General features: G+C 49.6%; 761 protein-coding genes, 21 tRNA genes, 12 rRNA genes, 2 other RNA genes, 28 pseudogenes and 2 riboswitches (1 of these 826 only partly in view). Of the genes and pseudogenes, 425 read left to right on the plus strand and 399 right to left on the minus strand.

Features of this window, described 5'->3' with window-relative positions; translation table 11 throughout:
- The 18 genes and pseudogenes from yedE to rlmE all read right to left on the minus strand — a co-directional run.
- Positions 1-966: the 5' portion of a selenium metabolism membrane protein YedE/FdhT gene (gene yedE / locus ACX9GV_RS15695; RefSeq protein ID WP_473196146.1), read on the minus strand. Its footprint begins 249 nt before the window's first position; only the first 966 of its 1,215 coding nucleotides appear in the window; it begins with the start codon at positions 964-966; its stop codon lies beyond the left edge, outside the window.
- Positions 967-1,096: 130 nt separating this feature from the next.
- A complete protein-coding gene (locus ACX9GV_RS15700) occupies positions 1,097-3,007 on the minus strand; it encodes a DEAD/DEAH family ATP-dependent RNA helicase (protein WP_473196147.1) in 1,911 nt (636 codons plus the stop codon).
- Positions 2,997-3,077, minus strand: coding sequence for a protein YrbN (gene yrbN, locus ACX9GV_RS15705; RefSeq protein ID WP_152554907.1), 81 nt, complete (start codon positions 3,075-3,077; stop codon positions 2,997-2,999). The genes ACX9GV_RS15700 and yrbN overlap by 11 nt, the downstream gene beginning before the upstream one ends.
- A 168-nt stretch (positions 3,078-3,245) precedes the next feature.
- On the minus strand, positions 3,246-4,130 hold the full coding sequence (gene nlpI / locus ACX9GV_RS15710; RefSeq protein WP_023489012.1) for a lipoprotein NlpI: 885 nt from the start codon (positions 4,128-4,130) through the stop codon (positions 3,246-3,248).
- 126 nt (positions 4,131-4,256) lie between these two features.
- Positions 4,257-6,377, minus strand: coding sequence for a polyribonucleotide nucleotidyltransferase (gene pnp, locus ACX9GV_RS15715; protein ID WP_473196148.1), 2,121 nt, complete (start codon positions 6,375-6,377; stop codon positions 4,257-4,259).
- A gap of 366 nt (positions 6,378-6,743) precedes the next feature.
- The gene (rpsO, locus tag ACX9GV_RS15720) at positions 6,744-7,013 is read right to left on the minus strand and encodes a 30S ribosomal protein S15 (RefSeq protein ID WP_023489014.1); all 270 of its coding nucleotides are present in this window, start codon (positions 7,011-7,013) and stop codon (positions 6,744-6,746) included.
- A gap of 148 nt (positions 7,014-7,161) precedes the next feature.
- On the minus strand, positions 7,162-8,148 hold the full coding sequence (truB, locus tag ACX9GV_RS15725) for a tRNA pseudouridine(55) synthase TruB (protein ID WP_473196149.1): 987 nt from the start codon (positions 8,146-8,148) through the stop codon (positions 7,162-7,164).
- Positions 8,148-8,558 carry a 30S ribosome-binding factor RbfA gene (rbfA, locus tag ACX9GV_RS15730; protein ID WP_473196150.1) on the minus strand — a complete coding sequence of 137 codons (411 nt, stop codon included), beginning with the start codon at positions 8,556-8,558 and terminating at the stop codon, positions 8,148-8,150. The genes truB and rbfA overlap by 1 nt, the downstream gene beginning before the upstream one ends.
- Positions 8,559-8,626: 68 nt before the next feature.
- Positions 8,627-11,320, minus strand: a complete 2,694-nt coding sequence (gene infB / locus ACX9GV_RS15735; protein WP_023489017.1) for a translation initiation factor IF-2 — start codon at positions 11,318-11,320, stop codon at positions 8,627-8,629.
- A 27-nt stretch (positions 11,321-11,347) separates the two neighbouring features.
- Entirely contained in the window at positions 11,348-12,856 is a 1,509-nt protein-coding gene (nusA, locus tag ACX9GV_RS15740; protein WP_473196151.1) for a transcription termination factor NusA, read from the minus strand.
- Positions 12,857-12,877: 21 nt separating this feature from the next.
- On the minus strand, positions 12,878-13,330 hold the full coding sequence (gene rimP, locus ACX9GV_RS15745; RefSeq protein WP_072011652.1) for a ribosome maturation factor RimP: 453 nt from the start codon (positions 13,328-13,330) through the stop codon (positions 12,878-12,880).
- A gap of 217 nt (positions 13,331-13,547) precedes the next feature.
- Positions 13,548-13,624: transfer RNA gene (locus ACX9GV_RS15750), tRNA-Met, on the minus strand.
- 60 nt (positions 13,625-13,684) lie between these two features.
- A tRNA-Leu gene (locus ACX9GV_RS15755) sits at positions 13,685-13,771 on the minus strand.
- Positions 13,772-13,838: 67 nt separating this feature from the next.
- Positions 13,839-14,174: a preprotein translocase subunit SecG gene (secG, locus tag ACX9GV_RS15760; RefSeq protein WP_023489020.1), complete on the minus strand. Its 336-nt coding sequence runs from the start codon at positions 14,172-14,174 to the stop codon at positions 13,839-13,841.
- Positions 14,175-14,448: 274 nt separating this feature from the next.
- Positions 14,449-15,786: a phosphoglucosamine mutase gene (gene glmM, locus ACX9GV_RS15765; RefSeq protein ID WP_023489021.1), complete on the minus strand. Its 1,338-nt coding sequence runs from the start codon at positions 15,784-15,786 to the stop codon at positions 14,449-14,451.
- Positions 15,787-15,793: 7 nt separating this feature from the next.
- Positions 15,794-16,626: pseudogene (folP, locus tag ACX9GV_RS15770) on the minus strand (dihydropteroate synthase).
- Between the two features lie 318 nt (positions 16,627-16,944).
- Positions 16,945-18,876, minus strand: coding sequence for an ATP-dependent zinc metalloprotease FtsH (ftsH, locus tag ACX9GV_RS15775; RefSeq protein ID WP_473196152.1), 1,932 nt, complete (start codon positions 18,874-18,876; stop codon positions 16,945-16,947).
- 56 nt (positions 18,877-18,932) lie between these two features.
- Positions 18,933-19,562, minus strand: a complete 630-nt coding sequence (rlmE, locus tag ACX9GV_RS15780) for a 23S rRNA (uridine(2552)-2'-O)-methyltransferase RlmE (protein WP_473196153.1) — start codon at positions 19,560-19,562, stop codon at positions 18,933-18,935.
- A gap of 178 nt (positions 19,563-19,740) precedes the next feature.
- Here rlmE and yhbY point away from each other — a divergent pair, with 178 nt between their 5' ends.
- Complete coding sequence (yhbY, locus tag ACX9GV_RS15785) at positions 19,741-20,034, plus strand: ribosome assembly RNA-binding protein YhbY (protein ID WP_037384475.1); 294 nt, start codon at positions 19,741-19,743, stop codon at positions 20,032-20,034.
- A gap of 192 nt (positions 20,035-20,226) precedes the next feature.
- On the opposite strand, the gene greA is transcribed toward yhbY, so the two are convergent.
- Positions 20,227-20,703, minus strand: a complete 477-nt coding sequence (gene greA / locus ACX9GV_RS15790) for a transcription elongation factor GreA (protein WP_023489026.1) — start codon at positions 20,701-20,703, stop codon at positions 20,227-20,229.
- 262 nt (positions 20,704-20,965) lie between these two features.
- Between greA and dacB the strand changes: the two genes are divergently transcribed.
- Entirely contained in the window at positions 20,966-22,399 is a 1,434-nt protein-coding gene (gene dacB / locus ACX9GV_RS15795) for a serine-type D-Ala-D-Ala carboxypeptidase (protein WP_473196154.1), read from the plus strand.
- A gap of 71 nt (positions 22,400-22,470) precedes the next feature.
- Here the strand turns inward: dacB and cgtA are convergent, their stop codons facing one another.
- The 4 genes from cgtA to rplU form a co-directional block, all read right to left on the minus strand.
- Entirely contained in the window at positions 22,471-23,643 is a 1,173-nt protein-coding gene (gene cgtA / locus ACX9GV_RS15800) for an Obg family GTPase CgtA (protein WP_473196155.1), read from the minus strand.
- A 28-nt stretch (positions 23,644-23,671) separates the two neighbouring features.
- Positions 23,672-24,631 carry a DMT family transporter gene (locus ACX9GV_RS15805; protein ID WP_473196156.1) on the minus strand — a complete coding sequence of 320 codons (960 nt, stop codon included), beginning with the start codon at positions 24,629-24,631 and terminating at the stop codon, positions 23,672-23,674.
- A gap of 212 nt (positions 24,632-24,843) precedes the next feature.
- Positions 24,844-25,101 (minus strand): 50S ribosomal protein L27, encoded by a 258-nt coding sequence (gene rpmA / locus ACX9GV_RS15810; RefSeq protein ID WP_004933559.1) that lies wholly within the window; start codon positions 25,099-25,101, stop codon positions 24,844-24,846.
- Positions 25,102-25,118: 17 nt separating this feature from the next.
- Positions 25,119-25,430 carry a 50S ribosomal protein L21 gene (gene rplU, locus ACX9GV_RS15815; protein WP_004955927.1) on the minus strand — a complete coding sequence of 104 codons (312 nt, stop codon included), beginning with the start codon at positions 25,428-25,430 and terminating at the stop codon, positions 25,119-25,121.
- Between the two features lie 121 nt (positions 25,431-25,551).
- Here rplU and ACX9GV_RS15820 point away from each other — a divergent pair, with 121 nt between their 5' ends.
- Complete coding sequence (locus ACX9GV_RS15820) at positions 25,552-25,689, plus strand: hypothetical protein (protein ID WP_160165611.1); 138 nt, start codon at positions 25,552-25,554, stop codon at positions 25,687-25,689.
- Positions 25,690-25,698: 9 nt separating this feature from the next.
- Complete coding sequence (ispB, locus tag ACX9GV_RS15825) at positions 25,699-26,670, plus strand: octaprenyl diphosphate synthase (RefSeq protein WP_023489030.1); 972 nt, start codon at positions 25,699-25,701, stop codon at positions 26,668-26,670.
- A gap of 187 nt (positions 26,671-26,857) precedes the next feature.
- Here ispB and ACX9GV_RS15830 read toward each other — a convergent pair whose 3' ends face one another.
- Positions 26,858-27,211 (minus strand): DNA-binding protein, encoded by a 354-nt coding sequence (locus tag ACX9GV_RS15830; RefSeq protein ID WP_037384469.1) that lies wholly within the window; start codon positions 27,209-27,211, stop codon positions 26,858-26,860.
- A gap of 182 nt (positions 27,212-27,393) precedes the next feature.
- Here ACX9GV_RS15830 and ACX9GV_RS15835 point away from each other — a divergent pair, with 182 nt between their 5' ends.
- Positions 27,394-27,660 (plus strand): helix-turn-helix domain-containing protein, encoded by a 267-nt coding sequence (locus tag ACX9GV_RS15835; protein ID WP_023489032.1) that lies wholly within the window; start codon positions 27,394-27,396, stop codon positions 27,658-27,660.
- Between the two features lie 67 nt (positions 27,661-27,727).
- Here the strand turns inward: ACX9GV_RS15835 and mdh are convergent, their stop codons facing one another.
- Positions 27,728-28,666 (minus strand): malate dehydrogenase, encoded by a 939-nt coding sequence (mdh, locus tag ACX9GV_RS15840; protein WP_473196157.1) that lies wholly within the window; start codon positions 28,664-28,666, stop codon positions 27,728-27,730.
- A gap of 462 nt (positions 28,667-29,128) precedes the next feature.
- Between mdh and argR the strand changes: the two genes are divergently transcribed.
- Complete coding sequence (gene argR / locus ACX9GV_RS15845; protein ID WP_023490216.1) at positions 29,129-29,599, plus strand: transcriptional regulator ArgR; 471 nt, start codon at positions 29,129-29,131, stop codon at positions 29,597-29,599.
- A 145-nt stretch (positions 29,600-29,744) separates the two neighbouring features.
- On the opposite strand, the gene mpl is transcribed toward argR, so the two are convergent.
- Complete coding sequence (gene mpl, locus ACX9GV_RS15850; RefSeq protein WP_473196158.1) at positions 29,745-31,124, minus strand: UDP-N-acetylmuramate:L-alanyl-gamma-D-glutamyl-meso-diaminopimelate ligase; 1,380 nt, start codon at positions 31,122-31,124, stop codon at positions 29,745-29,747.
- A gap of 170 nt (positions 31,125-31,294) precedes the next feature.
- Here mpl and fbp point away from each other — a divergent pair, with 170 nt between their 5' ends.
- Both fbp and ppa read left to right on the plus strand, forming a co-directional pair.
- Positions 31,295-32,299 carry a class 1 fructose-bisphosphatase gene (gene fbp, locus ACX9GV_RS15855; protein WP_473196159.1) on the plus strand — a complete coding sequence of 335 codons (1,005 nt, stop codon included), beginning with the start codon at positions 31,295-31,297 and terminating at the stop codon, positions 32,297-32,299.
- A 212-nt stretch (positions 32,300-32,511) separates the two neighbouring features.
- On the plus strand, positions 32,512-33,039 hold the full coding sequence (gene ppa, locus ACX9GV_RS15860) for an inorganic diphosphatase (protein WP_023490219.1): 528 nt from the start codon (positions 32,512-32,514) through the stop codon (positions 33,037-33,039).
- Positions 33,040-33,092: 53 nt separating this feature from the next.
- On the opposite strand, the gene ACX9GV_RS15865 is transcribed toward ppa, so the two are convergent.
- The 3 genes from ACX9GV_RS15865 to tamA are packed head-to-tail and all read right to left on the minus strand — an operon-like array spanning position 33,093 to position 38,992.
- Positions 33,093-33,437: a gamma-glutamylcyclotransferase family protein gene (locus ACX9GV_RS15865; protein ID WP_473196160.1), complete on the minus strand. Its 345-nt coding sequence runs from the start codon at positions 33,435-33,437 to the stop codon at positions 33,093-33,095.
- Between the two features lie 3 nt (positions 33,438-33,440).
- Entirely contained in the window at positions 33,441-37,259 is a 3,819-nt protein-coding gene (tamB, locus tag ACX9GV_RS15870; protein WP_473196161.1) for an autotransporter assembly complex protein TamB, read from the minus strand.
- Positions 37,256-38,992 (minus strand): autotransporter assembly complex protein TamA, encoded by a 1,737-nt coding sequence (gene tamA, locus ACX9GV_RS15875; RefSeq protein WP_473196162.1) that lies wholly within the window; start codon positions 38,990-38,992, stop codon positions 37,256-37,258. Before tamA ends, tamB begins: the two co-directional genes overlap by 4 nt.
- 323 nt (positions 38,993-39,315) lie before the next feature.
- Here tamA and msrA point away from each other — a divergent pair, with 323 nt between their 5' ends.
- Together msrA and paeA are read left to right on the plus strand one after the other, a co-directional pair.
- Positions 39,316-39,954: a peptide-methionine (S)-S-oxide reductase MsrA gene (gene msrA, locus ACX9GV_RS15880; RefSeq protein WP_473198050.1), complete on the plus strand. Its 639-nt coding sequence runs from the start codon at positions 39,316-39,318 to the stop codon at positions 39,952-39,954.
- Positions 39,955-40,134: 180 nt separating this feature from the next.
- Positions 40,135-41,466, plus strand: coding sequence for a polyamine export protein PaeA (paeA, locus tag ACX9GV_RS15885; protein ID WP_473196163.1), 1,332 nt, complete (start codon positions 40,135-40,137; stop codon positions 41,464-41,466).
- 256 nt (positions 41,467-41,722) lie between these two features.
- Here paeA and ACX9GV_RS15890 read toward each other — a convergent pair whose 3' ends face one another.
- The gene (locus tag ACX9GV_RS15890; RefSeq protein WP_037384464.1) at positions 41,723-41,929 is read right to left on the minus strand and encodes a DUF1107 domain-containing protein; all 207 of its coding nucleotides are present in this window, start codon (positions 41,927-41,929) and stop codon (positions 41,723-41,725) included.
- A gap of 384 nt (positions 41,930-42,313) precedes the next feature.
- On the opposite strand from ACX9GV_RS15890, the gene ACX9GV_RS15895 reads away from it, so the two are divergent.
- The gene (locus ACX9GV_RS15895) at positions 42,314-42,868 is read left to right on the plus strand and encodes a YtfJ family protein (RefSeq protein ID WP_023491390.1); all 555 of its coding nucleotides are present in this window, start codon (positions 42,314-42,316) and stop codon (positions 42,866-42,868) included.
- A gap of 82 nt (positions 42,869-42,950) precedes the next feature.
- Here ACX9GV_RS15895 and cysQ read toward each other — a convergent pair whose 3' ends face one another.
- Complete coding sequence (gene cysQ / locus ACX9GV_RS15900; RefSeq protein ID WP_473196164.1) at positions 42,951-43,691, minus strand: 3'(2'),5'-bisphosphate nucleotidase CysQ; 741 nt, start codon at positions 43,689-43,691, stop codon at positions 42,951-42,953.
- Positions 43,692-44,105: 414 nt separating this feature from the next.
- Here cysQ and ACX9GV_RS15905 point away from each other — a divergent pair, with 414 nt between their 5' ends.
- From ACX9GV_RS15905 to ytfE, 11 genes are all read left to right on the plus strand, one after another.
- Complete coding sequence (locus ACX9GV_RS15905; protein ID WP_473196165.1) at positions 44,106-46,058, plus strand: bifunctional 2',3'-cyclic-nucleotide 2'-phosphodiesterase/3'-nucleotidase; 1,953 nt, start codon at positions 44,106-44,108, stop codon at positions 46,056-46,058.
- 289 nt (positions 46,059-46,347) lie between these two features.
- On the plus strand, positions 46,348-46,788 hold the full coding sequence (locus ACX9GV_RS15910) for a nuclear transport factor 2 family protein (RefSeq protein ID WP_473196166.1): 441 nt from the start codon (positions 46,348-46,350) through the stop codon (positions 46,786-46,788).
- The gene (locus tag ACX9GV_RS15915; protein ID WP_023491395.1) at positions 46,785-47,504 is read left to right on the plus strand and encodes an SDR family NAD(P)-dependent oxidoreductase; all 720 of its coding nucleotides are present in this window, start codon (positions 46,785-46,787) and stop codon (positions 47,502-47,504) included. Before ACX9GV_RS15910 ends, ACX9GV_RS15915 begins: the two co-directional genes overlap by 4 nt.
- Positions 47,501-48,781 (plus strand): NAD(P)/FAD-dependent oxidoreductase, encoded by a 1,281-nt coding sequence (locus tag ACX9GV_RS15920; protein ID WP_473196167.1) that lies wholly within the window; start codon positions 47,501-47,503, stop codon positions 48,779-48,781. Before ACX9GV_RS15915 ends, ACX9GV_RS15920 begins: the two co-directional genes overlap by 4 nt.
- Positions 48,781-49,497, plus strand: coding sequence for a DUF1365 domain-containing protein (locus ACX9GV_RS15925; protein ID WP_473196168.1), 717 nt, complete (start codon positions 48,781-48,783; stop codon positions 49,495-49,497). The genes ACX9GV_RS15920 and ACX9GV_RS15925 overlap by 1 nt, the downstream gene beginning before the upstream one ends.
- A gap of 2 nt (positions 49,498-49,499) precedes the next feature.
- Entirely contained in the window at positions 49,500-50,720 is a 1,221-nt protein-coding gene (locus ACX9GV_RS15930) for a class I SAM-dependent methyltransferase (protein ID WP_473196169.1), read from the plus strand.
- Positions 50,717-51,214: a DUF2878 domain-containing protein gene (locus ACX9GV_RS15935; RefSeq protein ID WP_473196170.1), complete on the plus strand. Its 498-nt coding sequence runs from the start codon at positions 50,717-50,719 to the stop codon at positions 51,212-51,214. The genes ACX9GV_RS15930 and ACX9GV_RS15935 overlap by 4 nt, the downstream gene beginning before the upstream one ends.
- Positions 51,215-51,367: 153 nt before the next feature.
- Positions 51,368-51,931, plus strand: coding sequence for a hypothetical protein (locus ACX9GV_RS15940; protein ID WP_473196171.1), 564 nt, complete (start codon positions 51,368-51,370; stop codon positions 51,929-51,931).
- Positions 51,928-52,461, plus strand: coding sequence for a DUF3833 domain-containing protein (locus ACX9GV_RS15945; RefSeq protein WP_037384454.1), 534 nt, complete (start codon positions 51,928-51,930; stop codon positions 52,459-52,461). Before ACX9GV_RS15940 ends, ACX9GV_RS15945 begins: the two co-directional genes overlap by 4 nt.
- Positions 52,462-52,464: 3 nt before the next feature.
- Complete coding sequence (locus tag ACX9GV_RS15950) at positions 52,465-53,202, plus strand: MerR family transcriptional regulator (RefSeq protein ID WP_473196172.1); 738 nt, start codon at positions 52,465-52,467, stop codon at positions 53,200-53,202.
- 180 nt (positions 53,203-53,382) lie between these two features.
- Positions 53,383-54,048, plus strand: a complete 666-nt coding sequence (ytfE, locus tag ACX9GV_RS15955; protein ID WP_473196173.1) for an iron-sulfur cluster repair protein YtfE — start codon at positions 53,383-53,385, stop codon at positions 54,046-54,048.
- Positions 54,049-54,093: 45 nt separating this feature from the next.
- Here ytfE and ACX9GV_RS15960 read toward each other — a convergent pair whose 3' ends face one another.
- Positions 54,094-54,714: a peptidylprolyl isomerase gene (locus tag ACX9GV_RS15960; RefSeq protein ID WP_473196174.1), complete on the minus strand. Its 621-nt coding sequence runs from the start codon at positions 54,712-54,714 to the stop codon at positions 54,094-54,096.
- Between the two features lie 227 nt (positions 54,715-54,941).
- On the opposite strand from ACX9GV_RS15960, the gene ACX9GV_RS15965 reads away from it, so the two are divergent.
- Positions 54,942-55,610 carry a LysM-like peptidoglycan-binding domain-containing protein gene (locus ACX9GV_RS15965; RefSeq protein WP_473196175.1) on the plus strand — a complete coding sequence of 223 codons (669 nt, stop codon included), beginning with the start codon at positions 54,942-54,944 and terminating at the stop codon, positions 55,608-55,610.
- 185 nt (positions 55,611-55,795) lie between these two features.
- On the opposite strand, the gene rplI is transcribed toward ACX9GV_RS15965, so the two are convergent.
- From rplI to nnr, 18 genes are all read right to left on the minus strand, one after another.
- Positions 55,796-56,248, minus strand: a complete 453-nt coding sequence (gene rplI, locus ACX9GV_RS15970; protein WP_023489464.1) for a 50S ribosomal protein L9 — start codon at positions 56,246-56,248, stop codon at positions 55,796-55,798.
- A gap of 39 nt (positions 56,249-56,287) precedes the next feature.
- Entirely contained in the window at positions 56,288-56,515 is a 228-nt protein-coding gene (gene rpsR, locus ACX9GV_RS15975; protein ID WP_023489463.1) for a 30S ribosomal protein S18, read from the minus strand.
- Positions 56,516-56,519: 4 nt separating this feature from the next.
- Positions 56,520-56,837 carry a primosomal replication protein N gene (gene priB, locus ACX9GV_RS15980; RefSeq protein WP_473196176.1) on the minus strand — a complete coding sequence of 106 codons (318 nt, stop codon included), beginning with the start codon at positions 56,835-56,837 and terminating at the stop codon, positions 56,520-56,522.
- 8 nt (positions 56,838-56,845) lie between these two features.
- Positions 56,846-57,241 (minus strand): 30S ribosomal protein S6, encoded by a 396-nt coding sequence (rpsF, locus tag ACX9GV_RS15985; RefSeq protein WP_023489462.1) that lies wholly within the window; start codon positions 57,239-57,241, stop codon positions 56,846-56,848.
- Between the two features lie 217 nt (positions 57,242-57,458).
- Positions 57,459-58,190 carry a 23S rRNA (guanosine(2251)-2'-O)-methyltransferase RlmB gene (gene rlmB / locus ACX9GV_RS15990; RefSeq protein WP_473196177.1) on the minus strand — a complete coding sequence of 244 codons (732 nt, stop codon included), beginning with the start codon at positions 58,188-58,190 and terminating at the stop codon, positions 57,459-57,461.
- Between the two features lie 59 nt (positions 58,191-58,249).
- A complete protein-coding gene (gene rnr, locus ACX9GV_RS15995) occupies positions 58,250-60,754 on the minus strand; it encodes a ribonuclease R (protein ID WP_473196178.1) in 2,505 nt (834 codons plus the stop codon).
- 59 nt (positions 60,755-60,813) lie between these two features.
- The gene (gene nsrR / locus ACX9GV_RS16000) at positions 60,814-61,239 is read right to left on the minus strand and encodes a nitric oxide-sensing transcriptional repressor NsrR (RefSeq protein ID WP_473196179.1); all 426 of its coding nucleotides are present in this window, start codon (positions 61,237-61,239) and stop codon (positions 60,814-60,816) included.
- 345 nt (positions 61,240-61,584) lie between these two features.
- Positions 61,585-62,883: an adenylosuccinate synthase gene (locus ACX9GV_RS16005; RefSeq protein ID WP_473198051.1), complete on the minus strand. Its 1,299-nt coding sequence runs from the start codon at positions 62,881-62,883 to the stop codon at positions 61,585-61,587.
- Positions 62,884-62,980: 97 nt separating this feature from the next.
- The gene (locus tag ACX9GV_RS16010; RefSeq protein WP_023489457.1) at positions 62,981-63,181 is read right to left on the minus strand and encodes a DUF2065 domain-containing protein; all 201 of its coding nucleotides are present in this window, start codon (positions 63,179-63,181) and stop codon (positions 62,981-62,983) included.
- A gap of 108 nt (positions 63,182-63,289) precedes the next feature.
- Positions 63,290-64,300: a protease modulator HflC gene (hflC, locus tag ACX9GV_RS16015; RefSeq protein ID WP_023489456.1), complete on the minus strand. Its 1,011-nt coding sequence runs from the start codon at positions 64,298-64,300 to the stop codon at positions 63,290-63,292.
- Between the two features lie 3 nt (positions 64,301-64,303).
- Positions 64,304-65,569 carry an FtsH protease activity modulator HflK gene (gene hflK / locus ACX9GV_RS16020; protein ID WP_023489455.1) on the minus strand — a complete coding sequence of 422 codons (1,266 nt, stop codon included), beginning with the start codon at positions 65,567-65,569 and terminating at the stop codon, positions 64,304-64,306.
- A gap of 234 nt (positions 65,570-65,803) precedes the next feature.
- Positions 65,804-67,084, minus strand: coding sequence for a ribosome rescue GTPase HflX (gene hflX / locus ACX9GV_RS16025; protein WP_023489454.1), 1,281 nt, complete (start codon positions 67,082-67,084; stop codon positions 65,804-65,806).
- 98 nt (positions 67,085-67,182) lie between these two features.
- Positions 67,183-67,485 carry an RNA chaperone Hfq gene (hfq, locus tag ACX9GV_RS16030; RefSeq protein ID WP_023489452.1) on the minus strand — a complete coding sequence of 101 codons (303 nt, stop codon included), beginning with the start codon at positions 67,483-67,485 and terminating at the stop codon, positions 67,183-67,185.
- 114 nt (positions 67,486-67,599) lie between these two features.
- Complete coding sequence (gene miaA, locus ACX9GV_RS16035; protein WP_473196180.1) at positions 67,600-68,541, minus strand: tRNA (adenosine(37)-N6)-dimethylallyltransferase MiaA; 942 nt, start codon at positions 68,539-68,541, stop codon at positions 67,600-67,602.
- Complete coding sequence (gene mutL, locus ACX9GV_RS16040; RefSeq protein WP_473196181.1) at positions 68,534-70,402, minus strand: DNA mismatch repair endonuclease MutL; 1,869 nt, start codon at positions 70,400-70,402, stop codon at positions 68,534-68,536. The genes miaA and mutL overlap by 8 nt, the downstream gene beginning before the upstream one ends.
- Before the next feature lie 22 nt (positions 70,403-70,424).
- Positions 70,425-72,197 (minus strand): N-acetylmuramoyl-L-alanine amidase AmiB, encoded by a 1,773-nt coding sequence (gene amiB / locus ACX9GV_RS16045; protein WP_473196182.1) that lies wholly within the window; start codon positions 72,195-72,197, stop codon positions 70,425-70,427.
- Positions 72,198-72,204: 7 nt separating this feature from the next.
- Positions 72,205-72,675: a tRNA (adenosine(37)-N6)-threonylcarbamoyltransferase complex ATPase subunit type 1 TsaE gene (tsaE, locus tag ACX9GV_RS16050; protein WP_473196183.1), complete on the minus strand. Its 471-nt coding sequence runs from the start codon at positions 72,673-72,675 to the stop codon at positions 72,205-72,207.
- A gap of 11 nt (positions 72,676-72,686) precedes the next feature.
- Positions 72,687-74,201 (minus strand): bifunctional ADP-dependent NAD(P)H-hydrate dehydratase/NAD(P)H-hydrate epimerase, encoded by a 1,515-nt coding sequence (nnr, locus tag ACX9GV_RS16055; protein ID WP_473196184.1) that lies wholly within the window; start codon positions 74,199-74,201, stop codon positions 72,687-72,689.
- Between nnr and queG the strand changes: the two genes are divergently transcribed.
- Positions 74,200-75,339 carry a tRNA epoxyqueuosine(34) reductase QueG gene (gene queG, locus ACX9GV_RS16060; RefSeq protein ID WP_473196185.1) on the plus strand — a complete coding sequence of 380 codons (1,140 nt, stop codon included), beginning with the start codon at positions 74,200-74,202 and terminating at the stop codon, positions 75,337-75,339. The two genes, nnr and queG, sit on opposite strands and share 2 nt — an antisense overlap.
- Before the next feature lie 368 nt (positions 75,340-75,707).
- Positions 75,708-76,019 (plus strand): DUF2798 domain-containing protein, encoded by a 312-nt coding sequence (locus ACX9GV_RS16065; protein ID WP_473196186.1) that lies wholly within the window; start codon positions 75,708-75,710, stop codon positions 76,017-76,019.
- Positions 76,020-76,249: 230 nt separating this feature from the next.
- Here the strand turns inward: ACX9GV_RS16065 and ACX9GV_RS16070 are convergent.
- Together ACX9GV_RS16070 and orn are read right to left on the minus strand one after the other, a co-directional pair.
- Positions 76,250-76,325: transfer RNA gene (locus ACX9GV_RS16070), tRNA-Gly, on the minus strand.
- 184 nt (positions 76,326-76,509) lie between these two features.
- Positions 76,510-77,055: an oligoribonuclease gene (gene orn / locus ACX9GV_RS16075; protein ID WP_023489444.1), complete on the minus strand. Its 546-nt coding sequence runs from the start codon at positions 77,053-77,055 to the stop codon at positions 76,510-76,512.
- A 306-nt stretch (positions 77,056-77,361) separates the two neighbouring features.
- Here orn and rsgA point away from each other — a divergent pair, with 306 nt between their 5' ends.
- The 3 genes from rsgA (at position 77,362) to mscM (ending at position 82,792) form a co-directional block, all read left to right on the plus strand.
- Positions 77,362-78,408: a small ribosomal subunit biogenesis GTPase RsgA gene (rsgA, locus tag ACX9GV_RS16080; RefSeq protein WP_473196187.1), complete on the plus strand. Its 1,047-nt coding sequence runs from the start codon at positions 77,362-77,364 to the stop codon at positions 78,406-78,408.
- Positions 78,409-78,541: 133 nt separating this feature from the next.
- A complete protein-coding gene (gene asd / locus ACX9GV_RS16085) occupies positions 78,542-79,438 on the plus strand; it encodes an archaetidylserine decarboxylase (protein WP_473196188.1) in 897 nt (298 codons plus the stop codon).
- Positions 79,439-79,450: 12 nt separating this feature from the next.
- Positions 79,451-82,792 carry a miniconductance mechanosensitive channel MscM gene (gene mscM, locus ACX9GV_RS16090; protein ID WP_473196189.1) on the plus strand — a complete coding sequence of 1,114 codons (3,342 nt, stop codon included), beginning with the start codon at positions 79,451-79,453 and terminating at the stop codon, positions 82,790-82,792.
- A gap of 59 nt (positions 82,793-82,851) precedes the next feature.
- Here the strand turns inward: mscM and epmA are convergent, their stop codons facing one another.
- Positions 82,852-83,829 carry an elongation factor P--(R)-beta-lysine ligase gene (epmA, locus tag ACX9GV_RS16095; protein ID WP_023489440.1) on the minus strand — a complete coding sequence of 326 codons (978 nt, stop codon included), beginning with the start codon at positions 83,827-83,829 and terminating at the stop codon, positions 82,852-82,854.
- Between the two features lie 408 nt (positions 83,830-84,237).
- On the opposite strand from epmA, the gene frdA reads away from it, so the two are divergent.
- From frdA to blc, 5 genes are all read left to right on the plus strand, one after another.
- Positions 84,238-86,034, plus strand: a complete 1,797-nt coding sequence (gene frdA, locus ACX9GV_RS16100; protein ID WP_473196190.1) for a fumarate reductase (quinol) flavoprotein subunit — start codon at positions 84,238-84,240, stop codon at positions 86,032-86,034.
- Complete coding sequence (locus ACX9GV_RS16105; protein ID WP_023489438.1) at positions 86,027-86,761, plus strand: succinate dehydrogenase/fumarate reductase iron-sulfur subunit; 735 nt, start codon at positions 86,027-86,029, stop codon at positions 86,759-86,761. The genes frdA and ACX9GV_RS16105 overlap by 8 nt, the downstream gene beginning before the upstream one ends.
- A 16-nt stretch (positions 86,762-86,777) precedes the next feature.
- Positions 86,778-87,170, plus strand: coding sequence for a fumarate reductase subunit FrdC (gene frdC / locus ACX9GV_RS16110; protein ID WP_023489437.1), 393 nt, complete (start codon positions 86,778-86,780; stop codon positions 87,168-87,170).
- 12 nt (positions 87,171-87,182) lie between these two features.
- Positions 87,183-87,542, plus strand: coding sequence for a fumarate reductase subunit FrdD (gene frdD, locus ACX9GV_RS16115; RefSeq protein ID WP_023489436.1), 360 nt, complete (start codon positions 87,183-87,185; stop codon positions 87,540-87,542).
- A gap of 127 nt (positions 87,543-87,669) precedes the next feature.
- Entirely contained in the window at positions 87,670-88,203 is a 534-nt protein-coding gene (gene blc, locus ACX9GV_RS16120) for an outer membrane lipoprotein Blc (RefSeq protein ID WP_473196191.1), read from the plus strand.
- Between the two features lie 11 nt (positions 88,204-88,214).
- On the opposite strand, the gene sugE is transcribed toward blc, so the two are convergent.
- Both sugE and efp read right to left on the minus strand, forming a co-directional pair.
- Positions 88,215-88,529 (minus strand): quaternary ammonium compound efflux SMR transporter SugE, encoded by a 315-nt coding sequence (gene sugE / locus ACX9GV_RS16125; protein WP_473196192.1) that lies wholly within the window; start codon positions 88,527-88,529, stop codon positions 88,215-88,217.
- Between the two features lie 153 nt (positions 88,530-88,682).
- On the minus strand, positions 88,683-89,249 hold the full coding sequence (gene efp, locus ACX9GV_RS16130) for an elongation factor P (protein WP_037384432.1): 567 nt from the start codon (positions 89,247-89,249) through the stop codon (positions 88,683-88,685).
- A 42-nt stretch (positions 89,250-89,291) separates the two neighbouring features.
- Here efp and epmB point away from each other — a divergent pair, with 42 nt between their 5' ends.
- Positions 89,292-90,320, plus strand: a complete 1,029-nt coding sequence (gene epmB / locus ACX9GV_RS16135; protein ID WP_473196193.1) for an EF-P beta-lysylation protein EpmB — start codon at positions 89,292-89,294, stop codon at positions 90,318-90,320.
- Between the two features lie 79 nt (positions 90,321-90,399).
- Here the strand turns inward: epmB and ACX9GV_RS16140 are convergent, their stop codons facing one another.
- The 4 genes from ACX9GV_RS16140 to ACX9GV_RS16155 form a co-directional block, all read right to left on the minus strand.
- Entirely contained in the window at positions 90,400-90,744 is a 345-nt protein-coding gene (locus ACX9GV_RS16140) for a DUF4156 domain-containing protein (protein WP_023489037.1), read from the minus strand.
- A 288-nt stretch (positions 90,745-91,032) separates the two neighbouring features.
- On the minus strand, positions 91,033-92,685 hold the full coding sequence (gene groL, locus ACX9GV_RS16145; protein WP_023489036.1) for a chaperonin GroEL: 1,653 nt from the start codon (positions 92,683-92,685) through the stop codon (positions 91,033-91,035).
- Between the two features lie 49 nt (positions 92,686-92,734).
- Positions 92,735-93,028, minus strand: a complete 294-nt coding sequence (locus ACX9GV_RS16150) for a co-chaperone GroES (RefSeq protein ID WP_023489035.1) — start codon at positions 93,026-93,028, stop codon at positions 92,735-92,737.
- Positions 93,029-93,276: 248 nt separating this feature from the next.
- Complete coding sequence (locus ACX9GV_RS16155) at positions 93,277-93,768, minus strand: FxsA family protein (RefSeq protein ID WP_023489034.1); 492 nt, start codon at positions 93,766-93,768, stop codon at positions 93,277-93,279.
- Between the two features lie 348 nt (positions 93,769-94,116).
- Here ACX9GV_RS16155 and aspA point away from each other — a divergent pair, with 348 nt between their 5' ends.
- From aspA to ACX9GV_RS16200, 9 genes are all read left to right on the plus strand, one after another.
- On the plus strand, positions 94,117-95,553 hold the full coding sequence (gene aspA / locus ACX9GV_RS16160; RefSeq protein WP_473196194.1) for an aspartate ammonia-lyase: 1,437 nt from the start codon (positions 94,117-94,119) through the stop codon (positions 95,551-95,553).
- 124 nt (positions 95,554-95,677) lie between these two features.
- On the plus strand, positions 95,678-96,979 hold the full coding sequence (locus tag ACX9GV_RS16165; RefSeq protein WP_023491061.1) for an anaerobic C4-dicarboxylate transporter: 1,302 nt from the start codon (positions 95,678-95,680) through the stop codon (positions 96,977-96,979).
- Between the two features lie 4 nt (positions 96,980-96,983).
- Positions 96,984-97,337 (plus strand): hypothetical protein, encoded by a 354-nt coding sequence (locus ACX9GV_RS16170; protein WP_473196195.1) that lies wholly within the window; start codon positions 96,984-96,986, stop codon positions 97,335-97,337.
- A gap of 84 nt (positions 97,338-97,421) precedes the next feature.
- A complete protein-coding gene (locus tag ACX9GV_RS16175) occupies positions 97,422-99,608 on the plus strand; it encodes a metallophosphoesterase (protein ID WP_473196196.1) in 2,187 nt (728 codons plus the stop codon).
- A gap of 213 nt (positions 99,609-99,821) precedes the next feature.
- Positions 99,822-100,145 (plus strand): divalent cation tolerance protein CutA, encoded by a 324-nt coding sequence (gene cutA, locus ACX9GV_RS16180; protein WP_473196197.1) that lies wholly within the window; start codon positions 99,822-99,824, stop codon positions 100,143-100,145.
- Positions 100,121-101,839, plus strand: coding sequence for a protein-disulfide reductase DsbD (locus tag ACX9GV_RS16185; RefSeq protein ID WP_473196198.1), 1,719 nt, complete (start codon positions 100,121-100,123; stop codon positions 101,837-101,839). Before cutA ends, ACX9GV_RS16185 begins: the two co-directional genes overlap by 25 nt.
- Before the next feature lie 40 nt (positions 101,840-101,879).
- Positions 101,880-102,455 carry a transcriptional regulator gene (locus tag ACX9GV_RS16190; RefSeq protein ID WP_023491065.1) on the plus strand — a complete coding sequence of 192 codons (576 nt, stop codon included), beginning with the start codon at positions 101,880-101,882 and terminating at the stop codon, positions 102,453-102,455.
- A gap of 195 nt (positions 102,456-102,650) precedes the next feature.
- Positions 102,651-102,726 (plus strand) — tRNA-Phe (locus tag ACX9GV_RS16195).
- A 266-nt stretch (positions 102,727-102,992) separates the two neighbouring features.
- Positions 102,993-103,595, plus strand: a complete 603-nt coding sequence (locus ACX9GV_RS16200; RefSeq protein ID WP_473196199.1) for a fibrobacter succinogenes major paralogous domain-containing protein — start codon at positions 102,993-102,995, stop codon at positions 103,593-103,595.
- Positions 103,596-103,706: 111 nt separating this feature from the next.
- On the opposite strand, the pseudogene ACX9GV_RS16205 reads toward ACX9GV_RS16200, so the two are convergent.
- Positions 103,707-103,889: pseudogene (locus ACX9GV_RS16205) on the minus strand (transposase); the annotation flags it as partial.
- 364 nt (positions 103,890-104,253) lie between these two features.
- On the opposite strand from ACX9GV_RS16205, the gene relB reads away from it, so the two are divergent.
- A complete protein-coding gene (gene relB / locus ACX9GV_RS16210; RefSeq protein WP_037384417.1) occupies positions 104,254-104,445 on the plus strand; it encodes a type II toxin-antitoxin system RelB family antitoxin in 192 nt (63 codons plus the stop codon).
- Complete coding sequence (locus tag ACX9GV_RS16215) at positions 104,445-104,720, plus strand: type II toxin-antitoxin system RelE/ParE family toxin (protein WP_473196200.1); 276 nt, start codon at positions 104,445-104,447, stop codon at positions 104,718-104,720. Before relB ends, ACX9GV_RS16215 begins: the two co-directional genes overlap by 1 nt.
- A 137-nt stretch (positions 104,721-104,857) precedes the next feature.
- Here ACX9GV_RS16215 and ACX9GV_RS16220 read toward each other — a convergent pair.
- Positions 104,858-105,013, minus strand: a pseudogene (locus ACX9GV_RS16220) (IncC plasmid conjugative DNA transfer DtrJ family protein); the annotation flags it as partial.
- A gap of 904 nt (positions 105,014-105,917) precedes the next feature.
- On the opposite strand from ACX9GV_RS16220, the gene ACX9GV_RS16225 reads away from it, so the two are divergent.
- The 5 genes from ACX9GV_RS16225 to ACX9GV_RS16245 all read left to right on the plus strand — a co-directional run bounded on the left by ACX9GV_RS16225 (position 105,918) and on the right by ACX9GV_RS16245 (position 117,532).
- On the plus strand, positions 105,918-106,472 hold the full coding sequence (locus ACX9GV_RS16225; protein ID WP_473196201.1) for a condensation domain-containing protein: 555 nt from the start codon (positions 105,918-105,920) through the stop codon (positions 106,470-106,472).
- A 126-nt stretch (positions 106,473-106,598) separates the two neighbouring features.
- Positions 106,599-112,121, plus strand: coding sequence for an amino acid adenylation domain-containing protein (locus ACX9GV_RS16230; protein WP_473196202.1), 5,523 nt, complete (start codon positions 106,599-106,601; stop codon positions 112,119-112,121).
- An 80-nt stretch (positions 112,122-112,201) separates the two neighbouring features.
- The gene (locus tag ACX9GV_RS16235) at positions 112,202-115,972 is read left to right on the plus strand and encodes a non-ribosomal peptide synthetase (RefSeq protein WP_473196203.1); all 3,771 of its coding nucleotides are present in this window, start codon (positions 112,202-112,204) and stop codon (positions 115,970-115,972) included.
- Between the two features lie 183 nt (positions 115,973-116,155).
- The gene (locus ACX9GV_RS16240; RefSeq protein WP_473196204.1) at positions 116,156-116,737 is read left to right on the plus strand and encodes a 4'-phosphopantetheinyl transferase family protein; all 582 of its coding nucleotides are present in this window, start codon (positions 116,156-116,158) and stop codon (positions 116,735-116,737) included.
- A 132-nt stretch (positions 116,738-116,869) separates the two neighbouring features.
- On the plus strand, positions 116,870-117,532 hold the full coding sequence (locus ACX9GV_RS16245) for a hypothetical protein (RefSeq protein WP_023489886.1): 663 nt from the start codon (positions 116,870-116,872) through the stop codon (positions 117,530-117,532).
- A 271-nt stretch (positions 117,533-117,803) separates the two neighbouring features.
- Here ACX9GV_RS16245 and ACX9GV_RS16250 read toward each other — a convergent pair whose 3' ends face one another.
- The 3 genes from ACX9GV_RS16250 to ACX9GV_RS16260 all read right to left on the minus strand — a co-directional run bounded on the left by ACX9GV_RS16250 (position 117,804) and on the right by ACX9GV_RS16260 (position 121,512).
- Positions 117,804-118,964: a glycerate kinase gene (locus ACX9GV_RS16250; RefSeq protein WP_473196205.1), complete on the minus strand. Its 1,161-nt coding sequence runs from the start codon at positions 118,962-118,964 to the stop codon at positions 117,804-117,806.
- Between the two features lie 11 nt (positions 118,965-118,975).
- Positions 118,976-120,247, minus strand: coding sequence for a GntP family permease (locus ACX9GV_RS16255; RefSeq protein WP_473196206.1), 1,272 nt, complete (start codon positions 120,245-120,247; stop codon positions 118,976-118,978).
- 137 nt (positions 120,248-120,384) lie between these two features.
- Positions 120,385-121,512 (minus strand): sugar diacid recognition domain-containing protein, encoded by a 1,128-nt coding sequence (locus ACX9GV_RS16260; RefSeq protein WP_473196207.1) that lies wholly within the window; start codon positions 121,510-121,512, stop codon positions 120,385-120,387.
- A gap of 217 nt (positions 121,513-121,729) precedes the next feature.
- Here ACX9GV_RS16260 and ACX9GV_RS16265 point away from each other — a divergent pair, with 217 nt between their 5' ends.
- From ACX9GV_RS16265 to actP, 4 genes are all read left to right on the plus strand, one after another.
- Positions 121,730-122,308, plus strand: coding sequence for an NTP transferase domain-containing protein (locus ACX9GV_RS16265; protein WP_023489882.1), 579 nt, complete (start codon positions 121,730-121,732; stop codon positions 122,306-122,308).
- 213 nt (positions 122,309-122,521) lie between these two features.
- A complete protein-coding gene (acs, locus tag ACX9GV_RS16270) occupies positions 122,522-124,480 on the plus strand; it encodes an acetate--CoA ligase (RefSeq protein ID WP_037387139.1) in 1,959 nt (652 codons plus the stop codon).
- A 270-nt stretch (positions 124,481-124,750) separates the two neighbouring features.
- On the plus strand, positions 124,751-125,062 hold the full coding sequence (locus tag ACX9GV_RS16275) for a DUF485 domain-containing protein (RefSeq protein WP_023489798.1): 312 nt from the start codon (positions 124,751-124,753) through the stop codon (positions 125,060-125,062).
- On the plus strand, positions 125,059-126,711 hold the full coding sequence (actP, locus tag ACX9GV_RS16280; protein WP_473196208.1) for a cation/acetate symporter ActP: 1,653 nt from the start codon (positions 125,059-125,061) through the stop codon (positions 126,709-126,711). Before ACX9GV_RS16275 ends, actP begins: the two co-directional genes overlap by 4 nt.
- A 435-nt stretch (positions 126,712-127,146) precedes the next feature.
- Here the strand turns inward: actP and rrf (ACX9GV_RS16285) are convergent.
- The 8 genes from rrf (ACX9GV_RS16285) to pepQ form a co-directional block, all read right to left on the minus strand.
- Positions 127,147-127,262: ribosomal RNA gene (rrf, locus tag ACX9GV_RS16285) — 5S ribosomal RNA — on the minus strand.
- Positions 127,263-127,426: 164 nt separating this feature from the next.
- Positions 127,427-130,333, minus strand: a 23S ribosomal RNA gene (locus ACX9GV_RS16290).
- Between the two features lie 228 nt (positions 130,334-130,561).
- Positions 130,562-130,637, minus strand: a tRNA-Glu gene (locus tag ACX9GV_RS16295).
- Between the two features lie 87 nt (positions 130,638-130,724).
- Positions 130,725-132,266, minus strand: a 16S ribosomal RNA gene (locus tag ACX9GV_RS16300).
- Between the two features lie 412 nt (positions 132,267-132,678).
- Positions 132,679-133,212 carry a menaquinone-dependent protoporphyrinogen IX dehydrogenase gene (gene hemG / locus ACX9GV_RS16305; protein WP_023491992.1) on the minus strand — a complete coding sequence of 178 codons (534 nt, stop codon included), beginning with the start codon at positions 133,210-133,212 and terminating at the stop codon, positions 132,679-132,681.
- A gap of 21 nt (positions 133,213-133,233) precedes the next feature.
- A complete protein-coding gene (gene trkH / locus ACX9GV_RS16310; RefSeq protein WP_473196209.1) occupies positions 133,234-134,685 on the minus strand; it encodes a Trk system potassium transporter TrkH in 1,452 nt (483 codons plus the stop codon).
- Positions 134,686-134,720: 35 nt separating this feature from the next.
- The gene (locus ACX9GV_RS16315) at positions 134,721-135,335 is read right to left on the minus strand and encodes an IMPACT family protein (protein WP_473198052.1); all 615 of its coding nucleotides are present in this window, start codon (positions 135,333-135,335) and stop codon (positions 134,721-134,723) included.
- Positions 135,335-136,666, minus strand: a complete 1,332-nt coding sequence (gene pepQ / locus ACX9GV_RS16320; RefSeq protein WP_473196210.1) for a Xaa-Pro dipeptidase — start codon at positions 136,664-136,666, stop codon at positions 135,335-135,337. Before pepQ ends, ACX9GV_RS16315 begins: the two co-directional genes overlap by 1 nt.
- Positions 136,667-136,994: 328 nt before the next feature.
- Between pepQ and fadB the strand changes: the two genes are divergently transcribed.
- Together fadB and fadA are read left to right on the plus strand one after the other, a co-directional pair.
- Positions 136,995-139,187: a fatty acid oxidation complex subunit alpha FadB gene (gene fadB / locus ACX9GV_RS16325; protein ID WP_473196211.1), complete on the plus strand. Its 2,193-nt coding sequence runs from the start codon at positions 136,995-136,997 to the stop codon at positions 139,185-139,187.
- A gap of 10 nt (positions 139,188-139,197) precedes the next feature.
- Entirely contained in the window at positions 139,198-140,361 is a 1,164-nt protein-coding gene (gene fadA / locus ACX9GV_RS16330; protein WP_473196212.1) for an acetyl-CoA C-acyltransferase FadA, read from the plus strand.
- 219 nt (positions 140,362-140,580) lie between these two features.
- On the opposite strand, the gene fre is transcribed toward fadA, so the two are convergent.
- Genes fre through pepE form a run of 3 tightly spaced genes read right to left on the minus strand, consistent with a single transcriptional unit; the run spans position 140,581 to position 143,632 of the window.
- The gene (gene fre, locus ACX9GV_RS16335; protein WP_473196213.1) at positions 140,581-141,282 is read right to left on the minus strand and encodes an NAD(P)H-flavin reductase; all 702 of its coding nucleotides are present in this window, start codon (positions 141,280-141,282) and stop codon (positions 140,581-140,583) included.
- Between the two features lie 49 nt (positions 141,283-141,331).
- The gene (ubiD, locus tag ACX9GV_RS16340) at positions 141,332-142,852 is read right to left on the minus strand and encodes a 4-hydroxy-3-polyprenylbenzoate decarboxylase (RefSeq protein ID WP_473196214.1); all 1,521 of its coding nucleotides are present in this window, start codon (positions 142,850-142,852) and stop codon (positions 141,332-141,334) included.
- Between the two features lie 54 nt (positions 142,853-142,906).
- Positions 142,907-143,632 (minus strand): dipeptidase PepE, encoded by a 726-nt coding sequence (gene pepE / locus ACX9GV_RS16345; RefSeq protein ID WP_473196215.1) that lies wholly within the window; start codon positions 143,630-143,632, stop codon positions 142,907-142,909.
- A gap of 396 nt (positions 143,633-144,028) precedes the next feature.
- On the opposite strand from pepE, the gene rfaH reads away from it, so the two are divergent.
- On the plus strand, positions 144,029-144,517 hold the full coding sequence (rfaH, locus tag ACX9GV_RS16350) for a transcription/translation regulatory transformer protein RfaH (protein WP_023490759.1): 489 nt from the start codon (positions 144,029-144,031) through the stop codon (positions 144,515-144,517).
- A 121-nt stretch (positions 144,518-144,638) separates the two neighbouring features.
- Here the strand turns inward: rfaH and hemB are convergent, their stop codons facing one another.
- The 20 genes from hemB to ltnD all read right to left on the minus strand — a co-directional run bounded on the left by hemB (position 144,639) and on the right by ltnD (position 163,290).
- On the minus strand, positions 144,639-145,661 hold the full coding sequence (gene hemB / locus ACX9GV_RS16355) for a porphobilinogen synthase (RefSeq protein WP_473196216.1): 1,023 nt from the start codon (positions 145,659-145,661) through the stop codon (positions 144,639-144,641).
- Positions 145,662-145,675: 14 nt separating this feature from the next.
- Entirely contained in the window at positions 145,676-146,458 is a 783-nt protein-coding gene (tatD, locus tag ACX9GV_RS16360; protein WP_473196217.1) for a 3'-5' ssDNA/RNA exonuclease TatD, read from the minus strand.
- A gap of 42 nt (positions 146,459-146,500) precedes the next feature.
- The gene (tatC, locus tag ACX9GV_RS16365; RefSeq protein WP_473196218.1) at positions 146,501-147,268 is read right to left on the minus strand and encodes a Sec-independent protein translocase subunit TatC; all 768 of its coding nucleotides are present in this window, start codon (positions 147,266-147,268) and stop codon (positions 146,501-146,503) included.
- 3 nt (positions 147,269-147,271) lie between these two features.
- Complete coding sequence (tatB, locus tag ACX9GV_RS16370) at positions 147,272-147,808, minus strand: Sec-independent protein translocase protein TatB (RefSeq protein WP_473196219.1); 537 nt, start codon at positions 147,806-147,808, stop codon at positions 147,272-147,274.
- A gap of 3 nt (positions 147,809-147,811) precedes the next feature.
- Complete coding sequence (tatA, locus tag ACX9GV_RS16375; protein WP_473198053.1) at positions 147,812-148,072, minus strand: Sec-independent protein translocase subunit TatA; 261 nt, start codon at positions 148,070-148,072, stop codon at positions 147,812-147,814.
- 230 nt (positions 148,073-148,302) lie between these two features.
- Positions 148,303-149,934 (minus strand): ubiquinone biosynthesis regulatory protein kinase UbiB, encoded by a 1,632-nt coding sequence (ubiB, locus tag ACX9GV_RS16380; protein WP_023490765.1) that lies wholly within the window; start codon positions 149,932-149,934, stop codon positions 148,303-148,305.
- Positions 149,931-150,539 carry a ubiquinone biosynthesis protein UbiJ gene (ubiJ, locus tag ACX9GV_RS16385; RefSeq protein WP_473196220.1) on the minus strand — a complete coding sequence of 203 codons (609 nt, stop codon included), beginning with the start codon at positions 150,537-150,539 and terminating at the stop codon, positions 149,931-149,933. Before ubiJ ends, ubiB begins: the two co-directional genes overlap by 4 nt.
- A 13-nt stretch (positions 150,540-150,552) precedes the next feature.
- Entirely contained in the window at positions 150,553-151,308 is a 756-nt protein-coding gene (gene ubiE, locus ACX9GV_RS16390) for a bifunctional demethylmenaquinone methyltransferase/2-methoxy-6-polyprenyl-1,4-benzoquinol methylase UbiE (protein ID WP_023490767.1), read from the minus strand.
- A 77-nt stretch (positions 151,309-151,385) separates the two neighbouring features.
- Positions 151,386-152,930 carry a DNA recombination protein RmuC gene (gene rmuC, locus ACX9GV_RS16395; RefSeq protein WP_037385065.1) on the minus strand — a complete coding sequence of 515 codons (1,545 nt, stop codon included), beginning with the start codon at positions 152,928-152,930 and terminating at the stop codon, positions 151,386-151,388.
- Positions 152,931-153,196: 266 nt separating this feature from the next.
- The gene (locus ACX9GV_RS16400; protein WP_473196221.1) at positions 153,197-153,535 is read right to left on the minus strand and encodes a hypothetical protein; all 339 of its coding nucleotides are present in this window, start codon (positions 153,533-153,535) and stop codon (positions 153,197-153,199) included.
- 29 nt (positions 153,536-153,564) lie between these two features.
- The gene (locus ACX9GV_RS16405; RefSeq protein WP_473196222.1) at positions 153,565-154,389 is read right to left on the minus strand and encodes an OprD family outer membrane porin; all 825 of its coding nucleotides are present in this window, start codon (positions 154,387-154,389) and stop codon (positions 153,565-153,567) included.
- 362 nt (positions 154,390-154,751) lie between these two features.
- A complete protein-coding gene (locus ACX9GV_RS16410; protein ID WP_473196223.1) occupies positions 154,752-155,000 on the minus strand; it encodes a hypothetical protein in 249 nt (82 codons plus the stop codon).
- 8 nt (positions 155,001-155,008) lie between these two features.
- On the minus strand, positions 155,009-155,536 hold the full coding sequence (locus ACX9GV_RS16415; RefSeq protein ID WP_473196224.1) for a histidine phosphatase family protein: 528 nt from the start codon (positions 155,534-155,536) through the stop codon (positions 155,009-155,011).
- Between the two features lie 593 nt (positions 155,537-156,129).
- Positions 156,130-157,161 (minus strand): IS630 family transposase, encoded by a 1,032-nt coding sequence (locus tag ACX9GV_RS16420; RefSeq protein ID WP_473196225.1) that lies wholly within the window; start codon positions 157,159-157,161, stop codon positions 156,130-156,132.
- Positions 157,162-157,260: 99 nt separating this feature from the next.
- Positions 157,261-158,763, minus strand: a complete 1,503-nt coding sequence (locus tag ACX9GV_RS16425; RefSeq protein WP_473196226.1) for a GntP family permease — start codon at positions 158,761-158,763, stop codon at positions 157,261-157,263.
- The gene (gene denD / locus ACX9GV_RS16430; protein WP_023491154.1) at positions 158,760-159,704 is read right to left on the minus strand and encodes a D-erythronate dehydrogenase; all 945 of its coding nucleotides are present in this window, start codon (positions 159,702-159,704) and stop codon (positions 158,760-158,762) included. Before denD ends, ACX9GV_RS16425 begins: the two co-directional genes overlap by 4 nt.
- A gap of 35 nt (positions 159,705-159,739) precedes the next feature.
- Entirely contained in the window at positions 159,740-160,513 is a 774-nt protein-coding gene (otnI, locus tag ACX9GV_RS16435) for a 2-oxo-tetronate isomerase (protein WP_473196227.1), read from the minus strand.
- Positions 160,510-161,142 carry a 3-oxo-tetronate 4-phosphate decarboxylase gene (gene otnC, locus ACX9GV_RS16440; RefSeq protein WP_023491157.1) on the minus strand — a complete coding sequence of 211 codons (633 nt, stop codon included), beginning with the start codon at positions 161,140-161,142 and terminating at the stop codon, positions 160,510-160,512. Before otnC ends, otnI begins: the two co-directional genes overlap by 4 nt.
- Positions 161,135-162,385 (minus strand): 3-oxo-tetronate kinase, encoded by a 1,251-nt coding sequence (otnK, locus tag ACX9GV_RS16445; RefSeq protein WP_473196228.1) that lies wholly within the window; start codon positions 162,383-162,385, stop codon positions 161,135-161,137. Before otnK ends, otnC begins: the two co-directional genes overlap by 8 nt.
- Positions 162,382-163,290 carry an L-threonate dehydrogenase gene (gene ltnD, locus ACX9GV_RS16450; protein ID WP_473196229.1) on the minus strand — a complete coding sequence of 303 codons (909 nt, stop codon included), beginning with the start codon at positions 163,288-163,290 and terminating at the stop codon, positions 162,382-162,384. The genes otnK and ltnD overlap by 4 nt, the downstream gene beginning before the upstream one ends.
- Before the next feature lie 254 nt (positions 163,291-163,544).
- On the opposite strand from ltnD, the gene ACX9GV_RS16455 reads away from it, so the two are divergent.
- Complete coding sequence (locus tag ACX9GV_RS16455; protein WP_473196230.1) at positions 163,545-164,306, plus strand: DeoR family transcriptional regulator; 762 nt, start codon at positions 163,545-163,547, stop codon at positions 164,304-164,306.
- Between the two features lie 194 nt (positions 164,307-164,500).
- Here the strand turns inward: ACX9GV_RS16455 and ACX9GV_RS16460 are convergent, their stop codons facing one another.
- The 3 genes from ACX9GV_RS16460 to udp all read right to left on the minus strand — a co-directional run bounded on the left by ACX9GV_RS16460 (position 164,501) and on the right by udp (position 166,901).
- A complete protein-coding gene (locus ACX9GV_RS16460; RefSeq protein WP_473196231.1) occupies positions 164,501-165,031 on the minus strand; it encodes a DedA family protein in 531 nt (176 codons plus the stop codon).
- A gap of 59 nt (positions 165,032-165,090) precedes the next feature.
- Positions 165,091-165,873, minus strand: coding sequence for a tyrosine-protein phosphatase (locus ACX9GV_RS16465; protein WP_473196232.1), 783 nt, complete (start codon positions 165,871-165,873; stop codon positions 165,091-165,093).
- Between the two features lie 266 nt (positions 165,874-166,139).
- Entirely contained in the window at positions 166,140-166,901 is a 762-nt protein-coding gene (udp, locus tag ACX9GV_RS16470) for a uridine phosphorylase (protein WP_023491164.1), read from the minus strand.
- Positions 166,902-167,243: 342 nt separating this feature from the next.
- Between udp and ACX9GV_RS16475 the strand changes: the two genes are divergently transcribed.
- A complete protein-coding gene (locus ACX9GV_RS16475) occupies positions 167,244-168,080 on the plus strand; it encodes a dienelactone hydrolase family protein (RefSeq protein WP_473196233.1) in 837 nt (278 codons plus the stop codon).
- 197 nt (positions 168,081-168,277) lie between these two features.
- Here the strand turns inward: ACX9GV_RS16475 and ACX9GV_RS16480 are convergent, their stop codons facing one another.
- Both ACX9GV_RS16480 and metE read right to left on the minus strand, forming a co-directional pair.
- Positions 168,278-168,736 (minus strand): DUF6097 family protein, encoded by a 459-nt coding sequence (locus ACX9GV_RS16480; RefSeq protein WP_473196234.1) that lies wholly within the window; start codon positions 168,734-168,736, stop codon positions 168,278-168,280.
- Between the two features lie 212 nt (positions 168,737-168,948).
- Complete coding sequence (gene metE / locus ACX9GV_RS16485) at positions 168,949-171,225, minus strand: 5-methyltetrahydropteroyltriglutamate--homocysteine S-methyltransferase (RefSeq protein ID WP_023490483.1); 2,277 nt, start codon at positions 171,223-171,225, stop codon at positions 168,949-168,951.
- Between the two features lie 104 nt (positions 171,226-171,329).
- Between metE and metR the strand changes: the two genes are divergently transcribed.
- A complete protein-coding gene (metR, locus tag ACX9GV_RS16490) occupies positions 171,330-172,262 on the plus strand; it encodes an HTH-type transcriptional regulator MetR (RefSeq protein ID WP_473196235.1) in 933 nt (310 codons plus the stop codon).
- A 9-nt stretch (positions 172,263-172,271) separates the two neighbouring features.
- Here the strand turns inward: metR and ACX9GV_RS16495 are convergent, their stop codons facing one another.
- From ACX9GV_RS16495 to ACX9GV_RS16535, 9 genes and pseudogenes are all read right to left on the minus strand, one after another.
- The gene (locus ACX9GV_RS16495; protein ID WP_473196236.1) at positions 172,272-173,129 is read right to left on the minus strand and encodes a carboxylate/amino acid/amine transporter; all 858 of its coding nucleotides are present in this window, start codon (positions 173,127-173,129) and stop codon (positions 172,272-172,274) included.
- A 345-nt stretch (positions 173,130-173,474) separates the two neighbouring features.
- Positions 173,475-173,987: a 4Fe-4S binding protein gene (locus tag ACX9GV_RS16500; protein WP_473196237.1), complete on the minus strand. Its 513-nt coding sequence runs from the start codon at positions 173,985-173,987 to the stop codon at positions 173,475-173,477.
- The gene (locus ACX9GV_RS16505) at positions 173,984-174,538 is read right to left on the minus strand and encodes a molecular chaperone TorD family protein (RefSeq protein WP_473196238.1); all 555 of its coding nucleotides are present in this window, start codon (positions 174,536-174,538) and stop codon (positions 173,984-173,986) included. Before ACX9GV_RS16505 ends, ACX9GV_RS16500 begins: the two co-directional genes overlap by 4 nt.
- Positions 174,539-174,652: 114 nt before the next feature.
- Positions 174,653-175,465: a dimethyl sulfoxide reductase anchor subunit family protein gene (locus tag ACX9GV_RS16510; RefSeq protein WP_473196239.1), complete on the minus strand. Its 813-nt coding sequence runs from the start codon at positions 175,463-175,465 to the stop codon at positions 174,653-174,655.
- Between the two features lie 3 nt (positions 175,466-175,468).
- Positions 175,469-176,086, minus strand: a complete 618-nt coding sequence (locus tag ACX9GV_RS16515; RefSeq protein ID WP_473196240.1) for a DMSO/selenate family reductase complex B subunit — start codon at positions 176,084-176,086, stop codon at positions 175,469-175,471.
- Between the two features lie 11 nt (positions 176,087-176,097).
- Positions 176,098-178,059: pseudogene (locus tag ACX9GV_RS16520) on the minus strand (DMSO/selenate family reductase complex A subunit); the annotation flags it as partial.
- A gap of 21 nt (positions 178,060-178,080) precedes the next feature.
- On the minus strand, positions 178,081-179,364 hold the full coding sequence (locus tag ACX9GV_RS16525) for an IS4 family transposase (RefSeq protein WP_473195461.1): 1,284 nt from the start codon (positions 179,362-179,364) through the stop codon (positions 178,081-178,083).
- Between the two features lie 115 nt (positions 179,365-179,479).
- A pseudogene (locus ACX9GV_RS16530) lies at positions 179,480-179,965 on the minus strand (molybdopterin-dependent oxidoreductase); the annotation flags it as partial.
- A 172-nt stretch (positions 179,966-180,137) separates the two neighbouring features.
- Positions 180,138-180,755, minus strand: coding sequence for a LysE family translocator (locus ACX9GV_RS16535; protein WP_473198054.1), 618 nt, complete (start codon positions 180,753-180,755; stop codon positions 180,138-180,140).
- 115 nt (positions 180,756-180,870) lie between these two features.
- Between ACX9GV_RS16535 and ACX9GV_RS16540 the strand changes: the two genes are divergently transcribed.
- Positions 180,871-181,335 (plus strand): Lrp/AsnC family transcriptional regulator, encoded by a 465-nt coding sequence (locus tag ACX9GV_RS16540; RefSeq protein WP_116728753.1) that lies wholly within the window; start codon positions 180,871-180,873, stop codon positions 181,333-181,335.
- Positions 181,336-181,609: 274 nt separating this feature from the next.
- Here the strand turns inward: ACX9GV_RS16540 and ACX9GV_RS16545 are convergent, their stop codons facing one another.
- Positions 181,610-182,524: a LysR family transcriptional regulator gene (locus tag ACX9GV_RS16545; protein WP_473196241.1), complete on the minus strand. Its 915-nt coding sequence runs from the start codon at positions 182,522-182,524 to the stop codon at positions 181,610-181,612.
- Between the two features lie 345 nt (positions 182,525-182,869).
- On the opposite strand from ACX9GV_RS16545, the gene ACX9GV_RS16550 reads away from it, so the two are divergent.
- Positions 182,870-184,243, plus strand: a complete 1,374-nt coding sequence (locus ACX9GV_RS16550; RefSeq protein ID WP_473196242.1) for a formylglycine-generating enzyme family protein — start codon at positions 182,870-182,872, stop codon at positions 184,241-184,243.
- 318 nt (positions 184,244-184,561) lie between these two features.
- Here the strand turns inward: ACX9GV_RS16550 and ugpQ are convergent, their stop codons facing one another.
- The 11 genes from ugpQ to ACX9GV_RS16605 form a co-directional block, all read right to left on the minus strand.
- Entirely contained in the window at positions 184,562-185,302 is a 741-nt protein-coding gene (gene ugpQ, locus ACX9GV_RS16555) for a glycerophosphodiester phosphodiesterase (RefSeq protein WP_473196243.1), read from the minus strand.
- A complete protein-coding gene (locus ACX9GV_RS16560) occupies positions 185,299-186,372 on the minus strand; it encodes a sn-glycerol-3-phosphate import ATP-binding protein UgpC (RefSeq protein ID WP_473196244.1) in 1,074 nt (357 codons plus the stop codon). The genes ugpQ and ACX9GV_RS16560 overlap by 4 nt, the downstream gene beginning before the upstream one ends.
- A gap of 14 nt (positions 186,373-186,386) precedes the next feature.
- A complete protein-coding gene (ugpE, locus tag ACX9GV_RS16565) occupies positions 186,387-187,232 on the minus strand; it encodes a sn-glycerol-3-phosphate ABC transporter permease UgpE (RefSeq protein ID WP_473196245.1) in 846 nt (281 codons plus the stop codon).
- A complete protein-coding gene (gene ugpA / locus ACX9GV_RS16570; protein WP_473198055.1) occupies positions 187,229-188,116 on the minus strand; it encodes a sn-glycerol-3-phosphate ABC transporter permease UgpA in 888 nt (295 codons plus the stop codon). Before ugpA ends, ugpE begins: the two co-directional genes overlap by 4 nt.
- Before the next feature lie 75 nt (positions 188,117-188,191).
- Positions 188,192-189,511: a sn-glycerol-3-phosphate ABC transporter substrate-binding protein UgpB gene (ugpB, locus tag ACX9GV_RS16575; RefSeq protein WP_473196246.1), complete on the minus strand. Its 1,320-nt coding sequence runs from the start codon at positions 189,509-189,511 to the stop codon at positions 188,192-188,194.
- Between the two features lie 174 nt (positions 189,512-189,685).
- Entirely contained in the window at positions 189,686-190,873 is a 1,188-nt protein-coding gene (locus ACX9GV_RS16580) for an aminotransferase-like domain-containing protein (RefSeq protein WP_473196247.1), read from the minus strand.
- Between the two features lie 82 nt (positions 190,874-190,955).
- Positions 190,956-191,657: a high-affinity branched-chain amino acid ABC transporter ATP-binding protein LivF gene (gene livF / locus ACX9GV_RS16585; RefSeq protein ID WP_023489785.1), complete on the minus strand. Its 702-nt coding sequence runs from the start codon at positions 191,655-191,657 to the stop codon at positions 190,956-190,958.
- Between the two features lie 12 nt (positions 191,658-191,669).
- Positions 191,670-192,437 (minus strand): high-affinity branched-chain amino acid ABC transporter ATP-binding protein LivG, encoded by a 768-nt coding sequence (gene livG, locus ACX9GV_RS16590; RefSeq protein ID WP_023489786.1) that lies wholly within the window; start codon positions 192,435-192,437, stop codon positions 191,670-191,672.
- Positions 192,434-193,717, minus strand: a complete 1,284-nt coding sequence (locus tag ACX9GV_RS16595; RefSeq protein WP_473196248.1) for a high-affinity branched-chain amino acid ABC transporter permease LivM — start codon at positions 193,715-193,717, stop codon at positions 192,434-192,436. Before ACX9GV_RS16595 ends, livG begins: the two co-directional genes overlap by 4 nt.
- Entirely contained in the window at positions 193,714-194,640 is a 927-nt protein-coding gene (livH, locus tag ACX9GV_RS16600; RefSeq protein WP_037385041.1) for a high-affinity branched-chain amino acid ABC transporter permease LivH, read from the minus strand. Before livH ends, ACX9GV_RS16595 begins: the two co-directional genes overlap by 4 nt.
- Before the next feature lie 516 nt (positions 194,641-195,156).
- Positions 195,157-196,272: a branched-chain amino acid ABC transporter substrate-binding protein gene (locus ACX9GV_RS16605; RefSeq protein ID WP_473196249.1), complete on the minus strand. Its 1,116-nt coding sequence runs from the start codon at positions 196,270-196,272 to the stop codon at positions 195,157-195,159.
- A 460-nt stretch (positions 196,273-196,732) separates the two neighbouring features.
- On the opposite strand from ACX9GV_RS16605, the gene panM reads away from it, so the two are divergent.
- From panM to ACX9GV_RS16620, 3 genes are read left to right on the plus strand one after another with little or no spacing between them, the layout of a single operon-like run.
- On the plus strand, positions 196,733-197,125 hold the full coding sequence (gene panM / locus ACX9GV_RS16610; protein WP_023489692.1) for an aspartate 1-decarboxylase autocleavage activator PanM: 393 nt from the start codon (positions 196,733-196,735) through the stop codon (positions 197,123-197,125).
- Positions 197,122-198,339 (plus strand): DUF3142 domain-containing protein, encoded by a 1,218-nt coding sequence (locus ACX9GV_RS16615; protein ID WP_473196250.1) that lies wholly within the window; start codon positions 197,122-197,124, stop codon positions 198,337-198,339. The genes panM and ACX9GV_RS16615 overlap by 4 nt, the downstream gene beginning before the upstream one ends.
- Positions 198,326-200,437, plus strand: a complete 2,112-nt coding sequence (locus ACX9GV_RS16620) for a hypothetical protein (protein WP_473196251.1) — start codon at positions 198,326-198,328, stop codon at positions 200,435-200,437. Before ACX9GV_RS16615 ends, ACX9GV_RS16620 begins: the two co-directional genes overlap by 14 nt.
- Positions 200,438-200,578: 141 nt before the next feature.
- On the opposite strand, the gene rpoH is transcribed toward ACX9GV_RS16620, so the two are convergent.
- The 4 genes from rpoH to ftsY all read right to left on the minus strand — a co-directional run bounded on the left by rpoH (position 200,579) and on the right by ftsY (position 204,710).
- Positions 200,579-201,436, minus strand: coding sequence for an RNA polymerase sigma factor RpoH (gene rpoH, locus ACX9GV_RS16625; protein WP_473196252.1), 858 nt, complete (start codon positions 201,434-201,436; stop codon positions 200,579-200,581).
- A gap of 265 nt (positions 201,437-201,701) precedes the next feature.
- Complete coding sequence (ftsX, locus tag ACX9GV_RS16630; RefSeq protein ID WP_473196253.1) at positions 201,702-202,655, minus strand: permease-like cell division protein FtsX; 954 nt, start codon at positions 202,653-202,655, stop codon at positions 201,702-201,704.
- Entirely contained in the window at positions 202,645-203,316 is a 672-nt protein-coding gene (ftsE, locus tag ACX9GV_RS16635) for a cell division ATP-binding protein FtsE (RefSeq protein WP_023489687.1), read from the minus strand. The genes ftsX and ftsE overlap by 11 nt, the downstream gene beginning before the upstream one ends.
- A gap of 5 nt (positions 203,317-203,321) precedes the next feature.
- Positions 203,322-204,710, minus strand: a complete 1,389-nt coding sequence (ftsY, locus tag ACX9GV_RS16640) for a signal recognition particle-docking protein FtsY (protein ID WP_473196254.1) — start codon at positions 204,708-204,710, stop codon at positions 203,322-203,324.
- Positions 204,711-205,088: 378 nt separating this feature from the next.
- Between ftsY and ACX9GV_RS16645 the strand changes: the two genes are divergently transcribed.
- From ACX9GV_RS16645 to ACX9GV_RS16665, 5 genes and pseudogenes are all read left to right on the plus strand, one after another.
- Positions 205,089-205,550 (plus strand): helix-turn-helix domain-containing protein, encoded by a 462-nt coding sequence (locus ACX9GV_RS16645; RefSeq protein ID WP_023489685.1) that lies wholly within the window; start codon positions 205,089-205,091, stop codon positions 205,548-205,550.
- Positions 205,550-206,041 carry a PIN domain-containing protein gene (locus tag ACX9GV_RS16650; protein WP_473196255.1) on the plus strand — a complete coding sequence of 164 codons (492 nt, stop codon included), beginning with the start codon at positions 205,550-205,552 and terminating at the stop codon, positions 206,039-206,041. Before ACX9GV_RS16645 ends, ACX9GV_RS16650 begins: the two co-directional genes overlap by 1 nt.
- Positions 206,042-206,339: 298 nt before the next feature.
- Positions 206,340-206,962, plus strand: a pseudogene (gene rsmD / locus ACX9GV_RS16655) (16S rRNA (guanine(966)-N(2))-methyltransferase).
- Positions 206,952-207,224: a DUF1145 family protein gene (locus ACX9GV_RS16660; RefSeq protein WP_473196256.1), complete on the plus strand. Its 273-nt coding sequence runs from the start codon at positions 206,952-206,954 to the stop codon at positions 207,222-207,224. The pseudogene rsmD and the gene ACX9GV_RS16660 overlap by 11 nt, the downstream one beginning before the upstream one ends.
- A 205-nt stretch (positions 207,225-207,429) precedes the next feature.
- Positions 207,430-208,056 carry a lysoplasmalogenase gene (locus ACX9GV_RS16665; RefSeq protein WP_023492107.1) on the plus strand — a complete coding sequence of 209 codons (627 nt, stop codon included), beginning with the start codon at positions 207,430-207,432 and terminating at the stop codon, positions 208,054-208,056.
- A 239-nt stretch (positions 208,057-208,295) separates the two neighbouring features.
- On the opposite strand, the gene ACX9GV_RS16670 is transcribed toward ACX9GV_RS16665, so the two are convergent.
- The 4 genes from ACX9GV_RS16670 to ACX9GV_RS16685 form a co-directional block, all read right to left on the minus strand.
- Complete coding sequence (locus ACX9GV_RS16670) at positions 208,296-209,525, minus strand: SGNH/GDSL hydrolase family protein (protein WP_473196257.1); 1,230 nt, start codon at positions 209,523-209,525, stop codon at positions 208,296-208,298.
- Complete coding sequence (locus tag ACX9GV_RS16675) at positions 209,491-210,831, minus strand: SGNH/GDSL hydrolase family protein (protein ID WP_473196258.1); 1,341 nt, start codon at positions 210,829-210,831, stop codon at positions 209,491-209,493. The genes ACX9GV_RS16670 and ACX9GV_RS16675 overlap by 35 nt, the downstream gene beginning before the upstream one ends.
- Positions 210,818-212,236, minus strand: a complete 1,419-nt coding sequence (locus ACX9GV_RS16680; protein ID WP_473196259.1) for an MBOAT family O-acyltransferase — start codon at positions 212,234-212,236, stop codon at positions 210,818-210,820. The genes ACX9GV_RS16675 and ACX9GV_RS16680 overlap by 14 nt, the downstream gene beginning before the upstream one ends.
- A gap of 222 nt (positions 212,237-212,458) precedes the next feature.
- Positions 212,459-213,247, minus strand: a complete 789-nt coding sequence (locus ACX9GV_RS16685; RefSeq protein ID WP_473196260.1) for a protein bax — start codon at positions 213,245-213,247, stop codon at positions 212,459-212,461.
- 287 nt (positions 213,248-213,534) lie between these two features.
- Here ACX9GV_RS16685 and ACX9GV_RS16690 point away from each other — a divergent pair, with 287 nt between their 5' ends.
- Complete coding sequence (locus ACX9GV_RS16690; RefSeq protein WP_473196261.1) at positions 213,535-215,853, plus strand: zinc/cadmium/mercury/lead-transporting ATPase; 2,319 nt, start codon at positions 213,535-213,537, stop codon at positions 215,851-215,853.
- A gap of 64 nt (positions 215,854-215,917) precedes the next feature.
- On the opposite strand, the gene tusA is transcribed toward ACX9GV_RS16690, so the two are convergent.
- Positions 215,918-216,169 carry a sulfurtransferase TusA gene (gene tusA / locus ACX9GV_RS16695; protein WP_023489555.1) on the minus strand — a complete coding sequence of 84 codons (252 nt, stop codon included), beginning with the start codon at positions 216,167-216,169 and terminating at the stop codon, positions 215,918-215,920.
- Positions 216,170-216,375: 206 nt separating this feature from the next.
- Here tusA and ACX9GV_RS16700 point away from each other — a divergent pair, with 206 nt between their 5' ends.
- Together ACX9GV_RS16700 and ACX9GV_RS16705 are read left to right on the plus strand one after the other, a co-directional pair.
- On the plus strand, positions 216,376-217,047 hold the full coding sequence (locus ACX9GV_RS16700) for a 7-cyano-7-deazaguanine/7-aminomethyl-7-deazaguanine transporter (protein WP_473196262.1): 672 nt from the start codon (positions 216,376-216,378) through the stop codon (positions 217,045-217,047).
- A 98-nt stretch (positions 217,048-217,145) separates the two neighbouring features.
- Positions 217,146-217,709, plus strand: a complete 564-nt coding sequence (locus ACX9GV_RS16705) for a DcrB family lipoprotein (protein WP_473196263.1) — start codon at positions 217,146-217,148, stop codon at positions 217,707-217,709.
- Between the two features lie 80 nt (positions 217,710-217,789).
- On the opposite strand, the gene glpC is transcribed toward ACX9GV_RS16705, so the two are convergent.
- The 3 genes from glpC to glpA are packed head-to-tail and all read right to left on the minus strand — an operon-like array spanning position 217,790 to position 221,896.
- Positions 217,790-218,989: an anaerobic glycerol-3-phosphate dehydrogenase subunit GlpC gene (gene glpC, locus ACX9GV_RS16710; RefSeq protein WP_473196264.1), complete on the minus strand. Its 1,200-nt coding sequence runs from the start codon at positions 218,987-218,989 to the stop codon at positions 217,790-217,792.
- Positions 218,986-220,257: a glycerol-3-phosphate dehydrogenase subunit GlpB gene (gene glpB, locus ACX9GV_RS16715; RefSeq protein ID WP_473198056.1), complete on the minus strand. Its 1,272-nt coding sequence runs from the start codon at positions 220,255-220,257 to the stop codon at positions 218,986-218,988. Before glpB ends, glpC begins: the two co-directional genes overlap by 4 nt.
- The gene (glpA, locus tag ACX9GV_RS16720) at positions 220,247-221,896 is read right to left on the minus strand and encodes an anaerobic glycerol-3-phosphate dehydrogenase subunit A (RefSeq protein WP_473196265.1); all 1,650 of its coding nucleotides are present in this window, start codon (positions 221,894-221,896) and stop codon (positions 220,247-220,249) included. Before glpA ends, glpB begins: the two co-directional genes overlap by 11 nt.
- 333 nt (positions 221,897-222,229) lie before the next feature.
- Between glpA and glpT the strand changes: the two genes are divergently transcribed.
- Entirely contained in the window at positions 222,230-223,582 is a 1,353-nt protein-coding gene (gene glpT / locus ACX9GV_RS16725) for a glycerol-3-phosphate transporter (protein ID WP_023489561.1), read from the plus strand.
- 79 nt (positions 223,583-223,661) lie between these two features.
- Positions 223,662-224,753, plus strand: a complete 1,092-nt coding sequence (gene glpQ / locus ACX9GV_RS16730; protein WP_473196266.1) for a glycerophosphodiester phosphodiesterase — start codon at positions 223,662-223,664, stop codon at positions 224,751-224,753.
- A gap of 66 nt (positions 224,754-224,819) precedes the next feature.
- Here glpQ and ACX9GV_RS16735 read toward each other — a convergent pair whose 3' ends face one another.
- From ACX9GV_RS16735 to ACX9GV_RS16745, 3 genes are all read right to left on the minus strand, one after another.
- Positions 224,820-225,884 carry an LLM class flavin-dependent oxidoreductase gene (locus ACX9GV_RS16735; RefSeq protein WP_473196267.1) on the minus strand — a complete coding sequence of 355 codons (1,065 nt, stop codon included), beginning with the start codon at positions 225,882-225,884 and terminating at the stop codon, positions 224,820-224,822.
- A gap of 73 nt (positions 225,885-225,957) precedes the next feature.
- The gene (locus tag ACX9GV_RS16740; RefSeq protein ID WP_473196268.1) at positions 225,958-226,554 is read right to left on the minus strand and encodes an ester cyclase; all 597 of its coding nucleotides are present in this window, start codon (positions 226,552-226,554) and stop codon (positions 225,958-225,960) included.
- Between the two features lie 117 nt (positions 226,555-226,671).
- On the minus strand, positions 226,672-226,881 hold the full coding sequence (locus ACX9GV_RS16745; RefSeq protein ID WP_473196269.1) for a DUF1471 domain-containing protein: 210 nt from the start codon (positions 226,879-226,881) through the stop codon (positions 226,672-226,674).
- A 299-nt stretch (positions 226,882-227,180) separates the two neighbouring features.
- On the opposite strand from ACX9GV_RS16745, the gene ACX9GV_RS16750 reads away from it, so the two are divergent.
- A complete protein-coding gene (locus ACX9GV_RS16750; RefSeq protein ID WP_473196270.1) occupies positions 227,181-227,891 on the plus strand; it encodes a hypothetical protein in 711 nt (236 codons plus the stop codon).
- An 85-nt stretch (positions 227,892-227,976) separates the two neighbouring features.
- Here the strand turns inward: ACX9GV_RS16750 and ACX9GV_RS16755 are convergent, their stop codons facing one another.
- From ACX9GV_RS16755 to pldB, 10 genes are all read right to left on the minus strand, one after another.
- Positions 227,977-228,879 carry a LysR substrate-binding domain-containing protein gene (locus ACX9GV_RS16755; RefSeq protein WP_023489856.1) on the minus strand — a complete coding sequence of 301 codons (903 nt, stop codon included), beginning with the start codon at positions 228,877-228,879 and terminating at the stop codon, positions 227,977-227,979.
- Between the two features lie 88 nt (positions 228,880-228,967).
- Entirely contained in the window at positions 228,968-230,554 is a 1,587-nt protein-coding gene (locus ACX9GV_RS16760) for a hypothetical protein (RefSeq protein WP_037385059.1), read from the minus strand.
- 191 nt (positions 230,555-230,745) lie between these two features.
- Positions 230,746-231,969, minus strand: coding sequence for a cytosine permease (locus ACX9GV_RS16765; RefSeq protein ID WP_473196271.1), 1,224 nt, complete (start codon positions 231,967-231,969; stop codon positions 230,746-230,748).
- A gap of 117 nt (positions 231,970-232,086) precedes the next feature.
- Positions 232,087-232,479 carry an allophanate hydrolase-related protein gene (locus ACX9GV_RS16770; RefSeq protein ID WP_116728792.1) on the minus strand — a complete coding sequence of 131 codons (393 nt, stop codon included), beginning with the start codon at positions 232,477-232,479 and terminating at the stop codon, positions 232,087-232,089.
- A 17-nt stretch (positions 232,480-232,496) separates the two neighbouring features.
- Positions 232,497-233,456 carry a carbamate kinase gene (gene arcC, locus ACX9GV_RS16775; protein WP_473196272.1) on the minus strand — a complete coding sequence of 320 codons (960 nt, stop codon included), beginning with the start codon at positions 233,454-233,456 and terminating at the stop codon, positions 232,497-232,499.
- Positions 233,453-234,874: a YlbE family protein gene (locus ACX9GV_RS16780; protein WP_023492003.1), complete on the minus strand. Its 1,422-nt coding sequence runs from the start codon at positions 234,872-234,874 to the stop codon at positions 233,453-233,455. The genes arcC and ACX9GV_RS16780 overlap by 4 nt, the downstream gene beginning before the upstream one ends.
- Positions 234,871-236,430: an acyl-CoA synthetase FdrA gene (fdrA, locus tag ACX9GV_RS16785; protein WP_473196273.1), complete on the minus strand. Its 1,560-nt coding sequence runs from the start codon at positions 236,428-236,430 to the stop codon at positions 234,871-234,873. Before fdrA ends, ACX9GV_RS16780 begins: the two co-directional genes overlap by 4 nt.
- 519 nt (positions 236,431-236,949) lie before the next feature.
- Positions 236,950-237,618, minus strand: a complete 669-nt coding sequence (locus ACX9GV_RS16790; RefSeq protein WP_023492001.1) for a cysteine hydrolase family protein — start codon at positions 237,616-237,618, stop codon at positions 236,950-236,952.
- A 380-nt stretch (positions 237,619-237,998) separates the two neighbouring features.
- Positions 237,999-238,799, minus strand: coding sequence for a sugar/pyridoxal phosphate phosphatase YigL (yigL, locus tag ACX9GV_RS16795; protein WP_023492000.1), 801 nt, complete (start codon positions 238,797-238,799; stop codon positions 237,999-238,001).
- A 48-nt stretch (positions 238,800-238,847) separates the two neighbouring features.
- Complete coding sequence (gene pldB, locus ACX9GV_RS16800; protein ID WP_473196274.1) at positions 238,848-239,846, minus strand: lysophospholipase L2; 999 nt, start codon at positions 239,844-239,846, stop codon at positions 238,848-238,850.
- Between the two features lie 463 nt (positions 239,847-240,309).
- On the opposite strand from pldB, the gene rhtB reads away from it, so the two are divergent.
- Positions 240,310-240,930: a homoserine/homoserine lactone efflux protein gene (gene rhtB, locus ACX9GV_RS16805; RefSeq protein WP_473196275.1), complete on the plus strand. Its 621-nt coding sequence runs from the start codon at positions 240,310-240,312 to the stop codon at positions 240,928-240,930.
- 24 nt (positions 240,931-240,954) lie between these two features.
- On the opposite strand, the gene rhtC is transcribed toward rhtB, so the two are convergent.
- The 3 genes from rhtC to pldA form a co-directional block, all read right to left on the minus strand.
- Positions 240,955-241,581, minus strand: coding sequence for a threonine export protein RhtC (rhtC, locus tag ACX9GV_RS16810; RefSeq protein WP_473196276.1), 627 nt, complete (start codon positions 241,579-241,581; stop codon positions 240,955-240,957).
- 12 nt (positions 241,582-241,593) lie between these two features.
- On the minus strand, positions 241,594-243,426 hold the full coding sequence (gene recQ / locus ACX9GV_RS16815) for an ATP-dependent DNA helicase RecQ (RefSeq protein ID WP_473196277.1): 1,833 nt from the start codon (positions 243,424-243,426) through the stop codon (positions 241,594-241,596).
- A 62-nt stretch (positions 243,427-243,488) separates the two neighbouring features.
- A complete protein-coding gene (gene pldA, locus ACX9GV_RS16820; RefSeq protein WP_023490754.1) occupies positions 243,489-244,367 on the minus strand; it encodes a phospholipase A in 879 nt (292 codons plus the stop codon).
- A gap of 330 nt (positions 244,368-244,697) precedes the next feature.
- Between pldA and ACX9GV_RS16825 the strand changes: the two genes are divergently transcribed.
- The gene (locus ACX9GV_RS16825) at positions 244,698-245,168 is read left to right on the plus strand and encodes a thioesterase family protein (protein ID WP_473196278.1); all 471 of its coding nucleotides are present in this window, start codon (positions 244,698-244,700) and stop codon (positions 245,166-245,168) included.
- A gap of 183 nt (positions 245,169-245,351) precedes the next feature.
- On the plus strand, positions 245,352-246,233 hold the full coding sequence (rarD, locus tag ACX9GV_RS16830) for an EamA family transporter RarD (protein WP_473196279.1): 882 nt from the start codon (positions 245,352-245,354) through the stop codon (positions 246,231-246,233).
- Between the two features lie 122 nt (positions 246,234-246,355).
- On the opposite strand, the gene ACX9GV_RS16835 is transcribed toward rarD, so the two are convergent.
- Positions 246,356-247,417 (minus strand): AbrB family transcriptional regulator, encoded by a 1,062-nt coding sequence (locus tag ACX9GV_RS16835; protein ID WP_473196280.1) that lies wholly within the window; start codon positions 247,415-247,417, stop codon positions 246,356-246,358.
- Between the two features lie 199 nt (positions 247,418-247,616).
- Here ACX9GV_RS16835 and ACX9GV_RS16840 point away from each other — a divergent pair, with 199 nt between their 5' ends.
- Entirely contained in the window at positions 247,617-251,453 is a 3,837-nt protein-coding gene (locus ACX9GV_RS16840; protein WP_473196281.1) for a DEAD/DEAH box helicase, read from the plus strand.
- Positions 251,454-251,810: 357 nt separating this feature from the next.
- On the opposite strand, the gene ACX9GV_RS16845 is transcribed toward ACX9GV_RS16840, so the two are convergent.
- From ACX9GV_RS16845 to corA, 12 genes and pseudogenes are all read right to left on the minus strand, one after another.
- A complete protein-coding gene (locus ACX9GV_RS16845; RefSeq protein ID WP_473198057.1) occupies positions 251,811-252,812 on the minus strand; it encodes an SEC-C domain-containing protein in 1,002 nt (333 codons plus the stop codon).
- A 381-nt stretch (positions 252,813-253,193) separates the two neighbouring features.
- Positions 253,194-254,540, minus strand: a complete 1,347-nt coding sequence (locus ACX9GV_RS16850) for a VasL domain-containing protein (RefSeq protein WP_473196282.1) — start codon at positions 254,538-254,540, stop codon at positions 253,194-253,196.
- A gap of 228 nt (positions 254,541-254,768) precedes the next feature.
- On the minus strand, positions 254,769-255,101 hold the full coding sequence (locus ACX9GV_RS16855; RefSeq protein ID WP_473196283.1) for a hypothetical protein: 333 nt from the start codon (positions 255,099-255,101) through the stop codon (positions 254,769-254,771).
- A gap of 537 nt (positions 255,102-255,638) precedes the next feature.
- The gene (gene tssA, locus ACX9GV_RS16860; protein ID WP_473196284.1) at positions 255,639-257,234 is read right to left on the minus strand and encodes a type VI secretion system protein TssA; all 1,596 of its coding nucleotides are present in this window, start codon (positions 257,232-257,234) and stop codon (positions 255,639-255,641) included.
- A 123-nt stretch (positions 257,235-257,357) separates the two neighbouring features.
- A complete protein-coding gene (locus ACX9GV_RS16865; RefSeq protein ID WP_473196285.1) occupies positions 257,358-257,993 on the minus strand; it encodes a hypothetical protein in 636 nt (211 codons plus the stop codon).
- 61 nt (positions 257,994-258,054) lie between these two features.
- Positions 258,055-258,648: a hypothetical protein gene (locus ACX9GV_RS16870; RefSeq protein WP_473196286.1), complete on the minus strand. Its 594-nt coding sequence runs from the start codon at positions 258,646-258,648 to the stop codon at positions 258,055-258,057.
- A gap of 659 nt (positions 258,649-259,307) precedes the next feature.
- Complete coding sequence (locus tag ACX9GV_RS16875; RefSeq protein WP_473196287.1) at positions 259,308-260,081, minus strand: hypothetical protein; 774 nt, start codon at positions 260,079-260,081, stop codon at positions 259,308-259,310.
- 341 nt (positions 260,082-260,422) lie between these two features.
- Positions 260,423-260,914 carry a type VI secretion system effector Hcp gene (gene hcp, locus ACX9GV_RS16880; RefSeq protein ID WP_037383727.1) on the minus strand — a complete coding sequence of 164 codons (492 nt, stop codon included), beginning with the start codon at positions 260,912-260,914 and terminating at the stop codon, positions 260,423-260,425.
- A 68-nt stretch (positions 260,915-260,982) separates the two neighbouring features.
- Complete coding sequence (locus ACX9GV_RS16885; protein ID WP_473196288.1) at positions 260,983-261,225, minus strand: hypothetical protein; 243 nt, start codon at positions 261,223-261,225, stop codon at positions 260,983-260,985.
- Between the two features lie 107 nt (positions 261,226-261,332).
- A complete protein-coding gene (tssC, locus tag ACX9GV_RS16890; protein WP_473196289.1) occupies positions 261,333-262,880 on the minus strand; it encodes a type VI secretion system contractile sheath large subunit in 1,548 nt (515 codons plus the stop codon).
- A gap of 36 nt (positions 262,881-262,916) precedes the next feature.
- On the minus strand, positions 262,917-263,414 hold the full coding sequence (tssB, locus tag ACX9GV_RS16895) for a type VI secretion system contractile sheath small subunit (RefSeq protein WP_473196290.1): 498 nt from the start codon (positions 263,412-263,414) through the stop codon (positions 262,917-262,919).
- Between the two features lie 630 nt (positions 263,415-264,044).
- A pseudogene (gene corA / locus ACX9GV_RS16900) lies at positions 264,045-264,994 on the minus strand (magnesium/cobalt transporter CorA).
- 397 nt (positions 264,995-265,391) lie between these two features.
- On the opposite strand from corA, the gene ACX9GV_RS16905 reads away from it, so the two are divergent.
- Positions 265,392-265,865, plus strand: coding sequence for a WbuC family cupin fold metalloprotein (locus ACX9GV_RS16905; RefSeq protein ID WP_473198058.1), 474 nt, complete (start codon positions 265,392-265,394; stop codon positions 265,863-265,865).
- A gap of 61 nt (positions 265,866-265,926) precedes the next feature.
- Here ACX9GV_RS16905 and uvrD read toward each other — a convergent pair whose 3' ends face one another.
- The 6 genes from uvrD to lptM form a co-directional block, all read right to left on the minus strand.
- Complete coding sequence (gene uvrD / locus ACX9GV_RS16910) at positions 265,927-268,089, minus strand: DNA helicase II (protein ID WP_473196291.1); 2,163 nt, start codon at positions 268,087-268,089, stop codon at positions 265,927-265,929.
- A 162-nt stretch (positions 268,090-268,251) separates the two neighbouring features.
- Positions 268,252-268,971 (minus strand): 5-amino-6-(5-phospho-D-ribitylamino)uracil phosphatase YigB, encoded by a 720-nt coding sequence (gene yigB / locus ACX9GV_RS16915; RefSeq protein ID WP_473196292.1) that lies wholly within the window; start codon positions 268,969-268,971, stop codon positions 268,252-268,254.
- Positions 268,971-269,882 (minus strand): tyrosine recombinase XerC, encoded by a 912-nt coding sequence (gene xerC / locus ACX9GV_RS16920; protein ID WP_473196293.1) that lies wholly within the window; start codon positions 269,880-269,882, stop codon positions 268,971-268,973. Before xerC ends, yigB begins: the two co-directional genes overlap by 1 nt.
- A complete protein-coding gene (locus ACX9GV_RS16925) occupies positions 269,879-270,583 on the minus strand; it encodes a DUF484 domain-containing protein (RefSeq protein WP_473196294.1) in 705 nt (234 codons plus the stop codon). The genes xerC and ACX9GV_RS16925 overlap by 4 nt, the downstream gene beginning before the upstream one ends.
- Before the next feature lie 13 nt (positions 270,584-270,596).
- Positions 270,597-271,421 (minus strand): diaminopimelate epimerase, encoded by an 825-nt coding sequence (gene dapF, locus ACX9GV_RS16930; RefSeq protein ID WP_023489771.1) that lies wholly within the window; start codon positions 271,419-271,421, stop codon positions 270,597-270,599.
- Positions 271,422-271,528: 107 nt separating this feature from the next.
- Positions 271,529-271,726 (minus strand): LPS translocon maturation chaperone LptM, encoded by a 198-nt coding sequence (lptM, locus tag ACX9GV_RS16935; RefSeq protein ID WP_037383741.1) that lies wholly within the window; start codon positions 271,724-271,726, stop codon positions 271,529-271,531.
- Positions 271,727-271,804: 78 nt separating this feature from the next.
- On the opposite strand from lptM, the gene cyaY reads away from it, so the two are divergent.
- The gene (cyaY, locus tag ACX9GV_RS16940; protein ID WP_473196295.1) at positions 271,805-272,125 is read left to right on the plus strand and encodes an iron donor protein CyaY; all 321 of its coding nucleotides are present in this window, start codon (positions 271,805-271,807) and stop codon (positions 272,123-272,125) included.
- A 278-nt stretch (positions 272,126-272,403) separates the two neighbouring features.
- Here the strand turns inward: cyaY and ACX9GV_RS16945 are convergent, their stop codons facing one another.
- Positions 272,404-274,962: a class I adenylate cyclase gene (locus tag ACX9GV_RS16945; RefSeq protein WP_473196296.1), complete on the minus strand. Its 2,559-nt coding sequence runs from the start codon at positions 274,960-274,962 to the stop codon at positions 272,404-272,406.
- Positions 274,963-275,238: 276 nt separating this feature from the next.
- On the opposite strand from ACX9GV_RS16945, the gene hemC reads away from it, so the two are divergent.
- Genes hemC through hemY form a run of 4 tightly spaced genes read left to right on the plus strand, consistent with a single transcriptional unit; the run spans position 275,239 to position 279,262 of the window.
- Entirely contained in the window at positions 275,239-276,180 is a 942-nt protein-coding gene (hemC, locus tag ACX9GV_RS16950) for a hydroxymethylbilane synthase (RefSeq protein WP_473196297.1), read from the plus strand.
- Complete coding sequence (hemD, locus tag ACX9GV_RS16955; RefSeq protein WP_473196298.1) at positions 276,177-276,920, plus strand: uroporphyrinogen-III synthase; 744 nt, start codon at positions 276,177-276,179, stop codon at positions 276,918-276,920. The genes hemC and hemD overlap by 4 nt, the downstream gene beginning before the upstream one ends.
- A gap of 17 nt (positions 276,921-276,937) precedes the next feature.
- Positions 276,938-278,065: a uroporphyrinogen-III C-methyltransferase gene (gene hemX, locus ACX9GV_RS16960; protein WP_473196299.1), complete on the plus strand. Its 1,128-nt coding sequence runs from the start codon at positions 276,938-276,940 to the stop codon at positions 278,063-278,065.
- A gap of 3 nt (positions 278,066-278,068) precedes the next feature.
- Positions 278,069-279,262: a protoheme IX biogenesis protein HemY gene (hemY, locus tag ACX9GV_RS16965; RefSeq protein ID WP_473196300.1), complete on the plus strand. Its 1,194-nt coding sequence runs from the start codon at positions 278,069-278,071 to the stop codon at positions 279,260-279,262.
- 372 nt (positions 279,263-279,634) lie between these two features.
- Here the strand turns inward: hemY and ACX9GV_RS16970 are convergent, their stop codons facing one another.
- Genes ACX9GV_RS16970 through ACX9GV_RS16980 form a run of 3 tightly spaced genes read right to left on the minus strand, consistent with a single transcriptional unit; the run spans position 279,635 to position 280,595 of the window.
- Positions 279,635-279,886: a hypothetical protein gene (locus ACX9GV_RS16970; RefSeq protein WP_473196301.1), complete on the minus strand. Its 252-nt coding sequence runs from the start codon at positions 279,884-279,886 to the stop codon at positions 279,635-279,637.
- A 43-nt stretch (positions 279,887-279,929) separates the two neighbouring features.
- A complete protein-coding gene (locus ACX9GV_RS16975; RefSeq protein WP_473196302.1) occupies positions 279,930-280,289 on the minus strand; it encodes a helix-turn-helix domain-containing protein in 360 nt (119 codons plus the stop codon).
- A 3-nt stretch (positions 280,290-280,292) separates the two neighbouring features.
- A complete protein-coding gene (locus ACX9GV_RS16980) occupies positions 280,293-280,595 on the minus strand; it encodes a type II toxin-antitoxin system HigB family toxin (RefSeq protein ID WP_473196303.1) in 303 nt (100 codons plus the stop codon).
- 49 nt (positions 280,596-280,644) lie between these two features.
- On the opposite strand from ACX9GV_RS16980, the gene ACX9GV_RS16985 reads away from it, so the two are divergent.
- Positions 280,645-280,929, plus strand: coding sequence for a type II toxin-antitoxin system RelE family toxin (locus ACX9GV_RS16985; protein WP_473198059.1), 285 nt, complete (start codon positions 280,645-280,647; stop codon positions 280,927-280,929).
- Between the two features lie 188 nt (positions 280,930-281,117).
- Here ACX9GV_RS16985 and ACX9GV_RS16990 read toward each other — a convergent pair.
- From ACX9GV_RS16990 to trxA, 18 genes are all read right to left on the minus strand, one after another.
- Positions 281,118-281,194 (minus strand) — tRNA-Pro (locus ACX9GV_RS16990).
- A 75-nt stretch (positions 281,195-281,269) separates the two neighbouring features.
- Positions 281,270-281,356 (minus strand) — tRNA-Leu (locus ACX9GV_RS16995).
- 55 nt (positions 281,357-281,411) lie between these two features.
- Positions 281,412-281,487, minus strand: a tRNA-His gene (locus ACX9GV_RS17000).
- A gap of 59 nt (positions 281,488-281,546) precedes the next feature.
- A tRNA-Arg gene (locus ACX9GV_RS17005) sits at positions 281,547-281,623 on the minus strand.
- 204 nt (positions 281,624-281,827) lie between these two features.
- Positions 281,828-282,568, minus strand: a complete 741-nt coding sequence (wecG, locus tag ACX9GV_RS17010; protein WP_473196304.1) for a lipopolysaccharide N-acetylmannosaminouronosyltransferase — start codon at positions 282,566-282,568, stop codon at positions 281,828-281,830.
- Between the two features lie 2 nt (positions 282,569-282,570).
- A complete protein-coding gene (gene wzyE, locus ACX9GV_RS17015; protein WP_023489398.1) occupies positions 282,571-283,947 on the minus strand; it encodes an ECA oligosaccharide polymerase in 1,377 nt (458 codons plus the stop codon).
- Positions 283,944-285,029: a TDP-N-acetylfucosamine:lipid II N-acetylfucosaminyltransferase gene (locus ACX9GV_RS17020; protein WP_473196305.1), complete on the minus strand. Its 1,086-nt coding sequence runs from the start codon at positions 285,027-285,029 to the stop codon at positions 283,944-283,946. Before ACX9GV_RS17020 ends, wzyE begins: the two co-directional genes overlap by 4 nt.
- Complete coding sequence (wzxE, locus tag ACX9GV_RS17025) at positions 285,026-286,276, minus strand: lipid III flippase WzxE (RefSeq protein WP_473196306.1); 1,251 nt, start codon at positions 286,274-286,276, stop codon at positions 285,026-285,028. Before wzxE ends, ACX9GV_RS17020 begins: the two co-directional genes overlap by 4 nt.
- A 1-nt stretch (position 286,277) precedes the next feature.
- Positions 286,278-287,408, minus strand: coding sequence for a dTDP-4-amino-4,6-dideoxygalactose transaminase (gene rffA, locus ACX9GV_RS17030; RefSeq protein WP_023489395.1), 1,131 nt, complete (start codon positions 287,406-287,408; stop codon positions 286,278-286,280).
- Positions 287,395-288,114, minus strand: coding sequence for a dTDP-4-amino-4,6-dideoxy-D-galactose acyltransferase (rffC, locus tag ACX9GV_RS17035; protein WP_473196307.1), 720 nt, complete (start codon positions 288,112-288,114; stop codon positions 287,395-287,397). The genes rffA and rffC overlap by 14 nt, the downstream gene beginning before the upstream one ends.
- Complete coding sequence (gene rfbA / locus ACX9GV_RS17040) at positions 288,092-288,973, minus strand: glucose-1-phosphate thymidylyltransferase RfbA (protein WP_023489393.1); 882 nt, start codon at positions 288,971-288,973, stop codon at positions 288,092-288,094. Before rfbA ends, rffC begins: the two co-directional genes overlap by 23 nt.
- 141 nt (positions 288,974-289,114) lie before the next feature.
- Positions 289,115-290,182: a dTDP-glucose 4,6-dehydratase gene (rffG, locus tag ACX9GV_RS17045; protein ID WP_473196308.1), complete on the minus strand. Its 1,068-nt coding sequence runs from the start codon at positions 290,180-290,182 to the stop codon at positions 289,115-289,117.
- Positions 290,179-291,441 carry a UDP-N-acetyl-D-mannosamine dehydrogenase gene (gene wecC / locus ACX9GV_RS17050; protein WP_473196309.1) on the minus strand — a complete coding sequence of 421 codons (1,263 nt, stop codon included), beginning with the start codon at positions 291,439-291,441 and terminating at the stop codon, positions 290,179-290,181. The genes rffG and wecC overlap by 4 nt, the downstream gene beginning before the upstream one ends.
- Positions 291,438-292,568 carry a non-hydrolyzing UDP-N-acetylglucosamine 2-epimerase gene (gene wecB, locus ACX9GV_RS17055; RefSeq protein ID WP_473196310.1) on the minus strand — a complete coding sequence of 377 codons (1,131 nt, stop codon included), beginning with the start codon at positions 292,566-292,568 and terminating at the stop codon, positions 291,438-291,440. The genes wecC and wecB overlap by 4 nt, the downstream gene beginning before the upstream one ends.
- A 365-nt stretch (positions 292,569-292,933) precedes the next feature.
- Positions 292,934-293,986, minus strand: coding sequence for an ECA polysaccharide chain length modulation protein (gene wzzE / locus ACX9GV_RS17060; protein WP_023489389.1), 1,053 nt, complete (start codon positions 293,984-293,986; stop codon positions 292,934-292,936).
- Positions 293,987-294,006: 20 nt separating this feature from the next.
- On the minus strand, positions 294,007-295,104 hold the full coding sequence (gene wecA / locus ACX9GV_RS17065) for a UDP-N-acetylglucosamine--undecaprenyl-phosphate N-acetylglucosaminephosphotransferase (protein WP_152554885.1): 1,098 nt from the start codon (positions 295,102-295,104) through the stop codon (positions 294,007-294,009).
- Positions 295,105-295,380: 276 nt separating this feature from the next.
- Positions 295,381-296,640 (minus strand): transcription termination factor Rho, encoded by a 1,260-nt coding sequence (gene rho, locus ACX9GV_RS17070; RefSeq protein ID WP_021181558.1) that lies wholly within the window; start codon positions 296,638-296,640, stop codon positions 295,381-295,383.
- Between the two features lie 544 nt (positions 296,641-297,184).
- Positions 297,185-297,511 (minus strand): thioredoxin TrxA, encoded by a 327-nt coding sequence (gene trxA / locus ACX9GV_RS17075; protein ID WP_023492843.1) that lies wholly within the window; start codon positions 297,509-297,511, stop codon positions 297,185-297,187.
- Positions 297,512-297,765: 254 nt separating this feature from the next.
- Here trxA and rhlB point away from each other — a divergent pair, with 254 nt between their 5' ends.
- Both rhlB and ppx read left to right on the plus strand, forming a co-directional pair.
- Positions 297,766-299,052: an ATP-dependent RNA helicase RhlB gene (rhlB, locus tag ACX9GV_RS17080; protein WP_023490484.1), complete on the plus strand. Its 1,287-nt coding sequence runs from the start codon at positions 297,766-297,768 to the stop codon at positions 299,050-299,052.
- 9 nt (positions 299,053-299,061) lie between these two features.
- A complete protein-coding gene (gene ppx, locus ACX9GV_RS17085; RefSeq protein WP_473196311.1) occupies positions 299,062-300,555 on the plus strand; it encodes an exopolyphosphatase in 1,494 nt (497 codons plus the stop codon).
- Between the two features lie 46 nt (positions 300,556-300,601).
- On the opposite strand, the gene rep is transcribed toward ppx, so the two are convergent.
- The 11 genes and pseudogenes from rep to bcsR all read right to left on the minus strand — a co-directional run bounded on the left by rep (position 300,602) and on the right by bcsR (position 319,794).
- Positions 300,602-302,623 (minus strand): DNA helicase Rep, encoded by a 2,022-nt coding sequence (gene rep / locus ACX9GV_RS17090; RefSeq protein ID WP_473196312.1) that lies wholly within the window; start codon positions 302,621-302,623, stop codon positions 300,602-300,604.
- 116 nt (positions 302,624-302,739) lie between these two features.
- A complete protein-coding gene (locus ACX9GV_RS17095) occupies positions 302,740-304,236 on the minus strand; it encodes a M16 family metallopeptidase (protein WP_473196313.1) in 1,497 nt (498 codons plus the stop codon).
- Positions 304,237-304,461: 225 nt separating this feature from the next.
- On the minus strand, positions 304,462-305,748 hold the full coding sequence (locus ACX9GV_RS17100; protein WP_473196314.1) for a dicarboxylate/amino acid:cation symporter: 1,287 nt from the start codon (positions 305,746-305,748) through the stop codon (positions 304,462-304,464).
- Positions 305,749-306,071: 323 nt separating this feature from the next.
- Positions 306,072-307,451, minus strand: coding sequence for an SLC13 family permease (locus ACX9GV_RS17105; RefSeq protein ID WP_023490489.1), 1,380 nt, complete (start codon positions 307,449-307,451; stop codon positions 306,072-306,074).
- 185 nt (positions 307,452-307,636) lie between these two features.
- Positions 307,637-309,124 (minus strand): EAL domain-containing protein, encoded by a 1,488-nt coding sequence (locus ACX9GV_RS17110; protein WP_473196315.1) that lies wholly within the window; start codon positions 309,122-309,124, stop codon positions 307,637-307,639.
- A 149-nt stretch (positions 309,125-309,273) separates the two neighbouring features.
- Positions 309,274-312,740: pseudogene (bcsC, locus tag ACX9GV_RS17115) on the minus strand (cellulose synthase complex outer membrane protein BcsC).
- Positions 312,722-313,834 carry a cellulose synthase complex periplasmic endoglucanase BcsZ gene (gene bcsZ / locus ACX9GV_RS17120; RefSeq protein ID WP_473196316.1) on the minus strand — a complete coding sequence of 371 codons (1,113 nt, stop codon included), beginning with the start codon at positions 313,832-313,834 and terminating at the stop codon, positions 312,722-312,724. Before bcsZ ends, bcsC begins: the two are co-directional and overlap by 19 nt.
- A 5-nt stretch (positions 313,835-313,839) precedes the next feature.
- Positions 313,840-316,149 (minus strand): cellulose biosynthesis cyclic di-GMP-binding regulatory protein BcsB, encoded by a 2,310-nt coding sequence (gene bcsB, locus ACX9GV_RS17125; RefSeq protein WP_473196317.1) that lies wholly within the window; start codon positions 316,147-316,149, stop codon positions 313,840-313,842.
- 67 nt (positions 316,150-316,216) lie between these two features.
- Positions 316,217-318,829 (minus strand): UDP-forming cellulose synthase catalytic subunit, encoded by a 2,613-nt coding sequence (gene bcsA / locus ACX9GV_RS17130; RefSeq protein ID WP_473196318.1) that lies wholly within the window; start codon positions 318,827-318,829, stop codon positions 316,217-316,219.
- Positions 318,826-319,569, minus strand: coding sequence for a cellulose biosynthesis protein BcsQ (gene bcsQ / locus ACX9GV_RS17135; protein ID WP_473196319.1), 744 nt, complete (start codon positions 319,567-319,569; stop codon positions 318,826-318,828). Before bcsQ ends, bcsA begins: the two co-directional genes overlap by 4 nt.
- Before the next feature lie 3 nt (positions 319,570-319,572).
- Positions 319,573-319,794 carry a cellulose biosynthesis protein BcsR gene (gene bcsR / locus ACX9GV_RS17140; RefSeq protein WP_051791083.1) on the minus strand — a complete coding sequence of 74 codons (222 nt, stop codon included), beginning with the start codon at positions 319,792-319,794 and terminating at the stop codon, positions 319,573-319,575.
- Positions 319,795-320,118: 324 nt separating this feature from the next.
- Here bcsR and bcsE point away from each other — a divergent pair, with 324 nt between their 5' ends.
- The 3 genes from bcsE to bcsG are packed head-to-tail and all read left to right on the plus strand — an operon-like array spanning position 320,119 to position 323,542.
- On the plus strand, positions 320,119-321,687 hold the full coding sequence (gene bcsE / locus ACX9GV_RS17145; protein ID WP_473196320.1) for a cellulose biosynthesis protein BcsE: 1,569 nt from the start codon (positions 320,119-320,121) through the stop codon (positions 321,685-321,687).
- Complete coding sequence (gene bcsF / locus ACX9GV_RS17150; protein ID WP_023489108.1) at positions 321,684-321,881, plus strand: cellulose biosynthesis protein BcsF; 198 nt, start codon at positions 321,684-321,686, stop codon at positions 321,879-321,881. The genes bcsE and bcsF overlap by 4 nt, the downstream gene beginning before the upstream one ends.
- 2 nt (positions 321,882-321,883) lie before the next feature.
- On the plus strand, positions 321,884-323,542 hold the full coding sequence (gene bcsG, locus ACX9GV_RS17155; RefSeq protein ID WP_473196321.1) for a cellulose biosynthesis protein BcsG: 1,659 nt from the start codon (positions 321,884-321,886) through the stop codon (positions 323,540-323,542).
- A gap of 68 nt (positions 323,543-323,610) precedes the next feature.
- On the opposite strand, the pseudogene dppF reads toward bcsG, so the two are convergent.
- The 9 genes and pseudogenes from dppF to bglF form a co-directional block, all read right to left on the minus strand.
- Positions 323,611-324,601: pseudogene (gene dppF / locus ACX9GV_RS17160) on the minus strand (dipeptide ABC transporter ATP-binding subunit DppF).
- Positions 324,598-325,578, minus strand: a complete 981-nt coding sequence (gene dppD, locus ACX9GV_RS17165) for a dipeptide ABC transporter ATP-binding protein (protein ID WP_473196322.1) — start codon at positions 325,576-325,578, stop codon at positions 324,598-324,600. The pseudogene dppF and the gene dppD overlap by 4 nt, the downstream one beginning before the upstream one ends.
- Before the next feature lie 13 nt (positions 325,579-325,591).
- Positions 325,592-326,494, minus strand: a complete 903-nt coding sequence (dppC, locus tag ACX9GV_RS17170) for a dipeptide ABC transporter permease DppC (protein WP_473196323.1) — start codon at positions 326,492-326,494, stop codon at positions 325,592-325,594.
- Between the two features lie 11 nt (positions 326,495-326,505).
- Entirely contained in the window at positions 326,506-327,525 is a 1,020-nt protein-coding gene (gene dppB / locus ACX9GV_RS17175; RefSeq protein WP_023489113.1) for a dipeptide ABC transporter permease DppB, read from the minus strand.
- A 195-nt stretch (positions 327,526-327,720) separates the two neighbouring features.
- A complete protein-coding gene (gene dppA, locus ACX9GV_RS17180; RefSeq protein WP_473196324.1) occupies positions 327,721-329,328 on the minus strand; it encodes a dipeptide ABC transporter periplasmic-binding protein DppA in 1,608 nt (535 codons plus the stop codon).
- Between the two features lie 709 nt (positions 329,329-330,037).
- Positions 330,038-330,167: non-coding RNA, RtT sRNA (locus ACX9GV_RS17185), on the minus strand.
- A gap of 32 nt (positions 330,168-330,199) precedes the next feature.
- Positions 330,200-330,276, minus strand: a tRNA-Pro gene (locus tag ACX9GV_RS17190).
- Between the two features lie 93 nt (positions 330,277-330,369).
- On the minus strand, positions 330,370-331,770 hold the full coding sequence (locus tag ACX9GV_RS17195; protein ID WP_473196325.1) for a glycoside hydrolase family 1 protein: 1,401 nt from the start codon (positions 331,768-331,770) through the stop codon (positions 330,370-330,372).
- 93 nt (positions 331,771-331,863) lie between these two features.
- Entirely contained in the window at positions 331,864-333,738 is a 1,875-nt protein-coding gene (bglF, locus tag ACX9GV_RS17200; RefSeq protein WP_473196326.1) for a PTS beta-glucoside transporter subunit IIABC, read from the minus strand.
- Positions 333,739-334,388: 650 nt separating this feature from the next.
- Between bglF and ACX9GV_RS17205 the strand changes: the two genes are divergently transcribed.
- Complete coding sequence (locus ACX9GV_RS17205; RefSeq protein WP_473196327.1) at positions 334,389-335,138, plus strand: NAD-dependent epimerase/dehydratase family protein; 750 nt, start codon at positions 334,389-334,391, stop codon at positions 335,136-335,138.
- Positions 335,139-335,260: 122 nt separating this feature from the next.
- On the opposite strand, the gene ACX9GV_RS17210 is transcribed toward ACX9GV_RS17205, so the two are convergent.
- Complete coding sequence (locus ACX9GV_RS17210; RefSeq protein WP_473196328.1) at positions 335,261-335,497, minus strand: DUF4282 domain-containing protein; 237 nt, start codon at positions 335,495-335,497, stop codon at positions 335,261-335,263.
- A gap of 1,215 nt (positions 335,498-336,712) precedes the next feature.
- Between ACX9GV_RS17210 and ACX9GV_RS17215 the strand changes: the two genes are divergently transcribed.
- Positions 336,713-337,429, plus strand: coding sequence for a LuxR C-terminal-related transcriptional regulator (locus ACX9GV_RS17215; protein WP_473196329.1), 717 nt, complete (start codon positions 336,713-336,715; stop codon positions 337,427-337,429).
- A gap of 255 nt (positions 337,430-337,684) precedes the next feature.
- Here the strand turns inward: ACX9GV_RS17215 and ACX9GV_RS17220 are convergent, their stop codons facing one another.
- Positions 337,685-338,065, minus strand: coding sequence for a winged helix-turn-helix domain-containing protein (locus ACX9GV_RS17220; RefSeq protein ID WP_473196330.1), 381 nt, complete (start codon positions 338,063-338,065; stop codon positions 337,685-337,687).
- 752 nt (positions 338,066-338,817) lie between these two features.
- Here ACX9GV_RS17220 and ACX9GV_RS17225 point away from each other — a divergent pair.
- A complete protein-coding gene (locus tag ACX9GV_RS17225; RefSeq protein ID WP_473196331.1) occupies positions 338,818-339,693 on the plus strand; it encodes a winged helix-turn-helix domain-containing protein in 876 nt (291 codons plus the stop codon).
- A gap of 147 nt (positions 339,694-339,840) precedes the next feature.
- Here ACX9GV_RS17225 and ACX9GV_RS17230 read toward each other — a convergent pair whose 3' ends face one another.
- The 5 genes from ACX9GV_RS17230 to ACX9GV_RS17250 all read right to left on the minus strand — a co-directional run bounded on the left by ACX9GV_RS17230 (position 339,841) and on the right by ACX9GV_RS17250 (position 346,646).
- Positions 339,841-340,974 (minus strand): Gfo/Idh/MocA family protein, encoded by a 1,134-nt coding sequence (locus ACX9GV_RS17230; RefSeq protein WP_473198060.1) that lies wholly within the window; start codon positions 340,972-340,974, stop codon positions 339,841-339,843.
- A 9-nt stretch (positions 340,975-340,983) separates the two neighbouring features.
- Complete coding sequence (locus tag ACX9GV_RS17235) at positions 340,984-342,012, minus strand: ABC transporter permease (protein ID WP_023491092.1); 1,029 nt, start codon at positions 342,010-342,012, stop codon at positions 340,984-340,986.
- 11 nt (positions 342,013-342,023) lie between these two features.
- Complete coding sequence (locus tag ACX9GV_RS17240) at positions 342,024-343,571, minus strand: sugar ABC transporter ATP-binding protein (protein ID WP_473196332.1); 1,548 nt, start codon at positions 343,569-343,571, stop codon at positions 342,024-342,026.
- A 54-nt stretch (positions 343,572-343,625) separates the two neighbouring features.
- Positions 343,626-344,555 carry a substrate-binding domain-containing protein gene (locus ACX9GV_RS17245; protein ID WP_473198061.1) on the minus strand — a complete coding sequence of 310 codons (930 nt, stop codon included), beginning with the start codon at positions 344,553-344,555 and terminating at the stop codon, positions 343,626-343,628.
- A gap of 585 nt (positions 344,556-345,140) precedes the next feature.
- Complete coding sequence (locus ACX9GV_RS17250; RefSeq protein ID WP_473196333.1) at positions 345,141-346,646, minus strand: CoA-acylating methylmalonate-semialdehyde dehydrogenase; 1,506 nt, start codon at positions 346,644-346,646, stop codon at positions 345,141-345,143.
- A 391-nt stretch (positions 346,647-347,037) separates the two neighbouring features.
- Here ACX9GV_RS17250 and ACX9GV_RS17255 point away from each other — a divergent pair, with 391 nt between their 5' ends.
- Both ACX9GV_RS17255 and gspS read left to right on the plus strand, forming a co-directional pair.
- Positions 347,038-347,490 (plus strand): GNAT family N-acetyltransferase, encoded by a 453-nt coding sequence (locus tag ACX9GV_RS17255; RefSeq protein WP_473196334.1) that lies wholly within the window; start codon positions 347,038-347,040, stop codon positions 347,488-347,490.
- A 231-nt stretch (positions 347,491-347,721) separates the two neighbouring features.
- On the plus strand, positions 347,722-348,114 hold the full coding sequence (gene gspS, locus ACX9GV_RS17260; RefSeq protein ID WP_037385249.1) for a type II secretion system pilot lipoprotein GspS: 393 nt from the start codon (positions 347,722-347,724) through the stop codon (positions 348,112-348,114).
- Between the two features lie 46 nt (positions 348,115-348,160).
- Here gspS and gspB read toward each other — a convergent pair whose 3' ends face one another.
- Positions 348,161-348,736 (minus strand): type II secretion system assembly factor GspB, encoded by a 576-nt coding sequence (gene gspB, locus ACX9GV_RS17265; protein ID WP_473196335.1) that lies wholly within the window; start codon positions 348,734-348,736, stop codon positions 348,161-348,163.
- Between the two features lie 309 nt (positions 348,737-349,045).
- A pseudogene (locus ACX9GV_RS17270) lies at positions 349,046-349,312 on the minus strand (IS1 family transposase); the annotation flags it as partial.
- A 358-nt stretch (positions 349,313-349,670) separates the two neighbouring features.
- Here ACX9GV_RS17270 and ACX9GV_RS17275 point away from each other — a divergent pair.
- From ACX9GV_RS17275 to ACX9GV_RS17345, 15 genes are all read left to right on the plus strand, one after another.
- Complete coding sequence (locus ACX9GV_RS17275; RefSeq protein WP_473196336.1) at positions 349,671-350,786, plus strand: GDSL-type esterase/lipase family protein; 1,116 nt, start codon at positions 349,671-349,673, stop codon at positions 350,784-350,786.
- Positions 350,787-350,921: 135 nt separating this feature from the next.
- Positions 350,922-351,779 (plus strand): type II secretion system protein GspC, encoded by an 858-nt coding sequence (gene gspC / locus ACX9GV_RS17280; protein ID WP_473196337.1) that lies wholly within the window; start codon positions 350,922-350,924, stop codon positions 351,777-351,779.
- Between the two features lie 33 nt (positions 351,780-351,812).
- A complete protein-coding gene (gene gspD, locus ACX9GV_RS17285) occupies positions 351,813-353,762 on the plus strand; it encodes a type II secretion system secretin GspD (RefSeq protein WP_473198062.1) in 1,950 nt (649 codons plus the stop codon).
- Complete coding sequence (gene gspE, locus ACX9GV_RS17290) at positions 353,759-355,264, plus strand: type II secretion system ATPase GspE (protein WP_473196338.1); 1,506 nt, start codon at positions 353,759-353,761, stop codon at positions 355,262-355,264. The genes gspD and gspE overlap by 4 nt, the downstream gene beginning before the upstream one ends.
- Position 355,265: 1 nt before the next feature.
- Complete coding sequence (gene gspF / locus ACX9GV_RS17295; protein ID WP_473196339.1) at positions 355,266-356,489, plus strand: type II secretion system inner membrane protein GspF; 1,224 nt, start codon at positions 355,266-355,268, stop codon at positions 356,487-356,489.
- A 28-nt stretch (positions 356,490-356,517) separates the two neighbouring features.
- Positions 356,518-356,946: a type II secretion system major pseudopilin GspG gene (gene gspG / locus ACX9GV_RS17300; RefSeq protein ID WP_023489899.1), complete on the plus strand. Its 429-nt coding sequence runs from the start codon at positions 356,518-356,520 to the stop codon at positions 356,944-356,946.
- Positions 356,946-357,497 carry a type II secretion system minor pseudopilin GspH gene (gene gspH / locus ACX9GV_RS17305; RefSeq protein ID WP_473196340.1) on the plus strand — a complete coding sequence of 184 codons (552 nt, stop codon included), beginning with the start codon at positions 356,946-356,948 and terminating at the stop codon, positions 357,495-357,497. Before gspG ends, gspH begins: the two co-directional genes overlap by 1 nt.
- Entirely contained in the window at positions 357,494-357,859 is a 366-nt protein-coding gene (gene gspI, locus ACX9GV_RS17310) for a type II secretion system minor pseudopilin GspI (RefSeq protein WP_473196341.1), read from the plus strand. Before gspH ends, gspI begins: the two co-directional genes overlap by 4 nt.
- Positions 357,856-358,455: a type II secretion system minor pseudopilin GspJ gene (gene gspJ, locus ACX9GV_RS17315; protein WP_473196342.1), complete on the plus strand. Its 600-nt coding sequence runs from the start codon at positions 357,856-357,858 to the stop codon at positions 358,453-358,455. The genes gspI and gspJ overlap by 4 nt, the downstream gene beginning before the upstream one ends.
- A complete protein-coding gene (gene gspK / locus ACX9GV_RS17320) occupies positions 358,452-359,438 on the plus strand; it encodes a type II secretion system minor pseudopilin GspK (RefSeq protein ID WP_473196343.1) in 987 nt (328 codons plus the stop codon). Before gspJ ends, gspK begins: the two co-directional genes overlap by 4 nt.
- Positions 359,438-360,649: a type II secretion system protein GspL gene (gene gspL, locus ACX9GV_RS17325; RefSeq protein WP_473196344.1), complete on the plus strand. Its 1,212-nt coding sequence runs from the start codon at positions 359,438-359,440 to the stop codon at positions 360,647-360,649. Before gspK ends, gspL begins: the two co-directional genes overlap by 1 nt.
- Positions 360,646-361,134: a type II secretion system protein GspM gene (gene gspM / locus ACX9GV_RS17330; RefSeq protein WP_473196345.1), complete on the plus strand. Its 489-nt coding sequence runs from the start codon at positions 360,646-360,648 to the stop codon at positions 361,132-361,134. The genes gspL and gspM overlap by 4 nt, the downstream gene beginning before the upstream one ends.
- Positions 361,124-361,867: a type II secretion system protein N gene (locus ACX9GV_RS17335; RefSeq protein WP_473196346.1), complete on the plus strand. Its 744-nt coding sequence runs from the start codon at positions 361,124-361,126 to the stop codon at positions 361,865-361,867. Before gspM ends, ACX9GV_RS17335 begins: the two co-directional genes overlap by 11 nt.
- Positions 361,868-361,883: 16 nt before the next feature.
- Positions 361,884-362,726, plus strand: a complete 843-nt coding sequence (locus ACX9GV_RS17340; RefSeq protein ID WP_473196347.1) for a prepilin peptidase — start codon at positions 361,884-361,886, stop codon at positions 362,724-362,726.
- An 85-nt stretch (positions 362,727-362,811) separates the two neighbouring features.
- Positions 362,812-364,011, plus strand: coding sequence for an MFS transporter (locus ACX9GV_RS17345; protein WP_473196348.1), 1,200 nt, complete (start codon positions 362,812-362,814; stop codon positions 364,009-364,011).
- Between the two features lie 106 nt (positions 364,012-364,117).
- On the opposite strand, the gene ACX9GV_RS17350 is transcribed toward ACX9GV_RS17345, so the two are convergent.
- Complete coding sequence (locus ACX9GV_RS17350; RefSeq protein WP_473198063.1) at positions 364,118-364,351, minus strand: SymE family type I addiction module toxin; 234 nt, start codon at positions 364,349-364,351, stop codon at positions 364,118-364,120.
- A gap of 125 nt (positions 364,352-364,476) precedes the next feature.
- Here ACX9GV_RS17350 and ACX9GV_RS17355 point away from each other — a divergent pair, with 125 nt between their 5' ends.
- Together ACX9GV_RS17355 and ACX9GV_RS17360 are read left to right on the plus strand one after the other, a co-directional pair.
- Positions 364,477-365,295: a hypothetical protein gene (locus tag ACX9GV_RS17355; RefSeq protein WP_473196349.1), complete on the plus strand. Its 819-nt coding sequence runs from the start codon at positions 364,477-364,479 to the stop codon at positions 365,293-365,295.
- 2 nt (positions 365,296-365,297) lie between these two features.
- Entirely contained in the window at positions 365,298-365,900 is a 603-nt protein-coding gene (locus tag ACX9GV_RS17360; RefSeq protein ID WP_473196350.1) for an immunity 42 family protein, read from the plus strand.
- Here ACX9GV_RS17360 and ACX9GV_RS17365 read toward each other — a convergent pair.
- Together ACX9GV_RS17365 and ACX9GV_RS17370 are read right to left on the minus strand one after the other, a co-directional pair.
- Positions 365,890-366,310 (minus strand): annotated as a pseudogene (locus ACX9GV_RS17365) (SymE family type I addiction module toxin). The gene ACX9GV_RS17360 and the pseudogene ACX9GV_RS17365 overlap by 11 nt on opposite strands.
- Complete coding sequence (locus ACX9GV_RS17370) at positions 366,307-366,531, minus strand: SymE family type I addiction module toxin (RefSeq protein WP_473196351.1); 225 nt, start codon at positions 366,529-366,531, stop codon at positions 366,307-366,309. Before ACX9GV_RS17370 ends, ACX9GV_RS17365 begins: the two are co-directional and overlap by 4 nt.
- A gap of 354 nt (positions 366,532-366,885) precedes the next feature.
- Between ACX9GV_RS17370 and ACX9GV_RS17375 the strand changes: the two are divergent.
- The 18 genes and pseudogenes from ACX9GV_RS17375 to pfkA form a co-directional block, all read left to right on the plus strand.
- Positions 366,886-367,523: pseudogene (locus ACX9GV_RS17375) on the plus strand (tyrosine-type recombinase/integrase); the annotation flags it as partial.
- Positions 367,524-367,575: 52 nt separating this feature from the next.
- A complete protein-coding gene (locus ACX9GV_RS17380; RefSeq protein ID WP_023492668.1) occupies positions 367,576-367,839 on the plus strand; it encodes a type II toxin-antitoxin system ParD family antitoxin in 264 nt (87 codons plus the stop codon).
- Positions 367,836-368,147 carry a type II toxin-antitoxin system RelE/ParE family toxin gene (locus ACX9GV_RS17385; RefSeq protein WP_473196352.1) on the plus strand — a complete coding sequence of 104 codons (312 nt, stop codon included), beginning with the start codon at positions 367,836-367,838 and terminating at the stop codon, positions 368,145-368,147. Before ACX9GV_RS17380 ends, ACX9GV_RS17385 begins: the two co-directional genes overlap by 4 nt.
- A gap of 401 nt (positions 368,148-368,548) precedes the next feature.
- Positions 368,549-369,289: an SDR family oxidoreductase gene (locus ACX9GV_RS17390; protein ID WP_473196353.1), complete on the plus strand. Its 741-nt coding sequence runs from the start codon at positions 368,549-368,551 to the stop codon at positions 369,287-369,289.
- A gap of 19 nt (positions 369,290-369,308) precedes the next feature.
- The gene (locus tag ACX9GV_RS17395; protein ID WP_473196354.1) at positions 369,309-370,178 is read left to right on the plus strand and encodes a fumarylacetoacetate hydrolase family protein; all 870 of its coding nucleotides are present in this window, start codon (positions 369,309-369,311) and stop codon (positions 370,176-370,178) included.
- A gap of 144 nt (positions 370,179-370,322) precedes the next feature.
- Positions 370,323-371,309, plus strand: coding sequence for a C-terminal binding protein (locus ACX9GV_RS17400; protein ID WP_473196355.1), 987 nt, complete (start codon positions 370,323-370,325; stop codon positions 371,307-371,309).
- A 200-nt stretch (positions 371,310-371,509) separates the two neighbouring features.
- Positions 371,510-372,841: a gluconate:H+ symporter gene (locus ACX9GV_RS17405; RefSeq protein ID WP_473196356.1), complete on the plus strand. Its 1,332-nt coding sequence runs from the start codon at positions 371,510-371,512 to the stop codon at positions 372,839-372,841.
- Between the two features lie 245 nt (positions 372,842-373,086).
- Complete coding sequence (locus tag ACX9GV_RS17410; protein WP_473196357.1) at positions 373,087-373,371, plus strand: damage-inducible protein J; 285 nt, start codon at positions 373,087-373,089, stop codon at positions 373,369-373,371.
- Positions 373,368-373,673 carry a type II toxin-antitoxin system RelE/ParE family toxin gene (locus ACX9GV_RS17415; protein WP_473196358.1) on the plus strand — a complete coding sequence of 102 codons (306 nt, stop codon included), beginning with the start codon at positions 373,368-373,370 and terminating at the stop codon, positions 373,671-373,673. The genes ACX9GV_RS17410 and ACX9GV_RS17415 overlap by 4 nt, the downstream gene beginning before the upstream one ends.
- Positions 373,674-373,865: 192 nt before the next feature.
- Complete coding sequence (locus ACX9GV_RS17420; RefSeq protein WP_473196359.1) at positions 373,866-374,243, plus strand: barstar family protein; 378 nt, start codon at positions 373,866-373,868, stop codon at positions 374,241-374,243.
- A 276-nt stretch (positions 374,244-374,519) separates the two neighbouring features.
- Entirely contained in the window at positions 374,520-374,804 is a 285-nt protein-coding gene (locus ACX9GV_RS17425; RefSeq protein ID WP_473198064.1) for a type II toxin-antitoxin system ParD family antitoxin, read from the plus strand.
- Positions 374,801-374,932 (plus strand): annotated as a pseudogene (locus ACX9GV_RS17430) (type II toxin-antitoxin system RelE/ParE family toxin); the annotation flags it as partial. The gene ACX9GV_RS17425 and the pseudogene ACX9GV_RS17430, both read left to right, overlap by 4 nt.
- 90 nt (positions 374,933-375,022) lie before the next feature.
- The gene (locus ACX9GV_RS17435; RefSeq protein WP_473198065.1) at positions 375,023-375,502 is read left to right on the plus strand and encodes a hypothetical protein; all 480 of its coding nucleotides are present in this window, start codon (positions 375,023-375,025) and stop codon (positions 375,500-375,502) included.
- A 313-nt stretch (positions 375,503-375,815) separates the two neighbouring features.
- The gene (locus ACX9GV_RS17440) at positions 375,816-376,127 is read left to right on the plus strand and encodes a helix-turn-helix domain-containing protein (RefSeq protein ID WP_473196360.1); all 312 of its coding nucleotides are present in this window, start codon (positions 375,816-375,818) and stop codon (positions 376,125-376,127) included.
- Positions 376,128-376,531: 404 nt separating this feature from the next.
- Positions 376,532-377,209, plus strand: a complete 678-nt coding sequence (locus tag ACX9GV_RS17445) for a LuxR C-terminal-related transcriptional regulator (RefSeq protein WP_473196361.1) — start codon at positions 376,532-376,534, stop codon at positions 377,207-377,209.
- Positions 377,210-377,219: 10 nt separating this feature from the next.
- Positions 377,220-378,529: pseudogene (locus ACX9GV_RS17450) on the plus strand (purine-cytosine permease family protein).
- A 641-nt stretch (positions 378,530-379,170) separates the two neighbouring features.
- Positions 379,171-380,073 carry a CDF family cation-efflux transporter FieF gene (fieF, locus tag ACX9GV_RS17455; protein ID WP_473196362.1) on the plus strand — a complete coding sequence of 301 codons (903 nt, stop codon included), beginning with the start codon at positions 379,171-379,173 and terminating at the stop codon, positions 380,071-380,073.
- A 275-nt stretch (positions 380,074-380,348) separates the two neighbouring features.
- On the plus strand, positions 380,349-381,311 hold the full coding sequence (pfkA, locus tag ACX9GV_RS17460; protein WP_023490686.1) for a 6-phosphofructokinase: 963 nt from the start codon (positions 380,349-380,351) through the stop codon (positions 381,309-381,311).
- Between the two features lie 454 nt (positions 381,312-381,765).
- Here the strand turns inward: pfkA and narI are convergent, their stop codons facing one another.
- The 5 genes and pseudogenes from narI to ACX9GV_RS17485 form a co-directional block, all read right to left on the minus strand.
- Positions 381,766-382,443 carry a respiratory nitrate reductase subunit gamma gene (gene narI / locus ACX9GV_RS17465; RefSeq protein WP_473196363.1) on the minus strand — a complete coding sequence of 226 codons (678 nt, stop codon included), beginning with the start codon at positions 382,441-382,443 and terminating at the stop codon, positions 381,766-381,768.
- Positions 382,440-383,201: a nitrate reductase molybdenum cofactor assembly chaperone gene (gene narJ / locus ACX9GV_RS17470; RefSeq protein ID WP_473196364.1), complete on the minus strand. Its 762-nt coding sequence runs from the start codon at positions 383,199-383,201 to the stop codon at positions 382,440-382,442. The genes narI and narJ overlap by 4 nt, the downstream gene beginning before the upstream one ends.
- Positions 383,198-384,738, minus strand: a pseudogene (gene narH / locus ACX9GV_RS17475) (nitrate reductase subunit beta). Before narH ends, narJ begins: the two are co-directional and overlap by 4 nt.
- A gap of 98 nt (positions 384,739-384,836) precedes the next feature.
- Positions 384,837-388,486: pseudogene (locus ACX9GV_RS17480) on the minus strand (nitrate reductase subunit alpha); the annotation flags it as partial.
- Positions 388,487-388,588: 102 nt separating this feature from the next.
- On the minus strand, positions 388,589-390,031 hold the full coding sequence (locus ACX9GV_RS17485; protein WP_473196365.1) for a NarK family nitrate/nitrite MFS transporter: 1,443 nt from the start codon (positions 390,029-390,031) through the stop codon (positions 388,589-388,591).
- Between the two features lie 332 nt (positions 390,032-390,363).
- Between ACX9GV_RS17485 and narL the strand changes: the two genes are divergently transcribed.
- A complete protein-coding gene (gene narL / locus ACX9GV_RS17490) occupies positions 390,364-391,011 on the plus strand; it encodes a two-component system response regulator NarL (protein WP_473196366.1) in 648 nt (215 codons plus the stop codon).
- Between the two features lie 287 nt (positions 391,012-391,298).
- Positions 391,299-392,282, plus strand: a complete 984-nt coding sequence (locus tag ACX9GV_RS17495; protein ID WP_473196367.1) for a sulfate ABC transporter substrate-binding protein — start codon at positions 391,299-391,301, stop codon at positions 392,280-392,282.
- A gap of 54 nt (positions 392,283-392,336) precedes the next feature.
- On the opposite strand, the gene tpiA is transcribed toward ACX9GV_RS17495, so the two are convergent.
- Together tpiA and ACX9GV_RS17505 are read right to left on the minus strand one after the other, a co-directional pair.
- Positions 392,337-393,104, minus strand: a complete 768-nt coding sequence (tpiA, locus tag ACX9GV_RS17500) for a triose-phosphate isomerase (RefSeq protein WP_023490688.1) — start codon at positions 393,102-393,104, stop codon at positions 392,337-392,339.
- A 143-nt stretch (positions 393,105-393,247) separates the two neighbouring features.
- Positions 393,248-393,844, minus strand: a complete 597-nt coding sequence (locus ACX9GV_RS17505) for a DUF1454 family protein (protein ID WP_473196368.1) — start codon at positions 393,842-393,844, stop codon at positions 393,248-393,250.
- A gap of 179 nt (positions 393,845-394,023) precedes the next feature.
- Here ACX9GV_RS17505 and ACX9GV_RS17510 point away from each other — a divergent pair, with 179 nt between their 5' ends.
- Entirely contained in the window at positions 394,024-394,443 is a 420-nt protein-coding gene (locus ACX9GV_RS17510) for a DUF805 domain-containing protein (protein ID WP_473196369.1), read from the plus strand.
- A 126-nt stretch (positions 394,444-394,569) separates the two neighbouring features.
- Here the strand turns inward: ACX9GV_RS17510 and fpr are convergent, their stop codons facing one another.
- The 3 genes and pseudogenes from fpr to glpK form a co-directional block, all read right to left on the minus strand.
- Positions 394,570-395,316 (minus strand): ferredoxin--NADP(+) reductase, encoded by a 747-nt coding sequence (gene fpr, locus ACX9GV_RS17515; protein ID WP_023490691.1) that lies wholly within the window; start codon positions 395,314-395,316, stop codon positions 394,570-394,572.
- A 235-nt stretch (positions 395,317-395,551) separates the two neighbouring features.
- The gene (gene glpX, locus ACX9GV_RS17520; RefSeq protein WP_023490692.1) at positions 395,552-396,562 is read right to left on the minus strand and encodes a class II fructose-bisphosphatase; all 1,011 of its coding nucleotides are present in this window, start codon (positions 396,560-396,562) and stop codon (positions 395,552-395,554) included.
- A gap of 145 nt (positions 396,563-396,707) precedes the next feature.
- Positions 396,708-398,215: pseudogene (gene glpK / locus ACX9GV_RS17525) on the minus strand (glycerol kinase GlpK).
- A 411-nt stretch (positions 398,216-398,626) separates the two neighbouring features.
- Here glpK and zapB point away from each other — a divergent pair.
- Positions 398,627-398,866 (plus strand): cell division protein ZapB, encoded by a 240-nt coding sequence (zapB, locus tag ACX9GV_RS17530; protein WP_023490694.1) that lies wholly within the window; start codon positions 398,627-398,629, stop codon positions 398,864-398,866.
- Positions 398,867-399,077: 211 nt separating this feature from the next.
- Here zapB and ACX9GV_RS17535 read toward each other — a convergent pair whose 3' ends face one another.
- Positions 399,078-399,662 carry a DJ-1/PfpI family protein gene (locus tag ACX9GV_RS17535; protein ID WP_473196370.1) on the minus strand — a complete coding sequence of 195 codons (585 nt, stop codon included), beginning with the start codon at positions 399,660-399,662 and terminating at the stop codon, positions 399,078-399,080.
- A gap of 173 nt (positions 399,663-399,835) precedes the next feature.
- Between ACX9GV_RS17535 and ACX9GV_RS17540 the strand changes: the two genes are divergently transcribed.
- The 7 genes and pseudogenes from ACX9GV_RS17540 (at position 399,836) to ACX9GV_RS17570 (ending at position 407,672) form a co-directional block, all read left to right on the plus strand.
- Positions 399,836-399,930 (plus strand) — tRNA-Sec (locus tag ACX9GV_RS17540).
- A 196-nt stretch (positions 399,931-400,126) separates the two neighbouring features.
- Positions 400,127-400,285: pseudogene (locus ACX9GV_RS17545) on the plus strand (integrase); the annotation flags it as partial.
- Between the two features lie 335 nt (positions 400,286-400,620).
- Positions 400,621-400,881 carry a type I restriction-modification enzyme R subunit C-terminal domain-containing protein gene (locus tag ACX9GV_RS17550; RefSeq protein ID WP_473196371.1) on the plus strand — a complete coding sequence of 87 codons (261 nt, stop codon included), beginning with the start codon at positions 400,621-400,623 and terminating at the stop codon, positions 400,879-400,881.
- A gap of 141 nt (positions 400,882-401,022) precedes the next feature.
- Positions 401,023-402,942 carry a class I SAM-dependent DNA methyltransferase gene (locus ACX9GV_RS17555; RefSeq protein ID WP_473196372.1) on the plus strand — a complete coding sequence of 640 codons (1,920 nt, stop codon included), beginning with the start codon at positions 401,023-401,025 and terminating at the stop codon, positions 402,940-402,942.
- On the plus strand, positions 402,942-404,921 hold the full coding sequence (locus ACX9GV_RS17560; RefSeq protein ID WP_473196373.1) for a restriction endonuclease subunit S: 1,980 nt from the start codon (positions 402,942-402,944) through the stop codon (positions 404,919-404,921). The genes ACX9GV_RS17555 and ACX9GV_RS17560 overlap by 1 nt, the downstream gene beginning before the upstream one ends.
- Position 404,922: 1 nt before the next feature.
- Positions 404,923-406,818, plus strand: coding sequence for an AAA family ATPase (locus ACX9GV_RS17565; RefSeq protein WP_473196374.1), 1,896 nt, complete (start codon positions 404,923-404,925; stop codon positions 406,816-406,818).
- Positions 406,815-407,672, plus strand: a complete 858-nt coding sequence (locus ACX9GV_RS17570) for an HNH endonuclease family protein (protein WP_473196375.1) — start codon at positions 406,815-406,817, stop codon at positions 407,670-407,672. The genes ACX9GV_RS17565 and ACX9GV_RS17570 overlap by 4 nt, the downstream gene beginning before the upstream one ends.
- Positions 407,673-407,853: 181 nt before the next feature.
- Here the strand turns inward: ACX9GV_RS17570 and ACX9GV_RS17575 are convergent, their stop codons facing one another.
- Positions 407,854-408,228, minus strand: a complete 375-nt coding sequence (locus ACX9GV_RS17575; RefSeq protein WP_473196376.1) for a hypothetical protein — start codon at positions 408,226-408,228, stop codon at positions 407,854-407,856.
- 94 nt (positions 408,229-408,322) lie between these two features.
- Here ACX9GV_RS17575 and ACX9GV_RS17580 point away from each other — a divergent pair, with 94 nt between their 5' ends.
- The 6 genes and pseudogenes from ACX9GV_RS17580 to ACX9GV_RS17605 all read left to right on the plus strand — a co-directional run bounded on the left by ACX9GV_RS17580 (position 408,323) and on the right by ACX9GV_RS17605 (position 413,655).
- A complete protein-coding gene (locus ACX9GV_RS17580; protein ID WP_473196377.1) occupies positions 408,323-408,499 on the plus strand; it encodes a TA system toxin CbtA family protein in 177 nt (58 codons plus the stop codon).
- Positions 408,496-408,861 carry a DUF5983 family protein gene (locus tag ACX9GV_RS17585; protein WP_473196378.1) on the plus strand — a complete coding sequence of 122 codons (366 nt, stop codon included), beginning with the start codon at positions 408,496-408,498 and terminating at the stop codon, positions 408,859-408,861. The genes ACX9GV_RS17580 and ACX9GV_RS17585 overlap by 4 nt, the downstream gene beginning before the upstream one ends.
- A 96-nt stretch (positions 408,862-408,957) precedes the next feature.
- A pseudogene (locus ACX9GV_RS17590) lies at positions 408,958-409,806 on the plus strand (DUF4942 domain-containing protein).
- Positions 409,807-410,299: 493 nt separating this feature from the next.
- Positions 410,300-411,628, plus strand: a complete 1,329-nt coding sequence (locus ACX9GV_RS17595) for a KAP family P-loop NTPase fold protein (protein ID WP_473196379.1) — start codon at positions 410,300-410,302, stop codon at positions 411,626-411,628.
- 20 nt (positions 411,629-411,648) lie between these two features.
- A complete protein-coding gene (locus tag ACX9GV_RS17600; RefSeq protein WP_473196380.1) occupies positions 411,649-412,458 on the plus strand; it encodes a hypothetical protein in 810 nt (269 codons plus the stop codon).
- Positions 412,459-412,617: 159 nt separating this feature from the next.
- On the plus strand, positions 412,618-413,655 hold the full coding sequence (locus ACX9GV_RS17605) for a virulence RhuM family protein (protein ID WP_473196381.1): 1,038 nt from the start codon (positions 412,618-412,620) through the stop codon (positions 413,653-413,655).
- A gap of 266 nt (positions 413,656-413,921) precedes the next feature.
- Here ACX9GV_RS17605 and ACX9GV_RS17610 read toward each other — a convergent pair whose 3' ends face one another.
- A complete protein-coding gene (locus ACX9GV_RS17610) occupies positions 413,922-414,389 on the minus strand; it encodes a DUF6795 domain-containing protein (RefSeq protein WP_473196382.1) in 468 nt (155 codons plus the stop codon).
- A gap of 398 nt (positions 414,390-414,787) precedes the next feature.
- Here ACX9GV_RS17610 and ACX9GV_RS17615 point away from each other — a divergent pair.
- The 8 genes and pseudogenes from ACX9GV_RS17615 to ACX9GV_RS17650 form a co-directional block, all read left to right on the plus strand.
- Positions 414,788-414,892 (plus strand): annotated as a pseudogene (locus tag ACX9GV_RS17615) (ESPR domain-containing protein); the annotation flags it as partial.
- Between the two features lie 528 nt (positions 414,893-415,420).
- Positions 415,421-417,172: a beta strand repeat-containing protein gene (locus ACX9GV_RS17620; protein WP_473198079.1), complete on the plus strand. Its 1,752-nt coding sequence runs from the start codon at positions 415,421-415,423 to the stop codon at positions 417,170-417,172.
- Between the two features lie 52 nt (positions 417,173-417,224).
- Entirely contained in the window at positions 417,225-418,322 is a 1,098-nt protein-coding gene (locus ACX9GV_RS17625) for an ISAs1 family transposase (RefSeq protein WP_473195483.1), read from the plus strand.
- 149 nt (positions 418,323-418,471) lie between these two features.
- Positions 418,472-425,365 carry an autotransporter outer membrane beta-barrel domain-containing protein gene (locus ACX9GV_RS17630; protein ID WP_473196383.1) on the plus strand — a complete coding sequence of 2,298 codons (6,894 nt, stop codon included), beginning with the start codon at positions 418,472-418,474 and terminating at the stop codon, positions 425,363-425,365.
- Between the two features lie 491 nt (positions 425,366-425,856).
- Positions 425,857-426,789: a glycine betaine ABC transporter substrate-binding protein OsmF gene (gene osmF, locus ACX9GV_RS17635; protein ID WP_473196384.1), complete on the plus strand. Its 933-nt coding sequence runs from the start codon at positions 425,857-425,859 to the stop codon at positions 426,787-426,789.
- Positions 426,790-426,835: 46 nt separating this feature from the next.
- Positions 426,836-427,996, plus strand: a complete 1,161-nt coding sequence (locus ACX9GV_RS17640; protein WP_473196385.1) for an ABC transporter permease — start codon at positions 426,836-426,838, stop codon at positions 427,994-427,996.
- On the plus strand, positions 427,993-428,928 hold the full coding sequence (locus tag ACX9GV_RS17645; RefSeq protein ID WP_037384803.1) for an ABC transporter ATP-binding protein: 936 nt from the start codon (positions 427,993-427,995) through the stop codon (positions 428,926-428,928). Before ACX9GV_RS17640 ends, ACX9GV_RS17645 begins: the two co-directional genes overlap by 4 nt.
- Positions 428,925-429,701 (plus strand): ABC transporter permease, encoded by a 777-nt coding sequence (locus ACX9GV_RS17650; protein ID WP_473196386.1) that lies wholly within the window; start codon positions 428,925-428,927, stop codon positions 429,699-429,701. Before ACX9GV_RS17645 ends, ACX9GV_RS17650 begins: the two co-directional genes overlap by 4 nt.
- Before the next feature lie 118 nt (positions 429,702-429,819).
- Here the strand turns inward: ACX9GV_RS17650 and ACX9GV_RS17655 are convergent, their stop codons facing one another.
- Positions 429,820-431,265, minus strand: a complete 1,446-nt coding sequence (locus tag ACX9GV_RS17655) for a DASS family sodium-coupled anion symporter (protein ID WP_473196387.1) — start codon at positions 431,263-431,265, stop codon at positions 429,820-429,822.
- Between the two features lie 574 nt (positions 431,266-431,839).
- Between ACX9GV_RS17655 and ACX9GV_RS17660 the strand changes: the two genes are divergently transcribed.
- On the plus strand, positions 431,840-432,379 hold the full coding sequence (locus ACX9GV_RS17660; RefSeq protein WP_023492844.1) for a DUF2058 domain-containing protein: 540 nt from the start codon (positions 431,840-431,842) through the stop codon (positions 432,377-432,379).
- Between the two features lie 87 nt (positions 432,380-432,466).
- Here the strand turns inward: ACX9GV_RS17660 and ACX9GV_RS17665 are convergent, their stop codons facing one another.
- Positions 432,467-433,033, minus strand: coding sequence for a hypothetical protein (locus ACX9GV_RS17665; RefSeq protein ID WP_473196388.1), 567 nt, complete (start codon positions 433,031-433,033; stop codon positions 432,467-432,469).
- 360 nt (positions 433,034-433,393) lie between these two features.
- Here ACX9GV_RS17665 and ACX9GV_RS17670 point away from each other — a divergent pair, with 360 nt between their 5' ends.
- On the plus strand, positions 433,394-433,648 hold the full coding sequence (locus ACX9GV_RS17670; protein WP_473196389.1) for a type II toxin-antitoxin system RelB/DinJ family antitoxin: 255 nt from the start codon (positions 433,394-433,396) through the stop codon (positions 433,646-433,648).
- The gene (locus ACX9GV_RS17675) at positions 433,638-433,928 is read left to right on the plus strand and encodes a type II toxin-antitoxin system RelE family toxin (protein ID WP_473196390.1); all 291 of its coding nucleotides are present in this window, start codon (positions 433,638-433,640) and stop codon (positions 433,926-433,928) included. Before ACX9GV_RS17670 ends, ACX9GV_RS17675 begins: the two co-directional genes overlap by 11 nt.
- A 435-nt stretch (positions 433,929-434,363) precedes the next feature.
- On the opposite strand, the gene phnX is transcribed toward ACX9GV_RS17675, so the two are convergent.
- Genes phnX through phnW form a run of 3 tightly spaced genes read right to left on the minus strand, consistent with a single transcriptional unit; the run spans position 434,364 to position 437,702 of the window.
- On the minus strand, positions 434,364-435,173 hold the full coding sequence (phnX, locus tag ACX9GV_RS17680) for a phosphonoacetaldehyde hydrolase (protein ID WP_473196391.1): 810 nt from the start codon (positions 435,171-435,173) through the stop codon (positions 434,364-434,366).
- The gene (locus ACX9GV_RS17685; RefSeq protein ID WP_473196392.1) at positions 435,166-436,560 is read right to left on the minus strand and encodes an aspartate aminotransferase family protein; all 1,395 of its coding nucleotides are present in this window, start codon (positions 436,558-436,560) and stop codon (positions 435,166-435,168) included. The genes phnX and ACX9GV_RS17685 overlap by 8 nt, the downstream gene beginning before the upstream one ends.
- Positions 436,557-437,702 carry a 2-aminoethylphosphonate--pyruvate transaminase gene (gene phnW, locus ACX9GV_RS17690; protein WP_473196393.1) on the minus strand — a complete coding sequence of 382 codons (1,146 nt, stop codon included), beginning with the start codon at positions 437,700-437,702 and terminating at the stop codon, positions 436,557-436,559. Before phnW ends, ACX9GV_RS17685 begins: the two co-directional genes overlap by 4 nt.
- 175 nt (positions 437,703-437,877) lie before the next feature.
- Here phnW and phnR point away from each other — a divergent pair, with 175 nt between their 5' ends.
- From phnR to ACX9GV_RS17715, 5 genes are all read left to right on the plus strand, one after another.
- Positions 437,878-438,585, plus strand: a complete 708-nt coding sequence (gene phnR / locus ACX9GV_RS17695; protein WP_023492344.1) for a phosphonate utilization transcriptional regulator PhnR — start codon at positions 437,878-437,880, stop codon at positions 438,583-438,585.
- 99 nt (positions 438,586-438,684) lie between these two features.
- Positions 438,685-439,704 (plus strand): putative 2-aminoethylphosphonate ABC transporter substrate-binding protein, encoded by a 1,020-nt coding sequence (locus tag ACX9GV_RS17700; RefSeq protein WP_473196394.1) that lies wholly within the window; start codon positions 438,685-438,687, stop codon positions 439,702-439,704.
- 156 nt (positions 439,705-439,860) lie between these two features.
- The gene (locus ACX9GV_RS17705; protein ID WP_473196395.1) at positions 439,861-440,925 is read left to right on the plus strand and encodes a putative 2-aminoethylphosphonate ABC transporter ATP-binding protein; all 1,065 of its coding nucleotides are present in this window, start codon (positions 439,861-439,863) and stop codon (positions 440,923-440,925) included.
- Positions 440,922-442,640 carry a putative 2-aminoethylphosphonate ABC transporter permease subunit gene (locus tag ACX9GV_RS17710; RefSeq protein ID WP_473196396.1) on the plus strand — a complete coding sequence of 573 codons (1,719 nt, stop codon included), beginning with the start codon at positions 440,922-440,924 and terminating at the stop codon, positions 442,638-442,640. The genes ACX9GV_RS17705 and ACX9GV_RS17710 overlap by 4 nt, the downstream gene beginning before the upstream one ends.
- Positions 442,641-442,906: 266 nt before the next feature.
- The gene (locus tag ACX9GV_RS17715) at positions 442,907-443,737 is read left to right on the plus strand and encodes an alpha/beta hydrolase (RefSeq protein WP_473196397.1); all 831 of its coding nucleotides are present in this window, start codon (positions 442,907-442,909) and stop codon (positions 443,735-443,737) included.
- Between the two features lie 124 nt (positions 443,738-443,861).
- Here the strand turns inward: ACX9GV_RS17715 and cpxP are convergent, their stop codons facing one another.
- Positions 443,862-444,323, minus strand: coding sequence for a cell-envelope stress modulator CpxP (gene cpxP / locus ACX9GV_RS17720; RefSeq protein ID WP_023491255.1), 462 nt, complete (start codon positions 444,321-444,323; stop codon positions 443,862-443,864).
- A 148-nt stretch (positions 444,324-444,471) separates the two neighbouring features.
- Here cpxP and cpxR point away from each other — a divergent pair, with 148 nt between their 5' ends.
- From cpxR to trmL, 3 genes are read left to right on the plus strand one after another with little or no spacing between them, the layout of a single operon-like run.
- A complete protein-coding gene (cpxR, locus tag ACX9GV_RS17725) occupies positions 444,472-445,170 on the plus strand; it encodes an envelope stress response regulator transcription factor CpxR (protein ID WP_023491254.1) in 699 nt (232 codons plus the stop codon).
- Complete coding sequence (gene cpxA, locus ACX9GV_RS17730) at positions 445,167-446,537, plus strand: envelope stress sensor histidine kinase CpxA (RefSeq protein ID WP_473196398.1); 1,371 nt, start codon at positions 445,167-445,169, stop codon at positions 446,535-446,537. Before cpxR ends, cpxA begins: the two co-directional genes overlap by 4 nt.
- A gap of 57 nt (positions 446,538-446,594) precedes the next feature.
- Complete coding sequence (gene trmL, locus ACX9GV_RS17735; protein WP_473196399.1) at positions 446,595-447,068, plus strand: tRNA (uridine(34)/cytosine(34)/5-carboxymethylaminomethyluridine(34)-2'-O)-methyltransferase TrmL; 474 nt, start codon at positions 446,595-446,597, stop codon at positions 447,066-447,068.
- Between the two features lie 252 nt (positions 447,069-447,320).
- Here the strand turns inward: trmL and cysE are convergent, their stop codons facing one another.
- From cysE to ACX9GV_RS17755, 4 genes are all read right to left on the minus strand, one after another.
- Positions 447,321-448,142 (minus strand): serine O-acetyltransferase, encoded by an 822-nt coding sequence (cysE, locus tag ACX9GV_RS17740; RefSeq protein WP_473196400.1) that lies wholly within the window; start codon positions 448,140-448,142, stop codon positions 447,321-447,323.
- 83 nt (positions 448,143-448,225) lie between these two features.
- Positions 448,226-449,245 (minus strand): NAD(P)H-dependent glycerol-3-phosphate dehydrogenase, encoded by a 1,020-nt coding sequence (gpsA, locus tag ACX9GV_RS17745; RefSeq protein ID WP_473196401.1) that lies wholly within the window; start codon positions 449,243-449,245, stop codon positions 448,226-448,228.
- Positions 449,245-449,727, minus strand: a complete 483-nt coding sequence (gene secB / locus ACX9GV_RS17750; RefSeq protein ID WP_473196402.1) for a protein-export chaperone SecB — start codon at positions 449,725-449,727, stop codon at positions 449,245-449,247. The genes gpsA and secB overlap by 1 nt, the downstream gene beginning before the upstream one ends.
- 100 nt (positions 449,728-449,827) lie before the next feature.
- Positions 449,828-450,262, minus strand: a complete 435-nt coding sequence (locus ACX9GV_RS17755; RefSeq protein WP_473196403.1) for a rhodanese-like domain-containing protein — start codon at positions 450,260-450,262, stop codon at positions 449,828-449,830.
- Positions 450,263-450,618: 356 nt separating this feature from the next.
- On the opposite strand from ACX9GV_RS17755, the gene gpmM reads away from it, so the two are divergent.
- The 3 genes from gpmM (at position 450,619) to ACX9GV_RS17770 (ending at position 454,595) form a co-directional block, all read left to right on the plus strand.
- A complete protein-coding gene (gene gpmM / locus ACX9GV_RS17760; protein ID WP_023490538.1) occupies positions 450,619-452,163 on the plus strand; it encodes a 2,3-bisphosphoglycerate-independent phosphoglycerate mutase in 1,545 nt (514 codons plus the stop codon).
- A 9-nt stretch (positions 452,164-452,172) separates the two neighbouring features.
- Positions 452,173-453,504 carry a murein hydrolase activator EnvC gene (envC, locus tag ACX9GV_RS17765; RefSeq protein ID WP_473196404.1) on the plus strand — a complete coding sequence of 444 codons (1,332 nt, stop codon included), beginning with the start codon at positions 452,173-452,175 and terminating at the stop codon, positions 453,502-453,504.
- Between the two features lie 149 nt (positions 453,505-453,653).
- A complete protein-coding gene (locus ACX9GV_RS17770) occupies positions 453,654-454,595 on the plus strand; it encodes a divergent polysaccharide deacetylase family protein (RefSeq protein WP_473198066.1) in 942 nt (313 codons plus the stop codon).
- A 33-nt stretch (positions 454,596-454,628) separates the two neighbouring features.
- On the opposite strand, the gene tdh is transcribed toward ACX9GV_RS17770, so the two are convergent.
- Both tdh and ACX9GV_RS17780 read right to left on the minus strand, forming a co-directional pair.
- On the minus strand, positions 454,629-455,654 hold the full coding sequence (tdh, locus tag ACX9GV_RS17775; RefSeq protein ID WP_023490541.1) for an L-threonine 3-dehydrogenase: 1,026 nt from the start codon (positions 455,652-455,654) through the stop codon (positions 454,629-454,631).
- A gap of 9 nt (positions 455,655-455,663) precedes the next feature.
- Positions 455,664-456,860: a glycine C-acetyltransferase gene (locus ACX9GV_RS17780; protein WP_473196405.1), complete on the minus strand. Its 1,197-nt coding sequence runs from the start codon at positions 456,858-456,860 to the stop codon at positions 455,664-455,666.
- 239 nt (positions 456,861-457,099) lie between these two features.
- Here ACX9GV_RS17780 and rfaD point away from each other — a divergent pair, with 239 nt between their 5' ends.
- The 6 genes from rfaD to ACX9GV_RS17810 are packed head-to-tail and all read left to right on the plus strand — an operon-like array spanning position 457,100 to position 463,484.
- The gene (rfaD, locus tag ACX9GV_RS17785) at positions 457,100-458,032 is read left to right on the plus strand and encodes an ADP-glyceromanno-heptose 6-epimerase (RefSeq protein ID WP_473196406.1); all 933 of its coding nucleotides are present in this window, start codon (positions 457,100-457,102) and stop codon (positions 458,030-458,032) included.
- Positions 458,033-458,054: 22 nt separating this feature from the next.
- Entirely contained in the window at positions 458,055-459,101 is a 1,047-nt protein-coding gene (gene rfaF / locus ACX9GV_RS17790) for an ADP-heptose--LPS heptosyltransferase RfaF (protein ID WP_473196407.1), read from the plus strand.
- A 2-nt stretch (positions 459,102-459,103) separates the two neighbouring features.
- The gene (gene rfaC / locus ACX9GV_RS17795) at positions 459,104-460,066 is read left to right on the plus strand and encodes a lipopolysaccharide heptosyltransferase RfaC (RefSeq protein WP_473196408.1); all 963 of its coding nucleotides are present in this window, start codon (positions 459,104-459,106) and stop codon (positions 460,064-460,066) included.
- Positions 460,066-461,235: a glycosyltransferase gene (locus tag ACX9GV_RS17800; protein WP_473196409.1), complete on the plus strand. Its 1,170-nt coding sequence runs from the start codon at positions 460,066-460,068 to the stop codon at positions 461,233-461,235. Before rfaC ends, ACX9GV_RS17800 begins: the two co-directional genes overlap by 1 nt.
- A 21-nt stretch (positions 461,236-461,256) precedes the next feature.
- Complete coding sequence (locus tag ACX9GV_RS17805; protein WP_473196410.1) at positions 461,257-462,489, plus strand: O-antigen ligase family protein; 1,233 nt, start codon at positions 461,257-461,259, stop codon at positions 462,487-462,489.
- Positions 462,486-463,484, plus strand: coding sequence for a glycosyltransferase family 2 protein (locus tag ACX9GV_RS17810; protein ID WP_473196411.1), 999 nt, complete (start codon positions 462,486-462,488; stop codon positions 463,482-463,484). The genes ACX9GV_RS17805 and ACX9GV_RS17810 overlap by 4 nt, the downstream gene beginning before the upstream one ends.
- A 7-nt stretch (positions 463,485-463,491) precedes the next feature.
- Here ACX9GV_RS17810 and ACX9GV_RS17815 read toward each other — a convergent pair whose 3' ends face one another.
- Together ACX9GV_RS17815 and ACX9GV_RS17820 are read right to left on the minus strand one after the other, a co-directional pair.
- Positions 463,492-464,589 (minus strand): glycosyltransferase family 9 protein, encoded by a 1,098-nt coding sequence (locus ACX9GV_RS17815; protein WP_473196412.1) that lies wholly within the window; start codon positions 464,587-464,589, stop codon positions 463,492-463,494.
- A 1-nt stretch (position 464,590) separates the two neighbouring features.
- The gene (locus ACX9GV_RS17820; protein WP_037384831.1) at positions 464,591-465,547 is read right to left on the minus strand and encodes a polysaccharide deacetylase family protein; all 957 of its coding nucleotides are present in this window, start codon (positions 465,545-465,547) and stop codon (positions 464,591-464,593) included.
- A gap of 214 nt (positions 465,548-465,761) precedes the next feature.
- On the opposite strand from ACX9GV_RS17820, the gene rfaQ reads away from it, so the two are divergent.
- Genes rfaQ through ACX9GV_RS17835 form a run of 3 tightly spaced genes read left to right on the plus strand, consistent with a single transcriptional unit; the run spans position 465,762 to position 469,068 of the window.
- Positions 465,762-466,844 (plus strand): putative lipopolysaccharide heptosyltransferase III, encoded by a 1,083-nt coding sequence (gene rfaQ, locus ACX9GV_RS17825; RefSeq protein WP_023492585.1) that lies wholly within the window; start codon positions 465,762-465,764, stop codon positions 466,842-466,844.
- Positions 466,841-467,968 carry a glycosyltransferase family 4 protein gene (locus ACX9GV_RS17830; RefSeq protein WP_473196413.1) on the plus strand — a complete coding sequence of 376 codons (1,128 nt, stop codon included), beginning with the start codon at positions 466,841-466,843 and terminating at the stop codon, positions 467,966-467,968. Before rfaQ ends, ACX9GV_RS17830 begins: the two co-directional genes overlap by 4 nt.
- Before the next feature lie 2 nt (positions 467,969-467,970).
- The gene (locus tag ACX9GV_RS17835) at positions 467,971-469,068 is read left to right on the plus strand and encodes a glycosyltransferase (protein ID WP_473196414.1); all 1,098 of its coding nucleotides are present in this window, start codon (positions 467,971-467,973) and stop codon (positions 469,066-469,068) included.
- Between the two features lie 33 nt (positions 469,069-469,101).
- On the opposite strand, the gene ACX9GV_RS17840 is transcribed toward ACX9GV_RS17835, so the two are convergent.
- Positions 469,102-470,118, minus strand: coding sequence for a glycosyltransferase family 9 protein (locus ACX9GV_RS17840; protein WP_473196415.1), 1,017 nt, complete (start codon positions 470,116-470,118; stop codon positions 469,102-469,104).
- Positions 470,119-470,241: 123 nt separating this feature from the next.
- On the opposite strand from ACX9GV_RS17840, the gene waaA reads away from it, so the two are divergent.
- The 3 genes from waaA to coaD all read left to right on the plus strand — a co-directional run bounded on the left by waaA (position 470,242) and on the right by coaD (position 472,838).
- Positions 470,242-471,519, plus strand: coding sequence for a lipid IV(A) 3-deoxy-D-manno-octulosonic acid transferase (gene waaA, locus ACX9GV_RS17845; protein WP_023490035.1), 1,278 nt, complete (start codon positions 470,242-470,244; stop codon positions 471,517-471,519).
- Entirely contained in the window at positions 471,520-472,290 is a 771-nt protein-coding gene (locus tag ACX9GV_RS17850) for a glycosyltransferase family 2 protein (protein ID WP_473196416.1), read from the plus strand.
- 62 nt (positions 472,291-472,352) lie between these two features.
- Positions 472,353-472,838 carry a pantetheine-phosphate adenylyltransferase gene (coaD, locus tag ACX9GV_RS17855; RefSeq protein WP_473196417.1) on the plus strand — a complete coding sequence of 162 codons (486 nt, stop codon included), beginning with the start codon at positions 472,353-472,355 and terminating at the stop codon, positions 472,836-472,838.
- On the opposite strand, the gene mutM is transcribed toward coaD, so the two are convergent.
- The 4 genes from mutM to radC form a co-directional block, all read right to left on the minus strand.
- Positions 472,839-473,648: a bifunctional DNA-formamidopyrimidine glycosylase/DNA-(apurinic or apyrimidinic site) lyase gene (mutM, locus tag ACX9GV_RS17860; RefSeq protein ID WP_023490032.1), complete on the minus strand. Its 810-nt coding sequence runs from the start codon at positions 473,646-473,648 to the stop codon at positions 472,839-472,841.
- Between the two features lie 127 nt (positions 473,649-473,775).
- On the minus strand, positions 473,776-473,943 hold the full coding sequence (rpmG, locus tag ACX9GV_RS17865; protein WP_002208990.1) for a 50S ribosomal protein L33: 168 nt from the start codon (positions 473,941-473,943) through the stop codon (positions 473,776-473,778).
- Positions 473,944-473,954: 11 nt separating this feature from the next.
- Complete coding sequence (gene rpmB, locus ACX9GV_RS17870; protein ID WP_004931195.1) at positions 473,955-474,191, minus strand: 50S ribosomal protein L28; 237 nt, start codon at positions 474,189-474,191, stop codon at positions 473,955-473,957.
- Positions 474,192-474,453: 262 nt separating this feature from the next.
- Complete coding sequence (gene radC / locus ACX9GV_RS17875; protein ID WP_200874164.1) at positions 474,454-475,122, minus strand: RadC family protein; 669 nt, start codon at positions 475,120-475,122, stop codon at positions 474,454-474,456.
- Between the two features lie 196 nt (positions 475,123-475,318).
- Here radC and coaBC point away from each other — a divergent pair, with 196 nt between their 5' ends.
- From coaBC to slmA, 3 genes are all read left to right on the plus strand, one after another.
- On the plus strand, positions 475,319-476,536 hold the full coding sequence (coaBC, locus tag ACX9GV_RS17880) for a bifunctional phosphopantothenoylcysteine decarboxylase/phosphopantothenate--cysteine ligase CoaBC (RefSeq protein ID WP_473196418.1): 1,218 nt from the start codon (positions 475,319-475,321) through the stop codon (positions 476,534-476,536).
- Entirely contained in the window at positions 476,514-476,972 is a 459-nt protein-coding gene (gene dut, locus ACX9GV_RS17885) for a dUTP diphosphatase (protein WP_023490029.1), read from the plus strand. Before coaBC ends, dut begins: the two co-directional genes overlap by 23 nt.
- Before the next feature lie 219 nt (positions 476,973-477,191).
- The gene (slmA, locus tag ACX9GV_RS17890) at positions 477,192-477,788 is read left to right on the plus strand and encodes a nucleoid occlusion factor SlmA (RefSeq protein ID WP_023490028.1); all 597 of its coding nucleotides are present in this window, start codon (positions 477,192-477,194) and stop codon (positions 477,786-477,788) included.
- A 65-nt stretch (positions 477,789-477,853) separates the two neighbouring features.
- Here the strand turns inward: slmA and pyrE are convergent, their stop codons facing one another.
- Together pyrE and rph are read right to left on the minus strand one after the other, a co-directional pair.
- Entirely contained in the window at positions 477,854-478,495 is a 642-nt protein-coding gene (gene pyrE / locus ACX9GV_RS17895; protein WP_023490027.1) for an orotate phosphoribosyltransferase, read from the minus strand.
- Between the two features lie 88 nt (positions 478,496-478,583).
- Entirely contained in the window at positions 478,584-479,300 is a 717-nt protein-coding gene (gene rph / locus ACX9GV_RS17900; protein ID WP_023490026.1) for a ribonuclease PH, read from the minus strand.
- Between the two features lie 130 nt (positions 479,301-479,430).
- On the opposite strand from rph, the gene ACX9GV_RS17905 reads away from it, so the two are divergent.
- The gene (locus ACX9GV_RS17905; RefSeq protein ID WP_023490025.1) at positions 479,431-480,294 is read left to right on the plus strand and encodes a YicC/YloC family endoribonuclease; all 864 of its coding nucleotides are present in this window, start codon (positions 479,431-479,433) and stop codon (positions 480,292-480,294) included.
- Positions 480,295-481,111: 817 nt separating this feature from the next.
- Positions 481,112-483,079 carry an RNA-binding domain-containing protein gene (locus tag ACX9GV_RS17910; RefSeq protein WP_473196419.1) on the plus strand — a complete coding sequence of 656 codons (1,968 nt, stop codon included), beginning with the start codon at positions 481,112-481,114 and terminating at the stop codon, positions 483,077-483,079.
- Between the two features lie 743 nt (positions 483,080-483,822).
- Here ACX9GV_RS17910 and ACX9GV_RS17915 read toward each other — a convergent pair.
- The 7 genes from ACX9GV_RS17915 to glyQ all read right to left on the minus strand — a co-directional run bounded on the left by ACX9GV_RS17915 (position 483,823) and on the right by glyQ (position 493,201).
- Positions 483,823-484,380: an MltR family transcriptional regulator gene (locus ACX9GV_RS17915; protein WP_473196420.1), complete on the minus strand. Its 558-nt coding sequence runs from the start codon at positions 484,378-484,380 to the stop codon at positions 483,823-483,825.
- Between the two features lie 142 nt (positions 484,381-484,522).
- The gene (locus ACX9GV_RS17920; protein WP_473196421.1) at positions 484,523-485,677 is read right to left on the minus strand and encodes a mannitol-1-phosphate 5-dehydrogenase; all 1,155 of its coding nucleotides are present in this window, start codon (positions 485,675-485,677) and stop codon (positions 484,523-484,525) included.
- 63 nt (positions 485,678-485,740) lie between these two features.
- On the minus strand, positions 485,741-487,657 hold the full coding sequence (locus ACX9GV_RS17925) for a PTS mannitol transporter subunit IICBA (RefSeq protein WP_473196422.1): 1,917 nt from the start codon (positions 487,655-487,657) through the stop codon (positions 485,741-485,743).
- A 424-nt stretch (positions 487,658-488,081) separates the two neighbouring features.
- Positions 488,082-488,993, minus strand: coding sequence for a cation diffusion facilitator family transporter (locus ACX9GV_RS17930; protein ID WP_037384984.1), 912 nt, complete (start codon positions 488,991-488,993; stop codon positions 488,082-488,084).
- Positions 488,994-489,304: 311 nt separating this feature from the next.
- Positions 489,305-490,024 carry a DUF3053 domain-containing protein gene (locus ACX9GV_RS17935; protein ID WP_473196423.1) on the minus strand — a complete coding sequence of 240 codons (720 nt, stop codon included), beginning with the start codon at positions 490,022-490,024 and terminating at the stop codon, positions 489,305-489,307.
- Positions 490,025-490,213: 189 nt separating this feature from the next.
- The gene (gene glyS, locus ACX9GV_RS17940; RefSeq protein ID WP_473196424.1) at positions 490,214-492,283 is read right to left on the minus strand and encodes a glycine--tRNA ligase subunit beta; all 2,070 of its coding nucleotides are present in this window, start codon (positions 492,281-492,283) and stop codon (positions 490,214-490,216) included.
- 9 nt (positions 492,284-492,292) lie between these two features.
- Positions 492,293-493,201, minus strand: a complete 909-nt coding sequence (gene glyQ, locus ACX9GV_RS17945) for a glycine--tRNA ligase subunit alpha (RefSeq protein WP_473196425.1) — start codon at positions 493,199-493,201, stop codon at positions 492,293-492,295.
- Positions 493,202-493,567: 366 nt separating this feature from the next.
- Here glyQ and ACX9GV_RS17950 point away from each other — a divergent pair, with 366 nt between their 5' ends.
- From ACX9GV_RS17950 to ACX9GV_RS17970, 5 genes are all read left to right on the plus strand, one after another.
- On the plus strand, positions 493,568-494,329 hold the full coding sequence (locus ACX9GV_RS17950) for a helix-turn-helix transcriptional regulator (protein WP_473196426.1): 762 nt from the start codon (positions 493,568-493,570) through the stop codon (positions 494,327-494,329).
- A 498-nt stretch (positions 494,330-494,827) separates the two neighbouring features.
- Positions 494,828-495,427 (plus strand): DNA-3-methyladenine glycosylase I, encoded by a 600-nt coding sequence (locus ACX9GV_RS17955; protein ID WP_473196427.1) that lies wholly within the window; start codon positions 494,828-494,830, stop codon positions 495,425-495,427.
- A complete protein-coding gene (locus ACX9GV_RS17960; protein WP_473196428.1) occupies positions 495,396-495,827 on the plus strand; it encodes an N-acetyltransferase in 432 nt (143 codons plus the stop codon). The genes ACX9GV_RS17955 and ACX9GV_RS17960 overlap by 32 nt, the downstream gene beginning before the upstream one ends.
- 490 nt (positions 495,828-496,317) lie before the next feature.
- Positions 496,318-497,301, plus strand: a complete 984-nt coding sequence (gene ghrB / locus ACX9GV_RS17965; RefSeq protein ID WP_473196429.1) for a glyoxylate/hydroxypyruvate reductase GhrB — start codon at positions 496,318-496,320, stop codon at positions 497,299-497,301.
- Between the two features lie 200 nt (positions 497,302-497,501).
- Positions 497,502-498,755: a valine--pyruvate transaminase gene (locus tag ACX9GV_RS17970; RefSeq protein ID WP_473196430.1), complete on the plus strand. Its 1,254-nt coding sequence runs from the start codon at positions 497,502-497,504 to the stop codon at positions 498,753-498,755.
- Between the two features lie 75 nt (positions 498,756-498,830).
- Here ACX9GV_RS17970 and ACX9GV_RS17975 read toward each other — a convergent pair whose 3' ends face one another.
- From ACX9GV_RS17975 to ibpA, 3 genes are all read right to left on the minus strand, one after another.
- On the minus strand, positions 498,831-500,489 hold the full coding sequence (locus ACX9GV_RS17975; protein ID WP_473198067.1) for a putative transporter: 1,659 nt from the start codon (positions 500,487-500,489) through the stop codon (positions 498,831-498,833).
- Positions 500,490-500,675: 186 nt separating this feature from the next.
- Positions 500,676-501,104: a small heat shock chaperone IbpB gene (ibpB, locus tag ACX9GV_RS17980; protein ID WP_473196431.1), complete on the minus strand. Its 429-nt coding sequence runs from the start codon at positions 501,102-501,104 to the stop codon at positions 500,676-500,678.
- 92 nt (positions 501,105-501,196) lie between these two features.
- Positions 501,197-501,610 carry a small heat shock chaperone IbpA gene (ibpA, locus tag ACX9GV_RS17985; RefSeq protein WP_023489190.1) on the minus strand — a complete coding sequence of 138 codons (414 nt, stop codon included), beginning with the start codon at positions 501,608-501,610 and terminating at the stop codon, positions 501,197-501,199.
- A gap of 338 nt (positions 501,611-501,948) precedes the next feature.
- Here ibpA and ACX9GV_RS17990 point away from each other — a divergent pair, with 338 nt between their 5' ends.
- The 3 genes from ACX9GV_RS17990 to ACX9GV_RS18000 are packed head-to-tail and all read left to right on the plus strand — an operon-like array spanning position 501,949 to position 504,235.
- On the plus strand, positions 501,949-502,308 hold the full coding sequence (locus ACX9GV_RS17990; protein WP_473196432.1) for a YceK/YidQ family lipoprotein: 360 nt from the start codon (positions 501,949-501,951) through the stop codon (positions 502,306-502,308).
- Between the two features lie 33 nt (positions 502,309-502,341).
- On the plus strand, positions 502,342-503,307 hold the full coding sequence (locus ACX9GV_RS17995) for a threonine/serine dehydratase (RefSeq protein ID WP_473196433.1): 966 nt from the start codon (positions 502,342-502,344) through the stop codon (positions 503,305-503,307).
- On the plus strand, positions 503,294-504,235 hold the full coding sequence (locus ACX9GV_RS18000) for an ornithine cyclodeaminase family protein (protein ID WP_473196434.1): 942 nt from the start codon (positions 503,294-503,296) through the stop codon (positions 504,233-504,235). The genes ACX9GV_RS17995 and ACX9GV_RS18000 overlap by 14 nt, the downstream gene beginning before the upstream one ends.
- Here ACX9GV_RS18000 and yidA read toward each other — a convergent pair.
- The 5 genes from yidA to dnaA all read right to left on the minus strand — a co-directional run bounded on the left by yidA (position 504,230) and on the right by dnaA (position 511,374).
- On the minus strand, positions 504,230-505,039 hold the full coding sequence (gene yidA / locus ACX9GV_RS18005) for a sugar-phosphatase (RefSeq protein WP_023489194.1): 810 nt from the start codon (positions 505,037-505,039) through the stop codon (positions 504,230-504,232). The two genes, ACX9GV_RS18000 and yidA, sit on opposite strands and share 6 nt — an antisense overlap.
- A gap of 159 nt (positions 505,040-505,198) precedes the next feature.
- On the minus strand, positions 505,199-507,613 hold the full coding sequence (gene gyrB, locus ACX9GV_RS18010) for a DNA topoisomerase (ATP-hydrolyzing) subunit B (RefSeq protein ID WP_473196435.1): 2,415 nt from the start codon (positions 507,611-507,613) through the stop codon (positions 505,199-505,201).
- 18 nt (positions 507,614-507,631) lie between these two features.
- Complete coding sequence (gene recF, locus ACX9GV_RS18015; RefSeq protein WP_473196436.1) at positions 507,632-508,717, minus strand: DNA replication/repair protein RecF; 1,086 nt, start codon at positions 508,715-508,717, stop codon at positions 507,632-507,634.
- Positions 508,718-508,873: 156 nt separating this feature from the next.
- Positions 508,874-509,974 (minus strand): DNA polymerase III subunit beta, encoded by a 1,101-nt coding sequence (dnaN, locus tag ACX9GV_RS18020; protein ID WP_023489197.1) that lies wholly within the window; start codon positions 509,972-509,974, stop codon positions 508,874-508,876.
- 5 nt (positions 509,975-509,979) lie between these two features.
- Positions 509,980-511,374, minus strand: coding sequence for a chromosomal replication initiator protein DnaA (gene dnaA, locus ACX9GV_RS18025; protein ID WP_473196437.1), 1,395 nt, complete (start codon positions 511,372-511,374; stop codon positions 509,980-509,982).
- An 853-nt stretch (positions 511,375-512,227) separates the two neighbouring features.
- On the opposite strand from dnaA, the gene rpmH reads away from it, so the two are divergent.
- From rpmH to ACX9GV_RS18070, 9 genes are all read left to right on the plus strand, one after another.
- Positions 512,228-512,368 carry a 50S ribosomal protein L34 gene (rpmH, locus tag ACX9GV_RS18030; RefSeq protein ID WP_004093983.1) on the plus strand — a complete coding sequence of 47 codons (141 nt, stop codon included), beginning with the start codon at positions 512,228-512,230 and terminating at the stop codon, positions 512,366-512,368.
- Positions 512,369-512,386: 18 nt separating this feature from the next.
- Positions 512,387-512,746 carry a ribonuclease P protein component gene (rnpA, locus tag ACX9GV_RS18035; RefSeq protein ID WP_072011659.1) on the plus strand — a complete coding sequence of 120 codons (360 nt, stop codon included), beginning with the start codon at positions 512,387-512,389 and terminating at the stop codon, positions 512,744-512,746.
- Positions 512,710-512,967, plus strand: a complete 258-nt coding sequence (gene yidD / locus ACX9GV_RS18040) for a membrane protein insertion efficiency factor YidD (RefSeq protein ID WP_023492504.1) — start codon at positions 512,710-512,712, stop codon at positions 512,965-512,967. The genes rnpA and yidD overlap by 37 nt, the downstream gene beginning before the upstream one ends.
- A gap of 2 nt (positions 512,968-512,969) precedes the next feature.
- Positions 512,970-514,607, plus strand: coding sequence for a membrane protein insertase YidC (gene yidC / locus ACX9GV_RS18045; RefSeq protein WP_473196438.1), 1,638 nt, complete (start codon positions 512,970-512,972; stop codon positions 514,605-514,607).
- A 139-nt stretch (positions 514,608-514,746) separates the two neighbouring features.
- Entirely contained in the window at positions 514,747-516,111 is a 1,365-nt protein-coding gene (gene mnmE, locus ACX9GV_RS18050; protein ID WP_023492506.1) for a tRNA uridine-5-carboxymethylaminomethyl(34) synthesis GTPase MnmE, read from the plus strand.
- Positions 516,112-516,517: 406 nt separating this feature from the next.
- On the plus strand, positions 516,518-517,516 hold the full coding sequence (locus ACX9GV_RS18055; protein ID WP_473196439.1) for a type IV toxin-antitoxin system AbiEi family antitoxin: 999 nt from the start codon (positions 516,518-516,520) through the stop codon (positions 517,514-517,516).
- A gap of 135 nt (positions 517,517-517,651) precedes the next feature.
- Positions 517,652-518,011 carry a hypothetical protein gene (locus tag ACX9GV_RS18060; RefSeq protein WP_473196440.1) on the plus strand — a complete coding sequence of 120 codons (360 nt, stop codon included), beginning with the start codon at positions 517,652-517,654 and terminating at the stop codon, positions 518,009-518,011.
- 285 nt (positions 518,012-518,296) lie between these two features.
- Positions 518,297-518,548, plus strand: a complete 252-nt coding sequence (locus ACX9GV_RS18065) for an antitoxin (protein WP_473196441.1) — start codon at positions 518,297-518,299, stop codon at positions 518,546-518,548.
- Positions 518,545-518,862: a type II toxin-antitoxin system RelE/ParE family toxin gene (locus ACX9GV_RS18070; RefSeq protein WP_116730791.1), complete on the plus strand. Its 318-nt coding sequence runs from the start codon at positions 518,545-518,547 to the stop codon at positions 518,860-518,862. The genes ACX9GV_RS18065 and ACX9GV_RS18070 overlap by 4 nt, the downstream gene beginning before the upstream one ends.
- Positions 518,863-519,374: 512 nt before the next feature.
- On the opposite strand, the gene ACX9GV_RS18075 is transcribed toward ACX9GV_RS18070, so the two are convergent.
- Positions 519,375-519,923 carry a GNAT family N-acetyltransferase gene (locus tag ACX9GV_RS18075; RefSeq protein ID WP_023491416.1) on the minus strand — a complete coding sequence of 183 codons (549 nt, stop codon included), beginning with the start codon at positions 519,921-519,923 and terminating at the stop codon, positions 519,375-519,377.
- A 558-nt stretch (positions 519,924-520,481) separates the two neighbouring features.
- Between ACX9GV_RS18075 and ACX9GV_RS18080 the strand changes: the two genes are divergently transcribed.
- Together ACX9GV_RS18080 and ACX9GV_RS18085 are read left to right on the plus strand one after the other, a co-directional pair.
- On the plus strand, positions 520,482-521,516 hold the full coding sequence (locus ACX9GV_RS18080; RefSeq protein WP_023489080.1) for a virulence RhuM family protein: 1,035 nt from the start codon (positions 520,482-520,484) through the stop codon (positions 521,514-521,516).
- A 460-nt stretch (positions 521,517-521,976) separates the two neighbouring features.
- Positions 521,977-523,029: an alpha/beta hydrolase gene (locus ACX9GV_RS18085; protein WP_473196442.1), complete on the plus strand. Its 1,053-nt coding sequence runs from the start codon at positions 521,977-521,979 to the stop codon at positions 523,027-523,029.
- 79 nt (positions 523,030-523,108) lie between these two features.
- On the opposite strand, the gene ACX9GV_RS18090 is transcribed toward ACX9GV_RS18085, so the two are convergent.
- Positions 523,109-524,446: an NCS2 family permease gene (locus tag ACX9GV_RS18090; RefSeq protein ID WP_023489082.1), complete on the minus strand. Its 1,338-nt coding sequence runs from the start codon at positions 524,444-524,446 to the stop codon at positions 523,109-523,111.
- Positions 524,447-524,719: 273 nt separating this feature from the next.
- Here ACX9GV_RS18090 and yieH point away from each other — a divergent pair, with 273 nt between their 5' ends.
- On the plus strand, positions 524,720-525,385 hold the full coding sequence (yieH, locus tag ACX9GV_RS18095; protein WP_473196443.1) for a 6-phosphogluconate phosphatase: 666 nt from the start codon (positions 524,720-524,722) through the stop codon (positions 525,383-525,385).
- Here yieH and ACX9GV_RS18100 read toward each other — a convergent pair.
- On the minus strand, positions 525,375-526,277 hold the full coding sequence (locus tag ACX9GV_RS18100; protein ID WP_023489084.1) for a LysR substrate-binding domain-containing protein: 903 nt from the start codon (positions 526,275-526,277) through the stop codon (positions 525,375-525,377). The genes yieH and ACX9GV_RS18100 overlap by 11 nt on opposite strands.
- 347 nt (positions 526,278-526,624) lie before the next feature.
- Here ACX9GV_RS18100 and ACX9GV_RS18105 point away from each other — a divergent pair, with 347 nt between their 5' ends.
- Genes ACX9GV_RS18105 through ACX9GV_RS18120 form a run of 4 tightly spaced genes read left to right on the plus strand, consistent with a single transcriptional unit; the run spans position 526,625 to position 531,017 of the window.
- The gene (locus tag ACX9GV_RS18105; RefSeq protein WP_473196444.1) at positions 526,625-527,986 is read left to right on the plus strand and encodes an MFS transporter; all 1,362 of its coding nucleotides are present in this window, start codon (positions 526,625-526,627) and stop codon (positions 527,984-527,986) included.
- Between the two features lie 28 nt (positions 527,987-528,014).
- Positions 528,015-528,518, plus strand: a complete 504-nt coding sequence (gene fae / locus ACX9GV_RS18110; protein WP_473196445.1) for a formaldehyde-activating enzyme — start codon at positions 528,015-528,017, stop codon at positions 528,516-528,518.
- A gap of 10 nt (positions 528,519-528,528) precedes the next feature.
- Entirely contained in the window at positions 528,529-529,575 is a 1,047-nt protein-coding gene (locus ACX9GV_RS18115; RefSeq protein WP_473196446.1) for an aldo/keto reductase, read from the plus strand.
- On the plus strand, positions 529,572-531,017 hold the full coding sequence (locus ACX9GV_RS18120; protein WP_473196447.1) for an NAD-dependent succinate-semialdehyde dehydrogenase: 1,446 nt from the start codon (positions 529,572-529,574) through the stop codon (positions 531,015-531,017). Before ACX9GV_RS18115 ends, ACX9GV_RS18120 begins: the two co-directional genes overlap by 4 nt.
- Positions 531,018-531,096: 79 nt before the next feature.
- Here the strand turns inward: ACX9GV_RS18120 and phoU are convergent, their stop codons facing one another.
- The 7 genes from phoU to ACX9GV_RS18155 all read right to left on the minus strand — a co-directional run bounded on the left by phoU (position 531,097) and on the right by ACX9GV_RS18155 (position 538,085).
- Positions 531,097-531,828, minus strand: a complete 732-nt coding sequence (gene phoU, locus ACX9GV_RS18125) for a phosphate signaling complex protein PhoU (RefSeq protein WP_473196448.1) — start codon at positions 531,826-531,828, stop codon at positions 531,097-531,099.
- Between the two features lie 12 nt (positions 531,829-531,840).
- Positions 531,841-532,611: a phosphate ABC transporter ATP-binding protein PstB gene (pstB, locus tag ACX9GV_RS18130; RefSeq protein ID WP_473198068.1), complete on the minus strand. Its 771-nt coding sequence runs from the start codon at positions 532,609-532,611 to the stop codon at positions 531,841-531,843.
- Between the two features lie 53 nt (positions 532,612-532,664).
- A complete protein-coding gene (gene pstA, locus ACX9GV_RS18135; protein WP_473196449.1) occupies positions 532,665-533,540 on the minus strand; it encodes a phosphate ABC transporter permease PstA in 876 nt (291 codons plus the stop codon).
- Positions 533,541-533,547: 7 nt separating this feature from the next.
- The gene (gene pstC / locus ACX9GV_RS18140; protein ID WP_473196450.1) at positions 533,548-534,504 is read right to left on the minus strand and encodes a phosphate ABC transporter permease PstC; all 957 of its coding nucleotides are present in this window, start codon (positions 534,502-534,504) and stop codon (positions 533,548-533,550) included.
- Between the two features lie 104 nt (positions 534,505-534,608).
- Positions 534,609-535,649, minus strand: coding sequence for a phosphate ABC transporter substrate-binding protein PstS (gene pstS, locus ACX9GV_RS18145; protein WP_473196451.1), 1,041 nt, complete (start codon positions 535,647-535,649; stop codon positions 534,609-534,611).
- 367 nt (positions 535,650-536,016) lie between these two features.
- Entirely contained in the window at positions 536,017-537,711 is a 1,695-nt protein-coding gene (gene dld, locus ACX9GV_RS18150) for a D-lactate dehydrogenase (protein WP_037384866.1), read from the minus strand.
- 200 nt (positions 537,712-537,911) lie between these two features.
- Positions 537,912-538,085 (minus strand): hypothetical protein, encoded by a 174-nt coding sequence (locus ACX9GV_RS18155; RefSeq protein WP_473196452.1) that lies wholly within the window; start codon positions 538,083-538,085, stop codon positions 537,912-537,914.
- 351 nt (positions 538,086-538,436) lie between these two features.
- Between ACX9GV_RS18155 and ACX9GV_RS18160 the strand changes: the two genes are divergently transcribed.
- The 8 genes from ACX9GV_RS18160 to ACX9GV_RS18195 all read left to right on the plus strand — a co-directional run bounded on the left by ACX9GV_RS18160 (position 538,437) and on the right by ACX9GV_RS18195 (position 546,576).
- Positions 538,437-539,198: an IS5 family transposase gene (locus tag ACX9GV_RS18160; protein ID WP_473196453.1), complete on the plus strand. Its 762-nt coding sequence runs from the start codon at positions 538,437-538,439 to the stop codon at positions 539,196-539,198.
- 240 nt (positions 539,199-539,438) lie between these two features.
- Entirely contained in the window at positions 539,439-540,041 is a 603-nt protein-coding gene (locus ACX9GV_RS18165) for a CDP-alcohol phosphatidyltransferase family protein (protein ID WP_473196454.1), read from the plus strand.
- Complete coding sequence (locus ACX9GV_RS18170) at positions 540,041-540,955, plus strand: phosphatidate cytidylyltransferase (RefSeq protein WP_473196455.1); 915 nt, start codon at positions 540,041-540,043, stop codon at positions 540,953-540,955. Before ACX9GV_RS18165 ends, ACX9GV_RS18170 begins: the two co-directional genes overlap by 1 nt.
- Positions 540,956-540,959: 4 nt before the next feature.
- Positions 540,960-541,601, plus strand: coding sequence for a lysophospholipid acyltransferase family protein (locus ACX9GV_RS18175; protein ID WP_023491146.1), 642 nt, complete (start codon positions 540,960-540,962; stop codon positions 541,599-541,601).
- Complete coding sequence (locus ACX9GV_RS18180) at positions 541,594-543,348, plus strand: bifunctional alpha/beta hydrolase/class I SAM-dependent methyltransferase (RefSeq protein ID WP_473198069.1); 1,755 nt, start codon at positions 541,594-541,596, stop codon at positions 543,346-543,348. The genes ACX9GV_RS18175 and ACX9GV_RS18180 overlap by 8 nt, the downstream gene beginning before the upstream one ends.
- Before the next feature lie 2 nt (positions 543,349-543,350).
- Positions 543,351-544,646 carry a phosphatase PAP2/dual specificity phosphatase family protein gene (locus ACX9GV_RS18185; protein WP_473196456.1) on the plus strand — a complete coding sequence of 432 codons (1,296 nt, stop codon included), beginning with the start codon at positions 543,351-543,353 and terminating at the stop codon, positions 544,644-544,646.
- Positions 544,636-545,043, plus strand: a complete 408-nt coding sequence (locus tag ACX9GV_RS18190) for a hypothetical protein (RefSeq protein ID WP_473196457.1) — start codon at positions 544,636-544,638, stop codon at positions 545,041-545,043. The genes ACX9GV_RS18185 and ACX9GV_RS18190 overlap by 11 nt, the downstream gene beginning before the upstream one ends.
- A gap of 210 nt (positions 545,044-545,253) precedes the next feature.
- The gene (locus ACX9GV_RS18195) at positions 545,254-546,576 is read left to right on the plus strand and encodes an FKBP-type peptidyl-prolyl cis-trans isomerase N-terminal domain-containing protein (RefSeq protein ID WP_473196458.1); all 1,323 of its coding nucleotides are present in this window, start codon (positions 545,254-545,256) and stop codon (positions 546,574-546,576) included.
- Between the two features lie 99 nt (positions 546,577-546,675).
- On the opposite strand, the gene ACX9GV_RS18200 is transcribed toward ACX9GV_RS18195, so the two are convergent.
- Positions 546,676-546,978: a monooxygenase gene (locus ACX9GV_RS18200; RefSeq protein WP_473196459.1), complete on the minus strand. Its 303-nt coding sequence runs from the start codon at positions 546,976-546,978 to the stop codon at positions 546,676-546,678.
- A gap of 368 nt (positions 546,979-547,346) precedes the next feature.
- On the opposite strand from ACX9GV_RS18200, the gene ACX9GV_RS18205 reads away from it, so the two are divergent.
- The 3 genes from ACX9GV_RS18205 to ACX9GV_RS18215 all read left to right on the plus strand — a co-directional run bounded on the left by ACX9GV_RS18205 (position 547,347) and on the right by ACX9GV_RS18215 (position 550,466).
- Complete coding sequence (locus ACX9GV_RS18205) at positions 547,347-547,916, plus strand: PadR family transcriptional regulator (protein ID WP_473196460.1); 570 nt, start codon at positions 547,347-547,349, stop codon at positions 547,914-547,916.
- Positions 547,913-549,454 (plus strand): MFS transporter, encoded by a 1,542-nt coding sequence (locus ACX9GV_RS18210; RefSeq protein WP_473196461.1) that lies wholly within the window; start codon positions 547,913-547,915, stop codon positions 549,452-549,454. The genes ACX9GV_RS18205 and ACX9GV_RS18210 overlap by 4 nt, the downstream gene beginning before the upstream one ends.
- Before the next feature lie 154 nt (positions 549,455-549,608).
- A complete protein-coding gene (locus ACX9GV_RS18215) occupies positions 549,609-550,466 on the plus strand; it encodes an MBL fold metallo-hydrolase (RefSeq protein WP_473196462.1) in 858 nt (285 codons plus the stop codon).
- Between the two features lie 138 nt (positions 550,467-550,604).
- On the opposite strand, the gene glmS is transcribed toward ACX9GV_RS18215, so the two are convergent.
- The 16 genes from glmS to asnC form a co-directional block, all read right to left on the minus strand.
- A complete protein-coding gene (gene glmS / locus ACX9GV_RS18220) occupies positions 550,605-552,434 on the minus strand; it encodes a glutamine--fructose-6-phosphate transaminase (isomerizing) (protein ID WP_473196463.1) in 1,830 nt (609 codons plus the stop codon).
- A 252-nt stretch (positions 552,435-552,686) separates the two neighbouring features.
- Positions 552,687-554,057 (minus strand): bifunctional UDP-N-acetylglucosamine diphosphorylase/glucosamine-1-phosphate N-acetyltransferase GlmU, encoded by a 1,371-nt coding sequence (gene glmU, locus ACX9GV_RS18225; protein ID WP_473196464.1) that lies wholly within the window; start codon positions 554,055-554,057, stop codon positions 552,687-552,689.
- A 287-nt stretch (positions 554,058-554,344) separates the two neighbouring features.
- The gene (locus ACX9GV_RS18230) at positions 554,345-554,764 is read right to left on the minus strand and encodes a F0F1 ATP synthase subunit epsilon (protein ID WP_023488961.1); all 420 of its coding nucleotides are present in this window, start codon (positions 554,762-554,764) and stop codon (positions 554,345-554,347) included.
- A gap of 20 nt (positions 554,765-554,784) precedes the next feature.
- Positions 554,785-556,167 carry a F0F1 ATP synthase subunit beta gene (gene atpD, locus ACX9GV_RS18235; RefSeq protein WP_023488960.1) on the minus strand — a complete coding sequence of 461 codons (1,383 nt, stop codon included), beginning with the start codon at positions 556,165-556,167 and terminating at the stop codon, positions 554,785-554,787.
- A 31-nt stretch (positions 556,168-556,198) separates the two neighbouring features.
- Positions 556,199-557,062 (minus strand): F0F1 ATP synthase subunit gamma, encoded by an 864-nt coding sequence (atpG, locus tag ACX9GV_RS18240; protein WP_023488959.1) that lies wholly within the window; start codon positions 557,060-557,062, stop codon positions 556,199-556,201.
- 57 nt (positions 557,063-557,119) lie between these two features.
- A complete protein-coding gene (gene atpA, locus ACX9GV_RS18245; RefSeq protein WP_023488958.1) occupies positions 557,120-558,661 on the minus strand; it encodes a F0F1 ATP synthase subunit alpha in 1,542 nt (513 codons plus the stop codon).
- Between the two features lie 12 nt (positions 558,662-558,673).
- Positions 558,674-559,207, minus strand: coding sequence for a F0F1 ATP synthase subunit delta (gene atpH, locus ACX9GV_RS18250; RefSeq protein WP_023488957.1), 534 nt, complete (start codon positions 559,205-559,207; stop codon positions 558,674-558,676).
- Positions 559,208-559,221: 14 nt separating this feature from the next.
- Positions 559,222-559,692, minus strand: coding sequence for a F0F1 ATP synthase subunit B (gene atpF / locus ACX9GV_RS18255; RefSeq protein WP_023488956.1), 471 nt, complete (start codon positions 559,690-559,692; stop codon positions 559,222-559,224).
- Between the two features lie 58 nt (positions 559,693-559,750).
- On the minus strand, positions 559,751-559,990 hold the full coding sequence (atpE, locus tag ACX9GV_RS18260) for a F0F1 ATP synthase subunit C (protein WP_000429386.1): 240 nt from the start codon (positions 559,988-559,990) through the stop codon (positions 559,751-559,753).
- A gap of 51 nt (positions 559,991-560,041) precedes the next feature.
- Entirely contained in the window at positions 560,042-560,818 is a 777-nt protein-coding gene (atpB, locus tag ACX9GV_RS18265; protein WP_473196465.1) for a F0F1 ATP synthase subunit A, read from the minus strand.
- A 22-nt stretch (positions 560,819-560,840) separates the two neighbouring features.
- The gene (gene atpI / locus ACX9GV_RS18270) at positions 560,841-561,224 is read right to left on the minus strand and encodes a F0F1 ATP synthase subunit I (protein ID WP_037384896.1); all 384 of its coding nucleotides are present in this window, start codon (positions 561,222-561,224) and stop codon (positions 560,841-560,843) included.
- Positions 561,225-561,858: 634 nt separating this feature from the next.
- A complete protein-coding gene (locus tag ACX9GV_RS18275; protein WP_473196466.1) occupies positions 561,859-562,872 on the minus strand; it encodes a glycosyltransferase family 9 protein in 1,014 nt (337 codons plus the stop codon).
- A gap of 58 nt (positions 562,873-562,930) precedes the next feature.
- Positions 562,931-563,551 (minus strand): 16S rRNA (guanine(527)-N(7))-methyltransferase RsmG, encoded by a 621-nt coding sequence (gene rsmG, locus ACX9GV_RS18280; RefSeq protein ID WP_473196467.1) that lies wholly within the window; start codon positions 563,549-563,551, stop codon positions 562,931-562,933.
- Positions 563,552-563,685: 134 nt separating this feature from the next.
- Positions 563,686-565,575, minus strand: a complete 1,890-nt coding sequence (gene mnmG, locus ACX9GV_RS18285; RefSeq protein ID WP_473196468.1) for a tRNA uridine-5-carboxymethylaminomethyl(34) synthesis enzyme MnmG — start codon at positions 565,573-565,575, stop codon at positions 563,686-563,688.
- Positions 565,576-565,956: 381 nt separating this feature from the next.
- Positions 565,957-566,397, minus strand: a complete 441-nt coding sequence (gene mioC, locus ACX9GV_RS18290) for an FMN-binding protein MioC (RefSeq protein WP_037384903.1) — start codon at positions 566,395-566,397, stop codon at positions 565,957-565,959.
- Between the two features lie 146 nt (positions 566,398-566,543).
- Positions 566,544-567,005, minus strand: a complete 462-nt coding sequence (gene asnC, locus ACX9GV_RS18295) for a transcriptional regulator AsnC (protein ID WP_037384906.1) — start codon at positions 567,003-567,005, stop codon at positions 566,544-566,546.
- Positions 567,006-567,160: 155 nt separating this feature from the next.
- Between asnC and asnA the strand changes: the two genes are divergently transcribed.
- The 10 genes and pseudogenes from asnA to rbsR all read left to right on the plus strand — a co-directional run bounded on the left by asnA (position 567,161) and on the right by rbsR (position 577,615).
- Positions 567,161-568,153 carry an aspartate--ammonia ligase gene (asnA, locus tag ACX9GV_RS18300; protein WP_473196469.1) on the plus strand — a complete coding sequence of 331 codons (993 nt, stop codon included), beginning with the start codon at positions 567,161-567,163 and terminating at the stop codon, positions 568,151-568,153.
- A gap of 4 nt (positions 568,154-568,157) precedes the next feature.
- Positions 568,158-568,448 (plus strand): annotated as a pseudogene (locus ACX9GV_RS18305) (zinc ribbon domain-containing protein); the annotation flags it as partial.
- Between the two features lie 59 nt (positions 568,449-568,507).
- Positions 568,508-569,533, plus strand: coding sequence for an ATP-binding protein (locus ACX9GV_RS18310; RefSeq protein WP_473196470.1), 1,026 nt, complete (start codon positions 568,508-568,510; stop codon positions 569,531-569,533).
- Positions 569,534-569,721: 188 nt separating this feature from the next.
- Entirely contained in the window at positions 569,722-571,590 is a 1,869-nt protein-coding gene (gene kup / locus ACX9GV_RS18315) for a low affinity potassium transporter Kup (protein ID WP_037384911.1), read from the plus strand.
- A gap of 208 nt (positions 571,591-571,798) precedes the next feature.
- Positions 571,799-572,218, plus strand: coding sequence for a D-ribose pyranase (rbsD, locus tag ACX9GV_RS18320; RefSeq protein WP_023490699.1), 420 nt, complete (start codon positions 571,799-571,801; stop codon positions 572,216-572,218).
- 7 nt (positions 572,219-572,225) lie between these two features.
- On the plus strand, positions 572,226-573,731 hold the full coding sequence (rbsA, locus tag ACX9GV_RS18325; protein WP_473196471.1) for a ribose ABC transporter ATP-binding protein RbsA: 1,506 nt from the start codon (positions 572,226-572,228) through the stop codon (positions 573,729-573,731).
- A gap of 6 nt (positions 573,732-573,737) precedes the next feature.
- The gene (rbsC, locus tag ACX9GV_RS18330) at positions 573,738-574,706 is read left to right on the plus strand and encodes a ribose ABC transporter permease (RefSeq protein ID WP_023490701.1); all 969 of its coding nucleotides are present in this window, start codon (positions 573,738-573,740) and stop codon (positions 574,704-574,706) included.
- Between the two features lie 25 nt (positions 574,707-574,731).
- Entirely contained in the window at positions 574,732-575,619 is an 888-nt protein-coding gene (rbsB, locus tag ACX9GV_RS18335; RefSeq protein WP_037384913.1) for a ribose ABC transporter substrate-binding protein RbsB, read from the plus strand.
- A 61-nt stretch (positions 575,620-575,680) separates the two neighbouring features.
- Positions 575,681-576,610 carry a ribokinase gene (rbsK, locus tag ACX9GV_RS18340; protein ID WP_473196472.1) on the plus strand — a complete coding sequence of 310 codons (930 nt, stop codon included), beginning with the start codon at positions 575,681-575,683 and terminating at the stop codon, positions 576,608-576,610.
- Positions 576,611-576,613: 3 nt separating this feature from the next.
- Positions 576,614-577,615, plus strand: coding sequence for a ribose operon transcriptional repressor RbsR (rbsR, locus tag ACX9GV_RS18345; RefSeq protein ID WP_473196473.1), 1,002 nt, complete (start codon positions 576,614-576,616; stop codon positions 577,613-577,615).
- An 83-nt stretch (positions 577,616-577,698) separates the two neighbouring features.
- Here the strand turns inward: rbsR and ACX9GV_RS18350 are convergent, their stop codons facing one another.
- Entirely contained in the window at positions 577,699-578,388 is a 690-nt protein-coding gene (locus ACX9GV_RS18350; RefSeq protein WP_023489581.1) for a FadR/GntR family transcriptional regulator, read from the minus strand.
- A 499-nt stretch (positions 578,389-578,887) separates the two neighbouring features.
- On the opposite strand from ACX9GV_RS18350, the gene ACX9GV_RS18355 reads away from it, so the two are divergent.
- The 5 genes from ACX9GV_RS18355 (at position 578,888) to rrf (ACX9GV_RS18375) (ending at position 584,175) form a co-directional block, all read left to right on the plus strand.
- Positions 578,888-580,429, plus strand: a 16S ribosomal RNA gene (locus ACX9GV_RS18355).
- 74 nt (positions 580,430-580,503) lie between these two features.
- Positions 580,504-580,580 (plus strand) — tRNA-Ile (locus ACX9GV_RS18360).
- Between the two features lie 129 nt (positions 580,581-580,709).
- Positions 580,710-580,785, plus strand: a tRNA-Ala gene (locus ACX9GV_RS18365).
- 202 nt (positions 580,786-580,987) lie between these two features.
- Positions 580,988-583,894 (plus strand): 23S ribosomal RNA (locus ACX9GV_RS18370).
- Positions 583,895-584,059: 165 nt separating this feature from the next.
- A 5S ribosomal RNA gene (gene rrf, locus ACX9GV_RS18375) occupies positions 584,060-584,175 on the plus strand.
- A 63-nt stretch (positions 584,176-584,238) separates the two neighbouring features.
- Here the strand turns inward: rrf (ACX9GV_RS18375) and mobB are convergent.
- A complete protein-coding gene (mobB, locus tag ACX9GV_RS18380; RefSeq protein ID WP_037384391.1) occupies positions 584,239-584,757 on the minus strand; it encodes a molybdopterin-guanine dinucleotide biosynthesis protein MobB in 519 nt (172 codons plus the stop codon).
- Positions 584,757-585,347, minus strand: coding sequence for a molybdenum cofactor guanylyltransferase MobA (mobA, locus tag ACX9GV_RS18385; protein ID WP_473196474.1), 591 nt, complete (start codon positions 585,345-585,347; stop codon positions 584,757-584,759). Before mobA ends, mobB begins: the two co-directional genes overlap by 1 nt.
- A 154-nt stretch (positions 585,348-585,501) precedes the next feature.
- Here mobA and ACX9GV_RS18390 point away from each other — a divergent pair, with 154 nt between their 5' ends.
- From ACX9GV_RS18390 to ltrA, 6 genes are all read left to right on the plus strand, one after another.
- Positions 585,502-585,771, plus strand: coding sequence for a YihD family protein (locus ACX9GV_RS18390; protein WP_037384405.1), 270 nt, complete (start codon positions 585,502-585,504; stop codon positions 585,769-585,771).
- A gap of 193 nt (positions 585,772-585,964) precedes the next feature.
- A complete protein-coding gene (locus tag ACX9GV_RS18395) occupies positions 585,965-586,951 on the plus strand; it encodes a serine/threonine protein kinase (RefSeq protein WP_037384397.1) in 987 nt (328 codons plus the stop codon).
- A gap of 29 nt (positions 586,952-586,980) precedes the next feature.
- Positions 586,981-587,604, plus strand: coding sequence for a thiol:disulfide interchange protein DsbA (gene dsbA, locus ACX9GV_RS18400; RefSeq protein ID WP_473196475.1), 624 nt, complete (start codon positions 586,981-586,983; stop codon positions 587,602-587,604).
- A 611-nt stretch (positions 587,605-588,215) separates the two neighbouring features.
- Entirely contained in the window at positions 588,216-591,008 is a 2,793-nt protein-coding gene (gene polA, locus ACX9GV_RS18405) for a DNA polymerase I (RefSeq protein ID WP_473196476.1), read from the plus strand.
- A gap of 298 nt (positions 591,009-591,306) precedes the next feature.
- The gene (spfP, locus tag ACX9GV_RS18410) at positions 591,307-591,354 is read left to right on the plus strand and encodes a small protein SpfP (protein ID WP_071892919.1); all 48 of its coding nucleotides are present in this window, start codon (positions 591,307-591,309) and stop codon (positions 591,352-591,354) included.
- Positions 591,355-591,840: 486 nt separating this feature from the next.
- Positions 591,841-593,229, plus strand: coding sequence for a group II intron reverse transcriptase/maturase (gene ltrA, locus ACX9GV_RS18415; protein WP_473196477.1), 1,389 nt, complete (start codon positions 591,841-591,843; stop codon positions 593,227-593,229).
- Positions 593,230-593,419: 190 nt separating this feature from the next.
- On the opposite strand, the gene yihA is transcribed toward ltrA, so the two are convergent.
- Positions 593,420-594,067 carry a ribosome biogenesis GTP-binding protein YihA/YsxC gene (gene yihA / locus ACX9GV_RS18420; RefSeq protein WP_023492840.1) on the minus strand — a complete coding sequence of 216 codons (648 nt, stop codon included), beginning with the start codon at positions 594,065-594,067 and terminating at the stop codon, positions 593,420-593,422.
- Positions 594,068-595,309: 1,242 nt separating this feature from the next.
- Between yihA and yihI the strand changes: the two genes are divergently transcribed.
- Both yihI and hemN read left to right on the plus strand, forming a co-directional pair.
- On the plus strand, positions 595,310-595,834 hold the full coding sequence (gene yihI / locus ACX9GV_RS18425) for a Der GTPase-activating protein YihI (protein ID WP_037386756.1): 525 nt from the start codon (positions 595,310-595,312) through the stop codon (positions 595,832-595,834).
- Between the two features lie 182 nt (positions 595,835-596,016).
- Positions 596,017-597,390: an oxygen-independent coproporphyrinogen III oxidase gene (hemN, locus tag ACX9GV_RS18430; RefSeq protein ID WP_473196478.1), complete on the plus strand. Its 1,374-nt coding sequence runs from the start codon at positions 596,017-596,019 to the stop codon at positions 597,388-597,390.
- A gap of 93 nt (positions 597,391-597,483) precedes the next feature.
- Here the strand turns inward: hemN and ACX9GV_RS18435 are convergent, their stop codons facing one another.
- The 4 genes from ACX9GV_RS18435 to glnA form a co-directional block, all read right to left on the minus strand.
- Positions 597,484-597,606 carry a YshB family small membrane protein gene (locus ACX9GV_RS18435; RefSeq protein ID WP_023489863.1) on the minus strand — a complete coding sequence of 41 codons (123 nt, stop codon included), beginning with the start codon at positions 597,604-597,606 and terminating at the stop codon, positions 597,484-597,486.
- Positions 597,607-597,739: 133 nt separating this feature from the next.
- Positions 597,740-599,152, minus strand: a complete 1,413-nt coding sequence (gene glnG / locus ACX9GV_RS18440) for a nitrogen regulation protein NR(I) (protein WP_473196479.1) — start codon at positions 599,150-599,152, stop codon at positions 597,740-597,742.
- An 8-nt stretch (positions 599,153-599,160) separates the two neighbouring features.
- Entirely contained in the window at positions 599,161-600,210 is a 1,050-nt protein-coding gene (glnL, locus tag ACX9GV_RS18445) for a nitrogen regulation protein NR(II) (protein WP_473196480.1), read from the minus strand.
- A 352-nt stretch (positions 600,211-600,562) separates the two neighbouring features.
- Positions 600,563-601,972, minus strand: a complete 1,410-nt coding sequence (glnA, locus tag ACX9GV_RS18450) for a glutamate--ammonia ligase (protein WP_037386753.1) — start codon at positions 601,970-601,972, stop codon at positions 600,563-600,565.
- Between the two features lie 370 nt (positions 601,973-602,342).
- On the opposite strand from glnA, the gene typA reads away from it, so the two are divergent.
- From typA to fabY, 5 genes are all read left to right on the plus strand, one after another.
- The gene (gene typA, locus ACX9GV_RS18455; protein ID WP_023492695.1) at positions 602,343-604,166 is read left to right on the plus strand and encodes a ribosome-dependent GTPase TypA; all 1,824 of its coding nucleotides are present in this window, start codon (positions 602,343-602,345) and stop codon (positions 604,164-604,166) included.
- 142 nt (positions 604,167-604,308) lie between these two features.
- Positions 604,309-604,899, plus strand: a complete 591-nt coding sequence (gene yihX / locus ACX9GV_RS18460; protein ID WP_023490399.1) for a glucose-1-phosphatase — start codon at positions 604,309-604,311, stop codon at positions 604,897-604,899.
- Positions 604,900-605,089: 190 nt separating this feature from the next.
- Positions 605,090-605,962, plus strand: coding sequence for a virulence factor BrkB family protein (locus ACX9GV_RS18465; RefSeq protein WP_023490397.1), 873 nt, complete (start codon positions 605,090-605,092; stop codon positions 605,960-605,962).
- A gap of 17 nt (positions 605,963-605,979) precedes the next feature.
- On the plus strand, positions 605,980-606,417 hold the full coding sequence (dtd, locus tag ACX9GV_RS18470) for a D-aminoacyl-tRNA deacylase (RefSeq protein WP_473196481.1): 438 nt from the start codon (positions 605,980-605,982) through the stop codon (positions 606,415-606,417).
- A gap of 23 nt (positions 606,418-606,440) precedes the next feature.
- The gene (fabY, locus tag ACX9GV_RS18475) at positions 606,441-607,382 is read left to right on the plus strand and encodes a fatty acid biosynthesis protein FabY (RefSeq protein ID WP_473198070.1); all 942 of its coding nucleotides are present in this window, start codon (positions 606,441-606,443) and stop codon (positions 607,380-607,382) included.
- Between the two features lie 80 nt (positions 607,383-607,462).
- Here fabY and gltS read toward each other — a convergent pair whose 3' ends face one another.
- A complete protein-coding gene (gltS, locus tag ACX9GV_RS18480; RefSeq protein WP_023490394.1) occupies positions 607,463-608,674 on the minus strand; it encodes a sodium/glutamate symporter in 1,212 nt (403 codons plus the stop codon).
- A 237-nt stretch (positions 608,675-608,911) separates the two neighbouring features.
- Between gltS and ACX9GV_RS18485 the strand changes: the two genes are divergently transcribed.
- Entirely contained in the window at positions 608,912-610,306 is a 1,395-nt protein-coding gene (locus tag ACX9GV_RS18485) for a uracil-xanthine permease family protein (RefSeq protein WP_023490393.1), read from the plus strand.
- A 140-nt stretch (positions 610,307-610,446) separates the two neighbouring features.
- A pseudogene (locus tag ACX9GV_RS18490) lies at positions 610,447-612,108 on the plus strand (AsmA family protein); the annotation flags it as partial.
- 293 nt (positions 612,109-612,401) lie between these two features.
- Here the strand turns inward: ACX9GV_RS18490 and recG are convergent.
- The 5 genes from recG to gmk are packed head-to-tail and all read right to left on the minus strand — an operon-like array spanning position 612,402 to position 618,267.
- The gene (gene recG / locus ACX9GV_RS18495; RefSeq protein ID WP_473198071.1) at positions 612,402-614,483 is read right to left on the minus strand and encodes an ATP-dependent DNA helicase RecG; all 2,082 of its coding nucleotides are present in this window, start codon (positions 614,481-614,483) and stop codon (positions 612,402-612,404) included.
- On the minus strand, positions 614,480-615,178 hold the full coding sequence (gene trmH / locus ACX9GV_RS18500; protein WP_473196482.1) for a tRNA (guanosine(18)-2'-O)-methyltransferase TrmH: 699 nt from the start codon (positions 615,176-615,178) through the stop codon (positions 614,480-614,482). The genes recG and trmH overlap by 4 nt, the downstream gene beginning before the upstream one ends.
- A 5-nt stretch (positions 615,179-615,183) precedes the next feature.
- Complete coding sequence (gene spoT / locus ACX9GV_RS18505) at positions 615,184-617,295, minus strand: bifunctional GTP diphosphokinase/guanosine-3',5'-bis pyrophosphate 3'-pyrophosphohydrolase (RefSeq protein WP_023490389.1); 2,112 nt, start codon at positions 617,293-617,295, stop codon at positions 615,184-615,186.
- A gap of 18 nt (positions 617,296-617,313) precedes the next feature.
- The gene (rpoZ, locus tag ACX9GV_RS18510) at positions 617,314-617,589 is read right to left on the minus strand and encodes a DNA-directed RNA polymerase subunit omega (protein WP_023490388.1); all 276 of its coding nucleotides are present in this window, start codon (positions 617,587-617,589) and stop codon (positions 617,314-617,316) included.
- A 54-nt stretch (positions 617,590-617,643) separates the two neighbouring features.
- Entirely contained in the window at positions 617,644-618,267 is a 624-nt protein-coding gene (gene gmk, locus ACX9GV_RS18515; protein WP_473196483.1) for a guanylate kinase, read from the minus strand.
- A gap of 358 nt (positions 618,268-618,625) precedes the next feature.
- On the opposite strand from gmk, the gene ligB reads away from it, so the two are divergent.
- Together ligB and ACX9GV_RS18525 are read left to right on the plus strand one after the other, a co-directional pair.
- A complete protein-coding gene (gene ligB, locus ACX9GV_RS18520; protein ID WP_473196484.1) occupies positions 618,626-620,353 on the plus strand; it encodes an NAD-dependent DNA ligase LigB in 1,728 nt (575 codons plus the stop codon).
- Positions 620,354-620,407: 54 nt separating this feature from the next.
- Positions 620,408-620,770, plus strand: coding sequence for a YibL family ribosome-associated protein (locus ACX9GV_RS18525; protein ID WP_473198072.1), 363 nt, complete (start codon positions 620,408-620,410; stop codon positions 620,768-620,770).
- Between the two features lie 37 nt (positions 620,771-620,807).
- On the opposite strand, the gene yiiM is transcribed toward ACX9GV_RS18525, so the two are convergent.
- Together yiiM and fdhD are read right to left on the minus strand one after the other, a co-directional pair.
- Complete coding sequence (yiiM, locus tag ACX9GV_RS18530; RefSeq protein ID WP_473196485.1) at positions 620,808-621,500, minus strand: 6-hydroxyaminopurine reductase; 693 nt, start codon at positions 621,498-621,500, stop codon at positions 620,808-620,810.
- Between the two features lie 35 nt (positions 621,501-621,535).
- Positions 621,536-622,312 carry a formate dehydrogenase accessory sulfurtransferase FdhD gene (gene fdhD / locus ACX9GV_RS18535; RefSeq protein ID WP_473198073.1) on the minus strand — a complete coding sequence of 259 codons (777 nt, stop codon included), beginning with the start codon at positions 622,310-622,312 and terminating at the stop codon, positions 621,536-621,538.
- A 211-nt stretch (positions 622,313-622,523) separates the two neighbouring features.
- On the opposite strand from fdhD, the gene fdnG reads away from it, so the two are divergent.
- From fdnG to exaC, 7 genes are all read left to right on the plus strand, one after another.
- Positions 622,524-625,571 carry a formate dehydrogenase-N subunit alpha gene (gene fdnG / locus ACX9GV_RS18540; protein WP_473196486.1) on the plus strand — a complete coding sequence of 1,016 codons (3,048 nt, stop codon included), beginning with the start codon at positions 622,524-622,526 and terminating at the stop codon, positions 625,569-625,571.
- Between the two features lie 12 nt (positions 625,572-625,583).
- The gene (fdxH, locus tag ACX9GV_RS18545; RefSeq protein WP_023489573.1) at positions 625,584-626,483 is read left to right on the plus strand and encodes a formate dehydrogenase subunit beta; all 900 of its coding nucleotides are present in this window, start codon (positions 625,584-625,586) and stop codon (positions 626,481-626,483) included.
- Positions 626,480-627,118 (plus strand): formate dehydrogenase cytochrome b556 subunit, encoded by a 639-nt coding sequence (fdoI, locus tag ACX9GV_RS18550; protein ID WP_023489572.1) that lies wholly within the window; start codon positions 626,480-626,482, stop codon positions 627,116-627,118. Before fdxH ends, fdoI begins: the two co-directional genes overlap by 4 nt.
- Positions 627,115-628,044 (plus strand): formate dehydrogenase accessory protein FdhE, encoded by a 930-nt coding sequence (gene fdhE / locus ACX9GV_RS18555; protein WP_473196487.1) that lies wholly within the window; start codon positions 627,115-627,117, stop codon positions 628,042-628,044. Before fdoI ends, fdhE begins: the two co-directional genes overlap by 4 nt.
- A gap of 84 nt (positions 628,045-628,128) precedes the next feature.
- Positions 628,129-629,520, plus strand: a complete 1,392-nt coding sequence (gene selA / locus ACX9GV_RS18560) for an L-seryl-tRNA(Sec) selenium transferase (protein WP_473196488.1) — start codon at positions 628,129-628,131, stop codon at positions 629,518-629,520.
- On the plus strand, positions 629,517-631,358 hold the full coding sequence (selB, locus tag ACX9GV_RS18565; protein ID WP_473196489.1) for a selenocysteine-specific translation elongation factor: 1,842 nt from the start codon (positions 629,517-629,519) through the stop codon (positions 631,356-631,358). Before selA ends, selB begins: the two co-directional genes overlap by 4 nt.
- Positions 631,359-631,636: 278 nt before the next feature.
- Complete coding sequence (gene exaC / locus ACX9GV_RS18570) at positions 631,637-633,175, plus strand: acetaldehyde dehydrogenase ExaC (protein WP_473196490.1); 1,539 nt, start codon at positions 631,637-631,639, stop codon at positions 633,173-633,175.
- 33 nt (positions 633,176-633,208) lie between these two features.
- On the opposite strand, the gene ACX9GV_RS18575 is transcribed toward exaC, so the two are convergent.
- The 3 genes and pseudogenes from ACX9GV_RS18575 to xylA all read right to left on the minus strand — a co-directional run bounded on the left by ACX9GV_RS18575 (position 633,209) and on the right by xylA (position 637,421).
- Positions 633,209-634,441 (minus strand): MdfA family multidrug efflux MFS transporter, encoded by a 1,233-nt coding sequence (locus ACX9GV_RS18575; protein ID WP_473196491.1) that lies wholly within the window; start codon positions 634,439-634,441, stop codon positions 633,209-633,211.
- Positions 634,442-634,599: 158 nt separating this feature from the next.
- Positions 634,600-636,051, minus strand: a complete 1,452-nt coding sequence (xylB, locus tag ACX9GV_RS18580) for a xylulokinase (protein ID WP_473196492.1) — start codon at positions 636,049-636,051, stop codon at positions 634,600-634,602.
- A gap of 51 nt (positions 636,052-636,102) precedes the next feature.
- Positions 636,103-637,421, minus strand: a pseudogene (gene xylA, locus ACX9GV_RS18585) (xylose isomerase).
- Positions 637,422-637,976: 555 nt separating this feature from the next.
- Here xylA and xylF point away from each other — a divergent pair.
- The 4 genes from xylF (at position 637,977) to xylR (ending at position 642,989) form a co-directional block, all read left to right on the plus strand.
- The gene (xylF, locus tag ACX9GV_RS18590) at positions 637,977-638,972 is read left to right on the plus strand and encodes a D-xylose ABC transporter substrate-binding protein (RefSeq protein WP_473196493.1); all 996 of its coding nucleotides are present in this window, start codon (positions 637,977-637,979) and stop codon (positions 638,970-638,972) included.
- 33 nt (positions 638,973-639,005) lie between these two features.
- Positions 639,006-640,547: a xylose ABC transporter ATP-binding protein gene (locus tag ACX9GV_RS18595; protein ID WP_473196494.1), complete on the plus strand. Its 1,542-nt coding sequence runs from the start codon at positions 639,006-639,008 to the stop codon at positions 640,545-640,547.
- A complete protein-coding gene (gene xylH / locus ACX9GV_RS18600) occupies positions 640,525-641,724 on the plus strand; it encodes a xylose ABC transporter permease XylH (protein WP_023490840.1) in 1,200 nt (399 codons plus the stop codon). Before ACX9GV_RS18595 ends, xylH begins: the two co-directional genes overlap by 23 nt.
- Positions 641,725-641,810: 86 nt before the next feature.
- On the plus strand, positions 641,811-642,989 hold the full coding sequence (gene xylR / locus ACX9GV_RS18605) for a D-xylose utilization transcriptional activator XylR (RefSeq protein ID WP_473196495.1): 1,179 nt from the start codon (positions 641,811-641,813) through the stop codon (positions 642,987-642,989).
- 137 nt (positions 642,990-643,126) lie between these two features.
- On the opposite strand, the gene rraA is transcribed toward xylR, so the two are convergent.
- From rraA to priA, 7 genes are all read right to left on the minus strand, one after another.
- On the minus strand, positions 643,127-643,612 hold the full coding sequence (gene rraA / locus ACX9GV_RS18610) for a ribonuclease E activity regulator RraA (RefSeq protein ID WP_023490842.1): 486 nt from the start codon (positions 643,610-643,612) through the stop codon (positions 643,127-643,129).
- 92 nt (positions 643,613-643,704) lie between these two features.
- Positions 643,705-644,619, minus strand: coding sequence for a 1,4-dihydroxy-2-naphthoate polyprenyltransferase (locus ACX9GV_RS18615; RefSeq protein WP_023490843.1), 915 nt, complete (start codon positions 644,617-644,619; stop codon positions 643,705-643,707).
- A gap of 102 nt (positions 644,620-644,721) precedes the next feature.
- Positions 644,722-646,056 (minus strand): HslU--HslV peptidase ATPase subunit, encoded by a 1,335-nt coding sequence (gene hslU / locus ACX9GV_RS18620; protein ID WP_473196496.1) that lies wholly within the window; start codon positions 646,054-646,056, stop codon positions 644,722-644,724.
- Positions 646,057-646,068: 12 nt separating this feature from the next.
- Entirely contained in the window at positions 646,069-646,599 is a 531-nt protein-coding gene (gene hslV / locus ACX9GV_RS18625) for an ATP-dependent protease subunit HslV (protein WP_023490845.1), read from the minus strand.
- A gap of 274 nt (positions 646,600-646,873) precedes the next feature.
- On the minus strand, positions 646,874-647,794 hold the full coding sequence (ftsN, locus tag ACX9GV_RS18630) for a cell division protein FtsN (protein WP_473196497.1): 921 nt from the start codon (positions 647,792-647,794) through the stop codon (positions 646,874-646,876).
- 358 nt (positions 647,795-648,152) lie between these two features.
- Positions 648,153-649,181: a DNA-binding transcriptional regulator CytR gene (gene cytR, locus ACX9GV_RS18635; RefSeq protein WP_473196498.1), complete on the minus strand. Its 1,029-nt coding sequence runs from the start codon at positions 649,179-649,181 to the stop codon at positions 648,153-648,155.
- A gap of 299 nt (positions 649,182-649,480) precedes the next feature.
- A complete protein-coding gene (gene priA / locus ACX9GV_RS18640; RefSeq protein WP_473196499.1) occupies positions 649,481-651,676 on the minus strand; it encodes a primosomal protein N' in 2,196 nt (731 codons plus the stop codon).
- A 199-nt stretch (positions 651,677-651,875) separates the two neighbouring features.
- Here priA and rpmE point away from each other — a divergent pair, with 199 nt between their 5' ends.
- Positions 651,876-652,091, plus strand: coding sequence for a 50S ribosomal protein L31 (gene rpmE / locus ACX9GV_RS18645; protein ID WP_023490849.1), 216 nt, complete (start codon positions 651,876-651,878; stop codon positions 652,089-652,091).
- Positions 652,092-652,157: 66 nt separating this feature from the next.
- Here rpmE and metJ read toward each other — a convergent pair whose 3' ends face one another.
- Complete coding sequence (gene metJ, locus ACX9GV_RS18650; protein ID WP_023490850.1) at positions 652,158-652,475, minus strand: met regulon transcriptional regulator MetJ; 318 nt, start codon at positions 652,473-652,475, stop codon at positions 652,158-652,160.
- A gap of 429 nt (positions 652,476-652,904) precedes the next feature.
- Here metJ and metB point away from each other — a divergent pair, with 429 nt between their 5' ends.
- From metB to metF, 3 genes are all read left to right on the plus strand, one after another.
- On the plus strand, positions 652,905-654,065 hold the full coding sequence (gene metB, locus ACX9GV_RS18655) for a cystathionine gamma-synthase (protein ID WP_023490851.1): 1,161 nt from the start codon (positions 652,905-652,907) through the stop codon (positions 654,063-654,065).
- 2 nt (positions 654,066-654,067) lie between these two features.
- A complete protein-coding gene (locus ACX9GV_RS18660) occupies positions 654,068-656,503 on the plus strand; it encodes a bifunctional aspartate kinase/homoserine dehydrogenase II (protein WP_473196500.1) in 2,436 nt (811 codons plus the stop codon).
- Positions 656,504-656,727: 224 nt separating this feature from the next.
- Entirely contained in the window at positions 656,728-657,618 is an 891-nt protein-coding gene (metF, locus tag ACX9GV_RS18665) for a methylenetetrahydrofolate reductase (protein WP_023490853.1), read from the plus strand.
- 74 nt (positions 657,619-657,692) lie between these two features.
- On the opposite strand, the gene ppc is transcribed toward metF, so the two are convergent.
- On the minus strand, positions 657,693-660,329 hold the full coding sequence (gene ppc, locus ACX9GV_RS18670; RefSeq protein WP_023490854.1) for a phosphoenolpyruvate carboxylase: 2,637 nt from the start codon (positions 660,327-660,329) through the stop codon (positions 657,693-657,695).
- Positions 660,330-660,640: 311 nt separating this feature from the next.
- Positions 660,641-661,786 (minus strand): acetylornithine deacetylase, encoded by a 1,146-nt coding sequence (gene argE / locus ACX9GV_RS18675; protein ID WP_473196501.1) that lies wholly within the window; start codon positions 661,784-661,786, stop codon positions 660,641-660,643.
- 217 nt (positions 661,787-662,003) lie between these two features.
- Here argE and argC point away from each other — a divergent pair, with 217 nt between their 5' ends.
- From argC to argH, 4 genes are all read left to right on the plus strand, one after another.
- Positions 662,004-663,008, plus strand: a complete 1,005-nt coding sequence (gene argC, locus ACX9GV_RS18680) for an N-acetyl-gamma-glutamyl-phosphate reductase (RefSeq protein WP_473196502.1) — start codon at positions 662,004-662,006, stop codon at positions 663,006-663,008.
- Positions 663,009-663,130: 122 nt separating this feature from the next.
- Positions 663,131-663,904, plus strand: a complete 774-nt coding sequence (gene argB, locus ACX9GV_RS18685; RefSeq protein WP_473196503.1) for an acetylglutamate kinase — start codon at positions 663,131-663,133, stop codon at positions 663,902-663,904.
- A 26-nt stretch (positions 663,905-663,930) separates the two neighbouring features.
- Positions 663,931-665,148, plus strand: a complete 1,218-nt coding sequence (locus ACX9GV_RS18690) for an argininosuccinate synthase (RefSeq protein WP_473196504.1) — start codon at positions 663,931-663,933, stop codon at positions 665,146-665,148.
- Between the two features lie 131 nt (positions 665,149-665,279).
- A complete protein-coding gene (argH, locus tag ACX9GV_RS18695) occupies positions 665,280-666,653 on the plus strand; it encodes an argininosuccinate lyase (protein ID WP_473196505.1) in 1,374 nt (457 codons plus the stop codon).
- A 36-nt stretch (positions 666,654-666,689) separates the two neighbouring features.
- Here the strand turns inward: argH and ACX9GV_RS18700 are convergent, their stop codons facing one another.
- On the minus strand, positions 666,690-667,016 hold the full coding sequence (locus ACX9GV_RS18700; protein ID WP_023490860.1) for a type II toxin-antitoxin system HicB family antitoxin: 327 nt from the start codon (positions 667,014-667,016) through the stop codon (positions 666,690-666,692).
- Between the two features lie 507 nt (positions 667,017-667,523).
- Between ACX9GV_RS18700 and oxyR the strand changes: the two genes are divergently transcribed.
- The gene (gene oxyR / locus ACX9GV_RS18705; protein ID WP_473196506.1) at positions 667,524-668,441 is read left to right on the plus strand and encodes a DNA-binding transcriptional regulator OxyR; all 918 of its coding nucleotides are present in this window, start codon (positions 667,524-667,526) and stop codon (positions 668,439-668,441) included.
- Here oxyR and sthA read toward each other — a convergent pair.
- Positions 668,424-669,821 carry a Si-specific NAD(P)(+) transhydrogenase gene (gene sthA / locus ACX9GV_RS18710; protein WP_473196507.1) on the minus strand — a complete coding sequence of 466 codons (1,398 nt, stop codon included), beginning with the start codon at positions 669,819-669,821 and terminating at the stop codon, positions 668,424-668,426. The two genes, oxyR and sthA, sit on opposite strands and share 18 nt — an antisense overlap.
- 204 nt (positions 669,822-670,025) lie before the next feature.
- Here sthA and fabR point away from each other — a divergent pair, with 204 nt between their 5' ends.
- Positions 670,026-670,658: an HTH-type transcriptional repressor FabR gene (gene fabR, locus ACX9GV_RS18715; protein WP_037386761.1), complete on the plus strand. Its 633-nt coding sequence runs from the start codon at positions 670,026-670,028 to the stop codon at positions 670,656-670,658.
- Positions 670,659-670,671: 13 nt separating this feature from the next.
- On the plus strand, positions 670,672-671,031 hold the full coding sequence (locus ACX9GV_RS18720; RefSeq protein WP_473196508.1) for a YijD family membrane protein: 360 nt from the start codon (positions 670,672-670,674) through the stop codon (positions 671,029-671,031).
- A gap of 401 nt (positions 671,032-671,432) precedes the next feature.
- Here the strand turns inward: ACX9GV_RS18720 and ACX9GV_RS18725 are convergent, their stop codons facing one another.
- Positions 671,433-672,209 carry an SDR family NAD(P)-dependent oxidoreductase gene (locus ACX9GV_RS18725; protein WP_473196509.1) on the minus strand — a complete coding sequence of 259 codons (777 nt, stop codon included), beginning with the start codon at positions 672,207-672,209 and terminating at the stop codon, positions 671,433-671,435.
- Positions 672,210-673,032: 823 nt separating this feature from the next.
- Between ACX9GV_RS18725 and ACX9GV_RS18730 the strand changes: the two genes are divergently transcribed.
- Positions 673,033-673,728: a FadR/GntR family transcriptional regulator gene (locus ACX9GV_RS18730; RefSeq protein ID WP_473196510.1), complete on the plus strand. Its 696-nt coding sequence runs from the start codon at positions 673,033-673,035 to the stop codon at positions 673,726-673,728.
- Here the strand turns inward: ACX9GV_RS18730 and ACX9GV_RS18735 are convergent, their stop codons facing one another.
- From ACX9GV_RS18735 to ACX9GV_RS18745, 3 genes are all read right to left on the minus strand, one after another.
- Entirely contained in the window at positions 673,729-675,816 is a 2,088-nt protein-coding gene (locus ACX9GV_RS18735; RefSeq protein ID WP_473196511.1) for a heparinase II/III domain-containing protein, read from the minus strand.
- Between the two features lie 966 nt (positions 675,817-676,782).
- Positions 676,783-677,085: a hypothetical protein gene (locus ACX9GV_RS18740; RefSeq protein WP_473196512.1), complete on the minus strand. Its 303-nt coding sequence runs from the start codon at positions 677,083-677,085 to the stop codon at positions 676,783-676,785.
- Positions 677,086-677,243: 158 nt separating this feature from the next.
- On the minus strand, positions 677,244-677,405 hold the full coding sequence (locus ACX9GV_RS18745) for a hypothetical protein (protein WP_473196513.1): 162 nt from the start codon (positions 677,403-677,405) through the stop codon (positions 677,244-677,246).
- 232 nt (positions 677,406-677,637) lie between these two features.
- Here ACX9GV_RS18745 and ACX9GV_RS18750 point away from each other — a divergent pair, with 232 nt between their 5' ends.
- Positions 677,638-677,976, plus strand: a complete 339-nt coding sequence (locus tag ACX9GV_RS18750) for a hypothetical protein (RefSeq protein WP_473196514.1) — start codon at positions 677,638-677,640, stop codon at positions 677,974-677,976.
- A gap of 16 nt (positions 677,977-677,992) precedes the next feature.
- Here the strand turns inward: ACX9GV_RS18750 and ACX9GV_RS18755 are convergent.
- Positions 677,993-678,487 (minus strand): annotated as a pseudogene (locus ACX9GV_RS18755) (ATP-binding protein); the annotation flags it as partial.
- Between the two features lie 304 nt (positions 678,488-678,791).
- Here ACX9GV_RS18755 and ACX9GV_RS18760 point away from each other — a divergent pair.
- Positions 678,792-679,055, plus strand: coding sequence for a type II toxin-antitoxin system ParD family antitoxin (locus tag ACX9GV_RS18760; protein ID WP_473196515.1), 264 nt, complete (start codon positions 678,792-678,794; stop codon positions 679,053-679,055).
- Complete coding sequence (locus ACX9GV_RS18765; protein ID WP_473196516.1) at positions 679,042-679,338, plus strand: type II toxin-antitoxin system RelE/ParE family toxin; 297 nt, start codon at positions 679,042-679,044, stop codon at positions 679,336-679,338. The genes ACX9GV_RS18760 and ACX9GV_RS18765 overlap by 14 nt, the downstream gene beginning before the upstream one ends.
- Before the next feature lie 507 nt (positions 679,339-679,845).
- Here the strand turns inward: ACX9GV_RS18765 and trmA are convergent.
- A complete protein-coding gene (gene trmA, locus ACX9GV_RS18770; protein ID WP_473196517.1) occupies positions 679,846-680,955 on the minus strand; it encodes a tRNA (uridine(54)-C5)-methyltransferase TrmA in 1,110 nt (369 codons plus the stop codon).
- 122 nt (positions 680,956-681,077) lie between these two features.
- Positions 681,078-681,402, plus strand: a riboswitch (cobalamin riboswitch).
- Between the two features lie 70 nt (positions 681,403-681,472).
- On the opposite strand from trmA, the gene btuB reads away from it, so the two are divergent.
- The 8 genes from btuB (at position 681,473) to ACX9GV_RS18810 (ending at position 689,995) form a co-directional block, all read left to right on the plus strand.
- A complete protein-coding gene (gene btuB, locus ACX9GV_RS18775; RefSeq protein ID WP_473196518.1) occupies positions 681,473-683,365 on the plus strand; it encodes a TonB-dependent vitamin B12 receptor BtuB in 1,893 nt (630 codons plus the stop codon).
- Positions 683,310-684,173 carry a glutamate racemase gene (murI, locus tag ACX9GV_RS18780; protein WP_473196519.1) on the plus strand — a complete coding sequence of 288 codons (864 nt, stop codon included), beginning with the start codon at positions 683,310-683,312 and terminating at the stop codon, positions 684,171-684,173. Before btuB ends, murI begins: the two co-directional genes overlap by 56 nt.
- Before the next feature lie 394 nt (positions 684,174-684,567).
- Positions 684,568-686,109 (plus strand): 16S ribosomal RNA (locus tag ACX9GV_RS18785).
- A gap of 87 nt (positions 686,110-686,196) precedes the next feature.
- A tRNA-Glu gene (locus ACX9GV_RS18790) sits at positions 686,197-686,272 on the plus strand.
- Between the two features lie 242 nt (positions 686,273-686,514).
- Positions 686,515-689,421 (plus strand): 23S ribosomal RNA (locus ACX9GV_RS18795).
- Between the two features lie 193 nt (positions 689,422-689,614).
- Positions 689,615-689,730: ribosomal RNA gene (gene rrf / locus ACX9GV_RS18800) — 5S ribosomal RNA — on the plus strand.
- Positions 689,731-689,833: 103 nt separating this feature from the next.
- A tRNA-Asp gene (locus ACX9GV_RS18805) sits at positions 689,834-689,910 on the plus strand.
- A gap of 9 nt (positions 689,911-689,919) precedes the next feature.
- A tRNA-Trp gene (locus tag ACX9GV_RS18810) sits at positions 689,920-689,995 on the plus strand.
- A 400-nt stretch (positions 689,996-690,395) separates the two neighbouring features.
- Here the strand turns inward: ACX9GV_RS18810 and hdfR are convergent.
- Complete coding sequence (hdfR, locus tag ACX9GV_RS18815) at positions 690,396-691,250, minus strand: HTH-type transcriptional regulator HdfR (RefSeq protein ID WP_473196520.1); 855 nt, start codon at positions 691,248-691,250, stop codon at positions 690,396-690,398.
- Positions 691,251-691,369: 119 nt separating this feature from the next.
- Here hdfR and ACX9GV_RS18820 point away from each other — a divergent pair, with 119 nt between their 5' ends.
- On the plus strand, positions 691,370-691,708 hold the full coding sequence (locus ACX9GV_RS18820) for a MaoP family protein (RefSeq protein ID WP_023489250.1): 339 nt from the start codon (positions 691,370-691,372) through the stop codon (positions 691,706-691,708).
- Positions 691,709-691,734: 26 nt separating this feature from the next.
- Here the strand turns inward: ACX9GV_RS18820 and ACX9GV_RS18825 are convergent, their stop codons facing one another.
- Positions 691,735-693,258, minus strand: coding sequence for a YifB family Mg chelatase-like AAA ATPase (locus tag ACX9GV_RS18825; RefSeq protein ID WP_473196521.1), 1,524 nt, complete (start codon positions 693,256-693,258; stop codon positions 691,735-691,737).
- 381 nt (positions 693,259-693,639) lie between these two features.
- Here ACX9GV_RS18825 and ilvL point away from each other — a divergent pair, with 381 nt between their 5' ends.
- The 7 genes and pseudogenes from ilvL (at position 693,640) to ACX9GV_RS18860 (ending at position 701,093) form a co-directional block, all read left to right on the plus strand.
- Positions 693,640-693,738 carry an ilv operon leader peptide gene (gene ilvL / locus ACX9GV_RS18830; RefSeq protein ID WP_071681478.1) on the plus strand — a complete coding sequence of 33 codons (99 nt, stop codon included), beginning with the start codon at positions 693,640-693,642 and terminating at the stop codon, positions 693,736-693,738.
- A gap of 138 nt (positions 693,739-693,876) precedes the next feature.
- On the plus strand, positions 693,877-695,523 hold the full coding sequence (ilvG, locus tag ACX9GV_RS18835; protein ID WP_473196522.1) for an acetolactate synthase 2 catalytic subunit: 1,647 nt from the start codon (positions 693,877-693,879) through the stop codon (positions 695,521-695,523).
- Positions 695,520-695,777, plus strand: a complete 258-nt coding sequence (ilvM, locus tag ACX9GV_RS18840) for an acetolactate synthase 2 small subunit (RefSeq protein WP_023489247.1) — start codon at positions 695,520-695,522, stop codon at positions 695,775-695,777. Before ilvG ends, ilvM begins: the two co-directional genes overlap by 4 nt.
- Positions 695,778-695,798: 21 nt before the next feature.
- On the plus strand, positions 695,799-696,725 hold the full coding sequence (locus tag ACX9GV_RS18845) for a branched-chain amino acid transaminase (protein ID WP_473196523.1): 927 nt from the start codon (positions 695,799-695,801) through the stop codon (positions 696,723-696,725).
- Between the two features lie 119 nt (positions 696,726-696,844).
- Positions 696,845-698,695, plus strand: a complete 1,851-nt coding sequence (gene ilvD, locus ACX9GV_RS18850) for a dihydroxy-acid dehydratase (RefSeq protein WP_473196524.1) — start codon at positions 696,845-696,847, stop codon at positions 698,693-698,695.
- A gap of 5 nt (positions 698,696-698,700) precedes the next feature.
- Positions 698,701-700,244, plus strand: a pseudogene (gene ilvA / locus ACX9GV_RS18855) (threonine ammonia-lyase, biosynthetic).
- A 147-nt stretch (positions 700,245-700,391) separates the two neighbouring features.
- Entirely contained in the window at positions 700,392-701,093 is a 702-nt protein-coding gene (locus ACX9GV_RS18860; protein WP_473196525.1) for a DUF2461 domain-containing protein, read from the plus strand.
- Positions 701,094-701,107: 14 nt separating this feature from the next.
- Here the strand turns inward: ACX9GV_RS18860 and ilvY are convergent, their stop codons facing one another.
- On the minus strand, positions 701,108-701,989 hold the full coding sequence (gene ilvY, locus ACX9GV_RS18865; protein ID WP_473196526.1) for an HTH-type transcriptional activator IlvY: 882 nt from the start codon (positions 701,987-701,989) through the stop codon (positions 701,108-701,110).
- A gap of 223 nt (positions 701,990-702,212) precedes the next feature.
- On the opposite strand from ilvY, the gene ilvC reads away from it, so the two are divergent.
- The gene (gene ilvC, locus ACX9GV_RS18870) at positions 702,213-703,688 is read left to right on the plus strand and encodes a ketol-acid reductoisomerase (protein WP_023489241.1); all 1,476 of its coding nucleotides are present in this window, start codon (positions 702,213-702,215) and stop codon (positions 703,686-703,688) included.
- A gap of 111 nt (positions 703,689-703,799) precedes the next feature.
- Here the strand turns inward: ilvC and kdgK are convergent, their stop codons facing one another.
- From kdgK to yhjD, 3 genes are all read right to left on the minus strand, one after another.
- Positions 703,800-704,732, minus strand: a complete 933-nt coding sequence (kdgK, locus tag ACX9GV_RS18875) for a 2-dehydro-3-deoxygluconokinase (RefSeq protein WP_473196527.1) — start codon at positions 704,730-704,732, stop codon at positions 703,800-703,802.
- A 387-nt stretch (positions 704,733-705,119) separates the two neighbouring features.
- Positions 705,120-706,442 (minus strand): MFS transporter, encoded by a 1,323-nt coding sequence (locus ACX9GV_RS18880; RefSeq protein WP_473196528.1) that lies wholly within the window; start codon positions 706,440-706,442, stop codon positions 705,120-705,122.
- A 297-nt stretch (positions 706,443-706,739) separates the two neighbouring features.
- Positions 706,740-707,738, minus strand: a complete 999-nt coding sequence (gene yhjD, locus ACX9GV_RS18885) for an inner membrane protein YhjD (protein WP_473196529.1) — start codon at positions 707,736-707,738, stop codon at positions 706,740-706,742.
- A gap of 292 nt (positions 707,739-708,030) precedes the next feature.
- Between yhjD and ACX9GV_RS18890 the strand changes: the two genes are divergently transcribed.
- A complete protein-coding gene (locus ACX9GV_RS18890; RefSeq protein ID WP_023489237.1) occupies positions 708,031-708,897 on the plus strand; it encodes a crotonase/enoyl-CoA hydratase family protein in 867 nt (288 codons plus the stop codon).
- Between the two features lie 88 nt (positions 708,898-708,985).
- On the opposite strand, the gene pdeR is transcribed toward ACX9GV_RS18890, so the two are convergent.
- Entirely contained in the window at positions 708,986-710,980 is a 1,995-nt protein-coding gene (gene pdeR / locus ACX9GV_RS18895) for a cyclic di-GMP phosphodiesterase (protein ID WP_473196530.1), read from the minus strand.
- Between the two features lie 594 nt (positions 710,981-711,574).
- On the opposite strand from pdeR, the gene spy reads away from it, so the two are divergent.
- Positions 711,575-712,117, plus strand: a complete 543-nt coding sequence (spy, locus tag ACX9GV_RS18900) for an ATP-independent periplasmic protein-refolding chaperone Spy (protein ID WP_473196531.1) — start codon at positions 711,575-711,577, stop codon at positions 712,115-712,117.
- A 285-nt stretch (positions 712,118-712,402) separates the two neighbouring features.
- On the opposite strand, the gene gorA is transcribed toward spy, so the two are convergent.
- Positions 712,403-713,755: a glutathione-disulfide reductase gene (gene gorA / locus ACX9GV_RS18905; protein WP_473196532.1), complete on the minus strand. Its 1,353-nt coding sequence runs from the start codon at positions 713,753-713,755 to the stop codon at positions 712,403-712,405.
- 158 nt (positions 713,756-713,913) lie between these two features.
- Positions 713,914-714,756, minus strand: coding sequence for a 23S rRNA (adenine(2030)-N(6))-methyltransferase RlmJ (locus tag ACX9GV_RS18910; RefSeq protein WP_473196533.1), 843 nt, complete (start codon positions 714,754-714,756; stop codon positions 713,914-713,916).
- Positions 714,757-715,020: 264 nt separating this feature from the next.
- Between ACX9GV_RS18910 and prlC the strand changes: the two genes are divergently transcribed.
- From prlC to ACX9GV_RS18925, 3 genes are all read left to right on the plus strand, one after another.
- Positions 715,021-717,063, plus strand: coding sequence for an oligopeptidase A (gene prlC, locus ACX9GV_RS18915; protein WP_473196534.1), 2,043 nt, complete (start codon positions 715,021-715,023; stop codon positions 717,061-717,063).
- Positions 717,064-717,071: 8 nt separating this feature from the next.
- Entirely contained in the window at positions 717,072-717,818 is a 747-nt protein-coding gene (gene rsmJ, locus ACX9GV_RS18920) for a 16S rRNA (guanine(1516)-N(2))-methyltransferase RsmJ (RefSeq protein ID WP_473196535.1), read from the plus strand.
- Between the two features lie 137 nt (positions 717,819-717,955).
- On the plus strand, positions 717,956-719,848 hold the full coding sequence (locus tag ACX9GV_RS18925; protein ID WP_473196536.1) for a bifunctional metallophosphatase/5'-nucleotidase: 1,893 nt from the start codon (positions 717,956-717,958) through the stop codon (positions 719,846-719,848).
- Between the two features lie 187 nt (positions 719,849-720,035).
- On the opposite strand, the gene gdhA is transcribed toward ACX9GV_RS18925, so the two are convergent.
- Together gdhA and uspA are read right to left on the minus strand one after the other, a co-directional pair.
- A complete protein-coding gene (gdhA, locus tag ACX9GV_RS18930; protein WP_473196537.1) occupies positions 720,036-721,379 on the minus strand; it encodes an NADP-specific glutamate dehydrogenase in 1,344 nt (447 codons plus the stop codon).
- A gap of 193 nt (positions 721,380-721,572) precedes the next feature.
- A complete protein-coding gene (uspA, locus tag ACX9GV_RS18935; RefSeq protein WP_037385422.1) occupies positions 721,573-722,004 on the minus strand; it encodes a universal stress protein UspA in 432 nt (143 codons plus the stop codon).
- A gap of 565 nt (positions 722,005-722,569) precedes the next feature.
- On the opposite strand from uspA, the gene uspB reads away from it, so the two are divergent.
- On the plus strand, positions 722,570-722,905 hold the full coding sequence (gene uspB, locus ACX9GV_RS18940) for a universal stress protein UspB (protein ID WP_037385425.1): 336 nt from the start codon (positions 722,570-722,572) through the stop codon (positions 722,903-722,905).
- Between the two features lie 55 nt (positions 722,906-722,960).
- On the opposite strand, the gene pitA is transcribed toward uspB, so the two are convergent.
- Positions 722,961-724,466, minus strand: a complete 1,506-nt coding sequence (gene pitA / locus ACX9GV_RS18945; RefSeq protein WP_473196538.1) for an inorganic phosphate transporter PitA — start codon at positions 724,464-724,466, stop codon at positions 722,961-722,963.
- A 269-nt stretch (positions 724,467-724,735) separates the two neighbouring features.
- On the opposite strand from pitA, the gene ACX9GV_RS18950 reads away from it, so the two are divergent.
- The 3 genes from ACX9GV_RS18950 (at position 724,736) to ACX9GV_RS18960 (ending at position 729,450) form a co-directional block, all read left to right on the plus strand.
- Positions 724,736-725,935, plus strand: a complete 1,200-nt coding sequence (locus ACX9GV_RS18950; RefSeq protein ID WP_473196539.1) for a BaiN/RdsA family NAD(P)/FAD-dependent oxidoreductase — start codon at positions 724,736-724,738, stop codon at positions 725,933-725,935.
- 830 nt (positions 725,936-726,765) lie between these two features.
- On the plus strand, positions 726,766-728,730 hold the full coding sequence (locus ACX9GV_RS18955; RefSeq protein ID WP_473196540.1) for a UvrD-helicase domain-containing protein: 1,965 nt from the start codon (positions 726,766-726,768) through the stop codon (positions 728,728-728,730).
- A 417-nt stretch (positions 728,731-729,147) separates the two neighbouring features.
- Positions 729,148-729,450, plus strand: coding sequence for a hypothetical protein (locus ACX9GV_RS18960; RefSeq protein ID WP_473196541.1), 303 nt, complete (start codon positions 729,148-729,150; stop codon positions 729,448-729,450).
- A 138-nt stretch (positions 729,451-729,588) separates the two neighbouring features.
- Here the strand turns inward: ACX9GV_RS18960 and ACX9GV_RS18965 are convergent, their stop codons facing one another.
- From ACX9GV_RS18965 to ACX9GV_RS18975, 3 genes are all read right to left on the minus strand, one after another.
- Positions 729,589-730,788 (minus strand): M20 metallopeptidase family protein, encoded by a 1,200-nt coding sequence (locus ACX9GV_RS18965; RefSeq protein ID WP_473196542.1) that lies wholly within the window; start codon positions 730,786-730,788, stop codon positions 729,589-729,591.
- Positions 730,789-731,033: 245 nt separating this feature from the next.
- Complete coding sequence (locus ACX9GV_RS18970; RefSeq protein ID WP_037385471.1) at positions 731,034-731,471, minus strand: type II toxin-antitoxin system HicB family antitoxin; 438 nt, start codon at positions 731,469-731,471, stop codon at positions 731,034-731,036.
- Positions 731,472-731,495: 24 nt separating this feature from the next.
- On the minus strand, positions 731,496-731,678 hold the full coding sequence (locus ACX9GV_RS18975; RefSeq protein WP_037385474.1) for a type II toxin-antitoxin system HicA family toxin: 183 nt from the start codon (positions 731,676-731,678) through the stop codon (positions 731,496-731,498).
- A 263-nt stretch (positions 731,679-731,941) separates the two neighbouring features.
- On the opposite strand from ACX9GV_RS18975, the gene ACX9GV_RS18980 reads away from it, so the two are divergent.
- A complete protein-coding gene (locus ACX9GV_RS18980) occupies positions 731,942-732,637 on the plus strand; it encodes a pirin family protein (protein WP_473196543.1) in 696 nt (231 codons plus the stop codon).
- Between the two features lie 44 nt (positions 732,638-732,681).
- Here ACX9GV_RS18980 and gntR read toward each other — a convergent pair whose 3' ends face one another.
- A complete protein-coding gene (gene gntR, locus ACX9GV_RS18985; protein WP_473196544.1) occupies positions 732,682-733,677 on the minus strand; it encodes a gluconate operon transcriptional repressor GntR in 996 nt (331 codons plus the stop codon).
- 385 nt (positions 733,678-734,062) lie between these two features.
- Between gntR and asd (ACX9GV_RS18990) the strand changes: the two genes are divergently transcribed.
- The 6 genes from asd (ACX9GV_RS18990) to glgP all read left to right on the plus strand — a co-directional run bounded on the left by asd (ACX9GV_RS18990) (position 734,063) and on the right by glgP (position 745,096).
- Positions 734,063-735,166 (plus strand): aspartate-semialdehyde dehydrogenase, encoded by a 1,104-nt coding sequence (asd, locus tag ACX9GV_RS18990; RefSeq protein WP_473196545.1) that lies wholly within the window; start codon positions 734,063-734,065, stop codon positions 735,164-735,166.
- Positions 735,167-735,589: 423 nt separating this feature from the next.
- On the plus strand, positions 735,590-737,773 hold the full coding sequence (gene glgB / locus ACX9GV_RS18995) for a 1,4-alpha-glucan branching protein GlgB (protein ID WP_023489088.1): 2,184 nt from the start codon (positions 735,590-735,592) through the stop codon (positions 737,771-737,773).
- Positions 737,773-739,776 carry a glycogen debranching protein GlgX gene (glgX, locus tag ACX9GV_RS19000; RefSeq protein ID WP_473196546.1) on the plus strand — a complete coding sequence of 668 codons (2,004 nt, stop codon included), beginning with the start codon at positions 737,773-737,775 and terminating at the stop codon, positions 739,774-739,776. Before glgB ends, glgX begins: the two co-directional genes overlap by 1 nt.
- A 12-nt stretch (positions 739,777-739,788) precedes the next feature.
- Entirely contained in the window at positions 739,789-741,066 is a 1,278-nt protein-coding gene (gene glgC / locus ACX9GV_RS19005; protein WP_473196547.1) for a glucose-1-phosphate adenylyltransferase, read from the plus strand.
- Positions 741,067-741,190: 124 nt separating this feature from the next.
- Positions 741,191-742,624, plus strand: a complete 1,434-nt coding sequence (glgA, locus tag ACX9GV_RS19010; protein ID WP_473196548.1) for a glycogen synthase GlgA — start codon at positions 741,191-741,193, stop codon at positions 742,622-742,624.
- A gap of 24 nt (positions 742,625-742,648) precedes the next feature.
- Positions 742,649-745,096: a glycogen phosphorylase gene (glgP, locus tag ACX9GV_RS19015; RefSeq protein ID WP_473196549.1), complete on the plus strand. Its 2,448-nt coding sequence runs from the start codon at positions 742,649-742,651 to the stop codon at positions 745,094-745,096.
- 57 nt (positions 745,097-745,153) lie between these two features.
- On the opposite strand, the gene glpD is transcribed toward glgP, so the two are convergent.
- The 4 genes from glpD to glpE form a co-directional block, all read right to left on the minus strand.
- Positions 745,154-746,662, minus strand: coding sequence for a glycerol-3-phosphate dehydrogenase (gene glpD / locus ACX9GV_RS19020; protein WP_473196550.1), 1,509 nt, complete (start codon positions 746,660-746,662; stop codon positions 745,154-745,156).
- 197 nt (positions 746,663-746,859) lie between these two features.
- Positions 746,860-747,618, minus strand: a complete 759-nt coding sequence (locus ACX9GV_RS19025) for a DeoR/GlpR family transcriptional regulator (RefSeq protein ID WP_037385481.1) — start codon at positions 747,616-747,618, stop codon at positions 746,860-746,862.
- Between the two features lie 27 nt (positions 747,619-747,645).
- Positions 747,646-748,482: a rhomboid family intramembrane serine protease GlpG gene (gene glpG, locus ACX9GV_RS19030; protein ID WP_023489095.1), complete on the minus strand. Its 837-nt coding sequence runs from the start codon at positions 748,480-748,482 to the stop codon at positions 747,646-747,648.
- Positions 748,483-748,626: 144 nt separating this feature from the next.
- Positions 748,627-748,953 carry a thiosulfate sulfurtransferase GlpE gene (gene glpE / locus ACX9GV_RS19035; protein WP_473196551.1) on the minus strand — a complete coding sequence of 109 codons (327 nt, stop codon included), beginning with the start codon at positions 748,951-748,953 and terminating at the stop codon, positions 748,627-748,629.
- Between the two features lie 277 nt (positions 748,954-749,230).
- Between glpE and araD the strand changes: the two are divergent.
- A pseudogene (araD, locus tag ACX9GV_RS19040) lies at positions 749,231-749,353 on the plus strand (L-ribulose-5-phosphate 4-epimerase); the annotation flags it as partial.
- Here araD and ACX9GV_RS19045 read toward each other — a convergent pair.
- The 4 genes and pseudogenes from ACX9GV_RS19045 to ACX9GV_RS19060 form a co-directional block, all read right to left on the minus strand.
- Entirely contained in the window at positions 749,353-750,642 is a 1,290-nt protein-coding gene (locus ACX9GV_RS19045) for an FAD-dependent oxidoreductase (protein WP_473196552.1), read from the minus strand. The pseudogene araD and the gene ACX9GV_RS19045 sit on opposite strands and share 1 nt — an antisense overlap.
- Positions 750,639-750,887 carry a 2Fe-2S iron-sulfur cluster-binding protein gene (locus ACX9GV_RS19050; RefSeq protein ID WP_473198074.1) on the minus strand — a complete coding sequence of 83 codons (249 nt, stop codon included), beginning with the start codon at positions 750,885-750,887 and terminating at the stop codon, positions 750,639-750,641. Before ACX9GV_RS19050 ends, ACX9GV_RS19045 begins: the two co-directional genes overlap by 4 nt.
- Positions 750,888-750,892: 5 nt before the next feature.
- Positions 750,893-752,041, minus strand: a complete 1,149-nt coding sequence (locus tag ACX9GV_RS19055) for an NAD(P)/FAD-dependent oxidoreductase (RefSeq protein ID WP_473196553.1) — start codon at positions 752,039-752,041, stop codon at positions 750,893-750,895.
- Positions 752,038-752,987, minus strand: a pseudogene (locus ACX9GV_RS19060) (4-hydroxyproline epimerase). The gene ACX9GV_RS19055 and the pseudogene ACX9GV_RS19060 overlap by 4 nt, the downstream one beginning before the upstream one ends.
- 177 nt (positions 752,988-753,164) lie before the next feature.
- Between ACX9GV_RS19060 and ACX9GV_RS19065 the strand changes: the two are divergent.
- The 5 genes from ACX9GV_RS19065 (at position 753,165) to ACX9GV_RS19085 (ending at position 759,661) form a co-directional block, all read left to right on the plus strand.
- On the plus strand, positions 753,165-754,016 hold the full coding sequence (locus ACX9GV_RS19065) for an AraC family transcriptional regulator (protein ID WP_473196554.1): 852 nt from the start codon (positions 753,165-753,167) through the stop codon (positions 754,014-754,016).
- A 398-nt stretch (positions 754,017-754,414) separates the two neighbouring features.
- The gene (locus ACX9GV_RS19070; RefSeq protein ID WP_023489102.1) at positions 754,415-755,338 is read left to right on the plus strand and encodes a dihydrodipicolinate synthase family protein; all 924 of its coding nucleotides are present in this window, start codon (positions 754,415-754,417) and stop codon (positions 755,336-755,338) included.
- Between the two features lie 38 nt (positions 755,339-755,376).
- Entirely contained in the window at positions 755,377-756,972 is a 1,596-nt protein-coding gene (locus tag ACX9GV_RS19075; protein ID WP_473196555.1) for an aldehyde dehydrogenase (NADP(+)), read from the plus strand.
- A gap of 25 nt (positions 756,973-756,997) precedes the next feature.
- Positions 756,998-758,602, plus strand: a complete 1,605-nt coding sequence (locus tag ACX9GV_RS19080) for an APC family permease (RefSeq protein WP_473196556.1) — start codon at positions 756,998-757,000, stop codon at positions 758,600-758,602.
- Between the two features lie 21 nt (positions 758,603-758,623).
- Positions 758,624-759,661 carry an Ldh family oxidoreductase gene (locus ACX9GV_RS19085; protein ID WP_473196557.1) on the plus strand — a complete coding sequence of 346 codons (1,038 nt, stop codon included), beginning with the start codon at positions 758,624-758,626 and terminating at the stop codon, positions 759,659-759,661.
- 117 nt (positions 759,662-759,778) lie between these two features.
- Here the strand turns inward: ACX9GV_RS19085 and malT are convergent, their stop codons facing one another.
- Positions 759,779-762,493, minus strand: coding sequence for an HTH-type transcriptional regulator MalT (gene malT / locus ACX9GV_RS19090; protein WP_473196558.1), 2,715 nt, complete (start codon positions 762,491-762,493; stop codon positions 759,779-759,781).
- 501 nt (positions 762,494-762,994) lie between these two features.
- Between malT and malP the strand changes: the two genes are divergently transcribed.
- Together malP and malQ are read left to right on the plus strand one after the other, a co-directional pair.
- The gene (malP, locus tag ACX9GV_RS19095; RefSeq protein WP_023490078.1) at positions 762,995-765,400 is read left to right on the plus strand and encodes a maltodextrin phosphorylase; all 2,406 of its coding nucleotides are present in this window, start codon (positions 762,995-762,997) and stop codon (positions 765,398-765,400) included.
- Between the two features lie 9 nt (positions 765,401-765,409).
- On the plus strand, positions 765,410-767,491 hold the full coding sequence (gene malQ, locus ACX9GV_RS19100) for a 4-alpha-glucanotransferase (protein WP_473196559.1): 2,082 nt from the start codon (positions 765,410-765,412) through the stop codon (positions 767,489-767,491).
- 56 nt (positions 767,492-767,547) lie between these two features.
- Here malQ and nfuA read toward each other — a convergent pair whose 3' ends face one another.
- The gene (gene nfuA, locus ACX9GV_RS19105; RefSeq protein WP_473196560.1) at positions 767,548-768,123 is read right to left on the minus strand and encodes a Fe-S biogenesis protein NfuA; all 576 of its coding nucleotides are present in this window, start codon (positions 768,121-768,123) and stop codon (positions 767,548-767,550) included.
- Positions 768,124-768,181: 58 nt separating this feature from the next.
- The gene (gene gntX, locus ACX9GV_RS19110; RefSeq protein WP_473196561.1) at positions 768,182-768,865 is read right to left on the minus strand and encodes a DNA utilization protein GntX; all 684 of its coding nucleotides are present in this window, start codon (positions 768,863-768,865) and stop codon (positions 768,182-768,184) included.
- A gap of 68 nt (positions 768,866-768,933) precedes the next feature.
- Between gntX and bioH the strand changes: the two genes are divergently transcribed.
- Positions 768,934-769,731, plus strand: a complete 798-nt coding sequence (gene bioH / locus ACX9GV_RS19115; protein ID WP_473196562.1) for a pimeloyl-ACP methyl ester esterase BioH — start codon at positions 768,934-768,936, stop codon at positions 769,729-769,731.
- Positions 769,732-769,775: 44 nt separating this feature from the next.
- On the opposite strand, the gene ACX9GV_RS19120 is transcribed toward bioH, so the two are convergent.
- The 3 genes from ACX9GV_RS19120 to feoA form a co-directional block, all read right to left on the minus strand.
- Entirely contained in the window at positions 769,776-770,012 is a 237-nt protein-coding gene (locus ACX9GV_RS19120; RefSeq protein WP_023490083.1) for a FeoC-like transcriptional regulator, read from the minus strand.
- Entirely contained in the window at positions 770,012-772,324 is a 2,313-nt protein-coding gene (gene feoB, locus ACX9GV_RS19125; RefSeq protein ID WP_473198075.1) for a Fe(2+) transporter permease subunit FeoB, read from the minus strand. The genes ACX9GV_RS19120 and feoB overlap by 1 nt, the downstream gene beginning before the upstream one ends.
- A 63-nt stretch (positions 772,325-772,387) precedes the next feature.
- The gene (gene feoA / locus ACX9GV_RS19130) at positions 772,388-772,612 is read right to left on the minus strand and encodes a ferrous iron transporter A (RefSeq protein WP_023490085.1); all 225 of its coding nucleotides are present in this window, start codon (positions 772,610-772,612) and stop codon (positions 772,388-772,390) included.
- Positions 772,613-772,922: 310 nt separating this feature from the next.
- Between feoA and ACX9GV_RS19135 the strand changes: the two genes are divergently transcribed.
- Positions 772,923-773,546: a glutathione S-transferase family protein gene (locus ACX9GV_RS19135; protein WP_473196563.1), complete on the plus strand. Its 624-nt coding sequence runs from the start codon at positions 772,923-772,925 to the stop codon at positions 773,544-773,546.
- 165 nt (positions 773,547-773,711) lie between these two features.
- Here the strand turns inward: ACX9GV_RS19135 and ACX9GV_RS19140 are convergent, their stop codons facing one another.
- Both ACX9GV_RS19140 and greB read right to left on the minus strand, forming a co-directional pair.
- Positions 773,712-776,045, minus strand: a complete 2,334-nt coding sequence (locus ACX9GV_RS19140; protein WP_473196564.1) for a Tex family protein — start codon at positions 776,043-776,045, stop codon at positions 773,712-773,714.
- 152 nt (positions 776,046-776,197) lie between these two features.
- Positions 776,198-776,692: a transcription elongation factor GreB gene (gene greB, locus ACX9GV_RS19145; RefSeq protein WP_473196565.1), complete on the minus strand. Its 495-nt coding sequence runs from the start codon at positions 776,690-776,692 to the stop codon at positions 776,198-776,200.
- Positions 776,693-777,151: 459 nt separating this feature from the next.
- Between greB and ompR the strand changes: the two genes are divergently transcribed.
- Positions 777,152-777,871 (plus strand): osmolarity response regulator transcription factor OmpR, encoded by a 720-nt coding sequence (gene ompR, locus ACX9GV_RS19150; protein WP_023490569.1) that lies wholly within the window; start codon positions 777,152-777,154, stop codon positions 777,869-777,871.
- Positions 777,868-779,238 carry a two-component system sensor histidine kinase EnvZ gene (gene envZ, locus ACX9GV_RS19155; protein ID WP_473196566.1) on the plus strand — a complete coding sequence of 457 codons (1,371 nt, stop codon included), beginning with the start codon at positions 777,868-777,870 and terminating at the stop codon, positions 779,236-779,238. The genes ompR and envZ overlap by 4 nt, the downstream gene beginning before the upstream one ends.
- A gap of 83 nt (positions 779,239-779,321) precedes the next feature.
- Here envZ and pckA read toward each other — a convergent pair whose 3' ends face one another.
- The 5 genes from pckA to ACX9GV_RS19180 all read right to left on the minus strand — a co-directional run bounded on the left by pckA (position 779,322) and on the right by ACX9GV_RS19180 (position 785,365).
- Positions 779,322-780,941: a phosphoenolpyruvate carboxykinase (ATP) gene (gene pckA, locus ACX9GV_RS19160; RefSeq protein WP_473196567.1), complete on the minus strand. Its 1,620-nt coding sequence runs from the start codon at positions 780,939-780,941 to the stop codon at positions 779,322-779,324.
- A gap of 196 nt (positions 780,942-781,137) precedes the next feature.
- Positions 781,138-782,016 carry an Hsp33 family molecular chaperone HslO gene (hslO, locus tag ACX9GV_RS19165; RefSeq protein ID WP_473196568.1) on the minus strand — a complete coding sequence of 293 codons (879 nt, stop codon included), beginning with the start codon at positions 782,014-782,016 and terminating at the stop codon, positions 781,138-781,140.
- Between the two features lie 26 nt (positions 782,017-782,042).
- Entirely contained in the window at positions 782,043-782,453 is a 411-nt protein-coding gene (gene hslR, locus ACX9GV_RS19170) for a ribosome-associated heat shock protein Hsp15 (protein WP_473196569.1), read from the minus strand.
- On the minus strand, positions 782,450-783,130 hold the full coding sequence (gene yrfG, locus ACX9GV_RS19175; protein WP_473196570.1) for a GMP/IMP nucleotidase: 681 nt from the start codon (positions 783,128-783,130) through the stop codon (positions 782,450-782,452). Before yrfG ends, hslR begins: the two co-directional genes overlap by 4 nt.
- 102 nt (positions 783,131-783,232) lie before the next feature.
- A complete protein-coding gene (locus tag ACX9GV_RS19180) occupies positions 783,233-785,365 on the minus strand; it encodes an IgaA/UmoB family intracellular growth attenuator (RefSeq protein WP_473196571.1) in 2,133 nt (710 codons plus the stop codon).
- A 646-nt stretch (positions 785,366-786,011) separates the two neighbouring features.
- On the opposite strand from ACX9GV_RS19180, the gene nudE reads away from it, so the two are divergent.
- Positions 786,012-786,587: an ADP compounds hydrolase NudE gene (gene nudE / locus ACX9GV_RS19185; RefSeq protein ID WP_023489039.1), complete on the plus strand. Its 576-nt coding sequence runs from the start codon at positions 786,012-786,014 to the stop codon at positions 786,585-786,587.
- A 58-nt stretch (positions 786,588-786,645) separates the two neighbouring features.
- On the opposite strand, the gene mrcA is transcribed toward nudE, so the two are convergent.
- The gene (mrcA, locus tag ACX9GV_RS19190) at positions 786,646-789,204 is read right to left on the minus strand and encodes a peptidoglycan glycosyltransferase/peptidoglycan DD-transpeptidase MrcA (protein WP_473196572.1); all 2,559 of its coding nucleotides are present in this window, start codon (positions 789,202-789,204) and stop codon (positions 786,646-786,648) included.
- 121 nt (positions 789,205-789,325) lie between these two features.
- Between mrcA and pilM the strand changes: the two genes are divergently transcribed.
- From pilM to ACX9GV_RS19275, 17 genes are all read left to right on the plus strand, one after another.
- Positions 789,326-790,168 (plus strand): type IV pilus biogenesis protein PilM, encoded by an 843-nt coding sequence (gene pilM, locus ACX9GV_RS19195; protein ID WP_473198076.1) that lies wholly within the window; start codon positions 789,326-789,328, stop codon positions 790,166-790,168.
- On the plus strand, positions 790,168-790,704 hold the full coding sequence (locus ACX9GV_RS19200; protein WP_473196573.1) for a PilN domain-containing protein: 537 nt from the start codon (positions 790,168-790,170) through the stop codon (positions 790,702-790,704). The genes pilM and ACX9GV_RS19200 overlap by 1 nt, the downstream gene beginning before the upstream one ends.
- Entirely contained in the window at positions 790,697-791,611 is a 915-nt protein-coding gene (locus ACX9GV_RS19205) for a hypothetical protein (protein WP_473196574.1), read from the plus strand. The genes ACX9GV_RS19200 and ACX9GV_RS19205 overlap by 8 nt, the downstream gene beginning before the upstream one ends.
- Positions 791,612-791,621: 10 nt before the next feature.
- Positions 791,622-792,869: a DNA uptake porin HofQ gene (gene hofQ, locus ACX9GV_RS19210; RefSeq protein WP_023489044.1), complete on the plus strand. Its 1,248-nt coding sequence runs from the start codon at positions 791,622-791,624 to the stop codon at positions 792,867-792,869.
- A gap of 639 nt (positions 792,870-793,508) precedes the next feature.
- On the plus strand, positions 793,509-794,030 hold the full coding sequence (aroK, locus tag ACX9GV_RS19215; protein ID WP_023489045.1) for a shikimate kinase AroK: 522 nt from the start codon (positions 793,509-793,511) through the stop codon (positions 794,028-794,030).
- 291 nt (positions 794,031-794,321) lie between these two features.
- Complete coding sequence (aroB, locus tag ACX9GV_RS19220) at positions 794,322-795,434, plus strand: 3-dehydroquinate synthase (protein ID WP_473196575.1); 1,113 nt, start codon at positions 794,322-794,324, stop codon at positions 795,432-795,434.
- A gap of 258 nt (positions 795,435-795,692) precedes the next feature.
- Positions 795,693-796,664 (plus strand): SPOR domain-containing protein, encoded by a 972-nt coding sequence (locus ACX9GV_RS19225; RefSeq protein ID WP_473196576.1) that lies wholly within the window; start codon positions 795,693-795,695, stop codon positions 796,662-796,664.
- Positions 796,665-796,747: 83 nt separating this feature from the next.
- A complete protein-coding gene (gene dam / locus ACX9GV_RS19230) occupies positions 796,748-797,560 on the plus strand; it encodes an adenine-specific DNA-methyltransferase (protein WP_023489048.1) in 813 nt (270 codons plus the stop codon).
- A gap of 35 nt (positions 797,561-797,595) precedes the next feature.
- The gene (rpe, locus tag ACX9GV_RS19235; protein WP_473196577.1) at positions 797,596-798,273 is read left to right on the plus strand and encodes a ribulose-phosphate 3-epimerase; all 678 of its coding nucleotides are present in this window, start codon (positions 797,596-797,598) and stop codon (positions 798,271-798,273) included.
- Positions 798,266-798,964 (plus strand): phosphoglycolate phosphatase, encoded by a 699-nt coding sequence (locus tag ACX9GV_RS19240; RefSeq protein WP_473196578.1) that lies wholly within the window; start codon positions 798,266-798,268, stop codon positions 798,962-798,964. Before rpe ends, ACX9GV_RS19240 begins: the two co-directional genes overlap by 8 nt.
- Before the next feature lie 2 nt (positions 798,965-798,966).
- Positions 798,967-799,971 (plus strand): tryptophan--tRNA ligase, encoded by a 1,005-nt coding sequence (trpS, locus tag ACX9GV_RS19245; RefSeq protein ID WP_473196579.1) that lies wholly within the window; start codon positions 798,967-798,969, stop codon positions 799,969-799,971.
- Positions 799,972-800,358: 387 nt separating this feature from the next.
- Positions 800,359-800,928 carry a peptidylprolyl isomerase A gene (gene ppiA, locus ACX9GV_RS19250; protein WP_023489052.1) on the plus strand — a complete coding sequence of 190 codons (570 nt, stop codon included), beginning with the start codon at positions 800,359-800,361 and terminating at the stop codon, positions 800,926-800,928.
- A gap of 220 nt (positions 800,929-801,148) precedes the next feature.
- A complete protein-coding gene (locus tag ACX9GV_RS19255) occupies positions 801,149-802,834 on the plus strand; it encodes a LytS/YhcK type 5TM receptor domain-containing protein (protein ID WP_473196580.1) in 1,686 nt (561 codons plus the stop codon).
- Positions 802,834-803,568 carry a two-component system response regulator BtsR gene (gene btsR, locus ACX9GV_RS19260; RefSeq protein WP_023489054.1) on the plus strand — a complete coding sequence of 245 codons (735 nt, stop codon included), beginning with the start codon at positions 802,834-802,836 and terminating at the stop codon, positions 803,566-803,568. Before ACX9GV_RS19255 ends, btsR begins: the two co-directional genes overlap by 1 nt.
- Positions 803,569-803,570: 2 nt before the next feature.
- Positions 803,571-804,146, plus strand: coding sequence for an aminodeoxychorismate synthase component II (locus ACX9GV_RS19265; protein WP_023489055.1), 576 nt, complete (start codon positions 803,571-803,573; stop codon positions 804,144-804,146).
- Between the two features lie 76 nt (positions 804,147-804,222).
- Positions 804,223-805,449, plus strand: a complete 1,227-nt coding sequence (gene argD, locus ACX9GV_RS19270) for a bifunctional acetylornithine/succinyldiaminopimelate transaminase (protein WP_473196581.1) — start codon at positions 804,223-804,225, stop codon at positions 805,447-805,449.
- A gap of 194 nt (positions 805,450-805,643) precedes the next feature.
- Entirely contained in the window at positions 805,644-806,030 is a 387-nt protein-coding gene (locus ACX9GV_RS19275; protein WP_473196582.1) for a VOC family protein, read from the plus strand.
- Positions 806,031-806,085: 55 nt separating this feature from the next.
- Here ACX9GV_RS19275 and ACX9GV_RS19280 read toward each other — a convergent pair whose 3' ends face one another.
- Positions 806,086-808,158: a YccS/YhfK family putative transporter gene (locus ACX9GV_RS19280; protein ID WP_473198077.1), complete on the minus strand. Its 2,073-nt coding sequence runs from the start codon at positions 808,156-808,158 to the stop codon at positions 806,086-806,088.
- A gap of 55 nt (positions 808,159-808,213) precedes the next feature.
- Positions 808,214-808,846 (minus strand): cAMP-activated global transcriptional regulator CRP, encoded by a 633-nt coding sequence (gene crp / locus ACX9GV_RS19285; protein WP_023489059.1) that lies wholly within the window; start codon positions 808,844-808,846, stop codon positions 808,214-808,216.
- Positions 808,847-809,289: 443 nt separating this feature from the next.
- Between crp and ACX9GV_RS19290 the strand changes: the two genes are divergently transcribed.
- Positions 809,290-809,697 carry an OsmC family protein gene (locus ACX9GV_RS19290; protein WP_473196583.1) on the plus strand — a complete coding sequence of 136 codons (408 nt, stop codon included), beginning with the start codon at positions 809,290-809,292 and terminating at the stop codon, positions 809,695-809,697.
- A gap of 190 nt (positions 809,698-809,887) precedes the next feature.
- Here the strand turns inward: ACX9GV_RS19290 and ACX9GV_RS19295 are convergent, their stop codons facing one another.
- From ACX9GV_RS19295 to ACX9GV_RS19305, 3 genes are all read right to left on the minus strand, one after another.
- A complete protein-coding gene (locus ACX9GV_RS19295; protein WP_023491067.1) occupies positions 809,888-810,757 on the minus strand; it encodes a phosphoribulokinase in 870 nt (289 codons plus the stop codon).
- Positions 810,758-810,848: 91 nt separating this feature from the next.
- A complete protein-coding gene (locus tag ACX9GV_RS19300) occupies positions 810,849-811,082 on the minus strand; it encodes a YheU family protein (RefSeq protein WP_473196584.1) in 234 nt (77 codons plus the stop codon).
- Positions 811,083-811,086: 4 nt separating this feature from the next.
- Positions 811,087-812,058, minus strand: coding sequence for a hydrolase (locus ACX9GV_RS19305; protein ID WP_473196585.1), 972 nt, complete (start codon positions 812,056-812,058; stop codon positions 811,087-811,089).
- 147 nt (positions 812,059-812,205) lie between these two features.
- Here ACX9GV_RS19305 and ACX9GV_RS19310 point away from each other — a divergent pair, with 147 nt between their 5' ends.
- On the plus strand, positions 812,206-812,808 hold the full coding sequence (locus ACX9GV_RS19310) for a LysE family translocator (protein WP_473196586.1): 603 nt from the start codon (positions 812,206-812,208) through the stop codon (positions 812,806-812,808).
- Between the two features lie 10 nt (positions 812,809-812,818).
- Entirely contained in the window at positions 812,819-813,601 is a 783-nt protein-coding gene (locus ACX9GV_RS19315) for a PhzF family phenazine biosynthesis protein (RefSeq protein WP_473196587.1), read from the plus strand.
- Positions 813,602-813,684: 83 nt separating this feature from the next.
- Here the strand turns inward: ACX9GV_RS19315 and ACX9GV_RS19320 are convergent, their stop codons facing one another.
- Positions 813,685-814,419 (minus strand): NUDIX hydrolase, encoded by a 735-nt coding sequence (locus ACX9GV_RS19320; protein WP_023490142.1) that lies wholly within the window; start codon positions 814,417-814,419, stop codon positions 813,685-813,687.
- A gap of 196 nt (positions 814,420-814,615) precedes the next feature.
- Here ACX9GV_RS19320 and prs point away from each other — a divergent pair, with 196 nt between their 5' ends.
- Both prs and ACX9GV_RS19330 read left to right on the plus strand, forming a co-directional pair.
- Positions 814,616-815,476: a ribose-phosphate diphosphokinase gene (gene prs / locus ACX9GV_RS19325; protein ID WP_473196588.1), complete on the plus strand. Its 861-nt coding sequence runs from the start codon at positions 814,616-814,618 to the stop codon at positions 815,474-815,476.
- A 10-nt stretch (positions 815,477-815,486) separates the two neighbouring features.
- Positions 815,487-816,983 (plus strand): nicotinate phosphoribosyltransferase, encoded by a 1,497-nt coding sequence (locus ACX9GV_RS19330; protein ID WP_037385498.1) that lies wholly within the window; start codon positions 815,487-815,489, stop codon positions 816,981-816,983.
- A 42-nt stretch (positions 816,984-817,025) separates the two neighbouring features.
- Here ACX9GV_RS19330 and ACX9GV_RS19335 read toward each other — a convergent pair whose 3' ends face one another.
- Both ACX9GV_RS19335 and ACX9GV_RS19340 read right to left on the minus strand, forming a co-directional pair.
- Positions 817,026-817,754, minus strand: a complete 729-nt coding sequence (locus ACX9GV_RS19335) for an ankyrin repeat domain-containing protein (RefSeq protein WP_473196589.1) — start codon at positions 817,752-817,754, stop codon at positions 817,026-817,028.
- A gap of 204 nt (positions 817,755-817,958) precedes the next feature.
- Positions 817,959-819,878 (minus strand): ABC transporter ATP-binding protein, encoded by a 1,920-nt coding sequence (locus ACX9GV_RS19340; protein WP_473196590.1) that lies wholly within the window; start codon positions 819,876-819,878, stop codon positions 817,959-817,961.
- Positions 819,879-820,051: 173 nt separating this feature from the next.
- Between ACX9GV_RS19340 and kefG the strand changes: the two genes are divergently transcribed.
- The 4 genes from kefG to slyD all read left to right on the plus strand — a co-directional run bounded on the left by kefG (position 820,052) and on the right by slyD (position 823,497).
- Entirely contained in the window at positions 820,052-820,603 is a 552-nt protein-coding gene (kefG, locus tag ACX9GV_RS19345) for a glutathione-regulated potassium-efflux system ancillary protein KefG (RefSeq protein ID WP_473196591.1), read from the plus strand.
- Between the two features lie 2 nt (positions 820,604-820,605).
- Positions 820,606-822,414 (plus strand): glutathione-regulated potassium-efflux system protein KefB, encoded by a 1,809-nt coding sequence (kefB, locus tag ACX9GV_RS19350; protein WP_473196592.1) that lies wholly within the window; start codon positions 820,606-820,608, stop codon positions 822,412-822,414.
- 75 nt (positions 822,415-822,489) lie between these two features.
- On the plus strand, positions 822,490-822,693 hold the full coding sequence (locus ACX9GV_RS19355; protein ID WP_473196593.1) for a YheV family putative zinc ribbon protein: 204 nt from the start codon (positions 822,490-822,492) through the stop codon (positions 822,691-822,693).
- Positions 822,694-822,909: 216 nt separating this feature from the next.
- Positions 822,910-823,497, plus strand: a complete 588-nt coding sequence (gene slyD, locus ACX9GV_RS19360) for a peptidylprolyl isomerase (RefSeq protein ID WP_473196594.1) — start codon at positions 822,910-822,912, stop codon at positions 823,495-823,497.
- A gap of 48 nt (positions 823,498-823,545) precedes the next feature.
- Here slyD and ACX9GV_RS19365 read toward each other — a convergent pair whose 3' ends face one another.
- Positions 823,546-823,773 carry a protein SlyX gene (locus tag ACX9GV_RS19365; protein WP_023491347.1) on the minus strand — a complete coding sequence of 76 codons (228 nt, stop codon included), beginning with the start codon at positions 823,771-823,773 and terminating at the stop codon, positions 823,546-823,548.
- Between the two features lie 384 nt (positions 823,774-824,157).
- Between ACX9GV_RS19365 and fkpA the strand changes: the two genes are divergently transcribed.
- The 39 genes from fkpA (at position 824,158) to ACX9GV_RS19560 (ending at position 846,788) form a co-directional block, all read left to right on the plus strand.
- Positions 824,158-825,015 carry an FKBP-type peptidyl-prolyl cis-trans isomerase gene (gene fkpA, locus ACX9GV_RS19370; RefSeq protein ID WP_023491349.1) on the plus strand — a complete coding sequence of 286 codons (858 nt, stop codon included), beginning with the start codon at positions 824,158-824,160 and terminating at the stop codon, positions 825,013-825,015.
- Positions 825,016-825,469: 454 nt separating this feature from the next.
- On the plus strand, positions 825,470-826,192 hold the full coding sequence (locus tag ACX9GV_RS19375; RefSeq protein WP_023491351.1) for a helix-turn-helix transcriptional regulator: 723 nt from the start codon (positions 825,470-825,472) through the stop codon (positions 826,190-826,192).
- A complete protein-coding gene (tusD, locus tag ACX9GV_RS19380) occupies positions 826,192-826,581 on the plus strand; it encodes a sulfurtransferase complex subunit TusD (RefSeq protein ID WP_023491352.1) in 390 nt (129 codons plus the stop codon). Before ACX9GV_RS19375 ends, tusD begins: the two co-directional genes overlap by 1 nt.
- 9 nt (positions 826,582-826,590) lie before the next feature.
- Positions 826,591-826,950, plus strand: a complete 360-nt coding sequence (gene tusC, locus ACX9GV_RS19385; RefSeq protein WP_023491353.1) for a sulfurtransferase complex subunit TusC — start codon at positions 826,591-826,593, stop codon at positions 826,948-826,950.
- A gap of 9 nt (positions 826,951-826,959) precedes the next feature.
- On the plus strand, positions 826,960-827,247 hold the full coding sequence (gene tusB, locus ACX9GV_RS19390; protein ID WP_473196595.1) for a sulfurtransferase complex subunit TusB: 288 nt from the start codon (positions 826,960-826,962) through the stop codon (positions 827,245-827,247).
- Between the two features lie 143 nt (positions 827,248-827,390).
- Positions 827,391-827,765, plus strand: a complete 375-nt coding sequence (rpsL, locus tag ACX9GV_RS19395) for a 30S ribosomal protein S12 (RefSeq protein WP_004930426.1) — start codon at positions 827,391-827,393, stop codon at positions 827,763-827,765.
- A gap of 97 nt (positions 827,766-827,862) precedes the next feature.
- Positions 827,863-828,333, plus strand: a complete 471-nt coding sequence (gene rpsG / locus ACX9GV_RS19400; protein WP_023490241.1) for a 30S ribosomal protein S7 — start codon at positions 827,863-827,865, stop codon at positions 828,331-828,333.
- A 96-nt stretch (positions 828,334-828,429) separates the two neighbouring features.
- Positions 828,430-830,544, plus strand: a complete 2,115-nt coding sequence (gene fusA, locus ACX9GV_RS19405) for an elongation factor G (RefSeq protein ID WP_473196596.1) — start codon at positions 828,430-828,432, stop codon at positions 830,542-830,544.
- 67 nt (positions 830,545-830,611) lie between these two features.
- Positions 830,612-831,796 (plus strand): elongation factor Tu, encoded by a 1,185-nt coding sequence (gene tuf, locus ACX9GV_RS19410; protein ID WP_473196597.1) that lies wholly within the window; start codon positions 830,612-830,614, stop codon positions 831,794-831,796.
- 462 nt (positions 831,797-832,258) lie between these two features.
- Positions 832,259-832,570 carry a 30S ribosomal protein S10 gene (gene rpsJ, locus ACX9GV_RS19415; RefSeq protein WP_001181005.1) on the plus strand — a complete coding sequence of 104 codons (312 nt, stop codon included), beginning with the start codon at positions 832,259-832,261 and terminating at the stop codon, positions 832,568-832,570.
- 32 nt (positions 832,571-832,602) lie between these two features.
- Complete coding sequence (gene rplC, locus ACX9GV_RS19420) at positions 832,603-833,232, plus strand: 50S ribosomal protein L3 (RefSeq protein ID WP_023489866.1); 630 nt, start codon at positions 832,603-832,605, stop codon at positions 833,230-833,232.
- A 10-nt stretch (positions 833,233-833,242) separates the two neighbouring features.
- Positions 833,243-833,848, plus strand: coding sequence for a 50S ribosomal protein L4 (gene rplD / locus ACX9GV_RS19425; protein WP_023489867.1), 606 nt, complete (start codon positions 833,243-833,245; stop codon positions 833,846-833,848).
- Entirely contained in the window at positions 833,845-834,147 is a 303-nt protein-coding gene (gene rplW, locus ACX9GV_RS19430; RefSeq protein ID WP_023489868.1) for a 50S ribosomal protein L23, read from the plus strand. Before rplD ends, rplW begins: the two co-directional genes overlap by 4 nt.
- A gap of 18 nt (positions 834,148-834,165) precedes the next feature.
- On the plus strand, positions 834,166-834,990 hold the full coding sequence (rplB, locus tag ACX9GV_RS19435; protein ID WP_023489869.1) for a 50S ribosomal protein L2: 825 nt from the start codon (positions 834,166-834,168) through the stop codon (positions 834,988-834,990).
- A 14-nt stretch (positions 834,991-835,004) separates the two neighbouring features.
- A complete protein-coding gene (gene rpsS / locus ACX9GV_RS19440; RefSeq protein ID WP_004929772.1) occupies positions 835,005-835,283 on the plus strand; it encodes a 30S ribosomal protein S19 in 279 nt (92 codons plus the stop codon).
- A gap of 14 nt (positions 835,284-835,297) precedes the next feature.
- A complete protein-coding gene (rplV, locus tag ACX9GV_RS19445; RefSeq protein ID WP_023489870.1) occupies positions 835,298-835,630 on the plus strand; it encodes a 50S ribosomal protein L22 in 333 nt (110 codons plus the stop codon).
- Positions 835,631-835,647: 17 nt separating this feature from the next.
- Positions 835,648-836,346: a 30S ribosomal protein S3 gene (gene rpsC / locus ACX9GV_RS19450; RefSeq protein ID WP_004956187.1), complete on the plus strand. Its 699-nt coding sequence runs from the start codon at positions 835,648-835,650 to the stop codon at positions 836,344-836,346.
- Positions 836,347-836,359: 13 nt separating this feature from the next.
- Positions 836,360-836,770, plus strand: a complete 411-nt coding sequence (rplP, locus tag ACX9GV_RS19455) for a 50S ribosomal protein L16 (protein ID WP_023489871.1) — start codon at positions 836,360-836,362, stop codon at positions 836,768-836,770.
- The gene (gene rpmC / locus ACX9GV_RS19460; RefSeq protein ID WP_002218942.1) at positions 836,770-836,961 is read left to right on the plus strand and encodes a 50S ribosomal protein L29; all 192 of its coding nucleotides are present in this window, start codon (positions 836,770-836,772) and stop codon (positions 836,959-836,961) included. The genes rplP and rpmC overlap by 1 nt, the downstream gene beginning before the upstream one ends.
- Positions 836,962-837,216: a 30S ribosomal protein S17 gene (gene rpsQ / locus ACX9GV_RS19465; protein ID WP_023489872.1), complete on the plus strand. Its 255-nt coding sequence runs from the start codon at positions 836,962-836,964 to the stop codon at positions 837,214-837,216.
- Between the two features lie 166 nt (positions 837,217-837,382).
- Entirely contained in the window at positions 837,383-837,754 is a 372-nt protein-coding gene (gene rplN / locus ACX9GV_RS19470; protein WP_000613954.1) for a 50S ribosomal protein L14, read from the plus strand.
- 10 nt (positions 837,755-837,764) lie between these two features.
- Positions 837,765-838,079 carry a 50S ribosomal protein L24 gene (rplX, locus tag ACX9GV_RS19475; protein ID WP_023489873.1) on the plus strand — a complete coding sequence of 105 codons (315 nt, stop codon included), beginning with the start codon at positions 837,765-837,767 and terminating at the stop codon, positions 838,077-838,079.
- Positions 838,080-838,093: 14 nt separating this feature from the next.
- Positions 838,094-838,633: a 50S ribosomal protein L5 gene (rplE, locus tag ACX9GV_RS19480; protein ID WP_473196598.1), complete on the plus strand. Its 540-nt coding sequence runs from the start codon at positions 838,094-838,096 to the stop codon at positions 838,631-838,633.
- 14 nt (positions 838,634-838,647) lie between these two features.
- Positions 838,648-838,953 (plus strand): 30S ribosomal protein S14, encoded by a 306-nt coding sequence (rpsN, locus tag ACX9GV_RS19485; RefSeq protein ID WP_023489875.1) that lies wholly within the window; start codon positions 838,648-838,650, stop codon positions 838,951-838,953.
- Between the two features lie 30 nt (positions 838,954-838,983).
- Positions 838,984-839,376, plus strand: coding sequence for a 30S ribosomal protein S8 (gene rpsH, locus ACX9GV_RS19490; protein WP_023489876.1), 393 nt, complete (start codon positions 838,984-838,986; stop codon positions 839,374-839,376).
- Between the two features lie 14 nt (positions 839,377-839,390).
- On the plus strand, positions 839,391-839,924 hold the full coding sequence (gene rplF / locus ACX9GV_RS19495) for a 50S ribosomal protein L6 (RefSeq protein WP_023489877.1): 534 nt from the start codon (positions 839,391-839,393) through the stop codon (positions 839,922-839,924).
- 9 nt (positions 839,925-839,933) lie between these two features.
- Entirely contained in the window at positions 839,934-840,287 is a 354-nt protein-coding gene (gene rplR, locus ACX9GV_RS19500) for a 50S ribosomal protein L18 (protein WP_023489878.1), read from the plus strand.
- A gap of 14 nt (positions 840,288-840,301) precedes the next feature.
- A complete protein-coding gene (gene rpsE, locus ACX9GV_RS19505; RefSeq protein WP_023489879.1) occupies positions 840,302-840,802 on the plus strand; it encodes a 30S ribosomal protein S5 in 501 nt (166 codons plus the stop codon).
- A gap of 6 nt (positions 840,803-840,808) precedes the next feature.
- The gene (rpmD, locus tag ACX9GV_RS19510) at positions 840,809-840,988 is read left to right on the plus strand and encodes a 50S ribosomal protein L30 (protein ID WP_004956161.1); all 180 of its coding nucleotides are present in this window, start codon (positions 840,809-840,811) and stop codon (positions 840,986-840,988) included.
- A 3-nt stretch (positions 840,989-840,991) separates the two neighbouring features.
- The gene (gene rplO, locus ACX9GV_RS19515; RefSeq protein WP_023489880.1) at positions 840,992-841,426 is read left to right on the plus strand and encodes a 50S ribosomal protein L15; all 435 of its coding nucleotides are present in this window, start codon (positions 840,992-840,994) and stop codon (positions 841,424-841,426) included.
- Between the two features lie 8 nt (positions 841,427-841,434).
- Positions 841,435-842,766, plus strand: a complete 1,332-nt coding sequence (secY, locus tag ACX9GV_RS19520; protein WP_023489881.1) for a preprotein translocase subunit SecY — start codon at positions 841,435-841,437, stop codon at positions 842,764-842,766.
- Between the two features lie 33 nt (positions 842,767-842,799).
- Complete coding sequence (gene rpmJ, locus ACX9GV_RS19525) at positions 842,800-842,916, plus strand: 50S ribosomal protein L36 (RefSeq protein WP_002227352.1); 117 nt, start codon at positions 842,800-842,802, stop codon at positions 842,914-842,916.
- A 146-nt stretch (positions 842,917-843,062) separates the two neighbouring features.
- Entirely contained in the window at positions 843,063-843,419 is a 357-nt protein-coding gene (gene rpsM / locus ACX9GV_RS19530) for a 30S ribosomal protein S13 (RefSeq protein WP_012147213.1), read from the plus strand.
- Positions 843,420-843,435: 16 nt separating this feature from the next.
- On the plus strand, positions 843,436-843,825 hold the full coding sequence (gene rpsK / locus ACX9GV_RS19535; protein WP_004929731.1) for a 30S ribosomal protein S11: 390 nt from the start codon (positions 843,436-843,438) through the stop codon (positions 843,823-843,825).
- A gap of 33 nt (positions 843,826-843,858) precedes the next feature.
- Positions 843,859-844,479 (plus strand): 30S ribosomal protein S4, encoded by a 621-nt coding sequence (gene rpsD / locus ACX9GV_RS19540; RefSeq protein ID WP_023491837.1) that lies wholly within the window; start codon positions 843,859-843,861, stop codon positions 844,477-844,479.
- Between the two features lie 26 nt (positions 844,480-844,505).
- Complete coding sequence (locus ACX9GV_RS19545; RefSeq protein ID WP_023491836.1) at positions 844,506-845,495, plus strand: DNA-directed RNA polymerase subunit alpha; 990 nt, start codon at positions 844,506-844,508, stop codon at positions 845,493-845,495.
- Positions 845,496-845,535: 40 nt separating this feature from the next.
- A complete protein-coding gene (rplQ, locus tag ACX9GV_RS19550; protein ID WP_023491834.1) occupies positions 845,536-845,925 on the plus strand; it encodes a 50S ribosomal protein L17 in 390 nt (129 codons plus the stop codon).
- 175 nt (positions 845,926-846,100) lie between these two features.
- Positions 846,101-846,532, plus strand: a complete 432-nt coding sequence (zntR, locus tag ACX9GV_RS19555) for a Zn(2+)-responsive transcriptional regulator (RefSeq protein ID WP_473196599.1) — start codon at positions 846,101-846,103, stop codon at positions 846,530-846,532.
- 49 nt (positions 846,533-846,581) lie between these two features.
- Positions 846,582-846,788, plus strand: a complete 207-nt coding sequence (locus tag ACX9GV_RS19560; RefSeq protein WP_473196600.1) for an alternative ribosome-rescue factor A — start codon at positions 846,582-846,584, stop codon at positions 846,786-846,788.
- Positions 846,789-846,810: 22 nt separating this feature from the next.
- Here ACX9GV_RS19560 and mscL read toward each other — a convergent pair whose 3' ends face one another.
- The 5 genes from mscL to def all read right to left on the minus strand — a co-directional run bounded on the left by mscL (position 846,811) and on the right by def (position 851,747).
- Positions 846,811-847,221 (minus strand): large-conductance mechanosensitive channel protein MscL, encoded by a 411-nt coding sequence (gene mscL / locus ACX9GV_RS19565; protein ID WP_473196601.1) that lies wholly within the window; start codon positions 847,219-847,221, stop codon positions 846,811-846,813.
- 126 nt (positions 847,222-847,347) lie between these two features.
- Positions 847,348-848,724: a Trk system potassium transporter TrkA gene (gene trkA, locus ACX9GV_RS19570; protein ID WP_023491762.1), complete on the minus strand. Its 1,377-nt coding sequence runs from the start codon at positions 848,722-848,724 to the stop codon at positions 847,348-847,350.
- Positions 848,725-848,793: 69 nt separating this feature from the next.
- On the minus strand, positions 848,794-850,083 hold the full coding sequence (rsmB, locus tag ACX9GV_RS19575; RefSeq protein ID WP_473196602.1) for a 16S rRNA (cytosine(967)-C(5))-methyltransferase RsmB: 1,290 nt from the start codon (positions 850,081-850,083) through the stop codon (positions 848,794-848,796).
- Positions 850,084-850,269: 186 nt separating this feature from the next.
- Positions 850,270-851,223, minus strand: coding sequence for a methionyl-tRNA formyltransferase (gene fmt, locus ACX9GV_RS19580; protein WP_473196603.1), 954 nt, complete (start codon positions 851,221-851,223; stop codon positions 850,270-850,272).
- Between the two features lie 17 nt (positions 851,224-851,240).
- Positions 851,241-851,747, minus strand: coding sequence for a peptide deformylase (gene def / locus ACX9GV_RS19585; RefSeq protein WP_473196604.1), 507 nt, complete (start codon positions 851,745-851,747; stop codon positions 851,241-851,243).
- Positions 851,748-851,879: 132 nt separating this feature from the next.
- Here def and dprA point away from each other — a divergent pair, with 132 nt between their 5' ends.
- From dprA to aroE, 5 genes are read left to right on the plus strand one after another with little or no spacing between them, the layout of a single operon-like run.
- Positions 851,880-852,995 carry a DNA-protecting protein DprA gene (gene dprA, locus ACX9GV_RS19590; RefSeq protein WP_473196605.1) on the plus strand — a complete coding sequence of 372 codons (1,116 nt, stop codon included), beginning with the start codon at positions 851,880-851,882 and terminating at the stop codon, positions 852,993-852,995.
- Positions 852,967-853,440, plus strand: coding sequence for a DUF494 family protein Smg (smg, locus tag ACX9GV_RS19595; RefSeq protein ID WP_037385535.1), 474 nt, complete (start codon positions 852,967-852,969; stop codon positions 853,438-853,440). Before dprA ends, smg begins: the two co-directional genes overlap by 29 nt.
- Positions 853,441-853,465: 25 nt before the next feature.
- A complete protein-coding gene (locus tag ACX9GV_RS19600) occupies positions 853,466-854,011 on the plus strand; it encodes a DNA topoisomerase family protein (protein ID WP_473196606.1) in 546 nt (181 codons plus the stop codon).
- 7 nt (positions 854,012-854,018) lie between these two features.
- Complete coding sequence (gene tsaC, locus ACX9GV_RS19605; RefSeq protein WP_473196607.1) at positions 854,019-854,588, plus strand: L-threonylcarbamoyladenylate synthase type 1 TsaC; 570 nt, start codon at positions 854,019-854,021, stop codon at positions 854,586-854,588.
- Positions 854,589-854,599: 11 nt separating this feature from the next.
- Positions 854,600-855,418, plus strand: a complete 819-nt coding sequence (aroE, locus tag ACX9GV_RS19610; RefSeq protein WP_473196608.1) for a shikimate dehydrogenase — start codon at positions 854,600-854,602, stop codon at positions 855,416-855,418.
- Between the two features lie 35 nt (positions 855,419-855,453).
- On the opposite strand, the gene ACX9GV_RS19615 is transcribed toward aroE, so the two are convergent.
- Positions 855,454-855,996, minus strand: coding sequence for a gamma carbonic anhydrase family protein (locus ACX9GV_RS19615; RefSeq protein WP_473196609.1), 543 nt, complete (start codon positions 855,994-855,996; stop codon positions 855,454-855,456).
- A 497-nt stretch (positions 855,997-856,493) separates the two neighbouring features.
- On the opposite strand from ACX9GV_RS19615, the gene ACX9GV_RS19620 reads away from it, so the two are divergent.
- From ACX9GV_RS19620 to birA, 6 genes are all read left to right on the plus strand, one after another.
- Positions 856,494-858,035 (plus strand): 16S ribosomal RNA (locus ACX9GV_RS19620).
- 87 nt (positions 858,036-858,122) lie between these two features.
- Positions 858,123-858,198, plus strand: a tRNA-Glu gene (locus ACX9GV_RS19625).
- A 242-nt stretch (positions 858,199-858,440) separates the two neighbouring features.
- Positions 858,441-861,347 (plus strand): 23S ribosomal RNA (locus tag ACX9GV_RS19630).
- A gap of 115 nt (positions 861,348-861,462) precedes the next feature.
- Positions 861,463-861,578 (plus strand): 5S ribosomal RNA (gene rrf / locus ACX9GV_RS19635).
- Between the two features lie 536 nt (positions 861,579-862,114).
- On the plus strand, positions 862,115-863,152 hold the full coding sequence (murB, locus tag ACX9GV_RS19640; protein WP_473196610.1) for a UDP-N-acetylmuramate dehydrogenase: 1,038 nt from the start codon (positions 862,115-862,117) through the stop codon (positions 863,150-863,152).
- Positions 863,149-864,111: a bifunctional biotin--[acetyl-CoA-carboxylase] ligase/biotin operon repressor BirA gene (gene birA / locus ACX9GV_RS19645; protein ID WP_023491904.1), complete on the plus strand. Its 963-nt coding sequence runs from the start codon at positions 863,149-863,151 to the stop codon at positions 864,109-864,111. The genes murB and birA overlap by 4 nt, the downstream gene beginning before the upstream one ends.
- A gap of 151 nt (positions 864,112-864,262) precedes the next feature.
- Here the strand turns inward: birA and coaA are convergent, their stop codons facing one another.
- Entirely contained in the window at positions 864,263-865,213 is a 951-nt protein-coding gene (coaA, locus tag ACX9GV_RS19650) for a type I pantothenate kinase (RefSeq protein ID WP_037386471.1), read from the minus strand.
- A 225-nt stretch (positions 865,214-865,438) separates the two neighbouring features.
- Positions 865,439-865,987, minus strand: coding sequence for a GNAT family N-acetyltransferase (locus ACX9GV_RS19655; RefSeq protein WP_473196611.1), 549 nt, complete (start codon positions 865,985-865,987; stop codon positions 865,439-865,441).
- Positions 865,988-866,434: 447 nt separating this feature from the next.
- Between ACX9GV_RS19655 and ACX9GV_RS19660 the strand changes: the two genes are divergently transcribed.
- The 16 genes from ACX9GV_RS19660 (at position 866,435) to shiA (ending at position 883,290) form a co-directional block, all read left to right on the plus strand.
- Positions 866,435-866,510: transfer RNA gene (locus ACX9GV_RS19660), tRNA-Thr, on the plus strand.
- A 22-nt stretch (positions 866,511-866,532) separates the two neighbouring features.
- A tRNA-Tyr gene (locus ACX9GV_RS19665) sits at positions 866,533-866,617 on the plus strand.
- Between the two features lie 45 nt (positions 866,618-866,662).
- Positions 866,663-866,786: non-coding RNA, RtT sRNA (locus ACX9GV_RS19670), on the plus strand.
- 43 nt (positions 866,787-866,829) lie between these two features.
- Positions 866,830-866,904 (plus strand) — tRNA-Gly (locus ACX9GV_RS19675).
- A gap of 6 nt (positions 866,905-866,910) precedes the next feature.
- Positions 866,911-866,986 (plus strand) — tRNA-Thr (locus ACX9GV_RS19680).
- A gap of 107 nt (positions 866,987-867,093) precedes the next feature.
- Positions 867,094-868,278: an elongation factor Tu gene (gene tuf / locus ACX9GV_RS19685; protein WP_473196612.1), complete on the plus strand. Its 1,185-nt coding sequence runs from the start codon at positions 867,094-867,096 to the stop codon at positions 868,276-868,278.
- A 255-nt stretch (positions 868,279-868,533) separates the two neighbouring features.
- Positions 868,534-868,917, plus strand: coding sequence for a preprotein translocase subunit SecE (gene secE / locus ACX9GV_RS19690; protein ID WP_023490702.1), 384 nt, complete (start codon positions 868,534-868,536; stop codon positions 868,915-868,917).
- 1 nt (position 868,918) lies between these two features.
- Entirely contained in the window at positions 868,919-869,464 is a 546-nt protein-coding gene (nusG, locus tag ACX9GV_RS19695) for a transcription termination/antitermination protein NusG (RefSeq protein WP_004929914.1), read from the plus strand.
- A 282-nt stretch (positions 869,465-869,746) separates the two neighbouring features.
- A complete protein-coding gene (gene rplK, locus ACX9GV_RS19700; protein WP_023490703.1) occupies positions 869,747-870,175 on the plus strand; it encodes a 50S ribosomal protein L11 in 429 nt (142 codons plus the stop codon).
- Between the two features lie 3 nt (positions 870,176-870,178).
- Positions 870,179-870,883, plus strand: a complete 705-nt coding sequence (rplA, locus tag ACX9GV_RS19705) for a 50S ribosomal protein L1 (protein WP_023490704.1) — start codon at positions 870,179-870,181, stop codon at positions 870,881-870,883.
- Between the two features lie 322 nt (positions 870,884-871,205).
- The gene (gene rplJ, locus ACX9GV_RS19710) at positions 871,206-871,703 is read left to right on the plus strand and encodes a 50S ribosomal protein L10 (protein WP_023490705.1); all 498 of its coding nucleotides are present in this window, start codon (positions 871,206-871,208) and stop codon (positions 871,701-871,703) included.
- Positions 871,704-871,766: 63 nt separating this feature from the next.
- Complete coding sequence (rplL, locus tag ACX9GV_RS19715) at positions 871,767-872,132, plus strand: 50S ribosomal protein L7/L12 (protein WP_023490706.1); 366 nt, start codon at positions 871,767-871,769, stop codon at positions 872,130-872,132.
- A 330-nt stretch (positions 872,133-872,462) separates the two neighbouring features.
- Positions 872,463-876,491 (plus strand): DNA-directed RNA polymerase subunit beta, encoded by a 4,029-nt coding sequence (gene rpoB / locus ACX9GV_RS19720; protein WP_473196613.1) that lies wholly within the window; start codon positions 872,463-872,465, stop codon positions 876,489-876,491.
- Between the two features lie 118 nt (positions 876,492-876,609).
- Positions 876,610-880,836 carry a DNA-directed RNA polymerase subunit beta' gene (gene rpoC / locus ACX9GV_RS19725; protein ID WP_023490708.1) on the plus strand — a complete coding sequence of 1,409 codons (4,227 nt, stop codon included), beginning with the start codon at positions 876,610-876,612 and terminating at the stop codon, positions 880,834-880,836.
- Between the two features lie 259 nt (positions 880,837-881,095).
- Positions 881,096-881,506: a hydroxyisourate hydrolase gene (gene hiuH, locus ACX9GV_RS19730; protein WP_473198078.1), complete on the plus strand. Its 411-nt coding sequence runs from the start codon at positions 881,096-881,098 to the stop codon at positions 881,504-881,506.
- Positions 881,507-881,934: 428 nt separating this feature from the next.
- Entirely contained in the window at positions 881,935-883,290 is a 1,356-nt protein-coding gene (gene shiA, locus ACX9GV_RS19735; RefSeq protein WP_023490710.1) for a shikimate transporter, read from the plus strand.
- A gap of 222 nt (positions 883,291-883,512) precedes the next feature.
- Here the strand turns inward: shiA and thiH are convergent, their stop codons facing one another.
- From thiH to ACX9GV_RS19770, 7 genes are all read right to left on the minus strand, one after another.
- Positions 883,513-884,646, minus strand: a complete 1,134-nt coding sequence (gene thiH, locus ACX9GV_RS19740; protein ID WP_473196614.1) for a 2-iminoacetate synthase ThiH — start codon at positions 884,644-884,646, stop codon at positions 883,513-883,515.
- The gene (locus ACX9GV_RS19745) at positions 884,646-885,428 is read right to left on the minus strand and encodes a thiazole synthase (RefSeq protein WP_023490712.1); all 783 of its coding nucleotides are present in this window, start codon (positions 885,426-885,428) and stop codon (positions 884,646-884,648) included. Before ACX9GV_RS19745 ends, thiH begins: the two co-directional genes overlap by 1 nt.
- A 1-nt stretch (position 885,429) precedes the next feature.
- Positions 885,430-885,630: a sulfur carrier protein ThiS gene (gene thiS, locus ACX9GV_RS19750; RefSeq protein WP_473196615.1), complete on the minus strand. Its 201-nt coding sequence runs from the start codon at positions 885,628-885,630 to the stop codon at positions 885,430-885,432.
- Positions 885,627-886,376, minus strand: a complete 750-nt coding sequence (locus tag ACX9GV_RS19755; protein WP_473196616.1) for a HesA/MoeB/ThiF family protein — start codon at positions 886,374-886,376, stop codon at positions 885,627-885,629. The genes thiS and ACX9GV_RS19755 overlap by 4 nt, the downstream gene beginning before the upstream one ends.
- Complete coding sequence (gene thiE, locus ACX9GV_RS19760; RefSeq protein WP_023490715.1) at positions 886,366-887,019, minus strand: thiamine phosphate synthase; 654 nt, start codon at positions 887,017-887,019, stop codon at positions 886,366-886,368. The genes ACX9GV_RS19755 and thiE overlap by 11 nt, the downstream gene beginning before the upstream one ends.
- The gene (gene thiC, locus ACX9GV_RS19765; protein WP_473196617.1) at positions 887,012-888,970 is read right to left on the minus strand and encodes a phosphomethylpyrimidine synthase ThiC; all 1,959 of its coding nucleotides are present in this window, start codon (positions 888,968-888,970) and stop codon (positions 887,012-887,014) included. Before thiC ends, thiE begins: the two co-directional genes overlap by 8 nt.
- A gap of 110 nt (positions 888,971-889,080) precedes the next feature.
- A riboswitch (TPP riboswitch) is annotated at positions 889,081-889,204 on the minus strand.
- A gap of 77 nt (positions 889,205-889,281) precedes the next feature.
- Entirely contained in the window at positions 889,282-889,761 is a 480-nt protein-coding gene (locus tag ACX9GV_RS19770; protein ID WP_023490717.1) for an Rsd/AlgQ family anti-sigma factor, read from the minus strand.
- 155 nt (positions 889,762-889,916) lie between these two features.
- Here ACX9GV_RS19770 and nudC point away from each other — a divergent pair, with 155 nt between their 5' ends.
- The 6 genes and pseudogenes from nudC to ACX9GV_RS19800 all read left to right on the plus strand — a co-directional run bounded on the left by nudC (position 889,917) and on the right by ACX9GV_RS19800 (position 894,361).
- Positions 889,917-890,684 carry an NAD(+) diphosphatase gene (gene nudC, locus ACX9GV_RS19775; RefSeq protein WP_023490718.1) on the plus strand — a complete coding sequence of 256 codons (768 nt, stop codon included), beginning with the start codon at positions 889,917-889,919 and terminating at the stop codon, positions 890,682-890,684.
- An 86-nt stretch (positions 890,685-890,770) separates the two neighbouring features.
- Positions 890,771-891,835 (plus strand): uroporphyrinogen decarboxylase, encoded by a 1,065-nt coding sequence (gene hemE / locus ACX9GV_RS19780; RefSeq protein WP_473196618.1) that lies wholly within the window; start codon positions 890,771-890,773, stop codon positions 891,833-891,835.
- 19 nt (positions 891,836-891,854) lie between these two features.
- A pseudogene (gene nfi, locus ACX9GV_RS19785) lies at positions 891,855-892,582 on the plus strand (deoxyribonuclease V).
- An 18-nt stretch (positions 892,583-892,600) separates the two neighbouring features.
- Positions 892,601-893,191 carry a YjaG family protein gene (locus ACX9GV_RS19790; RefSeq protein ID WP_473196619.1) on the plus strand — a complete coding sequence of 197 codons (591 nt, stop codon included), beginning with the start codon at positions 892,601-892,603 and terminating at the stop codon, positions 893,189-893,191.
- Positions 893,192-893,380: 189 nt separating this feature from the next.
- Complete coding sequence (gene hupA, locus ACX9GV_RS19795; RefSeq protein WP_023488896.1) at positions 893,381-893,656, plus strand: nucleoid-associated protein HU-alpha; 276 nt, start codon at positions 893,381-893,383, stop codon at positions 893,654-893,656.
- A 33-nt stretch (positions 893,657-893,689) separates the two neighbouring features.
- Positions 893,690-894,361, plus strand: coding sequence for a DUF1481 domain-containing protein (locus ACX9GV_RS19800; protein ID WP_473196620.1), 672 nt, complete (start codon positions 893,690-893,692; stop codon positions 894,359-894,361).
- A 68-nt stretch (positions 894,362-894,429) separates the two neighbouring features.
- Here the strand turns inward: ACX9GV_RS19800 and purD are convergent, their stop codons facing one another.
- Positions 894,430-895,713 carry a phosphoribosylamine--glycine ligase gene (gene purD, locus ACX9GV_RS19805; protein ID WP_473196621.1) on the minus strand — a complete coding sequence of 428 codons (1,284 nt, stop codon included), beginning with the start codon at positions 895,711-895,713 and terminating at the stop codon, positions 894,430-894,432.
- A gap of 52 nt (positions 895,714-895,765) precedes the next feature.
- On the minus strand, positions 895,766-897,355 hold the full coding sequence (gene purH, locus ACX9GV_RS19810; RefSeq protein ID WP_473196622.1) for a bifunctional phosphoribosylaminoimidazolecarboxamide formyltransferase/IMP cyclohydrolase: 1,590 nt from the start codon (positions 897,353-897,355) through the stop codon (positions 895,766-895,768).
- Positions 897,356-897,775 lie beyond the last annotated feature (420 nt).

An 897,775-nucleotide genomic window follows, 5' to 3' on the forward strand; every position in this document is an offset into this window, starting at 1 on the left:
ATGAACTTGCCCTTCAACCGCACGATACATCCAGCCAGTTTCACAGCCACCCGCCAGGACAATACCGAAGCCAAACAGCAGGCCACCTAACACGGCATTTGGCCCTGCCCACATGATTTTGGGCGCAACCCCCAACTGCACGTAACTGAAGATACCAATGGCACTCACCACCATCCCCAGAATTATCGCCTTGGCCATATGGGTGCGCCCTGTGATCCACAGGTCACGAAATGCCGAAGTAAAGCAGATCTGGGCCCGTTCAATCAACAAACCGAACCCTATGCCAAACAGCATAGCGATACCCAACTTGGGTGCATCAAACAGTGTCCATAATGACCAGGCCAGCGCGAGGAAAAAAATCGCCATCCCCAAGCGAAAGCGGTAGCGAGCCTGCTGAGGTTTTTGCGTCAGTGGAGAGGCAGTATTCACTTTTTGCAATTTGAGCGGAATACGAAACATCGGCAGCAGGGTGAATTTAGCGCCAAAATAAGAGCCTGCTGCGGTTGCCAGTGCAAAGAACCAGGCATGTAGTGAGAACTGCGGAATACCGGTAAAAAAGGCGGCCAGATTACACCCCATGGCCAGGCGTGCACCAAACCCCGCTATGATGCCCCCCAGCAACGCTTGCGCAATGCGAATACGGTGCTGCGGCATACGTAATTTAACATTGTTGGCCCATAATGCCGCTGCGATACAACCGGCAAACATGCCAATAATCATCCGCCCATCAATGCGTTCCAGTGGCGTCCCTTGCAAGCCGATGACCTTGAAGTAGCCCCACTGTTCAGGATGGAAACCCAACCCCTGCAATAGATGCCCGCCCCAACGCGTGAATTCGCCCGTCACGGCCCAGAAAGTACCAGTCAGACCGAAATAATAAGTCGAGAGCAGCCCTGCGGCGATCACCGCCGGCAACGGTGCCCAAAATCGTACCAGGTACTGAGATTTGAATTGCTGCCAGTGCATGGCATCTCCTACGCATATCAGACGACAAAAACCCGGCAATAATACGCCACTTTGTTTTATTCGCGGTTGTTCAGGCGAAAAAAAACCAGCTAGAAAGCTGGTTTTCTGAGGATAATCACCAAATCAATGATTATGCATCACCAAAACGGCGACGTGGTGTGCTAGGTGCGGCATCGCTACGGCGTGGCGCCGGCTTGCCATCGCGGTTGAAATTACCACCACGACGTTCACCACCTGCATTACCACCTGCATTGCCACCTTCACGGCGCTCACCAAAAGAGCGGCGTGGAGCAGCAGGAGCACCATCACGACGCTCACGGCGTTCATGAGGTTGTGCATCACCAAGCAGTTGCATGTTCATCGGTTTATTCAGAATGCGGGTACGAGTGAAGTGATTCAGGATCTCGCCCGGCATACCTTTTGGCAACTCAATGGTTGAGTGAGAAGCAAACAACTTGATGTTACCGATGTAACGGCTGCTGATGTCGCCTTCGTTAGCAATCGCGCCAACGATATGACGAACTTCCACACCGTCATCACGGCCCACTTCAATGCGATACAACTGCATTTCACCCACGTCACGGCGCTCACGACGTGGACGATCGCCACCTTCGCGGCTATCTGGACGAGCATCACGACGACCACGGTCAGCACGGTCACCACGACCACGATCATCACGGTCATTGAACTCACGACGCTGACGCGGTTTGAATACCGGATCAGGTGGCAGGATCAACGGACGCTCACCCTGTGCCATTTTCAGCAAAGCGGCGGCCAAGGTTTCCATCTCCAGCTCTTCAGCCGGTTGCAGCTTAGCCAACAGCGCACGGTACATATCCAGATCACTGCTTTCCAGTTGTTGCTGTACTTTGGCTGCGAACTTAGCCAGACGGCGTTCACCCAAAAGCGCTGCATTCGGCAGTTCCACTTCAGGGATGGTCAGCTTCATGGTGTGTTCAATGTTACGCAGCAAGCGGCGCTCACGGTTTTCCACGAACAACAATGCGCGGCCAGCACGGCCTGCACGGCCAGTACGACCAATACGGTGAACGTAAGACTCTGAATCCATAGGGATATCATAGTTTACTACCAGGCTGATACGCTCAACATCCAAGCCACGAGCAGCAACGTCGGTGGCGATCAGAATATTCAAGCGACCATCTTTCAAACGCTCCAGTGTCTGCTCACGCAGTGCCTGGTTCATGTCGCCGTTGAGTGCTGCACTGTTGTAGCCGCTGCGCTCCAAGGCTTCCGCCACTTCCAGCGTGGCATTTTTGGTACGCACGAAGATGATCGCTGCGTCAAAATCTTCAGATTCCAGGAAACGCACCAGCGCTTCGTTCTTACGCATACCTTGCACCGTCCAGTAACTCTGGCTGATGTCCGGGCGAGTGGTCACGTTAGATTGGATGCGAACTTCCTGCGGATCTTTCATAAAACGGCGTGTAATACGGCGGATCGCTTCCGGCATGGTGGCAGAAAACAGAGCGGTCTGATGTTCCGCTGGGATCTGCGCCATAATGGTTTCTACGTCTTCAATAAAGCCCATGCGTAGCATTTCATCGGCTTCATCCAGCACCAGACCTTTCAAGCTGGAAAGGTTCAAGGTACCACGCTTGAGGTGATCCAACAGGCGGCCAGGCGTACCGACCACAATTTGTGGCCCTTGGCGCAAAGCGCGCAATTGTACGTCATAACGCTGGCCACCGTACAAGGCGACAACATTGACGCCATGCATATGTTTGGCGAAATCAGCCATGGCTTCAGAAACCTGAACGGCCAGTTCGCGTGTCGGTGCCAACACCAGAATTTGTGGTGCTTTTAACGCCGCATCCAAGTTATGCAGCAGGGGCAGCGAGAACGCTGCAGTTTTGCCGCTACCAGTCTGGGCCATACCCAGCACATCGCGGCCATTTAACAGGTGAGGAATACACTCAGCCTGAATCGGTGATGGTTTTTCATAGCCCAAATCAGTCAGGGCAGCAATGATCGGTGCAGATAGGCCCAGATCAGCAAAAGAAGTTTCAAACTCAGTAGTCATGTAAACGTGTCTCATTAATGATGGCAGCCAGTTTACATAACTCGTCGAGAAAACTTTCAGTCGTTTTCATTTAAAAGTGTGAACCGGCTCAAATTTGTTTATAAAACAGACAAAAAGCCCTCGCCCGCCAAGGCGATAATTTTTGGTCAAAAACCAATGTATCTCAGGCTGAGATCCTCTATTTTCCAGGCTGTGCGTTAGCGGCAACTCGAAATTTATTGGATATAGTGTCTGTCAGCTATTGTTGGTCGGATTCCGATAGGTCGTCTTGTTCTTGGCCCAGTAGAGCCAATTCCAACAATGCATAGCGGTGCTCAACAAAGTTATGAACGTTGTTAGCTACCGTCAGTTTGAACAACGCTGTAGCGCTGTCCTTATCCCCCAGACTTAGGTAATACTTACCTAAATAGAAGTTTGTTTCACTGAGATGTTCAGCGAGCGAAGTGTTATCCGTTGTATCTGCCTTGAGTCTTTCCATCAGCGTGCTTTCACTGATTTTACCCAGGTAGAATTCGACAATATTCCATCCCCATTGCCCTCTGTCCGCTTTATCATAACGCTGCTGGAGCGAAACGCTGGCTGCCTTGGGATCAACACTTCTTTCCACCAGGTAAAGCCATAACGAACGGAAGGGATCGTTTGGGTCGTCTTGATAAAACGCCTGCAGATCATCCTGCGCCAACAGGAAGCGGCCACCATAATACAGTGCAATGCCCCGGTTTAAACGCGCGTAGTTGTAAGTTGGATCAAGCTCTAGTACAGAATCAAACGCTTCATACGCGGCATCAAAATTGCCTGCCTGCGTGAAGTAAATGCCAAGATAGTTAAAAACTTCCGGCATATCAGGACGTATCGCCAGCGCTTGCGAAAAATCGTTGCGCGCTAGAGCACGTAGCCCGAGGCTATCATACAGCACTCCGCGCTCATATAAAAGCTGTGCGCGTTCATCATTAGTCAGTGCTTGGCTGGCAAGTATCTGTTCCATGCGCGCCAAGATCACTTCCTGCTGCAATGTGGGCTGCAACGGAATAGCCAGAACGTCATCTTTACGCCAATCATTGTTGCTGCATCCTGCCAGCCAAAGTGCTGTCGCAACGTAACACCAGCGCAAGAAAGGCTTCATTTCTTACTCCCAAAAACAAACATTGGCTGAACGTCCTGTCCTCCGCTTGCTAAAACGCGAGCATCCTACCCGCACGATGATAACAGCCCCGCCGCGAAGGCGGGGGCTGTAAAGTTATTGATACACTTATTCTGCTTCTGGCGCAGGAGCTGCAGACGCTTCTGGCGCTGTGGCTTCTTTGATGCTCAGGCGTACACGGCCCTGGCGATCAACTTCCAGTACCTTGACCGGAACTTCTTGGCCCATCTGCAGATAGTCAGTCACTTTCTCAACACGCTTGTCGGCGATTTGAGAAATATGCACCAGACCTTCTTTGCCGCCGCCGATGGCCACGAAAGCACCAAAATCAACGATACGGGTCACTTTACCCTGGTACACACGGCCAACTTCGATCTCAGCAGTGATCTCTTCGATGCGACGAATAGCATACTTCGCTTTATCGCCATCGGTAGCAGCAATTTTCACTGTACCATCATCTTCAATTTCAATGGTGGTGCCGGTTTCTTCAGTCAACGCACGGATAACCGAACCACCTTTACCAATCACGTCTTTAATCTTGTCTGGATTGATCTTGATGGTATGGATACGCGGTGCAAACTCAGAAATATCACCACGAGGCGTGCTGATAGCCTGTTCCATCACACCCAGAATGTGCAAACGTGCACCCTTGGCCTGATTCAGCGCCACCTGCATGATCTCACGGGTGATGCCTTCAATTTTAATGTCCATCTGCAGTGCGGTGATACCTTCACGGCTACCGGCAACTTTGAAGTCCATGTCACCCAGGTGGTCTTCGTCACCCAGAATATCAGACAGAACCACAAAATTATCCTGCTCTTTCACCAAGCCCATGGCGATACCCGCAACCGCAGACTTGATTGGCACACCAGCATCCATCAGTGCTAGAGAAGCACCGCAGACCGAAGCCATAGAAGAAGAACCATTGGATTCAGTGATTTCAGACACTACACGTACTGTGTACGGAAAATCTTCCGGCTTAGGCATCATAGCCAATACGCCGCGTTTTGCCAGGCGACCATGGCCAATTTCACGACGTTTAGGCGAACCGACCATGCCGGTTTCACCCACCGAGTACGGAGGGAAATTGTAGTGGAACAGGAAGCTGTCGGTTTTTTCGCCCATCAGCTCATCGATGATCTGTGCGTCACGCGCGGTGCCCAGCGTGGCGGTAACCAGAGCCTGGGTTTCACCACGGGTAAACAGTGCAGAACCGTGGGTACGAGGCAGAACACCGGTACGTACGTCCAGACCACGGATCATGTCTTTTTCGCGACCATCGATACGTGGTTCGCCACGCAGTACGCGACTACGCACCACTTGTTTCTCAACATCACCCAGAATGTCCTGGATTTCACCGGCATCCAGTGTTTCATCTTGTGCCAGCAGTGTTTCCACTACGCTGTCTTTAACCGCATCAACTTGAGCATAACGCGCTTGCTTCTCAGTAATGTGGTAAGCATCGCCCAAGCGGCTTTCAGCCAGTTCGGCTACACGAGCATGCAGCGCTTCGTTGATTGGCGCAGGCTGCCAATCCCACTTCGGTTTGCCCGCTTCACGCACTAAGTCATTAATGTTTTCGATAACGACTTGTTGTTGCTCATGGCCAAACACCACGGCACCCAACATCTGCTCTTCACTCAGTACTTCGGCTTCAGATTCCACCATCAGCACCGCACCAGCGGTACCAGCAACCACTAGGTCGAGGCGAGATTCTTTCAGCTCATCAGCAGTTGGGTTCAGCACATATTGGTCGTTAATGTAACCCACACGGGCAGCGCCAATTGGGCCATTGAACGGGATACCCGACAGGCTCAGAGCAGCAGAAGCACCGATCATGGCGACAATGTCCGGGTTAACCTGTGGGTTAAGAGATACAACGGTGGCAATCACCTGGACTTCATTGAGGAAGCTATCTGGAAACAGCGGACGAATTGGGCGGTCAATCAGACGGGAAGTCAGGGTTTCACCTTCACTTGGGCGACCTTCACGGCGGAAGAAACTCCCCGGGATACGACCAACTGCATAGGTACGTTCCTGATAGTTAACCGTCAACGGGAAGAAGGACTGCCCTGGTTTGGCTTTCTTTTGGCCCACAACGGTAACGAATACCGCTGTATCATCCATATTCACCATCACGGCGGCTGTGGCTTGACGAGCCATCATTCCCGTCTCAATAGTGACTGTATGTTGACCATACTGGAATTTGCGAATAATTGGTGTCAGCAAAATTTAATCCTTCGTTGAGGGTACGTCAGTATTGGTTACGCGACACACCCGGGAATCGACTTGCCTTCACATTACATCCTCGCGACTAATGACAATCTTTATCTCATACCCATCGCCAATCAAACTGCAGGGGTGTTGACTACACTCGTTCACCCTAGTCACATAGTTATCTATGCTCCTAGGGACTCACTCTCTTGTCGCCTACCTGCAACTCGATTGAACTTGGGTATACAAACCAAGATAAAGCCTCTCATTAGCCGCGCGAACCGCTGTAACGGAAGAACCTGGTAATACATTAACCTTATTTGTCTATGCTTCCTAGAAGAAAGGGGCCAATTTGGCCCCTTTCTACTGAAACTTGTTCGATTAGCGACGCAGACCCAGACGTTCAATCAGGCTGGCATAACGTGCTACATCTTTACGCTTCAGGTAGTCCAGCAGCTTACGACGCTGAGAAACCATACGCAGCAGACCACGACGGCTGTGGTGATCTTTTTTGTGTTCTGAGAAGTGGCCTTGCAGATGGTTAATCTGCGCAGTTAACAGGGCAACCTGAACTTCGGTAGAACCGCTGTCGTTAGTACCACGACCGAAATCAGCTACGATTTTAGCTTTAGCTTCAACACTTAGAGACATTGTCATACTCCAAATTATAAATAACAGACACGGGCGCCGATCTCTAATTCAGCAACCCAATAATTAACTGCGCTATTCTACTCTTAGCCTTGTATGATCGCAAGGCAAGGCAGCGATAACCATTCAAGTTATAGATATATCGATAATATTATTCAGCCGTTTTATGGGGGGCTTTTAGCTGAACGGGGGTATCGTCTGTATATTCAACCACTAAGCGACGCGGTGCCACCCGGCCATCGTCAGCAATCTCGCCAATACCGATAAATTTCCCTGTTTCGCCTTCAGTCATACGCACCAGACCGGCGGATGGCGCATGGCTAACTTGTACCGGTTGCCCCTGTTTAACGTAATAGGCGACAGCAGACGACAAGTTCACAACCGGAAAATCTGCCGCCGGGCTATCCATCGGCATCAACAGCGGATCAAGCAACTCGCTGGCAACCTGACCTTGTTGATTGGCCTGTTCCAGTAAAGCGTTGAGTTGATCCAGAGTAACCATACGGGCCAGTGGGTATTTCGCCACTTGCAGACGCCGCAGATATATCACATGCGCCCCACACCCCAGCAGTTCACCCAAATCATCGATAATGGTGCGAATATAGGTCCCTTTCGAACAGTGGACCTCCAGTTCCAGTTCATCCCCTTCCCAGCGGATAAATTGGAGCTCGTAGACGGTGATAGCACGCGCCTCACGTGGCACTTCAATACCCTGCCGAGCGTACTCATACAGCTTTTTGCCCTGATATTTCAGCGCTGAATACATGGAAGGAACTTGCTGGATATTCCCCCGGAAGGTCTGCAACGCTGCATCCAGTTGTGCCTGCGTGAAACTGACCGGACGCTGTTGCACGATCTGCCCATCCGCATCCGAAGTATCCGTACGTTGCCCCAAACGGGCAATCACGCGGTAGCGTTTATCGGAATCGAGCAGATACTGGGAGAATTTAGTCGCTTCACCCAAGCAAATCGGCAGCATACCGGTCGCTAATGGGTCGAGTGCCCCGGTATGACCTGCACGGTTGGCATTGTAGATACGCTTTACTTTCTGTAGAGCATCATTGGACGACAGGTTTTGTGGCTTATCCAGCAGCAGTACACCGTGGATATCACGGCCGCGGCGGCGAGGACGACTCATTAAGCCTCCTCGTTGTCGCCTGATGCGCTACGACGCTCTTCGTCGTGCTTCACCACATTGGTCACCAGGTTAGACATACGCATCCCTTCAACCAGCGAATTGTCGTAAGCAAACGTCAACTCCGGTACTACCCGCAGGCGCATGGCTTTACCCAACAGGGTACGGATATACCCCGCAGCGTCCTGCAACGCTTTAGTACCGTTAGTCACCAGCGCTGGGTCGTGGTTTTCAGTGAGAACATTCAAGAAGGTCACATAGACTTTGGCATAGGCCAGGTCACGAGAGACCTCTACACCTGAAACGGTCGCCATACCGATGCGCGGATCTTTGACTTCACGCTGCAGAATAATGGCAATCTCTTTTTGCATTTCTTGTGCCACGCGTTGACCGCGGCTGAATTCTTTTGGCATGTGGCTATCCTCCAGACAAAACAGGGGGCACATGGCCCCCACAACACTATTTTTGCATTATTCGAACATTAAGCGATTGTGCGCTGAATCTCGATAATTTCAAACACTTCGATCATGTCGCCAACGCGCACGTCGTTGTAGTTCTTAACGCCAATACCACATTCCATGCCGTTACGGACTTCGTTAACGTCATCCTTGAAGCGGCGCAGGGATTCCAGCTCACCTTCATAGATAACCACGTTGTCACGCAGCACACGAATTGGATTATGACGCTTAATGTTACCTTCGGTAACCATACAACCAGCAATAGCACCGAACTTAGGTGATTTGAATACGTCACGCACTTCGGCCAGGCCGATGATCTGTTGCTTGTATTCAGGTGATAGCATGCCACTCATTGCCTGCTTCACTTCGTCGATCAGGTTATAGATGACCGAGTAGTAACGCAGATCCAGGCTTTCTGCTTCAATAACGCGGCGAGCAGATGCATCAGCACGCACGTTGAAGCCCAGAATAATCGCATTAGATGCGGCGGCTAACGTTGCATCGGTTTCAGTGATCCCACCGACACCGGAACCGACAATCTTCACTTTCACTTCATCGGTAGAGAGTTTCTGCAGTGAATCAGAAATAGCTTCACAGGTTCCCTGTACGTCAGTTTTCAGCACGATGTTCAGTTCAGATACTTCACCTTCGGTCATGTTGGAGAACATGTTTTCCAGTTTAGACTTCTGCTGACGTGCCAATTTGACTTCACGGAATTTGCCTTGACGATAGAGCGCCACTTCACGAGCTTTCTTCTCGTCACGGACAACTGTCGCTTCATCACCAGCTGCAGGTACACTGGACAAACCGAGGATCTCGACAGGAATAGAAGGACCCGCAGAGAGGATTTCACGCCCCAGCTCATCACGCATCGCACGCACACGGCCATACTCAAAGCCGCACAGGACGATATCACCCTTGTTCAATGTCCCTTCCTGAACCAGCACCGTCGCTACCGGGCCACGGCCTTTATCCAGGAAAGATTCGATGACGACACCACTTGCCATGCCAGTGCGTACCGCTTTCAGCTCAAGTACTTCGGCTTGCAGCAAGATAGCATCCAACAGTTCGTCGATACCGGTACCGGCTTTGGCGGAGACATGAACGAATTGTGCTTCACCGCCCCAATCCTCTGACATCACACCATACTGCGACAATTCTTGCTTAACACGGTCTGGATCCGCTTCATGCTTATCGATTTTGTTAACCGCAACCACCAGTGGCACTTTCGCCGCTTGAGCATGCTGAATAGCTTCAATCGTCTGTGGCATCACACCGTCGTCCGCTGCCACCACCAGTACCACGATATCCGTCGCTTGCGCACCACGTGCACGCATTGAGGTAAAGGCGGCGTGTCCTGGTGTATCCAGGAAGGTGATCATGCCGTTCTCGGTTTCCACATGGTAAGCACCGATGTGTTGAGTAATACCACCGGCTTCGCCAACAGCGACTTTTGTCGAGCGGATATAGTCAAGCAGAGAGGTTTTACCGTGGTCAACGTGACCCATGATGGTTACAACCGGTGCACGAGGTTCAGCACCAGCCGCAGCACCCGTATCACGGTCACTCATCAGCGCTTCTTCCAGTTCGTTCTCACGACGCAGGATAACCTTGTGGCCCATCTCTTCAGCAACCAGTTGTGCTGTTTCCTGATCAATCACCTGATTGATGGTGGCCATGGCGCCCAGTTTCATCATTGCTTTGATAACCTGAGAACCTTTTACCGCCATCTTGTTAGCCAGTTCGGCAACCGTAATGGTTTCACCGATAATGACATCGCGGTTCACTGCCTGAACAGGTTTGTTAAAGCCCTGCTGCAGCGTACTCGGTTTACGCTTACCTTTACCGCCACGAGTGACTGCACGCGCTTCTTCACGATCCGCTTTCGACTCAGAAAGTTTGTTGCCTTTTTTCTGTTTAGTCGCTTTACCACCACGGCTACGACTACGACGATCCCCTTCAACTTTGGCATCGTTTTCATCTTCCGCAGCACGGGCGTGCTGAGAGGTTGTCACATGGTAGTCAGCGGACTCAATTGCAGCACTAGCTGCCTCGGCTTGCGCCCACTGTTCACCGTTCTCTTCAGCCATACGACGCGCTTCTTCCGCTACACGTTTGGCATTTTCTTCAACCTTACGGCGTACTTCTTCTTCCGCTTTACGCTTAAGTTCAGCGGCTTCGGCTTCACGACGTGCTTTTTCTGCCTGAGCTGGCTTGGTCATTTCATCGGTATGTTGATTGGTCACTTTTTCTTTTTCCGCTGAATTACTCTTGGTAATCGCTGCGGCCTCACGTTTGGCTTGCTCTTCGGCGGCACGTTTAGCGTCGGCTTCACGTTTCGCTAGCTCTTCCGCTTCGCGCTGTGCCTGCTCTTCCGCTTCACGCTTTGCCTGCTCTGCCGCTTCAGCCTGCTGGGCTTCTTGCGTATCGCGATTTACATAAGTGCGCTTCTTGCGGACCTCAATTTGCACCGATTTACTTTTACCGCCGGTGCTCGGAATATTCAATGTGCTGCGTGTTTTACGTTGCAGCGTGAGTTTATCTGGCGCAACACCATGATCATGGTTCAGGTGCGCCAGCAATTTTTCTTTCTCTTGTTGGGTTACAGAGTCATTCTCGGACTTTTCGATCCCTGCGTCAGCAAACTGCTGTACCAGGCGATCAACCGAAGTCTGAATCTCTGCAGCCAGGGATTTTACGGTTACATCTGTCGTCATGCTGTTCCTTCCTGCTACAGTAGTTTATTACGCGTTATCGCCAAACCAGCAGATATTACGTGCGGCCATAATCAATTCGCCAGCTTGTTCAGCGTCAAGACCTTCGATATCAGTCAGGTCGTCAACTCCCTGCTCGGCGAGATCTTCCAGCGTACAAACCCCATGCGCAGCCAGTTTAAAGGCCATACTACGCTCAAGCCCCGCAAGTTCGAGCAAATCATCTGCTGGTTTCTGACCACCCAGGATCTCTTCTTGCGCCAGAGCCAATGTGGTCAACGCCGCTTTGGCACGATCCCGCAAGGCCTCAACGGTATCTTCATCCAGCCCATCAATCGCCAGTAACTCTTTGATTGGGACATAGGCCAGCTCTTCCAGCGTTGCGAAGCCTTCTTCCACCAGGACGGTAGCGAAATCTTCGTCAATATCAAGATACTTGGTGAAAGTATCGATAGCGGCATGAGTCTCAGCCTGATGTTTGGCCTGGAGATCATCGGCAGTCATCACGTTGAGTTCCCAGCGGTCATCATCGCGATGCTGCTTCAGCAACTGAGAGGCCAGACGCACGTTTTGACCATTACGGCCAATCGCCTGAGCCAGGTTGCTGGCTTCAACAGCGATGTCCATGGTGCATTTGTCTTCATCCACCACGATAGAGGCAACATCTGCCGGCGCCATGGCGTTAATGACGAATTGTGCAGGGTTATCATCCCACAGGATAATATCAATGCGTTCCCCACCCAGCTCGCTGGAAACGGCCTGAACACGGGCACCACGCATACCAACACAAGCACCCACTGGGTCGATACGCTTATCGTTGGTTTTTACTGCAATTTTTGCACGGGAGCCGGGGTCACGGGCAGCCGCTTTAATTTCAATCACCTCTTCACCGATTTCCGGCACTTCAATGCGGAACAGCTCTTTGAGCATGTCAGGGCTCGAACGGCTGACGAACAGTTGCGCACCACGCGCTTCTGGACGTACCGCATACAGAACACCACGAATACGGTCACCAGGGCGGAAGTTTTCACGTGGCAGCATATCTTCACGGCCAATAACCGCTTCGGCGTTGTTGCCTAAATCCAACGCAATACTGTCGCGGTTAACCTTTTTCACCACGCCGGTGACAATCTCACCTTCCTGTTCACGGAAAGCGTCAACCACCATCGCACGTTCAGCTTCACGAACTTTTTGTACGATAACCTGTTTTGCCGTCTGGGTCGTGATACGGTCAAACGTCACTGATTCGATCTGATCTTCAATGTAACCGCCCAGTTCAATGGACGGATCTTCAAATTGTGCAGCTTCCAGTGTAATTTCACGTGTCGGCTGAGTGACTTCATCAACAGCGACCCAGCGGCGGAAAGTGTCAAAATCGCCGGTTTTACGGTCAATGGCGACACGCACGTCGATTTCCTGCTCATATTTTTTCTTGGTCGCCGTTGCCAAGGCGCTTTCCAACGCTTCAAAAATCTTCTCACGCGGAAGGGATTTTTCATTGGAAACAGCTTCAACAACAGCCAGAATCTCTTTGTTCATCCTAGTTGCCTCATCCAAATTTTAAAAATGGGGTATCAGGTTCGCTTTCTGAATATTACTCAGCGCAAACACTTCATCTTTCCCTTCCACAGCCACCGTGATCATCTCGCCTTCAACAGACTTGATGATACCCTGCCATTTACGACGATTCTGTATGGCCATCCGTAAAACAACGCTGACCTCTTCACCGATAAAACGCTGATAGTGTTGTGCGGTGAACATTGGTCGATCAAGGCCGGGAGAGGAGACTTCCAGGTTATAAGCGACCGAAATCGGATCTTCGACATCCAACACCGCGCTGACCTGGTGGCTGACATCAGCACAATCATCAACATTGATTCCGTTATCACTATCAATATAGATACGTAGTGTCGATTGTCGCGACCGAATAAATTCGATACCTACAAGCTCAAAGCCCAACGCCTCTACTGGTGCGGAAAGCATCTCTGTTAATTTTTGCTCTAATGTGGACAAGCCCACCCCCAAGACATAAAAAAAGGGCTTAATAGCCCAGTGATTCTATTGCCAAATAACAAAAAACCCCGAAAATTCGGGGCATTATGCAACTGGACCCTGTTTGCCGCAAAGCGGCTTCGGTACAACTTTCTGATAAGTATCATTTTCAAATGTTGTTCGAGAAAAGTTGATTTCAATCGAAAAGTGTATTTGAAAATAAACACTTAAAGGAAAGTGGTTGCGGGGGCCGGATTTGAACCGACGACCTTCGGGTTATGAGCCCGACGAGCTACCAGGCTGCTCCACCCCGCGTCCGAAAACGTGGCAAATACTACGCCGATAATTGCAAAAAAGCAAGTTATCTCTGGGATTTGGTACCGAGGATGGGACTCGAACCCACAAGCCCGTTAGGGCACTACCACCTCAAGGTAGCGTGTCTACCAATTCCACCACCTCGGTACTGATTCTTACTTAGCTGGCTGCTTTCAGTAGACTTAAAGCAACCAGGATAAAACCTTTCAACGCATTACTGCGGGATATCGCTAACTGGCTTAGCGGGTGCTGCCGGTACAGTGGTCTGCTCAGTTTTCACTGGCTGCCCCAGGTTTTCCCACTCGCTTTGCTTCTTGCCCTGGTTGCTGCTCATATTGCCCAGAACCAAGCTGGCAACAAAAAACAACGTCGCTAGAACAGCCGTCATGCGAGTCATAAAGTTGCCTGAGCCAGTCGATCCGAACAACGTGCCAGATGCACCTGCTCCGAATGAGGCCCCCATATCAGCGCCTTTACCTTGCTGCAGCATAATCAAGCCAACAAGCCCGATAGAGACCAGCAAGAAAATTACCAAAAGAGCTTCGTACATAGTTGTACCTGTATCCTTGCGGGTTCACCGCGTGCCAAATGCTTCTCGCCTCAAAACTTGCCCAACTAAAAATAAGGCATGGCGTGTTACTCAACAGGCCACTGAAGCGGGTGTGAATACTAACCAAAGCCGTTACAGCACGCAAGGGCAATTTGCGCCCACCGATGCGTTTGCAGAAAAAAAAACCAATACACGCTAATTCGGTGACTTACGCAAGCACAGACTACGGCTGGAAAAGCAGCCTAATAACCCGTGCCTGCGCAAAAACGGTAACTTACCCTGCCAGTTTCACGGCATCAGCAATACGGTGCGCCAGATCTTTAACCTGCTGCTCATCTTCACCTTCCACCATCACACGGATCAATGGCTCAGTACCTGATTTACGCAGCAATACGCGGCCACGCCCCGCCAGTTCAGCTTCCACCTGTTCAGTCACTTTCACCACAGCCTCTGACTGCAGCGGGTTATGCTCACCAACAAAACGGACATTGACCAGGATCTGTGGCAATAATTTCATACCACTGCACAAGTCGTGCAAGCTCATCTGGTTACGCACCATCGCCGTCAGCACCTGCAAGCCGGCCACAATGCCATCACCGGTGGTGGTCTTATCCAGCAAAATCACATGACCCGAGTTTTCCGCCCCAATACGCCAGCCCAACTCCTGCAGTTTTTCCAACACGTAACGGTCGCCCACTTTCGCACGTGCAAATGGAATGCCGAGTTGCTTCAGTGCCAGCTCCAGGCCCATGTTACTCATCAATGTGCCAACCGCACCACCGCGCAGTTGCCCTTGGCGCAAACCTTCACGGGCAATAATGTAGAGGATCTGGTCACCGTCCACCTTCTGCCCCAAATGGTCAACCATGATTACGCGGTCACCGTCACCATCAAATGCCAAGCCAACATCTGCCTTCTCTTCCAGCACTCGGGCCTGTAATTGACGAGCATCCGTGGCACCACACTCTTCATTGATGTTCATCCCATCAGGATCACAACCGATAGCAATTACAGTCGCCCCTAGTTCACGCAACACACTGGGGGCAATGTGGTAGGTCGCCCCATTGGCGCAGTCCACCACAATTTTCAAGCCATTCAGGTTGAGCTCACTCGGGAAGGTCCCTTTGCAGAATTCGATATAGCGCCCGGCGGCATCGACGATACGCGTAGCTTTACCCAGTTCCGCTGATTCAACGCAGGTCAATGGCTTTTCCATCTCTGCTTCGATGGCCTCTTCCACATCGTCTGGCAACTTGGCCCCATCGATAGAGAAGAATTTGATGCCGTTATCATAAAATGGGTTATGCGAGGCAGAAATAACGATTCCGGCTTCTGCACGGAAAGTACGCGTCAGGTAAGCCACCGCGGGGGTTGGCATCGGGCCTGTGAACGAAGCGGAAAGCCCCGCCGCTGCCAGCCCGGCTTCTAATGCAGACTCAAGCATATACCCAGAAATGCGGGTATCTTTACCAATAATAATTTTACGAGAGCCATGGCGCGCCAATACCTTACCCGCAGCCCAGCCTAACTTGAGAACAAATTCCGGAGTTATTGGGCTGTCACCCACTTTGCCACGGATACCATCAGTACCAAAGTATTTGCGCTCACTCATATCTCTACTATCCCTTTGCTGAAAGTGTTGCCTCGACGACACGCATCGCCTCGACGGTTTCTTTTACATCGTGCACTCTGACTATCTGCGCTCCCTGCATGGCGGCAATCACCGCGCAGGCAACACTACCAATAACCCGTTGGTCCGGCGGCACATTCAACAATTGGCCGATCATCGACTTACGTGACATCCCCACCAACAGTGGCAAACCAAAGTGATGAAACTCCGAGAGCCTGGCCAGAAGCTGATAATTATGTGCTAAATTCTTACCGAAACCGAAGCCTGGGTCGAGCAACAATTTCTGTTTTTCGATACCCGCGGCGACGCAGCGGTCAATATGGTGCTGAAAAAAGGCATTCACCTCCCCCATCAAGTCATCATAATGCGGTGCCTGTTGCATGGTACGCGGCTCACCTTGCATATGCATCAGGCAAACAGGTAGACCGCTTTCAGCAGCCGCTTGCAGTGCTCCAGGCTCCTGTAACGCTCGAATATCATTAATCAGGTGAGCCCCGGCTTTAGCAGATTCGCGGATCACTGCCGCTTTTGACGTATCCACCGAGATAAAGATCTCAAAGCGCTGTACCAATGCTTCCACAACCGGGACGACACGCGCTATTTCCTCCTCTTCACTGACCGCTGCCGCACCAGGGCGAGTCGATTCCCCCCCACGTCAATCATCGTGGCTCCGGCCGAGATTAGCGCATGAGCATGCAATAGCGCATCGTTAAGTGCGTTATGCCGCCCACCATCAGAGAATGAGTCTGGAGTGACATTGAGGATGCCCATCACCTGGGGATGATTAAGATTAAGGTTTTGGTCACCAACAATTAACTGCATGATTATTACACCTTAGCGTTAAAACTGATTGGGCTGAAGCTCATCGTTCACCAAGCTCTGCACATTTGATCCCATGATATTCCCAGCCAACGATCTATACAAAGAAAAACACCCTGTCAGCATAGTGCTCACAGGGTGTAAGTAAGTCGCCACATCATTAAGCGGGCAGTAACCTATATCCTTCATCAATGAAATCTACAGGGTTGTTGGCTGCTTTCGTTCACCCTGGTCACATAGTCATCTATGCTCCCAGGGACTCGCTCAATTGCCGCCTACCTGCAACTTGATTGGACTCGGATATACAACACCATGCCCAGATTACTTATCTTGCTGCTCAGACGCCGTGTCACCTGAATTTGGTGCCTGAGGTTCATCTGCTGATGTTGGCGAGTTTGGCGCACCGCCACCGTCAGAATGGTTGTTGCTCGGCGAATCATCCCAACCAGCTGGTGGTCGCACCTCTTGGCGCTTCATCAGGTCATCTATCTGTGGCGCATCAATGGTTTCATATTTCATCAATGCATCTTTCATCGAATGCAGGATGTCCATGTTTTCCATCAGCAACGCACGCGCACGGGTATAATTACGCTCCACCAAGGATTTTACTTCCTGGTCGATGATACGTGCGGTTTCATCAGACATGTGTTTTGCCTTGGCAACTGAACGGCCCAAGAACACTTCACCCTCTTCGTCCGCATACAACAATGGCCCCAACTTCTCAGAAAAACCCCACTGAGTCACCATGTTACGTGCGATAGAAGTCGCCACCTTGATATCGTTTGATGCGCCAGTAGAGACTTTCTCTGGCCCATAAATGATTTCTTCTGCCAGACGACCACCATAAAGCGTGGATATCTGACTTTCCAGCTTCTGGCGGCTGGCACTGATCTGATCCCCTTCAGGTAAGAAGAAGGTAACACCCAGTGCACGCCCACGAGGAATGATAGTGACTTTATGCACCGGATCATGTTCAGGTACCAGACGACCAATAATGGCGTGGCCTGCTTCGTGATACGCCGTCGACTCTTTCTGCGCTTCTGTCATCACCATAGAGCGGCGTTCCGCACCCATCATGATTTTGTCTTTGGCTTTTTCGAACTCAACCATCGACACCACTCGTTTGTTGCCGCGAGCAGCAAACAGAGCCGCTTCGTTCACCAGGTTAGCCAAATCAGCCCCTGAGAAACCAGGCGTACCACGAGCGATAACTGATGCGTCAACATCCGCTGCCAATGGCACACGGCGCATATGCACTTTCAGAATTTGCTCACGACCACGGACATCCGGCAGGCCAACCACCACCTGACGGTCAAAACGGCCTGGACGCAATAAAGCAGGGTCAAGAACATCAGGACGGTTGGTTGCCGCAATGACGATAATGCCTTCATTGCCTTCAAAACCATCCATCTCAACCAGCATCTGGTTCAGGGTCTGTTCGCGTTCGTCATGCCCACCGCCCAAACCGGCACCACGCTGGCGACCTACTGCGTCAATTTCATCGATGAAAATGATACACGGAGCTGCTTTCTTGGCCTGTTCGAACATGTCACGGACACGGGAAGCCCCCACACCCACAAACATTTCAACAAAATCAGAACCTGAAATGGTAAAGAACGGCACCTTGGCCTCACCTGCAATGGCTTTCGCCAGCAAGGTTTTACCGGTACCAGGAGGCCCCACCATCAGCACGCCTTTCGGGATCTTGCCACCCAATTTCTGGAAACGGCTCGGCTCACGCAGATAGTCGACCAACTCGCTCACTTCTTCTTTTGCTTCATCACAACCGGCAACATCAGCAAAAGTGGTTTTAATCTGGTCTTCTGTCAGCATGCGGGCCTTGCTTTTACCGAAGGACATCGCCCCCTTGCCACCACCGCCCTGCATTTGCCGCATGAAGAAGATCCAGACACCAATCAACAACAGCATCGGGAACCAGGAAATGAAAATAGAAGCCAACAAACTTGGCTGTTCCGGTGGCTCACCAACAACGGTCACATTCTTGGTCAATAACGTATCCAGTAACTTTGGATCGTCAACAGGGATGAAAGTTGAGTATTTGTTACTGTCTTTACGAGTAACGTTGATTTCACGCCCACTAATGCGCGCTTCGCGAATCTGATCTTGAGTCAGTTCGGACATAAAAGTAGTGTAATCTACTCTACGACCATTAGACTCGCTGGGCCCGAAGCTCTGAAATACAGACATCAGCACTACCGCGATGACTAACCAGAGAATCAGGTTTTTCGCCATGTCACTCAAGGGATTAACCTCATATTACAACTGTGTTAACAAACAGCGTTAGGGTACTACAGTTTCCGCCCTGTCGCTACAATGTATACTTCACGCGAACGAGCGCGAGAAGCATCTGGCTTACGAATCTTAACCTTCGTAAACAGGGAGCGAATTTCCCGTAGGTACTCGTCAAAACCGTCTCCCTGAAATACCTTCACCAAGAAGCTACCCCCTGGTGCGAGGACATCACGACACATTTCTAGCGCTAATTCTACCAGATACATCGACCTTGGGATATCGACCGCCGGGGTGCCACTCATATTGGGTGCCATGTCAGACATGACCACCTGAACCTTACGTTCACCTACACGTTCCAGCAATGCCTTAAGAACCAGTTCATCACGAAAATCCCCCTGAAGGAAATCGACACCGACGATAGGATCCATTGGCAAAATATCACAGGCGATAATCCGCCCGTTACCGCCAATCTGGGTAACGACATATTGCGACCAACCGCCGGGTGCAGCCCCCAGATCCACCACAGTCATACCCGGCTTAAACAGTTTGTCACTTTGCTGTATTTCATCCAGTTTAAACCAGGCGCGGGAACGTAGCCCTTTTTTCTGCGCTTGTTGCACATATTTATCGCTAAAGTGTTCTTGTAGCCAGCGGCTGGAACTGGCTGAACGCTTTTTACTTGTCATCTGGTTTCCAATTATCCTGCATTAATCTTATACCCGTCACCATCCAAGCTGCAGGGTATGGGTTGCAACTTGAATGAATCAGAAGATAGATTTCATTCCATGCAGACCGATTTGGTGATACACATGAGATGGCGGTAGAATGTCCCGTTTTCAATCTCAACTTATAGCAAAAAAGACAATGAATCTGAATAATAAACAAAAACAGCACCTCAAGGCCCTGGCGCATCCATTAAAACCGGTAGTCATGCTAGGTAATAACGGTCTCACCGAAGGCGTGCTGGCTGAAATTGACCAAGCTCTAGGGCATCATGAGCTGATCAAGGTAAAAATTGCCGCAGAAGATCGTGAAACCAAAGCCTTGATCGCGGCGGCTATTGTTCGCGAAACAGGTGCCTGTAATGTCCAAGTTATTGGCAGCACGCTTATTCTTTACCGGCCATCGCAAGATCGCAAGATCACCTTACCACGCTAGTGAGTGTTGCGGAGCGTTGCCGATTGCATTCTAACAACATACAGTTTTAATGCATGCAGGCATCCCCGTCACCATTAAAATGTACTGATAGGGCGAAAAGGTGCCATGCTCTGAGCTCTGATAAAAGGCCGCTTGCGGCCTTTTTCTTTTCTTTACAAAACACTGAGTGCTATCTGACCGATTTGGTCGGAATTACAGATATTCCACTTTCAGAATTTCATATTCTACATCACCACCCGGGGTTTTGATGACCACGATGTCATCCTGCTCTTTACCAATCAGACCACGGGCCATCGGCGAATTTACCGAAATGAGGTTTTTCTTAAAATCTGCCTCATCGTCGCCCACAATGCGATAGGTGACCTCATCTTCGGTATCCAAATTCATCACCGAAACTGTCGCCCCAAAGATCACCCGCCCGGTGTAAGGCATCTTAGTGATATCAATCACCTGTGCATTAGAGAGTTTAGCTTCAATTTCCTGGATCCGCCCTTCACAAAAACCCTGCTGTTCACGTGCAGCATGATATTCAGCATTCTCTTTAAGGTCACCATGTGCTCGCGCTTCAGCAATATCAGCAATGATTTTTGGGCGACGCACGTTTTTCAAATATTCAAGCTCTTCACGCAGTTGTTCTGCACCGAGCAAAGTCATTGGAATCTGTTTCATCGTTTTAATACCTCTAAATCTTTCCTGTACAAATAGCCGTCATTCTGACGTATTCGTATGAAAATACGGTTGGTGTGGAACCTCCCGTCTCTAGGCGATAAACAAAAAAAACCAGGCTCGGAAACGGGTTCCAAGTCAGCATCAATTTTGCAATGTGAGAGCTATTTTAGCGTAGAGTTCCTTAAGGATCATCGTTTACTTTATCCCTTCACGCCGCGTAGTGTAGTATGAGTGTATGTCCTCCAGCTGTTATCCCGAGATTATGCGTTTTTCACGAATTGTCAGTGCGTTGGCCGGTGCATTGGTTCTCAATGCCAATGCCGCCCCGGTTGAAGATTACACACAGTATTTGCCTGATGGGGCCAATCTTGCCTTGATAGTTCAAAAAGTGGGAGCGACGACACCTCTTATTGACTATCACTCCCAGCAAATGGCATTACCGGCCAGTACTCAGAAAGTGCTTACCGCATTGGCAGCCTTGTTACAGCTTGGGCCGGATTATCGCTTTTCTACCACGCTGGAAAGCCAGGGTAACATCACTAATGGGGTGTTACGTGGTAATCTTATTGCCCGCTTCAGCGGAGATCCGACCTTCAAACGCCAACACCTGCGCAATATGGTGGCAGAGTTGAAAAAACAAGGCGTGCAGGAGATCAGTGGCGATGTGCTGATTGATACTTCGGTCTTTGCCAGCCACGATAAAGCCCCAGGTTGGCCATGGAACGATCTGACACAATGTTTTAGCGCCCCGCCATCCGCAGCGATTATTGATCGCAATTGCTTCTCGGTTTCCCTCTATAGTGCACCCAACCCTGGCGAAATGGCGTTTATCCGCGTGGCCTCTTTTTATCCGGTCAATATGTTCAGTCAGGTGAGAACCCTGGCCAAAGGTTCTCCACAAGCACAATACTGTGAATTGGATGTAGTCCCTGGTGAGCTGAACCGCTTTACCTTAACCGGTTGCCTGACTCAACGCAGCGAACCCTTACCCTTGGCTTTCGCCATTCAAGACGGGGCAAGTTATGCCGGTGCGATTGTGAAAGATGAGTTGGTCAAGGCTGGTATCAAGATAAGTGGCCATCTTAAGCGGCAAACCGTGCCAGGCATAACAGGGGAGGTGATTAGCCAGACACAATCCCCCCCTTTAAATGATTTACTGAAAATCATGCTGAAAAAATCAGATAACATGATTGCCGATGTGGTCTTTCGCACCATCGGTCACGAGCGTTTCGGCATCCCGGGTACCTGGCGCGCAGGTGCCGATGCGGTACGTCAGGTACTGCGTCAGCAAGCTGGGGTGGATTTAGGCAATAGCATTGTGGTGGATGGTTCCGGTCTATCGCGCCATAACCTGCTGACTCCCGCCACCATGATGCAGGCGTTGCAATATATCGCCCAACACGACAACGAGCTCAATATTATCTCAATGCTACCGCTAGCGGGGTATGATGGCACACTGCGTTACCGTGGTGGTCTGCACGAAGCGGGGGTTAATGGCAAAGTTTCCGCCAAAACCGGTGCATTGCAGGGCGTCTATAATCTGGCGGGTTTTATCACCGTAGCCAGTGGGCAGCGTTATGCTTTCGTTCAATATCTATCAGGCTATGCCGTTCCGCCTGAAGATCAAAAACAAAGACGCATACCGCTGGTCCGTTTTGAGAGCCGACTCTATCGCGATATTTATCAAAACAATTAAAATCATGGCGTTCATTCAAGCTGCAGCCTGCCTGCAGCTTGAATAATCAACCGTGAATTTACTGAAGCCCATTACTTCTGATAGATGATCTCAACACCCTCGTCATCATCTTCGTCCCAGTCATCATCCCAATCGTCTTCGGCTTCTGCTTCCACTTCAGCGATTTGTTCACGATGATAGTCATCCCACATAAATTCGACTTTTTCTGGCGCACTCTCTTCAATCGCCATGCTTTTTGGCTGAGCATTGATAAAGTTCATCACATCCCAGCACAGAGCATTGACCCCCTCGCGATTCGCCGCGGAGATCATGTAATACTGACCTTCCCAACTCATACTTGCGACAATTGCCTTGGCACGCTCAGCGGCCTCCTGTTCATCCAGCAGGTCAATTTTATTGAACACCAACCAACGTGGCTTCTGCGATAGATTTTCACTGTATTGGTTAAGCTCGTTGATAATCACCTTGGCATTTTCTACCGGATCTGAACCATCGATCGGGTCGATGTCCACCAGGTGCAGCAATACACGGCAGCGTTCCAGATGCTTCAGGAAACGGATCCCCAATCCTGCCCCTTCATGAGCGCCTTCAATCAAACCTGGAATATCCGCCACCACAAAGCTCTGTTCATGGTCCATACGGACCACGCCGAGACTAGGCACCAGTGTGGTAAAGGGATAGTCAGCCACTTTCGGCTTAGCCGCAGAGACCGCGCGGATAAAGGTTGATTTCCCGGCATTGGGTAAACCCAACATACCGACATCAGCCAACAGCAATAGCTCCAGCAGAATGTCACGCATCTCGCCCTTGGTCCCCAAGGTTTTCTGACGTGGCGCACGGTTTACTGACGATTTGAAACGGGTATTTCCCAAACCATGCCAACCCCCTTTCGCGACCATCAGGCGCTGCTGATGACGAATCATATCGCCAAGGATCTCGCCGGTACCCTGATCTTTTATTCGGGTCCCTACCGGCACTTTAATCACCACATCTTTGCCACGTTTACCGGTGCAATCACGGCTCTGACCATTCTGTCCACGCTCGGCACGGAAAGACTTTTCGAAGCGGTAATCGATCAGGGTATTGAGGTTTTCATCTGCCAGCAGGTAGACGTCACCACCGTCACCACCATCACCGCCATCCGGTCCACCATTGGGGATGTATTTTTCACGGCGGAAGCTCACACAGCCATTACCACCATCACCTGCAACCACCAGGATCGTCGCTTCATCTACAAACTTCATTTACCGTCTCCGTAAATCATTCACCGGGCTACTTCAAGGAAGCAACCAGATGGGGTTTTGCCCGCCTCGGCCACCAATAGTGACCAATTGCGGAAAACATGGCACCGGCTACCACCACAATTGCGCCGACATAGCCGACAATATTCAATGTCGGTGTCACAAATGCCTGTGGCCAGGCCAATGCTAATAAATCTGAAAATAACAGGGTAAATAGCGGGGTCAGCGTCACTAACGCACTCACCTGAGCCGCCTGCCAGCGCGCCATCGCTTCTGCTAGTGCCCCATACCCCACTAGCGTATTGACTCCACAGAAAAATAAGCAGGCCAATTGCCAACTATTCAGTTGAAAAATCACTGCAGGCTTGGCCAGCGGAATTAACATTATTGCACACAAAGTATACAACATTAGCAAGATCTGCGACGAAGCCAAGCGACGCAACAACACTTTCTGCGCCACGCCATAACTCACCCATACCAGTGCTGCACACACCCCCAGTAAAACACCGAGCGTGTAATCTGTCAGCCGGGTGAAGATCTCAACCAAACTAGCGTTGAAAAACAGTATCAGTCCACAGATTAACATCATTGCGCCAATCACCTGAGTCACGCGCATTCTTTCCTTGAGGATCAGTACGCTGGCGAACATCATGCCAACCGGTGACAGTTGACCAATCACCTGTGACGCTGTCGGACTCAGATAGCGCAGCGAAGAACTGAATAATGTGGCGTTACCCAGTAACCCAGCTGTTGCAATGAGCAGTAACCATAACCAGCGTGACTGACGGAACATGTTTACCGGTGGTAAACGCCCACGCAATGCAAGGACCAGCCCTAATCCCACGCCGGCTATCATAAAGCGGTACCAAATAATGGTAAACGGGTCCATCACGGCCAATACTTCTTTCATCGCTATCGGCAATGCGCCCCAGCAAACCGCTGTGGTGAGTGCGAGAAAAATACCAACACCGACCTGCTGTTTTGTTTCCATATGGCTTGTGCCTATGTGCTATCCCCAAGTTCATTCAAGTTATGTGGGGTAGAGGCTGCATCTTGGATGAATTTAGGTCTATACCCGTCACCATTTTAGCTGTAGCGGTAGCCGTGTAGGCAGCAACTTGAAAAATTGGGTATAGCTATAAATGTAAAAAGCCCCGCAACGAATTGCAGGGCTTACATCTCTTTTTTATAAGGCTCGAAAAATTATTCAGCTTCGATGCTGATAAATTTACGATTGCTCGGGCCTTTAACTTCGAATTTGACTTTACCGTCTTTCAAAGCAAACAGAGTGTGGTCTTTACCGCAACCAACGTTGGTGCCTGCGTGGAACTTAGTGCCACGTTGACGAACGATGATGCTGCCTGCTAATACTGCCTCGCCGCCAAAGCGCTTTACGCCCAGACGTTTAGCTTCTGAATCGCGCCCGTTACGAGTCGAGCCGCCAGCTTTTTTGTGTGCCATTAATCCGCTCTCCTAACTTAAGCGCTGATGCCGGTGATTTTAACGTCAGTGAACCACTGACGGTGGCCCTGCTGCTTACGGTAATGCTTACGACGACGAAACTTAACAATCTTGATCTTTTCGCCACGACCATGAGCAACGACTTCTGCCTTGATCTTGCCACCGTCGACGAAAGGAACGCCGATCTTGATATCTTCGCCATTAGCGATCATCAGAATCTGGTCAAACTCAACCGCTTCACCAGTTGCGATGTCCAGCTTTTCCAAGCGAACGGTCTGACCTTCGCTTACTCGGTGTTGTTTACCACCACTTTGGAAAACCGCGTACATATAAAACTCCGCTTTCCGCGTGCCTAACTGTTTAATAGAGGGCGCGCTATAAATATTCACAATAGGGCGCGAATTCTACGCAATAATCCCTCACATGACAAGAGCAGAATAGAGTAGCGCAGTGAAAAAAGAAGAAAAAAAACACAGTTTCGTTCCCGGCGTTTATCTGGAGCATTTTTCTAGTACAATCGGGATGACAGTTACCGCCATGTGCCGATATGAGCAGCGTTCTCATCGCGGTGAAGAGCAACACAACTGAAAAAATATTATGAATCTAGAACAAATTACTGAGTTAACCACGCAAGATATGGCCGCCGTGAACGCCACCATTCTGGAACAATTAAATTCCGATGTTGCGCTCATTAACCAACTTGGCCACTACATTATCAGTAGTGGTGGCAAACGCATTCGCCCGATGATCGCCATTCTGGCGGCGCAGGCGCTGCATTACCAGGGAGATAAGCATATTACCGTCGCTGCTCTGATTGAATTCATTCACACAGCGACCCTACTCCATGATGATGTGGTGGATGAATCCGATATGCGCCGCGGCAAAGCCACCGCGAATGCGGCGTTTGGTAATGCCGCCAGTGTGCTGGTAGGCGATTTTATTTACACCCGTGCTTTCCAGATGATGACCAGCCTGGGGTCATTACCGGTGCTGGCAGTCATGTCCGAAGCGGTCAACGTGATTGCCGAAGGCGAAGTACTGCAATTGATGAATGTCAACGATCCCGACATCAGTGAAGAAAGCTATATGCGGGTCATTTATAGTAAGACGGCCCGTCTGTTTGAAGCAGCGGCGCAATCTTCCGCCATCCTCGCCAATGCCACAAAAGTCGAAGAACAGGCCTTACAGGACTATGGACGTTATCTTGGTACTGCGTTCCAATTAATTGATGACTTGCTCGATTACAGTGCGGATGGAACGACGCTAGGAAAAAATACCGGTGATGACCTGAGTGAAGGTAAACCTACCTTGCCTTTGTTGCACGCTATGCATCATGGCAATGCAGAGCAATCAGCCATGATCCGCCAAGCCATTGAACAGGGGAATGGCCGTCATCTGCTGGAACCGGTTCTGGCAACCATGAGGATGTGCGGTTCTCTCACCTACACACGTCAACGAGCAGAAGAAGAAGCCGATAAAGCGATTACTGCACTGCAAGTATTGCCTGAATCACCATACCGAGACGCCTTGGAAGGATTAGCGCACCTTGCGGTGCAACGTGATTTTTAAGAAATCAGCATTTCCAAATACGCGAAGTCTATGTTGCAGGAAAAAGACGCCGTCTGTTTTGAACAGCGTGGCTCTCTTCGGGGCGGATCCGAATGAGGGCCGCGTAACATAGCCGATAACACCGCTGTTTGAATGGCGACGGATAGAGGCTCGCTTAGCGAGCTTGCTCGGCAAGTTGCAACTGTGGCTATTTATGTTTTTCCGCAATCCATGCCAGCAAGCTGTTCACTCCTTCACGCATCAAAAATGCCATGACCTCTCCCCGCTCCTTTTCTGAAAGGTGGTAATAGTATTCGATCCATACTGCCAGTGGGTCTTGGCGCTCTACGTCATAGATAGCGGGATCCTCACGTAATATCAGCAGGTTTCTGATGTCGGCAGGTAAACTGTCAACATGGTACTCCAGCGCTTTCCCCTGTACTCCTCTGCGGCGACGGCTAACCCAGCCTTCGCGCCTGGCCATTAGGTTGATTCCCTGTGTTGAGGAAGGTAATCCTGCAATGCCGACGAGTTCCTTGGCAGCAAACCACTCGTTTTTCATAACCATGACCCCAGATTTTCATGTAGTTACATTCAACTTTTAGAAACCAATAAGATATTTTTTAGAAACTTAATGGTATTCTGATTTCCGAATAAGCAATTCATGTTGCTTAAACAATTTATCCTGAACTGTTAGTTATACCACTAACAGAACTTTCTCTAATCAAAAAAAGGAATGTAAACATGAATTCACGGAATCTAGATTGGCATCCAGCAGACGTTATCGCGGCGCTGAAGAAAAGAGGTACCACATTGGCAGCAGTTTCACGCGAGGCTGGGCTGAGCTCGTCAACGTTAGCGAATGCACTTTCCCGCCCATGGCCAAAAGGAGAGTGGCTCATTGCCGAGGCCTTGAAGGTGCATCCGGCAGAGATTTGGCCCAGTCGCTATTTTGATCCGCACACCCATCATCTGCTGGATCGGAAAAGTCGCATCAAATCATCCGGGTAATCATGAGAAGCAAAAAGCCGCCGGAACCTATTCCGGCGGCTTATATATTGTGAGCTGAACCAAGCAATCAGTTATTAATAAATTTTTCACCCAGCTCAATATCTTGGTGCAGGACGTCCAGCATGTCATTCAGCGCTTTTTGTTCAAAATCGCTCAGCAGTCCAATGTCTTTCCGTTCTGCAATGCCGTTGACGCCAAGCACTAGGGGTTGTGCAAAGAAACGTGCGTATTTGCCATCACCTTCAACATAGGCACATTCTACGATCCCCTTTTCACCACTCAAGGCGCGCACCAGCGAGAGGCCAAAACGTGCCGCAGCCTGCCCCATGGAGAGCGTAGCGGAGCCACCACCAGCCTTGGCTTCAACCACTTCGGTTCCCGCATTCTGAATGCGTTTGGTTAAATCTGCCACTTCCTGAGAACTAAAGCTGACGCCAGGGATCTGTGACAGTAGAGGCAGAATGGTGACACCAGAGTGGCCGCCAATCACTGCCACATTCAACTCTTCCGGCTGCTTACCTTTCAACTCTGCCACAAACGTATCAGAACGGATAACATCGAGCAAAGTTACCCCAAACAGCTTGTTTTTATCGTAAACACCGGCTTTTTTCATCACTTCAGCAGCAATAGCCACTGTGGTGTTGACCGGGTTGGTAATAATACCAATACAGGCTTTCGGGCAAGTTTTAGCCACTTGTTCCATCAGGTTACGTACTATCCCTGCATTAACATTGAACAGATCGGAACGATCCATTCCAGGTTTACGCGCGACACCCGCTGATATCAACACCACATCGGCTCCCTGTAACGCAGGGGTGGCATCTTCACCACTGAAACCTTTAATTTTAACTGCCGTTGGGATATGGCTTAAGTCAACAGCAACGCCTGGTGTAACGGGTGCTATGTCGTAAAGAGAGAGTTCAGAACCTGAAGGAAGTTGGGTCTTGAGTAGAAGGGCGAGGGCTTGGCCAATACCACCAGCAGCACCGAGAACTGCAACTTTCATCCTATACTCCTTTTATTATCTTAAATATATAAACGCCGTGAATTCTTTGGCCCGGGACCTTAATTTATTACTCCTTTTAAAACAACCCATTAACAGCCTGTTTTAGATCTGGCGCAATAAAATGGTCTGCAGCGAGGCTATTTTAGATTAAATGCCCGATGCATTGAGGGCATAGCGCACAATAATCAAAAATAACATGCATTATTTTACAATTAAGTTAACCGCTGTTCACATTACACCCTTACGTAACATAATAACAACATCATTTTAATCATATTACTGCGCCCCCCAGACGTGTTGCTTCTCATTGGAACAGCCTATTCATGAGATAAATATCTTACTAAGGTTGCCTCCTTTCTTCGTCCTCGGTGTATTACTGTTGGTCACCACTACATCAAGTTTGCATAAAAATTCATTTATATGCATAATCAAAACGTCTCCCTCCACATTTCACGGTGTAAAATGCGTAATCCTGCAAAACAGGAAGACCTGACCAAAGCGTTTAAAGCGTTATTGAAAGAAGAAAAGTTCAGTTCACAAGGTGAAATCGTTTTAGCGCTGCAGGAAGAAGGCTTCGAGAATATTAACCAGTCAAAAGTGTCCCGTATGTTAACCAAGTTCGGGGCGGTGCGTACACGTAATGCAAAAATGGAAATGGTGTACTGCCTACCTGCTGAACTCGGTGTCCCCACCACCACCAGTCCGCTAAAAAACCTGGTGCTGGATATCGACCATAATGATGCCATGGTAGTGATTCGTACCAGTCCAGGCGCGGCACAATTGATTGCTCGTTTGTTAGATTCACTGGGGAAAGCAGAAGGGATTCTGGGAACCATTGCAGGTGACGACACTATTTTCATCACTCCTGCCAGCACCTTTACAGCACTTCAGCTCCATGAGGCCATTTTGATGCTGTTCGAGCAGGAGCTTTAGTGCACCCGTCGCCATTCAAACTGCAGGGTTGTTGGTTTCATGACGCGCCCCATCCTTGGGGCTAGACCGAACCCGATCAGCACAAGTGTTTTATTAAACCTGTTTTGTCAAACCACCGGGCTATTTTGAGTGTCCATCGATGAAATCAGTCGTTCTCTTGTGACTCTGCTTTATTAGCCAGCGCCGATAACAGTTTGTCATGAATACCGCCAAAGCCGCCATTGCTCATCACCAAAACATGGTCACCTGGCAGCGCCGTTTTGATGATCATCTCCAGCAACGTATCAAGGTCAGCACTCCAATGCGCTGGCTGCACACAGGCCTCTGCCACCTCTGCGATTTGCCATGGAATATGATGAGGCTGAAACAGGAACACTTCATCAGCACGCCCTAAAGAAGGTGCCAAGTCATTTTTGCTGATCCCCATCTTCATGGTGTTTGAACGGGGTTCCAGTACAGCAAGAATACGTGCCGTTCCGCCCACTTTGCCACGCAAAGCCGCCAACGTGGCCAGAATAGCCGTTGGATGATGAGCAAAGTCATCATAAACCGTGACACCAGCCGCCTCTCCACGCAACTCCAAACGACGGCGGGCATTAATAAAATCACCCAACGCCTGGCAAGCATCAGCCGGTTGCACACCAATATGGCGCGTAGCAGCAATCGCCATCAGACCATTATGCATGTTGTGCTCACCCACCAACGACCAGTTAACCTCTCCCACTTTCTCACCATCGAGGTATACCGCGTAGTGGCTAGCATCCGCTGTCAGCTTCTGCGCACGCCAACTTCCTTCATCGCCGACCCACTCCTGTTCACTCCAACAGCCCATCGCCATCACTTGTTTCAGCTGTATGTCGTTCTCCGGCAGAATAATTTTGCCCTTGCCCGGCACCAAGCGCACCAGATGGTGGAACTGTTTCTGGATCGCTTTCAGATCATCAAAGATATCCGCATGGTCGAACTCAAGGTTGTTCATGATCAGCGTTCGTGGGCTGTAGTGGACAAACTTGGAACGCTTATCGAAGAAGGCACAATCGTATTCATCAGCTTCAATAACAAAGAACGGGCTACCACCGAGGCGCGCAGAAACATCAAAATTACCCGGCACACCCCCAATCACAAAACCCGGCTGGTAACCACAAGCTTCCAGGATCCAGGTTGCCATCCCTGCAGTGGTGGTTTTACCGTGTGTACCTGCCACGGCCAACACCCAGCGATCACGCAATACATGATCATGTAACCACTGAGGACCCGACACATAAGGGATACCCTGTTCCAATACCGCTTCCACGCAAGGATTACCTCGACTCATCGCATTGCCGATGATCACCAAATCGGGTACTGGTATCAATTGAGCGGGGTCATACCCTTGTATCAGGTCAATTCCCTGGTTTTCCAGCAAGGTGCTCATTGGCGGATAAACGTTCGCATCTGAACCTGTCACGTCATGTCCAAGGGAACGAGCCAACATCGCCAGCCCGCCCATAAAGGTGCCACAGATCCCAAGAATATGTATGCGCATTAGCTTTCTCATTTAAGTGCATCGATTTAGTACTTATTCTAACCTTCAAAATCTCACAGAAGAAACGGATTTGCCTATGAATAATGGGTCACTTTGGACTACACTGCTAGCGAAAATGTTAGCAGTGAGCTAACAGGCCGCTATCCATCCGTAACCTCTGGGATTGTGTTATGAAAACGTTAGGCGAATTTATCGTCGAGAAACAACACGACTTCTCTCACGCTACTGGCGAACTATCTGCATTACTTTCCGCCATTAAGCTGGGTGCAAAAATCATTCACCGTGATATCAACAAAGCCGGTTTAGTTGATATTCTGGGAACCAATGGTATTTCAAACGTACAGGGTGAAGCTCAGATGAAGCTGGACCTGTTCGCCAATGAAAAACTCAAAGCCGCATTGAAGGCTCGCGGCGAAGTTGCGGGTATCGCTTCAGAAGAAGAGGACGAGATTGTTATTTTCGAAGGCGAACGCGCTGAGAATGCCAAATACGTCGTGTTGATGGATCCATTGGATGGCTCATCCAATATTGATGTCAACGTCTCAGTCGGAACCATATTCTCCATCTATCGCCGTATCACGCCATTGGGTATTCCTGTCACTGAAGCTGATTTCCTGCAACCGGGTAGCGCACAGGTTGCTGCTGGTTACGTGGTGTATGGTTCATCCACCATGTTGGTTTATACCACTGGCTGTGGCGTACATGCCTTTACCTATGATCCCTCTCTGGGGGTGTTCTGCCTCTCTCACGAGAAAGTCCACTTCCCAGAAACCGCCTGTATGTACTCCATCAACGAAGGTAATTACATCAAATTCCCTCTTGGAGTAAAAAAATACATTAAATACTGCCAGGAACAGGATGAGGCCACTCGGCGTCCTTATACCTCGCGCTATATCGGCTCATTAGTGGCTGACTTCCACCGCAACCTGCTGAAAGGCGGCATCTACATTTATCCAAGCACCGCCAGTCACCCAACCGGCAAACTCCGCTTGCTGTATGAATGCAACCCGATGGCCTTTCTGGCAGAACAGGCGGGCGGAAAAGCCACTGATGGTAAAAAACGCATTCTGGACATTGTGCCGGAACAATTACACCAGCGTGTGCCGTTCTTCGTCGGCACCAAGTCAATGGTGGAAGAAGCAGAGCGTTTTATTGCTGAGTTTCCTGACGAATAACCCCTACCGCCATCCATATTGCCCCCCTCAGCTGCAGGGGGAAGGTCTAGGGACGGACCTAGTACCCAGTTCGATCCCCCTAGAGCTTGATTAACTAAGACGATGCTTTATCACTGAATCCCTAGGTTCAGTGATGAAAAGGGCAGGAAATCATAAAAGAGTCCGCTATAATAGCGCGCACTCCCTTTCTGGTTTGATTAAAGGAAACCGACATGAGCTTGAATCTGGTCCCCGCTGGCAAAGACCTGCCAGAAGATATTTATGTAGTTATCGAAATCCCGGCTAACGCTGACCCGATCAAATATGAAATCGACAAGGAAACTGGCGCGCTGTTTGTTGACCGTTTCATGTCCACCGCCATGTTCTATCCCTGCAACTATGGCTATATCAACCATACTTTGTCACTGGATGGTGACCCAGTTGATGTGTTGGTACCGACACCTTACCCACTGCAACCCGGTTCTGTGATCCGTTGCCGTCCGGTCGGGGTGTTAAAAATGACCGATGAAGCCGGTGAAGATGCGAAGCTGGTTGCTGTACCACACAGCAAACTGACCAAAGAGTACGATCATGTGAAAGACGTGAACGACCTGCCAGAACTGCTGAAAGCACAGATTACCCACTTCTTTGAGCATTACAAAGATCTGGAAAAAGGCAAATGGGTGAAAGTAGAAGGTTGGGACGACGCCACTGCCGCTAAAGCTGAAATCATCGCCTCTTTCGAACGCGCCAAGAAATAATTCACCGCGCTTTGAAGATCACGACACCGCTCATCGAGCGGTGTCTTTTTTTGCTACTCATCAAGACGCGTTAACCAGTCACCGCTGTCAATCCGCGGAAACCCCTCAACACTGTGTTTATACAGGTAGATCCATGCACTACCATAAGGTGTTTGAATCAGTTCGCGCTGATAATCCTTGGTATTGCTTTTCAACTCATCCAACTCAGCCAAAATTGACGAGTTAATACGATACACCTCACAGTGTATTGTCCCCTCTCCAGGGATCGCCGCCGGGTAGTGGCCCAGATTATAAATCTGATAGCCCTCTAACTCATGTTCACCCAGCCATTGGGCATTGGTCATCCAATGGCTGTTTCCCTGCTTGCGTCGTAAACTGCCATAAACAATTATTCGCATAGCTCAAAACTCAAACTGATAAAGCACATCCAGTGCTTGGGCAAGACCAGATACCGCCTCCAGATACAATCTGGGCATCAAACGGTATCGCAACGTTAGCGTGGCCAATGAATCAAATATCCCCACCCCATATTTTACTTGTAGGCCAGGGAGAATATAGCCACTGACAACCACCTTGGAGCTGTCACCCACTCCCTCGGTATCAAGGGCTAAATTACTTACGCCAAACGCTTCTCCGATTTTACCCACAAGTTGACCACTTTGTGCAACCCCCATACCAATTAACATTGATGTCATGGCATTGCCATCAGCCCCACTACTGCTCAACCCCTGGCCGCGCAGCAGGTAAGACAAGGCTTCCTGTTGGGATAAAGTCGGGTCGGAAAAGACTTCCAGCCTTGGAGCATCCGCCATTCCCGTCACCCGCACCCCAGCGGTGACACCATCTTGCGTCGCATCTGGGTTACGGATTGCTTCAATATTCAGCATCGGTTGATCCGCTGGGCCAGAAAACAATAGTAGCCCTTTACGCACAAGGAGATCCTGGCCATAAGCGTGAAAACGACCTGACGGAATATTAATTTGACCATGCAGACCTAACCCGCGCGGATCCTGAACGACACGCAGATCACCACGCAAGCTGGCCTGCAGACCAAAGGCGTCCAGAGTAACATCGTTACCGACATGGATCATCAGATGGCTACTGATAGGGATCAACGCCGAAGCAGGTTGGATCGGTTGGAGCTGGTTATCAAGCATCACTTCATCAGATGAAATGCCTACCGCACTCTCCGGCAACTCCTGTACTGTAATCCTCGCCCATGGGATACCCACTGAACCATTAAGGGAGAGCAGTTGTGGCGTTGCTTCAAACTGTAAATCCGGTGAGACATCAATACGCACCATCGGTGGTATCGTCACACGTAGACGGTTGCCTTTGGCGGCAATACGCGCACGCCAGGCGGTGATATCCCGCCAGTCAGCATCCCCCGTCAGGTTCAGTTGGCCGTTGGTCGTCGCGAGCAGCCCTTCCAGGGTCGATGTCATGCCATTGAAGTTCAGCACCAGACGCCCTTCGGTCATATCAAACGGCATCCAGTGGCCGACAATAACCGCTTTCTCCAGTGCCAAGCGACCAAATACTAATGGATGCTGCGCACTACCGCCTAATTGCAGATTGGCGTTCAGCCTTCCCGTGGCTTTCTCACCCTGCACCAGAATTGGATTGAGCAGCGCCAGCGAGATATCGCTAATATTCACATTACCGCTGATCGCACGACGCACTTGTGGGTCAGTGACCTGAATGTTGCCATTTAACTGGCCATTATTGGTCAGCTTAATCAACCAGTCAGCTTGCGCCCGCCCCTGGTTCAAAGCGGCATTGAGGTTGATGGTGTCAAAAGCAATCGGCAACGCACTGCCTTGCAGTTGTTGCACCACTTTCACCCCGTTACCCACCAGTGAGACTCTCGCCTGGGGTAATGCCCCACCGGGTTGCCAACTCACCTCAGCCCGGCCACTAAACAGGCCGCTGAGTGCAGTGTCTGGCCCCAGGAAGGGTTTAAGCATCACCAAGTCAAAACGGTTAAGCACCACGCTGGCTTGGCCACTGGCACCCGCGTCAATGGTTCTTGGCACACAAAGCTCAGCATTCGGGTTAAGCCAACAATGTGGCCCGATGCTGATTCTCTGCTGCGTATGCAGGTAATCCAACGCGATAGCACGAGTCAGACGCCATTCCCCCACCGGGGTATCAAAATAGGTGTTATTCAGGTTACCGCGCCAGCGTTGCAGTTGACGGTCAAAACTCCCCTCCAGGGCCAATTGCCCAGAAACCGGCTTACCATCAATACTTAGCTGCAACCGATGCTGGCGTTCGCTTCCTCTGGCATCCAAGGTCAACTGGTTGATCTGCAGAGCATCTTGTTTCAGTTGTGTTACCCGGAGTGTCAATTGCCCCTGAACCTGTTCACCAGAGCGAATATCACTGTCCAGTTTCACCCGTTGAATATGCAGAGCCTGCCATTGCAAACCCTGTGCGGTCAGGTCTGTCAGCAGTTGCGGAGCCTGTAGATTGCCGCGTAGTCTCAACTGCCCAGTGATATTCCCCGCCAGCCCCGGCAAGGTACCATCAAGATGTTGTGCATCAAGTTTGCTATCCAGCAACCAGTTTTTTTCATCCAACTGGCCTTTGATGCTGAGGGTATTGCGCCCCAGAGCCAGGTCGATACTGGGGATAGACCACTGACCCGCCGCATTACCACGCAACGAACCCTGCGCCGATAGACGGTGTTGTTTCACATTGCCGTCCAGTTGCAACTCCGGCACCTGGAGTTGCCAACTACCACCGTGAACGCTACCACGGGTGGTTATTTTCCCTTCTAGACGAGCAGGCCAGTCAGGCCATTGCCTGGCGGTATTAATGCCTGTTAGCGTTAATTGTGAGGTCCAACTGATAGCCTGACGCCAGTCAACCAGAGCAGTAAGGTCAGCATGTCCCTCCAGTGCGGCCAAACGCAAACGATCCAGGTTGAATTGCTCAAGATTACCCTTGCCATCAAGCTGTAGCACTGCCGCAGGTAAATCCTGGCCGTTAATATTGGCCCGGGCGGAGAGAGCATAATCGGCCACCTTGCCGTTAACACGCACGCGAAGATCATTCACCTGATATTGCATCTCCCCTGTTAGTGGCCACTGTAGCTGTTTGCTTTGCAGCGTCAGCGTCAAGGGTAACCCCACCTCTGCCAATCGAGTTTGCACATCCAGTTGCGCACTGACTGGCCCAGAAAGGTTCAAGGCGACCTTCAGTTCTTCACGTAACCCACCGCTTATGTTCAGCTTTAGCTTTTCCCCTTTCAGCGGTTCGATATTCAATGTGCTGTTCAGCGCCATCTCAAGCGGCCAAGTCTCCGCCAGCGTAACCTGACCTTTAACAGATGCTTGGCCTTGAGGAGACCTTACCGTCAATTGGTCTAACTGAATATGCTGCTCTAGGGTGCGCCCCTGCAGTAATAGACTGGTGATGGTCACATCAGTGTCACCCGTCAACTGCAGTTGATCAGCGTTAAGTTGCTGAACCGTAATATCCAGCGGCAAACGGATCATCGGTAGCTCAGGTAACAACGGTTTGGCAAACAATGCGTTCAGCATCTCCCCCAATGGTTGCTCTGGTACCGCCGCCGGTAATGGCGTTGCCGGGGTTTTATCTGTCGCGGCCTTCGATACTGAATCTGCCGCGGGTTGATGCTCTGGGGGCAACGCATTGGCGGGGGTTTTTGGCAATGCAACCTGTAAGGCATGAACCGTGGTGGGCATCAGGGTCAGCTCACGCCCTTGCCACTGAGCCCCGGAACTAAATTCCCCTAGAGAGATAACCGTGTCGTCCACCCTGACGTTGACATTATTCAATGCCAGCTTGCGCAAGGTCAGCGGATAAGGCGTACGAATATCGGAAATAGGCTGCGGTTGCTCTTCTACTGATGTGGATGGTGGCATTTCAGCCGTTTTCACCACCACCTCCACATCCTGCGTGGTCAAGGCATTGATGCACAAGGTGCTGTTTTTCAGGCAAGAGAAATCAAGTGAGAGATGAAATTGCCCCGCGTTGACTGACACGCCAGGCATCTGATATTTGATGCCTTTCAGCGTCAAATCACGCCAGCCACCGCTGACTGTTGCAATCTCCAGCCCCGGCACCCAGCGAACAGCCCCATTGATGGCCAGATGCAAACCCGTGGTGGTCCCCAACAGAAATGCCAGCGAACCAATCAGTAGTAGCAGCAGGATCAAAAATCCCAGGCAAATCTTTTTCAACCAGCTCATAGTTCAGGCCCCAAACCGATATAGAACTGCACACCATGAGTGTCTTTATCCCCAATGGGTGTGGCGATATCGAGCTTCACTGGCCCAACAGGTGATTGCCAACGCACACCGACCCCCGCACCCGTTTTAAGATCGCTTTCTTTGATACTGTTAATCGCCTGACCCGAGTCAACAAACATCGCACCCCACCAGCGACCAGAGACATTGTATTGATACTCCAGCGAACCGGTCATCAGCTTGGAAGCCCCTGTTAGTGCGCCATTGCTGTCGCGGGGAGAGACCGCCTGAAATTTGTAACCGCGAATACTGCGATCACCACCAGCAAAAAAACGTAAATCAGGCGGGACCTTGTCAAAATCATTGGTTTCAATCCAACCAACTTGACCACGAGCCACAAAACGGTGTTTTTCCGCCAAGCTGCGGATCCAAACGTTCTGTGCCTGGATCAACGCAAAATCGACGCCAGACCCCCAGGTCGTGTCAGAAACATCAAAAGAATAGCGTTGGCTATCCCCCCATACCGGCATCATCCCCCCCCGAGCTCGAACGCGGGAAAATCTCACCCCGGGATACAGCAACGTGGTGGTATTCGTCACATCCCCTTGGGTAAAATGGTCCAGACGCAAACTCAGGTTCAGCGCTCGCTGCCAGCCGCTGGAAAGATCCCAGTTACGTGAAACCACTAACTTACTACTATCGGATTGGGTATCGTTCAGATCGGTGCGTTTGAACCCCCCTTGCAGTAGATAATATTGTTCAAGGGGACTGCGCAACAGCGGTATTCTATAACTGAGATCCAACTGTTGTTCCGGTGCGGAAATATTAGCGCTGGTGGTCAAGCTATGGCCACGATCATTCAGCCAGGGCTTGCGCCAACTGCCGAGTACACGCGGCCCAATGTCGGTAGAAAAACCGCCCCCCATCTCGACAATATTGCTACTACGTGGGGTGACCAGCGCATCTAACGGCAAAATCTTGTTCTCTTTAGCATCAGCGAAGTCTGGAGATACCACCACCGAATTAAACCAGTTGGTGGCGGATAAACGCCGGTTCAACTCAGCCAGGTCATTTGACGTGTAATAATCTCCCTGATGAAAGGGCACCAGATTTTGCAGGTAGTCCTCACGAATTTGTGAGCCTTTAAACCTGATTTTTCCGAAGTGATATCGCTCACCACTATCAAAATCAATGTCCCAAAAAGCCTTGTGCAACTCTTTGGCCACACCAAGTTGGCTCTTTGGCATATTGGCGTCAAAATAGCCTTTACGCAGTGCCAACCCCGTCAATCCACTTTTGAAACCGTCATACTGACCATGGTTGAGGATCTCACCGATGGCGGGCCTGCTGGTTCGTACCAGATCCAGATAATCTTGATCCGTGCTCGCCTCCCCTTGCAGGGCAATATTCACCCCAGCAATGCGTACCGGCTCACCAGGATCAACCTTAGCGCGCAATACAGGTCGAGAAAGTGTTGGGTTATCATCAAAAGTGAAATCAATAATTGGCTCATAATACCCCAACGGACGCAACCCCTGGCGGATGGCTGCATCAACTCGAGCACGGAAACGCCCTTCAGCATTCACCTCTTCCGGTGTGATCGCTGAAAGACGCACGCGGACGTTCCTTTCCAATTCACCACTCAGACCTTCGACCTGAAGACGCACATTTGCTGCCAATGCCGGCGGCATAATCAATAGCGCGCATAAAACACAAAGGACGGGGTATCTTGGCACAACGTCTCCTTAATTTATTTTACTGTCAGTCACTTTGCTGTAGGGCTGAAATTACTCAAACGATCAAAACCACCTCTTTACAGACTAACAACAGACACCGCATATTATCCGCAACGCCATTCAAGTTGAAGTCCCTACCGTTTGAATGGTGACCAATATATACCAGTGCGACACAAGACTGATTGTGAGCAAAGAAACGGACGGTGATAACTGACTCGCTGCTTTATGGTCAGATTCAGGCAAATGGCAGCCAAAACACCCGCAGCTTGAGTAACCCTCAGTGATTAAGGCAATTATTAATAGGGCAACAGGAGTCTATCGTGATTCAATCTTTTGATAAATCTGAAAACGTCGATAAAGCAAGTGCACTTCCGGGGCGTGCTACCCCCCTGGTAGTAGCAAGCACGCATGCCGTGACTGGCCACGACATGACCAGCGTACCAGAAGGCATGGAGGTTGCCATCTTTGCCATGGGCTGTTTCTGGGGCGTTGAGCGCTTGTTTTGGCAGCAACCAGGGGTTTACAGCACCGCCGCAGGCTATAGTGGTGGATACACACCGAACCCAACTTATCGTGAAGTGTGTAGCGGACAGACTGGCCATGCTGAAGTGGTACGCATCCTGTTCGATCCCAACATCACCGATTATCGCCATTTGCTACAGGTGTTTTGGGAAAACCATGATCCGGCCCAGGGTATGCGCCAAGGGGGCGATATCGGCACCCAGTACCGTTCTGCCATTTATTATACTAATACCGAGCAACAAGCAGAAGCAGCGTTGAGTTTGCAGCGTTTCCAGCAAGCCATGAGCAAGGCGGGTGATCAACGTACCATTACCACCGAAATCTTGCCCGCTCTACCTTTCTACTATGCCGAAGATTACCATCAGCAGTATCTGCATAAAAACCCTGATGGCTATTGTGGCTTGGGAGGGATTGGCGTCTGCCTGCCACCTCAAGGATAACCTGTTAATTTTTAACCACTGGCTACCCTGATGGGGCAACTGCTATACTGTAGCGGGCTGCATGGGTGGCCCCATTTTTAACAGCACGGCACATCGTGCACTATGATTCATTTTTTACACGGTATTACCCCCTCCAAAAGAGCGCTGACATTCCGTCGCGTCGGCACGAATGGATAGATTATGTTAAACAGTATTTTGCTGATTCTTTTTCTAATCACGGTGAGCGCATTTTTTTCGCTCGCAGAAATTTCTCTGGCTGCTTCCCGTAAGATAAAACTTAAATTGATGGCTGATGAAGGCAACATCAATGCCCTCAAAGTCCTTAAACTCCAGGAAACACCGGGGCTGTTCTTTACGGTAGTGCAAATCGGGCTCAACGCAGTGGCCATCCTTGGTGGTATTGTCGGTGATGCGGCCTTCTCACCCAGTTTCAAACTATTTTTCGAGCGTTTTCTGTCACCAGAGATCGCTGAACAAGTCAGTTTTATCTGTTCGTTTGTACTGGTGACCAGTATGTTCATTCTGTTCGCCGATTTAACGCCGAAGCGCATCGGTATGATTGCACCGGAGACCGTTGCGGTGCGGATCATCAACCCAATGCGTTTCTCAATCATGATTTGCCGCCCACTGGTCTGGTTCTTCAATGGAATGGCCAACCTGATCTTCCGCCTGTTTAAACTGCCAATGGCGCGTAACGACGATATCACCTCTGACGATATCTATGCGGTAGTGGAAGCCGGTGCACTGGCTGGGGTACTGCGCAAACAAGAACATGAACTGATTGAAAACGTCTTTGAGCTGGAATCACGTACCGTACCCTCTTCGATGACTTCCCGTGAAAGCGTTATCTACTTCGACCTGCGTGAAAGTGAAGAGAGTATCAAAGAAAAAATCTCTACCCATCCTCACTCCAAATTCCTGGTCTGTGATGGGCATATCGATCAGGTTGTCGGGTATGTGGACTCTAAAGACCTGCTAAACCGCGTTTTGGGGAACCAGAGTCTGGCATTAAGCAATGGCGTACAAATCCGTTCTGCGTTAATCGTACCGGATACACTTACACTGTCAGAAGCATTGGAGAGCTTTAAAACTGCGGGTGAAGACTTTGCGGTGATCCTCAATGAATATGCACTGGTAGTTGGTATTATCACTCTGAACGACGTCATGACCACATTGATGGGTGACTTGGTGGGGCAAGGCCAAGAAGAGCAAATTGTTGCCCGTGATGAAAACTCATGGCTGATTGAAGGGGGAACCCCCATTGATGACGTGATGCGTGTACTGGATATTGATGAATTCCCACAGTCAGGCAATTACGAAACCATCGGTGGTTTTATGATGTATATGCTGCGCAAGATCCCAAAACGTACAGATTTTGTAAAGTATGCTGGCTACAAGTTTGAAGTTGTTGATATCGATAGCTATAAAATCGACCAACTGTTGGTTACCAGACTGAGCGATAAGCCAGCGTTGGTTCACCCCAAAGCAGAAGATACTCTGCCTCCGGTATAAATATCCTCGTCGTCACTCAAGCGGCCAGAGTTCTATACCGAAGTTCAATGGAATTGCAGGACAAAACGCAACGCGTTTTGAACAGCGCTTGCGCTGGCTCCGCAGGAGCAAGGCCCTAATGGGCCGAGTAACGCGCCGCTGGCGGCGGCCCAGAAAGGGGCGAGGTCCACGGACGGACCTCGTAACGCAGCCAACACCGCTGCAGCTTCATTGACGACGGGTATGTGCTACTTGAATGACGATGGCAATACCACCTTTAGCCTATTTCTGCCTGTAACAACGACACCTGCTGATTGACCTCAGACATCACACTAAAGTGGCGTAAATCACGTACCTTTGGCAGCAGAATTTTGCCTTTGTCGAACTCAAACGCCCCCACATCCTTGATATACAGCCTACCTCGGAACAAAATCTTGACATACTTAGCCACTCTTTGTGGATTATAACGCTGGAAAATTTTCATACTTTTCGCTTTCCTTCCATTATACCCGTTGCCATTCAAGCAGGGTTCAACACACGCTGCGTTTTGCCCGGCAACTTGAAGAACTCGGGCAGAGCTCCCTGCATTCAGTCAGTGGCCAAAGTGGCAACTTCAACATCCGAATGCAATCAATCACATTTTAATAAACTATATTATACAACAAAAATAGATGAATTAACTACACCTACGGTTATATGCCGATCTTCTCATGGAGTTAATTAACTTTATTAGCATATAAGTTCAAAATTAACGTCTCTTCAGAGCAAGGGAAAACTGCAACCCGCTAACAGGACAGACCTCTGATGGTTACCTATGCTTTAAGCATCTAATGTTGGTCAACACGTATTCCTTGATGCCGGAGCACACATGAAAAAAAGTATCCTATTAGTGATCTCGTTACTGTTAGTGCCCATGTTAGCCAGCGCCCACAACTTCCAGCTCCAACAGCGTGTGCCCCCCACTGGGGTCAGTGACAAAGGGGAACTGTTGTACCTTAATAACCAGTTTAGCTACAAAACCTGGAGTAGTGCTCAGCTCAATGGAAAAGTGCGCGTGGTACAGCATATTGCTGGTCGCACCTCAGCCAAAGAGATAAACACCCCGCTGATTGATGCCATCAAGGCAGCCAAACTACCTCATGATTATTACCAAACGACGACAATCATTAATACCGATGATGCCATTATCGGTACCGCCATGTTTGTCCGTAACAGTATAGAGGACAGCAAGAAGGAGTTTCCTTGGTCACAATTTATTGTCGACAGTAATGGCATCGTCCTGAAGGCTTGGGAGCTACAGCCCAAAGGCTCGGCGATGGTAGTGCTGGATAAAGAAGGCAAGATCCAGTTTGCCAAAGAGGGCGCACTGACTCCGCAAGAGGTAATACAGGTGATGGCGTTACTGCATCAACTGCTAAAATAGCCTTGATACCTCTCATTCTTCAAGTTGCAGCAATATCAGCTGCAACTTGAATCAATCCAGGCAACGGCAGGACAGTGCCAGACTAAAACAGAGATACCCGAAAACCCGGGTTCAAAAAAGACTCACGGGGGGTATAGCATAATGGTTTACCGTGCCAATCATGGATTTGAGCACCCGCTGCCACCGCCACAGCATGCCCTGCGGCGGTATCCCAAATATTGGTTGGTCCAAAACGTGGGTAGAGTTGAGCTTTTCCTTCCGCCACCAGGCAAAATTTCAGTGATGAACCGACCGGAATCGTTTGATGTTCACCTAATTGTTGTAAATATTCACGTAACTCATCATCAACATGAGAGCGGCTAACCACCACCACGGGTAGTTGAGCAGGAATGACATTGATCTCTTGCCGACAACCCGCTTCCTCTTTCCAGGCTTTACCGCGCTCAGCCAGATACAACACATCCAATGCCGGGGCGTAAACCACCCCCATCACCGCTTCCCCCTCTTCAATCAAGGCAATGTTGACGGTGAATTCACCGTTGCGCTGCAAAAACTCTTTGGTGCCATCAAGTGGGTCCACTAACCAGTAACGTCGCCAGTTGCGGCGGATTTCCCAGGCAGGCGGATCCTCTTCTGACAGTAGGGGAATATCAGGTGTCAGCGCCGCCAACCCCTGTTTGATAATATGATGTGCCGCCAGATCCGCAGCGGTGACGGGGGAGTCGTCTGGTTTCTTTTCTACGCCAAGGGGTTGTTCACCGTGATATACCGCCATGATTGCCATACCGGCTTCCCGCGACAATTGGCAAATCTGTTCTAACATAGTGCGCCTCTCACATTCAGCTTTATGGGGGAACCCTCTTCCCAGCAACTCACAGTATTTGATCAACAACGCTTCGCTATCACAACTTTATGCATCTGCAGGTTACATGGATAAATTTTCTGCCAAACTTCACATTTTGGCGAGGTATCAAATGATAGTTACATAAATATTTGAGATACATACCTAAGTTCATTCAAGTTGCCAGACAGAACCCGCTGCATGTTCAACAACGCTTGCTGCTTTGCCAATGGGGGCGAGGAACCGTAGCCAACACCCTTGTAGCTTGAGTGATAAAGGGTATCACTCATTCCTCAATGCTTATCGAACAACAGCCAGACGGTAGGATAAGTCCCTTCTGCCAGACGCGCTACCGTTAGAAACCGCACAGGAATCATTACAATATGGAGATAGCCAATGATTAAACGTTCTCTGGGATTATCCACTTTAGCCTTATTGGTTTGTGCCGCAACGCAGGCCGCCACCGTTGACCTGCGTGTGCTGGAAACCACTGATCTGCATAGTAATATGATGGACTTCGATTACTATAAAGATAAGCCCACTGACAAATTCGGCCTGGTTCGCACCGCCAGCCTTATCCACCAGGCTCGCCAGCAGGTGACCAACAGTGTACTGGTGGATAATGGTGACCTTATTCAGGGTAGCCCATTAGCGGACTATATGGCCGCCAAAGGGTTAAAAACAGGGGATATTCACCCTGTCTACAAGGCGATGAACAGCCTGGATTATGTGGTGGGCAACATCGGCAACCACGAATTCAACTATGGGCTAGACTACCTGAAAAACGCACTGGCTGGTGCCAAATTCCCCTACATTAATGCCAACGTCATTGATGTAACCACGAAAAAGCCGTTGTTCACACCTTATATTATTGTCGATACCCCGGTAAAAGATCGCGATGGAAAAACACATACATTGCGGATTGGCTACATCGGCTTTGTACCGCCACAGATCCTGAGCTGGGACAAAGCCAACCTGCAAGGAAAAGTCACGGTTAACGATATTACCGCAACCGCCAAGCACTATGTGCCAGAGATGCGTAAGCAAGGGGCGGACCTGGTAGTGGCCATCCCGCACTCTGGCCTCTCCAGTGAGCCTTACAAAGCCATGGCTGAAAATTCGGTGTACTACCTCAGCCAAGTGCCGGGTATTGATGCCATCATGTTCGGCCACGCTCACGCGATATTCCCCAGCGCGGATTTTGCCAAAATTCAGGGGGCGGATATCAACCAGGGGTTACTCAACGGTGTACCCGCAGTGATGCCAGGCCAGTGGGGTGATCATCTCGGGGTCATCGATCTCCAGTTAAATAACGACAGTGGCCGTTGGCAGGTCACCGCAGCAAAAGCAGAAGCCCGACCAATCTATGACAAAGAGAACAAGAAATCGCTGGCAGATGAAGATGCCGCATTACTGAAGATCCTGGCGGAAGATCACCTGGCAACACGTGATTTTGTCGGTAAACCTATCGGCAAATCTGATAGTAACATATACAGCTATTTGGCTTTGGTGCAGGATGATCCTAGCGTCCAGATCGTTAATAATGCACAAAGAGCTTACGTTAAACACTATATCCAAGGTGATCCGGATTTGGCCGACCTGCCGGTACTCGCCGCCGCCGCACCCTTTAAAGTCGGTGGACGCAAGAATGATCCCGCCAGCTTTGTCGAAGTTGAAAAAGGCCAACTCACCTTCCGCAATGCAGCTGATCTCTATCTCTACCCCAATACGCTGGTGGTAGTCAAAGCCAGCGGCAAGGAGGTAAAAGAGTGGCTGGAATGTTCCGCTGGGCAGTTCAATCAAATCGATGTCAACAGCAGCAAACCACAAGCGTTAATCAACTGGGATGGCTTCCGCACCTATAATTTTGATGTAATCGATGGTGTCAATTACCAGATTGATGTCACTCAACCCGCACGTTATAACGGTGAATGCGAGCTAATTAATAACCAGGCCGAGCGCATCAAGCAGCTGACATTCAATGGCAAACCGATCGATCCTAACGACACTTTCCTGGTGGCAACCAATAACTACCGCGCCTACGGTGGTAAGTTTGCAGGAACAGGTGACAAGCATATCGCCTTCGCCTCACCCGATGAAAATCGCTCAGTACTGGCAGCCTATATCAGTGCAGAAACCCAGCAACAAGGTGCGGTACGCCCTCAGGCTGACAATAACTGGCGTTTAGCCGACATCAAAAGTCAACAACCGCTGGATATCCGTTTTGAGACCGCAGCCAGCGAAAAAGCCGCTGCATTTATTCAACAGAACGCCCAGTACCCAATGAAACCCGTGGGTACTGACAGTATTGGATTTTCACTCTATCAAATTGATATACAATCAAAATAATTAAATAACCGGGCGCATTCCCATGCGCCCTTTCCATCGCCCGCTTGCCGTTAATTAAATAGAGAAAAATGCCACTCTGCGGTTCAATGTTTTGCAAACAATTGCAAATAATCTATCGACAAAGTTGTACAAAAAAATACAATCGTGTAACTTTGCTCACTCAAATTCAGAAGGTCTGTTAATGTTCAGCAACGTACATAACAACGACAGCACAAGGTTAGTTGCTCAAAATTCGCTCTAGCGGTTAGTATCACCTATCTGCAATTTAACGCTTAGCTCGAAGGAATGAATGGCGATGACTACCACCCCGTCAGTAATCAGCAAATGTCTTGATTTTTACTCAGAGCTGAACAGTGAAAAAATCACATTACTCCCGTTAATTTATCATCCACAGATCGAGTTGGTTGATCCCTTAGGTCAGCACTCTGGGATCGCTGCAGTTGAAGCCTATTTTCGCAGCTTATTGACTCGCACCGCTCACTGTCGATTTTCCATCGACACTTATTTCTCTCAAGATCAGCAGACCTGTCTAAACTGGATCATGTCCTACTCACATCCTAAATTGGAGAAAGGGCGCACTCTTGAATTGGAGGGCTGTTCCATATTACGCGTTCAGGACGATAAAATTATCTGGCAACGCGATTACTACGATATAGGAGCCATGCTTTATGAGCATATTCCATTACTAGGTCCGGTGATTAAGCAGTTGAAAAAGAGGGTCAACCAGTGAAATCAATTTTAGTCACGGGGGCAAGCTCAGGTATTGGTGAGGAATTGGTCAAGGCTTGGGCCAAGCAGGGATATAAACTGATTGCCTGCGGGCGCGATCAGCAACGCTTGGCTGCGCTACAACAATATGATGCCAACATCATTACACGATCCTTTGATATGACTGATGCCGAGGCTTGTCGAGCAGCATTGCAAGATTGTCAGGTCGACTTGGTGGTGTTGTGTGCCGGTACCTGCGAATACATCGATAACGGCAAGGTAGATGCCGCTTTAGTCAAAAGAGTAATGGAAACCAATGTGTTAGGGCCAGTTAACTGTCTAGATGCCTTGCAGGAACAACTCCAGTCGGGTAGCCGAGTTGCCTTCGTCAGTTCAGCGGCTCAGTGGCTACCCTTCCCGCGGGCAGAAGCCTATGGCGCTTCCAAGGCCGCATTGACTTACCTGGCAAATAGTTTGCGCCTTGACTGGGAAGCTAAAGGCATTGCTATTTCGGTCATTTTCCCGGGTTTTGTCGATACTCCCCTTACACGGAAAAATACATTTCCGATGCCAGGCCGGATCAGTGTTGAAATGGCAGCAAAAGCCATTATCAAGGGGCTGGATCAAGGCCACAATGAGATCCGATTCCCGTATGTTTTTTGTCTGGTTTTGCGTTTATTAGCCTTGTTACCACTATCTCTTCAAAACAGATTACTCCGCCGGATGGTTACCCGATGAAAATAGCAATTATTGGTAGTGGGATCTCAGGTTTAACCTGTGCGTGGCGTTTGGCTGGTCATCATGATGTCACTCTGTTTGAAGCCAATGCAGTCGCGGGTGGTCACACAGCAACAGTGGATGTTAAAACTGAACAAGGTGAGATGGCCATAGACACCGGGTTTATCGTTTATAACGATCGAACCTATCCGCGTTTTATCGGCTTGCTCAGTGAATTGGGTATACAAGGACAAAAGACGGAAATGAGCTTTTCCGTTCAAAATCCACAAACAGGGATTGAATATAATGGACATACGCTGACCACATTATTCGCTCAATACCGTAATGCGCTTAATCCAAAATTTTGGCGACTGTTAAAAGAGATTATCAGATTTAACCGTTGCGCCAAGCAAGAACTCAACAATGGCATCAACGAAGGCCACACCTTAGAGACATTCCTTACCGTTAACAAGTTTGATGCTTTTTTCTCTCAGCATTATATCTTGCCTATGGGAGCTGCCATCTGGTCCTCTTCTTTAAAGGATATGCGCCAATTTCCATTAGTGCTTTTTTTGCGTTTTTTTGATAATCACGGCTTACTGGATATTCTACATCGCCCCCAATGGTATGTAGTGCCTGGTGGTTCTCGCGAATATGTTCGTCAGATTATAGAAAAGTTATCTCCTCGGATGCAGTTTCGTTTTTCAACCCCGGTATTGAGTGTGACACGCACCGATAGCGGCGGCCTGGTTGGTACTGAAAGTGGAGAGGAACATTTCGACAACATTATTTTTGCCTGCCATGCTGATCAAGCTCTTGGGTTACTAAATGACCCGAGTGAACAGGAAAGAGAGATCCTCAGTGCGATATCTTGGCAACGCAATGATGTGGTGCTGCACAAAGATAAATCCTGGTTGCCTGTAGAGCGTCGAGCCTGGGCAAGTTGGAACTATCTGCTTAACCCAGACCCCACTAAGCAGGAAGATACTCCGGCTTGCGTCACTTATAATATGAATATTTTGCAAGGCTTGCCTGCTAGCAGCCCGTTATTCTGCGTCACTCTTAATCCAGACAAGCCTATTGATGAGCGCCATGTTTATCAACGTTTTGTTTATCACCACCCTATTTTCAATGCGCAAACCTGGCAAGCTCAAACACGCCGTCATGATATCAATGGACAACGTCATACTTGGTTCTGTGGTGCCTATTGGTATAACGGTTTTCATGAAGATGGGGTGCACAGTGCCTTGGATGTGGTAGAGGGTATTGCACTCAGCCAGGTAAGAGGTCTGGTGTAATGAATAGCTGTTTGTACCAAGGCGTTTTGCGCCATCGGCGCTATCATCCTAAACACCATTTTTTTACCTACCGTATTTTTATGGCATTACTGGATTTGGATGAACTGCCTTTGCTCGATAAAGTTGGCATTGCGTATAACCGCATGGGGATAACCGCATTTTTTGATCGCGATTATCCGCTCGGTCAGCCGCTCAAACAGGCAGTGCAAGATAAACTGCGGCAGCTCACTGGCGAGATCATCGATGGGAAAATTTTACTACTGACCCAACTGCGTTATTTCGGTTTCCATTTTAATCCAGTTAATTTTTATTATTGCTATGACCATGCTGGAAACTTCCGCTACTTACTGGCAGAAGTCAGAAATACACCTTGGAACGAACGTCACTATTACGTCGTTGATGCTTATCATCCACAGCCGACAGCAAAAGCCTTCCATGTTTCACCTTTTAACCCCATGGATATGACCTACCATTGGCGTTTTAAGGTACCGGGCAAGACCTTACAAGTACATATTGAAAATCATCAACATAACAAGGTATTCGATGCAACCCTGTTGCTAAAGCGGCAAGCACTAACTCGCGCTAATATGATAAATTTGTCGATTAAATTACCTTTTATGACAATAAAAACAGTGCTGACTATTTATTGGCAAGCATTGCGTTTATGGCTTAAACGCGTGCCCGTTTATTCCCACCCTGGCAATAGAAAACTTTAATCATGACTGACCCTACCTATCCACTCACTCAGACTCTCTCCCGTCGTGCTCGTATAACCCGACAGGTTTTATTTCGTCTGCTATCACAGATCAAAGGCGGGGGGTTAACCCTGCATGAGGGGAACCAGCAATTTTGCTTTGGTGAGATGGCTGCGGCTCGTCAGGCGGTGGTGGTGATCCATTCGCCTTCAGTATATCGTCGTTTGTTCTCCGGGGGCAGCATTGCCGCAGCGGAAACATGGATGGACGGCGAATGGGATTCACCAGATTTAACCTCAGTGCTTGAAATTCTTGCCCAGAACAGCACAGTGATGGATCAATTGGAAAATGGCTTCAAATGGTTGAATAAGCCTTTCGCACGATTACAACACTGGTTTAACCGTAATAACCGTGATCAGGCCAAGCAGAATATTGCCGCACATTATGATCTCGGCAATGACTTTTATCGTTCGTTTCTCGATGAAAGTTTACTTTATTCTAGTGCGTTATTTAGCACGGGCATCAATGATTTACCTTCAGCGCAAGTCGCCAAAATGGCCCGTTTGTGTGAGCAGTTAGCTTTAACTGCTGACGATCATCTGTTGGAAATCGGCACCGGTTGGGGGGCCTTGGCAGAATACGCAGCGCGACATTTCGGTTGCCGAGTGACCACCACCACCTTATCTCAAGCACAATATGATTACAGTACCAAACGTATTGCACAGGCTGGCCTGACTGAGCAGGTCACCGTATTACTGAAAGATTATCGCGATCTCGATGGTGAGTTTGACAAGATTGTGTCAGTTGAAATGATAGAGGCAGTCGGTGAAGCCTTTTTACCGGTATTTTTCCGTAGCTGTCAGCAACGGCTACGACCTGGAGGGAAAATGGTGTTACAAGCGATCACTATCCAGGATCAGCGCTATAAACAATATAGCCAAAGTGTAGATTTTATACAGCGCTATATTTTCCCTGGCGGTTTTTTGCCTTCAATCTCAGCCTTGAGTAACGTCATGACCCATCACACGGATTTTGTGATCCGTAACCTGTTTGATATGGGTATTGATTATGCGCAAACCTTGAACCACTGGCGTCATCGTTTTCTTCATGCTTGGCCTCAGATCAGCAAGCAGGGGTTTGATGACCATTTTCATCGAATGTGGTTATTTTATCTGTGTTACTGCGAAGCGGGATTTCAAGCTCGTACCATTAGCGCGGTACAAATGACTGTTGAAAGAACATGAGTCGATCTCAGCAGCTCGTATTAACCACTATTGCTTTTGATATCTATTGGTTTTTGGTGGTTTTTTTCCGTGACAGATTCGTTCTGTTATGGCTTGCCATGGCGATCCTGGTCTGGTGTTTATTGCCGCCACTGCAGCGCCGAGCGGCCTTATTACTGGCGATAGTGGGTAGTGGAATAGATGCCCTATGGGTAGCAACAGGTATCGTGTCATTTGATGGTTCGGGGTTAATCCCCTTGTGGATGCTAGCATTATGGCTGATGTTTGCTTGTCTCTGGGCACCGCTGACATGGCAATCGGCGTTACCCAGCTGGATTTGGCTGGTGATGGGGGCAGTTGGTGGGCCATTTGCCTATTTTATTGGCAAAAATATGGGCGCAATGACTTTTCATCAGCCTCTGTTTATCACTCTCGGCTTGCTAGCCATCGGCTGGGCAGGCTTGATCTTGTTATTCAACGTTCTCTATGTTCAGTTTTATGCACGTCGTAACTAGGCAACAAAACCAGGAAGCGATTTGAACCAGGCTTGTGCTGAACTGTAGGATAAGATTCATCATCTCACTGGGTGTAGAGAAACGGGATGACGGTACCCATCCCACGCCCCCCAATGACAAGCATGGTGACGGGTATATTAACGGAGGAAAGATGTGAAACACTCTCTAGGCGTATTGCTGTTATTTGTCTCGCTCACAACATATGCAAATGAGTGGTTGCAATGGCCAATGAGCGGTGTTGCAACCTTAAATTGGGGACCGTTCAAGATCTATGATTCCCAGTTACGTCTTCCTGAAGGTCATTATGCGGGGCCATTGACCGATCAGGCATTAATCATTACTTACCGGCGTAATATTGATAGCGACGATTTAATTGATGCCACACGTGAGCAGTGGCAGGCCCTAGGCGTATTGAGTCAGGAGCCGCAAAGTGAAGCCTGGTTAGCCCTGTTACGCAAACTCTGGCCTGATGTTCAAGACGGCAGCCAGTTGGCGTTTGTACTGCAAAATAAACAGGGACAATTCTGGTATCGTCCGGCGGGCAGCACCGCTGCTTTTTCCCCATTGGGCGGCCCCCTCTCTGCCGACTTAAGTCGTTGGTTTCTAGCTATTTGGTTAGATGCTCGTACCTCGTATCCTGAATTACGCCAACAGTTATTGGGAAGAGCCAAAATGATAACCAGAGAATCTAGAATAGAAACAGGAGATGTTAAATGAAAAAAATACTCAAGATTGGTAGTTTACTGGTCATGATGTTGACCGGATGCAGTGCTGATATCAACGACTATCGAGCATCAACACCCACACTGGATATCTTCGATTATTTTAACGGTAAAACAGAAGCCTGGGGGATGGTACAAGACTTCAGCCAGAAACAGGTTCGTCGTTTCCATGTAGAAATTGTCGGTAGCGTTATCGATAATACGCTGACACTACATGAAAATTTTGTTTACGACGATGGAGAGAAACAACAGCGTACATGGCATATACGTCGTCTTGAAAATGGTCGTTACGAAGGAACTGCCAATGATATAGAAGGTGTCGCCAGCGGGCAGGCGGTAGGAAACACCTTTAATTGGCAGTACAAAATGAATGTCACCACTGGGGGAAAAACCTGGTTACTCAGTTTTGACGACTGGATGTACCTGCAGGATAATAACCATCTGTTTAATCTTACCAAGCTTAAAAAGTTTGGTGTCACTGTGGGTACCGTGACCTTGTTTTTTGATAAACCAGCAAAGCTGTAGGCCATGCTTACACTTTATACCATCAGCGAATTTGCCAACCTCTGTGGTGTTAGCCCGACCACATTACGGGCTTGGCAACGCCGTTATGGTTTACTTAAGCCTGAACGTACAGAAGGGGGGCACCGGCTCTATAGCCAATCGGATCTTGAACGAGTACTTAGCGTCTTAGATTGGATAAAAAAGGGTGTCCCTGTCAGCCAGATAAAACCGCTACTTGAAAGTGACCACAACCAAACCAATAATAACTGGCAGCAGTTGCAGGAAAAAATACTGTTACTACTACAACAAGGAAAGATCGATGCCTTGCGTCAGTTACTCTTTGCTTGTGGACGAGATTACCCTCGCAGTTATTTGGTTGATCATGTATTGCGCCCTTTACGTGTGTTAATAGCAGCAAATACTGCACCGATGCTCACATTACGCACCATCCTTGATTCGCTGATTATCGGCTATACCTCTTTTTGTCTGGATGCAGATAAACGTTCTCAGGGAGAAAAATATATTTTAGTAGGGTGGAAGCTTAGTGATCCGGCAGAGATTTGGCTGGAAGCCTTAAAATTGTCAGGCGCAGGCAAGAGGATAGAAGTGCTGGCATGGCCATGTACCCTATTGGCTCCTGAATTATTTCCTGATTATCATTGGATCCTACTCACCTCTACCAAACTCACCGCACTAGAAGAAAAACAGTGCGAGGTATGGCGTAATTACGTTTTATCACTGCAGGTCGCCCTGTTACGTTAATCATGGGTTGTACAGACAGCATTGGATTTTCACTCTATCATATTGATATACAAAAAATAATTACATAACCGGGTACATTTCCATGCGCCCTTACGATTTAACCTCTTTTATTGATGGCATACCCTTTAAATTGCATTTAAAATGCATGTTATAAGTTTATTCACTTTAAGAGGCACTAACATGGATTATCGTAGCCAATCCCTCGGCGCACTCGCCATCGCTATCCCGCAAGCCAGTAAACTATTCCGCGACTATGGCTTGGACTTCTGCTGCGGAGGAAAACAAACCTTGGAGCGAGCTGCCAGCCGCAAAGATTTGGATCTGGAGAGATTGGAAAGTGAACTGGCTGCACTGGCAGCAGACTCCGTAGATAACCGCGACTGGCATCAGGCCCCGCTGTCGGAGATCATCGATTACATTCTGCCACGCTTCCACCAACGTCACCGCGAACAGTTGCCAGAGCTGGTATTAATGGCAGAAAAGGTCGAACGTGTTCATGGCGACAAGCCCACTTGCCCACGCGGGCTGGCGAAACAGTTAAATCTGATCAATCTCAGCCTTGAAAACCATATGATGAAGGAAGAGCAGATCCTGTTCCCGCTGATCAAACAAGGTATGGGGCAACAGGCGGCGGGGCCAATTTCGGTAATGGAGTATGAACATAATGAAGTGGACGAACAGTTGGAGGTTGTGAAATTCCTCACCAATAACGTGACGCCACCGGCAGGTGCCTGCAATACCTGGCAGGCATTATATAATGGGCTCAATACGTTTATTGCCGACCTGATGGAGCACATCCATCTGGAGAACAATTTGTTGTTCCCGCGTGCCCTTAATGGTCAATAAAGTCAGGGCGTCACTAAGGCGCCCATGCTTCAAGGCCGTAACCTATTACAAAATTTCCAGCAATTCAACGTCAAAAATTAATGCGCTGAAAGGTGGGATTGATGCGCCGGCGCCACGTTCACCATAGGCCAGGTTATGTGGAATATATAACTGCCATTTTGATCCCACAGGCATCAGTGTCAACGCTTCGATCCAGCCGGGGATCACTCCACTAACCGGGAACTCTGCTGGCTGACCACGCTCAACAGAACTGTCGAACACATCACCATTGATCAGGCGGCCAGTATAATGCACCCGTACCCGATCCTGACGGGATGGGATAGGGCCATTACCCTGCTCCAATACGCTGAACTGTAAACCCGACTCAGTCTGCGTCACGTCGTCACGTTTGGCATTATCCTGCAAGAACTTCTGACCTTCTACGGCCATTGCCTTTTGACGTTCAAGACGTACCGCATCTGCACGCTCATGGATTTCACGTAGTGCGCGGTGAACCACATCGACCGGTACAGCCGGTGCGTTCCCTTCCAACGCATCACGCAAGCCAGCCAACAAAGCTTCTGGTTGTAAACCTTCCAGACCAGACTCTTGCAGTTGCTGACCGACCTGTAAACCAATCCCGTAACTTGCTTGCGCTTCAACGCTATCAAAAGAAGGGGTTGTCATGGGTTTTTCCTTTAATCTGTAAAAAGTCGAAGATGCAGCATAACAGTGCCTGAAAGCCGGGTAAAATCTTGTGTAGATAATGATGACTTTTGTCGTAGAAAAAGAAACAATAAGTTATTGTTAACACTTGGGGCCATTCCCCTCGCCAACACCCAAATGGGTGAGACAAGTAACGCAGCCAATGATCGGCAGCTTACATATTCTGATGTAGTCGAAGAGAGGTCACCATGGGCAGAATCGCGCCCAGGAAAAGGAAAACCCCCTGGGTCTATCAGACGCTATCGCGCCTCTGGCTGAATCTGAACCAGCGTTTCAAGCCTAGGCTGACACCCACAGAGCAAGAAACGATCCAGACACCAAGCTTTAAAAATAGACTAAAAGCCTTGTTGTTGAGAATATGGCACCTGCCAGACAGCTTCCAATGGATGGAACCTTTACCCAATTTTCACCGCCGTTGGGTGATTATTTTTGGTACCACCTTGCTGCTTTCATTACTGTGGCCCTACTCCGACGATAGCACACCACATCCATTCCCGGTGACCAACCAGGAAAATAGTGCCCTTATGCAGGCTCAATTACTGAATAATGGCGCGCAACAGCCACAACAACAGCAACCCACCACGACGGGTAGCCCTAACTGGCAAGGCTATGAGATCAAGGCAGGACAGACTCTGGCGCAACTATTCCGCGACAATGGCTTACCGGTTAATGATGTTTTTGCCATGGCGCAGGTAGAGGGTCGCGATAAACCGCTCAGTAATCTTAAGGCGGGACAAAAAGTACGTATCGAGCGTAATGCCAATGGGGTGATTACCACTCTCGCTATCACTACGGCGGATAATAGCGAAGCACTGTTTCGGCGCCAGACTGATGGCAGCTACCTTCGCCTACGTTAGGTTTTACTTTGTTCCTGCAGAAAATCACGCAGTACAATTCATAGGTGCAGTTCAATCCTTTGGTTGCGCTGTGTGTCTTTGCTGCAATTTACTTATGCAAACAGACGAAATAATACTTTTTAGCGGTGATTAAAAAGCAAAACGCCAGCACAAGGCTGGCGTTTTAACTTGGCTAACAGCAGCGATTAAGCTTCTGCAACCACAACTACATTCAGCTGTGCAAACACGTCGCTGTGTACTTGGAAATGCACTTCGTGCTCACCAGTGGTACGCAGAACGCCATTTGGCAGACGAACTTCGCTCTTGGCAACTTCAACACCAGCCGCAGTTACTGCGTCAGCGATGTCACGGGTACCGATAGAGCCGAACAGTTTACCTTCGTCGCCTGCTTTAGACGCGATGGTTACCGTGGCCAGTTCGTTGATCTTGGTTGCGCGAACTTGGGCTGCAGCCAGAACTTCTGACAGTTTGGCTTCCAGTTCAGCACGGCGTGCTTCAAAGAACTCTACGTTTTTCTTGGTAGCAGGAACAGCTTTGCCCTGTGGTACCAAGAAGTTACGGGCATAACCCGCTTTAACGTTAACCTGATCACCCAGGCTGCCCAGGTTTGCTACTTTATCAAGCAGAATAACTTGCATTACCTTATCCTCTCAAAGTCGTTAATGGACAGTGGCCGATTACTGATGACTATCAGTGTACGGCAACAAAGACAGGTAGCGCGCGCGCTTGATAGCACGGGCCAGTTGGCGCTGATACTTTGCACGAGTACCGGTAATACGGCTCGGGACAATTTTACCACTTTCAGTGATGTAGTTTTTCAGCGTAGCGATGTCTTTATAGTCAATCTCTTGAACGCCTTCCGCAGTGAAACGGCAGAACTTGCGACGACGGAAATAACGTGCCATTTGGCTAGTCTCCAGAATCTATCAATTCAATCTGCTCGGCATGCAGGACCAATTTATTCAACCCGTTGCGCCCTTGATGGCAACTAACAAAGCCTTGAATAGTGACCTGACTGCCGACCGTTAATCTTTGAGTTAAAGCTTGTGACTGTTGTCCACTGGCAACCACGGGCATTCGGCACCATGCTTGCCTGCTGAATCCGGCTTCCTGCTGCGTTGATCGGTGCTCAAGCACAAATTGGCAGTGGGGTATCCCGGAAGGACTTACTTTTCGTACCGGCGTCTTGCACACTGTGCCAGACAACACCAGACGATTAGCCGTCACGGCGGCAATTACTCTTCAGAATCCCCAACATCATCATCAGCGATTTCATTAGCGAAGTCTTCGCGGCGATCGCCACGACGTTCATCTTTCGCTTTAACCATCGGAGATGCTTCAGTTACCGCGTGCTTAACGCGCATAACCATGCTACGGATAACGGCGTCGTTGAAGCGGAAGTTAGTTTCCAGCTCATCGATCGCTTCCTGCGGAGCTTCAACGTTCAGCAGAACATAGTGAGCTTTATGCAGTTTGTTGATCGGATAAGCCAGTTGACGGCGGCCCCAGTCTTCCAGACGATGGATCTGACCTTGCGCGTTAGTGATAGTAGCACTATAACGCTCGATCATGCCCGGAACCTGTTCGCTTTGGTCAGGATGGACCATAAAAACGATTTCGTAATGACGCATCGAATTGCTCCTTACGGATTATTCAGCCTCCTGTCAGGGTCAACCGCGGCCCATGGAAGCAAGGAACGTGTGTATGTGTGCGGCTGAAAAATGACGCGTAATCATACTGGCGGAGCGCTGGAAACTCAAGGGATGAATGGAATTTATTACAGTTTTCTACCCGTCGCCATGCCAATTGCCGTGGGCTTGGCATGACGACGAGTCTCAACTTAGCTTATCAACTGCGCTGACGTACCGCTTCAAACAAGCAGATACCAGTTGCGACGGAAACGTTAAGCGAAGAAACCGTCCCTGCCATCGGAATACTGATCAGCTCATCACAATGTTCACGGGTCAAACGCCGCATACCATCCCCTTCAGCCCCCATCACCAGGGCCATCGGGCCGGTCATTTTGCTTTGGTATAAAGTATGGTCTGCTTCACCTGCGGTGCCTACCACCCAAATATTCATCTCTTGCAATAACCGTAAGGTACGCGCCAGGTTGGTGACCTGGATCAATGGCACGTTTTCTGCCGCCCCACAGGCGACTTTCTTTGCCGTTGCATTCAATTGGGCAGAACGATCACGGGGGACAATCACTGCATGCACCCCTGCTGCATCGGCACTACGCAGACAGGCCCCCAGATTATGTGGGTCCGTAATGCCATCCAATACCAACAAAAATGGGGTATCGATATTTTCTAACAGGCCCGGTAAGTCGTTTTCCTGAAACTTCCGCCCTTCACGTACCCGCGCAATTATCCCTTGATGGACCGCCCCTTCCACCTTCTCATCCAGCCATTGGCGGTTTGCCACCTGGATAACAATACCGCTGGCTTCCAGCTCAGCAATCAATGGTTGCAAGCGACGATCGTCACGCCCCTTGAGAATAAATACTTCCAGGAAACGTTGTGGATCTCGTTCTAATAGGGCTTTGACGGCGTGAATACCGTAAATAATTTCGCTCATGATGATCTTTTAACTGTGTGGCCAGGGTCTTCCTGGCCGGTGATAACAAATGCGGCAGATTATTTCTGCTCTGCAGCTTTCTTCTTGCTGGCACGTTTAGCTTTGGTTGCCGCCGCTATCTTTTGGGTTTTATCAGACACTTTTTTGGCTTTCGCCTTTTTGTCCTTTTTCACCTTATCAGCAGGCTTAGCCTCTTTATCAGGCTTAGCCTCTTTCTTACGAAAAACGCTATCTGCCTCAAAATTCGCCGGGGCTTTACCACTGCGGGATTTACGTGGCTTCTGGCCTGGCTCTGCCCCCTTGCCATCACGTAATCTACGAGGGTTACCGCTTTTGCTGCGTTGTCGTTCAGTTTTACCCTCACCCCTTGGCTTGCGCGTGCTCGATACCAAAGCAAAATCAATCTTGCGCTCATCCAGATGCACTGCATCAACACGAATTTCCACCGCATCACCCAGACGATAAACCATACCGGTGGATTCACCGATCAGGCGCTGACCAATATTATCGTAGCGGTAGTAATCGTTATCCAAGGTTGAGACATGCACTAAACCATCAATAAACAGATCGTTTAAGCGCACAAAAAAGCCAAATGAAGTGACACTGGCAATAATCCCGCTGAACACTTCACCGACGTGATCCTGCATGAAATCACACTTCAACCAGTCCGCGACATTACGCGTAGCTTCATCCGCACGGCGCTCCGTCATCGAACAGTGTTCGCCCAGTTGCAGCATCTCTTCGAATTCACTGTGCCAACCACCGGTGGGTGTCCAGCGCTCCTTCGGCTGACCATGCTCTTTAGCCAGCAGATATTTGATAGCCCGGTGTAACGACAAATCTGGGTAACGGCGAATTGGCGAAGTAAAGTGAGCATAAGCCGCCAATGCCAAACCGAAGTGACCACGATTCTCGGGATCATAAACCGCCTGTTTCATCGAACGCAGCAGCATGGTTTGCAGCATTTCCCGATCCGGACGCTCAGAGACCTCGTCCATCAAAGTGGCGTAATCTTTCGGTTGCGGTTTCATTCCCCCACCCAAAGTCAGACCAAGCTCACTCAGCACACTACGCAATGCCGTAATATGATCGTCACTGGGGCGATCATGCACACGGAACAGTGCAGGCTCATTATTCTTTTCAACAAAACGTGCTGCCGCAACGTTTGCCATGATCATGCACTCTTCAATTAGCTTATGCGCATCATTGCGTACCGTTGGCTCAACACGTTCAATACGGCGTTCAGCATTGAAGATAAACTTGGCTTCTTCTGTTTCGAAGGCAATACCGCCACGCTCAGCACGAGCCTGGTCCAACACTTTATACAGCGCGTGTAACTCCTGCAGGTGTTTAACCAAAGGATGGTACTGTTCACGCAGTTCCTGATCCCCCTGAAGGATATGCCACACCTTGGTATAGGTTAAACGTGCATGAGAACTCATCACTGCTTCATAAAATTTAAATGAAGAGAGACGGCCCTGTGCAGAGATGGTCATCTCACAAACCATACACAGACGATCTACCTGCGGGTTGAGAGAACACAGGCCATTGGAGAGCACTTCCGGCAGCATCGGCACCACTTCTGAAGGGAAGTAGACCGATGTACCTCGGCTACGGGCTTCATCATCCAGCGCGGTGCGTGGACGCACGTAATAGCTGACATCAGCAATGGCGACCCACAAACGCCAACCGCCACCACGTTTCTTCTCACAGTACACCGCATCATCAAAGTCGCGGGCATCTTCACCATCAATGGTCACCAGTGGCAGTTCACGCAGGTCCACACGCCCTTTTTTAGCGGCCTCTGGCACTTGCTCGCTGAGGTCGGCAACCTGTTTTTCCACCTGCGGCGGCCAGGTATGCGGGATCTCGTGGGTACGCAGAGCGATGTCTACCGCCATGCTCGTGCCCATTTTATCCCCCAGTACCTCGACTATCTTACCCACGGCTTTGGTACGACGCGTTGGGCGTTGAGTCAACTCGACGACGACCATATACCCCATACGCGCACCACAAATGGCGTCAGCCGGTATCAGGATGTCAAAATTGAGGCGGCCATCATCAGGCACCACAAAGCCGGTACCGGCATCAGTGAAATAACGCCCGACAATCTGACTGGTTTTAGGCACCAACACACGCACAATCCGCGCTTCGCGGCGCCCCTTGCGGTCTTCACCCAATGGCTGCGCCAATACCACATCACCATGGATCGCCATTTTCATTTGTTCGGCGGAAAGATACAGATCGTCTTTACGCCCTTCAACACGCAAAAAGCCGTAGCCATCGCGATGACCGATCACGGTGCCACGCAGCAAGTCCAGTCGCTCTGGCAAGGCATAGCACTGGCGGCGAGTAAACACTAACTGGCCATCACGCTCCATCGCCCGTAGACGACGGCGCAAAGCTTCCAGTTGTTCTTCTCCAGATAAATTCAGTTCATTACCCAACTCTTCGCGGCTGGCTGGCGTTTCACGTTTCGCCAAATGAGCCAGAATAAATTCGCGACTCGGAATTGGGGATTCATATTTTTCTGCTTCTCGTTCCAAAAATGGATCTTGTGACATTAGGATTCCTCGGTTGTCATCAGCAGGATGTCATTGAGCCTGATTGGCTCAGCAACGCTTTATTTGACAAGCAAAAGCCTGTAGAGCTGTGAGTTGTCTTCAACCATATCGGCCAAAGTATAATCGTCCAGCTCCTTAAGGAAATTCTGTACCGCCTGTTGAAGTACCGACTTCAAGCGACAGGCTGGCGTTATGTGGCAAAAATTACTGGTACAATTCACCAGTGAAAGTGGCTCCAGGGCGCGTACTACATCGCCCAAACGAATAGTGCTGGCAGGTTTACCCAGGCGAATACCGCCGTTTTTACCCCGCACGGTAGTGACAAAGCCTGTATGGCTTAACTGATTGATAATTTTTACCATATGGTTGCGTGAAAGACCGTACACTTCCGTCACCTCAGAGATACTGGTCATTCTCTCTGCCGGTAATGATGCCATATAGATCAATGCCCGCAGGCCATAATCCGTAAAACTGGTTAACTGCACGTCTACCTCTGGGTAACTGTTTACCCATTTAATATGCCGATTCTCGGCGATTTCTTAATATTTCATCATCATGCAGGCCGCTGAGACACAACCTGGAATTGATATCTGATTGGATAATAAACCAGCCAGAGAGTCCGTTGCTAATTATTTCTACCGGTTATCATCCAAGCGACAGAGAGCCAGATGATTTTAGGTATAAAGAATTTTCAATACGAAGGGGTCATCGAGGAACGGTGATCAGACAAACCGGGACAGAACCCGGTTTGCTTTATCGCTAGTATCATTCAAGTTACAGAAATACCTTCTGCAACCTGAACGACAGGTACATCCAAACATAACAACAGATTATGCATCAAACGGGTCACGTAATATCATGGTTTCGCTACGGTCTGGCCCGGTAGAAATAATATCTACTGGCACGCCCGTCAGCTCTTCGATACGTTTGATATAATTTAGCGCCGCCTGTGGCAATTGGCTGTAGTCTTTCACCCCAAAGGTGGTTTCACTCCAGCCAGGCATGCTCTCATAAATCGGTTCAATACCTTCCCAACCTTCTGCCGCCAGCGGCGTAGTGGTGATTTCAGAACCATCTGGCATGCGGTAACCCACACAGATCTTCACTTCTTTCAGACCATCGAGAACATCCAGTTTGGTCAAACAGAAGCCCGATAACGAGTTCAGTTGCACAGCACGGCGTACTGCTACTGCATCCAACCAACCGGTACGACGACGGCGACCAGTGGTAGCACCAAACTCATTGCCTTGCTTACACAGATATTCACCTGTTTCATCGAACAGTTCAGTTGGGAATGGGCCAGCCCCCACGCGGGTAGAATAGGCTTTCACGATGCCCAGCACATAATTCACATAACGTGGGCCAATGCCAGAACCGGTTGCGACACCACCAGCGGTGGTATTAGACGAGGTAACATAGGGATAAGTACCGTGGTCAATATCCAGCAAGGTACCCTGTGCGCCTTCGAACATCACGCGTTCACCGCGTTTACGCGCACCGTCCAGCAATTCGGAAACATCCACCACCATTGAGGTCAGGACATCTGCGATAGACATCACGTAATCAAACGTTGCCTGGTAATCAACCGCATCGACCTTGTAGTAGTTAACCAACTGGAAGTTGTGGTAATCGATGACCTCTTTCAGCTTAACCGCGAAGGTCTCTTTATCAAACAGATCACCCACACGCAGACCACGACGAGCCACTTTATCTTCATAAGCCGGGCCGATACCACGACCCGTGGTCCCGATCGCTTTAGCACCACGCGCTTTCTCACGCGCATTATCCAAGGCGACGTGGTAAGGCAGGATCAGCGGACAGGCTTCAGACAATAACAGCCGCTCACGCACCGGGATACCACGCGCTTCGAGTTCCCCCATTTCTTTCATCAATGCATCTGGAGCCAAAACCACACCATTGCCAATGATACTGGTCACGTTTTCACGCAAGATACCTGAGGGAATTAAATGAAGAACGGTTTTTTCACCGTCGATAACGAGAGTATGGCCTGCATTATGGCCACCTTGGTAGCGCACAACATATTTAGCCCGTTCGGTCAGCAGGTCTACGACCTTACCCTTACCTTCGTCACCCCATTGGGTGCCCAGTACGACGACGTTGTTACCCATTTTTACCATCACCGGTTGCTTAAAAATGGATTCTAACACCGTAATTTGTGAGTTTCAGCACTTTTAACCGACAACTGCCTACTTTTTCGACTCCCGTTTATCCCCCGGCACGGCTACTCAACATGTAGTAGATCACGCAGCCAGCAACCACTAGTCCACCACCAAAACGCCGTAAAGTTGAATCTGGCAACTGGGTCATCGCCAGGATCATTTTACGCCAAGCCTGTGGAAACAGCATTGGCCCCAACCCTTCGAGTACCAAAACCAATCCGAGTGCCAGCCAGATCGTTAAATTCATCATGTTCCCTCAAAAAAATCAGGGCTCGCATTTAACGAGCCCCGATACCTACCCTTCTCTTTCAAAACCGTTCTCTTTCAATACATGGTCAGAAAGACATTAGGTATTTTATCTATTTCGTGTTGCTTCCGGCGACTTCATATAGCGGAAGAAATCGCTGTCCGGACTCAATACCAGCACATCCTGGTTACCTGAACCAAAACTGGTTTCATAAGCACGCAGGCTACGGATAAAGGAGTAAAAATCAGGATCCTGGCTAAATGCATCCGCAAACAATCTGGCGGCTTGTGCATCACCAGCACCACGAGTAATACGTGCCTGACGCTCAGCTTCTGCAATAGTGCGGGTCACCTCATAGTCGGCAGTCGCTTTCAGCTTCTCCGCAGCTTCTTTACCCTGAGAACGATGACGACGTGCTACTGCTTCACGTTCTGCACGCATACGCTGGAATATTGCATCAGACACTTCCGCTGGCAGGTTGATCTGTTTGATACGCACATCAACCACCTCAATACCCAATGCAGCCATGCTGTTCGGGTTAATCTGTGGCTGCTTACCGGTGGTTTCTCGATCAACGCGGGCTGCAGCAGAAGCGATAGCATCATCAGCTTCAGTGGTAGCCACCACCTCACCATCACCCACAGTACCAGTATTCAATGCGTCACGGACATCGGCCATCAAGCGGCCACGGGAGTCAGTAACAATATCACGCACATCCAGACGACCAATCTCCGAACGTAGACGGTCACTAAATTTACGCTTCAACAGAACCTCGGCCTGAGAAACATCACCACCACCCGTTGCCAGGTAGTAACGGCTAAAATCACTGATGCGCCACTTCAGGAAGGAGTCAACGATCAGATCTTTCTTCTCGCTAGTGACAAAGCGATCCGCCTGGTTATCCATGGTCTGAATACGTGCATCCAAGGTTTTCACAGTTTCAATAAAAGGAATCTTGAAATGTAACCCTGGCGCATACACCTGTGGTTTATTTTCGTTGTCACGCAGTACTTTGCCAAAACGCAACACAATGCCACGCTCACCTTCCTGTACCACAAACAAGGAGGTATACAGCGCTACCAGCACCACGGCAACGATAACTATAAATGACTTACGCATTGATTATTCTCTCCCTACGCGAGTATTGTCGCTACGCTGCGTATTGACACGGCGTTGGTCCATAGTTGAACCACTCGTGGTATTGTTGGGACTGGCATCCGAAACACTGTCAGTGGATGGAGCAGGGTTGAGACGAATCAGGCTGGTATCACTATTACCTTGGCTTACTGTCGGACCGGCCTGGTTACGCAACATTTGATCCAGTGGTAATACCATCAGATTATTGTTGCCTTTGTCATTCACCAGCACCTTACGGGTATGGCTAAAGACTTTTTCCATGGTCTCGATATACAGACGTTCACGCGTAAGTTCTGGTGCAGACTTATACTCCGGCAGCAGCTTGGTAAACTTCGCTACTTCACCCTGAGCTTCCAGAACAGTACGTGCTTCATAAGCTCTGGCGTCTTCCAACAAACGCTGTGCCGCACCATTGGCGCGCGGCTGAACTTCGTTGGCGTAAGCCTCTGCTTCACGGATGAATTGCTGTTCATTTTCACGTGCGGCAATAGCATCATCAAACGCCGCTTTCACCTCTTCCGGTGGACGAGCAGCCTGGAAGTTGACGTCAAGCAAAGTGATCCCCATTTTGTACGGACGAATGGTTTCTTCCAGTACACGCTGCGTATCGCTACGTACAATGGTACGGCCTTCGGTGAGGATCTTGTCCATGGTGTATTTACCAATAACACCACGCAATGCGCTATCTGTCGCTTGTCTTAAGCTATCATTGGGATCTGTAACGCTGAACAGATAAGCCGCCGGATCCGTGACACGATACTGAACGTTCATTTCCACGCGCACCACGTTCTCATCCGACGTGAGCATCACGCCTGATGCCGCCAGTTCACGCACGGACTCCACGTTGACCGCGATCACCTGATCAATAAATGTCGGTTTCCAGTTCAAACCCGGTTGTACCAGATGACTCAATTTACCGAATCGAGTGACGACACCACGTTCAGCTTCTCTAATGGTATAGAAGCCACTTGCGGCCCAAACCACCACAGCGGCAACCACGGCAATAACGATGATTCTGCCACTGAAATTCTTGGCTGAACCAGTACCACCACTGTTATTGCTGTTGGAGCCCTTATTCCCACCCAGGCTGCTCAATTTCTTGCTCAGCTTACGGAAAATATCATCTAAATCCGGGGGCCCTTGGTCGCGCCCACCTTTATTATTGTTACCGCCAGAGTTGCCGCCATTATTATTGCCGCTCCCCCACGGGTCGCGGTCTTGTCCGTTATTACCGGGCTGATTCCACGCCATGTTTTAGCTCCATTATTCTGTGATTAGGTACTTCAGGCTAACGCTTTGCCCTTCGTCTTTGAAAATGCAAGGGTTATCCCCATTGTCATGCCAACGGCAGGAAGAGAGATCCTCATTCCCCTGTTACCGGATTTACCGAGAGCCAGGGGCCTCACTCTGCCAATGACATGTTGAAAACTATGGGTATAGCCTAGTCAATTGTTAAAACGAGCGGCTAAATGTAACAGGATACAATCATACGATAAAGTTAATCAGGTCCTGTTCCTGTTTACAGAGGCGACGCCACTCCACGATCGGCATACGTATTATCACACCGATACTACCGTCCTCTTCATTCCATTCTTTCTCGATTGCCTGAAGCTGATAAAAACGACTACGCAGACGACCGGCCTGTGGTGGCAATCGCAGTTGGTGATGCACGATTTGCCCCGATAAGCGTTCTGTCAACGCCTGAAATAGCAACGGAATACCTTCACCACTGGCGGCGGATAACCACACTCGGATGGGTAAATTTTCATCGTTGCGATCGATACGCGGGACAAAATCATCCAGCATATCTATTTTGTTCATCACTAACAGTGTCGGGATCTCATCCGACTCAATCTCTGCCAACACGCTATTCACTGCCTCAATGTTCTCATCCACCCGGTTATCCGCTGCGTCGATCACATGTAACAATAAAGAGGCTTGGCGCGTTTCCTGTAAAGTGGCCTTAAAAGCAGCAACAAGATCATGCGGCAAATGCCGGATAAAACCTACTGTATCCGCCAACACGGTATCACCCACATCCGCTACTTCAATACGTCGTAAGGTGGGATCCAAGGTGGCAAATAGCTGGTCCGCCGCATAAACATCGGCAGAGGTAATTCGGTTAAACAAGGTTGACTTACCGGCGTTGGTATAACCTACCAATGAGACTGTCGGTACATCAGCACGGGTGCGAGCTCGCCGGCCCTGTTCACGTTGCTTCTCTACGCGTTCCAGACGGCGCAGAATCAAACTGATACGGTCTCTCAACAGACGGCGGTCAGTTTCTAACTGGGTTTCTCCCGGCCCCCGCAAGCCTATGCCACCTTTCTGACGTTCCAGATGGGTCCAACCACGCACCAAACGCGTAGCAATATGGCGTAACTGCGCCAGCTCTACCTGCAGCTTACCTTCGTGGGTACGAGCACGCTGAGCAAAAATATCTAAAATCAAACCCGTACGGTCAATAACCCGACATTCACATAAGCGCTCAAGATTTCTCTCCTGCGCAGCGGAAAGGGCATGATCAAACAAAACAACAGACGCACCAGCAGCTTTCACCGCCTCGGCGATTTCTTGGGCCTTTCCTTCACCGACAAAGTATTTAGGATGCGGCGCTTTGCGACTACCTGTCACCACCTGCAAAGCTTCGACACCAGCAGAAGAGACCAGTGATTCAAACTCACTGAGATCTTCACTATCTTTATCTTGCGAGAAATAAATATGAACCAGTACGGCCTGTTCACCAGTTTCATAGCGGTCAAACAAACGTGCGACCTCTCAAACGGAAAAAAACCGCGGGTTCGGGGGGCATAAACCGCATATTGCAGCCTAGGCTCCCCGTCATGGTTAATTCGCGATAAGCTTTATTCAGCGTCATCGCTTTCCTGCTGCGGTGCAGATGGATTATTACCATGGTGATAACCACCTGTCGTACCGCCACTCGGATTGTTACTGTGATGCGACACCGGGCGCGATGGAACAACGGTAGAGATCGCATGCTTATAAACCATCTGGCTTACCGTGTTCTTCAACAGAATGACAAACTGGTCAAAAGACTCAATCTGGCCTTGCAGCTTAATACCATTCACCAAATAAATAGAAACCGGAACTCGTTCACGACGCAATGCGTTCAGGAACGGATCTTGCAAAGATTGCCCCTTAGCCATTCTATCTTTTCCTTATTTGCTTGTTGTTTGTAACAAAGAACCTATTGGCTCTAAAATAAACGACCTAAAAAATTTGCGCGCCGAATATCTGTCAATTGTACACAATCGCCCAACCTATGCACTAACAACCTGTATTACTGTGTTCAAAGCCTCTCCCTGTTTATCACTGTCTAGCCAATAAACCGACTCCCAACCCCGTAACCAGGTCATTTGGCGTTTAGCCAATTGACGTGTTGCACAAATACCACGAAAAACCATCTCATCATAACTAATATCGCCCGATAAATATGACCACATCTGGCGATAACCAACACAGCGAATAGCGGGCAAATCCTGATGCAAATCACCCCGAGAGAACAGAGCACGCGCTTCCGCTTCAAACCCTGCAGCCAACATTTGCTTGAACCGCAGTTCGATACGTTGATGTAACAACTCCCGACTGGCTGGCGCTATTGCAAATTGGTGAACTTGATACGGCAACGATTCACCTGCAATTTTAGTCAGTTCCGTTAAAGTTTTACCCGAAATACAAAAAACTTCCAGTGCTCTGGTCAGTCTCTGCGGATCATTTGGATGAATACGCTCTGCCGCCACTGGGTCAATTTGCTGCAATTGACGATGCATCGCTTGCCAACCCTGCTCCGCAGCTTGCTGTTCAATCTGTTCACGCACCGCCGGATCCGCCGAGGGCAACGGCGATAATCCTTCTAATAGTGCTTTGAAATAAAGCATGGTCCCCCCCACCAACAGGGGAATACGACCAGCAGCAGTGATGTCGTGCATCTGTTGCAGCGCATCGCGACGAAAATCTGCCGCTGAATAGGCTTGTGCCGGATCACGAATATCTATCAACCGGTGTGGTGCTCGAGCCAACTCTTCTGCCGAGGGCTTGGCGGTACCCACATCCATACCACGATAAATCAATGCAGAATCTACACTGATCAGCTCCACTGGCAAGTGCTCACGTAATGCCATTGCCAACGCAGTCTTGCCGGATGCGGTCGGGCCCATAATAAAAATAGCCGATGGACGAGAGTTCATTTCAATTTCAGTCATGTTTCAGTGCCGCCAAAGCAACGTGTAAATCTACAGGCTGTAAAAGGTTACCTGGCGGAGACTTTACTAATTGTGGGCACAACCGCTCAAGGTCAGTCAACAATTGTATCGCTTGCGAGTTGTTCCACTGCTCATGCTCACTGCTGAGTTGCCCCGCAACCCAGCGAGCCAATGTGGCAGGTGATACCTCCTGACATTCGGCGAGGTAGCCTAACAGCTCAGGTATCAACTTTTGTAAATTTTGTTGGCGTAATGGTAAAGGGACTGCGCGCAACATCACATACCCATGTTCAGGTTGTAGTTCCAACCCCATGCTGACCAGTAAAGCCTGATGCTGTACACACGCAGCCACTTCATTTTTATTCAACGTCAGCTTAATCGGGATCAGTAATGGTTGTGGTCGTAATCCCTCTTCCGGGGGGCATAACTGCACCTGGCGTAACCCCTGCTCAGCAATCGTCAAATTGAGTAGCACCAACTGCTGGCGTTGCTCCAACAACGCATAACTGGGGGGATAAATCATCAATACCCGACCAAAACTATGTTGGTTACCCGCCAGCGGTATTTGTTGTTCGGTCTTGGCAGCTGGAAATAGCGGTTTTTTTGCCTCACCTATTGGTGTGGCCTGCAATAACTTACCGTACAATTCACCTTCACGCTTTTGATAACCAGGACCTGCCTGATAGCTCGGTTGCGGCGCACGCTCACGCGCCTCTGTCGTTGCTGTCGTTTCCGTCGCTGGCGATGGCTCTCGCTGTAGCGCTGGCTGTGCAAAATGGTTACCACCAGCAGCAATGCGGTTTTCCGGTTGCCAGGCTGGCGTGGGTTGTCCGTTGGGTTCGGCAAGTGGCAATGGCATATGGGCCGCCTGCTGAAGCACCGTGGTTACCGCCTGGTAAATAAAATCATGCACCAACCGTGCTTGGTGAAAGCGCACTTCATGCTTGGCTGGATGAACATTGACATCCACCTGGTGAGGGTCCACCTCCAGATAGAGTACATAGGCAGGTTGCTGCTCGTCTTTCAACTGGTCCTGATACGCCTGACGAATGGCATGATTGATCAGTCGATCACGCATCATTCGGCTATTAACATAGCAATACTGCATTTCACCCAGTTGGGCCGACCCTTGTGGATCGGCAACCCAACCACGGATACTGAGCTCACCATGCTGCCAGGACACCGCTAACGCATGTTGTAAAAAAGCCGGGCCACAAATGCTTGCCAAACGTCGCTCATGCTGGCTCTGATCTTTGGCAGCTCGATATTGGCGTATCAGTTTGCCGTTGTGACTCAAATTGAGGGTCACATCCAAACGAGCCAGAGCGATACGCCGCACCACTTCATCGATATGACCAAATTCGGTTTTTTCCGTGCGCATAAACTTACGCCTGGCGGGTGTGTTGTAAAACAGGTCCAGCACTTCAACCGTACAACCCACTGGGTGTGCGGCCGGTTTGACGGTCACTTGCTGATCTCGCCCTTCCGCATACGCCTGCCAGGCTTCCCCTTGCTCGGCGGTCCGTGAAGTTAATACCAAACGTGATACTGAACTGATACTGGCGAGCGCCTCACCACGAAAACCCAGGCTGATGATCGCTTCAAGGTCATCCAACGTGCTGATTTTGCTGGTTGCATGACGGGCCAGCGCCAAAGCCAAATCCGTTTTACCAATTCCACAGCCATTATCACGGATACGAATCAGCTTGGCACCACCACGTTCAATATCGATATCAATACGCGTCGCCCCTGCATCCAGGCTGTTCTCGACCAGTTCTTTCACTACCGATGCCGGGCGTTCAACCACTTCCCCGGCAGCAATCTGGTTGGCTAATTGTGGCGGTAATACCTGGATAGGCATACGGACCCCTCTGTTTTTGGCATCAATCCTGCGGAATAATGAGCGTGCGATCGAGCGGCGCTACGTCCGATTTTAATTTGTTAACCCGTTTAAGCTCACTCACACTAACACCATAGCGCGTCGCGATGGACGATAACGTATCGCCACGCGTCACTTTGTGTTTAGTCGCCTTGGTACTTTTTGCCTTGGTTTGCGCTGGTGCGGCTGTTTTATTCCCAGCGGGCACTTTCAAACGTTGGCCGACCCAGACTCCCTCTTTCTTCAATTTATTCAGCTCGCGTAGCGTCGCCATGCTAGTACCGTAACTTTCGGCAATACCAGAAAGTGTCTCTGCAGGTTTTACCACATGGATTTGCGTTTTCCCGACACTCACTTTCGCACTGCTGGCGCGGCCCACAGGCTGAGGTTGTCTTAAATCTTGCGTCCTTGGATTAACCGCCGCTGTGACGCCCAGCGGACGGTCTTCCACCTTTGGGTCGGCTTGTAGCGGATGCGCCAGGAAATAATTGCGCAAACCGTTATGGATTGCCCGCGCAATTTTATCCTGATAAGCGCCACTGCCCAGCAGTCGCTCCTCTCTGCTATTACTGATAAAACCGGTTTCTACCAACAGCGATGGAATATCTGGTGAACGCAGCACCCCCAGACTGGCATGCTCCGGGCGGCGTTTGTGTATTGCACCCACAGTTTGCAATTGGTTCAGCACCCTCACTGCGACGTCGTAACCGACGCGTTGTGAATGACCAAATTGCAGGTCGAGCACCGCCTGGCTAAGATAAGGGTCTGCTTTGCTATTTGCCAGCAAATCACCCGCTCCCCCCAATAGCTCAGATTGTTTCTCGTGTTGTTCCAACCAACCCGCCATTTCACTGTTCGCCCGGCGATTAGAGAGAACCCAAACCGAAGCACCACTGGCACTACGATTAGGTGCCGCATCGGCATGGATGGACACCAAGACATTAGCCGCCTGCTGGCGCGCCACATCGGAGCGCCCCATCACCGAGATAAAATAATCGCCATTACGTGTCATTACCGGTTTGAACACCGGATCTGCCTCCAGCAGGGCTCGTAGACGCTGGGCAATAGCGATGGTCACGTTTTTCTCTTTGAGACCATTAGGCCCGATGGCGCCTGGGTCTTGCCCACCATGACCCGCGTCAATAGCTACCACCACACGATCGCCAGAGCCGCCAGAAGAGCGGCTACTGCGCGCTGTCGGTTGCGTTGCCGTGGTAGTCGATGTGGACGTGGATGTTACTGCTGGCTTATTGGTAAAGGGGTTAACCCCTGCAGGTGCTTTACGCCCAGCATCGCTGACTGTCGAAGTTGACGTCGGCACTCGACGTACAATGTCCTTACCAACTGTTTCCTTACCAGCTATGTCCTGCTTCGGGCTCTCTTCGGCAGTAATGGTGAAGACCACAATATAGGTGTTCCCCTCCTGACGCATAACCGCCTGGGTTTTCGCCCGTTGGGTGAGATCAAACACCAAGCGTACCTTCTGAGCATCCGGCGCCTTAGCGCTACGAATGCCTTTGACCAGATTCTTACCACTAAAATTTAAGGGTAGGCCACCCACTTTCCCACTCTGTTTCACATCCAGCAGGACGCGCTCCGGGCTATGCGCCGAAGAAAACGTATACTCTGGTGGGCCGGTAAAGCTTACCGATACGACGGCCTCGCGTTGTGCATTGGTCACTTTGATATCAGCTAAAGAAGACTCTGCCCAGGCCCCCATTGGCCAACACAGTGCAAGCAAGGCGATGACAGCAAATGTTCTTAATCTATGCATCATTGCCCTGTCATCCTTGCTGTCGGTGAATTCGTTCTAGCAACTGCCCACCATAGGAGGAAACAGCCTGGATCTGCGCTTGTCGACCTTGGTCATGATAAGCAAGATGTAACTCCAGGTCTGGAGTAGGGAGTACACCAGCCCCCTGCTGCGGCCATTCAACCAAACAAATGGCATCTTGGGCGAAATAATCACGAACCCCCATAAATTCAAGCTCTTCTGGTGAGGCCAGACGATACAAATCAAAGTGATAGACGGGTAGCGGCTGCAAGGTATAAGGCTCAACTAAGGTATAAGTGGGGCTCTTCACCTTACCTTGGTGCCCCAATGCCTGCAGAAAACCCCGGCTAAAGGTGGTTTTACCGGCACCTAAGTCGCCATAAAGATAAATAACACTGGCACGATCACATGCCTTGGCCAAAGTGGCCCCTAATGCCACTGTCGCTGCCTCATCCGGCAGAGGTAAAACAAGCTCTTTCATTCGATTAATGTCTATTTTACCCATTCAGGGTTAACGTAATGGGGAATCATCGGCAACAAATCGGTTGCCAATAATCCTCTTGTTCCTTGCTTCGCCGCAATGTTGTCTGCCACTGCGCCATGAACCACACAACCTGCACAGGCGGCATCATACAGTGAGAGCTTTTGTGCCAGCAAACCACCGATAATACCCGACAGCACATCGCCCATACCACCGGACGCCATACCTGCATTGCCCACATCGGCAATCGCCATTTCCCCTTGCGGCCCGGCAATCAATGTACCCGCCCCTTTCAGCACGGCCACACCGCCATATTGCACAGCCAGTTTGCGTACTGCTAGTAAGCGGTCACTCTCAATATCAGCGGTGCTACAGCCTAATAAACGCGCGGCTTCACCTGGGTGTGGGGTAATAACACGATTCTGACGCTTCTCTGGCGCTAATGCCAGCATGTTAAGTGCATCGGCATCCCATAACGCTGGTTTATCACTGGATTGCAACCGCTGTAACGCATTCCTGCCCCAATCACCTTGGCCTAGCCCTGGCCCCACCACGATCACATCCGCCCACTCGATAGCCTGGTGCAAGCTATCATCCGTTAACGGCTGCACCATCAGTTCTGGGCGAGCGGTTAATAACGGCGCGACATGTTCATGGTGAGTAAGTACTCGCACTAAACCTGCACCGCTACGCAGTGCGGCTTCGGCGGCCATGCGTATCGCACCACCCAAACCATGATCGCCCCCCACCAGCAGCAAGCGCCCATGATCCCCTTTATGGGAACATGGACGACGCGGTTTCAGCCACTGCCCCAGGTTGTCCGCGGTAATCCGCTGAATTTGTAGCGGTTGTGTTACCAACCAGTCTGCTAATCCTAGCGTATTACAGTGCAATTGCCCCACCCAATCGCGGGCTTGCCCGGTAAGTAACCCCGGTTTGAGCGCAATAAACGTTAATGTCTGTGTCGCGCGAACCACGGCTCCTGGTGTGGCACCACTTTCAGCCAGCAAGCCAGAAGGGATATCCAATGAAATAATCGGTACACCCACTTTATTAGCCGTTTCGATCAACCCATCATAAGGTGCTCTTGGCGCAGCCGCTAATCCGGTCCCTAACAAACCATCAATAATCAGGTCAATATTCTCTGGCCAGTGGCTATTGGCCGACTGAATTTCGCCACCGCACTCAAGCCAGGCTTGCCGTGCAGCCGCAGCTTCCGGCGGTAGGGGGTGAGCGCTTTGTACCGCAATAACCGTGACCTGAGTACCTACTGCTGCAGCCAAACGAGCGACAACATAGCCATCACCCCCATTGTTACCGTGCCCACACAAAACCAACCAATGGTTACTATGCGGGTAGCGCTCATGGGCCAGCGCATAAGCCGCAGCACCTGCTCGCTGCATCAATGAATAGAGTGAAATACCCTGTGCTGCCGCCGCTAGCGGCTCCGCCTGCCTGATCCAATCTGCAGACCAGACAGAGTGTGGTAAACTGGAGCTGTACTGTTCCTTACTATGGCTCGTCATGACACACCCCTTCGATCTCAATCAACTTGCCCAACATATCAAGCAATGGGGGCAATCGCTAGGATTCCAACAAGTCGGGATCTGCGATACCGATCTGACTGCTGAAGAACCTAAATTGCAGGCCTGGCTGGATCAGCAGTACCACGGTGAAATGGCCTGGATGGCACGGCATGGCATGTTACGTGCGCGACCACACGAGTTATTACCCGGTACACTGCGGGTTATCACAGTACGTATGAATTACCTGCCTGCCAACGCACGATTCGCCAGTACGTTGAAAAACAGCGAGTTGGGTTATATCAGCCGCTATGCCCTGGGGCGCGATTACCACAAGCTATTACGCCAACGACTAAAAAAGCTGGGAGAGCAGATCCAGGCCTATTGCGGTGAATTAAATTTCCGCCCGTTTGTTGATTCGGCCCCCATCATGGAGCGCCCTCTGGCCGCCAAGGCCGGTATTGGCTGGGTGGGTAAACACTCACTACTCCTCAACCGTGAGGTGGGTTCATGGTTCTTTCTCGGGGAATTGCTGATTGATCTGCCCTTGCCAGTGGATAAGCCAGTGGAAGATCACTGTGGCCGTTGTGTCGCCTGTATCACCACTTGCCCCACAGGGGCGATTGTCGCACCTTACACTGTTGATGCCCGCCGCTGTATTTCTTACCTGACCATCGAGCTGGAAGGCACAATCCCTGAAAAATTCCGTCCATTGATAGGTAACCGTATCTATGGCTGCGACGATTGCCAGCTGATTTGCCCATGGAATCGCTTTTCACCACTCAGCGATGAAGCGGATTTTAGCCCACGGGCGGCGTTACATGCCCCACCTCTCATCGAGTTATTCAGTTGGAACGAAGAAAAATTCCTGCGCATCACCGAAGGTTCCGCCATCCGCCGTATCGGACATCTGCGCTGGCTACGTAATATCGCAGTGGCTCTCGGTAACGCCCCTTATCAGGATATTATTGTCATCGCATTACGCTCCCGACTGGGTGAAAATCCGATGTTGGATGAACACATCACCTGGGCAGTGACACAACAACTGACGCGACGTGAAACATTAGGGATTGAGGTACAAACCACACAGCAAAAACGTTTAGTTCGCACCATAGAAAAAGGATTACCAAGGGATGCTTAAGGCCAATGGCAGGCCTATCATTCCCACCTCGCAATGCCCTTTGTGGATTTGTGCATAAAAATAAAAATGTGTTGTCTTTCAACCGTCACAAAAAGAACAAGTGATCTGGATAACATTTTTTGATAAATAAAACTAAATATTTATCAATGAGATATAGAATTCACTTAGATTGCGTTGTATTTTTTAGCGACAGACGGAATGTACACAAGTTGTGGATAACTCTGTTCACAACATTTTATCTGGATATGTTTCAAGTTGCAGTTAATCCCTCTGTCACTTGCGTGGTGATCGGTATCTGCTCACCATTAATCAAGTCAACAATAACATTCTTATTCAGGCTGACGAATGACGTCTTACAGGAGAAAAAAATGTCTGAAGCATTACGGTACCGTTTGCTGTTTTCATTATTAATGTCAGGTTTAATGACTTTTTTAATCCCTGCCTGGGTGACTTTTATCAACCTCGGTTATCACCCCGGTTTTTTTCCGGCAATGGATGCACGCTTTTCTGCTGGCATGGCCAGTCGGTTTCACTGTCGTTGCTTTATTTGCCCCGACAGTGCAAAAAATCACTCGCCGACTATTACAATCCGAGTCTTGACCCTTCCTCACAGAGTAAGGTCTTCGTTAACCGCGAAGATCTTGCTGTTGTTATTCTTTGAGGCTCAAGGGGTGAGTTGAGGTTTGGCACCGCGTATTTTGACGTTGGTTACAGTAAACCACAGGGCGACATTCTGTGCTTAGACTGGCAATAGAGAAAAGTACAGACGATGTTATTGCAACAGGCCGATGTACTTGAATAGTGACTTCTTGCACATGGCTTTTAGGGGATAACCCTGAATTTAAAAATGACTCATCACTTTAATTTTCAAACGGTTTTAGACATCAATGGAAGTCTAAAACCGGAAAATTGGAGCGGGAAACGAGACTCGAACTCGCGACCCCGACCTTGGCAAGGTCGTGCTCTACCAACTGAGCTATTCCCGCCCGGCGTATCGATGGTGGCAATGTCATAATTGTTCATCGGTACGGGGTGCGCATTATACGAGAAATCTTTTTCGCCGCAAGCCCCCGAAAGCAAAAAAATCGCGAATTTTGTTTAATCGCTGTTTTAAGCGCCAAAGTGAATAATTAATCTCCACGGCAAGGCATTGCAGGGGGATTTGACGCATTACAACTGAATAAAATGTTCGCGATAATAAGCCAGTTCTGCCACTGACTCACGGATATCATCCAGTGCCTGGTGAGTCCCCTGTTTCTGAAAACCGGGCAATATTTGCGGTTTCCAGCGGCGGGCCAGTTCTTTCAAGGTACTGACGTCAAGATAACGGTAGTGGAAATAGGCTTCTAATAGCGGCATATAACGGAAAAGGAAACGGCGATCCTGGCCAACGCTGTTACCACAAATGGGGGATTTACCCGCAGGAACCCACTCTTGCAAGAAAGCAATCGTCGCCAGTTCAGCGGCACGATCATCAAACTGGCTGGCTTTGACCCGTTCCACTAACCCACTCCCGGTATGAGTGCGAACATTCCAATCATCCATCAACGCCAGTTGCTCATCAGATTGGTGTACGGCGATCACCGGGCCTTCAGCCAAGATATTCAAATCTGCATCCGTCACGAGGGTTGCAATCTCGATAATACGGTCACGTTCAGGATCCAGCCCTGTCATCTCCAGATCGATCCAAATCAGGTTATTCTCTTTTCCTGCCATGATGCTTCCCCACTTACAAGTAAATCGGATTATTTTGAGTATATACCCGTCGCCATTCAAGCTGCAGGGTTGTTGGCTACTCTCATTCGCCCTAGTCACATAGTTATCTATGCTCCTAGGGACTCACTCTTTTGCCGTCTACCTGCAACGTGATTGAACTTGGGTATAGATTGTCCTTTCAAGCTCATCGGGACAGGTAATTTACCCTCTGACTGCAACTTGAGTGAACTTGGGTATAAAATAGTGTGTATCATAGCCTTTTTGCTCACCCCGAGCGATAAAAGCCCAAGACTCAAGTGAGGCGTAGTGACTAAGAACAAACTGTCCAAAGGCCAACAGCGTCGAGTGCAGGCGAATCATCAGCGCCGCCTCCGCAGTGACAATAAACCTGAGCTGGATGACAACCAACTCGGTGAAGCGCAGGATGGTATCGTCATCAGCCGTTTCGGCATGCATGCCGACGTGGAAGCAGCCGATGGCAAACAACATCGTTGTAATATCCGCCGTACCATTCGTTCACTGGTCACCGGTGATCGTGTAGTATGGCGCCCTGGGGTGGGGCCGCTCGAAGGTGTCAAAGGCATCGTCGAAGCGGTACATGAACGCACTTCAGTGCTCAATCGCCCAGATTTCTACGATGGTGTCAAACCCATCGCCGCCAACATTGATCAGATCGTCATCGTCTCAGCGATTCTACCGGAACTTTCACTCAACATGATTGATCGTTACTTGGTTGCCTGTGAAACACTGGCTGTGGAACCATTGATTGTGCTGAACAAAATCGATCTGTTGGATGATGGTGGGCGCAAGCGGGTCAATAACATGATGGGTATCTACCGTCATCTCGGTTATCGCGTTCTGGAAGTCTCCAGCCAGACCCGTGAAGGTATGGACGTTTTTGAGCAGGCACTGGTTGAGCGTATAAGCATCTTCGCCGGGCAATCCGGCGTTGGAAAATCCAGTTTACTGAATGCCTTGCTACCATCAACAGAAAAGCAAATTCTGGTAAATGAGGTTTCTGAGGTATCCGGTCTGGGGCAACATACCACCACAGCGGCACGACTGTATCACTTTCAACATGGCGGGGATGTTATCGACTCCCCTGGCGTGCGTGAGTTTGGTCTGTGGCATCTGGAACCTGAACAAATCACGCGTGCCTATGTGGAATTCCGCGACTATTTAGGCGGGTGCAAATTCCGCGATTGCCGCCACGATACCGATCCGGGCTGCGCTATTCGCCAAGCCGTCGAGAATGGAGCCATAGCGCAAGAACGTTTTGATAATTATCACCGTATTCTGGAAAGCATGGAGCAAGTTAAAACTCGCAAACACTTCCCAGATAGCGATAACTGATCGGCTGGTATAGAACACAGGTTCACGCAAACGACCACTAAAAGGCAATTCGCTGGTAAAACCAGCAACACACTGGTGTTGTATTTTCGACATCATGATTATGTGCATTTTTATACGTTTTCACGAGGTTAACGTGCTAGATAGTCTCAAGATTAAATTACAGTATTGGCTGCCAAAACTGGCACTGACCCGTCTTGCTGGTTGGGGAGCAGAAAAAGAAGCCGGTTGGTTGACGCAACAGGTGGTGAAACTCTTCGCCCGCTATTATCGTGTGGACATGCAGGAAGCACAGAACCCTGACCTAAATTCCTACGCCACCTTCAATGACTTTTTCGTGCGTCCATTGCGCGATGGTGCGCGCCCAATCGTCGCAGAACCTGATGTGCTAACCCTGCCTGCCGATGGCGCTATCAGCCAATTAGGCCCGATCCTTGATGATCAGATTTTCCAGGCTAAAGGCCACCACTACGGGCTAGAAGCCTTATTGGCAGGCAACTACTTGCTCGCGGAATCATTCCGCAATGGCCTGTTTGCTACCACCTATCTCGCCCCCCGTGACTATCACCGTGTTCATATGCCTTGTGATGGCACATTGCGTGAAATGATTTACGTGCCAGGGGATCTGTTCTCCGTGAACCCGTTAACAGCCGCCAACGTGCCAAACCTGTTTGCCCGTAATGAACGCGTGGTCTGCGTGTTTGATACCGTCGTTGGCCCAATGGTGCAGATCCTGGTAGGTGCAACCATTGTTGGCAGTATCGAAACCGTCTGGGCAGGTACTGTCACGCCACCACGTGAAGGCATTATCAAACGCTGGACCTATCCTGCGGAAGGGATGGAAGGTGCCATCTCGTTGGTTAAAGGTGACGAGATGGGCCGTTTCAAACTGGGGTCTACTGTGATCAATCTGTTCACTGCCGGCAGCGTGGAGTTCGCCCCTCATCTGAACAATGGCACCGTGACCCGTATGGGCCAGGCTTTCGCACAAATCGTGTCCATGCCAGACGCTAACATCACTTCGCCAAGCTAAGGAGCTGACGCTGTGCGCCTGATTATTTCATTACTGTTCAGCCTGTTATTCGTTCAACCGGTTCTGGGGGCGACGGTCCCCAACGAATCACAATTACAGCAGGAATTAAAACAGGTTGAGAGTAACAAAAATGCCCCTAATCAGGCGGAAACCATTGAAGCGTTGCAAAGTGCGCTAAACTGGCTTAATGAGCGTAAAGAGTCACAAAGCGACGCTGAACAGTTCCAGCGGGTGATCGACGGCTTTCCGAAGATGATACAAGAGTTGCATAAGCAACTCGCCGAAGAAGAAAGCAAAACCCCGTCCAATGGCGACAATCTGCCAACCAGCGAACTGGAACAACTGATCCTGCAAACCAGCAGTCAGTTATTAGAACAGGCACGTCTGTTACAACAAGAGCAGGAACGCTCACGGGATATCAGCGACTCTCTCAACCAATTGCCACACCAGCAAAGTGAGGCGAGACGCTTATTAGCAGAAGTACAACAGCGGCTACAATCCCAAGGGAAAAACCAAACTACGCCACTGGCACTGGCGCAGTTGGCACAATCACAAGCTGAATTGGCAGCCAGAAAAGCGAGAGTCGATGAACTGGAACTGGCTCAACTTTCCGCTAATAACCGTCAGGAATTGGCACGTGTCCGTGCCGAAATCCATAAAAAACGCCATGAAAAAACAGATATACAACTGCAGGCCTTGCGCAATAGCCTTAATAGCCAACGCCAGCGTGAAGCTGAGCTCGCACTAGAGAAAACCGAGCAATTAGCAGAGCAGAATAACGATCTGCCCAAAAGCATCAGCCAGCAGTTACAAATCAACCGCGAGCTGTCTACCGCCCTGAACAATCAGGCTCAGCAGATGGAGTTGATCTCTTCCCAACAACGCCAAGCCGCGGCTCAGACACTGCAGGTCCGTCAGGCGCTCACCTCAATCAGGGAGCAAGCACAATGGCTTGGAGCCTCTACGGCCTTGGGCGAGACACTGCGTGCACAAGTAGCTACGTTGCCAGATGCGCCCAAACCACAGCAGTTGGATCGCACTATGGCCAATCTGCGGGTACAACGTTTACAGTTCGAAAGTCAGTTGGAAAAGTTACCCCAGCAGGCGAGAAATCTGAAACAGGATGATGGTTCTCCACTGACCGATGCCCAACAACGCATTGTTGATGCCCAGATACGAACACAACGTGAACTGCTGAATTCACTCCTGTCTGGCTGTGATACCCAAATTCTTGAGCTGACCAAGCTAAAAGTTGCCAACACTCAGTTGGTGGATGCACTTAATGACATCCGTGATGCGACGCATCGCTACCTGTTTTGGGTCGCGGATGTCAGCCCGATAACACTCGCTTACCCACTTAATGTCGCCTCTGACCTGACCCGACTGCTGTCACTGGATACCCTCACCCAGCTCAGCGGCGCCTTTATGATGATGGTGACCAGCCGGGAAACAATAATCCCCCTTTTTGGGGCCGTCTTGTTGGTGATCTTGAGCATCAGTTCACGCAGGCACTACCACGCATTTCTCGCGCGGGCCAGCAGCAAAGTGGGTAAGGTGACACAAGACGAATTTTCGCTGACGTTACGTACTGTCTTCTGGTCAATTCTGGTGGCCTTACCCCTACCGGTATTATGGGCGGCAATGGGTTTTGGCCTGCAAAATGCTTGGCCGTATCCCGTCGCTGTCGCAATAGGGGATGGCGTCACCGCGACACTGCCCGTGTTATGGGTGTGTATGATCAGCGCAGCCTTTGCCCATCCGCAGGGGCTGTTTATCGCTCATTTCGGTTGGCCAGTGAAACAGATCTCCCTCGCCATGCGTTATTACAAGATGTCGATCTGGCTGATTGTGCCGCTGATTATGGCATTGATTACTTTTGACAATTTTAATGATCGTGAATTTGCCAGCACCCTCGGACGCCTGTGTTTTATCTTGTTATGCCTGGCGCTGGCACTACTTACTAACAGCCTGAAACGCGCCGGTATTCCGTTGTACCTGGATAAAAAAGGGAGTGGTGAGAATATCGTCAATAGCGCATTGTGGGGATTATTACTCTCAGCCCCACTGATTGCCGCATTTGCTTCGGCCATCGGCTACCTGACTACCGCCCAGAAACTACTGGCACGTTTAGAAACCTCGGTGGCCATCTGGTTCCTGCTATTAGTGGTTTATCATATTATCCGCCGTTGGATGTTGATCCAGCGGCGCCGCATTGCATTTGAACGAGCCAAGCAGCGCCGTGCTGATATTCTGGCCCAACGAGCCAAAGGTGAGGGTGAGTCAACACAGGCGCCCAGCAGCACAGAGGGGGCAATTGAGGTTGATGAGACAGAAATTGATCTTGATACCATCAGTGCACAGTCACTGCAGTTGGTACGCTCAATCCTGACCATGATTGCCCTGGTTTCAGTGATTGTTTTATGGTCCGAAATACATTCCGCATTCGCTTTTCTGGAAAATATTAAGCTCTGGGATGTGATGTCTACCGTCAATGGAGTCGAGACCGCCCTACCCATCACCATGGGTGCCGTGTTGATCGCCATTCTGGTCATCACCGTTACCATGCAACTGGTGCGTAACTTGCCTGCACTGCTGGAATTGGTGGTGTTGCAGCATTTGGATCTGACCCCTGGCACTGGCTACGCCATCACCACCATCACAAAATATTTGCTGCTGCTATTTGGCGCAATTCTCAGTTTCTCTTGGATTGGTATTGAATGGTCAAAGTTGCAATGGGTAGTTACCGCACTCAGTGTGGGCTTGGGCTTTGGTATGCAAGAGATCTTCTCCAACTTTATCTCGGGCCTGATTATTTTGTTTGAAAAGCCGATTCGTATCGGCGATACAGTCACCATCCGCAACCTGACGGGGAATATCACTAAAATCAACACCCGGGCGACCACCATTTCAGATTGGGACCGCAAAGAGATCATCGTGCCCAACAAGGCATTTATCACCGAGCAGTTTATCAACTGGTCGCTGTCTGACTCCATCTCTCGTGTGGTGTTGACCGTCCCGGCCCCCCCAGAGGCTGACAGTGAAGAGGTCACCAGGATCCTGATGACGGCAGCAGAACGCTGCGCGCTGGTGCTGGATAACCCGGCACCGGAAGCCTATCTGGTGGATCTGCAACAGGGTATTCAAATCTTCGAGCTGCGTATTTATGCCGCCGAAATGGTGCATCGTATGCCGCTGCGTCACGAGCTCCACCAGTTGATCCTCAGCGGTTACCGTGAGCACGGTATCACCTTGCCGTACCCGCCCTTCCAGGTTCGTCGCGAAACCCTCTCACGCCTGAACAATAATGGCCGCCCCGCGCAAGGAAACCCTGGCCGCGAACCTGGTGAGCTATAAAACAATCAGGGTTCAGTCAACTGAACCCTGATAACACAAGTGACAATACCCACTCACGCTTATGCTCGATCAACCGGAAACGCGATCACATCACTTAACTTTTCCGCCCCTAAGGCCAACATCACCAGGCGGTCAACACCCACCGCGACCCCAGCACACTCAGGCATGCCCTTTTGCAACGCGTCCAGCAAGTTATTATCAATCGGCTGAGCCGTCAAACCGCGCGCCACGCGCTTACGGTTTTCCTGCTCAAATCGCTGACGCTGTTCATTACCATCCGTCAGTTCACGAAAACCATTCGCCAGTTCAATGCCTTTGAAATAGACCTCAAATCGTTCCGCTACGCGGTGATCCTCGGTACTGATCTCGGCCAAAGCCGCCTGAGAAGCAGGAAAATGATAAACGAATGCCGGTTTATCCTGGCCAATGTAGGGCTCTACCCCCACGGTGAACAGCAGTTGCAATAACGTATCGCGATCCTCTTCCGTGTCAGCGATATTACTCAAATCAAGCTTCGCGGCAGCCTCACGCAATTGCGCTTTCTCGGCCGACAAGGGGTCTATCGCCAAATGGCGCTGGAAAGCCTGCTGATAAGAGAGTGTTTCTGCACTGCTGCAGTCCAATACCTGCTGTAACAGATCATCCACCTCATTCATCAGACGGTACATATCGAAATGCGGACGATACCATTCCAACATAGTGAATTCAGGATTGTGATACCGACCCGCTTCTTCATTACGGAAACTGCGGCACAACTGATAAATCGGCCCGCTCCCGGCAGCCAGCAGGCGTTTCATGTGATATTCCGGACTGGTCATCATGTATAACGTCAGGCCATCTGGCACACCTGGGCCAACGAAACGTGTTTGGAAGGGGACCAGATGGAGGTCAGTCACTGTCGCTTGACTCATTGTCGGTGTTTCCACTTCTAACACGCCACGATCAGCAAAAAAACGCCGGATTTCTGCCAATATCGCCGCACGCTTCAACAAATTGGCAATTGGGGCACTGGGTTGCCAGCTTGCCGTTTCGCTCATGATTATTACTCCGAAATAAAACAGGGGTGCAGTCTACTCGTATCCAGCCAAGCAAACAAATCATAAGAAAGCGAGCGTTGGGCGCCTAATTAAAATCATAAAGAACATATTAACTATACAAATCACAGGTAATAACCTCGCTCGAAAGCAACGCCAAGATATCTTATTATTTTTTGCCCAAATGCCTTTCGTTTTATGGTTAAAAGGCAAAATAATCGATCACATCAAATTTATCCTACTTAAGATTAGTTATAATTACGTCCTCATATCCGGTAGGGGTTATCTATCCTTAGTTTTTAAGTTGTCAGATTAATATATCGCCGAAATAAATTAGCAGGCGAATTATGTTGTAAATATTAAGTATAGATATGAAATTGATAGTATTAACAAGAACTTTGGAGGAGTGCAGTGCAAACCTTTAACGCCGACCTAGCCATTATTGGCGCAGGGGGAGCAGGTTTACGGGCAGCAATCGCCGCCGCAGAAGCCAACCCCCAGCTAAAAATTGCCCTTATATCAAAAGTTTACCCAATGCGCAGCCACACTGTGGCCGCCGAAGGAGGCTCTGCAGCAGTCACTCAGCCCCACGACAGCTTTGACTATCACTTCCAGGACACCGTTGCTGGTGGTGACTGGTTGTGTGAACAAGATGTTGTTGATCATTTTGTCCATAGTTGCCCACAGGAAATGACCCAGCTTGAGCTGTGGGGCTGCCCTTGGAGCCGTAAGCCGGATGGTTCCATTAACGTTCGGCGTTTTGGTGGCATGAAGATCGAACGCACCTGGTTTGCCGCCGATAAAACCGGCTTCCATATGCTGCATACCCTGTTCCAGACTTCACTGAAATACCCACAAATCCAACGCTTTGATGAGCACTTTGTACTGGATGTGCTGGTGGATGATGGTCAAGCTCGTGGCTTAGTCGCCCTGAACATGATGGAAGGTACCCGCGTACAGATCCGTGCCAATGCGGTCATTCTAGCGACCGGGGGTGCTGGCCGTGTTTATCGTTATAACACCAACGGCGGCATCGTCACCGGTGACGGTATGGGGATGGCATTCCACCACGGTGTTCCTTTGCGTGATATGGAGTTCGTTCAGTATCACCCAACAGGTCTACCGGGTTCCGGCATTCTGATGACCGAAGGCTGCCGTGGTGAAGGCGGTATTCTGGTCAACAAAGATGGCTACCGTTACCTGCAAGACTACGGTATGGGCCCAGAAACCCCATTGGGCGAGCCAAAGAACAAATATATGGAACTGGGCCCGCGTGACAAAGTTTCGCAGGCTTTCTGGCACGAATGGCGTGCTGGTCGCACCATCCCTACGCCACGCGGCGATGTGGTCTACCTGGATCTCCGTCATCTGGGTGAGAAAAAGCTGCTGGAACGTTTGCCATTTATCTGTGAATTGGCAAAAGCTTATGTTGGCGTTGACCCGGTTAAAGAGCCGATCCCGGTTCGTCCAACCGCGCACTACACCATGGGTGGGATCGAAACTGATCAAAACTGTGAAACCCGTATCAAAGGGTTGTTCGCTGTCGGTGAATGTTCTTCCGTCGGCCTGCACGGTGCCAACCGCCTGGGCTCCAACTCACTGGCTGAACTGGTGGTCTTTGGCCGTGTAGCGGGTGAAAATGCAGCTCGTCGCGCACTGGAAGCCACCCCTGCTAACGACAGTGCTCTCGACGCACAAGGTCGCGATGTTGAAACACGTCTCAGCAACCTGATGAAGCAAGAAGGTAATGAGAACTGGGCTAAAATCCGCGATGAAATGGGTCTGTCAATGGAAGAAGGTTGCGGGATCTACCGTACACCTGAACTGATGCAAAAGACCGTCGATAAGTTGGCTGAATTGAAAGAGCGCTTCAAGCGCGTCAAGATCACTGACTCCACCAATGTGTTCAACACCGATTTGCTGTATACCATCGAATTGGGTTACGGCTTGGATGTTGCCGAATGTATGGCCCACTCCGCGTTGAACCGTAGAGAATCACGCGGTGCACACCAGCGTCTTGATGAAGGCTGTACCGAACGAGACGATGTGAACTTCCTGAAGCATACGCTGACGTTCCATAACCCGGATGGCGCACCACGCCTGGAGTATAGCGACGTGAAAATTACCAAATTGCCACCAGCGAAGCGTGTTTATGGCGCAGAAGCTGAAGCACAGGAGAAAAAGGATAAGGAGCAAGCGAATGGCTGAGATGAAAACCATAAAAATCGAAGTCATGCGCTATAACCCGGAAAGCGACGCTGAGCCGCATTTCGAAACGTTTAGCGTACCTTACGATGAGCAGACTTCGCTGCTGGATGCACTGGGCTATATCAAAGATAACCTGGCACCCGACCTGTCCTACCGCTGGTCATGCCGTATGGCTATCTGCGGCTCCTGCGGCATGATGGTCAATAGCGTGCCGAAACTGGCATGTAAAACCTTCCTGCGTGAATACACTGCGGGCATGAAGGTAGAAGCGTTAGGCAATTTCCCGATTGAGCGCGATCTAGTGGTCGATATGACCCACTTTATCGAAAGCCTGGAAGCGATTAAACCCTACATCATCGGCAATGATCGCAAACCAGCAGAAGGGACCAACCTGCAAACGCCTGCGCAAATGGCCAAGTATCACCAGTTCTCCGGTTGTATCAACTGTGGCTTATGCTATGCCGCCTGCCCACAGTTTGGACTCAATCCGGAATTTATCGGACCAGCCGCCATTACCCTGGCACACCGTTATAATCTTGACAGCCGTGACCACGGCAAGAAAGAACGTATGCCGCAACTCAATGGGCAAAACGGTGTTTGGGCCTGTACGTTTGTTGGCTACTGCTCTGAAGTCTGTCCGAAGCATGTCGACCCCGCCGCTGCCGTACAGCAGGGCAAGGTGGATAGTGCCAAAGACTTCATGATAGCAATGCTGAAACCGCAATAAGGGAGGGGAGACAGCAATGACAACACAACGTAAACCCTATGTACGTACCATGACGCCGACCTGGTGGAAACAGTTGGGTTTCTACCGTTTCTATATGCTGCGTGAAAGCACATCATTCATGGCCGTGTGGTTCAGTATCGTGCTGCTCTACGGAGTATTTGCGCTTAAAGGTGGCCCTGAAGGCTGGGCTGGGTTTGTCGGTTTTCTGCAAAACCCAATCGTGCTATTGATTAATATCGTGGCTCTGTTGGCTGCAGCGCTGCACACTAAAACCTGGTTCGATTTGGCACCCAAGGCAGCTAATATCATCGTAAAAGACGAGAAAATGGGGCCGGAGCCAATTGTTAAAGCCCTGTGGGCGGTGACAATTGTCGTTACGGTAGTCATTCTCGCCGTAGCGTTACTGTAATCCGGAGGAAACATGATAAATCAATCACCTAAACGCTCTGATGAGCCGGTTTTCTGGGGATTATTTGGCGCAGGTGGTATGTGGGGAGCGATTGTTGCCCCTGCAATCGTGCTGCTTGTCGGGATCTTGCTACCGCTAGGCCTGTTCCCTGGCGATGCCTTGAGCTATGACCGCGTATTGGCGTTTTGCCAAAGCTGGATTGGCCGCCTGTTCCTGTTGCTGATGATTATTCTGCCACTATGGTGTGGGCTGCACCGCATCCACCACGCCATGCATGACCTGAAAATCCATGTGCCTGCTGGCAAGTGGGTCTTTTATGGTCTGGCAGCCATCCTGAGTGTGGTTACCCTGATCGGGGTTGCTACTCTGTAACCTCTCTGGCGGTCAACTTTCGTTGGCCGCCAATTCTCCCTACAGCTCTACCTGAATTTTTCTCTTCTGCTGTTTAGTTGATTGCAGATCTATACTGTTTATCTGTACCGATAAATAGGAATAAGCCATGAACTTCTGGTCAAAGCTTTCTGTCATATTATCTGCCCTGCTTGCGGTGGCCTGTAGCGTCAGTCCGCCAAAAGATGTCAAGGTTGTCGATAACTTCGACAGCACACGTTATCTTGGTACTTGGTATGAAATCGCTCGCCTGGACCATCGGTTTGAACGGGGTTTACAGCAAGTCAGCGCCAATTACAGCCCACGAGAAGATGGGGGTATAAAGGTGATTAACCGCGGTTTTGACGTTAAAAAACAACAATGGAAAGCCAGCGAAGGTAAAGCTTATTTCATTGGCCCACCACAGACCGCCTCATTAAAGGTCTCTTTCTTCGGCCCTTTTTACGGTGGCTACCATGTGATCGAACTGGATCCTGAATACCGTTACGCTCTGGTTTCTGGGCCAAGTAAAGATTACCTGTGGATCCTGGCGCGTACACCGACACTCGATAGCGCTACGCGGGAAAGATTGGTTCATATCGCCAAAGGATATGGTTTTAACACTGAAGCCCTGCTCTGGGTCGAGCAGCGCCCCGGCCAATAACCACTGACCCACTAACTGCTAAGTTTCAGCCCTAAAATGCCGGCGATAATTAAGCACAGGCTAAGAATACGCATCATACTGGCAGATTCGCCAAGTAGTATCATGCCCATTATCGCCGCCCCCACCGCCCCAATACCGGTCCACACGGCATAAGCGGTACCTGCTGGTAATGTTTTCATCGCATTGGCCAGCAATATCATACTGGCAGCCATAGCGGCAAGCGTAATCAAACTGGGCATTAAGCGGCTAAAACCGTGGGTGTACTTCAAGCCAATAGCCCAAACGACCTCTAACAGCCCGGCAAAAATGAGGATAATCCACGCCATGAAACGGCTCCCAAACAAATAGGGTCGTCCCCGGATAAAAGAAGCGCAGGTGGGTCGTCCCATCTGGCTGAGTAGATAATTATCCCCTAGGGTTTGAATGACCATGGGGATAATTTGCAGAGGCCACAGGGGGTGACCTCTTTCAACAACGGCTTATTTAACGCGAGAAACGTATTCGCCAGAGCGGGTGTCAACCTTGATCACTTCGCCAATCTGCACGAATAGTGGGACCTTAACAACAGCACCGGTGCTCAGCGTAGCGGGTTTGCCACCTGTACCCGCTGTATCACCTTTCAAACCAGGATCAGTATCAACGATTTCCAGTTCAACAAAGTTTGGTGGTGTCACCGCAATTGGCTGACCATTCCATAACGTCACAATACACTCTGCTTGATCCAGCATCCACTTGGCACTATCACCAATCGCTTTTTCATCCGCAGCCAACTGTTCAAAAGTTTCGTTGTTCATGAAGTGGTAGAACTCACCATCGTTGTACAAGTAGGTGAGGTTCATATCAACAACATCGGCACCTTCGGCAGAGTCGGTAGATTTAAACGTTTTCTCAACACGGGTACCGGTCAATAAACGGCGCATTTTAACACGTGCAAACGCCTGACCTTTGCCGGGCTTGACGAACTCGCTGGATTCGACAGCGTAAGGTTCGCCTTCGAACATGATTTTAAGACCCGGACGGAAATCGTTGCTAGAATAAGTCGCCATGATGGCCCTCTGAATAATTAAACTGGTAGCTTAGCCAAAAAAATGGCACACATTATAACCCGAAATACACCGCATAGAGAAGATTGGTTACATCAACTTGCCGATGTTATTACCGATCCCAATGAATTGCTGCAGCTTTTATCACTGAATAATCACCCCGAACTACTGCAGGGGGGTGACGCTCGCCGCCTATTTGCCCTGCGCGTACCCCGTACCTTTGCCGCCCGTATGCGCCATGGCGATGCCAACGACCCATTACTGCGACAAGTTTTAACCAGCAGTGCTGAGTTTATCAACACCCCCGGCTTTACTGTCGACCCGTTAGATGAACAACGCAGCGTAGTACCGGGTTTACTCCATAAATATCGTAATCGCGCCCTTCTGTTGGTCAAAGGGGGTTGTGCCGTCAACTGCCGCTACTGCTTCCGCCGCCATTTCCCTTATCAGGATAATCAGGGTAACAAAGCAAACTGGCTACAAGCGTTGGATTATATCCGCCAACACCCGGAACTGGATGAAATTATTTTCTCCGGTGGCGATCCATTGATGGCCAAAGACCAGGAGCTTGATTGGCTGATAGGTGAACTGGAGAACATTGCGCATCTCAAGCGGCTACGTATCCATACCCGTTTACCAGTGGTGATCCCCGCCCGCATCACCACCACGCTTTGCCAGCGTCTATCAGCATCGCGCTTGCAAGTATTGATGGTGACCCATATCAATCATGCCAATGAAATTGACCAGGAACTGTGCGCCAAGATGACGCAGTTACGCCACGCTGGTGTGACATTACTCAATCAAAGCGTATTACTGCGAGGCATCAATGATTGTCCCGATACGCTAGCTGCGCTCAGCCACGCCCTGTTCGATGCAGGTATCTTGCCCTACTACCTTCATCTGCTCGATAAAGTACAAGGTGCTGCGCATTTTATGGTCAGTGATGATAAAGCTAGAGTGATTATGAAAGGTTTGTTAAGCCAGGTTTCAGGTTACCTGGTACCACGCTTAACCCGCGAAGTCGGTGGGGAAGCCAGCAAAACACCGCTGGATCTGCATCTGATGGAAAAATAATGGCTTGTTATACGAAAGAGGAATGCCAGCGCACTCCTCTTTGAACCTACCTAAGTAGTACTAAGTAGTCATTCTGGTGTTAGGGACACTTATACACTTGGCCAATCATTTTGCTTTCTCCGGGCACAAAGCTGGAGAGAAACGTCTGGCTTGGGCTGCTCACGCCATAAAGGACATTGCCCCCCATTGCGGCGGCCTTGTTACGCAAATCATTGGCTGCACCCCGCATGGAACCACTTTCACCGTCATTGCCTGCCAACCAGTTACTTTGAGAACCGGTTACTTCACCGATAAATTGGCATTCTGCGGTAGGTTTGGTCTCAGTAAATTTAACTTGCTCCCCTGCAGTACTCAGTTCGTTGCTAGTGCTACAACCCGCCAGCAACAATGCTGCCGATAGACCCAGTAAGGTTTTAATCCGCATTTTTTCCCCCATCTAATATTGAGAATGACGCAAAACTTATCAAAGAACGCTGCTATGTTTCTAGCATCCATTGCCAGCGGCCACTGGAGCCTGATCAACACCTTGAGCGACAGTTGATGAGCTATCAGTTTACACGCTAAATCAACATGATCTGCAAAAATATGTGCAACAGAGGTATTTATCCCCCATCGCGAAGCAATTTCTGCTCACCCGTCACACTATTGGGACATAGCCATAAAAAAACCCGGCACGAAGCCGGGTCTCAATACACATCGGTGCTTGGGGGGATTACATCATACCGCCCATACCACCCATACCGCCCATGCCACCCATACCACCAGCACCCATATCAGCTTTATCGTCTTTCGGCAGATCAGTCACCATACATTCGGTGGTGATCATCAGACCAGCGACAGAAGCCGCATACTGCAGTGCAGAACGGGTCACTTTGGTTGGATCCAGAATACCCATAGCGATCATATCGCCGTATTCTTCGGTGTAAGCGTTATAGCCGAAGCTGCCTTCACCTGCTTTCACTTTATTGGCAATCACAGAGGCTTCTTCACCCGCATTGATCACGATTTGACGCAGTGGAGACTCCATGGCACGCAGAGCCACTTTGATACCCACATTCTGGTCTTCGTTATCGCCTTTCAGGCCAGCAATCTTGCCTGCTACACGAATCAAGGCCACACCACCACCAGCAACCACGCCTTCTTCTACCGCTGCACGGGTCGCATGCAAGGCATCTTCAACACGGGCTTTCTTCTCTTTCATTTCAATTTCAGTTGCGGCACCGACTTTGATAACTGCCACACCACCGCCCAGTTTAGCGGCGCGTTCCTGCAGTTTTTCGCGATCATAGTCAGAAGTCGCTTCTTCAATTTGCTGACGGATCTGAGTAACACGGCCTTTAATGGCAACCTCATCACCCACACCATCAATAATCGTGGTGGTGTCTTTGTTGATAACCACGCGTTTTGCCTGACCCAGATCTTCCAGAGTCGCTTTTTCCAGCTCCAGACCAATCTCTTCAGAAATGACGGTACCGGCTGTCAGGATAGCAATATCTTGCAGCATGGCTTTACGGCGATCACCAAAGCCCGGTGCTTTAACCGCTGCCACTTTGACGATACCACGCATGGTGTTAACCACCAGGGTCGCCAGCGCTTCACCTTCAACATCTTCTGCGATGATCAACAGTGGCTTACCTGCTTTGGCAACCGCTTCCAGTACTGGCAGCATTTCACGGATGTTGGAAATTTTCTTATCAGCCAGCAGGATATAAGGGCTTTCCAGTTCAATAGAACCGGTTTCTGGCTTGTTGATGAAGTAAGGAGACAGGTAGCCACGGTCGAACTGCATACCTTCTACTACATCCAGCTCATCTTGCAGACCAGTGCCTTCTTCAACGGTGATAACACCTTCTTGAGTCACTTTTTCCATCGCTTCTGCAATCAATTTACCCACGGTGTCATCGGAGTTTGCAGAGATGGTGCCTACTTGAGCGATAGCTTTAGAATCAGAGCAAGGTACAGACTGCTTTTTCAGCTCTTCAACCGCCGCAATAACGGCCTTGTCGATACCACGCTTCAGGTCCATCGGGTTCATACCTGCAGCTACAGCTTTCAGGCCTTCGGTGATGATGGATTGAGCCAGAACAGTGGCAGTGGTGGTGCCGTCACCTGCAGCATCATTGGCTTTAGAGGCAACCTCTTTCACCATTTGAGCACCCATGTTCTCAAACTTGTCTTCCAGTTCGATTTCACGAGCAACAGATACGCCATCTTTAGTGATGGAAGGTGCGCCGAAAGATTTATCCAGTATGACGTTGCGCCCTTTAGGGCCCAAGGTCACTTTCACTGCATCAGCGAGTACATTCACGCCACGGAGCATCTTCACGCGAGCGTCATTACCAAATTTTACGTCTTTAGCTGCCATTAGTATTTCCCTTCAACTTGTTCAGGTTATTAGAAGATATAAAGCGTAATTAGGCTTCAACAATCGCCAAAATGTCGCTTTCAGACATGATCAACACTTCTTCACTGTCGATCTTCTCTGCTTTCACGCCGTAACCGTCGTTGAAAATTACGATGTCACCCACCTTCACATCCAGCGGCTGGACGTGACCACTTTCCAGAACGCGTCCTTTACCAACGGCTACAACTTCACCACGCGTGGATTTACCCGCTGCAGAGCCAGTCAGAACGATGCCGCCAGCAGATTTTGATTCAACTTCTTTGCGCTTGACGATAACGCGGTCATGTAATGGACGAATACTCATTGAACGCTCTCCTGTAAGAAAGTTTCTATCAGATTTAGGGTTGTTCACCGGATTATTGATACCGGCTCCGTGGGATTTGAAATGGGGGCGTTCCATTTCCCTTCAAGGGGCAAAATCAAAAAAAATTTTAATTACTGCCAATTATCGGCTCTCTATCCAGGTTTGTTAGTCCTGCAATGCTCCTAAGGTTGACATTATGATGGGGATAGAGACAAAAATGCGGCCTGTTAGCCGCATTCGAGAAAAAATCATCGATCTTTAGGTTTATCATGATCATCCGGTTGATGATCCAGCGTGTAACGCTCATCATTTTTACGCTGGAACTCCCCGTCGAAGGTATTGCCACTGGCCGCCCCCCCATTCTGGCTCCCCCCACCTGTGCGATAAATGGAAAGGTGTGGCATTAATTTTAATGTCAGCAATTTCTGCACGGGTGGCAACAACAGCAGCAGGCCAAGAAAATCGGTAAAAAAACCTGGGATCAATAGCAGGAACCCCGCCAACACCAAGGAAACACTTTTTACCATCTCTGCTGCAGGACTTTCCCCCACAGCCAGTTTCTGTTGCATCTGCACAAAGGTTTTCACCCCCTGATTACGCACCAGGGAGACGCCAACACAAGAGGTAAAAAGCACCAACAAGAGCGTTGTTAGTACGCCTAATACCGCAGCCACTTTGATAAATAAGGATATTTCTATATAAACCAACAGAAATATCAGAAATAACGGTAACCAGCGCACCGGCTTCTCCTCTCGATAGAGTCGGCGTATCCGCACAATAGCGCATACACCACGAATAAGTTCTATAACAGACCTATTTTACTACAATGGGGACATCATAGAGTCATTTCAATCTGACGGATATTTTTATTACCCCGTTAAAAAATGTGAAGTGAACCACAGAAACAACACGCCGCCATTTTTGAAACATCAGATAGTGATCTGCGCCCACTCATTTATTACCAAGCAGCATATGATCTGGGCAGCAACAATCAGTGTGGTTAATACTTCCATACTTGATGCTATCGGCAACATTATTTTGTTATCACACATATAATTATTCGGCAGCGATATTTAGAGAAGGTTCTCATGTCAAACAACATTCGTATCGAAGAAGACCTGTTAGGAACACGTGAAGTACCCGCAGAAGCCTATTATGGTATTCATACTTTGCGTGCGATTGAAAATTTCTATATCAGCAACAGTAAAATCAGCGATGTTCCTGAGTTTATTCGCGGCATGGTTATGGTGAAGAAAGCCGCAGCAATGGCCAACAAAGAGCTGAAAACCATTCCTCGTCAAATTGCTGACACCATCATCCAAGCCTGTGACCAAATGCTGGATAAAGGCAAGTGCATGGACCAATTCCCCGTGGATGTGTTTCAAGGGGGAGCAGGCACCTCACTGAACATGAATACCAACGAAGTGTTGGCTAACATCGGTCTGGAGTTGATGGGACACCAGAAGGGGGAATATCAGTACCTGAACCCTAACGACCATCTCAACAAGTGCCAGTCCACCAACGATGCCTACCCAACTGGCTTCCGTATCGCGGTCTACGCCTCCAACCAGAAATTGATCGATGCCATTAACCAACTGCGAGAAGGCTTCGACCGTAAGGCCCAGGAGTTCGCCACCATTTTGAAAATGGGCCGCACCCAGTTGCAGGATGCCGTACCGATGACGCTGGGTCAGGAGTTCCGTGCTTTCAGCATCCTGCTGCAAGAAGAGACGCGCAACCTGCACCGTACTGCCGAGTTGTTGCTGGAAGTCAACCTGGGTGCTACCGCCATCGGTACCGCACTGAACACCCCAGAGGGCTACCAGCATCTGGCAGTGCAAAAATTGGCAGAAGTCAGTAACCTGCCCGTCGTTCCAGCGGAAGACCTGATCGAAGCCACCTCAGACTGCGGTGCCTACGTGATGGTACACAGCGCGCTGAAGCGCCTGGCGGTGAAACTTTCCAAAATTTGTAACGATCTACGGTTACTTTCTTCCGGCCCACGCGCTGGTCTGAACGAAATCAACCTACCAGAATTACAGGCGGGTTCTTCTATTATGCCAGCCAAAGTGAATCCGGTAGTCCCAGAAGTCGTCAACCAAGTGTGTTTTAAAGTGATCGGCAACGACACTTGCGTTACTATGGCAGCCGAAGCAGGACAGTTACAACTCAACGTAATGGAGCCAGTCATTGGTCAAGCGATGTTTGAGTCCATACACATTCTGACCAACGCCTGTTATAACCTGCTGGAAAAATGCATTAATGGCATTACTGCCAATAAGGAAGTATGCGAGCACTATGTCTTCAACTCTATCGGCATCGTCACTTATCTGAACCCATTCATTGGCCACCACAATGGTGACATTGTTGGCAAGATCTGCGCCGAAACTGGTAAGAGTGTGCGTGAAGTCGTGCTGGAACGCGGGTTACTGAGCGAAGCTGAGCTGGATGATATCTTCTCTGTGGAGAACTTGATGCACCCGGCCTATAAAGCGAAACGCTATACTGATGAAAATGACCAATAATAGACTCATCCGGTAGCCCGAAAGGCACGCAAATCCATTGGATCGCGTGCCTTTTTTCTTTCTTGCGTCACAGTTTTTTAACCTTTTATTTTCATAAAAAATCATTTTGAATGGGGTAAATATTATGTTAGTCGTGGAATTAATCATCGTTCTACTGGCCATATTCCTAGGGGCTAGGCTGGGCGGTATTGGAATAGGTTTTGCTGGGGGTCTTGGGGTGTTGGTGCTGGCAATGATTGGCGTAAAGCCAGGCAGCATACCGTTCGATGTTATTTCAATCATCATGGCCGTTATTGCCGCTATCGCCGCCATGCAAGTCGCTGGTGGGATGGATTATCTGGTACAGCAAACGGAAAAACTGCTACGTAAGAACCCGAAATACATCACCATTCTGGCCCCGATCGTTACCTATTTTCTGACCATCTTCGCCGGTACTGGTAATATCTCACTTTCTGCGCTGCCAGTGATTGCCGAAGTAGCCAAAGAGCAAGGCATCAAACCTTGCCGCCCACTGTCTACCGCCGTTGTTTCCGCCCAGATTGCTATTACCGCATCCCCCATCTCTGCTGCCGTGGTGTATATGTCTTCGGTGATGGAAGGGCACGGTGTCAGCTATTTGCATTTGCTGATGGTGGTAATCCCATCCACTTTCCTCGCGGTGTTGTTGATGTCGCTGTTGGTCACCTGGCTGTTTGACTCCAAATTGTCTGACGATCCAGTCTACCAAAAACGCTTTGAAGAGGGCCTGATTGCCCTGCGCGGTGACCGCGTTCTGGAGATCAAACCCAAAGCAAAAATGTCGGTACTGATGTTCCTGGCTGGCGTGCTATGTGTGGTGGCTTATGCCATTATCAACAGCCCAAGCATGGGTTTGGTGGCAACACCACTAATGAATACCACTAATGCCATTTTGATCATCATGTTGAGTGTGGCCACCCTAACCACTATTCTGTGCCGCGTTGATACCGACCTGATATTGAATTCCAGCACTTTCAAAGCCGGCATGAGTGCCTGTGTTTGTATTCTGGGTGTTGCCTGGCTGGGTGATACCTTTGTGCAGGCTAACCTTGATTGGATCAAAGCCACTGCAGGTACCGTGATCCAATCACACCCTTGGTTGCTGGCAGTCATTTTCTTCTTCTGTTCTGCACTGCTCTATTCTCAGGCTGCTACCGCTAGAGCTCTGATGCCAATGGCTCTGGCACTCAACGTTACCCCACTGACGGCTATCGCTTCCTTTGCTGCGGTTTCCGGCCTGTTCATTCTGCCAACTTACCCAACACTGGTGGCGGCAGTACAAATGGACGATACCGGCACCACACGCATTGGGCGTTTCGTATTTAACCACCCATTCTTTATCCCTGGCACCATGGGTGTGGTATTTGCGGTAATCTTTGGCTTCCTGATAGGTGGCATGATTTTGTAATTGATTGGCGGGGTTTCGGCCCCGCTTTTCTGCAATCCCCCCAATTACTGCCTATACCGCCTATCTGGCGCTGAGTCTGTCCCTGATTGAAGCCAATATTCGTTCTGCTGCGATGCTGTTTTTGTCGGTGCCAGAGGTTTATGCCAAAAATATGCGGTTGTGGCACTGGAAGGTGGTGATATTTATCACCCTGTTCCTTGTGGTTGCGGTGATGATCATGGGCAAAATATATTCGACCCTGCGCAATAAATTCATCTTGGTGGAAGGGGCTCTCTCTTTACCAAAAAATAAGTGCCCATCCTCAATAACGCTATCCGGTTTGTTGCCGGAGAGCGCTTTAACTTACTGCTTTTTTTAACCTCGACGCTGTATCCATCATATTTATGACACAAGGAGAATCTACTATTGCTCAAAAAATTTTTTATTGTAAATGGAGTTTCTTATGAAAACAGTTTGGCCAATTGGCGCTCTCTTTATCTCAGCCGCTTTTCTGGTGGGATGTGGCGATACCGACAGCAAGCAGGTACTGTCACCTACTCCGACGGAAGAAAAACCAATAACAGAACCTCCAATAGATAAAAGCCCGGTAACCGTGGCGTTTATGCCAGACGTCCATTTTCATGATGTTTATGGTTCCTTCGAAGGCAACGCCTTCGCTGGCCTGATGAACAGTAAAAGCGGCCAGTCAGCTATGATCCGCACCATGTATGCGCAACTGACATCGACCCGGTTATTCAATGAGAACTATTTCGCTTTTCTGGCGGCGTTGGACGATGCGGCACAGCGTGGGATCAAGTTGGTCGCGCTACCCGGCGATTTCAGTGATGATGGCCAGCCAATCCATATGCGGGGGCTGAAAAAAATTCTGGATGAATACTCCCAGCGCTATGGTATTCAGTTTTTCGCCGCTCCCGGCAATCATGATCCTAATGTGCCGTTTGAACGCCCCGGTGGGAAAAGCGATTTTCTCGGTGAGGAGGGGAAAGAACAGCGTATCTATAGCAAGGGCGCTGCTGAATGCAATGGTTACAGCGATGCCTGGACGATTATTGACGCAGGATATGAATTACCCACCGTCTGTACGGAAGATATCCGTGAGTTGGGCTATGAAGGGGTGACCACGGCTCTTGCCGAACACGGTTTTATGCCCAAAGCCTCCTATCTTTATTGGGAAACCCCATACAGCACCTATTCAACCACCAGCTACACATTTGATACCGCGCGCCAGCAGGCCGATTGGCAGTATCGCCATTATGAGATTTGTGCCGAAGGAACCGGTGGCCGCTACAAGCAAAGTGATTACACCCACTGCTTGCAGGTGCCGGACGCCAGCTATCTGGTCGAGCCCATTTCTGGGGTCTGGTTGCTGGCGATTGATGCCAATGTCTATATCCCCAAGTCTTCCGCCGATGACGCAAACCCTGCCAACCCTAAAAACTTTAATGGCTCAGGCAATGCGGGATATAACCGTATGCTGACGCATAAAACTCACGTGATTGAATGGATCAAAACCGTGGCGCAGCGTGCCAAAGAGCAGAATAAACAGTTGATCACCTTCAGCCATTTCCCGATGACCGAATTTTATAACGGGGCATCTGACGATATTGAAGCGCTGTTTGGCACCGGCAGTTTCCAAATGGCTCGTCGGCCTGCAGAAGATACTGTACACGCATTGGCTAAAGCAGGGATCGAGATCCACGTCGGGGGCCATATGCACTTTAATGACACCGGTATTCGCAAGTACGACGATGGTTTTCTGGTCAACATTCAGGCACCTTCGATGGCGGCTTACGTCCCTGCCTATAAATTGCTCACTCTCAATAACAAAAGTACCATCGAGGTGGAAACCGTTCGATTGAATCAGGTTCCGCGTTTCGACGAACTGTTTGAACATTATCAGATGGAACACCAACATCTAGCGGCTCAGGGTTCGGCAAAATTATGGAATGCCGATATCCTCGCCAGTAAGGATTACCATGAGTTCAATAACCTGTATCTCTCGGAGCTGACCCGCCTGCGGTTTTTACCCAGCGAATGGCCCTGTGAAATGCGCGAGATGCTGTTCAGCATGAGTGGGCGCGATATGCTGATCCTCTCGCAGTTGGACACCGCTGTGACGTTGGCCCAGTTACAGGCTAATCCGTCTTTGTCGCCGCTAACCACGCTAGCCAAGTGCACTGCGGCTTCGCCTCAGGTACCTGTAAGCGTAACGCCAGAGACAATAACCGCAGACTGGGAGCGTGCCCAAGCTAAGGCAGCATCACTGGCGCAGGCAAATAACCTCAAGCTAGATGATTTTGCTGCATGGAGCGGGTTTGATCTGGCCACCGATTTTTATCGCTTGGCTAACGCTGGCGATCTGGCGCTGGATGACATCACTCCTGAACGGATTGGTCAATACAGCGTGCTGGCTGATGCCTTGGCGAATACCCAAGCCACCGTTCATTTCTCTGATAAGAAAGTGCTGGATGACAATAGTGTCAGCCAAGTATTTCAGAACCGCTTTGGCGCCCTATTTGCCATTTTGCGTAAATTAGGAACTTCATTGCCACCCAGTGACCACTTTATGATTAATCTCGAGCAGCGTGAGGTTATCAATCTGAGTGATAAAAAGGGATTTGCGGAATAATCGTATTAACACCCAATGCTGGCTGATTGGTGTTGGGTGTTACACTTTTTGGTAATGAAACCAACTAATTGAATTTTATCTGCAATACACAGTTTTGAACGCTACTCATGGACAGCGTTAATGTTCATTGTCCTCATTTTGGCAACCTGAAGATTAAAGAGTATAGCCTCAGGGTATGCTATCCTGCAGATAACCTGGCTAAGAGGGCTGAATATGTCTGATTGCGAAGCTATTGTCATACTTTGTACCGTACCCGATGAAGCGACAGCGCAAGAGTTGGCCGCGAGAGTACTGGCTGAAAAACTGGCCGCCTGTGCCACACTGTTGCCCGGTGCCTCCTCGTTATATTACTGGGAAGGCAAATTAGAGCAGGAATACGAAGTACAAATGCTGTTCAAGAGTGACCAACATCATCAGCAAGCGCTGCTTACCTACCTGAAACAACATCACCCATATCAAACACCCGAACTATTGGTGCTACCGGTGTTAGCTGGAGATAAAGATTACCTGTCATGGATCAACGCCTCATTAAACTGATATTACTGCTTTGCAGCCTGTTTTTCTTGCCGCAAGCCGTTCAGGCCTCGCTGTTTAACCAAAACAGCGGTAACCAGTTTATGCCTGTCGATCAAGCCTTTGCTTTTGATTTTAAACAGCAGGACCACCAACTGACACTGAGTTGGGAAATTCGCCCGGGCTATTACCTGTATCGCCATCAAATCAAACTGGTGCCACAGCATGCAACTCTGGGCCAATTTGAGTTACCGGCGGGGTTGAATCATAAAGATGAGTTCTTTGGTGATGTGGCCATTTTCAAGCAGCCGTTGACCCTGACCATTCCGCTGTTGCAAGCCGACAGTAACGCCAGCCTGAGCGTCACCTATCAAGGGTGTGCCGAAGCGGGGTTCTGTTATCCACCCGAGACACGGATCATTCCTTTGCGTGCCGTCGCTGCAGCCGCAGCCACAGAGCCGCCGGCTACAGCACCTGCCGCCGCAGAACCAACCGGACTGCCCTTTTCCCCACTCTGGGCACTATTGGTTGGTATCGGCATTGCATTCACACCTTGCGTGCTACCGATGTACCCGTTGATTTCCGGCATTATTCTTGGCCGAGAACGACCACAGAGTAATAGACGCATCCTGGTGTTGGCCTTGGTTTATGTACAAGGTATGGCATTAACCTATACCTTGCTTGGTCTGGTAGTTGCCGCTCTCGGGCTACAATTTCAGGCTGCACTGCAACACCCTTATGTGTTGATCGGGTTGTCTGTACTGTTTATTGCCTTGGCCTTATCCATGTTTGGTTGCTTCTCCTTGCAACTGCCCGCCGGCCTACAAACCCGGCTGGCGAACTGGAGCAATACTCAACAGGGGGGCTCACTGCTCGGCGTATTTGTTATGGGTGCGTTGGCTGGGTTGATCTGTTCCCCCTGCACCACCGCCCCTCTCAGTGCCATCCTGCTCTACATTGCTCAAAGCGGCAATATGTGGGTAGGTGGTGGTACGTTATATCTGTATGCACTGGGGATGGGGATCCCACTGGTGATAGTCACCCTGTTCGGTAACCGCCTGCTGCCACGCAGTGGCCCTTGGATGCAATATGTTAAAGAAGCTTTCGGTTTTGTTATCCTGGCACTACCGGTATTTCTCCTTGAGCGAGTAATAGGTGACGTTTGGGGGCTACGTCTTTGGAGTCTACTGGGGCTGGCATTCTTGAGTTGGGCATTCGTTCTCAGCTTGAAATCATCCCATGGTTGGGTGCGACTTGTGCAGGTTATATTATTGGTGATGTTGGTGATCGCCGGGCGCCCCTTGCAAGACTGGGCATTTGGCCACAGCAGCGCCCCCCAAAAACAAGCGCAAAACCAGCTAGGTTTCACCCAGGTTAATAACCTCGAACAACTGAATTTGGCACTACAACAGGCACAGGGTAAATCGGTGATGTTGGATCTGTATGCTGATTGGTGCGTCGCCTGCAAAGAATTTGAAAAATACACGTTCAGTGATCCAGCAGTACAACGCCAACTAACGAATTCAGTGCTATTGCAGGTTGATGTTACTGCCAATAGCGCCGAACAGGTGGCCTTGCTAAAACACTTGCAGGTGCTTGGGCTACCCACCATTCTTTTTTTTGACTCTGCGGGACAAGAGTTACCCGCCGCTCGTGTCACCGGGTTTATGGATGCAGCGGCATTCAACGCACATTTGCAGAAACACATTAATCAATAACAGGTGCAGTGGTTCAACATTCTTCTGAGAGGAAGCACAAGTGCAACGTGAACAAGTTTTAAATACCGCGCTGAAGCTGTTGGAAAAGCAGGGGCTGGCGATCACCACACTCGATATGCTGGCCACCAAGTTGGGTGTTTCAATCCATGATATACAGCCATTCTGGCCAGATCGCGAAGCTTTGCTGTATGACTGCTTACGCTATCATGGTCAACAAATTGATACTTGGCGCCGCCAGTTGCAACTTGATGAAGCTTTGAGCGTACAGCAAAAGCTGTTGGCACGTTATGATGTGTTGACCGCACATGTGCTCAATGAGCGTTATCCTGGTTGTCTGTTTATTGCCGCCTGTAGTTTGTTCCCCGCCAGCGACCACCCTATTCACCAGTTAGCTGAGCAACAGAAATTAGCTTCTTTCCATTTCACCCGTGAGCTATTGCGAGAGATGGATGTCGATGATGCCGATTTGGTTGCCCAACAAATGGAACTGGTGCAAGAGGGATGTCTCAGTAAATTGCTAGTCAACCGGCAGTTGCAGGATGTCGCTGTCGCTAAACGTCTAGCTGCAGATATTCTACAGATTGCTCAGTGCCGTAAATTCGGTGCATTAAGTTAAGCAACAGCAAACACCCCGTTAGGTGGAAAACCGTGCCTGATATTCCCGGACTGCAAGCCGAGGTTTTATGGCATGCAGGATAAAGATAGCATTTTGAACACCTTGACTGAAAAGCCAGCAATCAGCTCTGTTTTCAGTTTTTTTTCCATAAACCCGTTGACGCCACATCAGCAATACGGTTTAATGCGCCCCGTTGCCCGGATAGCTCAGTCGGTAGAGCAGGGGATTGAAAATCCCCGTGTCCTTGGTTCGATTCCGAGTCCGGGCACCACTTATTCAGAAGCGCTCGTCATTCTTTCAGGATGAAAAAATGACGGGTACGAAATAAGACCTTGTTAACACACTGTAACCTATCAGGCAGCTCAACTACTTGTATAGCGGTTATTAAAACTCGGTTCTTGAAAAGCCCACCTGTTAGCGCAGGTGGGCTTTTTCGTGTACGTGCTGATAATACGATAAAATTAAAAAACCTGAATATGTGCAAAAATTTCAACAAGGGGCAGATAAGATTCACTGTTTTTTAGAAGGAATGACACCATGAAAAAAGTAATAACCTTTTTAACCATATGCTTTATAACGATTATTACTGGATTCGCGTCAGCAGATGACCGCGTAGTCATTAATGGTGTTACGTGGGCAACCCGAAATGTAGACGAAGTAGGTACTTTTGCCCAATCCCCAGAAAATGCAGGAAAATTTTACCAATGGAACAGAAAAAAGGCATGGAATACCACTGATAATAAAGTGACCGATTGGAATGATACTGACCCCGAAGGTACCGAATGGGAAAAGGATAACGACCCTAGCCCTCCAGGTTGGCGAGTACCTACGATGAATGAAATGATGTCTTTATTTGATAAAGAAAAAGTCAGTTACCAGCAAGCGACCCAAAACGGAATAGACGGCACAAAATTTACCGACAAAGAGAATGGTAATAGCATTTTCCTACCAGCGGTAGGTTTACGTGACAGTTCATTTAGCACACTCCACAAGGTGGGCTCAATCGGTTATTATTGGAGCAATACCAACAATAGTCTTGCATCAAAAGCTGCCGTCTGCTTGATGATTGCTGGCAATCATTCAACTCTACATGCTCTTGCATCCAGTAATGCGTTGTCTATTCGCCCGGTAGTGGAATAACATATTGTTAAAACATGAAACAGATTTTTCTTCGGTAATAGCTCGATGAGCTTTGTACCCACATCTTGATGAGTTCCCCTTATGGAAAGCGATGACCGCTGGTTGCGTGTCACGCAGGAGTCTGGCAAGTTTATTCTGGTTGGATTTAAAACTGTTTACAGGCTCAAAAATGGTGTCATTTGATAGCGTAACGAGCTTTGCCACACCCGCATCAAGACCCACCATCGACGTTGAGGTATGAGCTGGTTCAGTGACGTCGTATTCCGTCTGGATACTGACGTACCATTTACCGCATTACTGGCTGACAGCTTATTCAGAGAACCCAGCCTATGGCTGGGTTTTTGCTTTGTGGCGCTCCGCTAGATTGCTGGTCGTTGTTACCACCTATACCACAGCTTTACCCCTGAACCCCACCTCTCGACTGCTCCAGGCTCCGCTCAAATACTTTAAGGGCCAGCGCCAACTCGTCTTTCTCGCTGTCCTGAACTGGCTTCGACGAGAGCTGGCAACCCACTCCACTAGGTACCAGCAAACAACGAGAAGGGAGATTTTGAAAATTTTGGTAAGGAACAACAGCAGGCCTTTGTCATCCACTTGGTCCGAACAGCGTAACAGGCTATACTGGTCAAAAGAGCAGCAAAGAAAGGAGTAAGTCAATATGGTAACCAAACTGTCCCCCATCGTATCCGAGTTTGAAACTCAGGAGCAGGCCGACAGCTATGACCGCTGGTTCCGTGCCAGAGTAGAAGCAGCGATGAACAGTACCAAGCCCCGTATACCTCACGATGAAGTGATGGCTGGCGCTTGGAAGATTATTGAAGAAGCTAAAATGAAAAGGAAACCAGCTTGATGTTACCAGTCAAGTGGACTGACGATGCCAGAACTGCACTTTACACACTAATCGGTTTTATTGCTGAACAAAACCCTTTCGCTGCCGAGTCTTTGTTACATCGTATTCAAGACTCAACGCTTCCAGCAACGGAGCACCCTTATATTTTTCGCCCTGGTCGAGTTCCTGGCACACGAGAAATCGTCGCTCACCCCAACTATATCGTTGTGTATCGGGTACTGTTCGATTGTATTGAAGTACTTGATGTTCTACACGCCCGTCAGGAATACCCATAATGCCTGACCTGTTGGTCGCACAATAGGTCAATATCCATTCTGACAACGAATTTTTGACAGAAATTGGTGAAATTTTCAATTTATTCAAATTCAAATAACACATTGTTTTTAATATATAATTAACACTCGTATTGCTCTCAAAAATATTTCTTAAGCCCCATCGTCACCGATATTGCCAGCCCCACCAGCCGGGCAGCGGGCAGCAACAATAAATTTGGGTAGACGGCGAACGGTGCTGGCAGGTCTAGCACACAAGGGATATACACTACCGATTTCACAAACTGCTCAAAATGCCACCATCTTACTCAACTTGATCTTGACCCGCCAACTGTTCTTGCCCCACTAACTGTTCTTGACCCACTAACTGCAGCCCACGAATAATCCAATACAAAAAACGAATAAAAAAAAGAAAAGCCCATGGAATTAATCACTGAAACAAAAAACAGAATATTAGATTAAAAATTAACTTAAATAAAAATTAAATCTCATTTAACCACAATCAGACTAATGGCAGATGAAATGTTCCCTTTTTATTTAAATAAGAATAAATAACTGGCCCAAATCACCAAAAAAAGGCATGCCTGGACCTTGTATCTCGCTTTTTCACCTAATAGGACACAATAAAATGAAGATAGATTTAATAATTAACTTTAAATTACAAAACAAGGCGCCTAACTCTTTATTTTTCTAAATAAAATCAAACTATTACGATAATGCATTACACGAACTAATAATGATTTGCATTTTATAATCTTATGATTACACTACTAGGCAAACAAGAATGCGCAGACCTCATATAGGCTTATAGCCAAAATAATTCGAGTTGCCTGACAAAACGCTGAGCGTTTTGAACAACACTTGTGCCGGGCTGAAGGGTATAGCAGAGAGAAAAGAGTGATGGTCTGCTGTTCTGGGCAGTATGTGAATAATGTTCCAACAATAATAGTTTGCCTATCATGGTTATCTTGAAGCATTAAACACAGATTCCAGGCTTAACCAAGTGAACGCGAGTTAAGTATTAGTGCAGGTGATTAAATATCGTCCACTCATGTGAACATCCTGATTCGTTTTTGTACACCTACATTTCAACAATTTGTGCCCATTCCTTAGAGATAAATTGCCTATACACACTGTTGAGAGGCAATGGCTTTTATCTTTAAAAGCACAAAGAAATCATTATATAAGAGGATTAACTCAATGGAGCTGATTGCCATCTCGCCCTATACCAAGATGTTCTGGAATGAATATATTCTTAACCCGCAATCATTCGAATATAATATGGTATCCATCCAAACCATTGATGGTGATTTTGATATCAATAGACTACGTCATGCAATACAAGGTGTAGTACGTGATTATATCTTATTTCACCATGTTTTAAGTGAAAAGGATGGGCAACTCCACTGGGTAAAAACAGAAAAAAGCATAACGCTTGAATTGCTTGATTCCTCTTGCGATCTTGCCTCTCTGATCTGCACACCATTTGATCTCACCGAAGGGCCGCTTTGCCGTTTTTATTTAATTGAGATGGGAGCACAGAGATATGATTTTATTGTTGTATTACATCATGTTCTAATCGATGGCCTTTCTGGGCAAGAATTTTATGATGTTCTGTCTTATTACTACAATCAGGGCCAGCAGGCACTACCCAATACGCCTAACCTGGCACAGATGCAGCAACTTTATAAACAGTATGATCATGATGTATCACGCTTAAAACAAGACTTTAATTCTTTGGCTTTTTGGCGCTAGTTACTGGCAGACTGCCCTCCCCGTGTTGATTTACCTTATATTCGTACTGAGTCCTCAGGTTCGGACTCATCTGGGGGAGTCAGGTTTAGCTTATCACTTTCAGAATGGCATCGTCTGAAAGACGGCGTGAAGTATGCGAACCCTTTTCTGATTTTCAAAACACTCTGGGCACTATTAATCGCCTGCCAATCTGAACAGAAAACGGTACATATTGGTTATCCCGTGGCTGCCGAAGGGGGAAAAGAGCTTTATTATGGCGCGCAAGTAAACACTGCTATTTTCCCACTACGATTATTGCCTCAGGCCACTTTCGCCAGCTTGTATCGGGATACGTTAGATTATACAAAAAAGCTCAAGGCATCTGGCAAGCTGCGACACACAAAATTACCTACTTACGACATACTAAGCCAAAGCCAGATCCAGCAACTGAATGTGAATTTTACCCAAGCCTATCTGAAAGACTCACCGCTGGTGTTTAACGGTTGCCAGATCAGTGTGGATCACCGTTTTAATGTTGATCTGGCCGGTTCTGAACTTCTGCTCGAATATCAGCAATCCGAAAACGCTTTTAATTTCAGGCTGAGATACAAATCGGATCTATTCGATGAGACCCAAATGCTCGAACTGGCGGAGCAATATCTCTATTTGTTGCGTTCAGTATTAAATGAACCCGAACGATTGATATCCACCTTCTCCTATCTGACTCCGCAGCAGGAGCAGCGTCTGCAGGATCACTATCATAGCGCTGCCCCTCTATCCCCCACGCAGACGACCTTGCTTAGCGGGTTTGAGAAACATAGCCACCTTTACCCTGAGCGTATGGCGCTCAAGGATGAGAGGGAGGGGCTCAGTTACCGTGAGCTTGAACAACGTAGCACCCGGTTGGCGCAGCATATACGTGCAGAATATCTGCGTATTTGCGGTCAGGAAATGCCCACCGATTCGCTGATCCCGCTCTACCTTCAACGGAGCGTTGACGCAGTGGTGGGTATATTAGCGATCATGAAGGCAGGGGCGGCCTATGTGCCGTTGGATCCTCACGCTCCCGCACAGCGGCTGGCCTATATTTTACAGGATGTGAACAGTCCGTTGGTACTGACGCAAGCAAAACTGCAAGATACCATTTTACAAAACGCACCTGACAGCCACTGCTTGCTGATTGATCAGCAGGAACACACGTCGTTAATTGACAATATACCGTTGCCTGAGCTTGATAGCCGACAACTGGTTTATGTCATTTATACTTCTGGTACCACAGGGCGACCCAAAGGGACGCTGTGTGAACACCGTGGTGCCGTCAATATGATCCAGGGCCATACCCAGCGGCTATTAGCCAATCAGCATCATGTACTGAACTGTATGCAATTTGCTACATTCGCCTTCGATGCGCATGTGTTTGAAGTTTTTATCGCCCTTGATAATGGCCATTGTCTGTGTATTGCCAATGAAGCTCAGCGCTTGGATCTGCCATTACTCACCAAGCAAATGGCCGAATGGCAGATCAACTTCTGTTTCCTTCCCCCTGCACTGCTCAGCACCAAACCCACATTTCCAGACTCGGTACGTTATCTGGGCGTTGGCGGTGAAGCAACGTCGCAGGATGTGCTTGATCACTATCTGGCTTGTGGTTTACAGGTTGCCAATATGTATGGTCCTACCGAGGCATCGGTCAGCGCTAGTGTTAATCTGTATCGCAACAACGGCGCCCGCAATATTGGTCACATGATCACCAATATGCGGGGCTATGTGGTGGATGAAAACTTCCACCTGTTGCCACTGGGTGTCGAAGGTGAACTGTACCTTGCGGGTGCTGGTTTGGCTCGTGGCTATCTTGGCCAGCCTGAACTGACGGCCAGCCTATTTATTGATAATCCGTTTCACCAAGAAATGGACTATCGCCGTCTTTATCGCACCGGCGATCGGGTTCGTCGTTTGCCGGATGGCAGTCTGGAATATTGTGGCCGTAAAGACCAACAGGTGAAAATCAACGGTTACCGCATTGAGTTGGGTGAAATCGAATCGGTAATGCGCAATCTGCCTGGCATCGCGGAAGCGGTAGTCATTGCCCGTAAACAACCTTCGCCGCAGCTTTTGGCCTGGTTCGTTTTAGCCCCCGGCAGCAACCTGACGCTGGAAGAGGTCAATCAGCAACTGGCTGAACAACTGCCACATTATATGGTGCCTGGCGCAATGATGGCGATTCCTGCGATCCCGCTGACGGTAAGCCGAAAGGTAGATTATCGTGCGTTACCCGAACCCGCACTTATTGAGCAGAACACCCCTTTCCGCACACCGAGCACCCCGTTAGAAAGTCAATTACTGGTGCTGTTTAACCGGTTGTTAAACAGCAATGCAGGTATAGACGACCATTTTTACCGCCTGGGGGGTAACTCTATTCTGGCGATTAAACTTTGCCATGAAATCAATAAACAACTTGGGGTCAACGTTTCCGCACTCACTCTGCATCAATATCCAACGGTAGCAACGCTCAGCAGCTATATTGCTCAACAAGAGCCGACCGTACAGGAAGAGACAATCCTGGCAACCGGGTGCCAAACCGCCCCCTTGTCTTTCCAACAATCGCGCCTGTGGTTTATGCAACAACTGTCAACTGAGGCCACACATTACCTGTCGCCAGTTTTGCTACAGCTTTCTGCCGATGTGGATTGTGCGGCTTTTATCAAAAGTCTGCAGGCGATAGTGACACGACATCAGGTATTGCGCAGCCTGATAAAGCAGGATAAGGCGGGGGAAGCTTGCCAAGTGGTTACCGATCAGGTGTTGGCGGTACCAGTACATGTTGTGACGGCAGAAGGCTATGCCACCTGCCTGCAACAGGCCTTACAGCAGCCCATCGATTTAACGCGCGAACTGCCGCTACGCGCGGCCATCTATCAGTATCAGGATGCAACGGGGAACGCGAATACCGCAAGCCTATTAGTCTTCCACCACATCGTCTTTGATGGCTGGTCAATGGATGTCCTGATGAAAGAGCTGGCGATATTTTATCATCATTTCATGCAGCCCACCGCACCGCCACCAGCCGCGCTTCCCCTGCAATACCTCGATTATGCCCTCTGGCAGCATCAACAAAGGGAGGTAGAAATCAAGGCGGAAGATTTGGCATTCTGGCACCGAACCCTGGCGGATTGTCAGCAATTGGACATACCACCGGACTACGTTCGTCCTGCTGCGTTTGATACTCGTGGTGATAACTGTGATGTCATGCTGCCAGCCGACCTGTTGGCATCACTCAACCAGTTGGCCCGTGAAGAAAGAGTCAGTCTGCATGGGGTGATGTTAAGTGCATTCACATTGCTGTTGGCAAGGTATACCGGCCAAGATGATGTCATGGTGGGGACGCCGCTGGCGAACCGTGGCCAGCCGGAGCTGGAAGACCTGATCGGTTTCTTTGTAAATACCTTACCATTGCGCAATCGGGTGAATAACGAGATTTCAGTCTCAGCATTTATCCATCAGGTCGCCACTAACACGTTGCAGGTACAACAGCATCAGAGCCTATCGTTGGAGCAATTGGTTGATAGCCTGGCACTGCCCCGTGACTTTTCGCGCCATCCGTTGTTTCAGGTGATGTTCGCGCTAGAGGACGATGTCAATAACACCGATTACCCGTCCTGGCTCTCGGTGGAAGATTTAAGTCGCTATGAGCAGACGGCTAAATTCGACTTAACCCTGACGCTAACGCCAACTGAAAATCAGATGTCCGCGCGTTTCAACTTTGCAACAGCGTTATTTAAAAAATCATCAATCCGTCAACTCGCCAGTTACTTTGTTTCTATCCTGCAGCAGATGGTGCAATACCGCGATGAACCGCTGAAAACACTCAGCCTGTTCCCAGCCGAGAAAATACCACAATGGCTATCCACCCATCGTGAACAGCGGTTTGGATATTCATTCGAGCGTACTTTACACCATGATTTTATGCGCAATGCTCAACAATATCCTCAAGCGGTCGCCGTGATCGACACGTTCGGGGAGATGACCTACAGCGCGTTGTATCAAGCGGCATCAACCTTGTCGACCCAATTGCGTTTACAGGGAGAAATACAGGGGGATGCCATCGCCATATTAGCGGATAAGGGGCGTCAGCAGCCGGTTGCCATGTTGGCTGCACTGATGTGTGGCAAAGCCTTTCTCCCGATGGATAAAGGGTGGCCACTGCAACGGCGTTTAGGCGTGATGGCACAAGCCGGCATCAATACTCTGTTGAGCAATGAAGCTTGGGTAACGCCAGACATTAACGTAGTGGTGTTGGACAGTGCGGGTCATGCACCAACCCTGCCGCAACCTGAATGGCTTTTGCCCCCTATTGATGCCACTCCAGACAACCTTGCCTATATCATTTTCACCTCCGGTTCTACCGGGACGCCAAAGGGAGTGGCGATTGAGCACCGCAGCGTCGTCAATATGATCGAAGGAACCAACCGCTACTTTGCCATTGACCAGAACGATCGCAGTATTGCACTCAGTGCGCTGAGTTTTGACCTGGCCATTCATGACATTTTTAGCGTACTTTCAGCCGGGGGAGCCGTAGTTATGCCCGCCGAAAGCGATCGGACTAACCCGGAAGCCTGGTATCAACTGATGATTGCTCATCGCGTCACCACTTGGCTCAGCGCCCCAGCTTTGCTGGAACTGTTGTTGGATTATGTTAACAGTATCGGCGGAGTTTCAGGGCCGGAGCCCGCTTTACGTGCAGTGATGGTCGGCGGGGATTGGATTGCAACTTCACTGCCGGAACGTTGCCGCCAATGGGCACCCCATAGCCAGTTCTGTAGCGTTGGTGGAGCCACCGAGGCCGCCGTCTTCTCCATACTTTACGAAGTGCCACACCAACCAGTGTTATCAGTCAGTATTCCTTATGGCAAGCCACTGCCGCATCAACGTTTCTACATTCTGGATGCCTGGCTGCGCCCGGTGCCAGAAGGCGTGAAAGGGGAGATTTACATCGCCGGTGTTGGCTTGGCCCGTGGCTATTATGGTGATAACCAGCGGACCGCCGACAGTTTCTTCTGGCATGAGTTACTGCAAGAACGGGTTTACCGCACCGGCGATGCTGGTCGTTTTCTGCATGACGGAAATATTGAGTTTATGGGGCGGATTGACCAACAGGTCAAAATCAACGGTTACCGCATCGAGTTAGGGGAAATTGAAAATATTGCCCTGTCGTATCCCATCCTGACAGCCTGCTGTGTCATGCTGATCCCGCATCCACAGCCCTATCTGGCGGCCTATATCGTGGCCAATGAACCGGTAGATATCCCGGCACTGAGCCAATACCTGCGTAGTCAATTGCCACAATACATGATGCCCAAGGCGTTTGTTCAGATCGAGAGTATGCCACTGACGGAGAACGGTAAAATTGCCAGGAAGGCCTTGCCGGTGCCGCAGTATGAGCAGCGTGATTTTGTTGTGGCTGACAGTGACTGGGAACGTGAGTGCTGCGAGATTTGGTGCGAATTGTTAAAACGCCAGCGAGTGAGCGTGGAAGATAACTTCTTCTCACTCGGGGGAACTCGATTCTGGCGATCCAGGCATGTTATCAAATCAGCCACCGGCTGCAACGGGATGTCACCCTCAGCGATCTGGGGCAACACCCGACGATCCGTAATCTCTGCAATTACCTGAAAAAACCCGGTGATGATGAAGCGCAACCCTTAGTCATACCCGCGTTGCAGCTTGATACTTACCCGCTGTCATCCTCGCAAATGCAGCTCTGGTTTATCGAGAACCTCAATGGTGGCAGTCATCTTTACCATGTGCCGATGTTGTTCCGTCTCAATGAAGACCTTGACCCGATAGCATACTGCCAGAGTCTACGGGCTATCGTTGCCCGCCATCACGTATTACGTAGCGTTATTTGCCAACAACAGGCGCTAACCGCCCTCTCTCGGTTAGTGGATAGCGAACTGGAAATTGCGCGTTTGGTGCTGGATGCCGACACTTGGCAGCAACAGTTGCTTCAGGATATCGACCAACCATTCAGGCTTGAAGCAGAAATTCCGATTAGAGCCCGTATTTACCAGGTCAAACAACCGGATAACACCCACCAGCATTACTGCCTGATCGTCGTGCATCATCTGGCTTTCGATGGCTGGTCGCAAACTATTTTCCTGCAAGAGTGGGCGGCATTATATCAAGCCTATCGAACCGGGCTGCACCCAGCGTTGCCTGAACCAAGCCTGCAGTATGGTGATTATGCCAGTTGGCAACAGACGTATCTGAGTTCGGCAAACGCCGACCGATTGAAAGCCTTCTGGCAACAACATCTTCAGGGCTGGCAAATGCTTGAAATGCCGCTCGACTATGTGCGGCCCGCGCAGTTTGATCATCGTGGTGCCAACCATTGTGTCACCTTGCCTGATGACTTGGTCGCGCAAACGGAACGCTTTGTACAGCGCGAAGGGGTGACCCCGTTTGCCCTTTTCCTGTCGGCGTTCAATCTATTGCTAAACGCCTTCAGTGGCCAGCAGGATATTCTGGTGGGCACCCCAGTCGCCAACCGCCCGACGGCAGAAACCCGTGCGGTTATCGGCTTTTTTGTCAATACGCTACCGTTGCGTACACAAATTGATGACAACATGGCGTTATCTGACTATGTCCATGAGGTTTTCAACACGTCACTAGAGGCACAAAAATACCAAAGCTTACCGCTGGAACAGTTGATTGATCACCTCCAGGTGCCACGCGATCTCTCACGTCATCCGTTGTTCCAGGTGCTGTTTGTTCTGGAAGATGCGACGCAAAATACGGCGTTACCCGCGTGGCTAGTACCACAAAGCCTGGTAGAACAGTATCAGGCGGCCAAGTTTGATCTGATGCTGAGTATCCAAAAAGACGTTGGGTGTACCCAAGCGGTCTTCAACTATGCCACGGCACTGTTTACACCAGAAACCCTCACCTGCCTGTCTCAGTATTATCTGACTATCCTGGAACAGATTGTCGAGCAGGGAAGCTGGCGAATTAACCAATTGACGCTTGTTCCTCCGGCAGAGGTAACCTCAATGCGTGCAAGTTGGCAAACCAGCCCACCAGCCTATGATTTTGAGCGTGCAATCCACCATGATTTTATCCAGCAAGCACGGCTGCAACCGCAGGCAGTGGCCATTATCGACAGCTTGGGTGAACTGAGTTATGGCGAGCTTTATCAGGCGGCATTGACGCTGTCATTGCAACTGCGCCAGTACACGGATAGGCAGAGCGAAACCATTGCGGTGATGGTGGACAAAGGGCGGGCACAGATTATCGCTGTGTTGGCGATCGTCATGGCTGGCAAGGCTTATCTACCGCTGGATGGATCCTGGCCGGAACGCCGACGCTTGGAGGTTATCGCGCAATCACAAACCCCGGTGATCCTCAGCAGCCAGCCTTGGCAGAACATCGAACAGGCCAGGCTATTGCTGATCGACCCCCATGGCATCGTGGCCGAGCTACCACCACCACAGCCTGGGGAGCCGCTATTATCCGCGCCCCATGATCTCGCCTATGTCATCTTCACATCGGGATCGACAGGCATCCCCAAAGGCGTTGCAGTTGAACATCGCGGCGCGGTGAACAGTATCGTTGATACCATTCAACAACTGGGCCTTGATAAGCAAGATCGTGGCTTAGCCCTCAGTGCGCTAAGTTTTGATATCTCGGCGTTCGATATTTTCGGCATTCTATCGGTAGGGGGCACCATGGTGATGCCATCCGAGATAGAACGTTATCAACCGGATGCCTGGCATCGGCTGATGGTCAATCACGGCGTCACCTTCTGGAACTCTGCGCCTTCGGTAATCACATTGCTGGTGGAGTACCTTGAGTCAAGGGAAACCGCTGGCGAAGGCTGGCCGATGTTGCGTACCGTGGTACTGGTTGGGGAAGTGATCGCCAAGCAGTTACCGGCACGTATCCGGCAGTGGCGTAAAGGTTGCCGCGTGGTCAGCACCGGTGGTGCCACAGAAAGTTCCATCTGGTCAATCCTCTACGACATCCCAGATGCACCGATCCTGACCCCCAGTGTGCCTTATGGCAAAGCGATGGCGCATCAGCGGTTTTATGTTCTGGACAGCCATCTGCGCGTGTTGCCACCCTGCCTGCCCGGTGAACAGTATATCGGGGGGGCTGGGGTGGCCCGGGGTTACTTCCGCAATGAAGCGGTCACTCAGGAGCGGTTTATCTACCATCCTGAACTGGGTGAACGGCTTTACCGCACCGGTGACGCAGGCCGTTATCTGCCAGACGGCAATCTCGAGTTTATGGGGCGGATGGATTTTCAGGTCAAGATCAATGGTTATCGCGTTGAACTGGGGGAAGTTGAAAGCAGCGTCCTGGCCTTCGGCACCATCAAATCTTGCTGCGCTATCGTTTGGAAAGATCAGCAACAGGAGCGTTTGGCGCTCTACTATGTGTGTGATGAACCCCTAATCGAAGCTGAATTACTCGAGTTTCTCAGCCAGCGGTTACCGCTGTATATGATCCCGACGGCGTTAATCCAACTACAGGCACTACCTTATAATTCTAGCGGTAAGCTGGATCGTAAGGCACTGCCTGCACCGCAAATAGTCGAGCAGAATGTCTATGTTGCGCCGGGTAATCCACTCGAACAACAACTGTGTGCGCTGTGGCAGAAAACACTGAAACGTGAGCGAATCGGCATGACGGATGATTTCTTCCGCTCAGGGGGAACATCGCTGATGGCGATTTCGGTATGTATGAAATTATCCGAGTTGCTGAAAACGGCGGTCCCTGTTGTCAGGCTGTTCCAATGCCGTACTTTGAAAAACCTGCTTGCCACCTGTGAAAACCATCTGGTGCTGCCACTGACTCAGATAACCCAGGGTTTGCCTGCTTTGTGGATGATTCACCCGGCGCTGGTCGGTGCGGAAGCCTTCTATCCCTTCGCCCAGACTTTGCAGGGCAAAATGAATGGTTATGGTGTCGATAATTACAATCTTTATCACCGCCCTACCATTTCTTCACTGGCTACACTGGCGGATCGTTATCTGGAGGAGATGATAACGCACGGTTTGCTGGCCGGACCCGTACAGATCCTGGGGTGGTCGCTGGGGGGGCTAATCGCACTGGAAATTGCAGCCCAGTTGGAAGCTCGCGGCATACAGGAGATTTCACTCTATCTGTTAGACAGTTTTTATCAGCAGACAACGGAAAAAACCTCACTTGACACCCTACTAGCTACGCTGGGGCTCACAGGAGAGACCGCCGAACGTGCTCAGGCGGTGGCAGAGGTAGAGGATCGGCTTTCTCAGGCGAAACTCAGCCACAAACTGCAAACCACTCAGGTTACGCTGTTCAAAGCAATGCGAGCAAACCCTGATTTGCCGGATGACGTGATGAAACCGCTGATTGCCGTGCCAGACAACGGGCTGAAAACGGTCTGTGAACATCTGCGAGTGATCCCGCTGGCCTGCCACCACCACGATATCCTGGAATATGGTGATGAGATCAGCAAGGTGATCTGCCCGCAGAAAAGGTAAGGGCAACAGATGGGCAGCGGAGAAAATCCGCTGCCTTTTTACTTATCATGACGATGGAGTTGTGGTGTGAATGGGCTCACCCGTCTTGAGTTTGCTAGACATTTCACTGTAGACGCGATCAGCATCTGATATTACCTGTTAGATAAACCGTCTATTGATGTGCGGCAACTGTTGCCTTATTGCATGACGTTACCTAAAGAGATCCAACTCAGCATTGAATCGCGGCGCATTGAATATCTGGCGGGCCGTTATTGTGCCGTCCAAGCTCTCTGCGGGTTGGGAATGGCGGCACCACGGGTGGGGCGGAATGCCGACCGTTCACCTCGTTGGCCTGCGGGCACTTACGGTAGCCTGTCGCACACAGATAACCGAGTCATTGCCTGTGCAGTTTGGCAGTCAGAATACGCTGGCGTCGGGATCGATATCGAAAAAACGGTACCGCAAGAAATGCTGCCATCGCTGGAACATCTGGTCTTCACCGTACCAGAGCGAGAGTGGGTTAAAACCTCGCCGGGATTAAGCGTATGCCAGGCGGCAACATTGCTATTCTCGGCCAAAGAGGCTTTTTATAAGTTTATCTATCCACAAGTCCATACCCATTTGGATTTCACCGCCCTGTCTTTGGTGGCCCTGAAAGAGGGCGAGTTTGCCATTGAATTGCAAAAAGAACTGGGCCGTGGTTGGCGGAAGGGGAAAGTAGTGCAGGGGAAATATTTTTTTGATGATGAACAGGTAATAACGTTAATTGCCGCGAAACAGCCCTAAATGGCATAAGCGTTATCCCCACCCTTTAGGCTGACAGGAACAGTCACTTTTACCGAAATCTCTTGCGATGGTTTACCGGTAACGAGAAAAATCCTAAAATTGCTACCGTATGTCTAATACGGAGAAATTCCAATGATACGCAACGACAGTTCACACTGTCCAAACCACCGGCAACCCTGGCTATTGTCTGAAATGCGTTATGTAGAAGCGCATTATGGCAAAACCCCTACCAGCAAAATTGCCGAGCACCTTGGCAGAACCGCCACTGCCGTCAGAATGTGTGCCAACAAGTTGGGCTGCAGCAAAGCTGCCTCCACCCTCTGGAGTGAAGCAGAAAAAGACATCATACGCACACATTATGCCAACGGTGAAGGTATCACCCGTGTTATGCAACTGCTGCCAGGGCGAACCCGTAAAACTATTTTTATGATGGCGTACACCATCGGGGTGGTTAGTGCACGCAACTGGAGTGCTCAAGAGTGTAAAATATTGAAAAAATATTACCCACTTCTTGGCACCGCGACGGTAGATAAGCTCGTGGGGCGCACCATCGACGCGGTGAAAATCAAAGCCAATGATATGGGGCTACGTTTCTTTGGTTGCAGTGGGCCGGGCAAGCAGCGAATGTGGCAACCGGAAGAGTTAAAAAAACTGGAAAAACACCTCCATCTGCCCCTAACAGAGTTAGCTGCTTATTTCCCAGACCGTACACTCATCTCGGTAAAAAAGGCCAAGCAACGCCTGGTGAATAAGCGAAAGGGCCGCGTACAACCATCCTCAAAGGGAAAAGGATAATCTGCACACTTGCCTGAATACTCTTCTACTGTAATAAGTCCAGGCATCAGCGCAATCATGCTCGCCAAGATAACGGCAAGTAGACACTCGAACTCAGTAAGATGGCAGGTCAGTCGCCATAAGATTTGTACCAGAGGTAGACTGGCTTTGATGGATGAATCTTAGGGATAAGATTAAAGATTACCCGGCCACAAATTAACATTGTGACCGGGCACATGGGTATCACTGCTACAACTTGGACGAACTCTTGGCGCTAGCCCCAAACAACGTATTAAGCGGTCTGTTTTGCCGCTTTATTACGCTCAGCCATTTGCCATACGGCGGCAACATTGCGCGCAGTGACACGCAAATTCTCATCCGCTTCACCCATCGCTTCCGGCAACGTAACAATGCGGTTTACCACAGAGAATACGGCATCCAGACCATGCTCATGAACTACCGCATAATCTTTGGTCATGCCCCCCGCCAAGGCGATAGTCGGTACCGCAAAACGTTGTGCCACTTTTGCCACACCCATTGGGGTTTTACCCCGCACGGTCTGGCTATCGATACGCCCTTCACCCGTAATAACCAGATCAGCCCCTTGTACAGCTGCAGCCAGATTCAAGGCATCAGTGACGATACTGATACCCGGCTCCAGACGACCCATTAATAATCCAGATAGTGCAGAACCCATTCCACCTGCAGCCCCAGCACCAGGAAGATCAATCACCTGTCGTCCCGTTGTCTGCTCAATATGCTCTCCCCATACCTTTAAGGCAGCATCAAGCTGAGCAACCCTGTCAGGCGTCGCACCTTTTTGTGGGCCAAACACCGCAGAAGCGCCCTTAGGACCGCATAACGGGTTATCAACATCACAAGCTACCCGTAAATCGACACCCGCTAAACGCGGGTCAAGGTGCGACAAATCAATCTTGGCGATCTGAGACAGAGCGGCGCCGCCACGCGCCAATTCGTTACCCTGTTTGTCGAGTAGACGTGCACCGAGGGCTTGCATCATGCCTGCGCCACCATCATTGGTCGCGCTGCCGCCAATACCGAGAATAATATTACGCGCACCCTGATCCAGGGCTGCCAGTATCAATTCACCGGTACCAAATGTCGTCGTCAGGCAGGGATTCCGCTGTTCATTTGCCACCAAATGCAGGCCTGAAGCGGCTGCCATTTCAATGACCGCAGTTTTTCCATCCCCTAGCCAGCCGTAAAAAGCCTCCACGGGCTGACCTAATGGACCGGTAACCGACAGTTCGACACGTTTACCGCCAGTAGCAGCAACCATTGACTCAACAGTACCTTCGCCACCATCCGCCATCGGTAGTTTGATGTATTCCGCCTGCGGGTATATTTCTCTAAATCCTTGTTCAATTGCGTTTGCTACATCCATCGCACTCAAACTTTCTTTAAATGAGTCAGGGGCAATAACAATTTTCATTTTTCACTCCATTAACCAGCAAGATTAAATACACCAAACATCAGCGTAGAAACGAAGGCAATGGTCAGGCCGACCAACGTTTCATAAGGCAGCAATTTCAGGCGCTCATGTACTGGCATGTAGACACAACCACCCGTAGCATGGAAAAAACTACCGTGAGGCATATGATCAAAGACCGTCGCACCCGCATGGATCATGGCGGCTCCTGCCAGGGCAGTGATACCCATATCCATCAGGGTTGAACTGAATACCGCGGAAGCGACAGCAGTACCCGCCGTGGTTGAGGCGGTAGCCATCGACATTAATGCCCCGGAGAACGGTGCCAATAGATAAGATGGCATGCCCGAAGCCGTCAGGCCGCTGATTAAGACATCTTTCAAACCGGAATTGGCGATAATACCTGCCAGCGTCCCGGTACCTAACAGCATAATCGCCACCGGGGCCATACGTGCCAGGCCGGAAGTAATGTACTGATTAGTATTACGTAGCCGCCCCATCACCAATACACCCGCCAGTCCGCCTACTGGCAGCGCAATCAGCGGGTCAATGGCAATACCGGTGATCGGACGCAGAGCCAACAACACAATGGCGACAAAAGGGGCCGTAATGGAGGCCAAGAATCCCGGCATTTCACCCTGCTTGTGTTCAACCAGTTCTGCGGCTGTCACTTTGCTGCCGCGAGTCACCAGACGACGAGCCAATAGATAGGCAATCACCAGGCCACACAGACCAGGGATAATCCCCGCCGCCATAACGGATGTTAGTGGAACGTGGAAGTTGTCTGCAGCGGCAATGGTGTTTGGATTCGGTGACATCACGTTACCGGCTTTGCCCCCACCAATCATCGCCAACAGGATAGCTGTTTTGGATAAGTCAGCACGGTGGGCTATCGCTAACGCAATGGGGGAAACGGTAATAACAGCCACGTCCACAAATACACCTACCGCAGTCAGTAGCATGGTAGCCACTGCCAGCGCCAGCAGTGCCCGATGCTCACCCACTTTACGCACAATGGTTTCGGCGATGGTATTGGCTGCACCAGATTCAATCAGTACGCCAGCCAGCACCCCCGCGGCCAAAATGCGTAATACGGCGTTGGTAATACCTTGCGCACCTGTCACCATGAGTTTGATGGTTTCTATCAGGTCTGCGCCGCCAATCAGTCCCCCGACCAGAGCACCGGCCATCATGCCGTAAACAGGGGGCACTTTTCGCAAAATTAATATAATAGCGACAATAAGTGCTATCAATGCGCCTGTTGCAGACACGGGAACAGTCACCATCTTGGTCTCCTGGAAGTGTTGTTTTGATTAAAAGTTGATTACCTTGCGCCATTATTCAAAGAAATGACGAAAAATCTTGAGAGAAACCACCAAAAAAGAGGGGTTATGGCAGGGCGTAATTTGGAGTAAAGAACAATTTATGGGTGCATTTTCATGCCGATAAACAATTGAACAATGCTATTTAACTCATTGATATTTAAATTGGTAATCTGGCCTATTTTTTGCAGTCGGTAACGCAAGGTGTTGACATGAATTTTGAGGTGTTCAGCGGTATGCGTAACATCACAGTTTTGATCAAAATAACTGCGCAATGTCGAACATAATACCGATTTACGGTCAGCGGCTTTGAGTATCAACCATGATCGACTTAACTCTTCAGCCTGCCAACTTTGGGAAAAATGATTAAAAAGCACGGGGAACCAGTGTTCCTGATAACTGGTAATACTTTTGCGTGACTGAATTAGCGTCGCCGTTTCAAACATGGCCTTGGCACTTAAATAGGAGCGATAAAGGCCATCCTCACTGGGGAAATAGCCACCCACCGCAATACGTACTGCGAATTCATCACTAATATTCTGTTTTATCCGCCGCATTACCCGGTCAATCGCCTTGTTCACCTCGGTATTGTGGGAGAGTTTGAGCGGTTGCAACAACACGAAACGATGTAACTCATTCATGGCAACCAGGCTTTCTTTACCTAAACTCGTCAGACGATTAATCAGAGCCGGTGACTGATCATGAGCCCGTTCATCTAACGAAATAATCACCGCAATACGGGGGAGTGTCATATCCAACCCGAGATAGGTCGCAATTGAACTGACCATCACCGGATCACTCGCGGGCTGGATCAAGAGTTGGACTAAATCCTCGCGATAACGTTTCTCCCACTGCGACTGCTCTAACATTTCAGCCTGTTCGATAACCAATTCTGCCGCCATTCCCACCAATTCAGCATAAGCTCTGACTTCATCCGGTGGGCCTGATATCCCAATCACCCCTACCAGCTCCTGGCGAAACAAGATGGGGACATTGATTCCCGGACGAACCCCTTTTAATAGCAATGCCGAGGCTTCGTTAATTTCCACCACGCGATTCTCGGCCAGCGCCAGTAATGCGCCTTCGTGAAGCTGGTGCAAACGTGAGGCATCCCCAGATGCAACGATGACGCCACGGTTGTTCATCACATTGACGGAGTGTTTCAAGATGCTCATCGCACGCTGAACTATTTGGCGAGCGGTGCTTTCCTTCAACTCAGGGGAGGGCATAGTGTTCCTTAATGTTAATGGCCAATGAGCAAAAGTATGAATTATACCTATCAGCAGGGCAAAGACGCATCTGGCTGTGCCACATAATGCGAACTCTGTGCTCGGCTTCAACAGAATCGAAGAAAGCGCCCCTGCTGCTTGAATGACAACGGGTATCAGTCAATAATTCCGATTCCTTACATTCAGTAATGAATGGGTACCAGCAGGTAGGTAAACGATGACCCATATTGATTGCGTAATGCTAGCCGCCGGGATGTCAACACGCATGGGGCAGTGGAAAATGATGCTGCCTTACGGTAACGGGACTATTCTTGATACCGCAATCGCCAATGCGTTGGCGTTTTGCCAACGAGTCATTGTCGTCAGCGGCTTTCGTGGTGAGGAGTTAGCAGCTTACTATCACCAACATCCACAGATTGAGGTGGTGCATAACGCCAATTACCAGCAGGGAATGTTATCTTCCATTCGTACTGGTGTCCAACAGGTACGTAGCCCCTACTTCTTTCTGACTTTAGGCGATCTACCTTGCATCAGACATGGGATTTACGCCGCATTATGGCAAGAAAAAGGGCCCTTTGCGCTAGTCCCCCGCTATCATAAAGAGAGAGGGCACCCAGTACTGCTGCCAGCTTCCATCATTGAGCGCATTAATATGGCTGACCCTAAATTATCAATGAAGCAGGTCATTGAGCTGGGGGATTATCGATTTCTTGAGGTGCAGGAAAACGGCATTCATTATGACATTGATACTCAAGAAGAATATCAAAAATTACTGCAGCATCCTCTCCATCAATAACCACTGTCAAAACTCGCGGATTGACAAACTGGCAACCGATACTTAAATCGATTCAAACTTCAGATAGAGAGTAGCTGAACGAATTTAGGTATCGCTACTGCAAATCAGCTCATTCATTACGTGATATGCCACACAAAAAAGAAACAAAACATCATGGTAGAAGATCAATTAACCATTTGTTGACATATTATTAACACACATAAGGAGAAAAACATGAGCCAAGTGCATAAACACCCCATTCCGTCTGCAATTGCAGAGCGTGCCCTGATTAATCCAGCACGATATCAACAATATTATCAACAATCAGTACAAGACCCGGCAGCATTTTGGGGTGAGCAAGGGAAGATCCTGGATTGGATCAAACCCTATACGGTGGTTAAGAACACCTCCTTCGACCCTGGTCATATCAGTATCCGCTGGTTTGAAGATGGTACTCTGAACCTCTCTGCCAACTGTTTGGATCGTCATTTGGCTGAGCGTGGCGATCAGACCGCCATTATTTGGGAAGGGGATGATCCCACTCAGTCGAAAAAAGTGAGTTATAAACAACTGCATCATGATGTCTGCCAGTTCGCTAATGTATTAAAAAAACTGGGTGTAAAAAAAGGCGATGTGGTCGCTATCTATATGCCAATGGTGCCAGAAGCGGCAGTTGCCATGTTGGCTTGTGCTCGCATTGGTGCCATACATTCCGTGATCTTTGGCGGTTTCTCCCCTGAAGCCATCGCAGGCCGTATCATTGATTGCAACGCAAAACTGGTGATCACCGCTGATGAAGGTCTGCGTGCTGGTCGCACTGTGCCCCTGAAAAAAAATGTCGATGATGCACTAAAAAATCCTGGGGTGAAAAGTATCAACAATGTGGTGGTTTTCCAACGCACGGGTAAAGCAGGTCCCTGGCAAGCAGGCCGCGACCTTTGGTGGCACGAACTGATTAAAGATGTCACTGCTGATTGCCCAGCGGAAGAGATTAATGCGGAAGATCCGCTGTTTATCCTGTATACCTCAGGTTCCACCGGTAAACCCAAAGGCGTCTTGCATACCACTGGGGGCTATCTGGTCTATGCTGCTCTGACCTTTAAATATGTCTTCGATTATCATGAAGGGGATATTTATTGGTGCACCGCAGATGTAGGCTGGGTGACGGGTCACAGCTACCTGTTATATGGCCCATTGGCTTGTGGTGCCACCACGCTGATGTTCGAAGGGGTGCCGAACTACCCTGGCGTCAACCGCTTATCACAAGTCGTCGATAAACATCAGGTTAATATCCTGTATACCGCCCCCACCGCTATACGTGCCTTGATGGCTGAAGGGGATAAGGCGATTGAAAATACCAAGCGGGATTCACTGCGCATCATGGGCTCGGTGGGTGAACCCATCAACCCGGAAGCCTGGGAGTGGTACTACAACAAGATTGGTAACGCCAAGTGCCCTATCGTCGATACTTGGTGGCAAACTGAAACGGGTGGTTTCCTGATCACCCCGCTGCCAGGTGCTACCGAGTTAAAAGCTGGCTCGGCAACGCGCCCGTTCTTTGGGGTACAGCCCGCCCTGGTGGACAATATGGGAACACCGCAAGAGGGGATTTGTGAAGGGAATCTGGTCATTACCGACTCCTGGCCAGGACAAGCTCGTACTCTATTTGGTGATCATGACCGTTTCGAGCAAACCTACTTTTCCACCTTTAAAGGGATGTATTTCAGTGGTGACGGTGCCCGCCGTGACGAAGATGGCTATTATTGGATTACTGGCCGTGTTGATGATGTATTGAACGTTTCCGGACACCGTTTGGGAACCGCCGAAATTGAATCCGCCCTGGTTGCCCATCCTAAAATTGCCGAAGCCGCTGTGGTGGGCATCCCCCATAGCATCAAAGGTCAGGCCATTTACGCCTACATTACGCTGAATCATGGGGAAGAGCCGACGCCAGAACTGTATGCTGAGGTGCGTGATTGGGTACGTAAAGAAATTGGAGCCATTGCCACACCTGACGTGCTTCATTGGACTGACTCTTTGCCGAAAACACGTTCCGGTAAAATCATGCGCCGCATTCTACGCAAAATTGCCACTGGTGATACCAGTAACTTGGGGGATACCTCAACACTGGCGGATCCGGCTGTCGTAGACAAGCTGCTAGAAGAGAAACAATCCATGAGCGTTCCATCCTGATTTTGCCGTAGCAGGCTGTTCATTGGTCTTTATCCGCTGAACAGCCTGCATATAAACTAGCGCTTACCAGACACAAACGGAATAACGACACGTAGTAACATTTGTCGCTTAAAAAACGCCAAGTGTAGCTAATCGTTTCCTAAAGTAGCCATCATCCATCCCAGAGAATTCTGCTGGGGTAGGTAATGGCTGCCTACAATTCAACAAATGAGGCAATAGAAAAAAAGTAATTAGCGATGCCATTATTTAATACCCAGAGGAGAACATCTGATGAATGAAGAGCTTTATCAAAAAATCGAAGATAATCCGCGCTTTAAATTATTGGTGAAAAAACGTAGCCACTTTGCCTGGTTATTATCAGTCATAACACTGACTATCTATGTCAGTTTTATCTTTTTGATTGCTTTCGACCCTCAATGGCTTGGAACGCCCCTTTATGCTGGCTTAACCATTACCCGAGGTATTCCCATCGGGATGGGTTTAATTGTGCTCTCTTTTATATTAACCGGCATTTACACTTACCGTGCTAACACCGAATTTGATCGCCTCAATGCTGAGATTTTAAACGAGGTGCAGCAATGAAAAAATTGTTATCACTCAGCACGCTGCTCATGTTGCCCACGCTAACCTATGCCGATGCCATTGGTGGGGCTGTCCAGCGCCAGCCACTGAATGTTCAAGCCATCATCATGTTTGTCCTGTTCGTAGGAGCCACGCTTTACATTACTTATTGGGCTTCCAAACGTACACGTTCCCGTGGCGATTACTATACGGCAGGTGGGCGTATTACTGGGTTACAAAATGGTTTGGCTATTGCTGGTGACTTTATGTCTGCGGCTTCATTCCTCGGTATCTCCGCATTGGTCTATACCTCGGGTTATGACGGTCTGATTTACTCTATTGGCTTCCTGATCGGCTGGCCAATCATCCTTTTTCTTATTGCCGAACGGTTACGTAACCTCGGGCGCTATACTTTCGCTGACGTAGCCTCTTACCGATTAAAACAAAAACCCATTCGTATCCTTTCCGCCTGTGGCTCCTTAGTGGTGGTCGCTCTCTATCTCATCGCCCAGATGGTCGGGGCTGGTAAACTGATTCAGTTGCTTTTTGGCCTCAATTACCATGTCGCCGTAATATTGGTTGGTATATTGATGGTTCTATATGTGTTATTCGGGGGCATGCTGGCGACCACTTGGGTACAAATCATTAAAGCCGTCCTATTGTTGTCAGGTGCCAGCTTTATGGCGTTTATGGTCATGAAAACGGTGAATTTCGATTTTAACACTCTATTCGCTGAAGCCGTAAAGGTACATCCAAAAGGGATTGCCATCATTAGCCCGGGGGGCTTGGTATCCGACCCGATATCCGCACTCTCTTTAGGTCTGGCGTTAATGTTTGGTACCGCTGGATTGCCGCATATCCTGATGCGATTCTTTACCGTTAGTGATGCCAAAGAGGCACGCAAGAGCGTGTTTTATGCCACTGGATTTATTGGTTATTTCTATATTCTGACGTTTATTATCGGATTTGGTGCCATCCTACTCGTCAGTGTAAATCCTACATTCAAGGATGCGGCAGGAGCGTTACTTGGTGGAAATAATATGGCAGCCGTGCATCTGGCTGATGCCGTCGGCGGAAGTTTCTTCCTCGGCTTTATCTCAGCGGTGGCATTTGCCACTATTCTGGCGGTAGTCGCTGGCTTAACGTTGGCAGGGGCTTCAGCGGTCTCTCATGATCTGTATGCCTGCGTGATTAAAGACGGTAAAGCAACCGAGCGTAATGAGCTTAAAGTATCCAAAATCACGGTCCTCCTACTTGGGATCATTGCCATTATGCTAGGGATCCTATTTGAGAAACAGAATATTGCCTTCATGGTAGGACTCGCTTTCTCTATTGCTGCTAGCTGTAATTTCCCTATCATCATTCTTTCCATGTATTGGTCACGCCTGACTACTCGAGGGGCAATGATTGGTGGGTGGCTAGGTTTGTTAACGGCAGTTATCCTGATGATTTTAGGCCCGACGATTTGGGTGCAAATCCTCGGTCATGCTAAGCCAATCTATCCTTATGAATATCCTGCACTATTCTCTATCTTCATTGCATTTATTGGCACTTGGTTGTTCTCTGTCACTGATAATTCGGTCACCGGCAAGCAAGAGCGCGAGCGTTTCCGTTCTCAGTTTGTACGATCACAAACCGGAGTAGGCATTTTACAGGGCAGGCCTCACTAACATTGTTGTGCATAACTGTTGTTCATAACAAAAAGCCCCATGCTTATGCACGGGGCTTTCTACTTGATTGAATGCCTGACTGTGTCCTACACAGTATTCGTCTCACCCTGAGACTCCCTGTGGGGCCACCGTCAACGGCGTTCCCCTCGGTTCCCTATTCCGCAATGGCTTGAATCAGAGAAGCGATAACTGTTTATCGTACACAGCAAAAAGCCCCATGCTTACGCACGGGGCTTTCTACTTGATTGAATGCCTGGCAGTGCCTACACCGTATTCGTCTCATCCTGATACTCCCTGTGGGGCCACCGTCAACGACGTTTCCCTCAGTTCCCTATTCCGCTATGGCTTGAATCAGAGAAGAGATAACTGTTTTATAAAAAATCACAAAAGCAAAAAGCCCCATGCTTGCGCACGGGGCTTTCTACTTATTTGGATGCCTGGCAGTGTCCTACTCTCACATGGGGAGACCCCACACTACCATCGGCGCTACGGCGTTTCACTTCTGAGTTCGGCATGGGATCAGGTGGGACCACCGCGCTAAGGCCGCCAGGCAAATCAGGTTTCAGGTCACAGGAAACAGGTTTCAGTTAATCCACCTTGCCCCTATATACCTCAAAATCTTTGTTGCTCTCATCTTCAATCTGTAGAACAAGCTGATTATCGCTATCTCTCTACCCGATATCCTGGTATCAGGTCAAAACACCTTCGGTGTTGTAAGGTTAAGCCTCACGGTTCATTAGTACTGGTTAGCTCAATACATCGCTGCACTTACACACCCAGCCTATCAACGTCTTAGTCTTAAACGTTCCTTCAGGGGCCTTAAAGGCCCAGGGAAGACTCATCTCGAGGCAAGTTTCGCGCTTAGATGCTTTCAGCGCTTATCTTTTCCGCACTTAGCTACCGGGCAGTGCCATTGGCATGACAACCCGAACACCAGGGGTGCGTTCACTCCGGTCCTCTCGTACTAGGAGCAAACCCTCTCAATCTTCCAACGCCCACGGCAGATAGGGACCGAACTGTCTCACGACGTTCTAAACCCAGCTCGCGTACCACTTTAAATGGCGAACAGCCATACCCTTGGGACCTACTTCAGCCCCAGGATGTGATGAGCCGACATCGAGGTGCCAAACACCGCCGTCGATATGAACTCTTGGGCGGTATCAGCCTGTTATCCCCGGAGTACCTTTTATCCGTTGAGCGATGGCCCTTCCATTCAGAACCACCGGATCACTAAGACCTACTTTCGTACCTGCTCGAGCCGTCACTCTCACAGTCAAGCTGGCTTATGCCTTTGCACTAACCTCACGATGTCCGACCGTGATTAGCCAACCTTCGTGCTCCTCCGTTACTCTTTGGGAGGAGACCGCCCCAGTCAAACTACCCACCAGACACTGTCCTCACCCCAGATTATGGGGCCGAGTTAGAACATCAAACATTAAAGGGTGGTATTTCAAGGTTGGCTCCATGCAGACTGGCGTCCACACTTCAAAGCCTCCCACCTATCCTACACATCAAGGCTCAATGTTCAGTGTCAAGCTATAGTAAAGGTTCACGGGGTCTTTCCGTCTTGCCGCGGGTACACTGCATCTTCACAGCGAGTTCAATTTCACTGAGTCTCGGGTGGAGACAGCCTGGCCATCATTACGCCATTCGTGCAGGTCGGAACTTACCCGACAAGGAATTTCGCTACCTTAGGACCGTTATAGTTACGGCCGCCGTTTACTGGGGCTTCGATCAAGAGCTTCGCGTTGCCGCTAACCCCATCAATTAACCTTCCAGCACCGGGCAGGCGTCACACCGTATACGTCCACTTTCGTGTTTGCACAGTGCTGTGTTTTTATTAAACAGTTGCAGCCAGCTGGTATCTGCGACTGGCTTCAGCTCCAGGAGTAAATCCCTTCACCTAACGCCAGCGTGCCTTCTCCCGAAGTTACGGCACCATTTTGCCTAGTTCCTTCACCCGAGTTCTCTCAAGCGCCTGAGTATTCTCTACCTGACCACCTGTGTCGGTTTGGGGTACGATTAAATGTTACCTGATGCTTAGAGGCTTTTCCTGGAAGCAGGGCATCAACTACTTCATCTCCGTAGAGACTCGTCATCGTGCCTCAGGGTTGATAGTAAACCGGATTTGCCTGGTCTACCCCCCTACACACTTGAACCGGGACAACCGTCGCCCGGATAGCCTAGCCTTCTCCGTCCCCCCTTCGCAGTAACACCCAGTACAGGAATATTAACCTGTTTCCCATCGACTACGCTTTTCAGCCTCGCCTTAGGGGTCGACTCACCCTGCCCCGATTAACGTTGGACAGGAACCCTTGGTCTTCCGGCGAGCGGGCTTTTCACCCGCTTTATCGTTACTTATGTCAGCATTCGCACTTCTGATACCTCCAGCAACCCTCACAGGTCACCTTCGCAGGCTTACAGAACGCTCCCCTACCCAACAACGCCTAAGCGTCGCTGCCGCAGCTTCGGTGCATGGTTTAGCCCCGTTACATCTTCCGCGCAGGCCGACTCGACCAGTGAGCTATTACGCTTTCTTTAAATGATGGCTGCTTCTAAGCCAACATCCTGGCTGTCTGTGCCTTCCCACATCGTTTCCCACTTAACCATGACTTTGGGACCTTAGCTGGCGGTCTGGGTTGTTTCCCTCTTCACGACGGACGTTAGCACCCGCCGTGTGTCTCCCGTGATAACATTCTTCGGTATTCGCAGTTTGCATCGGGTTGGTAAGCCGGGATGGCCCCCTAGCCGAAACAGTGCTCTACCCCCGAAGATGAATTCACGAGGCGCTACCTAAATAGCTTTCGGGGAGAACCAGCTATCTCCCGGTTTGATTGGCCTTTCACCCCCAGCCACAAGTCATCCGCTAATTTTTCAACATTAGTCGGTTCGGTCCTCCAGTTAGTGTTACCCAACCTTCAACCTGCCCATGGCTAGATCACCGGGTTTCGGGTCTATACCTTGCAACTATTCGCCCAGTTAAGACTCGGTTTCCCTACGGCTCCCCTATTCGGTTAACCTTGCTACAAAATATAAGTCGCTGACCCATTATACAAAAGGTACGCAGTCACCTAACAAGTAGGCTCCCACTGCTTGTACGTACACGGTTTCAGGTTCTATTTCACTCCCCTCGCCGGGGTTCTTTTCGCCTTTCCCTCACGGTACTGGTTCACTATCGGTCAGTCAGGAGTATTTAGCCTTGGAGGATGGTCCCCCCATATTCAGACAGGATAACACGTGTCCCGCCCTACTCATCGAACTCACAATCTGTGCATCTTCGTGTACGGGACTATCACCCTTTACTGTGCGACTTTCCAGACGCTTCCACTGACACACAAACTGATTCAGGTTCTGGGCTCTTCCCCGTTCGCTCGCCGCTACTAGGGGAATCTCGGTTGATTTCTTTTCCTCGGGGTACTGAGATGTTTCAGTTCCCCCGGTTCGCCTCCTGCCACTATGTATTCATGACAGGATAGTGCAACGAATTGCACTGGGTTTCCCCATTCGGGTATTGTCGGTTGTAACGGTTCATATCACCTTACCGACACTTTTCGCAGATTAGCACGCCCTTCATCGCCTCTGACTGCCTAGGCATCCACCGTGTACGCTTAGTCGCTTAACCTCACAACCCGAAGATGTCTACACACCTTATGGCTGTGATTATTTGAGAGACTCTTTCAACGCCATCAATGTCAGTTAACTCATTGATGCGCTGAAGTTTCAATTTTCAGCTTGTTCCAGATTGTTAAAGAGCAATATCTTAAACATGACTCCACAGAATCATCTTTAAGATAAAAAGTATCGTCAGATACTGAAGACCGCCGCTTTCACCGGGAAGGTCGGAAGCAGTTGGCGTCCCCTAGGGGATTCGAACCCCTGTTACCGCCGTGAAAGGGCGGTGTCCTAGGCCTCTAGACGAAGGGGACACGACACCGTACTTTTATGACGCTTTTGCTCATTACTGTTCATCAGACAATCTGTGTGAGCACTTCACGCGAAGCAATATCTTTAGGTAAGGAGGTGATCCAACCGCAGGTTCCCCTACGGTTACCTTGTTACGACTTCACCCCAGTCATGAATCACAAAGTGGTAAGCGCCCTCCCGAAGGTTAAGCTACCTACTTCTTTTGCAACCCACTCCCATGGTGTGACGGGCGGTGTGTACAAGGCCCGGGAACGTATTCACCGTAGCATTCTGATCTACGATTACTAGCGATTCCGACTTCATGGAGTCGAGTTGCAGACTCCAATCCGGACTACGACGTACTTTATGAGGTCCGCTTGCTCTCGCGAGGTCGCTTCTCTTTGTATACGCCATTGTAGCACGTGTGTAGCCCTACTCGTAAGGGCCATGATGACTTGACGTCATCCCCACCTTCCTCCGGTTTATCACCGGCAGTCTCCTTTGAGTTCCCGACCGAATCGCTGGCAACAAAGGATAAGGGTTGCGCTCGTTGCGGGACTTAACCCAACATTTCACAACACGAGCTGACGACAGCCATGCAGCACCTGTCTCAGAGTTCCCGAAGGCACCAATCCATCTCTGGAAAGTTCTCTGGATGTCAAGAGTAGGTAAGGTTCTTCGCGTTGCATCGAATTAAACCACATGCTCCACCGCTTGTGCGGGCCCCCGTCAATTCATTTGAGTTTTAACCTTGCGGCCGTACTCCCCAGGCGGTCGATTTAACGCGTTAGCTCCGGAAGCCACGCCTCAAGGGCACAACCTCCAAATCGACATCGTTTACAGCGTGGACTACCAGGGTATCTAATCCTGTTTGCTCCCCACGCTTTCGCACCTGAGCGTCAGTCTTTGTCCAGGGGGCCGCCTTCGCCACCGGTATTCCTCCAGATCTCTACGCATTTCACCGCTACACCTGGAATTCTACCCCCCTCTACAAGACTCTAGCTTGCCAGTTTCAAATGCAGTTCCCAAGTTAAGCTCGGGGATTTCACATCTGACTTAACAAACCGCCTGCGTGCGCTTTACGCCCAGTAATTCCGATTAACGCTTGCACCCTCCGTATTACCGCGGCTGCTGGCACGGAGTTAGCCGGTGCTTCTTCTGCGAGTAACGTCAATGTGATGTGCTATTAACACACCACCCTTCCTCCTCGCTGAAAGTGCTTTACAACCCTAAGGCCTTCTTCACACACGCGGCATGGCTGCATCAGGCTTGCGCCCATTGTGCAATATTCCCCACTGCTGCCTCCCGTAGGAGTCTGGACCGTGTCTCAGTTCCAGTGTGGCTGGTCATCCTCTCAGACCAGCTAGGGATCGTCGCCTAGGTGAGCCATTACCCCACCTACTAGCTAATCCCATCTGGGCACATCCGATGGTGTGAGGCCCGAAGGTCCCCCACTTTGGTCTTGCGACATTATGCGGTATTAGCTACCGTTTCCAGTAGTTATCCCCCTCCATCAGGCAGTTTCCCAGACATTACTCACCCGTCCGCCGCTCGTCACCCAGGGAGCAAGCTCCCCTGTGCTACCGCTCGACTTGCATGTGTTAAGCCTGCCGCCAGCGTTCAATCTGAGCCATGATCAAACTCTTCAATTAAAAGCTTGATTTGCTAAGTTAATAGCGATGCTCAAAGATTACTGCATGAATTTTACTTACATGAGTCACTCTTTAAGACTTGATATTTTTTTGTTGCTGAAGCAACTGGATATCGTCTTTGTGAGTGCCCACACAGATTGTCTGATAAATTGTTAAAGAGCGTGGTTACCAAAACTTCCTGGTAACGCGGGAGGCAGATAATACTTCTTCCCGCTGAAGAGTCAACCTTTTTCTCTACAAGAGACGGTGTTTTCACCGGGTTGCTTCTTCCTGCCTGGGCGACTTGTCAGCCGTTGTTCCCGAGCAGTGGAGGCGCATTATAGGGAGTTCTCAGTTCACCGCAACCCCTAAATTCAAAAAACATTTCAACCGCGTCTTTTTTCGGCAAAGCGCGCTTTTATTCAGCTTTCTATCACTTTTCATGCTGAATATGGCTGAATTCCTGGGTAAAACGATCAACTTGCTGCCAGTCGGTATATTCTACTTCTTTACTGGTATCCGTTTCCCCACCCGTGATTTTCATAATAAGACGAATCATCACTCGATCTAACCAGCGGTAACGCGGATAACGCAAAGCACCGGCAAACACAGCACACTGCTTAGGTTGCCATGGTGAGGAGAGCAAAAACTTGCGTGTATAGGCATTCGTTTGTGGTGACCGTTTTTCTGGCTTACGTGCTGTCAGATTAGTAGCAAAGAATGCACTGGGTATGTGATTCAACTGCGTTGCATTGCGCTTAACAAACTTTTTCAGTGCCGGATGGAAACGCCCATAACGCACCGAGGCACCGATCAATATCTGTTGGTACTGCGTCAAATCAATATCGTCGGCCTGTTGCAGCGAGATAACGTCACAATTCAGCGTGTCCTGCAGTTTGTTAGCAATATAGAAAGCAATCGCTTGTGTTTGTCCATCACGGCTCGAATAAAGAATCAGTGCCTTCATGGCGCTCCCCTTTGAGTAATGTTAGTCACGCCAAAATGTCGGTGTGAAAAGAACCAGCAACGTAAAAACCTCTAAGCGGCCAAACAACATATTCAAAATCAAAATCCACTTTGAGGCTGGCGGCATAGTGGTAAAATTGTCAGCAACGACACCCAGTCCAGGCCCTAGGTTGTTAAGGGTAGCAGTAACAGCAGCAAAAGCTGAGAACTCATCCACCCCCGTTGCAATAATAGCCAACATGCTAACGATAAACACCAGCGCATAGGCCGAAAAGAACCCCCATATTGCTTCGAGGATACGTTCCGGCAACGCACGGTTACCTAACTTGATGGTATACACGGCATTCGGATGCACTAGCCGCTTCAGTTCGCGCGAGCCTTGTAGATATAACAATAAGATGCGGATCACTTTCAGTCCGCCCCCGGTTGACCCCGCACAACCCCCAATAAATGAGGCACACAATAGCAATATTGGCAAAAACAGCGGCCATTGTGAAAAGCTATCGGTGGTGAAGCCTGCTGTACCTGCCATGGAAACCACTTGAAAGAATGCCTGATTAATAGTTTCCATGCCGGTTTTATAGACGCCATGCCACCACAATATAACAATGCACAGAAAAATCAGCGTGAACTGCACCGCAATATACATGCGGAACTCCAAATCTCGCCAATAGATTTTCAAGCTACGTCCAGTTAACAGCGCAAAATGCAGGCCGAAGTTGCAGCCAGATATTAATAGGAAGATACCAATAATGGTATTAATGGTTGGGCTGTCGAAGTAGCCAATACTAGCATCGTGGGTAGAGAAACCACCAATTGCAATCGTCGAAAAGCTATGGCCGATGGCATCAAACGCTGACATGCCTGCCGCCCACAATGCAAGGGCACAAACAACGGTCAGTAATAGATAGATAAGCCATAAGGTTTTAGCGGTTTCAGCAATCCGCGGCCGCATCTTGTTGTCTTTCAGTGGGCCCGGCATTTCAGCACGATACAGTTGCATACCGCCAACCCCCAGAATAGGCAGTATGGCTACAGCCAATACAATAATCCCCATCCCCCCCAGCCACTGCAGCATTTGGCGATAAAACAGAATCGCCTTAGGCAAGGAATCCAACCCGACCAACGTTGTCGCTCCCGTGGTGGTTAAACCAGAGAAAGATTCAAAAAACGCATCAGTCAACGTTAAATTGGGATATTCAGAAAATAGAAATGGCAATGCTCCAACGCTACCTAGCACGGTCCAGAACAACACCACTATCAGAAAGCCTTCACGCTGCTTGAGTTCGTGTTTCTGTTTACGATTTGGCCACCAGAGAACCAAGCCAATCGTCACTGCAACCACAAAGGTCTGGCTGAAAGCACGCCCAGCACCATCTCGGTATATCAATGACACCAAGCCCGGAATAAACATCGTCCCGGAAAACAGAATAACCAAGAGTCCCACGATACGGGTTATAGAGCGAAAATGCATTCCAGCACGATCCTTAACCATTTAGTTGACGGTAACTATTGCGAGATAGGGATTAAGTGCAAACTTCCTCGGCTAAGATCACGCAATTTATTCCCGAATATCTCAGTGACTGTGGCTGGTAATGCTATGTGTAGCACAACAGCAACACCATATTCCCCATGAATAATGTGTCCTTCACTGTGCTGGATCAGATTTTCAACCAATGCCAACTGGGCATAATCGCACTGCAAAGTATAGGCAATCTGTGGGATCTTGTAGCTGACAACCAGTTGTTTCAGTGCCTGTTGTACTCCACTGCCATAAGCTCTCACCAAGCCCCCGGTACCTAATTTAACCCCACCATAGTAGCGCACGACGACGGCAGTAATTTCACCAATACCGCTCCCCATCAATTGAGCCAAGATAGGTTTACCCGCCGTACCAGAAGGTTCACCATCATCCGAAAAACCCAATTGCTGCGAATCATTGGGGGCACCAGCAACAAAAGCCCAGCAGTGATGCCGGGCGGTGGGGTGTTCTGCACGAACCTGCTGGATGAAAGCTTTCGCTGCGTCTACCCCACAGGTTGGTGCCAGCAAGGTGATAAAGCGGCTCTTTTTTATCTCTTCACTGACGCTGATAGCCGCATCAGGGATCAAGTAAGGTTCCATCAAGACAAATGAAGGTCTCGTGTCATATTCTCGATACGCTTGTCATGAATCACAATATTGTCCTCAATACGAATGCCACCAAAAGGTTTCAGGGCATCAATACGATCCCAAGCAAAATGTTTGCTAAATGCACCGTTACGCCATGGTGCCAACAGTGATTCAATAAAGTACAACCCGGGTTCGATAGTCAACACCATACCTGGCTGTAATACGCGCGTACAACGCAAGAAAGGATGTTTAGCTGGTGCTGCGAGTTGAGTACCCTCCTCATCTTGCATAAATCCCGCCACATCATGTACCTGCAACCCAAGCGGATGGCCTAAGCCATGTGGCAGGAATGGGCTGGTAATCCCTTGCTCTACCATGGCCTCTTCACTAAGACCATTCACCAGCTTATGGTTTTTCAGGAGTTTGGCAATCCGCTGATGCATCTGCAGATGATAGTCGGTATAGCGTACCCCGGCTTTTATGGTATCAATTAAAGCCAATTGTTCACTATTAAGGTCTTTCACCAATCTGGCGAAAGCATTATCACTCTGCCCAGCATAAGTACGAGTCAGATCGGCAGCATAGCCGTTATATTCAGCACCCGCATCAATCAAAAAGCTGCGTAACTCAGCAGGTGGCTGTTGCTCCAGTTTGGTGTAATGCAACACGGCGGCATGCTCATTGAGAGCCACTATATTATCGTAGGGTACGTCGGTATCACGGTGCCCTGTTGCCGTCAGATAAGCCTGATTTATATCAAACTCACTCAGACCAAATTGAAATGCCTCATAAGCCGCACGATGGCCTATGACCGCCATCTTCTGCGCTTCACGCATACAGGCCAACTCATAAGCCGTTTTGCACGAACGATGAAAATCAAGGTAATTCAACACTGCTTGTGGATTGATATTTTCCTCGGCAATACCCAGGGAAAGTGCGCGCTGTGGTGCATAACCGATATAGCCTACACGCCCGCGCTGTGGTGGCAGTTGGCTGCCGATGTCATCCGCCTTAACCAGCGGCAGTAATTCAACGGATTGGGTCCAGAAACTGTTCGGTAATGGCTCAACGCTATGCCAATAATCCACTGGGGAATAAAACCAAAGCTTGGGTTTGTTAACACCATCAACCCATAACCAACAATTCGGTACGGAAGTCACTGGCACCCAGGCTTTAAAGTGGGCGTTCACTTTAAACGGATAGTATTGGTCATCCAGAAATACCCGTTGTAGTTCCCCGGAATGAATCAGCAACGCATCCAGCTTGTTACGTGCTAATACCTCACAAGCCCGTTTTTGCAGTGCTACCAGGTGGTCGTTATACAAAGCAGCCAGTGTTTCCATCGCAATACCTTTATCCCCTCAGAACGGAAGAGAGCATCTTAACATACTGATCCTGTGCGCCAACCCCATCACCTTGTGCCTATGGTATGTTCACCAAACCACCATCACCCCGTGACATAAGGCAATGAAAACCGCTCCGAAACCAACACAATTTCCAATGGCATTGCTTGCACAACCATAAAAAACACCATATATCAGTAAATTATACATTTTTCCTGTGATCAGGTTTGCAAATATCCACTCTGTAATTTGCATATTTTTAACATAAAAACCACACTTCTTATCATCTGGTCGTACCAGATAACACCTGCAGACTCAGGAGATAGACATGCTCTACCAAGGCGAAACATTGCAAGTACAGTGGCTCGACAACGGCATTGCCGAGTTAGTATTCAACGCGCCAGGCTTGGTCAACAAGCTCGATACCGGCACGGTGGCCAGTCTCGGGGCTGCACTTGATGTGCTGGAACAACAGACCGAGCTGAAAGGGTTACTGCTGCGCTCCTCCAAAGCCGCCTTTATTGTTGGGGCTGATATCAACGAATTTCTCTCACTGTTTGCGGCTCCAGCTGAACAACTTCATCAGTGGCTGCGGTTTGCCAATGCCATCTTTAATCGCCTGGAAGACTTGCCGGTACCGACTATCGCCGCCATTAACGGCTACGCCTTGGGGGGCGGCTGTGAATGTGTTCTGGCGACTGATTTTCGTATCGCTTCGCCAGATGTGCGTATCGGTCTTCCGGAAACCAAGCTGGGTATTATGCCGGGATTTGGCGGTTCCGTGCGTTTACCTCGTCTGTTAGGCAATGACAGCGCACTGGAAATTATTACCGCCGGCAAAGATATTGATGCTCAAGAAGCCCTTAAAGTCGGTCTGATCGATGCGGTGGTCGCTAACGAGAAATTGCCTGAAGCGGCGCTAAAAATGCTACAACTGGCGATTAATGGTCAGCTTGACTGGCGTGCGCGCCGCCAACCGAAACTGGAACCGCTAAAACTTAATGCGACCGAAGCGGCAATGAGCTTCACCACAGCCAAAGGGCTAGTGTTGCAGCATGCGGGGACGCATTACCCAGCCCCCATGGTAGCCGTAAAAACGATTGAAGCCGCCGCCAAGCTGGGCCGTAATGAAGCACTAGAATTGGAAACCGCCAGCTTTGTGCCTTTAGCCGGCTCTAGCGAAGCCCGTGCTTTAGTGGGCATTTTCCTCAATGAGCAGTTCGTCAAAGGCAAAGCCAAGAAACTGGCGAAAAACATTGAAGCACCACAGCAAGCGGCGGTATTAGGGGCCGGGATTATGGGGGGCGGAATCGCCTATCAATCGGCACTGAAAGGTGTGCCGGTCATAATGAAAGACATCAATGACAAATCCTTGGCGCTTGGCATGAGTGAAGCCGCCAAGCTCCTGAACAAGCAACTGGCTCGTAGCAAATTGGATGGTCTGAAGATGGCGCAAGTGTTATCAACCATTCAGCCCCGTCTTGATTACGCCGGTATTGAACGTGCACAACTGATTGTTGAAGCTGTAGTCGAAAACCCGAAAGTGAAAGCCGCCGTGCTGTCAGAAGTAGAAGCGTTGGTTGGCGAAGAGACTATTCTGGCTTCTAACACCTCAACCATCCCGATTAGTCAGTTGGCAAAATCATTGCAGCGGCCACAGAATTTCTGCGGTATGCACTTTTTTAATCCCGTGCCTCGCATGCCTTTAGTAGAAATTATTCGTGGTGAACAGAGCAGTGACCACACGATTGCCGCCGTTGTCGCTTATGCCATCCGCATGGGCAAAACACCGATAGTGGTCAACGATTGCCCAGGGTTCTTCGTTAACCGCGTGTTGTTCCCCTATTTTTCCGGTTTTAGCCTGCTACTGCGCGATGGGGGGAATTTCCGCCAGATCGACAACGTGATGGAAAAACAGTTTGGCTGGCCAATGGGCCCGGCTTACCTGTTAGACGTTGTCGGCATTGATACCGCCCACCATGCGCAGGCGGTCATGGCCAGCGGTTTCCCTGAGCGTATGAGCAAAAATTGCCGTGATGCCATCGACGTTATGTTTGATCACCAACGTTACGGTCAAAAAAACCAGTTGGGCTTCTACCGCTACAGCCAGGACAGCAAAGGAGCACCACGTAAAGAGTACGACCAGCAAACCGATACGCTGTTGGCTGCAACCAGCCAATCCGCTCAGGACTTCAGCAGTGACGAGATCATCGCTCGGATGATGATCCCCATGATTAACGAAGTGGTTCGTTGCCTGGAGGAAGGTATCGTCGCCAGCCCGGCTGAGGCAGATATGGCACTGGTTTATGGCATTGGGTTCCCTCCGTTTCATGGTGGTGCATTCCGCTATCTGGATACGCTCGGTACCGCTAATTATGTCAAAATGGCACAGCATTACGCTTATCTGGGGCCTCAGTACCAGGTTCCAGCCGGTCTGCTCGCCAAAGCAGAACGTAACGAAAGCTACTACCCGGTGGTGACAGCGGCGCTGTCTGACTTTTCCACTGGCCAACCGGCATAAGGTCATAACGATGGAAAATGTAGTCATTATTGATGCAGTGCGGACCCCAATGGGCCGCTCAAAAGGGGGGGCTTTCCGTCAGGTCCGTGCTGAAGCGCTTTCTGCTCACCTGATGCGTGCCCTGTTGAGCCGTAATCCTGCGGTTAACGCCGCTGAAATTGATGATATTTACTGGGGCTGTGTACAACAAACGTTGGAGCAGGGCTTTAATATCGCCCGTAACGCCTCGCTGTTAGCGGAGATCCCGCATAGTGTCCCGGCTGTGACGGTGAACCGTTTATGCGGTTCCTCCATGCAAGCTTTACATGACGCGGCTCGCATGATCATGGTCGGTGACGCGCATATCAGTCTGATTGGCGGTGTAGAGCATATGGGCCATGTCCCCATGAACCATGGTGTGGATTTCAACCCAAATTTAAGCCGCAGCGTAGCGAAAGCCGCCGGAATGATGGGCCTAACCGCAGAACTATTGGCCAAAATGCACCACATCAGCCGAGAGATGCAGGATCAATTTGCCGCTCGCTCCCACCAACGGGCTTATGCCGCAACGCAATCAGGCTATTTTAAACATGAAATTGTGCCCACCCTCGGCCACGATGCTAGCGGTGTCATGATAGCTTATGACTATGATGAAGTTATCCGCCCGGAAACCACGGTTGCCAATCTAGCCGCGCTCCCCACTGTGTTCGATCCAGTAAACGGTACGGTAACGGCGGGGAGCTCTTCAGCCCTGTCTGATGGGGCGTCAGCCATGCTTATCATGAGTGAGTCGCGCGCTAAAATGCTCGGTTTGAAAGCCCGTGCGCGCATCCGCTCAATGGCGGTCGTTGGCTGCGATCCGTCAATGATGGGTTATGGCCCGGTCCCCGCCAGTAAGCTGGCATTAAAACGCGCGGGGCTGAATGTTCAGGATATTGATCTGTTTGAATTGAATGAAGCTTTTGCTGCCCAGTCACTGCCCTGTATTAAAGATCTTGGGCTGCTGGAATGCCTAGACGACAAGGTCAACCTGAACGGCGGTGCCATTGCACTTGGCCATCCATTAGGCTGTTCTGGGGCTCGCATCTCGACCACCTTGCTGAACAATATGGAACGATGTGATGCACAGTTCGGGCTGGCCACGATGTGTATTGGTCTAGGTCAGGGCATTACCACGATATTTGAACGCATCTGAGAGGAGCCCCAAGCGGGCATCTTGACGGTTTGCTTACGTTCCCCGCTAGTCAGCGGGGATTTTTCAGCCTGCCGTTTGAATGGCACCGGGTATATACCCAAGTTCATTCAAGTTGCAGGTAGGCGGCAACTGAGTGAGTCCCCAGGAGCTTACTCAAGTAAGTGACTGGGGTGAGTGAAAGCAGCCAACAACCCTGCAGTTTGAATGGTGCCGGGTATATTAGATAAACGAAAAAGCATCACCATACATATGCGCTTCCAATGCACCACGTTCAGCGCAAAAAAGCTCACGGGCGATTTTCGCCATCTCAAAACGACCTGCGATATAGATGTCATGCTCCGCCAATGAACCGAAATCCTGCATGACAGCACTTAATACGGTACCACTGCGACCATGCCAGCCAGCATCTGACTGCTCGACCACCGGAATCACCTTTAGGTTCGGGTACTGTTGTGAGAGCGCTTCCAACTCACTCAGATCATAAAGATGCTTCAGCTCACGCCCTCCCCAATAAATGGAGATATCACGGTCAGGTTGCTGTTCAAGGGCGGTCAGTAGAATGGAGCGCACATAAGAGAATCCAGTGCCACCAGCAATCAGCACCAACGGGCGTTGACTCTCTTCACGCAACCAGGCATCACCATGGGGCATATCAACCGTAATCGCTTGCTCTTTCAGCACCCGGTCCATGACCGCCATCGCATACAAATTAAGCTCTGAAGCACCAATGTGCAGCTCAATATACTCTTGTTGCTGCGGAGTAGAGGCCACAGAGAACGGACGTTTGTCACGCTCGTCCATCACAACCATCAAGTATTGCCCGGCTTTGAACGAAAACGGGGTTTCTGGTACTAAACGTACCCGGTACACGGTATCAGTAATGGCCTCGACGGAGGTCACTTTGCAGTTCAATATTGTCATGAGTTCCCTCTGTGGGTCATCAATACCAGACAGCGAACAGAGCCTAATGCTAAAGCGTCGGTTCGTTGTCACTGAATATGGCAAGCTCATCCCAGATTTCATCAATGCGCGCACGCACTTTATCATCCATCTGAATCGGACGGCCCCACTCACGCTGAGTTTCTCCCGGCCATTTATTGGTGGCATCCAGGCCCATTTTCGACCCCAGGCCGGAAACCGGCGAGGCAAAATCCAGATAATCGATCGGTGTATTCTCTAGCAATACCGTATCTCTTGCAGGATCCATCCTCGTGGTGATCGCCCAAATCACATCATTCCAATCACGAGCATTCACGTCATCGTCACATACAATAACAAACTTGGTGTACATAAACTGACGCAGGAACGACCATACTCCCATCATGACGCGTTTAGCATGCCCGGCGTACTGTTTTTTGATGGTGACCACCGCCAAGCGATAGGAACAACCCTCCGGCGGCAGGTAAAAATCAACAATCTCCGGAAACTGTTTTTGCAGTATCGGCACAAACACTTCATTCAAGGCGACACCCATCACTGCGGGCTCATCCGGTGGGCGGCCGGTATAAGTTGAATGATAAATAGCATTACGCCGCTGGGTTATATGAGTCACGGTCAATACCGGGAAGTGATCGACTTCGTTATAGTAACCAGTATGGTCACCATAAGGGCCTTCTGCCGCCATTTCCCCCGGCTCGATATAACCTTCCAGCACAATTTCCGCACTGGCCGGGACTTCGAGATCATTGGAAAGGCATTTGACCACTTCCGTCCGGTTACCCCGCAGTAACCCAGCGAACGCATATTCAGACAGATTATCTGGCACCGGTGTCACCGCCCCAAGAATCGTGGCGGGGTCAGCCCCCAGAGCAACCGCGACGGGGAAACGCTCCCCCGGGTGCGCTTGGCACCACTCCTGATAATCCAGTGCACCACCACGGTGGGAGAGCCAGCGCATAATCAGCTTATTCTTGCCTAGTACCTGCTGACGATAGATGCCCAGATTCTGGCGCTCTTTGTGCGGCCCTCGCGTTACCGTCAGCCCCCAGGTGACCAAAGGTGCGACGTCTTCCGGCCAACAATGCATCACAGGAATACGGGCAAGATCAACTTCTTCACCCTGCCAAACCTGCTCCTGGCACGGGGCAGAACCCAGTACCTTGGTGGGCATATTCAACACTTGCTTGTATTTGGGCACTTTCTCGTAGAAATCACGGAAACCTTTCGGTGGTTCTGGCTCTTTGAGAAACGCCAATAACTGGCCCACTTCACGCAGTGCGCTGACGTCTTCCTGTCCCATCCCCATCGCAACCCGCTTTGGCGTACCAAATAGATTGCACAATACTGGCATGTCGTAACCCTTCGGATTTTCAAACAACAATGCCGGGCCGCCCGCACGCAACGTGCGGTCAGCAATTTCTGTCATTTCCAGATAGGGATCAATCGGCTGGCTAATGCGTTTTAGCTCCCCTCTCTTTTCCAGCAATGAGAGGAAGTCGCGTAAATCTCGGTATTTCATGCTGAACTTTATCATGACCTGTGAGAGAGGCATTATAAGGCCTCTTCTCAGTTACTGCTGCAATTTTGTTAAACAAAAGTCAACATGTTAGTAGCAGGTGAATGGCACCAACGATCGCAAGGCCGAGGTATCGGCATATTCCTGCGTTTCTACCCCGTGACGGAAGACTTTGAAACCCTGCTCTCTGGCACTGAAATAATGCAAATCGTTACCACAAACCTGTAACAGGCTCCCTTCGCGCAGCGCTATCACCGACTCACTGGGGTTAATCGCACAAAACTCTGCCAGACGCTCATCTCGCGTCTCACCCAAATGGCCGCTGATATGGGCATCAATATAGTGTGGGTTAATCTGTACCGGGAACAACCCCAACGCCGGTAAAACCACACTGTTGCGCACCGGCATATCGTTGGTGGTACGGATGCTCGGCGTCGCCACGTTACAACCCGCACTCCAACCCACATAAGGGACATGGCGTTCACGCACCGCTCGTTGGATTGGCACAATCAAACCATTTTCATGCAGCATCTGGTTGAGTATCCAGGTATTTCCCCCACTAACCAGAATACATTCAGCCTGGGCTATCGCCTCTGCCGGTGACTCAGCGTGATTAATGTTATCCACTTTGATACCCAGCGTATTGGCCAACTCTTGAGCACGCTGATGTTGGTCACCACGGACCATGGCATAAGGAATAAATACCGCAGAAGTGATATGACGGCGAGCAATCATTGCTAACAGTTGGTTTTTGGCATAACCGAGCAACTCCGCTTCAGCGGAAAGCTTGCCATTACTCAGCAAAAAAAGTTCCATATTCCCTCTCGATTCAAGAACGCGAATAACGTCACATTGGGCATCGGGTACGCTTGCCATACGGTGACGACCACAAATTTAAAGCCTAGTGTTATACCTGAACTGAGCAAACAAATATGTGACTTTCCGCTGACTCCCCCATAAACTCGCTATCCCCACCGTCATTCAAGCAACGACTATACTGTAGATATTGCACTTCGGTCATGAAATAAAAAAACAATAATATCAAATAGAAATGCTACAAGGCGGGGATCCCTGTTTAAATCCGCTTATTTTTTCACCTACAAATCAGGTGAAATAAGGAGTTATCTGAATTTTCATCCGACCCTCAGGTTATTTAGGTATCCCGAGTGGATTTTGGTATGCTTAGCCGTTGGCAGAAAGGCGTGTGAAACTATGAAATCTTGGTATTTACTTTATTGTAAACGCGGCCAATTGTTACGGGCGCAGGAACATCTGGTACGACAACTCGTTGGCTGCTTTAGCCCGATTATCAAGTTGGAGAAAATTATTCGCGGCAAACGTACTGTTGTCAGCGAACCGTTATTTCCCAATTATCTGTTTGTGGAGTTCGATCCGGAAATCATTCACACCACCACCATCAGCGCCACCCGTGGCGTAAGCCATTTTGTGCGTTTTGGTGCCTTACCCGTTCAGATACCCGTGCAAGTGGTCGAGGAACTACAGGCATATAGCGGCGAACACTTTATTGACCCGCAGACACCACAGCCAGGCGACGCAGTGGTGATTACCAATGGTATGTTTGAGGGCCTATACGCCATTTATAGTGAACCCGATGGTGAGGCGCGCTCCATGCTGCTACTGAATCTGGTCAATAAGCAAATTAACCAGAGTATTGATAACCGGCAATTTCAAAAATTATAACGTTTCAAAAGTTATAACGTTTCAAAAACACTAACGCCTTCAAGCAAGAAAACCTCACCGGCGCCATCCACCCGGTAGCGGATGAATGACGGCCGAGATATTGCCTGCTTAACGTTAACGATTAACGACGCATCGCATCGTCATGCAACCATTGTGCGACACGTTTAGCAAAATAAGTGAGTACGCCATCGGCCCCTGCCCGCTTGAAGCACAACAGCGACTCCATGATCGCCGGTTGCTCCTGTAGCCAACCATTCTGGATCGCGGCCATATGCATCGCGTATTCGCCTGAAACCTGATAGGCAAAGGTCGGTACTCCGAAGGTCTCCTTTACCCGATGAACCACATCCAGATAAGGCATTCCAGGTTTTACCATCACCATGTCTGCGCCTTCTTGCAGATCCTGAGCAATTTCCTGTAGCGCTTCGTCACTGTTAGCCGGGTCCATCTGATAAGTCTTTTTATTACCGCCCTTGAGGTTACCACTCGAGCCCAGCGCATCACGGAAGGGGCCGTAATAGCATGAAGCATATTTGGCTGAATAGGCCATAATCTGAGTATTCACCAAACCTTGTAATTCCAGTTGGTCACGAATAGCCCCAATGCGGCCATCCATCATATCGCTTGGGGCAACAATCTCTGCGCCTGCCTCAGCATGCGAGAGTGCCTGGCGTACCAGAATGTCTTTACTGATATCGTTGATCACATAGCCATGTTCGTCGATCACCCCATCCTGCCCATGAGTGGTATAGGGATCGAGGGCAACATCAGTCAGTATGCCCAACTCAGGAACAGCCTCTTTCAGTGCCCGCACTGTGCGCTGTACCAAGCCTTGCGGGTTATAGGCTTCCTCTGCCTGCAGTGACTTCAGGCTCGGTTCAATCACTGGGAACAAGGAGAGTACCGGCACACCCAGCTTAACCAAGGCTTCCGCTTCTTTGAGCAAGAGATCGATAGTCATGCGTGAAACACCTGGCATTGAAGCAACCGCCTCTTGGCGATTGGTCCCTTCCATCACGAATACCGGGTAAATCAGATCATTAACCGTTAACTGATTTTCTGCCATCAGACGGCGGCTGAAATCATAACGGCGCATACGGCGCATACGGCGACCAGGAAAGGCACCCGGGAATGCATAACTCATACTTTTCTCCTCACTTAGCCCAGCCGGAATACTCGGCGGGCGTTCTCATCCGTTTTCTTGCCTAGCCACGCTGGATCCTCACCACGCCAAGCAGCAACCTGCTGAACAATATGGGGTAAAAAACCCGGTTCGTTGCGGCGGGATGCGGGTTTAGGCTTTAGATCCCGCGGCAGTAAATAAGGTGCATCTGTTTCCAGTAATAAACATTCAGCGGGAATAAGCGGCAACAAGGCACGCAATTCAAGCCCTCGACGCTCATCACAGACCCACCCCGTAATGCCTATCGACAGACCCAACGCCAAACAGCTGCGCAATTCTTCGGCGCTACCAGTAAAGCAGTGCACCACTGCGGCAGGCAGTTTATCTAACCAAGGCTCCAGCAACGCAACAAAACGTGCGTGTGCCTCACGGCAATGCAGGAATACCGGTAAGTTGAGCTCGGCCGCCAATGCTAACTGGGCACTGAATGCCGCTTCCTGTTGCGCCGGGGTAGAAAAGTTGCGATTAAAATCCAGCCCACACTCGCCTATTGCCACGACTTCAGGCCGCTCGGCCAGTTGGCGAATTTGCCGTGCCACCTCAGGGTTCCATGTACTGGCATCATGGGGATGCACACCAGCAGTAGACCAACAATAGCCAGGGTATAGCTGCGCCATCAGGCTGGCTTTAGCACTTTGCGGTGCATTGGTCCCGGTAATCAGCATACCGGTAATCCCCGCACTGCGGGCATCTTCAACCACCTGTGGAGCATCTTTGGCAAATTGTGAACTGGTAAGATTAACACCAATATCAAACATGATTTTTCCAAAGCAAAACCGCCCATCAGGGCGGCTCAGAAATCAGGCTGCTGGCGGTTCTTCGCCTTCATCTTCTTCTGCGGGATTACGCCGTTTCCCGACATAAAAGCGGGCACAGAACATACCAACCTCAAATAGCAGATACATTGGGATAGCCAGCAAGGTTTGCGAAAACACATCCGGTGGCGTCAATAGCATACCAACGACGAAAGCACCGACCAGCACATACGGCCGTTTTTTTCTCAGGTCTTCAGGTGTGGTCACGCCACTCCAACACAGCAGAATAATCGCTACCGGCACTTCAAAGGCGATGCCAAAGGCCATAAACAGCGCCATGACAAAACTAAGGTAATTACTGATATCGGTGGCAATCAAAACGCCAGCGGGAGCGGTCTTGGCAAAGAAGCCAAACGCCAGCGGGAAGACGATAAAATAGGCGAATGCCATTCCCAAATAAAATAACAAGCTGCTGGATACCAATAACGGCATCATCATACGACGTTCATGCTGATACAAGGCGGGGGCTATAAACGCCCAGACCTGATACAGAATGATTGGCGCGGCGAAAATAACCGAAACCATCATCGTCAACTTGATTGGGGTAAAAAACGGTGACGCCACATCAGTGGCAATCATACTCGCCCCAGCAGGCATTTGCTTAATCAGGGGTGCAGACACCAACTGATAAATGTCGTTGGCAAAAAACACCAACACCAGAAAGACCACCAGAACGCTGATGATCGAATTCAACAATCGCTTACGCAGTTCGATCAAATGACTGATCAACGGTTGAGTATCTTCAACGGTCATGTTTTAACGTTCGCCACGAGGTTGTTGAGAGGCAGGGGGGGTATCAGCCACCGGCTGCTGAATGGCCTGCATTGCAGGGCCTTCCGACGGAACGGCTGAGGGGGCTGTCTCTGTTGACGTCACTCCCTCCACCGGTGTTGCTGTCGAAGAGGCCTTGACCTCTTCGGCTAAATTCACACCATCATGGATGGCCTCAGGATCGACTGCCTGCGGGTTATGAATGGTATGCGGTGCTTCATTGTTATCAGTGTGGTAAGAGCGTTGAAGCGATTCTGCCGCCTCTTTCAATTCTTCCATCGACGCTTTAAGTTCCGGCGTCAAATTCTGCAAGCCTGCCTTCTCTACTTTCTTGAGACTGTCCTGCAACTCCTGCAGTTTCAATTCTTGCGAAAGCTCATTCTGCACTGAGGCGGCCAGAGAGCGTAACGCACGGATCCAACCCGCAACGGTTTTAACCGCCACAGGCAAGCGTTCAGGACCCAATACCACCAGACCAATGATCAGTACCAGCAGCAGTTCACTAAACCCAATGTCAAACACGGTTTATACCTGCTCTTTATTCTTCGACTCTTCAGCTTTCACTTCCGGCTGCTTATCAGTGATCGGCTTGGCCGTAAAGTCAGCATCATGGCTGTCTTTTTCAGTTGTATTGGCAGGCGGTGTTGTATCGTCACCAATCGCTTTTTTAAAGCCTTTGATTGATGCGCCGAGGTCGGAACCGAGAGTCCGGAGTTTATTGGTACCAAACAACAGCACCACGATCACCGCGATGATCAACAATTGCCAAATACTAATACCACCCATCGTCATTACCTCAATATAAAAAGAGTTATACCCGTCGCCATTCAAACCGCAGCGGTGTTGGCTGTTCTCGTTCACCCGAATCACTTACCCATGTAAGCTCATCGGGACTCTCTCGTTTGCCGCCTACCTGCAACTTGAATGAACTTAGGGTATATACCCGTCGCCATTCAAACTGCAGCGGTGTTGGCTGCAACACTCATTACTGAGAGCGTAAAGCTATTTTCGTTAGGTTATCGGGTTCGTTTCCAACCGATAACCCAGGCGACAACACCCGAAGCCATCAGCCAGGGCGGAAAGACCTCAACGCCCCCCAACAATAAAATCGTACCACTGATTAGCAGTGTAGCGCCAACACCAAATAAATAACGTGATTGACCTTGGCGAACCCGATGAGCCTGCAACTGGCCTGCAAGCTGCTCAACACTTTGTTGTAACCGTTTATGTTGCTGTAGCCCATCATAGAACAATTCGGGTAGCTCCGGCAGTTTCTCAGCCCAGAATGGCGCCTTTTCTTTCAACGCCCGCAGTATGGCTGGAATACCGACCTGGTCCCGCATCCAACTTTCCAGAAATGGCTTGGCGGTGGTCCACAGGTCCAACTGAGGATAAAGCTGGCGACCCAGGCCCTCAACATACAACAGGGTCTTTTGTAACAACACCAGTTGCGGTTGCACTTCCATATTGAAGCGGCGCGCGGTATTGAATAAATTCAGCAGCACATTACCGAATGAGATCTCCGACAAAGGCTTTTCAAAAATCGGCTCGCAGACCGTACGGATAGCAAACTCAAAATCTTCCACATTGGTCTCATGGGGCACCCAACCGGAATCAACATGCAACTCGGCAACCTTGCGATAATCACGGTTAAAGAAGGCGATAAAGTTCTCTGCCAAATAACGTTTATCCTCCTTGTTCAAGGAACCGACAATGCCAAAGTCGATACCAATGTAGAGAGGATCTTCCGGATGTTCATGGCTGACAAAAATATTGCCCGGATGCATATCGGCATGGAAGAAACTGTCGCGAAATACTTGAGTAAAGAATACCTGCACCCCACGTTCTGCCAGCAGTTTCATATTGGTGTTCTGCTGTTCAAGGGCCGCAATATCTGACACTGGAATACCGTAAATCCTCTCCATCACCAAGACGCTTTCACGGCAGTAATCCGCGTAGACTTCGGGGATATACAGCATCGGGCTACCATCAAAATTACGGCGTAGTTGAATGGCGTTTGCCGCTTCGCGCATCAGGTTCAATTCGTCCAGCAAGGTCTTTTCATATTCGCGTACCACCTCACGTGGGCGCAGGCGGCGACCATCGGACAGCAGTATCGGCACCCAATCCGCCAGTCGATACATCAGGCGCACATCGGCGTTGATAATCGGCCTGATATCAGGACGGATCACTTTCAACACCACCTCTTTCCCGGTACTTTTCAAGCGCGCGGTGTGCACTTGCGCAATGGAAGCAGAGGCCAACGCTTGTTGGTCAAAATCATCAAACCAGGTTTCCAGGGGGCCGCCCATCGCCTGTTCGATATATTGTCGCGCCAAATTGCCATCAAAAGGCGCGACGCGATCCTGCAATAGGGTCAGTTGATCAGCAATATGGGGTGGGAACAGATCACGACGCGTCGACATCATCTGACCAAACTTGATCCACACCGGGCCCAGCTCTTGTAAAGCCAAACGCAAGCGTTCACCCAACGTTTTATCTTTATGGCGGTTTGGCATCCAGAACAGCAGGCGGCGCCCTATACGCAACGGCAGTGTTAAACGTATTTTGGGGATCAACTCATCCAGACCGTAGCTAAGAAAAACGCTGACGATCAGGTAAAGGCGGCAGATTTCGCCAGGCGTCATCGCTTACCCTCCAACTTATCTATACGAGCAATCAGTGCATCCACATGGCGGGCCACCGTATCAACCTCTTCATTAAACCACACCACCTCAAGTGCTCCTGGGGCGATGCGCCACTCTTCCGTCAGGGTTTGTGCCACATAGGCTTGCTGGTTATACCAGCCTGATTTGAGTAAACCGGCCACTTTACTCACCGCTTGGCCAAGGCTCTCTGCCGCAATGTCCCCCACATAGGGTGCCAGCCACTCCGCTGGGTCCCATTCAGCCAGATCGAGCAACCCCACCAGTTGCTGCACCACCTGAATGTCACCGTCGACAATCAGTTCACCACTGCGTATCAGCGGGGAAAGTTGTTGGCGATCACGCAGTTTCATCAACACCGGTATGCTGGTTTTCAGCGTACAGTCAGCAACCTCTTCCGATTCGCCCAATACATCCACACACTGCTCGCTAAATACCAGCACCAAGGGTGAAGAGAGTTGCTGTAACTCAATACGTAATACTTTACCCACCAGCCGCTGGCGAGCCGCTTTCATGCTGCGGTCGCGAAACAACAAACTATTGAGCGACGTTTCCAATAGTCCGGTCAGTAGCGGGGTGAGCAACATCGGCATTTCCATATCAGAACTTGTATCCCCGATGTAACGCAACAATCCCACCGGTCAAGTTGAAATAGGTCACGTTGTCGAAACCGGCGTCGCTCATCATTCCCTTTAACGTTTCCTGATCCGGATGCATACGAATCGACTCCGCCAAATAACGGTAACTCTCTGGATCTTTCACCACCAGCTCACCAATTTTCGGCAGGATATGGAATGAATAGGCATCGTAGACTTTACTCAAGGGTTCCAACAGCGGCTTGGAGAACTCCAATACCAACAAGCGGCCACCCGGCTTGAGTACGCGAAACATGGAACGCAACGCCTTGTCTTTATCAGTGACATTACGCAAGCCAAAAGAGATGGTAATACAGTCGAAATAATTATCGGGGAAAGGGAGTGCTTCCGCATTGGCCTGTACATAGCTGATATTACCGACGATACCCTGGTCACGTAGTTTTTCGCGCCCCATCTTAAGCATCGAGTCGTTGATATCAGCCAGAATCACCTGCCCCTGTTCCCCCACCATGCGGGAAAACTTAGCGGCCAGATCACCGGTGCCCCCGGCCAGATCCAACACCCGCTGACCACGGCGTACGCCGCTACAATCAATGGTAAAACGCTTCCAGACACGGTGGATACCGAACGACATTAAGTCGTTCATCACATCATACTTTGCTGCTACCGAATGAAAAACCTTGGCCACCATGGCCTGTTTTTCAGCTCTGGCGACAGTATGAAAGCCAAAGTCGGTGGTTTCCTGCGTTTGATCTACCATTGTCTTGCCTGCTATTACGTCAATTTAGTGTCGAGAGTGTACCAGAAAGCCACGCAATACCCCACTTTCTCACCGCATCACCCTGCCGATGAGCCAGGTTGTTCTGCCCGGTGTTCACCCTCTTTAGCCACCGATAATTCAGCCATATTCTCTTCTGACTCGGCGGGAGGATCCTCATGCTGGGCATGGGCCCGTTGGGCCAATTGCGGGTTAATGGGTCGTTTGACCTCCACCCCCAGAGCTCGGAAGCTCTCTATCTGGCCGATAAGATTACCACGCCCCGAACTCAGTTTATTCATCGCCTGATGATAACTACTTTGCGCTTTATCCAGGCTTTGCCCCAGCGCCGACATATCATCAACAAACAGACGCATCTTGTCATACAACCGAGCTGCGCGATCGGCGATACGCTGGGCATTCTGGCTTTGGTGTTCATAACGCCACAGGTTGGTAATGGTTCGCAATGCCACCAGCAACGTGGTTGGGCTAACCAACATAATATTGTGCTTCAAGGCTTCGCTAATCAATTCCGGTTCACGATCAATAGCCAACAGGAATGCGGGTTCCAATGGGATAAACATCAGCACATAATCCAGTGAGCGCAAGCCAGGTAGTTGCTGGTAGTCCTTGTGCCCCAATTGACGAATATGCCCGCGCAGAGAAGCAATATGTTCGCTCAATGCAACTTCCCGTTCGCTATCATCATCGCTATTGAAGTACCGCTCATAAGCCACCAGTGACATCTTGGCATCAATCACCACATCTTTACCTTGCGGCAAACGCACAATGACGTCGGGCTGCAGACGGCTTTGGTGATCCAAGCGCACATTGACCTGGGTTTGATACTCATGCCCTTCACGCAATCCGGAGGCTTCCAGCACCCGGCCCAAAACCACCTCCCCCCAGTTGCCCTGAATTTTGTTATCCCCCTTCAGTGCCTTGGTCAGGTTGATCGCTTCACGCGCCATCTGCGCATTCAATTGCTGTAGATTACGTATTTCATGGGTCAATGTATGACGCTCGCGAGCTTCCTGGCCGAAACTATCTTGTACCTGGCGGCGAAAACCATCCAACTGTTCGCGTAACGGTAACAGCAGACGATCCAGACTTTGCCGGTTTTGTTCATCGACCTTACGACCACTGCTTTCAAAGATACGATTGGCCAGGTTTTCAAATTGCGTCGTCAACCGCTGTTCACTGCTGATTAATAACCGCTGTTTCTCTTCTGCAGCAATACGCGTCTCTTCCCAACGAACCGTCGCTTCACGCAGTTTCGCCTCTTGTGTACTATTGATTTCACGTTGGGCGCGCAACGCCTGATCTAATTGTTCACATTGATTACGCCAGTGATTGAGGTGCTGTAACCTTTCCTGCCCGGCGGCCAATTGGCTATGTAGTGCACGCAGTTCCAGATCATTTTGCCGTAATTGCTGTTCATAGCGCCGCACTGTCTCTTGGCTAGAGGTCGTTTCAAGCTGCGCTTGCTGCAAGGATTGCTCCAACAATCGCCTATCAGTTTCATGCAGCGCTCGCTGCTGTTGCCCACGCCAACTCGCGATCACCCCCCCGATCAGTAGGCCAAAAACAACGCCACCCATAGCGTAAACCAACGTGATTTCCAACTTGCCCCCTTTTATATCGCGGGTGATACCCAGATTCATTCAAGCGGCGAAAGCACCTGGCTATAACTTAAATAAACCAAGGTATAGCGCCTTCGCACTAATTACCCGCCACGTTAAAGGGAGACTGTATGGATGTCCAGTCAGTTTTCATTAATCCTCGTCCCCACGCAAGTGAGGGTATTATTGACGGTTATTGAATGAGTTGCGGACACCTGCTTAGAGGAGCGCGCGGTAACCTGCTCAGTCACCGCGCTAATTAAGATGGGTTAGAACAGTTTGAAACGATACTCGGCGATAAATTGCGCCCCTAGTGAGTGGGATGTCTGATACTGACCATCGGATATCACCGGTGTTTTACTGCGATTTTTATAGGACCACCCCGGCCCCACCATCGCAAACACCGTCAAGTTCTTCAGCGTGGGATGAGAAGGATCCCAGCGACCAAAGACGTTGATTTCCCCGGTGCGCACAGCAACGCCTTGGTAGCTGAACTGAGCGGCGTTACCCGTCAAACCCGCCGTCAACTCCGGGGTGATTCGGTACTCAGCCCAGGCTGCCAGCATAGTTTCACCATCTCGCATATAGTCTTCACCAGAATAAGCCATGGAGGTAAAGTTTCCTCGTGAGTCCCTGGTCATATGTCGCGGATAAGACCCAAGCTCCCCCCACCTTTAGGTGCACGGGTGTGAGAAACACCCAGCTTAAGACTCCAAAGTGGCTCCTGCCATTTAGCATCAAAGGCATAGTGGTTGGCATTATTGTCGAAATTACGCCGGTTCAGTGCCATGGATTTATAATCATCCAGCGCCTGAGTGGTATAAATCTGACTACCCAGGCTAAGTTTCTCAACCGGGTTAAAGGCGACTTTCAGGATCTGGCGGCGCAAATAATTCTGCGACTCACCATAAGCCAGTTGACCGTTAAACGGTTGACTCTTATAGCCCAATTCACCAGTGGCGAGATGATTGATATAGCGGCCCTCGTTGGTTTGTAACCGCAGACTATCAGGGGAATTACGCGCCATGGTGCGTTCCACATAAGCCCCGCGCAAGGAGAACCCGCCGCCTTCCATCCCACCCGACCACCCCAGATAGCTGGTAGGAGATAAGCGGGTCGAGTTAGTGATAACGCCATAGTTACGTAGCGTTTGCCAGCCCCCTTGAGCATTCAGCGCCACACCGGCGACGTCTCCTTTCAGCTTGATATAACGCTGACCAAATTTGCTAAAGCCCGTCGCATTATCTTTGTTATTACCTGAGCCATTGTTGTATAACACCCCTCGGGAATCAAAATAATCGCTAGCCCCCAGTTTTACCGCGCCGTAATAATCAACATTGATACCGATAATATCGGCCCAATAGCCGGATTGATAACCCAGTGCGAAACCTTGCCCCCAAGCACTATGGACTTTCTTCTGGTCGGTGGCATCCTCCTTGAGATATCTAAACTCATTTCTCAATGATAATTGCGCCTGACTATCAGTAAAAAATGGCGAAGTAAAAAGTGGTGATGTGAGGGCGTTTTCATTTTTTGCCTGCACATGATTTGATAATAGTGATATAGCAATAGAACAACATAAAGTATATTTCTTCATTTTTTCATCCACTGAAATAGTATCGTTCCCCCTTCAGAGGGGGACTCTCATTTTCATTCAAACTGCGGTGGTGTTGGCGTTTTTGGGTTCTACTCGTCATTATTCAAGTGGCTTGAATTATTTAGAGCATGAATAGTTCACCATGAACTCCACCCCTATCGGAGTCATTGTCTGTAGCATTCAAATTATTCCCCTGTAACCTGCAGATAAAGCCATTGAAAGTATAATTATTTTTTATTTATGATCTCTTTCCCTTTAGCGACATAACTCATATCACCAATATCAACCACAGTATATTTACCATCCTTATAGGTTATTTTTACTACTGCAGCATTTTTCAACGGTTTATTTTTGTTTGGACTGTCGGTCATATCAGAAAGCATCATCAGCATGGATAGCCCTGATGAGACCGAGAGAATATTTTTATCCCCATTCTTTAAAGCATTCTGTACCATGGTATCCATTGCACCTTTCATACGTGTTTTCACCTGCAATGCACTCTCTGCTTCTTTTTTTCATCACTCTGGCTGATGACATTAACCATCGTGACAAGATCGACTTTCCCCTCAGCAATTTGTTTAAACAAAACCTCAGAGGAGGCCATACCGGCACGTTTAGCCGCAAAATCCCACATATATTTATTCGGTGTGCCCTCAAAACCACCGAAGAACATCTCACGCAAGCCGGGGAGTTCCGTGACCTTAACCGCTGACTTACCCGTCTCTTGCAGGATCACCTGCATCGTTTCCCGCTGGCGCCCTGCATCACTGGTGTAATAGCTGTCAAAAGGGATCCCTTTCAACCCGGCGCCCAAATAACGGGCAGTTTCAACACCGTCTGATGTCAACGGTGAGTCTGACCACCCTTGTACTTTATCGTAGGTATTCAGAATGGTTTTACCATGACGCGCAAAATAGATATTTATACTGTCATTTTCTGTTGCCAAAACAGGGAATGCCGAGAAAGAAGAGAGAGAAAGCATTGAAGCCAACAACCAGGTTTTAAATTTCATTTCATATTCCTTTTTGAAAGTTATCACGCAAAACAATAAGTTTCATATATACAAATACAAGAATTATATTTATGTCGATAATCTATTAATAACATCAAAACAATTCACCAGCGGTGGATCACCCCTTTTTATTGGGCAATAAAAAACCCAAACCCATAACAGTTAACTGCCATCGGGTTTGGGTTTTGCCTGTTTATACTCTGCATATTTCAAGTAATCTGGGCGTTAGATGCATTTATTCGCACCCGTCACCTGCTGACACTTAAATAATGAGATGTAAAATAACAGTGACAATCCACTTATAAGAAAACTAACATCACCAAAGAAATAAATAAATAGAAATCAGCAAGGAAATACCAAAACGTGATCAAATCCGCACTCTATCGTCAATGATTACCGAATAGCTTAAAGTGCCCCTGTAATATAAAAGCTGACTTCTACTCAAAACAACTCAAATTGATTAAAAAGCACTCATTGAGAAAGAGAGCAGGCCTGTTAGACCTGCTCTCTTTTTCTCGTTATTTCTGGTTGTTATTTCTGCTTGTTATTTCTGCTTGCTTAAATCTCTCGCTAAATAGCTGATCCTAATACTGCTACACTTTTGCCTGACCGTGCTTCCTACCAGGGAATGGGCTTACCGTTTTCATAAAGTGGCGTATCTTTTTCAGTAATTGCCACATCGAACGGCAGCTATGATTCCGGGTTATCGTGTCATGTAATGCTTGCCACAGCCTTTCAACGTGGTTCACCCATGGCGAGTAGACGGGTTGATAAATAACAATAAATTTGGGGTTCTTCTTCAGCCACCGAAGTGTTTCACGACTTTTATGGATAATGTAGTTATCAACGATCAGGGTGATGCTTTTTGCCCGCCGATACGTGCTCTTAAGGTGTTCCAACAAGCTGATAAATAGTCCCGATTTTTTGCTGCTGCCACCAACATAGCTGACTTTTCCCGTGCCACTGTGTAATGCACCGGCCAGATAATATTTTTCGTTTTGTCCCGGCGTAACAACCTGTTTTTGTTGACCACGAAGTTGCCAGTCAGCCCCTATTTTGGGGTTGAGATGGATATCCACTTCATCCTCGTAAAATACAGGATGCTCAGCGCTGCACTGGGCAAGAGCCTTGGCGATAACGGCCATTTTCTCTTCTTTATGTGGGTCTCGAATACGCAGTGTTGGTGCAGCTCTTCGCCAGACCAACCCCGCGGAGGGAAGCCAGCGACGAACCGTCGAAGCGTGCAAATTGCAGCCTGTTATCTCATTGATTTTTATTGCTAACAACTCTGTGCTCCACCGAGAACGCTGATAACCAAAATCGTTTGGTGAATGCTTAATCAGTTGACGTAACAGCGAACAAATATGCTCAAACGGCCAGCGTCGTCCACGCCCTGGAGGTAATGATTTCAATCCTTCCAGACCGTAAAGCGTAAACCAATTAACCCAGCGCCCCAACGATGAACGCGCGCAACAAAGCGACTTGGCAACATCGCTAACCGTGTCACCACGGTGAAGCATCAACATAGCGGTCAGTCTGCGAGCGTGGTTCTTGTCGTCTGTTCTATGGATGATTTTTCGCATCAGAGATCTTTCTGCATCGGATATTGGTGCTATGATCGGCATAACTCAGTCCGGTTGGTGGTTTGGGATATTCAGCGATTGATCAGATCGCTTAAATCGGACTGAGTTCCCTCCTGGTGATCTACTATTTGGAACAGCTATTTAGTTATTGTCAGGCGCGGTCTCGGTAGGTGTCGGAAGCTGCTGACGGCGTACCCCCCAGATGATGAGTGCCAACACCAACAGCGGCAAGACGGGGTCAAGCCAGGTACCGCCTGAGCCGAACAGCAGATTAAGCAGCGCCACGCTAGTGCCACCAATAGCCCAAGCGATAGTCGTGGGGATGGACCAAACCACCATCTGCTGCTTGACGTCAGAGATCCCCATCATGCGATTAACTACCCAGAACAGGCTGTCATTAAAGTAGCCGAAGAAGAGCGAGCCCATGGTGGCAGCCTGGGCAGCCAGCAGCATATTGACCCCTGGGATCTGAGCCAAGATAGGTGCCGAGATAGAGGCAGCGGTCACCATGGCCACAGTGCCCGACCCCTGGATGAGGCGTACCAGGGTCGAGACGATGAAGGGAATAAGGATCGGTGAGATGGGCAGTAGGGCGATCTGCTCGGCCAACTGCTTGCCCGCACCACTGTCACGCAGTACGGCACCCAAGGCACCACCAGCACCGGTAACCAGGAGTATGATACCGGCCGATTGCAGCCCCTCTTCCAGACGCGCGGCAGTGGTGTGGCGATCCATATGCGGTACTAGCGTATAGATAGCCAGCAGCACACTGATGGCAAGCGCAATAATAGGGTTGCCGATAAAGGTGATAACCTGAACCACCGGGTTTGACGCTAAATCACCCATCCACCCCAATTTGCCCAACGTGATACAGATGGCATTAAGAAATATGAGCCCGATAGGCAGCAAGATCGGCAGCAGTGACAGGCTCAGGCTCGGTAATGGCTTGTTCTCTTTCTCCTTGAGATATTGATCAAAGGTAGCTTGCAGCTCATCCGGCTCTTTTTGCATCTGCTGACCAAATTCCGGATACTTCTTGTCGAGCCACTGAGCATATAAAACAATACCGAGCACACAGGGCACCGCCAAGGCCATGCCCATCAACAACATAGAACCGATATTCACGTCAAACAGACCCGCGACGCCAAGAGGCCCGGGGGTAGGTGGTACCGTATGGTGAGTCACCACCAGCCCCCCCGCCAACGCCACCCCGAGGGTGAGCAGGGAGCGTTTACCGCTTTTTGCCAACGCTTTGGCCACCGGATAAAGGATGACGAAAGCGGAATCCACGAAGATGGGGATGCTGACAATGTAGCCAGTAATGGCCAGAGCCCACTCCTCGCGTCGTTTACCAAGCCACTTGATGAAGCTGTAGGCGATCTGCTCGGCAGCACCCGATACCTCCAGCAGACGCCCCATCATCACCCCGAGGCCAATAACCAGACCAATACTGCCTAGGGTAGAACCAAAGCCCGCAGTGATGACAGAGAGCGTCTTGTCGACACTCATGCCCCCGGTAAGGCCGGCGATGCAAGCCGCGATCAACATAGCGATCAGCGCATGGACTCGGGTGCGAACTACCAAGAATACCAAGACAAAGACCGCAATGATCAGTCCGATGATAGGCGTTGGAATAGAGCTCATGATGCCTCCTGCATGTCGTGGGTCATGAAACTGTCGATGATCCCAGCAAACGTCTTGTCTGCGATGAAACCGGCCTCGAGTGCTCGGTGGTTATCTATGCGCCCAGGCCAACTAGCAACGATGCGTTCAATGGCTGGGTCTGGAGAAAAGCTGACCCGATCACCGGCTGCCTGCCCTCCGGCCTGAGTCAACGCAGTCAGCATGTCACCGACAGTGACGCTGATACCCGGCAGGTTGATACTACGACCATCTCCTTTGGGCAGTGTGGCCGCCAACAGGAAGTTGTGCACCACGGTGGCGGGGCTTGAAAGCCAGAGACGCAGCTCCTGGCTCACTGGGCAGATCGCTTGCTCCCCCTGTAAGGGCTCGCGGATAATGCTACTGACAAACGACGAGGCAGCCCGGTTTGGTTTGCCCGGCCGCACGCAGATGGTGGGTAAACGCAGCACCAGCCCATCGACAAATCCCTTGCGGCTGTAATCGTTGACCAAAAGCTCTCCCATCGCCTTTTGCGTGCCATAGGAGGAAGTGGGCGTGAGCGCCGTGCTGTCGTTAACCACTTCAGGCAACGGTCCACCGTAAACAGCAAGGGAACTGGTAAAGACAAAGCGAATACCCGTTCGTGCATGACGACATGCTTCAAGCAGGCTGCGGGTAGTGTCCAGATTGACCCGCCAGCCAAGGTCAAAATCCTGTTCAGCGTGGCTGCTAACGATAGCCGCTAGGTGATAAACAATGCTGGTGCGTTCGCTGATCAGCGAATCCGCTACCCCCGGCGCGGTGAGGTCCGCCTGTAAGCAACGCACACGAGGATCGGCTAGAGCCTGCGGTGCCTGGATGTCTACCAACAGCAATTCGCTGAAAGGGAGAGAACTGTGCAATAGGGCATGGGCGAGTTTCTGTCCCAGAAAACCGCCTCCGCCAGTAATGATGATCTGCATCTTGCTATCCTCGGAATCGTGCGTGTGTAGGGTGGTTATTGCTGTCTCAGCCAGGACAGACCTTCTTGGGTATTGCCTCTGGGGTTATATTCACAGCCGATCCAGTCGTGGTAGCCCACCTGCGCCAGTACCTTGAACAAGTGCGGATAGGCTATCTCCCCCTCGTCCGGTTCATGACGATCAGGCACTGAGGCTATCTGAACATGGCCAATAGCCGGCCCCAACTTGCCAATGAGGCGAGTCAAGTCACCGTCCATGATCTGCGCGTGATAGAGATCAAGCTGCACGGCCACGTTGGGCCGGTCTATCTCCTGCACCAGCGCTAAGGCATCAAGTTGGTGGGACAGAAAATAGCCAGGTACGTCCCTATCGTTGAGTGGCTCAAGCAACACTTTGATGCCGTCTTCCGCCAGAAAATCGGCCGCAAAACGGATGTTGTCGATCAAGGTCTGCCGGTGAGCTGCCAGGTTGTAGGCTGTATCGACGATGCCACTCATGGCATGCACCTTGGTACAACCTAAGGCACGGGCGTAGTCGCGCACGGTCGGCAAGTGGGCACGAAATTCCGCTTCCCGCCCTGGGATGGCGGCCATACCGCGCTCCCCTGCCGCCCAGTCACCCGGAGGCATATTGAACAGCGCTTGGCTAAGGCCGTACTGCTGCAACTGCTGGGCTAATTCGGCGGCAGGCCACTGATAGGGAAACAGAAACTCAACTGCGTCGAAGCCAGCTTGGCGGGCGGCTGCAAAACGCTCCAGAAAAGGCAGTTCGGTAAATAACATGGTCAGATTGGCGGCAAACTTGCTCATGGTTTCAGCTTCCTCAATTCATTGATCTCAGGCTCACTCAAATAACGGATCTGCTGGCCTTGCAGCAGTAGAGAGAGGCGGGCCGTCTCCTCCAACTCCTCCATGTTGTTAACTGCATCAATCAAATTTTTGCCGGTTACCACCGGGCCGTGGTTCGCCAGCAAGAAGGCGTTGCCATCAGCAGCACGGCGCCCTAGCTCCTCGGCGATACGGGCATCTCCCGGTTTGTAGTAGGGGATGAGTGGCAACTGGCCGACCCGCATCACGTAATAAGGCGTGAAGGGGCGGATCACGTTAGCTGGGTCCAATCCCTCCAGGCAGGAGATGGCGGTCAGATAGGTGCTATGGAGATGAACCACTGCTTGGCAAGCGGGGTTGTTATGATAGATGGCCAGGTGGAAGGACACCTCTTTGGAGGGACGATCGCCGCCCAAGTGCTCGCCACTCATGCTCACTGTCGAGAGGCGTGCCGGATCGAGTCGACCTAGGCAAGATCCAGTCGGCGTGGCGAGCAAGGTGCCATCGGGTAATTTGGCCGAGAGGTTACCCGCACCGCCAGTCGCATAACCACGCTCAAAGAGGGATGCGCCTAGCATCACCATCGTGTCGCGCAAGGCCTGTTCAGTCATGAAAAAACTCCTGTGCTCGGCTGAAGAACGTCTCATCACCAAAATTGCCTGATTTAAGGGCCAGTGACAGAGGGGCATCAGTCGCCCTCACCCATGGAACACCGGGGGCTATCTGGGGGCCAATATGGAAAGCGGCGATGCCAAGCGCCTGAGTGATCCGGCTCGATGTTTCGCCGCCAGCGATGATAAAGCGATCCACACCGGCATCTCGCAGCAGCACGGCCACTTGGGCAAAACAGTGTTCTACCGCCTCACTCGCCGCCTCTCGTCCATAACGAGCCTGAATGGCAGCAAGTTCGGACGGGCTAGTGGTGGCATGGATCATCGGTGCCGGAGTCGCTGACTGGCTCAATACCCAACGAGCCAACTCAGCGGGGTAATCGGAGCGATTCAGGCAGGCCGATACATCAAGGGCCAATGACGGTGCCGTTGCCCGATAACAAGCGACCTGGCGGTTAGTCATTTCGGAGCAAGAACCGGACAGTACTACAGCCCGTTTACCAAGCGGACGACCCGCCTGACGCGCTGCGGCCTGGTTGCCGCTACTCAACAACCGCGCCAAGCCAATAGCCAGCCCAGAACCGCCGGTCACCAATGGCATGTCGATGGCGGCGGCGGCAATATCCAGCAGGTGCTGTTCGGTGAGAGTATCAACCACCGCGTAGCGCACCCCTTCAGCAGCCAACTGCTCAAAAGCCTGTTCAATGGCCTGAGGCCCCTGAGCGATGGTAGTAAAGGGAACCAGACCAGCTCGCCCTTGAGTTTGAGCCTCCATCAATCTCAGCAGGTTGCTGTCAGTCATGGGGGTGATGGGGTGATGGCGCATGCCGGACTCGGACAATGGCTGGCTGCCGACAAACAGGTTGCCCTGATAAACAGTACGGCCGTTAACCGGCAGTGCTGGGCAGATCAGAGTAAACTGACTGTCCAGTGCATCCAATAAGGCATCAGTGACTGGGCCGATGTTGCCAGCCGCCGTGCTGTCGAAGGTGGAACAATATTTCTGATAGATGCGTGGGCAACCCCGCGCCTTGAGCCACTCGAGGGCAGCCAGGGAGTCGCGTACCGCCTCGTGGGCTGGACAGGAACGACTCTTGAGGCTGATCACCACCGCATCAACGCCTGTCAGATCGGCTTCTGCTGGGATGCCAGAAAACTGAATCGTCGCCAAGCCGTTTTCTACCAGAAAACCGGCGATGTCAGTGGCTCCGGTGAAATCATCTGCAATTACGCCCAGTTTCATGCGGTGCCCTCGCTGTTTGGCAAGGTAATACCATCAAAAATCTTGATGACCGCGCTATCGTCTTCTTTGCCGTAACCGGCGTTGCTGGCGGCGAGGAACATATTAAGTGCCGTACTCGCCAGCGGCAGCGGAAAATGCAGATCCCGTGCGGTATCGGCCACCAAATTGAGATCCTTGACGAAAATGTCAACCGCAGAGCGGGCCTGATAGTCACCTGTCAGTACTCGTGCCATACGGTTTTCGAACATCCAAGAGTTGCCAGCAGCGTGAGTCACCACGTCATACATCAAATCGAGAGAGATATCTGCTCGGCTTGCCAGGGCCATGGCTTCAGCGGCCACCGCAATGTGCACCCCAGCCAGCAATTGATGGATGATCTTCACCGTGCTCCCTTGTCCCGGCTCACTGCCGACTCGATAGACCTTACCAGCCACGGCATCAAGCACCGGCTGCAAGCGTTCGAAAGCTTCATCGCAGCCAGCCGCCATAACCGTCATTTCACCGGACTCGGCCTTAACTGCACCACCAGAAACGGGAGCATCCAGCATCAGCAGACCTAAGGCGGTTAGTTCACGGGCCAAAGCGGCTGCGTCGTCGGCTGCAATGGTGGAAGAGACCATGACGCCGGTTCCTGGTTTGAGGTGAGCAGCCAGGCCATTGTCACCAAATAGGATCTGGCGTACCTGAGCGGCGTTGACCACCAGCAGCAGGACTGCATCCAGCGTCTCCGCCAAGGGGCGGGCATCATCCACGACCGCTGTCGCACCGGCACTTTGCAACTGTTCACGGGCTTTCGCCGAAAGATCAACACCATAAGTGGCAAGCCCGGCCCGCAGGCAGGAGCGAGCGGCTCCCATACCCATGGCCCCTAAGCCGATGATGGCTACGTGGTAAGGTCTACTCATCTGTCTATTCCTCAATTACAACGAATGTGTCGATAGTAAGGTTTTACTGTAGCGAAATATCAAGCGGCGATCACAATTTTTAACTGCTTGCATGTTAAATTTTGTGATAATTGCGGTTTTGATAGAGAAATGATGGCTTGAATAGCCTAAGACTGTGAATTTACGTGAATCACAAACAGAAATACGGTTTTTTATCAAAATTTCCCGTCCTGATGGGATAATATGAGATATCGTTTTATCGTTACGGATTGCCCATGATCCCCGTAGAAAGACAACAACAGATCCTGCACCTGCTGGCCGAACGCGGTGCTATCAGCATCGTGGAGTTGACTGAGCGGCTGGAGGTCTCCCACATGACCATCAGACGCGATATCCAGAAACTGGAAGAAAAAGGGCGAGTTCTCTCCGTCTCGGGAGGCGTTAGTCTCTCCCAGCGCATCAAGAGCGAACCCACCCATGCGGATAAACGCGGCTTGATGCAAGAGGCCAAGCTAGCCATTGCACGTAGCGCCGCCGCCCAAGTTGCCGAAGGCCGTACCATCTATCTTGACGCCGGCACCACCTCTCTCGAACTGGCCCGTGAACTGGCACCGCGGGAAGATCTGATGATAGTGACCAATGACTTCATGGTCTGTGCTTATCTCATCGATCACTTTCGCGGGCGTCTTTACCATACAGGTGGCCAAGTCATTCGGGAGAACCAGTCCTGCGTCGGCGAGGCGACAGCCCATTTCTTGAGCAACCTGCATCTCGATATCGCATTTCTGTCCTCTTCCTCTTGGGATGTTATGGGAATCTCCACCCCCAGTGAGCAGAAGGTGCCGGTCAAACGTGCCGTGGTAGAGGCAGCCGCCACACGCATTCTTATCTGCGACTCCTCGAAATATGGCAAAGTGGGGACCTTCAAGGTTGTTGGCTGGGAGGTGATCGATCAGGTAATCACCGATGGGCAGCTACCTGAAAGTGCCCGTGACATGCTAGCCCAGCACGGCGTTAAGCTCACACTGGTACCCTGAACGCTTAACTAGAGGATAATGGGGAGTTCTTAGGCTTTCTCTACTTGTCATCAATCAGGCCGTAGGCGGTTAGCGACGCTCGTGAGCCTGCGTGACAAGGTTATCGTTACCCAAGTTCAATGAAATTGCAGGGCAAAACAACAGTGGGGTAGTTCAGTGACACAGCATCAGTAGCATGGTCAGGGTAACGTATCTTACCCCATCCACTGGCTGAGCCACTTTATGCCAAATGCGCCCGGAGCCAGGATACCAAATGCCCAAATTAACGCCGAAGTGATATTGGCAATCTGAAACAAGGTTTGTGGCATGGCACAGATCCCACCCACCAGTGGCACCACCGAGCGCAACGGACCGAAGAAACGGCCAAAAAAGATGCCCAATACGCCCCAACGTTCAAAAAACGCATGCCCTCGCACCAATAATTGCGGATTACGCGACAATGGCCACATCTGAGCCACCCGATCCTGATAGTGATAGCCCACCCAGTAGGAAAGCCAATCACCAAAAAAAGCCCCGGCAACAGCAGCAGCCCAGATTGGCCAGAAGGCGATACCACTTTCGCCAATCAGCGCCCCTAAAGCCAATAAAATGACAGTGGCAGGTAACAATAAAGAGAGGAAAGCCAGCGACTCACCAAATGCCAAAACAAAGACAATCGGCACCGCCCAGCCTTGGTGCTGGCGCACCACTTCACTCACCCAGTCAATAATGTCATAGAGGTTCAAGAGTATCCTCCTTTAGAAAGTAACTGTTTCATTTCCCATCGTTTAACCTAAACCGCACGTTATTCCAGATAGAACGCCTGCACACTTTCCCGCTGGCTTGGCCCCAAGCCATATTCTGCCTGCAACCAGTGGTCCGTTGAGCCATATTGCTCACGAATACACCCCAGAGCTGCCGCCAGAAACTCTTCTTTCGCACTGAGTACATAAGCAAACTGCGCCAGGGCAGGGGCATTCAAACGAGTCGCGAGTTGAGCCAGCATCTGTTCACGCACCACCGCCAAGGTGGTTTCCGTCAACAGATAATCTTCCATCACGGTGGCTTCATCCGCCCCTAACGCCAGTAATACCAGCGCGGCCCCCACGCCGGTACGGTCCTTACCCACTGCACAGTGCTGCACAATAGCCCCCCTTTCAGGTTGTACCAGCCATTGTGCCAGTTGATGATAGGCCGCATTGTTGAACGGTAAACGGCGATAAAGTTCTAGCATAAACGCCCGGGCATCAAACTCGGCAAGCAGCTCGCTGGTCAGTTTATCCAGATTGGCATTCACTTCATGGCTGAGGGGATTGGCTGGAATATTTTGGTAATCAACACATTGCCATAGTCTATCGGGTTTAGCCTGCACTTCATCCGCGTCACGGTAATCCAGCACCGCACATACCGGCACCTGGGTCAGGAACTCACAGTCACTTTCACTCAAGCGATCCAAGGAACCCGAACGGAACAGCAGCCCACTTTTGATACGGCGGCCATCGGCCATACTGTTACCACCTAAATCGCGAAAATTGATACCACCATCAAGCGGTACCAGCGAAGGATGCAATAAAGTCTTAGTGGGCATAAACGGCCTCTCACTTATTGTTGGGGGATAACGGCCATCACAGCCAACAAGGCGTCAATCATCGGAAAAACGGACCGACAGTATGATAACAATAAGGGTTACCGTAACAGATTAGCGTTGAATGGTGAACGGACTGGCGTGTTAGTGGCCCAAAGAAAACCAGCCCCACCAAGGTGAACCTCAATGACACTCCATCGCCATTCAAGCTACAGAACAAAAACACTTCGCCTTTTTATCCTGCAACTTGAATCAACTTGGGTGTCGTATTACAGCAAACGGCGAGCGGCTTCCACCACGATTTTCACCGCCTGACTTTCAGTTTTTTGCATGGTTTGCGCATCCGGGATCTCCTGCTGGGTACGGTTGACAATCACACCGGCCACCATCCCTGCGCGCAATCCCTGGCTGGCACACATGGTCAGTAGAGTGGCGGATTCCATTTCGTAGTTCATCACCCCCATCGATTGCCACTCTGCCATAGAACCTTTGAAATGACTCACCACACGCCCCGAGTAGGTATCGTAACGCTCCTGACCTGGGTAGAAGGTATCCGAAGAGGCCGTAATGCCGATATGGGTGGTTGCACCGCAGGCCTTGGCGGCGTCAACTAGCGCTGTGGTACAGTCAAAATCCGCCACTGCCGGGAACTCCATCGGGGCAAAGTGCAGGCTGGCACCATCAAGGCGAACCGCTGCCGTGGTGACCAACACATCGCCAACATTGATATTGGTTTGAATCGCTCCCGTAGTCCCGATACGCAAGAAAGTGCGAATACCCAATTGCGCCAACTCTTCAACCGCAATAGAGGTAGAGGGACCACCAATACCGGTGGAACACACAATCACCGCCTTACCCTCCAGCTCGGCACGCCAGGAGGTAAATTCACGATGGGAAGCCAGATGCACTGCCTTGTCCATCAGCTTGGCAATTTTCTCCACGCGCTGCGGGTCACCAGGAACAATGGCCAGCGTCGCTCCTTGTAAATCATTTTTTGTCAGGCCAAGATGGAAAACATCAGATTGTGACATGGGTAGCTCCTTATAAAGTGGGCATAGGAGGAGGAAAAGCTCACTTTACTGAAAATCCTTTGAAAATTGAGTGATCATAATCACCATTAAAAAAGAAACAAAAACCAATCTACATTATTACTGTGAAATTAATCACACCAAATGCTAAGTCTACCCATTGTGATGATTCAGTTGGTTTATTTTTTGGCTCATCTTGTTAACCCATCAACAACACAAAATACCCCCCCATACCCATATAAGTGGTAACTTGGCCTATAGTTATAGCCAAAGTTAACACCAAAGTTATAGCCAAGTTGATTAATCCCCGTTGCGTTTTCCTCTCGATACCGCATGGAGCCTGCAATGAAAGCTGAACCTGAAATAACACTACAACCAGCCAAAGGGGGATTCACCCCTGCGGTAGCGCCTTTAGCAACCTCAACCATCCTGAGCGATGATCACCAAATTCATGTTGGAGAGACCACCATTCCCTCACAAGAGGACCTCCTCCCTGCCTATATCGCTAAACCGGCCAACCACTCGGGTCCATTACCGGTCATTTTAGTGGTACAGGAGATCTTTGGAGTACATGAACATATTCAGGACCTGTGTCGCCGCCTGGCAAAACAGGGTTATCTGGCGATTGCGCCAGAACTCTATTTCCGCCAAGGGGATGCCCGACAGTACAGTGAAATCAGTGAGCTAATAGAGCAACTGGTGAGTCAAGTTCCGGACAGCCAAGTTCTGGCGGACCTGGATAACACCTTCAACTGGGCAATCCGTCATGGTGGTGATGCCAGTAAACAGGCAATCACCGGTTTCTGCTGGGGAGGGCGGATTACCTGGTTGTATGCGGCTCACAATCCTCAGTTAAAAGCTGCCGTGGCCTGGTATGGCAAGTTGGTGGGGGGAAAAACCGCACTTTCGCCGAAACACCCGGTTGATATCGCTACCCACCTTTCTGCACCGGTGCTTGGTCTGTACGGTGGTCAAGACAGCAGTATTCCACAAGATACCGTGGAAACTATGCGGCAGGCGATCCGCGCCGCCAATGCCGATGCTGAAATCGTGGTGTACCCGGAGGCCGGTCATGCCTTCCTGGCAGATTACCGCCTGAGCTATGACGCCGCCGCGGCAACCGACGGCTGGCAACGTATGCTGAAATGGTTTACCCAGCATGGGGTCGTCGGCGTCAAATAACCCACAGGGGCAAACTTGCCCCTGTATTTTTATGGTTAGACCAAGGTCAATGAACCGAACGCCCCTTGCCAGTCGCACTCAAATTTTCCCACTGCAGACAGTATGGCCAAGGCACTGACCATACTGTCTACAAGCCACTCGAATTATGTTATGCATAAATGCGTCATACCATTCGAATGGTTCTATATAATTTGCTCTCACTTATTGATTTTATTGACGAATTGATCTATCACAGCCATCATCATGTTTTTTTCTTTTTTATTTAAAAAATAAAAATAAAGAATAAGCCCGAAAAAAACCAAAGCATAAATTATGATTACCGGAAGATACGTCATAAAATTAGAAAATGTCAAACTTGGTTCTATTACTGATAGCAGGTCGACACCAAAAAAATTGGTGTACTTAGTCAAATAAAGTAAAATACTGGCAATAAGAATTGGTAAGGCAAGCACGCCAGTCCATATGTTCACCTTGTTCTTTTTTGCATTAATGGCTGAATATTCACTCCCGTGTAAATATTTTTCCAACTCTATCACTTGGCTATCTAATTCATCTTTTGATGCTATTGGCAGCCTATTGTCTTCAAGAATATAATGTATTTCTTTCAATAACTGACCATTAGATGTTGACTCCATTAATATATTTATATTACCCATAAACCACTCCGTGTATATTATTTTATTTACTCTATACAGATTATATCCCCGTCGTCAATCAAGTTCATATAGCGCTGATTCCGAAAATGCAAGGCTCAGATGAGCCGACTCACACAAAAGCCCCAGTCACAGAGTCGGCTCTATGACTGGGGTAAATAAAGACAGACACTGAGGTCTACCCAAAAACAGCGATTATCTTGCTACTTGCCCGATTAAATCTGCTGCTCACGCAAACGTCGAGCGGCCTGGACCATATTAGCCAATGACTGACGCGTTTCTGGCCAAGCACGGGTTTTTAAGCCGCAATCAGGATTAACCCACAAACGTTCTGCCGGAATATTCTGCGCCGCTTTACGTAACAGGGTTTCAATCCACTCTACGCTCGGTACATTAGGTGAATGAATATCATATACCCCTGGCCCGATCTCGTTCGGATAATCAAACTCTTTAAATACCTCTAGCAAATCCATATCAGAACGGGAGGTTTCGATGGTAATCACGTCCGCATCCAGTGCAGCAATCGCTTCCATAATGTCGTTAAACTCGCAATAACACATATGGGTGTGGATCTGGGTGTCATCTCGCGCCACCGCAGCATTCAGTTTAAAAGCATCCACCGCCCACTTCAGATACGCCGCCCAATCAGATTGACGCAGCGGTAAACCTTCACGTAATGCAGGCTCATCGATCTGAATAATACCGATCCCGGCTTTTTCCAAATCCGCCACCTCATCACGCAATGCCAGGGCAATCTGTTTGGCAATCACTTCGCGCGTCACATCTTCACGGGGGAATGACCAGCAAAGAATGGTCACCGGTCCGGTCAACATGCCTTTCACCGGTTTGTCAGTCAGCGACTGGGCAAATTTGGCCCACTCCACCGTAATGGCTTGTGGACGACTGATATCACCAATGATCACCGGCGGTTTCACACAGCGGGAACCGTAGCTTTGTACCCAACCGTTTTGGGTAAAAACAAAGCCATCAAGGTGTTCGCCGAAGTATTCCACCATATCGTTACGTTCAGCCTCACCATGCACCAACACATCCAGCCCCAAACGTTCCTGTTCAACGATGGCTTGTTTGATGTGTTCACCGATGCTGGTACGGTAATGTTTGCTATCCAGGCGCCCTTGTTTGAAATCCAGGCGCAGACTGCGAATTTCAGTGGTCTGAGGGAAGGAGCCGATGGTGGTGGTGGGCCAGGCAGGCAAGTTAAAACGATCACGCTGAGCCTGAGCACGTTGCACATAAGGGTGCTGGCGCTCACTATCTTTGCCGGTAATGGCGGCCAAGCGCTTTTCAACCTGAGCATTATGCACCCGGCTTGATTGGCGGCGAGCGCGAATTGGCGCACTGTAAGCGTCCAGTTCCACTTGCTGGCCTACTCCTGGCGCATTCAAGGCATGACTGAGCAATGCCAGCTCGGCACACTTTTGCAAGGCGAAAGCAAACCAGCTCTTTACCTCGCTATCCAAACGGCTTTCTACGCTTAAATCAATCGGGCTGTGCAACAGTGAGCAAGACGTACCTATCCACAACGGACGCGTGTTGAGCAACGGTTGCAGGCGTTCAAACCAGTGGCTCAAATCAGCCCGCCAAACGTTGCGACCATTAATTACCCCCAGTGAAAGCAACCACTCTTTCGGCAACTCATGATGTAGCTTAACGGGGTCATCATTTCCTGCCACCAGATCCACATGCAACCCTTGCACCGGCAGAGTACGCAGGGTTTCAAGGTTATGACTCACGCTATCAAAGTAAGTGGTCAATAGCAGTTTGACCGGCCCTTGCAAGGCGTCATAGGCCGGTTTAAAGGCAGCCAACCAATCCTGCGGCAATGCCAACACCAGCGCCGGTTCATCAATCTGCACCCATTCAATGCCGCGTTTAGCCAGCTCAGCCAGTACTTGCTGGTAAACCGGCAAAATATCCGTCAGCAATGACAGGCGATCAAACGGTTCCCCCTTCACTTTGCCCAACCACAGATAGGTCAGCGGGCCCAACAAGACAGGTTTGATTTTATGCCCCAAAGCCAAGGCTTCATCCACCTCATCCAACAGTTGAGTCCAACCCAGTTTGAATTGCTGGCCTTGGGTAAACTCCGGCACGATGTAGTGATAGTTGGTGTTAAACCATTTGGTCATTTCTGCTGCAGCGGCGGGTTGACCGGTGGGCGCACGGCCACGAGCAATACGAAACAGGGTATCGAGATCGATGGAGCCATCGCTATTTTGGTGACGAGATGGCACATTGCCCAAGAGTAAGCTGGTGGTCAACACATGGTCATACCAGGCAAAGTCCCCCACCGGTAGCAAATCCACCCCCGCCAATTTTTGCTGTTGCCAATGACGAGCACGCAGTTCGCGGCCAGTCGCCAGCAGCTCTTCCTGCGTGGCATTCCCTGCCCAGTAACTTTCTTGCGCTTTTTTGAGTTCACGGCGCAAACCAACGCGTGGAAAACCCAGTGTGTGATTCAGAATTGCCATTGTCATACCCTCATTTAGCCATCCAGATGTTTACACATCCATAATCTGCGGGTACTGTATTAACCACAAGCGCAATTTGCTCACTGTCATTGTGAAGGACTCTCATGATCGAACTGAAACACTTACGGACGTTACAAGCCCTGCGTAACACCGGCTCACTGGCTGCGGCTGCTGCGCAACTCCATCAGACACAATCGGCGCTGTCGCATCAGTTTAGCGATCTGGAACAACGTCTGGGCTTCAAACTGTTTGTTCGTAAAAGTCAGCCACTGCGCTTTACCCCACAAGGTGAGATCCTGTTGCAACTGGCAGAACAGGTGCTGCCGCAGATCCAGCAGGCGCTACAGGCCTGCCATGAGCCCCATCAAGCCGCATTGCGCATTGCCATCGAATGCCATAGTTGTATTCAATGGTTGACCCCGGCGCTAGATAACTTCAGTAGCCGTTTCCCGCAGGTGATGATTGATTTCAAATCCGGCGTCACTTTTGATCCGCAACCGGCGCTGCAACAAGGTGAACTGGATGTGGTGTTAACTTCCGATATCCTGCCGCGTAGCGGGCTGCATTATTCACCGCTGTTTGATTTTGAAGTGCGCCTGATCTTGGCCCCCGACCATCCCTTAGCCAATAAACCCCATATCGAACCACAGGATCTCGGTGACGAAACACTGATGATCTATCCGGTACAGCGCCAACGGCTGGATATCTGGCGGCATTTTCTGCAACCGGCAGGCATTAGCCCAGCATTGAAGAACGTGGATAACACGCTGCTATTGATTCAGATGGTTTCAGCGCGTATGGGGATCGCCGCACTTCCACACTGGGTCGTGGAAAGTTTTGAACGCCAAGGCCTGGTGGTGACCAAAACCCTCGGCGAGGGTTTGTGGAGCCGATTATATGCCGCTACCCGTGATGGTGAGCAGCGCCAGGCAGTAACCGAAGCGTTTATTCGTTCAGCGGGGCAGCATGCCTGCGAGCATCTGCCCTTTGTGCGCAACGCCATCCATCCCGCTACCAGCCACCAGCAACGGAAATAATCACGGATATTATTTAACTTTGGGCACCACCCAACGGCGGTGTACCCAGAGCGAAGCCACCAGGATCGAAGCACCGACCAAAAAACTGGCCCAATGCAGTTGTTGTTCCCAGATCAATAAGTTGACTAACAAACCTGCCGGAACATGCATATTGTTCATAATGCCAAGGGTGCCCGCATCTACCTGTGTTGCCCCGTAGTTCCACATAAAATAGCCAACCCCAGAAGCCACTACCCCCAACCACAGCAAAATACCCCATTGCAGTGAGGTGGTTGGCAATTGATTGGGGTTACCCCACAAGAACCAGGCCACCACTGACACTGCCACCGCTCCCAAATAAAACCAGGAGAACGCCACAGACTGCGGTAACGGATGCACTTCCATCAGGCGTTTGTAACCCACCAGACCTATGGCAAAGCTGATGTTTGCCGCTTGCACTAATAGCAACCCCCACCAGAAATGATCACTCAGTTGGTGATAGCGAATAATGGCCGCACCCAGTACTGCCAGCAAGGCACTGAACAGATAACTCCAGCAGAGACGACGACGGCTGAGCAGGTCATAAATCAGCGTGATATACAGTGGCGTCAATACCGTAAACAGCAGGAACTCCGGCACTGTCAGGTAGATAAACGCCCGGAAGCTGATCAAGTACATAATGCCAAGCTGAAAAGCACCCACCAGCATATACAGCAAGATCACCTTTAGCGGGATATTGCGCCAACGCAGAAACGGTAAAAAGACCACGGCTGCCAAGCCAACACGCATCAATACTGAAAACCAACTATCAACCTGGCCTGCCAGATATTCGCCGATCAGGCTAAAAGAGAAAGCCCATAAAATGGTGGTAATAACCAGAAGTAACACAACAAATTCACTCTAAAGGATGGAATAAAGCGATTGTAACGGAAGGCAACAGATAAAGTGCCAGAATGTGAGTTTACATCTGTGTATATAGCAAGCAATTATTGCATGGCTGCCCTGCAGTTTGCATAGCGACAGGTTTAAAGCACCATTGGAAAGAAGCTAAATAGCTAAAATGAGCAAATCAACAGCGGCGACAATGTCATCACATAGTTACAAAATAATTCGAGCCCCATAAATCAAGCTACAGTTGTACTGGAGAAAATGATCACGGAGCCTCTTATCGTCCCGACTTAATGACAACTTTCAGGTACTGAAGCAGGCATCTGCAAGTTACTCAGTATATGCTTAATCTCTACATTGCCACATGATGGCATTAGCAGGGCAGTTAGCCCGACAAACACCACAGCCGTTACATAGCGCCGTATCAATTGTCGGTTTTTGTCGTGCAACGCAGCTAATAGCGTGAGTCGGGCAACTCTCAACACATAGCTCACAATATCCCAATAAGCGGCTATGACACTGGTCTGAAAAAAATGGCAATAGGCCCGTGGTTTCTGCGGGTAGTAGTGCCCCTGTTGGGCACGCATTACTGCACTTGTTACACAATAAACAGTGATTGTAATCAAGACAGAGCTCAGGCCAACGTCCATTGAGTTGGATCACAAAATTGGGGCATGACACAACACATAAACCACAACCATCACATAACTCACGAAACTTATCTTCAGCTAACGCTCCCGGTGGTCTAGCTACGCTATCAATAACAAATGACTCTCCCTTACGTTCAGGGGGACGACCCCGACCAAGCAGGGTCGATAGAAAATCCCGTCGACTAAAATTACGAAGCCTTTTGCTCATGAAGATAGGACCTCAGACCTCATTTCAGCAATAAAATGTTGTGCCAATGTAGCGAGAGAATGGTAGAACTCGCCAGCCAAAGTGGCAGACTTTAATTGTTGTAAATAGAGACCAGCCCAAGGAAACAGATGCTCATTGAGAAGCTCTAACGCTGTGGCCTCTCGCTCTTGTTCCAGCAGATAAGCCAGTGCAAGCAACATTAAACCAAAGTGATCCTCAGGTTCATTACCTGCCAGTCGAGGCGCTATTCCGTTACGCCTTAGGAAGTGACGATAATTGAGGGTACTACAGCCCATCACAATACGCTCAGGATCCAAGTAAACAGAACCCCATGGCGGTGCCTGCATATCCCCCAACCCTTCAAATAATAAACTAAATGTCTCTGGCTGCGGTTGTGCAGTATGTTGGGAAATATTTTGGATCACCTCCGGGTGTTGCCATGGGAAATAATTTGCTAATTGCGGTAGGTCACGTAAGGCACATTGCGCGATTTCACTATCGGGAGGGTAATAAAATAAGCAGCCAAGAATACGGGGAACAATGGCTAACATAAAATTTCCTTTATATCGTTCAAAGTAAATCAGCTTAAAGGGTAACACTTTGAACTGTCCCCTTTAGGCTGAAAAAAACATCATCTTTTATGCTCTACGTAACGAAGTAATAGACTACATAGTAATCCACCAAAGGTTATAAAAAGTGATCCGTGATGCCAACTCACCTAATAATACGACACCAGCAATACTTAAATATATTGGTGTAGATACTTGTCGCTTCACAATACTCCACAAAGCTGCCAATAAAGCTACTATGACTGCAAAAATATAGCCATACCAAAATAGAGTTTGAGCATCCATTAAATGCGGAACCTGCTCATGCAAAAATGTCATATAGCCAGCACGAGTAGCCAGTGAAATAGCGCCACCAGTAATAACGGATAGACTACCAAGTTTTCTTACACCCAAAGCTAATGCGCACATACCACCACTAATTAATACCGTTAACCAAAGATGTAGTGATGTGTAATAGCTATTCCATGCAGGCACAGTATCAAGTTGATAAACCTGCGTAATTGACCATGCAAAAGCTAACCCAAATAACACCGCGAGCCCATTTATTCTTTGATGTAACTTATCACTCACATTCAAACCAAAACTCTTTTGCAATCGTAATCGTAGCCAAGGTATCGCCAAGGCAATAGTCAGTAATGTAAAACCAAAAAACAGGCCACTTAATACAATCTCATTACTCATCGGAGAACGAAAAAGACCAAATAGCATATTAGCCGCCCGTAGTGGCTGCCCCATATGTAAGCCGCCAATCCCCATTCCAATCATCAACAAGAACAACGAAACCACATTACTCTTATTACGCTGTTCAAGGGTGATTTGTCCCATTAGTGCCGCCAAAAAAGCTAACAGCATCATGCCAACTGCGGTCTGTCCTAACACAGTAAAAAAAACTAAAGGTAATTCATGCATCGTTTAAACCTCACTAGGATTTTGAACCGCACCATGATGATCGCCACTCTTGCGCGCATTTGCGTGCGCTTTGATGACAATATTTGGCTTAGTGAGATTGGGGTCTGGTAATGGTGCAATATCATTTGTATTACCATATTTAGCACGTAATTTTTCAATCTCGCCAAAATCAAGAGCTCGCTGTGGGCACGAATTAACACAGACAGGTTGCAGTCCTTGTGCAACCCGCTCATAGCAACCATCACATTTTGACATTACCTTCTTTTGTTCATCAAATTGAGGTGCACCATAGGGGCAACGCATCTCACAATAACGACAACCGACGCATAGCGTTTGATCTATCACAACCAAGCCATCTTCTGGACGCTTATGCATTGCTCCCGTAGGGCAACCTTTCACGCACGTAGGGTCACTACAGTGATTACAAGAAATAGAAAGATAATAACTAAAGACATCCTGCTGCCAAGCCGCACCGACTCTTTTCCACTCTCCACCACTATATTCATAAATACGACGAAACTTAGGACCTACTTCCAGAGCCTTCTCATCCTTACAACTAACTTGGCACGTCTTACAACCAGTGCATTTTGATGAGTCGACAAAAAAACCATATTGTTTCATTCAGACTCCCCTTAGATGCGTTTAACTTCAACTAAATTAGTATGTTGTGGATTACCTTTGGCTAGTGCCGTTGGTCGCATTGATGTTAAACGGTTAATACAGCCACCGACATCCACTCCCTCACTATTCGTCTGAGCCCAAGTCCCTTCTGGCAAAGTGACAACCCCTGGCATAATTCGTGCTGATACATTAGCCCTGATTCTTAAGCGGCCACGATCGTTAAAAACCTCAACAAAATCGCCGTGGTTAATACCTCGTTCTTTAGCATCAATAGGATTGAGCCAAAGTTCATGAGGCGCCGCCTCTTGCAAGATGGCCACCGATGCATAAGTAGAGTGACAATGGCCTTTAGTATGGTAGCCCGTTAATTGCAGTGGATATTTACTCAGTAGTGTCTTATCTTCGATGCCTTCTATAGATGGCCAATACTCGGGGATAGCTGAAATTTTATCACCAGGTAATAACGTCCATTGCTTCGCTAAATCAGCCAACTGCTCTGAATAAACCTCTATTTTTCCTGATGGTGTTTTTAAGGGATATTGTTCCGGATTATTACGAAAATCTTTTAGTGCAATATGTTCGCTACTATCAGCAATACGACGATCAATGACTCCCATACCATCAGTTTCGGAAAAAGGCGGTAAATGAGGCTCTTTTTGACGGACTTGGTTATAAGCATACTCCACCCATTCTTGATAACTGCGCCCCTCAGTAAAGGCCTCTTTAAGCCCCATTTTGTCAGCGATTTCGGTCAATACATCGTACGTTGGCCGATTTTCCCACATGGGTTCAATGGCTCTTTGCAAGCGGACTAGGTAGTGATAAGAACCTGATTGATAAGAGTTATTAATAAGATCTTCTGATTCTAGTGTCGATACATCTGGCAAGAGTAAATCTGCGTATTTGGCCGTTGTAGTCATGTGGTTGTCCCACACTAAGATAAATTCACACAGCGACTCATCGCGAATCACTTTATCAACCTGGTTCAGGTCGGAGTGTTGGTTCGCCGTAACATTAGATGCATAGTTCCATAAAAACTTCACATTCGTGATTAAGCGCTCACGTCCTAGGATGTAATCTTTTTTATCTGTCATCTCTGTGCCACGGCTGATAGCATCCAGCCAGCTAAAGCAGGGAATCGAGACTTTTACCGGGTTTTTATTACCCATTCCCGCTAACGTATAGGGGACACTTCCACCCCATGTGCCAATATTGGTACCTGGACGCCCAAAATGGCCTGTCATGATGGGTAACATCAAAATAGCTCGTGAAGCCTGTTCCCCCGTTTGCGTACGTTGAACTCCCCACCCTTGCGAAATCCATGCAGCCTTTGCTGCTGCAATTTCACGGGCAAGTTGACGGATTCTGGCTGCCGGAATTTGCGTTAGAACCTCTGCCCACTCTGGTGTTTTTTCAATGCCATCTTCACCTAAACCTAAAATATAAGATTTATAAGACGAGTGAGGCAGTGCACTCGCGGGTAGCGTCTCTTCACTCCAACCAACGGTATATTTATTAAGCATATCCTCATCAATCAATTTCTCCTTGATCAAGGTATGCCCCAATGCGGCGATAAGTGCGGCATCCGTTCCCGGGCGGATAGGCAACCACTCGGCATTAAACCCAGTAACACTATCTGTGCGCCGAGGATCAATAATGATAACTCGCGCACCACTTTGATTAAGCGCGTGATAAATTTCAGCAATCTGTCCACCACCGGACATCCGCGTTTCTGCTAAATTTTGCCCAAACATCACCACGAGATCGGAGTTTTTGATCTCTGCAAATAACGTTTGTTGCTCTGTGCCATAAATATTGCCAGCTTGACCAAACACAAAAGGCTGAATACGGTTCAGTTGTGCTTCTGAATAGGTATTATGCATATCCAAAAAACCACCTGCCAAATTAAGCAGACGTTTACACGTAGTTCTACCTTGTAAATTGGCGCCAGTAGTACCGCTACCATATTGATAATCATACGTAGGTACTTAAGGTCATAAATCACCCACTACAGCACCCGAGTAAATATCTAAGCCCATTGAAAATAATGATGTTTCTTTATCCCGTTTGAGATTTGCTCGTCGCGCATGTTCTGCCAAAAATGCCACTGTAGTACACAGAAAATCCTCTAGAACCACTGGGTTGAGTAAGGCTTCAAGAAGGTTCTGCATCCAGAGTAAGCTGCATCGGGCCACCTTTTGAGTTGAAATACAGACACCTGCAATCAGTCCAGTAGTGAAAGCCACACTCCTCTTTAGTAGAACGGCCAACATACTGCCCCAGACCAGGGTTTGCACAATGTTTTTATCTCGTGTAATGAACGTTTTCAGACCACAAAATGATTTTAACTCTTTGAAAAATAATTCTATCTGCCATCTCATTGAGTAAAGATGACAAATGTCCCATGCAGAAAAGTCACCCCGAGATAAATTGGTGATCAGGTAACCGGTACGTTGGTTCCGTCTATCCCAAAAGGCGATCAGCCGATAGCTTCCAGGACGATTACTCCACTCGAGGCTTAAATCTCGATATTCACCCGGCTCTACGGTTAACTGATTGAACTCACCCTTTTTCAGCTCCATCACGGGTTTACCAAAACAATCCCGAACAATACAGGAATCTGGTTTGAGATTTTTTTTCGCTCGGAAAATGTAGTAACCCCCTGATTGGTTAATGTTATAGCAATAGTTGAGGCTAAAGTAGCCTGCGTCCATCATCACCAAGGTTTCTTTCAATTCATGGGCATAGGGTTGGTATAACCGCTCACTCTCTTTATCGGCATCAATCCCCAGGTAGTTTGCGGTGCCACTCATCAGATCAAGAGTCATATGAAGCTCAATGGCGGCAGGTGCGGTTGGAAATCGCCCCGGGAATACATCCCGAAGGTCAGGATGTAGAGTGAGCGAACTGCCGTCATGTATATGTATATATTTAAATGGAAATTTTTTTGGTAGGTCCTGTTGAAACGGTTGGATTAGCCATTGTGTCATCGCCTCTTCAACCAGTTTTTGCATGAGCCTTGTCAACTGCGGTTTTTTTAATTGATTGTGAAAAGGTTTATAATAAATCAGTGAGTTAGAGATACTTCCCAATGTCCTATGGATGTCAGCCAAATTGGCATGACGCTGATCGCTGAGTGTTCGGACAATGGCAAAAACCATATGGACAGGTTGTACATTACGTAATCGTTGAATAAATTTAAAACTACGAGCTAATTCAAGTAGATAAAAAGGGTTAAACAGGGCTTTTAGCGTATCGCTCAGCGTGGTAATCTTCATAGGTGTCGTGGCCTTGAGTGGACCTTTTTGTGGTGAAAATATCTGATCATAGTCACGGCGCAACTTCAAGTTTTTTCTGATTTTTATCAATGTATTACGCTAAGATCCTACCTATGTATTGATAATAGATAGCTTCATTACCATAAAGACTAATCACCCGCTGTAGTTCATTGGCAACAATTGTCGTTGCTTCATCCCAACTAATACGTTTGAATCTTCCTTCGCCACGTTTACCAATCCGTTTCATTGGATACTTTAAGCGATCGGGATTGTAAGTGCGAAAACGAGCCGAACGACCACGCAAACAGGGACGAATTTGATGTTGACCAAAAATAGCCTCGTTAACACCCTCTTCAGGAGAAATTTTTATCGCTACACCATTACGCACATGAACTTTAAATGGGCAACGACTCCCACAGTTTACTAAGCAAGCACTATAATAGACCCGCTCTTCGTTGAGAGAAGATGCTTTATCTGTTGTTGCAAGTGCATTAAAGGGTAGGCTAAGGGAGCTAGTCGCTATCGCTGCTCCCGAAAGTGCAGCTCCGCTTTGAATAAATTCACGGCGAGTAAATAATTTTTTGAGTTTTAATGCGGACATAACCCCTCCAAAATGTAGGCTTATTATATTAGCATGACGCTTAGCATTTCTTTCTAACGAGCTACTGGGTCTTGACGCAGATTTATTGATAATGATCAATAATAAGAGACCAAGCGATACACTCTGACTGCCTAGATGCAAAAACAATATTCTCTTTTTGTGATTTCATACTTCACAGATCGGATATTTGTCCATGTAGCAACATCCCGGCAATCAATATCATCATCACGCCAGAAACCCGGTTCACCATCCGCGCCGCCTGCGGGCGAGTGGAAAGCACCACGCGGGAGCTGTAGCCCACCAGCAGATAAATAATAGTGCAGGTGAAAAGATGCATGGCTCCCAGCACCGACATCTGCATCGCCACCGGCCAGTTACCATGCGGGTCGGTAAACTGCGGCAGCAGCGCGAGAAACAGCAGAAACACTTTCGGGTTCAGGCCGCTGATGCACAACCCCTTTATCACCAGCCGCTGGCGGTTGGTGGGAGCAATTTCACCGGCGGTTAGCGCGGGCGGATTACGCAAAATGCCGACGCCCAGCCAAAACAGGTACAGGGCACCCAGCAAGGTGATCGCCGAAAGAGCCAGCGGATAACCAGCAATCAGCACGCCCACGCCCGTCACCACAATCACCGTCGCCAGCAAATGCCCGGACATCAACCCGACCACTGCTGGCACAATCCCCCCTCTTTGGATCCCTGTGCTGATGGCATACGCCCAGTCCGCTCCCGGCGTCATGATGAGCAAAAACGAAACCAGCCAGAACCCTGCAACAAAACTCATCTCCACGCGTACTTCCTTCACAACAATGATATTTATCGGCAAAGAAAGAATATCGTTATTGCAACGCAATGAGCTTTCAATATCATGCCTATAAGCGCCCCGCATTGAGAGGATCTTCTAAATGGATAACATTGATCGAAAAATTCTTGCTGAGCTGCAATCTGACGGTCGGCTGTCAATCACCGAGCTCGCGGAACGGGTGAACTTAAGCCTCTCCCCCTGCCACCGTCGCCTACGGGCGCTGGAGGAGAGCGGCGTCATCACCGGTTATCGCGCGAATCTGGATCCGGGGAAGATGGGCTTTAACTTCGTCGCCCTGGTATTTGCCACCCTGCGTGAGGGCGACCGTAAAACGGTCAGCGCCTTTGAACAGGCGGTGGAAGAGATCCCACAGATTGTCCATGCCCAGCGCCTGTTCGGCGATCCTGATTACCTGATGCATGTAGTCACCCGCGATTTGCCCGCGTTCCAGAAACTCTATGACCAGCAGCTCTCCGCTATGCCAGGCGTACAGCATCTGCGCTCTACGCTAGTGATGAAGACGGTAGTGCAGGACAGGTCGTTTCCACTCGACACCCTTCGCTGACGACAAGCGCGGCGCGCGGTAATCGCCCGGCGTGTACTGATGTTCACCTATCAGACCTGCCACTCAGTGCTGACCGGGCACACCAGAGATTGCGTGGTGTCGTGCGGAGGCGAAACGTTGGAAGTGATAAAGCAGTATATCGAGGAGCAAAACACCCCGCTGAGCGAACAGGCCGTGCAGCGGTCTAAGGCCTTGACCAAAAACAACTTACCTCCCACTTGACTCGCCCCTAAAGGCGCGGGATTGCGCGGGCGTTTCGTTCAAGTCTCCATGTTCAACTGGTTAAATCTACATCCAGTTGCGCAAATCGCTGAACCAGATAATCGATCAACAACCGAATAGAGGGTAACAACCCACGTTTAGAGGAAAAAACGACATAGATTATTTCCCGAACAGGTGCCCATTGTGGTAGCAAATTGATTAACGAACCCTCCTCAAGCTGTTTATTGACCGCCATTAATGGCAATTGTGCAACACCGACCCCTGCTAACACCGCTTCTTTCAGTGCCATCATATCCGCAGTAATAAAACGCGGAGTGTGATAGACCATTTCCTGTTCATTATTGACGCCATAAAGGGTCCAACAACTGGCTTGTGGCCCAGGACGACTGATACTTGGCAACCCATTCAGCTCACTGGGCACCGTGGGGATGATTCCATATTGTTCAATTAGTTTAGGGCTGGCAACCAGGGCTTGCCCGCAATCACTCAAAATGCGCATCACCAGATTACTGTCCTGTAGTGGTGGTGGCTGTACATAAATTGTCAGGTCCACCCCCTCACTGATCACGTCAATTTGTCGACTCGTCGCCTCTAACTCCACGGTCAATAGCGGGTGTTGAGCCATAAAATCAGCCAGCATAGTGCCAATATGGGCTTGCAGTATCATTACTGGACAGGTGATACGGATCTTGCCACGAGGTTCCGCTCTGACCTCTTCAATAGACGCTTGTGCCGCCTCTGCCTCGATCAACATCGCCAGACAATGGTCATAGTAGGTTTTACCGATTTCCGATACGGTGAAATGGCGCGTCGAGCGTTTAATCAACCGAACCTGTAACCGATCCTCCAGCATGGCAAGGCGCCGGCTAAGCTTGGACTTAGGAATTCCCAATGCTCGGCCCGCTGGCGCGAAGCCGCCGTGATTGACAATTTGCACAAAATAATAGAGGTCATTTAAATCTTGCATGGCACGTCATCGTTCCACAAACAGGACAATGATTACCAAATTAACACACTAGTCACTTATTGTTAGTTGCTTTAAACTTCTTTTCACATTTTGACAACACTATAGCCAACTGAGCGTCTCAATAAACAGGATGTTATCGCACTTTTGAGATATGAATTATCGTTAGCTTTATGGTTCATAACCTATTTTTACTTTGTCATCCTCAAAAATCGAGGCGGCATCACTCATTGAACAATTTTATTTTAGGCTAAAAATAATAATCACAAAATCATAATAATACTAGCCAACACTAGGGATCATCATGGCTTCGCTTCACTAAAATCAGCTTTAAAAGGAGTAATAAGTATGAAACTACCAAACTCAATGAGTAAATTCGCCTATCTCTCATTACCAACCCTTCTATTTAGTTGTTATACCAAAGCTGCGCCAATAGTAACGGGAAATGAAGTCAATGCATTGACTAATAGTATTATTAAAAATCTGTCTGAAGCTGAAAAAAAAGGTTCATGGCCAGCAGGATACTGTGAAAAAACCTATAGTGACATTGCTGAAATATCAAATAAAGCCTACTCTTTATCAAAAGAGACCAACAATACTGCTGAAATAACCGAAAACTTCCGACAACTCAATAAACAAGCAGAAGCGATGTTGAAATTATGCGGTGACTTTGACAATAACACTTTCCCTGGAGGACAGTTACAAACACGTTATTTACGCGCTGATATGTCATTATGGAAAGCGCAGTTTGATATGTTATTTAATAATAACCCCACCCCGCTTTCTAAAATTAACATTGTACGTTCCAACAGTGCCAAGCCAGCAGAAAAGTTGAAAGACTTTCAAAAGTTTAGAGATTGCGAAGACTTTTATTGCAGCCAGATGGTGGTCTTACCCAAAGGTAACTATTTAATGGGCGGAACCCCAGAAGAACACCTAGCGCTTAACGTGGACAAGTATCGTGCGGATTGGGAAAGTCCCCGACATGCTGTACAGATCGGCAACGCCTTTGCCATATCGACAACAGAGGTTACCGTTCAGGATTTTGCACAATTTGTGCAAGAAACCAAGCGGGAAATGGCTGCGGGCTGTTTAGCCTTCCCCGGATATCCGGCCATGAGCAACCGTGAATATGCAATTTATCAGCCTAATTTGTCTTGGGAAAATCCCGGTTTTGAACAAAGTGCAATGTCACCAGTCACTTGTGTTACACGTACAGATGCTGAAGATTATGCCATTTGGCTCTCAGCCAAGACTGGCGTTCACTACCGTTTGCCCAGTGAAGCGGAATGGGAATATGCAGCTCGCGCGGGGACCAATACGCCCTATTTTTGGGGAAATAAAGTTGAAGAGGGATGTAATTACGCTACTTTCTATGATGAATCAACGGATAAAGCCACTGGTTTCCGGTTTCTTATGGCGAAATGTGATGATAAAACACCTTATACCGCCACAGTGGCTAACTTTAAGCCCAATAATTGGGGCATCTATGATATTACCGGAAATGTAAGGGAATGGGTTTCTGATGCTTGGGAAAGTTCCTATGAGACCGGGCCCTATACTGAAGAACCAAGAAAAACTGGCGTTTCTCAATTCCCAGTATTGCGCGGAGGTGCCTGGAATTACATGCCGCAGAATGTCCGCATCGCTTATCGCTCGGCCTATTACTCCTGGCCAATGCGTGCAAATATGTGGGGCTTCCGCTTGGTACGTGAAATTTAATTTGAATCTAAACAACTCGAGTTATTTGACAAAAACGTGGGGCATTTTTTTAACAACAACACCTAATCGTCCTACATAGGCGGGGATGATGCAGGTTAGCCGACCGTTGAGCGCATGGACGCGCGATACGAGCCCCCACGGACGGGTTCACGGCGTGTCGGCGTTCCGCATCATGCCCACCAACCAGACGCTTAATATGAAGCGGTATTGATGCTAGACCAGCACCCTTCTAGCAACAGAGAGTGCTGGCAACAGCGGATAAACTAAGGCGTAAACCAGTAAAAGCCGTCGCCTTCCCTGGTGACTTACCTTAGCGCTTTAAAAATTCGGGCCAATTAAATCTATCCGGTCGGTACAAATGCAATCTACCCCCCAGCTCAGCAATAAGCGCGCGCGTTCCGGGCTGTTGACGGTATACACCAGAATACGCAACCCGGCGGCTTTGAACGCGCTAACCCGTTCAGCAGTCAGTGCGTTATGGTTAATATGCAATGACACGCAACCCAGGCGTTGGGTCAGTTCAAGCCAGTTGTCATCCCATTGGTCCAGCAGCAGGCCTCGGGGTAATTCCGGTACGCTACGCTGCGCGGCAGCCAAGGCAGCGACCGAAAATGAAGAGAGCAGCGGAGCCGTTTGCCCTTGCCACAGTTGGCTGGCAGCCAATGCCACAACGCGACCGGTCTCTTCATCACAACCAGTAGTAGGTTTGATTTCAATGTTGACCATCATACCGTGCTGTTTACAACGTGCTGCGACCTGAGCCAGTAACGGTAGGCGCTCCCCTTTAAAGGCCGAGCTATACCAGTTGCCGGCATCCAACTGCACCAGTTTTTCCCATGGTAATTCACCCGCTACCCCCCAGCCATTGCTGGTGCGGTCAAGGGTGTCGTCATGCAGCAGGAAGATCTCCCCATCCAGCGCGAGCTTGGCGTCAAATTCAATCATGGTGTGACCGTAACGGGCTCCCACATCAATCGCTGCCAGCGTATTTTCTGGCGCCAGAGAACCGCCGCCGCGATGGGCCGCAATAGGAGGATAAGGCCAGGTTATGCTATTCATTTCATTCGTAATCCACTGTCAGTATCAAAAAAGTGCAGTGCCGATGCTGGCAACTGCAAATATAAGGTGCTGCCCGCAGGCGGCAACATTTCATGACTCAGGCGCACAATCACCCCCACACCGCCCCACTCGCCATGCGCCAGGTTATCCGCACCCAACAGTTCTAGCGTTTTCAGTTCCAGGGGAATACCACCATGCTCATGGGAACTCAGTTGAATATGCTCCGGGCGGATACCCAACGTCAATGCCCGTCCCCCCCATTGAGGTTGTGGTTCAGGCAATTCAAGCATCATGCCGTCGGCCAACTGTAACTGCTTACCCTCGGCACTGAGTGTACCTGGGAATAAGTTCATCGCCGGGGAGCCGATAAAACTGGCCACGAACAGCGAAGCCGGGCGTTGATAGACTTCACTCGGTGTGCCAATTTGTTCCGCAACCCCTTTGTTCATCACAATGACACGTTGTGCCAGTGTCATCGCCTCAACCTGGTCGTGTGTAACGTACAAGCTGGTGGTTTTCAAACGGCGATGTAACTGCTGCAACTCCAGACGCATCTGTACACGCAATTTGGCATCCAGGTTAGATAACGGCTCATCAAACAGAAATACCGCCGGTTCACGCACAATCGCACGCCCCATCGCCACACGCTGCCGCTGGCCACCAGACAGCTCTCGCGGTTTGCGTTGCAACAAGGGGGTCAACTCAAGAATACGTGCAGCCTCTTCCACCCGCTGGCGGATCTGCTGTTTACCAAAACCACGAATTTTCAGGCCGTAGGCCATGTTGTCGTAGACACTCATATGCGGATACAGCGCGTAGTTCTGGAACACCATCGCAATACCGCGATCTTTCGGCTCCAGCTCAGTCACTCGTTGGGCGTCGATATAAATATCCCCGGTGGTGGTGCGTTCCAACCCGGCGACCATACGTAATAACGTCGATTTACCACAGCCGGAAGGGCCCACCATCACAATAAATTCGCCGTCCGCCACGTCGAGATCAATCTGTTTGATCACCGGCGTTTTGCCGTCATAAGACTTGGTGACTGCTTGTAGTTTTAAACCTGCCATCTAAAGGATATTCCTTACTTCTCGCTATCAACCAAACCGCGCACAAACCAGCGCTGCATCAGAAGAACCACCGCCAATGGCGGGATTAACGTTAATATCATGGCGGCCATCACCTGGTTCCACTGCGTTGGCGCCCCCGATGTGGAAATCATGCTACGAATACCCGCCACCGCGGTATTCATCGAGGCATCGCTGGTGACCAGCAATGGCCACAGGTATTGATTCCAACCGTAGATAAAGGTGATCACAAACAGCGCCGCCAGATTGGTTTTTGATAATGGCAACACAATGTCCCAAAAGAAACGCATCGGCCCAGCCCCATCGATCCTCGCGGCTTCCAGCAGTTCATGTGGCAAGGTCATAAAAAACTGGCGTAATAAAAAGGTCGCCGTAGCTGAAGCCATAAGCGGCAATGTCAGGCCGGTATAGCTGTCTAGCAGATTAAGGTTGGAGATCACCTCTACCGTGGGGAAAATGCGCACTTCTACCGGCAACATCAGCGTGATAAAGATCAACCAGAAGAACAAGCTACGTAATGGGAAACGGAAATAGACAATGGCATAGGCAGAAAGCACCGAAACGACGATTTTGCCACTGGTGATGGCGAGCGCCATGATGACACTATTGAGCAACAGCATCGAAAATGGCACTTTTAGGGCGCCCACCCCACTTTGCCAAATATGGCGAATGTTGTCCCACAGATGATCACCAGGGACTAATTGCATCGGTGTCTGGAAGATCTGCTGATCATCCAAAGTAGCGGCGATAATCGCCACATACAGTGGAAATAACACCACCAATACCCCCACCACCAGCATGATATGGCTGAAGATATCCAGCCCGCGTCGGTTCTCAATCATTGGTAACGCACCTTACGCTCAACAAAGCGGAACTGGATCACCGTCAGGCCAATCACCAGCACCATTAACACCACCGATTGCGCCGCTGAGCTGGACAGATCCAACCCGGCAAAACCCTCGCGATAAATTTTATAAATCAATGTCGTGGTGGATTGCCCTGGTCCACCGGCAGTGGTGGCATCAATCACCGCGAAAGTATCGAAGAAGGCATACACCAGATTCACCACCAGCAGAAAAAAACTCACCGGAGTAATCAGCGGTAATACCAGGTTGAAGAAACGCCGTACTGGCCCGGCTCCGTCGATGGCGGCCGCTTCAATCAACGAACGGGGAATCGCTTGCAACGCGGCGAGGAAAAACAGGAAGTTATAACTGATCTGTTGCCACACCGACGCCAGAACCACCAGGAACATCGCCTGACCACTGTTTTGTGCGTGATTCCAGTCGTAACCAAAACTGGCAAGAATGTGGGTAATCAAACCCATACCAGGGCTGAACAGGAAACTCCACAAAACCGCCGCTACAGCTGGAGCGACCGCATAGGGCATGATCATCAGCGTGCGATAAAAGCGACGACCGCGTAATACATGGTCCACCAGCGCAGCAAAAAATAGCGACACCAATAAGCCAATACCTGCGACCAGAAAGCTGAACACCAAAGTGGTGTAAAAAGATTCCAGATAATAGTCGTCTTGTAGCAGTTGCTTAAAATTATCCAAACCGACGAACTGGCTGGACAGACCAAAGGGATCAACACGTTGTACCGAGTACCACAACGCCTGACCCGCTGGCCATAAGAAAAATACCAGGGTGATCAGCAACTGTGGCAAAACCAGAACATAAGGCAACCAACTGCAACCGAAACCGGGACGGTGTGAACTCATCATCAAGGACTCATAGAAAGAAAAACGACGCAGAACGGGCGTCACAAGTAACGCCCGTCTGGATGGTGTTGGTGATTACTTGGTTGAGGCCTCGAAACGACGCAACAGTACGTCACCCCGCTGTACTGCGGTATCTAGCGCCTGCTGAGCCGTTTTCTTGCCAGCCCACACGCTTTCCAGCTCTTCATCTACCACGGTACGGATCTGTGGCATATTCCCCAGACGCAAGCCCTTGGTAAACGGTAATGGGGATTTGTTCAGCATCTGACGGGTGGGGACATCCGCACCGGGAAACTTGTCGTAGAAACCTTGTTGTTTGGTCAACTCATAAGCGGCAGTAGTGATCGGCAGATAACCGGTTTTCTGGTGCCATTCGGCGGCGATTTCCGGCTGTGCCAAAAATTGCATAAATTCCGCCACACCTTTGTAGGTCGCAGGGTCCTTGCCCTTCATTACCCACAGGCTAGCACCACCGATAATGGCGTTTTGCGGTGCAGTTTCCACACCCGCATGGTAAGGCATCATGCCGACGCCAAAATCAAATTTGGCATATTTACGGATACTGGCCATGGAGCCCGAAGAGTCGGTCATGATTGCGCAATCACCATTATAGAACTTCTCGGTTGCCTCACCCTTGCGACCAAAGTAGGTGAAATCCCCTTTTTGCTGCATATCCTGCAAAAGTTGAATATGCTTGACCTGTAATGGCTGGTTGAACTCCAACTTGGCGTTGGTGCCAGCAAAGCCATTATTTTCAGTGGCGAATGGTACTCCATGCCAGGCGCTAAAGTTCTCTAACTGGATCCAGCCCGACCAACCACTGGTAAAACCACACTTGATACCAGCTGCACGCAATTTGGCGGTATCCGCAGCCAGTTCCTGCCAGGTTTTTGGTGGCTGCTCAGGGTTCAAGCCCGCTTTCTTGAAGGCCTCTTTGTTGTAATACATCACTGGAGTGGAGCTATTAAACGGTTGGGATATCAGACGACCACTTTGGTTGTCACTGTAGTAGCCAGCCACTGCCGGTACAAATACTGACTCATCAAAGTTAATCCCAGACTCCTGGAATACTTGATAGACCGGCTTGATGGCTTTACTCGCCATCATGGTCGCGGTACCCACTTCATAAACCTGCAGAATCGCTGGCGCTTTGCCAGCACGATAGGCCGCAATCCCTGCCGCCAGACCTTGTTCGTAGTTACCCTTGTAAACAGGGACGATTTTTACATCAGGGTGAGATTGATTAAAACGACTCGCCAGCGAGTCCACTACTTCACCCAGTTCTCCTTCCATGGAATGCCAGAAGGGGATCTCAGTCACTGCCATAGCCTGCGTGCTGACCACCATGGTCAACGCAACACACAGTGTGTTTTTTTTAATCATTTGAATCAACATGGCTAACTCCTGAAAAATGCGGGAAATGCCCAAGAAAAAAGATACCGGGCATAACATGTCATGTTCAGGTGACAGAAAAATAACGCTTTGGTGAAGGCAACGTGACGGGATAATGACTAAATAATGACGAGCGGAATGCGGCGGTCAGGGGAGCCCCAGACCGCCGTAGAAAAATTACAGCGAACGACGCAGACGCGCCACCGCCTCTTGCATCTGTGGTTCGGTAGCGGTGGCAAATGACAAGCGGAAGGTAGAACGGTCCGGCTTGTCACAGAAGAAGTACTCACCGGGAACAAACACTACCCCTTGTTGCAGCGTGGTGTTTAACCATTCCGTGGCATTGAACGGCTCACGGAAGCGCGCCCACAGGAACATGCCACCTTTTGGCCTATCGAAGCTGATCACATCACCCAGCTCTTTTTCAACCAAGTCCGCCAGGATCTCGCCTTTGTGTTTATAGGCGGCACGGAGCTTTTCAATCTGTGCTGGCAGACGATCCAACCCCAGATAACATTCGACGATGCTCTGCGACAAGGCGCTGGCATGTAAATCGGCCGCTTGCTTGATAATAGCCACTTTGTGCAACAGGAAGGGTGGCAGGACCGCCCAGCCCAGACGCAGGCCTGGGGCCAGGATCTTGGAGAAGGTAGAGGTGTAGATAATATTTTCCGTATGGCCCAATACCTGCTGAGAAATCTGATACAAGGTGGCATTGCGCTCATCAGTGAAACGTAGCTCACCGTAAGGGTCATCTTCAACAATCAGGAAGTTATGTTCCGCAGCCAGTTTAACCAATTGCTCACGGCGTGCAGTACTCAGCGTCAGCCCACTGGGGTTGCCAAAGTTCGGCACCACATAAACCCCTTTGATTTTCTGGGTTTTCAGCAGTTCAGCCAGCTCATCAACCACCATACCTTCGCTGTCTGAAGAGACAGACATCACATGGGCTTCGGCCAACTCCAGCGTTTGCAGCGCGGCCAGATAGGTCGGGCGCTCGACGACAAACACATCTCCGGGGTTAATCAGCGCACGCATCACCAAATCCAGCGCCTGCTGAGACCCCGCAGTCACCAATATATCTTCTGGCTGAGCACGCACGCCACGCACGGCACATAGCTCACAAATACGTTCGCGCAGCAGGTAACTCCCTTCCGTCAATCCATACTGGAAAGCGCTTTTCGGTTGTTCGGTGATCGCCTGCTGAGTAGCCATGCTCAAGCCTTCGAAGTCAAACAGCGCATCAGAAGGGATGCCACCCGCCAGCGAGATCACATGCTCCATTTTACTGTGCTTGAGCAACTCACGGATTGCCGAGCTTTTTACATTTATGATGCGCTGTGCGAGTAATCCTTCAGTATTCATTATTTATTCTCGTCATCATTAAAAATGGGGCGATTGCTATGCCCCTGCCCTGTAAATACTATCTATTTAAGATATCGGGTAGTTAACCACCCAGATAGGCCGATCTCACTGCTTCGTTGGCTAACAATGCGGCACCCGTATCTTCCAACACCACACGACCATTTTCCAGCACATAACCACGATCCGCCAATTTTAACGCCTGATTGGCATTTTGCTCCACCAGAAAGATGGTCATGCCCTCTTCACGCAGCTGCTGGATAATATCAAAAATCTGCTGAATGATGATCGGCGCCAACCCGAGAGACGGCTCATCAAGTAGCAACAACTTCGGCTGACTCATTAACGCACGGCCAATCGCCAGCATCTGTTGCTCACCGCCAGACATGGTGCCTGAACGCTGGCTACGCCGCTCCAGCAAACGCGGGAACAGGCTAAAAACCCGCTCAATGCGCTGCTGATACTGATCCCTATTGGCAAAAAAACCGCCCATCGCCAGATTCTCTTCCACCGTCATACGGGAAAACACTCGCCGCCCTTCCGGCACAATCGCTACCGCTTCACGCATAATGCGCGCCGTCTGCCAATGGGTAATATCCTGGTCCAGCAGCGTGATTGTGCCAGCACTGGCCCGAGGTTCACCACATAAGGTGCCGAGCAAGGTGGTTTTACCCGCCCCGTTGGCGCCGATCAGTGTAACGATCTCCCCCTGCTGGATGTTCAAACTCACCTGATGCAGAGCCTGGATTTTACCGTAATGAGCGGATACCTGATTAAATGACAACATAATATTTACCCACTATTCGCCCAGATAGGCCCGGATCACATCCGGGTTATTGCGGATTTCGTCCGGTGTGCCTTGTGCCAACGGCGTACCCTGATTCATCACATAGATACGATCAGAAATCCCCATCACCAGTTTCATATCATGCTCAATCAACAGCACCGAAACCTGATGCTGATTGCGCAGTTCGACAATCAGGTGATCCAGTTCGTCGGTTTCTTTCGGGTTTAAACCTGCAGCAGGCTCATCCAGCATCAGTAATTCTGGGCGTGTCACCATGCAACGGGCAATTTCCAACCGCCGCTGTTGACCATAAGCCAGATTACCCGCCGAACGGTTAGCCAACTCCAGCAAACCTACGCGCTCCAGCCACACTGCAGCACGTTCCAGAGCATCGGCTTCCGCCCGGCGGAATGCTGGGGTTTTCAGCAAACCAGCAAACAGACCGGTTTTCAAATGCTGATGCTGAGCCACCAGCAGGTTTTCAATCACCGTCATTTCACGGAACAGCCGCACATGCTGGAAAGTACGTACCACACCCATGCGAGCAATAGTCTGACCGGCCAGCCCTTCCAAATGATGGTCACGCAACTTGATGATACCGCTGGTCGGGCGATAAAACCCGGTAAGGCAGTTGAACACCGTGGTTTTGCCGGCACCATTCGGGCCAATCAGTGAGACTATCTCCCCTTGATGCAATTCCAGGCCGACATTGTTTACCGCCAACAAACCACCGAAACGCATTGAAAGCCCGGATACCGACAATAAAGGTTGAGCACTCATACCTGCGGCTCCTTCGCGGTGTCCGTTTCCGCCACGTTTAGTTTCAACTGCGGGCGTTTCATCGGCAACAACCCTTGTGGCCGCCAAATCATCATTAATACCATCAGCGCCCCCAGCAATAACATGCTGTATTCATTCAGGTCACGCATCAGCTCACGGGAAACCACCAATAACACTGCCGCCAGGATCACCGCAAATTGTGAACCCATCCCCCCAAGCACCACGATGGCCAAGACAAAGGCCGACTCAACAAAGGTAAAGGATTCCGGGCTGATAAAGCCCTGACGCGCGGCAAACAGGGTACCGGCAAAGCCGGCAAAGGCCGCACTGATAGTGAAGGCGGTCAATTTTATCTTGGTAGGACTGAGCCCCAGCGAACGACAAGCGATCTCATCTTCGCGCAGTGCCTCCCAAGCGCGGCCGAGTGGCATCCGCAACAGGCGGTTAATCACAAACAGCGTTAATATCACCAGCAACAGCGCAACCAGATAGAGGAACACAATACGGTCACCCGCTTCGTACTGCAGACCAAAAAAGTTATGGAATGTATCCCAGCCGCCATCGCGCGCACTGCGGTTAAACTCCAGACCAAAGAAGGTAGGTTTGGGGATCTGGCTGATACCATTCGGCCCACCGGTGATCTCGGTGTTATTGAGCAACAGGATACGGACAATTTCACCAAAGCCCAGGGTGACAATCGCCAAGTAGTCTCCCCGCAGGCGTAATACCGGGAAGCCCAGCAGGAAACCAAAAATAGCGGTGACAAACCCAGCCAGTGGCAAGCTTTCCCAAAAACCCAGACCATAGTAATGATTGAGCAATGCGTAGGTGTAGGCACCGATGGCGTAAAAACCCGCGTAACCCAGTACCAACAAACCGGAAAGGCCAACCACAATATTCAGCCCCAGGCCCAGCATCACGTAAATCAACGTCATGGTGGCGATATCCACCGTGCCGCGTGAAACCAGAAACGGCCAGATAACAGCGGCAATGATGATCACCGCAGCCAGCAATTTCTGGCGAGTGGTGGTGCCATCAAAACTGGGCAAAACAAAGGATGGCCCGGAAATTTTTTTCAGCCCGTGTTGCATCAAGGGACGTAACAGTTGGAAGAAAAACACCACTGCACAGCCGATACCAATCCACATCCAACGGACTTGCGCTGCACCATGCACCACCAGTTTGGTGCCATCCAAGCTCAATTGCATCCCCATCAGGAATGACGCCATAACAAACAGCACTACCGTAGCAATGCAGGCGTTAAGCAGACCGTGCTTCATACTTTCTCAACCTCCGGACGGCCAAGAATGCCCGTTGGCATCACCAGCAACACCACGATCAACAGCGCAAAAGAGACCACATCTTTGTATTCAGTACTCAGGTAAGCGGAAGTGAGTGCTTCTGCCACGCCCAAGACTAATCCGCCAATCATCGCACCAGGTATGCTACCAATCCCCCCCAATACCGCGGCAGTAAAGGCTTTCATCCCCGCCATAAAACCGATATAGGGGTTGATCACACCATAGAACTGCCCGAGCAGTACACCCGCTACGGCAGCCATTACCGCGCCGATAACGAAAGTGAGCGATATCACCCGATCAGTATTGATCCCCAACAGACTGGCCATTTTAAGATCTTCCGCACAGGCTCGGCAGGCGCGGCCCATACGGGAATAACGAATAAACAATGTCAGCGCCAGCATCGCCAAAAAGGTGACAACCCAGATGGTCAACTGCATGGTGGTGATGGTGGCAGCAAAGCCGTTGCTTTCCCCCAAGACCCATTGGCCGGTCACCAGGCTCGGCAACGCAAGATCACGTGAACCTTGCGTCAGGCTGACGTAGTTTTGCAGAAATATCGACATCCCAATGGCGGAAATCAGCGCGATCAGGCGCTTGGAATTGCGGACCGGCTTATAGGCTACCCGTTCAATGCTCCAGCCATAGGCGCTGGCGATGACGATAGACACCAAGAATGCCGAACCGATCAACAACCAACCCACGTCGATCCCCATCATCATCAGGGCGGCAATAACAATAAATGAGACATAACTGCCGATCATATACACTTCACCATGGGCGAAGTTGATCATGCCGATAATGCCGTAAACCATGGTGTAACCAATGGCAATCAATGCATAGGTACTGCCCAACGTAAGGCCGTTGAACATCTGTTGCAAAAAATAGAGAAACTGCTCTGACATACTCTGACCTTCTAAGGTGTTGCCACGGCCATAAAACAGTGGCCTAACAGCCCGCCGATAGCACAGGCTCCGGGGATCCCGGTTTAGACCCGTCATTCTTCAAATTGCGTGGATGTTGGCTATGCTCTGTCACCCCTGTCACATCATTAGCGATGCGCCTGGGAAGTCACGCGCTTGCCGCCTACAAGCAAATCGAATTATCTTGGGTATATGCTCTTCATATTCCAAACTGCGGAGGTGTTGGCTGTTTACCACGCCAAGTGCGATTGGAAACACACCGCATGTTGTTCTGCAACTCAAAGGGAGTTGGGTATAGACTCGTCATCATCCCACTCCCTGTATGAATTTGCGGGGAATATACCACTTCAAGGGAAAAATACGAACTCAACAGGCGTGCAATACGCTTGAGTTTAACCCTCGCCATTCCCTCTTTGTTCAGGGAACCAGCGAGGGAATGTCACCGTCGTCATCCATTTTTACTATTACTTGAATGACGCCGGTTAGCCTACAAGGGGTTTATTTTAACGGCGTGGATGAACCATCCGCATGCCATTCAAATACACCAAACTCAAACCCTTTCAGATCGCCTTTTTCATCCCAGCTTAGTGGACCCATTACGGTTTCCACGGGGGCGCCGGTTTTCAGGTTTTTGACAATCTCTGCCGGATCCTGGCTGCCACTACGCTCCATGCCTGTTACCAGCGATTGCAGTGCCGCGTAGGTGGTCCAGATAAATGGCCCTGTCGGATCCAGTTTTTTGGCTTTCAACGCGTCCACTACCGGTTGGTTGGCAGGTACCTGATCGTAGCGTTTTGGTAATGTTACCAGCATACCTTCAGAAGCCGCACCCGCGATATTGGACAGTGAAGAGTTACCCACCCCTTCCGGCCCCATAAAACGGGTAGTCAAACCGGCCTGCTTGGCTTGACGCAGAATCTGCCCCATCTCTGGGTAGTAGCCACCGAAGTAAACGAAGTCAACGTTCTCTTTCTTCAGACGTGCCACCAAGGTAGAGAAATCTTTGTCGCCCGCAGTGACCCCTTCAAACATGACCACGTCAGTGCCTTGCGCTTTCAAGCTATCACGCACTGAACGCGCCAGACCTTCGCCATACTGCTGCTTGTCGTGCACCACTGCGATACGTTTAGGTTTAACGTCATTAAGAATGTATGTAGCCGCTGTTGGCCCCTGATCGGAATCCAGCCCGGTGGTACGCATCAGCATTTTGTAACCACGGGTGGTCAGGTCAGCATTGGTCGCCGCTGGGGTAATCATGATCACCCCTTCATCTTCGTAAATATCAGAAGCAGGCTGGGTGGAAGAAGAACACAAATGACCGATGACATACTGAATGCCGTCATTAATCACCTTGTTGGCCACCGCGACCGCTTGTTTTGGGTCACAAGCATCGTCGTACTCAACCATCACCAACTTATCGCCCTTGATACCGCCCTTAGCGTTAATATCGGCAATAGCCTGACGCGCCCCAGTGAATTCCATATCGCCATACTGCGCCACCGGACCGGACATCGCGCCCACCACGGCAACCTTGATATCTTTCGCTATGGCAGCATGTCCCATGGCCATGGCGATACAGCCAGCCAGCAGCGCGTTACTCTTGATAAATTTCATCCGCATAATCCCCATGTGTCGTTGTGAGTTTGCTTGTTGTGTTTGCCGTGCCTGGCCATTATTGCTATTCAGAGTCGCTGCCTACCCGCCACCGGAGTGAGCCTGGCTAGAACAGTAAAACTGCTTTTATCCATAAGTAATAATGGGTTAGGTGAATTCACGGCAAATTTTTCTAATAAGACTTTACTTATCATGCTATTAAACAGGAATTTTATTCTGTAAATCAACTGCCACTGACAGGAACAAGCGGTGTAAACAGAATAAAATTCGAATTATTACCGTACTGTTTGGGCAACCAACAGTTCATTATGCTGGATAAGTACCACCGAGCTAACTTTTTACTCGGAAAATATGGGTTGGGAAAAACATTCTGCGTGGAAATCGTACTAAAAAACTTACACAACACTATCAGCAAGATCCATTACACTGTCAATATCATTGATTAATGTAAAAATCTGCCATGAAATTAACCATTGAGCGTTTAACTCATTTGTCTCCGCAAGACCTGATCGATCTGGGTAAAATCTGGCCACATCAACAACCAGCACAGTGGCAGTGTGACCAGCAAGATGGCAAGGTATTATTCGCCGCCCGCTTTAATGACCGACTGTTGGCCGCAGTAAAAATTGAGGTGCAAGGAAACCGAGCACAACTGCACGACCTGATGGTTCGCGAGGTGACCCGACGCCGGGGGGTTGGGCTCTACCTGGTGCAGGATACACAACGCCAATTGCCTGAGGTGCGACACTGGCAGCTTTCTACCTCCGGGTTGGCTGCGGGGGAACGTAGCGAAATCGACAACTTTATGCGTGCCTGCGGCTTTATGGCACAAGGTGAACTTTGGCAAAAATGAAACGTTGGCTAGTAATAGCGATATTGCTACTCCTGATGCTGACGGCCTGGTTTTCCAGCCGCCAACCGGCGATTAACTCCTCTTCCACCTGGGATCAGCAAGTCTATATCTGGCAACGAGTCTGGACACCACAACATGGCGATGCTCTGATTGACAGCCATGATCTGTTCTCAAGCTTACGGGTACTGGGTTTACAAGTGCATCCCCAAGAGGGGGTGCGCAAAATCGCGGTTAATACTAGCTTGCTCAAACAGGATGGCCGCCCGTTATGGCTAGTGGTACGTCTGGACGGGCAACTGCAGCAACTGGATGAAGCTACCATTTACCCGCAGTTGCAACAATTACTACAACAGTGGCAAACCGCAGGATTGCAGGTCGTTGGTGTAGAGATCGATCATGATGCGGCCACTGCACGCTTGCCTGCCTATCAACATTTTCTACAACAACTACGCCAACAACTGCCTTCTTCATTACAACTGGGCATTACCGCGCTGCCCACCTGGCTCAGTTCCCCCGCTTTATCTGGTGTACTACAACAGGTCGACAGCTCTGTGTTACAGCTACATGCGGTGCTCTCACCAGAACAAGGGCTGTTTGATGGTCAGCAGGCTCTGGGTTGGGTGGGTCAATATGCCCGCATCAGTGGCAAGCCCTTTCGCGTGGCCTTACCCGCTTATGGCATGGGGCTAATAGGGTTTGATGCTCAAGGTGCACAGGTTGAGAGCGAGTCCACGCAACACGTGGCTGGCAACTTACAAGAACTCAGCGTAGCACCACAACAGATTGCCGACTTCTTGCAACAGCTCATCCCGCTCTCTCCTAAGCATTTACGTGGTATTATCTGGTTTCGTTTACCGTTAGCCAGTGATCGCAGAGCCTGGTCAATGGAGACATTACGCGCCGTCATCACTCAGCAACCATTAACTGTTAACTGGCAGGTAGAATTTTTACCACAGCCACAGCAGAATGGATTATATGACCTGAACATCCAGAATAATGGGCCGGTAGATGCCCCGTTGCCCCGCGAAGTGCACATTCAGGCTGAGGGTTGCCTGGCTGCGGATGCGGTGGGCAATTATCAGTTGGCAACGTCATCGCAACAACCGCGCTTTGTCCGTATTCGCAGTGAGCAGTTACGCGCAGGGCAATCACGCCCCTTGGGCTGGTTACGCTGTCAACAGATCACGCCAGGAGGTACTGATGTCATCCCTTGATACGCCTTTATCATCGATAAGGTATAAAAAAAGTCATCTCCGTTCGCTGCCGCTGGCCTCACTGATTGCTGCGGCATTAATAACCCCCCTTAGCAGCCAAGCTTGCGGCCCGTTTTTTCTCAATCGGTTACTGGTCGACCGCAACAGCACGCTACTGGTGATGCCGGAGGGGAACTTCGCTTTCGAAACCCACCGTCTGGTGCCGGTAGACAAACAATTACCGTTATGGAAAGAGCCGGTACCCGAACCAGAAAACGCGCCAAAACCAGCATCACTGTCACCAGAACAGCAAATCATTGCCCAGATGCGGGCAACCCACACCGTAGAACAAGTGGATGCCGTAAATACTCAGGGACTCTCTAATGCTGCACGTCTGTATACCCTGGGGGCGGTAGCTTTTGCCGCACAGGACCCACGAGCACCTGAATACTTCCAGCTAGTTCTGGCGCTGCCGCTTGCCGAGCAAGGGGAATGGGGGTTACGGGCACAATACTCTTTGGGTCGTGTTTTCATGAGCGACTATGCTATGCCTGAAAGCCAATCGTCTTCCACGGCACCATCGCTTCCCCATCCAAAAGCCGCCCAGTTAGCGCAGGCCACTGCTGCCTTCCAGCAGGTCATTGACAAAGTGAAAGCAGGAGGCGCCGATCCGGATCAACTGGCACTCAGTAGCCTGGGCCAGCAAGCGCGTATCCATTTATGGCTGGGGGAAATTGCCCCTGCCGTACAGCTTTATGCCCAGCAAGCCGCCCAGGGCGATCCCCAAGGAGGGCTTTCGTTGCAGTACATTTCCAGCTATCTGGTTAAGCCGGAACATCTGGAGGCATTAAAGCAAGCCATTAATGACCCGTTAGTGCAGCAACTAGTGACTATCGAGCTTTTTGCACGCAGCAGTAACCTGTCCATGATGAGCTCAGATGACGGTGCAACAGCGTTAAAACAGACGATAATTCCCATTCTGACGTTGTTGAATGATTCCGTAAAAAACGGCTTCGCCGGTAGCGATCGGCTGGCAGCGCTGGCCTATCGCTCAGGGCAATATGCCATGGCCGCCAGCCTACTGAAACAGGCGGGGGATAGTGGTTTAGCCTGGTGGTTACGTGCCAAAATGGCCTTGCGTGCAGGTGATATTAAAGCCGCTACTGCAGCTTATGCTAAAGCAGCCGCTGCCTTCCCTACAGATGAAACCTGGGGGCAACAGAGCAGCGATATCGACGAGTTTAATACGGAACTGATCGTTCCAGATTGCCGGGTGTCCGGTGAACAAGCCATTCTGGCATTAAACCGTGGCGATTATCTGCAAGCCATAGAACTGATGTATCGTGGCAAGGAAACCTATTGGGCAGATGTGGCTGATATCGCCGAACGGGTATTGACCGTCGATGAACTGAAAGGTTTTGTTGATAAGCATGTACCACCGCCCAGCACACCGCTGAAACCGGTTAATCCAGACGATGATGACTATAGCGGTCAGTGGCTTCCCAGCGACGTTAAACTGCGCGAGTTATTGGCACGACGGCTAATGCGTGTTGGCCGTTATCAGGAAGCACTCAGCTATTTTGCTATGCCAAACTACCACCAGGCAGCGGAGGAATTTGCGGCACAGTTACACACCGCACAAGATAAAGCGCAGGATAAAATCACACGCGCCAAAGCTTATTACCAAGCTGCCGCGTTGCTGCGCACAAAAGGACTCATGTTTACCGGCTACGAAATGACGCCAGATTATGCCATTTATGGTGCGGGTTATTCCTATGTTGGGGATGCTTTCAATACCCATGAGCTAAAACACAAGAGCTGGATCAGCGCGGCCGAAGCGGCTCGGGCGGCCAAATCGTTGCCAGATGCGGATAATCGTTTCCTTCACTACCGCTGGCAAGCAGTAGAATTAGCGAAAAAATCGGCCAACCTGCTACCACCGAAAAGCCAAGCCTATGCTGCGGTGTTGTGCCACGCCAGCAGTTGGGTCATGGCCCGCGATGCCAAGACAGGCCGAGCACTCTATCAACGCTATATCAAAAACGGTGCCGTATTCGACTGGTCAAACCAATTTGGTTCCCACTGTCCAGAACCAGAATTTGTCAAAGCTGAGCATTAACTAGCAAGACCACTAAGCACAAAAACAGAAAAGCCCAGAGTATCAATCTGGGCTTTTTGATAAATAACAACTTTCCGATAAATAACAATGTGTTTCAAACTGCAGAGCCATTAACCATAGCGTGAATAAAACTGGCTATAATTAAGCCTCGATCGCCATCTTTAATTTCTTCATGGCATTCTTTTCAAGCTGGCGTACTCGCTCAGCAGAAACGCCATACTGATCGGCCAACTCTTGCAAAGTGGACTTGTTGTCATCGTCCAACCAACGGGCACGGATAATATGCTGGCTACGCTCGTCCAGACCTTCCAACGCATAGGTCAGCTTATCTGTGGCATTACTTTCCCAGTTATCTTCCTCGATCCCTTCGGCAAAATCAGAGCTTTTATCCTGCAGATAGAGCATCGGCGACAAGGTATGACCATCATGCCCGTCATCTTCTGGCATGGGGTCAAAAGACATATCCTGCGCCGCCATACGGGATTCCATCTCCAGTACGTCTTTAGTTGTCACCCCCAGCTCACGGGCCACCAGTTCCACTTCATCCTGGTTGAACCACCCCAAACGTTGCTTGGTTTTCCGCAGGTTAAAAAACAGCTTACGCTGAGCCTTGGTGGTAGCCACTTTCACAATACGCCAGTTACGCAAGACGTATTCATGAATTTCAGCCTTGATCCAATGCACCGCAAAGGAAACCAGACGCACCCCAACCTCTGGGTTGAAGCGACGTACCGCTTTCATCAGGCCAATATTCCCTTCCTGGATCAGGTCTGCTTGCGGCAGGCCATACCCTGAATAGTTGCGAGCAATATGAGCGACAAAACGCAGATGAGACAGGATCAGCAGCTTGGCTGCTTCCAGATCGCCCTGATAATGCAGCCGTTCAGCCAACTCCCGCTCTTCCTCTGCCGTCAGCATTGGATAGGTGTTGGCGGCCCGCAGATAGGCTTCCAAGCTGCCCTGCGAGACTAAGGCTAAAGTTTGCATTTCTTTGGTCATTCAACCCCTCTCTTGATTAAACAGGTCATGTCGGTGATTTAATGGTGGGATTTTATTGATTTTACGACAATTGCGGTTGCAAAAGCGGTTTCACACATGAATCACCTAAACATTTTCTGCACAATTTGACCCTTTCCCCCCAAAAAAGTTCACTACTTTTTAACATTATCACCACGGGGGGAACAGACCTATATTACTTTTGCCGCTATCCTTCCGCAACACAGTCATCACCCGTGCTGCAGAAGAACAGTATATCAAAAAATCACTATTGAGGTGTAAAGCGACGTAAATGTTGCACCGTGGCCAACCAGGCTGCCACCCAGCCAATCATCGCGGAGACCAAGAGCAGCAGTAACGCCTCATCCCAACCCAAGCCGTGCAAGGTGAAGGTGGTACCAAATACGGTTGCCACATGGGTGACGACCGTCTCCAGTTTCCATACCAACGCGCCAGACAGCGCTAATGACAATAGCGCACCAAACAACCCAAGGATTGCTCCACCATTAAGGAATGGCCGCAAGATAAACCCATCGGTAGCACCAATCAGTTTCATGACATTGATGGTATCGCGACGACTGAAAATATTCAGACGTACACTGTTACCGATCACCAGGAAAACCGCCACAATCATCAGTATGCCAATCATTGCCGCCACCTGCCCAACCAACCCAGTCAGGGCGGCCAGACGAGCAAACCAGCTATCATCCATGCGGACTTCTTCCACACCAGGAACCGCCGCCACACGATCACGCAGGGTATTAAGCGTTTCAGAACTCTGGAAACTCATTTGCGGGGTGATGATCGCCACAGCAGGTAACGGATTTTCCTCCAACATATCCAGCGCGCCACCAAACCCAGACCAATTGCGGAACTCACCGCGAGCCTCTTCACGGGATAGGTAGTTCACTTTGTCTACACCGGCTTGGGCTTTGATGGCATCCAGCACTTTTACCGCAGCGTCATCATCAAGGGACTTATCCAGATAGACCGTCAGTTGCGGCGTTGGGTACCATTGTGTCGACGCAGTACTCACGTTCTTCCAGATAATGTAACAAACGCTAGGTAAGGTCAGGGAAATGGCGATCACCATCACGGTCAGCAATGTGGCCAGTGGTTGGCGCATCATATCAGCCATGGCATTCACCCAAGCATAGCGCCACTGTTGATGCCAGCCACCGCGTAGTGCCTTGCTCTTGGCGGTTTTTGCATTAGTTGCCATCGTGCGCGTCTCCTACCATACGGCCCTGGCTGAGTGTCAGGATACGATAATTACGCCGGGCGATAAGCCCTGTATCATGGGTTGCCATCAATACCGTTACCCCGACGCGGTTGAACTCTTCAAACAGGCGCAAAATACCTTCCGACAGCACATCATCAAGGTTACCGGTCGGTTCATCTGCCAGCAGTACCGCGGGTTTGTTCACCACCGCACGGGCAATGCCAACACGTTGCTGTTCACCACCAGAAAGCTGAATCGGAAAATTCTTCGCTTTATCCAGTAACCCCACCTTATCCAATGCGGCCGAGACACGACGCCGGATATCTTCGCTACTGGCACCGGCAATGATCAGTGGCATTGCCACGTTGTCATACACTGTGCGATCGAGCAATAAATGGTGATCCTGGAAAATCATGCCAATTTGACGGCGCAAAAATGGCACCTCACGGTTCTTCAAGCGGCTGACGTCATGCCCGCCAAACCAGATATGACCGGCACTTGGCCGCTCGATGCCACAAATCAGTTTCAGCAGGGTACTTTTCCCTGCACCGGAATGACCGGTCAGAAATGCCATTTCCGCTGGCCGTAAATGGAAATCGACCCCCTGCAGGGCTTGGCGGCCGCCCAGATAAGCTTTACTGACCTGTTCAAAGCGAATCATCGGTATTAGTCCTCTCGGGCAAAAAGTGCCTCAATAAAATCGCCAGCCTTAAATGGCCGTAAATCTTCGATCCCTTCACCAACACCAATATAACGGATCGGAATACTGAGCTGATCGGCGATCGCAAAGATCACCCCACCTTTGGCGGTACCATCCAGTTTAGTCAGCGCGATACCGGTCAAACCGACAGCTTCATTAAATAATCTCGCCTGACTCAGCGCATTTTGCCCGGTACTGGCATCCAGCGTCAGCATAACCTCATGAGGGGCCTGGTCGTCCAGTTTTTTCATGACGCGCACAATCTTCTTCAACTCCTCCATCAAGTGCGCCTTATTCTGCAAGCGACCAGCGGTATCGGCGAGCAATACATCAATATTACGGGCTTTAGCCGCTTGTACTGCGTCGAAGATCACCGAGGCGGAATCAGCACCCGTATGTTGAGCTATCACCGGAATACGATTACGCTCCCCCCAAACCTGCAATTGCTCAACCGCCGCTGCACGGAAAGTATCACCTGCGGCCAGCATGACGGATTTACCCTCAGCTTGGAACTGACGTGCCAGCTTACCGATAGTGGTTGTTTTACCGACACCGTTAACCCCCACCATCAGGATCACAAAGGGGGTTTTACCGCTGACATCCAGTGGCTGATCCACTTTGAGCAAAATATCTGCCATCTCTTCTTTCAGCTTGCCATAAAGCGCTTCCGCATCTTTCAACTGCTGATGGCTGGCATGTTCTGTCAGGGAGGTAATGATTTTACGTGTGGTATCCACACCCACATCGGCGATCAACAGCTGTTCTTCCAACTCATCAAACAGATCATCGTCAATCTTCTTGCCGCGGAACAGACTGATAAAGCCAGAACCCAGGTTTTGTTTGGTTTTCAGCAAACTCCGTTTAAGCCGGGTGAAAAAACCTTCTTTGGTGGGGCGTTCCTGTTCTTGTGCTACCGCGGGTTCTGGTTGCTCCTGCTCCTCCACCATCGCTTCAATCAATGGGGGTTCTGGCTCAATCTCAATAATGGCGGGAGGCGCTTCAACTTCAAATTTAACTTCAACTTCAACTTCCACGTCGACTTCGGGAGCCCGTAGTTCAGGTTCAGCAGACAGCGGTAATGGCTCGGCCACTGGAGTGCTATGTTCAACCAACGCCGGGACATTTTCGGCAATCGGTTCACCACTCAACGTAGCATCCCATTCCCCTGGCGTTTCTATCACTTCAGCGGGTGCGGACGCCATAACGGGAACTTGGTCATCCAACGTGCTAGCTGTGGGGGTTTCTGTAACCTGATGTTCCACCGATTCGCTGGCTGGCTCAGGTTGCTGTGATTCCTCTTCTTTTTGACTTAAACCCAACCAGGAGAAAAAACCACGTTTCTTTTCTTTTGCCATGTTCTGATCCTGCTCCGTACCAATGGCTTGCCAATGCGAAAAATCAATCCAACAAGTCTATCACTTTCCCTCGTCTAGCAACACGCATCCGGCATGCTTTCAATCCGCTAATCCAGTAACAAAAAACCCGCTTCTTGTCCCTGGTGTATTTTCCCTCTCTATCGCCATTCAAGCTATAAAGCTGTTAATGACGTTACAAGGCCCAAGCCTTCCCCCTTTGACTTATCGAACTCGATTTTTATTTTTCGTTTGTTTCGTTTATTGCGGTTTTCGATTATTTCGTATAATCTACTAATAGCCGTTGCTGCATTCACTAAACCTGAAACTAACTCGCTAATATTAATAATCTAAATTAATTAGATAAACTGGAACACTCAAATGACCAACTCAATTATTGATAGCTTGAGCCTTCCGGCTCCAAGGGAAATTGAGGCCGCTGTACGTGGACAAAGAGAGCTTGCAGCCTATCTCTCCACTAAGATGGAAACACAAAAAATATCGATTCAGGACGCAGATAACAACACCCACCAGATCGAATTGCCGACGTCTTCACTGACACTGCTGATGTCGATTTTAGGTGAGCTGGCCGTGGGTAACGCCGTTCAGGTTGTTCCTGTGCATGCTGAATTAACCACGCAGGAAGCCGCTAACATTCTGAATGTTTCACGCCCTCACATGGTGAAACTCCTGGAAGAGGGGAAGCTACCTTTTCATAAAACCGGTCGTCACCGCCGTGTACTTTTCGCTGACCTGATGGACTATAAACACCATCGGGATAACGAAAGCAGTAAAGCAATGCAGGAGTTGGCAGACCATAGTCAGGATCTCGGACTTTACTAATGACTCATACACCTTATCCGGTAGTGTTAGATGCTTGCGTACTTTATCCCTCTTTCCTGCGCGATTTATTAATCCACTTGGGGCTAACGGGACTGTATCAGCCCAGATGGACAGCCATAATTGAGGATGAGTGGCAACGTAATTTACGGGCAAATAGACCTGACTTAACCCCGGAGAAAATATCGCGAACAAGCGAGTTGATGAATAAGAGTGTTCCTGATGCAATGGTGACCGGATTCGAACCGCTCATTCCAGGCATCATGCTTCCTGACCCTGACGATCGGCATGTGGTTGCAGCCGCCGTCCGCAGTAACGCCGAAATTATCGTTACATTTAACCTGAAAGACTTTCCCCAGTCCTCGCTCAATAACTTCGATATTGAAGCCCTACACCCTGATGACTTCGTTACAGATCTGTTCGATTTGAACCAGGCGTTTGTGTTATCCGCAGTAAACAAACAGCGTCACAACATGAAGAAACCACCAAAATAAGTCGAGGAGTATCTTACTGGACTACTGAGGCAAGGCTTACCACAAACAGTAAAACAATTAAGCCAGTTCCACGCTCTCATTTAATCCACTTACCTGCAGTCAATTACGACTCTTGCAGCCTAAACTCAGCGTCAAAGAGATGACGCCGAGTTGCGTTCTGCTCAGCTCAACCCTGCACCGCCCACGCTACGGCACAAGCACGGTTCAAAACACAAAGCGTTTTATCCTGCAACTTGAATGAACTTGAGTATAGAATAGTAGTAACTTTTCGGTAACCTTACTCTTTTAAGATGTTGTTATGGCAAAAATAGCGGCACACGGTATACGTAAAACACCGCATTCCAGCTCTGCGGGGCAGATCCGCATCATCGGTGGTCAATGGCGCGGGCGAAAGTTGCCCGTTCCTAACAGTGAAGGGTTGCGTCCTACCACTGATCGCGTGCGTGAAACTTTATTCAACTGGTTAGCCCCGGTGATCCAGGGGGCCCGTTGCCTGGATTGCTTTGCCGGTAGTGGTGCATTAGGGTTGGAGGCGCTATCTCGCTACGCAGAAAGTGCCACGCTGTTGGAATATCAGCGCCCGGTAGCACAGCAACTGGAGAAAAACCTGGCATTACTGAACGGCAATGGCAGTGTGATTAATACCAACGCATTAACCTGGCTGGGGGAAAAGGGTCCCCCTTTGATGTGGTATTTCTCGATCCGCCTTTTCGCCAAGGACTACTGACTGAAACCATGACGCTACTGGAACAACAAGGTTGGCTGGCGGATGAAGCTTGGATTTATGTCGAAGCTGAAGCCGAAAGCGCTGCCAGCGAAGTCCCGGTGACCTGGAAATTACACCGCGAAAAAGTTGCCGGTCAGGTGGCTTACCGCCTTTACACCCGATCCGTTGAAGAGAAAACCGAAGATGCTGATTAATCTGGGCCGTTTATTAATGCTCTGTGTCTGGGGTTTTCTCCTCGCTAATCTGTTTAACCCGTTCCCCAAACCCCTGAAATATTTTATCGATATAGCCCTATTCTTTATGGTGGTCATGCACGGGTTGCAGTTGGTACTACTCAAATCAACGCAACCGAAAGAGAGTCCAATCAGCCGCTGGCAAGAAACCAAAATCTTTATTTTTGGCGTTTTTGAGCTGCTGGCATGGAATAAAAAACAATCTCCAGTTAAAAAAAAGTAATCAGGACCAGTGTGTTACTACTTGCGGTGATATAAAGTGTACACTGACAGAATGACAATCTAGGCACCGATACCCAAGTGATCGGGTGATACCAGTAAACGGCAATCGAGCCCGATAAATTGATCCATTGGGTGAGAAGATACAGCCAATACCACGGTATCGCTGAAAGGCGATGGGTCGATGCCAATGAAAGAAGGAAGAGACTATGAGTTGGCCGTTCCTTGCTGTATTTTTTTCCGGTTGGCTGTTCGTTGATGCCTCCTACCGTGGACCCCATTGGCAACGCTGGGTATTCAAACCCGTCACGTTACTCCTATTACTGTTATTAGCCTGGCAAGCCCCGGAGTTAGGCGTAGCGGGTTACCTAATCGTCTTTGGCCTGCTGGCAACCTTGGCCGGTGACATCTTATTGCAACTCCCCAATGAACGGTTGCTGTACGCCATTGGCGCGTTCTTCCTGTCGCATTTGCTGTATACCCTGAGTTTCGCCAGTCAGATGACCTTTAGTTTTTTCTGGCCGTTGCCCTTGGTCTTACTGGCCTTTGGTGCGTTATTATTGGCTACCATCTGGAGCCGGCTGGAAGAGATGCGCTGGCCGATCACTACGCTGGTGGTGATGACACTGCTGATGGTCTGGATAGCTGGCGAGCATTATTTCCTGCGCAGCACTGACCTGGCCTTCTCACTGCTGATAGGTTCTTTATTGCTGCTGGTGGCCAATGCGGTCTGGCTGCTGAACCGTTACCGGTTTACCTTCCGCGCTGCCGATGGGGTCACGGCTTTCTGCTATTTCGTTGGCCATTTCCTGATTGTGCGCTCACTCTATTTGTAGTTCACATTATCGTTCCCAGCAGGTTCGGTGCGCCGAACCTGCTTTCCCTCGACTAAATTAATCTCAATACATTCTTCGCCTCTAATCGATTAGATTGGGCTACTTGGTCATGGGCCACGGTAAATTCAGATTGGCGTTACACTCTCCTGACAGTGTTCAAGCAGAGCACGAATAAAAAATAGGAGGTGGGTCAGCGGCGAGAATTAATCACGCCAGCATTCACTGGCGTGATGATTTTCTTACTGTTGGCTTATCAGGACATCCAGTGCTTTGTAAAGCGCTTTGGCACTACGCTCATAACCACCAACAGTGAAGTGAACTTTATCTGGCCTGGCCAGACCGTTCTGTGCCCAGTTATTCATGGCACAATCGCCGCCCATATACTGTTGCCAGTCCCAATAGAGCAATCCTTCACTTTTCGCCACCGACTGCTGGACCTTAATCACGTTGCGTAGATTGGCGGGTTGTTGTGAATGACAGTCCGGTGCAGCTTTGTTTTTAATGCTATCCCCGGGGCCGACCAGCAGGATCACCGCATTGGGTATTGTTTGACGAATTTTACCGACAATTGATGTCAGTTGTTCACGGTAAAGCGCCAGATCGAGGGTGTCATTAAAGGCTTCATTAGTCCCGTAAGCGAGGATCACCATATCCGGTGCGGTATCCGCCAAAGTATTGATCCATTGCGCTGCCCATTTATCCATCATCGCAATGGTCGCACCGTTGATGCCCACAGAAGATAGCATCACCCCGGGATGATCACGGGTAATCAACCAACCACCAATGTTGAGCGACGTTTGCTGATTGGTGGTGATGGTCGCGGGGAATACCACTGGAACGGGCTCAGAAAAACGCCATCCAGAAGAGGGTTGCAGGTTCAACATACCCACATTATTGGATTGTACCGTGAGCGATGCGGGATAATCAGCCTGATACAGAGCCTGCATATTATACTGATTTACTGAAGCATTTCGCTCTTTCATCATCAGAGAACTATGCCCGGTCAATGGCGAAATGATAAAACCGCCCAGCGGGAAATTCGGTGCGTTATCTTTCCTGCTGGTCAGGAACGACCACTGTTTTTTGGGTTCGGTGAAAATCAAATTAGCGCTACGCTGCCCAACGATATTACTGGGTGGTACCAAACCAATCCCGGCATCGCCGTAACGTGCCTGGAATTTATCACGCAGTGCACCGGAAAAGAAATCCGCCGCCGTATGGGAATCCCCCATCTGCACGATATGCACGCGAGCGGAAGGATCGCGCAGCCGCTGGGTAAAACGGTTAAAATTCGGCTCGCCGAAATTGGTCAAATCATTATGTGCCCCCAGTTGCACCTCAGTTTGCGGCTGTTGCTCTGGTTGCTTTTCTTTCGTCAATTGACAAGAGAGCAAACCGAAGATAGCAGCGAAACAAAGACCTTTTTTTAATAGGTTACGGTGCCTCAACGGGTGTTTTTGTTGTTTCATGATGTGTTTCTTCTTGCGCCTCAGGCTGCTCATCCGGTGCGGCGTTAAATTTAATCATACTCAATACCGTATCTGCGAGAATTTTCTGCCCTTTATAGGTGAAATGGATGCCATCCCCACTGCGTAGCTTGATGTTGCTGCTATTGTCACCGATATAATCGGAATAGGTATTGCCCTGATATTTAAAAATTATATTTGCGGAAAGCCAGACCTGCCCTGCCTGGGAGACTTCCGACTGATAGAGATCACTGAGGTAGTGTACACCATTCGACAACTTCTCTTTGCGCATATTCGGCGGCCCGATCCAGATAACATCCACGTGATATTGCTCTGCCGCTATCAAGATATCCTGGATCCGCTTGCGATACTGGGCTTCCCACTCTGGTGAAGTAAAGCGCAAATAGCGCCCGCCGCCCCCTTCAGACGGCATATCCCAGGGGTCATTGGGCCCGAGGAACACCACCATCAACCGAATATTCGGATGAGTCTTCAAGGTATTCCTGACTGTTTCCGGCCAATTGAAGAATTTCGGATACGCCAAGCCGGTGCTCTGCTTACTGAGGTTAAGGCTTTGAATACCGTAGTTTTTGGTGAGCTGTGATTGTAGCACTGGGGCAACCCCCTGCATGAGGGAATCACCGACAAAGAAAACAGCATCGCCCTTGGCAAGCTCAATGACTGATTTCGCTGTTTTCTTCACCGCTACCTGTTCAACGCCCTGTTCCGAATTCGATTTCAACGACGCTCTAACGACCACGAGATGATGACGATTCAACAATTCCGGGAACGGCACCGACAATCCAACTACCGGATGGAGATAACCATTAATAAAATGTAACCCCACCTGAAATCCTTGCGAAGATTCCACACTGCTCGCCATGGTCTCTTTAACCGATTCTGTCCGTTCTGTCGATTCTGTCGGTTCTGTCGATTCTGTCCGTTCTGTCGATTCTGTCCGTTCTGTCGATTCTGTCCGTTCTGTCAGTTCTGTCCGTTCTGTCAGTTCTGTCAGTTCTGTCAGTTCTGTCCGTTCTGTCGGTTCAACGGTTTCGACAATATGATTACCCTGAATATGCAACCACATCGTCTCCCCGGCACTCGCCCCCCCCTCTAAAAGATAGCCACCGAGATCCCACGCGTAATATCCCTGTAATCTTGCCCATGGTGCAGACTGGTGATACATCTGCTGCCAGTAGCGCTCCAGCGCACTCTGATTTATCCAGACCAGCGCAAAAGTTGTTATCACAACGATAAAGACCACTTTCAGCGCACGCTCAACATTTTCTGTAAAATCAAAAGTTTGCATAAATAAAACCCGGCATACCTGAAGGCGATAAAATGAAAACCAACGTCATAAAAAGTGCCAGCGGCAGCGGATAATAAATCCACGAAACACGCTGATAATGTCGACCCACCCAGTGATACAGCGCAACGCACTGCGGATACAGCAATAACAGCCCCCAAAACGCAATAAGCATCGGCGCACTGGTGAGAAACGACTCACCCCATCCACCGGTAGTCAGTTGTGTCAACATGGTGATTGCATCGTTAAAGGTGGCACTGCGGAAGAAAATCCACGTCAGGCAGACCATATGGAAGGTAAAAATACGCGCCAGCCAAACGTTGGTTTTCTGCCATATTGAGGTAGCGGGGCCTTGATGCAATGGGAAGAGCTTATGTTTGATGTTTATCAACACGATCCCCACCCCGTGGAGCGCCCCCCAGATGATAAACGGCAGACCAACACCATGCCAAATACCCGAGATCACCATGGCAATAAAAGCATTTATATTCATGCGGAATGTACCTTTCCGGTTTCCGCCGAGGGGAATATAGACGTAATCACGAATGAACTTGGATAAACTGATGTGCCAGCGTGCCCAAAACTCTTTCAAGTTAGTGGCGAGGTAAGGGGCATTAAAGTTCACGGGTAACACAAAGCCGAGCAACATCGCGATCCCCGTCACCAGATTGGTATAGCCGGAGAAATTAAAGTAGATATTCCACGCGTAGGCGTAAACCGCCACCAGGTTCTCCCCGGCATTGTAACTGACTGGCGAACTGAACACCGGGTTGACAAAATTCTCAGATAAATAGGCGCTGAACAAAAATAATTTCACCATCGACAGGATAATGAGTAACAGCGCTTTTTTATAATCGATAACTTCTCGTGATCCCGCCTGAACCTGCGGCATAAAGGTGAGTGCGCGATTAATCGGACCGGCCACGATACTCGGAAAGAAGCAGAGATAAAGCACCACATCCCAAAAAGGGGCTTTTTCGATCTCTTTACGGCAGACAGACACCACATAACTCACTGAGTGGAATACATAGAAAGAGAGTCCCAGCGGTGCAAGCATGGCGAGTGTCGGCAGCTCAGCCTCAATGCCAGCCTGATTCAGCACTCCTTGCAGTGATTCCTGTAAAAAACCGTAGTACTTGAAAACGATAAAACTACCGACGATCCCGATTCCTAACAGACTATATATCCAACGTGACGATAAATAGCCGCTAAGAACATTTGCCAGCAGGTAAATAAACAACGTATACCCTGCCAGAACATAAGCAAAGTTCGCTTGGAACGAAAAAACAAAAAGATAACTCGCTGTGATTAAAAGAATGTTTTGTAATCGAACATTTTTTTGACAGAGCCAGTAAGCCAGAAAAAAAGGGGTAAAACAGGCAATAAATTCAAATGAAAAGAAATTCATATCAGACTCTGCACAGACGAACGAAGAACGCAGAGTATAATAAAATTTATCAAATAATATTCAATAGGAATACTCGTATTCAATCTAAATCACTAACTGATGGAAAATCACCAGGATTGATTCGATTGCCGACCCGCGGCGAGTGGATTGAACTTGGGGATATGAAATAGAACATCAATCTACCCTCCTGGCTCAGTGAACCAGGAGGGTACGATTTATGATTTATGAGTTCCGGGCCACTTTCTGGGCCTTCGAAATCAGTGTCTTATTACTGTCATACATCTGCAGCAGATAGCGGTTATAGGAGGCACCCTTCTGAGAATAACCTGATAGCTGACGGATCAGTTCTGGTGTACTCAGTGAATCATCCTCACCCAGACGCTGTTTTGCCCGCTCTGAACGCAGTGAGTTATACGCCTTATGTGTATTCATATTCTTAATGTAGGCGATAACACCGTCCTCAACGGTTTTGTAAGCGTAATAACCTTTCACCTGACCTGGTGCGGTAACGCAGTTTTGTCCGCAACGCAAACCAAAAAGGTTGTTGTTGGATTGAGCCAGTTTTGATGTGCCCCAACCGGATTCCGTTGCAGCCTGTGTGGCAACGAAGTGGGTAGGCAAAATATCGACGCGATGTAACAACGAACCCCAGTTGGTACGCTTCGGTGAGTTGCATGTCATATCGTAGCGCTGACACAGGGTTCTGAGCTTGGCGATATCACTCGGTGACCAGTGCTTGGCATCCTGGTGTTCCAGTAACCAGCTCCTGTCATTCATAATTTCACGATTGAGTCTATCAATCGTAGGGACAATGACATTAAGAAACGCTTTCTTACGGGGTGTGCCAGAAGGGTACTTTCGCAAATCAGGCAGCATCTGCAGAGGCTGCTTGCCTTTATGAGAATACTCTATGTTCGTTATGGCACTGGTTGAAGCGAAGCTAAAACCGGTAGTCAATACAAAAATAAAGAAAGCGAATATGGCATTTGTCCTCATTGAAAAAGAGGGCATTTGCTTTTCCTCGTCTGTTGTTTGAACAAAATTCAAACGGATACTAACAAAATAGAAAAGCCATAACCAGATTTTTTCGCAAGCCCCATTGGCTCATTCACGACCAAACTGCGATGGCTTATCCTCATCATCCACGGCAAATCCGCTCCTGCTGGGGCTCAAGAAGCCACCACTGCTGCAACTGGCATAACATTGCGGATCTCACGCTTGACTCTAGAGTCTACTCCAAGGTGTAGACTTTTTATCAGACACCAGCGTTGTTTCAAGTAATTGCCTGAGGGGGCCCTATGCATACTCACCAAGAGCACCACCACCAAGAGAAAAACCAGCAAAACAGTTGCCATTGCAACCATCAACATAGCCAAACACAGCATGGCTGCAGCCATAAAAAAGCGGCAATAGAGGGAAACCCTGCCCATTCGCCTGAACAGCCTCATGAGCACGATAACCAGAATGGCTGTTGCGCCAACCATGATGATCCTGATGAGGAGAGCGACAGTCTGACTGCCGCTCCCCCTCGCGGCAGTCAGCGCTTCACTTGGATAGTGACAGGTATGGATTGCCCCAGTTGCGCAAAAAAAATTGAAAATGCCGTTGCATCACTACCTGGCGTGAATCAGGTACAGGTGCTGTTTGCGACTGAAAAGCTGGTGGTAGATGCCCAGTCAGATATCAGCATCAATGTGCAAAACGCCGTAAAACGCGCGGGGTTTACCCTACTGAGCCCCACAGCCAACCACCAAAACAGTGAAGTTAAAACCATCCACTGGGGGGAATTTACCCCATTATTACAGCTCTCCGGGTTGATGTTCACCAGTTGGATGATTGATATTTTCAACCCACAATGGGGCAATATTGCCTTTATTATCACTGCCCTGGTTGGACTGTTGCCCATTGCCAGCAAAGCGTTACGACTGATTCGTTCAGGTACCCCGTTCGCCATAGAAACATTGATGAGTGTCGCGGCCATCGGCGCACTATTTATTGGTGCCACCGCAGAAGCGGCAATGGTGCTACTGCTATTTATGTTGGGTGAGTTGCTGGAATCCTATGCCGCCAAGCGAGCACGACGTGGCATTAAGGCGTTGATGGCCTTAGTCCCGGAAGATGCCTGGCTGATCCAGGGTAATCAACGTAAGCGTGTTACGGTTGCCAGCCTGCGCCCTGGCGATGTGATAGAAATCGCCCCGGGTGGCCGCTTACCTGCTGACGCTGAATTACTCAACCCGTTTGCCAGCTTTGACGAAAGTGCCTTAACTGGGGAGTCCGTACCAGTAGAGCGCCAGCAAGGGGAGAAAGTCGCGGCTGGCAGTTTGTCTGTCGATCAGGCGGTACAGGTAACCGTCATCTCGGAACCGGGCAACAATGCCATTGACCGCATTCTGCAATTAATTGAAGAAGCCGAAGAGCGCCGTGCTCCCATTGAGCGTTTCATCGACCGCTTTAGCCGTTACTACACCCCGGCGATCATGCTCTTGGCACTGGCAGTGATCCTGATCCCCCCTTTGCTATTGGCGGAGCCTTGGTCGCTGTGGATTTACCGCGGGCTGACATTACTGCTGATCGGTTGCCCATGTGCCTTGGTCATTTCCACACCTGCCGCGATCACTTCCGGGCTGGCGGCAGCAACACGTCGCGGTGCGCTGATTAAAGGCGGGGCAGCCCTGGAGCAGTTGGGGCAAGTACAGACCATCGCGTTCGATAAAACCGGCACATTAACCCAAGGCAAACCCACGGTGACGGATGTATTGCCCGCCGAGGGGATCAGCGAGCAGGTGTTACTGGCCACTGCCGCCGCCGTTGAAGCAGGGTCACACCATCCACTGGCGCAAGCTATCATCAACCATGCGGTAGAACGCGGGGTTGAACTCCCTCTCGCTGAAGGCCGCCGCGCACTGGCCGGTATCGGCGTTGAAGGTATGGTGGCCGGAAAGATCATCCGGATCAGCACACCGGGCAAGCTGGCAGAAAATCAGTTAACCCGCGAATGGCACCACAAAGTAGACACCCTGGAAAATGAGGGGAAAACCGCCGTGGTGGTGCTGGTTGATGGCGCGCCCATTGGCCTGTTGGCCCTGCGCGATGTGTTGCGCGAAGATGCCAAGCTGGCGCTGACCCAACTGGCAGCGTTAGGGATTAGTAGCCTGATGCTCACTGGTGATAACCCACGCGCTGCCGCCGCCATCGCCAGTGAGCTGGGGATCGACTATCGCGCCGGATTAATGCCAGAAGATAAAGTGCGGATAGTCAGTGAACTGAGCAAACAGCAGCACACCGCCATGATTGGCGATGGCATCAATGATGCCCCAGCCATGAAAGCCGCCAGTATCGGCATCGCTATGGGCAGTGGTACTGATGTGGCGTTGGAAACTGCCGATGCGGCACTGACCCACAATCGGCTGGTGGGAATCACCGAGATGATCCGTATTTCCCGTGCCACTCGGGCCAATATTCGCCAGAACATTACTATTGCGTTAGGGCTGAAAGGGATTTTCCTGGTCACGACTTTGTTGGGGATAACCGGTTTATGGTTGGCAGTACTGGCAGATTCCGGCGCTACCGCACTGGTGACCGCCAATGCCTTACGGCTGTTGAAAAAACGCTGATTTCCCTGGCTCCAGCGAGTTGCAGCTTACCGGCAACTTGCTGAGGCCAGTGTATAAATATCTGTTACTCCGCCAACCCCTTGCGCAACAGATAGCGATACGGTGCCTTATCTGTTTCCTGAGCCAGCAAAGTGTGTTCCATAAAGCGGCAAAAACCCGGTATGTCGCGGGTAGTGGCAGGATCATCGGCAATGATCAGCAAGGTTTTGCCGTTATCCATATAGCGTACCGTTTTACGCACCATCATTACCGGTTCCGGGCAGCGTAATCCCAAGGCATCTAGCGTCTGGTCTGCCTGGGCAAAAATGTCAGTCATATTCTTCTCTCGATCAAAAAACATCCAAGTATACTTACTGGATCTTAACAGCGCTTAGTTTACGCCAGTCGTTTTTTTGCGCAAGATACGTTACCGTTTGCGTTAAATTTAACCATTGCATTCGTTGCGCAAACACGTATCATGCCGCCGCATAGCTAAAAAATGACATGGGTTCCCTCACCCCATCTATCCAAAAAGGTCACATTATGTATTCATTTACCCCCCAGCAACGCTTAACCGCATTGGTTTGGCTTTCGCTCTTTCATATTACCATCATTGCCTCCAGCAACTATCTGGTGCAATTGCCGATCAACATTTTCGGCTTTCACACCACTTGGGGAGCGTTCACCTTCCCATTTATCTTCCTGGCTACTGATTTAACGGTACGGATCTTCGGCGCACCATTGGCACGCAAGATCATTCTTTCCGTGATGATCCCGGCGCTGCTGATCTCCTATATTATTTCTACGGTGACCTTCCAGGGAGAATGGCAAGGGTTTGCGGCTTTAACCCAATTTAACCTGCTTGTAGCACGGATTGCCGTTGCCAGCTTTATGGCCTATGTGTTGGGCCAAATCCTCGATGTCCATGTCTTCAACCGCTTGCGTCAACGCCGTACCTGGTGGGTCGCCCCAGCCGCTGCCATGTTGCTGGGTAATATCAGTGATACCATGGCCTTCTTTTTTATTGCTTTCTACAAAAGCAGTGGCCCTTTTATGGCCGCTAACTGGGTGGAGATCGCACTGGTAGATTACAGCTTTAAGGTCATGATCTGCATGTTGTTCTTCCTGCCGATGTATGGTGTACTGCTGAACATGTTGCTCAAGCGCCTGTCTTCACACCAACAGCAGAGCCAGTTGCCGTTAAGCCAGTGGTAATGCTAGCGTCGTCTCTTATCCTGTGGGATATCTGACACCCAGGTGACTGAGTGCCATACTCCATTTATCTGTTATCTGTAAAAGAATAAGGACGCCCAATGCGTAAAGTAGTGAGATTGATGGCTATCAGCCTGTTGGCACTTGGCCTCGCTGCCTGTGATGGTGCTAACAAAGACAACAAACAACCCGTCAACGGCACGCCGGCAAGTACCCCAGCAAACCAGACGCTGAGCTTATTGGATGGCAAGTTGACCTTCTCACTGCCCAATGGCATGGCAGATCAAAGCAGCAAGCTCAATAGCCAGGTCAATAATCGCTATGTCTATGCCGACAGCAGCGGTCAACGTGTTGTGATCGTGTTGCTGGGGGACAAAACGTCAGAGAGTCTGGAAGTACTGGTTCAACGCCTGGAGCACCAACTACGCACCCGTGATGCCAACCTGGAGGTGCTCAGCAATAAAACCATTGACGCCAATGGCACCCCCATGCGCCAGCTAAACACCATCATCACTAGTAATGGTCAAAAATCCTACACATCCACCCTACTGGCGCTAGTGGATGATAATCTGCTGACCATTCAGATCATACTACCGGCGGATAACCCACAGCAGGCGCAAGACGAAGCACAGCTTATTATCAACACGCTGAAATTCAGCAAGTAACACCCGGTTCAATCCCCGAAGCATCAGTGCCGACGGGGATGGTATTAGGGGTATCGTATTAAGGGTGCAGCTTCTGCACCCTATGCTAAAGCCTGTGCCAACAAGGTAATAGGGTGTTCACAACGCTTGCTGGTGGACATTTCTATCTGCCATTTGCAGGTTTCGCAATCCGTGATCACCATATCCACCCCACTCGCTTCAATCTGCCGAAACAACGAGGCACCAATACCTTGCGCCGTTTGATAGTTCTCCGACTTGAAACCGTAGGTTCCGGCAATGCCACAACATTGTGAATCCAGCACGACCAATTCCAAACCTGGGATCTGCCGCAACAGTTCTAGCGTATAAGCCGTCCAGCCCATTTTTTCCATATGACATGGCGTGTGGTAAGCCACTCGCAGCGGCATCGGGTTGAGTGGCAATGTCCGACCTTGCTGAAGCAAACGGTAGAGGTATCGAGTTGCCAATTCCACTCGCTCACGCACTGCCGAGGTGTCGACATCCAGTAAATGCGGGTACTCATCACGTAGGGTAAACGTACAGCTAGAGGAGGTGGCAACCACGGGAATACCTTGCATCACCACCGCTTTATGCAGTGATTCGGCATTCACTTTGGCCTGCTTTTTCGCTTGTGCCATAAAGCCATTGGCGATAAGTGGTACGCCACAGCACTTTTCACGCTCCAGTAGCTGCACACCAATATCGATGGCGTTAAACACCTTGATCAGATCTTTACCCAACTGGGGATGGTTATAATTGACAAAACAGCCATGGAAAAAGGCCACTTGTTCGGTATAACGCTGCTGCTGTTGCGCCTGCTGGCGGTACCAACGGCGGAAAGTACCAAACGAATATTTTGGCAGCTCACGCCGATGGTCAATCTTCAGCGCTTTATCCAACAGTTTGCGTACCGGTTTCAGGCCAGTGGTGGCGTTAACAATCGGCGCAAACGGGGTTGATAACGAGCCCATAATGTCCGTATGGCTGAGAATGGCATCACGCAGTGTCGGTTTACTCTGGCTGAAATTGGCGCGAGCACGTTGGATAATGTCACCGATTTTCACATCGGAAGGACAGGCCACTTCGCATCGCTTGCAGTTGGTGCAATATTTGAGCGCCTCATCGTAAAGCGCTGGGTCTTTCAACCGTAAACGCTCACCGTCTGGCCCAGCCTGTTTCGGCCCTGGATAGAGAGGATTAACCTTGGCTACCGGGCAGTAGGTGGTACAAACCGTACATTTGATGCAGCTCTCAAAACTCATGTCTTTTGACTGGCTCATTTTACGTTGTGCCCCTCTATAATCTGCTGCGCCACATGCAGGGCACTAATCAACGAAACCCCAGCACCACAACCTTGCTGTAACGGATCATAACCACCGGCCACGGCACCAATGGCATACAGATTAGTGATCGCTTCCCCCTGCTTAAGGGCTCGCAAATTGGCATCGGTTTTTACCCCAAACTGCAGGTAAGGCTGCGCCGCGAAAAAATCCGGGTGACTCCAGTCGGCCCGCTCGGCTTTGCTGAAGACATCCAGCCCGAACACCGGCTCACGGATACCGGCTAAATCAGCGACCAAACCGTTGCTGAAGAAGCTGCCACTCGCCAATACCACCTGCTGCGCGCGCAACGGAATATCCGTGTGATTGCGGGTATACAATCCGCTAATGCGCTGCTGGTCAATACTGGCCCGCAACACGGTATCTCCCGGCATAAAGACACCACCCAGTTGTTGCAAGCGTTGGCGCAATGCCTGGTACAAACGCATCCCCAACACCGAAGGCGGTAAGGTTGGCAGAAGGAAAACCGGCCTGCCCACTGCTTGGCGTAATGCGAGTAACGGCTGGTCACTCTCCAGCCCCAGGCAGGCTGGCAAGAAAATAGCCTCAGCCTCACCCGCCTGTCGCTTCACCTCTTCCGCCAAGGCCGCCAAGTGCTCTGGCAGATCCAGTACACGGGCAATGTTCGCCGCGCGAAATTCACTCGGGTTATTACGCAAACGATCTAAAAGAGGTAAATGCAAAAATGCCGCCTCAGCGATCACCTTTTGTTCTTCAATCAGCGAACTGGCGGCCATCTGCGGTTGGAAATCGAGAAAACCCTCAATACCCAGCACTGCAATATGCTGCCAAGGCAAATTTCCCCCCCACGCAGATACCGGGATCGCCTGCGGACTCAACCAAGTCGCCCGGCGCGTGCCCAGTGGCGTAACACGCAAATGGTTCCACTCACAGCTCCCTTGCATGGCAACCCCACAACGTTGCAGCAACTCCTCCGCCTCCCGCGCTAAGGTCGCAACCTGAGTAGCCCCTAACAGACTGTAAGGATGCTGCGGTGCCTGTTGCTGCAGTGCAGGCAATGCGGCGAGAGGGGAACTGACTGCCGTACCATCAGGCAATTGCGCCAAGAGATCGAGAGAGCCGGAAGAGAAGTAGAGCGCACTCTGGCCACTACTGACCACGGCACAACGCTTGCCAGATTCCGCCAAGCGAATCGCACAGCTCAACCCGGCTAATCCTCCGCCAATCACCACCACATCAAATTGCATCATCCGCCTCCTGTTGGCACTCGCCAGGCGCATCCAAACCACATAAACCTTGATAAACCCAACTGGTGAATTCACTTTCCCGCAGGGCATCGCCCCAGGCAATCGGGCGTACACCTTTCCAGCGCTCATTGAGGAAATGGGAAAGTTGTTCAATAGATTGCTGCGGGGTTGTCACCTTAAAACGCGTCAGTAAACCCGCAGCGCGACAGGCACACAGTTCCCCTTGGCAGGTGCCCATGCCGACACGGGTACGCCGGCGTAAATCGACCAGGTTATTCACCGTCAGCGAGTTCACGGCATAGCGAACTTCCCCGGCGGTGACTGCTTCACACTCACACACCAGGCTGTTATCCAGCCGATTGCCGGACGGCACCAGGCTGGCGAGATCACCATGACGATAGACCGCCGAACCACGGATACTGGCCGGAAGAGAAACCACACTACGCACTGTCTCTTCTGCCGACTGACGAGAACCCGGTAACGCCTCTGTGGCGGTAGTACAAGGCGTATCGACCCCCAGTTTGGCGCACACCTTATCCGTTACCCACTGCGCCATCAGTCGGTAAGTCATCAGTTTACCGCCAGTAATGGTGATAAACCCCTCCAACCCATCGCGCACTGCGTGGTCGAGCAGCACAATGCCTCGGCTGACGCTGCGCCCAGAAGGATCATCATCACAAGCAACCAATGGCCGCACGCCAGCGTAAGCACGCAGAATACGGGTTTGTGCCAATTCAGGTGCCAATAGCGAACCTTCACGGATCAACAGGTCCACTTCCTGCGGCGTGACCACCATATTGTCAATCTGGTCATAATCAATATGCGTCGAGGTGGTACCAATCAGCGAGATGGTATCCCCTGGCACCAGAATGTCGGCATCGGCGGGTTTTCGGCAGCGGTTAATCACCATGTTGTTAATGCGATGCCCCAAGATCAGCAATGCCCCCTTGGCAGGGAACATACGGACACGCAGGTCGGCATACTCGGCAATTTGCTGCCCCCAGATGCCAGCAGCATTCACCACCACCGGCGCATGGATATCATAATGGCGCGCTAATTGATGGTCGAAAACGCGCACGCCGGTCACACGATCAGCTTCACGCAACAACCCCGTCACTTGGTGATAAGTCAGGATCTGTGCGCCATGCTCACGGGCATCGAGCATATTGGCGGCCGTCAAACGGAAAGGATCCACCGTGCCATCCGGCACGCGTACCGCGCCAATCAAGTCAGGATTTGCTGCGGGTTCGAGGTGGCGGGCCAATTGGGGATCAATCGCTTCAGCCTCAATCCCGGCCTGGTGGCAAGCCGAGATAAATTGCTGCTGATACGCCAGTGAATCCTGTGGCAAGGTAATAAACAGGCCATTAGTCGGTTCAATACAGTGATGGGCAATACGCTTAAGGATGCGATTCTCTTCAATGCATTCACGGGCCGATTCACTGTCGGTCACAGCATAACGAGCCCCACTGTGTAACAACCCATGGTTACGCCCTGTAGCCCCGGTAGCAATGTCATGCCGTTCCAATAAAATACAGCGCAATCCCCGTCGCGCGCAGTCACGAGCAATCCCCGCGCCGGTAGCCCCGCCGCCAATGATGATCACTTCCGTTTCAGTCACTGGTGAGTTGTTACTCATCACGCCCCCTAATTCTATGGTCATAGGGCTATTTAGGCATAACCCCAGGAGAATTTGTTTGATAAGGAGCAATAACGAGCAAAAAACGAAAATAAAAAACCACAATAGTGATTCAAATCACGCTAATCACCCCTTGGTCACACTGAAAACGCTAATAAATCACTCAAAAAAACATTAATCGTCATAAATATGTAACAAATGCGCGCCACATCACAGAGAAAAATGCCAGTTTTCACTAGGATGATGCTCGTTATAGAACACTATCCGCTCAATCATCTCCAGGAGATCCGTTTCCTGCTGATGTAATAACTGATAAAGCCATCGGAGGCGCTCATGCTGAGTATATTTAAACCAGCCGCACACATTTCCCGTGTGCCACTCGATAAGGTAGATCCGCTCTACCGTAAGCTGCGCTGGCAAATTTTTATGGGGATTTTCTTTGGTTACGCCGCCTACTATCTGGTGCGTAAAAACTTCACCCTAGCGATGCCGTATCTGGTCGAGCAAGGGTTCAGTCGTGGTGATCTCGGCTTTGCGCTGTCAGGTATTTCCATCGCCTATGGTTTCTCCAAATTTATTATGGGCTCGGTATCTGACCGTTCAAACCCTCGGGTTTTCCTGCCTGCCGGGTTGATCCTCTCCGCCGCTGTGATGTTATTTATGGGTTTTGTGCCTTGGGCTACCTCCAGCATTGCTATCATGTTCGTGCTACTGTTTCTGTGTGGTTGGTTCCAAGGTATGGGCTGGCCGCCTTGTGGTCGTACCATGGTGCACTGGTGGTCACAGAAAGAGCGTGGCGGTATCGTTTCGATATGGAACTGTGCCCATAACGTGGGCGGGGGCTTGCCACCATTGCTGTTCCTGCTCGGTATGGCCTGGTTCAATGACTGGCGTGCTGCACTGTATATGCCTGCGTTTGCCGCGATCCTGGTCGCACTGGTCGCCTTTGCCTTAATGCGTGATACGCCACAATCTTGTGGTTTGCCGCCCATTGAAGAGTACAAAAACGACTATCCAACCGACTACAGCGATAAAGCGGAAGAAGAACTCACTGCCAAGCAAATCTTCATGCAGTATGTCTTGCCTAACAAGTTGTTGTGGTACATCGCCTTCGCCAACGTGTTTGTCTATTTACTGCGTTATGGCATTCTTGACTGGTCGCCAACCTACCTGAAAGAAGTGAAACACTTCACACTGGATAAATCATCCTGGGCCTACTTCCTCTACGAATACGCCGGTATTCCAGGCACCCTGCTGTGTGGCTGGATGTCGGACAAGGTGTTTAAAGGTAACCGTGGTGCCACCGGGGTGTTCTTTATGATCCTGGTCACTATTGCCACCGTTATTTACTGGTTGAACCCGGTGGGCAACCCGGGCATCGATATGGCTTGTATGATCGCCATCGGCTTCCTGATCTACGGCCCAGTGATGTTGATCGGCCTGCACGCCCTCGAGCTGGCACCGAAAAAAGCCGCAGGTACTGCGGCGGGCTTCACCGGTCTGTTCGGTTATCTGGGGGGGTCAGTGATAGCCAGTGCGGTTGTGGGCTACACCGTGGACGCCTTCGGCTGGAATGGCGGTTTTATGGTGTTGATCGGTGGTAGTGTGGGGGCGGTATTGCTGTTACTGCTGACCATGTTCAGTGAGAACAAACACAAGGCAGAACTGGCCGCCAAACGCCATTAACAACATATTTGCATGATTTAAAGGCCGCTTCGCGGCCTTTTTCCTTCCTCTGACAGCAATCAATAAGGAGTACAATGAAATGCGGACTCAAGTTAAAGCCCTGCTAACAGGGATGCTGCTTGTCACCTCAATGGCTACGGCGGTCCAAGCCGCAGAGAAAGTGGTCATTGCTCACCGAGGTGCCAGCGGTTATCTACCGGAACATACGCTACCGGCAAAATCGATGGCTTATGCCATGGGAGCGGATTATCTGGAACAAGATGTGGTCATGACCAAGGATGATAAGCTGATTGTCCTGCACGACCACTACCTGGATCGGGTCACCGATGTCGCGAAAAAATTCCCTGACCGTCACCGTAAAGATGGGCGTTATTATGCCCTCGACTTTACGCTAGCAGAGATTCAGAGCCTGAAGTTTACCGAAGAATTTTTGGTCAAAGATGGCGTTCAGCAGCAGAAGTTCCCTAATCGATTCCCGATGTGGAAGTCCGATTTCCGCATCCATACGCTGCAAGATGAAATTGAGATGATTCAAGGTATGAATCACTCTACCGGCAAAAATGTGGGCATCTATATAGAAACCAAAGCCCCTTGGTTCCACAAAACTGAAGGGAAGGATATCTCCAAAGCTGTATTGGAAGTGCTGAAATCCTACGGTTACACCAAGAAAAGCGATAAGGTCTACTTGCAGAGCTTTGATGCCCCAGACTTGCAACGGGTGAAAAAAGAGCTGCTACCTGCCATGAACATGGACATCAAACTGGTTCAGTTGATCACCAATACTGATGATCAGAAGGTGATCGAAACTATGGAGATCCACCCAGATGGTAGCCTGACCCCCTACAGCTATGACTGGATGCTGAAACCAGGCGGTGCCGCCAAACTGGCTAAATATGCCGATGGTATTGGGCCATGGTATCCCATGATTGTGAAGAGCACTTCAACGCCAGGCCACATTGAGCTGACCACCTTGGCGAAAGAGGCTAAACAGCAAGGCTTGCAGGTCCACCCTTACACCTTCCGTTCTGATCCAGGGCAGGTTCCTCCTTATGCCAAGGATTTCAACGATATGTTGAAAATTTTCTATATCGATGCGGGGGTTGATGGTGTCTTTACCGACTTCCCGGATAAAGCCGTGAAGTTCCTGCAACAACACCAGTTACACCAGTAAACCCAACCAAGCCCCATCCACTCGGGTGGGGCTTCCAGAAAATACTCCCCATAACGTCACTTCAGCTTATGCCGATTCATGGGCTATAAATGCTCGAAATTGGGGAGCAATGACAGTAGCTAGCACGTCGATATTATTTTTTACCAGAGCGAACGGCAGCGCTCCCGTATCAACGTGAGCCAAGAACTGTTGCTGCCGGTAGAGCTGATACTGATATTTCATCTTGGCGAGAATAGTTTCGGCCGAACCGATCATCATGGCATTATCAATAGCCAGCGAATGACGCAGGAAATCAATAGATGTCGAATCAGCACGTAATTCTTTCATCATTCCATTGAAATAAGGGTAGAACTCCTCGACCGCCTGTTCATCACTCTGCGCAGTATGGAACCAACTCGTGGTCGTGATGGGCATCACCTGCATCGAATGGCCAGCTACCACTGCTGCTTGCCGATAAGCATCGATCGCCATTTTAAAGTTGTGAGCACTCCCTGCCAAAGTCGTTATCATCATCGGCAATCCCTTATTTGCAGCACTCAGCGCGCTGTCACTATGGCCACCCACCGCATGCCATATTTTCAATTTCCCATTCATTGGCTGCGGGTAGATCTGCGCATTCACCAACGGTGGGCGAAATTTTCCCTGCCAGTTGATGGGCTGTTGCTGTTCACTTGCTTGATTAATTGCTATCAGCAATTCGAGTTTTTCATCAAACAGAGCCTCATAATCGGCGGGGGAATATCCCAGCAAGCCAAAACCGCCTATACGTGAGCCCCTTCCCACTACGATCTCCGATCGTCCATTCGAAATCAGATCGAGCGTGGCAAAATCTTCAAACACGCGTACCGGATCGAGGGTACTGATCACGCTGACTGAACTCATCAGGGTGATGTTTTTCGTCGCCTGTGCGGCTGCGCCCAATATCACGGTATGTGCCGCACTAACAAAACCCTTCTCATGACTTTCACCAAGAGCATAAATATCAAGACCGACCACTTCAGCCTGTATGGCCATTTCGATTAAATTCCTAACCCGTTCCTGCTCAGTGGATTTTTTACCGGTTATCGGATCAGTCAGATGGGCCCCTATCGATGAGATGCCTATTTTGAAAGGTGATTTGTTGCTATGCATGATTAATTAACCCAACTCTTGTTCTTCTTTTACCCAATAAGTCAGGGGACTGGTTAGTCCCCATTATCATTAGTTATTTGAGCAAACCTAACTGCTTCATAAAGGTGTAGTCATCGTAAAATAACCACTCTTCATCCATTGTTCCTTTATCATTCCAGCGACCGATAGTGGCCATTTCTATTTCAAAGCGTTTGCCGGTTGGCTGAATCACCGTACCATCCGATAAAACCATCGGCTTGGTGAACGTGCCGCGCCATACACCAGTGACTGCAGTATAATTACCCTGACCAATGCGTACATGATGGATAGGGTTTTCAGTATCCGGTGCAAACGCAAAGATTTTCTTTGAACGCTCAAGATGGTCTTTTAAGCCATAAGTCACCGTACCATCGGGATAGTGCACAATAATATCTTCCGCGTGACTTCTATTCATCTCATCCCATTTTTGGTGACTATAGACATTAAAATCCAAGTCATCAAAATTCCTGAGATTTTTTTCTACGTTTTCTCGTTCCGTTTTAAATTCTTTCAATGTTTTGTTGATACGCTCTGGTGCTTTAGCATCAGATGTCGCAGAGAAATCATCAGGTTTATTTTCGGCTGAGAATACTGAGAAACTCATAAGCAGTGCGATAGCAATACCTGACTTTGATTTTATCTTATAACTCATAAAATATAACCTTATTATTTCTATAGATATAATCCATACCCTTTTAATTTCAAGTCGAATATATATTCTTCCTGCGAATAAAATTATTTAGGGTATGGCGAGAATGGCGGATATAAATCAGTTAACCAGTTTGGCCATCATATAAACACCATTTTTATCGTGCGAGGCGATAATCTTATAATCTGCATTGGCTTTTTTTGCCTGAGCAGCTATCTTCGCCTCAGCACTGTCAATAGTAGAGGCTCTTGCAGTGACATTTTGAGCCAAGCTACTGAAAGAAACGAGAGAGGCAGCGGTAAAAAGAACAAAAAATTTAACCTTATTCATGGGAACTCCTTTATAGTAAATATATTATTTATCAAAATAATTACTGCACGAAACAAGGATATCCCAGTTGACCATTCTTAAACATGTTAAATAATTGCCATAGTCTTTCAATAAAATTGATGGTGCCGTAATGATATGATTGAACATACATTTATCCCCACGGCCAGCAATAACATTCGGCATTTGGGTGATATATTGCCAAAATGTGGACTTATTCCCTGCAACGACCCATTATTAAGCCAACCCAATACACAGGTTGAACATGTACTCATCAATGATGATTAACAAGAGGATGGTTCGTGGAGCGTTCAGTATTATTGCATCATCTCAAAACATCATGCTATGCCTTCTCCGCCGTCGTGTTAACGGGTTGGGTCACCGACTCGTTGAACGAGGAGTTGATTTTTAAAACGTTTTTACGCCTGTTGCATCCGGAAGAGGTTGAACGTTATTTACATCCATTTACCGATCTGATCAGCTTTTCCCTCTGGGCTATTCCGTTGGTGTTTACCACGCTGTTGCTGTTATTTGCCTCAGTGATGACATTACATCATGTTAAAAAACCACGCCTTTACCAAATAACGCACAAAAAACCACTCTTGCATGCTCCCCATGTTGCGGGTACCCCGACGCCAGAGCAATTAACCGCTTTTTTGCACACTTACGCCACTGCAGGGAAAATCTCACTACTGGCCCCCCACGCCTTACAGCAAGAATATCAAATGCGACTGGCAAGCATTGAAGAAGCGAACAATATTGATATTCACCTACTAAAAGAAGATGACGACCTGCAAAAAATAGCCATGGAACTTGAGCAGTGGATAAAAAAAGAGGTAAAAAATAGGTTAAATGAACATTTGGGGCCGGTGTTTTTTGATATTACTTACTCATCACCGGTACGCAGCAGCGCCGCTTTATTTTGCAGTCTGGAGCAGGATATAGAGCTGATTCAAGCGACGCCTGACGGAAAAATCGCGTCTTATGACCTGCTCTGCAAGATCCAGGAATAACCTCGGTCTGCCCAGTGAGGCAATCTCAACGCCGACATAATAAGTGCAGGCTATATCTTGATGCTAGTGCTGGCTGAAGGGGAGTTTAACCATGTAACTTGGCACGAAACGAAGGTGCCAATAGATAGTCCATGCACCAGCGGCTTACTTTACCCATCCCATCGGAACGGGCCGCAAAGAAGATCTGCGTAGCATGTTTATGTTCTTGCATCGGCTTTTTAACCAATAAACCCGCATTCAACAGTGGCAGAACCAGATGGTGCGGCACATAACCAATCGCCACGTTGCGCTGAATCAACTCAATGCCCGTCGCAAAGTCGGGGACGAACATCGGCTTTTGCCCTTCTAGCAGCCAAGCCTGCTGCGGCACAAAATTGACCGCGGTATCGCGAATACAAACGGCGGGATACTGGCGCAACTCGGTATTCTGCAGCGGTTGAACCTGTATGGCTAACGGATGCTGTGGCCCAACGACAAAATCCCACTCCAGGTGACCAATAGATTCACTGACGATCCCTTCGGTGCTAGGTACCGCATGAGGGGCACCAATCACCAGGTTAGCCCTTTTACCATATAAGGCATCCCAACAGCCGTTATAGACTTCGGTATCGATAGTCAGACGGGTAGACGGAAATACGCGCTCAAAATCACAGACAAACTCGACGATAGCGGAACGAGGAATAATGTTGTTCACCGCAATCGTTAGTTCTTGTTCCACACCACTGTGGATCAGTGCGGTATTGCGGCGTAAAGCATCCAGGTCATTAAGAATGGTTTTACTGTGTTCGACAAAGTACTCACCCGCCGGAGTGAGTTCGATATAGCGGCCTTTACGCAGCAGGAGTTCAACACCAAAGCTCTCCTCTAGTTTTTTAACCGTGTAACTAATCGCAGAAGGGACTTTATTCAGATGTTCGGCAGCGGTGGTGATGCTCTGGTATTTCGCAACCAGATGTATAACCCGCAATGTCTCATCGGAAATAAACATAATGACTCCCTGAAGTGGCCTGGAGAGGAGAGACTGCCAACCCAAGGTCGGGCAGTCTGCTCATTATGCTGGATTATACCACGCTCACCTAGGCGCTGATGGACTCTTCTTGATTACTGACGGGCTCCCAGGATATTTTTTCACCCTTTCTGATCTGCTGCCAAGTTAACAGACAGAACATCAGCCCAACAATAAAGTAAGCCAGGCTCACTGCCGGGGTGGCATTAAACGCCAGTTTGTGTCCGTGAATAAAGCCGAAAAACGACAGCATTGAGGCGATAAAAGCAAAAACTGCCGCCCAGTTAAAGCGACGGTCAATAACAAACACTGCAATTGCGGCCAACATCAACCCCGCCAACACCGCACCACTGCCCAAGGTCGCCATACCATTAAGCAAAACACCACTGCCGCGCAACTGTTCAGTAAACTGCAGCGTTTTGTCCACACCAGTGGCATTAATTACACTGTTCATCTGGCTATTCGCCCACTCAGCAATATTCGGAATAAACGCTAAAATAATCGCTGGAGCATGGCGTTTCGGTGTCTCTTGGAAAGCCTGGGCACCGATAATCAAGCCGATAAACAATAAAATGGGAATAATCGCCACAAGAGGAATAATGGATAAAAAAACCGCCGTCAAACCGAGGAAGCAGACCAGCGAGATACCAATACCAGTGGCTAACGAATAGCCTACGCATCCCCCGACTGCTTTCCAACCAGGATGGCCAACATAAACCGCCGGCGGGAACGGGGAACCTAAAAATGCCCCCGCAATGGCGCCCATACCATCGGCAATTAATACCGCACGTAGATTATAATTGTCCCCTGCTGCAGAAGCAGACTCAACATTATTAATTACCTCAGTAAAGTTATAAATGCCCAAGGGGACAGCGGTAACCAGCAGTGGCCAGACTTGCGCCATGGGAAGTGACAGCACGTCAGCAGTGAGTATGGGTAAATAGACGCCAAAGTGGTTAAATGACCCACCCACCTTGGACAGATCCATCATATTACTGAAACCAAAAAAGGTCGCTCCCCACGCCAAAGCGGAACCGATAATAATCACCGCCAGACCACCGGGGATGCCGAAAGGCAGACGGACACGCCCCATCCAGGAGATCAGAATAATCATAAAACAGATTAATCCAATCCAAGGGGTTTCATACATCAAAAAACCCGGACGCATGGCGATAAACGTAATGGAAACCCCAGCCAACGCACCTAACATGGCGGCTCTTGGGGTATATTTACGAATTGTCGGGCCAATAAAAGCACCCAGTAGCACAATGCACCCCACCAACAGTGCCCATACCATACCCAGGATCCAGCTTAATATGGGATTACCGGTGCTAATGTAGGTCGGCAACATCACCATAAAAACCACAATAAACATTTGCGGTACGCTAGGCCCATAAGGCAGTGCGGTTACGGTATTTCTCTTTTCAACTTTGGCTTTCTGGTAGGCAATGTAGGTATAAAAAAGGTTACCTATCAGTAGAGCAATCCCTAACGCAGGTAAAATACGGCTGTAAACATTAACCTCGGGTATTTTAACGACATAGAGGCATAACCCGGTTAACACCAAGGTATTGACTAATATATTGGTAAACAGACCAAAAAATGCATTTAAATCACCAACACTCCACAATTTTGGTTTAAATTTTTCCACCTGCATGCTACCTGTCTCCGACAATAAACACGAAAAATTCTTATTTGATGGGGATTTGTTAGGCAAAGCATAGACTGACTCACCAGTGCCAACCCTATCTCCCACCGATCGTCTAATTGCAGAGATGTTGACTAGGTGATGAGTCCCTTCCGTGGGACTCGTACCGTTGTCGCCTTGCGGCAACTTGGGTCTTTAGATTACTTTTTCTGGCTCAGTCGACTTAACAGGATATACCCCAAACAAGCCACCAGAATTGAATCCACTGAAGGGATGGTCGTCAAGGTAAACATGTTATTGACGGTCATAAAACCTACCGCAGAACCGGCAGCCCAGGCGACAAATGTCAGCAGTTTAACCTGTGGTTCTGTCGTCAGCACTGTTTCCTGATAGCCATTACGGCGATAGAGGAAAAAGTCGGCGACATAGATACCGGCCACAGGCGGGGTGGCAATACCCAAGAATAACAGGAATGGAATAAACCAGGCCATGATATCCATGCTACCTACAATCGCCGCCAGCACCCCTAATACCAGTGTGATCTGCCATTTAGGGAAACGGGTGAACAAGGTTGATACCACCAGCGTACCCTGGAACATATTCCCCGCGTTACCGGTAATGCAAGCAAAGACCAGCAACAGCGCCGCAGGCAATACTGCACCGAATACCGCCATCGCGGCCAGCAACGACCCTTGACCACTCAAGGCGCTAGGTGTCGCCCCCACCCAATACAGTAGTGGATAGGCCACCAGAAAGGTGATAATTGCCCCAATCAGAGCATGCTTGCGGTTATGCACAAAGCTACCAAAATCCGGTAGGGTTGCCACCAGCACAATAATCGTCCCCACCACGGTAGAGACCGCCACACCAGTATCCATGCTGGCTAAACGCTCACCCAGTTCAACCTGCCCGTGGGTAGCAACATACAGGATATAGCACAGCACCAGGGCAATAATCGGTACAGCAATTTGCGCCACTTTACCCAAGACAGCAAAACCAAAGGCGGTAGAAGCGACAAAAATACAGCACCCGACCACCACCAACAGGGGCACTGGCAGGACCAGGCCATACTGTGCCAACAAATCATGCACCGAATGGCCGAACATATTGGCGGTGACGGCAATCCAACCAAACAAACTGATGGCCATCAGAATATTGATAGCCACCGCACCACGCTCACCAAAAGAGTATTTCACAATGCCGTAGGTTGGCAGACGCGCCTTTTCACCCACACAAATGGTGATAGCAGAGAGTATCGCCAGGATCAGGCCGCCCAATGCCACCACACTGATCAACTCCGTGCGGGATAACTGATTACCCAGGCTGGAAGAAGAAAGCAGTACCGGAGTGACCGCAATACCCAACAGGATCATCGCAATATGAAATCCCGATGCGGTGTTGAGGTTTTCCTCTGTTTTACGCATATATTACTCCTCGTGAATATACCCGATGAACGCCAAACCGCATGGCTCCCCAGCAACCAGCTGAAGCCAGCCACTGGGGTGAAATGCCACTTGAAACCGGGTATATAAGGCTAAGACTTAGCCAGTAAAGGTTTCACCGGTATACTGACGCCAGCCACCATGTTCGGTAATTTCCTTTTGCCCTTCCAGCAGCCAAGGTTCGGCTAATACCCCGAGCACCACACTGCCATCCTGCAATTTCACTTTACCAATCGACAACCCTTCAGGTTCGCTCAGTAATAGGGTGGCAAATGAAGCCATCGGCAGTTCCCACAGCTCTAGCGGAACAGAAATCCCCCCTTCCATCACCCGGATCATCCCTGGATGACGATCATTAATGCTCCACAAACGGTAATGGGCATCGGTTTGATCTTCACGAACAAAAACACCGCCGGCGGCAATCATATTGCCGTTCAATTCCAAACCACGCATCAAAGTGCCATTTACGGCAACCAAAGTCGTCTGGCTCATCGTTCTTTCCTTTCCTGTTAGGGCTTAATCCAAGTGCCGGTCTGGTGATTCAGTGCGGCTTTAATGGCTTGAGGGCTGGTGATCAAGCCCTGGCCGGTTTTTCCTTGTTGCTTGCTGTTCATCACAAAACGCAGAATCGCTTCCACCTTCGGCTGCATACTACCGGCACCAAACTGCCCTTGCTGCAACAAATCCTGTGCCTGTTCAATGCTTAACGCATCCAACCACTGCTGTTGTGGCGTACCGAAATTAATTGCTACCTGTTCGACCCCAGTAGGGATCATCAGCAAGTCTGCGCCCAGTTGTTCAGCCAGCAGTGCAGAAGCCAGATCTTTATCGATCACCGCTTCCACGCCACGCAGTTGTTGGTGTTCATCCTGCACCACCGGGATACCGCCGCCGCCACAGGCGATAACAATACAGCCCTGCGCCAACAGTTGAGCAATCACCTCCCGCTCGATAATCTCCAGTGGCATCGGTGACGCTACGGTACGCCGCCAACCACGGCCCGCATCTTCCATCACCGTCCAGCCCAACTTCTGCTGGCGCTCCAATGCAGTCTGGTGATCAAAAAAGGCGCCTACTGGCTTGCTCGGGTTCTGGAAGGCCGCATCATCGGCGCTCACCAGAGTTTGCGTGACCAAAGCCACTACCGGCCGTTGGATACCGCGACGTAGCAATTCGTTATGCAGCGCTTTCTGGAACATGTAACCAATGGCACCCTGGGTATCACCCACGGCATAATCCAGTGGAACTGGTGCAACTTCTTCCGCAGCCAGTTCTGAGCGGCGCAGAATAAAGCCTACCTGTGGTCCATTACCATGAGTCAATACCAGATCCCAACCGGCCTCGATCATCTCGACAACATGCCCCACCGTTTCCATCACGGCCTGATACTGGTCTGGGATGCTGTTATGTTGGTCGTCCTGGATCAGTGCGTTACCACCAACAGCAACCACCGCTAAAGGTCTGCTCATACTGATTCTCCTGCTGGCAACGTTTGCGCCAATGCTTCAATGGCTTCAACAAAACACGACATTGGTGCAGTAGTAATCCCGGCGCCAATCTGCCCAACCCCGGCTTCTTTATGGGCGATTCCGGTGTTAATTACTGGCAGAATCTGACGATCGGCCACTTTACGCGCATCAATACCCGCCGCTGTCGGCGCAAAATTCAAGGCTGGCAACGTAAAGGCTGGGTTAGCCCCAATGGTGATAAACTGCATACGACGGCTGTTATTGGTGGCATCTGCTGGCGTACCACCAACAAATTTCACGATGGCTGGTGAAGACGCCATGGCAAAACCGCCGACCCCAGCAGTTTCAGTAATCGCGCTATCCCCCAAATCAGCCGCAGCGTCATCAACGCCATAACCTGGGAAGAACAGCCCTTCCACGGCGTTGGCCGGTGCCTGGAACCAGCGGTCACCGGTACCGGATAAACGGATACCAAAGTTGACACCATTACGTGCCATCACGGTGACCATTGAGCTGTAAGGCACGCCTGTGGCCGCATCCATCATGGCTTTACAAGCCGCCATGGATAGGTTGAGGAAGAAGTGATCATTACCGGTAATAAATGCCACCACGCGCTGCAACGTTTCTACCGGCAGGTTGCAAGTCAGTAATGCCGGTACCAGACGCTTAATCAGCAAACCTGTGGCTGCGGAGTTACGGTTATGAACCTCATCCCCCATATGCAGGGCTTGCGCCATCAGTGGTTTCAATTCCAACTCACCAATCTGACGAACGGCCGCTTTTAACGCTGGAGCCAGTTCTTGCTTCATCCACTGCAAACGCTGCAACACTTCATCATTGTTGGCACCAAAGCGCAGGACTTTACCCAACCCTTCATTGAAGTTGCTAAACGCGCGCTGGCCATTGGTTTTATTCTCAATCACCCAGACTGGCATGGATGGGCTGATGATACCCGCCATCGGGCCCACAGCCTGGTGATGATGGCAAGGCTCCAGAGCCACTTTACCGTCTAGCACCAAACGTTCAGCCGCCTGATGATCGTTAGCCCATCCCTCAAACAGGATCGCACCAATGATCGCGCCTTTCACCGGGCCGCACATATCTGGCCAGGCAATCGGTGGCCCAGAATGCAGGATCAACTTACGCTCGGCCATCGCCGGGATAGCCTCCGCCGCACTCATTACGTCAATCAGTACCGGTTGAGCGCTCAGGTAACGCTCAAAAGCGATCTGGTTAGCTTGTTCAACCAGCGGATGACGGACCAATGCCGCCAGGTCCAGACCGGCCTGAATATTACCCATTGCAGGTGGCTGCCATTGCAACGCAACCACATCACCTTGGGCTTGTTTTAAGTTATCGGCAAAACCGGCCAGCCCGGCGTTAACCACTTTCAATGGCTGTTGAAATAATGGGTTCATGCTGTTTCTCCGTTTTTCTCAGCCTGAATACGAGCCACCAGGCTAGCCCACAACGCCGCCTGGGCATTGCAACCAGCAACCAGTACACCTGCCTCACGCAGTGCAGCAACTTGACGTGAACGCTGTTGGGGATCGGCTTCTGTTCCACAGACATGGGCAATCAGTAACGGGCCATTGCTGCTGTGATGTTTAGCTAGTAAAGCCAGCAGTTCAGTAGCAGGATCAGCGGCGGCGCCATAACCCAAGACCAGATCAAACAGCACCACGGCAGTCTCTGGATCATTCAGTTCCTGCTCGATACGCTGGTTACGCAGGGTAGGGTCGATCATCGGGTGTGGTCTGCCTCGGGTGAAATCATCATCACCCATATCGATCAAGGTATGCCCTTCACTACGCCAGATATCTGCTAAACGAGTGTTGCCTTTAACAGGCGTATTGGATGCGGCAATAAAGCCTTGCTGTTGGCATAGCAACTGACCTTCATAACAGAAGGTTCCACCGGCGAAGACGCCACGGATAGCCCAACGGGAAGCCGCTAAGTCTCCAATGACTGACTCCAGGATCTCAATATCCTGCTGTGGAATACGAGTGACTGAATCAGGTACTGCGGTGCCATTAGCCAGTGCCACGGCAATGCCAGCTGCATCAGCCAATGTGGCGGCGGCAGTCACCCCTGGACGGGTGATATCTTCCGCTGCAGCACCCAGGAAGTTCACCACTACTGGCTTGCCACAAGCCTGGGCACGCTCAAGAATGCGTTCTGCTACTGGACGAGCAGGTGGCTTGGAGATCAGAACAATCACCTGAGTTGCCGGATCCGCAGCCAGCGCTTGCAAGCCGTGCAACATGGAAATCCCGCCGATCTCTTCATGCAAATCGTGCCCACCGGTACCTAGTGCCTGGGAAATCCCCGCACCAAGCTGATCAATACGGCAGCTCACTTCCTGCAAGCCGGTGCCTGAAGCCCCAACAATGCCAATCGAGCCACCTTTCACAACGTTAGCAAAACCCAGTGGTAACCCATTGATAATGGCAGTGCCACAATCCGGGCCCATCACCAGGCGGTTTTTACGCTGCGCCAACAGTTTGATCTGTTTTTCCTGCTCCAGGCTAACGTTGTCACTGAACAACATCACGTTCATATCCAGATGCAGCGCCTTGATAGCTTCAGCCGCCGCATAATCCCCAGGCACGGAAATCAGCGCCAGATTAATGTCCGGCTGTTGTTCCGCTGCCATTTCGAGACTCACCAAGGTCGGTGCACGCAAGCCGTCCGAGTTGCTTTCCTTTGGCTTGCTATTAAGTCGTTGGTGGGCAATTTCCAGCGCCTCACGGCAAGCGTCTTCTTCGCCACGCACCGCAATAATCAGATCGTTTGGCCCGGCCTTGCAGCCATCATCCAAACCGGCGTCACGTAGTTGGCTAAGGTTGGTTTCCGTCCCCATGACGACGGAGGCCTGTTCAATACCAGGGAGTTTGCTGATCTGTGCAGAAATCTGCATCAGCGAAACCGAGTCCTGATAAAGATTGGCAAAAACTTTATGCATTACACTCATCGCATTTACCTGTTCGAGGTTTGCCCGTCACTGGTGTTCGGGCGGAAGGGTTCTTGACTGAAAACAATGATTTTCAGCCTATTAAAACCAGAAAATTGGGATCCGAGTTGATTCAAGCTATCGGCAATCTCCCTGCCACTTGAACCGCTCTACCATTTGAATCTCTCTACCACTTGAATAACAAAGAAAAGAGTTGATACTCGCAATAACCTGAGTTGCAGGAGGGGGAGCAAGGCCGCAGGCTGCCAGTCACAGGAATAAACCATGAACCTGGTGCGAACGGCTGTCGCCAACGCAGATGCAGCTTACCCTATTACGAGTATCTTGCCGGGCTCAGAGTGAGCGTTGCCATGCTGTCAAAGCGTGTCACATGCCGGCTAATCCATTAAGAAATGCCGGAAACACCGCGACTGTCATGGGTTTCTCACCCGAATCCGGCGGTACTACCCACGATACCCCGGCTCACTCAAGTTACCGCGGACAAGCCGGCCACTTGAGTGATAATGGGTATCTATAGGCTTATTTTTGCAAGCCAGCCACAATAGCGTTGGCATCACTGACCCAGCCAAAAATTGCGCCCTGGGCTTTGATCATTTCCAATGCGTATTTCTGGAACTCTGGGAAATAAGAACCGACACAATCTTGAGGAATAATACATTCGTAGCCACGGTCATTGGCTTCACGTACGGTGGTATTCACGCACACTTCGGTGGTCACACCGCAGACAATCAATGTCTTGATGCCATGATTTTGCAGGATCAAATGCAGGTCGGTCTGGTAGAACGCGCCTTTGCCTGGCTTATCAATCACTGGCTCGCCTGCCTGTGGGTAGAGTTCAGGAATAATGTCATGGCCCGCTTCACCGCGTACCAGAATGCGCCCCATCGGGCCATGGGTACCAATAAAGGTTTGACCGCCACGGGTCAATTTGGCTGGTGGGCAGTCGCTCAGATCGGCACGATGACCTTCACGCGTATGGATCACCAACAAACCCTGGCTGCGAGCGGCATCGAGGACACGTTTACAAGGTTCAATGGCGCTGCGAACGAAAGAAACATCGTTACCCAGTGCTTCACCAAAGCCACCAGGTTCAACAAAATCTCTTTGCATATCAATCATCACCAGTGCGGTGCTGGCAGGGTCAAAGGGTAGATCGAAGGGTTCTGCATGAAAAACTTGCTGAGTCATGACACATCTCCTACATCGTTGAGATTTCTGGCCTTGAGGCCGACAATTTTGATAGGTAATTTTCAGTATAGTAGGGGGATCAACGGGGGATTTGACAGACAAACGATTTCGCCTGCAGCAACGAAATTTTTGCAACAGACAACCGTATAGAGGATTAATGTGAGATTACTGCAAGTTAGTGCTTTTAATTGCAATTAAATTGATGATAAATCGGCGCTACATATAAAAAAATTGTTTATGAAATGTGCGCTGAATCGCTGAAATCGTATAAAAAAGAGTAAATACCCATACTTTTTTAGGGGCATTTTATTTGCAGGACAGAAACAGCCGGTGTTTTTGCCCTGCAACTTGAATTAAGACCCGCCCCACGCGCAGTGACGTTAACCCAGGAACATCTTGCGCAGATAATGCGGTACTGCGTCATCGGCATTAGAGCCAATCACGTCACGGTCGGGCAAGGTCTCTTTCAGCCGTTGGTGAGCATTTTGCATGATGCAACCTTTACCCGCCATCAACAACATTTCCAGGTCATTCATTCCGTCGCCAAAGGCGATACACTCCTTAAGGGAATAACCAACAATCTTGGCAACAGCCTCCAGCGCATGACCTTTCGACACGCCACCAGCCATCACCTCCAGGCAGTTAGACAGTGAGAAACTGACGTTAACCCGATCACCCCAACGTGCGTTAATGGCATCTTCCAGTAACATCAATGGGCCGTGATCAGCACAAGTAAAGTACACCTTGCACACACCGTCAGTTTCCAACAAACCTGGCTCAAACACTTGATACCTAAAGACGGATTCTTGGAAAAACTCTTCCTGTTCCGGGCTTTCACGATTCACAAACCAGTCGTCATTACGGAAAACGTTGGTCAGAATGTCTGGGTTGTTATGGACAATGTTATAGAGATCGTGAGCAATATCTTCGTCCAGGTTATGGCTGAAGATCAATTCCCCTTCGGTGTTGTGCACTCGCGCACCGTTGGAAGTAATCATAAATGCACTGATGCCCAGGCTATCGCGGATTTGCGAAACGTCGATATGATGACGACCCGTGGCAAAAACAAAATGTACACCGCGCTGCGTCAATAGCTGCAGAGTCTCTTTGGCGTAAGGGGTCAAGGTATGGTCTGGGGATAGCAGCGTGCCATCTAAATCAGAAGCGACGACGTGATACATAGCAATATGTTTTAACCTCTAGTGTATTGGCGGTAGCAACAGTACTACCTAATAATGAGCAAAGAAACGCAGGATTGCGCCCAGTGCTTCGGCACGCATCGCGTCCTGTTCAAACAGGATCTCATGACGAGCGCCCTGGATAATCCACGGTTTGCCCCCTTCGCAAGGGTGCCCCGCATCGGATAACGCCTGACAAAAAGCCCGATGAGAACGGTTGTCTACCACCCGTTCCTCACTGGCTTGCAATAATAGGAGCGGTGTGGTTATTTTAGCGGCTTCGGCAATAATTTGCTGCCCAGCCTGAATACTTTCCCTCACCCAATGATAAGTAGGGCCCCCAATCTGGATTTCCGGGTAATCGGCATAATAGTGCAGGTTACGGCGGTAACGCTCACGGCTATGGGTCAGTGGGTTCACCACATAAGGGAGTGGTCGCCAACGCCCGGTGCCTACCGCATAATAATCACGCATCGAAGGGTGATTCTCTGCCCAGTTCAGAATCGGGGTAGCCAGCCACCTTGGCATGGGCAAAGCAATACCAAACATCGGTGCACAGAGCGCCGCTGCAGCAAATGCCTGGGGTTCACGGGCCAGAAACTGTGCCAGGATCGCCGCCCCCATGGAGTGAGCCAAGGCAAAATAGTGCTGATAACCATAAGGTTCGACTTGTTGATGATAAAACTGAGCAAAGTCATCGACATAATCAGCAAAATTGACCACATGACCACGGTGTCTATCGGTGAGTATACGCCCGGAACGCCCCTGACCACGGTGATCCAGGATCATGACATCATAACCTTGGTGAAACAGGTCATAAGCCACTTCCTCATATTTGAGATAACTCTCGATACGGCCAGGGCTAATCACCACCACTCGCTGATGTGCCGGTGAACTCAGCCGGACAAAGCGGATAGGAACCCCGGCGACACCAATAAATTCACCTTCCACCCGTTGCTGCCAAAAATCCAGCAATGGCCCGGTAGCAAAAGCAGAGAACTGCTCTTCACGGTTTAACCATTGGGTATCACTGAGCGTCAACATCGTCATTACTGGCCTTCTATACTCGTCACCAATGAAGCTGCAGCGGTGTTGGCTGCACGCCCTCACCCCGGTCACATAGTTATCTATGCTCCCGGGGACTCACGCCTTGGCCGCCTGCCTGCAACCTCATTGAACTTGAGTATACGTTGCAGCTAGCCGATACAAAAACCGGCTCAAGATTAATTACACTATACCCAAAATAATTCGAATTGCTTTACAAACCGCTGAGCTTTTGAACAGCGCTGGCGCTGTCTCCAATAGGGGCGAACCTCATGGACGAAGCGAGTAACGGCAGGCAACACCCAAGCAATTTGCAGGATGAGGGATATATCGCTTGAAAAGCAATGGGTATAACTTATTGTGTCACAAATCAGCCCCAAGTTCATGCAAGTTGCTGCCGGAATATCAGCCAGTCACACCGTTCCGCTAGTTTGCAAACCATGGAAGAACACATTCAGGAAGCCTGACAATGACCTTAGACTGGTGGTTAACCTATCTGCTGACAACCCTGATCCTGAGCCTTTCCCCCGGTTCAGGAGCCATCAACACCATGAGCACTGGTATCAGCCACGGTTATCGTGGGGCGGTAGCCTCCATTGCTGGGTTGCAACTGGGGTTGTGCATTCATATTGTCTTGGTGGGGGTTGGCCTGGGGGCGATAGTTTCCCAATCGCTGCTGGCATTTGAACTGCTGAAATGGCTGGGGGTGGTCTATCTGATGTGGTTAGGTATTCAGCAGTGGCGATCCGCTGGTGCTCTGGATTTACACACGTTGGCAGGCACCCTGCCACGCCGCCACCTGTTTCGCCGTGCCGTGCTGGTGAATCTGTCCAATCCTAAAAGTATTGTGTTTCTCGCGGCGCTCTTCCCGCAATTTATCATCCCTAACCAACCACAATTAGCGCAGTATCTCATACTCGGGATCACCAGTGTGGTGGTGGATATTATCGTCATGACGGGTTATGCCACGCTGGCCACCCGGATTGCCCGTTGGCTGAAAACACCGCGACAAATGCAATTACTAAACCGCATTTTCGGTTCACTGTTTATTCTGGTGGCGGGGTTATTAGCCACCGCCCACAAGGCATAAGGCGACCGGCAGAACCTAGCCTGGTTAACGGGTAAAGATCAGATGCACACCAAAACCGGTGAACAATACCCCGGCCAGGCCATCAACCCACTTCACCATGCGCTGATAACCTCGGCGCATCTTAGGCAAGGCGAATACCACCGCCACCAAACTAAACCAAACCAAGGTTTCAACGGTGATCAAGGTGAATAATCCCCAACGCGCACCGGCACCCACCTCTTCCCCAACAAACAGCGAGAACACGCTACCAAAATAAATTACCGCTTTCGGGTTGGAAAGGTTAGTCAACAAACCACGGATAAAACTGCGCCCAGGTTTCGCTAATACCACTTTCCCCTCGGTTGATTCACAGGGGTGCAGATGGTGGTTACGGGCTGAGCGCAACAGTTGCCACCCCATCCAACACAGATATATGCCCCCCGCCACCATAATAATCTGATGCAACCACGCCATTTTCTGCAGGATCAGGTTCAAGCCCAGTAATGCCACACCAGCCCAAACCATGACGCCGAGAGTAATACCCACTACCCCCAGCATCGCCTCACGGCGCGAACGACTGACTGCAGTTTGAGACACAAAAAAGAAATCCGGCCCTGGACTGATTAACGCCACCAGATGTAGCAGTGCTATCTTCAAAAACAGTATCGACATGCTTGTAGGTCCTTATCTATCTTCATCATCGAGATGCTCGCGGATCACCGCCATAAAAGGGGTCCCAAAACGTTCCAGTTTGCGTTGACCAACACCGTTAACACTCAACAGTTCGCTGGCGTTGATCGGCATCTGCTCCGCCATCTCCAGCAGAGTCGCATCATTGAACACCACATAAGGCGGGATATTCTCTTCATCGGCAATGGATTTACGCAGCTTGCGCAATTTGGCAAATAGCTTGCGATCATAATTGCCGCCATAGGATTTCTGGTTGGCACTACTACGCAATTTAATACGCTGAATTCTTGGCACCGCCAGTTGCAAAGGCAGTTCACCACGCAGTATTGGGCGCGCGGCTTCCGTCAGTTGCAGCGCCGAATACATAGCAATATTCTGCGTAATAAAACCCAGATGAATCAGTTGGCGCAGAACACTGGTCCAGTGCTCAGTAGTTTGATCGCGGCCAATCCCATACACCGGCAGCTTTTCATGGCCAAATTCGCGGATGCGCTGGTTATTGGCACCGCGCAAGACTTCCACCACATAAGCAATACCAAAGCGTTGCCCAACACGGCCTATCACCGACAAAGCCTTGCGCGCATCCTCAAGGCCATCATAACGCTTAGGGGGATCAAGGCAGATATCACAGTTGCCACAGGCTTGCTGACGGCCTTCACCAAAGTAATTCAACAGCACCAAACGGCGGCAGGTTTGTGCCTCCGCAAAGGCCCCCATGGCATTGAGCTTATGGCGTTCGATATCCAACTGCGCACCTGCCGGTTTCTCTTCCAGACAGCGACGCAGCCAGGCCATATCGGCCGGGTCATACAACAGCACCGCTTCTGCCGGTAAACCATCACGCCCTGCACGCCCCGTTTCCTGATAATAGGACTCGATGTTGCGCGGTATATCAAAGTGCACCACAAAGCGCACATTAGGCTTGTTAATCCCCATGCCAAAAGCCACCGTTGCGACTACCACCTGCAAGTCATCACGTTGAAAGGCTTCCTGCACTTGAGAACGACGGGCGTTATCCAAACCGGCATGATAAGCCGCCACACTCAGCCCTCGGCTCTGCAAGCGGGCGGCAGTGTCTTCCACCTTAGCGCGGCTATTACAGTAAATAATGCCACTTTTGCCCCGCTGGTCTTGCACCAGACGCCATAGCTGGTCGAACGGTTTGAACTTCTCCACCAACGTGTAGCGGATATTAGGGCGATCAAAACTGCTGATCTGGATCAGCGGGTCCTGTAACGACAGTAAACGGACAATATCCCGCCGGGTGGCTTCATCCGCCGTGGCAGTCAACGCCAACACCGGCATGGTAGGAAAACGTTGTTTCAACTGGCCTAGCGCCCGATACTCCGGGCGGAAATCATGCCCCCACTGAGAGATGCAGTGTGCTTCATCCACTGCCAGTAATGCGGGTGGGCAATGTTCCAGTAACTCAAAGAAACTGTCCATCACCAGCCGTTCAGGGGCAACATAGAGCAATTTGATCTTGCCGCTACGGCAATTTGCCATCACTTCCCACTGCTGCTCACGGGTTTGTGTCGAGTTATAACACGCGGCTGCCACGCCATAGGCGAGCAGTTGATCAACCTGATCTTTCATCAATGAAATTAATGGGGAGACCACCAGCGTCAACCCATCCATCACCAGCGCCGGAATTTGATAACACAATGACTTACCCCCGCCAGTGGGCATTACGACCAGGCAATCCTGACCCGCAATGGTGGCGTTGATAATCGTTTGTTGACCCGGACGGAACTGCTGATAGCCGAAGGTATTACGCAACACCTGCTCTGCTAGCAACTCTTTGTTTATCACTGCTGCGGTTGACACACCCTTCCCCATTTAAACACGACAGCAGTACCCAGTTTGGCACTGCCATCCGCACCACAAAATTACATAATATCGTTAAGCATGACACCAACACCAAACCGTGTCTGTTTGAAGTTGTAATCAATCATCGATTCGCCATAACCACTGAACAGCTGAGTATAGAAACGCACATGAGAGGTGATAGGGTAACTCCAGCCCAGCTCCGCACCACCAAAACCGGTATTCCAGTTATAGTGGCTATTAACACTGACCACACTTTGCCCCAGGGCATAACCTACTTTTAGCCGGTAATACCCCATATACTTGGTGATATCGGGATTATCGTCATTACTATCACTTTCAGAAACACGGAACCAGGGCTTGATATCTACCTGCCAATTGCCGTTCTGCGCCATCAAACGTGCATAACCGCGGTTCCAACTACGGGACGTGGGATCTTCACGGCCATTGGACTGATGGTTAAAACCCACTTCAATATCGCGCAACGTCCAACCAGCAAACTGGTAATCGGTGGCCCAGCCAAGGAAAATTTGGGGTTCATAGTTAGTTTCACGAAACGGCGCTGACTCCTCACTATTAGAAAGTTGCCACCAGGAACGCTGAGTATAGGAAGCCCCCAATAAGGAATTCTCACCGAGAATACCGTTCCAGATGGGAAAGGCCAGACTAATCTGGAATTTAACCTCATCTTTTTTGGCATTTTGCGACCAACTATAGGATTCTATTGCCTCTTTATTGAGGTCACTGGTATCGGTGTAAATGATATAATTAGGTTCATAAGAATAAAAAGTGAATGGCCCATCATAATGCTGCAACATATTGCTAATAATGCTGCCACGAACCGCGGATGTATTCAGATTCTTTTGCTCAGAAGCCTCATTGGCCGATACGGCTAATGGTGCCAACAACAGCGCCATCAACGCAACAGACATAACGCGCATGATTTGCTCACTCCAGAAATATTAAGAAAAGTTGTGATAAAAACGGATTATTTTACACACAAATCATAGGCGCTGTCCCTTGCTTAATTGCTGATGGTGTCAATGGGCATCCGGTTATGAGCCATTAACTCGTTATGCCGATCATCATTACTGGGCATGTAGCATAAGAAATGCCGCCTTAACCGGATAATCAGTAAAGATGTTGAACATTTTAGTAGATGATATGTTTAGGTGGGACTAGAAAGAAACAAAAAAAGCATAGAATTAACAAGTGAGCAACACGGATTGGCGAATGCGCCCAGCAACCCTATTCCTCTGAAGGTAATAACCATGTCGCATACCCCGATGACCGTGGAAGCCACGCGTCAGAAGATCAGTGAGATTTTTGTCTATCACATGCCATTTAATCGTGAATTGGGGTTGGAATTGCGCCACTTTGACGACGACTATGTGGAGTTGACCTTTATCAATCAACACAAGCTGGTGGGTAATGCCGCACAAAATATCCTGCATGGTGGGGTGATCGCCTCAGTGCTGGATGTTGCCGCCGGATTGGTCTGTGTCGGCAATGTTCTGATACGCCAAGATCCGCTGTTCGAAGAAGAACTGTTGGCCCGCTTGGCGCGCATGGGAACTATCGATCTGCGCGTTGACTATTTGCGCCCTGGCCGTGGTGAGCACTTTATTGCCGCCGCCAGCGTGCTGCGTAGCGGTAATAAAGTGTCAGTGGCGCGCGTTGAACTGCATAATCACGACGGCGTGCATATCGCCAGCGCAACGGCTACCTATCTGGTGGGATAACAGCGGGGCAATATGCTCTGTGCCAAACATTGCCCCACTGCCCTGCTGTTGATAGCTGGCATCAATAGGCCCAACTGGAAACAGACTTTGTAACAACATAACTGTATGTAGATCACAAAATCGGGACACGCTCGGTTAACTACAGTAAAATCTCTGTATCTCAGTTCCTACCCGGTACTCCTTATGGATGCAAACCAGACGCGGCAGGGCATCTTATTTGCTCTGGCCGCTTATTTTATTTGGGGCATTGCCCCGGTCTATTTCAAGTTGATCCAACAAGTACCTGCTGATGAGATCCTGACCCATCGGGTGATTTGGTCATTTTTGTTTATGTTGGTGCTGATATCGCTGGGCCGTCACTGGCCAAAAGTACGAGCGGCATGTCGTAATCCCAAAAAGCTACTCTTACTGGCCGTGACTGCGGTCTTGGTGGGGGGCAACTGGCTACTGTTTATTTGGGCGGTGAATAACCACCATATGCTGGAAGCGAGCCTAGGCTATTTTATCAATCCGTTAGTGAATATCCTGCTCGGGATGTTGTTCTTGGGGGAGCGATTTCGCCGTATGCAATGGTTCGCCGTCGCGTTGGCATTTACCGGAGTGCTGGTGCAATTGTGGCAGTTCGGTTCACTGCCCATCGTCGCTCTGGGGCTGGCTTTCAGCTTTGCCTTTTATGGGCTGTTACGCAAAAAAATCGCTATTGATGCGCAAACCGGTATGTTGGTTGAAACGTTGTGGTTACTGCCCGTCGCCGCCATCTACCTGTTTCTGATTGCCGACAGCCCCACCAGTCAGCTCAGTAACAACCCTTGGTCACTAAATCTATTACTGGTGGCTGCCGGGATTATCACCACCGTACCACTGCTGTTCTTTACGGCGGCAGCAACCCGGTTGCGTCTTTCAACCCTTGGGTTCTTTCAATACCTTGGCCCAACCATGATGTTCCTATTGGCTACCACCTTCTACGGCGAAACGATCGGCCTGGATAAATTGGTCACCTTCGGCTTTATCTGGGCGGCGTTAGGGCTGTTCACCCTTGATGCACTCTATACCCGTCGCCAATAAAGCTGCAGCGGTGTTGGCATTCCTCACTCACCCCAGTCACTTGGTAGGCCAAGCTCCTGGGGATTCGCTGCGTCGCCGCCTACCTGCAACTTCATTGAACTTGGGTATCTACCCAGCGGATATTACGTTGATTGCTCAGGCAAGGCGCGGTTGGAAATAAACCGCGCCATTGCCGGGCCCGTCAACAAAATAGTGAACAAACGCAGTGTCTGCATGGCCATCACAAACGTGATGTCGACCCGGCTACCTGCGGCAATAATGGCCACGGTATCCAACCCTCCAGGGCTGGTTGCCAGATAAGCAGTTAATAGGTCGACAGGCAAAAATAGGGTTAACATCCATGCCAGTCCGCCACAAAACAGCATCAAGGCGATAATCGACACCACTATTTGTGGCAAAGTACGCAAGGCCAACAGGAAGATTGGCCGGGTAAAACGCAGCCCCACACTCCAGCCAATGACCGTATAAGCCAACGCCAACAACCATTCCGGCACCTGCAACATCATGGTGCCGCTAGAGTGTAATGCAGCCCCCAGGATCATTGGCAACATCAGTGCACCAGAGGGAATACGCAAGCGTGGCCCCAGCCAAATACCCGCCACAGCAATCCCTACCGTGCCCAGAAAATTCCAATGCAATGCTGGGAACCATTCAACTACCACACTGCCTTGTCCTGCCTCACTCCCCAAGCTAATACGCACCACCATTGCCGCTGCCGTCGCCACAAACAGCACCCGCAGATATTGCATAAAGGCAACCAGACGGACATCGGCACCAAAATCCCCGGCCATCGCCACCATCGCCGAAGCCCCGCCGGGTGAAGTTCCCCAAGCGCCGGTCGGCCCCGGTAACCCGCTAAAGCGCATCAGACACCAGCCAGCAAACCCGCTTGCCAACAGCGTAGAGAGCAAAACCAGTAACACCAGTGGCCAATCTTTCAGTAATGGCGTCAGAATATCGAGAGACAGGCTTTGAGCAATCATGCAGCCTAACACGGCTTGTGAAACAACAAAGTAATGGGTGGGAACACGGGCCGATGCCCCCAGCAGGCCCATCACGACGCCAACGATCATCGGCCCCAACAACAGAGCAGCGGGAAAGTGGAAACGTTGCAGTAACCCTCCCAATACCAATGAAGCCAGTAGCAAGATAATCCATTGAATAAATTTAGGAAAATTATCCATAATGCCCTATGTTTTTTTCATTAATCGTATACTCGTCACCAATACTTATGGAAACCCCACCGTGATCACCGCTAGATTGATTCAGTTGGTATAGCCAATCAATCAAATTTTCTACTTTTTTATTTAAAGACAAACGAGCCCAAAACCACGAAAATATCGTATATCCAAGCCCATATTTAAAAGATCGCAGGAAGGCCCAGTGCAACGCTCAGAAATAACCTCATATGCGTTTAAAGATGGACAAATCGATTTCCTTGCCGCCATCATTGTCAGCCCTAGCCGCAAAGCTGAAGACCTTTATTTATCTTATCTAAACTATGTGGGTGAACAACGCGCAGGGCGATTCGCTGCGCTGTGTGACCAATGTCTACAAGCTGGCTGGATCCGCACCAACACACATCAAGAGAAAACGTTTATTCACCTCACCGCGGATGGCTGGTGTTTTGCTCTGCTCGCTGCTCAGAACACCTCACAAATCCGATTAAACCAGGGCTTACGCAACACGGTACGCGTACCGGAGGCCCATTACGCTCGCTTGTATGCCGCTTGGTTTGCACCGCACTATCTTTGGTCGGTAGATACGGAGCTACTTGAACAAAGCGTCAATGATGGTTTTTACCTGATGTCACAAAGTGATCAACTTTGGTATTTAGCCAACACCGCTGACCTTGTCAAAGGTGCTGGGGATTACTTTCTCGCGACCTACCTGCGGATGTCACTGGCCGCCACCACACCCGCCACCTATAAAACCCTGCATTCCTTGATATCAAACGTGGCGAAAAGAGCGTTGCCGATTCAACTGAGCCAAGATGCGGGCCTTTTTTCGCACAACCCCAGCCAAGCCCAACACTTCCTAGCCCCCCTTGACGAACACTATTTAGCTCGGCGTGAACTGCTGTTCCCGCTCACTCCCCGAACTAAACTCAGCCTTTCGTACTTGATCGATCTGTTTATTATCCAATGTCTGCGCCCTGAATTACTCCAAAACAGACTGGAACAGCTTGAACAGTTGGAGCTGGCAAGTGATTATTCCCTGGGTTTTTTCCATTGGCAAAAGGTCTTCAACTATCTGCAGTTGAGCGAAGATACGCTGGTGTCTCGGTTTTACGATGCGCCAATGTGGCTCGAGTCGGTATGTACCCCACAGGGTATCGCTTGGGGACAATTGGTTCTGGATTTGCTGCAAATATGCCGAGTCAAAACGCGCCCAGAGTTGCGACAATTTTTCAAAGCCTTGGCTCAGCATCCGCTGGCGGAGCATCTTGACGCCTCTAGTGCGCCAAACAAATTTAACCTCGCGCATATGGCCCAACGCCTTTTTGCTTATTTGACCGACCAAGAAACCGGCCAATACCGTTACATTGATAAACCCGATATGTGGCAAATATGGATCACAGAAGTAGCCACTACATTGCACAACCCGAAAGAGCAGCAAAATGAACGTTTAGCTTGGATGATTACCGAGCACGAGACCTTGTTGGTGAAGTTGCAAAAACGGGGCAAAAAGGGCTGGAATCTTGGGCGAAAAGTCTCTCCACACAGCCTTAAATATGAACACAACCTTGCTTTGACCAGTATTGATCTGGCGATCGCCGAACATTTGCAACGCGGCCAGGATTACTGGAGCGACGTATTTAAGCTCACCCCCAGCTTGCTCATGTTGTTATCGCAAAGTGAGAACGTGTTTAACGCAACTGGCGAACCGCTGCGTTTGGTCGCGGAACCGGCCCTGGTGGTGCTTGAAGAACAAAGCGGGCAGCTCGTGCTGCAATGCTATCCAACGGCGACAAAGCAGAACAAAGCCTTGTTGCAGCCTCGCATTGAAGGGATCTACTCTTTTTATTCGATTCCCGAACACATCGAGCGCTTTTTTACCCTCGCAGGAAAAATGCCCGCCGTCCCCATCGAACAGGCCGATGCGCTGATCGAACGCTTGGGTGATCAAGTCAACTGGTACTTTCTCACCGAAGAGCGTGGCAACATTATCCTAGGAGAATGGGATGCAACGCCGCACTTGTGGCTCAAGCTTGACGAAAGGACGTTAGAACTGTCTATTGAGCACCAATCTCACGACCAACGCACGCGCATCGGTTCGGGACAAGGCCCGCTCTGGCTCTATCAGGAAGGAAGTCTCTGGTATCACCGCGATCTTGGGCAAGAGCGACAGCAAGCGAAAGCGATAGCCCAAAAGCTCGGTTTAAAGACATGTAAAAATCATCGTTACAGCGTACCCAGCGAGCAACTACCGCAACTGCTTGATGGCCTAGATCAGCTCAAAGACGTGACCATCCACTGGCATCAAGGGAGCAAACGGGTCAAACAACTGCGCTCACAAGATGTTGGCCTTTCGATTCGACAAAAAGAAGAATGGTTTCAAGTTTCCGGTGATGTGCATTTTGATGGTGCTGAAGTGCTTGATCTCAAACGCCTACTTGAGGCTAGGCGCACGGGCTTTATTACCATAGAACAACAAAATCTCACCTTATTAGTCAGCGATGAGCTACGTAAACAGTTAGATTTTTTAGACAGCGTGCTAGATGACAATCTCTCGGTTAATCGTCAACTGGCCTACCCACTACAAAAGCTTATCGAAACCATGTCGGTGCAAAGTGACCAAAGTTGGCAAGCGCTACAACAGGCTTGGTCGCACCCCATCTCACTTGATAAAGCACTGCTTGAGCCACTACGCGATTACCAACGCAGCGGCGTACTCTGGGCAGCACATTTACTGCACAATGGTTTTGGTGTCTGTTTGGCCGACGATATGGGGCTTGGCAAAACGCTGCAAGCCTTAACCCTACTGAACCATTTTCAAGCGCAAGGTCCAAGCTTAGTGGTCTGCCCCAAATCAGTATTGCTGAATTGGCGCCAAGAAAGCCAACGCTTCACGCCGCAGTTAACAATGATAGACCTAGAGAGCTGCGCCGATCGCCAGCAAACCTTAGCTGATGCCCAACCTGGAGAGGTGATTGTCGTCAGTTATGGGTTGGTGACTCGCTTGGCCGAAACCTTGCAAGCAAACGAGTGGCAAACCGTGGTCTTGGATGAAGCCCAGCAGATCAAAAATCCTAATGCTGAGCGCGCTAAAGTGCTGTTTGATCTTAAAGCACAGCGGCGCATTGCCCTCTCTGGCACCCCAGTGGAAAACCATTTGGTTGAACTTTGGAGCCAGTTCACCTTCTTAAACCCAGGCTTACTCGGCTCTTTAAAGCAGTTTAAAGCCAAATACGCGCAAGCAGGCAAAAATGAACAAGATCTGCTGCGACTGCGCGCTTTAGTCAGCCCATTTATTTTGCGTCGCCTGAAAGAAGAAGTGTTAACGGAACTGCCGGAAAAAACTGAGCTGATCCATCATGTTGAATTGACCAGTAAAGAACGCAATGCTTACGAAGCGGTACGCAAAGAGGCGTTGCAAACCCTGAGTGAGAGCAACGGGAATTCCGCCATTTCGCTATTCGCTGGCTTAACCCGCTTGCGCCAAGTGTGTTGCGACCCAGGTTTGGTGTTTGAGCACCTTAGCGAGACCAGCAGCAAACAAAAAGAGGCGCTGCAACTGATCGCCGACGCCCTTGATGGCGGACATAAAATTCTGGTGTTCAGCCAATTTGTCCAATTACTCAAACGCTTCGGCCAGCAGTTAACCATGCAGGGGATCGATTTTTGTTACCTTGATGGGCAATCCACCAGCAAGCAACGGCAAAGTGCGATCAACACATTTAAATCTGGCAAGCACAGCCTTTTTTTGATCAGCCTAAAAGCGGGCGGTTCTGGGCTTAACCTCACCGAAGCTGATACCGTTATCCATCTTGACCCATGGTGGAACCCCGCAGTGGAAGATCAAGCGAGCGATCGCGCTTATCGGATGGGGCAAACCAAACCTGTCACCGTCTATCGGTTGGTCACAGTCAATACCGTGGAGGAAAAAATCATCCAACTGCACAGTGAAAAACGCGACTTGGCCGATAAAGTGCTATCTGGTCAATCGAGTGCCGAACAGCTCAACCCTGAATTGCTTTTACAGCTAATGACGGAGTAGCAACATCATTAGCCATCAATGCTTAATAGTTCACCCGGTCTGGTCACAGGTCTACATAACGTTACTTATTGAGTAACAATATGTAGACCAAGTAAGTACGAGGAGTGATTGCCGGTTTAGAACGCAAGATTGCTATCTAGGAACGCCACCTTGCGGAGTTTGGTATTCCTTACTGGCATTACAGCAAGGAATAGCCAGTGCTGCTGACGATTTAACCGTGCTTTACGACTGTGACTGCTGGTCATCAGTCGCTTAAAACGACACTCAAACTCCAATGCATCCTTGTTAAACCGATAAGCTTCGAACCGTTGATGCAGATAGCGTGAGAATTGAGATTGGCTCACGGCGACCTTGTTATTACTTAACACTAAATTGAAATGTCTGGGTTAACAAAGGCTGAGGTTGGACTTTCCGTGCTTTGCCTTCTCGTGGGAAAAAGCTTTTCGGATCGGCGGTGACGAATCCCCAAAACTGCAAAAAACGCTCGATAAAACGTGATTCAATGATCAAGCCTAACTGTTTTTCTGGCGAGAAATAATCATTTGGAGAGAACTCCTGCAACAAATCAGGGAAGGCGGTCATCACCTCTTTAATAAGCTGATCTGCACTGGTATGGCTTTGTAAGCGCCACAGCATAAACAGCCAGAAGGTGCGTAAATCAACATTTTGATCAAAACCGTCTAAGTAACCCCAGTTATATTTTTTAATTGCAGTTTCTAACATAGGTTGGAAAAAGGCTTGAATACCTTGTGTTTGATAGCGCTTCTGGGCTGTCTTTTTGACATGGTAGTGACCACTACGACGATAAATGATGCCCGCAATTTCTGCCAATACTCGGGTATAGTGCAACGCATTGAATTTCTCTTCATTGCTACCCGCATAGTCACTAATAGTGATTGGTGTATTGAGTTCTGACACCGCAAATTCCGGCAATAACGCGCTAGCCTGCTTGACTAATTTAACCGGAAGGTTACCTCTGCTGGTTGCTTTAAATGAACCCTCATTTTGCATCGCTTCATCAAGAATTAGGGTTAAATAGCGCATTACCGGGCTAGATGAAAGGTCGTCTGGCGTGGCAATGGTCACCCCGTTCAATTCATCAAAAGACGCATAGAGCCAATTGGTCATTTGCGTTGGCGATAAACCACAAAAATCAGGGTGCGGGCGGTTGTTGCGTTCAAACATTTTATGTTGCAAAGCCGCATTGAGCTCATCAAGTGTCAAGCTGGGGTTCATGGCAACCATGGCTTCAACATCATCGAACACTTCAGCATGCTGTTTTTCTAAACTGTTCATACAGCAATGCTTGTATTTTTTTCCGCTGCCACAATGGCAACGGTCGTTTCGACCTAGTTTCATATTCACTTCACATTTCCTATTAGACCCCTTATACAACCGATTGGGTCAGTCTGTTATAGCCAAAGAGGAAAAGTAAACAGCATACTCCCTCGTTAAATAAAGCGACACAGAGATGACCACACAATATCTAAGACAAGTAGTTGGGTCTATTTCTTGCTCACCATATGATTTTTTCGCTTAACAAGAATTTTATACCAAAAATCATTCGAGTTGCTTGTAGGCGGCAACTGAGCGAATCCCCAGGAGCATAGATGACTATGTGACTGGGGTGAACGAAGGTAGCCAACACCCAAGCAGTTTGAAGTAATAAGGGTATAAACCAGCCAGACTACGGGCATATATCCCCTTAGCCATTCACACGGCTGGCAAATAAACGCCATATTAACGACTTCCCACCTGCTGTTTGATCAGCATATAGCGGTTAAGCAGTTGTGCCAGCCGCAGCTCTGCCTGTGACTGCACATTGCCCGATAAGCTGTTATCTGTTGAGGCCGTCGCCAGTTGGCGCAGTTGCTCTTCCATCGGAACCGTTTTGCCAAATTCCTGGGTAATGGCAAACACCATGGTTTTCAGTTCGCTGCCCGTCATGTATTTGCCCTTCCGTTCATCCAGCGCATTCAGCCGGTCGGTCAGTTGCTGGAGTTTCACCATCCCCTGATGCCAGTTGTCTAGCGCCGCCAACGGTAAAGCATTGGCTTCCAACTGTTGTTGCCACGCTTTCTGCATCTGTTCCGCCTCCGGGTTGCTCGGCCACAGGGTCTGTGACTGCGCAATCAGTTGCTGTCCATACTGCAGCGCCCAGGCCGGGGGCAGTGCCATTAGCCAGTTAAGCTGCGTATTATTCTGCTGCGCCAGACTCCCCGCCTGCCGCTGGGCCAGTGAACCCGGCTCACGCAATGCATTGAGTTGAGCAGCCTGACGCGGGAGTTCGGGCAACGGCGTTATTGATGCCACCAGTTGTTGCTCCACCGCCGTGGGCGAATGCAGGTGATGCCAGCCCCAGAGTAGCAGGCCCCCCACCAATAAAGCACTACTGGCCCCGCCGATAAACGACCAGACATAACCCCGTTTCTCCGGTGGAGGGGGAGGCTCCGGCAACGATTGTGCTACGTAGACCAGTGGTTGATGGCCGCTCAGTTCAGTCACCGGTTGTGCCGTGACAGCTTGCGCAGGCAGCACTACCGTCGGTTCTGGTTGCCCTTCATAGGGGGCATTTTCCAACCGGGTGATGGCCTGCTTGACCTGATGCAGTAACCCGTCCATCCGGCTGGCTTGTTTCAGCTCATGGCGCGCCAGCGCCTCACAAAAGCTGTTCAGCCCTTTTTCCGCCTGATACAACGCCGGCAGTTCATCACGCGCATCGAGGGGAAAGGTGCGCAATACCGCCTGCAAACGAGGGCTCAGACCGGCGATAATTTCCATCCGCGCATGACTGTGCCCCGGCCACATCACCGCCCATTGATAACTCACCAGCGCATTGAGCAGTGCCAGCCCTTCGTTAAACCCCACCATCCCGGCAATATGGGTACGTGCCAGGGTGTACCAGGCGGCGGTCTGCAGCTCGACCCCATTTTGTTCAAACAGCCGCAAACACAGGATTTCCGCCTGTTTCCAGTTCACATCTGGCCGCGCCGGATGGGAAAGCTTCATCATCTCATCCCGCAGCGCGGCATAATCAGCCAGGGCTCGCGGGTCACCGCCGTTTTTAAGTTGTCTGCGTGTATTCACGTGGCAAGCTCCCTCTGTTCCAGAAGAAAATTAATTAATAATCGAGTTTATTTTATTGAAGGAAATACGTTGAAACCCGCCTCGCAAGCAGTAACGAGAGAGACTCTCTGCCCATTAAAGCGTCGCGTATCTTTCTTCACAATCCAACCTTAAATTGTTTACTCTGCAATGATATATTGACTGTTACTTATCTCACTACCCATAAAAGTACCCCTACACATCTCTTTTTTACTCTTCAACTCCCTTAAGTTCAGCTATTTTAGCCTTTAAATTATTGATCTTCCTTATTGAAAAAAAGGAAATAATCGCGAGGATAATAATAAATAAGATTATTGACGCCCAGTACAATGCATATACTATATCATATATCCCCGAGACCATAAAATATTCATTCTTACCCATAAAATAGGGTTCAAAGCCATATTTAATATCCACCAAAATAACATACAGCATAGCTGTCATTACAGTAAAAAATATAAAGACTGGCGACAGCCATGTAATCAAGCGTAACATAAATTTAATCATTTTCAGACCCTGATATATACCTATAAGTTGCTTCATTGCAGCCTGCCTTCGCCCCAGCCACAGAGTTATTATACCCCCAGAGTCGCTCAGTTAAGGCTTAAAGCATTTCGCTTTATTTTAACTATATTATTTACCTAATTTACTATCTGATAAATTTATTCGATAGTAGAATTACGCCGGTGCTTATAAAAAACCAACCCAAGTGAATAGGTATATATTATCAATTGAATTCAATAAAGCATCATAGCAATTGTAATACTCTCCATTACCCAAGATTGTAATTGCCTTATAATTTAGCAATACATTTACAGCTGGAATGACTAAGCCTATAAAAAATACCAACAGAGCAAGGAAAATAATAATAAGTTTATATGGTTTGTATTATTTATTGAACCAGCCCATTTATTGACCCGACTTTCACCATCAGTGAAAATCGGGTTTAGCTTTTTTAATGTATGGGACGCATCATATTCCGTGATAATACTTATCACCTTCACCACCGCAGGTCGCTTTATCCTGGATGAACAGATAATAAGCTTTTATCATTTTCTATCCTTTTAATTATGAAATCACTCAACCACACAATACCGCCGCACGCGCTGGGTCGAGGCTGATAAGCCCGGAAAGCAGGGATTCCATCTCCGGTTGCAGGCGATTTTTATCCGCTTCGCTACGCGCCGCTTTTAACCGCAACAGTTTCAGGCGTCGGGCCTTCACTTCAAACATCAGTTCCGGGGTCCATTGCGGCAGAGTGAGTGTATGACCACTGCTGTCGAGCTCCGCCAACAGGTGCAGGGCCATGTCGTTTTTACCGTACTGCTCCGCTACCCGCGCCATCAGCAGGCGCATCAGCCAGCGGTCACGACTGCTAGTGAACCCTGGGCGCGCCTGCAGCCAATTCAACGCCGCTTCAATTCCTTCGCTGTCTGCCAGTTGCAGCACTTCCGGCTCTAGGGTCAATATCTCATCATGGGCATGAGAAGCCGCCGCCACCGATTGCCCCTGCCAGCCCGGCAGATTGTCCTGAACCTTTTCCTCTATCCAGTTCAGGGTCACTTCATCGGCAAAAGGAGTGCCGTCACTGAACGCCAGGTTTTCCAGCCCCGGCAAGCGGCTCAGCAGCCCTTGCAGGTCATGGCAGATAATATCCGCCACCACACCGTCACTCCCCAGTTTCACCCAGGCCTGCCACAGATACCATTGCACATCCAGGCACAGATGATTGACCCCCTGGGAAAATTGGCTGTCCGCCTGCTCCAGCAACTCCGTCCAGCTCTGCTGAAGATAAAGCCGTTTCAAGTGGGCACGGTGTTCTGGTTTCGGGGGAGCCAGGCGGGTACGGCCACTGGCATCCAGCGGCGGCAGTTGCGTCAGCGTATCCCAGCGCACACTCTTCATCAGGTGATGCCCCGCCAGCCAGCCCCCGGGCTGGTCACGTAGGTACTTTGCCAATACCCGGGCCTGATCGAGCAAGTCACGCCCGGAGGTGATGGCGGCCATGGATGGTACCGTGCTGGCAGAGGAGGCCACGGTATCGTTACCCTCACGGCTGGTCTGCGGCACCAGACTATTGGCCCCTCCGCTTCTTGCCAGACGGGTTTCCAATGCCAGATACAGCGGCGACAGTTGCGGACGGGCGCTCTCTTCCAGCGTCTGCAGCACCTGTTCAATCAGCTGCAGGGCACCGGCCATGCGCTGCATCACCGCCACATCGGTTTCCGGGTAGCGTGACAAACTATCTAGCATCCGGCTACTGGCCAGCCATTCCAATGCGGATTTGCGGGGGCGCTCACGCTGTGGATGCAGTTGCCCGCCAAAGCGCTGTAACATCCCGGCCAACAATGCCAGCCCGTCCGCCAAACCGGTATCCCCATCCTGATGTAGCCGTGCCCAGATATAAAAGGTCACGACCCGCAGATCCTTGCTGATGGTGGTCAACAGTTTTTCCGCCAGGGTGCAGATAAGTTCGGTATCCATCCCGGAGAGTTTATTGACCTCTTCGCGAATGCGCTGAAAATCTTCGTCATAACCCGGGTCTTCACCGGTTGGCAGGCTCTCACTCAAAGGGGCCAACCAGCTATTCCAGTGGGCAATAAAGGTTTGCTCCTGTTGCGCCAGAGTCTGTTCATCCGCCTGGCAGGCAGCCATTAAACTTTGCAGGTCAGCCATTATTGTGCACTCTCCATGAGTAAATTATTGCTATTGCCGGATGGGGCTGTCTCCGCCACCAAGGCGTCAACACGGAAAGCCTGAACCGGTAAGGTAAAATCGTCAATCTCGCTTCCTTTTTGATTAGATGGAATATATATGAACTTGTTTAAATATGATAGGATATATCTCTTTATTTATACTTTCATCTTCAAGGCGAAAATCTAAAAATAACTTATTGCGATAAGTATACCTTGCCACTTTAAACTTATTAATTGCCTTTAGTCCATCATCATTAATATAAACAGTTTCTTTATCATAAACACCTTTAAACACAAGTTTTATTGTCTCTATCTCTTTTATATTAAAGGGAACACTAACATTCGAGGCGTTAAAGGCCATACCAAGTGATACATAAGAAGAAGTCCATTCATTTGAGTTATCTTCCTTAAGCAAGCCTACCTTCACTTCTCGCTTATGTGACATAATATATCTATTTATAGGTCCCCTCTTGGGATAATATGGAGATGCTTGATTGTAGAAACCAGTGTTTTCCTCTAATTGCTCATCAATTGAGCTTTCTTGCGAAAGAATTTTCACTGACGTGCGAATTGCTTCGAGAAACACATTTTTGATATCTACCTCCATCTTTATGCCCCCATCATATTGTTCATTCCTTTGTTCTTCAGATGCATAGCTTATCGCAGGGATAAATGTGACGAGAATCAACAATGACATGCTAATCTTTAATAAAATATTGCTTTTTTGATGTGTTGCCATAAGTCATCTCCGTTTATAAAGTTGATAAACAGATACTGTTAGTGGTTTTATTAATCAATATTCATTTACTTATATTGACTTCATGAAAATTAAAATACTCAACCCAGTTTAGTGGTGCTAAGTTAACAGTAAGGTAATCTTTCTTTTTGGTACCATCCATTGAGTTCCAAAAAGGCAACCACATCCAATCCCACCAGAATGATAAGTTCCCTTGCATACTCCCCAGCCCATCAGGATCAATTTCAGGGAATGCGACCCATGGAGGAGGCGGCGTTATATGTAATTTCCAAACACTGTTGATAATATGTTCCGAATTAGTGATTAATCGTACAACCTCACCACCAAAATCATTATAGACATTTAGTGCAACAGCCTTATTTTTTGAAAGTATGACAATGTCCCTACTTTTCTCAAATGTCATGCTTGATTCAAAAGCATCATTAATAACATCAATTATTCCTTGTGTGAATTTTTTATCCATACAAAAGAACATTCTATATGCATAAGTGTTATCTTTTATTAATGAGGTTATGCAAGGATACTTTTTAGAATCACTTACTTCCTGAAAATTTCCCTTAGAGAAAACAGATGTGAAATCATTAACTTGATCTTTCTTTATTTTATTGAGTAGATTATTTAAAAATTTAATTTTCATCTATTTTACCCACCACCCAGTCAGCGCCCCAGCACCCAGCTATATTCGTCATACCTCAAGCTGCTTGGGTGTTAGCTACGCGCTGTCACCCTAGTCATATAGTCGGCTATGCTCCAAGGGATTCTATCACTTGCCGCCTACAAACAACTCGAATTATTTAGGATATATATCATTTAAAAATCAAATCAGGTAAAGATAGAAGGAATGAGATCAAACCAAGAGAGAGATATAATACAATTAAACCAGCTATTACGTTAAGGATTTTACTTTTCCCCATCCCTCTACATAGTATGTAAATGCAGAATAACCGCAAAAAAAAATATAAAATCAAAAAAACAATAGCAATTGACTCACTAAGTCTTGAGAAACCAACAAAGAGCAATGTGGAAATAACAGCCAAAAAATAATAAAAAAAGTTAATAAAGAAAACAAATAAAATCCTGGCAAGTGTTAACTTCCAACTATCACTCTCTTTGGAAGGCCTATTGAAGATATGGTCAGATATTTCGCCCAAATTCATTTTATCATCCTTTATATTAGTCAGCGCCAGTAAGTAAATCTTAACGAATGGAACATTCCCATGCTGCGTAGGTAGTCATAGCGGTTGTTTATCACAATTGTGCCAACACCATTATTGTGCAGCATCTGAAAATAGGATTTTAGTTCATATTTACATTCCTATATAGCAACTTGACGTCCCATACCTCAGCCAATTCAATCGCGAACTTATAAAAATATTCTGTTTCCAATGTGTACTCGCTTGCTGAAAGTTCTACTTCCAAGCATTTTCCATCATATAAAAATGAGAGAGAATACCATAGATCATCCCTCATATTGAACTCTGTTATAATAAGCGATGATAATCCAATTGCAGGAAATACTAATGCCATGTTTTTGTATTGAATACCACATGCATGATCAGTCGCATCACGGAACCCGCACAATGAACGCGGATACGACAATACAGGCTCTATAAAGTAACATTCAGGAATCAACTGTTGAACACGGCTCAAGAAAACAAACATAAAGTTATTTTCAATTTTTTCCCGCTCACATTCTGGTTTGTTTTTAACGTCAATGAATCTATCTAATCGCCTTGAACTAATACCACGCGCACTTTGATATGGTCTCCGCCCAATCTCTTTACTATCTAACCCACTTACAATATCATCATTAATCGATTTTATTTCTGGAGGATCAGAAATAATAACATATTTTTCACTAATCTTTAAATCGACATTATATTTTTTATACTTTGAAAAACAAAATAGCATAGAAAAAACAAGCACAAAAGAACCTAACACCCAACCAAAATGATGATAAATTTCTCGTGAAAAAATCAAAGCGAGTAAAACCGCAAAAATTAAAGCAATATTTTCTCTTAAAAATGATTTATTCATAGCATTTAAGGTTCCAGATTCCGGTTTTGACATCCTCCTCGCCCTAAAGAAGGAGGCTCCCTACAGCATTCAGACCGAAGTCTGACTCACCTCGGTGGGTTCCTGCTTCATCGAGCGGCCTAAAGCTGCCATCTCTCCACAGGCTAACGCGGCGTGCCCCCGCCGCTAAAACTGGATAAGGACAGTGCGCCTGGTGATGGTGTTTAGTCGCTATCAGCAGTGAAGCGTCTGTTTTGGCACGCTACCGCCCTTCGCTATAAACCAAAGCGCATCAGGTCAGGGGATAGATTGTATTTTCGTTACCTTTTTATTGAGTCTCCGCAGCGCAGGCACTCAGCAAAAAGCGCGGACAGACCAATCTGTCCGCACCGGTATTACGCGGTAGTACGTTCGTTCCAGGAATCGGAATGAATGATGTTGCCGTCTTTGTAAGTCCAGGTGATTTTTTCGTAGCGCAACTCTAACTGCTCCAGGTGGTTGTGCTTCTCATACGCCGGGTCTTTGATGTCATGCATCAACGGATTGACTTTGACCACCTTGACGTTTTCCAGTTTGGTATTGAAGTACTCCACTTCCTGGCCGGCGTCATTGATTTTATACCACTTGAACTCCGCTGACTTCAGGGTCTGGCCGGTGGTCACCGCCTTGTACAGGTACGGGCTGGAGGCATCGATTTCCTTGGTAAACAGGAACGGGGTGTGAATACGGGTCCCCGTCAGTTTGCCGGTGTTGTTGTCAGTCGGGATATACAGATTATGCTGCTGCGCAACCACTTCGATGCTGCCTTCACGGTCTTTGACATCAACAGAACCCTTGATGTCGGCACCGCCGTCATCCTTCAGCCACAGATATACTGGTATTGCCATTGGTTTTTCTCCATTTATACCGTCGTCATTCAAATTGCTGCGTTGTTGGCTTTCAGCCCTCACCCCAGTCACTTGGCTGACCAAGCTGGGGATTCGTTGCCTTGCAGCCTAGCCGCCACTCGAATGAGCTTGGGTACCTTGTTGTGTACCGTCACCATCCTGTGATGACGGCGGGTGTTGTCTGGTAAGTAACAAGCATCGATCGCCTGCGGTACCAGACTGATTTCGATACGCCGGTTATGTGCCGCGTCCAATGCCAATACTGCCGGCAGTATGGCGGCATCAACCAGCGTGCCATGCTGAAAGCGCACCTCTAACTCCTGGGCTCTCACCAGCACGCCTGCTGCTGGAACAGTTGCGGAGCCAGAAAGGCCCTATCGCTCCATAGCTGGCGATAGCTTTTCATTCTGTCGCTGTGTTAAGCCTTCGCTTTTGGCATCTGCGAAACCAGTGACAAGTTGACATCCATCCCTTCCACCTGGAAGTGCGGAATGGCGTACAGTTTCACGCGGAAGAAGCCCGGGTTATCCTCAATGTCTTCCACTGTCACCTTCGCATCACGCAGCGGGTGAGAGGCTTGCAGTTCATCACCCGGGTCGGTCATCTCGGTCACCAGGCTACGCACCCAGGTATTGAGCTCCAGCTCCAGCAAACGACGGTCCTTGGTGGTGCCGATGTTTTCACGCTGGATCAGCTTCAGGTAGTGAGCAATGCGTGACAGCAGGAAGATGTACGGCAAACGCGCGTTGATGCGGCTGTTGGCAGTGGCATCGGCGGTGTCATACAGCGCCGGCTTCTGGGTGGAGTTGGCGGAGAAAAAGCAGGCGTAATCGCGGTTTTTGTAGTACGACAACGGGATGAAGCCCAGATTGGCGAAATCAAATTCACGGGTTTCCGGGATCATCACTTCGGACGGGATTTTCACCTGATTGCCGGTGCCCAGGTCATACAGGTGAATAGGCAGGTCTTGTACCGCGCCACCGGCCTGCGGGCCACGGATTTGCACACACCAGCCGTTATTGATAAAACTGCGCACCATGTTGGCGGCAAAGGCAAACGAGGCATTGGTCCACAGGTAACGGCTATGGTCCGGACCTTTGACCTCTTCCACGTAGTTGAAGCTGCGTACCGGCACAGTATCCGGGCCATACGGCAGGCGACCCAGCACGCGCGGCATGACCAGACCAATGTAGCGAGAGTCATCGGTATCGCGGAAGGATTTCCATTTGATATACTCGGCGCGGTCAAAATAGTTGCCAATGTCTTTGATGGCCGCAACTTCCTCCATATCATCTTTGAGAAAAAAGCGCGGGCCGGCAGAGCCGATAAACGGCATATGGGCCGCGGCAGATACTTTGGAGATGTTACGCAGCAGCGCCACATCCTGTGCCGAAGCATCAAACTCATAGGAAGAAATTAGTGCGGCAATCGGCTCGCCGCCGGGGGTGTCGTATTCATCAATATACGTATGCTTGTACAATCCAGTCTGGATCACTTCCGGCGCATCTTCAAAATCCTGACGCAAATCTTCCTTCGACAAGTCCAGCAGTTCAATGCGCACGTTCTGGCGGAAATCGGTCTTGTCCACCAGGGATTTGACGCCACGCCACAATGACTCGACCGCCTGAAACTCGGGGTGATGCAGCACCGCATCCAGTTGGCGGCTGATCTGAAAGTCCAGTTCGGCGATATGGTGGTCAATCAGGGTTTTATCCAGTTTTTCCACTTTGGTGCCCGCCAGGCGCAGACGCTCAAGGAACACCTGCACCCCCGCCGTCAAACGCTCATCGGCGTTAGCATCAGACATCGCCTGTGCATCCTGCCAGCTATCCAGCGCACTGAGGTGGGAAACCGGGCTCAGGTTGATTTTTTCAAACAGGGAGGCATAAACACCGCCTGCCGTTGGGCGCTCTAATACCACGCTTTCACCCGCGGTCGCATTTTCATGTTGTACAGACATCAGCATTTCTCTCGTGTTAATCCGTTAAAAACCGGTCGCCAGTTAAGCCTGTTGAGGCGCCAGGGCAGACAATTCAGAACGCAGTTCATTGCTCAGGGCAGGGTCACGCAGGATTTTTTCCAGCTCTTTGCGGAAGGCCTGGTTATCCAGCAGGTTGGATTTGAGGTCACGCAGCAGACTGCGCATCGCCAGCATGGCTTTGAGTTGCGGAATTTGACGGGCAACCTGCTCAGGGGTAAAGTCTTTCATGTTCTGGAAGGTCAGGCAGATATTTTCTTCACTGCCATCACCGGCCAGGGTGTTTTCTACCGCCAGATTGACCGAAGGTGAGTAGTCTTGTAAGACACTATTAAAATTATTTTTTGAAATATTTATTTTTTTTCGTTCAGACAGTGAGGCTGTTTCTTGACCGTTACTGAAATCACCCGCCACCAACAATTTCAATGGCAATTCGGTTTTCTTCTGCGCACCTCCGGTGTGAAGCGCTAGTTTCAGATTAATCCTAGCTTTCGGAATTTCATTTTGGAAGGAATTTGACATTGCTAACCCTGCTCAACAAAGAGAATGAAGAACGGTCTGCCCTGGGTAATAAATCGGTATGGTCCCCTTGCCAAACAACCACTTCCTTTTGCATCACCGGATGCAGACAACAACAGGGTCACCAACCAACCTATTTATATGACAAGATAAGGGCAGAGCGCTGTGTATCATAAGTTTTTCCGAGACTAGAAAAATGGTCAGATAAAAACCTATGGCGGGCAGTTTAAGAAGGTTTATAAGATGAAGGAACCTAAATTGAGTAACAAAATGTTTCAAGCCCTATGAAACCGCACCACACCTACCTCAGTGATTTATAAGATTTTTCTTAATTATACTTCTGGAGTACCCAGCAAAAGATAGGGCCTGGGGCAAATCAATCAACAAAGGATTTACACGGAAAAACAGCATTAGAACATCAATAATTCCACCTTTATTTTTTCTGAAAAAATCAGGGTAAGACGCCATTGCCTATGTTGTTGCTAAAATCACTGTGACTTCCGGTTAATATCAGTCACTGGGTGCTCTTGAGGTGCTTCCTACAAGCCAGAGAGATGCTTGTTATTATCTATCAATCCATTGATTAGCCCATGAAATCCATCAAGACCACCCAAATAAATAACAATGGAAAATTTACAACCACTTTTTCCGTTTGAAATAGAGATAAGGGGCCAACCCAGCGGCAACCATCAACACGATGGCCCCCGGATAACCAAATGACCAACTCAGTTCTGGCATAAACTCAAAGTTCATCCCATAGCTGGATGCCACCAAGGTGGGGGGAGGAAAATGACTGACACCACGGAGAAGATTTTAATGATTCGACTCTGTTCGATATTGATAAAACCCATAGCGGCCTGCATCAGGAAGTTCACTTTCTGGAATAGCGACTCATTATGTGGCAGTAGGGACTCGATATCGCGCAATATCTCACGCGCCTGCTCCAACTGAGTGGTGGGCAAACGTGCTTTACGTACTAAAAAATTCAATGCGCGCTGAGTATCCATCAAACACAACCGCACCTTCCAGCCGATATCTTCCAACTCAGCCAGTGTGGAAAGCGCTTCGTCATACCCTTCACCAGGATGACCTTCCATAATCACGCGGCTGAGTTTTTCCAGATCGCTATAGACGTTTTCAATCTCATCGGCCAATTGTTCAATCTTGGTTTCAAACAGATCAAGCAGCAGTTCATATGCATTACCGTCCATCATTCTCTGGTTACGCGCACGCATCCGATAAAGGCGGAAAGCAGGAAGTTCACGCTCACGCAAGGTATATAGGCGACCATCGCGAATGGTGAAAGCCACCGTGGAGTTGCCTGCATGATCTTCTGCATCTTCGAAATAGAAAAAGGAGTGGATATGTAGACCGTCTTCGTCTTCAAAGAAACGCGCCGACGCTTCAATATCATCCAGTTCTGGGCGCGTCGCCAAACTCTGGCCCAATTCACACTGTACACGCTCACGTTCATCGTCTTCCGGTTCAACCAGATCAACCCACAACGACGAGGTTAAATCATCGGCGTCATCCAACTCCAAACGGGATAAGCGGTTGTTATTCAGTTTAAAAGCGCTCAGCATGTGTCAAAACTCCCTTGAGGTAACAGGGTAGACAACGCAGTGAAGCACAGAAACCGAGAGTGATGTTAATCAGCTCGTTCCAAACCATATGAAGACTTGGCTCAGAGCGACATAGAGGGTCGCCGACAACCACTAAGGGTATCAGCGAAAGGGGATAACCTTAGAAGTTGTACCTGATATTCAGGTTTATGAGCCAGTGTCTACTGGGTGCGTCCAAGGCGTATGTCCTCATTGAAAATAGTGCGCGCATGTTACGCCGAGAAGAAAAAGCCTGTCAATACATTATCCCCATTCCCCCTAACCGCTATAGGGAAGTCAGGAAAACCCTACAGTGATCTCTGAACCTTAGGTGAATAATTGCTAAGATGAGCGCATGAAAACATTGTGGATTGATAACATGAAACAGATTACCGCCCACGACTTGACCGCCATGAGCGAACAAGCCAGTAAACTTCCCCGTCTGCGTGCTCACCGTAACTTACATGAAGAATTGAGTGATCCAGTGCAACGCTTGGTCATCGCCATGGAGCCAGGAACCTATATTCGCCCGCACCGCCATCCGCAAACCTGGGAGTTACTCACCCCATTAAGTGGCCGTTTCGTGGTACTGCAATTTGATAACAACGGCGTGATTACTCAACGCACCTTGCTCGGTGAAGAAACTAAGATATTGGAGATGCCAGCCGCTACCTGGCATGCCGTGCTCTCAGTGGATCCAGGCGGTGCGATTTTTGAGGTCAAACAAGGCCCTTACCTGGCACTATCAGAAAACGACTGCATGCCATGGGCCCCGGCAGAAGGGGAGGAAGGTATTGAAGCGGTGATGCGCTGGTATGCTACGGCCAAAGTCGGTGACCGTTACCCTCACTAGTTTGCTGCAAACTGCGGTAGCAAAAACGCTTAGATGGGCGCCTATTCAGCGCCCTGGCTGCTTAAGCTACCTCCAGCCTGGCATAAGCGGCCACTAGCCACTTGATACCTTCCCCGGGAAAAGCCACCTGTAAGCGGCTATGTTCACCGCTCCCTTCGAGGTTAACGATGGTGCCCTCGCCAAATTTTGGATGGCGCACGCGCTGCCCCAATTTATAACCGGTATCACTTTTGCTGATGGGTGTGCCCATGCGGCGATGGCTTACCGAGCGGGATACGCTGGCGCGTAAGCGCACCTCTTCGACACACTCTTCAGGGATCTCACCAATAAAGCGAGATGGCCGGTGATACACCTCTTTGCCATACAGACGGCGGGTTTCTGCATAGGTCAAGGTCAGTTTCTGCCTCGCTCGGGTCAGCCCCACATAGGCCAGCCGGCGTTCTTCCTCCAGCCGCCCTCCTTCATCCAGTGACATCTGGCTGGGAAACATGCCCTCTTCCATACCGACGATAAACACCTGCTGGAACTCCAACCCCTTGGCTGAGTGCAAGGTCATAAGCTGTACGGCATCCTGATAGGCATCGGCCTGGCCTTCGCCTGCCTCCAGTGCGGCATGGGACAAGAATGCCTGTAACGGCAGCAGATCCTGATCTTCATCCTGATAGCTGTATTGGCGGGTGGCTGTAACCAATTCTTCCAGGTTTTCAATCCGGGCCTGGCCTTTTTCACCTTTTTCCTGCTCATACATCATAAACAGCCCGGAATCGCGGATCACCCGATCAGTTTGTACATGTAGCGGCATGTCCGCCGTTTCATGAGCCAATGAATCCACCAGTTCGAGAAAACGCTGTAATGATGAAGCAGCGCGGCCTGCCAGTACTTTATCCTGCAACAGTCCACGCGTAGCCTGCCACAGCGTCAATTGACGGTCTCGCGCCGTTTGGCGTACCACATCCAAGGTGCGATCACCAATGCCACGAGTTGGCGTATTCACCACCCGCTCAAAAGCAGCATCATCATTCCGGTTGGCTATCAGGCGTAAATAGGCCAGTGCATCTTTGATTTCCTGGCGTTCGAAGAAACGCATCCCGCCGTAGATACGGTATGGCATCGCCGTTTGCAGCAACGCTTCTTCCAACACCCGCGATTGGGCATTACTACGATACAGCATGGCGCAATCGTTCAGTGCCCCCCCATCATCTTGCCAAGCCTTGATACGGTTAACCACAAAGCGCGCTTCATCCAGTTCGTTGAAGGCACAATAAATTGAGATCGGCGCCCCCTCGGCCCCCTCAGTCCACAGGTTTTTCCCCATACGCCCATCGTTATTGGCGATCAAGGTATTGGCCGCTTTCAGGATGTTACTGGTGGAACGATAATTCTGTTCCAGACGGATGGTTTGTGCCGCAGGGAAATCTTTCAGGAAACGCTGGATGTTCTCGACCTGCGCCCCGCGCCAACCGTAGATTGACTGGTCATCATCGCCAACGATCATCACTTTACCCTGATCGCCAGCCAGCAGGCGGATCCAGGCATATTGAATCCGGTTAGTATCCTGAAACTCATCCACCAAAATGTTGCTAAAACGCTCGCGATAATGGTTGAGGATATGCGGTTTGTTTAGCCACAATTCATGGGCTCGCAGCAACAGTTCAGCAAAATCCACCAGCCCGGCTCGGTCACAAGCCTCTTGATAAGCCTGATAGATGCGTAACCAGGTGGCCTCCACCGGGTTACCGTAACTTTCAATATGCTGCGGGCGCAGGCCGTCGTCTTTTTTGCCGTTGATGTACCACATCGCCTGACGTGGCGGCCACTGCTTTTCATCAATATTCAGAGCGCGAACAATACGTTTAAGCAAGCGTAATTGATCTTCACTATCAAGGATCTGGAAATCGGGCGGCAGGTTGGCATCCATATGGTGAGCACGTAACAGGCGGTGCGCCAACCCGTGGAACGTACCGATCCACATCCCTCCTTGGCTGGTGCCAATCAAGTGCTCAATCCGGTGACGCATTTCTGCTGCCGCCTTATTGGTAAAGGTCACCGCCATAATGGAGTAGGGGGAACAGTTTTCTACCGCTAACAGCCAGGCAATGCGGTGCACCAGTACCCGGGTCTTTCCGCTACCTGCACCGGCCAACACCAACAGGTTGCTGCGTGGGGCGGCCACGGCTTCACGTTGTTTATCATTCATGCTGTCGAGCAGATCGGAAACGTCCATAAGCACCATTAATTGGTAAAGGGAAAACCGCCTTTTCGCGCACTTTCCACTGGGGATTTATACAGATTTAATGCAGATTATACTCAAAAAAGTCCGCGTTGCATGACAAAAACACCCTGCGCTGTTGCTTTTCACTGACTGAATCGGGGCCACCCTTGACCATCAAGATAACAAGGCGGTCAACGATGCCAATTGAGAAATTTCGATATGGGGAAGCAAGCGGCTATCATCAGCCTGCATCAGGCTACGTTGGCGGTCGTTGATCCAGCAAGCTTGCAGGCCAGCACGCAATGCTCCCGCCACATCGGTTGTCAGGTCATCGCCCACATGCAAAATCTGCTCTGGGGCCATTGCCAACCGCTGTGCGGCTAACTGATACATATCCTGATACGGCTTGGCACGACCATCTGGCCCGGAACGCAGCACAAACTGAAAATAACCCGCCAACCCGCACAGCGCCGGGTCTACATTGCCATTGGTGATCGCCACCAGCGGGTAATGCCGCGCCAGTGCCTGGAGCGTGGTATGAGTGGTTTCTGGTATCTCGATACAGCTGCGCCACAACGCAAAGTTCTGCATGGCGGCATCCGCACCAATGGTGGCCTGGGCATCACGCAATCCCTGGCGGCTCAGTGCCAGATGTACGGCCCGCCAACGCCACTGAGTCACGTCGTGATAAATCTCAGGGTCCTGCTCACGCAGTTCCTGACGCAAGCGGTAAAAATCCACCGATTGAAAATGGCTCAACCCGGGATGGTAATTTTGCAAAAAGGCGATCGATTGTTGTTCTGCCTGTTTGATCACCGGGCGATTATCGTACAGCGTATCATCCAAATCGAAAGTGAGCGCAGCCAAAGGACGCAGCGGACGGTAAAAATGCATCAGGATTTCCCCCGTTTGGCTCGTGGATGAGCAGCATCATAGACATTTGCCAGATGTTGAAAGTCGAGGTGGGTATAAATTTGTGTGGTGGTCAAGTTGGCATGGCCAAGCAACTCCTGCACTGCACGCAAATCCCCACTGGACTCCAGCATATGGGTGGCAAAGGAGTGGCGTAGTTTATGCGGATGGACATGGCTGTTAACCCCCTGTTTGACGCCCCATTCGGCAAAGCGCTTTTGCACATTGCGTGCCGAGATACGTTTACCCTGGTTGGAGAGAAACACCGCATCATCCAGTGGTGCAAACAGATCTCGCAGCGCCAACCAATGCTGCAACCAAGTGACTGCCGTGCGGCCTAGCGGTAATTTTCGCTCTTTACTGCCCTTCCCCATCACCCAGATTTCACCGGCGACCAAATCCATATGGCGGCAATCCAGCCCCACCAGCTCGGCAAGACGCAACCCGGCACCATACATCACCTCAAGCATGGCGCGGTCACGTACGGCTAACGGATCGTTAAGGTCAATCTCCAGTAGTTGGTTAACTTCATCGACATCCATATTTTTAGGTAAATGGCGACCACTACGCGGTGTGCGGATGCCCTTTGCCGGGTTGGCACTCAACACACCCTTGCTGACCAGCCAATCAAGAAAGCTCCGCAGGGCTGAAAGACGTAGCGCCAGGCTGGAAGCATGGAGCCCGGCACGTTTGCTGCGTACCGCCAGTTGGCGCACTCTGGCTGCATCAAGCATCGGCCATTCACTGACGCCCAGTTCGATCACCATACTGATCAGGGCAGATAACTGGCGCTGATAACTGATTTGAGTCAACGGGCTAAGCTGGCGCTCAACCTTCAGGTAGCGTAAAAACGCGTCTACCGGCTGCTGCAGGCTCGCCGCACTGGGGGTCATATCCGTTCTATCCAGCGTTCCAGCAATTCTGGCAGCATAGAGGCCAGTTGACCCAGCATCGCGGTGCCCATCCCTGGCTGATAGTGTTGCGCATCACGGCTACTGAAGATCACCATACCCAGTTCCCCTTGTTCCCCCAATAATGAGAGGGCGACGGAACCAATTTGCTTCGCCTGCGGTAATAGCAATAACAGCTCTGGCCCATTGAGTTTCCCCAGGTAATGATGCTGATTGCCCAAACGTTGAATACGCAACGGTTCAAATGCGGAACGCACCAGACCAAGATGAGTAAAATCCGACGGTGCCCCAATCTTCCAGCGATCAGTAAACAGGCGGATATTGGCGCCCGCCAAGCCGAATTCCCGAGCCCAACGCTGCAAGCGGTTCAGCATATCTTGCAGGCAACTGGCTGTCGCTAAATCCCCCTGCAAATGTAGCAATCGCTCGAACAGCATTTCATTAGCGCGAGCCTGCTCCATCAACAAGGTGATCTCTTCTTCCAGCCGAGTGATATGGTTACGCTGACGTGCCAGTTGCCATTCCACTAACGAAACTGAATCTCGCACAGGATGAGGCACCCGCATCTGCTCTACCTGGCGTGCATTGCGGATAAAGAAATCGGGATTGAGTGACAGGTATTGCATCACGATGTCGTCATCAAGCTCAATGCCTGCCACTGCCTGCTCTTCAATACGTTTCATACGTCAATTGGCTTCATAGATGAATAAATCCGTCATAAACATGCGTGGCTGGGCCAGTCATAAATAGCGGATGTCCTGGCCCTTTCCAACTGATATACAGACTGCCACCAGGCAGGTCCACCTGTACCTCTTCTGACAGTAATTCCTGTTGGATCCCCACCGCCACCGCAGCACAGGCACCACTACCGCAGGCTTGTGTTTCGCCAGCCCCACGCTCATAAACCCGCAACCTGATATGTTGCTGGCTGACCACTTGCATAAAACCAATGTTCGCCCGCTCTGGAAAACGCTCATGCCCTTCCAGCACCGGCCCCAATAGCTCCACTTTGGCCGTTTGTACATCATCAACCTGTATCACACAGTGCGGATTTCCCATAGAAACCACACCACATAACACGGTATGTTCAGCAGCGCGCATGATGTAGGTTTTTTCCGCTTTACTGGCACGAAACGGCACTATCTGCGGGTCGAAGTTCGGTTCCCCCATATTGACGCACACCCGATCATCGTCGGTCACACTCAACACCATGCGGCCAGTTTGGGTGCTGACCCGAATATCACGCTTGCCCGTCAACCCCTTTAATCTGACAAAGCGAGCGAAACAACGAGCACCGTTACCACATTGTGCCACTTCACTGCCATCGGCATTAAAAATACGGTAATGGAAATCAAGATCAGGATCGTAAGGGGGCTCTACCACCAACATTTGGTCAAAGCCAATACCCAAATGCCGATCCGCTAAACGGCGGATCAGCTCAGGTGAAAAGTAAACATTCTGGGTAACGGCATCAACCACCATAAAATCATTACCCAAACCGTGCATTTTGGAGAACTGCATATCATACTCCGCTATCTGGACGCACTACCCGTCGTCATTCAAGTTGCAGGCAGGCGGCGACTAAAATCCTTCTGGTCTCCACTTGGGCTGCTGCCAGCGTAAACCCATCACTGCGGGTCGTTCATTGACGGCTGCTGCTGCGTACCCGCAGGTTGCTGCTGGTTTTTACTGACCTTATCCGTGTTGGTGGTCGGTGGTGTTGCCGGTTTGTCTTGCGGCGGAAAATAGAGTGGGCCTTTCAGACCACAGCCCGTCAGCCCCGCCAACATCATGCCCAGTAATACATAGCGTAATTGTTTTTTCATTTGCATTAATGCCTGTAATTCATGCGTCCAAGATTACTATAATCGCAGGTGGATCATGAAAAGCAATAGGAATCGATAATGAACGATAGCGAGTTTCATCAATTAGCCGACCAATTGATGCTGAAAATTGAAGAAACCTTGGATAATTTTACCGGGGATGCGGATATTGATTACCAAACACAAGGTGGCGTAATGACGCTGAGTTTCGAAAACGGCAGCAAAATTGTTATCAACCGCCAGGAACCGCTGCATCAAGTGTGGCTGGCCACCAAAACGGCAGGCTACCATTTTAATTACCATCAGGGTGTTTGGCTCTGTGACCGCAGCGGAGAGGCATTTTTCTCGTTACTCACTGAGGCAGCCAGTGCTCAGGCGGGTGAAGCGGTCAGTTTTGTTTGATTAGGCTGGGGTCGATACCTCACTGGCCCCGTGATAAACCCGTGTTATGGGGTACCCGTGACAATGGGATACTGATTCGGCCAGGTCAAAGCAAAGACCACTGAGCATTGGCTATTCCGGGGATAATTCCCATGATCTCAAGGGGAAGAACCTTGCCTGGTTGGGTTCCTGCGTCTTATAACATTATACGGTGACAACACACGCCTACGGTGACAACACACGCCGAGCACAACGTCTCGCCGCCGCCATCAGCTTCGTTGAAAATCCTACCGATAAAATCAATGTAACTGGAATTGCTGTTCCAGAGGCGGAACCGGGTTACCGTCAGACATAGTCACGCACAAACTGGATAAGGCATTACTGCGGAATGGGATCACCTGAGTCCGCCCATCGAGTTGTACAATCTGATAAAATTGCGGCAAGTTGAAATTAATAAAGCTGGAACCGTAGGTAAAACGATCATGGGAAGAGGAATAGAAACGGCTGACATCACGCACCAACTCCTCTTTGCTTCCCTCGCAGTGGTGATAAGCCTCCACCCGATTAGATTCATCCAAAATATAGATATTAAAGCCTTGCTGGCCGGTTAAATCTTCAAAGAAGAACTGAATAATCCCCTCGCTGGCAAAACCATCAATGACTGGTGGCAAATGCAACTGATCCGTTTCCACTTTGATCGACAAGCCATGCAGTTTATTGTTGGAGATCGCCCCATAGAACTCCACCGCATTTTCCAGTTTTTGTACCGACACACTCAGGCGTTCAAAAAACAGCCCCCAGGTTTGCCCAGCAACACGCACCGCTTTAAACCGCCCGGGCTCAAGACGGGTACTGGAGAGGCGTAATTCAATACACTCGGAAACCAACTGCTGAATACGGGTACGAATCAAGCCACGCAAGTGCTGACTGTAACAGAACACCTCCACGGTTTCCGGTGGTGACGCATCCTGATGCATCTTGCCAAGAATGGTTTTCAACGCCTCAAGCACCGACTGCTCACCACTAAAATGCAAAGTGCGCACTTCATTCCATGAGTTACGATAGAGCAGATCAATACTCCCCACCAGACACTGCTGTTGTTGACCAAAACTGAATACATCCAACTTGCGGAAATCAAAATGGACCACTTGATTGCGGAAAGCGACCGTCGGATCCTGTTCCAGATTGACGATGATCGCCAAATGGCGGATCTCACAAGGACTGTAGAGTGCTTTTGGGGTGGGTGCCGCCAATCGTAGGGGGAAATGGTGTGAAACATCAGCCACCAATTCATTCAGTTTGGCTAAGTCGCAGATATCACTGCTCTTGATATGCAAACGCGTTTGTGGCGCCAGCAAGCCGTTAAAGTAGGCCCAGGCCACCAACTTGTTAAGATAACGGTTATATTCTAGTGGCTGATGGCTGACTATAGCCCTCATTTCGGGTGCCTGATTGTACAGATACCAACCAGTGCGATTGGCGCGACCAACAGGCACGTGAATGAAGGTTAAGTCGCTTTCTGACAGATCCGGAGAGATCTGTGGGTTCACCAACGTCACTTTACCCGGTAATGCCTCAAAGGCCGCATACAGTTTACGCGTCAGCACCCCGATATCCTGGGGACTGGCACTGATACTGAGATTATTGCGACGGGCAAAACGGATCAGGTTGCGGTAACTCTGCATCATCGCATCCAACAGCTCGTTATGCGCCTCACGCACCGTCTCGATTTTCCAGTCAGCGCGACTATCGAGGACCGCCAACCGCTGTTCACTCCACCCCCATTCACTCACCAGTTGACCAAGAATTTCACGTCGCCAGGGGATATCCGCCACATTGGACGACGATAATTTTTCGCACACCTTTAAGTAGAAGCAGCGACGAACCAAATCAAGGCGGGTAGTGTCATTGATTTGCGTCAGATAGTGAGTGACACGTTCGAGCATCATGCAGTAGGCATCAAGGCCAAAGCAGACGATTTCCCCTTGGTGTAGGTGGTGTTTGATATCCATCGCCAATAACTGAGTATTCGGGTATTCCCATGAATAGGCTTCAAGTAATAGGGTTTTCAACACCGCTTTATAGGGGGAGTCAATACTCTTATACAATTGCCACAGGCTGGCACCAAAGTACTCTTCTGCCGACAGGGTACCCAACCCACCAAGATCGAGCCACTCATTGGGAGTTAGTGTTCCCTGCGCATACAGCGACAACACATATTCATCGTAGTGTTCTTCTTCTTCGCTTGGCACCATGTTCCACAAGATGCGTTTCCCTGCCAGGCGAACGGCAGTGCGATAAAATTCATCCAGCAACAGAATGTGCTGGGTTGAACCGCAATCCTCACCACTAAGACTGCCACTTTCATTATGACGGAAACGGTTTTCATCGATCAGGAAGAAGCTGACTTCTACACCCATCGAAGCCGCCCATTTTTCCAGTAAGGTGCATTTTTGTTGCAGGCAGTGACGTTCTTCGTTATCAAGCCAAGATTGGTGACACACCCAAATATCCAGGTCTGAAGTACAACTCTGACCGATTGAGGAGGTACTACCCATGGAATAGAGACCGGTGATCGGCAGTTCCCCTGAAGCCATCACTTCAAAAGGACTTCCCCATTTATCTTCTAAATCATTGAGATAGTTTTGTTGAGTTTCATCGGGGGTGTAGAGGCAAATACCATGTGGAACGTTACCATTCAGGTAGCCAGGCAACAATGGATGATGATGGTGCAATAATGTAGGCAGCAGACTATAGACCCGTTGGAACGCAGGCTTCATGGCTGCCAGAGCGCGCTCAACACGTAATTGGTTGATCGCATCCAGTCTTTGTTTCAGTGTCTCGATGTAGAGGTACAAGACGTCTCGCCTGATTGTGCCGATACTTGAAAAAAAACCATATTCCCGGTGCGTCTTTAGTATTAGATAAGTATTTGACGACTTATTATCGGAAACGTGATCAATCTAACATCTTGCTGATTGACCGTAAAGCAGCTAAAGAGAACACGCTGCGTTAAAATCCTCCGAAGCGGGGTAGCCACTTCAAATTGTATGGTTAATTGCCTATGACGGCTAAGGACACAGCCCGCTACTCAGTGGTAGGATGGAGAGCGAGTAATAAAAATGGTAATCCGCATGCTAGACAAGATTGTTCGAATTGCTACCCGCCAAAGCCCACTGGCTCTCTGGCAGGCGCATTATGTTCGCCAGCATTTACTGGATAATCATCCCGGTTTGCAGGTAGAACTGGTGCCCATGGTCACTCGCGGCGATATTATTTTAGATACGCCGTTGGCCAAGGTGGGTGGAAAAGGGTTGTTTGTCAAAGAACTTGAGCTGGCTCTGTTGGAAGGGCGGGCAGATATCGCTGTGCACTCAATGAAAGATGTTCCGGTCGATTTTCCGGCTGGTCTGGGGTTGGTCACCATTTGTGAACGTGACGATCCGCGCGATGCATTCGTTTCCAACCATTTTGCCTCGCTCGATCAACTCCCCCTGGGGAGTCGGGTCGGCACCTCCAGCCTACGTCGGCAGTGTCAGTTGCGCCAACGTCGCCCTGATCTGGTGGTGTGTGATCTGCGTGGTAACGTCGGTACCCGGTTGGCGAAACTGGATAAGGGTGAGTACGACGCCATTATATTGGCTGTCGCCGGGCTCAAGCGCCTGGGCCTGGAACAGCGTCTAAGCAGCCCAATCAGCCCCGAGCAATCCTTACCCGCGGTGGGTCAGGGCGCGGTGGGTATTGAATGTCGCCTTGATGATGAGATAACGCGCGCCTTACTGGCCCCGCTCAATCACCATGAATCCGAAATCCGCGTCCGTGCGGAACGGGCGATGAATACCCGCCTGGAAGGGGGCTGCCAAGTGCCCATTGGTAGCTATGCGGAACTGACGGGGGAGCAACTGTGGTTGCGTGCCCTGGTGGGTAGACCCGACGGTAGCCAAATAGTACGTGGGGAACGCCGTGGCCCAGCAGCGATGGCCGAACAGATGGGGGTGGAACTGGCTGAAGAACTACTGGCCGCTGGTGCCCGAGAGATCCTGCATGAGGTTTATCAAGGATATCCCGCCCTATGACCATTCTGGTAACCCGCCCCTCCCCTAACGGAGAACAATTGGTCAGTCGCCTGAGTGCGCTTGGCCGGGTGGCTTATCATGCGCCATTGATCGATTTCGCTCCTGGCAGCGATCTGATCACATTGCCTCAGGCACTATTGCAACTGAAAACGGGTGATCTGGTATTCGCTTTGTCACAACATGCGGTAAGCTATGCCAGCTCAGTGATCAACCGTGCTGGACTTCAATGGCCAGCCCACTTGTCCTATTATGCTATTGGTCGTACTACTGCACTGGCGTTACACCATATCAGTAGTCGCTCGGTAGAGTACCCGCGTGAACGCGAAATCAGCGAAGTGCTGCTGCAGTTGCCTGAATTACAGCAGCTCGCAGGTAAACAGGTGCTGATCATGCGCGGCAACGGGGGTCGGGAGCTCCTTGGCGATACCTTGGCTGAGCGGGGGGCGGGGGTGAGCTATTATGAATGTTATCAACGTTGCCCGATTCACTACGATGGCAACGAACAAAGTGCTCACTGGCAACGGGCGGGGGTCGATACACTGATCGTCACCAGTGGTGAAATGTTACAACGACTTTATACATTAGTTCCTGACTTCTATCGTTCTTCTTGGCTATTACAGTGCCACTTGATAGTTGTTAGTGAACGTCTGGCTACCCTCGCCCAAGCATTGGGATGGCGCTCAATTCGGGTAGCTGACAACGCAGATAATGACGCGCTGATACGCGCAACAATAACCTGACTATGGGATGTGCCACTATGACGGAACAAAATACTCCATCCGCCCCGGTTGAAGAGCCAACCCCGGTGGCCGAGAGAGTCCAGCAACCAGAGACTGACAGCCGGAAAAGTAAAAGCGGTAGCGGCCCGGTACTGGGGGCAATTGCTATCGTGCTGGTCATCGCACTAGGAGTGGGAGGCTATTATCACACGCACCAGCAAGCCCAGGCGTTGATAGCCGCAAACCAGGCATTGCAGCAACAGTTGACGCAGTTGCAACAGAACCAGCAACAGGAAAAGAGTACGCTAGAAGGTTTGGTACAACAGCAGGCCAAAGCGCTGGATGCCGCCAGTGGTGAACAAGCGGCATTAGGCCGTAAATTGAATGAATTGCATGACAAAGTCGCCACTCTCTCCGGTAATGATGCCAAAACCTGGTTACTGGCTCAGGCTGACTTCCTGATAAAAATGGCGGGTCGCAAACTATGGAATGATCAGGACATTACAACCGCTGCCACGCTGCTGAAAAGCGCCGATGCCAGCCTGGCGGAAATGAACGACCCCAGTTTGATTGAGATCCGCCGAGCCATTACCGAGGATATTTCGTCACTCGCCGCGGTAAGCCAAGTTGATTTTGATGGCCTCATTCTGAAGGTTAACCAGCTATCGAACCAAGTGGATAATCTGCGTCTGGCAGATAACCAGCGTGATGGACATCCTATGGAACAGAACGACAGTCAACTGTCGGGCTCACTGAGCGAATGGCGCCAAAACCTGACCAAGAGCTGGCATACGTTTATGGCGGACTTTATTTCCATCCGCCGCCGCGATAGCGGTGCTGAACCGTTATTGGCACCGAATCAAGATATCTATCTGCGTGAAAATATCCGTTCGCGCTTGTTGATCGCCGCGCAGGCAATACCTCGCCATCAAAATGAGGTATATAAACAGTCGCTGGAAACCGTTTCAACCTGGGTTCGCGCTTATTTCGATGCCAATGATCCAGCAACCAAAGCGTTTCTGGATGAGTTGGATAGTCTGCTCCAGCAATCAATTTCAATGGATGTACCGAGTCAGCTCAAAAGCCAGCCTCTACTGGAAAAACTGATGCAGACCGAGGTGCGTAATCTGTTGAGCCAAGCACCTGCTACTCATCAGGAGGGATAAGCTATGTTACGCGTGCTATTCCTATTCCTGGTGCTAATTGCCAGTGTCGTGGTGGGGCCAATGTTGGCCGGTCACCAAGGTTACGTGCTGATCCAAACTGACAATTACAATATTGAAACCAGCCTCACCGGTCTGGTGATTATGGTGATCCTGCTATTCTTGGTGCTGTTTGTCATTGAATGGATATTACGCCGTATTTTCCATACCGGTGCCCGTACACGCGGCTGGTTCGTTGGCCGCAAACGCAGCCGTGCTCGCAAACAAACCAAAGCCGCATTGCTCAAGCTGGCAGAAGGTGATTACAAGCAGGTTGAAAAACTGCTGACCCGCAATGCCGATCACGCTGAACAACCGGTAGTGAACTACCTGTTGGCCGCAGAAGCCGCCCAACAACGTGGGGATCAGTTCCGTACCAATCAGTATCTGGAACGTGCCGCAGAGGCCGCCGATACCGATCAACTGCCCGTAGATATTACTCGTGTACGTCTCCAGTTGGCTCAGGGGGAAAACCACGCAGCACGGCACGGTGTTGACCGTCTGCTGGATCTGGCCCCCCGTCACCCGGAAGTGTTGCGACTCGCTGAGCAGGCTTATCTAAGCACTGGCGCTTATACGTCTCTGTTGGACATTCTACCTTCGATGAGCAAGATCAAGCTGCATAGCGAAGAAGAGATCCAGGCTCTAGAACAACAGGCTTATATCGGTCTAATGAATCAGGCAATGGCAGATGAAGGGAGCGATGGGCTGAAGCGTTGGTGGAAAGATCAGAGTCGTAAAATACGCCATGATGTCTCACTGCAGGTCGCCATGGTAGAACACCTGATTGAGTGTGATGATCATGAGCTGGCACAAGAGATTGTACTCAGTGGCCTGAAACGTCAGTATGATGACCGATTAGTGTTACTGATCCCACGCCTCAAATCTGACCATCCGGAACAGTTGCAGAAAGCCTTGCGCCAGCAGATAAAACTGCATGATGCGACCCCATTACTCAACAGCACATTAGGCCAGTTACTGTTGAAAGAGGGTGAATGGCAGCAGGCCAGTGACGCATTCCGCGCTGCATTGCAACAGCGCCCTGATGCGCATGATTACTCCTGGTTGGCCGATGCACTGGATAAACTACACCAAGCCGATGAAGCTGCGCAAATGCGCCGCGAAGGATTAATACTGACGTTGAAGCAAAACGGCGAGTAATCAATCTGTCGGTCTCTAATGAATGGCTCAGCACTCAAATGCTGAGCTTTTTTTTGCTCTGGCTGCAGGACAAAAAAAAGACACTTGCCATCAGGTAAGTGTCTAAAAAAAGCAATCAGGTCTAGGACAACTGAGTCGGTGCCTCACTCAACGTTATGCCCGGAGTGTGATGGAGTCGTTGCAAGCAACGTTTTCATCGTTCTGGTGGACAATAGGCACCCTAAAATCGGCTCTGCATCATTCCTGGGTTTATGAAGCCTAAGGCAAACATAAGAAATGGAATGAGCATCTACGTAATAGATAATGCACTTGGCATGCCAACTTATGAAAAATGAGTGCTGATTAAAATAAAATTATTTATCTTTATGAATTTTAATGTTTTTTTATTTCAACCCCAACTTCCCCCAAAATAATCGGTTTATCGGGTATTCTCAAATGTGCCCCACTTGTCTCTTTAAAACGACGATATAATTGATAATTTATTTTATTGTTTAAAATCATGATATTAGCTGTCTCAAACTGGCGACAGCAAACCCAGAGATAACAGATAAAAGGAGACAGGCTAAAAAAACATCGTCGTATTGCCACACGCTCAGAGAAAACCGCCAGAAAAATCATCCGCATCGACGATCCTCTACACCTCTGGCCTTCTACCTATTGACGTACATCAGAAACCAACAAGACTTTCAAGTGGGATCTTAAATTGTTTATGCAGGTTACGGATCATTGGCAAAGTCAGTTTTCTAGTCCCATTCAGCACTTCATACACACGGTTTGCCCTGCCTATTGCTGGCTCCAAATCTTTCACCGTTAAGCCTTGTTGCTCCATACGGAACTTTATTGCCTCGATGGGGTGAGGTGGTTCAATCGGACAATGTTTCTTTTCATACTCTTCAATCAGTATGCACATGATCTCAAAATAGTCCCCATCTGGTGAATTCATTTCTGGTTCATTATCAAAAAAAGGGGAAACTGCCTTTAAGGCTGCTTTGTAGTCATCTTCGGTTCGGATCGGTTTTATTTGCATTTTTTACTCCAGTTCGACAGTTTCAGCATCGATACAATCATATTTATGGTGCGTACCGATGAATTTCACAAACATCCATCCCCGCTGATATGCAATCGCAACGATTAATCTGTAGTCGTTTCCTTTGATATTGAATACTACCCGCCTATTTTTCAAAATGCTTGCGCTACGGTACTGCTCTTTAATTTCTGCCGGGGTTTGCCATTTAGCTTTGATTGCTTCATCCACCCATGCTTTGAGTGGCTGCTCCGCATCTGGATACTCATCCCAGAAGTCTTTTAATGTCTTAACTGATATGATTTTCATACCCTTTATTTTAGTCCCAAAACGGGATTAATCAAGACTATTCACCCATCTGACTGTTTTAGCGCCCTACTGCTTTAATCAATCAGCCCTAAAAGAGTGGAAAAAACTGGGGCATACCCTTCAGGAACAATTCAAAAAGAAACTTAAAGAACGGCTAGAAAACCCACGCATTCCTGCCGCACAACTACATGGGCGCAAAGACCAGTATAAAATCAAGCTACGCGGGGCGGGTTATAGGCTAGTTTACTGCGTTGAAGATGACATTATCACGGTCACCGTCATTGGTGTGGGTAAACGTGAAAATGATGGCATCTACCACATCACAAAACAGTGAAACTGATCACCGGGAATTTTCTTTATTAGCTCAAACCTCTTTCGGAGGTGATTACGCACATCCTTGTGCTCCCCCCTTACGGGGCCAACGCCTGCGGCGTTGTTCAAAACTGCTCCAGGCAGTTTTGTCTCATCCTCTTAAACGACAGGCGAAAAAAAAACCTGCTAAAAAGCAGGTTTTTTCGAATTTGGTCGGCGAGAGAGGATTCGAACCTCCGACCCACTGGTCCCAAACCAGTTGCGCTACCAAGCTGCGCTACTCGCCGATTTGATGTTGCTGATACTAGTGAATTTTTAAGCTTATGTCTATGTAAATCTTAAAATTTATTAGACATTTTGTGTGGTGCGAAGAGAGGGACTTGAACCCTCACGTCCGTAAGAACACTAACACCTGAAGCTAGCGCGTCTACCAATTCCGCCACCTTCGCACAGTCACAAAACAGCTTTTAATTCATCATTTTACGTTATTCATACTCTGTAAAATGGGGTGGCTAATGGGACTCGAACCCACGACAACTGGAATCACAATCCAGGGCTCTACCAACTGAGCTATAGCCACCATTGTTACTTTACTTCACGCGGTAATCATACCACCGCAGCTCCTGCGCACAAAATTAATGGCGCGCCCGACAGGATTCGAACCTGAGACCTCTGCCTCCGGAGGGCAGCGCTCTATCCAGCTGAGCTACGGGCGCGTAGCGCCGTTGCGGGTGGGGATACTACGGTTTTAAACCCTTCCTGTCTAGTGCTTTTTCTCAGAAATGGTGCGTTTGATTACGCTTTGTTCACTCAACCCGCAGAAAGGCCCCTTCAAGGCTTTTTTAGCTGCCTGGGTTCCCCACCTCATACCCGCAAACAACCACAAACAACCACAAACAAGAGGTAAGCCCAATAGGGGCTCACATCTTGCCGCTATAGTAATAACCGACAAATTTCAGCAACCGCAACTGACGGCGAATACGGCTTGGTTGGCTGAGCAAGCGGTAAAGCCACTCCAAACCAAGATCTTGCCAAACCTTAGGGGCACGCTTTACATGACCAGTAAACACGTCGTAAGTACCGCCTACGCCCATATACAACGCTTGTGGATGTACCTCACGGCAGTCACGCATCAGGATCTCCTGTTTTGGCGACCCCATAGCCACAGTGACAATCGCCGCGCCACTGTCACGAATGCGTTCGAACAGCGCTTCCCGCTGTTCCGGCTTGAAGTAACCGTCCTGGCTCCCCACCAAATTAACATTCCATTGGTTACGCAGCTTTTGCTCGGTTTCCGCCAATACTTCTGGTTTACCCCCTACCAGAAACACCGGTGTGCCCTCCTGCCCGGCCCGTTGCATCATAGCTTCCCACAAATCCGCCCCCGCCACGCGGGAAACCTGCGCACCAGGATATTTACGGCGGATCGAACGCACGATACTGATACCATCTGCGTATTTATATTCTGCCTGGTCAAGCAGTCCATGCAGTGCCGGATCGGTTTCCGCATTCAGGATTTTTTCAGCATTCATCGCCACCAGAGTGCCTTGCTTGACCTGACCACCCTCAAACAAAAAATCCATACATTGTGCCATATCACGAAATCCCCATAAGCTAAAACCACGTAGCTCATAGTTAGGAACCGAAATGTTTGCTTCCATTGTTACTCTTTCCTTTGCAGAAGAGAGTTGGCAGTCGCCGCCAACCTACGCTTACGCATCACGCGGGCTTTAATCAGCCCAGCAGCATCAAACAGCCAGTACAGTAATTTTGCCAATACCAGACAAGCACCAAAAATAATACAGAAGAACACCACGCGCGAGACAAAGGAATCTACCCCCTCACGCGCCAACACGATGATATTGAACACCGCACCAAAACAGAACCCCTGCAAAATAGCCGCTTTATAGCGGTTCTGCTCATTTCTGCCCAGCTCATACAACCAATCAAACCACTTGATAATCAACCCCACCGCCACGGCACCCAGCGGGATAAACAACCAACCGCCCATCACCACCAGTGACCCAATCAAGGTCGGGGAGATCGCCAACCCGGAATGGTTATCCAGCACTTCCCAGGTAAAGTAGTTGGCGGTATTCAGCACCAAGTCCGGCCGCCCAGGCCATAGCCAAGTAGGAATGAAAACGTAAAAATCACGGGCAATCGGTGCCAGCCCCTGAAAATCAATCTTGTCGTAATTTTGCAATAATAATGCCAAGTTTTCCCAGGGTGAGAACGTATCTCGTGTCAGGTAAAGGAAAGTATAGAGTGCCTCCGCACCACGGACATCCAGGCTGTAGCGTTTCAACGCCAGCCAGAACATACCGACAATACCGAACACCCCGGCCGCCACCAGCATCCACAACGAAATCCAGCCACGCACAATGCCGATAAACAGGAACAATGAGAAAGCGATAATGATGTTGGCGCGGGTCCCCCCCACCACCACGTAGGTCAGAATACCAAAGGCAACCGTCGCCACCAGGAAAGCAAACCAGGCGCGCAGATCCTGTTTAAGGAAATAGACCACCAGCATCGCCGGGATGAAAAAATAGAAGAAACGCTTAAGCGCTACTCCCGCCACATCGCTGGAGAAAATCTGGCTATAGGAATTAAGTTTGAATAATAGGAAGCCGTTCTGCATAAAGAAGATGCCAACGGTGCCCATGGCCACCAAGGCCAACAGTATCCAGGTCAGGTTGGTTTCCACACGGTTCATGGTAAACAGCGGCTTATGCGACTGTTGTTTGCTACGTTTACGCAACCGCGTCTTGTAGCTAACGTAGTAAATCGCATAAAAGCTGGTGGCGGAAAGAATGGCATACAACAGATATTCTACCGGGACCACCGCCACATCAAACTGGAAAACCAGCAGGCAGGTCAGTGGAAAACCGAAGTAAAACGTCAACAGATAGAGCAGGGAAAAAAAGACATTAAAGTTAAATCGCACACGCCGAAATTCCTGATATGTCAGGAACAGGACAAACAGCGCGCCAATCAAATAGACGACAAACAACCCACCAAACTGCGCCAGGGTCATGGGTTTTCTCCTGCTGCCAGCGCCAGAGCCTGCTGCCAGCCATCAACATAGTTCGGATTAAAAAAGGCAATGGCTTGTTTATCCAAGGTGGCCAGTTGGCGTTGCGCCTCACGGATGACGGTTTCATTCAACGGATCACCATAAAACAGTACCGGCAAATGCTGTTCAGCCAAATCCTGCCAGAACGGGTTGTTACGACTCAATACAAACGGCACGCCAAACTGAATCAGCAGACATAACGTACCTATACCTTGCTGGCGGTCAAAGATAAAGTAACCGAGATCGCATTCACGCAAGATATTGAGATAATCATCAAACGCCACCTGTTGAGTCAGCAGTTGTAGATGCTGTTCACCAAACAATTTCACCCCAACGGCACGCACTTGCTCAATATAGGCCTGATTATTGGCGGGATATCCCATGGGGATAATCACCTGCACATCCGTGCCAAATTGCTGATGGATAGCCTGTAGCGCTTCGATATGGCGATTAGTTTTATCACCGGAGTTGCCCAGCAGAATGGTCATCGGTCCGGCACTCTTTTTGTTGACCTCAATCCCCGTCAGGCTTGGGTCCATCCGCGTAGGGAAATAGAGCAACGAGCCAGGAACCCGCCCATGGCGTTGCCGGTAGTGATTTAAATCTCCCCGCGTCGCAAAAACATGGTGCACGCGCCCTTGGGCAATACGCCGCAGCAGGTAGAACAGACGGAATTTCCAGTGAGTGGCATTTTCATACAGGTCGGCTCCCCAGATATGCCAGCTCACCTGATGTGCTTTAATCTTGCCACTGAGCAATGCTAACCACAGCGCGGCATTAAATTGCCCATGGAAAAAGAAACGGTTATCACGGCTGGCTTGAGCGCGGGCAATCACCGCCGCAGCCAGGCTTTTCTTATCCGGCAAAACCTCGATATCCAACTTGGGATAATGCCCCAATGCGTCGGCATCTTTGGCTGCCACCATAAAATGGCGTACCTGTTCAGCGGGTAGACGCTCTGCCAGCACATCATTGAAAAAGCGCAGCACCGTCTGATTATGATGGGGGATATCAGAGCCCAGTACGTGGATCAGTGTCATCATACTCGTCTACGATAAAGAATAAATACGCCGCTACAAAGCGCGAAATACACTATATAGGTTGCCATATAAGCCTGTGTTGCACCCAACGGACCATGCAATGGGATTAGCCAGTGGGAAAACAGCGTCAGCAATATAAACTGGGTGACTTCTGCCAGAATATAGAAACGCAGTGACGCTTTGGCGATCACCAGATAACCGAAAACGTAAGCGCCCACTTTCAACACATCCCCCACCAGTTGCCAGGCAAACAGATCACGCATAGCGATGAACTGGGGTGAGAACAGTAACCAGATGGCAAAATCACGTAACAGCCAGACGGTAAAGCTGGCGGCGGCCACCGCAGGCAAGACAAACTTCAGTGAACGGATAATTTCCTGCGAAATGGCGTGCTTTTCCTGCAAGCGCGACAATGTCGGCAACAAATAAACCGTAAAAGAGGCGGTAATAAACTGCAAGTAAGCATCAGAGATACTACTCACCCCTTGCCAAATCCCCACGTCATCCCAACTGTAGTGCGCTGCCAGCAGGTTACGCATCATCACATAGGCCACCGGCAGGGTCACCGAGGTGATCAACGCCATAATGGTAAATTTGCCCAGGTGGCTCGCCAAAGCTTTATCCCAGGCCAGAGCCAGATAATGCAGCGGCAGCGCCTTACGCCGCCAAAGGATAAAGCCAGCAGGCAACACCACCAACGCGGGGACCAAGGCCAACCCGGTCAAGGCGCCGGCATATCCGCCCACCCAGAGGCATAAAGTGAACGCCAGCACACCAATAAAGCTACCGGCGATCACCGCCAGGGCATTACCCATGGCATCGCGGTAGCCTTTAATGATCGCCAAAAACAGGTTGGCGTAAGCGATCCCCATCTGGATAAATGCCACCGCGCGCACGACATTCACATACTTAGTATGATCGAACAACGCACGGCTGATAGGCTCGGCGGCCAACAGAAATATCAGCGCCAGTAACGTTGAAAAGCCCAGCACAATCGTCGATGCCGTCCCCACCGCTTTTTTTAAGCGCTGGGGATCATGGTGATATTCGGCAACATACTTGGTGATGCCGTTAAAAATACCGGCTCCGGACAGCACTCCCAGCACGGTAATCAGTTGGCGGTAGTTACCCGCCAACCCGACACCACTGGGGCCAAAGGTCACCGCCAGCATTTTAATCACCACCAAACCCACGCCTATTTTTATCAGCGTGGACCCGGCAGTCCAGATTGATGCTTTTGCCAGTGACATATCAGGCGAAGAAACTCTGGATGGTATTGATTACCGTGCGTTGGTTAACATCAGTCATGTTGTAGAACAGTGGCAGGCGCGCCAGGCGTTCGCTCTCTTGAGTAGTGAAACGATCTTCACCCGCCATGCGACCAAACATCTCACCCGCCGGGCAGCTATGCAGTGGGAGATAGTGGAATACCGACATGATCTCTGCTTCTTTCAGATAATTGATAAACGCGGTACGCTGCTGCATATCTTGCAGTTTGATATAGAACATATGGGCATTCTGTACACAATCTTCTGGCACGCTCGGTAACACAATGCGCCCGGCGTCTGCCAAAGGTTTGAATGCATCATAATAGTTATGCCACAGCTTGAGGCGACGCTGATTAATCTCTTCAGCCGCTTCCAGTTGTGCCCACAGATAAGCCGCCTGTAGGTCTGACATCAAATAGCTGGAACCGATATCACGCCAAGTGTATTTATCTACCTGACCACGGAAAAACTGGCTACGGTTGGTGCCTTTCTCACGGATAACTTCCGCACGATCAATCAACACAGGATCGTTAATCAGGGTTGCACCACCTTCACCACCGGCGGTGTAGTTCTTGGTTTCATGGAAGCTGAAGCAACCAATATGCCCAATAGTCCCCAGCGCTTTACCTTTGTAAGTCGACATCACCCCCTGTGCGGCATCTTCTACCACGAACAGGTTGTATTTCTTCGCCAGCGCCATAATGGTGTCCATCTCACAAGCCACACCGGCATAGTGCATAGGGACAATGGCGCGGGTCTTGTCAGTGATCGCTGCTTCGATCTTGGTTTCATCGATGTTCATGGTGTCTGGACGCAAATCAACAAATACTGGCACTGCACCACGCAATACAAACGCATTAGCTGTCGACACAAAGGTGTAGCTTGGCATGATCACTTCATCACCAGGTTGGATATTCAGCAGTATGGCTGCCATCTCCAGTGATGCAGTACAAGAAGGGGTCAGCAATACTTTCGGGCTGACGAAATGTTGTTCCATCCATTGCTGGCAACGACGAGTAAAACCACCATCGCCACACAGCTTGCCGCTGCTCATCGCTGCCTGCATATAATCAAGTTCAGTGCCAACAACCGGTGGTGCATTAAATGGAATCATGTAAACCTCTATAGAACCAATACGCGGTGCTTTGTATAGTGGCACCGTGCCGTTGATAGAGCCGTAACGCGGCGGTATTACTTATTTGAGTCGCAACCCACAGGCGCGGCAGCCGTTGCTGCTGGCACCAATTGATCGCAGCTACCATTAGCCGTGAACCGGTCCCCTTTCCTTGTTGATGTGGAAATGCCGCCAGCAAACCAATACGGGCCTGTTGTTGGCCAATATCACGCAGGCTGACAAATCCTTCTGGTTCGCCCCCCTCTCCCAGCACCAATAAGCACTGATGATCAAAGGTACCCAGCACCGCTTTCTCAATCCAGGTGGCGTAAAACCGCCCACTGTCTTGCTCCCCGTACCAAGGGGTACGGAAACGGCTGGCAGCAAATACGTTCGTCGCTGCCTGGCGCAGCAAGGGAATATCCTCCACTTGAGCCATGCGCACTGCCGGTAATAATGAAGCACTTTCCATGCCAACTTCTAGCACCAGATCAACTTCGCCCTCCGCCAAGCGAAAACCCAAACCGGCCAGCCCATCGGCTAAATCAAGACGCGACGCCGGAATTTTAGCCTGAACCAGGGCATAAGCATCCAGCTCAGCGGGCACCAGCGGTGGTGCCACCTCAGAAAAATCCAGTTTGGCACTGTTGATATGGAAAAATTCGCTTTCCCAGCCCAAAGGCTCAATATTGGCGTGGACGGACATGGAGTAAATCCAGCAAATATTTGCCATAGCCGGTTTTGGCTAATGCCAATGCAGCACGTTTGACACCTTCATCATCCAGCCAACCATTACGCCAAGCGATCTCTTCCAGACAGGCGACCTTAAACCCTTGGCGCTTTTCCACAGTTTGTACAAAGGTACTGGCTTCGATCAGACTGTCATGAGTACCGGTATCAAGCCAGGCAAAGCCTCGGCCTAGCAGCTCAACACTTAATTGCCCGCGCTCCAGATACATCTGGTTGATGGTGGTGATTTCCAACTCGCCACGGGGCGAAGGTTTCACCTGCTTGGCGAAGTCCACCACCTGATTATCATAAAAATAGAGGCCAGTGACCGCCCAGTTGGATTTGGGCTCGAGGGGTTTCTCTTCAATTGACAGCGCACGGAACTGGTCATCAAACTCCACCACACCAAAGCGCTCTGGGTCCATCACCTGATAACCAAATACCGTGGCACCATGCAGGTTATTGACCACGTTTTTCAGTTTCGGGCTAAAGGCCTGGCCAAAATAAATGTTATCACCCAACACCAGGCAGCTCGGTTCCCCAGCGATAAACTCTTCACCGATCAGAAAGGCTTGCGCCAGTCCGTCTGGGCTAGGCTGTTCGGCGTAACTCAGGTTGATGCCAAACTCCGCACCACTACCGAGTAAACGGCGGAACGAAGGTAGATCTTCAGGGGTAGAAATAATCAGAATATCGCGGATCCCGGCCAGCATCAGCACCGAGATTGGATAATAGATCATCGGCTTATCATAGATAGGCAGCAACTGCTTGGAGACACCGCGCGTAATCGGGTGCAAACGCGTTCCCGAACCGCCAGCAAGAACAATACCTTTCATCTTGACTCCTTGACTCACCTTCGCACTGCGAAAGTCCTTTTAGTCATAGGTTATTAAACTGTAATCAGCTTAATGACCTAGCCCATCAATGGGCCAGGTAATACAACCAACCACAAGATTGCTTGAAAAACGAGGAGGAGGTTACTGGCTCAGCCCTAAACGTTCCCCAGCATAGGAGCCGTCTTGTACCCGACGCCACCAGGTTTCGTTGTTCAGATACCAAGAGACCGTTTTGCGGATACCGCTTTCAAAGGTTTCCTGTGGGCGCCAACCCAACTCACGTTCGATCTTGCTGGCATCAATGGCATAGCGCATATCATGGCCGGGGCGATCTTTGACGTAAGTGATCAAATCGCGATATTTAGCCACACCTTGTGGTTTGTTCGGTGCCAACTCTTCCAATAGATCGCAAATCGTGTGCACCACCTCGAGATTCTTACGTTCGTTATGCCCACCGATATTGTAGGTTTCCCCTACTACACCCTCTTTGACCACCTGATACAACGCCCGAGCATGGTCTTCCACATACAACCAGTCACGCACCTGTGCGCCATTGCCATAAACCGGCAAGGGTTTACCCGCAATCGCGTTTAGGATCACCAATGGGATCAGCTTCTCAGGAAAATGGTAAGGGCCATAATTATTGGAACAATTGGTGACCACAGTGGGCAAACCATAAGTACGCAACCAGGCACGCACCAGATGGTCGCTGGATGCTTTAGAGGCAGAGTAAGGGCTGCTTGGTGCATAAGGCGTGGTTTCGGTAAACAAGTCGTCCGTACCATGCAGATCACCATACACTTCATCGGTAGAGATATGGTGGAAACGGAAAGCCGGTTTTTTCTCTTCCGCCAGACCTTGCCAATAATGGCGGGCCGCTTCCAACAAAGTGTAAGTACCCACTACGTTGGTTTCGATAAACGCGGCTGGGCCATCAATAGAACGGTCCACATGGCTTTCAGCCGCCAGGTGCATCACTAAATCGGGTTGGTATTGCGCAAACACCCGGTCAAGTGCAGGCCGGTCACAAATATCCACCTGCTCAAAAGCATAGCGCGCATCATCCGCCACTACCGCCACTGAATCCAGATTACCGGCATACGTTAGCTTATCCACCACCACTACGCTATCTGCCGTACCATTGATAATGTGTCTTACTACGGCAGAGCCGATAAAACCGGCTCCGCCGGTAACCAGAATACGTTTCAACGCCAAACTCCTTTAGTATCAACGACCCAAGACTGTTTAACCTCTTGCGGTTTAATCGCCTTGAACTCTTTGTGATCAACCAACATCACGACAATATCTGCCTGCTGCAAAGCCTCGGCAAGGGTTTTCAAAGTCACATGACCGGCCAAAGATTTTGGCAATTGCTCCACATTGGGCTCTACGACTAACGTTTCACCCACATGCCAGTCAGCAATCAGATGAGCCACTTCAACCGCTGGGCTTTCACGCAAATCATCAATATTCGGTTTGAACGCCAGACCAAAACAGGCAATTTTCACTTCATTGGCGCGCTTGTTGGTGGCTGCCAGACAATCTGCCACCGCCGTCTTGACGCGATCAACCACCCAGTGTGGCTTACCATCGTTAACCAACCGGGCAGTATGGATCAAACGGGCCTGCTGCGGGTTCTGCGCCACGATAAACCAAGGGTCAACGGCGATACAGTGCCCACCGACACCAGGACCAGGCTGCAAAATATTAACCCGTGGATGGCGGTTAGCCAAGCGGATCAGCTCCCATACATTGATGCCCTGATCAGCACAGATCAGTGAAAGTTCGTTGGCAAAAGCAATGTTAACGTCGCGGAAACTGTTTTCAGTCAATTTACACATTTCGGCGGTGCGAGAGTTAGTGATTACACACTCACCTTCCAAGAAGATTTTGTACAACTCACTCGCACGCTCAGAGCACTTCGGCGTCATCCCGCCGATCACGCGGTCATTCTGGATCAGTTCCACCATCACCTGCCCGGGCAACACACGCTCTGGACAATAGGCAATGTTAACATCGGCTTGTTCACCGGCATCCTGAGGGAAACTGAGGTCACTGCGCGCCTGCGCCAGCCACAATGCCACCTGCTCAGTCGCACCTACCGGGGAAGTAGACTCCAGGATCACCAAATCGCCTTTTTTCAGTACCGGCGCCAGTGATTTCGCCGCGGCTTCCACATAGGCTAAATCGGGCTCATGATCCCCTTTAAATGGCGTGGGTACCGCAATCAGAAACGCATCTGCGGGTAGGGGTTTATTCACCGCTTGTAAGTAACCCCCTTCAACCGCCGTCTTCACTACGCGGTCCAGATCGGGTTCGACAATATGGATCGCACCACGGTTAATGGTATCCACCGCATGTTGGTTAACATCTACACCCACCACTTTTTTCTTGCGGGAAGCAAACGCCGCCGCTGTTGGCAAGCCGATATAACCCAAGCCAATAACTGAAATCGTGTTAAAACTCATAGTGTCACCTGATGATTCTTTAAAGCTTCGAGGATACGCTGGCAGGCATGCCCGTCACCGTAAGGGTTATGCGCCCGGCTCATGGCATGATAGGCGTTGTCATCTGTCAGTAACCGGGTAACCGCATCAACAATTCTGGCTACATCTGTTCCTACCAATTGCACCGTGCCGGCATCCACCGCTTCCGGTCGCTCAGTGGTATCACGCATCACTAACACCGGTTTACCCAGTGAAGGAGCCTCTTCCTGAATACCACCCGAGTCGGTCAGGATCAGATAAGCGTGAGTCATCAGATAAACAAAAGGCAGGTAGTCTTGCGGGTCGATAAGAATGACGTTTTCGATACCTTTCAAAATGCGGTTGACTGGCTCACTGACGTTCGGGTTCAAGTGCACCGGATAGACCACCTGCACCTCTGGGTGCTGGCGCGCGATCTCTGCCAGTGCGCTGCAAATACGCTCAAAACCGCCACCAAAACTTTCACGGCGGTGCCCAGTCACCAGGATCAACTTCTTATTGGCATCCAGGAAAGGGTAGCGCTGTTCAAGACTATTACGCAGGGTGGCGTCAGACATAACGCGGTCACGTACCCAAAACAACGCATCAATCACTGTATTACCAGTTACGATAATATGGTCATCACTCAGTGACTCACGCAGCAGGTTTTGACGCGAATTTTCCGTCGGCGCGAAATGGTACATCGCCAAATGACCGGTTAATTTACGGTTGGCCTCTTCTGGCCAAGGGGAATAGAGATCCCCCGTGCGCAATCCTGCCTCGACATGCCCCACCGGAATACGCTGATAAAATGCCGCCAGACTGGTGCTCATGGTCGTCGTCGTATCACCATGAACCAGCACCACATCCGGTTTGAAATCTTCCAGCACGCCTTTTAACCCTTCCAGGATACGGCAAGTGATTTCACTCAGCCCCTGGCCCGGTTTCATAATATTCAGATCATAATCAGGTACGATTTCAAACAACCGCAATACCTGATCCAACATCTCACGATGCTGTGCCGTAACGCAGACTCTAGATTCAAAGGCTTCGTCCTGAGCCAGAGCATGTACCAAAGGAGCCATTTTGATGGCTTCCGGCCTGGTACCAAAAACAGTCAACACTTTCACAGCGAATCTCTTTTGGTCTGTAAACTGCAGGCAAACCTGCAAATGGGGCACTTATCCCCGTCATCAATAAAGCTGCAGCGGTGTGGGCTACGCTCGTGCACCCGAATCACTTACCCATGTAAGCTCATCGGGATGAATGAACCTCATCTCTGAGGTTCACCCTTCGGGCCAGCACGAGTGCTGTTCAAATCGGTGATGACCGATTTGTCTCTCGTTTGCTGCCTACCTGCAACTTCATTGAACTTGGGTAGATGTGTCCGTCAATAAAATCCCGCTATCCTTCAAGCTGCAACAACCTGAATAGCCGCCTGAACTCCCTAGGACATGCTTATTTTAACGCTCTTTTATTTCAACTTTCTTTTATCTCAACTGCGAGGCCGACGCACCAAAGCCACACCAGCACCCACCAAGCTACCAATCGCCCCCCACATAATCAACCAGAATACCCGGCGTGGGCTGTCACGTTTCACCGGCTCTTCTGGTGTACGCAGATAGCGGAATGTCTGAAAATTAGTATCTGGCGTCGGGCCAGCATGCAAGGTGGTCAGCATGGCCCGATTTTGGTCATAATCGAGATCATAGGTTGGACCTGATGCCTGTAACCCTTCCAGACGCGCTTGAAGCGTCGGTTTACCCAGCATGAAAAGGTCAGAATCGGGTAGCTGTTCTGCCGGAATATTGGTCTGAGCACGGTTAATCCCTTGTTGCTCAGCAATTTTCAGTGCTTGCTGGACACTCTTGAGCTCACGTTGATAAACCGCATCTGCCACCGCTTCCTGACGTTTGACCTGGGCATTCATAGCGGTAGTACGCGCAGCCCAAGCGCCCTGAATATCTTCATTCAAATGCTGTGCCGCACGGTGGCTGGCAAAATCCACATACTGGCGCAACAATTGATTAGAGTCAGCGGCAGTTTCTGCCGTTAACTTCACGTTGTCATTGAGTACTTTTTTATCATCACGAGGGGTGAACTGAATATTGTTAATCAGCTCATCTAACAACGCCGCATCGGCGCGTGCATCCCCTTTCTGACGCTGTTTGTAATAATCATTTTGTAACCAGAATTCGCGACGTGTGTCATAGGCGGCCAACTGCATGATGAATTCATTATAGGCTTCATCGGCAATCCCTGGCTGCTCACCCGCCACTGCGGGCATGGTGCGCACATCAAGATTACGCAGAAATTGTCGCTGAGAGTAATATCCCCCCAACGAATTAACTGTTGGCTTGTCAGTGATTGCGGTGGCGCTCCACTCCTGCTTTACCAGATAGGAGACAAGCAGTGCGACCACAGCAAATAGCAGCGCAAAACCAATAATCCATTTTTTACCGCGCCACAGGGTAGAGCACAGACCGCGAATATCCAGTTCGTTGTCGACCACCGTAGCACTCTTATCAGACGTTGTTTCAGAAATCATCACTGCCCTAAAGCCTCAGGTTAAGGTACTTGCTTGTTGTGCATTGAATTACGAATACGGCGCTTGATACGTTTGATATAACGAGCAACACGCCACGCACGTTTAATGCAATAGCCATAAAAAAAGAATGCTAGCAAAAACAGCACCAACATCACCCATTCCGGAATGAAACTTAGCCGTTCGCCGATAATACCTATCGCTGCCAGGATTGCCGCAGCCAACGTGATCAAAACAAAGGCCTGACGCGGCGTAAAACCGGCCCGCATAATCAGGTGATGGATGTGTTGACGATCAGGTGAGAATGGGCTCATCCCCTTGCGCAGGCGACGATACATGATGGCAATCATATCCATCAAAGGAATGGCAATAATCCAGAGTGCCGTCACTGGCCTAATGGGATGGTTTTCCCCTTGCGAACTTTGCAACAGTAACCAGATAGCGGTAAAACCAATCAGCGTGCTGCCCGCATCCCCCATAAATACTTTATAGCGGCGGCCAAGAACACCCAGATTCAGTAAAATATAAGGGACAATGGCGGCCAACATGGCAAAGCACCAAAAGGCGAGCTCATTGTTGCCACTTTGATAGAGCAGAATCCCCATAGCACCAAATGACACGCAGGAGAGTCCACCCAGCAAACCATCAATGCCGTCCACCATGTTAAAGGCGTTGATCGCCGCCCAAACGGCGAACAGGGTCACCAGGTAGCCAAACGGACCCAGCAGCATTTCCCAGTTACCAAATACCTGGCCGAGGCTATGCAGATAGAGGTCGGCGAACAGCATCATCGCCACTCCAACCAGGGCCTGCACGGTGGCTCGAATTTTGACACTAATATCAAAACGATCATCCAGCGCCCCAACGAACACCAACACACCCGCACAAGCGAGGTAGAGCTTGCTGTGCACAATCGGTACATCGGTGATCAAGAAAGCGAAACACAGGCCAGCATAAACAGAAATCCCCCCAACCAGCGGGATTAGGCCCTGATGACGTTTCCGATAATTCGGCTTATCAACCAAACCAATGCGCTTTGCTACCTTGCGGGCAACAAACAAAAAAGCCAAAGAAAACAGAAAAACAAAAAGGATTTCAGTACTCATAGTGAGTATGTTCACGGTTAACGAATCTCTAAAAAAAGATAAGGTAGCTTAGCATGAGTAAAAATGGCACCACTATCATCACCCAGCAACCTTTTCAGTCAATTCCTATGACAATAGACATGTCTTCATACATTTGCACTCATCACCTTAAGGTGATAAGTGCAAATCAGACGAAGTCTCAGTAAGTCATCAGGGTAGCTCACTTAGTTATTACTCTTGCTTATCGTATCCGCCAAAAGCAAAAAACGCCATGACTAGGCATGGCGTTCGACAACTTTTTTACTCACCCAATCATGAACGCTTCATCATATCGAAGAATTCATCATTGGTTTTGGTCATCGCCAATTTATTAATGAGGAACTCCATTGCATCAATCTCACCCATCGGATGAATGATTTTCCGCAGGATCCACATTTTTTGCAGCTCTTCCGAAGTGGTAAGCAGCTCTTCTTTACGGGTACCGGAACGGTTGTAATCAATAGCAGGGAAGACACGCTTCTCGGCAATTTTACGTGCCAGGTGCAGTTCCATGTTACCGGTGCCTTTAAACTCTTCGTAGATAACTTCATCCATTTTAGAACCGGTATCAACCAGTGCCGTAGCGATGATGGTCAGGCTGCCGCCCTCTTCAACGTTACGTGCGGCACCGAAGAAACGCTTGGGACGGTGCAAGGCATTGGCATCCACACCACCGGTCAACACCTTGCCTGAAGCAGGTACCACGGTGTTGTAGGCGCGTGCCAGACGAGTAATGGAATCAAGCAGAATGATCACATCCTTTTTATGTTCTACCAAGCGCTTGGCCTTCTCGATCACCATTTCCGCTACTTGTACGTGACGTGAAGCAGGCTCGTCAAACGTAGAGGCGATCACTTCCCCTTTCACCAGGCGCTGCATCTCGGTCACTTCTTCCGGACGTTCGTCGATCAGCAACACCATCAACACACAATCGGGGTGATTGTAAGCAATGCTCTGGGCAATATTCTGCAGCAGCATGGTCTTACCGGCCTTGGGTGGCGCGACAATCAAACCACGTTGACCACGGCCAATCGGTGCTGCCAAATCCAGCACCCGCGCGGTGAGATCTTCAGTAGACCCATTGCCACGCTCCATACGCAAACGCGAGTTAGCATGCAGCGGTGTCAGGTTTTCGAATAGGATCTTGTTGCGGGCGTTTTCCGGCTTGTCGTAGTTGACTTCATTCACTTTCAACAAGGCAAAATAGCGCTCACCTTCTTTAGGTGGACGAATCTTACCGGAAATGGTGTCACCAGTGCGGAGATTGAAACGGCGGATTTGGCTGGGAGAAACGTAGATATCATCAGGGCCTGCGAGGTAGGAACTATCTCCAGAACGGAGGAAACCAAACCCATCCTGCAGTATCTCCAACACACCATCGCCGAAGATATCTTCCCCACTTTTCGCATGTTGCTTAAGTATAGAGAAGATAATGTCCTGTTTACGCAAACGGGCCAGGTTTTCCAGCCCCATATTTTCGCCAAGAGTAATCAACTCAGAAACCGGCGTATTCTTTAATTCGGTAAGATTCATAGTAGAGGTTCTTAAACTCGGGGTATATCTCGAACTTGTAACGTGAATGGTATGGCAGCGTATTTTACCCGTTGCTTTTCAAACTGGCAGGACTCACTCACACAGTCATTCAGGGTGGTTGGGTTGCCGCTTTGCTACAGCTTGAAATGCATTAGATATTCGTGCCTGTTACTGCACAGTCGATCACTAAAACCATTAAACATCGAGGTAAGAAACACCTTACACGGGACATAAGCACTGGCAGTTGATGATCAAAGGTGCTTTAAAAACTGATTTTGCAAAACCGCTTGATTGTCAAAACGTAGGCTAAATTCACAGTCAAATGACAAGGCCGATGATTCGACATAAAGCTTAGATTCAGACTCTTTAGATTTAATACTTCAGGTAAGTTCTATATGCAGTGTGGTTAAACTTAACACGCTTCTTGGCGGGCGTCTAGCAGTAAATCCGCTGCCAGACGCCTGCACTGGGTAGATACCCATCGCCATGTCAGCTACAGCACTATTGGCTGCAACCTCTGATGGAACCTGGGTATGCCCCCCGCTTACAGATTCGCGCTCAGAAAATCTTTGAGCTGACTCTTGGACAACGCACCCACTTTAGTCGCCGCCACTTCACCATTCTTGAACAACAACAGCGTAGGAATACCACGGATGCCATACTTCGGGGCGGTAGCCGGGTTTTGATCAATGTTCAGCTTGGTAATAGTCAGCTTGCCAGCGAATTCTTCAGCAATCTCATCCAGGATCGGGGCAATCATCTTGCACGGACCACACCATTCAGCCCAGAAATCGACCAAGATTGGCCCTTCGGCTTTCAGCACATCAGAATCAAAGCTATCGTCAGTCAGGTGAATAATTTTATCGCTCATATTCTACTCCACAGGATCATGTCTACCTTGTTGGTGTAGCATTAACCAACTCAGGCGATTTTATACCCGTCTCTATTCAAGTTGCCAATGTTGGCTAGGTGTATACGCCCGGAGCACTGACTATTTATGTCAGCTCACCAGAGTATATACTGCCCTTCTGATGACAGCTTGAATGCACTTGGGTCTATTTCACCGTGTTTATTTCAACGGATATGCTTTCGTAAAGCAACAGTTAGCTGATATTCTAACACACTATGAGCAAAACACACTTGACCGAACAGAAGTTTTCCGACTTCGCCCTGCACCCGTTAGTCCTTGAAGCCCTTGAGAAAAAAGGGTTTTACCACTGCACGCCCATTCAGGCGTTAGCATTGCCGCTCACTCTCAGTGGGCGCGACGTTGCAGGTCAGGCGCAAACCGGTACCGGAAAGACGCTGGCATTTTTAGCGTCTACTTTTCACTATTTGTTAACCCACCCGGCAAAAGAAGATCGCCAAACCAACCAGCCACGAGCCTTGATCATGGCGCCCACCCGTGAGCTGGCGGTACAGATCCATGCCGATGCTGAAGCCCTGTCACAATCAAGCGGGCTGAAACTGGGCTTGGCCTATGGGGGTGATGGCTACGATAAGCAGTTGAAGGTGTTGCAAGACGGGGTAGATATCCTGGTTGGCACCACCGGGCGTTTAATTGATTATGCCAAGCAGAACTATATTGACCTGGGGGCAATCCAGGTTGTGGTACTTGATGAAGCTGACCGGATGTACGATCTGGGCTTTATCAAGGATATTCGTTGGTTATTCCGCCGCATGCCTAGCGTCAATCAACGGCTGAATATGCTTTTTTCCGCCACTTTGTCCTATCGCGTGCGTGAACTGGCCTTTGAACAAATGAACAACGCCGAATATGTGGAAGTGGAGCCGGAGCAAAAAACCGGTCACCGCATTAAAGAGGAGCTGTTCTACCCTTCCAACGAAGAAAAAATGCGCCTGTTGCAGACACTGCTTGAAGAAGAGTGGCCTGATCGCTGTATTATTTTCGCCAATACCAAACACCGCTGTGAAGAGATCTGGGGCCATCTGGCTGCTGATGGTCACCGTGTTGGTTTATTGACCGGTGATGTAGCGCAGAAAAAGCGCCTGCGTATTCTTGATGACTTCACCAAGGGCAACCTGGATATCCTGGTGGCAACCGATGTAGCAGCCCGTGGCTTGCATATCCCGTTGGTGACCCATGTATTCAACTACGATCTGCCGGATGACTGTGAAGACTACGTACACCGTATTGGCCGTACTGGCCGCGCCGGGGAAAGTGGTCACTCCATCAGCCTGGCCTGTGAAGAGTATGCCCTTAACCTGCCCGCCATTGAGACCTATACCGGCCACAGCATTCCGGTGAGTAAATACAATAGTGAGGCGTTAATGAGTGATTTGCCGGCACCGAAGCGCCTAATGCGCCCAAGAGGCAGCAATGGCCAGCGCCGTGGTAGTGCACCCCGCCGTGGTAATGCGCCACGTAATCACCGTAAACGCACAAGCTGACCAATCACTATGCCCACATCCAGCACCCTCTATGCCGCCATCGACCTAGGTTCTAACAGTTTCCATATGTTGGTGGTGCGTGAGGTGGCTGGCAGTATCCAGACCGTGGCGCGTATCAAGCGTAAAGTGCGCTTGGCGGCGGGCTTGGGCCAAAACAACCATCTCTCCCAAGAAGCGATGCAGCGTGGCTGGCAGTGCCTGCGGTTATTTGCCGAACGCTTACAAGATATCCCACGCGAACAGATGCGCGTGGTGGCCACCGCCACGTTGCGCCTGGCAAACAATGCCAGCGAATTTCTACACACCGCCGAAGCCATTCTCGGCTGCCCAATACAAGTGATCACCGGCGAAGAAGAAGCAAGGTTGATCTATCACGGGGTCGCCCATACCACCGGTGGGCCTGAACAGCGCTTGGTGGTGGATATTGGCGGCGGCAGTACTGAACTGGTGGTGGGTACCGCCGCGCAGGCAGATCAACTTTATAGCCTGCCGATGGGGTGCGTTACCTGGCTTGAGCGTTTTTTCAGTAACCGCGACCTGGAGCGGGATAACTTTGAAGCGGCGGAGTTGGCAGCCCGTGAGATGGTGCGCCCCATCGCGCCACAACTGCGGCAGCATGGTTGGCAGATTTGTGTTGGTGCCTCTGGCACGGTGCAGGCACTGCAAGAAATTATGGTTGCCCAGGGAATGGACGAATGCATTACCCTACCCAAACTACGCCAACTAAAACAGCGCGCCATTCAATGTGGCAAATTGGAAGAGCTGGAAATTGAAGGGTTGACGCTAGAGCGTGCGCTGGTATTCCCCAGTGGCCTGTCCATCCTGCTGGCTATTTTCCAAGAATTAAACATTGAAAGCATGATGCTGGCAGGCGGTGCACTGCGTGAAGGCTTAGTGTACGGCATGTTGCATTTACCGGTGGACAAAGATATTCGCAGCCGGACACTGCGCAATCTGCAACGCCGTTATCTGCTGGATATCGAGCAGGGTGAGCGCGTGAACCAGTTGGCGGCGAACTTCTGTTTGCAGACTGCCAACCAATGGCCGTTGGATACTCGCTGCCGTGAGTTACTGCAAGCGGCCTGCCTGCTCCATGAAATTGGCCTAAGTGTCGATTTCAAACAAGCGCCGCAACACGCGGCCTATCTGGTGCGCCACCTTGATTTGCCCGGCTTTACCCCAGCACAGAAAAAGCTGTTGGCCACCTTGTTGCAAAACCAGTGCAATGCTCTTGACCTGTCACTGTTAAGCCAACAAAACGCCGTGCCCGCCGAGATGGCACAGCATCTGTGTCGCATTCTGCGTCTAGCGATCATCTTTGCCAGCCGCCGCCGCGACGACACCCTACCTGCGGTACGCTTACGGGCTAATCAGCAAGAGCTGCATGTAATTTTGCCCCATGGCTGGTTAGGCCAACACCCATTGGGTGCTGAAGCACTGGAACAAGAAAGCCGCTGGCAGGGCAATGCCCATTGGCCGCTATTATTGGATGAGCAAGATTAGTTTGCATCGCCTGATAGAATAGAAGCTGACTCACTATCGCCTGACTTTATCCCCCTTTGGCCTTCGCTAGCATCGCTTTTACATTCGCCAAATGGCTTTGCCCTTTCTGCATCCGCTCTTGTGGGCTCAGCACTTTGCGCTCGCTCTCCCAAGCGAGATCATCCTGTGGCAATTCCAACAGGAAGCGGCTGGGTTCTGGGCGCACTAACTCACCGTATTGGCGGCGTTCACGACATAAAGTAAAAATCAGCTCTTTCTGCGCGCGGGTGATGCCGACATAAGCCAGACGGCGCTCTTCGTCGATATTGTCCTCATCAATGCTACTTTGGTGGGGCAACAGCCCCTCTTCCATCCCCACCAAGAACACATAGGGGAATTCAAGCCCCTTGGAAGCATGTAGCGTCATCAGTTGTACCTGATCCAGATCTTCATCACCTTCCCCCCGCTCCATCATGTCGCGCAGGGTAAAGCGCGTCACCACCTGGGTCAGGGTCATCGGTTCATCCAGTTCGCTACCTTCCAGCATTTCGCTCATCCAACCAAACAGCGTGTTGACGTTTTTCATGCGCATTTCAGCCGCTTTCGGGCTGGGGGAGGTTTCAAATAGCCAGCTTTCGTAATCCACGCCCCGAAGCAGGTCACGCACCGCCATCAGTGGTTCACGTTCCACCCTTTGCGCTATTTCTGCCATCCAGTGGGTAAAGCGCTGTAATGATTCCAAACCACGGCCAGTCAAGTGTTGGCCCAAGCCGAGATCAAAACTGGCGTTAAACAGGCTTTTATTGCGCTGGTTGGCCCACTCCCCCAATTTTTGCAGTGATGCCGGGCCAATCTCGCGCTTAGGGGTGTTGACGATACGCAAAAAGGCACTGTCATCATCGGGGTTGGTCAACACGCGCAGATAGGCCAGCAAATCCTTGATCTCAGGGCGCGAGAAGAAGGAAGTCCCCCCTGAAATTTTGTACGGGATGCGGTTTTGCGTCAGCATTTTTTCAAACACCCGCGACTGATGGTTGCCTCGATAGAGAATGGCATAATCACCGTAGTGGGTCTTCTTGATAAAGTGGTGGGCAATCAGCTCACCCACCACCCGTTCCGCCTCATGATCTTCATTGTTGGCGGTGATCACTTTCAGTTCTTCGCCGTAACCCAACTCGGAAAAAAGCCGTTTTTCAAACACATGGGGATTATTGGCAATCAGGATATTGGCAGCTTTCAGGATACGTTCGCTGGAACGGTAGTTTTGCTCCAGTTTAATCACCTGCAATTGGGGGAAATCCTCCCTCAGCAACACCAGATTTTGTGGGCGGGCACCACGCCAAGAGTAAATAGACTGGTCATCATCCCCCACCACGGTAAAACGCGCGCGGTTACCCACCAGCAATTTCACCAGTTGATACTGGCTGGTGTTGGTATCCTGATACTCGTCCACCAACAGATAACGGATTCGGTTCTGCCAGCGCTCACGCACTTCCTGATTACGCTGTAGCAGTAAGGTCGGCAGCAGGATCAGATCGTCAAAATCCAATAAGTTACAGGCCTTCATATGGGTCTCATACAACCCATAGCAATGGGCAAACAACTTGTCACGCTCAGAGCGAGCCAACCCCATGGCCTGTGTCGGGTCCACCAGGTCATTCTTCCAGTTGGAGATGGTGGAAATAAGCTGCGCCACCAGCGTTTTGTCATTTTCCAGCCATTTCTCAGTCAGTTCTTTCAATAGCGCCAACTGATCCTGATCATCAAACAACGAGAAGTTGGATTTCATCCCCAAAGCGGCATATTCGCGTTTGATCACCTCAAGACCTAACGTGTGGAACGTCGAGATGATCAGGCCACGGGCCTCTTTGCGTGCCATGGTGTGTGCCACGCGCTCTTTCATCTCCCGCGCGGCTTTGTTGGTGAAGGTCACCGCCACAATTTGCCGGGCCTGATAACCACATTGCTGGATCAAATGGGCGATTTTATTGGTGATCACCCGCGTCTTGCCGGAACCGGCACCGGCCAGCACCAGACAAGGTCCGGTAACGAACTCCACTGCGTGTTGTTGGCTGGGGTTTAATCGCATGGTGACTTATTGCTCAAGATGATTGGGGGCGAAATTGTAGCAGAAAGGAGCGGCGAGATGGCGATTAGTCATCATGCAGCTGCAAGAATATCCCCTGCAGCCTGCATGAATATAGATTACTGCAGGTGGGTTTCTGCGGCGGTCGCTTTCACGGCTTCAACCGGTTTGACCTCTTCATGGGGCACTTGGCCCGGTGTCATGATGCCATTATAAATGTCCTGTAACTGCTTCATGTTCATTTCCGGCTCCCCCTTGGGTTGCAGCAACACCAGGGTAGCATCTTGTGACAATTGCAGTTTCAGTTCCTGATTGAGCGCTTCCAGCGTTAATGAAGCCAAAAACGCCTGGCGCAACTGCTGATACTGCTCAGGGGCGATATCCACCACACCACTTTGCTGTGAACGCAAGCGTTGGCTCATCAATACGTCAGTATCAGTACGTGCATAGGTGGTAAACAGTTTGTTGAGCTGCTCAGTCTTCAGCCCCTGCAATGCCGTGAATTCCTGCGCAGAGAAACCATTTTTACGCACATTGGCCAATTCGCGGGCAATCACCGCCAAGCTGTTGTTCAGGTCACTGTTAGGGGAGTTGAGATGGATTGCACACTGAGCTAGTTGATACAGTACGCGACAATCAAACCCTAGTTGAATATTTTTCTGCCCGTTCTTCTGCAACACCTGCTGAATATGCCAGAACAAGGCTTCACGGGCGATATCACTACGCCAGTAACGATTCAGGCTTTGCGAATCACGAATAGGATGCCAAGGGGTATCCCACATAATTGACAGCGTACTCTGCTTCACCTGATCGCTCGGGAAACTGACCGGATCGACGGGTAACGCAGCTAACGTTGGCATGGTGGCAGGTGTCTCGCGTTTGCCACTAAGTGACGAGAAAGCCTTATTGATCTGTTCACTCAAACTGCGGCTATCCACCTTACCGACGATGTATAGCGTCATGGCATCAGGGGTATACCACTGTTGGTAAAATGTCTTCAGTTGTTCAATATCTACGGGCCGCTTAATCGGTTGCCCTGGGTCATGCGCCAACAGTGTTGAACCTTTCAGCCGATAACGCCACCAAGAATCTTGCGGATTCAGCGGGTAGGTGCCAATAGGATCCATATCGCTATTGATCACCGCATCCACAGTTTGCTGGTCTATCGCTAGTTTACCGGTGGTATCCGCAAGCCAGGCCAACGCCTCTTTAAGCAGATCCGGGCGGTTATTCGGCAGGCTCAGGTTATAAACGGTGAAATCATAAGAACTGATCGCGGGGGGGAATGGCTTGTCACTATCCACGCCTTGCTGTAACAACGAACGTAACTGAGGCGGGGTAAAACTCTCGCTACGCGTTACGGCAATACGCGGTAACAGGTGAGCAAAACCCACTTGTTGGGAAGACTCCACCAGCGAGCCAGTATTGACCATCAGCCGCAATTCAACCCGATCACTCGGGCGCTGTGGTGTATCAAGGATCTGCCAGGAAAACCCATTTTCCAATTGCCCTTGCTGCCAGGCGGGATCCGGTTGTAGTGCTTCAGCCAGCGCGCAACTATTGGCCGCAACCAACAACAGCCCACCCACTAAAAGACGAATTCTGGTACCCTGCATGTAAACCCCTACTTGATCACTTTTCAAATTTTTATACAGATTTCAATCGAATAACCTGGGTCGCTGTGCCCTGAATTTCACAAGGCACAAAGTGTACCACGTTGTTAGACCATGCATATTGATGGATGTTACTTAGCAATGTGAAAAATAATCTCTACTTTGTTGTCACTCAAGCTGCAGGGGGTAAGCTGCAACTTGAATGAACCGGGGTCTAGCGAGGAAAAATCAGAGAGTGGACTTGACTGGCTCTGGTTGAGCTACCGGGTTGTTGAGTTCGTGATTCAGTTGCTGCTGGTCAAGTTGCTTGCACCATTTAGCCACCACCACCGTCGCCACACCATTACCCACCAGATTGGTCAATGCGCGTGCTTCTGACATAAAACGGTCAATCCCCAGAATCAGCGCCAAACCCGCCAGGGGTAAATGCCCCACTGCCGAAATAGTAGCGGCCAACACAATAAAACCGCTGCCCGTGACGCCCGCCGCCCCCTTGGAAGAGAGCAATAACACCACCAGCAATGTCACCTGATGAATGATATCCATCTGGGTATTGGTTGCCTGAGCGATAAATACCGCGGCCATGGTCAGGTAGATTGAGGTGCCATCAAGGTTGAAGGAGTAACCAGTCGGGATCACTAACCCCACTACCGATTTCTTGCACCCCAGTCTCTCCATTTTATCCAACATGCGGGGGAGTACCGATTCGGAAGAAGAGGTTCCCAGCACAATCAGCAGTTCTTCTTTGATATAACGAATAAATTTGAAGATATTGAAACCGGTGTAACGGGCAATCGAGCCCAGCACCACCACCACAAAAAGCACACAGGTAATATAGAAACAGATGATCAATTGCCCAAGTTGTACCAGTGTGCCCACACCATACTTACCGATAGTGAATGCCATTGCACCGAACGCCCCTATCGGTGCCAGACGCATGATCATATTGATGATGCCAAAGATCACGCGCGAGAAACTTTCGATCACGTTAAAGATCAGTTGCCCCTTTTCACCCAAGTGATGGAGTGCAAAACCGAATAACACGGCAAACAGTAATATCTGCAAGATATTGCCACTGGCAAACGCACCAATCACACTGCCGGGAATAATATCCAGCAGAAACGGGACAATCCCCTGTTCGGCCCCCTGTTGGACATACACCGCCACCGATTTGGCATCCAGTGTACCGGGGTTAACGTTCATTCCCACCCCCGGTTGTACCACATTCACAATCACCAGCCCGATCAATAGCGCAATAGTACTGACAATTTCAAAGTACAACAGCGCAATCGCGCCGGTACGGCCCACCGATTTCATGCTCTCCATACCTGCGATACCAGTCACGACGGTACAGAAGATCACCGGGGCGATAATCATTTTAATTAATTTAACAAACCCATCACCCAGCGGTTTCATCTGAGCACCAAGATCAGGGTAGAAATGGCCGAGCAAGACACCTAACGTAATTGCAGTTAACACTTGAAAATAAAGGCTTTTATAGAATTGTTTTTTCATTTTCAACATCCTTAGGGGGGAAACGGTGCGATAGGTAGGCATTCACTCGTCTACACTGTTCATCGCACGCGCAAAAATAACACTGCAATAACAACATGGAAATAATTTGTTGTTCACCCTAAATAGTTATTAGTAAATTTTAAGAGATGAAACGAATCAGTTTTTCACTGTGGTGAATCAAGTGGTGGGAAAGGTTGCCTGATTACTCGGCCTGACATTTGGCAGGAACACCGCGATTGATACGGATATCTACTGAAGATAATCAGGACGCACAGCGATGTACGTCCTGTGATCAGGGCAGGCAATCCGCGCTGCCCGACAACTTAACGCCAGACGAACCAGGCGAACAGGGTGACAACCAGCACACATATAATATTGAGCCAGAAACCGACTTTGACCATCTCACTCTGGCGTATCATCCCGGTACCATAAACAATGGCATTGGGCGGCGTGGCGACCGGTAGCATAAAGGCGCAGGAAGCCCCAATACCGATCACAATGGTCAACAGTGCTGGGGGCATCCCCAAGGCTTCGGCAACGGTGGCAAAGATCGGCACCAACAGCGCAGCACTGGCGGTATTGCTGGTAAACTCAGTCAGGAAGATAATAAATACCGCAACGGCCAGAATAATAATAAACCAGTGGCTGCTGCCAAACAGGGTTGCCATACCTTCTGCCATCACTTTACTGGCACCGGTATCTCTCAAGATCACACTCAGCGTCAAACCACCGCCGAACAACATCAAGACGCCCCATTCGGTGTTCTGCTGGATTTGCGCCCAACTGGCAACCCCACTGATACCGATCAGGATCACTGCCGCGACCGCAACCACGGTATCAAACTGTTTTATTCCCCCTAAAACCGCACTGATGTAGCTACTAAAAATCCAGCACACCACGGTAAGCAAAAAAATACCCAGGGTGATCTTACGTGACGGGCTCCAGGTGAACTCTTCCAGGCTAATGCTGAACTGGTGGTTCAGGCTGGGGCGCAACATCAGATAGAGCGTACCCACCATCAGCGGCATCAATACCAGCATCACCGGAATACCAAACTTCATCCAACCCATAAAATCCAGCCCAAGCTGGGCGGCAGCAATGGCATTGGGTGGGCTGCCAACCATGGTGCCAAGCCCACCGATACTGGCGCTGTAAGCAATCCCTAACAACAGGAAAACATAAGTGTTATGTTCCCGCTCCCGGTCAAGATTCGACAAAATCCCCATCGCCAGCGGCAACATCATGGCCGCCGTCGCCGTATTACTGATCCACATGGAAAGTGCTGCCGTAGTGGCAAATAACATCAAGGCAGCCACCAACATCCGGCCACGAGCTAGCAGCAGCAGCCGATTGGCAATCAACCGATCAATCTTCTGAATATGCAATGCAGTAGCCAGCGCAAAACCACCGAAGAACAGGAAAATGGTGGGGTTAGCAAAAGACGCCAGTGCCTTATCCACATTCATGATCCCCATACCGATCGCCATAATCGGTACCAAGAGCGCAGTAATGGTGATATGTATCGCCTCAGTCAGCCACAAAATGCCGATAAATACCAACAAGGCCAGCCCCATATTCTCTTGGGCATTAAATGGCAAAGTTTGCAGCAACACCACAAACAACAAAAGATCGGCAGCCAGAATAAACAAGCCTCGCCGAATCGCTGGTGAAGAGGTGGAAGGTTTAAGTGGTAGATCAGCCATAAAAAGTTCCCTAAATTAGATACCCAAGTTCAGCAAATTTCATAAAGTGGGGGATAAAATTCGACATGAGCCATTAAAATTGGCAATAGGATAAAGGCAATGAAGGACTCTGTTGATATAAAGTTATGATATATGTGAGCATTAACACATTGAAAACAGATTTGGCCGATTTTTTACCAACAAGATCACAGTTTTTTTACACTAAAAAAGCGCTGTTCAAACTCCTCCTTTGGCAGCAACTGACCAAACAGCGGCCCCTGACCACGGCGAATCCCCTGTTGCAGTAGCCATTCCCGTTGCGCCCCAGTGGCAACCCCCTCCGCCATCATCGGTTGGTGAAACTCAGCAGCAACACGACTCACCGTCTGTGTCATTGCCTGATACTCTGGCACACCAGCAATAACCTCAGCGGCGATTTTAATCGAATCCCATGGCAAATGCTTAAGGCTGCTGACATTGGTCGCATCGATAACCACCAGTACCACCCCCACCCCCAGCTCACGCAGAGAGCTCAGTTGCGCTTGAGTGGCGTCAACATCGTTATTACACGCCGTTGCGGTGATTTCCAACCACAGTTTGCCTGGATTAATTGAACATTTTGTCAACTGCTGCTTCAGGAGGGGGACAAACTCTGGCTGCTGTAACTGCAGTGCCGAGACTTTCACCGCCAGCGGCAGGGCAATATCCTTGGCTTGCCAGTTAGCCAAAATGCGGCACGATTCAGCCAGCATCCAGTTGCCAATGGGAACTATCATCCCCCGACCTTCGACCAATGGTAACAGCGCTGCTGGCAAGATAGCCGTGTCATCCTGCAACCAATAGGGAAAAACTTCCGCAGCGATCACTTGCTGGGTCTGCATATCCCATTGGGATTGTAAAAACAAGGCAAACCGACGCTGCTCAAACGGCGCAGTCAACAACAATGAATCGAGTCCAGATCTCATGGCATTGCGGGAACTCGCCAAATGCGCCTTAACCATCGCCTGCTGGTTGCGATTATAATTACGCACCAGCGCCCCTAACTCATCATCGTGATGTTGGGCGGGTAACATCAGTTGGTGGTAAAGCAACGCCTCTTGCGGAACATTTTCCAACTCACGGACCATGGCACGCAACGGGTGCACCAACAACCGGTTAATACACCAGGTAATAGCAACGGACAAAATTAGGGTAAGTAAAAGATAAGTCGACAACATCATAGACAGCGTGCTGAGGATAAACTGATACATCCGGTATGAATCAACCTGGAGTACCAGATAAGCCAATGGCTGACTATTGGCAGTAATCGGCTCCGAGGAATAAAGCGGCATTGAGACCTGTATTGGCAAGTCAAAAATACGCATCACCAGAGCGGGGACCGGGCGCTGAGCGGTGAAATCAGCATGTTGAACCTGAAACTGATTGGGCAACACAATATCTGCCCGAGAGAGAATACCGATTGGCGGCAGTGTATTAAGCAAATTTTGGGTTTCCGGCATATCCATACGCAGCACCGCCTGTGCCAAGGGTTTATGCACCGAGTCAGCGATGCTTTCCATCTGCTGGCTATAATCAACCCGCTGCTGCTGTACTAAATGGAACAGCTGAATGATGATAAAAATGCAAAATGTCACCAGCGCTATACCCGACACCGTCGCCATCTGCTTGATTGTTAATGAACGCCTGACACGCAAACCCGTTCTCCACTATTCAATTTCATGCCGAATCATTATCCAAGCGATAATGGTATCAGCAGCACCCAATGGCTCGGCTGATTAATATACGTGGGTGTAAATTAACCACAGGGTAGCAAAACTACCCGCTAGATGACACACCCAATATTCTACTTAAAGTCAGCGTAAGGTGTCAGTGGTTGCGGTGGCATATCGAGATCACCCTGCCAGCCATCAAACGAGTAACGTAAATAGAGCAGCATATGGCTCGGTGTATAATCTTTTGCCTGTTGAATATCAATCCCCGCCCCCGCCGTCCAATGAGAGCTCAAGCGGCGTTCGATAATTGCCCGCAGCGTATAACCGATACCGGAAGAGGTACTGCCGCTTTCTATCGCCGCTTTATCTGGCAGCGAATCAGGGATCAATCCCTGTAAGGGATAACGTCGCTGATCATCGGTTTTAGTATGGGAAATCGACACGCCCCCCCCAGTTCCCATGACCAGTTCTCGGTACGCTGGCGGTAATTTATCGGCACCGACAACGACATAGACTCTTGCGGGCTATAATAGCCCCCTTGCCCCAAAGAGTAGCCACTCAAATCCTTCTGATAGTGCAATAACGAGCTACTCAACCCAATGGAGAGCCGGCGGTTATCTTCATTGATCACTTTGTAGTAATAACCCGCCATCAAGCGTTGACGCTGGTTATTCTCCACATTTTGTCCGGTGAGTTGATGAGCGCTAACATCCGCCCATACGCCATGATCGCCACCCCGGTCATAACTGCCACTCAAGTAGATTCCTGTTGCCCGCACGCCACCCCAGGTAATACCGGTATTAGGATCACGGGTCCCGCCAAAAGCCAGCAACGAACTGGCCATCGGCCGTCGTGATGCGCCCAACGTCCAGCCAATATTATTCCAGTCACCACTGTAGGCGACACCGCCCACCCAATCGACCACATCAAACCCCAGTGGGGTAGTACCAATATCCGCTTGCCAATGGTCGTTTGCCCAACCCGCTGCCACACTGGTACCAGTAGCGTCCTGACGTAGATCACTGCTGCAACCTACGGTATTACACGTACCAAAGGTTTCAAAGTGGCTGCCATTATTGGTATCAAAAGTTCCAGCTCCTAACTGCACAATATCGGTACGCAAGAAAGCACGGCCATCATACAGTGGCATATCCACCTGTAGCATGGTGTCGTGTGCCTGAAAATTCGAGATCCCCCCAGTCCCGCTTGAATGCCAGTAGTCATGATCGAGCGTGACCTTAACATCCTGCTGACGATAAAGGTCGGCTGCATCGGAGCGAATACCACGTTTTAACCAATCGTCGGTGGCATTGCTACGTGTCAAACGCGTGTAACTGTCATTGTCCTCTGGCACCGTTGGCGTGATGCCGCTGGCGACCATCGCCTGCTGGTAATCCTGTTTTGCCGCTTCTGGCCACTGCTGAGCCTGTTCAAGCCGCGCCACATCACGGTATAGCAAGGCTTTCTCCTGCCCGTTTGGCTGTTGCTGGGCAGCCGTTTTCTGCCGCGTAAAAATATCCAGTGCGGCTTGCGGCTCTCCCACCGCCGCCCAGGCATTGGCAACCTGACGCTGAGTATTAATTGAGTCATCGGCTATCGGTGGAGTCGCTTGCAATTTCTGCCGCGCCTGGCTGAGTTTGCCTTGCGCCACATAGGATTCAATTTCACCCAGGCGAGCATCCGGATTATTGGGGTCTCGCTCAAGAACCCATTGATAACTCGCCAGCGCTTCATCATAAGCCTCTCTTTGCTGCGCCCAATCTGCCAAGGTCAGTTTGATGCGAGTCTCTGTTGGCTGTTGACTAAGATAGGCCATCGCCGCAGGTTCATTACCGGCGGTACGAAGTTTCTCGGCATGATCCAGCACCGTCTGCATCTGTAACCGTTGCGCCATTTCGCGCATATTATCGTCCCACTGCGCTTGGGGTAACCTGTTCAGATGTGCCAACGCCTGGGTATCGCGATCACTACTCGACAAATAGAGCGCATAGGCATAAATCTGTTGTGGATCATTAGGGTGCTGCTGTACTAAGCGGTGAAACAGCGTATCGGCTGGCTGCTGTTGCCCCATCTGGCGCAGCGCTTGCGCATAGCGGTAAGTCAGCCAGATATCGTCTGGCGCTTTCTGATAGGCTTGCTGATATTTTTCTATCGCCTGTGACCACTGCTGCTGCTGCACCAGCTCATCCGCCTGCTGTTTCAACATGTCCAATTGCAGTTCATCAAAGATGCCACTCACCTTGGTCTGTTGCTCTCGGGGCAGACGATTAAGATAGTCCAACGCCTTTTGCGGAGACTGCCGTTGATAAATATTAACCACCCCCCGTATGGCACTCTCACTCGCCGGGTCCAAACGCAACGCCTGCTGATAATAGCGCTCTGCGCGGCTATCGTCTTTTTCAGCCACCGCCACATCACCCAAGCCAATCAACGCATAATTATCACTCTGATCAATTTGCCGTGCCTGCTGATATTTTTGCTGTGCCAGCGGCAGATTATTGGCTTTCAGTGCCTTGTCACCCTCATCCACCGTTATCCAGTAACGGGTGCTCTTGATCAGGCTCTGCCATTTGTCGCTATTATTGTTACCCTCTACTTTCGCCGCCTGCTCAAACAGGCGCAAAGCTTGTGGCCGGTCACCCGCCCGGGAATAAGCCAGCCCCAGAGCACCCAGTACTTCAGCATCATTGGGGCTGCTGGATAACGCCTTTTTCAGCTCCGGGATCGCCGTGCTACTAGCGCCTTTCTCCACCTGCGCCAAACCGGTTACCCGTGCCTGATAGGCAGGGTCCGCCAGCAAGGCCTGTTGCCGTGCTAACTCTGGTTGCGCACTGACGGCCTGCTCACTGCCAGCAAAAACCTCGATAAAGCGTTTTAACACCAGCACACTCTGTGAGCTGACGGGCATTTCTTTGGCTTTCGCCAACCACAAATCGGCAGCGAAAGAACGCCCATTAGGGTCAGCGGCAACTTGCTGCAATAGCTCATAAGCCTGCGCATCCTGCCCTTGGCTAAACTGCATCTGCGCCAACGCCATACGCAGGGTTATATTGTTGGGATATTGCTGGTCCAGTGCCTGTAACTGCTGTATCGCCACGGGTTCCTGGCCGGGTAACCTAGCCACCAGCCGCCAATACTCCGTTGCCAGATCGAGTGTGGGTGGGGGGCCATTAAATAGCTGATCGTATTGGGCTTTGGCTTCCTGCAAATGACCGGCTGTGGCCAACAAACGCGCCTGTTGCAACTTCTGACGCATTTCCGGCTGGGTCATCAATAGGCTGATTTCTGCCTGGTGGTAAACCGCAGATTGTGGTGCCGCCTGTTTCAGTTTAGTCAGCAATTGCTGCGCCAATGCCTGATTACCCTGGCGCAATGCCAAACGTACACGTGCGGCGATCACCTCCGGATTATCCGGCGCCATCAGCTCAAGACGATAGAGTGACTGACTGACCAAATCATCTTTATTACTCGCTTCGCCGATACGTACCTGCTCCAGCAGCCACTGCTCAGGCGCAACAGTTTCCGCGCTCTGCGCCTGCGGCAATAGGGCCAGGCTTAACGGTAATAGGCTCAGCCAGCCTAGTCTGTAGTTACGCATTTGCTGCCCCAAGAGGGTAGAAGTTCACCCTGACGATTAAAACGATAACGTTGTTGATCCCAACCCTGGCCAAACAGAATCAAAGAAGCACTAAAGTAGGCATCACTCGGTAATGGATCCGCTAGACGCTGGCGTTGTTGAGCCAGTACCGCAGGCTGGGTGGCTAACAGCGGGAGTAGCGCGGCAGAGAAGCCAACCGGGCCATAACCCGTGGTTTTACCCGTAGCGGTATCCGTTTCCTCGGGTGGCACACCAAGCTGGGTGGTCATCTGCACCATCGGCTGGAATTGTTTCACTAGTGCCACTTTATGCGGGTCTTCATCTGCTAACATGCCCGCCCAGAGATAAACGCGAATAGCGTTATAACTGCCCATATTGGGATTAACCTCATCCGCTTGCCAACCTTTGTCAGCTTGCCAAATCACCCAATCGGGTGAAAAACCCTGTGGTGCGGTCTCCAACAACAAGCGCTGGTTACTTTTCTTCATCGCTTTCCAGGGCCCATTAAAGCGAGCAAAACGTGCCAGGAGTTGTGGCGGTAAATAACTGGGATTGAGCCGCCAACGTTCTTCAGCCACAAAGCCCACCTTGCCCGGTAACAGCATCTTCCCTAAATCGGGAATATCTACGACCTCTTCACGACCAATCCGTTGCAACAGCAATCTGCCCACACGTTGGTAATGATGGTTTTTCCACAAGCGCCCGGCCTCCAACAGGTCATAAGCCAGCCACAAATCAGCATCCGACGCAGAATTACTGTCCAACACCTGCCAATGATTTTGATCGTTCTTCCCCCACAACCAGGCAGGCAGATGGGCCGTCAGGGAGCCAGCAGACAGGTTGTTTTCCGTCCATTTCAGCAGTTTATCGAACGTTGCCCGATCATTAGCCACCAGAGCAAAGAACATGGCGTAGCTTTGCCCTTCTGAGGTAGTTACCAGATTTGGGCTACTGGGATCAATCACCCGCCCATCATCGCTGATGTAAAACTGCCGGTATTGCTGCCAGGCCGACCATTCACAGGCGGTTGCCGTGTTGACGGCACACAGCAGCAATACACCATACAGCAGACGTTGCAGGCAACCTCCCGTCATGGCCATCAATCCCTATCTTCAGGTGCCAAACGACGACGGCTGAAAGCCCTCAAACCACGCCGCAGCAACAGCGCCACGATGATCACCACAATGGCCGCCATAACGGCCAGCAATATGGGGTGTGTCGACAGGGCATACCAAATGCGCTGCCACCATGGCAAATGGCCCACATAGTAAATATCGCCGACACGTAGGCTATTGACACCCGACTCACGGATCACCGCCACCGAACCAAATACCGCCTCACGTTTGCCACTGTCGAGCAGCGCACTATTTAATAATTCATAACCGCGCGGGCTGTCCGCCAGCAAAGCCACTATGCTACGTTGATCATGGAACGGGGATTGCACGCCAATAATCGCCGACATGGCACCTGATGAACTGATGGTCGTTTTGCTCTCAGGTGTTGCATCATCCTGCTGTATTTCCATCTCTGGCAGCGGTAACTGGCGTACCGGGCTTTTTACCCAGCTCAAGGTTGCGTCCACCAACTGATTGATTTTGCTGTCATCCCGCAGTTCTGGCGGAATGGTACCAATCAGCAGAATATCGGCATCTTTATCTTTGGCCTGTGACCAGTCATCGGTTAGCGTAAAAGCCAATGCTGGGTAACCGGTTTGCGCCCCGATATTGCCTAATGCATTAAGCAATGCACTCACCTGGGCAGGTTGCGGCTGTTTGTTCACCAGTACCAAAGTTTGCGACAGATCCGCCAAACGGCTGAATGGGAAACCCGCATTGGCGAAGGCCCGCAAGTCAGGCATGGTGATAAAGTGGTGATAACCAGAAAAATCGATGGTGGAATTGCCGTCGATCACCGCACGGTTAGATACCAGTGAATAGGTTTCACAACGCCCCTCTTCACCACTGGCCAGCAACGTCAGGTAATCGAAGTCAAAACGCATCTGGTTAGTCGCCCCCAGCTTCAGTGCCGGGATACTGACTTCCTTAGCGTTATCAGTCAGCCCCTGCAATAGTGGCAAACGCAATAACTGCGCACCCTGATCCTTTTCGGGGAGCAGCGGATAGGATTGAACAAACTGATTATTCAGGCTGATATTCAGGCGTGAACCATTCTGAACGCGAGGAGCGGTATAGCGGTATTTCAACTGCATATCAATGCCGCTACTCTGCAGCAGGAACAAGTCAGGCGGCAAACTGATTGATAAGTTGATCGGCCCTGGCTCAACACCGTCCGCCTGAAATTGTGTCTCAAATTGTTGTAATTCACTGAACTTCACTGCCCGGTCAGTACGCACCCAGTTCGGTGCGTCATAAGGCTGACGCGGGAGCAGTTGTTCTACTTTATCCACCGTCAAGCTCTGACCACGAAACAGAATATCCCCTTGAGCAATGCCTTGTACCGCGGTGACTAAATCATTGTCATCACGCCCCAGTACCAGTAACAATTTCACATAAGGGTTATCCGGGTGGTTAATCATCTCCACCGTAGGCCCATTCACTGCAGGGAGATCCTTCAGGAAATCCGGGCGCTGTTGATTAGTGGCAAAGACAATCGCGTGCTGGTCAGGCAACTTATTAAACAACGTAGGGAATGATTGACCACGCCACTGCGCCTTGGCACCAAACCAAGAGGCGAGGATCCCGGCAGCACGCTGTTGTGCCAAATCCGGCTCGCTGGCAAAAACCATCGGCAGGGTTAATGGCCGGTTATCCCGGCTGTCAAAGAACGGTACCGGGAAATGAGAAAGCTCGTTGTCCAATGGTAGTTTCTGGAAACGTAAATTCAACGAGCTGGACTTACCCACATCCAACCATATCGTACTGTTCGCCGGGTTTTCACAAATGTTTTGATAATGGCCGATAAACACTAGGCGTACACGGTTAAAATCGATGATATAACGCGGATCAATGGGCATCTGGATATGGTTTGACTTACCCAGTTGATCTTTGGCAATAGCAACGACCCCCATCAATTCATCATTCAGATAAACCTTAACCTGTGAATACAACGGGATCAGTGCAGGGGAAGGGGTAAACTCCAGATCCAGCATCGCCTGTGAAACCACTTCATCACTGCGTACCCCGAACTCAATCTGCCCTTCAGGACGCGTGCCTCGCAAGGTAAAGGTTCCCGGCGGCGGGGCAACATCGGCAAAGTGGAGTTGCACATCACGTACTGGCGCATTCGCCGCTGGTGCCACCGATGTACTCATCGGAATAGTGATCGCCCCTTCCACTGCCGTGGTAACTGGCGGTGGCTCAATCGAGGTAGGTGCAGTGACAGTTTCCGCCTGAGACAAGGTACTGATGCCTAAGGCCAACGCAGTGAACCAATTTATTTTTTTTGTCATCGTTTCATCATCATCAAAGTTATCGCCAGCTCGCCAGGCAAGCGAACGCGCAGTTTCAACACACAGCCTATGCCGCTGTTTCCTGTTCTGCTGCAACCCGGTTTCTCGCTACGCCATGAGGAATAAATGACATGATCCACAGCGCCAGCGAGGTGAAACCAACCAAAATTTTACGAATAATCGGTGGTGCATAATCCGCCATGTGCTGATAACCATGGAGGCCCAATAGCAAAACATCACGCAAACTGCTTGCCGGTTTATCTTCCGGGTATTCATCCTGCCACAGTGTCCAGGTATCAGCACGGGCAAAAGTACACTGAATAAATTCGATATTTTGTTGCGTTGAGAGAGGTAACAGGCGAAAACCGGCATACAGGCCATTAGCTCTGGTCACTACGCAGGGGAAAGTGAACTCCTGCTGACCCCGCTTGAGGAGCAAGGTGACCGGGTCCTGCACTTTAAACGGGGCCGACACGCGCATTTTTACCCCGACCCCACCATCCGAATAGTCGTGCAGTGTACAAGGGAACAGGTGCCCATCGGCACGGGCGACTGCCGCAGGCATACTTAACTCTACCCGGTGTGACTGCCGCACCTGTTTGGCTTCCACCGCCACCGCCATGGCACCACCCAGAATAATGATGTTATAGATCACCCACACCAAGCTGATAAACACCGTCATCGTCTCATTAGGCGGGCCGTAGAATAACCGCCAGAGCCCAAACAGCAGACCGACAAAATTAAACATCACCAGAATCAGATACGGGCGGCTGATCACCCAATCCACATGGTCCTGGTCAACCAACCCGCCTTTAGAGGTCACATTGAATTTGCCTTTATGTGGGCTAAACAATGCCACGGTGGTTGGCCGGGCGATATACCAAGCCATTACGGTTTCATAGATTTCACTCCAGAAAGAGTGGCGATATTTCCCCTGAATACGCGAGTTCGTCAGGCTGGCATGAATCATATGTGGAATCACAAACAACGCAATCATCAATGCGGGTGCAAAAATGATATAGGCATGGAATAACAGGAACGCCAAAGGGGCGGTCAGGAAGATCAAACGCGGAACTCCGGACAGAAAATGCAACATCGCGTTGACATAACATAACCGCTGCACCAGTTTCAGCCCTTTCCCTAGTAACGGGTTGTCCAACCTGAAAATTTGCACCATGCCACGGGCCCAACGAATACGTTGGCCAACATGGGCAGACAAGCTTTCTGTCGCTAAACCCGCCGCTTGCGGAATACGAATATAGGCTGAGGTATGCCCCTGGCGATGCAGACGCAGCGAGGTATGCGCATCCTCTGTCACGGTTTCGACGGCGATACCGCCGATTTCATCCAGTGCGCTGCGCCGCAGAATGGCACAAGAACCACAGAAAAAAGTGGCATCCCACATGTCGTTACCATCCTGCACTAGACCGTAAAACAGCGTGCCCTCATTGGGTGTCTGGCGAAAACGCCCCAAGTTGCGCTCAAACGGGTCCGGAGAGAAAAAATGGTGTGGCGTTTGTAACATCGCCAACTTTTTATCCTTAAAGAACCACCCTACCGTCAATTGCAGGTATGAACGGGTTGGCACATGATCACAATCGAAAATGGTGACCAATTCACCAGTGGCATAGCGCAAGGCGTTATTGATATTGCCGGCTTTAGCATGTTCATGAGTAGGCCGTGCGATGTACTTCACCCCAACCTCCTCAGCAAACTGTTTAAACTCAGGGCGATTACCATCATCAAGAATGTAGATATTCAATTTCTCTTTCGGCCAATCAATCCCCAACGCCGCATAAACTGAAGGCTTGACGACGCTCAAATCTTCGTTGTAAGTGGGGATCATCATATCCACGGTCGGCCAGGTGCTGATATCGTCCGGCATCGCCACCGGTTGGCGGTGTAACGGCCAAATCGTCTGGAAATACCCCAAAACCAGCACTATCCAGGCATAGGTTTCTGCCAGCAGCAGCAGTAGGCCGCAAATCAGGCTAAGGGGATCATCCCAGTTTAACGTAGAGGTATAACGCCACCACATATAACGGCAGGACACCGTGAGGGATAAGACAATTAACATCAGGCTGGGGAAACGGCCCGGTACTCGCCGCACCACCATGGCGATCCCCCAGAGTAAGAGGACAAACACAAACTGGGTAAAATAATCGAAAGGTTGCGAGATACAGAGCAAGGCTAACAACCCGGCTACTACGCTGGCCAGAATAAATAACCAGCGCCGCACCGGTTGGCTGAGTCGATTAATACGCTGCGCCGAACGCTCCTCTACCCCTGATGCCTTCAGGCGACGAGGCAAACGATGCAACCCATTGGCGTAACGCACTTTCAGCTTGCGCCAACCCATCGATAAGTAAGAAAAATAACGCCCTATTGGCGAAGGGCCATTATGTGTGATTAACAACCACACCACCTGCAGCAAATAACGCAAAATATCTGCCGGGCGCGGCCGATAAGGGGAAATATGCGGGAACCAATAGGTCCGTGTCGCACGTATTTCTTGCCAAGCGGGTGATTCAAACCGCAATAATACCCAGCCTAAAACCACCAGCAACGTGGTAAAAAACGCGCTGAATGCAGATGACCCCGCACGACGATAAGAGCGATAACGCCCTCGCATCCGCTGATAAACAGGGGGCACCAACAACCAGCCCATTACCCGGCTCATCGCGACGAATCCTGTAGATTAAGCAAGCACCAGTTGGCCAAGGTTAATATTTCATCGGCCGCCAGGCTTTCTGGGCGATATTCACCCAGAGGTTGCTTCATCGCCAGCGCTTCGGCCAAGGCTTCATCACGATGGATCACCAACGGTAACAGCCCCTCCAAGGTTTGCAGCCACAACTGATGCAGATCCTGCTGTAACAGGCTGGCAGCGGAGTAACCATTAACCAGAAAACGACAGGCTGCGGGCATCGGTTGCTGATAGAGACGTGCATGGCAATTAGCATCGGGACTCATGAGTTGAAATACCGTATCCGCCAGGGCCAACTGTTGTTCAATTACCGGGGTATTCCCCGCGGGCATATCCAGCAGGATCCAGCGATAATGGCCCGAAGCACACACTTGTGCTAAAAAGTCCCGCCAGCGCTGCGGCGCTTGACGCTGTTGCTGTTGCTGATCAATGCTGCGCTGCTCCGCCAAATTCAAACCACCGAAGGGCAAAAAGTCGAGGTTTTCACAGTAACGCATCGCGCCCTGCTGCCACGCCACACCCTCTAGCTCAGCTCGCGCCCAACCACGGTTGAGCCCAACTGGTGTATTAAAGTGCAAGCGCAGTAAATTATCCGGCGACAGATCAATCGCCAGCACAGACTCCCCTAACTGTTGTAATGACCAAGCCAGTGCTGCCGTTATTGATGTTGTACCAATACCACCACGCACCCCCTGCAGTGCAATTACTGGCATAACTCAAGCACTCCCAGTTTTGTTTGCCAACTCTGCCAACTTAGTTAGTTCTGACAATTCAGACAACAATGGCCAGCGAATCATCATTTTTGTTAGTCGTTCTTGGCGTGAAATATCGATATAGCTCAATTTCGGCAAAGAAAATGCCTGACTTAGCGCCTTAAGATCATCCGGCATTTCTTGTAGAACGTTAGCCTGAAAAATCGTCGACTCATCATTATTCATCTTGCCGCCTTAAAATAGGCTAATGTTAAGTATATTCGAAATAATCCCAGTTGCCTGACGACAGTTTAAGAATAGATCTCAAAATTAAGTCATTGAGCAGCCAACATAGACATAAAGGTCACTTGAAGTATATAACAAGCTTTATAAAAAAAACTGTCATCAGATGAATCTTAGCAGATAGACTATAAAAAATTGAAGTTACCTGTCAGTGGTGACAGTCAGTAGTAATAGAGTGTGCCTTACATGAAGTTAAGTCTTATCACCCACAAAGATCAACCAGGGTAACGTCTGTAAACTGTTTAATTAACAAGTAGAATAGACCATATGGCGCAATATTTTTCTCTAGGTATCCGACACATTTGGCAAGAGCTGTCGGAAATGCAAGCCCCAGGGTTCTATTGGGTGAATGCTGATCGCCAGCGCGATGCGGATTTGCTTTGCCAGCAAATCATCGCCGCCCAAGAAGAAAGTCGCTCATTGGCCCTGATTTGTAGCGGTGACCTACCGGATCAACAGTGGGCAGAGCACTTGTCTGCCGCTAGGCTGAAAAAGTGCCCTTGGTATACCTTACCGGAAAAAAAGGCCGCACTCTGGCACCTGACTGACGATTTGATGCGCGCGCTAAGGCCGAAAAACCGGCTACTGATCCTGCTGGCTCATGCCAATTTATGGCAAACCTTCACCAGTCAAGAACTGCAATCCTGGGGTAACCAACTCAATAGCTGGTTAGAACAGCAACAATGCACGTTGTTGGTCCTCTGTTACGGTAGCGGTGTCAACAAGCTTAAGGGGCAACTCGGCGGTGAGCATCGCTTGCTGCATGGATTAGCCAGCCTGCAGTGGCAACAGGACCACGCCCAATATCTGGTTAACTGGTGGAGTACAGAAAACAGCATCCAAGCCAACCAGTCATTCACTCTGCTCAGCGATGAGCTGGGCTGGCAAGCAAAAGAGAATAATAATCAGCCCTCACCGACCCTCGAGCACAACGACAGTAGCCGCTACCTGGCAGAGAAACGAGTGTTAGAAGGGGCTCCTGCGCTGTCAACCAATTGGCAGTTACTGGAAAATAATACCCAAGTGATGCAGCTCGGCATGGAGGCCACCGCCGCCACGCTGATTTTTGCCTTGTACAAAACTGACGAAATTGACCCGTTAGCGCAGCATATCCATAGTTTGCGCCGCAGCCGTGGGGATGGTTTGAAGATTGCAGTGCGCGAGATGAGTGCCAGCCTACGCTACAGTGACGAACGGCTACTACTCGCCTGCGGCACTAATTTGATTGTGCCCCATGTCGCACCGCTTTCCACCTTTTTAACCATGCTGGAAGGTATTCAGGGCCAGAGATTATCGCGCAATATTCCGCAAGATATCAGCGCCCTGATTGCAGGGGTGCGTCCATTGCAATTAAAAGGTTATCTGCCACCAGAAGAGTTCAACAAAGCCGTGTTATCACTGATGGAAAATACGCTATTGCCGGAGGATGGCAAAGGTGTGATGGTCGCTTTACGCCCCGCCCCAGGGTTAACTGCTCGGCAGTCGATGACGCTGTGCCATCAACGTCGCTATGGCGATATCATGACGGTGGCGCAGAATCGGTTATTCCTGTTCCTGTCCACCTGCCGCATTAACGATTTGGATACCGCGTTGAAGTTTATTTTCCGTTTACCCGTAAACGAAGCGTTCAGTAACCGGATAATATGGTCACAGGATATCGATATTACCGCGCAAATCAGGCTACTGACTCAAGATATTGGGCTATCATTTGACGATAGTCAGCCGGAAGTCAAAGTTACCAAACCAGCGGTAACCGTAGCAGAGGCGGCGGCGGTTGAACGCCGTGACCCGGTGCCGATTACACTCTTGAGCCGTGAGCCGGAGGGGGGAGTATGAATGGCATAGACGATATCGTGCAATTAGTGCTGCTGTGCGCAATCATCTTTATTCCTGTGGGATACGTGCTACACCGTCGTCTCCCTAACTGGCTGCGAACCTGGCAGAATTTACTGTTATCTCCACGTTATTTGAAACCGGCAAAACGATCGGGAAACAAAAACGTGGCCTCTCAAGGCGAACATAAAAAATAACTATGACTGATAAAGAAATCACGCAACCTGATAATACGCTATGGCGCTATTGGCGTGGCCTTGGCGGCTGGAATTTTTATTTTTTGCTCAAGTTCGGTCTATTATGGTTTGGTTATCTGAACTTCCATCCACTGCCTAATTTGGTGTTTATGGCATTCTTGCTGATGCCCATCCCCTCACTAAGGTGGCACCGCTGGCGGCAGAGGATTGCCATTCCTATTGGTATCGGTTTGTTCTATCACGATACCTGGCTGCCCGGGGTGAGCAGTATTATCAGCCAAGGTTCACAACTGGCCGGTTTCAGTGCCCACTATATGCTCGAGCTGACCCTACGTTTTATCAATTGGCAAATGATCGGGGCGATTTTTGTCTTGCTGGTGGCTTATCTGTTTATCGCCCAATGGCTACGGATCTCGGTGTTTACCGTTGCTGCATTGGTTTGGTTGAATCTGGTCAATATCACCGGCCCGGCAGTATCGCTGTTACCCGCGACCAAGCAGGCGGCGATGGTCCCTGAGACACCTGCGGCACCTGCGGCACCTGCAGTACCAACGAATAGCCAACCTGCCGCCAATGCGCCCCCCACTAATGAGAATCTCAACGCCTACCTGAACCAGTTCTATGGCGAGGAGCAAAGCCGAGCGACCACTTTCCCAGCCAGCTTGCCGACCGATGCTCAGCCTTTTGATGTATTAATCATCAATATTTGTTCACTTTCGTGGTCTGATCTGGATGCGGTCAACCTGCGCAACCATCCGTTATGGGCGAAGATGGATATTCTGTTCACCAACTTTAACTCGGCGACCGCCTATAGTGGCCCGGCCGCCATACGACTATTACGTGCCAGTTGCGGCCAACCCGCCCATAAAGATTTGTATCAACCGGCCAGCCAGCAATGTTATCTATTTGATAATTTGGCTAAATTAGGTTTTAAACAGCAACTGATGCTGGATCACTCAGGTGTCTTCGGTGATTACCTAAAAAATCTGCAGGCCGATGGTGGTCTGCAAGCGCCACTTATGTCTCAAGCTAACATAAGTCACGAACTCACTTCATTTGATGGTGAACCGATATATAACGACCTGCAATTACTTAACCAGTGGCTTGAACAGCAGAAAAATGAGGGTAATGCCCGTACTGCGACCTTCTTTAATACCATCCCGTTACATGATGGCAACCGGTTTGTCGGTTCCAATAAAAGTGCCGACTACCGGCCTCGGGCACAGATGCTGTTAGACCAGTTAAACACCTTCCTGGACGAGCTGGAAAAGTCGGGGCGCAAAGTAATGGTAGTGTTTGTACCAGAGCACGGTGCGGCGCTAGCGGGTGATAAAATGCAGATGTCAGGTTTGCGTGATATTCCCAGCCCAAGCATTACGCATATCCCGGTGGGCATCAAACTGGTGGGCATGCAGGCACCACATCAAGGCAGCCCGCTAGAGATTACAGCCCCCAGCAGCTATCTGGCACTGTCTGAGCTGATCTCCCGCTTGGTGGATGGTAAAGCGTTCACTGCGGCCAGCGTTAACTGGCAAGCACTGACGGAAGGCCTACCTAAAACTGCCGCGATCTCTGAAAATGATAATGCCATCGTCATTCAGTACCAGGGGCAACCCTATATTCAACTGAATGGCGGTGATTGGGTGCCTTATCCGCATTAAACCATCTTGCTGGGTATACATGACAAAGGGCTCAAACGAGCCCTTTCTTATTGGCAACCCAATCTGTTTTAAGACTCGGCGCTTTCATCCTGATCAACAGCAAAACAGGCCACCATTTGGTCACCATACTGCCGCAACTGCGGTTGCAACTGGGTACAGCTACCGAAGGTTCGGCTGCAACGCGCATTGAACGCGCAACCAGGCGGTGGGTTCATTGGGCTCGGGAGCTCACCGGTCAGTTTGATACGTTCACGTCGCATATCCGGGTTCAGCCGTGGTGTTGCCGAGAGCAACGCCTGGGTGTAAGGGTGACGCGGATTGTTGAAGATAGCCTCTTTACTGCCCTTCTCCACACAACGGCCCAGGTACATCACCATCACTTCATCAGCAATGTGTTCCACCACCGACAGGTCATGGGAGATAAAGACATAAGACAACCCCAGTTCCTGCTGCAGATCCATCATCAGATTCAGTACCTGCGCACGCACCGAAACATCCAGTGCAGAAACAGGCTCATCGGCAATCACCACATCCGGGTTAAGCATCAAGCCACGGGCAATGGCGATACGTTGGCGCTGACCACCAGAAAACATATGCGGATAGCGGTCATAATGTTCCGTTTTCAGGCCGACTTTCGCCATCATCTCCAGCGCTTTTTCACGCCGTTCAGCACTGCTTAATGAGGTATTGATCAACAGCGGCTCTTCCAGAATCTGCCCCACCTTCTTGCGCGGATTCAGCGAGCCATAAGGGTTCTGGAATACAATCTGGATCTTCTGGCGGCGTAACTTATCCGCCGTGACATCCGGCTTGAGCAGGTCTTGCCCTTGGTAGTAGAGCTCCCCCGGTGGGCACTTCGATCATGGTCAGTAGACGGCCTAACGTGGACTTACCACAGCCAGATTCACCAACCACGGCCAGTGTCTTGCCGCGCTCAAGGGTAAAGGAAACGCCATCCAGCGCTTTTACCAGCCGTTCTGGAGCAAACATCCCCTTCTTGACCGGATAATATTTTTTCAGGTCAATCGCCTGCAATAAAAAAGGGTGATTCTGACTCATTCGGTTGGTCTCCCCGCATCGTCCAGCGGTGTATGACATTTAACCTGGCGGCCGTGAACAGTTTGTAACTCCGGCTCTTCTACACGGCAACGTTGATTCGCATAAGGGCAACGCGGGTTCAACAAGCAACCCTCTGGCCGATCATATTTACCCGGAACCACACCAGGCAGTGATGCCAGGCGCGCCTTATCGGTGGCAAACTCCGGCAATGCACGGAGCAGCGCCTGAGTATAAGGATGACGCGGTGCGCGGAAAATTTCCGATGACTTGCCCGACTCCACCACCTGCCCGGCATACATCACGATGATGTGATGTGCTGCTTCCGCCACCAAGGCCAAATCATGGGTGATCAACAGCAGTGCCATATTTTCACGCTGTTGTAATTCCAGCAGCAGCTCAATGATCTGCGCCTGAATGGTCACATCAAGGGCGGTGGTCGGTTCATCAGCAATCAGCAGCTTGGGCCGACAGGCGATCGCCATGGCGATCATCACACGCTGGCTCATGCCACCCGAAAGTTGATGGGGATAAACATCCAACCGCGAAGCAGGATCAGGGATCCCCACTTGGGTCAGTAAGTCAATGGCACGCTGGCGACGAGTGCGACGATTGCCCCCCTGATGCACCTTCAAGGCTTCCATGATCTGATAACCGACGGTGTAACAGGGGTTCAAGCTGGTCATCGGGTCTTGGAAGATCATTGCGACTTCAGAGCCCACCAGATGACGACGCTCTTTTTCAGAAATTTTACGCAGATCCTGGCCATTGAACTCCAGTTTATCTGCCATTACTTTGCCGGGGTAATCAATCAACCCCATAATCGCCAATGAACTGACCGACTTACCAGAGCCAGATTCACCGACAATACCCACTACCTGCCCTTGCTCCACACTGTAGCTAATGCGATCTACCGCACGGAACGGCGCATCATCATCACCGAAGTGCACCGAAAGCTTTTCTACATTTAATAATGCCATGATCGGTTCCTCGTCACTGCTTCAGTTTGGGGTCGAGAGCATCACGCAAGCCGTCCCCCATCAGGTTAAATGCCAAAACCGTCAGCAGAATTGCCACCCCAGGGAAGGTCACCACCCACCAAGCACTTTGTGCAAATTGCAACACATCGGAAAGCATCGTTCCCCATTCCGGTGTCGGTGGTTGTGCCCCCATCCCCAGAAAGCCGAGTGCGGCCATATCCAGGATGGCGTTAGAGAAACCAAGAGAAGCCTGTACGATCAACGGTGCCAGGCAGTTTGGCAAAATATTGACAAACATCTGGCGCATCGAACCCGCGCCCGCAACGCGAGATGCCGTGACATAATCACGGTTTACTTCTACCAACACCGCCGCACGGGTCAAACGAATGTAATGCGGTAAAGCGACAAAGGTGAGTGCCAACGAGGCGTTGACAATTGACGGGCCAAATACCGCTACCAGCACCAAAGCCAACAGTAAGCTTGGCAGCGCCAGCATAATATCCACGACGCGCATGATGATGGCATCCACCACCCCGCCAAAATACCCGGCCAACATGCCGAAAAACACACCCATAATCAGCGAAAGCACCACCACCAGGCAACCTACCAGCAGTGAAAGCCGAGCACCATACATCAAGCGTGACAAGACATCACGCCCTACATCGTCAGTGCCCAAAAGATACTGCCAACTGCCCCCTTCCATCCAGACTGGCGGTTTAAGCAAGGCATCTCGGAACTGGTCAGCAGGGTCATGCGGAGCCAGGAACCCTGCCCCTAACGCCACCACCAACATAATGATGATATAAACCAGACCGACAACGGCCCCTTTATTGCGCTTAAAATAGTGCCAAAACTCCTGGAAGGGGGTCATTGGCTTCGGCGCGCCTTTCACTACAGACTCGGTAACTTGAGACATCAGAGCGCCCCTTATTTCTTGTGACGAATACGCGGGTTAACGATGCCATACAGCACGTCCACCAGCAGGTTAACCAGAATAATCATACAGGCGACCAGTAATACGCCCCCCTGAACCACCGGGTAGTCACGACGTTGCAGCGCATCCATCAACCAGCGCCCCAAGCCAGGCCAGGAGAAGATGGTTTCAGTCAGGATAGCCCCCGCCAGCAACGTACCAACCTGCAGACCAATCACCGTCACCACCGGTAGCAAGGCATTACGCAACGCATGTACCACGATCACCCGCATACGGCTCAGGCCTTTGGCGCGCGCGGTACGAATATAGTCCTCACCCAGCACTTCCAACATCGAGGAACGGGTCATACGCACAATAACCGCCAGAGGGATAGTACCCAACACAATGGCAGGCAGGATCATATGCATCACGGCATCTTTAAAATCGCCCGGCTCCCCCCAGATCAGGGTATCTATCAACATAAAACCGGTCAGCGGCAAGCTCTCGTCGAGGAATACCGTATCGCTTATCCGCCCCGAGACCGGGGTAAGATTAAGCTGCACCGATACCAGCATGATCAACATCATGCCCCACCAGAAAATCGGCATCGAATAACCGGTCAATGAGATCCCCACTGCCGTGTGATCGAAGACTGAACCCCGCTTAACCGCTGCCAACACCCCCACAGGGATACCCAGCATCACGGCAAAAAGCATCGCGCATAAACCCAGTTCCATCGTCGCCTTAAAACGGGGAACAAACTCTTGCCAAACGGGAATTCGGCTCTTGAGGGATAAACCCAAATCGCCCTGTAACACGTTGGTCACGTAAGTGAAATATTGTTGATAGAGCGGTTTGTCCAACCCCATCTCTGCCATGAGCTGAGCATGGCGTTCAGCGGAGATACCGCGCTCCCCGGCCATAATGGTCACCGGATCACCAGGGATCATATGGACAAATGCAAAAGTCAGCAATGTAATGCCGATAAACGTTGGGATAACCAACCCCAAACGTCGGAGTATGAACTGCAACATATCCCGAACTCTCTGTATTCTGTATAAAGAGCCCGACAGCGCATCGTCTGCCGGGTTTATTAAAACGCACTGCACGACATCTTCTGGAGACAGGAAGGCAGAGGCGTAACATCTGGCCCCTGCCTAATAACATCCTGCTAATTTCAAATGACAACCAGGTGGTCAGGGCAGAAGATACTCTGCCCTTCATCGGGTTTAATCCAGAGAAACATTCTCAAAGTGGTGCTTACCAAGCGGATCAACCACATAGCCCTTCACCTCTTTACGCACGGGCTCGTAAACGGTTGAGTGGGCAATAATCAGTGCCGGAGCCTGCTCATTCATCACCACTTGCGCCTGCTTATAGAGCTCTACGCGTTTTTCGTGATCAGCGGCAAAACGAGCCGGTTGGATCAGATCTTCAAATGGCTTGTAGCACCAGCGGGAGTAGTTAGAACCATCCTTCGCGGCAGCACAACTGAACAACGTCGCGAAGAAGTTATCTGGGTCACCATTATCACCAGTCCACCCAATCATCATCGCCTGATGTTCACCCGCTTTAGTACGCTTGAGGTATTCGCCCCACTCGTAGGTGACAATCTTGGCATTCACGCCAATTTTCGCCCAGTCAGACTGGATCATTTCGGCCATGCGGCGGGCATTAGGGTTGTAAGGGCGCTGTACTGGCATTGCCCACAGTTCAACAGTGAAACCGTCCGGCAGGCCCGCTTCCTTCAGCAGTTCTTTCGCTTTGGCAGGGTCATAAGCATAATCTTTAACCGCATCGTTATAGCCCCACATGGTCGGCGGGATCAGGTTCTTGGCAGCTTGACCCGCCCCCTGGTAAACCGCATCAATGATGGCTTGCTTGTTAACCGCCATGGTCAGTGCCTGACGCACTTTGACGTTATCGAACGGTTTTTTCTCAACGTTGAACGACAGGTAACCGACATTCAGACCAGGCTGTTCCATCACGTTGATGGTTTTGTCCTGCTTCATACGCGCGATATCAGCCGGGTTGGGATACGGCATGACCTGACACTCGTTTTTCTGCAGTTTGGCATAACGCACAGCGGCATCTGGCGTGATGGAGAACACCAAGCGATCGATCTTCGCCTTGGTACCCCAGTATTCCTCAAAGGCTTTGTAAAGGATCTTCGAGTCTTTCTGATATTGCAGCAATTGGAACGGACCGGTGCCGATGGGGTTGAGGTCAACGACTTCTGGCTTACCCGCTTTCATCATGTTGTCAGCATATTCCGCAGACAGAATGGAGGCAAAGTCCATACCCAGATCAGCCAGGAATGGTGCTTCAGGACGCGTCAAGGTGAAACGTACCGTGTGGTCATCAACTTTTTCGATCTTGCTAATCAGGTCCTGCATCCCCATCCCTTGGAAGTATTCATAGGTGCCGCCAGAGACCTTGTGGTAAGGATGGTTCGGATCAAGCTGACGCATAAAGGAATACACCACGTCATCAGCATTGAAATCACGAGTAGGTTTAAAATCTTTGCTCGATTGCCACTTCACGCCTTGGCGCAAGTGGAAAGTATAGGTTTTGCCGTCTTCGCTGACGTCCCACTTCTCTGCCAGGCCGGGTTCCAGTTCAGTGGTACCAGCCTTGAACTCAACCAGGCGGTTATAGATCGGTACTGCACTGGCATCATAGGTGGTACCAGAAGTAAACAACTGCGGGTTGAACCCTTCAGGAGAACCCTCTGAACAGTAAACCAATGTTTTTGCTTGTACGCTTGCCGCTACAGTCAAGGCAATCAGCCCAATACCGCATTTCAAAATTCCTGATTTTCCCAAGGAACGTATCATCGCTCGTGCTCCGTATGTGGTGTGTGTATGACTGCCAGAACCTCTATTTTTTATTACGCCGTCTCTGTGCAGTTAGTCATCGAATAAAGTATGAAAATGCTGGGTGGAACGCATCACAGCAAAACGGCTGCTTGTGCTGGATATCCCCAATCAGCCCTTACTTTTATCCATCAGTTTACCAAATTGCCAACTGTTTGTGGCGGCGTCAATATAACCGGCATGAATTTATACGTAATATGTGAAACAACAAACAAACATAAAAAAAACATAACAGCAACATGATAAAATTAAAGTCTCAATTTTTACTAAAATCCAGTTCAGCCAGCTAAGAAAACAGCATAAACCCAGAATTAATAGCCAATCAAAAAACCAAAATTTTATTGATGAAAGAAGGGCATCTAAAAGATTATTTTTTCATTATAGCTGAAAAACAGGATGAAATGCTGAGGGCGGTGGGCAAAAATCAGTCGGACATCAAGCTGCTGCTGCTACTCAGCTGATTCATGTTACGGGGAAAAACATACTCCGTTTTGAACCGCGCTTTATAGGACAGTAAGGCGGCAAACAAGGATATATTCAAGTTCACTGGGCAGACACACAGAGGATAGCTTAGGAATCGCTGGTCTTCCCCAAGATTCCAGGCCGTTTTGTCTCATCCTCTTAAACGACAGGCGAAAAAAAACCTGCTAAAAAGCAGGTTTTTCAAATTTGGTCGGCGAGAGAGGATTACTCGCATCTTCGATGCTTGCCCTTCGGGCCGTTGCTGGCGCAACGTGGTCTCGCTTCGCTCGGCTCAAACCTCCTTCGGAGGTTCTCATCCTCTTAAACTACAGGCGAAAAAAAACCTGCTAAAAAGCAGGTTTTTCAAATTTGGTCGGCGAGAGAGGATTCGAACCTCCGACCCACTGGTCCCAAACCAGTTGCGCTACCAAGCTGCGCTACTCGCCGATGCGGGGCGCATATTACTGCTGGGTATCATGCTCGTCAATCACTTTTTTGACCCGCCCCTAAAAGTGAGGGTAAAAACGCCAGCGGATAAGATTACTCTATTTTCAGGCTCTCGCCATTACTGTGGATCACATCGCGATACCAGTAAAAACTCTTTTTACGGTACCGTGCCAAGCTACCCTTACCGGCATCATCACGATCAACATAAATAAAACCATAACGCTTCGACATTTCTGCTTTGGAAGCACTCACCAGATCAATGGGCCCCCAACTGGTATATCCCATCACTTCAACACCATCGTCGATGGCCTCAGCAACCTGAACCAAATGGTCATTGAGGTAATTGATGCGGTAATCATCATTGATACTGCCGTCTGCCTCAAGACGATCCCGCGCCCCTAGCCCATTTTCCACAATAAACAGTGGCTTCTGGTAACGGTCATACAACACATTGAGTAAATAGCGCAAACCCACAGGATCTATTTGCCACCCCCATTCTGAACTCGCCAAATGGGGGTTGGGTACCATGTTAAGGATATTGGCGCGGGCGGTGTTGTTCTGCTCTTTATCCGTGGTAACACAGCCACTCATGTAATAACTGAAAGAGATAAAATCGACGGTTTCACTTAACGCCAGCTGGTCTTCCTCGGTGATCGTCACCTTAATGTCGTTTTCACGGAAGAAACGTTTCATATAGGCAGGGTAAGCCCCTCGCGCCTGTACATCACCGAAGAACAGCCAATCACGGTTCTGACGCTGGGTTTCCAATAGATCATCGGGTTTACAACTGAGCGGATAAAGGATGCCACCCAGCAACATATTGCCAATTTGCCCCTCGGGCACTATCTCGTGACAGGCTTTTACCGCTTTGGCACTGGCCACCAACTGATGGTGAATAGCCTGATAAATTTCACTTTTACTGCTATTTTCCGGCAAGCCAACACCCGTAAAAGGAGCATGCAGCGACATGTTGATCTCATTAAACGTCAGCCAGTGTTTTACTTGGTGTTTATAACGCTCAAACACAGTCCGCGCATAATGCTCGAAGAACCCAATGGTTTTGCGGTTCCCCCAACCACCGTATTTCTGTGTCAGAGCATAGGGCATTTCATAATGCGAAAGGGTGATCAGCGGCTTAATGTCATATTTCGCCATCTCATCAAACAAGCGATCATAAAATGCCAACCCAGCTTCATTGGGCGTCTCTTCGTCACCTTGTGGAAAGATACGCGCCCAGGCAATCGAGGTGCGCAGGCATTTAAACCCCATTTCGGCAAACAGCGCGATATCTTCCGGATAACGGTGATAAAAATCGATGGCGACATCCTTGATGGTGCTATCACCCGAAACTCGCGGCATCAGTGCACCAAAGATCCCTTCGGGTTGCAGATCTGACGTTGAAAGGCCTTTGCCCTCCGCCAAATAGGCCCCTTCCACCTGATTTGCCGCCACTGCCCCGCCCCAGAGGAAAGATTTGGGAAATTTGCAACTCATCGCTTTCTCCTTAATGATTCGTAACGCCAATAGACTGATTAATCTAATAGACCCGTTGTCACTCAACCTGCAGGGTTGTTGGCTGCATCTTGATTACACTGGGTAGAGGGTCAGTAATGGTGCCCGCTCTTGCACCGGGCTCTCGCCACTGGCAAGCACATCGATATAGTCGTCACTGTTGCTGACAATGACTGGCGTGGTGGTATCAAAACCTGCCGCCTGGATGGCAGCCAGATCAAACTCAATCAGCAACTCCCCGGTCTTAACACGCGCCCCCTCGGCAATATGCGCAGTAAAATGCTGACCATCTAATTTGACAGTATCAATGCCGATATGAATTAACAGTTCTATCCCTTCATCCGATTCAATACCGATGGCATGACGTGTCTTGAACAGTGAAACAACCGTACCATTGACCGGGGCCACTAACCTGCCCTGGCTCGGCACAATGGCCACCCCCTTCCCCAACAGACCACTGGCAAAAGTGGCATCGTTTACCTGCTCCAGTGAAATGACTTCACCGGCTATCGGGCTGAATAACACCGGGTTGCGATTAACGGGAGTAGGCGATGTGAGGGACTCTTCCCCTTCCAGCCTGGCTTCAGGGACAATGCCAAACAGATAGCTGGCAATGGCAGCAAACAGGAAACCGAGCAGAGTACCGGCAATCGCCCCCCATACCGTAGCGTTGAAACCGCTGGCGGGAATAATCTGAGCAAAGGTGAAAACACTGACCAAGCCAAAGGAGTAGGTTGCCGTCTGAAAATAGCCGATCACCGCTCCCCCTAGTGCCCCCCCCACGCAGCCGAAAACAAAGGGGCGTTTGTAGGGTAATGTCACCCCATAGACTGCGGGTTCAGTGACACCAAAAATACCGGCAGTCACTGCAGATCCAGCCATCACCCGCAGTTTGCTGTCGCGGGTGCGCAGCATGACCCCCAGTGCCGCCCCCACCTGCCCCATCACTGCGGGTAATAACAGTGGCACCATTGAGTCGTATCCCAGCACACTCAGGTTGTTGACCATCAACGGTACTAGCCCCCAATGCAGGCCAAAGATCACGCAGACTTGCCATAACGCCCCCATAAATGCGCCAGCAATAACTGGATTAAAGGCATAAATGGTTTGATAGCCATTAGCCAGCAGATGACTAAACCAGGTAGCGACTGGCCCAATCAGCAAGAACGTTAACGGCACGGTGATCACCAGGCACATTAATGGTGTCACATAATTACGTAACGCGCTGTGGAACAGCCGGTTGAACCAGGGCTCCAACCGACAAGATATCCAAGCGGCAAAGATGATCGGAATAACCGAGGAGCTGTAGTTAATAAAGGTAATCGGAATACCGAGAAAATATTCAGGCTGCGCGCCTACCTGTTGTGATGCATCGAAAGCTGTCATCATCAATGGATGGGTCAGCGCACCACCGATAGCCATCGTCACAAAGGCATTGCCACCAAACTTCTTCCCTGCGGTGTAACCTAAAATAATCGGGAAGAAATAGAACAGAGCATCACTGGCGGCAAATAACAGCTTAAACGTGCCACTACTCTCCAGTAACCAGCCACAGGCCAGACTCAAGGCCAAAAAGCCTTTTAAAATCCCCGAAGCAGCCAACACCCCGAGTATCGGAGTAAAAATGCCAGAAATAATGTCAATAAAATGATTGAGCAGATTCTCCTTATCACCCTTTTTGGCATCCGTTGGCTGGGGATCATCTAACCCGGCCAGCACATTCAAACTGTTATAAACCTCGCTAACATGGTTACCGACAACGACCTGAAACTGACCGCCGCTTTCCACTACCATGATAATGCCCGGATTTTTCTTCAGCGCTTGTACATCAGCCTTGCTGCTGTCATGCAGTTTAAAACGCAAACGGGTAGCACAATGCACCAGACTCTTCACGTTGTCGCGGCCACCGACCCCGGCCAAAACCTCACTGGCTAACTCCTTATATTTCATAACAATATCCTTAATGCTTAGCGTTCGTGATCTCACTCGCTGGCGATGGCCAATCACCGTTGAGGAATTAAATGCAAAAAAAAACCTAAACCTCGTTACTGTCGACACCCAACAGGGAAGACAGCAGCACGAAGTTTAGGTTTTGCCTGCTAACGCAGTGACAACCCTAAATTTGGTTGAGCCATGACGGTAACATTCTGTTTTTCCATCCGGCAAGACCTTCCCGCACAAAGTTATCGAAGTGTGATCTGAAGTACAAAATCACACTATCGAAATAGAGTGACCGTTAAAATTTGATCACGGTGAACGCCCCAGGAAAACATTAACCAGTCTAATTGAAATTGAAGGGGTAACTTAATGTGTACAGATATGGAAGCAGATTACCCTACCAGGATGGAATCCATTAAAAACCAATATTAACAACATGTTGAACACATTAAAAGGTCTTCATACTCTCGAAACATCCGCTTGATTTCTGACAAATAAATAAGATTTTTCTTAAAAATACTTACCATTTTTCAAATTAATACCAAAATAGCTCCCCATTACCCAACAAAATACATCAGAAAAACTAATTAAAAGGTAGACAAAAATAACTCACAGTATTATTAATGTTGTCCTGAAAATTTGATTGAGGGTGAGCAGTTGTCATGGCACTACGTAGCGAACTTGGGCGAATTTTGATTACTGGTGCAAGTGGTCGTGTAGCAACGGCATTCAGACAGTTTGCTGGTCATCGTTACGCTTTTCGTTTAGCCGAAAAGGATATCGATATGCTGAATGAGCTGCGACCCGAAGATCAAGCGTTGGCTTTTGATATCAGCGATATTGAAGCCTGCCGTAATGCCTGCGCCAATATTGATACCGTACTACATCTGGCAGCCGAGCCCACTCCTGATACCAAGTTTCACGCGTCATTGATGAACAACAATATCCTTGGCACATTCAATATATTCCGGGCGGCAAAAGATGCGGGCTGTAAACGCGTGGTGTTCGCCAGCAGCTCCCTTGCCGTGGAAGGTTATCCCTTGAATTATCAAGTACGCCCCGAAGATGCACCGAGACCCAAAAATATGTACGGTGCCAGTAAGGCATTTGGTGAAGGTATCGCCGCCTATTTCGCCTATCAGGAGGGTCTTTCTGCGTTATCGGTACGGATTGCCAACTGCACCACTCTGGAAAAGGGCCAGCAGATAAGCGCTCGTGATATGAGCACTTTTCTTAGTCACCGGGATGCAGCTGATCTACTTGATCGCTGTATCCGCATCACCGATGTACAGTACGCTGTAGTACACGGCATCTCCAACAACCAATACAAACGACTCTCACTGGAAGAAACCACTCGCCTGCTTGACTACTACCCTGAAGACGACGCATTTACCCTGTTCGGTTTTACTTAATCCACTAAGATGCAAAACCAATGAAAGCGCTAAACCTGGCGATAATGATTAACGGCAGGAAAATGGCATTGGTATCAATGCTACCAATGCTACTGATAAACATAATTACATTGCTAAGTATATTACGGTTTTTCAGCAATCTTGCGCAGATACTCGTTATTTTTAAATGCAATAATAATCATTTCAAAAGAGACTCGGGTCATGACACAAACAATCACCAACCCCAGCAGGCCATAGAAAAAATCAACCATATACATATACCCAATGCCAAAGAGAATCGCCCCTAGCAGACTGAGCCAATACAAAAAGGTAATAATTTTTGGGGTCAGCATCGCATCGAAAAAGAAAATGCTTTTCATTCTATATCCTTCAGTTAATGTCAATCATTCCAACGAAGAGGAACCAAAACCTCATTGTTTAATACAGCAAAGAAATGATATATATTTTTACGTAGATTTACAAACTGCAAGCGCACTGCTATCAATACCCAAAATAATTCGAGTTGCCTGAAGGCGGCCAGTCCGAGACAAATCGATCAGCAATCGATTTGAACAGCGCTTGTGTTGGCGCGCAGGGTGAACCTCATGGATGAGACGAGTAACCTCAGCCAACACTCAAGCAACTTGAAGTATGACGAGTATATTCATTTTCACTCAAGCGGTGGTTGACAGGTCATAACCTCAAGGCGTTGATTAGATGCCTGGTTAGCCTGCCAGACAAAGAATCGACCTGACGGTCTGCCAGACAGATCCGCTTGGCATCGGGACACATCATTTCCATTTCTCATTGCTCGCTTTACAATCAATTCAAGCAAAATAAAAATAAAATAAAAACAATGAATTATCATAAAATTAAAATTTTATTCTTTTTTTTATAAAATTTTGCAACATTAAACTACTCAAAATCAGCGAAGCCAACCACATCGTTATATTTATAAAATAATAAAATTATGTTTTATTACAGAATTAAACACCAGGTTAATAAAAAAACAAAACACAATAAACCTTATCTTGCGCTTTTCTACAGCGATAATTACATGAGTAACTTTCTTGATAAGAGTGAGATTATTCTTATAATGCAAGCAAAGTGAATGCGACTTATACGTTGAATAGCATTGATTGCCTATACCCTAAATAATTCGTTTTGAACAGCGCTTGCGCTGGCCCTTTAGGGCGAGGGCCATGGATGGACAACAAACACAGCTAGACAAAGATAGCGTTAATCATTTACCAAGCATACCGATAAATACTTCTCTCGTATCGTTATGCCTATGCAATTTAAAATAACCACATTTAAACAACACCAGGGAAAAACATATTCTGCTTTTATCAAATAAACGGTTATGCACAAAATAATTCGAGTGCCTTGATATGGGCCGAGTAACTATTGACCGGTCACTATTTACCGGTCACTATTTACCGGTCACTACAGCCAAAACTCAGCCAACTTGAAGGATCAAGTATATATGGCATCTCTTAACTGAACCATACCCATGATACTTTACATTACATGGCTATTAGTTGTTCATTATAAATGACGTTATGCACCAGCCATGCCATCCATCTGTAATTTTAATGATGAAAATAAATTTCAAAAGTCAAAAAAAAATACTTATGGATTTTACAAAAAACAGGGAAAAAATGAGCATTAGGAAGAATTTATTTATCCAACATGCCTGCATGTATACCAGGGAAGGTATAAAATCAACCTTATCTCGTCTTTCATGTGGCAATATTGACCTAACGGTTATTGCGGAAAAAAAATATTTAGAAATCAGTGACTATCTAGCATTACCCGGCACTGATGTAGATGTTTTTATTTTAGGCTTACAAAACACTTATGATAGCTATGGAAACACCCTTGATTTTATTATCAAATGGCTCCCCTTACACTATCCGCAAGCCAAAGTCATTATCATGGCGCAAACCCTTATTCTTGGGCGGCTGAAGGACTATCTTTCAGGTCTGAATAATGTTTCCGCTGTACTGGATAATGCAATAACAATAAATGAGTTAAGTCACTATTTGCAAGATACTATCCTTAATTTACCAGATGTCAGGCAGAAATCAAAATCGACAACACCGCTGACACATCAAGAAATCAAGGTACTAAAATATTTGTTAAAAGGAACGCCAACCTTACAGGTTGCAAGAACGATGCAGATTCACCCAAAAACTGTCAGTGCCCACAAACGAGCAGCTATGATCAAATTGGGGATTACCTCATTACATAGTTTAATACAGTGCCAGGTCAACTTAAACATGATGGACAATTTATTAACCCAAAAATAATGACTAATTACTATCCGCTGTCACTCAAGCTGAACTTAAATCAACATAGCAGTTAGGAACGAGGATAACCCATTTTAACGGGTTCAGGAGTGAACTTGAATTTTAACTAGACTTTCACTGTCACGGCAAAGCGATACAACGACACAACAATACCAAGGGATGAGGTTTATAAACTATGGATTCACAAAATAAAATGGATTCACAAAATAAAACCAATCCCGATACTTCACTACTGATATATTCAATCTCGACATATTAACCATAAAAAAGTGGCGTCACTTTATGGTTATTAATAAAATAACCGGAATCTCTGACACTCGAAATAAAATCAGAAGAAAGCCCCACTGCCATCAATTTTCGTCTCAATTCATTGATAGCATGCCACAATCGCTGACTGGAGGAAGAGAGATTATTGTCTTCCCAAACATTATTGAGAATATCATTCTTCGAGACAACGACACCTTTCTCACTGGTCAGTAATAAGGTTAATAATCGCACTAGGTTTACACTAAGAGAAACTACCGAAATTGTTACAGCACGCAATTCAGTGTCATCACTAAAGCGAATCAACCTTTTTTTATTTATATCAAATAAAATTTCTTCATCAATTAAAAAACCGTAAATCTCGCCCTTCATAATACCCATCAACATACTATAGATTAATAACATCTTGAGACAATTAAGCTAGCGAAAAGGATAATTTTACAAAACCCTGCCACTAGCAGTGTATTTTGACATACCCCATATCACATCCAAACTGACAGCAAGGATTACATGCGCAGCAATAGACTTTAGCCGACAATAAAAAAAAACCTTAGTGAATTATTATTATTTATGCTGTTAAGATTAAAAAATGCCTTGCGGCAAAGCGTAGAAAGCATTCCCTTAATTAAGTTAATATTTTTTTAAATACAATATGCAATTAATTCAACTTTATATAACATGCTGATTTAAAAGTAAAAAAATTTATACCTAAACTTACCAAAACAAAATAACACCTTTACCACACCGGCTGAATGACAATGAGATTGAGTTTAATTTATTGATTTTAATATAAAAAAATCTTAACCATACATTTAATATTGTTTACCCACGTGAAGGAGTCTATGCTCCGCTCCCTGAGCTGAATAAATCCTCCCTTGATAGCCCTCCCTGCTCAGTCAGGTCTGCACCATTGCTCATAAACCGCCGAGAACTAAATTGATACAAATCACAGTCACGCCGCTAGTTACCCCGTTCAGTCGCTTGCTGCCCATACCTCAAGGAGCGTTGAGTGCCACTCTCTGGCGAAAACTTGAATCGGCGTGGTATACATAACTGATTTTTTTACTATAATTGGAGTGAAATCAGTTACTCTTGATAAAACTAACTGTGGTTGGTTAAAAAAAATGACAAAATTTGTTATTAACGACTTGGTTACTTACATCCCGGAGCAACATCGGCTGCTGCCGAACGGGAAAAAAGGGAATGAAACTATTTTAAATATTCCAGCCAGTCGATGCTTGCAACTTTTATTATCAACCCCCGGGAAAGTGATTAGTCAGCAGGAATTTTTTGCCTTTGCCTGGCAGAGTCAAGGGCGTTATGTCACTAACAATACCTTTTATCAGAACGTATCACTGTTAAGAAGGGGGTTGGTGAGTGCTGGCATCAAAGAAGAAGTCATCAAAACCGTCCCTAAAGAAGGTCTTTTATTCTGTGGTACGGTACAGGTTTTAGATATTGAAACTACTACCTCAGAGACTGTTGAAACCGCCACCATAGAGACAGCGGCTCCCATTAACTTCGAGCAAGAAAAGGATATTGAAAAAAGGGTAGATAAGAATGAGGTACCGAATCCTCCCCGCCATAATAAAGGGCTGTTAAAAAAAAGCCGGGCACTGTTATTCAGAATTAATGGCCGGTTTATTATCATCAACCCCATGCTATTGCTACTGATTGCCATTTTATTAATCTATCTAGCCAGTAACTATAGACGAGAACAGGTTTTCGTCACCTCGCATATTAGAATCGCCAATATGGACCAATGTACTGTCTATGTTAATAAAAACGAGATGAATTTAACCAATGAGGGTTATATTCAGTTCCTCAAAACAAAAAACATCGTCTGCCGACCCAATCAGTTCATTTACATTACTGATGAAGCAACCGCATCCAAATCATCAGAAGTCGCACAACGTTGTGATAAATTAGATAATGATAAGGTGAAATGTGAAACACTTTACCCTATCGATACGGCCCGACAAATTCCCCCTGCCAAATAAAAAAACCATCAACCATTTACCATATTGATATCGCACCTGCCCCCTCTTCAGTGGGATATAGCCAACTGAAGAGGGGCATTTTCATCGGGCAAGCACAGCACGATCCATACCTAACGCATCAAACGGCTTTTCCCAGTTGATATCTTGTCAAACAATATTAATCACGTTCAGCCAGCGCCCTTCACGGTGGGAAAGAGCGATCGCATCCAGCACCCGCGATACCTTCCAGCCCTCTTCGAAGTCCGGCCACATAGGCATATCAGCCGCGATGCCATCCACCAAGTCACGCACTTCTACCGCCTTTTGATCGTTAAAGCCGATGCCATGTCCGGCCGCCATGCAAAATGCAGCATATTCCGGATGTTCTGGCCCCACCAGCAGTGTGCGGAACCCCTGGCGATTAACCGGGTCGTCATGCAGATAAAGCTGTAGTTCTGCCATACGCTCCTGGGTAAAACGGATAGCCCCTTTGGTACCAGTGATAACGTATGACAGTCCCATTTTACGACCACAAGCGATACGGGAGGTTTCAATCACCCCTTGTGCGCCGTTAGCAAAACGCACCATCGCATGGGCCTGGTCTTCATTTTCCACCGTCACCCGTTGTGTTGCGCCGACATAGGCCGGACGCTCAGGAACAACAATCTTCAAATCACCACAAACTTGCAGGATGTCACCTACCAGGTAGTGCGCCATATTGACAATGTGTGCCGCCAGATCCCCCAAAGCCCCCAACCCGGCAGTTTCTTTGAAACAGTGCCAATGAATGGGGGAAAGTGGATCAGCCATATAGTCTTCATTATGGGTTCCATAGAAGTGGATGACTTCGCCAATCTCACCACCGGCGATAATCTCTTTCGCCAGCGCCGCCGTCGGGTTCTTCATATAATTGAACCCCACCAAGGTTTTGACCCCCGCCTGTTTTGCCGCATCCACCATTTCGCGCGCATCATGGGCATTCAGCGCCAGCGGTTTTTCCGAGTACACATGTTTACCATGGTGGATCGCTGCCAGCGCCATCTGTTTATGCAGATGGTTTGGCGCACAAATATCCACAACATCGATGTGTGGATCAGCCACCAAAGTACGCCAGTCGCCGGTAGAACGGTTGAAGCCAAACGCCTGCGCCCGCTCTGCTGCCAGCTCTGGCGTCACCTCAGCCACCATTTCCCGTATCAACTTGCCTCGCAGGCTGAACACCGTGGGTGCCTGAGCATAAGCAATCGCATGTGCCTTACCGATATACCCGGTACCAATCAATCCAATACGTACTGGTTTCATCATCCCCCCTTATAATGCACCGCGACGGCTCTTGGCATAGGTGTCAAAGGCCACCGCCAATACAATAATCAGGCCGGTGATAATCTGCTGGTAATACGCGGAAACATTCATTAATACCAAGCCATTAATCAGGACCCCCATAATGATGGAACCGATGATGGTGCCAGTGATACGCCCATATCCCCCCATCAGTGAGGTACCGCCAATCACTACCGATGCGATCACCCGCAACTCAAAAGAGATCCCAGCCACCGCTTCCGCACTCCCCAGACGGGCACTGAGGATAAAACCCGCCAGCCCAGCCAAGCAGCCAATCAGCACATAAACACTGACCAACACGCGTTTCACATTCACCCCAGCAAGCCGCGCCGCCTCCGGGTTACCGCCGATGGCATAAACAAAACGCCCCCAGCGCGTTTTATGCAACGCCAGATAGCCACCAATGGCCACCAGTGCAAAGATCCAGATAGGGATTGAGATACCCAATAATTCTCCACGGCCCCACCAACGGTAACCCGCATCGAAACCGGCAATCGGCGCCCCATCGTTAATCACCAGCGTCAGACCACGCCAAATGGTCATACCTCCCAGCGTGACAATAAACGGTGGCAACCGCAGGCGAGTGACCCCAAGGCCATGCAGAAAGCCAATCAGCGTCCCCATCGCCAGGCAAATACTCAGCCCAATCAGCCAGCTCATGCCGCCCCAAGCGTTAGGGTCAGCGGTGGTAAAGTTATCACCTTTAATAATGTAGGCAGCGGTCATGGCGCAAACCGCCAAAATGGACCCGACAGACAGGTCAATCCCAGCGGTCAGAATGACAAACGTCATCCCCACGGCCAAGATGCCGTAGATGGATACCTCGGTCAGAATATTGAAAATATTGCGTTCAGACAGGAAATTACTGTTCTGCAACTGGAAAAAAATCAGCAGCAAGATCATAAAAATCAACACACCAAAACGCTCAAAAAAAGCGATCAGGTCGATATGCCCGGGGCGCTTTATTGCCGTCTCGGTTTTGGAAATCATCTGCGTCATGGAAAACTCCGTTATGCCACGTTAAGGGAGTGGTGGTTGATCGCCATCATCATCATCAGGCGTTCTTCGGTAGCATCATCACCATGGATCTCACCGGTCATCCGGCCTTCACTCAGCGTGATAATGCGATCAGAAACGGCCATCACTTCGGGTAGATCGGATGAAATCACGATAACCGCCACCCCCTGCTTCGCCATATCAAACAGCACCTGATGCACTTCTGATTTGGTGCCAACATCAATACCCCGTGTAGGTTCATCGACAATCAGCACCCGAGGATTGAGTGCCATACAACGGGCGAGGATCACCTTTTGCTGATTACCCCCAGAGAGCTTGCGGACCTCCTGCTCACTGTCGACCATTTTGATCTGCAGCGCCTGACGGTAAGCGTCAATCAGTGCATCTTCTTTGCGGGTATTGATAAAGTAGCGCCAGCGCAACAATGAGGAGAGGCTGGAGAGCGACAGATTGTCACGGATCGACAACCCTAATACCGCCCCCTCTTTTTTGCGATCTTCCGGCACCAGTGCGATACCCTGATCCAGTGCAAACATCGGGGAGATTGGCTGGTACGGCACACCATCAAGCTCGAAGGCTCCAGAGGTAAAGCCATCGGCACCAAACAAGCAACGTGCCACTTCGGTACGCCCGGCCCCCACCAAACCAGCAATACCCAGCACTTCTCCGGCATGCACATGGAAACTAATGTCATGCAAAGCAATACCATGGGGATCCAGTGGTGGCTTTTCACGGCACAACCCCTTGACTGCCAGGCGAATGGGTTGCTGCTCATGATGCGTTTCGCTGGGTGGCCGGCGATTAAACGCCACATCACGCCCCACCATCAGGCGGATCAGTTGCTCTACCGTGGTGTCGGCCACCTTACCGCTGCCAGTGAAGCGGCCATCCTGAAATACCGTGAACTGATCACAGAGCTGGAAAACTTCGTGCAGACGATGAGTGACGTAAATAATGCTGACACCGCGCTCTTTGAGTTCGCGTACCACACGATGCAGGCTTTCTACTTCACTGTCGCTCAGCGCCGCAGAAGGCTCGTCCATAATGATCAGCTTGGCGTTCAACGTCAGTGCACGGGCAATTTCCACCATCTGCTGTTGCGCCACACTCAAACGCGCCACCGCCGTGGTCGGCGCAATATTCAATTGCAGGTGATCCAGGATCGCTTGCGCCTCCTGATTTACCGCTTTTTCATCCACAATCAGGTTACCTTTGCGCGGTTCACGCCCCAGAAACATGTTCTCCGCAACACTCATATTGGGCAGCAGGTTAAACTCTTGGTAGATGGTAATAATGCCCCTGTTTTGCCGCTCTACTGGCGAATCACCCAGCGGCAGCGTTTCCCCGTTAAACCAGATGTCACCTTTGCTTTGCGGCTGAGCACCCGCCAACGCCTTAAGCAGGGTGGATTTTCCCGCTCCGTTTTCACCCAACAGCGCATGAATTTCACCGCTCGCCACAGTTAACTGGGCATTACTCAACGCCCAGACGCCGGAAAAGCTTTTCGCCAGGTTGGTCACTTTCAGTAAGGGTCGCAACATCGTCCAGCACCTTCTTTAGTGAGGGCCACCACCAGCGTAGTGGCCTTGATCAAATCAGTTCCCGGCTTCGCTAATGCGCTCAGCCTGCTGTAGGGTTTCTTTGGTGATCAACAATGGCGGGTAATCTGCCCCGGTGATGGCTTTCTTCTCACGCACGTTGGCAACCAGTTGACTCATCGCCGTCTGTACCGCGTAACCGGGGCGCTGATCCGCCGTCAGCACCATCCAGCCATCGCGCACACGTGCCAAGGCTTCCGGTACTGCGTCAAAACCGGTTACCAGAATTTCCCCCGGTTTTAGCCCTTGCCCCTGCAACGCTTCAATCGCACCCAACGCCATATCGTCGTTTGCCGAAAGGATCACTTGCGGGCGCTTCGGCAGCGATGGCAGCACACTTTCCACAATGCGCATCCCTTCAGAACGCATCCAGTTACCGGTCTGATCGGCGACAATACGATACTTTTCACCGCCGGCTTTCAAACTGTCACGAATGCCTTTGGTACGCTCAATATTGGAAGAGGAGCCCGGTTGCCCGGTCAGCAGGATGATGTCTGCACCATCGGGAAATTTGGCTTTCACAAAGTCGCCAATCGCCAGCCCTCCGTTGTAGTTATTGGCACCGAAATGCGGCACTTTCTTCTGGCTATCGACGGAACGGTCAAGGGTCACCACCGGCAATTCTCTCTCCTGAATTTCATCTATCGCATCGGAAACGGCGTTGACATCATTGGGTGAGACAATAAACCCCTGAGCACCACGAGTAATGGCATTCTCCAGGTCAGCAACCTGCTTGGGCGAACTGCCCTGACCATCCAGGACCTGTAGCTTCACGCCCATCTCTTTCGCGGCTTTGACTGCGGTACGCTGCATATGAACTTCAAACGGCATGGCCAGATTCGGCGTACTGAAAACAATCTGCTCGTTCTCGGCCATTGCCGCCCCAGAGGTAATTGTGATAAGGGCGGCCAAGATTAGTTTTTTCATCATTATCTCTCTCTATGTAGGGTATGTTTTTCAATGTGCAATACTCAATGTTCACTGTTGCCCGAAGGACGATGGATTGCAGGAGCTATAGAGGTTTAATAAATCTGACCACGACACAGTGAACCCACTACACAAAATAAAACATACATTTTATTTTAATAAATATTAGAAAAGATATTTTGAGATGAGGTTAACACTTTTATGACACTCTCGATGCGTTTTGTTATCAATATCACAACATAAATCGCTTGATTAATGAGCATAAATCAGGCGGTGGATGAAATAAAAATTTCAAAAATGAGGGTCTAGGGGGAAATATCGATTATGCCAACCAATGGGGCAGAGAGGGAACGCAGCCATCAGCGCTATCAACCCGATATGGGTATCCGCCACCAATAGAGTTGATGCGCACCAGTAACGAGATACCGAATAGAAGCTATCGTAAGTGCTGATCAGGAAGTCGTGTTAATGCTCAAGGTGTGGTAAACCAGATCCGCCGACAGCAGCAGGGGAAACACGGTTTGCTGTCATCGTCACCCTCTTGACCCTCCTTGGTCATCGGTTCCATTTTTATCAACTCACCTTTTAACCCAGTGTTGGCATGGAGAATGAGGCACCACTATCCTGTTGCATGTCCGGCCAGCGAGCGGTGACGGTTTTCATCCGGGTATAGAAACGAACGCCATCGTTGCCATGGACGTTCAGTGGACCAAAAATGGAACGCTTCCAGCCACCAAAGCTGTGAAAGGCCATCGGGACCGGGATCGGCACATTAACCCCTACCATGCCTGCCTGCACCTCCTGGCAGAATAACCGCGCACAGCCACCGTCACGGGTGAAGATCGCCGTGCCGTTGCCATATTCATGGCGATTAATCAAATCCACCGCACTGTGGTAATCGGCAACACGTACCACAGCAAGCACCGGGCCAAAAATTTCCTCTTGATAGATGGTCATCTCTGGTGTGACGTTATCGAATAGCGTTGGACCGACAAAGTACCCCTGCTCATGCTGTTTGACGTGAAAATGGCGACCATCAACTCTCAGCTTGGCCCCTTGCGCTTCACCACTATCGATATAACCCAAAACCTTACTGCGATGTGCCGAAGAGATCAGCGGCCCCATCTCATTTTCTGGCGTTTGGTCCAACCCAGGCCCAACTCTCAGTTCGGCAATCTGTTTTTCCAGCCGCGCACAAAGATCATCTGCGGTTTTATCACCCACCGCCAGCACCACCGACAGCGCCATACAGCGTTCACCCGCCGCACCATACGCCGCACCCATAATGGCGTTAGTGGCCATCTCCATATCCGCATCCGGCATCAAAATACAGTGGTTTTTTGCTCCCCCCAGCGCCTGGCAGCGCTTACCGTGCGCCGAGGCGGTCTGATAGATATATTCCGCAATCGGTGTCGAACCAACAAAACTCACCGCCTGGACACGCTCATCGGTGAGTAACACATCCACCGCTTCTTTATCCCCTTGCACCACGTTGAAGACACCATCTGGTAGGCCGGCCTGTTTCAGCAGTTGTGCCAGCGACAGGGCCAAAGAGGGATTTTTTTCCGACGGTTTAAGAACAAAAGTATTACCGGTGGCCAGCGCTATCGGGAACATCCACATCGGTACCATTGCCGGAAAATTAAAGGGCGTGATCCCGACACAAACCCCCAGCGGTTGCATCAACGAGTGGCTATCCACCCCGGTGCCCACATTGGCTGAGTGCTCCCCTTTTTGCAGATGGGGGATCCCGCAGGCAAACTCCACCACCTCCAGGCCGCGTGTCAGCTCCCCTACGGCGTCCGAGTAAATTTTGCCATGCTCTTCACTGATAAGCCGCGCCAGAGCGTTCATGTTCTGTTCTAGCAAGGCTTTAAAACGGAACATCACCCGTGCCCGTTTCAGCGGTGACTGACGCGCCCACGCCGGAAATGCCTGCTGGGCAGCCGCAACCGCCTGCTGCGTTTCCTGCACCGTGCTCATGACCACCTGACGAATTTGCTCACCGGTAGCTGGGTTAAAGATCGCCTGCACTAGCTGGCCTGAACCGTTGACACATTCGCCATGAATAAAATTCGCTACCGTTTCCATCCTAACCTCTCGCTGTTGATAGGTGACTGTTATCCAACCACGGACAATGAAATAAACATTCTATTTTAATTTGAAATAAAATAAAGCCTAAATATTGTGATCAGCCGTGGGTTTTTATGCCTTCAAATGGGGTTATTGGCATCAACCACGCTAAAAAGGCATTTCACACAGGCTTTTATTTGGATTAAAAATTTCACTTATGACCGGTTCTGAATGACTGACAATCAACAATGCGGTTTAGGGTTTAGCATCACCGAACGATGCCTGTGGCGGAAATTATTGACCGTATAGAGACCCATGATATTGTCGTGTCTATCAGTTTCTCGCCTGGTTAGTTAGCCACCGACGCGTTGCGCTTGCTGATGACATCTATTCAAGAGGGAATAAAAAAATGGAAAATACGCAGAGCTGGTGTCAGCAGCCATACACTATCACTACCGATCGCAAACAGTTTGATATTGAAGCTATTCATCAATACCTCACTCGTTCAACCTGGGCCGCTGGCATTGATGTTGATACAGTAAGAGAAAGCATCGATAACAGCCTGTGTTTTGGGCTCTTTGAGGGGGATAAGCAAATTGGTTTTGCTCGCCTGGTGACCGATGGCGTCACCTTCGGCTATCTCTGCGACGTCTATATTCTGGAAGCTTGGCAACAACAAAAACTGGGGCGCTGGCTGCTGGAGTGCTGCCAATCCCACCCGGTGATGGCTCGGCTACGAAGAATTATGTTAGTCACCTCTAGCGCCCCGTGGCTGTATGAAAAAGTGGGGTATAGCCCAGTAAACTGTGAAAATTTTGTCTGGCAAATTGTTAGGCCCGATATTTATCAGCGTTCTCAATAACCCCCCACCCAGTGGCAACGCGGATGAAGAGAAACCCATCTGAGTTGCGGGTTATCGGTTTAAGTGCGAGTGCTTTAGAAGATGAGGTTAATGTTTAATCGCTGGCATCGCCCTAACTCCCGTGAGTCGTCCTTTCAGCGGAGATAGAAAAACATTTCGCTCAATTTAGTGACAGCATGGGTGGAATTGTTAGAATAGAAAGCTCTTAACCCAAAGAACATAGTGATTATCATGCGATTATCTCTAGTTTTTCGCCTTATGCCCTTGTTGTTAGTGCTGGGAATTACCGGTTGTCAACAACCCCGTTCTTCTTTGCAAAAAGGTCCGGCTACTGCTAACGAGCAAGTAGAACAATTGGCTTCGGTGGTTGCCGGAACCAAATATCTGAAATATAAATGTAATCGTAGCGATTTACCTAGCGATGATGTGATTAACAAAGCAGCCTATCAAGTGGCTAAAAAGCGGGGGTGGAATACCGCTGATTATGGCATGCTGCCGCAGCGTAGTGAGGCCATTTATCAAGGGTTGATAAGAGACAACACGCCAGAGCAAACCAAATGCAGCAGCTTTAACAGCCTGTTAGCACCCTTTGCCGATGAGCTGCGTGCAGCAAGCAACATTTAGTGTGATTGTGATGCGCAACCCTGTGCATCCAGTTTAATGCGGCAGGTTATTCTGCGTCTGCTGCGGTAAGGCCTGCTTTATCAACCTTGCCGCCAGGCCAATCCTCTAGCGCAATCAGTGTGAATACCTCACCATTAAAGTTGAATACCGTCGCATCCTGTTGAATCTGTTCAATGGTGAGGTTAGGCGCAGGGCTCTCCCCTTCTTGGTAGCGCTGCCCGTTCAAGGTGATGCTGCGTTCATCATCTTCTGAGGAGTAGACATGGGCACTGTATTTCAATGGGGCTACTTCATCACTGGGCAACGAGGGTATCACTTCTTTTGATTCGACTGGTTTTGGCGCAACTGGTTTTACCGATTTATCAGCATCATGCACTGGTGCCGGTTCGATAACCGCCTTAGCCACTGCGGGCTTTACTGTTGCTGTATGTGGCGCTGCGGGGGAAGCAACCTGTGTCAATACCGGTGCCGCATGGGCCTCATTGTTACGCCAGAACTGACCTGAAAACCAACCGAACGCCACCAATAGCAATGCGTAGATGGGTAACAGATAACCCGGGATAAACAGCCCTTTGGCAGAGGGTACACTGGCTTGTGGATCTGATTCCGATTTATGGTTCACGTCCCTGATCCTTTGATTAATCATCATCTACCCAGTCATCGATTAGGTACAATCGGTTAACCGGGGCAATAAAACGCTATCTTTTCAGTGGGCACAGGTCAAGAGCATTGAACCGATATTGATGTACCAGCACTGACGATGGAAAGTAAAAAATGTTTCAATATGTGATTCACAAATATTTAATATTTTTTGACTACGAGCGTAATCATTCTAATATATGAGGTCGCAGTAGAATAACAGAATAAACTTTTGTGATTCGAATATTAGATAATTTTAAATACGGTATATATTCAATGAGTTGATAGCGCGTCAAACGTAATACTCGCGTTCCATTAAAGTACCGATGATCCTGCCAGGTTTGCAGGATGATCTTGAATACACCGAGGTGTTACGATTGAGGCGTTTCAGTCGGTTACTCAACGTCAGATTTTCACGCTCAATATGCTGTGTATAAAGCTTGCCAACGATATGCTTCGCCGTAGGCAGCGCGTCCTTGTAAGCCCTGTAACCGCCAGTACACCAGAAAGTGACATTGAATTCCAACAGTAGTTGGAACAAATCGCACAGTGTTTTTTTTCTTAATCGGAGATTTACACGCCAGTTAACATAATGAATACTTGACCTGTGATGTCGGGTTCTTTATCATTCCCTTTGATGAGAATATTCTGATGCTGAAGCACATATCCTCAAGAAAATTGAATGTAAGAATAACGTTTTGCATGAGTAACCCTCAAGGGAATTCTACGCAGCCGACGTGCTGCTCAGTCCGTGGGGCGACAATCTAATTAAACAGGCAGTTACGCCATTTTAATTACAGTCCCACTCCCTGTCCTCAACCCCATTAACGCCGTTATACTTATACTGTTATTATGCTAACTAAGGGTAACGTCAAAAATTTCTCGTGCTTGTAAGGGAATCTTGTTAAGGAATAACGATGAAAAGTCATATATCCAAACTTGTAAAAATCTTTCCGCTTGCGCTGTTCTTGTTGGGGGTGCAGCATCTTCATGCTGAGCCGATTCGCGTAATGGCGCTGGGTGACTCCGTGACTGCCGGGTTTTCTACTCATAACTATCGAGCCCAGCTTGCTCAGCAGGCCCGTTCTGTTGCTTGTGATATAGACTGGGTTGGGGCTTTCGGGGATACGTTGCCCTCGGTAGTTTCTCGACACTCAGCGATTTGGGGAGTTACTGCCGCTACAGTAAATACCTCGTATATTAATACTTGGATGGATACAGCCCGTCCAGATGTAGTTCTCATGATGCTAGGTGCCAATGATATACAAGCGTTCCGTATTGCTCCAAACGTTGTGCTCAATAGCTTGAATAGCATCATCGTGAAAATACGTAACAAAAATCCTGAGTCCAAGATTTTTCTTGGTCGTTACCCGAACATACGACCAGATATCCCCAGCATGAAAGTATTCAATGATTCGATAGCCGAATTTGCCTCAAAATCAGACGTGATCTTTGTGGACCATTCGGTTGATTTCAATATCGCGGTGGGATCTGATCATGTTGATGCGACTCACCCGAATGCAAACGGGGATGCTAAATACGCCTATAACTGGTTTAAGGCAATGGTGAAGCATGGAATTTGCGATAATGGCCCAGTGCTTTCGAATGTTGCCAAGGACAAACCAGTATCCGCCAACGCTACTCGATTTGGTTATGGTAATCCTTTCCTAGCTGTCAATGACATCGTCAATGCTACCGGATGGCAGCGCCATGCCTCAAATAGCTCTGATGAGACACTTGAGATCGATTTGCAAGGTAACTACAGTTTGAAGTATTTTGAATTGTATCAACACAACTTAGCTGTCTATAACACCAAAGCATATCGCATAGATATAAGTAACGATCGTTATAATTGGGAAACAATTGTAACCGAAGATGATAGTCCTGTTGGGCGAAGCACTCATAAGATTGACCCTATTGAGGCTCGATATGTCCGTTTGGTCTTGCTTCCTCCTTTTGGCGGGGGAATAATCTCTGTCAGAGAGTTCCGTGTGATGGGTACCCCAATAGCCATAGGTGAGGAAACTCAATGAAGACCTTAGCGTTGAGGTTGAGATAGCTAACAAACTCAGTTATGTATTCAATATGTCGCCTACACCCAAGCAGATTGGATACATGACGAGGATAGACCAGTGGCAGCTATCAGGAGGCCAGCTAAGGAAAGCGTAATGCGATTTTCGGTGATGTTGTTAGCAATAAGAGAATCTACATTCAGGCTGTTAACACCACGTTGGGTGATGTGTGTCGTCTCTCTGCTGATTTGTAACCAGCTCGCCTTATTGACCTGGCAATGGTGGCTATCGCCCGAAATATCCCATGTGCAACTATCCAAAGCGCCGTTGACGCCTGCCAAAACTAACGCGAGTACTCCGTCAGACAGTACTCGCTTTACCTTGTTTGGAACTTCGCCCTCCGTCTCTTCAAGCACGGTGACTTCGGCATCTAGCGATACGCTACTCAACGCGCCGCCTTCTTCTTTAAAAATCAACCTGACCGGTATTGTTGCCAGCGCCAATGCAGAACGCTCCATCGCGATTATCGCCAAAGATAACAAGCAATTCAGCCTTGGCATGGGGGATCAGGTACCCGGTTATGATGCCCGAATTGCCTCTATTTTTGCCGATCGGGTGGTGATCTCTTATCAGGGGCGTTATGAGTCCTTGTTGCTATTTAGTGAGCAACCCGTAGCGGTTAAAAAAAATGAACAATCCCCCTCAGCGTCCCAGCTCAAGGCGCAACTGCTCAAGCAACCACAAAGCATTCTGGATTACCTGACTATCTCGCCGGTGATGGTGGATAACAAGCTCACTGGCTACCGCCTGAGCCCCGGTAAACAAGGGGAATTATTTCGCAAGGTCGGGCTCCATGACAACGATCTTGCCGTCGCATTGAATGGGCTGGATTTGCGCGATGCCCAGCAAGCTCAACAGGCACTGAAACAGCTTTCAGAACTGAGTGAACTGAACCTTACCGTTGAACGGGGTGGTCAGTTACAGGATATCTATATTTCTCTTGGAGATAACTAATTGTTGAATGCAAAAATAATCAGTCGCTTACGCATCGTGGTGCTGGTTGCGCTGTTGTTGGGCGTCAGACAGGGTTGGAGTGCTGAGTTTTCAGCCAGCTTCAAGGGAACCGATATCCAGGAGTTTATTAACACCGTCAGCAAGAATCTGAATAAAACCGTGATTATCGATCCTGCGGTGCGTGGCACGATCACCGTTCGCAGTTACGATATGCTCAATGAGCAGCAATATTATCAGTTTTTCCTCAGTGTATTAGATGTTTACGGGTTTGCCGTAGTGGATATGAATAACGGCGTACTCAAGGTGGTGCGTTCCAAAGATGCCAAAACAGCAGCCGTGCCGGTCGCCAGTGATGCCCAACCCGGGGAAGGTGATGAAGTAGTGACGCGAGTGGTCCCCGTTCATAACGTGTCCGCTCGCGACCTGGCACCGTTACTGCGTCAATTGAATGACAATGCTGGGGCAGGCAGTGTGGTGCACTACGACCCCTCTAACGTGTTGTTGATGACCGGTCGGGCGGCAGTGATCAAACGCTTAATGGAGATTGTTGAGCGGGTTGACAAGGTTGGCGACCGCAATGTGGTCACCGTCCCGCTGGAGTATGCGTCTGCCGCTGAGGTGGTCAAACAGGTCACCGAATTAACCAAAGATACCAGCAAATCAGCCGCGCCGGGTTCAATGACGGCTACCCTGGTCGCCGATGAACGTACCAACGCAGTATTGGTGAGTGGGGAACCCAACTCCCGTCAGCGTATTATCGCCATGATCAAACAACTGGACCGCAAGCAGTCGGTACAGGGCAATACCAAAGTGATTTATCTCAAGTATGCCAAATCCACCGATTTAGTTGAGGTCTTAACTGGCGTCAGCGCGGGTATTCAAAACGACCAAAAAGGTGCCAAACCCACGGTCGCACTGCTAAAAGACGTCACCATCAAAGCCCACGAACAAACCAACTCACTGATCGTCACCGCCGCGCCAGATGTGATGCGTGACCTGGAGAATGTAATCAACCAATTGGATATCCGCCGTCCGCAGGTACTGGTGGAAGCCATTATTGCCGAAGTGCAAGACGCTGACGGCTTGAATCTGGGGATCCAGTGGGCCAACAAAAATGCGGGCATGACGCAGTTCACCAATACCGGCCTACCGATCACCACCGCGATTGCCGGTGTCAATCAATACAACCAGGATGGCACGATTAATAATGCCTTTGCCAGTGCCATTAATAGCTTTAGCGGTATCGCTGCCGGTTTTTATCGGGGCAATTGGGCCATGTTGCTGACGGCCCTTTCCAGCACTAGCAAAAATGACATCTTAGCGACACCGAGTATTGTCACACTGGATAATATGGAAGCCACGTTCAATGTGGGTCAGGAAGTCCCGGTGCTCTCCGGTTCGCGCACTACGTCAGGGGATAATATTTTCAACACCGTGGAACGTAAAACGGTCGGTATTAAGCTCAAGGTCAAGCCGCAAATCAATGAAGGGGACTCGGTGCTGATGGAAATTGAACAAGAGGTTTCCAGTGTGGCAGATTCTGCCTCCAGCAGCAGTGCCGATCTGGGGGCCACCTTTAATACCCGGACGGTGACTAATGCGGTGTTGGTGGGTAGCGGCGAAACCGTGGTGGTCGGCGGGTTGCTGGATAAAACAGTGCGCGAAAGCAACGACAAAGTGCCGTTACTGGGGGATATCCCGGTGCTGGGTTATCTGTTCCGCTCCACCAGCAAACAGGTCTCCAAGCGTAACCTGATGCTGTTTATCCGCCCAACCATCATCCGCGATCGTGATCAGTTTCGTGGTGCCTCAGCAGACAAATATCAGGCCTTTAACCAAGAGCAGGAACAACAGCGGGGCAAAGAGAGCAGCAGCACCACGCTCACCAACGATGTCTTGAAGTTACCACCAGACCAAAATGGGGCCACGTTCAACCAGGTTAATGCGGCGATCCGCGCCTTCTATCCACAGGGGGGACGATGAGCACACTGCTGGAGGGCGTCAATGAGTTACGCCCGCAGTTGCCTTTTGCCTACGCGCGGGCTCAGCGTATTTTATTGCTGCAGGATGACACCGGGTGCCGAGTGCTCCGCGTGGCAGATACAGCAGCCAGTGCCTTGCTTGAAGCACGTAGAGTTGCCGGGTGTGACATGAATATCAGTACTGTGTCGAGTGAAGAATTTGAACAGCAGTTGGTACTGAGCTACCAGCGTGACTCAAAAGAAGCCCGGCGTTTAATGACCGATATCGGCAATGAAATGGATTTTTATACTTTGGCGGAAGAGTTGCCTGATAGCGATGATTTGCTGGATGCCGATGATGATGCGCCCATTATCCGCCTGATCAATGCCATGTTAACCGAGGCGATTAAAGATAAAGCGTCGGATATCCACATCGAAACCTATGAACGCCATTTACAGATTCGCTTTCGGGTCGATGGCGTATTACGCGAAATCCTGCGGCCACAGCGGCGGTTGGCGTCTTTGCTGATCTCGCGTATCAAAGTCATGGCCCGGCTGGATATCGCTGAAAAACGCATACCGCAGGATGGACGCATGGCGCTACGCATCGGTGGGCGAGCCATTGATGTGCGGGTTTCCACCTTACCTTCCAATTATGGCGAGCGGATTGTTCTGCGTTTACTGGATAAAAACAGTGTCAGCCTGGATCTGGCCACGCTGGGCATGTCATCACAGAATCAGCAACAGATCGATGAGCTGATCCGGCGGCCACATGGCATTATCCTGGTCACCGGCCCCACGGGCTCAGGTAAGAGCACCACGCTTTATGCTGCCTTGAGTCGGCTCAATGCCAGTGAACGCAATATCATGACCGTCGAAGACCCCATCGAATATGAACTTGATGGCATTGGTCAGACACAGGTCAACCCCAAGGTGGATATGACCTTTGCCCGTGGCTTGCGCGCTATTTTGCGTCAAGACCCCGACGTGGTACTGGTGGGTGAGATCCGTGACAGCGAAACTGCCCAGATTGCGGTTCAAGCCTCATTAACCGGGCACCTGGTGCTATCAACACTGCATACCAACAGCGCACTGGGAGCGTTATCGCGCTTACAGGATATGGGGATAGAACCTTTCCTGCTATCCACCTCCTTGCTGGCGGTATTAGCACAACGGTTGGTCCGCACCCTCTGCCCTGATTGTCGTCAACAATATCAAGCCGATAGCGCATTAGCTGAACAGCTGGGCATTCCCACCGGAACCCCTCTCTGGCAGCCGCAGGGCTGTCCACAATGTAGCTTTACCGGTTACCGTGGACGTACTGGTATCCATGAACTCCTGCTGGTTGACGAGCGAGTACGGGCAGCGATTCACCGGGGAGAGAGTGAATTCGCCATTGCCCGTCAACTGCGCAATGAATACACCACATTACGCCTGGGTGGGCTGGAAAAGGTCTTGGCGGGTGAGACCAGTTGGGAAGAGGTGGTGCGCGTGACGGAAAACCAGTCTCTGGAAGAGGAATAACATGGCGCTATTCCATTATCAGGCATTAGACGACCACGGGAAAAAACGGCGGGGGCTGCAAGAAGCCGATTCGGCCCGACATGCCCGCCAGTTATTGCGTGAGCAAGGGCTGGTGCCTGTCAGCCTGGAAGAAACGCAGGACGAACGCCAGCAAGCACAAGGGGGCCAGCGGCGTACTTGGCGCCGAGGGATCAGTAGCGCCGACCTGGCGTTGTTGACTCGTCAGTTGGCGACCTTGGTCGCGGCCTCCTTGCCATTAGAAGAAGCCCTGGATGCGGTGGCAAAACAGAGTGAAAAACCTCGCCAACGTAGCTTGATGGCGGCGGTGCGCACCAAAATCCTCGAGGGCTTCTCCTTGGCGGAAGCCATGGGCTGTTATCCTACCAGTTTTGAGCGCTTGTATTGTGCGATGGTGGCAGCGGGTGAGGCCTCCGGCCATCTGGATCTGGTGCTGAACCGGCTGGCAGATTACACCGAACAGCGCCAACAGATGCGCGCTCGTATTATGCAAGCGATGATTTACCCCTGCGTGCTGACGCTGGTGGCCGTCAGTGTGATCGCAATTCTGCTTTCTGCGGTAGTGCCCAAAGTGGTGGAACAATTTATTCATATGAAACAGGCGTTACCACTCTCCACCCGTTTATTAATGGGGACCAGTGATGCGGTTCGAACTTTTGGCCCTTGGGTGTTGCTGCTGTTACTCCTGGGGATATTGCTGATGAGAATAGGGTTACGCAATGAAGGGCGGCGCACCGCTTTTCATCATCAGCTACTACGCCTGCCAGTGCTTGGTCGTATCATGCGCGGCCTCAATACCGCACGCTATGCCAGAACGCTAAGTATCCTCAATGCCAGCTCTGTGCCCTTGTTACAGGCAATGCGCATCAGCGGTGAAGTGCTGACCAATGAATATGCCCGCCACCAGTTGTCATTAGCGACTGAGTCGGTACGTGAAGGGGTGAGCCTGCATCGGGCCTTGGAAATGACCGGGTTGTTTCCCCCGATGATGCGCCACATGATCGCCAGTGGTGAACGCAGTGGTGAGCTGGATAGCATGCTGGAACGTGCAGCAGATAATCAGGACCGGGAGTTCGCCGCCCAAATGCAGTTAGCCTTGGGGTTGTTTGAACCTTTGCTGGTGGTGAGTATGGCGGGAGTGGTGTTGTTTATCGTTTTGGCGATCCTGCAACCCATCCTGCAATTAAATAATTTGATGAGTATGTAAATTCAATCGACAAATAACGGAGATAGCGATGCGGCAACAGCGTCAGAGAGGCTTTACCCTGTTGGAAATCATGGTGGTGATTGTGATTATTGGCATCTTGGCAAGCCTGGTGGTGCCTAATCTAATGGGGAATAAAGAGAAGGCAGATCAGCAGAAAACAGTCAGCGACATTATGGCGTTAGAGAGTGCGCTGGATATGTACAAGCTGGATAACAGCCGCTACCCCAGCACTGAGCAAGGGTTGCAAGCACTGGTCACTAAACCTTCAGCCCAACCCGAACCACGCAGCTATCCGCAAGGGGGCTATATTCGCCGCTTGCCACAGGATCCGTGGGGGGCTGATTACCAGCTACTGAGCCCTGGTCAGCACGGTCAGGTCGATATTTTCTCTTATGGCCCAGATGGTACGCCGGATACTGAGGATGACATCGGTAACTGGACTATCGGTAAGAAGTAATGCGTCAGCGCGGCTTCACGTTGCTGGAAATGATGCTGGTGGTGCTGCTGATCGGCAGTGCCGCCGCATTGGTGGTGATGTCATTTCCAGCGATGCAGCAGAATACCCCAGAGCTGCAATTGAAGCGCTTTCAAGCTCAGTTGGAATTTGCCATTGATGCCAGTGTGCAAAATGACCAACTGTTGGGGCTGCAGATTCGGCCAGACGGCTGGCAATTCCTGATGCTACAGCGTCAGGCGACCGCCAAGAATGCGTCAGCACCGGGGTCAGATATCTGGCAGGGTTATCTTTGGCAGCCGTGGCAGCCGCGCCAGGCATCGTTGGGGCGGCAAGTTCCTGATGAGATGCCCCTCCAGTTACATTTCCCTAACCTGCAGACGTGGCCACCAGCGGCGGAACTGGCGGTTGAACCGGATATTCTGCTGTTGCCCGGTGGGGAAGTAACCCCGTTTGAGCTGGTTTTCAGCGAGGCGGGGAGTACCCCGTTGGTCTGGTTGCGAGTCGACGAAACCGGGGCAATCAGCTCATCAGCTAACGAAGGTGCGCCATGAACAGGCAACGGGGGATGACATTGCTGGAAGTCCTGGTGGCCTTGGTGGTCTTCTCCCTGGCAGGGTTGGCGCTATTGCAAACCACAGCGCAACAGGCGAGCGGTATTGGCCGTATGCACGAGAAAATCGTCGCCAGTTGGTTAGCCGATAACCAGCAGGTTCGGTTACGCCTTGATAAAACCTGGCCGGAAAAACGCTGGATTGGCACCACCGTGAATTATGCAGGCGAGATGTGGTATCTCCGCTGGCAAGGGGTGGATACTGAGCTCGGTCAATTGCGCGCGCTGGATGTTGAGGTTCGGCACAATAAAGATGATGTCGCGCCAATAGTGTCTTTACGCAGTTATAGGGTGCCGGAATGAACCGTGGTCACGCGCGGGGCTTCACACTGCTGGAAATGCTGCTGGCATTGGCGATTTTTGCTGCCTTGAGCATCAGTGCTTTTCAGGTGTTGCAGGGCGTGATGCGCAATGATCAAATCTCACAACGTAAAGCACAGCAGTTGGCTGACCTTCAGCGTGCCTTTGTGCAGTTGGATGGGGATTTTGGTCAAATACTCCCACGCAGTGCCCGTGGCAGTACTCAGCTGTTCTCTGCTGCGCGCTATCTCATGCAAAGTGATGACTGGGGCGTCTCTTTCATCCGCAATGGCTGGCAAAACCCGATGGGAGTATTGCCCCGTTCTGAGTTACAACAGGTGGGATATCGCTTGCGTAATCAGCAGTTAGAGCGCTTGAGCTATGCCCATACCGACCCCATTGTCGGTCAGCCCCCTACCGTCAAGGTGTTACTGAACAATGTCAGTGCCTTTCGGTTACGCTTTTTTGCCAATGGGGCATGGCAGGATAGCTGGAACAACGCCGCAAGTTTGCCGCAAGGCGTTGAAGTCACCCTGACGGTAACAGGAGTGGGGGAATTAACCCGCCTGTTTTTGGTCACCAACGGGGGGCAAAAGTGAAGCAGCGGCAAAAAGGCGTGGCACTGCTGGTGGTGCTGCTGATCCTGGCACTGATGGTCATTATTGCCACCACCATTGCCGAACGAAATGGACGCACCTATCTGCGCACCGTCACTCAGTTAGAGCGGCAACAGGCAAAATGGTATGGGCGTTCGGCAGAAGTCTTGGCGGTGAAAATCCTACAACGCGATGCCTTGGACTCCCCAGGTAAAACACATTTGGCGCAAAACTGGGCGCAAGAAACGCGTCGTTTCCCCGTTGAAGGTGGCGAAGTGTCTGGCAAGATTACCGATAGTCAGGCTTGCTTTAATCTTAATGCCATCAATCAGGGGGTAAGCGACGAAGGGGGACAGCTTAAAGAACCTTACCCTGCGCAGGTTTTTCGACAACTGTTAATCAACCTGGGGGAAGATTCTTTGCGTGCGGCACAAATAACCGGGGCATTGCGTGATTGGATAGACAGCGACAGTGAGCCCAGTGCGGAGGGGGCCGAAGATGAAGTCTATATGGCGTTGGAGTCCCCTTATTTGCCCGCTAATCAGCCGATGCAGGATATCAGCGAACTGCGGACAGTTTTTGGTGTTGATACCCCTCTTTATCAGCGCCTTCTGCCTTATGTTTGCGTGCTACCAACCAAGACATTATTGGTTAACATCAATACCCTCAGTGAGTCTCAAGGGCAATTATTGACGGCGTTATTTCTTAAGGAGTTGGATCCCACCATGGCGACCCAGTTATTACAACAACGCCCACGTGAAGGGTGGAATAGTACCAAAGTATTCTTGGCACAAGAGGCCCTTAAAGAGATGGATACTTCGGCGGTCAGCCCGGTGTTAGCGGTCGGGAGTGATTTTTTCGTTGCCAGTTTCGATGTACTGATGGGGGATTCCCACTACAGCCAGCGCACCCTGTTGCATAAAGCCGGTAATAACTTCCAGGTGGTGCGGCGACAATATGGATTGAGCATGATGGTGGAGCCTTGATGCATAACCAAAAGCCCGACACCCAGCCCCGGTTGATATTACGTTTACCCAGTGACGAAACGCAGCCATTGTGGTGGTATTTCCGTTCAGCAGAGCATCACCAACAGGGATATCTGTCCCCGGGAGAACAGGATGATAATCTGGCGAAGCTGCTCGCCACTTATCCTGCCTATGTTTTATTGCCTGCAAGCGAGTTTGTTTTCCACCGTGTTACGCTGCCACGCAATGTCCGCCGTCAGGGTCTGCAGGTATTGCCGTTTATGTTGGAAGAACAACTGGCAACGGATGTTGAACAGCTGCATTTTGCTATTTTGCATCAAAGTGGCGATGAGTGTGAGGTGGCGGTGGTTGAAAAACGCCATATGCAGCAGTGGATAAATCGCTGTCACCAGCAAGGCGTGCGGGTGCAGGTCATGACCCCTGATGTGCTGATGTTGCCCTTGGTGACTCACGGGTGGAGTGCAGTCAGCCTCAATGAACAATGGCTGTTTCGCCGGGAAAAATATGCCGGGATGATGGTGGAATCTTCCTGGTTGCCTGAATTCCTCGCTGGCTGGGCACCCCTGATTATTGAAAGTTACTCCCCTCCCCCAACACCGAAAGTGGGCCCTGCCGAATGGCGCGAACACCCACCACGGCATTTACTGCAACTGGCAGCCGAGGGGGAGCCCTATCGTGGGGCTGATCTGCGTCAGGGTGAATTTACCCGTTCAAGCCCTTGGCGTAGCCGATTACGCCCGTGGCGATGGGTAATGATCGCTTTCATCGGCTATTTAGTGCTGCTGTGCTTCGGTGCAGGATTATCTCATTACCGGCTGTGGCAACAGGCGGAACATTGGCGGAAAGAAAGTGCGCGCTTCTACCAACAACTGTTCCCCTCTGAGAAAAACGTTGTTAACCCACGAGCGCAAATGCAGCAGCACTTGCAGCAATTACAACCCGCCCAACAGGCAGGAATCAGCGTACAGATGCGCCAATTGCAACAGCTGGTGGCGGAGAATTCGGCTATCCGCTTTCAGGCGATCTCTTATGACGCCAACCGCAAAGAGCTAAAAGTCGAGGTACATGCGACCTCTTTTCAGGCACTGGAACAGTTCCAGACCCGTGCCGGGCAGTTCTACCGGGTTCAACCGGGTGAAATCAAGCATAACCCGGGTGGTGTAGAGAGTCGGCTGACTCTGGGGATCAACAATTCTGGGGATCAACCATGAATGAACTCAAACTCCGTTGGCTGCAACTCAAACCACGGGAGCGCGGGTTGCTGTTGGGATGTGGCCTATTACTGCTGGTCAGTCTGTGCTATTACGCCCTATGGCTACCTTGGCAACAACAGGCTGAGCAATGGCAGCGGACTATCACGCGTGAAAAGAGCACCGTGGAGTGGATGCAGCAACAGGCCCCCCGCTTACGTCAATCGCAAACCCGGGCAGCCCCGGACGAGTCCCTCAGTTTACCGGCGGCAGTCTCGCAGAGCGCGGCCGCCCAAAACATCAATATTACCCGCCTGCAACCCCAGGGAACCGGCCTGGCGGTAACGTTAGAACCGAGTGATTTTAACCGATTGATGCTTTGGCTCAGCCGATTGGAACAGCAATATCGCGTTCAGATTGTCGCGCTTGATGTGACGGCGGTCGCCAAAAAACCCGGATGGGTAACGGTCAATAAACTGATGCTGGATCGCAACAATGGGCACTAAGATAAAAAAGTCCATACTTTTATTGATTTGTTATTTATTCTTGCTGGGATGGCATGCGCCAGCACAGCTGTTACAGGTTGTTATGCCTGCGGATATCAAGGTGGGTAGTTTCTCCGGCAGCTTGTGGCAGGGCAGTTTACGCCAGTTAAGCTGGCGTAGCTTGATGCTGGAAAAACTGGACTGGCAAGTCACTTTCTTTTCATGGCTACCGGCAATAACCGTTGAATTCCGCGCGGCTCAAGGGCTCCAAGGAGCGGGAACTTTACGCGGCTGGAATAGTTTGCAACTGTCTCAGTGGCAACTCTCCGCCCCAGCGGATTGGGTGAGGCAACAGTTATCACTGCCAGTGCCCATCACCGCTCAAGGGACATTGCAGTTGCGCTTGCAACAAGGTGAAGTTACCCCTCAAGGTTGCCGAGATTTTAACGGTGGTCAGCTCAACTGGCAGCATGCACAGCTGGCGACCCCGTTGGGCGACGTGGATCTGGCGGATATACAAGGGCAATTAAGCTGTAATGAGCAAGGGGCGCTGGCGCTGGTATGGAAACAAGATTCTGCCCATCTGAACATGATGGGACGTGGCACCGTCGGGATGGATGGACGCTATCAATTCAGTGGCCAAGTCGGCAGTGGAGCGGCGTTACCCAGTGTGATGAAGCCACTGATGGCGCAGTTGGGGCGAGCCAATGCTCAAGGTCAAATCGACTGGCAAACTCAAGGACGGCTGTTTTGATGGATAGGGAGGTTTTGTGAGTTTATTGCTAAGTTTTACTCTCGCCTACCCTCTCATTGGGTTAGGTATTGCCGGGTTACTCGGGGCTATTGTCGGTAGTTTTCTCAATGTGGTGATTTACCGGTTGCCCGTGATGTTGGAAAAGCGCTGGCAACATGAGGCTCTGTTGCACCTGTCACAACCGTTGCCTGAATCAGAGCCACGTTTTGACCTGTTATTACCACGTTCTTGTTGCCCCCATTGTCAGCAGCCGATTGCCGCCAGAGACAATATCCCGGTGCTGAGTTTTTTGCTGTTAAAGGGCAAAGCCCGTTGCTGTGGCGTACCTATTCCAAAGCGTTACCTGCTGGTTGAAGTGACAACAGCAATACTGTTTGTGCTGGCAGCCACAGTGTTCCCCGTGGGAGCCCCGTTGCTCGGCTGTTGGATATTTCTCTCTTTCTTGCTGGTGCTGGCGGTGATTGACCATCATGTGCAACTGCTGCCAGATGCCCTGACGCTGCCACTGCTGTGGGTCGGGCTGTTGTTCAATCTTCAAGGTCACTTTGTCTCACTAGAGCAAGCGATAATAGGTGCCATGGCGGGCTATGGTTGCCTCTGGTCACTCTTTTGGCTATTCAAGTTACTCACTGGTAAAGAGGCGCTCGGTTACGGTGATTTCAAATTACTGGCAGCATTAGGAGCCTGGTTGGGCTGGCAAGCCTTACCTCATGTGCTTTTACTGGCTGCAGCCAGTGGGCTGCTGTTTACCCTGGTGCAACGCGGGCTGACAAAACAAGACCTTAATCAGCCCCTGGCATTCGGCCCTTGGCTCGCTTTAGCAGGAGCGGTGAATATGTTATTACTCTCTAGCTTTTAGACCATATAAACCACGGCCGAGTCACTGAACAGTTTTTATCAGCAAACGGCTGGTACTACTCACACCCATCTGGATAAAAACAGCCATGAATGCTGAAACCGTATTATCCATCAGGCAACAGAATAACAATATTATCCGCCTGGCAACGGCTCAAGCGCTTGCAGGGGCAAACGCGGTGGTCTTTTTCGCCACCGGCGCCATTGTTGGCAGCGAGATAGCCCCAGACACCAGGCTAGCCACTCTGCCCATTACGGTATTTGTACTGGGGATGGCGGCCTGTATTTTGCCGTTGGGGGCACTGGCCAGGAAACATGGTCGAAAAGCCGCTTTTATCACCGGGACGGGCACCGGCATATTGACCGGCCTGACCGCCGCGCTGGCGGTAGTGATGAGCTCGTTTTTGCTGTTTTGCCTTGCCGCCTTTATGGGGGGCGCTTACGCGGCGGTGGCACTGTCATTTCGCTTTGCGGCAACGGATGGTGTTAGCAAAGAACGCCGGGCTCGCGCACTTTCTCTGGTCATGGGGGGCGGTGTTGTCGCCGGTATTATCGGCCCGACGTTAGTCACCAGCACCATGAATCTCTGGCCACCTCATACCTTCGCTATTACCTTTATCGCCCAGTCCGTGGTGGCGGCTCTCTCGGCGCTGGTGCTGCTTGGCGTAAAATCATCTGAACCCGTCGTCACAAACAAAGCAGGTGGTCGCCCTCTTCGAGAGATTGTTCGCCAGCCCGGGTTTTCCCGCACGGTATTCAGTGGTGCCGTGGCCTATATGGTGATGAATTTCCTGATGACTGCCGCCCCCCTTTCCATGCACATGCATGGCATTTCGCAGCAAGCAGCAAACCTGGGGATCCAGTGGCACGTTATTGCCATGTATGGGCCGGGCTTCTTTACCGGTAAGCTCATCAACCGCTTTGGCGCGACACGTATCGCTGCGGTGGGGTTACTCATCACCGGCTTATCGATTATGGTTGGTCTTGCTGGCACAGAGATCATGCATTATTGGCTGTCACTGATCCTACTGGGCCTTGGCTGGAACTTCGGTTTTACTGGCGCATCCACACAGATTGTCGACTATCACCGCCCGGAAGAGAAAACGCAGGTCCAATCATTGAATGACTTTATCGTGTTTGGCGTGATGATTATCGGCTCCTTTTCTTCCGGCGTTCTGCTCAATATCTTCGGCTGGCATGCGGTACTTTGGGGGGCGTTGCTGCCAGTATTAGTGGCTTTTATCGCGCTGCTGAGGCCTTCTCGCCAGATAGCTTCTGAGCCAACTTGACATCCTCCCCCCTAAAGGACGAGGATCCCTACAGCATTCAGACCGAAGTCTGACTCGGTGGGTTCCTGCTTCATCGAGCGGCCTAAAGCTCCCCTCTTACCACAGGCTAACGCGGCGTACCCGCCGCTAAAATATTACGCGCGCCGTTTATATCTGCGTTTTCTCTATATCCACAAATAATGCTCACGGGTTGCCCCTTGTTAAACCCCAGCGCTTCGAGCCAACGGCCCTTGATGGTCAGTTGCGGTAATGGGTTCGGTCTGCCACCGTTGGGGCGGTAACCGACAATGCTCTTGCGGGCTTGGGGTGTGGCGGGTTCTGACTTATGATGTTGCGGCAGTTGCTCTTTAACAATGTTGGGGAAATGGCGTAACAGGCCGAAAACGCGCGTCTGGGCAAAAAGTTGCCTGTAGCAAAATGCACTGGCAAAAAACGGTTTTAACTGACTGATAGAAAAGGGAAAAAGTGATTTCGACAGCCAACTTCACGACAGAGCAAGTTGTTGTGGAGAATAACGCGCTGAACTCGAAAAATGTGCTTGATATGCACAAAGAGCTTGAGGAGGCAGAGAAAACGGGCGCTGATAAACTGGCGATTTACGAGAAATACGCCGAAATCAGCAAAAAGAACCGTGAGGAAGCTGTTGCTGGAAACTGTTCCGGTAATCCGTTCTGTGCCAACGGGGCACTATCTGAGGCCGCCGCAGGTACTGATATAGCAAACAGTCTGAAACACCTACCTTTCTTCTCGAATTTGAGCAGTGAAGATTTAGCCCAGCTTAACCGTTTTGTTCTTGCAGAAAATGAAGAGAGTGCCAGAGCGATTTATCAGGCGATGCCGGACTATGTAAAGGTCGCTCTTAATGGCAAGGAAGCAGTAGAAGCAATAGGGCTGGGTGCAGTCGTTGGTGGTAAGGCTCTAGCGGCGCTTGGAGTGATTAGTAAGGCTAGTAAGGGAAGCACATTGCCTACAGCTACACCTACAGTCACTTCTAACGGTTTAGCTTATCAGTCGAATCCGAAACATACACCAGGGCAAATAGGTTATAGCTTTAAGGCTGGGACTGAGCCTAAAAATTCGATAGATCTATTTAGTGAATCAATTGCTAGCGGTAAAAAACGATATGCGAAAGATTCTGATGGAAACGTCCATCAGTTCACTAATACAAATGATGGTACTTGGCATTGGTCAGGTAGCACAGGAGATAAATCAGTAGCTTTAGATAAAAATTCGATACCCGCAGATATTAAAAAGAAATTAGATCTGCCCAAGAAGGGGTGGTAATTATGATTTTTGGTAATCCAAGCAATTTTGCTGTGTTGATGGACTCTGTTCCAGAATGGAGCATAGAAAATAGTTACAATAATGGTGCTTTCCACTTTATTGTTAACGGTAAGTTATTTCCAGATGAAGTCAGTGTTTCTACATTAGGCGGTGATGTTTATTGCTTATCGGTAGATAATGCTTTAGCCAATCCACGAGAAGACTCTGTTTTATTTGAAATGAATAGATTTCAAGCATTTTCAACAATGCTAGGGGCAATGTTACCTAATTTGTTAGATCCTGATGTCGATGTGTCAGATGATTTTGAAACTGACTACGGTTATCAGGCATCTACATACAATTTAGAAAATAATGCATGTTATTTTTTTGCGGTCAGTTCTGGAAGCAAGGTAAGAATATTGGGTGCAAAAGTTAGTTACTTGTCAGGTGATGCCATCAATGGTTATGAATGGGTTAATTACCAAAATATTGATGTTATTGAGGTTTTTTCGGAAAAGAAATACCTATTAAATATAATTAATGAAGTTAAATTGTATTATGAAAGAATAAATAAACACACAGTTACCCCCGGCCAACTGGCCGGGGTTCCTACTTCTAAGCCCTAAACCCTCCCTCTTCCCGCCGCTGCACCCGGATCACCCCCGGTGCGGCGGTGAGTGCCAGTTGTTCAGCGTGGGTAATGCCGGACTCGGTGAACCAGTCGCCACTAATCACCAGTTCACCGTTATCCCGCACCCAATCCGCTCCCAAATCTTGCCGTTGTTGGCTAACCGCGCACAGTGTGCTACTCGGCCCATCCGTGGGCCTCGCCCCTTCGGGGCCGCTGCAAGCAGCGTTCAAATCTGCTCCCGGCAGATTTGTCCCAAGTGGCCTCATCAGTAACGGTGGTGATCCACAACGTGCGGTTCATTAAGGTCAGTTGTAACGGTGTTCCGGTGGTAAAACCGAGAGCAGCCAGTGGCTTACCGGATAACGTTAACTCGGGGATAGGTGCAGTGGTAAAAGTGATGTTCATGCGTTCCCCTCCGTGGTGGTTGCTGTGCAGATAATCAGTTGGCCCTGTTCCGCAATAATGCTCACGGGTTGGCCCTTGTTAAACCCCAGCGCTTCCAGCCAGCGGCCCTTGATGGTCAGTTGCGGCAGCGGGTTCGGTCTGCCACCGTTGGGGCGGTAACCGACAATGCTCTTACGGGCTTGGGGTGTGGCGGGTTCTGACTTATGATGTTGCTCAGCCATAATCAACTCCTTGTTAGTTGCTTGTGGTTAGCGGGTTGTCGGTGTTCCACCACCTTCAACCCGCGCTAAAAATCTTCTTGTTAGCTGCCAGTCTCCTGCTGTTGCGCCTGTGCAATAACCGCATCTAGCATCTCAGCCACTATCTTCTGCCTACCCTTCGGTAACTGGCTGATAATCTAAATCTGTTGTTCCAGTCGTGATGCCGGGCCGCGCTTGCGTGGGGTGCGTTCTGTCTCTTCACCCAATAAACCTTCCAGAGAAACCGAAAGCAGTTTAGCTACAGCAGGCAGTATAGATATCTGTATCCGTCGCCGACCCGCTTACCAAGTCTGTACCGCTTGTTGTGAAACATTAGACCCGGCTTCGGGGTTGGTGCTGCCAAAACAGGAAAAACGCTTGCCGCGCCATATCCTGAGTGTGGAAGAAGTGGAGCAGGTGTTGGCGCTGCCGGATATCAGCGCCTTGCAGGGGTTGCGTGACCTGGCGTTGTTAGAGCTGTTGTGGTCAACCGGGATGCGACGCATCGAAGTGGCCGGGCTTGACCAGGACGCGGTTGATACCAGCCGTAAAACAGTGACTATCCGCCAGGGTAAAGGGAAAAAGACCGGGTTATCCCCATCGGGGAGCGGGCGTTGAAATGGGTACAGCACTATCAACAATAGGTGCGGCCGCAACTGGTGGTTAATCCCGAGGTTGAGGCGCTGTTCGTGACACTGGATGGCTTGGCAGGGTTAACACCCAATGGCGTTACGGCTGTCACCAAAAGCGATATCGTGGCCTCCGGTGTCAACCGCTGGGGCAGTTGCCACCTGTTCCGCCATGCGATGGCAACCGAGATGCTGGAGAACGGCGCCGATATCCGCTGGATACAAGCCATGCTCGGTCATGCCAGTCTCGAGTCTACACAAATCTATACGCAAGTGAGCATCCGGGCGTTACAGGCAGTTCATGCCTCCACTCACCCCGCAGAGCAGGTTGATGAAAATGAGTAACTCTGAAATACTAATAGTTAATAACTGATAGTAATCTGATGGAGAAAATACTATGCCAACCAGCGTGGCGCTAAGCCCCTACTTCGAGGCGTTCATCCGGGAACAGATAGCAAGTGGACGCTACAACAATACCAGTGAAGTTATCCGTGCCGGACTTCGTGCACTGGAGGAACGGGAACAACAGATGAAACTGGAATCACTACAAAAAGCGGTCAGTGCAGGTATAAACAGCGGTGAAAGCAAAGAAGCGGAACCCGTGTTTAACCGGCTGACACGTAAATACCGCAGTATGGCAGAGGGTAATCAGAGCAAATGAAGCTGAGCCTATCGCCACTGGCGGAGCATGATATCGAAACCATCGGCGACTATATCGCCCAAGATAATCCGTTAAGGGCGGTGAGCTTTACTGATGAGTTATATCAGCAATGCCTACTGATAAGTGAATCACCCGACGTTTACCGCGAGAGGCCAGAACTGGGCCAGAGGATAAGAAGCTGCACTTATGGACGTTACCTTATTGTGTATAGCGTTCATGATGTTGAAGTCAGAATAGAAAGGGTGTTGCACGGAGCCAGAGATATCAGTCTGTTGTTCCCTGGGTCACCGGAAAGTCCGCAAAGCTAGCTGGTTATCTGTGAGTCGGTGGGTGTGGGAAGCCCACGGCAGCAGGCGCGCAATCAAGCTCTTCTTCTCAATCATCACCAACTCACCATTATCCTGGCCACAATCCGCACCCAATCCGCCCACAAAATCATGGCGGCCTTGGCTCACTACGTACAACGCATGGCAAGCGACCTCACAGTTCTGTCCATATTGGCGCCGAAATTCGCGACTTTGCGCACAGATATGGCACAGCCCACTTGAGTAATTGTTATTCAAAAGTTACACATTGGTAACATTTTGAAATATTAAGTTTCTTTTTATAACAAATAACAATAAGTAAGAGGTTCTTCTTGATGTTGAAAAACTGAGCTTTAATCCCCTCAATGGCCTGACCATCAGGCTGCAGTGCTACAGGAGGCAGCATGAATTTATCTGGAAAACGGGTTCTGATCACAGCTGCAGGACAAGGAATTGGTCTAAGCAGCGCCAAACTTTTTGCAGCGGCGGGGGCTAACGTCCTTGCCAGCGATATCCATACCGAACAACTACAAGGCTTGGATGGCATTACACCACTAACGCTGGATGTTACCGATACCAGAGCGATTGCCGCAGTGGCAGAAACGGTGGGCACGTTGGATGTATTGTTCAACTGTGCCGGAGTGGTACACAGCGGTTCTATCCTCAACTGCAGTGAACAACAATGGCAATTTGCACTCGATCTTAACGTAACCGCGATGTTTCGCATGATCCGCGCTTTCTTGCCCGCTATGTTGGAGCGTCAACAGGGGTCGATTATCAATATGTCTTCTGTCGCTTCCAGCGTGAAGGGGGTGCCTAACCGCTTTGCCTACAGCGCTTCCAAAGCCGCAGTCATTGGCCTAACGCGCTCAGTAGCGGCGGATTATGTTTCCCAAGGGATCCGCTGCAATGCCATTTGCCCAGGCACCGTGGAATCACCTTCTTTGCATCAGCGCATTGCTGAACAAGCTCGTGAACAAGGCAGTAGCATCGAAACGGTTTATCAGTCATTTGTCGATCGCCAGCCGCTGGGCCGCATTGGCAAAGCCGAAGAGATCGCCAAGTTGGCGTTGTATCTTGCGTCAGACGCCAGTTCCTATACTACTGGCACCGTACAGATTATTGATGGCGGTTGGAGCAACTAAGGCTTAAGGAAAGAGAATAATGAAACTTTTACGTTATGGTGCGGCAGGGCGGGAATGCCCAGGTGTTTATGATAATAACGGCAACATTCGCGACCTTTCGCAGCATATTACCGATGTGGCCGGGTTGGCCCTGTTGCCGCAAAACCTCACTCGTTTGCAGCAACTTGATCTTGCCACCCTACCGTTGGTCGAAGGAAAGCCGCGTCTGGGTGCTTGTGTCGGTAACATTGGCAAATTCATCTGTATTGGACTGAACTATGCCGACCACGCAGAGGAAACCGGTGCAGCGATCCCAACAGAACCCGTCGTTTTCAATAAATGGACCAGCGCCGTGGTTGGGCCAAACGACGATGTACTAATCCCCAGAGACTCAATCAAAACAGACTGGGAAGTGGAACTGGGCGTGGTGATTGGCCTAGGGGGAAGCTATATCAGCGAACAAGATGCCATGCAGCATGTCGCCGGTTATTGCGTAATTAATGACGTGTCTGAACGCGAGTTTCAGCTTGAACGCGGCGGCACCTGGGACAAAGGTAAAGGCTGCGATACCTTTGGCCCCATCGGCCCTTGGCTGGTCACTACTGATGAAATTCCTGACCCGCATAGCCTCAACTTATGGCTGGAGGTGGATGGTAAACGCTATCAGAATGGAAATACCAACACCATGATCTTCTCGATCCCGTACATCATCAGCTACCTGAGCCGTTTTATGAGCCTGCAACCCGGGGATGTGATTTCCACAGGCACACCTCCAGGAGTGGGGATGGGGCAAAAACCCTATCCAATCTACCTGAAACCCAATCAAACGATGCGCCTGGGAATAGATGGCTTGGGTGAACAGTGCCAAAGAACGGTAGGTTACCCGGTTAAACGCTCAAACAATCTGTAAAAGGCAAAGTCGTAAACTTCGCCAAGCACATAGCTCGTTTTCTAGCGACACTCTCACCTTCCCAGAGAGAAAGCACAACCCGTGAACATGCAACTTTAAATATGACAAATATAAAATAAACAACAGAAACCCTGGAGCGTTACGATGAAAAAATTAGTTGTACTGGATGGGCACCATTATCCTGAAGGGGAATTTGATAAAATTAAAGAACTCTGTTCCAGCAATGGAATAGCCTTCGATGTTCTTGACTGTGTCACCCCTGAAGATGCAATTCAAACAGCACAGGATGCCGATGCGGCAATCTGTATTTATCTCCCTATGGATGATGATTTACTCAAGAATTTACCGAATTTACGCATGGTGGTTCGAAGTGGTATTGGTGTTGATAATCTCGACTTACCAGCATTTACTAAAAATAGAGTCCTTGCCTGCAACGTGCCGGACTATGGCGTGGAAGAAGTTGCAATCCATGCGCTCAGTTTACTTCTTGCACTGGAGCGGAAAATAGTTCTGTACAATAATAGCGTACACAGCGGAGAGTGGAATGAGGACACAGGTTATGCAATGCGGCGAGTCAGTCAGCGAACTGTTGGCCTCCTTGGTTTCGGGCGTATCGCTCGTAAATTATCTTGTTTTTTAACGCCATTGGGATATTCGCAAATTGCTTTCGATCCTCACCTTCCCTCTCATTTTTTTACTTCAGCAGGGGTTGAGAGTGTTAGCTTAGATTTTCTGCTTCAGCACTCCGATATTCTTGTTGTTATGGCACCATTGAATGAAGAAACCCATCATATCATCAATGATGAAACGCTGGCCAAAGCTAAAGATGGCCTTTTTATTATTAATACAGCACGTGGGGCTTTGGTAGATACTCATGCCATCATTCGAGCGTTAGATTCAGGTAAAATAAAAGCTATTGGCTTTGATGTCTTAGAAGAGGAACCACCTAAAGGCCTGTGCCAAGAACTTATAGGTAGGCCAAATGTGATTGTGACCCCACATATAGGATATAGGTCATTAGAGTCCTTCGAGGCCTTAAAAAGAATGGCGACAGAAACAGCAATTTCTTTTTTAAACGGTGGGGATGCCTACAATGTAGTCAACAAAGAAATTATCGGTCAATCTCGATAAATAGCAATCATTAAGCAATAAAGCTCAATATAACCACTATTTCTTCAGTAACACACATTCACTATAAATTTATAGAGGCTATTTTATTAATTAAAATTATTTTCCATCTCATAGATTGTATGAAATTTAAAAATCAACAGTAAACTATTGAGCAGCTAGTTATAAAGCTTTAAAGCGAATCGATAAAAAAGGAGCCTGCCATGCCTCTGGTTATATTGCTTTCCGGTGTAATATTACTGTTCACTTTAATTATTGCATTTAAGCTGAATGGTTTTCTTGCTTTAATGCTCGCAGCTATCTTTGTTGGGCTTATGCAAGGCATGGAGCCGTTAAGCATTGTTAAATCAATAGAGCATGGCCTTGGGAGCACCTTTGGACATATCGGCATCATTGTTGTTCTCGGCGCTATATTTGGCACGCTCATCGCTGAAGGAGGAGGAGCCCAAAGTATAGCCTCCAATCTACTCAGAGTATTTGGTCAAAAATATGTCACTTGGGCAATTTGCCTTGCTTCATTTATTCTTGGTGTCATTTTATTCTGGGAAGTGAGCTTCGTTTTGATTATTCCCATTGTTTACACCATCGCTATAGAAGCGCGAGTCAAGTTACTGAAGGTCGGGCTGCCATTTTTAATGGCAATTACATTGACACATTGTTTCCTTCCCCCACATCCCGGGCCGGTTGCAGTTGCCTCCGTGCTCAATCAGGCTAATATTGGTATTATATTGATATATGGGTTAATAATATCCATACCCGGCGCGTTAATATTCGGGTTATCCATGCCAAAACTTTACTCAAAATGGGATATCGATATCCCCGAAAATCTTATTGCCAAAAAAAGCTTTAATGATGAAGATCTTCCCAGTTTATCACTCAGTCTGCTTACGGCATTTTTTCCAGTCGCCCTTATTTTAATTAGTGTTCTTTGTGAGTTTATGTTGGCGAAGGACTCCAGCATTAAAATAATCTTAACATTTATCGGTAACCCAGACATTGCCTTGTTAATCTCTGTTTTTATTGCCTTATACGTTTTTGGTCTGCGTGGTGGGCGAAGAAAGATGCAAGATTTAATGAAAAGTGTCGAGTCTTCCATCATCAGCATGGGGGCCTTGCTTTTTGTATTCGGCGGAGGTGGTGCATTCAAACAAGTCATACTGGATAGCGGTATGGCGGATTATATTGCCGATATCACCAGAACATGGGATATATCTCCCCTCCTCCTTGCCTGGCTGATAACCTGTAGCATCAGATTGTGTGTTGGCTCAGCAACCGTGACTGTGCTCACCGCCTCAGCCATTATATTACCCATATTAAACTCTACCGGTGCTAATGCAGAACTGATGGTATTGGCAATATGTACCGCATCCGTATTTGGAGGACCACCTAATGATGTCGCCTTTTGGTTTATTAAAGAATACTTTAATCTTTCGATAATCCAAACCGTGAAAGTGTGGTGTGTACAGGCAACATTACTGGCATTGTATGGCCTTATCGGGGTTATTGTCTTAAATACCGTGATCGGCATAATTTGATATATACAAAATAATTCGAGTTGCTTGTAGGCGGCCAGCGATGGAATCCTTAAATAGCTGCCCCTAATACTGCGACACCTTTGCCTGACCGTGCTTCCTGCCAGGGAATGGACTTACCGTTTTCATAAAGATTTAGTCATTGCCACATCGAAGCCATCGGCGACGATATCGCCGTTAAGAGAGTGACAGCCCCAAAAATAACTCGCATAATGACAACACGAATGACACCACACGGTGGGATGATAATGAGTACAGTCCACTTCAGAATCGATGAAGAGACCAAACGCTTGGCGATGCAAGCAGCGGAAAGACAGAGAACGACTCTGACAGAGGTGATGCGCCGGCGAGCAGAAGAACTGGCCGAGGAGGAGCGTCGTTATCAAAACAGTGAACATGATGGCTGGTTGGAGCAGCAAATAATGGAAGCGTTCAGCCGCTATGATGGCGGTGAAGGCGATTTTATCAGCAACGATGAAATGAATAGCCACATGAATGAGCTGAAAATGCAGGCAGCGCGGGGCAAACTGTGACATCAGTTGTTCAGTGGGAAAAACAGGCACAGGCAGACCGCGAGACTATCTTCCGTTACCTGTACCAAGAAGCGGGTCTATCCATAGCCAGCGCCACAGATGACAAGTTCGTCGGCATGGCGAATATCCTTCAGGATAATCTGTTGGCAGGGGTAAAAGCAGGAAATACCGAGAAACAGCGCAAACTGGTGGTTCCACGCTTCCCGTTTATTATCGTCTATGTCGTTGAAGGGAGTGTTGTTCGGGTTCTTCGAGTACTACACACCTCCCGGAAAATAGCTGGATGGTATAGCAAAAGCTAGCTAGCTAACTCGCTCTCTGTGAATAAATGGGGATAAGTGCCCACGCAACCTGCTGGATAGCATAAGGAATATGTTCATCCAGCGCCAAATATCTCATGCCCAGGGCCTCAAAGAATTATTGTTGGACAAAATGGTGAGGCTTACTATACGAATAATCACTATCAGACGTTCACAAGATTAGGTAATGATACTATGAGTTTGTTTATATTTTCAGATAAATCATTATGTTATGGAAATGATGAGGTTTTTATCGCCAGGGTGGACCCTACCATTGCTGATACTGATGAGTTGTTAAAATCTCTTTATTACTTACTTTGGCTCCCTGGATATTTTGGGCTCAACTGGAATTCTCTCTATGATTGCTTACGTAACTTAGATTGGATTAGTGAAAATAAAGTAATGATCATACATGAGTCATTACCGAATATTCCTGATGCTGACTTATGTATATATTTAGAGGTATTAAAAAACTCTGTCTTGGATTGGAAAAATGATGAGGGGCATCAACTGGAGATCGTTTTCCATGAGAAAGATAAAAAAGCAATCGAACGGTTACTACCATCTTGCTGATTCGGTAAACAGAATTAAGACTCCCGGCCAAACTGGACGGGGTTCCAACATCTAAACCCTAAATCGGACTACATTCAAACCCAATCCGACGGATCATGGTTATGAAACAAATCTGGACTATTTTTAATGCACAGTGAAAATGAGTTTTATGTATGTCGAGTCTGTGGATCTGAGCAGTCAGATCCTCCTTGGGGGGATGATGGAAAGAACCCGACTTTTAATATATGTGATTGTTGTGGCGTTGAATTTGGCTATGAGGATGCAACGTTAACAGGAATAAAACGGTATAGAGAGAAGTGGCTTACTAGCCCGGCGGTGAGTCCTTACTTCGAGGCGTTCTTCCAGGAACAGATTGCAAGTGGGCGCTACAACAATACCAGTGAGGTTATCCAAGCCGGACTTCGCGCACTGGAGGAACGGGAGCAACAGATAAAATTGGAATCACTACTAAAAGCGGTCAGTGCAGGTATAAACAGCGGTGAAAGTAAAGAAGCGGAATCGGTGTTTAACCGACTGACACGTCAATACCGCTGTATGGCAGAAGGTAAGAAGAACGAATGAAGCTGAATTTATCGCCACTGGCGGAGCATGACATCGAAGCCATAGGCGACTATATCGCCTAGAATAATCCGTTAAGGGCACTGAACTTTACCGAGGAGTTATATCGGCAATGCCTGCAGATAAGTGAAACGGAGCCAGAGATATCAATGTGCTTTTCCCAGAGTCGTCGGAAGAAACGCAAAAAGTTCCGCGATAAATACCCTAAAGGGAGTCCCACTATGAATTATTTTCCAGAAAAATATCATGCATGGAGCCGGAGTGTTATCGGTAAAAAACTCTACGGTGTTAATGGATTGATATATTTTTTTGAAACTCCTGACTTGGAGCATCCTCAACAGTTACAGTTAATTTTCTCTGGTATCAATCAGGATATTAGCTTTCGCTGTGGAAAAGATGGTTCAACGCTTGCGTTGACTGAATTACCTATGCAAGAAAGTGATCTTGGTGAATATGGTAAAGAAGTGCTCATGAGCATGGCAGACACGTACTTATTTTACCGATATATTGGGAAGGTAGTGTCAAAAGTTTTGGTGATTCACTCTGATACAGAAAAAGCCATTATCGGTATAAAGTTAGTTTTTGATAGTGACCTTGATTTAATTATCATTAACTTAGGTGATGAACTAAACATCCTTGACTCTCTTTCATTACCCTATGAGCAGCAGGAAAGGATCAGTTATTGTGAAATATTTACTTAAGCATCTACAGCCCCTATGTGTAAATCTAAGCCCTACAGCACCCGGATAATCCCCAGAGCAGCGGAAAGACAGAGAACGAGTCTGACTGACAAAAGTGATGCGCCAACGAGCAGAAGAACAGGCCGAGGAGGAGCGGTAAATCTCCGAATCCCAAACGGCCCCCGAAAACACCATGGATACCTTCTTATCTATTAAAACATATCAAATATGCAGATTTGATATATTAAAACTAATCAACTTTGAACTATTGCGATTATTTTGATATGCTTTGATATATATTTATTAATTGTCGATATAGTAAAACATATCAAATATGAATTATATAACCGAGCAAATACTGAAAAACTTAAGAGAAGCGCGTGTGCGCAAGGGATTTAGCCAAAGAGAGCTAAGCGCCCGCTCTGGTGTGCCGCAGAGCCATATCTCGAAAATCGAATCGGGTGGTGTTGACCTAAGGGTATCCAGTTTGATTACTCTGGCGCGCGTGCTCGACTTGGAACTGTTTGTTGCACCCAAAAAATCTGTGCCGGCCATTAAGTCAATTATTCGCAGCGCCGAAGGTAATCAGGATGAGGGGGAACAAGTATCTCCAGCCTATCGCTTGGATGAAGACTCAGATGAGTAACAATGTATCCACACTGAATGTGCTGCTCTATGGCGAGCCTATCGCGACGATCACCCATGTCGGCAATGAAAAAACGCTTTATTGATGATAATAGTTTAATAAATATTGCCAACCGCGAAGTACCACAAGTATAAATATAAAAAAACCCAGCGAGCTCTATACTCACCGGGTATAATAAGGCCATTCTATTTTCTTAGCCAAACAAGAGTTAATATTTATCAATATTACTCCCGCATTATTTATATTTATCGGTTTCCCTAGTGTTAGCCTATTTTGAGTCTACTTTATAAACCCGGCTTGTATATACGTACTTATTACGTACTCATTAGACTCCAGTTTCCCTTGATGCTTCAGATATGTTAATGTATGCTGAAAAACCACACTAAACCAATGGATGGTAGCCGATGTCTTATTATATTAAAAACTCGTTGGAAGAACTCATACCTTATCTCGAAATGACTGATGTCCCCTGGGGTATCAAGGATCTTGAGTCCGTCAATGTTTATGTCAATGCTGCTGGGGCAAGAATGCAGAATCTCCCCCGTGGCTATGACATTGTAGGAAGACTTGACCAAGAAGTTCCAGCCGACTGGAGTGAATTGGCTGATGACTACACGACTCAGGATCTTATGGTCATGCAGACAAAGAAAGATGTCCCGGTTATAGAAACCAGCACTTGGTATGGACATTCTCATCTTTCTACCTATATCGGTGATAAGTATCCTATTTTCCGTGGTGATACTGTGGTAGGGACTATCTGGTCTTCACGCCCCTTCCAATTACTAACCCCGATGAACTATTTCAAAAGTGAAAAAGCCCGGTTCATCAGTTCATTAGCCCCCAACGATACCTTTACGCCAACAGAGCTGAAAGTCATATTTTTCTTGATACAGCGACATTCAGCCAAAGAAATATCTCGAATTTTAGATATTGCCCCCAGAACCATTGAGCGACATATTTATTCAATATATCAAAAAGCAGAAGTATCCAGTCTGCATCAGTTTATTGAGTATGCTTTGGTTATTGGCCTGGACTGCTATATACCAGAAGATTTTATTGTGAGAGGCATTAAGTTTATTTGAGGGTAATAGAGTGTCAAAAGAAATAGATGAATATGCATTAAAACGCGTCCCTCGTAATGGACGCTTACCTTTCATTGGTGTTGCTCTTGTTCATGCTGGTATGCTCACGGCACTGGATCAGTTTATGTTAGGGGCAGCGTTAGGGCATGGCATGTCGATTTTTGATGCCTATACCGCGATTTTGATTGCCAGTATCATCTGCGGTGTTCTGACCTATGGTATGGGCGTTGCCGGTATGAAAGAGGGCATGTCCTGTAGTTTGTTGGCAAGATGGTGTGGCTTTGGTCGTATTGGCTCTGCACTGATAGGTATCGTTATCGCCATCAGTTTAATGGGTTGGTTTGGCATTCAAACCGCGATATTTGGCAAGTCGCTGGATTTTGCCTTCGGTGGGCATCTTGGTTTTAAAGTTTCGGCGGCCATCGCCGGTATCTTATTAACTCTGTTGGTTTCTATTGGATTTAAAGCCCTGCGGTGGATAGCGAAATTTGCCATCCCACTGTTTATCGCCGCCATTTGTTATCTCTCATTTATCACTCTTTCAGGGCATGATATTCCAGCATTGATACAAGCCCAGCCAAGCGGTGAAGTGATTAGCATCAGTTCCGCTATCACCATTATCATCGGCTCCTACACAGTGGCAGCCTTGACAACACCGGATATCACACGTTATCTCAGCAGTAAAAAGCAAGTGCTGGGTGTATCGCTTATCACCATCATTGTGGGTGAGTTTATTGTGAATGGGCTGGCGATTACCCTGGCGCGCTGCATTAATTCTGCGGATGTGGTAACCATTATGTCCACGGCGGCTGGCGGGGTAGGTTTATTGATTGTGATTTTCTCAACCCTGCGTGTTAATGACCTTAACCTTTACTCGTCTTCCCTGGGGTTGGCAAATGCGGTTGAGTGCCTGTTTGGCATTAAACTTAACTATGTCATCACCACATTGTGCATTGGCGCGGTTGGAACAACCTTGTCCATTATGGGTATTCTGGATCGGTTCATTGACTTCCTGGAACTGATGGGCATTCTGTTCCCCCAATTGTCGGCATTATGCTGGTTGAATTCTATTTTGTACGAACCTATAAACAAGTGTTGGACAATTCCCGCATTACAGAAACGCTACCTGATCAGGAGAATACCCCTAATATCGTCTGGCCCGGCATCCTCGGATGTGTATTCGGGGCTACTATCGGGTTTGTCATTACTGTGGGGGTTCCTGCCATCAACGCGTTAGTTGCAGCCAGTCTGTTTTACTATGTTGTCACCGTGCTTTTATACCGATATAAGCTGATGAATAGACCATTGCAGCTTGACTGACTATTTGCGTTAAATAGTTTGACGATATGATTAATCTTGGGCTCAGTAATGGGCCCATTTTATTGCCACTCACCAACACCCAGAGCGAACGGGAGAAGTAGAGAGTCGCGTTACTGTATGGAGGAAGCCCCTGAAATAGGGTGCTAAGCCTACTGGCGAAAAGAACGAGACATTAAAAATACCCAAAAAAAACTGATCCCGATTAAAGGATCAGATGCCAAATTGGCCAACACCAGGGAAATCTTCTAAGAAAATTCCTAAACATTGTTGTAAATCACTGGTCACTTGTCAATCCGTTTTCCTCCCCAATCACGCAATAAGGTACTAAATGCCTATTTTTTATCCATTAGTAATCAACCACAACGTCCGTCACTTCATCCCCACTTAACCTTAGAAATATTGCTGAGGCTGGTTACTTCGCTGGCAGGGGTACCGTCATCGGCTCACAAGGGTGGCAGCACGACCAGTTAATACTGAACACCACTGAAGAAAGAGGCGTCATCAAAATCAAACGGGGCCTTATGGTGACCCGCCTTGAGCGCTGAACCAATAACAAAGTCACCGAACTCGCCTGAACGACAGGCCCCTTTTTGCCTGAACTTTCGTTATACTGAGCACATCAAATTTTTTCGGGATTCCTTATGGAAAAGCAATATGCGCGTCTGGTGCAGTCTGCTGCTTTAGCTGCTACCACGGTTGCATCTGTTTTGCTGTTAATAAAAATATTGGCCTGGTATCTCACTGGCTCGGTGAGCTTGCTGGCGGCCTTGGTAGACTCATTGGTTGACATCGCCGCTTCAGTGACCAACCTACTGGTGGTGCGTTATTCCCTGCAACCGGCGGATGCCAAACATGCTTTCGGTCATGGTAAAGCGGAGTCGCTGGCGGCGCTGGCGCAAAGCATGTTCATCTCTGGTTCTGCCCTGTTTCTGTTTCTTACCGGTTTTCAGCATCTGTATGCCCCACAACCGCTTAATTCTCCGGGCATCGGTGTGATTGTTACGGTAATTGCCCTGGTGAGCACCCTGGTTCTGGTGTCTTACCAACGTTGGGTGGTGAGAAAAACCCGTAGCCAGGCGGTACGTGCCGATATGTTGCACTATCAGTCAGATGTTTTGATGAACAGTGCCATTCTGGTGGCTCTGGGGCTCAGTTGGTACGGGTTCCACCGGGCAGATGCTCTGTTTGCTCTAGGCATTGGGGTTTATATTCTTTATAGCGCGCTACGTATGGCCTATGAGGCAGTGCAATCGTTGCTGGACCGCGCCTTGCCAGAGGATGAGCACCAGGCAATTATTGATGTGGTCTCTTCCCGCCCTGGCGTCACGGGTGCGCACGACCTGCGGACTCGGCAATCTGGGCCCACACGCTTTATTCAATTACATCTGGAAATGGACGATGACTTGCCGTTGGTACAGGCACACAACATTGTCGAAGAGATTGAGCAGGCGCTATTGCAGCGTTTCCCGGGGGCGGATGTGATTATCCACATGGATCCTTGGTCTGTCGTACCACCAGGCCAACAAGGCAAGTGGGAACTATAATCAAGCTATCTGAGTCTTACCTAATGCTCTACTGGGCTATTAGGTTTATCTATTAGTCAAGCTGTTGTGAATTGCGTAATATTGATCTATCCCAGGCTATCACATAAGACTCTTACCTTGATATTGTGTGACCTGAATCAATTCAGCTAGGTGTTTTTGCTATAAAATCGAGCAATAAAAGCCGTAAACCGGGTTTTTTCGTCAGTGACGAGTACCAGGGTAGCTGGCGAAGACAGAATCCTTAAAAAATTGCATTAATCAGTTCAGAGGTAGTCATGATCAAAAAAATCGGTGTACTGACAAGTGGCGGCGATGCCCCAGGTATGAATGCGGCCATCCGTGGCGTGGTGCGTGCTGCGTTGTCAGAAGGTCTGGAAGTATTCGGTATTTACGATGGCTACCTTGGTTTGTACGAAGACCGCATGGAACAACTAGACCGCTTTAGCGTGTCCGACATGATTAACCGTGGCGGTACCTTTCTAGGTTCGGCACGTTTCCCGGAATTCAGAGATGAAAACGTACGTGCCAAGGCGATCGAAAACCTGAGAAAGCACGGTATTGATGCCCTGGTGGTTATTGGTGGTGACGGTTCCTATATGGGGGCAAAACGCCTGACAGAAGAGGGGTTCCCTTGTATTGGCCTGCCAGGAACTATCGATAATGACGTGGCTGGAACTGACTATACCATTGGTTACTTCACCGCATTGGAAACCGTGGTGGAAGCGATTGACCGCCTGCGGGATACTTCTTCATCCCACCAGCGTATTTCCATTGTGGAAGTGATGGGTCGTTACTGTGGCGATCTGACCCTGGCTGCAGCGATTGCGGGCGGCTGTGAGTTTATCGTGTTGCCAGAAACCGAATTCAACCGTGATGATTTGGTTGATGAAATTCAAGCCGGTATCGACAAAGGTAAGAAACACGCCATTGTGGCGATCACTGAACACGTCTGTGATATTGATGAGCTGGCGCGTCATATCGAGGAGAAAACCCAGCGTGAAACCCGAGCCACTGTGCTGGGCCATATTCAACGTGGTGGTTCACCGGTCGCTTATGACCGTATCCTGGCTTCCCGCATGGGGGCGTATGCCATCGATTTACTGGTACAAGGCTATGGTGGTCGCTGTGTCGGTATCCAGAACGAGAAAATGGTACACCATGATATCGTAGATGCGATCGAAAACATGAAACGTCCATTCAAAGGCGATTGGCTGGAAACGGCAAAGAAACTTTATTGATCCCTCCTCAAGCGAATTGCTGTCAAAGAGCCCCAGTTTTGGACTGACCCCATAAAGTTGGAAAGTTCATGTTAAGCGGTTTTCAGGGCCTGGGTTCGGTATTCTACGAACTCAGGTGTTGTTTTCAGAAGACGATTGCATCAATTATCGAGAGTCCATTGCACCCAAGGAAGCAGCTACTACGGAACGATGTTTGCGTTCTGCGATGCAACAGCTCGTGGATAATACGGTCGACCGATCCCGACAAGCGACTCTCTTTATTGTTGATTGATAACCTGACTTTGTCCGCCACTATCGTTGCGCTTGGCCTATTACATCGCAACACTGAAATCCATGGCTTGGCGTAAGAAACTGGTGATGCAAGAGGAGCGAGCGCAAGGCACCACTACCAGTGCATCAACCCGTTTCAGTCCGCAGGTGAATAACGATACCTACGGACTGAGCTTAATCATTGTTAATGGCGGTTACGTACCAACTGATACCGACGGGTCAGATATTCGACAGGGACACTCCAGATATGGACAAGTCGTGAGAATGGGAACAGTACAAACAGCGTTAGTCCCAGCACAATATGCAATTTGAAAATCAGTGCAACATCCGTCAGATAGGCTGATGCACCGGTGTGAAACGTCGCAATTGATTGTGCCCAACCGACCAATTTCATCATCTCACTGCCGTCCATATGCTGAGCTGAAAACGGTATACTCAGCAATCCCAGACTAACTTGCACCACCAACAGCACCAAGATCAAAATATCAACCGGGGTACTTGTTGCCCTGATTCGTGGATTGGTCAGCCTCCTGCGCAGTAGCAAGACGCCGCCAATCAGCATTATGATGCCGCAAGCGCCGCCGGCGATCATCGCCATCTTTTGTTTTATCTCTATGGGTAAAAAGGATTCATACATCCAATGTGGGGTCAACATACCCAGCACATGACCAAAGAATATGCCCAAAATACCAATGTGGAATAAATTAGACGCTAGACGTACCCCCTTTTTATCCAACATCTGGCTGGAGCCTGCACGCCAGCTATATTGGCCATAATCGTAGCGTAACCAACTCCCCAACAAGAAAATGATCAGTGCCAGATAAGGATAAATCTCAAAAAAGAATTTATTCAAAAAGTTCATAATCTGACTCCTTTATCATCCGTTGCCGCATTGTACTGAACCGCTTTTTTTGCCTCTGATGCGGACTGAATATTGAGATATTGCGGCAGTACAACATCGGAAATGCCCTTTTGGTGACGTCCCTGTTGAGCCGAGGAGCAGCCTTCCGTGCCGAGAAATTTCACTTGCTCCTCTTCCCATACGGCGTCCAACGCCTTGGGTGTGTCGTCACGGGTTTCTCCCGCCACTTTATCATCAAGATTCTCACTGTGAATATCGCTGCCTGACAGGGCTAATAGCAAATCAAACAACTGAGCATATTTGCTATCGCGCTGGTGTAGACGCGCTCCCAAGAGTGCCAGAATTGGCGCGATATCCTGTAAACCTAATGTGATTTCAGCTGCAGGCTGACTAACCAGATACTCAAGATAAAGTGGTAGAAAATCTGGTAACTCTTTACAGTCGAGCATCAACCCTGCACGTTGATACTGTGCCATGAGGTCTACCATGGCTTGACCACGATCTCGTGATTCGCCATGCACATGTTCAAACAATAACAGCGAGGTGGCGCGGCCACGATCGAACAGAGCACAATAGTCCGCCTGGCAATCAAGCAGTTCGCCACCACACAATGTACTGATGAACTCTCTGAGTATTTGGCACTGTTCAGCCGTAAGTTCATCGGCCTCGGTCAATGCTTCAATCAGCTCTTGCTGGTGTAGCCACAGCTCAGCGTCCGGGTATTCCAGCAAGCGGGAAATGATACGCAAACTCATCATAATTGGCCCCCCTGATCCGTCTTCTTGGTCACATCAACGGCATCAATACGGCGGCTATTAAACAAGTTGAAGCGACTGTCACTACCATGACAACCATCACCAAAACTGAAACCACAACCTTTGCTTTCAGGGAATGCATCACGGGCAATTTCGCGGTGACTGGATGGGATAACAAAACGGTCCTCATAATTGGCAATCGCCAGATAGCGGTACATCTCCTGCACCTGCACTTCTGTTAGTCCAACCGCCTCTAACGCACGGAGATCATTTTTTCCTTCAACCATTTCGGCCCGCTTATAGTGCCGCATTGCCATCATTCGTTTTAGCGCCATTAATACCGGCTGGGTATCACCTGCGGTCAATAAATTGGCCAGATATTGTACTGGAATACGCAGGCTTTCTACATCAGGTAGAACGCCGTTATGTGGCAGAGCACCTGAATCTGCCGCTGACTGAATCGGCGACAATGGCGGGACATACCATACCATCGGTAAAGTCCGATATTCAGGATGTAGAGGGAGTGCAAGTCTCCACTCCACGGCCATTTTGTACACTGGCGAGCGCTGTGCTGCGTCAATCACACTGGCTGGAATTCCGTCTTTCTCTGCTTGGGCAATGACCTCAGGATCGTTAGGGTCGAGGAAGATATCCAATTGCCGTTGATAAAGATTTTTTTCATCTACTTCTGACGCCGCCTGTTCAATTGCATCAGCGTCATACAACAGCACTCCCAGATAGCGAATGCGCCCAACGCAAGTTTCAGAACAAACCGTTGGTTCACCAGATTCAATGCGTGGATAACAGAAAATACACTTCTCAGACTTACCACTTTTCCAGTTAAAATAGATTTTCTTATATGGGCAACCAGTCAGGCACATACGCCAACCTCGGCATTTATCCTGATCAATCAAAACAATACCATCTTCAGCCCGCTTATAAATTGCACCACTTGGGCAGGTCGCCACACAGGCGGGATTGAGGCAATGCTCACATAACCGTGGTAAATACATCATGAAGGTATGTTCAAATTGCCCATACATCTCCTTCTGCATGTGGGCGAAATTCTGATCTTTGGAACGTTTTGAAAACTCTCCGCCGAGAATTTCCTCCCAGTTAGGGCCGTTCTCGATTTTCTCCATCCGTTGACCGGTGATCAGTGACCGCGGACGAGCAACCGGTTGATGTTTTCCTGCGGGCGCGTTATGTAAGTGCTGGTAATCAAAATCAAAGGGTTCGTAATAGTCATCCAATGCTGGCACATCTGGGTTAGCAAAGATCTTGGATAAGACACCGACCCTCCCCCCATACGCGGTGCCAACTTGCCATTAATTTTGCGGATCCAGCCTCCCTTCCATTTATCCTGATTTTCCCAGTCATGCGGATAGCCCAGACCAGGTTTGCTCTCGACGTTGTTAAACCAGGCATATTCCATACCTTCACGACTGGTCCAGACATTTTTGCAGGTTACCGAACAGGTATGGCAACCAATACACTTATCCAGATTCAGAACCATGCCAACTTGTGAGCGGATTTTCATAGTTTGCCCCCGGTTTTACTCGCTTTCTGCGGTTCATCATCCAGCCAATCGATATTATTCATCTTTCGCACTACCACGAATTCGTCACGATTAGACCCTACCGTGCCGTAGTAGTTAAAGCCGTAGGCCAATTGTGCATATCCCCCAATCATATGGGTCGGTTTTGGGCTGATACGGGTGACCGAATTATGGATACCGCCACGCTGACCAGTGATCTCAGAGCCTGGGATGTTAATGATGCGTTCTTGTGCGTGATACATCATGGTCATACCTGATGGAATACGCTGGCTGACCACCGCACGAGCAGTTAATGCCCCATTGCTGTTAAATGCCTCGATCCAGTCGTTATCTTCGATCATCAACTCTTTAGCATCATCTTCACTCAACCAGACAATTGGGCCGCCCCTCGATAGGGTCAACATCAATAAGTTGTCACTGTAAGTGGAGTGAATCCCCCACTTCTGATGAGGCGTCAGGAAATTAAGGGCTTTCTCCGGATTACCGTTTGGCTTTTTATTCAATAAAGGCTGCGCCGCACGAGTATCAATCGGTGGGCGATAGCACAACAAACTCTCACCAAAGGCACGCATCCATTCATGATCTTGATAAAGCTGCTGACGGCCGGAAAGGGTGCGCCAGGGAATCAACTCATGAACGTTGGTGTAGCAGGCATTGTAAGAAACATGTTCATCTTCCAGACCTGACCAGGTTGGGCTGGAGATGATTTTGCGTGGTTGAGCCTGAATATCACGGAAGCGAATCTTTTCATCTTCTTTGTTTAAGGCCAGATGTGCATGTTCACGACCGGTCAGTTGCTCTAATGCTCGCCAGGCTTTTACCGCGACTTGCCCGTTAGTCTCTGGTGCCAGTGATAAAATCACTTCCGCGGCATCAATGGCCGTGTCAATTTTTGGCCGTCCGGCCGCAGGACCATCAGCGTTGGTATGATTCAATTGTTTAAGGAAATCGACTTCAGTCTGGGTATTCCAGTTGATTCCCTTGCCACCATTTCCTAATTTTTCCAACAATGGCCCCAGTGCGGTAAAACGGGCATAGGTTGCCGGATAATCTCGTTCGACCACCATAATATGAGGCGCGGTTTGACCTGGGATCAGCTCACATTCTCCTTTTTTCCAGTCCTTAACACCGTAGGGCTGTGCCAGTTCAGCGGGTGAATCATGTTGGATAGGTAAGGTCACCACATCGGTTTCCTGACCTAAATGCCCGACACAAACCCGTGAAAAGCTTTCGGCGATACCTTTGTAGATATCCCAGTCACTTTTAGACTCCCATGCTGGATCCACGGCCGCCGACAACGGGTGAATAAACGGGTGCATATCCGAGGTATTCATGTCGTCTTTTTCATACCACGTCGCGGTGGGTAAAATGATATCTGAGTAGAGGCAAGTGCTGGACATCCGAAAATCTAATGTCACAACCAGATCCAACTTACCTTCAGCTCCATTATCCTGCCACTCCACTTCTTCTGGCTTCACTCCCCCCTGTAGGCCAAGGTCCTTACCTTGAATGCCATTTTCTGTGCCCAGTAAGTATTTCAGCATGTACTCATGCCCTTTACCGGAAGAACCCAATAGGTTAGAGCGCCAGACAAACAGGTTTCTTGGGAAGTTTTGTGGGTCATCAGGTTGTTCGGCGGCAAATCGTAGTGATCCGTTTTTAAGACTCTCGACGGTGTATTCAACGGGGGTCTTATCCGCTTGTTGCGCGTGAGTAGCAATGGTCAACGGGTTACAGTTGAGTTGTGGGGCTGAGGGTAACCAACCCATCCGTTCAGCGCGAACATTCAGATCAATTAGGCTTGGGCTAAAGCGAGAGCTATCTGCCAGCGGGGAGAGCATCTGGGTGGTACTGACGGTCTCATAACGCCACTGGCTGGAGTGGTTGTAGAAAAATGAGGTCCCATTCATATGGCGTGGTGGGCGCTGCCAATCGAGACCAAATGCCAGAGGTAACCAGCCAGTCTGTGGTCGCAATTTTTCTTGCCCGACATAGTGCGCCCAGCCCCCCCACTTTGCCCGACACAACCGCAGAAGATCAGCATGTTAATCAATGCGCGGTAGGTCATATCCATGTGATACCAGTGGTTGATACCGGCACCAACAATAATCATTGAACGGCCGTGTGTCTTCTCGGCGTTATCAGCAAACTCACGGGCAATACGAATAATATCCTGACGCGCCACACCAGTAATCTTCTCAGCCCAGGCTGGGGTATAGGCTTTGATATCATCATAACTATTGGCGGTATTCGCATCGTGCAAACCACGATCAAGACCATAATTAGCCATCATCAGATCATAAACGCTGGTGATCAGTGCTTCACTACCATCGGCTAATTGCAACCGCTTTACTGGCAGCTTATGTTGCAGAACTTCTTCCAAGGCAACACTTTGGAAATTCTCACTGATTTCGCCGCCAAAATAGGGGAAACCGACACTGACGATATCATCGTGCTGCCCTAGTAAACTGAGTTGCAGTGAGACTTCCTGTTGTGTTTTTCCATCGCGCTGTTCAAGATTCCATTTACCTTTCTCACCCCAACGATAACCGATAGAACCTTGTGGTGCGACTAATTGCCCACTATTGCTATCTATAGCAATGGTTTTCCATTCAGGATTATTTTCCTCGCCAAGGTTATCCACCAAATCGGCGGCCCGCAGCAAACGCCCAGCGGCGTAATATCCTGCATCGCGAGGTTCAAGCAGAACCAGCATCGGCATATCGGTATACTGCCGCATGTATTCAACAAAATAGCTGCTTTGTCGTTGTAGATGGAACTCATTGAGGATCACATGGCCCATCGCCATTGCCATGGCGCTGTCGGTTCCTTGTTTCGGATTCAGCCACTGATCGCACAATTTCGCCACTTCTGCATAATCTGGTGTCACCGCTACCGTCTTGGTACCTTTGTAACGGACTTCCGTAAAGAAGTGAGCATCAGGCGTCCGGGTCTGTGGAACGTTAGACCCCCAGGCAATGATATAAGATGAGTTGTACCAATCGGCGGATTCCGGAACATCTGTTTGCTCGCCCCAAGTCATCGGCGATGCGGGTGGCAAATCACAATACCAATCATAGAAACTGAGACAAACGCCGCCGATTAGCGAGAGGTAACGCGAGCCAGCTGCATAAGAGACCATTGACATTGCTGGAATGGGGGAGAAACCGATAATCCGGTCTGGCCCATACTGTTTGGCGGTGTATACGTTAGCCGCTGCAATCAATTCATTCACTTCTTGCCAGCTGGAACGGACAATCCCCCCGCGACCACGGGCTTGCTTGTAGCTTTTTGTTTTTACGCTGTCACCGACAATTGAAGCCCATGCCTCTACTGGGTCACTGTGCAGTGCTTTAGCTGCACGCCACAGTTGTAACAGGTTCTTACGCATCATCGGGTATTTCAACCGGTTGGCACTGTATAAATACCAAGAATAACTGGCCCCCCGTGGGCAACCTCTGGGTTCATGATTAGGTAAATCCGGGCGAGTGCGGGGATAATCGGTTTGCTGGGTCTCCCAAGTGACCAGACCATTTTTGACATAAATTTTCCAGCTACATGAGCCAGTGCAATTCACACCATGGGTAGAACGCACAATTTTATCATGCTGCCAACGACTGCGATAACCGTCCTCCCAATCACGATTGGTGTCGAGTGTCTGGCCGTATCCCTGTGCGAAAGGCTCAGCAAGTTGTTTAAAATACCGAAATCTGTCAAGAAATTTGCTCATTCGGGGATCTCCTGATTAAGGGCATAATGACCCTGCTCATTTTTATAAGAGGACTGACATTGCTCAATATGGTGGCTAAATTTTTTATCATCCTGATTAATTTTACTTTTTTGTCGCCATTCCCTTGTTGAGTTTTCGACCATACACACACCAGGTGATCAATACGCAGACCACATAAAAAACCACGAAGATTTTCATTGCGCCGGTCGGTGACCCGGTCAAAGCTAACGACGTACCAAATGACTTGGGGATAAAGAAACCACCGATGGCACCAATAGCGGAGATAAAGCCCAATGCCGCCGCGGACTCTCGTACAGCATCGTGCTGCGCCTGTTCATCACTACCACCTGCTTTGAGCACCCTATCGATAGTCAGTTTGCGGAAAATCACCGCTATCATCTGAAACGTCGACCCACTGCCCAACCCTGCAGTCAGGAACAACATCATAAAGATGCCAAAAAAGGCGAAGAACGAGCCGCTAGAGGTCGCACTTGGTAAGGCCAAGAAGAGCAAAGCTGCAAATATTGCCATCAGAATAAAATTAACTAGGGTGACGCGAATACCGCCAAAGCGATCTGACAGTCCCCCGCCCATCGGACGCGCTAATGCCCCGAGTAAAGGACCGAAGAAGGCGTAATGCAGAATGCTAACGTCAGGAAATTGTGTTTTTGCCAACATGGCAAAACCGGCAGAGAAGCCAATGAATGATCCAAATGTTGCCAGATATAGCACCGATAAAATCCACAGATGTCCACGTTTTAGAACAGGTAACTGTTGGGCGATTGAGGCTTTCGAAGTTGATAGGTCATTCATGCCAAACCAGGCCATTACACTGAAAATTAGCAAGAATGGGATCCAAATATAGGCGGAATTTTGCAACCACAGTTGGCTGCCATCAGCCTGAGGATAGCCACCTCCCGCAAAGGTGCTGAATACCCCAACCGAAATCGCAATAGGAGCGATAAGTTGCATGACACTGACACCGAGATTACCTAATCCCCCATTGATACCCAGAGCTCCTCCCTGCTTCGCTTTCGGAAAGAAGAAACTGATATTGGCCATACTGGATGCAAAGTTCGCTCCAGCGAAACCACACAGTAATGAGATCAATACAAATGTTCCATACGAGGTCGTGCTGTCTTGTACCGTGATACCTAACCATAAGCAGGGAACAATCAGAAACAGCGTACTGATAGCGGTCCAGCGGCGCCCACCAAATACCGGAATAACAAACGAGTAAGGGATTCGTAACAATGCACCCGAAACGGAAGGTAAGGCTGTCAGCATAAATAATTGGTCGGTAGAGAATTTAAAACCCACTTTATTCAGATTCACCGCGACGGCACTGAATAACATCCAGACACAGAAGCTGAGTAGTAGCGCAGGAACTGAAATCCACAGATTCCTGCGGGCAACATGCTGTCCCACTTGTTGCCAGAATTGCGGATCTTCAGGATGCCACTGTTGTATTGACCGCCCTCCGGGTAGTTTTGCCGGAATAGCTGAAGAAGATGAATTGGTTAGAGGAGACGAAGAGTGCGACATACAAACCTCAATCAGAGTGATCATAAACGGAAGCAACGTGCCACATTAGGCACCAGAGACCGTTTAAAATTTGATTTACATCAAGAGGAAGTGAGGTTAACTTTTAGCCACCAATACCCATATATCATTTGTAGGTAGTGCTATTTTCGCAAAATATGACGTATTTTCATTTAATTGGCACTGCTTTTTTTTTATCTGTGTGCAGTATTCTGCCCACAGGCTATTAGGGAGTACTCCCTATTGGTTATGTGGTAATGGCTCTAGATGATGAAGAATATCTCTTAATCTTCCTATTGTAGGGTATTCCCCTCCTTCAGCCACAGGGATTTTTGATGAGTGAACAAGACGCTGCTACCATCTTGCTGATTGATGATCACCCGATGCTAAGAAACGGTATTAAACAATTAATTAGCATAGCTCCGGGGCTATCCGTTGTAGGTGAGGCCTGTAATGGAGCAGAAGGTATTGTGCTGGCAACCAGCCTTGATCCTGACCTAATCATTCTGGATTTGAATATGCCGGGTATGAATGGTTTGGAAACTTTGGATAAATTACGCCAACAACCTCTATCTGGCCGAATTGTGATATTTACTGTTTCTAACCATCAAGAGGATGTCATCAGTGTGCTAAAGCGCGGTGCTGATGGTTATTTGTTAAAGGATATGGATCCTGAGAATTTGTTAGTGGCGCTGTATGATGCGGCAGCTGGACAGATGGTTATCAGTGATACTTTGATGTCGATACTAGCGAGTAATTTGCGTGAAAATAGCACTGATGCTGAACGCGATATCAATACACTAACCTCACGTGAGCAAGATGTCTTGCAACTTATCGGGAAAGGGCTATCGAATAAATTGATCGCTAAGAAGTTATTGATTACCGACAGTACAGTCAAGGTTCATGTCAAACATCTTCTAAAAAAAATGAAATTAAAGTCACGTGTTGAAGCCGCAGTTTGGGTTGTCCAAAGTAAAACTTAACTGACTGGTATTAGACCAGTTTTTTGGGGCTTTTTTATTTTCAAGCTAATTCAGGTATGACGAATATAAACCGCCTCATCTCCCGCAGCCGACACTTTTCCTGATTGATATATTCCAGAATGGTCTAGTAGGAAATTTTTTATTCTTTAATCGCTAGCGTATTTTCTGGCAGGCTCTGTACCTAAGTTCAATCAAGTTGCAGGTAACAAGCGCGCTTATCCGAAGGGATAATGTCTGATGCTCGCTTACCTGCTGAGGCGAATCATTTTCTTGCGGAGAAATGAGCAATGCATAAGTGGGGTCTGACTATACTGCTACTGGCATCGGGTGCCATGGCTAAAGATATTCAACTGCTGAATGTTTCATATGATCCAACACGTGAGTTCTATCAGGAATATAACACGGCATTTGCTCAATATTGGCAGCAGAAGACAGGAGATAAAGTCAAGGTGCGCCAATCACACGGGGGGTCTGGCAAGCAGGCTACCTCGGTGATCAATGGTATTGACGCGGACGTGGTCACCCTGGCGTTGGCTTATGATGTGGATGCCATTGCGGAACGTGGGCATATTGATAAAGCGTGGATCAAACGGCTGCCTGATAACTCGGCCCCTTATACTTCGACCATTGTCTTCCTGGTCCGTAAGGGCAACCCAAAACAGATCCAGGATTGGGGGGATCTGGTTAAGCCTGGGGTGGCGATTATTACCCCGAACCCTAAAACCTCTGGGGGTGCTCGTTGGAATTATCTGGCGGCTTGGGGCTATGCCCTGCACCATAATCACGGGGATACCGCCAAGGCGCAGGAATTCGTGAAACAACTGTACCGCAATGTGGAAGTCTTGGATGCTGGCGCCCGTGGAGCCACCAACACCTTTGTTGAGCGCAATATGGGTGATGTGCTGATCGCTTGGGAAAATGAAGCCCTGATGGCAGCCAAACAGTTGGGTAAAGACAAGTTTGAGGTGATTACCCCCAGCGAATCGATTCTGGCAGAGCCTACGGTATCGGTGGTGGATCGGGTGGTGGATAAACGTGGCTCGCGTGATTTGGCCACGGCTTACCTGACCTACCTCTATTCAACGCAAGGGCAGACCATTGCGGCAAAAAATTACTATCGCCCGCGAAATGCTGAGGTGGCAGAAAAATTCACGCAACAGTTTCCGACGCTGAAATTGTTCACCATAGATGACACGTTTGGCGGTTGGGCAGAGGCGCAGAAAGTACACTTTGCCACAGGTGGCATATTTGATGAAATCAGCAAACGCTGAGGGTGGGTTTCCGCAATAACCCCGGCAAACCGGGGTTATTCATACTGAAGGAAATCAGGCTTTTTTCGCTGCGGCAGCGGCTTTAACGATCACGGCGAAAGCGTCTGCTTTCAGTGATGCACCACCCACCAGCGCGCCGTCGATGTCTGGTTGACCAAACAATTCTGCGGCATTTTTATCATTGACCGAACCACCGTACTGAATAATCACTTCAGCCGCCACCGCCGCATCTTGCTTGGCAATGTGGTCACGGATAAATTTATGTACTGCCTGAGCTTGCGCAGGTGTTGCAGATTTGCCGGTGCCGATCGCCCACACAGGTTCATAAGCGATAACAGTGCCTTTAAACGCTTCTGCACCTTGGGTTTTTAACACCGCATCGATTTGGCGAGCGCACACTTCTTCGGTTTTACCCGCTTCGTTCTCGGCTTCGGTTTCACCGATGCACAGCACAGGGATCAAACCCGCAGCTTTGAGCACGGCAAATTTCTCAGCGATCTGCGCATCTGTTTCTTTGTGATAAGTACGACGCTCTGAGTGACCGATGATGATGTATTGTGCACCAACATCCTTCAACATGTTGGCAGAAACTTCGCCAGTGAACGCGCCGGAGAGGTTGATATCAACGTTTTGTGCACCTAAAGCGATACGGCTACCGCCCAGCGCGTGCTTGGCAAGATCCAGATACATAACTGGTGGCGCAATAGCGACATCACAACCCTCAACACTGCTCAATTCTTTACGCAGGGCGGCGATCAGTTCGTTAACCATATGAACGCTGCCGTTAAGCTTCCAGTTACCCATAACTAATGGATGACGCATGTGTATTTCTCCAAGAAGGGGACGCTAAAGTCTAAAAACAACTGCCGGGCAGGCAGTTTACCTGTGCAGCAGTATATACTTGTCGTCATACAAATGGCATGAGGCTAGTCAACACCTTTGCAATTTCCATGACGACGAATGCATTAATGGGGTACATCGGCCTCAGATAACCTCAGCTTAATCGGTTCAACAGCGAAAGTAATCCCTTTATCGCCATCATCAGCGACCACGTAGCGAATTGCCCCAACCTGTTGCTGATAAAAGTACGACCCTTTACCCTTTTCCAGCAAGTTGTTCACTTTGACGATGCTTTCCCCCACTGTCAGCGCGGTTTCAAACTGGCGCATCAGCGCAGCCATGTAGTTAACGGCAATGGCCCGAGCGGCTTTTTCTTCATTGCCTTGTAATAGCAAATGAGTGATTTGCATGGTCTTGATTTTACCGGTGCCCTTTTCCAGCGCCGTAGAGGCGTAGAGGTTTTCATTAATCTTACTGGCGGCACGGGTGAGTAAAGGGGAATCCTTTTTGGAGGCAATAACCCGAAATTCACTGAGGGGCAGCTTTGGGTTGTCACGGTTGTATTTTTCGCGGAACCGAACCACCGTCACATCAAAGGTTGGCGCCCCCGCCTGCAGATAGGGGGCGCTCTGCGGTTCCGAGGGCGCGGCATTTTGCGGTGCCCCCCAAGCATGGCTGATCCCCAAGAACAGGCAAATAATGATGATGAACTTTTTCAGCATGGTGTGTCGCACTAATGACCAAGGTGACACTGATTAAAACCATATATCCATCGTCTTTCAAGCGGCAAGATGAATGTTTGCGGATGGAAAATCACCACTTGGGTTGCTGTTCTGCAGGGGGAAATTGCCTATGCTACACTGCGCGGCAGACTATCGGCAGCTCAAGAGAGCATGATTCAATGACGTTACAACAGTGGTGTTTTTCATTTAATGGCCGTATTGGGCGGCGAGGTTTCTGGTTGTGGATGGGGGTTTGGCTGGTATTGATGGCCGCCGCCTTCTCGCTGGCCAACTACCAGGTGGTGGCGATCCAAACCATCGCTTTCTTTATCGTCGCACTGCTATGGCCGACGGCGGCGGTGCTAGTCAAACGCCTGCATGACCGCAATAAAAAGGGTTGGTGGGCCTTGTTGCTGGTGTTGGCCTGGCTGCTGGCGATGGGTAATTGGCAGATGCTGGCACCGATTTGGCAGTGGGGAGTGGGGCGTTTTATTCCGACACTGATTACGGTGATGATGTTGATCGACCTGGGGACCTTTGTGGGTACCGAAGGGGACAACCGGTTTGGCCCTGAGGCCGAACCGGTAAAATTCCGCTAGACTCAAGCTCAATCAAACTGCAGGTAGGCGGCAAACGAGCGAATCCCGATGAGCTTACATAGGTAAGTGATTCGGGTGAACGAGAACAGCCAACACCGCTGCAGCTTCATTGACGATGGGTATAAGTTACCAATAGTGCTCGCTGGTAATATGCCCAGGCTTGCGCCGTAGATGTTTGCGCATCTGGCGGTGATCTTTTAGCGTTTGCTGGGTATCTCTTACCATTTGCGGGTTGCCACACAGCATCACATGGCTGGTTTCGGCATCAATGGTTAGGCCGACAGCCGCTTCTAACTGACCGTTTTCCAACAATGCCGGGATGCGCCCACACAGAGAACCGGCAACGTCTTCACGGCTGACCACGGTTTGAATACGCAGTTTGCCATTATAGTGCTGCTGAAGTTGCTGCATTAACGGCAGGTAACTGAGGTCACTGGCCCTGCGGGCCGCATGGATCAGTACCAGGTTATTAAACCGCTCCAGGTCCTTCCCTTCCCGTAGGATCGACAAATAAGGGCCAATCGCGGTGCCGGTTGCCAGCATCCATAAGGTGTCACAGGTGGGGACTTCTTCCAGTACAAAGAACCCGGCGGCCTCTTGGGTCACCTGCACGTCATCCCCAGGGCGCAGTTGTTGCAGTTTCGGGCTCAGTTTCCCATCCGGTACCATGACCAGATAGAACTCCAGGTTGGGGTTGTCGGGCGCGTTGACATAAGAATAAGCACGCTGCACCCGTTCACCATCGACATCCAGCGCCAGTTTGGCAAATTGCCCCGCAGTGAAACTGTTGATTGGGGCATTGAGGGTGATGCTGAACAATGTCTCCGTCCAGTGCTGAACCTCTATTACTTTGCCATTAACCCATTCAGCCATATCTTTCATGCTCCTGTGGTTTGATTCACTTAAAGTCTATCTGATAAGACTGTGACGTACAGTGTAATTTATGCATGTGATGGTGAGGGTGATAACGCTCAGCGGACTTGAGCCCAAAGTGGCTTTACCAGCCACTTCAGTTCAATTTAATTCAGGGCCATCGGCTGAGCGTTTAATGCTGATCGTTCAATGCTGAGCATTTAATACTGATCGTTTCATGCTGATCGTTTAATAACTACAGCAAGAAGGGATGCAGCGAGCTGTCTTTACGGTCCAGATAATGGGTGGAGCGGATGCGGCGGATAGTGCGTGATTTACCGCGAATCAGCAGGGTTTCAGTGGTGGCGATATTCCCCTTGCGGCTAATACCGTCCAGCAAGTCACCTTTGGTGATACCAGTGGCAGCAAAGATCACATTATCAGTGCGCGCCATATCATCCAACAGCAAGACCTTACCCGCTTCGATACCCATTTGCTGACAACGAGCCAGCTCCTGCTCACCAATACGGCGGTTTTCTTCGTTGTCGCCTTTTACCTGATGGCGCGCCAGCAAGCGGGCTTGCATATCGCCATCCAGTGCGCGGATCACGGCGGCAGAAATAACCCCTTCCGGTGCGCCGCCAATGCCGTACATCACATCCACTTCGCTTTCTGGCATACAGGTCAAGATGGAGGCTGCAACATCCCCATCAGGAATGGCGAACACTTTCACCCCAAGCTGTTGCATTTGCATGATCACCTCATCATGGCGTGGCTTTGCCAAGGTAATGACGGTGAGCTCTGATAGCGGTTTACCAAGACGGTCGGCGATATTGTGCAGGTTGGTGGCTAAAGGCAGGTTGAGGTCGATAACCCCCCGAGCTTGTGGGCCAACCACCAGTTTTTCCATATACATATCCGGTGCATGCAGGAAGGAGCCCCGATCGCCCACCGCCAATACCGCTAATGCGTTAGACTGCCCCATGGCGGTCATTCGGGTCCCTTCGATAGGATCAACAGCAATATCGACCCCGTCCCCCAATCCAGTACCCACTTTCTCGCCGATATACAGCATCGGCGCTTCATCAATTTCACCTTCGCCGATCACAATCTGGCCATCGATATCAACTCTGTTGAGCATAATACGCATGGCGTTCACCGCAGCACCGTCGGCGGCATTTTTATCGCCGCGCCCCAGCCATTTATAACCCGCTAGAGCGGCGGCTTCGGTAACGCGGGAAAATTCGATGGCTAATTCACGTTTCATGGCAAACCCGTTACTGGATAAAAGGAAGGAAAATTTCGGCGAAGTTTATCACAGAGCAACGCTAGCAGGGGGAGACAAATGTAACGATGGCCATTCAAGCGGTTAGCGTGACCACTTGAATGACCATCAACATAACACCGATTAATCAGTCGTGATCTTCCCAGGCTTGCGCGCGGGCAACGGCTTTTTGCCAACCGCGATAAAGTAAGTTACGCGCGCTGGTTTCAATCCCAGGGTGGAATCGTTTCTCAATAGCCGCTTTGCCCTTCACTTCATCCAGGTCATTCCAGTAGCCAATGGCTAGCCCCGCCAGATACGCCGCCCCCAATGCAGTAACTTCACGCACTTCAGGGCGTTCAACGCAGGTTCCCAGAATATCCGCCTGGAACTGCATCAGGAAATTATTGGCAACCGCCCCGCCATCCACGCGTAAGGCTTTTAGGCTGGTATTGGCATCGGCCTGCATGGCATCAAGCACATCACGGGTCTGGTAAGCGATAGATTCCAGGGTGGCGCGGATAATGTGGTTACTGTTCACCCCACGGGTCAGGCCGAAAATAGCGCCACGCGCATAGGGGTCCCAATAAGGGGCACCGAGCCCGGTAAAGGCGGGGACCACATAAACACCGTTGCTGTCGGCTACCTTGGTGGCGAAGTATTCTGAATCGGCAGCATCGCTGATTAATTTCATTTCATCACGCAACCATTGAATAGAGGCACCGCCAACAAAAACGGCCCCTTCCAGTGCGTAGTTCACCTCACCTCGTGGGCCACAGGCGATGGTGGTCAGCAGGCTATGTTGGGATTGCACCGCCTTGTCACCGGTATGCATCAGCAGGAAACAGCCGGTCCCATAGGTGTTTTTCGCCATCCCCGCGTGGACGCAGAGTTGACCATAGAGCGCCGCTTGTTGGTCGCCAGCAATACCTGCAATCGGGATACGAGTTCCCCCTTCCCCCCAATATTGGTCTGGCCAAAGATTTCAGAAGAGGAACGCACTTTTGGCAGCATGGCTCGCGGAATACCCAGCACTTTAAGCATATGGTCATCCCAGTCCAGCGTATGGATATTGAATAGCATGGTGCGAGAGGCGTTAGTGTAGTCGGTAACATGCACCTGCCCTTGGGTCATCTTCCATACCAGCCAAGTATCAACGGTGCCGAACAGCAACTCACCGCGCTTGGCACGTTCGCGGGCACCCTCCACATGGTCGAGGATCCATTTGACCTTGGTCCCAGAAAAGTAGGGGTCAATCACCAAGCCGGTATTCTGGCGAATATACGCTTCCAGACCGCCCTGTTTGAGTTTTTCGCAGATCTCGGCAGTACGGCGGCACTGCCAGACAATGGCGTTATAAATCGGCTTACCGGTCTCTTTTTCCCACACGATAGTGGTTTCGCGCTGGTTGGTGAGACCAATAGCGGCGATTTGATCAGAGCTGATATCGGCTTTGGCCAGTACTTCAACCAGCGTTGAGCTCTGAGATGACCAGATTTCCATTGGGTCATGTTCCACCCAGCCGGCCTTGGGGTAGATTTGTGTGAATTCACGCTGTGAGACCGCGACAATATTCGCATCGTGATCAAGCACCACAGCACGTGAGCTGGTGGTACCCTGATCGAGAGCAACAATATATTTTTTTTCAGTTGTCATAAATTCATCCTGCGGTCATTAACCGTTAGCGTATCCATTACGGCTTGGTTTTGTCCTGACTGGTCTGCCTAAAAACTGTGGCTATAGACAGTAAGGGGCCAGCTACTTACAATTGATTTTATTGAAACAAGCGTGTTCTCGGGACCCACGCCTGCTCTATAGCCAAATTCACTCAAACTGATGGTTTTATTGCCACTTGAGTGGTGACAGCGATTATTGTGGCAGTCTCGTCGCGCAAGTATCTACCACTGAAGTGATAATGATACTTATTATAATCGAGTTTTTTCAAGCTGCAGGTGGGCAGTAACGGTGTCAATTTAAGTAAATCCGAGCAAGTGGAGCCGATTTTCCTGTAGCTTGATGGACGACAGGTATAGATCTATGCCTTGCTATATATGAGAGGACTAAAGAATGTCATTTGAAGTATTTGAAAAACTGGAAGTAAAAGTTCAGCAGGCAATCGATACCATCACGTTGTTGCAGATGGAAATTGAAGAACTGAAAGAGAAAAACAGTTCTCTGTCTCAAGAAGTTCAGCACTCTGCGGGTCAGCATGAAGCCTTAACGCGTGAAAACCAGCAGCTAAAAGAAGAGCAGCATGTATGGCAAGAGCGCCTGCGTGCCTTGCTGGGTAAAATGGACGAGGTTTGATCACTGTTGTTTTGAGTGACAAATGAGTCTGCGGGGGAATGCCGGTCAGCCATGCTGATGGGTATTTTCCCGTTTTGTTTTTGGGCTATTGATGGTTGTTGATACCCAGCATTGGGCCCAATAAAAAACAGAAAGCGCGGTAACAATTTTCGTTCCCGGTGCCAGACCGGAAAGCGTTAATTGTGCCGCGCCTGATTATCAGCGGTATTGATTAATACGCTGCGAGTGGCACTTGCCAGTTTTCGTGATAGATATGTGTGGCTTGCTCCTGCGTGGTAACAGGGTCGCCAGTCAGCCGATAGCCGATGGTCAAGGCAAAATCAAACGCTGCCCCCAAACCCTGGCCGCTGATTAAGTTGCCATCTTCTACAACTTTTTCAGCCACGTAGGTCCCATCTTCGATTTCCAGATGCAGACCGTCGGAACAGACATAACGGCGGCCTCTCAGCATCCCGTTGGCGGCCAGCACCAGCGCAGCGGCAGAGCTCAATGGGCAGATCAATTTGGCAGCCTGGTCATGACGGCGGATAAACTCCACAGCCAAGGCATTTTCTGCCATTTCGATGGTTGCTTTGGGCCCACCGGGGATCACCACGGCGTCGTACAGTTGGCTTTTGCGGCGTTCTAGCAGCGCATCAGCGAACATACGCATCTGGTGGTAGCTGCGGAGCTCCAGCCGATCCTGACAGGACAGCAGTTCCACTTCGATATCCATACGGCGTAACACGTCGATCACGATAACCGCCTCAGCCTCTTCAAATCCTTCGCTTAGCAGGACGGCAACTTTCTTGGTCATAGCATCTCCAGCAATGGACGGGTAAATACCCCAGACTAAGTTAGGTTAGCAGATAAAAAGGCCAGCCGTTGTAGCAGAGGCGAAGTGTAAGAGGGTGATCGCGGAAATATGAATTCCCCCTTAGCGTGATGTGGGATTCGCGCTATAATCGCCCCTTGCTTGTGATTTGCAGAGGAAGATCTTCGTCCCCGGTGGGGCGGCTGGACTTCAAATCCAGTTGGGGCCGCCAGCGGTCCTGGGCAGGTTCGACTCCTGTGATCTTCCGCCATTCGGTGTCTCCTTCTGAACGCCACTAAAGTCAATAAATCCCTTATAATACAAACAAGTAAATCCACTATTTTTCTTCTAGTGTCAACTCATGTCTATCAGAATAAAGTATGTTCTGGGGGCATAAAAGATGCCCCAATTTTTGATATGCCCCCAAAGAAGCTAACAACCCGATAAGTTGAAACAGCCAGGCCGCACAGCTTGATCACGTGGATAAGAACAATATTTGTGGCACCTACGACCATGCTAAGTATCTGGATGGCAGGCGTGAAATGCTGCAGTGGTATGCGGACTATATGGATAACCTGGAACGTGATGGGAATGTGGTACATGGGGAGTTTGGGCGTCGAGCTTAGGTTGAAGTGGTTTTTCTGAACTAGACCAACAGCACTGGCAGTGATGCTGGTGCTGTTGGTTTTAACGGGACTTGTTTTTTTAAGACCGAGAATGGCCCTGGTTCCACTGATAAGACTGGTGGCAGCGCAGGCCGAGTAAGGTATGTAATTGATGATGTAAAGGTGTGTCTAGCGGTAGAACGCTCGCAATACCTTGATGTTGAGGCAAGCTCATCATTGAGGACTAGCGAGTTCTGCTACAAAGTGATATTAAAAGCACCTTGCAGGCTGAATCTTTCTACTGAGCTGGAGCAACGCCGAGCGCAAACAAGCAGGGCTAGAGGAATTAACCGAACATGGCATACCATTCGAGATCCAGCAAAAGGCTGTCGCTAACGGCAGCTTTTGATCTGGTCACCCACGTCGCCTTTGACCTGAAGCCACTCACTCGGCCTGAACGGGTCAACAACGTGAAAAAGCGTGATGTGTTCGGCAAATACGGTGAACAAGCCAAGTCCGTACTGGAAGTTTTACTCGAAAAATTTGCCGATCATGATGTACAAGACATAGAGGAAGCCAATGTGCTGGAATTGCCACCATTTGACCAATGTTGGTAGCAAAACACAAATCCGGCGGGGTATTTTTGGTGGCGTAGAGCAATACACCCGCCGTGAAGGAGCTGGAACTGGCTCTCTACAACATATCCGAACAAAAACAGGCTTGATTAAGCAACGGGCCCTCAACAAGCGAATAGAAAGATGAATCTCAGTAGTATCATTAAATCCATTCAAGACATCATGCGCAAAGATGACGGCGTCGACGGCGATGCACAACGTCTCGGCCAGCTCACATGGATGTTGTTCCTCAAGGTGTTTGACCAACGTGAGGATGAATGGGCTGATGATAACCCGGCGTATATCTCTCCCTTGCCTAAAGAATACCGTTGGCGTAACTGGGCAGCTTATGTAGCGGATGCTGATGGCAAAAAGAAACCACAAATTGCCGGTAGTGAATTGATCAGCTTCGTCAACAACGAGTTATTTCCAACTCTCAAAGATATTGATGCTAACAGAAGCCCCCAGCACAAAGTCATCCGCAGTGTTTTTGAGGATGCTAATAACTACATGAAATCCGGCCCGCAGATGCTGGCTGTGATTGAAAAGCTGGAAGGTGCTATCAATTTCCACGACTTTACCATCCGCGCCAATATCGGCAATGTGTACGAGCAGCTACTCAACGATTTGCGTGGCGCAGGTAATGCAGGGGAATTCTATACCCCACGCGCCATCACGGCCTTTATGGCCGATAGAGTCAACCCACGTCTAGATAAGCGCGAGACAGTCATGGATCCCGCTTGTGGAACAGGCGGTTTCTTGACCGCCGCCATAGAGCATTTCCGCAACCAACTCACGACAATGAAATCACCGCGTCCTGAAGACAAGCGTGCCATTGAAGAGTTGATCCTTGGCATTGAAAAGAAGCAGTTACCACACCTGCTCTGCACCACCAACATGCTACTGCATGGCATTGATGTGCCCAGCCAGATCGAGCACAAAAACACGCTAGGTATCGGCTGGAACGAGTGGAAGGCCAGCGACAAGGTTGATTGCATTATCACCAACCCACCATTCGGCGGATATGAAGACGATGGCGTTGGCAGCGACTATCCGGCTGACTTGCGCACCCGCGAAACCGCCGACATGTTCATGGCGCTCATCATCAAGAAACTGTTGAAGGAAAAGGGTCGCGCCGCCGTGGTGCTACCCGATGGTTTTCTGTTTGGTGATGGCATCAAAGGCACACTGAAAAAGCTGCTGCTGCGTGACTGCAAGTTGCACACCATCGTCCGCCTACCCAAAGGAGTGTTCGCGCCCTACACTACCATCAAAACCAACCTGCTGTTCTTCACCAAGGGCAATGCGATCAATGACGGTACCGATCACTTCCATACCGACACCATTTGGTACTACGAGCACCCCTACCCGCCAGGTTACAAAAGCTATTCCAAAACCAAGCCCATCCGGCTGGAGGAATTCGACCCTGAACGAGAGTGGTGGGGCTCGGAGGACAACGACTTTGCCAACCGCGTGGAAAACGAATTCGCCTGGAAGGTGGATTTCAAAACCAAGCGCGAACAGGCCGAAGCCGCTGCCCAACCGCATTGGGAAAAAGCTGAGCAACTTCGAGTTAATGCTGGATTGAATCGTCGTCAAGCAAAATACCTTTCGGACAGTGTAACCGGGCGACGTAATGATCCAGAACTAGTAGAATACCTGAAGGAGCAACTAACGGATTTACAGAGCGACTTAAAGCAAGTCGAGGAGAATGGGCGACTTTATGTCTCGGTGCTCATAGAGGAATTACAAGCTGCAATTAAGTGTCAAAGCACTCAGCAAATTATTTCTCTGCTGGAAAATTCTGTAACCCGTTTACGAGATGTTGCGGATGGACTGGACTTGCAAGCCCGCGACGCCCAAGCCACTGGCGACCGTATCTACTGGCCGATCTTCAACCTTAACATCAAAAACCCCAACACGCCGGAAGAAGAAAACCACGACCCAGATGTATTGCTAGAGAAATACAAAAAGTTGCTGGGCGAAATTGAAGAAACCGAGAATCAGCTCAAAAGTGAGTTGGCAGCCGCGCTGGCGCATCACTTTGTTGACGAGGATGCCTGATGGACGCGAAACAGTTTTTGGCCGAGTTTGGGCATATTGCCAATGCGCCTGAGGGAGTTGGGAAACTACGGGAGTTGATCTTGCAACTTGCGGTGCAAGGAAAACTAATCGTATACACAGCATCTGGTGTGTCGTCACGCGTTTTGCTGGACGAAGTTCGTGCTCTTAAAGCAGAGCTGGTTTCCTGCAAAAAGCTCCCGCGTCAGAAGCTGTATCCAGAAGTGTTGAGGAGAGAAATCGCCGTTGATGCTCCATCGCATTGGGAATGGGCCCGTTTCGGTGAGCTCTGGCAACTTTTATCTGGTCGTGATCTGGAGCCTAGTAAGTACAACGATTCAAAAAATGGAATTCCGTACATAACTGGTGCTAGCAATATTGAGAACGGGATCATTGCTGTTAACCGATGGACTCCAGATCCTGTTGTGGTTTCAATCACTGGTGACTTGTTAATAACATGTAAGGGCACTATTGGAAAAACAGCATTCAATACTCTTGGTGAAGTCCATATTGCCCGCCAAATCATGGTAGTAAGGGATTTTTCCGAAAAACTAGATAAAGGCTTTCTGAAAATCTGGCTTGACAGCTTTGTTGGTCAACTGGTAGAAAAATCCAAGAGCATGATTCCGGGTTTTTCAAGAGATGACCTGGTGTTGGCTGCCTATCCGGTACTACCTATTGACGAACAATCCCGCATCGTCGCCAAAGTCGAGGAGCTGATGGCCTTGTGCGACAAGTTGGAAGCGCAGCAACAAGCCCGCCGCAAACTGCAAAACAACCTGCGCCAGTCTATGTTGCAAGCCGTCACCAGTGCCACCAGCCCGCACGAACTGCAAACCAGTTGGACGCGCTTGGCCAACAACTTCGGGAGGCTGTTTCATGTGCAGGAAGATGTGACAGCTTTCAAGGGATTGATTCTAGATTTGGCAGTAAGTGGCAAATTGCTGAGTATAGGGCAACGCCCTGCTTCTAGCGGAGCTGAATTGCTTGACTCGATTTCTACCAAACGCATTGAATGGTCAAAAGAATCTGCTGGGCAAGAGCAAAAAGAAGCCTTGGCGATGTTGAAAAAGCTGCGTACCCAACAGATAGCCATACCTGAAGCAACCCTACCAAAGCATTGGGTCTGGGCATCGCTGCTGCAGGTGTCGCAAGTAATTGTTGATTGCCACAACAAGACAGCACCATATGTCAGTAATGGCATTCACCTTATTCGCACTTCCGACATCAGAAATGGTCGAATGGTTCTGACCAAAACTAAGAAAATATCTGAAGAAACCTATGCCTACTGGGCAAGACGGATGCCACCCAAGAGTGGTGATATTTTCTTTACCAGAGAAGCACCTATGGGCGAAGCCGCAATCGTCCCGGAAGGGGAGAAAGTATGTCTCGGACAGCGCTCGATGCTGATCCGATTTTTCTCGGATCTGTTCAGCAATCGCTTCCTTCTGTACGTCATTCAGAGCCCTAGCTTCCAATCGAGAATGTTTGAAGCAGCGATAGGTATGACAGTCAAGCACTTACGAGTTGGTGGCGTTGAGGATCTCGTTGTTCCAGTGCCGCCCAAGGCAGAGCAAGATCAAATAGTTGCTATCGTCGATGCGCTTTTCAACATATATGATCGTTATGCGGAACAACTTGCCCGAAAGCAGGATATTGCTAGCAATCTTGCCACTAGCGCGGTTGCTCGTCTGACCGGCATCGCTATCGAACAAGAAGAGGAATCCATGAAAGCCCCACAAACCGAGCTGATCGCCCCACTACGCTTGGGCACTGCGCCCAACATCAAAGCCCAGGCACCACTGGCAACTATTCTTGCCCGCCATAACGGCGAGATGTGCGCCAAGGATTTATGGCAGCGCTTTGGCGGTGAGATTGTTGCCTTCTACACGCAACTGAAAACAGAAGTGGCGCACGGCTGGATTCTAGAACCGGCCCCCGCCGAAGTGCGTGAAAAACCGGCTGACACGGTGAGCGCCTGATATGCAACTTCTACGCATCTGTATCCCAACCTTTCGCAATCTGCGCGATCTCGACATCGCTTTCACAACGCACTTGCAGCCAACTGCAAGTGCGACAGATGCACCGCCCAAACCCATCCGTAGCCACGCCCTGATTGGTCAGAACGGCACCGGCAAATCCAATTTGATCGAAGCGCTGATCACCATCTTTCGCGATGTGGATCTGGACCGCGAAGCGGCTTTTGATTACACGCTGGAATACAGTATTCGTGGCCATATTGTGCGCATTAAGGCTGATACCGCCAAGCAAAAGCGCCCCTATGTCTGGGTGGACGGCGACCGAGTTAGTCAAGAATATCTGACCAAGAACGACCCGCCAGGTAAAGAACCGAAAGACCATCGTCGTGGCCCGCGCCTACTGCCAACACATATATTTGCTTACTACTCGGGCCGCAACGAGCGTATCGAAGCCTTGTTTCAAGAGCACCAGCGCCGCTTCAATCAACGTCAGGAAATCACTACAGATGAAGTGCTATCCGACTCCTATGAAGCTCCTGATCGAATGATCGAGCTTGAAGAAACCTTGCGTAAGTTCAGCGGGAAAGAACAGAACAATCTCAGCGAAGCTGAACGCAATGAGCTGCGTGGGATTCAGGATGAACTAAAGCTATTTAACGAACAAAGAGCACAATTCTTTGCAAAAGCAGAGAATCGACATCGTGGGCGCGTAAAGCATCTTGGCGACGACCGCTTGCGCCGCCTATTCTATTGTCGCGGTGGCCACAGCCAACTGGTACTGCTGGCCTGCCTGCTGTCTGACGACCCGGTGTTTCAGAAGGTGCTGAAGAACCTGCACATCGAGTCGCTGGAATCCGCACTGTTTGTGCTGAAAGAACCGCACCGCCTGCGTGAAAAGCGCCGCAGCGGCAAATTCGACGAGCAGGAACTGAATGAAGGTGACCCGCGCTTTTGGTATGCGCGCGGCAATGTGGTTAGCGAGTTCCTAGACAAGCTGTGGCAAGTAGCTTGGGCTCCAATTGAGCAAGAGGCGACCAAACAGATCGACTTCCGTGGCCGCACCGAAAAACAAAAACAGCTGTACCTTTTCGTGCCAAGTCAGGAGAAGCTTAAACTACTTGGCGAACTGGTCGACAGTACCGACAGTTTTTTCCGCTACGCCGAGGGTGCTTATATTGGTGACCTGATCGAAGAAGTGCGCATCACGGTGAAGAAGCGCGATGAACACGGCGGCAAGGTAAGCTTCACACATCTGTCAGAAGGCGAACTGCAAATGCTCACTGTGTTAGGCCTGATGCGCCTCACTCGCGAAGATCATTGCCTCTTTTTACTTGATGAACCAGATACCCACCTGAACCCGATCTGGAAGCTACGCTACTTCGACGATATCGAAGGCGTAATGAGCTCCAATGATGCCGCGCTGGTAAGAAGCGAGTCGCAAATCATCATCACCACTCATGATCCCATGATGGTGGGCAGCTTGAAGCGTGAGCAAGTATATATACTGCGTCGTGATGGTAACCGTACCTTGGTCGAGACCCCGGATGAGCATCCGCAAGGGATGGGCGTAACAGGACTACTCAAGAGCGACTTGTTTGGTTTGTCGTCCACGCTGGATATCGAAACCGAGCGCCGCTTGTTTCGGCGCAATGAACTGTTCGTCCTGTCACCTCGCTCCCCCGAAGAGGATGAAGAACTGAACCACTTATCAGCTGAGTTGGCTGACCTGGGCTTTTCGACCGCCGACTTCCGTGACCCTGACTACGCAATGTTTGTGCGCAAGATGGCGCAACACCGCCGTTTCCGCAAACCCGTGCTCACACCCGAGGAGCAGGCCGAGCAGGATGCCATTGCCGATTCGATCATTGATGAGATTTTGCGAGAGGAGGGTGGTGAGTGATTTTCATCGATCTTGAAAATAAGCTCCCTACTGATGCAGACCTTCCTGCTGATATTCGCTGGTCACCAGCCGCTTGGGACGCTTGGTTGAAAGAGTCTGATCGCCTGGTCGGCGAACTTGCCAAGCTCGATACTGCGGGAACAATTAAAGAGCGCAATGCGTTGATCGACAAACACAGTAGCCATTGGGGAAAACTGAAGCCTTGGTTACTGGCGTTGTCTGGGGGTAAATGTTGGTTTTCAGAGGTACGCGAGCTGTACTCACATTACGATGTGGAGCATTTTCGACCCAAGAAAGAAGCTAAGGCATTGGATACAAGCCTACGTGATGGCTACTGGTGGCTGGCATTTGACTACATGAATTTCCGCGTGTGCGGCAATGTCGGCAACCGTAAAAAAGGTGGGTGGTTTCCACTCAAGGACGGCTCACTTTGTTCTACCTACTCCGAACCCTGTGAGGAATCCGAAACGCGTTATCTACTCGATCCGATTGATGACGATGACGTTGCGCTTATCGCCTTCGACGAAGAAGGAAAGGTCATTCCTATGCCAGGTTCCTCTGCTTGGGAGCAGGAGCGAGTCAACGAGACGGTAAAACGGCTCAAACTCAATCAACATACCCCCCTAGCAGAAGCTCGTCGTAAAGTCTGGCAGCAAGTGGACAGGCTAATCGATGACTTTACAAAAGCCAAAGCCCGTTGCGAATCAGGCAATAATCCAGCGGCCAAAGCGAAGTTGTCCGAAGTTCGAGCACGAGTGCGCGAAATGACCAGCCCAACAGCTGAATTATCATCTGTTGCTCGTTGGTGTTTGTTGGTGCGCAATGACCCACAGATTTCTAGATTGGTTGGGTGAGGCGACGGCCAACCTCTAGTCTCCCTGAGTTTGGTAAAGGCACTGCTAACAAAATTTTTGTACTGTATGCAGCTGAAAATGCTCGTAGATCTGATTAAACAAATCTGCCACATCTATTGTGAACTGCACCACATCTCCACCAGCATCCTTACCGTAGTGGTTCAGTTCACCTGGTAATGCACTACGCTTTTTTGCGCATCTTTTCAACCCATTCGTTCATAATTTCAGCTTCGTAGAGAGAGGTTTCCGTCCAGTCACTCTGTGAGCGTAAATAATAGACATAGGGCTGTGTGTCGAATGCGTGTTGCCCTTCTGGCAACGCCAATGGGAAGAATTGATCCACACAGGTCATGCATATCAACCACCATTCCAACTGCTTAAGCATTTCGCTATCACCTTGTTTCACGAAAAGGCAGCCAGGATACTGGTACTCGGTTTGTACACGGGTATTGGCATGGTAACGGCCATCGCCTTTTGTCACCGTATTTTGCCAGTGTGCACCGAGGCGTTTCGCCAATATCGGCCCGGTCCTCGGTTGGGAAGAAAAACGTGCCATGCAGGTAATAACCTTTTTGATGGCCATATTCCAGATACCAGTACGCACCCACGCAATGCTCAAATTCCGGTGTGTTGCGCAATTCGCTTAAAAGTTGTTGGCATTCCTGCACCATGCGTTCCAATGGCGTATCCGCGAACAATCACCGTTTATTACGCCTATCGATATTCTCCGGGCCAGACAGGCAACGGGGTTGATGAAACGCCGGGGTTACAAGGCCATCACCCATATCACCAATGGTAAAAATCAACGACAGGTGACACATCCGTGAAAATCGACCTGAATATTGAAGCCGACAGTATCCTCGTACTGGGATTGAACATGGGGAGGATAGCCGTTGACGTTGATAGTATCGAGCTGGCTGAATTGATGAAGGCGGTCAATAACCACGGTTATTCGCTGCAGAAAGCCAGTGGATCCGAATACGCCAGTGTGACTTCGCCTTGCTCATTACCCCTTGCAGAAGGGCTACAAATCCTCATTGACTGGTTGCAGGACAATATTGATTGTCACTCAACGCTCATCTTCGATAACGATGAAAAGATGACCGACTCCAGCAAACTGTTGCCTTGTGTGGAACAGGCCTTGAACATGGTTCTCAACCTTCAGTCCATGGCAAATCAGTCAACGTAATAACCGCCATAACGTATTCCCCCTAAACAAGCATTAACGCTGCCCACTGGGTGGCGTTTCGCTTTTGTCCCTATCCTAAATAAAGGAAGCAAAATGATGTCAGCACTCACTCATACTGAACCCGAAGTGTTAACCGATAATACTGAAGTTATCTGTTCGACCAACATTGAACGTATCGTTGTTGGGCGTAATGCCACCCTGAAACAGATTGAAGCCGTTATTCACCAGCTTGAAGATATCTCGGCAGTTACCGACAGCATTGGTGGTGGCATTGTAAGAGACTGGGCTATGCGTCAGGACTTCCGATGCGGCTGCTGGCTGATGGAAAAATCAGAAACCGCCATGAAGGTCATTACCCGTAATCTTGACCGCGAGATATGGTGAGATCTGATGAAAAAATCGGGTATGCTCAGCTTGATAGATGCTCAGGCCCGTGACCAGTGGTATCGAAATCTGGAAGGGGATAACATTCCAGCCATCAGTCAAGACAATATCTACAGCACCTTTAAGCAACTACATCAGAGCAAGGATGAAGTCTTTGAGTGTGGCGTCATCAACCTGTTCAAAGCGTTATCCTTGAATTACAAAACCAATCATCCCTGTCGGTTTGGCAAAAAGATCATCGTGAGCAATTTGGTGAGTTACAACCAATGGGGATTCACGCTGAATCATAACTACCGGCGTGACCAATTGGCAGATCTGGAGCGGATGCTTCATTTGTTGGATGGTAAACCGCTACCGGATAACCGTGGCGATGTGACTGCTCGGTTATTTGAGCATATCAATAACAACCGGATGATGACCAAAGACTATGAAGACGACTATCTACATATTCGGTACTTTATGAAAGGGTCGGCACACCTGACATTCAGGAAACCGGTGTTGGTTGACAAGCTCAATGACATCATTGCTAAACATTACCCTGAGATGTTAGCGGCAAGGTAGGTTGAGTTGTGTAGGTTTGCGACGATGAGGGAATAACCAAAGGGGGACGGCATAATAATAAAAGCCCGCATTCAGTTACGGCTGATACGCTCAAGGCGTTATGTTTTCATTCGTTGCGATTTCAAAGCTCTTGATAGCCAAACTATTATGGGTGTAATAAAGTCTGACTGGCAGTTTTTTTCCAAAGAGGATGTTCTTTAATTCATTGAAACTAAATGTATTACCAAATTGTGATATTGGCCAAAAGCTATGTTCACTTTTTGTTGCCTTCCCCATATTATTTTTATGTATATAAAAACCTATTCTATAACTAATTGAAAAATGCTAAAAAGAAGCGTAACGTCAATTATGTTGAATTTATAAAATAGATAAGCGTTAAAGTGTAAGTGAAGTGTGTGTAAAGAGTGGGTGGGTACCAGTCGCAATAAAAACCCAACCCAGATATTTACTTCATTCTTGCCGCTAAGTTGGGCATTAGGTAACTAAAGAAACTATGAACTGGATAGATAACATATTTCCGCGAAAGCGAGTTGACTCATTGAGTCAAGAAGAGACAGAGAATTCTGTATCACCAATCAACCAAGAAGTGGCCCGTATTCGTGCAGACAATCCTATCACTGAGTTAGAGGAAGATGTTCTTGGGCGCGTTCAACCAGCTTTCTCATTTGCAAAGCAGGTATTAGCTCTCGACCCTAGCGAAGGCGTGGTTGTTGGAGTCTTGGGACCGTGGGGGACTGGAAAAACATCTTTCGTTAACCTATCCCAATCTTACCTTAAGAAATCAGGTGTTACGGTACTTGACTTTAACCCATGGATGTTTAGTGGTGCAGACCAACTCGTTCAGTTTTTTTTCATAGAACTTGCTGCTCAACTGAAACTTCGCAAAGGATTAGCTGAAATCGGCGGGCTTGTTGAGGAATACGGTGATACATTTTCTAATCTTAGCTGGTTGCCAGTGATAGGGCCATGGATTGAGCGGGGCAGAACGGTCACAGATCTAATTGCTAAGGTTCTCAAACGAAAAAAGGAGGGTATTAGAACCAGCAAAAATAAACTACACGAAACTCTAAAAAAAATAGATAAACCGATTGTTGTTATTTTAGATGACATTGATCGTCTATCCACTTCAGAAATACGGGATATATTTAAGCTCGTCCGTTTAACAGCTAATTTCCCTAATGTTATTTATATTTTAGCTTTTGACCGTTATCGTGTTGAGCAAGCCTTGGGGGAACAAGGCATTCCAGGTAGGGACTACCTTGAGAAAATCCTCCAAATTGGGTTCGACCTACCGGTTATTCCAAGCCATATATTAAATACTCAAATATTCACGGGTATTGATACTGCACTCAAAGATATAGAAAACCCTGGATATTTTGATTCGGAAGTTTGGCCTGATATATTCATGGAGATCATCCAGCCTCTTATCAGAAACATGAGAGATGTGCGCCGATACACTGCTGCTATTTATAGCACTGTTCGAGATTTGGATGGACAGGTGGCACTTGTTGATGTGCTGGCATTAGAAGCAATTCGCGTATTTCTCCCTGATGTATTTCATGGTTTACATACCTCAGTAAGCGGTTTAACCACTACAATCGATGGTTATGGCTTCCGAGATCAGCCGCCACAATTAAAAGTGCAGATTGAAAATCTAGTTGCGACAGGTAAAGAGAAAGCAGAATGTGTTCGCAATCTGATAAGTAGGTTATTTCCTAGTGGTGCTAGACATTTGGGGGGACGAACTATGGCGGTGAGTGGAAGAAGCGTTGGCTTAGAGAACGGCGGGTTGCCCATGAAGATATCATTCGTTATTATTTAGAGCGAGTAGTAGGTGATCAATTGCAAGCTTTCTCACATGCTGAAAATGCTTGGGCAATAATTACTGACAAAACAGCTTTTGAAAGCTATCTACAATCGCTCCCAATAGAGAAGCTACAGGACGTTATTTCATCACTTGAAGCATACGAAGATGAATTCGGTGTAGAACATGTCATCCCCGCAATAGTGACTTTGCTAAACCTTCTTCCCCTATTGCCTGAACGGCAGCGAGGAATGTTTGAGCTGGATACAAGGTTTGTCGTTATAAGAGTTGTGTACCGCCTTGTTCGCGCACTTAAAGAACCTGAAGCTATCGAGGACGCAGTCCAAGAGATATTACCGCAAGTACAATCTTTGTCATCAAAGCAGGAGATCATTACAGTTGTTGGATACCGAAAAGGCGTTGGTCATAAGCTTGTGTCTGAAGCTACTGCGCAACGTTTTGAAGCTGATTGGAGAGTTGCTGTACGAATAGCGAGCGTAGAAGAATTGGCAAATGAAACCGATTTACTCAAGACGCTTATGCTCGCTAAAAAGGAAGCGTCAGCTGATGAACCAGAACTGGTAGTGCCAGACTCTCCAGCGGTAACATATGCACTGCTAAAGAGCGCAAGAAGTGAAATAAAAAGTCAGTCAATGGGGAATCGCGCTGTTCGTCGGAAACCTCAACTCGCTTGGAATATTTTAGTTGAACTGTACGGGGATGAAGATACTTTACGTGCCCGCATCGAAGATCTGAAAGCCACTCCGCCAAATGAAGTTGGAGATTTGTTTGAATTAGTAGACAAGTATCTTGCTGGCTGGAGGCCTAAAGACTTTGATGATGATTGATTAGCAAGCGGGAAGATGAGAAGGCTTGCACTGCTGCTGTTATACGCAACCAATGATAAAAATGTGTACTCTTATCCCGGCGTGTAATGAGCCTTGGCATGGATCTCTGGCATACTAAGCGGATTACAGCGTAGTTAGTCAGATTAAAACGGAGGTGGCATGTCAGATAAGCATTTAACCCAACCCCCTGCAGGTGAATTTGTTATGTTTGCCAGTGATGACGGCGAAGTGCGTGTTGAATGCCGCTTTGAGCAAGAAACACTATGGCTGCCCCAAGCGACTATTGCGAATCTTTACCAGGTCACTCCCCAAGCTATTACGCAACATATCAAAACTATCTACGAAGAAGGCGAACTTGAGCAAAACGCAACCTGTAAGTCTTACTTACAAGTTCAACAGGAAGGAAGCCGTCAGGTAAGCCGCAACATGCTTCACTATAGCCTTCCTGTCATTCTTGCTGTCGGCTACCGCGTTCGTTCACCTAGAGGCACCCAATTCCGCCAATGGGCAACCCAAACGCTCCAGGAATACCTGATCAAAGGTTTTGTGATGGATGACGAGCGACTGAAAAATCCGCCCGTGGGTTCATCGGCTGTACCTGACTATTTCGACGAGATGCTGGAACGCATCCGTGATATTCGTGCCAGCGAGCGGCGGGTTTATTTGCGGGTTCGGGAGATCTTTGCGTTAGCCGCCGACTACCAACCTTCACTCAAAGAAACAACGTTGTTTTTTCAAACCATCCAGAACAAACTGCATTTTGCCTGTACCGGTCATACCGCTGCCGAACTGATCCACCAGCGCGCCGATGCCAGCCAGCCTCATATGGGCTTGAGCAGCTATAAAGGCGAAGAGGTGCGTAAAAGCGATGTGACGGTGGCGAAGAACTACCTCAACCAGGATGAAGTCAATGAACTTAACCGCGTAGTCAATATGTGGCTGGATTTTGCCGAAGATCAGGCCCGGCGTCGCCAGCAGGTGTTTCTGCGTGACTGGCAGGAAAAGCTGGATCAGTTCCTGCAATTTAACGAGCGCGAGGTTCTACAGGGTGCTGGTACTGTCAGTAAGAAAACGGCAGATGAAAAAGCGCAGGCTGAATATATCCAATTTGCTGAGCAGCAACGCCGCTTAAAAGAAGCTGAAGGGGAAAAAGATATCGCCGGTTTACTGCGGTGGAAAACCTACACCAAAAAATAGCCTTCAATGCCCCCAGTTTCCACAAGTAAAATCATTTGGGGGCCAAATAGGGGGAACCAATCAAAATCCAATGCGATAAAACCAAGTAAATTCAATAGAGATAGCTATCAAAGACGACTCCTGTAGCCTCCAATTACCTCCCCCGGAAAATAAAAAAACCTCAATAAAATAAACCATTACGAAATTATCACCGAAAGATGGCGATACCATCCCCCTAGATTTCACCAGCATCTTGGCTGTTCCTCAGCAACAGTATCACCCGGTAATCACGGGTCGTTAACGGGAATGGGTTCGCAGAATAGAGTGCTTTCCTGGCTTCGACTCTTCTCGCCTGCTGGTGATAGTTCGCAGCTCAGTTTCACTCGGTCGTTTCTTGAATAGCCCGAGAAAACCCCGCCAAGGCGTTGACTGCTGTAAATGCTAATTTCTTGTCCCTTATGGTCGGTTGTTGTCAGCGACCAGTGACTCAGGCGATCTTGTGGTCCTACGGGAATAAACACATGCCAATTACCCTGCGGTGTCATTGAAAAATGTCCGTTGTTGTCGGTTTGTACCGTGGCGATTTGGCGGTCGAATTCAGTTAACGAAACCGCTACCCCGGCCAGCGGCTTTCCAGCGTTAGTCAACGTGCCCTCAATCTGCGGAGTGGGGTAATCATGGTAAACGCAGCCGCTAAGCAACCATGGCAGAGCAAAGATGGCCAGGCTTGTGATGCGGAATGTGGTAACTGGCATGGCGCGAATCCTTTTGCGTTCTGATATTTTCCTGTTGCGTGGTAGCAGTATACGCGGGCGACACAATGCACGAAACAGACTCATGCAGCGATGGAAAAGTGCGCGTTGAGTGCCGTTTTGAACAAGAAACACTGTTGCTTCCCCAAGCAACTATGGCGAACCTTTACGATTTTCTGCAGGATACGCTTAATGAACAAGTCTATCTGACCGGCCCGTCCTTCATTAAAAACATAGCGTTAACTTAATATTCAGCATCTCTCCTCTTGGTTGAAATATAAAGAAAAGAGTCTACGCTTTAATAGAGATTTTCTTTTATTTGCGTTATGCCTCGTTTTAATGCCACATGGTGATTTTTTTAAAAACAATGGGTTGCCAGAATATCAGTAGAGGGATTAAACATGAATAAGTCCTACAGAGTCATATGGAGTGCAGCATTACAGGTTTGGGTTGTTGTCAGTGAGCTTACCAAGAGTCAACAGAAAACAGCCAACCACAGTAGTTGCTCTCATCAAAGTAATAAAAAAAGGACTCAATCTAATAACTTATTCAGAAATAGCGCTATCGCGTTATCACTTTTTTCCTCTCTGGCCATCTATCAAAACGCCTATGCCATCACAGCGATTCAATGCTCGGCAGATCCGAATTGCGTTGAGGTAGGTACCGTTTTGGCATTAACGAATGCAATCAATAATAGTGCGACAAATGCGCCAACGACAGTACTTATCACCGCTCCCTTGGTCATTCCTTCATCTATTCCTGTTTTGTTAAATAATACTAATAATCGACATAACCTGGTTATTGATGGTGGGGGAAATAATTTTACCTTTAATGCAGCTGAGGCATTCACTGGTGCGGCAACGGATTCTGGCAATCTGACTTTTCAAAATTTTGGTAATATTAGCTCCAATAATGGCGGTCCTATATTTTACTCGGTCACTAATACCACAACAGCCGTTACAGTGAGTCTTGATAATTTTGGAACTATACCAAATGGCAAAATAGTTTCTCTTGGTGATGATAGTGGGACATCTTTGCCTGCCAATAATAACAGTGTGTTGCGACTGGTTAATTTTAATGGAAGTATCACTTATGCTGCTTTTATCCAGTTGGCTTTAGCGACTACGGTGGAATTCACCGGCACAAGTACTGTTGCTGGGTTGGGTAGTGGTGGATATCCAGCCATATTTTGGGGTATGGGTAATGCGGCTAATAGTTTGATGCATTTTTATGGGACTTCCAACGTAACAGCCACAGGCCGTGTTTTTACTAATGGACCTGCTGACAAAGGAGGAACAGGAAAAACCTACAGTTACCAGATTGATGATGGTGCCATTGTTAATATGGCATTTTCTGCGCAAAACCCATTAGGGGTGGCTAATAACGGTGTGCAGATAGGCTCTTATAATACTGGAGCAGGGACATTTGGTACCGGTGCTACTCTTATTATGAATAATCTGGCGGGGGATGTGATCAGTAATGCATCCAGCACTGTCGGTTCCAAGATTGATAATGGCCCTACCTCTCCGGGTGATGTGATTTATAACCTAGGGGCGGGATCCAGTCTTATTGTCGCCTCAGGCGCTAGCAACAACGGTATTTATGTCAGCAAAACGGGTGCGGGTGGAACGGGTAATATCTATATCCGTTCTAATGGACTGATTTCTTCGGATGGTACTGGTGTTGGTGCCCCTAGCGCAGGTACTGGGATTAATGTCAGTGAAACCGCAACAGGCTCAGCGGGCAATGTTGTGGTTATGAATGACAGTGCGGGCAATATTGTCAAAGCCACGGGCATCAACGTGACGGATAATGCTTCTGCGGGCACCGTGAATATCACCAATGCGGGCACGATCACCAGTAATATTTCGGGCATCACCCTCACGTCAACACTGGCCGCTGGTAAAACCATGAATGTGATTGGCACGGGGGGTATTATTAATGCTATCGCGGGCAACGGTATTACGCTCAGTGATGCCAATACCATCCTCAATCTAACCGGCGGTACTATTGCGACCACCAATGCCGCTAACGGCATTAATTTCTCTTCCACTACAGGTGCTCGAACCCATTCTATTGACGGAACAACCTTTAATATCAATGGCACAGGACAAGCGATTGTTAAAGCGAGTGGTGCCGCGACAGTAAATCTCAGCAATACCACGATTAATAACAACGGTGCTGGCCCTGTGTTCACGTTCGCGGGGGGGGCGGGGGGTTATAATTTTAACGCCGGAACCAACATCATCAATCTTACGGATCCTGCCAGTATTGGTTTTCGCACAACCGCAGCACTGGATTTAACCAATTTTTATCTCACCATTGATTCAATCGCGGGTGGCAGTAAAGGTATCTCCACCACAGGCACGCTTGCTGGTTCGGAAAGCGTAATTGTCGGCCCTAATACCTCTCTTATTGGAATCACTGCCATCAGTTACGATAATGGCGCTCTAGCGCAAACCTTAACCAATAATGGCCTTGTCAGTGGTAGCGTTGCAATGGGGGGAATCGGTAACACCATTACCAATAATGGAACATTAGCAGCCCTCACCAGTGGCGCGGGTAATGATGTGTTAACGCTTAACACGGGTTCAGTAAGCAATGATGTGATTGATTTAGGTAATGGTATTAATACCGTTAATATTTATCAAGGCGCTACCGTTGCGGATATTCAAACCGGGACAGACAATGATCTTTTCAATATTTATAATTCAAGCCTCGTGAGTCCAATAGAACTGGGGTTACTGAATGCCAGGGCGGGATCGCACTTTGTTAATGAAACTTGAACGGGCAGATCGTCTGTGATCTAATCACGTCTCCATGTAGGAGGCACGCTCGATGACATTGATTGAACACCTTACCCTTGTTGAAGAAACTCGCTCTGACATCAATCGTAAACATGACCTTGTTGACGTCATGTTTCTTGTCATCAGTGCCATCATGAGTGGTGCCGAAGGCTGGCGGGACATAGAGACCTATGGCAATTCAAAGGCCGATTGGCTCCGTCAGTATCGACCTTTTGCCAACGGTATCCCGCGCCGTCACACCATTGCCCGCATTTTGCGCTGCATTGTCATCGATACCCTGCTTGAAGCGTTGCTCTGCTGGGTCAATGAACAGCGTACCCATCAAGGCAAACCCATAATTGCCTTTGACGGCAAGGTGTTACGCGGCTCCTACCGCGGAAATGCCGCCGAAGCTCTGCAACTGGTTACAGCCTACGATACCGAAAATGGTTTGGTTTTAAGCCAGAAAACAACCCCAAATAAGAAAGGGGAACTCGAAACGGTCAAAGAAATGCTGGAAATTCTTGAGCTCAAAGGCGCCGTTGTGACGCTTGATGCCCTGCATTGTCAGCGTGAGACGCTGGAGAAAATTAGCGAGAAGAAGGCGCATGTGGTGGTTCAGGTAAAGAAGAACCAACCGAAGCTGTATCAAGCCGTTCAATCGCAATTTCAGGCACTCTTTGACGCACAGAAAGAGAAGATAATCGTCGAGCACAAAGAGAGTGGTCATGGCCGCCAAGAAGAGCGTTATGTCTTTCAATTAAAATCAAGACTACCGCCTGAGCTGGCGGAGAAATGGCCGACAATCCGCAGCATCATCGCCGTTGAGCGTCACCGTAGCGCCAACGGAAAAGGAACGGTAGAGACCGCCTACTATGTCAGCTCGTTATCCCCCAAACACAAGCTGCTCGGGCACTATATTCGTCAACACTGGCGGATCGAGAACAGCCAGCATTACATTCTTGATGTGGTGTTCAATGAAGATGCCTCCAGAATAGCGATGGAGGATGCGGTCGAGAATATGGCGCTATTCCGGCGGTTTGTTCTGAACATCATAAAGCAGAGCAATTGTGGTGCGCCGAGTCAGAGAAACAAGCTAAAAAAGGCAAGTTGGGATGACAATTATCGGGCCCAGTTATTCTTTGGTTAAATAAAAAGCAAAGTGTGCTCCCGCCCTGACTGAATGCAGGCACGGGAATTAACACGCTGAGTTTAATTAATTCTGTTATTGCATTGGCTCCCACCACGTCATTACAAAATTTCTCTGCGATTAACTTGGATACTGCCTCTCAGCTAATCTTGAGTGATACTAATAATGTCACTTCCGGCACCATTAATTTGTCAGGCATTGGTACAAATCAACTGGTATTTGGCGCTGATTATAATGGTGATTTCAGCGCTGTGATTGGCGGGGTTGGTAATACTGAGTTATTAAATGGTGCTAACGTAACCTTAACCGGTGCTAATACTTTTGTGGGTACATGGAATGTTGAACTCGGTAGCACATTAAATGCGAGTGACTACAGTGTTCTTTCGCCGGGCAACCAGTTAGGTAGTGCTGCTATTGAGTTAAATGGTGTTTTGAATTTAACCAACGCTGGCACCTTCAATAATGCACTGACAGGTAACGGTATCCTTAATATTGATAATGCGGGTACAGGTTTTAGTGCGGGTGCTGGCGTAGGTAACGCCTTTGCTGGAACCGCCAATATTTCGAATACCATTTTGGATTTAACACCCATTAATAGTGCCGTATTACAGAATGCAACATTAAGTGATAACTCGGGCAGTGTGATTACCATGTCCGCCGGTAATTACAATATTGGTAATTTAAACTTTGGTGGCGGGGCGCTGCGTTTTACCACCGGCGCTCTTATTACTACGAACACATTAAGTACCACGGGTAATTCTACCATTCAAGCTGACCCACAATTGTTAACCTCAGGCAACCTGTTAGACCTCGATACTGGGGTATTAATGGATCTGGTAAGTAGCCAAAATTCACTGACTCCAGCCCAGTTGGCTAATTTTACCCTGACGGACCTTAGCGGTGCGACTCTTGCTCCAGGCAGAGATGTCGCTTATTTCCAAGGGGGTAATAATGTTGCTTTAAATACCTTCAGTTTTTCTTTGGTCAGTAATCTGGGATTAAGTATTTATGAACAATTATCTGTATCGCAAATTTTGGACGGGCAAACCCTCACATTAACGTCAGCAGGAGCCACTGACACAGGGCTAAGCGCGCAACTCACAGGTACAGGTAACTTAGCTATTGATGCCACAGGTGGCCCCATTACCTTGAATAATGGTGCGAATAATTATCAAGGTACTACTAGCGTAGATTCAGGCACATTGAATGTTGGCGCTGATGGTGCATTGGGCAATACGTCATCATTAATCACATTAGCAGGCACGATCGTTAACCTCGGCGGTTTCACGCAAACAGTAGGCTCTTTGACGAATGCAGGCATCCTTGATCTTGTTGGTGGTACGTTAACTCTTACTAACGGCGGTACTTCATCCAGCGTTAACGGATTAGTAGGCACAGGTAACTTAAATGTTCAAAATGGTCTTTTTACCGTTTCAGCGGCGAATAATGGCTACACGGCACAAACGAACATTAATACAGGCGCTGCTGTTACCTTAAGTGCCGCGGACGCTTTGGGCTCAGGGGGGATTAGTGTTGCTGGCACCTTGAATCTCAATGCCGCTGACGCTAACTTCGATAATGTGTTGTCAGGCGCGGGCGCTGTTAATGCCAACGCTGCCATTACGTTGGCCGCTGATAACACCGGATTTACTGGTTTCTATAATGTGACTTCACCCGGTAGCCTGACCGCCATTCAAGCTAACAATTTAGGTACGAGTACTGTTGATTTGCTCAATAGTGGCGCTCAACTGATCTTGAATGGCTTTAATGATTCATTAACGGCGGCACTTGTGGGCGTAACGGGCTCATCCGTGGAGGTTATCAATAGCGCCAATACGGTATTAAGCACCGATAACTCAGGTTTTGCAGGATTATTTAATATTGACGGCACCAGCACCCTGACTGCCAGCGACAGCATGCATTTAGGTGGAAGTTCAGTAGCCATTGCCAGTGGCGGGCAGCTGATTTTTGATGGTTACAATAGTGGCATTTTATCAACGCTGAATAACACGTTAACTGGCGCAGGGAATTGGATATTAACCAATAGTAGTATCGATTTGTCGGATAATACGACCCGCGTTTCTGGCCTCACTGGCGACATCGTTCTTAATAACGGGGCGGTGTTAACCATGAATCAGGTTACGACCTTGGATGCTGGAACAGCGCTCAATCTTGCTAATAGCAACAGCGTGCTCAATATTAACACCACGGGTGCCTTCACACTTGGCAATGAATTGCTCGGTACAGGTACGGTTAACGTCAATACCGCCAATGGCGCTTTTGATTTTGCTAATACCGTTGGTACGGGTTTTGCTGGCACAGTGACTTTACAAGATACTCAATTCTCTTTGGCTGATACCAACGCAGCTACTTTAGCTGGAGCTTCACTAACCCTTAACTCGGGCAGTGTAACTACAGTGGGCGTGCCTAGTGTATCCAGTAATCCCAGCATACAGAATCTGGAAATCAACAATGACGCTGTTCTGACCTTTACCGCTGGCGCGCCCTTAGCCGAAGCAGAAAGTGTGTTAAATGTAAGTACATTTACGGCTAATGGTGGCGCTATTAATCTCAATACCGGGCTCGGATGGGATAACGTCAATCCTGTACCGACAGGCCTTTCCATTCTCGATCAAAACCGCGGTGTGGTGGGCTCTAAGCTAATCAATGCTACTAGTCCTTCAGTAGGTGCAGGTAACCTCACCTTACAGATCAATGGGGTTGCCATTGATTCGAGTACTGCGGTGACGGCGAACATTACTCAGGGAGCAGATACCGTTGCCATCGCAACCTATAACTACGCCTTGACGGACAGTGACACTTCCGGTGCCGCAGGGCTTTATCTGAATTACGGCTTAACCGAGTTGAATTTAGTATTCAATGGCGCCAATGCCTTGAAAGTTGCCACAGGCACTGACCCTACGTCTAATCGGGAACTCACAGCTTTGATTACCGGCACGGGTGACATCTTTTTTGATGCCACTAACGGCCCTTTAACGGTTTCCAATAACGACAATGATTATTCGGGAGCGACAACCATCAGTGCTGGCAACCTGATCTCTGGCGCTGATAATGTGCTTGGTGGCACGTCAACCTTGACCGTGAATACCGGGGCTACCTGGAATCTTGATAGGCACAGTCAAAATCTTAAAGTATTGGCGAATTCGGGAACCATTGACCTCGCACAAGGTGTGCTGAACATAAGCAATGGCGGTACTTCCGATTCCGTGGGTGGATTAACGGGTGCCGGTACCCTGAATGTCACCGGAGGCACACTGACCTTATCTGCTGATAATAATACGTTATCCGCCGCGACCAATATTGCTTCTGGGGCCACAGTCACACTCAACAGTACGGGTAATCTTGGCGTCAGCAGCCTGGTGGATGTGGGGGGTACCTTAAATTTCAACGGTGCGAATACCTTTGCCAATCAGTTTAGAGGTGCTGGCGTCATCAATACTAACGCCGCGGTGCAATTGACTGGCGCGAGTACTTTTGCAGGTACTCATAACGTTAATGCTGACGGTGCATTGACGGTAACGGCTGCCAATAATTTGGGTGATGCGGCGGCTACAGTGAACTTGCTGACGAACACTTCACAGCTAATTTTCAGCGGAGTGACAGATACAGTTGCCAACATGTTGACCGGAGTGACTGATTCCACCGTGTTGATTAATAACTCGGCCAATATGGCGCTCTCTGGTAATAACAGCGGGTTAAATGGCCTGATCAATATTGTCGGTACCAGCACCTTGAGTGTCAGTGACAACCAAAATCTGGGGGCGAGTGCGGTTGATATCGAAACGGGTAGCACCTTAATCTTTAATCAATTAACCGGCACATTAAATAATGTTCTCAGTGGTGCAGGGACGTGGGCGTTATCAGGCAGTAACGTGGATTTAATTAATACTAATGCCAATACTTTCCTCGGCACGGTCAGTATCAACAACAGCTCAACACTCAATATCGATAGCGCTAACTTGCTTAATACTGCCACCATCGTCGATATCGTGACGGGCAGCGACACCTTGAATATCAACAATAATGGTAATTTTATTTTTGATAATCAGCTAATTGGTACGGGCGTGATGAATGTTACCACGAACAATAACCAATTTAGTTTTGGTGCGAATATCGGCAATGGCTTTACGGGTACGGTCAACCTGTTCAATACCCAGTTCCTGCTTTCTGGTGATAACACCACAGGCAATACCAGCACTACGCTGAACTTAGATACAGGCAGCACCACCACAGTGGGAACAGGACCGCAATCCATCGGCGCGTTAACCTTTAATGGCGGCACCCTGGTTTATGACCAACTCATTGACAACAATGGAAAATTGACTGCAGCTGGCACCATCAATGCAACCTCAATTAATACCACAGGTGGCGGTACGGTGAGCGTGGCGCTACCGGCAAATGTGCAGCCTGATATTACCGGTCTTGGCGTATTAAGCCTGGATACCGGGGCGATCGTAGTGGGTTTAATCCAAGGTACTGCAACTGGAACGGGTCAAGAGTTGACCTTAACTGATGGCACCAATACACCCATTACCTCCACTTATAAGCAAGGAATTCTCAATCCCAATAGCACCGCAGTGGCAGCAATAGGCACCTTTGGTTTTGGTTTGACCACGGGAGAAGCGCTGGATGGGTTGTATATGAATTATGGCCTGTCTGTCTTGGATCTTTTGACAACGGCTAACGACGCTTTAGTACTGACAGGAGCTTTGGCGGATAACGGCACGGCGGCTAATGAACTCACTGCACAAATTATCGGTACCGGTGATTTGGCGGTGAACTCGCCTAACGATGGTTCCATCGTCGTGTTGTCTAATGACACCAACAGCTACACCGGCGCTACCTTGGTGCGTTCAGGTATTTTACAGCTAGGGTCTAATTCCGCGCTGGGTAATACCGGCAACTTAAGTATTAGCAATGGCGCAACAGTTGATTTAAGTACCTACACACAAAGTGTCGGCACACTGAACACAGAAGCCAACGCGCTGCTGGATATGGGCGAAGGTACTCTAACCGTTGGCAATGGCGGATTAAGTAACGGCATGTTGACTGGCAAGGGTGGCTTAGTACTCACGGGTGGAATATTAACACTGACGAGCAACAGCCCTGATTATCGCGGTATCACCGATATTAACGCAGGTGCTACAGCGTTATTGAAAGAAACCAAAGCGCTGGGTATTGGTGCGATTATTGTCGATGGCACTTTAAATCTCGATGATGCCGTTGGTGGTTTATATAACCCGCTATCCGGTTCTGGCAATACGCTACTGACCAATAACTCTGATGTTCTGTTAATGAATGATAACAGTAATTATAGCGGTACTTTCACGCTGGAATCAGACAATGCGATGACGGCAACCGAAGCTAAAAACTTTGGTGCGGCGTCGGTGAACAATAACGGCAATCTCATACTGAGCAATACGAGCTACTGGAATTTGACTACGCCGATTAGCGGCACGGGCGTGGTGACCAAGCAAGGTAACGGCATGGTATATATCGGTAGCAGCACTGTGACTGCCAATGCCACCGTGGTGCAGGCAGGGTCTTTGATCATTGGCACTGAGCCAGCTCTCATGAGCGCAGTCTTACCTGCGGCAAGTGGCCCGGTGGTATTAAATAGCGATGTCTTTGTACAGACCTATGGCACCTTCGGTGGTGATGGCACCGTAACTGGTAACCTTACCAATGAGGGGAATGTTCTGGTAGGCCGCAGTGCTAATGGCGTTGATTACGGCACCCTCACCGTTAATGGTGATTATATTGGTCAAGGCGGTAACCTGACCTTTGATAGCGTCCTGGCCGGCGATAACTCACCCACCGATAAACTAGTGATAGCGGGCGACACGTCGGGAACGGGGACCGTGGCGGTGAATAATATCGGCGGTCAAGGGGCACAAAACACGAACGGCATTGAAATCATCAGTGTTGGCGGCACCTCTGCCGCTACCTTTACCCTCAATGGCCGTGCGGTAGCTGGAGCTTTGGAATATTTCCTCTATCAAGGCACGACGGCTGACCCGACCAATGGCAACTGGTATCTGCGCTCGAACTATGTCCAACCGACTTATCGTCCAGAAGCGGGAGGCTATATCGCCAATATTGCGGCGGCCAATACTCTGTTTAACAGCCGCCTGGAAGACATGAGCGCCAGCAGTACCGCCAATGGCACGGACGATATGGATACCAGCCTGTGGTTACGTCAATCTATCTCACGCAACAAATTCAAGGATGCCAGCGGGCAGCTCTCCAATACCAGCAGTCGCTTTGTGACCCAGTTGGGTGGCGAAGTGTGGGATGGCCAGTTGACGGGTAAGGATTACGTGGGTGTAGGCGTGATGGCCGGTTATGCACGCTCTACCGGTACCACCGACGCCACGTCACTGACCTATAAGGCGGATAACAGCCTGACGGGTTACAGTATCGGTGTCTACGGCACCTGGTATCAGAATGCCGTCAAACATAACAGCCCTTATGTCCACACTTGGCTGCAGTACGAGTGGTTTGAAGGTTCAGTGAACGGTGATCTGCTCTCCAGTGAAAAATACCACCTGCGTGGTGTGAGCATGTCGGTGGAGGGGGGCTATCCGTTCCAGGTCTATCAGGTGGCTGACAACAGTGGCTATATCACGCCGCAAGCCCAGCTCACTCTCAACGGTGCGAAGATGAGTGATCTCACCGAGGACAACGGCACGTTGGTACAGCAGAGTGGACAGAATAATCTGCAAACGCGTTTGGGTGCCAAGTTCTCTAACGATACGCAATTAGGAGCGGATAAAGCGCATCCACAGATCCTGACCAGCTATCTGGAACTGAACTGGATCCACAACACCCGTCTGGCGGGTGTGACGATGGATGGCATGGAGATGCAACAGACTGGCAGCCGTCATCTGGTTGAAGTGAAACTCGGTGTCGAAGGTAAGGTCAACAACAACCTGAGTGTCTGGGGTAGCCTGACCAACCAGATTGGGCAACAGAGTTATGATGACAAAGCGGCGATGCTGGGGGTGAGGTATAAATTCTAAGGGCTTGATCTGTTTTCTTTAATGTCTTGATGTGATGGCAGGTGTGCGGGGAACCGCACACCTGTTATGACCTGATGAGGTGATACAGCAACCCATCCAGCACATGGGGAGACTCCCTGACCCGGCTGATCATTTTGGTATAAAATGGGCTGTATTAGTCTGATATATCCGTCATACTTGCCAGTTGCATGTGTGTCGGCTTTCCTCGCTCAGAAAGTATTATCTGCCAAATGACGCAGGATGATACGCAAGATAGTACATCTTACACGCCAACCAGGAATATCCTGACACTGAAGGCCAGAGATGTTGATGCTTTGAGGATGTAGGTTCAGAGATAAAACAATAAGGTCGCCCTGCTGTGAGCATACCGGGTATTCTGTCCAAAGGTACTGGTCAACGGAAACATTTATAGTGCGATGGACGCGCGCTTCTCAAGATTTTTCAATCGTTCTGGCCAAATAGCTGGACAATACACAACAAGAGGAAAAAGTATGCTAATCACCCCTTCACGTGGTCGTGTCTTTGCTCTGGCGCTGGGTTTGCTTGCCGCGAGCGTTGGTATGGCGCAAGCAGCCGATACGGTGCGCGTTGGCTCTAAAATTGATACCGAAGGCTCATTGCTCGGTAACATCATCGTACAGGTGCTGGAATCTAACGGCATTAAAACCACCAATAAGTTACAGCTTGGCACCACCAAAGTGTTGCGCGGCGCGATCACTGCCGGTGAAATTGACATCTATCCGGAATACACCGGCAACGGTGCGTTTTTCTTTTCTGATGAAAAAGACCCTGCATGGAGAAATGCGCAGGCCGGTTTTGAGAAAGTGAAAAAGCTGGATTATGACAAGAACAAAATTGTCTGGTTGGATGCCGCGCCGGCCAATAACACCTGGACCATTGCTATCCGTCAGGACCTGGCGGATGCCAATCATCTGAAAACAATGGCCGATCTGGGCAAGTGGATCAACGCTGGCGGCAAGTTCAAGCTGGCGGCATCAGCTGAATTCATCGAGCGTTCGGATGCCCTACCCGCGTTCCAGGATGCCTACGGCTTTAAGCTGAACCAGGATCAGTTGCTGTCGTTGGCCGGTGGTGATACTGCGGTGACCATCAAGGCGGCGGCGGAGCAAACCTCCGGTGTGAACGCGGCGATGGCCTACGGGACCGACGGCCCGGTAGCAGCGCTGGGGCTGCAAACGCTGGAAGATCCAAAGGGAGTGCAGCCGATTTACGCGCCAGCACCGATTATTCGTGAAGCAACGCTTAAACAGCATGCCAACATCGCTGAATTACTAAAACCGGTATTCGCTTCACTGGACGGTCCGACGCTGCAAAAACTCAATGCGCAGATCGCGGTGGAAGGTCAGGACGCCAAACAGGTTGCGGCGGCTTACCTTAAAGAGAAAGGTTTGGTGAAGGGATAACATCTCTGGCCCCCAATGGGGGCCGACATGGAGCCGGAGAGTTTCTTTGATTATTGCCGTAAAAAACCGCGTATTACTGACACTGTTTATTCTGTTGCTGCTGGCTGCATTTGGGCTGCCGTTTCTCAGTTATGCCCCCAATCGCCTGTTATCAGGCAAAAGTATTTCCCTGATGTCCCTATTGCACGGTCCGCCGCTGTGGCTGTTGGCGCCCCTGTTGCTACTGGCGGCTCTCAGCCTATTGGCACCGCTCAGGCGCAATGCGTTATTAACCGTGCTGGCGGCTTCGACGCTGCTGACGCTCACCTTGTGGATAAGCGGCCATGCCGCCCTGCAGTTGGCACAACAAGGTTCCAAACTGGCGCGCACTTCCTTGGGGAGCGGTTGTTGGCTGATGCTAGCGCTGAGCCTGCTGATGGCTGCCGACGCCATCGCTCGCATTACCTCCTCCCATTTATGGCGTATGCTCAGCAACCTGTTGGTGATATTGCCTGCACTGGTGCTGTTGTTCAGCCATCAGTTGGATCAACTCTCATTGTTGAAAGAGTATTACAACCGGCAAGATGTGTTTGATGCCGCGCTGTTACAGCACCTGACGATCCTATTGGCGACGCTGGTGCCGACATTATTGATTGGTGTGCCGCTCGGGGTGTTGTGTTTTCGCTCTGCACGCTGGCAGAGGCCTATATTCTCCACACTGAATATTATCCAGACAGTTCCGTCGATAGCCTTGTTTGGCCTGTTGATCGCGCCTTTGGCGGGTTTGGCGAAAGCATTTCCTTGGCTGGCAGAACATGGCATCAGTGGCATTGGTATGGCACCGGCAATTTTTGCGTTGGTGCTGTATGCCCTGTTGCCGCTGGTACGCAGTGTTGTCGCTGGGTTGCAAACTGTGCCAGCCAGCGTGATCGAATCCGCCTGTGGCATGGGGATGACGCGTGGGCAGGTTTTCTTCTGCGTACAGTTACCGCTGGCGTTGCCGTTGTTCCTGACCGGCGTGCGTATTCTTGCGGTGCAGACCGTCGGCATGGCGGTGGTCGCGGCGCTGATTGGTGCCGGAGGTTTTGGCGCTATTGTGTTCCAGGGCCTGCTCAGTAGCGCACTGGATTTGGTGCTGCTGGGGGTTATTCCGGTGATCGTGATGGCGGTAATCGTCGATTCACTGTTCAAGTTTATGGTTTCAATTTTGGAAGTGTCACGCCGATGATTCAGTTTAATCAGGTCAGCAAGATTTTTCAGGGTAAGCCCGCGGTGGACGATCTTACATTGCAGATTGCCAAGGGTGAATTTGCCGTACTGATCGGCACCTCTGGTTCAGGCAAGTCCACAACGTTAAAAATGATCAACCGACTGATCGAACACGATCAGGGAAAAATTTTCTTTGCCGGTGAAGAGATTCAGAAATTTAAACCGCAGGATCTGCGCCGCCGAATGGGTTATGCGATCCAGTCGGTTGGTCTGTTTCCGCATTGGACAGTGGAGGAAAATATTGCCACGGTGCCACAACTGCTGAAATGGCCACGCGCACGAATTCGCGATCGGGTGACTGAATTACTGGAGCTGTTACATCTGGAAGCGGATTTGTTCCGTCATCGTTATCCGTACCAGCTTTCCGGTGGGCAGCAGCAGCGGGTTGGGGTTGCACGCGCATTGGCTGCTGACCCAGAGGTGTTGTTGATGGATGAACCCTTTGGCGCACTTGATCCGGTGACACGTGCGGCGTTGCAAACCGAGATTTCACGTATTCATCATCTCTCCGGGCGCACCATTGTGTTGGTGACTCATGATATTGACGAAGCATTGGCCCTGGCGGACCGTATCGTGTTGCTCGACCAAGGCCGCATTGTGCAGCAGGGCACACCGCTGGAGCTATTAACCGTACCGGCCAACGATTTTGTGCGTGATTTCTTTGGCCGCAGCGATCGCGGTATCAAACTCTTGTCGTTGAGCACCGTGGCTAAGCGGGTACGCCCTGGCCATGCGGAAGGGGAACCCATCACCGCCGCCATGAGTCTGCGCGAAGCACTGTCAGTGTTTGTGGCCCGGGGCTGTGAATGCTTACCGGTGATTGGCGAACAAGGCGAGGCGCTTGGCGTGTTGTATTTCAGTGATTTGATTAGCCAAAAGGCATTGTCATGAACCTGTCATCGGTCTTGCGCTGGCTACGCGATCCACTGCCCTGGACCTTTGCCCTGCTGCTGGCATTGGTGTTTGGCATGAATCATCTACAGGGTCTGTTTGCCGCCTGGTTCCCGGATCTGGATCGGCCTGTATATCAGCAAGACAGTTTTATCTCACTGGTATGGGCACACCTGTTGTTAGTGGCGGTCTCCAGCATGATTGCTGTGGTGATTGGTGTGGCCGCTGGGGTTGGCGTGACACGCCGTGCAGGTAAAGAGTTCCGTTCGCTGGTGGAGACCGTTGTGGCGGTTGGCCAGACCTTTCCGCCGATTGCGGTGTTAGCGGTCGCGGTACCGGTTATGGGGTTTAGCGAAAAACCGGCAATTATTGCGCTGGTACTGTACGGTTTGTTGCCAATCCTGCAGGGTACGTTGGCGGGCATTGAATCGGTACCCAGTGCCATCCGCGAAATTGCGCAAGGAGTCGGGATGAGTGCTAGGCAGATCCTGTGGCGTGTTGAACTCCCCCTGGCGGCTCCGGTGATTGTTGCCGGTATCCGCACTTCGGTGATCATTAATATCGGCACGGCGGCGATCGCCTCCACCGTTGGCACTAAAACGCTTGGTTCGCCGATTATTATTGGCCTTAGCGGCTTTAATACTGCCTATGTGATCCAGGGTGCCGTGGTGGTAGCCCTATTGGCGATCATCACCGATATGCTGTTTGAGCGCTGGGTGCGACATCTCACCGCCTGGAGTCAACAGACTCTAACGGTTTCTGCTGCCGAGTAAGGAAAACATGATGCAGGTATCTTTGCCAATGTACGCAGGGTTCCACCAGGTGCTGGTACGGTCAGTAAGGTCAACAGACAGGCTCCCCTCATTCAAGGAGGAGAAGCCATAGATTACGTTAGTAAAGGCCCAAAATCTTCCACCATGCCAGACCGACAGTTAACAACACCACCTGATTGACCACGCTACAAACAAACCCGGTACTCCACCAGGTGGCGGTGGGAACATAGCCAGGGGCAAATAAAATTGGCCCGCGTGCATGGGTGTATTGTGTCAAAGAGCATGAGAAGCTACTGGAAAATGCCAACATCAGAGCCATTGGCATACTTGGGATCCCCAGTTGGATACCTAACGTGAGGAAAACTGAGTATAGCGCGACAATTTGCGCATTCCCGCTAGCAAAGAAATAGTGTGCATACAGATACACCGCATTCAATACCACCAATAGCACTATCCAGTTACTGTTACCTGCCAGGCCGCTCACTTCCTGGCCGACCGTGTTGCCAAACCATGACATAAAGCCCAAGTCTTTCAATTGATCTGCCATCATTAATAGCGCAGCAAACCAGATCAACGTATCCCAAGCCCCTTTTTCAGAAATCACATCTTTCCAGCTTAATACACCACTCAGTAACAGCAGGGATAAACCAATAAATGCCCCAGTGGTTGGGTCGATGTTTAACACTTTGTAAAAAATCCACAGAACAAGCAACACAACAACCGTGCCTGCCATCATCCACTCTGGTTTTGACATTCCCCCCATTTCTGCCAGCTGTTGTTTAGCCAACTTTGGAGCATCAGGCGTGTGTTTAATTTCGGGTCTGGCAGTAAAAAAGTAGATAACCAGCGGGATAAGGATAAAAGAAACCAGGCAAGGGACCACCGCAGCCACTAACCAACCGGTCCAGGTCAAAGTAATATTTTCATTCGCGGCTAGTTTTACAATCAATAAGTTACCGGTAAAGGCAGTCATAAACATGGCGGAAGTAACATCGTTGATATTCCCCATGCAAGTCACCAGAAAAGTGCCTATTTTTTTACGTGAAGCATCATCTGGCCGGGATTCAAAGCTACGTGCCAATGAGTCTGCGACGGGATAAAGAACCCCACCACAACGAGCCGTATTGCTCGGCATAGCAGGAGCCAGAATCAAGTCAGCCAATGCCAAACCATAAGCTAAGCCTAAGGTTCTTTTCCCTAACAGGGTAATCAGTATCAGGGAAATTCTACGCCCAAGGCCGGTTTTAATGAATCCTCGCGCGATAAGAAACGCCACAACAATCAACCAGATTGTTGAGTTATTCATATTTCTTAAGCCGGTTTTAATCGCATCGGCGGCGGTGGCATCTCCACCGGCATTGAGGACAACATAAACGGTGATCGCAATGATGCCAACAGCACCAATCGGTAGCACATTAATAACAATGCTGATGATCGTAGCAACAAATAATACCAGAGAATGCCAGGCGGCCAACTTCAGCCCTTCAGGTGGCGCGATATTCCAGAATATTAATGCCAGAACGATGATGATAGTTAAAGGCAACCATTTAACATTACTTACCATAATAACACTCCTATTTGTTACAATAGCGCAGCATTTATTTTTCTACTCAGTTAATAACCTAGCAAGTATGACTTGCGGCAGGAAATAATATAAAAATATATATGGTTCTATTTTTTGATTTTATTATTTTATACCCGTCATATATCAAGGCTCTTAACAAAGAGAATAAACCGGAGGGCGATCTTATGCTTTCTTCTCATCTCTGCTGTCAGATAGCAACTTGTCCAGAATATCACTTTCCGATCACCAACTGGGCCAGTTCACCATTCTGGTTATGCATTGCAGTGATGGCATCGGTCAGTTGAGGGAAGCCAGGGTTCGGTAAAGCAAAAGGTAAATGCTTTTCTTGCCCTGGTGCGAAAAAGCTTTGTGCATGCAGGTGACGTGGTCAAGCCGTGGTCAAATCCGTTCCTGACCAGCTTGCGCTTCCCCCGCCACCTAACTCCATCCGTCAGAGCCCCGCTCCTTGGGGTAAGCCGCAGGCAGTGTTCAAAACGCGATGCGTTTTGTCCTGCAACTTCATTGAGCTTGGGTATATAATCGCACAAATTATTCAACGAATTTGGAAACCAAGATGACAAAGCTCACCTTACAAGAGCAGTTGCTAAAAGCGGGATTAGTGACCAGCAAAAAAGTGGCCAAAGTCCAAAGAACAGCTAAAAAGTCACGAGTTCAGGCTCGTGAGGCAAGAGAAGCGGTAGAAGAAAACAAAAAAGCACAACTTGAGCGTGATAAACAGCTTAGCGAACAACAAAAACAAGCTGCGTTGTCGAAAGAATATAAAGCTCAGGTGAAGCAACTGATTGAAATGAACAGAATCGTCATTTCAAAAGGCGATATTGATTTCAACTTCACAGATAATAATTTGATTAAAAAAGTGGCAGTGGATAAGCCAACCCAAGCTCAGTTGATCAATGGCCGCCTCGCCATTGCTCGTTTGGTGGTTGATAGCAGTGGTGGCAGTGAATACGCCATCATCCCCGCCAGCGTCGCTGATAAAATTGCGCAGCGAGATGCCAACAGTATTGTATTAAACAGTGCGCTAAGTCAGGAAGAGCAAGATGAAGACGATCCGTATGCCGATTTTAAAGTACCCGACGATTTAATGTGGTAATTAATTTTGTGGATGCGGATGGTGAAAAGCCCCAAGGGGCTTTTCATTAACTTTATTTTTCATAAGGTTACTACTTTTCTTGAACTATCAGGGTATAAACTCACCACTATTTAAGGAAAGGCTAAAGGGCAACCAACCACCTGGAGGGTCCCATTCGCCATCACCGTAAATAATACCATCACTTATATTGCCAATTATCACCCCGTCGATACCACACATTTGTGATTTCCAAATAATACCGTCTACAACATTAACTAAAAAAACATAACAGAACGTTGTCACCAAGAAGTTTTCACTAAGTTTAATGTTTAAACAGTCTGGAACAGAATAGATATGCCAAACAAAATCATTAAGGTATAAGCTTCTGAATTTTTGGGATGCTATTTCAAAAATATGGATATGTTGGCCTAGCATAATAGCCAAATATTGCTCATTGCATAAAAGCCCGCTGAAACAACTATCTAAAAGACAACCCTCTTTATCAATTTCAATAAAAACATGCAGCAACATAATGGGGACATTATTTTCATAGACCAGCACTCTTGCTCTTTCATCAGCACGAAGGGGAAAGGGATTAACATCAACTTCAGAAAGCGAATATTCATGGTCCCACTCATCCTGATCTTTGTCTAAGAATCTAGCGCTATATCGCAAAGTAATACCCTCATAATTATTTTTATCATACAGGCAGAGTGTAAACGGATGCTCAACTGATTTGAAGATGATCCAAACAGAACAAAATCAAATAGGTTTCATGGTTATGACCATAGACTTTACACCAGAAGGCAGAAAAACCCGCTCCTCGCTCTTAACTGACTGTCAGATTTAACAGCACCTTACAGCAGAACACTTCATGCACTCCCCAGTCGGTGAGTTGGTCGAAAATTCAGTTGTTCGGTAAAGCCGAACAACTGCCAGCGATTGAAAAAAATATCAACTGCAATATGTAGAATGATTGCACTACAAATGTAGTGCAGTATAATGCATTACATTTGTAATGAAAGAGGAAAAAAAATGAGCACCATACAAATCCGTGTAGATGAGGAATTAAAAAGGAATGCATATTATGTGTTTGAAAAACTTAACCTTTCCCCATCCGATGCATTACGGTTATTTCTGCGTTATGTCGCTGAGCATGAAAAGCTGCCGTTTGCTGAGGTGTCTGTGATAGTGGGTGAGCAAGATGAAGATGCCGATATTCTGGCCGTGGTTCGTGAACGCTTGAAAACTCCAACCAAACGTATAAGGGTAGATCTTGATGATATTTAATATCGAGTTTGACGAACGTGCATTAAGGGAGTGGCATAAACTCGATAAAACTATCCGTGAACAGTTCAAAAAAAAGTTACGAAAACTACAGACTAATCCCCATATAGTGTCTGCGCGCTTACATGGTGATCTTGCTAACTGTTATAAAATTAAGCTGCGTGCATCGGGTTATCGTTTAATTTATCAGGTAATTGATAACGAAATTGTGATCTGGATTATAGCCATTGGCAAGCGAGAAGATGAGAAGGCTTACACCACTGCTGTCATGCGTAGCCGATGATAAAAATGTGTACCCGTCTCGCGGTTCGTAATGAGTTTCAATGTGGATTTTTGGCATACTAAGCGGATAGGAAATTGTAAGTTAGATTAAAGTGGCTGCGGCATGACAGATAAACATTTAACGCAATCCACAACGGATGGATTGGTCATGTTTGCTAGCGACGATAAAAAAGTACGCGTTAAACGCCGCTTTGAAAGCATTACCCCGTGATTATCCCTGACAATGGCCTGCGAGCTATATGGCAAAACTAAAACGATTATCAGCGAAAAATAAAGAATAGCGTGATAAAAGGTGAATTGATGGGAAATTCAGTTATTCGGTTTTACCGAACAACTGAAAAACACCATAAAACCAAGGTGATATTTTTGTCCGAGGAAGTGCAAGCCCCCCTCAAACGCCAAAATCATCACTCCCTGATATTAATAAAAGCCTTGCTTAAGGCCGCTCACCTTTTTGCAAGCGACTATTGATATCGGCAATCACTGGCAAAATATCTGCCAAGGTGTCGATAACATAGTGTGCGCCTGCTTGTTGCAGCTTCGCCTTGGCTGGTTCTCGCCGGGCGGTGATCGCCTGTTCACTCATGGCCTGATATTCCTCCCAAGTGGCGCCAAACTCATTGCCGGAAACCGCCAGCCCTACGGTCCACATACCAGCGTTGAGCCCTTCGGTAATACCCGGTACAGAATCATCCACCTTGATGCAACGATGCACGCCATCAATACCCAGCTCAATCACGTTGGCAAGTGCCATCCAGGGGCCAGGGCGACCGCCGGCTTTCAGGTCGTCGCTTGCCACCCAATAATCTGGCTTATATCCCTGTTCTGCGGCAGCAGGGACCAGTGCCTCCATCACTTGCCGCGGGTAGCCAGAGCAAGAACCGATGCGCATCCCCTGTTGTTGCAACATCGCCAGCACCGGTAATACCCCGGCAATAGGCGTGGCAAAATTGGTCACTGCCTCAATTTGCAGCGGCATAAAGGTGCGATAGAGGTGCTCCACCTCTTGGTCACTCATCGGGTGACCAAAACGTTCCTGCCAGCGGCTATCTACCGATGGCAAACGCCCTAAAGCGGTAATATGAGCGCGTTTTGCTAGTCCCATCGGCTGACGGGCTTCATCCAGGCTCACCGGGAAATCATAGGCGCGGGAAAAGGCTTCAACAAAGATGGAGGTAGGGGCAAAGGAACCGAAATCGACCACGGTGCCCGCCCAATCCAGGATCAGTGCTTGTACATCAGACATGGGAATACTCCTGTTCAACGGTGGTTTCAACCTGGCTCAATGCCAGATCAAGAATAGCAATGGCACGCGCAAGTTCGGCGCGGCTAATGGTGAGCGGTGGTGACAGTTGGATCACATTGCCCTGCGAAACTTTGAAACTGAGCCCAAGTGACAAGCAACGATAGAGCAGTTGTTCTGCCTCTTTGGTTGCTCGTTCACGGCTTTGCTGGTTACGCACCAGGTCAAGCGCCCACAGCAGGCCGGTCCCCCGTACTTGACCGATCAGCGGGTGACGGTGAGCCAACTTGGCTAACTCATCTGCCATAAAGTCCCCATCGGCAACCACTTTGGCGAGAAGCTGTTCCTCGCGGATCACCTCAATGGTCGCCAAGGCCGCAGCACAACCGATGGGGCTTTTCTCATGGGTATAGTGACCCAGGGAAATCGCCGCCGCCTGATTGAAACGATCACGGGTGATCAAGGCAGCAAAGGGCACGATGCCCCCGCCTAATCCCTTCCCCAGGCAGATGATATCAGGCTCAATACCAAAGTGTTCGAAGCTGAACCAGTGCCCGGTGCGCCCCAGGGCGTTGGGGATCTCATCAACAATCAACAACACACCATGGCGATCGCAAATCTCGCGGATGCGTTGCCAATACGCCTTGGAGGGCACCTGTACATCGGTATTGCGGATAGGTTCGGCAATAAAGGCACCGATCCCGCCCTCTTTTTCAATCACATATTCAAGGTAATCGGCGTAGTGCAGGTCTTCCCCTTCGCCACGATACCAAACCCCGCGATAGCGAGTCGGCGGTGGAATACGCTCCACTCCCGCCATCAGCGGCCCCATGCCAGCACGGAAGCAGGCCTCTCCGCCGACGGCAATAGCATCAAGGGAGGCACCGTGGAACGCATCCCACAAAGAAACCACTTTGCTGTTGCCGGTAATAAAGCGGGCCAGTTTGAGGGCTATCCCCACCACTTCGCTGCCACCAGGGGCAAACAGCACCCGGTTAAGGTCACCAGGGGCCAATTCAGCGAGGGTGCGGGCGCACTCGATAGCGATAGGGTGAGTATAACGCCGTGGCACAAATGGCAGTGATGCCAGTTGCTGTTGTACCCGTTTCACCACCTTGGGGTGGCCGTGCCCAAGTTGGTGCACGTTGTTACCATGAAAATCAAGATATTGCTTACCTGACTGGCTGGTGAGGAGCGCGCCTTCAGCAGCCGTCAGCACATCAAGGCAGGGCGTTGATAGCGCCTGATGGAGAAAGTAGCGGCTATCTTCAGCCAGGGACTCTTGAGTGGCTGCGCTTTGTTCGGCCCACCACTGCTCCCGGGCCGCACTTTGGTTGATATCCCCTTCCGTGTCCGCCCCACCAGCGGGTAGTATCAACGGGTGTTTCATGCGTTGGCTTCCAGCCAGTAGCTGGCTTGCTGTATCGCCGCCAATAACTGCTGAATTTGCTGTGGGGTGACATTGCCGATATTGCCGATGCGAAAACAATCCGCTTTCGAGACTTTGCCTGGATAGATCACAAACCCCTGTGCTTTGAGGCGCTGGTAAAAATCGACAAAACGGTAATCGGGATGAGCCGGGGAATAGAAGGCGGTGATAATCGGAGATTGCCACTCCTTGGGCAACAACGGTTCAAAACCGAGCGCCTGCATTCCGGCTACCAACGTGTGTTGGTTTTCCTGATAACGTTGATAGCGTGCGCTGACGCCGCCTTCTTCATCCAACTCGCGCAACGCCTGGGCAAAGGCTAATACTGTATGGGTCGGGGAGGTAAAACGCCATTTTCCCCCCTGTTGTTCCATGGTTTGCCACTGGGCATGAAGGTCAAGAGAGACTGAACGGGCTTTACCGGCACAAGCGGCCAAGGCGGCGCGACGGGCAATAACAAAACCAAAACCGGGTACGCCCTGAATGCACTTGTTGGCTGAGCTGATAAGAAACTCGACACCAAGATGGCCGATATCAAAAGGAATGCCGCCAAAGCTGCTCATTGCATCGAGGATCAGGCGGATCCCATGGCGTTGACAGAGGCTGGCGACCTGTTCCAAGGGGTTCAACATACCGGTGGTGGTTTCGCAGTGAACCATGGCCAGATGGCTGATTTCAGGGTGCCTTATCAACAGTTCCTCCAAATCCTGCACCTCTGGGCGGGCGGTTTCACCACAATCCAGCACCCGATGGTTCAGCCCCAGACATTGAGCCATCTCCACCATCCGGGCACCGTAGGCTCCGTTGTTGACAATCAGCACGCAGTCATCAGCACCCAATGCGGACCCCAGTACGCTCTCTACCACATAGCTGCCACTGCCTTGCAGTAATACCGCGCTGTAATCGTTGGCAAATTCCGGGCTGGTTGCCAGGCACACCAGTTCACGGCGGATGGGTTCCACCACGCCAAGATTATAGTCAGCATCCCAGGTACAGCTGTCTTGTAACATCGCCGCTCGCACGGAAGCCGTGGTGGAAAGAGGGCCCGGGGTCAACAACAGATAATCGACAGCCTCTTGGCTAGGGGGAATATGGGTCATCATTACGCTCTCTTTTGGTATAGACCAGAATAAAGCCATTGTGAGCAACTTATTCGACCAGGTCAAAGGGGGGGCCTATCGTGCAACAAAAAATTCATGTTTCACGCCCTTGATGAGATAAGCTCTCTGCTCCAGCTTTATTGATTATTACTGGTCTTGACCAACACCAAGGTTCATCATGACGAAACCGCAATACCTGCAAATCAAAGATGCTCTTATCACCCAGATCCAGGCCGGGGGATTGGTAGCCAATGACCGCCTCCCCTCGGAGCGGTTGTTGTGCGAACTCTATGGCACCACCCGGGTGACCATCCGCGAAGCATTAGTCCAGTTGGAGGCTAATGGCCTTATTTATCGGGAAGACCGCCGGGGCTGGTTCGTCACACCACCGCGCTTTCAACTCAAACCACGGCATACCTCCAATTTTCACCAGATAGTGCGTGAACAGGGCGGTGAACCGCGCACCGAATTGCTGGAAAAGGGCCGTAAAGCTGTTCCACCGTTTCTGCTTAATCGGCTGTTACTCAAGCCATTTGACAGTATCTTCCTGCTCAAGCGGCTGCGTTTTGCCAATGAGCGGGCAATCTGTTATTGCGAGAACTATTGCCTGCCTGAACGCGTACCGGGCCTGTTAGATCTCAACCTTAATGGCAGCTTGACTGAGCTTTACCAGAGCCATTACGGGTTACATTACGCCCGTATGCAGGTGACCTTTTACCCCACGGCGCTACCGGATGAGGTTGCCAGCCATTTAGGGGCCACGGCGGGGCTACCGGCACTTCGCTTGGAGAGACTTAACTTCGATCAGCATGGGCAGGTACTGGATTTTGACCTGGAGTATTGGCGTCACGACAGCCTGGAAATTGAGGTGGATACCCAAGATTAAACGCATCAAGTTGTCATATTGACGTCACGGGGGTGTCATAAAGATCCCCTAGTCTTTCTCCCATATCATCTGGTTTATACCAATTTTGCTGGAGAAAAAATGAAACCGATAACTTCTTTGCTCATCACCTCGCTAATTGCCGGTATCGCTGCACCGGCAGTGGCTAATACCGATCTGACCGTGTATACCGCCTTCGAGCCCGAGCAACTGGCTGAATTAAAAAGCGCTTTCGAGCAGCAACACCCGGATATAAATATTAAGTGGGTGCGCGATTCTACTGGGGTGGTTACGGCGCGCCTGTTGGCAGAAAAAGCGCAACCTAAAGCCGACGCAGTATGGGGGCTGGCCGCCACCAGCCTGATGCAACTCGATCAACAGCAAATGCTGGCAGGGTACGCCCCTAAAGGGTTGGAGAAACTGGATAGCCGTTTCCGTGACGACAAGGCACAACCTCACTGGGTTGGGCTGGATGCCTTTTTCAGCGCCATTTGCTTTAACGAGGTAGAGGCTAAAAAACAAGGGATCCCTGCCCCAGCAAGTTGGGCTGACCTCACTAAGCCTATCTACAAGGGTAAAGTGATCATGCCTAATCCCAGCTCTTCGGGTACTGGCTTCCTGAGCGTCGCAGGTTGGTTACAGACCATGGGGGAACAGCAAGGCTGGCAGTTTATGAATGACCTGCACCAGAATATCAGCCGTTATACCCATTCAGGTTCAGCGCCTTGTAAACTGGCGGCCAGCGGTGAAACGGTGGTCGGTATCTCGTTTGATTTCCCTGCTGCAAGCCTTAAGGCTAAAGGTGCCCCCATTGAAGTGATCTTCCCCAAAGAAGGCTCTGGTTGGGATATGGAAGCCGCCGCTATCATCAAAGGCACCAGCAAGTTGCAAGCCGCGCAGCAGTTGCTGGATTTCGCGGCAACAGAACAGGCTAACAGGCTGTATAACAAGTCGTTCGCTGTGGTTGCCATCCCACAGGTGGCACAAGCTCGGCCAGGTTACCCGGCTGATATCAACAGCCAGATGATCAAGAATGATTTTGCCTGGGCGGCCCGCGAGCGTGACAATATACTGACCCGCTGGAACTCTAACTTCTCTGGCAAGACTGAAGCTAAAAAATAAGTGGGTTGTTACCGCACAGGCTGACCATCGTCGGTCTGTGCTGGTTATCTTCCCCTTGGTTAGTCGCGCCTTAATCAGCTTGTCACTGTTTATTCATGGCATCGTCATATTTCAACGCTAATTTGGTATAGACCAAAAATAGCCGCGAGCCTTGCCATGACCCAGCCCTATCTGGATATCAAACACCTTAACAAACACTTCAAGGCCTTTCAGGCACTCAAAGATATCTCCCTGACCGTAAAGAAAGGGGAATTTGTCTGTTTTCTCGGCCCCTCCGGGTGTGGAAAAACCACCTTATTACGGGCTATCGCCGGGCTTGATCTGCCAGACAGCGGTGAAATCTGGCAAGGGGGGCGCGATATTTCACCGCTCCCTCCGCAGAAACGGGATTTTGGCATTGTATTCCAGTCTTATGCCCTGTTCCCTAATCTAACAGTGGCGGAGAACATTGCGTTTGGGTTACGAAATCAAGGGCTCGATAGTCAGGTAGTAAAACAGCGAGTGGACCACTGGCTCGCCTTGATTGGCCTTGGTGCGCAGTCGAATAAATATCCAAGCCAAATCTCAGGTGGTCAGCAACAGCGAGTGGCCTTAGCCAGGGCTTTGGCTTTATCACCGGGGTTATTGCTGCTTGATGAGCCCCTAAGTGCCCTCGATGCGCTGGTACGTACCCATCTGCGTAGTGAAATTCGTGCCCTGCAACAACGGTTGGGGATCACCACGATTATGGTGACTCACGATCAGGAAGAAGCACTCACTATGGCGGACCGCATTGTGGTGATGGAACATGGCACCATTGTGCAAGTCGGGACGCCGCAGGAGATCTACCATCATCCCGCAAGCCGTTTTGTTGCCAGCTTTGTTGGCAGTATGAACTTTCTCGATACGCAGGTACTCAATGCTCAGCAGGTGCGTCTTAACGAGCAGCCGCTGCCGCTGACCAATCATGCCGCTGCAGGCAGTACGTTGCAGGTGGCTATCCGCCCTGAAGCTATCAGCCTGGCAGCACCAGCGCAGCAAGGGCTACAAGCCAGGATTGAGCAAGTGGAGTTTCTCGGTGCTGCCCAGCGGTTGATCTGCCTGGCCGATACGCTAATGGGCCCCCAGCGGCTGCTGGTACAACTCTCTAACCATGAAGGTCAAGACTGGCGCAGCGGCATGGCGTGCTCTCTGCACTGGCCCACCAGTGCTATGCAACCTTTTTATGGGAAAGCCGCATGACACAGCATCTTGTTACCACCGTTCCTCGTTATTCAATCTGGCAACGGTTATTGGGTAGTTGGAGCCGCGATAAGGGCCTACAGTTGATTCTGTTGCTACTGGGGATTGCCTTGTTCGCAGGTGGGCTGCTGTTCCCGGTGCTCGCCATGCTGCAAAAAAGCCTGCAAGACAGTGACGGTAGCTGGGTCGGCTTTGCCAACTTCCGTCATTATCTTTCCACCCCATCGCTAGGGCGTACCATCAGTAATACCCTTTCGCTTGGCTTGAGCATTACGCTATTGGTGGTCACTGTCGCCTTTGGTTATGCCTATGCGCTGACCCGTACTTGCATGCCTGGGAAATCCCTGTTCCGCTTGATTGCCCTTATTCCTCTCCTGATGCCCTCATTGTTACCGGCTATCAGTCTGGTTTACTGGTTTGGTAACCAGGGGATTGCCAAAGGGTTACTGGGTGATGCGAGTATCTATGGCCCCATTGGTATCGTGATGGGCCTCAGTTTTTGGTGCTTTCCTCATGCCTTGATGATTCTTATTACCGCTCTCAGTCATAGTGATGCACGCCTTTACGAGGCGGCCAAGGTGCTCGGTAGCCCTGCCTGGCGAACCTTTTTCACCGTGACGTTGCCCGCTGCTCGCTATGGTTTGCTCAGTGCGGCGATTGCCGTTTTCACGCTCACTATCTGTGACTTCGGGGTGGCGAAAGTTATCGGCGGGCAGTTTAGTGTGTTGGCGACGGATATCTATATCCAGGTTGTTGGGCTGCAAAACTTTTCACTGGGTGCGGTGACCAGCGTCATCCTTTTGCTGCCAGCACTATTGAGCTTTGCCCTGGAGCACCGGGTGCGCAGTAAGATGCAGGAACAGAGTAATAGCCGGTCAGTTCCCTATCAACCAGCACCACATCGCTTGCGGGACTTGCTGGCTCTGCTTTGGTGCAGCCTGTGGACGCTGCTGTTTTTCGCCCTGGTGGGGATGGCCATCTATGGATCGCTGGTACAGTTCTGGCCTTATAAACTCAATTTGACGTTAGATCACTACGCCTTTAACAGTAATAGTGTTTATGGCTGGCAACCCTTTATCAATACGCTAAAACTGGGGGCGCTCACGGCCATCAGTGGAACGGTTATCATCATGGTCATCGCCTGGGTGCAAGAGAAAGGGCAATATTTCGCCCCGTTGCGCCACCTCATCCACCTGCTTGCCATGCTTTCGCTGGCAGTACCCGGGCTGGTGCTGGGGTTGGGCTATATCTTCTTTTTTAACCGTGCTGACAGTTTGCTAAGTGCTCTATACGGTACCTTACCGTTGATGGTGCTCTCTTGTGTGATCCACTACTACACGGTGGGCCATATGACCGCGCTGACCAGCCTGAAGCAGTTACCGAAAGAGCTGGAACTGGTTGCCATCTCTTTGCGTATTTCGCAGTGGAAAACATTCTGGCGGATCACCCTGCCAGCCTCACTGCCTGCTTTATTGGAAATTTTCATCTACTTGTTTGTCAACGCCATGACCACCACCTCGGCGGTGATCTTCCTCTACTCCAGCGACACGGTGTTGGCTTCGGTTGCGGTGCTAAATATGGAAGATTCCGGGGATACCGCCACCGCTGCCGCCATGGCAACGTTAATCTTGCTGGCCGCCGCTACGGTTAAGCTTATTCAGCTTGGCCTCAGCCGTGCACTGTTGGAAAGAACTCAGCGCTGGCGCCAGAGATAAAAGATAAAAGATCCGCGAGAGTGAGGCCCCCTCTCGCGGCATCGGCGGGAAAGGCATCAACGGTAAGACTAAACTAACCTCCTTTATCGGGTAATACGCGCAATAAAGCACACATTATGCTTAACCAATAAAAAACGGCAGTGGTAGGCTTGGCACGTGTTTTTAGCAAAACCCGAATAACCCGACTTCATGCGGTAGAAACGTTTGAGCATCGCCAAAATTTTTGCAGCTTGATTGGCGACGGGTGTAGATAAGGAATATTTAAGATGAAAGAAGTATACAAAGGAATGACTCGCGAGCAATTAGACGCTGCATACAATAATACTAAAGCCGTTAAAAACTTTGCCGAGCTATTAGGTGAGTTTCAGGCCAGAAGCAAAAAATTATATTCAGAAAAGAGCTCACAAAGAAACATACCTTATCACTCATCCCCAAGAACCACCTTCGACTACTTCCCTGCTGACAAAAAAGGGTGCCCTACCTTTATTTTTATCCACGGCGGCTATTGGCAGAACTGTAACAAAGAGGATTTTGCCTTTATTGCCAACGGCATTTTAAATGCAGGGATTAATGTTATTCTCGCCGAATACACTTTAGCGCCCGATGCATCAATGACACAAATAGTTAGCGAGATTGGCCTACTCTTAGATTACCTCCATCAGCATCGTGCTGAATTTAATATTACCCAAGGTAAAGTCTGTCTTGGTGGCCATTCCGCTGGCGGCCATTTAACCGCTATTCACCGCAGCCACCCGCTGATTTCACATTCCATGCCAATCAGCGCGTTGATTGATTTACAACCTATCAGCCTGTGCTGGTTGAATGAGAAACTAGCATTAATCGGTGAAGAGATAGAGAAATACAGCCCCATCAATAAACTCGCCCAAGGTGGACCAACCGCTGTTCATGTTGGTGGTGGGGAGTTACCTGAGCTGATAAGGCATTCTCAAGAGCTCTATGCCGGGCTTAAGGCTATTGGGTGTGATGTCACCTATCAAGAAGTGGGTCACGATGACCATTTTACTCAGTTGTATGAATTTGAACACGCGGATGGTCTGTTGGTTAACTCATTGCAGACGTTGTTCGAAAAAGCCTGACCGATGATTTTATTAAATAAATAGGAATATTGACTGACGCCGGATAAAAAAAGCCCCGCCATTACGACGGGGAAAATAGGGATGGTATTATGGCAAGGAAAAACAGGGTTTACTCAGTCGTACTCTACTTCTGGGCAGAAGTTCCTTGTAAACCAGAAATATGCTGCATACGTTGCTGATGTTTCTGGTCTAAAACATTTTTTTGCTCTGGTGTCAGCAGGTTATACATTTGGTTGCGTATCCGGGCCAATTCGACCTGGTGTTTTACCTGCTGATGAACCATCTTTTCCGCCTGGTCGTGCACGGCGGCTTCATCAAATTTATTTGCCGTCACCAGTTTATACATGGTGTCTATTTCTACTACATTAACCCCTGGCGGGTCGTCATGACCCTGGCGCATTAAGTCGCGCATTTGCTGGCGTTGCTGTTCAGTAAGGTCAACGCCATCAAATATGTGATTCTGACCTGAGGTTCCAAGTAAAAAGTCATCAACATAAGGCAGGTCAGTTTTCGGTGCAGCAAAAGCAGGAGTGCTAGAACCTATCACTAGCATTGATGCCATAACCACTGCGCCTACCTTAAACATTTGAGCTCCTCGCGCTTTCTGACTTTGCGAATCAACGAAGAGCAGTGTATCGCCGTACCTGCAAACATGCGTCAGTGCATGTAAAACTACGTAAAGTCATGGAATGCCAGCAGTTGATAGCGTATTTTGCCTTTGGAGGTAAAGCACAATGAATAAAATTCTGTTAGTTGACGACGACCGCGAGTTAACCTCGCTACTGAAAGAACTGCTCGAAATGGAAGGGTTTAACATTGTCGTCGCTTACGACGGTGAACAGGCGTTGTCGCTGCTAGACAGCTCCATCGATCTGCTGTTGCTCGATATCATGATGCCGAAGAAAAACGGTATCGATACCTTGAAAGAGCTGCGCCAGAATCACCAGACGCCCGTGATCATGCTGACAGCACGCGGTAGTGAACTGGATCGGGTTCTTGGCCTGGAACTGGGGGCGGATGACTATCTGCCGAAACCGTTTAATGACCGCGAACTGCTTGCTCGTATCCGGGCTATTCTGCGCCGTTCCAACTGGAACGAACAGCAGCAGACTATGGATAACGGTGCCCCTACGCTGGATGTAGATGGCCTGCAACTCAACCCAGGTCGCCAAGAAGCCAGTTTTGATGGGCATGAGTTGGAGCTGACGGGTACCGAATTTACCTTACTCTATTTGCTGGCAAAGCATCTTGGGCAGGTGGTTTCCCGCGAGTTACTCAGCCAGGAAGTGCTGGGTAAACGTTTGACACCCTTTGATCGCGCGATTGATATGCACATCTCCAACTTACGGCGTAAATTGCCGAACCGTAAAGATGGTCATCCTTGGTTCAAAACCTTGCGTGGTCGCGGTTATTTGATGGTATCTGCTACATGATTAATAGTTTGACGGCACGCATCTTCGCTATTTTCTGGTTCACATTAGCGTTGGTGCTGATGCTGGTGTTGATGGTGCCCAAACTTGATTCACGCCAAATGACCTCATTGCTAGACAGCGAACAGCGGCAAGGGGTGATGCTGGAGCAGCACGTCGAGGCTGAGCTGCAAAACGATCCGCCCAATGACTTGATGTGGTGGCGGCGGCTGTTTCGTGCCATCGAGAAATGGGCTCCACCGGGCCAGCGCCTGCTGCTGGTCACCAGCGAAGGGCGAGTGATTGGCGCACAGCGTAATGAGATGCAGGTGGTGCGCAATTTCATCGGTCAATCAGATAACTCAGACCAACCGAAAAAGAAAAAGTATGGCCGAGTAGAGTTAGTCGGTCCTTTCTCGATTAGTGATGGTGAAGATAATTACCAGTTGTACTTGATCAGGCCCGCCAACAGCCCGCAATCAGATTTTATTAATCTGCTGTTTGATAGGCCATTAATGATGCTGATTTTCACCATGCTGATCAGCGCCCCGCTATTGCTCTGGTTGTCTTGGAGCCTGGCTAAACCTGCGCGCAAGTTGAAAAATGCTGCCGATGATGTGGCTCACGGCAACCTGAAGCAGCACCCGGAACTGGAGTCCGGGCCACAAGAGTTCCTGGCCACCGGAGCCAGTTTTAACCAGATGGTGAGCGCGCTCGAAAGAATGATGACTGCCCAGCAACGGCTGATTTCTGATATTTCCCACGAATTGCGCACCCCATTAACCCGTCTACAGTTGGCAACCGCGTTAATGCGCCGCCGCCACGGTGAAGGGCATGAGCTTGCACGGATTGAAATGGAAGCCCAACGCCTGGATTCAATGATTAACGATTTACTGCAGTTATCTCGTGGGCAGCAAAAGAGCGAACTGGCACGCGAACTAGTGAAAGCCAATCAATTGTGGGCCGAGGTGCTGGATAACGCCTGTTTTGAAGCCGAACAGATGGGGAAACAACTGACTGTCACCGCACCCCCAGGCCCCTGGACCTTCTATGGCAACCCTGCGGCGCTGGATAGTGCATTGGAAAATATTGTTCGCAATGCCTTACGTTATTCTCATACGCAGATCGCCGTGGCATTTAGTGTTGATAATCAGGGTATTACTATCGTGGTCGATGATGATGGCCCCGGTGTCAGCCCGGAAGAGCGTGAACATATTTTCCGGCCATTTTACCGCACCGATGAAGCCCGTGACCGTCAATCCGGTGGATCTGGTCTCGGTTTGGCCATTGTGGAAGCCGCCGTCAATCAGCATCGTGGCTGGATCAAAGCAGAAGACAGTCCGTTGGGTGGGTTGCGCTTGGTATTATGGCTGCCATTACATCAGCGTTAATCGCCAGCGTTACAAGATTTTGTTATTCTGCTCGCCTCGTCGTGAGAGGCTTTTGACATGCTGAATATCGTTTTATTTGAACCCGAAATTCCACCTAATACCGGCAATATTATCCGTCTGTGTGCTAATACCGGTTTCCAACTGCATCTGATCGAGCCGATGGGGTTCCCTTGGGATGATAAACGCCTACGCCGAGCCGGGCTGGATTACCATGAATTTGTCAGCATCAAGCGCCATGCCGATTATGCGACTTTCCTCGCCAGCGAAAACCCCCAGCGGCTCTTCGCGCTGACCACTAAAGGCACACCAGCACACAGTGCGGTCAGCTACCAGGCTGGGGATTATCTGCTATTTGGCCCAGAAACCCGCGGCCTGCCCGCCAGTATTCTGGATGAGCTACCTGCACAACAGAAAATTCGTATCCCCATGCTGGCCCAGAGCCGTAGTATGAACCTGTCAAACGCTGTCTCGGTGGTGGTTTATGAAGCCTGGCGCCAATTGGACTACGCAGGTGCACTACTCAAAGAGTAGCGCGTACAGTTGATATTACGCGAGAGTGGTGTTCAAAAGTGCACCGTGCTTTTAGCCGGCAACTTGATTTCACTGGGGTATATACCCAAGTTCAAAGAAATTGCAGGTAGACGGCAAGCGCTGGTCCGCAGGGTGAACCTCATGGAAGAGGTTTATTAACCCCGATAAGCTTACATGGGTAAATGATTCGGGTGAGCGAGCGTAGCCAACGCAGCGCCGCTGCCAACAACTCGAATTATTTAGTGTATAGCGCTAGATCCCGTCGCCATATTCAAATCCGTTATTGTCGCCATTGAAGTACTGGTCCATATCCATGGAGGGAGTATCACTTTCCGGGCGACCAACAATACGTGCGGGAACGCCAGCAACAGTGGTATGTGGCGGAACCGGCTGTAATACCACCGAACCCGCACCAATTTTTGCCCCTTTGCCGACTTCAATGTTGCCGAGGATTTTAGCCCCCGCGCCAATCATCACCCCTTCACGGATTTTCGGATGGCGATCACCCCCGGTTTTGCCTGTCCCACCCAGCGTCACCGACTGCAGAATAGAGACGTTATTCTCCACCACGGCGGTTTCACCAATCACAATGCCGGTGGCATGGTCGAGCATAATGCCGCAACCAATGTTGGCGGCCGGGTGTATATCGACACAAAAAGCGACGGAGATTTGGTTTTGCAGATAAATGGCTAAAGCCTGGCGGCCTTGCTTCCATAGCCAATGACCAATACGGTAAGCCTGCAAGGCATGGAAACCTTTCAGATAGAGCAATGGCGTTGAGTATTTATCCACAGCAGGGTCACGCAAGCGTACCGCCAGAATATCGCGGGCGGCGGAAACAATCATCTGTGCATCAGAACGGTAGGCATCTTCCACCACTTCACGCACGGCAATCGCTGGCATGATGGGGTTAGCCAATTTATTGGCCAGAATATAACTCAGTGCACTGCCCAGATTTTCATGCTTGAGCAAGGTCGCATGAAAAAAGCTGGCCAACATCGGTTCACATTCAGCCAATGCCCTCGCTTCTGATTTAATATTGTTCCACACCTGTGCTAACTCTTCTGACGACATCCCTTTTTCTCCGCCTCAAATTCTCCGCCTCAAAAAAAACAGCCTTTCGCCATCACTTCAGCACCCGAGCAATACCTCGGGGATCAAACACTGCGCTTTTCGTCTTTCTTGGTCCGCCCAAGCAGGCTCAATGCTGCCTCACGGGCATTTTTACCACAATACAGCACTTGATAAACCTGCTCAGTAATGGGCATTTCCACCCCAAAACGCTGCGCCAGTGCCAATACTTCCTTGGTATTGCGGTAGCCCTCTACTACTTGACCAATTGCCTCTTGGGCTTCCTGTACTCCCATACCTTGCCCCAGCATAATACCAAAACGCCGGTTGCGAGACTGATTATCAGTACAGGTCAATACCAGATCACCCAGCCCAGCCATCCCCATAAAAGTGGCCGGATCGGCACCCAACGCTGAACCCAGGCGGCTCATTTCCGCCAAGCCACGGGTAATCAATGCGGTACGGGCGTTAGCACCAAAACCAATGCCGTCTGACATCCCGGCACCAATTGCAATCACGTTTTTAACCGCGCCCCCTAACTGCACACCGATAAAATCCGGATTACTGTACACGCGGAAACTTTTGCCACAATGCAACAATTGCTGCAGGTCATCGGCAAACTGTTGGTCCGTGGCTGCCAGCGCGATAGCCGTAGGCAGCCCTGCCGCCAACTCTTTGGCAAACGTTGGCCCAGAGAGCACCGCCAGTGGGATATCCGGCCCAAGCGCATCCCGTGCTACATCTTGCAGCAGGCGACCGGTTTCGGTTTCTAGCCCTTTGGTGGCCCAGACAATACGAGCATCCTGACGCAGATGGGGCTTCAACTGACGCAGTACATCGCCAAAAACATGGCTGGGAACGACCACCAGCACATCTCGGCTGGCGGCCAGCGCACGAGCCAAATCGGTTTCAAGCAACAAAGTATCGGGGAAGGGGACATCAGGCAGAAACGCCTGATTGCAGCGTTCACGCTGCATAATTTGGATCTGTTCTGGGTTATGCCCCCAGAGCACGACCGGATAACCGTTACGTGCCAGTGTAATAGCCAATGCGGTGCCGTACGAGCCGGCACCGATGACAGTCATTGAAGCATTGACGCTACTCATCAGGCATCCTGACGCGGTTCAGCACCTTCCGTTCCCGCTGTTTCCGCCGCTTGCTGCTGCAAATAGCTCATGAACAGTGCGTCAAAATTGACAGGGGCCAGATTCAACTGCGGGAATGTACCGCGAGAAACCAGGTTGGTGATGCACTCACGCGCATAAGGGAACAAAATGTTCGGGCAGTATGCACCCAGGCAATGTGCCAACTGTGTACCTTCGATACCAGATACAGAGAAAATCCCTGCCTGTTGAACTTCACACAGGAAAGCAGTTTCTTCACCCAGAGAAGCGGTTACGGTAACACGCAGCACCACTTCGTACACGTCATCAGCCAGCAGAGTCGAAGCCGTGTCCAGATCGAGTTTCACTTCTGGTTGCCACTCTTGCTGGAATACCTGCGGAGCCTGTGGTGCTTCGAATGAGATATCTTTGGTATAAATACGTTGGATCTGGAAAGCCATTTCTGCGCTATTTTGTTCTGACATGTGTGTAATATCCTTGTTTAACTATATTTATTGTTTAACTATCTTGCTTTATTGACGCTCTGTGACTGGGATGCCCCGTCAACCAGATCGAGTATAAAACTTACTTGCCGCGAGCCAATGGCAGGTTTTCACCACTCCAGCCCGTAATGCCGTCTTTCAAAGTATAAACGTTTTCAAACCCGGCTTTGCTCAAGTTTTCTGCTGGCGCGCGAGAGCTCGTACCATTGGCGCAAACCACAATCACAGGTTGAGCTTTATGCTTTTCCAACTCGCCAAAGCTGCCGCTTTTTATTTCGCTTGCCGTCAGGTTGATAGCGTTGGCAATATGGCCTTTACGGAAATCATCACGGCTGCGGATATCGACAATAACCGCGTCTTCTTTGTTAATCATTAGGGTAGCCTGACCTCGACCGATCTCTTTCACCTTAGAGAAACGGCTCTTGAAGGTCATGACGATCACAGCAATCAGTAAAGCGACCCAAGCCAGGCTCAGTATGGTGTTCCTACTAACAAATAGCATAATTTCTTGCAGCATGGGGGGTAACAACTCCCGTCAGTTAAGGGAAAATAAGTCAAGGCTTCAGAGTATACCTGCCGAATGCGGCAAATACAGCCAATAAGCAATACCGGAATGCAGAAACTGCGGAGTAAATTGGAAAAATACCCTGAGGAGAGCCAGAAATGCACCGTCGTTAAGTGCATATTTGATCTCTCTGGGTTCTTTTTAGCCAGCTACGTTGTAGAATTACCCGGTTTGGGAGAGTGAATAGCCATCACTCCTGTGGGCTGATGGCTATTCACAACTTGTATACCTATCATCCTTCAAGTGACAAGCCGTTAATAGCTACTTGAAAGATGACACGTATAGCGATCATAAAAGAGGTTATTGCAATGTCGAGCACGAAAAAGCCCATGGTACTGGTGATCCTGGACGGTTACGGCTACCGGGAAGAGCAACAGGATAATGCGATCCTGAATGCCAACACACCCGTGATGGATCAACTGTGGCAGCAACAGCCACATACCCTGATTGCCGCTTCAGGCCTGGATGTCGGCTTACCCGATGGCCAGATGGGTAACTCGGAAGTGGGCCACGTTAACTTGGGGGCCGGGCGTATCGTGTATCAGGATCTGACCCGTCTGGACAAAGAGATTAAAGAGGGTGATTTCTTCACCAACTCAATACTGACCAACGCTGTCGATAACGCAGTAAAAGCGGGTAAAGCGGTCCATATTATGGGTTTGATGTCCCCAGGGGGCGTACATAGCCATGAAGACCATATTCTGGCCATGGTCCAACTGGCAGCACAACGGGGAGCCAAAGCGGTTTACCTGCATGCCTTCCTGGATGGTCGTGATACACCACCGCGCAGTGCTGAAAATACACTGAAACGTTTCAATGACCAATTTACCCAACTGGGTTGTGGTCGCATCGCATCGGTGGTGGGCCGTTACTATGCCATGGACCGTGATAACCGTTGGGATCGGGTGCAATTGGCCTATGATCTGATGACTCAGGCAAAGGGCGAATATACTGCCGATAACGCAGTCAGCGCACTGCAAGCAGCTTACGCTCGTGATGAGAACGACGAATTCGTCAAACCCACCGTGATTCAGGCCGCAGGTGAAGCCTCTGCCGCCATGAATGATGGTGATGCACTTATCTTTATGAACTTCCGTGCTGACCGTGCGCGTCAAATCACCCGTGCCTTTGTGAATGCCGATTTCGATGGTTTCCCACGGAGCAAAGTGGTCAAATTCTGTGATTTCGTGATGTTGACCGAGTACGCAGCCGATATTCAGACGGCCAGTGCCTACCCGCCAGAGTCACTGACCAATACCTTCGGTGAGTGGCTGATGAAACACAATAAAACCCAGCTACGCATCTCCGAAACCGAAAAATACGCTCATGTCACCTTCTTCTATAACGGCGGTGTCGAAGAGCCATTTAAAGGTGAAGATCGTCTGCTGATCAACTCGCCCAAAGTCGCCACCTACGATCTGCAACCAGAAATGAGTTCAGCAGAACTCACCAAAGAACTGCTGGCCGCTATCAACAGCGGTAAATATGACACCATTATCTGTAACTACCCGAATGGCGACATGGTAGGTCATACCGGCATTTACGAAGCAGCTGTCAAGGCGGTAGAAACTCTGGATAACTGCATCGCGCAGGTGGTTGATGCCGTGAAAGCCGTTGATGGCCAACTGTTGATCACCGCCGATCATGGCAACGCAGAACAAATGCGCGATCCCGCAACTGGCCAGGCGCACACCGCACATACCAGCTTGCCAGTACCGTTGATTTATGTGGGTAAAGCGGCCAAAGCGGTAGAAGGTGGCAAACTGTCAGATATCGCCCCCACCATGCTGTCATTGATGGGAATGGAAATCCCGCAAGAGATGACTGGTAAGCCGCTGTTCATCGTGGAATAATCCTTCTCCATGAAGGAGAAGGCCACTTTTGTATCATCAAAGGCAACGCCAAACGCATATTCAGGCAAGCTATCACGGCCTGAATATGCTGGGTGGTCGTTTGCTACCCTCTGCGCCAGTGTTTTTTTTGCTGGCGCATTGTTGTGGCCATTAACCAGCCACAGTGCAGAAGATAACAACTCCCAACTCAAAGACATCCAGCAGAGCATCGCAGAAAAAGAGCAGGCAGTTAAACGGCAGCAGCAGAAACGCAGTTCCTTGCAGGATCAGCTCAAGCAGCAAGAAAAAAGCATCGCACAAGCTAGCCGCGCGTTACATGGTACCCAAGGAACACTCACGGTACTGGGCAAAGATATTTCTGGCCTTAATACCTCAATCGCCAAACTGGAAAAACAACAAGCCACCCAGCAAGAAATCCTCGCCAAGCAACTTGATGCGGCGTTTCGACAAGGGCAACATGGCGCATTGCAGCTTATTCTCAGTGGTGAAGAAAGCCAACGTAGCGAACGTATTCTCGCCTATTTCGGTTACCTCAATGAAGCACGCCAGCAATCCATAGAACAACTCAAGCAGACTCGCCGTCAATTGGCGGAACAGAAACGTTCGCTGGTGGCTAAACAAGGTCAACAAAAATCTCTACTTAACGAACAGCAAAGCCAGCAACAAAAGTTGGAGCAGGCGCGCAGTGCACGTAAAAAAACCTTGGTGTCATTAGAAGCCTCGTTGGAAAAAGATCAACAGCGGCTAGTGGAATTACGCCAGAACGAAACCCGTCTACGTGACCAAATCGCCCGGGCAGAACGTGAAGCTAGAGCCCGCGCCGAACGGGAAGCGCGTGAAGCGACTAAAGTACGTGAACAAGTGAAGGTCAAAGAACAGCAGGCGAAAAAAACCGGCACCAGCTATAAACCCAGTGAAAGCGAACGTTCATTGATGGCACGAACCGGTGGTTTGGGTCAGCCATCTGGGCAAGCGATGTGGCCAGTACGAGGTCGCGTCCAACATAATTTTGGCGAACAACTGCAGGGTGAGTTACGCTGGAAAGGTATTGTGATCGAAGCTCGAGAAGGCAGCGAAGTAAAAGCCATTGCCGATGGCCGGGTTCTGCTGGCTGACTGGCTGCAAGGTTACGGCCTGGTGATCGTCGTTGACCACGGCCAGGGTGATATGAGTCTGTACGGTTACAATCAGAGTGCGTTGGTTAACGTCGATGCACAAGTGCGTGCTGGCCAACCCATCGCCTTGGTGGGTACCAGTGGTGGGCAGGGTACACCGTCGCTCTACTTTGAAATTCGTCGCCAAGGCCGAGCGGTCAACCCGGTGCCATGGTTAGGAAGGTAGCTTTGTACTATACCCGTTATACTTCAAGTTTCTTGGGTGTTAGCTGCGCTCAATCACCCCAGTCACATAGTTTTCTATGCTCCTGGGGATTCCATCGCTGGCATGCCTACAAGCAACTCGAATTATTTTGTGTATATACCAAAACAGGTATCGCTATTTTACTGGGTACGCTACTGCTCGCTAGCACTGTGCAGGCAGGAAAGTTGTCGATTGTAATCGATGATATGGGTTATCTCCCACGTGAAGACAGTGCCATACTGCAAATGCCGGTAGCCATTTCTGTGGCCATCCTGCCTAATTCCCCCCATGCTCACCAAATCGCCACCCAAGCGCACAATCAGGGCCGCGAAATACTGATCCATATACCCATGGCTCCGCTCAGCAAACAGTCGCTGGAACCTGATACGCTGCAACCCTCCATGAGCAGTGAAGAGGTTCAGCGCATTATTCGCGATGCCGTCAATAATGTGCCCTATGCGGTAGGGATAAATAACCATATGGGCAGCGCCATGACCTCCAGCCTACCGGGGATGCAAAAGGTGATGCAGGCACTGGCTGGCTACCAGCTCTATTTTCTGGACAGCATGACCATTGGAAATAGTCAGGCCACACACGCTGCTGCGGGTACCGGGATAACGGTGATCAAACGCAAGGTGTTCCTTGATGATAGCGCCAACCCGAATGATATCCGCCAGCAGTTTAATCGGGCCGTTGATGTAGCACGCCGTCATGGTTCGGCTATCGCCATCGGCCATCCTCGCCCAGCCACAATAAAAGTGCTGCAACAGATGTTACCCACCTTGCCCGGTGATATCGTCCTGGTGAAACCCAGCGCACTGCTTAATGAACCACAGCAAAGTCATGGCAGCGATACACCGCAACGGCAACCACACCCCCTAACGCCGAAGTCGCCATTTAGCGGCACCATCAAGCAGTGCAAGGTTAAGCTGCCGAAACAGGGGGTCAACGCAGGTGACGCCTTGAAGGTGATTGGGGAAGGAGTGGTGCAATCACCCATCGTGGTATTGATTAAACACCATTGGCAGAACTGGGCTGGTTCAACGCAACACCCGCAAAACCAACAAGATTAGCGGAGGAGCACGCCGTGGGCTCCTCCTGGTCGCTTAATCCCAGCTCAAGACGACTTTCCCGGATTGCCCGGAACACATGACATCAAACCCCTGCTGAAACTCGTCAATCGAGAAGCGGTGGGTGATAATCGGTGTCAGATCAAGGCCTGATTGAATCAAGGCCGCCATCTTGTACCAGGTTTCAAACATTTCACGGCCATAAATCCCTTTGATAAACAGCCCCTTGAAAATAACTTGATTCCAATCGATAGACATATCCGAAGGTGGGATCCCCAGTAGCGCAATGCGCCCACCATGATTCATCGCATTGAGTAACGAACGGAATGCCGGTGGTGCGCCGGACATCTCGAGCCCCACATCAAAGCCCTCCGTCATGCCCAACTCGGCCATCACCGCCGTCAGGTCCTCTTTAGCCACGTTCACCGCACGGGTGACGCCCATTTTGCGCGCCAGGTCGAGACGATACTCATTGACGTCGGTAATCACCACATGACGAGCGCCGACATGCTTACATACCGCAGCAGCCATAATGCCAATTGGGCCAGCACCGGAGACCAGCACATCCTCACCCACCAGATCAAAAGAGAGGGCAGTGTGTACAGCATTGCCGAAGGGGTCAAAAATAGCGGCCAGCTCATCGGAAATATTATCCGGGATTTTGAAGGCATTAAACGCTGGGATCACCAGATATTCAGCAAAAGCACCAGGGCGATTAACCCCCACTCCGGTGGTGTTACGACACAGATGAGTACGGCCACCCCGGCAGTTACGGCAATGCCCACAGGTAATGTGCCCTTCACCAGAAACACGATCCCCGATATTGAATCCTTTGACCTCTTGGCCGATAGCCACCACTTCCCCCACATACTCATGGCCAACCACCATGGGTACCGGGATGGTTTTCTGCGACCATTCATCCCACTTGTAGATATGAACATCAGTACCGCAGATGGCCGTTTTGCGGATTTTAATCATCACATCATTGTGACCCAGCTCTGGCTGAGGCACATCAGTCATCCAAATACCGGGTTCCGCTTTTAGTTTTGATAATGCTTTCATGGAAGTACCTTATGCAATAACACCCAGTGTCTTACCGATACGGATAAATGCCTCAACCGCATGTTCAATCTGCTCTGATGTGTGATCAGCCGACATCTGTGTACGGATACGTGCCTGGCCTTGTGGTACCACCGGATAGAAGAAACCGGTGACGTAAATACCTTCTTTCAGCAAAGCGTTGGCAAAATCCTGCGCCAATTTGGCCTCACCTAGCATCACCGGAATAATGGCATGGTCAGCCCCGGCAAGCGTAAAACCGGCAGCGGTCATTTTTTCACGGAACAGCCGGGCATTACTCCACAAGCGTTCACGCAGTGCATCCCCTTGTTCCAATAGCTCCAGCACTTTGATCGACGCCGCCACAATCGCCGGGGCCAGCGAATTGGAGAACAGATAAGGGCGTGAGCGCTGGCGTAACCACTCCACCACCTCTTTTTTCCCTGCGGTATAGCCGCCGGAAGCACCACCCAGCGCCTTACCCAAGGTGCCAGTAATAATATCAACCCGGCCCATCACTTCGCAGTATTCATGTGTCCCACGCCCATGAGCACCGACAAAACCCACCGCGTGGGAATCATCCACCATCACCAGTGCGTTGTATTGATCTGCCAGGTCACACACCCCTTTCAGATTGGCAATCACCCCATCCATCGAGAACACACCGTCGGTGGCGATCATGATGTGACGCGCACCATCCGCCTTGGCCTGCTTGAGTTGCTCCGCTAATTGATTCATATCGTTATTGGCATAGCGGTAGCGTTTAGCCTTGCACAAACGCACGCCATCGATGATGGAAGCATGATTCAAGGCATCAGAAATAATGGCATCTTCCGGGCCAAGCAAGGTTTCAAACAAACCGCCATTGGCATCAAAACAGGAGGAGTAGAGGATGGCATCTTCCATCCCCAGGAAACCCGCCAGTTTCTGCTCCAATTGTTTATGGTTATCTTGTGTACCACAGATAAATCGTACTGAAGCCATACCAAAACCATGGCTATCCATGCCCGCCTTGGCAGCAGCGATCAATGCCGGGTGGTTAGCTAGCCCAAGATAGTTATTGGCACAAAAATTGATAACATGGCGGCCATCGGCAACGGCGATATCTGCCTGCTGGGCGGAAGTGATGATACGTTCTTCCTTGAATAGCCCTTCGGCACGAGTGGTAGCAAGTTGTTGTTCTAACTGCTGATAAAAGGATGCGGACATTTAGTCATCTCCAAAATAGGGATATTTTGGGATATTTTACTGATTTATAACTAAGCTGACGACAATACACGACAGAGAAAATTAAAATTGCAGCAGATATCACGGCAAATGGCAGCGTCAATTAAGCGAATAGGATATTAACCATCCCGCCGATGCTCCTGATGCAATGAAATGCTATTATAGGCGGCATATCAGAGTGAGCATGGTGCATCACCAAACAGAATATAGGGGTAAACCCAATGATTATCGTCACTGGCGGCGCTGGCATGATTGGCAGCAACATCATTAAGGCACTGAATGATCAAGGATATCGTGACATTCTGGTCGTCGACAACCTAAAAGATGGCACCAAATTCGTCAACCTGGTAGACCTTGATATCGCTGACTATATGGATAAAGAAGAGTTTCTCGTCAGCATTATGGCGGGTGACGATCTGGGTGATATCGAGGCTGTTTTCCACCAAGGTGCCTGCTCTTCCACCACCGAGTGGGATGGCAAATACATGATGGATAACAACTATCAGTATTCCAAGGATCTCCTGCATTTCTGTCTGGACCGCCAAATCCCCTTCCTGTATGCCTCTTCTGCTGCCACTTACGGTGGTCGCACCGATAACTTTATTGAAGAACGGCAGTATGAGCAGCCGCTGAATGTCTACGGTTACTCAAAATTCCTGTTCGACCAATACGTGCGTGAAATCTTGCCAGAGGCGGATTCGCAGGTATGCGGTTTCCGTTATTTTAACGTGTATGGCCCCCGTGAAGGGCACAAAGGCAGTATGGCCAGTGTGGCATTCCACCTGAACAACCAGATCCAGCGCGGTGAGAACCCCAAATTGTTCGCCGGTAGTGAAAACTTCAAGCGTGACTTTATCTATGTCGGTGACGTGGCGGCGGTTAATCTGTGGTTCTGGCAAAACGGCGTATCCGGTATTTTTAACTGCGGTACTGGCCGGGCGGAAACCTTCCAGGCGGTGGCGGATGCCGTGGTGGATTATCATCAGTCAGGTGCCGTGGAATATATTGAGTTCCCGGAAAAACTGAAAGGCCGCTATCAGGCCTACACGCAAGCGGATCAAACCAAATTGCGCGCAGCCGGTTATAGCGCACCATTCAAAACCGTCGCCGAAGGCGTTAAAGAGTACATGGCCTGGTTGAATCGTACCGCTTAAGCTGAAGGAACGAATTTACGGTATGAAAATTCTGGTTATCGGCCCTTCGTGGGTTGGCGATATGATGATGTCGCAAAGCCTCTATCGCACCTTGAAGGCCGAGTATCCCTCAGCAGAAATCGACGTGATGGCCCCTGCCTGGTGCCGTCCTCTGCTGGCTCGTATGCCAGAAGTGAATCAGGCATTGGCCATGCCACTGGGCCATGGCGCCTTGGGGCTGGGTGAGCGCCGTCGTCTTGGTCATGCTCTGCGTTCGCAGGGTTATCAGCGTGCCTATGTGCTACCCAACTCGTTCAAATCTGCCTTGGTTCCCTTTTTTGCCAAGGTGCCTTTGCGTATCGGTTGGCGCGGTGAGATGCGTTACGGTTTACTCAATGACCTGCGGGTGTTGGATAAAGCGGCGTTCCCCTTGATGGTGCAACGCTATGTCGCCTTAGCTTACGATAAACAACGTATACTCCGGGCGGAAGATCTGCCCCAGCCGCTACTCTGGCCACAATTGCAGGTCAGCGCCGGGGAAATCGCCGAAACCACAGCGGCATTTAACCTCACCGAGCAGCGGCCGATTATCGGTTTTTGTCCAGGTGCCGAGTTTGGCCCAGCTAAGCGTTGGCCGCACTATCATTTCGCCACCTTGGCACAAGCGCTGATCAATCAAGGTTATCAAATTGTCCTGTTTGGTTCGGCCAAAGACAGTGAAGCGGGGGAACAGATCCGTGCCGCACTGGAAGAAAACAGCCGTGATTTCTGCCTTAATCTAGCCGGGAAAACACAGCTCGAACAAGCCGTCGTGCTGTTGGCTTCCTGCCAGGCAGTTGTCAGCAATGATTCGGGTTTGATGCATATTGCCGCGGCACTGAATAAACCACTGATCGCACTGTATGGCCCAAGTAGCCCGGACTTCACTCCTCCGTTATCTCAGCAGGCCAGGGTGATCCGTTTGATTGATGGGTATCACAAAATCCGTAAAGGCGATGCTGATCAGGGTTATCACCAAAGCCTGATCGACATCCAGCCCCAGCAGGTGTTAGACACGCTGATGCCACTACTTGCCGCCAGCGAGGAATAACCATGCAGGTACTGATCGTTAAAACCTCCTCAATGGGGGATGTACTTCATACCCTGCCTGCACTGACCGATGCCATGCAGGCTATCCCTGGTATTGGTTTCGATTGGGTGGTGGAGGAAGGATTCAGCCAAATCCCCAGTTGGCACCCGGCGGTGGACCGCGTGATCCCGGTGGCACTTCGCCGTTGGCGTAAAAATTGGTTTGCTAAAGAGACCCGGCAGCAGCGCAACGATTTCAAACAGCAGGTACAACAACGCCAGTATGATATTGTCATTGATGCGCAGGGGTTAATTAAGAGCGCGGCGTTGGTGACGCGCCTTGCTCGCGGCAGCAAACATGGTCTGGATTGGCACAGCGCACGGGAACCACTAGCCAGTTGCTTTTATCAGCATCATCATCCTGTGGATAAACAGCAACACGCGGTAGAGCGTATACGCGAACTCTTTGCCAAAAGCTTGGGTTATGAAAAACCGCATAATACCGGGGATTACGCCATTGCCGCGCGTTTTCTTAGCCATCCCCTTGCAGATGGCGGGAAATATCTGGTTTTCCTGCACGCAACCACGCGTGATGCAAAACATTGGCCAGAGCAGCATTGGCGTCAACTGATTGAATTACTTGCCCCTAGCGGGTTAAAGATCAAGCTCCCCTGGGGAGCCGAGCATGAACACCAGCGAGCTTTACGCTTGGCAGACGGGTTTGGGCATGTTGAAGTGTTACCCAAGCTGACTCTTGAGCAGGTAGCCGCCGTGTTGGCAGGCGCTAAAGCGGTGGTTTCCGTCGATACCGGGCTGAGTCATCTGGCTGCCGCCCTGGACCGCCCGAATGTCACCCTGTATGGTCCAACAGACCCGGGGTTGATTGGGGGGTATGGGTTGAATCAGAATTCATTGATTGCGCCGAGAAAAAATATACTAGAAATCACCGCTAACGCTGTCCGGACAGAACTACAAAAGGCCATCTAATGAAGAAACTGCATATTATTAATTTAGGGAAAATGGGTGGTGTTGAACGCCTGTTTTTGCAGTATATCAACGATACCACTGATAACAGTAACGAAGTAATTTGCATCAGCAGTGAGGTCGCTAAAGAAATTCGCCAACAGATGCCAAACCAGGCCGTGACGTTTGCCAATCGATTAATCAATTCACTCTCGCTGCGCTGCCCGCAATTTTTACGAAAATACCTTCTGACAAGAAAAATAGAAAGGGCCAATGCCGATGTGATCATCGTATGGGATCTGATTCCCGGTCTAGCAGCAAAACCTAAACGCGGCAAATTGATTTATTACGATCATGGCTGCTCCTGGCGTTATCCCAAAAATCATAAGACTCTGGGTTTCTTCGCTATGCTGGATGGTGTTATTTCTGCATCCCATGCGTCGAAACGCGTGATGGAATTACGTTTTAATTTACCCTGCCCAAACCCAGTAGTAATCAACCGTATCAAAACGCCAACAGGGCTTAACGATACCCCCAAGTTACTATCGCAACCAGTCAAGATCGGTACTGCTTCTCGACTAGTAAGTCTTAAAGGAATCAGCGTTTCCCTGCTGATGATGCAAGAGTTATTGCGTCGTGGACATCATGTTTCTTTAGAAATTGCAGGCAAAGGTCCAGACAGAGCAGCCTTTGAAGCTCTGGCTGAACGGCTACAACTCGGTGATCACGTCATATTCAGCGGTTTTCAAGATAATGTCGCAGACTTCTTTAACCGTATCGATATTTATATGAGTACACCGATTACCGAACCGTTCGGTTTGTCCTGTATGGAATCACTCTATTTTGGTGTGCCTGTAATATTCCCACTAATCGATGGTCAACCAGAGGCAGTGAAGGATGGTTATTGTGGTATTGGGCTAACACCGTCTATCACTATTGAACAGCATCAACATCTAACCGGCATAAAAGTTGATTTCCCACATGATGTTTACGATCCACTCAGTGATTCACTCGTTAAGCCAAAATTATTGTCACATATCGATTGCGCAGATGCTGTGGAGAAACTGTTGGTGACAGATACTTACCAATTTCTTAGCAAAAATGCCCGTAATTACCCAATGACACATTTCAATTATGCAATGTTCAAGACTGATTTTGACCAGACTCTACTATCCTTGGCCACCCAGAATTAACCTAGTTGGAAAAACAGAACCATGCTGACAGAAAAGGCCCCCCATCCAGCATTTAGCTATCTTATTTATTTAGGGTGTGCTGTTGCTTTTTTTACCATTCCTTTCGGTTCCAACATTGGGCGTGATTTTTTTTATATCTCCAGTTACCTCTCATTGATTGTTATTTTCCTGCACGCAAAGTACTTCTTCAGAAACAAGATGAACCTAATTTTACCTATGCTTTTTTTCTGCGTAGGGATAGGATCCATTCTCTGGATGAGCGATTTTAAGCAACCAGGTGACTATATCAATATTTACCGCTCATACTTATCAACCGGAAAGTTACAAATAGCTACCGCATTTCTTTTACTGTTCGCACTGAATGAACGCCTTTGTATGCAGCGTGCATTTATTGTCGTGGCTTTAAGTTGCGGTTTGGCTGTCAATGGCTACGCACTTTATCAGGGATTGATATTAAATATTCCACGTATTGAACTCAACTTTGATCGCGCCACTGTCGTTGCCTATATTATGACCGCCATCAGTCTGGTCATGATGCAAGCCATTCTGATGTTACAAACTCGTTACCGCCTGATTTTATATGTTTTGGCTTTCTTGCTCACGTTCTCCAGTATCATCCTAACCGGAACAAGAGCTGCCATGTTGGTCTATCCTCTTGCGTCCATCTTATCGCTACTAGCAACAACAGAGTTAATATCTAGAAAACGCAAAATCCAGTTGGTAATCTCAATCCCTTTATTACTGCTAGTGAGTGGTGTTGTCTTCAAAACACAGATAGAAAAACGTATTAGTGATTTTAAAACCGACATACAGAGGATTGACCAACCCAAAGTAGAGAACTCAATTATTTCCAGGCTAAGTATGCAGGTCGTGGCTATACATGCTGGATCAGATGCACTATGGGGCCAATCCGCAGAGTTACGTGGCGAAAAAATCCGTACCATTGTCGCGCAAGAGCCCCAGCTATATGGAGCCATGCCCTATATCAATGTCCATCTACATAACGAATTACTGGAAACCTTTTCTCTTAAAGGTCTCTGGGGGGCGCTATGTTTACTGGCACTCTATATTGGTCTGTTTGTCTCGTCGCTGAGACCTCACCGCAATGCATTACTGCTAGGAATAAGTTTCAGTCTATTTGCTTACGGACTCAGCGATGTCGTTTTCTTCAGTAAGGAAGGTACCGTTATATTCTGTCTAGCGATTATTGCCAGTGTACTTTCCGTGAAAAAAAGTCAGGAGCCAACAGCATGAACCTGACACCACCTCTGCTTAGTATTATTGTTCCATTCTACAATAATGAGGATTTTATCATCGATAGTTTGGGGTCATTATTTGATCAAATTCGTGATGATATTGAAGTAGTAATTATTGATGATGGCTCGACAGATTCATCCTTTGTATTGGTCAACGAGTTTCTACTAAAAAAACAACATCCCTTAGTAAAATTTATTTCTCAGACAAACGGTGGTATTGCCAATGCCCGCAACGTCGGGTTACAAAATGCCGGTGGGCGCTATGTCACTTTTCTGGACGGAGATGACATGCTATGTACTGATTATCTGGCAGTTTTACACCCATTACTGCTCGAAGACCGCGAGGATTTGATTGATTTCAACTATCAGAAATTCACCGTTTCTCCCTCTGTTTTACCCACAAATCAGCAGGTCAAACACATCGTGTACGACTTTCAACATCAAGGGCTGGATTGTCTAAAACCGCTATTTGCCAACTCGATGTGGCATCTTTGGAGTCGGGTTTATCGGCGTACATTGCTAGCAGGAGATACTTTTGAAAATGGGCGGCGCTATGAAGATGTTATCTTCACACCTTTCCAATATTTCAAAACCCGAAAAATTGCCCATATTGACCATGCTCTCTATCTATATCGCGATAATAACCAAGGGATCACCCGCAATATCAAGGCTAAAGATATTGAAGACATGCTGTTTGCGATGAAAAAAATGCTGCAATTTGTGGCACAACACCAAGGTGATGAACCGCTACGACAATTGGCTGCATTGATGCTCGCCAACTGTTTCTCCGAGGTGAAGTCCATGTCAAAAATAGTTTACGGCTATTATCACTATGAACCAGAGACCCTAAATACTCTTCGTCAGGCGGCCATGATATGCCAAGATAGTGACGTCCCGGGAAAAAAAGTCCGCCAAATGCGTTATGCACGAGTGGATACTTTTCTATCGAAAATGCGTTGGTGGCTACGCACCATCATACCAAGACGTTTCTAGCTTCTTATCAAGAGTTCAAAGACATATGAGCCACAATCTCATCATAAACACGCTGTGGCTGAATAACCCCCACCGGTCCATCAACCTCCAATGGCATGGTATAACCCGTTCGAGAAAGATGAATAATTCGGTGCAATTCTACATCCTGAATTGGTCCGGTAGACCGAGGATCAGCCGTCACAAATAAACTTATCGTCTTGGTTTTCAATGCAATCGCCAAATGCAAAGGCCCCGTGTCCCCAGATACCAGTAGATCGAGGCTATCAATTAATGTCAACGTTCCCTGTAGCCCAGTCTTACCTATCTTATTATCAACACAAGTCCGAGTATCAGGATGAATAAGCTGCAGGAACTCTTGTGCTTTCTTTTCATCTTTTTGCCCTGCACCAATCAACACAAAGCGCACATTTTGATATTGGACAGCCAACATATCCGCCAACTTGGCAAAGTGACCAACCGGCCAACAACGAGACTCTGTAGAAGCCCCAAGTTGAAATCCAATTGAGCAAAATTCGATGTTTCTAATGCCTGGCTTATAGGGGACAGGAATTTCCATAGTCGGATCGTCACAACGACACCCTAAAATGGAAATCAACTCCAGTTTTCGGCGGATAAAGTGCCCATAATAATGGAATACATAGTTGGTCAACCAAGGTTCCAACCCACATATCCCTGAACTATAGTTATCTCTGATGACATATTTTGCACCGGCCATAATGGCACTGATAACGTCATAAGGTAGGTGTGAATGCAGGATCAGAGCCAGGTCCGGCTGATGTTGCCGCAATGATTTCAATAGAGGGCCGATGGTCTTTATTTTACTGTTCCAGTAAATCACCCGATCATAATAGCGACCATTTTCTACTAACTCGCTATTTTTTTCATGTACTACCAGTGTGATATGTGCGGCAGGATAACATTCACGCATCGCTCTCAACACCGGGGTATTGAACATGAAATCCCCTAAAGCTGTCGTGGAATAAATAACGATATTCTCGAACTGCATTTTGCTGTCAAAGGTCGCTTTATCCTGGAAACGACCATACTTCGCGGTATAACGTCGCAAGAACCAATCAGCAGCCTTGATTTTCCACTTTTTCGACATGTTAATTCACTTTAACCTGATAATATTCAGCCAACGTCATACCCACCGTGCGTTGCTGTAGCCAATCAAATAACTGTTCTAAATCCCGATACAAGGCTTCAATATCCTGCTCATTTTTAAAGGTCGGGCTGCCACCGGGCATAAACTCGGAAGAGTGCAGCATAAACTCGACGTAATCATGCCCTTGTGCCAGAGAATTTTCCGCCACTCGCTTCATTTTTGCCAGATTATGACCGGATGGCCTCAGCCAATCTACTGACGGTGAGCGTTTTTTACCGCGAAAACGATCATAACCTTGCTTGAGCAAATTCATCAACGCAGAGTGTTTATACTGAATACTCATAGGAACTTCCAGCAACATCGAGTTACCGGGTTTGGCAATATTGGCTGGGTCAATAAAATAAGCCTGAGAGGGAAAATGGCGATAATCAGTTCCGCCGTTACCTTGGGGATTGCCCGGTGAATACTGCCAGTTAACCCGTGGAGTGACCGAACAATCTACCTGATAGCCATATTCCAGCAAAAGTGACGCATAAAACTCATTAAACGCCCAGCGCCCGGCACGGTGGCTGCGCATCTTGGTTTGAAAGGTATCTTCCAGCAACTTGGTCATATGATCGACTTTGGCACGGATCTGATTAGCGGGATATTCAATCAGATAAGGCTTATGGCGCCAGTCATTGTCAGTCAGTGGCTCAAGTGGGGGGCTGTTCCAGGCATGCAGATGCATACCCACTTCGGCGGTGCCGCGGGCAATCACATCACGGGCAAATTCGATATAGTGCGCATCCACTGCCATCTCATAATTGGTTAGATAAACTGGCTTGAACCCATATTTTTCACACAGCGCTTGAAATCGCGGCAAAAAACGGCTGTTCTCGGTCAAAATACGATCATGATTTTGCCAAAGGTTATCGCCTTCAGTATCAATGGTAATAAGAAACGCTGGTACGCTCATAAAGATACCTGTTGTTGTGCAAGCAGCGGGCTGATACTCATAAGGCATACATGTTACGCAGCTGATTTCTTCAGGGCAAACAACTTTGTCATCAGACTGTCCGAGGCTTTGCTCGTCAGGGGGGATTTTCGTTATCGGTAAGAAAACTTGGCAATAGTAGCAACATACGATTAGGTCATTTAGAATCACACTTTGGTTTCACTGAAAGCGACTTATGATGAACGACGCGTTAGCCTCGGCTTCTGCCACGCCAATACAGCATATTCTGATCATTAAACTGCGCCATCACGGCGATATGCTGCTGACTACCCCAGTCATCAATACTTTGCGACAGAACTACCCCCAAGCCCAGATCGACATATTACTGTATCAAGAAACGCAAGATATGCTGGCCAGCAACCCGGCACTATCACAGATATTTGTTATCGATCGCCAATGGAAAAAGCAGGGCCTCAAAGCTCATCTCAGCCATGAGTGGCGTTTGATCCGTCAGCTCCGAGCCCAACGATACGATCTGGTGATCAATCTTGCCGATCAGTGGCGCAGCGCGCTACTTTCACGTTTAACCGGGGCGCGCATCCGCCTGGGGTTCGATTTTCCCAAACGCCGAGGTTTTCTGTGGCGCCATTGCCATAGTCGATTGGTCTCGGTGGCTGAACATCAGCATCTGCACACTGTTGAGCAGAACCTTTCATTGCTGCAACCGCTCGGTTTACCCAATCTCAGCCAGCAAGTCACCATGAGTTACAGCGCGCAAGACTGGCAAGCCAGCCAACAACTTTTACGCCAGCATGGCATCAAGGATAGCTATATTGTGGTACAACCCACGTCACGCTGGTTCTTTAAATGTTGGAGTGAAGAAAAAATGGCCGCTACCATCAGCGCACTACAGGCTGATGGACACCAATTAGTGATAACCTCCGGGCCCGATACCAAAGAGCAGCAGATGGTCAAGCAAATACTGGAGCTGTGCCCACAGCCAGGTATCGTTTCCCTGGCAGGGCAACTGACGCTGCGGCAGTTGGCTGCTCTGATTGATCACGCCAAACTGTTTATGGGTGTCGACTCTGTCCCTATGCATATGGCAGCAGCATTACAGACGCCTTGCGTGGCGCTTTTCGGGCCATCAAAATTGACATTCTGGCGCCCTTGGCAAGTCATCGGCCAGGTAATTTGGGCGGGGAACTATGGCGAACTGCCAGACCCTGATGCGGTTAATACCCGCACTGATGAGCGTTACCTCAACATTATTCCTACAGACGTGGTGATTGCAGCCGCGCGGAGCACCCTGGCATGAAAACATTTCGTTTGGCAATTGTTCGCCAAAAATACCGCCCAGATGGCGGGGCAGAACGTTTTGTTTCCCGGGCACTGGAGGCTCTCGAGCAACAGGATCTGGATCTGAACGTTATCACCCGCGAATGGCAAGGTGATGCCAATCCGCAATGGCATATCCATCTGTGCAACCCGATGAAATTTGGCCGTATCAGCCGCGAGCGTGGTTTTGCGCTGGCCGCTAGAGCCTTGTGGCAAAAAGAGCATTTCGATCTGGTACAAAGTCATGAGCGCATCCCTGGCTGCGATATTTATCGTGCGGGTGATGGCGTACACCGCCGCTGGCTGTTGCAGCGAGCACGCCTGCTGCCGGAGTGGCGGCGCAAATGGTTATTCTCTAACCGTTACCATCGTTATGTCATGTGCGCTGAACGCGCCATGTATGCCGCACCTGAGTTAAAAGCGGTGATTTGTAATGCCGAAATGATCAAGCAAGAGATTATCGACGACTTTAGCGTCCCTGCGGATAAAATCAGCGTGATCTACAACGCTATTGATAACCAGAAATTTTTACCTGCGGGTGAACAGCAACGGCAACAACTGCGCGCGCAATTTCAACTTCCCCAACAAGCACACTGCCTGGTCTTTGTCGGTTCCGGTTTTGAACGTAAAGGGCTGGCAGCAGCCATCCGTGCGGTAGCCGAAACCGAGAGTTATCTATTGGTCGTGGGTAAAGACAAAGCCGAGCAACGTTACCGAGCACTGGCGCAATCACTGGGTTGTGGCCACCGAGTGCGCTTTATGGGCGTGCAGCAACAAACACTGCCGTTCTACCAAGCTGCAGATGCTCTGCTGCTGCCAACCTTATACGACCCCTTCCCCAATGTAATCCTGGAAGCGATGTCATGTGGATTACCGGTGATCACCAGTACCACCTGCGGTGGGGCCGAGTTTATCACCCCAGGTGCAAATGGATTTGTCAGCGATGCACTGGATATCCGCGCGCTGACCGAAGCAATTGATGCATTACCTCGGCAAGCGTTGGGGTCCGCCATGGGAGAAACGGCAAGGCAGCGTATTATGTCGGCAACACCGACACAACTCTCAGAACAACTTATTGCACTCTATAACCGACTGCTGGATTAACTATGCGTATTCTGATGATTATCGACGGTCTGCCTGGTGGCGGGGCAGAAAAGGTAGTACTGACGTTATGCCAAGGCATGCAGCAAGCAGGGCATGACATCAGCCTGATTTCACTGCGTGATATCTGTAACTATCCCATCCCTGCTGGGATTAATTATCAAGTGATTCCCGACACCTGCAGGACACCCTGGCGCAAATTGACTGAGCTGTCACGTCGTGCTGCCATGCTGGACCGAACAATTAGTACCAATGAACAGCAAAAGGGCCGTTATGACCTGGTGTTCTCTAACCTGCATAAGACGGATCGTATTGTCAGCCGTAGTAAAGTGATTGATCAGCAACGTCTCTGGTTCTGCATACACGGTATTCTTTCCACTTCCTATCTGGGCCACCGAGCTGGGCTGGATCGCTGGTTAAAGCGCCGCAAGATAGCAAGTATCTATCAGCACAAAAATATTGTTGCCGTCTCACAGGCGGTAGGCCATGACCTGCAGCAAAATTTAAGAATTGAGCCCAATCGATTGGAAATAATCAACAATCCTTTCGATATCAAAGCAATAGAACAAGAAGCCGCCGAGCCCTGCATGTTAGCAGGCAAAGATTATCTGATACATGTAGGCCGTTTCCATCCACACAAGCGCCATGACCGCTTGCTGAAAGCCTATGCGCTCTCCGGTATTAAAGCCCCTTTGGTATTACTGGGTGGCGGAGAAGAAAAAATAGTCGAAGAGACAAAACAGTTAGCGCAAGAGTTGGGGATCCATGAACAAGTACAATTTCTTGGTTTTCAGGCCAACCCCTTCCCATTTATCAAACACGCGCGCATGTTGGTGCTTAGTTCAGACAATGAAGGTTTCGGCAACGTACTGGTTGAGGCATTGCTGTGTGCGACTCCAGTGGTTAGCACGCGTTGTCCCGGTGGGCCACAGGAAATCCTGGAAAAAGTAGGTATGAGCAATGCACTGGCCGAATTAAATGAAAAATCTCTAGCGGAAAAGATGGCAAACATTTATGCCAACCCTCCCGAAATTAATCATCAACAATTATTAAGTTATGGTCTAAAACCTATTTGTGAACAATATATTGCATTAAAAAAATAAACATAGGCAGGGTTGCCCTGCCTTTGCTTAAAACTATTTTAACTGTTGCATTTTTTGCCAAACCTCTTCAACCGGAATATCAGCACAGTTACCACTCGTAGCCTGTATTATCTGATAATCATCCGACCAAGGATGCCATTCTTCCGGTTTGGTCTCACCAAAAAATACCACCTGCTTTTTATTCAATGCCGCAGCCAAGTGCATTTGACCACCATCACTGCACAACACCAGATCGCACAAATCAAATGCGGCTAGCAACTCACGTACCGAGGCGGTGGGATACAGCGCCACTCGCGGATTTTGACACTGCATCAACAACTGTTCAGCGCGTTTATCATCACCAATATCATCTGGAGCCAACGTACCCGGCGGTGACCAAAAAATCAGTACCGAGGCATGATGATCCGTCGTTAAGTGACGAATAATCTCAGCATAGCGCTCCAGTGGCCAACTACTCTTTACTCTGCGGTTACTGAAATGCACAGCATAGAGATGCCCACTGCTGGCAGGTAACAATGCCTTTAAACGTTGCCTGGCGATATGACGCTCTTCATCGGTTAGATAGACACGCACAGGTGGAATCGGAATAACCTTATCCGTTATTGCCGACAAATAGCTATAGGTACGTTCTACCTGATGTTTACCATGAAAATTAGCTGATTTAAAAGGATGATGAATGTCGCTGGTGCCTAAATCAGCACCGATAATATTTTTAGCCCCAATCATTTTTGCCATGCGTAAGCTATACTTGCAAGGCTCTGGATTAGCGAGGATCACTGCATCAAATTTTATTTTTCTTAACTGCCAGAGCATGATTAACCGTTGAAAATAGACACCCAGTGTTGTCTCATTCTTGGCTTTATGTTTCGCCTTTTTATACACGAATACCTTTTCAAGGTGGGGGTTATGCTTCACCACGTCTTGGCTGACTTTATTGATCAACAGATACAGTTTTGCATCAGGGTAGGCAATTTTCACTCCTTCAATCAATGGAGTGGTACAAACCAAATCACCAATATTGTCACGGCGTATTATTAAAATATTCTTCATTCCAAACCTATCAGCCAAATCTTGTGTCAGTCGTCGCCAGCGCTCTTCAAACCACCAAACTAGCACCTTTCCGTGCTGGATATGATACTATTCAGAATAACGCATATAAATGAAATTGATAGCATGCTGCTTCGTGTATATCAGGTACTACTCTACCTTATCCAACCTCTGATCTGGCTCCGTTTGCTATGGCGTAGCCGCAAAGCGCCTGCCTATCGTAAACGCTGGGCTGAACGCTACGGTTTCTGCGCCGGAAAAGTGGTGCCGGGCGGTATTATGTTGCATTCAGTTTCCGTTGGCGAAACCCTGGCCGCAATCCCGTTAGTTCGAGCGCTGCGTCACCGTTATCCCTACCTGCCGATTACCGTCACCACCATGACACCAACCGGCTCTGAGCGTGTGCAATCCGCCTTTGGTAAAGATGTTCACCACGTCTATCTCCCTTATGACTTGCCGGGTTCCATACGCCGTTTTCTCAAGCAGGTTGAGCCTAAGCTGGTGATCATCATGGAGACCGAACTTTGGCCAAACCTGATCAATGGGCTGTATCAACGCCAAATCCCGTTGGTCATCGCCAATGCTCGCCTTTCTGCACGCTCCGCAGCAGGCTATAAAAAAATTGGCGGATTTATTCAAGATATCCTGCAGCATATTACCTTGATTGCTGCTCAAAATCATGAGGATGGTGAGCGCTTTCTTGCCCTAGGCTTAAAACGCTCTCAACTGGCTATCACCGGTAGCCTGAAATTCGATATCTCGGTGACACCAGAACTTGCCGCGCGGGCCATTACGCTACGCCGCCAATGGGCACCACGCCGTCCGGTGTGGATCGCCACCAGCACGCATGAGGGTGAAGAAACCTTGTTGCTCGAGGCTCACCGCAGGTTATTGATCACCTACCCGAACTTATTACTGATTTTGGTACCACGCCATCCAGAACGCTTCCCTACCGCTAAGGCACTGGCACAAAAAGCGGGTTTTAGCTATATCACTCGTAGCAGTGGTGAGATCCCCTCCGGTAGTACGCAGGTGGTGATTGGCGATACCATGGGGGAGTTGATGCTGCTGTATGGCATTGCCGATTTGGCTTTTGTTGGTGGCAGCCTGGTGGAACGTGGGGGGCATAATCCCTTGGAGGCTGCTGCGCATGCCATTCCCGTCCTGATGGGGCCGCATACCTTCAACTTCAAAGATATCTGTGCCAAGCTCACCGAAGCGGGGGGACTTATCACGGTCAATGATGTCGATGCTCTGGTAAAAGAAGTGGCGACATTACTGACTGATGAAGATTACCGCCATTACTATGGCCGTCATGCCGTTGAGGTGTTGTATCAGAATCAGGGAGCACTGCAGCATCTGCTGCAATTGCTGCAACCCTATCTGCCGCCACGGAGTCACTAGATGAGCGACCGTAAACGTCTTTCGGTTGTGATGATCGCTAAAAACGAAGCCGAGCTGTTGCCTGAGTGTCTGCAATCGGTCTCTTGGGCTGATGAAATCATCGTTCTCGATTCCGGCAGTACAGACGGTTCTGTCGCCTTGGCGGAAAGCCTGGGGGCTAAAGTATTTACGCATACCGAGTGGCAAGGTTTTGGCAAGCAACGCCAAAAAGCGCAAAGCTATGCCACCCAGGATTACATTCTGATGATCGACGCCGATGAGCGTGTCACACCAGAGCTACGCCAATCAATTGAACAAGCGCTGGTAACTGCAGAAGACAACGTGGTTTACAGCCTTGGGCGCCGCAATCTGTTCCTTGGCCGCTTTATGCGCCATAGTGGTTGGTATCCGGATCGGGTCAATCGGTTGTATGCCAACGCCCATTATCGTTACAACGATGATTTAGTTCACGAGTCACTCAATACGGCGGGCGCCAAAATTGTGCCATTAAAAGGTGATTTGCTACACCTGACCTGCCGCGACTTTTTTGCTTTTCAGCGTAAACAACTGCATTACGCCGAACAGTGGGCTGCCCAGCGCCATCAGGCCGGTAAACGTTGTGGTTACCTGTCGATCCTTACCCACACCTTGGGAGCCTTCTGCAAAACCTGGTTGCTACGGGCTGGTTTTCTTGATGGTAAACAAGGCTTGCTGTTAGCCATGGTCAACGCGCAATATACTTTCAATAAATATGCCGCACTGTGGGCATTGGGACGTAACGTTACCCAATAACCCTCAAGATACAGCCATGCTGCTTCTTGAAGGTCGTTAGGTCTATTCAGAGAATATGAGTGATGAGCAGCAAAGCAATCTATCCTGGCACTTTCGATCCCATGACCAATGGTCATCTGGATTTAGTCACCCGCGCCTCAAAGATGTTTGATCACATCATCTTGGCTATTGCCGCCAGTTCGAGCAAAAAACCTCTGTTTACGCTGGAAGAGCGCGTAGCCTTGGCTACACAGGTGACCGCACATCTGGAGAATGTTGAAGTACAGGGCTTCAGTGAACTGATGGCACACTTTGCCGCCCATCAGAATGCCAATATTCTGGTACGTGGCCTGCGCGCCGTGTCTGATTTTGAATATGAATTACAGTTGGCAAATATGAATCGCCACCTGATGCCACAGCTTGAAAGCGTCTTTTTGATGCCATCGGAACAGTGGTCATTCATCTCTTCAACACTGGTGAAAGAAGTCGCTCGCCATGGCGGTGATATCACCGCCTTTCTGCCTGATGTCGTTGCCAAGGCATTAATGGAAAAACTCGCCAAACAGTAATCAATGCTGGCAGTTGCGGCAAAAAAAGGTGCTGCGCTGCCCGTGTTTTGTACTATCAATCAAGGTGCCACAGACGCGGCAGGGCTCTCCTGCTCGGCCGTAAACCTGCAGTTGTTGCGCAAAATACCCAGGTTTGCCATCTGATTGCAGAAAATCACGCAATGTCGTGCCACCTTGTTTAATGGATTGTAGTAAAACCGCCTTGATGGTTGCTGCCAACAACTCTGCCTCTGCTTGGCTTAATGACCCGGCCTGACGACCCGGCAGGATCCCCGCACTGAACAGTGACTCACTGGCATAGATATTACCCACCCCAACCACCAGTTTGTTATCCATCAACCAAGGCTTAATCAATGTGCGTTTGTCGCGGGATTTCTGGTAGAGATAAGTACCATTGAACGTTTCGCTCAACGGCTCTGGGCCAAGATGAGCTAACACCGAGCTCTGCGCAAGGTCTGCACACCACAGCCAAGCACCAAAACGGCGCGGATCGGTATAACGCAGGATCATGCCATTACTCATCACCAGATCAACATGATCATGCTTACCGGCTTCAGTCTCCTCTGTCAGCATGCGCAAACTGCCAGACATGCCTAAGTGAACAATAATCCAGCCATCATCTAACTCAATCAGCAAGTATTTAGCACGGCGTTGCACGCTACGTACCAACCGATCACTCAATGACAGGATCTGTTCTGAAACCGGCCAACGCAGGCGAGAATTACGTACCACCGCATACTGAATGTGGTGACCAACAAGATAAGGCTCAATGCCACGGCGGCTGGTTTCGACTTCAGGTAATTCAGGCATACCAGGCTCCTTCTCTGCTTTTGTTACTCCAAGCTATAAGGGATATCGGCGACAACAACTTGGCTTACTGAGTGATACAACGAAAAAAACCCGGCCTAGACCGGGTTTTTATTATAATCCACTAAAATTATTTAATTTTAGCTTCTTTGTAGAGCACGTGTTGACGGACAACTGGATCGAATTTCTTCAGTTCCAATTTTTCCGGCTTAGTACGCTTGTTCTTCGTAGTGGTATAGAAGTGACCAGTACCAGCAGAAGAAACCAGCTTGATCTTCTCGCGAACACCTTTAGCCATGATTCAGTTCCTTAATACTTCTCACCACGGGCACGTAGATCGGCCAAAACCGTCTCAATACCCTTCTTATCAATAACACGCATACCTTTAGCAGATACACGCAGAGTGACAAAGCGCTTCTCAGCCTCAACCCAAAAACGGTGTGAGTGCAGGTTAGGCAGAAAACGGCGTTTAGTCGCGTTCATTGCGTGGGAACGGTTGTTACCGCTCACCGGGCGCTTGCCAGTAACTTGGCAGACTCGGGACATGTCTATTCTCCAAAAATCAAATCAGCTCGAGCTCAAAGGGGTATGGCCGCCTCGTCAGGCTTTTAGAGCCCATCTCAGCAAACTTCATACTGAGGAGACTCTCGTCATCAGGTCAGAAACCACACATCAGGTCAGAAACCTGCTGAGATAGGCTCTTAACGCCAAACCCAAGATTCTCAAAGGTGGCGTAGTATACGCTCTGAAGCGTAAGTGCTCAAGTCCCGAACAAATAAAGATCCCACAAGGATCGCGAAAAAGTGACTTAAAGCCATCCACGCTCAGCAAAAGAGACGCATTCTCCCCGGCCAATCACCACATGATCGAGCACTCGGATCTCCAATAATCGGCAAGCATTGACCACTTGCTCGGTTATTGAACGGTCAGCGTGGCTAGGTTCCGCCTTACCCGATGGGTGATTATGCGCCAAAATGATGGCCGCTGCATTAGCCTTCAACGCTTCACGCACAATTTCTCTTGGGTGCACGACGACACTATTAATGGTACCAGCAAACATCTCCTGATGGCGAATCACCCGGTGTTGATTATCCAAAAAAAGCACTAAAAAAACCTCCCGTTCGTGATGAGCCAGCAAACTATGCAAATAATGCTGGGTAATTTTCGGATTGAGTAGAGCATTCTCCAACAGATGGGGGCCAGAAAATAACCGGAAAGCCAATTCAGAAATCGCCTGTAGCTGTGTATACGTCGCTATCCCTAACCCTTTCTGGCTGCAAAATTGTTGGTAATCAGCCGAAATAAGGTGATACAGCGAGCCAAAATGTGCCAATAACTGTTCAGCACGTTGTGAAACATGCACGCCTGGTGAACCTGTTCGTAAAAAAATTGCCAACAACTCGATGTCAGACAGCGCCGCCGCACCATCACGCATCAGTTTCTCTCTGGGCGCCAGAGCCCCTGGCCATATAGACATATCTTGACTACTCATCGCCTCCTCCCTGCAAGCCACAGAGTATGCCTCGAGAGATTTTGGACAGCGACAGGTGCTTGATAACATTGCGATGCATAGCGAAAACCACCATGCAACTGGCTGCATACACAGCAGAATCGCGCTCCCTGGCAGTGGTTATGCTAATATGCTGCATCTTTAGATTTTCAATCGGACAATCATGATGACGGGACTTTCCGGTAAACATATTGTGCTGGGTATCAGTGGCGGTATCGCTGCTTACAAATGCCCAGAGTTGGTACGGCGACTGCGCGACAGGGGGGCAGAGGTACGGGTGGTAATGACCACCGCCGCCAAAGCATTTATTACCCCACTGACACTGCAAGCAGTTTCCGGCTACCCGGTTTCCGACGATCTCCTCGACCCTGCGGCGGAAGCTGCCATGGGACATATCGAATTAGGTAAATGGGCTGATTTGGTGATCCTGGCTCCGGCCACCGCTGATTTGCTGGCTCGTATCACCGCCGGTATGGCTAACGATTTGTTAACCACCGTCTGCTTGGCAACCGATGCCCCCATCGCCGCAGCCCCGGCCATGAACCAGCAAATGTATCGCGCAACCGCCACCCAAGCGAATCTGCAAACCTTGCAAGCCCGTGGTTTGCTATTATGGGGGCCGGATTGTGGCAGCCAGGCTTGTGGCGACGTTGGGCCTGGGCGCATGTTGGACCCTCTGCAGATCATTGAACTGGCAGAGAGCTATTTTTCTGCGACACAAGATCTGAAACAATTAAAAATTATGATTACCGCGGGTCCTACTCGCGAGGCGCTGGACCCGGTGCGCTTTATCAGCAACCACAGCTCCGGCAAAATGGGCTTTGCCATCGCCCATGCTGCTGCTGCTCGTGGGGCACAAGTGACGTTAGTGGCTGGGCCGGTAAGCCTGCCAACGCCCCCTGGCATAACTCGTGTGGATATCATCAGTGCACTGGAAATGGAGCAAGCAGTAAAGCAACAGGTCGAACAACAAGATATTTTTATTGCCTGTGCCGCCGTCGCTGACTATCGGGCAGAGCAGGTTGCCAATGAAAAAATCAAAAAACAGGGTGATACCATCACCCTTAAAATGGTAAAAAATCCCGACATCGTTGCGGGTGTTGCCCTGATGAACAAAAATCGACCTTTTGTCGTCGGGTTTGCGGCAGAAACCCAGAATGTGGAAGAATACGCCCGGCAAAAACTGGCGCGTAAAAAACTGGATTTAATCTGCGCTAACAATGTATCGCTTGCAGAGCATGGTTTTAATAGTGATACCAATGCACTGCATCTTTTTTGGCAAGATGGAGAAAAACGCCTCGCCCATAGTGACAAGGCATCCCTTGGCCAACGTTTAATAGACGAGATAATCAGCCGTTATGATGAAAAAAATCGACGTTAAGATCCTCGACCCACGTATCGGTCAAGATTTCCCATTACCGACCTATGCTACCCCAGGCTCTGCTGGTCTTGATCTGCGCGCCTGTCTGGACAGTGCTGTCGAGTTGGCACCCGGCGAAACCACTTTACTCCCTACCGGTCTGGCGATTCATATTGCCGATACCGGTCTTGCCGCAGTGATCCTGCCGCGCTCGGGTCTGGGCCATAAGCATGGGGTGGTACTCGGCAATCTGGTTGGCTTGATCGATTCCGATTACCAAGGCCAATTAATGGTGTCGGTATGGAACCGTGGCCAGAAATCTTTCACCATTGAACCCGGTGAACGCATCGCACAAATGGTGTTTGTGCCAGTTGTACAAGCGGAGTTCAATCTGGTGACTGAGTTTGATAGCAGCGAGCGTGGAGCCGGTGGTTTCGGCCATTCGGGACGCCAATAGGGTTGCTCTATCTTAAGATGATCACTGAAAACCTTGCTGCCCAAAAGAGGAAGACATCTCTATGGCAAGGTTTACCCGACAATAAAATACCGAGTACCCGGTCACACGCAGAATCATTGTCGGAGAAACTTTTGGCTTATATCCAGGTTGATTCAAATTGCCCGACAGCAGTTTGAAAGACGGTGGGTGTCGGCTGTTTTAGCAAGGGTCTTATTACACATGGCAGAAAAAGAAAATACCAAAAGGAATCGGCGCGAGGACATACTGCAGGCGTTAGCCCAGATGCTGGAATCCAGCGATGGCAGCCAGCGTATCACCACAGCCAAGCTTGCCGCGAACGTAGGTGTCTCTGAGGCAGCCCTTTACCGGCACTTCCCTAGCAAGACACGAATGTTTGATAGCCTGATCGAGTTTATTGAAGACACCCTGATAACGCGCATCAATCTGATCCTGCAGGATGAAAAAGAGACACTCAACCGTCTGCGCCTGATTATGCTACTCCTACTTGGGTTTGCTGAGCGCAATCCAGGCCTGACACGTATCATCACCGGGCATGCACTGATGTTTGAGCAAGATCGCCTGCAAGGTAGGATCAACCAGTTGTTTGAACGTATTGAAGCACAGCTACGTCAGGTGCTGAAGGAACGTAAACTGCGTGAAGGGAAAGGCTTTAACGTTGATGAAACGTTGCTGGCCAGCCAATTATTGGCATTTTGCGAAGGGCTATTTTCACGCTATATCCGGTCTGAATTCCGCTACAGTCCAACACAGGATTTCGATGCCCGCTGGCCACTCCTGGCAGCACAGTTGCAATAATCTTTTGAAGTAGCGCTACTTAAATAGTGATGAATGAGGTGCCGGGGTTAACCCGGCATCACTCTTTATACTCCGTACTGTTCGCGATACGCCCGCACCGCTGCCAAATGTTCAGCCATCTCCGGTTTCTCTTCCAGATAAGCAATCAGCTCCTTGAGCGTAATAATTGAGATCACTTTACAGTGATAATCGCGCTCTACTTCCTGAATTGCCGAAACATCAGCACGGCCGCGCTCTTGACGATCAAGGGAGATCAACACCCCAGCCAAAGTGGCATGATGAGCCTGGATAATCTCCATTGACTCACGAATCGCCGTCCCTGCGGTGATCACATCATCCACCAGCATCACCCGCCCTTGCAGTGGACTCCCCACCAAAGTGCCACCTTCGCCATGATCCTTGGCCTCTTTACGGTTAAAGCAATAAGGCATATCTCGGTCATGATGTTCCGCCAGTGCGACCGCGGTGGTCGTAGCAATGGGAATGCCCTTATAGGCTGGGCCAAACAGCAGATCAAAATCAATACCAGAATCCACCAAGGCTTCAGCATAGAAACGCCCTAATAACGCCAGATCGCGCCCGGTATTAAACAGGCCAGCATTAAAAAAATAAGGGCTGGTACGTCCCGATTTCAAGGTGAACTCACCGAATTTCAGTACCTGTTTGCTAAGCGCGAATTCAATAAACTGGCGCTGATAGGCTTTCATGACTCACTTTCCTCGTCTGAACTGTAATGTTTATGCTGTGGTTGCAAATTTAAGTTGTAAAAAAGGCGACTTCGTCGCCTTTGAAAAATTATTCTGCCAACGCCGCTTTCTGCGCTTGAAAGATGGTTTCGATACCCCCACGGGCCAATGCCAGCAAGGCCAGCAACTCATCATGGTTGAACGGCTCACCTTCGGCGGTACCCTGCACCTCGATCATGCGGCCATCTTCCATCATCACCACATTCATGTCGGTTTCTGCTGCAGAATCTTCAACATATTCCAGGTCGCATAACGCTTCACCATTAACGATGCCCACCGAAACTGCCGCCACCAAACCTTTCATCGGGTTGGTTTTCAATTTCCCTGCAGCAACCAACGCATTCAGCGCATCGGCCAGGGCCACACAGGCACCTGAAATTGAAGCGGTACGGGTGCCACCATCGGCTTGCAATACGTCGCAGTCCAAAGTAATGGTGAATTCACCGAGTTTTTTCAGATCGACAGCAGCCCGTAGTGAACGTGCAATCAGGCGCTGAATTTCCAACGTGCGCCCACCTTGTTTTCCTTTCGCTGCTTCGCGCGCATTACGGCTATGGGTAGAACGCGGTAACATACCGTATTCAGCGGTCACCCACCCTTGCCCCTGACCTTTCAGGAAGCGTGGAACGCCCTCTTCGACGGTGGCGGTGCACAAAACTTTGGTATCGCCAAACTCGACCAGCACTGAACCTTCAGCGTGTTTGGTGTAGTGACGGGTCATTGTCAGGGGGCGAATTTGTTGTGGTGCTCTGCCTGCAGGACGCATGGGCTGTTTTCTCCGGCTTCTTATCAACAATTTGAGGCGTATTATACGAGCTTCGTGACGTTATGCCTATCCTGCCCTCAGGTGCAACGCTATAATCAACGCATCTTTAGCTATTACAGGGTAAGCAACAATGATCCGCAGTATGACCGCCTATGCCCGGCGTGAAATCAAGGGCGAATGGGGTAGTGCAGCCTGGGAGCTACGCTCTGTTAACCAGCGCTACCTTGAAACCTATATCCGCTTGCCGGAACAATTCCGTAGCCTTGAGCCGGTGATCCGCGATCGTATCCGTGGCCGCCTGACTCGTGGCAAAGTGGAATGTAACCTACGTTTCGAACTCGACCCAAGTGCGCAGAGCTCGATGATCCTGAACGAAAAGCTGGCCAAACAACTGGTTGAAGCCGCCAACTGGGTGAAAATGCAAAGCGATGAAGGGGAGATAGACCCCATCGATGTATTACGCTGGCCAGGTGTTATGTCCGCAGAGGAACAAGATCTGGATGTCATCAGTGAAGAGCTGATGCAGTTACTGGAAAATACGCTCGACGATTTTATTACGGCACGCGAAAGCGAAGGTAGTGCACTGAAAGGCATGATCGAACAGCGGCTGGAGGGCGTAAACACTGAAGTGGCAAAAGTACGCACCCAGATGCCCAATATCCTGCAATGGCAACGTGAACGGCTGGTCAGTAAGCTGGAAGAAGCGCAAGTGCAATTAGAAAACACACGTCTTGAGCAAGAACTGGTGCTAATGGCACAACGCATTGACGTTGCAGAAGAGCTGGACCGTCTGGAAGCGCACGTCAAAGAGACGTTCAATATCCTGAAGAAAAAAGAAGCGGTGGGCCGCCGTCTCGACTTTATGATGCAAGAATTCAATCGTGAAGCGAATACCTTGGCCTCAAAATCAATCAATGCGGAGGTCACAGCCTCAGCCATTGAACTAAAGGTATTGATTGAGCAAATGCGTGAGCAAATCCAGAATATCGAGTAATCATTCAGGAAGCATCAACAAGCCGCATAAATCCAGAAAGCCCGCCAAACAGCGGGCTTTTTTGTTGTTATGAGCTAGCATAAAGAAGCAAGAAAGCACACTATTGCCATGTACCTCGCTTTGCCCCTCAAAAATTGGTCGAGATCGCCTTAAAATGAGTTTGGCCTGATGACTTGAACCAGCCTTGGCAAGATGTATCAATTTACCAGGCAATTCGTGACGGTATGGATCTTGCCTCATATCGGAGTTTTATTCTGTAAAATGACCATGGCCACGGCGAGTCGATAACAAAAAACTCTGAGAGGTGGTATCGATGCGAAAGAATCGGCGTGAAAAGGCTGCGCAGCACACGGCAACGATTACCGGCACAATCACCAACACACCCAGGCGCATAAAGACACGAATGGGCCGAGTTATGGCCGCCGCCACAGTTCTGGTGGAGTCGGACAAGCCCAACCCGTACCCGATGCAGGTAATCGGCTTTGTCTGTTGGCGCTGGGATTGATGATCCACCGGCGGAGTTAACGGTTATTAGATAACGGTGCATACAGCTTCTCCGTCAAGAGTTTCCTACTCTAATGAACTCCACCAATCTCATAACGGATAAGGAACAATTGATCACGGATAGGCTTAACGTCATAACGGATTGTAGATCACTCGCCTTCTTACCACACAAGGCTACCCACTTAAAAAACTGTTCAAACATACAGTTATATTTTTAATTTGGCGTTTTAATGATCCTTCCTGGACTTTCTTATCACTTAAACTAGGGTAAGATACGACCAATTTATACCCACAATACTCACATGGAGGTACAGTGTTCCGGATATCTGATCTGACAGATCTGCGTGCGCTATCTGAATCCTCAGAGCTGGAGTTTAAATTGGCTCAAGGGAAAGATGGTAGAGGCAAGTTGCCGGATGACTTCTGGCCAACTTATAGCGCCATGGCAAATTGTCGCGGTGGATATGTTGTTTTAGGTATTCGTGAAAAGAAAGGTGAGTTCACTGTTGCGGGTATTCCGGATGTTAATACCGTCAAAAAGCAGCTCTTTGACCTTGCAGGCAGCAAGAAAAAGGTAAACGTTAATCTTCTTACTGATCAGCTTGTTCAAACTGTCAAATTAGACGGCAAAGAGATACTTGTCATTGAGGTACCGATTGCAAGACGTGAGCAAAAACCAGTCTATTTAAACAATCAACCAATAACAGAAACATGGTTCAGAATGCATGAAGGTGACCATCGTTGTTCTGAAGAACAAGTTCGCAGGATGATGGCTGAACAGATTGAGAGTTCTAGAGATGACAAGATATTACCAGGCTTTGATATTGCTGATATCGAAATGGAAAGCCTCAACGCTTATAAGAGATTGTTATCTACAGCAAAACCTCAACACCCTTGGTTAGAGTTAGAGCTTTTTGATTTTTTGAAAAAAATAGGCGGATGGAGAAGGGATCGTCAATCTGGTGAGGAGGGTATGACTTTTGCCGGAATTCTTATGTTTGGTACTTGGCAAGCCATACAGGACGCTGCCCCTAACTATTTCATTGATTATCAAGAACGCCCAGAAGCCAAGACAGAACAACGATGGATTGATCGAATATGTCCAGATGGTACATGGTCGGGAAATGTTTTCGATTTTTATCGTAGAACGTACAGAAAACTCACTACTGAGCTTAAAATTCCATTCAATATTAAGCAGGGAATAAGGCTTGATGAAACACTCATTCATGTAGCCCTACGGGAGGCCCTTGTAAATACCCTGGTACATGCAGATTTCACCGGTAGAGCTTCAATTTTAGTGGTCAAACGTCCTGATATGTTCGGTTTTCGAAACCCTGGACTAATGAGAATACCACCAGAAATAGCGATCAAAGGTGGAGAGAGTGATTGCCGTAACAGACGTATGCACCAAATGTTTTTGAACATAGGGGCGGGGGAAAGAGCAGGCTCAGGTATTCCTAAAATTTATAGTGGATGGCAATCAGCAAACTGGAGAATCCCTAAGCTCTATGAAAAAACAGAACCTACAGAACAAACAGTGCTCGAACTTTCAACGGCAAGCCTGATACCAACAGAAACCTTTGATCTTTTGCAGGCATTATTTGGAGTAGCCTTTAATACTCTTGATGATTTTGAACGAATGATCGTAACCACTGCGGCCATTGAGGGATGGGTCAACCACCAGAGAGCATGCCAACTCACAAGCAAACACCCGAGAGATGTAACTCTAACCCTACCACGTTTGGAGGCTAAAGGATTTTTAGTTTCCAGTGGCGAACGCCGGGACAAGTCGTATAGCTTGCCGGGAATGGAGCCACTATCCCCCGAGGATGTATTTCCCAATGCGTTAAGAGCAGAAGCCAACTTAACGCATAGTAGCGATAGCTTAACGCATAGCGGCATAAACTCCACGTATAGTGGTGACCGCTTAACGCATAGAGAGAAAAACCGAGATCCTTCGGGACGACTTGTAAGTCCCTTGCTCGACAAACCCTTTGTTGATGAACTTGATATCCTTGCTCCCGCCTTTAAACAACAATTAGAGCATATTGCAAAATTAACCAGGGAGAAAAAAAGGTTATCTACCGAAGAAATACGCAATGTCATTAAAGCACTATGCAGCGAGCATTTCATGGCCATATCCGTACTGAGTCAGCTTATCAACAGAACTGCGCAAAACATCAGGCAAAGCCACTTGAAAACAATGGTTGAAGAAAATGAGTTGCGATTGGCATTTCCGAATAAACCAAACTCACCAAAGCAGGGTTATACAATCAAGTAATCTGCATGGGCTTCAGGTGTAGCTTCTTTGAGTTAGTGCAGATAGCCAAGCAGTAAGAGCGATAATCACGTAATAAGTATCGACTAAAACTCTGCTGCGCTGAGTGAAAAACAAGCAACTTAAACGAGCACTCCGTTTTACCGTGTACACAAGGGTGTACACAATAGAAAATCACATAATAAGAAACTCAGTATCCACAAGGCTTTAAATCCGATACTCAATGAATAGATTCAACCATTCAGGAAGCATCAACAAGCCGCAAAAAACCAGAGGGCCCGGGTAACAGCGGACTTTTTTATTGTTATGGAGCAGCATCAGGCAGCAAGAATACGCAATGTTTACGTAAGATTGTCGGATGAGTACGCACCACCAGCCATTTGAGCAATTCAAACAATAGGATGACAATGGCATTGAGTTTTGGTCCGTGACCTATCCAACATCCTGGATTACTCAGAATACCGACACTTTGCTCGAGTGTTAGAACGCGCAAAAGAAGCTTGTTTAAACAGCGGTCATTCTGTCGGAGACCATTTCGAGAATGTCCTCGCAATGGTCAAAATTAGCTCAGAGGCATTGAGCTTAAAGACGTTAAGCTCTCCAGATACCTTGCTATCTTGTCGTGCAGAATGGTGATCCAAGCAAGCCTGTTATCGCTGCCGGTCAAACCTACTCAATGGGGAATAAACAAGAAGGCCCTGCCAAGTTTCCATACATAAATCGACAAGAAACCCGTTAACTCGCTACTACGATTTTTGCTCACCCAGTGGCGAGAGCCTGGACGGTTGTTTAGCACCAATGCCAGCCAGTAGTTCGGTAAGCGATAACACCATGGTGGAACGTACCATCTGTTGATAGCGCTGGTGTTGCATGGCAATCAACGACTCATCCGCTTCACTCGGCTGTAAAAAGGTGGGTACTGGGGGGAATTCACTCACACAGTGCAGTTCACCAAAGGGCCCCAGGATTTCATCATCAATAAAGCGATATTCAGTACCATCATGATTCAACTCTTCGCGCATTGCCATCAGCAACTCGGCATCTTCATATTCATGCCGTGAAATAACCCCCAGGCCATACATCAGTTTAAGGCGAACTGAGAGTTCACCAAGCGGGCCAGCACCAGACAATAGGGGTTCGACGGCATACTTCACCGCATAATCGTCTTTACGAAATACCTGCACCACTAATACGTTCAGCGCTTCGGCTAACAACTCGACCGCTGCGATCAGAAAGCTACGTACCGTTTTGCCAGCATTCAGTTTTTCCAATACTTTGTTTTCAAATGCCTTTGTGTCAATCATCGTCACTTTTCGAACAGCATTAGGGGTGCCCTTTCTTGGCGGAAATCAATATATGCAGGGCAAAAAAATTTGCCCTGCATCCTAACCGTTATCCGTGAAGTAAGGGAGTGTTTATTGACACCGATTTATTGCGCCATGGAATTTACTGCGACTGCATGGTGTTATACGCAGCCACCGCCTCTTCCACCACCTTGCTGTCAGCCGGTAAACCAGAAATTTGTATCAGTGCCGCTTTTGGCCCCAATTTTTCCAGCAATTCTACCAGCTCTTTGGCCTGCGGGTCTTGTTCACTGCGGTAACTCATGGCGGCCGCAATCCCTTTTATCAGGTTGCCATGTGGCAAATCGTATTCCAATGTTCCCAACAATGGCTTAATCAAGCGGTCGCCTGCACTGAGTTTACGCAGTGGCTGGCGCCCAACACGCTCAACATCATCATGCAGATAGGGGTTTTCAAAGCGAGAGAGGATTTTGTTGATATAAGCGGCATGTTTATCCGCATCAAAGCCATAACGCTTGATCAACACCGCACCACTCTCTTCCATCGCCCCTCGTACCACCTGACGAACTTGTGGGTCGAGAATCGCATCACGAATTGTCAGTAAGTTGGCACGCTGCCCCAGATAAGCCGTGATTGCATGGCCAGTATTAAGAGTGAACAACTTGCGTTCGACGAACGCCATCAGGTTGTCAGTCAACTCCATACCCGCAATAGCAGGCGGGGGCCCCTTGAACTGAGTCTGATCCACAATCCATTCGCTGAACGTTTCCACGGTAACTTCCAGCGGATCGCTGCTGTTGGCTTCTGCGGGTGGCACGATACGGTCTACGGCAGAATCCACAAACCCGACATGCTGTTCAACCCAAACCTGCTCATCCTGCGGCAATACGTCGAAAACAGAGAGCTTGAGCTGGCTGGTGCCGCGCACCATATTTTCACAAGCAATGATATTGAGTGGCTGGGTGTTTCCTTGTTGATGGCGTTTAATCAACCCCTTGGCAATAGTCCCGGCGATTTTAGCCAAGACCTGTGGGCCAACTGCTGTTGTCACAATATCCGCCTCAGCAATCAAATCCACCGCCTGCTCACTGCCGCTGTTAACCGCACTGACATTATTCACTTGTTCAATACGTGATTCATCACCTACCACGTGTACCTGGTAGCTTTTACGTTGGTTCAGTTCATCCAGCAACGTCTGGTTAACGTCAGCAAAAGTCAGTTCGGCATGAGCATCAGCCAGTAACTTGCCGATGAACCCACGGCCGATATTACCCGCGCCGAAGTGTAATGCTTTCATAGTTCTACCTTTGTTAATATCGAAGGGTGCACCCGGTGCACCCTTTAAAACAGTGCTGTGATATTAGCTCTTCTTACTACCAAGTAGTTCCAAAACTTCTTGGACGCTTACCGTATTAGCTAACCGCTCAATAACCGTTTCATCATCCAATGCATTGGTTAGACAAGTAATCACCTGAATATGCTCATTATTACGGGCTGCAATACCAATCACCAGACGGGCAACCTCATCCTCACCGTCACCAAAACGCACGCCTTGCGGATATTGGCAGAACACCACGCCAGTACGCAGTACGCGATCTTTCGCTTCGATGGTGCCATGTGGTACGGCAATCGACTCTCCCAAGTAGGTAGAAGTGAGCTTTTCACGCTCCAGCATCGCCTCTACGTATTCAGGTTCCACATAGCCGCCCTTCACCAATTGCTCACCAGCAAAGCGAATTGCCTGCTGTTTGTCGCTAGCCTGTAGACCGAGGAACACATTATTTTCACTCAATTTAAACAGGTTCTTTTCGCTGGCTTCAAAGCTGTCATCCAACGTTGAAATCACTTTCTGTTCTGTTTCGCTGGTTTTGTGAGCGGCTAGCAGGCGTGCGGTCAAATCACTGTATAACTGACTGTCCAGGAAATTGGTTAATGAAATATGCTGTGCTTGTGGTGCATGACGCATGGCACGTTCCGTCAAATCACGGTGGGTAATCACCAGATCGACATCTTCCGGCAAACTGTTGATCGCGCAATTGGTAACAGAGATATTTTTCAGTCCTGCATCTGTCACTTTCTTACGCAGAACACCCGCCCCCATCGCACTGGAACCCATACCCGCATCACAAGCCACAATAATTTTACGCACGGTACTCAGGTCACCATCTACCGCTCCATTAGGCGCTTTAGCCCCTTTGGATTGCGCCTTCATCTCCTGCATACGACGGGTGGCTTGTTCCAGACCCTCTTCCTCTTTAACTTTCGACGTTTTCAGCAGGAAAGAAGAAACCAGGAAGGAGACCAGGAAAGCAGCGAAGATGGCAGCCAAATTGGCGAAATAGGCCCCTTTTGGCGTCATTGCCAATACGGCCAGAATCGACCCTGGGGAAGCCGGCGATACCAGACCCCCATTCAATACCGTCAGCGTGAATACGCCTGTCATACCACCCAGAATCACCGCCAGCAGCAGGCGTGGATTCATCAGTACATAAGGGAAGTAAATTTCATGGATACCACCCAGGAAGTGGATGATAGCGGCACCACCAGCAGACTGTTTGGCACTACCACGGCCAAAGAACATATAAGCCATCAAGACTCCCATACCTGGGCCCGGGTTGGCTTCAATCAGGAAGAAGATAGACTTGCCAGCCTCTGAGGCTTGCTGAATACCCAGCGGCGAGAAGATACCGTGGTTGATGGCGTTGTTCAGGAACAGAATTTTTGCTGGTTCAACAAAGATCGAGGTCAATGGCAGCAGGTTATTAACCACCATGACATGTACACCCGCCGCCAGAATTTTGGAGAGCGCTTCGACCAATGGCCCAATCCCCATAAAGGAGATAAGTGCCAGCAGCATACCGATGATACCGGCGGAGAAGTTGTTCACCAACATCTCAAAACCACTTTTGATCTTGCCATCTACCCAGCGGTCAAAATGCTTAATCGCCCAACCACCCAGCGGACCCGCGATCATGGCACCGAGGAACATCGGGATATCAGCACCCACCACGACACCCATGGTGGTAATTGCACCAACCACACCACCACGATCGCCACCCACCAATTTACCGCCGGTATAACCGATCAACAGTGGCAACAGATAGGTGATCATTGGCCCAACCAGCTTGGCCAATGTCTCATTTGGCACCCAACCGGTAGGGATAAATAACGCGGTGATAATACCCCAGGCGATAAATGCGCCAATGTTGGGCATAACCATATTGCTTAGGAAACGGCCAAAGTTTTGCACTTTAACCTTGATATCTGGTGAAAACATAAAACACCCCCCTATTGCTACGCGCTGACAATAAGAGCGCGCATTCATTGTTGTCATATCCAGCCGTGTTGCTGCTGTTTGCGAAATGGACTCTACCACGCTCCTCTGACTACGCGAACCCCACCCAAGAAACGTGATTAAAATCACAAAACAGAGGGGGTTAACCCAGTGGATTTAGTGATTGAAATCACAATTACTTTCGATATTAGAAATAATAGACACTGATAAAGCGTCACCGCCAGCCAATAACGTGATTAAAATCACGTTATTGTCCGAAGGGTTTGTTCTTAAATTGATACATTGATCACAATTTATTTTACGCACCACAAGCGAACCGCGCTCTTGAATGGGATCTTCCCTGCGGCACCCACTCTGCCAGAGAGCTGACCAGGCAAACTCAGCGACCCACATCTCTGGCTGACACTCAAAGCCATTTTTCATGCCGGCAAAAAGAAACACTGATCCACAAATCCAATTCTGGATCCTTTATAACCTGGACAATACGCTCACGAATCAAATCCAACTGGCTGATGCCGATATGTTCCATGCTTTCTGGCAGAACGACATAGATCTCCAAGAATAATCCGCGACCTATACGTGTTTCATAGTGGGAATATTTGATGAAGCCGTATTCACGGCTAAGTTGTTGCATTAACTCTTCCACCTTTTTATCCAATGCTGCAGGTGTCATCATCAGAACTTCTTTTATGGCATTAAAGATTATTTTGGCTGGCATTGGCATGACAAACAGGATCAGGACTGCCAGTATCATCGAATCCACATAGGGGACCAGATAGGCAAAGCGCGTGTCTTGTAAAAACCAGGCGAGGATAAAAGCGACAAAGATCGCGGCACTGATCGCTGTGGAGATCATCCAGCCCCGCACGTCCAACTCGACCAGTGGGGAAGATATCCCTTTGTTAGCGTTTTTTTGTTTCAAAAATATCGCAAAACAAATGACGGTGATACTAAAGGCATAGGCTATCGCCCACCCTAACTCAAAATGATTTCCCCCTCCCAAAAGACTTTGAATCGCGTTAATAAAAGCATACAGACAGAGTAACAACAGTAGGCTGCCGTTAAATACCAGAACCAAGGGTTCTACGTGCCAAAAACCGTATTGAAAACGGCGACTGCTCGGGTTTTGCCCGATTAGCCGTAATACGAATAACGCCAAGCCGGATAGGGTCGCATCCAATATGGCGTACATACCATCAAACATGATCGATCTTGAGCCGGTAATAAAACCGAAGGTGATACTCAAACAAGATATCCCAAGAGCACCATAAATTGAGCGCCTTAAAAGCTGTTGTTCACGTTGAGTACTGGGCACGATAATGACCTCCAACTGACCGAATGGCTCTGTTCCCGTATTTTACGGCGCTGTTGAATATACCCATCGTCAAACAAGTCGCCGGGGTATTCAAAAAGCCAGATGTTTTATCCTGCAAGTTAATTGAACTTGGCCATAGTTATGCTTCGACCGCGCGTTTTCGGCCCGATAACTGAAGTGTAGTATAGAGATCAGGGTACGGAAGGATGACAAGGCGTTGAAAAAAGGGGGACACTATACTCAGGTACATTCAAACTACAGCCTGAAAGCCGCTCGAATGTACCTGGATAGTCAATGTACCTGGATAGTTTTGCTTACTGCATCACTGCCTGCACCGTTTTCTGTGCATTGAGCCAATCCTGCTGCTTAGCCACCAGATTGGACATCATGGTGTTGTACTGCGCCACCTGCTGCTGAGTACGGAACTGTACACCGCCATTATTGAAACTCACCTGATTACCCTGAGCCTGCAAGAAATCCCCAACTAGCACCAGTTCCTGAACAAAACTGCTGGTGGTTGGGATCACTGGCATCAAGCTATTGCTTGGTGTGGTAACAATCTTGTCATACACCTGGCTATACACCGCTTTCAAATCATCGGGTTGCTTCAACGCGGCACGGGCGCTATCCGCCTGTAACTTCGCTGACTGTATCTGTTGACCCAACAGGTTCAATGCACCCAACGATTGCTGCAAGGTATCGCGCTTAGCGATATAGTCTTGTGCGGTGCGAATTTGATTAATCTGTTCCAGTGCTGGTGTCAGACTTGCCTCAACCGATTTCGACAATTGCTGAGAAAAACCCACCAGAATGGCGTAATCACTCACATAAGTGCCAAATTTCTGTTTTTGGTCTTCACTCAACGTTGGAATGTGTACACCGCTACGCATCACCGTATTATGTAAATAATCAATAAACGCTTTACGCTGTTCTGGCTCTTTATCGCCGCAGGCGGTCAGTTGTATCACGACCAACAATGCAAATACCGGTGCCAACCAACGCGAAAAGCCTCTGCTTTGGATCCCTACCGCCATGTGACATAACTCCCGTTATTAATGTCTCTTTTATCTGGCTCCATGCCTTATGTTGCACTCCATTGCAGATAAGAATAGATCAACTCCCTGCTATAGGATACGTGATTCAACGTTCAGCCCAGAATAACCGACGGATTCTCATGATGATGAAAAAGCGCCCTCAGGCGCCTTTTCATTAATACTTTACCCTTACTGCAACACCGAAATATCCGCTACTTGCAGGAACAGCTCACGCAACTTACTCAGCAACGTCAAGCGATTCACCCGCACCACATCATCTTCAGCCATCACCATCACACTGTCGAAGAACGCATCAACCGTCTCACGCAACGCAGCCAGTTCAACCAATGCTTCCTGATAACGACCTGCAGCAAACAAAGGTTCCAGCTTGTCACGCAACACCACCAGATGAGTGGCTAATTTCAGCTCTGTCGGCTCTTTCAATACCGAGGCTTGAACCTGATCCAGCAATACATCGTTGGATTTGGCTAAGATATTGGAAACACGCTTGTTAGCCGCGGCCAACGCGGTAGCCTCAGCCAAGGTACGGAAATGTGTTACCGCCTTCACCCGTGCATCAAAGTCTGCCGGCCGGGTTGGGCGACGCGCCAATACCGCCTGGATAGTATCCACTGCATGGCCTTCTTCCTGATACCAGGTACGGAAACGCCCCAACATAAAGTCGATGACATCATCCACCACCTTAGCATTGGTCAGCTTGCTGCCATACAGGCGCGCAGCCTCTTCGGTCAGGGTTTGCAAATCCAGTGACAGGTTTTTCTCAACGATGATACGCAGCACGCCCAACGCAGCACGGCGTAAAGCAAACGGATCTTTATCACCTTTTGGATGCTGGCCAATACCAAAAATACCGACCAGCGTGTCCATTTTGTCAGCGATTGCCAACGAGCAAGCCACCAGCGATTGAGGCAGTTCATCACCCGCAAAGCGTGGCTGATACTGCTCGTTAAGCGCAACAGCTACGTCCTCGGCTTCACCATCATGGCGTGCGTAGTGCATCCCCATCACACCCTGAGTATCGGTGAATTCGAACACCATATTGGTCATCAGGTCGCACTTCGACAGCAGCCCGGCACGCGTTGCGTGGTTAACATCAGCACCAATCTGGCCCGCAATCCAGCCGGCCATGGCTTGAATACGGTCAGTCTTATCACGCAGGGTACCCAACTGCTGCTGAAACAGTACCGTTTCCAGGCGCGGTAAATGATCTTCCAGACGCTTCTTGCGGTCAGTATTAAAGAAGAATTCAGCATCCGCCAAACGAGGACGCACCACTTTCTCATTACCAGAGATGATTTGCTGCGGGTCTCGGGACTCAATATTGGCGACGAAGATAAAATTCGGTAACAGTTTGCCAGCGGCATCGTAGACCGGAAAATATTTCTGGTCACCCTTCATGGTATAAACCAACGCTTCCGCAGGCACTGCCAGGAATTTCTCTTCAAATTTTGCCGTCAACACCACCGGCCACTCAACCAATGAAGTCACTTCCTCCAGCAGGCTCTCACTCAGATCGGCTTTTCCACCAATCTTCTGTGCTGCCAGTTCAGCATCACGTTTAATCAACGCCTTGCGGGTTGCGTAATCGGCGATCACTTTACCGCGCTCCTGCAGGATTTGCGGATACTGATCGGCGTTCTCAATAGTAAACTCTGGCTCACCCATAAAACGGTGACCACGAATGGTGCGAGCCGAATCGATGCCCAGCACGGTGCCTGGGATCAGTTCGGCCCCTAGCAGCATGGTCACCGTATGTACCGGACGCACGAACTGGGTTTCTTTATCACCCCAACGCATCAATTTGGGAATCGGCAGCTTTGACAGTGCCGTGCTCACCATACCGGCCAACAGTTGTTGTGCGGATTGGCCTTTAACATGGGCGCGATACAGTAACCATTCACCTTTATCGGTCACCAGGCGTTCAGCTTGATCAACGGTAATGCCGCAACCACGCGCCCAGCCCTCAGCAGCCTTACTGGGCTGACCGCTGGCATCGAATGCCTGAGCGATGGCCGGGCCACGTTTTTCAATTTCACGGTCAGCCTGTGCCGCGCTGAGTTTAGCCACTTTTAATGCTAGGCGACGCGGAGCAGCAAACCAGCTCACTTCGCCATGTGCCAAGCCGGCATTATCAAGTTCAGCCGTAAAATCTGCAGCAAAAGCTTCTGCCAGTGAGCGAAGAGCCTTCGGCGGCAGCTCTTCGGTGCCGATTTCCACCAGGAAAGTCTGTTGAGTCATAGCTGCCTCTTACTTCTTATTACACATCGGGAAGCCTAACGCTTCGCGGGAAGCGTAGTAGGCCTCGGCAACGGCTTTGGTCAGCGTGCGGATACGCAAAATATAACGTTGACGTTCGGTGACCGAGATCGCCTTACGCGCATCCAGCAAATTGAAGGTATGGGCCGCTTTGAGAATACGTTCATACGCAGGTAATGGCAGGGGGTTTTCCAACGCCAATAGGGTTTGCGCTTCCTTTTCGTATTGCTCAAAACAGGAAAACAGGAAATCTACATCCGCATACTCAAAGTTGTAGGTGGATTGCTCCACTTCGTTTTGATGGAACACATCGCCATAGGTGGTGATACCCAATGACCCGTTGCTCCAAATCAAATCGTAGACGCTATCCACACCCTGGATATACATCGCCAGGCGTTCCAGACCGTAAGTGATCTCGCCGGTGACCGGTTTACATTCCAAACCGCCAACCTGTTGAAAATAGGTGAACTGGGTCACTTCCATCCCGTTCAACCACACTTCCCAACCTAATCCCCAGGCCCCTAGTGTCGGGTTTTCCCAGTTATCTTCAACAAAACGGATATCGTGAATAGCAGGATCCAACCCCAGTTCTTTCAATGAACCCAGGTACAGTTCCTGAATATTTTCCGGTGAAGGTTTAATCACTACCTGGAATTGATAATAGTGTTGCAGGCGGTTGGGGTTTTCCCCATAACGGCCATCGGTCGGGCGACGTGAAGGTTGCACATAGGCCGCAGCCATTGGCTCCGGGCCAAGAGCACGCAAGCAGGTCATCGGGTGAGATGTCCCTGCGCCAACTTCCATGTCCAAAGGTTGAACAATAGTGCAACCCTGGCGCGCCCAATAGTCCTGCAGTGTCAGGATCAGACCCTGAAAGGTCTTGGTATCAAACTTTTGCATGTTGAATTCGCACGCGATACAAGTGGATTTAATAGAGGGGCTCAGTATACCTGTTGACCGTAAGATATACAGCCAGAATCCAGCAACAAGTCACAATCCCCCGATAAAAACCGTGGTGTGATATGCAAAAAGCCGGTTCAGCACGATACCCTAGTTCATTCAGCTTACCCCATGAGGCCCGAATAGCGACAGCAACAGGTTCAAGGTTGACGAGGCATCAAGGGAGTTTGCAAGATGCGGCACTTTAAACTCAGCGTTTTTGGGAGCATAGCCCACGCTATAAGTGAAGTGATATAGCGTAGCCAACACAAGTAACTTCAAGGATAATGTGTCAAACATTTTAAAATTCATTATGGACAGCTAAGTATGATAGAAGGCCTTGATAAAGATTGTCATTTATTATCAGAGAGTAAACCTAACGAACTCATTAATTCATCTATCAAAAGCTATCTAGAAAAAAAACTAAAAGAGTTTAATAATATAAAGTACGCTTATGCCATAATGAATAAAAAGAACCCTGCTGATTTTTCAGTGATTTCAAATAGAACTGAATGGTTTGATTTTTATGTCAATAACAACTTTCAGTATATCGACCCGGTTTTAGTGACTGCATCACATCGGGTTACCCCATTTTTTTGGGATAAAAACATCATGATTAACTCGGGAATTAAACTGCCAAAAATATTTAATATGGCGAAAAGTTATGATGTTACTCATGGTTATACCTTCGTGTTGCATGACCATCTTCATCATCTGGCGGTTTTATCTATTATCATAGATAGCCATTGTGATAATAGTGTTGAACCGCTGATTAGAGATAACCAAGATAGTTTCCAGCTATTGTTGATGAAAACGCATGAAAAACTCATTAACACTTCTCAAGAACTGAATAACGCTAACTACTTTGAGAAAATAAACCAGAGAAATTTCTTTTCCCCTCGCGAGAATGAAATTATTTATTGGGCAAGCATGGGGAAATCCTATCAGGAAATTGCACTTATCTTAGGAATTAAACTCACCACAGTAAAATTTCATATTGGAAATGCAGTTAAAAAGTTAGGCGTTAACAATGCCAAGCATGCCATAAGGCTCAGTGTTGAATTGCAGCTAATCAGGTCGGTTCGCTAATGTAGCCAAACTTTCAGATAAAATTGCTCAAAAACCATTTGACTAAAAAAAATAAAAAGGAAGAGGGTAAAATGCATAAAAATATACTCTCACCCCTTCTTTGATTGGGTGAGAGAAACTGTTGACAGGCACTCTGTGATTTACAATAATGTTTAAGAATTTTCCCTGGTGTTGGCCAATTTGGCACCTGATCCTTTAATCGGGATCAGTTTTTTTTGCTTAAAATTCTTGTTATTGTTGTTACGCACTAACGATAAAGTTTTTTGTTACTGAATGATAGTTATACTAAAGTACAGTCACCCACTATACTTTTTCGGTAACAGGCCCGCATCAGGCACCGTACCAGCGTTTGTGGCACCCTATGCCGACTTCAAACTACCAGGCAGTCCTTATCTATGGTGCCTTCCCGCTAAGCCAATCATCAGAAATGGTGCACTAACGCTATATACTCGGGTCACTGCGTCAGTAAAAAACGAAATAAGAATAAGGAGTATCGGCATGGATAATCAACGTTGCGGTTGGGTTACCGCTGACCCATTATATCTTGAGTACCACGATAAAGAATGGGGCACCCCAACCACGGATGCACGCGAACTGTTCGAAATGTTGTGTCTGGAAGGGCAACAGGCTGGCCTCTCTTGGATCACGGTGCTGAAAAAACGTGAAAACTACCGCCGTGCTTTCCACAATTTTGACCCAACACGTATCGCGGCCATGAACGAACAAGATGTGGCGTTATTGCTGCAAGACAGCGGGATTATCCGCCATCGCGGCAAGATTGAAGCCATCATTGCCAATGCCAAAGCTTATCAAGCCATGGAACTAGCGGGGGAAAATTTTTCTACCTTTATCTGGCAATTTGTCGGAGGTAAACCGCAACTGAACCACTGGCAAGCCCTAAACGAAGTGCCCGCTCAAACAGAGATTTCTGTTGCCATGTCCAAGGCATTGAAAAAGCGCGGCTTCAAATTTATCGGTTCAACCATCTGCTATGCCTTTATGCAGGCCTGCGGCTTGGTAAACGACCATGTTACTGGTTGTTTTTGCCACCCGGAGAATACCAAAGATGATACGCACCGCAACGCCCGCCGACCTTGACGTGCTGATGGTGCTCTGGCTAGAAAGCACCACCCGTGCTCATCCCTTTGTGCCATCTGACTATTGGCAGCAAAGTGCTCAACTGGTACGGGATAACTATTTGCCCCGAGCTAAAACTTGGGTGTATCTGCATAACCAGCAAATTGTCGCTTTTATCAGCATATTGGATGAGCGCTTTATTGGCGCTCTGTTTGTTGACCATCACTTTCATGGCAAAGGGGTGGGGGCAGCATTAATGGCCTGCGTACAGCATCATTATCGTTGGCTTAGCCTGGAAGTGTATGAGGAAAACCAACGAGCTTGCGCCTTCTACTACAAACAAGGATTCCGCGAAATGCAGCGTCTGTTTAACCAAGAAACTCAAGCCCATACGCTAATCATGAATTGGCCTGCTACTTAATTTCAATAAACTGGCATGGGTCGGTCCGTAGATTGATCGATTAGAATAGGATGAACTTGAATGAACTGAGCTGGCAGAGGTTGATCACTCCCGTAAAACAACCCGCTATTCTTCCCGTTTTGTGATTGATATCATATTTTTCTCTTCTGTCACTTTTTAATGGGATCGGTTCCATTTATGGTGACGATACTGATAACAGTGGCAATACTTCCAGCTTAATCTCAAAAATTCACAGGCAACCTGTAAGTTACAACAGTATTTAATCATTTTCCCTGGTGTTGGCCAATTTGGCACCTGATCCTTTAATCGGGATCAGTTTTTTTGCTCCTAAGCAATGATAGTAAAAGCTAAACTGAATGATGTTATCGGTCGCCACTCCGCTTCCCCTATATATTCATCGCCATTCAAGCCGCGACGGTACCCGGGTACCCTGGTTCACACTAATTAATTGATTTATGATAGCTATATCGTTCTCTCGTTGGAGTTTTTAATGAAGCCTTCAGTCATATTGTATCGGAGTATTCCTGCCGACCTGCGTCAGCGGCTGGACAAGCACTTCAGGGTACATGCTTTCGATGATTTACCCCCAGATAATACCCCTGCGTTTGAGGCTGCATTACAACAAGCTGAAGGGATTATCGGTTCTGGCGGCAAAATTGATGAAGCCTTTCTGCAACGGGCACCTAAACTACGTGCTGCTTCAACGATTACAGTAGGTTACGATAACTTTGACCTCGAAGCGCTTAATGCCCACCAAGTATTATTGATGCATACCCCGAGCGTATTAACAGAAACCGTGGCCGATACCATCATGGCCTTGATGTTGGCCACCGCACGCCGCGTAGTTGAAGTCGCCGAGCGAGTGAAAGCGGGTGAGTGGCAAAATAACATTGGGCCCGAGTGGTATGGTGTTGATGTTCATCATAAAACTATTGGCATCCTCGGTATGGGGCGCATCGGGCTGGCATTGGCGCAACGGGCACACTTAGGCTTTAACATGCCAGTGTTATATAACGCCCGCCGCACCCATCAACAGGCCGAACAAAATTTCAACGCCCGCCGTTGCGATCTTGATACTCTGCTGACTGAGTCAGATTTTCTTTGCATCACACTCCCGTTAACTGACGAAACCTTCCAGATGATCGGCCACGAACAATTGGCGAAAATGAAGAAAAGCAGCATTCTGATCAATGTAGGGCGAGGGCCGGTGGTTGATGAGCAAGCGCTTATCGAGGCCTTGCAGAACGGTACTATTCACGCTGCCGGGTTGGATGTTTTTGAGCAAGAACCGTTATCGGTGAATTCACCACTACTGCAATTGCCCAATGTGGTTGCTGTGCCCCATATCGGTTCTGCCACTCATGAAACCCGCTATGGCATGGCTGAATGTGCTGTGGATAACCTGATTGCCGCACTCACAGGCAAGGTAACAAAAAATTGCGTTAATCCCCATTTACTGATTAATCCCTATTAACGACTTGACCTCTATTCACTACAAAGGTGATAGATACCCGTGTTACTCTTTTCGCTGTAAAAATTAATTAGCGTTTTATGCTATAAAAAGTACATATCATGATACTTCACATCGCCAGATAAAATATCTGCTTAATTGCACCTGCTTTTATCTGGCGGTATGGTGGAGCCCTACTGACCAATAACAATTCTGCGGCACCTATGACTTTTTCTCTTTTCGGCGATAAATTTACCCGTTATGCCGGTATCACCCGCTTAATGGACGACCTGAATGATGGTCTACGCACCCCAGGCGCCATCATGCTCGGCGGTGGAAACCCTGCAAAAATTCCAGAAATGGAAAGTTACTTCAAGCAACTGTGCCAGGATATGCTCGACCAGGGCAAATTGACTGAAGCACTATGTAACTACGATGGCCCACAAGGCAAAGACCTCTTACTGTCAACGCTGGCTAATCTGCTACAGAAAGAGTTTGATTGGCCCATCGGGCCACAAAATATTGCGCTAACAAACGGCAGTCAAAGCGCATTTTTCTACTTATTTAATTTGTTCGCTGGCCGCTACGCAGAAGGGAAACGCCGCCGCGTGTTATTCCCACTGGCTCCCGAGTACATCGGCTATGCCGATGCCGGGTTGGATGAAGGGTTATTTGTCTCCGCCAAACCCAATATAGAGTTCCTGCCAGACGGCCAATTTAAATATCACATCGATTTTGAGCATTTAACGATCGGTGACGATATTGGCATGATCTGCGTTTCACGCCCGACCAACCCGACAGGTAATGTGATCACCGACGAGGAACTGAACAAACTCGATCTATTGGCACAGCAGCACGGTATACCTTTGGTGATTGATAACGCTTATGGCGTACCTTTCCCGGGCATTATTTTCAGCGACGCAACGCCATTATGGAACCCCAATATCATTCTGTGCATGAGCCTGTCTAAACTCGGCCTGCCAGGTTCACGTTGTGGCATCGTTATAGCCAATGAACGGGTAATTACCGCCCTAACCAATATGAATGGCATTATCAGCCTGTCGCCAGGAAGCATCGGCCCAGCTCTGGCGGCAGAAATGATTGAGCGTGGCGATCTGTTACGTCTGTCTAATGAAGTGATCGGCCCGTTCTACAAACAGCGTGTTGAACAGACCATTGGTATTATTCGCCGTTATCTATCACCAGAACGTTGCCTGATCCACAAACCGGAAGGGGCTATTTTTCTCTGGTTATGGTTTAAGGATCTGCCCATCACCACAGAATTACTCTACCAACGCCTGAAGAAACGTGGGGTCCTGATGGTGCCAGGCCACTATTTCTTCCCAGGACTGGAACAGGAATGGCCACATACCCACCAATGTATGCGTATGAACTATATTCCTGACCCAGCAAGCATTGAACAGGGTGTGATGATCTTGGCAGAAGAGGTTGAACGAGCACATCAAGAAGCGGGTTAAAGAACCAAGGGGCTCTGAAGAGCCCCTGAATCTACCACCTTGAAAAACATCACTACATGATCTTGAAAAACACCATTACATGGCCCAAAACAGCACGGCCAACAATTGCGGAGACATAATACGCAGGAACATTGCCAACGGATAAACCGTGGCATAAGAGAGTGCCGCTGCACCACTGGTGGGATGCAGGCCATTGGCAAAGGCCAGGGCAGGTGGATCAGTCATCGACCCTGCCAACATGCCCGATAGCGTCAGGTAGTTCATTTTGCCCATCACCCGGGCTAATATACCCACGGTGATTAAGGGAATGGCAGTGATCAACGCACCATAGCCAATCCAGGCTAACCCTTCACCATGGATCAGGGTGTTAATAAAGTTACCGCCCGACTTCAACCCCACCACCGCCAGGAACAATACAATACCCAACTCACGCAACGCCAGGTTAGCACTGGGGGGCATAAACCAGTAAAGTTTGCCGATACTGCCGATACGCCCCAGGATCAAAGCCACCACCAGCGGGCCGCCAGCCAACCCCAACCGCAACGCCGCCGGGAAGCCAGGAATAAACAACGGAATAGAACCCAGCAGCACCCCTAACCCGATGCCAATAAACACCGGCAACATTTGTACCTGTTGCAACTTCTGCTTGGCGTTACCAACAATCGCCGCCACGACCTCGATAGATTCTGGCCGCCCTACCAGGTTGAGAATATCCCCGAACTGCAGCGTGACATTACTGCCTGCCACCAGCTCAACACCAGCACGGTTAAGGCGCGAAATCACCACGTCATATTTCTGCTTAAAATTCAGATCGCGAACTTTTTTACCCAAGACCTTTTCGTTGGTCACCACGGCACGAACCACCTGCAGAGCAGTACCCTTGGTAGAAAGTGACACATCCACTTCCTCACCGATCACCAAGCGCGCGTTCTCCAACTCTTCACGCTTACCCACCAAGTGAAGAAAATCCCCTAACTCCAACGTTTCTTGCGGTGATGGCACCATCAACAGGTCGCCCCGCTTCAGGCGCGAGCAGATGATGTCATCGCTGTTAAGTAATGGCACATTTTTGATGGCCAGACCTTGCAGGTTAGGGTTACGTACCGCCACATTCATGGTCTGCAGCAGTTCGCGATTGTTGCCCATGCTGCTTTCAAACTCTTTCGCTTCTTGTTCAATATTGATACGAAAGAACAGCCGGATAAGCCACATCACCAGTAGAATGCCACAGATACCAAATGGATAGGCCATGGCATACCCCATCCCCATACGATCAACCAGTGCCGGATCCGACCCCAAATCAGTCAGTATCTGTTGCCCGGCACCCAGTGCTGGCGTATTGGTCACCGCACCAGAGAACACCCCAAGAATAATTGGTAATGGGACTGCAAACAGTTTGTGGACTGCCGCTGCGACCACCCCGCCCATAAGCACCAGCAAAATGGCAAAACCATTCAACCGGAGACCAGAGACACGCAAGGAAGAGAAGAAACCAGGCCCAACCTGGATACCGATGGTGTAAACAAACAGGATCAGCCCAAACTCCTGAATAAAGTGCAACATATCGCCGTTGAGGTCTATCTGATAAGTCTGTGCAAAGTGCCCGACAATGATACCGCCAAACAAGACGCCACCTATCCCTAAACCCACGCCATACACTTTCCAGTTGCCAATCCATAACCCGAGAATAGCCACTAACGCCAGCATACTGACGGTCAGGGCGATATCACTAATACGTCACATCCTTAACAAAAGTTTAATAACCAATATGTGGTAAAAATCACAATTTAAAACGCAACCTAACCAGGTTAGAGGGATTCTGGCATAAACTTTGAGGGTGTAATGTGGGGTATTCCACATTAATGTGACAGGGGAGGCCATTCAGACCTCCCCACCATGATTTTCTTTTTATTCAGCCAGTTACTTGACTTCTAGCTCCGGAGTGCTACTGATGCTGATCCGTTGTGGCTGTAAGGCTTCCGGTACATGGCGCACCAGCTCAATATGCAGCAGGCCATTTTCAAATTTGGCCTCGGAAACCTGCATGTGTTCCGCCAAGGTAAAAGTCAAAGTGAATTCTTTGCACTCCCATCCTTGATGCAGATATTCCACCTGTTTTTCGGGTGGCGTGGGTTTACCGCATATCGATAAACGTGGACCTTCCACTTCAATATCCAACTCACTCTGTTTGAACCCGGCCAACGCCAGAGAAATGCGGTAGTGGTTATCGTCACTCTTCTCGATGTTGTAGGGGGGAAACCCTTGGGGTTCCTGCCCACCCATTGAGCTGGCCAGCTTGTCAAAACCGATCCATTGACGCAAAAGTGGGGATAAATCGTAGTTACGCATGGTATTAACTCCTTCCAAGAAGCGAGATAGGTATTAATTTGCCCCCGAACTATCAGCAGGCAAGGTGGTGTTTCACCCACAGTGAAACGGAATTATTTAATTTCGATCCGACGCGGTTTTAATGTTTCCGGCACGATGCGCTGCAGATCGATATACAGCAAACCGTTTTCCAACTTGGCCCCTTTAATTTGAATATGTTCGGCCAACTGAAATTTACGTTCAAAATTACGCTCGGCAATACCTTGGTATAAATAGGTTTTTTCAACGGCCTGATTATGGCGAGCCCCACGCACAATCAGCAGATTGTCCTGGGTGATAATCTCCAGTTCCGGCTCGGCAAACCCGGCCACCGCGATGGCGATACGATAATTATTCTCATCAACCAGCTCAACGTTATACGGCGGATAGCCACCATTACCTTGATTTTGCCCGGTTTGCAGAGCATTAAACAGGCGATCAAAACCAATAGCAGAACGGTATAGTGGGGAAAGATCAAAATTGCTCATAAAACTGCCTCCTAAAACACTTCAGCGAGGTGGGTAATAACGTCTTCCATTATGGACAGACTCAAATGTGGACAAGCTCAACGCCAGTGTCCCTTTTCAGCGAACTCTTAAATTGGCGTTACCAAGAAAATGGGGCTGGGTTCACTTATTTCAACTCACCGGGTTAAAAAAATCGTCAAACATAAAGACGATAATTTGCCCATCACATACAATAAAGTGAGATAACCGCCACAGAGCGAAATTTTATATCTTTCAATCTATTCGTGAGCTGGTACAAATTGATTTAACTTAATCATAAATCAGCAAATTTCGGCAGAAATCCACCTCAGGATGAGTCAATGAAATCAGTAAAGAGACTAACCACCAGCGGCCTGTGCTTACTCATCAGTGGCTGCTCCAGTGTGATGAGCCACACCGGTGGCGATCAGGGTTACTATCCTGGCACCCGTGCCAGCATAGATACGATGAAAAAAGAGGACACCAGTTGGGCAATGATGCCCCTGTTAGCCATCGATCTACCCTTCTCGGCAGTGATGGATACCATTTTGCTACCTTATGATTACCTCCGTTCGGATGATGATAAAACCACCCAGTCCCCCAAAGCACGTATCGAACGTGACGAGGCAAAAAATCTGTCTGAGAGCGGTAATCTAGGGCAGGGGATGCCAACGCCATCCCCCCCGAAGACCCAGAAATAGTTCCATGCCATTTAAAATCCTAAAGAGAACAGTATGAGCCTATTTGATGACATTGTTTCCGCCCATCAACAATTGCGCCCACAAGTCCGCGTCACCCCGTTGGAACACAGCGTGCTGCTTTCACAGCAATTAGGCTGCGAGCTCTATCTTAAGTGCGATCATTTACAACATACTGGCTCATTTAAGTTTCGTGGCGCCAGCAACAAACTACGGTTACTGAGTGAACAACAACGTCAACAAGGCGTGATTACCGCATCAACCGGTAACCATGGCCAAGCCGTTGCACTCGCGGGTAAATTAATGGGCGTCAATGTCACCGTCTATGCACCTGAAAGTGCCGCTACCATCAAGCTCGATACTATCCGTGCCTTAGGTGGCAAGGTGGAATTGGTCCCGGGTGACCCATTGAATGCCGAGTTGGCTGCGGAAAAGGCCGCACGCCAACAGCATAAAACCTATATTTCCCCTTATAACGATGCCGCCGTAATTGCAGGCCAAGGTACCTGTGGGATGGAAATCGTCGAACAGCAGCCAGAACTGGATGCGGTATTTGTTGCGGTGGGTGGCGGTGGCTATATTGCGGGAATGGGTACCGTTCTAAAAAAATTGTCGCCAAAAACACAACTTATTGCCTGCTGGCCAGAAAATGCCACCAGCATGTACAGCGCACTGGAGGCGGGGCATATCTACCCAGTGGAAGAACAAGAGACTCTCTCTGACGGTACTGCGGGGGGAGTGGAACCGGGTGCTATCACCTTCCCCCTGTGCCAACAGGTCATTGACCGTAAAGTATTGGTCAGCGAAGAGGAAATCAAACAGGCAATGCGCCTGGTTGCCAGTAGCGACCGTTGGATTATCGAAGGTGCTGCCGGCGTGGCCTTAGCCGCAGCCTGCAAATTGGCACCCGAGTTGCAAGGCAAAAAAGTGGCCGTGGTGTTATGTGGTAAAAATATTGTGCTGGAAAAATATTTGCAGGCAGTCAGCCATGAAAGTCATTAATAAAACACAAATTCTTGCTGCTTTTGATGCCGACAGCATCACCCAACTGCTAAAAACCGGTTTTATCGCCTACTCTGCGCGCCAGGTACAGATGCCACCAGTGCAACACTTTCGGTTTGAAGCAGCGGAAGGTGACTGTTGTATTAAATCCGCATGGCTGGAAGGGGAAGAATACTTTGTGGTGAAAGTGTCTTCTGGGTTTTACCACAATCCACAACAAGGGCTGCCTAGCAACCAAGGCTTAATGATGGCCTTTTCTGCGCAAACTGGCAAACCACAGGTGCTACTGTTGGATGAAGGCTGGCTGACAGCATTACGTACTGCCCTGGCTGGGCGCATCGCTGCGGAATTATGCGCACCGCAAAACGTGCAGGCCATTGGTATCGTGGGCACAGGAATGCAGGCATGGCTACAATTGCAACACCTTAAAACGGTCACCGACTGTCGCCAAGTGTGGCTTTGGGGTCGCAGCCCACATCACCTTGCTGACTATTGTCAACGGGCTGAAGCGGAAGGTTTTCAGGTAAATACCACCCAAAATGCCGCTGAACTGGCGGCACATTGCAATCTGATTGTGACCACCACGCCAAGCCGTGAACCCCTGCTGCAAGCAGAGGATATCCGCCCAGGAACACATATCACCGCCGTAGGGTCAGACGCTGAGGGAAAACAGGAGTTAGCAACGGCGTTGGTCGCCAAAGCTGACACCATCCTGGTGGATGCACTCAGTCAATGCAGTCAGTATGGTGAAATTGCTCGTGCCTATCAGCAAAATTTACTGGCGTCAGTAGCTGTGGTTGAGTTCGGAGAAATACTGGCTCGTGGCGAGCGGGTTAGAAAGAATGAACAACAGATCACCTTGGCCGGCCTCACCGGGTTAGCCATTCAGGATGCTCAGATTGTGAAAGGAATTCTGGCAAAACTATAATACGAACTTCTCAATAGCGCGTGCCACGCCGTCTTCAGTGTTGGTACTCGTTACAAACTGGGCAATCTCTTTCAGTTCCGCGATCGCATTGCCCATCGCTACGCCAACACCAGCATATTCAATCATCGCAATATCGTTACCCTGATCCCCCAGCGCCATCACGTTTTGCTGTTTGATACCCAGATGATCCGCCAGCATTTTCACCCCAGCGCCTTTATCAACCCGCTGGTGCAAGATTTCCAGGTAAAAGGGGGCGCTTTTCATAATGGTGTAACGCTCGCCGGCTTCCGCTGGCAAATGAGCGATGGCATGCTCTAACAATTCAGGCTCATCAATCATCATCACTTTCGGGAAACGTAGGGTACGATCCATCTCCTCTACGCTACGGTATTTCAACGGAATACCGGTAATTCCCGCTTCACGAATGGTATATTTGCCAATATTTTTATTCGGGGTATACAGGGTATCGAAATCAAATGCGTGATAATGCACCCCAAGCTGCCGCGCTAACTGCTCAAAATAGAGATAATCGTCAAAACTGAGGGTTTCTTGCAGAATGCAGGTTCCATCGGCGGCTTTAAGCACCAATGCACCGTTATAGGTAATACAGAAATCATCAGCGCCTTGCATATCCAACTGACATAGATAATCCTGCACCCCCACATAGGGCCGCCCTGTAGCCAGCACCACCTTCACCCCTTGAGCGCGCGCCGCACTAATCGCTTGCTTCACCGCTGGCGTGATCTGGTGTTGAGGGTTGAGTAACGTGCCATCCATATCAATTGCTATCAGTTCAATTGCCATACGAATTTCTCTTGGTAAGTTACCTTGGTAGGTATCAGGTTGATGCAAGGTGTTGGTAGACGATAACCTAGCCTGGCTAGAACGCAGCGAGACTAAAACGCAGCGATAAAAAATCCGCGCGGGAGCACCGGCGCGGATTTTTTGTTGCTGATTAACGCATTAAATATCGATGTTCGCCGCTTTCAGGGCATTCTCTTCGATAAAGGCGCGACGCGGTTCAACTGCATCACCCATCAGGGTGGTGAACAGTTGATCTGCGGCGATAGCATCTTTCACTGTCACTCGCAGCATACGGCGTTGTTCTGGGTCCATGGTGGTTTCCCACAATTGGTCTGGGTTCATTTCACCCAAGCCCTTATAACGCTGCACCGACAGACCACGGCGAGATTCTTTCACCAGCCATTCCAACGCTTGCTCGAAACCATTTACCGGCTGACGACGTTCGCCACGTTCAATAAATGCATCCTCTTCCAGCAAACCACGCAGTTTTTCACCCAATGTACAGATCTTGCGATATTCGCCGCCGTGGATGAAATTGAAATCCAGAGGATAATCAGTATCGACGCCGTGAGTACGAATACGCAGCACCGGCTCCAACATCTGACGTTCTGGGTTCTCAACCATGACAAAATCATAGCTGCTGCCATGCTGTTCGTTATCATTGAGCAATTTCACCAGTGACTCGATCCAGGTTTTCACTTTAGCCTGGTCACTCAGATCATCTTCGCTCAAGGTAGGTTGATAGATTAGGTTGTTGAGTAAGGCACGCGGATAACGACGCTCCATTCGGCCAATCAGCTTTTGTACGCTGTAATGCTCAGCCACCAGTTTTTCCAACGGTTCCCCAGCCAATGGCGGTGCGACCTCATTGGTATGCAAGGTTGCCCCATCAAGCGCAATGGAAATCAGGTACTGGTCCATGGCCTCGTCGTCTTTAATATACTGTTCCTGCTTGCCTTTCTTCACCTTGTATAGCGGCGGTTGTGCAATAAACACGTGACCACGCTCGATGATTTCCGGCATCTGGCGATAAAAGAAAGTCAGTAACAATGTACGGATATGCGAACCATCGACGTCAGCATCGGTCATGATGATGATGCTGTGATAACGCAGTTTATCTGGGTTGTATTCGTCGCGGCCAATGCCACAGCCCAGCGCAGTGATCAAGGTAGCCACTTCCTGCGAAGAGAGCATCTTGTCAAAACGCGCTTTCTCAACGTTAAGGATTTTACCTTTCAGTGGCAAAATCGCCTGGTTTTTGCGGTTACGCCCCTGTTTTGCCGAGCCCCCCGCAGAGTCCCCTTCCACCAGGTACAGTTCAGACAACGCCGGATCGCGCTCTTGGCAGTCCGCCAATTTGCCTGGCAAGCCAGCCAAATCCAGTGCACCTTTACGGCGTGTCATTTCACGCGCTTTACGTGCTGCTTCACGCGCTCGGGCCGCATCAATAATTTTACCAACAACGATTTTGGCGTCTGATGGGTTTTCCATCAGGTAATCCACCAGCTTCTCGTTCATCAGTGACTCAACTGCCGTTTTCACTTCCGAAGAGACCAGTTTATCTTTGGTCTGTGAAGAGAACTTCGGATCCGGCACTTTCACCGAAACGACGGCAATCAAACCTTCACGGGCATCATCACCGGTGGCACTGATCTTGGATTTTTTACTGTAGCCTTCTTTATCCATATAGCTGTTAAGGGTACGCGTCATCGCGGCACGAAAACCGACCAGGTGAGTCCCCCCATCACGCTGTGGGATGTTGTTGGTAAAACAGTAGATATTTTCCTGGAAACCATCGTTCCACTGTAGTGCCACTTCCACACCGATATCATCTTTTACCGTTGAGAAGTAGAACACCGTTGGATGGATTGGCGTTTTGTTCTTGTTCAGATACTCAACGAACGCCTTGATCCCGCCCTCATAGTGGAAGTGGTCTTCTTTGTCGTTACGTTTATCTTTCAGACGAATAGAAACACCCGAGTTAAGGAACGACAGTTCCCGCAGGCGCTTGGCCAGAATATCGTATTCAAATTCGATGTTATTGGTAAAAGTCTGGTAACTCGGCCAAAAACGTACTGTGGTGCCGGTTTGGGTGGTCTCACCCACCACTTTCAGCGCCCCTTGTGGCTCACCGTGTTTATAGGTTTGCTCGTGCACTTTGCCTTCACGGCGGATCACCAGCTCAAGTTTCTCTGACAAGGCGTTAACGACGGAAACCCCCACGCCATGCAAGCCACCGGAAACTTTATAGGAGTTATCGTCAAACTTACCGCCGGCATGAAGAACAGTCATGATGACCTGTGCCGCAGAAACCCCTTCTTCTTCGTGAATACCGGTGGGAATACCGCGGCCATCATCCTGCACCGACACCGAGTTGTCAGCATGGATGGTCACCTGAATGTCATTACAGTGGCCAGCGAGGGCTTCGTCGATAGCGTTATCCACAACCTCAAACACCATGTGGTGCAGACCGGTGCCGTCATCAGTATCGCCGATATACATGCCTGGACGCTTACGCACAGCATCCAGCCCTTTTAATACCTTGATACTTGAAGAGTCATAAGAATTCGACATCAACGTTTCTCGCTTATTTTAATCCTGTGGTCGAACTTCTATTTTACCCTGTTCCACACGGAACATCCTGCCCTTTTCACCGATCATGTCAGTAACTTGTTCAGCACTTACCGCGCTGACAAAAACCTGAGCCTGAGTGGCTTTCAGACGTTCAGCCAGCAACCGGCGACGGCCAGTGTCCAGCTCGGAGGCAAAATCATCAATCAGATACAGGCAACGCCGCCCGCTCTGCCGGGTGAGAAACTCACCCTGCGCCAAGCGCAATGCACACATCAGCAATTTAAGCTGACCGCGTGATAATAAATCTTCTACCGGTGTGCCTTCGGCACGAATACGGAAATCTGCTTTATGTGGCCCAACCGAGGTATAGGTTAATGCCCTGTCACGCTCAAACTGCCGCTCCAACAGCTCTCCATAGTCACTCTCTTTATCCCAACCGCGCTGAAAAGAGAAATTTAACGCAAATTCAGGCAAAAATTGTGCACAGGTCGCAGTAATATCGGCGGCAATGGCCTCACTGTATGCCGCCCGCCACTCGCTGATGCGTTCAGCCAGTGGAACCAACTGCTGATCCCAGGCGCGCAATTGCGCATAACGACTGACTTGGCGCAAGCCAGCATTACGTTGCTTCAGTAACCGTTTCAGGTTGCTCCAGGCGGTGAAAAAACCGGGTACATCATGGAAGCATCCCCAATCCACAAACGCGCGCCGATATTTTGGCCCGCCATTGAGCAGGGTAAAACCTTCGGGAGTAATCAACTGCATGGGCAATAGTTGGGCGAGTTCCGCCACTTTATGACCATCGCTGCCATCAATACGTACTTTGCTGTCACCTTGCCGGCTTCGGCTTAGCCCTACTGATAACTCACGTTCCGCCCCTTCAATCCGGCCATGCAGTACAAATTCCGGCTGATCATGACGGATCACTCGGCCAGCCTGCAAGCTACGAAAAGCGCGCCCATGACCAAGGGTATAAACCGCCTCTAATACGCTGGTTTTACCACTGCCATTGGCCCCAACCAGGAAGTTAAACCCAGGTGCGGGAGCCAGATCCGCCGCTTCAATATTGCGGAAATCTTTAATCAGTAAACGCGTTAACGCCATGCGGCAGTTATCTTAATCATCGAACAACCCTGGGCGTTATCGTCGCAAGCCATTTGCTTGCCGTACAACGCCCAGCAACCGATGCGTACACAGAGTACGTGAGGATTGCGAGTACGGCCCAATCACAAAGGAGCAAGTAAGATAGCCCGATAATTTCTACAAACGCATTGGCATAACAACATAGGCCGCCGCCTGACTGGCCGCGTCCTCAATCTGCACGCTGGAGACCGAATCAGTCAGCAGTAGACGCACATCCTCGCACTTGAGCGAGTTTAATACATCCAGCACGTAGCTGACGTTAAACCCAATTTCCATCTCGCTGCCATCATAGCTGACATCAAGGATCTCTTCTGCCTCTTCCTGCTCCGGATTATTGGCAGTGATCTTGAGTTGATTTTGACTGACGTACAGGCGGACACCGCGAAACTTCTCATTCGACAAAATGGCCGCACGGGCAAAGGCCTGCTTAAGCAAGTCACACCCGGCTTCTAAGGTCTTGTCAGGGTTCTTCGGCAATACGCGGCGATAATCAGGGAAACGGCCATCAACCAATTTGGAGGTAAAGATAAAATCCCCCACATGGGCGCGAATATTGTTGCTGCCGATCTGCACACGGAGTGGCGTATCACCAGCATCCAGCAGACGCACCAGCTCCATCACCCCTTTACGTGGCACAATCACCGAATGTGTTGGCAAGGATTGACCAATCGGCATGGCGCATACCGCCAGACGGTGACCATCAGTCGCCACTGTGCGGAGCTCTTCCCCTTCGGTTTCAAACAACATGCCGTTGAGGTAATAGCGCACATCCTGATGCGCCATCGAGAACTGGGTCGCATCGATCAGGCGCTTTAAGGTCGCCTGCGGTAGCGTGAACTCCACTTCACTCTGCCAATCATCCAGATTCGGAAAATCTACCGCCGGTAGCGTGGATAATGAAAAACGGCTACGGCCAGAACGCACCAACATGCGCTCACTTTCGAGCGTGACGGTAATCTCGGCACCTTCCGGTAAACCCCGGCAGATATCAAAAAATTTACGTGCAGGGACAGTGGTCGCCCCCACTTCATAGGGCTGGGACAAAGAGACGCGTGCCACCATCTCCATTTCCAGATCGGTTCCCGTCAACAATAGAGAACCTTCCGTTACCTGCAATAACAGGTTACCCAGAATTGGCAACGTTGGGCGGCCACCCAGTGGGCTACTCACCTGTTGCAGCGGTTTTAGCAGATGCTCACGTTCAACGATAAATTTCATATGCGCTATGACGACAATGTTCTGATTAAATTGGAAAAATCTTCTTTGATGTCGTGACTTTCTTCACGCAGCTGCTCAATTTTCCGGCAGGCGTGCAACACCGTGGTATGGTCGCGGCCACCAAACGCATCGCCAATTTCTGGCAAGCTGTGGTTGGTGAGTTCCTTTGACAATGCCATCGCCATCTGGCGCGGGCGAGCAACGGAACGGGAACGCCGCTTCGACAGCAGGTCCGCCACTTTGATTTTATAGTACTCTGCCACCGTCTTTTGAATATTATCGATAGTGACCAGCTTTTCCTGCAACGCCAGTAGATCCCGCAACGCTTCACGCACGAAATCAATGGTAATGGCGCGTCCAGTAAAATTAGCATTGGCGATCACCCGGTTCAACGCCCCTTCCAGCTCACGCACGTTGGAACGTAGACGTTTGGCGATAAAGAACGCCACTTCACCCGGCAAACGAATATCGTTTTCATCTGCCTTTTTCATCAGGATCGCTACGCGGGTTTCCAGCTCTGGTGGTTCAATTGCCACCGTCAGGCCCCAACCAAAGCGAGACTTCAAACGATCTTCCACCCCGTTAATCTCTTTAGGATAACGGTCAGAAGTGAGGATGATCTGTTGGTTGCCTTCCAGCAATGCGTTAAAAGTATGGAAAAACTCTTCCTGCGAACGCTCTTTATTGGCAAAAAACTGAATGTCATCGATCAGCAACGCATCCACCGAACGGTAGTAGCGCTTGAATTCTTCAATCGCGTTATTCTGCAACGCCTTAACCATATCCTGCACAAAACGTTCCGAGTGCATATAAACCACTTTGGCATTGGCTTTACGCGCCATGATGCCATTACCCACCGCATGCAACAGGTGAGTTTTACCCAAGCCGGTTCCACCATACAGGAAGAGTGGGTTATAAGCCCCACCAGGGTTATCTGCCACTTGCCGAGCCGCAGCGCGCGCCAGTTGGTTCGACTTACCTTCAACGAAGTTATCGAAAGTATGTTTGGGGTTAACATTGGAACGGTAAGAAAGCTCTGGTGGCGGTGCGGCATTATCCCAACTGTGACGAGAAGGTGCCGCAGTACGGGCCACTGGGGCTGCCGGTGCATTGTTGACGCTGGCCGTAGCCGCCTGACTTATCGTTCGTGTCAGAGGTTTACTGCCCACCTCAAAACGCAATAGTGGCACATCAGTCCCACAAAAATCATTAAGCAGCCCATTGATATTGTTTAAGTACTTATCGCGCACCCAATCCAGCACAAAACGATTGGGCGCATACAGCGCCAGAGTATTGTCACTCAGTTCCGCCTGTAATGGGCGTATCCACATACTAAATTCTGTGGCTGGTAACTCATCCTGCAATCGGGCAAGGCACTGCTGCCAAAGCGAAAGTGACACGGCGGACTCCACTCGAACAAGATCAAAAATAAAAAGAAAAGGATCAGGTTACTTTTTTATCACTCATGATGATGCCCACAGGCCTTCATCGGCTGAAAACCGCTAGAAGCATGTGGAACACCTTGGTAGCATAACCTGATGATCCCTGTTTAGGATCGGGATCCGAATGACGGATCATAGCGCAATCCGAGCAAGAGATCCTCTCCTTCATCACAGATTAGATCCATTTTATCCACAGCCAAGAGCGTGTGGTGATATTTTAACCAACAGAAAGCAACCGCTGCAATCACGGTAGTCGATCGCCTTCTTTTTCACACCATAAGCCCGTTGTACTGTGTTATCCACCAGGATCCTGGCGAAAAATGCCGAGGATCGCACGGAGATCCTTGTGATTTACCCTTGAGTCCGTATAATCTTCGCCCACGTGTGATACTTGGTTCTGATTGGTCGGGTTATTTACCAGACAGGATCCTGCGGTGATTATGGGCCAAGACCGTGCTTTACTTGGCTAACAACCAAGTAGACTACCCCCATCAATTTCAAATGACAGGCAGCACAACTGCGGCCTGAAAGATGAAAGGGGCGCGATGTGAATTGACTCAGGGCTGTACAATTATTACAATCCCGCCTCTTTATAATTGCGATTGAGGCGTCGGTCATCTTCACGCCGAGTAGTCAAACGCATTTGACTTATACTCTACATAATTCGAGTGGGATGTAGGCAGCAAGGTCGAGAGTCGCCAGAAGCATAGAAAATGATGCGACTGAGGCTAGTGGACACAAGCCAACACCCCGGTCACTTGAAGTATGATGACTATATTAGTAATTCATTTAAGTTTAGGTAGAAATCGCTATGAAACGCACTTTCCAACCGTCCGTACTGAAGCGTAACCGTAGCCACGGTTTCCGTGCTCGTATGGCCACTAAAAATGGTCGTCAAGTTCTGGCCCGCCGTCGTGCAAAAGGCCGTACTCGTCTGACTGTTTCTAAGTAATAAAAGCTAACCCCCTGAGTGGTTAAGCTCGCTTTTCCCAGGGAGTTACGTTTGTTAACTCCCACTCATTTCACTTTCGTCTTCCAGCAGCCACAAAGAGCTGGCACGCCGCAAATCACCATCCTCGGCCGCCAAAACCTGCTGGGGCATCCCCGCATCGGTCTTACTGTCGCCAAAAAACACGTCAAGCGTGCGCATGAACGTAACCGGATCAAACGCCTGACACGCGAAAGTTTCCGTTTACGCCAGCACCAATTACCAGCGATGGATTTTGTCGTGGTTGCCAAAAAGGGGATAGCTGAGTTGGATAACCGTGCACTGACGGAAGTTTTGGAAAAATTATGGCGTCGCCATTGTCGCTTGGCTCCCGCATCTTGATTGGGGTGGTACGGGGTTATCAACTCGTACTGAGCCCACTGCTTGGGCCACGCTGTCGCTTCCAGCCGACATGTTCTCATTACGCAATTGAGGCATTAAGCAGGTTTGGGATGTTAAAAGGCAGTTGGTTGACATTGAAACGCGTATTAAAATGCCATCCTTTGAACCCAGGTGGCGATGATCCCGTACCACCGAAAACCAACGATAACAGAGAACACTAACGATGGATTCGCAACGCAATCTTCTTCTCATCGCTTTTCTGTTCGTGTCTTTTCTGATTTGGGATGCTTGGCAAAAGGATAACAGTCCGCAGCCAGCACCCCAGACCACGCAACAGACAACGAACCCTACAAGCGGTGATACCGCAAGCCAGGCTGTGCCAGCCAGTGGCCAAGGTAAATTGATTACCGTTAATACAGATGTGCTGTCGTTGACCATCAATACTCGTGGTGGTGACATTGAGCAGGCTAAACTGCTGGCCTACCCAGAGTCCCTGGGGTCAGTGACGCCATTCGAATTGCTGGAAACTACGCCAGGATTTGTTTATCAGGCGCAAAGTGGCCTGACCGGCAGAGACGGGCCAGATAATCCTGCCAACGGTGAGCGTCCTCTCTTCACAGCCGCACAAGATACTTTCACCTTAGCTGATGGTCAGGATGAACTGCGGATCCCACTGACCTTTACCGGTAAAGACGGCTCGTTGTTCACCAAAACCTTTGTGCTCAAGCGTAACCATTATGCCATTGGTGTGGATTACTCCATTGTTAACAAAAGTGCGTCTCCACTTGAATTGACGCTATTTGGTCAACTGAAGCAAACCACACAGTTGCCGCAACACCGCGATACTGGCAGCAGTAATTTTGCACTGCACACCTTCCGTGGCGCGGCTTACTCTTCCAGTGACAACAAATACCAAAAGTATGCGTTTGATAAAGAAGAGAACCTGAATATCACCACCCAGGGTGGTTGGGTTGCCATGTTGCAGCAATATTTTGCTACAGCCTGGATACCTCAGACGGAAGGTCAAAATACCTTCTATACCGCCAAACCAGGCGATAATCTGTCTACCATCGGCTTCAAAGCAACGCCGGTTGTGGTAGCACCAGGTGCTGAGAAACAACTGAATTCCACCTTGTGGGTGGGTCCGGAACTGCAAGATAAAATGGCCACGCTGGCACCTCATCTGGATTTGACGGTGGATTACGGCTGGTTGTGGTTTTTGTCTCAACCACTGTTCAAATTGCTGAAGTTCATCAACGGATTTATCGGCAACTGGGGTTTCTCAATCATCATCATCACCTTTATCGTACGTGGCATCATGTACCCGCTAACCAAAGCGCAGTACACATCGATGGCCAAAATGCGCATGCTGCAGCCAAAACTGCAGGCAATGCGTGAGCGTATTGGTGATGACAAGCAGCGTATGAGCCAAGAGATGATGGCGCTGTACAAAGCGGAAAAAGTAAACCCTCTGGGGGGTTGCTTGCCGCTGCTCATCCAGATGCCAATCTTCCTGGCGCTGTACTACATGCTGATGAGCTCGGTTGAACTGCGCCATGCGCCGTTTATCTTGTGGATTCATGACTTGTCAGCACAGGATCCGTACTACATCCTGCCGTTGCTGATGGGTGTGACGATGTTCTTCATCCAGAAGATGTCACCGACTACAGTGACTGACCCAATGCAGCAGAAAATCATGACCTTTATGCCGGTGATCTTCACAGTGTTCTTCCTGTGGTTCCCGTCTGGTCTGGTGCTGTACTATACCGTCAGTAACTTGGTGACCATCATCCAGCAGCAGTTGATTTATCGCGGGCTGGAAAAACGTGGCCTGCATAGCCGCGATAACAAAAAGGCATAATACAGCTTTATCCCAGAGTTCATCCAAGCTGTAGCCAGTAACACCGCTGCAGCTTTATTGACGAAGGGCATAACAAGCCAATGTAAGGCGGTCATCTAGGCCGCCTTTTTGCATGCATATTATTGAGAGATAACCGGCAATGAACAACTCTGATACCATCACGGCCATTGCCACACCACCTGGGCGTGGCGGTGTAGGCATTCTGCGCATCTCAGGCCATGACGCCAAAGAGGTGGCTTTGGCGCTGCTTGGCAAACTGCCCAAACCACGTCATGCCGACTATCTGCCATTCCGCGATGCCGATGGCAGTACCCTGGATCAGGGTATTGCGCTGTGGTTCCCGGCCCCCAATTCCTTTACTGGTGAAGATGTCCTGGAACTTCAGGGTCACGGTGGGCCGGTTATTCTCGATTTATTGCTAAAACGTGTGCTGGCGTTACCCCGTGTACGCATTGCCCGCCCGGGTGAATTCTCAGAGCGCGCTTTCCTCAATGACAAACTGGATCTGGCCCAGGCCGAGGCCATTGCCGACTTGATCGATGCCAGCTCAGAGCAAGCGGCCCGCTCGGCGATGAACTCGTTACAAGGGGCGTTTTCTAGCCGTATCCACCAACTGGTGGAAGCACTCACTCACCTGCGTATCTACGTAGAAGCGGCAATCGACTTTCCTGATGAGGAAATTGACTTTCTTTCAGATGGCAAAATCGAAGCGCAGCTTAATCGTGTTATCGCCGACCTGGATAACGTGCGGGCAGAAGCACGCCAGGGCAGCTTATTGCGTGAAGGGATGAAGGTCGTGATTGCCGGGCGGCCCAATGCCGGGAAATCCAGCCTGTTGAATGCGTTAGCAGGGCGTGAAGCCGCCATTGTGACCGATATTGCCGGTACCACCCGTGATGTCCTGCGTGAACATATTCATATCGACGGTATGCCGCTACATATTATCGATACCGCAGGCCTGCGGGATGCCATGGACGAAGTGGAGCGTATTGGTATCGAACGTGCGTGGAATGAGATCGAGCAAGCAGACCGCGTGCTGTTTATGGTGGATGGCACCACCACCAGCGCGACCGAGCCTAGCGAGATTTGGCCTGAGTTTATGGCACGCCTGCCAACCCGCTTGCCGATCACCGTGGTGCGCAACAAAGCGGATATTACGGGTGAAGAACTGGGCATGAGTGAAGTGAATGGTCACTCACTTATACGTCTTTCCGCCCGAACCGGTGAAGGGCTTGAACTGTTACGCAACCACCTCAAGCAGAGCATGGGCTTTACCAACAATACCGAAGGTGGCTTCCTGGCCCGCCGCCGCCATTTGCAGGCATTGGAACAAGCAGACGAACATCTCGCTCAGGGGAAAGAACAGTTAGTGAGTGCTTACGCGGGGGAGTTGCTTGCCGAAGAACTGCGCCTGGCACAACGAGCATTAAGCGAAATCACCGGTGAATTTACCTCTGATGACCTGCTCGGGCGTATCTTTTCCAGCTTTTGCATTGGTAAGTGATTACTTATCCATACTGCTCCATAAATGTTCACTAACCCGCATTAACTGCCTGTTAATGCGGGTTTTTATTGTCTACTCACTTCCTAAATGGCCCCAACAACGGGAAAAGCGTTCGCCAAACGCTGGCAAAGTAAGCATGCCGGAATGGGCCTAATTTACGGGCTGATTGCAGATTCTCAATGCTTATCAGAAAACATAGGGTTTAGAACATCTGCAACTACACCCCATCAGTGCATACCAGGGGATTCAGCAGTTGAGCGGCAGATGAAGTAGAAAACACCGTACGAATGGTTGATCGAGTAACATCCCTGACTTGTGTTTTTTTTAAACTTGCGTTGCTTCCCTCCCGGATTGTTCATAATATTATCTTGTTCATGATTCATGAACAAGATAAAGGTCTGAACAAATGAAAGAAGAACAGCTTCTGTCTGATGCTGTAGAAAACCTGCCAAAAGGCTTCCTATTGCAGTATGAAATTGGCAACAAACATGACATACATGACGGCTGGGGCAGGCTGATAGGGCCAGGAGGAGAGATGGCGAATTTTTCCCTGGAAGTAAAGCATATCCATCGCAAAGAGTCGCTGATCGCTATCCGTAAAATGTCCCCTCTCTTATCTGAGGGTTTTCCTATATTACTGGTGTGCAACCGGCTGACGTCCGCACTGGTGGAATATTGCGTGGATAACCAGATTAATTTTATCGATACCGCCGGGAATGCCCGTATCCAGGTTCCGGGGTTATATCTGTTTATTGATGGTCGATATGAAAAGAAACCTGTAGCTGTCAGTAGTCATTTTGCTGAAGGAGTAATGAAGCTGCTTTTTGTGCTGTTATCCTGCCCGGAAAGCCTCAACGATACTTACCGCAGCTTGGCGCAGAAAGCGGGTATCTCTTTGGGAATGGTCAGCAAAGCTTTCAATTCCCTTGAGGCGCGTCGCTATTTCCGCAAATCACAGCAGGGGCGCCGCTTAATGAATGAAGGCGAATTACAGGTTTTGTGGCTAAAAGACTATGCCACCGTCCTGCGCCCGAAGCTGGATTTTCTTTCCCTGCCTACGCCTGCTTCGCGGGATGAGATAACACTTGCGGCCGATGAATACTGGAGTGGCGAGATTGCAGCCGCAGAACTGAGCGGCGGATACCTGCTACCAGAAAACGGCGTGATTTTTACGCCTCACCCATTGTTACAAAGACGAAAGGAACTAGGACTAAAACCTGTTCTTGGTGGGAAACTGCAACTGATTTCCTGTTTCTGGGGGAACTTTACCCTGAACCATCAAGCAGAAGCGATGTTGTGTGTGGCCGAACTACTGGCAAGCGGCGATGATAGAAACCGGGAAGCAGCAAGGATAATCAATGACAAATATCTTCACCTTAGTGAATCCGATCTTTTCAGCTACTGAAGCCCTGTTCACCCAGATAAAGCGAATTTGCGCTGCTCAGGAGATCCCGTTTTTTATTGCGGGAGCGACGGCGCGTGAAATTCTGCTCCATCATGTTCACGGCAGGAGCATTGGCCGCCGGAACGTGAAATCATTATGTCAGTGGATGGATTTAGTGAGGCATTTTCTCATACTGTAACCGTGCAACTGACGAATGGAGAAAAGCTGCCGTTTTGCTCCCTGCCGGGGTTAGCGCTGTTAAAACTTTTTGCCTGGCGCGATCGCGGGCATGGTAGTGCTAAAGACGCAACCGATCTCTATAAAATTATTCGTGAATATAGCGCTATAGAAGATGAGCGTATCTATTCCTCCGCCGTTGAAGGTGAAAATTTGGACTGGAATCCGGTACGTATGGGAGCTGTTCTGCTGGGCAAAGATATCGCGGCGATTAGTGAGCACTCATCTTTGGCAGAGTTGATAAGTCTCGATAGAGAACGTCTGCGCGCGACAATCTGATGTGGACGATATGGCTGAGATTGAGCTGATCATGAATGACTTCTGGAACAGTATAATAAGCCATGGCTAAAACTGGCTGTTAGTACGCATTACTGTCCACCCCCTAATACATCCATACACATCCACCATTTTTATGTCCATTGTTCGTGGGTAAGATCAAACAGACTGATCTAACATACTGAGCTGATTTTATTGATGCGCAGATTGTGGAAGGACGTAAGGTGATTAGCCACAAACCCACATATATGCTAATGTGGGTTTGTGTATTTTAAAGGAGATGATCCTATGAGCCGCCTGACAATAGACATAACAGACCAACAGCACCAAAGCCTGAAGGCGCTGGCAGCCCTACAAGGTAAGACCATCAAACAATACGCTCTCGAACGTTTGTTCCCCGGCGATGCAGATGCTGATCAGGCATGGAAGGAACTGAAAAACCTGCTAGGAAGCCGCATCAACGACGGGCTAGCGGGGAAAGTGTCCACCAAAGACATCGGCGAAATTCTTGATGAAGAACTTGACGGGGATCATACTTGAAAACCTACCTCCTCACGGTAGAGGCGGAAGCAGATCTACGCGGCATCATCCGCTACACGCGTAAGCAGTGGGGTACCACGCAGGTACGCAACTATATCGCTAGGCTGGAACATGGCATTGCCAACCTAGCAGCCGGGCGCGGCGCTTTCAAAGATATGAGTGAACTCTTTCCTGAGTTACGGATGGCACATTGTGAACATCACTATGTCTTCTGCCTGCCACGCGGCAGTGCGCCCGCATTGGTCGTAGCGATTTTTCATGAACGCATGGACCTCATGACTCGACTGGCAGAGAGATTCAGCAAAGAAAGTTAACGATTACTAGCCCGATGAAGAGGTATGATTCACCGGAGTTCTGATCACTATCCCGATAAAAAACAGTTTTTCTCCTAATGCTGCCGAAAATAAATTGGGGATTAAGGTTGGGTGTCACTCGCCTTTAAACTCAAAGGGATTACATAATAACGGCTGCCGCATTTCCGCTAGAAGCCGAAGGTCAATCTCCATGATTCTGCCTTTCGGAAAGTGTCAGAATGAGCAAAAATATCTGCTAAAGGAATTAACAATGTCTCATTCATCATCAAGAGCAAAAGTTTTGGATACAACAAGCCCCTTGGCACACCGAGCTTCCCACGCACGAAGTTGTGCTAACCATGTGGCGAACAAGTTGGGGATTACCCGCCGTCAGCTTTTGATAAAAGTCGAGAAGGATTCCGGGGCAAGTTTGGTATCACCACTCACTGAACAAGAACTGATGAAAGCGTTCCACTATATGGAGAACCTTTAGTTTTAGGCCACTATGAACGAAAAGCGGCCATCATATCCTGTTAACTTGAGTGATAGGCATTCCACTCATCACGAGTAATCTCCCACAACTGTGAGTCCAGAAGCCCGCTGACAAACTGTCTCTTTTCCGTTTTGATTAGTCGCATGCCGCTACTGGCTGAAATGTGCAGAGAACGTGTATTCTCAGTCGCTTTCGGAGCACGCAATACTGGCCTGTTCAACGTATTAAACCAGTAATCTGTCGCCGCCATACTGGCTTCGCGCATTAATCCCTGCCCCTGATACTCAGGTGCCAACCAGAAACCACGATTATTATTTTCCGCATCGTCTAGGCAGATAACGCCGATTAAATTGTCAGGATTATCCTGATGCCGTATGGTCCAAACCCAGGCGAGTCCTTTTGCCATAGCTGGCAGCGCGACGTTATTAACGTAATGGGCTGCACCATCGTCAGGATAGGGCCAGGGAACCGATGACACCATATAGCGGACAATTTCCCAGCGTGGATAGAGCTCCTGAATCTGAGGTGCATCTTCGGCAACTAATGGCTTTAACAGCAAACGTTCTGTTTTTAACGTGGGTATCTGCATGTGCTCTTTCCCTTACTGATTAACGTGTCCTTTGCTACTTTTTACTCGTTCAATAGTTACTGTAATTCATTGGGATGTACATAAAACATTCAGGTAATCGGGTAGTTAACCAGATAGTTAGCGTCATATCAAAGGCCAAAACCGCTAGTGAAATCAGCGGTCATGCCATTGCAGACCATTTTGCCGACGTCGGGAAAATGGTCGAGCTAGGTTCAGGCAGCCAACGAGAAATCGACGATGTGATGCTTACTCGTTACGCCTGCTATCTGGTCGCACACAACAGATGACCCGCGAGCAGCAAATATCTATCGAGCATGTAACCAATAACGATGCTGTACGCCAAACACTATTAAGCCGAGGTATACGACCAGAACATTTACCACCTTCAGAAGATGTGAAAAAGATCGAACGACAATTAGCATCCGCGGACAAAAAGTCACTGAAAACCCGGACACCCTCAGTGATGGGGATACAAACAATGAATAACTTGAACTAGCTCATACTCTTCGAGATAGTAGCAATCAGGTGCCGCGAACACCCAAACTAAGAGGTGATTCAATGACAGATAACACCCCACAAGCTCCGCATGGCGAATTTGTCCTGTTTACAATTGCTGACGGCCAAACACGCGTCGAGTGCCGATTTGAATCTGATACATTGTGGCTTTCTCAGGCTGCAATGGCTGAGCTTTATGATAAAGATGTTCGCACAATTAATGAACATCTAATCAATATCTACAACGAGGGTGAGCTTGTACAAAACGCAACTATCCGGAAATTCCGGATAGTTCGATTGGAAGGAACTCGTCAAGTTTCTCGCGAAATCGATCACTACAATCTCGATGCAATTTTGGCTGTTGGCTACAGGGTTCGTTCTCAACGAGGTACGCAGTTCCGCCAATGGGCAACGCAAGTCCTGAAAGAATATCTAATAAAGGGATTCGCTATGGATGACGAGCGCCTGAAAAATCCCCCCGTTGGTCATTCTGCGGTGCCAGATTACTTTGATGAAATGCTGGAACGCATTCGCGATATCCGAGCGAGTGAGCGTCGTGTTTATCTGCGAGTCAAAGAAATCTTTACTATGGCTGCCGATTACGAGCCATCCAACCAAGAGACCAACCGCTTCTTCCAGATCATCCAGAACAAGTTGCATTATGCCTGTACGCATATGACGGCCGCTGAGCTTATCGCGAGCCGTGTGGATGCCAATAAGCCGGACATAGGCTTAACCAGCTATAAAGGCGATGAAGTGCGTAAGACCGATGTCACCATCGCGAAAAACTATCTGCGTGAAGACGAAATCAAAGAGCTTAATCGCATCGTCAACATGTGGCTCGACTTTGCCGAGGACCAAGCACTACGCCGCAAACAAGTGTTCTTGCAAGATTGGGCCGATAAGCTGGATCAGTTTTTAAATTTTAATGATCGGGACGTATTAAGCGGAGCGGGAAAAATCTCCAAAAAGGATGCTGATGACAAGGCGAAATTGGAGTTTGACCGCTTTGCAGAACAACGTCGCCGTTTAAAAGAAGCCGAAGGCGCACTTGCCAATATCGCGGCCCTCAAGGCAATCGTTAAAAAAGACAAATAACACTGCCTAGGTTGAACAAGCCATGGAACCGACATCAATATCGGTTCCATCGTTCTCGGTTTTGACATTTATCCTGCCAATACCCTCAATCTTACCAACCAATTATGCCGCTATGGGTGTTCGCACCCGATCACATTTTTACTCATTCGCTTGGTTATTATTACAATGATATGTTTTTATAAAACAATAAATTAACCAAGCTGTCGATATTTTGCACTGTTTTTTGGGCAAATTTTACAAAACAAATTTACTATTGGTATGGCACAATCTTGCCGTAGGAGTTATCGATATCCGTCATTATTCAAGCCGCAAGTGAGTGTCGGTTGCATAACTCGACCCTTTAGGGGATCTCGCTCGATGGCTGATAACCTCAGCCTGAATAAAGGGGAGTATCAACCCAATGTGCCGATTTTTAATCACTATTAGAATTAATGTTCTTAATAAACAAAGCAATAATATTATGTATGCTGTTATTTTTACTCTATTGCTGTTTTTTATCACCAGTCCATTACTTGCCAGCGAAATGCGCTATCCCCCCGGGGAAGAACCGCTGAACCTGCCAGCCAATAGCTCACTGATGATGCCATTGCCGCGATCTGTCCATAGCCTGGAGGACAAAAAAGCAGAAACGATGCCATTGTATCTGTCACTGATACACGAAGATAAACGCAATGTCTGGGTTCCTTTTCAATTGGCCGCTACCTCTGCACAAAAAGGCCAAACAGAACTGGCGGAACACTATTTGCAACTCAGTGCCAAACGGGGATTGTGGTATTACTATAATCTGCTGGAAAACAACGCATTCAATAGCCTTCAGCAAAGTGAGACTTATCGTTCCATCCTCGCTGAGGCCAAAACACGCTATCAGCTATATGCTTCGCCGTTTGAGGGTAAAGCACAGTATTCTGTCCCGAATGGCTCACCTCCTGCCACCGGTTGGCCAACCGTTATCTACCTGCACCCTTATGGCAGAGCCGCTAATATCACCCCTAAAGATCGATTGCTTTTTGCTGAAGCAGGTGTTGCCTATATTGAGTTAAACGGTACTCAAATGCTTGCCGAGAATAGCTTCCGCTGGTCTATCGATAGCGAAGAGAGCACCCATAGCGCGATTCAACGTACCCTGCAGGAGCTCACCCCTAAACTGAAGCTTAACCCCCATCAGGTCTACCTTACCGCTCGCGGCCAAGGCGCGCTGCACGCGGGTAATCTGATGGCAAAATACCCGCAATTTTACGCCGGCGCTTTACTGATTACACCACAAGGGAAAATCCCGCCAGCATCATATTCATTAGCAGAGAATAAACGCATTATGATCGCCTATTATGGCCATCAAAACTTTAATGACAAAGCTCTGGCGCTGCATTTTGCCAACCTGTTCAGTAATCAGAATCTGACCAAGACGGCAAGTTTTAACCTGAGAGAAGATACACAAGGAAACTGGCCGCTACACTTCCAGCAACCATTGCGTTGGATGATGGGCAAAAGCGCCGATGCATCACCGGGAGCCTGATAGAAAAACGGGGACACTTACTGCTGCAATGATTGACGACTTGAACCAGCGGTGCTCAAGCACCGCTTATTCTTTTTGATCAATGCCCATCAACAAACACGATTTTGAGCACAAACAACAGCGCCACGACAATCACACAAGGGCTGATTTCACGCCAACGGCCAGTACCCAGCTTCATCACACAATAAGAGATAAAGCCCAGCGCAATCCCTTCAGTAATCGAGAAGCTAAAAGGCATCATGGCTGCGGTAACAAAGGCAGGAACCGCTTCAGTCATATCTTCCCATTTTACGCGTGCCAAGCTGGAGGTCATCAGAACCCCAACATAGATCAAAGCACCCGCAGCAGCATAAGCTGGCACCATCGAAGCTAATGGCGACAGGAAAATCACCAACAGAAACAACAGCCCGACTATCACGGCGGTCAGACCGGTGCGACCACCGATAGCGACACCAGAAGAACTTTCAATATAAGCCGTGACTGAAGAAGTACCAATAAATGCCCCTGCTACGGAGCTGATACTATCAACATACAGCGCCTGCTTCATACGTGGGAATTTACCGTTTTCATCGGTTAGCCCCGCCTTGTCGGTCACCCCAATCAGGGTACCGGATGAGTCAAACAGATTAACCAGCATAAAGGCGAAAATCACCCCAGCCAAGCCCAGATCCAGTGCCCCGGTAATATTCACCTGACCGACAACGGTAGTGATATCTGGCGGCATAGAGAATATGCCAGCATACTGTACATCACCCAATAGCCAACCGATCAAGGTGGTGACCACGATGGAAACCAGCACCGCGGCATGAATATTACGCGAGGCCAGAACGGCGATGATAAAAAACCCCAGCGCCCCCAGCAGAACACTGTGAGAAGTCAGGTTCCCTACCGCCACCAGCGTATCAGGATTAGCGACCACGATACCGGCATTTTTCAACCCCATCATGGCAATGAACAAGCCAATACCACTGGTGATCCCTACACGCAAGCTAAGTGGAATATTGGCTACCATCCAGTAACGGATACGGAATACCGTCAGTAAAAAGAAACCGACAGCTCCCCAAAAAATAGCGCCCATCGCAACCTGCCATGAAATGCCCATCGCACCCACCACCACAAACGCGAAGAAAGCATTCAAGCCCATTGCTGGTGCCAAAGCTACCGGCAAGTTAGCCAATAGACCCATAAAAATGCTGCCAAAAGCAGCGATCAGGCAGGTAGTGACAAATACCGCTCGAGTATCCATACCCGCCGCCCCCAAGATCTGCGGGTTGACGAACACGATATAGACCATGGTTAAAAAAGTGGTGATTCCGGCAATCGTTTCCGTGCGTACCGTGGTTCCATGCTGCTTGAGTTTAAAAACGCGCTCAAGCAAGCCTTGATTAGCATCAAGGCTGATGTCTTGTTTGCTCATTATCAGTATTCCGAACAGGGGGATGAAGTGTCGGTTGCTATCCTATAACAAAAAATAGGGTTTTTGATCTCACCCATCGCTTTTTTTCGCCATCTGTACGGCTAAAAAATTCAACAGATTGTATTTATTCATATTCATCAGCCATAACCGTTAGCGGTAAATGACACTGGGCGGCAACCGCTAAAACATTCCCCTTCAGCTTGCATGATGACGGAGATAAATAATCCAGTTAAAGTGACAGCCATCATCAGTTAGCCGAAGGCAGATATTCCAATGAGTCAGGTTGAATGTGTTTTATTTGATTGTGATGGCACGCTAGTAGACAGTGAAGTGTTGTGCAGTAAGGCTTATGTGCATATGTTTGCCCATTATGATATTGAGGTTTCGCTAGAAGAAATATTTAAAAAATACAAAGGGGTAAAACTCAACGAAATCATCGAAAAAATCAGTGCCGAACGGGGCGTGACTCTGCCACAAGCACAATTAGAGCCGATCTATCGCCAAGAGGTTGCACGCCTGTTCGATGCCGAGCTGCAACCCATTGCCGGTGCACAAGCATTGTTGGCACAAATGAAAGCCCCTATATGTACTGTATCCAACGGGCCCGTCAGCAAAATGCAACATTCGCTGGGGCTGACCCAGATGCTTTCCTATTTCGATGACCGATTATTCAGCGGTTACGATATCCAACGCTGGAAACCCGATCCGGCCATCGTTTTCCATGCTGCCCAGCAAATGCAGGTGGCGGTTGAGCGCTGCATTCTGGTGGACGATTCTGCCGCGGGTGCACAGGCGGGTATTGCTGCAGGGATCCCGGTGTTCTACTTCTGTGCCGATCCACACAATAAACCCATCGACCACCCTCTGGTGACCATGTTTGACCATCTGTCACAGTTACCCCTTCTGTGGCAACAACGTGGTTGGCAACTTACCCATTAACGACCAATGCTCTAGCCGGTTCTGCCCGGCTAATTTCCGACCATAGCCAATCGCGAAAATAACCCACCCGTGGTAATTCCCGCTTACCAGGAGGGATCTCCAACCAATAGCCATGGGTACTCTTAACTGCCAATGGTGAAAACAACATCAGCAAACCACCATGCAGTTCATTATGGATCATCATTTTATCCAATACGGCATAGCCAGCCCCGGTGATACAGGCGTTGATGACCTGATCCTGTGTACTAAACTCCAATCCCCCACGATCTTGTACTTCACTGCGACCCGCTGCATCCAACCAGCGTTGCCAAGTGTCCATCCGGCTATCACCATCAAGAATATGTAATTGCGGCTGACTATTGAGCGGCGGAAACACGCCATTGATCATCAATAATGGGCTTCCCACCAGCACTAACTGTTCATGGCATAACCATTCCCCATTAATGCTGTCGGTCAATCGACCAAAGCGCACTGCACAATCAAAATCACAATATTTTTGTCGAGCCTCACTGATTAACGCAATTTGTAACTGGGTATTGTGTTGACGCAACTCGACTAGCCGTGGAGCCAACCAACGGGTAGCAAAAGTAGGCGCGACTTGTAACCTTAAGTGCTGCAATGGATTGTGTAATCGCACATGACATATCCCTTCTTCCAGAATATCCAGCGCTTGCCGCACTACGGGCAATAACAACATGGCATCCTGCGTGAGTGACAAACCGTAATGACTACGTACAAACAGTAACTTACCGAGAAACTCTTCAAACTGTTTCATTTGTCGGCTGGCTGCACTCTGAGTAATGAATAGTGCTTCAGCCGCCTTACTGAAACTTAATGTCCGACAAGTTTCCTCAAAAACACGCAACATGCTGAGTGATGGGAGCTTTCTCACAATCCATTTACCTCGCCAACAGACATCGTTTTGTTAATTACATGTTATTAATTTGATGCATGTTTTTATCCCTTGCAGCGTTTATTTCCATAAAACCAGAGGTGAGTCACATGCATTTTCTGCTGAGGGGTATGACTAAAACGCACTCGCCTATCGCTTCCTTTATGCTCACATTAGCAACCAAATAAAAACAAAAAAATAACATCAAGGCATTTCACATTGCCAATTGATGACTCGCTCCTCTCATCTTTGGCACTCATAAAGGTCAATGCGTGGGAGTAGGAAAAATCAATTAGCAATACCGACCAACGGTATACCCGTACCGTTCCCAACAGGAGGACAGGTAAATGCAAACTTTAACCCAACAATCCATCCGTATGGATGATGTGCCGTTAAATCGGTTCCATATCAAAATCGCCGGGCTAACCTTTGGTGCACATTTTACAGATGGCTATGTACTCGGTGTTATCGGCTTCGCCTTGGCACAAATCAAACCACAAATGGGCCTCACCCCCTTTTGGGAAGGGTTGCTCGGTAGTTCAGCACTGATTGGGCTATTTATCGGCAGTTTGGTCCTCGGCTGGATCTCTGATTATATTGGCCGCCAGAAAATCTTCAGTTTCAGCTTTGTGGTTATCACGCTGGCCTCTGCCCTGCAGTTCTTCGCCACCACACCGGAACAACTGTTTCTATTACGAGTAATAGTAGGTATTGGGTTAGGAGGGGATTTTTCAGTAGGACACACCATGCTGGCCGAGTTCGCCCCCCGTAAGCATCGAGGTGTATTACTCGGTTCATTCAGTGTGATCTGGACCTTTGGCTATGTTGCCGCGGGCTTTGCTGGCCATTTTCTCACTGCATTAGGGCCCGATGCCTGGCGCTGGTTGCTCTCCTCTTCTGCCATACCCGCCCTGCTAATTCTGTTAATGCGTATCGGTACACCGGAGTCACCGCGCTGGTTGATGGGGAAAGGACAACGGGAACAAGCCATGGCGATAGTACATAAATACTTCGGCCCCCATGTCCTGTTGATTGATGAAGCCCCCGTGATATCAAAACAACGCTTTTTGTCACTATTTGGGCCTAAATACTGTCGCCGTACCGCGTTCAACAGCCTGTTCTTTGTTTGTCTGGTGATCCCTTACTTTGCCATCTATACCTTCTTGCCCTCTATTTTGCAGGTGATGGGGCTAGACAATAACTTCTCCACTGACCTGCTGCTTAACGGCTTGTTGATCGTCGGAGCCTTGCTGGGAATTGTTCTGACGGTGATTTGCTCACGCCGTGGTTTCCTGATTGGTTCGTTTATCTTCCTCGCAGCCTGCCTGGTGATGCTAAGTATTCTTCCTGGTAGCCAAACAACCTGGCTGATCGCCATTTTTGCCGCCTTTACATTAGTCATGTCAGCAGTCAGTAATCTGGTAGGCGTTTTCCCCGCTGAAAGCTTCCCTACCGAAGTCCGCTCCATGGGCGTGGGGTTTTCAACCTCCATGAGTCGATTAGGCTCCGCCATTGGCACAGGCCTGTTGCCTCTGTCTATCGTGCATTTCGGCATGCCGACGACTACCGCCATTCTGGCCTTTATCTTGATGATTGGCGCCGTTGTTTCCATTGCCTGGGCACCAGAAACCAAGGGGCTGACCCTGGTGGATGCCGCCCAGGGCTCGCAACCTCAAACAGAGAACACGTTAGCCACTGTGGCTAAATAACATTATGTTAAAAACAGGAGATCTTTAAGTGGAAATGTATATCGGAGAAGGGTTTGCAGGTAACGGCGTAAATGCCTCGCATATCAATATCATGATCGGACCGCGTAATGGTGTCGTCGGCCAGGCTTTCTCTTCCAGCTTGGCATCCCCCAGCCAAGGACACTGCCCATTTATGGTGGTAATTAAACCTAACGTACCGGCTAAACCCATGACGCTGTATGTCAATAAAGCAGAAATTAGCGGTGAATTACACGGCAATGCAACCTGGGGAGCCTCACAAGCCGCTATCGCTAAGGCGGTGACTGAAGCACTACTGTCAGGAACCCTACCCGCAGAGGCTGAAGATGAATGGTGTATTGTCACCGCTAACTGGGTCAACCCCAGTTGCAACAATATTGACGAGGTCTATCACAACAACTACCTCGCCTGTACCCAAGCTATTCAGGCGGCAATGGAAAAACTGCCGACCCGCCACCAATTGACTGAAGCCCTGCCACAGTTGGGCAATCCGTTCTACACCCCAAAAGCCTGAGGAGGGAAGCATGCAGTACATTAATCTGGGTCAATGTGGTTTGAAAGTTTCTCGTTTGTGCTTGGGTACCATGAATATGGGCAGTAAACAGTGGAAACCGTGGATTTTCGATGAGGCACAAAGTGAACCGCTGATCCGCCATGCTTTGGAAAACGGGATTAACTTTATTGATCTAGCGGATTTTTACTCTAGTGGTGCCGGTGAGGAAGTGGTGGGCCGGGTGATCAAGCGCATTGCCAATCGTGATGAACTGGTGCTGACCACCAAAGTAGGCTACCCAATTGGCGCGGGGTTCAACAACCAGGGACATTCACGTAAACATATCATGGCCAGTATCGATGCCAGTTTGCAGCGTTTGGGCACCGATTACGTCGATATCTATATGTTGCATTACTTCGATGTGAATACCCCCATTGAAGAAACCTGGGCAGCGATGAATGATATCGTCCATTCTGGCAAGGCTCGCTATGTTGGGGTATCGACCATGTATACCTGGCAGTTAGCCAAAATCCTATGGTATTGCGAGCGTAATGGCTATACCAAACCCATTAATATGCAACTGCAACTCAACTGTGCTTACCGTGAGGAAGAGCGTGAAATGATACCGTTTTGCCGTGATCAGGGGTTGGGTATTTCAGTCTTCAGCCCATTGGCTCGCGGGCTATTAAGTTGCGATTTCAACTCTGTGCGCAACAAGACCGATTTTTTTACCCAAGAAATGTATGCTGATGCGACTTCACTTAACATAGCGCAGTCGGTTAGCCGGGTGGCTGAGCAACGAGGTATCCCACCAGCACAGGTCGCTCAAGCCTGGGTACTTAACCACCCGGGTGTAGATTGTATGTTAGTCGGTGCCGACTCGATACAACAGATCAACAGTGCCATCGCCGCACTGGATACCCAGCTCAATGACGAGGAACAGCATGAACTGGAGCGTAATTACACCCCTTGCGATGTCATTAATGACTACACCTCGGGCAAGCGTATTCTGCGTGACAGCCGCCCAGCACGCGGTTTTTTTGCAGTGGATAACCTAGAAACAAGGAATATTGCATGACAGCTTATGCCTCCTTACTGCGTACCGGTTGGTATTGCAATGGCCAGTGGCAAACGACCCCACAAACTTATCCCGTCGATAATCCCGCCAGTGGTGAAAAAATTGCTGATGTTGCCCTGGCTGGCCATGCAGAAACTGAAGCAGCCATTGCCGCAGCGGCGGCGGCGCTACCGGCCTGGCGGGCTCAAACCGCCAAAGCACGGTCAGAAATTTTGCGACGCTGGTTCCAGTTGATCATGCAGCATCAACAAGCACTGGCTGAGTTGATGGTGACCGAACAAGGTAAAGTCCTCAGCGAAGCCATCGGCGAAGTGGCTTACGCCGCCAGCTTTATTGAATGGTTTTCCGAAGAGGCTAAACGTGCCTATGGCAAAACCATCCCGGCAACCAAAAATGGCAATCAGATCCTCACCTTTAAAGAGCCGGTGGGTGTTATTGCTGCCATTACGCCATGGAACTTTCCATTAGCCATGCTGACACGCAAATTGGGCCCGGCATTGGCGGCTGGCTGTACTGCGGTGATTAAGCCAGCCAATGAAACTCCGCTCAGCGCTTTCGCGTTGATTGTATTAGCCGAACAAGCCGGGGTTCCGGCAGGGGTGATTAATGCGGTTTCCGGCGATACCGTCGCCATTGGTGAAACACTGATGGCGAACCCGCTGGTGCGTAAAATTTCTTTCACTGGTTCAACGCCGGTGGGTAAGTTATTAATGCGTCAAGCAGCAGATACAGTGAAAAAGCTATCACTGGAACTGGGCGGTAATGCACCTTTTATCGTGTTTGATGATGCCGATCTTGATGTAGCTATTGCCGGCGCAATGGCCGCCAAATTCCGCAACAGCGGGCAGACTTGCATATGTGTTAACCGTTTCTACATTCAGGACGGTATTTATGACCGCTTTGTCCAGAAACTGACGGATGCCGCACAAGCGTTAAACGTCGCCCCAGGCATGACGCCAGGGGCAGAGCAAGGGCCGCTAATCCATGTTAAAGCGGTAGAAAAAGTGGAAGCTCATGTACAGGATGCCCTGAAGTTAGGTGCAAAGCTGATGTGTGGCGGTAAGCGCGCCAACTTAGGGGGATCATTCTTCCAACCTACGGTGTTGGCTAACGCCACAGAGCAGATGCGGTTAGCGCAGGAAGAGACCTTTGGTCCGCTGGCTGCCTGTTTCCGCTTTACCGATGAAGATGAAGTCATCACCCGAGCTAACGCAACCCCCTTTGGGTTAGCGGCTTATCTGTATACCCGTGATTTGGCGCGCGCCTTGCGTGTTACCAAAGCATTGGAAAGCGGCATGGTAGGAATTAATGAAGGGATTATTTCTACTGAGGTAGCGCCTTTTGGTGGGGTGAAAGAGTCTGGTCTGGGGCGCGAAGGGGCGGATATCGGCCTGGATGAATATCAGGAAACCAAATACGTCAATATCGGCCAACTGCTGTAAATTCGATAAACTGTTGTGAATTTTGTAAACAAAAGAAAGGCGCTGTTTCCAGCGCCATTAACCGTAATTTTTAATAAAATTACTCTTTTTTCTCGTCTTTACCTTCTGCCAGTAATTTGTCCAGAGCATCCCCACCGATATGGCGGAAATCCTGGCCCTTGACGAAATAGAAAATAAATTCACAAATGTTCTGGCAACGATCACCAATACGTTCGATAGAACGGGCACAAAATAACGCCGTCAATACACTAGGAATGGTGCGCGAATCTTCCATCATGTAGGTCATCAACTGACGCACGATACCCTCATACTCCTGATCGACCTTCTTGTCTTCACGGTAAATACGGATCGCTTCATCCAGATCCATACGCGCAAAGGCATCCAGCACATCATGCAACATCTGAACGGTATGGCGCCCCAAAGACTCCAGGCTGACCAACAGCGGTTGATGCTGGTGAGAAAATTTTTCCAGTGCCGTACGGCAGATTTTATCTGCGACGTCACCGATACGTTCCAGTTCAGAAATGGTCTTGATAATCGCCATCACCAGGCGTAAATCGCTGGCGGTCGGCTGGCGCTTGGCAATGATACGCACACAGGCTTCATCAATGGCCACTTCCATCATATTGACCTTGGCATCACCCTCGATCACCCGTTTAGCCAGCTCACCATCCTGGTTATGCATCGCCGTGATGGCATCACTCAGTTGCTGTTCCACCAGCCCACCCATCGTCAACACCTGGGTGCGGATATACTCAAGCTCTGCGTTGAACTGGCCAGAAATATGTTTGTTTAAATTCAGATTGTCCATGATGCACCCTTATCAACCATAACGGCCAGTAATGTAATCTTCAGTCTGCTTTTTCTGCGGTGCAGTAAACAAGGTGTCAGTATCACTGAACTCGATCAACTCCCCCAGATACATAAATGCGGTGGAGTCAGAACAACGTGCCGCCTGCTGCATATTATGGGTCACAATAACCACGGTATACTCAGACTTCAGTTCACTGATTAACTCTTCAATTTTACCAGTTGAAATAGGGTCAAGTGCCGAACACGGCTCATCCAGCAATAACACTTCTGGCCGAATGGCAATACCACGCGCAATACACAAACGCTGCTGTTGACCACCAGACAAGCTATAACCGCTCTGGTGCAACTTATCCTTGGTTTCATTCCACAGTGCCGCCTTGGTCAGCGCCCACTGAACACGCTCATCCATATCTGCACGGGACAGCTTTTCAAACAGACGTACACCGAAAGCAATATTGTCATAAATCGACATCGGGAACGGTGTTGGCTTTTGAAACACCATGCCCACCTTGGCACGCAGTAAGGCGATATCCTGGTTATCCGTCAGAATATTTTGCCCATCCAATATAATATCGCCTTCAGCACGTTGCTCTGGATATAGCTGATACATCTTGTTGAAAGTACGTAACAACGTTGATTTACCGCAACCCGATGGGCCGATAAAAGCCGTTACCTTATTCTCGGCAATATCCAGGGTGATGTTTTTCAGCGCATGGAATTTGCCATAGTAAAAGTTCAGATCGCGTACCTGAATTTTGCTGCTGGGAGCGTCAGTAACCATACTCATCAAGACTTCTCTCTTTTCACCGCGCCGAACCAACGGCGCTTAAATTTTTATGAATGCTTTTTCTTGGCAAAAATCACACGCGCCAGGATATTCAGTAACAGTACGCACAGGGTGATCAACAATACGCCTGCCCAAGCCAATTGCTGCCATTCGGCAAACGGGCTCATGGCAAACTTGAAGATGGTCACTGGCAGGTTGGCAATCGGCTGCATCAGGTCGGTATTCCAGAACTGATTTGACAGCGAGGTAAACAGCAATGGCGCTGTTTCACCTGCAATACGTGCTATCGCCAGTAATACACCGGTAATGATACCGGAGATAGAAGCTTTCAAGGTAATGGCAGAAATAATACGCCATTTGGGTGTTCCCAGTGCGTGCGCAGCCTCACGCAGCGTATCGGGCACCAGCTTGAGCATGTTCTCGGTGGTGCGGATCACAATCGGGATCTGCAGCAAAGCCAAGGCAATAATCCCCGCCCATCCAGAGAAGTGCTCCATTTTAGCCACCACCACGGTGTAAACAAACAACCCCACCACGATTGACGGCGCAGACAGCAAAATATCGTTAATAAAGCGGATCACCTCAGCCAACCAGGATTTACGGCCATATTCCGCCAGATAAACGCCTGCCATGATGCCCAACGGTGTACCGAAGATGGTCGCCCACAGAATCAGCAAACCACTACCGGCAATGGCGTTAGCCAAACCGCCGCCCGCCGTATTGGGTGGTGGCGTCATTTCGGTGAATAACGCCAGCGACATACCATCGATGCCCTTGGTAATGGTAGAAAACAGAATCCACACCAACCAGAACAGACCAAAGGCCATCGTCGCCAGTGACAAGAACAGTGCAATGCGGTTTTTCTGGCGGCGCCAAGCCTGCATTTTACGGCGGCTTTCCGCCAGTTCTACAGAATCCAACATGGTCACTTTAACGCCCCTCATTTTTAGCCAAGCGCATAACCATCAGTTTTGACAGCGCAAGGACGATAAAAGTGATAACAAACAGGATCAGCCCCAGTTGCATTAATGCTGAGGTGTGCAGCCCCGACTCCGCTTCAGCGAATTCATTGGCCAATGCTGAGGTAATACTGTTGCCAGGCATAAACAGTGAGAAACTGTCGAGTTGGTAGGTGTTACCGATAATGAAGGTGACCGCCATGGTTTCCCCCAAAGCTCGCCCCAGACCCAGCATAATACCGCCAATCACCCCATTTTTAGTAAACGGCAATACAATACGCCAAATCACTTCCCAGGTAGTACAACCAATACCGTAGGCGGACTCTTTCATCATTACCGGGGTTTGTTCGAATACATCACGCATAACTGCGGCAATGTAAGGAATAATCATAATAGCCAGGATCACCCCGGCAGCCAGAATACCGATACCGAAAGCCGGGCCAGAAAATAATTCACCAACAATCGGAATACCAGAAAGGACATTGCCCACCGGAGTCTGGAAATATTGGGCGAACAGTGGAGCAAACACGAACAGGCCCCACATACCGTAAACAATACTTGGGATCGCCGCCAACAGTTCAATGGCGATACCTAACGGGCGCTTAAGCCAATTAGGAGCCAGTTCCGTCAGGAACAGCGCAATACCAAAACTGACCGGGACCGCAATGATCAAGGCAATCAGCGAGGTGACTAACGTCCCGTAAATAGGGACTAAGGCACCAAACTGCTCAGCGGGTGCATCCCACTCTTTGGTCCACAGAAAAGCGAAACCAAACGCCTGCATACTTGGCCAGGAGGCAATAATCAGCGAAACAATAATGCCGCCCAGCAGCAATAAGGTAATCAGCGCGGCCAGTCTAACCAGCGCGCTGAAGATAATGTCACCGTTTTTACTCGGTGCTTTAATGGTCGGTTTAGGCCCAGCCATAGATTACTCTTCTGTTATAAAGCTTAAAGGGCTCAGCTTACTGAGCCCCGACACATCAGGCAAGGTGTATACCACACCTCTTGTGTTTTTAGAATAATATATTTTTAGAACAATGCTTTACCAGAACTGTCTTTGATATTGGTCTTCCAAGCTGCACGGACTTGCTCAACTACCTCATCTGGCAGTATAGCGTAATCCAGTTCAAGAGCCTGTTTAGCACCCTGGTTATAGGCCCAATCAAAGAACTTCAGTACTTCTGTACCTTGCTCTGGTTTCTTCTGCTCTTTGTGCAGCAGAATAAAGGTAGTGGAAGTAATTGGCCAAGCATTATTACCTTTTTGGTTGGTCAAGTCCTGTGCGAAGGTTTTACTCCAGTCGGCCCCTTTGGCTGCAGCGCTAAAGCTCTCTTTGGTTGGGCTCACTGGCTCACCATCAGCAGAGATTAATTTAGTGTAGGCCAGATTATTCTGTTTGGCATAAGCGTATTCTACATAACCGATAGAACCAGGTAAACGTTGGACAAATGCAGCAATACCGTCATTACCCTTACCACCTAAACCGGTTGGCCACTTAACCGTTGAACCGGTACCCACTTTCTCTTTCCACTGAGCATTTGCCTTAGACAGATAGCTGGTAAAGACGAAAGAAGTACCAGAACCGTCCGCACGGCGTACCACGGCGATATTCTGATCTGGCAACTTAACGCCTGGGTTCAGTTTGGTGATCGCTGGGTCATTCCATTTTTTGATATTGCCCAAATAGATATCACCCAGGGTTTGACCATCGAGAGTCAGCTCACCGGATTTGATGCCAGGGATATTGACCGCCATCACCACACCGCCAATCACGGTTGGGAACTGAAACAGGCCATCGGCAGCCAGTTTGTCGTCAGACAGGGGAGCATCGGAAGCACCAAAGTCAACGGTGTTAGCAATAATTTGCTTCACACCACCAGAGGAACCAATCCCCTGATAGTTAACTTTATTGCCAGTCTCTTTCTGATAAGAATCTGCCCACTTGGCATAAACCGGAGCGGGGAATGTCGCACCTGCACCGGTCAAGCTCGCAGCAGCGAATGCAGATACAGAGACCAGGGAGATAGTCGCTGCGACAATGCTGGCGACGGTGGTACGCATCAGTTTCATGATCCCTCCTAATGGGATATTTAAAAATCGACTTCGGGCTGTTTCAGTCAAATTAAGTATTGCTGATTGAAGGAAAATAGGACAGTTTCATGACAGTAAAATGTATAAAATATTACAGTTATATGACAGTGGTTGGGTTTATTATTTTTTGTTTTATTTTCAATGCATTAAAAATCATCATGCAAAATATCGGCTGAGTAAAACCCTACCGATCCTCACTCAAGTTCTGTACACGTCGATATTCAAGCTGCAGTCATGTCGTCTGGCCACCAGGAATATTCCCAGTAGAGCAGTTCATCCTTGAACTGCTTAAAAATCAATTCATTGCTACTTAACCCTTTTCCTGTAATGGAACAGTATCTTGTTTTTATCCCCAATATTTCTGTTTACTGGTTTTACCAATACCAGGGTTAAAACTGTTGGTCGGATCGGCTTCTTGGTAAAATACTTGCAAATCGGCTTTGGCCTGATACATATGCCCGACATTGTGCTCGGCAGGATACTCCGCACCTCTTTGGTCAATGAGCGCCAACATTTCTTCTTTTAATGCCTTGCTGTCTACTCCTTTTTTCACCAGGTAATCATTATGAAAAACGTGACACATAAAGTGGCCGCAATATAGTTTCTTAAGGAGCTTGTTGTCGATCTCTGGTGGCAAGGTTTCAAACCATTCGGAATCGTTGCGACGTAACGCGATATCCAGCGCCAAAATCTCCTGTACCTGATCGGCATGCACCGCCTGGTAGCGCACGGCAGCCCCCGCTGCAGCAAAGCGATGCAAAAATGCTTTTTTGCCTTCTTCTTCGGTGCAAACAAAGAAGTCACCGTCAGCCTGGGTAAAGTAATGCTGTAGATAATTCTGTGCTTCTGCTACCCCTGGGCCTGACATTTTGAGCATAAGATGATGTTCGAAGCGTTCGCGGTACTCTTTTAGGCTTATTGGCAAATGGTTGGGGGATAAACCACTTATTTTCTGCATCATGCGGTCGACAAGATTACGGGGCAGAAATGGCACTTTATTCAGATAGGTATCCATACGCCCTTTCAGGGTAAAGAAACGAGGCATCTGTTCGGTGCCAAACTTATCTATCATCATAAATGTATCTTTGCCATAACGCTCAGCAACATCAAAAATGTCGCGGTGCATATACTCACCCGCTACTGGCAGGTTTTCAAATTTACTGAGTATATGGCGCCGCAATTCGGTGAACACCGCCGTATTGTTGGTGCCGATATAGAACACCTGTTCAATACCCTCTTTGGCGAAAGTATCTAAGCGCACAGCAAATACCGCCAGTTTGCCAGCACAACCAGAGGCGCCATATAAACGGCGTTTGTCTGCATTAAAACGAGAAGGCGTATCTGCATCAACATCACGTACCCGACTAACATATTCATTGTCTGACGCTCTTAGCGTGCCATACTCTATATCTTCTGGTTGGTAATTCTGTTGTTCTAATCGAGTAAGGATTTCTTCCGGCGTATTGCCTAGTTTAATCCCTAACTCATTGACTAACTGCAGTTGACCATCAGCGCCTAACTTGGCGTACAACGCCATTTCAGTATAGGCTGGGCCACGTTTTACTAACGAACCTCCTGAACTGTTACAGATACCACCCACCACCGAAGCACCGATGCATGAAGACCCGATCACAGAATGAGGTTCGCGATCGTAAGGCTTGAGTTTTTTTTCCAACCCGGCAAGTGTACTTCCAGGGAAGCAGACAACCTGCTTACCATGATCCAATAGATGCAGATGGTCGAGCCGCAGCGTATTAATAACCACCACTTCACGATCATAATCATCGCCAAACGGTGTTGAGCCGCCAGTCAGGCCGGTATTTGCTGCCTGCATAATCACAACTGTATCGGCAGCAACACATAATTGTAAAATCTGCCAGAGTTGCAACAAACCGCTGGGAAATACCACTGCCAGAGCTTTGCCCTCGCCGGTGCGGAATCCTCTGCGATAACGAGCGGTACTGTTTTCACTGGTGAGCAGTTGAGAACTACCGACAATATTTTTTAGCTGATTGATAAACTCCTGATTTGTGTATGACATCATGTCACTCCTCTTCCTGTTCATAGAAATTTAAGTGTTTGTTGCATTAATGTAAGCAAGCCAGTCTAAGTTACGTTGTCTGACAACAAACAACAAATGGTAAAAATTATTAATGAGTCGTAGCGTCATGCAAATTACTCAGTGGTGAGGTGTTCGGCGTTGGAGCATTAATTTTGGTTTGATGATAAATATACCCAAAATCATGCGAATTGATTGTAGGCGGTAAGCGATATCATCCCCAGCATAATGCCATCGAAACCATCAAGGTTGTTACCGACAGTAAACAGGGAAATCTCCATACCGATGGCAACATCCAGCGTGGCTTTATACCCGTCGCCAATGAAGCTGCAGCGGTGTTGACTACACTCGTTCACCCGAATCACTTACCCATGTAAGATCATCGGGATTCTCTCGTTTGCCTCCTACCTGCAACTTCATTGAACTTGGATATAGACACATCAATTCCCACACAGAGTGGATTTGGCAGACTCATTATTACCCCATTGCTTATACGAAATGAGGTCGGACAGGACAACTGTTCAGGGTTCAAATGCGTTGCTCAATTGATCAGCTATCAGTCGGGGAACGGGCTTTAAACCCAAGGAGCAAACAAACACATAAACTGTGCCAAAACTAGGGGCTGTTGATCTTTCGTGGTGGATTATTAGGCGGCATGAAGGACTGGTATAATTACTTTCGCCAAAAACTAACCACAACAGCCCAACATGCCAAGAACGATATTAACAGATGAATACTGGTCAAAGCTAATCCGCTTAATGCTGAGAACGGGTCGCGTCTATGACAAGCCAGAACATAGAAATACTTTAGAAGGGATTTTGTATCAAATGCGGGTTGGCTGCCCTTGGCGTGATGTTCCAGCCGCTTTTGGACATTGGAGTGCCATCTACCGGCGGTTTAACTTGTGGTCAAAGAAAGGCATTCTTATGCAACTCTTTGTCGAGCTTAGGCAATTGGCTGATTTAGAATGGGAATTTATAGAAGGTAGCATTGTTAAAGCCCATCAACATGCGACAGGCGCTTGCTCTGAGGGCAAAGAGTCTATAGGAAAAAGCCGTGGTGGCAACACGACGAAAATCCATATGGCTGTTGATAGTTGTGGCTTACCGATAGATTTCATTGTCACGGGCGGTGAAGTTCATGACAGTAAAGCTGCTCCGGAATTACTTGATAGGTTGCCAGATGCAGAGCATGTTATTGCAGATCGGGGGTATGACAGTGAGAAAATCCGTGAGCAGGTTCGGCAGAAAAGGGGAATACCGACCATACCCCGCAAACGGAACTCAAAGATTGGGAATGGCGATATTGACTGGTGTTTGTACAAATATCGCCACCTTGTAGAGAATGCCTTTGCCAGGTTAAAGCATTACCGCTCAGTAGCCACAAGATACGATAAGTTAGCCCGAAATTACGCAAGTACAGTAGCTTTGGCTTGTTGCCTCATGTGGCTGCCAATGTGGGTTGGCTGAATGATGAACAGCAAAGATCAACAAGCCCTAATTAACTACATATTTCCCCTGTTTTAAGATAAAAAGAGTATAGATAACCATGTGATAGATAACTATGTGACTGGTGCGTTCAAGTCCGCCTGAAGCAGACTTGAACGCTGTTTTCAGTTGCCCTGATACGGGCACAAGCCTCCTGAATGAGGCGTGTAACTATAGCCAACACCCAAGTAGTATGAAGGGTATCAATACCAGGGAATGATAATGACACTCTATAGGATTAAGCCTGCTTTTCAGGCCTTGTTACGTCCAATAATGTATTGGCTGGAAAAACATCATGTAACAGCCAACCAGGTCACACTGGCCGCGATGGTGCTCTCATTTCTGGTTGGCGGAATACTGATGCTATTTCCGCAACCTGGTCTGTTTTATCTGCTTCCGATTGCGTTATTTATCCGTATGGCGCTCAATGCACTGGATGGCATGTTAGCCCGGGAGTGCAACCAGAAAAGCCGCCTCGGGGCGATACTGAATGAAATCGGTGATGTCCTTTCTGATGTTGCCTTATATCTGCCTTTTATCTTTCTCGCAAACAGTAACGCACCGCTGGTACTGGTGATGTTATTCATCATGGTGTTAACCGAATTTTGTGGAATTCTGGTACAAACCATTAACGGGACACGTAACTATGCTGGGCCACTGGGTAAAAGTGACCGGGCGTTGATGTTTGGTTCCTGGGGTTTGGTGCTGGCTATCTGGCCGCAACTGGTTAGCTGGAACAATCTGGTGTGGGGCATAGCAACGTTATTACTGGTCTGGACGGTCATCAATCGCTGCCGTAGCGCCTTGGTAGAGGAGCCGCAATAATGTTGCTGGAAAAATCGCTGGCAGTCATTTTTGCCCTGTTACTGATCGCTACCCTCATTAATGGGCTGTTGGTCTGGTTGCGCCCAGAGAAAAACTGGCGTGAATTAACGCTGCGCATCCGTACCTGGTGGGTCATTATCATCTTGTTTTCCCTGGCGATGATCAGCCCCCACTGGCTGGCATTGACTTTTTTCGCGCTGGTCAGTTTTATAGCGTTGAAGGAATATTTGACCCTGATTCCCTCCCGATATTCTGACCGGATGCCCATATTGTGGATGTTTATCGCCATTCCTATCAACTATTGGCTGATTGGCGCTAACTGGTATGGCATGTTCATTGTGTTTATTCCGGTCTATGTCTTTTTATTCCTTCCCGCTCGCATGGTGATTTCTGGCGATACGCATAGCTTTCTAAGCAGTGTGTCGCAGTTACACTGGGGCCTGATGACTACGGTCTTTGCCTTCAGTCATGTGGCATTTTTGCTGGTTCTCCCTGCCAATGGCCAACAAACAGGGGCCCTTTTGGTGCTATTTCTGGTTGGTCTGACAGAATTTAACGACATTACACAGTATCTGTGGGGCAAATCTCTGGGGCGGATTAAAGTCACACCGAAAGTCAGCCCAAATAAAACCCTGGCTGGCTTGCTCGGTGGCATCGCCAGCACCACACTGGCGGCAGCACTGCTTGGCCCGCTACTCACCCCGTTAAGCTGGAATATGGCGCTGCTGGCCGGGTTAATTATTGGTGTAACGGGGTTCTGCGGTGATATTGTGATGTCAGCAATCAAACGCGATATCGGTGTAAAAGATAGCGGAACACTGCTCCCTGGCCATGGCGGTATTCTTGACCGCTTGGACTCCCTGATCTTCACCGCTCCGGTTTTCTTCCACTTTATTCGTTACTTCTATTACTGACATTATGGTGAAAAAACTTCTCAAAACACTATTTTCACTCTGTATCGTCTGGCCGGTAATTTGGTTATGGCTTGGGCTGCGAGTAAAACACCCACAACGACTGCCCAAACAAGGGCCGGCGATTATCGTGGCAAATCATAACAGCCATATGGATGCGTTTACGCTGTTATCACTGTTCTCAATTCATCAACAACACAATGTCCACCCGGTGGCCGCTGCAGACTATTTTCTGCGTAACCGCTGGTTGGCATGGTTTACGCTTAATATTCTCAATATTATCCCGGTCTCGCGCCAAGGAGGGGAAACCAATCCACTGGCGCTTTGCGAACAAGCATTACGCGACAATAAGATTCTGATCCTGTTTCCTGAAGGTAGCCGTGGTGAACCAGGAAAATTGGCACCACTAAAATCAGGGCTGTGGCATCTTAGCCAAAGCCTGCCGGAGGTACCGATTATCCCCATCTGGCTGAAAGGGACAGAACAGGTTATGGCAAAAGGCAACCGCATTCCTTTGCCGTTGTTTATTGATGTCAATGTAGGTGAGCCACTGTACTCTCACCCGGATAAGAGCCAGTTTAAGGAAGCGCTATTACAGCGTTTATTACAACTCCGGCAGGAGACTCAAGGAAATGAATCCCATGATTAATACCCGTACGCCAGACGAGAAGTGTTTTCTGACCAGCGACCAGACTGAACTGTTTTATCGCCACTGGCCGGCTCAGGAAAACGGTGAAATAAATAAAATCATCGTTTTGTTCCATCGTGGCCATGAGCACTCTGGGCGTATGCAACACATTGTTGATGAATTAGCCATGCCGGATAGCGCATTCTATGCTTGGGATGCACGGGGACATGGGCGTTCGCCAGGTCAACGCGGTTACAGCCCATCGCTGACCCGCTCAGTACAGGATATGGATGAATTTGTTCGCTTTGTTGCTGCCGAAAATAATGTGCCCCTGGAGAATATTACCGTGGTAGCACAAAGCGTTGGGGCGGTACTGGCTGCGACCTGGGTACACGACTATGCGCCAGCCATTCGCGGCTTGGTGCTGGCATCACCTGCGTTTAAGGTTAAGTTGTATGTACCGTTTGCACGTAGCGGGCTGGCACTTTTGCACCGTTTGCGCGGGTTGTTTTTCGTCAACTCTTACGTCAAAGGCAAATACCTGACACACGACCCCGAGCGGGTAGCCAGCTTTGATCATGATCCTTTAGTTACCCAGCCAATCGCCGTCAATATATTGCTTGATCTCTACCGTACTGCGGAACGCGTGGTACGCGACGCCGCTGCAATTACCCTACCAGTACAGTTACTGATTTCCGGCAATGACCATGTTGTCCACCGCAAGCCACAATTGGATTTCTACCAGGGGTTACGCAGCCAATTAAAAGAATTGCACATCCTCCCTGGTTTTTATCATGACACGCTCGGTGAGCGGGATCGCCACATCGCATTCGACAAAATGCGCAGTTTTATCGACACCCTGTACACCTTGCCACCGCAACGCTTCGATTACAGTAATGAAGACCGCTGGAGCCCAAGTGCTGATACTTGGCGAATGCTCAGTGGCGGCCCGGTTCCCTATTCTCTCGATGATGTGGCTTATCGCGCAATGCGTTATGGCATGAAAATGCTGGGTACCCAGTCAACTGGCGTGAAGTTAGGGTTTGAGACTGGTTTTGATTCCGGTAGCACCCTGGATTATGTCTATCGTAACCAACCACAAGGAAGTAACTGGCTAGGTCGGCAAATCGATAAGAACTACCTCAATAGCATTGGTTGGCAAGGGATCCGTCAGCGTAAACTTCATCTGCAGCAACTTATCCAACAAGCAGTCGCGCAGTTGGCCACACAAGGGACGCCAGTGCGTGTAGTGGATGTTGCCGCCGGGCATGGTCGCTATGTGTTGGATGCGTTGGCGAGTGAACCCCTCGTCAGTCATATTCTCCTGCGTGATTACAGCGAACTGAATGTCGAGAAAGGGCAGGAAATGATCGCTTTACGCGGCATGGAAGATAAGGCCCATTTTGAACGTGGTGACGCTTTTAACCGCGATGAACTGGCTGCATTAACGCCACGCCCAACGCTGGGTATCGTTTCTGGGCTTTACGAGCTATTTCCTGAAAATACACTGGTACGTAATTCGTTAGCTGGGTTGGCTGAGGCCATTGAACCCGGGGGGATATTGATCTACACCGGGCAACCGTGGCATCCGCAGTTAAAAACCATCGCCTGGTCCCTCACCAGCCATAAAGATGGTAAGGCGTGGGTAATGCGTGTACGTACCCAAGGGGAAATGGATGCCTTGGTGCAAGAAGCCGGTTTTGATAAATGTGCCCAGTTAATTGATCAGTGGGGGATTTTTACTGTTTCACTGGCGGTGCGTCGCTAAGCATGAGCAGTTCTGTAACTCGCCGTAATATTATTATTCACGGGATAGGCTGGCTGCTGTTGCTGGCCCCTCTTTTTTTCCTCACCTATGGTCAGGTAAACCAGTTTACCGCTGGCAGGAGTGATGTGGGCAGCCTGGTGTTTGCCTGGGAGAAGCATATTCCCTTTATTCCGCTGACCATAATTCCCTATTGGAGCCTTGATATATTCTACGGGTTGTCGCTATTTATCTGTACAACACTCAGCGAACAGCGACGCTTGGTCTGCCGGTTAGCATTAGCCCCTCTGGTGGCCTGTATCGGTTTTTTACTCTTTCCGCTGAAATTTTCCTTCACCAGACCGCCAATTTCTGGTGCTGCCGGTTGGTTGTTCGAACAATTGGAGCAATTTGATTTACCCTATAATCAATCACCTTCTCTGCATATTATTTTTTGCTGGTTACTCTGGCGCCACTTCAGCCGCCACCTTGACGGCCACGGGCACCGGATTTTTACCGCATGGTTTCTGCTTATCGCACTCTCCGTTGTGACGACTTGGCAGCACCATTTTATCGACGTTATCACTGGGTTGATCGCGGGTATGGTGATTGACTGGCTGGTACCAGAACAGGGGCAATGGCGTTGGCAGCGCCCAGACAGCCGCCGCTGGAAATTAACCAGACGCTATTTGTTCGGTTCACTCATAGCCATAGCAGCAAGTTTTTATCTGCCGTGGCTGTGGTGGCCAGCCATAGCGTTGATGATTGTCACGCTGGGATATGCCGGGTTTGGCGTCACCGTGTTGCAAAAAAATGAACAAGGAAAACTCACCCCTGCCGCCTACTGGTTACTGATGCCCTGGCGGTTGGGGATGTTTATTTCTCTACGCTATTACACCCGCAGTTTGCCTGCGGTTAGTCCACTCACGGATGAGGTGTTCCTGGGCTCTTACCCCCGTAGCCAGCCATTACAACGGGCAGTGTTGGATGTTACCAGTGAGTTTCCCCGAGCGCGCAACATAACCGGAGTAGCCTATTATTGTGTACCGATGTTGGATTTGGTCAACCCGCAAGCGAGCCAACTCCGTGAGGCGGTTCTCATGCTGGAACAGTTGCAGCGTACACAAGGTAGCGTGCTTATCCATTGTGCATTAGGCTTGTCACGCAGTGCTTTAGTGGCAGCCGCCTGGCTACTCTATAAACAACCGTCACTCACGGTAATGGAAGCCGTCGCCTATATTCGGCAGAAGCGGCCGCAGGTAGTCTTCAACGCTCAACATCTGGAGCTGTTAGAACAATGGCGAATGAACCATGGCGAATGAACATCAGGAAATAACAGCAACCGAACAACTAACCACCGTGTTGCTTGAACGAACTCTGCTGAGCTGGCGTTTTTTGCTGTTGATGGTGGTACCACCATTACTATGGGTTATTTTTGCTGCATCACCCGGCTTGATGCGGGCAGGGGTGGCGTTGCTGAGTAGTGTATGTATTTATGGCTGCTGGCGCCTATGGTTGGATGTCGGTTATTTAACACAGTTCAACGAGGCGCAGAATCAACAAGCCGGGAAAGCGCTGGCATTGATTTGGCAACGGCAACGGTTAACCCAACTGACATTCCCGCAACGTCAACATGGTGCGTTATGCCAACTCAAGCGCACCATGTTAATCACGGCGTTATTGTGGGTTCTCTGGTTGTTCGCTTTGATTCTCTACTGAACGTTGGCTAAGTAGTGAACCCTGTAAGCATTGCTGGGTGAATCTATTAACCATAGGCAACAACAGACAACTACAGGCCTTAAATAATCGGCTGTTGCCTAACGTTTCTCTGTGATAACAAAGATTAATTTTTACCCGGTGCTTTTATAAAAAATCTTCACCCGCTATTCTGTTAATCATTACTCATTTAGACAAGCCAAAGGTATTCCTATGTCTTTTCGTCTCACGACCCAAAAGGTGCTGTTTGCGAGTTCGCTGATTATGTCAGGTTATGTACTCACCGCCAACGCAGAAGATCCGGCAACCACAGTACAAACACCACCCTCAGTACCATCAGCAACGCTGCCAGCATCGACAGACGGAGCTCCCTCTGCACAAACAACAAACAACACTAAAGCAGCAGAGGCTGAACCCGCAGCCACCCCCACGTCAACAGGCCCAAGCCTAACTGAACAGCCTAAAATGTCGAATGAAAAAGAGACAGATGAAAAAGAGACAAAACAAGAGGTAAAAGAGAACCTGGCGACTTCAACTAATGTGAATGCGGCGACACCAGAAAGTACGACCACGCCAGAAAATATCACTACACCGAAAAATATAACTTCACCAGAAAATATAACTACGCCACAACAAAAAGAGACAGTAGCTGTTCCAACCGAAACAACGACAGCAGAAACAACAGAAGACACCAAAACACCCGATGTAGCGCCTGCGGCAACGCCATCATCCGCCTTTCCATCCATAACTGAACCACCAAAAGAGTTGGATAAAAAAGAGATACAACCGGGTGAAACAGCTTCAACTGACGTAAGTTCAGCAACAGCAGAAAGTACATCCGTGTCTGATGATATTGCGACAGCAGAAAAAAAAGAGGCTGTGACTACTACGCCAACAGGAGTAAAAGAATTTAAATTAGGTAGCGAAGAGCAAAAACGTGCTTATGCCAGTGGTATCGCATTAGGGCACTATATTGAAGCGCAAATTGCTCAACAAAAAGAACTCCATATAACGCTTGATAAAAATATTATACTAGCGGGTGTCGCTGATGCCTTCAACAAGCAGGACAAAATGAGCGAGAAAGAGGTACGCGACACGTTACTCATTCTTGACGAGCAGATAAACGTCTTAACAGAAGATAAAAATAATAAAAGAATTGCTACAGATAAAGCCTGGATGGAGCAATTTGCACAGCGTGAAGGGGTCAAGAAAAACAAACAAGGGTTGCTTTACTTGATAATCAATAAAGGGAGCGGTCCAGCACTGCAAAGTACCGATGTTGTTGAGTTAAGTTTTAAAGGTACCTTGATTGATGGCACTGTGGTTGATGGCCCTAAAGTTGATAACTCGTACCAAGTATTTAAAGTAGATAATATACCGCCACTGCTGCGTGATAGCGTGAAACTTATTCGTAAAGGGGGAGAGATTCAGGTCGCGATCCCACCTTCAGCGATAAAAGTTCCGGATGGATCTAAAAAACCTGAGTTTGTGGTTATCTACACTATTTCTGTTATTGATGTAAATAAACCGCAATAGCTATTTATCCCCCAGCAGTTATTCGAACTGCTGGGGTTAGCGAGTACCAGATTCTCTGCAATCCCTACGTTTTGATCTTCAAGTTAACGTAGCTCTTACTCAAATTGGGGCACGATCGATCTGCGACAAAGCTTGATTAATGGCAAATATCTTTCCATTAACCTGAGGAATACCAAAATTGCGAAGCCGCTCGCTATGCATCGCCAGATAGGCCTCAGCACTGGAAATATTGGCGAACAAGTAGATGCCACCCGCTTCCTGGGTGGCCTGGTTTTCAGTCCAGATCTTCCAAATCAACCCCGGTTCTTCGGCAATAGAGTGGGCTAACCCCTCCATCGCTTGCGCCATTTCCTGCCCCCAAGGGCCATGGTAGGGAAAATCAACTTGCAGTATGTAGCTCATAAAAAACTCCTTTTTCATTGCATTATCAGTGAAGAATAATGCGTTCTGATAAACATCACTTGAGCTTAATCATAAAAAATCCGGTTTGCCTTTAAAGGCATAACCGGATTTATTCAGTTCACAACTTTATAGTAGAGATGCCCAACGTCTTCCTTTTCCTTTCTAGAAAAGTGACATGGCTAAAACCAGCGTATCCCCTGGAGATGGGGTTCGACACAGCAATCAATGGAAATTTTGTCGAGTTCGTAGCTCTCAACATCGAGGCAATGAATGAAAACTGTCGTTGTGACGTAATCATGCTAATTGGCGATAAGATACTTACCGATCAAATCATTTACACTCAAGACTAGTTATGCGAGAGTAGTCATATGTCATCTATTAGAATATTCATCTTAGGTTCCCTCGCTAAGCAAGGTCCGATGCACGGGCATGCTTTAGTTCGTCTTGCAGAAGACGAACATATCGAACAGTGGGCCGATTTCGCCGCAGGTGCGATCTATGGTGCGCTCAAACGTTTGGCGGCAGAAAAGCTGATCATCGAAGAGCGCGTGGAGAAAGTTGGTAACTATCCCGAAAGGCAGGTTTTTCGACTCAGTGAGTCTGGACGTAAGGCACTACGCGTCCTTGGGATCCAGGGGTTGAGCAAAGTGGTGCTCAAGCCAGATCCCTTCGATCTTGCGTTTGCCCGGTTTTATTCAGATCAGCTTGATGAGTTGCCAGCCATCATTCAAGAACGACTTCTGTTACTACGAGCCAGACTTAACGCCCACGTCGCTAAGCTCGACAGAATTCGTGATGACATCAGTGTCGCCGAAGCTTGGATGGTTGATCACCATACGTTTCGACTTCGCGCTGAAATTGACTGGCATGAAGGTCTTTTGGCTGCTCTTCCCAACATTATTGAAGATGAACGGTCTCGAAGGAACAATACATTATGACCACCAGTTCCATCTCACTCATTGCGCCTAAACGTGCCTGGCAGGCGCTGGCAATCTTGCTTATTGGTATGTTCATGGCCCTGCTGGATACCACGATTGTCAATATTGCTCTGCCGAGCATCAAAATGAACCTGAATACATCAGACGCAGCATTGTCATGGATTATCTCCGGCTACGCTCTGGCTTACGGGTTAGCGTTGATCCCAGCAGGCCGTCTTGGTGATCGCTTCGGACATAAATGGGTTTTCTGTAGCGGGCTTGCTCTCTTCACTATCGCGAGCTTCGCTTGTGGTATTGCGCAAAACAGCGGTCAACTGATTGTAGCCAGAATTATTCAGGGTCTTGCGGGGGGGATATTTTTTCCTGCTGTCATTGCATTCATTCAATTACTGTTTACAGGTTATAAACGTGGCAAAGCCTTCGCAATTATGGGGGCAGTCATGGGCGTATCAACCGCACTCGGGCCCCTTGTCGGTGGTATTCTGATTCAAGTCTTCGGCGAAGCTGATGGTTGGCGTCTGGTTTTCTGGGTTAATTTACCATTAGGTGCCGCCGCATTGTTCGGGGCCGTGATGTTGCTGCCAACAAGTGTAGAACGCAGCAGAACATCAGGCAGTATTGACGGGGTGGGGCTTTTACTTATCACGGTAAGCCTGGTGGCCATTCTGGTTCCTCTCATTGAAGGGCAAGACAAACCCTGGCCAGTTTGGTCCTATCTATCACTGTTCGGCGGCGTCATCCTTCTCGTGATGTTTGCATTTTGGGAGCTCAGGGTTGAGCGGAAAAATGGCGATCCACTCGTTCCACCCCATTTGTTCACACGTCGCTCCTTCACTGGAGGAACTATTTTAGCGCTGGTTTATTTCGCTGCATTCACCAGTATCTTCTTTACGCTATCCATCTTTTGGCAATCAGGGCTTGGTCATAGTGCTCTAGCAGCCGGTTTTATTTCATTACCCTTTGCTATTGGAGACATTTTGGGTGCCTCATACAGCCACAAGCTAGCAGAGCGTTATGGACGAACCTCGCTCTCCATGGGCACCGGCCTGCTCGCCATCGGGCTAACCATACTCTGGTTGCTGCTAACAACAATTCCAGCAACAGAACTAACAATATGGACCATTGCTACCCCTTTATTTGTAGCTGGTATTGGTTGTGGTCTGTTTATTGCGGCAAATTCCCAATTTATTGTTGCCACTGTTGAGCGCAGCGAAGCGGGTGCGGCGGCGGCTGTTATCGGTACGGTACAACGACTCGGCAGCGCGACTGGAATTGCCGTCGTGGGAAGTGTCTTTTTTGGAACGTTATCGATATCCCCATTAACCACGGAACAAATCAGTGAGATAAAGCAACGATATGCAGGTCAGGGAGCCGACGCTATTCAAGCTGCTATCGCAACCTCAACCCAAAACGACATAGCTCTCGGTTTTGGCAACAGTGCGGCAATGGCTATCTCAGTAGGAGCCGTGCTCGCACTGATTGCCTTCTTCCTAGTGTTCACATTACCCAATAAAGTTGATCTCAGTGTAAACACTTAAGGTTACTTTTTTACTTTTATGACGGAGTTTTATAATGCCTATATCTCGTACTCTAACGTACTGGTTCTGCTCCCTGATATTGGCAGTTCTTGCTATACCGGCTATAGCACAACTACCCCCAGTGCAAGCGACACAAGCCCCTGGATTTTATCATATGGCCATTGGCGATTTTACCGTGACAGCTATTTATGACGGGCAATCCCACTTGAGTCCCGAATTATTATCCGGTGCCAGTCAGAAAGATATAAAGGCACTACTGGAGAGTAACTTTACCACCAATACTGCAATTAACAGTTTTCTGGTTCGTACCAATAAAAATTTGATACTGATAGATACAGGGGCTGGTGCTTGCTTGAGCGCTAACCTGGGTAAGCTTAGAGCCAACATTCGTGCAGCGGGCTATAAACTCAACCAAATCGATACCATACTATTAACCCATCTGCACCCCGACCATGTTTGCGGTTTGATTGATGCAGATGGAAAACCGGTATTTGAGAACGCTCAAGTCTATGTTAACAAGATTGAGGCTGATTTTTGGCTTGATCCTAAACAGGCGGCTAGCGCACATAAGTCAGAACAGGAGGCATTTACTTTAGCAGTCAAGTCTTTGGCACCTTACCAAGCACAAAAACGCCTACATTTATTTATGGTTGGTGACAATAGTCTCCCACTTGGCATTAAGGCTGAGCTGACACCTGGACATACCCTTGGGCATACCTCTTATTTAGTGGAATCGGCGGGGGAAAGTCTATTAGTGTGGGGGGATATTGTTAACAGCTATGCCGTCCAATTGGCACGACCTGACGTTGCTATCGTATTTGACCACGACAGCATGCTAGCAAATACGACGCGCAAGAAAGTGCTGGTTGATGCAGTCAATGATAAACGCTGGATTGCTGGTGCTCATTTACCTTTCCCAGGTATAGGACATGTGAGCAAAGCAGACCATGGTTACCGTTGGTTACCTGTAGAATATGCCCCGCTTGAAACACAAAAAAATAAAAAACCTTAAAGACAGCAAAAGTGAAACGATGTTTGTTTCTGACAGTGAACTACGTTGACTTGACCATAAAAAAATCCGGTTTGCCTTTAAGGGCATAACCGGATTTATTCAGTTCACAACTTTATAGTCATCCTGCAACTGAAATGGTTACTCAACAGTCACCGATTTCGCCAGGTTGCGCGGCTGATCCACATCTGTACCTTTAATCAATGCCACATGATAGGACAACAGTTGTAGCGGAACCGTGTAGAAGATTGGTGCGACAATTTCTTCAACATGAGGCAATGGGATAATGGTCATGCCTTCACTACTGACAAAACCCGCATCCTGATCGGCGAACACATAAAGCTGACCGCCACGCGCACGGACCTCTTCAATGTTGGATTTGAGTTTTTCCAGCAATTCATTGTTTGGCGCCACCACAATCACAGGCATATCTGCATCGATCAACGCTAATGGACCGTGCTTCAGTTCACCTGCAGCATAGGCTTCCGCATGAATATAGGAGATCTCTTTCAGCTTAAGCGCACCCTCCATGGCTATCGGGTATTGATCACCACGGCCTAAAAACAGGGCGTGATTCTTGTCAGAGAAACCTTCTGCCAATGCCTCAATATTTTTATCCAGCGACAGCATCTGTTCTATACGCGCAGGCAGCGCTTGCAAACCATGCACAATCTCATGCTCTACGCTCTCTGGCATCCCCTTCAGATGGCCAATACGCGCCACCAGCATCAACAACACCGCAAGCTGGGTGGTAAAGGCTTTGGTGGAGGCCACACCTATTTCAACGCCTGCTTTCGTCATCAGCGCCAGATCGGATTCACGAACCAGAGAAGAACCTGCCACATTACACACCGCCAAAGAACCCAGATATCCTAGTTCTTTAGACAGGCGTAGAGCCGCCAATGTATCGGCGGTTTCACCGGATTGGGACAGGGTAATCAGTAAGCTACCTGGGCGCACCGCAGATTTGCGGTAGCGGAATTCGGAGGCGATCTCTACATCGCAAGAGACACCGGCCAGCGACTCGAACCAATAACGTGCCACCATACCTGAATGATAAGAAGTGCCACAGGCAATAATCTGTACATGCTGTACTTTTGCCAGCAATTCATCACTCTTTGGCCCTAATTCACTCAGATTGATCTGCCCATGGCTAAAACGCCCTTCCAGGGTGTTTTTCAATGCCATTGGCTGCTCAAAAATCTCTTTCTGCATGTAGTGACGATATATGCCTTTGTCACCGGCATCGTATTGCACCTGAGATTCAATCTCCGGGCGCTTAATTTCATCACCTTGTTTATCAAAAATAGTGACAGTACGGCGAGTCACAGCCACTACATCTCCCTCTTCCAGGAAGATAAAACGGCGGGTTACCGGTAGCAATGCCAGTTGGTCGGAAGCAATAAAATTCTCGCCAACACCAAGGCCAATGACCAATGGGCTACCAGAACGGGCAGCAATCAACTCGCTGGGGTCACGGCTATCCATCACCACCATGCCATAAGCACCACGCAACTGTGGGATCACCCGCTGAACCACTTCACGTAGTGTCCCACCCAGTTTCTGCTCCCAATGAACCAAGTGAGTAATCACTTCAGTATCGGTTTCAGAGCTGAAATGGTAACCACGCTCAATCAATAATTCACGCAACGGTTCGTGGTTTTCAATAATGCCGTTATGCACTACGGTGATGTAATCTGATACATGAGGATGCGCATTCGCTTCTGATGGTTCACCGTGGGTAGCCCAACGGGTGTGAGCAATACCGGTTCCCCCATGCAGAGGATGTTGTTTTGCTGCTTCCGCCAGTTTTTGTACTTTGCCGACACGACGCAAACGGCTGACATGACCTTCACTATCCACTACCGCCAAGCCAGCAGAGTCATATCCACGGTATTCCAAACGACGTAAACCTTCTAACAGAATTTCTGCTATATCGCGCTGCGCTACTGCACCTACAATTCCACACATATTTTGTATTCCTGATTAAGTGCCTTTCAGGGCACTTGCGATGCCTTGACCTGATTTTGCCGGTTTTTTACCGTGCGCCCCGAGCCTGTAGATGGTGGGGTTATTATGTTTTGTACTGACCTCTATAGAAGAGCCCAATACAAAACACACTGGTTAATCGGTACTGATTTATCCACTCAGTCACACTCGCCTGAATGCTAACAATATAAGGTTGGCATTCAGGCGCGAGGTAGCCAGAAAAATAATGGTAAATTACTTTTTCTTCACCGGGCGTTGCCACCCTTGAATATGCACCTGTTTGACACGGCTGAGGACCAGTTCATCATCGGCGATATCACCGGTAACCGTAGTACCTGCAGCAATAGTCGCTCTTTTACCCACACAAACCGGCGCAACCAGTTGAGTATCCGACCCGACAAAGACACCATCACCAATGATAGTTTTATGCTTGTTAGCCCCGTCGTAATTACAGGTAATAGTTCCGGCGCCAATATTCACATCATCACCGATTTCGGCATCGCCCAAATAGCTCAAATGACCCGCTTTAGAACCTTTACCCAAGCGTGCTTTTTTTATTTCCACAAAGTTGCCAACATGAGCACCTTCAGCCAATTGTGCACCTGGGCGCAGTCGAGCAAATGGGCCAACCGTGCAAGCCGCTTTAAGCTCAGCATCTTCCAACACACTGTAAGGGCTGATTTCACAATCATCATCGATAACACAGTTTTTCAGCACACAACCGCTACCAATTTTTACCCGATTACCCAGTTTGACCTTACCTTCAATAATCACATTGGTATCAATGGTAATATCACGGCCATGCTCCAACTCACCACGTAGATCAAAACGCGCGGGATCCAACAGCATTACACCCGCCAGCAACAGTTTTTCCGCTTGCTCAGCTTGATAGACACGTTCCAATTGTGACAATTGCAAACGGTTATTCACCCCTTCTACTTCACTCAGGCGGGCTGGGTGCACCGCTTCAATTTTGTTGCCCTCAGCGTGCGCCAAGGCGATGATATCGGTGATATAGAACTCACCCTGAGCATTGTTGTTATTCAACATACCCAACCAGCGCTTAAGATCACCACCGCTAGCCACCAGAATCCCGGTGTTAATTTCATTAATCTGACGTTGTTGTTCGCTGGCATCTTTATGTTCAACAATGCCAACAACTTCACCATTTTCACGCATGATACGGCCATATCCGCTAGGATCCTCGAGCTTCACGGTCAGCAATCCAATCCCCCCTTGAGGTTTGGCTGCCAACAAGCGCGTCAAAGTTTCCACTGCAATCAGCGGTACATCGCCATACAACATCAACACATCTTCATCATCAGCAAAATGCGGTGCCGCTTGCTGCATGGCATGGCCAGTTCCTAACTGTTCTGCTTGTAACACCCAATTTAGTGCATCGTTTTTTAAGGTGCTTTTCAGCAATTCACCACCGTGGCCATAAACCAGATGGACGTTTTTTGCGCCCAACTTCATGGCAGCATCAATAACATGCTGCACCATAGGTTTACCCGCCAACGGATGTAATACTTTGGGAAGGTCAGAATACATGCGTGTTCCTTTGCCTGCGGCAAGGATAACCACGCTCATTGCGCTGTTAGACATAAGTAACCTGATAACTCCATTTCGATGGACAAAAGTAAAACCGTTTACTGGCGGAATTACTACATATTTCTCTACAAAAATCTGAACGCTGTCAGAAGGCCTCTGACCTGACGCTAATTAAACCAAACCTATTTTACAACGAAAAAACTGTCGGCGATCAGAGACGTTTTTATTCCTCTGTAAGTAGCGATAGATAGCAATATCAGCCTGATTGAGCCGCTTATTTTAATACAAAAAAAAAGCGACCATAAAGGCCGCTTTCTGATTTCTGGATGTGGTGTACACCATTACATCGCTTTTCTGGTGAGCTCGATAACACGCAATTTTGCAATCGCTTTCGCCAGTTCAGCGGAGGCCTGAGCATAGTCGACATCACCATGAGAAGTACGGATGTGCTCTTCAGCTCTACGCTTAGCTTCCAGCGCTCTCGCTTCGTCAAGATCCGATCCACGGATGGCTGTGTCTACCAGCACGGTGACCATACTTGGCTGTACCTCAAGGATACCGCCAGATAAGTAGATAAACTCTTCTTCACCGAACTGTTTAACAATACGCACCATACCAGGCTTGATGGCAGTCAGCAGCGGCGCATGACCAGGGTAAATCCCCAGCTCACCTTCGCTACCAGTCACCTGGATTTTCTGTACCAGCCCGGAAAACATCTCTCTTTCCGCACTGACCACATCCAGATGGTAAGTCATAGCCATATCAACCTCCTCTCAAGGCATTACAGTTTCTTGGCTTTTTCCACTGCTTCTTCAATGGTGCCAACCATGTAGAACGCCTGCTCCGGCAGGTGGTCGTAGTCACCAGCCATAATGCCTTTGAAACCACGAATGGTATCTTTCAGCGATACGAACTTGCCCGGTGAACCGGTGAAGACTTCTGCCACGAAGAACGGCTGAGAAAGGAAACGTTGGATTTTACGCGCACGGGATACCACCAGCTTGTCATCTTCTGACAGCTCGTCCATCCCCAGAATGGCGATAATATCTTTCAGTTCCTGATAGCGTTGCAATATAGACTGCACGCCACGCGCAACATCGTAATGCTCTTGGCCTACTACCAAAGGATCAAGCTGACGGCTGGTAGAATCCAGCGGATCAACAGCCGGGTAGATACCCAGAGAAGCAATGTTACGGCTCAGTACCACAGTCGCATCCAAGTGAGCAAACGTGGTGGCTGGTGATGGGTCAGTCAAGTCATCCGCAGGAACGTAAACCGCCTGTACGGAAGTGATAGAACCGGTCTTGGTAGAGGTGATACGTTCTTGCAGAACACCCATCTCTTCCGCCAGTGTTGGCTGATAACCTACCGCCGATGGCATACGGCCCAGAAGTGCAGACACTTCGGTACCGGCCAGGGTATAACGATAAATGTTATCGACGAACAGCAGTACGTCACGGCCTTCATCACGGAACTTCTCCGCCATGGTCAACCCGGTCAGCGCAACACGCAGACGGTTACCTGGTGGCTCGTTCATCTGGCCGTAAACCAGAGAAACTTTATCCAGTACGTTGGAGTCGGTCATTTCGTGGTAGAAGTCGTTACCCTCACGAGTACGTTCACCCACGCCCGCAAACACCGAATAACCAGAGTGTTCGATGGCGATGTTACGAATCAGCTCCATCATGTTTACGGTTTTACCCACACCCGCACCACCGAACAGACCTACTTTCCCGCCTTTAGCAAATGGGCAGATCAGGTCCATAACCTTGATACCGGTTTCCAGCAGTTCCTGAGAGTTGGACAGCTCTTCGTAGCTAGGTGCCGGGCGATGGATAGCCCAACGCTCTTCTTCACCAATGTCACCCTTCATATCGATAGGCTGACCTAACACGTTCATGATACGGCCCAAGGTAGCTTTACCTACTGGGACTTCAATCGGGTGTTGCAGGTCAGTGACCTGAAGGCCACGGCGTAAACCATCAGAGGTTCCCATGGCGATACAACGGACGACACCACCACCCAATTGTTGTTGAACTTCCAGCACCAGTTTCTCGGTACCGTTTTCAACCTCAAGAGCATCGTACACTTTTGGTACGGCATCCTGAGGGAATTCGACGTCCACTACGGCGCCGATTACCTGGATAATCTTTCCAGTAGCCATCTTGAATCCTCTACGTAATTCGTAAACCTGGTTAAACCGCGGAGGCTCCCGAAACGATTTCGGTGAGTTCCTGAGTGATGCTGGCCTGACGCGCCTTGTTGTATACCAACTGCAGCTCTTTGATCAGGCTACCGCCGTTATCCGTTGCGGCTTTCATTGCAACCATTCGGGCGGCCTGCTCACTGGCCAGGTTTTCCACGACACCCTGATAAACCTGTGATTCCACATAGCGGCGCAGCAACGTATCAAGCAGCACCTTAGGATCGGGTTCATACAGGTAATCCCAGGATTTCCGCTTCAACTCATCGTCTTCGCAAGGCGGTAACGGGAGTAGTTGAACAATTTGAGGTTCCTGAGACATCGTATTAACAAATTTGTTGCTGACAATGTATAGCTTGTCTAAACGACCTTCGTCGTAGGCTTGCAGCATCACTTTCACCGGACCGATCAAATCTGACAATGTCGGGTTATCCCCCATGCCAGTGACCTGGGCAACCACCTTACCGCCCACAGAACCGAAGAAAGAAGTGGCTTTGGAGCCAACTAACGCCAAATCAGCTTCGACGCCTTTTTCAGACCAGCCTTTCATTTCTGTCAGCAGCTTCTTGAACAGGTTAATATTCAAGCCGCCGCACAAACCACGGTCAGTTGACACCACCAGATACCCTACGCGCTTAACATCACGCTCATCCAGGTACGGGTGTTTATATTCCAGATTCCCTAACGCCAGGTGACCAATCACCGCACGCATGGTCTCTGCATAAGGACGGCTGGCCGCCATGCGATCCTGCGATTTACGCATTTTGGAGGCGGCGACCATCTCCATCGCTTTGGTGATCTTCTGCGTGTTTTGCACGCTGCCGATCTTACTACGTATCTCTTTTGCGCCGGCCATCTCTGATTCTCCTCATTGCCAGCAACCTGCCATCATTCAACGACAGGTTGCTACGCGTTACCAGGACTGGGTTGCCTTAAAGGTATCGAGGATGCCTTTCAGCTTTCCTTCGATTTCGTCGTTATAAGCACCAGTTTGGTTGATGTGGTTCAGTAGTTCGGCATGCTCACGATCAGCATAAGCAACCAGAGCCTCTTCGAAGCTCACAACTTTCGCGACTTCAACATCGTTCAGGTAGCCACGCTCGGCAGCAAACAACACCAGAGACTGCTGGGCAACAGACATTGGCGCATACTGTTTCTGCTTCAGCAACTCAGTAACTTTCTGACCATGGCTAAGTTGTTTGCGTGTTGCGTCGTCCAGATCGGAAGCAAACTGAGAGAACGCAGCCAGTTCACGATACTGTGCCAGTGCGGTACGGATACCACCGGACAGTTTTTTAATGATCTTGGTCTGTGCTGCACCACCCACACGGGATACTGAGATCCCCGGGTTAACTGCCGGACGAATACCGGAGTTAAACAGGTTGGATTCCAGGAAGATCTGACCATCGGTAATCGAAATTACGTTAGTCGGAACGAATGCAGAAACGTCACCCGCCTGAGTTTCAATAATAGGCAGCGCAGTCAGTGAACCGGTTTTCCCTTTAACTTCACCTTTGGTGAAAGCTTCAACGTATTCCGCATTAACACGAGCTGCACGCTCCAACAAACGGGAGTGGAGGTAGAAAACATCACCAGGGTATGCTTCACGACCAGGTGGACGACGAAGCAACAAGGAAATCTGGCGGTAAGCAACAGCTTGTTTAGACAAATCATCATAAACAATCAGTGCATCTTCACCACGGTCACGGAAATACTCACCCATTGCACAACCGGCATACGGCGCCAAATATTGCAATGCGGCTGATTCAGATGCCGTAGCAACCACCACAATGGTGTTAGCCAGTGCACCGTGCTCTTCCAGTTTGCGTACCACATTAGAAATGGTAGATGCTTTCTGACCAATCGCCACGTAAACACATTTGATACCAGAATCGCGCTGGTTGATGATGGCATCAATAGCCAGTGCAGTTTTACCGGTTTGACGGTCACCGATCACCAACTCACGCTGACCGCGACCAATTGGAATCATGGCATCGACTGATTTATAACCAGTCTGTACCGGCTGATCAACCGACTGACGTTCGATAACGCCAGGGGCAATGGTTTCAACGGGAGAGAAGCCATCATTATCAACCGGGCCTTTACCATCAATAGGTTCGCCCAGGGTGTTAACTACACGCCCCAGCAAACCACGACCTACTGGCACTTCCAGGATACGACCGGTACATTTTACTTTCATGCCTTCGGCCAGATCCGTGTATGGCCCCATGACCACCGCACCCACAGAGTCGCGCTCCAGGTTCAATGCAATGGCATAACGGTTACCCGGCAGTGCGATCATTTCGCCCTGCATAACTTCGGCCAAACCGTGTACACGGATGATCCCGTCACTGACGGAAACGATAGTACCTTCATTGTGAGCTTCGCTCACTACATTAAACTGAGCAATGCGCTGCTTGATCAGTTCGCTGATTTCGGTGGAATTCAGTTGCATGCTCCAGTCCCCTTAAGACTGCAAGACGTCTGCCAGGCGTTCAAGACGACCGCGAACGCTGCCATCAATCACCATATCACCGGCACGGATAATGACACCGGCCAGTACAGACTTGTCAATTTTGCAATTCAGCTTAACTTTGCGTGATAAACGTTTTTCCATCGCAGCGGCAATCTTGGCCTGCTGTTCATCGTTCAGTGCGCTCGCAGAGAGCACGTCGACTTCGACGGTTGATTCCAGTGTGGCACGTAATGCAATAAACTGTTGCAGTACCGCAGGAAGAACCTGTAAACGCCTATTTTCGGCCATTACACGGATAAAGTTCTGGCCATGCTCATCGAACTCGTCACCACAAACCGCTATAAATGTTTTAGATAGCGTATCGGGTGCGATATCACCGGAAAGCAGTTCTGCCATCTGTTCATTACCAGTAACAGCAGCAGCAAACGTCAGCATTTTCTGCCAGCGTTCTATGCTTTGGTTCTCAACGGCAAAGTCAAAAGCTGCTTTGGCGTAGGGGCGAGCTACAGTAATAAATTCAGACATCAGCCCCTCCCTCCTTACAGTTCAGCGACCAGTTTATCAACGATGTCGCTGTTAGCAGCTTCATCCACGGAACGTTCGATTATTTTCTCGGCGCCTGCAATGGCCAACATCGCCACCTGCTTACGCAACTCTTCACGAGCGCGCTTACGTTCGGCATCGATCTCAGCCTGGGCCTGCGCCACGATTTTGTTGCGTTCCAGCTCGGCTTCCGCTTTGGCGTCGTCCACGATCTGAGCTTTGCGTTTATTTGCCTGCTCAATGATTTTCTGGGCTTCCGCTTTGGCAGTTTTCAACTGCTCGGTCGCATGGGCTTGCGCTAAGTCCAAATCTTTTTTGCCACGCTCTGCAGAAGCGAGGCCATCAGCAATTTCTTTCTGACGCTTCTCGATGGCAGCCATAATTGGCGGCCATACATACTTCATGCAGAACCAGACAAACAGGATGAACGCGATAGCCTGGCCGAGGATTGTAGCATTAAGATTCACAGCACAATGCCTCTATAAAAGTTTAAAATGTGGTTTCTTCGCAGCGAGTGAACTCTGCTTACGCAACAGCAAACATTACGTATAGACCCAGACCCACAGCAATCATCGGGATGGCGTCAACCAAGCCCATAACGATAAAGAACTGTGTACGCAGTAAAGGGATCAAGTCAGGCTGACGTGCAGCACCTTCCAAGAATTTACCCCCCAGGATGCCGATACCGATCGCAGCACCGATTGCCGCTAAACCCATCATCACAGCGGCAGCCATGTACAGCAGATCCATATTCAGGTTTTCCATGACAGTCTCCAGTTTATTTCAGTTTATAAAAGTGCAAGTGTTTTAAGAAAATCAGTGCTCTTCAGACGCCATCGACAGATAGACAATCGTCAGAACCATGAAAATAAAGGCTTGAAGCGTAATGATCAGAATGTGGAAGATTGCCCAAGGCAAGCTCAGAACCCACTGTGACCACCACGGCAACAGACCAGCAATAAGGATGAAGATCAACTCACCCGCATACATGTTGCCAAACAGTCGCAACCCGAGAGAAACAGGCTTGGACAGCAGGCTGACACCTTCAAGGATCAGGTTGATAGGTATAAACACCGGATGGTTGAATGGCTGCATGGTCAACTCTTTAGCGAATCCACCAATACCTTTCATTTTGATGCTATAGAACAGAATCAGGATAAATACGGCCAGTGCCATCGATAAGGTGATATTGACATCTGCCGTAGGCACAACACGCAGTGCAGGAAGGCCCATAGCCATACCCAGAGCAGGTAACCAGTCAACAGGAATCAGATCCATCAGGTTCATCAGAAATACCCAAATGAATACTGTCAACGCTAACGGCGCAATCACCTTGCTCTTACCGTGGTACATATCCTTGACGCTGTTATCGACAAAACCGACGATCATCTCAACCGCCGTTTGCAACTTGCCGGGAACGCCTGTAGTGGCGTTTTTAGCCACTTTGCGGAAAATCGCCAAGAAAACAACCCCGAGGACAACGGAAAAAAACATCGAGTCGACATTAATCGACCAAAAACCCGTCCCAACCTGAAGATGTGTCAGGTGGTGACCGATATACTCCTGCGGACTATTGAATCCCTCTGCTGACATGATGACTCAACCCTTTGTATAGTTAATTTCGGTAACTGTTAATCACGGCAGGTGCCACTATCTGCACCACCAATACCGCTAAATAGGTCAGGGCTAACGGCATAAATGCCACTTTGAACACCCCAAGTGCCACAATCAACAAAATGATGGTGATCACGACCTTCAACCCCTCACCAATAGCAAACGACCAAGCAACCCGACCAGGTGCTGGTGTCTGCACCTGATGGCGCAAGGCAAACAGCATAAACATAGCATTGGGTAACCAGGCAGCAAGGCCTCCGGCCAATGCTGAAACACCCCATTCCAGGCTTTTCAACCCGAAACCCATGCTGATCAGAACAAAAGTCATTAACTGCAGAAACAGCAATTTGCGTGCTACTCTTCCATTGTAAAGGAACACAGACATGACGTTTGTTCTCTCCGTACCCCGAAAGGTAAACTGAGTGGCATATTCCTGTAAAACCCGCGTCATTGCCGTCTAGTTGCAACTTGCATGAACATGGGTAATGAAACAGCCTTCAATGCTATGAGTCAAGTAGCAAAAACCGTGCAAATTATACGGGCCACTCCAACGAATTCAATCAATAAGTAGCAAAAAGGTGAACAATTATTTAAATTTTCCCCTTTGAGACACATTTCAATAGAAACCGCCCTTTGCTCTATCACACTTACTGGCCTAGTTACTAGGCTATTGCATCAGTAAATGTGCTGTCTATCACAGTAAATTTTAGCGCTAATTTATAATCCAATTTAACGCCCATTGTCTTTAGCTAATCGAACTATAAAAAATATTTAAAATCAAAGTATTGTAAGTAAACTTTTTAAAAACAATCGTAATACCATGCAAAAACATTTTACTGACATTTATAACCAGGTTAATTCAAGTTGCTGCCCACTGTTTACCATTTGAGTAACAATTACCATTTGAGTAACAATGGGGTCAGACAAATAACATAAACACGTCGTTAAAGGTGTGACCAGATAGTTTTATCAAAAACCGCATACTATCTGACAGCAGTTACCTTCAAAAAAATTACAACTTATTGAAATTTAATAATATCAGTTCTCAAACCCACGAAATTATCATAGACACTGTCGACAGATAAGCTCTTCACATCATTATCCATTGACTCCAGAACCCGTGATGGTACTTGCCAAGGGCCCCAAAATGAGGAGTCATGACCTGCAAACAACGCAACGACCGGTTTACCTACCCCCACAGCGATATGTAATGCGCCACCATCACTGGTGACAATTTGATCACATAAAGCCATACCTGCCATCAATTCACGAAGGTTGTTGGTTCTGTAAGGGATCAAATCTATGTCACGGCAGCCCTCTACCACTAAATCTGCTTTTTCATCATCACCAGGGTGAGTCGGATTATTACTCGAACCAGGGGACCAAAAAAGCATGATTTTACAGGGTTCACGCTCGGCTAATCGGTGAGCAAGTTCAATAAAATGGTTAACTGACCATCTCTGATTGATTTTTCTAGAACTGATCTGCAGACCATATAGCGGTATCTTGTCATTTTTAGATACTTTTTCTTCCGCGTTTTTTATCTCATCTGCTGTTAGATACAGTTCTGCTTTCCCCGGGTTTTGATAACAACCGAGCGGTTTTGCCAGGAGCGATAACTCTTCTACGATATGATGACTTGTCCCTTGTACATACGGAATTTTGTCGGTGACAATATCAGGCGCATCGTCACCAATGGTAATAATTCGTTTAGCACCAGAGAGTTTTGCCCACATCACCGCCCGTTTGTTCCACTGCCCAGCAACGATAGCGACATCATAACCAGCTCGACGGATACGATAGGTGGTCTGCAAACGATGCAGAAAGGCACCCATTTTAGCCTTGAGCGATCGTTCATGGTGCGACTTGGTGTAGTAATAAATGTTGGCAACATTAGGATTACCATCCAGTACTGACATGTTATAAGAGTTAACCAACACATCAACTTGGTGATCTTTTGCTAGCATCGAGATAAGCGGGGTGGTCAAAATCAGGTCACCGATATTTTCACGCCTGATCAGTAATATTTTCATTAATGAATCCCTTTATAAAACAAGCAGCATATCTCATTTAAACGATGCCAATATTTATTCAATGGGTTGATAGTACAACTAAATGGCGTTCCCCCGCCAACTCTGGCACCTGCAGACGGACCACAGACTCCAAAGAAACCCCCGCTGGCAATGGTGCCAGTTCGTTTTCAGGGTAGACTCCCTTCAATGCATAGAAACGCCCTTGGCCTGGTGTTGGCAAGTGGTGACACCAAACCAGCATATCTTGTAATGACGCAAAAGCACGGCTGATTACACCATCAAATGTCGGCTCGGCAATGAACTCCTCCACACGGCTTTGTACTGGTTCGATATTTTTCAGACCCAGTTCATGCTGCACCTGGCGTAAGAAACGGACACGCTTGCCCAAGCTATCAAGCAGAGTGAAATGCGCATCAGGCCGTACAATAGCCAACGGAATACCAGGCAAACCAGGGCCAGTACCTACATCGATAAAGCGTGAACCGGTCAGATGGGAATTAACCACGATGCTATCCATGATATGGCGAACCAGCATTTGTTGTGGATCACGGACTGAAGTGAGATTGTAAGCTTTATTCCACTTGTCGAGCATATCGACATAAGCCAGTAATTGGCTTTTTTGCTGATCGGGAAGCGCAATTCCTGCCGCAGAAAGCAATGAATCCAGTTTTTTTTGCACCACTAATGTCCTCTGACAGATGCAGAACAGCAGACCAATCAGGAACTGCCTCTTAAGACAATCAATAATAATTCAGACATGCTGAGATGTCAGTGGCCGTTTCTCAGTTGAAAGGAAACGACCACATCACAGCATTAAGCACTATGCCGTAACAACCCCTGTTTTTTTAACCAGATCAATAAAATAGAGATCGCCGCCGGTGTAATACCTGAAATACGAGAAGCCTGACCGATCGAGTTAGGTTTATGATCGTTAAGTTTGGCAATCACCTCATTCGATAAACCTGAAACCTGGCGATAATCAAGATCCAGTGGCAATACGGTATTCTCATGACGCTGGTGTTTTTCGATCTCATCTTGTTGACGGGCAATATATCCTTCGTATTTAACCTGAATTTCTACTTGTTCGGCAGCTTGTAAATCAGTGAGTGCCGGAGCGAAAACAGCCACGGAGGTTAATAGGCGATAATCCACCTCTGGGCGACGCAAAAGCTCTTCGCCGTTAGTTTCTCGCGATAATGGTGATTTCAACAGAACATTAACCAGTTCCACATGCTCTGAATGCGGATGGACCAGGATATTACGCAAGCGCTGACGTTCTTGCTCAATGCGCTCCAACTTCTCACAGTAACGCTGCCAACGTACATCATCAACCAATCCCAATTCACGGCCTTTTTCCGTCAGACGCAAATCTGCGTTATCTTCACGTAGCATCAGACGATATTCAGCTCGTGAGGTAAACATACGGTATGGTTCTTTGGTGCCTAATGTACTGAGATCATCCACCAGCACACCAAGATAAGCCTGATCGCGGCGTGGTGACCACCCTTCCTGTTCCGTAGCATGGCGTGCAGCATTCAAGCCAGCCAACAAACCTTGTGCGGCAGCTTCTTCATAACCGGTGGTCCCATTTATCTGGCCAGCAAAGAACAGCCCCTGGATAAATTTGCTTTCCAACGTTGGTTTTAAGTCTCGAGGATCAAAGAAGTCATATTCAATAGCATAACCAGGGCGAACAATACGGGCATTCTGCATTCCTTTCATTGAACGAACAATTTGCATCTGTACGTCAAAAGGCAGACTGGTAGAAATACCGTTGGGATAAATTTCGTTACTGGTTAAACCTTCCGGTTCAAGGAAGATCTGGTGAGCATTACGATCAGCAAAGCGCATGACTTTGTCTTCGATCGATGGGCAATAACGTGGCCCGATCCCTTCAATGATCCCGGCATACATTGGACTACGATCAAGGTTGCTACGGATCACTTCATGCGTTTTTTCATTGGTATAGGTGATATAGCAAGGTAGCTGTTGCGGATGTTGATTAGCATTCCCCAAAAAAGAGAACACCGGGAGTGGGGTATCCCCAAACTGTGGTTCTAACAGATTAAAATCAATTGTTCGCGCATCAATACGGGGTGGTGTGCCCGTTTTTAGACGGTTGACACGCAACGGTAGCTCACGCAGACGTCGTGATAAAGAGATCGATGGTGGATCTCCTGCTCGGCCACCACTGTAGTTTTCCAACCCGATATGGATCTTGCCATCAAGGAAGGTTCCCACCGTCAGGACGACCGCTTTGGCGCGGAATTTTAATCCCATCTGGGTAACCGCACCAACAACACGATCATTTTCGACAATCAAGTCTTCAACCGCTTGTTGAAAGACCATCAAATTAGGTTGGTTTTCTAACGCGGTGCGAATTGCTTGGCGATACAGCACACGATCTGCCTGAGCGCGGGTGGCTCTGACAGCGGGTCCTTTACTGGCGTTTAGTATTCTAAACTGGATCCCAGCCTGATCGATCGCCGTCGCCATTAAGCCGCCAAGTGCATCAATTTCTTTAACCAGATGCCCTTTACCAATACCACCAATCGCCGGGTTACAGGACATTTGTCCAAGCGTATCGATATTGTGAGTCAGTAATAACGTTTGACGCCCCATACGCGCAGCAGCCATGGCTGCTTCAGTGCCAGCATGGCCACCACCGATAATAATGACGTCAAATTGCTCTGGATAAAACATGGAACAGCACCTCAAAAGAACTGGCGAACAATCATTGTTTGTCCTGGGGGAGGGATTCTACTCAAGTTTAGACGATCGACCAAGTGGTCAGGATCGACGGGTAATAAAAAGAAGATCTTTTTATTTAAAGATCTCTTTATTAGATCTCTTATTAGGATCACGATCTTCTGTGCATAACTCAATATTCTCTATTTATATCATTAAATTAAAGAGGATCATTTACTGTGAATGATCGGTGATCCTGGTCAGTATAAGCTGGGATCTAAAAGGCATGTTATACACAGGCCTAACTGAGTATCTAAGTTATTATAGGGATAACTACGGGTTTTCCCCTGCTTTAAAGCCTAGTTATACACAATCGTTCGCTTGTTATTTAATCAATTAGAGCAAAATAATCCAATCACTGAGCCATTTTTCGGCGGGATCTTCGGGGATCTCATGTTGGGTGACGTCGATCTCAAGACGTGAACCGATCCTTTTAGCGCCATTTTCTTGCAGAAGCTCATCAAGCTGTTTGATCGCCCCGCAGAAAGTATCGTACTCAGAACTACCTAACCCCACGGCGCCAAACTTCACCAAGGATAAATCCGGTTGTTGTTGTTTAATCTGTTCCACCAGGGATTGCAGGTTTTCTGGTAAATCGCCGGCTCCATGAGTAGAAGATATCACCAACCATAAGCCAGATAACGTCAGTTCATCCAATTCCGGACCATGCAATATTTCGGTTGAGAAACCGGCTGCTTCTAGCTGTTCGGCTAAGTGTTCTGCAACATATTCTGCACTGCCAAGCGTACTGCCACTGATTAGAGTAATGTCTGCCATGAATGATCCTAACCTTGCTGAAGAGGAGCTATTGTACGCTGTGAATTAGTTGGGATCTAGCAGTGGATAATATGTGTATGTTTTAGCATTTATCCAAGCTGTAGGCGGGTTGGACGCAACTTGGATAAATGTGGATAGAATCAGTACTAAGGTGTGATGGTACGCATAATGGGATTCTGCAGCGAGATCAGGGTTTCTGTTGACTGGATCTCGTCGATAGTCTGGATCTTATTGATAAGGACCTGCTGCAATGCGTCTATCGAACGACACATAACCTTGATGAATACACTATAGTGGCCAGTGGTATAGTAGGCTTCAACCACCTCTTCCAGATTTTCCAGTTTTTTTAGGGCTGAAGGGTAATCCTTGGCACTCTTTAAGATAATGCCGATAAAGCAGCAGACATCGTAACCCAGTTGTTTAGGATCGATATCAACTCGGGTACCGGTAATGATCCCCGCCTGTTTCATTTTCTCAACCCGTACATGAATGGTGCCCGGGCTAACACTAAAGTTTTTTGCCAGTTCAGCATAAGGTGTTCTGGCATTTTCCATTAAGGCGTTCAGAATGCCGCGATCGAGATTATCGATCTGATAAATTTCTGCCATTAAAACCCTCTTTAATTGCTGATTATTGAATTATTACGGGTTAAAAATGAACGATTAAAAAGAAAAAGGCAATATTTATTGATGGATATTGAATTCAAGTATCATTCTGTTGCTTAATCGTTGGCAACTAAACAGGTTATTAAAGAGATACCGTAATGAAAAAGCAGTATATTCAAAAACAGCAACAGATCAGCTTTGTGAAATCCTTCTTTTCCCACCAACTGGAACAACAGCTTGGTTTGATTGAAGTTCAGGCTCCAATCCTCAGTCGACTCGGTGATGGCACTCAAGACAACCTTTCCGGTAGTGAGAAAGCGGTTCAAGTAAAGGTGAAAAGCTTACCTGCATCTACGTTTGAAGTAGTGCATTCATTGGCTAAATGGAAACGTAAAACACTGGGTAGCTACGATTTCAGTGCTGGTGAGGGTCTGTATACCCATATGAAAGCGCTGCGTCCGGACGAAGATCGTCTGACCCCGATTCATTCAGTGTATGTGGATCAATGGGACTGGGAACGCGTCATGGGTGATGGTGAGCGTGACCTGGCTTATCTGAAAAAAACGGTTAAGCAGATCTATGCTGCAATAAAGGATACGGAACTCGCGGTTAGCCAGAAATATGGTTTAGTACCGTTCCTGCCAGAGCAGATCCACTTTGTTCACAGCGAAACCCTACTGCAACGTTACCCAGAACTGGATGCCAAAGGCCGTGAGCGCGCTATTGCCAAAGAATTGGGCGCGGTATTCCTGATTGGTATTGGTGGTAAGCTTTCTCATGGTAAATCCCATGATGTACGAGCACCTGATTATGATGACTGGACCACGGCAGATAGTGAAAATGGTGCTGGGTTGAATGGCGATATTTTGGTGTGGAACCCAGTATTGCAAGATGCATTTGAGCTTTCGTCGATGGGGATCCGGGTTGATGCTGAAGCACTGCAACGTCAACTGACCTTGACTGACGATTTGGATCGTCTGAAGTTGGAATGGCACCAATCTTTATTGCGTGGCGAAATGCCACAGACCATTGGTGGTGGTATTGGGCAATCTCGTCTGGTGATGCTGTTACTGCAATTGCCACATATTGGTCAGGTGCAGTGCGGTGTATGGGCGCCAGAAGTGCGTGAAACTGTAGAAGGGTTGTTATAAGTATCAGCGCCGCCGGCTTGAGTACAAGCAGCGCTGGCGGGGTGGCCATGTGCTGGCGATTAATCCGGCCTACACCAGCCAGCAATGCGCTTGCTGTGGTCATACAAGGAAAGAAAATCGCCAGTCACAAAGTCAGTTCAGGTGTTTGGAATGCGGATATACAGAAAACTCCGATATAAACGGTGCGCGCAATATTTTAGCGGCGGGGCTCGCCGCGTTAGCCTGTAGAGAGAGGGCAGCTTTAGGCCGCTCGATGAGGCAGGAACCCACCGAGTCGAGTCAGACTTCAGTCTGAATGTTGTAGGGGTCTTCGCCCTTTAGGGCGGAGAGGATGTCAACCCTGTCTATTTTGTAATGAGAACGGATGATAATGGTTCGTATTCATTCAGTTCGCTATCGCACAGTGGCTTCCTGATATACGTTATCCACTTTAGCAAACCGCTTAACGCCTTTCCTGTTGGCAAGGTCGAGCAATACAATTTACGCCCACTTACCTTCCAAGAATTTATTTATGCCTCAAAAGAATCGGCGTTGATCAAGGCATTCGATACGCAAGCTAGTACTGCCGCAGCGAATAGCAAATTGATAGATAAGCTGACGGATTACTTTTTTACTGGTGGCATGCCGGAAGCGGTTGTCGCGTGGTACCAATTCAAAGAGTTGGGCATTTTAGAGCGCGTTGCAAAGGTCGCTAAAATTCATGCTGATTTAGTCGCAGGCTACCAACGTGATTTTGCTAAATACGCCGGTAAGGTTGATGCAACATTGATTGAGTCAGTGTTCAATAGCATACCCGCGCAGCTTTCCCTGGTTTTAGATGAGTCGGTTAAACGCTTTAAGTTTAAAAACGTCCATAACCGTAAATATCGCTATAGCGATTTTGAAACCGCTATCCACTGGTTAAGATGCTGCCGTTTGGCGCTGGCTAACTACCCCATTGAAGGTACGCCCAAAGCCCCATTTGCTGCCTACAAAAAAGAAAATAAGGTTAAATTATTTCTGTTTGATGTGGGCTTGCTTAACCATATGTTGGGCAGCAGTTATAAAGAAATTAAACAGCAACACTATGAGTACAAAGGTTATATAGCTGAAAATTTTGTACAACAAGAGCTTGCTGCCATTGGCGTTGACCCTAGCTATTCGTGGAATGATGCTCGCGCAGAAATCGAATTCATTATCTCAAATGATGAGGGCAATATTGTCCCAATAGAAGTAAAAAGCGGCAAAAGGACACGCGCTAAATCGCTGGCCTCCTATATAGAAAAGTGCGCACCAAGAAAAACATTTAAATTAACTGGTACGCAAGGTTCTTCACCATTAGAGCAAACCAACATGGTGATGCCTTTGTATTATATCCAGTATTTACCTTCAAAGTGGTAACTGCTCCATCAAGGTAGGAGCCCACAGGGTTATTCATATTTTGTTTATTTTTATCATCAGTGATAAGCATAGGTATGCAGGTTAAATGATGCATACAGTGTGTCCCTAGTGTTTGCGGATTTTTACGTAACGTGAAACAACTGGGGTATTTTTTGGTAGGGATAGTTGGTTGAGCTAGCAAAAAAATTATGAATACTGAACACAAGCAGCCGTTATCGGCAGTCACTCTGGCAGCAATTGGGGTGGTTTATGGTGATATAGGGACCAGCCCGCTCTATACCTTAAGAGAGTGTTTTTCTGGGCACTATGGTTTTGAGGTCCGTCCTGATGTGGTATTCGGGTTTCTATCTCTTATTTTTTGGATGTTGATTGTTATCGTTTCCTTGAAGTACCTCACTTACGTTATGCGTGCAGATAATGCGGGTGAAGGGGGTATTCTGACCTTGATGTCGTTGGCCGGGCGCAATACATCGGCACGTACCACGTCATTATTGGTTATTCTGGGTTTGGTTGGTGGCAGCTTCTTTTATGGCGAGGTGGTGATTACCCCGGCGATATCGGTTATGTCGGCAATTGAAGGGTTGGGAATCGCAGCACCTTCACTCGAACCCTATATCGTTCCTTTGTCCATTCTGGTTTTGACTCTATTATTTGCTATCCAAAAGCATGGTACCGGCAGCGTCGGTAAACTTTTTGCGCCAGTAATGTTGCTGTGGTTCATCGCGTTGGCGTTACTCGGTGTGCGCAGTATTATTGCTAATCCTGAAGTGTTGCAGGCCCTCAACCCTAAGTGGGCATTCAACTTCTTTGTTGAATATAAGACAGTCTCCTTTTTTGCCATGGGAGCGGTGGTTCTTGCAATTACCGGAGTGGAAGCCTTGTATGCCGATATGGGCCACTTTGGTAAATTTCCAATCCGTTTGGCTTGGTTTGCGGTGGTGTTACCTTCATTGGTACTCAATTATTTCGGTCAAGGGGCGTTGTTGCTGAAATCACCCGAGGCCATCAAAAATCCGTTCTTCTTGCTTGCTCCGGACTGGGCTCTGATTCCTTTGCTGATTCTTGCCACATTGGCTACTGTTATCGCTTCTCAGGCAGTCATTTCCGGCGTGTTTTCATTGACTCGTCAGGCGGTGCGTCTGGGGTATTTGTCGCCGATGCGTATTATTCATACCTCGGAGATGGAATCTGGCCAGATTTATATCCCGGTGATTAACTGGACACTCTATCTTGCTGTCATCTTGGTGATTGTCGGTTTTGAACACTCCAGTAATCTGGCAGCGGCTTACGGTATCGCTGTTACTGGCACCATGGTGTTGACCAGTATTCTTATTACTTGCGTTGCGATTAAAAATTGGCATTGGAATCGCTATTTTGTACTGAGTATTTTACTGATATTGCTGATTATTGATGTTCCTATGTTCTTAGCCAATGCGATGAAACTCTTTTCCGGCGGTTGGCTGCCACTGGTGATGGCATTGATGATGTTCATTATCATGACAACTTGGAAAAGTGAACGTTTTCGCCTGTTGCGTCAGATGCACGAACACGGTAACTCTCTTGAAGCAATGATAGCTTCATTGGAGAAATCTCCCCCGGTTCGCGTTCCTGGAACGGCGGTGTTTATGTCGCGTGCGATTAATGTCATTCCATTTGCGTTACTACATAACTTAAAGCACAACAAAGTATTACATGAACGTGTTGTCCTGCTTACCTTGCGTACCGAAGATGCGCCCTATGTGCCTAATGTCCAACGGGTGACAATTGAACAGTTATCGCCGACTTTCTGGCGTGTTGTCGCTCGCTATGGTTGGCGCGAAAGACCTAATGTCGAGGATATTTTTCACCGTTGCGGATTGGAAGGGTTACCTTGCCGGATGATGGAAACATCGTTTTTTATGTCCCATGAGTCACTGATACTGAGTAAACGCCCCTGGTATTTGCTACTGAGGGGGAAATTGTTTATTGCATTAAGCCGTAACGCGCTGAGGGCTGCCGATCAGTTTGAGATCCCACCTAATCGAGTTCTAGAACTGGGTACCCAAGTGGAAATATAACAATCTGAATTTATTAATTAAATCAAATCTTGTCATCGAATCATTCAAGTTACAGAGATAGGTAAACGGTAGCTTGAATGAAATTAACCAGGTAAGCGAAACGTTTCGATGGCGATCACATTTTTTCGATTATTGAGTTGTCTTTCTCAGAAATTTTTCTAAACTCTATGGTGAGCGAAACGTTTCGCTGTTGGAGTTAATCTAAAAAATGAAAAAAGGCGTACTACTGAATTGTGATGTTTCTGCGGTTGTATCTCGCCTCGGACATACTGATCAGATCACGATTTGCGATGCAGGATTGCCGATTCCGGCGACAACGCAGCGTATTGACTTGGCTCTGACTCAAGGGGTGCCGACATTCTTACAGGTTGTCGGCGTGGTCACGCAGGAAATGCAGGTAGAAAGCGCTATTCTGGCGGAAGAGATTGTTAAAAATAATCCGTCGCTCCATGAAATGTTACTGGCTCAACTAAAACAAATTGGCCAACTCCAGGGAAACACCATCAGTGTAAGCTATATCAGCCATAGTGCTTTTAAAGTGCAAACTGAACATAGCCGGGCGGTGATACGCAGTGGAGAATGTTCGCCTTATGCGAATGTGATCCTCTGCGCCGGCGTAACATTCTGAGGCATTTATGCAACCTTTACTGGAACTTAAAGGGATTGATAAAGCCTTTCCCGGCGTGAAAGCACTTTCTGGCGCTGCCCTCAGCGTTTACCCAGGTAGGGTAATGGCGTTGGTGGGGGAAAACGGTGCCGGAAAGTCAACCATGATGAAAGTGCTTACTGGTATTTACAGCAAAGATGCTGGCAGTCAGTACTATCTTGGTAAAGAAGTGACCTTCAATGGGCCGAAGGATTCGCAGGAGGCGGGCATCGGCATCATTCATCAGGAACTGAACCTGATCCCACAGCTAACCATTGCTGAAAATATCTTTTTGGGGCGTGAGTTTGTCAATCGGTTTGGCCGCATTGACTGGAAACGTATGTATGCCGAAGCGGACAAACTGCTGGCACGCCTCAACCTGCGTTATAGCAGCCACCGTCTGGTCGGGGAACTGTCGATTGGTGATCAGCAAATGGTGGAAATCGCCAAAGTGTTGAGCTTTGAATCTAAAGTTATCATCATGGATGAACCTACCGATGCGCTGACCGACACTGAAACTGCCTCTCTGTTCAATGTGATCAATGAGCTGAAAGCCGAAGGGTGTGGCATTGTTTATATTTCCCATCGACTGAAAGAGATCTTTGAAATCTGCGACGATGTGACCATTTTCCGTGATGGGCAGTTTATTGCTGAACAGCCGGTTGTTCAATTGCAGGAAGATACGCTGATTGAAATGATGGTTGGGCGCAAATTGGAAGAGCAATATCCACGCCTGAACTTGCCTCGAGGTGAAAAACGTCTGCAAGTTAGCCATGTTTCCGGCCCAGGTGTTAATGATGTCAGCTTTACTCTGTATAGCGGTGAGATTTTGGGTGTTGCTGGCTTGATGGGTGCTGGCCGTACCGAGTTAATGAAAATCCTATATGGCGCTGCACCACGCAAAAGTGGCACAGTGAATCTGGATGGTCATGATGTGATCACCCAATCTCCCCAAGATGGTCTGGCAAACGGCATCGTCTATATTTCTGAAGACCGTAAGCGTGATGGCCTGGTACTGGGGATGTCAGTAAAGGAAAATATGTCGCTTACTGCCCTGCGTTATTTCAGCCGTGCTGGTGGTAGCTTGAAGCATTCAGATGAACAAGTCGCTGTGAGTGATTTTATCCGTTTGTTCAATATAAAAACCCCTTCAATGGAACAACCTATTGGGTTACTTTCCGGCGGTAATCAGCAAAAGGTGGCGATAGCTCGTGGTTTGATGACTCGGCCAAAAGTGTTGATCCTTGATGAACCTACTCGTGGTGTCGATGTCGGGGCGAAGAAAGAGATTTATCAGTTAATTAATCAGTTTAAGCAGGAAGGGTTGAGCATCATTCTGGTCTCTTCGGAAATGCCTGAAGTACTGGGAATGAGTGATCGCATTTTGGTTATGCATGAAGGTCATCTCACCGGAGAGTTCCCAATTGAACAGGCTACCCAGGAAGTGCTGATGGCTGCCGCTGTCGGCAAGCAATACGGCGTAAAGCAGGAGTAATCAGATATGAGTTCACAGACTGTCGCGGCTAAGCGCTGGTTTAGTAAAGAGTGGCTGTTGGAGCAAAAATCACTGATAGCGCTGCTGGTGCTGATTGCCGTGGTTTCTTCAATGAGCCCGAATTTTTTCACTGTCAATAACCTGTTCAATATCCTACAGCAGACATCAGTGAACGCCATTATGGCGGTCGGGATGACGTTGGTGATCCTCACTTCTGGTATTGATCTCTCAGTAGGCTCATTACTGGCGCTTACCGGTGCGATAGCTGCCTCTATGGTAGGGCTTGAAATCAATGCCGTCGCTGCGGTTGCTGCTGCGCTGGCATTAGGTGCTCTTGTAGGCGCCGGTACCGGGTTTATTGTAGCCAAAGGTAAAGTTCAGGCATTTATTGCAACCTTGGTGATGATGCTGTTACTCCGTGGTGTCACCATGGTGTACACCAATGGCAGCCCGATCAACACCGGTTTTACTGATGTTGCTGATGCCTTTGGCTGGTTTGGTATTGGCCGTCCGTTGGGGGTGCCTACGCCAATTTGGATCATGGCTATCGTGTTTATTGCTGCATGGTATATGCTGCACCATACCCGCCTGGGCCGTTATATCTATGCTTTGGGGGGCAATGAAGCCGCAACTCGTCTTTCCGGCATTAATATCGATAGAGTGAAAATCATCGTTTACTCACTGTGCGGGTTGTTAGCTGCCCTGGCGGGAGTGATAGAAGTAGCACGCTTATCCTCGGCACAACCCACGGCAGGTACCGGTTATGAACTGGATGCCATTGCTGCGGTCGTTTTGGGGGGAACCAGCCTGGCGGGTGGTAAAGGGCGGATCGTTGGTACACTGATCGGGGCGCTGATCCTTGGCTTCTTGAGCAATGGTTTGAATTTGTTGGGTGTTTCTTCTTACTATCAAATGATCGTCAAGGCAGTGGTTATTTTGCTGGCGGTTTTGGTAGATGACAAAAGTAGCAAGTAACCTCTCCATTACAGGAATATCGACCATGAAAATGAAAAAACTGGCAACTTTAGTTTCAGCTTTTGCGTTGACTGCAACCTTGAGTGTTAATGCTTTGGCAAAAGATACTATTGCTCTGGTAGTGTCTACCCTTAATAACCCCTTCTTTGTTGCCATGAAAGAGGGTGCACAAAAAGAAGCTGACAAACTGGGCTACAACCTGGTGGTGTTGGATTCTCAGAACAACCCTGCTAAAGAACTGGGAAACGTACAAGATCTGGTGGTACAGAGCCCAAAACTATTACTGATTAACCCGACAGATTCTGATGCGGTAGGTAATGCCATCAAGATGGCTAATATGAACAAGATCCCGGTTATTACATTGGACCGTATGGCATCTAAAGGTGATGTTGTTAGTCATATCGCCTCTGATAACCGTGCTGGCGGTAAAATGGCAGGTGATTTTATTGCTAAGAAAGTGGGTGCTGATGCCAAAGTTATCCAATTGGAAGGTATCGCAGGGACTTCTGCAGCACGTGAGCGTGGCGAAGGTTTCAAACAAGCACTGGAGCAACACAAATTTAAGTTACTGGCTAGCCAACCTGCAGACTTTGATCGCACTAAAGGCCTGAACGTTATGCAAAACCTGCTAACAGCTCATCCAGATGTGCAGGCTGTATTTGCTCAAAACGATGAGATGGCGCTGGGTGCATTACGTGCATTGCAAACTGCCGGTAAAACGGATGTTGTGGTAGTGGGTTTTGATGGTACTGATGATGGGGTGAAAGCGGTAGAGGGCGGTAAAATGGCTGCAACCGTGGCGCAACGTCCAGAGCAGATTGGTGCAATGGGTGTTGAAACTGCCAATAAAGTACTGAAAGGCGAGAAGGTTCCAGCCACTATTCCGGTTGACTTGAAACTGATCACTAAATAAGTCATCTCTGCGCCATCAATGTGGTTATCACGATGGCGCGTAATTTTCTGGAATCAATGCGATGCAAACTGGCAAGTTGGTGGTGTTAGGCAGTATCAACGCCGACCATATCCTCAATGTAAAACAATTTCCTTTGCCGGGCGAAACGGTGATAGGCAAGCAGTATAAAGTTGCTTTTGGTGGCAAAGGAGCTAATCAGGCGGTCGCTGCTGGGCGTAGTGGGGCTGATATTACCTTTATTGCCTGTGTTGGCGCTGATGATATTGGTGAACGTATTCGCCAACAACTGGTTACTGATCGCATTGATACCCAACCAATAGAAGCTATTCTTGGTAACACCACTGGTGTCGCCCTGATTTTTGTCAATGAAGACGGTGAGAATGTTATTGGGATTGATGCGGGAGCCAATGCTGCCGTGACCCCTGATTATCTCCGTCGCTATCAACAAAAAGTGATTGATGCTGATGCGCTATTGATGCAGCTTGAGTCACCACTTGAAACGGTGATAGCCGCAGCCAAACTGGCAAAACAGCACCAGACTCAGGTTATTCTTAACCCCGCGCCTGCCTGTGAATTACCTGATGATTTGCTGGCGATGGTCGATATGATCACCCCAAATGAAACAGAAGCACAGCGACTCACGGGTATTGCCATCAATAATGATGATGATGCCGCTCGAGCCGCCAAGGTATTACATGATAAAGGCATTAGCCGTGTGATTATTACCCTTGGTAGCCGAGGTGTGTGGTTAAGTGAACAGGGTGATGGTGGCAAACTGGTTCCCGGTTTTAAGGTTAAAGCAGTGGACACCATAGCGGCTGGTGATACGTTCAATGGTGCATTGGTTACCGCTTTACTTGAAGGCAAAGCAATCAGTGAGGCGGTGCGATTTGCCCATGCGGCAGCAGCGATAGCGGTTACTCGCCCAGGCGCTCAACCCTCAGTACCATGGCGAGAAGAGATAGACACCTTCCTGCAGCACCAGGGGTAAATTTTGGCTACCATGAAAGATGTCGCCCGCTTGGCGGGTGTTTCAACCTCGACAGTGTCACATGTGATTAATAATAATCGCTTTGTCAGTGATAGTGTGCGCGCCAAAGTCATGGTGGCGATAGAACAACTTAATTATGCTCCCTCCGCTTTGGCCCGCAGCCTGAAACTTAACACCACGCATACTATTGGTATGTTGGTGACATCCAGTAATAACCCTTTCTATGCCGAAGTAGTCCGTGGTGTTGAACGAAGCTGTTACGAACGTGGTTATAGCTTGATCTTGTGTAATACCGAAGAAGACCTGGAGCGAATGAACCACAGTATTGAAACACTGCTGCAAAAGCGTGTTGATGGTTTGTTGGTTATGTGTACTGAGAATCATCGAACTTCACAAGATGCGTTTAGCCGTTACCCCTCTTTACCTATCGTGATGATGGATTGGTCCCCATTCGATGGAGCCAACGATATTATTAAGGATAACTCGTTATTGGGGGGCGAAATGGCAACCGATCATCTGATTGCCAGGGGCTATCGCCAAATAGCGTGTATTGCTGGGCCGCAGGATAAAATGACCGCGGGCCATCGTTTGGAAGGTTATCGCCGTGCCATGCAACGTTCAGGGCTCGAAATTCTGCCAGGCTATGAAGTACATTGCGATTTTGAGTTTGCTGGTGGAGTCAACGCCATGAAACAACTCTTGGCACTGGATAATCCGCCACATGCGGTATTTGCAGGGAATGATGCCATTGCTGTGGGGGTTTATCAGGCGCTATATCAGGCGGGGCTTGTGGTACCGAGGGATATGGCAGTCATTGGATATGACGATATTGAGCTGGCACAGTATCTGGTTCCCCCACTAAGCACTATTCATCAACCGAAAGACTCCCTGGGAGAACTGGCGATCGACGCATTAATCAATCGATTGCAGGATCCTGAGCGTGATGCTCAACTTCTAGTGCTGACACCTGAATTGATGCAACGAGCTTCCGTTGGTCAGCGTTAACTCAACAGATGTCAAACTAAGTGACCAGCCAACTCCTTGCAAGGTTCAACATCGCCGCCATCTAGGGTTATCCCCATCTTCATTTAAGTGTTGTCTTGTAACAATATCTGACAGGCAGTCAATGCCGAGATACTGTCACCCGCTATGATGGCATCAACAATGGCTTGATGTTGTTGTAGCTTGATGACTTCATTGTCGGTAATAGCTTGAAAATAGTTTCGATAAACCGAGCTGAAAAGGTTGGCAAATGAAATCAGAAACGGATTATCGCTGGCTTGGTATATAAGCTGATGGTAGCGGGTATCGATATCAATCCAGTGGTCACGGTCAAAATTAATGTGCAGTGCTTTCATTTCTGCCATCAAGAGAGTTAATTGCGTTTTCTGATGTGGTGTCGCTTGAGTTGCGGCCAGTGAGCATGCTTGGGGTTCCAGAGAAGCCCGCAGGATAAGAAAATGCTGCATAATCTGGTCGAAGTTCTCCTTTGTCATCCACCAGGTCAATAAATCTTGATCGAGAAAATTCCATTGGTTTTGTGGCATGACGCGAGTACCAATTCGTGGACGTGGCAACAGCATCCCTTTGGCTGCCAGTATTTTTACCGCTTCACGTACTGCGGTGCGACTAACTCCAAATTTTTCTCCCAACTCCATCTCGCCAGGAAGAATAGAGCCAGCCTGATATTCACCAGCCAGAATTTTTCGGCCAAGCTTTTCCGCAAGCAAATAGGAAAGATTACGCTGTGCGGCCTGTTGTTGAATATTAAATTGCATGACAACTATTTCCTTTGACTGCATCGTTATCCGTCAGTTTACGTCAGAGCGAGCCTGGTTTATGGCTATTTTCCGAATAAAAAGAGATAAAAAGATGAATAAAAGCGCGCTTTGCCGAAAAAAGACGCGGTTGAAATGTTTTTTGAATTTAGGGGTTGCGGTGAACTGAGAACTCCCTATAATGCGCCTCCACTGCTCGGGAACAACGGCTGACAAGTCGCCCAGGCAGGAAGAAGCAACCCGGTGAAAACACTGTCTCTTGTAGAGAAAAAGGTTGACTCTTCAGCGGGAAGAAGTATTATCTGCCTCCCGCGTTACCAGGAAGTTTTGGTAACCACGCTCTTTAACAATTTATCAGACAATCTGTGTGGGCACTCACAAAGACGATATCCAGTTGCTTCGGCAACAAAAAAATATCAAGTCTTAAAGAGTGACTCATGTAAGTAAAATTCATGCAGTAATCTTTGAGCATCGCTATTAACTTAGCAAATCAAGCTTTTAATTGAAGAGTTTGATCATGGCTCAGATTGAACGCTGGCGGCAGGCTTAACACATGCAAGTCGAGCGGTAGCACAGGGGAGCTTGCTCCCTGGGTGACGAGCGGCGGACGGGTGAGTAATGTCTGGGAAACTGCCTGATGGAGGGGGATAACTACTGGAAACGGTAGCTAATACCGCATAATGTCGCAAGACCAAAGTGGGGGACCTTCGGGCCTCACACCATCGGATGTGCCCAGATGGGATTAGCTAGTAGGTGGGGTAATGGCTCACCTAGGCGACGATCCCTAGCTGGTCTGAGAGGATGACCAGCCACACTGGAACTGAGACACGGTCCAGACTCCTACGGGAGGCAGCAGTGGGGAATATTGCACAATGGGCGCAAGCCTGATGCAGCCATGCCGCGTGTGTGAAGAAGGCCTTAGGGTTGTAAAGCACTTTCAGCGAGGAGGAAGGGTGGTGTGTTAATAGCACATCACATTGACGTTACTCGCAGAAGAAGCACCGGCTAACTCCGTGCCAGCAGCCGCGGTAATACGGAGGGTGCAAGCGTTAATCGGAATTACTGGGCGTAAAGCGCACGCAGGCGGTTTGTTAAGTCAGATGTGAAATCCCCGAGCTTAACTTGGGAACTGCATTTGAAACTGGCAAGCTAGAGTCTTGTAGAGGGGGGTAGAATTCCAGGTGTAGCGGTGAAATGCGTAGAGATCTGGAGGAATACCGGTGGCGAAGGCGGCCCCCTGGACAAAGACTGACGCTCAGGTGCGAAAGCGTGGGGAGCAAACAGGATTAGATACCCTGGTAGTCCACGCTGTAAACGATGTCGATTTGGAGGTTGTGCCCTTGAGGCGTGGCTTCCGGAGCTAACGCGTTAAATCGACCGCCTGGGGAGTACGGCCGCAAGGTTAAAACTCAAATGAATTGACGGGGGCCCGCACAAGCGGTGGAGCATGTGGTTTAATTCGATGCAACGCGAAGAACCTTACCTACTCTTGACATCCAGAGAACTTTCCAGAGATGGATTGGTGCCTTCGGGAACTCTGAGACAGGTGCTGCATGGCTGTCGTCAGCTCGTGTTGTGAAATGTTGGGTTAAGTCCCGCAACGAGCGCAACCCTTATCCTTTGTTGCCAGCGATTCGGTCGGGAACTCAAAGGAGACTGCCGGTGATAAACCGGAGGAAGGTGGGGATGACGTCAAGTCATCATGGCCCTTACGAGTAGGGCTACACACGTGCTACAATGGCGTATACAAAGAGAAGCGATCTCGCGAGAGCAAGCGGACCTCATAAAGTACGTCGTAGTCCGGATTGGAGTCTGCAACTCGACTCCATGAAGTCGGAATCGCTAGTAATCGTAGATCAGAATGCTACGGTGAATACGTTCCCGGGCCTTGTACACACCGCCCGTCACACCATGGGAGTGGGTTGCAAAAGAAGTAGGTAGCTTAACCTTCGGGAGGGCGCTTACCACTTTGTGATTCATGACTGGGGTGAAGTCGTAACAAGGTAACCGTAGGGGAACCTGCGGTTGGATCACCTCCTTACCTAAAGATATTGCTTCGCGTGAAGTGCTCACACAGATTGTCTGATGAAAAGTAACGAGCAGAAATACCTTTATAGGCTTGTAGCTCAGGTGGTTAGAGCGCACCCCTGATAAGGGTGAGGTCGGTGGTTCAAGTCCACTCAGGCCTACCAAATTCTTCCTTATGCTGCGTTATGCTCCTACTCGTTTACTACAGTAAACGTCGTAGTCGCATGCCTTGCCTAAGAAAGAATTAACTCCTGTTGAGTTGGTAATCATAAAGGTCTCTGCAGTGACTGTATGGGGCTATAGCTCAGCTGGGAGAGCGCCTGCCTTGCACGCAGGAGGTCAGCGGTTCGATCCCGCTTAGCTCCACCATAAGTCATTGAATATACTTCAGAGTGTGCTGGAAACAGTATGCTGCGAAGTATTTTGCTCTTTAACAATCTGGAACAAGCTGAAAATTGAAACTTCAGCGCATCAATGAGTTAACTGACATTGATGACGTTGAAAGAGTCTCTCAAATAATCACAGCACAAAGTGACCTGTCGTCAGACAGCAAGACACTTTCGGGTTGTGAGGTTAAGCGACTAAGCGTACACGGTGGATGCCTAGGCAGTCAGAGGCGATGAAGGGCGTGCTAATCTGCGAAAAGTGTCGGTAAGGTGATATGAACCGTTACAACCGACAATACCCGAATGGGGAAACCCAGTGCAATTCGTTGCACTATCCTGTCATGAATACATAGTGGCAGGAGGCGAACCGGGGGAACTGAAACATCTCAGTACCCCGAGGAAAAGAAATCAACCGAGATTCCCCTAGTAGCGGCGAGCGAACGGGGAAGAGCCCAGAACCTAAATCAGTTTGTGTGTCAGTGGAAGCGTCTGGAAAGTCGCACAGTAAAGGGTGATAGTCCCGTACACGAAGATGCACAGATTGTGAGTTCGATGAGTAGGGCGGGACACGTGTTATCCTGTCTGAATATGGGGGGACCATCCTCCAAGGCTAAATACTCCTGACTGACCGATAGTGAACCAGTACCGTGAGGGAAAGGCGAAAAGAACCCCGGCGAGGGGAGTGAAATAGAACCTGAAACCGTGTACGTACAAGCAGTGGGAGCCTACTTGTTAGGTGACTGCGTACCTTTTGTATAATGGGTCAGCGACTTATATTTTGTAGCAAGGTTAACCGAATAGGGGAGCCGTAGGGAAACCGAGTCTTAACTGGGCGAATAGTTGCAAGGTATAGACCCGAAACCCGGTGATCTAGCCATGGGCAGGTTGAAGGTTGGGTAACACTAACTGGAGGACCGAACCGACTAATGTTGAAAAATTAGCGGATGACTTGTGGCTGGGGGTGAAAGGCCAATCAAACCGGGAGATAGCTGGTTCTCCCCGAAAGCTATTTAGGTAGCGCCTCGTGAATTCATCTTCGGGGGTAGAGCACTGTTTCGGCTAGGGGGCCATCCCGGCTTACCAACCCGATGCAAACTGCGAATACCGAAGAATGTTATCACGGGAGACACACGGCGGGTGCTAACGTCCGTCGTGAAGAGGGAAACAACCCAGACCGCCAGCTAAGGTCCCAAAGTCATGGTTAAGTGGGAAACGATGTGGGAAGGCACAGACAGCCAGGATGTTGGCTTAGAAGCAGCCATCATTTAAAGAAAGCGTAATAGCTCACTGGTCGAGTCGGCCTGCGCGGAAGATGTAACGGGGCTAAACCATGCACCGAAGCTGCGGCAGCGACGCTTAGGCGTTGTTGGGTAGGGGAGCGTTCTGTAAGCCTGCGAAGGTGACCTGTGAGGGTTGCTGGAGGTATCAGAAGTGCGAATGCTGACATAAGTAACGATAAAGCGGGTGAAAAGCCCGCTCGCCGGAAGACCAAGGGTTCCTGTCCAACGTTAATCGGGGCAGGGTGAGTCGACCCCTAAGGCGAGGCTGAAAAGCGTAGTCGATGGGAAACAGGTTAATATTCCTGTACTGGGTGTTACTGCGAAGGGGGGACGGAGAAGGCTAGGCTATCCGGGCGACGGTTGTCCCGGTTCAAGTGTGTAGGGGGGTAGACCAGGCAAATCCGGTTTACTATCAACCCTGAGGCACGATGACGAGTCTCTACGGAGATGAAGTAGTTGATGCCCTGCTTCCAGGAAAAGCCTCTAAGCATCAGGTAACATTTAATCGTACCCCAAACCGACACAGGTGGTCAGGTAGAGAATACTCAGGCGCTTGAGAGAACTCGGGTGAAGGAACTAGGCAAAATGGTGCCGTAACTTCGGGAGAAGGCACGCTGGCGTTAGGTGAAGGGATTTACTCCTGGAGCTGAAGCCAGTCGCAGATACCAGCTGGCTGCAACTGTTTAATAAAAACACAGCACTGTGCAAACACGAAAGTGGACGTATACGGTGTGACGCCTGCCCGGTGCTGGAAGGTTAATTGATGGGGTTAGCGGCAACGCGAAGCTCTTGATCGAAGCCCCAGTAAACGGCGGCCGTAACTATAACGGTCCTAAGGTAGCGAAATTCCTTGTCGGGTAAGTTCCGACCTGCACGAATGGCGTAATGATGGCCAGGCTGTCTCCACCCGAGACTCAGTGAAATTGAACTCGCTGTGAAGATGCAGTGTACCCGCGGCAAGACGGAAAGACCCCGTGAACCTTTACTATAGCTTGACACTGAACATTGAGCCTTGATGTGTAGGATAGGTGGGAGGCTTTGAAGTGTGGACGCCAGTCTGCATGGAGCCAACCTTGAAATACCACCCTTTAATGTTTGATGTTCTAACTCGGCCCCATAATCTGGGGTGAGGACAGTGTCTGGTGGGTAGTTTGACTGGGGCGGTCTCCTCCCAAAGAGTAACGGAGGAGCACGAAGGTTGGCTAATCACGGTCGGACATCGTGAGGTTAGTGCAAAGGCATAAGCCAGCTTGACTGTGAGAGTGACGGCTCGAGCAGGTACGAAAGTAGGTCTTAGTGATCCGGTGGTTCTGAATGGAAGGGCCATCGCTCAACGGATAAAAGGTACTCCGGGGATAACAGGCTGATACCGCCCAAGAGTTCATATCGACGGCGGTGTTTGGCACCTCGATGTCGGCTCATCACATCCTGGGGCTGAAGTAGGTCCCAAGGGTATGGCTGTTCGCCATTTAAAGTGGTACGCGAGCTGGGTTTAGAACGTCGTGAGACAGTTCGGTCCCTATCTGCCGTGGGCGTTGGAAGATTGAGAGGGTTTGCTCCTAGTACGAGAGGACCGGAGTGAACGCACCCCTGGTGTTCGGGTTGTCATGCCAATGGCACTGCCCGGTAGCTAAGTGCGGAAAAGATAAGCGCTGAAAGCATCTAAGCGCGAAACTTGCCTCGAGATGAGTCTTCCCTGGGCCTTTAAGGTCCCTGAAGGAACGTTTAAGACTAAGACGTTGATAGGCTGGGTGTGTAAGTGCAGCGATGTATTGAGCTAACCAGTACTAATGAACCGTGAGGCTTAACCTTACAACACCGAAGGTGTTTTGACCTGATACCAGGATATCGGGTAGAGAGAGATAACGATAATCAGCTTGTTCTACAGATTGAAGATGAGAGCAACAAAGATTTTGAGGTGTATAGGGGTAGGTGGATTAACTGAAACCTGTTTCCTGTGACCTGAAACCTGATTTGCCTGGCGGCCTTAGCGCGGTGGTCCCACCTGATCCCATGCCGAACTCAGAAGTGAAACGCCGTAGCGCCGATGGTAGTGTGGGGTCTCCCCATGTGAGAGTAGGACACTGCCAGGCATCCAAACAAGTAGAAAGCCCCGTGCGCAAGCATGGGGCTTTTTGCTGTGTACGATAAAACAGTTATCGCTTCTCTGATTCAAGCCATTGGGCAATAAATAAGGCTATCATTGCCGGTTGATTGATATCTAGCCATGGTGCGATGCCTTCAATCCTTGTGTCACTGGCTACAGCAATAACATATTTATCCAGCATATCTGAAAGTGGCTTACCAACCGCTTCGCGGTAGAGAATAATTTTACTCAGTTGTTCATGCTTAAATCCCTCAACCAGGATTAAATCAACTTTATTACTATCGAACCTGCCCGCTAGATAGTTTAAATCTAAACTCTGTCCTTCCGGCATCTCAGTCATCAATGCCCAACGCCGATCACTGGCCACTAGTGTTTGAGCGGCACCCGCTTTACGTAATTCGTAGCTGTCCTTACCTGGTGTATCCACGTCCATATCATGATGCGTATGTTTTATCAGGCCAACACGGATCTGTTGTTGTCCCAGTAATGGGATTAGTTGTTTAAGTAACGTTGTTTTACCGGTACCGCTGTAGGCAGCAATAGCCAACAAAGGTGGTAATGTACCCATTATTGTTGTCTCCCCGATTCCTGTAACCATTGCTGGCAATCCCCAGGCGTATTCAAATTACGGAATGCACTTTGTTGCCCGTTAAACACCACCTGTCGAGCATTAACGCTAGCCATAAACAGCATCAACTTACGTTCATTGTGTGCCAGATAATGATTTAAATCTGCCGCCAGACTGGTATGTAATAAGGCGAAGGTAGGGTGATTGCGTTCGCCATCATGGGCATAGGCTGCCAAGGAACTCCCTTTATTCAGCCATAAGTGCTCCACCAAATTGAGAGGGAAATCTGGCACATCGCAAGGTACTGATACAATCCATTCGGTACTGACGTTGATGAGACCTGCTAAGATCCCCGCTAAAGGGCCCGGATAGTCTGTAGTTAGATCACTGACTATTGGCCATCCACTTTTCTTATAAGATTGCAGATTACGGTTTGTACTGATGATAATCTGATTAACCTGTGGGGTTAACCGACACAATACATGCTGGTATAAGGCTTTATCACCAAGTTGAATCAAGCCTTTGTCTTGTCCACCCATTCGTGTAGAGCGACCGCCAGCGAGAAGTACACCGGTTATTTCTGCATACATAGTTATCATCATCCTACCTTATTACTCATGTCTTGATTGTAACGCTAAAGCCTTGCGGACAGCAGGATTTACCTTTATTGACACGCAGGATCTTTCACTGTGCGTACAAGCCTGCTACTTTGTGGGTCTAACAGTTTCATTGGATGATATTGATATGAAAACGCACCGCCTAAATGAGTTGATTGAGCTATTGCAGCCAGCCTGGCAACAGGATCCAGACCTCAATCTGATACAGTTTTTACAAAAGTTGGCACAAGAAGCGGGTTTTCATGGTGATCTGGCTGATTTAAGTGATGATATTTTAATCTATCATCTTAAAATGCGCGGTAGTGCGGGTAGTGAGCAGATCCCAGGTTTGAAAAAGGATTATGAAGACGATTTCAAAACGGCACTGCTACGCGCTCGTGGTGTGATAAAAGATTAAAATTTACACCTAAGACCGTTCAAGTTGCAGATAGGTGGCAACGCAGTGAAGTTCTTGAAGCTTGCTTATCCATTGACTTGGATGCGTGGGGAATGCCAGCCCCTTGCCGCTTGAATGGTGATGGGTATATACCCAAGTACGAGGGTTTTCATGCTTGGCCTGTTGTTGTTATCTAATAAACTGAATGGTTGTTATGAACAACGCTGTATTTAATTTTGAAACGCTTTCTCCTGATTTGATTATGGATGCCTTAGAGGGGATAGGTTTGCGTATCGATTCCGGGCTAACAGCACTGAATAGTTATGAAAACCGCGTTTATCAGTTTATGGATGAAGACCGTAAACGTTATGTAGTGAAATTTTATCGGCCAGAACGTTGGAGTAAGGAGCAAATAGAGGAAGAACACCAATTTGCTCGTGATTTATCTCAAAACGACATACCGGTGGTAACACCACTTATGTTAAGAGGGAAGACCTTACATACTCATGCAGGATTCTTTTTTACGCTGTTTCCCAGTGTAGGTGGCCGGCAGTATGAGATAGATAATCTTGAACAGTTAGAGTGGGTCGGGCGATATCTTGGCCATATTCATCTGGTAGGTAGTGAAAATCTGTTTGTCGAGCGGCCCACCATTGGGGTTGAAGAATATCTCACGGCACCGCGGCAGGTTCTTGCAGCCTGTGATTTGCTACCCAAATCGCAGCGCGATATTTTTTTACAGGCCACAGATACTCTGATTGCGGCGATTAAACCGCATTGGCAGTTAGACTGGCAACCGTTGCGTTTGCATGGTGACTGCCATCCGGGCAACATATTGTGGCGCGATGGGCCGTTGTTTGTCGATCTTGACGATGCGCGAAATGGGCCCGCAGTACAGGATTTATGGATGTTGTTGCATGGTAATCGTCAGGAACAACAACTACAGTTAAATATTTTGCTGGAAGCTTATGAGGAATTTGCCGAGTTTGATCGCCGTCAGTTGGCATTGATTGAGCCATTACGGGCCATGCGGATGGTGTATTATCTGGCATGGGTGGTTCGTCGCTGGCAGGATCCCGCGTTTCCTAAAAATTTTCCGTGGATGATTGAGCCTGATTTTTGGTTAACTCAGGTGAAAACATTTACAGAACAGGTGAAGCTGTTGCAGGAACCTCCTTTGCAGCTAATGCCAATGTATTGACGTATTAACATGATGGAGAATTTGGTCTTATGAAAAAAATTTACTTGGCACTTGTTGGCATGCTGATGGCATTCAGTGTTTCTGCTGCGCAATTCAGTGATGGTCAGCAATATATCACCTTGAAAAATCCAGTGCCGGGTGAGCCGAAGGTGCTGGAGTTTTTCTCTTTTTACTGCCCACACTGCTATCAGTTTGAAGAGGTTTATCATGTTTCTGACACAGTGAAAAAATCACTGCCAGAAGGAACAAAGATGACCAAGTATCATGTCGAGTTTCTGGGTCCATTAGGTAAAGAAGTGACCCAAGCTTGGGCGGTAGCCATGGCTTTAGGGGTTGAAGATAAAATTACCCAGCCAATGTTTGAGGCTATCCATAAGAAGCAAACCTTAAAAACGCCAGATGATATCCGTAATGTCTTTATCAATGCTGGCGTATCTGCAGAGCAGTATGATTCTGCATTAAATAGCTTTGTGGTAAAAGCGTTGGTCGTTCAGCAACAAAAGGCGGCAGATGATTTACAACTACGAGGTGTTCCGGCGATATTTGTTAATGGCAAATACATGGTGAGAACCGAAGGTCTTGATGCTAGCTCTACGGATACTTTAGGGCAGCAATTTGCTGATGTTGTTAAATTCTTGCTTGCGCAACAGTAAACTGAATGATTTTTATCACGCCGGTTAATCCGGCGTTTTTTTTAACTTTATTGACGTTCGGGTTTATCAAGTAGATGATCTTTTTCCTGCCGTAATGCATTCAGCCAAAATTGGAATTCCTGCCTAATATTCAATCCTGACAACTAAGCCTCTACAACAACTAAGCCTCAACAACAACCAAGCCTCTACAACGGCAATGCGTTTCAGCGCCGACACAGCCTATCTCTAAATGGTGGCTGCTGGTTATCTTAAGTAAATATCTGCGTGAATAATTCACTTATTTTCTGTCAGCTTATTGCGTTCAATTGATTTACTTCCTGAATAAACCTGGTGATATATCCACAAATATCTCAAAAGGAAAGAGTACATTAAATAATAAAGAGAAAAATCACACCACTTTGATTTTTATTGGTTTTTTTATTTAAGGTGATAATGATAGGCTGAGTGTTATAAATTATTATTTAATTTATTCACAAACTTATCCACAGCTTTCAGCTTGCGAGTTTTATCACATAATCCTGGTTAATTTACGCATAATGTACGCTAAGATTCGTCAGCAGCGGCCAGCTATGGCATGCTTACCCCAGTCCTTTTAACGAAAAAGAAATACTATGGCCCAGATTGCAGAAAACCCACTGATATTAGTAGATGGTTCCTCTTACCTTTACCGCGCCTATCATGCTTTCCCACCGTTGACCAATTCATTCGGTGAGCCTACCGGGGCGATGTACGGGGTGCTGAATATGCTGCGTAGTCTGCTGCTGCAGTATACGCCGAGCCATGTTGCGGTGGTGTTTGATGCCAAAGGGAAAACCTTCCGTGATGAGTTGTTTAGCGAATACAAGTCACATCGGCCACCAATGCCAGATGATCTTCGTGCACAGGTAGAACCGCTGCACCAGATGGTTAAAGCCATGGGGTTACCACTATTAGTTACGCCAGGTGTGGAAGCTGATGATGTTATTGGTACTTTGGCTCAAGAGGCAGAAAAAGCGGGACACGCCGTGCTGATCAGCACTGGCGATAAAGATATGGCGCAATTGGTAACACCTAATATCACGTTGATCAATACCATGAATAACACCATTCTTGGCCCTCAGGAGGTGTGTGATAAATACGGTATTCCCCCTGAGTTGATTATCGACTTCTTGGCGCTAATGGGTGACTCGTCGGATAACATTCCTGGTGTACCCGGTGTCGGGGAAAAAACCGCACAGGCATTGCTACAAGGGCTAGGCGGGCTGGATGTGCTCTATGCCAACCTTGACAGTATTGCTACGCTAAGTTTTCGTGGTGCCAAGACCATGGCGGCCAAGTTGGAACAGAATAAAGAGTTGGCTTACCTCTCTTACAAACTGGCAACGATAAAAACCGATGTAGAGCTGGATATTCACTGTAATGAGCTTACGGTTCGTTCACCAGATGTCGATCAACTGCAGGCGCTGTTTAAACGCTACGAATTTAAGCGCTGGATGGCTGATGTTGAAGCGGGTTCCTGGTTAGACAATAAATCCAGTCACAAGGCAAAAAGTGCAGTAAAAGCTGCCGCTCTTGTGGAGGAGCCAAGAGCAACCGTGGAAGCAACCTTATCACAGGATGGCTATGTCACAATCCTTGATGAGGAAACGTTTGCTGATTGGTTGCAACGCCTAAGAAAAGCGGATGTTTTTGCCTTTGATACCGAAACAGACGGTCTGGATACGCTGACTGCCAATCTGATTGGTCTCTCCTTTGCTATTGAGCCCGGAGTGGCTGCTTATTTGCCCGTTGCACATGATTATCTGGATGCCCCACCACAGCTGGATCGGGACTATGTACTGGCAACGTTGAAACCGCTATTAGAAGATGAAAAAGCGTTCAAGGTTGGGCAGAACCTGAAGTTTGATAAGAGTTTATTGGCACGTTATGACATCGACTTGCGTGGTATTGCTTACGATACCATGCTCGAATCTTATGTACTCAATAGTGTCAGTGGTCGACACGATATGGATAGCCTGGCTGATCGCTATTTGGGTCATAAAACCATTACTTTTGAAGAGATCGCGGGTAAGGGTAAAAATCAGCTGACTTTCAATCAAATCGCCCTTGAACAGGCGGCTCCTTATGCTGCGGAAGATGCCGATGTCACGCTGCAACTGCATTTAGTGATGTGGCCACAGATAAAAGAACAGGCAGGTTTGCTAAAAGTATTCAATGAGATTGAAATGCCACTGTTGCCAGTGCTTTCTCATATAGAGCGAACCGGTGTTCTGATTGACCCCAATATTCTGGCGGCCCACTCAAAAGAACTGACCAAACGTTTGGCCGAGCTTGAGGTACAGGCGCATGAGTTGGCAGAGGAACCGTTTAACTTGGCTTCCACCAAGCAATTACAGGCTATTTTGTATGAAAAACAAAAGTTACCGATTCTGAAAAAAACTCCTGGTGGCGCACCTTCTACCAATGAAGAGGTGTTGGCTGAACTGGCTCTGGATTACCCATTACCTAAAGTGATCCTGGAATATCGTGGTTTAGCGAAACTTAAAACCACTTATACCGACAAACTGCCACTAATGATCAATCCGGTCAGCGGTCGAGTACATACCTCTTATCATCAGGCTGTTACTGCTACAGGTCGCCTTTCTTCCAGTGATCCAAATTTGCAGAATATCCCGGTACGTAATGATGAAGGTCGCCGTATTCGTCAGGCATTTATTGCGCCAGAAGGTTATTGCATTGTCGCTGCCGACTACTCGCAGATTGAATTGCGTATCATGGCCCATTTGTCTCAGGACGAGGGGTTGTTGAAAGCGTTTGCCGACGGTAAAGATATTCACCGGGCAACGGCGGCAGAGGTATTTGGCTTGGCGTTGGATAAAGTGACCAATGAGCAACGTCGTAGTGCCAAGGCCATCAATTTTGGCCTGATCTACGGGATGAGTGCTTTTGGCTTGGCCCGTCAGTTGGGGATTTCGCGTAGTGATGCCCAGCGCTATATGGATCTGTATTTCGAGCGTTATCCTGGCGTGCTGAGATATATGGAACAAACACGGCAACAAGCGGAGGAACAGGGGTATGTGAGTACCCTTGATGGTCGCAGGCTCTATCTGCCAGATGTGCGCTCCAGCAACGGTATGCGCCGCAAGGCGGCTGAAAGGGCGGCGATTAATGCTCCTATGCAAGGTACTGCTGCAGATATCATCAAGCGCGCGATGATCGAGGTGGATGCTTGGTTACAAGGGCAAGAGACGCCGCTGGTACGTATGATTATGCAGGTACATGATGAACTGGTGTTTGAAGTCCATCAATCGGCGATTGAAGCAGCCAGCCAACGTATTCATGAGCTGATGGAAGGAAGTATGAAGTTGGCGGTGCCGCTTAAAGTGGAAATCGGTATTGGCAAAAATTGGGATGAGGCCCACTGATTGTCGGCATCATAGGGGAACCGTTCAAGTTGCAGCTCACTCCTGCAGCTTGAATGTGACGGGTATACAATAGTCAATGAATAACAGTCAGTGAATGGGCTGATAAGCTGAGCCAGGAATCAATATCTTTTGCTAACAGGTGATTATTTAACTGTTTTTTGTTATTTAGTTACATTTTTTGTTGGTTTTACTGCAAAATAACTCCCCTTACGCTTCAAATCCTGTAAGCAAACTACAAAAAATCTTTTACAGCTTAAAAAAATGAGGTAAAGTTACAGACGTAGGGTACAGAGGTAAGATGTTCTATCTTTCAGACCTTTTACTTCACGTAATCGGATTTGGCTGAATATTTAGCCGCCCCAGTCAGTATTGACTGGGGCGTTTTTTTATGTGCGCCGGGCATGGCGAGTAGCGCTTTGACAGGCGCTGTCCTTTGACTGTGGTGGTCGAAGGGCGACTTGGAGGTGTAAGTCCTCTACACACCCGACGAGGGGAAGTGTTAGCTGAACGGCAAGGGTGCCCATCGTGAGGTGGGATCTGAAGGAAGCTGAAAGCAAAATGCTGGCCTGACGAACAGGAAGCGGTTTAGGCATAACAGTGGGGTAAGGCGGCATATATCGTCAAAGCCCGATACTCGTACGGAACGCCGACAGGTATAAGCAGGAAGGTCGCGCGAATTACCCCGGGAGATCTGTTGCTCTGCCATGGAGCTACCAACATTGTGAGGTGTTGGGAGGGGGCAACAGAAGTCAGCCGAGGCCGTAGTAGTGATGCAAACCCGGCGTCATGAAGGGCTGAACATTGATAACCGTGATTAGGACACCTTATCTCGATGTACGTTAATGACGCACAAATGCGGAAAACCGCAGCCCGAACAGAAGGAAGCGAGCAGGACTCGCAGGGGTCTGCTACGGGTGCCGAAACGGGCACGGCGAAAGGTGAGCAAACGAAAGCGGAAGTGCCGCTGACGATGGAAGCGGTGATAACCCGAAACAACGTGATGCTGGCCTATCAGCGAGTCTTGGAGAACAAAGGAGCGGCAGGGGTAGATAACCTGAGCGTGGGCGAACTTAAAGACTGGCTGAAACAACATTGGGCAAGCGTCAAGACGGCATTATTGCAAGGGAACTATCTCCCGCAGGCGATACGCAAAGTGGAGATCCCCAAGCCGGATGGCGGGGTACGACTACTCGGCATCCCGACGGTGGTAGACAGACTGATCCAACAAGCAATCCAACAACACCTTACGCCTCATTATGAGCCAGAGTTTTCAGAGTCCAGTTATGGTTTTCGCCCGAGCCGCAACGCGTGGCAGGCAGTGCAACAGGCACAAGCCTACATCCAGAGTGGCCGCAGGTGGGTGGTTGATCTGGACCTGGAAAAGTTCTTTGATCGGGTGAACCACGACATTTTAATGTCGCGGTTAAGCCGTAAAATCAAAGACGACAGGTTGCTCAAACTGATCAGGCGGTATCTGGAAGCAGACATGATCATGGGCGGTGAGACAACGAAACGACGAGAAGGTATGCCGCAAGGCAGTCCGCTTTCACCGTTGTTATCGAACATCTTACTGACGGATCTTGACCGCGAATTGGAACGGCGAGGCCACAGGTTCTGCCGTTATGCAGACGACTGTAATATTTATGTTGGCAGTCGAGAAGCAGGCGACCACGCGATGAGTGAGATAAGCGCCTATCTGGAAGATAAGCTCCAGTTAAAGGTTAACCCCCACAAAAGTGCGGTAGACAGGCCGTGGAAACGCAAATTCCTAGGATACAGTGTAACAGCCCATAAAGTGACAAGGCTGAAGATCGCAGAGAGCAGCGTAAGGCGATTTAAGGGCAAAATCCGCAGTCTGACGACGGGAAATGGCTCGCAATCGCTGAAGACGGTGCTGAGGGAACTGAACCCGGTGCTACGAGGTTGGACAAGCTACTTCCGTTTAACCGAAGTTAAAGGTTGCCTGGAAGAGTTGGATAGCTGGATACGGAGAAAATTGCGGTGCCTGATATGGCGGAACAAGAAAAGGCCGTATGCCCGAGCGAGAATGTTGATGAGAAATGGACTACTGGAGAAAAGAGCCTGGTTATCGGCGACGAACCAACGCGGTCCGTGGTGGAACGCAGGGGCAAGTCACATGAACCAAGCCTTCCGGAAGAAGTGGTTCACAGATGCGGGATTATTATCATTACTGGATTTACAGCGGCAGTTCCCGTGTTAACAATGAACCGCCGTATACGGAACCGTACGTACGGTGGTGTGAGAGGACGGCGGGAGCGATCCCGCCTCCTACTCGATTGTTTTTTGACGTGTGGTTGTCGGAAGTGTAATTGAATAACCAAATAACGTAGTGCGTAGATCTGTGTGCCTAGATTGATAACTAGTGTCTATGCATTGTTTTTACTATGTTATTATTCCCCAGCAATATCTTCTTCGGGTAACACTTCAGGGGGGATAGTATTAAACCAGGTATTCAACTTTTGACTCAGTTTGTCGACGCCGATTTTTTTCAGGGAGGAGAAAACTTCTACTTGGATATCCCCCATTAACGGTAATACCGCTTCGCGTACCATATTCAGTTGCGCTTTACGCGCGCCAGAGGCTAGCTTGTCCGCTTTGGTCAGTAATATCAGTACCGGGGTGCCAACATCGATAGCCCATTGAATCATTTGTTGATCCAAGTCTTTCAGTGGATGGCGAATATCCATCAGCACCACCAAGCCTTTCAGGCAGTTACGCATCTGCAGGTATTCACCTAGTGCGCGTTGCCATTTGCGCTTCATCTCTTCCGGTACTTCCGCATAACCATAGCCTGGTAGGTCTACCAAGCGGATACCTTCTTCAACCTCGAACAGATTAATGAGTTGGGTTCGGCCCGGGGTTTTACTGGTACGTGCCAGGCTTTTTTGATTGGTCAGGGTATTGAGTGCGCTGGATTTACCCGCATTGGAACGACCAGCGAATGCAACTTCAATACCTTCATCAGCGGGAAGGTGGCGAATATCGGGTGCACTGGTGACGAAATGGGTCACATGATAATTGTAATTCTTGCTGGTCAAAATTTTTCGTCTCCGTGAGGATAGATGGCTATCTGGTGGGTGATTATAACTGTATCGGCGATAAAAAGGGGGGATCATTCAAGCAACCTTGCCAGGTCTCTTTATTTGCTTGCATCAACTTCGGTATAAAACGGTATCGGTTGTGTAAGACATTTGCCATTAGAAGAGGCGGCAATATCGCTTTATCTGATGGTGATTTTTTATTTTTTTGTTAAAAAACAATATATTGTATTTATTATGGAAAAAATATCACTGTAAGCCAATGGTAGGTGGCTTGAGCGTAATCCATAAAAGCGTAAAGTAGCTTTCATCGCAGGACGCGAAGGAAACAGGAACATCCAGGAAGGGTGATAAATCTCAGGGAGTGCACAAGGTGTGCAATGAGTGACAGGATGATGTTAGAGGGAGTTTTGTACTAAGGGGATAGGGATAATCCAGTAACGGCAATCAGGATGCCCGCAGGAAGCGCACTTAGGACGAGTGGTTGTAAACGGATTTTGTCATGGATGATTAGTTCTTCAGGATGAAGAACATGGTTGCAGGGAGTTGAGATTGTTTGTACCAGAGGTATGAATAAGCATAGGGATGACTCAGTAACGGCAATCAGGATGCCCGCAGGAAGCACACTTAGGATGAGTGGTTGTAAACGGATTTCGTCATGGATGATTAGTTCTTCAGGATGCCCGCAGGAAGCGCACTTAGGATGAGTGGTTGTAAACGGATTTCGTCATGGATGATTAGTTCTTCAGGATGCCCGCAGGAAGCGCACTCAGGATGAGTGGTTGTAAACGGATTTTGTCATGGACGTTATTTCTTCAGGATGAAGAACATTGTCGCAAGGAGTGCGATTGTTTGTACCAGAGGTATGAATAGCTTAGGGATGACCCAGTAACGGCATCAGGATGCCCGCAGGAAGCGCACTCAGGACGAGTGGTTGTAAACGGATTTCGCTATGGACGATTCTTTCTTCAGGATGAAGAACATTGTTGCAGGGAATGCGTTTTTGCAAATGGAAAGACCGGGATGTTGAGTGTATGCATGGAGTGCATAATCAGTATATCCTTCAGTTGAAGGTGGGGAAAAGGCAGCAGGTTATACCTGCTGCCTTTTTCTTTGTTGGCTTTCTGCTAGATTCCGCCACAATCGTATCGCATTACTTTATTCAGGTTCATTCAAGTAGCCGTAGCCGGCAACAGTAAACTTGGGTATATACTGAATCCAGATCCCCTGAGAGCATAAACCATGAATCAGCCATCAAAAGCCCCTCGCGCTCCACGTAGCAGTGTGGCGACGTCAAAAAGTAAAAAGAAAAGCCGTATGGAGCTTGATCAAGAAGCTCGTGAGCGTAAGCATGTGAAAAAACGTCGTGGTAATGCTTCTGGTTCGCGGACTCAGGTTGAGTCTGCTAACCAAAAAAATAAGACTGGGGCCCAACCCAAAGATCCCCGTATTGGCAGTAAAGTGCCAGTAGCGTTAGTGGTTGAAGCTAAAGCGAAGGTAAAACCTCAACCCAAGCAGAAAGTAGAAGACAAACCTCGTCTCTCTCCTGAGGAAGAACTCAGCAAACTGGAAAATGATGAGCGTCTGGATGCATTGCTTGATCGTCTCGATATCGGTGCAACCCTAAGCGCTGAAGATCAGCAGTATGTCGATCAGACTCTGGATCGTATTGATGAACTGATGCAACAGTTGGGCATTGAATTGGGTGATGAAGACGAAGATGACGAGAAACAGGAAGATATCCTGAAACTATTGAAGGGTAGTTAATCCTGTATGTGGCTGATCCCAGTGATAGCCTTGTTATTGACATGTTATCTACTGTGGTTATCCGGTAAACTGTGGCGGCTATCGAAACGTCAGGCGCGCTTTCGCCGTGCTTCTGCGGTCAGACAACGCACGCAGTTGCCCATTTCCCGGCTCGGTAGAAAAAAATATCGAAAGGAGTAAGCATGTCAGAACAGACAATAGTCTGGGATTTAGCCTTAATACAAAAATATAACTATTCAGGCCCCCGTTACACCTCCTACCCTACAGCGTTGGAGTTTAATCAGAGCTATGATGAAACTGCGTTCCAACATGCTGCTGTGCGTTATCCTGAGCGCCCGCTTTCGCTTTATGTGCATATTCCATTTTGCCATAAGCTCTGTTACTTCTGTGGCTGTAACAAACTGGTGACACGCCAGACCCATAAAGCGGATGAATATCTGACGGTGCTGGAGCAGGAGATTATTGCTCGTGCCCCGCTGTTTACTGGCCGCAAAGTGAGCCAGATACATTGGGGTGGCGGTACGCCCACTTATCTTGATAAGCGGCAAATAAACCGGCTGGTGGCCATGCTGCGTCAGCACTTTGATGTTCAGCCAGATGTGGAAATGTCGATTGAGATAGATCCGCGAGAGATTGAACTGGATGTGCTGGACCACCTGCGTGATGAAGGTTTTAACCGTTTGAGTATGGGGGTACAGGATTTTAACAAGGAAGTGCAACGTCTGGTTAACCGTGAGCAGGATGAAGCGTTTATTTTTGCCCTGATCGCTCGGGCCAAGTCGCTAGGGTTCAATTCCACCAATATCGATCTGATCTATGGCCTGCCAAAGCAGACCCCAGAGAGTTTTGCTTTTACTTTACAGCGCGTAGCAGAGTTGAATCCGGATCGTTTAAGTGTGTTTAATTACGCCCATTTACCTAATCTGTTCCCTGCTCAACGCAAAATAAAAGATGCTGACTTGCCGAGTGCGCAACAAAAGCTGGATATTCTGCAACAAACTATCACTTCACTGACCGAGTCAGGCTACCAGTTTATTGGTATGGATCACTTTGCTCGACCCAATGATGAGCTGGCTATCGCCCAACGTGAAGGCAAATTGCATCGTAATTTCCAGGGATACACCACACAAGGAGAAAGCGATCTCCTGGGGTTGGGGGTTTCCGCCATCAGTATGCTGGGCGATAGTTACGCGCAGAACCAAAAAGAGCTGAAAACGTATTACGCGCAGGTGGAAGAGAGCGGTAATGCTTTATGGCGTGGCCTGACAATGACACCGGACGACTGTTTGCGCCGTGATGTGATTAAAACACTGATCTGTAATTTCCAGCTCGATTATCAACCCATTGAGCAATTACATGGCATCGAGTTTGCTGATTATTTTGCGCCTGACTTGTTATTACTGGCCCCCTTTGAACGTGATGGCCTGGTGGAGCGCAATGATCAAGGGATTCGTGTGACACCACGTGGGCGCTTGTTGATCCGAAATATTTGCATGTGCTTTGATATTTATCTGCGCAAACAGGCGCGTGCTCAACAGTTTTCACGCGTTATCTAATATTTCAACCCAAGCTTATTCAAGCTGCAGTTAATCTTTCTGCCGCTTGAATGGCTACAGGTATAAAACAGCCGCTGCTATGGTGGCTGTTTTTTAACTGAAGAAATTGATCAGGGTGGCACACAGTAAAGCGGCCACGGCGGTCAGCGGTGTATGGCTGACGGCAGAACTGACGTCTGCCCCTTGAGTAATAAAAACGATAAATGAATCCAGCATCACAAGCCTCCGGAATTTGTGACCCGATCATACTGCTGTCACTGGTCCTGTAAAGACTATTTTTGCCGATTTTTTGTGCGCTTGATTGCGTTTTTAATCATCTATGGTGTTTTTAATCATGCATTGTGGGCTCTTATTCCATTCCCAACTCTTTCAGCTTACGCGTTAAGGTATTTCTACCCCATCCCAGTAAGCGAGCCGCTTCCTGCTTATGTCCTTGGGTGTATCGCAGGGCGGTAGTGAGCAGCGCACGTTCCATTTCTGGTTGTGCTTCAGATAACAGGTTTTGATGACCCGAACGTAGCGCGTGGTCGGCCCATTGCGCCAACAGCGTTACCCAGTTGACCGGCTGGTTATGATTAGCGGATTCAGCGGGCGTGGTGTCAAAGAGTTCACTGGGCAGATCCTGAACCAATACCTCTTGCCCAGCGGCCATCACCGTCAGCCAGCGGCAGGTGTTTTCTAGCTGACGAACATTACCAGACCAAGGCAGGCGAGTGAGAGCGGCTTCAGTTTCCGGGTGCAGGTTTTTTACCTCAACCCCCAGCTCCTTCGCGGCAACTTGCAGAAAATAGCGAGCCAGGCGTGGGATATCCTCACGGCGTTCCCGTAATGGTGGCAGATGTACGCGGATCACATTCAGGCGGTGAAACAGATCCTCGCGAAACCGACCTTCCTGCACGCGCAGTTCCAGGTTTTGGTGGGTCGCGGCAATGATACGAACATCCACCTTTACCGGTGCATAACCACCTACACGGTAAAATTGACCATCAGCTAATACGCGTAACAGGCGAGTTTGCACATCCAGTGGCATATCACCAATCTCATCCAGGAACAGCGTCCCGCCATCCGCCTGCTCAAAACGCCCCTGACGGATCTGATTGGCACCGGTAAATGCCCCTTTTTCGTGACCGAATAGCTCTGATTCAATGAGATCTTTCGGGATGGCAGCCATATTGAGGGCAATAAAGGGCAACTTAGCTCGCGGACTATGGCGATGCAACGCATGGGCGACCAGCTCTTTACCGGTACCTGACTCACCATTAATCAGGACACTGATGGATGAGCGTGATAGGCGGCCAATAATACGGAATACATCCTGCATGGCAGGTGCTTCACCAATAATATCCGCCACGGGATCGCTGGTGGGTGGCGGGCGGACAGGCTGTTGTTGTTCCTGATAGTGGCTGATGGCTCGTTCTACCAACGCTACCGCTTCATCAATATCAAAGGGTTTTGGCAGATAATCAAACGCGCCTTCCTGATAGGCACTGACTGCTGCATCCAGATCTGAATGCGCTGTCATGATGATGACAGGAAGCAGGGGATGGTGCAGTTTTATTTGCTTGAGCAGGGCCAGGCCATTCATCCCTGGCATGCGGATATCCGACAACAACACATCTGGGGTTTGTGTTGCCAATGCGCTCAATACTGCGTTGCCATTGTCGAAAGTGGTACAACTGATACCGGTTCCTGTTAGCGCCCGTTCAAGCACCCAGCGGATGGCGCTATCATCATCGACAATCCAGGCTATCCCTTGTTGCATACAGACCTCTACTTACAAATAGGCAGGTAAACCGAGAATTCGGTATGCCCTGGCCAACTGTTAAATTCAATTTTCCCGCCATGTTGATCGATAAGACTACGGGCAATGGAGAGTCCCAGGCCGGTACCCCCTTCACGACCACTCACCATGGGATAGAACAGGGTATCCTGCAGTTGTGCCGGGACACCGGGGCCGTTATCTTCAATATCGATGCGAGCCACTAATCGGTGGCGGTTGCCATGCAGCGTTGTTTGAAATGCAGTACGGGTGCGCAGCGTAATGGTGCCACCGCGTTCACTTAGCGCCTGCAGGGCATTACGGGTGATATTGAGCAGTACTTGCTCAATTTGTTCTGGGTCATGTGCCAGCTCTGGCAGACTGGGGTCGTAATCCCGTATCAACGTGACATTATCTGGCTTTTCCAATGACACCAACTGGCAAACTCTCTCCACCACCTGGTGAATACTTTGGGTAACGTATTGTCCTGGGCGTTGTGGCCCAAGCAGGCGATCCACCAGGTTACGCAGCCGGTCAGCTTGTTCAATTATCACCTTGGTGTATTCCGTCAATACCGGGTCGGGCAGAGCCTTGGCTAGCAACTGTGCTGCACCGCGCAGGCCACCCAATGGATTTTTGATTTCATGGGCCAACCCGCGGACTAAATCACGCGCGGCGACCTGTTGAGCATGCTGCAATTGCTCCTGGCTTAGGCGGCGTTGATTATCCATGGGTGCCAGCTCCATCAGGATAAAACCCTCAGGTAAAACCTGCGCCGTTAAGGAGAGAATATGTGCGCGACTGTCGATAACCAGGGTGACTTCGTTATCGGTAAAACCCTGGCCACTATTGAGGTTCTCACGCATCGTCTCGATGTTTAGTGAGAAATAGCTCAGTAAATCCGGTAATGGGGTACCGAACAGTTTACGAGAACTTTGCGCCAGTAACTGTTGTGCTGCGGGATTGGCGTAACGAATGGCTAATCGGTCATCCAACAGCAGAATACTGTTGATAAGAGAGTTAAGGATTTGCCCTGCATCGGGTAGCTTATCAGTTGCCATACATATCCTTGCCCCTCTGTTACCTGGCAGAGCAAATTCCAGAGGATGGTGAATCTGATTATTGATGCTCACCCTTGGGGCCAGCGCAAGTGCTGTTTAAATCAGCAGTTAGTCAATCTGTTGTCTGATTACTATTGAGTTGCAGCTTAGAATCTATCGGGTAAAGCACTTTTCTGCACTTTTTTAGTGCACTTAATCCTACATTATTTCTGACTGTTGGGGTATGAAACCGTTTTGCAGAACATAGCGTGGCGAAAAAAGCCCATCAGAAGATGGGCGAAAAGTTTCCACGGCAACAAAAAAACGGGAAAATAGAGTAAGACGCGCGATCCATAGATCGCGCGGGTATGACTTAAACGCTGTAGTACAGTTCAAATTCAACTGGGTGTGGCGTCATACGAACACGATCCATCTCTTCTTTACGCAGTTCGATGTAGGCATCGATAGCGTCGTCAGTGAATACCCCACCACGGGTCAGGAATTCACGGTCTTCATTCAGTGCAGCCATGGCTTCATCCAGTGAACCTGCAACTTTTGGAATTTCAGCTTCTTCTTCTGGTGGCAGGTCATACAGGTTTTTGTCCATGGCATCGCCAGGATGGATCTTGTTGATAATGCCATCCAGGCCGGCCATCAGCAGTGCGGCAAAGCACAGGTAAGGGTTAGCCGCTGGATCTGGGAAACGCGCTTCGATACGGCGTGCTTTCGGGCTGGCTACCACCGGGATACGGATGGAGGCAGAACGGTTACGGGCAGAGTAAGCCAGCATCACCGGTGCTTCATAGCCAGGGACCAGACGCTTGTAAGAGTTGGTGGTTGGGTTAGCCAAGGCGTTAATCGCTTTAGCATGCTTGATAATGCCACCAATATAGAACAGTGCAATTTCAGACAAACCGCCGTATTTGTCGCCAGCGAACAGGTTATTACCGTTCTTGGCCAACGACATGTGGCAGTGCATCCCAGAGCCGTTATCGCCGAACATCGGTTTTGGCATAAATGTCGCGGTTTTGCCAAAGGCGTGAGCCACGTTGTGTACGACATATTTGTAGATTTGGATTTCGTCAGCTTTCTTGGTCATGGTATTGAAGCGGGTAGCCACTTCATTCTGACCAGCAGTTGCCACTTCGTGGTGATGTGCTTCAACTACCAGCCCCATCTCCTCCATGGTCAAACACATGGTAGAACGGATGTCCTGTGACGAGTCAACTGGGGGCACTGGGAAGTAACCGCCTTTAACTGCTGGGCGATGACCTTTGTTGCCGCCTTCGTATTTGGTGCTGGTGTTCCAGGCACCTTCAATGTCGTCGATGCTGACATGGGAACCGCGGATGCTGCTACCGAAACGAACATCATCGAACAGGAAGAACTCTGGTTCTGGCCCAAAGAGCACGGTATCAGCAATACCAGAAGAGCGCAGGAAGTCTTCTGCACGCTTAGAAATGGAACGTGGGTCGCGGTCGTAGCCTTGCATGGTGCCAGGTTCAAGGATGTCACAGCGAATAATCAGCGTGGACTCCTCAAAGAAAGGATCTAAAACGGCGGTGCTGGCATCCGGCATCAGCACCATGTCAGATTCGTTGATACCTTTCCAACCACCGATTGAGGAGCCGTCAAACATTTTACCTTCTTCGAAGAAGTCGGCATTTACCTGATGAGCAGGGATGGTAACGTGCTGTTCTTTACCTTTGGTATCAGTGAAACGCAGGTCTACGAATTTCACTTCATGCTCATTCAGCATCGTCAAAACGTGTTCAGCGGACATACTTAACTCTCCCGGATTTATCATTGTCGTGGTGGAACGAATCTGTGTAACCTGACGGATTTCGCTCGATGATCTAGATTAAGCGAAAACCGTGCCAACTTTTTAATGGCGCAATAATCGCCTGTTAGCGCGGTTTTTGCCTCTCTGCAGTATGCACCATTAGTGATGGGATGCACTAATGTGGTGCAAAAAAGGTGAAATGGGGCACTACAACGGGGCGAAATGTGTCCAATTGTTGAATTTTTCATCGTGAATGTGATCACAAACCAGTCTAGACACAGTTGTTTATAAGAGAGTGTTGTGATCTTGTTTAGTCCCTCGCTTAATACGTGTACAATAGCGCGCTATTTCTAATGCCTGAGGCAAAGCTGTGATCGAAAATTTGCGTAATATCGCCATTATTGCCCACGTTGACCATGGGAAAACTACCCTGGTTGACAAGCTGCTACAACAATCCGGTACCTTCGGAGAGCGTGAGGAAGCAACTGAACGAGTAATGGACTCCAACGATTTGGAGAAAGAGCGTGGGATTACCATTCTCGCAAAAAATACCGCCATTAATTGGAAAGACTATCGTATCAATATCGTCGATACCCCAGGGCACGCCGACTTTGGTGGTGAGGTTGAGCGTGTGATGTCGATGGTTGACTCGGTGCTGCTGGTTGTGGATGCAATGGATGGCCCAATGCCGCAAACCCGTTTTGTGACCAAGAAAGCCTTCGCCAATGGTCTGAAACCGATCGTGGTGATTAATAAGGTCGATCGTCCTGGTGCGCGCCCTGATTGGGTGGTGGATCAGGTTTTTGATCTGTTCGTTAATCTGGATGCAACCGACGAACAACTCGATTTCCCGATTATCTATGCATCAGCATTGCTGGGGATCGCAGGTACTGACTATAACGAGATGTCTGAAGATATGACCCCGTTGTATCAGGCCATTGTTGATCACGTAGCTGCTCCTCAGGTTGAGCAGGATGCCCCATTCCAGATGCAAATCTCTCAACTGGATTATAACAACTACGTGGGTGTTATCGGCATCGGCCGTATCAAGCGCGGCAAAGTGAAGCCTAACCAGCAAATCACCGTTATCGACAGTGATGGCAAAACCCGTAGTGGTAAAGTTGGTAAAGTGCTGACTCATATGGGCTTGGAGCGTATCGAAGCGAGTGTTGCTGAAGCAGGTGACATTATTGCGATCACCGGTCTGGGTGAGTTGAATATCTCCGACACCATTTGTGATGTGAATGCGGTTGAAGCGTTGCCAGCATTGTCTGTTGATGAGCCTACCGTCACCATGTTCTTTAACGTCAACACCTCTCCATTCTGTGGTAAAGAAGGTAAGTACGTTACTTCTCGTCAAATCCTTGAGCGCCTGCAGAAAGAGCTGGTACATAACGTTGCGCTGCGTGTTGAAGAAACTGAAGATGCGGATGCATTCCGTGTTTCAGGCCGTGGTGAGCTGCACTTATCGGTGTTGATCGAAAATATGCGTCGTGAAGGTTTTGAACTGGCGGTTTCACGTCCGAAAGTTATCTTCCGTGAAATCGATGGTCGCAAACAAGAGCCGTTCGAAAACGTCACACTGGATATTGAAGAGCAGCATCAAGGTTCGGTGATGCAGGCGATGGGTGAGCGTAAAGCTGACCTGAAAAATATGGATCCCGATGGTAAAGGCCGTGTACGTCTGGACTATGTGATCCCAAGCCGTGGTTTGATCGGTTTCCGTAACGAGTTTATGACCATGACCTCCGGTACCGGTCTGCTGTATTCCACCTTCAGCCACTACGACGATGTGCGTCCAGGTGAAGTGGGTCAGCGTCAGAACGGTGTATTGATTTCCAATGGTCAAGGTAAAGCCGTCGCCTTTGCCCTGTACAGCCTGCAAGATCGTGGCAAGCTGTTCCTGGGTCATGGTGCTGAAGTGTACGAAGGCCAGATCATCGGTATTCACTCACGCTCTAACGACTTGACGGTTAACTGCCTGACCGGTAAAAAACTGACCAACATGCGTGCTTCTGGTACGGATGAAGCGACGACACTGGTTCCTGCTATCAAGATGTCTCTGGAGCAAGCACTGGAGTTCATTGATGATGATGAACTGGTCGAAGTGACACCTACCTCAATTCGTATCCGTAAGCGTCACTTGACGGAAAACGATCGCAGACGCGCGAGCCGTACTTCTAAAGAGGTTTAACCTCCGATGCTTAGGGCGCATATTGCGCCCTGAGTTATTTTCCTATTTCTGCCGCATGATCTGTGCTTTTCCTTTTTTCTCCCTGTTCAGCTTCAACTTTTCCCGTTAGAGTAAAATATTACCCACTCACCAGGAGAGGACTATGCTGTATATCTTTGATTTAGGTAATGTGATTGTCGATATCGATTTCAAGCGTGTACTGGGCGTATGGAGCAACTTAAGTGGCGTACCGTTGGCCACGTTGTCTGATCGTTTTAGCATGGGTGAAATATTTCAGCAGCACGAACGTGGTGAAGTCAGTGATGAAGAGTTTGCGGAAAAACTGTGCGCAGAAATGGGCATTGGACTCAGTTTCGAGCAGTTTGCTGCGGGTTGGCAGGCAGTATTTGTTTCCTTACGACCAGAAGTGATCGACATCATGCACCGTTTGCGTAGTGAAGGGCACCGCGTGGTGGTGTTATCGAACACCAATCGCCTACACTGTGATTACTGGCCACAACACTACCCTGAGGTGGCAGAAGCGGCTGACCATCTTTACCTTTCGCAGGATATCGGTATGCGTAAACCTGATGCCAATATCTATCAATATGTGCTCAAGGCGGAAAATACCCCAGCCGATCAGGCGGTCTTTTTTGATGATGTCGCGGCCAATGTGGCGGCAGCCAAAGCACTGGGTATTGAGGGGGTGCAAGTGACAGATCGTCAGATTATTCCAGCGTATTTTGCGCAATGATGGCCATCGGTTAAGCTCAAGGTATACCTAACCGTCTTTTATGCGCAGAGATTGCCTGCCTATGGGTGAGGTTCTCCCTGCGAAGCCACTATGTCCCCTATTTTTGGTAGTAAACTCTAGGTGATGAGTTGGCTGCCTGTCTGGCTGCAACTTGAAACCCATAGGGTAGACGCTGACATCAGGAGTGTATATGTCATTTTTCCGCCGCAAAAAGCTCCCATCGGCGCTTAAACCAAGTGTGACCTTTGGGCGATTACTGATTAAGCGTATTGATGCTGATGGCCTGAGCATGTTGGCGGGACATCTGGCCTTTGTTTCTCTGCTTTCATTGGTGCCACTTATTACCGTGGTGTTCGCTTTGTTTGCTGTTTTCCCCATGTTTGCTGATATCAGTATTCAACTGAAAAATTTTATTTTTTCCAATTTTATGCCTGCTGCAGGTCATGTCATTCAGCGTTACCTTGAACAGTTTGTTGCCAACTCCAACAAGATGACCGCAGTGGGGATTTGTGGTCTGATTATCACTGCGTTATTGCTGATCTCTTCGGTAGATACGGTGTTAAATACCATTTGGCGCAGTAAGAACAAACGTTCAATGGTGTTTTCTTTTGCGGTTTACTGGATGGTGCTGACGTTGGGGCCGCTGCTGGTGGGGGCCAGTATGGCCATCAGCTCTTATCTGCTTTCGCAGACCTGGTTAGTGCAAACCGGGGTCAATAGCTTGGTGGATGAAGTACTGCGTGTTTTCCCCTTGCTTCTGTCATGGGTCTCTTTCTGGTTGCTATACAGTATCGTGCCCACCCTGCGCGTCCCCCCTAAAGATGCACTGGTTGGGGCGCTGGTCGCTGGGGTGTTGTTTGAACTGGGCAAAAAAGGGTTTGCGTTTTATGTCACGATGTTTCCCTCATACCAACTGATCTATGGTGTGTTGGCCGTGATCCCGATTTTATTCCTGTGGGTTTATTGGAGCTGGTGTATCGTTTTACTCGGTGCTGAAATCACCGTAACCTTGGGTGAGTATCGTCAATACCGCCAGCAAAGAGTAGAACTAGAGCCAAAATAACAGCAGGAAGGGGCTGTATGATTGCGTTAATTCAACGAGTATTAAATGCCAGTGTTACGGTAGAAGGGGAAGTTATCGCTAAGATCGATGGCGGTTTGTTGGTGTTACTAGGGGTTGAGCAAGATGATAACCCGCAGAAAGCACAGCGTTTGTGTGAGCGGGTGTTGGGATACCGTATTTTTGCTGATGAGAATGACAAGATGAATCTCAATGTGCAGCAAGTGGGAGGCAGTGTGCTGGTGGTATCGCAGTTTACTTTGGCGGCAGATACTCAAAAAGGTATGCGCCCCAGCTTCTCCCGTGGCGCAGCACCCGGCGATGCCGAGCAGTTATATCACTATTTTGTTGGTCTGTGCCGTGAACGTGGTGTGGACACACAGACTGGCAAGTTTGCCGCCGATATGAAAGTGGCGTTGGTAAACGATGGGCCGGTGACGTTCTGGTTGCAAGTTTAAGCATGATGAGAGAGAAGACCGCTATGTATCACTTGCGCGTTCCTGTGACAGAGCAAGAACTGAAAGACTACTACCAGTTTCGTTGGGAAATGTTGCGTAAGCCATTGCACCAGCCAATGGGGTCAGAAAAGGATGCCTACGATGCGATGGCACATCACCAAATGGTGGTGGACGAGAATGACCGTATTGTGGCGATAGGGCGTTTATCTATCAATGCTGATAATGAAGCGGCGATTCGTTTCCTGGCGGTGGATTCCACGGTGCGAGATAAGGGGCTGGGAACCTTGGTGGCGATGACGCTGGAGTCGGTAGCGCGTCAGGAAGGGGTTAAGCGGGTGGTTTGTAGTGCTCGCGAAGATGCCGTCGACTTTTTTGCCAAATTGGGGTTTGTTAATCAAGGTGAAATTACCACGCCACAAACCACGCCTCTCCGCCATTACCTGATGATTAAGCCCGTGGCGACACTGGATGATATTTTACATCGCCCCGATTGGTGCGGGCAGTTACAACAAGCCTGGTATCAACATATTCCTCTCAGTGAAAAAATGGGTGTGCGTATCAGCCAGTATACGGGTCAACGTTTTGTCACCACGATGCCAGAGATTGGCAATCAGAATCCGCACCATACCCTGTTTGCCGGGAGCTTATTTTCTTTGGCAACCTTGACTGGCTGGGGGCTAATCTGGTTGCTACTGCGTGAACGCCAACTGGGTGGAACCATTATTCTGGCAGATGCCCATATTCGTTATAGCAAACCTGTCACTGGTCGGCCCCGGGCAGTGGCTGAGCTCAGTTCGCTGAGCGGTGATCTGGCTCGTTTGGCACAAGGCCGTCGGGCGCGGGTGCAGGCAGAGGTACACTTATTCGGTGGCGATGATAAGGGGGCGGTGTTCGAAGGGACTTTTATGGTATTGCCTGCAGAATCAAACGTTATCTTGGATAAAGATGTTTTGGCAGAAGATTGAAGAAATAAGTTAACAGCAAAGGACTTGCTGATATTTACCCGTCGCCAATCAAGCGACGACGGGTAACCGACCAAGGGGATTTAGCTAACTGCAGAGAACATCGGCAACGTCAGATACAGCTTAATCATGATGGCATTGACGATATCGATAAAGAACGCTCCAACCATCGGTACCACTAAGAATGCCAGATGTGAAGGACCGAAACGGTCAGTAATCGCCTGCATGTTGGCGATGGCCGTTGGGGTCGCCCCCATACCAAAACCACAGTGACCGGCAGCTAGCACCGCAGCATCGTAGTTTTTACCCATCACGCGGTAGGTGACAAAGATGGCATACAGCGCCATCACCAACGTCTGTACTGCCAGAATGGCCAGCATCGGCAAGGCCAATGAGGCCAATTCCCAGAGACGTAGACTCATCAGTGCCATCGCCAGGAACAACGACAGGCTAACGTTGCCTAATACCGATACCGCCCGCTCAAAGACCGTGTAGAAGCCAGTGGCTGACAGGGTGTTACTGAGGATCACACCAATAAACAGAACGCAAACGAAGATGGGAAGTTCAAACGCGGTACCTTTCAATAAACCAGCGACAAAATTCCCGGCGGTTAAACAGATAGCAATCATGGCGATGGTTTCCACCATCACCAGTGAGGTAATCAAGCGAGCACTTTCCGGCTTTTCAAACCCACTCGGCTGTGCACTGTCTTCTGGCGTTCCCTCTGGGGTTGCGGAGTTTTTCACCAGATAACGGGCCACTGGGCCACCAATCAGCCCGCCGAGAACCAAACCGAAGGTGGCGCAAGCCATCGCTACTTCAGTCGCATTCTCAAACCCATAGCGTTCAATGAACACTTTACTCCAGGCTGCACCGGTACCATGGCCACCAGAAAGGGTAATTGAACCAGCAATCAGACCCATCAATGGATCCAAGCCCAACATTGTCGCCATACCGATACCGATGGCATTTTGTACCACTAGCAACCCAATCACGACGAACAAGAATATGACTAACGCCTTGCCCCCCGCTCGCAATCGAGCCAGGTTGGCATTCAAACCGATAGTGGCAAAAAAGGCCAGCATCAGGGGGTCTTTCAGCGACATATCAAAGCTGATTTCCCAGTTGGCTACTTTCTTCATCACCAGTAGCGCTACTGCTACCAGCAGACCACCAGCGACGGGGGCAGGTATCGTGTATTGTCTAAGTAGAGGAATAGAGCGTACGCATTTGCCACCTAGGAGCAGAACCAACGTGGCCGCGACTAATGTGCCATAAGTATCGAGATGAAACATCTAGGTACCCCGTGTAATAAAATAGATACAATAAAATAATAAGTTATAAAATTCGAACAGCTTTTTAACTTAACGAGTGCAGGATTAGAAGTAAAAACGCCTAATAATACAAGGAAAAATGAATAAAAATGCGACATCAATAAAATTATTGGTATAAAAATAGAAGTGCGCAACCGTTTGCTTTTGTGGCAAGGATCATTAAAATACGTTCTTTTCCGTTTCTTGGAATGCGACACCATGACCACCCACTCTGCCGAACTTGATGCTACAGCAACCGCATCGACAAACGGCCCACGCACTAGTGAGCTGATTTATCACCTGGAAGATCGTCCCCCCCTGCCACAAACGTTGTTTGCTGCCGGCCAACATCTGCTAGCCATGTTTGTGGCGGTGATCACCCCAGCGTTGTTGATCTGCCAGGCACTTGGCCTGCCAGCACAAGATACTCAGCATATTGTCAGCATGTCACTGTTTGCTTCCGGGTTGGCTTCTATTTTACAAATCAAAACCTGGGGGCCAATCGGTTCTGGTTTGTTATCTATTCAGGGCACCAGCTTTAACTTTGTCTCGCCACTGATTATGGGTGGCTTGGCGTTGAAAAATGGTGGGGCAGATATCCCCACCATGATGGCAGCCCTGTTTGGTACCTTGATGGTGGCATCATGTACCGAAATCCTACTGTCCCGGGTGCTGCATCTGGCGCGCCGTATCATTACCCCGTTAGTTTCTGGCATTGTGGTGATGATCATCGGCCTATCGTTGATTCAGGTCGGTTTAACCTCTATTGGCGGTGGCTACGCAGCGATGGAGGCGAATACCTTCGGTGAGCCAAAGAATCTGTTGCTGGCGGGTTCGGTACTGGCGGTGATTATTCTACTTAACCGCCAACGTAATGCTTATCTGCGTATCGCTGCTTTGGTGATTGCGATGGTGGTAGGTTATCTGCTGGCCTGGGCCATGGGTATGCTACCGGAAACTCAGCCAGTTGCTCAAACCGCCGTCATTTCCATTCCGACACCGCTCTATTACGGTTTGGGATTTGACTGGAACCTGCTGTTACCATTGATGTTGATTTTTATGGTGACGTCACTGGAAACCATTGGGGATATTACCGCCACCTCTGACGTTTCTGAACAACCGGTTAGTGGCCCACTTTATATGAAGCGCCTGAAAGGGGGCGTGTTGGCCAATGGCTTGAATTCAATGTTATCGGCGGTATTCAATACTTTCCCTAATTCCTGTTTTGGTCAGAATAATGGCGTGATCCAACTGACGGGTGTCGCCAGCCGCTATGTCGGCTTTTTTGTGGCACTGATGCTGATTGGCTTGGGGTTATTCCCGGCCGTTGCCGGTTTTGTGCAGAATATTCCTGAACCTGTGCTGGGTGGCGCGACCATTGTGATGTTTGGCACCATTGCTGCTTCCGGTGTTCGTATCGTTTCTCGTGAACCCCTGAATCGTCGGGCGGTGATGATTATGGCGCTATCACTCGCCGTCGGTATGGGGGTTTCCCAACAGCCATTGATTCTGCAATTTGCACCTGACTGGTTGAAAACCCTACTTTCTTCCGGTATTGCCGCCGGTGGTCTAACGGCGATTACGCTGAATTTGCTGTTCCCACCAGAGAAATAAATACGGCAATCTGGTATAAAACGGCCTCAAGTACTTTACTTGCGGCCGTTTTTTATTACCCTTTTCATCACGACTCTTGAGCTGACGAGCTAATTGCGGCATAAACAGGGTATCTTTTCTCACCTCTACGGATCCGCACGATGAAATTTATCAGAAAACTGTTGCTGACTTTCCTGCTACTGATTGTGCTTGCCGTGGTAGTGATTTACCTTTTGGGCCAAACTCATTGGGCTGCAGGCTGGTTGAGCCGTTGGGTCAGTGATAACAGCGGGTATCGCCTGTCGGTAGAGAAAATCTCGCACTCCTGGAATCATCCGGGGCAAATCAGCCTGGAAGGTGTGACCTTCGCTCAAGCCAACCAACCACAGACGCTGGTGGCCAAGCAGGTGGATCTGGTATTTAGCTCACGACAAATCACTGAGCCTGGTTTTTTTGCCAGTGTGACACTACGGGATGGTTCCCTCAATGTATTGCCGCAACAGGGGGTCTCATTACCCATTCAGGCGGAGGTATTGCAATTAAGCAATATGGCACTGCAATTCAACCATAATAGCTGGCAGTTTAACGCCCAGGCGGTGAATGGCGGTATCAATCCATGGCAACCTAAAACCGGCTATTTATTCGGTGAAAATAACCAATTTCAGGTTAGCGCGGGTTCAATGGTATTGAACGGTATTCCTGCCTCACGGGTATTGGTACAGGGTGAAATCAGGCAAAATCAGTTGATGCTGAATAATTTTGGTGCCGATCTGTCCCAAGGCGACCTCACCGGGGTGGCTAGCCGTGCCGCCGATGGCAGTTGGTTGGTGGAGAGTTTGCGCCTAAGCAATGTACGCCTGCAAGTTCCGTTAACATTGAAACAGTTCGGCGAGCATTTCAAGGTGCTGCCTCCGGTGACAGTGAAGCGCTTTGATTTAATCGATGCACGTTTGGAAGGGAAAGAGTGGGCGGTTAACGATCTCGACCTATCGTTACAAAATATCACTTTTAAGCAAGGTGACTGGAGTAGCCAAGAGGGTTCGCTCAACTTTAATGCGGGGGATATTATTAATGGCAAGTTTCATTTAATCGACCCGATTATGAGCATGACTCTCTCTACGGCGGGTATTACCATTCAACAATTCACCACCCGTTGGGAGGGGGGATTATTGCGTACCTCCGGCAACTGGTTACGGGCGAATAAACGTTTGCAGTTGGATGAGTTGGCGGTAGCGGCACTAGAATATACCTTGCCGATTAACTGGCGTGGGTTGTGGTTGCGGCCATTACCCGATTGGTTAGCTGAAGTCTATGTCGGCAAGATGACCACTAATCGTAATCTGCTCATTGATATCAATCCTGATTTTCCTTTCCAGATCACGGCATTGGATGGTTCTGGTAACAACTTGCTATTAGCCCGTGATCACCAGTGGGGAATCTGGTCTGGCTCGTTACAACTCAATGGGAGTGATGCCACTTTCAATAAGGTCGATATTCGACGCCCCTCTTTGACGCTGCAGGCTGATGCTCAACAAATCAATGTGACTGAGTTGAGCGCCTTTATGCCGGAGGGTTTGTTAGAGGCTAAGGCCAGCATCAGTCAGCTCCCTGGTAAGCCGTTTACGCTCTCCTTTAATGGCCGTTCAGTGCCTTTAAATACGTTACAGCAATGGGGATGGCAACCGGTTCCATTGGAAGGTGATGGTAATCTGCAATTAGAGTTGAAAGGGTTACTTAACGGCGATGGGCCATTCAAGGCTTCATTACAGGGGCATTTACAGGCGCTCAATAAAGAAGGGCAAACCCTGGAGCAATCATTGCCGGAAAAATCATTACCGGAACAGCCATTGCCGGGACAGCCATTGCCGGAACAGCCATCGCCGGAACAGCCATTGCCGGGACAGCCATTACCGGAACAACCATTGCCGGGACAGCCATTACCGGGACAGCCATTACCGGAACAACCATTACCGGAACAGCTATTACCGGAACAGCTATTACCGGAACAGCCATTGCCGGCACAGCCATAACCCTAGTTACGCTGTTATGGTAACGCCTGTCATAACAGCGCCTAAATGTGCTCAAGTTGCCGTTGGACCACGGCATCCTGTTATTACTAGGCATTGGAATAACGGGTGGTTTCCGGTAGCCAGCGTTCAATCAGGGCGAGAGCATGTTGTGGATAGTGTTGGTGAATATGGCGCGCAACGCGTTGAACTTCCGGGATCATGTGCTGATCACGCAACAACTCGGCGACTTTGAACGCCATACTCCCGGTTTGACGGGTGCCGAGTAATTCACCAGGCCCGCGAATCTCTAAATCTTGCTGAGCAATGACAAACCCATCATTACTGTCGCGCAGGACTTGTAGGCGTTTCTGGGCAGTTTTGCTCAGTGGGGTTTTATAAAGCAGCACACAGTGTGAGGCGATAGCGCCACGACCAACACGGCCACGTAATTGGTGTAGCTGTGCCAAACCCAGCCTTTCCGGGTTTTCAATAATCATCAAACTGGCGTTGGGAACATCGACACCAACTTCAATCACGGTGGTGGCCACTAATAGCTGTAATTCACCCTGTTTGAATGCCTGCATCACCGCTTGCTTTTCTTGGGCTTTCATCCGGCCATGTACCAGTGCAACTTTCAGTTCTGGCAGGGCAGCTTGCAACTCTTGCCAAGTGGCCTCTGCCGCCTGGGCTTCCAGTAAGTCTGACTCTTCAATCAGTGTACAGACCCAATAGGCTTGGCGGCCTTCCTTGATACAGGCGTTTTTTACCCGCTCGATAATATCAGCGCGGCGCGTATCAGGGATGGCCACGGTGGTTACCGGGGTACGGCCTGGGGGGAGTTCATCAATGATTGAGGTATCGAGGTCGGCATAGGCCGTCATCGCCAGCGTGCGTGGGATGGGGGTGGCCGTCATAATCAACTGATGGGCGTGGAACCCTTGCTCTTCGCCCTTTTCCCACAATGCCAGCCGCTGGTGTACACCAAAGCGGTGTTGTTCATCAATAATCACCAAGGCTAGGCCATTAAACTGCACCTGCTGCTGAAAAATGGCATGGGTACCGACCACCATCATTACTTGACCGCTGGCAATGGCTTGTTGTTGAGCAAGACGTGCCTTGCCTTTCTGCTTTCCTGCCAGCCAGCCGACTTCGATGCCTAATGGTTCAAACCATTGGCGAAAATTATTGGCATGTTGTTCAGCCAGCAATTCCGTCGGGGCCATCAGTGCCACTTGTTTACCATGGACGATGGCTCGCAAGGCCGCCAGCGCGGCAACCAGCGTTTTACCTGAACCTACATCACCTTGTACCAAACGCATCATCGGAAAGCCTTTTTGCATATCGGCTTCGATATCTGCCACGACTCTGTTTTGTGCATTGGTCGGTGAAAAGGGCAGTTGTGCGAGGAACGCTTGTTTCAACCGGTCATCTGGTGCCAGTGAAGGGGCCAGGTAACTTTGTGCCCCGGCACGTACTGCCAGCATGCTAAGGTTGTGTGCCAATAACTCTTCGAGGATCAGGCGTTTTTGTGCGGGGTGTTTACCCTGTTCCAAATCAATTAGTTGAATATCAGGCGGTGGGCGGTGCAGAGTATGTAGCGCCTGCGGCAGACTGACTAAACCGTGACTCAATTCTGCCGGTAATAGCTCCGCAATGGCGCAGGTATCCAGTTGTTCCAATGCCTGATCCGTTAACTTCCGTAGTGTGGCCTGGCGAACACCTTCCGTAGTGGAATAAACCGGTGTCAGTGCCTCTTGCAGTTCAACGTCACTTTTTTCACCCTGAATACGGTATTCCGGATGAATGATTTCTGCCCCGTGAGCGCCGCGTTTTACTTCACCGTAGGCGGTTATGCGGCGGCCAATCGCCAGGCTGTTCTTCATTGCCGCATTGAAATTGAAAAAGCGCATGGTCAGGATGCCGCTGCCATCACTGATCTGGCAAACCAACATACGGCGTCGACCAAAACTGATATCACAACGCAGGATCTCCCCTTCCACCGTGGCAAAAAGACCCGGTAGCAGCGCGTTAATCAGATAGAGTCGGGTACGGTCTTCATAGCGCAATGGCAGATGGAGTAGTAAGTCCTGAAGGGTGTGCAAGCCAATTTTGGCGAGCTTTTTTGCCTGACTGGCCCCCACACCAGAGAGGGTGGTAATAGGGATGGTATCCAGCAGTTGGCCTTTCATCGGCGTACCGTTGTCGCCTGCATGGTTGCCCACCATTCAGCGCTGGCAACCACCTGGCCCTGTTCGTCAATATGTGGGCGCGGTAGCCCTTTGCGTTTAGCCACATTGGCCAACACGGGATAACCACCCTCAAACAGCAAGCGTTGTTGCTCTTGCGCATCCAATGCACTCTGTTCACGGTGATACAAACCGGCATTTTGCCGTTGTCGCTGCGCTTCATACAGAATCAATGCTGCAGCCACAGAGACATTTAAAGACTGCACCATACCGATCATGGGGATGATGATGTCCTGATCAGCCAAGGCCAGCGCCTGTTCAGTAATGCCGGTTTTTTCCTGCCCCAGCAGTATGCAGGTTGGGCGTGTATAGTCTATTTCACGGAAATCAACAGCACGGTCTGACAGGTGAGTTGCCAGGATTTGCATCCCCTGACCTTTTAGCTGTGAAACGGCCTGGTTAATCGAGGGGTGCGTTTTTATATTGACCCAACTGTTACTGCCAGCGGCTGAGGAAACCAGGGTTCGCATGCGCGGGGTAGGCCAGATGGCATGCAACTGGTGCACGCCAACGGCATCGGCAGTCCGTATAATCGCGGAGACGTTATGGGGTTTGTGAACCTGTTCCAGGCAGATGGTCAGATCAGGCTGCCGAGTAGCCAGCATTTGACGAATCCGCGCATAGCGTTCAGGGCTCATAAGCGCTAGTTTCTATTACGGGTAACTTTAATCACATCCGGCATAATACGGATCTTGCGCATAATATTTGCCAAATGGACGCGATCACGCGTGGTTAAACGGATAAAAGCGCTGTAGACCCGGCCATCTCGCTCTTCAGTATTCAGGCTTTGAATGTTCGAGCCGGCAGCATTGATAGCGGCGGTCAGGCTGGCCAATGCACCTTGATGGTTGAACATGTCTACCTTGATTTCTGCAATAAACTCCTGCTCAGCCTTCATATCCCACTCGACCGCCATGAACTTTTCCGGTTCTTTCTGGTAGCCACGGATATTGCGGCAGGATTCATGGTGGATCACCAAACCTTTGCCTGGGCTGACATGAGCAATAATTGGATCACCAGGAATCGGTCGGCAGCATTTGGCAAAGGTGATCAAGACGCCATCGGCACCTTTAATGGATAGATTGCGCACGTTGTTGGAAAAAATGCCCAAGCTGGAGTGATCCCCTTGCAGATTCTTTGCCACTACCACGCTCATTGCATTACCGAGGCCAATTTCAGCCAGGAGATCGTCCAGGGTAGCCAGTTTCATGCGCTCCAGTTCATGCTGGATATTTTCTTGTGGCACTTCAGCCAGTTTGCGACTGCCACCGAGCGCATGGTTAAGCAAACGACGCCCCAGACTGACGGAATCATCGCGCTTGAGGTTTTTCAGCATCTGGCGGATTTTCGCCCGCGCTTTTGAACTGACAACAAAATTCAACCAAGCGGCATTAGGCCGAGCACCGGGCGCGGTAATCACCTCGACGGTCTGACCACTGTGCAGGGATTGCGATAATGGATAGGGCTGGCGATCAACCCGTGCACCGACACAAGCATGACCGATATCGGTATGCACTGCGTAGGCGAAGTCTACCGGGGTCGCTCCGGCGGGTAATTCAACAATGCGGCCTTCTGGCGTGAAAACGTAAATTTCATCTGGGAACAGATCGGATTTTACACTTTCAATAAATTCAAACGAACTGCCTGCACTCTGTTGTAGCTCAAGTAAGCTCTGCATCCAGCGTTGGGCACGGATTTGTGCCGTCGTGCCGGTAGATTCGCCTTTTTCCTTATAAGCCCAGTGCGCAGCAACCCCCATCTCAGCCATCTGCTCCATATCTTCGGTACGGATTTGCACCTCAACCGGCACACCATGCGGGCCGATTAATGAAGTATGTAGTGATTGATAGCCGTTAGCCTTGGGGATGGCGATATAGTCTTTGACCCGACCAGGGCGCGGTTTATACAGGCTGTGTGCCTGCCCTAGCACCCGGTAACAGGTGTCTACTTCTTTCACGATCACCCGGAAAGCATAGATATCCATAATGGAATGGAACCGCTGCTCTTTCAGGTGCATCTTGCAGTAGATGGAGTAGAGGTGTTTTTCCCGCCCACTAACCCGGCAGGGAATACCAGCTTCAGTCAAACGCCCTTCGATTTCAGAGAGGATTTTCTGGATCATCTCTTTACGGTTACCCCGGGCGGATTTCACCACTTCTTTGATGACCCGATAGCGGTTCGGGTACAGCGCTTCAAAACCCAACTCTTCCAGTTCGGTTTTCAGGTGGTGGATCCCCAGGCGGTGAGCCAGAGGACTATAAATTTCCAGTGTTTCACGGGCGATGCGCCGCCGTTTGTCTGGGCGTAGTGAACCCAGGGTGCGCATGTTGTGGGTACGGTCTGCCAGTTTGATCAGCACGACACGAATATCCTGCACCATCGCCATGATCATTTTGCGGAAGTTTTCCGCCTGCGCTTCTTTCTTGTTCTGGAATTTTAACTTATCCAGTTTGGACACCCCTTCAACCAGTTCGGCAACGCTTTTGCCGAACAGTTGTTCCATGTCCTGATAAGTGGCAGAGGTATCTTCAATGACATCGTGCAATAGCGCGGCCATTAGCGTCTCATGGTCGAGGCGCATTTCTGCCAGAATACAGGCCACAGCAACGGGGTGGGTGATATAGGGCTCACCACTGGAGCGTGTTTGCCCCTCGTGAGCATCACGTGCAACCAGATAGGCCTGCCCGAGCTGCTTAATCTGCTCCTCAGGCAAGTAACGTTGAATCAGTTGATTCAGGCTTTCAAACAGATACAAGGCAGACTCGCAGTCTAATTAACGACGACCTTCAGCAATTGCGGTCACCGCTTGGATCTCTGCGGCTTCTTGTTCTTGCTGCTCCTGGCGCTCACGGACATCAAGGATCTTATTGTTGATCAGACCTTCTTCGATTTCGCGCAGAGCGATAACGGTGTACTTATCATTCTCTTCAGGTACCAGAGCATCTTTACCACCGGTCTGGATTTGACGCGCCCGACGAGCAGCGACCAACACCAGGTCAAAACGGTTACCAATTTTCTCTACAGCGTCTTGAACAGTTACGCGTGCCATATTTGTGCTACTCCACAGGTGACGAAAAGATTGGGCATAATACTGAAACTGTCTTCAGTCTGCCAATAATTTGCTGATTAAAGCGTCATGCCGCAGTATTTGGCGGCCTAAACGCAGACGTTCGGCGCGAATAATGTTTTTCAGATCCGATAGCGCCAGATCGAAATCGTCATTCACAATTAAATAATCATACTCTGCATAATGCGTCATTTCTGCAACGGCTTGTGCCATCCGCCTGGCGATGACATCATCGGCATCCTGCCCGCGCCCGCGCAGACGTCTCCCCAACTCCTCCTTGGATGGAGGCAGAATAAAGATGCTGCGTGCCTGGGGCATTTTGGCGCGAACCTGCTGAGCACCTTGCCAGTCAATATCCAGAAAGACATCCACCCCTGTTGACAACACTTGCTCAATGGCCGCACGAGAGGTGCCATAATAGTTGCCGAACACTTGTGCGTGTTCAAGAAACTCATCCTGCTCAATCATACGGTGGAATTCGTCTTTAGAGACGAAAAAGTAATGTTCACCGTGATTTTCACCCGGGCGGCTATCGCGCGTAGTGTGTGAAACCGAAACCTGCGTGTCATAGAGCGGTTGCGTTTTTAACAAAGCCTGAATCAGACTTGATTTCCCTGCGCCACTGGGGGCAGAGACAATATAAAGCATGCCTTGAGCCATGATGATGTTCGTTGATTGCGGTTGATAAGCCAGTTACAGCGGATGTGCATACTCAGATTCACTCACTTGAGTGCGATGAGTATAAATTATCTGCTTAGTATACACGGCTAATGTGCCCTGTGCAGTGCCAGTCGTCATTTTGACGACAGCTTTCTGATGAAAACTGGGGAAAATGACCGAGTCGCGTGCTGGATCGAGAAATTTTCGCCGTTTTCAGCAAGGACCGCTTCTCTTTGGATACCACTTTGCATCCTGAACTTTCCTGATTCGCTAACACAGATGATTGAGTATTTACTCCCCTCTTTACTCAAGTTGATGCAGGTTCAGCCATGGCTTGAATGGCGTCGGGAGGTGCAGGATGTGGCGTTATATTACCCGGATGTTACTAGTGATGGCGGTTGGGTGCCCCATTGCCTGGGCAACTCCCTGTCCAGAATGGCCGCCAGAGCGGTTGCAATTGGAAATAAAGGCGTTGGATAACCAACTCGCACTCTGGGATGAGGCTTATTACCAACAAGGCTATAGCCTTATCGACGATGAAATCTACGATGGTTTACAACAGCAATGGAAAAACTGGCAGCACTGCGCCGGTTTGGTCATACCTGAAGACCATAAACTCCCGTTACCCGAAGGCAAAATAGGGCATCCGGTGGCGCAAACCGGTCTGCGCAAATTATCTGATCCTTTGGCGGTCAGGGAGTGGCTGCAAGATCGTCATGATGTCTGGGTACAACCCAAAATTGATGGTGTGGCGGTTACGCTAGTCTATCAGCAAGGTAGACTGGTTAGCGCCATTAGCCGAGGGAATGGCGAAAAGGGAGAAAACTGGCTGGAAAAGGTCAAGGCGATCCCCGCTGTTCCCGCTGTTTTACCGGGTGCTCCTGTTGATCTGGTACTACAAGGGGAGCTGTTTTTAAAGGTGAATGCGCATCGCCAGCATTCACAAGGGGGGATCAATGCTCGCACCAAGGTAGCGGCGATGTTGATGCGTAACGCAGCTGATGAGCAATTGAAGCAGCTTGGTTTGTTCGTTTGGGCGTGGCCAGATGGCCCAGCAACCATGGCAGAACGTTTAGATCAACTTACTGCTCTGGGGTTTGTACTCCCTCAACAATATTCAAAACCCGTTAATTCATTCGCGGAAGTAGAACACTGGCGGGCATTCTGGCATCAAGCCCCGTTACCCTTTGTGACTGACGGCGTGGTTATTCATCAGGGGAAAGTACCCCAGGGCCGTTATTGGCAGGCCAAACCGGGTCATTGGGCCGCAGCCTGGAAATATCCTCCCCTACAGCAAGTGGCCAGGGTTAAGGGCGTGGAGTTTGCGGTGGGGCGCACGGGTAAAATCGCGGTGGTATTGCAGTTAGAACCGGTACGTATGGACGATAAATTGATCCGACGGGTTAATGTCGGCTCTCTATCCCTGTGGCAAAAGTGGCATATCGTGCCGGGCGATCAGGTTGCTATCAGTTTAATGGGGCATGGTATCCCTCATGTGAACCGTGTGGTTTGGCGCACGGTAGAAAGGGCCACCTTGGTGGTGCCAAAGCAGCAGGATTACCATCTATTGAGTTGCTTTAGCTTGCAGCCCGGTTGTCACCAGCAATTTCTGGCACGCTTGGTGTGGCTAGGGAGTGAAAATGGGCTGAATATCAGGGGGATGAGTAAAGCGGGGTGGCAGGCGTTAATCGATCAGGGGCGGGTGGATGGCTTGCTGAGTTGGCTCGATTTAACCCCCGAATTGCTCAATCAGGTTCCCGGCTGGGGGGAGAAACGTGCACAGGCTCTTTACCAGCAATTCCGTCTGGCTCGGCAGCAACCTTTTCACCGTTGGTTAATGGCGCTGGGTATGCCCGTTTCCTCATCCCAATTAACGCATTTGCAAAGTTGGCCTCAGGTGCAACAGATGACCCATACACAATGGCAGAAACTGGCCGGCATTGGGGCTAAAAAGGCCCAGGATATAGAGAGTTTTCTCCACTCTTCGGCATTTTTGGCACTCGTGCTACTATTGCAACAGCATAATATAAATGGCTTCGAGACTGTTGCTGGTGATCCTGCATTCTACTCAGAATCTTTGGAGTAGATGCTGGCCAGCAACTTGAATGAACCTGGGTATAACACAAAACAGGCCAACGAGATGAAAGAGAAAGAAAAGGCAGAGATTAAGCGCCTGAGTGACCAACTGGATGCTTTGAACCATAAAGACACTCTGGTGATCCAACGAGGTAATCCAGAGCTGATTGCACAACACAGCAAAGAAAAAGAGAAACTGGCAGCAGAGATTGAGCGCTTGAAAAATGTGCGTGTTGAAAAACTGAGCACAGAAGCGCAGAAGTTGAGCCAGTTACCATTCAGCCGCGAAATTACCAAGAAAGAGCAAGCTGATATGGGGGCATTGAAGAAAAGTGCCCGAGGCCTGATCGTGGTGCATCCCATGACGGCATTAGGCCGTGAGATGGGGCTGAAAGTGGTTACTGGCTACGCCAAAAAAGAGTTTTGAATTTGACTGGCTCTGCGTAGCAGAGCCAGGTTCTTCATCAGACGGCAATATTTTGGTTTGCTGAGTGACCTAATAGACGGTAGTTAAAATCTTCTATTGCTCCGTGGGTGATGCGTGCCACTAGGGTTTTGCTCCAACTGGCGGAAAGCCCCGAGACTGCCAGTAGGCGACGATACTGCTCTTCGTCAAATGGCATATGCCAGGCAATGCCGATGGCTTGCGCGACGGAAACATCACTATTGCGCACGACCAGTTCCAGTGGCTGATCACCACTGACGGTACCAGCAGAAACCACGCGGTATAGCCAACCACAGCGGCCAGTTTGCTGCATTAACACTGAGATATCATTGATAGCCAAATGGTCGTTGAGCTTGAAGCAAGGGGAACGCGGCTGCGTTACCTGAATCAATGCTTTACCCCACCGGAAAATATCCCCCATAAATACGTTTTGTTCGGTTAAACCGAGAGTAGAAATATTTTCGCCAAAGGCGGGTGCGCAGAACTGCTCCGCCTGAGCGGGGAACTGATCACGCCAATGGGCGTAATGCTCTCTTGGGTACTGACATAGCGCACGATCAGGGCCACCGTGGTGAATTTTTTCTGCCTGTTCATCCCCTTCCAGGCCTAATGGCGTGAGATTTATTACGCCTTCCACCAGCCGTTTAGCAATGGCACTGGTTCGACCTTCATAGGGTTGGATAGGACCAAGGTAAACGTCTGGGTGATGCATGATGGCCTCCGTCATCGTCGTGAAAAGTCTTCCAATTAATCGGTGAGGCGCTGCGGATGAGTAAACACCGTGGCCCGACCAGGCTTACTAAAGCCAACCAGCGTTAGATTGCTGCGTTCTGCTATTTCCACCGCCAGTGACGTGGCGGCAGAGACGACAAATAAAATCTCGGCACCACACATGGCAGATTTTTGCACCATTTCATAGCTTGCTCGGCTGGAAACCAGGATCGCCCCTTGCTGCCACCCCTGTCTGGCGCGCATACCGAGCATCTTGTCCAGCGCCACATGGCGGCCAACGTCTTCGCACCCTCCCAATAACTCACCCTGTGGCGAGATCCAACTGGCGGCATGGGTACAACCGGTCAGTTGCCCAACGTTTTGCACCTGGCGCAGTTGCCCAAGGGCATGGTCGAGATTAGCCAAGGAGAAGGTTTGCGTGAAGGGCAGCGGTGTGACGGGGCGGAAGATATCCGCTAACTGCTCGATGCCACAAACCCCGCAACCGGTACGACCCGCCATGGCGCGCCGCCGTTCTTTCAAGCCGGCAAAACGGCGGCTTGAGAGCTCTATTTGTACTTCCAGGCCATTGCAGGTGGGATTAATCTCTATACTGTAGATATCCCGTGGTGAATCGATAATGCCTTCTGACAGGGAAAAACCCAGAGCGAATGCCTCCAGATCTTTTGGGGTGCACATCATGACTACGTGAGAAATACCGTTATAGACCAGCGCAACCGGCACCTCTTCCGCCAGCCAATCTTGCTGCATTGTGCTGAGTTGCCCCCGTTGATAGACCGGGACTTGGGACAAGCCTGTGAGAGTGCTCTCATTTGTGGGTTGTTCTTGTTCTGAATTGTTCACTTAATTAGCACCTGTTTGTAACAACCCGATGAACGCTATGGTATTATCCCAGCGTTTCAGGCCAAGCCAAACATAACAAGTAGTGATTCTAGCGCTTCCCGCTTTGGGAGAGGAAGCGCCATTTGAAACAATGTGACAACACGAGTGAAAGGAGACCCCCATGCAGGTCAGCAGAAGGCAGTTCTTTAAGATCTGCGCTGGCGGTATGGCAGGAACGACGGTTGCTGCGTTGGGCTTTAGCCCGGCAGCGGCGTTAGCGGAGACTCGGCAGTACAAACTGCTGCGAGCCCGTGAAACCCGTAATACCTGTACGTATTGTTCCGTCGGCTGCGGGCTGTTGATGTACAGCCTAGGTGATGGCGCTAAAAACGCCAAAGAGAGTATCTTCCATATCGAAGGGGATCCGGACCACCCGGTAAACCGTGGGGCACTTTGCCCGAAAGGTGCAGGGCTGGTGGATTTTATCCACAGCGAAAGCCGTCTCCAATACCCGGAATATCGCGCTGCTGGCTCTGATAAATGGCAACGTATCAGTTGGGATGATGCCTTCACCCGCATCGCCAAATTGATGAAAGCAGACCGGGACGCCAACTTCGTCAAAACCAATGACCAAGGGGTAACGGTTAACCGCTGGTTGACCACGGGCATGCTGTGCGCTTCGGCTTCCAGCAATGAAACCGGATACCTGACACAAAAATTTAGTCGCTCTCTCGGCATGCTTGCCGTAGATAATCAAGCGCGTGTTTGACACGGACCAACGGTAGCAAGTCTTGCTCCAACATTTGGTCGCGGTGCGATGACCAACCACTGGGTTGATATCAAGAACGCCGACTTAATTATCGTTATGGGGGGGAACGCGGCAGAAGCGCATCCAGTGGGGTTCCGCTGGGCGATGGAAGCCAAGATTCATAATAAAGCCAAGCTGATCGTCATTGATCCGCGCTTTACCCGTACCGCATCCGTAGCGGATTTTTACACGCCGATTCGTTCCGGTACTGACATTGCCTTTTTGTCAGGGGTGTTGTTGTATCTGATCAATAACAACAAAATTAACCGTGAATACGTTAATGCTTATACCAATGCCAGCTTGCTGGTGCGGGAAGATTTCAGCTTTGACGACGGTTTGTTTAGTGGTTATGACGCAGAACATCGCAAGTACGATAAAACCACCTGGAACTACCAACTCGACGAGAACGGTTTTGCCAAGCGTGATATCACGTTGCAAGATCCACGTTGCGTGTGGAATATGCTGAAACAGCACGTCAGCCGTTATACGCCTGAGGTGGTGACCAATATCTGCGGAACGCCAACTGAGGATTTCCTCAAGGTTTGTGAATATATCGCAGAAACCAGCAGCCCGAATAAAACCGCTTCGTTCCTGTACGCCTTGGGTTGGACACAGCACTCGGTGGGTGCGCAGAACATCCGTACCATGGCGATGATCCAATTGCTGCTCGGCAATATGGGTATGGCGGGTGGCGGTGTGAACGCACTGCGTGGTCACTCCAATATTCAGGGGTTGACGGACCTGGGGTTGTTGTCACAAAGCCTACCGGGTTATTTGAGCCTGCCTTCTGAAAAACACACTGACCTCGACAGCTATCTGAAAGCCAACACGCCGAAGGCGCTGCTGCCTGGTCAAGTAAACTATTGGGGCAACTATCCCAAATTCTTTGTCAGCCTGATGAAGAGCTTCTATGGCGATAAAGCGCAGAAGGAGAACAACTGGGGCTTTGACTGGTTGCCTAAATGGGACAAAGGCTACGACGTACTGCAGTACTTTGAAATGATGTCGAAAGGGTTGGTCAACGGTTATATTTGCCAAGGCTTTAACCCGGTGGCGTCCTTCCCGAACAAGCACAAAATCGTCTCTTCGCTGGCTAAATTGAAGTACCTGGTCACCATTGATCCGCTGAATACTGAAACCGCCAACTTCTGGCAGAATCACGGCGAATTTAATGATGTGGATCCGTCCAAGATTCAGACCGAGGTGTTCCGCTTGCCATCAACCTGCTTTGCAGAAGAAAGAGGTTCGATTGTTAACTCAGGTCGCTGGTTACAGTGGCACTGGAAAGGGGCTGATGCCCCGGGGCAAGCACTGAACGATGGTCAAATTTTGGCTGGCTTGTTTACACGCCTGCGCGAAATGTACCAGAGTGAGGGCGGGGCCGTACCAGAGCAAGTGCTGAACATGAGCTGGGATTATCTCACGCCAGAAAATCCAGAGCCGGAAGAAGTGGCAATGGAGAGCAATGGCCGTGCGTTGGCCGATGTGCTCGATCCTGATGGTAAAGTGTTAGCGAAGAAGGGTGAGCAACTGAGCACCTTCGCACACTTGCGTGATGATGGTTCTACTGCCAGTGGTTGCTGGATCTTTACCGGTAGTTGGACCCCTGCGGGTAACCAGATGGCTCGTCGCGATAATGCTGATCCTTCCGGTCTCGGTAATACCTTGGGCTGGGCTTGGGCTTGGCCACTCAACCGTCGCATTCTGTATAACCGTGCCTCCGCCGATCCTGCTGGTAAACCGTGGGATGCCAAGCGCCAACTGATCGAGTGGGATGGTGCCAAATGGAGCGGGATAGATATTCCTGACTATAGTGCTGCGGCACCGGGTAGCGATGTTGGGCCATTTATCATGCAGCCGGAAGGGATGGGCCGCCTGTTTGCCATCGACAAAATGGCGGAAGGGCCGTTTCCTGAACACTATGAACCCTTTGAAACACCACTGGGTACTAACCCGCTGCACCCGAACGTGGTCTCTAACCCTGCTGCGCGGGTGTTTAAAGATGACTTGGCGGCCATGGGTAAATCTGACAAGTTCCCGTATGTCGGTACCACCTATCGTCTGACCGAGCATTTCCACTACTGGACCAAACATTCACTGATTAATGCGATTACTCAGCCGGAACAGTTTGTGGAAATTGGCGAGAAACTGGCAGAGAAGAAAGGCATCAAGCAGGGCGATACGGTAAAAGTCAGTTCCAACCGGGGCTATATCAAAGCCAAGGCGGTGGTGACCAAACGTATCCGGACACTGCAGGTGAATGGGCAGGATGTGGACACCATTGGTATCCCTATTCACTGGGGTTACGAAGGGGTGGCGAAGAAGGGCTTCCTTGCCAACACACTGACGCCGTTTGTCGGTGATGCCAACACGCAAACGCCGGAGTTCAAGGCGTTCCTGGTTAACGTGGAAAAGGTGTAACGGAGACGAATTATGGCAATGCAATCTCAAGACATCATTCGTAAATCCGCGACCAATGGCCTCACACCAGCTCCGCAGGTGCGTGATTACCAGGAAGAAGTGGGCAAGCTGATTGATGTGACCACCTGTATTGGTTGTAAAGCCTGTCAGGTAGCTTGTTCTGAATGGAACGATATTCGTGATGAAGTCGGTCATAACGTCGGGGTTTACGATAACCCCGCCGATTTGACGGCTAAATCCTGGACGGTGATGCGCTTTTCTGAAGTAGAGGAGCACGGCAAGTTGGAGTGGTTGATCCGTAAGGATGGCTGCATGCACTGTGCCGATCCGGGTTGCCTGAAGTCCTGTCCGGCAGAAGGGGCGATCATCCAGTACGCGAATGGCATCGTCGATTTCCAGTCTGAACACTGTATCGGTTGTGGTTATTGTATCGCGGGTTGTCCGTTCGATGTGCCGCGCATGAATCCGGAAGACAACCGGGTGTACAAATGTACCCTGTGTGTTGACCGTGTTGTTGTGGGCCAGGAGCCAGCCTGTGTGAAAACCTGTCCTACCGGGGCGATTCACTTCGGCACCAAAGCGGCGATGCATGATATTGCGGCTGAACGTGTTCAGGAGCTGAAAACTCGCGGCTTCGAGAATGCGGGCCTGTACGACCCTCAAGGGGTTGGCGGCACGCATGTGATGTATGTTTTGCATCACGCTGACAAGCCGCAGTTGTATCATGGCCTGCCAGAGGACCCGAGTATCAGCTCGGCGGTTAAATTCTGGAAAGGGGTATGGAAGCCGCTGGCTGCTGTCGGCTTTGCTGTTACCTTTGCCGCCAGTATCTTCCACTATGTCGGCGTAGGGCCAAACCGCGTCGAAGAGGAAGAGCCAGAGCAACCGCATGATGAGGAGACGCGCAAATGAGGAAGGAAAAGCCAATTCAGCGCTATAGTGCGCCGGAGCGGATTAACCACTGGATTGTGGCGTTCTGCTTTATTTTTGCCGCCATCAGCGGATTGGGGTTTATGTTTCCCTCCTTTAACTGGCTGATGAATATCTTCGGTACCCCGCAGTTGGCACGGATCCTTCACCCTTTCGTCGGGGTGATTATGTTCGTGGCATTCTTGCTGATGTTCCGGCGTTACTGGCGACATAACCTGTTCAACCGGGAAGATATCGTTTGGGCAAAAAACATCCACAAAATCGCGATGAATGAGGAAGTGGGTGATGTCGGGCGCTATAATTTCGGCCAGAAGTGTGTGTTCTGGGCAGCGATAACCTTTCTGGTGCTATTGCTGGCCACGGGAGTGGTGATCTGGCGGCCTTACTTTGCCCCATCGTTCCCTATCCCGTTGATCCGCATTGCACTGTTGGTGCATTCGCTGTCTGCTGTGGCGTTGATTATGGTCATCATGGTGCATATTTACGCCGCGCTATGGGTAAAAGGCACCATTACTGCCATGGTCGAGGGTTGGGTACCTGCCGCCTGGGCCAAGAAACATCATCCGCGCTGGTACCGTGAGGTCCGCGAAAAACAACAGGAAGATAAACCCAGATGAGTATTCGCATCGTTCCTAAAGATCAATTAGGAGCATCATGCGAGAAGTCAAAAACGGCGGAAACTATTCCGCCGTTACTTTTCGCTAATTTGAAGAGCCTTTATACTCGCCGAGCGGAGCGTTTGCGCCAACTGGCAACAGACCATCCTCTGGGCGACTATCTTAACTTTGCCGCCGGTATCGCGCAGGCGCAGCACAATGCTTGCCACGATAATCCATTGGTACTGGATCTTAACCAGGCATTGACGCAGAGCGCCAACAGCGGTAAGCCGCCATTGGATATCAGCGTTTATCCACGCAGTGAACACTGGCACCATCTCCTGACTTCGTTGATTGCCGAGTTACGTCCACAGGCGCAAGATCATGTCTTGACCGTGCTGGAGAACCTGGAAAAATCCTCATCCCATGAGTTGGAACAGATGGCTGACCACTTGCTAAAAGGGGAATTTGGCAAAGTGGGTAGTGATAAAGCGCCGTTCCTTTGGGCGGCTTTGTCGTTATACTGGGCACAAATGGCCAGCCTGATCCCGGGTAAGGCCAGAGCCGAATATGGTGAACAGCGTCAGTTCTGCCCGGTTTGCGGCAGTATGCCGGTGTCCAGTATGGTGCATATTGGTACTGTGAATGGTTTGCGTTATCTGCACTGCAACCTGTGTGAAAGTGAGTGGCATGTGGTGCGGGTGAAATGCAGTAATTGCGAGCAAACGCGCGATCTCAACTACTGGTCATTAGAGAGTGAACAGGCCGCAGTGAAAGCCGAAAGCTGTGGCGATTGTGGAACCTACCTGAAGCTTCTCTATCAGGAAAAGGACCCACAAGTAGAGGCAGTAGCTGACGATTTGGCCTCGCTGGTGCTGGATGCCAGAATGGAAGAAGAGGGGTTTGCACGTAGCAGCATCAATCCATTCCTGTTCCCAGGGGAATAAACGGCGGTTCTTCTCCCCATGCAGCAAATGTGTGGGCGAGAAGAGGATTCAAACCCTCTTGGCAAACTTAACAACCGAGTGAGCATGAGCACTGAAACCCAGCAACTCTATAGCCAGTTACCCGCTATCGATCGCTTATTACGCGATCCCGCCATTGAGCCTGTTGTCGCTAAACATGGCCAGACGCTGATCAGCGAATTATTGCGCCAGATGCAAGCACAGGCGCGTGACACCATCAAGACACAACAGCAGATGCCGGCATGGTGTCAGGATTGGCCACAGGCATTGCAGGTGCGCCTGAACCAACAACTGCGTTTGGCGTTGCAACCGGTGTTTAATCTCAGTGGTACCGTACTGCATACCAATCTGGGGCGCGCATTGCTCCCTCAGGTGGCGATTGATGCGGTAGTGAGCACCATGGGGAACGCGGTGACGCTGGAATATGATTTGGATGATGCCGGTCGTGGGCATCGTGATCGCGCTATTGCTGATTTGCTCTGCCAGCTTACCGGGGCGGAAGATGCCTGTATTGTCAATAATAATGCGGCTGCGGTGCTATTGATGTTGGCCGCAGTGGCGCCAGGGCAACAGGTGATAGTGTCGCGCGGTGAATTGGTGGAAATTGGCGGCGCGTTCCGTATCCCAGATGTGATGGGTCAGGCGGGTTGCCAACTGGTGGAAGTGGGCACCACCAATCGCACACATTTGAAAGATTATCGTGCCGCTATCAATGAGCAAACCGGTTTGCTGATGAAGGTACACACCAGTAATTACTGTATTCAAGGGTTTACTGCGGCGGTGGAGGAAAGTGAGCTGGTGGCGTTGGGGCGCGAACAGGGTATTCCTACCGCCACGGATCTGGGGAGTGGTTCGCTGATCGATATGGTGCAATATGGCTTGCCCGCCGAGCCGATGCCACAACGGTTGATTGCCGACGGCGTTGATTTGGTCTCTTTTTCTGGTGACAAGCTGTTGGGGGGGCCACAAGCTGGAATTATCATTGGTAAGAAGGCATTAATTGACCGTTTACAGCAGCATCCGCTCAAGCGTGCATTGCGCGTTGGTAAAATAACCTTGGCGGCATTGGAAGCGACGCTGCGCCTCTATCTGCAGCCGGAGTTATTGGCAGCACATCTGCCGACCTTGCGTCTGCTTACCCGCCCACAATCGGCGATACAGCAAATCGCTGAACGATTGCAGAAGCAATTGGCGCCACGGTTTGCTGGCCGTTTTGAATTACGCTGCGAACCCTGCTGGTCACAGATTGGCAGTGGCTCCTTGCCGGTGGATCGTTTGCCGAGCTATGCCTTGACCTTTACCCCACTTGATGGCCGGGGAGCAACCTTGGAAAGCCTGGCACAGCAGTGGCGCAGCCTGCCACAACCGGTGATTGGTCGCTTAAAGGATGGCAAGCTATGGCTTGATCTGCGTTGCCTGGAACAGGAAGAGGCACTACTTGAGGCCTTAAACCGATGATTATTGCTACCGCTGGTCACGTTGACCATGGCAAAACCACCCTGCTACAGGCGATCACCGGCATTAATGCCGACCGCCTGCCGGAAGAAAAACGCCGAGGTATGACAATTGACCTTGGCTACGCCTATTGGCCACAGCCAGATGGTCAGGTACTCGGTTTTATTGATGTTCCCGGCCATGAGAAGTTTCTTGCCAATATGTTGGCAGGTATTGGTGGGATTGATCATGCCCTGCTGGTGGTGGCTTGTGATGATGGCGTGATGGCGCAAACTCGCGAACACTTGGCGATCCTGCGTTTAAGCGGCAGGGTGCAATTAACGGTGGTTCTGACCAAGGCTGACCGGGTAGATCCGCAGCAACTCGCACAAGTACAGGCCCAGGTGCAGGCTGAGCTGGCACAACAGGGCTGGCATGATACCCCGCTGTTTATTACTGCGGCGACGCAGAATGAGGGTATCGACGCCTTGCGTCAGCACCTGTTGGCACTACAATCCACCGAACATTGGCGAAGCCGCCGTTTTCGTTTGGCGGTGGATCGGGCGTTCAGTGTCAAAGGGGCCGGGTTGGTGGTCACCGGTACGGCACTGGGGGGGCGTGTCGCGTTAGGTGACAGCTTATGGTTGACCGGTGCAGAAGCGCCAGTTCGGGTGCGCGGGTTGCACGCACAGAATCAAGTGGTGGAGCAGGCATTTGCCGGGCAACGTATTGCGTTGAATATCAGCGGTGATGTCAGCAAAGAGCAGCTAACGCGCGGTGATTGGTTGCTGGAACAACGCCCCACTATGCCAGCCGAGCGTATTCTGGTGGAGATTGACGCTGATGCGCCGTTACAACATTGGCAGCCACTGCATATTCATCATGCTGCCAGCCATATCACGGGGCGTATTGCGCTGTTAACCGGCAATCTGGCGGAATTGATCCTTGATCGTCCACTCTGGCTGGTGGAAAACGATCGTCTGGTACTGCGTGATATCGGTGCCCGGCAAACCTTGGCTGCGGCTCGGGTGTTGTTGCTCTCATCCCCGAAACGGGGCAAACGCCAGCCCGCGTATCTGGCTTGGCTGGCTGAACTGGCCCAAGCGCCAAGCGATGAGCAAGTATTGCGTTTGCGTCTGCCTGGTGGGGCGTTGGATTTGGCTGCCTTCGCCTGGGCTCGGCAATTGACTGATGACGGCTTACGCGGGTTGTTGGCGAATTCAGAATTGTTGATTGCCGGTCAAATGGCGTTGGCTCCTGCCATTGTGCAGGAAAAAGAACAGAAATTGTTGCAGGTATTGGCTGAATACCATCAACAACATAGTGACCAATTAGGTTTGGGGCGTGCCCGCTTGCGCCGTATGGCATTACCGACGCTGGATGAAGCGCTGGTATTTATGATTATTGATCGGTTGCTGGCTGCGGGTGCGCTGCGTAATACGCGTGGTTGGTTGCATCTCCCTGAGCATGGTTTAGCGTTCAGTAGTGAGCAGCAAGCACTTTGGGCCCGAATTGTCCCCCTGCTGGGTGAAGACCCTTGGTGGGTGCGGGATTTGGCATCCTCATTGGGTGAAGATGAGAGCCAGATCCGCACTACATTACGTAAAGCGGCCCAGCTTGGCCATGTGGCCGCCGTGGTGGTGGACCGCTACTATCCAAGCCAACGTATTGAACAGTTTGCCGCCTTGATTCGTGAGCTGAATACTGCTCAAGGTGGGGCCACCGCCGCTGATTTCCGTGATCAATTGGGCGTGGGGCGTAAGCTGGCGATCCAGGTGTTGGAATTCTTCGATCGCAGTGGCTTTACGCGCCGCAAAGGGGACCAGCATTTACTGCGCGATAGCGGCTTGTTTGGCGGGTGAACCCATCCGGCAGCGAATTTAAACTGTGACCTTCTTCGCGCCTTTGATGCTAATTTCGTCATGTTGGGCGCTCTTCACCTATCCTTAAGATAGAGATCTTCTCCCAAATTCTGCTTTTTATATTTCCCTTCGTCATCCAGGTTGCAGGGTATCGGTACCTTTACTGCCTGCAACCGGAATGAGCTTGGGTATGCACATTCAATTAGCGGTCAATTGGCCGTGAACGAGCTTACTGTCTGTGGGCGGTAAGGTCATTGCTGCGTATTAAGGAGATAGAAATGGCAGATACCACGAAGACAAGTCACATCACACCTGAAAATACCGGTTCCCCGCTGAAATTAAAAAAACGTTATGACAACTTTATCGGGGGGGCTTGGGTAGCACCCGTGCAGGGGGAGTATTACACCAACCTGACACCGGTCACCGGGCAACCATTGTGTGAGGTGGCAAGCTCTTCTGCGCAAGATATTGAACTGGCACTGGATGCAGCTCACGATGCCAAAGCAGCCTGGGGCAAAATGTCGGTACAGGGGCGCGCTAATTTACTCAACCGGGTAGCTGACCGTATGGAGCAGAACCTCCATTTGCTGGCCACCGCAGAAACCTGGGACAACGGGAAACCGATTCGCGAAACCGAGAATGCCGATGTGCCGCTGGCGATTGACCATTTCCGCTATTTTGCTGCCTGTGTGCGTGCGCAGGAGGGCGGCATCAGTGAGATAGATTCTGAAACGGTCGCTTACCATTTCCATGAGCCACTTGGGGTAGTGGCGCAAATTATCCCTTGGAACTTCCCGCTGCTGATGGCTTGTTGGAAGATGGCCCCGGCGTTGGCGGCAGGTAACTGCATTGTGCTTAAACCGGCCAAACTGACCCCACTGTCGGTGCTGGTGTTAATGGAACTGATTCAGGATATTTTACCGCCGGGCGTGATCAACGTGGTCAATGGGGCCGGAGGCGAGATCGGCGAGTATCTGGCAACCTCTAAACGTATCGCCAAAGTCGCCTTTACCGGTTCCACGGAGGTGGGGCGCCAAATTATGGGCTATGCGACCCAGAATATCATCCCCGTGACGTTAGAGCTGGGGGGCAAATCCCCTAACATTTTCTTTGCCGACGTGATGGATAAAGAAGATGCCTATTTTGATAAGGCGCTGGAAGGATTCGCGCTGTTTGCCTTCAATCAGGGGGAGGTTTGTACTTGCCCGAGCCGTGCTTTGGTGCAGGAGTCAATCTATGAGCGCTTTATGGAGCGGGCGATCAAACGCGTAGAGAGCATCCGTACCGGGAACCCGCTGGATGCCACTACTCAGATGGGGGCGCAAGTCTCTGAAGGGCAGATGAAGACCATCCTTAATTATATTGATATTGGCAAGCAAGAGGGGGCGAAGGTGCTAACCGGTGGCCGCCGTAAAGTACTGGATGGCGGGCTGGGTGCCGGCTATTACCTGGAGCCGACGATTTTGTTCGGCAAAAACAGTATGCGGGTATTCCAGGAGGAGATTTTTGGCCCGGTATTGGCCGTGACCACGTTTAAGGATATGGATGAAGCGCTGGCGCTGGCAAACGATAGTGACTACGGCCTGGGGGCTGGGGTATGGAGCCGTAATGGTAATATTGCCTACCATATGGGGCGCAATATCCAGGCCGGGCGTGTCTGGACTAACTGTTATCACGCCTATCCGGCCCATGCGGCATTTGGGGGTTATAAACAGTCAGGAATTGGCCGTGAAACCCACAAGATGATGCTGGAACACTATCAGCAGACCAAATGTTTGTTAGTGAGTTACTCGGAAAAACCACTCGGTCTGTTTTAATCTCGAGGGCAGGGGCACCGCGTGCCCCTGTGTTCACTCAGACAGCGGTACTACTCCCTGGTGTTTCTTGAGGAACAGCACAACCAGCAGCAACCAGCACAAACCGCTGAGCAGATTAAACAGGTTAAATAGCCCGTTCCCTCCCCAGACATAAGCGAATTTAGCCAGTTCGATGCCGATGGTGAATATCGCCATACTCAACATCCCCATCGCGGCGGACACCGCCCCTTTACTGATATCGCTGGAGAAGAGCGTCAAGCGGTATAATCCGGCATTAGCCAGGCCAATACCGTATGCATAAAAGCTCAGTCCGGCGGTCATCCAGAGATAGCTATGAGCAGAAAATAGTGTCGCTGATGCGGCAATCAACAACCCCAAGACCATCGGCCAGGCACCGAGTTTAATCGGTTGTTCAATACTGTATTTGCCTGCCAACCGTGCCAGGGTCAGGTTACCGAGGATCAGCGCGCCAAATATCGGGATCTGTAATAGTGCATAGTTTAAGGTGGAAAGCGACTCACCACTGATCAGGATCACTGGCGACTGCGCAATCCAGGTCAACAGCGGCAAACTGGCAAAACCAATCGCCAGTGAACCGCAGAGAAAACGGCGATTTGCCAGGATTTGGCGATAATCGCGCCACAGGTTGGCGGCAGAAAAGCGTTCTCCCCGTAGGGTGGCGGTTTCCGGCATGGCTTTCCACAAGCCAACAAAGGCAATGGCCGCCAAGAGGGCAAAGAGCACAAACATGCTTTGCCAAGGGGCGATATCGATCCATGCTGCACCGGCTAACGGCCCAAGTAACGGGGCTATCAAGGCCACATTGGCCATTAGCGCGGTGATTTTGATACAGACCGACTCTTCAAATGACTCCTGAATGGCGGCATAGCCGACGGCACCAATAAAGCACAGCCCAATCCCTTGCAGGAAGCGCATGATAAGAAACTGCTCGATGTTGGTGACCAGCAAAATAGCCAGGCAGGCAACGATAAAGAACGCTATCCCAGCCAGCATTACCGGGCGGCGACCACGGCGATCTGATAGCGGGCCAAGCAGCCACTGCAGGAAAATACCCCCAGCCAGATAAGCGGTCATTGACGTGGGAACCCACTCAGCACTGGCATTGAGATCGGCAACCACCGTCAACATGCCCGGTTGGATCATATCGTTGGCAATATAGGTGGTGAATTCGAACAGCACCAGACAGAGTGGGAATAACAGCGCCTGTCGGCCAAGACGCACCGCAGAAGGTAATGACTTTTTCATTTTTATTTTACTGACAACAAGGGGAAATTAGGAACTGCCAAGGCAAGGATAAGCCATCAGAGCGAGTTATGGCGGCTATTCTGCCGCCAATTATTCACCTTGGCAATGATTGTTTAAGGCGTTGCGGTGACAACGCCAAGGGTTTTAGCGGTAAGAGATTACATTAGCGGTTGCAGGCAGCGATACAACTCACGGAAGGTAGCCCGTTGCTTGGTATAGTACTGGTGCCGCTCAGCATTGGGTTTATGTACCTGCTCCAGTGGTAATTGCGGTAATAGTGCGCTTAATGGCTGCTCGGGGTTGAGGGCAATCTGGGCCAGGCGAGCGGCCCCCAACGCTGGGCCGACATCCCCCCCGGTACGGTATTCCAACTGTTGACCGCTGATATCCGCCAGCATCTGCCGCCAGAATGGGCTACGTGCCCCACCACCAATCAAGGTGATTGATGAAGGCTGCAGACCACTGGCATGCAGCACGTCCATACCGTCAGCCAGGGCAAACCCCACCCCTTCCAGCACCGCACGCGCCAAGTCATTGGGGCCATGTTGGTGAGTCAACCCCCAGAAGGCACCTTTGGCATTGGGGTTGTTATGGGGGGTACGTTCACCGGACAGATAGGGCAAGAACCACAGTGGCGCGGCCGCTGGTGTCGCCTGCTCAACGTTGCGTAGTAAAGTGGCGACACTGTCCACATTGGTGAGCTGGCAAGCCCAATCCAGACAAGCGGCGGCGCTGAGTATCACCGACATCAGATGCCAGGTTTGCGGTAAGGCATGACAAAAACTGTGTACTGCGCGCGCTGGATTACTGAGAAAACCGTCACTAACGGCAAAATAAACCCCAGAGGTTCCCAGTGACAACATGGCTTGCCCGGCTTGATATAAACCGACACCCACAGCACCGGCCGCATTGTCACCGCCACCCGCCACCACCGGTACCGATGGTATGCCCCAACGCTGAGCCAGTTGGCTATGTACCCGGCCAGTGATCTGGTTACCTTCAAACAGTGTGGGCATTTGTCTGCGGGTTAACCCACAGGCATTGAGCAGCGTATCGTCCCAGTCACGTTGGGAGACGTTCAACCACAGGGTGCCAGCCGCATCGGACATATCGCTGGCAAACTCGCCAGTGATGCACCAACGCAGATAATCTTTCGGCAATAACACCTTGTCGATTTGGTTGAAGAGTTGTGGCTCGTTTTCTTTTACCCATAGGAGCTTCGGAGCGGTAAACCCCGGCATCATCAAATTACCGGTAATGTCCCGCGAATTAGGAACCGCTTGCTCCAGAGTTTGGCACTGGGCAAAGCTACGACCATCGTTCCACAGGATCGCCGGACGCAGTACCTGTTGTTGTTTATCTAATAAGGTTGCGCCATGCATTTGGCCGGTCAGGCCAATGGCTTTAACTGCTTGCAGATTATGTTGCTTGCCTAATGCCAGCATGGCGCGGTCAGTGGCCTGCCACCAATCTTCAGGGGATTGTTCAGACCATAAGGGGTGAGGGCGTGAGATAGGTAAGGGTTCACTATGGCTGGCCAGCAACTGGCCTTGTTCCCCGAGCAGGATGATTTTTACGCCGGAAGTGCCGAGATCGATACCAATATACATAAGCACGAGTCCTTTAAGGCGCGGCGATTGAGGCCACCGCGCAACAGTGAGTTAGCCGAACAAGTAACGGTTCACCAGGTTCTCCAGTTTTTCCTGCTGCCCACTGGCATGCTGGGGGGCCAAGGTCTGTTGTTCAGCGTACTGTGCCAACTCAGCAAGTGACAACTTACCTTGCAGGATTTGCTGGCCCAATTCGCCATTCCAACCCGCATAACGTTTTGCCACCAACTGGTGTAGCTTGCCGTCTTCGATCATCCGGGCTGCCACCTTCAATGCCAGTGCCATGGTATCCATTGCCCCAATATGACCATAGAACAGGTCATATTTATCGGTGCTTTGACGGCGCACTTTGGCATCAAAGTTGAGTCCCCCAGTGGTAAAGCCGCCCGCTTTGAGGATTTCAAACATCACTAGCGCATTCTCTTCTACGCTATTTGGGAACTGGTCGGTGTCCCAACCCAGTTGTGCGTCGCCACGGTTGGCATCCACCGAGCCAAAAATCCCCAATGCGATGGCAGTTGCTATTTCGTGGTGGAAAGAGTGACCTGCCAGCGTGGCGTGGTTGGCTTCAATGTTCACTTTGATCTCTTTTTCCAAACCGAACTGCTTGAGGAAGCCGTAGACGGTAGCGACATCATAATCATATTGATGCTTGGTTGGCTCCTGGGGTTTAGGTTCGATCAACAGTGTGCCTTGGAAGCCAATTTTATGCTTATGCTCAACCACCATCTGCATAAAGCGGCCAATCTGTTCGCGCTCCTGGCGCAGATCGGTATTGAGCAATGTTTCATAGCCTTCACGCCCTCCCCACAGCACATAGTTTTCCCCCCCAAACGCTGAGTGGCGTTCATGGCGGTGAATACCTGGGTCGCCGCCCAACTGAAGACTTCAGGATCTGGATTGGTCGCGGCACCTGCACCATAGCGCGGATGGGTGAAGCAGTTAGCGGTGCCCCAGAGCAGTTTCACCCCACTACTTTGCTGTTTCTCCGCCAACACGTCGGTCATAATGGCAAAGTTGTTCAGGTACTCTTTCAGTGTCGCCCCTTCCGGTGAAACGTCGATATCATGGAAGCAGTAGTAAGGCACATTCAGCTTATGGAAAAACTCAAAAGCGACATCAGCTTTGCGTTTGGCTAATGCCAAGGCCTCCCCGGATTGCTGCCAGGGGCGATCAAAAGTTCCTTTACCAAACATGTCTACACCATTCCAGCAGAAAGTATGCCAGTAGCAAGCAGCAAATCGCAGATGGTCAGCCATGCGTTTACCCAAGATGATTTCGTCGGGATTGTAGTGGCGGAATGCTAATGGATTGGTGCTATTGGTACCTTCGTAACGAACTCGTTCAAGCTGATCAAAATAGGATTGCATGAGTGACTCCTTGCTAACAATGCCCAGTACCCGTCCTCAATGAAGCTGCAGCGGTGTTGACTACGCTCTTTCACCCTAGTCACATAGTTATCTATGCTCCTAGGGCTTCACTCGCTTGCCGCCTACCTGCAACTTCATTGAATTTGAGTATAAAAGGGGCGGGATGCGTTAATCTTCAGAGTAATTAATGCAATGCTCAATTACGTTATTTCACACTTAAATTCACAGAATTATTAAATGTGCGCAGGATCTCATTATTGCTTCAATTGATGCTATTAACCCTTGGGGCTGGCTGCCTCGTTATTTCACCGCATAGAGCTCGATGGGTTTGTCACTGACGGCTTGTAGTTTGCATGAGTATAAAACATGATCGCTATCATAAATTTAACATTAAACCAAAAATCATAATTGGCCGATAAAAATCTGTAATTGCTGAATACACCATAAGTGATAACAATCCATGGGAAGTTTCGTAATTTATCCCGTTTCCTTTCAATTTATGTTGTCTGAAAGTGAGCGGAACACTATTTCCCTACACAACTAAAGGGTTATAAGATGAAATTCAAATCACTTCTTCTTTCTGCTTGTACACTTCTGCTGTTAGCCAGCCAAATGGGATACAGCAAAGAGATTAAAATCGGTATGTCCATTGATGATCTACGTTTAGAGCGCTGGCAAAAAGATCGCGATATTTTTGTAAAAAAAGCCGAGTCGCTGGGGGCGAATGTATTTGTCCAATCTGCCAATGGCAATGAAGAGACCCAGATGGCGCAGATCGAAAATATGATCAACCGTGGTGTCGATGTACTGGTGATTATTCCTTATAACGGCCAGGTGTTGAGTAATGTGATCAGTGAGGCAAAGCGTGAAGGGATCAAGGTTCTGGCTTATGACCGCATGATTAACAACGCGGATATCGATTTTTATATCTCGTTCGATAATGAAAAAGTGGGCGAGATGCAGGCTCAAAGTCTGGTGCAACGGGTACCGCAGGGTAACTATTTCCTGATGGGCGGTTCGCCGGTAGACAATAACGCCAAGCTGTTCCGCAAGGGGCAAATGACGGTACTACAACCTTTAATCGACAGTGGGAAAATCAAAATTGTCGGTGATCAGTGGGCCGACGGCTGGCTGCCAGAAAATGCGCTGAAGATTATGGAAAACGCCCTGACCGCCAACAATAATCATATTGATGCGGTGGTTGCTTCTAACGATGCGACGGCCGGTGGTGCTATTCAGGCTCTGGCTGCACAAGGGTTGGCAGGTAAGGTGGTTATTTCTGGTCAGGATGCTGATTTGGCGGCGGTAAAACGTATAGTGGCAGGCACACAAACGATGACGGTGTATAAACCGATCAGCAAATTGGCGAATGAGGCGGCAGATATCGCGGTACAACTGGGTAAAGGGGAACAACCTAAATCCAACGCCCAATTAAATAATGGCAATAAAGAGGTCCCAGCCTGGTTATTAACACCGGTTCAGGTGGATAAATCTAATATTGACAGCACTATTATTGCCGATGGCTTTCATAAGAAATCCGATATTAATTAGTTCCTGGCAAACCCGTCGTGGGGGGAGTAAATAATGCCCTGCCTGTTAGAAATGAGAAATATCACTAAACAATTCGGTGCAGTGAAAGCGGTAGATAATATCAGCCTGCAATTAGAGGCAGGCCAGGTATTATCTTTATGTGGTGAAAATGGCTCAGGAAAATCAACGTTGATGAAAGTGCTGTGCGGAATATATCCGCACGGCAGTTATCAAGGGGACATTTATTTTTCCGGCGACCTTATCACCGCGAAAACCATTCGTGACACCGAGCAGAAAGGGATTGCCATCATTCACCAGGAGTTGGCCTTGGTGAAACAGATGACGGTGTTGGAGAACATGTTTCTCGGTAACGAGTGGGGCCGTTTTGGGTTGATGGATTACGACGGGATGTATCTGCGTTGTCAACGTATGTTGGCACAGGTCAAGCTGGAGGTTGATCCCAATACCCGGGTGGGTGAGCTGGGGTTAGGGCAGCAGCAACTGGTGGAGATTGCCAAAGCCTTGAACAAACAGGTGCGTTTGCTGGTGCTGGATGAACCCACCGCGTCATTAACCGAAAGTGAAACCGCCACATTGCTGACGATCATTGCCGACCTGCGTGATCACGGTATTGCCTGCATTTATATCTCACACAAACTTAACGAAGTGAAAGCCATCTCCGACGCTATCTGTGTGATCCGGGATGGTAAGCATATCGGTACTCGGCAAGCGGTTGGAATGAGTGAAGACGAGATCATTGCCATGATGGTGGGCCGTGAGCTGACCGAACTCTATCCACAGGAGCCCCATACCATTGGTGAGGTGGTCCTGCAGGTGGAAAACCTGACCGCCTGGCATCCGGTTAACCGACATATTCGCCGGGTAGACAATGTGTCCTTCACTCTGCGGCGTGGCGAGATCCTCGGTGTGGCCGGGTTGGTGGGGTCTGGGCGTACTGAAACCATGCAGTGTCTGTTTGGTGTTTACCCGGGGCGTTGGCAGGGCAGCATCACCATTGAGGGGCAAGTGGCGACCATTAATCACTGCCGTCAGGCGATGGGCTATGGCATCGCGATGGTGCCGGAAGATCGCAAACGTGATGGCATTGTGCCGGTGATGGGGGTGGGCGCCAATATGACACTGGCGGCACTGGATGATTTTAGCGGGGCCTTGACGGTGCTCGATGATGCGCAGGAACAGGCCACCATTCAGCAATCATTAGCACGATTACGGGTAAAAACTTCATCCCCGGAATTGGCCATTGCCCGGTTGAGCGGGGGCAATCAGCAAAAAGCGATTTTGGCGAAGTGCCTGTTGCTGAACCCGAAAATCCTCATTTTGGATGAGCCGACGCGTGGCATTGATATTGGTGCCAAGCAGGAAATTTATAAGTTAATCAATCAACTGGTACAACAAGGGATTGCCGTGATTGTGGTTTCTTCCGAATTACCGGAAGTATTGGGATTAAGCGATCGGGTGCTGGTGATGCACCAAGGGCAGATCAAAGCCGATTTGGTGAACCGAAATCTGACCCAGGAACAAGTCATGGAAGCGGCCTTGAGGAGTGAAACATATGTCGAAAAGCACGCAATCTGAAGCAAGTTTACCGCCGATGGTGCAGGAAAATAGGGTGCAGAAAAAGCCTTTGCTGGGGCTAAAAAGCGTCAATCTGCAAGTGTTCGTGATGTTGGCGGCGATGGTCGTCATCATGTTGTTTTTTACCTTTACCACCGAAGGGGCCTATCTCAGTGCCCGTAATATCTCTAACTTGCTACGCCAGACGGCGATCACCGGCATTCTGGCGGTGGGCATGGTATTTGTGATTATTTCGGCAGAGATTGACCTTTCCGTGGGTTCAATGATGGGGCTATTGGGCGGGGCGGCGGCGATATTTGACGTTTGGTTTGGTTGGCCATTGCCATTGACCATTGTGGTTACGCTGTTGGCTGGGGTGCTGCTGGGGGCCTGGAATGGCTGGTGGGTGGCCTATCGCAAGGTACCGTCGTTTATTGTCACGCTGGCGGGGATGCTGGCTTTTCGGGGCATCCTGATTGGGATTACCAATGGCACTACGGTCTCCCCCACCAGCAATGCCATGTCGCAGATTGGTCAGAGCTATTTACCCAATGGGGTAGGGTTTGGTATCGGTGCTGTCGGGTTGATGCTGTTTGTTACCTGGCAGTGGCGGCGGCGCAGTAAACGCGCACAGTTGGGTTTACCGGTCACCACCGTTAATGGTGATGTGACTCGGCAGAGCATCATGGCTGTATTGGTGCTAGGGGCTATCTATCTGCTAAATGATTACCGCGGTGTGCCAACGCCAGTGCTGATCCTGGTGGCACTGATGCTGGCGGGGATTTTTATGGCAACGCGTACTGCTTTTGGCCGGCGGATTTATGCCATCGGTGGCAATATTGATGCGGCGCGGCTTTCTGGTGTTAACGTAGAGCGCACCAAACTGGCCGTATTTGCGATTAATGGCCTGATGGTGGCGATTGCCGGGTTGATCCTCAGTTCACGTTTGGGGGCCGGTTCCCCTTCTGCGGGCAACATTGCCGAATTGGACGCCATCGCCGCCTGCGTGATCGGGGGGACCAGCTTGGCCGGGGGCGTCGGCAGTGTGGCCGGGGCGGTGATGGGGGCATTTATTATGGCTTCCCTCGATAATGGTATGAGTATGCTGGATGTACCGACGTTCTGGCAGTACATCGTCAAGGGGGCAATTCTGTTACTGGCTGTCTGGATGGATTCGGCCACTAAACGTCGGGTATAGCGGCTACTTCACGATTGTGGTGGCATTTTTCCTGCTCTTTGTCAGGTTGTGCCATGCAGAGAGCGGGTATATTTCTAGGGAAGCCCATGTTCAAGAAACGCTACCGTATTACTCTGCTGTTCAATGCCAATAAAGTGTATGACCGCCAGGTGGTGGAGGGGGTTGGGGAGTATTTGCAGGCATCACAAAGTGACTGGGATATTTTTATCGAAGAGGATTTTCGTTGCCGTATCGATAATATCAAAGATTGCTTAGGAGATGGCGTCATCGCTGATTTTGATGATCGGAAGATTGAGCAATCGTTACACAACGTCAATGTGCCGATTGTCGGTGTTGGCGGGTCTTACAATCGCCAACAGGATTACCCGCCAGTGCATTACATTGCCACCGATAACAACGCCCTGGTGGAAGCGGCGTTTATGCATCTGAAAGAGAAGGGGTTGAACCGCTTCGCCTTCTATGGTTTGCCGGTCGCCGTGGGCAAACGTTGGGCACAAGAGCGTGAGTATGCCTTCCGCCAGTTGGTAGCGGCAGAACAGTATCAAGGGGTGGTGTATCAAGGGATGGAAACGGCCCCTGAAAACTGGCAATACGCGCAGAACCGGTTGGCGGACTGGGTACAAACACTGCCTCAGCAAACCGGGATTATTGCAGTGACTGATGCACGCGCACGCCATCTGCTGCAGGTGTGCGAGCATTTGGATATACCGGTGCCAGAAAAACTCTGTGTGATTGGTATCGATAACGAAGAGTTGACCCGTTACCTCTCACGGGTGGCACTCTCTTCGGTGGTGCAGGGAACCCGGCAGATGGGTTACCGGGCTGCCAAGTTATTGCATCAGCTCCTTGATCAGCGGCAACTGCCATTGCAACGGATCCTGGTGCCACCGGTGAAGGTTATCGCGCGGCGTTCTACCGATTTCCGCTCCTTGCGTGACCCGGCGGTGATCCAGGCGATGCACTATATTCGTTACCACGCCTGCAAAGGGATCAAGGTGGAACAGGTGCTGGATGCCGTGGGCATGTCGCGCTCTAATCTGGAAAAACGCTTCAAAGATGAAACCGGCCAAACCATCCATAATGTGATTCATGAAGAGAAACTGGACCGCGCCCGCAATTTGCTCACCGCCACCTCGTTGTCAATCAACGAAATTTCACAAATGTGCGGTTACCCTTCGCTACAGTATTTCTATTCTGTATTTAAGAAAGGCTATGACATGACGCCGAAGGAGCACCGAGATCGCTATGGTGAAGTGGGATATTGAAGGTTCACCCAGTGTATTCTGGGATCAAGGTCTGGCGTGATAGGTTTAATAGCCACTATGACTCAAGTTGCCACTTGCCAGCAACTTGAGTGAGTGTAATGAACCTGGCCAGCATGGTACTAACCACCCTTCGTTGGTTACTCGATATCGAGCGGATCTTCAGAAAGGATGATGCCGGTATTATCAGCGTAGAGATGGTCGCCAGAGAAGAAAGTGACACCGCCAAAGTTAACGCGGATATCGCTCTCACCAATGCCATCACTGGCTGCACCTGCAGGAATAGCGGCCATGGCTTGAATACCAATGTCCAACTCGGATAAGTCGTCCACCTGGCGTACCGCACCATAAACCACGATACCTTCCCAGGCGTTCTGAACCGCCAGACGAGCCAATTCCGCATTGATTAATGCACGGCGTACTGAGCCGCCACCATCAATCAACAACACACGACCAAGACCATTTTCTTCGAGCAGTTCAAACAACAGGCCGTTATCCTCAAAGCATTTCACGGTAGTAATTTGACCGCCAAATGAAGTACGCCCGCCAAAATTAGAGAACAGAGGCTCAACTACGTTGACCTCTTCCTGGTAGATATCACAAAGTTCGGAAGTATCGTATTTCATCGTATTTTACGTCGGTTTGCCGCTGGAATAATCAGTATATCCCTTTATTCGCCCTGTTGGCAAAATCATCACGGCATTCAGGTGAATACCCGTTAACTGAGAACCACCCCGATGGCAAATAGCACATTGGCTAACAAGGCGATTTTGACTATCTGCCCCATAAGTGGGCGCATACCTGTGGTTGTAGGGTCACGTAGCACGCGTAGGCCGTGTCGGAATAGAGCCGGAATAGCAAATATAAACAGCCAGCCCCATAAGCTGTGCAAATTAAACAGAGCAAACAAAGCAAAGCACAGCATGGCACCCATTAGTAGTGAAACATAATAGTAACGTGCTTTCTGTGGGCCAAGGTGGACGGCCAGGGTATTTTTACCGTTGGCACGGTCGCTTTCGATATCCCGTAGATTATTGATGTTCAGTACCGCTGTGGCTAATAGTCCGCAGGCGGTTGCTGGCAGCATAACGATGCTGTCGAAGGTGTGCGTTTGCAGATAGTAACTGCCAGCCACACTGAGCCAGCCGAAGAATATCAATACTGAAATATCCCCCAATCCCATATAACCGTAGGGCTTGTTACCAACGGTATAGGCAATGGCAGCAATGATCGCCAACCCACCCAGGATCAGGAATCCCACTACATCACTCAGCGTATCGCAGGCAACGGCAATCAGCCAACTGCCTGAAATAACCACCATAATTACCGTCAGCACCAATGCTCGCTTCATCTGACTTTGGGTAATGATGCCTTTTTGCATACCGCGTAATGGACCAATGCGGTCTTCTTTATCACTACCCTTAATCGCATCACCATAGTCATTGGCCAGGTTGGAGAGTATCTGCAGTAGACCGGCGGTGAGTAGAGCCAACAATGCCACGACCGGTTTCAGGCTATCTTGCCAAGCCGCGATAGCAGAACCAACAACGATGGAGGCAAAGGCCAAGGGTAATGTTCGTGGCCGCAAACTTTCCAGCCAGGCTTTGGCCGATGTAGTGGTTAATAAGCTCATTTTTCACTTCAGTAAGTCAACAGATGATGCCTGATAAAAACAGATGTGGGAGGTTAGACCTCCCACATAGATAACTAGCAGTGCAATAATACAGCAAACTGATTACAGGATAAAACGACTCAGATCTTCATCCGCGACCAGTTCATCCAGGTGACTACGCACATAATCGGCATCAATGGTAAACGATTGGCCATTACTTTCACTGGCATCGAAAGAAATATCCTCCATCAACCGCTCTAGTACCGTGTGTAGACGACGTGCGCCGATATTTTCGGTGCTTTCGTTCACCTGCCAGGCTGCTTCAGCGATACGGCGGATGCCATCGGTGGTGAACTCGATGGTGACACCTTCGGTTGCCATTAAGGCTTTATATTGTTCCGTCAGCGATGCGCTCGGTTCCGTCAGGATGCGTTCAAAATCTTCGCTGGTCAGCGCTTGCAACTCCACACGGATCGGCAGGCGCCCTTGTAATTCCGGGATCAGATCGGCAGGGCTGGCAGTTTGGAATGCACCGGAGGCAATAAACAGAATATGGTCGGTTTTCACCATACCGTGCTTGGTTGACACGGTACAACCTTCCACCAGTGGCAGCAGGTCACGTTGTACTCCTTCACGGGAGACGTCAGGGCCGGAGCTTTGGCCGCTGCGCTTACAGATTTTGTCGATCTCGTCGATAAAGACAATACCATGTTGCTCAACGGCTTCTATCGCTTGCTGTTTTAATTCTTCCGGGCTGACCAACTTGGCGGCTTCTTCTTCCACCAACAGTTTTAAAGCATCCTTGATCTTCAGCTTGCGTGGTTTTTGCTTCTGCCCACCGAGATTCTGGAACATGGATTGCAGTTGGTTGGTCATCTCTTCCATACCCGGCGGTGCCATGATTTCTACCCCGATAGGGGCGCTCGCCAGGTCAATGTCGATCTCTTTATCGTCCAACTGACCTTCACGCAGTTTCTTACGAAATACCTGGCGTGCGGCAGAGGGTTCACTTTGCTCTTCTGACTGACCCCAGTTGTTTTTCGCTGGTGGGATCAGGACATCGAGAATGCGTTCTTCAGCCAGTTCTTCGGCGCGAATGCGGTTTTTTTCGATGGATTGCAGACGTACCATTTTTACCGCAGCATCGGTGAGATCGCGGATGATAGAGTCAACTTCCTTACCCACATAACCTACTTCAGTGAATTTGGTCGCTTCTACTTTGAGGAACGGCGCATTAGCCAATTTGGCCAGGCGACGGGCGATTTCGGTTTTACCGACACCCGTTGGGCCGATCATCAGGATATTTTTCGGGGTCACTTCATGACGCAACATTTCATTCAGTTGCATACGGCGCCAGCGATTACGCAGGGCAATGGCAACAGCACGTTTGGCTTGTTTCTGGCCAATAATGTGACTGTCCAGTTCACTGACGATCTCGCGCGGGGTCATTTCAGACATGTTATTCGATCCTTACGCTTTGGAAGGTAATTCTTCAATAGTGTGGAAATGGTTGGTGTAAATACAGATGTCTCCAGCGATACAGAGAGATTTCTCTACAATTTCGCGGGCGTTCAATTCAGTATTTTCCAACAGTGCGCGAGCAGCCGACTGGGCATAGGGGCCACCGGAACCGATTGCAATCAAATCATTTTCTGGCTGAATCACATCACCGTTACCGGTAATGATCAATGAAGCATTTTCATCTGCAACCGCTAACAGCGCTTCCAGTTTGCGCAGCATACGGTCAGTACGCCAGTCTTTTGCCAGTTCAACTGCGGCTTTCACCAGATGGCCTTGGTGCATCTCCAGCTTGCGCTCGAACAGTTCGAACAGGGTGAAGGCATCAGCGGTTCCGCCAGCGAAACCAGCAATCACTTTATCGTTATATAGGCGGCGAACTTTTTTGACATTACCCTTCATCACGGTATTGCCCAGAGTGGCCTGACCATCGCCCCCGATCACTACCTGGCCATTGCGGCGTACACTTACAATTGTTGTCACGAGCAAACCCTTATTGCCGAGGGAAAAAGCCCCCGTCGCTCTGTGGGAGCAGAAGCGACGGGGAATAATATTGAGAGTATAGACTCGCTGTCATTCAAGTGGCGGGGCCGCTGTAGTGCCAGTGGGGTTCTAATCCGTCTTGAACCATTGACTACCGAGTTGCCACCTGTCTACCAGTTGAATGAACCTGGCCGTACCTCTTGGTTAACCGTGCTGTTCACGGGTAATAAAGGGAGACGACCACCGAATAGAGATGGGGGATGGTTGACATTTTTCAACCCCCAACCGCAAGAGGAATACAATCTGACATCCCCATGCCTTTTAAACGAGCCAGGGCTTTGTCTGCTGCGGCACGGGTACTATATGGCCCAAGCATCACACGGTTCCAGCCACCACCAGCAGTGATACGACTTTCGACACCGCTAAACGCTAATTGTGCTCGTACCGATTCCGCCTGCTCAGTGGCGTGGAATGAGCCACACTGTATCATCCACTTCTGCTTCGACTCAGGCTTGTTGTCCTGCTTGGCGGTTTCTTGTGGCTTGGTTTCTGGTTTCGGTTGTGGCTTCGGTTCCACCTGTCGGGTTTGAGCTGGTGGGGTAACCGGCTTAGGTGGCGTCACCACTGGTTTTGGCTGCTGCACAGGCTGTGGCTGAACCGCACTATCGCCATTGTTGAATGGGTTACGGGGTTGCTGCGTTACCTGTTGTTGTGGTGCTGACTGTTGTGGTGCTGACTGCGGATGTTCAGTGTTGCGCACCTGTGATGGGGCATTGTAAGGCACTTCAGACAACTGCGTTGGCCGCTGCTGCATATCAGCTTGCATTTGCTCGAGCAGTTGGCGCTGTTCATTGGTTATTTGAGTTTTGGAATTCACTTCACCACCGGCGGTTGGCTGGGTGGGTGACTGGACACCAATCTGGCGATTCTCCAGTTCTTTGATGTAACGCCAGCGCTCTTCCGGTTTTGGTGGCAGGCTATTCGCCGGGTGATTCCCATGCGCAGGAATCAGTGGTGCATCCCCTGGTTTGTTATGGGTAATAAAATAGAGGCCACCGATAAAGACAACCAGCAGGGCAACCGCCAGCGTCACCATGGTTTTAGATACTCCCGGGGAATTGCGTCTTTTACGGCTGGGGGCCTTGCGTCGCGCGGGTCCTGAGCGCCCTCGGCCTACATAGTCTCTTTGTGCCACTATAATTCCGCTGTATCCTGATTAAAGTTAAGGCCTATTGGTTTACCGTTATCTTGCAGGCTGTCGCGCGGTGACTGGGTTTATGCCCTTGACTACTCACCAGAGTAGCGGGTTCCGCGTCTGTTTGTTTACCACCGACCTGCAACTTCAATGGGCTGTGTATGTACCCGTTCTACTTCGAATTGCTTGAGTATAGGCTATTTTTCGGTCACTAAAAGGCGACATTCTGCGGGTTTGCCCCACAGGGCTGCGCTGATAAAATGACCGCAACAATCATGCTTAAATCACGCTTAAATCATTCAGACGCCGGTCAGACAGGCGTCTGATTAGTCATGTTACTTAACTCAAAAATATTTGACTAGCATTTAAGAGCGGCGGTGCTGCCTCTGATGATCAATTCACTGTCTAAAAGCCGGGAACCGCTGTTAACCACCTGCCCATGCAATTGTTCCAACAGCAGCAGCATGGCCTGCTGACCAATCTGAAAACGAGGCTGTGCCACTGTCGTCAGGGGTGGGTCACAATACTGTGCCTGTTTTATATCGTCGAAGCCGATAATGGACAAGTCTTGTGGTACCCGCAGACCCATTTTTTTAGCCTGGGAGAGCGCACCAATGGCCATGACATCATTATGGCAAAAGATTGCCGTGGGTGGTTTCGACAGTGCCATCAACGAGGCTAATGCCTGTGCACCTGCCTCATAAGTAAAATCACCACGGGTAATATAACTACTTTCGATATTAATGCCATTGCGGCGTAATGCCTGGATATAGCCCTGTAGCCGATAATGGCTGAGTGGCATCTGCTCTGGCCCGGCGATGCAAGCTATCTGCTTATGGCCCAATTGCTGTAGATAATGTACCGCTTCAAAGGCGGCGGTCAGGTTGTCGATATGAACGGTGGGCAGTTCCAGTTCCGGTGCAAATTCATTGGCCATCACCATCGGTGGGAGATTGCGCTGCTCTTCTTTGCCCGCATCAAAAGGGAGATTGGAGCCAAGCAGCAACATGCCATCAATCTGTTTGGTGATGATCAGATTGACGAAGGTTCTTTCCTGTTGGTTCTGTTGGGCACAATCGCCTATCAGTACCAGATAGCCCTGTTGCACCGCAGTCTGTTCGATTCCCTGGATCACATCGGCAAAAAACGGATCGCAGATATCAGGGACGATGACCAGAATGGTGCGGGACTCATTGCGTTTGATATTACGTGACAGAGTGTGAGGGGAGTAACCTACGGCTAACACAGCCTGTTCTACTTTCTGGCGTGTTGATGTTGAGACCTTTTCCGGGTTCATCAGCGCACGCGACACGGTTGCAGTTGAAACACCGGCCATATCGGCAACGTCCTTCATGGTGGCCATGGGCAATTCTTTCTTGTGTTGCAACGCCTCTCTCCTTGCATTATCCCTAAGTCAACGCAGTTACTTCAGCTATTTCATCAAGCAGGCGTTTGGTGGTGTGACGGTTTGGTCGCGCCATCTACGCTGGGGGCCTTCAGTGACTCATCCCCTCCTGGCATTACTGCTATAGGTTACTTGAATAAACTTGAGTATAAACAGATTACGGTCTGCTTTTATTGCTTAATTTGCATAAAAAGTGTGATACGGGAAGGTTTTCCCGTGTTAGATCGCAAATTGGTAAGATTAACCTCTGCCTTACCCCGCTCAACCTGGTTGTTTTCAACTCAACTATCGCTGGGGTCAACGTCCAACGTCCATTTCACTTTACGTGCTTGTGGCAACGTATCAATCAACGGCAAGGTGTTTTTGAACAACTGCTGTAACAGACGTCGGGAAGGGTGTTGTAACAGTAATTGCCAACGGAAACGGCCCCCACGTTTGGCTTGCAATGCAGGAACCGGGCCCATCACCCACAACGAGTTATCTTTCAGTGGGCTGGCTTCCAGCAGATTGCGTAATTGTTGCAGGAACAGTGGTGCCTGTTGATTGTCGTGATCTTCCGAACGCACGATGATGTGGTTGGTATAGGGGGGCAGGAAGACACTTTGGCGTTCAGCCAACGCTTGCTTGGCAAAAGCATCGTAACCTTGTTGCAGCAGAGTTTGCAGTAACGGATGTTCCGGGTGGTGGGTTTGCAGCAGTACTTCACCCTGCTTGCCTGCTCGCCCGGCGCGGCCGGAAACTTGAGTATAAAGTTGGGCGAAACGCTCGGCGGAACGGAAGTCTGCCGAGAATAGCGCACCATCTACGTCCAGCAGTGCAACCAGTGTGACATCGGGAAAGTGGTGACCTTTTGCCAGCATTTGCGTTCCGATCAGGATGCGCGGACCACCGCGTTGAATATCCGTCAGATGCTGTTCCAGTGAGCCTTTGCGGCTGGTGGTATCGCGATCAATTCGAGTGATGGCGGTTTCCGGGAACAGTGTGACTAGCTCGTGTTCCAACTGTTCCGTGCCCACGCCAATGGCGACCAGATGGGTTGAGCCACATTGTGGGCATTGGTGTGGTACTGGGCGCTGGCTATCGCAGTGGTGGCAGCGTAATTGGCGATGATTCTGGTGGAGGGTGTAGTAATGGTCACAGCGCTGGCATTCGGCGATCCAGCCGCATTCATGACACAATAACGCCGGGGCATATCCGCGTCGGTTAAGAAACAGCATCACCTGATTACCGTTCTTCAGATGGTGCTGCATGCTTTTCAACAGCGGTTGAGAAAGCCCGACTTTCAGTGGTAGGCCTTTCAAATCGATCAGATGCTGGTTAGCGGCTTTAGCATTACCCGCTCGCTGGGTCAATTTGAGTTGGCGATATTTGCCTAATTGTACATTGTGCAGTGTTTCCAACGCCGGTGTTGCCGTGCCCATCACGATGGGGATGCCCTCTTCCCGAGCACGGAATACGGCGAGATCACGCGCGTGATAGCGCCAGCCCTCTTGCTGTTTATAAGAGCTGTCGTGTTCTTCGTCGATGATAACAATGCCAAGCTGAGAAAAGGGGGTGAACAACGCCGAGCGAGTGCCAATAACGATGGCGGTTTCGCCGCTGCGCGCCCTTAGCCACACCGCCAGTCGTTCGCTGTCGTTCAGCCCGGAATGCAGTACGTCCACCGGTGCGTTAAAACGTTCACGAAAGCGGGCAATGGTTTGCGGTGTCAGGCCGATCTCAGGAACCAGTACCAGAGCCTGCCTGCCTTTCGCCAGGATGTTTTCCAACACGCTGAGGTAAACCTCCGTTTTACCGGAGCCGGTGATCCCCGCCAACAACCAGGCGGCAAATTGATCATCTTCACTGCGAATCGCCCCTACGGCGGTGGCTTGCTCGGTATTGAGCCTGAGCCGCTCCCCCAGGACTTTAAAGTTTGGCCGCCAATCTTGTTTCGGTATCACTTGCGCACGTAGCACCGCCAAGTCTTTGACCCGTAGCGCTTGAAGTGCGCTTTCTGTCAGTGCCAATTCATTGATCTGGTGGCGATATATCGGTTGTTGCAGTAGTGCTGCCAGTGCTTGTTGCTGTTTCGGGGCGCGCTTGAGGCTCTCCAGTGGTGTGGCTCGCCCTTGTTCAGTGGCGATCCATTGCCATAGCGGCTCGCTTTCTGCCGGTTTGCCCTGGCGCAGCAGAATGGGTAATGCATGGAACAGCACTTCACCAATGGGGTAATGATAGTATTCACTGGCCCAGAGTAAGATATGCCACAGGCTGGCAGAGAACAGCGAATCGTTGTCTAACAGCGTGTCGATAGACTTGAGCTTCTCCAAGGGCAGTTCGCTGCTTTCGCTATAACCGGTGATAATGCCTATTGCCCGTTGTTTTCCCCAAGGGACACTGACCCGCGCGCCACAGACTGGCTGCTGGCCTGCTGGCAGCAGATAATCAAAGGTGCGGGCAAGAGGAACCGGCAGAGCAACGTGTACAACAGGCATGTGGCTATCCAGAGGGCAAAAGATGCGGGCTAGTTTACACTGTAGGCCGCCAAATGTACGGATCCGATTGCGCAGTATATTTTATTCTGTATAATTTGCCGCCTTTGATATAATTCCATATCAAATATGATGATTAACTACGTGTGGTGTCTGGCGGAACACGGCTGGATAGCGACACGGCCTTAACTGAGGTTCCCCCATGCAAAAAGGTATTCACCCAAAATACGAAGAAGTTACTGCGAACTGCTCTTGCGGTAATGTGATCAAGATCCGCTCTACTGTGGGTCATAATCTGAACCTGGACGTTTGTGGCGAATGCCACCCGTTCTATACTGGTAAGCAGCGTGATGTTGCTTCCGGTGGTCGCGTTGACCGTTTCAACAAGCGTTTCAGCGTACCAGGCAGCAAGAAGTAAGTTTTCTTGCAGTCAGACAAAAGGCGCCTTTGGCGCCTTTTGCATTTTTGTCTGTTGGCTAGGCTATCAATATTCCCAGGTATCAGGATCTACCCCTAATTCACGCATCAGCACTTTTGCGACTTCCGGGATTTCATCACTCCGCTCTTTACGCAGATCTTCATCATCGGGTAATGGCTGACCAGTAAAAGCATGTAGAAATGCTTCGCATAGCAATTCGCTGTTTGTCGCGTGGCGCAGATTGTTGACCTGGCGGCGGGTCCGTTCATCAGTCAGGATCTTCAAGACCTTCAGCGGAATGGATACCGTGATTTTTTTTACTTGCTCGCTTTTTTTACCGTGTTCAGCGTAAGGGCTGACATACTCGCCGTTCCACTCAGCCATGGGACACCTTAAGATTTGTTTGGAAATTACAAAATTCTAAAAACCAGCCAATTATGCCCGATTTTCGTTGTTCTCACTCAATAAATATCAATTTTACACGACAAAGGTCATTGAATAGTATCGATGAAATCTCTATCCCACCGATACCCTTCATACTGCAAGGGGTCGTGGTGTTGGTTGCGTTATCTGGCTCATTCCTCGCGGGGGAGCGGCAGTACAGTTTAAAAACCGATTGCGCTTCTGTTCTGCAACCTGAATAAATCCGAATAGAAGTACAATATCCGAATAGAAGTACAATGTTAGCGGGTATTTTCTTTTTGCTCAATCTATACGCAAAGAAGTTTAGATGGCTAGATGTATTGACGTCTATTTCTGCTGGGGTTAATCTTTAGGCTTCATTCTCCCACTTTCCGAGAGCCGAGATACCCTATGACACATAAACCAGCCACGATTGCCGTGCGTAGCGGCCTGAACGATGATGAGCAGTACGGTTGTGTTGTCCCACCGATCCATCTTTCAAGTACTTACAATTTCATCGACTTCAACCAACCTCGTGCTCATGATTATTCACGCCGTGGAAACCCGACCCGTGATGTGGTGCAACGTGCGCTGGCAGAACTGGAAGGAGGAGCCGGTGCGGTGATGACGGGAAGTGGTATGTCAGCGATCCATCTGGTGACGACGGTATTGCTCAAGCCTGGTGACCTGCTGGTGGCACCGCATGACTGCTATGGTGGCAGTTACCGTCTGTTTGATAGCCTCAGCAAACGTGGTGCTTATCAGGTGTTGTTTGTTGATCAGAGCAACCCCGTTGCATTACAGCAGGCATTGGCACAAAAACCGAAAATGGTATTAATCGAAACGCCCAGTAACCCGTTATTACGCGTGGTGGATATCGCGGCAATCTGCCAAGCCGCACACCAGGTGGGGGCATTGGCGGTTGTCGACAACACTTTCCTCAGCCCTGCCTTGCAACAGCCACTGGCACTGGGGGCTGATCTGGTGGTGCATTCTTGTACCAAGTACCTGAATGGTCACTCCGATGTGGTGGCCGGCGCGGTGATTGCCAAGGATCCGGAACTGGCGGTGGAACTGGCTTGGTGGGCGAACAATATCGGCGTGACCGGGGCGGCATTCGATAGCTATCTGTTATTGCGTGGCATAAGGACTTTATCACCACGAATCAAAGCCGCACAGCATAATGCCGAAGCAATTGTCAGTTATCTGCAACAGCAACCCTTGGTTAAAAAGTTGTATCATCCTTCCTTGCCGGAAAACCCAGGCCATGAGATTGCCTGCCGCCAGCAGCGCGGGTTTGGTGCCATGCTCAGCTTTGAGCTTGATGGTGATGAGGCGTTGTTACGCCGTTTTCTCTCTGCGCTGCAACTGTTTACTTTGGCGGAATCACTGGGTGGGGTAGAAAGCCTGATCTCACATGCGGCGACCATGACCCATGCCGGGATGGCACCAGAAGCGCGCGCCGCTGCTGGCATTTCTGACAGTTTGTTACGTGTTTCTGTGGGTATTGAAGACAGCGAAGATTTGATTAGTGATCTGGAACAAGCCTTCCAGGCAGCGGCAACGAGGTAAGCATGAATGCAATTGCGGTAGCAGGACCGGTGAGTGGGCGGCAGCTACATAAATTTGGTGGCAGTAGTCTGGCTGATGTGAAGTGTTATTCACGGGTTGCCGGGATTATGGCGGAATATAGCCGACCTGGCGACCTGATGGTGGTTTCGGCTGCCGGTAGCACGACGAATCAACTGATCAACTGGTTAAAACTAAGCCAGAGTGATCGCTTGGCGGCACATCAGGTGCAGCAGACGCTGCGCCATTATCACAGTGAACTGATCAGGGGTTTATTACCACCTGAGCGTTCACAGCCATTGGTTGACGAGTTTATCCGCGATCTTGAGCGTTTGGCCATTTTGCTGGATGGTCACGTTGACGATGCTGCCTATGCCGAAGTGGTGGGGCATGGGGAAATCTGGTCTGCCCGGCTGATGGCCGCCGTATTGAACCAGCAGGATATGCAGGCGATATGGCTAGATGCCCGTGATTTCTTGCGCGCTGAACGTGCTGCACAACCGCAGGTGGATGAAGGCCGCTCTTATCCACTGTTGCAGCAACTGTTGGCACAGCACCCAGGCAAGCGCCTGGTGGTGACTGGCTTTATCTCGCGTAATGACGCCGGTGAAACGGTGTTGCTCGGGCGTAATGGTAGTGACTATTCTGCAACGCAAGTTGGTGCATTGGTGGGCGTAGAGCGGGTCACTATCTGGAGCGATGTCGCGGGTGTTTACAGTGCTGATCCGCGCAAAGTGAAAGATGCCTGCCTGTTGCCGCTGTTGCGTCTGGATGAAGCCAGCGAATTGGCACGTTTGGCAGCGCCGGTTCTGCATACCCGGACATTGCAGCCGGTATCTGGCAGCGATATTGATTTACAACTACGTTGTAGCTACCAACCTGAGCAGGGCTCGACACGTATTGAACGTGTGTTGGCCTCCGGTACTGGTGCCAAGATAGTCACCAGCCATGATGATGTTTGCCTGATTGAGTTCAGTGTCGCTCCGCAGCGTGACTTCAAGCTGGGGCGGCAAGAGTTGGAACTGGTGCTCAAGCGTGCACAGATAAAACCCTTGGCGGTGGGGCTGCACCCCGATCGTAGTCTGATCCAATTGTGCTATACCTCGGAAGTGGCGGGGAGTGCGCTGGACATCTTAAAGGCTGCGGGGTTGCCCGGTACCTTGCAACTGCGTGAAGGCTTGGCGCTGGTGGCGTTGGTCGGCGCTGGCGTTGGTAAGAATCCGCTGCATAGCCATCGCTTCTATCAGCAATTGAAAGATCAACCGGTAGAATTTATCTGGCAAGCAGAGGATGGCATCAGCCTGGTAGCTGTATTACGCCAGGGGCCCACCAGTCTGTTGATTCAGGGCTTGCACCAGACGCTGTTCCGAGCGGAAAAGCGCATTGGGCTGGTGTTGTTTGGCAAGGGTAATATCGGCTCGCGTTGGTTGGAATTGTTTGCTCGTGAGCAGACCAACCTCTCTGCGCGCAGTGGCTTTGAATTTATTCTGGCGGGGGTGGTGGATAGCAGTCGCAGTTTACTGGATTACCAGGGGCTGGATGCCAGCCGTGCGTTAGCGTTCTTTGACGAAGAAGCCCAGCAGTTGGATGAAGAATCCCTGTTCTTGTGGATGCGAGCACACCCGTTTGACGATTTGGTGGTCCTTGATGTCACTGCCAGTGGCAATCTGGCGGATCAGTATCTGGATTTTGCCAGCTATGGTTTTCATGTGATCAGCGCCAATAAACTTGCCGGGGCGTCCAGTGGTGCCAATTACCGTCAGGTGCGTGATGCGTTTGCCAAGACCGGGCGTCACTGGTTGTATAACGCCACGGTGGGTGCCGGGTTGCCGGTGAATTATGCGGTACGCGATCTGCGCGACAGCGGTGACAGTATCTTGGCGATCAGTGGTGTTTTCTCCGGTACCCTCTCTTGGTTATTCCTGCAGTTTGACGGCACGGTGCCCTTCACTGAACTGGTGGATCAGGCCTGGCAGCAAGGACTGACGGAACCGGACCCGCGGGCTGATTTGTCGGGGCAGGATGTGATGCGCAAACTGGTGATCCTGGCGCGGGAAGCGGGTTATGACCTGGAGCCTAACCAGGTTCGTGTTGAATCGTTGGTGCCAGCAGGTGCCGAGCAAGGTTCTATCGATCAGTTTTTTGAAAACGGCGATACCCTGAATCAGCAAATGTTGCAGCGTTATGAAGCCGCCAACGAAATGGGCTTGGTGCTGCGTCACGTGGCGCGTTTCGATGCCAATGGTAAAGCACGTGTGGGGGTTGAGGCGGTGCGACCAGAACATCCACTGGCTTCGCTGTTGCCTTGTGACAACGTGTTTGCCATTGAAAGCCGTTGGTATCGGGATAACCCACTGGTGATCCGTGGCCCAGGGGCTGGGCGCGATGTTACCGCCGGGGCCATTCAGTCTGATCTTAACCGTTTGGCACAGTTACTTTAAGTCGCCCTATCCGTCGTCATTCAAGCTGCCAGGGCTATCCTCGCCACTTGAATGATGGCGCTTGTGACCCCGAACATGAAATTTTTTCACATAGCGTGAGAATTAATCATCGTCTTACGCTTACTTTCCTGTTGACTCTTCAGGCAACATCCGGCATTTTCTCTTTAGACGTCTAAACGTATAGACGCTTATTTGGCGATATTGAGATAAGAGGCGGGCAGGGAATGAGTTTTTTTCACGCAAACCAGCGGGAAGCGCTGAATCAGAGTTTGGCAGAGTTAAATGGCCAGATTAATGTGTCGTTCGAGTTTTTCCCTCCGCGTACCAGCGAGATGGAAGAGACCTTGTGGCAATCGATTGATCGCCTGAGCAGCCTCAAACCCAAATTTGTTTCCGTTACTTACGGTGCCAACTCAGGTGAACGTGATCGCACCCATAGCATCATCAAAGGGATTAAAGAGCGCACTGGCCTGGTTGCCGCCCCGCACTTAACCTGTATTGATGCTACTCCATCACAGCTTATTGATATTGCCACTGATTACTGGAATAGCGGTATTCGTCATATTGTCGCTCTGCGCGGTGATTTACCCCCGGATAGTGGCAAACCTGAAATGTATGCTGCCGACTTGGTCACGCTGCTGAAAAGTGTTGGCGATTTTGATATTTCGGTAGCGGCTTATCCAGAAGTTCATCCAGAAGCAAAAAGTGCCCAGGCAGATTTGATCAACCTCAAACACAAAATTGATGCGGGTGCTAACCGTGCTATAACCCAATTTTTCTTTGATGTAGAAAGCTATCTGCGTTTTCGTGACCGTTGCGTGGCGACCGGTATTGATGTGGAAATTGTGCCGGGTATTCTGCCCGTCTCCAATTTCAAACAACTACAGCGCTTTGCCACCATGACTAACGTGCGGGTGCCAAACTGGATGAGCAGTATGTTTGCCGGGTTGGATGATGACCCGGAAACGCGCAAGATGGTCGGTGCTAATATTGCGATGGATATGGTGAAGATATTAAGCCGCGAAGGGGTAAAAGATTTCCACTTCTACACGCTTAACCGTGCGGAAATGAGCTATGCCATCTGCCATACGTTAGGGGTTCGCCCGGCGGTTTAAATCAACGCGGATATAACACTAAGAATACCCAAGGTACTGTAATGGCAGTACCTTGGGTTGAGATTGAGTATCACCTAGCCAGTGTTACGCATCCCGGCAGCAACACCGGCGATAGTGACCATCAGCGCCTGTTCAACTTGGGGATCCGGTTGTTCCAACTGGCGTGAGCGGTACAGCAGCTCTGCCTGTAGAACGTTGAGCGGATCGGTATAAACATTACGCAAGGCGATAGATTCAGCGATCCACGGTAGCGCTTCCATCAGATGATCGTCATTGGCGATGGTCAGCACGGCCTTGATATCGCTCTCCAACTGATCACGTAACTGTTTGCCCAATGGCCACAGCGACTTATCCACCAAGCGCTGATCATAGTATTCGGTCAACCAGAGATCGGTCTTGGAAAACACCATTTCCAGCATAGCAATGCGGGTAGAAAAGAACGGCCAGTCGCGGCACATGGCTTCTAACTGGTCTTGCTTGCCCGCTTTCACTGCTTCTTGCAAACCCGCACCTGCACCCAGCCAGGCTGGCAGCATCAGGCGATTCTGGGTCCAGGCGAAGATCCAGGGAATAGCACGCAGGCTTTCTACGCCGCCGTTCGGGCGCCGTTTTGCCGGGCGCGAACCCAGGGGCAGCTTAGCTAGCTCCTGCTCTGGTGTTGCCGCACGGAAATAGGGGACAAAATCCGGATTTTCACGCACATAACCCCGGTACATTTTGCATGAAGTCTCGGACAGTTCGTCCATTAATGTGCGCCATTCTGGCTTGGGTTCCGGTGGCGGCAGTAGGTTGGCTTCCAGAATCGCACTGGTATACAGCGCCAGACTACTGATGGTGACTTCAGGCAGACCGAATTTAAAGCGGATCATCTCCCCTTGTTCGGTAACACGTAAGCCACCTTTTAGGCTGCCTGGTGGTTGCGATAGCAGTGCAGCATGTGCCGGCGCACCGCCACGGCCAATGGAGCCACCGCGACCATGGAACAACGTCAGGGCGACGCCTGCTTTTTCACAGGTTTTGATCAGCGCATCCTGTGCCCGGTATTGCGCCCAAGAGGCGGCCATTACCCCGGCATCTTTCGCGGAGTCGGAATAACCGATCATCACCATCTGCTTGCCCTGAATAAAGCCACGATACCAGTCAATATTCAGCAACTGTGTCATGACATCGTCGGCATTGTTCAGGTCGTCAAGCGTTTCAAACAGTGGCGCGACGGGCAGAGCGAATGGACAACCGGCTTCTTTCAGCAGCAGATGCACCGCTAATACATCAGACGGGGTGCGCGCCATCGAAATGACATAAGCGGCAATGGAACCTTGTGGTGCTTCGGCGATCACTTTGCAGGTTTCCAGTACTTCCTTGGTTTCGCTGCTGGGTTCCCATTTCAAAGGAATCAACGGGCGCTTGGAGCTTAACTCACGGATCAAAAATGCCTGCTTATCGGCTTCTGACCAGCTTTCATAATCCCCTAGCCCCAAATAGCGTGTCAGTTCGGCGAGGGCTTCAGTGTGGCGAGTGCTTTCCTGGCGAACATCGATACGAACCAGCGGGACACCGAAGCAGCGCACGCGGCGTAACGTATCCAACAGTTGGCCGTTGGCAATGATGCCCATGCCACAGGCGACCAATGAGCGATAACAGGCATATAACGGTTCCCACAATTGCTCATTGTTTTCCAACAGGTTGTGCGGGCGCAGAACACGTTGACCTTTCAGGCACTCTTCAAGGTAGTCCTGAGTGCTCATCAACTGGCTGCGTAGTTGTTTCATTAATTCGCGGTAAGGTTCTTGTACCTCGTCACCACCCGCCAGTGCACGCAACTCTGGCGTACATTCGGTCATCGATAGCTCGGAAACCAATACCTGAATATCACGAGTAAACAGGTCACAGGCTTTCCAGCGGCTTAATAACAGCACATGGCGAGTGATTTCAGCAGTAACATTGGGGTTACCATCGCGGTCTCCCCCCATCCAGGAAGTGAATCTGATGGGAACCGCTTCTACTGGCAGGCGGTAATCAATGGATTTTTCCAACTGTTCGTTAAACTCGCGCAAGAAAGCGGGTACGCCTTCCCACAGACTGTTTTCCACCACAGCAAAGCCCCATTTGGCTTCATCAACCGGTGATGGGCGATTTTTACGCATTTCATCAGTATGCCAGGACTGTGCCACCAATTGGCGCAGGCGGCGCATGATTTTATTGCGCTGATAGTCGGCCAAATCGTTATGGTCCAACTGACTGAGACAGGTGTTAACCTCAACCAGTTTGTGGATCAGGGTACGACGGGTAATTTCGGTTGGGTGAGCGGTCAACACCAATTCGATGGAGAGATCAGCCACCGCATTCTGTAACTCTTTGTCGCTGATTTTTTTGTCTTTCAGCCGAACAAACAGTTGAGCCAAGGCTTCTGGGTTGCTGAGGGCTTCACCATGGGGCGAAATACTATGATATTGCTCAGCAACGTTAGTCAGATTCAGGAATTGGCTGAAAGCACGAGCAACGGGCAGCAGTTCATCATTAGACAGGTTTTGTAGCGTCGATAACAGCTCCTGACGATGGACTTCACTACCTGCACGTGAAGATTTGGACAGCTTACGGATAGTTTCAACCCGATCGAGAATATGTTCACCCAGCGCTTCTTTAATCGTATCGCCGAGCAATTTGCCGAGCATACTGACATTACTGCGCATTGCCGAATATTGTTCGTTCATATGACCCTGACCCACTCCTCTGTAAACTCATCATCTCCTGGCTATGGCGTTACTGCCTTCCGCCTGAAAGTATTGAGTACATAATTTTCATCTTGTAAGTAAATTTCACGTGTCTGGTGAAGACAACTCACTTCATCGTGCCACGTGCTGGCCTAATCATTAATTGACACTATTTTTAGCAAAAAAACATAAAAATCAGCGTATTTTCTGAAATTTAATTACAGCCCATCGGTTATCAGTTTGGCTTATCACCCGACGAACTACCTCTTTAGATGTAAATAATGGACTGTTAGTTGCTGTTTATCCATTAGTTATTGTTGGCAAAAATGGTCGACCAATTCTGCTAGCAACCTACGGGTTGGCTCAATAAACGCCATATCAAGATATTCGTCAGGTTGATGCGCTTGGTTGATCGAACCCGGCCCTAACACCAGCGTTGGGCACACATTTTGGATAAACGGCGCTTCGGTACAGTAGTTAACCACTTCGGTACGGGAGCCGAGCAACTTCTCAATGACCGCGACCATGTGGTGGTCGGTAGGGCATTCATAACCCGGAATGGGCGGATGCAGTTCATCAATGGTTAAACGGCCCGGCCAGCGTTGGATGACGGGATCCAGTGCCTGGTGTAGCAGCTCGTTGATGTTATCCAGTGTCATACCGGGTAATGGGCGAATATCCATATGTAATTCGCAACAGGCACAAATACGGTTGGCCGCATCTCCGCCGTTGATATGACCGAAGTTCATGGTTGGATAGGGCACGGCAAAGGCGGGATTGTGGTAGCGCTCCTGCAGTGTCTTGCGTAATGTCATCAGATGCCCGATGGACTCATGCATCAGATCGATGGCATTCACGCCACGAGCCGGGTCGCTTGAATGACCAGACTGACCCACGATGCGGATCGCATTGGAAATATGGCCTTTATGGGCACGTACTGGTTGCAGAGATGTCGGCTCGCCAATAATGGCAAAGTCTGGGCGGATTTTGCTCGAGGCGGCAAAATAACGGGCCCCGGCCATGGTGGTTTCTTCATCTGCCGTAGCCAGAATATACAGCGGCTTAGTCAGTTTTCCGGGGTCAATATCGCGTACTGTATCGAGCACAAAGGCAAAGAAGCCTTTCATATCGGCAGTACCCAGCCCATAAAGCTTGTTGTCGTGTTCGGTTAAGGTAAAGGGGTCGCGTGTCCAGCGGCCCTGGTCATAGGGTACGGTGTCGGTATGACCGGCCAGCAGCAACCCACCGGGGCCTTCCCCCATACTTGCCAACAGGTTGAACTTGTTGCGGGTGTCTGGCACCGGTTGTACATCGACACGGAAACCCAGATCGCTAAACCAACTGGCCAGTAAGTTGATTAATGTTTCATTACTCTGATCCAGGTCAGCATCGGTGGCACTGATCGATTCTGTGCTTATCAGTGCCCGGTACAACTCAATAAATGAGGGTAATTTCATCTTCACTGTTGACAGCCTTTGGTTAGGGTAGTATCAATATTCATGCATTTATTCTGAATAAAAATACATTAAATAAGAGCGTAAAGGAAACGACGCCTGGATGTTGTTCAAAACATCAACGCTCAACCATCGGGGTGACCGGCACAATTATGCGCTTAAACCCTGCGACCAGAGTCACCCATGACTCTTACTGTTAGCCAAGAAGGTGAAAGGCCACATGTTGAATACGCTGATTGTTGGTGCCAGCGGTTATGCCGGAGCGGAGCTTACGGCTTACCTGAATCGTCATCCACATATGAACATAACCGCTTTAGCGGTTTCAGCGCAAAGTGCAGATGCAGGAAAATTACTTTCTGACCTGCATCCTCAATTAAAAGGTATCGTTGACCTGCCATTGCAACCCCTGGTTGACCCTGCCGCTGCCGCAAAAGACATTGATGTGGTTTTCCTGGCTACCGCCCATGAGGTGAGCCATGACATCGCCCCCATCTTTCTGGCGGCAGGGTGCGTGGTGTTCGATCTCTCCGGTGCATTCCGTGTACAGGATCGCCAATTCTATAGTCAATATTATGGTTTTCAACACCAGCATGAACAGTGGCTGTCTCAGGCAGTTTACGGTCTGGCGGAGTGGCAGGGTGAAAAACTCAAACAGGCACAGCTGATTGCAGTACCTGGCTGCTACCCGACCGCAGCACAATTGGCCTTAAAACCGCTCATTGATAAACAACTGCTGGATCTGACGCAATGGCCGGTGATCAATGCCGTCAGCGGCGTGAGCGGTGCGGGCCGTAAAGCCAGTGTCGCCACCAGTTTCTGCGAAGTGAGCCTTCAGCCTTATGGCCTGTTTAACCATCGTCATCAGCCAGAGATAGCAACTCATCTCGGGGTGCCGGTGATCTTTACCCCCCATTTAGGGAGTTTCCCGCGCGGAATTTTGGCCACCATCACCTGCCGCTTGAAAGCCGGTGTCACCGCACAAGATGTGGCAGCGGTTTACCATGGGGCCTACGACGATAAACCGCTGGTACGGTTGTATGACCAAGGCATGCCAGCGCTGAAATCTGTGGTGGGGCTACCGTTCTGTGATATTGGTTTTGCTGTTCAGGGTGAGCATCTGATTACCGTGGCAGCAGAGGATAACCTGTTGAAAGGGGCTGCGGCGCAGGCGGTGCAGTGCCTGAATATCCGTTTTGGGTTCCCGGAAACCCAGTCATTAATCTAATATTTACCCCATAGGCGTTCAGTTGTCGCCAAGTCGCCACGTTAACCGTGGCGCCGAAATTTTGACGGCAGTGACACCGCGTGGCAACTTGTAAGAGAGAGTATAAGCGTGAGTACACAGCAATGAATCCATTGATTATCAAATTAGGTGGTGTGCTATTAGACAGTGAAGAAGCGCTGGAGCGTTTGTTTACTGCGCTGGATACCTACCGTCAGGAGCATCAGCGCCCGCTGGTGATTGTCCATGGCGGTGGTTGCCTGGTGGACGAGCTAATGAAACAGCTCTCTTTGCCGGTGGTGAAGAAGAACGGTTTGCGCGTTACACCGGCTGAACAAATCGATATTATTACCGGTGCGCTGGCGGGTACTGCCAACAAAACCCTGCTGGCATGGGCGCTGAAGCACAAAATCAACGCTGTGGGTTTGAGCCTGGCAGACGGTGGCAGTGTGGCGGTTACGCAGTTGGATCCTGAGTTGGGCCATGTGGGGCAAGCGTTACCGGGTTCGCCGGTGCTGCTCAATATGTTGCTCACGGCGGGTTACCTGCCAGTGATCAGCTCTATCGGTATTACTGCCCAAGGCCAACTGATGAATGTGAACGCTGATCAGGCGGCGACCGCTCTGGCAGCCACGCTAGGGGCTGATTTAATCCTGCTGTCAGATGTCAGTGGCATTCTTGATGGTAAAGGGCAGCGCATCGCAGAAATGACGGCGCAAAAAGCTGAACAACTGATTGATGAAGGCATTATCACCGATGGCATGGTGGTGAAGGTCAATGCGGCTCTGGATGCGGCACGAACACTTGGCCGCCCTGTGGATATCGCTAGTTGGCGCAATGCTGAACAACTTCCAGCTTTGTTTAATGGTGTGTCGATTGGCACCCGGATCCTCGCTTAAATTTAGAATTGAAAGGGAATAACACAATGCAAAACCAAGGTATCAAGAAAATTGTTCTGGCGTACTCCGGTGGTCTGGATACTTCAGCGATCATTCCATGGCTGAAAGAGAACTACGGTGGTTGTGAAGTGATCGCTTTTGTGGCGGATATTGGCCAGGAGCGTGGTGATCTGGAAGGTGTTGAGCAGAAAGCGTTACAGTCTGGTGCTTCAGCGTGCTATGTAGTTGATCTGCGTGAAGAGTTTATCCGTGATTATGTTTATCCGGTATTGCAGACCGGGGCACTGTATGAGGGCAGCTATTTGCTGGGTACCTCAATGGCGCGCCCGATCATTGCTAAAGCTCAGGTCGAACTGGCGTTGAAAGTGGGTGCAGATGCGCTGTGCCATGGTGCAACCGGTAAAGGTAACGACCAGGTGCGTTTCGAAACCACCTATACCGCCTTGGCACCTCAACTGAAAGTGGTGGCACCGTGGCGTGAGTGGAACCTGCGTTCCCGTGAAGCGCTGCTGGATTATCTGAAAGAGCGTAATATCCCGACTACCGCCTCACTGGAGAAAATCTACAGTCGTGACGAAAACGCCTGGCATATCTCTACGGAAGGTGGCGTGCTGGAAAGCCCATGGAATGCTGCGAATAAGGATTGCTGGGTATGGACTGTGGACCCACAGGAGGCACCAGATCAACCGGAGCAGGTGACGGTGACGGTTGAAAAAGGTTGCGTAGTGGCGGTCAACGGTGTGGCGATGAGCCCATACAAATGTTTGGAAACCCTCAATGTAGTGGGTGCCAAACACGGTGTTGGCCGTATTGATATCGTTGAAAACCGCTTGGTGGGCATTAAATCCCGTGGTTGCTATGAAACCCCAGGTGGCACCATTATGGTGGCGGCCCTGCGTGGCATTGAGCAGTTGGTTCTGGATCGTGACAGCTTTAAGTGGCGTGAACAGCTGGGCCTGGAAATGTCCTATGTGGTTTACGATGGCCGCTGGTTTGCTCCGTTGCGTCGCTCCATTCAGGCTTCTGCACAGGCGTTAGCGGAAGAAGTGAATGGTGAAGTGGTGCTGCAACTGTATAAAGGCCAAGTCACGGCAATTCAGAAAAAATCAGCCAACAGCCTATACTCGGAAGAGTTCGCGACCTTTGGTGAAGATGAAGTTTACGATCACAGCCATGCGGGCGGTTTTATCCGTTTATTCTCTCTCTCTTCACGTATTCGCGCGTTGAACGAGAACAAACGCTAATCTGCGATGAGAAGGGCGCACCGATGGGTGGTATTCGTCACTGGTGCGCCAGGTTATAAAGAATCACATTAATAGCAATATCAGGGGCGCACAGGCTGCGCCCTTGCGCATACTTAAACAGGGGCAAGATTATGGCACTTTGGGGCGGACGGTTCAGTCAGGCGGCAGACCTGCGGTTTAAACAACTCAATGATTCTCTGCGCTTCGACTATCGCCTGGCGGAACAGGATATTGTGGGTTCCGTTGCCTGGTCAAAGGCGTTGGTGACCGTCAACGTACTGACGGCAGCAGAACAACAGCAACTTGAACAGGCACTGCAGGTGCTATTGAAGGAAGTACAGGCCGACCCTTTGGTGATCCTCAACAGCGATGCTGAAGACATTCACAGCTGGGTAGAGCAGAAGCTGATCGAGCAAGTCGGTGATCTGGGCAAGAAACTGCACACCGGCCGTAGCCGTAATGACCAGGTAGCGACGGATCTGAAACTATGGTGTAAACATCAGGTCGGTGAGTTGCATCAGGCGATTATACAATTGCAGCAAGCGCTGGTGATGACGGCGGAAGCCAACCAGGATGCCGTGATGCCGGGCTATACCCACTTGCAGCGTGCACAACCGGTGACTTTTGCCCATTGGTGCCTGGCTTATGTTGAGATGTTGGCGCGCGATGAAACTCGCCTGCAGGATTGCCTGAAACGTCTGGATGTCAGCCCATTAGGCAGTGGCGCTTTGGCCGGAACTGCCTATCCCATCGACCGTGAACAGCTTGCGGGTTGGATGGGTTTTGCTTCTGCTACCCGTAACAGCCTGGATAGTGTTTCTGACCGTGATCATGTCCTGGAGCTGCTGTCTAATGCGGCCATCAGTATGGTGCATCTGTCGCGCTTTGCTGAAGACCTGATCTTCTTTAATAGCGGTGAAGCGGCATTTGTCGAGCTTTCAGATCGTGTGACCTCGGGTTCATCCTTGATGCCACAGAAGAAAAACCCGGATGCGTTGGAGCTGATCCGTGGTAAATCTGGCCGTGTGCAAGGTGCCTTGACGGGCATGATGATGACGCTTAAAGGCTTGCCGCTGGCTTATAACAAAGACATGCAGGAAGATAAAGAAGGGCTGTTTGATGCGCTCGACACCTGGATGGACTGTTTGCAGATGGCAGCGTTAGTGCTGGATGGTATTCAGGTAAAACGCGCTCGTTGCCAGGAAGCGGCACAGCAAGGTTATGCCAATGCCACCGAGTTGGCTGATTATCTGGTTGCCAAAGGTGTGCCGTTCCGCGAAGCGCACCATATTGTTGGTGAAGCAGTGGTAGAAGCGATTCGTCAGGGGAAACCGCTGGAAGATTTGCCGCTGGCTGACCTGCAAAAATTCAGCAATGTTATTGGCGATGATGTTTATCCGATTCTGTCGCTGCAATCCTGCCTGGATAAACGAGCAGCCAAAGGTGGCGTTTCTCCTTTACAGGTTGCCAGTGCCATTAGCGAAGCTAAAAAGCGTTTGTTTTAAACTGAGTTGAGGCAGCGTATTGCTGCCTTGAGGGATTTATCCGGCAAGCCGTGCGCACAGATAGCGATTTAGACTAACGCCTTCTTCCATGGCGCTGGTGGCCAAGCGCCGGTGCTGTTCCGGCGTCAGGCGCAGTACCAGTTTGCCACTGAAATTTTTCTCTGCTAGCGCTTGCGGTGGTGTTTCGCCGTTGGTGGCCATGTCTGTTATCACCTGTGCCACTAGCTGTTCAATACCATCCAGCGCGGCGGTGCGGGTTGAAGCCAACCAAGACAGAGAAGGGAATTCTGTACATAACCCAACGTATTCGCCGTCTTCTGCTGACCAGGTGATCCGGTAAGTATAATGCTCATGTATTTCCATGTTGTTCCTCCAATCTGACTAATGCAGCTATCACCTGCCTGACTTGATAAACCTTTGCCATACCGCTGTCCGCACGTTGGATGTTAACTCGCGGATCCCCCGGCCATGGCATGCTGTAAACCTTGTGACTACCACTACTCATCCGTGGAGCGCCAAACCAACGGTTGCAGATTTTTACCAATTCATGAAATTTGATATTGGCCTGCCGTTGGCGAAGACATCTCGATGATGTTGCTAAGTTCTTTCATCCACACACCCTTATGATAATATCACTATTAGTATCACAATAAAAGTCTACGGATAAAAATGACGGCTGAATAAGCGTTCGGCAACGGCTGGGCAATTAATCTGCTGTGTATTACGCAAAAAACGCGTGGTGGGGGCCTGGTATTAAGGCGAGAGAATTCTCACCCGTGTTCTTCTTGATTTTCTCCTCGCTCTTTTGATAGTTAAAATCATTTGTTATCATTCTATTTATCGCTATTAACTATCACTCGCGGGGAAACCATGAATATTCGTGATTTGGAGTATCTGATCGCTTTGGCTGAGCACCGCCACTTCCGGCGGGCGGCGGATTCGTGCCATGTCAGCCAACCCACGTTGAGTGGGCAGATCCGTAAACTGGAAGATGAACTGGGTGTGATGCTACTTGAGCGGACCAGTCGCAAAGTGTTATTCACTCAGTCGGGGTTACTGCTGGTGGAACAGGCGCGTACTATCCTGCGGGAAGTGAAAGTGCTGAAAGAAATGGCCAGCCAGCAGGGTGAAGCGATGTCCGGGCCAATACATATTGGCTTGATCCCCACCGTGGGGCCGTATCTGTTACCACACATTATTCCGTTGTTGCATAAAACCTTTCCCAAGCTGGAAATGTATCTGCATGAAGCGCAAACCCACCAATTGCTGGCGCAACTTGATAGCGGCAAGTTGGATTGTGCCATTCTGGCGTCGGTAAAAGAGACCGAAGCATTTATCGAAGTCCCCTTATTTGATGAGCAGATGAAGTTGGCTATCTATGCTGATCACCCCTGGGCAGGGCGTGACCGTGTTGCGATGGCCGATTTGGCGGGGGAGAAACTGCTGATGCTGGAAGATGGCCACTGTTTGCGTGATCAGGCGTTAGGCTTTTGCTTTCAGGCGGGGGCAGATGAAGATACCCACTTTCGCGCTACCAGCCTAGAGACATTGCGTAATATGGTGGCGGCGGGCAGTGGCATTACCTTGTTACCCGCATTGGCGGTGCCGCGCGAGCGTGAACGTGATGGTGTTTGTTACCTGGATTGCGACCAACCGAAGTCGCAACGTACCATTGCGCTGGTGTATCGCCCGGGCTCCCCGTTACGTAGCCGCTACGAACAGTTAGCCGAGGCGATTCGCGAGCATATGCAGCACTATCTCAGCACGGTTTTAGAACAGACGATTTAAACCGTTGAGTGCGGCCACGCGATAGGCTTCAGCCATGGTGGGATAGTTGAAGGTGGTGTTAACAAAATACGCAATGGTATTACCTTCACCTTTCTGTTCCATGATGGCCTGGCCGATATGAATGATCTCTGCCGCTCGTTCGCCAAAACAGTGGATGCCGAGGATTTGTAGTGTTTCCCGGTGGAACAAGATCTTTAGGCTACCCACATTCATCCCGGCAATTTGTGCACGCGCCAAATGTTTGAATTGTGCCCGGCCGACTTCATACGGGACTTTCATGGCGGTGAGTTGTTGCTCGGTTTTCCCGACAGAGCTGATTTCAGGAATGGTGTAAATACCGGTGGGGATATCTTCGATCAAATGCCCGTGCCCTTCGCCACCAGAAATGGCTTGTGCGGCGATGCGGCCTTGATCGTAAGCGGCAGAGGCCAGGCTGGGATAACCGATGACGTCACCTACGGCGTAAATATGGGGCACTGCGGTTTGATACTGGTTATTGACCTTCAGCAGGCCACGGCTATCGGATGTTAACCCCACGTTCTCCAACTTCAGTGAGTGGGTATTGCCGGTACGGCCATTGGCGTAGAGCAGGCAATCCGCTTTCACTTTTTTGCCGGATTTGAGATGAACAACCACGCCGTTATCGGTGCCTTCGATCTGATCGAACTCTTCGTTGTGGCGGATCACCACGCCGTTATTCCAGAAGTGATAAGAAAGAGAGTCCGACATTTCCTGATCGAGAAAGGCCAGCAGGCGATCACGGGTATTGATCAGGTCCACTTTTACGTTCAATCCACGGAAAATTGAAGCGTATTCACAGCCAATCACGCCGGCACCATAGATAATGATATGGCGTGGTTCGTGGTTCAGCTCCAGAATGGAATCGCTGTCGTAAATACGGGGGTGCTTAAAATCGACGTTACTGGGGTGGTAAGGGCGTGAACCACTGGCAATGACGATATGGTCAGCGCGAAGGATATCTTGTGAGCCATCCTGATATTTTACGCTGATGGTATTAGCATCGATAAAGCAAGCATCACCGGCAAACAGTTTGCATTGGTTACGTTCGTAAAACCCTTGGCGCATGCGTGTTTGTTGGTTAATCACGTTGTCTGCGTGGTGCAAGATATCAGGAAAGGTGGCACTGAGTGTGCGGGCGTTGTTGTAAAGTGGGTTCTGGTTGAATTCGATAATGCGACTCACCGCATGGCGCAGGGCTTTGGAGGGGATGGTTCCCCAGTGAGTGCAGCCGCCACCGACGTTACTGTATCGTTCCACCACCGCTACGTGGGCACCTTGCTTCACCAGCCCCATTGCGGCACCTTCACCGCCAGGGCCTGAGCCAATAACAATGGCATCAAATTGATAGTTTTGTTGCATGTTAGCGTGACCTGTCTATACAAAAAAACAACCTTATCTTAACATTGTGAGCGGCTATCCCCAAGTTGATTCAGATTGAGTGCAGGTTGCAACTTGGGATCTAGCGGGCATAAAGCGCGTTTGTTAAATGCGCCGATGATAAATTTGCTATATTGCCAGTTCAGCAGGGTGAGATTTAGAGAATGGAAGTATTCGGATATGCATATAGGCATCAGAGCACAACAAAAAGAACGGACGCGTCGGTCGCTCATCGAGGCTGCCTTTAGCCAGCTCAGTGCCGAACGTAGTTTTGCTAGTCTAAGCCTGCGCGAGGTCTCACGAGAGGCGGGTATTGCCCCCACCTCGTTTTATCGCCATTTTCGTGATGTGGATGAGCTGGGGCTGACCATGGTGGATGAAAGCGGCCTGATGCTGCGCCAGTTAATGCGCCAGGCACGCCAGCGTATTGCCAAAGGTGGCAGCGTTATCCGCACCTCGGTGTCTACTTTTATGGAGTTTATTGGCAATAATCCTAATGCATTCCGACTATTGCTGCGTGAGCGCTCGGGGACATCGGCGGCATTCCGTGCTGCGGTGGCACGAGAAATTCAACATTTTATTGCTGAACTGGCCGATTACCTTGAGCTGGAAAACCATATGCCCCGTAGTTTTACCGAAGCACAAGCGGAAGCGATGGTTACCATTGTGTTCAGTGCCGGTGCGGAAGCGTTGGATATTGATAGTGGTCAACGGCGTCAGCTTGAAGAACGATTAGTGTTGCAATTGCGGATGATTTCAAAAGGCGCCTGTTACTGGAATCGCCGCGAACAGGAAAAAGTCTCTGTATCCCAAGATTAACAAGGTGAAAACGATGGAAAAACCAAACTGTGAGAATGGCACATTATTGCTGGCTTTAATTACTGGTTTGTCGATGAACGGCTCTTTTGCTGCACTATTTAGTTCAGTGGTGCCGTTTTCTCTCTTCCCATTGATTGCGTTAGTGCTGGCGGTGTATTGCCTGCATCAGCGCTATCTGAACCAGCCGATGTTGGAGGGGATGCCCAAACTGGCTGCCGCTTGTTTTCTGTTAGGTATTTTCGGCTACAGCACCATGATACGTGTGCAATTTCCACAGATAGGTTCCAACTTTATCCCCTCTATTCTCTGCGTAGCACTGGTATTTTGGATTGGTTTCAAACTAAAGACACGTAAAGTGCCAGAAGCAGATTAGTCGCAACGATGTTATACCTGTTACCAATGAAGCTGCAGGGGTGTTAGCTACCGTTATTCGCCTTTTCCCTGAGGTTCACCCTGCGGGGCAGCATTGTCGCGTGACTTGGCCCATTTGGGCCTCGTCCATTCGCAGTCAGCGCTGTTCAAAACACATGCATTTTTTCCTGTAACTTCATTGAACTTGTTTATATATCAACGAGTCAGTACCAGCCGATTGACTTTTTTGTTGTACAACTGATTACTCGCCTTTTTCTAATAAGACACCCGTATGTGGTGGAGCAGAAGCAGAGTGGGTTTTCGCTAGCACTGTCCGGTGCGGTGGACAGTGCAGTGAATACGACGGTCATCAACGGCAATGATGAAGATTGGGTATCTCCATTTTTGTTGGTTTAAGGCGAATTATGGTGCTATTTGTCCGCCATTAACGTCGAGGATTTGTCCGGTGATATAACCACTGCAGGCGTGTGAGGCAAAGAACAGGAATGCTGGGGCTACCTCCTCGGCGTAGCCAAAGCGGCCCATTGGGATACTCGCGGCAATTTTAGCGCGTAGCTCATCGCTCTTACCGTCGTGGAACGCAGTGTCAATTGTGCCCGGAGCGACAATGTTGAAACGAATACCATCCGCGGTGAACTCTTTTACCCAGTTACGGTGGACGTCATGTAGCCATGCTTTAGACGCGGCATAAATCCCGGCACCAATGCCACCACCTTCACGTCCGGCAATTGATCCGGTGCTGATCACGCAGCTGGTTTCCTGGCGAGCTTTGGCAGAGGCACGCAGATGAGGAATGGCAAATTTAGTCATCATCAGCGCAGAGCGGGCATTAAGATCCATCACGTGCTCATAGAATGCATCATCAATGGCTTCCAGATTGGCGCGTCCACCCAATCCCCCGGCATTATTCACCAGCACATCCAATCCCCCGAAATGCGCGACAAAGGCGTCGACCAAGCGGCTGCATTCATCGGTACGGGTAATATCGGCCTGGAAAAATACCACTTCTGCACCGTTTTGGCGCAGTTGGGTTAATGTTGCCTCCAGATCTGCCGAGGCGGAGTGGCTGTTGATGCCCACTTTGGCTCCCTGTCTGGCAAAGGCCTTAGCCGCAGCCAGACCCATGCCGGCGGTGGAGCCAGTGATTAGTACGCGCTTATTTTTCAGGTCGGTAAACATAGTTACTCCCTTGTTTTGCAGTATTAAGAAGAGGAGCTACGGCACAGGACGTAGCCAAATAGAATCATGGTGGCAGCATTGAGCAGGAACAGCAGGTGTTCCCATAATCGATTGAGAGTCAGCAACAGCATGCACAACCTTATCGCGTCCGACCGTGCTCCAATGGGTGATAGTGAAAGAGTGCAACGGGCCACAAGCCACCGAACCTAGTCTGACGTTTTGCGAATAAACACGCTAAAGAACAGCACTACGATAATTGGGGACGAGGCCAGCGTAGCGACCAGGAGTCATCAATACGAAGTACACCGCTATCACAGTAATGTTGATATCCATTATGTTGACACCCACAACGAATCTCATGAGACGATGCATTATTTGTCATTTAGTATGACTAATAAATTTTTTATAAAGCATTTTGCGATCGACTTCAAATTTTTCGCTTTTATACCCAAGTTCAATCAAGTTGCAGGGCAAAACGCAGTGTGTTTTGAACAGCGCTTGCGCTGGCCCCAACGGGCTGAGTCTGAGGGAAAAGGCGAATAACGGTAGCCAACAACCCTGCAGTTTCATTAGTGACGGGTATATATGGTTTAACTTGTGATACGCAATGAGTTATTGCACGCTTTGTTGAAGAAAAACTGCAACTAGTATGACTAAATGGTATTTTTTAATTCAAGGCGATGCAAAAAATCCGGATAAATTCAACATAATTGCCCTCGGGCGGTAATCACGGCACCCGGGTATGCTACACTGGCCCATAATTAATTCGGTAAACCCCGGTTTTGCCGTAGGATACTTACTTTTGTTCAGGTATGACAAAAGCATGAACTTCACAACGATTACGACAACACAGCGTGGCCTGGATGGGCTCATTGCCAGCGACATCGCGCGGAAGATTTTCTCCGGCCAGCTTACGCCGGGCACGGTGTTGCCTGCGGAAGTTGATCTCTGTGAACAACTTGGCGTCAGCCGTACGGCGCTGCGTGAAGCCCTGAAGTTGGTCTCCTCCAAAGGTCTGGTTGAGTCACGCCCAAAAACCGGCACCCGCGTGCGTGCTCGTACTTACTGGAACATTCTGGATGTCCAGTTGTTAGAGTGGTTAAGCGGCATGGAAGGAACGCTGGAGATGTATCAGCAGTTTCTTGAATTTCGTCGGGTGATTGAACCACACGCTACGCGTCTTGCGGCAATTAATGCCACTCGTGAGCAGTGCATTGAACTGTCTCAGACCTGGGAGGAAATGTGCCGCTTGGCGCATGATTTTGATGCCGATAAGTGGGTTGACGCCGATACCCGTTTCCATCGCATTATCTTTATGTCATCGGGTAACTGCTTCTATCAGCCGTTTGGTAACGTTCTGACCACGGTTTTTAAATGGTTTATCAGCCATTCCTCGAAAGAAGGGGGCATGTGCCTTGATGACCACGAGCGTATCTATAAGGCGATTATGGCCGGGGATGCAGAGGCGGCATTTCAAGCGTCCCTCGGTATGATGGACGCCAGTAAGCACCGCCTTTAATCAACCGACGCTAAATGTGCCATGTTCGGGGCGGTTGTCGACGACCACCCGGCAGGGCTCGCCCTGATGGAAGTGAATCAGCAGGGTGGTTTGCTCTGGCGAATGCTGTTCAATTAGCACGCTTTGTACATTCCCCCGCGCTTGGCGTGAAATCTCCCGCGATTCATCAAACTCACCATGACATTCCAGCACGTTGGCGAATACGGTGCTCTGCGCCTGGGTTCGCAGTAGCCATGCGGGTTCTTCGCGCAGGTTGAACGCGGGGTCACTAGCACCCGTTCGGGCAATAATGAGTTCACCTGATTGTGGAAGCATGCTGGTGAGGGTGTAAAAGCGGTTGTGCTGAAGCCAACTGAGTTGCAGGCTCTCAAATGCCGCAATCTGGCTGCTCGCACAGCGCCAGAGGTGCTGATAACCATGGGCAGCGCCGAGCGGTGAGCGTACGGCGGGAGCATCAAGCGGGAGGCTGCTATGGATAATTTGCCCCAGTGTATGTAGGCAATAGTCATACTGATGGTGGTTATCGCTGTGTAGGCTGAACAGATCCACCAACAGCGGGCGCTCACACTGTGCAAGCTGTAGCAATAGCACCGTGCGTTGCTGTAATACGCCGGGCCAGTAGCCTTCGAGAATAGCGCTCATTGCCTGATGTGGGGTATCTCCACGAAAAAAGTGGGTAGTGCCATAGCGTTCGGTGGCGCGTTCTTTGTCACCCCCATTCTGGCATCCTTCATCGACCACCACCGTGTTGTGGGCAACCGTTTGTTTTGCATAGCTATGATTCTCTGGCTCGTAGCGACCGCCAAACTTCGGTTCGATGTTAACCCAGCGGGCAAAGCCGTAGTCCTGCAGGATCTCAACGCCCTGAGTAAAGTAGCTCAGGTGGAGACCATCGAAATGGCCATGATTTAGCGCGCTGTGCATCCCGGCGATGTTGCCGTGTCCTCCCCACCAAAGAAGGGCCATGCTCTCATGCTCGCCCAAGGGCTGCGCACGTAGAATACCACCAGCCCCGCGCTCGCCATTCACTCCGTCGCGAATGAGTTGCGAACGGCGTGGCGGGCTGGTGTGGTTAACATCGTCGCTCAGTTCCAGCGCACCGCGGCAGAGCCAACACTGTTGCTGATATTGAGCTAGCGCCGAGAGCTGAGCCGAAGCGCCGTAGTGCTGACGGCACAGGCTGACGGCCAGTAACGCCCCTTCATCCCGTAGATTCATGGTTTTTGATGCGTCGTTTAGCGCAGGAAGTGAGCCGTCAGGAAAGGCCATATCAAACAGGGCAAGGCAGGCTCGGTGGATCAAACGTTCCCGATACTCCCAGATGTTTAGTGTGGGTTGAAAACGGTCGATGGCGGTGGCCAGCAGTAGCAGAGGACGCAGGGCGAAACGCTGATAGTAAAGCCCTTCGATATAGTAACCATCGATGGAAAACAGCTGATCAAGTTGGGCATAGAAGCCCCCGCTGACGTCGTCGCACCGCCGCCCATGCAGGGCAATTTCAACCCATTCCGGGTGGTTGGTGACGTAGCCGCAGATGGCAATGGCGGCCACTGACCACATGCCGTGGTTGTGCACAATATCGAATGTGTCGCTGTGTACGGTTAACGCCTCCTGCACCATCAGACACAACAGCTTAGACTCAATATGGGCGCGCATTTGCGGGCTTGCTGAGCCTTTGACGCAGGCCCAGGCGCTGGAGGCGTAGAGTAAAAACATATCTTCGTTGAGTGTCTGGTGGAACAGCCGTCCCGGTGGATTGCTATCGCGACTGGCGGCGCTACCGAGTGTGGGGTAGATATCGGCATAACCGCTCAGTAACGTAAGCACCCTGTCGCGATAGCGCTCATCCCCGCTCAATAGCCAGTGCAACCCTGCCAGATCCATCATCTGATAGTTGAGTTTATGCTGTGCGTGTTCTGGCCCGCCGCCTTCGCCGTGGCTGGGTATCCATAGTGGTTGCTGCAACCAGGTCGCAAGCTGTTGCTGCTGCTGGCGGAAGGTTTTGCCGGGCAGAGTATCGCGGTGTAGATGAGTCTTGAGGTCGGCAATATCGTAGTGAGAGAGAAAAGGTGAACTATCAAGCGCCATCAGACATCTCCGGCATATTTATTAGTGTGACTATTAAAATCAAAAAACAAACTAACTGTCTATGTTTAAACCAATAATATCGTATTGAGATGCTCTATAGCTCACAAAATTGAGATAATTTGTCATACTATATTGCTTGGTGTTGAGTGGCTGACTGGTAATCTTAATTCGTTGTTCCGGCCGTGTAGTTGTGTCACCGCTCATGTTTTCGGTAATCGTTGATGTATATACCAAAAATCATTCAAGTTGCCTGATAACCCGAGATACTCGGGACAATCGCACTGAGGGGCGCTCCGGCGGCTGACGCCGCTACGACCCCTTCAGCACGCTTTCCTTAATAAAAGGCTTGCTCAAGTATCTTCATTGATCACGGGTATATACCCAAGTTCAATGAAGTTGCAGGACAAAACGCAGTGCGTTTTGAACCGGGCTTGCGCGGGCCCGCAGGGTGAACCTCATGGATGAGGGGAATAACTGTAGTCAACAACCCCGCCGCTTCATTGGTGACGAGTATCTGTTCACTGCCGCACAGGCAGCTTAGAAATTAACTTCCTGGGCTGTAGGTGGCATTTTCGTAGTGTGAGGTGTTGCTCATGGTGGGAGTGTAGCAAGGCAAAGCCCGAAAATCGTGTATTGGTGAAGGGCTGGGAGCGGCGCTTTGACGGCTCAGAAGGGAGACTTGTGTCAAAACAGGGCTTACATCATCTGTTTGACGTAAAACTGCGGTCAAATCATCTGGTTGCATAGGTATGCATCAGGTTAATATTTATCAGGCGGGTTTCCGGTAGTTTTCCAGGGTGTTTACTCTCCGTTTCATCCCTTAGCTACCGGAAACGCCGCCAGAGATATTCTGGCCTGGCTGTGTGGTGTGTCTGCGTGGAACTAGTCTTATGTTAAATTCAAAGTGTGGCTATCAGGAATAACATGCGGCTGGGTGAGAGGCATTGATTGAATGAGAGGATAGCTTCAATTAGTGATTGAGTGAGAATCCCGCCATTGTTTGATCATCTCTTTCGTGACTTCTTTTTTGTAGCAGATCGGTGAATACCCTCCAGCTTTACTCCATGCGCTGCGACCGCCACAAGAGCTGCCATTTCTTGCAGTGTTAAAGGGGCATGCACACGTTCCAGGATAGGCTGCTATTGATTCATTAATGATGGACTGTTTTACCTGTTCGTCTGACACTGTTCCTTTTGCTGTGGCGATATTGTTAAAAAACAGAGACGTGACTAAAGCTGACAATAGACACAAATGTACAGTCTTAAGCATTCGAATGATCTCCTTGGAATAATCCTAGGATATTTATACGTCTTATGTATAAAAAAACAACAAATATCAGTTTTTATTATAGATGTTATGTTCAATCAGAGGGATCTGTAGGTACAAAAAGCCCCGTAGGGCTTTTTGTAAAGACTAACGAAGTGATTCTACTTCTCTTTGAAGTAGTGATTGTTTTTGCTTGGTGGGAATTTATCACCTTTGCTCACATGGCTATCATATTCAAAACCGGCATATGAGTTATCGGTATCATGATATTGACGATATGTACCTGTTTTGGGACATTCTTGCCCAGACCGATGTTTTGCCATCTGTCTTTCCTTACTTACTCGTTTGAGGGACTAAGTCCCTGGCGGTACGAAATTATGCCGCGTATTATCTATGCAATCGGGCTAATCAGTGTTTCAATCTATTAGTGAATTATTTTTATGCTTATTCGATTGCGTTCACATTTTCAGTAATGCCGATAACGGGTGTTATGGTAAATTTAGTTCTACTGATTGGAGCTATCACCGTTATTTTATTAAAAAGGAATATTAATTAATGTCATCAGAACAATTCTGCAATGAAATGATAAAAATTGCTAAGACAGTCAGCAGAGATGAATTTGATCTTGTCATATCGCGTCCTCCGTCACAGGAATCTACTGATCTGGTTGAACAAACGACAGGCATCAAAATTCCTGGTAACTTTCTAGCTTTCTCTCAGAAATACAATGGACTAAGTATTTTTGCAAAAGAGGAAATATGGCCTGAACCTGAGTTTATTGAAGTTCGTCAGGCGTGGGAGTTTCAGTCTGCGTATTCCGCTCTGTTCGATCACGGATTGGCATCGAAGTTCGATCAGTGTTTCGTATCCATTCGATCACCCGGGATGCTTTAACTTTTTCTACTGCTTTTTAACCTCTTTTTTCCTCACTTTCCACTGCCGTTTTGCTTTTACTCATCGATTCACCTTTCAGGACCAGCCTGTGGGCGTTATGCACCAGTCTGTCCAGGATGGCATCTGCTGTGGTTGGGTTCTCCATCAACCCGTGCCACTTATCCACCGGGAACTGGCTCACCACCAGGGTGCTGCTTTGCCCGTACCGGTCTTCCACTATTTCCAGCAGATCTTTACATTGCGCGTTGGTCAGTGGCTCCAGAACCAGATCGTCCAGGATAAGCACCTGCGTTTTTTGCAGCTGTTTCAGGTGTTTCAGCCAGCTGCCGTCAACTCGGCCCTGCGCCAGCATTTCCAGTAACCGACCGATACGCCAGTACTGGACGCTGTGTTTCTGTCGGCACGCCTGCTTATCCAGCGCGTTGGCTATCCAGCTTTTTCCGCACCCCGTCGGGCCGATCATCAGCAGGCTTTTCTTGTGGGTGATGTAGATACCGGGTAATGCAGCCCGATTATCGTCAGTCGTCCACTGCCGCATAGGCAGCTTAGAAATTTGACACGCTGTATTTAAACTGGCTGGCTATGTTGACTGCCGCACAACCAGTAAACAGGTGAAGCTGTCTTCTGAAAATGATATTCAGCCCCGTCTACAGGTAATAAATAAGGCAAAAAATTGTGTGATGCCGTCGAGTTCTAAGGATGAACAGGGTGCTCTGGGGCTGTTGGGGTTTCCCCTGCATCCATCACCGCCTTACTGGAGATAGTGCACGATAACATTTATACTCTTGTAAGAAATAATCTTACAAGGGGTATTTATGGCTAGAACGATTACGGTTGATGTGGGGGATGAACTCCGAGAATTTATCGATACTTCAGTAAAGTCAGGAGATTATCGAACTCAGAGCGAAGTGCTGCGTGATGCCTTACGTCTACTTCGTGAAAAGCAGGCTGAATCTCGTCTGCAGATACTTCGCGATCTTTTGGCTGAAGGCGTCAGCAGTGGTGCCCCTGTCACATGGGATAAAGAGGCCTTTTTGCAGCATATGAAAGCGAAGACTAACGCCCATGAAAGTGATTAAGCTGACGCCAAAGGCCAGCGAGGATTTAGAAACCATATGGCTATATAGCCGTGAACAATTTGGTTCTGCTAAAGCAGACGACTATATTTATCGGTTTTCTGACATTTTCGATGTCTTGGCGACGCACGATATTGGTGTGGCAAGACCGGAACTTGGTAAAGGGATTTACTCATTGCCTGTTGAACGGCATGTGATCTTTTTTATTCCTACCGCGTCTGTTATTAGCGTGATCAGAATTCTTAACCAGTCCCAAGACGCTACGCGTCATCTTTCCTGGCACTAAAGATCATGGGGGATTTTTGGTAGACCGCCTAATAGTGGTAGTCAGACAGAAAAAATCAAACCGGCGTTGACTGTTCGGGGTAATCCTCCCATTTTTAGCCGAAGTTAAAAGTAGAAGTTATGTGGCCATTAATGGTGGTTTTCTACCATTGGCTTTATGTGGTCGTTCATGATTCTTAGATTCAACTACCAAGTGCGTAACTTGCGACAGCTGAGAAGGAAAGGTTAGCTGCTGGTAAGCTCACCTTTTGCTCTCCAGCAAGAGATGCACAAAATGAGACAATATCGACAGCTGACCAAGGGTCAACGATGCCAGATCGAAGCACTAAAGAAAAGCAGTTGCTCGTAAAGTCGTATCGCTAAACTGCTAAGCCTCAGTCAATCCACTGTTTCCAGAGAGCTCAAGAGAAAAACAGGATTGAGCGGATTGTAGTGGTCAAGAAAAATTGGTCACCGAGTTGCGAGCACACCCATAAATTGCTGCTCTGATTCATTGGGCGTCAGGCCACTATTTGCCTTCAATGCGTTCTAGCATCACACCCGCTTCCATATGGTGGGTGTAAGGGAACTGATCAAACAGTGCCAGGCGGGTAATTTTGTGTGTGGCTTGCAACGTGTCGAGGTTGGCACACAGTGTTTCCGGGTTGCAGGAGATATAAAGGATGCGAGGGTAGGCTTGTACCATCTTTATTGTTTCAGCATCTAACCCACTACGCGGAGGATCGACGAAAATCGTCTCGCAGTGGTAACTGCTCAAATCGATCCCCTTTAACCGGTTGAACTCGCGTACTCCCTGCATCGCTTGGGTGAAATCTTCGGCGGCCATACGGATAATCTGTACGTTGTCGATATGATTGGCAGCGATGTTGTATTGCGCTGCAGCCACCGACGGTTTAGCGATCTCAGTGGCCAACACCCGTTCGAAGTTGCGCGCCAGTGCCAGTGAGAAGTTACCGTTACCGCAATACAGTTCCAGTAGGTCGCCTTTGGAATCCTGAGTCACATCTAGCGCCCATTCCAACATTTGCACGTTGATCGCCGCATTGGGCTGAGTGAAGCTGTTTTCCACCTGCCGATAAATCATATTACGACCGCCAACGGGCAGGACTTCATCAATATAATCCTGATCCAGTACCACCTTCATTTTTGAGGCTCGGCCAATGAGTTGGAGGTCGAACCCCTGTGCACGTAAGGTATCACGCAATGCTGAGGCCGCTTGCTGCCACTGCTCGTCTAATTTGCGGTGGTACAGTAAAGAGGCAATGATTTTCCCGCTCTGGGTAGAGAGATAATCAATTTGGAATAATTTATGGCGCAGCACCGGGTTGGGCTTGAGTGCTGCCATTAACGCGCTCATCAGGCGGTTGATCAGCTCACTGGCCGCAGGGAAAGAATCTACACGAATGCGTTGTTTGGTCTGCTGATCAAACATGATGTGATACATATCTTCTTCATCATGCCAGATACGGAACTCTGCCCGCATGCGATAGTGGCTGACTGGCGAGCGAAACACTTCCGGCTCGGGTGCCATAAACGGAGACATCATGGTCTTCAGGCGGGCAGTTTTTTCTGCCAGTTGATCATCATAGCGTTCAGTGGGCAAAGTCTCGGGTGTCATGGTTCATTCTCGTCAGGCTAATTGGAACAGCGGCGATTGTAGGGCATCGTTCGATGAAGTCCAACTTTGCCGATGCTAATTCGAAACACAATTGGCAATCTAGACATCCATTTTTATTGGCGGTAGCATGAGCGTCCGGTCTCAAGCAGCGAGTGAAAAGGGAATCCAGTGCAAATCTGGAGCTGACGCGCAGCGGTATGGGGAAGTCACGGCGATAGCGTTTTAATCTTGAGTTGATACTCGGGTTTATTCAAGGTGCAGATAGCGGCAATAGTGTAACAAGTCCGCCAGCATAACGGCTCTGCAGCCTAAAAAACCAAGGGTATATCAGGTTTAAACAACATAGACACTGTCCACTGCTGGATGGGAAGTCATCGCCCGGTGCGGGTTGCTAATGGCAATCAGCAAATCCCAAGCCCGAAAACCTGCCGGTGTACGTCGCAATATCCATAGCTGTCGCGATTATCGGCCGTGGCTCTGCGGCATCCGCCAATGATAAGTTTGGATGCTTTTCGTAATGACAATGATAAAAAATGTACTGCTGGTGGTGGTTTCCTCCACAACAGCACTTTCAGCATGGGCGCAAGACAACACCGTAACCAATGATAGCGACAACCTGGTGGTGACAGCCAATCGCTTTCCTCAGCCAGTTTCCTCCGTGTTAGCTCCCACCTCTGTTGTGACCCGTAATGATATTGAGCGTTGGCAGGCTAAAAGCCTGGTTGATGTTATGCGCCGCTTGCCAGGGGTGGATATCGCGCAAAATGGTGGGATGGGGCAGAGCTCCGCACTATTTATCCGTGGTACAGAATCACGGCATGTCCTGCTATTGATTAATGGTGTCCGCTTGAACCAGGCAGGGATCAGTGGTTCTTCTGACCTGAGCCAAATTCCCATTTCACTGGTACAGAGAGTGGAGTTTATCCGTGGCTCCCGCTCGGCAGTCTATGGCTCAGACGCGATTGGTGGGGTGGTCAACATTATCACCACCCGTGAAAAGAATGGTTCTGCCCTTTCGGCTGGCATCGGCTCCAATGGTTTTCAGGCTTATGACGGCGCGACCCAGCAGCAATTGGGTGACAAAACTATCGCCACCATGGCGGGTAATTACACCTATAGCAAAGGTTATGATGTGGTCGCCGGTCTGCCGGACAGCTTTGGTAACCCGGCACAACCGGATCGTGATGGTTTTATGAGCAAGTCGCTGTATGGTGAGCTGCAACATCAATTCAGTGGGCAACTGCAGGGGTTTGTGCGCGGCTATGGTTACGATAACCGCACGTCCTATGATGGTTTCTATAGCTTTAACGACCCGGTAAATTTTGATGCATTACCGGATACCCGCCAGCTATACAGCCAGTCTTGGGACAGTGGCTTACGCTATCACCAAGGTATTTATGCCACGCAATTGACGGCCAGCTATAGCCATAGCAAAGATTATAATTATGACCCGAAATATGGTCGTTATTCCGCTTCGTCTACGCTGGATGACACCACGCAATATAATCTTCAGTGGGGCAACAACGTCAAGGTTGGGCAAGGTAGCATCAGCACTGGGGTCGATTGGCAGGAGCAAAAGCTGGAACCCGGTACGGCTTATATCACTGATAGCAAAAGTCGGCGCAATACGGGTTTGTATCTAACAGCTCAGCAGCAAATTGATACGGTGATTTTGGAAGGCGCGCTACGTGGCGATGATAGCTCGCAGTTTGGTTGGCACAATACTTGGCAAGCCAGTACTTCATGGGAGTTTATTGAAGGTTATCGAGCCATTATCTCTTACGGCACAGCATTCAAAGGGCCAAATTTGGGCCAGCTTTACGGCGGTACTTGGGGCAACCCGGACCTGAAGCCAGAAGAAAGCAAACAGTGGGAAGGCGGTTTTGAAGGCTTGACCGGTCCGGTAAGCTGGCGGGTAACGGGATATCAGAACGATATCGATAACCTGATCGACTACGCTCAAAAAGGGGGTGAGTTTGCTTATTACAATGTGGATCAGGCGAAGATTAAAGGGGTTGAAGCCACGGCGTCATTTGACACCGGCCCGCTGACTCATCAACTTTCTTATGATTATGTCGATCCGCGCAATCGCAAAACTAATGAGACACTGCTGCGTCGCTCCAAACAACTGGTAAAATATGAATTGGATTGGCAGGTTTATGATTTTGATTGGGCGGTCACTTATCAATACTTAGGAGAGCGGTATGATAAGAACTATAACGTCTATCCTAACCAGAGCGTCAAACTGGGGGGTGTCAGTCTATGGGATGTTGCTGTCTCATATCCGGTCACCTCACATCTGACAGTTCGTGGTAGAATCGCCAACCTGTTTGATAAAGAGTATGAGACGGCATATGGCTACGCAACACCAGGAAGAGAATACCACCTCACTGGAAGCTATACCTTCTAACACCACTGCGATCTCCCGCCCCTCGGTATTGATCTTTGATTCCGGTGTCGGCGGGCTGTCTGTGTATCAAGAGGTTCGGCAATTGCTGCCGGATCTCCACTATATATATGCCTTTGATAATGTCGCTTTCCCCTATGGTGAAAAATCCGAAGAATTTATCATTGAGCGTGTGCTGGAAATCGTCAGTGCGGTTCAGCAACACCACCCCTTGGCTCTCGTTATCATCGCTTGTAATACTGCCAGTACCGTTTCTTTACCTGCGCTGCGAGAGAGCTTCACCTTCCCGGTGGTGGGGGTCGTTCCTGCCATCAAACCAGCGGTTAAGCTCACAGCTAACGGTGTCGTCGGTTTATTAGCAACTCGTGGCACGGTTCAGCGCACTTATACGCGCGAATTGATTGAGCGTTTCGCCAAGGATTGCAAAATCGAATTGTTGGGTTCCTCAGAACTGGTTGAACTCGCCGAGGCCAAGTTACACGGTGAACCAGTACCTATGGCGACACTAAAGAAAATACTACAGCCGTGGTTGAGCATGCGTGAGCCACCTGACACGGTAGTACTGGGGTGTACCCATTTCCCGTTGTTGGCTGAGGAACTGACGCAGGTATTACCTGAAGGGACGCGATTAGTGGATTCCGGGGCGGCGATTGCGCGTCGGGCTGCTTGGCTGATCGCTACCCAAGAGAATCTGATCTCAACTCAGGAAGAGAACCTTGCGTATTGTATGACATTCAATCAGGCTACTGATGCTATATCGCCCGTATTGCAGGAATATGGCTTCAACTCGTTGAAAAAGTTGCCACTTTAGATGGCTTTTGATTAAACATTAGACGGTTGAACAAAAAATTGAATTTAGGGGTTGCGGCGAACTGAGAACTCCCTATAATGCGCCTCCACTGCTCGGGAACAACGGCTGACAAGTCGCCTAGGCAGGAAGAAGCAACCCGGTGAAAACACTGTCTCTTGTAGAGAAAAAGGTTGACTCTTTAGCGGGAAAGCGTATTATCTGCCTCCCGCGTTACCGGAAGTTTTGGTAACCACGCTCTTTAACAATTTATCAGACAATCTGTGTGGGCACTCACAAAGACGATATCCAGTTGCTTCGGCAACAAAAAAATATCAAGTCTTAAAGAGTGACTCATGTAAGTAAAATTCATGCAGTAATCTTTGAGCATCGCTATTAACTTAGCAAATCAAGCTTTTAATTGAAGAGTTTGATCATGGCTCAGATTGAACGCTGGCGGCAGGCTTAACACATGCAAGTCGAGCGGTAGCACAGGGGAGCTTGCTCCCTGGGTGACGAGCGGCGGACGGGTGAGTAATGTCTGGGAAACTGCCTGATGGAGGGGGATAACTACTGGAAACGGTAGCTAATACCGCATAACGTCGCAAGACCAAAGTGGGGGACCTTCGGGCCTCACACCATCGGATGTGCCCAGATGGGATTAGCTAGTAGGTGGGGTAATGGCTCACCTAGGCGACGATCCCTAGCTGGTCTGAGAGGATGACCAGCCACACTGGAACTGAGACACGGTCCAGACTCCTACGGGAGGCAGCAGTGGGGAATATTGCACAATGGGCGCAAGCCTGATGCAGCCATGCCGCGTGTGTGAAGAAGGCCTTAGGGTTGTAAAGCACTTTCAGCGAGGAGGAAGGGTGATGTGTTAATAGCGCATCACATTGACGTTACTCGCAGAAGAAGCACCGGCTAACTCCGTGCCAGCAGCCGCGGTAATACGGAGGGTGCAAGCGTTAATCGGAATTACTGGGCGTAAAGCGCACGCAGGCGGTTTGTTAAGTCAGATGTGAAATCCCCGAGCTTAACTTGGGAACTGCATTTGAAACTGGCAAGCTAGAGTCTTGTAGAGGGGGGTAGAATTCCAGGTGTAGCGGTGAAATGCGTAGAGATCTGGAGGAATACCGGTGGCGAAGGCGGCCCCCTGGACAAAGACTGACGCTCAGGTGCGAAAGCGTGGGGAGCAAACAGGATTAGATACCCTGGTAGTCCACGCTGTAAACGATGTCGATTTGGAGGTTGTGCCCTTGAGGCGTGGCTTCCGGAGCTAACGCGTTAAATCGACCGCCTGGGGAGTACGGCCGCAAGGTTAAAACTCAAATGAATTGACGGGGGCCCGCACAAGCGGTGGAGCATGTGGTTTAATTCGATGCAACGCGAAGAACCTTACCTACTCTTGACATCCACGGAACTTGGTAGAGATACCTTGGTGCCTTCGGGAACCGTGAGACAGGTGCTGCATGGCTGTCGTCAGCTCGTGTTGTGAAATGTTGGGTTAAGTCCCGCAACGAGCGCAACCCTTATCCTTTGTTGCCAGCGATTCGGTCGGGAACTCAAAGGAGACTGCCGGTGATAAACCGGAGGAAGGTGGGGATGACGTCAAGTCATCATGGCCCTTACGAGTAGGGCTACACACGTGCTACAATGGCGTATACAAAGAGAAGCGACCTCGCGAGAGCAAGCGGACCTCATAAAGTACGTCGTAGTCCGGATTGGAGTCTGCAACTCGACTCCATGAAGTCGGAATCGCTAGTAATCGTAGATCAGAATGCTACGGTGAATACGTTCCCGGGCCTTGTACACACCGCCCGTCACACCATGGGAGTGGGTTGCAAAAGAAGTAGGTAGCTTAACCTTCGGGAGGGCGCTTACCACTTTGTGATTCATGACTGGGGTGAAGTCGTAACAAGGTAACCGTAGGGGAACCTGCGGTTGGATCACCTCCTTACCTAAAGATATTGCTTCGCGTGAAGTGCTCACACAGATTGTCTGATGAACAGTAATGAGCAAAAGCGTCATAAAAGTACGGTGTCGTGTCCCCTTCGTCTAGAGGCCTAGGACACCGCCCTTTCACGGCGGTAACAGGGGTTCGAATCCCCTAGGGGACGCCAACTGCTTCCGACCATCCCGGTGAAAGCGGCGGTCTTCAGTATCTGACGATACTTCTTATCTTAAAGATGATTCTGTGGAGTCATGTTTAAGATATTGCTCTTTAACAATCTGGAACAAGCTGAAAATTGAAACTTCAGCGCATCAATGAGTTAACTGACATTGATGACGTTGAAAGAGTCTCTCAAATAATCACAGCACAAAGTGACCTGTCGTTAGACAGCAAGACACTTTCGGGTTGTGAGGTTAAGCGACTAAGCGTACACGGTGGATGCCTAGGCAGTCAGAGGCGATGAAGGGCGTGCTAATCTGCGAAAAGTGTCGGTAAGGTGATATGAACCGTTACAACCGACAATACCCGAATGGGGAAACCCAGTGCAATTCGTTGCACTATCCTGTCATGAATACATAGTGGCAGGAGGCGAACCGGGGGAACTGAAACATCTCAGTACCCCGAGGAAAAGAAATCAACCGAGATTCCCCTAGTAGCGGCGAGCGAACGGGGAAGAGCCCAGAACCTGAATCAGTTTGTGTGTCAGTGGAAGCGTCTGGAAAGTCGCACAGTAAAGGGTGATAGTCCCGTACACGAAGATGCACAGATTGTGAGTTCGATGAGTAGGGCGGGACACGTGTTATCCTGTCTGAATATGGGGGGACCATCCTCCAAGGCTAAATACTCCTGACTGACCGATAGTGAACCAGTACCGTGAGGGAAAGGCGAAAAGAACCCCGGCGAGGGGAGTGAAATAGAACCTGAAACCGTGTACGTACAAGCAGTGGGAGCCTACTTGTTAGGTGACTGCGTACCTTTTGTATAATGGGTCAGCGACTTATATTTTGTAGCAAGGTTAACCGAATAGGGGAGCCGTAGGGAAACCGAGTCTTAACTGGGCGAATAGTTGCAAGGTATAGACCCGAAACCCGGTGATCTAGCCATGGGCAGGTTGAAGGTTGGGTAACACTAACTGGAGGACCGAACCGACTAATGTTGAAAAATTAGCGGATGACTTGTGGCTGGGGGTGAAAGGCCAATCAAACCGGGAGATAGCTGGTTCTCCCCGAAAGCTATTTAGGTAGCGCCTCGTGAATTCATCTTCGGGGGTAGAGCACTGTTTCGGCTAGGGGGCCATCCCGGCTTACCAACCCGATGCAAACTGCGAATACCGAAGAATGTTATCACGGGAGACACACGGCGGGTGCTAACGTCCGTCGTGAAGAGGGAAACAACCCAGACCGCCAGCTAAGGTCCCAAAGTCATGGTTAAGTGGGAAACGATGTGGGAAGGCACAGACAGCCAGGATGTTGGCTTAGAAGCAGCCATCATTTAAAGAAAGCGTAATAGCTCACTGGTCGAGTCGGCCTGCGCGGAAGATGTAACGGGGCTAAACCATGCACCGAAGCTGCGGCAGCGACGCTTAGGCGTTGTTGGGTAGGGGAGCGTTCTGTAAGCCTGCGAAGGTGACCTGTGAGGGTTGCTGGAGGTATCAGAAGTGCGAATGCTGACATAAGTAACGATAAAGCGGGTGAAAAGCCCGCTCGCCGGAAGACCAAGGGTTCCTGTCCAACGTTAATCGGGGCAGGGTGAGTCGACCCCTAAGGCGAGGCTGAAAAGCGTAGTCGATGGGAAACAGGTTAATATTCCTGTACTGGGTGTTACTGCGAAGGGGGGACGGAGAAGGCTAGGCTATCCGGGCGACGGTTGTCCCGGTTCAAGTGTGTAGGGGGGTAGACCAGGCAAATCCGGTTTACTATCAACCCTGAGGCACGATGACGAGTCTCTACGGAGATGAAGTAGTTGATGCCCTGCTTCCAGGAAAAGCCTCTAAGCATCAGGTAACATTTAATCGTACCCCAAACCGACACAGGTGGTCAGGTAGAGAATACTCAGGCGCTTGAGAGAACTCGGGTGAAGGAACTAGGCAAAATGGTGCCGTAACTTCGGGAGAAGGCACGCTGGCGTTAGGTGAAGGGATTTACTCCTGGAGCTGAAGCCAGTCGCAGATACCAGCTGGCTGCAACTGTTTAATAAAAACACAGCACTGTGCAAACACGAAAGTGGACGTATACGGTGTGACGCCTGCCCGGTGCTGGAAGGTTAATTGATGGGGTTAGCGGCAACGCGAAGCTCTTGATCGAAGCCCCAGTAAACGGCGGCCGTAACTATAACGGTCCTAAGGTAGCGAAATTCCTTGTCGGGTAAGTTCCGACCTGCACGAATGGCGTAATGATGGCCAGGCTGTCTCCACCCGAGACTCAGTGAAATTGAACTCGCTGTGAAGATGCAGTGTACCCGCGGCAAGACGGAAAGACCCCGTGAACCTTTACTATAGCTTGACACTGAACATTGAGCCTTGATGTGTAGGATAGGTGGGAGGCTTTGAAGTGTGGACGCCAGTCTGCATGGAGCCAACCTTGAAATACCACCCTTTAATGTTTGATGTTCTAACTCGGCCCCATAATCTGGGGTGAGGACAGTGTCTGGTGGGTAGTTTGACTGGGGCGGTCTCCTCCCAAAGAGTAACGGAGGAGCACGAAGGTTGGCTAATCACGGTCGGACATCGTGAGGTTAGTGCAAAGGCATAAGCCAGCTTGACTGTGAGAGTGACGGCTCGAGCAGGTACGAAAGTAGGTCTTAGTGATCCGGTGGTTCTGAATGGAAGGGCCATCGCTCAACGGATAAAAGGTACTCCGGGGATAACAGGCTGATACCGCCCAAGAGTTCATATCGACGGCGGTGTTTGGCACCTCGATGTCGGCTCATCACATCCTGGGGCTGAAGTAGGTCCCAAGGGTATGGCTGTTCGCCATTTAAAGTGGTACGCGAGCTGGGTTTAGAACGTCGTGAGACAGTTCGGTCCCTATCTGCCGTGGGCGTTGGAAGATTGAGAGGGTTTGCTCCTAGTACGAGAGGACCGGAGTGAACGCACCCCTGGTGTTCGGGTTGTCATGCCAATGGCACTGCCCGGTAGCTAAGTGCGGAAAAGATAAGCGCTGAAAGCATCTAAGCGCGAAACTTGCCTCGAGATGAGTCTTCCCTGGGCCTTTAAGGTCCCTGAAGGAACGTTTAAGACTAAGACGTTGATAGGCTGGGTGTGTAAGTGCAGCGATGTATTGAGCTAACCAGTACTAATGAACCGTGAGGCTTAACCTTACAACACCAAAGGTGTTTTGGTTCTGGATATCAGGCATCCGATGCCAGATATCAGACAACACAGTGGGTGTGGATTTTGAGAGACAGAGTTTCAGCTTGTGACAGAGAATTTAAGTATTCGTTAGATTTTGGGGTAATCAGCCGGTCATGTTTTTTCTGACCTCTGGATCCTGAGCTCTGACAAAAGAATTTGCCTGGCGGCCTTAGCGCGGTGGTCCCACCTGATCCCATGCCGAACTCAGAAGTGAAACGCCGTAGCGCCGATGGTAGTGTGGGGTCTCCCCATGTGAGAGTAGGACACTGCCAGGCATCCAAATAACGTTATCAGGGTGACATCTGATAATGAGCAAGACTGTAAAATTGCAGTTTTGCCTGCATCAAGCGATAAGCGATGCAACGTGAAAGAATCGGTGGAGCGGTAGTTCAGTTGGTTAGAATACCTGCCTGTCACGCAGGGGGTCGCGGGTTCGAGCCCCGTCCGTTCCGCCACCCTTATTTAGGGGCGTAGTTCAATTGGTAGAGCACCGGTCTCCAAAACCGGGTGTTGGGAGTTCGAGTCTCTCCGCCCCTGCCATAAATTTAAAACCCTTTGCTTAGGCAAAGGGTTTTTTTTTTATCTCTCTTTTCAGCGATGGATAAAGAGATAAGCGGCTTTTTAGCGAGTCGTTTTTGAAATCCTGAGAGCAACAGATTCCCGCCACCATCCAACTCCCCGCTACCATACAACTCTTGCCACCATCCAAGCTATAAGGGAACACTTAGTCATTTGATTTATCGATGATCTATTGGAAGAACTCAAGCAGTGTTCAAATTAGAACCATCATCCTTGAATTCCCTTATTGTCTTGAATCACCTTATAGTGTTGCTACTTTACCGCATGCATGTTGCTTATCTGCCAACTTATTCCCTCAGTTGTTTGACCTTGTAAACAGTTGTTTGACCTTGTAAACGCCACCAGATGGCATATTTACCGCCTACTCAGCATTTGAATGAGCTTGGGTATCGCTGGCACTGTTTAAGGGTATTTCCAGTAGCTGAGAGATTAATGGCCGCTGATCACTGTTTTGCAGCCAGACGGCGTACAACGGACGAATAACCGGTGGGACCTCGGCAATCGCGATCAATTGTGGGTACTCTTGTTCCCACTGACTGGGAAGGAAAGCGCATCCCCCTGTGGTCTGCAGTAATTGGTAAGCCAAGTGTGCTGACGTGGTGGTAAGTACCGGCATATTATCGCCCTCCAGCATGTGACTTTGTTGCTGGTGAAAATCGGCTCCCCATTCCAGCTTGATGTAGGGCATCGGGGTTTGCTTGTTGTGTAATGCCGATGAAAATAGACGTAACGAGAAGTTCCCCATTAACTGGCTTGCCAACTCATCCATTTTTGGCGGTTCGGTGGTGATCAGTAAGTCGAGTTGCCTTTCATGGAGTTGTTTTACCAGTGAGTCGCGTAACGCTATCCTGGCTTCAAGCTGTAGGGCTTCACGCTGCTGGTAGAGTGATTGTAACCAAGGGGTCAAGCAGGCCTCCCAGAGCGCTGCTGTCGCACCTATTGACAGTTCAGTGTGCTGTAGCGATCTAACGACCTCTTTTTTTGCCAGTTGCCAGGTGTTCATCAGGTCTTCTGCGTAGGGTAACAATCGTTCCCCGGCGGGCGTCAGACGGATGTTATTACGGTGTCGGGTAAATAAATTCGTACCTAATTGATTTTCAAGCTGGCGGATACGAAAGCTTACCGCAGATTGCGTTAAGTATAGGGATTCCGCTGCTCGGCCAAAGTGACGCGTTCTACTGACCTCCAGAAAGGTTTTCAGTAATTCGGTATCCACACCCATCTCCAATTTTTTTTGTCGTTAAGATTTAAATGTTTTGTTTTACACAGTCTCAAGCCTATCTAATACTCCGCGCCATAAGTAGCAAGGCTATAAGAGAATTAGGAGCGTGTCAGATGGCGGATAGCTTCATCACGAACAATCGTTTTTTTGATAATAAACACTATCCTCGCGGGTTTTCCCGTCACGGCGATTTCACCATTAAAGAAGCGCAATTGCTAGAGCGCTTTGGGTATGCGTTCAATGAGTTGGATTCTGGTAAACGCCAGCCAGCGACCGAAGAGGAACAGCAGTTCGTTGCTGTGTGTCTTGGCGAGCGTGAACCGGTGACGGAACAAGAAAAAGTATGGTCGAAATATCTGGCGCGTATTCGCCGCCCGAAAAAATTCCATACCCTGTCTGGTGGCAAACCACAGGCTGATGCGGTAGAAGACTACACTGAAAGCGACGATTAATCATCATGGGGCCCTCGGCCCCATTTTTACGCCAGGCTACGGTGCAATTGTAGCAACAGGCGATCCATTCTGCGGTAGCTCAGCGCTTCACTGAGGTGGCGTTTATCGATATCTTTTTCCCCTGCCAAATCTGCCAGCGTGCGAGCCACTTTCAATATTCGATGCCAGGCACGAACCGATAATCCCAGTTTATTTAGCGTTTTTTCCAAAAACTCTGCATCTGCGGTGAGTAAATGACAATCGCGGTCTATTTCACGATTATTCAATAACGCGTTTACTTTCCCTGCCCGCTCCAGTTGGCGCTCGCGTGCTTGTAATACTCGCTGGCGGACCTGCAGGCTGCTTTCCCCAGCATGGCGCTGCTTACCGAGCATACCTGGCGGTAATAGTGGTACTTCAATGGATAAATCAAATCGATCAAGAAAGGGGCCTGAGAGCCGCCCGAGGTAACGTAAGATCTGTTGTGGGGGTGTGCGGTTATGAACGCCTTGGTAGTGCCCGGTTGGGCTGGGGTTCATTGCGGCAATCAATTGTACCCTGGCAGGGAACCGCACTTTGGCCGCAGCACGTGAAATTATAATTTCACCGGATTCCAGGGGTTCACGCAATGCATCCAGTACCCGGCGTTCGAATTCCGGTAACTCATCAAGAAATAGCACGCCATTATGGGCCAGCGATATCTCTCCGGGTCGTGGTAACGTTCCGCCACCAACCAATGCGGCCATTGATGCGCTGTGGTGTGGGGCACGAAATGGCCGTTGGTGCCAGGGTAAGGTTTCATCTGGGTTATGCAATAAACTGGCAATGGCGACGCTTTCCAGTGCCTCCTGGTCGCTTAATGGGGGTAATAGTCCATTAAGACGGCTAGCCAGCATGGTTTTGCCGGTACCTGGTGGGCCGAGCAGCAATAGGTTATGGCCACCCGCTGCCGCGATTTCCAGTGCTCGTTTAGCTTGTTCCTGGCCGATAACCTCCAGTAGGTCTGCACCTTCAGTTGAGATTGGGCTAGTAGGCTGCGCAACAGCGAATGCGAGTTCTTTTTTACCCTGCAAGAATGCACAGACATCCAGTAAATGTTCCGCTACGCGGGTTTGGCTGTTTGGCAGTAGCCCGGTCTCTTTACCGTTAGCGGTGGCCAAAATCAGTTCGCGCTTGGCCTCAGTTGCCGCAATTGCAGCGGGAATGGCCCCGTAGACGGCGCGTAATGCACCGGTAAGCGCTAATTCGCCGAGGAACTCGTAATCGGCCAGCTTATCTTTGGGGAGCTGTTGTGACGCGGCGAGAATACCTAATGCAATAGGCAAGTCATAACGCCCCCCTTCTTTGGGGAGGTCAGCCGGGGCCAGGTTGATGGTGATGCGCTTAGCGGGGAAGGTGAACCCATTATTGATTAATGCACTGCGTACTCGATCACGTGCCTCTTTTACTGTTGTTTCCGGTAGGCCAACCAAGGTGAGGCCAGGCAAGCCATTACTGATATGAACTTCTACCATGACCGAGGGCGCCTGCACACCGATTATGGCGCGGGTATAAATGACTGCCAGTGACATATTATTCTCCTTGCTGATGGCAATATCATGCGCGATGTCTCAGGAGCTGGCTGTTGGCGTGTGATTAACTTGCGAAGTAACAGGAAATCAAAATTGATTTATTGCTGTGAGCTGCTAGGTTTTTTCTAAGCAGTTCGCATGTGAGGTCAGTCGCTAGCGGGTTTAGGGTTCGGCACTGTTGAGTTTTCACTATTGCCAGGTATTTTCGGGGGCAGGAATAGCAGGCCAGTATCCCGCTTTATTGATTGAATTTATGGCAGTTTTTATCCGGTGTTTTTAGTTTGAGTCGAATAATAGCGCAAAAAAAAGTTGCCATTTTACTCGTGACTGTGATAACTCTGTATACATCGGTTCAAGATGAATACAGTGAACAACTCGATTATGAAAGCCCTAGCCCAAGTGATTAGCCTAGTCGTGATTAGTGTGGTGGTGATTATTATCCCACCGTGCGGGGCGGCACTTGGACGAAGAAAGGCTTAGAAAACAAGCCGGAATCGCAAGATAACCCCCGTACCCAAAAGTTCGGGGGTTTTTTTATGCCGAAAGAAAAGGACATAAGGAGCAGAGGATGAGTCACAGAATAAACTGCACTTCCCACAGCAATGTGAGGAAACAGCCATGAATGGTGCCCAGTGGGTAGTTCAAGCATTGCGAGCTCAAGGCGTGGATACGGTATTCGGCTATCCGGGTGGGGCTATCATGCCGGTGTACGATGCGCTATATGATGGTGGAGTCGAACACTTGCTATGCCGTCATGAACAGGGGGCAGTGATTGCGGCGATTGGTTACGCCCGTTCCAGCGGTAAAGTGGGGGTCTGTATTGCGACTTCCGGCCCTGGGGCCACTAACCTGATCACCGGTTTGGCCGATGCGCTGCTTGATTCAGTACCGGTGGTCGCCATCACGGGTCAGGTAGGTTCTGCGTTTATTGGTACCGACGCGTTTCAGGAAGTCGATGTTCTGGGTCTCTCTTTGGCTTGTACCAAGCACAGTTTTCTGGTGGAGTCGCTGGAAGCCCTGCCAGGTATTATGACGGAAGCCTTTGCCATTGCTACTAGTGGCCGTCCTGGCCCGGTGTTGATCGATATCCCCAAAGATATCCAATTAGCACAAGGGGATTTACCGCCTCATTTGAGCCCGGTGGAAGATACACTGGCGCAGCCCACCGCTGAACTGGCTGCTGCGGCACAATTGCTGACACAAGCGAAAAAGCCGATGCTGTATGTGGGGGGCGGAGTCGGCATAGCACAGGCAGTAGCGGAACTGCGCGAGTTCACTGCTATTACACAAATCCCAACCGTGGTGACCTTGAAAGGCTTGGGGGCTGCAGATGCCAATTCTCCATACTACCTTGGCATGTTGGGTATGCACGGGACCAAAGCCGGCAACTTTGCTGTCCAGGAGTGCGATTTGTTGATTGCGGTTGGTGCTCGTTTTGATGATCGGGTGACCGGCAAGCTGAATACTTTCGCGCCCGAGGCCAAGGTGATCCATATGGATATTGACCCTGCGGAGATGAGCAAACTACGTCAGGCGCATGTTGCTCTACAAGGGGATTTGAAAAAATTGCTGCCGGCATTGCAGCAACCGTTGAATATCTCCCCTTGGCTGCAACGAATAGCGGAACTGAAAGAAACCCATCCTTGGCGCTATGATCACCCCGGCCAACCCATCTACGCCCCGCTGTTACTTAAACAATTGTCTGAACGTATGCCTGCTAACGCCGTCGTCACAACCGATGTGGGTCAGCACCAGATGTGGGCAGCACAGCACATGAGCTTCACGCGGCCAGAGAATTTCATTACTTCCAGTGGTCTGGGGACCATGGGCTTTGGTATTCCTGCGGCGGTGGGTGCCCAGATGGCGCGTCCGGAAGATACGGTGATCTGTGTCTCTGGAGATGGTTCTTTTATGATGAATGTGCAAGAGCTGGGGACGATAAAACGGAAACAGTTGCCGTTGAAGATTGTGTTACTGGATAACCAGCGTTTAGGGATGGTTCGCCAGTGGCAACAACTGTTTTTTGATGGACGTTACAGCGAAACCAACCTTTCCGATAACCCCGATTTTCTGATTCTGGCCAGCGCATTCGGTATCCCGGGCCAACGCATTACCCGCAAAGATCAGGTTGCAGATGCACTTGACGCTTTATTTAACAGCCAAGGGCCTTATCTGTTGCAGGTTTCCATTGATGAACTTGAGAACGTCTGGCCATTGGTCCCGCCAGGTGCAGGTAACGAAACCATGTTGGAGAAAGTATCATGATGCAGCATCAACTCTCGATCCAGGCCCGCTTCCGCCCTGAAACATTAGAGCGGGTACTGCGCGTTGTACGTCATCGTGGTTTCCAGGTCTGCGCGATGAATATGGCAACAGAAATTAACGGCGACGAAATTAATATTGAATTGACAGTTGCCAGCCAACGTCCTGTAGATTTACTGTCATCCCAGTTAAGTAAGTTGATGGATATCTCCAGTGTTGAGATCCAGCAGCAAACCGCACAACAGATACGTGCCTGATGGCGCAAGAAGGAATAGAACATGACCAAGAAAGCCGATTACATTTGGTTCAATGGCGATATGGTTCCCTGGGCGGATGCCAAGGTACACGTAATGTCACATGCGTTGCATTATGGGACCTCGGTGTTTGAAGGTGTACGCTGCTATGATTCCTATCTGGGCCCGGTTGTCTTCCGCCATCGTGAACATATGCAACGTCTGCATGATTCGGCAAAAATTTATCGTATGCCAGTGGCGCAAACGGTCGATGAACTGATGGAAGCCTGCCGAGCAACACTGCGTAAAAACAATCTGGTGAGTGCTTATATTCGTCCGCTGGTGTTTATTGGTGATGTGGGGATGGGGGTTAATCCGCCAGATGGCTATAAAACTGACGTGATTATTGCTGCATTCCCTTGGGGGGCTTATCTGGGGGAGGATGCATTGGACCAAGGTATTAATGCGATGGTCTCTTCCTGGAACCGTGTGGCACCCAATACGCTACCTACCGCTGCTAAAGCCGGTGGCAACTATCTTTCCTCCTTGCTGGTGGGCAGTGAAGCACGCCGCCATGGTTATCAGGAAGGCATTGCACTCGATGTTCATGGCTATATCTCTGAAGGGGCGGGGGAGAACCTGTTTGAAGTGAAAGACGGTGTCCTGTTTACCCCGCCGTTTACCTCTTCTGCTCTACCGGGTATCACCCGTGATGCGATCATTAAACTGGCGCAAGATATGGGCTTTGAAGTCCGTGAACAGGTGCTTTCCCGCGAGTCGTTATATTTGGCCGACGAAGTGTTTATGTCCGGTACTGCGGCAGAAATTACCCCGGTACGTAGTGTGGATGGCATTCAGGTAGGGATCGGCAAGTGTGGCCCTATCACCAAACAGATCCAGCAGGCATTCTTTGGCCTGTTTACCGGCAAGACCGACGATAAATACGGCTGGTTGGATCCGGTGAATCAATAACAAACTGTCCGCCGCATCGTCAAGATGCCGGGGTTATACCCAAGTTGATGTCAGTGACGGCCTGTCGCCCTTTCGACGTCACTTGGGGATATAAATAATATATTTGGAGTAAAGAAAACATGCCTAAGTACCGTTCTGCCACCACCACCCACGGCCGCAACATGGCGGGAGCTCGCGCTTTGTGGCGCGCCACGGGGATGACCGACGCTGATTTCGGTAAACCGATTATTGCGGTGGTCAACTCCTTTACCCAGTTTGTTCCAGGCCATGTGCACTTGCGTGATCTGGGCAAATTGGTCGCAGAACAGATAGAAGCTTCTGGTGGGGTAGCCAAGGAATTCAATACCATCGCCGTGGATGATGGTATCGCTATGGGCCATGGTGGCATGCTTTACTCTCTGCCGTCCCGCGAGCTGATTGCTGATTCCGTGGAATATATGGTGAATGCTCATTGCGCTGATGCCATGGTGTGTATCTCTAACTGTGACAAGATCACCCCAGGAATGCTGATGGCCTCACTGCGCCTCAATATTCCGGTAGTCTTTGTTTCAGGTGGCCCAATGGAAGCCGGGAAAACCAAACTTTCAGACCAAATCATCAAGCTGGACCTGATCGATGCGATGATCCAGGGGGCCAACCCAAATGTCAGCGATGCTGACAGTGAACAAATCGAGCGTTCTGCTTGCCCTACTTGTGGTTCCTGTTCGGGCATGTTTACCGCTAACTCAATGAACTGCCTGACAGAAGCGCTTGGCTTATCACTGCCGGGTAATGGGTCGCTGCTGGCGACTCACGCTGATCGTAAAGAGCTGTTCCTGAATGCGGGGCGGCGCATCGTTGATTTATGCAAACGTTACTACGAGCAAGATGATGCCAACGTACTGCCACGCAGTATCGCCAACAAGGCGGCATTCGAAAACGCCATGACGCTGGACATTGCCATGGGTGGCTCCACCAACACCGTTCTGCACTTGCTGGCAGCGGCGCAGGAAGGTGAGATTGATTTCACCATGGCGGATATAGACCGACTCTCCCGCAAGGTACCGCACTTGTGCAAAGTGGCACCCAGTACGCAAAAATACCATATGGAAGATGTGCACCGCGCTGGTGGTGTATTGGCGATTCTGGGGGAGTTGGACCGTGCCGGTTTGCTAAACCGTGATGTTAACAACGTCCTGGGGTTGAAGCTGCCTGAAACATTGGAAAAATACGACATCGTGCTGACCAAAGATGATGCCGTGAAAAAGATGTTCCGCGCCGGGCCGGCAGGTATTCGTACTACTCAGGCATTTTCGCAGGATTGCCGTTGGGATACCTTGGATGATGATCGTGTTGAGGGTTGCATCCGCTCGCTGGAGAATGCGTTCAGCCTGGAAGGTGGATTGGCGGTGTTGTTCGGCAATATGGCAGAAGATGGCAGTATCGTCAAAACCGCGGGTGTGGATAACGACAACCTGATATTCCGTGGGCCGGCAAAAGTGTATGAGAGCCAGGACTGTGCCGTTGAGGCTATCCTGGGGGGCAAAGTGGTGGCCGGTGATGTGGTGGTTATCCGCTACGAAGGGCCAAAAGGCGGGCCGGGCATGCAAGAAATGCTCTACCCGACAACCTATCTGAAGTCCATGGGGTTAGGTAAAGCCTGTGCGTTGATCACCGATGGTCGCTTCTCGGGTGGTACATCCGGTTTATCAATTGGTCACGTTTCCCCTGAGGCGGCCAATGGCGGCTTGATTGCGTTGATCGAAGATGGCGACATGATCGACATTGATATTCCGCAACGCAGTATGGTGCTGGATGTCCCAGAGAGTGTCTTGGCGGCACGTCGTCAGGCGGAACTGGCTCGTGGTGACGCAGCCTGGACACCGAAAGCCCGTGAGCGTCAGGTGTCCTATGCGCTACGTGCTTATGCGTCGTTAGCGACCAGCGCTGATAAAGGTGCGGTCCGTGATAAAAGCAAGCTAGGAGGCTAATGACGATGGCGGTATCTCAACCCTTACCCGAAGCTCCTTGTGGCGCGGAATATTTGCGAGCGGTTCTCCGCTCGCCCGTTTACGAGGTGGCGCAGGTTACCCCGTTAGAGCCAATGGACAAAATCTCTTTACGCCTTGGTAATACCATTCTGGTCAAGCGTGAGGACCGCCAGCCAGTGCATAGCTTCAAGTTGCGTGGGGCCTATGCGATGATTGCCAGCCTTAATGATGAGCAAAGAGCCCGTGGTGTAATCACGGCTTCTGCGGGTAATCATGCGCAAGGGGTGGCGTTTTCCGGTAACCGTCTGGGGATTCGTACCCTTATTGTGATGCCAGTCGCCACCGCTGATATCAAAGTTGATGCGGTGCGTGGTTTCGGTGGTGAAGTGCTGTTGCATGGTGCCAATTTTGATGAAGCCAAAACCAAGGCGATTGAACTTGCCGAGCAACAGGGCATGACTTTTGTCCCCCCTTTGATCATCCGGCGGTGATTGCCGGGCAGGGTACGCTGGCCATGGAGTTGTTGCAGCAGGATGCCCATCTGGATCGGGTTTTTGTACCGGTTGGCGGCGGCGGCTTGGCCGCTGGGGTGGCAGTACTGATCAAACAGTTGATGCCACAAATCAAAGTGATTGGCGTGGAGGCAGAAGACTCTGCCTGTTTGCGTGCCGCATTGGATGCGGGTCACCCGGTTGATCTGGCGCGTGTTGGCCTGTTTGCCGAAGGGGTCGCTGTAAAACGTATTGGTGATGAACCCTTCCGTTTGTGCCGTGAGTATCTCGATGATGTGATCACCGTTGATAGTGATGCCATCTGCGCTGCTGTGAAAGATCTGTTCGAAGATGTGCGAGCGGTTGCTGAGCCCTCGGGAGCTTTGGCGTTGGCGGGGTTGAAGAAGTATGTGCAGCAGCACCATATTCAGGGTGAACGGCTGGCGCATGTTCTTTCTGGTGCCAATGTGAATTTCCACGGCCTGCGTTATGTCTCTGAACGTTGCGAATTAGGTGAACAGCGTGAAGCTCTGTTGGCCGTGACCATCCCCGAGCAGAAAGGGAGCTTTCTGAAGTTTTGTCAGTTATTGGGCGGTCGCTCAGTAACCGAGTTTAACTACCGTTACGCGGATGCTCGCAACGCCTGTATCTTTGTCGGGGTCCGATTGACCCGAGGGCGTGTTGAGCGCCAGGAGATCATTGATCTGTTAAACCATGGGGGTTATCAGGTGGTGGACCTGTCTGATGATGAGATGGCGAAACTGCATGTACGCTATATGGTGGGCGGCCGCCCGACAAAACCGTTGCATGAGCGGTTGTACAGTTTCGAATTCCCGGAATCGCCAGGGGCACTGCTTAAGTTTTTGCAAACCTTGGGGACTTACTGGAATATTTCCCTGTTCCACTATCGTAGCCACGGTACTGACTTTGGCCGCGTACTGGCAGGTTTTGAGCTTTCCCAAAACGAGCCGGAGTTTGAACAACATCTGACCGCCTTGGGTTACGATTGCCACAATGAAACCAATAACCCGGCATTCAGTTTCTTTCTGCAGGGATAACATCTATACCCAAGTTCAATAAAGTTGCAGGTAGGCGACAAGTGAGCGAGACCCTGGGAGCATAGATAACTATGTGACTAGGGCGAACGAGCGTAGTCAACACCCCTGCAGTTTCATTGGCGACGGGTATAAAGCAAGGACAGCAATATGACCAGTGAATTCACCGGCTTTAGCCAGCAAGGGCTGAATTTTCTGCAACAGGTGCGAATCGAGAATGATAAAGCGTGGTTTGACGCCCATCGTGATGTCTATGACCATGAGTTATTAATGCCGTTTCGTCAGCTGGTGGCTGCCCTTGCGCCGACGATGTTGATGATTGACCCACAGTTTGAAACGCGCCCAGCCATTGGCAAAACGCTGTCGCGCATCCACCGTGACACGCGTTTTTCCCATGATAAATCCCGTTACCGTAGCCGTCTGTGGTTAACGTTCAAGCGTGCCAGCAAGGACTGGAAGGATGCTCCCGCCTATTTCTTCGAGTTGGGTCCAGATATGCTGCGCTATGGGTTGGGTTATTATTGTGCCAACAAACCGACGATGGATCTGTTTCGCCATACGCTACAACGCCGGCCACAGCAGTTTTTAGGCGCAGCAGAGTGTTGCCGAGCGCCGTTTGAGCTGGTGGGGGAAAGCTACAAACGCCCACTGGTCAAAGATCAGGCGGCAGACATTGCCACCTGGTATAACCGTAAATCCTTTGCGGTCATGGTCACCGACGTTCAAGTAGAGAAACTGTTCAGCGCTGAATTGGTTTCCCTCTTGGCGCAAGGTTTCCAGCAATTGGAGCCGCTTTACCAGTGGTTGATGCAGGTGGAGGCGATGAAACAGATCTCCCCAGAAGACTTATAGCTCCCCATCACCCTTCACAGTAAATGCCAAAACGCCTCAATCAGTGGTTCGTTAAGGCGTTTTTTCTGCACACAGACCCCCAGTTCGAATGGTTCAACCATCGAAACATTCCCCAAGAGAGAAATACGGTTGCGCACCGGTTCTGGGCTGTTATCGACCACTACGCCAGGGATCAAGGCGATGCCGCAGCCTAACGCCACCATGGAGACAATCGCTTCATGCCCCCCCACCGTGGCGTAGATCAATGGGTTGGTGATGTGCTGGCGGCGGAACCACAGTTCAATCCGTTTTCGTGAGGGGCCGTGTTCAGGCAGGATAAAGGGGATATTGGGCCAGTCTGGTTGTTCGGCAAAAGCCTGGGTACGCACAGTACAGGGGAGTGCCGGTGCAATCAGGACCAGCGGGATCTCACCGATTTGGGTGAACGCCACGCTGGTCGGTAACGTTTCTGGTCGGCCAGCGATACCGAGATCAGCTTCATTAGATTGCACTTTGTCTACCGCATCGGCGGCATCGCCGGTGGTTAACTTGATTTCTACCAGTGGGTGTTTCGCACGGAAGCGATCAAGGATCGGTGGCAGGTGGCTGTAAGCGGCAGTGACTGAACAGAATAGACGCAGTTCGCCACTTAACGATGGGCCATGTTGCCCAATAGCATGTTTTAATTGCTGATATTGTAGTAGTGTTTGTTGGGCGAAAACTTTTAGCTGTTCACCCGCATCGGTCAATTGCACGGTGCGGTTGTCTCGTAAAAACAGCGGTTGTCCAAGGAATTCCTCCAACCGCTGGATCTGGCGAGAGAGCGTGGAGGGGCTGACGTGCATGGCTTTGGCGGTTCGACCAAAGTGATGACTTTCAGCAAGATGCAGGAACAGTTTTAGGTCACGTAAGTCCATATCAGTACACTCGCAGCAAAAGCGTTGCATAAATTGCAATATCACATTCGTAATATATCAATTTAAGCAATGCAATTCCTGTTATACAGTGAACTCAATCGCCCCCGCACTACGGTACGGGGATAAAAACCTAGACCCTATGGATTTCCCTTTTAGCTGATGGCGTTACCACAGCCAGGGGAAAGACAAGGGGAACAAGACAAAATTTAACCGGAGTAGCACGATGGCTAACTATTTCAACACATTGAACCTGCGTCAGCAGTTGGCGCAATTGGGTAAGTGCCGTTTTATGGGCCGTGATGAATTTGCTGATGAAGCGGGTTACCTGAAAGGGAAAAAAGTGGTGATTGTCGGGTGTGGCGCACAGGGTCTGAACCAGGGTCTGAACATGCGTGATTCAGGTTTAGACATCGCCTATGCCTTACGTAAAGAAGCTATCGATGAGAAACGTGCCTCATGGCGTAAAGCGAGCGAGAATGGCTTCAAGGTCGGTACTTATGAAGAACTGATCCCACAAGCCGATCTGGTGATCAACCTGACTCCAGACAAGCAGCACTCTGCTGTGGTGCGTGCGGTACAGCCATTGATGAAGAACGGTGCGGCACTGGGTTACTCCCATGGTTTCAACGTGGTTGAAGTGGGTGAGCAGATCCGTAAGGACATCACGGTAGTGATGGTTGCTCCTAAGTGCCCAGGTACTGAAGTCCGTGAAGAATACAAGCGTGGTTTTGGTGTGCCAACCCTGATTGCGGTTCATCCGGAAAATGATCCTAAAGGTGAAGGGATGGCCATTGCCAAGGCATGGGCTGCGGCGACTGGCGGCCATCGTGCCGGGGTGCTGGAGTCTTCCTTCGTTGCTGAGGTCAAATCTGACCTGATGGGTGAGCAGACCATTCTGTGCGGTATGCTGCAAGCCGGCTCACTGCTGTGCTTCGACAAGCTGGTGGCCGAAGGTACTGACCCAGCTTATGCAGAAAAACTGATTCAGTTCGGTTGGGAAACCATCACCGAAGCGTTGAAGCAAGGCGGGATCACATTGATGATGGATCGCCTGTCCAACCCAGCAAAACTGCGTGCTTATGCGCTGTCTGAGCAGTTGAAGGGCATTATGGCGCCATTGTTCCAAAAGCATATGGATGACATCATCTCTGGTGAATTCTCCAGCGGTATGATGGCTGACTGGGCAGCAGACGATGTCAAACTGCTGACCTGGCGTGAAGAAACCGGTAAAACAGCGTTTGAAACTGCGCCGCAGTTTGCTGGCAAAATCAGTGAACAAGAGTATTTCGATAACGGCGTGTTGATGGTTGCTATGGTGAAGGCGGGGGTTGAGCTGGCTTTCGAAACCATGGTTGATTCCGGCATTATCGAAGAGTCTGCTTACTACGAATCACTGCACGAGCTGCCACTGATTGCTAACACTATCGCACGTAAGCGTCTGTATGAAATGAACGTGGTTATCTCTGATACCGCAGAATATGGTAACTATCTATTCTCTTATGCGGCAGTGCCATTGCTGAAAGAGTTTATGACTACCCTGCAAGCGGGTGATTTGGGCAAGCCAGTGGCGGGTACTGCCGTTGATAATGCGCAGTTACGTGATGTTAACGAAGCCGTGCGTAATCACCCAATCGAGTCTATTGGCCGCAAACTGCGTGGCTATATGACCGATATGAAGCGTATCGCTGTTGCAGGCTAACCTTCAGCTATCATGATCTATGCTGTCGCATTTGAGGCAGCATAAATAATAAGGCCAGCATTATTGCTGGCCTTATGTATGTTCAGATAACAGAAAGTTGATAACAGAAAGTTACTGTGGCATGGCTTCAAGGGGAATAATAGCCCCACGGTATTGGATCACGGTGCTAGCCGTCAGGTGGCCGCGTTTGGCGGCACTAACAACATCACCACCGGTCAAGCGTACTGCCAGATAACCGGCGCTGAAGGAGTCCCCTGCCGCGGTAGTATCAATGACTTTTTCTTTGGGCAATTTGACTGCTGGCACATCATCAACCTTACCCTCTGCACTGAACACCAGGCAGGAATCCGCCCCGCGTTTAATCACGATTTCGTTGACACCAAAGCCGCGGGTACGGTTCACCACCTGCTCAACCGGTTGTTGGCCCCACAGTAAATCTTCATCATCCAACGTCAGGAAAGCGATATCGGTACAAGAGAGGACATCACGATAAACTTGTTGAGTCTCTTCCTTGCTTTGCCACAGGCGTGGTCGGTAGTTGTTATCGAAGATCACTTTGCCGCCATTGGCGCGGCATTGGCGTAACAAGGCCAACAGTTTTTCCCTGCTGGCAGGGTTAAGAATCGCGACGCTGATACCACTGAGGTAAAGGTAATCAAATTTTGCTAATTGCGCGCACAAGCTCTCTGCTTGTGGGCTATCTAGCCAGTAACGGGCGGCAGCATCATTGCGCCAGTAATAGAAGGTGCGTTCACCGCTGGCGTCAGTTTCGATGAAATACAGCCCAGGCAGTTTATTGTCCAACTGCTGTACCAGGTCAGTTTTCACCTGCTCCTGTTGCCAGGCTTGTAGCATCTCCCGGCTAAAGCTATCAGTACCCACTGCGGTGACATAGTGGACGTTCAGTGCTTGTTGTGGCACCTGACGAGCGATATAAACGGCGGTATTAAGCGTGTCACCACCAAATCCGCGGCTGAGGTCAGCGCCTTTTTGCGACAATTCGATCATGCATTCGCCAATAACGGCGAGGTTTTTGCTGTTCATGAGAATTCCTGGTTTCACAATGAGTCTGGTTGAGGCTATGGCTATAGTCTCAACGTAAGGCAGAATCGAGTCAATAGAAATAAAACACCGTTTTAATCGCTTTATGAGCCTGATCAGAAAACCCGTTGATGGGGTACCTATATCATCATCATCTTTCACATTGCGAGCGTTTTAACCGTAGGTCTTTTCAGATTTATTGATGGGTAGCTGGTTTGAAAGGAACACTCAGAGGCTAATAGAAAGGTGCAGCAACCAGCGCATTGAATGGGCTGTTTCAGCGCTGTTCCAAATGTAACTCGGTCATTACCGCTATGAATGAAAAGTGAGTCTTGTCTGTTTGCGAAAACCGGGCAATCAATGGCCCCTGCTGCAGGGGCCAAGATAATATTACAACGACTTATGCCGGGTTTCTTTTAGTACCAGCAGTGCGATCAGTGTCAGGCTAGCCATCGCCGCCAAATACATACCCACATAAAACAGCCCAAAATTATTGCCCAACCAGGTGGCAATGTAGGGGGCTACCGAAGCACCGAGAATAGAGGCGACATTATAAGAGAATGATGCACCGGTGTAGCGTACCTCGGTGGGGAACAGCTCTGGTAGTAATGCACCCATAGGCCCGAAGGTCAGGCCCATCAGGCTTAATCCAAGGAGTAGGAAAGCCATGACCAGCACCTGATTACCAGAGCCTAACATGCTTGGGAATAAGAAGGAGAAACCGATCATCATCAGTGTAATGGTGATCATCGTTTTACGGCGACCAAAGGCATCAGCCAAAAGACCCGCAATTGGCACCATAACACCAAAACCAATGACGGCGACCATCAGCATCCACAGGAAGGTATTGCGTGAGTAACCCAGCCCTAAAGGTTCGGGGGTGGTCCCGAAGGTCATTGAATAAACGGTCATCAAATAGAACAGGGTATAGGTAGCCAACATGATGAAGGTACCGAGAATGGTGACTTTCATATGTTTGGTCAGCAAGGTCCCGAGAGGGATTTTTACCTGTTTGCCCGCTTTGGCCGCCTTGGTAAACACCGGTGTTTCATGCAGAGACATACGTACATAAAGGCCAACGATGACCAGTGCGGCAGAAAGAATAAACGGCACCCGCCAACCCCAGGTCATAAATTGCTGGTCAGTCAATATCCAGGAAAGCAGCAGGAATGTGCCGTTAGCGAAGAAAAAGCCGATGGGTGCTCCCAACTGTGGGAATGAACCATAGAGTGCACGCTTGCGTGGTGGTGCATTCTCGGTGGCTAACAGCGCTGCCCCGCCCCATTCTCCCCCCAGACCCAATCCTTGGCCGAAGCGGGCTAGTGCCAGCAGAATCGGTGCTAAGATGCCAATGGTTTCATAAGTGGGTAACAGGCCGATGAATACGGTAGAAATCCCCATGGTCAGTAGCGAGGCAACCAAGGTGACTTTGCGCCCGACCCGATCACCGAAGTGGCCAAACAGGGCAGAACCGATGGGGCGTGCAATAAAGGCGATGGCGAAAGTTGCCAATGATTGCAAGGTGGCAGCCGCAGGGTCGCCTTGTGGGAAGAAAATATGAGGAAATACGATTACTGCCGCTGTGGCATAGATATAGAAATCGAAGAACTCAATGGCAGTACCGACCAGAGAGGCGACAAGCACTTTTCCCCGGGAGTTAACGGGTACAGCGGTTTCTTCTGCATCCAGAGTTGTGGTTGTGGTGGGTTGCATAGTTATTTCTTAAAATAATTTTTAAAGTTTAAAGGGCCATCTTAGTCATAGCAAAATCCCTTTTCAACGGCAGAAATAATAGTCGCTCAGTCAATACAGGTTAAAAAGTCCAATGTCTTAAAAGAGAGCACATCTATAGTTTTAACGTTGGATAAGCTCGCCATTGTTAGGAATAAACGCTGGTAAAAGGGGAAAGAAAAGTGAGGAAGTAGTTTGTTATGCTATTTTCCCCACTCAAGCTGATTAAAACGGCATTCAGCACACTGCTATTGGTAGCAATTCGACCAACACCGGTGTTCACTTTACCTGCGGTGGCGTTTTATTTTTTGGGTATTGCGCCGTAGCAATCCAGGCGGCACAAAACAGTGTTAAGCGTGCGAAGAAGTAAAAGAACGCCATCAACCCAATGACCGAACCAAAGGCTGCGCCAGAAGGGGACCTGGCCACTTGAGGGAGCGTCATCGTCATTACAAACTTAATGACTTCGAAACCGATAGCGGCGATCAGCGTACCGCGTAACAGCGCTTTTTTCTCAGGTTTATGGCGCGGTAGCATCCAGAAGATCCAAAGAAATAACAGGTAATTGGCAAAGATTGAGATAGACAGGGCAATTAGCGTCATCGCTGGCCGTAACCACTCAATGTCATCCAACCCCAGTAAATGCACGATAGTCGCCTGGGCAGAACCGGCGATAGAGGTCAGTGATAGTGTCACCATTAATGCCACCACCAGACCAGTAAGGGAAACAAAGTCACGCATGTAGCGGAAATAGAATTTTTCCTGATCCTGTGAGCGGCGTTGCCAAGTGTCACATGACTGGGCGCGGATCGCTTCACGCAGGTTACCCATCCAACTGACACCTGAATAGAGCGCCAGCGCCAAACCTGTCAGACCCACCGTAGTACGTTGCTGGATTGCTGTGTTCACGGTGTTTTTCAAGGTATTGGCAAGGCTAGGGTCGCTGATGCTATTGGCGATTTTATTAATCAGTTCCGCCAGTAGGTCGGGATTAGAGGCCAACACAAAACCGACAGCAGCAAATGAGACCATCAGGATGGGGATCAGAGAGAGAAAAGAGAAATAGGTAATGGCCGCACCGAATTGGCTACCCATGCGATCGTTAAATCGATCCGTGGCACGCAACAGGTGAGCGATGCTGGGCCAGGTTTTAACACGCTCCAGCAAAGAGAAAAATCCAGCAAGACCACCATCTGCTTTTCGATGGGGAATTTGGGGGGCGCTTGGTGGCTTCTCTGTGGTTTTGTGTGGTGGCTTAGGGGTTGATCCGATAGACATTGTGTAGTGATGTCCTTAGCAACAAATGATACGACATTGCTTTGATTATACTCGCGATACTTTAATTTTCAGCATGGTTGGTCAATTCTTGTGACGAATAGTGCGGCAAAAACTTAAGCAATGCAAAACTATTCCCTTCATCTGAATTCCTTCAATTTTTATCTAGTTAACCAGCAGGAAAGCGTCTACTCATCTTATGGCGCAGTGTTTTTCAAGTTGTTGCTGCGCCTACTGCAGCCATAACGGCTGAAACGATTATTACCTGTTATCAATAGATAGAAAGGAAGGTCCTATGAAATTGTTTAATCATCCAAACTGCCGCCCATTTACTGAAGCGGGCAATCTGTCACAACTCTCTGCTTATTATGAAGAGGAGCGGCATATTATGTGGATGTTATTACGAGCTGAACCGCGCCCCTGTTTTAACCAGAAACTGATTGAGGACATCATGACGTTGGCGCGGGTGGCGCAAGAGTCGACACTGCAGTTCGACTTCTGGGTGACGGGGTCGTTGGTGCCGAATATGTTCAATGTCGGCGGGGATTTGAACTTCTTTGCCGAGTCGATCAAAAACAATCAACATGAAGCCATGATGGCTTATGCACGGGCCTGTATTGATTGCGTTCATGCTGCGGCTCGTGGTTTTGATACTGGAGCCGTAACCATCGCGATGGTGGAAGGAAGTGCGCTAGGTGGAGGGTTTGAAGCGGCACTGGCACACCATTTTGTATTGGCGCAGAACAACGCACGCATGGGGTTCCCAGAGATCGCCTTCAATCTGTTTCCGGGTATGGGTGGTTATTCACTGGTTACGCGTAGGGCTGGGATGCGTCTGGCAGAAGAGTTGATCTGGAAGGGGGAATCTCACACCGCCGAATGGTTTGAAAGCCGTGGACTGGTGGATCAATTGTTTCAACCCGGGGATGCCTATATGGCAACCCGAACTTTTATTGATACCATCCGACCTAAACTCAACGGTATGCGTGCCATGCTGCGTGCTCGTCAGCGAGTGCTCCAACTGACCCGTTCCGAACTGATGGATATTGCGGAGGATTGGGTACACTCAACCTTTACCATTGAAGAGAAGGACCGGGTATATATTGAACGGTTGGTCACCCTGCAGGATCGGCATGCACTTAGTTTGCGTCGCGTTGGTTAACCTTTATAGCCAAGTTTATTCAAGTGACAGCTAAGTGGTAACAACGCCTTCTGGCGCTTGAAAGATGATGGCAATAATCCCGCCCGCATCACTGTGCTGGTGATTGCGGGCGATACGATTGCAACCACGCCTCAAACTGTTCAGGAGGCATTGGCCGTGCAAACAAAAAGCCCTGTTTTCCGTCAACGCCAACACTATCGAGGAATTGGCTCTCACTTTCGGTTTCCACGCCTTCGGCAATCACTTTGAACTGCAGCGCCTCTGCTGCTGCAACAATGGCTCGTATTAATGATTGCGCCACTGGGTTCAGATCGACGCCGCGGACAAAACTTTGATCCAATTTAATGGCATCAAGAGGGATACGTGCAAGTTGCGCCAGGGAAGAATAGCCGGTACCAAAATCATCCAGGTGTACTTGTGCGCCTAACGTTCTTAATTGAGTGATGACTTCACGTACTCGGCTTTCATCATCAATCAGGCTGCTTTCTGTTAACTCAAAATCCAGCGTGCAGGGTGACAGTTGGTTTTCCTTTTGTACTCGAACAAAGTCATCAACGACACTATCATCAACTAATTGCCGGGCAGAAAGATTAACCGCGACGCGTATATTCAGGCCTTGCTGTTGCCACTTGGCGGCTTGTTTAGCCGCAGTTTCCAGTACCCAGCGGCCCAAAGGGGCGATTAACCCAGACTCTTCCGCATAAGAGATAAACTGTAGCGGTGAGATTAAGCCACGTTCGGGGGAATCCCAGCGAACCAAGGCTTCTACGCTGCACACCTCACCGCTGTGTGCGTTGATCTTTGGTTGGTAATACACCACCAACTGATTTTGCTCCAGTCCTTTGCGTAGATTGGTATCCAGCCACATATATTCAGCTACTCGCCGATTCATTTCGGGGGAGAAAACAGTAAAGGTCCGTTTACCACTCTCTTTAGCCACGTACATCGCGGTATCGGCACTCCGGATCAGGCTGTCCAGGTCGTGTCCGTGCTCTGGGCACAAGGCGATGCCGATAGAACAACCGGTATAAACTTCGATCAGCCCAATGTGGAAGGGTTTTTTCAGCCGTTCAATAATCCGTAGGGCCAGTTCTTCCAGCAGCAACTGATCAGCTTTAGATACCAGTACCAAAAACTCATCTCCCCCCAAGCGGGCGAGAGCTTCCCCGTGATTAAGGCAACTGAGAATAGAGTGGGAAACTTCAACCAGTAAACGATCACCAAACATGTGACCATAGGCATCATTCACTTTTTTAAAGTTGTCGAGGTCCAAATAGACCAGCCCGACGCTGCTGTCACCACGTTCGTTAACCGCCCGAGCAATGAGATCCTGAATCGCGTTACGGTTTGGCAGACCGGTGAGAGTGTCGGTATTGGCCAGCACCCGTAGATGCTCCCGGGCCCGGCGCTCTTCCGTGATGTCTGTGCCGGAACAAATCAGGAAAACCTCTTTTTTCCCACTGCCACTGTGGACAAATTTATTACGAAACAGGAATAACCGTTCGCCTTTAACGGTTTTGATCAAGCGTTCTACTTCATAAGATGAGCCGTTACGAAAGAAACCTTGAATGTTACGGCGTGACACTTTGGCCTCTTCGGGGCTCATAAACAACTGGAAGACATTTTTGCCGACCACATCTTGTTCTTGCAAACCAGTATATTCTTCACTCAGGCGGTTAAAGCGCTGGATTCGCCCATGTTGGTCAACGATCACAATCACGGAGTTGGCTTCTGAAACCACTTGTTCGGCAAATGACAAACCGTGTTCTAGGTCTCGTGCCACCGCCTGCGTATCGGTATAAGCTGAAGCGGTTCCCCCCCATTCGAATTTATTGATTCGCCGCCCGACCAAGTGCAGATGAATAGGTTCGCCGGCAAGTTGAATAGTGAGTTCCAGACTGGCGGTGACCCCACTCAGACGGCGGATTTTCGCTGCATCCAGGTCGCTAAGGGCTACTGCGATATGTGTTTTACCTTTAACAGCGGTTAACTCTAGCGCATTACTGTCGAACGTCAGGTGCCAATAGGGGCTGCTAGTGCCAAAATGAACGTTGAGTAGCATGGGGCCCTGGTCTGCGAACATGATCCTTCCTTAAAAAGCGGGAGTGCGGGGGCAGTGATTAACAATATAGACTCAAATTTGTACAAGTCATAGCCAGCCAACGATAAGCAGTTTGAATGATTTAAAGTATAGACCCAAGTTGATTCAAGTTGCAGAGGATTTGAACCATGACTCGGCTGGTTGATGGTGGCATCTTGCTTGGCAGCCTAGCTATCAGTGTTCAACGCGATCAGCGGTCTCAAATCGCTTACCTTTGGGCAGCGTTTTTGTTGCTTGCTCAAATTATGGGGTTTATCTCGGTTTATTCAGCATGGTTCTGTTGCTGTTTATCGGCGAGTTGCATAGACTGGGCTTTAATTATATAAAACCAACCTAATAACCCACACATTATTCATAATTTATCCATAATTGACCGATAAAGTGATTTTTGATTTTAATATATTTACACTCCATAAAATTACTCTATGTTCGGCGGTATATTATTATTTCACGACAACAGCCCCATTGCTTTTTTGAATTTTTAACGTGTTTATATACCCAATGTGAATAGTATGGTTGGTGAGCGATGTTGATAAACAACGCCCCAGATAAAAGGCAAATTTTAAGGAAATAATTATGCGTAAACTGACTGCTTTATTTATCGCTTCTACTTTAGCTTTTGGCGGCACCACGATGGCCTTTGCGGCTGATGATGCCACGGCCCCTACGGCTGCACCCGCCACGGCTGCTACCGCCGCACCTGCTACAGATACCGCACCAACGAAAATGATGCGCCATAAAGGGCACGGCAAAGAAGGGCATGGTAAAGGAGGTTTGTTTGCGGGGCTGAACTTGACGGAACAGCAACGCCAACAAGTACGCGATATCATGAAGGAATCGCAGCAAAATTTCAGCCAGGAAGCGAAAGGTCAGCGCCAGGCATTGCACAGTCTGGTGGCTTCCGAAAGTTTTGATGAGGCCAAAGTAAAAGCAGAAATTGATGCCATCAGCAAAGTGCATACTGAGCGGATGCTGCAGCGTGCTAAAGCGGAAAACAAAGTCTATAATCTGCTGACTGCCGAGCAGAAAAAGCAATATAACGAGAATTATCAAAAGCGTGAACAGGAAATGATGGAGCATATGGAAAAAATGAAAGAGAAGCGGTCCGCTGATCAATAAATAGACATTTAATAACGCTACCTTATATATAATCAGATAAAACAGGATCCCATGTGGGTCCTGTTTTTTATCAGGGCAGCGCTAATTATCGTGTGGTGGCTTGTGGCTTCACGGCACCATGTTCAATGGTTAACGCGAATGTCTTTCTCGAGACAGCTATCAATAAATCAAAATAGCAGGATAAGTATTTCAATATGGAGCGTTAACTGGCAGGTGAAAAGCCAAAATGAAACGTTGGCTACCCAAGCCCATTCAATTCGCTGGGCTTGGGTATAGTTCGTACCATTAACGCATAGTAACAAACTCTTCTGCCGCTGTTGGGTGGATAGCGACGGTATTGTCGAAATCTTTCTTGGTGGCACCCATTTTTATTGCCACCGCAAAGCCTTGTAAGATCTCGTCCATACCAAAGCCAATACCATGCAGGCCGACGATCTTCTCATCTTCACCCACACAGACCAGTTTCATCCGGCAAGGTTGGCGGTGCTGGGTGACCGCGCTGTACATTGCGGTGAAGGATGTTTTGTAAACCTTCACCTGGTCTGCGCCAAATTTTTCTTTTGCTGCCGGTTCTGTCAAACCAATCGTACCGATTGGTGGATGGCTGAATACCACGGTAGCAATATTGCTGTAATCCAGGTGTTCGTCCGGTTTATTGTTGAACAGGCGCTCAGACAGGCGGCGTCCGGCAGCCACGGCCACTGGGGTCAGTTCTACCGCACCGGTATTGTCACCGACCGCATAGATACCTTTGACGTTGGTGTTCTGGAATTTATCGACTTCGATATAGCCTTTGTCATTGGTTTTTACACCAGCAGCAGCCAAATTCAGGTTATCGGTTGCCGGTTCACGCCCAATGGCCCAGATCAGCGAGTCGACGGTGAATGTTTTGCCATTCTCCAACCGCAGTGTCAGGCTGCCATCCGCATTTTTGCTGATGGATTGGGGAATCGATTCGGTATGTAGGCTTGGCCCTTCGGTGTTCATCACTTCCACCAGGGTTTCTACCACCATAGGATCGAAGCTACGTAGCGGCGCATGTTTACGTACAAATAGATGTGTTTCTGCCCCTAGTGCATTCAGCACCCCGGCAATTTCTACCGCAATATAGCCAGCGCCCACCACGGCGACGCGTTTTGGCATGGCATCCAAGGCAAAGAAGCCATCGGAGTCGATTCCGTATTCAGCCCCAGGAATAGCGGGGTGATTGGGGCGACCTCCAGTGGCGATCAAAATATGGTCGGCAGTGATTCTTTCACCGTTGACTTCGACGGTATGCGTATCAATAAAACGCGCAAAACCCTTGATCACGTCAACGTTATTCTTAGCGAGTACATTGTCGTAAGAGGTATGGATACGGTCAATATAAGCGGTGCGGTTGGCGATCAAACGTTGCCAGTCAAAATGGTTGACGGTGGTATCAAAGCCGTAATCCGGCCCATACTGGTGGATAGCCTCGGCGATTTGTGCCGCATGCCACATCACCTTTTTCGGCACACAACCCACATTAACGCAGGTGCCACCAAGTTCTTTGGCTTCAATCAGGGCGCATTTCTGACCGTACATGGCAGCCCGGTTGATCGATGCGATACCACCGCTGCCGCCGCCAATTGCTAGATAATCGTAATGTTTCGTCATCTGGGTTTTCCATGCGAGTTGTGATTCGAAAAATGATAAGTTTAATGCTTGGCAGGGCTTTGTCGCAAAGATTGCGTCAATAGTTGTAATAGGCACAACCTAGCCTCTGCCCGTTTCAACGCCGTTGCCGCTGTTCGGCAACCACTGGGGTTTAACTTTTATTCTGGTACCACCCAGTTCACTAGATAGTGACCGATACCCGTGGGTACCAGCACTTTATGTAACCATGGCAGCACATTGTTCATCTGCTGCTCTAACTTCCAGGGTGGATTAATCACAATCATGCCTGATGCGGTCATTCCCCGTTGTTCACTGTCTGGTTTTACTGCCAGTTCAATTTGCAGGATGCGCCGTATACCGGTTGCTTCCAAGTCCTTGAGCATCCGCTTGATTTGCTGACGCAGTACTACCGGATACCACAATGCATAGGTACCGGTGGCAAAACGTTTATAACCTTCCTGAATACCGCTCACCACGTTTTGGTAATCGGTTTTGAGCTCATAAGGTGGGTCCATCAAGATGAAACCACGGCGAGACAAGGGGGGCAGTTGCGATTTCAGTTGTTGATAACCGTCGGCACGCAGCACTTTGGCACGTTCGTCTTTCTGGAACTCGCTGCGTAGTAGCGGGTAATCTGTTGAGTGCAACTCGGTCAGATGAATTTTATCATGTGGCCGCAGTAACTGGCGGGCAATCAACGGGGAGCCGGGGTAATAGCGCAAGGTGCCGGAACGATTAAAATTATGCACGGCGCTCATATAGGCCGCCATTTCTGTTGGCAGATCATCACGCTGCCACACCAGACCGATACCGTCCAGGTATTCCCCGGTGCGCTCGGCATGCTCGCCACTTAACTGATAGCGCCCAGCACCGGAGTGAGTATCCAGATAGAGTAGCGGTTTCTCTTTTTCTTTCAGCGACTCAATGATCAGGCTTTGCACGGTGTGCTTGAGCACGTCGGCGTGATTGCCAGCGTGAAAACTATGGCGGTAACTTAACATGGCGTCTGGTTATTCCTTGCGCTCCTGCTGGAGCAAAATGTAATAAAGGCCGATAATGGCTACAGTATAAACTTTCTGGTCAAGAAAAAGTGAACGACGTTGACTTGTTACGCGACCTAACCGCCAGATAGTGTTCATCGTTAGACTGGGTGGCAGGTTTTATCAGGTGCGCCATTGATTTTCCTGCCACTTGGCACCATGTTAATTAACATTATTTGACCTGAACTCTGCCTCGGGTCAACAACCATAATCAGGACTTTCCTTATGACTAATCCGTTGCTGACACCGTTTTCCCTACCTCCGTTTTCGGCTATCCGCCCTGAAGATATTGTGCCTGCAGTGCAATCTGCCTTAAATGACTGCCGTGCTGCCGTTGAGTCTGTGGTGGCGCAACCGGGCCCATTTACCTGGGAAAATCTGTGCCAGCCGCTGGCTGAATCTGATGATCGTCTGGCCCGTATCTGGTCGCCAATAGGCCATTTGAACTCAGTGAAAAACAGCCCAGAATTACGCGAAGCCTACGAGAAGGCGCTGCCCTTGCTTTCTGAGTATGGCACTTGGGTGGGGCAGCATGCGGGGTTGTATCAGGCTTATTGCAATCTGAAGCAGGGGGAAGGTTTTGCCAAGCTGACCCAGCCGCAGCGTAAAGCCGTGGAAAATGCACTGCGTGATTTTGAGTTATCAGGTATTGGCCTGCCAGCGGAAAAACAACAGCGTTATGGTGAGATAGTTGCTCGGCTGTCTGAACTGGGTTCGACCTACAGTAATAATGTGCTGGATGCCACCATGGGGTGGAGCAAGCTGATTACAGATGTGAATCAGTTGAGTGGTTTGCCAGAAAGTGCCTTGGCCCAAGCGCAGGCGATGGCACTGGCTAAAGAGCAGACCGGCTGGCTGTTGACGTTGGATATGCCAAGTTATCTCCCGGTGATGACTTATGCGGATAACCAGGCACTGCGTGAAGAAATTTATCGTGCCTTTGCTACCCGAGCCTCTGATCAGGGGCCAAATGCAGGCCAGTGGGATAACAGCGAAGTGATGGCAGAAATGCTGGCTCTGCGCCATGAATTGGCCCAACTGTTAGGTTTTGGCAGTTATGCTGATAAGTCATTGGCGACCAAAATGGCTGAGAACCCGCAACAGGTACTCGATTTTTTGAACGACCTGGCGAAGCGTGCGCGCCCACAGGCAGAACAAGAATTAGCCCAACTACGTGCTTTTGCCAAACAGCACTATGGTGTGGAGCAGCTTGAAGCTTGGGATATCACTTATTACGGTGAAAAACAGAAACAGCATCTGTTTTCGATCAATGATGAACAATTGCGGCCCTACTTCCCGGAGCAGCGTGCATTAGAAGGGTTGTTTGAAGTGGTGAAGCGTATTTACGGAATCACTGCTAAAGAGCGTAAGGATGTGGATACATGGCATCCTGAAGTGCGCTTCTTTGATCTGTTTGATGCGGCGGGTGAACTGCGGGGTAGTTTCTATCTCGATTTGTATGCTCGTGAGCACAAGCGCGGCGGTGCCTGGATGGACGATTGCGTGGCCAGCTTGGGTAAAGCCAATGGCGAGCAGCAAAAACCGGTGGCCTACCTCACCTGTAACTTTAACCGCCCGCTAGGTGACCAACCTGCGCTGTTTACTCATAACGAAGTCACCACCTTGTTCCATGAGTTTGGTCATGGCTTACATCATATGTTGACGCAGATCGATACTGCGGGTGTTTCTGGTATCAATGGTGTGCCTTGGGACGCGGTGGAGTTGCCAAGCCAGTTTATGGAAAACTGGTGCTGGGAACCGGAAGCGTTGGCGTTTATCTCTGGTCATTTTGAAACCGGCGAACCTTTACCCGAAGCGTTATTGAACAAGATGCTGGCAGCGAAAAACTACCAGGCAGCGCTGTTTATCCTGCGCCAGTTGGAATTTGGTCTGTTTGATTTCCGTATGCATTTCGAATACAGCCCGGAAAAAGGGGCTCAGATCCTGCCAACGTTGGCTGAGGTCAAGAAAATGGTTGCGGTGGTGCCTTCACCCAGTTGGGGTCGCTTCCCACATGCGTTCAGTCATATTTTTGCTGGGGGCTATGCGGCCGGTTATTACAGCTATTTATGGGCGGAAGTGTTGTCGGCAGATGCTTACTCGCGTTTTGAAGAAGAAGGTATTTTCAATGCTGAAACCGGTAAATCCTTCCTGGATAATATCTTGTCCCGTGGGGGCTCTGAAGAGCCGATGACGTTATTCAAGCGCTTCCGTGGCCGCGCGCCAGAGCTGGATGCGATGTTGCGCCATTATGGTATTAAAGGATAACTCGCCCCGTGAGCGTGTTTTTATGCTGTGAAGCAGGCGCCGACCCCGGCGCCTTATCTATGTTGGCTGAGCGTTGGCAATTGACCAGTGACGAAAATGCGTTGCTGGCGCTGGTATTGACGCCAGAGCGGTTAGAGTTACGTAAGCGCGATGAGCCAAAACTTGGGGCGATCTACGTTGATTTTATCAACGGCCCGATGGCGCATCGGCGGCGTTTTGGTGGGGGGCGCGGTGAGGCGGTCGCTAAAGCGGTGGGCATCAAGGGCAGTTATCTTCCCAGCGTGGTAGATGCCACTGCTGGGTTGGGGCGTGACGCATTTGTTCTGGCGTCACTGGGTTGCCAGGTACGGATGCTGGAGCGTAATCCCGTGGTTGCTGCACTGTTGGATGATGGTTTGCAGCGGGGCTATCAGGACCCAGAGATTGGCCCTTGGCTGCGTGAACGGATGACGCTGCTGCATGCTTCGAGCCTGACGGCCTTGGCCGATTTGCAACCTCCCCCGCAAGTGGTGTACCTCGACCCGATGTATCCGCATAAGCAGAAGAGTGCGCTGGTGAAAAAAGAGATGCGAGTTTTCCAGTCATTGGTGGGCAGCGACGCTGATGCGGATGAATTGCTTGAACCGGCTCGTCGGTTGGCAACCAAACGGATTGTGGTGAAGCGCCCTGACTATGCACCACCGCTGGCAGATGTGCCTGCGCATGCCACCACGACTACCAAAAATCACCGTTTTGATATTTATATGCCTATATAACAGGGTCAATATATTCATAATAATTATGATTGAACGGTGTCACACTTTCTCTATGGGGTCTACAAGGTGACTAGTAACCCCTGAGCGCTTGCTGCATAATCTCATTGAATTACAATAAAATAAAATGAGATTTTACTATGAAAAAGAGACTACTTCCCTTGCTGCTTGGTTTGAGTGGTTCGGTTATTGCAGCCGAACCTATTAATATCACTATCCTGGGTACCTCTGATCTGCATGGTACTTTTGTACCTTGGGATTACGCTTCTGATACTGAAAATTTGGCGGGTAGCCTAAGCCAAATTGCTACGCTAGTGCATCAAATCCGCGCCCAACAGCCGAATGTGATTTTGGTGGATGCTGGGGACACCATTCAGGGCAACTTTGTTGAAACTTTCAAGAATGATAAAACCAGCCCGATGATGTTGGGCTTCAATGCGTTGAACTACGATGTGTGGGTGATGGGCAATCACGAGTTTGATTTTGGCCTGAAAGTATTAGAGACCTCGTTGAACCAGTTCAATGGGACGGCGTTGGCGGGCAATATCTTCTGGGAAAGCGGCAAACCCTATTTACCCGCTTATAAGATAGTGGAACGCCAAGGGGTGAAAATCGGCATTATCGGGATGGACACACCCATGACAGCCGAGTTTGCCAAGGGGACTGATCACATCGATGGCCTGAAATTTACCGATCCGGTACAGGCGGTAAAACAGGTGATTCAGCAGCTTGACGGTCAGGTGGACGCTATTGTGCTGGTGGCCCATATGGGGATCGATAATGAGAACCAGCGGCCTGGAACGGGAGTGGGCGATATTGCACGCGCCAACCCGGAACTGGCGGCAATTGTTGCTGGGCATATGCACGTCAAGATAGATAAAGCGGTGATTAATGGCGTGATCATTACCGAGCCGGATAAATATGGCCGCGCATTATCGCGTATCGACCTGCAATTTGAGCCGCAAAACGGTCAGTATGTGTTGATCAATAAAGACAGCTATACCTACCCCATCAAAGGGATGGCTTCTGACAAAAAGCTGGAACAGATCTATCAACCGTTCCATACCATCCTGCGAGCCAATGCCAACCGACCCATTGCCCAATTAACGGGGCAGGATCTGGTTCCGCCCGATGCGGTAAAGGGGATCCCTCAGGTACATGTGCAGGATACCGGTATCAGTGCGCTGTATCAGGAAGCGCTCCGTTACTACGCACCTAAAGCAGAAGTGATTGCATTACAGATAGATAATGACCAACCAAGGCTGAATGTGGGTACGATTACGGCCAAGGATATCGCCTTTAACTACCAATATGCTGGCGGAGAAATTACGGTTTATCAGCTTACCGGCAAAGAGTTGAAGGCCTACATGGAGTGGGCTGCTGACTACTTCAACCAGTTGCAGGATGGGGATGTCACCTACAGTTTCAACCCGCAACGGCGAGCTTCCAAATATTCCACCAATGACTTTTTTGATGGTGTGACTTACACCATCGATTTGCGCAAGCCTGCTGGACAACGCATTACTGAGCTGAAGTTGAACGACGGTACGCCGGTGACGGATGCCTTACCCATTCGCTTGGGCATGAACAGCTATCGCATGGGGCATTTGACGCAGAAAGGCGGAGCATTGGCAGGGATGGAGTTTCCGATACTTTCAGACACCAAAGCTGAGTATGGCGAAGAAGCCGGGACCGTGCGCAATTTGACCCTGCGTTATTTAAGCGAAGTGAAAAAAGGGCAATATCAGGGTAAAACGATGCAGCGCTGGAAGCTGCTGGGCCTGGAAGGTTATGAGCGTGAACGCCAGATAGTGGAAAACCTGCTGAATACGGGCAAAATCAGTGTGCCGACCAGCGATGATGGGCGTTATACCAATGTCGCCTCTATTAATGTCAAAGCCTTGTTGTTTAGTGATCCGCAAAGCAAACAGCAACAGATTAGGGCGCTGCAGGAGCAGGCACAAATGGAGAGCGATCCGGTTATCAAACAGCGGTTAAGTGATCGAGCTGCGATCATTGAGGCCATTAACTAAGAGACTATACTCTAAATAATTCGAGATGCTTGTAGGCAGCCAGCGATGGAATCCCCAGGAGCATAGCTGACTATGTGACTGGGGTGACAGAGTGCAGCTAACACCCAAGCAACTTGAAGTATGACGAGTATAGAGAAATGCCGGCGTAAGACGCCGGCATAGGGACGATAAAAAGTATCACTCTGGATTAAAGTACACCCTGAGCCAACATGGCGTCAGCCACTTTGACAAAACCAGCGATATTGGCACCATGCACATAGTGTGTGTGTTTGCCTTCACCACCGTAATTGACACAGGACTGGTGGATATCTGCCATAATTTGTTTCAAACGAATATCCACTTTTTCGGCTCTCCAGCTCAGGCGTGCGGCATTTTGTGCCATTTCCAGCCCAGACGTGGCGACACCACCGGCATTGGCTGCTTTACCTGGCGCGAACAGAACACCGGCCTCAAGGAAGGCATCGGTAGCTTGGATGGTGGTTGGCATATTGGCACCTTCAGCAACCGCTTTGACCCCGTTACGAATCAATATTTGTGCTGCATCAAGATCCAGTTCGTTCTGAGTAGCACATGGCAGCGCGATATCTACCGGTACATGCCATGGCTGTTGGCCTTCCAGATAGGTCAGGCCACGCTCGCGCGCATAGTCAACCACCCGGCCATAGCGCTGGTTTTTGATTTCGGTCAGATGTGCCAGTTTTTCTTTGGTAAAACCAGCTTCATCCACCACTGTACCGCCAGAATCTGAAACAGTGATCACCCGAGCATTCAGCTCCAAGGCTTTTTCAATGGTGTATTGTGCAACGTTACCCGAGCCGGAAACCGCAACTCGCATCCCTTCAAAACCCAAACCATGGCGCTTTAACATCGAATCGGTAAAGTACACCAGACCATAACCGGTGGCCTCAGGGCGAATCAGACTGCCGCCAAACGACAATCCTTTACCGGTAAATACACAACCGGTGTTGTTGGAAAGCTTTTTCATCATGCCAGCCATAAAGCCCACTTCGCGACCACCTACGCCGATGTCCCCGGCGGGTACGTCAGTATCTGGGCCCAGGTGACGGTAAAGTTCGGTCATTAAGGCCTGGCAAAAACGCATGATTTCGCCCTGGCTTTTACCCTTCGGATCAAAGTCTGAACCACCTTTGCCACCACCCATTGGTAGTGTGGTGAGGGCATTCTTGAAGGTTTGCTCAAAACCCAGGAACTTCAGAATGGAGGTGTTGACTGAAGGGTGGAAACGCATCCCCCCTTTGTATGGCCCAATAGCGGAGTTGAACTGGATACGATAAGCGCGGTTAACGCGAACCTGCCCCTGATCGTCAATCCAACTGACGCGGAACTGAATGATGCGCTCAGGCTCCACCAAACGTTCGAGCAATGCGTAGTCACGATAATGCGGATTGCGTTCGATAAATGGCCACAAAGAGGTAAATACTTCCCGAACTGCCTGCAGATATTCTGGTTGATGCGAGTTATGACGTTGTAAAGATTTTAGAAAGGATTCTAGCGATACAGCCTGTTCCATGGATAGCTCCTGTTTAGCATTTTGGTTCCCCTCTTTTAATGATCTATCTCACAGTTGGGGGAGGATGTTGTGTCTATACCGACTATAGCATTGAGAGGCGGCTGATTAACAAGCAATAAATGAAGAAAACATGATGAAAAACGCCCGCATTAGGCGGGCGTGGGTATAACGAGGTTGTGAGTGCTTACTTACTTTATTCTTCTTCACGCAATGGCACAATCAGCATATCGATGTGTACCGTATTGATGAGTTGGCGGGCGGAAGACATCAGTTTGCTCCAAAAATCCTGATGGTGCCCACAGAGTACCAAATCCATATCGTACTTTTTGATTGCATCAACCAAGACCTGTGCCAAGTCACCGCTACCACTGAGGGTTTCGGTAATCGGGTAGCCGGCATTTTGCGATAGTTCGCTTAATGCTCGATGGGTTTCTTCAGAAATGCGTTGTTGCATATCGCCAAGATTGACATCAATTAGGCCGGTATACAGGTCGGAATAGTTAACATCAACGTGGATCAGGGAGACTTTGGCATTGTATGGCCGAGCCATTGATACCGCCTTCTCAACCAGGATTTTGCTTTCTGGGGACAGGTCAACCGCGATCAGTATGTGTTTGTAAGCCATAAAAAAACTCCCTCTCTATATATGCCGATTAAAGTGTGCAGGCATTCAGTGTTTCAGCTTGGTGCTTTCATCTCTCCTGCATCATACCATCCAGATAACATCGTGATATGTTGAGGCGATCACAATGCATTGCATCAATGGGTTAGTCGCTGATGTAAAAAAACAGTGTAGCTTGGATGAACTGGGTTAAAAAACGTTATCGGTATTTAACCGCGTTAGTGTCAATGTTTTCATGATAGGTCGGTTTAATATTACTGCATTGTTAAATTGCGCGTTAAGAATTTTAACAATTTTAATAAATTTGATACAACACGCGTGTTCATTTGCATGCCATATTCTACAATAGTGAATATAGCGATTAGCTAGATCATTTCTCCTTAAGCTGACAGAAGCGTCAATTCAATATTATCCACAGCTAGGCTTCTGTGGCGGTTATTGAAGGGGGAAATTCAGGGGTAAAAAATATGCTAGGAGGATGGGAGCCACAGGCTCCGACAGCATTGGGTAAGAAGTAGGGCTGTTGGCTCGGCGGTTGGTCGGGTTAGTACGCCTTGAGGAGGTCATCATGATTAGTACCGTTGCGCTGTTTTGGGCTCTGTGTGTGATATGCGTGGTTAACCTGGCTCGGTATTTATCTTCTCTGCGTGCGCTGTTATTTGTTTTACGCGGCTGCGACCCATTACTGTACCAATATGTTGATGGTAGCGGCTTTTTTACGTCCCATGGACAACCCCGCAAACAGATACGGCTGGTGAGCTATATTTTTTCTCAGCGATATATTGAGCATCATGATCCTGAATTTATTCGCCGCTGTCAGCGGGTACGTGGTCAATTTTTGCTGACGTTGTCGCTGGGGGGATTGGTGATTGTTAGCCTGTCGACGATGGCGGTCTACTATTAGCTCATGAGGTTGATTCAAGCAAAAAAATGGCGGCCAATATGACCGCCATTTAGCGCTAAATCAGTTTCAGTGCTAGCCAGTAAAGGCCCCCGGAAAGTAGCAGCGACACCGGTAGGGTCAGTACCCAGGCCAGTAGAATGCTCTTCACGGTTTTACTCTGTACGCCACCACCGTCAACGATCATGGTGCCCGCAACAGCGGAAGAGAGCACATGGGTAGTGGAGACGGGCATACCGGTATAGCTGGCAACACCAATTGACAGTGCAGCAGTCATCTGAGCTGATACCCCTTGGGCATAAGTCATGCCTTTCTTGCCAATTTTTTCGCCAATAGTGGTTGCCACTCGTCTCCAACCTATCATGGTACCAATGGACAGCGCCAAGGCGACCGCCACGATAATCCAGGTTGGTGCATACTCGACGGTTTGCAATAAATCGGAACGTAGTTTTTTGAGGAACCGTTGATCATCCGCAGAGATTTCCGGCAGCTTGGCTATTTTCCCTGCCGTATCGGTAACGCACATTAACAGACGGCGCAGATGACTGCGTTGTTCTACCGTCAGTTGGTCGTAACTTTGCAGATTGTCCAACAGGGCCAGAGAACGGTCTATGGCGATCAGCGCGCGTGCACTGTCACAGTGGAACTGAACCGGTTGATTCTCTGTGGGTAGTGTATTCTCAGCAGTGGGTGCCAAGGGGGCTTGTCCGATCACATGAGTCAGCGACTCACCATGCTGCTGGTAGAATTGCTGCAGGTGAACGACAGCATCCCGTGTACGGGTAATGTCATAACCCGTTGCGCTCATATTGAGCACAAAACCGGCCGGGGCAACGCCAATCAGCACCAGCATAATCAACCCGATACCTTTTTGACCATCGTTAGCACCGTGTGAAAAACTGACACCAATAGCGGACATGATCAGGGCGATACGTGTCCAGAATGGCGGCTTACGTTTGCCATCGACCTTTTCACGTTCAGCCGGTGTCATATGAATGCGTTGGCGTTTTTTGGTATTACTCCAGTAATGGCGCAGTATAAATACCATCAAGCCAGCAACCATCATACCCACCAGTGGGGATAAGATCAGCGACAGGAAGATGGCGATCATTTTCGGCACATTCAGTGCGTCCACGACGGAGGTGCTAGTGACGAGTGCATTGGTTAAACCAACACCAATAATCGCGCCAATCAAGGTATGGGAACTGGAAGCGGGCAAGCCAAAATACCAGGTGCCGAGATTCCAGATAATCGCTGCCAGTAACATGGAAAAAACCATGGCTAAGCCTTGTGTTGAACTGACGTTCAGCAACAGATCGGTTGGCAACAGGTGAACAATGGCATAGGCAACGCTCAAACCGCCGAGCATAACCCCAAGAAAGTTGAATACACCAGCCATAACGACCGCAAATTGCGAACGCATAGCGCGAGTATAAATGACAGTAGCAACCGCGTTGGCCGTATCGTGAAAACCATTGATGGCTTCGTAAAACAATACGAACAACAAGGCAATAATTAACATTAGGCTGGTATGAAAATCCAGGCCAGAGAACAAATGTAGCATATAAGTGTCACGCCAGGTTTGTGGACTTGATCGCCGCGCATTATCAGTGACAATGGGTCTCTGGGAAAAGGGAAATATGACGTTTTTTTGACGTGACGATGACAAAAGGTCTCAATGCCTTAGAGTAATCAAATAATTTCAGTATGTTACCGCTTTTTACCTGGGGTAACATTTTCTTGTTCTTCCGTTGGCTTGCTCTATCGATACCTTTACAATCGATCCCATTGAGTTAGCGCGGTGCTGGCAGTGAAACAACAAAAGAGGCTTCGGTGGAACAATTTGATGTGGTAATCATTGGCGCGGGAGCCGCAGGCATGTTTTGTGCTGCTCAGGCCGGGCAACTGGGTCGCCGGGTGCTGCTGCTGGATAACGGCAAAAAACCAGGCCGCAAGATCCTGATGTCCGGTGGAGGGCGATGCAATTTTACCAATATGTATACGGAGCCCGCTGCCTATCTTTCAAATAATCCCCATTTTTGTAAATCCGCATTGGCACGTTATACCCAGTGGGATTTTATCGATCTGATTAATCGCTATGGCATTGCTTACCATGAAAAAACACTGGGGCAACTGTTTTGCGATGATTCTGCACAGCAGGTTGTTGATCTGCTGCTAAAAGAGTGTGAACTCGGTCAGGTGACGATCCGCTTACGCAGTGAAGTCCTGAGTATTAAACAGGGAGAGAGCGGATTTGAGCTAGCAACCAATAATGGTGATGTGAGCACTCACTCACTTGTTGTGGCCACCGGGGGACTTTCGATGCCAGGGTTAGGGGCGTCGCCATTCGGTTACCAACTGGCTGAACAGTTTGGTTTAAACGTACTCCCTACCCGAGCTGGGTTGGTCCCCTTTACCTTGCATAAACCGCTACTGGAGCAATCTCAAGTGCTTTCCGGCGTCTCGCTGCCTGCGCTGATCACGGCAGACAATGGCACCCAGTTTCGTGAAAGCATTCTGTTTACCCATCGGGGGCTTTCTGGCCCCGCCGTCTTGCAAGTTTCCAGCTATTGGCAACCCGGTGAGTATGTGAGTGTTAACTTACTTCCTACACTGGATCTGGTGGCGGTTTTGCATGAACAACGACAAGCCCATCCCAACCAGAGCCTGAAAAATACACTGGCGCTACATCTGCCCAAGCGTCTGGTGGAGTTTCTGCAAACACTGGGGCAATTGCCGGATGTCACATTAAAACAACTGACTCCGGCACAGCAGACAGCCGTGATTGAAAACCTGCAAAATTGGCGCATACAACCCAATGGAACGGAAGGTTATCGTACTGCGGAAGTGACATTAGGTGGCGTAGATACCAAGGAGTTGTCTTCCAAAACCATGGAGGCAAACAAGGTGCCCGGGCTCTATTTTATCGGTGAAGTGGTGGATGTAACAGGGTGGCTAGGGGGCTATAACTTCCAATGGGCCTGGAGTTCTGCCTGGGCTTGTGCACAGGCTTTGGCTGCTGCGCAGAGATAATAACGTTTTCTTTATGGTTAACCTCACGGGTTGATGATTCTCATTTGGCTGAAGCTAACCTAGATCAACGCTCATAAAACCCAGATTATGGTGACGTTTATTCCATCAATTTATCGAGAGTCCCCTGGTTGTTAACGCTGCTCAGGGGCAGTCAATCTTTAACCAAAAATCACGATAGATGAGTTATGCAGACAAAGATTTCTGAATAAAACTCAACTATTGCGACCTTCTATAGAGTAAATTCCGATATTCCCCTCTGGTTTGTTAAGTTAATATTAAGTTTTACCAGCCCATCATTAATGTTATCTCTGCTTATCAATGAGTCAATTTGATTGATAATTTATCCATCACTAATAGAAAGATGGATTAGTGTTTTACGTAATTCTATTCGTGATTAAGTAAAAATTTATAGGGGATCATCTAATATATTATGTCGGCTGAATTGATAAATATGCCCTTCTATATCCTATAATGATTTTTTTATTTTTTTGAATTTAAATGCTGTTTTTATTTGTTTTACTATATTTTTATTCTGATTTTAGTTTGAAATTAAATTGTCACTGTCGCATTTTCTTTATTTTCTCATTTTATTTCGTGGGTATTATTTTTCACTTAAAAATAGATAATGGCTAATATTTCATAAGAATGATTTAGCTGGGTTATTAATGGCACCATTAAGGTTGATGCGATATCGGGTTTCCTTTCACGAAGTTAATATCATCGAAAATTAAAATTTATCTCTGTGTAAGTCGTCTTTTCGACCGATATCCCTATTGGCTCAATTCGTAGAATTATTCTTTTTTTCTTTTTCGCTCTTGGGAATAACTGCCATGAAAATTTATCTGTACCATAACCTCAATCCGAACCAAATCCCCGGATATGACAAGTTTGTGCAGGCTATCACGGCAGATAATTTTACCCAGGCTGACGTGCGGAAAATTGATACCAACCTCTATCGTGCGCGGCTCAATATACGCGACCGATTACTTTTTTCGTTTTATCGCTACAACCATGAAACGGTTTGCCTGGTGCTGGAGTACCTCCCCAATCACGCCTACCACACCTCACGCTTTATTCGCCAACAGGTGGTGATTGATGAAGAGCGCCTGCAGCCAGTACTGAATCCCGACGAGGTGGAGCCTGAACCGATGGCTTACATCAATGTGACACCGGGCCGATTCTATCGGCTAGATAAAATGTTGTCGTTTGATGATGATCAGCAAGCGTTGTTTGAACATCCTCTACCTTTGGTGATTGTGGGTTCCGCAGGTAGTGGTAAAACGGCATTGGTGCTGGAGAAAATGAAGCAGGCGACGGGGGAGATCCTTTATCTCAGCCTCTCTTCTTTTCTGGTTGAGAAGGCGCGGACACTTTACCGGGCCAGTGGCGAAGAAAATGAATTGCAACAGGTGGATTTTCTCTCCTTGCGTGAGTTTCTGGAGATGCTGAGTGTTCCAGAGGGAAAAGAGGTGACCTTCAATGCGTTTAATTCCTGGTTGCCGCGCAATAAAGTAACGGCCTCTTTGGGGTCGGCGCATACTCTGTTTGAAGAGTTTCGTGGTGTGATTGGCGCTTCGGTATCAGAACAGGGGCCTTTGAGTCGTGAAGCCTATCTGGCATTGGGGATCAAGCAATCTCTTTATCCTGTAGAGGCTCGGGGCGAAGTCTATGTGCTGTTTGAACGCTATGTTGCTTGGTTGAAACAATCTCGGCAGTACGATACCAACCTGCTCAGCCACCAATACTTATCACGTGCAACGCCGAGCTACGATTTTATCTTTATCGATGAAATTCAGGATATGACGCCTATCCAGTTGTTTCTGATACTAAAAACATTACGTACTGCTAACCAGTTTCTGCTCTGTGGTGATGCCAATCAGGTGGTTCATCCCAATTTTTTCTCTTGGAGCAAACTCAAAAGTCTGTTCTTCCAGCATCATCAGGGGAGTGATGCGGGTATCCGGATTTTACAAGCGAACTACCGCAACGCGCCACATGTCACCAACCTGGCTAATCGTCTACTGCAGCTTAAACAAACCCGGTTCGGTGCCATTGACAGAGAGAGTCATTATGTTGTCAAAAGTGGTGGTCAGACTGAGGGCTTTGTCTCCCTGTTAGAAGATAAAAACAGTGTAAAGAAGGAGTTAAACGAAAAAACGGCACGTTCAGCTAACGTGGCCGTTGTGGTGATGCACCCAGAGCAAAAAGAGTTGGCTAGGCGCTGGTTTAAAACTCCGCTGGTGTTCTCGGTTCAAGAAGTCAAAGGGTTGGAATATGAAACGGTGATTTTATTTAACTTGGTGAGCGAAGCCAGCAAGGTGTTCGATGATATCTGTCAGGGTGTCTCTGTTGAGGACCTTGAAGGAGAAGCGCGGCGTTATGCGCGCCCACGTGACAAACAGGATCGCTCAGCGGAAATTTACAAATTCTTTATCAATGCATTGTACGTTGCCATTACTCGAGCTACCCACAATGTTTATCTGGTGGAGCAACGTATACAGCATCCGCTGTGGTCATTACTGGCACTTTCTCACAGTACCAAGGCTGAGGAGCTGCGCGAAGAGTCGTCAAGTTTGGATGAATGGCAAGAGGCTGCCCGTCAATTGGAACGCCAGGGTAAGCAAGAACAAGCCGATGCGATCCGCGAGCAGATAACACAGCAGCAGGGTGTTTCCTGGCAGGTTATTGATCCGGTGATGGTCGGTCTGGGCCAGTGGCCACAACCGATTATTGCAGAGAGCAGCAATAAAGCCTCAACATTACAGGCTGTCAACAGCGATTTAACGCTGGCATAGTTTTGACCTATAACGTTTATGGATGACACCCCAAGGCGACTAGGGACCAAAGCGACGTAAGCAGCAGATAAAATTTATGTATTTTAAAATGCTCTATCTGGGGTGTTCTACATTCCAACGTCATTTTTCCGATGTATGGTATCGCTAATTTTTAATATGTTAGCGAATCAGACTTCAACATCGATACTGGCAGCAACGACAAGGCGAGCTTGCTGAATGGGTACCCCGGCAGATTTGTTGCTCCCTCACGGTCACATGGCTGATCATGCCGCGGGCTTCTCATCATTGCGGTCTATTTGCATATGCTGATATTGGTGCAATGTGACTTAAATCAAAAAATGATCTCAGAAACGATTTACTATTGAACAGGGTCTATTATTGATTATGTTCAATTACGTTTAGACGAGGAGTGCTGTGATGCCATGGGGTCATGAAATTCAACAGGCAATTAATTTGTTAGAGGGATGTCAGCACCATAATGCAGACCATCTTCCTTGTCCTGCTAGGGGCGACCAGCCAGGAGCAGTGGGTACCTGCGCAGAAAAAATCATGCCGCTGATCATCTTGATTAATGCCTTCGCTGATGTACTGCCGCAGCATCAGGAGTTACATCGTGTAGGTATGAAGCTGGAGGAGAAGGGGTTGATTAAGAAACTGGAGCCGGGGGAGAGTTATAGCCAAAATGCGTTGAATTATTTGAGTGCTTTGGTTGAGTCTTAGGCCGCTAGCGATAGATCTTGATGGCGCAATTAAAAGTCAAGAATATCAATTATTCGAGTAGAAACCCAAGGCCTCGTCTTGCGTAAACAGCAATCGTTGTGTTGTCATTTCTCGGTAGCGTGAGTGACGACGGCATGATCATGGTATTTCATCAACAGCGGCTGCGGTCAGATTACCGGTTTGCTGTGCCAATTGTAGATAGTAACGTACCCCGGCAATCATCGCCCGTTCGTCAGGTGAGAAGCTGGTGTTATGTAGTGCCGCATTATTAGCTCCCGCTTCGCCGACACCGAGCCAGGCAAAACAGACTGGGGCAATCTGCTGATATTCTGAAAAATCCTCTCCCACTGACATGGGTAAGGCGGCTAGGTGAAATGCCTCTGCCCCCAATGCTAGGCGAGCTGCACGACCTGCCAACTCGCAAAGTTGCGGATCGTTATTGATGGCGCTGTAATCCCACTCATCGAAGCGGATATCGCACTTACAGCGATAAGCCTGTGCGGTGGAATGACAAATACGGGTCATTGCAGTGCGCAGATGCTCGCGGACCTGTGGTGTGAAACTGCGGGTCGTTCCACACAGGCTGGCGCTATCGGGTAGGCGAGCCGTGGAGCCATCACCACATAACAGGCTACACAGAGAAACGACGGCGGCGTCACGCGGGTCTATTTCACGCGCGACGATGCTCTGCAAAGCACCCACTACCGCAGCTGAGGCGACAATCGGGTCGATAGAGAGCTGTGGCATCGAGCTATGTCCCCCTCGGCCTGTAATTTCAATATGAAAAGTATCGCGGTTGGCAGTGGCAATGCCCGGTTTAATCTCGATCTGGCCACTGGGTAGATTTGGCTGCAGATGCAGGGCAAAGAACATCTGAGCTTGGTCCAAACAGCCAGAATCTACCAGCTCTTTGGCACCCCCTGGTGACATCTCCTCCCCACGTTGGAAGATAAAGATCACCTCACCAGCAAGTTGGTCTCTCAGTTGCGAAAGCAGCGCTGCGGCACCCAGTAGCATGGCGCTGTGCCCATCGTGGCCGCAGGCGTGCATGACACCAGGTTGTTGTGAGTCAAAATCACGGTGGTTTTGTTCTACTACGGGTAAGGCATCGATATCAGCCCGCAAGGCAATGGTTGGCCCAGGGTGTTTGCCACGCAGATAAGCGACGACGCCTGTGGGGGCCGGTGTCGTAATATCTATGCCATCGAAAGTGGCCAGTTGTTCGATCAGATAACCGGTTGTCCAGTGTTCCTGGTGAGAGAGTTCTGGGTGACGATGCAAGTCACGGCGCCAACCAATTACCCTTTTTTCTGTTGCTTTCCAGTCAAGTGTCATCATGGTCTATACCTGATTAATCTCCCCGAACGGGGTTTCTTTTTCTCTAAAACCGGGGTCGTTCAACAGGACAAATTTTTACGCCATAGCCAATAAAATCGCTTGTAAATAAAAATGATAATCATTACTATCTTTGGTGTTCAGAGACAATATTACTGTCTGATACTGTCTTCTTGAATGCAAGGCATTGCTCACATTGCTTCCCGTGTTTACTTAGCCAGCCCAAGTGCTGGCTTTTTTTTGATAAGCTATTTCACATTGAGCTCATGCCTTGCTGCTTCCGCTAAGAAGTGACTCCGATCACGGTAAGTTGCTTGATTATCCCGAATATAGTAATCAATGCGCTTAATGAGTACGTCAGGAAGTGCAATATTAATACGCTGTTGTTTTCCTTCAAAAGAGGATAAATCAACATCTATAACAAACCATGTATCGTAATCAAGATACTCAGGATTAGCAGAATAGAGCATAAACCCCCCATCCTTAATATCGCTAACTGAATGTTTTCCGCTTAATATCATATCCTCTACCGTCAGCAAGATAGCTTCTCTTGCCATGACTGCGATATCTTCCTGAGAATCAGCAGCCGAGAAACATCCATAATCATAAGCAGAAAATGCCGGAACAATCATACCGTATGCGGTTTTTTCATCTTTTGGTGTTTCTACACCTACTGAAAATAACATATCAACCTCCAAAGTCGGCGGGGATCAGATCCCCGCCATTTTTTTGATCGAGCTAACAGTGCCAAGAGGTAAGTCTTTTTTCGGGTGTGGAACAGGAAATGTTTTTCCTGTAATAGGCGACCACCATATTTGATGGCTCCCTCCATTATGCCGTTTAAGTTCACAACCAGCAGCCATTAGCTCTTTTATCAGGTCAGTAGATTTCATGTTTCCTCCTAACCTAATAATCAATATACACACGCATACACACAATGCAAGTTGTACACGATTTTATCGTACTGAAAAGGGGTCAACAATGCATATTCTCTACAAACTTTGAGATAGCTCTAGCCACTTCATTGTTGGTTAACAAACGGTTAACATTTCCCATCAAAACTACATCTAATTTTTTGAATGTATCTGTGCGCTTTTTGCACTTTTATATTTCAATTCCAGCGCTATTCTATAGAAAATGTTGCGGAGAATTGAATATGATTTATTTACGTAAAGGCGCAGATCGCGGTCATGCTAATCATGGTTGGCTGGACAGTTGGCACACCTTTTCATTTGCTAACTATTATGACCCAAATTTTATGGGGTTTTCAGCGTTACGAGTGATCAATGAGGATGTGATCGACGCAGGCCAGGGGTTTGGCACTCACCCCCATAATGATATGGAGATCCTGACTTACGTACTGAGCGGTACGGTAGAGCACCAGGATAGTATGGGTAACAAAGAGCAGATTCATGCTGGCGAGTTTCAGGTGATGAGCGCGGGTACCGGCATCCGCCACTCAGAGTACAATGCCAGCTCTGAAAACCCATTGCATCTCTACCAGATCTGGATTATTCCTAATCAGATGGGGTTGCAGCCACGTTATGAACAGCGCCTGTTCGATGAACCTCAGGGGCGACAATTAATTCTGTCGCCGGATGCGCGCGAGGGTTCACTGAAAGTCTTCCAGGATATGACATTGTCGCGCTGGCGGCTGAAAAAAGATCAGCAGTCAGTCTATTCAATGCCGGCTGAACGACGTGTTTGGGTCCAGGTAGTGTATGGCAATGTATCGATTAACGGCCAGCAAGCCGCTACCAGCGATGCGTTTGCAATATGGGACGAAACAACATTGTCGATTGATGCCGCTGAAGACAGTGAGATCCTGTTGTTTGATTTGCCACCCGTTTAGTGGTCGGTGCGTGAGCGCATTGAAGTAATAGCCTGGCGTTGAGCTTAGATGCTACCACCAGGAGCCACCGTGAAACCCACATCCACCATGCGGGGGGAAACGCTCTCTCCTCGCAACCGGGCTAACAGGCGCTCCGCGGCAATTTTTCCCATTTGCTCACGGGGCGTCAGTACACTGGCCAGTTTGGGCATCATCACCTGACCGATGTCATGCCCATGGAAACCGGCAATCGCCATATCTTGCGGAATTGACAACCCCTGACGTTGGCATTCAAATGCGGCACCGATAGCCAGGTCATCATTGGTACAAAAAATACTGTCGATTTGCGGATAGTCCCGCTGTGCTTCCCGTAGCATCTCACCCCCAGCAGAGTAAGAAGAGGAACGATCACTCATGATGCTGTAGGCTTCAAGGCCAGATTCACGCATCGCTTGCTCGTAGCCTTGTTGCTTGATGATAGTCCGTTCATCTTGACGCGCGCCGAAGTACACCACATGACGATGACCGCGGACGATGATTTGCTGCGTCATCTGGCGTGCCGCTTCAAAGTTATTGAACCCTACTGCCAGATCGATGCAAGGTGAGACGCAGTCCATCAATTCCACCACTGGGACGCCTGCGACTTCGATCATCTTTAGGGTCCGGGCGGTATGGTGGCGTTCAGATAGAATCAGGCCATCAATATTATAAGAAAACAACGAGGTCAGGCGCTCTTCTTCCCGCTCAGGTAAATAGCCGTAGTGTGCCAGCATGGTCTGGTAGTTATGTGCATCAGTCACGCTCTCGATGCCACGTAACACTTCAGCAAATACCTGGTTGGTTAATGAGGGGAGCAATACACCAATCGCACGGCTGGTGGCGTTGGAAAGAATATCTGGCGCTCGGTTGGGAATATAGCCAAGTTGGTCCAATGCGCGGGCAATTTTTTGCTGCAAAGCGGCAGAAACCTGATCGGGATGACGCAAATAACGGCTCACCGTCATTTTGGTCACACCAACCTGATCTGCAACATCTTGAAGCACTGGCCGTTTTTTCTTCATTATCAATGGACTGGCTAAACGTAAGTGGGGTATCAGTTTAGCAAAAAAAATGGTCTATCGGTACGTGGATGTTGCAGACGGCATAAAAGCTGGTCTCCTTTTTGGGAGTCATGACTCTTGGACAGGGTTAAGCTGGGGATGATCATTAGCAGCATTACTTGGAAGCGCGGGTTTATTGAATAAATTCACTTTGCGCCTGCGCCAACATTTTGTAAGGTGAATGACAGTAAATTTTATTCACAGAGTTGTTCGCGGCCAGCGCATGCAGTGCAAAGTACGGGCTGGCATGCTTCCTGCTGTTTGGATAACGCTGGGTATTATTCTATTTTTTGCTTTTCCCTGACAGGGGTTGAGCATAGTCATCCTCCAAGGCAGGACTGTAAATATGAAAAACGTTGGTTTCGTTGGTTGGCGCGGCATGGTGGGTTCCGTACTTATGCAGCGCATGATGCAAGAGCGCGATTTTGATGCTATTCGCCCGGTATTTTTCTCCACTTCACAGCATGGTGATGCCGCTCCGGCATTCGGTGGTCAACAGGGTACGCTGCAAGATGCCTATGATGTGGAGGCATTAAGTGCACTCGACATTATTATTACTTGCCAGGGGGGGGATTATACCAATCAAGTCTACCCGGAACTGCGTGCAATCGGCTGGCAAGGCTACTGGGTCGATGCGGCTTCTTCACTGCGGATGAAAGATGATGCCATTATCATTCTTGACCCCGTTAACCATGAGGTGATTCAACAAGGGTTGAATCAAGGTATCAAAACCTTTGTAGGGGGAAACTGTACGGTCAGCCTGATGCTGATGTCGTTGGGCGGCCTGTTTGCCAATAATCTGGTGGATTGGGTCTCGGTGGCGACTTATCAGGCGGCATCGGGTGGTGGGGCGCGGCATATGCGTGAACTATTGACTCAGATGGGGATGTTACACGCAGATGTGGCAAAAGAGCTGCAGAACCCAGCCTCAGCAATCCTGGATATTGAACGCAAGGTGACGGAGGCAACTCGCTCCGGCAAATTACCGACCGATAATTTTGGTGTGCCTTTGGCGGGCAGCTTGATCCCGTGGATTGATAAGCAACTGGAGAATGGTCAGAGCCGTGAAGAGTGGAAAGGTCAGGCGGAAACCAACAAAATCCTCAATACCTCTAGCATTATCCCGGTTGATGGTCTGTGTGTGCGCGTTGGTGCACTGCGTTGCCATAGCCAGGCATTTACGCTGAAACTGAAGAAAGATGTCCCGCTGGCTGAAATTGAGCAATTGCTGGCGAACCATAACGACTGGGTTCGGGTGGTCCCGAATGATCGCGAACTGACGATGCGTGAACTGACACCTGCAGCGGTGACGGGCACACTGAATACACCAGTTGGCCGACTGCGCAAACTGAACATGGGGCCGGAGTACCTTTCGGCGTTTACCGTTGGTGACCAGCTGTTGTGGGGGGCTGCGGAGCCGTTGCGCCGTATGCTGCGCATTTTGCTATAACGGTATTGAGTACCACTGGGTAGATAATAATCAATTTTACGAGGGTTGTGTTCTTTCAACCCTCTAAACTCTTTTTTCCCACTTTTCCATTCGTGATAGCGCCTATGACGTTGGGCTGGTCGCTTCCCAAGCGCGGCTCACAGCATGAATTTCCCACACAAAAAAAATCCTTCATCTGGCGGCAATATTTTTGGCGGATATTGTCTATGCTTAACGGGTTGGCAGATGACTTCTAAAATAATGTTGAAGTTTTGTCCGAAAAATAAGCATAAAAAGCGAAACTATGATTTGGCCGTGAATGGATTTATCAATAACCGACCGAAATCACGCTTTAAGTAGCAAATGAATTGCATGATAGACGTATTGGCTGCTTTTTAAACGTAGCGCCCAAAAAGTCATGCTGTTAAATAAAGGAAGAATAACATGTCTGTACTTCCCGAACGTGACCTGATTAATCAGATCATTTCTGGTCACTATGCCGACCCTTTTTCACTACTTGGTATGCATGTTACTGCGAATGGGTTGCAAGTTTGTGCCCTGTTTCCTGATGCTAGCGCCGTGTGGCTGATAGAGAGCAAAACAGGTAAACGTTTAGTTCAACTTAATTGTGAAGATGAACGCGGTTTTTTCAGTGCTATCGTGCCGCGCCGTAAAAACCCTTTCCGTTATCAGTTTGAAGTCAGTTGGCATGATCATCAGCAAATTGTCGAAGATCCCTATCGTTTTGGCACCTTGTTGCAGGATATTGACAGTTGGCTGTTGGCTGAAGGAACCCATTTGCGGCCTTATGAACGTTTGGGGGCACATCCAGACCAGTTGGATGAGGTTGAAGGTGTCAGTTTCGCGGTCTGGGCGCCGAATGCACAACGAGTTTCGGTAGTCGGGGAGTTTAACTTCTGGGATGGCCGCCGACACCCGATGCGCTTACGCAGGGAAAATGGCATTTGGGAGCTTTTTTTACCCGATGTCAGGGTTGGGCAACTGTATAAATATGAGCTTATTGACTGTTACGGTAATGTTCAGCTGAAATCCGACCCTTATGCTTTTGAGGCGCAGATGCGGCCAGACACCGCTTCTTTGATTTCGCCGTTGCCTTCGGTGGTGGAAAATAGCCCTGAGCGGGGCAGAGCCAACAATTTTGACCGCCCTATCTCTATTTATGAAGTTCATCTCGGCTCCTGGCGTCGTCACTCCGATAATAATTTCTGGCTCAGCTATCAAGAATTGGCTGAGCAGTTAATCCCTTATGTTAAAGCGATGGGGTTCACCCATATTGAGCTGTTGCCGATCAACGAACACCCATTCGATGGGAGTTGGGGCTATCAGCCTCTTGGTTTGTACGCGCCCACCCGGCGTTTCGGTACGCCATCGGAGTTTAAAGCTTTTGTGGCGGCGGCCCATGAGGCGGGGATTAATGTGATCCTTGATTGGGTTCCTGGGCATTTCCCTTCTGATACCCACGGCTTGGCGAATTTTGACGGTACTGCACTGTACGAATATGCCGACCCGCGCGAAGGGTTTCATCAGGACTGGAACACCTTGATTTACAACTATGGTCGTCATGAAGTGCGTAACTATCTGTCTGGTAATGCATTTTATTGGCTGGAACGCTTTGGCATTGATGCTTTGCGCGTCGATGCGGTGGCATCGATGATTTATCGTGACTACAGCCGTGCGGACGGTGAGTGGGTGCCGAACTACTTTGGCGGTAAAGAGAATCTGGAAGCGATCTCTTTCCTGCGTTACACCAACCAGACGTTGGGTAAAGAGCGCCCAGGGGCGGTGACCTTGGCGGAAGAGTCAACGGATTATCCCGGTGTCACACTACCACCGGAGGCTAACGGTCTGGGGTTCCATTACAAATGGGATCTGGGCTGGATGCACGATACGTTGAGCTATATGAAGCTTGACCCGGTACATCGTAAATACCATCACAACATGATGACTTTCGGCATGCTTTACGCTTATACCGAAAACTTTGTGTTGCCGATCTCCCATGATGAAGTGGTGCATGGTAAGGGTTCGATCCTCGATCGGATGCCGGGGGATGCCTGGCAGAAGTTTGCTAACTTGCGGGCCTATTACGGTTTTATGTGGGCACATCCCGGCAAGAAACTGCTGTTTATGGGCAGTGAATTTGCTCAGGGGCGTGAATGGAATTTTGATAGCAGCCTGGATTGGCATCTGCTGGAAGGGGACGACAGTTGGCACCATGGTGTTCAACGGTTGGTGCGTGACCTAAACCATTGCTATCAGCACAATCCGCCATTGTATCAACAAGATTATCAGCCTGCGGGTTTTGAATGGCTGGTGGTGGATGATCATGAAAATTCGGTATTTGCCTTTGCGCGCTATGACTCGCAGGGGAACGAGCTGATCGCCATCAGTAATTTTACACCGGTCCCTCGTCATCACTATCGCATCGGTATTTCCCGTCCAGGGGAATATCAGGAGATCCTGAATACCGACTCTTATCATTATCACGGTAGCAATACCGGTAATCAGGGGCGGGTGGTCTCAGAACCGGTCAACAGCCATGGTCGTGAGCACTCGATCATGGTTATGGTGCCGCCATTGGCGACGGTTTACCTGAGGCGGGAGTCTTAATGATGGATCTGATGCCGGGTCTTGCTGCGCCCTTAGGGGCTTATTATGACGGTAATGGCATCAATTTTACCTTGTTTTCCGCCCATGCCACAGGGGTTGAGCTTTGTCTGTTCGATGAGCAGCATCGTGAGACGCGGATACCACTGCCCGCGCGCAGCGGGGATATTTGGCATGGGTATCTGCCAGGGGGGAGGCCGGGGTTACGTTATGGCTACCGGGTTCATGGGCCATTTAAGCCGCAACAAGGGTTGCGGTTTAATGCCAACAAGCTGTTGCTTGACCCCGCCGCCCGATCAGTAGAAGGACCTGTCGCTGATCACCCCTATCTGCATGGCGGTCATGATCTGCCCGACCCACACGATAGTGCTGCATTGATGCCAAAGTGCATCGTGATCGACGAAAGTTATGACTGGCAAGATGATCGTCCACCCGTCACGCCTTGGAGCAAAACGGTGCTTTATGAAGCCCATGTCAGAGGGTTGACGTTATTGCATCCGCAGATCCCAGAAGAGTTGCGCGGCAGTTTTGCCGCCCTGGGTCACCCGGTAATGATCAACTACTTCAAGCGATTGGGGATCACCGCGCTTGAACTGTTGCCGATACAGCAGCACACCACGGAACCCCGTCTACAACGCATGGAGCTGACCAACTACTGGGGATATAACGTGCTGGCGCCTTACGCACCAAACAATCGTTATTGCAGTTTGAGCAGCAAGATGACGCCGCTGCGTGAATTTCGCGATGCGGTAAAAGCACTGCACAAAGCCGGGATAGAAGTGATTCTGGATGTGGTGTTTAACCATAGTGCAGAACTGGATGCTTATGGGCCCACCTTGTCGTTTCGCGGCATTGATAACCTGAGTTATTACTGGCTCACCGCCGATGGCGATTTCGAGAACGTCACGGGTTGCGGCAATACGTTGCGTTTGGATCAGCCTGCCGGTGTGGCCTGGGTGATGGATTGCCTGCGTTTTTGGGTGCGTGAATGTCATGTGGATGGTTTTCGCTTTGATCTCGGTACGGTGTTGGGGCGTATCCCTGAGTTTGAGCGGGATGCACCACTGTTTCAGGCGATGCTGGCAGACGATACGCTGGGTCGTTGTAAGTTGATTGCTGAACCTTGGGATATCGGGCCGGAAGGGTATCAGCTTGGGGCGTTTCCTGGTCGGTTTGCCGAGTGGAATGACCATTTTCGTGATGATATTCGCAGCTTCTGGTTGAAAAACGATCGGCCACTGGGGCAGTTTGCCCAACGTTTTGCCGCTTCCAGCGACATATTTGATCTGCGTGGGCGCGCGCCTTATGCCTGCATCAATCTGCTGGCGGCTCATGATGGTTTTACGCTGCGCGATGCGGTGAGTTTTAACCACAAGCATAATCAACTTAATGGTGAGAACAACCGTGATGGCCATGACTATAACTTTAGTAATAATCATGGGGTTGAAGGCAATGGTGTCGAAGGCCTGATTGCCGACCAAGCTGTTTTACAGCGCCGTAGAAATAGCCAACGCGTGCTGCTTGCCACGTTGTTGCTGGCCCAGGGAACACCGATGCTGTTGGCGGGCGATGAGCATGGTCATAGTCAGCAGGGGAATAACAATGCGTATTGTCAGGATAACGCTATCACTTGGCTCGATTGGGCCAAAGCAGATGATTCTCTTACTGAATACACCGCGGCCTTGATCCGCTTGCGCCAGCAGATCCCCGCTTTGCAGGGGGGAACCTGGTGGCAGGAGGGGGACGGTAACGTACAGTGGTTAAACGCACAAGGCCAACCACTGACGGTGCAAGAGTGGGAAGACCTGGACGGGCAGCATATACAGATCCTCCTTTCACAACATTGGTTGCTGCTGATTAACGCGACAGCGCAAGCTGTGGAGATGACTCTCCCTGAGGGGGATTGGCAGCCAGTTCCCCCTTTCACGCAGGAATATTCATTGGTTGATTTACCCTCTTGGTGCCAGGTTGCGCATTCTCTTTGTGTGCTGGCAAGGAAAAATTAAAAGGAGTCAGTTGTGGTCACGTTTGAAAATAAAGATTCTTTGTTGTTAGCGCGGCAACTACCTAATAAAGCGGTTGCCCTGATTCTGGCCGGGGGACGAGGTTCACGTTTAAAAGATTTAACCGCTAAGCGCGCCAAGCCCGCAGTGCATTTTGGCGGTAAATTCCGCATTATCGATTTTGCCATGTCGAATTGCCTGAATTCAGGGATTCGCCGCATGGGGGTTATTACCCAATATCATTCGCATACGCTGGTACAGCATATTCAGCGTGGCTGGTCGTTCCTCAATGAGGAGATGAATGAGTTTGTTGACCTGTTACCCGCCCAACAACGTCTGAGTACTGAGCATTGGTACCGGGGAACGGCGGATGCCGTTTGCCAGAACCTGGATATTATCCGCCGCTATCAGGCGGAATATGTGGTGATTTTGGCCGGTGACCATATTTATAAAATGGATTATTCGCGCATGTTGTTCGACCATGTGCAGAAAGGGGCGCAATGTACCGTGGCCTGTATTCCGGTGCCACGTAAAGAAGCCGGTGAATTTGGTATCATGAAGGTAGATAGTCATGACCGGATTTTGGATTTTCTGGAAAAACCGGCGGATCCACCCGCGATGCCAGACAATCCTGAGATGTCGTTGGCCAGTATGGGGATCTATATTTTCAACGCCGACTATTTATACCAACTGTTGGAAGAGGATATGTTGCTGCCAGATTCCAGCCATGATTTCGGCAAGGATCTGATTCCTAAAATTACTGCGCAGGGCGCAGCTTGGGCTCACCCATTTACCCTTTCCTGCGTCACCTCCAATGACGAACTGCCACCCTACTGGCGTGATGTCGGTACGCTGGAAGCCTACTGGCGAGCCAACCTGGATCTGGCTTCGGTGACACCGGAATTGGATATGTATGACCGCTCCTGGCCGATCCGCACCTATATGGAGCCGCTACCGCCGGCGAAATTTGTTCAGGACCGCTCCGGGAGTCACGGAATGACCATGAATTCGCTGGTGGCTGGCGGTTGTATTGTTTCGGGTTCGGTGGTGGTGCAATCGGTGCTTTTCTCGCGGGTGAGGGTCAATTCCTTCTGTACTATCGACTCCTCAGTGCTATTGCCGGATGTGAATGTTGGTCGTTCGTGTCGCTTGCGTCGCTGCATTATTGATCGAGCCTGCCATATTCCGGAAGGAATGGTGATTGGTGAAAACGCAGAGGAAGATAGCCAGCGTTTTTATCGTTCGGCAGAGGGCATTGTGCTGGTCACGCGCGAAATGTTGTCAAAGCTGTAACGACTGATTTTATCGAACTGATTTTATCGAACTGATGTTGTCGAACTGATTTTGTCGAATAGTGGGCATGGATAGAGGCGGCAGCTATCGGTGCAAAGGAGTTTTGCCGCTTTCAGGAGTGAGAATGCAGGTTTTACATGTATGTTCTGAAATATTCCCGTTGCTAAAAACCGGCGGTCTTGCCGATGTGGTGGGGGCATTACCGGCAGCACAAATTGCCGAGGGGGTGGATGTTCGGTTGTTGTTACCGGCGTTTCCTGATGTGTGCAATGGTATTCCAGATACGGTATTGGTGACCCAGGTTGACTCTTTTGCTGGTTTAGTCAGCCTACGTTACGGTATTTATCAGGGTATCGGTGTTTACCTGATTGATGCACCTTGGCTGTATAACCGTTCGGGCAGCCCATACCATGACCAATCAATGAGTGCATATCCAGATAACCACCGCCGTTTTGCTTTATTGGGGTGGATGGCTTGTGAACTGGCGAAAGGGTTGGATCGTTATTGGCGGCCACAAGTGGTACACGCTCATGACTGGCATGCTGGATTGACCTGTGCCTACCTGGCAGCCAATGGTCACCCGGCTCGTTCTATTTTTACGGTTCATAATCTGGCCTATCAGGGGCTGTTCGCTGCCCAACATCTGCAAGAGTTGTGGTTACCTTCGGCGTTTTTCAATATCTACGGGTTGGAGTTCCACGGGCAGATTTCATTTCTGAAGGCGGGCCTATACTACGCCGACCATGTCACCACCGTCAGTCCAACCTACGCACGTGAAATTACACGGCCTGAATTTGGTTATGGCATGGAAGGATTACTGCAGGAGCGCCAGCGTCAAGGGCGGCTTAGCGGTATTCTCAATGGCGTTGATGACAACATCTGGGACCCGGCCCGTGATGCCAATCTGACGGCGCGTTACGATGCAGACCATCTGAAGAATAAGATCAAAAACAAACTGCATCTGCAAAAAGCGATGGGGCTACAGGTGGATGAGTCGTTGCCCCTGTTTGCGGTGGTGAGTCGCCTGACCAATCAGAAAGGGTTGGATCTGGTGCTGGAAGCGTTGCCTACGTTGTTGGCGCAGGGTGGGCAGTTGGCGTTGCTGGGGGCCGGTGATGCCGTCTTGCAGCAGGCGTTTCTGGATGCCGCCGCCGATTATCCTGATCAGGTGGGTGTGCAGATTGGCTACCATGAAGCTTTTTCTCACCGTATTATCGGTGGTGCAGATGTGATCCTGGTGCCCAGCCGTTTTGAGCCTTGTGGGTTAACACAACTTTATGGTTTGCAATATGGTGCCTTGCCGTTGGTGCGCCGCACGGGGGGGTTGGCGGACACCGTGGTGGATTGCGCGCTGGAGAATCTGGCAGACGGTAGCGCCAGTGGGTTTGTTTTTGATGATTGTGATGCTGTCGCCTTGAGCAATGCTATTCGGCGTGCGCTGGTGTTATGGAGCCGGCCGAAACATTGGCGGCGAATACAGCGCCACGCTATGAATCTGGATTTTGGTTGGCACGTAGCGGCAAGGGATTATCTGTCGCTTTATCAACGCTTATTGTAATCGCGTACTTGGGATTGAATTACTATGACTTCACCGTTTAGTTACACCTCACCCACGGTCAGTGTTGAAGCGCTGAAACATTCCATCGCCTATAAACTGATGTTTATTGTTGGTAAGGATCCGGCTATCGCGACTCAGCACGACTGGCTTAATGCTGTGCTGTTTGCGGTACGAGACAGGATGGTGGAACGCTGGTTACGCGCGAGTCGCGCCCAGCTTTCGCAAGATGTTCGGCAGGTTTATTACCTGTCGATGGAGTTTCTGCTTGGCCGGACGTTATCGAATGCCCTGTTATCCATGGGAATTTATCGGGATCTTGAGGATGCACTCGATGAAATGGGCCTGAGCTTGAGTGAATTGCTTGAAGAGGAAAATGATCCTGGCTTAGGCAATGGGGGCTTGGGCCGTTTGGCTGCCTGTTTCCTGGATTCGTTGGCGACGTTGGCCCTGCCAGGAAGAGGCTATGGCATCCGCTATGAATATGGCATGTTCAAACAGAATATTGTTAACGGCCAGCAGATGGAGTCGCCGGACTACTGGTTGGAATACGGTAACCCGTGGGAATTCCCGCGCCATAATACCCGCTATAAGGTACGTTTCGGTGGGCGTATTCAGCAGGAGGGAACCAAGGCCCGCTGGGTAGAAACTGAAGAGATCATTGCTATCGCTTATGATCAGGTGATCCCTGGTTTTGATACTGACGCCACTAACACACTCCGTTTATGGAGTGCGCAGGCCAGTAACGAAATCAACCTGGGTAAATTCAACCAGGGTGACTACTTTGCTGCGGTGGAGGATAAAAACCATTCAGAGAACGTATCGCGCGTGCTCTATCCTGATGACTCCACTTATTCTGGGCGTGAGCTACGTCTACGGCAAGAATACTTCCTGGTTTCAGCGACAGTACAGGACATTCTTCATCGTCACTGGATAATGCACAAAACCTTTGCCAATCTGGCTGACAAGGTTGCCATTCACCTGAATGATACCCACCCCGTTTTGTCCATTCCTGAATTGATGCGTTTACTGATCGACGAGCATAAATTCAGTTGGCTGGATGCTTGGGCGCTGGTGGAAAAAGTATTCTCTTACACCAACCATACGTTGATGAGTGAAGCCCTGGAGACCTGGCCGATAGAGATGCTGGGTAAGATCCTGCCACGTCATTTGCAGCTTATTTTCGAGATTAACGACCATTTTCTCAAGCAAGTTCAACAGCAGGTGCCAGGTGATAATGACTTACTGGCACGGGTCTCTCTGATTGATGAAACCGATGGCCGACGGGTTCGCATGGCATGGTTGGCGGTGGTAGCAAGCCATAAGGTGAATGGCGTATCAGCTCTGCATTCGGAGCTGATGGTGCAATCCCTGTTTGCTGATTTTGCGCGGATTTTCCCGGGTCGTTTCTGCAATAAAACCAACGGGGTGACGCCGCGTCGCTGGTTAGGGTTAGCCAACCGACCGCTGTCGAAAGTATTGGATGACAGTATCGGTCATCAATGGCGTACCGATCTTAGCCAACTGGCCGAGCTTAAGCAGGATGTGGATTACCCGAGTTTCTTGCTGGCGGTGCAAACAGCTAAACGGCAGAACAAAGAGCGGCTGGCCAGTTATATTGCCAAAAAGCTCAATGTGGTGGTGAATCCGGATGCCTTGTTCGATGTGCAGATCAAACGTATTCATGAATATAAGCGGCAGTTGCTTAATGTATTACATGTGATTACTCGCTATAACCGTTTGCTACAGGATCCTGAAACCAAGCCGGTACCCCGTGTGGTGATTTTTGCGGGTAAGGCGGCCTCGGCTTACTATGCCGCCAAACAGATTATTCGTTTGATTAATGATGTCGCTAAAGTGATCAACAATGACCCGCGGGTCCACGATGATTTGAAAGTGGTGTTTATCCCCAACTATGGGGTCAGTTTGGCACAGATGATTATTCCGGCGGCTGATCTGTCAGAACAGATTTCACTGGCAGGGACTGAAGCTTCAGGCACCAGTAATATGAAGTTTGCTCTGAACGGTGCTTTGACGATTGGTACTTTGGATGGCGCTAACGTTGAAATGCTCGAGCATGTCGGGCAAGAGAATATCTTTATCTTTGGTAATACCGCCGAACAAGTAGAAGATTTGCGTCGTAATGGTTACAACCCGCGTCAATATTTTGAACAGGATGAGGAGTTGCATCTGGCGCTAACGCAAATCGCTACCGGTGTATTCAGCCCTGATGAGCCGCAGCGGTATAGCAGTTTGTTTGATTCACTGGTCAATCTGGGGGATCACTATCAATTGCTGGCAGATTATCGCAGCTATGTGGATACGCAGGATAAAGTGGATCAGTTATATCTTAATCAGGATGACTGGACACGCAGTGCGGTGCTGAATATTGCCAACATGGGCTATTTCTCTTCTGACCGTACCATTCAAGAGTACGCGGATGAGATCTGGAACATCAAGCCGATAAAATTGTAAGCCGATAAAGTTGTCATCGTGATCAGGGCCGGGTAACCGGCCCTGATACTCTGTGGATTAACTCACCTGTGACGCTATTTTCGCTTCAGCCTGTGCGGTTAGCCAGGCTTTAACCCGTGCTTGTTGCGCTTCGCTGAGCCACATTCCCAGTTTGGTCCGCCGCCAAATGGCATCATCCAGCTCACTAACCCACTCCTGATCAACCAGATAACGCAATTCAGCTTCATAGAGTTCGTGCCCAAAGTGTTCACCTAACTCACTCAGATTGCTAGCGTTGGCCAGGATCTGTTGGCTATGACTGCCATAAGTCCGGGCGTAGCGGCGAGCCAGTGATTCCGTTAACCAGGGGTACTGTTGGCGTAGTTTGGCCGCATAGTGATCACGGCTGCCCGCGATGTCACCCCCTGGCAGTAAACCGTTTTTGGTCCATGCCGGCCCACAGCCCGGGTAATATTGCGCCAGTTTATCCAGCGCATGTTCTGCCAGCTTGCGGTAGGTGGTGAGTTTGCCACCAAATACCGAAAGTAGCGGGGCCTTGCCCTGAACATCATTAATATCCAAGGTGTAATCGCGGGTCACTGCTTGTGGTGAGTCTGATTCATCATCGCACAGCGGGCGGACACCGGAATAAGTCCAGACGATATCGTTACGACCCAACTGTTTTTTGAAGTGGTGGTTATAGACCTTCAGCAGATAGTCGATCTCGTTCTCATCGATCTGGACCTCTTGGGGATCGCCGTGGTACTCCACATCGGTGGTGCCAATGATAGAAAACTCATCCATCCACGGGATCACAAACACAATACGGTGGTCTTCGTTCTGTAAAATATAGGCTTGTGGTTGATCATGCACCTTGGGGACCACGATATGGCTGCCCTTAATCAGGCGAATACCGTAGGGGGATTTCAGCTTCAACCCATCATCAAAGAAGTGTTTCACCCAAGGCCCGGTGGCATTGACCAACCCCTTGGCTCGCCAGGTAAGACGCTTGCCGCTATTGATCTCGGTAGCTTCCACCACCCACAGGTCATTCTCCCGCCAAGCCCGGGTGACTTGAGTGCGGGTACGTACTTCACCACCCCGTTCGGTAACAGCCTGGGCATTTAAGACCACCAGACGGGCATCATCTACCCAGCAGTCGGAATATTCGAAACCGCGCTTTAATTCTGCGTTTAAAACCGAATCAGCGCCAAAGTGCAAGCCTTTGCTGCCTGGCAGGCTGGTGCGTTTACCCAAATGATCATATAAGAACAGGCCGGTGCGAATCATCCAGGCTGGGCGCAAATGGGGTTGATGCGGCAAGCGGAAACGCATGGGAAAGGTGATATGTGGAGCGAGCTTTAGCAGCACTTCACGCTCCGCCAGTGCTTCGCTGACCAGGCGGAACTCGTAATGTTCCAGGTAGCGTAGGCCACCATGGATCAGTTTTGAACTGGCGGAAGAGGTTGCACTGGCCAAGTCTTGTGCTTCCAGTAGCAGAACGGAGAGCCCACGGCCAGCAGCATCTGCAGCGATACCCGCACCGTTAATACCGCCGCCGATAACGATCAAGTCTTTGGTTTCCACATTAACCTCGCAAGAATGTTCGTAATAGTTCTTTAATGTTCTATTTTGCTCATTATTGTAATCATAAACCAACAATTAAGCCAATAATTAACCGGGGCAATCTGTTTTAACGAAAAATTTAACAATTTGGCGGGTATGCACATCAATTGAAGAGGCGAGCGGGGGAAACCTCTCCTGTGATAGGAGAGGAGGGGAACTTAGCAGATCTCTAGTTGTACATCATACTGCTCGATAATTTTCATCACGCTAGGGGGCGGGTTTTGGTCGGTAAAGAGGTAGTCAATCAGGTTCATATTGCCAAGATTAACCATCGCATTACGGCCAAATTTGGAATGATCGGTGACTAACATCACACAGCGGGAGTTTTCGATAATGGCACGTTTGGTGCGTACTTCATGGTAATCGAATTCAAGTAGTGAGCCATCCATATCGATACCGCTGATGCCAAGAATGCCGTAGTCGAGGCGGAATTGGGAAATAAAATCCAATGTCGCTTCCCCCATAATGCCACCATCTCGAGTGCGCACTTCGCCACCAGCCAGGATCAGGCGGAAATCCTCTTTGGCGGTGAGCAGGGTGGCGACATTCAAGTTGTTGGTGACGATGCGCAGATTTTTATGCCCCATCAATGCATGGGCGACAGCTTCCGGCGTGGTGCCGATATCAATAAACAGTGTCGCGCCATCAGGGATCTGGCTAGCCACGCGCTGAGCGATGCGATTTTTTTCTTCTGAGTACATGATCTTGCGGTCATGATAGGCGGTATTCACTGAGCTGGAGGGGAAGGCAGCACCACCATGGTGGCGCTGTATCTTGTTCTGATCAGCCAGGTCATTTAAATCACGTCGAATGGTTTGCGGACTGACGGCGAAATGCTCCACCAACTCTTCAGTGCTGACATAACCCTGTAAGCGCACCAATTCGATAATTGCGTCATGACGCTGAGTTTGCTTCATGATAATCCCCTAATATGTACCTGGCTGTTATTGTTCATTGCGCGTGTGATGTCGCGTATCCCAGAATGCCATCAATAACCCTAACACTAAACCGGCGATGTGTGCTGCATTAGCAATCGATATGCCAAAAACATCGAAATGGCCGATGACCAGCCAGAGCACGGAAAATACCATTAGACCCCGTGGCAGATTGATGCCTCGTTCTGGTGCGCGCTCACCGGTTAACCAGACGTAACCTATCAGGGCGTAAACCACACCAGAAAGACCGCCAAAGAGAAACCCACTAAATAGCGATTGTGCCCAGCCACTGAAAAGGGCTGAAACCACGGTGATGACAAATAACTTACCGCTACCGAGTAATTTTTCCACTGGGCCACCCAGATACCACCACCAGAGCAGGTTAAACGTAATATGCAGTAATGAAAAATGCAGGAAAATATGGCTGACCCAGCGCCATAGCTGACTATATTGCGAGCTGTTTTGCGGCCAGGAAAGCCAGAACATCACGGTGTTATCCCCCAATATCTGCATCAGAATGTAGATCAGGATGCACGATACCATTACCGTGAGGGTCAGTGGTCCCGCTTTGCTGCGGATGGTTTGCAGATAGGAAAATTGTTGGTAGTTCAACCCGGTGTCAGTGTTGCCGGTTTGCCAACTGGCGGCCTGATAACGTTGGTTGAGGGGATCGTGCAGAAACTGTTGCAGTTCGTGCTGAACTTGCTCCAGATGAGTCTCATCTGCCAGCCAGATTTCGGCCGCTTCGTCGCTAGCCTGGACACTAAGCTGCACCCCAAGTGTTGCCATATAATCGACAAAAGCTTGTGCCAAACGCGGGTTGGATACGGCGATCACTCGAACCATAGGTTTTCCGTCTCGGTAGATAATATTGACCACGGATATGACTAGCAGTGGTATTGAGGGATGATTATAGCGTTGAAATCCTGCCGATAGGCAATGGAATGGATAAAAAGCGGGGGATAATTGATCCACCGCTTAGATGAGCTGTTATGAAGAGGCGGTGACCTCTTGCGGAAACTGACGTGCCCAGGCTTCGAAACCACCATCAATGCTATAGACGGCTTCAAACCCTTGTTGCCGTAGGTACTGTGCCGCACCGCGGCTGCTGATACCGTGGTAGCACATGACCATCACCGGGTGCTCGAACTCATTGTGCTGCATAAAGGTTGTCAGGCTGTCATTGGTAAGATGGAATGCGCCTGGTACATGGCTTACGGCAAAACTTTGTGGGTCTCGAATATCGACCAGCGTCGCACTGCCCTCTTTCAGGTGAGAATAGGCCTGCTCAATATTGATCGTTTCAGCTTGCTGCATAATGTTAACGTGCCTCATTGTGCGGGGGAATTTTGGGAGAGTGTACCCCATTTTGCTGTTATTAAGACCAGAGCAAATATATGGGTATCGGTAACGACAATTAGCCCCCCTCGAGCCCCTAAACCAGCGGCACTTCAACTCCTTGGTGACGCTGAAAAAGCCGGTCTGCTTTGGCGATAAGGACAAGGAGAACAAGATGACCAATACCTTACCGATGTTGCAAGTGGCCCTGGATAACCCGTCAATGGATGATGCCTAGCGGACCGCGCGCTTGATTGCCAATGAAGTGGGTGGCGAGTATGAATTGGCCACCGGGCGGGTGATTGGCGAAACGCTGGGGCAACAAGAGCAGTTGTATACGTCAGGGATAGTGGTTTATCAGCACGAGCCCAATGCTTATTACGGGCAGTGTTGAGTCTTGCTGCTTAATGTTCCAACTAATGTTCCAATCCGCACCGGAGAAAGTGGCACTCTGGGGGCGGGGGGAGCCCAGCCCAGTAGCGTGTGAGCGGCGGTGGCACAAATTTTTCCCTGACAAGCCCCCATGCCACATCGGCTGTGGAGTTTAGCCTGCTGCCAATTGTCATGGGGCGTCAGCATAGAGAGTGGGACATCTTCGCAGCGGCAGAGCAAGGTCTCTGGTGTTGCCAACTGTTTGACTTCCTGGTTCAGGGTGAACGCGGTGGCCACATGGTCTGCAAACTGCAACCAACGGTGGCGTAAGTGAAACAGCGTTGCTGCCCGGGAATAGTGTTCTATGGCGGCATAACCGGCGATAGTGCCTTCCACCAGCGCTAATTCGCTGCCGCCTATACCGGTACACTCTCCTGCGGCATAAATAGTTGGCTGGCTGCTCTGCTGCCATTGATCCACGGTTATCTTCTGTGCGTTTAAATGGCAACCCAGTAATTGTGCTAATTCGCTATTCGGGACCAAGCCAAAGCCACAGGCAAGCCTATCGCAGGCGACCGTTTTTTCCCGTTGGCCCAACCTGATACGCACCGCCTCTAAGCGTTGTTCTCCTAATGCTTCCAGCACCATGCTGTCTGGCCGATAATGGCGTTGAAATAGGCGCAATGCCTGCCATCCTTTGCTCGGCCAGCGCCATAATTGGCAACTGAAGGCCAGTAATGCCGACCATTTGGCCTGTTCGGCGATGCCGACCACCTGGCCACCCACTCGCTGCACACTGTTGGCTACCGCCAACAATAATGGGCCGCTACCGGCAATCATGACCCGCTGTCGTTGCAGGGGTAGGCCATTTTTCACCATCGCCTGCAATCCACCTGCACCTGTGACACCTGGCAAGGTCCAACCGGGGAAAGGCAGTAACTGTTCTCGAGCGCCGGTGCACAGGATCAGTCGTTGGTAACTGATGGTGCCATATTGGTCAGAACCTTCATAAATTAGGCGCTGAGGGCCGTTGCTCCCAACGATCTTTGTATTGCTAAGCAGTGTGATGTTTTGGTTTTTTTTGATCATCTCGATATGTCGCTTTGCCTTGGCAGCGATTGGCATCACTGGCCCATCACGCCAGATTTGCCCGCCAGGGCGAGGGTTATCATCAATGATCAGGATCGGCGTCTGTTTGGTGGCAGCGGCGTTGGCTGCCGCCATCCCTGCGGGGCCAGCGCCGATAATCAGAATGTCGCAATGCCAGTTTTTTAGCGTGCAAGCGGAAGACATCATGAGTGTGTCCTCGTGATCATCATATTGTTGCGGCATAGCGTTTGGCAGGCGGGGCGGCGTAACCCGTCAATGGTCACTCGGCACTCCTGACAGATCCCCATACCACAGAATGGGGTACGCCATTGCCCAGTAAGCGATTCTCTGCAACCTGCTTGATCAGTGAGGCTTAATGCCACCGCTACCGTGATACCGCAAGGAACGGAAAACAGCTCGCCATCAATTGATAACTGAATAGAACGCGCCATGTTTATCATCGGTTATTCTCCGTAACTGCAAGGGGGATGTGTGTGGATAAAAAACGACTTGCCAGATAGGGCGTAGCATCAATCGGCGGCGTATGTCCCTGGATCAACGCCGTGAGGATTTGTGCACTGCCCGTTGCTGTGGTGACGCCTAACCCTTCATGACCCACTGCCAGCCAAAGCCCTTTATACCTGGGATGCGCACCTAGCAGGGGCAGGTTATCGGGGGGTGTTGCACGAAATCCACTCCAACTACGGATCAGGTTCATCTCTGCCAAACTCGGTAGATAGTGCAGTGCACGTTGCAGCATGGCTTGCAAGACCGGCATCTCTACGGTGGAGTCGAGGGTGTTAAATTGGCGTGAAGATCCGATGAGCAGTTGCCCGGTAGGGCGCGGCTGTACATTAAAGGCCACTGAAGTTCCGCTGTTGGCATGAGCGCTAGCCACGTAGCCTAATTCGACAAGCTGATGATGCACCCGCAGAGGGTAGCGATCAGTAATGGCCAACTGGCCTTTTTTGGGTTGTAGAGGCAACTCAGGCAGCAGATGTTGTGCGTGAATGCCATTGGCTAGAATGATGGCTGGCGCGCTAAGGGTTTCTCCATCAGCCAACACCACGCTTTGTTCTTCCAAGCGAACCACCTCTGCATGGCGTAGCGTTACTCGCTCTTTCCCTTGTTGGACTAACCATTGTGCGACATTGGGGGCATAGAGAATGCCCTCGCTCGGTACGCGTAAGCCCCCAGTCAGGCCTTGACGCAGCATCGGTTCAATATGTTGAAGCTGCTGGGCGCTCAGCAGTGCGCTCTGGATGCCAACACTGGCCAAGCGCTGCTGTTTTTGTTCTGCCAGTGACATCTCTTCAGGGTGGGCGGCAATCCACAGTGTGCCGCAAGCGTGCCAAGCACATGAGGCGGGCATTTGCTCAAGGAGTGGACGCCACTGTGCAATAGAATAACTGCTCAGCGCCAGCTCGGCCGGGTTATCATCCATGCAGACCAGATGCCCCATCCCTGCGGCTGTTGCAGCGCGGCTCTGATTGTCAAGTAACAGGATACGGTAACCGGCCTGGGCTAACTGATGGGCGCAACTTGCACCGATGATGCCTGCTCCCACCACGATCACATCTGCCTGCATCAGTCGTGAGTGACTCATCCGGGAATGCCCCAGGCGAAAGGGTCCTGCCCATCGATCAGTAAGCGGGTGTCACCGCACACATAGGCATGACCACGAATGACAGGCATAATCTCTCCCCCTACCAAGCTATAAGATGCCTGAAATTCACTGCCGATCACGCTTTTTTGCCGCCAGATCTCCCCAGGTTTCAATCGTCCATCGGCGGCCAGACAGGCGAGTTTGGCGCTGGTTCCGGTGCCACAGGGGGAACGGTCATACGCCTTGCCGGGACAGAGAACAAAATTACGGCTATCGGCATCGGGATCAGGGGAAAATAGCTCAATATGGTCGATTATTGCGCCATTTTCTCCATGAATACCCGACTGTTCCAGAGCCTGACGTACCGCCCAACTATAGTGCGTGAGGGCTTCAAGATTATGCGGGCCGACCACTAACGGGTGATCGTTAATCAGAAAAAACCAATTTCCCCCCCAAGCGATATCGCCACAGACGGTTCCGTAGCCAGGAACCTCGACGGTCACTTGTTTGCGATAGCGGTAGGCTGGCACGTTATGCACGGTAACGCTGCCATCCTGATGTAACTCGGCCTCCACTGTGCCGACTGGCGTATCGATTTTATGCCGTCCTGCACTGATCCTGCCCAGATAAGCCAGCGAGGTCACGACGCCGATGGTGCCATGACCGCACATGCCTAAGTAACCGGTATTATTGAAGAAAATAACGCCAGCGCAGGCATCGGCGGTGGTGGGGGGCAGAGTAACGCCCCGACCAGGACATCATTGCCACGGGGCTCCAGAATGCTGGTACATCGCCAGTGATCAAACTCCCGCGCCAATATGGCTTGTTGTTCGGCGACACTTCCCGTACCTAATGCAGGAAAACCATCGACCACCAAGCGAGTTGGTTCGCCTCCTGTATGAGAATCAATCACATGGATCATGGTGAATTGAGAAGATGGAGTCATAGCGGCCCTATAAGTTAATGAAATGTTATTTTTACTAAGATAGAGTGAGGGATAGGCGGTGTTAGTGCTTGACGCTTTTCTGTTTTTTGCATAGAGAAATCAGCACAATTTCTGGCGCGGTGATCCATGACGCGGCAGTGACAGCCTGAAAAATAGTGTGTCAAAGAGGGTTAACTAATGGACCAGACCTTTGAAATAGACTTTCCGGCTGCAGCAGATCAGACCATCACTGAATCACCCGTCGCCGCCTCGGCCACACTGTCTGTTGACCAATTAGCCACACTATGTGAGGGATTAGTATTCCAGCGCCCGCAGGATATCAACGCGGTACTCAATGCCATTGCCCTGATCACGCCCTTGCTGAACGCTATCTCGAATGTGGTTTTTTTTATCAAAGACAGTGAAGCTCGTTACCTGATTGCCAATTTGACGCTTGCCAAACGTTGTGGCTTTAAAACTGTTGCTTCACTCCTAGGAAAAACGTCGTCAGAAGTCTTTCCATCCAAGCTGGGCTTTGGCTATACCGAACAGGATCAGCGTGTATTACAGCAGGGGATGCGAATACAGGATCAGTTGGAAATGCACTTGTATGCGGGTCGAGAAACAGGCTGGTGTTTGACTCAGAAACTACCGCTTTATGATGTGCAGGGCAAGATCATCGGTATGGCAGGGATTTCTTACGATTTACAACAAGCCAAGGCCAACCATCCGGCTTATCGTCGCTTGGTCGCCGTGGATGATTATATCCGCCAACATTACAGCCAGCCGATAATGATGAGTGAATTGACTCAGTTGACGGGTTTGTCTGTGGCACAGTTGGAACGTTACTGTAAGCGTATTTTCCACCTGACTCCCCGGCAGATGATCCATAAAGTCCGCTTGGAGAAAGCATCTGAATTGCTGGCAACCGACATGCCGATCACCGAGATTGCACTGCATTGTGGCTATACTGACCACAGTGCTTTTAGCCGTCAATTTAAAGCACTCACTGGCACCACACCACGGTGTTTTCGATTATCGCTGAAGTAGCGGTGACCCACAGGTCCAATCCCCACCCATTTCCTGGTTGATCTCCCTTGAACTGGCTAGCCACTGTTGTGCTGTTTTCGTTGCTCCGCCCCCTTTTTCTCACACTTTATGCTGGCAGTGATAGCCATTACGCGTTTCGGCATTCCAGATCACTATGCTGATTTCATCATGGCAATCAGAGAAAACCCTCAAGCGGAGTGACGGGTTCATTGTCAGTATGGGGCAGAAGTTCACCATTGGCTTACATTAAATTAACATTTTTCTGGTGGTCTTCTATGCCCAAGTTCAATGAAGTTGCAGGTAGGCGGCAAGCGAGTGGAAGCCGCCAACACCACTGCTTCTTAAAGGATGAAAGGTATATCCATTTACCTCATGACTTAACGAATAGGTGTAACAATATGAGCCATAAAACAGTGAACTGGCACGGTGTTTTTCCTGCGGTAAGCACTCAGTTTAAAGCGGATTTCTCTTTGGATCTCGACGCGACACATCGCGTGATCAAAAACTTGGTGAAGGATGGTGTTTCAGGCTTGGTGGTCAATGGCACCGTGGGGGAAAACACCTCAATGACGACCCAAGAAAAACGTTCTGTTATTGAAGTTGCCGTGGATGCCGCTGCTGGTCAGGTGCCCGTCTTATCCGGTGTGGCGGAACTGACCACCGCCAATGCGCGTGAAATGGTGGCGGAAGCCGGTAAAGCGCAGGCGGATGGCATTATGCTGATGCCGCCGTTGGTGTATAGCCCGACGATCCGTGAAACCGTTGCTTATTTTCGTACCATTGCCGCCTCAACCGACCTACCGATCATGCTCTACAACAACCCGTTGATCTACAAAAACGATGTCACTCCCGATGTACTCACAACCATGGCCGATTGTGACAACATCGTGGCGTTCAAGGATTCCTCTGGGAACACGCGCCCCTTCATTGATATTCCTAATGCGGTGGGGGATCGCTTTGTGTTGTTTGCGGGGCTGGACGATGTGGTACTGGAGTGTGTCGCGGTGGGGGCTGCCGGATGGGTCTCTGGGATGTCCAATGTCTTCCCTCGCGAGGGTGAAACGTTATTCCGCCTGGCAAAGCAGGGGCGTTTTGACGAGGCATTAGCACTTTATCGCTGGTTTATGCCATTGCTCCACCTTGATTATCGTCCTGACCTGGTGCAGTGCATCAAACTGTGTGAGGAAATGGTCGGCCGTGGTAGTGCCATCACTCGGCCACCACGTTTGCCTCTGGAAGGTCAGACCTTGGCTGAGGTGAAGGCAGTGGTTGAAAAAGCGCTGGCTTGCCGACCAACGACATTGCCGGATGTCGGACTCTAAATGTGTTTTTCAATAACCAATTGAATAATGGAGTATAAATGACACATTTTACAGAGCAGCAAGACAGCGGGCGGCAGTTTATTGGCGGTGAACGTGTCGCTGAAGGTGAACGTAAACTGGTCAGTCTCTGTGCGGCGAATGGCCAGCCTAGCGGATATCGTTTTTATCAGGGGACAGCCACTGAAGTGGATCGTGCAGCGTTAGCCGCTGCACGGGCTTTCCCCGCCTATAGTCAGACCGATGCAGCACAAAGAGCCGATTTTCTCGCGGGTATTGCGGATGAGCTGGATGCACTGGGTGATGAGTTTATTGCGTTGGTGGCGGCAGAGACCGCCTTACCTGTAGCAAGGATCCAAGGTGAACGTGCCAGAACCAGTGGGCAGATGCGGCTGTTTGCAGCGCTATTGCGACGTGGTGATTTTTACGGCGCACGCATCGATAGCGCATTGCCGCACAGGACACCGCTGCCACGCCCTGATCTGCGCCAGTACCGCGTAGCAATCGGGCCTGTGGCGATATTCGGTGCCAGTAATTTTCCCCTGGCCTTTTCCACCGCAGGGGGGGATACCGCCGCAGCTTTGGCAGCCGGTTGTCCGGTGGTGTTTAAAGCACATAGCGGTCATATGGCGACGGCAGAGTGGGTTGGGCGCGCCATTGAACGGGCGAGAGTTAAACACGCTATGCCAGCTGGGGTATTTAATATGCTGTATGGCGGTCAGATCGGTGCTGATTTAGTACAACATCCAGAAATCAAAGCGGTTGGATTTACCGGTTCACTGGCGGGTGGCCGGGCGTTGTTTGATCTGGCGATGCGTCGCCCGCAACCTATCCCAGTCTTTGCTGAGATGTCGAGCATTAACCCCGTGGTGGTGATGCCGCAGGCGTTGAGTTCAGGTGCCGAGCGGATTGCGCAAGATCTGGCGGCATCGTTCACCTTGGGATGTGGTCAGCTTTGTACCAAGCCAGGTGTCATTATCGGTGTGCGGTCCAGCAATTTTGAGCGTTTTGTCAACAAGTTATGCCAAGAAGTAACTTCTTCCCCAGCGCAAACCATGCTGAACTCAGGGACATTACAGAGCTTTCAACAGGGTATCATCGCCTTAGAGCAGCACCCGAGGATTGAGCGGATTGCTGGGCAGAGTGGTGTTGCCGAGCAGGCATCGGCGCAACTGTTTCGTGCGGATATTGCTTTGTTGCTTGATCAGTCTCCCCTGTTGCAAGAAGAGGTCTTTGGCCCGGTTGCCGTGGTCGTTGAAGCGGCCAATGAAGCCGAGTTGTTTCAGGCTTTACAGGGTCTGCAAGGACAACTGACCGCCACCCTGATTGGTGAAGAGGCAGAAATTGCACAAGCCCGTTCACTTACACAGTTACTGGCGCATAAAGCCGGGCGATTAATCATCAATGGTTACCCGACTGGCGTCGAGGTGTGCGATGCGATGGTTCATGGTGGGCCTTATCCCGCCACCAGTGATGCCAGAGGGACGTCGGTCGGTACACTCGCGATTGAGCGTTTTTTACGCCCAGTCTGCTTCCAAAATTACCCTCAAATCCTGCTACCGGATGCTTTGCAGGATACCAACCCACTCAATTTATTGCGTTTAGTCAATGGCGTTTATACCCGCGAATCATTATGAAGCTCATCAATAGAGGGTTACATCAATGTCACTATCTCAATGCGAAACACCTATTCAGAGTAAGGGTCTTGTTCAAGGAAGGTTTAAAAAGCGGCTGACGCTGACCGATTTAACCTTTATTGGTTTGGGGGCCATTTTTGGTTCCGGCTGGCTGTTCGCAGCCAGCCATGTGGCTGCCATTGCAGGGCCTGCTGGGATTTACTCTTGGCTGATCGGTGGGGTTGCTGTGTTGCTTCTGGGGATTGTCTATTGTGAACTGGGGGCGGCCTTGCCCAAGGCGGGCGGGGTGATCCGTTACCCCGTTTTTTCACATGGCGAGTTGATGGGGTATTTAATGGGGTCGATTACCCTTATTGCCTTCTCCAGCCTGATCGCCATTGAAGTGGTCGCCGCGCGCCAATATGCGGCTGCCTGGTTTCCCTCGTTGACACAAGTCGGTTCCAGCAGCCCGACACTGCTTGGATGGGGCGTGCAGTTGGCGCTGCTCTGCTTCTTTTTTTACTTGAACTATTACAGTGTTAAAACGTTCGCCAAGTCCAATAACATCATCAGTATTTTCAAGTTTGTGGTACCGCTACTGGTGATTGGTGTCCTGTTTACTTTTTTTAACCCCGATAATCTCACTGTGCAAGGGATTGCGCCATTTGGTGCTGCTGGGGTGCAATCGGCGATCTCTGCGGGTGGGATAATTTTTGCTTATCTGGGGCTGACCCCCATTGTTTCGGTGGCCGGTGAGGTAGAAAATCCGCAGCGTACTATTCCGATCGCCCTGATCCTGTCGGTGGTGCTTTCCACAATCATCTATGTGATGTTGCAACTGGCGTTTCTTGGTGGGGTCCCTACGGCGTTACTCGCCAATGGCTGGGGCTCGATAGTGCAACATTTCACTCTGCCTTATCGCGATATTGCGTTGATGCTCGGGGTGGGGTGGTTGGCATTTTTAGTGGTGAGTGACGCGGTGGTCTCACCCAGTGGTACCGGTAATATTTACATGAATGCCACACCGCGAGTGGTGTACGGTTGGGCCCGCAGTGGGACTTTATTTAAGGTTTTCACGCGGATTGATGCTGACTCCGGCATCCCTCGCCCTGCTCTATGGCTGACGTTTGGTCTGTCGATTTTCTGGACGCTTCCCTTCCCCTCGTGGGAAACCCTAATCGGTGTGGTGTCCGCCGCGCTGGTACTGAGTTATGCGCTGGCCCCGGTGACTGCCGCAGGGCTGCGCCGCAACGCCCCTGATCTGAAACGCCCCTTCTATGTACGCGGGTTCGCCGTGTTGGCTCCACTGTCATTTATTATTTCAGCCTTGATTGTCTACTGGTCTGGCTGGGGCACGGTGTCTTGGCTCTTAGGGCTGCAAATCGCCATGTTTGTGGTGTATGTGCTGTGTAAGAAATTTGTTCCGGTAGATAAGGTCAGTTTTCAGCAACAGGTGTTTTCGTCTTTCTGGCTGATCGGTTTTTATGCCCTGATGATGGCGGCTTCTTACCTGGGGACTTTTGGCGGGCGCGGTATTGTGCCTGAGCCTTGGGATACCTTGATGGTCGCGGTGATCGCATTGCTGGTGTTTTATTGGGGGGCTCATACTTGTTTGCCGAAGGCCAATTTGCCCCATGACGATGAGGATTGATGAACAATGGAGACAGCGTGTATGAAAGATCGGGAAAGTACGGTACAGATGACGGTGGCGCAGGTGCATCAATTAGCTTATTCAGCTCTGTTATCGAATGGGTTCAGCGAGCAGCATGCGCAGGTGGTGGCGGAAAATGTCACGGCGGGTGAGCGTGACGGTTGCGCCTCGCATGGTCTCTATCGGCTGTTGGGTTGTGTCCATTCGCTTAAGGCTGGCAAAGTGTCTGTGGATGCCATGCCGGTGATTACACGCCAGACACCCGCGTTGGTACGCGCGGATGCACAGGGAGCATTCTCGTTATTGGCGCATCGACAAGCGCTTCCTTTATTGATTGAGCAGACCCGTCAATTAGGCATTGGCGTATTGGCGATCAATAATTGTGTCCATTTTTCTGCGTTATGGATGGACATTGAGCCCTTGACGGAAGCGGGTCTGGTTGCCTTGGCATTTACCCCCAGCCATGCTTGGGTTACCCCTGCGGGTGGTCATCGTCCACTGTTTGGCACGAATCCCATTGCTTTTGGTTGGCCTCGGCCGAACCATCCACCTTTTATCTTCGACTTGGCCACCAGCATGGTGGCAAGAGGTGAGATTGAGCTGCATCGGCGAGCCGGGAAACCGATCCCCGAAGGGTGGGGGATCACCGCTCAGGGCGAGGCAACAACGGATGCGGCTGCGGTGCTGGAAGGGGCGATGCTGACCTTTGGGGGCCATAAAGGCTCGGCGTTAGCGGCCATGGTCGAGTTGATTGCCGGGCCGTTGATCGGCGATATGACCAGCGTTGAATCGCTGGCCTTTGATGAGGGGACTGGCTCATCGCCACGTGGTGGGGAACTGATTATTGCCATTGATCCAGAGCGCTTTTTGGGGGCAGAAAAAGAGCAGCATTTTTCTCGAGCTGAAAAGATGTTCGCCGAGATGGTCAGCCAGGGGGCCAGGCTGCCCGGACAGCGCCGTTACCTAGCGCGTGAACGGGCTCTGAAACAGGGCTTGGCGATCCCACAGGCGTTATATCAGGATATCAAAGGGTTAATTCAACCTTCATACGCTAAATAATAGACTTAAGCTCAACAGCGCCGCCGTTTTATTGACATTGATGACGAGTATAAAAACACTTGGCGTTTTTCATCAGCATTTGAGCAGACTCAAACCAGGGGCTCAAATGCTGATGTTCTAAGCGCCGTAACCCATCATTTTCAGCAATTGTTGTGCCTGTTGTACCGCTTCTTGCCGGTGGGCGACCCCGAGCTTTTGATACAGATTACGGATATGGGTTTTGATGGTGGTGGCAGCCACATCCAGTTCATTGGCGATCTGTTCATTGCTGTAACCGGAGTAAATCAGCCCCAACACTTGCCATTCACGCTGGGTCAGGGGGCTGGTGCGGATCAGCTCCGGTACTTGCGGATGCGTCAGCAGTTTATCGACAAAGTTTTCGTCAAAATGGGCAAATTTGTGGCGATGGTGCTGGTTAATATCGCGCAGAATACGTTGCGCACGATGTTGTTCCATTTCCGGTAAGGTGTTGAGCTGAAGCAATTGGCGTAATTGTTGGGCTATCGGTTCCCCTTCGATAACAAAGTGGCTGATAAACCCGGTACGATTAGCCAGTGAAAGCGCCTCTATCAGAACCCGTAACGCATCGCTTTTGCGGTCCATCTGCCAGTAGAGTTGATTGCTGAGCAGTAAATTACGGTTGAGGTCGCTTACCAGGCGCAGGCGGCGAGCATTATCGTTTAATTCGTCGAGCACCACTTCTGCTTCTTCATACTGACCAAGCAGGACTTGCACACGGGCAATATTACGCCATTGCCCCTGCATAAAGTGGTTGTCCGCCATGCCGGGTTTTTCGGTATGGCGGAGCCAATGGGCCGCCGCAGTGGTATCACCGGTCATCTGCCAATAAATCACGCGTGGTTTATCCGCATTGGTGATCCAGTCGCGGTGGTATTGCGCGCCTTGTTGCAGGTCGTCGCAACGTTGCAAATAGCGGTTGGCATTATCCAGATCGCCCCGTGCCAAGGCGCATTTTGCCAACATGGCCAAGCATTGTAACTGTTGCTGGGGTTGGTAGTTGGCTAAAATCTTCAACCCTTCACGGGCAGCCTCTTCCGCTTCACCCAATCTTGACCATGACCAGAGAAGTTGTGAGCGGATGCGCAGTAGGAACTCGTGCATGGGCAGTTGTTCCAGATGCTGCTCATGTACCAGTTCGAAGGCTTTTTCCTGGGTTTCATAGGCGGCTTGCAGAAAACCTTGGGCAATCAGAATTTCACTCTGTTGTAACAGAGCCCACAGCGCATAATGATAAGTTTGATGGCGACGGGCCATCTGTTCTGTCTGTTGCATTATCGGCAACGCTCGCGCCAGCTCGCCTTTACAATGGTGTACTTCACCGGTTACTGAGGTGGTCACGATGCGACTGTAATAACTGGACAGTGGCAGGAATTTTAAGGCTTCACTGGCTAACCGCGCGGCTTCTTCCGGTTTGCCGGCGTTGATGGCCACTTGGGCTCGCAGTGCGTCAAACTCCGCATGCAACGTTTGGTCAATGGTGAGTTGCTGCTGGCGCATGGCCTGTTCAGCCCGCTCCAGTTGGGTGTTGACTTCGTTGTAACGGTGTTGGCTTTGTGCCAACCAGGCTTGCAATAGCGCCAGTTTGGGTATCTGCACCAGTTGTTCATAAGGTAATGCGTTTAAGCACTCCTCTAACAGTGCCAGCTCACTGTGGTGGAACAGCGACCAGGCATGTTGCAACAGGATGTCGCGTAACATGCTGACATCGCTGGCTGCCAACGCATGGTGAATGGCCTCTGCCGGGTAACCCAGTGCCAACCAGCCTTCGGCGGCGGCATGATGCAAGTCTGGTAACTCCAGCGCCAATTCCCACTGGCAGCGCTGACGCAAAAATGAGGCGAAAAGTGGGTGGAAGCAGAACCATTCACCGGTATCGTCCATGCGATGGATAAATAACCCTTGCCGCTCCAGCTCTTCCAGCCGCTGTTGGCCATTATCTTCCCCCGTCAGGCGAACGATCAGTGAGTCGTTCATTGAGCGCAATACGGAACAACGCAACAGAAATGCCCGGGAATGGGTATCAACGCGATCCAGGACTTCATCAGCCAGATAATCGGAAAGGTGGCTAGCGTTGAGCCGGGCCAGACGTTTGGCGGATTGTTGAGCCGATGAGGGAGATTGGCGAGCCGAGAGGGCGATCAGCTGTAGTGCGGTTGCCCAGCCAGCAACTTCATCGCACAGGCTGCTACTGTCATCTTGTTCTAGAGGTGAGCTCAGACGGCAGTCAAAGAACTGTTTGGCCTCTGGATGGGTAAACGCCAGTTGTTGTGTATTTAATTCTAATAATTGGTCGCGTACGCGCAGGTTGGCGATGCCAATTGGCGGTAAGGTGCGCGTGAGCAAAAATAGCGTCAGATTCTCTGGCTGGTAGCGCAGGAAGAAACGCATCGCTTCGTGGATCAGGTCATTGGTGATCAGATGGTAATCATCAATCACCAGGTACAAAGGTTGATGCCAATCAGAAAGCTCAATAAACAGTTGTGAAAAGAGTGTGGAGAGACTGGCGTACTGGTGTTTTTGGCTTAATGCTTCACTTTTCACGCAGTGGCCGTTAGTCGCTTGCTGTAGCGCGGCGATCAGATAACTGGCAAAGCGCTCTGGCTGGTTGTCACTCTCGTCCAGAGAATACCAACCCAAATCAGATTTATCGGCGGCCCACTGTGCCACTAAGGTGGTCTTACCATATCCTGCGGGGCAATTGACCAACGTCAGGCGATAGTTCGCTGCACCGGCTAACTTCGCCAGTAGACGTTCACGTACCACGGTATTTTGTAGCCGTACCGGGCGGCTCAGTTTTGATGGAATCAGCATAATATTCCAGATGTAAAGTATGGTCCCTGCCGCTGAAGGAGTCGCTAACAGCATCTCCTTGTAACATGATCCTGTTTTACTACTGAAGTTGCACTAATTATTTTGTGGTTCGTAATTAATAGCGCTTATTAAATTCGAACATCAGCAAACGTAATGCAACAAGGATAAGTTTTGGCTTAGAGTTTAATTGCTATTGATCACATTTTTTAGGTAGACACCATCGCAGTTTGTTGTATAGATAGGTAGTAATACCCTTGTCTATTACAGGGTAATAAGGATAGGTTAATGTCGTAGACCAGCCCGCTATTTTGCTGTGCATTGATGACTCTTATGAGTTAATGGCTTCGCTAGAAGGGGGTTAAACAGTGTCCAAGATCACAATTCCAGCTACGCCCCAATCCTCCTCCCCAGCTAATCCTCAAGCGGGATGATGCTGTTATCTCTTCTCCCCGGCACGATAGTGAAAAAATTGGCTCATTTATCCGATAGAGAGTTTTTCTTATGCCACAACTTATGCTCGATAAGGGTGTTTTTCAGGCTGCGCTGACTCGTCAGTGGCAGCGTTTTGGCCTCATCTCCGCACAGCAGATGACTCAGCATCAATGGTGGGAAGCTGTGAGTGCAGCTCTTGCCGAACAATTGGGCGCACAGCCAGCACCGAGTAAAAACAGCCTTTCGTTGCGCCATGTGAACTACATCTCAATGGAATTTCTGATTGGCCGCCTGACCGCCAATAATCTGATCAATCTTGGTTGGTATGACACTGTAGAAACCGTACTGGCAGAGCAGAATGTGAAATTGGCGGACCTATTGGAACAGGAAACTGACCCGGCATTGGGGAATGGTGGCTTGGGGCGTTTAGCTGCCTGTTTCCTCGACTCAATGGCCACCGTTGAGCAACCGGCTACGGGTTATGGTTTGAACTACCAATATGGTTTGTTCCGTCAATCCTTCAAAGAGGGGCGGCAACAAGAGGCACCGGATAATTGGCAGCGCGAGAGTTACCCCTGGTTCCGCCATAATGCGGCGTTGTCAGTGGATGTGGGTATCGGTGGCAAGCTGGAGAAGTTGGCCGATGGCCGTGAGTTATGGCATCCGGCATTCACTCTGCGCGGTGAGGCTTGGGATTTGCCGGTGATCGGCTACCGCAATGGCGTCACCCAGCCGCTACGTTTGTGGCAGGCAAGCCATGCTCATCCGTTTGATTTGGCGGCGTTCAATGAGGGTAAATTCCTGCAGGCGGAAAAACAGGGTGTTGAAGCGGCCAAGCTGACCCAAGTGCTCTATCCGAATGATAACCACCAGGCGGGTAAGCGCCTACGCTTGATGCAGCAGTATTTCCAATGCGCTTGCTCAGTGGCTGACATTCTGCGTAAACACCATCAGGCTGGGCGTAAGATTGAAGATTTACCCAAGTACGAAGTGATCCAGCTTAATGACACCCATCCGACCATCGCCATTCCTGAGCTGCTACGAATTCTGCTCGATGAGCACCAATTGGATTGGGATGCCGCTTGGGCGATTACCAGCCAGACCTTTGCTTATACTAACCACACATTGATGCCAGAGGCGCTGGAGTGTTGGGACACCAAGCTGGTGCGCAGCCTGCTGCCGCGCCATTTCTCGATTATTATGCAGATCAACGCCAACTTTAAGCGGGTGGTGGAAAAGCAGTGGCCGGGTGATGAGACGGTTTGGGGCAAACTGGCGGTGGTTCATAACAAACAGGTACGCATGGCTAACCTCTGTGTTGTCAGCGGCTTTGCGGTTAACGGTGTGGCACAGTTGCACTCGGACCTGGTGGTGAAAGACCTGTTCCCGGAATATCACCAACTATGGCCAAATAAGTTCCACAATGTCACTAACGGCATCACCCCACGGCGCTGGCTCAAGCAGTGTAACCCACAGTTGTCACAGCTTATCGACAGCACCTTGAAAGTGGAGTGGGCTAATGACCTTGATGCTTTGCGTGGGTTGGAAAAATATGCCGAAGATGGCGCATTCTGTGACAAATACCAGCAGATTAAGCGCGATAACAAGGTGGCGTTGGCCAACTATGTTCACCAGGTGATGGGGCTGACACTCAACCCGGACGCCATCTTTGATGTGCAGATCAAACGCCTGCACGAGTACAAGCGGCAACATCTTAACCTGCTACATATCCTTTCGCTGTATCGCCAACTGCGTGATAACCCGCAATTGGATATCGTGCCTCGGGTGTTTTTGTTTGGTGCCAAAGCGGCACCGGGTTACGACCTGGCGAAGAATATTATCTACGCCATCAATCAGGTAGCAGAAAAAATCAATAACGATCCGCTCGTTAAGGAACGCCTGAAGGTGGTCTTTATTCCTGACTATCGCGTTTCTGTCGCTGAATTGATGATCCCTGCCGCTGACGTTTCTGAACAGATTTCTACGGCGGGCAAAGAGGCTTCAGGTACCGGTAATATGAAATTGGCACTCAATGGTGCCCTGACCGTCGGTACGCTGGATGGTGCCAATGTCGAGATCGCACAGCAGGTGGGTGAGGATAATATCTTTATTTTTGGTAACACGGTGGAACAGGTGAAGGCCCTGCTGGCTAAAGGCTATGATCCGCGTAGTTATTGTAAGAAAGATAAACACCTGAAAACGCTGCTTGATGAGTTGGCGAGTGGCGCATTCAGCCATGGTGATAAGCACGCCTTTGACATGATGTTACACAGCTTGTTGGCGGGGGGAGATCCTTATCTGGTATTGGCCGATTTTGCTGGCTACTGCACGGCGCAACAGCAGGTGGATCAATTGTATCGTGACAGCGGTGAATGGACACGACGTACTATCCTTAACACAGCCCGTGTAGGTATGTTCAGTTCTGACCGTTCGATTCGCGACTACCAGCAGCGCATTTGGCAGGCCAAGCGTTAAGGAGAGCGAATGAGTAAAGGTATTGATCAGGCGGCCACCCAGGCCGGAATTGCTGCCAACTACATGAATGCCCATGGTAAACGCCAGGCGACTTCGCCGGAAACCAAGCGTAAGTTGCTGGCTGCGATGCGTGGCAACCCATCGCAGCCCGAGGGGGCTCCACTACCGAATGTTAAAATTTTTTATCATGGTAGTCCGTTGGCCTTGCCACTAGCGGGCAAGGGTGAATATCTCTGGACGTTGCACTGTGAAGATGGCCACCAGCAACAAGGTCGCGCCAGTGCGGGGAAAACCTTGACGCTGCCTGGCAAATTACCACTAGGCTATCATCAACTCATCTTGAGTCAGGGGGAACAACAATGGGCCTGCCGGCTGATTATCGCGCCGAAACGTTGTTATGAACCGGATGTGTTGTTAAGTGGCAAGAAGCTGTGGGGGGCTTGTGTCCAACTTTATACGCTGCGTTCCGCACGTAATTGGGGCATCGGTGATTTTGGCGACTTGCGCGTGATGATCGATGAGGTTGGGCAGCGTGGTGGTGCCTTTGTTGGGCTTAACCCGATTCATGCTCTTTATCCAGCCAGCCCGGAAAGTGCCAGCCCTTATAGTCCTTCTTCCCGACGCTGGTTGAATGTGGCGTATATCGATGTCAATGCAGTAGAGGACTTTCAACACAGTGAAGGGGCCCAACAGTGGTGGCATCAGGCCACCACACAGCAGTTACTGGAGCAAGCGCGCAATAGTGACTGGGTAGATTATAGCGCGGTGATGCAATTGAAACTGACTGCGCTAAAGCTGGCTTTTCCACTGTTTCAGGCTCGTCAGGAAGAGGATGCGCTGAAGCAGGCATTTGCCCATTTTGTTGAGCAAGGTGGCAGCAGCCTCTATCAGCAGGCGGCTTTTGATGCACTGCATGCCCATCTTCTGGCGCAAGACAGCAGTATGTGGGGCTGGCCGGTCTGGCCTGAAACCTATCGCCAAGGCAATAGCCCGGCAGTGTTGGCATTCTGCCAACAGCATGAGGATGAAGTCAGGTTCTATCTGTGGTTGCAATGGCTGGCAGCCAGCCAGTTTAGCGACTGCTTCCGTCAAAGCCAGCAACGGGAAATGCCGATTGGCTTGTATCGGGATCTGGCTGTGGGGGTGGCAGAAGGGGGAGCTGAAACCTGGTGCGAGCAGGATCTGTATTGCCTGAAGGCTTCGGTAGGGGCACCGCCGGATATTCTTGGTCCACTGGGGCAGAATTGGGGGTTACCACCGATGGATCCCCACGTCATGGTGGCGCGTGGCTATCAGCCTTTTATTGACTTACTCCGTGCCAACATGACCAGTTGTGGTGCTCTGCGTATCGATCATGTCATGGCGTTGTTGCGCTTATGGTGGATCCCCTACGGTGAGACGGCGGATCAGGGGGCCTATGTAAAATATCCGGTTGACGATCTGCTGGCGTTATTGGCGTTAGAGAGCCAGCGTCATCACTGTATGGTGATTGGTGAAGATCTTGGCACGGTACCGGTGGAGATTGTCGCTAAATTGCGTGAGAGCGGCATTTACTCTTACAAAGTGCTCTATTTTGAGCATGATGAGGAAGAGCAGTTCCGTGCGCCGCAGTCTTACCCGGTACAGGCGATGGCGACGATTACCACCCATGATCTGCCGACAATGCGTGGTTATTGGCAAAGTGGTGATTTGACGCTGGGTAATAAACTGGGGCTCTACCCGGATGCCGAGGTGCTTAAAACACTGTTTGCTGACCGAGAGCGCGCCAAGCAAGGCTTGCTGGATGGGCTGCACCGTTACGGTTGTGTGCCACAAAAGGTGAGTAAGAAGGCACTCTTGCTGGCAATGAACCCGACACTTAACCGTGGTCTGCAGCGTTATGTGGCTGACAGTGCCAGTGCGTTGCTTGGTCTACAGCCGGAAGATTGGTTGAACATGGCGGAACCGGTGAATATTCCAGGTACCAGTGATCAATACCCCAACTGGCGGCGCAAACTGAGCCATACACTGGAAGAGATGTTTGCCGATCCGCAGGTGAATCGTTTATTGAAAGATTTAGATAAACGACGCAGGAAAGTATCGGTCGCTTAACGTTGTCAGGTTGATCAGTCATCCCCCAGTCAAATGAGTGGGGGATGACTTAAATATCAATAATATGAATGCTCACCACGTTGATGTTCGGTCAGGTCCCGTACACCTTTGAGTTCAGGGAAGCTCTGTAGCAGCTCTTTCTCGATCCCTTCCTTCAAGGTGACATCAACCATTGAACAACCATTGCAACCCCCACCAAACTGCAGAATGGCCAGCCCGTCGTCAGTAATTTCCATCAACGTCACATGGCCGCCATGACCCGCCAACTGTGGGTTGATCTGCGATTGCAGCACATACTCTACGCGTTCCATCAGGGGCGCGTCATCGGTCACCTTACGCATTTTGGCATTAGGTGCTTTTAGCGTCAGTTGTGAACCGAGTTGGTCGGTCACGAAGTCGATTTCAGCCTCTTCCAAATAGGGCGCACTGAGTTCGTCAACGTAAGCAGAGAGTTTGTCGAACTTGAGTTCAGTATCCGTGGCTTCCACCGCATCGGGTGGACAATAGGAAACGCCACATTCAGCCGTTGGCGTACCTGGGTTGATCACAAATACGCGGATTTGGGTGCCTTCTTCTTGATTCGCCAGCAATTTGGCAAAGTGTTCCTGTGCAGCATCGGTTATACGAATCATAGTGTTAGCTCAATAGTTGACTTCTATAGTAGGGTATAATACGCCTATTGCTGTGGTACTACAATGTGCGGCAGATACACCATATCTGTAATGATGCCACACCTTGTTTCTGTAGTAGTGTAGCGATTTCTGCCACGGTGCTGCCAGTGGTGACGACATCATCCAGCAAAGCCACATGCCGCCCAGCCAGATTTTCATCGCAGCGAAAAGCTCCACGTAGATTACGCCGTCGTAAGCGTGCTATCAATTGCTGTTGTGGTGAGGTGGCTCTCACTCGGCGTAAGGCGGCAGGATGATACTCACACCCTAGCCAGTGCGCCAATGGCCGCGCCAGCAGGTCACTTTGGTTGTAACCACGCCGCCAGCAACGCTTATTCTGCAAGGGGACGGATAAAATGATCTCCGGTTTGTTCAGAGAGTGTTCGCGGCGTGCCTTTAGCCAGTGCAGCAGGAGTAAACGCGCCAAGGTGGCCGCCAGTGCGGGTGTGCGCTGGAACTTGAAACGCTTAATCAGCGTGCTGAGCGGAGGACGGTAATCAGTCACAAAAACCAGAGACTGCCAAGGGGGCGGTTTCAGTAGGCAACGGCCACAGGGTTGATGTGGGTCGCCACTGGGCAGACCGCAGCAGGGGCAACAACAGGGGTTACTGGGTAATAAGCGTAGGCAGTAACTGCATATACCCTGTTGCTTAAGCTGTAATGGTTGTCGGCATAGCCAACAGCGGCTGTGGATTGGTAGCATAGTCCCCCCTTGTGTTAGATCCATCGTCATGCAAGTGGCAAGGCGAAGCGTAGTAAGGACAATAATTGATGACAGCGTTGTATTGGCAAACATTAGGTGAAGGCGATCGCGATCTTGTGCTGTTGCACGGATGGGGGCTGAATGCGGAAGTGTGGGGTTGCTCGCTAGCGCGATTAGCGCCGCATTTTCGTCTGCATCTGGTCGACCTGCCCGGTTATGGTCGCAGCCAAGGGTATGGGGCACTTTCATTACCACAAATGGCCGAGATTTTATTGGCCCGAGCCCCCGCACAGGCTTACTGGTTAGGCTGGTCACTCGGTGGGCTGGTGGCTGGGCAAGTTGCCTGGATGCAGCCAGAACGCGTGATGGGGCTGATTACCGTCGCCTCTTCCCCTTGTTTTACCGCACAAAGTTTTACCGCGCAAAGTTTTACCGCACAAACACCGTGGCCGGGGATCCTCCCCGAGGTGTTGAGTCGCTTTCAGCAACAGCTGAACGAGGATTTCAAGCGGACCGTAGAGCGTTTTCTGGCGTTACAGACTTTGGGTACCGAGAGTGCCCGTCAGGATGCCCGTCAGTTGAAAACGGTGGTGCTTAATCAACCGATACCGAGCGTTGAAGTCCTGGATAATGGATTGGAGATGTTGCGTACTGTAGACCAGCGGCAGCAATTGATAAGTTTGACGTTACCCATACTGCGCGTTTACGGTGCTCTGGACGGGCTGGTCCCACGTAAAGTGGCCCATCAGCTTGATGAACTGTGGCCAAACTCGGCGTCGGTGGTGATCCCCAAAGCGGCTCATGCCCCTTTTATTTCTCACCCCGAGGAGTTTGCCCACATTATTTATCAATTTGCTGCCGCTTGAATGAACTGGGGTATTAAGAGGGGCGTTATGGCTTGCCCCGATGTTCATTTCAAACGATAAACCACCAGGCTACAACCTTGGCCTTGAGGGCAGTTTCGGCAACTACCGCTCAGGCAGGATTGACTGCTTTGTTCAATACGTTCCACCTTGCCCATCGCAGTCAAGCGTTCCAGAATCGCCTCTACCAGTGGCAACGGTGTCGCCAGTTGGCGGCTCAGTTGCTGTGCCTGGGCACTGCCCAGCAGGGCCAGCGCATCACGAATTTGTAGCAAGCTGGCCATTAATGACAATCACCTTGTGGATGCTGCTGGCATGTCACGGGGGTTGCACTGCGTAGCCGGATGGTGATGCGGTTGCGTGCTTTACGTAAACCGAGCAGAACCAGTGCATTGAACAGGAGCACCAACAGGATTGACACCATACTGTATTGTGGATGTTGGCTGAAGGTTGCCACTTGATAGAACAGGGTGGACAGTGAGTAGGCCACATTGAGTCCCCAGAGAATGGAGAAGGTCATCCAGCCACGGCTAGACTCACGGGCAATGGCCCCCATCACTGAAACACAAGGGACATACAGCAACACGAAGATCAGGTAGCTGTAGGCTGAGATGGCAGAACCAAATTTGCTGCTCATCACCCCCATTGAACCGGTGTCCATTTCCCCATCGCCTTTGCTGGCCTCGATGGGGTTGGCGAGTACACTGAGGCTGAAGGTTTGCTTGATACTCTGCCAAGTTTCTTTGGCCGCGGCCCCCAGTTCATCAAGCAGGTTAAAGCTGGCGGCATCAAACGGTTGTTGGGTGATCTGTTCGGCGGTATACAAGGTGTTAAGTGTGCCAACCACCACTTCTTTGGCCATTGCACCGGTAACCAGGCCAACGGTAGCCTGCCAGTTATCAGGGTGAATCCCGATGGGCTGCAACAGCGGCGTGAGCACTTTGGACACCGACGCCAAGGCGGAATCATTGATGTTATCTACCGGTTTACCATTGAATGAGAAGCTGTTCAGGCCGCCAATCAGGATACTGGCTATCACGATCACTTTTCCTGCGCGTAGCACAAACCCTTTCAGACGTTGCCAAGTTTGCAGCAGCAGGCTTTTTAAATGTGGCACATGATAGACCGGTAATTCCATCACAAAGGGTGAGGCTTCACCGCGCATGATGGTGTATTTCAATACCAAGCCGGTGAGGATAGCAACCGCAATCCCCAGCATATAGAGTGAGAACACCACACTCGCACCATGTTGGCCGAAGAAGGCGGCAGCGAATACGGCGAAGATTGCCAAGCGGGCACCACATGACATAAACGGTGCCATCATGATGGTGATCAACCGTTCACGTTGGGCATCTAGCGTGCGAGCGCCCATGATCGACGGCACGTTACAACCAAAGCCGACAATCAGTGGGACGAAAGATTTGCCAGGGAGCCCAAGTAATTGCATCAGGCGATCCATCACAAACGCCGCGCGCGCCATATAACCGGAGTCTTCCAGAAATGACAGGAACAGATACATCATGCCGATTTGTGGCACCAGCGGCAGAACCGTATTGATACCGCCCCCCACACCTTGTGCCAGGAAGATAGTGAGCCATTCCGGGAAGTGCAACGTGTAGCCGACCCATTGGATACCCTGGATAAAGATCGCTGCTGAGCCGAGATCGAAAATCGGCTGTAGAGCGCCACCGATATTAATCGCTAACAGGAACATCAGGTACATCACCAGCAGGAAGATCGGCACACCTAGCCAGCGGTTGAGGATCACGCGATCCAAGGCGGCGGTCAGACGGTTGGGCTGAGCTTGCTGAGCGTTGCTGACGGCATTGCAAATGGTAGCGATGGATTGGTAACGGGCATCAGCAATCACCAGCGCTGGGTCATCCAGGTGTTGTTGTAACGTCAGTTTGACCTGCGGCAGCATGTTCACCGCATCACCTGCCAACTGAACACTGTAGATGTCACCTTCTAGCATTTGCAGTGCCAGCCAGCGGCGCTGTTCCGTTGGTAGATTCTGTGGCATGGCAGCGGTGAGTTTGGCGATTTCTTCTTGTAGCTGCGGCGGGTAATTTACCAGTGGTTTGAGTTGGTTAAACTGATGACGGTCAATGGTCCACTTTAAGCTGTCGATACCATTGGCTTTGGTGGAAATCAGCGAGACCACCGGGCAGCCGAGGCGATCAGAAAGGGCGTCGATGTCGATTTCGATATTCTGACTTTTGGCGATATCCTGCATGTTCAAGGCGACGATACAAGGAATACCCAGTTCCAGCAGTTGGAGCGTCAGGTAGAGGTTACGTTCCAGATTGGAGGCATCAACCACGTTAATCAGCAAATCTGCTTCACCGCCCAGGATATAGTGGCAGGCAATCTGCTCATCCAGAGAGGTTTGCTCTGAGATGGTGGTGAGCGAGTAGGTTCCGGGGAGGTCAACCAGCGTCACTTGTGATTGTGGAGTGCTGAACTGACCTTCTTTGCGTTCAACCGTGACGCCAGCCCAGTTACCGACATGCTGACGCGCGCCGGTAAGTTGGTTGAACAGTGTCGTTTTCCCTGAATTCGGGTTACCGATTAAGCCAATAGTTATTTTCTTCATCATACAACGTGATACCCGTCAGTCAGTTAAGACGGCAAAAAACGGCGGCAGGCGGATATCCTGCTACGGTTGATTCTCAAGCAGAATCAGGTCTAAATCTTTTTTCCGCAGCACCAGGCTGACGCGGTGAGTTTTTATTTCAATGGGATCACCCAGTGGTGCCACCCGCACGACGTTAAATAGCGAGCCGGGCAACATTCCCAGTGACAGGAGTTTCTGGCGATAGGCCGGGCTGATTTCGCTGGAGAAACCGGTGATTTTATATGTCTGTTTAGGAAGAAGATTCATATTACCTTCTTAATGATCGCTCTTTTCCGCTGGAACACTGTGTTCAGAACCCTTTGTTACCCAGGCTACCTGCATTGATAAAGTGAAGGTAAGTTGGTTAGGGCATTCTACTCCGACCATTGAGTAAAGAACAGACTAATACTAATGAGAATGATTATCAAATGTAAAAGCAACAGCACAAAAGAAAGAACTTGTGTAATTCAATCCTTGCAAGGGCAATTTGGCGATGGTATACGCATCACTACTGACATTTTCTGTCAGTTGCTTAGATATAATGGCGGCTTAGGCCACTAAACAAGGAACCAGAACCATGCGTCTTTATTATCATCCAGCCTCAACTTGCAGCCGCCGAGTACTTATGACCACCCATCATCTCGACATAAAAGTCGAACTCGCGTTGGTAAATCTGTTTAAGGGAGAGCAGAACTCCCCTGAATTTCTGAAACTTAATCCTAATCATCGGGTTCCAGTTCTCGAACATGATGGATTGGTTCTTTGGGAGTCTTACGCAATTATGCAGTACTTGGCAGATATTACCCCAGGTCAAACTCTTTATCCTATTGATCCTCGAGCCCGTGCTGATGTTAACCGTTGGCTCTTTTGGTGCGGACAAGATTTCATGCCTGGCATCAGTATTCTTAACTGGGAGAACTCGATTAAATCGTTGGCTGGAATCGGGTCACCTGACCCGATTGAGGTTTCTCGCGGAGAGCTGCTTTTGGCTGAGGCTGCGAAAGTTCTTGACGAGCATCTCAGTCATCGTGAATGGATTTGCCAGGGCGGCGTTTCACTCGCCGACCTCGCTATAGCTGCACCGTTAGCTAATATACATAGCGCCAAACTCCCCTTGGCAAATCTGCTCAATCTCCAGCGATGGTTCATGCAAGTTCAGGCGCTTGATTCCTGGAAGAAGGCGGAAGCTGTCGCACTATAGGTCTAAAGTCGTCAGATTGGAGCACACCCCAGTTTGACGTCAATATACCTCATGCAATTGTGCCCGTGGCTGGTGCGGTTTTGCTGGCTGGACTGGATTACAGTGAGTGATACCGTCGTTAGGCCCGTTGCCGCGGTATTGGCGGCAACGGGCTATTGCATCGGTTTAACTTTTTTTGCCAAAAGCTGCGGCCAGTGCATCGCCCATGGCGCTGTTGCCGGCTGGTGAGCTGTTACGTGGCTTGGCTTTGTTGTCTGCGGCTCGGGCAGGGGGGGTACGCGTGGCAGGGCTATTGTTACCGCCGCCACGGCGAGCTGAACCTTCACCGGGTTGTTCATCAAGGCGCATGCTCAACGCGATACGTTTACGCTGCAAATCGACTTCCATGACCTTCACTTTAACGATGTCACCGGCTTTCACCACAGTATGCGGATCCTCAACGAACTTATCCGCTAACGATGAGATATGGACCAAGCCATCCTGATGAACACCAATATCAACAAAGGCACCAAAGTTAGTGACGTTGGTTACTGAGCCTTCCAAGATCATGCCAACCTGCAGATCATTGAGCGTTTCTACACCTTCAGCAAAGAGTGCCGTTTTAAACTCTGGGCGAGGGTCACGCCCGGGTTTCTCTAACTCTTTGAGGATATCGGTGACGGTGGGAACACCGAATTTTTCATCGGTAAAGTCACTGGCTTTGAGAGTGCGAATTGCATTGGGGTTACCCATCAAATCCTGCAATGCTTGCTGAGTTGCGGCAAGAATACGTTCTACCACCGGATAACTTTCTGGGTGAACCGTTGAGGAGTCCAACGGGTTATCCCCGTGGTTGATGCGTAAAAAGCCAGCGCATTGTTCAAAGGCCTTTGGCCCTAAACGACTGACTTTCAGCAACTGCTCGCGGTTGCTGAAGCGACCATTCTCATCACGCCAAGTGACGATGTTTTGCGCCATCATGCGAGTGAGACCGGCTACACGCGTCAATAACGGTACCGAAGCGGTATTGAGGTCAACACCCACCGCGTTCACACAATCTTCTACCACCGAGTCCAACTTTTTCGCCAACTGGCTCTGGCTGACATCGTGCTGGTATTGACCAACACCGATCGATTTAGGATCGATTTTTACCAGTTCCGCCAGCGGATCTTGCAAGCGACGGGCGATGGAAACAGCTCCCCGTAGCGATACATCGAGGTTTGGAAACTCCAGCGCAGCCAACTCAGAAGCAGAATAAACGGAAGCGCCAGCCTCACTGACAATCACTTTTTGTGCATTCACTGCCGGGAATTGCTGTTGCAATTGCGTATAGAAGCGCTCGGTTTCCCGTGATGCGGTGCCATTACCGATGGCAACCAGCTCAACTTGGTGTTTGATGCACAGGCGAGCCACGATCTCTGCCGCTTTTGCTGTCTGCCCGGTATGTGGATAAACGGTATCGGTAGCAACCAGCTTGCCGGTAGCATCGACCACCGCCACTTTGACGCCCGTACGTAGGCCCGGATCCAGGCCCATGGTGGCGCGCATACCAGCAGGTGCTGCCATCAGCAGGTCGTGCATGTTGCGGGCGAAGACGTTGATCGCTTCATCTTCAGCACGCTCACGCAGGGTACTCATCAATTCAGTTTCCAGATGCAGTAACACCTTGATACGCCATGTCCAGTTAACCACGGATTTGCGCCAGGCATCTGCGGGGGCGTTGTTCAGCCGCAGATTGAGGTGATTGATGACAATCAGCTCCCCCTGGCTTTCACGTGGTGTTTCTTCAAACTGCGGATCGGCATTTAACGTCAGTTGCAGTATGCCTTCATTACGGCCACGGAACATCGCTAAAGCACGGTGTGAGGGGACCTGAGCAATAGGTTCATGGTGGTCAAAGTAGTCGCGGAATTTAGCGCCCACTTCTTCTTTGCCTTCCACCACTTTGGATACCAGATGGGCATTTTTCCACAGGTAATGACGGACTTTAGCCAACAGTGTGGCATCTTCAGCAAAGCGTTCCATCAGGATGTAGCGCGCACCATCCAGTGCCGCTTTGACATCACTAATCCCTTTTTCTGCATCAACAAACTGTTCCGCCAGTTGTTCTGGCTGTTGTTGTGGATCCTGCCAAAGAGAGTCAGCCAGCGGTTCCAGCCCAGCTTCGATGGCTATTTGCCCGCGCGTGCGCCGTTTAGGCTTATAAGGCAGGTACAGATCTTCCAGCTCGGTTTTACTCTGCGTGGCGTTAATTGCCGCGGCTAATGGCTCGGTCAGTTTGCCTTGTTCATCAATGGATTTGAGAATGGTTTGGCGGCGATCTTCCAGTTCACGCAAATAACTCAGGCGAGTTTCCAATTGTCGTAGTTGGGTGTCATCCAGCCCACCAGTGACTTCCTTACGGTAGCGTGCGATAAACGGCACGGTATTACCTTCATCCAGCAGGCGGATAGCGGAGTCAACTTGCTCCGGTCGGGCCTGCAGTTCGGTTGCAATAATTCGGCTTAGTGGGTCAGTCATAAGTCAGTTATCTGTTAGGAACGAAAATCGATAGGGGGACAGTTATACGTATTGCTGGGGCAAAATGCCAGTCTCAGTATAGGAGGGGATGATTTTGGTCTGGCTGGGGTCAGCAGCATCATCGCCCCTTCTCTCTGAGTCCGGGGCACAGGTTAAGAGCTGAATGAATCGCTCTGCCTGATATATTCGATCTCGTTGATTGACCAATAGGCAGCCCCCAACGGTGTTTGTACCGTGGCGGTATCCCCCACCTCTTTTTTCAGTAATGCGCGCGCCATGGGCGAGTCGATAGAGATGTAATCTTTGCGACCAAAAATTTCGTCATAACCCACGATGCGGAAGCGTTTAATATCGCCATCATCATTTTCAATCTCGACCCAAGCGCCAAAAAACACCTTGCCTTCCTGCTGTGGCGAGTAATCGACAATTTTCAGTTGTTCAAGGCATTTGGTGAGATAACGTACCCGGCGATCGATTTCTCGTAACCGTTTTTTATTGTACTGATAATCAGCATTTTCACTTCGGTCACCCAAACTGGCCGCCCAGGTGACTTTTTTGGTGACTTCCGGGCGTTCTTCGCGCCAAAGATAATCCAGTTCCTGCTTTAACTTGTTGTAACCCTCGCGGGTGATCAGCAATGTTTTCATCAAAACGTCCATCCAGGCACCGGGTAATCGGCATTAATGACCAGAATTCTCGCATAAAGTAGTAATCATGTGATACCCCAGTTTCTTCAAGCGGTGAGACGATGGTAGTTACCTGAATAAATTGGGATCAATAATGTGGGTATAGTATTTCTCCAGTCGGCGGTGTTAAATCAGAAAACGGTGTTTGCTCAACCCTATCGGTTACCATGCAGGCATCAAGAATGGAGCGAATTGATGCATTTACCAACGAAAGGATAAGCTTTGTAACAATTTCGGCTAGAATAGATCTCAGTAATTGCTGTCAGTAATGATGGTTTTTTTTAACAATATGGGATTGTTGCCAAAAGAGACATCGTGCAACTTCAACAGCGTATAGTTGTCAGTATATTGGCGTCATATCGATGTATAAGTGCGGAGCACAGCCTATAATCCGGCAATTCAGCCTTTGGGAGTGAGACAATGCAAGAGAACCATAAAATTCTGGTGGTCGATGATGACATGCGCTTGCGTTCGCTATTAGAGCGTTATTTAACTGAGCAGGGTTTTCAGGTTCGTAGCGTAGCCAATGCGGAACAAATGGATCGTTTGATGACGCGTGAGTCTTTTCATCTGATGGTTCTGGACCTGATGCTTCCTGGGGAAGATGGCTTGTCTATTTGCCGTCGCCTGCGGAGCCAGAGCAACCCGATGCCGATCATTATGGTGACCGCTAAAGGTGAAGAGGTTGATCGTATTGTCGGTCTGGAAATTGGCGCAGATGACTATATCCCGAAACCCTTCAATCCGCGTGAATTGCTGGCGCGTATCCGTGCGGTGTTGCGCCGTAAGGGCAATGAATTACCTGGGGCGCCGTCTCAGGAAGAAGCGGTGATTGCCTTCGGTAAATTCAAACTGAATCTTGGTACGCGCGAAATGTTCCGTGAGGATCAGCCTATGCCATTGACCAGCGGTGAATTTGCGGTACTCAAGGCGTTGGTGATCCACCCTCGTGAACCGCTGTCACGTGATAAATTGATGAACCTTGCCCGAGGTCGCGAATACAGTGCGATGGAGCGTTCGATTGATGTGCAGATTTCGCGCCTGCGCCGTATGGTAGAACTAGACCCGGCACATCCACGCTATATCCAGACCGTGTGGGGGCTTGGCTACGTTTTTGTGCCGGATGGCAGTAAGCCATGAGGCGATTGCCTTTTTCTCCACGCAGTTCGTTTGCCCGCACGTTGTTATTGATCGTCACCTTGCTGTTTGTCAGCCTGGTGACGACCTATCTGGTGGTGCTTAATTTCGCGATCCTGCCCAGTCTGCAGCAGTTTAATAAAGTGTTGGCTTATGAAGTCCGTATGCTGATGACTGACCGTCTGCAACTGGAGGATGGCACATTACTGGAAGTGCCACCGGCTTTCCGGCGCGAAATCTATCGCGAGTTGGGTATTTCGCTGTATACCGATGCGGCGGCACAGGAGAGTGGGTTGCGTTGGGCGCAACATTACCAATTCCTGAGTCAGCAGATGGCACAACAGTTGGGTGGGCCGACGGATGTGCGTGTCGAGGTCAACAAAAACTCACCGGTAGTTTGGCTGAAAACCTGGTTGCAACCGGATATTTGGGTGCGTGTTCCGTTAACTGAAATCCATCAAGGGGATTTCTCACCCTTATTCCGCTACACCTTGGCTATCATGTTATTGGCGATAGGCGGGGCATGGTTATTTATCCGTATTCAGAACCGCCCTCTAGTGGAGCTTGAACACGCGGCTTTACAGGTGGGGAAAGGTATTATTCCCCCAGCGTTGCGTGAATATGGTGCTTCTGAAGTTCGTTCAGTGACGCGAGCTTTCAATCAGATGGCTTCTGGAGTGAAGCAACTCGCCGATGATCGTACCTTGTTGATGGCGGGGGTGAGCCATGATCTGCGTACCCCATTGACGCGTATCCGCCTGGCAACGGAAATGATGAGTGTCGAAGATGGTTATCTGGCGGAGTCGATCAATAAAGATATCGAAGAGTGTAATGCGATTATCGAACAGTTTATTGATTACTTGCGTACCGGTCAGGAAATGCAGACAGAAGTTTGTGACTTGAATTGCATTCTGGGCGAAGTTGTCGCGGTAGAAAGTGGCTATGAGCGGATCATTGAAACGGATATCTTGCCGGATGAACTGAGGGTAAATGTGCATCCGTTATCGATTAAACGAGCGGTAGTCAATATGGTGGTCAACGCTACGCGTTATGGTAACGGCTGGATCAGAGTCAGTAGTGGGCGAGAGTTACAACGTGGTTGGTTCCAGGTTGAGGATGACGGCCCAGGCATTAAGCCAGAAGAGTTGCCGCATTTGTTACAGCCTTTTGTGCGTGGCGATAGTGCGCGCAGCACCAGTGGCACAGGGTTGGGGTTGGCGATCGTTCAGCGGATTATTGATGCCCATGTGGGTGAGTTGGAGATCGGCGCCAGTGAGCGTGGAGGCTTGCGTATCCGTGCATATATTCCCTTGCTGATAGACAAAAAAGAAGCCACCCAAGGGCTTTCATCAGTGAGAGAAAACGTCTAAACACAGCGTTCTGCTGTATTTTCGGCAAAAACATCCTCAAGTTGATTAAAGTGGCAGGGCAACCATTGCCCTGCCAGTGGGGATTACAGTTTCGGACCAGCACTGACCAGTGCCGCCCCAGCAGGTGTATCGGTGTATTTATCGAAGTTGGTCATAAAGCGGTTGGCTAGATCGTGCGCTTTCTCTTCCCATTGCTCTATGCTGGCATAGGTCGCACGAGGGTCGAGAATAGCCGGATCAACACCCGGTAAGCTTATTGGCATCGCCAAATCGAAAATTGGCAGCGTGATGGTTTCAGCTTTATCGATCTCGCCATTGAGGATGGCATCAATAATACCGCGGGTATCCTTGATAGAGATACGTTTACCGGAACCATTCCAGCCAGTATTGACCAGATAGGCCTGAGCACCCGCCGCTTGCATACGTTTAACTAACACTTCTGCGTATTGTGTTGGGTGCAAAGAGAGGAATGCCGCACCGAAACAAGCAGAGAAGGTCGGGGTAGGCTCGGTGACGCCACGTTCGGTACCTGCCAGTTTAGCGGTGAAACCGGACAGGAAGTGATACTGCGTCTGGTCAGCCGTGAGACGGGATACTGGAGGGAGTACACCGAAGGCATCCGCAGTCAGAAATATCACTTTTGTCGCATGACCCGCTTTTGACACCGGTTTGACAATGTTATCGATGTGATAGATAGGGTAAGAAACACGGGTGTTTTCTGTTTTCGAACCATCGTTGAAATCCACGGTACCGTCAGCCAGTACGGTGACGTTTTCCAAGAGCGCATCGCGTTTGATGGCATGATAGATATCGGGTTCAGCTTCGGCGGACAGCTTGATGGTTTTGGCGTAACAGCCACCTTCGAAGTTGAACACACCATCATCGTCCCAACCATGTTCATCGTCGCCGATTAATTGACGTTTCGGATCGGTGGACAAGGTGGTTTTGCCGGTACCAGACAGACCGAAGAAGATGGCGACATCGCCTTTCTCACCCACGTTGGCGGAGCAGTGCATGGAGGCGATGCCTTTTAGTGGCAGCAGGTAGTTCATGATTGAGAACATCCCTTTCTTCATTTCACCGCCGTACCAGGTACCCCCGATCAACTGCATACGCTCAGTCAGGTTGAATGCGACAAAGTTTTCCGAATTCATTCCCTGTTGCTGCCAGTTTGGATTAGTGCATTTGGCGCCATTCATCACCACAAAGTCAGGGACAAAATCTTGCAGCTCTTCTTCACTTGGGCGGATAAACATGTTTTTCACGAAGTGTGCCTGCCAGGCGACTTCGGTGATAAAACGCACCTTCAGACGGGTGTCCTCGTTGGCACCACAAAAGGTATCTACCACAAATAGACGCTTGCCAGAGAGTTGCTCTGTGACCAATTTTTTCAGATCGGCCCAAACTTCAGGGCTGAGGGGTTTATTATCGTTTTTGCCTTTACCTTGGTCGGCCCACCAGACGGTATCGCGGGTGGTATCGTCACGGACGATGTATTTATCTTTGGGCGAACGACCTGTAAAGATGCCTGTATCAACGGCAACGGCACCCAGTGTGGTGACGACACCGCGCTCAAACCCCTCAAGTGATGGGTCAGTTTCTTCCTTAAACAGCAATTCATAACTCGGATTGTGAACGATTTCACCAGCATTATGGATCCCATAAGCGGCAAGATCATGGTGGGTTAATTCTTTAACTCGCATGTCACTGCTCCTTGATCACAGAATTTCTGCGGCTAATTGTAAGCATTCAGACCAGAGTAACAGCGATAGGTATCAAATATTTAACATAATGAAAATTTATAGTTACATTATGAGATGTAGAGCACGGAAAAAAGCAATCATGTAAACGGTGGGACCTGGCGGGTATCACGACCACCCGCCAGGGAGTGAGACTATTTTAGTGTAACTGTGGCTGATTATCGGTACTACCCGCATGGCAACCGGCAATATCTAACGCATCAAACACGTAATGGCTGCCACAGTAGTCGCAATGTATATCAATGTTACCATCCTGTTGTAACATAGTGGTGACTTCTTCCTCTGGCAGGGTCATCAACGCATCGATACAGCGTTGGCGTGAACAGGTACAACGGAAGATAACGTCCTGTGGTTCATACAATGTCACCTCTTCCTGATGGTATAGACGATACAGCACCTCGTTCGCCGGCAGAGTGAAGAGTTCTTCACTTTTAATGGTGGCGGTGAGCTGTACCAGATGATCAAATTCATCCGGGTTCCTTTCTTCCGCAGGTAAGACTTGTAATAGCATGCCGCTGGCGGCTGGTTTCCCCTCGGCTTCACCGGTGCGGATAAACAGGCGGGTTGGCAATTGCTCAGATTGGCGGAAATATCCTTCCAGGCACTCAGCCAGGGTTGCGCCTTCCAGGCCGACGATGCCCTGATAACGTTCCCCCTCCGAAGGGCTGATAGTGATCACCATAATGCCGTTACCCAGCATCTGCTGCAGGGAACTTTCCGCAGCAATATCCCCTTCAATACGGGCGACACCACGCATCTCCTGGCGGTTGTTGCCGTTGATCACTGCCAGCTTTAACGGGCCGTCACCTTGTAACTGGACCGTAATATCCCCTTCGAACTTCAGTGTGGCCGTGAGCAGGCTGGTAGCAACCAGTAATTCACCGAGCAGTGCTTGTACCGGTGCTGGGTAATCATGGTTGGCTAAAATGTGTTGATAGGTTTCGCTGACAGTAACCAGCTCACCGCGCACTGCGTAGTCTTCGAACAGATAACGGTGCAATTGGTCATGATTTGACATGGTCTTCTCTCATTATGGTGAAGATGTTATTCGTGTTCACCAAACTTAAATTTAATTAAATCACGTCGTTCCTTCTTGTCTGGACGACGGTCCGGGTGTGGCATCGTTAGCGCATTCATCTTACGCGCCAATGCCACTTTTTCGCGGTTGGTGATGCTGGCCAGTGTTTCTTGATACATCAGTTGCGCCTCGCTAGCCATCCGCCGCTGGCTGCTGACTGCCAGGACAATCACGGTACGCTCTTCGTTACCTTGGCGTAGCTTGATTTCGGCATTAACTTCGACAACTTTGCTCGGCTTGCTACGTTGCCCGTTATAGTGCACCTTTCCGCCATCGACCATTTCACGAGCCAGTGCCCGGGTTTTATAAAAACGGGCTGCCCATAGCCATTTATCGAGGCGAACGGCATCATCATCCGATACAGTTTTGGCTTTCATGGTTCTCTCCGTTCCAACGCTGGGATCAACTGGCGGTAATCGCTCATCGACGGGTAACGCTGGAAAGTTTGACTCGCCATACTGGAGTCCGGGTTTTGTACACCAAGACAGTAACGGATACCGAATGCTTGGGCGGCATCCAGAATGGTTTCACTATCATCCACAAACAGTGTACGTTGCGGATCAAAGCCGATTTGCTGATGCACAGCCTGCCACAAACGTTGATCTTCTTTTGGATAACCAAATGTATGGGTGGAAAGTAATAAATCAAGGTGTTGGTCCAAACCGGTGTGTTCCACCTTCACTGACAGGCTGTGCGGATGGGCATTAGTCAGCAGGATAGTACGATGCCCCGCAGCACGTAATGCACGTAAAAAGGGTTCGCTATCTTCACGTAAACGCGCACGATTCCCCACTGCACGGGTCATTTGGTAGATATCGAGATTGAGCCGTTCACTCCAGTAATCAAAGCAGTACCATTGCATGGTGTGTTGTACGGCAAGATATTCTTTATGGATGATTTTACGTGCATCATCAAAGGATATGGCTCGTTGTGCACTTAACGCTTGCGGCACCAGAGTAAGCCAGAAATGGCTATCGAATTCCAAATCCAGCAAGGTGCCGTCCATATCCAGCACCACGGTCTCAATATCGCACCAGTCAAATTCAGGCACCATGTCACAACTCCATAGGTAGGTCACGCATAGGCAGGTCACGGATGGCCCAACGATAATGGGTAGATGACAGTAGCGTAGCATAATCAAATAGTAGAGCGGAGGCTACTTGTCCGGATCTATTGAGCTAGCAATGCATTTTGGCTTGAAGCAACTTTCATAATAACGTTGGATATCCGTCAAGCGGTGTTTACTTTTATACCAGCGTTGTAACCATCGCCATGAGTTGTAGCCAAAAATCATCACCAGTGTCAGCAACAGCAAGCTGGTAGCCAGGTATCGCCACTGAGTGACTTTATCGGGTTCACTGTGCAATTCAATATGACGGGTACCATTGGCATCAATAAAGATATTGGTGATCACTCCCTGAGCTTGGAACTGTGTATGCAATAACAGATTGCTGAGGCGCTGTAATCCGTACCATTGGTCGAGTATAGGAGGGTCATTGAACGTTTGAGGTGGGGGCGGATGGTCAACCAACGACTTCCCCTCATCGCTGGAAATTAAAAAGCCACCTACGGGTATTTTGCTAAGCAATTGGGATGCCTGACGTGTTTCACGAGTAATAAAGGCCAAGGTAACCGCCTTGGTGAGGTTTTCCAGTGCATCGGCGCTGATGGGCCGCAACAGGACGTTAACCCCTTTCAGGTTACCTGACTTGGCATTTTTCACCAGACTGCCCCAGTTTTTTGTATTACCCAGATTAACCAAGGCCTTTTTTAACCGCGTACATACGGTTTCTGCTCCACACAAATCTTGCGTTTTTAAGATGATATCCGAAAAATCCGCCAGAAGAATCATACCGGACTTATCGATTGCATTGATCAGTCTTGGGTCAATATTTGGTTTGGTACCGTTTGAATGCAGTTGTTGATTGATGGCGCCCAGCAGTGCGATGGCTTTATTAGCTACCGCGGATTCAGGCTGTACTGGTGTGACGGTATTATTCCAATAGATCTCTGAACAGTCGAAAGGTGCAAAATCCGGGGTCTTAATGCTACGGGGATCAAGAGGCGCGTAGCACCTTCCATTACCCTTTACTTTCAATATATTACCAATTGATAGAGGTGTTTTTTCCAGTCGTTGGACATCAGTGACTTCGATGTTCTGTGAGCCTTGCAACCATGCTCTAGTTAACTTTGCTGGCAGACTGAGTGGAATGTAGGTCAGTAGTAATAACAGTATCACCAGCGAACTGGTGGCCAGCACGGCATTCTTGCCCCATTGTTGTAAAGGAAATTTTTTTACTTCGTCATGTAGAGAAAGATAGCGCCCCTGGCGGACGACCTGCCGGTTGAGCTTTATATCCACATGGGTGATTTTGCCCAGGTCTTCCATCAGGTAAGGTTGCCAGTGCGGCGGGTAGATCAAATCGATCATCCCCAGGGAGATATTATTGGTTTGCTCCTGGTTGGATTCGCCGAACAATCCCCAGCACTTAAGTGTGCCGCGTAGGCAGTGTATCTCTTGTTGTTTGCTTGCATCGGGGCGTCGCAACAGATTCCATCCCCCCCAAGTGAGTATCAGTATGGCAATAAAAACCATCCAGGGGGTGGCGGCTATGGGGCTAATCAGACTGAAGAACAACAGGAGTAGAGCCGTGGAGATGATAACGGCTTCTTTTATGCCATTGGGATGGTTAATGGCGTGTTCTTCAGGGGTTTCCTGACGAATATTCACTAACTCAATATATTCGTTCTCGTGCTGGTGAATGTGGGCATTTTGGGATGATGTGGCAGCCATCACCGTCACGGCAGAGGAATCATTAATATCACTAAGTAACGAATGACCGTTAAGTGAAATAACGAGAAGTAGTGTCTGTGTTTTGATTAATTCAACACGGTTGTCAGTACTAATGTAGGGGTCCCAAAACGCTGGTAAGTGGATCTCTTCGGCATTCAGGTAGTAGCGCCAATTATTGGGTTCATCGCTTGCCAGGCCATAGCGAGTGATGGCATGAGTGATAGCATAGACGGTGTTACTCTGTGCATTCAGGGCCAACTTGTTGGCCGATAGGGGCGCAGAATCAGACGATGGCGTATTATATAATGTATTGTATTTATTGAGATAATATTCAATGGCTCGCCGCTCTTCCGTGCTCAGTTTCCGGCGTTCGGGTTTCCTCGATAACTGTAAACCCGCCAAGGATGATCGATTACGGCGTTTCAAATAGCAATAAAAGGCAGTAGCAATCAGGCAACCTGATACCAAGGCGAATATCAACACTATTGTGCCCATGTTATAACCATCATCATTTTTCAAGCCGCAGTGTTATCGGTTGCACTCGTTTGTTACTGATTTGCGTGATCATAACAAACCTTATATAGGTGTTATATCGTCTTTATCCTAATTTTTTTATCGGTTTTAATGAATTTATATAGAAAGGATAGGCTATTGGCTACATTTGTTAAAAAAAATTGAGTTACTATTCAGGCTGGTTGCAGCAGGGGTTCGAATTAACGCACAATGTCCGCAGGGTGGTATTTGCCCCCAAGGTTAGGCAAGTTGCGGGGGGAGGGTCACTATTTGTTGAGTATTTTTGGTCCGGTGTGATAGACACACCATTATTATTCTGGATCCTGGTTTTTCGCTTGGCGGCTCTGATGATCGCTAAGGTTATGTCAGTTGCAGGTGTGTTGGTTGCGTATGCTTACCCGAACAAAATACCATCGGGATGGATATCGTGGACCATCCATAACCCAAGTTCAATAAAGTTGCAGGTAGGCGGCAAGTGAGCGGGACCCTAGGAGCATAGATAATTATGTGACTAGGGCGAACGAGCGTAGTCAACAACCCTGCAGCGTCATTAGTGACGGGTATATCTGTAAATTGCATCAACCTAGGGATAGTCAGGGAGACGGTGGTTAACCTATTTGAGGTAATTATGGATAAACACCTGCAAAAACCTAAAATTCTGAAAGTAGAAACGGTCGCCCGTTCACGGTTATTTAATGTTGAATCGGTGGATCTGGAATTCAGTAACGGTGTCCGGCGGGTCTATGAGCGTATGCGGCCTTCGGAACGTGAAGCGGTGATGATAGTGCCGGTGATTGGGGATGACTTGTTATTGATCCGTGAGTACGCCGTGGGAACTGAGTCCTATGAGTTGGGTTTTCCTAAAGGATTGATCGATCCTGGCGAAGGGGTGTTGGAAGCGGCTAATCGTGAGTTGATGGAAGAGGTTGGTTTTGGTGCTGGTCGTTTTGACTTCCTTGGCAAGCTGACCATGGCCCCATCCTATTTTTCCAGTCAGATGAATATTGTTTTGGCCCATGAGCTTTATCCGCAAAGCCTGGAAGGGGATGAGCCCGAGCCGTTACCTCAGGTACGTTGGCCTATCGCCAACATGATGGACTTATTGTCGGAAGTGGACTTTCGTGAAGCGCGTAATGTCAGTGCACTGTTCCTGGCGGAGTTGTTCCTGCGTGATGCCCGCCAAAGTGGGGGGCATCGGCGTTGATAAATGGCCAGATTGCTCTGGCCATTTTTAGGTAGATGAATAATAAATAACGCTGTTTTTAGAACAGCTCCTGGCTTTCCCCCCCAGGCTCGGTGAGCGTCATTCCTGCATCAGGCACTGAGAATTCTGTTGGTTGAGTACCGTCGATAAAGTATTCCGTGCGACTATTCGCTCCGCCATTGGACAGTCTTCCAGTGCTCCTATCAATGGATACACTGACCACCCCTGGCGGTGGCACGACCTTCTGTTCAGGAATATCCTCTAAGGCGACTTTCATAAAGTCATCCCAGGCAGGTTGCGCACTCTTCGCGCCCCCTTCACCACCTGCAATCTGATCGTCAATTGCGCCAGACGCCGTTGAGCGTCCTAAGTCACGGCGATGATCATCAAATCCGATCCAGACTGACGTCACTGTATTGGGGCCGTAGCCAGAGAACCAAGCGTCTTTTGAACTGTTAGTGGTACCGGTTTTACCACCAATATCATGGCGTTTGAGGTCGCGGCCTGCCCGCCAGCCCGTCCCCATCCAACCGGGTTCACCGAAGATATTGCTATTAAGTGCATCGCGGATCAGAAACGACAGCGGTGTGCTGATCACATGAGGTGCATATTGCTGATCATTATCCTGCTGTATTTGTGCAGGGGTAACCTGTTCAAGCTGTGGCATGGGCACATTGGCATTACTGCCTTCTTGTGAAACCGCTACGCTCTCCACATTATCGTCAGAAAGTATGGCTGGACGACGAGTGTCACCATAGATCACCGGCAGGTTGCAGCTTTGGCACACTATCTTCGGTTTGGCTTCAAACACCGCTTTGCCCGTATCGTCCTCAATTTTGGTAATAAAGTAGGGGTCAACCAGATAACCACCGTTTGACAATACGGCATATCCACGAGCCACCTGGATGGGGGTAAATGAAGCGGAACCCAGCGCTAACGATTCTGAATGAACGATATTCTCAGCCGGGAAACCGAAACGTTGTAGATATTCAGCTGCGTAATCCACCCCCATGGCGCGCATGGCGCGGACCATAACCACGTTCTTAGACTGACCTAGACCTTGGCGTAGACGAATGGGGCCATCATAGGTAGGTGGTGAGTTTTTAGGACGCCAGTCAGTACCTGCACCTGCATCCCAGCGTGTAATCGGCACATCGTTAAGGATGGTGGCCAGTGTCAGCCCTTTGTCCATCGCGGCGGTATACAGGAATGGCTTAATGTTGGAGCCCACCTGACGCATCGCCTGGGTGGCTCGGTTGAACTTGCTTTGGTTGAAATCGAAACCACCCACCAATGCTTTGACTGCACCATTGTCAGGATCGATAGAAACCAGGGCTGAATTGACGTCCGGTACCTGTGCCAGCCACCAGCTATCATTGACCTTACGTACCCAGACTTGTTGGCCAGCCTGAACCACGTCGGTGACGCGTTTCGGTATCGGGCCTTGCTGCGTATCGCTTTTAAATGGGCGAGCCCAGCGCATGCCGGACAGCGGTAACTCGATACTGCTGCTGTCAGCCAAGATAGCGGTAGCTTGCTCAGCATTTGCCAAGGTAATGACGGCGGGTACCAGCGAGCCGTAAGTCGGCAGGTTTTTAAGCGACTCGACAATCTGTTTCTGGTCCCAAGCTGTTTCACCCACCTTCCATAACACGTTTGATGGGCCACGATAACCATGGCGCATATCATAATTCAATACGTTGTTGCGTAAAGCGTCCTGGGCTGCCAACTGTAATTTTTTAGTAACGGTGGTGTAGACCTTGTAGCCATCGGTATAGGCGTTTTCACCGTAACGATTGAGCATCTCCTGGCGCACCATTTCGGCAAGATAAGGTGCCGAGAAATTGATCTCGGGTGCATGGTAATTGGCAACTAACTCTTCGCTACGCGCCTGATCGTACTGTGCTTGAGTGATGTAGCCCTCGTCCAGCATACGTGATAGCACCACGTTACGGCGTGCAACGGCACGATCATGAGAGTAGAGCGGGTTAAATGTTGAAGGGGCTTTCGGCAACCCGGCGATAGTGGCCATCTCACTGAGCGTAAGTTCATTGACATCTTTACCAAAATAGACGTAAGCGGCAGCACCTATCCCATAAGCACGGTAACCGAGATAGATTTTATTCAGATACAGCTCAAGGATTTCATCCTTGTTCATCATCTGTTCAATACGAATCGCCAGGAAGACTTCCTTGATTTTTCGCATCAACGTGCGTTCTGGGCTCAAGAAGAAGTTTCTTGCCAGCTGTTGAGTGATGGTACTGGCGCCCTGTGAGGCGTGACCAGAAGCCACCGCCACCGAGGCAGCACGAAAAATGCCTATTGGATCTACACCATGGTGGTCATAGAAACGGCTGTCCTCAGTGGCGATAAAAGCGTGCACCATCAGCGGTGGGATTTGTTCCAGCGTGAGAGGAATACGGCGTTTTTCACCGAACTGAGCGATCAATTCCCCATCGGCACTGTAAACCTGCATTGGCGTTTGCAGCCGTATATCTTTCAGCGTCGCGACATCTGGTAGTTGTGGCTCGACATATTTGTACAAGCCAAAAATCGAGGCTGCTCCCAATAAGATGCAACATACAGCAAGGATTAGAAAATACTTTACGAACTTCACCTGAGATTTCCCATTTCATGTCAGTTGGGCAGTTTATAAACAGTCGGGCAGTAGTATAAAGGCAAGCCTGCAACATGGATATGTTCTTTTGTTATCTAACGATACGGAGGTGGCTGAAAATATGTTTTCGCAAGGGTGGCAAGTGGGGCTGGATATACAAGGTCACAGTATCAGAGCATTGGCAGCACAACGCCGCCGTAACGGCTGGCAACTGCGGCACTGGTGGCAACAACGGCTTCCACAGCCGATATTGCGAGAGAGCCAGATAGAAACTTCTGACCTGTTGGTGTCCTGGCTGAAGCAGTGGCGTATTCGTTTACCAAGACATATTTCGTTACGTATTGCCTTACCTGCTCAGCGGGTTTTACAGCAAACCTTACCACTACCGGATAACCGTCTACGAGAGCCGATACGTCATGATTATATTATCAGCCAGGGGATGAAACAGTTTCCGTTAGCCAGCCAGACGTTGGCGGTAGATTATCGTCAGGCACAACCCAACACCCATCAATTGCTGCTTACAGCGGCGCGTCAGCAAGAGCTTGAACAGTGGTTGCGCTGCTTGCAACTGGCTGACTTACAACCGCAGGTTATCGATATCGCTCCCAGTGTTTTGTCACAGATGGCTGAGTTTGCTGGCCTGGACCCGCAAGCGGGTCTGTTGCACCGCTTGGAACAGGAGTGGCTGTGGGTGGCACCGCGGACGGTACCTTTTGCCTACGGCACGCTTTCTTGTCAGGAAGCCCAGAGTGCCAGGCAGGCACTGGCGATGATACACCGGGAGTGCCCGGTATTAGAGGCTAAAGAGGTGTATTACAGCACGGTACTGGATGAGCCCTTACCGGAAGCGGTGATGCCCTGGTCACCCTTTACGGCATTCAGCCAGTTGCATCCACCGTTACCTACGTTACCTTCGGCATTTGTGCTGGCGGGCGGTTTGGCCCTTCGCCATGAGGATAATTGATGTATCAAGTTAATCTTTTACCCTGGCGGAGCCATCGGTTGCGGCAACGTTATCGCTTCTGGTTATCTTGTTTCTGCCTGCAACTGCTGGTGATACTGGTTTTGCTTGCCTTGATATACGGGGCACTCAGTTATCAACAATTGCAGCAACATCGTGTTCTGCAAGAAAAGGCACAGCAATATGCCAACCTTGAGGGGCAGATCCAGCAAAAGCAACAAATCATCGCCGAATTGGCACGTCTGGCGGCAGTGCAAGAGCGTCATCAGCAGAACGAGGCCCATAATCGCCGCTATCTTTTATTGCTACAGCAACTCTCGCGAACGTTACCCGAAGCGTTATGGCTCACTGAACTTGAAGATAATGCAAAAGGGATTTCGTTGCATGGGCAGGGTGGGCATTATGCCGCCATAGCCTTGCTTGAACAGCGTTTATCAGCCTTGCCTTGGTTGCGGAGTAGTCATTTGACTGACGTGATACAGGGTAAAGATGGGGTATTGGCTTTCATCCTGACAGCATTTTGGCGGCAAGATGAATAACCCGATACCAGATTGGCTGATACCTTGGTTAAATCGACCTGGTTGGCAGATATTGAGCCTGCAATGGTCGGGGTTGGCTGGCCTGGTGCTGTTAACCTGCATAGGGCTGCTGGCTGACCAGTGGCAACGGTATCAACAGCTAGATCAACAGCGGCAACAGCTTGAATTACAGATTGCGGAGCATCAGAAACAATGGGATCGGTTACCCGCGCTGGAAGAACTTGAACTGCGTTTGCAGCAGGCTGCGGAACAACCTGATCCGCAAAAAGAGAGAGATATTGCTGGTTTACTCCAGCAAGTGGGTGGGGAGCTGTTGCGCTGGCAGCAACAAGATAAGCCACCACAGCAAAAGGTGACTGTACAGGTGAAATTTGACGGTTTGCTGCATTTTTTGGCGGGAATATCGTCAACTCAGCGGATTGGGCAGATCAGGATCGAGCGGCAACCCACAGGGTTGATGACCCAATTGACGTTACTTGTCTCTGATGGGGCGGGTGATAACTCTCCACAGAGTGATGCTAATTGCCAGGATTCTGGCTGCGTCAGCTCACCTGAATCACTGATTTTTGCCAATTCATCGGGGTTTGCTCCGTTGCCTTCCGTCTTGAGCACAGATGAACGTGATCCTTTCCAACCCCCTCAGGCTGTTCCCTGCATCCGCCCAATCACTTCCCCAGAAAACTGGCAACTGAAAGGCAGTATTGGCACCGAGGATTTGCGTTACGGCTGGGTGGTGACCCCGCAGGGGCAATGGTTAGGCCTGTTACCCCAGCAACGCTTACTGGATGGGTATTGGCAAGTGGCGCAGGTTCATCCCCGTAAAGTTGAATTGGCTATGCCAGAAATAGACAGCGCCTGTTCTCCGCAGGTGGGTAACCTGGTACTGGCATTAGAGGAAAAACGCTAAGGAACGAGTTATGAAGGGATACAACGGGTTGTTAGCCTTGTTACTGGTACTGCCGATGATGGTGTCAGGGGCGGTGCAGAAAGAAAAACCGGTGTCGCTGGTGTTTCACGATACGCCAATTAGCTTGATTTTACAGGCGCTGGCGGAATATCAGCATTTGAATCTCGTGGTGGGTGAAGGCGTTAAAGGTAACTTAACGTTGCGGTTGGAGGAGGTGCCTTGGCAACAGGCACTGGCGGTCGTGTTGCGCATGGGGCATTTGGCGATGTCTATTGAGGGGAATGTGATGATGATTCTCCCCGAGCCCGATGAACAGGAGCAGCAGCGCCGGCAGCAGCTTTTGACTCAACAGTTACCGCTGCAAAATTTGACCCTAGCACTGCACAATGCTGAAGCGAGTGACATCGCTCTCAGTCTGGACAACGCCCGCAGCAAGCTATTGACTGAGCGTGGTAGTGTGATCGTCGATAAACGCACTAATTCGTTGTTGTTGCGAGATACCGCAAGCGCACTTGCTCAAATAAAATCCTGGGTGAGGGAGATGGATGCCCCTTTGCAGCAAGTACAACTGTCGGCGTATATCGTCACTATTAGCAGCGAAAACCTGCGTGAGCTTGGTGTGCGCTGGGGGTTGGCTGCAGAAGAACGGCCTGCGAAAGCCATGCGCATAGATAATTTCAATGTGAGCTTGCCAGTAGAAAATAGCGTGGTGACGGCGGGCTTTCACTTGGCACGTATCAGTGGGCGTATTCTGGATCTGGAGTTATCCGCGCTGGAACAAGAGAATGAGGTCGAGATTATTGCCAGTCCACGTCTGCTCACCGCCCATCAGCAAACTGCCAGTATCAAACAGGGTACGGAGATCCCATACGAAGTGTCGAGCGGTGCCAGTGGTGCGACATCCATAGAGTTCAAGGAAGCGGTACTGGGTATGGAGGTAACGCCCAAAATCCTGCCCAATGGCCGAATCACCCTGACATTGCAGATTAGTCAGAATGTGCCAGGGCGTTCGATAAAACAGGGGGCAGGAGAGGCACTCGCCATTGATAAGCAGGAAATTAAAACTCAGGTGACCGTGAAAAATGGTGAAACCATTGTGTTGGGGGGGATATTCCAACGGCAGAACACCCAAGGTGTTGATAAAGTACCCGGTGTGGGGGATGTCCCTCTATTGGGTGCGTTGTTCAAACAGCAAATCAAACAGCATAAAAGACGTGAGTTGGTCATTTTCATCACACCTACGTTGATCAAGCTTTAGGTGGTTTCCTTTAATTAGCCCTAGTGCCATTGTATAGGTCACGGTGGTGACACTGGTCATCTATCTTTCTACTTTACGATGGGGGTTGTTTATTTTTGGGGAAGGTTAATCCACTTTTTTAGATGATCCCGAGTCAGTAATCGAGTAGCCGCTGATTTCAATAGAGATTGTTTAGCATCTGACCGACTGAACAACCTTCAAAGTGGACGGATAAATGCACTTTTTTATCACCTTGTAGGCATCTGGGTTTGACGCTGCCGCCGATTTAGCTTACAAGGGTTACCGAATTGAGTACCGAGTTTTTTATTAATGCTATACCTGCCGTCTTTCAGGCTGCTATGTTGTTGGCTTCACGTACTTATCCTGGTGATTTGCTTTAGTAAGTTCCCAGCGGTGGCTACGTTTGCTCTCTGGCTGCAACTTGAAACCCATAAGGTATAAGACGCCGTTAAAAACCTATGGTTTCCCTCCCGCGGCGTGGATAGCGATTTATTCGGTTGCCAAACTACCAGGAGTGTTGAGATAATTTTCCACCTGATCTCGCATTATCGCTCATGAGGTTTCAGTTTAGGTCCCGTTGCTGATTTGATTGGCGGGGCGGGTTATCATTAACGAATTGTCTTAGTAATATCGAAAAACATGGCAGAGAAACGCAATATCTTTCTGGTTGGGCCTATGGGTGCCGGCAAAAGCACTATTGGTCGTCAGTTAGCTCAGCAACTCAATATGGAGTTTTTCGACTCTGATCAAGAAATAGAGCGACGTACCGGTGCCGATGTGGGCTGGGTGTTCGACGTGGAAGGGGAAGAGGGATTCCGTGATCGTGAAGAAAAAGTCATTAATGAACTGACGGAAAAACAAGGGATTGTGCTGGCTACTGGTGGGGGCTCGGTTAAGTCGCGTGAAACGCGTAACCGCTTGTCGGCGCGTGGTGTAGTGGTCTATTTGGAAACCACCATTGAAAAGCAGTTGGCTCGGACCCAACGCGACAAAAAGCGCCCATTATTACAGGTTGACACCCCTCCACGTGAAGTCTTGGAGGAGTTGGCTAAAGAGCGCAATCCGTTGTATGAAGAAATTGCAGATGTCACCATCCGCACTGACGACCAAAGCGCTAAAGTAGTGGCTAACCAGATAATCAATATGCTGGAAAGTAATTGATATACTGATCATACTTTGAATTGTATGATTATTGACAGTGTCTGTTGGCGCTTGTCATTTCGTTTATCTATGCGCCTGGGAAATGATGAACTTTCACCCTGCGGATTAGCGCAAGCGGCGATTCAAATCGGTTGCTAACAGATTTGTTTCGGCCTTGTCGGTAATAGGCAACGCGAATTGTTCAAGATATCGTGATTTTCGTATTGGCCGCAGGTTGCTGGTTAAGGCGAGGATTCTTTTAGTGTTCCCCGCCTGGGCGAGGATCAATTACACCGAGAACTGAACTCGAATATGGAGAGAGTGATCGTAACGCTTGGGGAGCGTAGCTACCCGATTACCATTGCTACCGGATTGTTTAACGATCCGGTTTCTTTTATGCCGTTGAAGGCTGGTGAGCAGGTTATGCTGGTCACTAACCAGACTCTGGCACTGCTGTATCTGGAGCGTATCCGTAAGACGCTTGAGCAGGGGGGCATCGTGGTGGATCAGGTGATACTGCCTGATGGTGAACAGTATAAATCCCTCGCCACTCTGGAACAGGTTTTTTCGGCACTGCTGGAAAAGTCCCATGGGCGTGATACCACGCTGGTGGCTTTGGGTGGCGGCGTGATTGGTGATCTGACTGGCTTCGCCGCTGCCTGCTATCAACGTGGTGTCCGTTTTATCCAGGTTCCAACCACATTACTCTCGCAGGTGGACTCCTCCGTTGGCGGTAAAACAGCCGTCAATCATCCGCTCGGTAAAAACATGATTGGCGCGTTTTACCAACCGGCCTCGGTCGTGGTGGATCTTGATTGCTTATATACTTTACCGCCAAGAGAGCTCTCCTCTGGCCTGGCAGAAGTGATCAAATACGGCATTATTCTTGACCGTAATTTCTTTATTTGGCTGGAAAATAATATTGATAATCTGATGGCGCTTGATAGGAGTGCATTGGCTTATTGTATCCGGCGTTGTTGTGAACTGAAGGCCCAAGTGGTCGCTGCCGATGAGCGAGAGAGTGGTTCACGGGCGTTGCTTAATCTGGGACATACCTACGGTCATGCCATTGAAGCGGAAATGGGCTATGGGGTATGGCTGCACGGTGAAGCGGTGGCGGCAGGTATGGTGATGGCAGCGCAAACCGCTCGTCGTTTGGGGCAATTTTCTAGTGATGACATCGACCGGATTAAAGGGCTGTTATCACGTGCCGGTTTGCCGGTTTGCGGTCCGCAAGAGATGGCTCCTGAAGCTTATTTGCCACATATGATGCGTGACAAGAAAGTCTTGGGCGGGGTGCTGCGTTTAGTATTACCAACGGCAATGGGTCAAGCGGAAGTGCGTGGTGGTGTCCCCCATGACGTAGTATTGGCGTCAATAGCCGATTGTCTGCCCCCCTCACTGCAATCAGAGAGTCACGCTTAAGCTTGAAATATGAGGGGAATACTCGTCATACTTTGATGGGGATGTGGTGTTGGCTGTCCGCATTTATTTTAGCTTGGCGCTTAAGGCTATTGGTGGTGCTGAGTGTTTGTCAGCCGCCGACGCCGTAGCAGTTTGATTGACAACGGGTGTTTAATGAGCAAGGTGAGGTAGATATCCCCTTGCCGTCATTGGGTTAATAGTCTCGAACCATACCGTATCTTGGGTGGTGAGCTTTTGCCTCTAGTTGGAGGGTTTCAGATGGAAGAGTTTAAAGCGGAAGACGATCTCAGGCCTGATGCCAGTGACCGCCGCCCTTTGCGAACACGACGCCCAGCGACTGCGCCGCGCTTTGCTATTTCACGTCAACATATGATGATTGGTATTGGTATTGTGGTGCTTTTACTGCTGATAGCTATGATTGGCTCAGCCATGAAGTCACCAACCAAACCAGAAACAGCACAATCAGGGGGGGCTCGAGACATCAATTTGTCAGGGACCTCATCGTTGACGACGAACAACAGCGGTGTTGCTGGAGGGACAACCGATTCCCATGATAACAATGGTGTTGGTCAAACTCAGCCGCAGACTATCAACATTCCTCCTATATCCAGTACGCCAACCGAAGCACCACCACTACCAGCGCCTGGTGGGGCTCAGCAGCGCGTTGATTTGCCAGGTGATATGTCCACCGCGCTGTCATCACAACAGGGCCAGGTGGATGCGGCAGTTCAAGATATCAATACACCCGTTGCAGGTTTGCCAACGGCGCCGGCAACAGTGATGAGTGGTTCGACTCCACGTGAAACAGCGCGGACTAAACCGCTGACAACGGCGAAGCCAGAAACGTCAACCACCAAACCAGGAACAGCGGCGAAACCTGCGGCAAACGCTACCACCGTGTATATCCCTCCGGCAGTCAGTAACAAGAGTGCGGTGAGCAGTGGTAGTACGGGGTCGCTTAAGAGTGCTCCAGGTAGCCATTACACGCTGCAATTGAGCGGGGCTTCGCGTTCTGACACATTGAATGCCTTTGCCAAGCAACAGAATCTACAACATTTTACGGTGTATGAAACTAAACGTGATGGTAAGCCGTGGTATGTGCTGGTGGCGGGTAACTATGCTTCTTCAGAAGAGGCGAAACGTGCAATTGCTACTTTACCGGCGGAGGTTCAGGCCAAGAAGCCTTGGGCTCGACCCGTCAGTCAAGTACAGCAAGAGCTAAAAAAATAAACTATTAACTTTGTGCGCTGATGTGCTGTTTGAAACAAGGTACAATCCGCCGCTCTGAATTGTATAAGTAGCTAACTGACGGCATGAAGAAAAACCGCGCTTTTTTAAAATGGGCTGGTGGAAAATACCCTCTGATTGATGAGATCCGTCGCCATCTGCCAGAGGGCGACTGCCTAATCGAACCCTTTGTGGGCGCGGGTTCAGTCTTCCTGAATACCGAGTATGACCGCTATATCCTTGCTGATATTAATAGCGATCTCATCAATTTGTATAATATCGTTAAATCGCGCACGGATGATTTCGTGCGCGATTCCCGCGCTCTTTTTACTAGCGAATTCAATCATTCGGAGCAGTTTTACCTGCTGCGTGCTGAGTTCAATGCCAGTACTGACGCTTATCGGCGTGCTTTACTCTTCCTGTATCTGAATCGTCACTGTTACAACGGCTTATGCCGCTTCAATTTACGTGGCGAGTTCAATGTTCCGTTTGGTCGGTACAAAAAACCTTATTTCCCGGAACAAGAGTTGTATTGGTTTGCTGAAAAATCGCGTAATGCGACGTTTGTCTGTGAGCACTACCGAGATACTATGCTAAAAGCAACGCCGGGTGCGGTGATCTATTGCGATCCGCCTTATACCCCGTTGTCAGTGACGGCAAATTTTACTGCTTATCATACCAACAGCTTCAGTCTTGCCGACCAGCAAGGGTTAGCTCAAATTGCACGCCAACTCTCAGTGAAAAATCAGGTGCCTGTCTTGATTTCAAATCATGATACTGAATTGACTCGTGACTGGTATCAGCATGCTGTGCTGCACGTGGTAGAGGCACCCCGCACTATTAGCCGGAATATTCTTGGCCGCAGTAAAGTGAACGAACTTCTGGCACTGTTTAAATAAGCTGAATAACTCAGCCCCCATATTTGGAGATGAGGATGAAAAAATTTTTGATTGCCCCGTCCATTCTGTCAGCAGATTTCGCCCGATTGGGTGAAGATACGGCTAATGTGTTGGCGGCTGGTGCAGATGTGGTGCACTTTGATGTTATGGATAATCACTATGTGCCAAATTTGACGATTGGCCCGATGGTGTGCGAAGCGTTGCGTAATTATGGCATTACGGCACCGATTGATGTTCACCTGATGGTGAAACCGGTTGATCGTATTGTACCGGACTTTGCCAAGGCGGGGGCAACCTACATCTCTTTTCATCCTGAAGCTTCTGAACACGTTGACCGTACCATTCAATTAATCAAAGAGAACGGTTGTAAGGCGGGCTTGGTATTTAACCCGGCTACACCGTTAAGCTATCTTGATTATGTGATGGATAAAATTGATGTGATCCTGCTGATGTCAGTCAACCCAGGCTTTGGTGGTCAATCATTTATTCACGGTACATTGGATAAATTGCGCCAGGTACGTCGGCTTATCGATGAAAGTGGTCGTGATATTCGCCTGGAAGTCGATGGGGGTGTCAAAGTCGATAATATCGCCGAGATAGCTGCCGCAGGGGCAGATATGTTCGTCGCGGGTTCTGCCATCTTCGGTCAGCCAGATTACCGCATGGTGATCGATAAAATGCGCAGTGAGTTAGCGAAGGTAAGCCATGGCTGATTTTTCTGCTATTCGGGGGGTGGCCTTCGATCTTGATGGCACCCTGGTTGATAGTGCGCCTGGCTTGGCTGCTGCGATAGATCTGGCGTTAACCGCCATGGGGTTGCCAGTGGCAGGAGAGGCGCTGGTCAGTACCTGGATTGGCAATGGTGCTGATGTGTTGGTGCAACGTGCCCTACGATGGGCTGGCGTAGAGCCGACGGCAGCACAGTGCCAGCAAATGCGTCAACACTTTGATCATTTCTACGCTCAAACCGTGGAGAGCGGTAGCCGTCTGTTCCCACAAGTGAAACAAACATTAAGCTGTTTGGCTGAACAGGGTTACCCGCTGGCGTTGGTGACTAATAAACCGACGCCCTTTGTCGCACCGTTATTAGCATCACTGGGTATTAGCAACTTTTTCTCGTTGATTATCGGCGGTGATGATGTGGTGGTGAAGAAACCACATCCTGCCCCTTTGTATATGGTGTTTGGCAAACTCGGCCTGCGAGCCCGTGAGGTATTGTTTGTCGGCGATTCGCGTAACGATATTCAGGCCGCTCAGGCGGCGGGTTGCCTAAGTGTTGGCCTGATTTACGGTTATAACTATGGTGAAGCGATCGCATTGAGCAAGCCAGACCGCGTGTTGGAACATTTTGCCGATTTATTGCCCGTTCTTGGGCTGTCATCTTTCGCAGATCAGGAAATTTAACTATGAGTAAGCCTATCGTATTCAGTGGCGCACAGCCATCCGGTGAACTGACTATTGGCAACTATATGGGGGCGTTGCGTCAGTGGGTGCAGATGCAGGACGAGTTTGACTGCATTTACTGTATCGTTGATCTGCATGCCATCACGGTGCGTCAGGATGCGCAACAGTTGCGTAAAGCGACACTGGATACCCTGGCGTTGTACTTGGCCTGTGGTATCGATCCAGAGAAAAGCACTATTTTCGTGCAGTCTCATGTGCCGGAACATACACAACTAAGCTGGGTGCTCAACTGTTACACTTATTTTGGTGAACTGAACCGCATGACCCAGTTTAAAGATAAGTCTACGCGCTATGCGGAAAACATTAATGCCGGCCTGTTCAGCTACCCGGTATTGATGGCGGCAGACATTCTGCTGTATCAGACTAATCAAGTGCCAGTAGGAGAGGATCAAAAACAACATCTGGAATTGAGTCGTGATGTTGGTCAGCGTTTCAATGCACTGTATGGCGATATTTTCAAGGTTCCTGAGCCGTTTATTCCAAAATCCGGTGCACGTGTGATGTCGCTGCAGGAGCCGACTAAGAAAATGTCCAAGTCCGATGATAATCGCAACAACGTGATTGGTTTGTTGGAAGACCCGAAGGCGGTGACCAAAAAAATCAAACGTGCGATGACGGATTCACAAGACCCACCGGTTATCCGCTATGACGTGGCGAACAAGGCAGGTGTTTCCAACTTGTTGGATATTCTGTCTGGCGTGACGGGTAAAAGCATCGCCCAATTGGAAACGGAGTTCGAAGGCCAGATGTATGGCCACTTGAAAGGGGCTGTTGCTGAAGCTGTTTCCGACATGTTGAGTGGCCTGCAAGAGCGTTATCACCGTTACCGTAACGATGAAGTATTCCTGCAGCAGGTGATGCGTGACGGAGCGGCGAAAGCCCGGGCTCGGGCACAGGAAACGTTGGCGAAAGTGTATCAAGCTGTGGGTTTTGTTCCCCATCCTTGAGTTGTGTACTTTATAGCTGTTGTCATGCAAGCTGCTGGCTTATTGCGGTAGCTTGCATGGGCGTCGAGGTGCAAGGCGGGCTGATATCAACTGATCTATTTAGCTGGATATCTACAGACCACCGAGCAACCCGCCTGGTAGAGGCTGAAGTGGTAAGTCTGGCGGTTTTTCCGGCCTATTGTCATAAAAAGTAAAAGTGATAAATAGTGTCGTGAGCGACTTGGCAAAAAGAGGGATGGGGACCATACTGTCGGCAGCGAAATTCAGCCTAATTAAGAAATGTCTAATTGTTGAGTAAATATAAGTAAATGGCTGGCGCTGTCGGGTGTGGCTGTTTAAAATCAGAGCGATTTTCCGTTGTTTGTCTCTTAGAGAAAGGACCCGTTCATGTTCAAACGTACTTTAGTGACCTTCGTTGCACTGTGTTCCTTGTCAGCGATGATCCCTGCTGCCTTGGCTGCTGCGGGACCTCACATCATGCTGACTACCACCGCAGGGAATATCGAGTTAGAGCTCGATAGTAAGAAGGCCCCCATCTCTACCAAGAACTTTGTTGACTACGTGAACAGTGGTTATTACAACAATACGATATTTCATCGTGTGATCCCCGGCTTTATGGTGCAAGGTGGTGGTTTTACTGCCGATATGCAGCAAAAAACCACCAATGCTTCGATCAAAAATGAGGCTGATAATGGTCTGCGTAACTTGCGCGGCACCATTTCCATGGCGCGTACCGCGGATCAAGACAGCGCGACCAGTCAGTTTTTCCTGAATGTGGCAGACAATGCTTTTCTGGACCATGGCCAACGTGATTTTGGTTATGCGGTGTTTGGTAAGGTGGTGAAAGGGATGGAAGTGGTAGACAAAATCTCCCAGGTACCAACCAGTAATGTTGGCCCTTATCAGAATGTACCTAGTAAACCGATTGTTATCCTGTCAGCGAAAGTGCTGCCATAACTCAAGTGTGGCCGGTTCCCATCAGGAGCCGGTCTGTTTTCCCTCACGAAGCTTTGTTGGCATCACGGTTTTTTTCAATGCCGCATGATTTAATATACCTCTGTAGATACCCTGACTTATTCAAGTGGCTGGTGCGCGACGATAGCCAACACCTAGGCGACTTGAGTTGCAGATAACTGGCTTCTTTTGTTTGCCTCCGTTGTTCCGATGAGCTGCTGCCATGTTCGAATTTAACCAGATCTTGCTGCTACTACAGCAGATGTGCGTCTATCTTGTCATTGCCTATTTACTGAGCAAGACGCGACTCTTTATTCCATTGACGCAGGTGACTATTCGTCTGCCGCACAAACTGTTGTGTTACGTTATTTTCTCTGTGTTCTGCATTATGGGTACCTATTTTGGTCTGCATATTCAGGACTCAATTGCTAATACCCGTGCTATTGGTGCCGTCTTGGGTGGGTTACTGGGGGGCCCTTCTGTTGGCTTTCTGGTCGGTCTGACCGGCGGTTTACACCGGTATACGCTAGGGGGAATGACGGATGTCGCTTGTGCTATATCCACAATAGCAGAAGGATTGGTCGGTGGAGTGGTGCATATTATTGCCATGCGGCGAGGGCGGATTGACCTGCTGTTTAATCCTTTGTTTGTCGCGGGGGTCGCATTAACGGCAGAAGTGTTACAAATGGCCATTATTCTGCTGGTCGCACGCCCTTTCCCGGAAGCGCTACTGTTGGTGGAACATATCGCCTTACCGATGATGATTGCCAACACCGTAGGTGCTGCCATGTTTATTCAGATTTTGCTGGATAGACGGGCAATGTTCGAGAAATATACCAGTGCATTTTCCTCCAAGGCACTGAAAATTGCTGAACGTACTGAAGGTATTCTGCGTCAGGGATTTGATCAAGAAAACAGTATGAAGGTAGCGCGGGTGATTTACCAGGAGCTGGGTATCGGCGCTGTAGCCATCACCGATCGTGATAAGTTGTTGGCCTTTATCGGCATGGGCGCCGATCATCACCTGCCGGGTACCCCTATCTCTTCCGTTCATTCTCAGCGTGCCATTGATAATAACGAAGTGGTTTACGCCGATGGCAATGAACTCTCTTTCTGCTGTTCAATTAACTCCAACTGTAAATTAGGTTCAACCTTGGTGATCCCTATGCGGGGTGAGAATCAGCGAGTGATTGGGACTATCAAGCTCTATGAGCCCAAAACCAAACTATTCAGTACCATTAATCGTACCCTTGGCGAAGGGATCGCCAGCTTGCTGTCGGCGCAAATCATGGCCGGACAATATGAGCGTCATAAACAGCTATTGGCACAGTCAGAGATCAAACTGCTGCATGCCCAAGTTAACCCACATTTCCTGTTTAATGCCTTGAATACCCTGGTGGCGGTGATTCGCCGTGATGGTGAGAAGGCTTGTGAATTGGTTCAGTATCTCTCCACTTTTTTTCGCAAAAATCTGAAGCGCTCAGATGATGAAGTCACATTGGCTGATGAAATTGAACACGTGAACGCTTATCTGCAGATTGAAAAGGCCCGTTTTGCTGAACGGTTGGAGATCAAAGTTTCATTGCCTGAAGAGTTATTGGCGGCGAAGTTGCCGGCTTTCTCACTGCAGCCGATTGTAGAAAATGCGATTAAGCATGGGACATCACATCTGTTGGGGGTAGGGCGTATTGATATCGGTGCCCGGCATGAGGAGGAACACTTGCTGTTGCAGGTGACGGATAATGCGGGATTGTTCGGTAAACCCACCGCAGGTAGCGGACTGGGAATGAATCTGGTCGATCGGCGTATCCGTGTCCGTTATGGCGAGGGTTACGGTATACAGGTTTCTTGTGAGCCTGAAATGTTTACCTGTATTACCCTGCATGTGCCATTGGCGAGGGTGGCCTGATGTTGCGAGTATTGATTGTTGATGATGAGCCCTCTGCGCGTGATAACCTGCGTCATCTATTGGAAGCGGAAGAGGGGGTCACCGTTATTGGTGAGTGTGCCAATGCGATTGAAGCGATTAGCCAAATCCACCGTTTACAACCGGATGTGGTATTTCTCGATATCCAAATGCCTCGAATCAGCGGTTTGGAAATGGTGGGTATGCTCGACCCCAATCGTATGCCCTATATCGTGTTTTTGACGGCTTATGATGAATATGCACTGCGGGCCTTTGAAGAGCATGCGTTCGATTACTTACTGAAACCTGCTGAGCCTCAACGGTTGAATAAAACACTGCAGCGTTTACATCAACGCCGTGCTCCGCAGGATATTGAAGCGCTGGAAGAGAGCGCCGGTTATCTGAAATACATTCCCTGTACCGGCCACAGCCGGATTTATTTGTTGCGCTTCGACGAGGTAATTGCCATTCGCTCCCGCTCAACGGGGGTGTATGTGGTGCGTAATGATGGTATGGAGTGCTTCACTGAACTGACATTGCGCACCTTGGAAAATCGCACGCCGTTGGTACGTTGCCATCGGCAATATCTGGTCAATCTTGAGCAGGTTAAAGAGATCCGTTTTGAAGAGAGTGGCGCGGCAGAAATGATTATGTCGGTGGGGGAACCCATACCCGTTAGCCGTCGTTATCTGAAATCGCTGAAAGAAGAGTTGGGTATCGTTTCTAAATTGAGATAACTATGGTTCTGCTGATCGATAACTATGATTCTTTTACTTATAACCTTTATCAGTATTTCTGCGAGCTGGGAGCAGAAGTGCGGGTTAAGCGTAATGATGCACTGCAACTGGCCGATATTGAGCAGTTGGCTCCGCAGCATTTGGTGATCTCCCCCGGTCCCTGTACGCCGAATGAGGCGGGTGTTTCATTGGCGGCTATCCGCCATTTTGCCGGTAAATTACCTATCCTCGGGGTTTGCCTGGGGCATCAGGCGATCGGTCAGGCGTTTGGTGCTGATGTGGTGCGTGCGCGGGCGGTGATGCATGGTAAAACGTCGGCTATTCGCCATACTGGGCAGGGTGTTTTCAAGGGACTGAATAATCCGTTGACGGTTACCCGTTATCATTCGTTGATATTGGATGCCGCCACATTGCCAGATTGTTTTGAGGTGACCGCCTGGAGTGAACGTGATGGTGAGCGTGATGAAATTATGGGTATCCGCCATCGCACGTTGGCTCTGGAAGGGGTGCAATTTCATCCAGAGAGCATTCTGAGCGAACAGGGGCATCAACTGTTGGATAATTTCCTTAAAATTTAAGTTTGCTCTCGCTTGGTTTTTTATGCATATTTTGTGATTATATTTTCACTTGATAGCTATTCGTCTGGAGCCAGTAATGAGCGAAAAAACCGTCGTCAATCGCAGTACTTTTGATCAGGTGATCCTGCCTGTTTATGCACCCGCACAGTTTGTGCCAGTAAAAGGCCAAGGCAGCCGAGTGTGGGATCAGCAAGGGAAAGAGTATGTTGATTTCTCGGGGGGGATTGCGGTAACAGCGTTGGGACACTGCCATCCCGCACTGGTCGCCGCGTTAAAGCAGCAGGGTGAAACCCTGTGGCATACCAGCAATGTATTTACCAATGAACCCGCGTTGCGTTTGGCAACCAAGCTGATCAAAGCTACCTTTGCGGACCGGGTGTTTTTTGCCAACTCCGGCGCTGAAGCCAATGAAGCGGCTTTCAAGCTCGCTCGTCACTATGCCATCACTCGCCACAGTCCCTATAAAACCAAGATTATTGCCTTTAATAATGGATTCCATGGTCGCACGCTGTTTACGGTTTCCGTGGGTGGGCAGGCAAAATATTCTGATGGTTTTGGCCCGAAGCCCGCGGATATCGTCCATGTACCGTTTAATGATTTGGCCGCAGTGAAAGCGGTAATCGACGACCACACCTGTGCGGTGGTGATGGAGCCGATACAAGGGGAAGGCGGTATCACGGTGGCTGATGCGACGTTCCTCAAAGGGGTGCGTGAATTGTGCGACAAGTATCAGGCGTTGCTGGTGTTTGATGAAGTGCAAAGTGGCATGGGGCGTAGTGGCAAGCTGTTTACCTATATGCATTACGATGTTACCCCGGATATCCTGACTACCGCCAAGGCGCTAGGGGGCGGCTTCCCGGTGAGTGCGATGTTGACCACTGAGGAGATTGCCTCAGTGATGCAGGTGGGTACACATGGCACCACTTATGGGGGTAATCCACTGGCCTGCGCAGTGGCAGAAGCAGCATTGGACGTTATCAATACGCAGGAAGTGTTGAGTGGCATTGAACAACGTCGGGGCGTATTTGAACGCGCTTTGCAGGCGATTAATAAGAAGTACGCTATTTTCAGTGATATTCGCGGCATGGGCTTATTGATTGGCGCAGAGTTGAAGGCGGAATACCACGGCAAAGCGCGAGATTTTCTTACTGCGGCAGCAGCCCGTGGTTTGATGATCCTCAATGCTGGGCCAAATGTGATCCGTTTTGCACCTTCCCTGGTGGTGGAGTTGCAAGATATTGATAAAGGTATGGCGCTGTTTGAATTGGCGGTACAGGATGTGGTGAATGCCAGCAACCAATAATCGTCAAGACAAGTCGGCCGAGAACAAGAAGATGGCGGTAGACTGGTCTAACAAGGCGGTGAATGTGCTTGGAACCTCAATTCCAACTTAATTCGATGATGCGACATGTTCTTCTCTTTGGAATACTTCACCAAAGTTGGGGGTAACATGACGCATCATTGCTTTGATGGGTGATGGACAGACGAGGACATAAGATGAAAATAGAATACCTGGACCATTTAGTCTTGACCGTTAACAGCGTCGAACGCAGTTGCGATTTTTACCATCAGGTTCTTGGTTTTGATATTGTCACCTTTCGGGGGAACCGCAAAGCGTTAGTCTTTGGGCAGCAAAAGATTAACCTGCATCAGGTCGGTGAGGAGTTTCTCCCTAATGCAGGCCATCCGACGCCCGGATCCGCCGATTTGTGTTTTATCTGTGCGACACCCCTACGGCAAGTTGTTGAGGCGTTAGTTAAATTAGGGGTAACAATAGAACAAGGGCCGATAGAGAGGACGGGGGCTATCGGCTCAATTATGTCACTCTATATTAGGGACCCCGACAATAATTTGATCGAAATTGCTAATCAAATACCCGTATAGACACCGTGGCCCGACAAAGAGCTGTTAGCGGCTTTTTATCCAGAGCTTAGACTAGTCACTTATCCCGTAGTTTCCGTTTTAGCCAGAGACCATGATGTGGGCGCTGGCGCCAAGCCAGCGAAGAGATGGTATGCATTAACGCCAAGTGGGAAAGAATACGCTGTAAGTGACGTTCCATTTCGCTAATGGGCATATTGGGTTGTAAAACCGGTGGGCGCATAACGCTGTTGCTGACGCTTGGGCCATCATATTCCAGCCGCTGCTGACAACTTTGCAGCGCGATTTCACAACTTTGTAGATACTCTTCCGCCAACTGGGGTGTCAGCATGTAATGTTCACGGGCCAGAATGGTCATGGCATTGAGGTGTTCGACAATAAACTGACTGTGGGTGATCCACAAACGCATATCTGCCAGATAATTTGATTCAAAACCCGGCTCCTGCATTGCCTGATTGAGCGAAGTAAATAAGGCATTGTGTGACTGGTTTACCTGCATCCGCGCATAAGCCAGTTTGCTTGGGTCCGGCTCTTGTTCTTCCAGTAATAAACGTAATGCGGCCTGATCCTGTTCCAGCGCCTGGTGAGCGTTTTTGCGTAGTAGACCGCTTTGCCATTGTGGCCATAACCAGATCGTTCCACCAAAGACCAACACACAACCAATCAAGGTATCAATCAGCCGAGGTATCAGTAAATGACTGCCGCTGAGATCCAGTATTTGCAAGGTATAGACGGCGGTAATGGTGAATCCGGTTACTGCCAGCCCATAGTTTTTACGCAAGAACAGATAAGCGGTGAGGGTGATTGCCAGCATAATGCTTAGCGTCACATATTCTGGTAACTGCAGTTGCAAAAGCCCTGCTGCAATCACCAGCCCAATCAGTGTGCCGAGCGCACGGTGCTGTATTCTTACTCGTGTAGCGTTATAACCGTTCTGGCTGACAAACATGATGGTCAGTAAGATCCAATAGGGTTTTGGCAGATGCAACAGCAGGCCTAGGCTACTGCCTACAGCCAATATGACCCCCAGTCGGGCTGCATTGCGTAGTGCGTTGGATTTGAACGATAAATAGCTTACCACTGCAGGCCAGAAGGGTAACCGTGACTGGTTGGCCATCAGGTCTCGGCGATAAAGAGGATGCTGTGTACGTAACAGGCGAGCAATACGGCTGAAATGGTAGTAACAAAACTGGCCAACGGGATTATCAGCATGCCGTGTAGCCACTTTCTCCAGCGCGGCCAATTCGTGTTTCATGCTAAAACGGCGAGAGTGCCGATGATAGAGGATATCTTCTGCGACAACGCGTAAACGTGCAGCGATGACTTGAGCATTACGACGAATGATCGCCTCAGCTTGGCTCTGCTCCACCAATTTTTGCACTTCTTCTGGCTGGTGGAGGCTGACGCTAATGTGTTCTTGCAGGTCGAGTGCCACTTGGAACGTTCGTTGCAGGCGTTTTTGTTCCATATTATTGGCGTGTGGCAGAAAGTTAATCTGCTGATATAGCAAACTGATCAGGTCCATCACTTGCTGTTGGCGTTGCAACAGTGGCGGTAGCGCGGTTTCAGGATCAGTATGTTGGGTCAGCAGCGAATATTTGGCTTCAAAATAATCAGCTAACTGTATATAGAGTTGGTTTAAAGATTCACGGATTGGCTGTTCTTTCCATAACTTAAACCAAAACCAAGTGAACAGGCCGTACCAGAGAGTGCCTACGGCATACAGTAGCGGGGCATACCAAATAGGTAGGCCATCCATGCTCAGAGAGAAAATGGCCGCAACCAGTGCTGCGGGCAGCAAGCGTGCATGTAGTGGGCTGATTTCCCCGCTGACACCCAGCAATAGCGCCATAGCAAGCATCAGTAAGGGTAATGGGATATGCCACAACAGCGCCTGTTGCAACAAAACACAGCTGAGAGCGAACAGTGCCCCGCCGATTATCAGGCGCTTGAAAAAGCGCTTATGAGGGGTATCTAGCCCGGCGATATTGCAACAGACAGGCACTAACGAGAACAACAGCCCCTGTTGCAGGTGGCCCAGCAGTAAACCCACAACGACAGGCAGGCACAACACCAACGTTTGTCGCAGGGCATAGTTCACTTCTGGATGGTAGATCAGGCGGCGCCACATGTTTTGCTGTTCAGCAGACAAAGAACGGCGCATTGCAGCGCCGTTTCTTTAATGATTAACGGGTACCGTACACGACAATGGTTTTGCCATGAGCGGAAATCAAATTTTGATCTTCAAGCATTTTCAAAATGCGGCCAACAGTTTCACGTGAACAACCGACGATCTGACCAATTTCCTGGCGGGTAATTTTGATTTGCATACCATCCGGGTGAGTCATCGCATCAGGCTGTTTTGCCAGGTTCAGCAAGGTTTGTGCGATACGGCCAGTCACATCAAGAAAAGCGAGGTTACCTACCTTCTCTGAGGTGACTTGCAGGCGACTTGCCATTTGTGCAGATAGGCGCATCAGAATATCCGGGTTAACCTGAATGAGCTGGCGAAATTTCTTATAGGAAATTTCAGCTACTTCACAGGCACTTTTCGCCCTTACCCAGGCACTTCGTTCCTGGCCTTCTTCAAATAATCCAAGCTCGCCGATGAAATCCCCCTGATTTAGGTAGGAGAGGATCATCTCTTTGCCTTCTTCATCCTTAATCAACACCGCGACGGAACCTTTGACGATGTAGTAAAGAGTTTCCGCTTTTTCACCTTGGTGAATCAGCGTACTCTTTGATGGATATTTGTGGATGTGGCAATGAGACAGGAACCATTCAAGAGTCGGGTCTGTTTGCGGTTTGCCGAGAACCATGCGCTATTATCCTCTGTTGTTATCGCTGCCTTGTATCACAGGGGTCAGAGTTCCCTGTAAAACGTGCTTATAGCCTGATGTTTTAGTTGTGGCTATCAACAGGTTTTGAGGTGAGGTATATCCCCGTTGTCACTCAAGCCGTAGTAGACTCGTTCGTTTGTCGCCTACCGGCAGTTTGAACGAATCTGGGTAAAAAAATCACTTATACACTAGCATATTAACTCGTATTAAGTGCTGCAAGCTAGGTTCCATTAACTCACCAATGATCTTAGGATATATCCCTGAAATTGATGCCATGAAAAAAGTATTGCAGCTGTGTTTGTAGCACAGAGTGAGGCGGGTGTCTTGTGTTGTCTCGTTTCAGCATGATTAGTGTCAGGTTTCGTTGCCAGTTTCTCTATGAAAGCGTACGTTGATTTTAAAAAATAATCGGAGTGAACAATATGCAGGCAAGAGTGAAGTGGGTAGAAGGGCTGACATTTTTGGGGGAGTCTGCTTCCGGCCATCAGATTTTGATGGATGGTAATGCGGGTGATAAGGCCCCAAGCCCAATGGAAATTGTGTTGATGTCTGTGGGGGGCTGCAGCGCTATCGATGTGGTGCCGATCTTGCAAAAAGGCCGCAATGATGTGCGCGATTGTGAGGTGAAACTGACTTCAGAACGCCGTGAAGAGGCACCTCGACTGTTTACCCACATCAATCTGCATTTTATTGTCACCGGAAAAGGGCTAACCGAAAAGGTGGTGGAACGTGCAGTAGACCTTTCTGCCGAAAAATATTGCTCCGTTTCCCTGATGCTGGGCAAAGCGGCCACTATTACCCACAGTTTTGAAATCCATGAAGTTGATTGAGCACTACTCTGTGTCATGTTGACACGGAATAACGCTAAGCATCGCCGTGCCGTTTTGGGCTGCGGCGATTTTTGTGCAAACGTTGTGTCTGCGGCAGACTGTCGATAGGGCTTGTCACCCGCTTGGATTGCAGATGAAACGGAGTATCACAGGCGTGAGATTAATCGCCGCCCACCTACATGATTCGATATTATTCGATTTTCTTGCCTTCCAGTAGCCGTTGCACCAGTGGCGTCATAATCAGCTCCATTGCCAGCCCCATTTTACCACCAGGTACCACCAACGTATTGATATGTGAAATAAATGACCCTTGCAACATGGCTAGAAGATAGGGGAAATCGATCTGTTCCAAGCCACGGAAATGGATCACCACCAGGCTTTCATCCAGCGAGGGGATCGCTTTGGCCGCAAAGGGATTGGACGTATCCACGGTGGGAACCCGCTGGAAATTGATATGGGTTCGTGAAAATTGTGGCGTGATGTAGTTGATATAATCTTCCATTGAACGGACCACAGAATCCATCACGGCTTCACGGGAGTGACCGCGTTCGCCAGTATCGCGAACTAACTTTTGCATCCACTCCAGGTTAACGATGGGGACGACCCCCACCAGCAGGTCAACATGCTTGGCTACGTCGATTTGATGGGTGACCACGCCACCATGCAATCCTTCGTAAAACAGGACATCGGTTGGTGATGGCAAGGGTTCCCAAGGGGTAAAGGTACCCGGTACCTGGTTGTAAGGGACGGCTTCATCATAGGTGTGCAGGTATTTACGTGACTGCCCAGTGCCATTTTTACCGTATTGGATAAAGCTCTGCTCCAGTAGGTTAAAGTCATTAGCCTCTGGGCCGAGATAGCTGATATGACGACCAAGATCGCGTGCTTTACGGATTTCCGCATCCATTTCAGGTCGGGTATAGCGGTGAAAACTGTCCCCCTCCAGTTGCGCTGCACTGATTTTCAACTGTTGAAAAATTTTGCGAAACGCCAGACTGGTGGTAGTGGTACCCGCGCCACTGGAGCCGGTCACTGCGATAATGGGGTGTTTGGCAGACATGGTGTTTGTCACTCCGTATTAACTGCATAGGCGTTGTTCAACGATAATCCATTGTTACCTGATTTTTTTGGTCAATCATAGGCTGGCGTGACTAAATATTCTCTTGCTCAGTGGGGATCTGACCACTCGGCATGATATTGATAGTTTCATGTAATTCCGACCATATCAGTACCACTTCGCCATTTTTCAGTTGACGGATCACATCATGCACTTTTTGTTCCAGTGACCGTTCGTGCTCGCCATAATCGGTGCCTTCTCGCAGGACGAAGGATTCGATCAAGTTATTCAGGGTTTCTGGTGCAATATCTCGCCAGGGGATAATCATTTGCCTAATTCCAAAAAAGAGTGAGCCAGGTTGGAATTCGCTGTTCCAGCCACATTTGAGATTTTCTCAAGTTACCGCTGACAAAGCCTAGGTGACCCCCATATTCCGTTAACTGATATTCGATATTAGGTGGTAAGTGAGCAAGGTCAGGGATCACTTTATCGGTCATAAAAGGATCGTCTTTGGCATGAATAATCAATAACGGCAGGGTAACCTTTGGCAATAACGGTAATGCGCTGCAGCGCCGATAGTAATCAATGGCATTAGTAAAACCGTAAATGCGCGAGGTAATCACTTCATCAAATTCACGGATACGCCGCAGTTTACTTAACTGTGCCAGATTCAGTGGTAAGGTACCGGGATAATGCAGGAGTTTACGCGTAGCATTCTGTTTTAACTGGTCCAGCAGATAGTGTTGATATACACGCGAAAATCCTTGTTCCATGCGAATAGCACAAGGTTCCAGCATCAGTGGGGCAGAAATAACCACTGCAGCTTGTAACAGGCTGCTGTCTCCCTGTTGTGCCAGATAGTAAGCCAACATATTGCCACCAAGGGAAAACCCGACCGCAGCCGTCGGGACTTCGCCAAAATTGTCGCTTAACCACTGTAGGAAAAAACGGGCATCTTCCGTTTCACCTGAATGATAGAGGCGTGGTTTACGATTGGGTACGCCACTGCAGCCACGGAAATGCATCACGACACCCAGCCAACCTTTGTTGCGGCAGGCATTGAGTTGCCCATGGGCGTAAGGGCTGTAAAAACTCCCCTCCAACCCATGGAATAACACCACACGCGGTTTTTCCCGCGCCAGTTGTGGGTCTTCACTCCAGGCCAGATCGACAAAATCACCATCGGGCAATGCCAGCCGTTGCCAGTGGGGTTGCAGCAATACGCGGCGACGAACCAGCCGCGGTAACAGCGTTTGCAAATGTGGATTGCTGGCCCCTATCAGAGGGCGAAAAGATTCATGCATAGTGAATAAAAATCGCGTTGGTGGCTATTGTGTGATTAATTCCGCACTGTTAGTTTCAATACCCTGACATCTGCGCCTGACAAGCAGTAGCCTTGTTGTCTCTAATCATACGGCAAAAAAAGCATTTGGGTGAGGAGTACCCACTTCATGGAACTGAGTTTATTTGTTTCGTTATTAGGTTTCCTGTGGGTTGCGGCGATTACACCTGGCCCGAACAATTTATTACTGACCACCTCCGGGGCCAATTTCGGTTTTATGCGTTCTCTGTGGCTGATGGTGGGTATCATGCTGGGGATGCAAAGCATCTTATTGTTGGTGGCATTTGGTGTGGGGGGCTTACTTTTAATTTATCCTGCTTTGCATATCACCTTGAAGGTCCTGGGTAGCCTCTATCTATTATGGTTGGCGTGGAAAGTGGCCACCGCCGCTTATGAACGATTGGAGATGGATGCGGCACCGCCAGAGCCAGTGCGGTTATATCAGGGGGGGTTACTGCAATTCCTTAACCCTAAAGCCTGGTTGATGACGTTGGGGGCGGTCACCAGCTTTAGTTTGGCAGGTGATCAGTACTATCACTCTATTTTGAGCATCTCCGGTGCGCTACTGCTGGTGAATCTTGTTGCTGGGGTCATCTGGTTGGGGTTCGGTACGGTGATTGGCCGTTTGCTACGTAGCAAAAAGGCCTGGATTATTTTTAACGTTTCGATGGGGCTGTTAACTGCGGCCTGTGTCCTACTGATTTGGCGTTGAGGAAATGCTAATGAACGACAATTACTTTCATGTCGACGCTTTTATCGGTGTCGGGCTGCGTGGCAATCCTGCGGGTGTTTGCTTGCTGAAACAACCGCTGGAAACGGCGCAAATGCAAGCTATCGCCAATGAGTTACACCTACCTGAAACCAGTTTTGTCTGGAATGATGGCGATATGCAGGCGATCCGTTGGTTTACGCCAACGAGGGAGGTTGATCTCTGTGGGCATGCCACGTTGGCCGCGGCGCATGTCTTACTCAACGTGGTCGATGCGGGGTTGAAAGAGATTCGTTTCCGTTCTGCCAGCGGTGAACTGCAAGTTAAGCGTGATGTGGCTGACGGTGAGCGTTTGATTCTGGATTTCCCGTCTCGCCCTCCTCAAAAAATCGATGAACCGGCACAGTTGGCGGCATTGCTGGGGGTTCAACCGCAGGAGGTCTGGCAAGCCAAAGCGATGATGGTGGTATTGGCGAATGAAGCCCAGGTCAAAGCGTTACAGCCGGATATTCCCGCCCTGATTGATCACTTTGACTGTGGCATTATCGTGACTGCGCCTGGAGATAACGTGGATTTTGTCTCGCGCTACTTTTCGTTGGATCGCTGTGAGGACCCGGTGACGGGCTCAGCACACTGCACATTGTTGCCCTACTGGACCGCCTGTTTAGGCCGCCATGAGTTACATGCCAGGCAGATATCATCCCGCGGTGGTGAATTGTTCTGTGAATTGCACGGGGAACGCTCACTATTAGGGGGCTATGCGCAGATCTTCCTGAGGGGTAACATCAATCTCTGACAGGATTTGGCCGTTAAAATCGTCAACAGCCCTTAGTTAATGTTTGGCTCGAGGTATTGTTTCGTTTTTTTGCTAGGCTGCTTTTATTCGCCTGAAAATGAGTCTATCAGCAGGTTTCGAGAAAAATTTCTCATATCGACTCCTGCTTTTTTACGATACAAGCGGGCCTTACGTGCCCCTGTCACTGCCATCTCGCCAGTTTCTTCAAACATTTCTGAGGCAGTAAAACGCCGTACCAGGCTTTTGCGCTGCACCGGATGTGACAGGATAATCTCAATGACTTCTTGTAGCTGGGATAAAGTGAACTCTGTTGGTAGGCAGTAGATCGGCAACATGGAGTAAGTCGTTTTCTGCCGCAGCCGTTGTAAGGCCGCGTCGATAATTTGGCGATGATCGAACGCCAGCGAGTGGGCTGACAATGTTTCCAGTGGCAACCAGGCGACGTCATCCACATCAATGATATGTGCCTGGCAATCGGCATGAGCGATCAACGCAAAATAGACAGTAGTCAGGCTCCAGCCGCGTGGATCTCTTTTCGCGCCGGAAAAACTCTCCAACTGTGCAAGATACGGCGGTACGATCCCGGTTTTCTCCATCAACTTTCGTTCTGCGGTTGCTTGTGTGGAACTGTCACGCAACAGATCGATAAAACCACCCGGTAGCCCCCAATGATGCAAAAAAGGGTGATTGGCACGTTTGGCCAAGAGCACACAAAGCTGCCCGCGATAAACGGTAAACAAGACGCTGTCTACAGTCACAATCGGTGAAGGGAAACGCTGAGGATCGTAATTTCTGAGGTATTCGGTTTCTGTTGTCATCGCTGTGTTCGGAAAAGGTCTTTAAGACAATAGTAGCAACTGATACCCGATGCCGCAAGGCAAGCATGTTAAAATAAATTCACTACAAACAATATCTTATGGATTATTTATCCATTGGTTAATTTTCTGCTTGCTTGTTATTGTCCCAGGGACAATAATATAAGTGTCTAAGGGACAATAATTATCAGGGGGAAGTATGAGCGTAAAACTACAGTTGTTTTTGGATCAAATGGCAGTGGAAGTGACTACCGGGCAGTTTCCTGATGGGGCGGTTTATGCCCGCTTTCAACCGCCAGCAAGGCGTGATGTTTCTCACATGCGTATCCGTGCAGCGGCCATGAATAGCATGGATGATTTTATGCTGTTGGCACAATTGGTGCAGGCAGTACGCCACCACTACCTGATTAGCACCAGTGTGCTCGAACTGGCTTATTTACCCTATGCCCGTCAGGATCGTCATATGACATCGGGTGATAGCTTTGCACTGAAAGTGTTCGGTCAATTATTGAATACCCTGGGTTTTGACCGAGTGCGGGTGCTGGATCCTCATAGTGAAGTGTCTGCCGCTGTGGTTAATAACATGCACATCATTAGCCAACAACAGTGTATGGAACACAGCAGTAGGTTGACCGCGTTATTGAGCCAACCCCAACTGTTGTTGATGACACCAGACGCCGGGGCGTTGAAAAAGATCCACGCGGTCGCGGCACATTTCGGCGTTACGGAATACGGCATTATGTCTAAGCAACGTGATGTACTCAGCGGTAAATTGACGGGTTTTGAAGTGTTAAAGGGGGATGTATCTGGTAGGGACGTGCTGATTGTTGATGACCTGTGTGACGGTGGTGGCACTTTTATTGGTGCAGCAGCCGTATTGCACGCAGCCGGTGCACGCCAGGTAAACCTGTATGTTACCCATGGCGTGTTTTCACAAGGTACCGCGCATTTACTGAACCAGGGCATCGCAAACATTTACACCACGACGTCGTATGCAACTGCGGATCTCGCTGAGAAACGTGTTGAATTAATTGATATTGAAAAAATCTACGCCTGTTAAGGAACTCATTATGTTAACAAATCCCATTCTGGCAATTGATGGTTACAAAGTCTCTCACCGTGAGCAGTATCCGTTGGGTACCACTCGGGTGTATTCGAACTTCACACCACGCAGTGATCGCTTTTTTATCTCTCCGCAGCCAGATGGACAACTGGTGTTCTTTGGTTTACAGGGTTTTTTGCGCTGGTTTATGGTGGATCTATTCAACCAGCAGTTTTTTGCTCAACCGGAAGAGCAAGTGGTAGCAGATTATAAACGCTTGATGGACAGCTATATTGGTCAGGATCGGGTGTCTGTGGAACATATTCGTGACTTACATCGATTGGGTTATCTGCCCCTGCATATCAAAGGGCTGGATGAAGGCAGCAAAGTAAAGATGAAGATACCGGTACTGACTATCACCAATACCATCGATGAGTTCTTTTGGTTGGTCAATTACTTGGAAACCGTGATCTCTGCTGAACTGTGGAAAGCGTCGACTAATGCCACCATTGCCCATCACTACCGCAAGATCTGCCAGCAGTGGGCAGAGAAAACCTGTGATGATATGACACACATTGACTTCCAATGTCACGATTTCTCTTTCCGTGGTATGTCGGGTATGCATGATGTTGCTCAAGCCGGAGTAGGGCATTTGCTCAGTTTCAAAGGTACCGACAATATACCTGCCATTCTCTATGCGCAGCGCTATTACCCCACCACTGATGACTACTTTGTGGCTGGCAGTATCCCTGCCACCGAACACAGCGTGATGTGTATGGGAGAACAGGCAACGGAAATAGAGACTTTTCGCCGTTTGATTGAAGACCTTTACCCCAATGGCCTGGTTTCTATTGTTTCGGATACCTGGGATTACTGGAAAGTGCTCACAGAGTTTACCCGTGAGTTATACAGCAAAATTATGGCGCGTGATGGCCGTGTGGTATTTCGCCCCGACAGTGGCGACCCGGTAGCTATTCTGTGTGGTACTGGTGATGACAGTGATCATCGTGCGCAGCGTAGCGCAGAAGAGAAAGGTTCAGTCGAAGTGTTGTGGGAAATATTTGGTGGCACGGTCAACAGTAAGGGCTACAAGGTATTGGATCCTCACGTTGGGCTGATCTATGGCGACTCTATTACCCTGGAACGTGCACAAGAAATAATGCGTCGCTTGGAGGCGAAAGGTTTTGCCAGCTCCAATGTGGTCTTTGGCGTTGGTTCCTTTACTTATCAATATAATACGCGTGATACTTTTGGGTTTGCCATGAAAGCCACTTATGGTGAGGTGAATGGTGTTGGGCGTGCGATTTTCAAACAACCCAAGACAGACAGTGGGTTAAAACAGTCTGCACGTGGTTTATTACGGGTGATTCGCGATGACCAAGGCGAATACCAATTGCTGGATAATCAGGATTGGCAGCAGGAACAGCAAGGGGAACTTAAAACGCGTTTTCTGGATGGTCAACTCTATCATCAGGAGTCATTGGAACAGATTCGCCAACGTTTGGCTGGTTTACAAGCAAGTTAAAAGTGCAGATGGCCCTTCTCGCGAGGAGAAGGGCCTGGAGCATTAATCGCAGCTTGATTTACCTGTTTTATGGTTGATCGCCCCTTTTTCTATCAGAAGATTTGCAACGTCGGTAAAGCCACGTTCGCAAGCTCCGCTGAGAGGGCTAGCATTAATTTTAGGCTTCTCGTTTACTGCAACGACATTCAAGTCCGGATTGAATTGTAGAATGTATTTTACGATGTCGAGTCTGCCATCTACAGCGGCGACCATAAATAATGTTTCACCATCCTTCTCTTTGGCATCCCAGTCCACTTCATTCTTTAAGCGTTCATGCAGATATTTAACAACCTCGGCATTTTTACCCATAACAGCGGATTTGACCGTATTATAAACATCTGCTCTATCTGTAGCACGAATATCAGCCCCTTGCTCCGTCAGATATTTAACGATATCTAAATAACCAATGAACGCCGCCCAGCCTAATGCTGTTTGCCCTAAAGATGCTTCGTCTTTAGCCTCAAGATTTTGCCCTGCTTCGACCATCTTTTTAACCGCAGCTAAATTGCCTTGCTTCACGGCATCAAACCAAGCTGCATCTGGACCTACAGAAGGGTTTTGATAGAAAATACGGTGAGATAGCAACTTGGGATTGGCAATTTGCTGCATTTCTTCGTAGCTAAATCTGAACTTTGACAAGTCTACATTTTGTTTGTTTTCTTGTGCGTACACATTAAAAGAGCCTGAGGTGATAATGCCAGCAAAGAATATTATTTTAGCTAATTTCATCATGTTAATTATCCTGAGGTGATTTTAAAATATTTCCATAATAATGCCATGCTATTTCTATACTATTTCTTTCGATACTACCCACAATATTATTGTTGATGATGCTCAAAATAATTGAGTATCTGAAGGGGTGTCCATATGCTGGTTTAAATAATAAGCTCACCTTGCTATATAAGGTGAGCTTCAATTGCTGTAGTGAGATAAGGTCTAATTTCCTGACTCAAACTCCTGAGTTAGATGCTCCAACTGCTCTTGCGCTTCCAGCCAGGTCATTTCCGTCTCTTCCAAGGCTGACTTGGCTTGGCTTTGTTTTTGCAAACATTCGGTCAGTTCAGTTTTACGATTGATATCATACAGCGCAGAGTCTGCTAATTGCTCTTCCACCAACGCCAATTCTGCTCCCAGTTTTTCCATCTGCTGTTCCAGTTTGGTGATTTGTTTGCGCAGTGGCTGGGTTTGGGTGCGAAACTCTGCTTCACGGCGCTTTTGGTCTTTACGTGCCTGTGCGCTGTTGCCGTTATCTTGTTTCGGTGCCGCGTCCTGTTGTGCCTGCTGCTTTTGCAGGTCACTCAGCCACTGTTGATAATCATCGAGATCACCTTCAAACGGCTCCACCTGGCCATCATGCACCAGATAGAGGTCATCGGTAGTGGAACGCAGTAAGTGGCGATCGTGCGAAACCACCACTAACGCGCCTTCGAAGTCAATCAGCGCTTCAGTCAGTGCCTGGCGCATATCCAAATCCAGGTGGTTAGTAGGTTCATCCAATAACAGTAGGTTAGGGCGTTGCCAGACGATTAATGCCAGTACCAGCCGCGCTTTTTCCCCGCCAGAAAAACGCTCACTGACTTCAGTGACTTTATCGCCCTGGAAGCCGAAGCCACCGAGATAATCACGCAACTGTTGTTCCAGTACCCGGGGAGCGATGCGGCTCAAATGTTGGAGAGGTGATTCATCGGCACGCAGTAATTCCAATTGATGTTGGGCGAAATAGCCTAGCTTGATACCCTTTGCCAGCCCAACTTCTCCGCTCAGCGGTTGCAGCGTACCGGCCAGTATTTTAATCAGCGTCGATTTACCGGCACCGTTGCGCCCCAGCAGGCCAATGCGTGAACCGGGTACCAAATTGAGTTTAATCGATTGCAGAACCACTGTATCGCCATAACCTGCACTCACTTTCTCCATGCGCAATAATGGATTGGGCAGGTTTTCCGGTTCACGAAAACTGAAACTGAACGGGTTATCGACATGAGCGGGGGCAATCAACTCCATACGCTCTAACATTTTAATGCGACTCTGCGCCTGCTTGGCTTTGGATGCTTTAGCACGAAAGCGGTCGATATAACTTTGCAGGTGTGCCACTTTTTCTTGTTGGCTCTGATAAAGTGACTGCTGTTGTGCCAGTTTGGTCACCCGTTGGCGCTCAAATGACGAGTAATTACCGGTATATTCGTTAATGGTTTGATTTTCGATATGCAGAATTTTATCGACAATCGGGTCGAGGAAGTCACGGTCATGGGAAATCAGCACCAAAGTACCCTGATAGCTTTTCAGCCAGCGCTCCAGCCAGATCACTGCATCGAGATCCAGGTGGTTGGTGGGTTCATCCAGTAACAGCAGGTCTGATCGACAAATCAGCGCCTGTGCCAGATTAAGGCGCATACGCCATCCCCCCGAGAAAGCACGCACCGGACTTTGTAACTGTTCGTTGGAAAAACCTAATCCATGTAGCAGGCTGGCTGCCCGAGGGCGAATCGTCCAGGCATCCAGGGCATCGAGTTTGCCGTGCAAGGTGGCAATCGCGTGGCCGTCATTCTGTTCATTGGCTAACTGCAATTCCCCTTCAAGCTGACGAAACTCCCGGTCACCATCAATAACATACTCAATGGCAGGCACGTCTAATGCCGGTGTCTCCTGATTAACCCAGGCTAGTCGCCAGTTACTGGGGAAGGTGTAGCTGCCACCGTCTGCGCTAATCTCCCCTTTCAGCAGTGCCAGCAGGGTCGATTTACCACAGCCGTTTTTACCGACCAGGCCGACTTTTTGACCAGGATTAACCGTCGCGGTAGCGTTGTCCAGCAGGACACGAGTACCGCGTCGGATTTGTAGCGAGGAGAAAACAATCATAGAGCGCCGTTTGTTCAGAGTATGTTAAATTGGCATGATTGTAAGTGAACAGGTCATAGATACCCAAGTTGTTTCAAGTTGAGTTTCCATTTCAGCCACTTGAAGGGCACCGGGTATTTTATCGAATTTTATTGTATGGGGAAGGGAGACTGGCAATTTTGAACGTAGGAATAATGTCGCAGCCGCCTAAGATTCTGTTGTTATATATTCATCCTGAGCCCCAGGAGTCGGTGGTAAACCGTATTCTATTAGGTGCGGCAGAGCAATTGCAGCATGTTACCGTGCATGATCTCTATGCACACTACCCCGATTTTTTTATTGATATTGAGTATGAGCAGCAGTTGCTGCGTGATCATCAAGTCATCGTTTTCCAACATCCACTCTATACCTATAGTTGCCCAGCGTTGCTGAAAGAGTGGATTGATCGCGTTTTGGTTCGAGGTTTCTCCAGCGGTGTGGGGGGGAATGCGCTGGCAGGCAAATATTGGCGTTCGGTGATCACCACGGGTGAGCCTGAAGGCGCCTATAGTACCAGCGGTTATAATCGTTATTCGATAGAGGAGATATTGCGGCCTTTTGAGCTAACAGCAGCGATGTGTCATATGCACTGGATAAAGCCAATGATTATCTATTGGGCTCGTCGCCAGAAGCGTGATGTAGTGTATAGCCATGCCAGTGCCTATGCGGATTGGTTACGTAACCCGTTGCCCTATACGGGGAGATAAAGATGGAAGGTTCAACACAACTGACCGCGATAATGTTGTTTCTGTTTGCGGCTGTCGTGACGGTGCCAATCGCCCGTCGCTTGGGTATTGGTGCCGTCTTGGGCTATTTGATTGCCGGTATTGCCATCGGCCCTTGGGGATTCGGGTTTATCAAGGATGTGGATGAGATCCTGCACTTCTCAGAGTTGGGTGTGGTGTTTCTGATGTTTATTATTGGATTGGAACTCAACCCCAACAAATTGTGGCAATTGCGCCGTTCGATTTTTGGTGTGGGGGCTGGGCAATTGTTGCTCACGGCTGCCGTGTTGGCAGCATTACTGTATTTGAGCCATTTTGCCTGGCAGGCGGCGGTGATTGGCGGAATTGGTTTAGCGATGTCCTCCACGGCGATGGCACTACAGTTGATGCGCGAGAAAGGCATGAACCGTAATGAAGGCGGGCAGCTAGGATTTTCGGTGCTGTTGTTCCAAGATATGGCCGTCATACCCGCATTGTCCTTGATCCCGATTTTGGCTGGTCGTGGGGGAAGTAGTGATGATTGGGCAGAGATAGCCATTAAAGTGGCTGCGTTTGGCGGCATGTTGATCGGTGGTCGATTCCTGTTGCGCCCACTATTTCGCTATATCGCTGCGTCCGGTGTGCGTGAAATTTTTACTGCCGCGGCCTTGCTGGTGGTGTTAGGGGCGGCGCTATTTATGGATGTTCTGGGGCTATCAATGGCGCTGGGAACCTTTATCGCTGGGGTACTGTTGGCGGAGAGCGAATATCGCCATGAGCTGGAAATCGCTATTGAGCCTTTCAAGGGGTTATTGCTTGGGTTGTTTTTTATCTCGGTAGGCATGGTACTGAATATGGGGGTGTTGTATACCCATCTGACCGAGATACTGCTTGGTGTGCTGCTTCTGGTGGTGGTCAAGTCAGGCGTATTGTATTTGTTGGCACGCATTGTCGCTCTACGGAGTTCAGTACGCCTTCAGTTTGCAGGCGTGCTCAGTCAGGGCGGTGAGTTTGCTTTTGTGTTGTTTTCAGCAGCGGCGACGCAACATGTGTTAAATACCGCACAGTTGGCATTACTGCTGGTGGTGGTGACGCTTTCGATGATGACGACACCATTATTGATGCAGGTTATTGATCGCATCTTGGCTCGCCGTTACAACGCCAAAGAAGAAGATGAAGAGACACCTTATGTGGAAGATAACGATCCGCAGGTGATTGTCATCGGTTTTGGGCGTTTCGGTCAGGTGGTGGGCCGTTTGCTGATGGCCAACAAGATGCGTATCACGGTACTCGAACGTGATGTCAGCGCGGTTGCTGCGCTGCGTCGTTATGGCTATCAAGTCTATTATGGTGATGCAACCGAACTCGAATTACTGCGGGCAGCGGGGGCTGAGAAAGCCAAATCCATCGTTATTACCTGTAATGAACCTGAAGATACCGTAGCTATCGTCCATCTATGCCAGCGGCACTTCCCGAATCTTACCATTTTGGCGCGCGCCAGGGGGCGTGTGGAAGCCCATGAACTACTGCAAGCAGGGGTGACACTGTTCAGTCGGGAAACCTTTTCCAGTGCTTTGGAGTTAGGGCGCAAGACATTGGTAGAGTTGGGAATGCATCCCCATCAGGCCTATCGTGCGCAACAGCATTTTCGTCGGCTAGACATGCGGATGTTGCGTGAGTTAATGCCACTTCATCAGGGGGATGTTTCGCAGATCTCTCGTGTTAAAGAGGCTCGGCGGGAACTTGATGAGCTGTTTCATCGTGAAATGCAAAAAGAAAAGCGGCAGTTTGATGACTGGGATGAAGACGACTAGGCGATTATATTTTATCGATTACGTTGAATTCAGATAGCGAACCCAATAATTCCCAACATACTGGTAACCATAAATATGTCGACAACACGGAAACGATTTATTGCTGGGGCAATTTGCCCGAGTTGTAATGCGATGGATACGTTGGCAATCTGGCGAGAAGATCAGGTCGAGGTCGTAGAGTGTGCTAAATGTGGTCACCACCAGCGCCAGAGCAGCCAAATGGAAGAAAAACCGTTACGCCCGCAAGAGCAGGTGATTGCTATTTTTCATCCAGATTAGTCTAATTCAGTGTGATTTTTCATGCTGAAGGGTACAGCGGTGCAGATTTCCGTTACAATCTTCACCGATTTAGTGTCTGCCCAAAGTACTTTGGGTTGCTAGCAGGGGGCATTGAGAGCCACTGATAAGCTTACTGCGTAAGTGATTCAGGTGAGCAAACGCCGCCAATACCGCAGCAACCTAGAGTTAGAAGGGTATCCAACGGTAGGAGATATCATGAAAGTAGCAAAAGACTTGGTGGTCAGCTTGGCTTACCAAGTACGTACAGAAGACGGTGTTTTGGTTGATGAGTCTCCGGTGAGTGCACCGTTGGACTATCTGCACGGCCATGGTTCCTTGATCTCAGGTCTGGAAAACGCGCTCGAAGGTCACAATATCGGTGATCGTTTTGACGTACATGTGGGTGCTAATGAAGCTTATGGCAACTACGACGAAAACCTGGTGCAACGCGTGCCTAAAGATGTCTTTATGGGCGTTGATGAATTGCAGGTCGGTATGCGCTTCCTGGCGGATACCGATCAGGGTCCGGTTCCGGTTGAGATCACGGAAGTGGATGGTGACCATGTCGTGGTTGATGGTAACCACATGCTGGCTGGTCAGAATCTCAACTTCAATGTTGAAGTGGTTGCTATCCGTGAGGCGACGGAAGAAGAGCTGGCCCATGGTCATGTCCACGGCGCGCACGATCATCATCACGGTGATGGTTGCTGTGGCGGTCATGATGAGGGTTGCTGCGGAGGCGACGATCATGACCATGGCAAGAAAGAAGGGTGTAACGGTAACGGTGGTTGCGGCTGCCACTAACGTTGATACTATTACGATAAAAAGGTCGCTCTTGCGGCCTTTTTGCTTTTAGTAATGTGGTGGAGGTGTCTCTTCTGACTGTGATGCAATCATTGAGGGTTGGGTGGCGCGTAGTTTATCGGTCAGCAGGCGGAGATGTTCCTGAATTTTCAGCATCTCGAACTGATGTTGGACGATCGTTTGATTCAACTCTTCGATGGTCACTTCCTGAAAGGCCAGTCGGCTTTCCAACTCTTCCAGTCGTTGTAGCAAGTTCTTGTTGTCTACCTCGAGCATACGATTACCTCTTGCACGATTAAATCTAGGGCTGGCGTTATGTTAACAGTAGCCGCTGACTTTGTACTAGGCTCTTTCTATTTCGCTGGGCATTCAAGTTGCTGGAGCGATAGGTGTTAACTTAAAGCTTGGGTATATCTCAGTTGACTGGGGGAGTAGTATGGGTCTTCTTTCTGCCACTGGTGTCACTTTGGGGCTAAAAGTAAAGGGCGGTAAAACTTCTGTTTGAATCCTAAGTCACATCTTGACTCAATTGATGAGCTGTGTGACTGTTTGGGTTTGTTTCTGGCAGCTATTGGTTTCTGGCAGCGATAGTAGCTTGGTTAATTAATTTTACTCAATGAATGATCGTTTGAGGCTTTGCTTCAGACTCTGGAGAACTGGATGAAATCTTTGTTTAAAGTCACACTTCTGGCCACTACGATGGCTTTTGCTCTGGGTGCGACTCAGGTTATGGCGGCTGATGATACTAACACCGCGGCCAAGCCGGCAGAAGCGGCTAAGCCTGCAGAAGCCGCAGCGGCACCCAGTGCTGCCAAGTTTAAGAGTGATGATGAGCAGGCAGCTTATGCACTGGGTGCATCGTTGGGCCGCTATATGGAAAATTCACTGAATGAACAAGAAAAGCTCGGTATCAAGCTGGATAAAGTACAGTTGATCGCGGGTGTTCAGGATGCATTGGCCAACCAGAGCAAATTAAGTGACGCCGATATCGGTAAATCTCTGCAAGATTTTGAAGTCCGAGTGCAGGCTAAGATCGAGCAAGACGGCGCTAAATTTGCTGAAGCTTTTGCCAAAGAAAAAGGCGTGAAGAAAACTGAGTCTGGTTTACTTTACAAAGTAGAAAAAGAGGGAACGGGCGACGCACTGAAAGACAGTGATACGGTCGTCGTGAACTATAAAGGGGCCTTGTATGATGGCCGGGTATTTGATAGTTCTTACGATCGTGGTGAGCCAGTCACACTCCGTCTGGATAGCGTGATCCCTGGTTGGACTGAAGGGCTGAAGCACGTCAAAAAAGGCGGTAAAATCAAGTTGGTGATTCCACCAGCATTGGCTTATGGCAAAGCGGGGATCCCAGGAACCATTCCTCCAAACGCGACACTGGTCTTTGATGTCGAACTGATGGATGTGAAACCGGCTGCCAAGGCTGAGGCGAAAGCAGAAAAAGCGGCTGATGCTGATGCTGCGGCTGATAGCAAAGCCAACGATGCAGCACCAACGGATACCAAAGCTCAATAAATCAGTTGATTGCTTAACCGCCGCGGATTATGTTCGCGGCGGTTGTCGTTTTGCTTCTCGTCAATAATGCCAAATTTCCAGAAAGTTTTATTTATCACCTTACTGATAACTTGACGTTTGCCGGGTCTCGGGCTTAACGTCAATACCTCGCACAGATGTCGCGGTTCTGGTCTGGCCGTTTTGTCAGATTAATGGTCTGTACTTGTTAATTATGCACCTGCCTTTGAGGGCGTGTATCAATACCTCATTGTTTGCAAATAGTTGTTGGTTGGTACAAGGCCGGTAGCGGGCTCAAGTCATCAAGCCGACACATCTGTTGTTTGAAATCAATTGGGTATTAAGTTGCTCCTGGTTATCAGGGTCCACGGAAGACGGACATATTTCCTAGGCGCAACAGCACGAACAGTTTTATCTGTACCCCAGGCACAGGCGATTTATGAGGGTGGTATCTTCAATGTCTAATTCGCTTTTATCCAGCGAAGCCAGCGAACCTGATTTGCTGAATGAGCGCCCGTTTAGTCAAACGGATCATGAAATTTTGCAATCGTATGAAGCCGTAGTGGATGGTTTGGCTATGCTGATTGGTGGGCACTGTGAAATTGTGCTCCACTCGCTGGAAGATCTGAAATGTTCCGCGGTGCGCATTGCTAATGGCGAGCACACTGGGCGTAAAATCGGTTCGCCTATTACTGATTTGGCTTTGCGTATGTTGCACGATATGGCTGGCGATGATAGCAGCGTATCCAAGGCTTATTTCACTCGGGCCAAAAGCGGTGTACTGATGAAGTCGGTGACGATTGCCATCCGTAACCGTCAGCAACGTGCTATCGGTCTGTTGTGTATCAACATGAACCTCGATGTCCCGTTCTCGCAGATAATACAAACTTTTATGCCGCCAGAAACACAGGAAGTGGCTTCCTCGGTTAACTTTGCTTCCTCGGTGGATGATCTGGTGGCACAGACCTTGGAGTTCACCATCGAAGAGGTCAATGCCGATCGTGGTGTCACCAACAATGCCAAAAATCGTCAGATAGTGCTTAACCTTTATGAAAAAGGCATCTTTGATATCAAGGATGCCATCAATCAGGTCGCTGACCGCCTGAATATCTCTAAGCACACGGTGTACCTGTATATTCGCCAATTTAAAAGTGGCGACTTGTTGGGGGATGACCGCTGATGCTGAGCTATTGTTTATTGGTTACTGGTCCGGCTTATGGTACTCAGCAAGCCAGTAGTGCTTGGCAGTTCGCCAACGCCTTGTTGGCAGCAGGTCATGGCATTACCTGCATTTTCTTCTATCGTGAAGGGGTGTCGAACGCCAATCATCTGACTTCACCCGCGAATGATGAGTTCGATTTGGTTCGTGCCTGGGTGACGTTGGCGCAACAGCATGGCATTGAGCTGAGTGTCTGTGTGGCCGCTGCTTTACGCCGTGGTGTTACTTCTCAACAAGACGCCGCACAGCTTGGATTGTTGGCGGCAAATCTGCAACCGGGGTTTACCCTCAGCGGGTTGGGGGCGTTGGCAGAGGCGGCACTGAGTTGTGATCGTTTGGTACAGTTTTAAGTGAGCAAGATGAAACGAGTTGCGTTTGTTTTTACCCAAGGGCCACATGGCAATGCGACAGGAAGGGAAGGGTTGGATGCGTTGCTCGCCACGGCGGCCTTGGGTGGAGACATTGGTGTGTTTTTTATTGGCGATGGCGTGCTGCAATTGCTCCCTGGTCAGCAGCCTGAGAAGATCCTGGCGCGTAACTATATTGCAACCTTCGGTGTGTTGCCGTTGTATGAGGTGGAGAAATGTTATCTGTGTGCAAGCGCTTTACAGGAGCGTGGTTTGCAACAGGTCGTGGATTGGGTTTTACCGGCAGCGATCCTGCCAGAGGAAGCTTTACGCCAAAAGTTGGCTAGCTATGATGTCGTGATGACTTTTTAGGATAGTTTAATGTTGTATACCCTCAGTCGTTCGCCAACGCATTGTGATTTGCCAGCCATGTTAAGACTGATGGCATCTGGTGATGAGCTGTTGCTGTTGCAAGATGGTGTATTGGCTGGTCTTGTCGGGAGTGCCAGTCTTGATTTACTGCTTAATGCCTCCATATCGTTGTATGCATTACAAGATGACCTAGAGGCCAGGGGGCTTGATGGCTATTTTTCACACAAAATCGCCATCATCAGCTATACTGATTTTGTTCGATTGACCGAAAAACATCATAGCCAAATTGCATGGTAATCGTCTTGATGTTGTATATTTCTTGACACCTCTTCTGGTCAGCCATAAAATTCTGCGTCCTCGTACTTTGCCAATAGTGCATACGAGGTGATTTATCACATGTTTACGAAGCAAAAACGAAGCAAAACCCAGGAGCTTTTTGAATGGCAACAATTAACCAGCTGGTTCGCAAACCACGCTCTGTGAAGGCTGCTAAAAGCAACGTTCCAGCGCTGGAAGCCTGCCCGCAGAAACGTGGTGTATGTACCCGCGTATATACTACCACTCCGAAAAAACCAAACTCTGCACTGCGTAAAGTATGCCGTGTGCGTTTGACTAATGGTTTCGAAGTGACTTCCTACATTGGTGGTGAAGGTCATAACCTGCAGGAGCACTCCGTGATCCTGATCCGTGGCGGTCGTGTTAAAGACCTGCCAGGTGTGCGTTACCACACCGTCCGTGGTGCACTTGACTGCTCCGGTGTTAAAGACCGTAAGCAAGCTCGTTCCAAGTACGGCGTGAAGAAGCCAAAGGCTTAATGGTTCTCCGTTAAGTAAGGCCAAACATTTTCACTTTAATGTCAAAATAAACTCGTAGAGTTTTGGACAATCCTGAAATTTTAAACGGAGTATTTCCATGCCACGTCGTCGCGTAATTGGCCAACGTAAAATTCTGCCAGATCCTAAGTTCGGATCTGAGCTGTTGGCTAAATTTGTAAATATCCTGATGGTAGATGGTAAAAAATCTACTGCAGAAACAATCGTTTATACCGCGCTGGAGACCCTGGCTCAGCGTTCTGGTAAAAATCATCTGGAAGCCTTCGAGGTTGCTCTCGACAACGTTCGCCCGACTGTAGAAGTTAAGTCTCGCCGCGTTGGTGGTTCTACTTATCAGGTACCAGTTGAAGTTCGTCCGGTTCGTCGTAATGCGTTGGCAATGCGTTGGATCGTTGATGCTGCTCGTAAACGTGGTGATAAATCCATGGCTCTGCGCCTGGCGAACGAACTGTCTGACGCGGCAGAGAACAAAGGTTCTGCTGTTAAGAAGCGTGAAGATGTTCACCGTATGGCAGAAGCCAACAAGGCGTTCGCCCACTACCGTTGGTAATACCACACTGTAGTTATGCTAACCAGGCGGGCGCTTTAGCTAGCCAACCCGCTTGGCTTAACTGAACTTGAACGCCCAAGGCAATAGAGGAATCAAATGGCTCGTATAACACCCATTGAGCGTTACCGTAATATCGGTATCAGTGCTCACATCGACGCCGGTAAGACCACCACTACCGAACGTATTCTGTTCTACACCGGTGTAAACCATAAAATCGGTGAAGTTCATGATGGCGCAGCTACCATGGACTGGATGGAACAGGAGCAGGAGCGTGGTATTACCATTACTTCTGCAGCAACAACTGCTTTCTGGTCTGGTATGGCCAAGCAGTTTGAGCCGCATCGTGTCAACATCATTGATACCCCTGGGCACGTTGACTTCACCATCGAAGTTGAACGTTCCATGCGTGTTCTTGATGGCGCTGTAATGGTTTATTGTGCTGTCGGTGGTGTTCAGCCGCAGTCTGAAACCGTATGGCGTCAGGCTAACAAATACAAAGTTCCACGCATCGCGTTCGTTAATAAAATGGACCGTATGGGTGCTAACTTCCTGAAAGTTGTTGGTCAGCTCAAATCTCGTCTGGGCGCGAATCCAGTTCCATTGCAACTGGCTATCGGCGCAGAAGAGAAATTCACCGGTGTTATTGACCTGGTGAAAATGAAAGCCATCAACTGGAGCGAAGCAGATCAGGGCGTGACCTTCGAATACGAAGAGATCCCAGCTGACATGCAAGAACTGGCTGCTGAATGGCACCAGAATCTGGTTGAGTCTGCTGCAGAAGCGTCAGATGAGCTGATGGACAAATACTTGGGCGGCGAAACGCTGACCGAGGAAGAGATCAAGAAAGCTCTGCGTAAGCGTGTGCTGAACAACGAAGTGATTCTGGTAACCTGTGGTTCAGCCTTTAAAAACAAAGGCGTACAGGCAATGCTGGATGCGGTTATCGAATACCTGCCAGCACCAGATGACGTTGAGGCTATCAACGGTATTCTGGACGACGGTAAAGATACCCCGGCTGTGCGTCATTCAGATGACTCAGAGCCGTTCTCTGCACTGGCGTTCAAAATCGCTACCGACCCATTCGTGGGCAACCTGACGTTCTTCCGTGTGTACTCTGGCGTTGTTAACTCCGGTGACACGGTTCTGAACTCAGTGAAGTCAACGCGTGAGCGTCTGGGCCGTATCGTTCAGATGCATGCTAACAAGCGTGAAGAGATTAAAGAAGTTCGTGCAGGCGACATCGCTGCGGCAATCGGTCTGAAAGACGTCACTACCGGTGATACGCTGTGTGATCCTGCAAGCCCGATCATTCTTGAGCGTATGGAGTTCCCTGAGCCGGTAATCTCGGTAGCGGTAGAACCAAAAACCAAAGCTGACCAAGAAAAAATGGGTCTGGCTCTGGGCCGTCTGGCGAAGGAAGACCCATCATTCCGCGTATGGACTGACGAAGAATCAGGTCAGACCATCATCGCAGGTATGGGTGAACTTCACCTGGATATCCTGGTTGACCGTATGCGTCGTGAATTTAACGTTGAAGCGAACGTGGGTAAACCGCAGGTTGCTTACCGTGAAGCGATTCGCGCGAAAGTTACTGACATCGAAGGTAAACACGCCAAGCAGTCTGGTGGTCGTGGTCAGTATGGTCATGTTGTTATCGACATGTACCCACTGGAGCCGGGCTCAAATCCGAAAGGCTACGAGTTCATCAATGACATTAAAGGTGGTGTGATCCCAACGGAATACATCCCTGCCATTGATAAAGGTCTTCAGGAGCAACTTAAGGCTGGTCCACTGGCCGGTTATCCGGTAGTTGATCTCGGTGTGCGTCTGCATTTCGGTTCTTTCCACGATGTTGACTCCTCCGAATTGGCGTTTAAACTGGCCGCGTCTATCGCCTTTAAAGATGGCTTTAAGAAAGCGAAACCTGTTTTGCTTGAGCCTATCATGAAGGTTGAAGTTGAAACGCCGGAAGAGAACACTGGTGACGTCATCGGTGACCTTAGCCGTCGTCGTGGTCAACTGAAAGGTCAGGAATCCAACGCTACTGGCGTTCAGATTCACGCTGAAGTTCCGTTGTCCGAGATGTTTGGATACGCAACTCAACTGCGTTCTCTGACCAAAGGCCGTGCTTCTTACTCCATGGAGTTCCTGAAGTACGATGATGCGCCGAACAACGTCGCTCAGGCCGTTATCGAAGCCCGTGGTAAGTAATTCGGGTTTAACACATTGATCAGTGCTCCCTCCATGAGGGGGGAGCACAAGAGTAAGGAATATAGCCGTGTCTAAAGAAAAATTTGAACGTACAAAACCCCACGTTAACGTCGGTACTATCGGCCACGTTGACCATGGTAAAACTACCCTGACAGCTGCAATCACCACCGTTCTGGCTAAAACCTACGGCGGTAATGCACGTGCTTTCGATCAGATCGATAACGCACCAGAAGAAAAAGCACGTGGTATCACCATCAACACTTCACACGTTGAATATGATACCCCGACTCGCCACTACGCACACGTTGACTGCCCAGGGCACGCCGACTATGTGAAAAACATGATCACCGGTGCTGCTCAGATGGACGGCGCTATTCTGGTTGTGGCAGCGACTGATGGCCCAATGCCTCAGACTCGTGAGCACATCCTGCTGGGTCGTCAGGTTGGCGTTCCTTTCATCATCGTATTCATGAACAAGTGTGACATGGTTGATGATGAAGAGCTGCTGGAACTGGTAGAAATGGAAGTTCGTGAACTTCTGTCTGCTTATGATTTCCCTGGTGATGACCTGCCAGTGATTCGTGGTTCAGCGCTGAAAGCACTGGAAGGCGACGCAGAGTGGGAAGCGAAGATCATCGAACTGGCTGGCTTCCTGGATTCTTACATTCCAGAACCAGAGCGTGCGATTGACAAGCCATTCCTGCTGCCAATCGAAGACGTATTCTCTATTTCTGGCCGTGGTACTGTAGTTACCGGTCGTGTAGAGCGCGGCATCGTCAAGGTGGGTGAAGAAGTTGAAATCGTCGGTATCAAGGATACCGTGAAATCAACTTGTACCGGTGTTGAAATGTTCCGCAAACTGCTGGACGAAGGTCGTGCTGGTGAGAACGTAGGTGTTCTGCTGCGTGGTATCAAGCGTGAAGATATCGAGCGTGGTCAGGTTCTGGCCAAGCCAGGCTCAATCAAGCCACACACTCAGTTCGATTCAGAAGTGTATATCCTGAGCAAAGAAGAAGGTGGTCGTCATACCCCATTCTTCAAAGGTTACCGTCCACAGTTCTACTTCCGTACAACTGACGTAACCGGTACCATCGAACTGCCAGAAGGCGTAGAGATGGTGATGCCAGGTGACAACGTGAACATGAAAGTGACCTTGATCCACCCAATCGCGATGGATGACGGTTTGCGTTTTGCAATCCGTGAAGGTGGCCGTACCGTTGGTGCAGGTGTTGTTGCTAAAGTTATCGCTTAATTGCAGATAATTTTTAAGTAGTTGAATAGGGCACTTATCCAGGTGCCCTTTTTTTATGATTTTTTTTAACTATCAATAAAGATCATGACTCAGCCTTGATTGCATAAATTAGGCCGCAGTAGCAGATAGAGTCATTACCCACACAACAGATTATTGCGCTCCTGCAGTTTGATTGACGTGGGTATAGCGCCTTTCATTATGTTAGCGATAAGTCACCATGGTTTTTCCTGTGGTTATATTTCATCCTTGGCTTGCTTCTTACCCTGTTTTGCGTATAATGCGCGGGCCTACCTGATCTTGGTGGCCTGATTTTAGCGAATCAGTCGACTGGCAAGTTCGTTTTGCCTCTCGAACAATACTCCCGATATGGGGGTTATATGTTGACGATTACACTCCCCCATCAATCGAAATGGGTGCGAGGAGTAATTATTTACGTTTATAAATAATTGGAGCTCTGGTCTCATGCAGAACCAAAGAATCCGTATCCGCCTGAAAGCGTTTGATCATCGTCTGATCGATCAATCAACTGCGGAAATCGTCGAGACTGCTAAGCGCACTGGTGCGCAAGTTCGTGGTCCGATCCCGCTGCCAACTCGCAAAGAGCGCTTTACCGTTCTGATTTCTCCGCACGTTAATAAAGATGCGCGTGATCAGTACGAGATTCGCACTCACAAGCGTCTGGTTGACATCGTTGAGCCAACTGAGAAAACCGTTGATGCTCTGATGCGTCTGGATCTGGCTGCCGGTGTAGACGTGCAGATCAGCCTGGGTTAATCAGGTCATTGAGCGATTGAGAGGTTGAAACAATGATTGGTTTAGTCGGTAAAAAATTGGGCATGACCCGCATCTTCACTGAAGATGGCGTTTCTATCCCAGTAACCGTAATTGAAATTGAAGCGAACCGCGTGACTCAGGTTAAAGACCTGGCGAGCGACGGCTACCGTGCCATCCAAGTCACTACTGGTAGCAAAAAAGCTAACCGTGTGACCAAACCGGAAGCGGGCCATTTCGCTAAAGCTGGCGTTGAAGCTGGCCGTGGTCTGTGGGAATTCCGCCTTGCAGAAGGTGAAGAGTTCGCTGCAGGTCAAGATATCAGCGTAGAAATTTTTGCTGATGTCAAAAAAGTCGATGTTACCGGGACTTCAAAAGGTAAAGGTTTTGCTGGCACTGTAAAGCGCTGGAACTTCCGTACCCAAGACGCTACCCACGGTAACTCCTTGTCTCACCGCGTTCCGGGTTCTATCGGTCAGAACCAGACTCCGGGCAAAGTGTTCAAAGGCAAGAAAATGGCTGGCCACCTGGGTGATGAGCGTGTGACTGTTCAAAGCCTGGACGTAGTACGTGTTGACGCTGAGCGTAACCTGCTGCTGGTTAAAGGTGCTGTTCCGGGCGCAACCGGTGGCAACCTGATCGTTAAACCAGCTGTGAAGGCGTAAGGGGATAGCAATGGAATTAGCATTGAAAGACGCGCAAAGCGCGCTGACTGTTTCCGAAACTACCTTCGGTCGTGATTTCAACGAAGCGCTGGTACACCAGGTTGTTGTTGCTTATGCAGCAGGTGCCCGTCAAGGTACTCGTGCTCAGAAGACCCGTGCTGAAGTGACTGGTTCCGGTAAAAAACCGTGGCGCCAGAAAGGTACTGGCCGTGCGCGTTCAGGTTCTGTCAAGAGCCCGATCTGGCGTTCCGGTGGTGTGACCTTCGCTGCAAAGCCACAAGACCACAGTCAGAAAGTAAACAAGAAGATGTACCGCGGCGCGCTGAGAAGCATCCTGTCCGAATTGGTACGTCAAGATCGTCTGATCGTTGTCGAGAAGTTCTCTGTAGAAGCACCTAAAACCAAGTTGCTGGCACAGAAACTGAAAGATATGGCGCTGGAAGATGTGCTGATCGTAACCGGTGAACTGGATGAGAATCTGTTCCTGGCTGCTCGTAACCTGTATAAGGTTGACGTGCGCGATGTAGCAGGTATCGACCCAGTTAGCCTGATCGCCTTCGACAAAGTGGTTATGACTGCTGATGCTGTGAAGCAAGTTGAGGAGATGCTGGCATGATCCGTGAAGAACGTTTGCTGAAAGTGCTGCGTGCACCGCACGTATCTGAAAAAGCATCCACTGCGATGGAGAAAAACAACACCATCGTTCTCAAAGTTGCCAAAGACGCGACCAAAGCAGAAATCAAAGCTGCAGTGCAGAAACTGTTTGAAGTCGAAGTCGAAGACGTAAACACCTTGCTGGTTAAAGGCAAAGTGAAGCGTCACGGTCAGCGTGTTGGTCGTCGTAGCGACTGGAAAAAAGCTTACGTCACCCTGAAAGAAGGCCAGAATCTGGACTTCATGGGCGGCGCAGAGTAAGTCGGAGGAGTAAGAACAATGGCAATTGTTAAATGTAAACCTACATCTCCGGGCCGTCGCCACGTCGTCAAAGTGGTTAACCCTGAGTTGCATAAAGGTAAGCCTTTTGCCCCGCTGTTAGAAAAAAGCAGCAAGACCGGTGGTCGTAACAATAATGGTCGCATCACTACGCGTCATATCGGTGGTGGCCATAAGCAGCATTATCGTTTAGTTGACTTTAAGCGCAACAAAGACGGTATTCCTGCAGTCGTTGAGCGTCTGGAGTACGATCCGAACCGTTCCGCGAATATCGCGCTGGTTCTGTACCAAGATGGTGAGCGTCGTTACATCCTGGCACCGAAAGGGCTGAAAGCTGGTGACCAGATTCAATCTGGCGTTGATGTGGCAATCAAAGCAGGTAACACTCTGCCGATGCGTAACATCCCAGTAGGTTCAACGGTTCATAACGTAGAAATGAAACCCGGTAAAGGCGGCCAACTGGCTCGTTCCGCGGGTGCCTATGTTCAGATCGTTGCACGTGATGGTTCCTACGTGACTCTGCGTCTGCGTTCAGGCGAAATGCGTAAAGTTCCAGTTGATTGCCGCGCCACCTTGGGTGAAGTCGGTAACGCTGAACATATGCTGCGCGTCCTGGGTAAAGCAGGTGCTGCTCGTTGGCGTGGTATTCGTCCTACCGTTCGCGGTACGGCGATGAACCCAGTCGATCACCCACACGGTGGTGGTGAAGGTCGTAACTTTGGTAAGCACCCGGTCACACCGTGGGGCGTTCAGACCAAAGGTAAGAAGACCCGTAGCAACAAGCGTACTGACAAGTTCATCGTACGTCGCCGTAGTAAAAAATAATTAGAGGATAAGCCATGCCACGTTCTCTCAAGAAAGGTCCTTTTATTGACCTGCACTTGCTGAAGAAGGTAGAGAAAGCGGTGGAAAGCGGTGACAAGAAGCCTTTGCGCACTTGGTCCCGTCGTTCAACGATCTTTCCTAACATGATCGGTTTGACCATCGCTGTCCATAATGGTCGTCAGCACGTACCAGTATTTGTTTCCGATGAAATGGTCGGTCACAAACTGGGTGAATTCGCGCCGACTCGTACTTATCGCGGCCATGCGGCTGATAAAAAAGCCAAAAAGCGCTAAGGTAGGAGGAAGAGATGGAAACTATCGCTAAACATCGCCACGCTCGTTCTTCTGCTCAGAAGGTTCGCCTGGTGGCAGACCTGATTCGCGGTAAGAAAGTGTCGCAAGCTCTGGATACACTGACCTACACCAACAAGAAAGCGGCTGTATTGGTTAAGAAAGTGCTAGAGTCTGCTATTGCTAACGCAGAGCACAACGATGGCGCCGACATTGATGATCTGAAAGTCACGAAAATCTTCGTTGATGAAGGCCCAAGCATGAAGCGTATTATGCCGCGTGCAAAAGGTCGTGCAGATCGCATCCTGAAGCGCACCAGCCACATTACTGTGGTTGTGTCCGATCGCTGAGACTCTGGAGATTAGCAATGGGTCAGAAAGTACATCCTAATGGTATTCGCCTGGGTATTGTCAAACCTTGGAACTCTACCTGGTATGCGAATACCAAAGAATTCGCTGACAACCTGGACAGCGACTTTAAAGTTCGCCAATTCCTGACTAAAGAATTGGCGAAAGCTTCCGTTTCTCGCATCGTTATCGAGCGTCCTGCGAAGAGCATCCGTGTGACTATTCACACTGCTCGTCCAGGCATCGTTATCGGCAAGAAAGGTGAAGATGTCGAAAAACTGCGTAAGGTCGTAGCGGATATCGCTGGCGTTCCTGCGCAAATCAATATCGCCGAAGTCCGTAAACCGGAACTGGACGCAAAATTGGTTGCTGACAGCATCACTTCACAGCTGGAACGTCGTGTTATGTTCCGTCGTGCAATGAAGCGTGCTGTACAAAACGCCATGCGTCTTGGCGCTAAAGGTATCAAAGTTGAAGTAAGCGGCCGCCTTGGCGGTGCTGAAATCGCGCGTACTGAATGGTACCGTGAAGGTCGTGTTCCGTTGCATACCCTGCGTGCGGATATCGATTACAACACCTCTGAAGCGCACACCACTTATGGTGTAATCGGCGTTAAGGTATGGATCTTCAAAGGTGAGATCCTGGGTGGTATGGCTGCAGTTGAACAACCTGAACCGGCTGCTCAACCTAAAAAGCAGCAGCGTAAAGGCCGCAAGTAAGGAGAGTCGCTGAATGTTACAACCAAAGCGTACAAAATTCCGTAAGATGCACAAGGGCCGCAACCGTGGTCTGGCACAAGGTACGGATGTTAGCTTCGGCACTTTCGGTCTGAAAGCTGTTGGCCGTGGCCGTCTGACTGCTCGTCAAATCGAAGCAGCTCGTCGTGCAATGACTCGTGCAGTTAAGCGTCAAGGCAAGATCTGGATCCGTGTATTCCCGGACAAACCGATCACCGAGAAGCCGCTTGAAGTGCGTATGGGTAAAGGTAAGGGTAACGTGGAGTATTGGGTTGCCCTGATCCAGCCTGGTAAAGTCCTGTACGAGATGGACGGTGTACCGGAAGAAATTGCCCGTGAAGCATTCAAGCTGGCAGCAGCGAAACTGCCTATCAAAACCACCTTTGTAACTAAGACGGTGATGTAATGAAAGCACAAGAGCTGCGTGAAAAGAGTGTTGAAGAGTTAAACACTGAGCTGCTCAACCTGCTGCGTGAGCAATTTAACTTGCGCATGCAGGCGGCGAGTGGCCAACTGCAACAAACTCACCTGTTGAAACAAGTGCGTCGTAATGTCGCACGTGTGAAGACTTTATTGACTGAAAAGGCGGGTGCGTAAATGACTGATATTATCCGTACTCTGCAAGGTCGTGTTGTTAGTGATAAAATGGAGAAATCCATCGTTGTTGCTATCGAGCGTACGGTGAAGCACCCAATCTACGGGAAATTCATCAAGCGTACGACTAAGCTACACGTACATGACGAGAACAACGAGTGTGGTATCGGTGACGTGGTTGAAATCCGCGAATGCCGCCCACTGTCCAAGACTAAGTCATGGACGTTGGTTCGCGTTGTAGAGAAAGCGATTCTGTAATAGAGTAGCTGGCTCTAACTGAATAAACGGCTCGGAAAATGGGCCGTTTATTTTTTCTACCCAACTTTTGGAAGCGGTGTTATAATGCTGCGCCCTCAGGTATGGGGCTTTTAAACGACCTGTTAATAGGTCCTAAAGTTGTAGTTGACATTAGCGGAGCACTAACATGATCCAAGAACAGACTATGCTGAACGTGGCCGACAACTCCGGTGCACGTCGCGTAATGTGTATCAAGGTTCTAGGTGGCTCGCACCGTCGCTACGCAGGCGTCGGCGACATCATCAAAATTACCATCAAGGAAGCAATTCCTCGCGGTAAGGTGAAGAAAGGCGATGTGCTGAAAGCGGTAGTGGTGCGCACCAAGAAGGGTGTACGTCGCCCGGACGGTTCTGTCATTCGCTTCGATGGTAATGCATGCGTTATTTTAAACAATAACAGTGAGCAACCCATCGGTACGCGTATTTTTGGGCCGGTAACTCGTGAACTGCGTAATGAGAAGTTCATGAAAATTATCTCTCTGGCACCAGAAGTACTCTAAGGAGCGAACCATGGCAGCGAAAATCCGTCGCGATGACGAAGTTGTCGTGCTTACCGGCAAAGATAAAGGTAAGCGCGGGAAAGTAAAAAATGTCCTGTCTGCTAGTAAGGTCATTGTTGAAGGTATCAACCTGGTTAAGAAACATCAGAAGCCTGTACCGGCTCTGAACCAACCAGGTGGCATTGTAGAAAAAGAAGCAGCTATTCAAATTTCTAACATTGCACTGTTCAACGCGGCTACTGGCAAGGCTGACCGTGTAGGCTTTAGATTCGAAGACGGCAAAAAAGTCCGTTTCTTCAAATCAAACAGCGAAACTATCAAGTAATTTGGAGTATGACGATGGCGAAACTGCATGATTTCTATAAAGACGAGGTAGTCAAACAACTGATGTCTCAGTTTGATTACAACTCTGTCATGCAAGTCCCTCGGGTCGAGAAGATCACCCTGAATATGGGTGTTGGTGAAGCGATCGCTGACAAGAAACTGCTGGATAATGCAGCAGCTGACTTGACAGCAATCTCCGGTCAAAAGCCGTTGATCACCAAAGCACGCAAATCTGTTGCAGGCTTCAAAATCCGCCAGGGCTATCCGATCGGCTGTAAAGTAACTCTGCGTGGCGAACGCATGTGGGAGTTCTTTGAGCGTCTGATTTCCATTGCTGTTCCACGTATCCGTGACTTCCGTGGTTTATCCGCTAAGTCATTCGATGGTCGTGGTAACTACAGCATGGGTGTGCGTGAGCAAATCATCTTCCCAGAAATCGACTATGACAAAGTCGACCGCGTTCGTGGTTTGGATATTACCATTACCACTACTGCGAAATCTGATGATGAAGGCCGCGCGCTGTTGGCTGCTTTTAACTTCCCTTTCCGCAAGTAAGGCAGAGTTGACTTATGGCAAAGCAATCAATGAAAGCACGCGAAGTCGTTCGCGTAAAACTGGCTGATAAATACCGCGCTAAACGTGCGGAATTGAAAGCTATTATTTCTAGTGTGAACTCATCCGATGAAGATCGTTGGGATGCTGTTCTCAAGCTGCAGACTCTGCCGCGTGATTCAAGCCCGTCTCGTCAGCGCAAACGCTGCCGCCAAACTGGCCGTCCACATGGTTATGTGGGCAAATTCGGGTTGAGCCGTATCAAGTTGCGTGAAGCCGCTATGCGCGGTGAAGTACCAGGCTTGAAAAAGGCTAGCTGGTAATTACCAATTGAATCACGGGAGTAAAGACAGATGAGCATGCAAGATCCGATCGCGGATATGCTGACCCGTATCCGTAACGGTCAAGCCGCGAACAAAGTTGCGGTCACCATGCCTTCCTCCAAGCTGAAAGTGGCGATTGCCAACGTGCTGAAGGAAGAAGGTTTTATTGAAGATTTTAAAGTCGAAGGTGATGCCAAGCCTGTTCTGGAACTGGTACTTAAGTACTTCCAGGGTAAGGCAGTGGTAGAGAGCATTCAACGTATCAGCCGTCCAGGTCTGCGCATCTATAAGAAAAAAGATGAGCTGCCAAAAGTTATGGCCGGTTTGGGTATCGCTGTTGTTTCTACCTCTAAAGGTGTTATGACCGATCGTGCAGCTCGCCAAGCTGGTCTTGGTGGCGAGATTATCTGCTACGTAGCTTAATTCGGGAGGAAAGAATGTCTCGTGTTGCAAAAGCACCCGTCGTCATTCCTGCCGGCGTAGAGGTAAAACTCAACGGTCAGGTTATTTCGATAAAGGGTAAGAACGGCGAGCTGACTCGTACAGTCCATGACGCTGTTATCGTTAAGCAAGAAGCTAACGCACTGACTTTCGCTCCGCGCGAAGGTTTTGCCGATGCATGGGCCCAAGCGGGTACCACGCGCGCTCTGTTGAACGCAATGGTTATCGGTGTTACCGAAGGCTTCACCAAGAAGCTTCAATTGGTAGGTGTTGGTTATCGTGCTGCTGTTAAAGGCAATGTGGTGAATTTAGCCTTAGGCTTCTCTCACCCGGTCGATCATCAGCTGCCAGCAGGTATTACTGCTGAATGCCCAAGCCAAACTGAAATCGTGCTGAAAGGCGCTGATAAGCAGATTATTGGCCAGGTTGCTGCAGATCTGCGTGCCTACCGCCGTCCTGAGCCCTATAAAGGCAAAGGTGTCCGTTACGCCGACGAAGTCGTGCGTACCAAAGAGGCTAAGAAGAAGTAAGGTAACACTATGGATAAGAAATCTGCTCGTATCCGTCGTGCGACCCGCGCACGCCGTAAGCTCAAAGAACTGGGTGCAACCCGCCTGGTGGTACATCGTACCCCGCGTCATATTTACGCACAGGTTATTGCTCCCAATGGTTCTGAAGTACTGGTAGCTGCTTCTACAGTAGAAAAAGTTATCACTGAGCAAGTAAAATATTCCGGAAATAAAGACGCCGCAGCGGCTGTAGGTAAAGCTATTGCTGAGCGCGCGTTGGAAAAAGGCATTGCGAAAGTATCCTTTGACCGTTCCGGTTTCCAATATCATGGTCGAGTCCAGGCACTGGCAGATGCTGCCCGTGAAGCTGGCCTTCAGTTCTAAGGAAGAGGTTTAAGATGGCTCACATCGAAAAACAAGCTGGCGAACTGCAGGAAAAGCTGATCGCGGTAAACCGCGTATCTAAAACCGTAAAAGGTGGCCGTATTTTCAGCTTTACCGCACTGACAGTTGTTGGTGATGGTAACGGTCGCGTTGGTTTTGGCTACGGCAAAGCACGCGAAGTTCCAGCAGCGATCCAGAAAGCGATGGAAAAAGCCCGTCGCAACATGATGAACGTCGCGCTTAACAGCGGCACCCTGCAGCACCCTGTTAAAGGTGCTCACACTGGGTCTCGTGTGTTTATGCAGCCAGCTCACGAAGGTACCGGTATCATCGCGGGTGGTGCAATGCGCGCTGTTCTCGAAGTTGCTGGGGTGCACAACGTATTGGCTAAAGCTTATGGTTCCACTAACCCGATTAACGTGGTTCGTGCAACTATCGATGCTTTGGAAAGTATGAAGTCTCCTGAAATGGTCGCTGCCAAGCGTGGTAAATCCGTTGCAGACATTCTGGGGTAATTGACCATGGCTAAGACTATCAAAGTTACACAAGTTCGCAGCTCCATTGGCCGTCTGCCGAAGCATAAAGCTACATTGCTCGGCCTGGGTCTGCGTCGTATTGGTCACACCGTAGAGCGCGAGGATACTCCTGCTGTTCGTGGTATGATCAATCTGGTTTCCTACATGGTTAAGGTTGAGGAGTAACAGATGCGTTTAAATACTCTGTCTCCGGCTGAAGGTGCCAAGCATGCGCCGAAGCGTGTAGGTCGTGGTATTGGTTCTGGCCTGGGTAAAACCGGCGGCCGTGGTCACAAAGGTCAGAAGTCTCGTTCTGGCGGTGGCGTACGTCGCGGTTTCGAAGGTGGTCAGATGCCTTTATATCGTCGTTTGCCGAAGTTTGGCTTCACCTCTCGCAAAGCTATGATCACGGCAGAAGTTCGTCTGTCTGAACTGGCTCTGATTGAAGGCGACGTAATCGACCTGAACGCGCTGAAAGCCGCTAACGTTGTTGGTATCCAGATCGAATTCGCGAAAGTTATGCTTTCAGGCGAAATCGCTCGTCCGGTTACCCTGCGTGGTTTGCGTGTTACCAAAGGCGCTCGTGCTGCTATCGAAGCTGCTGGCGGCAAAATTGAGGAATAAGTGAGCTAATGGCCAAGCAACCAGGATTAGATTTTCAAAGTGCTAAAGGTGGGATCGGTGAGCTCAAGCGCAGACTTTTGTTTGTTATCGGCGCACTGATCGTCTTCCGTATCGGCTCTTTCATCCCGATTCCTGGTATCGATGCCACTGTGCTTGCCAAATTGCTTGAGCAGCAAAGAGGCACCATCATTGAAATGTTTAACATGTTCTCTGGTGGTGCTCTCAGCCGTGCTTCTATTTTTGCTCTGGGCATCATGCCGTATATCTCGGCATCGATTATTATCCAGCTGTTAACGGTGGTTCACCCAACGTTGGCAGAAATCAAAAAGGAAGGGGAAGCTGGTCGTCGCAAGATTAGCCAGTATACCCGTTACGGTACGCTGGTATTGGCCATATTCCAGTCGATCGGTATTGCTACTGGTTTGCCGAATATGCCTGGGATGCAAGGCCTGGTGATAAATCCAGGTTTTGCGTTCTACTTTACTGCGGTTGTGAGCCTGGTGACCGGGACAATGTTCCTGATGTGGCTAGGTGAGCAGATAACTGAACGTGGTATCGGTAACGGTATCTCGATCATTATCTTCGCGGGTATTGTAGCGGGTCTTCCACCAGCAGTTGGCCATACTATTGAGCAAGCTCGGCAAGGTGATCTGCACTTCCTCCTGTTGCTGTTGGTTGCAGTGTTAGTGTTTGCAGTAACCTTCTTCGTTGTTTTCATGGAGCGCGGTCAACGTCGTATCGTTGTTAACTACGCGAAGCGTCAACAAGGTCGTCGTGTTTACGCAGCACAGAGTACACATTTACCACTGAAAGTGAATATGGCTGGTGTTATTCCTGCTATCTTCGCTTCCAGTATTATTCTGTTCCCAGCCACGATTGCATCATGGTTTGGGGGCGGCACAGGTTGGAACTGGCTGACAACGATTTCGTTCTATTTGCAGCCTGGACAACCGCTTTATGTGTTACTCTATGCGTCTGCAATCATCTTCTTCTGTTTCTTCTATACGGCGTTGGTTTTCAACCCAAGAGAAACAGCAGATAACCTGAAGAAGTCCGGTGCCTTCGTACCAGGAATTCGTCCGGGAGAGCAAACGGCTAAGTATATTGATAAGGTAATGACGCGCTTAACGTTAATTGGCGCAATGTACATTACTTTTATCTGCCTGATCCCGGAGTTCATGCGTGATGCAATGAAAGTACCATTCTACTTTGGTGGTACCTCGTTACTGATTGTTGTTGTCGTCATCATGGACTTTATGGCTCAAGTGCAAACTCTGATGATGTCAAGTCAGTATGAGTCTGCATTAAAGAAAGCAAACCTGAAAGGCTATGGCCGCTAGTCAGGTGCGTTTGAGAAGTTACGGAGAGTAAAAATGAAAGTTCGTGCTTCCGTCAAGAAATTATGTCGTAACTGCAAAATCGTTAAGCGTAACGGTGTCGTTCGTGTAATTTGTAGTGCCGAGCCGAAGCATAAACAGCGTCAAGGCTGATTATCTCGCATATTTTTCTTGCAAAGTTGGGTTGAGCTGGCTAGATTAGCCAGCCAATCTTTTGTATGTAGCTGCAACATTATTTGAGTATCCTGAAAACGGGCTTTTCAGAATGGTGTTGCCGTAAAAATAAATAGGAGTGCATAGTGGCCCGTATAGCAGGCATTAACATTCCTGATCATAAACATACCGTTATCGCCTTAACGTCGATTTTCGGAATTGGTAAAACTCGTTCACAGTCTATCTGTGCATCTACGGGTATTGCCGAACATGTTAAGATCAGTGAGCTGTCTGAAGAGCAAATTGAACAACTGCGTGAAGCGGTTGCAAAATTCACTGTTGAAGGTGATTTGCGTCGTGAAGTTACCCTGAGCATCAAGCGTCTGATGGATCTTGGTACATACCGTGGTTTACGCCATCGTCGTGGTCTGCCAGTACGCGGTCAGCGTACCAAGACTAACGCACGTACCCGTAAGGGTCCGCGTAAACCGATCAAGAAATAATCGGGGTGATTGAATAATGGCAAAGGCACCTGTTCGTACACGTAAACGTGTAAGAAAACAAGTCTCTGACGGCGTGGCTCATATCCATGCTTCTTTCAACAACACCATTGTGACTATTACCGATCGTCAGGGTAATGCTTTGGGTTGGGCAACTGCCGGTGGTTCCGGTTTCCGTGGTTCACGTAAGTCAACGCCGTTTGCAGCTCAGGTTGCAGCAGAACGTTGTGCTGACGCAGTAAAAGAATACGGTATCAAGAACCTGGAAGTTATGGTTAAAGGACCTGGTCCTGGTCGTGAGTCTACTATCCGCGCTCTTAACGCGGCTGGTTTCCGCATCACTAATATTACTGATGTGACTCCGATCCCTCATAACGGTTGTCGTCCGCCGAAAAAGCGTCGCGTATAACGCCCCTGCTTTTCGGATTGTTGGAGAAAGAAAATGGCAAGATATTTGGGTCCTAAGCTCAAGCTTAGCCGCCGCGAGGGCACAGACCTGTTCCTGAAGTCTGGCGTTCGCGCGATCGATTCAAAGTGCAAACTTGAGCAACCACCAGGTCAACATGGTGCGCGTAAACCGCGTCTATCAGACTATGGTGTGCAGTTACGTGAGAAACAAAAAGTTCGCCGTATGTATGGTGTTTTGGAACGTCAGTTCCGGAACTATTACAAAACAGCAACTCGCCTGAAAGGTAATACCGGTGAAAACCTGTTGACCCTTCTGGAAGGTCGTTTGGACAACGTAGTTTACCGTATGGGCTTTGGCGCTACCCGTGCAGAAGCACGCCAACTGGTTAGCCACAAGGCGGTTATGGTAAATGGTCGCGTTGTTAACATCGCTTCTTATCAGGTATCTCCGAATGACGTAGTCAGCATCCGCGAGAAAGCTAAAAAGCAGTCTCGTGTTAAGGCTTCTCTGGAGCTGGCTGAGCAGCGTGAAAAGCCAACTTGGCTGGAAGTTGATGCTGCGAAGATGGAAGGTGTGTTCAAACGTATTCCTGAACGTACTGATCTCTCCGCCGACATTAACGAACACCTGATCGTCGAGCTTTACTCCAAGTAAGGCTTGAGTTTCAAAGAGAGGACACAATGCAGGGTTCTGTGACAGAGTTTCTAAAACCGCGCCTGGTAGATATCGAGCAAATCAGTTCGACGCACGCCAAGGTGACCCTTGAGCCTTTAGAGCGTGGCTTTGGCCATACTCTTGGCAATGCACTGCGCCGTATTCTGCTTTCATCTATGCCGGGTTGCGCGGTGACCGAGGTTGAGATTGATGGTGTACTGCATGAGTACAGCACCAAAGAAGGCGTACAGGAAGATATCCTGGAGATCTTGCTCAACCTGAAAGGGCTGGCGGTGAGAGTTCAAGGCAAAGATGAAGTTATTCTTACCCTGAATAAGTCTGGCATTGGCCCTGTGACCGCTGCCGACATCACCCATGATGGTGATGTTGAAATCGTCAAGCCGCAGTACATTATTTGCCACCTGACTGATGAGAATGCTGCTATCAGTATGCGTATCAAAGTTCGGCGTGGTCATGGTTATGTACCGGCTTCTGCCCGAATTCATTCGGAAGAAGATGAGCGCCCAATTGGCCGTCTGTTGGTTGACGCTTGCTATAGCCCTGTAGAGCGTATTGCCTACAATGTTGAAGCAGCGCGTGTAGAACAGCGTACCGATCTGGACAAGCTGGTAATCGAGATGGAAACCAATGGCACGATCGATCCTGAAGAGGCGATCCGCCGTGCGGCTACTATTTTGGCTGAACAACTGGAAGCTTTCGTTGACTTGCGTGATGTACGTCAGCCGGAAGTGAAGGAAGAGAAGCCAGAGTTCGATCCAATCCTGCTGCGCCCTGTTGACGATCTGGAATTGACTGTCCGCTCTGCTAACTGCCTCAAGGCAGAAGCTATCCACTACATCGGTGATCTGGTACAGCGTACCGAGGTTGAGCTATTGAAAACGCCTAACCTGGGTAAAAAATCTCTTACTGAGATTAAAGACGTGCTAGCCTCCCGTGGTTTGTCTCTGGGCATGCGCCTAGAAAACTGGCCACCGGCAAGCATTGCTGACGAGTAACCGGATCACAGGTTAAGGTTTTACTGAGAAGGATAAGGTCATGCGCCATCGTAAGAGTGGTCGTCAACTGAACCGTAACAGCAGCCATCGCCAGGCTATGTTCCGTAATATGGCCGGCTCTTTGGTTCGTCATGAAATCATCAAGACGACCCTGCCAAAAGCGAAAGAGCTGCGTCGCGTTGTTGAGCCGCTGATTACTCTTGCCAAGACCGACAGCGTAGCTAATCGTCGTCTGGCATTCGCCCGTACTCGTGATAACGAGATCGTGGCAAAACTGTTTAATGAGATAGGCCCGCGTTTCGCGAGCCGTGCAGGCGGTTATACCCGCATTTTGAAGTGTGGCTTCCGCGCAGGTGACAACGCGCCGATGGCATACATCGAGCTGGTTGATCGTGCTGAGTCTCAAGCAGAAGTGGCAACTGCAGAGTAATATCTGTCAGAGCGTAAAAAAACCGGGCTTGCCCGGTTTTTTTACGCCTGCGATTTGGCTAATGTTATTTCCCAAATCCTGTATGATTAATATTCATCCTGATATGAATACAGATTTTTGTATAGGCTGTATCAACAGGCGATTAATGGAAAATAGACTCCCGAGGAGGGTTGTGATGTTCAAAATCGGTCAATTGGCTAAACTTGCCGATGTCACACCTGATACGGTACGCTATTATGAAAAACAAGGCATGATGGAGCATAATGAGCGTACAGAAGGGGGATATCGGCTGTATAGTACTCAGGATTTACAGCGCTTGCGTTTTATTCGTTATGCCAAACAATTAGGCTTTACGCTAGGAACGATAGCGGAGCTGTTATCGATCCGTGTCGATCCTGGGCATCATACCTGCAAAGAGTCTAAATCTATTGTTGATGCACGCTTGCAAGAGGTCGAGGACAAATTGACTGAATTAACGCGAATGCGTGACTCGCTTAAACGACTCAGTGATGCTTGCTGTGGTAGCGCTCATAGCAGTAATTATTGTTCTATTTTGGAGGCACTGGAGCATGGAGCACGTGAAGACAAATTAAGTCGTGCGATTTGAATATTTTTTATAGCAGCCAATTTATCGTTACAAACCATTGGTGAATATTATGACTAAATATCGGCATACCAAAGGCCAGATACAGGACAATGCTATTGTGGCATTGCTACATGACCCTCTTTTTCATCAGCGGGTTGAAAAAAATAGTAAAGGAAAAGGGAGTTATCGGCGTAAAGCTAAACATGCTAAAGGTGAGTGCCGGGAGACCAGTGGTAAGTTGTTCTTAGACGATTTACCACTGGTTTTCTGGTTCTAAGCCAACCCACATTGCAAGATAACTATTGTTTGGATTGTTGCTTGAGCAGGTCACGAATTTCTGTCAACAGAGTCTCTTCTGCCGTTGGTGCTGGCGGGACTGTTTGCTTTTCATCTTCTTTGCTGCGTAATTTGTTCATTAGCTTGATGATCATAAAGATAGCAAAAGCGACAATGATGAAATCAAAAATATTCTGTAGAAAAGCACCATAGTTCATCACCACAGCAGGGATGTTTCCCTCGGCCTCACGCAACACCAAGTGGAACTGTTTAAAATCAACCCCTCCGATCAATAAACCCAATGGTGGCATAACGATATCAGCAACCAGTGAAGAGACGACCCGACCAAACGCGGCACCAATAATCACACCAACGGCTAAATCGACGACATTGCCACGCATGGCAAACTCGCGGAACTCCTTTAACATGCCCATCTGAGTACCCCCTAGTAAGTTAATAAACTAAGTATATACCCATCGTCATAAGCTGCTGGCTTATCGGTATTCCCCGATGGTCATATTGCCTTTAAGAAATTGGCCATCAGGACTCGCGTCATTGGTTTACAGGAAGAACGGGCTTGGCTGAAACAGGCGCTCTACGTCAGGCACAAACTTTTTATCGGTGATAAACATAATGACGTGATCACCTTGCTGAATTCTATTATTGCTGTTGGCAATAATGACATCATCACCGCGTACGATGGCACCAATCGTGGTTCCCGGTGGCAATTTAATATCTTCTACCATGCGGCCAACCACCTTGGAGGTATTCTCATCGCCATGTGCGATAGCTTCGATAGCCTCGGCAACCCCGCGATGTAATAATGATACGCTGATGATGTCGGCTTTACGGACATGCCCTAACAGAGCGGAGATGGTCGCTTGCTGCGGTGAAATTGCGATATCAATGTCACTGCCCTGCATTAAATCGACATAGGCTCGGCGCTGGATCAATACCATGACCTTTTTGGCCCCCATGCGTTTGGCTAGCATGGCAGACATGATATTGGCTTCATCATCGTTGGTGATGGCAATAAAGACATCCATCTGCTCAACATGTTCTTCAATCAGTAGTTCCTGATCGGAAGCGTCACCATAAAACACAATAGTGTCGTGTAGTTGCTCCGCCAGATCGGCTGCACGCTGTTGGTTGCGCTCAATTAGTTTTACGCTATAGGTTTTCTCCAACCGTTGTGCTAACCCTGCACCTACGTTGCCACCACCCACGATCATAATGCGTTTGTAAGGCTTTTCGAGCCGTTGTAGTTCGCTCATTACCGCGCGGATATTCTGTGTAGCGGTAACGAAGAAGACTTCATCGCCGGCTTCAATAACCGTAGAGTCTTGGGGACGTATGGGTCTGTCTTGACGAAAGATGGCTGCGACACGCGTATCAATATGTGGCATATGTTCACGCATTGAAGAGAGAGCATTACCGACCAGTGGGCCACCATAATACGCTTTTACTGCGGCGATACTGACCTTACCCTCGGCAAAATTGACCACTTGTAAGGCGCCGGGGAATTCGATCAATTTATAGATATAATCAATCACCAGTTGTTCTGGTGAAATTAGGTGATCAATGGGCACCGCTTCTGGTTGGAATAACTTTTCGGATTCACGAATATAGTCTGGTGAGCGGATGCGTGCGATACGTTTTGGGGTATTAAACAGCGAATAGGCAATCTGGCAGGCAACCATATTGGTTTCATCAGAATTAGTGACCGCAACCAGCATGTCAGCATCCTCCGCTCCTGCTTCGCGTAACACTCGCGGATGAGAACCGTGCCCTTGGACAACACGTAAGTCAAATTTGTCCTGCAATTGGCGCAGACGACCTCCATCACTATCAACCACAGTGATATCGTTATTTTCGCCAACCAGATTTTCTGCCAGTGTTCCACCGACCTGACCTGCACCAAGAATAATTATTTTCATCGAATTCTCTACTCGATTTGCAACGGCCGTAGCCGATAGTGAGAAGACTCGGAAGCCTTCTCTAGACAATTATATTTTAATCAACTTAGCGTAAAAGAAACCATCACCATCTTCAGGATGAGGAAGATTCTGCTGACCAGGTGATTGAACATCACCAGTATCAACCAACTTGGCATCGCTGTGGCATTGCAGGAATGCCGCAATCTGTTCACAGTTTTCTGGTGGCAGAATAGAGCAGGTCGCATAAACCAGGGTTCCCCCTGGTTTGAGGTGCGGCCAGATGGCGTTAAGAATTTCGCTTTGTAATGTGGTCAACTCTGCGATATCACTATCACGGCGTAACCATTTGATATCTGGATGGCGACGTATGACGCCAGTGGCAGAACAAGGGGCGTCTAACAGAATACGGTCAAACTGTTGACTACCGCACCATTGTTGCGGCATTCGGCCATCCCCTTGCCTAACTTCGGCATTTTGGCGCAGACGCTGTAGGTTTTCTTTTACCCGGCTTAAGCGTTGTTCATCAATATCGACCGCCATAACATGAGCTTTAGGGGCAGCTTCCAGAATATGCGTGGTTTTGCCACCCGGAGCGGCACAAAGGTCGAGAATATGTTCGCCATCCTGTGGGTCAAGCAGATCAATACATCCTTGAGCAGAAGCATCTTGCACGGTCACCCAACCCTCGGTAAAACCCGGTAAATCCGTAACTGAACAAGGTGTCGGTAACCGTATTGCATCGTGATACGTTTTATGTGGAATAGCGGCAATACCAGCTTGTTGCATCAACTGCAGATAATCTTCGCGCTTATGATGCAGGCGGTTTACGCGTAGCCACATTGGAGGTTTTTGATTATTGGCATCAATAATCTGTTGCCACTGCGTTGGATAGGCTTGCTGGATACGTTTTAGCAACCAACTTGGGTGCAGATAACGGCTGTCATTGTTGGCAGCGCGGGCTAACAACGCTTCCTGTTGGCGTTGAAACTGACGTAGTACGCCGTTAATCAGGCCTTTCAACTGGGGGCGTTTCAACGCGACAGCCCCTTCAACGGTTTCCGCCAACACGGCATGGGGTGGAATCCGGGTATATAACAGCTGATAAATACCCACCATCAGTAAATAGTGCAATATCCGTTGTTTGCCAAGCAGCGGTTTTGCCATCAGTTGCTGAATGCACCATTCGAGTTGTGGCAACATGCGCAATGTTCCAAAACAGAACTCCTGTAGCAACGCACGATCTTTGTCAGCAATATTCTTTTGCAATTCAGGCAGAACAGTACTGAGTGATTGCCCTTGGTCCAGAACCTGGCCGATGGCTTTGGCGGCAATGCTTCGGAGATTGTAATTGTTTTTCATAGGCTGAAGCTGATAATGGTCGGCATTAGGAAAGAAACAGCTCGACGTGGTCGCCGAGCAATGGGAGTACTTATATACTCGTCATACTTCAAGTTGCATGTGTGTTGGCTTTCCTCGCTCACCCCAGTCACTTACCAGTGTAAGCTCCTGGGGATTCTCTGCGTTGCCGCCTTCCTGCAACTCGAATTATTTAGTGTATAGTAGTTTACCTGGTGTAAACCATTCGCGGCGCGAATTCAGTAAATCCTGTGCTGACATCGGTTTTTTACCAGCGGGTTGCAACTGCGTCAGGTTCAAAATACCTTCTGCGGTGGCCACCTGAATACCTTGCTTGTCGGCACACACGATAGTGCCTGGCTCCACGTTGGTTGTTTCCGTTAACACGTTGGCTTGCCAGACTTTTACCGGCTGATCTTCGATAATGAAATAGCTGACCGGCCAGGGGTTGAATGCGCGAATGCAGCGTTCCAGTTGTACGGCAGACAGATGCCAATCGAGACGGGCCTCTTCTTTACTCAGCTTTTCAGCATAGGTGGCTAACGCATTATCTTGCACTTCGCGCTTTACTGTACCAGCAACCAATTGTTGTAAGGTAGTGAGCAGCCCTTGTGGGCCTAGCATGGCGAGTTTGTCATACAAGGTAGCACTGGTATCGGTGGCTTCGATCGGACAATGGATTTTGTGCATGATATCGCCAGTATCAAGACCGACATCCATCTGCATGATTGTTATGCCGGTTTCTTTGTCACCAGCCCATAATGCGCGTTGGATCGGAGCCGCCCCCCGCCAATAGGGAAGCAGAGAGCCATGGACATTGATGCACCCCAGACGTGGCATTTCCAGCACGGCTTTGGGCAGGATCAGACCATAGGCAACCACAACCATAACGTCTGCATCAAGAGAAGCAACCAGATGCTGATTTTCTTGCGGACGCAGCGAGTTAGGCTGAAAAACAGGGATTTGGTGTTGTTCAGCCAGTATCTTGACCGGGCTAGGTGTCAGCTTATTTCCCCGTCCTGCGGGGCGGTCGGGTTGAGTGAATACACCGACAATCTGATGCTCAGACGACAACAGCGCATCGAGATGACGCGCTGCAAAGTCTGGGGTACCGGCAAAAATAACTTTTAAAGAATCAGACACGTTGGTTTCCTGATCGGCTAGCGAGCATTAAGCTTGGCCATTTTTTCCAGTTTCTGACGGATCCGTTGGCGTTTCAAGGGCGAAAGGTAATCGACAAAGAGCTTGCCAACCAGATGATCCATTTCGTGTTGGATACAGATAGCCAACAGATCATCGGCCTCTAGCGTAAAAGGTCGCCCTTCACGGTCAAGTGCCCGGACTGTAATTTTCTCCGCACGTGGCACCAAGGCACGATGTTCAGGAACGGAAAGACAGCCTTCTTCAATACCGGTTTCACCACTTTTTTCCAGCAACTCCGGGTTGATCAACACCAGCGGTTGATCGTGGTTCTCAGAAACGTCAATGACAATAATACGTTGATGAATATCCACTTGTGTCGCAGCCAGGCCAATGCCTTCTTCTGCGCGCATGGTTTCAAACATATCATCCACGATACGTTGGATATCTGCATTGACTTCTTTTACTGGGGCTGCAACTTTGCGCAGCCGCTCATCTGGGAAATGTAATACCTGCAAGACTGACATATATCTTTAGATCTGTATCCGAGTGATAACGAGAGATTAGTTTCCATTCTAGACATTTCCTGACCTGATTGACAGCATCCTGAACCAATTGCATGAATTGGTAATGCTTCAATTTGAGTAAGGAAATGCCTGATGCAGCCAGAAGAGATTGGTTTACGCATGTATGCAGTGACAGGGATCAGTGCGCCACTGGCTAGCCATATGATAAATCAGTTGGTCGTTGAAGGGGGGGATCCTTACCCACTGCTAAGGGCATTGGGGCTGAATGAAAAACAGCGCAAACAGTTCCAGCATGCCCAGTATCTTGATAGCACACTTAAATGGTTGGAAGTGCCGGGAAATCAGATGTTGCGCTATGGTGAGGCCAACTTTCCTGAGTCTCTGGTACATATCGATAATGCACCGCTATTATTGTTAGTGAAGGGGAATCTTACTGCGTTGCAATTACCGCAGGTTGCCATGGTGGGTAGTCGGCAATTCAGCCATTATGGTGAACATTGGGGGGCTTATTTTGCTTCTGGCTTGGTGCAGGGAGGGTTTGCGGTCACCAGCGGGTTAGCGATAGGCATTGATGGTATCTGCCATCGTGCAGCGTTGGCAGCACAAGGGGTAACTGTTGCTGTGTTGGGGAGCGGCTTGGAAAATATCTACCCACGCCGCCACCACCGCTTGGCAGAACAAATCATTGAACAAGGCGGGGCGGTGATTTCCGAGTATTTGGTGACGGATTTACCGTTGCCTGCTCATTTCCCGCGTCGCAATCGGATTATCAGTGGGCTGAGTATGGGGGTAGTGGTTATCGAGGCCTCATTGCGGAGCGGATCGCTGATTACAGCCCGTTATGCTCTGGAGCAAGGGCGCGAGGTATTTGCTCTGCCGGGGGCGCTAGGTAATCCAATGAGTGAGGGAACACATTGCTTGATCCAGCAAGGAGCAAGTTTGGTGACCAGTCCGAAGGATATAATAGAACAGCTTCGCAGTGGTCTGCATTGGTTGCCTTTAAGAGAAAATACAACTATTTCTTTATTAGCAGCACAAGTTGAATTGCCATTTGCTGATGTGTTGGCTAACGTAGGAGATGAGGTAACACCTGTTGACGTCGTCGCTGCACGTGCCGGCCAACCTGTGCCAGAGGTGGTAGTCAAGTTACTCGATCTGGAGTTAGCAGGGTGGATCGCAGCTGTACCCGGCGGTTATGTCCGAATAAGGAGGGCTGACCATGTTCGACGTACTCATGTATTTGTTTGAAACTTATATACACAATGAGCCTGAGATGCAGGTTGATCAGGATACCTTGACGAATGATCTTGCCGAGGCAGGATTTGACCGGAATGATATCTATAATGCATTGAATTGGTTGGAGAAACTTGCAGACCTCCAGGAAGGAGAGAATGCACCTTATTTTATGGGTGCGGATCCACTTGCGATGCGGATCTACACTGAAGAAGAAGGGGGGCGTTTAGATGCCAGTTGCCGCGGTTTTCTCCTGTTTTTGGAACAAATACAGGTATTGAACCTCGAAACCCGTGAAATGGTTATCGATCGTGTTATGGCCTTGGATAATACGGAGTTCGATCTCGAAGATCTGAAATGGGTCGTGCTGATGGTGTTGTTTAATATCCCCGGGTATGAAAGCGCTTATCAGCAGATGGAAGAGCTGTTGTTTGAAGTCAACGAAGGTTACCTGCACTGAGCAGCTAACAAGCATAGAAGAAGTTATGACAAAAAACGCGATTTTTGCCACCAGGCAAAATGAACCTTGTCCTGAATGTGGGGCCGAATTGGTGATCCGTAGTGGTCGTCACGGCCCCTTTCTTGGTTGTTCTCAATATCCCACATGCCAATATATCCGGCCGTTAAAAGCACAGGCAGATGGGCATATTGTCAAAGTGCTGGAGGGCCAAGAATGCCCGAAGTGTCAGGCGACCTTGGTACTACGCCAGGGGCGCTATGGGATGTTTATTGGTTGTAGTCGTTACCCTGAGTGCACTCATACTGAAGTTATCGACAAGCCTGATGAAACCAGTATCCCTTGTCCCCAATGTGTACAGGGTAAACTGCTGCAACGCAAGTCCCGCTATGGCAAAGTGTTTCATTCTTGTGACCGTTATCCAGACTGCCAGTTTGCGCTAAATTTTAAACCTGTTGCTGGTGAGTGTGCTTATTGCCACTACCCGTTACTGATGGAAAAGCACACAGCAAAAGGCTTGATGCTTTACTGTGCCAGTAAACGCTGTGGAAAACCCGTCGCACTCACAGAATAATCATCTCATGAACCCAGAACAGATTTCCTTATTCGCTCCTATTATGACTGCATTGCAAAACCAGCAGGTTATCGCTTATCCAACAGAGGCGGTATTCGGTTTGGGATGTGACCCTGATAGTGAGTATGCAGTGAAGACCTTACTGGCATTGAAACAACGTCCGTGGGAAAAGGGCCTGATCCTGATCGCCGCAGACTATACACAACTCACACCGTATATTGATGACAACGTGTTGGGTGAGCGGCAGCGTGCCATGATGTTTGCCAGTTGGCCCGGACCAGTGACCTGGGTGGTCCCGGCAAAACAACAAACTCCACGCCTCCTTACAGGGCGATTTGATTCACTGGCGGTTCGTGTTAGCGCTCATCCGTTGGTACAACAGCTTTGTCGTCAGTTTGGTAAGCCTTTGGTCTCAACCAGCGCCAACTTAAGTGGCCAATCGCCGTGTCGCACGGTTATAGAAGTGAGGCAGCAGTTTGGTGACACTTTTCCGGTATTAGCGGGTGATGTAGGTGGCCGGTTGAACCCTTCTGAAATTCGAGATGTTCTGACCGGTCAGTTGATCCGTCAGGGCTAGAGGCTATTTGTATGGAAAAGTTTACGGTATTAGGTAATCCGATTGCTCATAGTAAATCCCCTCGCATTCATGCGCTCTTTGCTGAGCAAACAGGGATCGAGCACCCTTATGGTGCGGTCCTGGTTCCGCTAGAGGATTTTGAACGAACTCTACAGCAGTTTATTGCTGCTGGTGGCCAGGGAGCCAATGTCACCGTACCTTTTAAAGAGCGAGCCTATAAAGTGGCCACTGAACTTAGTGAAAGAGCCGCTGTGGCAGGGGCGGTGAATACACTTAAGGTATTACCTGGTGGTCAGTTGTTGGGGGATAATACTGATGGCATCGGTTTGCTCTCCGATCTTGAGCGGCAGCAATTGATCCAGCCCAGTGATCGTGTGCTGCTGGTTGGGGCAGGGGGCGCGGCAAGAGGCGTTATGTTGCCGTTACTCGCTTTTGGCTGCCAGGTTGTACTCACTAATCGTACTTTTAGTCGTGCACAGGAATTGATGAAAGAGTTCCAACATCTGGGGGCGGTTAGCGCACTGCCTATGGATCAGCTAGAACAACAGCATGTTGACCTGGTTATTAACGCGACTGCATCAGGGATTAATGGTGAGATCCCCGCTTTACCAGAAAGTATGGTGAAGAGTACTACCCGATGTTATGACATGTTCTACCAACATGGGAGCACGCCATTTCTGGCCTGGGTTCAGCAATTGGGTGTTCAGCAGTATGCGGATGGTTTGGGTATGTTGGTAGGGCAGGCTGCACATGCTTTCTTTTTGTGGCATGGTGTTATGCCGGAGATAGAGCCAGTGTTGAAGCAATTGCGTAAAGAATTGGCGATGTGAGTATGGCCCCGCACTGATAAGCGGGGCGATGACAATCAGCTATTTTCGGCAAGGTATTCATTCTTCCAGCGAACATAATTATTGGCGGAGTAGAGCAATCCTTCCAATTCCGCTGGCGTTAATTTCCTTACCTGCCGTACTGGGCTGCCTACATATAGGTAGCCACTCTCAAGGCGATTTCCCGAAGTGACCAAACTACCTGCGCCTATCATCACGTCATCTTCTATTATTGCGCCGTCGAGCAAGATTGCCCCCATTCCCACCAGCACGCGGTTACCAATGTTACAACCGTGCAGTATCGCTTTGTGTCCTACGGTGACATTCTCACCAATCAGTAGGGGATACCCAGCGGGATTATGGGTGGACTGATGGGTAACATGTAGCACACAGCCATCCTGGATATTACTACGAGCACCAATTCTCACTGCATTAACATCGCCGCGAATAGCAACCAAGGGCCAGATGCTAACATCATCAGCGAGTTCAACGTTACCGATCACCACGCTGGAAGGATCGATCATGACTCGCTGACCAATGTTAGGGGTGTAATGAAGATAAGCACGTACAGCATTGGTCATGTTAAGGCCTCGCATCAGGTTCGGAATTACTGGAAATACTAGACTTTGGTAGTGAAATTACAACAAGCTTGCAACATCAACGGTGGGAAAACAGCGTCTTTCGGGTAAGAATCACGCGAAATGACGTAAAAACGCGCATTCGAAAAAAAAGATCTAAAAACAGGTTGTGGAAAAAACGAAGATCCCTATAATGCGCCTCCATCGACACGGAAACTTGTGAACAGGTTCACAGAGTTTACGTGATATTCAGAGAATAACTTGAGCAATCAGGCCTCTTTGAAATGAGGAAGCGTAATATACGCCACCTCGAGTTGACGGGCGAAAGCCAGTAACTCACTGCTCTTTAACAATTTATCAGACAATCTGTGTGGGCACTCACAAGACGATATCCAGTTGCTTCGGCAACAAAAAATATCAAGTCTTAAAGAGTGACTCATGTAAGTAAAATTCATGCAGTAATCTTTGAGCATCGCTATTAACTTAGCAAATCAAGCTTTTAATTGAAGAGTTTGATCATGGCTCAGATTGAACGCTGGCGGCAGGCTTAACACATGCAAGTCGAGCGGTAGCACAGGGGAGCTTGCTCCCTGGGTGACGAGCGGCGGACGGGTGAGTAATGTCTGGGAAACTGCCTGATGGAGGGGGATAACTACTGGAAACGGTAGCTAATACCGCATAATGTCGCAAGACCAAAGTGGGGGACCTTCGGGCCTCACACCATCGGATGTGCCCAGATGGGATTAGCTAGTAGGTGGGGTAATGGCTCACCTAGGCGACGATCCCTAGCTGGTCTGAGAGGATGACCAGCCACACTGGAACTGAGACACGGTCCAGACTCCTACGGGAGGCAGCAGTGGGGAATATTGCACAATGGGCGCAAGCCTGATGCAGCCATGCCGCGTGTGTGAAGAAGGCCTTAGGGTTGTAAAGCACTTTCAGCGAGGAGGAAGGGTGGTGTGTTAATAGCACATCACATTGACGTTACTCGCAGAAGAAGCACCGGCTAACTCCGTGCCAGCAGCCGCGGTAATACGGAGGGTGCAAGCGTTAATCGGAATTACTGGGCGTAAAGCGCACGCAGGCGGTTTGTTAAGTCAGATGTGAAATCCCCGAGCTTAACTTGGGAACTGCATTTGAAACTGGCAAGCTAGAGTCTTGTAGAGGGGGGTAGAATTCCAGGTGTAGCGGTGAAATGCGTAGAGATCTGGAGGAATACCGGTGGCGAAGGCGGCCCCCTGGACAAAGACTGACGCTCAGGTGCGAAAGCGTGGGGAGCAAACAGGATTAGATACCCTGGTAGTCCACGCTGTAAACGATGTCGATTTGGAGGTTGTGCCCTTGAGGCGTGGCTTCCGGAGCTAACGCGTTAAATCGACCGCCTGGGGAGTACGGCCGCAAGGTTAAAACTCAAATGAATTGACGGGGGCCCGCACAAGCGGTGGAGCATGTGGTTTAATTCGATGCAACGCGAAGAACCTTACCTACTCTTGACATCCAGAGAACTTTCCAGAGATGGATTGGTGCCTTCGGGAACTCTGAGACAGGTGCTGCATGGCTGTCGTCAGCTCGTGTTGTGAAATGTTGGGTTAAGTCCCGCAACGAGCGCAACCCTTATCCTTTGTTGCCAGCGATTCGGTCGGGAACTCAAAGGAGACTGCCGGTGATAAACCGGAGGAAGGTGGGGATGACGTCAAGTCATCATGGCCCTTACGAGTAGGGCTACACACGTGCTACAATGGCGTATACAAAGAGAAGCGATCTCGCGAGAGCAAGCGGACCTCATAAAGTACGTCGTAGTCCGGATTGGAGTCTGCAACTCGACTCCATGAAGTCGGAATCGCTAGTAATCGTAGATCAGAATGCTACGGTGAATACGTTCCCGGGCCTTGTACACACCGCCCGTCACACCATGGGAGTGGGTTGCAAAAGAAGTAGGTAGCTTAACCTTCGGGAGGGCGCTTACCACTTTGTAATTCATGACTGGGGTGAAGTCGTAACAAGGTAACCGTAGGGGAACCTGCGGTTGGATCACCTCCTTACCTAAAGATATTGCTTCGCGTGAAGTGCTCACACAGATTGTCTGATGAACAGTAATGAGCAAAAGCGTCATAAAAGTACGGTGTCGTGTCCCCTTCGTCTAGAGGCCTAGGACACCGCCCTTTCACGGCGGTAACAGGGGTTCGAATCCCCTAGGGGACGCCAACTGCTTCCGACCTTCCCGGTGAAAGCGGCGGTCTTCAGTATCTGACGATACTTTTTATCTTAAAGATGATTCTGTGGAGTCATGTTTAAGATATTGCTCTTTAACAATCTGGAACAAGCTGAAAATTGAAACTTCAGCGCATCAATGAGTTAACTGACATTGATGACGTTGAAAGAGTCTCTCAAATAATCACAGCACAAAGTGACCTGTCGTCAGACAGCAAGACACTTTCGGGTTGTGAGGTTAAGCGACTAAGCGTACACGGTGGATGCCTAGGCAGTCAGAGGCGATGAAGGGCGTGCTAATCTGCGAAAAGTGTCGGTAAGGTGATATGAACCGTTACAACCGACAATACCCGAATGGGGAAACCCAGTGCAATTCGTTGCACTATCCTGTCATGAATACATAGTGGCAGGAGGCGAACCGGGGGAACTGAAACATCTCAGTACCCCGAGGAAAAGAAATCAACCGAGATTCCCCTAGTAGCGGCGAGCGAACGGGGAAGAGCCCAGAACCTGAATCAGTTTGTGTGTCAGTGGAAGCGTCTGGAAAGTCGCACAGTAAAGGGTGATAGTCCCGTACACGAAGATGCACAGATTGTGAGTTCGATGAGTAGGGCGGGACACGTGTTATCCTGTCTGAATATGGGGGGACCATCCTCCAAGGCTAAATACTCCTGACTGACCGATAGTGAACCAGTACCGTGAGGGAAAGGCGAAAAGAACCCCGGCGAGGGGAGTGAAATAGAACCTGAAACCGTGTACGTACAAGCAGTGGGAGCCTACTTGTTAGGTGACTGCGTACCTTTTGTATAATGGGTCAGCGACTTATATTTTGTAGCAAGGTTAACCGAATAGGGGAGCCGTAGGGAAACCGAGTCTTAACTGGGCGAATAGTTGCAAGGTATAGACCCGAAACCCGGTGATCTAGCCATGGGCAGGTTGAAGGTTGGGTAACACTAACTGGAGGACCGAACCGACTAATGTTGAAAAATTAGCGGATGACTTGTGGCTGGGGGTGAAAGGCCAATCAAACCGGGAGATAGCTGGTTCTCCCCGAAAGCTATTTAGGTAGCGCCTCGTGAATTCATCTTCGGGGGTAGAGCACTGTTTCGGCTAGGGGGCCATCCCGGCTTACCAACCCGATGCAAACTGCGAATACCGAAGAATGTTATCACGGGAGACACACGGCGGGTGCTAACGTCCGTCGTGAAGAGGGAAACAACCCAGACCGCCAGCTAAGGTCCCAAAGTCATGGTTAAGTGGGAAACGATGTGGGAAGGCACAGACAGCCAGGATGTTGGCTTAGAAGCAGCCATCATTTAAAGAAAGCGTAATAGCTCACTGGTCGAGTCGGCCTGCGCGGAAGATGTAACGGGGCTAAACCATGCACCGAAGCTGCGGCAGCGACGCTTAGGCGTTGTTGGGTAGGGGAGCGTTCTGTAAGCCTGCGAAGGTGACCTGTGAGGGTTGCTGGAGGTATCAGAAGTGCGAATGCTGACATAAGTAACGATAAAGCGGGTGAAAAGCCCGCTCGCCGGAAGACCAAGGGTTCCTGTCCAACGTTAATCGGGGCAGGGTGAGTCGACCCCTAAGGCGAGGCTGAAAAGCGTAGTCGATGGGAAACAGGTTAATATTCCTGTACTGGGTGTTACTGCGAAGGGGGGACGGAGAAGGCTAGGCTATCCGGGCGACGGTTGTCCCGGTTCAAGTGTGTAGGGGGGTAGACCAGGCAAATCCGGTTTACTGTCAACCCTGAGGCACGATGACGAGTCTCTACGGAGATGAAGTAGTTGATGCCCTGCTTCCAGGAAAAGCCTCTAAGCATCAGGTAACATTTAATCGTACCCCAAACCGACACAGGTGGTCAGGTAGAGAATACTCAGGCGCTTGAGAGAACTCGGGTGAAGGAACTAGGCAAAATGGTGCCGTAACTTCGGGAGAAGGCACGCTGGCGTTAGGTGAAGGGATTTACTCCTGGAGCTGAAGCCAGTCGCAGATACCAGCTGGCTGCAACTGTTTAATAAAAACACAGCACTGTGCAAACACGAAAGTGGACGTATACGGTGTGACGCCTGCCCGGTGCTGGAAGGTTAATTGATGGGGTTAGCGGCAACGCGAAGCTCTTGATCGAAGCCCCAGTAAACGGCGGCCGTAACTATAACGGTCCTAAGGTAGCGAAATTCCTTGTCGGGTAAGTTCCGACCTGCACGAATGGCGTAATGATGGCCAGGCTGTCTCCACCCGAGACTCAGTGAAATTGAACTCGCTGTGAAGATGCAGTGTACCCGCGGCAAGACGGAAAGACCCCGTGAACCTTTACTATAGCTTGACACTGAACATTGAGCCTTGATGTGTAGGATAGGTGGGAGGCTTTGAAGTGTGGACGCCAGTCTGCATGGAGCCAACCTTGAAATACCACCCTTTAATGTTTGATGTTCTAACTCGGCCCCGTGATCCGGGGTGAGGACAGTGTCTGGTGGGTAGTTTGACTGGGGCGGTCTCCTCCCAAAGAGTAACGGAGGAGCACGAAGGTTGGCTAATCACGGTCGGACATCGTGAGGTTAGTGCAAAGGCATAAGCCAGCTTGACTGTGAGAGTGACGGCTCGAGCAGGTACGAAAGTAGGTCTTAGTGATCCGGTGGTTCTGAATGGAAGGGCCATCGCTCAACGGATAAAAGGTACTCCGGGGATAACAGGCTGATACCGCCCAAGAGTTCATATCGACGGCGGTGTTTGGCACCTCGATGTCGGCTCATCACATCCTGGGGCTGAAGTAGGTCCCAAGGGTATGGCTGTTCGCCATTTAAAGTGGTACGCGAGCTGGGTTTAGAACGTCGTGAGACAGTTCGGTCCCTATCTGCCGTGGGCGTTGGAAGATTGAGAGGGTTTGCTCCTAGTACGAGAGGACCGGAGTGAACGCACCCCTGGTGTTCGGGTTGTCATGCCAATGGCACTGCCCGGTAGCTAAGTGCGGAAAAGATAAGCGCTGAAAGCATCTAAGCGCGAAACTTGCCTCGAGATGAGTCTTCCCTGGGCCTTTAAGGCCCCTGAAGGAACGTTTAAGACTAAGACGTTGATAGGCTGGGTGTGTAAGTGCAGCGATGTATTGAGCTAACCAGTACTAATGAACCGTGAGGCTTAACCTTACAACACCGAAGGTGTTTTATTGAGAGACGCGAATTGCTTTGATTTTCAGCGAAGTTCCGAGATTGGTTTTGATGGCTTTACTGAGGTAAAGCGGTTGAAATGAAACAGAATTTGCCTGGCGGCCTTAGCGCGGTGGTCCCACCTGATCCCATGCCGAACTCAGAAGTGAAACGCCGTAGCGCCGATGGTAGTGTGGGGTCTCCCCATGTGAGAGTAGGACACTGCCAGGCATCCAAATAAGTAGAAAGCCCCGTGCGCAAGCATGGGGCTTTTTGCTTTTGTGATTTTTTATAAAACAGTTATCTCTTCTCTGATTCAAGCCATTGCGGAATAGGGAACTGAGGGGAACGCCGTTGACGGTGGCCCCACAGGGAGTCTCAGGGTGAGACGAATACTGTGTAGGCACCCAGGCATCCAAACAAGTAGAAAGCCCCGTGCGCAAGCGTGGGGCTTTTTGCTGTGTATGATAAAATGAGTCTGACTCGATTTAGGACTGAGATTTTTCTCGATAATATTCACCAGATTTTTGATTCTATACTTCTAACCCTATATTGATACTTATAATTAATATTTATTTAATTTATATTCATTTTCTTATAGATAAAATTAATACTATATCAATATGATTTATATATGTATTCATTGAACGGAATAGGTCGTCATTATTAAATGACAACAAAAATCTCGCTGACAAAAACAAATAATAGCCATTGGCGACGAATCGAGTAGACTAGATGAAAGTTTATTAAGTGAGAGTAATTAAAACATGTCTACTGAAAGCGCGTCTTTAAAGAACTACAATACATTTGCGCTCCCGGTCAACACAGCGCATTTAGTTATTGCAGAACAGATTGAAATGATGATTAAAGCCTGGCAGAAGGCACAAAAGCGGCAGGAACCCTTACTGGTATTAGGAGAGGGTAGTAACATGCTGTTTTTAGAAGATTTTGCTGGCACTATCGTGGTCAACGAACTAAAAGGCATTGAGATCAGGGAAGAGCAAGACGCCTGGTATCTTCATGTTGGTGCAGGGGAAAACTGGCATCATTTGGTCAAGCATACCATTGAATGTGGTATTCCAGGTTTGGAAAATCTTGCGTTAATCCCGGGATTAGTAGGTTCTGCACCGATTCAAAATATTGGTGCCTATGGTATGGAACTGAGGCAAGTGTGTGAGTATGTTGATCTGTTAAATCTGACCACTGGTGAGATTGATCGCATGGAGCCACAGCGCTGTGAGTTTGGTTACCGAGAAAGTGTTTTTAAGCATGAATTTAAACAAGGTTTTGCGATCGTGGGTGTTGGCTTTCGACTTAGCAAACAATGGTGTCCTCAGCTCAATTACGGTGAGCTAAGCAAACTGGATCCGCAGACGGTAACGCCACAGCAAGTCTATGATGCGGTGTGTGCTACCCGGCGTACTAAATTGCCGGATCCACGAGTGATGGGCAATGCAGGCAGTTTTTTTAAAAATCCCCAGGTGAGTGGCGATGTCGCTAATGAACTACTTACCCAATACCCATCAATGCCGCATTACCCACAGTCAGATGGGCAAGTGAAACTGGCTGCTGGTTGGCTTATCGATCAATGTTCGTTAAAGGGTTATCAGATTGGTGGGGCCGCAGTACATCGGCAGCAGGCATTGGTATTGGTTAATACAGGTAATGCCAGCAGTCAGGACCTGGTTGCGTTAGCACGGCATGTGCGCAATACCGTGGCATCTAAGTTTGATATCTGGTTAGAACCCGAAGTGCGCTTTATTGCTGCCACCGGTGAAGTGGATGCGATTGAGGTGTTGTCATGAAGGATACCAAAGTACCCTTGAAGATCATTTCATTACTCGCCGATGGTGAGTTTCACTCCGGTGAGTATCTAGGGGAATCTCTTGGAATGAGCCGAGCGGCGATTAACAAGCATATCCAGACGATTCGTGAATGGGGATTGGATGTATTCACGCTACCAGGCAAGGGCTATAGCCTGCCTGTGGCACTTGAGCTGCTGGATGTCGAACGTATCCTGAATCTGTTAGATGATAAGCGGGTAACGGTATTGCCAGTCGTTGACTCAACAAATCAATACCTGTTGGATAGAATAAAAGAATTGACCTCTGGCGATGCTTGTATTGCAGAGTATCAGCAGGCAGGGCGTGGGCGGCGTGGGCGGCAATGGGTATCTCCTTTCGGTAGCAACCTTTATTTGTCCATGTTTTGGCGGCTTGAACAAGGTCCTGCCGCTGCGATGGGATTAAGTCTGGTCATTGGTATTGTGATGGCTGAGGTACTACAGCGGCTAGGGGCAGAAAAAGTACGCGTTAAGTGGCCAAATGATTTATATCTTGATGATCGCAAGTTGGCAGGGATCCTAGTTGAATTAACCGGTAAGACGGGGGATGCTGCTCAATTGGTTATGGGGGCGGGTATTAATCTGGCGATGCGTGAGACGAATGCTAATTCAATTGATCAGCGCTGGATTAACTTACAGGAAGCGGGAATTAATATTGATCGCAATGAATTAGCAGCAAAGTTACTCAACGAGCTACGTTATTCTTTACGACTATTCGAAGTAGAAGGATTGGCACCATTTATTTCTCGTTGGCGTGACTTGGATAATTTTATCGATCGACCAGTTAAACTTTTAATTGGTGATCAGCAGATTTTAGGCATCTCCAGGGGAATTGATCAGCAAGGCGCATTGTTACTTGAGCAAGATGGCGTAATTAAACCTTTCATTGGTGGTGAAATATCTTTGCGCAGCGCTGAATGATATTCCAGCTTTATATCAGCCGCAGTCAGAAGGTGACCAAGCAGGAGATTGGTCAGGATGCGATTCGCTGGCTATTTACCATAGTCTCCTCAGTAGAAGGCTTATGGGTAAGCCTTCTACTGAGGGACATTTATTGGGTCACTATCGTTGACTATTTGCGCAATCGGACACTTTCTACTGCGTGATTGGCACTTTTTGTCATGATCAAACTGGCTCTTTCACGAGTTGGCAGGATATTTTGTTTTAAATTTAACCCATTGATATCACTCCATAACTGAGCGGCAATATTAACTGCCTCCTCTTCTGGTAATTTTGCATAGTTATGGAAATAAGAATCTGGATTAGAGAAAGCACCTTGGCGGAATTTCAGAAAGCGGTTGATATACCACGTTTGCAATAAATCTTCTGGGGCATCGACATAGATTGAGAAATCAACAAAGTCGGAAACAAATACCCGATGAGGATCATGTGAGTAATCCATTCCACTTTGCAGAACATTCAACCCTTCCAAAATGAGAATGTCGGGTTGTTCAATGACCTTATGATCTCTCGGCACGATATCATAGATCAGATGAGAATATACTGGAGCAGTAACATGTTTCGCGCCAGATTTAACCTCTGAGACGAATTTTACTAAGCTATGCATATCGTAGGATTGTGGGAACCCTTTTTTCTTCATCAGACCGCGTTCATTGAGCACCTTGTTTGGGTGCAAGAAGCCATCGGTGGTGATCAGCTCCACACTGCGATGTTCTGGCCAACGGCTCAATAACGCCTGCAACAAGCGTGCAGTAGTACTTTTACCCACAGCGACACTACCCGCAATGCCAATTACATAAGGTATGCGTTGTCCATCAGTTCCTAGGAACTGTTCCAGAACAGCCTGACGGCGTAGGTTAGAGCTGATATAGAAGTTCAGTAGTCGCGAAAGCGGTAAATAGATTTGCGCGACTTCTTCTAAGGAGAGATCTTCGTTAATCCCTTTGAGTTTAACAATATCTTCTTCTGATAACGTCAGTGGTACTGAATCTCGCAGTGCTGCCCATTGGGTACGATCAAACTGAAGATAAGGTGTTGCTAAACATGGATCTCTTTTTATCATCATAAGCCAAATTCTGCCCGTTAACGCAGGTTAGGAAAAGCGCAGTGCGCCAACTCCAGATAATAAACAAACTGCATATTATAGATAGCTTCTTTTTTGGCGTAGCTTTTTTTGCAAATGTTATCGATAGAGAGCGTATTTATGCGCAAGTGATAGGACGCTGGATGGCGTGCATTCCTTAACCCGTACTTAAACCTGCCATGATATCGACTGGCAGAATAGTGCTTAGTTGATCATGTGATTTGAAGATAAATCGAAATTAAACAGTCGCTTATAATAAATCACCGTCGGGTGATAAAGGCCGTCGGGGGTAGTAGCGTAATCAGGTATTTCACCAAGACGACAGTAATCTAATGAGTGATACAAATTTTCCGCAGCGGATCCTGCTTGAGTATCCAGATAAAGCAGGCCGCGACGCAGACTCCGCGCGGTCATTTCCAGTGTTTTCATTAGTGCCCGGCCGACACCATGGCGGCGAGCCTTGCTGTGGACGAGGAGTTTTTGTATTTCGGCCCGATTACTGCCGTTTGGTTTTTGGCATAGTTCAAGTTGCACAGTGCCAATTGCCTCATTGTTGTGCATGACGACCCATAAAAGTCGCATCCCATTTGCTAGTGTTGGCTGAAGTGACTGGAAATAATTCTCTGCTTCTTCATGGCGAAGGTTCGAATTGTAACCAACAGAAGCACCATGAGTGACTGCATCCATCAGTAGGTGCGCCAGTTCTCCACAGTAGAAAGGGAGAGTGACTGAATTGAGCATGATTATTTTCACTGGCCATATTCCTGCATAAAAAGTCATGACTTAAGCAATAACTGCGCCAATATGAGCATTCAATGTCGCTTTTGCCTGGAATCATAGCTTGTTAGGTTTATTCGACTGACCATGTTGGCCTTGGCCATGTTCTTCACCCTCCTGCACGGTATGTCTATTAACTATGTAATGAATATGTCCGATAAACGTATTGCCCTCTTTTGGAGCATCGTACTCGATCTCAATGGTTCTTAGCGTGATTGTTTGCCGCCATGCTCTGGTGGGAATGTGGGTAAGACAACGAAATTTGTTTAAGCCGGATTCTGCAGTTGATGAATTATTGTTCGAGCTGTGAGAAAAATAGCCAATAGCAGCCATGAATTGGCTGATTTATGAGCGGTAGTGCATAGAATGCAATTTTTTAGTTGCATAGCCCGTCAGCTCTACCTAGAATGCGCTGCACTTGATGCCGGCTTAGCTCAGTAGGTAGAGCAACTGACTTGTAATCAGTAGGTCACCAGTTCGATTCCGGTAGCCGGCACCATCAAGTACAATAGTTAAAATCAGGTGGGGTTCCCGAGCGGCCAAAGGGAGCAGACTGTAAATCTGCCGTCACAGACTTCGAAGGTTCGAATCCTTCCCCCACCACCAAATCCGATTTTCAATCAGAACTTATCTCAAATGATGATTCTGATTATGAACATGATTTGGGGAAGGTGAAAACCTTCAGTAAGCTTCGAGTCAAGCAGCGCCAGATAAGTTGCGCAGCTTGGTCCGAAAGGTGAGGAACAAGCGACGAATAATCCTTCTCCCACCATAACCTGTAAATTCTACAGAAAAATTAGGTAGCCGAGTTCCAGGATGCGGGCATCGTATAATGGCTATTACCTCAGCCTTCCAAGCTGATGATGTGGGTTCGATTCCCATTGCCCGCTCCAAGATGTGCTGATATAGCTCAGTTGGTAGAGCGCACCCTTGGTAAGGGTGAGGTCGGCAGTTCGAATCTGCCTATCAGCACCACTTCTTAAATCCTCGTCCCCTGATTTTTTCTGTGTTGGATCCAACAAGCAAATGCTTGGTTGATGTGGTGATACCACCGATTTATCCGTGTCTTAGAGGGACAATCGATGTCTAAAGAAAAATTTGAACGTACAAAACCGCACGTTAACGTCGGTACTATCGGCCACGTTGACCATGGTAAAACCACTCTGACAGCTGCAATCACCACCGTTCTGGCTAAAACCTACGGCGGTAATGCACGTGCTTTCGATCAGATCGATAACGCACCAGAAGAAAAAGCACGTGGTATCACCATCAACACTTCACACGTTGAATATGATACCCCGACTCGCCACTACGCACACGTTGACTGCCCAGGGCACGCCGACTATGTGAAAAACATGATCACCGGTGCTGCTCAGATGGACGGCGCTATTCTGGTTGTGGCAGCGACTGATGGCCCAATGCCTCAGACTCGTGAGCACATCCTGCTGGGTCGTCAGGTTGGCGTTCCTTACATCATCGTATTCATGAACAAGTGTGACATGGTTGATGATGAAGAGCTGCTGGAACTGGTAGAAATGGAAGTTCGTGAACTTCTGTCTGCTTATGATTTCCCTGGTGATGACCTGCCAGTGATTCGTGGTTCAGCGCTGAAAGCACTGGAAGGCGACGCAGAGTGGGAAGCGAAGATCATCGAACTGGCTGGCTTCCTGGATTCTTACATTCCAGAACCAGAGCGTGCGATTGACAAGCCATTCCTGCTGCCAATCGAAGACGTATTCTCTATTTCTGGCCGTGGTACTGTAGTTACCGGTCGTGTAGAGCGCGGCATCGTCAAGGTGGGTGAAGAAGTTGAAATCGTCGGTATCAAGGATACCGTGAAATCAACTTGTACCGGTGTTGAAATGTTCCGCAAACTGCTGGACGAAGGTCGTGCTGGTGAGAACGTGGGTGTTCTGCTGCGTGGTATCAAGCGTGAAGATATCGAGCGTGGTCAGGTTCTGGCCAAGCCAGGCTCAATCAAGCCACACACTCAGTTCGATTCAGAAGTGTATATCCTGAGCAAAGAAGAAGGTGGTCGTCATACCCCATTCTTCAAAGGTTACCGTCCACAGTTCTACTTCCGTACAACTGACGTAACCGGTACCATCGAACTGCCAGAAGGCGTAGAGATGGTGATGCCAGGTGACAACGTGAACATGAAAGTGACCTTGATCCACCCAATCGCGATGGATGACGGTTTGCGTTTTGCAATCCGTGAAGGTGGCCGTACCGTTGGTGCAGGTGTTGTTGCCAAAGTTATCGCTTAATTGCGGATAATATTTGACGCGACATAGCGAAAAGGGCATCATTTGATGCCCTTTTTGTACGCTTTAAACTAGAACCTATCTCATCAGCGATTTTGCAGTGGTAATCCTTGGTGAGATGGGCTCTTAAGCCGCATTGACTGAAATATGTCATGGCGTGAAACACCGGGGTGCTGTGAGTTGGCACCTGTTCGGTTTGGTTTGCCTCGTATAATGAGGCAAAGTTGTTTGATTGAATCATTAGTGACAGGTTGGTTTATGAGTGCGAATACCGAGGCACATGGCAGCGGGCGTGGCCTGGAAGTGACCAAGTGGTTGATCGTCGTCGTTCTATTGGTTGTGGCTATTGTCGGTAATAACTACTTCCGTGAGTACAGCCTGCCATTGCGCGCATTGGCAGTTGTGGTGATTATTGCCGTTGCTGGTGTAGTGGCGTTGATGACCAATAAGGGCAAAGCGACAGTTGCGTTTGCACGCGAAGCGCGTATTGAAGTACGTAAGGTGATCTGGCCAACTCGTCAGGAAACGCTACACACCACGTTGATCGTTGCTGCGGTAACAGCCGTTATGTCACTGATTTTGTGGGGCCTGGATGGTATTCTGGTCCGTCTGGTATCGTTTATTACTGGCCTGAGGTTCTAAAATGTCGGAAGCCCCAAAAAAACGTTGGTACGTCGTTCAGGCGTTTTCTGGCTTTGAAGGTCGCGTAGCTCAATCGCTACGTGAGCATATCAAATTGCATGATATGGAAGAGCTGTTTGGCGAAGTCATGGTGCCCACGGAAGAAGTGGTTGAGATCCGTGGTGGCCAACGTCGCAAGAGTGAGCGTAAGTTCTTCCCTGGTTATGTATTGGTTCAGATGGTGATGAATGACGCCAGTTGGCACTTGGTACGTAGTGTTCCTCGTGTGATGGGCTTCATCGGTGGGACTTCTGATCGTCCAGCACCGATCAGCGATAAAGAAGTGGATGCGATTATGAACCGCCTGCAGCAGGTTGGGGATAAACCACGTCCGAAAACGCTGTTTGAACCGGGTGAGCTGGTGCGTGTTAATGATGGTCCATTTGCTGACTTCAACGGGGTTGTTGAAGAAGTGGATTATGAGAAGAGCCGCCTGAAAGTGTCTGTTTCCATCTTTGGTCGAGCGACACCGGTGGAATTGGATTTCAGCCAGGTAGAGAAAGGCTGATCAATTAATCAGCACGGCAAGTGGGGTTGCTACTTGTCATAGGCGTGGAATTGCACTACAATTCCGCGCCTTTTGTTTTTAGATGTCTCGCTTTTATGCTCAAGTTCAATCAAGTTGCAGGTAGGCGGCAATCGAGAGAATCCCTAGGAACATAGCTAACTATGTGACTAGGGTGAGCGAAAGTAGCCAACAACCCTGTAGTTTGATTGACGACGGGCATGGAGCGGGGCGAAACACGGGGAGCCTCTTAAGAGGCGATACTACCCATACGAGGAAATTTCAATGGCCAAGAAAGTACAAGCCTACGTTAAGCTGCAAGTTTCAGCTGGTATGGCTAACCCAAGTCCACCTGTTGGTCCAGCTCTGGGTCAGCAAGGTGTTAACATCATGGAATTCTGTAAGGCGTTCAATGCTAAAACTGACAGCATTGAAAAAGGCCTGCCGATTCCTGTTGTTATTACCGTTTATTCTGACCGCTCTTTCACCTTCGTTACCAAAACTCCGCCAGCGGCTGTTCTGCTGAAAAAAGCGGCTGGTATCAAGTCTGGTTCTGGCAAGCCGAACAAAGACAAAGTTGGTAAAGTGACGAGTGCGCAGGTTCGTGAAATCGCAGAAACCAAAGCTGCGGATATGACTGGTGCTGATGTTGAAGCGATGATTCGCTCCATCGAAGGTACTGCTCGTTCCATGGGCCTGGTAGTGGAGGGTTAAGAAATGGCTAAGCTGACCAAGCGCATGCGCGTGATCCGTGAGAAAGTTGATGCGACTAAACAGTACGACATCACCGAAGCTGTTGCCCTGCTGAAAGAGCTGGCTACCGCTAAATTTGTAGAAAGCGTTGACGTTGCTGTTAACCTCGGCATCGATGCTCGTAAATCAGACCAAAACGTTCGTGGTGCTACTGTGCTGCCACACGGTACTGGCCGTAGCGTTCGTGTCGCCGTATTTGCCCAAGGCCCTAATGCTGAAGCAGCAAAAGCTGCCGGTGCAGAGCTGGTAGGTATGGAAGATCTGGCTGATCAGATCAAGAAAGGCGAAATGAACTTCGACGTGGTTATTGCTTCTCCAGATGCAATGCGCGTTGTTGGCCAACTGGGTCAGGTTTTGGGGCCACGCGGTCTGATGCCAAACCCGAAAGTGGGTACTGTTACACCGAACGTTGCTGAAGCAGTGAAAAATGCTAAAGCAGGTCAGGTTCGTTATCGTAACGATAAAAACGGTATCATCCACACCACTATCGGCAAGGTTGATTTCGACGCAGACAAGCTGAAAGAAAACCTGGAATCTCTGCTGGTTGCGCTGAAGAGAGCAAAACCATCACAGGCGAAAGGTATTTATATCAAGAAAGTTAGCCTCTCCACCACCATGGGTGCGGGTGTTGCTATCGATCAAAGCGGTTTGTCTGCTGCAGCAAACTAATCGCTTGCGATTATCGCTTTGACTTGGGGCAAGGATTAGTCTAGAATCCTCGCCCCGATGTTCTGCTTGATGTGGAACAACAGATTTTCGGTTGGAGCCTGGCCTATCCAGGCCTCCGTCCAAGACCGCAGGTGTATCGCAAGATACTTAATCCTTCCTGCGTAGACGGTGACAGAGCCTAAAGAAATTTTTCTTTTCATAAAGAATGGTCTTTTCTGGATTCTGCTCACCGTGTTAAGCCGCTCAATAGCCGATGTTTTTCGGATGTTGAGTGAAGTGAGTTCCGGGGATATTCCCCGGCTAATCCAGGAGCAAAAAGCTAATGGCATTAAATCTTCAAGACAAACAAGCGATTGTTGCTGAAGTCAGCGAAGTGGCCAAAGGCGCGCTGTCTGCGGTTGTTGCGGATTCCCGTGGCGTTACTGTAGATAAAATGACTGAACTGCGTAAAGCAGGTCGTGAAGCTGGCGTTTACATGCGTGTTGTTCGTAACACTCTGATGCGTCGCGTAGTTGAAGGCACTCCATTCGAATGCCTGAAAGACACGTTTGTCGGTCCTACCTTGATTGCATTCTCTCATGAGCACCCGGGCGCAGCTGCTCGTTTGTTCAAAGAGTTCGCGAAAGCGAATGCAAAGTTCGAGGTTAAAGCTGCGGCCTTTGAAGGTGAGCTGATCCCTGCGGCACAAATCGACCGCTTGGCAACGCTGCCTACTTACGATGAAGCAATCGCACGCCTGATGGCAACCATGAAAGAAGCCGCTGCCGGCAAACTGGTTCGCACTTTGGCTGCTCTGCGCGATCAGAAAGAAGCGGCTTAAGCCACTCTTTCTTAGCCTTTGCTAACGTATTTAAACTATTTCTGAATTTTAGGAACAATTGCTATGTCTATCACTAAAGACCAAATCCTGGAAGCCGTTGCTGCTATGTCTGTAATGGACGTTGTTGAACTGGTTTCTGCTATGGAAGAAAAATTCGGCGTTTCTGCTGCTGCCGCTGTAGCTGTTGCTGCTGGCCCAGCTGAAGCTGTTGAAGAAAAAACTGAGTTTGACGTTATCCTGAAAGCTGCAGGCGCTAACAAAGTTGCTGTTATCAAAGCAGTACGTAGCGCTACCGGCCTGGGTCTGAAAGAAGCTAAAGATCTGGTTGAATCTGCTCCAGCCGCTCTGAAAGAAGGCGTGAGCAAAGATGACGCTGAAGCTCTGAAAAAATCTCTGGAAGAAGCTGGCGCGGAAGTTGAAGTTAAATAAGCCAATTTTTCTAGTTGCAGCCTAGTCTTTTAGGCTGGTGGCTGGTGACTAAATAGTCACCAGCCTTTTTGCGCTGTAGGGCCCAGTAGCGTTTCTCACTGTTTGGCTGCTGGTTTTGCCTACCAATGTTTGTTTCTATTGATGACTTAATATACTGCGGCTTTGCTCACCCAGGAGTTCTGGGGGAAGACGCAATGAAATGGTTTAAGCGTGATAGCAACAGATTTTGGGGAAAGTATTTTCTACTTTCTGATCGAAAAACGGTGTTGCACGAACTGTCCTAATCGGACGGACAGAATGGTTCGACTTTCCAGCGAGCTGAGGAACCCTATGGTTTACTCCTATACCGAGAAAAAACGTATTCGTAAGGATTTTGGTAAGCGTCCACAAGTACTGGACATACCTTATCTCCTTTCTATCCAGCTTGACTCGTTCCAGAAGTTTATCGAGCAAGATCCAGAAGGGCAATACGGCTTAGAAGCCGCATTCCGTTCAGTTTTCCCTATCCAGAGCTACAGTGGCAATTCGGAGCTGCAATACGTTAGCTACCGTCTTGGCGAGCCGGTGTTCGACGTCAAAGAGTGCCAGATCCGTGGCGTGACGTATTCTGCACCGCTGCGTGTAAAACTGCGCCTGGTTGTCTACGAACGCGAAGCACCTGAAGGCACGGTCAAAGACATCAAGGAACAAGAAGTCTATATGGGCGAAATTCCGCTCATGACTGAAAATGGGACCTTTGTCATCAATGGTACTGAGCGCGTTATCGTCTCTCAGTTGCATCGTAGCCCAGGTGTGTTCTTTGACAGCGATAAGGGGAAAACCCACTCTTCGGGTAAAGTACTCTATAACGCACGTATTATTCCTTACCGTGGTTCATGGCTGGATTTCGAGTTTGACCCGAAAGACAACCTGTTTGTGCGTATTGACCGTCGCCGCAAATTGCCAGCGACCATTATTCTGCGTGCACTGAACTACACCACCGAGCAGATCCTCGACTTGTTCTTTGAAAAAGTCCTTTTCGAGATCCGCGACAACAAGCTGCAGATGGCGCTGGTTCCTGAGCGTCTGCGTGGTGAAACTGCCTCTTTCGATATTGAAGCCAACGGTAAAATCTACGTTGAGAAAGGCCGCCGTATCACTGCCCGCCATATCCGGCTGCTTGAAAAAGACGAGATTCAAAGTATTGAAGTGCCAGTAGAGTACATTGCTGGCAAAGTGGTTGCGAAAGATTATATCGATACCAATACGGGTGAGCTGATCTGTGCCGCCAATATGGAGATGTCCCTGGATCTGCTGGCTAAATTGAGCCAGTCTGGTCACAAACAAATCGAGACACTCTTCACCAATGACTTGGATCACGGCGCTTATATCTCTGAAACTGTACGTGTCGACCCCACCAGTGACCGTTTAAGTGCGTTGGTAGAAATCTACCGCATGATGCGTCCTGGTGAACCACCAACACGTGAAGCAGCAGAAACTCTGTTTGAGAACCTGTTCTTCTCTGAAGATCGTTATGATCTCTCTGCGGTTGGCCGGATGAAGTTCAACCGTTCTCTGTTACGTGAGGAGATCGAAGGTTCGGGTATCCTGAGCAAAGACGACATCATTGAAGTGATGAAGAAGCTCATTGATATCCGTAACGGTAAAGGCGAAGTGGACGATATCGACCACTTGGGCAACCGTCGTATCCGTTCCGTTGGCGAAATGGCCGAGAACCAGTTCCGTGTCGGTCTGGTGCGTGTTGAGCGTGCGGTGAAAGAGCGTTTGTCACTGGGGGATCTGGATACTCTGATGCCTCAGGACATGATCAACGCCAAGCCAATCTCTGCGGCGGTGAAAGAGTTCTTTGGTTCCAGCCAGCTTTCTCAGTTTATGGACCAGAACAACCCGTTGTCTGAGATTACGCACAAGCGTCGTATCTCTGCATTGGGCCCAGGCGGTTTGACTCGTGAACGTGCCGGCTTTGAAGTCCGTGACGTACACCCGACTCACTATGGTCGTGTGTGTCCAATCGAAACGCCAGAAGGGCCAAACATCGGTCTGATCAACTCGTTGTCGGTGTATGCGCAGACCAACGAATATGGTTTCCTGGAAACGCCATACCGCCGCGTGCGTGACGGCATCGTTACCGATGAAATCAATTACCTGTCTGCCATTGAAGAAGGCAACTTCGTTATCGCCCAGGCGAACTCCAACCTGGATGATGAAGGCCGCTTCGAAGAAGACTTGGTCACTTGTCGTAGCAAAGGCGAATCAAGCCTGTTTAGCCGTGACCAGGTTGACTACATGGACGTATCGACCCAGCAGGTGGTTTCTGTAGGTGCATCGTTGATTCCATTCCTGGAGCATGATGACGCCAACCGTGCCTTGATGGGTGCGAACATGCAACGTCAGGCGGTACCAACCCTGCGTGCAGACAAACCACTGGTGGGCACCGGGATGGAACGTGCTGTAGCGGTTGACTCCGGTGTTACTGCCGTAGCCAAGCGTGGTGGTGTCGTTCAGTACGTGGATGCTTCCCGTATCGTTATCAAAGTTAACGAAGACGAGATGTATCCAGGTGAAGCCGGTATTGATATTTATAACCTGACCAAATACACCCGTTCCAACCAGAACACCTGTATCAATCAGATGCCATGTGTGAATCTGGGTGAACCTATCGAACGTGGTGACGTGCTGGCAGATGGCCCGTCAACGGACTTGGGTGAACTGGCATTAGGCCAGAACATGCGTGTTGCGTTCATGCCGTGGAATGGCTACAACTTCGAAGACTCCATTTTGGTCTCTGAGCGTGTAGTACAGGAAGATCGCTTTACCACTATCCACATCCAGGAACTGGCTTGTGTGTCTCGTGACACCAAACTGGGGCCAGAAGAGATCACTGCTGACATCCCTAACGTGGGTGAAGCGGCACTCTCCAAGCTGGATGAGTCCGGTATTGTCTATATCGGTGCGGAAGTGACCGGTGGTGATATTCTGGTTGGTAAGGTAACACCGAAAGGTGAGACCCAACTGACGCCAGAAGAGAAACTGCTGCGTGCCATCTTCGGTGAGAAAGCGTCTGACGTTAAAGACTCTTCTCTGCGTGTTCCTAACGGTGTTTCCGGTACGGTCATCGACGTGCAAGTCTTTACCCGCGATGGTGTGGAAAAAGACAAGCGTGCGTTGGAAATCGAAGAGATGCAGTTGAAGCAGGCGAAAAAAGACCTGACTGAAGAACTGCAGATCCTGGAAGCTGGCCTGTTCACACGTATCCACGCCGTGCTGGTTGCTGGCGGTATCGAAGCCGAGAAGCTGAGCAAACTGCCGCGTGATCGCTGGTTGGAGCTGGGCCTGACGGACGAAGATAAGCAAAACCAGCTGGAACAGTTGGCAGAGCAGTATGACGAACTGAAATCTGACTTTGAGAAGAAGCTGGATGCCAAGCGTCGTAAGATCACTCAGGGTGATGATTTGGCACCAGGCGTGCTGAAAATCGTTAAGGTTTATCTGGCCGTTAAGCGTCAGATTCAACCGGGTGATAAGATGGCGGGTCGCCACGGTAACAAGGGTGTTATCTCCAAGATCAATCCGATCGAGGATATGCCATACGATGAAAACGGCACGCCGGTTGACATCGTCCTTAACCCACTGGGCGTTCCATCACGTATGAACATTGGTCAGATCCTGGAAACTCACCTGGGTATGGCTGCCAAGGGCATTGGTGACAAGATCAACCAAATGCTCAAGCAGCAACAGGAAGTGGCCAAACTGCGTGAATTCATCCAGAAAGCTTATGATCTAGGCGATGATGTTTGCCAAAAAGTCGATCTGTCCACCTTCTCTGATGACGAAGTGATGCGTCTGGCAGAAAACCTGAAGAAAGGGTTGCCTATCGCTACTCCAGTCTTTGATGGTGCGAAAGAGACTGAAATCAAACAATTGCTGGAAATGGGCGGTATCCCGACCTCCGGTCAGATTACGCTGTTTGATGGCCGTACTGGTGAGCAGTTTGAGCGCCAGGTTACTGTTGGCTATATGTACATGCTGAAACTGAACCACTTGGTTGACGATAAAATGCACGCTCGTTCTACCGGTTCTTACAGCTTGGTTACTCAGCAACCTCTGGGTGGTAAGGCACAATTCGGTGGTCAGCGCTTCGGTGAGATGGAAGTGTGGGCACTGGAGGCTTATGGTGCCGCTTACACCTTGCAGGAAATGCTTACCGTTAAGTCTGATGACGTCAACGGGCGTACCAAGATGTACAAAAACATCGTGGATGGCGATCACCGTATGGAACCAGGCATGCCGGAATCGTTCAACGTACTGTTGAAAGAGATCCGCTCGCTCGGTATCAACATTGAATTGGAAGACGAGTAATCGTCACTCCAGCTCTGGCTCCAGACCTTAGGGAGCCAGAGGGTGGTTGTTCAGGTCACACGGGTGAGCGCTTTGTCAGCGCACACCCAACAGGTTTAACTCCGACAGGAGCCAATCCGTGAAAGACTTATTAAAGTTTCTGAAAGCACAAACCAAGTCCGAAGAGTTTGATGCAATCAAGATCGCTCTGGCATCGCCAGATATGATCCGTTCATGGTCGTTCGGTGAAGTTAAAAAGCCGGAAACCATTAACTACCGTACGTTCAAACCTGAGCGTGACGGCCTTTTCTGTGCCCGTATTTTTGGGCCGGTAAAAGATTATGAGTGCCTGTGCGGTAAGTACAAGCGCTTGAAACATCGTGGTGTGATCTGTGAGAAGTGCGGTGTTGAAGTGACCCAGACCAAAGTACGCCGTGAGCGTATGGGGCACATCGAACTGGCTTCCCCTACGGCGCATATCTGGTTCCTTAAATCGCTGCCATCGCGTATCGGTTTGTTGCTGGATATGCCACTGCGCGATATCGAACGTGTACTGTACTTCGAATCCTACGTGGTGGTTGAAGGCGGTATGACCAACCTCGAGCGTCGTCAGATCCTGACTGAAGAGCAGTATCTCGATGCACTGGAAGAGTTTGGTGATGAGTTCGACGCCAAGATGGGTGCTGAAGCTATTCAGGCATTGTTGAAAAACATGGATCTGGAAGCTGAATGTGAGCAACTGCGCGAAGAGTTGAATGAAACCAATTCAGAAACCAAGCGCAAGAAGCTGACCAAGCGTATCAAGCTGCTGGAAGCGTTCGTACAGTCTGGTAATAAACCAGAGTGGATGATCCTGACCGTGTTGCCAGTACTGCCACCGGATCTGCGTCCACTGGTTCCGTTGGATGGCGGTCGTTTCGCGACTTCAGATCTGAACGACCTGTATCGCCGGGTGATCAACCGTAACAACCGTCTGAAACGCCTGCTGGATCTGGCTGCACCAGATATCATCGTGCGCAACGAAAAGCGTATGTTGCAAGAAGCTGTCGATGCGTTGCTGGATAACGGCCGTCGTGGCCGTGCGATCACCGGTTCCAACAAGCGTCCGCTGAAATCTTTGGCTGATATGATCAAAGGTAAGCAGGGGCGTTTCCGTCAGAACCTGTTGGGTAAACGTGTTGACTACTCTGGTCGTTCTGTTATCACCGTAGGTCCATACCTGCGTCTGCATCAGTGCGGTCTGCCGAAGAAAATGGCACTGGAGCTGTTCAAACCGTTTATCTATGGCAAGTTGGAACTGCGTGGGTTGGCAACGACCATTAAAGCTGCCAAGAAAATGGTTGAGCGTGAAGAAGCTGTCGTGTGGGATATCCTGGACGAAGTTATCCGCGAACACCCGGTACTGCTTAACCGTGCTCCAACTCTGCACCGTTTGGGTATCCAGGCGTTTGAACCGATTCTGATCGAAGGTAAAGCCATCCAGTTGCACCCACTGGTTTGTGCGGCCTATAACGCCGACTTCGATGGTGACCAGATGGCTGTGCACGTACCGCTGACGCTGGAAGCTCAGTTGGAAGCGCGTGCATTGATGATGTCAACCAATAACATCCTGTCACCAGCGAACGGCGAGCCAATCATCGTTCCTTCTCAGGACGTGGTATTGGGTCTGTACTACATGACTCGTGACTGTGTTAACGCCAAAGGCGAAGGCATGGTTCTGACGGGTCCGAAAGAAGCGGAACGTGTTTATCGTGCCGGATTGGCCTCTCTGCATGCACGTGTCAAAGTGCGTATTACAGAAGAGATCAAACAGGTTGAAGGTGAAACAATTCAGCAGACTTCGATTATTGATACCACCATCGGTCGTGCCATCCTGTGGATGATCGTACCGAAAGGTCTGCCGTACTCGATCGTTAACCAGTCTTTGGGCAAAAAAGCGATCTCCAAGATGCTGAACACCTGTTACCGCATCCTAGGCTTGAAGCCGACGGTTATCTTCGCTGACCAGATCATGTATACCGGTTTTGCTTATGCTGCCCGTTCAGGCGCATCAGTCGGTATCGATGACATGGTGATCCCAGCGAAAAAAGCAGAGATCATTGAAGAAGCTGAAACCGAAGTTGCCGAGATCCAGGAGCAGTTCCAGTCTGGTTTGGTAACGGCAGGTGAGCGCTACAACAAAGTGATCGATATCTGGGCTGCAGCGAACGAACGTGTTGCTAAAGCGATGATGGAAAATCTGTCGGTTGAAGATGTGGTTAACCGTGATGGTGTGGTGGAACAACAAGTTTCCTTTAACAGCATCTTTATGATGGCGGACTCCGGTGCTCGTGGTTCTGCTGCTCAGATCCGTCAGTTGGCGGGTATGCGTGGCTTGATGGCGAAACCCGATGGCTCAATCATCGAAACGCCAATTACGGCGAACTTCCGTGAAGGTTTGAACGTACTCCAGTACTTCATCTCAACACACGGTGCTCGTAAAGGTTTGGCGGATACCGCACTGAAAACAGCAAACTCCGGTTATCTGACGCGTCGTCTGGTTGACGTAGCGCAAGATCTGGTGGTGACTGAAGATGACTGTGGTACCCATAACGGCATCATGATGACACCGGTTATCGAAGGTGGTGATGTTAAAGAACCACTGCGTGAGCGTGTACTGGGTCGTGTGACGGCAGAAGAAGTATTGAAGCCGGGTACGGCGGATATTCTGGTACCACGTAACACCCTGTTGAATGAAAAATGGTGTGATCTGTTAGAAGAGAACTCCGTTGACAGCGTTAAAGTCCGTTCTGTAGTAAGTTGCGAAACTGACTTTGGCGTGTGTGCTAACTGCTATGGTCGTGACCTGGCACGTGGCCACATTATCAACAAAGGTGAAGCGATTGGTGTTATCGCGGCTCAGTCTATCGGTGAGCCGGGTACACAGCTGACGATGCGTACCTTCCACATCGGTGGTGCGGCATCGCGTGCGGCAGCAGAATCCAGCATCCAGGTGAAGAATAAAGGTAGCCTGAAGCTGAGTAATGTGAAGTTCGTTATGAATGCAGTCGGTAAACTGGTGATTACTTCACGTAACACCGAGTTGAAGCTGATCGACGAATTTGGCCGTACCAAAGAAAGTTATAAAGTGCCTTACGGTGCAGTGATGGGTAAAGGTGACGGTGCTGAGGTTAGCGGTGGCGAAACTGTCGCAAACTGGGATCCGCACACCATGCCAGTTATCACTGAAGTGAGTGGTTTCATCCGCTTCGCTGATATGGTTGATGGCCAGACCATTACTCGTCAGACCGACGAACTGACCGGCTTGTCTTCACTGGTGGTACTGGATAGTGCAGAGCGTACCGGTAGTGGTAAAGATTTGCGCCCAGCACTGAAAATCGTTGATGCTAAAGGTGACGACGTGTTGATCCCTGGTACAGATATGCCAGCTCAATACTTCCTGCCAGGTAAAGCGATTGTACAGTTGGAAGACGGCATTCAGATCGGTGCGGGTGATACCTTGGCGCGTATTCCACAGGAATCTGGCGGTACCAAGGATATTACCGGTGGTCTGCCACGCGTAGCTGATCTGTTTGAAGCTCGTCGTCCGAAAGAACCGGCAATTCTTGCTGAAATCAGCGGGATTATCTCGTTCGGTAAAGAGACCAAAGGCAAACGCCGTCTGGTTATCTCACCATTGGATGGCAGTGACGCTTACGAAGAGATGATTCCGAAATGGCGTCAGCTCAACGTATTTGAAGGCGAAATCGTGGAACGTGGTGACGTTGTTTCTGACGGCCCTGAGTCTCCACACGATATTCTGCGTCTGCGTGGTGTGCATGCGGTTACCCGCTACATTACTAACGAAGTGCAGGAAGTTTATCGTCTGCAAGGCGTTAAGATTAACGATAAGCACATTGAAGTTATCGTTCGTCAGATGCTGCGTAAAGGTACCATCGTTAGTGCGGGCGGCACTGAGTTCCTGGAAGGCGAACAGGCTGAAGTATCACGTATCAAGATTGCCAACCGTCAGTTAGAAGCTGATGGTAAGATCTCGGCGACCTTCTCACGTGATCTGCTGGGTATTACCAAGGCTTCCTTGGCGACCGAGTCCTTCATCTCTGCTGCATCATTCCAGGAAACGACGCGTGTTCTGACTGAAGCGGCGGTTGCCGGTAAACGTGATGAACTGCGCGGTCTGAAAGAGAACGTGATTGTGGGCCGTCTGATCCCAGCCGGTACCGGTTACGCGTATCACCAGGATCGTATGCGCCGTAAAGCACAAGGTGAGGTACCTGTTGTTGCGCAGGTTAGCGCGGAAGAAGCAACAGCAAACCTGGCTGAGTTACTGAATGCAGGCAGCCTGAGTGGTAGCGACGAGGAATAAGTTACATTCTTTGTTAACACAGTTGTTTGAATAGTGACTGATTAAAGCCCTGGCTACCCTAGCCAGGGCTTTTTGTTGTAACCTTCATAATCCATCCTTCGTACTTCACGTCGTTTGGGGGTTGGCTGTGTCCGTGACTAACAGCGAACCTTTAGCGCTTTATCCTGATAGCAAAGATATTATTGTCATATTTCTGACCGTTTTTTTGACAAGTCATCAGTGTAAAAAAGAAGCCGTAATCAACTCTGGAGAATTTAAGATGAAAAAATATTTGCCTGCACTGACTCTGGCAGTCATGCTTGCTGCTCCCGCAACTGTAATGGCCGCCGGGAAGAATTTGTTAAGTGCCCACATATTGAATCAACAAACTGGTAAGCCCGCTCAGGGTGTTGAAGTCACTCTTGAACAAAAGCAAGGTGATGGTTGGAAGATGTTGAATACCGCTACTACCGATGCAGATGGTCGAATTAAAGCTCTCTACCCAGACCAAACCGCGGTGGTGGGTGATTACCGAGTGGTGTTCAAAACGGCAAAATATTTCGCTGACCAAAAACAGGAAAGTTTTTTCCCTCAGATCCCAGTAGAGTTCCATATTTCCTCCACAGAGGAGCATTATCACATTCCTCTATTGCTCAGCCAATACGGTTATTCAACCTATCGGGGTAGCTGATTGGTGCCCGCACCGCCCTCGGTGTAAGGTGCGGCGATATTGACTACGTTCAGCTACTGGATGTGCGAGGGCATTTCAACAGAAACTTATGATTTTGCCCTCGCGCATCTATACCCAAAATAATTCGAATTAGTTGTCAAAACTTAGTGTGTTTTGAACGCTGTTTACGGTGGCCCCTTTAGGGCGAGCTTAATTAATGAGCCGAGTAACCGTACGCAACCAACCCCAAGCAACTCGAAGTATGAGGAATATAGCTGTCGGTTTTGGAAGTGCGGACGTCGGATATGGATGGGCAGGTAAGCGCCTGCTAGTTTTTTTGCAGAGTTAAGTGAGAGTAAACGTTATTTTTTTACTATTGGAACTTTTCGATGAAATGCCTCCTAAACCCCTGTAAAGTTAAAATAACGGGATAAAATAATGGAATAGTAATGGACACTTCAACTTCACTCGGTAATGGCAACCTTGCCAGCACTCCCAAGAACTCGCAGACCCCATCAACAACCCCTCCTCAACGCCGGGCACGCCGTGCCGCCTGGGGGAGTTTTGTTGGTGCTGTTGTCGACTGGTACGACTTTCTACTGTACGGAATAGTTGCCGCTCTGGTCTTTAATACGGAGTTTTTCCCTCAGGTAAGCCCGACAATGGGAACGTTGGCGGCGTTTGGTACCTTTGGCGTTGGTTTCTTGTTTCGACCTTTGGGAGGCATGGTGTTTGGCCACTTTGGTGACAAGTTGGGGCGCAAACGGATGCTGATGATTACCGTCTGGATGATGGGATGTTCCACCGCATTAATTGGGCTATTACCTTCTTTTGACTCGATTGGCTGGTGGGCACCAACACTGCTGGTGCTGTTACGTGCCATTCAAGGATTTGCCGTTGGCGGCGAATGGGGGGGCGCAGCCTTGCTTGCGGTAGAGAGTGCACCGAAAGGGAAAAAGGCTTTTTACAGCAGTGGGGTACAGATTGGTTTTGGTGTCGGGCTACTGTTGGCAACCGGGTCGGTTTCATTGGTGAGCCACGTGACCTCAAATGAGCAGTTTATCAGTTGGGGTTGGCGTTTGCCTTTTATTTTCAGTCTGTTACTGGTGGCCGTTGCTTGGTGGATCCGTAATGGCATGGATGAATCGCAGGAGTTTGAGGCAAACAAAGCGTTACAGGAAAGAGCCGATAAGATCCGTAAATTCCCGATTTTCGAGGCATTGCGCCAGAATCCTAAGGCATTTTTGCTGATCATCGCCATGAGATTTGGTGAATTACTGACCATGTATATCGTGACTGCCTTTGCCATCAATTACTCGACAGCTCACCTGGGTCTTTCACGTGATATCTTTCTGAATATTGGCTTGCTGGTGGGGGCAATCAGTTGTATCTCAATTCCTTGCTTTGCTTATTTGGCGGACCGTTTTGGTCGTCGCCGGATCTATGTCACTGGTGCATTAATCGGTGTTCTCTGTGGGATACCGTTTTTTATGGCCCTTGAGAGCCGTAATACCCTATGGATTGTCTTCTTCGCTATCATGCTGGCCAATGTCGCCCACGATATGTTGGTCAGCGTGCAACAGCCGATATTTACCGAACTGTTTGGCACCGCCTATCGTTATAGCGGAGCGGGGGTAGGTTATCAGGTCGCTAGTGTGGTTGGTGGCGGCTTTACCCCTTTTATCGCCGTATTATTGGTGGAGGTGATGGGGGGGAGTTGGTATCTGGTGGCCGCTTATCTGGTTATGGGATGTCTACTCTCCGCTATTGTTGGGGCGAGAATAAAGCCGCAGACCATGGGTTGATGGTTTTTCATCACAATAAGAAAACCGGAGCGAGCGAGGGATCTGCGCACGCTCCGGTGGTTGGTAAGGCAAGGTTATCAAGAGGGGCGATAACCTCGGTTAGCCTCGGGTTTGAGAGCCAACGCAGTCACTATAGCCTGAGCTATTTTTAGCGCCAGCCAGGTTTGCTCGCTTTGCGCTAGGTGTCCAGCCCTATTCAAGTTGTGATGTCACAGTTGCATTTTATTGCGTAGCTCGTCCCAGATAGCTGTCCCAGTCCTTCCATACCGGCTGTAATCCGGCAGCACTGATTGCTAGCGCCACCTGTTGTGGTGTGCGGTTGTCGTGTGGTTCAAATTGTTCCAGTTGAAGTGGCGCGTTATCCGAATAGCCCCCCGGCTGGGTTTTTGAACCGGCACTGACGTTGTTGATGGCTAGCGGGATCATATGATCGCGAAAAAAGGCAGATTCTCGCGTCGATAATGACAGTTCCACATCAGGTGCGAACAACCGAAAGGCACAGATTAACTGTACCAATTGGGGCTCAGTGATTACTGAGGCGGGCTCAATCCCCCCGGCACATGGCCGCAGACGGGGGAACGAAATCGAATAACGGCTCTGCCAATAAGTCTGTTGCAGGTAGAGCAAATGTTCTGCTAACAGGTAACAATCAGTTCGCCAACTACCGGAGAGCCCGAGTAATGCTCCCAAGCCGATTTTATCAATACCGGCGCGGCCAAGACGGTCTGGTGTATCCAATCGCCAATTAAAGTCCTGTTTTTTGCCGTGCAGATGGTGCCGTTGATAGGTGGCAGGGTGATAGGTTTCCTGATAAACAAACACGCCATCCAGCCCGATAGCTTTCAATTCCGCGTATTCATGCTCTGCCAGGGGCTGAACCTCCATCATTAGCGAACTGAAATGAGGGCGGATGTTGGCAAGATGCTGGCGAAAATAGTCCATGCCCACTTTGCGTTGGTGTTCGCCAGTAACCAGTAACAAATGCTCAAACCCCAGCGCTTTTATGGCCGTGCATTCTCGTTCGATCTCTGCAGCATCCAGCGTTTTGCGCTTGAGATGATTACTCATTGAGAAACCACAGTAAGTACAATCGTTGGCACAGAGGTTAGAAAGATATAATGGCACGTAAAAGCTCACCACGTTACCGAACCGCTGGCGAGTGAGCTGTTGTGCTCGTTGTGCCAAGGGTTCTAAGTAAGGTGCAGCTGCGGGGGAGATCAGCGCCATAAAATCATCCCGGGTTAATTTTTCTGCGCTGAGCGCTCGTTCAACGTCGGGCGCAGTTTTACTGTTGATACGTCGTGTTAATTCATCCCAATCCCAGTTTTGTAGATGCTCACTAAAATGACTGTTCATCAGCGTATTTCCTGCAAAGGTTGGCTGAGGAAGGCGGTCAGTGGGCTGGAGGCGGCGGCCATAGGCTGGCGGCCAGCCAACCCAGCTCGATGCCCCAATTCCCCCGCCTCCACAGCTAAACGGAACGCCTGGGCCATTTGTAGTGGGTCACGCGCAACGGCAATAGCGGTATTAACCAGTACCGCGTCAGCGCCTAACTCTATAGCTTCTAATGCGTGACTGGGGGCGCCGATCCCGGCATCAACCACCACAGGTACTTTGGCCTGCTCGATAATAATTTGCAGAAAATCACGACTGAGTAATCCACGGTTAGAACCGATCGGCGCACCGAGTGGCATCACGGCAGCACAACCCACTTCCTCCAATCGTTTACATAAAACCGGATCGGCTCCGCAATAAGGCAGCACCACAAAGCCTTCTTTAACCAATATTTCTGCTGCCTTTAACGTTTCAATCGGGTCTGGCAATAAGTACTTCACATCTGGGTGGATCTCCAATTTTATCCACTGCGTACCCAGTGCTTCACGCGCCAGGCGGGCGGCAAAGATGGCTTCACCAGCACTTTTGGCACCCGAAGTATTAGGCAGTAACTTCACCCCTAATTGTTGCAAGGGTGCGAGAATCGCATCATTACCGCCACGTAGGTCAACACGTTTCATCGCCATGGTGACTAACTGTGACCCTGAGGCTTGCAAGGCTGACAGCATTAATGCTGGCGTGGCGAATTTACCGGTACCGGTAAACAGACGTGAAGTAAAAGTAGTATCGGCGATTTTCAACATGTCAGCCTCCGGCAATCGCTTGAAATAAGAGAATATCATCACCATCCTGCACATGATGAGTTGCCCAGTCAGTGTGCGGAATGATGGTCTGGTTTATCGCCAATGCGCAACCGGGTTGGTCATGTCCTAACTGTTCGAGCAATGCTTTAATGCTCAGTGGTTGTTCTATTTCCAACCGTTGTTCATTCAACATGATGTTCATGCGATGCCTCCGCAGATGCGACAATTGCTGGCCTTACTCAGTTGCAGAGTGCTCCAGCTTTGTTGTTTGCCATCAAACAAGCGGAGTTTACCGCTTAGGGAACAAGCTATGCCCACCAGCATTTTAATCGCCTCCAGTGCTTGAAGGGTGCCAATTACACCAACGACCGGACCGAGTACACCCGCAGTACGGCAGTTACGTTGAGGTTCACTTTGATCGGGATAGAGGCAGGCATAGCAGCCTTGATGATAGGGTGGTTCGATAATCAGCAACTGGCCGCTGAAGCCGACTGCGCTACCACTAATAAGAGGCACATTGGCGAGGATACAGGCTGCATTAACCGCATGGCGAGTTGCCATATTATCGCTGCAATCCAGTACCAGGTCGGCACGACTCACCGCCTGTTGTAGTGTGGGTCCTTGCAGGCGTTGTTCCAGAGCGATCGACTCCACTTGCGGGTTTAGCGCTTGCAAATGGTGTTGAGCCAGCTGTGCCTTGCTGGAAGCGATGTCACCGGTTCGATATAAAATTTGTCGCTGCAGATTGGTGAGATGCAGTTTGTCATCATCTGCCAGCAGGAGTGTGCCAACGCCAGCGGCAGCCAGATAGAGTGCAGCCGGGGAACCCAGCCCTCCCAATCCGACAATCAGTACCCTAGCCTGCTTCAGCTTCTCCTGACCCTCTGGGCCAATATCTTCCAACAACAGTTGGCGGCTGTAGCGTAGAAATTCTTGGTCATTGAGCATCGGGTGACTCCTTCCCTTCAATCAAGCGCAGTAATTGTGCGGTGGCGATGCGCCAGTCCGCGGCTTGTGTGATAGCACTGACCACGGCAACGCTACCCACACCACAGGCCAGAACCGCCGGAACGCGTTCAATACTGATCCCACCAATGGCCACGGTAGGGTAGTCTTGCAACCCGGCAACGTGGCGTTGTAGTTCTGCCAGACCTTGGGGCTCGGAGGGCATCTCTTTGGTCTGTGTCGGAAAAATATGACCCAGTGCAATATAAGAGGGTTTTACGGCTATGGCCCGGGCGAGTTCGTGATCATCATGGGTGGAAACCCCCAAACGTAACCCTGCTCGATGGATTGCCTGCAGGTCGGTGGTATTTAAATCCTCTTGTCCTAGATGAACGCCGTAGGCATGGTGCTTGATAGCGAGTTGCCAGTAATCGTTGATAAATAAGCGTGCCTGATAACGTTTACCGAGCGCGATGGCGGCAATAATATCCGCCTCCACCTGTTCATCGGCAAGATCCTTGATGCGTAATTGGATGGTGGTGACTCCGGCATCCAGTAGGCGGGCGATCCAGGCAACACTGTCGACTACCGGGTATAAGCCGAGTTTGTATGGCGTTGCGGGGAAGGGCGTCGTGATATCAGTCATTATCGCTCTCCTCCAGCAGATTGCTCGCACTATGGTAGAGCTCGTTGCCCCGGGAGCGGAATGCGGCCGACATCTTTTCCATGCCAGTCAGCTGTACTTCATCGGGATGGTTCGCCCCTTGTGTTACAGCATTTTGCGTTGCGGCATAGGCTCGCACTTCGTGGGATATCTTCATTGAACAGAACTTTGGCCCACACATGGAACAGAAATGGGCGATCTTGCCAGATGCCTGGGGCAGCGTTTCATCGTGATAGGAGCGGGCGGTCTGTGGATCCAATGCCAGATTGAACTGATCTTCCCAGCGGAATTCAAAACGTGCCTTGGACATGGCGTTATCACGGATCTGCGCACCAGGATGGCCTTTCGCCAAATCGGCGGCATGGGCGGCGATTTTGTAAGTAATTAGCCCCTGTTTCACATCTTCCTTGTTGGGTAAGCCGAGATGCTCTTTCGGTGTCACATAGCAGAGCATTGCGCAACCAAACCAGCCGATCATCGCCGCACCAATCCCCGAGGTGAAATGGTCATAACCCGGAGCAATGTCGGTGGTCAATGGCCCCAATGTATAGAAGGGGGCTTCAGAACAGGATTCCAGCTCTTCGGTCATGTTGCGCTGGATCCGTTGCATCGGCACATGACCTGGGCCTTCGATCATCACTTGGACATCATATTCCCAGGCAATTTTAGTGAGCTCCCCCAGCGTGTGCAGTTCGGCGAATTGGGCTTCGTCATTAGCATCTTGAATAGAGCCTGGACGCAAGCCATCACCCAGCGATAGTGAGACATCATAGGCGGCGCAAATCTGACAGATTTCACGGAAATGCTGATAGAGAAAGTTTTCCTGGTGATGGGATAGACACCACTTTGCCATGATCGACCCCCCACGGGAGACAATGCCGGTCAACCGTTTGGCGGTCATCGGTACGTAACGCAGCAACACGCCTGCATGGATAGTGAAGTAATCGACGCCTTGTTCCGCCTGTTCCACCAGGGTATCGCGGAAGATTTCCCAGTTTAGGTTTTCCGCTACACCATTCACTTTTTCCAGTGCCTGATAGATCGGCACGGTACCAATCGGCACCGGACTGTTACGCAGGATCCATTCGCGTGTTTCGTGGATATAGCGGCCAGTAGAGAGATCCATCACGGTATCGGCTCCCCAACGGGTTGACCACACCAACTTCTCTACTTCTTCTTCGATTGATGATGTAACGGCCGAATTGCCGATATTGGCATTCACTTTGACCAGAAAATTACGACCAATAATCATTGGCTCGGATTCAGGGTGGTTAATATTAGCGGGGATGATGGCTCGCCCGGCAGCCACTTCTTGGCGGACAAACTCGGGTGTAATGTTTTCCGGTAGGTTAGCTCCCCAACTTTGGCCCGGATGCTGTTGGCGTAGGACTTCGCTACAGATACGCTCGCGCCCCATGTTTTCACGGATGGCAATAAATTCCATTTCTGGTGTCACCATGCCGCTTCGCGCATAGTGCAACTGAGTGACGCACTTGCCCTTACACGCTTTACGTGGCTGAGGTAGGTGCTCGAAACGCAGGTGATTCAACCCGGCGTCGGCCAGCCGTTGTTGGGTAAACCCCGAACTGACGTGGCTTAGTGTTTCGGTATCTTCTCGTGCTGCAATCCAGCCAGCGCGTAGTTTTTTTAACCCCTGGTGGACATTAATGGTTGCCTGCGGATCACCATAGGGGCCTGCGGTGTCATACACCGGAATGGCTTCGTTCTGTTGATATTGAGGGTTGTCTTTAGTGCCGCCAATCAGCGTTGGGCTCAGCTGAATTTCACGCATCGGTACCTGAATATCGCTACGGGAACCGGCAAGATAGATACGGTGTGAGTTAGGGAAGGTGGTACCTTGTAAAGAATCAATAAACTGTTGTGCTTCATCGCGCTGTTCTTTACGGACACGTGGTTTATTTATGGTAGACATAGCAAATTCCTATCAGTGTGTTGATGTGTGGAAAATTGCTTGTCTGGAGCTTGGCGGGAGTAATGATATTGACTGGCAGCGAGTTAGCCCGCAAAGGGTGGGGCCGCTGCCAATAGATTACTCTTGTTCCCTTCGCGGGTATTAACCCGATCAGGTTCCGCGGATCCCGAATTAACGGTCTCAGCCTGGCTGATTTAATGAAGCAATCAGCGCTAGGCACTCCGACAAGATGTTGCCAGTATAAAAGGCTTAATAAAAACTACAAGCTAACGCGTCATCTTTTGCATTGCTACGGCTCAGTGCTGGTGGCGTCAGGATTGGTTTTGCTGCAAGATCTCCGCTGCCCGTAGAATTAATTGGTCCTCTAGTGCAAAACGTGATGCTAACGTTTCGCCGATATCTGATAACGCCTGGTTGAACTCCAGACAGAGATCTTGGTCGAGTTCAACCCCGCTGTAGCGATCATGAAATGCCATGATGGCTTCGGTATTGGCTTCCAACTTTGGATAGAACTTGGTGGTTAGTGCCATTTTCGGACTGGCGGAGCCTTCCACCTGTTTGATAATTTTGGCATAAACGTGAAAATGCCCCGCAGAGAGGTAGTCCAGCAGATTATGGTAAAAATTCTCCAGCGCTTTTTCATTTAACGGCGTAGGTTTTCCCTTACTCGGTTTGATACCGACTAAAGAATAATAGGCAACCAACAATTGCTCGCGGGCCTGTAGCCACTGATCGACTAACTGATTATTGCCACCAACGCGTTGAGTCAGGCTTTCCAATTGGTTGAGCATAGTTGACTCCGTGAGTAATCAAATTAAATTTTCTGTCACTATGCAGGCTGCTAGGGGCTGCAACTTGCATGAACTTGGGTTATAAACAGTAAGTTATTAAAAGGTGATAAGCCAATGACTAGCTTGCCAGTGACGCAGAGGTTGTGCAACAACATATGGAATTTGCATTAACAGGTAATGAACAGGGCTGGTGGATAGTCAGCCATGAAAGCAAAATCTGGTTACCAAAGGGTGAACTGCCGTTTGGTTCTGCAGCAATATTTTCATTGCATGGTCAATTGGCCCGTCAGATTGGCGAATGGGAGGGTGCCCCAGTGTGGTTGGTGCGTCAATCGATGCCGAGGGAGATGAACTCGGTGCGCCAATTGCTCGATCTTGATCGAGGTCTGTTTCAACTGGCTGGGCGGGGTGTGCAGTTGGCGGACTTTTATCGCTCACACCGTTTTTGTGGCTACTGTGGTCATAAAATGCATTTCAGCCGAAGTGAAAATGCTTGCCTTTGTGATCACTGCCGCGAGCGTTATTACCCGCAGATCGCCCCTTGCGTGATTGTTGCCATTCGCCGTGATGATGAAATCCTGCTGGCTCAACATGTGCGTCACCGTGGTGGTATACATACCGTGCTGGCGGGGTTTGTGGAGGTGGGGGAAACGCTGGAACAGGCGGTAGCACGGGAAGTGATGGAAGAGAGCAATATCGTTATCAAGAATTTGCGTTATGTCACCTCACAACCTTGGCCATTCCCTCATTCGTTGATGATGGCGTTTATGGCAGATTATCAGGCAGGGGAACTGCAGCATGACCCGAAAGAGCTACTCAATGCTGGCTGGTATCGTTATGACCAATTACCGCTGTTACCCCCGCCAGGTACTGTCGCGCGTCGCCTGATTGAAGATACGGTAGTGCTGTGTCGGGCAGAATAATAGCTGTCTTTATGATTTAAGTGCTCACGCCAACTTACCCAACCCAGTATACAATGGGGGTTGATGATGACGGGAACCAATAAGAAATGAATGATTTGAAAAATGATCGCTACCTGCGAGCCCTGCTGCGCCAACCCGTGGATGTCACACCAGTATGGATGATGCGTCAGGCTGGGCGTTATTTGCCAGAATATAAAGCCACGCGTGCTCAGGCCGGTGATTTTATGTCGTTGTGTAAAAATGCTGAGCTGGCTTGCGAGGTGACATTACAACCCTTACGTCGCTATGCGCTGGATGCCGCTATTCTGTTTTCTGATATTCTCACCATCCCTGATGCCATGGGGTTGGGGCTCTATTTTGAGGCGGGTGAGGGGCCCCGATTTACTTCGCCGATTGTCTGCCGGGCTGATGTAGAAAAGCTACCGCTGTGTGATCCAGAAGATGAGCTGGGTTATGTCATGAATGCGGTTCGTACCATTCGTCGTGAGTTGAAGGGAGCCGTACCGCTGATCGGTTTTTCTGGTAGCCCATGGACTTTGGCGAGCTATATGGTGGAGGGCGGGAGCAGTAAGGCATTCACTAAACTGAAGAAAATGATGTACGCCGAGCCACAGACGTTGCATCTATTACTGGATAAACTGGCGGACAGCGTCATTCTTTATCTCAATGCCCAGATTAAGGCCGGTGCCCAGTCTGTCATGGTGTTTGATACCTGGGGTGGGGTGCTGACCGGGCGTGATTACCGTGAGTTCTCGCTGCACTATATGCATAAAATTGTCGATGGCTTGTTGCGGGAAAACGAAGGTCGTCGTGTACCTGTCACTCTGTTTACCAAAGGGGGCGGGCAGTGGCTGGAAGCGATGGCCGCGACCGGTTGTGATGCCTTGGGCCTGGACTGGACGATAGATATTGCTGAGGCACGTCGCCGAGTGGGGCATCAGGTAGCTCTGCAAGGCAATATGGATCCTTCAATACTTTATGCTGCGCCAGAACGTATTGCGCAGGAAGTAGAAACCATTCTGGCAGGTTTCGGTGATGGTGACGGGCATGTATTTAATCTTGGGCATGGCATTCATCAGGATGTGCCACCGGCCCATGCGGGCGCCTTTGTTGAGGCGGTGCATGCACTTTCGGCTAAATACCATCGCTGAACGGTAAGGAAATGCGGTGATTGATACCTCAGCCCTGCGAGCCACACAGTTACAACATGCCGCAGAGGTGATTCGCTATGATGACTTTTTGCGTGATCCTCCGCTATTTATTGCGGGTGCAGATGTCGGTTTTGAGCATCAAGGTGCGGTGACGCGCGCTGCCATTGCTATTCTGCGCTATCCTTCTTTGGCGCTGGTGGAGTACCAGATTGCTCGTATCAACACCACCATGCCCTATATTCCGGGTTTTCTCTCTTTTCGTGAATATCCGGCATTGCTTGCTGCCTGGGAGCAGTTGCAACAGAAACCTGATCTGCTCTTTGTTGATGGTCATGGTATTTCACACCCAAGGCGTTTGGGGGTTGCCAGCCACTTTGGTTTGTTGGTCAACGTTCCAACTATTGGTGTGGCGAAAAAACGGTTGTGTGGCAGGTTTGAGCCCTTGGATACGGAAGTGGGAGCATTGGCTGCACTCGAGGACAAAGGGGAACAATTGGCGTGGGTATGGCGCAGTAAGGCGCGCTGTCAGCCATTGTTTATTTCTACCGGGCACCGTATCAGTACCGATAGCGCATTGACGTGGGTACAGCGATGTAGCGATGTATGGCAGGCTATCGTTTGCCCGAACCTACACGTTGGGCTGATGCGATTGCTTCTCGTCGCCCGGCGTTTACCCGCTGGTTGCAGCAGTCATCGCATTCAGAGATGCCGCCCTGCGCGATTTCGGGTACACTGCGCGGCAGATAACGAGTAAGAGAGTAGGTCATGCTACGTAACCCGATTCATTTGCGTTTGGAAAAGCTGGAAAGTTGGCAACATTTAACCTTTATGGCTAGTCTGTGCGAACGTATGTACCCTAATTACCAGATGTTCTGTCTGCAAACGGAGTTTGGTGATCCTGCAGTCTATCGCCGTATTCTTGATCTGGCTTGGGAAACGCTGGTGGTGAAAGATGCCAAAGTCAACTTTGACAGTCAGTTGGAAAAGTTGGAAGAGGCCATCCCCTCAGCAGAAGATTACGATCTTTATGGTGTTTATCCGGCGATCGATGCTTGTATCGCATTAGGGGAACTGCTTCATTCGCGCCTCAGTGGTGAGACATTGGAACACGCCATCGCCATTAGCGAAGCCTCAATTCGTACCGTGGCGATGTTGGAAATGACTCAGGCGGGTAAAGAAATGACCGACGAAGAGTTGAACGTTTTACCTGCAATTGAGGAAGAGTGGGATCTCCAATGGGAGATTTTCCGCCTGTTGGCTGCTTGTCCTGAGCGTGATTTGGATCTGATAAAAGGGTTGCGATCTGACCTGCGAGAGGCGGCAATCAGCAATATTGGGATAAAATTAACGCAATAAGATAATAAAACGTGATTTAACACCTGATTTGTCATGCCTTAAGGCTTCACATCCCCACCCTGTCTGGTCTACATTTGGGGGGCGAAAAAAAAGTGGCTATTGGTGCGTGTATGCAGGAGAGTGCTGTTTATCGGCATATCCGTCGCACTCGATGCTTTGCAAACGATAAACACATTGTAAGGATAAATTATGAACAAGACTCAACTGATTGATGTAATCGCAGATAAGGCTGACCTTTCTAAAGCTCAAGCTAAACTGGCTCTAGAATCTACCCTGTCTGCTATTACTGAGTCTCTGAAAGAAGGTGATGCAGTACAATTGGTTGGTTTCGGTACTTTCAAAGTAAACCATCGTAGCGAGCGCACAGGCCGCAATCCACAGACTGGTAAAGAAATCAAAATCGCAGCGGCTAATGTTCCTGCATTTGTTTCTGGCAAGGCTCTGAAAGACGCAGTTAAGTCTTAATCCATGCTGGTAAAGCGTTTAGACAGAGGGGCTATGATGCCCCTTTTGTTTATCCAACGGGTGCTGATGGTTGCGGCTATGGTCGCTGCCCTTGGTGCCTGTAGTTCTAATTCCTCCTCTCCTAGGTTTACGGCAAGCGGTTTTGTTGCTGATCAGGGCGTGGTTCGAGTGTGGCGTAGAGATGATAGTCAGCAACGTCCATTGACGTTAATGACAGTCTACAGCCCTTATCGTGGCCCGGGGACGGTCACTACGCTGTATGAATATCAAAATGGCGTGTTGTTCCAAATCAGACGAGTTGATGCAGACGGTGATCGGGACTCCATTCAACTGCGCTTTACGCCGAATGGGACGGTCAGTTTTATGCAGCGTCAACTGACTACTCAGCGCCAGAAACTGTCTGCTGATGAGATAGTACTCTACCAATATCAGGCTCGCCGAACGCTAGAATTGAGTGATGCACTTAATGCTGGCGGTATACGGCTGTTGCAAGGTCATTGGCTGCAAGGGAAGGTAGAGTTGTGCAATGGAGACATCGTGAAACCGGGCTTGAATAATCGAGCTGAAGAGTGGATAGCGCGACGTGTAGCCAATAGTAGCCAGCCGGTGACTATTGCCTGGTTGGATGGGCCTCGCGGTCGTGAGTTGTTACTGGTGGCTAACAATGATTTTTGCCGTTGGGAACCCACAAAAGATTCGCTTTAGAACCCATTGCGATAAATTTAACAACAAGGCCCTGGGAACAGAGCCTGCTGTTAATGTTTGGTATGGGTTTATTTGCCGCGCGCGATAGCGCGGTAACCAATATCCTTGCGGTAGAAGCTATCTTGCCACGCAATATTTGCCGCGAGTTGATAAGCACACTGTTGTGCTTGGCTCACTGTGGCGCCTAATGCCGTGACACAAAGTACACGCCCACCACTCGTGACCACTTCATTTCCCTGCATACGTGTACCGGCATGAAACACTTTACTGTCTGAGTTTTCCTGTTGCGGCAAGCCGTGGATCACATCCCCTTGGCGATAGTCGCCAGGATAGCCGCCAGCCGCCAATACCACGCCGAGTGCCGGACGTGGGTCCCACTCAGAGCTTTTCTCGTTCAGTTTACCTTCAGCACCAGCCAGGCAGAGCTCAACCAGATCTGAACGCAGACGCAACATGATCGGCTGTGTTTCCGGATCGCCAAAGCGGCAATTAAATTCAATCACCTTCGGTTGGCCATCAGCAGAAATCATCAGGCCAGCGTACAAGAAACCAACGTAGGTGTTGCCCTCTGCAGCCATACCACGCACGGTTGGCCAGATCACCTGCTCCATTACGCGTTGGTGAATTTCATCTGTGACCACGGGGGCGGGTGAATAAGCGCCCATACCACCGGTATTGGGGCCTGTATCACCATTCCCCACACGTTTATGGTCCTGGCTGGTAGCCATGGGGACGACGTTTTCACCATCCACCATCACAATAAAACTGGCTTCTTCACCTTCAAGATACTCTTCGATCACGATTCGGTGTCCCGCATCGCCGAAAGCGTTACCTGCCAGCATATCCTGGATAGCCTCTTCGGCTTCCTGCAGCGTCATCGCTACGATCACCCCTTTCCCCGCGGCCAAACCATCTGCTTTGATCACGATAGGGGCGCCTTGACGACGAACATAGGCCAAGGCTGGCTCCACTTCAGTAAAATTCTGATAGGCGGCGCTTGGAATGGCGTGGCGAGCCAGAAAGTCTTTAGTAAAGGCTTTGGATCCTTCAAGTTGGGCCGCGGCCTGTGAGGGACCAAATATTTTTAACCCTGCAGCCTGGAAAGCATCAACCACGCCAATCACCAGCGGTGCTTCAGGGCCAACAATGGTCAGGTCGATAGCCTTGCTTTTGGCAAAGGCAAGCAGTGCTGGGATATCGGTTGGCGCGATATCCACATTGGTCAGATTAGCTTCCAGTGCGGTACCTGCGTTACCTGGCGCTACGTAAACGTTATCTGCCAGCGGCGATTGGGCAGTTTTCCAGGCCAGCGCATGTTCACGCCCACCATTACCGATAATGAGAATGTTCATCAAAGACTCCATAAACAGCGTGCGCATTTGGCGCACGTAGCAGCAACAAGGATTAATGGCGGAAGTGGCGCATATCGGTGAAGATCATCGCAATGCCGTGTTCGTTGGCGGCTGCAATGACTTCATCATCACGAATCGACCCACCAGGCTGGATAACACAGGTAATGCCGACGGCGGCTGCCGCATCAATGCCATCACGGAACGGGAAGAACGCGTCTGAGGCCATCGCGGAACCATTGACCGTCAGACCTTCGTCAGCGGCCTTGATGCCAGCAATTTTAGCGGAGTAAACGCGACTCATCTGACCCGCACCGATGCCGATGGTCCGGTTATCGCGCGAATAAACAATGGCGTTGGATTTGACGAACTTAGCCACTTTCCAACAGAACAGGGCATCTCGCAGTTCCTGGGCAGTGGGTTGCCGTTCAGAGACCACGCGTAAGTCAGTGGGAGTCACCATACCCAGGTCACGGTCTTGTACTAACAACCCCCCGTTGACCCGTTTGAAGTCCAATCCAGCAATGCGCTGTTGCCATTGGCCGCAAACCAGAACACGCACATTCTGTTTGGCAACCAATACCGAGCGGGCTTCATCACTGATGGTTGGGGCAATGATGACCTCAACAAACTGACGGCTGATGATGGCTTGCGCCGTTTCTGCATCTAGTTCGCGGTTGAAAGCAATGATGCCACCAAAGGCAGACGTGGGGTCGGTCTGGTAAGCATGATCATAAGCGGTAAGCAGATCTTTACCAATTGCTACACCACAAGGATTGGCATGCTTGACGATGACGCAAGCCGGTTCTGCAAACTCTTTCACACATTCCAATGCAGCGTCAGTATCCGCGATATTGTTGTAGGAGAGTGCCTTGCCTTGTAGCTGTTCGGCACTGGCAACCGACGCCTCTTGCAGATTCTCCTCTATATAGAAAGCGGCTTGCTGGTGGCTATTCTCACCGTAACGCATATCCTGCTTTTTGATAAAGTTGAGGTTTATGGTGCGAGGGAAATGACCGGAAGGTTGCTCCGTATTGCCATAATAAGGCGGAACCAGTGTGCCAAAGTAGTTGGCGATCATGCTGTCATAAGCGGCAGTATGTTCAAATGCTTTGATGGCCAAATTGAAGCGGGTGGGATAGAGCAAAGAACCGTCGTTGCTATCCATCTCGGTGATGATAGTCGCGTAGTCATTAGTGTTGACCACAATGGCGACATCTTTATGATTCTTGGCCGCAGAGCGCACCATGGTGGGGCCGCCGATGTCAATGTTTTCGATAGCCTCTTCCAGCGAGCAATTAGCACGAGCCACGGTTTGCGCAAAAGGATAGAGATTCACTACCACCATATCGATAGGTTTGATCGCATGTTGGGCCATAATGGCATCGTCCTGACCACGGCGACCAAGAATGCCACCATGCACTTTGGGGTGCAGAGTTTTAACCCGTCCATCCATCATTTCCGGGAAACCGGTGTAATCGGAAACTTCAGTAACCGCTAATCCGGCCTCTGCCAGTAGATGAGCGGTTCCACCAGTAGAGAGCAGTTCTACCCCTCGTTGAGAGAGTGCTTGCGCGAATTCAATGATACCGGTTTTGTCAGACACACTGAGTAAGGCTCGACGGATTGGACGAGGTTGTTGCATGGTTTTATCCCTTGGCTTTGAGTCGCAATAAAAGAACGTTACGTGAATTCCCTGCTGAGATATAGACCCCATTCCATTCAGAGTCGCCGTATACTGATGACAACTCGAATAAATCTGCTTATATAACAAGACAACAACGGATTCAGGTAACGTCCCCATAAAAGTGGGGGATTGTTTGATCGCAGGAATTGTAGCGAAAACGTTTGCGTAGTGCTCGTAAATTTTCCTGCCGATGATGTCCTGTGGATAACTTAGTGCATAACCGGGTATAAACCGGGGTTTTGCTGTGGAATGCAGCAAACGGTGTTTTTTGTTGAAAATAGCAGTTGCGGCGGCGGCGCAACTGCCTATAATGCGCCTCCATCGACACGGAACATAACAATCGCTTTGCAGCGTTATCCGTGTGACAGAGAAAAAACC

It is taken from the genome of Serratia sp. 25CWL12, from assembly GCF_055790885.1.

Coding starts and splice junctions, on each gene's coding strand:
- ACX9GV_RS15700 (WP_473196147.1), bottom strand. CDS start 3,007: ATGACTACTGAGTTTGAAACTTCTTTTGCTGATCTGGGCCTATCTGCA.
- yrbN (WP_152554907.1), bottom strand. CDS start 3,077: ATGAAAACGACTGAAAGTTTTCTCGACGAGTTATGTAAACTGGCTGCC.
- nlpI (WP_023489012.1), bottom strand. CDS start 4,130: ATGAAGCCTTTCTTGCGCTGGTGTTACGTTGCGACAGCACTTTGGCTG.
- rpsO (WP_023489014.1), bottom strand. CDS start 7,013: ATGTCTCTAAGTGTTGAAGCTAAAGCTAAAATCGTAGCTGATTTCGGT.
- truB (WP_473196149.1), bottom strand. CDS start 8,148: ATGAGTCGTCCTCGCCGCCGCGGCCGTGATATCCACGGTGTACTGCTG.
- rbfA (WP_473196150.1), bottom strand. CDS start 8,558: ATGCCAAAAGAATTCAGCCGCGGTCAACGCGTGGCACAAGAAATGCAA.
- infB (WP_023489017.1), bottom strand. CDS start 11,320: ATGACGACAGATGTAACCGTAAAATCCCTGGCTGCAGAGATTCAGACT.
- nusA (WP_473196151.1), bottom strand. CDS start 12,856: ATGAACAAAGAGATTCTGGCTGTTGTTGAAGCTGTTTCCAATGAAAAA.
- secG (WP_023489020.1), bottom strand. CDS start 14,174: ATGTACGAAGCTCTTTTGGTAATTTTCTTGCTGGTCTCTATCGGGCTT.
- glmM (WP_023489021.1), bottom strand. CDS start 15,786: ATGAGTGAGCGCAAATACTTTGGTACTGATGGTATCCGTGGCAAAGTG.
- ftsH (WP_473196152.1), bottom strand. CDS start 18,876: ATGGCGAAAAACCTGATTCTCTGGTTAGTCATCGCGGTAGTGCTGATG.
- rlmE (WP_473196153.1), bottom strand. CDS start 19,562: ATGACAAGTAAAAAGCGTTCAGCCAGTTCCAGCCGCTGGCTACAAGAA.
- yhbY (WP_037384475.1), top strand. CDS start 19,741: ATGAATCTGAATAATAAACAAAAACAGCACCTCAAGGCCCTGGCGCAT.
- greA (WP_023489026.1), bottom strand. CDS start 20,703: ATGAAACAGATTCCAATGACTTTGCTCGGTGCAGAACAACTGCGTGAA.
- dacB (WP_473196154.1), top strand. CDS start 20,966: ATGCGTTTTTCACGAATTGTCAGTGCGTTGGCCGGTGCATTGGTTCTC.
- cgtA (WP_473196155.1), bottom strand. CDS start 23,643: ATGAAGTTTGTAGATGAAGCGACGATCCTGGTGGTTGCAGGTGATGGT.
- ACX9GV_RS15805 (WP_473196156.1), bottom strand. CDS start 24,631: ATGGAAACAAAACAGCAGGTCGGTGTTGGTATTTTTCTCGCACTCACC.
- rpmA (WP_004933559.1), bottom strand. CDS start 25,101: ATGGCACACAAAAAAGCTGGCGGCTCGACTCGTAACGGGCGCGATTCA.
- rplU (WP_004955927.1), bottom strand. CDS start 25,430: ATGTACGCGGTTTTCCAAAGTGGTGGTAAACAACACCGAGTAAGCGAA.
- ispB (WP_023489030.1), top strand. CDS start 25,699: ATGAATCTAGAACAAATTACTGAGTTAACCACGCAAGATATGGCCGCC.
- ACX9GV_RS15830 (WP_037384469.1), bottom strand. CDS start 27,211: ATGAAAAACGAGTGGTTTGCTGCCAAGGAACTCGTCGGCATTGCAGGA.
- ACX9GV_RS15835 (WP_023489032.1), top strand. CDS start 27,394: ATGAATTCACGGAATCTAGATTGGCATCCAGCAGACGTTATCGCGGCG.
- mdh (WP_473196157.1), bottom strand. CDS start 28,666: ATGAAAGTTGCAGTTCTCGGTGCTGCTGGTGGTATTGGCCAAGCCCTC.
- argR (WP_023490216.1), top strand. CDS start 29,129: ATGCGTAATCCTGCAAAACAGGAAGACCTGACCAAAGCGTTTAAAGCG.
- mpl (WP_473196158.1), bottom strand. CDS start 31,124: ATGCGCATACATATTCTTGGGATCTGTGGCACCTTTATGGGCGGGCTG.
- fbp (WP_473196159.1), top strand. CDS start 31,295: ATGAAAACGTTAGGCGAATTTATCGTCGAGAAACAACACGACTTCTCT.
- ppa (WP_023490219.1), top strand. CDS start 32,512: ATGAGCTTGAATCTGGTCCCCGCTGGCAAAGACCTGCCAGAAGATATT.
- ACX9GV_RS15865 (WP_473196160.1), bottom strand. CDS start 33,437: ATGCGAATAATTGTTTATGGCAGTTTACGACGCAAGCAGGGAAACAGC.
- tamB (WP_473196161.1), bottom strand. CDS start 37,259: ATGAGCTGGTTGAAAAAGATTTGCCTGGGATTTTTGATCCTGCTGCTA.
- paeA (WP_473196163.1), top strand. CDS start 40,135: ATGTTAAACAGTATTTTGCTGATTCTTTTTCTAATCACGGTGAGCGCA.
- ACX9GV_RS15890 (WP_037384464.1), bottom strand. CDS start 41,929: ATGAAAATTTTCCAGCGTTATAATCCACAAAGAGTGGCTAAGTATGTC.
- ACX9GV_RS15895 (WP_023491390.1), top strand. CDS start 42,314: ATGAAAAAAAGTATCCTATTAGTGATCTCGTTACTGTTAGTGCCCATG.
- cysQ (WP_473196164.1), bottom strand. CDS start 43,691: ATGTTAGAACAGATTTGCCAATTGTCGCGGGAAGCCGGTATGGCAATC.
- ACX9GV_RS15905 (WP_473196165.1), top strand. CDS start 44,106: ATGATTAAACGTTCTCTGGGATTATCCACTTTAGCCTTATTGGTTTGT.
- ACX9GV_RS15910 (WP_473196166.1), top strand. CDS start 46,348: ATGGCGATGACTACCACCCCGTCAGTAATCAGCAAATGTCTTGATTTT.
- ACX9GV_RS15920 (WP_473196167.1), top strand. CDS start 47,501: ATGAAAATAGCAATTATTGGTAGTGGGATCTCAGGTTTAACCTGTGCG.
- ACX9GV_RS15925 (WP_473196168.1), top strand. CDS start 48,781: ATGAATAGCTGTTTGTACCAAGGCGTTTTGCGCCATCGGCGCTATCAT.
- ACX9GV_RS15930 (WP_473196169.1), top strand. CDS start 49,500: ATGACTGACCCTACCTATCCACTCACTCAGACTCTCTCCCGTCGTGCT.
- ACX9GV_RS15935 (WP_473196170.1), top strand. CDS start 50,717: ATGAGTCGATCTCAGCAGCTCGTATTAACCACTATTGCTTTTGATATC.
- ACX9GV_RS15945 (WP_037384454.1), top strand. CDS start 51,928: ATGAAAAAAATACTCAAGATTGGTAGTTTACTGGTCATGATGTTGACC.
- ACX9GV_RS15950 (WP_473196172.1), top strand. CDS start 52,465: ATGCTTACACTTTATACCATCAGCGAATTTGCCAACCTCTGTGGTGTT.
- ytfE (WP_473196173.1), top strand. CDS start 53,383: ATGGATTATCGTAGCCAATCCCTCGGCGCACTCGCCATCGCTATCCCG.
- ACX9GV_RS15960 (WP_473196174.1), bottom strand. CDS start 54,714: ATGACAACCCCTTCTTTTGATAGCGTTGAAGCGCAAGCAAGTTACGGG.
- ACX9GV_RS15965 (WP_473196175.1), top strand. CDS start 54,942: ATGGGCAGAATCGCGCCCAGGAAAAGGAAAACCCCCTGGGTCTATCAG.
- rplI (WP_023489464.1), bottom strand. CDS start 56,248: ATGCAAGTTATTCTGCTTGATAAAGTAGCAAACCTGGGCAGCCTGGGT.
- rpsR (WP_023489463.1), bottom strand. CDS start 56,515: ATGGCACGTTATTTCCGTCGTCGCAAGTTCTGCCGTTTCACTGCGGAA.
- rpsF (WP_023489462.1), bottom strand. CDS start 57,241: ATGCGTCATTACGAAATCGTTTTTATGGTCCATCCTGACCAAAGCGAA.
- rlmB (WP_473196177.1), bottom strand. CDS start 58,190: ATGAGCGAAATTATTTACGGTATTCACGCCGTCAAAGCCCTATTAGAA.
- rnr (WP_473196178.1), bottom strand. CDS start 60,754: ATGTCACAAGATCCATTTTTGGAACGAGAAGCAGAAAAATATGAATCC.
- ACX9GV_RS16005 (WP_473198051.1), bottom strand. CDS start 62,883: ATGGGTAACAACGTCGTCGTACTGGGCACCCAATGGGGTGACGAAGGT.
- ACX9GV_RS16010 (WP_023489457.1), bottom strand. CDS start 63,181: ATGAATTTAACGATCTGGCTGGCACTCGGATTGGTTTTGGTACTCGAA.
- hflC (WP_023489456.1), bottom strand. CDS start 64,300: ATGCGTAAGTCATTTATAGTTATCGTTGCCGTGGTGCTGGTAGCGCTG.
- hflK (WP_023489455.1), bottom strand. CDS start 65,569: ATGGCGTGGAATCAGCCCGGTAATAACGGACAAGACCGCGACCCGTGG.
- hfq (WP_023489452.1), bottom strand. CDS start 67,485: ATGGCTAAGGGGCAATCTTTGCAAGATCCGTTCCTGAACGCATTGCGT.
- miaA (WP_473196180.1), bottom strand. CDS start 68,541: ATGACTGAAATTGAAATGAACTCTCGTCCATCGGCTATTTTTATTATG.
- mutL (WP_473196181.1), bottom strand. CDS start 70,402: ATGCCTATCCAGGTATTACCGCCACAATTAGCCAACCAGATTGCTGCC.
- amiB (WP_473196182.1), bottom strand. CDS start 72,197: ATGATGCATAGATTAAGAACATTTGCTGTCATCGCCTTGCTTGCACTG.
- tsaE (WP_473196183.1), bottom strand. CDS start 72,675: ATGAAAGAGCTTGTTTTACCTCTGCCGGATGAGGCAGCGACAGTGGCA.
- queG (WP_473196185.1), top strand. CDS start 74,200: ATGACACACCCCTTCGATCTCAATCAACTTGCCCAACATATCAAGCAA.
- nnr (WP_473196184.1), bottom strand. CDS start 74,201: ATGACGAGCCATAGTAAGGAACAGTACAGCTCCAGTTTACCACACTCT.
- ACX9GV_RS16065 (WP_473196186.1), top strand. CDS start 75,708: ATGTCTGAAGCATTACGGTACCGTTTGCTGTTTTCATTATTAATGTCA.
- orn (WP_023489444.1), bottom strand. CDS start 77,055: ATGGCAGGAAAAGAGAATAACCTGATTTGGATCGATCTGGAGATGACA.
- epmA (WP_023489440.1), bottom strand. CDS start 83,829: ATGAGCGAAACGGCAAGCTGGCAACCCAGTGCCCCAATTGCCAATTTG.
- ACX9GV_RS16105 (WP_023489438.1), top strand. CDS start 86,027: ATGGCTGAGATGAAAACCATAAAAATCGAAGTCATGCGCTATAACCCG.
- frdC (WP_023489437.1), top strand. CDS start 86,778: ATGACAACACAACGTAAACCCTATGTACGTACCATGACGCCGACCTGG.
- frdD (WP_023489436.1), top strand. CDS start 87,183: ATGATAAATCAATCACCTAAACGCTCTGATGAGCCGGTTTTCTGGGGA.
- blc (WP_473196191.1), top strand. CDS start 87,670: ATGAACTTCTGGTCAAAGCTTTCTGTCATATTATCTGCCCTGCTTGCG.
- sugE (WP_473196192.1), bottom strand. CDS start 88,529: ATGGCGTGGATTATCCTCATTTTTGCCGGGCTGTTAGAGGTCGTTTGG.
- efp (WP_037384432.1), bottom strand. CDS start 89,249: ATGGCGACTTATTCTAGCAACGATTTCCGTCCGGGTCTTAAAATCATG.
- epmB (WP_473196193.1), top strand. CDS start 89,292: ATGGCACACATTATAACCCGAAATACACCGCATAGAGAAGATTGGTTA.
- ACX9GV_RS16140 (WP_023489037.1), bottom strand. CDS start 90,744: ATGCGGATTAAAACCTTACTGGGTCTATCGGCAGCATTGTTGCTGGCG.
- groL (WP_023489036.1), bottom strand. CDS start 92,685: ATGGCAGCTAAAGACGTAAAATTTGGTAATGACGCTCGCGTGAAGATG.
- ACX9GV_RS16150 (WP_023489035.1), bottom strand. CDS start 93,028: ATGAGTATTCGTCCATTACATGACCGCGTTATCGTCAAGCGCAAAGAA.
- aspA (WP_473196194.1), top strand. CDS start 94,117: ATGTCAAACAACATTCGTATCGAAGAAGACCTGTTAGGAACACGTGAA.
- ACX9GV_RS16165 (WP_023491061.1), top strand. CDS start 95,678: ATGTTAGTCGTGGAATTAATCATCGTTCTACTGGCCATATTCCTAGGG.
- ACX9GV_RS16175 (WP_473196196.1), top strand. CDS start 97,422: ATGAAAACAGTTTGGCCAATTGGCGCTCTCTTTATCTCAGCCGCTTTT.
- cutA (WP_473196197.1), top strand. CDS start 99,822: ATGTCTGATTGCGAAGCTATTGTCATACTTTGTACCGTACCCGATGAA.
- ACX9GV_RS16185 (WP_473196198.1), top strand. CDS start 100,121: ATGGATCAACGCCTCATTAAACTGATATTACTGCTTTGCAGCCTGTTT.
- ACX9GV_RS16200 (WP_473196199.1), top strand. CDS start 102,993: ATGAAAAAAGTAATAACCTTTTTAACCATATGCTTTATAACGATTATT.
- relB (WP_037384417.1), top strand. CDS start 104,254: ATGGTAACCAAACTGTCCCCCATCGTATCCGAGTTTGAAACTCAGGAG.
- ACX9GV_RS16215 (WP_473196200.1), top strand. CDS start 104,445: ATGTTACCAGTCAAGTGGACTGACGATGCCAGAACTGCACTTTACACA.
- ACX9GV_RS16225 (WP_473196201.1), top strand. CDS start 105,918: ATGGAGCTGATTGCCATCTCGCCCTATACCAAGATGTTCTGGAATGAA.
- ACX9GV_RS16235 (WP_473196203.1), top strand. CDS start 112,202: ATGCAGCTCTGGTTTATCGAGAACCTCAATGGTGGCAGTCATCTTTAC.
- ACX9GV_RS16240 (WP_473196204.1), top strand. CDS start 116,156: ATGACGTTACCTAAAGAGATCCAACTCAGCATTGAATCGCGGCGCATT.
- ACX9GV_RS16245 (WP_023489886.1), top strand. CDS start 116,870: ATGATACGCAACGACAGTTCACACTGTCCAAACCACCGGCAACCCTGG.
- ACX9GV_RS16250 (WP_473196205.1), bottom strand. CDS start 118,964: ATGAAAATTGTTATTGCCCCTGACTCATTTAAAGAAAGTTTGAGTGCG.
- ACX9GV_RS16255 (WP_473196206.1), bottom strand. CDS start 120,247: ATGGTGACTGTTCCCGTGTCTGCAACAGGCGCATTGATAGCACTTATT.
- ACX9GV_RS16260 (WP_473196207.1), bottom strand. CDS start 121,512: ATGCCCTCCCCTGAGTTGAAGGAAAGCACCGCTCGCCAAATAGTTCAG.
- ACX9GV_RS16265 (WP_023489882.1), top strand. CDS start 121,730: ATGACCCATATTGATTGCGTAATGCTAGCCGCCGGGATGTCAACACGC.
- acs (WP_037387139.1), top strand. CDS start 122,522: ATGAGCCAAGTGCATAAACACCCCATTCCGTCTGCAATTGCAGAGCGT.
- ACX9GV_RS16275 (WP_023489798.1), top strand. CDS start 124,751: ATGAATGAAGAGCTTTATCAAAAAATCGAAGATAATCCGCGCTTTAAA.
- actP (WP_473196208.1), top strand. CDS start 125,059: ATGAAAAAATTGTTATCACTCAGCACGCTGCTCATGTTGCCCACGCTA.
- hemG (WP_023491992.1), bottom strand. CDS start 133,212: ATGAAGGCACTGATTCTTTATTCGAGCCGTGATGGACAAACACAAGCG.
- trkH (WP_473196209.1), bottom strand. CDS start 134,685: ATGCATTTTCGCTCTATAACCCGTATCGTGGGACTCTTGGTTATTCTG.
- ACX9GV_RS16315 (WP_473198052.1), bottom strand. CDS start 135,335: ATGGAACCTTACTTGATCCCTGATGCGGCTATCAGCGTCAGTGAAGAG.
- pepQ (WP_473196210.1), bottom strand. CDS start 136,666: ATGGAAACACTGGCTGCTTTGTATAACGACCACCTGGTAGCACTGCAA.
- fadB (WP_473196211.1), top strand. CDS start 136,995: ATGCTCTACCAAGGCGAAACATTGCAAGTACAGTGGCTCGACAACGGC.
- fadA (WP_473196212.1), top strand. CDS start 139,198: ATGGAAAATGTAGTCATTATTGATGCAGTGCGGACCCCAATGGGCCGC.
- fre (WP_473196213.1), bottom strand. CDS start 141,282: ATGACAATATTGAACTGCAAAGTGACCTCCGTCGAGGCCATTACTGAT.
- ubiD (WP_473196214.1), bottom strand. CDS start 142,852: ATGCCTCTCTCACAGGTCATGATAAAGTTCAGCATGAAATACCGAGAT.
- pepE (WP_473196215.1), bottom strand. CDS start 143,632: ATGGAACTTTTTTTGCTGAGTAATGGCAAGCTTTCCGCTGAAGCGGAG.
- rfaH (WP_023490759.1), top strand. CDS start 144,029: ATGAAATCTTGGTATTTACTTTATTGTAAACGCGGCCAATTGTTACGG.
- hemB (WP_473196216.1), bottom strand. CDS start 145,661: ATGAGTTATGCATTCCCGGGTGCCTTTCCTGGTCGCCGTATGCGCCGT.
- tatD (WP_473196217.1), bottom strand. CDS start 146,458: ATGTTTGATATTGGTGTTAATCTTACCAGTTCACAATTTGCCAAAGAT.
- tatC (WP_473196218.1), bottom strand. CDS start 147,268: ATGACCGTTGAAGATACTCAACCGTTGATCAGTCATTTGATCGAACTG.
- tatA (WP_473198053.1), bottom strand. CDS start 148,072: ATGGGTGGTATTAGTATTTGGCAATTGTTGATCATCGCGGTGATCGTG.
- ubiB (WP_023490765.1), bottom strand. CDS start 149,934: ATGACGCCTGGCGAAATCTGCCGCCTTTACCTGATCGTCAGCGTTTTT.
- ubiJ (WP_473196220.1), bottom strand. CDS start 150,539: ATGTTGCTCACCCCGCTACTGACCGGACTATTGGAAACGTCGCTCAAT.
- ubiE (WP_023490767.1), bottom strand. CDS start 151,308: ATGGTAGATCAAACGCAGGAAACCACCGACTTTGGCTTTCATACTGTC.
- ACX9GV_RS16400 (WP_473196221.1), bottom strand. CDS start 153,535: ATGGCTTATTCTGGTGAAGACTATATGCGAGATGGTGAAACTATGCTG.
- ACX9GV_RS16410 (WP_473196223.1), bottom strand. CDS start 155,000: ATGAAAGGTGCAATGGATACCATGGTACAGAATGCTTTAAAGAATGGG.
- ACX9GV_RS16415 (WP_473196224.1), bottom strand. CDS start 155,536: ATGAAATTTAAAACCTGGTTGTTGGCTTCAATGCTTTCTCTCTCTTCT.
- ACX9GV_RS16420 (WP_473196225.1), bottom strand. CDS start 157,161: ATGCCGATCATAGCACCAATATCCGATGCAGAAAGATCTCTGATGCGA.
- ACX9GV_RS16425 (WP_473196226.1), bottom strand. CDS start 158,763: ATGAGCTCTATTCCAACGCCTATCATCGGACTGATCATTGCGGTCTTT.
- denD (WP_023491154.1), bottom strand. CDS start 159,704: ATGCAGATCATCATTACTGGCGGAGGCGGTTTTCTGGGACAGAAACTC.
- otnI (WP_473196227.1), bottom strand. CDS start 160,513: ATGAGCAAGTTTGCCGCCAATCTGACCATGTTATTTACCGAACTGCCT.
- otnC (WP_023491157.1), bottom strand. CDS start 161,142: ATGACTGAACAGGCCTTGCGCGACACGATGGTGATGCTAGGCGCATCC.
- otnK (WP_473196228.1), bottom strand. CDS start 162,385: ATGAAACTGGGCGTAATTGCAGATGATTTCACCGGAGCCACTGACATC.
- ltnD (WP_473196229.1), bottom strand. CDS start 163,290: ATGAGTAGACCTTACCACGTAGCCATCATCGGCTTAGGGGCCATGGGT.
- ACX9GV_RS16455 (WP_473196230.1), top strand. CDS start 163,545: ATGATCCCCGTAGAAAGACAACAACAGATCCTGCACCTGCTGGCCGAA.
- ACX9GV_RS16465 (WP_473196232.1), bottom strand. CDS start 165,873: ATGCCCACTAAGACTTTATTGCATCCTTCGCTGGTACCGCTTGATGGT.
- udp (WP_023491164.1), bottom strand. CDS start 166,901: ATGTCACAATCTGATGTTTTCCATCTTGGCCTGACAAAAAATGATTTA.
- ACX9GV_RS16475 (WP_473196233.1), top strand. CDS start 167,244: ATGAAAGCTGAACCTGAAATAACACTACAACCAGCCAAAGGGGGATTC.
- ACX9GV_RS16480 (WP_473196234.1), bottom strand. CDS start 168,736: ATGGGTAATATAAATATATTAATGGAGTCAACATCTAATGGTCAGTTA.
- metE (WP_023490483.1), bottom strand. CDS start 171,225: ATGGCAATTCTGAATCACACACTGGGTTTTCCACGCGTTGGTTTGCGC.
- metR (WP_473196235.1), top strand. CDS start 171,330: ATGATCGAACTGAAACACTTACGGACGTTACAAGCCCTGCGTAACACC.
- ACX9GV_RS16500 (WP_473196237.1), bottom strand. CDS start 173,987: ATGAGCAAAAGGCTTCGTAATTTTAGTCGACGGGATTTTCTATCGACC.
- ACX9GV_RS16505 (WP_473196238.1), bottom strand. CDS start 174,538: ATGTTAGCCATTGTTCCCCGTATTCTTGGCTGCTTATTTTATTACCCT.
- ACX9GV_RS16510 (WP_473196239.1), bottom strand. CDS start 175,465: ATGCATGAATTACCTTTAGTTTTTTTTACTGTGTTAGGACAGACCGCA.
- ACX9GV_RS16515 (WP_473196240.1), bottom strand. CDS start 176,086: ATGAAACAATATGGTTTTTTTGTCGACTCATCAAAATGCACTGGTTGT.
- ACX9GV_RS16525 (WP_473195461.1), bottom strand. CDS start 179,364: ATGAAGATTACCACGCTGAGCGATACGCTAAAAGCCCTGTTTAACCCT.
- ACX9GV_RS16540 (WP_116728753.1), top strand. CDS start 180,871: ATGGATAACATTGATCGAAAAATTCTTGCTGAGCTGCAATCTGACGGT.
- ACX9GV_RS16545 (WP_473196241.1), bottom strand. CDS start 182,524: ATGCAAGATTTAAATGACCTCTATTATTTTGTGCAAATTGTCAATCAC.
- ACX9GV_RS16550 (WP_473196242.1), top strand. CDS start 182,870: ATGAAACTACCAAACTCAATGAGTAAATTCGCCTATCTCTCATTACCA.
- ugpQ (WP_473196243.1), bottom strand. CDS start 185,302: ATGAATAGCATAACCTGGCCTTATCCTCCTATTGCGGCCCATCGCGGC.
- ACX9GV_RS16560 (WP_473196244.1), bottom strand. CDS start 186,372: ATGGCAGGTTTAAAACTACAAGCAGTCACCAAGTCTTATGACGGCAAA.
- ugpE (WP_473196245.1), bottom strand. CDS start 187,232: ATGATTGAGAACCGACGCGGGCTGGATATCTTCAGCCATATCATGCTG.
- ugpA (WP_473198055.1), bottom strand. CDS start 188,116: ATGAGTTCACACCGTCCCGGTTTCGGTTGCAGTTGGTTGCCTTATGTT.
- ugpB (WP_473196246.1), bottom strand. CDS start 189,511: ATGTTGATTCAAATGATTAAAAAAAACACACTGTGTGTTGCGTTGACC.
- ACX9GV_RS16580 (WP_473196247.1), bottom strand. CDS start 190,873: ATGAATACTGAAGGATTACTCGCACAGCGCATCATAAATGTAAAAAGC.
- livF (WP_023489785.1), bottom strand. CDS start 191,657: ATGTTGTCATTTAATCAGGTATCCGCTCATTACGGTAAAATCCAGGCT.
- livG (WP_023489786.1), bottom strand. CDS start 192,437: ATGAGTGCTCAACCTTTATTGTCGGTATCCGGGCTTTCAATGCGTTTC.
- ACX9GV_RS16595 (WP_473196248.1), bottom strand. CDS start 193,717: ATGAAGCACGGTCTGCTTAACGCCTGCATTGCTACGGTAGTGCTGTTT.
- livH (WP_037385041.1), bottom strand. CDS start 194,640: ATGTCAGAGCAGTTTCTCTATTTTTTGCAACAGATGTTCAACGGCCTT.
- ACX9GV_RS16605 (WP_473196249.1), bottom strand. CDS start 196,272: ATGAAATTTATCAAGAGTAACGCGCTGCTGGCTGGCTGTATCGCCATG.
- panM (WP_023489692.1), top strand. CDS start 196,733: ATGAAATTAACCATTGAGCGTTTAACTCATTTGTCTCCGCAAGACCTG.
- ACX9GV_RS16615 (WP_473196250.1), top strand. CDS start 197,122: ATGAAACGTTGGCTAGTAATAGCGATATTGCTACTCCTGATGCTGACG.
- ACX9GV_RS16620 (WP_473196251.1), top strand. CDS start 198,326: ATGTCATCCCTTGATACGCCTTTATCATCGATAAGGTATAAAAAAAGT.
- rpoH (WP_473196252.1), bottom strand. CDS start 201,436: ATGACCAAAGAAATGCAAACTTTAGCCTTAGTCTCGCAGGGCAGCTTG.
- ftsX (WP_473196253.1), bottom strand. CDS start 202,655: ATGGCAACTAATGCAAAAACCGCCAAGAGCAAGGCACTACGCGGTGGC.
- ftsE (WP_023489687.1), bottom strand. CDS start 203,316: ATGATTCGCTTTGAACAGGTCAGTAAAGCTTATCTGGGCGGCCGCCAA.
- ftsY (WP_473196254.1), bottom strand. CDS start 204,710: ATGGCAAAAGAAAAGAAACGTGGTTTTTTCTCCTGGTTGGGTTTAAGT.
- ACX9GV_RS16645 (WP_023489685.1), top strand. CDS start 205,089: ATGACCAACTCAATTATTGATAGCTTGAGCCTTCCGGCTCCAAGGGAA.
- ACX9GV_RS16650 (WP_473196255.1), top strand. CDS start 205,550: ATGACTCATACACCTTATCCGGTAGTGTTAGATGCTTGCGTACTTTAT.
- ACX9GV_RS16660 (WP_473196256.1), top strand. CDS start 206,952: ATGCTGATTAATCTGGGCCGTTTATTAATGCTCTGTGTCTGGGGTTTT.
- ACX9GV_RS16665 (WP_023492107.1), top strand. CDS start 207,430: ATGAGTTGGCCGTTCCTTGCTGTATTTTTTTCCGGTTGGCTGTTCGTT.
- ACX9GV_RS16670 (WP_473196257.1), bottom strand. CDS start 209,525: ATGAAACAACAAAAACACCCGTTGAGGCACCGTAACCTATTAAAAAAA.
- ACX9GV_RS16675 (WP_473196258.1), bottom strand. CDS start 210,831: ATGCAAACTTTTGATTTTACAGAAAATGTTGAGCGTGCGCTGAAAGTG.
- ACX9GV_RS16680 (WP_473196259.1), bottom strand. CDS start 212,236: ATGAATTTCTTTTCATTTGAATTTATTGCCTGTTTTACCCCTTTTTTT.
- ACX9GV_RS16685 (WP_473196260.1), bottom strand. CDS start 213,247: ATGCCCTCTTTTTCAATGAGGACAAATGCCATATTCGCTTTCTTTATT.
- ACX9GV_RS16690 (WP_473196261.1), top strand. CDS start 213,535: ATGCATACTCACCAAGAGCACCACCACCAAGAGAAAAACCAGCAAAAC.
- tusA (WP_023489555.1), bottom strand. CDS start 216,169: ATGACTGACATTTTTGCCCAGGCAGACCAGACGCTAGATGCCTTGGGA.
- ACX9GV_RS16700 (WP_473196262.1), top strand. CDS start 216,376: ATGTATTCATTTACCCCCCAGCAACGCTTAACCGCATTGGTTTGGCTT.
- ACX9GV_RS16705 (WP_473196263.1), top strand. CDS start 217,146: ATGCGTAAAGTAGTGAGATTGATGGCTATCAGCCTGTTGGCACTTGGC.
- glpC (WP_473196264.1), bottom strand. CDS start 218,989: ATGAGCCAGTCAAAAGACATGAGTTTTGAGAGCTGCATCAAATGTACG.
- glpB (WP_473198056.1), bottom strand. CDS start 220,257: ATGCAATTTGATGTGGTGGTGATTGGCGGAGGATTAGCCGGGTTGAGC.
- glpA (WP_473196265.1), bottom strand. CDS start 221,896: ATGAGTAACAACTCACCAGTGACTGAAACGGAAGTGATCATCATTGGC.
- glpT (WP_023489561.1), top strand. CDS start 222,230: ATGCTGAGTATATTTAAACCAGCCGCACACATTTCCCGTGTGCCACTC.
- glpQ (WP_473196266.1), top strand. CDS start 223,662: ATGCGGACTCAAGTTAAAGCCCTGCTAACAGGGATGCTGCTTGTCACC.
- ACX9GV_RS16735 (WP_473196267.1), bottom strand. CDS start 225,884: ATGCATAGCAACAAATCACCTTTCAAAATAGGCATCTCATCGATAGGG.
- ACX9GV_RS16740 (WP_473196268.1), bottom strand. CDS start 226,554: ATGAGTTATAAGATAAAATCAAAGTCAGGTATTGCTATCGCACTGCTT.
- ACX9GV_RS16745 (WP_473196269.1), bottom strand. CDS start 226,881: ATGAATAAGGTTAAATTTTTTGTTCTTTTTACCGCTGCCTCTCTCGTT.
- ACX9GV_RS16755 (WP_023489856.1), bottom strand. CDS start 228,879: ATGTTTATTTCCGATGAGACATTGCGGGTTATACATCTGGTTGCGAAA.
- ACX9GV_RS16760 (WP_037385059.1), bottom strand. CDS start 230,554: ATGCAGGTGGAAAAATTTAAACCAAAATTGTGGAGTGTTGGTGATTTA.
- ACX9GV_RS16765 (WP_473196271.1), bottom strand. CDS start 231,969: ATGCGTAAAACAGAGGAAAACCTCAACACCGCATCGGGATTTCATATT.
- ACX9GV_RS16770 (WP_116728792.1), bottom strand. CDS start 232,479: ATGAGCCAGACGACTTTGGTTGCCGTAAATGGCACTTTGATGCGTGGT.
- arcC (WP_473196272.1), bottom strand. CDS start 233,456: ATGAGCAGACCTTTAGCGGTGGTTGCTGTTGGTGGTAACGCACTGATC.
- ACX9GV_RS16780 (WP_023492003.1), bottom strand. CDS start 234,874: ATGAACCCATTATTTCAACAGCCATTGAAAGTGGTTAACGCCGGGCTG.
- fdrA (WP_473196273.1), bottom strand. CDS start 236,430: ATGAGTGTAATGCATAAAGTTTTTGCCAATCTTTATCAGGACTCGGTT.
- ACX9GV_RS16790 (WP_023492001.1), bottom strand. CDS start 237,618: ATGACTCAGCAAGTTTTTCATGCAGAACCCTTCGATCTACCCTTTGAC.
- yigL (WP_023492000.1), bottom strand. CDS start 238,799: ATGTATCACGTCGTCGCTTCTGATTTAGATGGCACGCTGCTATCCCCA.
- pldB (WP_473196274.1), bottom strand. CDS start 239,846: ATGACGATGTTGACGCTCAGTGATACCCAATGGTTAAACCGTGAAGAG.
- rhtB (WP_473196275.1), top strand. CDS start 240,310: ATGACCTTAGACTGGTGGTTAACCTATCTGCTGACAACCCTGATCCTG.
- rhtC (WP_473196276.1), bottom strand. CDS start 241,581: ATGTCGATACTGTTTTTGAAGATAGCACTGCTACATCTGGTGGCGTTA.
- pldA (WP_023490754.1), bottom strand. CDS start 244,367: ATGCGCGTTATGTCTGTTGCGTTGATGGCGCTGTTGTTGGCACCATTA.
- ACX9GV_RS16825 (WP_473196278.1), top strand. CDS start 244,698: ATGTCGCATACCCCGATGACCGTGGAAGCCACGCGTCAGAAGATCAGT.
- rarD (WP_473196279.1), top strand. CDS start 245,352: ATGGATGCAAACCAGACGCGGCAGGGCATCTTATTTGCTCTGGCCGCT.
- ACX9GV_RS16835 (WP_473196280.1), bottom strand. CDS start 247,417: ATGGATAATTTTCCTAAATTTATTCAATGGATTATCTTGCTACTGGCT.
- ACX9GV_RS16845 (WP_473198057.1), bottom strand. CDS start 252,812: ATGAAACTAGGTCGAAACGACCGTTGCCATTGTGGCAGCGGAAAAAAA.
- ACX9GV_RS16855 (WP_473196283.1), bottom strand. CDS start 255,101: ATGAAGCAACTTATAGGTATATATCAGGGTCTGAAAATGATTAAATTT.
- tssA (WP_473196284.1), bottom strand. CDS start 257,234: ATGGCTGACCTGCAAAGTTTAATGGCTGCCTGCCAGGCGGATGAACAG.
- ACX9GV_RS16865 (WP_473196285.1), bottom strand. CDS start 257,993: ATGGCAACACATCAAAAAAGCAATATTTTATTAAAGATTAGCATGTCA.
- ACX9GV_RS16870 (WP_473196286.1), bottom strand. CDS start 258,648: ATGAAAATTAAATTTTTAAATAATCTACTCAATAAAATAAAGAAAGAT.
- ACX9GV_RS16875 (WP_473196287.1), bottom strand. CDS start 260,081: ATGTCAAAACCGGAATCTGGAACCTTAAATGCTATGAATAAATCATTT.
- hcp (WP_037383727.1), bottom strand. CDS start 260,914: ATGGCAATACCAGTATATCTGTGGCTGAAGGATGACGGCGGTGCCGAC.
- tssC (WP_473196289.1), bottom strand. CDS start 262,880: ATGCTGATGTCTGTACAACATGAAAATGCGACCGCGGGTGAAAGCGTG.
- tssB (WP_473196290.1), bottom strand. CDS start 263,414: ATGTCAAATTCCTTCCAAAATGAAATTCCGAAAGCTAGGATTAATCTG.
- ACX9GV_RS16905 (WP_473198058.1), top strand. CDS start 265,392: ATGAAACAGATTACCGCCCACGACTTGACCGCCATGAGCGAACAAGCC.
- uvrD (WP_473196291.1), bottom strand. CDS start 268,089: ATGGACGTTTCCGATCTGCTCGACAGCATGAATGATAAACAACGTGAA.
- yigB (WP_473196292.1), bottom strand. CDS start 268,971: ATGCATTTTTACCGTCCGCTGCGTCCTTTGGCTGCGCTCACTTTCGAT.
- xerC (WP_473196293.1), bottom strand. CDS start 269,882: ATGACCCCCAGTGCGGCGAGCCTGCAGCAGCCGGTAGACGCGTTTTTA.
- ACX9GV_RS16925 (WP_473196294.1), bottom strand. CDS start 270,583: ATGAAACGTATTGAAGAGCAGGCAGTGGCAGGCATTGAGCTTGATGAC.
- dapF (WP_023489771.1), bottom strand. CDS start 271,421: ATGCAGTTCTCCAAAATGCACGGTTTGGGTAATGATTTTATGGTGGTT.
- lptM (WP_037383741.1), bottom strand. CDS start 271,726: ATGAAAAAACAATTACGCTATGTATTACTGGGCATGATGTTGGCGGGG.
- cyaY (WP_473196295.1), top strand. CDS start 271,805: ATGAACGATAGCGAGTTTCATCAATTAGCCGACCAATTGATGCTGAAA.
- hemC (WP_473196297.1), top strand. CDS start 275,239: ATGCTAGACAAGATTGTTCGAATTGCTACCCGCCAAAGCCCACTGGCT.
- hemD (WP_473196298.1), top strand. CDS start 276,177: ATGACCATTCTGGTAACCCGCCCCTCCCCTAACGGAGAACAATTGGTC.
- hemX (WP_473196299.1), top strand. CDS start 276,938: ATGACGGAACAAAATACTCCATCCGCCCCGGTTGAAGAGCCAACCCCG.
- hemY (WP_473196300.1), top strand. CDS start 278,069: ATGTTACGCGTGCTATTCCTATTCCTGGTGCTAATTGCCAGTGTCGTG.
- ACX9GV_RS16970 (WP_473196301.1), bottom strand. CDS start 279,886: ATGCGGATGATTTTTCTGGCGGTTTTCTCTGAGCGTGTGGCAATACGA.
- ACX9GV_RS16975 (WP_473196302.1), bottom strand. CDS start 280,289: ATGCAAATAAAACCGATCCGAACCGAAGATGACTACAAAGCAGCCTTA.
- ACX9GV_RS16980 (WP_473196303.1), bottom strand. CDS start 280,595: ATGAAAATCATATCAGTTAAGACATTAAAAGACTTCTGGGATGAGTAT.
- wecG (WP_473196304.1), bottom strand. CDS start 282,568: ATGGAAGCAAACATTTCGGTTCCTAACTATGAGCTACGTGGTTTTAGC.
- wzyE (WP_023489398.1), bottom strand. CDS start 283,947: ATGACCCTGGCGCAGTTTGGTGGGTTGTTTGTCGTCTATTTGATTGGC.
- ACX9GV_RS17020 (WP_473196305.1), bottom strand. CDS start 285,029: ATGATGACACTGATCCACGTACTGGGCTCTGATATCCCCCATCATAAT.
- wzxE (WP_473196306.1), bottom strand. CDS start 286,276: ATGTCACTGGCAAAAGCATCAATCTGGACTGCCGGGTCCACGCTGATA.
- rffA (WP_023489395.1), bottom strand. CDS start 287,408: ATGATTCCATTTAATGCACCACCGGTTGTTGGCACTGAACTTGATTAT.
- rffC (WP_473196307.1), bottom strand. CDS start 288,114: ATGTCCGTCCACGCCAATATTGAGCCTTTGGGCTGGGAAAGCGAATTT.
- rfbA (WP_023489393.1), bottom strand. CDS start 288,973: ATGAAAGGTATTGTTCTTGCTGGCGGTTCGGGAACGCGTTTGCACCCG.
- wecC (WP_473196309.1), bottom strand. CDS start 291,441: ATGAGTTTTAACACGATTTCAGTTATTGGCTTGGGTTATATCGGCTTG.
- wzzE (WP_023489389.1), bottom strand. CDS start 293,986: ATGATTTCTGAAACAACGTCTGATAAGAGTGCTACGGTGGTCGACAAC.
- rho (WP_021181558.1), bottom strand. CDS start 296,640: ATGAATCTTACCGAATTAAAGAATACGCCGGTTTCTGAGTTGATTACT.
- trxA (WP_023492843.1), bottom strand. CDS start 297,511: ATGAGCGATAAAATTATTCACCTGACTGACGATAGCTTTGATTCTGAT.
- rhlB (WP_023490484.1), top strand. CDS start 297,766: ATGAGCAAAACACACTTGACCGAACAGAAGTTTTCCGACTTCGCCCTG.
- ppx (WP_473196311.1), top strand. CDS start 299,062: ATGCCCACATCCAGCACCCTCTATGCCGCCATCGACCTAGGTTCTAAC.
- rep (WP_473196312.1), bottom strand. CDS start 302,623: ATGCGATTAAACCCCAGCCAACAACACGCAGTGGAGTTCGTTACCGGA.
- ACX9GV_RS17095 (WP_473196313.1), bottom strand. CDS start 304,236: ATGCAGGGTACCAGAATTCGTCTTTTAGTGGGTGGGCTGTTGTTGGTT.
- ACX9GV_RS17100 (WP_473196314.1), bottom strand. CDS start 305,748: ATGAAAAAACAATTCTATAAAAGCCTTTATTTTCAAGTGTTAACTGCA.
- ACX9GV_RS17105 (WP_023490489.1), bottom strand. CDS start 307,451: ATGGCTGATCTACCACTTAAACCTTCCACCTCTTCACCAGCGATTCGG.
- bcsZ (WP_473196316.1), bottom strand. CDS start 313,834: ATGACGGGAGGTTGCCTGCAACGTCTGCTGTATGGTGTATTGCTGCTG.
- bcsB (WP_473196317.1), bottom strand. CDS start 316,149: ATGACAAAAAAAATAAATTGGTTCACTGCGTTGGCCTTAGGCATCAGT.
- bcsA (WP_473196318.1), bottom strand. CDS start 318,829: ATGAGCCGGGTAATGGGCTGGTTGTTGGTGCCCCCTGTTTATCAGCGG.
- bcsQ (WP_473196319.1), bottom strand. CDS start 319,569: ATGCCAGTAATTGCACTGCAGGGGGTGCGTGGTGGTATTGGTACAACA.
- bcsR (WP_051791083.1), bottom strand. CDS start 319,794: ATGAATAATGATGAGTCGACGATTTTTCAGGCTAACGTTCTACAAGAA.
- bcsE (WP_473196320.1), top strand. CDS start 320,119: ATGGCGCAATATTTTTCTCTAGGTATCCGACACATTTGGCAAGAGCTG.
- bcsF (WP_023489108.1), top strand. CDS start 321,684: ATGAATGGCATAGACGATATCGTGCAATTAGTGCTGCTGTGCGCAATC.
- bcsG (WP_473196321.1), top strand. CDS start 321,884: ATGACTGATAAAGAAATCACGCAACCTGATAATACGCTATGGCGCTAT.
- dppD (WP_473196322.1), bottom strand. CDS start 325,578: ATGGCATTATTAAATGTAGAAAAGCTTTCGGTGCACTTCGGTGATGAT.
- dppC (WP_473196323.1), bottom strand. CDS start 326,494: ATGTCTCAAGTTACCGAGTCTGTAGTGAAAGGCGCGCCGAAGCCAATG.
- dppB (WP_023489113.1), bottom strand. CDS start 327,525: ATGTTGCAGTTCATACTCCGACGTTTGGGGTTGGTTATCCCAACGTTT.
- dppA (WP_473196324.1), bottom strand. CDS start 329,328: ATGATACGTTCCTTGGGAAAATCAGGAATTTTGAAATGCGGTATTGGG.
- ACX9GV_RS17195 (WP_473196325.1), bottom strand. CDS start 331,770: ATGAGTTGCAAATTTCCCAAATCTTTCCTCTGGGGCGGGGCAGTGGCG.
- bglF (WP_473196326.1), bottom strand. CDS start 333,738: ATGAAATATAAGGAGTTAGCCAGTGAGGTTTTGGCCGGGGTCGGTGGC.
- ACX9GV_RS17205 (WP_473196327.1), top strand. CDS start 334,389: ATGGCACTACGTAGCGAACTTGGGCGAATTTTGATTACTGGTGCAAGT.
- ACX9GV_RS17210 (WP_473196328.1), bottom strand. CDS start 335,497: ATGAAAAGCATTTTCTTTTTCGATGCGATGCTGACCCCAAAAATTATT.
- ACX9GV_RS17215 (WP_473196329.1), top strand. CDS start 336,713: ATGATGAAAATAAATTTCAAAAGTCAAAAAAAAATACTTATGGATTTT.
- ACX9GV_RS17220 (WP_473196330.1), bottom strand. CDS start 338,065: ATGAAGGGCGAGATTTACGGTTTTTTAATTGATGAAGAAATTTTATTT.
- ACX9GV_RS17225 (WP_473196331.1), top strand. CDS start 338,818: ATGACAAAATTTGTTATTAACGACTTGGTTACTTACATCCCGGAGCAA.
- ACX9GV_RS17230 (WP_473198060.1), bottom strand. CDS start 340,974: ATGAAACCAGTACGTATTGGATTGATTGGTACCGGGTATATCGGTAAG.
- ACX9GV_RS17235 (WP_023491092.1), bottom strand. CDS start 342,012: ATGACGCAGATGATTTCCAAAACCGAGACGGCAATAAAGCGCCCCGGG.
- ACX9GV_RS17240 (WP_473196332.1), bottom strand. CDS start 343,571: ATGTTGCGACCCTTACTGAAAGTGACCAACCTGGCGAAAAGCTTTTCC.
- ACX9GV_RS17245 (WP_473198061.1), bottom strand. CDS start 344,555: ATGAAAAAACTAATCTTGGCCGCCCTTATCACAATTACCTCTGGGGCG.
- ACX9GV_RS17250 (WP_473196333.1), bottom strand. CDS start 346,646: ATGGAAACGGTAGCGAATTTTATTCATGGCGAATGTGTCAACGGTTCA.
- ACX9GV_RS17255 (WP_473196334.1), top strand. CDS start 347,038: ATGGAAAATACGCAGAGCTGGTGTCAGCAGCCATACACTATCACTACC.
- gspS (WP_037385249.1), top strand. CDS start 347,722: ATGCGATTATCTCTAGTTTTTCGCCTTATGCCCTTGTTGTTAGTGCTG.
- ACX9GV_RS17275 (WP_473196336.1), top strand. CDS start 349,671: ATGAAAAGTCATATATCCAAACTTGTAAAAATCTTTCCGCTTGCGCTG.
- gspC (WP_473196337.1), top strand. CDS start 350,922: ATGCGATTTTCGGTGATGTTGTTAGCAATAAGAGAATCTACATTCAGG.
- gspE (WP_473196338.1), top strand. CDS start 353,759: ATGAGCACACTGCTGGAGGGCGTCAATGAGTTACGCCCGCAGTTGCCT.
- gspF (WP_473196339.1), top strand. CDS start 355,266: ATGGCGCTATTCCATTATCAGGCATTAGACGACCACGGGAAAAAACGG.
- gspG (WP_023489899.1), top strand. CDS start 356,518: ATGCGGCAACAGCGTCAGAGAGGCTTTACCCTGTTGGAAATCATGGTG.
- gspH (WP_473196340.1), top strand. CDS start 356,946: ATGCGTCAGCGCGGCTTCACGTTGCTGGAAATGATGCTGGTGGTGCTG.
- gspI (WP_473196341.1), top strand. CDS start 357,494: ATGAACAGGCAACGGGGGATGACATTGCTGGAAGTCCTGGTGGCCTTG.
- gspJ (WP_473196342.1), top strand. CDS start 357,856: ATGAACCGTGGTCACGCGCGGGGCTTCACACTGCTGGAAATGCTGCTG.
- gspL (WP_473196344.1), top strand. CDS start 359,438: ATGCATAACCAAAAGCCCGACACCCAGCCCCGGTTGATATTACGTTTA.
- gspM (WP_473196345.1), top strand. CDS start 360,646: ATGAATGAACTCAAACTCCGTTGGCTGCAACTCAAACCACGGGAGCGC.
- ACX9GV_RS17335 (WP_473196346.1), top strand. CDS start 361,124: ATGGGCACTAAGATAAAAAAGTCCATACTTTTATTGATTTGTTATTTA.
- ACX9GV_RS17345 (WP_473196348.1), top strand. CDS start 362,812: ATGAATGCTGAAACCGTATTATCCATCAGGCAACAGAATAACAATATT.
- ACX9GV_RS17360 (WP_473196350.1), top strand. CDS start 365,298: ATGATTTTTGGTAATCCAAGCAATTTTGCTGTGTTGATGGACTCTGTT.
- ACX9GV_RS17370 (WP_473196351.1), bottom strand. CDS start 366,531: ATGGCTGAGCAACATCATAAGTCAGAACCCGCCACACCCCAAGCCCGT.
- ACX9GV_RS17380 (WP_023492668.1), top strand. CDS start 367,576: ATGCCAACCAGCGTGGCGCTAAGCCCCTACTTCGAGGCGTTCATCCGG.
- ACX9GV_RS17385 (WP_473196352.1), top strand. CDS start 367,836: ATGAAGCTGAGCCTATCGCCACTGGCGGAGCATGATATCGAAACCATC.
- ACX9GV_RS17390 (WP_473196353.1), top strand. CDS start 368,549: ATGAATTTATCTGGAAAACGGGTTCTGATCACAGCTGCAGGACAAGGA.
- ACX9GV_RS17395 (WP_473196354.1), top strand. CDS start 369,309: ATGAAACTTTTACGTTATGGTGCGGCAGGGCGGGAATGCCCAGGTGTT.
- ACX9GV_RS17400 (WP_473196355.1), top strand. CDS start 370,323: ATGAAAAAATTAGTTGTACTGGATGGGCACCATTATCCTGAAGGGGAA.
- ACX9GV_RS17405 (WP_473196356.1), top strand. CDS start 371,510: ATGCCTCTGGTTATATTGCTTTCCGGTGTAATATTACTGTTCACTTTA.
- ACX9GV_RS17410 (WP_473196357.1), top strand. CDS start 373,087: ATGAGTACAGTCCACTTCAGAATCGATGAAGAGACCAAACGCTTGGCG.
- ACX9GV_RS17420 (WP_473196359.1), top strand. CDS start 373,866: ATGAGTTTGTTTATATTTTCAGATAAATCATTATGTTATGGAAATGAT.
- ACX9GV_RS17435 (WP_473198065.1), top strand. CDS start 375,023: ATGAATTATTTTCCAGAAAAATATCATGCATGGAGCCGGAGTGTTATC.
- ACX9GV_RS17440 (WP_473196360.1), top strand. CDS start 375,816: ATGAATTATATAACCGAGCAAATACTGAAAAACTTAAGAGAAGCGCGT.
- ACX9GV_RS17445 (WP_473196361.1), top strand. CDS start 376,532: ATGTCTTATTATATTAAAAACTCGTTGGAAGAACTCATACCTTATCTC.
- fieF (WP_473196362.1), top strand. CDS start 379,171: ATGGAAAAGCAATATGCGCGTCTGGTGCAGTCTGCTGCTTTAGCTGCT.
- pfkA (WP_023490686.1), top strand. CDS start 380,349: ATGATCAAAAAAATCGGTGTACTGACAAGTGGCGGCGATGCCCCAGGT.
- narI (WP_473196363.1), bottom strand. CDS start 382,443: ATGAACTTTTTGAATAAATTCTTTTTTGAGATTTATCCTTATCTGGCA.
- narJ (WP_473196364.1), bottom strand. CDS start 383,201: ATGATGAGTTTGCGTATCATTTCCCGCTTGCTGGAATACCCGGACGCT.
- ACX9GV_RS17485 (WP_473196365.1), bottom strand. CDS start 390,031: ATGTCGCACTCTTCGTCTCCTCTAACCAATTCATCTTCTTCAGCTATT.
- narL (WP_473196366.1), top strand. CDS start 390,364: ATGAGTGAACAAGACGCTGCTACCATCTTGCTGATTGATGATCACCCG.
- ACX9GV_RS17495 (WP_473196367.1), top strand. CDS start 391,299: ATGCATAAGTGGGGTCTGACTATACTGCTACTGGCATCGGGTGCCATG.
- tpiA (WP_023490688.1), bottom strand. CDS start 393,104: ATGCGTCATCCATTAGTTATGGGTAACTGGAAGCTTAACGGCAGCGTT.
- ACX9GV_RS17505 (WP_473196368.1), bottom strand. CDS start 393,844: ATGCTGAAAAAGTTCATCATCATTATTTGCCTGTTCTTGGGGATCAGC.
- ACX9GV_RS17510 (WP_473196369.1), top strand. CDS start 394,024: ATGACGTTACAACAGTGGTGTTTTTCATTTAATGGCCGTATTGGGCGG.
- fpr (WP_023490691.1), bottom strand. CDS start 395,316: ATGGCTGAATGGGTTAATGGCAAAGTAATAGAGGTTCAGCACTGGACG.
- glpX (WP_023490692.1), bottom strand. CDS start 396,562: ATGAAACGTGAATTAGCCATCGAATTTTCCCGCGTTACCGAAGCCGCC.
- zapB (WP_023490694.1), top strand. CDS start 398,627: ATGTCATTTGAAGTATTTGAAAAACTGGAAGTAAAAGTTCAGCAGGCA.
- ACX9GV_RS17535 (WP_473196370.1), bottom strand. CDS start 399,662: ATGACCAAGAAAGTTGCCGTCCTGCTAAGCGAAGGATTTGAAGAGGCT.
- ACX9GV_RS17550 (WP_473196371.1), top strand. CDS start 400,621: ATGGCATACCATTCGAGATCCAGCAAAAGGCTGTCGCTAACGGCAGCT.
- ACX9GV_RS17555 (WP_473196372.1), top strand. CDS start 401,023: ATGAATCTCAGTAGTATCATTAAATCCATTCAAGACATCATGCGCAAA.
- ACX9GV_RS17560 (WP_473196373.1), top strand. CDS start 402,942: ATGGACGCGAAACAGTTTTTGGCCGAGTTTGGGCATATTGCCAATGCG.
- ACX9GV_RS17565 (WP_473196374.1), top strand. CDS start 404,923: ATGCAACTTCTACGCATCTGTATCCCAACCTTTCGCAATCTGCGCGAT.
- ACX9GV_RS17575 (WP_473196376.1), bottom strand. CDS start 408,228: ATGGCACGTTTTTCTTCCCAACCGAGGACCGGGCCGATATTGGCGAAA.
- ACX9GV_RS17595 (WP_473196379.1), top strand. CDS start 410,300: ATGAACTGGATAGATAACATATTTCCGCGAAAGCGAGTTGACTCATTG.
- ACX9GV_RS17605 (WP_473196381.1), top strand. CDS start 412,618: ATGTCAGATAAGCATTTAACCCAACCCCCTGCAGGTGAATTTGTTATG.
- ACX9GV_RS17610 (WP_473196382.1), bottom strand. CDS start 414,389: ATGCCAGTTACCACATTCCGCATCACAAGCCTGGCCATCTTTGCTCTG.
- ACX9GV_RS17625 (WP_473195483.1), top strand. CDS start 417,225: ATGACATTGATTGAACACCTTACCCTTGTTGAAGAAACTCGCTCTGAC.
- osmF (WP_473196384.1), top strand. CDS start 425,857: ATGCTAATCACCCCTTCACGTGGTCGTGTCTTTGCTCTGGCGCTGGGT.
- ACX9GV_RS17645 (WP_037384803.1), top strand. CDS start 427,993: ATGATTCAGTTTAATCAGGTCAGCAAGATTTTTCAGGGTAAGCCCGCG.
- ACX9GV_RS17650 (WP_473196386.1), top strand. CDS start 428,925: ATGAACCTGTCATCGGTCTTGCGCTGGCTACGCGATCCACTGCCCTGG.
- ACX9GV_RS17655 (WP_473196387.1), bottom strand. CDS start 431,265: ATGGTAAGTAATGTTAAATGGTTGCCTTTAACTATCATCATCGTTCTG.
- ACX9GV_RS17660 (WP_023492844.1), top strand. CDS start 431,840: ATGACAAAGCTCACCTTACAAGAGCAGTTGCTAAAAGCGGGATTAGTG.
- ACX9GV_RS17670 (WP_473196389.1), top strand. CDS start 433,394: ATGAGCACCATACAAATCCGTGTAGATGAGGAATTAAAAAGGAATGCA.
- ACX9GV_RS17675 (WP_473196390.1), top strand. CDS start 433,638: ATGATATTTAATATCGAGTTTGACGAACGTGCATTAAGGGAGTGGCAT.
- phnX (WP_473196391.1), bottom strand. CDS start 435,173: ATGTCTGATGTACAAGCACTGATCCTGGATTGGGCGGGCACCGTGGTC.
- ACX9GV_RS17685 (WP_473196392.1), bottom strand. CDS start 436,560: ATGAAACACCCGTTGATACTACCCGCTGGTGGGGCGGACACGGAAGGG.
- phnW (WP_473196393.1), bottom strand. CDS start 437,702: ATGATGACCCATATTCCCCCTAGCCAAGAGGCTGTCGATTATCTGTTG.
- phnR (WP_023492344.1), top strand. CDS start 437,878: ATGACGAAACCGCAATACCTGCAAATCAAAGATGCTCTTATCACCCAG.
- ACX9GV_RS17700 (WP_473196394.1), top strand. CDS start 438,685: ATGAAACCGATAACTTCTTTGCTCATCACCTCGCTAATTGCCGGTATC.
- ACX9GV_RS17705 (WP_473196395.1), top strand. CDS start 439,861: ATGACCCAGCCCTATCTGGATATCAAACACCTTAACAAACACTTCAAG.
- ACX9GV_RS17710 (WP_473196396.1), top strand. CDS start 440,922: ATGACACAGCATCTTGTTACCACCGTTCCTCGTTATTCAATCTGGCAA.
- ACX9GV_RS17715 (WP_473196397.1), top strand. CDS start 442,907: ATGAAAGAAGTATACAAAGGAATGACTCGCGAGCAATTAGACGCTGCA.
- cpxP (WP_023491255.1), bottom strand. CDS start 444,323: ATGTTTAAGGTAGGCGCAGTGGTTATGGCATCAATGCTAGTGATAGGT.
- cpxR (WP_023491254.1), top strand. CDS start 444,472: ATGAATAAAATTCTGTTAGTTGACGACGACCGCGAGTTAACCTCGCTA.
- cpxA (WP_473196398.1), top strand. CDS start 445,167: ATGATTAATAGTTTGACGGCACGCATCTTCGCTATTTTCTGGTTCACA.
- trmL (WP_473196399.1), top strand. CDS start 446,595: ATGCTGAATATCGTTTTATTTGAACCCGAAATTCCACCTAATACCGGC.
- cysE (WP_473196400.1), bottom strand. CDS start 448,142: ATGTCGTCAGAAGAGTTAGCACAGGTGTGGAACAATATTAAATCAGAA.
- gpsA (WP_473196401.1), bottom strand. CDS start 449,245: ATGAGTAGCGTCAATGCTTCAATGACTGTCATCGGTGCCGGCTCGTAC.
- secB (WP_473196402.1), bottom strand. CDS start 449,727: ATGTCAGAACAAAATAGCGCAGAAATGGCTTTCCAGATCCAACGTATT.
- ACX9GV_RS17755 (WP_473196403.1), bottom strand. CDS start 450,262: ATGCTGCAAGAAATTATGCTATTTGTTAGTAGGAACACCATACTGAGC.
- gpmM (WP_023490538.1), top strand. CDS start 450,619: ATGTCGAGCACGAAAAAGCCCATGGTACTGGTGATCCTGGACGGTTAC.
- envC (WP_473196404.1), top strand. CDS start 452,173: ATGAAGGAGAAGGCCACTTTTGTATCATCAAAGGCAACGCCAAACGCA.
- tdh (WP_023490541.1), bottom strand. CDS start 455,654: ATGAAAGCATTATCAAAACTAAAAGCGGAACCCGGTATTTGGATGACT.
- ACX9GV_RS17780 (WP_473196405.1), bottom strand. CDS start 456,860: ATGTCCGCATCCTTTTATCAGCAGTTAGAACAACAACTTGCTACCACT.
- rfaD (WP_473196406.1), top strand. CDS start 457,100: ATGATTATCGTCACTGGCGGCGCTGGCATGATTGGCAGCAACATCATT.
- rfaF (WP_473196407.1), top strand. CDS start 458,055: ATGAAAATTCTGGTTATCGGCCCTTCGTGGGTTGGCGATATGATGATG.
- rfaC (WP_473196408.1), top strand. CDS start 459,104: ATGCAGGTACTGATCGTTAAAACCTCCTCAATGGGGGATGTACTTCAT.
- ACX9GV_RS17800 (WP_473196409.1), top strand. CDS start 460,066: ATGAAGAAACTGCATATTATTAATTTAGGGAAAATGGGTGGTGTTGAA.
- ACX9GV_RS17805 (WP_473196410.1), top strand. CDS start 461,257: ATGCTGACAGAAAAGGCCCCCCATCCAGCATTTAGCTATCTTATTTAT.
- ACX9GV_RS17810 (WP_473196411.1), top strand. CDS start 462,486: ATGAACCTGACACCACCTCTGCTTAGTATTATTGTTCCATTCTACAAT.
- ACX9GV_RS17815 (WP_473196412.1), bottom strand. CDS start 464,589: ATGTCGAAAAAGTGGAAAATCAAGGCTGCTGATTGGTTCTTGCGACGT.
- ACX9GV_RS17820 (WP_037384831.1), bottom strand. CDS start 465,547: ATGAGCGTACCAGCGTTTCTTATTACCATTGATACTGAAGGCGATAAC.
- rfaQ (WP_023492585.1), top strand. CDS start 465,762: ATGATGAACGACGCGTTAGCCTCGGCTTCTGCCACGCCAATACAGCAT.
- ACX9GV_RS17830 (WP_473196413.1), top strand. CDS start 466,841: ATGAAAACATTTCGTTTGGCAATTGTTCGCCAAAAATACCGCCCAGAT.
- ACX9GV_RS17835 (WP_473196414.1), top strand. CDS start 467,971: ATGCGTATTCTGATGATTATCGACGGTCTGCCTGGTGGCGGGGCAGAA.
- ACX9GV_RS17840 (WP_473196415.1), bottom strand. CDS start 470,118: ATGAAGAATATTTTAATAATACGCCGTGACAATATTGGTGATTTGGTT.
- waaA (WP_023490035.1), top strand. CDS start 470,242: ATGCTGCTTCGTGTATATCAGGTACTACTCTACCTTATCCAACCTCTG.
- ACX9GV_RS17850 (WP_473196416.1), top strand. CDS start 471,520: ATGAGCGACCGTAAACGTCTTTCGGTTGTGATGATCGCTAAAAACGAA.
- coaD (WP_473196417.1), top strand. CDS start 472,353: ATGAGCAGCAAAGCAATCTATCCTGGCACTTTCGATCCCATGACCAAT.
- mutM (WP_023490032.1), bottom strand. CDS start 473,648: ATGCCTGAATTACCTGAAGTCGAAACCAGCCGCCGTGGCATTGAGCCT.
- rpmG (WP_002208990.1), bottom strand. CDS start 473,943: ATGGCTAAAGGTGTTCGCGAGAAGATCAAGCTGGTTTCTTCTGCTGGT.
- rpmB (WP_004931195.1), bottom strand. CDS start 474,191: ATGTCCCGAGTCTGCCAAGTTACTGGCAAGCGCCCGGTGAGCGGTAAC.
- radC (WP_200874164.1), bottom strand. CDS start 475,122: ATGTCTATATGGCCAGGGGCTCTGGCGCCCAGAGAGAAACTGATGCGT.
- coaBC (WP_473196418.1), top strand. CDS start 475,319: ATGATGACGGGACTTTCCGGTAAACATATTGTGCTGGGTATCAGTGGC.
- dut (WP_023490029.1), top strand. CDS start 476,514: ATGATGAAAAAAATCGACGTTAAGATCCTCGACCCACGTATCGGTCAA.
- slmA (WP_023490028.1), top strand. CDS start 477,192: ATGGCAGAAAAAGAAAATACCAAAAGGAATCGGCGCGAGGACATACTG.
- pyrE (WP_023490027.1), bottom strand. CDS start 478,495: ATGAAAGCCTATCAGCGCCAGTTTATTGAATTCGCGCTTAGCAAACAG.
- rph (WP_023490026.1), bottom strand. CDS start 479,300: ATGCGTCCTGCAGGCAGAGCACCACAACAAATTCGCCCCCTGACAATG.
- ACX9GV_RS17905 (WP_023490025.1), top strand. CDS start 479,431: ATGATCCGCAGTATGACCGCCTATGCCCGGCGTGAAATCAAGGGCGAA.
- ACX9GV_RS17915 (WP_473196420.1), bottom strand. CDS start 484,380: ATGATTGACACAAAGGCATTTGAAAACAAAGTATTGGAAAAACTGAAT.
- ACX9GV_RS17920 (WP_473196421.1), bottom strand. CDS start 485,677: ATGAAAGCATTACACTTCGGCGCGGGTAATATCGGCCGTGGGTTCATC.
- ACX9GV_RS17925 (WP_473196422.1), bottom strand. CDS start 487,657: ATGTTTTCACCAGATATCAAGGTTAAAGTGCAAAACTTTGGCCGTTTC.
- ACX9GV_RS17935 (WP_473196423.1), bottom strand. CDS start 490,024: ATGGCGGTAGGGATCCAAAGCAGAGGCTTTTCGCGTTGGTTGGCACCG.
- glyS (WP_473196424.1), bottom strand. CDS start 492,283: ATGACTCAACAGACTTTCCTGGTGGAAATCGGCACCGAAGAGCTGCCG.
- glyQ (WP_473196425.1), bottom strand. CDS start 493,201: ATGCAAAAGTTTGATACCAAGACCTTTCAGGGTCTGATCCTGACACTG.
- ACX9GV_RS17950 (WP_473196426.1), top strand. CDS start 493,568: ATGATAGAAGGCCTTGATAAAGATTGTCATTTATTATCAGAGAGTAAA.
- ACX9GV_RS17955 (WP_473196427.1), top strand. CDS start 494,828: ATGGATAATCAACGTTGCGGTTGGGTTACCGCTGACCCATTATATCTT.
- ACX9GV_RS17960 (WP_473196428.1), top strand. CDS start 495,396: ATGATACGCACCGCAACGCCCGCCGACCTTGACGTGCTGATGGTGCTC.
- ghrB (WP_473196429.1), top strand. CDS start 496,318: ATGAAGCCTTCAGTCATATTGTATCGGAGTATTCCTGCCGACCTGCGT.
- ACX9GV_RS17970 (WP_473196430.1), top strand. CDS start 497,502: ATGACTTTTTCTCTTTTCGGCGATAAATTTACCCGTTATGCCGGTATC.
- ibpB (WP_473196431.1), bottom strand. CDS start 501,104: ATGCGTAACTACGATTTATCCCCACTTTTGCGTCAATGGATCGGTTTT.
- ibpA (WP_023489190.1), bottom strand. CDS start 501,610: ATGAGCAATTTTGATCTTTCCCCACTATACCGTTCTGCTATTGGTTTT.
- ACX9GV_RS17990 (WP_473196432.1), top strand. CDS start 501,949: ATGAAATCAGTAAAGAGACTAACCACCAGCGGCCTGTGCTTACTCATC.
- ACX9GV_RS17995 (WP_473196433.1), top strand. CDS start 502,342: ATGAGCCTATTTGATGACATTGTTTCCGCCCATCAACAATTGCGCCCA.
- ACX9GV_RS18000 (WP_473196434.1), top strand. CDS start 503,294: ATGAAAGTCATTAATAAAACACAAATTCTTGCTGCTTTTGATGCCGAC.
- yidA (WP_023489194.1), bottom strand. CDS start 505,039: ATGGCAATTGAACTGATAGCAATTGATATGGATGGCACGTTACTCAAC.
- gyrB (WP_473196435.1), bottom strand. CDS start 507,613: ATGTCGAATTCTTATGACTCTTCAAGTATCAAGGTATTAAAAGGGCTG.
- recF (WP_473196436.1), bottom strand. CDS start 508,717: ATGGCGTTAACGCGTTTACTGATTAAAGATTTCCGCAATATTGAAGCG.
- dnaN (WP_023489197.1), bottom strand. CDS start 509,974: ATGAAATTTATCGTTGAACGTGAGCATCTGCTAAAACCGCTGCAACAG.
- rpmH (WP_004093983.1), top strand. CDS start 512,228: ATGAAACGCACTTTCCAACCGTCCGTACTGAAGCGTAACCGTAGCCAC.
- yidD (WP_023492504.1), top strand. CDS start 512,710: ATGGCGTCGCCATTGTCGCTTGGCTCCCGCATCTTGATTGGGGTGGTA.
- yidC (WP_473196438.1), top strand. CDS start 512,970: ATGGATTCGCAACGCAATCTTCTTCTCATCGCTTTTCTGTTCGTGTCT.
- mnmE (WP_023492506.1), top strand. CDS start 514,747: ATGAACAACTCTGATACCATCACGGCCATTGCCACACCACCTGGGCGT.
- ACX9GV_RS18055 (WP_473196439.1), top strand. CDS start 516,518: ATGAAAGAAGAACAGCTTCTGTCTGATGCTGTAGAAAACCTGCCAAAA.
- ACX9GV_RS18060 (WP_473196440.1), top strand. CDS start 517,652: ATGTCAGTGGATGGATTTAGTGAGGCATTTTCTCATACTGTAACCGTG.
- ACX9GV_RS18065 (WP_473196441.1), top strand. CDS start 518,297: ATGAGCCGCCTGACAATAGACATAACAGACCAACAGCACCAAAGCCTG.
- ACX9GV_RS18075 (WP_023491416.1), bottom strand. CDS start 519,923: ATGCAGATACCCACGTTAAAAACAGAACGTTTGCTGTTAAAGCCATTA.
- ACX9GV_RS18080 (WP_023489080.1), top strand. CDS start 520,482: ATGACAGATAACACCCCACAAGCTCCGCATGGCGAATTTGTCCTGTTT.
- ACX9GV_RS18085 (WP_473196442.1), top strand. CDS start 521,977: ATGTATGCTGTTATTTTTACTCTATTGCTGTTTTTTATCACCAGTCCA.
- ACX9GV_RS18090 (WP_023489082.1), bottom strand. CDS start 524,446: ATGAGCAAACAAGACATCAGCCTTGATGCTAATCAAGGCTTGCTTGAG.
- yieH (WP_473196443.1), top strand. CDS start 524,720: ATGAGTCAGGTTGAATGTGTTTTATTTGATTGTGATGGCACGCTAGTA.
- ACX9GV_RS18105 (WP_473196444.1), top strand. CDS start 526,625: ATGCAAACTTTAACCCAACAATCCATCCGTATGGATGATGTGCCGTTA.
- ACX9GV_RS18115 (WP_473196446.1), top strand. CDS start 528,529: ATGCAGTACATTAATCTGGGTCAATGTGGTTTGAAAGTTTCTCGTTTG.
- ACX9GV_RS18120 (WP_473196447.1), top strand. CDS start 529,572: ATGACAGCTTATGCCTCCTTACTGCGTACCGGTTGGTATTGCAATGGC.
- phoU (WP_473196448.1), bottom strand. CDS start 531,828: ATGGACAATCTGAATTTAAACAAACATATTTCTGGCCAGTTCAACGCA.
- pstB (WP_473198068.1), bottom strand. CDS start 532,611: ATGGTTACTGACGCTCCCAGCAGCAAAATTCAGGTACGCGATCTGAAC.
- pstA (WP_473196449.1), bottom strand. CDS start 533,540: ATGTTGGATTCTGTAGAACTGGCGGAAAGCCGCCGTAAAATGCAGGCT.
- pstC (WP_473196450.1), bottom strand. CDS start 534,504: ATGGCTGGGCCTAAACCGACCATTAAAGCACCGAGTAAAAACGGTGAC.
- pstS (WP_473196451.1), bottom strand. CDS start 535,649: ATGAAACTGATGCGTACCACCGTCGCCAGCATTGTCGCAGCGACTATC.
- dld (WP_037384866.1), bottom strand. CDS start 537,711: ATGTCATACACAAATCAGGAGTTTATCAATCAGCTAAAAAATATTGTC.
- ACX9GV_RS18160 (WP_473196453.1), top strand. CDS start 538,437: ATGCCAAGAACGATATTAACAGATGAATACTGGTCAAAGCTAATCCGC.
- ACX9GV_RS18165 (WP_473196454.1), top strand. CDS start 539,439: ATGACACTCTATAGGATTAAGCCTGCTTTTCAGGCCTTGTTACGTCCA.
- ACX9GV_RS18170 (WP_473196455.1), top strand. CDS start 540,041: ATGTTGCTGGAAAAATCGCTGGCAGTCATTTTTGCCCTGTTACTGATC.
- ACX9GV_RS18175 (WP_023491146.1), top strand. CDS start 540,960: ATGGTGAAAAAACTTCTCAAAACACTATTTTCACTCTGTATCGTCTGG.
- ACX9GV_RS18180 (WP_473198069.1), top strand. CDS start 541,594: ATGATTAATACCCGTACGCCAGACGAGAAGTGTTTTCTGACCAGCGAC.
- ACX9GV_RS18185 (WP_473196456.1), top strand. CDS start 543,351: ATGAGCAGTTCTGTAACTCGCCGTAATATTATTATTCACGGGATAGGC.
- ACX9GV_RS18190 (WP_473196457.1), top strand. CDS start 544,636: ATGGCGAATGAACATCAGGAAATAACAGCAACCGAACAACTAACCACC.
- ACX9GV_RS18195 (WP_473196458.1), top strand. CDS start 545,254: ATGTCTTTTCGTCTCACGACCCAAAAGGTGCTGTTTGCGAGTTCGCTG.
- ACX9GV_RS18200 (WP_473196459.1), bottom strand. CDS start 546,978: ATGAGCTACATACTGCAAGTTGATTTTCCCTACCATGGCCCTTGGGGG.
- ACX9GV_RS18205 (WP_473196460.1), top strand. CDS start 547,347: ATGTCATCTATTAGAATATTCATCTTAGGTTCCCTCGCTAAGCAAGGT.
- ACX9GV_RS18210 (WP_473196461.1), top strand. CDS start 547,913: ATGACCACCAGTTCCATCTCACTCATTGCGCCTAAACGTGCCTGGCAG.
- ACX9GV_RS18215 (WP_473196462.1), top strand. CDS start 549,609: ATGGCCATTGGCGATTTTACCGTGACAGCTATTTATGACGGGCAATCC.
- glmS (WP_473196463.1), bottom strand. CDS start 552,434: ATGTGTGGAATTGTAGGTGCAGTAGCGCAGCGCGATATAGCAGAAATT.
- glmU (WP_473196464.1), bottom strand. CDS start 554,057: ATGTCTAACAGCGCAATGAGCGTGGTTATCCTTGCCGCAGGCAAAGGA.
- ACX9GV_RS18230 (WP_023488961.1), bottom strand. CDS start 554,764: ATGGCTATGACTTACCATCTGGATGTGGTCAGTGCGGAAAGAGAGATG.
- atpD (WP_023488960.1), bottom strand. CDS start 556,167: ATGGCTACTGGAAAGATTATCCAGGTAATCGGCGCCGTAGTGGACGTC.
- atpG (WP_023488959.1), bottom strand. CDS start 557,062: ATGGCCGGCGCAAAAGAGATACGTAGTAAGATCGGCAGCGTGCAAAAC.
- atpA (WP_023488958.1), bottom strand. CDS start 558,661: ATGCAACTGAATTCCACCGAAATCAGCGAACTGATCAAGCAGCGCATT.
- atpH (WP_023488957.1), bottom strand. CDS start 559,207: ATGTCTGAATTTATTACTGTAGCTCGCCCCTACGCCAAAGCAGCTTTT.
- atpE (WP_000429386.1), bottom strand. CDS start 559,990: ATGGAAAACCTGAATATGGATCTGCTGTACATGGCTGCCGCTGTGATG.
- atpB (WP_473196465.1), bottom strand. CDS start 560,818: ATGTCAGCAGAGGGATTCAATAGTCCGCAGGAGTATATCGGTCACCAC.
- atpI (WP_037384896.1), bottom strand. CDS start 561,224: ATGTCTGTGTTCCTTTACAATGGAAGAGTAGCACGCAAATTGCTGTTT.
- ACX9GV_RS18275 (WP_473196466.1), bottom strand. CDS start 562,872: ATGAAAATATTACTGATCAGGCGTGAAAATATCGGTGACCTGATTTTG.
- mnmG (WP_473196468.1), bottom strand. CDS start 565,575: ATGTTTTATCCAGAGCAATTTGACGTCATTATTATCGGTGGTGGCCAT.
- mioC (WP_037384903.1), bottom strand. CDS start 566,397: ATGGCAGACATTACTCTAATCAGTGGCAGTACGCTTGGCAGTGCAGAA.
- asnC (WP_037384906.1), bottom strand. CDS start 567,005: ATGGCAGAAATTTATCAGATCGATAATCTCGATCGCGGCATTCTGAAC.
- asnA (WP_473196469.1), top strand. CDS start 567,161: ATGAAAAAGCAGTATATTCAAAAACAGCAACAGATCAGCTTTGTGAAA.
- ACX9GV_RS18310 (WP_473196470.1), top strand. CDS start 568,508: ATGAGAACGGATGATAATGGTTCGTATTCATTCAGTTCGCTATCGCAC.
- kup (WP_037384911.1), top strand. CDS start 569,722: ATGAATACTGAACACAAGCAGCCGTTATCGGCAGTCACTCTGGCAGCA.
- rbsD (WP_023490699.1), top strand. CDS start 571,799: ATGAAAAAAGGCGTACTACTGAATTGTGATGTTTCTGCGGTTGTATCT.
- rbsA (WP_473196471.1), top strand. CDS start 572,226: ATGCAACCTTTACTGGAACTTAAAGGGATTGATAAAGCCTTTCCCGGC.
- rbsC (WP_023490701.1), top strand. CDS start 573,738: ATGAGTTCACAGACTGTCGCGGCTAAGCGCTGGTTTAGTAAAGAGTGG.
- rbsB (WP_037384913.1), top strand. CDS start 574,732: ATGAAAATGAAAAAACTGGCAACTTTAGTTTCAGCTTTTGCGTTGACT.
- rbsK (WP_473196472.1), top strand. CDS start 575,681: ATGCAAACTGGCAAGTTGGTGGTGTTAGGCAGTATCAACGCCGACCAT.
- ACX9GV_RS18350 (WP_023489581.1), bottom strand. CDS start 578,388: ATGCAATTTAATATTCAACAACAGGCCGCACAGCGTAATCTTTCCTAT.
- mobB (WP_037384391.1), bottom strand. CDS start 584,757: ATGGGTACATTACCACCTTTGTTGGCTATTGCTGCCTACAGCGGTACC.
- mobA (WP_473196474.1), bottom strand. CDS start 585,347: ATGTATGCAGAAATAACCGGTGTACTTCTCGCTGGCGGTCGCTCTACA.
- ACX9GV_RS18390 (WP_037384405.1), top strand. CDS start 585,502: ATGAAAACGCACCGCCTAAATGAGTTGATTGAGCTATTGCAGCCAGCC.
- ACX9GV_RS18395 (WP_037384397.1), top strand. CDS start 585,965: ATGAACAACGCTGTATTTAATTTTGAAACGCTTTCTCCTGATTTGATT.
- dsbA (WP_473196475.1), top strand. CDS start 586,981: ATGAAAAAAATTTACTTGGCACTTGTTGGCATGCTGATGGCATTCAGT.
- polA (WP_473196476.1), top strand. CDS start 588,216: ATGGCCCAGATTGCAGAAAACCCACTGATATTAGTAGATGGTTCCTCT.
- ltrA (WP_473196477.1), top strand. CDS start 591,841: ATGTACGTTAATGACGCACAAATGCGGAAAACCGCAGCCCGAACAGAA.
- yihI (WP_037386756.1), top strand. CDS start 595,310: ATGAATCAGCCATCAAAAGCCCCTCGCGCTCCACGTAGCAGTGTGGCG.
- hemN (WP_473196478.1), top strand. CDS start 596,017: ATGTCAGAACAGACAATAGTCTGGGATTTAGCCTTAATACAAAAATAT.
- ACX9GV_RS18435 (WP_023489863.1), bottom strand. CDS start 597,606: ATGCTGGATTCATTTATCGTTTTTATTACTCAAGGGGCAGACGTCAGT.
- glnG (WP_473196479.1), bottom strand. CDS start 599,152: ATGCAACAAGGGATAGCCTGGATTGTCGATGATGATAGCGCCATCCGC.
- glnL (WP_473196480.1), bottom strand. CDS start 600,210: ATGGCAACTGATAAGCTACCCGATGCAGGGCAAATCCTTAACTCTCTT.
- glnA (WP_037386753.1), bottom strand. CDS start 601,972: ATGTCCGCTGAACACGTTTTGACGATGCTGAATGAGCATGAAGTGAAA.
- yihX (WP_023490399.1), top strand. CDS start 604,309: ATGCTGTATATCTTTGATTTAGGTAATGTGATTGTCGATATCGATTTC.
- ACX9GV_RS18465 (WP_023490397.1), top strand. CDS start 605,090: ATGTCATTTTTCCGCCGCAAAAAGCTCCCATCGGCGCTTAAACCAAGT.
- dtd (WP_473196481.1), top strand. CDS start 605,980: ATGATTGCGTTAATTCAACGAGTATTAAATGCCAGTGTTACGGTAGAA.
- fabY (WP_473198070.1), top strand. CDS start 606,441: ATGTATCACTTGCGCGTTCCTGTGACAGAGCAAGAACTGAAAGACTAC.
- gltS (WP_023490394.1), bottom strand. CDS start 608,674: ATGTTTCATCTCGATACTTATGGCACATTAGTCGCGGCCACGTTGGTT.
- ACX9GV_RS18485 (WP_023490393.1), top strand. CDS start 608,912: ATGACCACCCACTCTGCCGAACTTGATGCTACAGCAACCGCATCGACA.
- recG (WP_473198071.1), bottom strand. CDS start 614,483: ATGAAAGGCCAACTGCTGGATACCATCCCTATTACCACCCTCTCTGGT.
- trmH (WP_473196482.1), bottom strand. CDS start 615,178: ATGAGCCCTGAACGCTATGCGCGGATTCGTCAAATGCTGGCTACTCGG.
- rpoZ (WP_023490388.1), bottom strand. CDS start 617,589: ATGGCACGCGTAACTGTTCAAGACGCTGTAGAGAAAATTGGTAACCGT.
- gmk (WP_473196483.1), bottom strand. CDS start 618,267: ATGGCTCAAGGCATGCTTTATATTGTCTCTGCCCCCAGTGGCGCAGGG.
- ligB (WP_473196484.1), top strand. CDS start 618,626: ATGTGGCGTTATATTACCCGGATGTTACTAGTGATGGCGGTTGGGTGC.
- ACX9GV_RS18525 (WP_473198072.1), top strand. CDS start 620,408: ATGAAAGAGAAAGAAAAGGCAGAGATTAAGCGCCTGAGTGACCAACTG.
- yiiM (WP_473196485.1), bottom strand. CDS start 621,500: ATGCATCACCCAGACGTTTACCTTGGTCCTATCCAACCCTATGAAGGT.
- fdxH (WP_023489573.1), top strand. CDS start 625,584: ATGGCAATGCAATCTCAAGACATCATTCGTAAATCCGCGACCAATGGC.
- fdoI (WP_023489572.1), top strand. CDS start 626,480: ATGAGGAAGGAAAAGCCAATTCAGCGCTATAGTGCGCCGGAGCGGATT.
- fdhE (WP_473196487.1), top strand. CDS start 627,115: ATGAGTATTCGCATCGTTCCTAAAGATCAATTAGGAGCATCATGCGAG.
- selA (WP_473196488.1), top strand. CDS start 628,129: ATGAGCACTGAAACCCAGCAACTCTATAGCCAGTTACCCGCTATCGAT.
- selB (WP_473196489.1), top strand. CDS start 629,517: ATGATTATTGCTACCGCTGGTCACGTTGACCATGGCAAAACCACCCTG.
- exaC (WP_473196490.1), top strand. CDS start 631,637: ATGGCAGATACCACGAAGACAAGTCACATCACACCTGAAAATACCGGT.
- ACX9GV_RS18575 (WP_473196491.1), bottom strand. CDS start 634,441: ATGAAAAAGTCATTACCTTCTGCGGTGCGTCTTGGCCGACAGGCGCTG.
- xylB (WP_473196492.1), bottom strand. CDS start 636,051: ATGTATATTGGTATCGATCTCGGCACTTCCGGCGTAAAAATCATCCTG.
- xylF (WP_473196493.1), top strand. CDS start 637,977: ATGAAATTCAAATCACTTCTTCTTTCTGCTTGTACACTTCTGCTGTTA.
- ACX9GV_RS18595 (WP_473196494.1), top strand. CDS start 639,006: ATGCCCTGCCTGTTAGAAATGAGAAATATCACTAAACAATTCGGTGCA.
- xylH (WP_023490840.1), top strand. CDS start 640,525: ATGTCGAAAAGCACGCAATCTGAAGCAAGTTTACCGCCGATGGTGCAG.
- xylR (WP_473196495.1), top strand. CDS start 641,811: ATGTTCAAGAAACGCTACCGTATTACTCTGCTGTTCAATGCCAATAAA.
- rraA (WP_023490842.1), bottom strand. CDS start 643,612: ATGAAATACGATACTTCCGAACTTTGTGATATCTACCAGGAAGAGGTC.
- ACX9GV_RS18615 (WP_023490843.1), bottom strand. CDS start 644,619: ATGAGCTTATTAACCACTACATCGGCCAAAGCCTGGCTGGAAAGTTTG.
- hslU (WP_473196496.1), bottom strand. CDS start 646,056: ATGTCTGAAATGACCCCGCGCGAGATCGTCAGTGAACTGGACAGTCAC.
- priA (WP_473196499.1), bottom strand. CDS start 651,676: ATGCCTGTTGTACACGTTGCTCTGCCGGTTCCTCTTGCCCGCACCTTT.
- rpmE (WP_023490849.1), top strand. CDS start 651,876: ATGCAAAAAGGTATTCACCCAAAATACGAAGAAGTTACTGCGAACTGC.
- metJ (WP_023490850.1), bottom strand. CDS start 652,475: ATGGCTGAGTGGAACGGCGAGTATGTCAGCCCTTACGCTGAACACGGT.
- metB (WP_023490851.1), top strand. CDS start 652,905: ATGACACATAAACCAGCCACGATTGCCGTGCGTAGCGGCCTGAACGAT.
- ACX9GV_RS18660 (WP_473196500.1), top strand. CDS start 654,068: ATGAATGCAATTGCGGTAGCAGGACCGGTGAGTGGGCGGCAGCTACAT.
- metF (WP_023490853.1), top strand. CDS start 656,728: ATGAGTTTTTTTCACGCAAACCAGCGGGAAGCGCTGAATCAGAGTTTG.
- ppc (WP_023490854.1), bottom strand. CDS start 660,329: ATGAACGAACAATATTCGGCAATGCGCAGTAATGTCAGTATGCTCGGC.
- argE (WP_473196501.1), bottom strand. CDS start 661,786: ATGAAATTACCCTCATTTATTGAGTTGTACCGGGCACTGATAAGCACA.
- argC (WP_473196502.1), top strand. CDS start 662,004: ATGTTGAATACGCTGATTGTTGGTGCCAGCGGTTATGCCGGAGCGGAG.
- argB (WP_473196503.1), top strand. CDS start 663,131: ATGAATCCATTGATTATCAAATTAGGTGGTGTGCTATTAGACAGTGAA.
- ACX9GV_RS18690 (WP_473196504.1), top strand. CDS start 663,931: ATGCAAAACCAAGGTATCAAGAAAATTGTTCTGGCGTACTCCGGTGGT.
- argH (WP_473196505.1), top strand. CDS start 665,280: ATGGCACTTTGGGGCGGACGGTTCAGTCAGGCGGCAGACCTGCGGTTT.
- ACX9GV_RS18700 (WP_023490860.1), bottom strand. CDS start 667,016: ATGGAAATACATGAGCATTATACTTACCGGATCACCTGGTCAGCAGAA.
- oxyR (WP_473196506.1), top strand. CDS start 667,524: ATGAATATTCGTGATTTGGAGTATCTGATCGCTTTGGCTGAGCACCGC.
- sthA (WP_473196507.1), bottom strand. CDS start 669,821: ATGCAACAAAACTATCAATTTGATGCCATTGTTATTGGCTCAGGCCCT.
- ACX9GV_RS18720 (WP_473196508.1), top strand. CDS start 670,672: ATGGAAAAACCAAACTGTGAGAATGGCACATTATTGCTGGCTTTAATT.
- ACX9GV_RS18725 (WP_473196509.1), bottom strand. CDS start 672,209: ATGTTTACCGACCTGAAAAATAAGCGCGTACTAATCACTGGCTCCACC.
- ACX9GV_RS18730 (WP_473196510.1), top strand. CDS start 673,033: ATGAACTTCACAACGATTACGACAACACAGCGTGGCCTGGATGGGCTC.
- ACX9GV_RS18735 (WP_473196511.1), bottom strand. CDS start 675,816: ATGGCGCTTGATAGTTCACCTTTTCTCTCTCACTACGATATTGCCGAC.
- ACX9GV_RS18740 (WP_473196512.1), bottom strand. CDS start 677,085: ATGCTTAAGACTGTACATTTGTGTCTATTGTCAGCTTTAGTCACGTCT.
- ACX9GV_RS18745 (WP_473196513.1), bottom strand. CDS start 677,405: ATGGCAAAACATCGGTCTGGGCAAGAATGTCCCAAAACAGGTACATAT.
- ACX9GV_RS18750 (WP_473196514.1), top strand. CDS start 677,638: ATGTCATCAGAACAATTCTGCAATGAAATGATAAAAATTGCTAAGACA.
- ACX9GV_RS18760 (WP_473196515.1), top strand. CDS start 678,792: ATGGCTAGAACGATTACGGTTGATGTGGGGGATGAACTCCGAGAATTT.
- ACX9GV_RS18765 (WP_473196516.1), top strand. CDS start 679,042: ATGAAAGTGATTAAGCTGACGCCAAAGGCCAGCGAGGATTTAGAAACC.
- trmA (WP_473196517.1), bottom strand. CDS start 680,955: ATGACACCCGAGACTTTGCCCACTGAACGCTATGATGATCAACTGGCA.
- btuB (WP_473196518.1), top strand. CDS start 681,473: ATGACAATGATAAAAAATGTACTGCTGGTGGTGGTTTCCTCCACAACA.
- murI (WP_473196519.1), top strand. CDS start 683,310: ATGGCTACGCAACACCAGGAAGAGAATACCACCTCACTGGAAGCTATA.
- ACX9GV_RS18820 (WP_023489250.1), top strand. CDS start 691,370: ATGGCGGATAGCTTCATCACGAACAATCGTTTTTTTGATAATAAACAC.
- ACX9GV_RS18825 (WP_473196521.1), bottom strand. CDS start 693,258: ATGTCACTGGCAGTCATTTATACCCGCGCCATAATCGGTGTGCAGGCG.
- ilvL (WP_071681478.1), top strand. CDS start 693,640: ATGAAAGCCCTAGCCCAAGTGATTAGCCTAGTCGTGATTAGTGTGGTG.
- ilvG (WP_473196522.1), top strand. CDS start 693,877: ATGAATGGTGCCCAGTGGGTAGTTCAAGCATTGCGAGCTCAAGGCGTG.
- ilvM (WP_023489247.1), top strand. CDS start 695,520: ATGATGCAGCATCAACTCTCGATCCAGGCCCGCTTCCGCCCTGAAACA.
- ACX9GV_RS18845 (WP_473196523.1), top strand. CDS start 695,799: ATGACCAAGAAAGCCGATTACATTTGGTTCAATGGCGATATGGTTCCC.
- ilvD (WP_473196524.1), top strand. CDS start 696,845: ATGCCTAAGTACCGTTCTGCCACCACCACCCACGGCCGCAACATGGCG.
- ACX9GV_RS18860 (WP_473196525.1), top strand. CDS start 700,392: ATGACCAGTGAATTCACCGGCTTTAGCCAGCAAGGGCTGAATTTTCTG.
- ilvY (WP_473196526.1), bottom strand. CDS start 701,989: ATGGACTTACGTGACCTAAAACTGTTCCTGCATCTTGCTGAAAGTCAT.
- ilvC (WP_023489241.1), top strand. CDS start 702,213: ATGGCTAACTATTTCAACACATTGAACCTGCGTCAGCAGTTGGCGCAA.
- kdgK (WP_473196527.1), bottom strand. CDS start 704,732: ATGAACAGCAAAAACCTCGCCGTTATTGGCGAATGCATGATCGAATTG.
- ACX9GV_RS18880 (WP_473196528.1), bottom strand. CDS start 706,442: ATGCAACCCACCACAACCACAACTCTGGATGCAGAAGAAACCGCTGTA.
- yhjD (WP_473196529.1), bottom strand. CDS start 707,738: ATGTCTATCGGATCAACCCCTAAGCCACCACACAAAACCACAGAGAAG.
- ACX9GV_RS18890 (WP_023489237.1), top strand. CDS start 708,031: ATGAAATTGTTTAATCATCCAAACTGCCGCCCATTTACTGAAGCGGGC.
- pdeR (WP_473196530.1), bottom strand. CDS start 710,980: ATGTTCGCAGACCAGGGCCCCATGCTACTCAACGTTCATTTTGGCACT.
- spy (WP_473196531.1), top strand. CDS start 711,575: ATGCGTAAACTGACTGCTTTATTTATCGCTTCTACTTTAGCTTTTGGC.
- gorA (WP_473196532.1), bottom strand. CDS start 713,755: ATGACGAAACATTACGATTATCTAGCAATTGGCGGCGGCAGCGGTGGT.
- ACX9GV_RS18910 (WP_473196533.1), bottom strand. CDS start 714,756: ATGTTAAGTTACCGCCATAGTTTTCACGCTGGCAATCACGCCGACGTG.
- prlC (WP_473196534.1), top strand. CDS start 715,021: ATGACTAATCCGTTGCTGACACCGTTTTCCCTACCTCCGTTTTCGGCT.
- ACX9GV_RS18925 (WP_473196536.1), top strand. CDS start 717,956: ATGAAAAAGAGACTACTTCCCTTGCTGCTTGGTTTGAGTGGTTCGGTT.
- gdhA (WP_473196537.1), bottom strand. CDS start 721,379: ATGGAACAGGCTGTATCGCTAGAATCCTTTCTAAAATCTTTACAACGT.
- uspA (WP_037385422.1), bottom strand. CDS start 722,004: ATGGCTTACAAACACATACTGATCGCGGTTGACCTGTCCCCAGAAAGC.
- uspB (WP_037385425.1), top strand. CDS start 722,570: ATGATTAGTACCGTTGCGCTGTTTTGGGCTCTGTGTGTGATATGCGTG.
- pitA (WP_473196538.1), bottom strand. CDS start 724,466: ATGCTACATTTGTTCTCTGGCCTGGATTTTCATACCAGCCTAATGTTA.
- ACX9GV_RS18955 (WP_473196540.1), top strand. CDS start 726,766: ATGAAAATTTATCTGTACCATAACCTCAATCCGAACCAAATCCCCGGA.
- ACX9GV_RS18960 (WP_473196541.1), top strand. CDS start 729,148: ATGCCATGGGGTCATGAAATTCAACAGGCAATTAATTTGTTAGAGGGA.
- ACX9GV_RS18965 (WP_473196542.1), bottom strand. CDS start 730,788: ATGATGACACTTGACTGGAAAGCAACAGAAAAAAGGGTAATTGGTTGG.
- ACX9GV_RS18970 (WP_037385471.1), bottom strand. CDS start 731,471: ATGTTATTTTCAGTAGGTGTAGAAACACCAAAAGATGAAAAAACCGCA.
- ACX9GV_RS18975 (WP_037385474.1), bottom strand. CDS start 731,678: ATGAAATCTACTGACCTGATAAAAGAGCTAATGGCTGCTGGTTGTGAA.
- ACX9GV_RS18980 (WP_473196543.1), top strand. CDS start 731,942: ATGATTTATTTACGTAAAGGCGCAGATCGCGGTCATGCTAATCATGGT.
- gntR (WP_473196544.1), bottom strand. CDS start 733,677: ATGAAGAAAAAACGGCCAGTGCTTCAAGATGTTGCAGATCAGGTTGGT.
- asd (WP_473196545.1), top strand. CDS start 734,063: ATGAAAAACGTTGGTTTCGTTGGTTGGCGCGGCATGGTGGGTTCCGTA.
- glgB (WP_023489088.1), top strand. CDS start 735,590: ATGTCTGTACTTCCCGAACGTGACCTGATTAATCAGATCATTTCTGGT.
- glgX (WP_473196546.1), top strand. CDS start 737,773: ATGATGGATCTGATGCCGGGTCTTGCTGCGCCCTTAGGGGCTTATTAT.
- glgA (WP_473196548.1), top strand. CDS start 741,191: ATGCAGGTTTTACATGTATGTTCTGAAATATTCCCGTTGCTAAAAACC.
- glgP (WP_473196549.1), top strand. CDS start 742,649: ATGACTTCACCGTTTAGTTACACCTCACCCACGGTCAGTGTTGAAGCG.
- ACX9GV_RS19025 (WP_037385481.1), bottom strand. CDS start 747,618: ATGAAGCAAACTCAGCGTCATGACGCAATTATCGAATTGGTGCGCTTA.
- glpG (WP_023489095.1), bottom strand. CDS start 748,482: ATGGTTCGAGTGATCGCCGTATCCAACCCGCGTTTGGCACAAGCTTTT.
- glpE (WP_473196551.1), bottom strand. CDS start 748,953: ATGCAGCAAGCTGAAACGATCAATATTGAGCAGGCCTATTCTCACCTG.
- ACX9GV_RS19045 (WP_473196552.1), bottom strand. CDS start 750,642: ATGATGTCTTCCGCTTGCACGCTAAAAAACTGGCATTGCGACATTCTG.
- ACX9GV_RS19050 (WP_473198074.1), bottom strand. CDS start 750,887: ATGGCGCGTTCTATTCAGTTATCAATTGATGGCGAGCTGTTTTCCGTT.
- ACX9GV_RS19055 (WP_473196553.1), bottom strand. CDS start 752,041: ATGAGTCACTCACGACTGATGCAGGCAGATGTGATCGTGGTGGGAGCA.
- ACX9GV_RS19065 (WP_473196554.1), top strand. CDS start 753,165: ATGGACCAGACCTTTGAAATAGACTTTCCGGCTGCAGCAGATCAGACC.
- ACX9GV_RS19070 (WP_023489102.1), top strand. CDS start 754,415: ATGAGCCATAAAACAGTGAACTGGCACGGTGTTTTTCCTGCGGTAAGC.
- ACX9GV_RS19075 (WP_473196555.1), top strand. CDS start 755,377: ATGACACATTTTACAGAGCAGCAAGACAGCGGGCGGCAGTTTATTGGC.
- ACX9GV_RS19080 (WP_473196556.1), top strand. CDS start 756,998: ATGTCACTATCTCAATGCGAAACACCTATTCAGAGTAAGGGTCTTGTT.
- ACX9GV_RS19085 (WP_473196557.1), top strand. CDS start 758,624: ATGAAAGATCGGGAAAGTACGGTACAGATGACGGTGGCGCAGGTGCAT.
- malT (WP_473196558.1), bottom strand. CDS start 762,493: ATGCTGATTCCATCAAAACTGAGCCGCCCGGTACGGCTACAAAATACC.
- malP (WP_023490078.1), top strand. CDS start 762,995: ATGCCACAACTTATGCTCGATAAGGGTGTTTTTCAGGCTGCGCTGACT.
- malQ (WP_473196559.1), top strand. CDS start 765,410: ATGAGTAAAGGTATTGATCAGGCGGCCACCCAGGCCGGAATTGCTGCC.
- nfuA (WP_473196560.1), bottom strand. CDS start 768,123: ATGATTCGTATAACCGATGCTGCACAGGAACACTTTGCCAAATTGCTG.
- gntX (WP_473196561.1), bottom strand. CDS start 768,865: ATGCTACCAATCCACAGCCGCTGTTGGCTATGCCGACAACCATTACAG.
- bioH (WP_473196562.1), top strand. CDS start 768,934: ATGACAGCGTTGTATTGGCAAACATTAGGTGAAGGCGATCGCGATCTT.
- ACX9GV_RS19120 (WP_023490083.1), bottom strand. CDS start 770,012: ATGGCCAGCTTGCTACAAATTCGTGATGCGCTGGCCCTGCTGGGCAGT.
- feoB (WP_473198075.1), bottom strand. CDS start 772,324: ATGAAGAAAATAACTATTGGCTTAATCGGTAACCCGAATTCAGGGAAA.
- feoA (WP_023490085.1), bottom strand. CDS start 772,612: ATGAATCTTCTTCCTAAACAGACATATAAAATCACCGGTTTCTCCAGC.
- ACX9GV_RS19135 (WP_473196563.1), top strand. CDS start 772,923: ATGCGTCTTTATTATCATCCAGCCTCAACTTGCAGCCGCCGAGTACTT.
- ACX9GV_RS19140 (WP_473196564.1), bottom strand. CDS start 776,045: ATGACTGACCCACTAAGCCGAATTATTGCAACCGAACTGCAGGCCCGA.
- greB (WP_473196565.1), bottom strand. CDS start 776,692: ATGAAAACATTGCTGATCACCCGCGAGGGTTACAACAAGTTAAAGCAG.
- ompR (WP_023490569.1), top strand. CDS start 777,152: ATGCAAGAGAACCATAAAATTCTGGTGGTCGATGATGACATGCGCTTG.
- envZ (WP_473196566.1), top strand. CDS start 777,868: ATGAGGCGATTGCCTTTTTCTCCACGCAGTTCGTTTGCCCGCACGTTG.
- pckA (WP_473196567.1), bottom strand. CDS start 780,941: ATGCGAGTTAAAGAATTAACCCACCATGATCTTGCCGCTTATGGGATC.
- hslO (WP_473196568.1), bottom strand. CDS start 782,016: ATGTCAAATCATGACCAATTGCACCGTTATCTGTTCGAAGACTACGCA.
- hslR (WP_473196569.1), bottom strand. CDS start 782,453: ATGAAAGCCAAAACTGTATCGGATGATGATGCCGTTCGCCTCGATAAA.
- yrfG (WP_473196570.1), bottom strand. CDS start 783,130: ATGGTGCCTGAATTTGACTGGTGCGATATTGAGACCGTGGTGCTGGAT.
- ACX9GV_RS19180 (WP_473196571.1), bottom strand. CDS start 785,365: ATGGGCACAATAGTGTTGATATTCGCCTTGGTATCAGGTTGCCTGATT.
- nudE (WP_023489039.1), top strand. CDS start 786,012: ATGGATAAACACCTGCAAAAACCTAAAATTCTGAAAGTAGAAACGGTC.
- pilM (WP_473198076.1), top strand. CDS start 789,326: ATGTTTTCGCAAGGGTGGCAAGTGGGGCTGGATATACAAGGTCACAGT.
- ACX9GV_RS19200 (WP_473196573.1), top strand. CDS start 790,168: ATGTATCAAGTTAATCTTTTACCCTGGCGGAGCCATCGGTTGCGGCAA.
- ACX9GV_RS19205 (WP_473196574.1), top strand. CDS start 790,697: ATGAATAACCCGATACCAGATTGGCTGATACCTTGGTTAAATCGACCT.
- hofQ (WP_023489044.1), top strand. CDS start 791,622: ATGAAGGGATACAACGGGTTGTTAGCCTTGTTACTGGTACTGCCGATG.
- aroK (WP_023489045.1), top strand. CDS start 793,509: ATGGCAGAGAAACGCAATATCTTTCTGGTTGGGCCTATGGGTGCCGGC.
- aroB (WP_473196575.1), top strand. CDS start 794,322: ATGGAGAGAGTGATCGTAACGCTTGGGGAGCGTAGCTACCCGATTACC.
- ACX9GV_RS19225 (WP_473196576.1), top strand. CDS start 795,693: ATGGAAGAGTTTAAAGCGGAAGACGATCTCAGGCCTGATGCCAGTGAC.
- dam (WP_023489048.1), top strand. CDS start 796,748: ATGAAGAAAAACCGCGCTTTTTTAAAATGGGCTGGTGGAAAATACCCT.
- rpe (WP_473196577.1), top strand. CDS start 797,596: ATGAAAAAATTTTTGATTGCCCCGTCCATTCTGTCAGCAGATTTCGCC.
- ACX9GV_RS19240 (WP_473196578.1), top strand. CDS start 798,266: ATGGCTGATTTTTCTGCTATTCGGGGGGTGGCCTTCGATCTTGATGGC.
- trpS (WP_473196579.1), top strand. CDS start 798,967: ATGAGTAAGCCTATCGTATTCAGTGGCGCACAGCCATCCGGTGAACTG.
- ppiA (WP_023489052.1), top strand. CDS start 800,359: ATGTTCAAACGTACTTTAGTGACCTTCGTTGCACTGTGTTCCTTGTCA.
- ACX9GV_RS19255 (WP_473196580.1), top strand. CDS start 801,149: ATGTTCGAATTTAACCAGATCTTGCTGCTACTACAGCAGATGTGCGTC.
- btsR (WP_023489054.1), top strand. CDS start 802,834: ATGTTGCGAGTATTGATTGTTGATGATGAGCCCTCTGCGCGTGATAAC.
- ACX9GV_RS19265 (WP_023489055.1), top strand. CDS start 803,571: ATGGTTCTGCTGATCGATAACTATGATTCTTTTACTTATAACCTTTAT.
- argD (WP_473196581.1), top strand. CDS start 804,223: ATGAGCGAAAAAACCGTCGTCAATCGCAGTACTTTTGATCAGGTGATC.
- ACX9GV_RS19275 (WP_473196582.1), top strand. CDS start 805,644: ATGAAAATAGAATACCTGGACCATTTAGTCTTGACCGTTAACAGCGTC.
- ACX9GV_RS19280 (WP_473198077.1), bottom strand. CDS start 808,158: ATGTGGCGCCGCCTGATCTACCATCCAGAAGTGAACTATGCCCTGCGA.
- crp (WP_023489059.1), bottom strand. CDS start 808,846: ATGGTTCTCGGCAAACCGCAAACAGACCCGACTCTTGAATGGTTCCTG.
- ACX9GV_RS19290 (WP_473196583.1), top strand. CDS start 809,290: ATGCAGGCAAGAGTGAAGTGGGTAGAAGGGCTGACATTTTTGGGGGAG.
- ACX9GV_RS19295 (WP_023491067.1), bottom strand. CDS start 810,757: ATGTCTGCCAAACACCCCATTATCGCAGTGACCGGCTCCAGTGGCGCG.
- ACX9GV_RS19300 (WP_473196584.1), bottom strand. CDS start 811,082: ATGATTATCCCCTGGCGAGATATTGCACCAGAAACCCTGAATAACTTG.
- ACX9GV_RS19305 (WP_473196585.1), bottom strand. CDS start 812,058: ATGCATGAATCTTTTCGCCCTCTGATAGGGGCCAGCAATCCACATTTG.
- ACX9GV_RS19310 (WP_473196586.1), top strand. CDS start 812,206: ATGGAACTGAGTTTATTTGTTTCGTTATTAGGTTTCCTGTGGGTTGCG.
- ACX9GV_RS19315 (WP_473196587.1), top strand. CDS start 812,819: ATGAACGACAATTACTTTCATGTCGACGCTTTTATCGGTGTCGGGCTG.
- ACX9GV_RS19320 (WP_023490142.1), bottom strand. CDS start 814,419: ATGACAACAGAAACCGAATACCTCAGAAATTACGATCCTCAGCGTTTC.
- prs (WP_473196588.1), top strand. CDS start 814,616: ATGAGCGTAAAACTACAGTTGTTTTTGGATCAAATGGCAGTGGAAGTG.
- ACX9GV_RS19330 (WP_037385498.1), top strand. CDS start 815,487: ATGTTAACAAATCCCATTCTGGCAATTGATGGTTACAAAGTCTCTCAC.
- ACX9GV_RS19335 (WP_473196589.1), bottom strand. CDS start 817,754: ATGATGAAATTAGCTAAAATAATATTCTTTGCTGGCATTATCACCTCA.
- ACX9GV_RS19340 (WP_473196590.1), bottom strand. CDS start 819,878: ATGATTGTTTTCTCCTCGCTACAAATCCGACGCGGTACTCGTGTCCTG.
- kefG (WP_473196591.1), top strand. CDS start 820,052: ATGTCGCAGCCGCCTAAGATTCTGTTGTTATATATTCATCCTGAGCCC.
- kefB (WP_473196592.1), top strand. CDS start 820,606: ATGGAAGGTTCAACACAACTGACCGCGATAATGTTGTTTCTGTTTGCG.
- ACX9GV_RS19355 (WP_473196593.1), top strand. CDS start 822,490: ATGTCGACAACACGGAAACGATTTATTGCTGGGGCAATTTGCCCGAGT.
- slyD (WP_473196594.1), top strand. CDS start 822,910: ATGAAAGTAGCAAAAGACTTGGTGGTCAGCTTGGCTTACCAAGTACGT.
- ACX9GV_RS19365 (WP_023491347.1), bottom strand. CDS start 823,773: ATGCTCGAGGTAGACAACAAGAACTTGCTACAACGACTGGAAGAGTTG.
- fkpA (WP_023491349.1), top strand. CDS start 824,158: ATGAAATCTTTGTTTAAAGTCACACTTCTGGCCACTACGATGGCTTTT.
- ACX9GV_RS19375 (WP_023491351.1), top strand. CDS start 825,470: ATGTCTAATTCGCTTTTATCCAGCGAAGCCAGCGAACCTGATTTGCTG.
- tusD (WP_023491352.1), top strand. CDS start 826,192: ATGCTGAGCTATTGTTTATTGGTTACTGGTCCGGCTTATGGTACTCAG.
- tusC (WP_023491353.1), top strand. CDS start 826,591: ATGAAACGAGTTGCGTTTGTTTTTACCCAAGGGCCACATGGCAATGCG.
- tusB (WP_473196595.1), top strand. CDS start 826,960: ATGTTGTATACCCTCAGTCGTTCGCCAACGCATTGTGATTTGCCAGCC.
- rpsL (WP_004930426.1), top strand. CDS start 827,391: ATGGCAACAATTAACCAGCTGGTTCGCAAACCACGCTCTGTGAAGGCT.
- rpsG (WP_023490241.1), top strand. CDS start 827,863: ATGCCACGTCGTCGCGTAATTGGCCAACGTAAAATTCTGCCAGATCCT.
- fusA (WP_473196596.1), top strand. CDS start 828,430: ATGGCTCGTATAACACCCATTGAGCGTTACCGTAATATCGGTATCAGT.
- rpsJ (WP_001181005.1), top strand. CDS start 832,259: ATGCAGAACCAAAGAATCCGTATCCGCCTGAAAGCGTTTGATCATCGT.
- rplC (WP_023489866.1), top strand. CDS start 832,603: ATGATTGGTTTAGTCGGTAAAAAATTGGGCATGACCCGCATCTTCACT.
- rplD (WP_023489867.1), top strand. CDS start 833,243: ATGGAATTAGCATTGAAAGACGCGCAAAGCGCGCTGACTGTTTCCGAA.
- rplW (WP_023489868.1), top strand. CDS start 833,845: ATGATCCGTGAAGAACGTTTGCTGAAAGTGCTGCGTGCACCGCACGTA.
- rplB (WP_023489869.1), top strand. CDS start 834,166: ATGGCAATTGTTAAATGTAAACCTACATCTCCGGGCCGTCGCCACGTC.
- rpsS (WP_004929772.1), top strand. CDS start 835,005: ATGCCACGTTCTCTCAAGAAAGGTCCTTTTATTGACCTGCACTTGCTG.
- rplV (WP_023489870.1), top strand. CDS start 835,298: ATGGAAACTATCGCTAAACATCGCCACGCTCGTTCTTCTGCTCAGAAG.
- rpsC (WP_004956187.1), top strand. CDS start 835,648: ATGGGTCAGAAAGTACATCCTAATGGTATTCGCCTGGGTATTGTCAAA.
- rplP (WP_023489871.1), top strand. CDS start 836,360: ATGTTACAACCAAAGCGTACAAAATTCCGTAAGATGCACAAGGGCCGC.
- rpmC (WP_002218942.1), top strand. CDS start 836,770: ATGAAAGCACAAGAGCTGCGTGAAAAGAGTGTTGAAGAGTTAAACACT.
- rpsQ (WP_023489872.1), top strand. CDS start 836,962: ATGACTGATATTATCCGTACTCTGCAAGGTCGTGTTGTTAGTGATAAA.
- rplN (WP_000613954.1), top strand. CDS start 837,383: ATGATCCAAGAACAGACTATGCTGAACGTGGCCGACAACTCCGGTGCA.
- rplX (WP_023489873.1), top strand. CDS start 837,765: ATGGCAGCGAAAATCCGTCGCGATGACGAAGTTGTCGTGCTTACCGGC.
- rplE (WP_473196598.1), top strand. CDS start 838,094: ATGGCGAAACTGCATGATTTCTATAAAGACGAGGTAGTCAAACAACTG.
- rpsN (WP_023489875.1), top strand. CDS start 838,648: ATGGCAAAGCAATCAATGAAAGCACGCGAAGTCGTTCGCGTAAAACTG.
- rpsH (WP_023489876.1), top strand. CDS start 838,984: ATGAGCATGCAAGATCCGATCGCGGATATGCTGACCCGTATCCGTAAC.
- rplF (WP_023489877.1), top strand. CDS start 839,391: ATGTCTCGTGTTGCAAAAGCACCCGTCGTCATTCCTGCCGGCGTAGAG.
- rplR (WP_023489878.1), top strand. CDS start 839,934: ATGGATAAGAAATCTGCTCGTATCCGTCGTGCGACCCGCGCACGCCGT.
- rpsE (WP_023489879.1), top strand. CDS start 840,302: ATGGCTCACATCGAAAAACAAGCTGGCGAACTGCAGGAAAAGCTGATC.
- rpmD (WP_004956161.1), top strand. CDS start 840,809: ATGGCTAAGACTATCAAAGTTACACAAGTTCGCAGCTCCATTGGCCGT.
- rplO (WP_023489880.1), top strand. CDS start 840,992: ATGCGTTTAAATACTCTGTCTCCGGCTGAAGGTGCCAAGCATGCGCCG.
- secY (WP_023489881.1), top strand. CDS start 841,435: ATGGCCAAGCAACCAGGATTAGATTTTCAAAGTGCTAAAGGTGGGATC.
- rpmJ (WP_002227352.1), top strand. CDS start 842,800: ATGAAAGTTCGTGCTTCCGTCAAGAAATTATGTCGTAACTGCAAAATC.
- rpsK (WP_004929731.1), top strand. CDS start 843,436: ATGGCAAAGGCACCTGTTCGTACACGTAAACGTGTAAGAAAACAAGTC.
- rpsD (WP_023491837.1), top strand. CDS start 843,859: ATGGCAAGATATTTGGGTCCTAAGCTCAAGCTTAGCCGCCGCGAGGGC.
- ACX9GV_RS19545 (WP_023491836.1), top strand. CDS start 844,506: ATGCAGGGTTCTGTGACAGAGTTTCTAAAACCGCGCCTGGTAGATATC.
- rplQ (WP_023491834.1), top strand. CDS start 845,536: ATGCGCCATCGTAAGAGTGGTCGTCAACTGAACCGTAACAGCAGCCAT.
- zntR (WP_473196599.1), top strand. CDS start 846,101: ATGTTCAAAATCGGTCAATTGGCTAAACTTGCCGATGTCACACCTGAT.
- ACX9GV_RS19560 (WP_473196600.1), top strand. CDS start 846,582: ATGACTAAATATCGGCATACCAAAGGCCAGATACAGGACAATGCTATT.
- mscL (WP_473196601.1), bottom strand. CDS start 847,221: ATGGGCATGTTAAAGGAGTTCCGCGAGTTTGCCATGCGTGGCAATGTC.
- trkA (WP_023491762.1), bottom strand. CDS start 848,724: ATGAAAATAATTATTCTTGGTGCAGGTCAGGTCGGTGGAACACTGGCA.
- rsmB (WP_473196602.1), bottom strand. CDS start 850,083: ATGAAAAACAATTACAATCTCCGAAGCATTGCCGCCAAAGCCATCGGC.
- def (WP_473196604.1), bottom strand. CDS start 851,747: ATGTCAGTCTTGCAGGTATTACATTTCCCAGATGAGCGGCTGCGCAAA.
- dprA (WP_473196605.1), top strand. CDS start 851,880: ATGCAGCCAGAAGAGATTGGTTTACGCATGTATGCAGTGACAGGGATC.
- smg (WP_037385535.1), top strand. CDS start 852,967: ATGTTCGACGTACTCATGTATTTGTTTGAAACTTATATACACAATGAG.
- ACX9GV_RS19600 (WP_473196606.1), top strand. CDS start 853,466: ATGACAAAAAACGCGATTTTTGCCACCAGGCAAAATGAACCTTGTCCT.
- tsaC (WP_473196607.1), top strand. CDS start 854,019: ATGAACCCAGAACAGATTTCCTTATTCGCTCCTATTATGACTGCATTG.
- aroE (WP_473196608.1), top strand. CDS start 854,600: ATGGAAAAGTTTACGGTATTAGGTAATCCGATTGCTCATAGTAAATCC.
- ACX9GV_RS19615 (WP_473196609.1), bottom strand. CDS start 855,996: ATGACCAATGCTGTACGTGCTTATCTTCATTACACCCCTAACATTGGT.
- murB (WP_473196610.1), top strand. CDS start 862,115: ATGTCTACTGAAAGCGCGTCTTTAAAGAACTACAATACATTTGCGCTC.
- birA (WP_023491904.1), top strand. CDS start 863,149: ATGAAGGATACCAAAGTACCCTTGAAGATCATTTCATTACTCGCCGAT.
- coaA (WP_037386471.1), bottom strand. CDS start 865,213: ATGATAAAAAGAGATCCATGTTTAGCAACACCTTATCTTCAGTTTGAT.
- tuf (WP_473196612.1), top strand. CDS start 867,094: ATGTCTAAAGAAAAATTTGAACGTACAAAACCGCACGTTAACGTCGGT.
- secE (WP_023490702.1), top strand. CDS start 868,534: ATGAGTGCGAATACCGAGGCACATGGCAGCGGGCGTGGCCTGGAAGTG.
- nusG (WP_004929914.1), top strand. CDS start 868,919: ATGTCGGAAGCCCCAAAAAAACGTTGGTACGTCGTTCAGGCGTTTTCT.
- rplK (WP_023490703.1), top strand. CDS start 869,747: ATGGCCAAGAAAGTACAAGCCTACGTTAAGCTGCAAGTTTCAGCTGGT.
- rplA (WP_023490704.1), top strand. CDS start 870,179: ATGGCTAAGCTGACCAAGCGCATGCGCGTGATCCGTGAGAAAGTTGAT.
- rplJ (WP_023490705.1), top strand. CDS start 871,206: ATGGCATTAAATCTTCAAGACAAACAAGCGATTGTTGCTGAAGTCAGC.
- rplL (WP_023490706.1), top strand. CDS start 871,767: ATGTCTATCACTAAAGACCAAATCCTGGAAGCCGTTGCTGCTATGTCT.
- rpoB (WP_473196613.1), top strand. CDS start 872,463: ATGGTTTACTCCTATACCGAGAAAAAACGTATTCGTAAGGATTTTGGT.
- hiuH (WP_473198078.1), top strand. CDS start 881,096: ATGAAAAAATATTTGCCTGCACTGACTCTGGCAGTCATGCTTGCTGCT.
- shiA (WP_023490710.1), top strand. CDS start 881,935: ATGGACACTTCAACTTCACTCGGTAATGGCAACCTTGCCAGCACTCCC.
- thiH (WP_473196614.1), bottom strand. CDS start 884,646: ATGAACAGTCATTTTAGTGAGCATCTACAAAACTGGGATTGGGATGAA.
- ACX9GV_RS19745 (WP_023490712.1), bottom strand. CDS start 885,428: ATGTTGAAAATCGCCGATACTACTTTTACTTCACGTCTGTTTACCGGT.
- thiS (WP_473196615.1), bottom strand. CDS start 885,630: ATGAACATCATGTTGAATGAACAACGGTTGGAAATAGAACAACCACTG.
- ACX9GV_RS19755 (WP_473196616.1), bottom strand. CDS start 886,376: ATGCTCAATGACCAAGAATTTCTACGCTACAGCCGCCAACTGTTGTTG.
- thiE (WP_023490715.1), bottom strand. CDS start 887,019: ATGACTGATATCACGACGCCCTTCCCCGCAACGCCATACAAACTCGGC.
- thiC (WP_473196617.1), bottom strand. CDS start 888,970: ATGTCTACCATAAATAAACCACGTGTCCGTAAAGAACAGCGCGATGAA.
- ACX9GV_RS19770 (WP_023490717.1), bottom strand. CDS start 889,761: ATGCTCAACCAATTGGAAAGCCTGACTCAACGCGTTGGTGGCAATAAT.
- nudC (WP_023490718.1), top strand. CDS start 889,917: ATGGAATTTGCATTAACAGGTAATGAACAGGGCTGGTGGATAGTCAGC.
- hemE (WP_473196618.1), top strand. CDS start 890,771: ATGAATGATTTGAAAAATGATCGCTACCTGCGAGCCCTGCTGCGCCAA.
- ACX9GV_RS19790 (WP_473196619.1), top strand. CDS start 892,601: ATGCTACGTAACCCGATTCATTTGCGTTTGGAAAAGCTGGAAAGTTGG.
- hupA (WP_023488896.1), top strand. CDS start 893,381: ATGAACAAGACTCAACTGATTGATGTAATCGCAGATAAGGCTGACCTT.
- ACX9GV_RS19800 (WP_473196620.1), top strand. CDS start 893,690: ATGATGCCCCTTTTGTTTATCCAACGGGTGCTGATGGTTGCGGCTATG.
- purD (WP_473196621.1), bottom strand. CDS start 895,713: ATGAACATTCTCATTATCGGTAATGGTGGGCGTGAACATGCGCTGGCC.
- purH (WP_473196622.1), bottom strand. CDS start 897,355: ATGCAACAACCTCGTCCAATCCGTCGAGCCTTACTCAGTGTGTCTGAC.